Origin of the sequence: Hydrogenophaga sp. SL48 (assembly GCF_021729865.1) — a bacterium.
Taxonomy (GTDB): domain Bacteria; phylum Pseudomonadota; class Gammaproteobacteria; order Burkholderiales; family Burkholderiaceae_C; genus Hydrogenophaga.
Genome location: NZ_CP063400.1, coordinates 2,536,588 through 3,448,243 on the forward strand (window position 1 = coordinate 2,536,588; position 911,656 = coordinate 3,448,243).

At 67.0% G+C, this 911,656-nt stretch carries 849 protein-coding genes, 4 tRNA genes, 7 pseudogenes and 3 riboswitches (2 of these 863 running past the window's edge); of the genes and pseudogenes, 393 read left to right on the plus strand and 467 right to left on the minus strand.

Annotated elements, in window-relative coordinates:
* The 5 genes from IM738_RS12020 to IM738_RS12040 form a co-directional block, all read right to left on the minus strand.
* A protein-coding gene (locus tag IM738_RS12020) for a diacylglycerol/lipid kinase family protein (RefSeq protein ID WP_236966086.1) crosses the window boundary here: on the minus strand, positions 1–410 show its beginning. 604 nt of this gene lie to the left of the window's left edge; the window shows 410 of its 1,014 coding nt (coding positions 1–410); its start codon is at positions 408–410; the stop codon falls past the left edge of the window.
* A 17-nt stretch (positions 411–427) separates the two neighbouring features.
* Positions 428–1,198, minus strand: a complete 771-nt coding sequence (locus IM738_RS12025) for a hypothetical protein (RefSeq protein ID WP_236966087.1) — start codon at positions 1,196–1,198, stop codon at positions 428–430.
* Positions 1,199–1,225: 27 nt separating this feature from the next.
* Positions 1,226–1,942 carry an enoyl-CoA hydratase/isomerase family protein gene (locus IM738_RS12030; protein ID WP_236966088.1) on the minus strand — a complete coding sequence of 239 codons (717 nt, stop codon included), beginning with the start codon at positions 1,940–1,942 and terminating at the stop codon, positions 1,226–1,228.
* 69 nt (positions 1,943–2,011) lie between these two features.
* Positions 2,012–2,902 carry a phenylalanine 4-monooxygenase gene (phhA, locus tag IM738_RS12035; RefSeq protein ID WP_236966309.1) on the minus strand — a complete coding sequence of 297 codons (891 nt, stop codon included), beginning with the start codon at positions 2,900–2,902 and terminating at the stop codon, positions 2,012–2,014.
* A 2-nt stretch (positions 2,903–2,904) separates the two neighbouring features.
* On the minus strand, positions 2,905–3,213 hold the full coding sequence (locus IM738_RS12040) for a 4a-hydroxytetrahydrobiopterin dehydratase (RefSeq protein WP_236966089.1): 309 nt from the start codon (positions 3,211–3,213) through the stop codon (positions 2,905–2,907).
* A gap of 118 nt (positions 3,214–3,331) precedes the next feature.
* On the opposite strand from IM738_RS12040, the gene IM738_RS12045 reads away from it, so the two are divergent.
* On the plus strand, positions 3,332–3,829 hold the full coding sequence (locus tag IM738_RS12045) for an Lrp/AsnC family transcriptional regulator (RefSeq protein WP_236966090.1): 498 nt from the start codon (positions 3,332–3,334) through the stop codon (positions 3,827–3,829).
* Positions 3,830–4,039: 210 nt separating this feature from the next.
* Here the strand turns inward: IM738_RS12045 and IM738_RS12050 are convergent, their stop codons facing one another.
* The 9 genes from IM738_RS12050 to IM738_RS12090 form a co-directional block, all read right to left on the minus strand.
* A complete protein-coding gene (locus IM738_RS12050) occupies positions 4,040–4,600 on the minus strand; it encodes a metal-dependent hydrolase (RefSeq protein ID WP_236966091.1) in 561 nt (186 codons plus the stop codon).
* A gap of 14 nt (positions 4,601–4,614) precedes the next feature.
* Positions 4,615–5,973, minus strand: coding sequence for a cell envelope integrity protein CreD (gene creD / locus IM738_RS12055; RefSeq protein WP_236966092.1), 1,359 nt, complete (start codon positions 5,971–5,973; stop codon positions 4,615–4,617).
* Between the two features lie 106 nt (positions 5,974–6,079).
* Entirely contained in the window at positions 6,080–7,600 is a 1,521-nt protein-coding gene (locus tag IM738_RS12060; protein ID WP_236966093.1) for a peroxidase family protein, read from the minus strand.
* Positions 7,601–8,031: 431 nt separating this feature from the next.
* Positions 8,032–9,393 (minus strand): MATE family efflux transporter, encoded by a 1,362-nt coding sequence (locus tag IM738_RS12065; protein ID WP_236966094.1) that lies wholly within the window; start codon positions 9,391–9,393, stop codon positions 8,032–8,034.
* Complete coding sequence (locus tag IM738_RS12070; RefSeq protein ID WP_236966095.1) at positions 9,386–9,850, minus strand: MarR family winged helix-turn-helix transcriptional regulator; 465 nt, start codon at positions 9,848–9,850, stop codon at positions 9,386–9,388. Before IM738_RS12070 ends, IM738_RS12065 begins: the two co-directional genes overlap by 8 nt.
* Before the next feature lie 109 nt (positions 9,851–9,959).
* The gene (creC, locus tag IM738_RS12075; protein ID WP_236966096.1) at positions 9,960–11,399 is read right to left on the minus strand and encodes a two-component system sensor histidine kinase CreC; all 1,440 of its coding nucleotides are present in this window, start codon (positions 11,397–11,399) and stop codon (positions 9,960–9,962) included.
* A 4-nt stretch (positions 11,400–11,403) separates the two neighbouring features.
* Positions 11,404–12,117, minus strand: coding sequence for a two-component system response regulator CreB (gene creB, locus IM738_RS12080; protein WP_236966097.1), 714 nt, complete (start codon positions 12,115–12,117; stop codon positions 11,404–11,406).
* Positions 12,118–12,181: 64 nt separating this feature from the next.
* Entirely contained in the window at positions 12,182–12,544 is a 363-nt protein-coding gene (locus IM738_RS12085; protein ID WP_236966098.1) for a DUF1801 domain-containing protein, read from the minus strand.
* Positions 12,545–12,615: 71 nt separating this feature from the next.
* Positions 12,616–13,386, minus strand: coding sequence for a FadR/GntR family transcriptional regulator (locus IM738_RS12090; protein ID WP_236966099.1), 771 nt, complete (start codon positions 13,384–13,386; stop codon positions 12,616–12,618).
* 139 nt (positions 13,387–13,525) lie between these two features.
* On the opposite strand from IM738_RS12090, the gene IM738_RS12095 reads away from it, so the two are divergent.
* From IM738_RS12095 to IM738_RS12130, 8 genes are all read left to right on the plus strand, one after another.
* Entirely contained in the window at positions 13,526–14,305 is a 780-nt protein-coding gene (locus tag IM738_RS12095) for an SDR family oxidoreductase (protein WP_236966100.1), read from the plus strand.
* 45 nt (positions 14,306–14,350) lie between these two features.
* Positions 14,351–15,598: an enolase C-terminal domain-like protein gene (locus IM738_RS12100; protein ID WP_236966101.1), complete on the plus strand. Its 1,248-nt coding sequence runs from the start codon at positions 14,351–14,353 to the stop codon at positions 15,596–15,598.
* 79 nt (positions 15,599–15,677) lie between these two features.
* Positions 15,678–16,703, plus strand: a complete 1,026-nt coding sequence (locus IM738_RS12105; protein ID WP_236966102.1) for a TRAP transporter substrate-binding protein — start codon at positions 15,678–15,680, stop codon at positions 16,701–16,703.
* A gap of 72 nt (positions 16,704–16,775) precedes the next feature.
* Positions 16,776–17,369, plus strand: coding sequence for a TRAP transporter small permease (locus IM738_RS12110; protein ID WP_236966103.1), 594 nt, complete (start codon positions 16,776–16,778; stop codon positions 17,367–17,369).
* Positions 17,366–18,646, plus strand: coding sequence for a TRAP transporter large permease (locus tag IM738_RS12115; protein ID WP_236966104.1), 1,281 nt, complete (start codon positions 17,366–17,368; stop codon positions 18,644–18,646). Before IM738_RS12110 ends, IM738_RS12115 begins: the two co-directional genes overlap by 4 nt.
* Positions 18,647–18,685: 39 nt before the next feature.
* Positions 18,686–19,723 carry an L-idonate 5-dehydrogenase gene (locus IM738_RS12120; RefSeq protein ID WP_236966105.1) on the plus strand — a complete coding sequence of 346 codons (1,038 nt, stop codon included), beginning with the start codon at positions 18,686–18,688 and terminating at the stop codon, positions 19,721–19,723.
* Complete coding sequence (locus tag IM738_RS12125; RefSeq protein WP_236966106.1) at positions 19,720–20,676, plus strand: sugar kinase; 957 nt, start codon at positions 19,720–19,722, stop codon at positions 20,674–20,676. The genes IM738_RS12120 and IM738_RS12125 overlap by 4 nt, the downstream gene beginning before the upstream one ends.
* A 3-nt stretch (positions 20,677–20,679) precedes the next feature.
* A complete protein-coding gene (locus tag IM738_RS12130; protein ID WP_236966107.1) occupies positions 20,680–21,186 on the plus strand; it encodes a gluconokinase in 507 nt (168 codons plus the stop codon).
* Positions 21,187–21,216: 30 nt separating this feature from the next.
* Here the strand turns inward: IM738_RS12130 and aroE are convergent, their stop codons facing one another.
* Entirely contained in the window at positions 21,217–22,071 is an 855-nt protein-coding gene (gene aroE, locus IM738_RS12135; protein ID WP_236966108.1) for a shikimate dehydrogenase, read from the minus strand.
* Between the two features lie 296 nt (positions 22,072–22,367).
* Between aroE and IM738_RS12140 the strand changes: the two genes are divergently transcribed.
* The 7 genes from IM738_RS12140 (at position 22,368) to IM738_RS12170 (ending at position 29,838) form a co-directional block, all read left to right on the plus strand.
* Positions 22,368–23,624 (plus strand): ABC transporter substrate-binding protein, encoded by a 1,257-nt coding sequence (locus IM738_RS12140; RefSeq protein ID WP_236966310.1) that lies wholly within the window; start codon positions 22,368–22,370, stop codon positions 23,622–23,624.
* Positions 23,625–23,813: 189 nt separating this feature from the next.
* Positions 23,814–24,674, plus strand: coding sequence for a carbohydrate ABC transporter permease (locus tag IM738_RS12145; RefSeq protein ID WP_236966109.1), 861 nt, complete (start codon positions 23,814–23,816; stop codon positions 24,672–24,674).
* A gap of 11 nt (positions 24,675–24,685) precedes the next feature.
* Positions 24,686–25,516: a carbohydrate ABC transporter permease gene (locus IM738_RS12150; RefSeq protein ID WP_236966110.1), complete on the plus strand. Its 831-nt coding sequence runs from the start codon at positions 24,686–24,688 to the stop codon at positions 25,514–25,516.
* A gap of 139 nt (positions 25,517–25,655) precedes the next feature.
* Entirely contained in the window at positions 25,656–26,696 is a 1,041-nt protein-coding gene (locus tag IM738_RS12155; protein WP_236966111.1) for an ABC transporter ATP-binding protein, read from the plus strand.
* Positions 26,697–26,700: 4 nt separating this feature from the next.
* Positions 26,701–27,435: an SDR family oxidoreductase gene (locus IM738_RS12160; protein ID WP_236966112.1), complete on the plus strand. Its 735-nt coding sequence runs from the start codon at positions 26,701–26,703 to the stop codon at positions 27,433–27,435.
* A 21-nt stretch (positions 27,436–27,456) separates the two neighbouring features.
* Positions 27,457–28,845: a D-arabinitol 4-dehydrogenase gene (gene dalD, locus IM738_RS12165; protein ID WP_236966113.1), complete on the plus strand. Its 1,389-nt coding sequence runs from the start codon at positions 27,457–27,459 to the stop codon at positions 28,843–28,845.
* Positions 28,846–28,902: 57 nt separating this feature from the next.
* Complete coding sequence (locus IM738_RS12170) at positions 28,903–29,838, plus strand: AraC family transcriptional regulator (protein WP_236966114.1); 936 nt, start codon at positions 28,903–28,905, stop codon at positions 29,836–29,838.
* Here IM738_RS12170 and IM738_RS12175 read toward each other — a convergent pair.
* Positions 29,830–32,913 (minus strand): transglycosylase domain-containing protein, encoded by a 3,084-nt coding sequence (locus IM738_RS12175; RefSeq protein ID WP_236966115.1) that lies wholly within the window; start codon positions 32,911–32,913, stop codon positions 29,830–29,832. The two genes, IM738_RS12170 and IM738_RS12175, sit on opposite strands and share 9 nt — an antisense overlap.
* A 134-nt stretch (positions 32,914–33,047) precedes the next feature.
* On the opposite strand from IM738_RS12175, the gene IM738_RS12180 reads away from it, so the two are divergent.
* Entirely contained in the window at positions 33,048–35,330 is a 2,283-nt protein-coding gene (locus IM738_RS12180) for a penicillin-binding protein 1A (protein WP_236966116.1), read from the plus strand.
* Positions 35,331–35,540: 210 nt separating this feature from the next.
* On the opposite strand, the gene IM738_RS12185 is transcribed toward IM738_RS12180, so the two are convergent.
* The 4 genes from IM738_RS12185 to IM738_RS12200 all read right to left on the minus strand — a co-directional run bounded on the left by IM738_RS12185 (position 35,541) and on the right by IM738_RS12200 (position 40,176).
* Positions 35,541–36,521: an NAD(P)H-dependent flavin oxidoreductase gene (locus tag IM738_RS12185; protein WP_236966117.1), complete on the minus strand. Its 981-nt coding sequence runs from the start codon at positions 36,519–36,521 to the stop codon at positions 35,541–35,543.
* 89 nt (positions 36,522–36,610) lie between these two features.
* Entirely contained in the window at positions 36,611–38,401 is a 1,791-nt protein-coding gene (locus tag IM738_RS12190; RefSeq protein WP_236966118.1) for an acyl-CoA dehydrogenase, read from the minus strand.
* Positions 38,402–38,482: 81 nt separating this feature from the next.
* A complete protein-coding gene (locus IM738_RS12195; RefSeq protein ID WP_236966119.1) occupies positions 38,483–39,415 on the minus strand; it encodes an electron transfer flavoprotein subunit alpha/FixB family protein in 933 nt (310 codons plus the stop codon).
* 11 nt (positions 39,416–39,426) lie between these two features.
* A complete protein-coding gene (locus tag IM738_RS12200) occupies positions 39,427–40,176 on the minus strand; it encodes an electron transfer flavoprotein subunit beta/FixA family protein (protein ID WP_236966120.1) in 750 nt (249 codons plus the stop codon).
* Between the two features lie 363 nt (positions 40,177–40,539).
* Between IM738_RS12200 and IM738_RS12205 the strand changes: the two genes are divergently transcribed.
* From IM738_RS12205 to IM738_RS12215, 3 genes are all read left to right on the plus strand, one after another.
* Positions 40,540–41,556 carry a TRAP transporter substrate-binding protein gene (locus IM738_RS12205; protein WP_236966121.1) on the plus strand — a complete coding sequence of 339 codons (1,017 nt, stop codon included), beginning with the start codon at positions 40,540–40,542 and terminating at the stop codon, positions 41,554–41,556.
* A 78-nt stretch (positions 41,557–41,634) separates the two neighbouring features.
* A complete protein-coding gene (locus tag IM738_RS12210; protein WP_236966122.1) occupies positions 41,635–42,135 on the plus strand; it encodes a TRAP transporter small permease in 501 nt (166 codons plus the stop codon).
* Positions 42,132–43,424 carry a TRAP transporter large permease gene (locus IM738_RS12215; RefSeq protein ID WP_236966123.1) on the plus strand — a complete coding sequence of 431 codons (1,293 nt, stop codon included), beginning with the start codon at positions 42,132–42,134 and terminating at the stop codon, positions 43,422–43,424. Before IM738_RS12210 ends, IM738_RS12215 begins: the two co-directional genes overlap by 4 nt.
* A gap of 8 nt (positions 43,425–43,432) precedes the next feature.
* Here the strand turns inward: IM738_RS12215 and IM738_RS12220 are convergent, their stop codons facing one another.
* The 4 genes from IM738_RS12220 to IM738_RS12235 all read right to left on the minus strand — a co-directional run bounded on the left by IM738_RS12220 (position 43,433) and on the right by IM738_RS12235 (position 47,538).
* The gene (locus IM738_RS12220; RefSeq protein WP_236966124.1) at positions 43,433–44,746 is read right to left on the minus strand and encodes a mechanosensitive ion channel family protein; all 1,314 of its coding nucleotides are present in this window, start codon (positions 44,744–44,746) and stop codon (positions 43,433–43,435) included.
* Positions 44,747–44,881: 135 nt separating this feature from the next.
* Positions 44,882–45,667 (minus strand): enoyl-CoA hydratase, encoded by a 786-nt coding sequence (locus tag IM738_RS12225; protein WP_236966125.1) that lies wholly within the window; start codon positions 45,665–45,667, stop codon positions 44,882–44,884.
* 40 nt (positions 45,668–45,707) lie between these two features.
* Complete coding sequence (locus IM738_RS12230; protein WP_236966126.1) at positions 45,708–46,577, minus strand: class I SAM-dependent methyltransferase; 870 nt, start codon at positions 46,575–46,577, stop codon at positions 45,708–45,710.
* 7 nt (positions 46,578–46,584) lie between these two features.
* On the minus strand, positions 46,585–47,538 hold the full coding sequence (locus IM738_RS12235) for a histone deacetylase family protein (protein WP_236966127.1): 954 nt from the start codon (positions 47,536–47,538) through the stop codon (positions 46,585–46,587).
* A 26-nt stretch (positions 47,539–47,564) separates the two neighbouring features.
* On the opposite strand from IM738_RS12235, the gene IM738_RS12240 reads away from it, so the two are divergent.
* From IM738_RS12240 to mltB, 4 genes are all read left to right on the plus strand, one after another.
* On the plus strand, positions 47,565–48,485 hold the full coding sequence (locus IM738_RS12240; RefSeq protein ID WP_236966128.1) for an AAA family ATPase: 921 nt from the start codon (positions 47,565–47,567) through the stop codon (positions 48,483–48,485).
* Positions 48,486–48,624: 139 nt separating this feature from the next.
* Positions 48,625–49,647, plus strand: coding sequence for a DUF58 domain-containing protein (locus tag IM738_RS12245; protein WP_236966129.1), 1,023 nt, complete (start codon positions 48,625–48,627; stop codon positions 49,645–49,647).
* A gap of 145 nt (positions 49,648–49,792) precedes the next feature.
* Positions 49,793–51,838 (plus strand): transglutaminase family protein, encoded by a 2,046-nt coding sequence (locus IM738_RS12250; protein WP_236966130.1) that lies wholly within the window; start codon positions 49,793–49,795, stop codon positions 51,836–51,838.
* Complete coding sequence (gene mltB / locus IM738_RS12255) at positions 51,838–52,947, plus strand: lytic murein transglycosylase B (protein ID WP_442908511.1); 1,110 nt, start codon at positions 51,838–51,840, stop codon at positions 52,945–52,947. Before IM738_RS12250 ends, mltB begins: the two co-directional genes overlap by 1 nt.
* A gap of 149 nt (positions 52,948–53,096) precedes the next feature.
* Here mltB and IM738_RS12260 read toward each other — a convergent pair whose 3' ends face one another.
* From IM738_RS12260 to IM738_RS12275, 4 genes are all read right to left on the minus strand, one after another.
* Positions 53,097–53,933, minus strand: coding sequence for a transglutaminase family protein (locus tag IM738_RS12260; RefSeq protein WP_236966131.1), 837 nt, complete (start codon positions 53,931–53,933; stop codon positions 53,097–53,099).
* Between the two features lie 198 nt (positions 53,934–54,131).
* Positions 54,132–55,094: an alpha-E domain-containing protein gene (locus IM738_RS12265; RefSeq protein WP_236966132.1), complete on the minus strand. Its 963-nt coding sequence runs from the start codon at positions 55,092–55,094 to the stop codon at positions 54,132–54,134.
* Between the two features lie 2 nt (positions 55,095–55,096).
* A complete protein-coding gene (locus tag IM738_RS12270) occupies positions 55,097–56,536 on the minus strand; it encodes a circularly permuted type 2 ATP-grasp protein (protein ID WP_236966133.1) in 1,440 nt (479 codons plus the stop codon).
* A 96-nt stretch (positions 56,537–56,632) separates the two neighbouring features.
* Entirely contained in the window at positions 56,633–59,098 is a 2,466-nt protein-coding gene (locus tag IM738_RS12275) for a DNA internalization-related competence protein ComEC/Rec2 (RefSeq protein WP_236966134.1), read from the minus strand.
* Between the two features lie 144 nt (positions 59,099–59,242).
* Here IM738_RS12275 and IM738_RS12280 point away from each other — a divergent pair, with 144 nt between their 5' ends.
* The 3 genes from IM738_RS12280 to IM738_RS12290 all read left to right on the plus strand — a co-directional run bounded on the left by IM738_RS12280 (position 59,243) and on the right by IM738_RS12290 (position 66,723).
* A complete protein-coding gene (locus IM738_RS12280; protein ID WP_236966135.1) occupies positions 59,243–62,824 on the plus strand; it encodes a transglutaminase family protein in 3,582 nt (1,193 codons plus the stop codon).
* A 205-nt stretch (positions 62,825–63,029) separates the two neighbouring features.
* Positions 63,030–65,618, plus strand: coding sequence for a circularly permuted type 2 ATP-grasp protein (locus IM738_RS12285; protein ID WP_236966136.1), 2,589 nt, complete (start codon positions 63,030–63,032; stop codon positions 65,616–65,618).
* A 136-nt stretch (positions 65,619–65,754) separates the two neighbouring features.
* Positions 65,755–66,723 (plus strand): transglutaminase family protein, encoded by a 969-nt coding sequence (locus IM738_RS12290; RefSeq protein ID WP_236966137.1) that lies wholly within the window; start codon positions 65,755–65,757, stop codon positions 66,721–66,723.
* Between the two features lie 3 nt (positions 66,724–66,726).
* Here IM738_RS12290 and IM738_RS12295 read toward each other — a convergent pair whose 3' ends face one another.
* Together IM738_RS12295 and ylqF are read right to left on the minus strand one after the other, a co-directional pair.
* Entirely contained in the window at positions 66,727–67,128 is a 402-nt protein-coding gene (locus tag IM738_RS12295; protein WP_236966138.1) for a carboxymuconolactone decarboxylase family protein, read from the minus strand.
* A 25-nt stretch (positions 67,129–67,153) separates the two neighbouring features.
* The gene (gene ylqF / locus IM738_RS12300) at positions 67,154–68,137 is read right to left on the minus strand and encodes a ribosome biogenesis GTPase YlqF (protein ID WP_236966139.1); all 984 of its coding nucleotides are present in this window, start codon (positions 68,135–68,137) and stop codon (positions 67,154–67,156) included.
* Between the two features lie 115 nt (positions 68,138–68,252).
* On the opposite strand from ylqF, the gene IM738_RS12305 reads away from it, so the two are divergent.
* Positions 68,253–68,723 (plus strand): SRPBCC family protein, encoded by a 471-nt coding sequence (locus IM738_RS12305; RefSeq protein ID WP_236966140.1) that lies wholly within the window; start codon positions 68,253–68,255, stop codon positions 68,721–68,723.
* An 18-nt stretch (positions 68,724–68,741) separates the two neighbouring features.
* Here IM738_RS12305 and IM738_RS12310 read toward each other — a convergent pair whose 3' ends face one another.
* Entirely contained in the window at positions 68,742–69,632 is an 891-nt protein-coding gene (locus tag IM738_RS12310; RefSeq protein ID WP_236966141.1) for a YgaP family membrane protein, read from the minus strand.
* 380 nt (positions 69,633–70,012) lie between these two features.
* Here IM738_RS12310 and IM738_RS12315 point away from each other — a divergent pair, with 380 nt between their 5' ends.
* Positions 70,013–70,309, plus strand: coding sequence for a 2Fe-2S iron-sulfur cluster-binding protein (locus IM738_RS12315; protein ID WP_236966142.1), 297 nt, complete (start codon positions 70,013–70,015; stop codon positions 70,307–70,309).
* A 7-nt stretch (positions 70,310–70,316) separates the two neighbouring features.
* On the opposite strand, the gene IM738_RS12320 is transcribed toward IM738_RS12315, so the two are convergent.
* The 3 genes from IM738_RS12320 to IM738_RS12330 all read right to left on the minus strand — a co-directional run bounded on the left by IM738_RS12320 (position 70,317) and on the right by IM738_RS12330 (position 73,953).
* On the minus strand, positions 70,317–71,222 hold the full coding sequence (locus IM738_RS12320) for a dienelactone hydrolase family protein (RefSeq protein WP_236966143.1): 906 nt from the start codon (positions 71,220–71,222) through the stop codon (positions 70,317–70,319).
* Between the two features lie 104 nt (positions 71,223–71,326).
* A complete protein-coding gene (gene gshA, locus IM738_RS12325; protein ID WP_236966144.1) occupies positions 71,327–72,883 on the minus strand; it encodes a glutamate--cysteine ligase in 1,557 nt (518 codons plus the stop codon).
* 29 nt (positions 72,884–72,912) lie between these two features.
* The gene (locus tag IM738_RS12330; protein WP_236966145.1) at positions 72,913–73,953 is read right to left on the minus strand and encodes a tRNA dihydrouridine synthase; all 1,041 of its coding nucleotides are present in this window, start codon (positions 73,951–73,953) and stop codon (positions 72,913–72,915) included.
* Positions 73,954–74,101: 148 nt separating this feature from the next.
* On the opposite strand from IM738_RS12330, the gene IM738_RS12335 reads away from it, so the two are divergent.
* The 10 genes from IM738_RS12335 to IM738_RS12380 all read left to right on the plus strand — a co-directional run bounded on the left by IM738_RS12335 (position 74,102) and on the right by IM738_RS12380 (position 82,884).
* The gene (locus IM738_RS12335; protein WP_236966146.1) at positions 74,102–74,641 is read left to right on the plus strand and encodes a FecR family protein; all 540 of its coding nucleotides are present in this window, start codon (positions 74,102–74,104) and stop codon (positions 74,639–74,641) included.
* A 56-nt stretch (positions 74,642–74,697) separates the two neighbouring features.
* Entirely contained in the window at positions 74,698–75,294 is a 597-nt protein-coding gene (locus IM738_RS12340) for an OmpA family protein (protein WP_236966147.1), read from the plus strand.
* Positions 75,295–75,303: 9 nt separating this feature from the next.
* A complete protein-coding gene (locus IM738_RS12345) occupies positions 75,304–75,792 on the plus strand; it encodes a pyridoxamine 5'-phosphate oxidase family protein (protein WP_236966148.1) in 489 nt (162 codons plus the stop codon).
* Positions 75,789–76,442 (plus strand): RluA family pseudouridine synthase, encoded by a 654-nt coding sequence (locus IM738_RS12350; RefSeq protein ID WP_236966149.1) that lies wholly within the window; start codon positions 75,789–75,791, stop codon positions 76,440–76,442. The genes IM738_RS12345 and IM738_RS12350 overlap by 4 nt, the downstream gene beginning before the upstream one ends.
* 25 nt (positions 76,443–76,467) lie before the next feature.
* Positions 76,468–77,235, plus strand: a complete 768-nt coding sequence (locus tag IM738_RS12355) for an SDR family NAD(P)-dependent oxidoreductase (protein WP_236966150.1) — start codon at positions 76,468–76,470, stop codon at positions 77,233–77,235.
* Positions 77,222–77,800, plus strand: coding sequence for a histidine phosphatase family protein (locus IM738_RS12360; protein WP_236966151.1), 579 nt, complete (start codon positions 77,222–77,224; stop codon positions 77,798–77,800). Before IM738_RS12355 ends, IM738_RS12360 begins: the two co-directional genes overlap by 14 nt.
* A 127-nt stretch (positions 77,801–77,927) precedes the next feature.
* On the plus strand, positions 77,928–79,112 hold the full coding sequence (gene bktB / locus IM738_RS12365) for a beta-ketothiolase BktB (RefSeq protein WP_236966152.1): 1,185 nt from the start codon (positions 77,928–77,930) through the stop codon (positions 79,110–79,112).
* 196 nt (positions 79,113–79,308) lie between these two features.
* On the plus strand, positions 79,309–80,694 hold the full coding sequence (locus IM738_RS12370) for an AAA family ATPase (protein ID WP_236966153.1): 1,386 nt from the start codon (positions 79,309–79,311) through the stop codon (positions 80,692–80,694).
* Positions 80,691–82,247 (plus strand): VWA domain-containing protein, encoded by a 1,557-nt coding sequence (locus tag IM738_RS12375; protein WP_236966154.1) that lies wholly within the window; start codon positions 80,691–80,693, stop codon positions 82,245–82,247. Before IM738_RS12370 ends, IM738_RS12375 begins: the two co-directional genes overlap by 4 nt.
* A 286-nt stretch (positions 82,248–82,533) precedes the next feature.
* Positions 82,534–82,884 (plus strand): YkvA family protein, encoded by a 351-nt coding sequence (locus IM738_RS12380; RefSeq protein WP_236966155.1) that lies wholly within the window; start codon positions 82,534–82,536, stop codon positions 82,882–82,884.
* A 175-nt stretch (positions 82,885–83,059) separates the two neighbouring features.
* Here IM738_RS12380 and IM738_RS12385 read toward each other — a convergent pair whose 3' ends face one another.
* From IM738_RS12385 to IM738_RS12420, 8 genes are all read right to left on the minus strand, one after another.
* Positions 83,060–84,127: a calcium:proton antiporter gene (locus tag IM738_RS12385; protein ID WP_236966156.1), complete on the minus strand. Its 1,068-nt coding sequence runs from the start codon at positions 84,125–84,127 to the stop codon at positions 83,060–83,062.
* A gap of 187 nt (positions 84,128–84,314) precedes the next feature.
* The gene (locus IM738_RS12390) at positions 84,315–84,800 is read right to left on the minus strand and encodes a hypothetical protein (RefSeq protein WP_236966157.1); all 486 of its coding nucleotides are present in this window, start codon (positions 84,798–84,800) and stop codon (positions 84,315–84,317) included.
* Entirely contained in the window at positions 84,797–86,299 is a 1,503-nt protein-coding gene (locus tag IM738_RS12395; RefSeq protein WP_236966158.1) for a TRAP transporter large permease, read from the minus strand. Before IM738_RS12395 ends, IM738_RS12390 begins: the two co-directional genes overlap by 4 nt.
* Positions 86,296–86,835 (minus strand): TRAP transporter small permease subunit, encoded by a 540-nt coding sequence (locus IM738_RS12400; RefSeq protein WP_236966159.1) that lies wholly within the window; start codon positions 86,833–86,835, stop codon positions 86,296–86,298. Before IM738_RS12400 ends, IM738_RS12395 begins: the two co-directional genes overlap by 4 nt.
* Before the next feature lie 123 nt (positions 86,836–86,958).
* Positions 86,959–87,666, minus strand: a complete 708-nt coding sequence (locus IM738_RS12405; RefSeq protein WP_236966160.1) for a response regulator — start codon at positions 87,664–87,666, stop codon at positions 86,959–86,961.
* Complete coding sequence (locus IM738_RS12410; protein ID WP_236966161.1) at positions 87,663–89,558, minus strand: ATP-binding protein; 1,896 nt, start codon at positions 89,556–89,558, stop codon at positions 87,663–87,665. Before IM738_RS12410 ends, IM738_RS12405 begins: the two co-directional genes overlap by 4 nt.
* Complete coding sequence (locus IM738_RS12415) at positions 89,555–90,052, minus strand: PTS sugar transporter subunit IIA (RefSeq protein ID WP_236966162.1); 498 nt, start codon at positions 90,050–90,052, stop codon at positions 89,555–89,557. The genes IM738_RS12410 and IM738_RS12415 overlap by 4 nt, the downstream gene beginning before the upstream one ends.
* Before the next feature lie 117 nt (positions 90,053–90,169).
* Entirely contained in the window at positions 90,170–90,913 is a 744-nt protein-coding gene (locus IM738_RS12420; protein WP_236966163.1) for a 2OG-Fe dioxygenase family protein, read from the minus strand.
* Positions 90,914–91,035: 122 nt separating this feature from the next.
* Here IM738_RS12420 and IM738_RS12425 point away from each other — a divergent pair, with 122 nt between their 5' ends.
* Positions 91,036–91,485 carry a bacteriohemerythrin gene (locus IM738_RS12425; protein WP_236966164.1) on the plus strand — a complete coding sequence of 150 codons (450 nt, stop codon included), beginning with the start codon at positions 91,036–91,038 and terminating at the stop codon, positions 91,483–91,485.
* A 116-nt stretch (positions 91,486–91,601) separates the two neighbouring features.
* Positions 91,602–92,444, plus strand: a complete 843-nt coding sequence (locus tag IM738_RS12430) for a DUF2189 domain-containing protein (RefSeq protein WP_236966165.1) — start codon at positions 91,602–91,604, stop codon at positions 92,442–92,444.
* On the opposite strand, the gene IM738_RS12435 is transcribed toward IM738_RS12430, so the two are convergent.
* Together IM738_RS12435 and IM738_RS12440 are read right to left on the minus strand one after the other, a co-directional pair.
* A complete protein-coding gene (locus IM738_RS12435) occupies positions 92,445–92,687 on the minus strand; it encodes a hypothetical protein (RefSeq protein WP_236966166.1) in 243 nt (80 codons plus the stop codon). It abuts the gene before it with no gap.
* Positions 92,688–92,834: 147 nt separating this feature from the next.
* Positions 92,835–94,547, minus strand: a complete 1,713-nt coding sequence (locus IM738_RS12440) for a long-chain fatty acid--CoA ligase (protein WP_236966167.1) — start codon at positions 94,545–94,547, stop codon at positions 92,835–92,837.
* Between the two features lie 307 nt (positions 94,548–94,854).
* On the opposite strand from IM738_RS12440, the gene IM738_RS12445 reads away from it, so the two are divergent.
* From IM738_RS12445 to IM738_RS12500, 12 genes are all read left to right on the plus strand, one after another.
* Positions 94,855–95,883 carry an amino acid ABC transporter substrate-binding protein gene (locus IM738_RS12445; RefSeq protein WP_236966168.1) on the plus strand — a complete coding sequence of 343 codons (1,029 nt, stop codon included), beginning with the start codon at positions 94,855–94,857 and terminating at the stop codon, positions 95,881–95,883.
* Positions 95,884–95,990: 107 nt separating this feature from the next.
* Positions 95,991–97,190 carry an amino acid ABC transporter permease gene (locus IM738_RS12450; protein WP_236966169.1) on the plus strand — a complete coding sequence of 400 codons (1,200 nt, stop codon included), beginning with the start codon at positions 95,991–95,993 and terminating at the stop codon, positions 97,188–97,190.
* Between the two features lie 144 nt (positions 97,191–97,334).
* Positions 97,335–98,438, plus strand: a complete 1,104-nt coding sequence (locus IM738_RS12455) for an amino acid ABC transporter permease (RefSeq protein ID WP_236966170.1) — start codon at positions 97,335–97,337, stop codon at positions 98,436–98,438.
* A gap of 148 nt (positions 98,439–98,586) precedes the next feature.
* Complete coding sequence (locus tag IM738_RS12460; protein ID WP_236966171.1) at positions 98,587–99,342, plus strand: amino acid ABC transporter ATP-binding protein; 756 nt, start codon at positions 98,587–98,589, stop codon at positions 99,340–99,342.
* A gap of 155 nt (positions 99,343–99,497) precedes the next feature.
* Positions 99,498–99,830: a hypothetical protein gene (locus tag IM738_RS12465; RefSeq protein WP_236966172.1), complete on the plus strand. Its 333-nt coding sequence runs from the start codon at positions 99,498–99,500 to the stop codon at positions 99,828–99,830.
* A gap of 78 nt (positions 99,831–99,908) precedes the next feature.
* Positions 99,909–101,270: a TolC family protein gene (locus IM738_RS12470; RefSeq protein ID WP_236966173.1), complete on the plus strand. Its 1,362-nt coding sequence runs from the start codon at positions 99,909–99,911 to the stop codon at positions 101,268–101,270.
* Between the two features lie 3 nt (positions 101,271–101,273).
* Positions 101,274–102,692 (plus strand): multicopper oxidase family protein, encoded by a 1,419-nt coding sequence (locus tag IM738_RS12475; RefSeq protein WP_236966174.1) that lies wholly within the window; start codon positions 101,274–101,276, stop codon positions 102,690–102,692.
* Positions 102,693–102,723: 31 nt separating this feature from the next.
* Complete coding sequence (locus IM738_RS12480; protein WP_236966175.1) at positions 102,724–103,251, plus strand: cupredoxin domain-containing protein; 528 nt, start codon at positions 102,724–102,726, stop codon at positions 103,249–103,251.
* A gap of 28 nt (positions 103,252–103,279) precedes the next feature.
* Positions 103,280–103,756: a DUF411 domain-containing protein gene (locus tag IM738_RS12485; protein WP_236966176.1), complete on the plus strand. Its 477-nt coding sequence runs from the start codon at positions 103,280–103,282 to the stop codon at positions 103,754–103,756.
* Between the two features lie 29 nt (positions 103,757–103,785).
* Positions 103,786–104,139, plus strand: coding sequence for a copper-binding protein (locus tag IM738_RS12490; RefSeq protein WP_236966177.1), 354 nt, complete (start codon positions 103,786–103,788; stop codon positions 104,137–104,139).
* Between the two features lie 163 nt (positions 104,140–104,302).
* Positions 104,303–105,862, plus strand: a complete 1,560-nt coding sequence (locus tag IM738_RS12495; RefSeq protein WP_236966178.1) for a methyl-accepting chemotaxis protein — start codon at positions 104,303–104,305, stop codon at positions 105,860–105,862.
* 327 nt (positions 105,863–106,189) lie between these two features.
* Positions 106,190–107,524, plus strand: coding sequence for a TAXI family TRAP transporter solute-binding subunit (locus IM738_RS12500; protein WP_236966179.1), 1,335 nt, complete (start codon positions 106,190–106,192; stop codon positions 107,522–107,524).
* 44 nt (positions 107,525–107,568) lie between these two features.
* On the opposite strand, the gene IM738_RS12505 is transcribed toward IM738_RS12500, so the two are convergent.
* The 5 genes from IM738_RS12505 to IM738_RS12525 form a co-directional block, all read right to left on the minus strand.
* Complete coding sequence (locus tag IM738_RS12505; protein ID WP_236966180.1) at positions 107,569–109,656, minus strand: DUF1631 family protein; 2,088 nt, start codon at positions 109,654–109,656, stop codon at positions 107,569–107,571.
* A 112-nt stretch (positions 109,657–109,768) separates the two neighbouring features.
* Positions 109,769–110,320 carry a DUF1415 domain-containing protein gene (locus tag IM738_RS12510; RefSeq protein ID WP_236966181.1) on the minus strand — a complete coding sequence of 184 codons (552 nt, stop codon included), beginning with the start codon at positions 110,318–110,320 and terminating at the stop codon, positions 109,769–109,771.
* A 140-nt stretch (positions 110,321–110,460) separates the two neighbouring features.
* Positions 110,461–112,122 carry an energy-dependent translational throttle protein EttA gene (gene ettA, locus IM738_RS12515; protein WP_236966182.1) on the minus strand — a complete coding sequence of 554 codons (1,662 nt, stop codon included), beginning with the start codon at positions 112,120–112,122 and terminating at the stop codon, positions 110,461–110,463.
* Positions 112,123–112,178: 56 nt separating this feature from the next.
* Positions 112,179–112,724, minus strand: a complete 546-nt coding sequence (locus IM738_RS12520; protein WP_236966183.1) for a hypothetical protein — start codon at positions 112,722–112,724, stop codon at positions 112,179–112,181.
* Positions 112,721–114,910 (minus strand): DUF1631 family protein, encoded by a 2,190-nt coding sequence (locus tag IM738_RS12525; protein WP_236966184.1) that lies wholly within the window; start codon positions 114,908–114,910, stop codon positions 112,721–112,723. The genes IM738_RS12520 and IM738_RS12525 overlap by 4 nt, the downstream gene beginning before the upstream one ends.
* Before the next feature lie 328 nt (positions 114,911–115,238).
* On the opposite strand from IM738_RS12525, the gene IM738_RS12530 reads away from it, so the two are divergent.
* The 4 genes from IM738_RS12530 (at position 115,239) to IM738_RS12545 (ending at position 120,393) form a co-directional block, all read left to right on the plus strand.
* Complete coding sequence (locus IM738_RS12530) at positions 115,239–117,026, plus strand: DEAD/DEAH box helicase (protein ID WP_236966185.1); 1,788 nt, start codon at positions 115,239–115,241, stop codon at positions 117,024–117,026.
* Positions 117,027–117,204: 178 nt separating this feature from the next.
* Complete coding sequence (locus tag IM738_RS12535; protein ID WP_236966186.1) at positions 117,205–117,867, plus strand: response regulator transcription factor; 663 nt, start codon at positions 117,205–117,207, stop codon at positions 117,865–117,867.
* On the plus strand, positions 117,864–119,219 hold the full coding sequence (locus tag IM738_RS12540) for a sensor histidine kinase (RefSeq protein WP_236966187.1): 1,356 nt from the start codon (positions 117,864–117,866) through the stop codon (positions 119,217–119,219). Before IM738_RS12535 ends, IM738_RS12540 begins: the two co-directional genes overlap by 4 nt.
* A 139-nt stretch (positions 119,220–119,358) precedes the next feature.
* Positions 119,359–120,393, plus strand: coding sequence for an endonuclease/exonuclease/phosphatase family protein (locus IM738_RS12545; RefSeq protein WP_236966188.1), 1,035 nt, complete (start codon positions 119,359–119,361; stop codon positions 120,391–120,393).
* Positions 120,394–120,576: 183 nt separating this feature from the next.
* Here the strand turns inward: IM738_RS12545 and IM738_RS12550 are convergent, their stop codons facing one another.
* From IM738_RS12550 to IM738_RS12565, 4 genes are all read right to left on the minus strand, one after another.
* Positions 120,577–121,671: a WD40/YVTN/BNR-like repeat-containing protein gene (locus IM738_RS12550; RefSeq protein ID WP_236966189.1), complete on the minus strand. Its 1,095-nt coding sequence runs from the start codon at positions 121,669–121,671 to the stop codon at positions 120,577–120,579.
* Between the two features lie 28 nt (positions 121,672–121,699).
* Positions 121,700–121,999: a MoaD/ThiS family protein gene (locus IM738_RS12555; RefSeq protein WP_236966190.1), complete on the minus strand. Its 300-nt coding sequence runs from the start codon at positions 121,997–121,999 to the stop codon at positions 121,700–121,702.
* A 22-nt stretch (positions 122,000–122,021) separates the two neighbouring features.
* A complete protein-coding gene (locus IM738_RS12560; RefSeq protein WP_236966191.1) occupies positions 122,022–122,405 on the minus strand; it encodes a hypothetical protein in 384 nt (127 codons plus the stop codon).
* A 160-nt stretch (positions 122,406–122,565) separates the two neighbouring features.
* Positions 122,566–123,174, minus strand: coding sequence for a DUF4148 domain-containing protein (locus tag IM738_RS12565; RefSeq protein WP_236966192.1), 609 nt, complete (start codon positions 123,172–123,174; stop codon positions 122,566–122,568).
* Between the two features lie 225 nt (positions 123,175–123,399).
* Between IM738_RS12565 and IM738_RS12570 the strand changes: the two genes are divergently transcribed.
* The 4 genes from IM738_RS12570 (at position 123,400) to IM738_RS12585 (ending at position 127,585) form a co-directional block, all read left to right on the plus strand.
* The gene (locus IM738_RS12570; RefSeq protein WP_236966193.1) at positions 123,400–124,332 is read left to right on the plus strand and encodes a LysR family transcriptional regulator; all 933 of its coding nucleotides are present in this window, start codon (positions 123,400–123,402) and stop codon (positions 124,330–124,332) included.
* A 578-nt stretch (positions 124,333–124,910) separates the two neighbouring features.
* A complete protein-coding gene (locus IM738_RS12575) occupies positions 124,911–125,804 on the plus strand; it encodes a hypothetical protein (RefSeq protein WP_236966194.1) in 894 nt (297 codons plus the stop codon).
* A 159-nt stretch (positions 125,805–125,963) separates the two neighbouring features.
* Positions 125,964–126,539 (plus strand): sigma-70 family RNA polymerase sigma factor, encoded by a 576-nt coding sequence (locus tag IM738_RS12580; protein ID WP_236966195.1) that lies wholly within the window; start codon positions 125,964–125,966, stop codon positions 126,537–126,539.
* Complete coding sequence (locus tag IM738_RS12585; RefSeq protein WP_236966196.1) at positions 126,536–127,585, plus strand: ankyrin repeat domain-containing protein; 1,050 nt, start codon at positions 126,536–126,538, stop codon at positions 127,583–127,585. Before IM738_RS12580 ends, IM738_RS12585 begins: the two co-directional genes overlap by 4 nt.
* Positions 127,586–127,739: 154 nt before the next feature.
* On the opposite strand, the gene IM738_RS12590 is transcribed toward IM738_RS12585, so the two are convergent.
* Together IM738_RS12590 and IM738_RS12595 are read right to left on the minus strand one after the other, a co-directional pair.
* Entirely contained in the window at positions 127,740–128,708 is a 969-nt protein-coding gene (locus IM738_RS12590; RefSeq protein ID WP_236966197.1) for a 2-hydroxyacid dehydrogenase, read from the minus strand.
* Positions 128,709–128,882: 174 nt separating this feature from the next.
* Positions 128,883–129,230, minus strand: coding sequence for an FKBP-type peptidyl-prolyl cis-trans isomerase (locus IM738_RS12595; protein ID WP_236966198.1), 348 nt, complete (start codon positions 129,228–129,230; stop codon positions 128,883–128,885).
* Between the two features lie 349 nt (positions 129,231–129,579).
* Between IM738_RS12595 and IM738_RS12600 the strand changes: the two genes are divergently transcribed.
* Positions 129,580–130,386 carry a hypothetical protein gene (locus tag IM738_RS12600; RefSeq protein WP_236966199.1) on the plus strand — a complete coding sequence of 269 codons (807 nt, stop codon included), beginning with the start codon at positions 129,580–129,582 and terminating at the stop codon, positions 130,384–130,386.
* A 129-nt stretch (positions 130,387–130,515) separates the two neighbouring features.
* Here the strand turns inward: IM738_RS12600 and IM738_RS12605 are convergent, their stop codons facing one another.
* The 3 genes from IM738_RS12605 to IM738_RS12615 all read right to left on the minus strand — a co-directional run bounded on the left by IM738_RS12605 (position 130,516) and on the right by IM738_RS12615 (position 132,790).
* On the minus strand, positions 130,516–131,250 hold the full coding sequence (locus tag IM738_RS12605; protein ID WP_236966200.1) for a nitroreductase: 735 nt from the start codon (positions 131,248–131,250) through the stop codon (positions 130,516–130,518).
* Between the two features lie 74 nt (positions 131,251–131,324).
* Positions 131,325–131,777 carry an acyl-CoA thioesterase gene (locus IM738_RS12610; protein ID WP_236966201.1) on the minus strand — a complete coding sequence of 151 codons (453 nt, stop codon included), beginning with the start codon at positions 131,775–131,777 and terminating at the stop codon, positions 131,325–131,327.
* A complete protein-coding gene (locus tag IM738_RS12615) occupies positions 131,774–132,790 on the minus strand; it encodes a histone deacetylase family protein (RefSeq protein ID WP_236966202.1) in 1,017 nt (338 codons plus the stop codon). Before IM738_RS12615 ends, IM738_RS12610 begins: the two co-directional genes overlap by 4 nt.
* Positions 132,791–133,045: 255 nt before the next feature.
* Here IM738_RS12615 and IM738_RS12620 point away from each other — a divergent pair, with 255 nt between their 5' ends.
* Positions 133,046–133,588 carry a phasin family protein gene (locus tag IM738_RS12620; protein ID WP_236966203.1) on the plus strand — a complete coding sequence of 181 codons (543 nt, stop codon included), beginning with the start codon at positions 133,046–133,048 and terminating at the stop codon, positions 133,586–133,588.
* A 228-nt stretch (positions 133,589–133,816) separates the two neighbouring features.
* Here the strand turns inward: IM738_RS12620 and IM738_RS12625 are convergent, their stop codons facing one another.
* On the minus strand, positions 133,817–134,683 hold the full coding sequence (locus IM738_RS12625) for a patatin-like phospholipase family protein (RefSeq protein WP_442908520.1): 867 nt from the start codon (positions 134,681–134,683) through the stop codon (positions 133,817–133,819).
* 172 nt (positions 134,684–134,855) lie between these two features.
* Here IM738_RS12625 and IM738_RS12630 point away from each other — a divergent pair, with 172 nt between their 5' ends.
* The gene (locus tag IM738_RS12630; protein ID WP_236966205.1) at positions 134,856–135,899 is read left to right on the plus strand and encodes an extracellular solute-binding protein; all 1,044 of its coding nucleotides are present in this window, start codon (positions 134,856–134,858) and stop codon (positions 135,897–135,899) included.
* A gap of 227 nt (positions 135,900–136,126) precedes the next feature.
* Here the strand turns inward: IM738_RS12630 and IM738_RS12635 are convergent, their stop codons facing one another.
* Entirely contained in the window at positions 136,127–136,654 is a 528-nt protein-coding gene (locus IM738_RS12635) for an RNA polymerase sigma factor (RefSeq protein ID WP_236966206.1), read from the minus strand.
* A 122-nt stretch (positions 136,655–136,776) separates the two neighbouring features.
* Between IM738_RS12635 and IM738_RS12640 the strand changes: the two genes are divergently transcribed.
* The 3 genes from IM738_RS12640 (at position 136,777) to IM738_RS12650 (ending at position 139,883) form a co-directional block, all read left to right on the plus strand.
* Positions 136,777–137,508 (plus strand): response regulator transcription factor, encoded by a 732-nt coding sequence (locus IM738_RS12640; RefSeq protein WP_236966207.1) that lies wholly within the window; start codon positions 136,777–136,779, stop codon positions 137,506–137,508.
* A 3-nt stretch (positions 137,509–137,511) separates the two neighbouring features.
* Positions 137,512–139,053 (plus strand): HAMP domain-containing sensor histidine kinase, encoded by a 1,542-nt coding sequence (locus tag IM738_RS12645; RefSeq protein WP_236966208.1) that lies wholly within the window; start codon positions 137,512–137,514, stop codon positions 139,051–139,053.
* Positions 139,054–139,124: 71 nt separating this feature from the next.
* On the plus strand, positions 139,125–139,883 hold the full coding sequence (locus IM738_RS12650) for a 3-hydroxyacyl-CoA dehydrogenase (RefSeq protein WP_236966209.1): 759 nt from the start codon (positions 139,125–139,127) through the stop codon (positions 139,881–139,883).
* 197 nt (positions 139,884–140,080) lie between these two features.
* Here the strand turns inward: IM738_RS12650 and IM738_RS12655 are convergent, their stop codons facing one another.
* Positions 140,081–142,024, minus strand: a complete 1,944-nt coding sequence (locus IM738_RS12655; RefSeq protein WP_236966210.1) for a GspE/PulE family protein — start codon at positions 142,022–142,024, stop codon at positions 140,081–140,083.
* Positions 142,025–142,142: 118 nt separating this feature from the next.
* Here IM738_RS12655 and IM738_RS12660 point away from each other — a divergent pair, with 118 nt between their 5' ends.
* Complete coding sequence (locus tag IM738_RS12660; RefSeq protein WP_442908521.1) at positions 142,143–144,002, plus strand: gamma-glutamyltransferase family protein; 1,860 nt, start codon at positions 142,143–142,145, stop codon at positions 144,000–144,002.
* Between the two features lie 493 nt (positions 144,003–144,495).
* Here the strand turns inward: IM738_RS12660 and IM738_RS12665 are convergent, their stop codons facing one another.
* A complete protein-coding gene (locus tag IM738_RS12665) occupies positions 144,496–146,142 on the minus strand; it encodes an acyl-CoA synthetase (RefSeq protein ID WP_236966211.1) in 1,647 nt (548 codons plus the stop codon).
* 44 nt (positions 146,143–146,186) lie between these two features.
* Between IM738_RS12665 and dnaG the strand changes: the two genes are divergently transcribed.
* Together dnaG and rpoD are read left to right on the plus strand one after the other, a co-directional pair.
* Positions 146,187–148,190: a DNA primase gene (gene dnaG, locus IM738_RS12670; RefSeq protein ID WP_236966212.1), complete on the plus strand. Its 2,004-nt coding sequence runs from the start codon at positions 146,187–146,189 to the stop codon at positions 148,188–148,190.
* A gap of 294 nt (positions 148,191–148,484) precedes the next feature.
* Positions 148,485–150,821 (plus strand): RNA polymerase sigma factor RpoD, encoded by a 2,337-nt coding sequence (rpoD, locus tag IM738_RS12675; RefSeq protein ID WP_236966213.1) that lies wholly within the window; start codon positions 148,485–148,487, stop codon positions 150,819–150,821.
* Positions 150,822–151,223: 402 nt separating this feature from the next.
* On the opposite strand, the gene IM738_RS12680 is transcribed toward rpoD, so the two are convergent.
* Both IM738_RS12680 and IM738_RS12685 read right to left on the minus strand, forming a co-directional pair.
* Positions 151,224–152,072 carry a class III extradiol dioxygenase family protein gene (locus IM738_RS12680; protein ID WP_236966214.1) on the minus strand — a complete coding sequence of 283 codons (849 nt, stop codon included), beginning with the start codon at positions 152,070–152,072 and terminating at the stop codon, positions 151,224–151,226.
* Positions 152,073–152,091: 19 nt separating this feature from the next.
* Entirely contained in the window at positions 152,092–152,436 is a 345-nt protein-coding gene (locus IM738_RS12685) for a protocatechuate 4,5-dioxygenase subunit alpha (RefSeq protein ID WP_236966215.1), read from the minus strand.
* A 94-nt stretch (positions 152,437–152,530) separates the two neighbouring features.
* Between IM738_RS12685 and IM738_RS12690 the strand changes: the two genes are divergently transcribed.
* The gene (locus IM738_RS12690; protein WP_236966216.1) at positions 152,531–153,433 is read left to right on the plus strand and encodes a LysR family transcriptional regulator; all 903 of its coding nucleotides are present in this window, start codon (positions 152,531–152,533) and stop codon (positions 153,431–153,433) included.
* Between the two features lie 70 nt (positions 153,434–153,503).
* Positions 153,504–154,517 (plus strand): lysylphosphatidylglycerol synthase transmembrane domain-containing protein, encoded by a 1,014-nt coding sequence (locus tag IM738_RS12695; protein ID WP_236966217.1) that lies wholly within the window; start codon positions 153,504–153,506, stop codon positions 154,515–154,517.
* Positions 154,518–154,587: 70 nt separating this feature from the next.
* On the opposite strand, the gene IM738_RS12700 is transcribed toward IM738_RS12695, so the two are convergent.
* The 7 genes from IM738_RS12700 to IM738_RS12730 form a co-directional block, all read right to left on the minus strand.
* Positions 154,588–155,013, minus strand: a complete 426-nt coding sequence (locus IM738_RS12700; RefSeq protein ID WP_236966218.1) for a PPC domain-containing DNA-binding protein — start codon at positions 155,011–155,013, stop codon at positions 154,588–154,590.
* A gap of 60 nt (positions 155,014–155,073) precedes the next feature.
* Positions 155,074–156,876, minus strand: coding sequence for an arsenical pump-driving ATPase (gene arsA / locus IM738_RS12705; RefSeq protein WP_236966219.1), 1,803 nt, complete (start codon positions 156,874–156,876; stop codon positions 155,074–155,076).
* A 138-nt stretch (positions 156,877–157,014) separates the two neighbouring features.
* Positions 157,015–158,418 carry a HAMP domain-containing sensor histidine kinase gene (locus IM738_RS12710; RefSeq protein WP_236966220.1) on the minus strand — a complete coding sequence of 468 codons (1,404 nt, stop codon included), beginning with the start codon at positions 158,416–158,418 and terminating at the stop codon, positions 157,015–157,017.
* A gap of 24 nt (positions 158,419–158,442) precedes the next feature.
* Positions 158,443–159,144, minus strand: a complete 702-nt coding sequence (locus IM738_RS12715) for a response regulator transcription factor (protein ID WP_236966221.1) — start codon at positions 159,142–159,144, stop codon at positions 158,443–158,445.
* Between the two features lie 4 nt (positions 159,145–159,148).
* Positions 159,149–159,448 (minus strand): hypothetical protein, encoded by a 300-nt coding sequence (locus IM738_RS12720; protein WP_236966222.1) that lies wholly within the window; start codon positions 159,446–159,448, stop codon positions 159,149–159,151.
* A gap of 23 nt (positions 159,449–159,471) precedes the next feature.
* Positions 159,472–159,942 carry a Spy/CpxP family protein refolding chaperone gene (locus IM738_RS12725; protein WP_236966223.1) on the minus strand — a complete coding sequence of 157 codons (471 nt, stop codon included), beginning with the start codon at positions 159,940–159,942 and terminating at the stop codon, positions 159,472–159,474.
* Positions 159,943–160,011: 69 nt separating this feature from the next.
* The gene (locus IM738_RS12730) at positions 160,012–160,983 is read right to left on the minus strand and encodes a LysR family transcriptional regulator (RefSeq protein ID WP_236966224.1); all 972 of its coding nucleotides are present in this window, start codon (positions 160,981–160,983) and stop codon (positions 160,012–160,014) included.
* Between the two features lie 78 nt (positions 160,984–161,061).
* Here IM738_RS12730 and uraD point away from each other — a divergent pair, with 78 nt between their 5' ends.
* The 4 genes from uraD to IM738_RS12750 all read left to right on the plus strand — a co-directional run bounded on the left by uraD (position 161,062) and on the right by IM738_RS12750 (position 164,655).
* On the plus strand, positions 161,062–161,655 hold the full coding sequence (gene uraD, locus IM738_RS12735; RefSeq protein WP_236966225.1) for a 2-oxo-4-hydroxy-4-carboxy-5-ureidoimidazoline decarboxylase: 594 nt from the start codon (positions 161,062–161,064) through the stop codon (positions 161,653–161,655).
* A complete protein-coding gene (locus tag IM738_RS12740; RefSeq protein ID WP_236966226.1) occupies positions 161,652–162,635 on the plus strand; it encodes a Bug family tripartite tricarboxylate transporter substrate binding protein in 984 nt (327 codons plus the stop codon). Before uraD ends, IM738_RS12740 begins: the two co-directional genes overlap by 4 nt.
* Positions 162,636–162,642: 7 nt before the next feature.
* The gene (locus IM738_RS12745) at positions 162,643–163,011 is read left to right on the plus strand and encodes a hydroxyisourate hydrolase (protein WP_236966227.1); all 369 of its coding nucleotides are present in this window, start codon (positions 162,643–162,645) and stop codon (positions 163,009–163,011) included.
* A gap of 279 nt (positions 163,012–163,290) precedes the next feature.
* Positions 163,291–164,655 carry an esterase-like activity of phytase family protein gene (locus tag IM738_RS12750; protein WP_236966228.1) on the plus strand — a complete coding sequence of 455 codons (1,365 nt, stop codon included), beginning with the start codon at positions 163,291–163,293 and terminating at the stop codon, positions 164,653–164,655.
* Positions 164,656–164,706: 51 nt separating this feature from the next.
* Here the strand turns inward: IM738_RS12750 and IM738_RS12755 are convergent, their stop codons facing one another.
* The 7 genes from IM738_RS12755 to IM738_RS12785 all read right to left on the minus strand — a co-directional run bounded on the left by IM738_RS12755 (position 164,707) and on the right by IM738_RS12785 (position 170,960).
* The gene (locus IM738_RS12755) at positions 164,707–165,705 is read right to left on the minus strand and encodes an aldo/keto reductase (protein WP_236966229.1); all 999 of its coding nucleotides are present in this window, start codon (positions 165,703–165,705) and stop codon (positions 164,707–164,709) included.
* Positions 165,706–165,781: 76 nt separating this feature from the next.
* Entirely contained in the window at positions 165,782–166,732 is a 951-nt protein-coding gene (locus tag IM738_RS12760; protein ID WP_236966230.1) for a Gfo/Idh/MocA family oxidoreductase, read from the minus strand.
* 1 nt (position 166,733) lies between these two features.
* A complete protein-coding gene (locus IM738_RS12765) occupies positions 166,734–167,612 on the minus strand; it encodes a class III extradiol dioxygenase subunit beta (RefSeq protein ID WP_236966231.1) in 879 nt (292 codons plus the stop codon).
* Positions 167,613–167,614: 2 nt separating this feature from the next.
* Entirely contained in the window at positions 167,615–168,052 is a 438-nt protein-coding gene (gene ligA / locus IM738_RS12770) for a protocatechuate 4,5-dioxygenase subunit alpha (protein WP_236966232.1), read from the minus strand.
* Positions 168,053–168,120: 68 nt separating this feature from the next.
* A complete protein-coding gene (locus tag IM738_RS12775; protein WP_272907867.1) occupies positions 168,121–169,056 on the minus strand; it encodes an amidohydrolase family protein in 936 nt (311 codons plus the stop codon).
* A 121-nt stretch (positions 169,057–169,177) separates the two neighbouring features.
* Positions 169,178–169,861, minus strand: coding sequence for a 4-carboxy-4-hydroxy-2-oxoadipate aldolase/oxaloacetate decarboxylase (gene ligK, locus IM738_RS12780; RefSeq protein ID WP_236966233.1), 684 nt, complete (start codon positions 169,859–169,861; stop codon positions 169,178–169,180).
* A gap of 52 nt (positions 169,862–169,913) precedes the next feature.
* Positions 169,914–170,960: an amidohydrolase family protein gene (locus tag IM738_RS12785; protein ID WP_236966234.1), complete on the minus strand. Its 1,047-nt coding sequence runs from the start codon at positions 170,958–170,960 to the stop codon at positions 169,914–169,916.
* A gap of 225 nt (positions 170,961–171,185) precedes the next feature.
* On the opposite strand from IM738_RS12785, the gene IM738_RS12790 reads away from it, so the two are divergent.
* A complete protein-coding gene (locus IM738_RS12790; RefSeq protein ID WP_236966235.1) occupies positions 171,186–172,184 on the plus strand; it encodes a Bug family tripartite tricarboxylate transporter substrate binding protein in 999 nt (332 codons plus the stop codon).
* A gap of 279 nt (positions 172,185–172,463) precedes the next feature.
* Complete coding sequence (locus IM738_RS12795) at positions 172,464–173,366, plus strand: LysR substrate-binding domain-containing protein (protein ID WP_236966236.1); 903 nt, start codon at positions 172,464–172,466, stop codon at positions 173,364–173,366.
* Between the two features lie 221 nt (positions 173,367–173,587).
* On the opposite strand, the gene IM738_RS12800 is transcribed toward IM738_RS12795, so the two are convergent.
* From IM738_RS12800 to IM738_RS12830, 7 genes are all read right to left on the minus strand, one after another.
* Positions 173,588–174,544 (minus strand): AEC family transporter, encoded by a 957-nt coding sequence (locus IM738_RS12800; protein WP_236966237.1) that lies wholly within the window; start codon positions 174,542–174,544, stop codon positions 173,588–173,590.
* Between the two features lie 47 nt (positions 174,545–174,591).
* Positions 174,592–175,509, minus strand: coding sequence for an NAD(P)-dependent oxidoreductase (locus IM738_RS12805; RefSeq protein WP_236966238.1), 918 nt, complete (start codon positions 175,507–175,509; stop codon positions 174,592–174,594).
* An 8-nt stretch (positions 175,510–175,517) separates the two neighbouring features.
* On the minus strand, positions 175,518–176,507 hold the full coding sequence (locus tag IM738_RS12810) for a Bug family tripartite tricarboxylate transporter substrate binding protein (RefSeq protein WP_236966239.1): 990 nt from the start codon (positions 176,505–176,507) through the stop codon (positions 175,518–175,520).
* Between the two features lie 30 nt (positions 176,508–176,537).
* On the minus strand, positions 176,538–177,860 hold the full coding sequence (locus tag IM738_RS12815; RefSeq protein WP_236966240.1) for a TRAP transporter large permease: 1,323 nt from the start codon (positions 177,858–177,860) through the stop codon (positions 176,538–176,540).
* A complete protein-coding gene (locus tag IM738_RS12820) occupies positions 177,857–178,333 on the minus strand; it encodes a TRAP transporter small permease (protein ID WP_236966241.1) in 477 nt (158 codons plus the stop codon). Before IM738_RS12820 ends, IM738_RS12815 begins: the two co-directional genes overlap by 4 nt.
* A 452-nt stretch (positions 178,334–178,785) precedes the next feature.
* Positions 178,786–179,823: a TRAP transporter substrate-binding protein gene (locus IM738_RS12825; protein WP_236966242.1), complete on the minus strand. Its 1,038-nt coding sequence runs from the start codon at positions 179,821–179,823 to the stop codon at positions 178,786–178,788.
* 36 nt (positions 179,824–179,859) lie between these two features.
* Positions 179,860–180,651, minus strand: coding sequence for a GntR family transcriptional regulator (locus IM738_RS12830; RefSeq protein ID WP_236966243.1), 792 nt, complete (start codon positions 180,649–180,651; stop codon positions 179,860–179,862).
* 144 nt (positions 180,652–180,795) lie between these two features.
* Here IM738_RS12830 and IM738_RS12835 point away from each other — a divergent pair, with 144 nt between their 5' ends.
* The 5 genes from IM738_RS12835 (at position 180,796) to IM738_RS12855 (ending at position 186,241) form a co-directional block, all read left to right on the plus strand.
* On the plus strand, positions 180,796–181,929 hold the full coding sequence (locus tag IM738_RS12835) for a 5-methyltetrahydropteroyltriglutamate--homocysteine S-methyltransferase (RefSeq protein WP_236961134.1): 1,134 nt from the start codon (positions 180,796–180,798) through the stop codon (positions 181,927–181,929).
* A gap of 132 nt (positions 181,930–182,061) precedes the next feature.
* The gene (locus tag IM738_RS12840) at positions 182,062–182,859 is read left to right on the plus strand and encodes a crotonase/enoyl-CoA hydratase family protein (protein WP_236961135.1); all 798 of its coding nucleotides are present in this window, start codon (positions 182,062–182,064) and stop codon (positions 182,857–182,859) included.
* A 14-nt stretch (positions 182,860–182,873) separates the two neighbouring features.
* Entirely contained in the window at positions 182,874–184,736 is a 1,863-nt protein-coding gene (locus IM738_RS12845; RefSeq protein ID WP_236961136.1) for a feruloyl-CoA synthase, read from the plus strand.
* A gap of 29 nt (positions 184,737–184,765) precedes the next feature.
* Complete coding sequence (locus IM738_RS12850; RefSeq protein ID WP_236961137.1) at positions 184,766–185,755, plus strand: tripartite tricarboxylate transporter substrate-binding protein; 990 nt, start codon at positions 184,766–184,768, stop codon at positions 185,753–185,755.
* A 3-nt stretch (positions 185,756–185,758) separates the two neighbouring features.
* Positions 185,759–186,241 carry a MarR family winged helix-turn-helix transcriptional regulator gene (locus IM738_RS12855; RefSeq protein ID WP_236961138.1) on the plus strand — a complete coding sequence of 161 codons (483 nt, stop codon included), beginning with the start codon at positions 185,759–185,761 and terminating at the stop codon, positions 186,239–186,241.
* A 36-nt stretch (positions 186,242–186,277) separates the two neighbouring features.
* On the opposite strand, the gene IM738_RS12860 is transcribed toward IM738_RS12855, so the two are convergent.
* Entirely contained in the window at positions 186,278–187,150 is an 873-nt protein-coding gene (locus IM738_RS12860; protein ID WP_236961139.1) for an amidohydrolase family protein, read from the minus strand.
* Between the two features lie 127 nt (positions 187,151–187,277).
* Between IM738_RS12860 and IM738_RS12865 the strand changes: the two genes are divergently transcribed.
* The 10 genes from IM738_RS12865 (at position 187,278) to IM738_RS12910 (ending at position 197,965) form a co-directional block, all read left to right on the plus strand.
* Complete coding sequence (locus tag IM738_RS12865; RefSeq protein WP_236961140.1) at positions 187,278–188,063, plus strand: crotonase/enoyl-CoA hydratase family protein; 786 nt, start codon at positions 187,278–187,280, stop codon at positions 188,061–188,063.
* Between the two features lie 149 nt (positions 188,064–188,212).
* Positions 188,213–190,066, plus strand: coding sequence for a feruloyl-CoA synthase (locus tag IM738_RS12870; RefSeq protein WP_236961141.1), 1,854 nt, complete (start codon positions 188,213–188,215; stop codon positions 190,064–190,066).
* Between the two features lie 120 nt (positions 190,067–190,186).
* On the plus strand, positions 190,187–190,951 hold the full coding sequence (locus IM738_RS12875; protein WP_236961142.1) for an SDR family NAD(P)-dependent oxidoreductase: 765 nt from the start codon (positions 190,187–190,189) through the stop codon (positions 190,949–190,951).
* Between the two features lie 120 nt (positions 190,952–191,071).
* Positions 191,072–191,491: an acyl-CoA thioesterase gene (locus tag IM738_RS12880; RefSeq protein WP_236961143.1), complete on the plus strand. Its 420-nt coding sequence runs from the start codon at positions 191,072–191,074 to the stop codon at positions 191,489–191,491.
* 43 nt (positions 191,492–191,534) lie between these two features.
* Positions 191,535–192,530 (plus strand): Bug family tripartite tricarboxylate transporter substrate binding protein, encoded by a 996-nt coding sequence (locus IM738_RS12885; protein ID WP_236961144.1) that lies wholly within the window; start codon positions 191,535–191,537, stop codon positions 192,528–192,530.
* A gap of 40 nt (positions 192,531–192,570) precedes the next feature.
* Positions 192,571–194,349, plus strand: coding sequence for a tannase/feruloyl esterase family alpha/beta hydrolase (locus IM738_RS12890; RefSeq protein WP_236961145.1), 1,779 nt, complete (start codon positions 192,571–192,573; stop codon positions 194,347–194,349).
* Positions 194,350–194,380: 31 nt separating this feature from the next.
* Complete coding sequence (locus tag IM738_RS12895) at positions 194,381–195,064, plus strand: flavin reductase family protein (protein WP_236961146.1); 684 nt, start codon at positions 194,381–194,383, stop codon at positions 195,062–195,064.
* Positions 195,065–195,083: 19 nt separating this feature from the next.
* Positions 195,084–196,877, plus strand: coding sequence for an acyl-CoA dehydrogenase family protein (locus tag IM738_RS12900; RefSeq protein WP_236961147.1), 1,794 nt, complete (start codon positions 195,084–195,086; stop codon positions 196,875–196,877).
* Between the two features lie 45 nt (positions 196,878–196,922).
* Complete coding sequence (locus IM738_RS12905) at positions 196,923–197,453, plus strand: MarR family winged helix-turn-helix transcriptional regulator (RefSeq protein WP_236961148.1); 531 nt, start codon at positions 196,923–196,925, stop codon at positions 197,451–197,453.
* Between the two features lie 164 nt (positions 197,454–197,617).
* Positions 197,618–197,965, plus strand: coding sequence for a winged helix-turn-helix transcriptional regulator (locus IM738_RS12910; protein WP_236961149.1), 348 nt, complete (start codon positions 197,618–197,620; stop codon positions 197,963–197,965).
* Here IM738_RS12910 and IM738_RS12915 read toward each other — a convergent pair whose 3' ends face one another.
* Positions 197,966–198,817 carry a fumarylacetoacetate hydrolase family protein gene (locus IM738_RS12915; protein ID WP_236961150.1) on the minus strand — a complete coding sequence of 284 codons (852 nt, stop codon included), beginning with the start codon at positions 198,815–198,817 and terminating at the stop codon, positions 197,966–197,968.
* Positions 198,818–198,958: 141 nt separating this feature from the next.
* Between IM738_RS12915 and grpE the strand changes: the two genes are divergently transcribed.
* From grpE to dnaJ, 3 genes are all read left to right on the plus strand, one after another.
* A complete protein-coding gene (gene grpE / locus IM738_RS12920; protein WP_236961151.1) occupies positions 198,959–199,519 on the plus strand; it encodes a nucleotide exchange factor GrpE in 561 nt (186 codons plus the stop codon).
* Positions 199,520–199,639: 120 nt separating this feature from the next.
* On the plus strand, positions 199,640–201,580 hold the full coding sequence (gene dnaK, locus IM738_RS12925) for a molecular chaperone DnaK (protein ID WP_236961152.1): 1,941 nt from the start codon (positions 199,640–199,642) through the stop codon (positions 201,578–201,580).
* A gap of 84 nt (positions 201,581–201,664) precedes the next feature.
* Positions 201,665–202,795 (plus strand): molecular chaperone DnaJ, encoded by a 1,131-nt coding sequence (gene dnaJ / locus IM738_RS12930; RefSeq protein ID WP_236961153.1) that lies wholly within the window; start codon positions 201,665–201,667, stop codon positions 202,793–202,795.
* A gap of 114 nt (positions 202,796–202,909) precedes the next feature.
* Here the strand turns inward: dnaJ and IM738_RS12935 are convergent, their stop codons facing one another.
* From IM738_RS12935 to IM738_RS12955, 5 genes are all read right to left on the minus strand, one after another.
* The gene (locus IM738_RS12935; RefSeq protein WP_236961155.1) at positions 202,910–203,350 is read right to left on the minus strand and encodes a DUF1810 domain-containing protein; all 441 of its coding nucleotides are present in this window, start codon (positions 203,348–203,350) and stop codon (positions 202,910–202,912) included.
* A 24-nt stretch (positions 203,351–203,374) separates the two neighbouring features.
* Positions 203,375–203,938: a flavodoxin family protein gene (locus tag IM738_RS12940; RefSeq protein ID WP_236961156.1), complete on the minus strand. Its 564-nt coding sequence runs from the start codon at positions 203,936–203,938 to the stop codon at positions 203,375–203,377.
* Between the two features lie 34 nt (positions 203,939–203,972).
* On the minus strand, positions 203,973–204,350 hold the full coding sequence (locus IM738_RS12945; protein WP_236961157.1) for a VOC family protein: 378 nt from the start codon (positions 204,348–204,350) through the stop codon (positions 203,973–203,975).
* A 78-nt stretch (positions 204,351–204,428) separates the two neighbouring features.
* A complete protein-coding gene (locus IM738_RS12950; RefSeq protein ID WP_236961159.1) occupies positions 204,429–204,569 on the minus strand; it encodes a hypothetical protein in 141 nt (46 codons plus the stop codon).
* 12 nt (positions 204,570–204,581) lie between these two features.
* On the minus strand, positions 204,582–205,055 hold the full coding sequence (locus tag IM738_RS12955; protein WP_236961160.1) for a hypothetical protein: 474 nt from the start codon (positions 205,053–205,055) through the stop codon (positions 204,582–204,584).
* A 90-nt stretch (positions 205,056–205,145) separates the two neighbouring features.
* Between IM738_RS12955 and IM738_RS12960 the strand changes: the two genes are divergently transcribed.
* Both IM738_RS12960 and IM738_RS12965 read left to right on the plus strand, forming a co-directional pair.
* Positions 205,146–206,375, plus strand: a complete 1,230-nt coding sequence (locus IM738_RS12960; protein WP_236961161.1) for a ligase-associated DNA damage response exonuclease — start codon at positions 205,146–205,148, stop codon at positions 206,373–206,375.
* Entirely contained in the window at positions 206,372–208,027 is a 1,656-nt protein-coding gene (locus tag IM738_RS12965) for an ATP-dependent DNA ligase (RefSeq protein ID WP_236961163.1), read from the plus strand. Before IM738_RS12960 ends, IM738_RS12965 begins: the two co-directional genes overlap by 4 nt.
* Here IM738_RS12965 and IM738_RS12970 read toward each other — a convergent pair.
* On the minus strand, positions 208,015–208,941 hold the full coding sequence (locus IM738_RS12970) for a LysR family transcriptional regulator (protein ID WP_236961164.1): 927 nt from the start codon (positions 208,939–208,941) through the stop codon (positions 208,015–208,017). The two genes, IM738_RS12965 and IM738_RS12970, sit on opposite strands and share 13 nt — an antisense overlap.
* Before the next feature lie 65 nt (positions 208,942–209,006).
* Here IM738_RS12970 and IM738_RS12975 point away from each other — a divergent pair, with 65 nt between their 5' ends.
* The 3 genes and pseudogenes from IM738_RS12975 to pdeM form a co-directional block, all read left to right on the plus strand.
* A complete protein-coding gene (locus IM738_RS12975) occupies positions 209,007–209,915 on the plus strand; it encodes a DMT family transporter (protein WP_236961165.1) in 909 nt (302 codons plus the stop codon).
* A 138-nt stretch (positions 209,916–210,053) separates the two neighbouring features.
* Positions 210,054–210,677, plus strand: coding sequence for a glutathione S-transferase family protein (locus IM738_RS12980; protein WP_236961166.1), 624 nt, complete (start codon positions 210,054–210,056; stop codon positions 210,675–210,677).
* Between the two features lie 12 nt (positions 210,678–210,689).
* A pseudogene (gene pdeM, locus IM738_RS12985) lies at positions 210,690–211,190 on the plus strand (ligase-associated DNA damage response endonuclease PdeM); the annotation flags it as partial.
* Between the two features lie 78 nt (positions 211,191–211,268).
* Here the strand turns inward: pdeM and IM738_RS12990 are convergent.
* Both IM738_RS12990 and IM738_RS12995 read right to left on the minus strand, forming a co-directional pair.
* Positions 211,269–211,898 carry a DUF7002 family protein gene (locus IM738_RS12990; protein WP_236961167.1) on the minus strand — a complete coding sequence of 210 codons (630 nt, stop codon included), beginning with the start codon at positions 211,896–211,898 and terminating at the stop codon, positions 211,269–211,271.
* Between the two features lie 73 nt (positions 211,899–211,971).
* Complete coding sequence (locus tag IM738_RS12995) at positions 211,972–212,643, minus strand: AbiV family abortive infection protein (RefSeq protein ID WP_236961169.1); 672 nt, start codon at positions 212,641–212,643, stop codon at positions 211,972–211,974.
* Positions 212,644–213,025: 382 nt separating this feature from the next.
* Between IM738_RS12995 and IM738_RS13000 the strand changes: the two genes are divergently transcribed.
* Together IM738_RS13000 and IM738_RS13005 are read left to right on the plus strand one after the other, a co-directional pair.
* Complete coding sequence (locus IM738_RS13000; protein WP_236961170.1) at positions 213,026–213,763, plus strand: ABC transporter ATP-binding protein; 738 nt, start codon at positions 213,026–213,028, stop codon at positions 213,761–213,763.
* Entirely contained in the window at positions 213,747–216,263 is a 2,517-nt protein-coding gene (locus IM738_RS13005; RefSeq protein ID WP_236961171.1) for an ABC transporter permease, read from the plus strand. The genes IM738_RS13000 and IM738_RS13005 overlap by 17 nt, the downstream gene beginning before the upstream one ends.
* A 78-nt stretch (positions 216,264–216,341) precedes the next feature.
* Here the strand turns inward: IM738_RS13005 and IM738_RS13010 are convergent, their stop codons facing one another.
* On the minus strand, positions 216,342–217,100 hold the full coding sequence (locus tag IM738_RS13010; RefSeq protein WP_236961172.1) for a CPBP family intramembrane glutamic endopeptidase: 759 nt from the start codon (positions 217,098–217,100) through the stop codon (positions 216,342–216,344).
* A 128-nt stretch (positions 217,101–217,228) separates the two neighbouring features.
* On the opposite strand from IM738_RS13010, the gene IM738_RS13015 reads away from it, so the two are divergent.
* The 7 genes from IM738_RS13015 (at position 217,229) to IM738_RS13045 (ending at position 223,429) form a co-directional block, all read left to right on the plus strand.
* Positions 217,229–218,854, plus strand: coding sequence for a gamma-glutamyltransferase family protein (locus IM738_RS13015; RefSeq protein ID WP_236961173.1), 1,626 nt, complete (start codon positions 217,229–217,231; stop codon positions 218,852–218,854).
* 147 nt (positions 218,855–219,001) lie between these two features.
* On the plus strand, positions 219,002–219,481 hold the full coding sequence (locus IM738_RS13020; protein WP_236961174.1) for a VOC family protein: 480 nt from the start codon (positions 219,002–219,004) through the stop codon (positions 219,479–219,481).
* Between the two features lie 101 nt (positions 219,482–219,582).
* On the plus strand, positions 219,583–219,783 hold the full coding sequence (locus IM738_RS13025; protein WP_236966462.1) for a hypothetical protein: 201 nt from the start codon (positions 219,583–219,585) through the stop codon (positions 219,781–219,783).
* Positions 219,784–219,887: 104 nt separating this feature from the next.
* Positions 219,888–221,018, plus strand: a complete 1,131-nt coding sequence (locus IM738_RS13030; RefSeq protein ID WP_236961175.1) for an ABC transporter permease — start codon at positions 219,888–219,890, stop codon at positions 221,016–221,018.
* Between the two features lies 1 nt (position 221,019).
* Entirely contained in the window at positions 221,020–221,802 is a 783-nt protein-coding gene (locus tag IM738_RS13035) for an ABC transporter ATP-binding protein (protein WP_236961176.1), read from the plus strand.
* Between the two features lie 23 nt (positions 221,803–221,825).
* Positions 221,826–222,761: an MlaD family protein gene (locus tag IM738_RS13040; protein WP_236961177.1), complete on the plus strand. Its 936-nt coding sequence runs from the start codon at positions 221,826–221,828 to the stop codon at positions 222,759–222,761.
* Positions 222,758–223,429 (plus strand): ABC-type transport auxiliary lipoprotein family protein, encoded by a 672-nt coding sequence (locus tag IM738_RS13045; protein WP_236961179.1) that lies wholly within the window; start codon positions 222,758–222,760, stop codon positions 223,427–223,429. The genes IM738_RS13040 and IM738_RS13045 overlap by 4 nt, the downstream gene beginning before the upstream one ends.
* 3 nt (positions 223,430–223,432) lie before the next feature.
* Here IM738_RS13045 and IM738_RS13050 read toward each other — a convergent pair whose 3' ends face one another.
* From IM738_RS13050 to IM738_RS13075, 6 genes are all read right to left on the minus strand, one after another.
* Positions 223,433–224,521 (minus strand): sulfate/molybdate ABC transporter ATP-binding protein, encoded by a 1,089-nt coding sequence (locus IM738_RS13050; RefSeq protein WP_236961180.1) that lies wholly within the window; start codon positions 224,519–224,521, stop codon positions 223,433–223,435.
* 18 nt (positions 224,522–224,539) lie between these two features.
* On the minus strand, positions 224,540–225,454 hold the full coding sequence (gene cysW / locus IM738_RS13055) for a sulfate ABC transporter permease subunit CysW (RefSeq protein WP_236961181.1): 915 nt from the start codon (positions 225,452–225,454) through the stop codon (positions 224,540–224,542).
* On the minus strand, positions 225,451–226,335 hold the full coding sequence (gene cysT / locus IM738_RS13060; protein ID WP_236961182.1) for a sulfate ABC transporter permease subunit CysT: 885 nt from the start codon (positions 226,333–226,335) through the stop codon (positions 225,451–225,453). The genes cysW and cysT overlap by 4 nt, the downstream gene beginning before the upstream one ends.
* A gap of 128 nt (positions 226,336–226,463) precedes the next feature.
* Complete coding sequence (locus tag IM738_RS13065; RefSeq protein WP_236961183.1) at positions 226,464–227,462, minus strand: sulfate ABC transporter substrate-binding protein; 999 nt, start codon at positions 227,460–227,462, stop codon at positions 226,464–226,466.
* 103 nt (positions 227,463–227,565) lie between these two features.
* The gene (locus tag IM738_RS13070; protein ID WP_236961184.1) at positions 227,566–228,126 is read right to left on the minus strand and encodes an RBBP9/YdeN family alpha/beta hydrolase; all 561 of its coding nucleotides are present in this window, start codon (positions 228,124–228,126) and stop codon (positions 227,566–227,568) included.
* Positions 228,127–228,331: 205 nt separating this feature from the next.
* Complete coding sequence (locus IM738_RS13075) at positions 228,332–228,802, minus strand: Lrp/AsnC family transcriptional regulator (protein WP_236961185.1); 471 nt, start codon at positions 228,800–228,802, stop codon at positions 228,332–228,334.
* Positions 228,803–229,005: 203 nt separating this feature from the next.
* Between IM738_RS13075 and IM738_RS13080 the strand changes: the two genes are divergently transcribed.
* A complete protein-coding gene (locus tag IM738_RS13080; RefSeq protein WP_236961186.1) occupies positions 229,006–229,791 on the plus strand; it encodes a transporter substrate-binding domain-containing protein in 786 nt (261 codons plus the stop codon).
* Positions 229,792–229,859: 68 nt separating this feature from the next.
* On the plus strand, positions 229,860–230,540 hold the full coding sequence (locus tag IM738_RS13085; RefSeq protein ID WP_236961187.1) for an ABC transporter permease: 681 nt from the start codon (positions 229,860–229,862) through the stop codon (positions 230,538–230,540).
* On the opposite strand, the gene IM738_RS26035 is transcribed toward IM738_RS13085, so the two are convergent.
* Positions 230,488–230,685 carry a hypothetical protein gene (locus IM738_RS26035; RefSeq protein WP_442908422.1) on the minus strand — a complete coding sequence of 66 codons (198 nt, stop codon included), beginning with the start codon at positions 230,683–230,685 and terminating at the stop codon, positions 230,488–230,490. The genes IM738_RS13085 and IM738_RS26035 overlap by 53 nt on opposite strands.
* Here IM738_RS26035 and IM738_RS13090 point away from each other — a divergent pair.
* Positions 230,594–231,238, plus strand: coding sequence for an ABC transporter permease (locus IM738_RS13090; RefSeq protein WP_442908423.1), 645 nt, complete (start codon positions 230,594–230,596; stop codon positions 231,236–231,238). The genes IM738_RS26035 and IM738_RS13090 overlap by 92 nt on opposite strands.
* A gap of 77 nt (positions 231,239–231,315) precedes the next feature.
* Positions 231,316–232,338: a homocysteine S-methyltransferase gene (gene mmuM, locus IM738_RS13095; protein WP_236961189.1), complete on the plus strand. Its 1,023-nt coding sequence runs from the start codon at positions 231,316–231,318 to the stop codon at positions 232,336–232,338.
* 8 nt (positions 232,339–232,346) lie between these two features.
* Here mmuM and IM738_RS13100 read toward each other — a convergent pair whose 3' ends face one another.
* From IM738_RS13100 to IM738_RS13115, 4 genes are all read right to left on the minus strand, one after another.
* On the minus strand, positions 232,347–233,177 hold the full coding sequence (locus IM738_RS13100) for an ABC transporter ATP-binding protein (protein ID WP_236961191.1): 831 nt from the start codon (positions 233,175–233,177) through the stop codon (positions 232,347–232,349).
* Positions 233,178–233,197: 20 nt separating this feature from the next.
* Positions 233,198–233,989 carry an ABC transporter permease gene (locus IM738_RS13105; protein WP_236961192.1) on the minus strand — a complete coding sequence of 264 codons (792 nt, stop codon included), beginning with the start codon at positions 233,987–233,989 and terminating at the stop codon, positions 233,198–233,200.
* Between the two features lie 14 nt (positions 233,990–234,003).
* A complete protein-coding gene (locus IM738_RS13110; RefSeq protein ID WP_236961194.1) occupies positions 234,004–234,840 on the minus strand; it encodes an ABC transporter permease in 837 nt (278 codons plus the stop codon).
* Between the two features lie 174 nt (positions 234,841–235,014).
* A complete protein-coding gene (locus IM738_RS13115; RefSeq protein ID WP_236961195.1) occupies positions 235,015–236,091 on the minus strand; it encodes an ABC transporter substrate-binding protein in 1,077 nt (358 codons plus the stop codon).
* A 279-nt stretch (positions 236,092–236,370) separates the two neighbouring features.
* Here IM738_RS13115 and IM738_RS13120 point away from each other — a divergent pair, with 279 nt between their 5' ends.
* Both IM738_RS13120 and IM738_RS13125 read left to right on the plus strand, forming a co-directional pair.
* Positions 236,371–237,240 carry a TauD/TfdA dioxygenase family protein gene (locus IM738_RS13120; protein WP_236961197.1) on the plus strand — a complete coding sequence of 290 codons (870 nt, stop codon included), beginning with the start codon at positions 236,371–236,373 and terminating at the stop codon, positions 237,238–237,240.
* A gap of 25 nt (positions 237,241–237,265) precedes the next feature.
* Positions 237,266–238,636: an LLM class flavin-dependent oxidoreductase gene (locus tag IM738_RS13125; RefSeq protein ID WP_236961198.1), complete on the plus strand. Its 1,371-nt coding sequence runs from the start codon at positions 237,266–237,268 to the stop codon at positions 238,634–238,636.
* A 59-nt stretch (positions 238,637–238,695) separates the two neighbouring features.
* Here IM738_RS13125 and IM738_RS13130 read toward each other — a convergent pair whose 3' ends face one another.
* The 5 genes from IM738_RS13130 to IM738_RS13150 form a co-directional block, all read right to left on the minus strand.
* Positions 238,696–239,622 (minus strand): CysB family HTH-type transcriptional regulator, encoded by a 927-nt coding sequence (locus IM738_RS13130; RefSeq protein ID WP_236961199.1) that lies wholly within the window; start codon positions 239,620–239,622, stop codon positions 238,696–238,698.
* A gap of 146 nt (positions 239,623–239,768) precedes the next feature.
* Positions 239,769–239,984: a TOBE domain-containing protein gene (locus IM738_RS13135; protein WP_077331003.1), complete on the minus strand. Its 216-nt coding sequence runs from the start codon at positions 239,982–239,984 to the stop codon at positions 239,769–239,771.
* A gap of 39 nt (positions 239,985–240,023) precedes the next feature.
* On the minus strand, positions 240,024–240,185 hold the full coding sequence (locus tag IM738_RS13140; RefSeq protein ID WP_236961201.1) for a hypothetical protein: 162 nt from the start codon (positions 240,183–240,185) through the stop codon (positions 240,024–240,026).
* A 6-nt stretch (positions 240,186–240,191) separates the two neighbouring features.
* Positions 240,192–240,788 (minus strand): NADPH-dependent FMN reductase, encoded by a 597-nt coding sequence (ssuE, locus tag IM738_RS13145; RefSeq protein WP_236961202.1) that lies wholly within the window; start codon positions 240,786–240,788, stop codon positions 240,192–240,194.
* Positions 240,789–240,833: 45 nt separating this feature from the next.
* Positions 240,834–241,853 carry a sulfate ABC transporter substrate-binding protein gene (locus IM738_RS13150; protein ID WP_236961204.1) on the minus strand — a complete coding sequence of 340 codons (1,020 nt, stop codon included), beginning with the start codon at positions 241,851–241,853 and terminating at the stop codon, positions 240,834–240,836.
* A gap of 171 nt (positions 241,854–242,024) precedes the next feature.
* On the opposite strand from IM738_RS13150, the gene IM738_RS13155 reads away from it, so the two are divergent.
* The 3 genes from IM738_RS13155 to IM738_RS13165 all read left to right on the plus strand — a co-directional run bounded on the left by IM738_RS13155 (position 242,025) and on the right by IM738_RS13165 (position 245,270).
* On the plus strand, positions 242,025–243,470 hold the full coding sequence (locus IM738_RS13155; RefSeq protein WP_236961205.1) for an MBL fold metallo-hydrolase: 1,446 nt from the start codon (positions 242,025–242,027) through the stop codon (positions 243,468–243,470).
* A 31-nt stretch (positions 243,471–243,501) separates the two neighbouring features.
* The gene (locus IM738_RS13160; RefSeq protein ID WP_236961206.1) at positions 243,502–244,695 is read left to right on the plus strand and encodes a lytic murein transglycosylase; all 1,194 of its coding nucleotides are present in this window, start codon (positions 243,502–243,504) and stop codon (positions 244,693–244,695) included.
* Between the two features lie 86 nt (positions 244,696–244,781).
* A complete protein-coding gene (locus IM738_RS13165; RefSeq protein WP_236961208.1) occupies positions 244,782–245,270 on the plus strand; it encodes a DUF4124 domain-containing protein in 489 nt (162 codons plus the stop codon).
* Between the two features lie 48 nt (positions 245,271–245,318).
* Here IM738_RS13165 and IM738_RS13170 read toward each other — a convergent pair whose 3' ends face one another.
* The 5 genes from IM738_RS13170 to IM738_RS13190 all read right to left on the minus strand — a co-directional run bounded on the left by IM738_RS13170 (position 245,319) and on the right by IM738_RS13190 (position 249,648).
* The gene (locus tag IM738_RS13170) at positions 245,319–245,771 is read right to left on the minus strand and encodes a hypothetical protein (protein ID WP_236961210.1); all 453 of its coding nucleotides are present in this window, start codon (positions 245,769–245,771) and stop codon (positions 245,319–245,321) included.
* 7 nt (positions 245,772–245,778) lie between these two features.
* Entirely contained in the window at positions 245,779–246,126 is a 348-nt protein-coding gene (locus IM738_RS13175) for a heavy metal-binding domain-containing protein (RefSeq protein ID WP_236961211.1), read from the minus strand.
* Between the two features lie 121 nt (positions 246,127–246,247).
* On the minus strand, positions 246,248–246,892 hold the full coding sequence (locus IM738_RS13180) for an ABC transporter ATP-binding protein (RefSeq protein ID WP_236961212.1): 645 nt from the start codon (positions 246,890–246,892) through the stop codon (positions 246,248–246,250).
* The gene (locus IM738_RS13185) at positions 246,885–248,531 is read right to left on the minus strand and encodes an ABC transporter permease (protein ID WP_236961213.1); all 1,647 of its coding nucleotides are present in this window, start codon (positions 248,529–248,531) and stop codon (positions 246,885–246,887) included. The genes IM738_RS13180 and IM738_RS13185 overlap by 8 nt, the downstream gene beginning before the upstream one ends.
* A 127-nt stretch (positions 248,532–248,658) precedes the next feature.
* Positions 248,659–249,648 carry a thiamine ABC transporter substrate-binding protein gene (locus IM738_RS13190; RefSeq protein WP_236961214.1) on the minus strand — a complete coding sequence of 330 codons (990 nt, stop codon included), beginning with the start codon at positions 249,646–249,648 and terminating at the stop codon, positions 248,659–248,661.
* A gap of 118 nt (positions 249,649–249,766) precedes the next feature.
* Positions 249,767–249,877, minus strand: a riboswitch (TPP riboswitch).
* Between the two features lie 164 nt (positions 249,878–250,041).
* On the opposite strand from IM738_RS13190, the gene IM738_RS13195 reads away from it, so the two are divergent.
* The 3 genes from IM738_RS13195 (at position 250,042) to IM738_RS13205 (ending at position 252,988) form a co-directional block, all read left to right on the plus strand.
* A complete protein-coding gene (locus IM738_RS13195; RefSeq protein WP_236961215.1) occupies positions 250,042–250,758 on the plus strand; it encodes a hypothetical protein in 717 nt (238 codons plus the stop codon).
* Entirely contained in the window at positions 250,755–252,122 is a 1,368-nt protein-coding gene (locus IM738_RS13200; protein ID WP_236961216.1) for an XVIPCD domain-containing protein, read from the plus strand. The genes IM738_RS13195 and IM738_RS13200 overlap by 4 nt, the downstream gene beginning before the upstream one ends.
* Positions 252,123–252,325: 203 nt before the next feature.
* Positions 252,326–252,988 carry a class I SAM-dependent methyltransferase gene (locus IM738_RS13205; RefSeq protein WP_236961217.1) on the plus strand — a complete coding sequence of 221 codons (663 nt, stop codon included), beginning with the start codon at positions 252,326–252,328 and terminating at the stop codon, positions 252,986–252,988.
* Positions 252,989–253,073: 85 nt separating this feature from the next.
* Here IM738_RS13205 and IM738_RS13210 read toward each other — a convergent pair whose 3' ends face one another.
* Both IM738_RS13210 and IM738_RS13215 read right to left on the minus strand, forming a co-directional pair.
* Entirely contained in the window at positions 253,074–253,244 is a 171-nt protein-coding gene (locus IM738_RS13210; RefSeq protein ID WP_236961218.1) for a hypothetical protein, read from the minus strand.
* Positions 253,245–253,360: 116 nt separating this feature from the next.
* Positions 253,361–254,242, minus strand: a complete 882-nt coding sequence (locus IM738_RS13215; protein WP_236961219.1) for a transglutaminase-like domain-containing protein — start codon at positions 254,240–254,242, stop codon at positions 253,361–253,363.
* 194 nt (positions 254,243–254,436) lie between these two features.
* Between IM738_RS13215 and IM738_RS13220 the strand changes: the two genes are divergently transcribed.
* From IM738_RS13220 to IM738_RS13230, 3 genes are all read left to right on the plus strand, one after another.
* On the plus strand, positions 254,437–257,016 hold the full coding sequence (locus IM738_RS13220; RefSeq protein ID WP_236961220.1) for an FtsX-like permease family protein: 2,580 nt from the start codon (positions 254,437–254,439) through the stop codon (positions 257,014–257,016).
* Positions 257,017–257,023: 7 nt separating this feature from the next.
* Complete coding sequence (locus IM738_RS13225) at positions 257,024–258,157, plus strand: lipocalin-like domain-containing protein (protein ID WP_236961221.1); 1,134 nt, start codon at positions 257,024–257,026, stop codon at positions 258,155–258,157.
* 110 nt (positions 258,158–258,267) lie between these two features.
* Entirely contained in the window at positions 258,268–258,483 is a 216-nt protein-coding gene (locus IM738_RS13230; protein WP_236961222.1) for a CsbD family protein, read from the plus strand.
* A 51-nt stretch (positions 258,484–258,534) separates the two neighbouring features.
* Here the strand turns inward: IM738_RS13230 and IM738_RS13235 are convergent, their stop codons facing one another.
* Positions 258,535–259,242, minus strand: a complete 708-nt coding sequence (locus IM738_RS13235; RefSeq protein ID WP_236961223.1) for a Crp/Fnr family transcriptional regulator — start codon at positions 259,240–259,242, stop codon at positions 258,535–258,537.
* Between the two features lie 251 nt (positions 259,243–259,493).
* Between IM738_RS13235 and IM738_RS13240 the strand changes: the two genes are divergently transcribed.
* Positions 259,494–260,639, plus strand: a complete 1,146-nt coding sequence (locus IM738_RS13240; protein ID WP_236961224.1) for an OmpA family protein — start codon at positions 259,494–259,496, stop codon at positions 260,637–260,639.
* Positions 260,640–260,958: 319 nt separating this feature from the next.
* Complete coding sequence (locus IM738_RS13245) at positions 260,959–261,990, plus strand: polymer-forming cytoskeletal protein (RefSeq protein ID WP_236961225.1); 1,032 nt, start codon at positions 260,959–260,961, stop codon at positions 261,988–261,990.
* Between the two features lie 11 nt (positions 261,991–262,001).
* On the opposite strand, the gene IM738_RS13250 is transcribed toward IM738_RS13245, so the two are convergent.
* Positions 262,002–263,213 (minus strand): IS110 family transposase, encoded by a 1,212-nt coding sequence (locus IM738_RS13250; protein ID WP_236961226.1) that lies wholly within the window; start codon positions 263,211–263,213, stop codon positions 262,002–262,004.
* Between the two features lie 353 nt (positions 263,214–263,566).
* Here IM738_RS13250 and IM738_RS13255 point away from each other — a divergent pair, with 353 nt between their 5' ends.
* Positions 263,567–264,250, plus strand: coding sequence for a hypothetical protein (locus IM738_RS13255; protein WP_236961227.1), 684 nt, complete (start codon positions 263,567–263,569; stop codon positions 264,248–264,250).
* A 9-nt stretch (positions 264,251–264,259) separates the two neighbouring features.
* On the opposite strand, the gene IM738_RS13260 is transcribed toward IM738_RS13255, so the two are convergent.
* Together IM738_RS13260 and IM738_RS13265 are read right to left on the minus strand one after the other, a co-directional pair.
* On the minus strand, positions 264,260–264,457 hold the full coding sequence (locus IM738_RS13260) for a hypothetical protein (protein WP_236961228.1): 198 nt from the start codon (positions 264,455–264,457) through the stop codon (positions 264,260–264,262).
* Between the two features lie 65 nt (positions 264,458–264,522).
* Positions 264,523–265,242: a Crp/Fnr family transcriptional regulator gene (locus tag IM738_RS13265; RefSeq protein WP_236961229.1), complete on the minus strand. Its 720-nt coding sequence runs from the start codon at positions 265,240–265,242 to the stop codon at positions 264,523–264,525.
* A 204-nt stretch (positions 265,243–265,446) separates the two neighbouring features.
* On the opposite strand from IM738_RS13265, the gene IM738_RS13270 reads away from it, so the two are divergent.
* Complete coding sequence (locus tag IM738_RS13270) at positions 265,447–266,037, plus strand: sterol desaturase family protein (protein ID WP_236961230.1); 591 nt, start codon at positions 265,447–265,449, stop codon at positions 266,035–266,037.
* A 20-nt stretch (positions 266,038–266,057) separates the two neighbouring features.
* On the opposite strand, the gene IM738_RS13275 is transcribed toward IM738_RS13270, so the two are convergent.
* Together IM738_RS13275 and IM738_RS13280 are read right to left on the minus strand one after the other, a co-directional pair.
* Entirely contained in the window at positions 266,058–274,670 is an 8,613-nt protein-coding gene (locus tag IM738_RS13275) for a GH36-type glycosyl hydrolase domain-containing protein (RefSeq protein WP_236961231.1), read from the minus strand.
* Positions 274,671–274,913 (minus strand): hypothetical protein, encoded by a 243-nt coding sequence (locus tag IM738_RS13280; RefSeq protein WP_236961232.1) that lies wholly within the window; start codon positions 274,911–274,913, stop codon positions 274,671–274,673. It abuts the gene before it with no gap.
* Positions 274,914–275,058: 145 nt separating this feature from the next.
* Between IM738_RS13280 and IM738_RS13285 the strand changes: the two genes are divergently transcribed.
* Positions 275,059–275,661 carry a glycine zipper 2TM domain-containing protein gene (locus IM738_RS13285; RefSeq protein ID WP_236961233.1) on the plus strand — a complete coding sequence of 201 codons (603 nt, stop codon included), beginning with the start codon at positions 275,059–275,061 and terminating at the stop codon, positions 275,659–275,661.
* A gap of 140 nt (positions 275,662–275,801) precedes the next feature.
* Here the strand turns inward: IM738_RS13285 and IM738_RS13290 are convergent, their stop codons facing one another.
* The 12 genes from IM738_RS13290 to msrB (IM738_RS13345) form a co-directional block, all read right to left on the minus strand.
* Complete coding sequence (locus IM738_RS13290; RefSeq protein ID WP_236961234.1) at positions 275,802–276,638, minus strand: response regulator; 837 nt, start codon at positions 276,636–276,638, stop codon at positions 275,802–275,804.
* Positions 276,635–278,317, minus strand: coding sequence for a PAS domain-containing hybrid sensor histidine kinase/response regulator (locus tag IM738_RS13295; protein ID WP_236961235.1), 1,683 nt, complete (start codon positions 278,315–278,317; stop codon positions 276,635–276,637). Before IM738_RS13295 ends, IM738_RS13290 begins: the two co-directional genes overlap by 4 nt.
* A 101-nt stretch (positions 278,318–278,418) precedes the next feature.
* Positions 278,419–278,568 (minus strand): lmo0937 family membrane protein, encoded by a 150-nt coding sequence (locus IM738_RS13300; protein ID WP_236961236.1) that lies wholly within the window; start codon positions 278,566–278,568, stop codon positions 278,419–278,421.
* 14 nt (positions 278,569–278,582) lie between these two features.
* Positions 278,583–279,005 carry a hypothetical protein gene (locus IM738_RS13305; RefSeq protein WP_236961237.1) on the minus strand — a complete coding sequence of 141 codons (423 nt, stop codon included), beginning with the start codon at positions 279,003–279,005 and terminating at the stop codon, positions 278,583–278,585.
* Entirely contained in the window at positions 279,002–279,388 is a 387-nt protein-coding gene (locus tag IM738_RS13310; RefSeq protein ID WP_236961238.1) for a hypothetical protein, read from the minus strand. Before IM738_RS13310 ends, IM738_RS13305 begins: the two co-directional genes overlap by 4 nt.
* 16 nt (positions 279,389–279,404) lie before the next feature.
* Positions 279,405–279,770 carry a hypothetical protein gene (locus tag IM738_RS13315; RefSeq protein WP_236961239.1) on the minus strand — a complete coding sequence of 122 codons (366 nt, stop codon included), beginning with the start codon at positions 279,768–279,770 and terminating at the stop codon, positions 279,405–279,407.
* A gap of 52 nt (positions 279,771–279,822) precedes the next feature.
* Complete coding sequence (locus IM738_RS13320; RefSeq protein WP_236961240.1) at positions 279,823–280,137, minus strand: BON domain-containing protein; 315 nt, start codon at positions 280,135–280,137, stop codon at positions 279,823–279,825.
* 285 nt (positions 280,138–280,422) lie between these two features.
* Complete coding sequence (locus IM738_RS13325) at positions 280,423–281,646, minus strand: efflux RND transporter periplasmic adaptor subunit (RefSeq protein ID WP_236961241.1); 1,224 nt, start codon at positions 281,644–281,646, stop codon at positions 280,423–280,425.
* Positions 281,643–284,012 (minus strand): ABC transporter permease, encoded by a 2,370-nt coding sequence (locus IM738_RS13330; protein ID WP_236961242.1) that lies wholly within the window; start codon positions 284,010–284,012, stop codon positions 281,643–281,645. The genes IM738_RS13325 and IM738_RS13330 overlap by 4 nt, the downstream gene beginning before the upstream one ends.
* Before the next feature lie 7 nt (positions 284,013–284,019).
* The gene (locus IM738_RS13335) at positions 284,020–284,757 is read right to left on the minus strand and encodes an ABC transporter ATP-binding protein (protein ID WP_236961243.1); all 738 of its coding nucleotides are present in this window, start codon (positions 284,755–284,757) and stop codon (positions 284,020–284,022) included.
* Between the two features lie 176 nt (positions 284,758–284,933).
* Entirely contained in the window at positions 284,934–285,521 is a 588-nt protein-coding gene (msrA, locus tag IM738_RS13340; RefSeq protein ID WP_236961244.1) for a peptide-methionine (S)-S-oxide reductase MsrA, read from the minus strand.
* A 20-nt stretch (positions 285,522–285,541) separates the two neighbouring features.
* On the minus strand, positions 285,542–286,039 hold the full coding sequence (msrB, locus tag IM738_RS13345; RefSeq protein ID WP_236961245.1) for a peptide-methionine (R)-S-oxide reductase MsrB: 498 nt from the start codon (positions 286,037–286,039) through the stop codon (positions 285,542–285,544).
* Between the two features lie 231 nt (positions 286,040–286,270).
* Here msrB (IM738_RS13345) and IM738_RS13350 point away from each other — a divergent pair, with 231 nt between their 5' ends.
* Positions 286,271–286,558, plus strand: coding sequence for a hypothetical protein (locus IM738_RS13350; RefSeq protein ID WP_236961246.1), 288 nt, complete (start codon positions 286,271–286,273; stop codon positions 286,556–286,558).
* 6 nt (positions 286,559–286,564) lie between these two features.
* Here the strand turns inward: IM738_RS13350 and IM738_RS13355 are convergent, their stop codons facing one another.
* The 3 genes from IM738_RS13355 to IM738_RS13365 all read right to left on the minus strand — a co-directional run bounded on the left by IM738_RS13355 (position 286,565) and on the right by IM738_RS13365 (position 290,363).
* Positions 286,565–287,965, minus strand: coding sequence for a GDSL-type esterase/lipase family protein (locus tag IM738_RS13355; RefSeq protein ID WP_236961247.1), 1,401 nt, complete (start codon positions 287,963–287,965; stop codon positions 286,565–286,567).
* An 86-nt stretch (positions 287,966–288,051) separates the two neighbouring features.
* Positions 288,052–289,137: a M48 family metallopeptidase gene (locus tag IM738_RS13360; protein WP_236961248.1), complete on the minus strand. Its 1,086-nt coding sequence runs from the start codon at positions 289,135–289,137 to the stop codon at positions 288,052–288,054.
* Positions 289,137–290,363, minus strand: coding sequence for a YjgN family protein (locus tag IM738_RS13365; RefSeq protein WP_236961249.1), 1,227 nt, complete (start codon positions 290,361–290,363; stop codon positions 289,137–289,139). The genes IM738_RS13360 and IM738_RS13365 overlap by 1 nt, the downstream gene beginning before the upstream one ends.
* A gap of 107 nt (positions 290,364–290,470) precedes the next feature.
* On the opposite strand from IM738_RS13365, the gene IM738_RS13370 reads away from it, so the two are divergent.
* Complete coding sequence (locus IM738_RS13370) at positions 290,471–292,258, plus strand: ABC transporter transmembrane domain-containing protein (protein ID WP_236961250.1); 1,788 nt, start codon at positions 290,471–290,473, stop codon at positions 292,256–292,258.
* A gap of 473 nt (positions 292,259–292,731) precedes the next feature.
* On the opposite strand, the gene IM738_RS13375 is transcribed toward IM738_RS13370, so the two are convergent.
* The 5 genes from IM738_RS13375 to IM738_RS13395 form a co-directional block, all read right to left on the minus strand.
* The gene (locus tag IM738_RS13375) at positions 292,732–293,691 is read right to left on the minus strand and encodes a dipeptide ABC transporter ATP-binding protein (RefSeq protein ID WP_236961251.1); all 960 of its coding nucleotides are present in this window, start codon (positions 293,689–293,691) and stop codon (positions 292,732–292,734) included.
* Entirely contained in the window at positions 293,688–294,662 is a 975-nt protein-coding gene (locus IM738_RS13380) for an ABC transporter ATP-binding protein (protein ID WP_236961252.1), read from the minus strand. Before IM738_RS13380 ends, IM738_RS13375 begins: the two co-directional genes overlap by 4 nt.
* 19 nt (positions 294,663–294,681) lie before the next feature.
* Positions 294,682–295,539: an ABC transporter permease subunit gene (locus tag IM738_RS13385; protein WP_236961253.1), complete on the minus strand. Its 858-nt coding sequence runs from the start codon at positions 295,537–295,539 to the stop codon at positions 294,682–294,684.
* 112 nt (positions 295,540–295,651) lie between these two features.
* Positions 295,652–296,683, minus strand: coding sequence for an ABC transporter permease subunit (locus tag IM738_RS13390; RefSeq protein ID WP_236961254.1), 1,032 nt, complete (start codon positions 296,681–296,683; stop codon positions 295,652–295,654).
* Between the two features lie 170 nt (positions 296,684–296,853).
* A complete protein-coding gene (locus tag IM738_RS13395) occupies positions 296,854–298,446 on the minus strand; it encodes an ABC transporter substrate-binding protein (RefSeq protein ID WP_236961255.1) in 1,593 nt (530 codons plus the stop codon).
* A 193-nt stretch (positions 298,447–298,639) separates the two neighbouring features.
* Here IM738_RS13395 and IM738_RS13400 point away from each other — a divergent pair, with 193 nt between their 5' ends.
* Positions 298,640–299,617 carry a dipeptidase gene (locus IM738_RS13400; protein ID WP_236961257.1) on the plus strand — a complete coding sequence of 326 codons (978 nt, stop codon included), beginning with the start codon at positions 298,640–298,642 and terminating at the stop codon, positions 299,615–299,617.
* A 145-nt stretch (positions 299,618–299,762) separates the two neighbouring features.
* Positions 299,763–301,091 (plus strand): Glu/Leu/Phe/Val family dehydrogenase, encoded by a 1,329-nt coding sequence (locus tag IM738_RS13405; RefSeq protein ID WP_236961258.1) that lies wholly within the window; start codon positions 299,763–299,765, stop codon positions 301,089–301,091.
* Between the two features lie 219 nt (positions 301,092–301,310).
* Here IM738_RS13405 and IM738_RS13410 read toward each other — a convergent pair whose 3' ends face one another.
* From IM738_RS13410 to IM738_RS13565, 32 genes are all read right to left on the minus strand, one after another.
* Positions 301,311–301,781, minus strand: coding sequence for a DUF1178 family protein (locus IM738_RS13410; protein WP_236961259.1), 471 nt, complete (start codon positions 301,779–301,781; stop codon positions 301,311–301,313).
* An 8-nt stretch (positions 301,782–301,789) separates the two neighbouring features.
* Positions 301,790–302,386, minus strand: coding sequence for an NUDIX domain-containing protein (locus tag IM738_RS13415; RefSeq protein ID WP_236961260.1), 597 nt, complete (start codon positions 302,384–302,386; stop codon positions 301,790–301,792).
* An 8-nt stretch (positions 302,387–302,394) separates the two neighbouring features.
* On the minus strand, positions 302,395–302,697 hold the full coding sequence (locus tag IM738_RS13420) for a DUF2818 family protein (RefSeq protein ID WP_236961261.1): 303 nt from the start codon (positions 302,695–302,697) through the stop codon (positions 302,395–302,397).
* 61 nt (positions 302,698–302,758) lie between these two features.
* Positions 302,759–304,270 (minus strand): NADH-quinone oxidoreductase subunit NuoN, encoded by a 1,512-nt coding sequence (nuoN, locus tag IM738_RS13425; protein WP_236961262.1) that lies wholly within the window; start codon positions 304,268–304,270, stop codon positions 302,759–302,761.
* A 35-nt stretch (positions 304,271–304,305) separates the two neighbouring features.
* Positions 304,306–305,781, minus strand: a complete 1,476-nt coding sequence (locus tag IM738_RS13430) for an NADH-quinone oxidoreductase subunit M (RefSeq protein ID WP_236961263.1) — start codon at positions 305,779–305,781, stop codon at positions 304,306–304,308.
* A gap of 13 nt (positions 305,782–305,794) precedes the next feature.
* Positions 305,795–307,816: an NADH-quinone oxidoreductase subunit L gene (gene nuoL, locus IM738_RS13435; protein WP_236961264.1), complete on the minus strand. Its 2,022-nt coding sequence runs from the start codon at positions 307,814–307,816 to the stop codon at positions 305,795–305,797.
* Between the two features lie 27 nt (positions 307,817–307,843).
* Entirely contained in the window at positions 307,844–308,152 is a 309-nt protein-coding gene (gene nuoK, locus IM738_RS13440) for an NADH-quinone oxidoreductase subunit NuoK (RefSeq protein ID WP_236961265.1), read from the minus strand.
* Positions 308,149–308,793 (minus strand): NADH-quinone oxidoreductase subunit J, encoded by a 645-nt coding sequence (locus tag IM738_RS13445; protein ID WP_236961267.1) that lies wholly within the window; start codon positions 308,791–308,793, stop codon positions 308,149–308,151. Before IM738_RS13445 ends, nuoK begins: the two co-directional genes overlap by 4 nt.
* 21 nt (positions 308,794–308,814) lie before the next feature.
* The gene (nuoI, locus tag IM738_RS13450; protein WP_236961269.1) at positions 308,815–309,327 is read right to left on the minus strand and encodes an NADH-quinone oxidoreductase subunit NuoI; all 513 of its coding nucleotides are present in this window, start codon (positions 309,325–309,327) and stop codon (positions 308,815–308,817) included.
* A gap of 15 nt (positions 309,328–309,342) precedes the next feature.
* Positions 309,343–310,425, minus strand: a complete 1,083-nt coding sequence (nuoH, locus tag IM738_RS13455) for an NADH-quinone oxidoreductase subunit NuoH (protein WP_236961270.1) — start codon at positions 310,423–310,425, stop codon at positions 309,343–309,345.
* Positions 310,422–312,557, minus strand: a complete 2,136-nt coding sequence (gene nuoG, locus IM738_RS13460; protein ID WP_236961271.1) for an NADH-quinone oxidoreductase subunit NuoG — start codon at positions 312,555–312,557, stop codon at positions 310,422–310,424. Before nuoG ends, nuoH begins: the two co-directional genes overlap by 4 nt.
* 16 nt (positions 312,558–312,573) lie before the next feature.
* Complete coding sequence (gene nuoF / locus IM738_RS13465) at positions 312,574–313,935, minus strand: NADH-quinone oxidoreductase subunit NuoF (RefSeq protein ID WP_236961272.1); 1,362 nt, start codon at positions 313,933–313,935, stop codon at positions 312,574–312,576.
* Positions 313,932–314,456: an NADH-quinone oxidoreductase subunit NuoE gene (gene nuoE, locus IM738_RS13470; RefSeq protein WP_236961273.1), complete on the minus strand. Its 525-nt coding sequence runs from the start codon at positions 314,454–314,456 to the stop codon at positions 313,932–313,934. The genes nuoF and nuoE overlap by 4 nt, the downstream gene beginning before the upstream one ends.
* Positions 314,453–315,706, minus strand: a complete 1,254-nt coding sequence (locus tag IM738_RS13475) for an NADH-quinone oxidoreductase subunit D (protein ID WP_236961274.1) — start codon at positions 315,704–315,706, stop codon at positions 314,453–314,455. Before IM738_RS13475 ends, nuoE begins: the two co-directional genes overlap by 4 nt.
* Position 315,707: 1 nt before the next feature.
* On the minus strand, positions 315,708–316,328 hold the full coding sequence (locus IM738_RS13480; protein ID WP_236961275.1) for an NADH-quinone oxidoreductase subunit C: 621 nt from the start codon (positions 316,326–316,328) through the stop codon (positions 315,708–315,710).
* 36 nt (positions 316,329–316,364) lie between these two features.
* Positions 316,365–316,844: a NuoB/complex I 20 kDa subunit family protein gene (locus IM738_RS13485; RefSeq protein ID WP_068175390.1), complete on the minus strand. Its 480-nt coding sequence runs from the start codon at positions 316,842–316,844 to the stop codon at positions 316,365–316,367.
* A 52-nt stretch (positions 316,845–316,896) separates the two neighbouring features.
* The gene (locus tag IM738_RS13490; RefSeq protein ID WP_236961277.1) at positions 316,897–317,256 is read right to left on the minus strand and encodes an NADH-quinone oxidoreductase subunit A; all 360 of its coding nucleotides are present in this window, start codon (positions 317,254–317,256) and stop codon (positions 316,897–316,899) included.
* A 50-nt stretch (positions 317,257–317,306) separates the two neighbouring features.
* Positions 317,307–317,391, minus strand: a tRNA-Leu gene (locus tag IM738_RS13495).
* 168 nt (positions 317,392–317,559) lie between these two features.
* Positions 317,560–317,964, minus strand: a complete 405-nt coding sequence (secG, locus tag IM738_RS13500) for a preprotein translocase subunit SecG (protein WP_236961278.1) — start codon at positions 317,962–317,964, stop codon at positions 317,560–317,562.
* A gap of 37 nt (positions 317,965–318,001) precedes the next feature.
* Positions 318,002–318,748: a triose-phosphate isomerase gene (gene tpiA, locus IM738_RS13505; RefSeq protein WP_236961279.1), complete on the minus strand. Its 747-nt coding sequence runs from the start codon at positions 318,746–318,748 to the stop codon at positions 318,002–318,004.
* An 18-nt stretch (positions 318,749–318,766) separates the two neighbouring features.
* Positions 318,767–319,756: an NAD(P)H-quinone oxidoreductase gene (locus IM738_RS13510; RefSeq protein ID WP_236961280.1), complete on the minus strand. Its 990-nt coding sequence runs from the start codon at positions 319,754–319,756 to the stop codon at positions 318,767–318,769.
* 19 nt (positions 319,757–319,775) lie between these two features.
* Positions 319,776–321,911 carry a polyribonucleotide nucleotidyltransferase gene (gene pnp, locus IM738_RS13515; protein WP_236961281.1) on the minus strand — a complete coding sequence of 712 codons (2,136 nt, stop codon included), beginning with the start codon at positions 321,909–321,911 and terminating at the stop codon, positions 319,776–319,778.
* 261 nt (positions 321,912–322,172) lie between these two features.
* Positions 322,173–322,439, minus strand: coding sequence for a 30S ribosomal protein S15 (gene rpsO / locus IM738_RS13520; RefSeq protein WP_236961283.1), 267 nt, complete (start codon positions 322,437–322,439; stop codon positions 322,173–322,175).
* 133 nt (positions 322,440–322,572) lie between these two features.
* A complete protein-coding gene (locus IM738_RS13525; protein ID WP_236961285.1) occupies positions 322,573–323,763 on the minus strand; it encodes a pyridoxal phosphate-dependent aminotransferase in 1,191 nt (396 codons plus the stop codon).
* Between the two features lie 26 nt (positions 323,764–323,789).
* Entirely contained in the window at positions 323,790–325,079 is a 1,290-nt protein-coding gene (locus tag IM738_RS13530; protein WP_236961287.1) for a branched-chain amino acid ABC transporter substrate-binding protein, read from the minus strand.
* A 145-nt stretch (positions 325,080–325,224) separates the two neighbouring features.
* The gene (tsaD, locus tag IM738_RS13535; protein WP_236961289.1) at positions 325,225–326,307 is read right to left on the minus strand and encodes a tRNA (adenosine(37)-N6)-threonylcarbamoyltransferase complex transferase subunit TsaD; all 1,083 of its coding nucleotides are present in this window, start codon (positions 326,305–326,307) and stop codon (positions 325,225–325,227) included.
* A 154-nt stretch (positions 326,308–326,461) separates the two neighbouring features.
* Positions 326,462–327,169, minus strand: coding sequence for a Crp/Fnr family transcriptional regulator (locus tag IM738_RS13540; RefSeq protein ID WP_236961291.1), 708 nt, complete (start codon positions 327,167–327,169; stop codon positions 326,462–326,464).
* 76 nt (positions 327,170–327,245) lie between these two features.
* Complete coding sequence (locus tag IM738_RS13545) at positions 327,246–329,081, minus strand: nitric oxide reductase activation protein NorD (RefSeq protein WP_236961292.1); 1,836 nt, start codon at positions 329,079–329,081, stop codon at positions 327,246–327,248.
* Positions 329,081–330,025: a 4Fe-4S binding protein gene (locus tag IM738_RS13550; RefSeq protein ID WP_236961293.1), complete on the minus strand. Its 945-nt coding sequence runs from the start codon at positions 330,023–330,025 to the stop codon at positions 329,081–329,083. Before IM738_RS13550 ends, IM738_RS13545 begins: the two co-directional genes overlap by 1 nt.
* 195 nt (positions 330,026–330,220) lie before the next feature.
* Positions 330,221–331,033 (minus strand): CbbQ/NirQ/NorQ/GpvN family protein, encoded by an 813-nt coding sequence (locus IM738_RS13555; protein WP_236961294.1) that lies wholly within the window; start codon positions 331,031–331,033, stop codon positions 330,221–330,223.
* A gap of 19 nt (positions 331,034–331,052) precedes the next feature.
* Positions 331,053–332,507, minus strand: a complete 1,455-nt coding sequence (locus tag IM738_RS13560) for a cbb3-type cytochrome c oxidase subunit I (protein WP_236961295.1) — start codon at positions 332,505–332,507, stop codon at positions 331,053–331,055.
* Between the two features lie 14 nt (positions 332,508–332,521).
* Positions 332,522–332,956 carry a c-type cytochrome gene (locus tag IM738_RS13565; RefSeq protein ID WP_236961296.1) on the minus strand — a complete coding sequence of 145 codons (435 nt, stop codon included), beginning with the start codon at positions 332,954–332,956 and terminating at the stop codon, positions 332,522–332,524.
* Between the two features lie 168 nt (positions 332,957–333,124).
* Between IM738_RS13565 and IM738_RS13570 the strand changes: the two genes are divergently transcribed.
* Positions 333,125–333,436: a metal-sulfur cluster assembly factor gene (locus IM738_RS13570; protein WP_236961297.1), complete on the plus strand. Its 312-nt coding sequence runs from the start codon at positions 333,125–333,127 to the stop codon at positions 333,434–333,436.
* A complete protein-coding gene (locus tag IM738_RS13575; RefSeq protein ID WP_236961298.1) occupies positions 333,433–334,521 on the plus strand; it encodes a hypothetical protein in 1,089 nt (362 codons plus the stop codon). Before IM738_RS13570 ends, IM738_RS13575 begins: the two co-directional genes overlap by 4 nt.
* 4 nt (positions 334,522–334,525) lie before the next feature.
* On the opposite strand, the gene IM738_RS13580 is transcribed toward IM738_RS13575, so the two are convergent.
* From IM738_RS13580 to IM738_RS13630, 11 genes are all read right to left on the minus strand, one after another.
* Positions 334,526–334,801 (minus strand): cytochrome C oxidase subunit IV family protein, encoded by a 276-nt coding sequence (locus tag IM738_RS13580; protein ID WP_236961300.1) that lies wholly within the window; start codon positions 334,799–334,801, stop codon positions 334,526–334,528.
* Positions 334,802–334,812: 11 nt separating this feature from the next.
* The gene (locus IM738_RS13585; protein ID WP_236961302.1) at positions 334,813–335,496 is read right to left on the minus strand and encodes a cytochrome c oxidase subunit 3; all 684 of its coding nucleotides are present in this window, start codon (positions 335,494–335,496) and stop codon (positions 334,813–334,815) included.
* Positions 335,493–337,115, minus strand: a complete 1,623-nt coding sequence (locus tag IM738_RS13590; protein WP_442908424.1) for a cytochrome D1 domain-containing protein — start codon at positions 337,113–337,115, stop codon at positions 335,493–335,495. The genes IM738_RS13585 and IM738_RS13590 overlap by 4 nt, the downstream gene beginning before the upstream one ends.
* A complete protein-coding gene (gene nirJ / locus IM738_RS13595) occupies positions 337,108–338,385 on the minus strand; it encodes a heme d1 biosynthesis radical SAM protein NirJ (protein WP_236961303.1) in 1,278 nt (425 codons plus the stop codon). Before nirJ ends, IM738_RS13590 begins: the two co-directional genes overlap by 8 nt.
* Positions 338,386–338,400: 15 nt before the next feature.
* On the minus strand, positions 338,401–338,883 hold the full coding sequence (ahbB, locus tag IM738_RS13600; RefSeq protein WP_236961304.1) for a siroheme decarboxylase subunit beta: 483 nt from the start codon (positions 338,881–338,883) through the stop codon (positions 338,401–338,403).
* Positions 338,870–339,370: an Lrp/AsnC family transcriptional regulator gene (locus tag IM738_RS13605; protein ID WP_236961305.1), complete on the minus strand. Its 501-nt coding sequence runs from the start codon at positions 339,368–339,370 to the stop codon at positions 338,870–338,872. The genes ahbB (IM738_RS13600) and IM738_RS13605 overlap by 14 nt, the downstream gene beginning before the upstream one ends.
* The gene (gene ahbB / locus IM738_RS13610; RefSeq protein WP_236961307.1) at positions 339,354–340,364 is read right to left on the minus strand and encodes a siroheme decarboxylase subunit beta; all 1,011 of its coding nucleotides are present in this window, start codon (positions 340,362–340,364) and stop codon (positions 339,354–339,356) included. Before ahbB (IM738_RS13610) ends, IM738_RS13605 begins: the two co-directional genes overlap by 17 nt.
* Before the next feature lie 3 nt (positions 340,365–340,367).
* Positions 340,368–341,561, minus strand: a complete 1,194-nt coding sequence (locus IM738_RS13615; RefSeq protein WP_236961308.1) for a cytochrome D1 domain-containing protein — start codon at positions 341,559–341,561, stop codon at positions 340,368–340,370.
* Positions 341,558–341,905, minus strand: a complete 348-nt coding sequence (locus IM738_RS13620; protein WP_442908425.1) for a c-type cytochrome — start codon at positions 341,903–341,905, stop codon at positions 341,558–341,560. The genes IM738_RS13615 and IM738_RS13620 overlap by 4 nt, the downstream gene beginning before the upstream one ends.
* Before the next feature lie 15 nt (positions 341,906–341,920).
* The gene (locus IM738_RS13625; RefSeq protein ID WP_236961309.1) at positions 341,921–342,235 is read right to left on the minus strand and encodes a c-type cytochrome; all 315 of its coding nucleotides are present in this window, start codon (positions 342,233–342,235) and stop codon (positions 341,921–341,923) included.
* Between the two features lie 127 nt (positions 342,236–342,362).
* Positions 342,363–344,087: a nitrite reductase gene (locus tag IM738_RS13630; RefSeq protein WP_272907623.1), complete on the minus strand. Its 1,725-nt coding sequence runs from the start codon at positions 344,085–344,087 to the stop codon at positions 342,363–342,365.
* A gap of 220 nt (positions 344,088–344,307) precedes the next feature.
* Here IM738_RS13630 and cobA (IM738_RS13635) point away from each other — a divergent pair, with 220 nt between their 5' ends.
* Complete coding sequence (gene cobA / locus IM738_RS13635) at positions 344,308–345,177, plus strand: uroporphyrinogen-III C-methyltransferase (RefSeq protein ID WP_236961311.1); 870 nt, start codon at positions 344,308–344,310, stop codon at positions 345,175–345,177.
* A 21-nt stretch (positions 345,178–345,198) separates the two neighbouring features.
* On the opposite strand, the gene IM738_RS13640 is transcribed toward cobA (IM738_RS13635), so the two are convergent.
* Complete coding sequence (locus IM738_RS13640) at positions 345,199–346,827, minus strand: hypothetical protein (RefSeq protein WP_236961319.1); 1,629 nt, start codon at positions 346,825–346,827, stop codon at positions 345,199–345,201.
* Between the two features lie 211 nt (positions 346,828–347,038).
* Here IM738_RS13640 and IM738_RS13645 point away from each other — a divergent pair, with 211 nt between their 5' ends.
* From IM738_RS13645 to IM738_RS13685, 9 genes are all read left to right on the plus strand, one after another.
* Positions 347,039–348,301 (plus strand): nitrate regulatory protein, encoded by a 1,263-nt coding sequence (locus tag IM738_RS13645; protein ID WP_236966317.1) that lies wholly within the window; start codon positions 347,039–347,041, stop codon positions 348,299–348,301.
* A gap of 383 nt (positions 348,302–348,684) precedes the next feature.
* Positions 348,685–349,968, plus strand: coding sequence for a CmpA/NrtA family ABC transporter substrate-binding protein (locus tag IM738_RS13650; RefSeq protein ID WP_236961322.1), 1,284 nt, complete (start codon positions 348,685–348,687; stop codon positions 349,966–349,968).
* A 127-nt stretch (positions 349,969–350,095) separates the two neighbouring features.
* Positions 350,096–351,028, plus strand: coding sequence for a nitrate ABC transporter permease (gene ntrB / locus IM738_RS13655; RefSeq protein ID WP_236961323.1), 933 nt, complete (start codon positions 350,096–350,098; stop codon positions 351,026–351,028).
* Entirely contained in the window at positions 351,025–351,837 is an 813-nt protein-coding gene (locus IM738_RS13660; protein WP_236961324.1) for an ABC transporter ATP-binding protein, read from the plus strand. Before ntrB ends, IM738_RS13660 begins: the two co-directional genes overlap by 4 nt.
* Before the next feature lie 307 nt (positions 351,838–352,144).
* On the plus strand, positions 352,145–353,359 hold the full coding sequence (locus IM738_RS13665; protein WP_236961325.1) for an MFS transporter: 1,215 nt from the start codon (positions 352,145–352,147) through the stop codon (positions 353,357–353,359).
* 97 nt (positions 353,360–353,456) lie between these two features.
* Positions 353,457–354,152, plus strand: coding sequence for a substrate-binding domain-containing protein (locus IM738_RS13670; RefSeq protein ID WP_236961326.1), 696 nt, complete (start codon positions 353,457–353,459; stop codon positions 354,150–354,152).
* A 39-nt stretch (positions 354,153–354,191) separates the two neighbouring features.
* A complete protein-coding gene (locus IM738_RS13675) occupies positions 354,192–355,310 on the plus strand; it encodes an HPP family protein (RefSeq protein ID WP_336886524.1) in 1,119 nt (372 codons plus the stop codon).
* 85 nt (positions 355,311–355,395) lie between these two features.
* Positions 355,396–356,667 carry a phosphoglycerate dehydrogenase gene (serA, locus tag IM738_RS13680; protein WP_236961327.1) on the plus strand — a complete coding sequence of 424 codons (1,272 nt, stop codon included), beginning with the start codon at positions 355,396–355,398 and terminating at the stop codon, positions 356,665–356,667.
* Between the two features lie 131 nt (positions 356,668–356,798).
* Positions 356,799–357,074: a hypothetical protein gene (locus IM738_RS13685; protein ID WP_236961328.1), complete on the plus strand. Its 276-nt coding sequence runs from the start codon at positions 356,799–356,801 to the stop codon at positions 357,072–357,074.
* 58 nt (positions 357,075–357,132) lie between these two features.
* Here the strand turns inward: IM738_RS13685 and IM738_RS13690 are convergent, their stop codons facing one another.
* Positions 357,133–358,221, minus strand: a complete 1,089-nt coding sequence (locus IM738_RS13690) for an alpha/beta fold hydrolase (protein ID WP_236961329.1) — start codon at positions 358,219–358,221, stop codon at positions 357,133–357,135.
* Between the two features lie 160 nt (positions 358,222–358,381).
* Between IM738_RS13690 and IM738_RS13695 the strand changes: the two genes are divergently transcribed.
* Complete coding sequence (locus tag IM738_RS13695) at positions 358,382–359,371, plus strand: hypothetical protein (RefSeq protein ID WP_236961330.1); 990 nt, start codon at positions 358,382–358,384, stop codon at positions 359,369–359,371.
* A gap of 50 nt (positions 359,372–359,421) precedes the next feature.
* Here the strand turns inward: IM738_RS13695 and IM738_RS13700 are convergent, their stop codons facing one another.
* From IM738_RS13700 to IM738_RS13720, 5 genes are all read right to left on the minus strand, one after another.
* The gene (locus tag IM738_RS13700; protein WP_236961331.1) at positions 359,422–360,459 is read right to left on the minus strand and encodes a YVTN family beta-propeller repeat protein; all 1,038 of its coding nucleotides are present in this window, start codon (positions 360,457–360,459) and stop codon (positions 359,422–359,424) included.
* A 151-nt stretch (positions 360,460–360,610) separates the two neighbouring features.
* Positions 360,611–361,117 carry a hypothetical protein gene (locus tag IM738_RS13705; RefSeq protein WP_236961332.1) on the minus strand — a complete coding sequence of 169 codons (507 nt, stop codon included), beginning with the start codon at positions 361,115–361,117 and terminating at the stop codon, positions 360,611–360,613.
* Positions 361,118–361,245: 128 nt separating this feature from the next.
* Entirely contained in the window at positions 361,246–361,659 is a 414-nt protein-coding gene (locus IM738_RS13710; RefSeq protein WP_236961333.1) for a hypothetical protein, read from the minus strand.
* Between the two features lie 187 nt (positions 361,660–361,846).
* Entirely contained in the window at positions 361,847–362,389 is a 543-nt protein-coding gene (gene cueR / locus IM738_RS13715) for a Cu(I)-responsive transcriptional regulator (RefSeq protein ID WP_336886525.1), read from the minus strand.
* Positions 362,390–362,495: 106 nt separating this feature from the next.
* Positions 362,496–362,699, minus strand: a complete 204-nt coding sequence (locus IM738_RS13720; protein ID WP_236961334.1) for a heavy-metal-associated domain-containing protein — start codon at positions 362,697–362,699, stop codon at positions 362,496–362,498.
* A gap of 150 nt (positions 362,700–362,849) precedes the next feature.
* Here IM738_RS13720 and IM738_RS13725 point away from each other — a divergent pair, with 150 nt between their 5' ends.
* Positions 362,850–365,054, plus strand: coding sequence for a heavy metal translocating P-type ATPase (locus tag IM738_RS13725; protein WP_272907626.1), 2,205 nt, complete (start codon positions 362,850–362,852; stop codon positions 365,052–365,054).
* 179 nt (positions 365,055–365,233) lie between these two features.
* Entirely contained in the window at positions 365,234–366,529 is a 1,296-nt protein-coding gene (locus IM738_RS13730; protein ID WP_236961336.1) for a flavin-containing monooxygenase, read from the plus strand.
* A gap of 39 nt (positions 366,530–366,568) precedes the next feature.
* Here the strand turns inward: IM738_RS13730 and IM738_RS13735 are convergent, their stop codons facing one another.
* The 3 genes from IM738_RS13735 to IM738_RS13745 all read right to left on the minus strand — a co-directional run bounded on the left by IM738_RS13735 (position 366,569) and on the right by IM738_RS13745 (position 369,389).
* Positions 366,569–367,789, minus strand: coding sequence for a cation:proton antiporter (locus IM738_RS13735; protein WP_236961337.1), 1,221 nt, complete (start codon positions 367,787–367,789; stop codon positions 366,569–366,571).
* A 385-nt stretch (positions 367,790–368,174) separates the two neighbouring features.
* Positions 368,175–368,423 (minus strand): hypothetical protein, encoded by a 249-nt coding sequence (locus IM738_RS13740; protein WP_236961338.1) that lies wholly within the window; start codon positions 368,421–368,423, stop codon positions 368,175–368,177.
* 21 nt (positions 368,424–368,444) lie between these two features.
* Positions 368,445–369,389 carry a LysR family transcriptional regulator gene (locus IM738_RS13745; protein ID WP_236961339.1) on the minus strand — a complete coding sequence of 315 codons (945 nt, stop codon included), beginning with the start codon at positions 369,387–369,389 and terminating at the stop codon, positions 368,445–368,447.
* Between the two features lie 124 nt (positions 369,390–369,513).
* Here IM738_RS13745 and IM738_RS13750 point away from each other — a divergent pair, with 124 nt between their 5' ends.
* On the plus strand, positions 369,514–370,974 hold the full coding sequence (locus IM738_RS13750; RefSeq protein ID WP_236961340.1) for an MFS transporter: 1,461 nt from the start codon (positions 369,514–369,516) through the stop codon (positions 370,972–370,974).
* A gap of 31 nt (positions 370,975–371,005) precedes the next feature.
* Here IM738_RS13750 and IM738_RS13755 read toward each other — a convergent pair whose 3' ends face one another.
* Complete coding sequence (locus IM738_RS13755; protein WP_236961341.1) at positions 371,006–371,455, minus strand: GNAT family N-acetyltransferase; 450 nt, start codon at positions 371,453–371,455, stop codon at positions 371,006–371,008.
* Positions 371,456–371,764: 309 nt separating this feature from the next.
* On the opposite strand from IM738_RS13755, the gene IM738_RS13760 reads away from it, so the two are divergent.
* The 4 genes from IM738_RS13760 to IM738_RS13775 are packed head-to-tail and all read left to right on the plus strand — an operon-like array spanning position 371,765 to position 375,902.
* Positions 371,765–372,190: a PepSY domain-containing protein gene (locus IM738_RS13760; protein WP_236961343.1), complete on the plus strand. Its 426-nt coding sequence runs from the start codon at positions 371,765–371,767 to the stop codon at positions 372,188–372,190.
* Positions 372,191–372,213: 23 nt separating this feature from the next.
* Positions 372,214–372,690, plus strand: a complete 477-nt coding sequence (locus IM738_RS13765) for a DUF2271 domain-containing protein (protein ID WP_236961344.1) — start codon at positions 372,214–372,216, stop codon at positions 372,688–372,690.
* 10 nt (positions 372,691–372,700) lie between these two features.
* Positions 372,701–374,908, plus strand: coding sequence for a PepSY domain-containing protein (locus tag IM738_RS13770; protein WP_236961345.1), 2,208 nt, complete (start codon positions 372,701–372,703; stop codon positions 374,906–374,908).
* Positions 374,889–375,902 carry an FAD:protein FMN transferase gene (locus tag IM738_RS13775; protein ID WP_236961346.1) on the plus strand — a complete coding sequence of 338 codons (1,014 nt, stop codon included), beginning with the start codon at positions 374,889–374,891 and terminating at the stop codon, positions 375,900–375,902. Before IM738_RS13770 ends, IM738_RS13775 begins: the two co-directional genes overlap by 20 nt.
* 49 nt (positions 375,903–375,951) lie before the next feature.
* On the opposite strand, the gene IM738_RS13780 is transcribed toward IM738_RS13775, so the two are convergent.
* The 3 genes from IM738_RS13780 to IM738_RS13790 form a co-directional block, all read right to left on the minus strand.
* A complete protein-coding gene (locus IM738_RS13780; protein WP_236961347.1) occupies positions 375,952–376,878 on the minus strand; it encodes a 3-hydroxyacyl-CoA dehydrogenase NAD-binding domain-containing protein in 927 nt (308 codons plus the stop codon).
* Positions 376,879–376,901: 23 nt separating this feature from the next.
* The gene (locus IM738_RS13785; RefSeq protein ID WP_236961349.1) at positions 376,902–378,653 is read right to left on the minus strand and encodes a bifunctional protein-serine/threonine kinase/phosphatase; all 1,752 of its coding nucleotides are present in this window, start codon (positions 378,651–378,653) and stop codon (positions 376,902–376,904) included.
* Positions 378,654–378,837: 184 nt separating this feature from the next.
* The gene (locus tag IM738_RS13790; RefSeq protein ID WP_236961351.1) at positions 378,838–380,130 is read right to left on the minus strand and encodes a type IV pili methyl-accepting chemotaxis transducer N-terminal domain-containing protein; all 1,293 of its coding nucleotides are present in this window, start codon (positions 380,128–380,130) and stop codon (positions 378,838–378,840) included.
* A 349-nt stretch (positions 380,131–380,479) separates the two neighbouring features.
* Between IM738_RS13790 and nirB the strand changes: the two genes are divergently transcribed.
* From nirB to rpsU, 8 genes and pseudogenes are all read left to right on the plus strand, one after another.
* Positions 380,480–382,951 (plus strand): nitrite reductase large subunit NirB, encoded by a 2,472-nt coding sequence (gene nirB, locus IM738_RS13795; RefSeq protein ID WP_236961352.1) that lies wholly within the window; start codon positions 380,480–380,482, stop codon positions 382,949–382,951.
* Positions 382,952–383,089: 138 nt separating this feature from the next.
* Complete coding sequence (locus tag IM738_RS13800) at positions 383,090–383,872, plus strand: type IV pili methyl-accepting chemotaxis transducer N-terminal domain-containing protein (protein ID WP_442908522.1); 783 nt, start codon at positions 383,090–383,092, stop codon at positions 383,870–383,872.
* A 10-nt stretch (positions 383,873–383,882) separates the two neighbouring features.
* Positions 383,883–384,251 (plus strand): annotated as a pseudogene (nirD, locus tag IM738_RS13805) (nitrite reductase small subunit NirD); the annotation flags it as partial.
* Between the two features lie 101 nt (positions 384,252–384,352).
* A complete protein-coding gene (locus tag IM738_RS13810) occupies positions 384,353–387,148 on the plus strand; it encodes a nitrate reductase (protein ID WP_236961357.1) in 2,796 nt (931 codons plus the stop codon).
* 54 nt (positions 387,149–387,202) lie between these two features.
* The gene (ybiB, locus tag IM738_RS13815) at positions 387,203–388,150 is read left to right on the plus strand and encodes a DNA-binding protein YbiB (RefSeq protein ID WP_236961359.1); all 948 of its coding nucleotides are present in this window, start codon (positions 387,203–387,205) and stop codon (positions 388,148–388,150) included.
* Positions 388,147–388,959 (plus strand): uroporphyrinogen-III C-methyltransferase, encoded by an 813-nt coding sequence (cobA, locus tag IM738_RS13820; protein ID WP_236961362.1) that lies wholly within the window; start codon positions 388,147–388,149, stop codon positions 388,957–388,959. Before ybiB ends, cobA (IM738_RS13820) begins: the two co-directional genes overlap by 4 nt.
* A 31-nt stretch (positions 388,960–388,990) precedes the next feature.
* The gene (locus IM738_RS13825) at positions 388,991–390,193 is read left to right on the plus strand and encodes an NAD(P)/FAD-dependent oxidoreductase (RefSeq protein ID WP_236961364.1); all 1,203 of its coding nucleotides are present in this window, start codon (positions 388,991–388,993) and stop codon (positions 390,191–390,193) included.
* A gap of 262 nt (positions 390,194–390,455) precedes the next feature.
* On the plus strand, positions 390,456–390,668 hold the full coding sequence (gene rpsU / locus IM738_RS13830; RefSeq protein WP_077330502.1) for a 30S ribosomal protein S21: 213 nt from the start codon (positions 390,456–390,458) through the stop codon (positions 390,666–390,668).
* Positions 390,669–390,716: 48 nt separating this feature from the next.
* Here rpsU and IM738_RS13835 read toward each other — a convergent pair whose 3' ends face one another.
* Positions 390,717–391,658, minus strand: a complete 942-nt coding sequence (locus IM738_RS13835) for a LysR family transcriptional regulator (RefSeq protein WP_236961365.1) — start codon at positions 391,656–391,658, stop codon at positions 390,717–390,719.
* 69 nt (positions 391,659–391,727) lie between these two features.
* Here IM738_RS13835 and lysA point away from each other — a divergent pair, with 69 nt between their 5' ends.
* From lysA to IM738_RS13850, 3 genes are all read left to right on the plus strand, one after another.
* Positions 391,728–392,966: a diaminopimelate decarboxylase gene (gene lysA / locus IM738_RS13840; RefSeq protein WP_236961366.1), complete on the plus strand. Its 1,239-nt coding sequence runs from the start codon at positions 391,728–391,730 to the stop codon at positions 392,964–392,966.
* A 37-nt stretch (positions 392,967–393,003) separates the two neighbouring features.
* The gene (locus IM738_RS13845) at positions 393,004–393,450 is read left to right on the plus strand and encodes a GatB/YqeY domain-containing protein (RefSeq protein WP_236961367.1); all 447 of its coding nucleotides are present in this window, start codon (positions 393,004–393,006) and stop codon (positions 393,448–393,450) included.
* 131 nt (positions 393,451–393,581) lie between these two features.
* Complete coding sequence (locus tag IM738_RS13850; protein ID WP_236961368.1) at positions 393,582–394,784, plus strand: ABC transporter substrate-binding protein; 1,203 nt, start codon at positions 393,582–393,584, stop codon at positions 394,782–394,784.
* 28 nt (positions 394,785–394,812) lie between these two features.
* On the opposite strand, the gene IM738_RS13855 is transcribed toward IM738_RS13850, so the two are convergent.
* Together IM738_RS13855 and pmbA are read right to left on the minus strand one after the other, a co-directional pair.
* Positions 394,813–395,700 carry a DMT family transporter gene (locus IM738_RS13855; RefSeq protein WP_236961369.1) on the minus strand — a complete coding sequence of 296 codons (888 nt, stop codon included), beginning with the start codon at positions 395,698–395,700 and terminating at the stop codon, positions 394,813–394,815.
* Between the two features lie 137 nt (positions 395,701–395,837).
* The gene (gene pmbA, locus IM738_RS13860) at positions 395,838–397,265 is read right to left on the minus strand and encodes a metalloprotease PmbA (RefSeq protein WP_236961375.1); all 1,428 of its coding nucleotides are present in this window, start codon (positions 397,263–397,265) and stop codon (positions 395,838–395,840) included.
* 73 nt (positions 397,266–397,338) lie between these two features.
* On the opposite strand from pmbA, the gene yjgA reads away from it, so the two are divergent.
* The 4 genes from yjgA (at position 397,339) to IM738_RS13880 (ending at position 401,055) form a co-directional block, all read left to right on the plus strand.
* On the plus strand, positions 397,339–397,998 hold the full coding sequence (gene yjgA, locus IM738_RS13865; protein WP_236961377.1) for a ribosome biogenesis factor YjgA: 660 nt from the start codon (positions 397,339–397,341) through the stop codon (positions 397,996–397,998).
* Between the two features lie 3 nt (positions 397,999–398,001).
* The gene (mog, locus tag IM738_RS13870; RefSeq protein ID WP_236961379.1) at positions 398,002–398,586 is read left to right on the plus strand and encodes a molybdopterin adenylyltransferase; all 585 of its coding nucleotides are present in this window, start codon (positions 398,002–398,004) and stop codon (positions 398,584–398,586) included.
* Positions 398,587–398,710: 124 nt separating this feature from the next.
* Positions 398,711–399,187: an FKBP-type peptidyl-prolyl cis-trans isomerase gene (locus IM738_RS13875; RefSeq protein ID WP_236961380.1), complete on the plus strand. Its 477-nt coding sequence runs from the start codon at positions 398,711–398,713 to the stop codon at positions 399,185–399,187.
* 26 nt (positions 399,188–399,213) lie between these two features.
* Positions 399,214–401,055, plus strand: coding sequence for a chorismate-binding protein (locus IM738_RS13880; protein ID WP_236961381.1), 1,842 nt, complete (start codon positions 399,214–399,216; stop codon positions 401,053–401,055).
* On the opposite strand, the gene cysE is transcribed toward IM738_RS13880, so the two are convergent.
* Both cysE and IM738_RS13890 read right to left on the minus strand, forming a co-directional pair.
* Positions 401,037–401,807: a serine O-acetyltransferase gene (cysE, locus tag IM738_RS13885; protein WP_236961382.1), complete on the minus strand. Its 771-nt coding sequence runs from the start codon at positions 401,805–401,807 to the stop codon at positions 401,037–401,039. The genes IM738_RS13880 and cysE overlap by 19 nt on opposite strands.
* A gap of 31 nt (positions 401,808–401,838) precedes the next feature.
* The gene (locus IM738_RS13890) at positions 401,839–402,591 is read right to left on the minus strand and encodes an RNA methyltransferase (protein ID WP_236961384.1); all 753 of its coding nucleotides are present in this window, start codon (positions 402,589–402,591) and stop codon (positions 401,839–401,841) included.
* Between the two features lie 232 nt (positions 402,592–402,823).
* Here IM738_RS13890 and IM738_RS13895 point away from each other — a divergent pair, with 232 nt between their 5' ends.
* Positions 402,824–403,750: an inositol monophosphatase family protein gene (locus IM738_RS13895; RefSeq protein WP_236961387.1), complete on the plus strand. Its 927-nt coding sequence runs from the start codon at positions 402,824–402,826 to the stop codon at positions 403,748–403,750.
* Positions 403,751–403,858: 108 nt separating this feature from the next.
* On the opposite strand, the gene IM738_RS13900 is transcribed toward IM738_RS13895, so the two are convergent.
* The gene (locus IM738_RS13900; protein ID WP_236961389.1) at positions 403,859–407,122 is read right to left on the minus strand and encodes a PAS domain-containing protein; all 3,264 of its coding nucleotides are present in this window, start codon (positions 407,120–407,122) and stop codon (positions 403,859–403,861) included.
* A 155-nt stretch (positions 407,123–407,277) separates the two neighbouring features.
* On the opposite strand from IM738_RS13900, the gene mutS reads away from it, so the two are divergent.
* From mutS to IM738_RS13920, 4 genes are all read left to right on the plus strand, one after another.
* Positions 407,278–409,878 carry a DNA mismatch repair protein MutS gene (mutS, locus tag IM738_RS13905; protein WP_236966319.1) on the plus strand — a complete coding sequence of 867 codons (2,601 nt, stop codon included), beginning with the start codon at positions 407,278–407,280 and terminating at the stop codon, positions 409,876–409,878.
* The gene (locus IM738_RS13910) at positions 409,875–410,702 is read left to right on the plus strand and encodes a proteasome-type protease (RefSeq protein ID WP_236961391.1); all 828 of its coding nucleotides are present in this window, start codon (positions 409,875–409,877) and stop codon (positions 410,700–410,702) included. The genes mutS and IM738_RS13910 overlap by 4 nt, the downstream gene beginning before the upstream one ends.
* 136 nt (positions 410,703–410,838) lie before the next feature.
* Positions 410,839–411,675 (plus strand): alpha/beta fold hydrolase, encoded by an 837-nt coding sequence (locus IM738_RS13915; RefSeq protein ID WP_236961393.1) that lies wholly within the window; start codon positions 410,839–410,841, stop codon positions 411,673–411,675.
* Between the two features lie 33 nt (positions 411,676–411,708).
* On the plus strand, positions 411,709–413,631 hold the full coding sequence (locus IM738_RS13920; RefSeq protein WP_236961394.1) for a PAS domain S-box protein: 1,923 nt from the start codon (positions 411,709–411,711) through the stop codon (positions 413,629–413,631).
* A 6-nt stretch (positions 413,632–413,637) separates the two neighbouring features.
* Here IM738_RS13920 and IM738_RS13925 read toward each other — a convergent pair whose 3' ends face one another.
* Together IM738_RS13925 and IM738_RS13930 are read right to left on the minus strand one after the other, a co-directional pair.
* Positions 413,638–414,462 carry an undecaprenyl-diphosphate phosphatase gene (locus tag IM738_RS13925; RefSeq protein WP_236961395.1) on the minus strand — a complete coding sequence of 275 codons (825 nt, stop codon included), beginning with the start codon at positions 414,460–414,462 and terminating at the stop codon, positions 413,638–413,640.
* 179 nt (positions 414,463–414,641) lie between these two features.
* Positions 414,642–415,220 (minus strand): DUF1439 domain-containing protein, encoded by a 579-nt coding sequence (locus IM738_RS13930; protein ID WP_236961396.1) that lies wholly within the window; start codon positions 415,218–415,220, stop codon positions 414,642–414,644.
* Positions 415,221–415,423: 203 nt separating this feature from the next.
* Here IM738_RS13930 and IM738_RS13935 point away from each other — a divergent pair, with 203 nt between their 5' ends.
* Genes IM738_RS13935 through IM738_RS13955 form a run of 5 tightly spaced genes read left to right on the plus strand, consistent with a single transcriptional unit; the run spans position 415,424 to position 419,340 of the window.
* Entirely contained in the window at positions 415,424–415,966 is a 543-nt protein-coding gene (locus IM738_RS13935; protein ID WP_236961397.1) for a DUF6622 family protein, read from the plus strand.
* 34 nt (positions 415,967–416,000) lie between these two features.
* Positions 416,001–416,303 (plus strand): 2TM domain-containing protein, encoded by a 303-nt coding sequence (locus IM738_RS13940; protein ID WP_236961398.1) that lies wholly within the window; start codon positions 416,001–416,003, stop codon positions 416,301–416,303.
* A gap of 23 nt (positions 416,304–416,326) precedes the next feature.
* The gene (locus tag IM738_RS13945; RefSeq protein WP_236961399.1) at positions 416,327–417,424 is read left to right on the plus strand and encodes an alpha/beta hydrolase family protein; all 1,098 of its coding nucleotides are present in this window, start codon (positions 416,327–416,329) and stop codon (positions 417,422–417,424) included.
* A 6-nt stretch (positions 417,425–417,430) separates the two neighbouring features.
* The gene (locus tag IM738_RS13950; protein ID WP_236961400.1) at positions 417,431–418,552 is read left to right on the plus strand and encodes a sensor histidine kinase; all 1,122 of its coding nucleotides are present in this window, start codon (positions 417,431–417,433) and stop codon (positions 418,550–418,552) included.
* The gene (locus tag IM738_RS13955) at positions 418,549–419,340 is read left to right on the plus strand and encodes a LytR/AlgR family response regulator transcription factor (RefSeq protein ID WP_236961401.1); all 792 of its coding nucleotides are present in this window, start codon (positions 418,549–418,551) and stop codon (positions 419,338–419,340) included. Before IM738_RS13950 ends, IM738_RS13955 begins: the two co-directional genes overlap by 4 nt.
* Here IM738_RS13955 and IM738_RS13960 read toward each other — a convergent pair.
* Positions 419,327–420,334: a GlxA family transcriptional regulator gene (locus IM738_RS13960; RefSeq protein ID WP_236961403.1), complete on the minus strand. Its 1,008-nt coding sequence runs from the start codon at positions 420,332–420,334 to the stop codon at positions 419,327–419,329. The genes IM738_RS13955 and IM738_RS13960 overlap by 14 nt on opposite strands.
* A 124-nt stretch (positions 420,335–420,458) precedes the next feature.
* Between IM738_RS13960 and IM738_RS13965 the strand changes: the two genes are divergently transcribed.
* Positions 420,459–421,244, plus strand: a complete 786-nt coding sequence (locus tag IM738_RS13965) for an MBL fold metallo-hydrolase (protein ID WP_236961404.1) — start codon at positions 420,459–420,461, stop codon at positions 421,242–421,244.
* Here the strand turns inward: IM738_RS13965 and hutC are convergent.
* Complete coding sequence (hutC, locus tag IM738_RS13970) at positions 421,241–421,978, minus strand: histidine utilization repressor (protein WP_236961406.1); 738 nt, start codon at positions 421,976–421,978, stop codon at positions 421,241–421,243. The genes IM738_RS13965 and hutC overlap by 4 nt on opposite strands.
* A gap of 140 nt (positions 421,979–422,118) precedes the next feature.
* Between hutC and IM738_RS13975 the strand changes: the two genes are divergently transcribed.
* The 6 genes from IM738_RS13975 to hutG are packed head-to-tail and all read left to right on the plus strand — an operon-like array spanning position 422,119 to position 429,489.
* On the plus strand, positions 422,119–423,447 hold the full coding sequence (locus tag IM738_RS13975) for a YjiH family protein (RefSeq protein WP_236961408.1): 1,329 nt from the start codon (positions 422,119–422,121) through the stop codon (positions 423,445–423,447).
* A gap of 40 nt (positions 423,448–423,487) precedes the next feature.
* Positions 423,488–425,185, plus strand: a complete 1,698-nt coding sequence (hutU, locus tag IM738_RS13980; RefSeq protein ID WP_236961410.1) for a urocanate hydratase — start codon at positions 423,488–423,490, stop codon at positions 425,183–425,185.
* Positions 425,186–425,212: 27 nt separating this feature from the next.
* Complete coding sequence (gene hutH, locus IM738_RS13985; RefSeq protein ID WP_236961412.1) at positions 425,213–426,754, plus strand: histidine ammonia-lyase; 1,542 nt, start codon at positions 425,213–425,215, stop codon at positions 426,752–426,754.
* Positions 426,755–426,761: 7 nt separating this feature from the next.
* A complete protein-coding gene (locus tag IM738_RS13990; protein ID WP_236961414.1) occupies positions 426,762–427,346 on the plus strand; it encodes a HutD/Ves family protein in 585 nt (194 codons plus the stop codon).
* Positions 427,343–428,557 carry an imidazolonepropionase gene (hutI, locus tag IM738_RS13995; RefSeq protein ID WP_236961416.1) on the plus strand — a complete coding sequence of 405 codons (1,215 nt, stop codon included), beginning with the start codon at positions 427,343–427,345 and terminating at the stop codon, positions 428,555–428,557. Before IM738_RS13990 ends, hutI begins: the two co-directional genes overlap by 4 nt.
* The gene (gene hutG, locus IM738_RS14000) at positions 428,554–429,489 is read left to right on the plus strand and encodes a formimidoylglutamase (RefSeq protein WP_236961418.1); all 936 of its coding nucleotides are present in this window, start codon (positions 428,554–428,556) and stop codon (positions 429,487–429,489) included. Before hutI ends, hutG begins: the two co-directional genes overlap by 4 nt.
* 38 nt (positions 429,490–429,527) lie before the next feature.
* Here hutG and IM738_RS14005 read toward each other — a convergent pair whose 3' ends face one another.
* Complete coding sequence (locus IM738_RS14005) at positions 429,528–429,977, minus strand: hypothetical protein (RefSeq protein ID WP_236961421.1); 450 nt, start codon at positions 429,975–429,977, stop codon at positions 429,528–429,530.
* A 116-nt stretch (positions 429,978–430,093) separates the two neighbouring features.
* Between IM738_RS14005 and IM738_RS14010 the strand changes: the two genes are divergently transcribed.
* From IM738_RS14010 to IM738_RS14020, 3 genes are read left to right on the plus strand one after another with little or no spacing between them, the layout of a single operon-like run.
* Positions 430,094–430,729: a DUF924 family protein gene (locus tag IM738_RS14010; protein ID WP_236961422.1), complete on the plus strand. Its 636-nt coding sequence runs from the start codon at positions 430,094–430,096 to the stop codon at positions 430,727–430,729.
* A gap of 40 nt (positions 430,730–430,769) precedes the next feature.
* Positions 430,770–431,327, plus strand: coding sequence for a glutathione-regulated potassium-efflux system oxidoreductase KefF (kefF, locus tag IM738_RS14015; RefSeq protein ID WP_236961425.1), 558 nt, complete (start codon positions 430,770–430,772; stop codon positions 431,325–431,327).
* Entirely contained in the window at positions 431,324–433,129 is a 1,806-nt protein-coding gene (locus IM738_RS14020; protein ID WP_236961427.1) for a monovalent cation:proton antiporter-2 (CPA2) family protein, read from the plus strand. Before kefF ends, IM738_RS14020 begins: the two co-directional genes overlap by 4 nt.
* A gap of 24 nt (positions 433,130–433,153) precedes the next feature.
* Here the strand turns inward: IM738_RS14020 and IM738_RS14025 are convergent, their stop codons facing one another.
* Entirely contained in the window at positions 433,154–433,537 is a 384-nt protein-coding gene (locus IM738_RS14025) for a hypothetical protein (RefSeq protein ID WP_236961429.1), read from the minus strand.
* Between the two features lie 234 nt (positions 433,538–433,771).
* On the opposite strand from IM738_RS14025, the gene IM738_RS14030 reads away from it, so the two are divergent.
* The 3 genes from IM738_RS14030 (at position 433,772) to IM738_RS14040 (ending at position 436,862) form a co-directional block, all read left to right on the plus strand.
* Positions 433,772–434,719 (plus strand): glutaminase, encoded by a 948-nt coding sequence (locus IM738_RS14030; RefSeq protein ID WP_236961431.1) that lies wholly within the window; start codon positions 433,772–433,774, stop codon positions 434,717–434,719.
* 109 nt (positions 434,720–434,828) lie between these two features.
* Positions 434,829–436,154: a type II toxin-antitoxin system HipA family toxin YjjJ gene (gene yjjJ / locus IM738_RS14035; protein ID WP_236961432.1), complete on the plus strand. Its 1,326-nt coding sequence runs from the start codon at positions 434,829–434,831 to the stop codon at positions 436,152–436,154.
* Between the two features lie 111 nt (positions 436,155–436,265).
* Positions 436,266–436,862, plus strand: a complete 597-nt coding sequence (locus tag IM738_RS14040; protein ID WP_236961434.1) for a hypothetical protein — start codon at positions 436,266–436,268, stop codon at positions 436,860–436,862.
* Between the two features lie 161 nt (positions 436,863–437,023).
* Here IM738_RS14040 and IM738_RS14045 read toward each other — a convergent pair whose 3' ends face one another.
* Complete coding sequence (locus IM738_RS14045) at positions 437,024–438,013, minus strand: IS5 family transposase (RefSeq protein ID WP_236961435.1); 990 nt, start codon at positions 438,011–438,013, stop codon at positions 437,024–437,026.
* Positions 438,014–438,071: 58 nt separating this feature from the next.
* Between IM738_RS14045 and IM738_RS14050 the strand changes: the two genes are divergently transcribed.
* The 7 genes from IM738_RS14050 (at position 438,072) to IM738_RS14080 (ending at position 444,505) form a co-directional block, all read left to right on the plus strand.
* Positions 438,072–439,193 (plus strand): glycoside hydrolase family 19 protein, encoded by a 1,122-nt coding sequence (locus IM738_RS14050; RefSeq protein WP_236961436.1) that lies wholly within the window; start codon positions 438,072–438,074, stop codon positions 439,191–439,193.
* A gap of 23 nt (positions 439,194–439,216) precedes the next feature.
* Positions 439,217–441,061, plus strand: coding sequence for a glutamine--tRNA ligase/YqeY domain fusion protein (locus tag IM738_RS14055; protein ID WP_236961437.1), 1,845 nt, complete (start codon positions 439,217–439,219; stop codon positions 441,059–441,061).
* Between the two features lie 50 nt (positions 441,062–441,111).
* Positions 441,112–442,017, plus strand: coding sequence for a pentapeptide repeat-containing protein (locus IM738_RS14060; RefSeq protein ID WP_236961438.1), 906 nt, complete (start codon positions 441,112–441,114; stop codon positions 442,015–442,017).
* Positions 442,014–442,631, plus strand: coding sequence for a nucleotidyltransferase domain-containing protein (locus IM738_RS14065; RefSeq protein ID WP_236961439.1), 618 nt, complete (start codon positions 442,014–442,016; stop codon positions 442,629–442,631). The genes IM738_RS14060 and IM738_RS14065 overlap by 4 nt, the downstream gene beginning before the upstream one ends.
* 1 nt (position 442,632) lies before the next feature.
* The gene (locus IM738_RS14070) at positions 442,633–442,938 is read left to right on the plus strand and encodes a hypothetical protein (protein WP_236961440.1); all 306 of its coding nucleotides are present in this window, start codon (positions 442,633–442,635) and stop codon (positions 442,936–442,938) included.
* Positions 442,939–443,212: 274 nt separating this feature from the next.
* Entirely contained in the window at positions 443,213–444,037 is an 825-nt protein-coding gene (locus tag IM738_RS14075; RefSeq protein ID WP_236961441.1) for a GTPase, read from the plus strand.
* 3 nt (positions 444,038–444,040) lie between these two features.
* Complete coding sequence (locus IM738_RS14080) at positions 444,041–444,505, plus strand: hypothetical protein (protein ID WP_236961443.1); 465 nt, start codon at positions 444,041–444,043, stop codon at positions 444,503–444,505.
* Between the two features lie 116 nt (positions 444,506–444,621).
* On the opposite strand, the gene IM738_RS14085 is transcribed toward IM738_RS14080, so the two are convergent.
* Both IM738_RS14085 and IM738_RS14090 read right to left on the minus strand, forming a co-directional pair.
* The gene (locus IM738_RS14085; protein ID WP_236961445.1) at positions 444,622–445,242 is read right to left on the minus strand and encodes a cold shock domain-containing protein; all 621 of its coding nucleotides are present in this window, start codon (positions 445,240–445,242) and stop codon (positions 444,622–444,624) included.
* 55 nt (positions 445,243–445,297) lie between these two features.
* Positions 445,298–446,461: a hypothetical protein gene (locus IM738_RS14090; RefSeq protein WP_236961447.1), complete on the minus strand. Its 1,164-nt coding sequence runs from the start codon at positions 446,459–446,461 to the stop codon at positions 445,298–445,300.
* A 95-nt stretch (positions 446,462–446,556) separates the two neighbouring features.
* Between IM738_RS14090 and IM738_RS14095 the strand changes: the two genes are divergently transcribed.
* The 4 genes from IM738_RS14095 to IM738_RS14110 all read left to right on the plus strand — a co-directional run bounded on the left by IM738_RS14095 (position 446,557) and on the right by IM738_RS14110 (position 448,310).
* Positions 446,557–446,865 (plus strand): nucleotidyltransferase family protein, encoded by a 309-nt coding sequence (locus IM738_RS14095; protein WP_236961450.1) that lies wholly within the window; start codon positions 446,557–446,559, stop codon positions 446,863–446,865.
* A gap of 49 nt (positions 446,866–446,914) precedes the next feature.
* Entirely contained in the window at positions 446,915–447,559 is a 645-nt protein-coding gene (locus IM738_RS14100) for a nucleotidyltransferase domain-containing protein (RefSeq protein WP_236961452.1), read from the plus strand.
* A complete protein-coding gene (locus IM738_RS14105; protein ID WP_236961454.1) occupies positions 447,537–447,953 on the plus strand; it encodes a hypothetical protein in 417 nt (138 codons plus the stop codon). The genes IM738_RS14100 and IM738_RS14105 overlap by 23 nt, the downstream gene beginning before the upstream one ends.
* Positions 447,954–448,049: 96 nt before the next feature.
* The gene (locus IM738_RS14110; RefSeq protein WP_236961455.1) at positions 448,050–448,310 is read left to right on the plus strand and encodes a hypothetical protein; all 261 of its coding nucleotides are present in this window, start codon (positions 448,050–448,052) and stop codon (positions 448,308–448,310) included.
* A 230-nt stretch (positions 448,311–448,540) separates the two neighbouring features.
* On the opposite strand, the gene IM738_RS14115 is transcribed toward IM738_RS14110, so the two are convergent.
* Positions 448,541–449,353 (minus strand): hypothetical protein, encoded by an 813-nt coding sequence (locus tag IM738_RS14115; protein WP_236961456.1) that lies wholly within the window; start codon positions 449,351–449,353, stop codon positions 448,541–448,543.
* Positions 449,350–449,823 carry a DUF4124 domain-containing protein gene (locus IM738_RS14120; protein ID WP_236961457.1) on the minus strand — a complete coding sequence of 158 codons (474 nt, stop codon included), beginning with the start codon at positions 449,821–449,823 and terminating at the stop codon, positions 449,350–449,352. The genes IM738_RS14115 and IM738_RS14120 overlap by 4 nt, the downstream gene beginning before the upstream one ends.
* A gap of 176 nt (positions 449,824–449,999) precedes the next feature.
* On the opposite strand from IM738_RS14120, the gene IM738_RS14125 reads away from it, so the two are divergent.
* The 3 genes from IM738_RS14125 to IM738_RS14135 all read left to right on the plus strand — a co-directional run bounded on the left by IM738_RS14125 (position 450,000) and on the right by IM738_RS14135 (position 451,469).
* A complete protein-coding gene (locus IM738_RS14125; RefSeq protein WP_236961458.1) occupies positions 450,000–450,773 on the plus strand; it encodes a restriction endonuclease in 774 nt (257 codons plus the stop codon).
* 67 nt (positions 450,774–450,840) lie between these two features.
* A complete protein-coding gene (locus IM738_RS14130) occupies positions 450,841–451,131 on the plus strand; it encodes a nucleotidyltransferase family protein (RefSeq protein ID WP_236961459.1) in 291 nt (96 codons plus the stop codon).
* Positions 451,128–451,469 carry a HepT-like ribonuclease domain-containing protein gene (locus tag IM738_RS14135; RefSeq protein ID WP_236961466.1) on the plus strand — a complete coding sequence of 114 codons (342 nt, stop codon included), beginning with the start codon at positions 451,128–451,130 and terminating at the stop codon, positions 451,467–451,469. Before IM738_RS14130 ends, IM738_RS14135 begins: the two co-directional genes overlap by 4 nt.
* 192 nt (positions 451,470–451,661) lie before the next feature.
* On the opposite strand, the gene IM738_RS14140 is transcribed toward IM738_RS14135, so the two are convergent.
* Positions 451,662–452,069 carry a Rid family hydrolase gene (locus IM738_RS14140; RefSeq protein ID WP_236961468.1) on the minus strand — a complete coding sequence of 136 codons (408 nt, stop codon included), beginning with the start codon at positions 452,067–452,069 and terminating at the stop codon, positions 451,662–451,664.
* A gap of 124 nt (positions 452,070–452,193) precedes the next feature.
* Between IM738_RS14140 and IM738_RS14145 the strand changes: the two genes are divergently transcribed.
* Positions 452,194–453,186, plus strand: coding sequence for a LysR family transcriptional regulator (locus tag IM738_RS14145; protein WP_236961470.1), 993 nt, complete (start codon positions 452,194–452,196; stop codon positions 453,184–453,186).
* Here the strand turns inward: IM738_RS14145 and IM738_RS14150 are convergent.
* Positions 453,123–454,076, minus strand: coding sequence for a chemotaxis protein (locus IM738_RS14150; protein ID WP_236961472.1), 954 nt, complete (start codon positions 454,074–454,076; stop codon positions 453,123–453,125). The genes IM738_RS14145 and IM738_RS14150 overlap by 64 nt on opposite strands.
* Before the next feature lie 152 nt (positions 454,077–454,228).
* Here IM738_RS14150 and IM738_RS14155 point away from each other — a divergent pair, with 152 nt between their 5' ends.
* Positions 454,229–454,552, plus strand: a complete 324-nt coding sequence (locus IM738_RS14155) for a hypothetical protein (protein ID WP_236966320.1) — start codon at positions 454,229–454,231, stop codon at positions 454,550–454,552.
* 35 nt (positions 454,553–454,587) lie between these two features.
* Here IM738_RS14155 and IM738_RS14160 read toward each other — a convergent pair whose 3' ends face one another.
* Positions 454,588–455,019 carry a hypothetical protein gene (locus tag IM738_RS14160; protein WP_236961474.1) on the minus strand — a complete coding sequence of 144 codons (432 nt, stop codon included), beginning with the start codon at positions 455,017–455,019 and terminating at the stop codon, positions 454,588–454,590.
* A 169-nt stretch (positions 455,020–455,188) separates the two neighbouring features.
* The gene (locus tag IM738_RS14165; RefSeq protein ID WP_236961476.1) at positions 455,189–457,084 is read right to left on the minus strand and encodes a pyruvate kinase; all 1,896 of its coding nucleotides are present in this window, start codon (positions 457,082–457,084) and stop codon (positions 455,189–455,191) included.
* A 140-nt stretch (positions 457,085–457,224) separates the two neighbouring features.
* On the opposite strand from IM738_RS14165, the gene IM738_RS14170 reads away from it, so the two are divergent.
* Positions 457,225–458,172: a hypothetical protein gene (locus IM738_RS14170; RefSeq protein WP_236961478.1), complete on the plus strand. Its 948-nt coding sequence runs from the start codon at positions 457,225–457,227 to the stop codon at positions 458,170–458,172.
* Here IM738_RS14170 and pcp read toward each other — a convergent pair.
* The gene (gene pcp / locus IM738_RS14175; protein ID WP_236961479.1) at positions 458,163–458,807 is read right to left on the minus strand and encodes a pyroglutamyl-peptidase I; all 645 of its coding nucleotides are present in this window, start codon (positions 458,805–458,807) and stop codon (positions 458,163–458,165) included. The two genes, IM738_RS14170 and pcp, sit on opposite strands and share 10 nt — an antisense overlap.
* 148 nt (positions 458,808–458,955) lie before the next feature.
* Here pcp and IM738_RS14180 point away from each other — a divergent pair, with 148 nt between their 5' ends.
* From IM738_RS14180 to IM738_RS14200, 5 genes are all read left to right on the plus strand, one after another.
* Positions 458,956–459,582, plus strand: coding sequence for an EcsC family protein (locus tag IM738_RS14180; RefSeq protein ID WP_236961481.1), 627 nt, complete (start codon positions 458,956–458,958; stop codon positions 459,580–459,582).
* Between the two features lie 222 nt (positions 459,583–459,804).
* Positions 459,805–460,653, plus strand: coding sequence for a hypothetical protein (locus tag IM738_RS14185; protein ID WP_236961483.1), 849 nt, complete (start codon positions 459,805–459,807; stop codon positions 460,651–460,653).
* 1 nt (position 460,654) lies between these two features.
* Positions 460,655–461,599 carry a hypothetical protein gene (locus tag IM738_RS14190; protein WP_236961485.1) on the plus strand — a complete coding sequence of 315 codons (945 nt, stop codon included), beginning with the start codon at positions 460,655–460,657 and terminating at the stop codon, positions 461,597–461,599.
* A gap of 4 nt (positions 461,600–461,603) precedes the next feature.
* Positions 461,604–462,326 carry a hypothetical protein gene (locus tag IM738_RS14195; RefSeq protein ID WP_236961487.1) on the plus strand — a complete coding sequence of 241 codons (723 nt, stop codon included), beginning with the start codon at positions 461,604–461,606 and terminating at the stop codon, positions 462,324–462,326.
* Between the two features lie 92 nt (positions 462,327–462,418).
* Positions 462,419–463,231: a hypothetical protein gene (locus tag IM738_RS14200; protein WP_236961489.1), complete on the plus strand. Its 813-nt coding sequence runs from the start codon at positions 462,419–462,421 to the stop codon at positions 463,229–463,231.
* A gap of 19 nt (positions 463,232–463,250) precedes the next feature.
* On the opposite strand, the gene IM738_RS14205 is transcribed toward IM738_RS14200, so the two are convergent.
* Entirely contained in the window at positions 463,251–464,183 is a 933-nt protein-coding gene (locus IM738_RS14205) for a M14 family metallopeptidase (protein WP_236961491.1), read from the minus strand.
* A 120-nt stretch (positions 464,184–464,303) separates the two neighbouring features.
* On the opposite strand from IM738_RS14205, the gene IM738_RS14210 reads away from it, so the two are divergent.
* Positions 464,304–464,630, plus strand: a complete 327-nt coding sequence (locus IM738_RS14210; RefSeq protein WP_236961493.1) for a DUF2322 family protein — start codon at positions 464,304–464,306, stop codon at positions 464,628–464,630.
* Positions 464,631–464,660: 30 nt separating this feature from the next.
* On the opposite strand, the gene IM738_RS14215 is transcribed toward IM738_RS14210, so the two are convergent.
* Positions 464,661–464,948, minus strand: a complete 288-nt coding sequence (locus IM738_RS14215) for a hypothetical protein (RefSeq protein WP_236961494.1) — start codon at positions 464,946–464,948, stop codon at positions 464,661–464,663.
* A gap of 284 nt (positions 464,949–465,232) precedes the next feature.
* Between IM738_RS14215 and IM738_RS14220 the strand changes: the two genes are divergently transcribed.
* From IM738_RS14220 to IM738_RS14230, 3 genes are all read left to right on the plus strand, one after another.
* Positions 465,233–465,679: an SRPBCC family protein gene (locus tag IM738_RS14220; RefSeq protein WP_236961495.1), complete on the plus strand. Its 447-nt coding sequence runs from the start codon at positions 465,233–465,235 to the stop codon at positions 465,677–465,679.
* A 193-nt stretch (positions 465,680–465,872) separates the two neighbouring features.
* The gene (locus IM738_RS14225) at positions 465,873–467,363 is read left to right on the plus strand and encodes a protein adenylyltransferase SelO (RefSeq protein ID WP_236961496.1); all 1,491 of its coding nucleotides are present in this window, start codon (positions 465,873–465,875) and stop codon (positions 467,361–467,363) included.
* Positions 467,364–467,470: 107 nt separating this feature from the next.
* The gene (locus IM738_RS14230; protein ID WP_236961498.1) at positions 467,471–468,214 is read left to right on the plus strand and encodes a hypothetical protein; all 744 of its coding nucleotides are present in this window, start codon (positions 467,471–467,473) and stop codon (positions 468,212–468,214) included.
* Here IM738_RS14230 and IM738_RS14235 read toward each other — a convergent pair.
* A complete protein-coding gene (locus IM738_RS14235) occupies positions 468,180–468,992 on the minus strand; it encodes a tRNA-uridine aminocarboxypropyltransferase (RefSeq protein WP_236961501.1) in 813 nt (270 codons plus the stop codon). The two genes, IM738_RS14230 and IM738_RS14235, sit on opposite strands and share 35 nt — an antisense overlap.
* A gap of 75 nt (positions 468,993–469,067) precedes the next feature.
* Here IM738_RS14235 and IM738_RS14240 point away from each other — a divergent pair, with 75 nt between their 5' ends.
* Together IM738_RS14240 and IM738_RS14245 are read left to right on the plus strand one after the other, a co-directional pair.
* Positions 469,068–469,697, plus strand: a complete 630-nt coding sequence (locus IM738_RS14240; protein WP_236961502.1) for an MSMEG_1061 family FMN-dependent PPOX-type flavoprotein — start codon at positions 469,068–469,070, stop codon at positions 469,695–469,697.
* Positions 469,697–470,332, plus strand: a complete 636-nt coding sequence (locus IM738_RS14245) for a DUF938 domain-containing protein (RefSeq protein ID WP_236961503.1) — start codon at positions 469,697–469,699, stop codon at positions 470,330–470,332. Before IM738_RS14240 ends, IM738_RS14245 begins: the two co-directional genes overlap by 1 nt.
* A gap of 164 nt (positions 470,333–470,496) precedes the next feature.
* Here IM738_RS14245 and IM738_RS14250 read toward each other — a convergent pair whose 3' ends face one another.
* Positions 470,497–472,650, minus strand: coding sequence for an Ig-like domain-containing protein (locus IM738_RS14250; RefSeq protein ID WP_236961504.1), 2,154 nt, complete (start codon positions 472,648–472,650; stop codon positions 470,497–470,499).
* Between the two features lie 251 nt (positions 472,651–472,901).
* Between IM738_RS14250 and IM738_RS14255 the strand changes: the two genes are divergently transcribed.
* Together IM738_RS14255 and IM738_RS14260 are read left to right on the plus strand one after the other, a co-directional pair.
* Positions 472,902–473,432 (plus strand): DUF4399 domain-containing protein, encoded by a 531-nt coding sequence (locus IM738_RS14255; RefSeq protein ID WP_236961505.1) that lies wholly within the window; start codon positions 472,902–472,904, stop codon positions 473,430–473,432.
* A 263-nt stretch (positions 473,433–473,695) separates the two neighbouring features.
* Positions 473,696–474,184, plus strand: a complete 489-nt coding sequence (locus IM738_RS14260; RefSeq protein ID WP_236961506.1) for a DUF1097 domain-containing protein — start codon at positions 473,696–473,698, stop codon at positions 474,182–474,184.
* 45 nt (positions 474,185–474,229) lie between these two features.
* Here the strand turns inward: IM738_RS14260 and IM738_RS14265 are convergent, their stop codons facing one another.
* Positions 474,230–474,976 (minus strand): SOS response-associated peptidase, encoded by a 747-nt coding sequence (locus IM738_RS14265; RefSeq protein WP_236961507.1) that lies wholly within the window; start codon positions 474,974–474,976, stop codon positions 474,230–474,232.
* Positions 474,977–475,066: 90 nt separating this feature from the next.
* Between IM738_RS14265 and IM738_RS14270 the strand changes: the two genes are divergently transcribed.
* From IM738_RS14270 to IM738_RS14280, 3 genes are all read left to right on the plus strand, one after another.
* Positions 475,067–476,242 carry a Gfo/Idh/MocA family protein gene (locus tag IM738_RS14270; RefSeq protein WP_236961508.1) on the plus strand — a complete coding sequence of 392 codons (1,176 nt, stop codon included), beginning with the start codon at positions 475,067–475,069 and terminating at the stop codon, positions 476,240–476,242.
* On the plus strand, positions 476,242–477,093 hold the full coding sequence (locus tag IM738_RS14275) for a peptidoglycan DD-metalloendopeptidase family protein (RefSeq protein ID WP_236961509.1): 852 nt from the start codon (positions 476,242–476,244) through the stop codon (positions 477,091–477,093). Before IM738_RS14270 ends, IM738_RS14275 begins: the two co-directional genes overlap by 1 nt.
* Positions 477,094–477,188: 95 nt before the next feature.
* A complete protein-coding gene (locus tag IM738_RS14280) occupies positions 477,189–477,422 on the plus strand; it encodes a hypothetical protein (protein ID WP_236961510.1) in 234 nt (77 codons plus the stop codon).
* Positions 477,423–477,488: 66 nt separating this feature from the next.
* On the opposite strand, the gene serS is transcribed toward IM738_RS14280, so the two are convergent.
* The 3 genes from serS to IM738_RS14295 all read right to left on the minus strand — a co-directional run bounded on the left by serS (position 477,489) and on the right by IM738_RS14295 (position 480,457).
* Positions 477,489–478,808 carry a serine--tRNA ligase gene (serS, locus tag IM738_RS14285; RefSeq protein WP_236961512.1) on the minus strand — a complete coding sequence of 440 codons (1,320 nt, stop codon included), beginning with the start codon at positions 478,806–478,808 and terminating at the stop codon, positions 477,489–477,491.
* A gap of 133 nt (positions 478,809–478,941) precedes the next feature.
* Positions 478,942–479,898 (minus strand): 4-hydroxy-3-methylbut-2-enyl diphosphate reductase, encoded by a 957-nt coding sequence (ispH, locus tag IM738_RS14290; protein ID WP_236961514.1) that lies wholly within the window; start codon positions 479,896–479,898, stop codon positions 478,942–478,944.
* A 109-nt stretch (positions 479,899–480,007) separates the two neighbouring features.
* A complete protein-coding gene (locus IM738_RS14295) occupies positions 480,008–480,457 on the minus strand; it encodes an FKBP-type peptidyl-prolyl cis-trans isomerase (protein ID WP_236961516.1) in 450 nt (149 codons plus the stop codon).
* Between the two features lie 120 nt (positions 480,458–480,577).
* Between IM738_RS14295 and radC the strand changes: the two genes are divergently transcribed.
* Together radC and IM738_RS14305 are read left to right on the plus strand one after the other, a co-directional pair.
* The gene (radC, locus tag IM738_RS14300; protein ID WP_236961518.1) at positions 480,578–481,270 is read left to right on the plus strand and encodes a RadC family protein; all 693 of its coding nucleotides are present in this window, start codon (positions 480,578–480,580) and stop codon (positions 481,268–481,270) included.
* Positions 481,271–481,447: 177 nt separating this feature from the next.
* Positions 481,448–482,089 (plus strand): Smr/MutS family protein, encoded by a 642-nt coding sequence (locus IM738_RS14305; RefSeq protein ID WP_236961520.1) that lies wholly within the window; start codon positions 481,448–481,450, stop codon positions 482,087–482,089.
* A gap of 474 nt (positions 482,090–482,563) precedes the next feature.
* On the opposite strand, the gene IM738_RS14310 is transcribed toward IM738_RS14305, so the two are convergent.
* The 10 genes from IM738_RS14310 to IM738_RS14355 form a co-directional block, all read right to left on the minus strand.
* Complete coding sequence (locus IM738_RS14310; RefSeq protein WP_236961521.1) at positions 482,564–482,971, minus strand: group II truncated hemoglobin; 408 nt, start codon at positions 482,969–482,971, stop codon at positions 482,564–482,566.
* A gap of 5 nt (positions 482,972–482,976) precedes the next feature.
* A complete protein-coding gene (locus IM738_RS14315; RefSeq protein ID WP_236961523.1) occupies positions 482,977–485,508 on the minus strand; it encodes an ABC transporter permease in 2,532 nt (843 codons plus the stop codon).
* Positions 485,509–485,747: 239 nt separating this feature from the next.
* On the minus strand, positions 485,748–486,380 hold the full coding sequence (upp, locus tag IM738_RS14320) for a uracil phosphoribosyltransferase (RefSeq protein ID WP_236961525.1): 633 nt from the start codon (positions 486,378–486,380) through the stop codon (positions 485,748–485,750).
* A gap of 57 nt (positions 486,381–486,437) precedes the next feature.
* Complete coding sequence (locus IM738_RS14325) at positions 486,438–487,382, minus strand: formate dehydrogenase accessory sulfurtransferase FdhD (protein ID WP_442908427.1); 945 nt, start codon at positions 487,380–487,382, stop codon at positions 486,438–486,440.
* Between the two features lie 29 nt (positions 487,383–487,411).
* Complete coding sequence (locus IM738_RS14330) at positions 487,412–487,768, minus strand: hypothetical protein (protein ID WP_236961529.1); 357 nt, start codon at positions 487,766–487,768, stop codon at positions 487,412–487,414.
* Positions 487,769–487,787: 19 nt separating this feature from the next.
* Entirely contained in the window at positions 487,788–489,008 is a 1,221-nt protein-coding gene (locus IM738_RS14335) for a formate dehydrogenase subunit gamma (RefSeq protein ID WP_236961531.1), read from the minus strand.
* A 13-nt stretch (positions 489,009–489,021) separates the two neighbouring features.
* A complete protein-coding gene (locus IM738_RS14340) occupies positions 489,022–489,273 on the minus strand; it encodes a hypothetical protein (protein WP_442908428.1) in 252 nt (83 codons plus the stop codon).
* Entirely contained in the window at positions 489,270–489,878 is a 609-nt protein-coding gene (gene fdh3B / locus IM738_RS14345) for a formate dehydrogenase FDH3 subunit beta (RefSeq protein WP_236961533.1), read from the minus strand. Before fdh3B ends, IM738_RS14340 begins: the two co-directional genes overlap by 4 nt.
* Positions 489,879–489,981: 103 nt before the next feature.
* Positions 489,982–492,948 carry a formate dehydrogenase subunit alpha gene (locus IM738_RS14350; protein ID WP_236961535.1) on the minus strand — a complete coding sequence of 989 codons (2,967 nt, stop codon included), beginning with the start codon at positions 492,946–492,948 and terminating at the stop codon, positions 489,982–489,984.
* Between the two features lie 17 nt (positions 492,949–492,965).
* On the minus strand, positions 492,966–493,187 hold the full coding sequence (locus IM738_RS14355) for a formate dehydrogenase (protein WP_236961536.1): 222 nt from the start codon (positions 493,185–493,187) through the stop codon (positions 492,966–492,968).
* 495 nt (positions 493,188–493,682) lie between these two features.
* On the opposite strand from IM738_RS14355, the gene IM738_RS14360 reads away from it, so the two are divergent.
* The 5 genes from IM738_RS14360 (at position 493,683) to IM738_RS14380 (ending at position 498,464) form a co-directional block, all read left to right on the plus strand.
* Positions 493,683–495,026 carry a sigma-54-dependent transcriptional regulator gene (locus tag IM738_RS14360; protein ID WP_236961537.1) on the plus strand — a complete coding sequence of 448 codons (1,344 nt, stop codon included), beginning with the start codon at positions 493,683–493,685 and terminating at the stop codon, positions 495,024–495,026.
* Between the two features lie 115 nt (positions 495,027–495,141).
* Complete coding sequence (locus tag IM738_RS14365) at positions 495,142–497,226, plus strand: sensor histidine kinase (RefSeq protein ID WP_236961538.1); 2,085 nt, start codon at positions 495,142–495,144, stop codon at positions 497,224–497,226.
* 66 nt (positions 497,227–497,292) lie between these two features.
* Positions 497,293–497,595, plus strand: a complete 303-nt coding sequence (locus IM738_RS14370; RefSeq protein WP_236961539.1) for a type II toxin-antitoxin system RelE/ParE family toxin — start codon at positions 497,293–497,295, stop codon at positions 497,593–497,595.
* Positions 497,592–497,897, plus strand: coding sequence for an addiction module antidote protein (locus tag IM738_RS14375; protein WP_236961540.1), 306 nt, complete (start codon positions 497,592–497,594; stop codon positions 497,895–497,897). Before IM738_RS14370 ends, IM738_RS14375 begins: the two co-directional genes overlap by 4 nt.
* 51 nt (positions 497,898–497,948) lie before the next feature.
* Complete coding sequence (locus IM738_RS14380; RefSeq protein WP_236961541.1) at positions 497,949–498,464, plus strand: hypothetical protein; 516 nt, start codon at positions 497,949–497,951, stop codon at positions 498,462–498,464.
* 25 nt (positions 498,465–498,489) lie between these two features.
* On the opposite strand, the gene IM738_RS14385 is transcribed toward IM738_RS14380, so the two are convergent.
* The 9 genes from IM738_RS14385 to IM738_RS14425 form a co-directional block, all read right to left on the minus strand.
* Positions 498,490–499,107: a TorD/DmsD family molecular chaperone gene (locus IM738_RS14385; protein ID WP_236961542.1), complete on the minus strand. Its 618-nt coding sequence runs from the start codon at positions 499,105–499,107 to the stop codon at positions 498,490–498,492.
* Positions 499,108–499,135: 28 nt separating this feature from the next.
* Positions 499,136–501,217, minus strand: a complete 2,082-nt coding sequence (locus tag IM738_RS14390; protein ID WP_236966322.1) for a 4Fe-4S binding protein — start codon at positions 501,215–501,217, stop codon at positions 499,136–499,138.
* On the minus strand, positions 501,177–501,818 hold the full coding sequence (locus IM738_RS14395) for a DUF3306 domain-containing protein (RefSeq protein WP_236961543.1): 642 nt from the start codon (positions 501,816–501,818) through the stop codon (positions 501,177–501,179). The genes IM738_RS14390 and IM738_RS14395 overlap by 41 nt, the downstream gene beginning before the upstream one ends.
* A 61-nt stretch (positions 501,819–501,879) precedes the next feature.
* Positions 501,880–502,680: a gamma-glutamyl-gamma-aminobutyrate hydrolase family protein gene (locus tag IM738_RS14400; protein WP_236961550.1), complete on the minus strand. Its 801-nt coding sequence runs from the start codon at positions 502,678–502,680 to the stop codon at positions 501,880–501,882.
* Positions 502,677–503,267 carry a DUF3305 domain-containing protein gene (locus IM738_RS14405; protein WP_336886526.1) on the minus strand — a complete coding sequence of 197 codons (591 nt, stop codon included), beginning with the start codon at positions 503,265–503,267 and terminating at the stop codon, positions 502,677–502,679. Before IM738_RS14405 ends, IM738_RS14400 begins: the two co-directional genes overlap by 4 nt.
* Positions 503,268–503,463: 196 nt before the next feature.
* Complete coding sequence (gene boxA, locus IM738_RS14410; RefSeq protein ID WP_236961553.1) at positions 503,464–504,774, minus strand: benzoyl-CoA 2,3-epoxidase subunit BoxA; 1,311 nt, start codon at positions 504,772–504,774, stop codon at positions 503,464–503,466.
* 404 nt (positions 504,775–505,178) lie between these two features.
* Positions 505,179–506,606 (minus strand): benzoyl-CoA 2,3-epoxidase subunit BoxB, encoded by a 1,428-nt coding sequence (boxB, locus tag IM738_RS14415; protein WP_236961554.1) that lies wholly within the window; start codon positions 506,604–506,606, stop codon positions 505,179–505,181.
* A 148-nt stretch (positions 506,607–506,754) separates the two neighbouring features.
* Positions 506,755–508,425 (minus strand): 2,3-epoxybenzoyl-CoA dihydrolase, encoded by a 1,671-nt coding sequence (gene boxC, locus IM738_RS14420; protein ID WP_236961555.1) that lies wholly within the window; start codon positions 508,423–508,425, stop codon positions 506,755–506,757.
* 134 nt (positions 508,426–508,559) lie between these two features.
* Positions 508,560–509,501 (minus strand): helix-turn-helix transcriptional regulator, encoded by a 942-nt coding sequence (locus IM738_RS14425; protein ID WP_236961556.1) that lies wholly within the window; start codon positions 509,499–509,501, stop codon positions 508,560–508,562.
* A gap of 154 nt (positions 509,502–509,655) precedes the next feature.
* On the opposite strand from IM738_RS14425, the gene IM738_RS14430 reads away from it, so the two are divergent.
* The 3 genes from IM738_RS14430 (at position 509,656) to IM738_RS14440 (ending at position 514,240) form a co-directional block, all read left to right on the plus strand.
* On the plus strand, positions 509,656–511,233 hold the full coding sequence (locus IM738_RS14430; protein ID WP_236961557.1) for a 3,4-dehydroadipyl-CoA semialdehyde dehydrogenase: 1,578 nt from the start codon (positions 509,656–509,658) through the stop codon (positions 511,231–511,233).
* Positions 511,234–511,398: 165 nt separating this feature from the next.
* Positions 511,399–513,066, plus strand: a complete 1,668-nt coding sequence (locus IM738_RS14435) for a benzoate-CoA ligase family protein (protein ID WP_236961558.1) — start codon at positions 511,399–511,401, stop codon at positions 513,064–513,066.
* Between the two features lie 43 nt (positions 513,067–513,109).
* Positions 513,110–514,240 (plus strand): ABC transporter substrate-binding protein, encoded by a 1,131-nt coding sequence (locus IM738_RS14440; protein ID WP_236961560.1) that lies wholly within the window; start codon positions 513,110–513,112, stop codon positions 514,238–514,240.
* A gap of 87 nt (positions 514,241–514,327) precedes the next feature.
* On the opposite strand, the gene apbC is transcribed toward IM738_RS14440, so the two are convergent.
* On the minus strand, positions 514,328–515,419 hold the full coding sequence (apbC, locus tag IM738_RS14445) for an iron-sulfur cluster carrier protein ApbC (protein WP_236961562.1): 1,092 nt from the start codon (positions 515,417–515,419) through the stop codon (positions 514,328–514,330).
* A gap of 115 nt (positions 515,420–515,534) precedes the next feature.
* Here apbC and metG point away from each other — a divergent pair, with 115 nt between their 5' ends.
* Together metG and IM738_RS14455 are read left to right on the plus strand one after the other, a co-directional pair.
* Positions 515,535–517,589 (plus strand): methionine--tRNA ligase, encoded by a 2,055-nt coding sequence (metG, locus tag IM738_RS14450; RefSeq protein ID WP_236961566.1) that lies wholly within the window; start codon positions 515,535–515,537, stop codon positions 517,587–517,589.
* A gap of 11 nt (positions 517,590–517,600) precedes the next feature.
* Positions 517,601–518,341: a YoaK family protein gene (locus tag IM738_RS14455; RefSeq protein ID WP_236961567.1), complete on the plus strand. Its 741-nt coding sequence runs from the start codon at positions 517,601–517,603 to the stop codon at positions 518,339–518,341.
* Between the two features lie 7 nt (positions 518,342–518,348).
* On the opposite strand, the gene bamE is transcribed toward IM738_RS14455, so the two are convergent.
* Positions 518,349–518,873 carry an outer membrane protein assembly factor BamE domain-containing protein gene (gene bamE / locus IM738_RS14460; RefSeq protein WP_236961568.1) on the minus strand — a complete coding sequence of 175 codons (525 nt, stop codon included), beginning with the start codon at positions 518,871–518,873 and terminating at the stop codon, positions 518,349–518,351.
* 98 nt (positions 518,874–518,971) lie between these two features.
* On the opposite strand from bamE, the gene IM738_RS14465 reads away from it, so the two are divergent.
* The 5 genes from IM738_RS14465 (at position 518,972) to IM738_RS14485 (ending at position 525,784) form a co-directional block, all read left to right on the plus strand.
* Positions 518,972–520,615: a SulP family inorganic anion transporter gene (locus IM738_RS14465; protein WP_236961569.1), complete on the plus strand. Its 1,644-nt coding sequence runs from the start codon at positions 518,972–518,974 to the stop codon at positions 520,613–520,615.
* 81 nt (positions 520,616–520,696) lie between these two features.
* Positions 520,697–520,909 (plus strand): DUF3460 family protein, encoded by a 213-nt coding sequence (locus IM738_RS14470; protein WP_236961571.1) that lies wholly within the window; start codon positions 520,697–520,699, stop codon positions 520,907–520,909.
* Between the two features lie 21 nt (positions 520,910–520,930).
* Positions 520,931–521,782, plus strand: a complete 852-nt coding sequence (locus tag IM738_RS14475; RefSeq protein ID WP_077332225.1) for a segregation and condensation protein A — start codon at positions 520,931–520,933, stop codon at positions 521,780–521,782.
* Positions 521,783–521,843: 61 nt separating this feature from the next.
* Positions 521,844–523,448 carry an L-aspartate oxidase gene (gene nadB / locus IM738_RS14480; RefSeq protein ID WP_236961573.1) on the plus strand — a complete coding sequence of 535 codons (1,605 nt, stop codon included), beginning with the start codon at positions 521,844–521,846 and terminating at the stop codon, positions 523,446–523,448.
* 86 nt (positions 523,449–523,534) lie between these two features.
* Positions 523,535–525,784 (plus strand): RelA/SpoT family protein, encoded by a 2,250-nt coding sequence (locus IM738_RS14485; RefSeq protein WP_236961575.1) that lies wholly within the window; start codon positions 523,535–523,537, stop codon positions 525,782–525,784.
* Positions 525,785–525,790: 6 nt separating this feature from the next.
* Here IM738_RS14485 and greB read toward each other — a convergent pair whose 3' ends face one another.
* The 4 genes from greB to hrcA form a co-directional block, all read right to left on the minus strand.
* Entirely contained in the window at positions 525,791–526,348 is a 558-nt protein-coding gene (gene greB / locus IM738_RS14490) for a transcription elongation factor GreB (protein WP_236961577.1), read from the minus strand.
* A 74-nt stretch (positions 526,349–526,422) separates the two neighbouring features.
* Positions 526,423–526,499, minus strand: a tRNA-Arg gene (locus IM738_RS14495).
* Positions 526,500–526,525: 26 nt separating this feature from the next.
* Positions 526,526–526,602: transfer RNA gene (locus tag IM738_RS14500), tRNA-Ile, on the minus strand.
* Between the two features lie 36 nt (positions 526,603–526,638).
* Positions 526,639–527,661 carry a heat-inducible transcriptional repressor HrcA gene (gene hrcA / locus IM738_RS14505; protein ID WP_236961579.1) on the minus strand — a complete coding sequence of 341 codons (1,023 nt, stop codon included), beginning with the start codon at positions 527,659–527,661 and terminating at the stop codon, positions 526,639–526,641.
* A gap of 127 nt (positions 527,662–527,788) precedes the next feature.
* Between hrcA and IM738_RS14510 the strand changes: the two genes are divergently transcribed.
* From IM738_RS14510 to rapZ, 3 genes are read left to right on the plus strand one after another with little or no spacing between them, the layout of a single operon-like run.
* Complete coding sequence (locus IM738_RS14510) at positions 527,789–528,673, plus strand: NAD kinase (protein WP_236966323.1); 885 nt, start codon at positions 527,789–527,791, stop codon at positions 528,671–528,673.
* Positions 528,674–528,722: 49 nt separating this feature from the next.
* Positions 528,723–530,366, plus strand: a complete 1,644-nt coding sequence (gene recN, locus IM738_RS14515; protein ID WP_236961581.1) for a DNA repair protein RecN — start codon at positions 528,723–528,725, stop codon at positions 530,364–530,366.
* Positions 530,363–531,304, plus strand: coding sequence for an RNase adapter RapZ (gene rapZ, locus IM738_RS14520; protein ID WP_236961583.1), 942 nt, complete (start codon positions 530,363–530,365; stop codon positions 531,302–531,304). The genes recN and rapZ overlap by 4 nt, the downstream gene beginning before the upstream one ends.
* A 3-nt stretch (positions 531,305–531,307) precedes the next feature.
* On the opposite strand, the gene mutY is transcribed toward rapZ, so the two are convergent.
* The 3 genes from mutY to mutM are packed head-to-tail and all read right to left on the minus strand — an operon-like array spanning position 531,308 to position 535,184.
* Positions 531,308–532,378: an A/G-specific adenine glycosylase gene (gene mutY, locus IM738_RS14525; RefSeq protein ID WP_236961584.1), complete on the minus strand. Its 1,071-nt coding sequence runs from the start codon at positions 532,376–532,378 to the stop codon at positions 531,308–531,310.
* Positions 532,375–534,318 (minus strand): dynamin family protein, encoded by a 1,944-nt coding sequence (locus tag IM738_RS14530; RefSeq protein WP_236961585.1) that lies wholly within the window; start codon positions 534,316–534,318, stop codon positions 532,375–532,377. Before IM738_RS14530 ends, mutY begins: the two co-directional genes overlap by 4 nt.
* A gap of 50 nt (positions 534,319–534,368) precedes the next feature.
* Positions 534,369–535,184, minus strand: a complete 816-nt coding sequence (mutM, locus tag IM738_RS14535) for a bifunctional DNA-formamidopyrimidine glycosylase/DNA-(apurinic or apyrimidinic site) lyase (protein WP_236961586.1) — start codon at positions 535,182–535,184, stop codon at positions 534,369–534,371.
* A 90-nt stretch (positions 535,185–535,274) separates the two neighbouring features.
* On the opposite strand from mutM, the gene IM738_RS14540 reads away from it, so the two are divergent.
* From IM738_RS14540 to pth, 7 genes are all read left to right on the plus strand, one after another.
* Positions 535,275–537,071, plus strand: a complete 1,797-nt coding sequence (locus IM738_RS14540) for a tetratricopeptide repeat protein (protein ID WP_236961587.1) — start codon at positions 535,275–535,277, stop codon at positions 537,069–537,071.
* The gene (locus IM738_RS14545; RefSeq protein ID WP_236961588.1) at positions 537,068–537,580 is read left to right on the plus strand and encodes a lipoprotein insertase outer membrane protein LolB; all 513 of its coding nucleotides are present in this window, start codon (positions 537,068–537,070) and stop codon (positions 537,578–537,580) included. Before IM738_RS14540 ends, IM738_RS14545 begins: the two co-directional genes overlap by 4 nt.
* A gap of 17 nt (positions 537,581–537,597) precedes the next feature.
* A complete protein-coding gene (gene ispE / locus IM738_RS14550) occupies positions 537,598–538,476 on the plus strand; it encodes a 4-(cytidine 5'-diphospho)-2-C-methyl-D-erythritol kinase (protein WP_236966324.1) in 879 nt (292 codons plus the stop codon).
* A 93-nt stretch (positions 538,477–538,569) separates the two neighbouring features.
* Positions 538,570–538,646, plus strand: a tRNA-Gln gene (locus tag IM738_RS14555).
* Between the two features lie 78 nt (positions 538,647–538,724).
* Positions 538,725–539,699 (plus strand): ribose-phosphate pyrophosphokinase, encoded by a 975-nt coding sequence (locus IM738_RS14560; protein WP_236961589.1) that lies wholly within the window; start codon positions 538,725–538,727, stop codon positions 539,697–539,699.
* A gap of 103 nt (positions 539,700–539,802) precedes the next feature.
* The gene (locus IM738_RS14565; protein ID WP_236961590.1) at positions 539,803–540,429 is read left to right on the plus strand and encodes a 50S ribosomal protein L25/general stress protein Ctc; all 627 of its coding nucleotides are present in this window, start codon (positions 539,803–539,805) and stop codon (positions 540,427–540,429) included.
* Positions 540,430–540,507: 78 nt separating this feature from the next.
* Positions 540,508–541,197 carry an aminoacyl-tRNA hydrolase gene (gene pth, locus IM738_RS14570; RefSeq protein ID WP_236961591.1) on the plus strand — a complete coding sequence of 230 codons (690 nt, stop codon included), beginning with the start codon at positions 540,508–540,510 and terminating at the stop codon, positions 541,195–541,197.
* Here the strand turns inward: pth and IM738_RS14575 are convergent.
* The 5 genes from IM738_RS14575 to IM738_RS14595 all read right to left on the minus strand — a co-directional run bounded on the left by IM738_RS14575 (position 541,128) and on the right by IM738_RS14595 (position 545,558).
* Positions 541,128–541,445 (minus strand): YfhL family 4Fe-4S dicluster ferredoxin, encoded by a 318-nt coding sequence (locus IM738_RS14575; protein ID WP_236961593.1) that lies wholly within the window; start codon positions 541,443–541,445, stop codon positions 541,128–541,130. The genes pth and IM738_RS14575 overlap by 70 nt on opposite strands.
* 10 nt (positions 541,446–541,455) lie before the next feature.
* A complete protein-coding gene (coaD, locus tag IM738_RS14580) occupies positions 541,456–541,974 on the minus strand; it encodes a pantetheine-phosphate adenylyltransferase (RefSeq protein WP_236961595.1) in 519 nt (172 codons plus the stop codon).
* Positions 541,975–541,997: 23 nt separating this feature from the next.
* Complete coding sequence (gene rsmD, locus IM738_RS14585) at positions 541,998–542,600, minus strand: 16S rRNA (guanine(966)-N(2))-methyltransferase RsmD (protein ID WP_236961597.1); 603 nt, start codon at positions 542,598–542,600, stop codon at positions 541,998–542,000.
* 169 nt (positions 542,601–542,769) lie between these two features.
* Entirely contained in the window at positions 542,770–544,113 is a 1,344-nt protein-coding gene (locus IM738_RS14590) for a M16 family metallopeptidase (protein ID WP_442908430.1), read from the minus strand.
* 8 nt (positions 544,114–544,121) lie between these two features.
* Positions 544,122–545,558, minus strand: coding sequence for a M16 family metallopeptidase (locus IM738_RS14595; RefSeq protein WP_442908431.1), 1,437 nt, complete (start codon positions 545,556–545,558; stop codon positions 544,122–544,124).
* Positions 545,559–545,587: 29 nt separating this feature from the next.
* Between IM738_RS14595 and ftsY the strand changes: the two genes are divergently transcribed.
* Positions 545,588–546,610, plus strand: a complete 1,023-nt coding sequence (gene ftsY / locus IM738_RS14600) for a signal recognition particle-docking protein FtsY (protein ID WP_236961599.1) — start codon at positions 545,588–545,590, stop codon at positions 546,608–546,610.
* 93 nt (positions 546,611–546,703) lie between these two features.
* Here the strand turns inward: ftsY and IM738_RS14605 are convergent, their stop codons facing one another.
* A complete protein-coding gene (locus IM738_RS14605; protein WP_236961601.1) occupies positions 546,704–547,138 on the minus strand; it encodes a sigma factor in 435 nt (144 codons plus the stop codon).
* Between the two features lie 103 nt (positions 547,139–547,241).
* Between IM738_RS14605 and IM738_RS14610 the strand changes: the two genes are divergently transcribed.
* The 16 genes from IM738_RS14610 (at position 547,242) to IM738_RS14685 (ending at position 561,747) form a co-directional block, all read left to right on the plus strand.
* Entirely contained in the window at positions 547,242–547,742 is a 501-nt protein-coding gene (locus tag IM738_RS14610; RefSeq protein ID WP_236961603.1) for a peroxiredoxin family protein, read from the plus strand.
* A gap of 123 nt (positions 547,743–547,865) precedes the next feature.
* A complete protein-coding gene (locus tag IM738_RS14615) occupies positions 547,866–548,147 on the plus strand; it encodes a BufA1 family periplasmic bufferin-type metallophore (protein WP_236961605.1) in 282 nt (93 codons plus the stop codon).
* A 37-nt stretch (positions 548,148–548,184) separates the two neighbouring features.
* Entirely contained in the window at positions 548,185–549,072 is an 888-nt protein-coding gene (gene bufB / locus IM738_RS14620; protein ID WP_236961607.1) for an MNIO family bufferin maturase, read from the plus strand.
* Positions 549,069–549,935, plus strand: coding sequence for an HvfC/BufC N-terminal domain-containing protein (locus tag IM738_RS14625; RefSeq protein WP_236961609.1), 867 nt, complete (start codon positions 549,069–549,071; stop codon positions 549,933–549,935). The genes bufB and IM738_RS14625 overlap by 4 nt, the downstream gene beginning before the upstream one ends.
* Positions 549,932–550,429 (plus strand): DoxX family protein, encoded by a 498-nt coding sequence (locus IM738_RS14630; protein WP_236961611.1) that lies wholly within the window; start codon positions 549,932–549,934, stop codon positions 550,427–550,429. The genes IM738_RS14625 and IM738_RS14630 overlap by 4 nt, the downstream gene beginning before the upstream one ends.
* A 30-nt stretch (positions 550,430–550,459) precedes the next feature.
* Positions 550,460–551,689 (plus strand): ABC transporter substrate-binding protein, encoded by a 1,230-nt coding sequence (locus IM738_RS14635; protein ID WP_236961612.1) that lies wholly within the window; start codon positions 550,460–550,462, stop codon positions 551,687–551,689.
* A gap of 127 nt (positions 551,690–551,816) precedes the next feature.
* On the plus strand, positions 551,817–553,586 hold the full coding sequence (locus IM738_RS14640; RefSeq protein ID WP_236961615.1) for an ABC transporter permease: 1,770 nt from the start codon (positions 551,817–551,819) through the stop codon (positions 553,584–553,586).
* A complete protein-coding gene (locus IM738_RS14645) occupies positions 553,583–554,233 on the plus strand; it encodes an ATP-binding cassette domain-containing protein (RefSeq protein ID WP_236961617.1) in 651 nt (216 codons plus the stop codon). Before IM738_RS14640 ends, IM738_RS14645 begins: the two co-directional genes overlap by 4 nt.
* A complete protein-coding gene (locus tag IM738_RS14650; protein WP_236961619.1) occupies positions 554,223–554,828 on the plus strand; it encodes a CDP-alcohol phosphatidyltransferase family protein in 606 nt (201 codons plus the stop codon). Before IM738_RS14645 ends, IM738_RS14650 begins: the two co-directional genes overlap by 11 nt.
* A gap of 170 nt (positions 554,829–554,998) precedes the next feature.
* Positions 554,999–555,667 (plus strand): methyl-accepting chemotaxis protein, encoded by a 669-nt coding sequence (locus IM738_RS14655; protein ID WP_236961621.1) that lies wholly within the window; start codon positions 554,999–555,001, stop codon positions 555,665–555,667.
* A gap of 4 nt (positions 555,668–555,671) precedes the next feature.
* Positions 555,672–556,148 (plus strand): hypothetical protein, encoded by a 477-nt coding sequence (locus IM738_RS14660; protein WP_236961623.1) that lies wholly within the window; start codon positions 555,672–555,674, stop codon positions 556,146–556,148.
* A gap of 32 nt (positions 556,149–556,180) precedes the next feature.
* Positions 556,181–557,749: an extracellular solute-binding protein gene (locus tag IM738_RS14665; RefSeq protein WP_236961625.1), complete on the plus strand. Its 1,569-nt coding sequence runs from the start codon at positions 556,181–556,183 to the stop codon at positions 557,747–557,749.
* Between the two features lie 40 nt (positions 557,750–557,789).
* Positions 557,790–558,659: a hypothetical protein gene (locus IM738_RS14670; protein ID WP_236961627.1), complete on the plus strand. Its 870-nt coding sequence runs from the start codon at positions 557,790–557,792 to the stop codon at positions 558,657–558,659.
* 35 nt (positions 558,660–558,694) lie between these two features.
* Entirely contained in the window at positions 558,695–559,405 is a 711-nt protein-coding gene (locus tag IM738_RS14675; protein WP_236961629.1) for a PspA/IM30 family protein, read from the plus strand.
* A gap of 12 nt (positions 559,406–559,417) precedes the next feature.
* Positions 559,418–561,259 (plus strand): ATP-binding protein, encoded by a 1,842-nt coding sequence (locus IM738_RS14680; RefSeq protein ID WP_236961631.1) that lies wholly within the window; start codon positions 559,418–559,420, stop codon positions 561,257–561,259.
* Positions 561,260–561,294: 35 nt separating this feature from the next.
* On the plus strand, positions 561,295–561,747 hold the full coding sequence (locus tag IM738_RS14685) for a TerB family tellurite resistance protein (RefSeq protein WP_236961633.1): 453 nt from the start codon (positions 561,295–561,297) through the stop codon (positions 561,745–561,747).
* Between the two features lie 23 nt (positions 561,748–561,770).
* Here the strand turns inward: IM738_RS14685 and IM738_RS14690 are convergent.
* Positions 561,771–562,311 (minus strand): annotated as a pseudogene (locus tag IM738_RS14690) (cation transporter).
* Positions 562,312–562,508: 197 nt separating this feature from the next.
* On the opposite strand from IM738_RS14690, the gene cadR reads away from it, so the two are divergent.
* A complete protein-coding gene (gene cadR / locus IM738_RS14695) occupies positions 562,509–562,934 on the plus strand; it encodes a Cd(II)/Pb(II)-responsive transcriptional regulator (RefSeq protein ID WP_236961634.1) in 426 nt (141 codons plus the stop codon).
* Between the two features lie 24 nt (positions 562,935–562,958).
* Here cadR and IM738_RS14700 read toward each other — a convergent pair whose 3' ends face one another.
* Both IM738_RS14700 and IM738_RS14705 read right to left on the minus strand, forming a co-directional pair.
* A complete protein-coding gene (locus tag IM738_RS14700) occupies positions 562,959–565,682 on the minus strand; it encodes a cation-translocating P-type ATPase (RefSeq protein ID WP_442908432.1) in 2,724 nt (907 codons plus the stop codon).
* A gap of 45 nt (positions 565,683–565,727) precedes the next feature.
* Complete coding sequence (locus tag IM738_RS14705) at positions 565,728–566,489, minus strand: YiiX/YebB-like N1pC/P60 family cysteine hydrolase (protein WP_236961636.1); 762 nt, start codon at positions 566,487–566,489, stop codon at positions 565,728–565,730.
* 57 nt (positions 566,490–566,546) lie between these two features.
* On the opposite strand from IM738_RS14705, the gene IM738_RS14710 reads away from it, so the two are divergent.
* From IM738_RS14710 to IM738_RS14740, 7 genes are all read left to right on the plus strand, one after another.
* Positions 566,547–568,715 (plus strand): FAD-dependent oxidoreductase, encoded by a 2,169-nt coding sequence (locus tag IM738_RS14710; protein ID WP_236961637.1) that lies wholly within the window; start codon positions 566,547–566,549, stop codon positions 568,713–568,715.
* Between the two features lie 44 nt (positions 568,716–568,759).
* Positions 568,760–569,572, plus strand: a complete 813-nt coding sequence (locus IM738_RS14715) for a DUF547 domain-containing protein (RefSeq protein ID WP_236961638.1) — start codon at positions 568,760–568,762, stop codon at positions 569,570–569,572.
* Between the two features lie 3 nt (positions 569,573–569,575).
* Entirely contained in the window at positions 569,576–570,331 is a 756-nt protein-coding gene (locus IM738_RS14720; protein ID WP_236961639.1) for a DUF3047 domain-containing protein, read from the plus strand.
* Between the two features lie 61 nt (positions 570,332–570,392).
* Positions 570,393–570,941 carry a GNAT family N-acetyltransferase gene (locus IM738_RS14725; protein WP_236961640.1) on the plus strand — a complete coding sequence of 183 codons (549 nt, stop codon included), beginning with the start codon at positions 570,393–570,395 and terminating at the stop codon, positions 570,939–570,941.
* Positions 570,942–570,983: 42 nt separating this feature from the next.
* Positions 570,984–572,153 (plus strand): FAD-dependent oxidoreductase, encoded by a 1,170-nt coding sequence (locus IM738_RS14730; RefSeq protein WP_236961641.1) that lies wholly within the window; start codon positions 570,984–570,986, stop codon positions 572,151–572,153.
* A 57-nt stretch (positions 572,154–572,210) separates the two neighbouring features.
* The gene (locus IM738_RS14735; RefSeq protein WP_236961642.1) at positions 572,211–573,017 is read left to right on the plus strand and encodes a DUF4399 domain-containing protein; all 807 of its coding nucleotides are present in this window, start codon (positions 572,211–572,213) and stop codon (positions 573,015–573,017) included.
* Positions 573,018–573,159: 142 nt separating this feature from the next.
* The gene (locus IM738_RS14740; protein ID WP_236961643.1) at positions 573,160–573,552 is read left to right on the plus strand and encodes a VOC family protein; all 393 of its coding nucleotides are present in this window, start codon (positions 573,160–573,162) and stop codon (positions 573,550–573,552) included.
* 33 nt (positions 573,553–573,585) lie between these two features.
* Here the strand turns inward: IM738_RS14740 and IM738_RS14745 are convergent, their stop codons facing one another.
* On the minus strand, positions 573,586–573,957 hold the full coding sequence (locus IM738_RS14745; RefSeq protein ID WP_236961645.1) for a COG4315 family predicted lipoprotein: 372 nt from the start codon (positions 573,955–573,957) through the stop codon (positions 573,586–573,588).
* Between the two features lie 185 nt (positions 573,958–574,142).
* On the opposite strand from IM738_RS14745, the gene IM738_RS14750 reads away from it, so the two are divergent.
* Together IM738_RS14750 and IM738_RS14755 are read left to right on the plus strand one after the other, a co-directional pair.
* A complete protein-coding gene (locus IM738_RS14750; protein ID WP_236961647.1) occupies positions 574,143–574,862 on the plus strand; it encodes a hypothetical protein in 720 nt (239 codons plus the stop codon).
* A 101-nt stretch (positions 574,863–574,963) separates the two neighbouring features.
* Positions 574,964–575,281: a hypothetical protein gene (locus tag IM738_RS14755; RefSeq protein ID WP_236961650.1), complete on the plus strand. Its 318-nt coding sequence runs from the start codon at positions 574,964–574,966 to the stop codon at positions 575,279–575,281.
* Positions 575,282–575,344: 63 nt separating this feature from the next.
* Here IM738_RS14755 and IM738_RS14760 read toward each other — a convergent pair whose 3' ends face one another.
* The 16 genes from IM738_RS14760 to IM738_RS14835 form a co-directional block, all read right to left on the minus strand.
* Positions 575,345–576,136, minus strand: coding sequence for an enoyl-CoA hydratase/isomerase family protein (locus IM738_RS14760; protein ID WP_236961658.1), 792 nt, complete (start codon positions 576,134–576,136; stop codon positions 575,345–575,347).
* A 34-nt stretch (positions 576,137–576,170) separates the two neighbouring features.
* The gene (locus tag IM738_RS14765) at positions 576,171–577,157 is read right to left on the minus strand and encodes a tripartite tricarboxylate transporter substrate-binding protein (RefSeq protein WP_236961660.1); all 987 of its coding nucleotides are present in this window, start codon (positions 577,155–577,157) and stop codon (positions 576,171–576,173) included.
* Positions 577,158–577,190: 33 nt separating this feature from the next.
* Positions 577,191–577,853: a 4-carboxy-4-hydroxy-2-oxoadipate aldolase/oxaloacetate decarboxylase gene (locus IM738_RS14770; protein ID WP_236961662.1), complete on the minus strand. Its 663-nt coding sequence runs from the start codon at positions 577,851–577,853 to the stop codon at positions 577,191–577,193.
* On the minus strand, positions 577,850–578,512 hold the full coding sequence (locus tag IM738_RS14775) for an RraA family protein (RefSeq protein WP_236961664.1): 663 nt from the start codon (positions 578,510–578,512) through the stop codon (positions 577,850–577,852). Before IM738_RS14775 ends, IM738_RS14770 begins: the two co-directional genes overlap by 4 nt.
* 130 nt (positions 578,513–578,642) lie before the next feature.
* Positions 578,643–579,314: an RraA family protein gene (locus tag IM738_RS14780; protein ID WP_236961666.1), complete on the minus strand. Its 672-nt coding sequence runs from the start codon at positions 579,312–579,314 to the stop codon at positions 578,643–578,645.
* A gap of 134 nt (positions 579,315–579,448) precedes the next feature.
* Positions 579,449–580,450 carry a protocatechuate 3,4-dioxygenase gene (locus tag IM738_RS14785; RefSeq protein WP_236961667.1) on the minus strand — a complete coding sequence of 334 codons (1,002 nt, stop codon included), beginning with the start codon at positions 580,448–580,450 and terminating at the stop codon, positions 579,449–579,451.
* Positions 580,451–580,471: 21 nt separating this feature from the next.
* Positions 580,472–581,689, minus strand: coding sequence for a CaiB/BaiF CoA transferase family protein (locus tag IM738_RS14790; protein WP_236961668.1), 1,218 nt, complete (start codon positions 581,687–581,689; stop codon positions 580,472–580,474).
* Between the two features lie 11 nt (positions 581,690–581,700).
* Positions 581,701–582,057, minus strand: coding sequence for a Zn-ribbon domain-containing OB-fold protein (locus IM738_RS14795; protein WP_236961669.1), 357 nt, complete (start codon positions 582,055–582,057; stop codon positions 581,701–581,703).
* A gap of 85 nt (positions 582,058–582,142) precedes the next feature.
* A complete protein-coding gene (locus IM738_RS14800) occupies positions 582,143–583,360 on the minus strand; it encodes a thiolase domain-containing protein (RefSeq protein ID WP_236961670.1) in 1,218 nt (405 codons plus the stop codon).
* Positions 583,361–583,394: 34 nt separating this feature from the next.
* Positions 583,395–584,375, minus strand: coding sequence for a Bug family tripartite tricarboxylate transporter substrate binding protein (locus IM738_RS14805; protein WP_236961671.1), 981 nt, complete (start codon positions 584,373–584,375; stop codon positions 583,395–583,397).
* Positions 584,376–584,426: 51 nt separating this feature from the next.
* Complete coding sequence (locus IM738_RS14810) at positions 584,427–585,911, minus strand: aldehyde dehydrogenase family protein (protein ID WP_272907644.1); 1,485 nt, start codon at positions 585,909–585,911, stop codon at positions 584,427–584,429.
* Positions 585,912–585,922: 11 nt separating this feature from the next.
* Complete coding sequence (locus IM738_RS14815) at positions 585,923–587,548, minus strand: GMC family oxidoreductase (protein ID WP_236961672.1); 1,626 nt, start codon at positions 587,546–587,548, stop codon at positions 585,923–585,925.
* A 24-nt stretch (positions 587,549–587,572) separates the two neighbouring features.
* Positions 587,573–588,550: a tripartite tricarboxylate transporter substrate-binding protein gene (locus IM738_RS14820; protein WP_236961673.1), complete on the minus strand. Its 978-nt coding sequence runs from the start codon at positions 588,548–588,550 to the stop codon at positions 587,573–587,575.
* A gap of 69 nt (positions 588,551–588,619) precedes the next feature.
* Complete coding sequence (locus IM738_RS14825; protein ID WP_236961674.1) at positions 588,620–589,735, minus strand: acyl-CoA dehydrogenase family protein; 1,116 nt, start codon at positions 589,733–589,735, stop codon at positions 588,620–588,622.
* A gap of 34 nt (positions 589,736–589,769) precedes the next feature.
* Complete coding sequence (locus tag IM738_RS14830) at positions 589,770–590,963, minus strand: acyl-CoA dehydrogenase family protein (RefSeq protein ID WP_236961675.1); 1,194 nt, start codon at positions 590,961–590,963, stop codon at positions 589,770–589,772.
* A gap of 21 nt (positions 590,964–590,984) precedes the next feature.
* Entirely contained in the window at positions 590,985–593,135 is a 2,151-nt protein-coding gene (locus IM738_RS14835; RefSeq protein ID WP_236961676.1) for an acetate--CoA ligase family protein, read from the minus strand.
* Between the two features lie 481 nt (positions 593,136–593,616).
* Between IM738_RS14835 and IM738_RS14840 the strand changes: the two genes are divergently transcribed.
* From IM738_RS14840 to IM738_RS14885, 10 genes are all read left to right on the plus strand, one after another.
* On the plus strand, positions 593,617–594,363 hold the full coding sequence (locus IM738_RS14840; protein ID WP_236961678.1) for a GntR family transcriptional regulator: 747 nt from the start codon (positions 593,617–593,619) through the stop codon (positions 594,361–594,363).
* A 30-nt stretch (positions 594,364–594,393) separates the two neighbouring features.
* Entirely contained in the window at positions 594,394–594,780 is a 387-nt protein-coding gene (locus IM738_RS14845) for a RidA family protein (protein ID WP_236961679.1), read from the plus strand.
* Between the two features lie 33 nt (positions 594,781–594,813).
* On the plus strand, positions 594,814–595,815 hold the full coding sequence (locus IM738_RS14850; protein WP_236961680.1) for an amidohydrolase family protein: 1,002 nt from the start codon (positions 594,814–594,816) through the stop codon (positions 595,813–595,815).
* A gap of 11 nt (positions 595,816–595,826) precedes the next feature.
* Positions 595,827–597,062 carry a Rieske 2Fe-2S domain-containing protein gene (locus IM738_RS14855; RefSeq protein ID WP_236961681.1) on the plus strand — a complete coding sequence of 412 codons (1,236 nt, stop codon included), beginning with the start codon at positions 595,827–595,829 and terminating at the stop codon, positions 597,060–597,062.
* 94 nt (positions 597,063–597,156) lie between these two features.
* On the plus strand, positions 597,157–598,131 hold the full coding sequence (locus tag IM738_RS14860) for a tripartite tricarboxylate transporter substrate-binding protein (RefSeq protein ID WP_236961682.1): 975 nt from the start codon (positions 597,157–597,159) through the stop codon (positions 598,129–598,131).
* 3 nt (positions 598,132–598,134) lie between these two features.
* Positions 598,135–599,427, plus strand: a complete 1,293-nt coding sequence (locus IM738_RS14865; RefSeq protein ID WP_236961683.1) for an aromatic ring-hydroxylating dioxygenase subunit alpha — start codon at positions 598,135–598,137, stop codon at positions 599,425–599,427.
* An 11-nt stretch (positions 599,428–599,438) separates the two neighbouring features.
* The gene (locus IM738_RS14870; protein WP_236961684.1) at positions 599,439–600,416 is read left to right on the plus strand and encodes a PDR/VanB family oxidoreductase; all 978 of its coding nucleotides are present in this window, start codon (positions 599,439–599,441) and stop codon (positions 600,414–600,416) included.
* Positions 600,417–600,453: 37 nt separating this feature from the next.
* Positions 600,454–601,242, plus strand: a complete 789-nt coding sequence (locus tag IM738_RS14875; RefSeq protein WP_236961685.1) for a crotonase/enoyl-CoA hydratase family protein — start codon at positions 600,454–600,456, stop codon at positions 601,240–601,242.
* A gap of 9 nt (positions 601,243–601,251) precedes the next feature.
* Positions 601,252–602,601 (plus strand): 3-hydroxyacyl-CoA dehydrogenase, encoded by a 1,350-nt coding sequence (locus tag IM738_RS14880; RefSeq protein ID WP_236961686.1) that lies wholly within the window; start codon positions 601,252–601,254, stop codon positions 602,599–602,601.
* Positions 602,602–602,663: 62 nt separating this feature from the next.
* Positions 602,664–603,443: an SDR family oxidoreductase gene (locus IM738_RS14885; protein ID WP_236961688.1), complete on the plus strand. Its 780-nt coding sequence runs from the start codon at positions 602,664–602,666 to the stop codon at positions 603,441–603,443.
* 39 nt (positions 603,444–603,482) lie between these two features.
* On the opposite strand, the gene IM738_RS14890 is transcribed toward IM738_RS14885, so the two are convergent.
* The 11 genes from IM738_RS14890 to senB form a co-directional block, all read right to left on the minus strand.
* Entirely contained in the window at positions 603,483–603,947 is a 465-nt protein-coding gene (locus tag IM738_RS14890) for a rhodanese-like domain-containing protein (protein ID WP_236961689.1), read from the minus strand.
* A gap of 104 nt (positions 603,948–604,051) precedes the next feature.
* Positions 604,052–604,927 (minus strand): sterol desaturase family protein, encoded by an 876-nt coding sequence (locus tag IM738_RS14895; protein WP_236961690.1) that lies wholly within the window; start codon positions 604,925–604,927, stop codon positions 604,052–604,054.
* Positions 604,928–604,937: 10 nt separating this feature from the next.
* The gene (locus IM738_RS14900; protein WP_236961691.1) at positions 604,938–605,597 is read right to left on the minus strand and encodes an ArsR/SmtB family transcription factor; all 660 of its coding nucleotides are present in this window, start codon (positions 605,595–605,597) and stop codon (positions 604,938–604,940) included.
* Between the two features lie 129 nt (positions 605,598–605,726).
* Positions 605,727–606,425, minus strand: coding sequence for a haloacid dehalogenase type II (locus IM738_RS14905; RefSeq protein WP_236961692.1), 699 nt, complete (start codon positions 606,423–606,425; stop codon positions 605,727–605,729).
* Positions 606,426–606,446: 21 nt separating this feature from the next.
* Positions 606,447–606,908 carry a methyltransferase family protein gene (locus IM738_RS14910; protein ID WP_236961693.1) on the minus strand — a complete coding sequence of 154 codons (462 nt, stop codon included), beginning with the start codon at positions 606,906–606,908 and terminating at the stop codon, positions 606,447–606,449.
* Positions 606,909–606,918: 10 nt separating this feature from the next.
* Entirely contained in the window at positions 606,919–607,224 is a 306-nt protein-coding gene (locus IM738_RS14915) for a hypothetical protein (protein ID WP_236961694.1), read from the minus strand.
* Between the two features lie 53 nt (positions 607,225–607,277).
* Positions 607,278–608,351 (minus strand): selenide, water dikinase SelD, encoded by a 1,074-nt coding sequence (gene selD / locus IM738_RS14920; RefSeq protein WP_236961695.1) that lies wholly within the window; start codon positions 608,349–608,351, stop codon positions 607,278–607,280.
* 91 nt (positions 608,352–608,442) lie between these two features.
* Positions 608,443–609,660: a ferritin-like domain-containing protein gene (locus IM738_RS14925; protein ID WP_236961697.1), complete on the minus strand. Its 1,218-nt coding sequence runs from the start codon at positions 609,658–609,660 to the stop codon at positions 608,443–608,445.
* Positions 609,644–610,507, minus strand: a complete 864-nt coding sequence (locus IM738_RS14930; protein WP_236961698.1) for a phosphate/phosphite/phosphonate ABC transporter substrate-binding protein — start codon at positions 610,505–610,507, stop codon at positions 609,644–609,646. The genes IM738_RS14925 and IM738_RS14930 overlap by 17 nt, the downstream gene beginning before the upstream one ends.
* 27 nt (positions 610,508–610,534) lie before the next feature.
* Complete coding sequence (locus tag IM738_RS14935) at positions 610,535–611,671, minus strand: acyl-CoA dehydrogenase family protein (protein WP_236961699.1); 1,137 nt, start codon at positions 611,669–611,671, stop codon at positions 610,535–610,537.
* Positions 611,672–611,885: 214 nt separating this feature from the next.
* Entirely contained in the window at positions 611,886–612,863 is a 978-nt protein-coding gene (gene senB / locus IM738_RS14940; RefSeq protein WP_236961700.1) for a selenoneine biosynthesis selenosugar synthase SenB, read from the minus strand.
* Between senB and senA the strand changes: the two genes are divergently transcribed.
* Positions 612,862–614,097, plus strand: a complete 1,236-nt coding sequence (gene senA, locus IM738_RS14945; protein ID WP_236961703.1) for a selenoneine synthase SenA — start codon at positions 612,862–612,864, stop codon at positions 614,095–614,097. The genes senB and senA overlap by 2 nt on opposite strands.
* A gap of 13 nt (positions 614,098–614,110) precedes the next feature.
* On the opposite strand, the gene egtD is transcribed toward senA, so the two are convergent.
* The gene (gene egtD / locus IM738_RS14950; protein WP_236961704.1) at positions 614,111–615,112 is read right to left on the minus strand and encodes an L-histidine N(alpha)-methyltransferase; all 1,002 of its coding nucleotides are present in this window, start codon (positions 615,110–615,112) and stop codon (positions 614,111–614,113) included.
* A 171-nt stretch (positions 615,113–615,283) separates the two neighbouring features.
* On the opposite strand from egtD, the gene IM738_RS14955 reads away from it, so the two are divergent.
* The 5 genes from IM738_RS14955 (at position 615,284) to egtB (ending at position 620,389) form a co-directional block, all read left to right on the plus strand.
* Positions 615,284–616,159, plus strand: coding sequence for a putative selenate ABC transporter substrate-binding protein (locus IM738_RS14955; protein WP_236961705.1), 876 nt, complete (start codon positions 615,284–615,286; stop codon positions 616,157–616,159).
* Positions 616,160–616,174: 15 nt separating this feature from the next.
* Entirely contained in the window at positions 616,175–617,005 is an 831-nt protein-coding gene (locus tag IM738_RS14960) for a phosphonate ABC transporter ATP-binding protein (protein ID WP_236961708.1), read from the plus strand.
* Between the two features lie 193 nt (positions 617,006–617,198).
* On the plus strand, positions 617,199–617,951 hold the full coding sequence (locus tag IM738_RS14965; protein ID WP_236966328.1) for a PhnE/PtxC family ABC transporter permease: 753 nt from the start codon (positions 617,199–617,201) through the stop codon (positions 617,949–617,951).
* Positions 617,952–618,084: 133 nt separating this feature from the next.
* Positions 618,085–618,918: a phosphonate ABC transporter, permease protein PhnE gene (phnE, locus tag IM738_RS14970; RefSeq protein ID WP_236961709.1), complete on the plus strand. Its 834-nt coding sequence runs from the start codon at positions 618,085–618,087 to the stop codon at positions 618,916–618,918.
* 160 nt (positions 618,919–619,078) lie between these two features.
* Positions 619,079–620,389, plus strand: coding sequence for an ergothioneine biosynthesis protein EgtB (gene egtB / locus IM738_RS14975; RefSeq protein WP_236961710.1), 1,311 nt, complete (start codon positions 619,079–619,081; stop codon positions 620,387–620,389).
* 40 nt (positions 620,390–620,429) lie between these two features.
* On the opposite strand, the gene IM738_RS14980 is transcribed toward egtB, so the two are convergent.
* Positions 620,430–620,870, minus strand: a complete 441-nt coding sequence (locus tag IM738_RS14980; RefSeq protein ID WP_236961711.1) for a hypothetical protein — start codon at positions 620,868–620,870, stop codon at positions 620,430–620,432.
* Positions 620,871–621,346: 476 nt separating this feature from the next.
* Positions 621,347–621,997: a TetR/AcrR family transcriptional regulator gene (locus IM738_RS14985; protein WP_236961712.1), complete on the minus strand. Its 651-nt coding sequence runs from the start codon at positions 621,995–621,997 to the stop codon at positions 621,347–621,349.
* Positions 621,998–622,082: 85 nt separating this feature from the next.
* On the opposite strand from IM738_RS14985, the gene IM738_RS14990 reads away from it, so the two are divergent.
* The 8 genes from IM738_RS14990 (at position 622,083) to IM738_RS15025 (ending at position 631,976) form a co-directional block, all read left to right on the plus strand.
* Positions 622,083–623,549, plus strand: a complete 1,467-nt coding sequence (locus tag IM738_RS14990) for an efflux transporter outer membrane subunit (RefSeq protein WP_272907873.1) — start codon at positions 622,083–622,085, stop codon at positions 623,547–623,549.
* Complete coding sequence (locus IM738_RS14995; protein ID WP_236961714.1) at positions 623,546–624,679, plus strand: efflux RND transporter periplasmic adaptor subunit; 1,134 nt, start codon at positions 623,546–623,548, stop codon at positions 624,677–624,679. The genes IM738_RS14990 and IM738_RS14995 overlap by 4 nt, the downstream gene beginning before the upstream one ends.
* On the plus strand, positions 624,676–626,589 hold the full coding sequence (locus IM738_RS15000) for an efflux RND transporter permease subunit (protein ID WP_236961716.1): 1,914 nt from the start codon (positions 624,676–624,678) through the stop codon (positions 626,587–626,589). The genes IM738_RS14995 and IM738_RS15000 overlap by 4 nt, the downstream gene beginning before the upstream one ends.
* A gap of 115 nt (positions 626,590–626,704) precedes the next feature.
* Entirely contained in the window at positions 626,705–627,796 is a 1,092-nt protein-coding gene (locus IM738_RS15005; RefSeq protein WP_236961718.1) for an efflux RND transporter permease subunit, read from the plus strand.
* A 57-nt stretch (positions 627,797–627,853) separates the two neighbouring features.
* Positions 627,854–628,315: a DUF2798 domain-containing protein gene (locus IM738_RS15010; protein WP_236961720.1), complete on the plus strand. Its 462-nt coding sequence runs from the start codon at positions 627,854–627,856 to the stop codon at positions 628,313–628,315.
* 95 nt (positions 628,316–628,410) lie between these two features.
* Entirely contained in the window at positions 628,411–628,869 is a 459-nt protein-coding gene (locus tag IM738_RS15015) for a (2Fe-2S)-binding protein (protein WP_236961722.1), read from the plus strand.
* A 3-nt stretch (positions 628,870–628,872) separates the two neighbouring features.
* Positions 628,873–631,128 carry a xanthine dehydrogenase family protein molybdopterin-binding subunit gene (locus IM738_RS26040; RefSeq protein WP_236961724.1) on the plus strand — a complete coding sequence of 752 codons (2,256 nt, stop codon included), beginning with the start codon at positions 628,873–628,875 and terminating at the stop codon, positions 631,126–631,128.
* 260 nt (positions 631,129–631,388) lie between these two features.
* Positions 631,389–631,976, plus strand: a complete 588-nt coding sequence (locus tag IM738_RS15025) for a hypothetical protein (RefSeq protein WP_236961725.1) — start codon at positions 631,389–631,391, stop codon at positions 631,974–631,976.
* Positions 631,977–632,189: 213 nt separating this feature from the next.
* Here the strand turns inward: IM738_RS15025 and IM738_RS15030 are convergent.
* Positions 632,190–632,333, minus strand: a pseudogene (locus IM738_RS15030) (GreA/GreB family elongation factor); the annotation flags it as partial.
* 110 nt (positions 632,334–632,443) lie between these two features.
* Between IM738_RS15030 and IM738_RS15035 the strand changes: the two are divergent.
* From IM738_RS15035 to IM738_RS15060, 6 genes are all read left to right on the plus strand, one after another.
* A complete protein-coding gene (locus tag IM738_RS15035) occupies positions 632,444–633,313 on the plus strand; it encodes a helix-turn-helix transcriptional regulator (protein WP_236961727.1) in 870 nt (289 codons plus the stop codon).
* A 42-nt stretch (positions 633,314–633,355) separates the two neighbouring features.
* Positions 633,356–634,261, plus strand: a complete 906-nt coding sequence (locus IM738_RS15040) for an SDR family NAD(P)-dependent oxidoreductase (protein ID WP_236961729.1) — start codon at positions 633,356–633,358, stop codon at positions 634,259–634,261.
* A complete protein-coding gene (locus IM738_RS15045; RefSeq protein WP_236961731.1) occupies positions 634,258–634,698 on the plus strand; it encodes a GNAT family N-acetyltransferase in 441 nt (146 codons plus the stop codon). The genes IM738_RS15040 and IM738_RS15045 overlap by 4 nt, the downstream gene beginning before the upstream one ends.
* Before the next feature lie 16 nt (positions 634,699–634,714).
* Positions 634,715–635,155 (plus strand): hypothetical protein, encoded by a 441-nt coding sequence (locus IM738_RS15050; protein WP_236961733.1) that lies wholly within the window; start codon positions 634,715–634,717, stop codon positions 635,153–635,155.
* A 553-nt stretch (positions 635,156–635,708) separates the two neighbouring features.
* Positions 635,709–638,078, plus strand: coding sequence for an AAA family ATPase (locus tag IM738_RS15055; RefSeq protein ID WP_236961734.1), 2,370 nt, complete (start codon positions 635,709–635,711; stop codon positions 638,076–638,078).
* Positions 638,071–640,065 carry a UvrD-helicase domain-containing protein gene (locus IM738_RS15060; protein ID WP_236961736.1) on the plus strand — a complete coding sequence of 665 codons (1,995 nt, stop codon included), beginning with the start codon at positions 638,071–638,073 and terminating at the stop codon, positions 640,063–640,065. Before IM738_RS15055 ends, IM738_RS15060 begins: the two co-directional genes overlap by 8 nt.
* 1,000 nt (positions 640,066–641,065) lie before the next feature.
* Here IM738_RS15060 and IM738_RS15065 read toward each other — a convergent pair.
* The 4 genes from IM738_RS15065 to IM738_RS15080 form a co-directional block, all read right to left on the minus strand.
* A complete protein-coding gene (locus tag IM738_RS15065; protein WP_236961738.1) occupies positions 641,066–641,530 on the minus strand; it encodes a tellurite resistance TerB family protein in 465 nt (154 codons plus the stop codon).
* A 22-nt stretch (positions 641,531–641,552) separates the two neighbouring features.
* Positions 641,553–642,653 carry a PQQ-dependent sugar dehydrogenase gene (locus IM738_RS15070; RefSeq protein ID WP_236961740.1) on the minus strand — a complete coding sequence of 367 codons (1,101 nt, stop codon included), beginning with the start codon at positions 642,651–642,653 and terminating at the stop codon, positions 641,553–641,555.
* 73 nt (positions 642,654–642,726) lie between these two features.
* The gene (locus IM738_RS15075) at positions 642,727–643,323 is read right to left on the minus strand and encodes an NnrU family protein (RefSeq protein WP_236961742.1); all 597 of its coding nucleotides are present in this window, start codon (positions 643,321–643,323) and stop codon (positions 642,727–642,729) included.
* Positions 643,324–643,525: 202 nt separating this feature from the next.
* Positions 643,526–644,830, minus strand: coding sequence for a leucine-rich repeat-containing protein kinase family protein (locus IM738_RS15080; protein WP_236961744.1), 1,305 nt, complete (start codon positions 644,828–644,830; stop codon positions 643,526–643,528).
* Between the two features lie 149 nt (positions 644,831–644,979).
* On the opposite strand from IM738_RS15080, the gene IM738_RS15085 reads away from it, so the two are divergent.
* Entirely contained in the window at positions 644,980–645,522 is a 543-nt protein-coding gene (locus IM738_RS15085; protein WP_236961746.1) for an outer membrane beta-barrel protein, read from the plus strand.
* 665 nt (positions 645,523–646,187) lie between these two features.
* On the opposite strand, the gene IM738_RS15090 is transcribed toward IM738_RS15085, so the two are convergent.
* Positions 646,188–646,415: a helix-turn-helix domain-containing protein gene (locus tag IM738_RS15090; protein ID WP_236961747.1), complete on the minus strand. Its 228-nt coding sequence runs from the start codon at positions 646,413–646,415 to the stop codon at positions 646,188–646,190.
* Positions 646,415–646,978, minus strand: coding sequence for a DUF2975 domain-containing protein (locus tag IM738_RS15095; RefSeq protein WP_236961748.1), 564 nt, complete (start codon positions 646,976–646,978; stop codon positions 646,415–646,417). The genes IM738_RS15090 and IM738_RS15095 overlap by 1 nt, the downstream gene beginning before the upstream one ends.
* Positions 646,979–647,084: 106 nt before the next feature.
* Here IM738_RS15095 and IM738_RS15100 point away from each other — a divergent pair, with 106 nt between their 5' ends.
* Positions 647,085–647,687 (plus strand): hypothetical protein, encoded by a 603-nt coding sequence (locus IM738_RS15100; protein ID WP_236961749.1) that lies wholly within the window; start codon positions 647,085–647,087, stop codon positions 647,685–647,687.
* Between the two features lie 112 nt (positions 647,688–647,799).
* Here the strand turns inward: IM738_RS15100 and IM738_RS15105 are convergent, their stop codons facing one another.
* Genes IM738_RS15105 through cyoA form a run of 7 tightly spaced genes read right to left on the minus strand, consistent with a single transcriptional unit; the run spans position 647,800 to position 654,530 of the window.
* Positions 647,800–648,351, minus strand: a complete 552-nt coding sequence (locus IM738_RS15105; protein WP_236961750.1) for a response regulator transcription factor — start codon at positions 648,349–648,351, stop codon at positions 647,800–647,802.
* Positions 648,341–649,660 (minus strand): ATP-binding protein, encoded by a 1,320-nt coding sequence (locus tag IM738_RS15110; RefSeq protein ID WP_236961751.1) that lies wholly within the window; start codon positions 649,658–649,660, stop codon positions 648,341–648,343. Before IM738_RS15110 ends, IM738_RS15105 begins: the two co-directional genes overlap by 11 nt.
* Before the next feature lie 26 nt (positions 649,661–649,686).
* On the minus strand, positions 649,687–650,442 hold the full coding sequence (locus IM738_RS15115; RefSeq protein ID WP_236961752.1) for an SURF1 family protein: 756 nt from the start codon (positions 650,440–650,442) through the stop codon (positions 649,687–649,689).
* Positions 650,439–650,846, minus strand: coding sequence for a cytochrome o ubiquinol oxidase subunit IV (gene cyoD / locus IM738_RS15120; RefSeq protein WP_236961753.1), 408 nt, complete (start codon positions 650,844–650,846; stop codon positions 650,439–650,441). The genes IM738_RS15115 and cyoD overlap by 4 nt, the downstream gene beginning before the upstream one ends.
* On the minus strand, positions 650,846–651,463 hold the full coding sequence (gene cyoC / locus IM738_RS15125; protein ID WP_236961754.1) for a cytochrome o ubiquinol oxidase subunit III: 618 nt from the start codon (positions 651,461–651,463) through the stop codon (positions 650,846–650,848). The genes cyoD and cyoC overlap by 1 nt, the downstream gene beginning before the upstream one ends.
* A complete protein-coding gene (cyoB, locus tag IM738_RS15130) occupies positions 651,456–653,462 on the minus strand; it encodes a cytochrome o ubiquinol oxidase subunit I (RefSeq protein ID WP_236961755.1) in 2,007 nt (668 codons plus the stop codon). The genes cyoC and cyoB overlap by 8 nt, the downstream gene beginning before the upstream one ends.
* Positions 653,463–653,513: 51 nt before the next feature.
* Positions 653,514–654,530 (minus strand): ubiquinol oxidase subunit II, encoded by a 1,017-nt coding sequence (gene cyoA, locus IM738_RS15135; protein ID WP_236961757.1) that lies wholly within the window; start codon positions 654,528–654,530, stop codon positions 653,514–653,516.
* 189 nt (positions 654,531–654,719) lie between these two features.
* On the opposite strand from cyoA, the gene IM738_RS15140 reads away from it, so the two are divergent.
* Entirely contained in the window at positions 654,720–656,051 is a 1,332-nt protein-coding gene (locus tag IM738_RS15140; RefSeq protein WP_236961759.1) for an MFS transporter, read from the plus strand.
* A gap of 30 nt (positions 656,052–656,081) precedes the next feature.
* Here IM738_RS15140 and soxB read toward each other — a convergent pair whose 3' ends face one another.
* From soxB to soxC, 8 genes are all read right to left on the minus strand, one after another.
* The gene (soxB, locus tag IM738_RS15145; protein ID WP_236961761.1) at positions 656,082–657,806 is read right to left on the minus strand and encodes a thiosulfohydrolase SoxB; all 1,725 of its coding nucleotides are present in this window, start codon (positions 657,804–657,806) and stop codon (positions 656,082–656,084) included.
* A gap of 92 nt (positions 657,807–657,898) precedes the next feature.
* Positions 657,899–658,549 carry a sulfur oxidation c-type cytochrome SoxX gene (gene soxX / locus IM738_RS15150; RefSeq protein WP_236961763.1) on the minus strand — a complete coding sequence of 217 codons (651 nt, stop codon included), beginning with the start codon at positions 658,547–658,549 and terminating at the stop codon, positions 657,899–657,901.
* A gap of 17 nt (positions 658,550–658,566) precedes the next feature.
* Entirely contained in the window at positions 658,567–659,388 is an 822-nt protein-coding gene (gene soxA / locus IM738_RS15155) for a sulfur oxidation c-type cytochrome SoxA (protein ID WP_236961764.1), read from the minus strand.
* 84 nt (positions 659,389–659,472) lie between these two features.
* Positions 659,473–659,784: a thiosulfate oxidation carrier complex protein SoxZ gene (gene soxZ / locus IM738_RS15160; protein WP_236961765.1), complete on the minus strand. Its 312-nt coding sequence runs from the start codon at positions 659,782–659,784 to the stop codon at positions 659,473–659,475.
* 56 nt (positions 659,785–659,840) lie between these two features.
* The gene (gene soxY, locus IM738_RS15165; protein WP_236961766.1) at positions 659,841–660,296 is read right to left on the minus strand and encodes a thiosulfate oxidation carrier protein SoxY; all 456 of its coding nucleotides are present in this window, start codon (positions 660,294–660,296) and stop codon (positions 659,841–659,843) included.
* A 30-nt stretch (positions 660,297–660,326) separates the two neighbouring features.
* A complete protein-coding gene (locus tag IM738_RS15170) occupies positions 660,327–660,659 on the minus strand; it encodes a c-type cytochrome (RefSeq protein ID WP_236961768.1) in 333 nt (110 codons plus the stop codon).
* A gap of 82 nt (positions 660,660–660,741) precedes the next feature.
* A complete protein-coding gene (locus tag IM738_RS15175; protein WP_236961770.1) occupies positions 660,742–661,728 on the minus strand; it encodes a c-type cytochrome in 987 nt (328 codons plus the stop codon).
* Positions 661,729–661,911: 183 nt separating this feature from the next.
* Positions 661,912–663,255, minus strand: a complete 1,344-nt coding sequence (gene soxC / locus IM738_RS15180; protein WP_236961771.1) for a sulfite dehydrogenase — start codon at positions 663,253–663,255, stop codon at positions 661,912–661,914.
* A 435-nt stretch (positions 663,256–663,690) separates the two neighbouring features.
* Between soxC and IM738_RS15185 the strand changes: the two genes are divergently transcribed.
* From IM738_RS15185 to IM738_RS15195, 3 genes are all read left to right on the plus strand, one after another.
* Positions 663,691–663,993 (plus strand): c-type cytochrome, encoded by a 303-nt coding sequence (locus IM738_RS15185; RefSeq protein ID WP_236961773.1) that lies wholly within the window; start codon positions 663,691–663,693, stop codon positions 663,991–663,993.
* Positions 663,994–664,003: 10 nt separating this feature from the next.
* Positions 664,004–665,284, plus strand: a complete 1,281-nt coding sequence (locus tag IM738_RS15190; protein ID WP_236961775.1) for an FCSD flavin-binding domain-containing protein — start codon at positions 664,004–664,006, stop codon at positions 665,282–665,284.
* 168 nt (positions 665,285–665,452) lie between these two features.
* Positions 665,453–666,064 (plus strand): c-type cytochrome, encoded by a 612-nt coding sequence (locus IM738_RS15195; protein WP_236966329.1) that lies wholly within the window; start codon positions 665,453–665,455, stop codon positions 666,062–666,064.
* A 487-nt stretch (positions 666,065–666,551) separates the two neighbouring features.
* On the opposite strand, the gene fba is transcribed toward IM738_RS15195, so the two are convergent.
* From fba to IM738_RS15240, 9 genes are all read right to left on the minus strand, one after another.
* On the minus strand, positions 666,552–667,619 hold the full coding sequence (gene fba, locus IM738_RS15200; protein WP_236961776.1) for a class II fructose-bisphosphate aldolase: 1,068 nt from the start codon (positions 667,617–667,619) through the stop codon (positions 666,552–666,554).
* A 112-nt stretch (positions 667,620–667,731) separates the two neighbouring features.
* Positions 667,732–668,922: a phosphoglycerate kinase gene (locus IM738_RS15205; protein WP_236961777.1), complete on the minus strand. Its 1,191-nt coding sequence runs from the start codon at positions 668,920–668,922 to the stop codon at positions 667,732–667,734.
* A gap of 15 nt (positions 668,923–668,937) precedes the next feature.
* Entirely contained in the window at positions 668,938–669,945 is a 1,008-nt protein-coding gene (gene gap / locus IM738_RS15210) for a type I glyceraldehyde-3-phosphate dehydrogenase (RefSeq protein ID WP_236961778.1), read from the minus strand.
* 42 nt (positions 669,946–669,987) lie between these two features.
* The gene (locus tag IM738_RS15215; RefSeq protein WP_236961779.1) at positions 669,988–670,695 is read right to left on the minus strand and encodes an HAD family hydrolase; all 708 of its coding nucleotides are present in this window, start codon (positions 670,693–670,695) and stop codon (positions 669,988–669,990) included.
* Positions 670,695–672,725 (minus strand): transketolase, encoded by a 2,031-nt coding sequence (gene tkt / locus IM738_RS15220; protein ID WP_272907874.1) that lies wholly within the window; start codon positions 672,723–672,725, stop codon positions 670,695–670,697. Before tkt ends, IM738_RS15215 begins: the two co-directional genes overlap by 1 nt.
* 106 nt (positions 672,726–672,831) lie before the next feature.
* Positions 672,832–673,719 (minus strand): phosphoribulokinase, encoded by an 888-nt coding sequence (locus IM738_RS15225; protein ID WP_236961781.1) that lies wholly within the window; start codon positions 673,717–673,719, stop codon positions 672,832–672,834.
* A gap of 163 nt (positions 673,720–673,882) precedes the next feature.
* Complete coding sequence (locus tag IM738_RS15230; RefSeq protein WP_236961782.1) at positions 673,883–674,980, minus strand: class 1 fructose-bisphosphatase; 1,098 nt, start codon at positions 674,978–674,980, stop codon at positions 673,883–673,885.
* 49 nt (positions 674,981–675,029) lie between these two features.
* On the minus strand, positions 675,030–675,782 hold the full coding sequence (rpe, locus tag IM738_RS15235; RefSeq protein ID WP_236961783.1) for a ribulose-phosphate 3-epimerase: 753 nt from the start codon (positions 675,780–675,782) through the stop codon (positions 675,030–675,032).
* Between the two features lie 40 nt (positions 675,783–675,822).
* A complete protein-coding gene (locus IM738_RS15240) occupies positions 675,823–676,530 on the minus strand; it encodes an HAD-IA family hydrolase (RefSeq protein WP_236961785.1) in 708 nt (235 codons plus the stop codon).
* A 111-nt stretch (positions 676,531–676,641) separates the two neighbouring features.
* On the opposite strand from IM738_RS15240, the gene IM738_RS15245 reads away from it, so the two are divergent.
* Entirely contained in the window at positions 676,642–677,583 is a 942-nt protein-coding gene (locus IM738_RS15245; protein WP_077329365.1) for a LysR family transcriptional regulator, read from the plus strand.
* 54 nt (positions 677,584–677,637) lie between these two features.
* Here the strand turns inward: IM738_RS15245 and ytfE are convergent, their stop codons facing one another.
* Positions 677,638–678,348 carry an iron-sulfur cluster repair protein YtfE gene (gene ytfE / locus IM738_RS15250; protein WP_236961787.1) on the minus strand — a complete coding sequence of 237 codons (711 nt, stop codon included), beginning with the start codon at positions 678,346–678,348 and terminating at the stop codon, positions 677,638–677,640.
* Positions 678,349–678,469: 121 nt separating this feature from the next.
* On the opposite strand from ytfE, the gene IM738_RS15255 reads away from it, so the two are divergent.
* Both IM738_RS15255 and IM738_RS15260 read left to right on the plus strand, forming a co-directional pair.
* Positions 678,470–678,949, plus strand: coding sequence for an RrF2 family transcriptional regulator (locus tag IM738_RS15255; protein WP_236961788.1), 480 nt, complete (start codon positions 678,470–678,472; stop codon positions 678,947–678,949).
* Positions 678,950–679,108: 159 nt separating this feature from the next.
* Positions 679,109–679,546 (plus strand): YciI family protein, encoded by a 438-nt coding sequence (locus IM738_RS15260; RefSeq protein WP_236961789.1) that lies wholly within the window; start codon positions 679,109–679,111, stop codon positions 679,544–679,546.
* A 66-nt stretch (positions 679,547–679,612) separates the two neighbouring features.
* Here IM738_RS15260 and ccoG read toward each other — a convergent pair whose 3' ends face one another.
* The gene (gene ccoG, locus IM738_RS15265; RefSeq protein WP_236961790.1) at positions 679,613–681,037 is read right to left on the minus strand and encodes a cytochrome c oxidase accessory protein CcoG; all 1,425 of its coding nucleotides are present in this window, start codon (positions 681,035–681,037) and stop codon (positions 679,613–679,615) included.
* A gap of 150 nt (positions 681,038–681,187) precedes the next feature.
* Here ccoG and IM738_RS15270 point away from each other — a divergent pair, with 150 nt between their 5' ends.
* The 10 genes and pseudogenes from IM738_RS15270 to IM738_RS15320 all read left to right on the plus strand — a co-directional run bounded on the left by IM738_RS15270 (position 681,188) and on the right by IM738_RS15320 (position 696,201).
* Positions 681,188–683,119, plus strand: a complete 1,932-nt coding sequence (locus tag IM738_RS15270) for a type IV pili methyl-accepting chemotaxis transducer N-terminal domain-containing protein (RefSeq protein WP_236961791.1) — start codon at positions 681,188–681,190, stop codon at positions 683,117–683,119.
* Complete coding sequence (locus tag IM738_RS15275) at positions 683,116–683,802, plus strand: response regulator (RefSeq protein WP_236961792.1); 687 nt, start codon at positions 683,116–683,118, stop codon at positions 683,800–683,802. Before IM738_RS15270 ends, IM738_RS15275 begins: the two co-directional genes overlap by 4 nt.
* A gap of 304 nt (positions 683,803–684,106) precedes the next feature.
* Positions 684,107–687,028, plus strand: a pseudogene (locus IM738_RS25995) (nitrate/nitrite transporter).
* Between the two features lie 364 nt (positions 687,029–687,392).
* Positions 687,393–691,220, plus strand: coding sequence for a nitrate reductase subunit alpha (locus tag IM738_RS15290; RefSeq protein ID WP_236961796.1), 3,828 nt, complete (start codon positions 687,393–687,395; stop codon positions 691,218–691,220).
* A gap of 28 nt (positions 691,221–691,248) precedes the next feature.
* Entirely contained in the window at positions 691,249–692,781 is a 1,533-nt protein-coding gene (narH, locus tag IM738_RS15295; RefSeq protein WP_236961798.1) for a nitrate reductase subunit beta, read from the plus strand.
* Positions 692,782–692,788: 7 nt separating this feature from the next.
* Positions 692,789–693,484 (plus strand): nitrate reductase molybdenum cofactor assembly chaperone, encoded by a 696-nt coding sequence (gene narJ / locus IM738_RS15300; RefSeq protein ID WP_442908523.1) that lies wholly within the window; start codon positions 692,789–692,791, stop codon positions 693,482–693,484.
* Positions 693,481–694,194 carry a respiratory nitrate reductase subunit gamma gene (gene narI / locus IM738_RS15305; RefSeq protein ID WP_236961802.1) on the plus strand — a complete coding sequence of 238 codons (714 nt, stop codon included), beginning with the start codon at positions 693,481–693,483 and terminating at the stop codon, positions 694,192–694,194. Before narJ ends, narI begins: the two co-directional genes overlap by 4 nt.
* A 29-nt stretch (positions 694,195–694,223) precedes the next feature.
* Entirely contained in the window at positions 694,224–695,057 is an 834-nt protein-coding gene (locus IM738_RS15310) for a peptidylprolyl isomerase (RefSeq protein WP_236961803.1), read from the plus strand.
* Positions 695,058–695,070: 13 nt separating this feature from the next.
* The gene (locus IM738_RS15315) at positions 695,071–695,745 is read left to right on the plus strand and encodes a carbonic anhydrase (protein WP_236961804.1); all 675 of its coding nucleotides are present in this window, start codon (positions 695,071–695,073) and stop codon (positions 695,743–695,745) included.
* A 51-nt stretch (positions 695,746–695,796) separates the two neighbouring features.
* Positions 695,797–696,201, plus strand: a complete 405-nt coding sequence (locus IM738_RS15320) for a ribonucleotide reductase subunit alpha (protein WP_236961805.1) — start codon at positions 695,797–695,799, stop codon at positions 696,199–696,201.
* A gap of 36 nt (positions 696,202–696,237) precedes the next feature.
* Here the strand turns inward: IM738_RS15320 and IM738_RS15325 are convergent, their stop codons facing one another.
* The 5 genes from IM738_RS15325 to IM738_RS15345 form a co-directional block, all read right to left on the minus strand.
* Positions 696,238–696,771, minus strand: coding sequence for a porin family protein (locus IM738_RS15325; protein ID WP_236961806.1), 534 nt, complete (start codon positions 696,769–696,771; stop codon positions 696,238–696,240).
* 140 nt (positions 696,772–696,911) lie between these two features.
* Complete coding sequence (gene trhO, locus IM738_RS15330) at positions 696,912–697,850, minus strand: oxygen-dependent tRNA uridine(34) hydroxylase TrhO (protein WP_236961807.1); 939 nt, start codon at positions 697,848–697,850, stop codon at positions 696,912–696,914.
* 96 nt (positions 697,851–697,946) lie between these two features.
* Positions 697,947–698,492 carry a YbhB/YbcL family Raf kinase inhibitor-like protein gene (locus tag IM738_RS15335; RefSeq protein WP_236961808.1) on the minus strand — a complete coding sequence of 182 codons (546 nt, stop codon included), beginning with the start codon at positions 698,490–698,492 and terminating at the stop codon, positions 697,947–697,949.
* A 94-nt stretch (positions 698,493–698,586) separates the two neighbouring features.
* On the minus strand, positions 698,587–699,348 hold the full coding sequence (locus IM738_RS15340; RefSeq protein WP_236961809.1) for a helix-turn-helix transcriptional regulator: 762 nt from the start codon (positions 699,346–699,348) through the stop codon (positions 698,587–698,589).
* Entirely contained in the window at positions 699,345–700,433 is a 1,089-nt protein-coding gene (locus tag IM738_RS15345; RefSeq protein WP_236961810.1) for a patatin-like phospholipase family protein, read from the minus strand. Before IM738_RS15345 ends, IM738_RS15340 begins: the two co-directional genes overlap by 4 nt.
* A gap of 136 nt (positions 700,434–700,569) precedes the next feature.
* Between IM738_RS15345 and IM738_RS15350 the strand changes: the two genes are divergently transcribed.
* Positions 700,570–701,559: a Bug family tripartite tricarboxylate transporter substrate binding protein gene (locus IM738_RS15350; protein WP_236961812.1), complete on the plus strand. Its 990-nt coding sequence runs from the start codon at positions 700,570–700,572 to the stop codon at positions 701,557–701,559.
* Positions 701,560–701,698: 139 nt separating this feature from the next.
* Positions 701,699–702,700, plus strand: coding sequence for a Bug family tripartite tricarboxylate transporter substrate binding protein (locus IM738_RS15355; RefSeq protein WP_236961814.1), 1,002 nt, complete (start codon positions 701,699–701,701; stop codon positions 702,698–702,700).
* 33 nt (positions 702,701–702,733) lie between these two features.
* Here the strand turns inward: IM738_RS15355 and IM738_RS15360 are convergent, their stop codons facing one another.
* The 4 genes from IM738_RS15360 to IM738_RS15375 all read right to left on the minus strand — a co-directional run bounded on the left by IM738_RS15360 (position 702,734) and on the right by IM738_RS15375 (position 708,138).
* Positions 702,734–703,621 (minus strand): HDOD domain-containing protein, encoded by an 888-nt coding sequence (locus IM738_RS15360; RefSeq protein WP_236961815.1) that lies wholly within the window; start codon positions 703,619–703,621, stop codon positions 702,734–702,736.
* 31 nt (positions 703,622–703,652) lie between these two features.
* Positions 703,653–704,480 (minus strand): HDOD domain-containing protein, encoded by an 828-nt coding sequence (locus IM738_RS15365; RefSeq protein ID WP_236961816.1) that lies wholly within the window; start codon positions 704,478–704,480, stop codon positions 703,653–703,655.
* A gap of 159 nt (positions 704,481–704,639) precedes the next feature.
* On the minus strand, positions 704,640–707,054 hold the full coding sequence (locus IM738_RS15370) for a Tex family protein (RefSeq protein WP_236961817.1): 2,415 nt from the start codon (positions 707,052–707,054) through the stop codon (positions 704,640–704,642).
* Between the two features lie 97 nt (positions 707,055–707,151).
* A complete protein-coding gene (locus tag IM738_RS15375; RefSeq protein WP_236961818.1) occupies positions 707,152–708,138 on the minus strand; it encodes a PDDEXK nuclease domain-containing protein in 987 nt (328 codons plus the stop codon).
* Positions 708,139–708,243: 105 nt separating this feature from the next.
* Here IM738_RS15375 and IM738_RS15380 point away from each other — a divergent pair, with 105 nt between their 5' ends.
* Positions 708,244–709,233: an IS5 family transposase gene (locus IM738_RS15380; RefSeq protein ID WP_236961435.1), complete on the plus strand. Its 990-nt coding sequence runs from the start codon at positions 708,244–708,246 to the stop codon at positions 709,231–709,233.
* Between the two features lie 165 nt (positions 709,234–709,398).
* Here IM738_RS15380 and IM738_RS15385 read toward each other — a convergent pair whose 3' ends face one another.
* Complete coding sequence (locus IM738_RS15385; RefSeq protein ID WP_236961819.1) at positions 709,399–710,451, minus strand: DUF4917 family protein; 1,053 nt, start codon at positions 710,449–710,451, stop codon at positions 709,399–709,401.
* A gap of 341 nt (positions 710,452–710,792) precedes the next feature.
* On the opposite strand from IM738_RS15385, the gene IM738_RS15390 reads away from it, so the two are divergent.
* Positions 710,793–711,782, plus strand: coding sequence for an IS5 family transposase (locus IM738_RS15390; RefSeq protein WP_236961435.1), 990 nt, complete (start codon positions 710,793–710,795; stop codon positions 711,780–711,782).
* Between the two features lie 545 nt (positions 711,783–712,327).
* Entirely contained in the window at positions 712,328–713,899 is a 1,572-nt protein-coding gene (locus tag IM738_RS15395) for a Fic family protein (protein WP_236961820.1), read from the plus strand.
* A 212-nt stretch (positions 713,900–714,111) separates the two neighbouring features.
* On the opposite strand, the gene IM738_RS15400 is transcribed toward IM738_RS15395, so the two are convergent.
* Positions 714,112–714,993, minus strand: coding sequence for an AraC family transcriptional regulator (locus IM738_RS15400; RefSeq protein ID WP_236961822.1), 882 nt, complete (start codon positions 714,991–714,993; stop codon positions 714,112–714,114).
* A 225-nt stretch (positions 714,994–715,218) separates the two neighbouring features.
* Between IM738_RS15400 and IM738_RS15405 the strand changes: the two genes are divergently transcribed.
* Positions 715,219–715,608 carry a nuclear transport factor 2 family protein gene (locus IM738_RS15405; RefSeq protein ID WP_236961823.1) on the plus strand — a complete coding sequence of 130 codons (390 nt, stop codon included), beginning with the start codon at positions 715,219–715,221 and terminating at the stop codon, positions 715,606–715,608.
* Positions 715,609–715,632: 24 nt separating this feature from the next.
* Here IM738_RS15405 and IM738_RS15410 read toward each other — a convergent pair whose 3' ends face one another.
* Positions 715,633–716,181 carry a cysteine hydrolase family protein gene (locus IM738_RS15410; RefSeq protein ID WP_236961824.1) on the minus strand — a complete coding sequence of 183 codons (549 nt, stop codon included), beginning with the start codon at positions 716,179–716,181 and terminating at the stop codon, positions 715,633–715,635.
* Positions 716,182–716,284: 103 nt separating this feature from the next.
* On the opposite strand from IM738_RS15410, the gene IM738_RS15415 reads away from it, so the two are divergent.
* Positions 716,285–717,274 carry a GlxA family transcriptional regulator gene (locus IM738_RS15415; protein WP_236961825.1) on the plus strand — a complete coding sequence of 330 codons (990 nt, stop codon included), beginning with the start codon at positions 716,285–716,287 and terminating at the stop codon, positions 717,272–717,274.
* Positions 717,275–717,343: 69 nt separating this feature from the next.
* On the plus strand, positions 717,344–717,550 hold the full coding sequence (locus IM738_RS25935; protein WP_272907875.1) for a DUF72 domain-containing protein: 207 nt from the start codon (positions 717,344–717,346) through the stop codon (positions 717,548–717,550).
* A 3-nt stretch (positions 717,551–717,553) separates the two neighbouring features.
* Here IM738_RS25935 and IM738_RS15425 read toward each other — a convergent pair whose 3' ends face one another.
* The 15 genes from IM738_RS15425 to IM738_RS15495 form a co-directional block, all read right to left on the minus strand.
* Positions 717,554–718,714 carry a LytR C-terminal domain-containing protein gene (locus IM738_RS15425; protein WP_236961826.1) on the minus strand — a complete coding sequence of 387 codons (1,161 nt, stop codon included), beginning with the start codon at positions 718,712–718,714 and terminating at the stop codon, positions 717,554–717,556.
* Between the two features lie 24 nt (positions 718,715–718,738).
* Positions 718,739–719,698: a type II secretion system F family protein gene (locus IM738_RS15430; RefSeq protein WP_236961827.1), complete on the minus strand. Its 960-nt coding sequence runs from the start codon at positions 719,696–719,698 to the stop codon at positions 718,739–718,741.
* 3 nt (positions 719,699–719,701) lie between these two features.
* Complete coding sequence (locus tag IM738_RS15435; protein ID WP_236961828.1) at positions 719,702–720,679, minus strand: type II secretion system F family protein; 978 nt, start codon at positions 720,677–720,679, stop codon at positions 719,702–719,704.
* Between the two features lie 4 nt (positions 720,680–720,683).
* Positions 720,684–722,045 (minus strand): CpaF family protein, encoded by a 1,362-nt coding sequence (locus tag IM738_RS15440; RefSeq protein WP_236961829.1) that lies wholly within the window; start codon positions 722,043–722,045, stop codon positions 720,684–720,686.
* Positions 722,046–722,094: 49 nt separating this feature from the next.
* Positions 722,095–723,267 carry an AAA family ATPase gene (locus IM738_RS15445; RefSeq protein ID WP_236961831.1) on the minus strand — a complete coding sequence of 391 codons (1,173 nt, stop codon included), beginning with the start codon at positions 723,265–723,267 and terminating at the stop codon, positions 722,095–722,097.
* Positions 723,268–723,303: 36 nt separating this feature from the next.
* Positions 723,304–723,765, minus strand: a complete 462-nt coding sequence (locus IM738_RS15450) for a TadE/TadG family type IV pilus assembly protein (RefSeq protein ID WP_236961833.1) — start codon at positions 723,763–723,765, stop codon at positions 723,304–723,306.
* 8 nt (positions 723,766–723,773) lie between these two features.
* Positions 723,774–724,268, minus strand: a complete 495-nt coding sequence (locus IM738_RS15455; protein ID WP_236961834.1) for a TadE family protein — start codon at positions 724,266–724,268, stop codon at positions 723,774–723,776.
* A gap of 1 nt (position 724,269) precedes the next feature.
* Positions 724,270–725,547: a TadE/TadG family type IV pilus assembly protein gene (locus IM738_RS15460; protein ID WP_236961836.1), complete on the minus strand. Its 1,278-nt coding sequence runs from the start codon at positions 725,545–725,547 to the stop codon at positions 724,270–724,272.
* Between the two features lie 28 nt (positions 725,548–725,575).
* Positions 725,576–725,875, minus strand: a complete 300-nt coding sequence (locus IM738_RS15465) for a hypothetical protein (RefSeq protein WP_236961844.1) — start codon at positions 725,873–725,875, stop codon at positions 725,576–725,578.
* A gap of 12 nt (positions 725,876–725,887) precedes the next feature.
* Complete coding sequence (locus tag IM738_RS15470; RefSeq protein ID WP_236961845.1) at positions 725,888–727,444, minus strand: type II and III secretion system protein family protein; 1,557 nt, start codon at positions 727,442–727,444, stop codon at positions 725,888–725,890.
* 13 nt (positions 727,445–727,457) lie between these two features.
* Positions 727,458–728,309 carry a Flp pilus assembly protein CpaB gene (cpaB, locus tag IM738_RS15475; RefSeq protein WP_236961846.1) on the minus strand — a complete coding sequence of 284 codons (852 nt, stop codon included), beginning with the start codon at positions 728,307–728,309 and terminating at the stop codon, positions 727,458–727,460.
* A 2-nt stretch (positions 728,310–728,311) separates the two neighbouring features.
* Entirely contained in the window at positions 728,312–729,670 is a 1,359-nt protein-coding gene (locus IM738_RS15480) for an ATP-binding protein (RefSeq protein ID WP_236961847.1), read from the minus strand.
* Positions 729,671–729,681: 11 nt separating this feature from the next.
* Positions 729,682–730,290, minus strand: a complete 609-nt coding sequence (locus IM738_RS15485) for a prepilin peptidase (protein ID WP_236961848.1) — start codon at positions 730,288–730,290, stop codon at positions 729,682–729,684.
* A gap of 121 nt (positions 730,291–730,411) precedes the next feature.
* A complete protein-coding gene (locus IM738_RS15490; RefSeq protein WP_236961849.1) occupies positions 730,412–730,594 on the minus strand; it encodes a Flp family type IVb pilin in 183 nt (60 codons plus the stop codon).
* A 120-nt stretch (positions 730,595–730,714) separates the two neighbouring features.
* On the minus strand, positions 730,715–730,915 hold the full coding sequence (locus IM738_RS15495) for a Flp family type IVb pilin (protein ID WP_236961851.1): 201 nt from the start codon (positions 730,913–730,915) through the stop codon (positions 730,715–730,717).
* Between the two features lie 572 nt (positions 730,916–731,487).
* On the opposite strand from IM738_RS15495, the gene IM738_RS15500 reads away from it, so the two are divergent.
* Positions 731,488–732,579, plus strand: coding sequence for a DUF72 domain-containing protein (locus tag IM738_RS15500; RefSeq protein WP_236961853.1), 1,092 nt, complete (start codon positions 731,488–731,490; stop codon positions 732,577–732,579).
* Positions 732,580–732,585: 6 nt separating this feature from the next.
* On the opposite strand, the gene IM738_RS15505 is transcribed toward IM738_RS15500, so the two are convergent.
* The 11 genes from IM738_RS15505 to IM738_RS15555 form a co-directional block, all read right to left on the minus strand.
* Entirely contained in the window at positions 732,586–733,851 is a 1,266-nt protein-coding gene (locus IM738_RS15505) for a multidrug effflux MFS transporter (protein ID WP_236961855.1), read from the minus strand.
* A gap of 74 nt (positions 733,852–733,925) precedes the next feature.
* Positions 733,926–734,477, minus strand: a complete 552-nt coding sequence (locus tag IM738_RS15510) for a methylated-DNA--[protein]-cysteine S-methyltransferase (RefSeq protein ID WP_236961857.1) — start codon at positions 734,475–734,477, stop codon at positions 733,926–733,928.
* Positions 734,478–734,485: 8 nt separating this feature from the next.
* Positions 734,486–735,391 carry an SDR family oxidoreductase gene (locus tag IM738_RS15515; protein ID WP_236961859.1) on the minus strand — a complete coding sequence of 302 codons (906 nt, stop codon included), beginning with the start codon at positions 735,389–735,391 and terminating at the stop codon, positions 734,486–734,488.
* 28 nt (positions 735,392–735,419) lie between these two features.
* Complete coding sequence (locus IM738_RS15520; RefSeq protein ID WP_236961861.1) at positions 735,420–735,911, minus strand: GNAT family N-acetyltransferase; 492 nt, start codon at positions 735,909–735,911, stop codon at positions 735,420–735,422.
* The gene (locus tag IM738_RS15525) at positions 735,908–736,915 is read right to left on the minus strand and encodes a glutathione S-transferase family protein (protein WP_236961863.1); all 1,008 of its coding nucleotides are present in this window, start codon (positions 736,913–736,915) and stop codon (positions 735,908–735,910) included. The genes IM738_RS15520 and IM738_RS15525 overlap by 4 nt, the downstream gene beginning before the upstream one ends.
* Before the next feature lie 102 nt (positions 736,916–737,017).
* Positions 737,018–738,727 (minus strand): acyl-CoA dehydrogenase family protein, encoded by a 1,710-nt coding sequence (locus IM738_RS15530; protein ID WP_236961865.1) that lies wholly within the window; start codon positions 738,725–738,727, stop codon positions 737,018–737,020.
* 112 nt (positions 738,728–738,839) lie between these two features.
* Positions 738,840–739,853 carry an NADP-dependent oxidoreductase gene (locus tag IM738_RS15535; protein WP_236961867.1) on the minus strand — a complete coding sequence of 338 codons (1,014 nt, stop codon included), beginning with the start codon at positions 739,851–739,853 and terminating at the stop codon, positions 738,840–738,842.
* Positions 739,854–739,886: 33 nt separating this feature from the next.
* Positions 739,887–740,312: a PaaI family thioesterase gene (locus tag IM738_RS15540; RefSeq protein ID WP_236961869.1), complete on the minus strand. Its 426-nt coding sequence runs from the start codon at positions 740,310–740,312 to the stop codon at positions 739,887–739,889.
* The gene (locus tag IM738_RS15545; protein WP_236961871.1) at positions 740,313–741,104 is read right to left on the minus strand and encodes an SDR family oxidoreductase; all 792 of its coding nucleotides are present in this window, start codon (positions 741,102–741,104) and stop codon (positions 740,313–740,315) included. It abuts the gene before it with no gap.
* Positions 741,105–741,146: 42 nt separating this feature from the next.
* The gene (locus IM738_RS15550; RefSeq protein WP_236961873.1) at positions 741,147–742,970 is read right to left on the minus strand and encodes an acyl-CoA dehydrogenase; all 1,824 of its coding nucleotides are present in this window, start codon (positions 742,968–742,970) and stop codon (positions 741,147–741,149) included.
* Between the two features lie 37 nt (positions 742,971–743,007).
* Positions 743,008–744,039, minus strand: a complete 1,032-nt coding sequence (locus IM738_RS15555) for a helix-turn-helix domain-containing protein (RefSeq protein WP_236961875.1) — start codon at positions 744,037–744,039, stop codon at positions 743,008–743,010.
* 195 nt (positions 744,040–744,234) lie between these two features.
* Here IM738_RS15555 and IM738_RS15560 point away from each other — a divergent pair, with 195 nt between their 5' ends.
* The 4 genes from IM738_RS15560 to IM738_RS15575 all read left to right on the plus strand — a co-directional run bounded on the left by IM738_RS15560 (position 744,235) and on the right by IM738_RS15575 (position 748,162).
* Positions 744,235–745,038 (plus strand): SDR family oxidoreductase, encoded by an 804-nt coding sequence (locus tag IM738_RS15560; protein ID WP_236961876.1) that lies wholly within the window; start codon positions 744,235–744,237, stop codon positions 745,036–745,038.
* Positions 745,039–745,075: 37 nt separating this feature from the next.
* Positions 745,076–746,308, plus strand: a complete 1,233-nt coding sequence (locus IM738_RS15565) for a styrene monooxygenase/indole monooxygenase family protein (RefSeq protein WP_236961878.1) — start codon at positions 745,076–745,078, stop codon at positions 746,306–746,308.
* Between the two features lie 61 nt (positions 746,309–746,369).
* Entirely contained in the window at positions 746,370–746,927 is a 558-nt protein-coding gene (locus IM738_RS15570; RefSeq protein ID WP_226463119.1) for a flavin reductase family protein, read from the plus strand.
* The gene (locus IM738_RS15575; RefSeq protein WP_236961879.1) at positions 746,924–748,162 is read left to right on the plus strand and encodes a dienelactone hydrolase family protein; all 1,239 of its coding nucleotides are present in this window, start codon (positions 746,924–746,926) and stop codon (positions 748,160–748,162) included. Before IM738_RS15570 ends, IM738_RS15575 begins: the two co-directional genes overlap by 4 nt.
* A gap of 36 nt (positions 748,163–748,198) precedes the next feature.
* Here IM738_RS15575 and IM738_RS15580 read toward each other — a convergent pair whose 3' ends face one another.
* The 13 genes from IM738_RS15580 to IM738_RS15640 form a co-directional block, all read right to left on the minus strand.
* Positions 748,199–749,167: a Bug family tripartite tricarboxylate transporter substrate binding protein gene (locus IM738_RS15580; RefSeq protein ID WP_236961880.1), complete on the minus strand. Its 969-nt coding sequence runs from the start codon at positions 749,165–749,167 to the stop codon at positions 748,199–748,201.
* A gap of 47 nt (positions 749,168–749,214) precedes the next feature.
* Positions 749,215–749,547 (minus strand): AtuA-related protein, encoded by a 333-nt coding sequence (locus IM738_RS15585; RefSeq protein ID WP_236961881.1) that lies wholly within the window; start codon positions 749,545–749,547, stop codon positions 749,215–749,217.
* 1 nt (position 749,548) lies between these two features.
* Entirely contained in the window at positions 749,549–750,910 is a 1,362-nt protein-coding gene (locus IM738_RS15590; protein ID WP_236961882.1) for an acyclic terpene utilization AtuA family protein, read from the minus strand.
* 63 nt (positions 750,911–750,973) lie between these two features.
* The gene (locus tag IM738_RS15595) at positions 750,974–751,414 is read right to left on the minus strand and encodes a PaaI family thioesterase (RefSeq protein ID WP_236961883.1); all 441 of its coding nucleotides are present in this window, start codon (positions 751,412–751,414) and stop codon (positions 750,974–750,976) included.
* A 151-nt stretch (positions 751,415–751,565) separates the two neighbouring features.
* On the minus strand, positions 751,566–752,741 hold the full coding sequence (locus tag IM738_RS15600) for an acetyl-CoA C-acyltransferase (RefSeq protein WP_236961884.1): 1,176 nt from the start codon (positions 752,739–752,741) through the stop codon (positions 751,566–751,568).
* A 33-nt stretch (positions 752,742–752,774) separates the two neighbouring features.
* Positions 752,775–754,883 (minus strand): 3-hydroxyacyl-CoA dehydrogenase NAD-binding domain-containing protein, encoded by a 2,109-nt coding sequence (locus IM738_RS15605; protein ID WP_236961886.1) that lies wholly within the window; start codon positions 754,881–754,883, stop codon positions 752,775–752,777.
* Between the two features lie 113 nt (positions 754,884–754,996).
* Positions 754,997–755,692, minus strand: coding sequence for an ABC transporter ATP-binding protein (locus IM738_RS15610; protein ID WP_236961888.1), 696 nt, complete (start codon positions 755,690–755,692; stop codon positions 754,997–754,999).
* 11 nt (positions 755,693–755,703) lie between these two features.
* Positions 755,704–756,498, minus strand: a complete 795-nt coding sequence (locus IM738_RS15615) for an ABC transporter ATP-binding protein (protein ID WP_236966331.1) — start codon at positions 756,496–756,498, stop codon at positions 755,704–755,706.
* A gap of 41 nt (positions 756,499–756,539) precedes the next feature.
* Positions 756,540–757,832, minus strand: a complete 1,293-nt coding sequence (locus IM738_RS15620; RefSeq protein WP_236961889.1) for a branched-chain amino acid ABC transporter permease — start codon at positions 757,830–757,832, stop codon at positions 756,540–756,542.
* 6 nt (positions 757,833–757,838) lie between these two features.
* Positions 757,839–758,861: a branched-chain amino acid ABC transporter permease gene (locus tag IM738_RS15625; RefSeq protein WP_236961890.1), complete on the minus strand. Its 1,023-nt coding sequence runs from the start codon at positions 758,859–758,861 to the stop codon at positions 757,839–757,841.
* 230 nt (positions 758,862–759,091) lie between these two features.
* On the minus strand, positions 759,092–760,324 hold the full coding sequence (locus IM738_RS15630) for a branched-chain amino acid ABC transporter substrate-binding protein (protein WP_236961891.1): 1,233 nt from the start codon (positions 760,322–760,324) through the stop codon (positions 759,092–759,094).
* 135 nt (positions 760,325–760,459) lie between these two features.
* Complete coding sequence (locus tag IM738_RS15635; protein ID WP_236961892.1) at positions 760,460–761,710, minus strand: ABC transporter substrate-binding protein; 1,251 nt, start codon at positions 761,708–761,710, stop codon at positions 760,460–760,462.
* Positions 761,707–763,350, minus strand: coding sequence for a 3-(methylthio)propionyl-CoA ligase (locus tag IM738_RS15640; RefSeq protein WP_236961893.1), 1,644 nt, complete (start codon positions 763,348–763,350; stop codon positions 761,707–761,709). The genes IM738_RS15635 and IM738_RS15640 overlap by 4 nt, the downstream gene beginning before the upstream one ends.
* Positions 763,351–763,550: 200 nt before the next feature.
* Here IM738_RS15640 and msrB (IM738_RS15645) point away from each other — a divergent pair, with 200 nt between their 5' ends.
* From msrB (IM738_RS15645) to IM738_RS15655, 3 genes are read left to right on the plus strand one after another with little or no spacing between them, the layout of a single operon-like run.
* Positions 763,551–763,961, plus strand: a complete 411-nt coding sequence (msrB, locus tag IM738_RS15645; protein WP_236961894.1) for a peptide-methionine (R)-S-oxide reductase MsrB — start codon at positions 763,551–763,553, stop codon at positions 763,959–763,961.
* 18 nt (positions 763,962–763,979) lie between these two features.
* The gene (cysK, locus tag IM738_RS15650; protein ID WP_236961895.1) at positions 763,980–764,900 is read left to right on the plus strand and encodes a cysteine synthase A; all 921 of its coding nucleotides are present in this window, start codon (positions 763,980–763,982) and stop codon (positions 764,898–764,900) included.
* Positions 764,901–764,917: 17 nt separating this feature from the next.
* Positions 764,918–765,130, plus strand: a complete 213-nt coding sequence (locus IM738_RS15655) for a SlyX family protein (RefSeq protein WP_236961898.1) — start codon at positions 764,918–764,920, stop codon at positions 765,128–765,130.
* A 21-nt stretch (positions 765,131–765,151) separates the two neighbouring features.
* On the opposite strand, the gene IM738_RS15660 is transcribed toward IM738_RS15655, so the two are convergent.
* From IM738_RS15660 to IM738_RS15675, 4 genes are all read right to left on the minus strand, one after another.
* Positions 765,152–765,880 carry an ABC transporter ATP-binding protein gene (locus IM738_RS15660; RefSeq protein WP_236961899.1) on the minus strand — a complete coding sequence of 243 codons (729 nt, stop codon included), beginning with the start codon at positions 765,878–765,880 and terminating at the stop codon, positions 765,152–765,154.
* Between the two features lie 3 nt (positions 765,881–765,883).
* On the minus strand, positions 765,884–766,687 hold the full coding sequence (locus IM738_RS15665) for an ABC transporter permease (RefSeq protein WP_236961900.1): 804 nt from the start codon (positions 766,685–766,687) through the stop codon (positions 765,884–765,886).
* Between the two features lie 184 nt (positions 766,688–766,871).
* Entirely contained in the window at positions 766,872–767,450 is a 579-nt protein-coding gene (locus tag IM738_RS15670) for a TMEM165/GDT1 family protein (protein WP_236961901.1), read from the minus strand.
* Positions 767,451–767,456: 6 nt separating this feature from the next.
* Positions 767,457–767,641, minus strand: a riboswitch (yybP-ykoY riboswitch).
* Between the two features lie 25 nt (positions 767,642–767,666).
* Positions 767,667–768,488 carry a hypothetical protein gene (locus IM738_RS15675; protein WP_236961903.1) on the minus strand — a complete coding sequence of 274 codons (822 nt, stop codon included), beginning with the start codon at positions 768,486–768,488 and terminating at the stop codon, positions 767,667–767,669.
* Positions 768,489–768,603: 115 nt separating this feature from the next.
* Between IM738_RS15675 and IM738_RS15680 the strand changes: the two genes are divergently transcribed.
* Positions 768,604–770,883: an ATP-dependent DNA helicase gene (locus IM738_RS15680; protein WP_236966332.1), complete on the plus strand. Its 2,280-nt coding sequence runs from the start codon at positions 768,604–768,606 to the stop codon at positions 770,881–770,883.
* 63 nt (positions 770,884–770,946) lie between these two features.
* On the opposite strand, the gene IM738_RS15685 is transcribed toward IM738_RS15680, so the two are convergent.
* Positions 770,947–771,951, minus strand: a complete 1,005-nt coding sequence (locus IM738_RS15685; RefSeq protein ID WP_236961904.1) for a cupin-like domain-containing protein — start codon at positions 771,949–771,951, stop codon at positions 770,947–770,949.
* 142 nt (positions 771,952–772,093) lie between these two features.
* Complete coding sequence (locus IM738_RS15690; RefSeq protein ID WP_236961905.1) at positions 772,094–772,513, minus strand: Lrp/AsnC family transcriptional regulator; 420 nt, start codon at positions 772,511–772,513, stop codon at positions 772,094–772,096.
* 129 nt (positions 772,514–772,642) lie between these two features.
* Between IM738_RS15690 and IM738_RS15695 the strand changes: the two genes are divergently transcribed.
* Complete coding sequence (locus IM738_RS15695; protein WP_236961906.1) at positions 772,643–773,758, plus strand: ornithine cyclodeaminase; 1,116 nt, start codon at positions 772,643–772,645, stop codon at positions 773,756–773,758.
* Positions 773,759–773,777: 19 nt separating this feature from the next.
* Positions 773,778–774,725 carry a citrulline utilization hydrolase CtlX gene (gene ctlX, locus IM738_RS15700; RefSeq protein WP_236961907.1) on the plus strand — a complete coding sequence of 316 codons (948 nt, stop codon included), beginning with the start codon at positions 773,778–773,780 and terminating at the stop codon, positions 774,723–774,725.
* 23 nt (positions 774,726–774,748) lie between these two features.
* Here ctlX and IM738_RS15705 read toward each other — a convergent pair whose 3' ends face one another.
* From IM738_RS15705 to IM738_RS15730, 6 genes are all read right to left on the minus strand, one after another.
* Positions 774,749–775,285, minus strand: coding sequence for a pseudouridine synthase (locus tag IM738_RS15705; protein WP_236961908.1), 537 nt, complete (start codon positions 775,283–775,285; stop codon positions 774,749–774,751).
* A 93-nt stretch (positions 775,286–775,378) separates the two neighbouring features.
* Positions 775,379–775,696, minus strand: coding sequence for a hypothetical protein (locus IM738_RS15710; protein ID WP_236961909.1), 318 nt, complete (start codon positions 775,694–775,696; stop codon positions 775,379–775,381).
* 14 nt (positions 775,697–775,710) lie between these two features.
* Positions 775,711–778,068 (minus strand): nitric oxide reductase activation protein NorD, encoded by a 2,358-nt coding sequence (locus tag IM738_RS15715; RefSeq protein ID WP_236961910.1) that lies wholly within the window; start codon positions 778,066–778,068, stop codon positions 775,711–775,713.
* 133 nt (positions 778,069–778,201) lie between these two features.
* Entirely contained in the window at positions 778,202–779,005 is an 804-nt protein-coding gene (locus tag IM738_RS15720; RefSeq protein ID WP_236961912.1) for a CbbQ/NirQ/NorQ/GpvN family protein, read from the minus strand.
* Positions 779,006–779,155: 150 nt separating this feature from the next.
* Positions 779,156–779,509: a ribulose bisphosphate carboxylase small subunit gene (locus tag IM738_RS15725; RefSeq protein WP_236961914.1), complete on the minus strand. Its 354-nt coding sequence runs from the start codon at positions 779,507–779,509 to the stop codon at positions 779,156–779,158.
* Between the two features lie 32 nt (positions 779,510–779,541).
* A complete protein-coding gene (locus IM738_RS15730; RefSeq protein ID WP_236961916.1) occupies positions 779,542–780,963 on the minus strand; it encodes a form I ribulose bisphosphate carboxylase large subunit in 1,422 nt (473 codons plus the stop codon).
* Positions 780,964–781,080: 117 nt separating this feature from the next.
* Here IM738_RS15730 and IM738_RS15735 point away from each other — a divergent pair, with 117 nt between their 5' ends.
* Positions 781,081–781,995 (plus strand): LysR family transcriptional regulator, encoded by a 915-nt coding sequence (locus IM738_RS15735; RefSeq protein ID WP_236961917.1) that lies wholly within the window; start codon positions 781,081–781,083, stop codon positions 781,993–781,995.
* Between the two features lie 12 nt (positions 781,996–782,007).
* Here IM738_RS15735 and IM738_RS15740 read toward each other — a convergent pair whose 3' ends face one another.
* Positions 782,008–783,300: a hemolysin family protein gene (locus IM738_RS15740; protein ID WP_236961918.1), complete on the minus strand. Its 1,293-nt coding sequence runs from the start codon at positions 783,298–783,300 to the stop codon at positions 782,008–782,010.
* A gap of 71 nt (positions 783,301–783,371) precedes the next feature.
* Here IM738_RS15740 and IM738_RS15745 point away from each other — a divergent pair, with 71 nt between their 5' ends.
* Positions 783,372–784,208 carry a symmetrical bis(5'-nucleosyl)-tetraphosphatase gene (locus IM738_RS15745; RefSeq protein ID WP_236961919.1) on the plus strand — a complete coding sequence of 279 codons (837 nt, stop codon included), beginning with the start codon at positions 783,372–783,374 and terminating at the stop codon, positions 784,206–784,208.
* Positions 784,209–784,214: 6 nt separating this feature from the next.
* Here the strand turns inward: IM738_RS15745 and IM738_RS15750 are convergent, their stop codons facing one another.
* The 7 genes from IM738_RS15750 to IM738_RS15780 all read right to left on the minus strand — a co-directional run bounded on the left by IM738_RS15750 (position 784,215) and on the right by IM738_RS15780 (position 792,366).
* Positions 784,215–785,690, minus strand: coding sequence for a DEAD/DEAH box helicase (locus IM738_RS15750; protein ID WP_236961920.1), 1,476 nt, complete (start codon positions 785,688–785,690; stop codon positions 784,215–784,217).
* Between the two features lie 108 nt (positions 785,691–785,798).
* Complete coding sequence (gene ypfJ / locus IM738_RS15755; protein ID WP_236961921.1) at positions 785,799–786,713, minus strand: KPN_02809 family neutral zinc metallopeptidase; 915 nt, start codon at positions 786,711–786,713, stop codon at positions 785,799–785,801.
* 113 nt (positions 786,714–786,826) lie between these two features.
* Positions 786,827–787,927 (minus strand): fatty acid desaturase, encoded by a 1,101-nt coding sequence (locus IM738_RS15760; RefSeq protein WP_236961922.1) that lies wholly within the window; start codon positions 787,925–787,927, stop codon positions 786,827–786,829.
* Positions 787,928–788,099: 172 nt separating this feature from the next.
* Complete coding sequence (gene dcd, locus IM738_RS15765) at positions 788,100–788,675, minus strand: dCTP deaminase (protein WP_236961923.1); 576 nt, start codon at positions 788,673–788,675, stop codon at positions 788,100–788,102.
* A gap of 109 nt (positions 788,676–788,784) precedes the next feature.
* A complete protein-coding gene (gene guaD / locus IM738_RS15770; RefSeq protein WP_236961924.1) occupies positions 788,785–790,059 on the minus strand; it encodes a guanine deaminase in 1,275 nt (424 codons plus the stop codon).
* A gap of 100 nt (positions 790,060–790,159) precedes the next feature.
* Positions 790,160–791,269 carry a BMP family ABC transporter substrate-binding protein gene (locus IM738_RS15775; RefSeq protein ID WP_236961926.1) on the minus strand — a complete coding sequence of 370 codons (1,110 nt, stop codon included), beginning with the start codon at positions 791,267–791,269 and terminating at the stop codon, positions 790,160–790,162.
* 89 nt (positions 791,270–791,358) lie between these two features.
* Positions 791,359–792,366 (minus strand): adenosine deaminase, encoded by a 1,008-nt coding sequence (locus IM738_RS15780; protein ID WP_236961927.1) that lies wholly within the window; start codon positions 792,364–792,366, stop codon positions 791,359–791,361.
* 139 nt (positions 792,367–792,505) lie between these two features.
* Here IM738_RS15780 and IM738_RS25940 point away from each other — a divergent pair, with 139 nt between their 5' ends.
* The 3 genes from IM738_RS25940 to IM738_RS15790 are packed head-to-tail and all read left to right on the plus strand — an operon-like array spanning position 792,506 to position 793,592.
* Positions 792,506–792,634 carry a hypothetical protein gene (locus tag IM738_RS25940; RefSeq protein ID WP_272907664.1) on the plus strand — a complete coding sequence of 43 codons (129 nt, stop codon included), beginning with the start codon at positions 792,506–792,508 and terminating at the stop codon, positions 792,632–792,634.
* Positions 792,631–793,188, plus strand: coding sequence for a TetR/AcrR family transcriptional regulator (locus tag IM738_RS15785; protein WP_236961929.1), 558 nt, complete (start codon positions 792,631–792,633; stop codon positions 793,186–793,188). The genes IM738_RS25940 and IM738_RS15785 overlap by 4 nt, the downstream gene beginning before the upstream one ends.
* Positions 793,185–793,592 (plus strand): hypothetical protein, encoded by a 408-nt coding sequence (locus IM738_RS15790; protein WP_236961931.1) that lies wholly within the window; start codon positions 793,185–793,187, stop codon positions 793,590–793,592. The genes IM738_RS15785 and IM738_RS15790 overlap by 4 nt, the downstream gene beginning before the upstream one ends.
* On the opposite strand, the gene IM738_RS15795 is transcribed toward IM738_RS15790, so the two are convergent.
* The 15 genes from IM738_RS15795 to IM738_RS15865 all read right to left on the minus strand — a co-directional run bounded on the left by IM738_RS15795 (position 793,530) and on the right by IM738_RS15865 (position 812,257).
* Positions 793,530–794,750 (minus strand): aromatic ring-hydroxylating oxygenase subunit alpha, encoded by a 1,221-nt coding sequence (locus IM738_RS15795; RefSeq protein WP_236961933.1) that lies wholly within the window; start codon positions 794,748–794,750, stop codon positions 793,530–793,532. The two genes, IM738_RS15790 and IM738_RS15795, sit on opposite strands and share 63 nt — an antisense overlap.
* A 72-nt stretch (positions 794,751–794,822) precedes the next feature.
* Positions 794,823–795,650 carry a siderophore ferric iron reductase gene (locus IM738_RS15800; protein WP_236961935.1) on the minus strand — a complete coding sequence of 276 codons (828 nt, stop codon included), beginning with the start codon at positions 795,648–795,650 and terminating at the stop codon, positions 794,823–794,825.
* Entirely contained in the window at positions 795,647–797,524 is a 1,878-nt protein-coding gene (locus IM738_RS15805) for an IucA/IucC family protein (protein ID WP_236961937.1), read from the minus strand. Before IM738_RS15805 ends, IM738_RS15800 begins: the two co-directional genes overlap by 4 nt.
* Complete coding sequence (locus IM738_RS15810; protein ID WP_236961938.1) at positions 797,521–798,126, minus strand: GNAT family N-acetyltransferase; 606 nt, start codon at positions 798,124–798,126, stop codon at positions 797,521–797,523. Before IM738_RS15810 ends, IM738_RS15805 begins: the two co-directional genes overlap by 4 nt.
* The gene (locus IM738_RS15815) at positions 798,116–799,354 is read right to left on the minus strand and encodes an MFS transporter (protein ID WP_236961939.1); all 1,239 of its coding nucleotides are present in this window, start codon (positions 799,352–799,354) and stop codon (positions 798,116–798,118) included. The genes IM738_RS15810 and IM738_RS15815 overlap by 11 nt, the downstream gene beginning before the upstream one ends.
* Before the next feature lie 10 nt (positions 799,355–799,364).
* Positions 799,365–800,678, minus strand: coding sequence for a lysine N(6)-hydroxylase/L-ornithine N(5)-oxygenase family protein (locus IM738_RS15820; RefSeq protein ID WP_236961940.1), 1,314 nt, complete (start codon positions 800,676–800,678; stop codon positions 799,365–799,367).
* Between the two features lie 67 nt (positions 800,679–800,745).
* Entirely contained in the window at positions 800,746–803,034 is a 2,289-nt protein-coding gene (locus IM738_RS15825) for a TonB-dependent siderophore receptor (protein WP_236961941.1), read from the minus strand.
* A gap of 232 nt (positions 803,035–803,266) precedes the next feature.
* Positions 803,267–804,334 (minus strand): FecR family protein, encoded by a 1,068-nt coding sequence (locus IM738_RS15830; RefSeq protein ID WP_236961942.1) that lies wholly within the window; start codon positions 804,332–804,334, stop codon positions 803,267–803,269.
* Positions 804,335–804,413: 79 nt separating this feature from the next.
* Positions 804,414–804,971 (minus strand): sigma-70 family RNA polymerase sigma factor, encoded by a 558-nt coding sequence (locus IM738_RS15835; protein WP_236961943.1) that lies wholly within the window; start codon positions 804,969–804,971, stop codon positions 804,414–804,416.
* 208 nt (positions 804,972–805,179) lie between these two features.
* Entirely contained in the window at positions 805,180–806,256 is a 1,077-nt protein-coding gene (locus tag IM738_RS15840; protein WP_236961945.1) for an aromatic ring-hydroxylating oxygenase subunit alpha, read from the minus strand.
* A 191-nt stretch (positions 806,257–806,447) separates the two neighbouring features.
* Positions 806,448–807,602, minus strand: a complete 1,155-nt coding sequence (locus tag IM738_RS15845; RefSeq protein ID WP_236961947.1) for a BMP family ABC transporter substrate-binding protein — start codon at positions 807,600–807,602, stop codon at positions 806,448–806,450.
* A gap of 167 nt (positions 807,603–807,769) precedes the next feature.
* The gene (locus IM738_RS15850; protein WP_236961949.1) at positions 807,770–808,690 is read right to left on the minus strand and encodes an ABC transporter permease; all 921 of its coding nucleotides are present in this window, start codon (positions 808,688–808,690) and stop codon (positions 807,770–807,772) included.
* Between the two features lie 12 nt (positions 808,691–808,702).
* Complete coding sequence (locus IM738_RS15855; protein ID WP_236961951.1) at positions 808,703–809,758, minus strand: ABC transporter permease; 1,056 nt, start codon at positions 809,756–809,758, stop codon at positions 808,703–808,705.
* The gene (locus IM738_RS15860) at positions 809,745–811,307 is read right to left on the minus strand and encodes an ABC transporter ATP-binding protein (protein ID WP_442908524.1); all 1,563 of its coding nucleotides are present in this window, start codon (positions 811,305–811,307) and stop codon (positions 809,745–809,747) included. Before IM738_RS15860 ends, IM738_RS15855 begins: the two co-directional genes overlap by 14 nt.
* Entirely contained in the window at positions 811,304–812,257 is a 954-nt protein-coding gene (locus IM738_RS15865; RefSeq protein WP_236961955.1) for a LysR family transcriptional regulator, read from the minus strand. The genes IM738_RS15860 and IM738_RS15865 overlap by 4 nt, the downstream gene beginning before the upstream one ends.
* A 94-nt stretch (positions 812,258–812,351) precedes the next feature.
* Between IM738_RS15865 and IM738_RS15870 the strand changes: the two genes are divergently transcribed.
* The 3 genes from IM738_RS15870 (at position 812,352) to IM738_RS15880 (ending at position 816,904) form a co-directional block, all read left to right on the plus strand.
* On the plus strand, positions 812,352–814,025 hold the full coding sequence (locus tag IM738_RS15870) for a xanthine dehydrogenase small subunit (RefSeq protein WP_236961957.1): 1,674 nt from the start codon (positions 812,352–812,354) through the stop codon (positions 814,023–814,025).
* Positions 814,022–816,334, plus strand: coding sequence for a xanthine dehydrogenase molybdopterin binding subunit (gene xdhB / locus IM738_RS15875; RefSeq protein ID WP_236961959.1), 2,313 nt, complete (start codon positions 814,022–814,024; stop codon positions 816,332–816,334). Before IM738_RS15870 ends, xdhB begins: the two co-directional genes overlap by 4 nt.
* A 165-nt stretch (positions 816,335–816,499) precedes the next feature.
* Positions 816,500–816,904, plus strand: coding sequence for a rhodanese-like domain-containing protein (locus IM738_RS15880; RefSeq protein ID WP_236961961.1), 405 nt, complete (start codon positions 816,500–816,502; stop codon positions 816,902–816,904).
* A gap of 85 nt (positions 816,905–816,989) precedes the next feature.
* Here IM738_RS15880 and IM738_RS15885 read toward each other — a convergent pair whose 3' ends face one another.
* The 15 genes from IM738_RS15885 to IM738_RS15955 form a co-directional block, all read right to left on the minus strand.
* The gene (locus tag IM738_RS15885; RefSeq protein WP_236961965.1) at positions 816,990–818,339 is read right to left on the minus strand and encodes a sigma-54-dependent transcriptional regulator; all 1,350 of its coding nucleotides are present in this window, start codon (positions 818,337–818,339) and stop codon (positions 816,990–816,992) included.
* Positions 818,336–820,234: an ATP-binding protein gene (locus IM738_RS15890; RefSeq protein WP_236961967.1), complete on the minus strand. Its 1,899-nt coding sequence runs from the start codon at positions 820,232–820,234 to the stop codon at positions 818,336–818,338. Before IM738_RS15890 ends, IM738_RS15885 begins: the two co-directional genes overlap by 4 nt.
* Before the next feature lie 78 nt (positions 820,235–820,312).
* Positions 820,313–821,047, minus strand: a complete 735-nt coding sequence (locus tag IM738_RS15895) for an amino acid ABC transporter ATP-binding protein (protein ID WP_236961969.1) — start codon at positions 821,045–821,047, stop codon at positions 820,313–820,315.
* A 12-nt stretch (positions 821,048–821,059) separates the two neighbouring features.
* Entirely contained in the window at positions 821,060–821,725 is a 666-nt protein-coding gene (locus IM738_RS15900; protein WP_236961971.1) for an amino acid ABC transporter permease, read from the minus strand.
* A gap of 1 nt (position 821,726) precedes the next feature.
* Positions 821,727–822,467 carry an amino acid ABC transporter permease gene (locus tag IM738_RS15905; RefSeq protein WP_236961972.1) on the minus strand — a complete coding sequence of 247 codons (741 nt, stop codon included), beginning with the start codon at positions 822,465–822,467 and terminating at the stop codon, positions 821,727–821,729.
* 163 nt (positions 822,468–822,630) lie between these two features.
* Positions 822,631–823,533, minus strand: coding sequence for an amino acid ABC transporter substrate-binding protein (locus IM738_RS15910; RefSeq protein ID WP_236961974.1), 903 nt, complete (start codon positions 823,531–823,533; stop codon positions 822,631–822,633).
* Between the two features lie 55 nt (positions 823,534–823,588).
* Positions 823,589–824,476 carry an amino acid ABC transporter substrate-binding protein gene (locus tag IM738_RS15915; protein WP_236966333.1) on the minus strand — a complete coding sequence of 296 codons (888 nt, stop codon included), beginning with the start codon at positions 824,474–824,476 and terminating at the stop codon, positions 823,589–823,591.
* A gap of 5 nt (positions 824,477–824,481) precedes the next feature.
* Entirely contained in the window at positions 824,482–825,372 is an 891-nt protein-coding gene (locus IM738_RS15920) for a transporter substrate-binding domain-containing protein (protein WP_442908525.1), read from the minus strand.
* Between the two features lie 194 nt (positions 825,373–825,566).
* The gene (locus tag IM738_RS15925) at positions 825,567–826,664 is read right to left on the minus strand and encodes an NAD(P)-dependent alcohol dehydrogenase (protein ID WP_236961978.1); all 1,098 of its coding nucleotides are present in this window, start codon (positions 826,662–826,664) and stop codon (positions 825,567–825,569) included.
* 38 nt (positions 826,665–826,702) lie between these two features.
* Positions 826,703–826,936 (minus strand): YdcH family protein, encoded by a 234-nt coding sequence (locus tag IM738_RS15930; protein WP_236961980.1) that lies wholly within the window; start codon positions 826,934–826,936, stop codon positions 826,703–826,705.
* 157 nt (positions 826,937–827,093) lie between these two features.
* On the minus strand, positions 827,094–828,365 hold the full coding sequence (locus tag IM738_RS15935; RefSeq protein WP_236961982.1) for an amidohydrolase family protein: 1,272 nt from the start codon (positions 828,363–828,365) through the stop codon (positions 827,094–827,096).
* Between the two features lie 12 nt (positions 828,366–828,377).
* Positions 828,378–829,016, minus strand: coding sequence for a LysE family translocator (locus IM738_RS15940; RefSeq protein WP_236961983.1), 639 nt, complete (start codon positions 829,014–829,016; stop codon positions 828,378–828,380).
* A gap of 46 nt (positions 829,017–829,062) precedes the next feature.
* Entirely contained in the window at positions 829,063–829,692 is a 630-nt protein-coding gene (upp, locus tag IM738_RS15945; protein WP_236961984.1) for a uracil phosphoribosyltransferase, read from the minus strand.
* Between the two features lie 30 nt (positions 829,693–829,722).
* Entirely contained in the window at positions 829,723–830,958 is a 1,236-nt protein-coding gene (locus IM738_RS15950) for a URC4/urg3 family protein (RefSeq protein WP_236961985.1), read from the minus strand.
* A gap of 25 nt (positions 830,959–830,983) precedes the next feature.
* Entirely contained in the window at positions 830,984–832,282 is a 1,299-nt protein-coding gene (locus IM738_RS15955; RefSeq protein WP_236961987.1) for a GTP cyclohydrolase II, read from the minus strand.
* A gap of 191 nt (positions 832,283–832,473) precedes the next feature.
* Here IM738_RS15955 and IM738_RS15960 point away from each other — a divergent pair, with 191 nt between their 5' ends.
* Positions 832,474–833,394: a ketopantoate reductase family protein gene (locus IM738_RS15960; protein ID WP_236961989.1), complete on the plus strand. Its 921-nt coding sequence runs from the start codon at positions 832,474–832,476 to the stop codon at positions 833,392–833,394.
* 38 nt (positions 833,395–833,432) lie between these two features.
* On the opposite strand, the gene ompA is transcribed toward IM738_RS15960, so the two are convergent.
* Positions 833,433–834,089 carry an outer membrane protein OmpA gene (gene ompA, locus IM738_RS15965; RefSeq protein WP_236961990.1) on the minus strand — a complete coding sequence of 219 codons (657 nt, stop codon included), beginning with the start codon at positions 834,087–834,089 and terminating at the stop codon, positions 833,433–833,435.
* Between the two features lie 179 nt (positions 834,090–834,268).
* A complete protein-coding gene (locus IM738_RS15970; protein ID WP_236966334.1) occupies positions 834,269–835,276 on the minus strand; it encodes a sodium-dependent bicarbonate transport family permease in 1,008 nt (335 codons plus the stop codon).
* A 93-nt stretch (positions 835,277–835,369) separates the two neighbouring features.
* Here IM738_RS15970 and IM738_RS15975 point away from each other — a divergent pair, with 93 nt between their 5' ends.
* Positions 835,370–836,272, plus strand: a complete 903-nt coding sequence (locus tag IM738_RS15975) for a LysR family transcriptional regulator (protein WP_236961991.1) — start codon at positions 835,370–835,372, stop codon at positions 836,270–836,272.
* A gap of 113 nt (positions 836,273–836,385) precedes the next feature.
* Here IM738_RS15975 and IM738_RS15980 read toward each other — a convergent pair whose 3' ends face one another.
* The 3 genes from IM738_RS15980 to IM738_RS15990 form a co-directional block, all read right to left on the minus strand.
* Entirely contained in the window at positions 836,386–836,874 is a 489-nt protein-coding gene (locus IM738_RS15980) for a hypothetical protein (protein WP_236961992.1), read from the minus strand.
* A gap of 29 nt (positions 836,875–836,903) precedes the next feature.
* Positions 836,904–837,392, minus strand: coding sequence for a hypothetical protein (locus IM738_RS15985; RefSeq protein ID WP_236961993.1), 489 nt, complete (start codon positions 837,390–837,392; stop codon positions 836,904–836,906).
* Positions 837,393–837,553: 161 nt separating this feature from the next.
* Complete coding sequence (locus IM738_RS15990; RefSeq protein WP_236961994.1) at positions 837,554–837,961, minus strand: DUF302 domain-containing protein; 408 nt, start codon at positions 837,959–837,961, stop codon at positions 837,554–837,556.
* A 149-nt stretch (positions 837,962–838,110) separates the two neighbouring features.
* On the opposite strand from IM738_RS15990, the gene IM738_RS15995 reads away from it, so the two are divergent.
* Positions 838,111–840,759 carry a cation-translocating P-type ATPase gene (locus IM738_RS15995; RefSeq protein ID WP_442908433.1) on the plus strand — a complete coding sequence of 883 codons (2,649 nt, stop codon included), beginning with the start codon at positions 838,111–838,113 and terminating at the stop codon, positions 840,757–840,759.
* Here IM738_RS15995 and IM738_RS16000 read toward each other — a convergent pair.
* Positions 840,733–841,593 (minus strand): DUF6920 family protein, encoded by an 861-nt coding sequence (locus tag IM738_RS16000; RefSeq protein WP_236961995.1) that lies wholly within the window; start codon positions 841,591–841,593, stop codon positions 840,733–840,735. The two genes, IM738_RS15995 and IM738_RS16000, sit on opposite strands and share 27 nt — an antisense overlap.
* A 162-nt stretch (positions 841,594–841,755) precedes the next feature.
* Positions 841,756–841,868: riboswitch (TPP riboswitch) on the plus strand.
* A 116-nt stretch (positions 841,869–841,984) separates the two neighbouring features.
* On the opposite strand from IM738_RS16000, the gene thiC reads away from it, so the two are divergent.
* The 5 genes from thiC to thiD are packed head-to-tail and all read left to right on the plus strand — an operon-like array spanning position 841,985 to position 847,812.
* The gene (thiC, locus tag IM738_RS16005; RefSeq protein WP_236961996.1) at positions 841,985–843,973 is read left to right on the plus strand and encodes a phosphomethylpyrimidine synthase ThiC; all 1,989 of its coding nucleotides are present in this window, start codon (positions 841,985–841,987) and stop codon (positions 843,971–843,973) included.
* A 3-nt stretch (positions 843,974–843,976) separates the two neighbouring features.
* On the plus strand, positions 843,977–845,185 hold the full coding sequence (locus IM738_RS16010; RefSeq protein WP_236961997.1) for an FAD-dependent oxidoreductase: 1,209 nt from the start codon (positions 843,977–843,979) through the stop codon (positions 845,183–845,185).
* 26 nt (positions 845,186–845,211) lie between these two features.
* The gene (gene thiS, locus IM738_RS16015; RefSeq protein WP_236961998.1) at positions 845,212–845,439 is read left to right on the plus strand and encodes a sulfur carrier protein ThiS; all 228 of its coding nucleotides are present in this window, start codon (positions 845,212–845,214) and stop codon (positions 845,437–845,439) included.
* 4 nt (positions 845,440–845,443) lie between these two features.
* On the plus strand, positions 845,444–846,247 hold the full coding sequence (locus IM738_RS16020; protein ID WP_236961999.1) for a thiazole synthase: 804 nt from the start codon (positions 845,444–845,446) through the stop codon (positions 846,245–846,247).
* Positions 846,248–846,249: 2 nt separating this feature from the next.
* Positions 846,250–847,812 (plus strand): bifunctional hydroxymethylpyrimidine kinase/phosphomethylpyrimidine kinase, encoded by a 1,563-nt coding sequence (gene thiD / locus IM738_RS16025; RefSeq protein ID WP_236962001.1) that lies wholly within the window; start codon positions 846,250–846,252, stop codon positions 847,810–847,812.
* An 82-nt stretch (positions 847,813–847,894) separates the two neighbouring features.
* Here the strand turns inward: thiD and IM738_RS16030 are convergent, their stop codons facing one another.
* From IM738_RS16030 to IM738_RS16040, 3 genes are all read right to left on the minus strand, one after another.
* On the minus strand, positions 847,895–848,377 hold the full coding sequence (locus IM738_RS16030) for a GreA/GreB family elongation factor (protein ID WP_236962003.1): 483 nt from the start codon (positions 848,375–848,377) through the stop codon (positions 847,895–847,897).
* 354 nt (positions 848,378–848,731) lie between these two features.
* The gene (locus IM738_RS16035) at positions 848,732–849,556 is read right to left on the minus strand and encodes a J domain-containing protein (RefSeq protein ID WP_236962005.1); all 825 of its coding nucleotides are present in this window, start codon (positions 849,554–849,556) and stop codon (positions 848,732–848,734) included.
* A gap of 535 nt (positions 849,557–850,091) precedes the next feature.
* Positions 850,092–850,859 carry a hypothetical protein gene (locus IM738_RS16040; RefSeq protein WP_236962006.1) on the minus strand — a complete coding sequence of 256 codons (768 nt, stop codon included), beginning with the start codon at positions 850,857–850,859 and terminating at the stop codon, positions 850,092–850,094.
* A 738-nt stretch (positions 850,860–851,597) separates the two neighbouring features.
* On the opposite strand from IM738_RS16040, the gene IM738_RS16050 reads away from it, so the two are divergent.
* Positions 851,598–852,680 carry a TRAP transporter substrate-binding protein gene (locus IM738_RS16050; RefSeq protein WP_236962007.1) on the plus strand — a complete coding sequence of 361 codons (1,083 nt, stop codon included), beginning with the start codon at positions 851,598–851,600 and terminating at the stop codon, positions 852,678–852,680.
* 70 nt (positions 852,681–852,750) lie between these two features.
* Here the strand turns inward: IM738_RS16050 and IM738_RS16055 are convergent, their stop codons facing one another.
* A complete protein-coding gene (locus IM738_RS16055) occupies positions 852,751–854,097 on the minus strand; it encodes a dicarboxylate/amino acid:cation symporter (protein WP_236962008.1) in 1,347 nt (448 codons plus the stop codon).
* A gap of 183 nt (positions 854,098–854,280) precedes the next feature.
* Entirely contained in the window at positions 854,281–855,306 is a 1,026-nt protein-coding gene (locus IM738_RS16060; protein WP_236962009.1) for a DctP family TRAP transporter solute-binding subunit, read from the minus strand.
* Positions 855,307–855,327: 21 nt separating this feature from the next.
* Here IM738_RS16060 and IM738_RS16065 point away from each other — a divergent pair, with 21 nt between their 5' ends.
* The 9 genes and pseudogenes from IM738_RS16065 to IM738_RS16105 all read left to right on the plus strand — a co-directional run bounded on the left by IM738_RS16065 (position 855,328) and on the right by IM738_RS16105 (position 864,426).
* The gene (locus IM738_RS16065; protein ID WP_236962010.1) at positions 855,328–857,292 is read left to right on the plus strand and encodes a two-component system sensor histidine kinase NtrB; all 1,965 of its coding nucleotides are present in this window, start codon (positions 855,328–855,330) and stop codon (positions 857,290–857,292) included.
* Positions 857,289–857,915, plus strand: a complete 627-nt coding sequence (locus IM738_RS16070) for a response regulator transcription factor (RefSeq protein ID WP_236962011.1) — start codon at positions 857,289–857,291, stop codon at positions 857,913–857,915. Before IM738_RS16065 ends, IM738_RS16070 begins: the two co-directional genes overlap by 4 nt.
* A 13-nt stretch (positions 857,916–857,928) precedes the next feature.
* Positions 857,929–858,174 (plus strand): annotated as a pseudogene (locus IM738_RS16075) (DUF1653 domain-containing protein); the annotation flags it as partial.
* 111 nt (positions 858,175–858,285) lie between these two features.
* Positions 858,286–858,408 carry an oxidoreductase-like domain-containing protein gene (locus tag IM738_RS16080; protein ID WP_442908526.1) on the plus strand — a complete coding sequence of 41 codons (123 nt, stop codon included), beginning with the start codon at positions 858,286–858,288 and terminating at the stop codon, positions 858,406–858,408.
* A gap of 120 nt (positions 858,409–858,528) precedes the next feature.
* On the plus strand, positions 858,529–859,908 hold the full coding sequence (locus IM738_RS16085) for an HD domain-containing phosphohydrolase (RefSeq protein ID WP_236962012.1): 1,380 nt from the start codon (positions 858,529–858,531) through the stop codon (positions 859,906–859,908).
* Positions 859,909–859,914: 6 nt separating this feature from the next.
* A complete protein-coding gene (locus IM738_RS16090; protein ID WP_236962013.1) occupies positions 859,915–862,062 on the plus strand; it encodes a PAS domain S-box protein in 2,148 nt (715 codons plus the stop codon).
* Positions 862,059–863,003 carry a response regulator gene (locus tag IM738_RS16095; RefSeq protein ID WP_236962014.1) on the plus strand — a complete coding sequence of 315 codons (945 nt, stop codon included), beginning with the start codon at positions 862,059–862,061 and terminating at the stop codon, positions 863,001–863,003. The genes IM738_RS16090 and IM738_RS16095 overlap by 4 nt, the downstream gene beginning before the upstream one ends.
* Complete coding sequence (locus IM738_RS16100) at positions 863,000–863,863, plus strand: HDOD domain-containing protein (RefSeq protein WP_236962015.1); 864 nt, start codon at positions 863,000–863,002, stop codon at positions 863,861–863,863. The genes IM738_RS16095 and IM738_RS16100 overlap by 4 nt, the downstream gene beginning before the upstream one ends.
* Positions 863,864–863,883: 20 nt before the next feature.
* Positions 863,884–864,426, plus strand: a complete 543-nt coding sequence (locus IM738_RS16105; protein WP_236962017.1) for a response regulator — start codon at positions 863,884–863,886, stop codon at positions 864,424–864,426.
* 121 nt (positions 864,427–864,547) lie between these two features.
* Here IM738_RS16105 and IM738_RS16110 read toward each other — a convergent pair.
* Positions 864,548–865,381, minus strand: a pseudogene (locus tag IM738_RS16110) (PA0069 family radical SAM protein); the annotation flags it as partial.
* A 182-nt stretch (positions 865,382–865,563) separates the two neighbouring features.
* Between IM738_RS16110 and IM738_RS16115 the strand changes: the two are divergent.
* Positions 865,564–866,676: a PA0069 family radical SAM protein gene (locus tag IM738_RS16115; RefSeq protein ID WP_236962018.1), complete on the plus strand. Its 1,113-nt coding sequence runs from the start codon at positions 865,564–865,566 to the stop codon at positions 866,674–866,676.
* A gap of 10 nt (positions 866,677–866,686) precedes the next feature.
* On the opposite strand, the gene IM738_RS16120 is transcribed toward IM738_RS16115, so the two are convergent.
* The 5 genes from IM738_RS16120 to IM738_RS16140 all read right to left on the minus strand — a co-directional run bounded on the left by IM738_RS16120 (position 866,687) and on the right by IM738_RS16140 (position 874,341).
* Positions 866,687–867,166, minus strand: coding sequence for a hypothetical protein (locus tag IM738_RS16120; protein ID WP_236962019.1), 480 nt, complete (start codon positions 867,164–867,166; stop codon positions 866,687–866,689).
* Positions 867,167–867,169: 3 nt separating this feature from the next.
* On the minus strand, positions 867,170–869,440 hold the full coding sequence (locus tag IM738_RS16125) for a hypothetical protein (protein WP_236962020.1): 2,271 nt from the start codon (positions 869,438–869,440) through the stop codon (positions 867,170–867,172).
* The gene (locus IM738_RS16130; RefSeq protein ID WP_236962021.1) at positions 869,437–871,311 is read right to left on the minus strand and encodes a hypothetical protein; all 1,875 of its coding nucleotides are present in this window, start codon (positions 871,309–871,311) and stop codon (positions 869,437–869,439) included. The genes IM738_RS16125 and IM738_RS16130 overlap by 4 nt, the downstream gene beginning before the upstream one ends.
* Positions 871,311–872,570: a tyrosine-type recombinase/integrase gene (locus tag IM738_RS16135; protein WP_236962022.1), complete on the minus strand. Its 1,260-nt coding sequence runs from the start codon at positions 872,568–872,570 to the stop codon at positions 871,311–871,313. Before IM738_RS16135 ends, IM738_RS16130 begins: the two co-directional genes overlap by 1 nt.
* A 796-nt stretch (positions 872,571–873,366) precedes the next feature.
* Entirely contained in the window at positions 873,367–874,341 is a 975-nt protein-coding gene (locus tag IM738_RS16140) for a DNA-binding protein (RefSeq protein ID WP_236962023.1), read from the minus strand.
* A gap of 450 nt (positions 874,342–874,791) precedes the next feature.
* On the opposite strand from IM738_RS16140, the gene IM738_RS16145 reads away from it, so the two are divergent.
* The gene (locus IM738_RS16145) at positions 874,792–875,367 is read left to right on the plus strand and encodes an HD domain-containing protein (RefSeq protein ID WP_236962025.1); all 576 of its coding nucleotides are present in this window, start codon (positions 874,792–874,794) and stop codon (positions 875,365–875,367) included.
* Between the two features lie 210 nt (positions 875,368–875,577).
* On the opposite strand, the gene IM738_RS16150 is transcribed toward IM738_RS16145, so the two are convergent.
* Positions 875,578–876,252 (minus strand): SOS response-associated peptidase, encoded by a 675-nt coding sequence (locus tag IM738_RS16150; RefSeq protein WP_236962026.1) that lies wholly within the window; start codon positions 876,250–876,252, stop codon positions 875,578–875,580.
* A 45-nt stretch (positions 876,253–876,297) separates the two neighbouring features.
* On the opposite strand from IM738_RS16150, the gene IM738_RS16155 reads away from it, so the two are divergent.
* Positions 876,298–876,738, plus strand: coding sequence for a LexA family protein (locus IM738_RS16155; protein ID WP_236962027.1), 441 nt, complete (start codon positions 876,298–876,300; stop codon positions 876,736–876,738).
* A gap of 30 nt (positions 876,739–876,768) precedes the next feature.
* Positions 876,769–878,079, plus strand: coding sequence for a Y-family DNA polymerase (locus IM738_RS16160; RefSeq protein WP_236962028.1), 1,311 nt, complete (start codon positions 876,769–876,771; stop codon positions 878,077–878,079).
* 641 nt (positions 878,080–878,720) lie between these two features.
* Here the strand turns inward: IM738_RS16160 and IM738_RS16165 are convergent.
* Positions 878,721–879,212, minus strand: coding sequence for a helix-turn-helix domain-containing protein (locus tag IM738_RS16165; RefSeq protein ID WP_236962029.1), 492 nt, complete (start codon positions 879,210–879,212; stop codon positions 878,721–878,723).
* An 85-nt stretch (positions 879,213–879,297) separates the two neighbouring features.
* Between IM738_RS16165 and IM738_RS16170 the strand changes: the two genes are divergently transcribed.
* The 4 genes from IM738_RS16170 (at position 879,298) to IM738_RS16185 (ending at position 882,515) form a co-directional block, all read left to right on the plus strand.
* A complete protein-coding gene (locus IM738_RS16170) occupies positions 879,298–879,765 on the plus strand; it encodes a hypothetical protein (RefSeq protein WP_236962030.1) in 468 nt (155 codons plus the stop codon).
* A 4-nt stretch (positions 879,766–879,769) separates the two neighbouring features.
* Positions 879,770–880,279 (plus strand): HAD domain-containing protein, encoded by a 510-nt coding sequence (locus IM738_RS16175; protein ID WP_236962031.1) that lies wholly within the window; start codon positions 879,770–879,772, stop codon positions 880,277–880,279.
* A 431-nt stretch (positions 880,280–880,710) separates the two neighbouring features.
* A complete protein-coding gene (locus IM738_RS16180; RefSeq protein WP_272907666.1) occupies positions 880,711–881,508 on the plus strand; it encodes a metallophosphoesterase in 798 nt (265 codons plus the stop codon).
* Positions 881,509–882,125: 617 nt separating this feature from the next.
* Positions 882,126–882,515 carry a hypothetical protein gene (locus IM738_RS16185; protein ID WP_236962032.1) on the plus strand — a complete coding sequence of 130 codons (390 nt, stop codon included), beginning with the start codon at positions 882,126–882,128 and terminating at the stop codon, positions 882,513–882,515.
* A 174-nt stretch (positions 882,516–882,689) separates the two neighbouring features.
* Here the strand turns inward: IM738_RS16185 and IM738_RS16190 are convergent, their stop codons facing one another.
* Complete coding sequence (locus tag IM738_RS16190; RefSeq protein WP_236962033.1) at positions 882,690–883,622, minus strand: LysR substrate-binding domain-containing protein; 933 nt, start codon at positions 883,620–883,622, stop codon at positions 882,690–882,692.
* 95 nt (positions 883,623–883,717) lie between these two features.
* On the opposite strand from IM738_RS16190, the gene IM738_RS16195 reads away from it, so the two are divergent.
* Genes IM738_RS16195 through IM738_RS16235 form a run of 9 tightly spaced genes read left to right on the plus strand, consistent with a single transcriptional unit; the run spans position 883,718 to position 891,927 of the window.
* A complete protein-coding gene (locus IM738_RS16195; RefSeq protein WP_236962035.1) occupies positions 883,718–884,140 on the plus strand; it encodes a cupin domain-containing protein in 423 nt (140 codons plus the stop codon).
* Positions 884,137–885,909 (plus strand): CocE/NonD family hydrolase, encoded by a 1,773-nt coding sequence (locus IM738_RS16200; protein ID WP_236962038.1) that lies wholly within the window; start codon positions 884,137–884,139, stop codon positions 885,907–885,909. Before IM738_RS16195 ends, IM738_RS16200 begins: the two co-directional genes overlap by 4 nt.
* A gap of 47 nt (positions 885,910–885,956) precedes the next feature.
* Entirely contained in the window at positions 885,957–886,295 is a 339-nt protein-coding gene (locus tag IM738_RS16205) for a cupin domain-containing protein (RefSeq protein ID WP_236962039.1), read from the plus strand.
* Between the two features lie 3 nt (positions 886,296–886,298).
* Positions 886,299–887,294, plus strand: a complete 996-nt coding sequence (locus IM738_RS16210) for a Gfo/Idh/MocA family protein (RefSeq protein ID WP_236962040.1) — start codon at positions 886,299–886,301, stop codon at positions 887,292–887,294.
* Positions 887,295–887,297: 3 nt separating this feature from the next.
* Positions 887,298–888,395: a flavin reductase gene (locus IM738_RS16215; RefSeq protein ID WP_236962041.1), complete on the plus strand. Its 1,098-nt coding sequence runs from the start codon at positions 887,298–887,300 to the stop codon at positions 888,393–888,395.
* Between the two features lie 22 nt (positions 888,396–888,417).
* Complete coding sequence (locus IM738_RS16220; RefSeq protein WP_236962042.1) at positions 888,418–889,539, plus strand: LLM class flavin-dependent oxidoreductase; 1,122 nt, start codon at positions 888,418–888,420, stop codon at positions 889,537–889,539.
* A gap of 52 nt (positions 889,540–889,591) precedes the next feature.
* On the plus strand, positions 889,592–890,350 hold the full coding sequence (locus IM738_RS16225) for an alpha/beta fold hydrolase (protein ID WP_272907667.1): 759 nt from the start codon (positions 889,592–889,594) through the stop codon (positions 890,348–890,350).
* 40 nt (positions 890,351–890,390) lie between these two features.
* Positions 890,391–891,368, plus strand: coding sequence for a Bug family tripartite tricarboxylate transporter substrate binding protein (locus tag IM738_RS16230; RefSeq protein WP_236962043.1), 978 nt, complete (start codon positions 890,391–890,393; stop codon positions 891,366–891,368).
* Between the two features lie 34 nt (positions 891,369–891,402).
* Complete coding sequence (locus IM738_RS16235) at positions 891,403–891,927, plus strand: carboxymuconolactone decarboxylase family protein (protein ID WP_236962044.1); 525 nt, start codon at positions 891,403–891,405, stop codon at positions 891,925–891,927.
* Between the two features lie 291 nt (positions 891,928–892,218).
* Here IM738_RS16235 and ilvD read toward each other — a convergent pair whose 3' ends face one another.
* The 13 genes from ilvD to IM738_RS16300 form a co-directional block, all read right to left on the minus strand.
* A complete protein-coding gene (gene ilvD, locus IM738_RS16240) occupies positions 892,219–893,895 on the minus strand; it encodes a dihydroxy-acid dehydratase (protein WP_236962046.1) in 1,677 nt (558 codons plus the stop codon).
* The gene (locus IM738_RS16245) at positions 893,885–894,763 is read right to left on the minus strand and encodes a DMT family transporter (RefSeq protein WP_236962048.1); all 879 of its coding nucleotides are present in this window, start codon (positions 894,761–894,763) and stop codon (positions 893,885–893,887) included. The genes ilvD and IM738_RS16245 overlap by 11 nt, the downstream gene beginning before the upstream one ends.
* Positions 894,764–894,920: 157 nt before the next feature.
* On the minus strand, positions 894,921–895,607 hold the full coding sequence (locus IM738_RS16250; RefSeq protein ID WP_236962050.1) for a DAPG hydrolase family protein: 687 nt from the start codon (positions 895,605–895,607) through the stop codon (positions 894,921–894,923).
* A 13-nt stretch (positions 895,608–895,620) separates the two neighbouring features.
* Positions 895,621–897,186, minus strand: a complete 1,566-nt coding sequence (locus IM738_RS16255) for an ATP-binding cassette domain-containing protein (RefSeq protein WP_236962052.1) — start codon at positions 897,184–897,186, stop codon at positions 895,621–895,623.
* Positions 897,183–898,157, minus strand: a complete 975-nt coding sequence (locus IM738_RS16260) for a branched-chain amino acid ABC transporter permease (RefSeq protein WP_236962054.1) — start codon at positions 898,155–898,157, stop codon at positions 897,183–897,185. The genes IM738_RS16255 and IM738_RS16260 overlap by 4 nt, the downstream gene beginning before the upstream one ends.
* Positions 898,157–899,032, minus strand: coding sequence for a branched-chain amino acid ABC transporter permease (locus tag IM738_RS16265; protein WP_236962056.1), 876 nt, complete (start codon positions 899,030–899,032; stop codon positions 898,157–898,159). The genes IM738_RS16260 and IM738_RS16265 overlap by 1 nt, the downstream gene beginning before the upstream one ends.
* 28 nt (positions 899,033–899,060) lie before the next feature.
* Positions 899,061–900,260 (minus strand): amino acid ABC transporter substrate-binding protein, encoded by a 1,200-nt coding sequence (locus IM738_RS16270; RefSeq protein ID WP_236962058.1) that lies wholly within the window; start codon positions 900,258–900,260, stop codon positions 899,061–899,063.
* A gap of 48 nt (positions 900,261–900,308) precedes the next feature.
* The gene (locus IM738_RS16275) at positions 900,309–901,661 is read right to left on the minus strand and encodes an outer membrane beta-barrel protein (RefSeq protein WP_236962060.1); all 1,353 of its coding nucleotides are present in this window, start codon (positions 901,659–901,661) and stop codon (positions 900,309–900,311) included.
* A 28-nt stretch (positions 901,662–901,689) separates the two neighbouring features.
* Positions 901,690–902,628, minus strand: coding sequence for a 3-keto-5-aminohexanoate cleavage protein (locus tag IM738_RS16280; protein WP_236962062.1), 939 nt, complete (start codon positions 902,626–902,628; stop codon positions 901,690–901,692).
* Positions 902,629–902,640: 12 nt separating this feature from the next.
* On the minus strand, positions 902,641–903,555 hold the full coding sequence (locus IM738_RS16285; RefSeq protein ID WP_236962063.1) for a 3-hydroxyacyl-CoA dehydrogenase family protein: 915 nt from the start codon (positions 903,553–903,555) through the stop codon (positions 902,641–902,643).
* 4 nt (positions 903,556–903,559) lie between these two features.
* Positions 903,560–904,363 (minus strand): SDR family NAD(P)-dependent oxidoreductase, encoded by an 804-nt coding sequence (locus IM738_RS16290; RefSeq protein WP_236962065.1) that lies wholly within the window; start codon positions 904,361–904,363, stop codon positions 903,560–903,562.
* Complete coding sequence (locus IM738_RS16295; protein ID WP_236962066.1) at positions 904,360–904,707, minus strand: cupin domain-containing protein; 348 nt, start codon at positions 904,705–904,707, stop codon at positions 904,360–904,362. Before IM738_RS16295 ends, IM738_RS16290 begins: the two co-directional genes overlap by 4 nt.
* Positions 904,708–904,717: 10 nt before the next feature.
* Complete coding sequence (locus IM738_RS16300; RefSeq protein WP_236962067.1) at positions 904,718–905,557, minus strand: cyclase family protein; 840 nt, start codon at positions 905,555–905,557, stop codon at positions 904,718–904,720.
* Between the two features lie 280 nt (positions 905,558–905,837).
* On the opposite strand from IM738_RS16300, the gene IM738_RS16305 reads away from it, so the two are divergent.
* The 3 genes from IM738_RS16305 to IM738_RS16315 all read left to right on the plus strand — a co-directional run.
* Positions 905,838–906,740, plus strand: a complete 903-nt coding sequence (locus IM738_RS16305; protein ID WP_236962070.1) for an IclR family transcriptional regulator — start codon at positions 905,838–905,840, stop codon at positions 906,738–906,740.
* Positions 906,741–907,192: 452 nt separating this feature from the next.
* The gene (locus tag IM738_RS16310; protein ID WP_236962071.1) at positions 907,193–907,495 is read left to right on the plus strand and encodes a hypothetical protein; all 303 of its coding nucleotides are present in this window, start codon (positions 907,193–907,195) and stop codon (positions 907,493–907,495) included.
* A 168-nt stretch (positions 907,496–907,663) separates the two neighbouring features.
* A protein-coding gene (locus IM738_RS16315) for a DUF4011 domain-containing protein (protein WP_236962072.1) crosses the window boundary here: on the plus strand, positions 907,664–911,656 show its 5' portion. Its footprint extends 2,280 nt past the window's final position; 3,993 of the gene's 6,273 nt are visible here — the first part of the coding sequence; it begins with the start codon at positions 907,664–907,666; the stop codon falls past the right edge of the window.

Below are 911,656 nucleotides of genomic sequence, written 5' to 3' on the forward strand. Positions count from 1 at the left end.
TTGATGGCCGCCACCCGCACCGGCACGGGCTCGGCGGCCAGCAACACCGCCACGGACTCGGCCGGCTCGGCGGGAATGCCGTGCGTCCGCGCAAAGTAGTTGAAGGTGCCTTGTGGCACCACGCCCATCGCGCAGCCCACCGCGTGGGCGGCCTGGGCCACGGTGTTGATCGTGCCGTCGCCACCAACGGCCACCACGGCGGTGCGTGTGCGGAGCGCTGTGTCGGCGGCTTCGCGCGCCACACCGGCCAGTGCGCCGGGCTCGCAGAAGTGCAGCACGCCCGGGCGCCCGGCCGCGTCCAGCGCGGCCTGAAGGGTGTCTCGACGGGCGTCTGCGCCGCTGCTGCCCGCGGCCCCGTTGATCACGAACTGGAGCGGCGAACCGGGGTCGATGGCCGGGAGTGCGTGCATGGTGCGTTGCTCGGTGGTCACCCGGTGGTGCCGCCGCTGGCCAGCAGGGCCTTCGCCGCGTCGATGCGCTGGGCCAGCGCCACCGTCGGGTCGTTCATCACGTCGAGCAGGAAGCGGCGCGGGTCCTGATAGGGGCCATTCAGCGCGTGGTGGGTCGGGCTGGCGGCGGGTGGCAGCGCCGGCACCGCGGCGGGGGCCGGCACAGCCACGGCCGCTGCGGGCTGCAAGCGCGCCAACGCCGCCTGCCACGCGGCCGGCGGGACGCTGGCCAGGCGGCTGAGCAGCTCGGCCTGGGCGTCTTCGCCGGGCTGGAAGTCGAGCGAGGGGTCGTCGCCGAAGACGGCCGGCAGGTCGGGCGCCACGAAGGCGGACCAGCGGCCGGTGTCGGGGTGCAGCGCGGGGATGCGCGTGGCGTGGGGCTGTGGCGAGGTGGTGGAGGCGTCGGGGCCGGGCCAGAGCGGCAGTCGCGCGGGCTTCACCTCGGCCAGGTAGCGCCGGCACAGGCCCTGCAGGAAGGCCGAGGCCTCGGCCAGCGGCACGGGTTCGGCGAGCGAGAACCACAGCTCGTGGGCATCGACGCCGTTGACCGCGATGGCCGGTGCGGGCAAGGCCAGATCGGCCTGCACGCCGCGCCACACCGGCGCGAGCGTGTCCCAGTCGGCGGGGCCGCGCAAGCCGAGCACCAGCGCGCGCACCCGGCCGTCGCCGCCGATCAGCCCCGGGGCGCCCGCCGCGTCGGGGGTGGGTGGCAGGTAGAGGCGTTGGTATTGGGTTTGCAGGCGGTCCATGCGGGGCATGTTACCTGCCGGTCGCGCTCAGCGCGGTGGCGAGGGAATCGCTCCGCCCAGCATGCGCTGGACCTTGTTTTCTTCCTTGATGGCGCGGTCGAACGCTTCCAGGCCGATGCCGTTGAACACGCGCTTGAACTGCCAGGCCACCTCGGGGTTGAGGGCGGCGAGGGTCTGGGCGGTCTGCCGGGCGGCCCCGTCCAGGTCGGCATCGTCCACCGACTTGTGAATCAGCCCCCAGTCCACCGCCTGCCGGGCGCTGAAGGCCTCACCCAGCATCGCCAGCGCCTTGGCCCGCGCCCACCCCACCGAGGCGGGCATGGTCGCGGTGAGGCCGCCGGTGACGAACACGCCGAGGCCGGCCTCGGGCAGCTTGAAGCGGGCGCTCTCGCCCGCCACCACCACGTCGGCGCACATCATCCACTCCAGCCCCGCCCCGACCACCCAGCCGTGCACCTGGGCCAGGATGGGCTTGGGGTTGCGCACCATGGCATCGGCGACGGTCTGCACCAGCTCCAGGTCGCGCTCGGTGGGCGGCGCGCCGAGGTCGCGGCCGGCGCAGAAGGCCATGCCACGGCCCCGCAGGCGGATGGCCCGCACAGTGGCGTTGGCGGCGCCCTTGTTCAACGCATCCAGCAGGCTCAACGCCAATGGGTTGTTGATCGCGTTGAGCTTGTCGGGGCGGTTGAGGCTGAGGGTCAGCACGCCGTCGCGGATGTCGGTCAACAGGGTCGGTTCGTTCATGGGATTGACCCAAAGTGGGGGCCACCCCATTGTGCGGGGTTGAACACCCCGCACACCGCTGTCGTCCGCTCAGGCGCTGTGCGCTTTCGCACGGTGGTGGCTGCCGTCACCGCGGTGAAACACCTGGTCTTCGGGCAACACGTCGCCAGGCTGCAGCTCCGGGGCCGCTGCGGCGCGCTGGTAGAGCGGCGCGAAGTCGATGCGGGTGAACTCCAGCAGCTCGTCGAGGTCGCGGATCACGAAGTAGCTTTCCTGGAAGTCGTCGATGCGGTAGTTCGTGCGCATCAGCCGTTCCAGGTTCAGCCGGATGCGGTGGGGCGAGGGGCTGTCGAGGCTGAACACGGTTTCGGTGAACGACGAGGCGATGCCCGCGCCGTAAATGCGCAGGCCGTCGGCCTGTTGCAGCAGCCCGAACTCGATGGTGTACCAGTACACCCGCGCGAGCTGCGCCAGGTTGCCCAGGCCCTGGGCGCGCAGGCCACCCTGACCGTAGGCCTGGATGAAGTCGGCGATGGCCGGGTTCATCAGCATGGGCACGTGGCCGAACACGTCGTGGAACACGTCGGGCTCTTCGAGGTAGTCCAGCTCGTGCGGCCGGCGGATGAAGTTGCCCGCCGGGAAACGGCGGTTCGCCAGGTGATCGAAGAACACGTCGTCGGGCACCAGGCCGGGCACGGCGACGATCTGCCAGCCGGTGCGCCGCATCAACACCTCGGAGAGGCGGCGGAAGTCGGGGATTTCATCGGCGCCGATGGGCAAGTCGGTCATGCCCTGCAGGAACTCATCGCAGGCGCGGCCGGGCAGCAGCTTCGCCTGCCGCTGAAACAGCGTCTTCCAGGTCGCGTGGTCGGCGGCGGTGTAGCGCTCCCAGCCCTGGTCGATGGTCCAGTCGGCGTTGGCGGGGCGGCCAGCGTCGCCAGCGGCCAGGCCATGTTTCTGGGGGGCGTCCACGGTGATCATGTTCACGCTCCCTGTGGCACCAGGCTGGCGAACACGGCGTCGGCCCGGGTGGCCCAGGCGATGTCGCGGGTGGACAGGCCGTTGGCGTCGTGGGTGGTGAGCGTCACGTCCACGCGGTTGTAGACGTTGAACCACTCGGGGTGGTGGTCCATCTTCTCGGACACCAGCGCCATCTGGCTCATGAAGCCGAAGGCCTGGGCGAAGTCCTGGAAGCGGAAGGAGCGGCTGATGGCGCCGCGCCCGGCGTCCACCGTCCAGGCCGGCAAGTCGGCCAGCAGCTCGCGGGTCATCTGCACATCGAGAGGGGTCATGGAAGTCTCCGGTTCGGCCACTGCGGGCCGTTGTTGAAGCTGCACAGTTTGCGCCGCTTCAGGGACAATGGGCTTGCATCCATGCCGCCAAAACCCTGCCACGACGGTGGAATCTCTCATGAACGCTGACATCGACGACGAATCCTTGCACCCGTCCTCGCTCGACCGCCTGGACCGCCGCATCCTCGCCGCCCTGCAGGCCAACGGGCGCATCAGCAACCAGGAGCTGGCCGCGCAGGTGCACCTTTCCCCCGCGCAGAGCAACCGGCGTCACAAGCGGCTGGAGGCGATGGGCTTCATCAAACGCTACGAAGCGCGGCTCGACGCCGACCGGCTGGGCCTGGGGGTGACGGCCTTCGTGCACATCACCATGGACCGGGGCCAGTTCAAGGAGGTGCAGAAGTTCCAGCGCAACGTGGGCAAGATGCCGCAGGTGCTGGAGTGTTACGCCGTGACCGGCGATTTCGACTACGTGTGCAAGGTGGTGGCGCGCGACCTGAAGGCCCTGTCCGACTTCCTGCTCGGCACGCTGGCGCAGCTCCCCGGCGTCAACGGCGTGCGCTCCAGCGTGTGCCTGAACGAGCTGAAGAACACGGGGGCGCTGCCGCTGGATTGAGCGGCCGCGCGGACGTGATCCAGTGCAGCCGCAGTTTCAGCAGAAACACCCGGCTGGCCAGCAGCCGCTGAGCGCGCCCTGCCCGGTCGGGGTTCGACTGCGCATCGTGGGCGGGTGATTGCAGCGCGTCAAGCACCGCCTGCAACTCGCTCGTCAGCGCGAGCGCTTGCGTGTTGCAGGAAGCGGCACCCAGCGATGACGGCGCGGGGTTCATCCGTGGGTGGCGCATGGGTTTCTCCCGTTGATCGCCAGGCTGCGCACGCTGCTCCAGCCCGCGCGCAGCAGCAGCGCCGCGTTGGTGAGCAACACCAGCGGCACGCCGATCCAGAGCAGCTCGCGCTGAAAGCGCTCCACGCCAAACAACGGCACACCGATCATCGGCACCGGCCGCCAGTCCAGACAGAGGCGCGCGTGGTCGAAGGGCCAGAGCCAGGCGTTGCAGATGCCACGATCGAACAGGCCGTCGAGCAGCGGATGCGAGAGCGTGCACAGCGCCAGGAAGCTGGCCGCACCCAGCCGCCGGCGCCAGCCCGGCCCCGCCCACAGCCCGCCGAACGCGCCCAGGGCCAGCGCAAAGGCGATGGAGTGGGTGAAGCCCCGGTGGCCGAAGGGGCCGCTGTAGCGGTCGAGCCCCATCGTGACGAGGGCAAAGTCGGCGTCGGGCAGCACCGCAAAGAATGCACCCGCCAGCGTGAGCCGCCAGCCCGTGCGGTGGGTGCCGGCGGCCACCGCCAGTGCGATGGCCGGGGCGAAATGGAGGTAGGTCGCCATGGTGCTCCCGTGGGTCAAGAGCGGGTGGCTTCCAAGCCGGCACGGGGCGGCTCGGCGTCCGGGCCCATCACGTGGTACCAGTCGATCTTGCGCGTGGCGACCATGATGGCGGCGAGCACACCGAAGAGCAGCAGCGAGCCCATCATCAGCGCGTTGTCTTCCGAGATCAGGATGCCGTAGAGCACGCCGTACAGCGCCACCAGCATGCCGCCCATGCCCAGGCCGGCGCCCCAGCCGCCCAGCACATGGCGCAGGTAGTGCGCGAGCAAGGCGATGCAGCCGGCGCTGGCGATCAGGTAGGCGAAGCGGAAGTCCAGGTGCTCTGAGAGCGACAACAGCAACAGGAAGAACAGCACCATTGCGGTCCCGATCATCAGGTACTGCATGGGGTGGATGCGCCAGCGCTTGACCATCTCCAGCACGAAGAAGGCGGCGAAGGTGAGCACGATGAACATGAGGCCGTATTTGGTGGCGCGCTCGGTGAGGCGGTACACGTCGACCGGGTCGTCCAGGCCCACGGAGAACTGGTCCAGCGCGGGCGCGTTCTCGCCCTTCTGGCCGAACCGGGCCTGCGCCTGGCTGGAGAGCGAAGGCACGCGCCAGGTCGCCTCGAAGCCGCTGGCACCGATGCTGCGGGTGCGCGGCAGGAAGTCGCCGCCAAAGCTGGGGTGCGGCCACGGCGAGCTGAGCGAGACGCTGTTTTCGTCGGCCAGCGGCACCCAGCCGATGCGGCCGGTGCCGGCGAGGTCGAACTTCAGATCCAGGTCGAGCACAGCGCCGGGTTTCAGCTGGGCCAGGTCCACTTTGGCTGCCAGCGGCAGCGGGCTGCTGCCCGGCGCCTGGCCCACCGGCAGCGTCTGACCCGCCAGCCGCAGCGCCGGCGCAGCGAGCAGGCCGCGCGCATCGCTCACGCCCATCAGCAGCAGCGGCTGGCCCAGCGCGAGCTGGCCGCCCCGGTGCCGGGGCGTGACCTCGTTCCACACGAAGCGGCCGGTGGTCGCGTGCTGGCTGGTGTAGACCGTGACCGGGAAGATGCCGCGCAACCGCGTCTCGGTGCTGAGCCGGCTCTGGGTGTCCAGCGTCTTGGGGAACTGGATCGACACACGCTCTTCGCTCACCAGCTCTTCGCGCGTCTGGCCCACCTGCCCCTCGACCTTGACGGTGCGCAGAAAGGTCTCGGTGTAGGGCAGCCAGAGCACCGGGCCGGTGATGGTCTGCGCGCCGGCGTGGGCGCGCGCCACGGCCTGGGTGGCATCGTGGCGGTTGGCCGTGCGCTCGGCGATGACGTCGCGCACGAGCGCCAGGGGAATGGCCAGCAGCGCCATCAGGAAACCGATGATCAGCAGCTTGCTCAGCAGGGGGTGTTTGTTCACTTCTCGCTCCGTGGTTAAAGACGGAGCGATTCTTGAAAACGGGCGTGCGGCGCTCGCGCAGGCTGTGTGAAGCGGGTGTGAAACCCGCGAGAACGCCGCCCGCTGCTCAGCCCAGGGGATTGATCACGCCCGCCGCGGGGATGTTGCCCTGGCCCTTCATGCTTTCGACGAATGTGAACAGGTCGGTCATGGTGAAGTGGGCTCCCGCCTTCGGCAGTGCGCGCGGTGTGCCTCCGTTGAGCACGCTTTCCGGGTCGTCCTTGATGAGGCCCACGATCACCTCGGCCACGATGGTGCCCCCGATCGGGCCCAGGTGTTTGCCACCCTCCAGCACCTCGGCTTCTTTCAGGATGTAGAACCACAGCGGCGTCTGATGGGCCAGATGGTGTTTCTTGACCACGTCGCCTGCGGTGCCAGACTCGAGCTGCGCTGCGGTCAGTGGTGCGATGCCCATGCGTGCGGCCACCGCCTGCCCCGGTGGCAGCTTGTAGTGTTTGGCGCCGCGCACCAAGTTGAGTTGCGCCAGGAACGGTGAGTCGGCGGCGTTGCCGATGCGCAGGCGGTCGGTGAGCGCGGCGTCGATGGCAAAGGCCCTCTGCGCAGTGGCACCCAGCCCATCGAACATCTGCCGCCAGTCGAGCAGCCAGTTGGTGGGGTAGCGCGTGCCGCCGAGAAAGCCCCCATCACCCGTGAAGGTGAAGGCCAGCCGGAAGTCCGCGAGCTGGGGTCCGGCGGCAAAGTTGAACACCTTGTTGAAGTTGTAGGCCGGGCGGACCATGCTGTGACCGAACCGGTAGGCCGCACCCGCAAACTCCAGCGGCATGTAGGGCGAACTGGCCAGGTAGCCCGGGCCGATCAGGTAGTACTTCAGCTCCTGGAGCGCGTTGGCCACATTCAGGGCGCCCGCCACCGCCGGAAGGTACTCGTGCAGGACGATTTGCTGGTAGTGGTGCGTCACGACCTTGCGCACATCGGCAAACGAGAGCTCGGGAAACTTCAGGCTGACCGCGTTGTGAAAGTGCAGCATGGTGCGGTGGAGCTGCGCCACGATGAGGTTCTCGTCGTTGCGCTTGTCACCCAGCACGGCCGTCCTTTCAGACAGCCCGTCGGCCACACGGGGAAGGTCATAGAGCTGGCCGTCCAGTGCCTGCACCTGGGCATCACCGCCACCGGGTGCGGCAGGGGGAACGGTCTGCGCCGGCCCCACCAGCATCTGCGCCGAGGCCGTAGTGGTCGCGCGCTGGTACAGGTAGGGTTGGTCACGCGGACCCGAGCCGTACACGCTGTCCAGGTCCAGCGCTGGCGTGCGGAAATTGACGAGGTCGTCCACATCCACCGCGTTCTCGCCCAGGCTGGTGGGGTCGAACGTCATGTCGTGGTCGACGAACTGCCCGAAGTAGGTGAAGCCGGCGGGAATGACGCCGTCCTTGCGGTCGGCCACGTGCATGGCCGCGCCCAGTTCCCGCAGAACCGTGTCGTCCTGGGCCGGGTTGCCGGTGGTCCAGGGCACGGCGGCGAGCTCCGGGAAGAGCAGGCCAAAGCGGCCCGGCTTTTGCAGATTGCTGCGGGTGGGGTTGGCGTTATCGGTGCTGTACCCGTGGCTGCGGGCGTGGTGCTGGTGGGTCATCATGAAACTCCTTGGCAGGCGCGGACCTTGTCCGCTCAGACATGGGGTGGCAGATTCACGTGTGCGACTGGCTGCTTCCCAACGACCCGTTCCCGATGCAGTGCTGCTGTCGATCGTCCGCCGCTGTGCCGGGAGCGCGCTGTGGCGATGGCTTCCCGGGGCGCGAATGGTATGCCTGTGCCTTGGCCCACGAATCCCCCGTTTGGGGGGCCAGGGTGGTCCATCCAGATGAGATGGCCTGGACACCGACCGGATCAAGTTCGTGCCATGGCTGTGCGCCTGTGCATCGGCGTCTGGCTCGGTTTTCGTGCAGATACAAACGCACACAAAAAGAGCCTGCAGCGGCCGGACCTGTCCCGGGTGGGCCTCGCAGCGGCGTTCGCCTGCGGGCGCCTTGGCGATCCTTTGCCCCGGCGGATCGTGAGCAGGCTTCAAGCCCTTTCGACACCCCAGGGCGTGTAGCGCACGAACAGCACCGAGCTGATGCCGTACACCGCCATGCCCGCCGACAGCAGGGCAAAGATCATCCAGGCCGGCGTCTGCCAGTGGGCCAGCAGCGCGCCACCGGCGGCCACCATCACCAGCCGCAGCGTGCCCGCCAGCACCGGGCCGAGCGCCTGACCCGCGCCCAGCGAAGAGAAGTACAGCGACAGCCCCAGACCGAACAGCCCGTACGCCGGCCCGGCCCACTGGAAGTAGCTCGCTGCCGAAGCCAGCACCGCCGGGTCTTGCGTGAACAGGCGCGTCCAGAGGTCGGGCGCCAGCGTCACCACCAGGCCCAGCGCACCCAGGATGCCCGTGGCCAGCGCGGCGGCGGTCCAGGCGGCGCGGCGGGCGCGGGCGATCTGCCCGGCCCCGATGGCCATGCCCACCAGCGGCACCGAGGCCACGCCCACGGCGAACGCGATCGGCACCAGCAGGAACTCCAGCCGCGTGCCGATGCCGTAACCGGCCAGCGCATCGGTGCCGAACTGCGCCACCAGCCGCGTGAGGATCAGGATGGTCAGCACCGTCTGCAGCGGCGAGATGCAGGCCACCGCGCCCACGCGCAGGATGTCGCCAAACAGCGCGCGCTGCAGCGGCGTGCGGCGGACCTGGAGCGCGATGCGCGAGCGCCCCGACACCAGGTACAGCCAAAGCCAGGCCGCCCCCACGCCGTAAGCCACCACGCTGCCCGTGGCCACGCCGGCCATGCCCAGCCGGGGAAACGGCCCCCAGCCCAGGCCGAGCGCGCCGCCCAGCGCCACCTGCAGCAGCGCCACGACCAGCAGCGTCATCGAGGGCACGGCCATGTTGCCCGAGCCACGGATCACCGAGGCCAGCGTGTTCACCAGCCAGACAAACACCGAGCCGAGGAACGCCACATTGGCATACGTCATGGCCTGCGCCAGCGCCTCGCCCTGCCCGCCCAGGCTTGCGAACAGCGCCTCGCCCACGGCCAGCATCACCACCGTGTAGACCGCACCCGCCGCCAGGCCGATCCACAGCGCGTGCACCGCCAGCGCATTGGCCCGCGCGGTGTCACCCGCGCCCAGCGCGCGGCTCACCGCCGACGACACGCCGCCGCCCATGGCACCGGCCGACAGCATCATCTGGAACATCACGAAGGGAAACACCAGCGCCATGCCCGCCAGCGCGGGCGAGCCGAAGTGGCCCACGTAGGCGGTCTCGGCGATGGCTGCCAGCGCGGTCGCCAGCATGGCGCCCATGTTGGGCAGCGCGAAGCGCAAAAGCTTGGGCAGGATGGGCCCGGTCAGCAGCGCCTGCGGGCTGGTCGCCGCGCGCTCACTCATCGCCGTCCTCCGACGCCGGAGCCAGCTTCTCCATCGACTGGTCGATCAGCGCGTGCAACGCCAGCACCTGGTCCACCCCCAGCAGGCGGTTGATGCCGTCTTGCGCCACGCGCCAGTGCCGCCGGGCCTCGGCGCGTTTGGCCCGGCCCGATTCGGTGAGGCTCACCAGGCGGCTGCGCGCGTTGTCACCCGCCGTCACCGTGACCCAGCCCGCCTCGACCAGGGGCTTGAGGTTGCGCGTCAGCGTGGAGGCGTCCATCTTCAGCCCGGCCGCGAGATCGCCCGGGCGCAGCGGACCCAGCTTATCCACACAAGAGAGCAGCGAAAACTGGGTGGTCTTGAGCCCCACCTGGGCCATTTCAAGGTCGTAGTGCTGGTTCATGCGGCGCATGAACTGGCGCAGCTTGAGGTTGGTACAGCCCTGAGGCAGGGACGTTTCGGGTGGCGCTTTTGGCATTTTTTCATTGTAGTTGCAATATTTGCATATGCAATCAAATGACCACCGCGCAGCCACCTGGGAGACACCCCGGTTCCCCCGTAGGGTCGGGTGTGCCCGACAGCCCGGGTCAGACCGGCAGGCGCCAGGTGGCCAAGCAGCCGCGCGGGCTTTCCACGTTCTCCACTCGAACCTCACCGCCGTGCAGATCGCTCACCTCTTTCACCAGGCACAGGCCGAGGCCGGAGCTCTTGTCCTGCGTGTCGCTGCGCGGCAGCGAGTAGAAGCGCTCGAAGATGCGGCCCATCGCGTAGTCGGGCACGCCCGGGCCTTCGTCGCGCACCGACCATTCGACGTGGCCGCCGTCTTGAGCGAGGCGCAGCGTGAGCGCCCCGCCCGGCGGCGAGAAGTCGATGGCGTTGTCCAGCAGGTTCTGCAGCGCCTGCGCGATCAGGAAGCGGTTGCCCCGCACAAACCCGCCCTCGCCCAGTTCGTCCACGGGGCGCAGCCCTTTGCGCCGGGTGCGCGGCTCGGCGGCGTGCAACAGTTCGCGCGTGAGCGCCGCGAGGTCCACCGGCTCCACCGCTCCCGGCCCGCGCATCTGCTCCACGTCGGCCAGCGCCAGCAGTCGGTCGATCAGTTGCTGCAGGCGCTCGGTCTGGCGCTGGATGTTGGCCGCGAAGCGCTCGCGCTCGGCCTCGGGCAGCGGCTCCTGCAGCAGCTCGGCCGCGCCGCGGATGCCCGCCAGCGGGCTTTTGAGCTCGTGCGTGAGCGTGTGCACGTAGTTCTCGACATAGGCCTTGTCTTCGAGCTTCAGGCGCATGCGCTCGACCGCCTGCGCGAGGTCGCTGAACTCGGTGTTGCCCGAAAGTCGGCCCATGCGCGGCAGCTCGGCGCGCTCGCCGCGCGCCACCGCGTTGGCGTAACCGCGCAGCCGCGAGAGCGAGCTGGCCATCCACCAGGTGAACAGCAGGCCGATGGCCAGCGAGATGCCGAGCAGGCCCCACGACCAGTGGAGGATGCGGTCGCGGCTGCGCTGGATGTAAGGCTCCAGCGTCTGGTTGGGCCGCGCCACCGTCAACACGCCGATGATCCGCTCGCCATCACGGATGGGCGCGGCCACGTGCATCACCGTGCGGTCGGCGTCGTAGGGGTTCTCGCCGCTGGAGCGCGCGCCGTACTCGCCGCGCAGGGTCTTGAGCACGTCGTTCCAGCGCGAGTGGTCCTGGCCCAGGTCCTGGCCCCGGCTGTCGAACACCACGATGCCGCGCGCGTCGGTGACGGTGATGCGGTAATCGATCTGGTTCTTCTGGAACCCCCAGATGCTGGCGTTGGGCCGGAGCGACGGCAGCGCCGTCATCGCCCGCGCAAAGCCGCCGGTGGCGATGGTGCCGGCCTTCATGTCGGGCGCGGCCAGCTGGGCCAGCGCATAGGCCGCGTCCACCAGGCTGTCCTCCATCGCGAGGCGCGTGCCGGGCTTCACCTCTTCGAGAAAGATGCGCAGCACCACGAACAGCGCCAGGCCGAGCACCAGGAAGAAGGCGAGCAGGAGACGCAGGCCGATGCGCATCGGTTCAGACCGACAGCGTGAGCGAATAGCCCATGTTCCGGTGCGTCTGGATCAGTTCGGCGCTGGCACCCGCTTCGCGCAGCTTGGCGCGAAGCAGCTTCACATGGCTGTCCACCGTGCGGTCGGCCGTGTCGGGCGCGTCGGCCCAGACCAGGCTCATCAGCTCGGTGCGCGAGAAGATGCGCTGCGGCCGCTTGAGCAGCGCGGCGAGCAGCAGGTACTCGTAGCGGGTGAGCGAGAGCAGCTCGCCCCGGCAGCTGATGCGCTGCGCGGCCTCATCGAGCCGCAGCGGCAGGGCACCCGGCGAATCAACGGTGGCGGCGGGCGCGGCGCCCGATCCGGCCGACAGTCCGTTCGCGTAACGCCGCAAGATGGCACGCACCCGGGCACACACCTCGCGCGGCGAAAACGGCTTGCTCACGTAGTCGTCCGCGCCCAGCTCCAGGCCCAGCACACGGTCGATCTCCTCGCTGCGCGCGGTCAGAAAGACGATGGGCAGTTCGCTGGTCTTGCGGATGGCGCGGCACACGTCAAAGCCATTGCCGTCAGGCACGCCCACGTCGAGGATGGCGAGGTCGGGCGCCTGGGCGCGGAAGGCCGCGAGCGCCTCGCTCGCGAGCCGCACATGCGTCACCTCGAAGCCCTCGTTGCGCAAGGTGTAAAGCAGCGTGTCGGCGATGGCGGGTTCGTCTTCGAGCAGCAGGATGCGTTGCGCCATGGGGAATCTTGGTGGGTGCGTCAGCCCGCGATCATAGGCGCCGCGTGAAGCCCCCCAACGCGGGTCAGGCGCGACGCGCAGCCTCCAGCGCGAGCGGAATATAGAGCGCCACATGCTGATCAGCGATGTCGTCCACGCTGCCGAGCTTGATGTGCCGGCGCAACTTGCCCGAGCCTTGAAGGACATGGTGCGGGTCGGGCATGGCGGCGCCGCGGCCGAACTCGAGCGACACGTGGGCGCTGTACACAAACACGCCACAGAACGGCACGCCGCCCGCCGAGAAGAAAAAGCCGCCGTACTTGACCTCGTCCGTCGCGCCCGGCACGACTTTCTGAATGAGCGCGCGCAGTTGCGAGACCAGCTGGAAGTGGGTCTCGCTGGTGAGGCGGATGTCGCTGAGCAAATCGTGGATGCGCTGGCTGGTCATGGTGAGCTGTGGTCTGCCGAAGATGCCACCAGCCTACGCGAGCCTGCTGACAACGGGGTGGCAGCAGCCGCTCAGCCAGCCGCCTGCGCGAGCGCTGGCGCAGAGGGAGCGGAGCGCGCTTCCTGCACTCGCACCGGCACCAGCTCGCGCAGGTCTTCTTCGGCGCCGTCGATCAGGATCAGCGCCGCCCGCTCGGCGGCCTCCGCGTCGCCCTGCTCGATGGCCACGCACACCGCTTCGTGCAGCGGCAGCGAATGCGCCGGGCCACCGGGCTTGGTGGTGATCACGTCGAAGCTGACCCGCAGCAGCGCGGACATGGCGTCCTGCATCTGGCGCACGAACTGGTTGCCGCAGGCAGAGAGGATGGTGGTGTGAAAGGCCAGGTCGGCCTTCACGTAGTCGCCTTTGCCGGCGACGGCGCGCGCCATGGCCATGTAGGCCGCGCGCAGGTTGCGACGGTCTTCGTCGCTGGCGCGCAGCGCGGCCATGCGCACAGCCGCCGGCTCGATGACGCGGCGCATCTCCATCAGGTCGCGAGAGAGGATGGGGTCGAACACGGCGGACTCGGCGCGCCAGAAGATGATGTCCGGATCAAACAGGTTCCAGCGCGTGGGCTCCAGCACCAGGGTGCCCACCCGGCGCGTCACCTCCAGCAGGCCCTTGGCCGCCAGCGACTTGATGGCCTCGCGGATGACGATGCGGCTGAAGCCGAAGCGCGCGCACAGATCGGCCTCGGGCGGCAGCAGCTGCCCGGGCCGGATCTGGCCCGAACAGATTTCCCGGCCCAGCGTGTCCAGGACCTGCTCCTGGAAGGTGGCGCGAGGCGCAGTGCGTGGATTCATGTTTGATTTTGTAGGAGGTATGACATATGAACGCCCAGACGTTCAGGTCATTACCAGAGTATCAACGACGTTGAAGTGTCCGAACGCCTAGGGTTTTCCATGACGATTCAAACATCATACGTAATATATATTCGCCGCCATGAAATCCACCAGCCCTTCCCTGTTCGACCTCAGCGGTCGCACCGCCCTGATCACCGGATCCTCCCGCGGCATCGGTTTCGCCTTTGCCCAGGGCCTGGCCGAGGCGGGCGCGAAAGTCATCATCAACAGCCGCCAGGCGGCGGTGGTGGACGAAGCGGTGAAGAAGCTCCAGGCCCTGGGGCTGGACGCGGTGGGCGCCGCCTTTGACGTGGCGGACGAGGCCTCGGTCGAAGCGGCCTTCGCCGGTTTTGACGAGCAGGGCCTGGCCGTCGACATCCTGATCAACAACGCCGGCATCCAGCACCGCCAGCCCATGGTCGAGCTGTCGCTGGCCGACTGGCAACGCGTGATGGACACCAACCTCACCGCCGCTTTCCTGGTGGGCCGGGCCGCGGCGCGCCGCATGATCGCGCGCGGCCAGGGCGGCAAGATCATCAACATCGGCTCGCTCACCAGCGAGGCCGCGCGCGCCACGGTGGCGCCCTACACGGTGGCCAAGGGTGGCATCAAGCTGCTGTCCAAGGCGATGGCGGCGGAGTGGGCGCAGTTCAACATCCAGGCCAACTCCATCGGCCCCGGCTACATCCTGACCGATATGAACGAGGCGCTGGTGAACAACCCGAGCTTCGACGCCTGGGTGAAAAGCAGCAACCCGGCGCAGCGCTGGGGCCAACCCGAGGAGCTGGTGGGCACGGCGGTCTTCCTGTCGTCCGCCGCCTCCAACTACGTCAACGGCCAGATCATCTATGTGGACGGCGGCTGGCTGTCGGTGCTCTGAGCACCCACGCCAACCCAGCTTCCCCATCGCATTTCAAGGCACGACATGTCCACGCTGATCACGGACGTCAAGGTCATCCTGACCGCCCCCGAGGGCATCAACCTCATGGTGGTCAAGGTCGAGACCAACCAGCCGGGCCTCTACGGCCTGGGCTGCGCCACCTTCGCCTACCGCCACCTCGCGGTGAAGTGCCTGGTCGAGCAGTACCTCAAGCCGCTGGTGGTGGGGCGCGATGCGCAGGCCATCGAAGAGCTGTGGCAGCTGATGCACCAGAACGCCTACTGGCGCAACGGCCCGATCGAGAACAACGCGATCTCCGGCATCGACATGGCGCTGTGGGACATCAAGGGCAAGCTGGCCCACATGCCGCTGTACCAGCTGTTTGGCGGCAAGGTGCGCGAGGGCGTGCCGATCTACCGCCACGCCGACGGCGGCTCCCTGAGCGAGCTGTGCGACAACATCCAGAAGTACCGCGAGCAGGGCATCACCCACATCCGCTGCCAGAGCGGCGGCTACGGTGGCGGTGGCTTCGGCGCCGCGCCCGGCAGCGCGCCCGAGCGCGCACCGGCCGGCGTGTACCTCGACGCGCGAAAGTACATGCGCGACACGGTCAGGATGTTTGACCACATCCGCAGCCACGTGGGCTTTGACGTGGAGCTGTGCCACGACGTGCACGAGCGGCTCAAGCCCGTCGACGCGATCCGCTTCGCTCAGGCGCTGGAGCCTTTCGAGCTGTTCTTCCTCGAAGACGCCATCGCGCTCGAAGAAGGCGAGTGGCTGCGCCAGCTGCGCGACAAGACCAGCATCCCGCTGGCACAGGGCGAGCTGTTCAACCACCCGTTCGAGTGGCGCGGCCTGATCGCCGAGCGGCTGATCGACTTCATCCGCGTGCACCTGAGCCAGGTGGGCGGCATCACGCCGGGCCGCAAGCTGCAGCTGTTTGCCGAGCAGTACGGCGTGCGCACCGCGTGGCACGGCCCGGGCGACATGTCGCCGCTGGCGCACGCGGCCAACATCCACATCGACCTCGCCTCGCGCAACTTCGGCGTGCAGGAGTGGTCGGGCACCGAGCCGCCGAACTTCGTGATCCAGGAACTCAAGGGGCCACGCGAAGCGCTGCTGGATGTGTTCCCCGGCCTGCCCGAGTTCCGCCAGGGCTATGTGTACGCCAACGACAAGCCCGGCCTGGGCGTGGACATCAACGAAGCCGAAGCGGCCAAGTACCCGTGCGATGCCGGCGTGACCACCTGGACGCAGACGCGCCTGATCGACGGCACGCTGCAGACCCCCTGAACCTTCCGTTTTCGCGGCGACGCAGGTGCTTGGGCCTGCTGCGCCAAATTCCACACCACACCAAGCAGGAGACAACAGCATGACATCCAGAACCTCATCCCATTTCACCCTGCGCCGCCTGACGCTGATGGTGGGTGCCGCGCTCGCGCTGTGCTCCACCGCCGCGCTGGCCGAAGTCAAGGCCAAGATCGGCCACGCCATGCCCGAGAGCCACCCGCAGGCGGCGGCGATGAACAAGTTCGCCGAGCTGGCCACCGCCTACACCAAGGGCAATGTGAAGGTGCAGGCCTACCACGGCGGCTCCCTGGGCAGCGACGAGAAGCAGCTGCAGGCGGTGCAGTCGGGCACGCAGGAGCTGTACATCGGCACGCTCGCGCCGCTGTCGACCCGCGTGAAGGAAGTGCAGGTCTGGGACCTGCCCTTCATGTTCCAGAACGAGAAAGAGGTCTACGCGGTGCTGGACGGCGCCTCGTCCAAGGCGATCTTCCAGAAGATCGAACCCGCCGGCCTGGTGGGCCTGACCTGGACCGGCATGGGCTTTCGCAACCTCTCCAACAGCAAGCGCAGCGTGAACAAGCTGGAAGACGTCGCCGGCCTGAAGATCCGTGTGATGGCCAACCCGGTGGCGCTCGACACCTGGAAGACCATCGGCGCCAACGCCGTGCCCATGGCCTTCGCCGAAGTGTTCCCGGCCCTGGAAATCAAGGCGCTGGACGGCCAGGAAAACCCGCTGGTGCACATGTACTCCAACAAGATGCAGGAAGTGCAGAAGTTCATCTCGGTGACCAACCACGTGTACACGCCCGTGGCGCTGGTGGCCTCCAAGAAGTTCTGGGACACGCTGTCGCCGGCCGACCAGGCGGGCATCCAGAAGGCCGCCACCGAGGCCGGCCTGCTGCAGCGCAAGCTGCTGGACGAGGGTGACAACGACGTGGTCGCCAAGTTCAAGGCCGCGGGCGTGACCATGAACACCGTGAGCCCGGCCGAACTCGCCCGCATTCAGGAGAAGGTCAAGCCCGTGGTCGCCAAGTTCGCGCCCATCATCGGCGAGGACTTCGTCAAGGGCTTCTACGCCGAGATCGACAAGGCCCGCGCCGCCAAGTAAAGCCCGGCGCGCCGGGTGGGTCGCCGTGCGGCCCACCCGGCTTTCTTCCCTTCATTCAACCCGGGGAATCCCATGGGAAAAACGTTCAAGGCCCTGGCCGACCACCTGACGCGCGCGCTTGAGGTCGTGATGGTGCTGTGCCTGGTGGTCATGCTGGTGATGGTGTTCGGCAACGTGATCCTGCGGCTGTTCTTCAACACCGGCATCGACCTCTCTGAGGAGATACCGCGTTTCGCGTTTGTCTGGATGACCTTCCTCGGCGCCATCGTCGGCATGCGCCGCCGCGCCCACCTGGGGGTGGACATCCTGGTGCAGGCCCTGCCCGTGCTCGGACGCCGGATCTGCTGGGGCCTGAGCCAGGCCGTGATGCTGGTGTGCTGCGTGTACATCGTCTACGGCACCTGGCTTCAACACGAGATCATCGAAGGCAACGCCTCGCCGGTGGCGCAGCTGAGCATGCTGTGGGTCTTCGGCGTGAGCTACCTGACGGGCTCGGCCATCGGCCTGATCTGCCTGTCCAACCTCGTGCGGCTCATCGCGGGCAAGGTGTCTGACGATGAACTGATCGACGTGCACGAAGAGGGCATGGTCGATGCCCTCGAAGCCGAACGGGAGATGAACGCACAGACCGCCCAGCATGCCTCCGGCAGCGGAGCCAAACCATGACGATCTTTGTCTTCATCGCTTCCCTGCTCGGCCTGATGGCGCTGGGCATGCCGGTGGCCTTTGCACTGATCGGCTGCGGCATCGTGATGATGTTCTACATGGGCGTCACCGACCCCCAGATCGTGATCCAGAACATGTGGGACGGCGCCAACAGCTTCCCGCTGCTGGCCGTGCCCTTCTTCATGCTGGCCGGCGAGTTCATGAACGCCGGCGGCATGACCCGCCGCATCATCATGATGGCGATGTCGTGGGTCGGCCACATCCGCGGCGGCCTGGGCTATGTGGCCGTCATGGCGGCCGTGATCATGGCCTCGCTCTCGGGTTCGGCCGTGGCCGACACCGCGGCGCTGGCCGCCGTGCTGGTGCCCATGATGCGCAACGCCGGCTACAACGTGAACCGCTCCTGCGGCCTGATCGCCTGCGGCGGCATCATCGCGCCGGTGATCCCGCCGTCGATCGCGATGATCCTGTACGGCGTGACCGGCGGTGTCTCGATCACCAAGCTCTTCATCGCCGGCATCGTGCCCGGCATCCTGATGGGCGTGGCGATCATGCTGGCCTGGCGCTGGTCCATCGGCCACGACAAGGTGCAGGCGGAACCGAAACGCAGCACCGCCGAGAGAATCACCGCCACACGCGAGGCGCTGTGGGCGCTGACGCTGCCCATCGTGATCATCGGCGGCCTGAAGTTCGGCATCTTCACCCCCACCGAGGCGGCCGTGATCGCGGCGGTGTACTCGCTGTTCGTGGGCACGGTGGTCTACCGCGAGATCAAGCTCAAACAGCTGTTCCACCTGTTCTACCGCGCCGCCGAAACCACGGCGATCATCATGTTCCTGGTGTCGGCCGCGGGCGTCTCGGCCTGGCTCATCACCACGGCCAACATCCCGCAGCAGCTGGTCGAACTGGTCGAGCCGCTGATGGACAACAAGATGCTGCTGACCTTCGTGCTGATGCTGCTGGTGCTGGTGGTCGGCACCGCGCTGGACTTCACGCCCACGGTGCTGATCATGACGCCGGTGCTGATGCCGGTGCTGCGCCAGGCCGGCATCGACCCGGTGTACTTCGGCGTGCTGTTCATCATGAACAACGCCATCGGCCTGGTCACACCGCCGGTGGGCACGGTGCTCAACGTGGTGTGCGGCGTCGCCAAGATCCCCATGAGCGGCGCGATCAAGGGCGTGTGGCCCTTCATGGTGGCGCAGGCCCTCGTCATGTTCCTGCTCGTGGTGTTCCCGCAGATCGTCATGTGGCCGCTGCAGATGATGACGCGCTGAGCCCCCTCTTCCCCCTCACCCCTACCAAGCCGACCCATCATGGAAGCCCTTGTCATCCACTCCCCCCTCGACCTGCGGGTCGAAGACCTTCCCACCCCCGCCGTGGGCCCCGGCCAGGTGCGCGTGCGCGTGCGCGCCGGTGGCATTTGCGGCTCCGACCTGCACTACTACCAGCACGGTGGTTTCGGCGCCATCCGCATCCAGCAGCCCATGGTGCTGGGCCACGAGGTGGCCGGTGTGCTGGACGAGGTGGCACCCGACGTGAAACACCTCGCCGTGGGCGCCCGCATCGCCGTCAACCCCAGCCACGCCTGCGGGCAGTGCCGCTTCTGCCAGCTCGGCCTGCAGAACCACTGCCTGGACATGCGCTACTTCGGCAGCGCCATGCGCATGCCGCACGTGCAGGGCGCGTTTCGCCAGGAACTGGTGGTCAACGCCGCCCAGGCTTATCCGCTGGCCGATGGCATCTCCGACGCCGAAGGCTCGATGGCCGAGCCGCTGGCGGTGGCGCTGCACGCGGTGAACCGCGCCGGCCCGCTGCTGGGCCGCAAGGTGCTGATCACGGGTTGCGGCCCCATCGGCGGCATGTTGATCATTGCTGCGCGCCGCGCCGGCGCGACCCACATTGTGGTCACCGACGTGGTGCCGCAGCCGCTGCGCAAGGCGCTCGCCGTGGGCGCGGACCGGGTCATCAACGTGGCCGAGGCGCCCGGTGAATTGGCCGACTACGCCGCTGAAAAAGGCCAGTTCGACGTGCTGTTCGAGGCCAGCGGCAACGCCGCCGCGCTGCGCGCCGCCTTCGACGTGGTGCGCCCGCGCGGCCTGATCGTGCAGCTCGGCCTCTCGGGCAGCGAGCTGACCCTGCCGTTCAACACCATCGTGGCCAAGGAGTTCGACGTGCGCGGCGCCTTCCGCTTCCACGAAGAGTTCGGCGTGGCGGTGTCACTGATCAACCAGCGGCTGGTGGACCTGAAGCCACTGGTGTCGGCCACCCTGCCCTTCCGCGACGCGGGTCGTGCGTTCGCGCTCGCCGCGGACCGTTCGCAGTCGATGAAGGTCGTGCTGAGTTTCGAATGAACACACCGAACCCGGCCCTCGACGTCATCACCATCGGCGAAGCCATGGTGCTGTTCGCGGCCCAGCAGGCGGGCCCGCTGGACGACGCCAGCTCGTTCACCCGCACCACCGCCGGTGCCGAGCTCAACGTCGCCATCGGCCTGGCCCGCCTGGGCCTGCGCACGGGCTACCTCACCCGCCTGGGGCAGGACCTGTTTGGCCGCCACATCGCCGCCGTTCTAGAGCGCGAAGGCATCGACCACCAGCAGGTGGTGATGGACCCGGAGCACCCCACCGGCTTCATGCTGAAGTCGCGCAGCGACGACGGCAGCGACCCGCAGATCCAGTACTTCCGCAAGGGCTCGGCGGCCAGCCACATGCAGGTCGGCGAGCTCTCCAGTGCCTACGGCAACAGCGCCCGGCACCTGCACCTGACCGGCATCTTTGTCGGCGTCACGCCCTCGACCCGCGAGGTGGTGTTCGAGCTGGCGGCGCGTTCGCGCGCGGCGGGCCTGTCGATCTCGTTCGACCCCAACCTGCGCCCCACCCTGTGGCGCTCGAAGGACGAGATGGTGGCCTGTCTCAACCAGCTCTCGACCTACAGCGACTGGGTGCTGCCCGGCATCGAAGAAGGCCGGCTGCTCACCGGGCGCGACAGCGTGCAGGGCATCGCCGACTTTTACCTGGAGCGCGGCGCCAAAGGTGTGGTGGTCAAGCTGGGCCCCGACGGTGCTTTCTGCGCGACACCGACCGAACGGGGTCACGTGCCCGGCGTGCCGGTGCCCCGCGTGGTGGACACCGTGGGCGCCGGCGATGGGTTTGCGGTGGGTGTGATCTCGGGCCTGCTCGAAGGTCTGAGCCCGGCCGGAGCCACCGCGCGCGGCAATGCCATCGGCGCCCGCGTGGTGCAGTTCCCGGGCGACGCCGACGGCCTGCCGACGCGCGCCGAACTGAATGCCTTGCTGAAGGCTTGAAGCATGGGCCCATCGATTGTCATCATGGGGGTCTCGGGCTGCGGCAAGTCCAGCCTGGGCGCCGCCGTGGCCCAGGCGGAGGGCCTGCCGCTGATCGAGGGCGACGACCACCACAGCGAACAGAGCCGCAACAAGATGAGCCAGGGCATCGCCCTCACGGACGAAGACCGCGACGGCTGGCTCACCTTGCTGGGTGAGCACCTGCGCGCCGCGCCCCATGGGGCGGTGCTCACCTGCTCGGCGCTCAAACACAAGTACCGCGAGCACCTGCGCGCCGCGGCCCCTGGCCTGCGTTTCGTGTTTCTGGACCTCACACGGGAGGAAGCCCAGGCCCGGGTGTCGTCGCGCTCGGCCCACTTTTTCTCGGCCAGCCTGGTGGACAGCCAGTTCGCGGCGCTGGAGTCGCCGGTGGGGGAACCGGGCGTGCTGCGGGTGGACGCGACCCATGCCCCCGCGGTGCTCCTGGCCCAGGTCAGCGCCTGGCTGCGGACGGACCGCAACGCGTCGTAGCGGTTCGGCCCATCGACCCCGCCTGGCGACTCATTCCAGGGACAGCACCCGCTCCAGCTCGCGCCGCATCACGCTGCGGTCCACGTCCACGCCGGTCCAGAGGCGGATGGCGATCGCGCCCTGGTTCACCAGCATGCCCAGGCCGTCGAGCACGGTGCAGCCGGCGGCTTCGGCGGTGCGGATCAGGTGGGTGCGCGGCGGGTTGGGAATCGCGTCGGCCACCACCATGCCGGGGCGCAGGGTGGCCCAGTCCACATCAAGCTGGTCGTCCACTGCGGGGTACAGGCCGATGGACGTGGCGTTGACCACGATGCCGGTGCCTGGCGGGATGGGCATGGCCGGGTGCCAGTGCAGGTATTCGGCGCTGGCCTGGGTCTTGGTGGTGATGAGGTCGGCCAGTTCCTGACCGCGCAGGCGGCCGCGGTTGACGATGCCGATGTGCGCGGCGCCCGCGAGCGCCAGTTCCACCGCCACGGCGCGCGCGGCGCCACCGGCACCGAACAGCATCACGCGCTGTCCTTCGATCTCAGCGACCGGTCGCAGCGCTTCGATGAAGCCCTGGCCGTCGGTGTTCTCGCCGATCCACAGGCCATCGCGCATCACGACCGTGTTGACCGCGCCGATGATCTCGGCGGAGGGTGCCAGCCCGTCGAGGTGCTCGATCACCGTCACCTTGTGCGGCAGCGAGCAGTTGAAGCCGGCCCAGCCCATGGCGCGCGCGCCACGCACCGCGGCGGCCAGGTGCTCGGGCGGCACCTCGCCATTGACGTAACGCCATGCCAGCCCGTGATGCCGGTAGGCGGCTTCGATCATGGCCACGGTCGGGTTCTCGGCCGCAGGCTGCGCGAAAGAACCGGTGAGCGAGCTGAGGAAGTTCATCGTCATGGCGGTCCTCCTGTGGGGTGCGACAGTGTGCCGCAAGCGGGTGTCGAGCGGGAAGCGGGCCCGTGCGCTCACCTCATTTGCCAAACTTTGCGCCACCCCTCAGGGTAAATCCCAGCCTTCGAATGCAAGATCGTACAAGTCTCGCCCTTTTGCGTACAAACTGCGCGCGGCATCAAACCGAGAATTCCTCCACGGTTCAGCGATGACCGTTGAGCAGACATCCCCATCCCTCCAGGAGACAAACCGTGAAATTCCGCCTCGCTTCCGTCCTCACCGCCGCGCTCATGAGCGCCGGCATGGCGCACGCCGCCACCGAACTCGTGATCGCGACCGTGAACAACGGCCACATGATCGAGATGCAGAAACTCGGCAAGAACTTCGAAGCCGCCAACCCCGACATCAAGCTCAAGTGGGTGACGCTGGAAGAAGGCGTGTTGCGCCAGCGCGTGACGACCGACATCGCCACCAAGGGCGGCCAGTTCGACATCATGACCATCGGCATGTACGAGGCGCCGATCTGGGGCAAGAAGGGCTGGCTGACCGAGCTCAAGACCGATGCCGCCTACGATGTGGACGACCTGCTGCCCGCCGTGCGCGGCGGCCTCACCGTCGGTGGCAAGCTCTACGCCGCCCCGTTCTACGGCGAGTCCTCGATGCTGATGTACCGCAAAGACCTGGCCGACAAGGCCGGCGTGCAGGTGCCCGACCGCCCGACCTGGCCGCAGATCGCCGATCTGGCCAAGAAGATCCACAACCCCAAGGACGGCGTCTACGGCATCTGCCTGCGCGGCAAGCCGGGCTGGGGCGACAACATGGCCTTTCTGACCACGCTGGTCAACACGCACGGCGGCCAGTGGTTCGACATGAGCTGGAAGCCGCAGCTCGACAGCAAGCCCTGGAAAGACGCGATCACCTTCTACGTGGACCTGCTGAAGAACTACGGCCCGCCCGGGTCGAGCGCCAACAGCTTCAACGAGATCCTGGCGCTGACCAACTCGGGCAAGTGCGGCATGTGGATCGACGCCACCATCGCTGCCTCGTTCGTGAGCGACCCCAAGCAGTCGAAGGTGGCCGACCAGATGGCGTTTGCCCAGGCCCCCACCGCCGTGACGCCCAAGGGCGCCAACTGGCTGTGGTCGTGGAACCTGGCGATCCCCGCCGGTTCGAAGAAGGTCGATGCGGCACAGAAGTTCGTGAGCTGGGCCACCAGCAAGGACTACGTGCAGCTCGTCGCCAAGACCAACGGCTGGGCCAATGTGCCGACCGGCACCCGCAAGAGCACCTACGCCAGCGCCGACTTTCAGAAGGCCGCCCGCTTCGCTTCGGCTGAGCTCAAGGCCATCGAGTCGGCCAACCCGAACGACTCGACCCTGCCGAAGAGCCCGTATGTGGGCGTGCAGTTCGCGGCGATCCCCGAGTTCCAAGCCATCGGCATCGCGGTGGGTCAGCAGATGAGCGCCGCGCTCGCCGGCAAGAGCTCGGTGGACGACGCACTGAAGGCCAGCCAGACCGCCGCCGAGCGGGAGATGAAGAAGGCCGGCTACTACAAATAAGCATTCATTCGGCTACTGCGCGACCCGATCTCGCACCTGTGATGCTCGCCGTACGAGAGTACGGCTGCGCTTCTCGGTGCGACCTCGGCCCGCTCGCTACGCCGCCTGAACGCTTATTCGGCGCCAGTGTTTTCAATGCTGGCGCCCGCCTCCCGGGTTTGCTCCATCACCCCGTCCAGAGACACCCCCATGAACCGCCTGATCCCGCGCCTGCTGCTCACGCCGGCCATCGCCACGCTCTTCCTCTGGATGATCGTGCCGCTGGTGATGACCATCTACTTCAGCGTCATCCGCTACAACCTGATGCAGCCCGACCAGACCGGCTTCATCGGACTGGAAAACTTCGAGTACTTCGTCACCGACGCCTCCTTCGGCACGGCGGTGATGAACACCCTGCTGCTGCTCGGCAGCGTGATCCTGATCACCGTGATCCTCGGCACGGCCATCGCACTGCTGATCAACGAGCCCTTTGCCGGACGCGGCCTGGTGCGCGTGCTGCTGATCTCGCCCTTCTTCGTCATGCCCACGGTCAACGCGCTGATGTGGAAGAACATGATGATGAACCCCATCTACGGCGTGCTGGCGCAGGTGTGGATCTTCTTCGGCATGGAGCCCGTGGACTGGCTGACCGACCTGCCGCTGTTCTCCGTGATCATCATGGTCTCGTGGCAATGGCTGCCGTTTGCCACCCTGATCTTCATGACGGCGCTGCAGAGCATGAACCGCGAGCAGCTCGAAGCTGCGCGCATGGACGGCGCCACCTACTGGCAGCAGCTGCGCTACCTCTACATCCCGCACCTGGGCCGCTCTGTCGCGGTGGTGGTGATGATCGAGATGATCTTCTTGCTCAGCGTGTTCGCCGAGATCTACACCACCACCGGCGGTGGCCCGGGCGACGCCAGCACCAACGTCGCCTTCCTGATCTTCAAGCACGCGCTGCTGAACTTTGACGCGGGTGTCGCTTCGGCCGGTGCGCTGTTCGCCGTGGTGCTGGCCAACATCGCGGCCATTTTTCTCATCCGCATGGTCGGCAAAAACCTCGACAAATAAGGTACACCACCATGGCACGCCAATCCACCTTCACCCCCGCGTACGCGGTGCGCACCGTCGCCGCCTGGGCTGTGGCCCTGCTGCTGTTTTTCCCGCTCGGCTGGCTGTTGCTGACCGCGTTCAAGACCGAGCTGCAGGCCATCGCCATCCCGCCCGAGCTGTTCTTCACGCCCACGCTGGAGAACTTCCACGAGGTGCAGGAGCGCAGCGATTATTTGCACTACGCCTGGAACTCGGTCGTCACCAGCGTGGTGTCCACCCTGCTCGGCCTGGCGATTGCCGCACCCGCGGCCTACGCCATGGCGTTCTTCAAGGGCAAACACGACAAGGACATCCTGATGTGGATGCTCTCCACCAAGATGATGCCGGCCGTGGGCGCGCTGGTGCCGATCTATGTGCTGGCGCAGAAGAGCTCGCTGCTCGACACCCAGCTCGGCCTGATCATCGTGTTCACGCTGTCCAACCTGCCCATCATGGTGTGGATGCTGTATTCCGGCTTCAAGGAAATCCCCAACGAGATCCTGGAGGCCGCGCGCATGGACGGTGCCACGCTCTGGCAGGAGGCCACCAAGGTGCTGCTGCCGCTCTCGCTCGGCGGCTTCGCCTCCACCGGCCTGCTGTGCCTGGTGCTGAGCTGGAACGAAGCCTTCTGGAGCCTGAACCTCAGCTCCGCGCAAGCCGGCACGCTCGCCACCCTGATCGCCAGCTACTCCAGCCCCGAAGGCCTGTTCTGGGCCAAGCTCTCCGCCGCCTCGCTGATGGCCATCGCCCCCATCGTGGTGTTCGGCTGGTTCAGCCAGAAACAACTCGTGCAGGGCTTGACCTTCGGCGCTGTGAAATGAGTACCCCCCGCATCGCCTTCGGCGCTACCCCCCAGGGGGCGCGACTCGCGGCCCGGCAAAGCCGGTTCCGCGGTCGCCCTGAACACAAACCCTTCGCTCGCAGTGCATCTGCGGCATCGAACATCTGAGGAGCATCTCCATGTCTTACCTGCAACTCAAAGGCATCGAAAAATTCTTCGGTGAACACCGTGCCATCAAGGGCATCGATCTGGACATCCAGCCGGGCGAGTTCGTCGTCTTCGTCGGGCCTTCGGGCTGCGGCAAATCGACCCTGCTGCGGCTGATCGCCGGGCTGGAGCACATCGACGGCGGCACGCTCAGCCTGGAGGGTCGCGACATCACGCACCTGCCGTCGAGCAAGCGCGATCTCGCCATGGTGTTCCAGAGCTACGCGCTCTACCCGCACATGAGCGTGTACGAGAACATGTGTTTCGCGCTCAAGCTCGCCAAGGTGGACCCGAAGATCATCGAAGAGAAGGTGCAGAACGCCGCGCGCATCCTGAACCTCACGCCGTACCTGCAGCGCACACCCAAGGAGCTCTCGGGCGGCCAGCGCCAGCGCGTCGCCATCGGCCGCGCCATCGTGCGCGCACCCAAGGTGTTCCTGTTCGACGAACCCTTGTCGAACCTTGACGCCGCGCTGCGCGGCCAGACCCGCGTGGAGATCGCCAAGCTGCACCGCGACCTCGGCGCCACCACCATCTACGTGACGCACGACCAGGTCGAGGCCATGACCCTGGCCGACCGCGTGGTGGTGCTGCGCGACGGACTGATCGAACAGGTCGGAACGCCGCTGGAGCTGTACGACAAACCGGCCAACCAGTTCGTGGCGCAGTTCATCGGCACGCCGCAGATGAACGTGTCGCCGCTGCAGCAGATGCCCGCGCTGATCCAGCAGCAGGCGCCGGCCGGCGCCGTGGGCGGCTCCATCGGCCTGCGCCCGGAAAGCGTGGCGGTGCGCGCCGCCGAGCAGGGTGCCGTGCGTGGGCAGGTGGAACTGGTGGAAGCGCTGGGCGCGGAAACCCTGATCTATGTGAGCACCGGCGATGGCGCGCAGCTCGTGGCGCGCCAGAGCGAACGCACGGCCCTTCACGCGGGCGACCCGGTCACGCTCGACATCGACACCCGCCACGCCCACTGGTTCGACAACAGCGGTCGCGTGGTCAGCCATGCCGCCTGAGCCCATGAGCCCCACACACCCATTGAGCGGGCAGGTGGCCGCCGTCACGGGCGCGGCATCGGGCATCGGCTTTGCCAGCGCCCAGGCCATGGCGGCGGCCGGCGCGCGGGTCGTGCTGATCGACCGCGACGCCCGGGCCCTGGCGAGGGCCTGCGAAGCGCTGGGCGACGCTGCCCTGCCGCTGGTGCTGGACCTGCTGGACCCCTCGCAGTGCGCTGCCCTTCCCGAGCGTGTCCTCGCCCTGGGCGGGCGGATCGATGTGTTCCACGCCAACGCCGGCCTGTACGTGGGCGGCGACCTGGTGGACGCCAGCGACGACGCCATCGACCGCATGCTCCACCTGAACATCAACGTGGTCATGAAGAACGTGCGCGGCGTGCTGCCGCACATGATCCAACGAGGCTCGGGCGACATCATCGTCACCAGCTCGCTGGCCGCCCATTTCCCCACGCCGTGGGAGCCGGTCTACGCCTCCAGCAAGTGGGCCATCAACTGCTTCGTGCAGACCGTGCGCCGGCAGGTGTTCAAGCACGGCATCCGCGTGGGCGCCATCTCGCCCGGCCCGGTGATCACCTCGCTGCTGGCCGACTGGCCGGCCGAGAAGCTGGCCGAAGCCAAGGCCAGCGGCAGCCTGATCGAGGCCTCGGAAGTGGCCGACGTGGTGCTGTTCATGCTCACCCGCCCGCGCGGCATGACGATCCGCGACGTCGTGATGATGCCCACGAATTTTGATCTCTGATCCTGTCTTTCATCACACACCATGAACACCATCCTGCACCTGGGCCTGGGCTCGTTTCACCGCGCCCACCAGGCCGTCTATGTGCACCAGCTGCGCGAGCTCGGTGACACCCGCTGGGCCATCGCCGGCGGCAACCTGCGCCCCGACATGCTCGACACCATCGCCGCGCTGCAGGCGCAGGGCGGCGCCTACACGCTGGAGACCGTGACGCCGCAGGGCGAGCGCCGATACACGCGCATCACGTCCATCGAGCGCGTGCTGTCGTACCAGGACGACCTGGCCCCGCTGGTGGCGGTGGCCACCGATCCGGCCACCCGCATCATCAGCTTCACCGTCACCGAAGCCGGCTATTACCTCGACGCCCGGAACCGCCTGGACTGGGCCACGTACCCCGACCTGCGCGCCGATCTGGCGGCCGTGAAAAGCGGACAGGCCGGCCACACGATCTACGGCGGCCTCGTCACCCTGCTGCGCGCGCGCATGAACGCCAACGCTGGCCCGGTGACGCTGATGAACTGCGACAACCTGCGCCACAACGGCGACCGCTCACGCGGCGGCCTGCTGCAGTTCATCGAGGCACTCGGCGACACCGCCCTGCTCACCTGGGTGAACGTCTACACCAGCAGCCCCAACGCCATGGTGGACCGCATCACGCCCCGTCCCACGCCCGACGTGGCACAGCGCGTGAAAGCCGCCACCGGCCAGGACGACCCGGCCGCCCTCATGGGCGAGAGCTTCATCCAGTGGGTGATCGAGGACAACTTCATCAACGGCCGCCCCGAGTGGGACAAGGTCGGCGTGGAAATGGTGCAGTCGGTGCAGGCCCATGAGGAGGCCAAGATCCGCCTGCTCAACGCCACCCACAGCTGCATCGCCTGGGCCGGCACGTTGGCGGGCTTCCAGTACATCCACGAGGGCACGCACGATGCCGCCATCCGGAAGATGGCGCACGACTATGTGACCGACGACGCGATCCCGGTTTTGCAGCCCTGCCCGATCAACATGGAGGCCTACCGCGACGTGGTGCTTGACCGCTTCGGCAACCCCGCCATCGCCGACACCAACCAGCGCGTGGCCATGGACGGTTTCGCCAAGATCCCCGGCATGATCGCGCCGACCATCCGCGACCGGCTGGCCCGCGGGGGCACCATCCACAGCGTGGCCATGCTGCCCGCCCTGTTCCTGGCCTACCTGCAGCGCTGGCACGCCGGCCAGATTCCCTACACCTACCAGGACCAGGCCATGGACCCGGCCGCGGCCCACGCCATCTGCGACGCCGCCGACCCGGTGGCCGCGTTCGCGGCCGACACCACGCTATGGGGCGAGCTGGCCAGCGACCCGCGACTGGTGAGCGCCCTGCGCGACGCCCATGGCCGCGTGCAGGCCTTCATGAAAGACCACGGCCCTTGACGCTGGGCACTGTCGGTGCCAAGGTCACGCCACCAGCCCGCCGCCCCCCAACCCACCATGCACGCCAAGCTCAACACCGCCCCCCGCCAGCTCAAGCCCGAGCTGGAGCGCGACTTCAGCCGCTCGCCCGATCTGGGCTACGAGTCGCCGGCCGACGTGGGCTTCGTGCGCTGCCTGGAACACGGCTACCCCACCCCGCTGGCGCGCTGGCACTGCCACGACGAGTACGAGCTGCACCTGATCACCGCCACCAGCGGCAAGGTGTTCGTGGGCGACTGGATCGGCCCCTTCCAGCCCGGGCATCTGGTGCTCACCGGCCCGCGCCTGCCGCACAACTGGGTCACGATGGACCTGCCCGAGGGCGGTGTGCCCCAGCGCGATCTGGTGATCCAGTTCTCACACGAGCCACTGGTGCGCGCCAGCGACACCATCCCCGAGCTGGCCGAGGTGCTGCCGCTGCTGGAGCGCGCCAAGAACGGCATCGAGTTCTTCGGCATGTCCGAATTGGCCGCCGCCCACTGGCACAAGGTCAAGGGCTCGCGCGGCCTCAAGCGCTTCACCGCCTTCTGCGACTTCATGAGCGACCTCGCCGCCTGCAACGACTACCGGCTGCTTTCGGCCGTGCAGCTGCAGAGCACCAACGACGACGCCTCGCTCGACCAGATCGACGCCGTGGTCAACCGCATCACCGACCACCTGGCCGACGAACACTCCGCCGCCGCGCTCGCCGCCGAGCTGGGCATGAGCGAGAGCAAATTCAGCCGCTTCTTCCGCAAGGCCACCGGCAACACCTTCACCGATTTCGTCAACCGCGTGCGCATCAGCCGCGCCTGCCAGCTGCTGATGGACAGCGACCAGCAGGTGACCCACATCTGTTACGAGGTGGGCTTCAACAACGTCGCCAACTTCAACCGACGCTTCCTCGAGATCAAGGGCATGACACCCACCGAGTTCCGCAAGCAGAGCCTCACGCGCTTCAAGGGATCAGCCTGAGCGGTCTGCACCGCTCGGCCACGGCGGACACGCCTGGCCCTGGGCACGGTCCAGGTACGGCATCAGGGTCGGACCCATCGAGGTCAGGATCTGCACCGGCAGGCCGGAGGTGAAGCGGTACTTCGCGGCGTCCGGCCCCACGACATAGGCAGTGACGTTGCCGAAGTAGCGCGGCCCGAGGTGAAACACGAAGGTGGCCGTGCGGTTGAGCGCCAGCGTGGCCCGCCCGCGCACCACCACGCGGTTGTCGCCGGTGCCCGTCTTGCCGCCCGGTGACAGGTCTTCACCGCCCTGGGTCTTGAAACTGCCGGACAGGCGGCGCGCGGTGCCACGCTCCACCACCTCGGACAGGGCCTTGCGCAGCGCATGAGCCACTTCGGGCGCCATGACGCGCTCCCCCTCGACCGGTGTGCGCCCCAGCGCGGTGGCCCAGGGTGTGTCGCTGGCCAGGTGCACGCCGGTGATGTGCCGGCTGGGCAGGCGCACGCCATCGTTGACGATGATGCCCATGAGTTCGGCCAGGGCGGCGGGGCGGTCACCGGAGCTGCCCAGCGCGGTCGCCAGCGAGGGCACGAGGTGGCCAAAGGGATAGCCCAGCCGGGCCCAGCGGCTGTGGATGTCGAGAAAGGCCTCGACTTCCAGCAGGGTGTGGATGCGGGTGTCCTGCGCGCTCTTGACCTGGGTGCGGAACAGCCAGCCGTAGACGGCCTGCCGCTCTTCAGCGCTGTCCGTGAGCGCCTGCGCCAGGCTGGCGTCGGGGTGCTTGAGGCGGTAGGCCACCAGCCAGAGTTCAAGCGGGTGCACCCCGGCCACGTACCCCCGGTCGGGCAGGTCGAGCGCGCCTGGGGCGAAGCGGCTGTGCAGGCGCTCCACACGCGTCGCGTCGGGCGCCTTCTCGCCCAGGCGCTCGCGCAGGAAAGCGCCCAGCGCGTCGGCGCTGGCCTCGGGTTCGAGGTAGCGGAACACCGCGGCCAGCCGCTCGGGCGTGGGGCGCAACCCGTCGAGCAGCAGCTCGCGCAGTTCCGCGGGCTTGCGCTGGTCGGTCTTGCGCCAGAAGCGGCGCAGGAAGGTCTGGCCCTCGCGATCGGCAAAGCGGGCCAGGTAGGCGCTGCGGCGGGGGTCCTTGTCGTCTTCGAGCAGACGCGCGGTGCTGCCGGGCACCTGGTACATGGTGTGGCGCACCAATTCGCGCATCACGCGCACGAAAGGCAGGTTGATCGAGGCCTGCAAGGCCTCGCGCACGGTGGGCGAACGCTGATTGTCGTCGGCGTTGAAGTTGCTGAACGTGTGCAGGCCCCCGCCGGTGAAGAAGCGCTCGCCCGGGGCGGCCGAGAAGCGGCGTTCCAGGGACGCGTCGAGCATGGCCTCCAGGCTGCGGTCCTGGCTGCTGGTCAGGTGCTGCACGGCCCAGTGGGTGAGCGTGTCCTGCCGGTCGAAGGTGATGGTGCGCAGGGTCTTGGGGTCCTGCGGCGCCAGACGGGCGTGCAGCTCGGCAACCAGCTCCAGATAGGTCGCAAGCACGCGCAGCTTGGCGGTGGAGCCGAGCTCGAGCTTGCTGCCTTCGTTGATGTCCAGCGGCTGGTTGGTGGTGTCGGTCTGCACGCGCACCTGGTTGCCCTCCGGGGTGCGCTCCAGCAGGGTGAAGCTGTAGCGCACGGCGCCGAGTGAGGCGGGTTGCAGCAGGCGCTCGCCGATGAGCCCCTGTGATCGTGCGAACTCCGGGTCACCGAGGCGGCCGAGGTAGCGGCTGACGGCGTCCTGAAGGCCACCATGCAGGGTGGTGTCGGCGCGGGCATCCAGCCGGTCGAGGGTGTAGAGCGAGGTGCCGAGCCACCCCGCCAGGCGACCGCGCGCGGCGGCGCTGCCTTTGCCCGCACTGGCGGGCGCCCGTGGTGGCTGACGGACCATGTCGCGGAACACCAGCCGCTGCTGCAGCGCCGCGTCGCGCAGGCCCGCATTGACGAGGCCCTCGGCGGCGAGCAGGCGCAGGTAGGCGTCGGTCGTCTGGTCGAGGTCTTCGCGGCCCTGCGCGAGGTACCAGGACGGGCGCCGGTGGGCCACCATCAGGGCCACCACCTGGCGCAGCACCTGGGCCCGTTCGGCGGGGTCGGCGGCCAGGTCTCCACCGGGTGTCAGCAGCGCGCGGGCGCGCTCGAAGTCGGTCCCGAACCACACCCACAGGCCGTCGCCCAGCCCGTGCACTTCGCCGTGGCGCGGCGCGGCCGACAGCGGCACGGTGTTCAGGTAGTCCAGCAGGATCTGACGGCGCACCGGCAGCGTGTCGGCCCCTTGCTGGTAGGCGCGCACGGAGGCAGACGCCATCTGACGCAGCTTCTCACGGGCGCTGTGCGTGATGCCCTCGGGCGAGTGGCGGTATTTTTCGATCTGCGTGGCCAGGGTGCTGCCGCCGGGTGTGTCGAGTTCGGGGTCGATGCGGCGGCCGATCTGCCCGAGCACGGCGCGGGTGAAGCGCACCCAGTCCACCGCGGGGTTCATCTGCGGCCGGTCGGTGTCGAGCAGCTCGCGGTTCTCGATGAACAGCAAGGCCTGCGTCACCAGCGGGGGCACCTGCTCGAAGCGCTCGAAGGCCCGGTACGGGTAGCGGAAGCTGTAGACCGGCACGCGGCGGCAATCGAGCACGGTCAGCCCGGCCTGGGTTTTTTCGGTGTAGGGGGCGTTCAGCCCGCGCTCCAGATGGGCCAGCAGCGCCGGGCTCTGGCGCACCTGCTCGGTGATGGCAAAACCGCGGGGCTCCAGCCGGGCCACGAAGCCCGGGATGCCGGTGTAGCCCAGGCGCTGATCGAACGGGCCGTGCGCCGGGAAGCGCACTTGGTCAGTGGCGCCTGGCTCGGTCTGGTACGTCAGATCGGCGGCGTAGCGGGTCAGGGCCCGGGCCTGCAGTCGGGAGGTGTGCGCCTCATGCCCCAGCAGCCAGAGGCCACCCGCCACCAGCATGGCCAGCAACAGCAGACCGCCCGCGACCCAGCGACGGCTCAGGCGCCATCCACGTCCCGGCTGGGGGACGGGGGGACTGGAGACCGGCTCACCGCTCTCCTTCATGGGTTCTTCTGACATGGAGGGCTCCCTGTGCTGCACCGCAGCAATTGTGTGCCATCGGACGCAGAACCGGTGCGTCGAAGGCCATGATGGCACATTCGGTTACGCCGGGTTCACCTTCGGCACACCTGCCAACCGGATAATCCGGGTCCATGTCTTTGTGTTCATCGCGCCGCCTGCTCGTCAGCCTGGTGTTTGTTGCCCCCGCCCCGCTGCTGCTGACCACCACAGCGGTTCACGCGTCCACGTTCGACCTGCCGCCCATCGACAGGATCGTCCACTACCAGCCCAAGCTGCCGCTGCAGGTGTTCACGGCCGACAGCGTGGAGATCGCGCAGTTCGGCGCCGAACGGCGCGAGTACGTGCCGCTGTCGCGAACCCCCAAGCTGCTGCAGGACGCGGTGCTCGCCGTGGAAGACGCACGCTTCCGCGAGCATTCGGGCGTCGATCCCAAGGGCATGGCGCGCGCCGCGCTGGCCATGCTGACCGGCGGTCGCAAGCAAGGTGCGAGCACCATCACGCAGCAGCTGGTGCGCACCATGCTGCTCACCCGAGAACTCTCGGTGGAGCGAAAGGCCAAAGAGATCCTGCTGGCTTTCAAGGTCGAGGACGCGCTCAGCAAAGACCGCATCCTGGAGATCTACCTCAACGAAATCTTCCTGGGACAGCGCGCCTATGGCTTTGCCGCCGCGGCGCAAATCTACTTCGGCAAACCGATGAACCAGCTCAGCATCGCCGAAACGGCCATGCTCGCCGGCCTGCCGCAAAACCCCTACTACGCCAATCCGGTGGCCAACCTCGAGCGGGCCACGCAGCGCCAGCGCGTGGTGCTGCAGCGCATGCACGTGGTCGGCGTGATCAACGACGCCCAGCTGGCCGCCGCCCGCGCCGAAAAAATCACCCTGCGCACGCCGGGCCAGACCAGCGTGGACGCCGCCCACGTGGCGGAGATGGCGCGCCAGGCCGTGGTGGACCGCTTTGGCACCGAGGCCTATTCCAGTGGCATCAAGGTCTACACCTCGCTGCGCGCTGCTGAACAGCGCGCTGCCCACGCGGCGGTGCAACGCGGCGTGCTCGCGCAGGACCGGCGCAACCCCTGGCGCGGTCCCGAGGCGCAGGAAGACCTGCCCAACGGCAATGGGCCCGATATCGAGCGTGCGGCGGCCGAAATCCTGAAAGACCACCGCGACGACGACACCCTGCGCTCGGCCGTGGTGCTGTCGGCCAGCGCCAAGGCCGTGGATGCGCAACTGGCCACCGGCGAGCGCGTGCGCGTCACCGGCGAAGGCCTGCGTTGGGCGCAGGCGGGTCTGGGCCAGAAAGCCAAGGCGGCACTCAAGGTGCAGCGTGGTTCTGTGCTGCGCCTCGTGAAGAACGACAAGACCTGGGCCATCTCTCAGTGGCCCGATGCCGAGGCCGCGCTGGTGGCGCTTGATGCGCGCACCGGGCGCGTGCGCGCGCTGGTGGGTGGTTTTGACTTCACCCGACAGCCCTTCAACCACGTCACCCAGAGCTGGCGCCAGCCTGGCTCGGCCTTCAAACCCTTGCTGTACTCGGCGGCGCTGGAAGAGCGCGTGATGCCCGCCACGCTGGTGGACGACTCGCCCTTCACCGCGCCGAACGGCTGGAGCCCTGGCAACTCGAACGGTCAGAGCGGCGGACTCATTTCCGTGCGGCAGGCGCTGGCGCAATCGAGCAACCTGGTGAGCGTGCGCGTCTTGCAGCACACCGGCACCCAGCGCACCCGAGACTGGGCCGCCCGCTTCGGGCTCGACGCCGCCAAACAGCCCGACAACCTCACGATGGCGCTGGGCACGGGGCAGGTCACACCCATGCAGATGGCCCGCGCCTATGCCACCCTGGCCAACGGTGGCTGGCGCGTCGAGCCACTGCTGGTGGAGCGCATCACCGACGCCCAGGGCAAGGTGCTGTTCGAAGCACCGCCACCCGCGCCGCTGACCGAAGACAACCGTGCCATCCCCGCGCGCAACGCCTATGTGATGAGCAGCCTGCTGAACGACGTCACACGTGTGGGCACGGCAGCGCGCGCGCAGACCCGGCTCAAACGCAGCGACATCTACGGCAAGACCGGCACCACCAACGAAGTGTTCGACGCCTGGTTCACGGGCTACCACCCCAGCGTGGCGGCCGTGGTCTGGCTCGGCCACGACAAGCCGCGCAGCCTGGGTGACCACGAATCGGGCGGCCGCCTGGCACTCCCCATCTGGGCCGACTACATGGCCACCGCGCTCAAGGGCGTGCCGGTCAACCCGCAGGGCGAACCACCGCCAGGCCTGGTGCGCGTGAATGACGACTGGCTCTACAGCGAGTGGGCCAACGGCGGCGCCGTGGCCACCATCGGCGACACCGCCAACGCCGAATACGCCGGCCCGCCGACGCTGATCGACGCCATCCGCGAGTTCTTCAAGCCTTGAAGAGAAGCACCCCCGCAGCGCTTCGCGCTACCCCCTGAAGGGGGCGGCACTGGCCGTCCGGCAAAGCCGGCCCGGCGGTGCCCTGGCTGCGCCGCTTCATGCGTCGCGGTTCTCGCTCCGGCGCCATGAAAGACCGGTACCGATGAGCTCTTTCAGCGACCCACAAAAAAGCCGGCCATCGAGGCCGGCTTTTTTATTCGCGTCGAAAGCTCAGCCGGCGCAGATGCGCGCCTTGGCCTCGGCGTATTCGCGCTTGAAACGCGCCACCAGATCGGCCGCCGGCATCACCTCGCGGATCGCGCCGATGCCCTGGCCGCAACCCCAGATGTCTTTCCAGGCCTTGGCCGCGTTGGCGCCTTCTCCGGTGGAGAAGTTCATCTTGCTCGGGTCGCTCTCGGGCAAGTGATCCGGGTCCATGCCTGCATTTTTGATGCTGCCCTTGAGGTAGTTGCCGTGGATGCCGGTGTAGAAGTTGCTGTAGACGATGTCGTCCGAGTTGCTCTCGGTGATCATCTGTTTGTAGCCCTCCACCGCGCGCGCTTCTTCGGTGGCGATGAAGGCCGAGCCGATGTAGGCGAAGTCGGCGCCCATGGCCTGGGCGGCCAGGACGGCACCGCCCGAGGCGATGGAACCTGACAGCGCCACGGGGCCGTCGAACCACTCGCGGATCTCCTGCACCATGGCAAACGGGCTCTTCACGCTGGCGTGCCCGCCGGCACCGGCCGCCACGGGGATCAGGCCGTCGGCGCCCTTTTCAATCGCCTTGTGCGCGAACACGTTGTTGATCACGTCGTGCAGCACCACGCCGCCCCAGCTGTGCACCGCCTGGTTCACGTCTTCGCGCGCACCCAGGCTGGTGATGATGATCGGCACCTTGTACTTGGCGCACAAACCCATGTCGTGCTCCAGCCGGTCGTTGCTCTTGTGCACGATCTGGTTGATGGCGAAGGGCGCGGCCTTGTTGTCAGGGTTCGCAGCATCGTGCGCGGCCAGGGCTTCGGTGATCTCGGCCAACCAGTCTTCCAGCTGCGCGGCCGGGCGCGCGTTGAGCGCGGGCATGGAGCCCACCACGCCGGCCTTGCACTGGGCAATGACGAGCTGGGGGTTGCTGATGATGAACAGCGGCGAGCCGATCACCGGGAACTGGATGTTCTTCAGCACCGAGGGCAGGTAGCGTTGGCGGGTCGTCATGGTGTCTCCGTGGTGGATCAAAAAGCTGGCTGGATTCTGGGTCAGCCAGCCCGGGCGCCCTGTCGCCGCAGCAACAAGGCGCGGGTGGGTCAGAAAGCGTCGACCGCCATGGCCGTGACCGCGTCCGCACCTTCGCAGATGCTGTCGCGCACGCCCGGGGCGCGGCTCAGGATGTGGTCGGCATAGAAGCGCGCGGTGGTGATCTTGGCCTGCATGAACGCCGCGTCGGTGCCGGCGGCCAGCTGGTCTTCGGCCACCAGCAGCGCGCGCGCCAGCTGCCAGCCCGCCACCACGTTGCCCGCGAGCATGAGGTAGGGCACGCTGCCGGCGAAGGCGGCGTTGGGGTTGCTGCGGGTGTTGGCGGCAATGAACTCGACCACGTCCACAAAGGCTTCTCGCGCGGCGGTCAGGCGCTTGGCCACGGCCAGCGCATTGGCGCTGCCGCGCTGCACCAGCTCGGCTTCGGTCTTCTGAATCTGTGCCGCGATGGCCTTGGCGTTGGTGCCGCCGTCGCGCGAGGTCTTGCGCCCCACGAGGTCGTTGGCCTGGATCGCTGTCGTGCCTTCGTAGATGGTCAGGATCTTGGCGTCACGGTAGTACTGGGCCGCGCCGGTTTCTTCGATGAAGCCCATGCCGCCGTGCACCTGCACGCCCAGCGAGGTCACCTCCAGGCTCATCTCGGTGCTGTAGCCCTTGACCAGCGGCACCAGGTATTCGTAGAAGGCGGCGTTGTCCTTGCGGGCGTCGGCATCGGGGTGGTGGTGGGCCGCGTCGTAGGCGGCAGCGGCCACGGCGGCCATGGCGCGGCAACCCTCGGTACTGGCGCGCATGGTCATGAGCATGCGCTTCACATCGGGGTGGTGGATGATGGGCGCGGCGGCGCTGAGCGAGCCATCAACCGGGCGGCTCTGCACGCGGTCTTTGGCGTAACCCACGGCCTTCTGGTAGGCGCGCTCGGCGATCGCGATGCCCTGCACGCCCACGGCGTAACGCGCCGCGTTCATCATGATGAACATGTATTCGAGGCCACGGTTTTCCTGACCCACGAGGTAACCCACGGCGCCACCATGGTCGCCGTACTGCAGCACGGCGGTGGGCGAGGCCTTGATGCCCATCTTGTGTTCGATGCTCACGCAGTGCACGTCATTGCGCGCACCGAGCGAGCCGTCTTTGTTCACCATGAACTTGGGCACCACGAACAGGCTGATGCCTTTCACGCCTTCGGGTGCGCCGGTCACGCGGGCCAGCACGAGGTGCACGATGTTCTGTGCCATGTCGTGTTCACCGTAGGTGATGAATATCTTGGTGCCGAACACCTTGTAGCTGCCATCGGGCTGCGGCTCGGCGCGGCTGCGCACGGCGGCCAGATCGCTGCCAGCCTGGGGCTCGGTCAGGTTCATGGTGCCGGTCCATTCGCCGCTCACCAGCTTCTCCAGGTAGACGGCTTTCAGCTCGTCACTGCCGGCGGTGATGAGCGCTTCGATGGCACCGTCGGTCAGCAGCGGGCACAGCGCGAAGCTCATGTTGGCGCTGTTAAGCATTTCGGTGCAGGCCGAGCCGATGGTCTTGGGCAGGCCCTGGCCGCCGAAGTCCACCGGGTGCTGCAGGCCCTGCCAGCCGCCTTCGGCGTACTGCTTGAAGGCGTCCTTGAACCCGGGCGTGGTGGTGACCTGGCCGTCGTGGAACGATGACGGGTACTTGTCGCCTTCCCAGTTCAGCGGCGCGATCACGCCCTCGTTGAGCTTGGCGCACTCCTCCAGCACAGCCTGCGCAGTGTCCAGGCCTGCGTCTTCAAAACCGGGCAACGCAGACACCTGGTGAATGCGCGCCAGGTGTTCGATGTTGAACAGCATGTCTTTGAGGGGTGCGACGTAACTCATTCGAATGTCTCCAGAGGTTCTTCGGGAAGTACAGATGCAACAAGGGCATCGCGAACGATGCCCTTGCCGGTGGTGCGGTGCTTACAGCGCCTTGATCAGCTCAGGCACAGCGGTGAACAGATCGGCCTCCAGGCCGTAGTCGGCCACCGAGAAGATCGGGGCCTCGGGGTCCTTGTTGATCGCCACGATCACCTTGGAATCCTTCATGCCGGCCAAGTGCTGGATGGCGCCCGAGATGCCACAGGCCACATACAGCTGCGGCGCCACGATCTTGCCGGTCTGGCCCACCTGCCAGTCGTTGGGCGCGTAGCCCGCGTCCACCGCGGCGCGGCTCGCGCCCAGCGCGGCGCCCAGCTTGTCGGCCAGCGGCGTCATGACCTCGTTGAACTTCTCGGCGCTGCCCAGCGCGCGGCCACCGGAGACGATGATCTTGGCGGCGGTCAGTTCGGGGCGGTCGCTCTTGGCGATCTCGCTGCCCAGGAACGTGCTCTTGCCGCTGTCGGCCTGGGCTGCCTGGGTTTCCACGGCGGCCGAGCCACCGGTGGCAGCGGCCGGATCGAAGCCGGTGGTGCGCACGGTGATCACTTTGGTGGCGTCGGCGCTCTGCACGGTGGCGATGGCGTTGCCGGCGTAGATCGGACGTTCAAACGTGTCGGCGGCGATCACCTTGGTGATGTCGCTGATCTGGCCCACGTCGAGCTGCGCGGCCACGCGCGGGGCGATGTTCTTGCCGCTGGCGGTGGCCGGGAACAGGATGTGGCTGTAGGTGCTGGCGATGGCCAGCACCTGGGCGGCCATGTTCTCGGCCAGGCCGTGGGCCAGGTATTCGGCGTCGGCGTGGATGACTTTGGACACGCCGGCGATCTGGGCGGCTGCGGCGGCCGCACCAGCGGCGTTGTGGCCGGCGATGAGCACATGCACCTCACCGCCACACTGGGCGGCGGCGGTGACGGTGTTGAGCGTGGCGCCCTTGATGGTGGCGTTGTCGTGTTCGGCAATGACGAGTGCGGTCATGTTGTTGTTCCTCAGATGACTTTGGCTTCAAGCTTGAGTTTTTCGACCAAGGTCGCGACGTCCGGCACCTTGATGCCCGCGCCGCGTTTCGGCGGCTCGCTGACCTTCAGGGTCTTGAGGCGCGGGCTCACGTCCACGCCGAGGTCTTCTGGCTTGACGATGTCCATTTGCTTCTTCTTGGCCTTCATGATGTTGGGCAGCGTCACATAACGCGGCTCGTTCAGGCGCAGGTCGGTCGTGACGATGGCCGGCAGGCTCAGGCTCAGGGTTTCCAGGCCACCGTCGACTTCGCGGGTGACATTGACCTTGCCGTCCACGACTTCGACCTTGGAGGCAAACGTGCCTTGAGGCAGACCCGCCAGCGCGGCCAGCATCTGGCCGGTCTGGTTGCAGTCGTCGTCGATGGCCTGCTTGCCCAGGATCACGAGACCGGGCTGCTCCTTGTCCATCAGGGCCTTGAGCAGCTTGGCCACGGCCAGGGGCTGCAGTTCTTCAGACGTTTCCACCAGGATGGCGCGGTCGGCGCCGATGGCCATGGCGGTGCGCAGGGTTTCCTGGCACTGCGTGACGCCGCAGGAGACGGCGATGACCTCGGTGACCACGCCCTTCTCTTTCAGGCGCACGGCTTCTTCGACCGCGATCTCGTCAAACGGGTTCATGCTCATCTTGACGTTGGCCAGGTCCATGCCGGACTGGTCTGCCTTGACGCGCACCTTGACGTTGTAGTCCACCACGCGTTTGACGGGGACGATGACCTTCATATTCAGTTGCTCCAGATGATGGGGGGACAAACAAAAAAACGGGTGCCCGAGTTGACGTGCACGTCAATTTGGATTGTATGTCGGTGCTCGGACGGACGACGATTTTTCGGGCTCAACCACCGGGTTTAAAAAATCGAACGGTCGTGCTTTTTTAGCATTATAGAGCAAGGTTCCGGATCATCCGGCATCCTTGGTTTGCCGTCTGCTGCCGGGACGACAAAGCAAGGGATTTCCCTATTCGCCAACCGTTCGGTCGGCGAATTCGGGTAAGTCTGTAGGGCGAAAACACGGGTATTCGCCTATAGTGAAATCAAGCCTTGTGCTTATATTTTGTAACCAAATTCACCCTCCCGGAGACCCTGCATGAAATTCCGCCTCGCCGCTTCGGCAGCCCTTTCAGCCACCCTGCTCATGGGCGCCTCAGCCTCTGCGCAGACCGTGTTCTCCGCCTCCAGCTGGGTGCCGCCGACCCACACCCTGAGCGTGGCCCAGAAGGAGTGGTGTGACGCGCTCGAGAAAGAAAGCGCGGGCCGCATGAAGTGCAACATCCTGCCCAAGGGCGTGGCAGCCGCACCGGGCACCTTTGACGCGGTGCGCGATGGGCTGGCAGACATCTCTTTCACGGTGGACGGTTACACGCCAGGGCGCTTCATCAACACACAGGTTGCCGAGTTCCCGTTCCTCGGCGACAACTCCATGGCCACCTCGGTGGCGTACCAGCGCATCTACAGCAAGTACTTTGCGCCCCTGGGCGAGCACCGTGGCGTGAAGGTGCTGGGCGTCTTCACGCACGGCCCCGGCATCATCTTCAACAGCAAGAAGCCGGTGCTGACCACGGCCGACGCCGCCTCCCTCAAGTGGCGCATCGGCGGCGGCAACATCAATGAACTGACCAAGCTCATGGGCTGGAACACCACGCTCAAACCCGCGCCGGAATCGTTCGAACTGCTGTCCACCGGCGTGATGGACGGCACCCTGTTTCCCGACGAATCCATCGCGTCTTTCAAGCTGAGCATGATCAAGCATGCCACCACCTTCCCGGGTGGCCTGTACAACACCAGCTTCGTCTTCATGATGAATCCGGCCAAGTACAGCGCCCTGTCGGCCGAAGACAAGGCGGTGGTCGACAAGCTGTCGGGTGACTACGTGGCACGCCGCTTCGGTGCAGGCTGGGACAAGGTGGATGACGCTTCTCGCGACGGCGTCCAGAAGACCCAGGGCGTGGCCCGCGTACAGGCCAGCGAAGCGTTCATCAACGAAGTCAAGGCCAAGCAGGCTGTACTGGAAGACAAGTGGGCTGCCGCTGCGGAGGCCAAGGGTCTGAAGAACCCCAAGGCGGTGCTGGCCGAATTCCGCGCCGAGATCGCCAAAGCGAAATAAACCCGACGCGCCATCCGATCGCCGGCGAGGCAGTGGTTCATACTGCCTCGCCGGTTTCGTTTTTTGAACCCCACTCCCATGCTCAAGAACCTGGAAAAGCTGTTGCGGTGGTCCACCGGCCTGATGGCCGCCGTGGCGCTGTTCACCATCATGTGGCTCACGCTCATCGACGTGACAGGCCGAAAATTCTTTGACCATTCGCTCCCTGGCGGACTGGAAATCACCGAAATTCTCATGGTGATCGTGATCTTCGGCGCGCTGCCACTCGTGTCGTTCGGAGGTGAGCATGTGGTGTTCGACTCGCTCGATCACCTGATTCCCGGCTGGCTAAAGAGCATCCAGAACCGCGCCATCGAAGCCGTCAACGCCCTCACGTTCGGCGGCCTGGCCTGGCTCATGTCGCAGCGCGCCGAGCGTTTTGCCGAATACGGCGACACCACCGTCTACCTCCAGTTCTCCATCGCGCCCGTGGCCTGGCTCATGGCGGCCCTGCTCGCATTGACCGCGCTGGTGCACCTGCTGTTCGTGTTCATGCCACCACCCGATCGGGAAGACGCCACGGCAGGAGCCGCGACATGACCGAAGCCATTCTGGGTTTTGCCGCTGTCTTCCTGCTGGCGCTGCTGAGGGTGCCGCTGGCCGTGTCCATGTCGCTGGTGGGCATCGCGGGCCTGGGCTTGCTGCGGGGTTGGCCTGCGGCGTATGCCAGCACCAGCCAGGTCATTTTCGAGACCGGTTTCCAGTACGTGCTGTCGGTGATTCCACTGTTCGTGCTCATGGGCAACTTTGTCGCCCGCGCCGGCATGGCCAGGGAACTGTTCTCGGCGGCCAACGCCTTCGTGGGCCACAAGCGCGGCGGCCTGGCCATGGCCAGCGTGATTGCATCGGGTGGCTTCGGCGCCATCTGCGGCTCGTCCATCGCCACCGCAGCCACCATGACGCGCGTGGCGTTCCCGGAGATGCGGACGCACGGCTACAAGGACTCACTGGCGGCCGGGGCCATCGGCGCCGGCGGCACCCTGGGCATCATGATCCCGCCGTCCACCATCATGGTGATCTACGGGATCATCACCGAGACAGACATCGGCAAACTGTTCGTTGCCGGCATCCTGCCGGGCATCGTGGCCATCACCTGCCTTTGCATGGCGGTGGTGTTCATCACCTGGCGTGACCCTTCCGCCGGTCCACCGGCCGAGCGCACCAGTTGGGCCCAGCGCTGGGCGGCGATCCGTGGTGTGTGGGGTGTGGTGGTGTTGTTTGCACTGGTGATCGGCGGCATTTATGGCGGCGTGTTCACAGCCACCGAGGGCGCGGGTGTGGGCGCGGCGGGCGCCTTCATGTTTGCGCTGGCGCGGGGGGCGCTCACGCCCCGCGTGCTCACCGACATCCTGGTGGAAAGCGCTCGCACCACGGCCATGCTGTTCACGATCCTGATCGCGGCCATGATCTTCAGCAGTTTTGTGAACTTCACGTCGATGCCCGGCGACTTGCGCGACTTCATCCTGCAGTTCAGCCCCAACCCCATCATGGTCGTGATCATGATGATGGGCATCTACATCGTGCTCGGCCTGGCCATGGAAGAGCTGTCGATGGTGCTGCTGACCATCCCGGTGTTTTTCCCGGTGATCACCGCGCTGGGTTTTGACCCAGTGTGGTTCGGCATCCTGATCGTGACGATCGTGGAGATCGGCATGATCTCGCCGCCGGTGGGCATGAACCTGTTCGTGATCAACAGCCTGTTGCCCGATGTGAAGCTCAGCACCATCTTCCGGGGGGTGTGGCCTTTCGTGATGGCCGATGTGGTTCGCCTGGGCATCCTGATCGCCTTCCCCGCGATCTCCCTGTGGCTGCCCAGCCTGATGAAATGACCGCTTGATCAGGCGCGGGGTTCAGGCGCCGGGCCGGGCTTCATGTGCACGATGCGCTGCGGGTACGGGATCTCGATCCCGTTGCCCCGCAGCGATTTGAGGATCGCCATGTTGATGTCGGAACGCAGGTTGAGCTGCCCGTTTTCCGGGTCGGCAATCCAGTAACCGAGCGTGAACTCCAGGCCGTCGGCGCCGAAGGCCGAAAGGGCCGCGCTCGGCGCTGGATCGCGCATCACGCGCGGCTGGGCGAGCGCCGCATCGGTGAGCAGGCGCCGCACCAGGTCCACATCGCTGTCATAGGCCACCGACACCACGGTGGACTGCCACACCCGCGCATCGGCCAGCGACAGGTTTTCGACCCGGTTGGTGATCAGGATTTCGTTGGGCACGATGGACTCGCGCCCGGTGGTGGAGCGGATCAGGGTGTAGCGCGCCTTGATGTCGCTGATTCGCCCCTCGAAGTTGTCCACCTTCACGTTGTCGCCGATGCGCATGCTGCGCTCGGCCAGAATCACGAAGCCACTCACGTAGTTGGCCGCCAGCTTCTGCAGGCCGAAGCCGATGCCCACACCGATCGCGCCACCGAGCACCGACAGCGCGGTCAGGTCGATGCCCACGGTGGTCAGCGCAATGATCAGGCCCAGGAACATGAGCAGTGCGCGCATGGCGTTGCTCACCGCCTTGCGCAGCGAGAGATCACCACCCACGGCCGATCGCAACAGGCGGCTCTCGATCGCAGCGGACACCCAGAGGCTGAGGATGAGCACGGCACTGGCGGTCAGTGCGCCCTCGATCAGCGTGCGCAGGCTGAGCACCGAGCCACCGATCTTCCAGGTGATCTGGTCCAGTTCGTTGAGCACCACCGGCAGCAGCCCGCTGACCCACAGCACCATGGCGCCCCAGGCCACCCAGGAGATCGTGCGCTCCAGCGGCTTGATCCAGGTGGCCAGGGGAAACGCCACCTGCAACACCTTCACGCCCACACGGATCGCCACCAGCGACACCAGCACCGGAATCGCCACCCTGAAAACGGCGAGCGGCAGCTGCTGGGACAACAGGGTGCGCGCGATGTAGGCGAGCGTGAGCAGCAACAGCGGGAACATCACGCCATCGAACAGGCGGTGGCCAAACAGCACCGAACTCTTCTCATCCTTCATGCCCAGGGCACGCCGCATCACGGCAGTGAGCCCCCAGGCCAGGATCACGCACGCGGCCAGTGCGGCCAGTTCGGCACCGACCGTGGGTTCGGTGAAGCCGGCGAGCCAGCCCTGAAGGTCGTCAATGGGCGGCGGGGTGGGGGTGAGAGTCACGGAGGAAGTCATTCGATGTCACTGAAAGAAAGGTGCCTTTGAAAGGGGCCGGCTCCCGCCACACCACGGAACGGCCTGCCGACAGGACGGAGCGCAGGCGTGGTCCCAGGGTGTGCGGCTTCGCGCAGCGAGCCTGCTTCGGCAGGGCTACCAATGCGGCGCGCGCTTCTCGATGAAGGCTTGCACACCTTCTTGCGCCACGTCGTGCACCATGTTGCAGGCCATGGTCTGGCCTGCCAGCTGGTAGGCCGACTCCATGCCGGTCTCGATCTGCCGGTAGAACAGGGTCTTGCCCATGGCAATGGCGTCGCGTGGCTTGGACAGGATGCGGTCGACGAGGGCGGCCACTTCGGCGTCCAGCGCGTCGGCAGCCACCACCCGGTTCACCAGCCCTCGAAGCCTGGCCTCGTCGGCGGTGATGAAATCCCCCGTCAACAGCATCTCCATCGCCTGCTTGGACCCCATGTTGCGCGACAGGGCGACGCTGGGCGTGGCACAAAAGAGGCCGACGTCGATGCCGTTCACACCGAAACTCGCCTCCTGCGCCGCCACCGCCAGATCACATTGCGCCACCAGCTGGCAACCGGCGGCCGTCGCCAGGCCGTGCACCCGCGCGATCACCGGCACCTCCAGCTTGCGCACGCTCATCATCAGTTTCGAGCAGGTCGCGAACAGCGCCTGGTAGTACGCCAGCTCGGGGCGCGCCTTCATCTCCTTGAGGTCGTGCCCGGCGCAGAAGGCGCGCCCACTGGCGCCCACCACCACCACGCGGGCGGCCGGATCGGCCGCGACGGTGTCCAGCGCGCGCTGAAAGGCCGCCATCATGGCCTCGGACAACACGTTGAAACTGCGCGGCGCGTTCAGCGTGATGGTGTGCACACCGCGTTGATCGCGGGTGTGAAGCAGGATGTCGGTGGAACCGTCTGGGGTCATGCGGGCATGGTCCTTTCTGCGTGCACGGGGCGGTGGATGGTCAGGCTGGCGCGGGGTAGGAACTGCTCACCAGCAGGTCCTCGGCCACATCGCGCCACGAGAACCCGGGCTCGGGCTCCCCCACCTTCTCGACCACGATCTCCGCATGGCAATAGAGGTTGTTGACTGGCTGGTCCAGCAGGTAGCCCTGGCTCCCGCGGGCGAAACGGCCAATGATGGGGGTCGACAGCCCGCTGTCGAGCACCCTGAAGCCCAGGCGCGGATGAAACAGCTGCTCAAGGCCCCGGCTGTTGAACTGGAAGAAATGCCAGGGCGTTTCGTGCTCGGAGAACGAAAAATGCGTCTCGATGTAGGCCTTGCCCCCCACACGCAGCACCTTGGCAATCTCCTCCGCCACCAGCCAGGGGCAGGTCAGGTGCTCGAACACCGCACAGGACAAGACAAAGTCGAACTGCCGGCCCGGCAGGTACGTCGCGAGCTTGTGGGCATCCCCCACGACATCGACGTTGGGACCGTCCATGAAATCGAAGCCGGTGTAGTTCACGTCGGGAAGGTAGTCCTTCCAGAGCGCACGGCTCACGACCAGGCGAGACCCGATCTCCAGCACCTCCAGGCCCGGGCGGTTGATGTGCTCCTTGATCCAGGGCCACACCACACTGTGCCCGCAAAACGCGGGCGCCCGCTCGGCGGCTTCCGTCAGAAAGGCGTCGTCCAGATCGGAACTCTGGCCACAGAGCTGCAGCGCGCGCGCGCGCGCTTCGGCGGCGCTCAGGGCGTCGCGCAACCGCGCCATCTCTGCCTGCCCCGCCAGCTCGCGCGCATGGCTTTGTTCCAGGCGAATCCGCAGGTCGTGCAGCTCGGCGGCAAGCCCGCGCAAGCCCGGCAGGCGTTTCAATACTTGCTTCAACATCACCGATTCATACCCCTGCCAGCACCCGCAGATGCACCTCCACACTGCGGGCCAGCGCACCCAGGTTGTAGCCACCTTCCAGGACACTCACGATGCGCCCCTGGGCGTGGCGTTTCGCCACTTCCTTGATGCGCTCGGTGATCCAGGCGTAGTCGTTCTCCACCAGCCCCATCTGCCCCATGTCGTCCTCGCGATGAGCGTCGAAGCCGGCGCTGATGAAGATCATCTGCGGTTTGTGTGCATGCAGCCGGGGCAGCCACATCATGTCGATCAGTTCGCGCACGTCCATGCCCTTGGTGTAGGCCGGCACCGGCAGGTTCACGAGATTGGCCGCCGTCGAGTGCTCCCAAGGCGGGTAGAACGGGTGCTGGTAGAAGCTGCACATGAGGATGCGTTCGTCGCCGGCCACGATGTCCTCCGTGCCGTTGCCGTGGTGCACGTCGAAGTCGATGATCGCGACCCGTTTCAGGCCGTGGCGCTCCAGCGCGTACTTGGCGGCGACCGCCACGTTGTTGACGAAGCAGAAGCCCATGGCCTGGTGTCGCATCGCGTGGTGACCGGGCGGACGCACCGCGCAGAAGGCGTTGACCATCTCGCCCGCCAGCACCGCGTCGGTGGCATCGATGGCGGCACCGGCCGCCATCAGGATCGCGTCCCAGGAGTGGATGTTGATGGACGTGTCGGGATCGATCTGCGCATGTGTGGGGCCGCCGGCGGCAATGTCGTCACGAAGACCGTCGCTCAGGCCCCGGATCGCGGCCAGATGCATGCGACCATGCGCCAGTTCCAGATCGGTCAGCGAAGCGGCGGTGGCTTCGCGCCGCTCCAGCGCGGTGTCGAGCCCGGTGATCAGCAACCGGTCCTCGATGGCATCGAGCCGGGCCGGGCATTCGGGGTGTCCGTTGCCCATCTCATGTCTCCAGCAATCCTTGTGGGTGAAATAACCTGTTGCCTGGCTCATCACATTTTTACGTTAAGGTTCACGGCATGCACGCCGACTCGAAAATTCAGCAGCTTTTGACCCAGCTTAACACGGTCATTGTGGGCAAAAGTGCCCAGGTTTCCGACTGCGTGGCCTGCCTTTTGGCTGGTGGCCACCTGCTCATCGAAGACGTGCCCGGCGTCGGCAAAACCACGCTCGCGCACGCCCTCTCGCGCTCCTTCGGCCTGCAGTTTTCGCGCGTGCAGTTCACCGCCGACCTGATGCCCAGCGACCTGGTCGGCGTGTCGATCTACGAGCGCGGTCGCGAGGCCTTCGTGTTCCACCCAGGCCCCGTGTTTGCGCAGGTGCTGCTGGCCGACGAGATCAACCGCGCCAGCCCCAAGACGCAGAGCGCGCTGCTCGAAGCCATGGAGGAAAAACAGGTCACGGTCGAGGGCGAAACGCGCGCCCTGCCCGAACCGTTTTTCGTGATCGCGACGCAGAACCCGCACGACCAGCTCGGCACCTATGCCCTGCCCGAATCGCAGCTCGACCGGTTCCACATGCGCCTCTCGCTCGGCTACCCCGACCGGGCCGCCGAGCGCGAGCTGCTGCGCGGCGCCGACCGGCGCGACATGATCGAACACATGGCGCCGGTGCTCACCCCCGCCGATCTGGCACGGTTGCAGGCCACGGTGCAGGCGGTGCACACCGCCGATCCGGTGCTGGAGTACCTGCAGGACCTCGTGGCCGCCACCCGCTCGGGCCGCTGGTTCGCGCAGGGTCTGTCACCTCGTGCCGCGCTGGCCGTGGTGCGCTCGGCCAAGGCGCAGGCCTTCCTGTCGGGTCGCGACTACGTGGCGCCGGACGACATCGCCGCCATCCTGCCGCAGACCGTGGCGCACCGCATGGTTCCGGTGAGCGACGCCGGACGGGGCTCGGTCGAGCAGGTGCGCGCCATGATCGAGGCCGTGCCGCTGCCGTGAGATGGAACACCCCCGCCGCGCTGCGCGCGCCCCCCTCAAGGGGGCGATGCGAAGTGGCCCGGCAAAGCCGGTTCCACCGCATCCTGGGTCAGGGCATCTCGCGCCGGAGACCAACCACCCACTCGCTGGTTTCACGGCCATGAACACCGCAACCTTGCGACCTTCTGTCCTTCCATGGCGCCACCCGCTGCGCGCGCTGCGCAACCGCTTGCAGCGCTGGTTCCACGAGCGCATGCCGCGCTCGGACACGCTGGTCCTGACCCAGCGCAACGTCTACATCCTGCCGACGCGGGCGGGCCTGATGATGGCGTTCACGCTGCTCCTGCTGCTGGTCGCCAGCATCAACTACCAGCTCAACATGGGCTACCTGCTGACCTTTCTGCTGGCGGGCAGCGCGGTGGTGGGCATGCACCTGTGCCACGGCAACCTGCGCGGGCTGACCCTGCACCTGACACAGCCCCTGCCGGTGCACGCCGGCCAGGCCGCCGCGCTCGACATCCGCCTCACCAGCGAGCGCAAGGGCGCGCGCCACGGCATCGGTCTCGGCGTCACCGATCCCGACCACCCGGGCGACGCCCACCTCGCCTGGACCGATGTGCCGGCGCAGGGCAGCACCCAGCTGCAGGTGGCCTGGGCCACACCGCGCCGCGGCCTGCACGCCCTGCCGGCGCTCACGGCGGTCACGCTCTTTCCGCTCGGCACGTTCCGGGTCTGGACGGTCTGGCGCCCGGCCGCGCAGGTGCTGGTCTACCCGGCCCCCGAGGCGCACCCGCCACCGCTGCCCGCGGGCGAGCCGCAGCCCGGGCACGCCAGCAGTGCGCGCCATCAGTCCACCGGCGAGTTCGATGGCGTGCGCGCCTACCGCCGCGGCGATCCGCAGAAGACCGTGGTCTGGAAAAAGGCCGCGCAGGCCTTTGCGGCAGGCCGGGACGACCTCGTCAGCCGCGACACCCTGTCCAGCCAGCGCCAGCAGCTCTGGCTGGACCACGCTCACTGCGGCGTCACCGATCTGGAGGCCCGCCTGTCCCGCCTCACCGCCTGGGTGCTGATGGCCGACCGCCTGGGGCTGGACTACGGGCTGCGCATCCCCGGGCGCGAGATGGCACCCGACCAGGGGCCGTCGCAACGCTCGCGTTGTCTGGAGGCACTGGCGCTGGTATGAGCATGAACACCCCCCGCGTCGACTTCGGCGCCACCCCCCTGGAAGGGGGGCAACACCAGCCGTCCGGCAAAGCCGGCCCGGCGGTGTTCCCGGCTGGACCGCTTCATTCGCCGACAGTTGCGTTGGGCGCGGAGGCGTCCCCGGGATGAAACAACTCCTGCGCCCCTTCGTGTCGTTTCCCTTTCATCCGGGCTCGTCCCTGCCCCGGGACACGCGCGACACCCTCTTCCTGCTCGCCGTCATCGCCTGGGTGGTGTTCATGCAGATCGGCCACATTCCCTGGTGGTGCACGGCGCTCACGGCCGGGGTGCTGGTCTGGCGCGGCGTGCTGACACTGCGCGGGCGGCCGCTACCGGGCTGGCGCTGGCGCATCGGCCTGCTCGCGCTGACGCTGGTGGCGACCTGGCTCACGCACCGCACCCTGCTCGGGCGAGATGCCGGCGTGACACTGATCGTGGTGCTGCTGGCGCTCAAGACACTGGAACTGCGCGCGCGGCGCGACGCTTTCGTGGTGTTCTTCCTCGGGTTCTTCACCCTGCTGACCCACTTCTTCTACTCCCAGTCGCTGCTCACGGCGGCCGGCATCCTGATCGCGCTGCTGGGCCTGCTCACCGCGCTGGTCAACGCCCACATGCCCGTGGGCCGGCCCCCGCTCGCGCAGGCCGCTCGCATCGCCGCGGGCATGGCCGCCCTGGGCGCGCCCATCATGCTGGTGGCTTTCATGCTGTTCCCCCGCCTGTCACCGCTCTGGGGCGTGCCGGGTGACGGCATGGAAGGCCGCAGCGGCCTCTCCGGCAAGATGCGCGTGGGCCAGATCGCCGAGCTGGTGCTGGACGACCGGGTCGCGTTTCGCGTGCGCTTCGATGGTGCGCCGCCGCCGCAGCGGGACCTGTATTTCAGAGGCCCCGTGCTCACCGATTTCGACGGTGTGGAGTGGAAACCGCTGCGCTCGGCCTTTCCACCCCACATGGAGCTGCAGGCCGATCTGGCTGTGAGCGGCGAGCCCATCCGCTACGAAGTCACGATGGAGCCGCACCAGCGACCCTGGGTGTTCCTGCTGGAAGCGGCGGACAAGCCGCCCGAACTGCCCGGCATGCGCGCCTTCATGACACCCGAGCTGCAGTGGTTCACCCGGCGGCCCATGACCGAGCTGGTGCGCTACCGCGCCGAGGCCTACACCCGGTTCCGCCACGGGCCACTGGAACCGGCCCTGGCGCTGCAGGACCAGATTCAACTGCCCGCCGGCTTCAATCCGCGCACGCTCGAGCTGGCGCAGCAGCTGCGGCGCGAACACGGCACCGGCCCGGCATCGTCGGCGGCACTGATCCGGGCCGCCATGGAGCGCCTGCGCACCGGCGGCTACACCTACACCCTGGACCCGGGGATCTACGGGCAACACACGGCGGACGAGTTCTGGTTCGACCGCCGTGAGGGTTTCTGCGAACACATCGCGTCCAGCTTCGTGATCCTGATGCGCGCCCTCGACATCCCCGCGCGCATCGTCACGGGTTACCAGGGCGGCGAGCTCAACGGCGTCGATCGATACTGGACCGTGCGCCAGCGCGACGCCCACGCCTGGGCCGAGGTCTGGTTGCAAGGCCAGGGCTGGGTGCGGGTCGACCCGACCTCGGCGGTGGCGCCGGGCCGCACCGGTTCGCTGGACCGGCTGCGTGCGCCGCAAGGCGCCATTGCCTCCGCCATCGGCGCCATCGACCCGGGCACGGCCCAGCGCCTGCGCGAGGTCTGGGAAGCCATCAACAACGGCTGGAACCAGTGGGTGCTCAACTACACCCAGGGCAAGCAGCTGGACCTGCTGAAGAACCTCGGCTTCGAGTCGCCCAGCTGGACCGACCTGGCTTATGTGCTGATCGGGGTGGTGGTGCTGGTGAGCCTCGTCGGTGCCGGCTGGACGCTGTGGGAACGTCAGCAACACGACCCCTGGCTGCGCCTGCTCGCGCGCAGCCGGCAACGGCTGCAAGGCCTGGGGCTTGATGCCGGCGCCCACCACACCCCCCGCGAACTGGCGCGGTGGGCGCGGGAGCACCTGGGCGACACCGGTTTCACGCAAACCCTGGGCGCGTGGCTGCTGCGGCTGGAAGCCCAGCGCTACGCCGCGCACAGCCCCGACACCCTCGCCGCCTTGCAGGCCGAGTTCCGGACCATGGCATGGCCCAAGAAAGACACACGGTGATGACCTTCAACCAAAAAACGCTGGCCTGGCGAACAACCTGTTCTGCACTCGTCAGCGCTGCGGCGTTGCTGAGTGCGCCCGCTCAAGCCACATCCACCCCCACCGACGGCGCACCACCCGCCCCGATCGTGGTGACCAGCTATGGTGCTTCGCCCGCCGCCATGGCCTTCGCCGACGATCTCGCGCTGCGGCGCGGGCTGGATGTGGACTGGGTGCGGCAACAGCTCGGCGCGGCACAACGCCTGCCCAACGTGATCCGCCTGATGACACCGGCCCCGAGTGGCGCCCACAAGAACTGGGCGGCCTACCGTGCCCGCTTCATCGAGCCCGTCCGCGTGCGCGCCGGCCAGCGCTTCTGGGAAACAAACCGCGAGGCCCTGGCCCGGGCCGAAACCGAGTACGGCGTGCCCGCGAGCCTGATCGTCGGGGTGATCGGCGTCGAATCGATCTACGGCCAGCACACCGGCAACTTCCGCGTGATCGACGCACTGGCCACCCTGGCCTTCGACTTCCCCGCCGTGCACCCCCGCGCCGAAGCCCGGACCGAGTTTTTCCGGGGCGAGCTGGAGCAGTTCCTGAGCCTCACCCAGCGCACCGGCATGGACCCTCAGGCGGTGCGCGGCAGCTACGCCGGCGCCATGGGCTGGCCACAGTTCATGCCCAGCAGCTGGACCAAGTTCGCCGTTGATTTCGACGGCGACAGCAAGGTCGACCTCTTCAACAGCCCCGCCGACGTGATCGGCTCCGTGGCCAACTACTTCAAGGCCTACGGCTGGCAGACCGGCCAGCCCACGCACTACCCCGTCGCATTCGATGCGACACGGCTCGACAAGGACGGCCTGCTCGCCCCCGACATCCTGCCCACGTTCGGGGTCGAGAGCTTCACCGCCAAAGGGGCGGTGCTCGAAGGCCCCGCCCTGCAACACACCGGCAAGCTGGCGCTGATCGAGCTGCAGAACGGCGACCCCGCCAACGGCGGCGCCCCGGCCACCTACCTCGCGGGCACCGACAACTTCTATGTGATCACGCGCTACAACTGGAGCAGCTACTACGCGCTGGCGGTGATTGAATTGGGGCAAACCGTGCAGGCCTTGGTGGAACGCCAGTAGCGCCTGGAAATGTCAGCCATTCCACGGCTCCTGAGCACCACCTGAGGCATGCAACGGTGCACACCAGGGCACCGCCGGGCCGGCTTCGCCGGACGGCCAGTGCCGCCCCCTTGAGGGGGTAGCGCGAAGCGCTGCGGGGGTGTTCCAGATCAAGCCCAGGGTCCGATCCGGATGTCCACGTCCATGCTTTCTTCGCCCCCGCCGCGGCGCAGCCCCTTGATCGGCAAGCAGGCGGTGTAGTCGGTGGCGGCGGCCAGGCGGGTGTGGCGCTGATCGGTGGGGCAGCGGTGCGTGACGTCGAGGCTGATCCAGCGGCGCGTGGCCGGGTCCAGGCACACGTCGGCCCAGGCGTGGCTGGCGAGGTCGGGTTCGTTGGCCGCGTAGAAATAGCCGCTCACGTAACGCGCCGGCAGGCCGATGCTGCGGCACACGGCCACCATCACATGGGCCTGGTCCTGGCACACACCGAGCTCCCAGTCGAACGCTTCGAGCGCGGTGGTCTCCACGCCGGTGCTGCCCTTGCGGTACTGCACCTTGTCCGCCACGGCGCTGGCCAGGGCCACGAGGTCGGCCACGCCGGGCAGCTCACCGCGCGCGCGCGCCGCCATCAGCGAGGGCACGGTCTGCATGGCCCACAGGGCCATGCGCGGGTGCGGCTCAGCCAGCGGTGTGGAGCGCAGGTAAAACGAGGGGTGCGGCAGTGTCGGCGGGTCGGTGAACTCGGCCACGCCGTGGGTCACCACCGTGCCCATGGCCGAGATGCTGTTCTCGCGCAGGTTCTGCTCGGGCCGGGCCACGAGGCTGAAGCTGTGCACGCGGTTGCCTTCGGTGTCGGGCTGCGGGTGCAGCGTGCCGGGGGTGCGGATCTCCCAGTACTCCACCGTCTGGCAGGCGCTGCTGACGGGCCACAGGTGCAGGGTCTGCACCGTGTAGAGCAGCGGCTGGCTGTAGCGGTAGAGGGTGTTGTGGTGGATGACCAGTTTCATGGGGTACCGGGATGGCACAAGGGAAAAGCCCCAGGTTGTCCAAGAGCCCCGCATGGTACCTGCCGCCGCCGTCCAGAAGACACACAGCGAGCAGGGCAACCCCTGCGCGCCACAGCGCGCCCCAGGGCACAGCTGGGCCGGCTTTGCCGGACAGCCCGTGCCGCCCCTTGGGGGTGACGCGAAGCGGCGCGGGGGGACCTAATGCACCGTCGGCACCAGGAAGTCCTGGCTGATGCGGCCACCCAGCTCGTTCACGCGGTCGAGGAACTGTGTGAGGAAGGCGTGCAGACCGGTGGACAGGATTTCGTCGATGCGGGCGTACTGCAGGTCGGCCTTGAGCTTGCCGGCGCGGCGCAGCGTTTCACCCGATGTGTCGTTGGCCACCACGGCCAGGTTGCTCACCACCTCGTTCATGCTGGCAGCGAGGCTGCGCGGCATGTCCGGGCGCAGGATCAGCAGCTCGGCCACGCGCTCGGGCGTGATCACGTCCCGGTAGACCTTGCGGTAGACCTCGAAGCCGGAGACCGAGCGCAGGATCGCGCTCCAGTGGTAGAAGTCATACTCCTGATCCTGCTCGCTGGCGGCGCCGAAGAAGTCGCTCTGCACCGCGTGGAACTTCACGTCCAGCAGGCGCGCCGTGTTGTCGGCCCGCTCCAGGAACGAGCCCATGCGGTAGAAGTGGAAGGCCTCGTCCTGCAGCATGGTGCCCACCGCCACGCCACGCGAGAGGTGCGAACGGTGCTTGACCCATTCGAAGAACGCGCCGGGGTCGCGCTCGAACTCCTTGGACTTGAGGTAGCCCGCGAGCTTGAGCCAGGTGGCGTTCTGCGTTTCCCACAGCTCGGTGGTCAGCGCGCCGCGCACGGCACGGGCGTTCTCGCGGGCGGCCCGCAGGCAGGAACAGATGCTCGACGGGTTGGACTCGTCGCGCACCATGAAGTCCATGACGTTGCGCGGCGTGATGTCCTGGCCGTATTTGGCGGTGTAGCTCGGCATCAGCTCGCTGATGACCAGCAGGCCTTCCCAGCCCACCTGGGCCACGGCGGCGGACTGCGGCAACAGGGAGGTCTGGTAGTTGATGTCGAGCATGCGCGCGGTGTTCTCGGCACGCTCGGTGTAGCGGGACATCCAGAAGAGGTGGTCGGCGGTGCGTGAAAGCATGATCAGTCTTCCAGAATCCAAGTGTCTTTTGTACCGCCGCCCTGTGACGAGTTGACGACGAGCGAACCTTCCTTCAGCGCCACACGGGTGAGGCCCCCGGGCACCATCTGCACCTCCTTGCCACTCAGCACGAAAGGGCGCAGGTCGATGTGGCGCGGCGCCACGCCGCTCTCCACGTACGTGGGGCAGGTGGACAGGCTGAGCGTGGGCTGCGCAATGTAGCCCTCGGGCTTGGCCCGCACCACGGCGCGGAATTCGTCCACCTCGGCCTTGGTGGCCGCGGGGCCCACCAGCATGCCGTAGCCGCCGGCGCCGTGCACCTCTTTCACCACCAGCTCGGCCATGTGGTCGAGCATGTATTTCAGGTCGTCCGGGTTGCGACCCATGAAGGTCGGCACGTTGTTCAGGATCGGTTTCTGTCCCAGGTAGAACTCGATCATCTTGGGCACGTAGGGGTAGATCGACTTGTCGTCCGCCACGCCCGTGCCGACGGCATTGCAGATGGTCACGTTGCCGCTGCGATAGACGCCGAGCAGGCCGGCACAGCCCAGCGTGGACGTGGGTCGGAACACCAGCGGGTCGAGGAAGTCGTCGTCCACGCGGCGGTAGATCACGTCCACGCGGCGCGGGCCCTTGGTGGTGCGCATGTAGACGAAGTTGTCTTTCACGAACAGGTCCTGCCCCTCGACCAGCTCGATGCCCATCTGCTGCGCGAGGAAGGCGTGTTCGAAGTAGGCACTGTTGTACATGCCGGGCGTGAGCACCACCACCGTCGGCTCGGCCGTGGTGGCGGGGCTCACGGCGCGCAAGGTTTCGAGCAACAGGTCGGGGTAGTGGGCGACCGGGGCCACGCGGTTCTGGCCGAACAGGTCGGGGAACAGCCGCATCATCATCTTGCGGTCTTCCAGCATGTAGCTCACCCCGCTGGGCACGCGAAGGTTGTCTTCGAGCACGTAGTACTCGCCCTCGCCCTGGGCGTTGGGCGCACGCACGATGTCGACGCCCGAGATGTGCGAGTACACGCCGCCCGGCACGTCCACGCCCATCATCTCGGGGCGGAACTGCGCGTTCTGGAAAATCTGGTCGGCCGGGATGTGGCCGGCCTTGATGATCTCCTGGTCGTGGTAGACGTCGTGGATGAAGCGGTTGAGCGCGGTCACGCGCTGCACCAGGCCCTGCTCCATGCGCTTCCACTCGTGCGAAGGGATGATGCGCGGGATCAGGTCGAAGGGGATCAGGCGCTCGGTGCCGGAGCCGTCCTCGTCCTTGGCGCCGTACACCGCGAAGGTGATGCCGACGCGGCGGAAGATCATTTCCGCCTCCTCGCGCCGTGCCGCCATCACCTCTGCGGGTTGCTGCGCCAGCCAGTTGGCGTAGGCCTGGTAGTGAGCCCGCACCTCGGAAGGCGAAGCGTTCATCTCGTCAAACATCGGTCGGCTCATGGGCGTTTTTCTCCTGCAGACAGCATAGCAAGGAGTGGGCCAGCGGTGTGAGAGTGGCCCCAAAGCAGTGCGCCTCCCCGCGAGGGAATGGACCGATCAATCCATGGGTCTGGCGGGTGGAGCATCCGTGTCCGTGTCCGGTTCACCCGGTGGTGAGGGCTCCGGCCCGGTGGGCGCATCAAAGTGGTGCCAATAGCGCCGCGCGGCCTGCCGGTGGCAATGCACCGTGTTGGGCTGTTCGCTGCGCCACAGGGCCGCACCGCATTGGGGCGACTCGACCCAGGTGAGCCGCCGCGCCCGGTAGCGATCCAGCACCACCGGGGCCGGGTGGGCAAACCGGTTGCGGTAGCCCGACTGGATCAGCACCTGCCGGGGGCGCAGGGTGTTGAGCAGCACCGGGCTGCTGGAACTGGCGCTGCCGTGGTGCGGCGCCAGCATCAGGCTGGCGCGCAGTTCGGGCCGCGCCATGGCCAGGCGGGTTTCGCCCTCGGCGTCCAGATCGCCGCTGAGCCAGGCAGCCTCCTTCGCATTGCTCACCCGCAGCACGCAGGACATGGCGTTGGTCGATCGCAGCCCCTGCCCATCGGGGCCGTACAGCCCGGGCGCCGGGTGCAGCACCTCGAAGTCCACACCGTCCCACGCCCAGCGCTGGCCCGCCACGCAGCGCTCGCCCTCGCCAAACGACGACAGCCAGCGCGCGCCGGGCCAGGCGGCGCGCACGGCCGCCGTGCCGCCCGAGTGGTCGCTGTCGCGGTGGCTCACCACCACCGTGTCGGGCGCCTCGCCCAGCGCGCGCAGCAGGGGCACCACCACGCGCTGGCCGGCGTCGCTGTCGCTGCCGTGGCGCGGCCCGGTGTCGTAGAGCAGGCTGTGGTTCGCGGTGCGCACCAGCACCGCGCTGCCCTGCCCCACGTCGATCGCCATGACCTCGAAGGCGCCCTCGGGCGGGCGCGTCGGCTGCCATGCCAGCACCGGCCACAGCAGCACCACGCCCGCCAGGCGCAGCGCCCAGGGCAGGCGCAACACCAGCAGCACACCCCCCACCACCCCGGCCACCGCCAGCGACATGGGCGGGATGGCGCGAAACACCGCCGCCCAGGGCCATTGCGCCAGCCAGGCCAGCCACATGCCCAGGCCCTGCACCGCCCACGCCGCTGCGTCCCACAACGGCGACAGCAGCACGCCCGCGAGCGCCAGCGGCGTGACCACCAGCGTCACCCAGGGGATCGCGAGCAGGTTGGCCACCAGCCCGATCAGAGAGACCTGGCCAAACAGCAACAAGGACAGGGGCGCGAGTGCGACGGTGATGGCAGCCTGCTCGCGCAGCATGCCGAGCGCCGACCCGCCCCAGCGCCGCCAGTGGGGCACCGCGTCCAGCGGATCGTCCCGCTCCCCCCGGGCACCCGAGGCAAACAGGATGCCCACCGCGACGAAGCTCAGCCAGAACCCCGGCTGCATCAGCGCCCAAGGGTCGAGCAGCAGCACCACCGCCATCACCAGCGTCCACACCGCGGGCCAGGGCCACCGCCGCGCCGACAGTCGCAACGCGACCACCACGGCCAGCATCAGGACCGTGCGCTGGGCGGGAACGCCCCAGCCCGAGAACAGCGCGTAGGCCGCCGCGAGCGCCAGGCCGCCCCAACCCGCCGCCACCGGGACCGGCAGCACCAGCAAGGCGCGCGGCCATGCCCGGCCCAACCGCCGCCAGAGCCGCCCCAGCAGCGCCGTGGCCAGCCAGGCAAACAGGGTGACGTGCAGGCCTGAGATGCTCATCAGGTGGGCCACGCCGGTGCTTCGGAACAGGGTCCAATCGCTGTGGTCGATGGCGCTCTGGTCACCCACCACCAGCGCGGCCAGCACACCGGCGCTGCGCGGATCGTCCACCCGCTGGTGGATGCGCTCGCTCACCGCCTGCCTCGCGGCCTCCACGGGGTGCCACCCGCTCGCGCCGAGCCGCGCCGGCCGAGGATCGCGGGGTCCGTTGCGCACGTAGCCGGTGGCGCCGATGCCGCTCTCCCAGAGCCAGCGCTCGCGGTCGAACCCATGGGGGTTGCTGTTGCCGTGCGGACGGCGCAGGCGCACGGTCAGGCGCCAGCGGTCGCCGGCGCGCCAGACCGGCCCGGCGCCGACCACACCCCGGCTGTACCAGCCCAGCTGCAGCAAGGCGGGCAGGTGCAGGGGCTGGCCGTCCCGGGCGGCGGACTCCAGCGCGAACTCGAAACGCACGCCGTCGGCGCTGCGCTGCGGCAGCGAGGCCACGCGCCCCGTGACCTCGAGGTCGATGCCTTCGAGCGCCGGGGGCAGCGCCTGGGCCGCGAAATGCGCGGCCCGTACCCCCGTCAGTCCCGCGCCCGCCAGGGCGCCCGCGCAGAGGGCGATGGCGACACCGGTGGCGTGCCACCCGTTTCCGCGTCGGCCCCAGCGCAGCGCCAGCCCACCCAGGACAGCGGCACCCAGCAGCCCGATCGCGTACACCCGCATCGGCCACAGCACCGCCTGCTGCAGTTGAAGCGCCACACCCAGCACCCAGCCGGGCAGGACCGCCAGCGCGACCCAGGCCATGTTCAGGTCCGGCAAGGTGGCGGGCGACCCGCCACCCGTTCATACTGCGATGGCGCGGGACTTGCTAGCCCACGCCTGAGCCCTGCGGGCAGCCATGTCGCCTGCACCACCATTTTTTGCCTCCCTGTTGAAAGTGATCCCAGCATGGCCATCCACGTTGCCCTGAGCCACATCACCCATTATCGGTACGACCGACTGGTCAAACTCGGTCCCCAGGTGGTGCGCCTGCGCCCTGCGCCGCACAGCCGCACCAAGGTGCTGTCGTACTCGCAGAAGATCGAACCCGCGGGCCATTTCATCAACTGGCAGCAAGACCCGTTCGCCAACTACCAGGCCCGCCTGGTGTTCCCCGAGCCCACCACCGAGTTCAAGGTCACCATCGACCTGGTGGTCGAGATGGCGGTGCACAACCCCTTCGACTTCTTCCTGGAGCCGCGTGCCGAGGAATACCCCTTCACCTACGAAGCCTCGCAGACCCAGGAGCTCGCGCCCTACCTCGCCACCGCGCCGCTGACCGACGAACTCAAGGCCTACCTCGCCCAGGTGGACCTGAAAAAGCGCCGCACCATCGACTTCCTGGTCGACGTGAACCAGATGCTCCAGCGCGACATCTCGTACACCATCCGCATGGAGCCGGGTGTGCAGACACCCGAACAGACGCTGAAGCTGAAAAGCGGCTCCTGCCGCGACACCGGCTGGCTGCTGGTGCAGATGCTGCGCCACCTCGGCCTGGCCGCGCGCTTCGTCTCGGGCTACCTGATCCAGCTCGCGCCCGACGTGAAAAGCATCGACGGCCCGAGCGGCCCCGAGAAAGATTTCACCGACCTGCACGCCTGGTGCGAGGTCTTCCTGCCGGGCGCCGGCTGGATCGGCCTCGACCCGACCTCCGGCCTGCTGGCCGGTGAAGGCCACATCCCGCTGGCCTGCACGCCACAGCCCTCCAGCGCCGCGCCGGTGGAAGGCGCCATGGACAAGTGCGAGGTCGAGTTCGAGCACCACATGGGCGTGACCCGCGTCTACGAATCGCCGCGCGTGACCAAGCCCTACACCGAAGAACAGTGGGCCAGCGTGGTCGCGCTGGGCAAGCAGGTCGACGCCGATCTGGTGAAGCACGACGTGCGCCTCACCATGGGCGGCGAGCCGACCTACGTGGCCGTGACCGACCGCGACGCCGCCGAGTGGAACACCGACGCCCTCGGCCCCACCAAACGCGGCTACGCCACCGAACTGCTGGGCCGCCTGCGCGAGCAGTACGGCCACGGCGGCTTCGTGCACATGGGCCAGGGCAAGTGGTACCCGGGCGAGCAGCTGCCGCGCTGGGCACTGTCCATCTTCTGGCGCGCCGACGGCCAGCCTTGCTGGCACAACCCGGCCCTGCTGGCCGACGAACGCGACCCGGCGAAGTACGACGCCGACGACGCGCGCCGCTTCACGCAGGCGCTCGCGCGCAAGCTCGGCGTGTCCACACAGTACATCACCCCCGGCTACGAGGACACCTGGTACTTCCTCTGGCGCGAACGCCGCCTGCCGGTGAACGTGGACCCCTTCGACGCCAAGCTCGACGACGAGCTGGAACGCGCGCGCCTGCGCCGTGTGTTCACGCAAGGGCTGGACGCCACGGTCGGCTACGTGCTGCCGCTGCAGGCCGACGGCGACGGACCACCCTCCCAACACGGCCAGAGCGCCTACCACCGCGTGTCGGGAACGCAGTGGTCCACCGGCCCCTGGTTCTTCCGCGACGAGCGCATGTACCTCGTGCCCGGCGATTCGCCCATGGGCTACCGCCTGCCGCTGGATTCGCTGCCCTGGGTATCGGCCGCCGATTACCCGTACCACATCGAGCAGGACCCACACACCGCGCGCGACCCGCTGCCGAGCGGCGCCACCGTGAAACACCAGGTGTCACCGCACCAGGTGGGCGGAGGTTTTGCCGAAGGCGGCATGGTGTCCCTGCAGGGCACGGACTTCCATGCCAGCGGCGCGTCCGCCGATGGCCAAAGTGCCGGCCCGGGCGCCGCGCCCGCGCAGGCCCTGTCGTCGAAGTTCCCGCAGCGCAATCAATCGGCCGCCTGGCTCACCCGCACCGCGCTGGTGGTCGAGTCGCGCGACCCGCACCGCGCCAACGGACCCAAGGCCGAAAAAGCCGGTGGCGGCAAGACGCAGCACCTGTATGTGTTCATGCCGCCGATGCAGCGGCTCGAAGACTACCTGGACCTGCTCTCGGCGGTGGAAGACACGGCCGAGAAGCTGGGCATGACCATCGTGCTCGAAGGTTACCCGCCGCCGCGCGACCCGCGCCTGAAGATGCTGCAGGTCACGCCCGACCCGGGCGTGATCGAAGTGAACATCCACCCCAGCAGCAGCTGGGACGAGCTGGTCGAGCGCACCGAGTTCCTGTACGAGGCCGCGCACCAGACGCGCCTGTGCGCCGAGAAGTTCATGACCGACGGCCGCCACACCGGCACTGGCGGCGGCAACCACTTCGTGCTCGGCGGCGCCACGCCGGCCGACTCGCCCTTCCTGCGCCGGCCCGAGCTGCTGGGCAGCCTGGTCGCCTACTGGCACAACCACCCCTCGCTGTCTTATCTGTTCAGCGGCATGTTCATCGGCCCAACCAGCCAGGCCCCGCGCGTGGACGAGGCGCGCAACGACCAGCTGTACGAGCTGGAGATCGCGCTGCAGGAGATCGCCAAACAAAGCAGCCGCTACGGGCAAGGCCCCACCGCCGGGCCGCCCCAAGGCGGGGCAGCCCCCCCGGGGGGCAGCGGACCACGCGCAGCGGGGGAGCGTGGGGGCGACAGCTTCATGCCGCCCTGGCTGGTGGACCGCACGCTGCGCAACATCCTGATCGACGCCACCGGCAACACGCACCGCAGCGAGTTCTGCATCGACAAACTCTTCTCGCCCGACTCGCCCACCGGCCGCCTGGGCCTGCTGGAACTGCGCGCGTTTGAAATGCCTCCGCACGCCCGCATGAGCATCGCCCAGCAGCTGCTGCTGCGCGCCCTGGTCTCGCGCTTCTGGCAGAAGCCGTTCAGCCAGAAGCTCACGCGCTGGGGCACCGAGCTGCACGACCGCTTCGTGCTGCCGACGTTCATCCGCATGGACTTCGAGGACGTGTTGTCCGACCTCGCCGAATTCGGCTACCCGCTGGACATGGCCTGGTTCGAGCCGCACTTCGAGTTCCGCTTCCCGCTGGTGGGCCAGATCGCCGCGCGCGGCATCGAGCTGACCTTGCGCAGCGCGCTGGAACCCTGGCACGTGATGGGCGAAGAAGGCGCACCCGGCGGCACCGTGCGTTATGTTGACTCGTCGCTGGAGCGCATCGAGGTGCGCGTCTCCGGCTACAACGACAGCCGTTACGTCGTCACCTGCAACGGCCGCGCCGTGCCCCTGCAGAGCACCGGCACCGTGGGCGAATTCGTCTCGGGCGTGCGCTACAAGGCCTGGAGCCCGCCGTCGGCGCTGCACCCGTCGATCCCCTCGCACGCACCGCTGACCTTCGACATCGTGGACACCTGGATGAACAAGTCCATGGGCGGCTGCCAGTACCACGTGGCCCACCCCGGCGGCCGCAACTACGACACCTTCCCGATCAACGCCTACGAGGCCGAAAGCCGGCGCCTGTCGCGCTTCTTCCAGATGGGCCACACCACGGGCAAGATGAATGTGGCCCCGGCCACGCACAGCCGCGAGTTCCCGTTCACGCTCGATCTCCGGCATTGACCCCCTGCGCCGCCCGCGGCGTCACCGCCCCGAGGGGCGCCAGCAGCGGCCCGGCAAAGCCGGTTCCGCGCTGGCCTGGTTGAAGACACCTCCAGCGCGGCGCCGCTGACAAAAAGATGCTCACGTGAAGGACACCACGGGACAAGGCGATGAAGATGCACCGGTGGCACCACCCGAAGTGCCCGCGCGGGCATACTCCAAAGCCGTGACCCCAGAAGAATCCAGAGACTCCCTGTTTGACGATCTCAGCCCCGACTCTCCCCGGGACTGGGCGTCGTCGTTCTCCATGGCGGCCGACGCAGGCCACCGCGACGAGTTGCGTCTGCCTGGCACCGACGACCTGGCACCCACCTGGGCCAGTTTCTTCGACCACGTCGGCACCGACGGCCTGGCCGACCTGAACCGCCGCAACGACAACCTGCAGCGCCAGATCCGCGACAACGGCGTCACCTACAACGTCTACGCCGACGCCGCCACCGGCCAGCAGCGCCCGTGGGCGCTGGACCTGTTCCCCATGATCGTGAGCCCGCAGGACTGGGCGAAGATCGAGGCCGGCGTGTTGCAGCGCACGCGCCTGCTCAACGCCATGATGGCCGACCTGTACGGGAAGCGCGAGCTGCTCCAGCGCGCCCTGCTGCCGGCGGCCCTGGTGCAAGGCCATCCGGGCTACCTGCGCGCCATGCAGGGGGTCAAGCCCGTGGGCGGCACCTGGCTGCACATCGTGGCCTTCGATCTGGCGCACGGGCCGGACGGTCGCTGGTGGGTGGTGGGCCAGCGCACGCAGGCACCCTCGGGCCTGGGCTATTTGCTGGAGAACCGCATCGCCATCGCGCGCCAGTTCCCCAAGGCGTTTGCCGGCATGAAGGTGCAGCGCCTGGCCGCGAGCTACCGCGCGCTCATGGACGGCATCAAGGCCATGGCGCCCGAAGGCGAGAACGCGCGCATCGCCCTGCTCACGCCCGGCCCCTACAACGAAACCTATTTCGAACACGCCTACCTGGCGCGCTACCTCGGTCTGACGCTGGTCGAAGGCAACGACCTCACCGTGCGCGACCAGCGCCTCTACCTCAAGACGCTCAGTGGACTGGAGCCGGTGCACGCGCTGATCAAGCGGCTCGACGACGAGTGGCTGGACCCGCTGGAGCTGCGCACCGACTCGCGCCTGGGCGTGCCCGGCCTGCTGCAGGTGCTGCGCGCGGGCAACCTGCTGCTGGCCAACGCGCCGGGCTCGGCGCCGCTGGAATCGAGCGCGTTGCTCGGCTTCCTGCCCGCCATCAGCCGCCACCTGCTGGGCGAAGAACTGCGCCTGCCCTCGCTCGCCACCTGGTGGTGCGGCGAAGACGCCGCGCTGCGCGAGGTGCTGCCGCTGCTCAAGGACAGCGTGATCAAGCCCACCTACCCGCAGTCGGGCCGCGACACCGCCATGGGCCAGAGCCTGAAAGCGCGCGAGCTCGACGAATGGTCGGGACGCATGGTGCGGCACCCCGACGACTACACCGTCCAGGCCTGGCTGCCGCTCTCGCAAACGCCCACCTGGACCGGCGAGCACCTGATCCCGCGCTCGGCCATGCTGCGCGTGTTCGCGCTGGCCGACGGCCCGCAGAGCTGGCGCATGCTGCCCGGTGGCCTGGTGCGCCTGGCGCCGCGCGGCCAGCTCATGGCCTCGATGCAGCGCGGCGGCAGCAGCGCCGACTGCTGGGTGCAGACCGAGGGCGCGGTGGACCACACCAGCCTGCTGCAAAGCGCGCCCAGCACCATGGCGCTGGCCCAGCACAAGCGCCCGGTCACCAGCCGCGCGGCCGAAAACCTGTTCTGGCTCGGGCGCTACACCGAGCGCGCCGAAAACAGCATCCGCCTCGCCCAGATCGTGCTCACCCACCTGGGCGGCGAAGAGCCCAACTCGAAGCCGCTCATGGCCTGGCTCTCGGCCACCGCCCACGAAAACTCGCTGGTGCTGCCCGACGTGCCCGCCGCCGGACAATCGGCCCGCGTGTTCGCGCGCTCGCTCATGGCCGGCCTCTCGCCCGAGCCGGGCAGCCCGCTGGCCGGGCAATCGTTCAGCGTGGGATTCAACCTGCGCGCGCTCAAGGCCTCGGCCGCGCAGGTGCGTGAGCGCCTGTCGCAGGAACACTGGAACCTGATCGAGCGCACCGAAGCCGGCTTTGCGCGCGACTGCGCCGAGATGGCCGCCGACGCCGAATACGCCAACACCGAGGCCCTCGCCGCGCTGCAGAACGCGAGCGAGCTGCTGGCCGCCATCACCGGCGCACAGACCGACCGCATGGTGCGCGACAGCGGCTGGCGCCTGCTCTCGGTGGGCCGCCACATCGAACGCCTCATCACCCTCTCGCGCGCGCTCCAGCTCGGCCTCGAACACGGCTGCCTGCACGACCAGGCCGGCTTCGAAGCCGTGGTCGCGCTGTTCGACAGCACCATCACCTTTCACGCCCAGTACCAGCAGCGCCGCGACATGGTGGCCCTGATCGACCTGCTGGTGATGGACCGCGACAACCCGCGCTCGCTGGCCTGGGTGGTGCAGACCCTGCGCTCGCGCCTGGCCAAGCTCTCGCAAAGCGCCACGCCGCAGGACGCCGTGCTCGCCCAGGGCCTGCCCGACCCCGACACCTGGGTGCTCGCCGACCTGAGCAACTGGCAGCGCCACCCCGAAGGCGAGCGCCACTGGGGCGACCTGGAAACCCTGCTCGAAGATTGCGAAGACGCGGCCGGTGAGCTCTCCGAAGAAATCACCCGCCTGCACTTCAGCCACGCCGACCGCAAAAATCAAAGCGTATGAACACCCGCCAACCGGCGCGCGATCTGCCACCCCTGCAGCAGCGCCCCGCCAAGAACACCGCGGAACCGGCTTTGCCGGGCCGCTGGTGTTGCCCCCCGCCGGGGGGTGGCGCCGCAGGCGACGCGGGGGGGTGTTCATGCTCTTAAGAATCTTGCACACCACCACCTACCGCTACCACGGCAGCGTGGACATGGCGCAGCACATGGTGCACCTCTCGCCGGTGGACACACCCACGCAGGCGGTGCAGGCCCATGCGCTGCGCGTGAAGCCCGAGCCCGCCGCGCGCAGCCAGACCACCGACGTGTTCGGCAACCAGCGCACGTTTTTCTCGTTGCAGGCGCCGCACGAAACGCTGGTGGTGGAGGCCGACAGCCTGGTCGAGACCCATGAGCCCGGCCCCCTGCCCGACGACGCGGCCTGGACCGCGCTGAGCTGGGAGCGCGCGCGCAACCACTTCCGCTACCGCGCCGGCGCGCCCTACGACCCGGCGAGCGAATTCCTGTTCGCTTCGCCCAATGTGCCGCGCGACGACGCCTTCATCGCCTTCGCCCGCCCGGCCTTCAGGCCCGGCCTGCCGCTGCTCTACGCGGTGCAGGCGCTGATGGAACGCATCCACACCGAAATGGAATACAAGACCGCCAGCACCGAGGTGAACACCCCGGCGCTGCAGGCACTGAAACAGGGCAAAGGCGTGTGCCAGGACTTCGCCCACATCATGCTCGGCTGCCTGCGCAGCCTGGGCCTGCCCGCGCGCTACGTGAGCGGCTACCTGCTGACCCAGCCGCCGCCCGGCAAGCCGCGCCTCATTGGCGCAGACGCCTCACACGCCTGGGTCTCGGTCTACGCGCCGCTGCCCGCCAGCACCGACGAGGCCGACGACGGTGAACCCGCCGCGCCCGAAGGCCTGTGGTTTGACTTCGATCCCACCAACAACCGCAGCGGCCAGGGCAGCCCGGGCGAGGAGTACGTGACCCTCGCCACCGGGCGCGACTTCTCCGACGTGTCGCCGATGCGGGGCGTCATCCAGGGGGGTGCTCGCCACGCGCTGCACGTCGGCGTGACGGTGGCGCCCCCCGAAGAATTCGGCGCCCTGCAGGGCGCCTGAGGATCACCCCCGGTCAAACACCGGGTCCACCGGCACCTGCAGCGCGGTGGCCAGCTGGTTGGTCTTCGCCGCCAGCGCGATGATGGACATCAGCTCCGCGTGTTGCTCGCGCGTCAAGCCCTTGGCCGTGGCGGCGGCCGTGTGCGAGTGCACGCAGTAGCTGCAGCCGTTGATGATGGACGCGGTGATGTAGACCATCTCTTTGGTCAGCGGGTCCAGCGTCGATGGCGTGGCCATCACCCGCTTGACCTCGGCCCAGGTCTGCTCCAGCAGCGCCGGATCAAACGCCAGGTAGCGCCACATGTTGTTGATGAATTCGGTCTGGCGCGTGGCGCGGATGTCGTCGAACACGGCCTTGACGCGCAGATCGGCTTCGGGGTTCTCGACGGGGGCGATGGTGGACATGCTTCAACTCCAGTGAAGGTGGATTTCAACGCGGCTTGCGCGGTGCTGCGCGCTTGTCCACCTTGGGCTTGCGCTCGGGGCTGATGAGGCCCTGTTCTCGCAGCGCCTTCTTGCGCTCGGCGCGGTCGGCGTCGGACTTCAGGCCGGCGCTCATCCAGCGGCCGAACAGCTCGGGGGTTTCCAGCGTGATGCGCCCGATGTGCAGGTTGCGGAAGTCCGCGATCACGATTTCGGCCGATTTCTGCATGTTGATCTTGCCGCCGCCCGCGAGCGCGCCGCGCTGACGGCCGATGGCTTCCAGCAGCTCGTCCTCGGGCGCCTGGGCGTAGGCCTCGGGCGTGCGGCCGAGTTTGTAGCGGGCTTCGAGCAGCGCGGGGTAGTCGGTCTTCAGCAAGGCCAGCAGCTCGTAGGCCACTTCCTGTTCGTCGTAGGCGTTCTTGCCCACCGCGCCGCTGGCTGCCAGGTTGAAGCCGCTCTCGGGCACCACGATGCGCGGCCAGAGCATGCCGGGGGTGTCGTAGAGGTAGAAGTCGTCTGCGAGGGCGATACGCGACTCGGTGCGCGTCACGCCGGCCTCGTCCCCGGTCTTGGCCGCGCGTTTGCCCTTGAGGGTGTTGATCAGCGTGGACTTGCCCACGTTGGGAATGCCGCAGATCAGCACGCGCATGGGCTTGACCATGCCGCCACGCCGGGGCGCGAGCGCGAAGCAGGCCTCGATCAGCGCGCGGGCCGGCGCGGTGTCGCTCGCGTCGAGCGCGATGGCGCGGGTGTTCGGCTGGGCGTTGTAATGATCCAGCCAGAGCGCGGTGCGCGCGGGGTCGGCCATGTCCTGCTTGTTCAGCACCTTGAGCGTGGGCCGCCCGCTGGTGAGCTCGGCCATGAGCGGGTTGGCGCTGCTGCCGGGCAGGCGCGCGTCGAGCATCTCGATCACGACGTCGATCTCTTTCACGCGCTCGCCGATGGCCTTGCGCGTGAGGTGCATGTGCCCGGGAAACCACTGGATGCTCATTGTGTGTTCTTTCGGTCGGAGCGGGGATTGTGCGCTGGGGGAAAGCCTCTATCGACGGGGCGGAACCGCGTGCCAGAATGGCCCGATCTTTCCACAACGCCCCCAAAGGAGACCCATGAGCATCACCGTCAAGATCGATCTGGGCTACGAGTTCACCGTCAAGGCCAAGGCCGCCGAGGTGTTCGACCTGCTGTCCGATGTGCCGGCTTCGGTCGCCCATTTTCCCAAAGTCGAGAAGCTCACCGACATGGGTGGTGGTGTCTACCAGTGGGAAATGGAGAAAGTCGGCACGGCGCAGGTCAACATCCAGACCATCTACGCCAGCAAATACGTGAGCGACAAGGCCAAGGGCACGGTGAAGTGGACACCGGTCAAGGGCGTGGGCAACTCGCTGGTGGGTGGCAGCTGGGTCATCGTGGACAACAAGAAGTCCACCAGCATCGCGCTGGCGATCCAGGGCGAGGTGGAGGTGCCCCTGCCCGGCCTGATGAAGATGGTGGTCGCCCCGATCGTCGAGGGCGAGTTTGAAAAGCTGGTCGAAAAGTACATCGACAACCTGATCAAGCGCTTCGGCGGCGAGGTCTGAGCCGCCGCCCGCAGGGGATCAGCCCCGCTGCAGGTACACCTTCACGAAACTGGTCTTGAGCTGGTCGGCGCGCTGTGGCAGCGCATCGGTCTGGGCGTCCTGCGCGGCCTTGAGCAGCGCATCCAGGTTCTGGCGGATGGTCTGGATGTCGGCGTCGCTGGCCTCGGCCTCCACCGCTTTCATCTTGTCGTTCACCTGCGGGTAGAGCGCCTGCAGCTTGGCCGCATCTTTGGCGGTGCCCGCCTCCAGCATCAGCTCCATCGCGTCGTGGAAGTCCACCAGCGTGACCGAGAGCATGGAGAAGCCGTTGCGCTTGAACACCTCCTGAAACACCGGGCGCACGCCCTCCAGCGCGAGGTGCGCCTGCTGCAGGTCGCCGGTGCGCACCAGGTCGTTCACCCCCTGAAAAATCCCCGACACCCTGGCCAGGTCCCCAGGGAACTGTGGGTCGCCGCGCAGGGCCAGCGGCTGCCAGGCGGTGTATTTTTTCTGGAAAGCGGCGTAAGCCGGGAGCAACCGCTCGTATTGGTCGACGGCTTTCTCGCGTTCGGCCTTGCCGGTGAGAAACAGGGTCTGTTTGTAGAAGCCGTTCATGGCATTGAAGTCTTCGAGGAAGAACTTGCGGCTGAACATCTGGCTCGCCCAGGCCCCCCCCACGGCCACCGCCACCAGCACCGCGCCCGCCAGCAGCGGCATCACACCGCTGCCCCGGGCCGGGGTGGCCGCCTTGCGCCAACCCAACACGGCGTAAAGCGGGCAAAAGCGGAACGCCGCCGTGGCAAGCGCCACCGCGCCCACGCCCAGGGCCACCCATTGCCACACGCCCCCGAGCCAGAAATAGGCCAGCAGCAGCGCGAGCACGCCCACCAGCGCGCGGATGAATCGGTCGAGTCCTTGCACGTTGTTCATGGGATGGCTTCTTTCTTCGATAAGGCAAAAATACCCCCACCACTATAAGCGCAACCCTGCGACAAAGGGTGATGAGTTGTCCCCGCGTTCACTGGACAACCCTGTGAATAACCTCCCGCAAGCGATGTACGGCGCTCGCAAGTGCTTGTGGCCCTAAGGAGTTCTTCAATCTGCCTGCGAAACAGGCAGTGGCACCCCAGTGGTTATCCACTTTTCCCGTGAAACCTTGGACAAGCTTGTGCATAAGTGTGGGCAAGCCTTGTAAAAAGGCGCCAAGTCCTTGTCACGCATGGACATTCTTTAAATCGCCTGTTCAACAGGCAGTGCGCACATGGCCCGGTACTGCGCATGACCAGGCCAGCTCGGTTAGATTTGTGCACATGTCCACCCCGACCGCGACCACCACTGTTCAACTGCGCCTGCCCGACACGGGTGACACGTTGGTGGTGCCGGCCGGCGCCACGCTGCTGCAGGCGCTGCTCGGTGCGGGGGTGGCGTGGCCGGCGTCGTGCCGCAACGGCACCTGCCGCGCGTGCATCGGCCAGCTGGTGAGCGGCACAGTGCGCTACACGGTGGAATGGCCGGGGCTGCTGCCCGAAGAAAAGGCGCAGGGCGTTGTGCTGCCCTGCGTGGCGTGCCCGACCAGCGACGTGGTGCTTGCGCCGCCGGTCGATTGAGGCCGCGTCAGCCGCGCAGGTGCTGCGCGAAGAACGCCATGGTGCGTTCCCAGGACAGCTTGGCGGCGGCCGCGTCGAAGCGCGGGGTGGTGTCGTTGTTGAAGCCGTGCTGGGTGCCCGGGTACTGGTGCGCTGTGTACTTCGCGCCGGCCGCCTTGAGCGCGGCCTCGTAGGCGGGCCAGGCGGCGTTGATGCGCTCATCGACGGCGGCGAAGTGGATCAACAGCGGCGCCTTGACCTTGATCGCGTCCTCGACCGGCGGGTGGTTGCCGTAGTACGGCACGGCCGCGGCCAGGTCGGGCAGTTGCGTGGCCAGCATGTGCGAGATGCCGCCGCCGTAACAGAAGCCCACCACGCCCACGCGCCCGCTGCTGTCGGGCCGCGCCTTGAGCACGCCCGCCGCGGCGATGAAGTCCTGCCGCGTCTTGGCCTGATCGAGTTGCCCGAACAGGGTGCGCGCCTTGTCTTCGTCGCCTGGGTAGCCGCCCAGCGGCGTGAGGGCGTCGGGGGCAAAGGCCAGGTAACCGTCCACCGCCAGGCGCCGGGCGATGTCCTCGATGTGCGGGTTCAGGCCCCGGTTTTCGTGCACCACCAGCACGGCGGGCAGCTTGCCGCTGGCGTTGGCGTTGGCAGGTTTGGCCACGTAAGCCTTGACGGTGCCGTGCCCATTGGGCGAGGCGAAGTCCACGCGCTCGGTGCTGATGCGGGCATCGCCTTGAGGCACCACCTGGGCGATGGCGAAATCCGGGCTGAGCGACGCGAGGATACCCGCCGCCGTCAGTCCTCCCACCGCGAACCGGGCCGCCTGATCAAGGAAACCGCGGCGGTCGATGTCGCCGTGCACGTAGGCGTCAAAGAGGATCAGCAGTTCCTGATCAAAGTCCGCAGCGGTCAGTCGGGGTGTCCGGGCCATGGGCGTCTCCTGTGGAAAAGACAACCAGCTTATCGGTCTGCGGTGAGGTCCGCAGTACACCCACGTGCAGCGCGGGTTTCAAGGCACCGCAGGGACCCGACCGCTCAGGCCAGCGCGGAGCTCGGTTCCCGGGCACGCCCCAGGCGGTGTTCCGACACGTATTCCTGGCGATAGATCTCGAAGGGCATGGTGTCGGCGGCCTCGATGGCGCGCTGGTCGACGAAGGACTTGGCCGCCATGGCCTCGTAGCGGGCCTGCTGCTTCAATGACCAGGGCAGTGCCAGCAACTGGCGGTGGATCTCGCCCGACTGCTCGCGCGCAAAGGCCACGAAAGAATCACCATGGCGCTCCCGCACCGCGCGCAACACCCGCGCCGACGGCAGGGTGTCGGGCGCTTGCAGCGAGGCACGCGCCTGCGCAACGGCCTGCGCGTGTTCGTCGCCACCGTGCAGCGCATCCAGCCGCCCGGCCAGGGGCACCAGCTGATCGATGATCTCCAGGCCCCATTGCTGCAGCGGCACGCTCTGGCCGTTGCGCTGCAGGTTCAGGCCCGGCTCGCGGCCACGGGCCGCCGTGAGGTGCTGGTTCTGCGCCAGTTCGCGAATCTCTTCCGGCGTGTCGGGCGCGCTGTCGCTCAGCAGGCAGTGCAGCAGGAACACGTCGAGGAAACGCAGCGTGGGCGCGCCGATGCCGATGGGCTCGAAGGGGTTGAGGTCCATGAGGCGGACCTCGATGTACTCCACGCCGCGCTCGCGCAACGCGTGCAGCGGGCGCTCGCCCTGGTAGATCACACGCTTGGGGCGGATGGTGCCGTAGAACTCGTTTTCGATCTGCAGCAGCGTGGTCGCGAGCTGGTTGTAGTCGCCACCCGGGTTGCGGATGCCCACGGTTTCGTAGGCAGGCCAGGGCCGGGTCAGCGCGTCGTGCAGCGAGGCCGCGTAACCCTCCAGCCCGTTGTAGCTCACTGCCAGCGTGGACTGCGCGTCGCTCTGATAACCCAGGCGGCCCATGCGCAACGAGGTGCCGTGGGGCATGTGCAGCGAACCGCTGGTGCCCAGCGGCTGCAGCTCGTGCTGGCGGCCTTCGACGAAGCTGGAGCACACGGCGGGCGAAGCGCCGAACAGCGTGAGCAGCAGGAACGCATGACGGCGGAAATTGCGGATCAGGGCAAAGTACCCGTCGTTGTCCACGCCGGGCAGCGACCAGTTGTAGTGGATGCCCGAGATGGTCTGCATGCGCCGGCCATAGCGGTGGCCCAGGCCCATGCGGTAGACGCTCTTGGCGCGGCCCACGTTCGAAGAGCCGTAGCGCCCGAGCGGGATGGTCTCGTCTGTGGGCAGGCCACAGGGCATGCTCGACGCCCACATCATTTCGTCGCCCGCGGCCTTGAGGCTTCGCACCGTGAACTGGTGCACCTCGGTCAGCTCATCGAGACAGGCCTGCACACTGCCGTGCACGCCGGTGATCAGCTCCAGCTGCGATTCGGAATAGTCGGTGGTGATGTGCGGGTGGGTGAGCGCGCTGCCCAAGGCCGCCGGGTGCGGCGTCAGCGCGAGTTTGCCGTCCGGCTGTGAGCGCAGGCTTTCTTTTTCGAGGCCGCGCTTCATGCCGCGCAGGCGCTCATCACCCAGGGCGTGCAGCCGGTGTTTCAGAGAGGTCATAGGGGTCTTTTCGGGTCCGGGGCCGGAAGTTAACACGGCTGTGCGATTCCTGCTGGCAGCGTGGCGTTGGCGTTTTCTGGCAGGAAACGGCGCGCCGCCGGCGCCACGGGGCGCTCCGGCGAGGCCGGCACGGCAGCGTTGGACGCCAGCCAGGCCTCGATCTGCGGCGGCTCGGTGCAGGTGCGAAGCGCGTCAAACGCCGCCTGCGCCTCGGGGTAACGCTTGCGCAAATAGTTGAGCCACTGCTTCAGGCGCCCGGCGCGGTGGCGCCGCTCGACCCGGCCGCTCACCTGCTGCCAGTACACCGTCAGCAAAGGCGTGATCTCGCTCCAGGGCACGCTGCCCTGCCCCTTGATCGCCAGCGCCAGACCCGGGTCGGTCACCATGCCACGGCCGATCATGAGTGCGTCGCAGCCGGTCACCTCGCGGCAGCGCTCGGCGTCGGCCACGCTCCAGATCTCGCCGTTGGCGATCACCCGCATGGGCCCCGACGGCAACGCTCCACGCACCTCGGCGATGCGGTCCCAGTAGGCCGGCGGGCGGTAACCGTGGGCCTTGGTGCGCGCGTGGATCACCAGCTCGTCGGCGCCGGCCTGGGCGATCGCCTGCGCGCAGTCTTCGGCCCGGTGGTCGTCGTTGAAACCCAGCCGCATCTTGGCCGACACCGGCACCTGGGCCGGCACAGCGCGCCGCACGGCCTCGACGATGCGGCCGATCAGCTCGGGCTCGTCCAGCAGCACCGCGCCGCCCCGGCTCTGGTTCACCGTCTTGGCCGGGCAGCCGAAGTTCAGGTCCACGCCAAACGGACTGATCGCCGCCAGGCGCTCGGCGTTGTCGGCCAGGCAGGCCGGGTCGGAGCCCAGCAGCTGGGGCCGCACCGGCACGCCGGCGCGGGTGCGCCCGCCGTTGAGCAGTTCGGGCACCACGCGGTAGAACACGCGCTCGGGCAGCACCGTGTTGGTCACGCGGATGAACTCGCTCACGCAGCGATCGATGCCGCCGGTGCGCGTGAGCACGTCGCGCAGCGTCGCGTCGAGCAGGCCTTCCATCGGCGCGAGCATGAGGTTCATGGGGGTTTGCATGGGTGGCCGGCGCGGGAGCTCAGGCTCCGGCCGGGGGCTCGATTGTAGGGAGCCCGGGCGTGAACGATGCCCTTGCCCGGGACACAAGCGACCCGCTAGGATGGCATGTTGTGCCTTGTTGCCCCGGAGTTGCCCCATGTTTTCACCGCCGCGGATGCGCGCCCATCGAACCCTCCTGGCCGGTCTTTTGCTGAGCGCGTCGCTGGCATCTGCCCAGACCGCGGCGCCCGCCGCCGACACGGCCCGAGCGGGCACGTTCAAACAGCTTCAGGGCGAGATTCGGCTGGGCCAGGCGCCAGGCCGCGCAGCGCCCGCGCCGGGCGACGCCCTGCGCCAGGGTGACCGGGTGCGCACAGGCCCGGCCAGTGGCGCCAGCATCGTGCTCAAGGACGGCACGGTGCTGACCATGGGGCCCAACACGACGGTGGACCTCGGCCAGTTCCAGTTTGATTCGACCACGCAGAGCGGCAACTTCGCGCTCGACCTGCTGCAGGGGTCGGTTCGGATCGTGACGGGCCTGCTGGCCAAGGCCTATCCGGAACGCTTCAAGGTGCGCACACCCACCTCGGTGGTGGGGGTGCGGGGCACCGATTTCATCGTGGAAGCGGCCCCGCCGAAACCGCTCTATCACTACCTGCGTCACCACTGGAGCGACCAGAGTAGACTGCGCCGATGATGCCTCCTGGCAACACCCGCGTGCCATCTGACACACTCCGGCCACCGGTGATTTCGATGATTCCAGCCCCCTCCCGATCGCTCCTGTCTGCCCTGGTGGCCTGCCTGTGCGCGGCCTGCGTCCCGGCCCACCGGGTGCTGCTCTTGCCCCAGGAGGGCGTGAAGAGCGCGGTGAGCGTCACCACCCCCGCCGCCAGCACCGATCTGGCCCGCCCCTACGCGGTGGCCGAGATCGGGCGCAACGGTCAGCTGGCGCAGGCGCTCTCCAGCGAAGCCGAGGTGCGCGAGCGCTACCCGATGCTGTTTGCGCTGCAGCCGCCGCCCCCGGAACGCCACGTCCTGAATTTCCAGCCCGGCACCTCGGACCTCACCCCCGAGTCGATGGTCGGGCTCGACGCGATCATGGTCGCCGCCCGATCGCGCAGCGGTGGCGAGATCGTCATCACCGGTCACACCGACCGGCAAGGTTCGGCCGAAGACAACGACGCGCTGTCGCTGCGGCGCGCACATGCCATCCGCGACCTGCTGGTGGAACGCGGCTTCAGGGCCAAACTCATTGAAGCGGTGGGCCGCGGCGAGCGCGAGCCGGTGGTGCCCACCGAGGACGACGTGCCCGAACCCCGCAACCGGCGCGCCGAACTCACCGTTCGCTGACACACCAACATGGGCGAACACAGCCTCACCACGGCACTCAGGGCTTTGCTGCTGTCGCGCCGCACCGCAGCGCTGGGCTCCCTCGACGCATCGGGCAGCGTCTTCGTGTCGATGGTGCCGTTCGCCATCGACCCTGACGCGCATGAACTGATCCTGCATGTGAGCGCGCTGGCCGCCCACACCAGCCACATGCAACGCACACCTCGCGTGTCCATGCTGGTGTGTGCCCCGGAGACCGCGGATGAACCGGTGCACGCCCTGCCGCGCGTGACCCTGGACGCCCTCGCCCGCACGGCCGTGCCCGACACCGACGAAGCGCTGTCGGCGCGGCGGGCCTACCTGCAGCGCTTCCCCGAGGCCGAGCCGATGACGGCGCTGGGCGATTTCCGTTTCGTTCGCCTGCAGCTGCTCGGGGCGCGCCAGGTGGCCGGCTTCGGTGCCGCGCGCAGCCTGCCGGCAGACGAGGTCCGCCGAGCGCTGGCGCCAGCGACGCCGTGAACGCCTTGCTGAACCTCGTGCACGCCGACGAGAGCCTGCTGGTCTTCGACAAGCCCGCAGGCCTGCTCGCCGTGCCCGGGCGCGGGCCGGACAAACAGGACTGCCTGAGCACCCGCGCACAAGCCGCCTACCCCGACGCCCTCGTGGTGCACCGGCTCGACATGGCGACCTCGGGGCTGGTGGTCATGGCGCGTGGCATCGAGGCGCAACGGCGCCTGAGCCTGGCGTTCGAGCAACGCCGGGTGCACAAACGTTACCTCGCCGTGGTCGCCGGCCACTTGCTCAATCCACTGCCCGACAACGGCTGGAACACCATCGACCTTCCGCTGATCCTGGACTGGATGGCTCGGCCGCGCAGCATCGTCGATCACGCCATCGGCAAGCCCAGCCTCACGCGCTGGTGCCTCGCCACGGGCGGCAACGCCATACCCGGCACCACGCGGCTGGCGCTGGAGCCCGTCACCGGCCGTTCGCACCAGCTGCGCGTGCACCTGCAGGCCATCGGCTTCCCCATCGTGGGCGACCCGCTGTACGCGAGCCCGGCCCAGGAGGCCATGGCCGACCGGCTGCTGTTGCACGCGCAGGCCATCGAGATTCCGCACCCGGCCACCGGCGACATGCGGTCATTCGAGGCGCCCTGCCCGTTCTGAGACCCCGTCCTGGCAAACTGGCGCCATGCACGATCTGATCATCCTCACCGGCGCGTCGCGTGGCCTGGGTCTGGCCATGGCGCGTCAGCTGATCGCCCCCGGCCGCGCGCTGCTCTGCCTGTCGCGCCAGACCAGCCCCGAGCTGGCCGAGCTGGCCCGCGCCCAGGGCGCCACCGTGATGCAATGGCCGCTGGACCTGGTGGACGGCGCGGGCGCCGCCGCCCGGCTGGCGCCATGGCTGTCCCAGCTCGACGCACCCAGTCTGGCCAGCGCCACGCTGATCAACAACGCCGGCATGATCCCGCGCATCGGCCCGCTGCAAGACTGCCCACCCGAGGAGCTGACGGCCGCGCTGCGGGTCGGGCTGGAAGCACCCATGTTGCTGACCGGCGCGTTCCTGCGCGCCACCGGCGCCTGGGTGGACGCCGGCTGGCGTGGGCACCGCAAGGTGCTCAACATCTCGTCCGGCCTCGGGCGCCGCGCCATGGCGGCCCAGGCGCCTTACTGCGCCGCCAAGGCCGGCCTGGACCACTTCACCCGCTGCAGCGCGCTGGACGAAGCCCAGCGCCCGCACGGCGCCCGGCTGGTGTCGCTCGCGCCGGGCGTGATCGACACCGACATGCAGGTGCAGTTGCGCGCGGGTGATCCCGAGGCGTTCCCCGACCTGCAGCGCTTCGTGCAGCTGCAACGGCAAGGCCAGCTCAGCAGCCCCGACGACGCGGCGGCCCGCGTGCTCGCCTTTCTGAACCACCCCGACTTCGGCCAGGAGCCGGTGGCCGATGTGCGCGGCTGACCTGCGCCGACGCGGCCTGGTGGGCGCCGCCGCGCTCGGCGTGGCCACGCGCTGGGCCAGCGCCGCCGACGACAGCGATTTCTGGCGTCAGTGGCGCGCGGGCGGCTGCGTGGTGCTCATGCGGCACGCCACCACCGAGCCCGGCACCGGCGACCCACCCGAATTCCGCCTGGGTGACTGTCGCACGCAGCGCAACCTGAGCGACGAGGGCCGGGCGCAGGCGCGCCGGGTCGGGCAGGCCTTTGCGGCCCAGGGCGCGGGCGCTCCCACGGTGCGCTCCAGCGCCTGGTGCCGCTGCACCGAAACCGCCCAGCTGGCCTTTGGCGCGCACAGCGTGTGGCCAGCGATCAACTCCTTTTTCCAGGGCGACGCCGGTCCCGCGCAGACGCGCGAGGTGCTGCAGGCCCTGTCCGCCCACCGAGCGCCCGGCAACCTGGTGCTGGTCACGCACCAGGTCAACATCTCGGCACTGACCGGCGAATACCCGGCCATGGGCGAGCTGTTCCTGACCCGCCCGCCAGCCACCGACGGGCGGCTCAAGGTGCTCGCCCGCCAGCGCCCCTGACGCCTTGGCGCGGGCTGGCGTGGCCTGCACAAGGCCCGTGTAAGCCAGTCGCGCATACCATGGCGCGTTGATCGTTCGATCAGCGGTCCCTCCGACCTGCCACCCATTCCACACACAGGAGATGAACATGAGCCGAGAAGTTGTTGTTGTCAGCGCCGCCCGCACCGCCATTGGCACCTATGGCGGCAGCCTCAAGGACACGCCCCCCACCGAACTGGCCGCGCTGGTCGTCAAGGAAACGCTGGCGCGCGCCGGCGTGGACGGCAAGGACGTGGGCCATGTGGTGTTCGGTCACGTGGTCAACACCGAACCCAAGGACATGTACCTCTCCCGCGTGGCCGCGGTCAACGGCGGCTGCGCCGAAGGCACGCCCGCCTTCAACGTCAACCGCCTGTGCGGCTCCGGCCTGCAGGCCATCGTCTCGGCCAGCCAGTCCATCCTGCTGGGCGACTGCGACATCGCCATCGGCGGCGGTGCCGAAAACATGAGCCGCGGCCCCTACGCCAGCCTCACGGCCCGCTGGGGCGCCCGCATGGGCGACACCAAGATGGTCGACATGGTGGTCGGCGCGCTGCACGACCCCTTCCACACCATCCACATGGGCGTGACGGCCGAAAACGTGGCCGCCCAGTTCGGCATCACGCGCGAGATGCAGGATGCGCTGGCGGTCGAGAGCCACAACCGCGCTGAGCGCGCCACCGCCGAAGGCCGTTTCAAGGACCAGATCGTCCCGGTCATGCTCAAGAGCAAGAAGGGTGAGGTGGCCTACGCCACCGACGAGCACTTCCGCCCGGGCTGCAAGCCCGAGGACATGGCCAAGCTCAAGCCCGTGTTCGTGAAGGAAAACGGCACTGTGACCGCCGGCAATGCTTCGGGCATCAACGACGCGGCCGCGGCCGTGGTGCTGATGGAAGCGGGCACCGCCAAGGCGCGCGGCGCGAAGCCGCTGGCCCGCCTGGTGGCCTACGCGCACACCGGCCTGGACCCCAAGATCATGGGCATGGGCCCGGTGTCGGCCTCGCGCCTGGCGCTGCAGAAGGCTGGCCTCACGGTCAACGACATGGACGTGATCGAGGCCAACGAGGCCTTCGCCGCGCAGGCCTGCGCCGTGACGAAAGAACTTGGCCTGGACCCGGCCAAGGTCAACCCCAACGGCTCGGGCATTTCACTCGGCCACCCGATCGGCGCCACCGGCGCGCTGATCACCGTGAAGGCCCTGTACGAGCTGCAGCGCATCAACGGCCGCTACGCGCTGGTGACGATGTGCATCGGCGGCGGGCAGGGCATCGCGGCGGTATTCGAGCGGGTGTGAACACCCTCCCCCCGCGCCGCTTCGCGTCACCCCCCGGAGGGGGGCGATGCGAGTGGCCCGGCAAAGCCGGTTCCACCGCATCCTGGGTGGGGCACGCGCTCCGGTGATTGGCGTGGTTCTCCTTTGCTGGCCTTGACGGGAGCGCGGGTGCCGGAAACACTGGTGCCCTGAGTTTTTCCACTTTCTGTGGCATCCCATGACGCTTCAACTTCCCCCCGGCTCCCTCTGGGCGCCCATGCTGGCCGAGCTGGAGCGTGGCCTGCTGCAGCGCGACGTGGCGGCCCGGGCGCTGCTGCTGGCGGCGCTCGCGGGCGAACACGTGTTGCTGCTCGGCCCGCCGGGCACGGCCAAGAGCGAGCTGGCGCGACGGCTGCAGCGCCTGCTGCCCGGTGCGCACTATTTCGAACGCCTGCTCACCCGCTTCACCGTGCCCGAGGAGTTGTTCGGCCCGCTCTCGCTGCGCGCGCTGGAAAACGACCGCTACGAGCGTCTGACCGAGGGTTACCTGCCGAGCGCCGAAGTGGCGTTTCTCGACGAGGTGTTCAAGGCCAACTCGGCCATCCTCAACACCCTGCTCGGCCTGCTGCACGAGCGCCAGTTCGACAACGGCAGCCAGCGGGTGCCGGTGCCGCTGGTCTGCCTGATCGGGGCCAGCAACGAGCAGCCACAGGACGACAGCCTGCTCGCGTTTTATGACCGCTTCCTGCTGCGCGTGCCGGTGCAGCCGGTGGACGACGACCACTTCGCGGCGTTGCTGCAAGCCGAGGCTTTCGACGACCGCCCTGTGCACGCCGAAGCCCTGATCGACCTGGCACAGATCGAAGCGCTTCGCCAGCGTTCGGCGACGCTGCCGCTGGGCGATGGCGCCCTGGATCTGCTGCTGCAGGCGCGGCAACACGCCGCCGCGTCGGGCCAGACGGTCTCCGACCGCCGCTGGCGACAGCTCGTGGCGCTGCTGCAATGGCAGGCCGCCAGCTGCGATGCCCCGGCCGTCGGGGAATGGGACCTGTGGGTGCTGCCGTTTGTGCTGGCGGCCGACCCGGCCCATGTGCCCGGCTGGACACGGTTCTTTCTCGATGCCGTGGCGCACACCGCGCCGCTGCCCATCGACGGGCTGGAGCGCGCCGTGATGGCCTTCGAGCAGCAGCTCGACACCGAACGCCGCGCCCCGCCCGAAGCGCAGGACGACAGCGCGGGCAAGCTGGCGCTGGCGCGCGCCATCACCCGGCCCGGCGAAGAGAGCGAGATGGTGCGCATCACCAGCGAACGCGCCCAGCGCCGCTACAGCCCGGTGCACATCGAAGCGCGCGTCGCGCAGTGCGACGCGCTGCAGGAACGGCTGGTGGCACTGCACAACGAGCGGCTGAACGAGGCCCTCGCGGTCCTGGGCAAGGCCCGCGCGCACGTCTGGCTGCCGCCGTCCTGGCTGCTGCAGATCGAGGCGGTGCACGCCGAACGCTGCGGCCAGCTCGCCGTGCTTTGTGCGCAGCACCAGTCCACGCGCCACGGCTTTGCAGCACTGCCGGTGGACACGAACGCCACCCCGGTGGCGCCACCGCCGGTGCACTGGGAAGCCTCGTGAAAGCGTCGCCCGGCTCGGCCCCAACGGGCGGGTCGGTCGGCCATGCACGGCCATCGGGTGTTCGCACCGAAGGGCCACCGGGCAGCGCCCTGGCGGGAGTGCCCCCGGCCCCCGATGCGCCTTACCACCAGCTCGACGCGCTGCCTCGTGAACTCTGGCGCTGGGCGGTGGTGTGCAGCAGCGGCGAGGCGCCGCGCCGCCTGCCCGAACTGGTGTTGTGGCTCCGCGCGCTGCTGGACGGCGCGCTGCCCGATCCGGCGCACGATTTCGGGGACGCCGCCGCCACGCAGGCGCTGCGCCCGCTGCTTGCAGAGCTCGACCTGCTGACCCTCACCCGCCAGAGCCCGCCGCTCACCCAGCAGGTGATGCAAAGCCTGCTCTGGCACTTCGACAGCCTGATCGACCGCCCGGTGGACGAACCCCGGTCGCAGGCCATCGCGCGCATGAGCGCCGGCTTCCGCGCCACCTGGGACGTGCAACGCCAGGGCTGGGACGAGGTGCTGGCCTTGCTGCAATCGCTCGGCGACCTGGCGCACCTGCGCTGGGACGACCTGGCCGGCCAGCTGCACCGCCGCGAGTGGCAGGAAGCGCGCCGCATCGGCGAACTGCTGCAGCGCCTGCCCACGCTCGCCACCTTCATCGACAGCGTGGGCCGCCGCGAGACCGATCACCGGCAGCCGCCGGCCGTCAGCGCACGCCCCGAACCGGCACCACAAGCCCCCGCAGCGCGCCACCCCGCCGACGAAGAAGAGCGCCGGCCCGAGCCGACCGCCATCGATGGCGTGCGACGCTCGCGCCAGCTCGCGCGCATGACCGGCAGCGAGAGCCTGAACCTCACCCACCCCACCCTGCGCCGCCTGTGGCGCGCGCGGTTTGCCGAGGCCCAGCTGCTGAGCTACGACGACCGCGCCCGCGACACCTCGCCGCGCCCCCTGCCCCGGCCCGACCAGCAGCCCCGGCGCCAGGTGCCCACGCACGCCGGGCGCGGCCCGCTGATCATCTGCCTCGACACCTCGGGCTCCATGCGCGATGCGCCGGAGAACGTGGCCAAGGCCTGCGTGCTGCAGGCCCTTCGCAGCGCCCACGCCGGGCGCCGCCCCTGCCGCCTGCTGGCCTTTGGCGGCCCCAGCGAGCTGCTGGAGCGCGACCTCACGCTCGACGCCACCGGCCTGGAGCACCTGCTCGACCTGATGGGCCAGAGCTTCGACGGTGGCACCGACGTGCAGACGCCGATCGAACGGGCGATCGAACTGGTTCATACCGCCGGCTGGGAGGAAGCCGACCTGCTGGTGGTCAGCGACGGCGAGTTCGGCGTCACCCACGCCACGCTGCAGCGGCTGCGTGATGCCAAGCAGCGGCTGGCGCTGCGCGCCCACGGCATCCTGATCGGCGACCGGGAAACCATCGGCCTGCTGGAGGTCTGCGACCACCTGTACTGGGTGCGCGAATGGCGGCGCTACGGCAGCGGCGCCGCGACCGTGGGCGAGAACTTTTCGCCGGTGCACAGCCGCAGCCTGACCGCGATGTATTTCCCCAACGCGGTGAGGAGGTGAACACCCCCGCCGCGCTGCGCGCGACCCCCTCCAGGGGGCAACGCGGTGCGGCCCGGCGGAGCCGGGACCAAAGCGTTCTCGGTTCAGACATTGCACGCCGGAGGTGGATCTGTGAACACTGGCTGAACAACGGAATCGGACTTTTTGCACGGTGCGCGTCACCGTTGCTCCGCACCAGGGAACCCGCTCTTGCATGTGCGGTCTCAGCCCCCACACTGTGCTGTGACTGCCCGGCCTGGCCGGGTGGCAATTCGGTGTGTTGTGTGCGCTCTACAGGAGAAACGCCATGTGGAAACGACTGTCGGTGCTGTGGGCGGTGGTCAAGGGTGATGTGCGTCGCCTGTGGTTCGCACTGGGCCATCCGCAGGCGCCGGGCTGGCTCAAGGGCGGGGCGGCGGCCCTGGTGCTGTACCTGGTCTCGCCGGTTGACCTGGTCCCCGATGTGCTGCCGGTGATCGGCGTGTTGGACGACTTGATCATCGTGCCCATGGCGCTGCGCTGGCTGCTCGCGCGCCTGCCGGAACACATCCGCCTCTACGCGGACGAACGCGCCGCCGGGCGCACCGCCACGGCCCACGCCGACACCACGCCCGAAGGCTCGCGGGAGCGCATCCACCGGCGCGGGCACACCCGGTGACACCAGGCAGCGGGATGGTGCGTTTAGGCGAAGCCGTATCGGCTCTCTTTGGCGCCGGAGCACCACCCCTGCGCATGAGGCGATGCAGCCCAGGGCACCGCCGGGCTGGCTTCGCCAGACGGCCAGTGCCGCCCCCTTGAGGGGGTCGCGCGCAGCGCGGCGGGGGTGCCTCCCCTCAAGGCACCAGCGACAGGAACAGGAAGGCCGCGAACAGCACCAGGTGCACGGCCCCCTGCATCACATTGGTCCGGCCCGTGGCCAGCGTGATGGTGCTGACCAGGAAGGTGAGCATCAGCAGCACCAGGTCTTTCGGAGCGAGGCCCAGCACCAGTGGCAGGTTGAGCAGCACCGAAGCGAGCACGACGGCCGGGATGGTGAGGCCGATGCTGGCCAGGGCCGAGCCCAGGGCCAGGTTCATGCTGGTCTGCAAACGATCGGCGCGCGCCGCGCGCACCGCAGCCCAGGTCTCGGGCAGCAGCACCAAGAGCGCGATGGCGATGCCGATCACCGCCTTGGGCGCGCCCATGGCCGCCACGCCCGCTTCGATGCTGGGCGACAACTGCTTGGCCAGGCCCACCACCGACACCAGCGACACCAGCAGCAAGCCGAAGCTGGCCCAGGCCTGCGCAACCGTGGGCGGCGCGGCGTGCACGTCTTCGTTCGACGCGTTGGTGGGGGGCAGGAAGTAGTCGCGGTGCCGCACGGTCTGCACAAAGACGAACGCCCCCCACAGCACGAGCGAGGACACCGCCACGAAGGCCAGTTGCGACACGGTGTAGAGCCCCACGCCGGCGCTGGTGGTGAACGTGGGCAACACCAGCGACAGGCCCGCCAGCGCCACCAGGGCGGCCAGCGCTGAGTTGGCGCCGTCGAGCTGGAAAGTCTGTTCGTGGTGGTGCAAGCCGCCGACCAGCAAACACAAGCCCACCACGCCGGTGCTGATGATCATCACCGCCGAAAAAATCGTGTCGCGGGGCAAGGTGGCTTTGTCCTCACCCCCGGCGAGCATCATCGAGACGATCAGCGCGACCTCGATCACGGTGATGGCCACCGCCAACACCAGGGTGCCGAAGGGTTCACCCACCCGGTGGGCGACCACCTCGGCGTGGTGCACCGCCGCGATCACTGCGCCGATCAGGGCCAGCGCACACACCGCCAGAAGCGCGGTACCGGGCGTCCCCATGAGAGCGCCCCCCAGCAGGGCAGCGGCGGCGAACGGCACGAGCGTGGGCCATGAAAGCATCAAACATCCTCTCTCTGAAGTTGGGGGTGCCCGCACGGGTCGGTGGGCCTGCACAGTAACGCATTGTCCCGGTGCCCGAGGTGCCACCGCTGAAGCACTCGACGAAGGCCCTGGAAACCACTCTGTCGGCAGATCGGCACCGGCGCGCCATGCAGCGTTCAAGCACGCCACTTCGGCCGTCGTGGCCTCAGGCTGCGGTGCTGTCCAAGCGCGATTCGGCGCTGGTCGCGTCCGACGAAACGGTCCGGCCGTGCACCAGCACATCGATCACCGCCAGCACCGACGGGTCGGCCACGTGAAAGCTTTGCTGGCCGAACCCACGCGTCTGCACGACCAGGCGCGGCGCCACCAGCCCATCCAGCGGTTTGAACCGCAGCAGCTTCACCTGGGCAATGTCGCTGAGCTGCACGCTGCTGCGCCACAGCCATCCCTGAGTCAGGGCCTCGCCGCTGATGCCCGTGGTGCTGAACAGGATGTGCAGGTAGTGCCACACCACGACCAGCCCGGCCAGCCCCGCCAGCAGCTTCAGCTCGGGAGGCAACACCATGCCCGCCAGCGCGCCGCGCGCAACCCACAGGCTGGCCAGCAGGCCGGCCATGGCCAGTGTGGCCAGCGCCTGGACAGCGGGAGGAAACGAGCGGCCCCGCACCGGGGAGAACACCGGCGGGCTCACTGGCCGGGCTCCGGCGGTGCGGCCGCAGGCCCCATCTCTTTGAGCAGCTCTTCGGTGTCGGCTGCCTCCTCCGCGCCCATGGTGTCCTCCACCGCCGGCATCTCCACCTTGTCCAGATCGACCACCACCTTCTCATCGAGAAAGACGGTCACGGTCTGTGGCACGAAGATCACCACCACCACGAGCACAAGTTGCAGGAGCACGAAAGGGATCGCACCAAGGTAGATGTCGCGCGACTGGACCTTGCGCGGCAGGGCGCCGTTCTTGAACAGCGAATCGGAGATGCCGCGCAGGTAGAACAGCGCGAAACCGAAGGGCGGGTGCATGAAGCTGGTCTGCATGTTCACGCACAGCAGGACACCGAACCAGATCAGGTCGATGCCCATCTTGTCCGCCACGGGGCCGAGCATCGGCAGGATGATGAAGGCGATCTCGAAGAAGTCGAGGAAGAAGGCCAGAAAGAAGATGAAGATGTTGACAACGATGAGAAAGCCGGTCTGGCCGCCCGGCAGGTCGCCCAGCATGTGCTCGATCCAGACGCCACCGTCCACGCCCTGGAACACCAGGGAGAACACGCGCGAGCCGATCAGGATGAACACCACCATGGCGGTGACTCGCATGGTGCCGATCATGGCGTCGCGCACCAGGATCCAGCTCAGTCGGCGGTGCAGCGCGGCCAGCACAAACGCGCCGGCCGCGCCCATCGCGCCGGCTTCGGTGGGTGTGCAGATCGCGGTGGTGATGCCGGGAAGCCCGCCCATGCTGCCCAGCACCGCGAAGATCAGCAAGGCCGAAGGGATGATGCCGCGCAGGCACTGTTGCCACAGCGCCCAGCCACTGGCGGTGCGCGCTTCCGGCGGAACGCCGGGCAATGCGTGGGGTCGCAGGCGCGTGAGCACGAAGGTGTAGGCCAGGAAAAACAGCACCTGCAGCACCGACGGGCCCCACGCACCCTTGTACATGTCGCCCACCGAACGGCCGAGCTGGTCGGCCATGACCACCAGCACCAGCGAGGGCGGCACCAGCTGCGTGATGGTGCCCGAGGCCGCGAGCACGCCCGTGGCGTAGCGCATGTCGTAACCGTGGCGCATCATGATCGGCAGCGCGATCATGGCCATCGCGATCACCTGGCCTGCCACGGTGCCGGTGATGGCACCCAGGATGAAGCCGACCACGATGACCGAATAGCCCAGACCACCGCGCGCCGGACCAAACAGCTGGCTCATCGATTCCAGCAGGTCTTCGGCCAGGCCGCACTTCTCCAGGATCGCCCCCATCAGCGTGAAGAAGGGAATCGCCAGCAGCAGGTCGTTGGACAGGATGCCGAACAGGTTGAGCGGCAGGTTGCCCATGAACGAGGCCGGGAACCAGCCCATGTGGATGGCGTAGAAGCCGCAGGTCAGCCCCAGCACACCCAGCGAAAAGGCCACCGGAAAGCCGATGAGCATGACGAAGATCAGCCCCGCGAACATCAGCGGAGCGAAGGTTTCCATGCTCATTGCAGCGGCCTCTCGTAGTGGGTGTCCATGTCGTGCACGTGCATCAGCCAGCCCACGCGCTTGATGATCTCGGCCACGCCTTGCAAGGCCACCAGGCACATGCCCAGCGGGATGGTCAGCATCGCGGGCCAGCGGACCAGGCCGCCCGCGTTGCTCGACATCTCCTGGCTGGCGATCATCTTGAGCAGCACCGGCAGCGAGGAGTACGCGATGAACAGCGTCATGGGCAGCAGGAAGAAGCACAGGCCCATCAGGTCGATGAGCACCTTGATGCGCGTGGGGTACATGCCGTAGAAGATGTCCACGCGCACGTGCTCGTTGACGCGCAGCACCTGGGCCGCGCCGAACATGACGCAGACCGCAAAGAGGTACCACTGGATTTCCAGGAATCCGTTGGAGCTGTAGTCCAGCGTGTAGCGGACCACCGCGTTGGTGGTGCTGATCGCGCAAGCGGCCAGGATGGCCCACCACGCCACGGTCGCAAAACGGTCCGTGAACGCGTCGATCAGCCGGGCCAGTGCCAGCAGTCGTTTCATGCCAATGTCTCCTCGTGGTTCGGGTCGACCCGGGGTCTCCCGGGGTCGTTGCGCAGCGTACGGTCGGGGCTGTAAACGCCGCGTAAAAATGCGGTCGCTGCAACGGCCGGCGTCAGCCGCCCGTCAGACCCTGCCGCTGTCAGGGAGCAGGCGGTAACCCACGCCCGTCTCCGTCTGCAGGAAGCGCGGCTGGGTCGGGTCGACCTCGATCTTCTGGCGCAGCTGGCGCACGTAGATGCGCAGGTAGTGCCCCTGCTCGCCATGGCCCGGCCCCCACACCTCGCGCAGCAGCTGCCGGCCGCTGACCACCCGCCCGGCGTGCCGTGCCAGCACCTCCAGCAGCCGCCACTGGGTGGCGGTCAGCCTGATCGGCTCCCCGGCCCGCGCGACCGTGCGGGCCAGCAGGTCGATCGTCACGTCGCCCAGGGTCAATGTCGTGCCGAGGGTCGCCGGGGTGCCCGCATGCCGCAGCGCGACACGGATGCGCGCGTGCAGCTCGGCCACACCAAAGGGCTTGGTGACGAAGTCGTCTGCCCCGGCGTCCAGGGCATCGACCTTCTGCGACTCCTGGGTGCGGGCCGACAGCACCAGAATGGGCCGCTGCGTCCAGCCGCGGATGTCGCGGATGAGCGTCACACCGTCGCCGTCGGGCAGACCCAGGTCGATCAGGAACAGGTCCACCCGGCGGTTGCCCGCCAGCGTGGCGCCTTCGCGCGCCGAGGCCGCCTCGATCACACCGTAGCCCTCGGCCTGCAACGTGGTCCGCAGCAGGTCACGGATGGCCGGTTCGTCGTCCACGACCAGCACCTGCAGCAATGGCGGCTGGTTCATTCGGGCAGCTCCAGGGGCAGCGGTTCGGCCACCGGGCAGGGAAACCACATCTCGAACACGGCGCCACCGTCGCTGCGTGCGGTGATACCGCCGCCATGCAACCGCGCCACGACCTCGCAGATGGCCAGGCCCAGCCCGGTGCCCGCCGCTGCGCGGGTGGCGCCATCGCGGTAGAACTTGCGGAACACCTCGACCTCCTGGCCCGGTACCAACCCCGGGCCCTGGTCCCGCACGCTCAGCGCCCATGTGTCCGGCCCCACGGCGACCGCCAACGCGATGGCGCTGTCGGCCGGCGAATGCTGTGCGGCGTTGAGCAGCAGGTTGCTCATCGCCTGGGTGATCAGGCGTGCGTCGCACCACACCACGTCGTCCTCCCTCGCCTGCAGGTCCACCCGCCGCGTTCCCAGCGCGGCACGGGTCATGGCCAGCGCGTCGCGCACCAGCTCGCCGACCGGGCACCATTCGCATTCGAGCCGCACCGCACCGTCCTGCAGCCGGGCGAGGTCGAGCAGGTCGCTGGTGAGGGACTGCAGGCGTTGGGCCTGGTCGAGCATGTGGTGCAACAGCGCGTCGTGTTGATCGGCGGTGATCTGCCGGCCCTGCGTGAGCACCGTGGTGGCGGCCCCGATGATGGCGGTCAGTGGCGTGCGGAAGTCGTGCGAGATGCCCGCCAGCAGCGTGTTGCGCACGCGCTCGGCCTCGGCATCGATCGCCGCCTGACGGCTGCGCAGATCGGCGTTGCATCGGTCCAGCGCGAGTGCGGCCTGGTTGGACAGCGCCTGCAGCAGGTGCAGGTCTTCGGTGGTCTGCCGAGCCAATGGCAAATGCGCCACTTGCAACACGCCCAGGGGACCATCGGCGCCGTTGAGCCCGAAGCGGTACACGCCATCGGGCGAGGGGGCGACGGTGTGGACCGGCGCGTCGGGTGGCAGCGCCTCGCCCAGCTGGATCTGGCCTTGTGCGCCCACGCCGCGCTCGATCTCATCCAGCAGCGTGCGAACGATCTCCTCGGACGTGCGCGCGGACGACAGGCTCTGCGCGAGCAGACCGAGCGACTGTGCACGGTCGGCCAGGGCCAGCGCCCCCACCGCTGCCTCGCGAGCGCGCACCGCCAGGCGGCTGACCGCCAGGCCCACGCACAGGGTGATGGCGAAGGTAAAGAAGTAGTCCGGGTCGGTGGGCTTGAGTGACCAGCGTGGCATCACGAAGATCCAGTCGAAGATCAGGATCGCCCCGAGCACGGTGGCCACCGACGCGACCAGGTCGCGCTTGAGCGCCACGTACACCACGCCCACAAGGTAGATCAGGATCAGGTTGATGGGGTGCAACTGGCTCGATATCACCGCACTCAGCGCGGTGCATGTCAACAGCACCGCCAGCGGCAAACGCCAGTACCACCACGACCCTCGGGCCGAACGCAGCGCGTCCAGCCCCCCGTTCAAACCCGGCCTGCCGCTGGGCAGGCGCGACGGGCGCCGCGCCACCAGCACGTGCACCTGTGCATCGGGCACGCGGTTGCCCAACATCTCGGTGAAATCGCTCAACCGCTCACCGAAGCCCGGCCAGTAGACCGTGCCCGTGGCTTGATCGCCCATCAGGACATGCGACACTGCGCCGCGCTTGGCCTGCTGTGCAATCTGCTCCAGCAGGTCCCCGCTTGCGCTGATCTGGAGGCTGGAGTGCACGATCTGTGCACCTTCGGCGCTGGCGAGTTTCAGCGCCTGTTCAAGATCCTGTTTCACCGCCTGGCTGGCGCTGCGGGCCGACACCGTGTCCAGGTGCAGCACCCGCCAGGGATCCCCCGCCGCCTGTCTGAGCCTGCAGGCGTGCCGGACCAGCTGCAAGGCCTGGCCGTCGGCCATCACGCACACCAGCAACAGGGCCGCCTTCATGCGGCGCGCGCCAGGCGTTCCACCACCTCGGCGCAGCGGCCTCGGCGCAACAGATCGATCAACACCGGGTTCATGTCAGGGTCGCGGATGCAGTCAAGCAAGGCGTGGTCAGCCAATGAAGGTGGGTAGCGCACGAGCAGGGCCAGCACGTCTCGCACGGCTTCATGGTCGGGCGCGTCCATGGTAATCGCGGCCTGCAGCTGGATGTAGATCAACCGGGCGCGTGGCAACCGGCGCACGGCGGCATGCGGCACGGCCACACCACCACCCAGCGAGGTGCCACGGCGGACCTGGCGCAGGGCCAGCTGGCGCGCCACGGCACCGGTTCGGACGCGCCGGCCATCGCTCACGATGTTGTCCACGAACTTGAACAGCTCCGTGGTGTCGGACAGCGCGACGCCGACGCGCGCTTCCACATCAAGGCGAAGCTGGTTGAGATCGATCACGTTGCGGGAACCGGGGAGGTGAACGGCGCCACCCCAGGGTGGGTGCATCCGAAGGCCTCGATTGAAGCAACGACGGCGTAAAAACGGCGTAACAAAATGGCCCCGCACGCCAGGGGCCAAGACCTTGAACCCAGCACCGCGGTCGTTCAAGGCCAGCCGGAAGGATCAGCCGCCCTGGAAGCCGTCCCGGCGGTAGGTCAGCACCAGCGTGTCGCGCCAGCCCAGTTCGCCGGGCAAGACCGGCTGGATCGGCGTGCTCTCGTGGATCACGCGCTCATCGTCCAGCAGCAGCAGCGACCAGGGCTCGGTGAGCGTGAAGCGCTGGCCGCTGGGGCCGTGCGCGTCAAACACCCGGCTTTCGCCGCCCTTGATGCGATGGCGCCCGAGCATGAACACCGCCACCAGGTCCACCCCGTCGCGGTGCGCGCCCTCGGGGGTGGGCCGCCCGATGCCGTCGGTGGTGTCGATGCGGAACGGGTGCGCCTCCACGAACCAGGGCCGCTCTCCGCGCAGCGCCGACACCGCCTGCCCCACCGTGCCGAGCAGGCGCTGCCAGAGCGGCGTCGCGAGCACGGCCGGGTCCATGGGCTCGAACCAGCGCTGCATGCCGCCGTGCAGGGCGTTGTATTCCAGCGGCTGCCAGTGCGCGCGGTGCGGCACCTGCTGCACCACGCCGCCATCCACCACGAAGCAGCTGTGGCGACGGCGCCGGTAGCGGCCGCCGTCCATCAGGTAGGCGTCGCTCGGCAGGTCGTCCCAGCTGGCGTGCAAGGCCGCCAGCTGTTCGGCGTCGGTGTGCAGCCAGCGCTGCACATCGCTCGCGCTGACGAGGGCAAAACCCGCGTCACGGAGGGCTGGATCGAGCCCGTTCAGGGGCACATAAGGGGGTGGAAAGGCAAGTCGAGTCATGGCCGGGCAGTGTACCGGCGCCTCATTCGGTCGCCTCTCCATCGCCTTCGCAGTTTCTGCGCTGGATCAAAACGACCGCGTGCGCGCAATGTCAAGCTGCAGGCATTGCCAAGGAGACCGCTATGAACACCGTTGAATGGTCCGATGCCTTGCTGCTGGACTTTGAACCCATGGACGCGGTGCACCGCGAGTTCGTGGACCTGCTCGCGTTCGCCCAGAGCGCGCCCGACGCCGCTCTGGCGAAAGCCTGGGGCGCGGTGGTGGAGCACACGGTCCAGCACTTCGGCCGCGAGGACGCGTGGATGCGAAAGACCCGGTTCGCGTCCGCCGAGAACCACATCCTGCAGCACCGGGTGGTGCTCAACGTGTTGCGCGAAGGGCTGGTCATGGCCCAGGCAGGCCGGCTGGCGGAGGTGCGCGAAATGGCTGGGGAACTGGCGGTCTGGTTCGCCAAACACACCCAGTCGCTCGACGCGGCCCTGGCCCTGCACATGCGGCGTGAGCCCACCGGCACCGGCGATGCTGCCCCGAGGCGGGCGGCGGGCGGCCACACCGCCCAGGCCCTGCACTGAACACCTCGCCAGCCGCATCGCCCTGGCGCCGAGAAAAACCCCACCCCCTCATGGGGTAAACCATGGCGGCGTGATATTTGTCAATGGTTATATTGTTTCCCCAACCGGAGACACCCATGGCAGAAGCCCTACACGCCGCCGAAGCTGCCGACGAGCACGCACCGGCAGACAACGCCGAGCAGGCACCCGACGACGAGGCCACGCGCGGCCCGTCGGTGCTCTCGCTTCAGCTCGCCACCCTGCGACTGACCGACCCCCTGCAGTGGCTCCGGCTGGGCTGGGCCGATTTCAAGCGCTGCCCGCGCATCGGCCTGTTCTACGGCCTGTGTTTTTTCATCATGGGCCACGCGCTGCTGGCGCTGTTCCAGACGGCGCCCGAGTACCTGCTGGCGCTCAGCGCCGGCTTTCTCCTGATGGGTCCGTTCCTGTGCCTGGGCCTGTACGACGCCAGCAAGGCCATGCAGACGCACAGCCACCGCCCGTCCCTGCGCGCCTCGCTGCAAGCCTGGCGGCCGACGCGCGGCACCATGGCCATCTTTGCCGGCGTGTTGCTGATCCTTGAAATGCTCTGGGGCCGCGCGGCCCTGGTGGTGTTCGCGGTGAGCTTCAACACCATGCCCGACAAGGCCAACCTGCTGGCCATGCTGCTCGACCCGGAAAACATCGGCTTCGTGATCACCTACTGCGTGGTCGGCGGGGTCTTCGCCAGCCTGATCTTCGTCACCAGCGTGATCTCCATCCCGATGATCATGGACCGCCAGGTGGACGCCGTGTCGGCGGGGTTGACCAGCATCCGCGCCTGCCTGCAGAACCCGGGGGTCATGCTGTTCTGGGGCGCACTCATCACCGGCATCATCGTGATCGCCATGCTGCCCGCGTTCCTGGGGCTGCTGATCGCCGGCCCGGTGATCGGGCATGCCACCTGGCACGCCTACCGGCACATCGTGCCGGCCGCCTGATCAGGCCCCTTCGTCCTTCTCCAATGGAGCGGTCTCGCGCCAGAGGCGGGCCAGCAGCCACCAGCCCGCCAGGGTATTGAGCAGGGCGAACAGGGTCAGCAGCAGCCGCATCGCACCGGTGGGCTGCAGCACGTACAACGCCGAGGTCATCGCCGACGACATCAGGTTGAGCACGACCACCAGCCAGAACAGGGGCAGACGCGGTTGCCAGAGGCGGCGCAGCGATGCGAGGGGGGTGACCATGCGGTTTTGCGTTCAAGCGTGGAAAAATGCGGGGGGACAGCTTCCGGCGCAATATGCCTGAACCCAGGATGCGGTGGAACCGGCTCCGCCGGGCCACTCGCATCGCCCCCTTGGGGGTCGCGCGCAGCGCGGCGGGGGTGTCTCTATTCAGGGTTCTTTCTCTTGAAGCAACCGCCACATCACCTTGCCACTGCCGCTCTTGGGTAGCGCATCGACAAACTGCACCACGCGCGGCGCCTTGTAGACCGCCATGTTCTCGCGGCACCAGTGAATGATGTCCTGCTCGCTCGTCTGGCCACGCGCGGCATCGCGCAGCACCACGACGGCCTTCACGCTCTCGCCGCGGTAGCCGTCTTTGGTGCTGATCACGCAGGCCTCGGCGATCGCCGGGTGACGGAACATCAGCGCCTCGACCTCGGCCGGCCAGACCTTGAAACCGCTGGCGTTGATCATGCGTTTCAGGCGGTCGGTGATGAAGAAATAACCGTCCTCGTCCACCCGGCCCAGGTCGCCGGAGCGGAAGTAGCGCTGACCCTCGAACTGAATGAAGGCCGCCTCGGTGGCCTCGGGTCGCTTCCAGTAACCGCTGAAGACCGAAGGGCCGCGGATGATGATCTCGCCCGCCTCGCCCTGGGGCATTTCCTGCAGCGTCTCCGGGTCCACCACACGCGCCTCGACGCTCATGAACGGGATGCCCAGGCACTGCTGCTTGGGCGCGTCCGGCGGGTTGTTGTGCGAAGGCGCAGCGGTTTCGGTCAGACCGTAACCCTCGGCGTATCGCAAGCCGTACTGTTCGAACAGGCGCTGCGCGACCGCCTGCGGCATGGCCGCGCCACCACCCCCGATGAACTGCAGGCTGGAGAGGTCGTACTGGTCAAAGCGCGGGCTGGCCAGCAGGTCGATCACCATGGTGGGGATGTTGCTCCAGTTGGTCACCTTCCAGGCCGAGATCAGGCGCCCGGCCAGGTCGCGGTCCCAGCGCGGCATCAGCACCACCGTGGCGCCCACGTACAGGCCGGCGTGCATGCCCACCACCATGCCGGTGATGTGGAACATGGGCACCACCACCAGCGACACGTTCTCGGCCGTGCTGCCGGCCCAGAGGCAGCCCGCGACCGCGTTGTGCATGATGCTCGCGTGGGTGTGCATGCAGCCTTTGGGCAGTCCGGTGGTGCCGCTGGTGTAGGGCAGCACGCACAGGTCGGCGGGCTGGCGGTCGTGCGGCGGGGGCGCCACGGTGCAGGCCAGGGCCTCGGACCAGTCGGCCACCGTGCCGCCGGGCATGGCGGGCAAGGCATGGCGCGCGGCCAGCCAGTCGGTCCAGGCCGGTGGAATCTCGGCCTGCGGCCCGATGGCGTCGTGGTAGTGCGCCACCACCAGGTGCGTCAGGCGCTGCGCCTCGGGCAGCGCGGCGTTGGCCTGCAGCAGGTCGCCCGCGAGGTCGGCCGCGCTGATGGCGACCTTCACGTCCGGGTCGGTGATGTAGTGCTTGAGCTCTTCGGCCCGGTTCATCGGATTGACCGGCACCACGACCGCGTTGGCACGCAGGATCGCGTAATGCGCCACGATCCATTGCGGGCAGTTCTGCATGAACAGGATCACGCGGTCTCCCGAACGCACGCCCTGCGAATGCAGGTGCGCCGCCAGGCGTTCGGCCTGTTCGAGCAGTTCGCGGTAGCTGGTGCTCTGGTCAAAAAACACCAGCGCCGGTTTGTCCGGGTAACGCTGCGCGTTCACCACCAGGTTGTGCCAGAGCGAGGTGGCCGGCGGGGTGATGCGGTGCGGCAGGCGTTTGGGCCAGAAGCGGTGGTGCGGCCGGACGGCAGCGGACGGCACCGGCGGAGCGGAGGGGGATGGCATCGGCTTGTCTCCTGATGGGTTTCCGGCCACAGCATACGGTCGGGTGCTGCGAAAAGCACAGCAGGGTTGTCGCTCTTGGGACGGGTTGCCGGGCGGGGGCGCTGGCATGGAACCTGCTGATGGGATGGCCTCGGACCGGTGGTCGGTGGTGGAGCGATGCGGTCATACATTCTTCGCATAGTTTTCCCACGTAAACCCCGATGTCCCGGCCCGCAAGGCGGTAATACAGTCGCCCTGCGGGTGCAAACCGCCCCTTTCTGGTGCGGCGCAACCTGACGATCAACCTCTACAGAGAACCGGAGAAACCATGAAATTGAATGCACTGAAACTGGCCGTGCTGGGCCTGGGCGCAGCCTCGGCATTGGTGAGCTTGCCCGCCCACGCGGGCAAGACCGTGGACGCCATCAAGGCGCGTGGACAGCTGGTCTGTGGTGTGAACGTGGGTCTGGCGGGCTTCTCCGCCGCCGACAGCAACGGCGCCTGGACGGGTCTGGACGTGGACTACTGCAAGGCCGTCGCAGCCGCCCTGCTGGGCGATGCCACCAAAGTCAAGTGGGTGCCCCTGACGGCCCAGCAGCGCTTCACGGCCCTGCAATCCGGCGAGGTCGATGTGCTCTCGCGCAACACCACCAACACCCTGTCGCGCGACGCCTCGCTGGGGCTGCACTTCGTGGGCGTGAACTACTACGACGGCCAGGGCTTCCTGGTCAACAAGGGCAAGATCACCAGCGCCAAACAGCTCAAGGGCGCCACGGTGTGCGTGCAGTCCGGCACCACCACCGAGAAAAACCTGACCGACTTCTCCCGCGCCAACAAGCTCAACATCAAGGCCGTGGTGTTCGAGAAGCTGGAAGCCTCCACCGGCGCCTACTTCGCCGGCCGCTGCCAGGCCTACACCACCGACGCCTCGGGCCTGGCCTCGATCCGCGCCAAGGAAGCCAAGGTGCCGGCCGACCACGTGATCCTGCCCGACCTGATCTCCAAGGAACCCCTGGGCCCGATGGTGCGCCGCGGTGATGACGAGTTCTTCGCCATCAGCAAGTGGGTGCTCAACGGCCTGATCGAAGCCGAGGAATACGGCATCACCCAGGCCAACGTGGACCAGATGAAGACCAGCACCGACCCGCAGGTCGGCCGCATGCTGGGCTCGACCGAAGACCTCGGCAAGCACCTGGGCCTGGACAAGGAATGGCTGGCCCGCTCGATCAAGGCCGTGGGCAACTACGGTGAAATGTTCGAACGCAACGTCGGCCCCAAGACGGCCATCAACCTGCCGCGCGGCAAGAACAACCTCTGGAGCGCGGGCGGCTTCATGTACGCGGCACCGCTGCGCTGATCCGTTCCCACCGGCACTTGGCCGCCGCAGGCACAAGTGTTCTATGAACCTGGTTTCGTAGGGCACTTGTGCCGTTTTTTTAGCTTTTCACTCTGGAACTGCCTCCCATGTCCCATCAGCCCTTGATTGAAGCGCGGCCGCTGCCCGCCAAAAAACGGCGCTCGATGTCCTGGAACAGCCGCGAAGGCCGCAGCGTCATCTACCAGATCGTCGCCATCGCGTCGGTGGTGGCCCTAGGCTGGCTGCTGGTGCGCAACACGCTGCGCAACATGCGCGAACGCGGCATCCAGAGCGGCTACGACTTCATGGGTCAGCCGTTCGGTTTCGACATCAGCGAAACCGTGATCCCGTACGACGTGATGAGCACGTACTGGACGGCGTTCTCCATCGGCCTGCTCAACACGCTGAAGGTGGCTGTCATCGGCATCGTGCTGGCCACGATCCTGGGCACCCTGATCGGCATCGGCCGCTTCTCCACCAACTTTCTGGTGCGCAAGCTCTGTTACGGCTACGTCGAGTTCTTCCGCAACGTGCCCATCTACCTGCAGCTGCTGATCTGGTACATCGTGTTCACCGAAATCCTGCCCAGCTTCGAAGAGGCCTGGCAGGTGGGCCACGTCTACCTGAGCAAGAACGGCCTGGCCTTCCCCTGGCCGGTGTGGAAGCTGGGGCAGACGCTGGCGCTCATCGGCCTCGTGCTGGGCGTCATCGCGTCGGCCATGTACTCGCGCAAGGCGCAGCGGCACTTCGACCTGACCGGCCAGCAACAACCGGTGCTGTGGGTGTCCCTGGCGCTGATCGTCGGACTCGCGGTCGCGGGCTGGCTCGCGGGTGGTGCGCCCTCCGGCTGGGACCTGCCCGTGAAGGGCGATTTCCAGATCGAGAACGGTGCCGTGTTCAGCCCCGAGTTCACCGCGTTGCTGCTGGGCCTGGTGCTGTACACCGCGTCGTTCATCGCCGAAATCGTGCGCTCAGGCATCGCGTCGGTGTCGCTGGGCCAGCATGAAGCCGCGGCTTCACTGGGCCTGAACAAGGGCCATTCGATGCGGCTGGTGGTGCTGCCGCAGGCGCTGCGCGTGATCATCCCGCCGCTGACCAGCCAGTACCTGAACCTGACCAAAAACTCCTCGCTCGCGGTGGCCGTGGGTTACCCCGAACTGGTGTCGATCGCCAACACCACACTCAACCAGACCGGCCGCGCCATCGAGGCCCTGTCGATCGTGATGCTGGTGTACCTCGCGCTCTCGCTCATCACCTCGGCGCTGATGAACTGGTTCAACGCCAGTGCCGCCATCCAGGAACGCTGAGCATGAAACACCACCCCTGCAGCGCTTCGCGCTACCCCCTCAAGGGGGCGGCACTGGCCGTCCGGCCAAGCCGGCCCGGCGATGCCTCCCGGTTGGGCCCTTTCACGCGGTGCGAATCGCACACCGGATCGGTGGAGAACTGAGATGCAACAGATTTATCAGAACATTCCTGCGCGCCCGATGCCGGGCAAGAGCACCGGTGCCGTGGCCTGGCTCAGGGCCAACCTGTTCTCCAGCGTCTTCAACAGCGCCATGACGCTGCTGGTGGCGGCGGTGGTGGTGCTGGCCGTGGCCAAGAGCCTGGACTGGGCGCTGTTCAACGCCGTGTTCGGCGCCCACCTCGAGGCCTGCAACAACATGCGGGGCATCGGCGCCTGCTGGGGCGTGGTCACCGAAAAGGGCCGCCTGATCGTGATGGGCCGCTACCCGCAGGCCGAGCACTGGCGCCCGGTGATCGCCACCGCGCTGATGCTGGGCGTGGTGGGCATCAGCTGCATGCCGCGCTTCTGGAACCGCTGGCTCGGCCCGATCTGGGTGGCCATGCTGGTGGTCTATTTCATCCTCATGAAGGGCGGCGTGCTCGGACTGACCGCGGTCGACACCGACCAGTGGGGCGGCCTGCCGCTGACCGTGATGCTCACCGTGGTGTCGATGACCATGGCCTTCCCGCTGGCGATCTTCGTGGCGCTGGGCCGGCGCTCCCACATGCCGGCCATCAGAACCATCTGCACGCTCTACGTGGAGCTGATCCGCGGTGTGCCGCTGATCACGGTGCTGTTCATGGCCTCGTTCATGCTGCCGCTGTTCATGCCCGAAGGCGTGAGCGTGGACGTGCTGATCCGCGTGGTGATCGCCATCACGCTGTTCTCGGCCGCCTACATGGCCGAGGTGGTGCGCGGCGGCCTGCAGGCCCTGCCCAAGGGGCAGACCGAAGCGGCGGCCACGCTGGGCCTGAGCTACTGGCAGGCGCAACGCAAGATCGTGCTGCCGCAGGCGCTGTCAATGGTGGTGCCCTCGCTCATGAACACCTTCATCGGGATGTTCAAGGACACCTCGCTGGTGACCATCGTCTCGCTGTACGAGCTGACCGGTGCGCTGGCCCTGGCGCTCAACGCCGATGCCGACTGGCGCCCCTTCAAGCTCGAAGCCTATTTCTTCATCACGCTGATCTATTTCGTGTTCTGTTTCGCCATGTCGCGCTACAGCCTGTGGGTTGAAAAACGCACCGCCGTGAGCAAGGTGAGATGACCCCCTGCGCCGCTTCGCGTCTCCCCCCTGAAAGGGGGGCGTCACCAGCCGTCTGGCAAAGCCAGCCCGGCGGTGCCTCTGGGCGAGATCCCCTCGCGCGCCATCCATCACGCATCGATCAAGTCGAGTCTCTTTTCGAAAGCCTCTCATGACCCAACAAGAAGCCCCCATCATCCAGTTCGCCGGTGTCAACAAGTGGTACGCCAGCAATGGCTACCACGTGCTGCGCGACGTGAACCTCAGTTTCGCCAAGGGCGAAAAGGTCGTGATCTGCGGCCCTTCGGGCTCGGGCAAGTCCACGCTGATCCGCTGTGTCAACGCGCTGGAGGAATACCAGGAGGGCAAGCTCACGGTGGACGGCACCCTGGTCGGCGACGACCTCAAGGGCGTCGACAAGGTGCGCCGCGAAGTCGGCATGGTGTTCCAGCAGTTCAACCTGTTCCCGCACCTGACCGTGCTGGAGAACCTGATCCTCTCGCCCACCTGGGTGGCCAAGATGCCGCGCAACGTGGCGATTGAAAAGGCCATGGTGCAGCTGGAGCGCGTGCGCATCGCCGAACACGCCCACAAGTACCCGCTGCAGCTCTCCGGCGGCCAGCAGCAGCGCGTGGCCATTGCGCGCGCGCTGTGCCTCACGCCCAAGATCATGCTGTTCGACGAGCCCACCTCGGCGCTCGACCCGGAGATGATCAAGGAGGTGCTGGACGTGATGATCGGTCTGGCCGACCAGGGCATGACCATGTTGTGCGTGACGCACGAGATGGGCTTCGCCAAGGCCGTGGCCGACCGCGTGATCTTCATGGACCAGGGCCAGGTGGTCGAGCAGAACACACCCGAGGAGTTCTTCAACCACCCGCAGACCGACCGCAGCAAGGACTTCCTGTCCAAGATCCTCGGGCACTGAGGGCCCCAGACCGCCGGAAGGCGGCCTGTCTCCTCACCGACCGGTCTGACCGCCCGCACACCCAGCGCCACTGGCGCCGCGCTGGCGTTGCGTCCCCGGTGCCGCCGGTCGTGTCCCGCAATGAACTTCTGGCGCTCGCCGGTATCATTCCCTGCATGCGTCACTGGCTGCTCATTTTTCTGATCGCCCTGCTCCCGCTGCGCGGCTGGGCGAGTGACGCCATGGCCGTGTCGATGCCATCTCCCCCCGGCACCGCGGCGCACTGCGCCGAGCACACCTCGGCGGCCGACACCAGCGGTCACGAAGACGCCGCAGCGGACGAACAGCAGGCCCACGCCCTGTGCGACGTCTGCAACGGTCCGGCCATGACCGCCGGCCCCCACCCAGGGCCCGCCGCTGCGCCCCTGCCGCAGGCCCTCGTGGCGCCCGAGCGCAGCGACTTCGCCAGCGCCGTGCTCCAGCGCGGCCACAAGCCCCCCATCGCCTGAACTCACCCACCCGTGGTGCGTCCGCGCGTCCCCCTGCGGGACCGCGTTCGCACCGGTTTGTGAATTCAGGAGATGACCATGACCCCATTCCAGCGGCACCGTCCGCTGCTGCACCATCTTGCCTGGGCGGGCCTGCTCGCCCTGCCGCTCATGGGTGCCCGTGCACAGGCGGTGTCCGAAGCGCAGCGCGCCGCCGACCCCGCCGCCCCCACCCCGGCCGTTGCCTCCGCGCCGGCCCGACCCGCCCCCGTGGCATCACCGCCCCTGCCGGACAACCCGGCCGACGCGCTGAAGCAGTGGCGAGAAGCCAATGAACGTGTGGCCGCCTTCCCCCGCGGGCACATCGACATCCTGCGCGCCGAGGCCAGGGACACCGGCGGCTCGGCCGAGGCCACCGGCCAACCCAGCCCGCTGTCGCTCGATGACGCGCTGCGCCAGTCGCTGCGCCTGCGGCCCGAACTGCTGGACAGCCCCCGCGGCAGCGCCCTGGCGCAATACGGACGCCACCGGGCCCTGCTGGCCCATGTGGCCGAGCTGCGCCGCACCTGGGTGGACGCGGTCGCCGCTGGCCAGGCGCAGCGCCTGCAGCAGGCACGGCTGGACGCCGCCCGCAGCGCCGCCGAACTCGGGCGACGCATGGTGCAGGCCGGCAACTGGAGCCAGGCCCGGCTGCTGCGCGAACAGCTTGCCGAGGCGCGGGAAACGGCGTCCTTGCTGCAAGCCCAACAAGCCTCGCTGGGTGCCCGCGAGCGGCTGGCCCGCCTGCTGGGCCTGTGGCAGGGCCACGCGGTGGCCGAACTCGACCAGCGCCTGCCGGCCGAGCTGGCGGCGCCACCCGCGACACTGGAGGGTGACGCCCAAGGCATCGAAGCCCGTGTGCTGGCCCAGGACGCCGCCCTGGCGCTGCAGCGCATCGACGCGGTGCGTGACATCGAGGCCACGACCCCGGCACAGCGCGCCGCCTGGGACCGGGCGTTGCAGGAGAGCGCCGCGGGCGTCGATGCCACCACGCTGCCCACCGCGCCGCTGAGCCTGCGCGACACCCGCCTCGCCAACGACCATGGGCTGGAACGCGCGGTGTCGGCCGAGGCCGGTTTGCTGAGCGCCGCGGTGGCCCGGCGCTCGGCCGCGCGCGAAGCCTGGGGCCGCTTGCAGGCGCAGCACGCGCTGGCGCAGCAGACCCACGCGGTCATCCTGCCGCTGCAAACCGCCCTGGAGCAGGAAACCCTGCTGCGCTACAACGGCATGCTGCAAAGCACCTGGGACCTGCTGGAAGCCAGCCGCGAACGCCTGGCCGCCACGGCCGCGGCCGCCCAGGCCCGCCGCGACTTCTGGCTCGCTCATCTCGACTGGCAACTGCTGCTCGCCGGCGGTGCCTACCAGCCCCCCGGCGCCAGCGCCACCATGGCGCCCGCCGGCGCTGCCCCCCAAGGACACTGACTCATGCAAAGACGTCAATTTTTCTCTGGCGCCGCGCTCGGTGCCGTGGCCGCCGCCGGTGTGAGCCGCGTGGCGCTCGCCGCGCTGCCCGAAGCGGTGCAACAGACCTCGGCCGACACCGCCGCGCCCTGGACACCGCCCGGCGTCACCGGCGCGGGTCGGCCGTACAACCCGGTGGTCACGCTCAACGGCTGGACCCTGCCCTGGCGCATGGTCAACGGCGTGAAAGAGTTCCACCTGGTGGCCGAACCCGTGGTGCGCGAAGTGGCGCCCGGTTTTCTGGTCAACATGTGGGGCTACAACGGCCAGAGCCCGGGCCCGACCATCGAGGTGGTGGAAGGCGACCGGGTCCGCATCCATGTGACCAACCGCCTGCCCGAGCACACCACCATCCACTGGCATGGGCAGCGCCTGCCCAACGGCATGGACGGTGTCGGCGGGCTGAACCAGCCGCAGATCCCGGTGGGCAAGACCTTCGTCTACGAGTTCGTGGCCAGGCGCCCCGGCACCTTCATGTACCACCCGCACGCGGACGAAATGACGCAGATGGCCATGGGCATGATGGGCTTCTGGGTCACGCACCCCAGGATCGACGGAAAAGCGAAACACCCGCTGATCGAGGACGTGCAGCGCGACTATTGCTTCCTGCTCAACGCCTTCGACGTCGAGCCCGGCAGCATGACACCGCAGGTCAACACCATGCTGGAGCAGAACATCTGGGCCTGGAACAGCCGCGTCTTCCCCGGCATCAGCCCGCTGGTGGCCAAGCTGGGTGAGCGGGTGCGGGTGCGCATCGGCAACCTGACCATGACCAACCACCCGATCCACATCCACGGCATCGAGTTCGAGGTCACGGGCACCGACGGCGGCCCGGTCCCGAAGACCGCGCGCTGGCCCGAGGTGACGACCGACGTGGCCGTGGGCCAGATGCGGCAGATCGAGTTCATCGCCGACGAACCGGGCGACTGGGCCATGCACTGCCACAAGAGCCACCACACCATGGGCGCCATGGGCCACGGCGTGCCGACCATGATCGGTGTGGACCACAGCGGCCTGGTGAAGCGCCTGCAGAAAACGGCGCCCGACTACATGGTCATGGGCGAGCGCGGCATGGCCGACATGGGCGAGATGCAGATGGAGCTGCCCGCCAACACCTTCCCCATGATGACCGGCACCGGCCCCCACGGGGCCATCGAGATGGGCGGCATGTTCACCACCCTCAAGGTGCGCGCCGACCAGAAGGCTGGCGATTACAGCGATCCGGGCTGGTACACCCTGCCACCCGGCACGCAGGCGCGCGAGGTGGCCACCCCCACCACGCGGGCGGTCCAGCCACCCGCCACCACGCCGCAGCCCGCCGCCGCAGCGCCGACCCGCGCCACCGTGCGCAAGCCCCAGGGCAGTGGCGGCCATGCACATTGACACCCAGACCCACCGACACGGACCCACACCGATGACACACACCCCCACCTCCCGCCGCCGTTTCCAGCAATGGCTCGCCATCGCCCCCCTGGCCGCCTGGCTGGCGCACCGCCCGGCCAGCGCCCACGGTGAGAAACACGAGCGTGGCGCTGCCGCTGCGCCGGTCGTGAAGGAGCAGAAGCCCTGGGGCATCGCCGCCGAACCGACGGAAGCGAAACGGACCATTCAGATCCGCATGAGCGACAACATGCGCTTCACCCCGAGCCACCTCGATGTCACCGAGGGCGAGACCCTGCGCCTGCGCGCGGCCAACCGCGGCAAGGTGCTGCACGAGATCGTGATCGGCACGCCCGAAGAACTGCAGGCGCACGCCGAGATGATGAAGAAGCACCCCGGCATGGAGCACGACGAGCCCTACATGGCCCACGTGGCGGCCGGGAAACGCGGCGACATCACCTGGACCTTCAACCGGGCCGGCGACTTCGAGTTCGCCTGCCTGATTCCCGGCCACTACGAGATGGGCATGCGCGGCACCATCCGCGTCAAGCCCCGCGCCTGACCCATTCCATTTTTTTCAGGAGCACACCATGCAACGACGTTCCCTTATCCTCTCCGCCCCGGCCTTGCTGGCCGCCACCGCTTTGCCCGCCTGGGCCGCGACGCCATCGGCCAAAGACCTGCCGGTGCTGCAGGTCTGGAAAGACCCCAACTGCGGCTGCTGCAAGGACTGGATCAGCTACCTGCAGCGCGACGGCTTCCAGGTGCAGGTCTTCGAGACCGGCAACACCGCGGTGCGCAAGCGCCTGGGCCTGCCCGACCAGTTCGGCTCCTGCCACACGGCGTTGATCGGGGGCTACGTGGTCGAAGGCCATGTGAACGCGCGCGAGATCCGCCGCCTGCTGACCGAAAAACCCAAGGCCATCGGCATCGCGGTGCCCGGCATGCCGGTGGGCAGCCCGGGCATGGACGGCCCCGAATACGGCGGCCGCAAAGACCCCTACGACGTGGTGCTGGTGCTGCCCAACGGCAGCGCCCGCGTCTACCAGTCCTATTTCCGCAGCTGATGGCCGCCCCATCTTCAGGAGAACACCCCATGCCGAAGACCCTTGTCATCGCCCTCGCGCTGCTGTCCCCCGCCCTGCCCAGCCTGGCGCAGAACCACGACCACCACGCGGCGCAGGCCGTCACCACACCGGCAACCACCGCGACCCCGGCCAGCGGCCTGCCCATGGTGGACGCCGAAGTGCGCCGCGTGGACGTGGGCGCGGGCAAGGTGACGTTGAAACACGGCGACATCCCCAACCTGGAGATGCCCCCCATGACCATGGTGTTCCAGGTGCGCGACCCGTCGCAGCTGGGCCCGCTCAAGGCCGGCGACAAGGTGCGGGTCACGGTCGACAAGGTCAATGGCGCCTACACCGTGATCGACCTGCAGCCCGCGCCCTGAGCCGGAACAGCGGGTGATTTCAGGGGCAGCTCTGGCGTTTGGGTGTTCGATACCGCACATAGACTGGCTGCCCCCTCCGAACGGTCTCATTTTGAGACAGACGGACTCAAGTTCATGGTCGGTGGGACGAAAGTTGAATACCAACGCCACCGAATCACACGCCATGCGCACCAACCTGCCTGTCACCCACAAAGAGTTCCCCATTCCAGGCGGGGTCACCCTGGTTTCCACCACCGACCTGCAAAGCCGCATCACCTACTGCAACCCGGCCTTCATCGCCGTCAGCGGCTACTCGCGTGAGGAACTGATCGGTCAGCCGCACAACCTGGTGCGCCATCCCGACATGCCGGCTGAGGCCTTTCGCGACATGTGGGCCACGCTGCAAAGCGGCTCGCCTTGGTCGGCCCTGGTGAAGAACCGGCGCAAGAACGGCGACCACTACTGGGTCATGGCCAACGCCACGCCGGTGGTGCAAAACGGCCAGCCGGTGGGCTACATGTCGGTGCGCACCCAACCCACGCGCGAACAGATCGAACAGGCCGAGACGCTCTACGCCCGCATGCGAGCGGAGGCCGAGTCCGGCCAGACCACGATCGGCCTGCGCGGTGGCCAGCTGGTGCGCCGTGGCCTGCGGGGTCGGCTGCAGCGCTGGATGCGCCCGACCCTGGGCAAAAAGCTGGGGGCCATGACCGTGGGTCTGGCCTTCGGCGTGCAGCTCATGGAAAGCGCCACCGAAGGGCTGCCCGAGGTGTGGCACACGGTGGCCTATGGGGTCACCGCTGTGGTGGCGCTGGCCATGGCGGCCTTCATGCGCCGCATGATGGTGGGGCCGCTGGAACAGGCCGTCACCTTCGCCAACTTCATGGCCGCAGGCGATCTCTCCGCCCGCCTGTCCAGCCAGGCCGGTGGCGAATTCGGCGACCTCTCGCGTGCGCTCAACCAGCTCAATGTCAACCTGCAGGCCGTGGTGTCCGACGTGCGCCACGAAGTCGAAGGCGTGCAGGTCGCGTCCAATGAAATCGCCAGTGGCAACCAGGACCTGTCGGCCCGCACGGAGTCCCAGGCCAGCAGCCTGCAGGAAACGGCAGCCTCGATGGATCAGCTCACCAGCACGGTGGAACAGAGCGCCCAGTCGGCACGCGAGGCCGGGGTGCTGGCCAGCCGTGCCGCCAGCGTGGCGGGTGAGGGCAACGAGGCCATGGTCCACGTGATCGACACCATGGAGCAGATCAGCCGCTCGTCGAGCCGCATCAGCGAGATCATCCAGGTGATCGAAGGCATTTCCTTCCAGACCAACATCCTCGCCCTCAATGCGGCGGTGGAGGCCGCTCGCGCGGGCGAACAGGGCCGGGGCTTTGCCGTGGTGGCCGCCGAGGTGCGCAGCCTGGCCCAGCGCACCTCGACCGCCGCCAAAGAAATCAAGGTGCTGATCGACGAATCGGCTGGCCAGGTGTCGCAGGGTGGCCAACTGGTGCACAACGCCGGCAAGACCATGGGCAATGTGGTCACTGCGGTGCAGCAGGTCAACGGCCTGATCGCCGGGATCACGGGCGCATCGCAGGAACAGTCCCTGGGGCTGTCGCAGATCAACCAGGCCGTGGGCCAGCTCGACTCGGTGACGCAGCAGAACTCGGCCATGGTCGAAGAGCTCGCGGCCGCCGCCAGTTCGCTGCAGGCCCAGGCCAAGGTGATGAAGGAATCGGTGCAGATCTTCCGCATGTGAGGTAACAAGCCCCCACGCTCCGCCGCTGCGCGGGTCGCTGCCCCCCGAGGGGGCTGGGCCTGCCTTGGGACGGCCCGGCGGCTGGCCCGCTGCCCCCACACTCCGCCGCTGCGCGGGTCGCTGCCCCCCGAGGGGGCTGGGCCTGCCTTGGGACGGCCCGGCGGCTGGCCCGCAGCCCCCACACTCCGCCGCTGCGCGGGTCGCTGCCCCCCGAGGGGGCTGGGCCTGCCTTGGGGCGGCCCGGCGGCTGGCCCGCAGCCCCCACACTCCGCCGCTGCGCGGGTCGCTGCCGCCTTGCAGCTGACAGACGCATGCTAAGGTAGCGGGATGCCCAGCAACATCCGCTACACCCTGCTGTCGTTGCGCGACCTGGCCGCGTCCGTCGGGCCGTTCGCGCTGCTCACGGTGCTGCTGCTCGCGCTCACCTACTGGTGGCTCGACCCCAACCCGCCGAAGCGTGTCGTGCTCGCCACCGGCCCGGCCCAGAGCGCCTACGACGAGTTCGGCAAACGCTACGCCGACGCCCTCAAGCGCTACGGCATCACCGTGGAATTGCTGCCCTCCCAGGGCTCGTCGGCCAACCTCGAATTGCTGCGCACCGGCCAGGCCGATCTGGGTTTCGTGCAAGGCGGCAGCGCCGACATCGGTTACGACGACGAGGAGTCGATCTCCTCGCTCGGCAGCCTGTTCGTGGAGCCGCTGTGGCTGTTTTACCGCGAAGACTCCGCCGTTCGCCTGCGTCAGCAACCCACCATCCAGTCGCTCGGGGACCTGGTGGGCTGGCGCGTCAACGTCGGCACGGCCGGCAGCGGCGTGCCGCGCCTGTTCACCACCCTGCTCGACGTGAACCGCATCGACCGGCACCAGCTCCAGCTCAGCGAGCTGGAGCAGACGCCGGCCACGGTGGCGTTCCTCAACGGCGAGGTCGACGCCGTGGTCTTCGCCTCGGCGCCCGAATCGCTGATGGTGCAGATGCTGCTGCAGTCGCCGGGCATCCACCTGCTGAACTTCGCGCAGAGCGAGGCCTATTCGCGGCGCTTCGGCTACCTCACGCCCGTGGTCATGCCCCAGGGCGTGGTGGACCTGTCGAAGAACATTCCTGAGCGCGACATGCACCTCGTGGCCTCGACCACCGGCCTGCTCGCCGGTGCCAAGACCCACCCGGCGATCCTCCAGCTCTTTGCCCAGACCGCCACCGGCCTGCACGGCGGCGCCAGCTGGTTCAGCCGGGCGCGCGAATACCCGAACCTGGAACACAGCGAGGTACCGATCTCGCCCGAGGCGGTGCGCGCCATCAAGAACGGCCCGCCCTTCCTGCAGCGCTACCTGCCCTTCTGGCTGGCGAACCTGGTCGAGCGCATGTGGCTGGCCATGGGCTTGATCCTCGCGCTGGCGCTGCCCCTCTCGCGCATCGTGCCGCCGCTCTACACCTTCCGCATCCGCTCGCGCGTGTTCCGCTGGTACGCCGAACTGCGCAGCATCGAGCAGCGCCACCTGGACCACCAGGACGAACCCACCCCGGTCGACGACCTGCTGGAACAGCTCGACCGGCTGGAGGAGAAGGTGGAACAGGTCGTGGTGCCGCTGTCGCACACCGACGAGCTGTACGCCCTGCGCAGCAACATCGGACTGGTGCGCAAGAAGCTGCTGAAAAAAGACTGAGTGCACGGCCCCGTGCGAACGGCGGGCACCCGGCGCAAGGGCGCCTACGGTTGCCGGGCGCTGTTGATCCAGGCCTGACGCGCCACGGCGTCCAGCGCGTCATCGACCATGCCGTGGTTGGCCACCACCCGCAGCCGGTCCTGGGCCAGCAGGCGTTCCACGCCCCGCTTCGTCATGGACAGGGAGCGCCCGTCCGATCCGGTGAACAGGAACATGGTCCCGTGGGGACTGGCCCAGGTGACCTGACAGCGCAGCGCGCGGCCCTCGTACCAGACATCGACCCAGGCGCCCACGGGCAAGACCTGGCCCCGCTCATCGGCCATCTCCTCTTTGGAGTCGGGCCAGTCTCGCGGCATGATCTCGGTGTCCACGAAAGCGGGCTGCGTGTCCATCAGCGCGTCTTCCATGAAGCCGGTATCGCGCGCTTCGACCGGATGCATCCAGGGCTCGTCGGGCTCCAGTTCGAACTGATGGCTGGGTGGCGAGTCCTCGACGGGCTCATCCCGCTGGGTCTTGTAGGCCGCCTCGTGCAGGCCCATCAGGGCTGCAAAAAACCCCTCGCTCTGCGCGCGCGGGTAGTCGATGGCGTCCAGCCCCTCGCGCAAGGTGCGCAACAGGCCGGGAATGATCTTGATCAGGCGGGGGCGGTTGCGACTGGCCTGCGCCAGCTGGGAAGACCACAACAGGTCGGGCACGATGTCGGTGTAGCGCTCCGCAGACGCCAACGACACGGCCGCCACCGACTTTTCGGCCGCGTCCATGCGCGCCTGAGCCACCACCTGCGACCAGGGGCCTGTCAGGAAACGCCGCACCACACCCGGTGCACGCTCGAAATCGTTGCGCGCCCGGAACTCGGTCGCCACCCGTTCGGCCAGCAGGTTGCGCTGCTCCACACGCATCAGGGTCTGCACGGCCAGCCCGCGGGCCTGCGCCTGCCTGGGCGCCAGGGCCTCGGCCCGCGAGCGCGTCAGCCGCTCCAGCAAGCCGGGAAAACGGTCCGGCAGATCGGCCCCCGAGGTCTGCAGCGCTCGCACGATGTCATGCACCTCTTTGGCGAACGGCGTGTACCCCGAGTCCTGCTCGCTGGTGAACGCCAGACCGCGCTCGGCAATGGCGTCGAGCAGGCGGCGCGCGGGATTGTGCCGGTCGGCAAAAAAGCGGGGATCGCTGCGCGCCAGCTGCAACAGCGCCGGCTTCATGCCCTGCAGCATGTCCCGCAGGGGGGCCAGCAGACGTTCATCGGTGGTCAGGCGGCGCAGCATCAGCGTGACCACCTCGGCCGCCAGGGTACGCACCATGGCGTTGCCCGAACCCGAGGCGCCCTGATCGCTGGGGCCGCTGCCGGACTGGTCGAGGTTTCCCACCAGCAACTGGTGCAGGTGGTCCAGGGTGAGCAGCGCATCGGGACCACGCACCGCTTCGGTCGAATCCGATTCACGGCGGGCGCTGCCCTCCGGACCCGCTGGTCCCGGTGTCCGGCCTCGAGGCGTCTGGATGACGGTGTACCCCGCAGGCACGATGCCCCAGCTGTCGAGCAGCGAGCTCAGGCGCACGTACATGTCCCGCAGCTCCTCACCAAAGGCCACGGCGCCGGTCTGCAACCAGCGCGAACGCACCGCCGGATCCACATGCAAGCCGTTGAGTGCGCGCATCAGGGCCATCACCACGACCTCGGAGCGCAACGGATTGGCCTCGGTGCGCACCCGCTGCAGGCCACGGGCTCGGCTCATGCGTGCGTTGAGGGTGTTCAGCGCCTCGTCGACCGACATCTTGATCACCTGCTGCACGCGGGCGATTTCCACCGTTTCCTGCACCTGCTCATCGCCCATGAGCTCCAGTTCGTCGAAGCTCAGCGACTTCAGGCTGCGTGCCTTGCTCGCGGTCGACGGCAAGGCGCCTTCCACCGACTCGGCGAAAGCCTCGAGAAAGCGCGCAGCGATCAGCTCGCGGTGGCTCTCCAGCGTGGTCCGGGCCTGACCCAGGGACTGTTTTTCCTGCGGGCGGCTTGCGGCACTTTCGCGTTGTTGCAGTGCTTCCTGCAGCTTGGTGAGCCAGCGAGGAATCCACTCGCGCGTTTGCACAAGGGCTTCTTTCAGGCAGGCATCAAAGGACTCGTTCGGGCTGGCGTCCATGCGGCCGGGTACCTTTCATCTCCAGACATGGAGTGAGGGTTGGTGTGTCGACCATTATCCCCGTCAAGCCCGTTGCGCGAAACCCGGATGTGCGCGCCCAACCCCGGCCAGTTCAGGGCTTTGCCAACAGTGCCTGCCAACCCGGGGCACCCAGGGCCCGCAAGGTCTGGATGTTGCGTTCAACGATCGCTTCGGCATCTCCCCCGTCGGACGCCACCGCCCGCTCCACGCTCTCTTCGCGCAGCAGGTGCAGCGTCGGGTACGGCGCACGGTTGGTGGCGTTGCTGATGTCGTCGGGTTCGACACCCTCGAACTGGAACAAGGGGTGGAAGCTCGCCACCTGGATGGTGCCCTCCAGCTTGTGCTCGGCCACCACGTCGTCCACCACGCCCATGAAGTCGTTGAACACGAAAAAATCCGGGAACAGCGTGGGGTGCACCAGCAGCGTGGTGTCGATGGCTTCGGCCGGCGTGTTCACCAGCAGGTCCAGCTCGCGGTCCAGCTCGTCGAGAAAAGCATCCAGGTGTCGCGCCCGGCTCACCACGATGCGCACCTGGTTCTTCACATACACCGACCGCGCGAACGGACACAGGTTCAACCCGATCACCGCCTTCTCGATCCAGCGGCGGGTGTCGGCCAAAACGGTGTCGTCAGAGAGTTCCATGGTGCAACGAAAGAGGGTTATTCAATTCGAGAATGCCGCGGGTCCGGGTTTCCCGGCCCGCAGGCATTGCCCCCTTGAGGGGGTGACGGCCCGAGCATCGGGCCGGCGCAGGGGTGGGTCATCCTTGCGCGGGGGGCGTTTCAAATCGTTTTGAAACGGGCTCTTTTCGGACGAGCACCCTCTTCACCCAGACGGCGCTTCTTGTCGACCTCGTACTCGGAGAAGTTGCCGTCGAAGAAGTACCACTGCGAGTTGCCTTCGCAGGCCAGGATGTGGGTGCAGATGCGGTCCAGGAACCAGCGGTCGTGCGAGATCACCATGGCCGAGCCCGCGAACTCCAGCAGCGCTTCTTCGAGCGCGCGCAGGGTTTCCACGTCCAGGTCGTTCGAGGGTTCGTCCAGCATCAGCACGTTGCCGCCCTGCGCCAGGGTCTTGGCCAGGTGCAGCCGGCCGCGCTCACCGCCCGAGAGGTTGCCCACCAGCTTCTGCTGGTCGTTGCCCTTGAAGTTGAAACGGCCGATGTAGGCACGGCTGGGCATGATGAACTTGCCCACGATGATGTTGTCCAGCCCGCCGGACACGTCCTGCCACACGGTCTTGCTGCCGTCCAGGCTCTCACGGCTCTGGTCCACGAAGGCCAGTTTGGCGGTCTGGCCGATCTCCACCGTGCCCGAATCGGGCGTCTCGACGCCCTGGATCATTCGGAACAGCGTGGACTTGCCGGCGCCGTTGGGGCCGATGATGCCGACGATGGCGCCCGGGGGCACCGAGAAGCTCAGGTTGTCGATCAGCAGGCGGTCGCCAAATGACTTGGACACACCCTTGAACTCGATGACCTGGTTGCCCAGGCGCTCGGCCACCGGGATGAAGATCTCGTTGGTCTCGTTGCGTTTTTGGTAATCGACATCGCTCAGTTCCTCGAAGCGGGCCAGACGCGCCTTGCTTTTGGCCTGGCGGCCCTTGGCGTTGGAGCGCACCCACTTGAGTTCTTCCTTCATCGCCTTGGTGCGGGCGTCTTCGGACTTCTGCTCGGTCTCCAGGCGGCGTTCCTTCTGGTCCAGCCAGTCGGAGTAGTTGCCCTTCCATGGAATGCCCTGGCCGCGGTCGAGTTCGAGAATCCACTCGGCCGCGTTGTCCAGGAAGTAGCGATCGTGGGTGATGGCCACCACGGTGCCGGGGAAGCGCTGCAGGAAGTGCTCCAGCCACTCCACGGACTCGGCGTCCAGGTGGTTGGTGGGTTCGTCGAGCAGCAGCATGTCGGGCTTGGAAAGCAGCAGGCGGCACAGGGCCACACGGCGTTTCTCGCCACCCGACAGGTTCTTGATGATGGCGTCCCAGGGTGGCAGGTTCAGCGCGTCGGCGGCCAGTTCCAGCTGCAGATCGGCGTTTTCCGAGCCCGAGGCGGCGATGACGGCTTCCAGCTCGGCCTGTTCGGCCGCGAGGGCGTCGAAGTCGGCATCCTCTTCGGCATAGGCGGCGTACACCTCTTCCAAGCGCTGCTTGGCGGCCAGGGCGCCGCCAATGCCTTCTTCCACCGCCTGGCGCACGGTCTGGTCGGGTGAAATCTGGGGTTCCTGGGGCAGGTAGCCGATGCGGATGCCCGGCATGGCGATGGCCTCGCCCTCGATTTCCTTGTCGATGCCGGCCATGATCTTCAGCAGCGTGGACTTGCCCGAACCGTTCAGGCCCAGCACGCCGATCTTGGCGCCGGGGAAGAAACTGATGGAAACGTTCTTCAAGATCTGCCGCTTGGGCGGCACGGTCTTGGTGACACGGTTCATGGAAAAGACGTATTGAGCCATTGCTGTCCTGCCGCTGTACTGCAAAAAAAGAGAAGTCTTCGATTATCGCCCGTGCTTCAATCGCCATCCAGGTTGTCTGGCAGGGGCTTGCTGATCAGCGCCTGCATGGCCGGCGGCAAGACCCCCGCCTGCAGCCAGTCCGGCAGCGCGTCGGGGAGGTTCCAGCGCGCCTGCCGGAGCACCATGGCCAGCCCCTGGAACCACAGGTGCGTGCCCTTGCGGCTCAGGCGAAGGACCAGCGGTCCGCTGCTGGTGTCGAAGGTCATGTTGACGGACAGGCTGCTGGTCTGGGTGCTGATCTTCTGGCACAGGCGCTCCTGCGGATCGCTCTGGCTGCCCGGCGACTCGAGGCCGGCACGGATCTGCGGCGGACGTTGCCCTGGGGCCGCCTCGTGGAGCGACAGGTCGTGTTCGATCGACGCCCGGGCCCGGGGGCTGGCACCACCCTGCTCGCCCGGCGTGGACGCCTCGAACGAGGGAAGCACGGTGCCAAAAATGCTGATGACCATGCGGCGGGTGAACCAGACAGTGCTGTCCTGGTCGTGCACGCGCATCCAGATGCGGTCCTGCGCCGCGTTGTAGCCAAAGGTGGTGGTGGTCACGGGGTGGTTCCAGGCTCGGCGTCGCCATCGGCTTCGCTCTGGTTGCGCAAGGCGAGCTGGGCGACGGCATCGAGCGCGCCCTCGACCATGCCCCCCCGCGACACCACCCTCAGCTGATCGGCATGGCGCAGGCGATCCAGCGTGCGGCGGGTCATGGAATGGGCCAGCCCCTTGGCGGAGATGAACATGAACAGGCTGCCGTGCGGGCTCCGCCAGGTGAGCTCGGCCCGCACCCAGGTGCCTTGAACCAGCAGGTCCACCCAGGCGCCGGTCGCCAGATCGGCGCTGTGGGCGTCCACCGGATCGGGGGTGGCGTCTTCGGACTCCTCGGAAAGGTAACCTGCATCTGCGGCCTCGCTGTTGGCCATCCAGAAGGTTTCGCCGTGTTCTGCAGGGGCGGCCACGGGCGCAACCACCGGGTCGTCCACCCGATCAGTCAACGTGGGAATGTCCGCCGCCAACGGTGCGTCACCGGGCTCCTGAGAGGCCGGTCGGTCGAAGGCCTGCTCGTGCACGGCCACCAGCATGTCGAAGAGCTGGGCCGTCAGGTCGGGTGGGTATTCGATCAGCTGCAGCCCCCGGCGCAGTTGCCCCAGAAGGCGGGGCACCAGCTTGACCAGACGCTCGGTGTCGCGCCGGATCAGATCGATCTGCACGCTCCAGATCAGGTCTTCCGCGACGCGGTCGATGGGTTCGTCCGTTTCGACCGAGGCCACGCCGGCCAGTTGAGACTCGGCCACGGCCTGCGACCAGGGACCACAAAGGAACTGCAGCACGAACTCGGGAACGTCTTTGTCCTGCGTCTGGTGCTGGAAGTCGGCGGCCAGCCGTTCGGCCAGCAGGTGCCGCTGCTCGGCGTGCATCAGCGCGCGGGCGGCCTCGGCCCGCATCTGGTTCTTGCTGGCATCGTCCTGCTCCCAGCGCCGGCGCAGGCGTTTGAGCAGACGGGCAAACACCTCCTCGGTCGCGGCGGCCCGGTTGAGCGAATACACCGCGTCGATGATCGACTCCAGCAACTGGGAGAAGCCCTCGTCGTTCTGCCCCTGGAATCCGAGGCTGCGCTGGGTGATGTCCTCCAGCAGCTGGCGCGCGGGGTGCCGGCGCTCGCTGAAAAACCGCGGGTCGGCTTGCGACAGCTTGATCAGGATGGGTTCCAGCAGGCCAATCTGCTGGCGGATGGCCGGCAGCAAGCGCTCGTCCTGCGTCAGGTTGTCCAGCATGAGCCGAACCACCTCCTGCCCCAACAGGCGGCCCAGGTTGTTCTCCAGAACAATGGGCAGTTCGGGCTTCGCCGGCTGCTCTTCCGTGGAGCTCGCCCGCTGCCGCAAGCGGCGGATCAGCGGCTCGATCAGGTCCATGTCCTCCAGCGCCGTCATGGACAACGGCACCGTGTGCACGAACCCCTGGCCCATCGGTTCCTCATGGCTCAGGTCACCCGCGAGCAGCTGCCGCAACCGGCCGAGGGTGAGCATCGTCCGCCCCACCGCGCCTTGCGGACCCTGCTCGCGCTGGGCCAGCGGAGCAGGCCCAGCCACCGGCTCCACGCCGTGCACGAGCAACCACTGGATGAGCTCGCGATAGACCTGCCGCAGGCTTTCTCCCAGCATGCCCGCCGCGGGGAAAAACAGCGCGCTGCGCTGCTCGTCGTCAGGCACATGTCGAACCAGCAACTCGCGCAGGGCATGGGCAAAGGCAGCGGGCCTGAGCGGATTGAGTTCGGGTTGCACGGTCATCCAGCCCATCAGGCTGCTGACCAGGGCATTGAGCCTGGGCAACTGCTCGGTGCTGGCGCTCCGGATCGCATGCTCGGCCACGGCAAATCCGATGGTGGCGTCGATCAACCGGTCATCGAGCTGCCGCAGGTCGTCAAACCGGACCGCCGCCGGTCCCGCAGCATCCAGAACACTGCCGTGGTACAGCACCTGGCGCAACTGCTCGTGCCAGGTGCGCTTGAGCGCGTCGGACTCGTCGCTGAGCCGCTCGACCAGCTCCAGCTGGAGGTGCAACTCGGCCAAGGGCGTGGCGCCGGCCCGATCGGGGTCCAACGCCGCCAGCAGGCCTTCGAGGAGTTCATCGATCATCGAATCGGAAATCGACAGCGCGGCTTCGAGACAGTCCTGCAGCGTGGGGCGCAGGTGGCTGGCGTCGTTGGCCATGCCCAACCGGAGCATCTTGGGAGCGTTCATCGGGGCTGAGAAGAGGTGAGATCAGCGGATTGAAGCGCGGCAAGGTGGCCGCACCCCGGGGCAAATTCCAGAATCCGCACCATTATGTGAGCGTGGCGGAATCTTCCGGCAAGCATCTTCCCGTGGCCCGCGAGAAAAGACGTGCGACAATACGAACGTTGTGTTGTATCAGTGACTTCCAACACCAGCACCCTGCTGGAGGGTCGGCGTTCCAGAACATGGACCCGCGGACCCACCTTCTGAATCCTGTCTGCCTTCTACTGAACGGTCCTTACAAGGTCCGAACAGGCAGATGCCCCCAGCGCCCTGGACGGGCGCCACACCTTTAATGAACTTCGAAGAACTGAACCTGGCCCCGGCCATCGTCCAAGCTGTGCGCGAGCACGGTTACGAAACCCCCACCCCCATCCAGGCCGAGGCGATTCCCGCCGTGCTGGCCGGGCGCGATCTGCTCGGTGGTGCCCAGACCGGCACCGGCAAGACAGCCGCCTTCACCCTGCCCATGCTGCACCGCCTGAGCGTCGGTGAGCGCGCCAAGAGCAAATTCGGCGGCGTGGCCATCCGTGCCCTGGTGCTCACGCCCACCCGCGAACTCGCCGCCCAGGTCGAAGAGTCGGTGCGCGTTTACGGCAAACACCTCTCGCTGACCTCGACCGTCATCTTCGGCGGTGTCGGCATGAACCCGCAGATCAATGCGATGAAGCGCGGCGTGGACATCCTGGTGGCCACCCCCGGCCGCTTGCTCGACCTGCAGCAACAGGGTTTCCTGGACCTCTCCGGTGTGCAGATGCTGGTGCTCGACGAAGCCGACCGCATGCTCGACATGGGCTTCATCCATGACGTGAAGAAGATCCTCGCCCTGGTGCCGAAAGAAAAGCAGAGCCTGCTGTTCTCGGCCACCTTCAGCGACGAGATCCGTGACCTGGCCAACAACCTGCTCAAGGATCCCCTGAGCATCCAGGTGACCCCGCGCAACACCACGGTGCAGCGCATCAGCCAGGTGATCCACCCCGTGGGCCGTGGCAAGAAGAAGGCCCTGCTGGTCCACATCATCAACCAGCACAACTGGAGCCAGGTGCTGGTGTTCACCCGCACCAAGTTCGGCGCCAACAACGTGGCCGAGTACCTGACCAAGAACGGTATCCAGGCCATGGCGCTGCACGGCAACAAGAGCCAGGGTGCCCGCACCCAGGCGCTGGCCGGCTTCAAGAGCGGCGACATCCGCGCCCTGGTGGCCACCGACATCGCGGCCCGCGGCATCGACATCGACGAGCTGCCGCACGTGGTGAACTACGAGATCCCGAACGTCAGCGAAGACTACGTGCACCGCATCGGCCGCACCGGCCGCGCGGGCAAGAGCGGTGAAGCCGTCAACCTCGTGAGCCTGGACGAAGAAGGCTTCATGATGGACATCGAGCGCTTCACCAAGCAGCAGATCCCGGTGCAGATCTTCCAGGAGTTCATGCCCGAGCCGGGTGAGAAGGCCGAGCCGATCGCCATGGGCCGCCAGACCATCTGGGGCGGCGCCGGCAAGCCGCCGAGCCGCGACGTGATGGCCGCTGCCGCCAAGGCCGCACGCACCGAGATGCTGCAGCGCGTGCGCGAGAAAAAAGCCGACGCACCGCAAGGTGCCCGTGGCAACGGCGGTGGCCAGCGCCAGCGCCCGGCAGCGCAAGGTGACGCCCAGCCGCGAGGCGAAGGCGCCCGCGACGGTCAGCGCGCCGACGGCCGTCGCAATGGCGGCCCCGGCCGCAACGGCCCGGCCAACGGTCCCCGCAATGGCCCGCCACGCAGCGGTGGCAATGCGCCTCGCAATGCCGAGCGTGCCGACCGCGGACCCCGCGAAGACCGTGGCCCGCGTGAAGACGGCAGCGAGCGCCAGCCCGGCCCCAATGCCCACCTGGGCCAGCTGCGCATCCGCGAACCCCGCGCCCGCGCCGCTGCACCGGGCGGCCAGCCCGATCCGCTGCGCACCAGCATCGACTCCATCGGTGGCCGCGGCGCACGCAACGGCAACCGGGGTGGCGGTGGTGGCGGCCGTGGTGGTCCCCGCGGTGACGCACCGCGCGGCGGCCCGGCCGACCCGTTGCGCACCAGCTACGGACGCATCCGCTGACCCCAGGAATCAAGATGCCACCGCGGCAGATTTCATCAAAAATCGATGGTTGTCGAAGATGAAGTGAAGCCGGCTGTGGTGGTGAAAGTGAAGCCCTGTTCTCAGGGGTTTGTTTCCAAAAGGCGGGTTCATCCCCGCCTTTTTTTCGCCTGCCTGCCTGGAAGCCCGGGACGTATCCATGAAATTGCTGCTTGCGGAAGACGATGTCATGCTGGGCACCAGCATGGAAAAAGGCCTGGCGTTGGCCGGCTTTCAGGTGGACTGGGTGCGCATGGGCAACCAGGCCATCGAAGCGCTGAGCACCCACAGCTACGACGTGGTCCTGCTCGACATCGGCCTGCCCCAGGTGGACGGGCTGCAGATCCTGCGCTGGATGCGCAAGGAGGGCCAGCACACGCCAGTGATGCTGGTGACGGCACGTGACGCTGTCCCCGACCGCGTTGCCGGGTTGAACCTGGGTGCCGACGACTACCTCAGCAAACCCTTTGACCTGGACGAGTTGTGCGCGCGCATCCACGCCCTGGCACGCCGCCCGGCGGGACGCGGTCAACCGCACTTGCAACTGGGCCGGTTGGAGGTACACCCCATCGAGCGGGAGGCACGGCTGGCGGGCAAGGCGCTGGCGCTCTCGCAACGCGAATTCGATCTGCTCACCGCGTTCATGCGCCAGCCCGGTGCGGTGCTCTCGGTGGCGCAACTCGAAAGCCAGCTGTATGGCTGGGGCGAAGAAATCGTCAGCAACGCGGTGGAGGTGCACCTGCACCACCTGCGACGCAAGCTCGGAGAGCCCTGGATCGTCAACGTGCGAGGTGTGGGCTACAAGCTGGTGCAGGTGCCTTGAACTCGATCCGTTCGCGCCTGCTGCTGTGGCAGATCTCAGCCGTGCTGATCACCTCGGTGGTCGTCGCCGTGCTCAGTTTCCGGCTGGCCTGGAGCGGCTTCAACAATGTGCGCGATCTCGGTCTGGAGCAGATCGCGCAAACGGTGATCCGGCACGACGAAACACCTGCGCCCCCACCTGCCCACACACCACCGCCCCCCACCAGCGAGGGGTGGCTGGACGACGATGAAGACCTGGACCAGTTCGTCAGCCAGATCTGGGACCACGCCGGTGGGTTGATCTATTCCTCTCTGCCCAACATCGGCCCACCGTTGCAAACGCCTGGACACCACATCGTCACCTGGCAGGGCCAGAGCTGGCGCCTCTACACACTGCCCCAGGAGGGGCGCACGGTCCAGGTCGCGGTGACCACCGAAATTCGCCGCCAGCACTTCTACGACCTGATGCCCTGGCTGCTGGTCCCGCTCGCCCTGCTCATCGCCGCACTGGGCCTGCTGACCCGTGCCGGGGTCAACCGGGCACTGCGCCCGCTCGAAAGCATGCGCAGCGACATCGAACAACGCGGCCCGGAAGGTCTGCAGGCCATTCACACCACGGGGCTGCCGGTCGAAATCGCGCCCCTGGCCCAGACACTCAATCAGTTGCTGTCGCGCGTGGACACGCTGTTGACCAGCCAGCGGCGGTTTCTGGCCGACGCCGCTCACGAACTCAACACACCGCTGGCGGCGATCAAGCTGCAGGCCCAGCTGGCACGGCGGGTGGGGCCGGCGGAGTGGCCCGCTGCGCTGGACGAGCTGGACGCCGGCATCGAACGCGCGACCCGGCTCTCGTCCCAGCTGCTGCAACTCGCCCGCCTCGAACCCAGCGCCCGGCAGCCCATCCTCGGCCCGGTGCAACTCGACGATCTCCTGCGCCAGGCCGTGTCGGCGCTGTCCGCGCGCGCCGAACATCTGGGCTGCGACCTGGGGCTGGCGGGTGCCGAGCCGCTGAAATTGAACGTGGACGCCCACGCGCTGCGCACCCTGGTGGACAACCTGATCGACAACGCCTTGAACCACACCACCGCGCCGGTGCGCATCGATGTGAGCCTGCGCACGGAGGGGCCCTCGACCGTCCTGGAGGTCAGTGACAACGGGCCGGGCATTCCCGCGGCCGACCGTGCACGCGCGATGGAACGCTTCGTGAGGCTGGCGCCGGGCGATGGCAAGGGCAGTGGCCTGGGCCTGTCCATCGTGCGCGAGATCGCCGAACTGCACGGTGCCCGGGTGGAGCTGGACGAGACACCGGGTGGCGGTCTCACCGTGCGCGTGCGCCTGCCGCTGACGGACATCCCGCACCCGGCAACGCCCTGACCTGAAACGCCCCCGCCGCGGCTCGCGCGCACCCTCCGGGGGCGACACTGGCCCTCCGTCCCGAGCTTGTCGGAGGGCGGCCCGGCGGCGCCATGGAAAACCGGTCACCGCGCCTGGTGAGTCTGGTTACAGTGAGGTCATGCCCAACCTGATCCTGCCCCCCGCCTCTCGCTTCGCGACCCTGATGGTGGCCAGTTGCAACGTGCTCAACCTGGCGCAGCCCGGGCGCCACTTCTACGACGGCCAGGACCCTTACAGCCAGAACGAGTTCGAGCGCAAGGTGGGCTGGCTCGGCGAGCGTTTCCGGGTGCTCAACGCCGACGTGCTGGCGGTGCAGGAGGTGTGGGACGAGCTCGCGCTGCGCGCTGCCGTGGCCCGCAGCGGTCTGCAGTACAGCACGGTCAGCGTGCCCGGCGCCGAGAACGGACCGGGACAGGTGGGCGCCCAGGGCACGCCCCGCGTCGGCCTCGTGACGCGGCTGAAGGTCGAGTCCCTCCAGTCGATCACCGACTTCCCCGCCGCGGCCGTGTTGCAGGTCCCCGGCATCGGCCCGCACACGCGCTTCGAGCGCCCGCCGCTGCTGGCCACGCTGCGGATGAAACACGGGCAGGAGGTCGCCGTGATCACCGCCCACCTCAAGTCCAAGCGCCCCAAGTACCTGCAGGACGCGAGCGGCCGCTCGATCGAAGACACGGAAGACCCCACGGTGCAGGCCGTGGGCTCGCTGCGCTCGCTGATCATGCGCGGCGGCGAAGCGCTGGCGCTGCGCCTGAAGGTGGTCGAGCTGCTGCACCGCACGCGGCTGCCGCTGATCGTGATGGGCGACCTCAACGACGGCCCGCACAGCGTGACCACCCAGCTCATCGCCGCCACCTCGCAGGTGGCCTACGACAAGGGCGCGCGCGACAACGCCCTCTTCAGCGCCTGGGACGTGATGGGCGAGGCCGCGCTGCGCCGCGACGTGGCCTTTTCCCACATCCACCAGGGCTACCCCGAGGTGCTTGACCAGGTGCTGGTGAGCGAAGAGTTCGTGGCCACCAGCCGCGCGGCCATCGGTGACGTGCGGCGCGTCGAAGTGTTCAACGACCACCTGTTCGAAGGCCGCGACCGCAGCCGCAGCGACCACGGTTTCGTGCGCGCGCTGCTTCGGCTGCGCTTGCCAGAGCTGGGCTGAACGACGACGCCACCGCGTCTCATTGCGTTCGATTCCAGCTACCGACCATACCGGAGCACGACCCACAGGCATGGGACCATGCCGCCCAGGGCACCGCCGGGCCGCCCTCCGACAAGCTCGGGACGGACGGCCAGTGCCGCCCCCTGGGGGGGTAGCGCGAAGCGCTGCGGGGGGGGGGACCTATTACGCCCAGCGAACCGACGCCACCGGCGGCAGGTCGTTCGACACCGGGTGCCAGTGCTCGCCCGCGTCGGCGCTCACCCACAGCCCGCCCGTGGTCGAGGCCAGCGCCAGCGTCCGCCCATCGGCGCTCACGTCGAGCCCGTGGCGGTAGACCAGGTGGTAGGCGTGGGTCTGCGGCAGGCCGCTGGAAAAGGTCTGGAAGCTCGCACCACCGTCGTCGGTGCGGGTCACCACCAAACGCCCGTCCACCGGGAAGCGGCAAACGTCGGCCTGCGCGGGCACGAACCAGGCGCGCTGTGGGTTGTGTGGGTCACAGGCCACCGCGAAGCCGAAGCCCGATGGCGCGGGCGCCGCGATGCCGCCCCAGCGCTGGCCGCCATCGGTCGAGCGGTAGATGCCGCAGTGGTGCTGCACCCAGAGTACATCCGGGTTGGCGGCGCACTGCACCATGCAGTGAGGGTCTTGTGTGTTGCCGTCGTCGGCGCTCTCGGCGGGCAGGTAGTCGGCCGTCATGCCCTGGGCCGTGAGAATCCAGTGAGCGCCGGCATCGCGCGTCTGCCAGACACCGCCGCAGGACACGGCGACCGTGACATGCCTGGCATCGCGCGGGTCCACCACGATGGAGTGGATGCCCGCGTGGTCGTAACCGCCGCCGAACCACTCGCGGCGACCCGGCTGGTTCCACAAGGGCGTGTTCAGGGTCCAGCTGGCGCCGGCGTCGGTGGAGCGGAACAGCCCGGCCGGGATGCAGCCCGCCCAGAGCACGCCGGGTTGATCGGGTCCACCGGCCGCGAGCGACCAGATCAGGTCCACGCTCCACGGCGTGGTGTCGTCGGCGTCGGGGCCTTGGGTGGGTTTGAGGGGGAACGCCGGCGCGGCCGTCTCCTGCCAGGTCTGGCCCCGGTCGGCGCTGCGGTGCAGCTTGACGCCGAAGTGGCCCAGCCGCAGGGCGGCGTACCAGGCGCCATCGCGGGCGTCGACCAGCACGCTGGTGACCGGCTCGCCAGGGAAGTGGTGGGCGGCGATGGCCCACTCGGCGCCCTCGCCGTGCAGCACAAACAGGCCCTTGCGGGTGGCGATCAACAGCGTCTGCATCTGAATCTCCTCGCTGCGTTGGGCGCCTTCAGCCGCCGCTGAGGGCTTGCACCACCAGCACCCGGTCGCCCGCCTGCAGCGGCTGGCTCAGCGACACACGGTCCTGCACCAGCTGCCGGTTGACGAACACGGCCACGTGCTTGCGCACCGCGCGCTGGTCGTCGAACACATAAGGCGCCAGCGCGGGCGCGGCCCGCAAGGCGGTTTCGAGCGCCTCACGCAGGGCGCCGGGCGCGACCTGCTGGGGTGCGCAGTCCACATGGCGGCGCAGGCTGGGGGCGAATTCGACGGTGACCATGGCGGTGCGATCGGCGCCAGTGTCGGACATGACCGCCCCGTCGAACAGCGCTTCACCCTCTCACGAAGAGGGTCACCAGCGGCTGATCGCCGACCTGCCGGCTCCAGTGACCATGCACCGCCGGGTCGAATGTTGCGCCCTCGGGCAGCGTGTCGGCCGAATAGAAATGATCGCCCGGGCCAAAGGTGCGGGAGCTGCCGTCCTGCAGGCCGATCTCCATCCGCCCCTGCAACACAAACAGCCATTGCGGCGCCCCGGTGCAGTGGAACTGGCTGCGAAACCCGACCGGGCTCTCGCGCAGCTGAAAACCGCCCGAAGGCATCAGCGGCGAAAGGCACGCCGCTGGCGTGCCTTCACTGAGTTCCACGGTCTCTTCGCGAAATCCGGCCCGCCCGTCGGTGCCGGTGTACAGCACCACCTTGTTGAAGCTCGTCATGGTCATCTCCTGTTGCCATCGTGTAGCGCGAGGTTGTACCAGACGGAGGGGGAGAAGCGGGACAGAAGGGCAGTCCTCCAAGCACACGCCAAGGATCCGGCTTCGCCGGTCCAAGGGCGTGGTCCCCCTCAGGGGGAAGCCGCGAAGCGGCGCAGGGGGGTTAGTTGGAGTACTTGCTGGGGTACAGCTCGTTCAGCTTGCGGCCGGATTCGCCGTCGGCCACGATGTCACCGGTGCGCTGAGCTTCTTTCAGTTCGGCCAGCACCTCGGCGCGGGTCTTGCCCTGGGCCACAGCGGTCGGGTAGCGGTTCGGGTAGATCTCCTTGAGCGTCCGGCCCGACTCGTTGTCGGCGATCACGTCGCCATTGAGCTGGGCTTCGCGCAGTTCAGCCCGCACATCTTCGCGGCTGAGGCCGGCCGTCGCGGTGGCGGCGGGGTAGCGGCCGGGGAACAGCTGCTTCATCGTCTGGCCGGACTCGGCGTCGGCGATCACGTTGCCCGTGCGCTGGGCTTCCTTCAGCTCGGCCTGCACCTCGGCACGGGTCTTGGCCTGCACCGCCGGGGCGGCTTCGTAACGGCCAGGGTACATCTGGCGCAGCGTCATGCCGGATTCGTTGTCGGCAATGACATCGCCGTTGCGCTGGGCCTGCACCAGCTCGGCGCGAACCTGCTCGCGGGTCAGGGGTGCGTCGGCGTCGGCGGCGAAGGCCTGACCGGCCGACAGGGCGGCCACGGCGAGGGCGATGGTGGAGAGGTAAGAGGCTTTCATGGTGCTTCCTTTCAAGAAGTGGTGAGTGGCGAAGTGATCGTGCCGGCCCGTGGACCGGGTGTCTTTTCGTGGCGGTATCGCTTCTTTGCGTTGTGTTTCAGAAGCGTTTTCGCTGCGATGGGTGAACTTTAAAATTTCATGCCAAGAAGAAAAACCACCAGATCAGCGATGCTCCGTTGTTAAATCAGCAACAATCAATCCGTTGATGCCCTCCAGAATCGCCCCATGGACCGTCTGACCTCAATGCGTGTGTTCCTCAAAGTCGTGGACGAAGGCGGCTTTGCCGCCGCCGCCCGCGCGCTGGACATGTCGCCCGCCGTGGTGACCCGGCTGGTGGCCGACCTGGAGGAGCACCTCGGTGCGCGCCTGCTGCACCGGACGACCCGGCGCCAGTCGCTCACCGACGCGGGTGAGGCCTACCTGGAGCGGGTGCGCCACATCCTGCTCGACCTGGACGATGCCGACTCGCTCGTGAGCTCGCACACCCACCAGCTCTCGGGTGTGCTCCGCGTGCTGGCACCGCCCGTGCTGGCCTCGCACGTGCTCGCGCCCCTGGTCGTGAGCTTTCACCAGCGCTACCCGCAAATCCAGCTCGACATCGATGTGGCCAGCCACCGGGAACCGCCGGTCGAGGACTACGACATCACCCTGCTGGGGGCCAGCGACGGTTTTGACGGCGAGGTGATCGCCCGCAAGATCAACGCGACCGAGGCCATCCTGGTGGCGTCGCCGGCCTACCTGGCGCGCCGGGGCACGCCGCAAACCCCGCTGGACCTGCAACAGCACGATTGCCTGCGCATCAAGCCCGAAGGCCCGCGCAACCGCCACTGGCGCCTGTTTCGCAGCGACGACGACACCCAACAGGTCGAACTCGACGTGCAACCCGTGCTGTGGTCCAACCACACCGACACCCTGATCCGCGCCGCGCTGGACGGCACGGGCATCACCTCCACCGCCGTGGAGCTGGCCGCGCCTCACCTGGCCAGCGGCGCGCTGGCGAGGGTGCTGGCGCCCTGGATCACGGGGCGCTTCACGCTCTACGCCGCCCTGCCCAGCCGCAAGTTCCTGCCACAACGCACCCTGGTGTTTCTGGACCACCTCACCGAGCACACGCGCGCGGGCGTGGCCTTGGCGCTGGCGGGGTGCGACGCCTGCTGACTTCCCTTTGTTTGGACTTCCGAAGACAGGTGTTCATAGACCTCGCGCAGGCCGATGGCGGCCCCCCCGTTCTCCGGCCCACGCTCGCCGTCGAACGGATGGGCCCTCCAGCGTGATCGCACCAACACCGTGTGGGCGTGCAGCCTCCGTGGCAACGGCGAATGGGGCCTGCGCCCGGGGGAACCACCATCAGCCTGAACGAAGCAAGGACATGCCTGCGGGCTCGCTCAAACATCACCTCAGGGCAGGTGGTTTGGGTGGGCGGGCGCAGTCCCCATTCGCGGTTGCCCACGCGGCGGAGCGCTGCAAAAGAGGTTGACGAAGCCACCTCAGCGCACACGGGAAGACGCCCGAGAGGTGAGACGGACAACGGGCACCCGGACCACCTGCCCCTGCCCGCCCGACCCGAGCGCCGAAGGTGGCGCGCCACGTGCTGTCACCCTCCTTTTTCAAGAACCCAACCGCGTGAGCTGAAACGCCCCAGCACAACCTGTTGCAAATATTCCAGCGGCGCTTAACCCCATCACCCCGCCCCGTTCGTTTCAGTCAGCTCCTCAACCTCGTTTCCAGGAGCTTTCATGAACACCACCCGCCGCACCCTGCGCCGCCTCGCCCTCCCCGCGCTGGCCGCCCTCGCCGTCCTGAACACACTGCCGGCCCACGCCGTCGGGCGCCTCGCCGACATCCAGATCATCGACCGCGACAGCGGCGAGACCCTGCCGGTCTACCAGCACCGGGGCGAGTTCTGGGTGGCCGGTCGGCCCGGCGCGCGCTACGCCGTGTCGGTGCGCAACGCACTGAGCGGCCGCGTGATGAGCGTGGTCTCGGTCGATGGCGTCAACGTGGTGTCTGGTGAGACCGCCGCGCTGGAGCAGACCGGCTACGTGCTCAGCCCCTGGCAGCGGTACGACATCACCGGCTGGCGCAAGAGCGACGCCGAGGTCGCCGCCTTCCACTTCACGAACCTCTCGGGCTCCTACGCGGCGCGCACCGGGCGACCTGCCCACGTGGGCGTGATCGGCGTGGCCGTGTTTCGCGAGAAGCTCACCCCGCCGCCCGCCAGCGTGCCCCTGCCTGAGGCCCCCTCCACCTGGCGCGAACGCCGCGAGCTCAACGAATCGGAGCGCTCAACGCTCGAACGCAGCGCGCCCGCGTCGGCCGCCGAATCGCCCGCATCGGGCATGGGCAACGCCAAGAGCCAGTCCCACAACGAAGCGGCCGATGCCGTGCGCCGCCCCGCCAACCCGGCCCCGCGCCTGGGCACAGGCCACGGCGAGCGCGAGGGTTCCTGGGTCGGTCACACCCGCTTCGAGCGCCGCAGCGCCCGCCCGGACGAGGTGATCCGCATCCGCTACGACAGCCGCATCAACCTGATCGCGATGGGCGTGCTGCCGCCGGACGTGGAACCCGTGGCCCAGCCCCACCCGTTCCCGGGGTCACGCCGCTTGCAGTACGCACCGGATCCGGATTGAACGCTCCCCCCGCGCGATACGAGTTGCCCCCCGCGCCGCCTGCGGCGTCACCCCCCAAGGGGGGGCGACACTGGCCGTCCGGCGAAGCCGGCCCGGCGGTGTCCTTGGACGGGGCCACCGCGTGCGTGTGGATTGTTTGCCCCCACCATAATCGGTCGCATGGAAGCGGACAGCGCCACCAGCGACGAACACCTCATGCACGCCTACGCAGCGGGCGACACCCGCGCCTTTGAAACCCTGTACGACCGCCATGCCTTGCCGGTGTGGCGCTTCGTGCAGCGCAGCGTGCAGAACAACGCCGTGGCCGACGACCTGGCGCAGGACGTGTGGTTCAGCGTGGCGCGGCAGGCGCCGCTGTACGAGGCCCGCGCCCGCTTCCGCACCTGGCTGTTCACGCTCGCCCACCACCGCATCGTGGACCACTGGCGCACCCACAAACACCACGCCAGCCTCGACGCCGAGAGCGACGACGGCACCGCGCTGGCCGACACGCTGGCGGCCGCATCGGGCTTTGGCCCGGAGCGCCGGTTGAGCTCGCGCGAACAGGCCCAGGCCCTGCTGGACGCGCTCGCCTCCCTGCCCGCGGTGCAACGCGAGGCCTTTCTGCTGCAGGCCGAAGCGGGCATGAGCGTGGCCGAGATCGCCCAGGCCACCGGTGTGAGCGGCGAAACCGCCAAGAGCCGGCTGCGCTACGCCCGCGCGCGTTTGCGCGAGACCCTGGAGGCGCTGGCATGAACCACGACCAGAAGCCCACAGACGACGACCTGCTGTTGCAACGCTACCGCGAGGCCAACGCGCTCGACGACGCGCGACCGGGCGCAGCACTGCGGGACCAGGTGCTGGCCCATGCGCGCAGCGTCGCGCAGGCGCGGGTCCCTGCGCCGCCGCTGGCGAAACCCAGCGCCGCCAACGACAGCGTGTGGACCTGGAAGGCCTTCGGTGGCCTGGCCGTGCTGGGCCTGGTGGGCCTGCTGGTCCTGCAGTTCGACCGGGGCACGCCCGAGGAGCGCGAGGCCGCGCTGGGCACGCCGGCCCCCCGCGCCGCCACCCCGCCTTCGCCCGCTGCATCGGCGCCAGCGCCCCTCACCGAGGCCGCGCCGGTCACCCGCGACGCTGCGGCGCCCAGCGCGCCGGTTCAGGCACCCCGGCCCGCCGCGGCACCACCCGCCGCCCCGCGCACTGCGCCAGCCAGGGCGCATCCCCCGACGACGGCGAGCCGCGAGAGCGAGACACAGACATCCGAACCAACGGCGGCGACACAGGCCCCTTCGCCCATGGAGGCGCCGGCGTCCCCCGCCGCGCCGGATAAGCCGGCGAGCGTGGCTGCGACAGCCACACCGCCGGCACCAGCCGCCACGGCCAAAGCGGCACCCACCCCCGCGCCGATGTCCGCATCACCCGTTCCGCCCGCGGCCTCCGCCGCAGCGGCCGATGCGGCACGCGCCGGAGCGGGCGCGGTGGCGAGGGAATCGGCGCGGGCCCGCAACGAGGTCGCCACCGAAGCGCGGCGCGCTCCAGCACCGCCGCCCCTGCATCAGGCGGTGGGCGACGGTGACGGGGACAGCGTGCGCCGCCTGCTGGCCCAGGGGGTGGACGTGAACGGCCGCGATGCCTCAGGGCGCAGCGCGTTGATGCTGGCGGCGCAACGCGGCGACGCGGCCCTCGTGAAGCTGCTGCTGGACGCGGGCGCCGACGCCCAGTTGCGCGACCCACAGGGCCGCAGCGCCGCCGACGCCGCCGAGCAGGCCGGTCACCCGGCGCTGCTGCCGCTGCTGCGCTGACCCACACCGATGGACCCGACCTCTGCGCGTTTTTCATGGCGCCGGAGCGCCACCCAGACGCATGAAACGGCGCCACCCAGGGCACCGCCGGGCCGGCTCTGCCGGACGGCCAGTGCCGCCCCTTGGGGGTAGCGCGAAGCGCTGCGGGGGTATTTCAATTCAGCGGCGTGAGCGCTTCACCGCGCGTGAGGAAGGCGATCAGGTTGTCGGCCGCGAGATCGGCCATGGCGCGGCGCGTCTTGAGCGTGGCGCTGGCGATGTGGGGCGTGAGCACCACGTTGGGCACGGTCAGCAGGTCCGGGTGGACCTTGGGCTCGCCCTCGAACACATCGAGTCCCGCCGCCGCGATGCGCTTCTCGCGCAGCGCCACGGCCAGCGCCGCGTCGTCCACGATGCCGCCGCGCGCGATGTTGACCAGCGTGGCCGTGGGCTTCATCTGCGCAATCTCGGCCGCACCGATGGCGTGGTGCGATTCGGCGCTGTAGGGCACGACCAGGATCAGGTGATCCGCCTGTGCCAGCAGCTGATCTTTGCTGACATACGAGGCCTGGCACTCGGCCTCGGTCGCCGCGTCGAGCCGCGACCGGTTGTGGTAGATCACCTTCATGCCGAAACCGTGCGCCCCGCGCCGCGCGATGGCCTGGCCGATGCGGCCCATGCCCAGGATGCCCAGTGTGCTGCCGTGCACCTCCGCGCCGGCAAACATGTCCAGCGCCCAGCGGTTCCACAGGCCTGCGCGGAGGAAGTGTTCGCTCTCGGTCACGCGCCGCGCGGTGGCCATCATCAGCGCGAAGCCGAAGTCGGCCGTGGTCTCGGTCAGCACGTCGGGCGTGTTGGTGGCCAGCACACCGGCCGCCGTCATCGCCGGCACATCGAAGTTGTTGTAGCCCACCGCGATGTTGGCCGCGATGCGCAGCCCAGGGCACGCCGCCAGCAGCGCCGCGTCGATGCGTTCGCTGCCCGTGGTCATCACCCCCGCCTTGCCCTGCAGGCGCTGCGCCAGCTCGGCGGGGCTGAGCACCGTGTCGGTGTGATTGTGGTCCACCTCAAAGTGCTGCCGCAAGCGCTCCACCACCTCGGGAAACACGGTGCGCGCGATGAGGATGGCTGGGCGAGAGGTCATGGAGGTATGCCTTGGAAGGATGCAAATGTCGGGACACCGGGCGAGCGCCGGGGTAGGAAAACCGCAGCCTCCGCAGCGCGTGCCTTCAACCCGGGATGCGGCGGGACTGGCTCCGCCAGGCCGCTCGCATCGCCCCCTTGGGGGGTGACGCCGCAGGCGGCGCGGGGGGAATCGTCAGACCGCCAGCAGGTCCACTTCGAACAGCAGCGTGGCGTTAGGCGGAATCACGCCGCCCGCGCCGCGCGCGCCGTAGCCCAACGCCGCGGGAATCACCAGGCGGCGCGTGCCGCCGATGGCCATGCCCTGCACGCCTTCGTCCCAGCCCTTGATCACGTGGCCCGCGCCCAGGGGGAATTCGAAGGGCTGGCCACGGTCCTTGCTGGAGTCGAACTTGGCGCCTTGCACGCCGTCGTTGTAGAGCCAGCCGGTGTAGTGCACCTGCACCGGACGGCCGGCCTGGGCGATCTCGCCGGTACCGACCACGGTGTCTTCGTATTGCAGGCCGCTGGGGGTGGTGATCATGGAATGTCCTTGTGAAGAAATGAAAACGGAGTGGCGATTATTCCAGCCCGCGCCCCGGTCAGAGGCTGAGCGTTTTTCGGGCGTGTCCGAGCAACGCCCCGAAGCGTGCCCGATCAAGGCGAAAAGCACAGCCATAGCTCGGTCTATGGCGCGCATCTGCAACGCAGAGCGGGTGCGTTTTGGGGTGGTGAGCGGGCATGAGCGAAAGACGCTCAGCCTCTCAGCCCTCGCGCCGCCACACACCACTTCGTACACCTGTTTACACAAGCTTTTCATGGCGAGGGGCAAAGGTTTACCCAGCCGGGGTTTACTGGCATCTCCCAACCACCACGGAGTCAGGAGACCCCACATGAACACCAAGACCGCCACCCTCACCCGCCGCATGGCCCTGGGCGCCCTCGTCGGCGCGAGCCTGCTGACCGCGCTGCCGGCCATGGCGATCGGCCGCCTCACCGATGTGCGCATCGTCAACCGCGACAGCGGCGAGGTGCTGCGGATGTACCGCCACAAAGGCGATGTCTGGGTGGCCGGCGAACCCGGCGCCCGCTACGCCGTGGAGTTGCAAAACGCCTCGCGCGGGCGCCTGCTCAACGTGGTGTCGGTCGACGGCGTCAACGTGATCAGCGGCGAGACCGCGTCCTTCAACCAGGCCGGCTACGTGCTGACCCCGGGCCAGCGCTACGACGTGAGCGGCTGGCGCAAGAGCAGCCGTGAGATCGCTGCCTTCGAATTCACCAGCCTGCCCCGCTCCTACGCCGCCCGCACCGGCCGCCCGGACGACGTGGGGGTGATCGGTGTGGCCGTGTTCCGCGAACGCGCGCCGTACCGCCCACCCGTGCCCGAGATCGGCCCCTACGGCCGCAGCGCGCCGGCGCCCGAGGCGCAGGGCAAGTCGTCCATGCAGGGCAAATCGCACCGCAGCGAACCCGGCCAGGAGCTGGGCACGGGTCACGGCGACCGGGAGCGGGATCGCGTGGGCGAGACCGAATTCGAGCGCCGCAACGACCGGCCCGACGAGATCGTGCGCATCCGCTACGACAGCCGCGAAAACCTGATGGCCATGGGCATCATCCCGACCTACCAGCGCCCCGGCCGGGACCGCGAGCCCAGCGCCTTCCCGGCCGCCCGTCCGCGCTACGTGCCCGACCCGTATTGATGCCCCCCGCGCCGCCTGCGGCGTCCCCCCCAAGGGGCGCCAGCAGCGGCCCGGCCAAGCCGGTTCCGCGCTGGCCCTGGATGGTGCAGCCGACACCACCACTTTGATCGGGTGATCTGAGCCTGCAGGTCACTCCAGCCAATGTGTGAAGCTGGCCACCGTCTCACGCGGCGTGTGAAACCCGTTCACCGGATCGGCCGGATCGGCATAGCCCAGCGCCATGCCACACACAAGCATCTCGTTCTCGGCCGCGCCGATGTGCGGCAGGATGATCTTGGCAAAGCCGTTCCACGCGGCCTGCGGGCAGGTGTGCAGGCCGTGGCCACGTGCAGCCACCATGATGTTCTGCAGGAACATGCCATAGTCCACCAGCGAGCCCCGGCCCATCACCTTGTCCAGGGTGAACATCAGGCCCACGGGCGCATCGAAGAATTTGAAGTTGCGCTGGTGCTGCGCGTGCATCTTGTCCTTGTCGCCCTTGGTGATGCCGAGCAGGCCGTAGAGGCTCCAGCCGTTTTCGCGGCGGCGGTCGATGTAGGGGCTGACCCACTTCTCCGGGTAGTAGTCGTACTCCTCGCGGTACTGCGCGGCGAGCGAGGGGTCGGCGCGCAGCGCGTCGTGCGCGGCGCAGCACTGCGCCACCAGCGTGTCGCGGCTCTGACCTTGCAGCACGTAGACCTTCCAGGGCTGGGTGTTGGTGCCGGAGGGCGCGCGGGCGGCCACCTCCAGGAGGTGCTCCAGCGTTGCGCGGGGCACCGGCTGCGGCAGGAAGGCCCGGGCCGACAGGCGGCTGGTGATGGCCGCGTCCACACTGGCGGCATCGATCGCGGCCATGGCGGCGGCAGGCGGGGGGTTGAGGCTCATGCAAGGTCTCCGTTGTGATTGACGTTTACGTCAACGTCAATTATGTCCAAGATCGGAAATGCGTGCTTCCGCGGTCAGACGGCGGTTTCGAGCGCCGCCTTGAGCGGCGCCGGCAGCGGCACCGGCCGGCGGGTGTCGCGGTCCACATAGACGTGAACGAAGTGGCCACAGGCCGCGGCGGTCTCGCTGCCCTCGGCGAACAGGCCCACCTCGTAGCGCACGCTGGATTGCCCCAGGTGCGCCACCCGCAAGCCCGCCTCCACCGTCTGCGGAAAAGCCAGCGGTGCAAAGTAGTTGCACTGGGTCTCGATCACCAGGCCAATGACCTTGCCGCCATGGATGTCCAGCGCGCCCTGCCCGATCAGCCAGGCGTTGACCGCCGTGTCGAACCAGCTGTAGTAGACGACGTTGTTGACATGGCCGTAGATGTCGTTGTCGCTCCAGCGGGTGCCGATGGGGCGGAAGACGCGGTAGTGGTCGCGGGCCTTGGCCTGCGGGCGGGCAGCGGGGGTGGCGGGGTGGCTCATGGCGCGGCATTCTGCCAGCGGGTGTCGGTCGAGGCTGTCGCCCGCGTCGCCACGGCGTTTCCGCTGCTGGCCGTGCGCCCGGCCAGCGAGGCCCAGCGCGCGTGGTAGCCGAGCGCGACGCGGTAGGTGTTCACCTGCGCCTGCACGGTGGCCTCCATGTCGGTGCCGTAGCCCCCGGCCATGGCAAAGGCCAGCGGCAGGCGGCGCTGCCAGGCCCAGTCCATGACCCGGCGGTCGCGTGCCTCCAGCCCGTCAAACGTGAGTTTCAGGCGCCCCAGCCGGTCGCCTTCATGGGGGTCGGCACCGGCGAGGTAGATCACCAGATCCGGTTCGAAGCGGCACGCCAGTTCGTCGAGCGCGCGCTCCAGCGCCTCCAGGTAGATCACATCGCCTGTGCCATCGGGCAGCTCCACGTCCAGGTCGCTGGGCTCCTTGCGGAAGGGGAAGTTCTTTTCGCCGTGCAGCGAGAGGGTGAAGACCGTGGGGTCGTTCGCAAAGATGCGCGCGGTGCCGTTGCCCTGGTGCACGTCCAGATCAACGATGGCCACGCGCAGCGGCCCGCGGGCGCGGTGGGTGCGCGCGTGTTCGGCCTGCATCAGGCGGGCGGCCACGGCGGCGTCGTTGAACACGCAGAAGCCACTGCCCTTGTCGGCGTAGGCGTGGTGCGTGCCGCCGGCGATGTTGGCGGCCAGGCCCTCGCCCGACAGCGCGGCCCGGCAGGCCTGGATGGTCGCGCCCACCGAGCGGCGCGCGCGCTCGGCCATGGCCGGGCTCCAGGGGAAACCGATCTCGCGCTGGGCCGCCGGGGACAGCGTGCCGTGCTGGACGGCACCGATGTAGGCCGGCGTGTGCACCAGGGCCAGCTCGCCGTCGCTGGCGGGCAGGGCCTGACCGAGCTGGACGGCTGGCCACTCGGCCGCCAGCCGCTCGCGCAGGCGACCGTACTTGGCCATGGGGAACCGGTGCCCGGCAGGCAGCGGCAAGATGAAGTGGTCGGCGTAAAAGACGTGCACGGGGGGGACTCTGGCGGTGTGGGCCATTGTGTCGTGCCCATAAATCCCGGCGGGGCCGCTGCGGTTTAGAAAAGCGACCCTAGAATGTTGCAGCGCAGCAAAAATCACTTGCAGCCGCGCGGGTTGTCCCTATAATTCGGGTCATGTTGCAGTGCAGCAAAGCGAACGAGAACAACAGCGTCGAGACAGCGCGGAGTTCCAGAGCAGCTCTCAACTAAGCCCTCTGTCCCTTTTATACCTATTGGAGTAATCACCATGCTGACCGCTGAACAAATCGTTGCCGCACAAAAAGCCAACATCGAAACCATTTTCGGCCTGACCCAGAAAGCCTTCGAAGGCGTGGAAAAGCTGGTCGAGCTGAACGTTCAAGCCACCAAGGCCGCCCTGAGCGAGTCCGCCAACAGCACGCAAGCCCTGCTGTCCGTCAAGGACGCCCAGGAACTGCTGACGCTGCAAGCCAGCCTGATGCAGCCCCTGGCCGAGAAGACCGTGGCCTACAGCCGTCACCTGTATGACATCGCTTCGGGCACCAGCGCTGAATTCGGCAAGGCCGCAGAAGCCCAGGCTGCTGACGCACAGAAGAAGTTCATGTCGGTCGTGGACAACGCCTCCAAGAACGCTCCCGCCGGTTCCGAAACCGCCGTGGCCGTGATGAAGAGCGCCGTGTCCGCCGCCAACAACGCCATGGAATCGGTGCAGAAGGCTGTCAAGCAAGCCACCGAAATGGCCGAAGCCAACTTCAACACCGTGACCACGCAAGCCGTGAGCGCCACCAAGGCCGCCGCCAAGAAGCGTTGAGTTGACGGGGCTTTGCCCCTTTCATGCGGGTTTTGATCTCCATCAAGGCCGGCATGATTCAAACATCGGAAGATCAGGCCTCGACCTCGAAAGGGCGGGCTTGGTTTCCAAGACCGGTTTTTCTGGTTGTCTCCTCGGGTCCTTTTCGAAATTCGGTTTCATCGGACCCCTTAAGCCCCAGCCGCAAGGCCGGGGCTTTTTTTATGCCTCAGCCTTTCAAGCCAGCGCTCAGTGGCTGGCCAGTGCACGGTGCCTGGACAACTCCAGCTTGAGGCGCGGCAAGGCCGCCTGCATCGCGGCCCGCCCGGCATCGATGCTGCGCTGGCGCGAGGTGAAGTCGGCGCTGCCCACCCCCGCCAGCGCCGGTCGCACCACCACGTTGGCCCCGGCCAGCTCCAGCCGGTTGATGCTCTGGCCCATGATGGCCGTCGTTTTGGGCAGCAGGCTCAGCAGGCCGTTGGACGGCAGGTCCTGTGGGTCGGCCGAGATGTCCACCGCCAGCACCACCTCGGCGCCCATCTCGCGCGCCTGGCGCACCGGCACGGGTGCGACCAGGCCGCCGTCCACGTATTCGCGCCCCGCGATGGCGACCGGGTTGAACACGCCGGGCACGGCGCTGGACGCGCGCACGGCCTGCGCCGCGTCGCCGCGCCGGAACAGCACGCCCTGCCCGGTGCCGAGGTCGGTGGCGAGGATGCCCAGCGGCAGCTTCATCTGCTCGATCAGCTTGCCGCCCACGGCCTGGCGCACGTAGCGCGCCAGCGCCTCGCCGCGCAGCAGGCCGCGGCTGACCAGCGGGAGTATCCAGTCGGTGAGGGTGGCTTCGTCCATGCTCAGGGCCGCGCGTTCCAGCTCCGTGGCGTCCTTGCCGCTGGCGTACAACGCAGCCACCAGGCTGCCCGCCGAGGTGCCGGTGACCACGTCGGGGTGGATGCCGTTGGCTTCCAGCACCTGAATGACCCCCACGTGCGCAAAGCCGCGCGCGGCGCCGCCCCCCAGCGCCAGACCCAGGCGCGGCGCGCGCTGGGGCACCTCCACCACGGGTGGCGGCACGGTCGGCGGTGGCACGGTGGGCGGGGTGCTGCAGCCTCCCATCACCAGCAAGGCCAGCGGCAACGCCCAGCCAAAACGGGTTTTGACCCAGATCAAAGAAAGCTTATCAAGAACTATTCGCATTTCTGTTAGCATCGATTCCCGTGGTTTCCCGAGGCACCGTGCCCGGGGATCCAGCCCCACATTGTCCACGTCCGTCTCTCTGAAAGCCCCCATGAAAAAGCTTGCTTCCCTCACGCTGATCCTGGCCGCCAGCGCCGCCGCCCTGAACGCCCAGGCCCAGGACAAGGTGCTCAACCTCTACTCGGCCCGCCACTACCAGACCGACGAGGCGATGTACGACAACTTCACCAAGACCACCGGCATCAAGATCAACCGGGTGGATGCGGACGACGCCGGCATCGTGGCGCGCCTGCGCGCCGAGGGCGCTGCTTCGCCGGCCGACGTGATCCTGCTGGTGGACGCCGCGCGCATGGCCTCGGCCGACAGCCAGGGCCTGTTCCAGCCGTTCAAGTCCGCCAAGCTGGACGCGGCCATTCCCGCCAACCTGCGCGCCGACGCCACCAAGGACGGTGTGACCTGGACCGGTTTCTCGACCCGCGCCCGCGTGATCGTGTACGACCCGCTGCGCGTCAAGGCCGCCGACGTGGCCACCTATGAGCAGCTCGCCGACCCCAAGCTCAAGGGCCTGGTCTGCACGCGCTCGGGCTCGCACCCCTACAACCTGTCGCTCTTCTCCACCGTGGTCGAGCGCCTGGGCGACGCTAAGGGCGAGGCCTGGCTCAAAGGCGTGGTGGACAACATGGCACGCGCACCCAAGGGCGGCGACACCGACCAGATCAAGGCCGTGGCCTCGGGCGAATGTGGCGTGGCGCTGACCAACACCTACTACCTGGCGCGCCTGATCAAGTCAGACAAACCGGACGAGCGCTCGGCCATGGAGAAGGTGCGCGTGGTGTTCCCGAACCAGGGCACCAGCGGCACGCACGTCAACATCGCCGGCGCGGCCATGGCCAAACACGCCAAGAACCGCGACAACGCCATCGTCTTCATGGAGTACCTGGCCAGCCCCTTCGCCCAGGACTACTTCGCCAACGGCAACAACGAGTTCCCTGCCGCCAAGGGCCTGAAGATCGCCAACCCGGCCATCACGGCCATGGGCGGCGACAACTTCAAGGCCGAGCAGATCCCGCTGGGCGTGGTCGCGAAGAACATGACCAAGGTGCAGCAGATGATGGACCGGGTTGGGTACAAGTAACCCCCCTGCGCCGCTTTGCGGCTTCCCCCCGGAGGGGGGACAACGCGAGTGGCCCGGCAGAGCCGGTTCCACCGCGTTCTGGGGCAACTTCCCCTCTCACGATCCACCGCCTCTCCGGCGCACGTGTATCCCACTCAGAATGCGGCGGAACCGGCTTTGCCGGGCCGCTCGCATTGCCCCTTGAGGGGCTGAGCGGTTACGCGCAGCGAACAAGCGATGGGGGTGGTTCAATTCAACAGTTTGCGCGCCCGGTGCAGGCGCACGAACAGGCTGTCCTGGCTGATCGCCAAGCGCTCGCACACCACCTCGGTGGCTTCATCGTGCAGCACGCGCCACTGCATCACGTCACGCAGCCCTTGAGGCAATTGTTCGATGCGAGCGAGGGTCAAGGCCAGGCGCTCGCGGTGCTCGGCGAGTTCGTCCGGGCGGGCGGCGGCGCATTCGAACTGCAGGGCCTCGTCGTCTTCGGTGTCGGCGTCCATCTCGTGGTAACGGGCGCGGTCCCTGATCAAATCCACCAGCTTGTTCTTGAGGATGCCGGTGAGCCAGCTGCGCAGCGCGCTGCGGCCTGAAAACGCCGCGCACCCGGACATCACCGCCTCGAACACGTCGTGCACCAGGTCTTCGGCCAGCATCGGATCGTGGAGTTTGCGCCGGGCGAACCGGATCAGGTAGCTGCGGTGGCTCACCATCTCGGTCCAGCAGACGGTGCCGGTGGGGGGTGTGGAGAAGGCAGATAGCTGGGCGGTGTTCATGGCGGGCTCCGGTTCGGATGGGATGCCTCCACTGTGGTGAGCCCAGATCACAGCCCGCTATCGAAAGATCACATTTCGATAACAATCGGGTAAGAAAGCGCTCACGCAGCGGACCCATTCCCATGAATGCCATGAAGCAGATCCTGATCGCCGAGGACCAGACCGACATCCGGGACCTGCTCGCCCTGAACCTGCGCGGTGCCGGCTATGGCGTGAGCGAAACCCGCGACGGGCCGTCGGCGCTGGCGCTGCAGACCGAGGCTGGACACGACCTGCTGGTGCTCGACCTGATGATGCCGGGCCTGGACGGGCTGGAGGTGTGCAAGACCTTGCGCTCGCGCGGTGACCACACGCCCATCCTGATGCTCACCGCCAAGTCCACCGAGCTCGACCGGGTGCTGGGCCTGGAACTGGGCGCCGACGACTACCTCACCAAACCCTTTTCCATCGCCGAGCTGCTGGCCCGCGTCAAGGCGCTGCTGCGGCGCTCGGAGCTGCTGCGCGCGGCGCAGGCGGCCCAGAGCCTGGCCGCGGATGCTGGCGCCCCACTGGTCAACGGCGAGCTGGAGATCCACCCTGTCAAGCGCCTGGCCCGGGTGCGCGGCATGAACCTCGATTTCACGGCGCTGGAGTTCGATCTGTTGCTGCATTTCGCCCAGCACCCCGGCCACGTGTTCTCGCGCGGGCAGCTGCTCAACGCCGTCTGGGGCTACACGCACGACGGCTACGAACACACGGTGACGACCCACATCAACCGCCTGCGCGCCAAGCTGGAAGCCGACCCGCTGCGCCCGGACTTCATCCTCACGGTGCGCGGCGCGGGCTACAAGATGCGCGAACGCCCGTCGCGCTGAGCCATGAAGGTTCGCGCCAAGATCGCCCTCACGATCTTCCTCACGGGTCTGTTCACCGTGCTGGGCGTGGTGGTCGCCATCGTGCTGGCCTACGAGCGCTTCGAACACGAGTCGGCCTACTACCGGGCCGACGCCTTCCTGAAGCGCGTGGTCACGCAGCACAACGACCTGCTGGGCATGCGGGAGCGCTTTGGCGGGGACTTCACCGACTTCCTCGCCAACCTGGTGCTCTACGAACCCGACACCCAGCTCTACCTGCTGGACACCCAGGGCACCGTGCTCAGCACCACCGGCACCACCCCGCTGCCGCCGGGCTTCAAGGTGCGCATCGGCCCGGTGCTGGAGGCCGCGGGCGACACGCCCATGCCCTATGTGCTCGGCGACGACCCCGAGCACATGGACAAGCGCGTGGTCATCGCGGCGCGCCCCCTGCGGTTCGCCTCCATACAGCCCGACCGGCCGGTCGATGGTTACCTGTACCTGGTGTGCCGCCCCCGCGTGTTCGGGGAGGGGCGCATGGCGGCCTTGCGCAGCACGCTGTCGCAGCCCGCGGCGCTGATGGTGCTGGCGGTGGTGGCGCTCGCCACCCTGCTCGCCACCTGGGCCACCGCCACCCTCACGCGCCCGCTGTCGCGCCTCACACGATCGGTCGGCCGGGTCACGCAGGCCGGGCTCGACGACATGGCCTCGACCGACCCGGACGGGCCGGGCCCGTCGCTAGACCTGCCCGATGCCCAGGGCAACGATGAATTCGGGCAACTCGCGCGCGGCATCGACGCGATGCTCCAGACCTTGCGGCGGCAGTGGAGCACGCTGCGGCGCCTGGACCACTTCCGCCGCGAAGGCGTGAGCAACCTCTCGCACGATCTGCGCTCCCCGCTGACCGCCACCACCGCCTGCCTCGAAACCCTCGACGCCCGCTGGGCCGGCGACGCCACCCGCGACGACGACCGCCGGCTGGTCGCGGTGGCCCTGCGCAACACGCAGAACGCGGCCCGCCTCGTGCAGAGCCTGGGCGACCTGGCCCGCCTGGACGAACCGACGTTCCAGCTCAACGCCGAGGTGCTGGACCTGGGCGAGCTGCTGGACGACGTGGTCATGCGCTTTGCCGAGCGCGCGCGCCTTCAGGGCATCCGTCTGCAGGTGGCCGAAGACCCCGGCGCCGCACAGCGCCCCGCGCTCGCGGCGGTGGACATCGAACTGTTCGAGCGCGCGGTGGCCAACCTGGTGGACAACGCGCTCAAGTTCTCGGGCCGCGGCAGCGTGATCCAGCTGAGCGCCGGCCGCCACACCGGCGAACACGGCGAGGTGGTCAGGGTGCGGGTGAGCGACAACGGGTCGGGCATGGCGGCCGCAGACATTCCCCACCTCTTCGATCGCTTCTACCAGAGCCGGTCCAGTGTGGCACCCGCCACCGGCGAAGGCGGCAAAGGCCTGGGCCTGGCGATCGTGAAACGCATCGTCGACCTGCACGGCGGGTGGCTGCGCGTGTCCAGCGAACCAGGTCGTGGGACCGACGTCACCCTGGAACTTCCGGCCGCCTGAAGCCCGCCGAGCGCCCTGGGCGATAATTGACGTTTACGTCAACGTCAATTCACCATTCGAGGAGCACACCCATGGACATTCAAGGCAAGGTTTTCATCGTCACCGGCGGCGCATCGGGCCTGGGCGAAGGCACGGCGCGCATGCTGGCTGCGAACGGCGGCACGGTCGTCATCGCCGACATGCAGGCTGAAAAAGGCGAAGCTGTCGCCCAAGAGATCGGCGGCGCTTTCGTCAAATGCGACGTCAGCAGCGAAGCCGACGGCCAGGCCGTGGTCGCCAAGGCGGTCTCGATGGGCAAGCTCATGGGCCTGGTCAACTGCGCCGGCATCGCGCCGGCCGAAAAGACCGTGGGCAAAAACGGCGCGCACTCGCTGGCCGTGTACACCAAGACCATCATGGTCAACCTGGTCGGCAGCTTCAACATGATCCGTCTCGCCTCGGAAGCCATGTGCAAGAACGAACCCGAAGCCACCGGCGAGCGCGGCGTGATGATCAGCACCGCCAGCGTGGCGGCCTACGACGGCCAGATCGGCCAGGCCGCCTACGCGGCCAGCAAAGGCGGCGTGGTCGGCATGACGCTGCCCATCGCGCGCGACCTGTCGCGCAACGGCATCCGCAACATGACCATCGCCCCCGGCATCTTCGGCACGCCCATGCTGTTCGGCATGCCGCAGGAAGTGCAGGACGCCCTGGCCGCCAGCGTGCCCTTCCCCAGCCGCCTGGGCACGCCGCAGGACTATGCCAAGCTGGCGAAACACATCATCGAAAACGACATGCTCAACGGCGAGGTGATCCGCCTCGATGGCGCGATCCGCCTGGCGCCGCGCTGAGGAGGGACACCCCCCGCGCCGCTTCGCGTCCCCCCCCTCAAGGGGGGCGGCACTGGCCGTCCGGCAGAGCCGGCCCGGCGGTGCCCTTGTGGGCACCATTTCATGCGCAGGGATCGCTCTCCGGCGCCATGGAAAACCAATACCGATTCGCCTTCAAAGCGGTATGAAGCACTTCCTGCCTTCTCGAAGAGCCTGGCTCAGCGGTAGGCCAGCCGGGCCTGCTTGAGGTCGATGCGGCCCTGCACCACCTTCTCCAGCGCGTCGTGGCGCAGGCTGCGCATGCCCTCGTTCACGGCGGTGTCGAAGATCTCGCCAGGCCGTGCGCGGTTCTGGATCAGCCGCTTGATCTCCCGGCTGTTCTGCAGGATCTCGTAGACGCCCATGCGCCCCTTGTAGCCCTTGCCGCCGCAATGCTCGCAGCCCACCGCGTGGCGAACCCGCACCTCGCCGGGGGTGGCCACGCCCGCGGCGTCCAGCAGCCGGGCCTGGGCCTGCGGCAGGCCGAGGCTGCTGCCCTCGCGGTACTCCTCCAGCAGCGCCGTCCAGGACGTGTCGTCGAGCGCGCTCGTGCTTGCGCAATGTGGGCACAGGGCGCGCACCAGCCGCTGCGCCACCAGCCCCAGCAGCGAATCGGCGAAGTTCATCGGGTCCATGCCCAGGTCCAGCAGGCGCACCACGCTTTCGCTGGCGTTGTTGGTGTGCAGGGTCGAGAGCACGAGGTGGCCGGTGAGCGAGGCCTCGATGGCGATCTTCGCGGTCTCGGCATCGCGGATCTCGCCGATCATGATGATGTCCGGGTCGGCGCGCAGGAAGCTGCGCATGGCGCTCGCGAAGGTCAGCCCGATCTTGGCGTTCATCTGCACCTGCCGCAGCCCGGGCTGGGTGATCTCGATCGGGTCTTCGGCGGTCCAGATCTTGCGCTCGGCGGTGTTCACCTCGGCCAGCATGGAGTGCAGTGTGGTGGTTTTTCCCGAGCCGGTCGGCCCCACGGCGAGCACCATGCCAAAGCTGCGCTGCGAGAAGCCCGCAATGGTCTCCAGGTCGCGCGGCTGCAGGCCCAGCCGCGAGAGTGGCAGCGGCTTGGCCGATTCGAGCAGGCGCAGCACCACGTCTTCCAGCCCGTCGTGGGTCGGCATCACCGCCACGCGCAGCTCCAGCGCCTGGCCGCCGAATTCGGAGAAATCGATCTTGCCGTCCTGCGGGCGGCGTCGCTCGGCGATGTCCAGCCGCGCCATGATCTTGATGCGCGAGACCAGCGGGCCGCGCAGCTTCGCCGGCAGCCACAGGTAGGGCTCCAGATCGCCGTCGCGCCGGAACCGGATCGCCGTCAGCGCCTCGCCCGGGTTGGTCTCGATGTGGATGTCGGAGGCGTGCAGGCGCTGCGCCTCGGCGATCATCTGATTGACCAGGCGCACCATGCCGGCCGACTCGCTGGCCGAGGCGAGCTGCTCGGCCTCGGCGCCGCTGCCCAGCTCCACCATCGCCTGCATCACCAGGTCGTCCACGAGCACCCGTTCCTGGGAGCTGCCCGCGCCTGGCGGCGCCAGCTTGCGCCACAGCTCGTCGACGACGGCCGGTGCGTGGCGAGCGTGGTTCGCGCGTTCCACGCGCTCCTGCACCTCCAGCCGCCGCTCGATGGCCTCGCGGCTGCCCCAGACCAGCGCCACCGAGTGGCCGGTCAGGCTGCGCAGCTGCTGGCGCAAGGCGTCGCTCGTGGGCGCACACGACGCGATGTACAGCTGCTCGTTGGCCATGCCCAGCGGCACCACGTTCAGCGCCTGCGCGTGGCGCAGCGGCAGCAGGTCGAAGGCCTTGGGGTCCCCCTCAAACCCCAGCACCTCGATCTCCACCAGCCCCGCCACCCGCGCCAGCGCGCGGTGCAGTTCGTCTTCGGTCAGCAGGAGGCGCTGCACCAGGTCGCCCGAGCGCGAGCGCAGCAGGTCCGGGTCTTCGGCCACCAGCTCGCGCAGGATGCCCTCGTCCAGCAGGTGCAGTTGACGCAAGGCTTCGCTCAAACCCACGATCGGCCGCCGGCGCTGGGTGTCCTGTGCGTTGATCAGCTGCGGCAGGGTCTGCACCAGCGCACGCGGTGCGGCGCAGAAAGACCCCGAGTCGGAGCCGGGCGTGATGGTGAGGGTCATCGAATCTCCTGTAGAACACGTGCTGGGCACCCGTGTGCCAGCAGGATCAACATACCCTGAAAAAGTAACAATTTGTTTGACGTCGGGCAAGCCGTGTCTGATCCACCCCATGAAAGCCATGTCCATGCCACATTTTTCACAGGCCCACCGGATCGCGGGCCGCGCCTTGACGGCGGTGGTCATCGCCGTCGCCCTGGCCGCGTGCAGCGCCCCACCGGCTTCCCCCTGGGCGTACCAGCCGCCCATGCTGCCTCAGCAACCCGAGTCGGCCACGGGCTGGAGCGCCAAACCCGGATGGGCCTACCCGCGCGAGGCGGTGGCCGCCGCGAATCCGCTGGCCGCCGACGCGGGCGCCCAGGTGCTGCGCGCGGGAGGCAGCGCGGTGGACGCCGCCATCGCCGTGCAGATGGTGCTCACGCTGGTGGAGCCGCAGTCCAGCGGCATCGGCGGCGGCGCCTTCCTGCTGCACCACGATGGCCGGCGCGTGCAGGCCTACGACGGCCGCGAGACCGCGCCTGCAGCGGTCGATGGCAACCTGTTCATGGGCACCGACGGCCAACCGTTGCCGTTCATGGAGGCGGTGGTCGGTGGTCGCTCGGTGGGCACCCCCGGCGCGGTGGCCATGCTGGCGCTGGCGCACCGGCATCACGGCAAGCTGCCCTGGGCGAAGCTGTTTGAACCGGCCATCACCCTCGCCGAGCAAGGTTTCGCCGTCAGCCCCCGGCTGCACGGCCTGCTGCAAGCCGAGACCGCGCTCAAGTCCGACCCGGTGGCCGCCGCCTATTTCTACCGCGCCGATGGGCAGCCCCACCCGGTGGGCCATGTGCTGAAGAACCCGTCGCTGGCGGCGGTGCTGCGCGACATCGCCATGCAGGGGCCGCGTGCGCTGCACGAGGGGCCGGTGGCGCGCGCCATTGTGGCCAAGGCGCAGCAACACCCCGCGCAACCGGGCCGCCTCTCGCTGGACGACCTGCGGCGCTACCAGCCCAAGGAACGCGAGGCGCTGTGCTTCGACCACCGGGCCCTGCAGCGCCTGCTGCGCGTCTGCGGCTTCCCGCCGCCCAGCTCGGGCGCGGTGGCCATTGGCCAGATCATGGGCCTGCTGGCGCGCACGCCGCAGGGCGCGGCGCCCCTGAGCGGTGAGCCGGGCGCGGAATGGCTGCACAGCTACATGGAGGCGTCGCGGCTGGCGTTTGCCGATCGCGCGCTGCACCTGGCCGACCCCGATTTCGTGGCGCCGCCCGCGGGCCGCTGGGACAGCCTGCTGGACACGCGCTACCTCGACGAGCGCGCCCGCCTGATCGGTCCGCAGCGGGCGCCACAAGCCCCGCCCGGCCAGCCCGGTGGGGTGGCCAGCGCGCACGCGCCCATGCCCGAACAGCCGGAATACGGCACCAGCCACATCAGCATCGTGGACCGCTGGGGCCACGCGCTGGCCATGACCACGACCATCGAGGCGGGCTTCGGCGCGCGCCTGATGGTCACGACCGACCCGTCGCGCCCTGGTGGCTTCCTGCTCAACAACCAGCTCACCGATTTCAGCTTCACCCCCGCCGACGCGCAGGGCCGACCCGTGGCCAACCGCGTGGAGCCAGGCAAACGGCCGCGTTCGTCGATGTCGCCCACGCTGGTGTTCGACAAGGCGAGCGGGCAACTGCTCATGAGCACCGGCAGCCCGGGCGGCGCGCTGATCATCCACTTCACGGCCAAGACCCTGCTGGGCACGCTCGGCGGTGGTCTGTCACCCCAGGCCGCCATCGACCTGCCCAACTTCGGCACGCTGGGCGGCCCGGTCATGCTGGAAGCCGGCCGCTTCCCGGCGAGCACCGTGCAGGCGCTGCAGCAGAAGGGTCACACGGTGAGCGAAACGCCGATGCCGAGCGGGCTGCAGGCGATCCAGCGTGGTGTGAAGGACGGCCGGCCGGTGTGGCTGGGCGGGGCCGATCCACGGCGCGAGGGGGTTGTGGCGGGGGATTGAGGCTTGGGTGCTTTTGGCGGGGCAGCTGTTGGTTTGCTGCTGCTCAGGTGCTTGGTTCTTCGTTGCACCCTTCCTTCGGCGCTCGGCCGTGTGGGCAGGGGCAGGTGGTCCGGGTGTTCGTTCTCCGTCCCACCTCTCGGGCGTCTGCGTGGGCACGCTGCCGTTGCTTCATCAACACCGTTGCAGCACGGACGCTCTGTGGCAACCGCGAATGGGGACTGTGCCCGCCCACCCAAACCACCTACCCCGACGTGATGTTGGAGCGAAACAGCAGGCACGCCCACCTGTCTTTGAGGACGATGGTGGCTCCCCCGGGCGCAGGCCCCCTTCGCCGTTGTCACAGAGGCGGTTCACCCGCCCGGTGTTGACGAGGGAGCGGCTGCGCGCCCATCCGCCCGACGGCGAGCGTGGGCCGGAGAACGGGGGTGACGCCATCGTCCAGCGCGAGGTGCGGGCGCGAAGTCTGGGCGCGAGGTGCTGGCGCGAAAGGACGTCAAACGTCGATGGCCGCCGCCGACCCCGCCCGCTTGCGCAACTCAAACTTCTGGATCTTCCCGGTGCTCGTCTTGGGCAGTTCACCGAACACCACAAAACGCGGCACCTTGAACCCGGCCAGGTGTTTCTTGCAATGCGCCACGATGTCTTCGGGCGTGGTGTGCACGCCGAACTTCAGCTCCACAAACGCACACGGCGTCTCGCCCCACTTGGCGTCGGGCCGCGCCACCACCGCCGCGGCCAGCACGTCCGGGTGGCGGTACAACACGTCCTCCACCTCGATCGACGAGATGTTCTCGCCGCCCGAGATGATGATGTCCTTGCTGCGGTCCTTGATCTTGAAATAGCCGTCGGGGTACTGCACCGCCAGATCGCCGCTGTGGAACCAGCCGCCGGCAAACGCCTCCGCCGTCGCCTTCGGGTTCTTCAGGTAACCCTTCATGGCGATGTTGCCCTTGAACATGATCTCGCCCATGGTCTCGCCGTCCAGCGGCACCGGCAACATGGTCTCGGGATTCAGCGCCCGCACGTCGCGCTGCAGGTGGTAGCGCACGCCCTGGCGCGCGTTGAGGCGGGCCCGCTCGCCGATGTCCAGCGCGTCCCAGGCCTCGTGTTTGGCGCAGACCGTGGCCGGGCCGTAGACCTCGGTGAGGCCGTAGACATGGGTGAGGTCAAAGCCCATCTGTTCCATGCCCTCGATCATCGAGGCCGGTGGCGCCGCACCGGCCACCATGGCCTTGATGCCAGCGGGCACGCCTTCTTTCATCGAGGCCGGTGCATTGACCAGCAGGCCGTGCACGATGGGGGCGCCGCAGTAGTGCGTCACGCCGTGGTCGCGCATTGCGTCGAAGATCGCCTGCGGGTCCACGCGGCGCAGGCACACGTTCACCCCCGCGCGCGCCGCGACCGTCCACGGGAAACACCAGCCGTTGCAGTGGAACATGGGCAGTGTCCAGAGGTAGACCGCGTGCTTGGGCATGTCCCACTCCAGCACGTTGCTGATCGCATTCGTCGCCGCGCCACGGTGGTGGTAGACCACGCCCTTGGGGTTGCCGGTGGTGCCGCTGGTGTAGTTGAGCGCGATGGCGTCCCACTCGTCGGCGGGCAGGCGCCAGGCAAAGGCCGGGTCGCCGCCAGCGATGAAGGCCTCGTAGGTGGTGCTGCCCACGGGCTGGGATTCACCGGTGAAGAGCGCGTCTTCCACGTCGATCAGCAGCAGCGGCGTGCTGGCCTGGCGCAGCTTGAGCGCCTTGGCCAGGGTGCCGGCGAATTCCGGGTCCACGATCACCGCCTTGGCCTCGCCGTGGTCGAGCATGAAGGCGATGGCTTCCGGGTCGAGCCGGGTGTTCAGCGCGTTCAGCACCGCGCCCGCCATGGGCACACCGAAGTGCGCTTCGACCATGGGCGGCGTGTTGGGCAGCATCACGGCCACCGTGTCGTTCTTGCCGATACCGGCCTTTTGCAACGCACTGGCGAGCTGGCGCGCGCGGGTGTAGGTCTGGCTCCAGGTCTGGCGCAACGCGCCATGCACGACGGCCAGCCGGTCGGGGTAGACCTCGGCGGTGCGCTCGACGAACGACAGCGGCGAGATCGGGGTGAAGTTGGCCTCGTTGCGGGGCAGGTCCTGGTCGTAGATGCTCGTCATGCGGGTCTCCGGGTTCGTCAAAATCGTTGGGGGAGAATAGCCCCGTGGCCATACCGCAGACTTTCATCCAGGAACTGCTCAATCGCGTCGACGTGGTCGACGTGGTGGGGCGCTACGTCCAGCTGAAAAAAGGCGGAGCCAACCTGATGGGCCTGTGCCCGTTCCACGGCGAAAAGTCGCCGTCGTTCAGCGTCAGCCCGACCAAACAGTTCTACCACTGCTTCGGCTGCGGCGCCAACGGCAACGCCATCGGTTTCCTGATGGAACATGCCGGCATGAGCTTCATCGAGGCGGTGAAGGACCTGGCCCAGCAAACCGGCCTGCAGGTGCCCGAGGACGACGCCTCGCCGCAGGACCGCGAGCGCGCCGCCCAGCAGCGCCAGAAGCAGGTGACGCTGAACGATGTGCTGGACAAGGCGGCCCACGCCTACATGAAACAGCTCAAGGCTTCGCCACGTGCGGTGTCCTATCTGAAGGGCCGCGGCCTCTCGGGCGAGATCGCCAAGACCTTCGGGCTGGGCTACGCGCCCGAGGGCTGGCGCAGCCTAGCCAGCGTGTTCCCGGACTACAGCGATGCGCTGCTGGTCGAGTCCGGCATGGTGATCGCACACGAGGATGAAAAAGGCCAGGACGGTGAAGCGAAACGCTACGACCGCTTCCGCGACCGCATCATGTTTCCGATCCGCAACGTCAAGGGCGAGTACATCGGCTTTGGCGGACGCGTGCTCGACAAGGGCGAACCCAAGTACCTGAACTCGCCCGAGACGCCGGTGTTCAGCAAGGGCCGCGAACTCTACGGCCTGTTCGAGGCGCGCACCGCCATCCGCGTGGCGGGCTACGCGCTCGTCACCGAGGGCTACATGGACGTGGTGGCCCTGGCCCAGCTGGGTTTTGCCAACGCCGTGGCCACGCTGGGCACGGCCTGCACGCCCGACCACGTGCAAAAGCTCTTCCGCTTCACCGACAGCGTGGTCTTCAGCTTCGACGGCGACGGCGCTGGCCGCCGGGCCGCGCGCAAGGCGCTCGACGCCGCCCTGCCCCTGGCCACCGACACGCGCAGCGTGAAGTTCCTCTTCCTGCCCGCCGAACACGACCCGGACAGCTACATCCGCGCCAACGGCGAAGAAGCCTTTGCGCAGTGCGTCAAAGAGGCCGTGCCGCTATCGCGTTTTCTGGTCGATGCCGCCAGCGCCGACTGCGACCTGACCAGCGCCGAAGGCCGCGCCCGCATGGCCAGCCAGGCCCGCCCGCTGTGGAACGCCCTGCCCGACGGCGCCTTGAAGCGCCAGCTGATCACCGAGCTGGCCAACGGCATCGGCATCGGCAGCGCCGACCTGCTGCAGCTCTGGCAACAGTCCAACGGCGGCGCGCGCTCCCCGCGCCCGAACCGTGAAGCACCGGCACCGCAGGAACCCGGCTACGACGGCGGCAGCCACCAACAGGGCCACGACGACGCCCAGGGAGGTGGCTACACCCCGTCGTACCCCCCCTCCAGCGGCGGGTCGTATGGCGGCGGTGGCAACAGCGGTTACGGCAAGGGCAGCTACGGCAACAAGGGCTATGGCAAATGGCGCAAGGGCCCTCCCCCGCCACCGCGCATGCTGGGCTCGCGCCGCTCGGGCGGCAGCCGGGCCGACCGCGCCGTGGGCCTGCTGCTGGCCAACGCCCAGGCCTGGGACACGCTCTCCGCCGACGACCACGCGATGCTGGCCCACCTGCCGGCCCCGCACGGTCCGGTGTTTGCCTGGCTCGAAGCGCAGCTGCACGAACACGGCCCCCAACCTTGGTCCGCCCTGCGCGAGGCCCTGCGCGGCAACGAGCACGAAGCCTTCATCTGCGCCGAGGTGGAACAGGCCACCATGGGCGCGGATTCGGCGCTGGAGCTGGCCGAGCTCGCCGACGTGATGGACCGCCTGCGCGGCGACGCCCTGGAAGCCCTGGCCGGTCTGCTGGCGGCGCGGGTGCAACAGGGCGACGCCTCGGCCTTCGAGGACTACAAGCGGGTCAATGAACGCATCAAGGCCTTGAAAAGCGGTCCGCCGGTATAATCTAGGGTTTTGCACCGCAAGCGCGACAGCAGCACCTCCGGCACAGGCCTGCCCCCAGACAGGGGCGACACGGGAATCCCCCTGGCCACCTCAGCGACCCGCCCCGGTCCTGACGGAACCCCGCAAGGACTGCACACCAAATGTTCGCCCACACAGCTTGCAGGCCCATCCTCACCGGCGAGTGATGGGCGTTGTGCCCGACAAAACCACCGTGGATGGTCTGCCCCACGCGGTTTGTCGTCGGTTTTTGTGAGTCCTGCCGGTTCTTTTTCTGACATTTTTTTTGAGGTCCTCATGCCTGCGAAGAAGTCCAGTACGCCCGTCGTGTCCCACGCAAAAGCCGCACCACAAACCAGTGCGAAAGCAGCGCCAGCCAAAGCGCCTCCGAAGAAAGCCCCTGTTGTGACGACTCCCAAGACCCCTCCCAAAGCCGCTGCCAAGGCGCCTGCCGCCAAAACCAACGTGAGCAAGGCCCTCCCGGAAGAGCTCGAATCCGAGCTGGCCGACACCGGTGCCAAGAAAAAGGCCGGTCGCCCCGCCAAGGCCGCCGCCGACAAGCCGGCCGCCAAACGGGGCCGCAAGCCCAAAGCCGATGCCAGCAAGGGAGGCAGCGATCTGGACGACGCCGACCTGAGCGACATTGAAGAAGATCTGGCCGAAGAGGTCGTCGAAGAAGTCGTCACCGGCGATGCACAGCCGACCGAGAAGGTCAAGCCGCTGCGCATGAAGATCAGCAAGGCCAAGGAGCGCGCGCTGATGAAGGAATTCGGTCTGGATGAAACCGTCCTGTCCGAAGAAGAAGCCAAGAACCGCCGCGAGCGCCTGAAGACCCTGATCAAGCTGGGCAAGACCCGCGGCTATTTGACGCACGGCGAAATCAACGACCACCTGCCCGACAAGCTGGTCGAGGCCGAGACGCTGGAAGTGGTGGTCTCGCTGCTCAACGACATGGGTGTGGCCGTCTACGAACAGACGCCCGACGCCGAAACCCTGCTGCTGAACAACACCGGCCCGACCGCCGCGACCGAAGAAGAAGCCGAAGAAGAAGCCGAAGCCGCCCTGTCCACCGTGGACAGCGAATTCGGCCGCACCACCGACCCGGTGCGCATGTACATGCGCGAGATGGGCACGGTCGAGCTGCTGACACGCGAAGGCGAAATCGAGATCGCCAAGCGCATCGAAGGCGGCCTGAACGACATGATGGCCGCGATCAGCGAAAGCCCCGCCACCATCGCCGACATCCTGGCGATGTCCGAAGAAATCCGCAACGGCAAGGTCGTGATCTCGACCGTGGTCGACGGTTTCGCCGACGCCGATGCGGCCGATGACTACGTGGCCGAAGAAGACTTCGATGATTACGACGAAGCCGACGACGACGATGGCAAGGGCGGCTCCAAGGCCCTGACGCGCAAGCTCGAAGAACTCAAGCGCGAAGCGCTGACCCGCTTCGACACCCTGCGCAACCAGTTCGAGAAGCTGCACAAGACCTACGACAAGGAAGGCTACGGCACGCCGACCTACGTGAAGACCCAGCACGCCATCACGGAAACGCTGATGTCGATCCGCTTCACGGCCAAGGCCATCGAGAAGCTCTGCGGCACCATGCGCAGCCAGGTGGACGACGTGCGAAAGAAAGAGCGCGAGCTGCGCCGCATCATCGTGGACAAGTGCGGCATGCCGCAGGAGAAGTTCATTGCCGACTTCCCGGCCAACCTGCTGAACCTGAAGTGGGTCGAGAAGCAGGCCGCCGCCGGCAAGCCCTGGAGCGTGGTGATGCAGCGCAACATCCCGCCCATCCAGGAACTGCAGCAGGGCCTGATGACGATCCAGAGCAGCGTGGTCGTGCCGCTGGCGCACCTGAAGGACATCCACAAGCGGATGAACTCGGGCGAATCCACGTCGCGCGACGCGAAGAAGGAAATGATCGAGGCCAACTTGCGCCTCGTGATCTCGATCGCGAAGAAGTACACCAACCGCGGTCTGCAGTTCCTGGACCTGATCCAGGAAGGCAACATCGGCCTGATGAAGGCGGTGGACAAGTTCGAATACCGCCGCGGCTACAAGTTCTCGACCTATGCCACGTGGTGGATCCGCCAGGCGATCACGCGCTCGATCGCCGACCAGGCGCGCACGATCCGCATCCCGGTGCACATGATCGAGACGATCAACAAGATGAACCGCATCAGCCGCCAGCACTTGCAGGAACACGGCTTCGAACCCGATGCGTCCATCCTGGCCGAGAAGATGGAGATGCCCGAGGACAAGATCCGCAAGATCATGAAGATCGCGAAAGAGCCGATCTCGATGGAAACACCCATCGGCGACGACGACGATTCGCACCTGGGCGACTTCATCGAAGACCAGGCCAACACCGCGCCCATCGAGGCGGCGATGCAGGCCGGTCTGCGTGAGGTGGTGAAGGAGATTCTGGACAGCCTGACGCCGCGCGAAGCCAAGGTGCTGCGCATGCGTTTCGGCATCGAGATGTCGACCGACCACACGCTGGAGGAAGTGGGCAAGCAGTTTGACGTGACGCGCGAGCGCATCCGTCAGATCGAGTCGAAGGCGGTGCGCAAGCTCAAACACCCGAGCCGCTCGGACAAGCTGCGCAGCTTCATCGACACGATGTGATCTGATTCAGCGTTTCGTTTCGATCTACGGGAGCCTTCGGCTCCCGTTTTTCTTTGGTGCGCCTGGTTTTGTGGTGTGGGACGGGATCGCCGGGTGCTCGACTCCGCGAATGTCCCCCGGCGGCCTTCGGCCACCTCCTCCTTTATTTCGCTGCGTCAAGCACCCGACACTCCCATCCCGCGAACGGTTGGGTTCGCCAAGAACATCAAGAAGCGCCCACATCACCGCCGTGCCGGAAGCGTTCGGTGTCTGACGCAGCGAAATAAAGGAGGAGGCGGCCTCCCGCCGCCGGGGGACATTCGCGGAGTCGGATACCGGACGCTTCCGGCACCCGTACAAAAGCCCGAACGAAAAAGGGAGCCAGCGGCTCCCTCCTTCAAACACAAACACCCCAAAGACAGATCAGACCGTCTCCAACGCCAGCACCCCCGTAGCCGTGTTCGAAATCGGGATGTGGTAATTGCTGTGCACCTTGCGCACCCCCGAACCACCGGCCGTGAGCGCCGCGCGCATCGCCAGCCACATCAGCAACTCCACGCCCTGCGTGCCCGCCTTCTCCACCAGCTCCAGGTCGCTGAACTGCGTCGCCCACTCCGGATTCGTCTCCATGCTGTCGAGGAACTGCAGGTCGAACTGCTTGTTGATGAAACCCGCGCGCTCACCGTCCAGCTGGTGCGACAGGCCACCGGTGGCCATCACCGCCACGCGCTTGTTGCTGTCCCAGCTCTGGATCGCCTCGCCCACCGCCTTGCCCAGCTTGTAGACCCGCTTGGCCGTGGGCAGCGGGAACTGCACCGTGTTGATGTCGATCGGCACGATCTGCACCGGTGCTACCTCGTGCTCGGGCCAGAACAGCTTGAACGGCAGCGTGCAGGCGTGGTCCACCAGCATCTCCTGGCAGGTCACGATGTCGAACTCCTTGGCGATCAGCTGGTTGATGATGTGCCACGAGAGCTCCGGGCAACCCGGGATCGGCGGCAGCGTGGGAATGCCCCAGCCTTCGTCGGCGTTGCTGTAAGTCGCGGCAGCCCCCACCGCAAACGTCGGCATCTTGTCGAGGAAGAAGTTCAGGCCGTGGTCGTTGTAGAACACCACCACCACGTCGGGCTTGACCTTGCCCAGCCACTGGTGGATCGGCGGGAAGCCGTCGAAAAACGGCTTCCAGTAGGGCTCGTTTTGCATGCCTTTGTGGATGGCGCCGCCGATGGCGGGGATGTGCGATGTGGCCAGGCCACCGATGAGTTGTGCCATGTCTGTGTCTCCTGTGGGTTCAGCACTGCTGATTCGCAGCCACGAGCTTGGCTTTGAACTGTTCTTTCGTCATGCCCGTCTGCTGCGCGCCGATGTCCTGCATGTCCAGCCCGAAGATGCCGGCGAACTTGGCGAGGTAGTAGGCGTTACCTCCGGCCGCGATCAGGGCCAGCACCTGCTTGGAACGGATGGCCTCGGCCTGCTCGCTGTTCAGTCCGTACTGCAGCATGTAGGCCTCGGGATCGGCGATAAAGGCTTCGCGGTTGGCCTTGTCATTGAACGAAAAGCACATCTTGTTCAGGGCGTAGCCCTTTTGTGCCGCGCCGCCGTCGAACGGCGTCGTTCCGGGAATGGTCTTGCTCACTGCGGTCTCCTGCGTGGTGTGGTTTGACGTGTGTCAAGGCACGAGTATTCCCAGCCCGTTGCCAAAGATAAACAGATGAATGATCATCAAACACATGAATGATTTCGATTGGTCGGACCTCGATGCCAGGCTGCTGCAGCTCCTGGTGGCGGTGGTCGAGGCGGGCAGCATCACAGGTGCGGCGCAGTCGCTCGGCGTCACCCAGTCGGCCGTGAGCCACCAGCTCGACAAGCTGCGCGCCATCACCGGCGACGCGCTGTTCGTCAAAAGCGGGCGCGGCATCGTGGCCACGGCGCGCGCGGGCGAGCTGGCCGTGCAGGCGCGGGCGCTGCTGCGCCAGCTGCAGGGCTTTGCCCAGACCGGTGCGTTCGATCCCCGGCGCTGGCAGGGCACCGTGACGCTCGCGGCCAACGACTTCCAGCGCGAGGTGCTGCTGCCCGCGCTGGCCCGCCAGCTGCGCGAGCAGGCGCCGGGGCTGGCGCTGCGCATCATCCCGTCCGACGTGCCCAGCCTGGAGATGCTGCGCGACGGCGCCTGCGACCTCGCCGTCAGCCCTCGCCCGCCCGAGGGCAGCGACATCGTGCAGAAGCGCCTCTTCGAAGACCGCTACTGCGTTTACTGGGACCCGGCGGTGCGGGAAGGCCCGCATTCGCTGGCCGAGTACCTCGCGGCCGACCACATCACGGTGGTCTACGAACCCCGGCGCACGCTGCACCTCGACCGAACGCTCGAAGCCCGGGGTCTGCACCGGCGCTTTGCGGTCATGGTGCCGGGCTTCGCCGGCCTGCCCGCCTTCCTGCGCGGTAGCCCGCTGCTGGCGACCGCGCCCGCCCTGCTGCAGGGTCGCTTCCTGCGCGAGTTCGCGCGCGCCGAGGTGCCCACGGCCTGCCCTTCGCTGCCCATGTACCTGATCTGGCACCGGCGCCACCAGGACGACGCCGCGCACCGCTGGCTGCGCGAGCGCATCGAGCTGAGCACCCCGCCAGAGGCCCGTTGAGCGGTATCGGATCGTGGGAGCGCCAGCCGATAAAATTTTGCGCTTTGACTTTGCCCCAGGACGCACCCCCATGACCCGCGCAGATGCGTCTACCCTCCCCGCAGAATCTGCCGGCACACCCCCTCGATCCGCCCGCTACCGGGCCCTCAAGCTGCTGGCGCTGGCCCTGTTGCTGGGTTCCTGCACCTACTTCCTGTTCCAGCTCTGGGACAACCTTCACGAGCTGCCGCCGGTGCAGTGGGGCTGGTCGGCGACCTGGGTCATCGGCCTGGCCGTGCTGGGCAACCTGACCAGCGTGCCGCTGATCGCCCTGATGTGGAAGCTGCTGCTGCGCGACCAGGGCGTGGCCCTGCCCTACCTCCGGTCGCTGCAGATCATCGCCGTGTCACAGATGGGCAAGTACCTGCCGGGCAATGTGGGCCACTTCGCGGGCCGGGTGCTGCTGGGCTCACAGGCCGGTGTGCCAGCCGGCAAAACCATCGCCACCATGGCCATGGAGACCTTCTGGGTGCTGGGCATCAGCGGCATCTTCGCGGTGGCCGCGCTGATGTTCTATGTGAACGACCTGCACGAAGGCCTGGTCGACAGCAACCACCCGGGTTACCTGGCGGCACTCGCCGTGGTCATGCTGGGGTCGCCCTTCGTGGCAGTTCGCGTGGTCAACCGCCTGCTGCCCGGCTTCAGCCGCAAGCTGGGACGTGGCCAGTTGCTGGCCGAGCCCCGGCTGGTCACGGCCGTGATGGTGGCCGGGCTGATCGCCCTGTCGTTTGTCGCGCTCGGCAGCGTGGTGGAGTTGCTGGCGTCCGAGCTGTTTCAGCACCCGGAAATCGACTGGCTGGAAATGATCCTGCTGTTCGCCGTGGCCTGGACCGCGGGCTTTCTGGTGCCGGGTTCGCCCGGTGGCCTGGGCGTGCGCGAGGCCGTGATGCTCACCCTCATGGGCCCGGCGATCGGCACCGAGACCGCGCTGGGTGTGGCGGTGGTCATGCGCCTGTCGTCCATGGGCGCCGACGCACTGGCCTTCGGCCTCGGCCTGCTGTTCCGGCCGAAGCAAGCAACGCCTGCCGAACAGGACATGGCCTGAGGCGACACGGCCCTGCCGCCAGGCCCCTGACCGGCAGCGCCAGCGTCTGACATGAGCCGGCGCACGGGGCTCAGCCCCCGCGCGCCTTCACCACCAGTTCTGCGAAGCCGGTGGCGGCATCCGGTTCACGTGTGAAGGCCCAGTCGGGCAACAGCACCAGCAGGATTTCGGCCGTGGTGCGCACCCGGCAACCCGGCGCCACGTGACCCCCCAGCACCTCGCCCGTGGCGGCCGCCACGGCCATGTGCAGATGCGAATGGCCCCGACCGCCATCGCCCGTGGCACCCACCCCCACCGTGCCCGACAGGCTCAGGATTTCCGAGTCCCCGCAGACGCGCAGCGGCTCGTCGGCCCCGGCAAAACGGATGCGCGCATCCACCAGACTGCCGATGCCCGAGAGCACGAACGCTGCCTGGCAGCCTTGTGTGCGCACGGCGGCTTCGAGCGCTTCGCGCAGGTCCTGGCCGGGGGTGAGGCGGATGGGGAGGGTTTTCATGCGGCACCGTTTTGAATCTGGGCGTTCCGGTGCATCACCGGTTCACCAGCGCACCGACCATCAGGCCGCGGGAGATGGGCCGGAAGCCTGGACCAATGCGCCCAGCGCTTGCACCCCCACCGGCGATTCCGGCAACCAGGGCAGCACAAACGTCCGCTTCGCCAGCCCGCCCGCGATCCGCTCGGTCTGCCGGATTTCACCCGCCAGCCGCGCCTGCAGCAGCGGGTCGGTCGTGCCGGTGGCGGCGATGCTTTTGTTGATGACCCAGGCCCAGGGTTCGATCTGGGCGCGGCGCAGGTCGTCTTGCAGCGCGGCGGCCTGACTGACCGGGGTGACTTCGGGCAGGGTGACGATGATCACGCGCGTCATGCTGCCGTCCTGCAGGCGCATGAGCGGCGTGATGATGTGCAGACCCTTGCTCTCGGCCTGGCCTGCGTACTGCCGCGTCATCTGCCGGTGGTAGGCGCCGGTGGCGTCCATGAGCAGCAGGCTGTGGCCGGTGGGCGCGGTGTCGAGCACCACGAAGGCGCTGCGCGCTTCGTTGACGACTCGGCTGAAGGCGTGGAACACGGCCACCTCTTCGGTGCAGGGCGATTGCAGGTCTTCCAGCAACAGGGCCTTGCCCGGTTCGTCCAGGTCCTTGCCGCGCGTGGCCATGATCTTGGCGATGTAGGCGGCGGTCTCGGCCTTGGGGTCGATGCGCCCGACCTTCAGGCCTTCGAGGCTGCCGTTCAGCGCCTCGGCCACGTGGGCGGCCGGGTCGGTGGTGGTGAGGTGCACGCTCTGGCCGCGCTGCACCAGGCCCACGGCGAGCGCGGCGGCGATGGTCGTCTTGCCCACACCGCCCTTGCCCATGACCATGATGAGCCCGTGACCCACGGCGGCGAGCTCGTCGGCCATGCGGCTGAGCGGTTCGGCCGGCAGCGCGGGGGTAGCCGCATCGGGCGCAGGGGCGGTCACGTCACCGCCTTGCAGCAGCGCCCGCAGCGCGGGCAGGCCCACGGTGTCGAAGGCGCGCAGCGGCACCTCGTCGCGTGGCAGGCGGGCGAGCGCGTCGGGCATGTCCCTCAGCGCCTGGCGGCCCAGCGCTTCGATGGCGTTGGCGATGGGGTCGCTGGCGCTGATGGCGTGGAACACGCCGTTGACGGCGAGGCGCTGGTTGGCCAGGCCGAGCTGGCGCAGCTCGTCGGCGGTGCGTGCGGCTTCCAGCATGGGGCGCGGGTCGGGCCGGGTGACGAGCACCACGGTGGTGAGCGCGGGGTCGCTCAGGGCCTGCAGCGCGGCGTTGAAGCGCGCCTCCTGCATCTTCAGGCCGGAGTGCGGGCCGAGGCAGGAGGCGCCGCGGTCGTTGCCAGCGAGGAAACCGGTCCAGGCCTTGGGCAGGCTCAGAAGGCGCAAGGTGTGGCCGGTGGGCGCGGTGTCGAAGATCACGTGGTCGTGGTCATCATCGATGCCCTCGCCCGCCAGCAGCGCGGCGAATTCGTCGAAGGCGGCGATCTCGGTGGTGCAGGCGCCCGAGAGCTGTTCACGCACGGTCTGGCGTTCGTCCTCGCTCGCGCCGGCCTCAAGCTGCGCGAGCACGCGTTGGCGGTAGGCCTCGGCGGCGGTGTCGGGATCGATGTTGAGCATCTGCAACCCCGGCACGCCGGGCACGGCCACCGGCCGGTTGGAGAGCGGCACGCCCAGCATCTCGTCGAGGTTGGACGCCGCGTCGGTGCTGACCAGCAGCACACGCTGGCCCGCGTCGGCCAGCGCGATGGCGGTGGCAGTGGACAGCGAGGTTTTGCCGACACCCCCCTTGCCGGTGAAGAACAGGAAGCGGGTGGGCGCGCTGGCGAAGCCGGGGAGCATGGGGGTGTTCATGCTTGCAGCATGGCACACGACGCGGCCACCCGGTCTGACCCGCGTCAATCCCGGGGGGTTTTGGCGACGCTGAACAAGTTCATCGTGGCGCGCGCATCCCTGCCGCAGGCGGTCTGCGGCGGCTGGTTCAGAGTGGCCTTAACCCGGCAAGCTCACCGTGACCGCCAGGCCCGGCCGTGCGTTGCGCACCGCGAACGTGCCGCCGTGCGCCTGCGCCACCAGCTTGCACAGGTGCAGGCCCAGGCCCACGCCACCCTGGGCGCGGGTGCGCGCGGTGTCGGGGCGGAAGAAGGGTTCGGCCAGGTGCGGAAGCTGGTCGTCCGGCACACCGGGGCCGTGGTCGCGCACCTCGATCTGGAGACCCCGGCCATCCGCGCGCAGGTGCAGCTCGGGCGGCAGCGGCGCGCCCGCGCTGTGGCGCAGCGCGTTGTCCAGCAGGTTGCGCAGCAGCAGGCGGATGCGCGACGGGTCGAGTGCGAGCGGGGGCAGGGTCGGGTCGGCGTGGAAGGCGATCTCGGTCCTGGCGTCGGGGCGCATGGGCTGGCGCGCCAGCACCTCGGCCACGACCTCCTGGGCCAGCGCGGCCAGCGCCACCGGCTCGCGCTGCAGCGCGGCGTGTTTGGCCGACAGGCGCTCGCTCTCCAGCAGGTCGGTGATGAGGCCGGCCATCTCCTTCAAGTCGCGCATCAGGGCTTCGCGCTGCGGGTTCACGTCCGGGCTCTCGGGCAGCAGCTCGGTGTTGAGCCGCGCGCGGGTGAGCGGGCTGCGCAGCTCGTGGCTGATGGCGAGCAGCAGCGCGCGCTTGGCTTCCAGCATCTGGTGGATGTCCTGGCCCATGGTGTTGATGGTGGCGGCCAGTTCGCCGAGTTCATCGGGGCCGTGCAGGCAGCGCTCGGGGATGGGCTGGCTGAAGTCGCCCGCGCCAAAACGGCGAGCCCCTTCGCCGATCGCGTCCAGCGGCTTGAGCAGTCGGCGCACGTAGAGCCAGGCCAGCAGCGTGAGCACCAGCAACGAGGTGAGCGCGTAGCCGATCAGGCGCGGGCGGCGCTCGAAGACCACGTCGTTGAGGCCGAACTCGATGGTGTGCCCGTCGGCGGTGGTGCGCTGGAGGATGCCGTTCCAGTCCTTGCCGCCGCCCCATTTCTCGCCGTTCCTTTCACCGTTGCGCGGCCCGCCGTCATCGGGCTTGTCGCGCATCCAGTCCGACTCGACCTGACCGGGGTGCGAAGCCCAGTTCACCTGCGGCCCGGCGATGCGCACGGTGAGCGGCAGGCGCTCGGTGACGGCCAGGGCGCGCTCCACGCTGGGCTGACCGCCGTTCGTGATCTCGGCGGCGATGCGGTCCACGTAGTCCATCAGCAACGGGCGCGCGGCCTCGCGCCAGCCCATGGAAAACGCCTTCTGCGCGCCGGTGAAAAACACGAAGGTCACGCCCGCGGCGAGCAGCAGGAACACCAGCACCATGCGCAGCTTGATGGAGTGCGCGATGCGGTGCTTGGCGCGCTTCCACGAGGACAGTTTTTTGGCTTGGGCGTCGGTCATGAGGGGTGGCTCAAGAGGGGTGGCTCAAGAGGTCAAACGCCGCAGCGCCAGCGAGTAGCCGGCGTTGCGCAGGGTCTTGATGCAGTCCAGCGGCTCCAGCTTCTTGCGCAGGCGGCTGACCACGATGTCCACTGCGCGGGTGTAGAGCTCGGCCTCGTGGCCGCGCAGCTGGTTGAGGATGTCGTCGCGGCTGAACACCTTGCCGGGCTCGCGGGCCAGCAACAGCAGCAGCTCGTATTCGGTGCCGGTGAGCTCGATGGTTTCACCCGTGCGGCTGACGCTGCGGCGCGCGGTGTCGATCTCCAGCCCGTCGAAACGCAGCGTGGGCGCGGCGCTCATGGCAGGCGTGTGGCCGTTGCCGTTGGGCTTGAGACGGCGCAGCACGGTCTGGATGCGCGCCACCAGCTCGCGCGGCTCGAAGGGTTTGGGCAGGTAGTCGTCGGCACCGATCTCCAGCCCGACGATGCGGTCCATCACCTCGCCGCGCGCGGTGAGCATGATGATGGGGATGTCGCTGTCCTTGCGGATGGTGCGGCAGAGTTCGAAGCCGTCCATCTCGGGCAGCATCACGTCGAGGATGGCGGCGTCAAAGCCGCCGCTGCGCAGCCGCTCCAGCCCCTCGCTGGGCCGGGTGGCGTGCACCAGCTGCAGCTCGAAGCGCTGGAAATACACCGCCAGCGGTGGGCCGAGTTGCTCGTCGTCGTCGATCAGCAGGATGCGGTTCATCGGGTCATTCTGACAGGGCACGGTGCCGCACGATCAGGCGGCGCAGCCGGTGCTGCACGGTCACGCCCAGGCTGTCGAAGCGGTCGGCCGCCGAGAGCAGCGCGGGCAGCAGCGGCAAGGCCTCCGCGGGTTGTTGCTGCGAGAGCCGGGCCCAGAGGTCGAGCGCGTGCTGGCGGTCGAAGCGCGGGCCCCAGACCATGGCCAGCAGCTCGGCGTGCGGGTCGTCGGCCCCGGCCAGCAAGGCCGGGGCATAGGCCCGGCCTTGCTGCGCCAGGTGGTGGATGGGTTCGAAAGCGGGCGACATGGCCGGTGCTTTCAAGGGAGCGATCAGCCCCGGCCCCACCAGCCATGGCCGCGCCGGTCCATCTTCTCGCGCACCTGCTGTTGCTGCGCCGGGGTCAGGCTGTCGTAGAAGTCGCCGAAGGCGGCCAGCACCTTGGGGCCGTTGCCCTGCACCACCTGCGTTTTCTGGTCGAGCAGCGTCTGGGCCTTGGCGCGGTCAAACTTGTCACCCGCCACCAGCGACTTCATGTCGGCGCGCGGGTCGGCGGAGCCGCCCTTGAAGGCCTTGCGCGAAGCGATCATTTCGTCGGCCAGCACAGCCAGCTTGGCTTTCTGATCGGCGTTGAGATCCAGCTTGCTGCTGATTTTTTCGATGGCCTTGCCGCGCACCTCGGTGATGCGTTCGTCGCTCCAGCCGCGGGCGTGGTCGCCGCGCGAGCCGCAGGCGGTGAGACCGCCGAAGACGACGGTGGCGGCGGTGAGGCCAATGAGACTGCGTTTGATCCAGGTTTTCATGTGGGTGCCCCTTTCAGGAAGCTGTTGAACATGACCGTGATGGTGCCGGGACACCGCCTTCCCGGGGTGTCAGCGCGGTAGCGGTTCATTTCGTTTTGTATCGGCGCCGGCCTGGCGCACCCGCTGCAGGTGCAGGTCCACATGGACCGCCAGCGACTCGGCCACGATGCGCGCAATGCGCGGCAGCGGGCGGCTGGCACTGGTGGCCACCGACACGCTCTGCGCCTGCGCGTTGCGGTCGCGCAGCGGCACGAACACCACGCTGCCGTCGAGCACCTCGGGGCCCACGTCCAGCTCCGAGGTCAGCGCCACGTGGCTGCCGCTGCGCACCAGGCTTTTGACCAGCTGCAGCGAGTTCGTCACCAGCGGTGGCCGCGCTTCCTGCAGCAGCCAGCCGTGGCGCTTTTCCAGGTAGCGGCGGATCGCCAGCGCGCGGCTCTGCGCGGCCAGCGGCCAGGCCGCCACCTCCTTGAAGCCGACCTCGGCGAGCGCGGCCAGCGGGTGCGAGGCCGCCACCGCGCAGCCCAGCGGCAGCTCGGCGCTCCAGATCAGGTTCAGGTCGCGCTGGGGCTTGAGGTTGAAGGCCACGGCGATGTCCACGTCGCCGCTGAGCAGGTGGGTCACGGCCTCGTCGGGGCTCACGATCTCGATCTCGATCACGATGCCCGGGTGCTCGCGCGCCGCCGCCTGCAAAAAATCGGGAAGGAAACCGTTGGCGTGGCTGTCCATGGCGGCCAGGCGCAGCTGGCCGTGGTTCACGCCCTGCAGCTGCTTGATGTCGGACAGCGTGCGGTTGAGGTCGGCCTTCCAGCGCTGCGACAGCGCCAGCAGCAGCTCGCCCGCCGCCGTGAGCCGCATGCCGCGCGGCAGACGCTCGAACAGCGGCACGCCCAGGTCTTCTTCCAGGATCAGGATCTGGCGGTCGATGGCCGAGGCGGAGATCGACACCTCGCGCGCGGCGGCCTGGACCGAGCCCAGCTGGGCCACGGCCGCCACGTAACGCAACGCTTTCGGATGCAGGGGACTGTTGAGGCTGCTCATCGTGCTGTTTATTCGAATGATGAATGTCAAATTGTGCGATGGACGGCAACGCAAGGCGACCTCAAACTTCAGGCCAAGATGTCCTCCAAGCCCCACACCCCACTGACCATCTCCGAGCTCCGTTCAATGGACGAGGCCGCGTTCAATGCGCTGCTGGGCTCGGTGGTCGAGCACTCGCCCTGGGTTGCGGAGCGCGCCTGGTCGCTGCGCCCTTTCGCCAGCCAGGCCGCGCTGTTCGACGCCATGGCCCGCGTGATCAACGGCGCCGACGGCGCGCGGCAGCTCGCGCTGCTGTGCGCCCACCCGGAACTCGCGGGCCAGGAGGCCCAGGCGGGCACCATGACCACGGACTCGCAAAACGAACAGACCCGCCTGGGCCTGCTGAGCCTGGACGCCGCCACCGTGCAGCGCATCGCCGCGCTCAACCAGCGCTACCGCGAGCGCTTCGGTTACCCCTTCATCGCCGCGCTGCGGCTGCACGACACGCTGGCCTCGGTGTTCGACGCCTTCGACCAGCGCCTGGCCCACGACGAAGCCACCGAACGCCACACCGCCTTGCAGCAGATCTGCGAAGTCATGCGCGGACGGCTGGCCCGCGTGGTCCAGCCCGACGCCCCCGCCCCCCTTTCGTCTCGCCCCGCCGTCCCCACCCTTGCAGGAACCCAGCCATGAACCCCACCCGCCCCACCCACCGCCTCCTCCTCGCCGCCAGCGCCCTGCTGCCCTTCGCGGCAGCCACCGCCCACGCCCAGGCCTGGCCGCAGAAGCCGATCAAGATCGTCGTCACGTTTGCGCCCGGCGGTTCGTCCGACATCGTGGCGCGCCTGCTGCAGCCCGGCCTGCAGGAGAAGCTGGGCCAGACGGTGATCGTGGAGAACAAGCCCGGCGCGGGCAGCACCATCGGCGCCAACGAGGTGGCCAAGGCCGCGCCCGACGGCTACACCCTGCTGCTGTCGAACACCGCGCCCATGAGCCTCTCGCCGTTCATGATGGACAAGGCGCCCTACGACCCGGTCAAGAGCTTCACGCACATCGCCCACATCGGCTCGGTGCCCAACGTGTTCGTGGTGCACCCCTCGGTGCCGGCGAAGACCATGCCCGAGCTGGTGAAGTGGATCAGCGCCCAGAGCCAGCCGGTGAACTACGGCAGCGGCGGCATGGGCTCCATCGGCCACATCGTGGGCGAGATGTTCAAGAACCAGTACAAGCTGAAGATGGAGCATGTGCCCTACAAAGGCTCATCGCCCATGCACACCGACCTGCTCGGCGGCCAGCTGCAGTTTGCGGTGGACACGCTCACGCAGAACGTGCCCTACATGAAAGACGGCAAGCTGGTCGGCATCGCGGTGACCTCGCGCACCCGCTCGCCCATGTCGCCCGGCGTGCCCACCGTGGCCGAAGCGGGTTACCCCAAGCTGCTGGCGGAAAACTTCCTCGGCATCTCGGCGCCGGCCGGCACGCCAAAGGACGTGGTGGACAAGGTCAACGCCGCCGTGGCCGACGTCGTGTCACGGCCCGACGTGGCCAAGCGCCTGGCCGATCTCGGCGTCGCGGTGGAGAAGATGAGTCCGGCCGAGTTCACCAAGTTCGTGAGCGACCAGGTCACCGAGTGGGCGCCGGAGGTGAAGGCCTCGGGCGCGCGGCTGAACTGAGCCGGTCATGAACGGCGGACTCTCCATTCACTGTGTGGACGTGGCCAGCGGCCGCGTCGCGGCGGGCCTGCGCGTGGCGCTGCAGCGCCTGGGGCCCGACGGCCTGCCGCACGGCCCGCTGATCGCCGAGGGCGCCGTGGGCAGCAACGGCCTGTTGCAGCACCCGGCGCTGATGAGCGAGGCCATCACGGCCGGCGGTTACGAGGTGCGGTTCGAGGTGGGCGCCTTCTACCGCGGCCAGGGCGCGGCCGTGCCGGAGCCGGCGTTTCTCGAAGTGGTGCCCTACCGTTTCCACATCGCCGACACAGCGCAGCACTTCCACCTGCCCTTCAAGTTCACGGCCTGGGGGTTCTCGCTGTTTCGCGGGGGAGCTTGAAAGGCCCCCCGCGCCGCTTCGCGTCACCCCCCTCAAGGGGGGCGGCACTGGCCGTCCGGCAAAGCCGGCCCGGCGGTGCCCTTGGGTTGCACTGCTTCATGCGGTGCGGGTGGCGCTCCGGGGTGATGAAAAACTGACGAGATCGGTACGGCCATGGCGGCGCCTGTCACGGCGTTGCCACGGGATCGTCGCCGTCGCGTCAAACGCGCCCGGCACAGTGGCGCGGCCGCCTGCACCGTTGCAGGCGCTTCCCACCACCGACGACCGAGAGCCCCGACCATGCGCCGATCCCCCGCCTTGTCCCTGAGCCTGAGCGCGACCCTGCTCGCCCTCGCCAGCCTGCCGCTGGCCGCCCAGGCCCAGACCACCTTCCCCGCCACGCTCAAGGGCCACGCCATCCTGCCGGCGCAAACCTTCATCGCCGCGCCCAAGGACGCCCCGGCCGATCTGCAGGTCAGTGGCAAGTTCACCACCGGCCAGCGGGTCGAGAAGATCGGCAGCGTTGAAGGCAAGTCCGCCGGCCGCCCCACCGGCGTCTCGCTGCCCTTCAAGGGCCAGCCGGTGCAGGGCCACTCGGGCATCAAGCGCCTGGCCGACGGCAGCTTCTGGCTGCTGACCGACAACGGTGCAGGCTCCAAGGCCAACTCGCCCGACTTCGCCCTCTTCCTCAACCGCTACACGGTGGACTTCAAGAGCGGCCAGTTCAAGCGCCTGCAGACCGTGTTTCTGCACGACCCCGACAAGAAGGTGCCGTTCCGCATCGTCCACGAAGGCACCAAGCAGCGTTACCTCACCGGTTCCGACTTCGACACCGAAGGCTTCCAGATCGCCGACGGGCACTTCTGGATCGGCGACGAGTTTGGCCCGTACCTCATCAAGGCCGACATGAAGGGCCGGGTACGGGCCGTCCATGAAACGAAGGTGGACGGCAAGACCATCGTCTCGCCCGACCACCCTTCGGTCATCACCCCGGGCGCGCCGAATGGCGAACTGAAGTTCCAGTCGCGCCGCTCCAAGGGCTACGAAGGCCTGGCCTCATCGCCCGACGGCAGCAAGCTCTATGCCCTGCTCGAAGGCGCGCTGTGGGACGAAGCCACCAAGGCGCCCGAAGCGCTGGACGGCAAACAGTTCCTGCGTGTGCTGGAGTTCGACGTGAAGGCCGAGCAGTGGACCGGCCGCCACTGGAAGTACGTGCTCGACGCCAACCACCACGCCATCGGCGACTTCAACATGATCGATGCCACCACCGGCCTGATCATCGAGCGCGACAACGGCGAAGGCACGGCCGACAAGGCCTGCCCCGAAGGCCAGAAACGCACCGACTGCTTCCACGACCTGGCAAAGTTCAAGCGCATCGTCAAGATCGAGCTGACTGAGGCCAACGTGGGCAGCCCGCTGCGCAAGATCGGCCACATCGACCTGATGGCCATCGCCGACCCGAACAAGCTGGCCCGCAAGCCCCTGACCAACGGCGTGCTGAGCTTCCCCTTCTTCACGATCGAAAACGTGGACGTGGTGGACGCGACGCACATCGTGGTGGGCAACGACAACAACCTGCCGTTTTCCAGCAGCCGCGAGCCGAACCAGGCCGACGACAACGAGCTGATGTTGCTGGAGGTGGGGGACTTCCTCAAGGCGCGCTGAGCGCCGCCCTGGCCAAAGACAACCGGCCAAGGCCGGTTGTCTTTTTTTGTCTCAGAACACCTCGGTGTCCACCTCGGTGTTGGCCTGGGCGGTGTAGCGGTCACCGTGCACGGTGTGCTGGTTGATCAGCGTGTTCAGGCGCGCGATCACATCGGCCGACAGCCCCACGCTGGCCGCGCCGATGTCGTCCATCAGGTGCTCCACGTTCGTCGTGCCGGGGATGGGCAGGATGTCGTCGCCCTGGTGCAGCAGCCAGGCAATCGCCAGCTGCGCGGGCGTGCAACCGACCTCGGCCGCGATGGCGTTGTAGGCGGGCAGCAACTTCAGGTTGGCGGCGTGGTTCTCGGGCGCGAAGCGCGGCATGCTGCGGCGGATGTCCTTGGCGTCGAAGGCGCTCACATCCAGCTCCCCACACAGGAAACCGCGCGCCACCGGGCTGAACGCCACGAAGCTCACGCCCAGCTCGCGGCAGACTCGCAGCACCGCGATCTCGGGGTTGCGCGTCCACAGCGAGTACTCGGTCTGCAGCGCGGCGATGGGGTGTTCAGCATGGGCCTTGCGCAGCGTCGTCGCCGAGACTTCGCTCAGGCCCACGCTGCGGATCTTGCCCGCGCGCACCAGGTCACCCAGCGCGCCCACGCTGTCTTCGATGGGCACCTGCTTGTCCCAGCGGTGCAGGTAATACAGATCGATCACGTCGGTCTGCAGGCGCTTCAATGCGGCCTCGCAGGTGGCCTTGATGGTGGCGGGCCGGCCGTCGATCACGCGCACCTTCACACCGTCGGCGTTGGGCACGCCCTGCATGCCGCACTTGCTGGCGAGCGTGAATTTCGAGCGGTGTTTCGAGAGGTATTTGCCCACCAGCGTTTCGCTCGCGCCAAAGCCATAGAGCGCGGCGGTGTCGAAGTGCGTCACCCCCGCGTCGAGCGCGGCCAGCAGCACGCGCTCTGCCTGCTGTTCGGAGACCGGAGCGCCGTAGGCATGGCAGATGTTCATGCAGCCCAGGCCGATGGCTGAGACGTTGAAGGGGCCGAGTTGGCGTTGTTGCATGTAAAGAACTCCTGAAATGGAAACGGCCCCAGCCGTGAGGATGGAGCCGTCGATGCTAAAGCCTGCGTGAGTGGAATCAGCCCTTCAGCTGTTGCTCCAGCTGGTGCAGCACCTGATAGCAGTTGAACACCTGTGCCACGCTGGAGTTCGGCTCGCGGCCTTCCTTGATGGCAGCGAAGAACTCGCGATCCTGCAGCTCGATGCCGTTCATGGACACCGCCACTTTGGACACGTCGATCTTCTCTTCCTTGCCGGTGACCAGGTCGTCGTAACGCGCGATGTAGGTCGCGGTGTCGCCGATGTAGCGGAAGAAGGTGCCGAGCGGGCCGTCGTTGTTGAAGCTCAGGCTCAGCGTGCAGATCGCGCCGTTGGCGGCCTTGAGCTGGATGCTCATGTCCATGGCGATGCCCAGCACCGGGTGAATCGGGCCCTGGATGGCGTTGGCCTGCACGATGGGGCTGTTGCACTGGTAGGCGAACAGGTCGACCGTGTGCGCGGCGTGGTGCCACAGCAGGTGGTCGGTCCAGCTGCGGGCCTGGCCCAGCGCGTTGGTGTTGGTGCGGCGGAAGAAGAAGGTCTGCACATCCATCTGCTGGATGTTGAAACGGCCCGCCGTGATCTCGTTGTTCACGTACTGGTGGCTGGGGTTGAAGCGGCGGGTGTGGCCGCACATCGCCACCAGACCGGTCTGCTTCTGCAGCGCCACCACGTCTTCAGCACCCTTCAGGCTGTCGGCCAGGGGAATTTCCACCTGCACGTGTTTGCCGGCCTTCAGGCAGGCGATGGTCTGCTCGGCGTGCATCTGCGTGGGCGTGCAGAGGATGACGGCGTCCACCTCCTTCAGCGCCAGGCTGTCTTCGAGCTTGGTGGTGATGTGTTGGATGCCGTACTTGTCGGCGACTTCCTTGGTCTTCTCCAGGTCGCGGCTGATCAGCGACACGACTTCAACGCCGTCGATGTTCTGGATGCCGTCCAGGTGCTTGATGCCGAAGGCGCCGGCACCGGCGAGGGCTACTTTGATGGTCATGTCAGTTGTTCTCCAGGATGAGGTGGCCCACGGCCGTGTTGGACGCGGGCACATGGTAGAAGCGGTGCTTCACGATCGGCGCAGGGCCTTGCACCTTGCCGTCCACGATGTCGGACATGGCGCCACGGGCGATCAGCCACATCACGAGTTCGATGCCTTCACTGCCGGCTTCGCGCACGTAGTCGATGTGCGGCGTGTCGGCGCAGCCCACCGGGTCGGCGATCATCTTGTCGAGCCAGGCGTTGTCCCACTCGCGGTTGATCAGGCCGGCGCGCGCGCCCTGCAGCTGGTGGCTCATGCCGCCCGTGCCCCAGATGTGCACGTTCAGGTTGTCGTCGTAGCTCTCCACCGCCTTGCGGATGGCCTGGCCGAGCATGAAGCAGCGCTTGCCCGAGGGCACTGGGTACTGCACCACGTTGACCGCGAACGGGATCACCGGGCAGGGCCAGGCGTCTTTCTTCGGGTCGAGTTCGCCGCACATCAGCGACAGCGGCACGGTGAGTCCGTGGTCCACGTCCATCTTGTTGACGATGGTGAGGTCGAAGTCCTGCTGGATCACGCTCTGCGCGATGTGCGAGGCCAGATCGGGGTGGCCGATGACCTTGGGCACCGGGCGCGGACCCCAGCCTTCGTCGGCCGGTGTGAACTCGGCGGCGGTGCCGATGGCGAAGGTGGGAATCATCTCCAGGCTGAAGGCCGTGGCGTGGTCGTTGAAGACGAGGAAGATGACGTCGGGCTTGTTGTCCTTCATCCACTGCTTGGAGTAGTCGTACCCCGCGAACAGCGGCTTCCAGTAGTCCTCTTTGGTCTTGCCCAGGTCCATGGCCGCGCCGATGGCGGGCACGTGGGAGGTGAAAACGGATGCGGTGATCTTGGCCATGTTCAAACTTTCTTTCCTGCTGCGCCCTGGGGTTGGCGATGGGGTTGTGCGTCTCCGTCCTCGCCCACGTAGCGGTTGCCCTCGGCACTGCGGCCGCCCTTGATCATCATGTCGCGGTATTCGGCTTCGGTCATGCCGGTCATCGAGCCCGCCATCTGCTGGAAGCTCTTGCCATCGGTCGCGCCGATCTTGGCCAGGAAGTAAATGTTGCCGCCCGTGCGCATGCACCAGTTGAGGTCGCGCGCCAGCACGGCCTGCTTCTGCTCTTCGGTCATCGCCCATTCGTCGAGGTAGGCGCGTTCGTCGGCCTTGAACTTCTCGCGGTTCTCGGCTTTCATGAGCGACATGCAGAACTGGTTGAGCCAGAAGCCTTTTCGGCTTTGCTCGGCGTCGAAGATGATCGTGCCGGGCACGTCGAGGTAGGGTTTTTCGAGGGACATGGTGTGCTCCTGTGATCCGTTCAGCCTGCGCCTGTCGAACGCTTCGACAGCCCCAGCCCGAACGCGTGTTATCTGACTTCCTCAGGCCAATAGAGACGCATCGGGTTGTCCACCAGCAGCTTCTTCTGCAGCTCGGCGGTGGGCGCGATGTGCGGGATGAAATCCACCAGCAGGCCGTCATCGGGCATGTGGTCCTTCAGGTTCGGGTGGGGCCAGTCGGTGCCCCAGAGCACGCGGTCGGGGAACTGCTCGACGATGCGCTTCGCAAACGGGATCACGTCGGTGTAGGCGTTCTGCTCGCCGTTCAGTGCCTTGGGGCCGGTGACCGACAGGCGCTCGGGGCAGCTCACTTTGCTCCACACGTTGCCGTGCTCGCGCATGAACTTCTCGAACAGCGCGAACTGCGGGCCGTCCACCGGCAACGACACGTCCGGCCGGCCCATGTGGTCCACCACCACGGTGGTGGGCAGCGCGGTGAAGAAGTCCCACAGCTCGGGCAGGTCCACCGCCTCGAAGTAGATGACCACGTGCCAGCCGAGCTTGTTGATGCGGCTGGCGATCTCCAGCAGCTCGTCCTTCGGCGTGAAGTCCACCAGGCGCTTGACGAAGTTGAAGCGCACACCGCGCACGCCGGCGGCGTGGAGCTTCTGCAGCTCTTCATCGGTGATGCTGCGCTTGACCGTGGCCACGCCACGCGCCTTGCCACCGCTGGAGAGGCAGGCATCCACCATGGCCCGGTTGTCGGCGCCGTGGCAGGTGGCCTGCACCACCACGTTGCGGGCGAAGCCCAGGTGGTCGCGCAGCGCGTACAGCTCGTGCTTGCTCGCGTCGCAGGGCGTGTACTTGCGCTCGGGTGCGTAGGGGAACTCGGCCCCCGGGCCGAACACGTGGCAGTGCGCGTCCACCGCGCCGGCGGGCAGCTGGAAGCTGGGTTTGGACGGACCGGTGTACCAGTCCATCCAGCCTGCGGTTTTGGTGAAGTCACCGGAAGTGGGTTTGCTCATGCGTTGATCTCTGTGTTGGGTTGCCCAAGCTGCCGTTGAAAGGCCAAAACCACCGTTCGCCCTGAGCTTGTCGAAGGGCTCGCGAGGGCTTCGACAGGCTCAGCCCGAACGGGGGATGGAGTCAGTCGATATAACGCAAGCCCGCAGCAGCCAGCGGCTCACGCATCTTGTACATGTCCAGCCCCAGCACGCCCGAGGCCAGCTTGTCGCGCTTCTCGCCCTCGAAGCTCTCGCGCTTGATCGCAGCAGCCAGCGTTTCCGCCGCACGCGCCGCAGGCACGCAGACCACGCCATCGTCGTCAGCCACGATCACGTCGCCGGGCGTGACCAGCATGCCGGCGCAGACGATGGGAATGTTCACCGAGCCCAGCGTGGCCTTGATGGTGCCCTTGGAAGAGATCGCCTTGGACCACACCGGGAAGTTCATTTCCTTGAGCGTCTTCACGTCGCGCACGCCGGCATCGATGACCAGGCCACGGGCGCCGCGCGCCTGGAAACTGGTGGCCAGCAGATCGCCAAAATAGCCATCGCTGCACTCGGCCGTGACGGCCGCGACCACGATGTCGCCGGGCTGGATCTGCTCGGCTGCGACGTGCATCATCCAGTTGTCACCCGGCTGCAGCAGCACGGTGATCGCCGTGCCCGAGACCTGCACACCGGTCTGGATCGGGCGCATGTAGGGCTTGAGCAGGCCGACGCGGCCCATGGCCTCGTGCACGGTGGCCGAGCCCAGCGCGGCCAGGCCGTCGGCCGCAGCGCGGTCGGCCCGGGTGATGTTGCGGTAAACGACGCCGAGTTGATACATGTCGATCTCCTGGTTTTGATTCCCTCTCCCGCCAGCGGGAGAGGGAGTGAAGTCAGAGGCTCTTCGCCTTGAGCGCCGCGTCCAGACGCGGGAACACACGGCGCGCATTGCCCTCGTACACCTTGTAGCGGTCATCCCCCACGACGATGGTGCTCGCTTCGATGTAGCGCTTGGTGTCGTCGTAGTAGTGACCGGTTTCGGGGTCGATGCCGCGCACGGCGCCGATCATTTCCGAGGCGAACAGGATGTTGTCCACCGGGATCACCTTGGTCAGCAGGTCGATGCCCGGCTGGTGGTACACGCAGGTGTCGAAGAAGATGTTGTTGAGCAGGTGGTCTTTCAGCAGCGGCTTCTTCAGCTCCTGCGCCAGGCCACGGAAACGGCCCCAGTGGTAAGGCACCGCGCCGCCACCGTGGGGGATGATGAATTTCAGCGTCGGGAAATCCTTGAACAGGTCGCTGGTCAGGCACTGCATGAAGGCCGTGGTGTCGGCGTTCAGGTAGTGCGCGCCGGTGGTGTGGAAGCAGGCGTTGCAGCTGGTGGACACGTGCACCATGGCCGGGATGTCGTGCTCCACCATCTTCTCGTAGATGGGGTACCAGGCCTTGTCACTCAGCGGCGGGCTGGTCCAGTGGCCGCCCGAAGGATCGGGGTTCAGGTTGATGCCGACGTTGCCGTATTCCTTGACGCACTTTTCCAGCTCGGGGATGCAGGTGGCCGGGTCCACGCCCGGGCTCTGCGGCAGCATCGCGGCGGGAATGAAGTGGTCGGGGAACAGCTGGCTCACGCGGTAGCAGAGCTCGTTGCAGATCGCGGCCCAGGTGGAGCTGATGTTGAAGTCGCCGATGTGGTGGGCCATGAAGCTCGCGCGCGGCGAGAAGATGGTGAGGTCGGAGCCACGTTCCTTCATCAGGCGCAGCTGGTTGGTCTCGATGGACTCGCGCAGCTCGTCGTCGCTGATCTTCAGGTCGCTCACCTTGGGCATGGACGCCGGGTCCTTGATGCCGGCGATCTGCGCGTTGCGCCAGTTCTCCAGGGCCTTGGGCGCCGTGGTGTAGTGGCCGTGGCAGTCGATGATGAGGGGCTTTTGCTGGCTCATGGAAGGTCTCCTGTCAGGGCTTTGAAAGTGGGTGCATTCTGGTCCCCACCCGGCACACACTCAAGAGGCATAACCCACTACCAGCTATCGCAAAAGAGCATTTCAAAACCATCGAAATGCCGGCGACGCATAGCAGCTGTTCGCCAGGGCCGTGGTCCGTTCACGGACAAACTGATAGATTGCCCCTGGCCTTCCCTTCAACACCCAAAAGAGACCGAGACAAGCATGACCACCACCCCTCTCCGCGTCCGCCGCCTGCAGCTGCTGGGTGCACTGGGCGCCAGCGCACTGGCCGCCCTGCCGCTGGCCACCGTTGCGCAGGACTTTCCGACCCGGCCGATCCGCCTGGTCGTGCCCTTCACGCCGGGCGGCAGCACCGACATCCTGGCGCGTGCCATCGGCCTGGAGCTGGGCAAGGCCTGGGGCCAGTCGGTGGTGGTCGAAAACGTGCCGGGCGCGGGCGGCGCCATCGGGGCAGAGAAGGTGGCCAAGGCCGCCCCGGACGGCCACACTCTGCTGATGGGCCACATCGGCACGCTGGCCGTGAACCCCAGCCTCTACCCCAGGCTGCCGTACAACCCCTTGAAGGACTTCACCCCCGTGGCCTGGGTGGCCAACGTGCCCAACGTGCTGGTGCTGCACCCCTCGACCCAGGCGGGCAACATGAAAGCCTTCGTGGCCCATGCCAAAGCCAACCCGGGCCGCCTGAACTATGGATCGGGTGGCAACGGCAGTGCGGCCAACCTGGCCACCGAGTACCTGAAGATGCGCACCGACATCTCGCTGGTCCACATCCCCTACCGGGGCACGGCGCCCGCCGTCAACGACCTCGTGGCCGGCCAGACCCAGGTGCTGTTCACCGGCGTGCCGGCCGTCATCGGCCAGATCCGCAACGGCCAGCTCAAGGCGCTGGCGGTGTCGGGCCAGCGGCGCGTCGAGGCCCTGCCCGATGTGCCCACGGTGAACGAGGCGCTGGGCTTCAAGGACTTCGAGGCCGACCAGTGGTACGGGGTGGTGGCGCCCACCGGCACCCCGGCCCCCATCGTGGCCAAGCTCAACCAGGCCATCAACGCCGCGCTGAACGCACCGGAACTCAAGAAGCGCCTGGGCGCCGAGGGGGCCGTGGCCAACCCGACCACCCCCGAGGCCTTTGGCCAATACATCGCGGCCGAGATCGCGCGCTGGAAGCCCGTCATCACCTCTGGGCGCGTGAAGATCGACTGACCCCAGTCGACGGCTCCCCCCGCGCCGCCTTCGGCGTCACCCCCCGGGGGCGATGCGAGTGGCCCGGCAAAGCCGGTTCCACACAGCCTGACCCACCCCCATCGCTTGCCCACGGCGTGTGGCCGCTCCGCCCCTCAAGGGGCGATGCGAGTGGCCCGGCAAAGCCGGTTCCACCGCATCCTGGGGTCTGGGCACTTCGCTTCGGTCTGCTCTTTTTTGAATAGCTGGCCGTCGGTTATCGCAAAGTGGAACAATGAGATCCCTTCCTTCGGAGCTGGCATGGATCTCAAACAACTCGAATATTTCGTGCGCGTCGCCGAGCTGGGCAGTTTCACCCGGGCGGCGATCGCGCTGGACGTGGCGCAGCCCGCGCTCTCGCGGCAGGTGCGCCTGCTGGAGGTCGAACTGCGCCAGAACCTGCTGGTGCGCAACGGCCGCGGCGCGACGCCGACCGACGCCGGCAAGCTGTTGCTGGAACACGGCCGCGGCATCCTGCACCAGGTGGAGCGTGCGCGCGAAGAGCTGGGGCGGGTGCGGGGCGCGCTGGCCGGGCGGGTGGCCATCGGCCTGCCGCCCAGCCTGGCGCGGGTGCTGACCGTGCCGCTGACCCGGGCCTTCCGCGCGCAGCTGCCCGAGGCGCAGCTCTCGATCAGCGAAGGCCTCTCGGCGACCATGCAGGAATGGCTGCACACCGGCCGGCTCGACATCGCGGTGCTCTACAACGCCATGCCCGCGCCCGACATCGAGATCAGCCCCTTGCTGGAAGAAGAGCTGCTGCTGGTGCAGCCGCGCCCGCCCGGGCTGGCCGAAGAGCCGCCGCCGCCGCCGGTACCGCTGGCCGAGGTGGCCGCGCTGCCGCTGGTGATCCCGAGCCGGCCGAACGCGATCCGCATGCACGTCGAGGCGGAGATGGCCAACATCGGCTGTCGCCCGCAGATCGCGCTGGAGATCGACGGTGTCTCCGCCATCCTCGATCTGGTCGCCGACGGCTTGGGCAGCGCCCTGCTCTCGCGCCACGCCGTGGCCAGCTCGATCCGCCCCTCGGCCTACCGCACGCGGCCGGTCAACCCGCCGCTGCGCACCCGCGCCAGCCTGGCCGTCAGCTCGCAGCGCCCGGCCACACTCACCCAGCGTGCCGCGCTGGGCATCATTGCCGAGGTGAGCCGCAGCCTGGGACTGTGAAAGCCCACCCCCGCCGCGCTGCGCGCGACCCCTCAAGGGGGCTGAGGGCCGCGGCTCCAAGCCTGCCTGTGCAGGCTTGGACGGCCCGAAGAAGCCTCGCCTCTGGCGAGGCTGCGGCCTGCAAGGCGCACTGGCCGTCCGGCAGAGCCGGCCCGGCGGTGCCCTGGGCTGCACCGGCTCATGCATGAGGGCAGCGCTCCGGCGTCGTGGGCCATGCTTGTTCAGGCGAGCCAGCCCACCCCGTGGCGCAGCAGCCAGAGCAAGGCGCTCAGCGTGAAGAACGACGACAGCGTGATCACCAGCAGCGCGGCCGAGGCCAGGCCTTCGTGGCCGTGGCGCTGGGACAGGATGGTGTAGATGCCCATGGTGGGCATGGCGCAGGTGAGCAACAGGGCCACGCGTAATTGCGGGTCGTCCAGCGGCACCAGCCAGGTCAGCACCAGCAGCATGCACAGCGGGTGCAGCACCAGCTTGCCCAGGCCGATCTGCGCCACCGTGCGACGCAGGCCCTTCAGGGGCTGGCCCACGAGGCTGCCGCCGATCACGAACAGCGAGAGCGCGCTGCTGGCCTGCGCAAACAGGGTGACGGTGCGCGACAGCGGCGACGGGATGTGCAGCCCCAGCACCGACACCAGCATGCCGGCCAGGATGGCGATGATCAGCGGGTTGCGCAGCAGGCCCTGGAGGGTCTGGAGCACGGCCCGCTGCCACTGGCCGGCCTCGTGCCGGTCCATGTCGGCCAGCGCCAGCAACACCGGGATGATCAGCAGGTTCTCGACCACCATGTTCAGCGCCAGGCTCACGCCGGCCACCGACGCACCCAGGGTGAGCATCAGGATCGGGTAGCCCACGTAACCGCTGTTGGGGCAGGACATGCCCATGGCCATCACGCTGGACAGGCTCATCGAGCGCTTCGCGACAAAGCGGGACCACAGAAAGGCCGCCGCCAGCACCAGGCCGCTGCCCAGCGCATAGGCCAGCAGATACCGGCCGTTGAAGATCTCGCCCACGCTGCGCTGCGACAGCGCATTGAACAGCAGAGCGGGCAGCGCGATGTTGATCACGAACTTGCCGAACACACGCATGTCGGCCTTGGCAAACAGGCCCCAGCGGGTCACCGCAAAACCGAGGGCGATGCAGAGGTAGATCGGGCCGGTGATGGCCAGGATGTCGAGCATGGGTGGGGGTCAGGTGGGCAATGCCCCGCGCGACGGCAACACGCGGGCTACGTGATCCGGTCGTCGTTGGCGGCGGGTTCGCGCGCGGCCAGCAGGCGGTCGGCGAAGGCCTGCCACGGCGGGTTCGGGCCCAGGTCGGCGAACCGGCCGGCGCGGGCCTGCGTGGCCATCCAGTCGTGTTTCTGCGCGATGGCCGCGGCCATGAAGGGTTCGAAGCCGGCCTCGCGCACGGTGTGGGCGACCTCGCGCATTTCTTCGGCGCGGCGTTTTCCGTGTTGCGCCACGCGGCTGAAGAAATAGCTGCCCTGCTTGTGCCAGTCGATGCTGGGGAAGGTTTCCTGCAGCGTGGCGATCATCGCGTCTTCCACGCCGTGGTGGCGTGCGGTGGTGTAGCTCTCGATCACCAGCGCTTCGAGGCCTTTGATCATCACGCTGCGGCACATCTTGGTGGCCGAGGCGATGCCCAGCTTTTCACTGGCCACCGTCGCGTCCATGCCCAGCGCGGCCAGCACCGGCTGCAGGCGCGCGGCGTGCGCGCCGCCCAGCAGCATGGGCACGCGGATGCCGTAGGGCGGCACCGAGGTCATGACACCCGCTTCCACGTAATGAGCGCCTGTGGCGTCGATCAGCGCGGCGGCCTTCTGCTTGGTGCCGGGCGAGGCGGAATTCAGGTCCAGGAACACGCTGCCCGGCCGGATGTGCGGCGCGACCGCTTCGGCCACCGCCAGCGTGTTCGAGGCGGTCACGGCCGAGATCAGCAGCGTGGCCTGCGCGCACAGGCTGGCCACGCCGTCGCAGGCCTCGATGCCCTGCGCAGCAGCGTGGGCCAGCGGCTCGTCACGCTGCGCCGGATCGTCGAACTTCAGGTCCCAGGCCCCGGTCCAGACCGCGCCGGGCTTCAGCCCCGCAGAAAAGGTGCGACCGACCTCGCCGTAGCCGATCAGTCCGATGCGCAAGCTGTCCATGGATCGGGTCACTGCTTCGGTATGCCGGCACGCTGAATGACGCTGCCCCAGCGCTGGATGTCAGAGGCCAGCAACTGAGCCGCTTCATCGGGCGTGCTCATGTCGGCGTCGATGTTCAGGTCGGCCAGCTTCTTCTTCACCTCGGGCTTGGACAGCGCGGCGACGATGTCCTTGTTCAGGCGGTCGATGATGGGGCGCGGCGTCTTGCCGGGCACGGCGAGCGCGTTCCACGACGAGGCCTGGAAGCCCTTGACACCCGCCTCCACGGCCGTGGGCACGTCGGGCAACACGCTCGAACGCTTCTTGCCGGTCACGGCCAGGGCGCGGAAGGCACCGGCCTTGATCTGCGTCAGCGCGGGGCCGAGGATCTCGACACCCACGTCAACCTGCTTGCCGCGCAACGCACCGACCAGCTCCGGCGTCGCCTTGAACGGCACGATCTGCACGTCGATGTCGGCGCTGGACTTGAACAGTTCGGCCGCCAGGTTCTGCGTGCTGCCGATGTTGATGCTGCCGACGTTGAGCTTGTTGGGGTTGGCCTTGGCGAACGCGACCAGCTCGCCCAGGGTCTTGAACGGCGAATCGGCCGGCACCAGCACGGCCAGGTCGAAGGTGCCCAGCGTGGAGACGGGGGCCAGGTCCTTGAGCGTGTCGTAGGGCAGGCTGTTGTACAGGCTGGCCGTGACGGCCGTGCCGTTGGACATCAGGAACATCGTGTGGCCGTCGGGATCGGCCCGTGCCACCGTGCTGGCCGCCACCACGCCGCCGGCACCGGGCTTGTTCTCGATCACCACCGGCTGGCCCAGCGACAGGGTCAGCTCGGCCGCCACGATGCGCGCCGTGAGGTCGCCCGCGCCGCCGGCCGCGAAGGGCACGACGATGCGCAGCGGCTTGCTCGGGAAGGCCTGCGCCATCGCCAAGGGCGCGGCGAACACCGCCACGGCGGAGAGGGCCGACAGCACCACGCTGCGGCGGCGGGCAAAGAAACGGTGGGTCATGGTGTTGTCTCCAGTGTGTTGGGGGGAAACCTAGCCGACGAACTGCACCAGCCAGAGCGAGATCGACGGAAACAGCAGCAGCAGCGTGGTGCGGAAGACGTCGCTGATCAGGAAGGGCATCACGCCCTTGTAGCTCTCGCTGATCGGCACGTCCTTGGCCATGCCGTTCACGACATACACGTTGAGCCCCACCGGCGGCGCCAGCAGGCCGAAACCCACCGTCATCAGCACCATGATGCCGAACCAGATCGCGGTCAGTTCCTGCGACATGCCGAAGTCCATGGCCATGATCATCGGGAAGAAGATCGGGATGGTCAGCAGGATCATGGACAGCTCGTCCATCACCGCGCCCAGCACCACATAGAACAGCAGGATGGCGGTGACCACCATCAACGGCGACAGGCCCCAGCCATTGACCACCTCGGCCAGCATCGCGGGCACCTGCGTCAGCGCCAGCGCCGAGTTCATCAGGTCGGCGCCGATGAAGATCATAAAGATCATGGCGCTGGCCTCGGCCGTCGCATAGAAACACTTCTTGACCTTGGCCCAGGTCAGCTCGCGCTTGAGCAGCGCGGCCACGAAGGTGCAGGCCGCGCCCACGCCCGCCCCTTCGGTGGGGGTGAACAGGCCGCCGTAGATGCCACCGAACACGATCAGGAAGACCACCGCGATCGGCATCACCCCCATCAGCAGCTTGGCGGTCAGGCGGGGCATGTTCTCTTCGTCGTGCTCGGGCGCCTGGCCGGGCACCACGCGCACGTAGATCGCGATGGCGATGATGTAACCCGTCATGGCGATCACGCCGGGAATCATGGCGGCGGCGAACAGCTTGGCGATGTTCTGCTCGGTCAGGATGGCGTAGATCACCAGCGGCACCGAGGGCGGGATCAGGATGCCCAGCGTGCCGCCGGCGGCCAGCGTGCCGGTGGACAGGCGACCGGAATAGCCGTGGCGCTTCATCTCGGGCAGGGCCACCGAGGTGATGGTGGCCGCGGTGGCGATGGACGAGCCGCAGATGGCACCGAAGGCCGCGCTGGCCATCACGGCCGCCATGGCCAGGCCACCCTTGAAGCGCGCCATGATGGTGGCGGCCAGCTCGAACAACGACTTGGAGATGCCCCCCTGCGTGGCGAAGTTGCCCATCAGGATGAAGAGCGGGATCACCGAGAGGTCGTAGCTCGCGAAACGCGCGAAGGCCAGACCGTTGAGGTTGTTCGAGAACGGCAGCCAGCCGACCTGGGTGATGTAGCCGAACACGCCGGCCGAAAACATCGAGATCGCGATCGGCACGCGCAGCGCCATCAGGACCAGCATGACGCCGAAGATGGCGCCCGCCATGGACAGGGAACTCATTGATCTTGCTCCTGGAAATTGCCAATGAACGCCTGATAGAAGGCGATCAGGCCCGTCAGGAACAGCGGCGGGATCATCGCCACGTACGCGATCCACTCGGGGAAGCCGAGCATCATGGTGGTGGTCTCGGACCGGTAGGAGCTGAGGGCGCCCACCGTGGTGCGCCAGGCCAGCAGGAACATGATCAGGCCGAGCGCCAGGCTGCCGAAGCGGTCGAGCCGGGCGTTGATGGCTTCAGGCACCTTGGAGGTGAAGAAGTCCACGATGATGTTGCCGCGGCGCAGCTGGGCCCACGGAAGGAACAGCGCGACGGCCGCACCCGCGGTGACGGCGGTGAGTTCGTAATCACCCACGAGCGAGACGCCCACGGTGTTGCGACCGATCAGGCTGCCGCAGGTCACCAGCGTGATGAGCGTGAGCAGGACACCCGCCAGCAGGGCACAGGCTTTCGCCAGAGTGGACAAGAGTTTCAATGGATCACCTCGATGAGCGAAGGCGCGCCGGAGCGGTGGCGACGAACCCACCAGACCCCACGCGCCAGAAAGAACCACAGACAGAAGCGAAAGCGCCGCCACGTGGGCAGCCCAGCCGCTTCGATTTTCCTCCCACGGACAGCGTCAGCCGATCCGGGAGAAGAACTATAGTGCAGAATTTAACATGGGTAAATGCATTTACCCTATCGGAATCCCTTGGTTACCACCACCCATGGCTGGCGCTGGACCCCGACTGTGCAGCGATTTCGAGGCATTGACCAGCGGATGCGGCGACTTTCAGTTATCGCAACCCGGCATGAACCATTTGGTTCAATGCCGAACTGCGATGACGCTCCGAGGTCGCGGCACCTCCATCGGCGACGCTCCAAGAAAAACCGCCCTCATCGGAGGGCGGTGGTTTCTGTGCGGGGGGGCGCGGAGCCCTCACTCCCTCACTTCGTGTGCTTGTCGATCAGCGAGCGGGCTTCAGACACCAGCTTGGCGCCGTCGATGCCTTTGCCCTTCATCTCGTTGATCCAGTCGGTTTCCACCGTCGCGGCCGTGCGCCTCCAGCGCTGCGTCTCGGCCAGCTCCAGCGCCACGATGTTGTTGCCCGCCTTCTCGGCGATGGCGCGGCCCGCCTTGTCGCCGTCGTCCATGGCCTTGCCGAACATGGCGGCGGTGGCGATGCCGGAGTTGTTGTCGATCACCTTCTTCAGGTCGGGCGGCAGCTTGTCGTAAGAAGCCTTGTTCATCGAGAACGCGAAGGTCTGGGTGTAGAGGCCCTGCTTGCCGGCGAACGTGGTGTGGTTCTTCACCAGCTCGGTCACCTTCAGCGACGGCGTCACTTCCCACGGAATCGTGGTGCCGTCGATGGTGCCCTTGGACAGCGCGTCGGTCACCGCTGGCACCGGCATGCCCACAGGGGTGGCGCCCAGTTTGACCAGCATGTTGCTGATGATGCGCGAGCCGCCGCGCACCTTCATGCCGCGCAGGCTCTCCAGCCCGGTCACCGGCGTCTTGGTGTGGAACAGGCCCGGGCCGTGGGTGTGCACGGCGATCAGCTTCACGTCCTTGAACTCGTCGGCCGCGAACTTCTCGACGTATTCCTGGATGGCTTTGGAAGACGACTCGGCCGAACCGCTCATGAAGGGCAGCTCGAACACCTCGGTCTTGTTGAAGCGGCCGGGCGTGTAGCCCAGCACCGTCCAGGTCAGGTCCACGACACCGTCGCGGGCCTGGTCAAACAGCTGGGGCGGCGTGCCGCCGAGCTGCATGGCGTTGAACAGCTGGACCTTGATCTTGCCGCCCGACTCGGCCTCGACCTTCTGGGCCCAGGGCACGAGCGCCTTGGCGGGAATGGTGGCCTGCGCGGGCAGCATCTGGTGCAGGCGCAGCGTGACCGTCTGGGCCATCGCGGTGCCGGTCATGGCCAGGGCCGCGACCGCACCCATGGCGGCCAGGGCGGTGCGACGGGGAATGAATTTCATGGTGTCTCCTAGGGTTGAAAAAGGGGATGAATGCTTTCAGCGCCGGCGCCGGATCATGCGGATCGCCGGCATGTTGCCGGCCAGGGGTTCGGCCGGGTGGGCGGCGAGCACCTCGACCAGGTTGCGACGCGCCAGGCGCGAGTGTTCGCGCATGATGGATTCGGCGCGCGCGCCCTCGCGCTGCTCGATGGCATCCAGCACCTGACGGTGCTGGTCTTGCGCCACCGCCAGCATGTCGCGCGCGCGGGTGGACTGCGCCTGCAGCAGCACGAAACCCGAGGGCGAGGCGAACGGCAGGCTGGCCGCGCGTTCCAGCTGGCGCGTGATGGTCGGGCTGTCGGCCAGCTCGTAGAGCAGCGAATGGAAGTGGCTGTTGAGCGCCACGTAGGCCGAGAACGCGTCGTCGTCCAGGCTGGGCACGGTCAACAGGGCGTCGATGCGGTCAAGGCACTGGCGGGCCTCGGCCAGCACCACCGCCGGCGCGCCGCGCTCGGCGGCCAGCCGTGCCAGCAGGCCTTCGAGCGTGCCGCGCAGCTCGATGGCGTCGGCCACGTCGCGCTCCGAGAAACTCTGCACCACGAAACCGCCGTTGGGCAGGGCTTCGAGCAAACCCTCCTGCTCCAGCCGCACCAGCGCGGCGCGGATCGGGGTGCGCGACATGCCCAGCCGCTCGACGATGGCCAGCTCGGCGATGCGCGTGCCCCCGGCCAGCTCGCCCGAGAGGATGAGCTCGCGCAGGCACAGCAAGGCGCGCACCTGGGCGCTCTCGACGGATGTCGCACCCGGGGCCGGGGGCGCATCAAGGGGTCGGTCTTGCACGGTGTTCATGGATACGCAATGTATACAGAAACACCCCAAAATCCCTCAGGATTACCCCTGTATCAGGGAAATCCATGATGCTCTGTATCCAACCCAAGCGGCGATGTGTTGACTACGATGCGTGTCGGACCGATTCACCCCCACGGAGACACCATGACCCTGCGCACCACACCCCCCTTTCGCGCCGACCACGTCGGCAGCTTCCTGCGCCCCGCCTACCTGCTGGAAGCGCGCGACCAGTTCTTCAACCAGAAGTCCATCTCCGCCGAGCAGCTGCGCGCCGTCGAAGACAAGGCGATCACCGAGATCGTGAAATTCCAGGCCGACGTGGGCCTGCAGTCCATCACCGACGGCGAGTTCCGCCGCACCTATTTCCACATCGACTTCCTGGAACAGCTGGGCGGGGTGAAGACCGACATCCCGGTCACCATCATCCGGCCCGACGGCAGTGAAGAGCTGGCGCCGCCCGTGATCCGCGTGATCGACAAGGTGCGCCACGCCAAGAACATCCAGCTTGCCGACTTCCAGTACCTCAAGGCGCAGGTCGAGGCGCTCGGCCTGCCCGCCGTGGTGCCCAAGGTCACCATCCCCTCGCCGACCATGCTGCACTTTCGCGGTGGGCGCGCCGGCATCAGCAAGGAGGCCTACCCCGAGCTGGACCCGGTGTTCTACGACGACGTGGCCAGGGCCTACGGCGAGGAGCTGCAGAGCCTGGCCGACGCGGGCTGCACCTACGTGCAGATGGACGACACCAACATGGCCTACCTCTGCGACGAGAAGATGCGCGAGGCCGCCCGCCAGCGCGGCGACGACCCCAACGAGCTGCCACACCGCTACGCCGGCTTCATCAACAAGGTGGTGGCGCACAAGCCGGCTGGCATGACGCTGGCCATGCACCTGTGCCGCGGCAACTTCAAGAGCACCCACGCGGCGGCCGGCAACTACGAGCCGGTGGCCGAGGCACTGCTCTCGGAGATGCACCTGGACGCCTACTTCATGGAGTACGACGACGACCGCTCGGGCGACTTCCGGCCGCTGCGCTTCCTCAAGCCGGGCAAGACGGTGGTGCTGGGCCTGGTGACCACCAAGTTCGGCCAGCTGGAGAGCAAGGACGCGCTCAAGCGCCGCATCGAAGAGGCCGCGAAATACGCGCCACTGGACCAGCTCTGCCTGAGCCCGCAGTGCGGCTTCTCCAGCACGGTGCACGGCAACAACATCGCGGTGGAAGACCAGCGCCGCAAGCTCGCGCTGGTGGTCGAAACCGCCAGGGAAGTCTGGGGGAGCTGACCCGACCATCGCCCGGCGCGGGTGTGAACCGGCGGCGGGCGGCGCGGTGCAGCGGCATCGGGTTTGTCCGCATGGCAGCGCCGCGGGGTCTGCCCGATATTCCTATGTCACATAGGTTTATCCCGGAATCCCATGAACCCACAGCCAGCCCCCGCCGCCGCACTCGACGAGGTTCAGGTCGAGCACCAGGGCGCCGTTGCCCTGATCCGCCTGTGCCGCCCGGCCAAACGCAATGCCCTGAGCGACGGCCTGATGGCCGCGCTGTGGCAGGCCTTCCGCGAACTGCCCGAGCGCACCCGCGCGGTGGTGCTGCACGGCGAAGGCGCACATTTCTGTGCGGGCCTGGACCTGAGTGAACTGCGCGAGCGCGACGCGGTGCAGGGCCTGCACCACTCGCGCTCCTGGCACCCCATCCTGAACGGGATCGAGTTCGGGCGGGTGCCGGTGATCGCGGCGCTGCACGGCGCGGTGGTCGGCGGCGGCCTGGAGCTGGCCAGCGCGTGCCACATCCGGGTGGCCGACGACTCGGCCTTTTTCGCGCTGCCCGAGGGCAGCCGGGGCATCTTTGTCGGCGGGGGTGGCTCGGTCCGGCTGCCCAGGCTGATCGGCACCCACCGCATGCTGGACATGATGCTGACCGGGCGCGTCTACCCGGCGGCCGAGGCGGTGCAGCGGGGCTTTGCGCAGTACCACGTGCCCGAGGGTGAGGCGCTGGCGAAGGCCCTGGCCCTCGCACAGGCGGTGACCGGCAACGCGCCCATGACGAATTTCGCCCTGATGCACGGCCTGCCCCGCATCGCCGAACAGCCCGCCGACCACAGCCTCCTGACCGAGTCTTTGCTGGCGGCCATTGTGCAGTCGGCGCCCGAGGCAAAGGCGCGCGTGCGGGCCTTTCTGGACGGCAGCGGGCCCAAGGTCCAAGCCGTCTGACGGGGAGCCACCGCATGACCGCTCCCCACACCGCGCGTTACCGCCACTTCCCGTTCGGGGTCACACAAGCCGTGGTGCGCCACGAGGGCAGCGACACCCACCTCCGCTGCGACCAGGACCTGCAAGCCTTCCCTCCGCGCATGACGGACAGGCTGCATGCCTGGGCCGAGCGCCAGCCCGACACCCCGCTGTACGCCCAGCGCGACCCGGCGGATCGCAGCCGCTGGCAGCACCTGAGCTTCGGCGGCGCGCTGGCCGCCGCGCGCCAGATCGGCCAGGCCCTGCTGGACAGGGGGCTGAGCGCCGAGCGCCCGCTGGTGATCCTGAGCGAAAACAGCCTGGACCACGCCACCCTGGCCCTGGGCGCCATGTACGCCGGCGTGCCCTTCAGCGCCATTTCGCCGGCCTACTCGCTCGTCAGCCAAGACCACGGAAAGCTGCGGCACGTCATGCACACCCTGACGCCGGGGCTGGTGTACGCCGCCGACGCACGCTACCGCGCCGCCATCGAAGCGACGGTGCCGGCCGACACCGAGGTGGTGCTCAGCGAAGGCGGGGCTGACGCGCTGGCCTCGCACCGGTGCACGCCGCTGAGCGCACTGCGGGCCACGGCCCCGACCCCGGCACTGGACGCGGCCATGCGCGCCACCGGGCCCGACACCATCGTCAAGTTCCTGTTCACCAGCGGATCGACCAACCTGCCCAAGGCCGTCATCACCACGCAGCGCATGCTGTGCGCCAACCAGCAGCAGATCCTGCAGTCGATGCCGATCCTGGGCCAGGAGCCGCCCGTGCTGGTGGACTGGATGCCCTGGAACCACACGGCCGGCGGCAACCACAACTTCTTCATGGCGCTGTACAACGGCGGCACGCTCTACATCGACGAAGGCAAGCCCACCCCCACGCTGCTGGGCGAAACGCTGCGCAACCTGCGCGAGGTGGCGCCCACCTGGTACTTCAATGTGCCCATTGGCTACGAGGCCATCGCCCGCGCCATGGACACCGACCCGCAGCTCCGCCGCAACTTCTACGCCCGGCTCAGCTGCCAGCTGTACTCGGGCGCCGCGCTGTCGCAGGCCATCCAGGACGCGCTGCACCGCCATGCCGAAGCCGCGCTGGGCGAACGCGTGGTGATGACGGCCGGGCTGGGCATGACCGAGTCCTCGCCCTTCGCCCTGTTCGTCACCAGCCCCCACACCCGGGCGGGTGAGGTCGGCCTGCCCGCGGCCGGGCTGGAGGTGAAGCTGGCACCGGTCGGGGAAAAGACCGAGATCCGCTACCGCGGCCCCAACATCACCCCCGGCTACTGGCGCAACGCCGAAGCGACCGAGGCGGCCTTTGACGGGCAAGGCTTTTTCCGCACGGGCGACGCCGTGGCCTGGATCGACCCGTCCAACCCCCACCTGGGGCTGCGCTTCGACGGCCGCACGGCCGAAGACTTCAAGCTGGCCACCGGCACCTTTGTCAGCGTCGGCCCGCTGCGGGCCCGCATCGTGGGCGCCGCCGCGCCCTATCTGCAGGACGCCGTGATCACGGGGCTGAACCGCAACGAGGTGGGGGCGCTGCTCATTCCGGCGCCGGCCCTGCGCCGCCTCACCGGGGACCCCGAGTCGGTTCCGCTCGACACCGTGGCCGCCGACCCGCGGGTGCAGCGCTGGATGCAGGCCCTGGTGCAGGACCTGGCCGCGCAGTCCACCGGCAGCGCCAACCGGCTGGCGCTGGCCCACCTGCTCACCGCGCCGCTCTCGATCGACACCGGCGAACTGACCGAAAAAGGCTCCATCAACCAGCGCGCCGTGCTCAAGCACCGGGCCGACGTGGTGGACGCCCTGCACGAAGGCCGGCTCAGCCTGGTCGCCCGGCTGAACACCCCCTGAGCCCCAACGTCCACCCACCGGAGACCCGCATGCCCACCCGTCGCCACTTTGTCCAGTTGATCGGCACCTCCGCCACCTCGCTGTCGCTGGCGCCCCTGGGGGTGCTGGCCCAGGGGATCGATCAGGTCAGGATCCTTTACGGCTTTCCTGCGGGCAGCTCGGGCGACAGCGTGGCGCGCCGCGTGGGTGAAAAGCTGGCGGGCACCGCCTACACGCGCAATGCGGCCGTGGTCGAGAACAAGCCCGGCGCCAGCGGGCGCATCGCACTGGAAACCCTCAAGACCGCGCCCGCCGATGGCTCGGTGCTGGCCATGGCGCCGGTCTCGGCCATGGCCAACTACCCCTTCATCTACCCCAGGCTCGCGTACGACCCGAAGGACTTTGCCCCGGTGTCGATCGCGGCCATCGCCCACCATGGCCTGGCCGTGGGCCCGCTGGTGCCGGCCTCGGTGAAAACCGTCCGGGACTTTCTGGCCTGGTGCAAGGGCAACGCCGCGCAGGCCCACTACGGTTCGCCGGGTGCGGGCTCCACGCCCCACTTTCTCGGGGCCCTGCTGGGCCTCAACAGCGGGACCGAACTGCGGCACGTGCCCTACCGGGGCTCGGTGCCCGGCGTGGTGGACGTGGTCGGCGGCCAGATCGCGGCCATGGTCACCACCCACGGCGACTTCCTGCAGAACCACCGGGCAGGCAAGCTGCGCATCCTGGGGACCTCGGGGCCCAGGCGCTCGCCATTCGTGCCCGAGGTGCCGACCTTCGCCGAGCAGGGCTTTCCCGAACTGACCACCGAGGAGTGGTTCGGCTTCTATGCGCCGGCACGCACGCCGGCCGACGTGGTCGCCGCGGCCAACGCCGCCATCACGGGGGCACTCAAAGACAAGGCGGTGCAGGACGGCATCCTGGCCGTGGGGTTGATCCCCCACGGGTCCTCCATCGAGGAGATGGTGCGCTGGCAGCGGTCCGAAGTCGAGGCCTGGCGCCCCCTGATCCGCAAGATCGGCTTCACGGCGGAATCCTGAGCCATGACCCCATCCGAGACCCGCCCCCGCCCAGCGGTCGAGGCCTCCCCCATCCGCGTCCCAGAGGACTTTCTCGGCTACGTGGTGCGCCGCAGTTCGATGGCCATCACCGAGCGGTTCCAGGCCCGCATGCAGCGCCACGGCCTGCGTCCGCTGACCTTCACCGTGCTGTTGCTGATCCGCGGCCAGCCGGGCATCACGTCGAGCCAGCTGTGCAGCCTGCTCGACCTGCAATCGTCGAATGTGGTGGGGCTCATCCGAGAACTGGAAGGCCGCGGCCTGGTCGGCCGGCAGGACCATCCGTTAGACCGCCGCGCCTGGGGCCTGCGGTTGCAGCCCGAGGGCGAGGACTTGCTGGCGGCGGCCGAGCCGGACGCTTGCGCCGCCGATGAAGAGGCCATGCCGCACCTGACACCGGCCGAACTCAGCACCCTGCGCCGCCTGATGTGCAAGGGCCTGGGCCTGGCGGGCCGGCAGGCCCCCTGAGCGGGGCAGCGAGCGAGCGGCAGCAGGCCGCCCGGATCAGGCCACCGCGTCCAGCCCCAGCAGGCGCACCGCGTTGCCTTTCAGAATGCCGGGCATCACCTCGGGTTTGAAACCCGCGACCTCGAAGTCTTTCATCCAGCGCTCGGGCGTGATCAGCGGGTAGTCGCTGCCGAACAGGATGCGGTCCTTGAGCAGGGTGTTGGCGTACTGCACCAGTTGCTTGGGGAAGTACTTCGGGCTCCAGCCCGAGAGGTCGATCCACACGTTGGGCTTGTGCGTGGCAACCGACAGCGCCTCGTCCTGCCACGGAAAGCTGGGGTGGGCCATGACGATCTGCATGTCCGGGAAATCGATCGCCACGTCGTCCAGGTGCATGGGGTTGCTGTACTCCAGCCGCAGGCCGCCACCGCAGCGCATGCCCGATCCGATGCCGCTGTGGCCGGTGTGGAAGATCGCGGGCAGCTTGTGCGCGTTGATCACCTCGTAGATCGGCCAGGCCATCTTGTCGTAGGGGTGGTAGCCCTGCACCGTGGGGTGGAACTTGAAGCCCTTGATGCCCTCTTCCTTGATCAGGCGTTCGGCTTCGCGCGCGCCCATCTTGCCCTTGTGCGGGTCGATGCTGGCGAAGGCCACCATCATGTCGCTGTTCTCGCGCGCGGCCTGCGCGATCTCTTCGTTCGGGATGCGACGGCGGCCCAGTTGCGACTCGCTGTCCACCGTGAACATCACGAGGCCGATCTTCTTCTCGCGGTAGTAGGCGATGGTCTCGGCGATGGTGGGCCGGCGGTTGCTGCCGAAGTACTTGTCGGCGGCGCGGTCGTACTCTTCGCCGTAGTTGTCGAAGGGGTTGCGGCAGCTCACTTCCGCGTGGGTGTGGATGTCGATGGCAATCAGGTTCTGGTGGTCCATGGTGGCTCCTGATGAAGGTTGGGACTAGGGGTAAACACGGGGGTTGAAGAACAGAGTTTTTCTTGATTTGGTTATTGTTTATAACAATAATCGCATCACTCAACAAGCTCCAAAACCCCCAAACACCATGAACACCCCACACCCCGATCTGACCGTCAGCCTGCGCGGCGAACAAGCCGAAGTCGCCGTGATCACGCTCAACCGCCCGGCCAAGCGCAACGCGCTGAACGACGGTTTGATCCTCGCCATCCGCGACGCGTTCCAGAACCTGCCGCAGAGCGTGCGCGCGGCGGTGGTGGACGGCACCGGCGAGCACTTCTGCGCCGGCCTGGACCTGTCCGAACTGAGCGAGCGTGATGCGTCAGACGGCGTCTTCCACTCGCGCATGTGGCACGCGGCGCTGGAGTGTGTGGAAAAGGGCAACGTGCCCGTGGTCGCTGCGCTGCACGGCGCGGTGGTCGGCGGCGGCCTGGAGCTGGCCAGCGCCTGCCACATCCGCGTGGCCGACGAGACCACCTTCTACGCGCTGCCCGAAGGCACGCGCGGCATCTTCGTCGGCGGCGGTGGCGCGGTGCGCGTGCCCAAGCTGATCGGCGCCGCGCGCATGACCGACATGATGCTGACCGGCCGCGTCTACAACGCCGCCGACGGTGAGCGCATCGGCCTGGCGCAGTACCTGGTGCCCACCGGCACCGCGCTGGAGAAAGCCGTCGAGCTGGCCACGCGCATCGCCTCCAACGCCCGCATGACCAACTTCGCGCTCATGCACGCGCTGCCCCGCATCGCCGAGCAGCCGGCCGATCACGGCCTGTTCACCGAAGCGCTGATGGCGTCGATCGCGCAGAGCGCGCCGGAGGCCAAGGAACGCGTCCAGGCCTTCCTGCAAGGCAAGGCTGAAAAGGTTAGGAAGTAACCCCCGCGCCGCCTTCGGCGTCACCCCCTTGGAAAGGGGGCGATGCCAGAGGCCCGGCAAAGCCGGTTCCTCGGCATCCCTGGGTTGAGACGTGCGCGCCGGAGCAATTTGCACCGACTCGCTGAGACAAGAGCATCTGGAGACAAGACATGAGCGAAGCGAAGTACCGCCCCCTGAAATTCGGCGTCACCCGCGCCACCTTGCGCGACGGTGACACCGGTGTGCACTACCTGCGCGCCGACCAGGAGCTCGGCCCCTACCCCGAGCGTCTGACCGACCGGCTGGTGCACTGGGCCAAAGAGCGGCCCGACCAGACCCTGTTCGCCCGCCGCGTGAAGAACGCCGACGGCAGCAGCGGCGACTGGCAGCACATCACGTTTGCGCAGGCGCTCGACGCCGCGCGGCGCATCGGCCAGGGCCTGCTCAACCGGGGACTCTCGGCCGAAAAGCCCGTGCTGATCCTGAGTGAAAACGACCTGGAGCACGCGCTGCTGGCGCTGGGCTGCATCTACGCGGGCATCGCCTACTGCCCGACCTCGCCGGCCTATTCGCTGATCAGCCAGGACTTCGACAAGCTCAAGCACGTGGTGAAGACCCTGACCCCGGGCCTGGTGTTCGCCAGCGACGCGCTGCGCTACAGCCGCGCGATGCTCGCCACGCTGGGCGACGACGTCGAACTGGTCACCACCAAAGGCACCGTCCCGGGCCGCGACACCACCTCGTTTGCCGCGCTCATGGCCACCGAACCCACGCCCGCCGTGGACGCAGCGATGGCCGCCACGGGGCCGGACACGATCGCCAAGTTCCTGTTCACCTCGGGCTCCACCAAGATGCCCAAGGCCGTGATCAACACGCAGCGCCTGTGGTGCGCCAACCAGCAGCAGATGGCCACGTCCATGCCGGTGCTCGCCGAGAAGCCGCTGGTGCTGATCGACTGGCTGCCCTGGAACCACACCTTCGGCGGCAACCACAACTTCGGCATGGTGATCTACCACGGCGGCACGCTCTACATCGACGACGGCAAGCCCACGCCCGCGCTGATGGGCGAGACGCTGCGCAACCTGCGCGAGATCGCGCCCACGGTGTACTTCAACGTGCCCACCGGCTTCGAAGCCATCGCCAACGCGATGCAGACCGACGACCTGTTGCGCAAGACCCTGCTGTCCAAGGTCAACATGTTTTTCTACGCCGGTGCCGCGCTGGCGCAACCGATCTGGGACAGCCTGTTTCAGAGCCAGGAGCGCGAGGTCGGCGAGCGCATCGTCATGGCCACGGGCCTGGGCATGACCGAGTCCGGCCCCTTCGGCATCTTCGTGACCAACCCCAACGTGATGGCCGGCGACCTGGGCCTGCCCACACCCGGCATGGAACTCAAGCTGGTGGACATGCAGGGCAAGACCGAGGTGCGTTACAAGGGCCCGAACATCACGCCCGGCTACTGGCGCCAGCCCGAAGACACCGCCGAGGCCTTTGACGAAGAAGGCTTCTTCAAGACCGGCGACGCGGTGAAGTGGATCGACGAGACCGATGTGCACCAGGGCCTGAAGTTCGACGGCCGCATCGCCGAAGACTTCAAGCTCGCCACCGGCACCTTCGTGAGCGTGGGCCCGCTGCGCGGCAAGATCATCGCGGCCGGCGCGCCCTTCATCCAGGACGTGGTGCTCACCGGCATCAACCTCAAGGAGGTGGGCGCCATGGTGTTCCCCACGCCGGCGGTGCGCACCCTCGCCGGCCTCCCGGCCGACGCCTCGATGCATGACGTGCTGGACCACCCTGCGGTGCTGGCGCAGTTCCAGACCATCGTGGACGAACTGGCGCGCAACGCCACCGGCAGCGCCAACCGCATCGCCCGCCTGTGCCTGCTGGCCGACCCGCCCACCATCGACCGCGGCGAGGTCACCGACAAGGGCTCGATCAACCAGCGCGCGGTGCTGTCGCACCGCGCGGACACGGTGGCCAAGCTGCACGCGGATGAGCTGCGCTACATCCTCAAGCCTAGATAACCCCCCGCGCCGCCTTCGGCGTCACCCCCCAAGGGGGGCAACACCAGCGGCCCGGCAAAGCCGGTTCCGCGGTGTTCCCGACCAAGACACGCACTTCGACGCATTCAACTGGAGATCACGATGAACATCCAAGGACACGCAGCCCTCGTCACCGGAGGCGGTTCCGGCCTCGGTGAGGCCACCGCCCGCGAACTGGCCCGCCTCGGCGCCAAGGTCGCGGTGCTGGACCTGAACCTGGAGAACGCGCAGCGCGTCGCGGCCGACATTGGCGGCGTGGCCTGCGCGTGCAACGTCTCCGACCCCGAGAGCATGCAGGCCGCCATCGACGCCGCCGCAGCGGCGCACGGCCCGGCGCGCATCCTGATGCAGATCGCCGGCATCGGCAGCGCCAAGCGCGTGGTCGGCAAGGACGGCAACGCCGCGCCGCTGGAAGACTTCGCCCGGGTGATCAACGTCAACCTGATCGGTACCTACAACGCGGCCCGCCTGTTCGCCGCCGCCTGCGCCAAGCTCGACCCGATGGACGACGGCGAGCGCGGCGTGATGGTGTTCACCGCCAGCGTGGCGGCCTTCGACGGCCAGGTGGGCCAGCAGGCCTACAGCGCGTCCAAGGCCGGTGTGGCCGGCATGACGCTGCCCATGGCACGCGACCTCGCGCAACACGGCATCCGCGTCTGCACCATCGCCCCCGGCCTGTTCGCCACGCCGCTGATGAAGCAGCTGCCCGAGCCGGTGCAGGAGTCGCTGGCCAAGAGCATTCCCTTCCCCAACCGCCTGGGCAAGCCCGAAGAGTTCGCGCAGCTGGCCGCGCACATCGTGAGCAACGGGCACCTCAATGGCGAAGTGATCCGCCTGGACGGCGCTCTCAGAATGGCACCGCGGTAACAGGTACCCCCCCCGCGCCGCCGCTGCGCGGCGTCACCCCCCAGGGGGCGGCGCTGGCGGCCCGGCAAAGCCGGTTCCGCGGCGCCCTGGCTCAGACATTTCGCTCCGATCTTTGTTCTTATGTCAAAAACCGTGGTCTATGAAGTCGAGGTGATGTTTGGCGACTGCGATCCCGCCGGCATCGTCTTCTTCCCGAACTTCAGCAAGTGGATGGACGCCTCGTCGCTCAACTTCTTCGTGCGCTGCGGCGTGCCGCCCTGGCGCGAGCTGCAGAAGACGACGGGGATCATCGGCACGCCGCTGCTGGAGATCCACACGAAATTCTTCACCCCCGCCACCTACGGCGAGCGCCTGCAGATCCACACCAGCGTCACCGAATGGCGCGAGAAGGTGCTGATCCACAAGCACATCGTCCAGCGCGGCGACACGCTGATCTGTGAGGGCGAAGAGACCCGCGCGTTCTGCATGCGCGATCCGGCCAATCCCGACCGCATCAAGGCCATCCCGATTCCCGCCGACATCAGGGCCAAGTGCTCCTGATTTTTTTTGTCCTTTTTCCACCACCACAACAGGAGACAACACCATGACCCTCAACCGCCGCCAGATCATCCAGGCCACCGCCGGCTCCGCCCTGCTGGGCAGCCTCGGCCTGCAACACGCCTTTGCCCAGGGGCTCGAACAGGTGAAGATCGTCAACGGCTTTCCCGCCGGCGGCAGCGCCGACGTGACCAGCCGCCGCATCGGCGAGAAGCTGGGTGGCTCGGCGTACACCAAGAACGCCGCCGTGGTGGAGAACAAGACCGGCGCGGCCGGCCGCATCGCCGTCGAGACCGTGAAGAACGCCGCGCCCGATGGCGCCACGCTGCTGCTCACGCCGTATTCGATGATGTCGATCTACCCGCACATCTACAAGCAGCTGAGCTACGACCCCTTCAAAGACCTGGTGCCCGTCGCCATGGCCTCGATGCTCGCGCACGGCCTGGCCGTCGGCCCGATGGTGCCGGCCTCGGTGAAGACGGTGAAGGACTACCTGGCCTGGTGCAAGGCCAACCCCACGCTGGCCAACTACGGCTCGCCCGCCGCCGGCTCCACGCCACACTTCCTCGGCGCGCTGCTGGGCCTGGAGGCGAACGTGGACCTCAAGCACGTGCCCTACCGCGGCTCCATCCCCGGCATCACCGACGTGATCGGCGGCCAGCTCGCCAGCATGTTCACGCCGCACGGCGACTTCCTGCCCAACCACAAGGCCGGCAAGCTGCGCATCATCGCCACCTCGGGCAAGCAGCGCTCGACCTTCGTGCCCGAAGTGCCCACCTTCGCCGAACAGGGCTTCCCCGACCTGGTGGTGGAAGAGTGGTTCGGTTTCTACGCGCCGGCCAAGACCCCCGCGGCCGTGGTGACCAGCGCCAACCAGGCCATCAACGCCGCGCTCAAGGAAAAGACGGTCATCGACAGCCTGGCCATCTCCGCCATGGTGCCGGTCGGCGGCTCGCCGGAAGACATGGCCAAGAGCATGAAGTACTACTTCGACCTCTGGGGCCCGCTGGTCAAGAAGATCGGCTTCACCGCCGAGTCCTGATCGCGCCGTCGCACCTCCTTCCCTTGCACGAGGCATCCCCATGAAGCATCCGAATGCATCCGCACGCCTGGCCTTGGTCGCCGTGCCGGCCCTGGTCCTGAGCGCCTGCGCCCAGATGGGCCCGGCACCCGCCGGGGGCCCGGCCGGCGTCGCCCGCGGCGCCCCCCTGCAGCAGTGTGAAACCCTGGCGGCCAGCTTCCGGCACGACCAGACCGCCATCGACTCGGCGACCGTGGTGGCCGCCGGCACGCTGCGGCTCGGCGGGCACGAACACTCGCGCCCGCTGCCGCAGGGTGCCGCACCGGCGCAGCCCACCGGCGGCAACCCGGTGGCCGAGCACTGCCTTGTCAAGGGCGCGATGCACAAGCGCAAGGGCAGCGACGGGCGCGACTACGCCATCGGCTTCGAGATGCGCCTGCCCAAGGCCTGGAACGGCCGCTTCTACTACCAGGGCAACGGCGGGCTGGACGGCAACGTGCGCCCGGCCGAAGGGGCGCTGGGCGGCGGCCCGCTGACCGGTGCGCTGATGCAGGGCTTTGCCGTGATCAGCTCCGACGCCGGTCACTCGGGCCCGCAGACGCCCTACTTCGGTCTGGAACCCCAGTCGCGGCTGGACTACGGCCACCAGGCGGTGGCCAAGCTCACGCCCATGGCCAAGGCCCTGATCGCCACCGCCTACGGCAAAGGGCCGGACCGCTCCTACCTGGGCGGCTGCTCCAACGGCGGCCGCCACGCGATGGTCGAGGCCGCGCGCGGCCAGGCCTACGACGGCTACCTGATCGGTGCCCCCGGCTACCGCCTGCCCAACGCCGCGCTGGCCCAGCTCTGGGGTGCGCAGCAGTGGGCGCCGCTGGCCGTGGCCGGCGCCACCACCCAGCACCCGCTCAACCCGACCGCCAAGATACCGGACCTGAGCGGCGCCTTCACCAAGGCCGAGCGCCAGCTGGTGGCCGACGCCATCCTGGGCAAGTGCGACGCGCTGGACGGCGCGAAGGATGGCATGGTCCAGTCCACACAGGCCTGCCAGGCGGCGTTCAACCTCAAGACCGACGTGCCCACCTGCTCCGGCGAGCGCAACGGGCAGTGCCTCAGCGCGGCGCAGAAGGACGTGGTCGCCAGCGTGTTCGCCGGTGGCCGCACCGCTTCGGGCCAGGCGATCTACGCCGCCTTTCCCTACGACCCGGGACTGGCCGGCGACAACTGGGGCACCTGGAAGTTCGCCAACTCGGTCGCGCTCGATCCGCTGTCGGTCGGCACCGTGTTCAGCGTGCCGCCGGGCATGTTCGACCCGCTCAAGGTCGACATCTCGGCCCGCCTGCCCATGTTCAGCGCCACCAACGAGGTGTACCGCGAGTCGGGCATGTCGCTCATGACGCCGCCCGGCAATGACAACCCGGTCAACGTCGCGAAGCTCAAGGACCGGGGCGTGAAGATGGTGGTCTACCACGGCACGGCCGACGCGATCTTCTCCGCCGAAGACACGCGCCAGTGGATGCTGCGCCTGGACAAGGCCTCGGGTGGCCAGGCCGACAGCTTCGCGCGCTTCTTCCCCGTGCCCGGCATGGCGCACTGCAGCGGTGGCCCGTCCACCGACCAGTTCGATCTGCTGTCGCCGCTGGTGAAGTGGGTCGAGCATGGCCAGGCGCCGCAGGCCGTGGTGGCCACGGCGCGCGGCGCGGGCAGCCCCGGCGGCGACAACAGCGAGGTGCCGGCCAGCTGGGCGCCCCACCGCAGCCGCCCGCTGTGCGCCTACCCGACAGTCGCCACCTACAAGGGCAGCGGCAACATGGAAGACGCCGCGAACTTCAGCTGCCGCTGATCCCCACGCGTCCACCGAACGGAACTCCGCCATGTACTACGAACCGGGCAAGACCCCCCACGGCCTGCCGCACGACCCGTTCAAGTCCTGCGTGGTGCCGCGCCCCATCGGCTGGATCTCCACGGTGGACGCGCAGGGCCGCGACAACCTCGCGCCCTACAGCCAGTTCCAGAACGTGACCTTCGACCCGCCCATCGTCATGTTCAGCGCCAACCAGAGCACGCAGGGCGAGCGCAAGGACTCGGTGCGCAACGCCGAGCAGATGGGCCAGTTCGTCTGGAACATGGCGACGTATGCGCTGCGCGAGGCGGTCAACATCAGTGCCGAAGAGCTGCCGGCCGGCGTCGACGAGTTCGCACGCGCCGGGCTGGAGAAGCTGGACAGCCGCCTCGTGAAGCCCAAGCGCGTCAAGGGCTCGCCGATCCAGTTCGAGTGCGAGTACCTGAACACCGTGCGCTTCCCCGGCCGCCCGCCCATGGGCACGGTGGACGTGGTGTTCGGCCGCGTGGTCGGCATCCACATCGACGATCAATACATCGACGGCAACGGCATGGTCGATGTGCTCAAGATGCAGCCCATCGCACGCATGGGCTACTACGAATACACCACCGTGGACAACAAGTTCCAGATGGTCATCCCCGGCAACAGCAAGGCTTTGCTCGCCGGCCTCGAAGGCTCGCCCGACAAGACGCAGGCAGCCACCCGCGACCGCTGATCCACCCCACACGACCGCCATGAACGCCTACCAGCCCCAGCCCGCCGAACAACGTTTCATCCTGCAGGATGTGCTGCAGGCCCCGCAGCAGCTCGCCGCGCTGCCGGCCTACGCCGACTTCGATGGCGATCTGCTGGTGCAGGTGACCGACGAAGCGGGCAAGTTCGTGGGCGAGGTGATCGCCCCGCTCAACCGCGAGGGCGACGAAGTGGGCGCGTTGTGGAAAGCCGGATCGGTGACGATGCCGCCGGGTTTTCGCGACGCCTACCAAGCCTTCTGGCAGGCCGGCTGGCCCTCGCTCGCCTGCGCCACCGAGGACGGCGGCCAGGGCCTGCCCGCCGCGCTGGAGGCCATGCTGTACGAGAACCTGAGCGCCGCCAACCACGGCTGGACCATGGCACCCGGCCTGCTGCACGGCGCCTACGAATGCATCAAGCACCACGCATCGCCCGAGCTGAAGGCACGTTACCTGGAGAAGGTCGCCACCGGCGAATGGCTGGCCACCATGTGCCTGACCGAGCCGCACGCCGGATCGGACCTCGGCCTGTGCCGCACCAAAGCCGCTCCCCTGCCCGACGGGCGCTTTGCCCTCAGCGGCACCAAGATCTTCATCTCGGGCGGTGAACACGACCTGACCGACAACATCGTGCACCTGGCGCTCGCGCGCCTGCCCGACAGCCCGCCCGGCCCCAAGGGTCTGTCGCTGTTCCTGATCCCGAAGTTCTACGAAGACGGTTCCAGAAGCGCCGTCGTGTGTGAGCGCATCGAAGAAAAGATGGGCTTGCACGGCAGCCCCACCTGCGTGATGCGCTTCGACGAAGCGCCGGGCTGGATCGTGGGCGAGCCCGGCAAGGGCCTGAACGCGATGTTCGTGATGATGAACGCCGCGCGCCTGCACGTGGGCCTGCAGGGCATCGGCCTGCTCGACGCCGCTTGGCAGAAGGCCGACGCCTACTCGAAAGAACGCCGCCAGATGCGCGCGCCCGGCGGCTCGGCGAAGGCAATGCCCGTCGCCGGGCCGCCCCAAGACGGGCAAGCCCCCTCGGGGGGCAGCGCATTACACGCAGTGAAAAGCGTGGGGGCAGCCGGTCACGCAGATCTCATTGAACAACACCCCGCCATGCGCCGCATCCTCGACGCGCAGCGCGCCTGGATCGATGCCGGCCGGGTGGTCGCCTACCGCACGGCGCTGGAACTCGACATCCTCAAACACCACGCCGACGCCGCCCGCCGCGACCTCGCCAGCCGCTGGTGCACGCTGGTCACGCCGGTGCTCAAGTCGGCCTGGACCGACCAGGCCTTCCACGGCGCCAGCGCCTGCCTGCAGGTCTTCGGCGGCCACGGCTTCGTGCGCGAATGGGGCATCGAGCAGATCGTGCGCGATTCGCGCGTGGCCATGATCTACGAAGGCACGAACGAGATCCAGGCCATCGACCTGCTGCTGCGCAAAACCCTGCCCGACGGCGGTGCGGCCCTGCTGCAACTGCTCACCGACGTCGGCGCCGAGCTGGGCGACGATGTGCAGGCCCTGCGGGTCAAGACCGAGCTCAGCCGCTTCAGCAGCTTCCTGCGCGAGCGCCTGCTGCCGTGCGCCACCGCCAAAGACGCCCCAGCCGACCTGCCGCACTGGCTCGCCGACGACTTCCTGCGCGCCGTGGCCATGCTGCTCATGGCCTGGGCCTGGGCGCGCATCGGCGCCACGCCTGGCGCCGACACCGCCCGCTGGCAGACCGCACAGACCGGCTTCTGGCGCTGGGTCTGGCCCGAGTTCCAGATGCGGCTGGCGATGATGGAACACACGCTCGCCGGGTGACAACCCTCTGAAGCGCCGATCGCGATACCGTTATCCTTGGCAACCATGCCCGAAACGACCGTTGCCAACACCCTGCGCCGCCCGCGCGCTGCCCGCAAGACCGCCACCGGCCCGGCACCCAAGTCGTCCGCCGCCACCGACAGCGACGCCGGCATCGACACCAGTTACCTCGAGTCCCTGCTGGGCTACAACGCCCGGCGCGCGGCGCTGGCCGTGATCGGCGTGTTCCTGGAGCGCATGGCGCCGTTCGGTCTGCGCCCGGTGGACTTCTCGGTGCTCACGCTCATCGCCCACAACCCCGGCATCACCTCGCGCCAGCTCTGCGCCGCGCTGGACATCCTGCCGCCCAACCTGGTGGGCATGATCAAGAGCCTGGACAAGCGCGGGCTGATCGAGCGCCGGCCCCACCCCACCGACCGCCGCGCCCAGGGCCTGCACCTCTCGCCCGCCGGCAAGAAGCTGCAAAAGAGCGCCCAGGCCACCGCCACCCAGCTGGAGATCGACGTGGCGAGCCGCCTCACGGCGAAAGAGCTGGACACGCTCAAAGTCTTGCTGAGCCGGGTCTACCGGTCGTAAGGCCCTGCCCCGCCCCGGTGGGCGCAATCGGGGTAAATCCTGATCGTGGGCCTTTGCGCCACATTGCTGCACCGCACGCAGCTAGCAAACTGCTAGCAAGGGCCGGATGTCCGTATAGTGGACCTCAGCCACCCCGGCAGAGGGTGGCTGACAGGAGACACAGCATGGCATCCAAAGACAAGGCCGCGGTGATTCAGCTCTTTGACCTGCTGGAATCGCGCTTCGCGATGCGCGTGATCTGGGCCCTGAGCGACGGGCACCCACAGACCTTCCGCCTGCTGCAGGACAGCGTGGGTGGCGTCACCCCCAACACCCTCAACACCCGACTGAAAGAGCTGCGCGCCGCCCGGCTGGTCGACCACACGGGCGACGGCTACCGACTCACCCACCAGGGCGCCGACCTCGCGCGCCGCATGGGCGAGGTGCAACAGTTCGCCAGCAAGTGGGCACACCAGCAAGCCCGGGCGGCCATGGCCAGCGCGGCCGCCGCGCCATCCTCCGCAGCGCCCTGATCAGCGGCCGGGGCTGGCCACCACCACCTGACGCTGCTCGCCGAGGCCGCGCCCGCCGAGGGTCACCACGTCACCCGGTTTCAGGTACACCGGCGGCTTCATGCCCATGCCCACGCCCGGCGGTGTGCCGGTGGGGATCACGTCACCGGGCTGCAAGGCCATGAAACGGCTCAGGTAACTCACGATCTGCGCCACGCCAAAGATCATGGTGCGGGTGTTGCCGGTCTGGCGGCGCACGCCGTTCACGTCCAGCCACAGGTCCACGGCCTGCGGGTCACCCAGTTCGTCGGGCGTCACCAGCCAGGGGCCGATGGGGCAATGGGTGGGGTAGCTCTTGCCCTTGGTCCACTGGCCCTCGTATTCGATCTGGTACGCGCGCTCGGACACGTCGTTGACCAGGCAGAAACCGGCCACGTGGCTCAAGGCTTCGGCCTCGCTGACGTGGAACGCCCGCTCGCCGATCACGATGCCCAGCTCCACCTCCCAGTCCAGCTTGTCCGAGCCGGGCGCGAGCCACACGTCGTCGGTCGGGCCGCTGATGGCGCCGTTGTGCTTGTTGAACACGATGGGCTGGCCGGGCGCCTTCAGGCCGGCCTCGGCCGCGTGGTCGGCGTAGTTCAGGCCGATGCACACCACGTTGCCCACGGCGCCCACGCAGGCGCCCAGGCGGGTGTCGGCGGGCAGCAGGGGCAGCGACGCCGGGTCCAGTGCGGCGAGCCGGGACATAGAATCACGCCCCAGGGTGGCCGGGCCGATGTCCGCCACCACGCCCGACAGGTCGCGCAGCGCGCCGCTGGCGTCGATCAGACCGGGTTGTTCCGCGCCCTGTGGGCCGTGTCGAAAGAGTTTCATGGGCTTTGCCTGTGGAAAAACCCCGATTTTGACCCGAGGACGGCTTTTGGGCTGTCGCCACCCCTTGAACCCGGCCCGCGAGCCCCCAGTTACCGCGCACGGCCAGCTTCGGCCTTTGATTTCTCGACTTTTTTATCCGCCATGAGCCAACCACAACATCCCGCTGAAAGCCCCGAGAACCCCACTCCCTTGAGCCCGGAAGAGGCCCTGGCCGCTGCCGCAGTGGCCGAAGCCGACGCCCTGGCCTCCCTGACCAACGAAGTCACCGAACTCAAAGCGAAGAACGCCGACCTGGCCGACCAGTTCCTGCGCGCCAAGGCCGAGGCCGAAAACGCCCGCCGCCGCGCCGAAGACGAGATCAGCAAGGCCCGCAAGTTCGCGGTGGAAAGTTTTGCCGAAAGCCTGCTGCCCGTGACCGACAGCCTGGAAGCCGGCCTCGGCATCCAGGAAGCCACGCGCGAACAGCTGCGCGAAGGCTCCGAAGCCACGCTCAAGCAGCTCAAAAGCGCGCTGGAGCGCCACAAGGTGCTCGAAATCGCGCCCGCCGCTGGCGCGAAGTTCGACCCGCACCAGCACCAGGCCATCAGCATGGTGCCCGCCGAGCAGGAGGCCAACACCGTGGTGGCCGTGCTGCAAAAGGGCTACCTGATCGCCGACCGCGTGCTGCGCCCCGCGCTCGTCACCGTGGCAGCCCCCAGATAAAGGCATTTGTGTGGGCCGGGGCTTGAAAACCACCTGAGTTATCCACACATCTTCCACAAGGGATGCACACCGCATCCACACCCCTTTCAACATCTTTTTATTTGAACCGGAGCAGAGAACATGGGAAAAATCATCGGCATCGACCTGGGCACCACCAACTCTTGCGTGTCCATCATGGAAGGCAACACCACCAAGGTGATCGAGAACTCGGAAGGTGCGCGCACCACGCCGTCGATCGTGGCCTACCAGGAAGACGGTGAGGTGCTGGTCGGCGCGTCCGCCAAGCGCCAGGCCGTGACCAACCCCAAGAACACGCTCTACGCGATCAAGCGCCTGATCGGCCGCAAGTTCACCGAGAAAGAAGTCCAGAAGGACATCAACCTCATGCCTTACGCCATCGTGGCCGCCGACAACGGCGACGCCTGGGTGGAAGTGCGCGGCAAGCAGATCTCGGCCCAGCAGGTCAGCGCCGACATCCTGCGCAAGATGAAGAAGACCGCCGAGGACTACCTGGGTGAGCCCGTGACCGAGGCCGTGATCACGGTCCCTGCCTACTTCAACGACGCCCAGCGCCAGGCCACCAAGGACGCCGGCCGCATCGCCGGCCTCGACGTCAAGCGCATCATCAACGAGCCCACCGCCGCGGCCCTGGCCTTCGGCCTGGACAAGACCGAAAAGGGCGACCGCAAGATCGCCGTGTACGACCTCGGCGGCGGCACGTTCGACGTGTCCATCATCGAGATCGCCGACGTCGATGGCGAGAAGCAGTTCGAAGTGTTGTCCACCAACGGTGACACCTTCCTGGGCGGCGAAGACTTCGACCAGCGCATCATCGACTTCATCGTCACCGAGTTCAAGAAAGAACAAGGCGTCGACCTGACCAAGGATGTGCTGGCCCTGCAGCGCCTGAAGGAAGCCGCTGAAAAGGCCAAGATCGAGCTGTCCAGCTCGGCCGCGACCGACCTCAACCTGCCCTACATCACCGCCGACGCTTCGGGCCCCAAGCACCTGAACATCAAGCTCACGCGCGCCAAGCTCGAAGCCCTGGTGGAAGAGCTGATCGAACGCACCATCGCCCCTTGCCGCATGGCCATCAAGGACGCCGGCATTTCGGTCTCCGACATCCACGACGTGATCCTGGTTGGCGGCATGACCCGCATGCCCAAGGTGCAGGAGAAGGTGAAAGAGTTCTTCGGCAAGGAGCCGCGCAAGGACGTGAACCCCGACGAAGCCGTGGCCGTGGGCGCCGCCATCCAGGGCCAGGTGCTCTCCGGTGACCGCAAGGACGTGCTGCTGCTCGACGTGACCCCGCTCTCCCTGGGCATCGAGACCATGGGTGGCGTCATGACCAAGATGATCGCCAAGAACACCACGATCCCGACCAAGTTCGCGCAGGTGTTCTCCACCGCCGAAGACAACCAGCCGGCCGTGACCATCAAGGTGTTCCAGGGCGAGCGCGAGATCGCTGCGGGCAACAAGGCACTGGGCGAGTTCAACCTCGAAGGCATCCCCGCTTCGCCGCGCGGCATGCCGCAGATCGAGGTGTCGTTCGACATCGACGCCAACGGCATCCTGCACGTGGGCGCCAAGGACAAGGGCACGGGCAAGGAAAACAAGATCACCATCAAGGCGAACTCCGGCCTCTCCGAAGCCGAGATCCAGCAGATGGTGAAAGACGCCGAGCTCAACGCCGCCGACGACAAGAAGAAGGTCGAACTCGTTCAGGCCCGCAACCAGGCCGAAGCCATGGTGCACAGCGTCAAGAAGTCGCTGAGCGAACACGGCGACAAGCTCGACGCGGGCGAGAAAGAAGCCATTGAAGCCGCGTTGAAAGACGTGGAAGAAGCGGCCAAGGGCGAAGACAAGGCCGCCATCGAAGCCAAGACCGAAGCGCTCATGACCGCCAGCCAGAAGCTGGGCGAAAAGGTCTACGCCGCCTCGCAGGCCGAGGCCGCTGCGGCCGGTGGCGCTGCCGAAGGCGCCAGCGCCGAGAGCGCCGGCAGCAACGCGAAAGACGATGACATCGTTGACGCCGAGGTGAAAGAAGTCAAGAAAGGCTGATCGCCCGTCGCACGGCTTTCAACCCGCCGCCGCGTCAGGGCAACCTGACGCGGCGTTTGTGTTCCAACAGATCCCCACCAGACCATGGCCAAACGCGATTTTTACGAGATTCTGGGCGTGCCGAAGAACGCTTCGGACGAAGAAATCAAGAAGGCGTATCGCAAGCTCGCGATGAAGCACCACCCTGACCGCAACCAGGGTGACACGGCCAAAGCCGCCGAAGAAAAATTCAAGGAAGCCAAAGAGGCCTACGAGATGCTGAGCGACGCGCAGAAGCGCGCCGCCTACGACCAGCACGGCCACGCCGGCGTGGACCCCAACATGCGCGGCGGCCCCGGCGCCGAAGGCTTCGCGGGCTTCGGCGACGCCTTCGGCGACATCTTCGGCGACATCTTTGGCGGCCAGCGCGGCCAGCGCGGCGGCCGACAGGTCTACCGCGGCGCCGACCTGTCCTACGCCATGGAGATCAGCCTCGAAGAGGCGGCGGCCGGCAAAGAGAGCCAGATCCGCATCCCCAGCTGGGACGACTGCGAAAGCTGCAAGGGCACGGGCGCCAAACCCGGCACCAGCGTCAAGACCTGCTCCACCTGCCACGGCCAGGGCCAGGTGCAGATGCGCCAGGGCTTCTTCAGCGTGCAGCAGACCTGCCCCACCTGCCACGGCAGCGGCAAGATCATCCCCGAGCCCTGCACCGCCTGCAGCGGCCAGGGCAAGATCAAGAAGCAGAAGACGCTGGAAATCAAGATCCCCGCCGGCATCGACGACGGCCAGCGCATCCGCTCCAGCGGCAACGGCGAGCCCGGCCAGAACGGCGGCCCGGCCGGCGACCTCTACATCGAAGTGCGGCTGCGCAAGCACGACATCTTCGAACGCGAGGGCGACGACCTGCACTGCCAAGTGCCGGTGAGCATGACCACCGCCGCACTCGGCGGCGAGATCGACGTGCCCACCCTGCAAGGCAAGGCCACCATCGACCTGCCCGAAGGCACCCAGAGCGGCAAGACCTTCCGCCTGCGCGGCAAGGGCGTCAAGGGCGTGCGCAGCAGCTACCCCGGCGACCTGTACTGCCACGTGGCGGTCGAGACGCCGGTGAAGCTGACCGAACACCAGCGCAAGCTGCTCAAGGAACTCGACGAGTCGTTCAAGAAGGGCGGCCACAAGCACAGCCCGAACGACAAGGGATGGTTTGAAAAGGCGAAGAGCTTTTTCAGCTGATTGCCCCTCAGGGGTTCAGAAATGGGAAGGGGCGACGGGTGACCGTCGCCCCATTTTTATAGGGCTGCGCTCAGGAAGCGGATCGTCGGAGCATCAGCCGCCACTCGGGCAGGATCAGACGCCCCCCTTCGGCCCAGCCAGCAGCGCCAACGTCTTCGGGCAACGAACGCCACCGTAGAACTGCTGCAACGCCGCTGCGAACTCGGACGCGTCCGGGGCCACCGACTCGAACAGTGTCAGGCAACTGCGGAACTTGAGCGCGTCGACGGGGCCCAGGATGGCCTCCGCGCTCCGGCCGGCGTGCTGCCTCATGACGCGCACGCATTCCATCAGTCGCGGCCCCAGCAGTGGATGGGCCAGGTAAGCCACTGCCTCGGCCTTTCCGCTGATGCCATAGAACTGGGCGTGGTGGCTGTGCCCCAGCCCCCGGAGTTGGGGCAACACGAACCAGATCCAGTGGGTTTGTTTTCTGGCTTGCTTCAGTTCGGCGAGCGCGGTCTCGTAACTGTCGGACTGGGCATCCATGAAGCGGAGGAGATGGAAAGGGTCTGGCATGGTTGACTCCGGCCCGCAAGTGCTTCACGTCAAAAAAAACGACTTCGACAGCCCCACCGCTTCGGCATCTCCTTGGGATGCCTCCGGCGGCCCACCCTTGCCCCACAACACCCCGGCCATCGGCATGTCCAGAAACTTCGCGCACATCGCCGTCGAGTCGATCATGGGCTGCGCCTTGGCCCGGTCGCCGTTGGTGGTGATCAGCCACAAGCGTTTCTGGCTCATCTGCGCCTTGAACTCCAGGCCCGGCACGCGCAGCCAGGCGCTCCAGTGGTCGAGGTAGGCCTTGAGCGTGGCGGGGAAGCTGAACCAGTAGACGGGCGCGACGAAGACGAGGTCGGTGCAGGCCAGTGTCTGGTCCAGCAGGTTGCGCATCACGCTGCCGTCGTCGGGCATGGGGTAGCTGCCGACGGTGTGGCGCTGGTCGATGAACTCGGGGATGCCGGCGCGGGCCAGGTGCACCCAGGTCTGTGTGGTATCGGGCGGCAGGCTGGCCGCGGCCTGGCGGGCCAGCCACTCGGTGTTGCCGACGTGGCCGGGTTCGCGGGTGGAGGCGATGAGGAAGAGGACGTGGCGGGCTGAGGTCATGCCGGAAAGCATACCGGCACCGGCTCGCCGGCCCTCACGCCATCGAGTGCAAACCCACCCGGTTGCCCTCGGTGTCGATGAAGTGGGCGAAGAAGCCGAAGCCGCTGCCGATGTCGGTCTTGGGCACGGTCACCGAGCCGCCCGCGCCCTCGACCCGCGCGAGCGTCGGCGCCAAGTCGTCACCGCCGTTGAGGTAGACCAGCGTGCCACTGCGCGAGGGCGTGGCGCCCTCTTCCAGCACGATGGCGCCGCCCACCGAGTCCGGGCCCATGGAGAGGAAACCCATGGTGGACGGCCCCATGGTCATGGTCTCGATGGGCCGGCCGAGCACGGTTTCGTAGAAGGCCTTGGCGCGGGCGAAGTCGGTGACGGGGATTTCAAACCAGTTGATGGCGTGAGGGGTGGTGGACACGGTGATCTCCGGTGTGTGACGGGGTGGCCACTGTGCCCCGTGATCGAGAGCGGGTCAACCAACGCACGCAGACCCGCCTCACACAGAGGCGTCTTCCGCCAGCAACGGCACACCCGAGCGGCGCGCGGCGTCGACCACGGCGCGCAGCAACGGCACACGAAAGAAGGCCCGCCCGGCGGGCAGCTCGGTGAGCGGCGCTTGGAGGTCTTTGAGCTTCATGGGCAGGGGTCGTCAATGACCCTCTGCGGTGGCCAGGCCCAGCACGCGCTGCGCATCCACACCCTGCTCCAGCGCCACGCGGGGCGTCTGCCCGTCCAGCGCCGGGTGCGGACTCTCCAGGAAGGCCAGCAGCTGCCAGCCATCGGTGGCACCCAGCGCCTGCGACAGCGGCTGGAGGTGCGGGAACACGAAGGGCTCGAACTGCCAGCGCGGCAGCTTGTAGCCGCGCCGCAGGTGCGCCACACCGATGCAGCGGCCGGCCTTGATCCAGGCGTTGATGGTCACGCGCGTGGCGCCCGCCAGTTCGGCGGCTTCGTCGGTGGTGACCATGTCGGCGGCCTGGATGCGCTCGCGCCGGTAGGCCGCGCCCGAGCGCATCAGCATGGTGGTTTGCGCTTCGTGGGCGTAGGCGTCGGCAGGTAAGCGAGCGGTGCTCAGGCGCGGCTCTTTTACCGTGGCCCCCAAAGGAATGGCCAGTGTGTTCATGATGGGTCCCTGTTGAATTGTTATGACTGCGATTTTTGGTCAATACGATGGACTGGTCAATTTTTTAGAGCTCGTTTTCTCGCAGAAAACATGGTGTTACTCAACGACCCCGACCTCATCGTCGCCCGCCCCGAAGGACTTTACTGCCCGGCGGGCGACTTCTTCATCGACCCCTGGCGACCGGTGCAACGGGCCGTGATCACGCACGGGCATTCGGACCACGCGCGCTGGGGCCACGCGCACTACCTGGCGCACACGCACAGCGCGGGCACGCTGCGCCAGCGCCTGGGGACCGACATCACCCTGCAGACGCTGGACTACGGCGAGGTGATTGAACACCACGGCGTGCGGCTCTCGCTGCACCCCGCCGGGCATGTGCTGGGCTCGGCCCAGGTGCGGCTGGAGCACGGCGGCAGGGTCTGGGTCGCGTCGGGCGACTACAAGACCGAGGCCGACGGCACCTGCGCGCCCTTCGAGCCGGTGCGCTGCGACACCTTCATCACCGAATCCACCTTCGGCCTGCCCATCTACCGCTGGCCCACGCAGGCGGTGCTGTTCGACGACATCAACGCCTGGTGGCGCCGCAACGCCGACGAGGGCCGTGCCTCGGTGCTGCTGTGTTACGCCTTCGGCAAGGCGCAGCGGCTGCTGCATGGCGTGGACGCCAGCATCGGCCCCATCGTCGTGCACGGGGCGGTGGAGCCGCTCAATGCGGTGTACCGCGCAGCCGGCGTCGAGTTGCCGCCCACCCACCGCGTGACCGAACTCGACAAGACCGCGCTGCAGCGCGCGCTGGTGCTCGCCCCACCCTCGGCCCAGGGCACGCCGTGGATGAAGCGCTTCGGCGCTGACGCGGTGGACGCGTTCGCGAGCGGCTGGATGCTGGTGCGCGGCACGCGGCGGCGACGCGGCGTGGACCGGGGCTTCGTCATGTCCGACCACGCCGACTGGCCGGGGCTGATGAGCGCCATCAAGGCAACCGGCGCCGAACACATCCGCGTCACGCACGGCAGCGTGCCGGTGCTGGTGCGCTGGCTGACCGAGCAGGGGCTGGACGCGCAGGCCTTCGAGACCGAGTACGGCGCCGAAGACGCGGCGGACGCCCCCACGTCCGTTCGCCCTGAGTCCTTCGGCGGTGCTCAGGACAGGCCTGTCGAAGGGTCGCCCGACGCTGTACCCGTTCGCCCTGAGCCTGTCGAAGGGCCTGCCTCGGAAGGGCTTCGACAGGCTCAGCCCGAACGGTTCAGTGAGCGTGCCAACAAGGATCAAAGACACAGAGCCGAAGGTGGTGAACCTGTCGACGGGAGCGACACGCCATGAAGCGCTTCGCCGCGCTCTACCGCGAGCTGGACGCCAGCACCGCCACGCGCGAGAAGCAGGCCGCGCTGCAGCGCTACTTCAGCGAAGCGCCCGCGGCAGACGCGGCCTGGGCGGTGTACTTTCTGGCGGGCGGCAAGCCGCGCCAGACCGTGCCCACGCGCGCGCTGCGCGAGCTGGCGCAGGCGGCGGCGGGCCTGCCCGAGTGGCTGTTTGAAGAGAGCTACCAGACCGTGGGCGACCTGGCCGAAACGGTGTCGCTGCTGCTGCCGCCCGCCGGTGCACCGGTGGACCGCGGGCTGGCCGAGTGGCTGAGCTTGCACCTGCTGCCGCTGCGCGGCCTGCCGCCCGACGTGTTGACCGAACGCCTGCGCGCGCAGTGGAACGCCCTGCCCGACAACCAGCGTTTCATCTATTTCAAACTCATCACCGGCGGCTTCCGCGTGGGCGTGTCCAAGCTGCAGATGACGCAGGCGCTGGCGGCCGTGGCCGGCGTTGCACCTCAGCGCGTGGCGCAGCGGCTCATGGGCTACACGCACATCGGTGCCCAGCCCTCGGCGGCCGACTACGCGGCGCTGGTGGCGCCAGAAAGCAGCATCGAGCAAGACCAGAAAACCAGCGGCCAGCCCTACCCCTTCTTCCTCGCGCATCCGTTCAACGAAGCGCTGGATCGGTTCGATCAACTGCTGGGCCCGCCCGCCGACTGGCAGGTGGAATGGAAATGGGACGGCATCCGCGCACAACTCGTGAAACGCGCGGGCCAGGTCTGGCTCTGGTCGCGCGGCGAGGAGCTGGTGACCGAGCGTTTCCCCGAGCTCGCCGCGCTGGGCGAAGCGCTGCCGGAGGGCACGGTGCTCGACGGCGAGATCGTGGTCTGGCGCGAAGACAAGCCGCAGCCCTTCGCCGATCTGCAAAAGCGCATCGGCCGCAAGACGCTGGGCCCCAAGATCCTGCGCGAGCTGCCGGTGGCGCTGCTGGCCTACGACCTGCTGGAACACGAAGGCATGGACCTGCGCGAGCAGCCGCTGCACGCGCGCCGCGCCACGCTGGACGCGCTGGTGCAGGACCTCAACCACCCGCTGCTGATCGCCAGCCCTGTGCTCACCGGCGACACCTGGGCACAACTCGCCACCCAACGCGAAGCAGCGCGCGAACGCGGCACCGAAGGCTTCATGCTCAAGCAGCGCGCCAGCGGCTACGGTGTGGGCCGCACCAAGGCCGCCGGCACCTGGTGGAAATGGAAGACCGACCCCATGAGCGTGGACGCGGTGCTGATCTACGCCCAGCGCGGCCACGGCCGCCGCGCCAGCGTGTACAGCGACTACACCTTCGCGGTGTGGAACGCGCCACCCGGCACCGAAGGCCGGCAGCTGGTGCCCTTCGCCAAGGCCTACTCGGGCCTGAGCGACGCCGAGATGGCGCGGGTAGACACCATCATCCGCGCGACCACCATCGAGAGCTTCGGCCCGGTGCGCAGCGTGCGGCCCACACTGGTGTTCGAGCTCGGCTTCGAGGGCATTGGCCGCAGCCCGCGCCACAAGAGCGGCATCGCGGTGCGCTTTCCGCGCATGCTGCGCTGGCGCGAAGACAAGCCGGTCGAAGAAGCCGACTCGCTGCAGACGCTGGCGGCGCTGCTGCCGGGTCAGACCGGCTGAGCGCAGGGGCCCAGCGCAGCCACCAGGTGGTCGATCAGCGCGCGCACCTTGGGCGCGGTGTGGCGCGAGGCCGCGAACAGCAGGTAGGCCGTGCCCTGGTAGTGGTTGTCGAACACCCAGTCGGGCAGCAGCTGCACCACCCGGCCGGCGGCCAGCGCGTCACGAGCCACAAAATCGGGCACACAGCCCACGCCCAGACCGGCCTCCACCGCCGCCAGCCTCATCTCGCTGTGGTTGACTGTGTAGCGGCCGGAGACCGCCACCTCCACCACATCGCCGCCACGCACCCAGCGCCAGCGGTTGTCGCGCTCCTGTTCGCCCAGCGAGAGACAGCTGTGGGCCATCAAGTCTTCGGGCGTGCGCACCGGGGGCCGGCCCGACAGGTAGGCCGGGCTGGCCAGCAACAGCTGGCGCACCGGCATCAGCGCACGGGCCACCATGCCGGGCGGCGGGTCGTCGGTCAGGCGGATCACGAGGTCGACGCCCTCGCGCAGCGCATCGACCGGCCGGTCCACCACCATCAGGTGCAGGTCCACCTCGGGACAACGTTGCAGAAAGGACAGCAGGGGCTGTTGCAGCACCTGGCGCGCAAAGGCCTTGGGGGCGCTGATGCGCACCCGTCCCCTGGGCACGCCCACATGCCCCTCGGCCACGCGCACCGTGGCCTGGGCCGCCGCCACCATCTCGCGCCCACGCTCCAGCACGTCCAGGCCGGCCTCGGTCAGGCGCAGCTGCCGCGTGCTCCGCTGGAGCAAGGCCACACCCATGACCTTCTCCAGCCGCGCGACCTGGCGGCTCACGGCCGACGGCGTCTGCCCATGCTGCCGCGCCGCGGCCGAGAAACTGCCGGCCTCCGCCACGCGGACAAAAGCCACCAGCTCGTTCATCACTTCAAGCACGTCATCTGTTCTCACGGCGCACAGCTCCTGTTCTGGCGGGCAGTCTAGTCGGCCAGCGGGTGCGGCCGAACAATCCGGGCATGTCGCTTGCCACCGTTTCGTCCCGTCCTCCATGGCCCCGCCTGCCATCCGCCGAATGGCTGCTGCTGCTCGTCGCCATCGTCTGGGGCGGCAGCTACAGCGCCGCCAAGATCGCCACCGATCAGGTGCCGGTGCTTCAGTTCCTGTTGTTGCGCTTCGGCCTGACCTTCCTGCTTCTGTTGCCCGCGTTGCGCGGTCTGGCCGTGGCGTCCTGGCCTTCGGCGCTGGCCGGGGCCTCGCTGCTCGGCGCCAACCTGTTGGCGATCTTCGTCTGCGAGACCTTCGGGGTCTCGCTCACCACCGCGTCGAACGCGGCTTTCCTGATCAGCCTGTGTGTGGCGTTCACGCCCTTGTGCGAATGGTGGCTGCTCAAGGCCCGGCCCACCAGCGCGGTGATGGCCGCCGCAGCGCTGTCGCTGCTGGGCGCGGGTCTGCTGGCATTCCAGCATGGCGGCAGCGTGAAGGCGCTGGCGTGGGGCGATGCGCTCATGGTGCTGGCCGCCTTCCTGCGCGGGGTCATGGTCTGCCTGACGCGGCGCCACGGACAGCGCCACGGGTTGCCCGCCCTCACGATGACGGCGGTGCAGATGGGCGTGATGACGCTGGGCTCGGGGCTGCTGATGGTCACCGTGCAAGGCCCTGTGTGGACGCCGCTGCCGAGCAGTGCGTCTTTCTGGGGCGCCATGGCCTTCCTGGTCTTGCTGTGCACCCTGCTGGCCTTCTTCGTGCAGAACCACGCGGCGTCTCGCACCAGCCCTTCGCGGGTGGCCCTGCTGATGGGCAGCGAGCCGCTGTGGGGCGCGCTGATCGCGGTGGCCTGGCTGGGCGACCGCCTCACGCTGCAAGGCTGGCTCGGTGGCCTGCTGATCGTGGCATCGGCCTGGTGGGTGACGCGCCCACGCCCTTGACCTCAGTCCGGGCCATGCGGTGAAGCCGGGTGACCGCATGGCCACACCGGGCCCCACTGCGGGCCAGCCACGCACAGCGTGCAAGCTTCCCGCCCACGCACCACAATGCAGGCCTTCCCCACCCCCCGAGCCGCCGCCATGACCCTCACCGTCCACCACCTCAACAACTCCCGCTCGCAGCGCCTGCTGTGGCTGCTCGAAGAGCTGGAACTGCCCTACGACATCCGCTTCTACGAGCGCGACAAAAGCACCATGCTCGCGCCGCCCGAGCTCAAGAAGGTGCACCCGCTGGGCAAGTCGCCGGTGCTGGAAGACGGCGCCGTGAAGCTGGTGGAGACCGGCGCCATCTGCGAATACCTGGTCGAGAAAACCGGCCAGCTCGGCCCGGCCGACAGCGGCGTGGGCCAGCGCCGCTACCGCCAGTTTCTGCACTATGCCGAGGGCTCGGTCATGCCCATGCTGCTGCTCATCCTGGCCATGTCCAAGATCCCCGTGCTGGGCAGCATCGCGATCAAGAAAGTCCAGCCCATGCTCGATGTGCACCTCGACTACATCGAGCAGGAACTCGCCTCACGCCCCTGGTTCGCGGGCCAGCAGATGACCGCCGCCGACATCATGATGAGCTTCCCGCTCGAAGCCGCCGTCTCGCGCGGCGGCCTGGGCGCCTCGCGGCCCGCCACCATGGCCTGGCTCAAGAAAATCCACGCCCGCCCGGCCTATAAGCGTGCGCTGGAAAAAGGCGGCACGTACGACTACGCCTGACCCTGCCGCACCACGCGCGACAAGCTCGCGCGGCTGAGCGAGCTCAACGCCTTGCACCGCCCCGAACGGCTGGTGTTCCTCGGCGACTTCCTGCACGCGGCCACCGGCCGCACGCCCCCGGTGCTCAAGGCCCTGAGCGACTGGCGCGAACGCCACCGCAGCGTGACGATGACCCTGGTGCGCGGCAACCACGATCACCGCGCGGGCGACCCGCCGCCCGAGGCGCGCATCGAGGTGGTGGACGAGCCCTGGCTGCTCGGCCCCTTCGCCTGCTGCCACCACCCACAAACCCACGCCACCCACTTCGTGCTCGCCGGCCACCTGCACCCGGTCTGCCACCTCAGCGGCCCCGCGCGCGACGCGATGCGCCTGCCCTGCTTCGTGAGCGAACCGGGCCAGGCCGTGCTGCCGGCCTTTGGTGCGTTCACTGGAGGGCACGCCCTGCCGGCTGCGCCTGGCAGGTGCTTTCATGCGATTGGCGGGCAGCGCGTTTGGGCGGTGCCGGGGACTTGAAGGAGTCGCTCAACTTTTGAGCTAAGTGGCGACCACCGGCGAGCGCGCTGGCCAGTGGTCGTCCGCTAGAGCAAAGGGTTAGGCAGCACTTCGCAGCGGCCGCCAAGGGCCTTCCGGGCTGTACGACACCTCCACGCTGCTAGGTAGGGGGCATGCTTGGACAGACACGACTTCAACTATCTCAGATGGGGTGCCAGGGAACTCGCTCGCTGGCAGGTAGGTACTACCACCACGCGGGCTGTACTTACCACCCGAGCAGCGCGGCGCACCTGAGTTGTAGCGTGAGAACTTGAGGTTCATCGCGATCAGGCTGGCGGTCGGCAAGCGCAGGATGACCGGGCCTTCATCGCGGTAACGCTTGAAATGATTCAGACCGTGGTCAATTGGACCCGACGATTGACCAGGCCAGAAGAAGACGTGCTCGTTGATGTGCTCCACAAAGCGCGCCATATTCCAGCCTTCTTCGAACTCAATGGCGCCTTTAATCAGCGGCTTCTGATCGCGGATGAGTGTTGTGCCGCCATTGGCCCGTATGGGAAGGTGTTCTTGCCGCTTCGTTGAAGCTCTGTACGAGAGGCCGGCGCCTTCGAGAAGTGCCCGCGCGCAGCGAAGCTCCATCTCTTTGGCGATTGACGGCAAATTGTTCGCAGCTGTCAGGTGGTACAGGTACGGACGCACTCGCAGCAGACGGGTGGAGTCGAACGGCATCGGTTGTGCTGCCTATCGTTTGACATGAGAAGCGACACACGGCTTGCCGTGTGGCGTCCTCTCGATGGAAAGGTCAGGCGGCTTTTGGCGCACGTTTCACCCCGAGTGGTTTGAGGCCATGCGATGACCGAAACTTTGGCGACTTGAGGCCCGACCTGTGACGCCATGCGAAAGCAAACATCGCCTCATGTGACATAACCACTTCGTCAAGCGATTCGATCCCGAAGTACTGATCGTTCTTCTCCAGAAGCCTGTACACATCTTTGATCTCCGTGGCGACTATGGAAATCATTTGCTTGGCATCCGCCTGTTTTATAGAGCTTGGAAGCGAAATTCGTGCGTTGACATCAACTCGCTTGCGGGTCTTCGGAAGGCCGACATACGTGGCAGCTTGCTTCTTCTGTTCAAGCTTTCCTTCTCGCGCCGCGCGAAGAAGGTTTGGCGAGAACTCGAAGTACTCCCAAAGAAATGCCCCGTGCTTCTCAGTGTGCGAATACATCGACTTCAACAGCTCCTGTTCAAGCTCTTCACAGGGCAAGCCGGTGTTGGTCAGCGATTCATAGTAGATGTGGTCAACCCATCTTGCCTTTGCGTACTCCTCCATAGACAGAACGGCGAGCTGAAAAGCACTTGGATACGAGCCGATTTGATACAGCGACATCGCGTCTTTCAATAGACGTAGCGAGTTTCGCAGTGACTCCAGCGCAAGCTGCTTGTACTTTCGAGCAGAGAGAGTGGTGCGCATTGCGATTGAGACGCCTAAAGTAATGAATCCCGCAGAACTTGCGGGATATTCTGAACTGTGCTGGATATTCCGGTCACGTCATTTCCCAGAAAGCGCAATCAAATCAACCAGTTGCGCGCGAACACCTGTCATTTATACAGGTATATGCAACCCGCGAAACCCCTCAGCCTCATTCGTCCGGTGTCCTTGGCGCTTTCGGTCGCCCGAAAGGTCGCCAAGGGTAGAACCAAGCCGTCCATCCACCGGCTGAGCCACCGGTGACCAGCCATCCTCTCCAGCTTCTAGCGGCAGGCCTTGCCTGAATCACCGCCCGACTCCAAGTGGAATCGTCCCGGAATGCACAGGCCTTGAACTTTGCCCCGCCCAGCCCCTCACACCCCCCATGCCCCACACCCACCTGATCGAGGCCGATGGCCTGTCCATGCAATACACCATCGGCACCCGCCAGGTGCAGGTGCTGCGCGATGTGAACCTGCGCATCGCGGCGGGCACGAGTGTGGCCATTGCCGGGCCTTCGGGTTCGGGCAAGACCTCGCTGCTGCTCCTGCTGTCGGGCCTGGAGCGGCCCGGCGCAGGGCGCATCCGCATCGACGGCACCGACCTGGGCAGCCTGAGCAGCGACGGCCTGGCCGACCTGCGGCGTGAGCGGGTGGGCATCATCTTTCAGAGCTTTCACCTGCTGCCCAGCCTGAGCGCGCTGGACAACGCCGCCCTGCCGCTGCAGATGGCGGGGGCCAGCGGCGCGCGAGAGGCGGCGGCCGAGATGCTGCAGCGCGTGGGCCTGGGGGACCGGATGCACCACCGGCCTTCGCAGCTCTCGGGCGGCGAGCAGCAGCGCGTGGCGATTGCGCGGGCGCTGGTGCACCGGCCGCGCCTGCTGCTGGCCGACGAGCCCACCGGCAACCTGGACGACCAGACGGCTGGGGCGGTGCGCGAGCTGATCTTCAGCCTCAACCGCGAGCTGGGCACGACCCTGGTGCTGGTGACGCACGACCTGGATTTCGCCGCTCGCTGCGACCGCGTGCTGCGCCTGCACGACGGTCAGCTGCATGAAACGCTGGAGGGGCGCGAGGCCCCGACCACCCGCCAGCCGGAGGCGAGCCATGCCCTTCCTGCTTGACCTGGCCTGGCGCGACCTGCGCGCCAGCGGCCGGCGCCTCTGGATCTTTGTCGCCTGCCTGGTGCTGGGCGTGTCGCTCGTGGCGGCGGGCGGCGGCCTGTACCGCCAGGTGGCCGACGCGCTGCGCCACGACGCGCGGCTGATCTTCGGCGGCGACGTGGAGGTCGAATCGCCCCAGCCGCTGCCCGCCGAGGCGCTGGCCTGGATGCAGGCGCGTGGCACCGTCTCGCGCGTGATCGAGCTGCGCACCATGCTGCGTCTGGAGAGCGGCCGCGCACAGCTGATCGAGCTGCTGAGCGCCGACGCCGCCTACCCGCTGTACGGCGCGGTGGCGCTGCAGCCGGCCGGCACGCTGGCCGACACCCTTGCGCAGCGGGAAGGCCAGTGGGGCGCGGCGGTCGATGCCGCGCTGGCCACGCGCCTGGGCCTGAAGCCCGGTGACCGCATCGAGGTCGGCGACCTGTCATTGACCGTGCGCGCGCTCACCGTGCGCCAGCCCGACCGCAGCCTGCGCGCCGACTGGGGCGCGGCCCCGGTGCTGGTGGCAGAGGGCGCGCTCATGGCCACCGGCCTGGTGCAGCCGCTCAGCCGGGTGGAGCACCATTACCGCGTTCGCACCACCGAGCCGGCCAACGCGTGGCGCGACAGCTTCATCGCCGCCTTCCCCGCGATCGACGCCGAGACCCGCAGCTTCGACGAGCGCAGCGACCGCATGGCCGAGGTGCTGGGCCAGATCGGCTCGGGCCTGCTGCTGATCGGTTTCTCGGCGCTCTTCATCGGCGGCCTGGGCGTGTTCAACAGCGTGCAGGCCTACCTGCAGGGCAAGCTCACCAGCCTGGCCACGCTGCGCGCGCTGGGCCTGCGCGACGGCCGGCTGGCCGCGTTTGTGTTGCTGCAGATCGGGCTGCTCGCGGTGCTGGCGAGCGCGGCCGGCGCGCTGCTGGGCATCGGCCTGGCGCTGGCCGGCGCGCAGCTGGCGGCCGACAAGCTGCCGGTGACGCTGCTGCTGCACAGCCTGTGGCCGCCCGCGCTGCTGGCGCTGGTGTTTGGCGTGCTGACGGCGTTGGCGTTTTCGTTGCCGGCGCTGGGGCGCGCCTTGTCGGTCAGCCCGGCCGCCCTGTTTCGCGGCGTGGAGGGGCAGGCGCTGCACACGCCGCGCCGCGCGCGCTGGCTCACCGCCGCCGTCGCCGGCGCCACGCTGGCGCTGCTGGTGGCCACCCTGCCCGACCCGCGTTTTGGCCTCGCCTTCGTGCTGACCACGGCCGCGCTGCTGGGTGTGCTCGACCTCGCCACGCGCGGCCTGCGCCGCGCCGCCGCGCGCCTGCAGCACCACCCGGCCCTGCCCTTGCCGCTGCAGCTGGCGCTGGCCGGCCTGCAGCAGCCGCATTCGCCGCTGCGCACCGCCCTGCTCTCGCTGGGCTCGGCGCTCACGCTGCTGGTGGCCTGCACCCTGGTGGTGGCCACGCTGCTGCGCACGGTGAACGACACGGTGCCCGAGCAGGCGCCGGCCCTGGTGTTCTACGACGTGCAGACCGATCAGCTCCCGCTGCTGCGCGAGACCCTGCAGGCCTCGCCCGGCCTGGAAGCGGTGAAGACGGCGCCGCTGGTGCTGGGCCGGCTGGTGGCCGTGAACGGCGAGGCGCTGCGCGCGAGCGGCAACGACGAAACCGACCGCCAGCGCGCCCGCGAGTCGCACGACGAACACAAGCTGAGCGACCGCAGCGGCAACTTCGACGACGTGGTCATCGACCGTGGCGCGTGGTGGCCGCTGGACCACGCGGGCGAACCACTGGTGGCGATGGAAGACACCGAGGCCGACGGGCTGGGCCTGAAGGTGGGCGACCGGCTGCGCTTCGAGATCATGGGCCAGCCGGTGGAGGCCACGCTGAGTGCCATCTACAGCCAGCGGCGCATGCAGTCACGCCTGTGGCTCGAAGCCATCTTCAGCGACGGCGTGCTGGACCCCTTCATCACCCGCCACGTGGGCGCGGCCTGGATGCCGACCGACCAGCCCCTGGACGCGCAGGACCGGCTGGCGGCAGCCGCGCCCAACATCGCCACCGCGCGCACCGAGTCGATGCTGCGCGAGACCCGCGCGCTGATGGGTCGCGCCAGCGGCGGGCTGGCGGTGGTGGCGGGTGTGTGCCTGGCCGCGAGCCTGCTGGTGCTCGCCAGCGTGGTGGCCGCCAGCCGCAGCCGCCAGCTCTACGACGCCACGGTGATGCACGCGCTGGGCGCGCGGCACTCACTGCTGCGGCGCGTGCTGGTGTGGGAATACGCGCTGCTGGCCGCCGTGACCGCCGGCTTTGCCCTGCTGGCCGGCAGCGCGCTGGCCACCGCGCTGCTGCAGTGGCGGCTGGACATGAGCCCGGCGGGGCTGTACTGGAGCGGGCTGCTGACGGCGGCAGGTGTGAGCGCGCTGAGCCTGGGCATGGGCGCGCGCTACCTGCTGGCGCAGATGCGACTCAACCCGGCGATGCTGCTGCGCAGCGGGGGTTGAGGCACAGACCGCGAAACGCAAATGAGCGAAACGAGCGAGACGAGCGGCGTGACTCAACCCTGGCTTGATCGTGATCGGTCAAGCAAATACCCTCTCCAGCACCGCCCACTCCAAGTACGCCAAGGCGTTCAATGCCGCGTGCATCAACAGGGGTACCCACAGGGAACCGGATCGGAGCCGCGCCCAGCCCAGCAGCAGGCCGATCAAAAAGATCATCCCCTTGTCGATCCAGTCGTACTGCAGATGGATCAGTGCCCACACCAGCGCCGTCACAACGATGGCACCTCGGGCGCCCAATGCGCTTTTGCTCAATCCCACGAACGCGAAACCGCGAAACAAGGCTTCTTCGAATGCAGGAGCAGCGACCACCATGGCCAGCAGCAGCAACAGTTGGGAATGGGCGGACTCGATGTTCTGACGCATGAAGTCATGGACCACCGGCCGCCCCACCAGAGCCGCCACCAGGTCCCAGCACAAGGCCAGGACCAGCGTGACCATCACCCACCGCCAAGCCGCCTGCCACGGCACCGATTGCCACGCAAAATATTGGGCCAGCCGCGTGCCTTTTCGCAAGCGGGCCGCCAGCAGCAACAGGGGAATGCCCATCAGTGCCGACAACAGAAGGAACAGGGCGGTCAGCGATCCGTTTTGTTTCGATCCGGTCAACCAGTCCTGCAGCATTTGTTCGCTGAGCTCAGGGAACAGGGCCGTGGCGGTAGCTCCTGTCCCGACATAGGCCAGCACCTGGGTCAAGACAAAAATGCCCGAGAAAAACAGCACCGTGCCGATCCATCCCCAGGTCGGGATGTCGCGGCTGGGGTCCCCTTGGTCAAACATGGGGACGGGAGATGAAGAAGACATTTGAACGCCCAAAGAAGTGGTGCATGGCTCAATATGCGGTGATCCGCATGGCGGCCGCGTGTTCGCAATGGTAAGAGCCCAGCCCTTGATCTGAATCTGTACACATGAACCTTCACACCCCCAATCCCTACCCCAGCACCCGCCTGCCACTGTTCGCGCGCAACGTCGTCAGCACCTCGCACCCGCTGGCCGCGCAGGCCGGGCTGCGCATGCTGCTGCAGGGCGGCAACGCGGTGGACGCGGCGATTGCCACCGCCGCAGCGCTGACCATCACCGAGCCGGTGAGCAACGGCCTGGGCTCGGACGCCTTCTGCATCCTCTGGGACGGGCAACAGCTGCACGGCCTCAACGCCAGTGGGCCGGCGCCGATGGCCTGGACGCCGGATTACTTTCACCGCAAACACGGCGCCGACGCGCTGACGCCGCCGAAGCGCGGGCTGGACTCGGTCACCGTGCCTGGCGCGGTGGCGGGCTGGGTGGCGCTGAGCGAGCGCTTCGGCCAGCTGCCGTTCGCCGACCTGATGCAGCCGGCGATGGAGCTGGCCGAGCGGGGTTACGCGGTGCCGGTGGTGGTGCGGCAGAAGTGGGCCGCGGCCACGCCCGAGCTGCAATCGCTGCCGGGGTTTGCACAGGCCTTCCTGCCCTGGGGTCGCGCGCCGCAGGTGGGTGAGCTGTTCCGCTTCCCGGCGGCGGCGCGTGGGTTGCGCGCCATCGCCGAAAGCAAGGGTGAGGCCTTTTACCGAGGCCCCATCGCGCAGGCGCTCGCGCGCTTCGCGAGCGAACACGGCGGCGCCCTGACCGAAGCCGACCTCGCGGCCTACCAGCCGGAGTGGGTCACGCCCATCGGGCAGGACTACCGGGGCCACACGCTGCACGAGATACCGCCCAGCGGCCAGGGCATCGCGGCGCTGGTCGCGCTCGGCATCCTCTCGAACTTCGACCTCGCGGCCATGAAGGTCGACAGCGTGGCCGCGCAGCACCTGCAGATCGAGGCGATGAAGCTGGCCTTTGCCGACGTGTACCGCTTCGTCGCCGAACCCGGCACCATGGAAGTGACGGCCGAGCAGATGCTCGACCCGGCGTACCTGCGCGAACGCGCGAAGCTGATCGACATGAAGCAGGCGCAGGACTTCGGTGCCGGCAACCCGGCCAAGGGCGGCACGGTCTACCTCACCGCCGCCGACGAGAACGGGATGATGGTGAGCTTCATCCAGAGCAACTACATGGGCTTCGGCTCGGGCGCGGTGGAGCCGTCGTTCGGCATCAGCCTGCAGAACCGGGGCCACGGCTTCAACCTCAGCGCTGGCCCCGGCCGCAACACCGCCAACCTCGTGGCGCCAGGCAAGCGCCCGTTCCACACCATCATCCCCGCCTTCCTCACGAAAGACGGCCAGCCGGTGATGAGCTTCGGCGTGATGGGCGCCAACATGCAGCCGCAGGGCCATGTGCAGACCCTCGTGCGCCTGCTCGACCACGGCCAGGGCCTGCAGGCCGCCTGCGACGCACCGCGCTGGCGCTTCGACGCCGGGCGGCACATCAACGTCGAATCGGCCATGGACCCGGCGGTGGTGCAAGGCCTCAAGGACCTCGGCCACCAGACCCGCAGCATCAACGACCCCTACCAGGACTTCGGCGCGGGCCAGTACATCTGGCGCCTGGGCGACCCGGGGGCGGAGGGCTATGTGGCGGCGAGCGACCCGCGGCGGGACGGGATGGCGGTGGGCTTCTGAGGCGGGCTGAAGCCTTCCCGACGTGTTCATCCGTCGCTACGATGCCCGTTGACCGGCGCTGTGGTGAACACCCGCCCCTTGGTGCGGTACCACAGGGTACGCCAGCGGCCTGGCGACCCGCCTCTGTCCCCCTTCAGGAGCATCCAGATGATGAGCAAGAACACCATGTGCCTCTGGTACGACGGCACCGCGCTGGACGCCGCGACGTTTTATGCCGAGACCTTTCCGGACAGCGCGGTGGGGGCGGTGCTTCGTGCGCCCACCGACTATCCCGCCGGCCAGCAGGGCGATGTGCTGACGGTCGAGTTCACGCTGATGGGCATTCCGTGCCTGGGCATGAACGGCGGGCCGGGGGTGAGGCACAGCGAGGCTTTTTCGTTCCAGGTGGCGACCGACGACCAGGCCGAAACGGACCGACTGTGGCAGGCGATTGTGGGCAACGGCGGGCAGGAGAGCGCTTGCGGCTGGTGCAAGGACCGGTGGGGGCTGTCGTGGCAGATCACGCCCCGCGCCCTGATGGCCGCGATCACCGACCCCGATCCGGCGGCGGCCCAGCGCGCGTTCGTGGCCATGATGGACATGGGAAAGATCGACATCGCGGCGATCGAGGCGGCCCGGCGGGGTTGACGCGGGCGCGTGCAAGGATCACGCTGTGGCTGCGGCATCGCCGTTGGCTCAAGCGGGCGGCGCCCGCCGCATTGCCGGTGAACCTTTGCCAGGAGCTTGCCATGCAGCACATCCACCCACCCCCGGACCAGGCGATGTCCAACCATCCGCTGGAATACTCCGACCCGGAGTTGCGCGCCTACGCTGAAGAACAGGCGGAAGACATCTTCGAAGCGGTTGTCCGCTACATGCCCCTCGTCCTGCCGATCATGGCCGCCCTGCTGATCTTCATGCTGGCCTTCGTCGCGGTGACCATGGCGTGAGCGTGCCGATGCCGACGGCGCTCGCCATGCCGCGCCGGTGCACCGGCGGTCGTGTGCGACAGCGCACCGACACCAGCGGCCATTGAGCGCAGCCTTGCAGCCGCATGTCCGCGCCTTTGCCCACCGAACCCAGCGCCCCCCCGACACCGGCCGCGCTCGCGCAGGGCCCGGACGGGGTCTGGACCCTGCACGGCCACTGGACGCTGCAGGGCCTGGGGCCGCTGCTGAACGCCCAGGCCCTGCCGGTCGCGGACACGCCACCGCTCACGCTGGACGGCTCGGCGCTGCAGGACATCGACTCGGCCGGTGCCTGGGTGCTGCAACGCTGGTTGCCGGCCGGCAGCGCGGCGCCGGCCCTGCGCGCCTGGCCGCCGCGCGCGGCGGCGCTGATGCAGCAGGTGCAGGCGGGCGCGGACCAGACCCTGACGCAGGAACCGCGACACGGCCTGCTCGAACACACCGGCCGGCGCGCGGTGGCCGCCGCCCAACAGGCCCAGTCGTTTTTGCACTTCATCGGCGAGACCGCGATCGCGGCGGCGCGGGTGATGCGCCATCCAGCTAAGTGGCGGCTGCGCGCGATCTGGCACGAGGTGCAGATCGGGGGTTTCGATGCGCTGCCCATCATCGGCCTGACCTCGTTCCTGCTGGGCATCGTGGTGGCCTACCAGGGCGCCGACCAGCTGCGCCACTACGGCGCCAACGTGTTCGTGGTGGAGCTGGTGGGCTACGCCATGCTGCGCGAGTTCGCGCCGCTGATCAGCGCCATCATCATTGCCGGGCGATCCGGCTCGGCCTACGCGGCGCAGATCGGCACCATGGTGGTGGCCGAAGAGGTCGACGCCCTGCGCACCATCGGCATCGACCCGCTGCAGCGCCTGGTGCTGCCCAAGATCATCGCCCTTTCCATCGCCCTGCCCTTGCTCACGGTGTTCGCCGACATCACCGGCGTGTTCGGCGGCATGGTGATGGCGCGCTCGCAGCTGGACATCGGCTTCGGCGAGTTCGTCGACCGCTTCGGCCGCGTGATGCAGGGCACCGCGTTCCTGATCGGCGTGGGCAAGTCGCTGGTGTTCGCGCTCATCATCGCCACCGTCGGCTGCTTCCAGGGCCTGCGCACCTCGGGCAGCGCCGACAGCGTGGGCCGGCAGACGACCCTGAGCGTGGTGCAGTCGATCTTCACGATCATCGTGGCCGACGCGCTGTTCTCGGTCGCCTTCAACCTGATGGGGCTCTGAGATGGCACCCACCGACGAGCCCGTGATCGAACTCAGGCAGATCTGCACCCGCTTCGGCAGCCACACCGTGCACGAGGGGCTGGACCTGAGCGTGAAGCGCGGCGAGATCCTGGGGCTGGCCGGGGGCAGCGGCTCGGGCAAGTCGGTGCTGCTGCGCGAGATGATCGGGCTGCAGGCGCCCACCTCGGGAGAGGTGCGCGTGTTCGGTGAAAACCTCACTTCGCTGGCCGCCGCCCCGGGCCTGGCGCTGCGCAAGCGCTGGGGCGTGATGTTCCAGCGCGGCGGTCTGTTCGGCGCGCTCACCGTGCGGGAGAACGTGGGCCTGCCCTTGCGCGAACACAGCGCGCTCGACCACACGCTGATCGACCGCATCGCCGAGTGGAAGCTGGCCCTGACCGGCCTGCCGCCCGAAGCCGGGCTCAAGCGGCCCAGCGAACTGAGCGGCGGCATGCTCAAGCGCGCGGCGCTGGCGCGCGCCATCGCGCTCGACCCCGAGCTGCTGTTCCTCGACGAACCGACCTCGGGCCTGGACCCGGCCAGCTCGCGCGGCGTGGACGACCTGATCCTCGCCACGCACGCGCTGTTCGGGCCGACCATCGTGATCGTCACCCACGACCTGGCGCTGCTGTGGCGGGTGTGCGACCGGGTCGCCGTGCTGGCCGAAGGCCGCGTGATCGCGCTGGACACGATGGACGCGCTCTCGCACCACCCGCACCCCACGGTCGCGGCCTATTTCAACCAGCCGAGCGGGGAGCCACAGCGGGCGGCCTCTGCGCTGGCCTGACCCAGACACAGAGACACAGCGACATGGACGACAAGGTCAACTACCCACTGGTCGGCGGCTTCGTGCTGCTGCTCGGCGCCCTGCTGGTGGCCGGCGTGCTCTGGCTCGCGGCCGGGCTGGGCGGCCGCCAGGCGGTGGACGCCTACCAGGCGGTGATCGAAGAATCGGTGGCGGGGCTGAACGTCGACGCGCCCGTGAAGTACATGGGCGTGGACGTCGGCAAGGTGGCGCGCATCGAGATCGACCCGCTGAACTCGGAGCAGGTCCGCCTGCACTTCCTCGTGAAGCGCGGCACGCCGATCAAGCAGGACAGCGTGGCCGTGCTGAAGGCGCAGGGGCTCACGGGCATCGCCTACATCGAAATCAGCGGCGGCAGCGCCGGCTCGCCGCCGCTGCTGGCCGGGGCCGACGGCGTGGCGCCGACCATCCCCTTCAAGCCCTCGCTGAGCGCGCGGCTGGAGAACGTGCTCTCCAACGTGCTGGGCAACGTGGACCGCGTCTCGGACAACCTCAATGAAGTCTTCGGTGCCGACAACCAGGCCGCGCTGAAGTCCAGCCTGGCCGACATCGCCACGCTGGCCCGCGCCTTGGCCGGGCAGCAGGCGGCGATCAGCGCGGGCATCGCCGATGCCGCCAAAACCGCCAGGCTGACCGCGCGCGCGGGCGAGCAGCTGGGGCCGACGCTGGCGCGCATCGAGAGCAGCGCGCAGGCCGTCGAGCGCATGGCCGAGGTGGCCGGGCAGGCCAGCCAACGCGCCGGCGCGGCCGCCGACGCCGCGGCCACCAGCGTGCAGCAGGTGGGCAGCGAGACCCTGCCCGACCTGGCGCGGCTGATGGCCGAACTGAACCAGCTCTCGGCCTCGCTGCGCCACCTGAGCGAACAGACCACCGTCAACCCCAGCAGCCTGCTGCTGGGCAACCCCGCGCCGACACCCGGCCCCGGAGAAAGCCCGCCATGACACACCCCCACCCCGCACGCCACGCGCTGCCCCCCGGCCGCGCCGGCGGCGTTGCCCGCTGGTGCTGGCTCGCCGCGCTGCTGCCGCTGCTGGCGGCCTGCGCCGGCACCTTGTTGCCCAAGCCGGCCCCCGCCCCCACGCGCTTCACGCTGGATACCGGCCCCGCTTCGGCTCCCGCGGCCAGCGCGCGAACGGCGGCCGCGGACGCGCCCACGCTCACGGTGGACCTGCCGCGCGCGGCTCCGGGTTACGACAGCCGGCGCATGGTCTACCAGCGACGGCCGCAACAGATGGAGGCCTTCGCCTTCCACGAGTGGGTGGAGCCACCGGCGCAGATGCTCGCCCCCTTGCTGGTGCGCGCGCTGCAGGACCAGGGAGGCTTTCGCGCCGTGCTGCGCGCACCGTCGGCCGCTGCGGGCGGCTGGCGGCTGGAAACCGAGCTGCTGCGCCTGCACCAGGACTTCAGCCAGCGGCCCAGCCAGGTGCGCCTGAGCGTGCGCGCCGTGCTGCTGAACAGCGCCACGCGCCAGGCCGTGGCCTGGCGGGAGTTTGACGTCAGCGTGGCCGCGACCAGCGACGACCCGGTGGCCGGTGCCGCGGCGGCGCAGGCGGCCGCGCGGCAGCTGTCCACCGAGGTGGCCGCGTTCAGCGCGGAGCGGGCGCGCTGAACGTCAGGCCTTTTCGGGGTGCAGGAACACGCGCGCCTTGCGCGGCGACACCACGAGCGTCTCGCCTTCCTGCAGGCCCAGCTCGCGGAACTGCAACGCGGGGATCTGCGCTTCGATCAGCGGGTCGTGCCCGGCCGGGTGGTTGTTCTCCACCGGCTGCAGCTCCAGGCGCGCGATGGGGCCGACCACGATGGCGCGGCTGAGCGTGGCGACGATGCCGCTGGCGCCCGGCGTGTGGCGCTGCACGTCGAGGTCGTGCGGGCGCACGTAGGCGAAGGCCTGTGCGTTCTGCGCGCCGGCGTGTTCGGGCGTGTGAATGGCCACGCCATCGAGGTGCAGCAAGCCCTCATGTGCACGGCCGTGGAACAGGTTCACGTCGCCCAGGAAGCCGTACACGAACGGGCTGGCCGGGTGGTCCCACACGTCCTGCGGTGAACCGCACTGCTCCACCACGCCCTTGTTCATCAGCACCACGCGGTCGGCCACCTCCAGCGCCTCTTCCTGGTCGTGGGTGACGAAGATGCTGGTCACGTGCAGCTCGTCGTGCAGGCGGCGCAGCCAGCGGCGCAGTTCCTTGCGCACCTTGGCGTCGAGCGCGCCGAAGGGCTCGTCGAGCAGCAGCACCTGAGGCTCCACAGCAAGGGCACGGGCCAAGGCGATGCGCTGGCGCTGGCCGCCGGAGAGCTGCGAGGGATAGCGGTCGGCCAGCCAGTCGAGCTGCACCAGCTTGAGCAGGTCGGTCACCTTCTGCTTGATCTGCGCGTCGCTCGGGCGCTCGCCGCGCGGCTTCACGCGCAGGCCGAAGGCCACGTTCTCGAACACGCTCATGTGGCGGAACAGCGCGTAGTGCTGGAACACGAAACCCACGTTGCGCTCGCGCACGTGCACGTCGGTGGTGTCTTCGCCGCTGAAGTGGATGCTGCCGGTGTCGGGCGTTTCAAGGCCCGCGATGATGCGCAGCAGCGTGGTCTTGCCGCAGCCCGAGGGGCCGAGCAGCGCGAGCAGCTCGCCGGAGGCGATGTCGAGGTTGACGTCGCGCAGGGCCTGGAAGGTGCCGAAGTGTTTGTTGACGTTGCGGATCTGGATGCTCATGGGGATTCCCGGTGAAGGTCAGTGGGCGCTGCCGGCGGTGGCGCCCAGCGCAGGGGTGGGCCGCTCGGGCGGCAGCTCGGCCTGGGCCTTGAGTTCGCTTTCCATGCGCCACTCGGCCACCGACTTGATGGCCAAGGTCACCAGCGCCAGCAGGGCCAGCAGCGAGGCCACGGCGAATGCGGCCACCGACTGGTACTCGTTGTAGAGGATCTCGACATGCAGCGGCATCGTGTTGGTCTGGCCGCGGATGTGGCCCGAGACCACGCTCACCGCGCCGAACTCGCCCATGGCCCGCGCGTTGCACAGGATCACGCCGTAGATCAGGCCCCACTTGATGTTGGGCAGGGTCACGTACCAGAAGGTCTGCCAGCCGGTGGCACCGAGCACCTGCGCCGCCTGCTCCTCGTCGTTGCCCTGGGCCTGCATCAGCGGGATGAGTTCGCGCGCGATGAAGGGGAAGGTGACGAAGATGGTGGCCAGGATGATCCCGGGCACGGCGAAAACGATCTTGATGTCGTGCTCGGCCAGCCAGGGGCCGAACCAGCCCTGCGCGCCGAACACCAGCACGTAGATCAGGCCGGCCACCACGGGCGACACCGAGAACGGCAGGTCGATCAGCGTGGTGAGGAAGGACTTGCCCTTGAACTCGTACTTGGCGATGCACCAGGCCGCCGACACGCCGAACACCAGGTTCAGCGGCACGGCCACCAGCGCGGTGATGAAGGTGAGCCGGATGGCGGACCAGGCGTCCGGCTCCCGCAGCGCTTCGGCATAGGCGTCCCAGCCCTTGCGCAGGGCCTCGGTCGCCACTGCCGCCAGCGGCAGCACGAGGAACAGGAACATGAACACCAGCGCGACGCCGGTGAGCGTGTAGCGCACCCAGGGCGCTTCGGTGGTGCCGCGCTGGGCGCTGCGGATGGTGTTCTGACTCATTGGGAGTTCCCTGCCGAACGCTTGCGCTGCCAGCTTTGCAAACCGTTGATGACCAGCAGCAGCACGAAGGAAATGATCAGCATCACCGTGGCCACGGCCGTGGCACCGGCGTAGTCGTACTGCTCGAGCTTGCTGATGATGATCAGCGGCGTGATCTCGGACACCATGGGCATGTTGCCGGCGATGAAGATGACCGACCCGTATTCACCCACGGCACGCGCGAAGGCCATGGCAAAACCGGTCAGCAGCGCGGGCGCGATGCTCGGGAAGATCACGCGGCTGAAGGTCTGCCAGCGCGTGGCACCCAGGCAGGTGGCGGCCTCTTCCAGTTCCTTCTCGGCGTCTTCGAGCACCGGCTGCACCGTGCGCACCACGAAGGGCAGGCCGATGAAGATCAGCGCGATCACGATGCCGTTGGGGTTGAAGGCGAGCTGGATGCCGTGCGGCTCCAGCAGCGAGCCGATCCAGCCGTTGCCGGCCAGCAGCGCGGTGAGCGAGATGCCGGCCACGGCCGTGGGCAGCGCGAACGGCAGGTCCACCAGCGCGTCCACGATCTTTTTGCCCGGGAAGCTGTAGCGCACCAGCACCCAGGCCACCAGCAAGCCGAACACCACGTTGACCAGCGCCGCGATGAACGAGGCGCCGAAGGTGAGCCGGTACGAGGCCAGCACACGCGGCGCGGTGACCGCCTCCCAGAACTGCGGCCAGGTCAGCGTGAAGGTCTTGAAGACCAGTGCCGACAGCGGGATCAGCACGATCAGGCACAGGTAAAACACCGTGAAGCCCAGCGTGAGGTTGAAGCCGGGCAACACCCGCACCGGCGTGCGGCGAGGCGAAGCTGAAGAAGACGCCACCCCGGGGGGCAACACAGCAGAAGTCATGGGATATCCAATAAAGCGAAACCGACCGGCGCGACGTGCCCCAAGCCAAGGGCACCGCGGAACCGGCTTTGCCGGGCCGCCAGTGCCGCCCCCCTTGAGGGGGGTGACGCGAAGCGGCGCGGGGGGTGTTACTTGCCTGTGGTGTACAGCTTGTCGAACTGCCCGCCGTCGTTGAAGTGCACCTTCTGCGCTTCGGCCAGCGAACCGAAGTACTCGTTGACGGTGAACAGCTTGATGGGCTTGAACGCGGCGGCGTACTTCTTCAGCACCGCTTCGTTGCGCGGGCGGATGTTGTGCTGGGCCGCGATCTCCTGGCCTTCGGCGCTATAGAGGAAATCGAGGTAGGCCTTGGCATCGGCCGCCGTGCCCTTTTTCGCCACGGTGCGCTCGACGATGGCGACCGGGTTCTCGGCCACGATGGACGCGCTCGGGTGGATCGCATCGACCTTGCCTTTGCCGAACTCGTTGTCCACCGACACCACCTCGGACTCGAAGGTCACGAGCACGTCGCCGATGTTGCGTTGCAGGAAGACGCCGGTGGCGTCGCGCCCGCCGCGCGCCAGCACCGGCACGTTCTTGTAGAGCTTGCCCACGAACTCGGCGGCCTGCGCGTCGGTGCCGCCCTTGGCGCGCACCTGGCCCCAGGCCGCGAGGTAGGCCATGCGCCCGTTGCCGCCGGTCTTGGGGTTGACCACCACCACCTGCACGCCGGGCTTGATGAGGTCGTCCCAGTCCTTGATGCCCTTGGGGTTGCCCTGGCGCACGAGGAACAGCATGGTGGAGCTGGTGGGCGCGGCGTTGTTCGGGAATTTCTGGCGCCAGTCCTTGGCGACCACGCCCTTCTCGGCCAGGAAGTCCACGTCGGTGGTGGTGTTCATGGTCACCACGTCGGCGTCCAGGCCGTCGGCCACGGCCCGCGCCTGCGCGCTGGAGCCGGCGTGCGACTGATCGACCTTGATGTCCTTGCCGGTGGCCTTCTTGTGACTCGCGACGAAGGCGGTGTTGAGGTCTTTGTAGAACTCGCGCGCCACGTCGTAGGACACGTTCAGCAGCGTGGTCTGGGCCGAGGCGAGCGAGGCGGCGGCGAAGGCGATGGCGCCGAGGGTGAGCTGGAAGCTTGTTTTCATGGGAGGGGACTTCGATAGAGGGAATGCATGGGATTCTGGGATCCATGCCTTCATTGGCAAACGACTTTGTTCTTGTTTCCTTATTCGCGAGCTGAATAAGGCATCAGGCGGCCACGGCCACCGGAAGGGCGGGTGTGACGTCGGCGCCCAGCGACTGCAACAGGGCCAGGCCCAGGGGCCATTCGCCATGACCGGACTCCACGTTGATGTGCCCCGCATCATTGAGCCGCACGAACTCGCTGCCCCAGGCGCGGGCGTAGGCCCCGGCCAGGCGCACCGGGCAATACGGGTCGTTGCTGCTGGCCACCAGCACGCTGCGGTACGGCAACTTCTGGTACGGAACAGGCGCGAAGTCGGCCAGCACGCCGCGGCGCTCCGGGTCGGCGGGCGCGACCAGCAGCGCGCCCTGGATGCGGGCCGCCACCTCGGGCGGCAGGTGCGTGGTGGCGATGCAGCCCAGGCTGTGCGCGACCACCACCACCGGGCCGGGGGCCTGCTCGATGGTGTCGGTCAGGCGCCGCACCCAGGCACGCTGGCGCGGGCTGACCCAGTCGTCCTGCTCGACGCGCAAGACGTTCGGCAGGCGTTCGGTCCAGAGGCTTTGCCAGTGGCCGGCGCCGGAGTTGCGCCAGCCGGGCACGATGATCACGGTGGGAGAAGACATGCGGCCCCCGGTCTCAGCGGCTGGACCGCTGATGGGCGGCGTATGTCGGGGGGAAGTCCGTGGCGAGGTCGCCCGGTCTGTCTGTGCTCATGGATGCGCTCCTTCATGTCTGATGGCAGGCATTGTGGACAGCACCGCCGCGCAAACCAACGACTGTGAAGCAGTTTGTATATGGCCCCGCGGCATATGGCGGGGTGACGCAGGCTCAGCCCTGGTCCAGCGGCACGTACAGCCCCACCTTCATCGCGTCGATCACGACGTGCGTGGTCATGCGGACCACCTGCGGCACCTCGGCCATCAGCCGGGCCGCAAGCGCGTCGTAGGCCTTCACGTCGCGTGCCACGACCACCATCATGATGTCGAAGCTGCCGGTCACGTAGTAGACCTGCTGCACCGCCGGTTCGGTCTGTGCCCACAGGCGGATGCGCGGCAGCGCCTCGTAGTTGTCCTTGATCTCCAGCCCGGCGAGGAAGCTCATGGTGTGGCCCACCGCCTGCGGGTTCACCACCGCCACCTCGGCGCTGATGGTCTTGTCCTGGCGCATGCGACGCAGGCGCCGCTGGACGGCGGAAGCCGACAGACCCACCGCCTCCGCGATGACCTCGGCGTTGAGCTGGCAGTCCTTCTGGACCAGGTCCAGGATCTTCCGGTCAAAAACGTCCAGTTCGGTGTCCATGCGGCGATTCTAGGCACTGCGCCTTGGCGTCGCCGTCGCGCACAACGCGACCCGAATCGCCGCCATCCCGCGCGCCAGGGGCATTTTTTGCCGCCCGGCCGCAATCCAGGCGCGGATACTTGCCCCACTTTTTGCGCTGAAAAAAGACCTTCTGGTCACCCTGTCCGTCGGTTGTCCGACTATTTTCTTCTGGAGATCACAACGTGAGTCGTTCCCTGTTGAGTGGCCTGGTGGCCGGTGTGCTGTCCTTCGCCGGGGCCGCGCACGCCGAGGACGTGGTGCGCATCGGCACCCTGTCGGACTACGCGCCGTTCGAGTACCGCGACGCCAAGGGCGAGCTCAAGGGCATGGAGATCGAGCTGGCCAAGACCATGTGCAAACACATCCAGGCCAAGTGCGAGTACGTGACGATGGACTTCGACGCGCTGATCCCCGCACTCAAGGCCAGGAAGATCGACGCCGTGCTGGCCCAGATGTCGATCACCGACGAGCGCAAGAAGGTGGTGGACTTCACCGACCTGTTCACCCTGGCCCCGGTGCAGTACGTCGCCAAGGCCGGCTCGGGCATCACCGAAGACCCGGCCACGCTGCGCGGCAAGACCGTCGGCATCTACAGCGGCTCCAGCCACGAGACCTACCTGAAGAAGCGCCTGCCCAAGAGCCAGTCGGGCATCGCCATCAAGGCCTACCCCTCGCAGGACCCGATCTGGCTCGACCTGGAGGCGGGCCGCGTGCAGGCCGCGCTGACCGACACCACGGTGGCCCACGAGTGGCTGGAGAAAACCGGCAAGGCCAAGGGTTTCGCTCTCGCAGGCAAGCCGCTGAACGACGTGGCCATGTTCGGCGAAGGCACCGGCATCGCCGTGCGCAAGGGTGACCCGCTGCGCACGCGCCTGAACACCGCGATCAAACAGGTGCTGACCGACGGCAGCTTCGCGGCCGAGAACAAGAAGGTGTTCCCCTTCAGCATCGCGCCCACGCTGAAGTAAGCTGGCGCCCCTTGGGACCAGGCCGTCCGGCAGGGTGGCCTGGTCTTGCTGTTTGTGTTGGGTGGTGAATGGACGATTTGTGGCTGTACGCCGGTCAGTTGCTGCAGGGTGCCTGGGTCACCGTGCAACTGGCCCTGTCTTCGCTGGTGGTGGGCCTGGCCCTGGGGCTGGTGCTCGCGGCCGGCAGCCTGAGCCGTCGCACGCCGCTGCGACGCGCCGTGCGGCTGTGCACGGGCCTGCTGCGCGGCATCCCCGAGTTCCTGATCGTGCTGGTCTGTTACTTCGGGCTGTCCAACCTGATCAACAACCACCTCGACGGCGCGGTGGAGATCAGCCCGTTTGCCGCGGGCGTCTTTGCCCTGTCCATCGTGTTCGCGGCCTACGCCAGCGAGGTGTTCCGCGGCAGCTTCGCGGCCCTCCCCCGGGGGCAGATCGAGGCGGCGCAGGCCTTCGGGCTCACGCCCACCCAGACCTTCTTCGCCGTGCGCCTGCCCCAGGCCTGGCGCATCGCCCTGCCCAGCCTCGGCAACCTGTGGCAGTCGCTGCTGAAGGACACCTCGCTGGTGTCCGTGGTCGGGCTCGAAGACCTGCTCAAGAAGTCCAACATGGCGGCCCAGGCCACGCACCAGCCGTTCCTGTTCTTTCTGGCGGCAGCGGCGGTGTACTTCGTGTTCCTGCACGCCTCGCAACCGGTCTTCACCTGGCTGGAGCGCCGGGCCGGGCGGGGCTTCGACGCGAGGACGGCATGAACTTCGCCCCCATCGAAGACTGGCTGGAGTTGCCCACCGACAGCGTGCTGGAGGTGTGGGAAGGCCTGGTGATCACCCTGCAGCTGCTGTGCGGTTCGGTGCTGCTGGCGTTGTTGCTCGCGCTGCCGCTGGCGCTCGCGGCCACCTCCGGCAGGGCCTGGCCGGCGCGGCTGGCGCGCGGCTACAGCGCGGCGTTTCGCGGCACGCCCCTGCTGGTGCAGCTGTTCATCCTGTACTACGGGGTGAGCCAGTTCGAAGCCGTGCGCCAATCGCCCGCCTGGTGGCTGCTGGAAGACGCGTTCTATTGCGGCCTGCTCGCGCTGAGCCTGAACCTGGCGGCCTACATGGCCGAAGACCTGCGGGCCGGCATCCTGGCCGTGCCCCTCGGCGAAAAGGAAGCCGCCCTGGCCATGGGCATGAGCCCGTTCCAGTGCGACCGCCGGATCGTGCTGCCTGCGGCCTGGCGGATCGCCACGCCAGCCCTGGGCAACGAGGTGATCGCCCAGCTCAAGGCCACGGCCCTGGTGAGCACCATCACCGTGCTGGACCTCACCGGCGTCGCGCGCCGGCTGTCGAACGCTTCGTACACCACCGACGCGCTGGTGGTGGCCGGCGGCATCTACGCCGTCATCACGCTGGTGGTGGTGCTGGCCGTGCGCCGGATCGAGCGGCGCTTCGGCCCGGCGGGCCGACGGTAGCCGGCCCGCGCTGGCCTGGGCGAGGACGCCGTTTTCAGGCGATTCCACCTCTTCTTCGCGGCCCGAAACCCTGCCCCATGGCTACGCTCGACGAGAACGTGTTCCATCTTTTTTCCTACGTCATGACGCCCACCCCAGAACCCATGTCCCCCCTGCAAACCGCGCTGGCCGAACAGGGCCTGTTCGTGCTCGATGGCGCGCTGGCCACCGAGCTGGAACGCCGTGGCGCCGACCTGCTGGACCCGCTGTGGTCCGCCAAGCTGCTGATCGAACAGCCCGACCTGATCCGGCAGGTGCACCTGGACTACTTTCTCGCCGGTGCCGACGTGGCCACCACCGCCAGCTACCAGGCGACCTTCGAAGCCTTTGCACGGCGTGGCCTGGGCCACGAAGAGGCGGCCGACCTGATGCGGCGCTCGGTGAGCCTGGCCTGCGAGGCCCGGGACGCCTTCTGGGCCGAGCCCGCCCACCGCCTGGGCCGCCGCCGCCCCCTGGTGGCGGCCTCCATCGGCCCCTATGGCGCCATGCTCGCCGACGGCTCCGAGTACCGGGGTTACCAAGGCGTCTCGCGCCAGGCGCTGGCCGACTTCCACCGGCCGCGCCTGCAGGTGCTGGCCCACGCGGGGGCCGATCTGCTGGCCTGCGAAACCATCCCCTGCCTCGATGAAGCGCTGGCGATCGCGGGCCTGCTGCCCGAGTTTCCCGGCGTGCAGGCCTGGCTCAGCTTTTCCTGCCGGGACGGCGCGCACAACTGCCAGGGCGAGCCCTTCGCCGACTGCGTGGCGCAGCTCGACGCCCTGCCCCAGATCGCCGCCGTGGGCGTGAACTGCACCGCCCCCGAGTTCATTGAATCGCTCGTGGCGCTGGCCCGTTCGCACACCAGCAAACCCATCGTGGTCTACCCCAACTCGGGCGAACACTACGACGCGGTCGACAAGGTCTGGCACGGCGAAGGCCGGGCACACGACTTCGCCGCCCAGGCCATGCGCTGGCACGGCCGCGGCGCGCGGCTCATCGGCGGCTGCTGCCGCACGGGGCCGGACGACATCCGCGCCCTCAAGCAGGCCGCTGTGGCCGGTGGGGCGTTGATCGAAGCCTGAGCCGCGCGTCAGACAGCGAACCGCCACGCCGTGGCGACCACCGGCTCGTCGCGCCTGAGCGGCGGCTCGGCCAGCTCGGCGGCGCTGTGTTCACCGAACTCGCGCAGCACGGTCTCCTTGACTGTCGTGAAGGCGTAAGACGTGCGGTCGCGCGGGTGGGCCAGCGGGACCGGGATGGTGCGGCGGATGCGCCCCGGGCGCGGCTCCATCACCACCACCTTGTCGCCCAGGTAGATCGCCTCTTCCACGTCGTGGGTGACGAGGATCATGGTGATGCCCTCCTTCTCCCAGATGCGGTGCAGCTCCTGCTGCAGGTGGGCGCGGGTCATGGCGTCGAGCGCGCCGAAGGGTTCGTCGAGCAGCAGGATGTCGGGCCGGTTCACCAGCGCGCGGGCGATCGCCACGCGTTGCGACATGCCGCCCGAGAGCTGGTGCGGGTAGGCGGTCTCGAAGCCCTGGAGACCCACCAGTTCGATGTGCTCGCGGATGGTCTGGCGCTGCTGGCCTTCGGTGAGGCCCGAGTTGAGCAGGCCCAGGCCGATGTTCTTCTCGACGTTGAGCCAGGGGAACAGGCGGTGCTCCTGGAACACGATGCCGCGGTTGAGGTTCGTGCCCTTGATGCGCGTGCCGTCGAGCAGGATCTCGCCCTGGTAGCCCTCTTCCAGGCCGATGATCAGGCGCAGCAGCGTCGACTTGCCGCAGCCGCTGGACCCGACGATGCTGACGAACTCACCGGGTTCGATGGTGAGCGAAATGTCCTGCAGCACGGGCAGGGCTTCGCCCTTGACTTCGTACTGCTTGTTCAGGCCCTGGATGGACAGGGTGCCGGCGTGTGCCATGTGGTGTTCTCCAAAGTGTTTCAGTACCGCGCCACCGTGCGCTCGCGCCAGGCCAGCAGCCGTTTTTCCGCGGCGCCGAGCACCGCGCTCAGGGCAAAGCCCACGAGGCCGATCACGACCACGCCGAACAGGACCAGGTCCATCTCGACGTGCTCGCGGCCGTCGATCAGCGTGTTGCCGATGCCCTTGCCCGAGGCGAGCAGGTACTCGGCGCCCAGCGTGGCGAGCCAGGTGTAGATCAGCGAGAGCTGGATGCCGGTGAACACCGAGGGCGCGGCCGATGGCGCGATCACGCGGGTCAGCAACTGCCAGGGGCTGAAGTCGTACACCCGCGCCACTTCGATGTGCTCGCGCGGCACGCTGCGGATGCCCTCGAAGGTGTTGAGCACCACCGGGAAGAAGGCGGCCATGGCCACGAAGGCGATCTTGGCGCCGTCGCCCAGGCCGAACCACATCGACAGCATCGGAATCCAGGCGAACAGCGAGATCTGCTTGAGCGTGTGGAAGGACGGGCCAACCAGCCGATCGAACCAGCGCGATCCGCCCAGCAGCACACCGAACACCAGGCCGATGGCCGATCCGATGGCGAAACCCCAGGCCATGCGCCACAGGCTGGCCGACAAGGCGACCGCGAGTTCGCCGCTGTCGAGCTGCTGCACCGCGCGGTCCCACACCGCGCCCGGCGAGACCAGCAGCGGCGAGGTGGACCATCCCGAGGCCACGGCCCACCACCAGACCAGCAGGATCAGCGCGGGCAGCACCCAGCCGCGCAACGCAGGCGGCACTCTGACAGACGTTTTTTTGATGGACATGAACCGTGTTCCTTTCACAACCCGGGCTTGCGCCAGCGCAGCAGCCAGGCCTCGGTCAGCGAGAGCAGCTTGTCGATGGCGAAGCCCACGATGCCCACCGCCAGCACGGCGGCCAGCACCACGTCGAGCTGAAACAGCTGACGGCCGTAGACGATGAGAAAACCGATGCCTTCGGACGAGGCGAGCAGCTCCACCACCACCAGCGCCAGCCAGGCGTGGGTGAGGCCGTAGCGCACACCGTTCCAGATCGGTGCGGTGGCGGCGGGGAACACCACGCGGGTCAGCATCTGCCAGCGCGTGAAGCCATACACCCGCGCCACCTCGATGAAGCGGTTGGGCACGCCCTGGATGCCCTGGCAGGTGTTGATGGTCACGGGCACCAGCGTGGCCTTGGCGATCAGCAGGAACTTGAGCCCCTCGTCGATGCCCACGAGCAGCATCAGCAGCGGCAGCCAGCCGATCACCGGTACCTGGCTGAAGGCCTTGAACAGCGGGAACACGTAGGCGCGCACGCTGGGCGACAGGCCCATGGCCGAGCCGAGCGCGAGGCCCGCGGCCAGGCCAAGGCCGAAGCCGTTGAACACGCGCACCAGGCTGATCTGCAGATTGCTCCACAGCTCGCCGCTGGCGGCCATGTCGGCGAAGGTCTGGAACACCGCCGCCGGCGGTGGCAGCACCTGCTCGGGCACCCAGCCCCACACCGACGAGAGGTGCCACAGCAGCAGCACCGCCAGCGGGAAGGGCCAGGCCCAGAGCCATTGCAGCGGTGGGTGCCAGCGCGCCCCCCGCGCGCGCAGTGCAGGCGCAGAAGACCGCGGCAGCGACACGGTCGCGCCAGAAAATGAAGACATGGTTGATCGCTCCTATCGTGTGCGGCGTCCGCTGTTCACCTCGCCGATGCGCGTGACTGGGGCCAGGGCACCCGTGGAACGGGCTTGGCCCGGCCACAGGGTGCGTCCCCCTCGAAGCGCCGAAGGCACGCAACAGAGGGGGAAGCCGCGCAGCGGCGCAGGGGGTGCATCTCCTCAATTCGACAACTGTCCGTCCGCACCATAGGCAGGCCAGTAGCCTTCGAGCTTCAGTTCCTTGAGCGCCACGTTCAGGTAGCGGCGGTCGAACCAGCTGTGAATCTCGGGCACCGAGCGGGTGAGCTTGAGGGCGTGGGCGTCTTTGGCGGCCTCCTGGTAGCGCGACACCAGGAAGGTGTCGAGCAGCGGCGAGAGGCGCACGCGCAGCGGCTGGCCGATGAAGTCTTCGCGCCAGACCTTTTCCGTGTACTCGGTCTTGCCCCAGCGTTCGAACAGGTCCGCCCGGCTGGCTTCGTTCGAGTAGCGGTGTGCCACCTTCACCAGTGTGGTCACGATGCGCTGCACGGCCTGCGGGTGCTTCGCCGCGAAGTCGTCGGTGACCAGCAGGTGCGTCTGGCGGGTGTACTTGTAGTTGTCGGCCGCGGCCGACCAGACGATCTTGACCAGCCCCTTGTCGCGCAGGTCGAAAGCGCCCACGTAGTCGAAGGCGGCGTCCACGTCCTTGTTGATCAGCGCGGTGCGGGCGCTGGCGAGGTCGAGGTTGATGAGCTTGAGGTCGCTCTCCTTGAGGCCGCGCGCGGCCAGTGCCGCCACCGCCGCCAGGTGCAAGTTCGTGCCCTTGTACAAGGCCACGCGCTTGCCCTTGAGGTCGTCGAGCTTCTGGATGCCCGAGTCCGGCTGCACCGCGAGGTACAGGCCGGTGCGCACCCCGCTGCCCGCGATGATTTTGGTCTTCACGCCGTTGGCGCGCGCCACGATGGCGGGCAGATCGCCCTGCCAGGCGAAGTCGATCTGGCGGTTGACCAGTGCCTCGTTGACGGCCGGGCCGGCGCCCTTGAAGAAGGTCCACCGGATCTCGACACCGTCCTTGCGGAAAGCCTCTTCAAAAGCGCCGTCGGTGTAGGCCAGCGCGGTGGTGGTGCCGCCGTGGCGCACCGGGTTGCTGCCGACACCGCCAGTGGCGACACCGATGCGGATGGTCTTCAGGGGTTCGGCGGTCTGCGCCTGCACAGTGCCTGCGGCGGACAGGGTGAAGGCCAGCGCGAGCAGGCCCAGACGTTGACGTGGATTCATGGTTCCTCCGGTTGAATCGGTTGTGGTTGACCGGACGGAATCTACGGACGAAGCCTTGCTCGCGGAACGAATGAAACCGGATAAACAAGTGCGCCGATGTTTGCTTCATGAGCTCATCACCACACGGTATGAAGACCTGCTTGCTCATGTGTTTTTGCCGAGCATGGATATGCGAAATGCTTCGTTCGCAGCGCGGTCCCCGGTGCCTAGAGTGACCAAAGGACGGCGCACTTCGGGCCGCACCTGATCACCTCAAACCACCCCCTCAGGAGTTCTCTCATGTCCCAACTCAACGACCTGCCCAGCACCTACGCCCGCTTCAAGGTCGAGCCCTACACCCCGAACATCGGCGCCGTGATCCACGGCCTGGACCTGCGCCAGCCACTGGACAGCGCCACGCAGGACGAGCTGCGCCATGCGCTCGCCCGACACGAGGTGATCTTCTTCCGCGACCAGACACTCACGCCCGAACAACATGTGCGTTTCTCCCGCACGTTTGGCAACGTGGCCGAGGTCAAGGCCTTCTTCCCGCGCCTGGAGAGCCACCCCGAGATCGAGATCGTCGAGAGCACGGCCGAACGCCGCTACGCCGCCAACAACTGGCACGCCGACATCACCTGGCGCGAGCAGCCGCCGCTGGGCACCAGCCTGTACGCGCAGGTGATCCCCGCCACCGGCGGCGACACCATCTGGGCCAGCCTGACGCAGGCGTTCGACAGCCTGCCGCCCGCCTTCCAGGCCTACCTGGAAACACTGACCGCGGTGCACACCTGGGAGATCAGCGGCTGGACCGAGTACCTGCTGCGCAAGGACGCCAGCGGCGAAGAGCTCAAGGCCGCGCGCGCCAAGTACCCGCCAGTGGAACACCCGGTGGTGCGCGTGCACCCCGTCACCGGCAAGAAGATCCTCTACGTCAATTCCACCTTCACCAGCCACATCAAGGGCCTGACGCGCTCGGCCAGCGACGCCCTGCTGACCCAGCTGTTCGAGCTGGCGCGCGTGCCCGAATTCCAGGCCCGCCTGCGCTGGCAAGCCGGCACCCTGGCCGTCTGGGACAACCGCTCGACCCAGCACTACGCGGTGGGCGACTACTTCCCACAGCACCGCAAGCTGCACCGCATCACGGTCACGGCCGACAAGACGTTCTGAACCACACAACAAGGAAGCATCCAACATGACACAAGGGCAACTGCAACCCCAACGAAAGCTCCGCCTCGGCGCTTTCATCATGGCCACCGGCCACCACATCGCCGCCTGGCGTCACCCCGGCGCCCAGGCCGACGCGGGCGTGAACATTCACCACTACATCGCGCTCGCGCAGACAGCGGAACGCGGCCTGTTCGACCAGGTGTTCGTGGCCGACAGCCCCGGCATCTGGCACAAGGGCGACAAAGAATCGTTCAGCCGCCAGGGCCGGCTCTCGCACTTCGAGCCGGTCACGCTGTGGGCCGCGCTCGCGGCGGTGACGAAACACATCGGCTTCGTCGCCACCGCGTCCACCACCTACGAAGACCCCTACCTGCTGGCGCGCAAGTTCGCCTCGCTGGACCACATCAGCGAAGGCCGCGCGGCCTGGAACGTGGTGACCACCAGCGCCGAAAACGTGCACGGCAACTTCGGCCTGGACGCGCACCCGGACCCGGCCCTGCGCTACGAGCGCGCGCACGAGTTCGTGGACGTGGTCAAGGGCCTGTGGGACAGCTTCGAGGACGACGCCTTCCTCCGCGACAAGGCCTCGGGCGTGTACTTCGACCCCGACAAGCTGCACGCGCTCAACCACATCGGCAAGCACCTCAAGGTCAAAGGCCCCCTGAACATCGAGCGCCCGCCCCAGGGCCACCCGGTGATCGTGCAGGCCGGCTCCTCAGAAGACGGCAAGGAACTGGCCGCCGCCACCGCCGAAGCTATCTTCACGGCCTGGACCAGCCTGGCCGAGGCGCAGGCCTTCTACAGCGACGTGAAGGGCCGCATGGCCAAGTACGGCCGCCGCCCCGAGCAGCTGCTGGTGCTGCCCGGCATCTCGCCCGTGATCGGCCGCACCGAAGAAGAGGCGCAGGCCAAGTGGGCCGAGCTGCAGGCGCTGATCCACCCCTCGGTGGGCCTGGCCACGTTGGAGACGTTCTGGCCGGGCGAGGACCTCAGCAAGTGGGACCTGGACGCGCGCCCGCCCTACATCCCCGAGCCGCCCAAGGGCATCAACAGCCGGGCGCACGTGGTGCTCGAACTCGCACGGCGCGAGAAGTACACGGTGCGCCAGCTCTACGAGTACCTGGCCGGCGCGCGCGGGCACTGGGTGGTGGTGGGCACACCGGTGCAGATCGCCGACCGCATGCAGGAGTGGTTCGAGAACGGCGCGGCCGACGGCTTCAACGTGATGCCGCCGGTGCTGCCCGCGTCGCTGGACGACTTCGTGGAACTGGTGGTGCCCGAGCTGCAGAAGCGCGGCCTGTTCCGCACCGCCTACGAAGGCACGACGCTGCGCGAGAACCTGGGCCTGGAGCGGCCGGTGAGCCGCTACGCCGAGCCGGAGGCCAGAGCCGCGTGACAGACATGTGATGTGGGGTTGATGCGGGGCCCTGGTTCTGAACCAGTGCCCCGCTTTTTTCAAGCCGCTTCTTGTACTTGCATCACCGCCTCGCGCGTGAGCGTGGGCACGAAGCTCTCGATGAAGCCGTAGGCGAAACCGGGTAGCCAGTGGTTGCGGCGCAGGCCCAGGCGCGTGAGGTTGATCTGGAACAGGTGGCCGGCGTCGATGGCACGCAGGTGCCCGTCGCGCTCTTCGTCCATGGCGATCGAGGCCACGATGCCCACGCCCATTTCCAGCTCGACGTAGGTCTTGATCACGTCCGCGTCCATGGCGGTGAGCACCACGTCGGGCTGCAACCCGGCCTGCGCGAACGCGTCGTCGATGTGCGAACGGCCGGTGTAGCCGATCTCGTAGGTGATGATCGGAAAGGCCACCAGGTCCTGCAGCGTCACCGGCTGCGGCAGCGACAGCAGCGGGTGTCCGGGTGGCACCACGATGCTGTGGCTCCAGCGGTAACACGGCAGCGTGACCAGCTGTTCGTAGCCGGCCAGCGCCTCGGTGGCCACGCCGATGTCGGCGTCGCCACCGAGCAGCATCTCGGCCACCTGCTTGGGTGAACCCTGGTGCAGGTGCAAGGTGACGCGCGGGTAGCGCTGGCGGAAGTCGCGCACCACGTGGGGCAGCGCGTAACGCGCCTGCGAGTGGGTCGCCGCGATGCACAGGCGGCCTTCTTCGCGGCCCTGCAGCTCCTGCCCGGCGCGGCGCAGGCTCTCGGCATCGAGCAGCACGCGCTGGATGATGGGCATCAGCGCCTGCCCGGCCGAGGTGAGCCCCAGCAGGCGCTTGCCGGAGCGCACGAACAGCTCCACCCCCAGCTCTTCTTCCAGCTCGCGCACCTGGCGGCTCACGCCGGGTTGCGAGGTGTGCAGCACCGCCGCCACTTCGGTGAGGTTGAAATGGCAGCGCTCGGTCTCCCGGACCGAGCGCAGTTGTTGGAAGTTCATGGTGGTTCTTGTGGCGATAAAAAAAGGCGACACCGGGGCCCGGTGTCGCCGCAGCAGCAGCCCAGCCAAGGGGCACCGCCGGGCCGGCTTTGCCGGACGGCCAGTGCCGCCCCCTTGGGGGTCGCACGCAGCGCGGCGGGGGTGTTCTAAAGCTTCGCGATGGACACCTCGGTGGACTTCACCAGGGCCACCACATCGGAGCCCACCTTGAGTTCGAGCGCGTCCACCGAGCGGGTGGTGATGACCGAGGTCACGATGCCCCAGGGGGTCTCGACATCGATCTCGGAGACGACGTCGCCGCGGATGATTTCGCGCACCTTGCCCTTGAACTGGTTGCGCACGTTGATGGCTTGAATGGACATGAAAAACTCCTGAAAAGAATGAGGAAAAAATGAGATGAATCAGCCCGGCCCGCAGAGCGCGTAGAGGCCCAGCGCCACCAGCCCGGCCGCGACCGCCAGGTTCACCACCCGCTCAAAGGGGGTGATGCCGTCCGACGGCAAGCGCATCTCGGACATTCCCGGGTATTCGGGCGGCAGGGGGTTGCGGTCGGGCGGGGGCATGGTGGGTCACACGCTGTACTGCGCCTGTGCGAACGGCACCGGCGCGAACACCGGCGTCACCGGCCAGCGCAGACCCTCGTGCAGCAGGATCGACACCGCGTCGTCCAGCCGGGTCTGGATCTCCTCGCCCGGCTGGTACTCGCCATTGGCGTCCTTGGGGATCTGGCTGTCCGACGCGTACACGCCCGGCAGGATGTGCCGGGCGCCGAGCGACTGCAGCACCGGGCGCAGCGCGTAGTCCAGCGCCAGCATGTGGTGGGGGCTGCCGCCGGTGGCGATGGGCAGCACCACCTTGCCTTTGAGCGCGGTCTGCGGCAGCAGGTCCAGGAAGACCTTGAGCACGCCGCTGTAGGCCGCCTTGTAGACCGGCGTGGCCACCACCAGCGCGCGGGCGTGGGCCACCTGTTCGATGGCGCGCACCACGCTCGGGTTGCCCCAGTCGGCCAGCAACAGCGCCTGCGGCGAGAGGTCGCGGATCTGCAGCCGTTCGACCCGCAGGCGGCGGTCGTCCACCTGCTCATGCAGGCGGCGGGCCACCCCGCTCAGCAAGTTGGACGAGCGCGAGTGCTCGGAAGGACTGCCGGCGATCAGCAGGACGGACATGGCAAAGGCTCCCTGGACAGTGTGTGACAGCGGGTGTGGAACCGCTTATTTCTTGGTGTAGATCTGGTCGAAGCTGCCGCCGTCGGCGAAGTGCAGCTTGGCCGCCTGCTCCCAGCCGCCGAAGGCCTCTTCGATCTTGAACAGGTTGAGCTTGGGCAACTGCTTGGCGTACTTGGCCTGGGCCTTGGCCGAGATCGGGCGGTAGAAGTTCTTGCCGATGATGTCCTGCGCCTCTTCGGTGTACAGGTACTCCAGGTAGGCCTGCGCCACGGCGCGAGTGCCCTTCTTGTCGACGTTCTTGTCCACCACGGTCACGGCCGGCTCGGCCAGGATGGAGAGCGAGGGGTAGACAAAGTCCACCTTGTTGCCGAACTCCTTCTCCAGCAGGTAGGCCTCGTTTTCCCAGGAGATGAACACGTCGCCCTGGGCGCGCTGGGCGAAGGTGATGGACGAGCCGCGCGCGCCCGAGTCGAGCACGGGCACGTTGTCATAAAGCTTGCCCACGAATTCCTTGGCTTTCGCTTCGCTGCCGTACTTGCGCTTGGCGAACTCCCAGGCGGCCAGGTAGTTCCAGCGGGCGCCGCCCGAGGTCTTGGGGTTGGGGGTGATGACCTTCACGTCCGGGCGGATCAGGTCGTCCCAGTCCTTGATGTTCTTGGGGTTGCCTGCGCGGGTGACCAGCACGATGGTGGAGGTGTATGGGGAACTGTTGTGCGGCAGGCGCTTTTGCCAGTCCTTGGGAATCCAGCCGCCGTTGTTGTGCAGCGCGTCGGTGTCACCGGCCAGGGCCAGCGTGGCCACATCGGCGTCCAGACCGTCGATGATGGAGCGGGCTTGTTTGCCCGAGCCGCCATGGCTCTGCTTGATGGTCACGTCCTGGCCGGTCTTGGCCTTCCAGTGTCTGGCGAAGGCCGCGTTGTATTCCACGTACAGCTCGCGCGTCGGATCGTAAGACACGTTGAGCAGGGTGACGGGGGCAGGCTGGGCCCAGGCCGGCAGGCCGGTCGCGGCGACGGCGCCGGCGCCGGCGAACAGGGTGGTGATGAGGGTGCGGCGGGATGTCATGGGTTTTCTCCGGGGATGAATGAACAACGGAGCGGATCATGGAAGCCGGGCAACCAAACCGGAACGAATACGTTTTCAGTTGTTAATGAGGAAATCAACTAAGCAGAAAACCGTTGCCGTTCAAGGCCTGCGCAGCGGTTGCACGGAACCCCCACGGGTAAGATGAACCGCATGAACGTACACATCCGATTTCTGGGCGCTGCCGGCACCGTGACCGGCTCCAAATACCTGGTCGAATTCAATGACCAGAGCCTGCTGGTGGACTGCGGTCTGTTCCAGGGCTACAAGCAGCTGCGGCTGCGCAACCGCGACCCGTTGCCGGTGATGCCCAACCACATCGGCGCCGTGCTGCTGACGCACGCCCACCTCGACCACAGCGGGTATTTGCCGCTGCTGGCCAAGGAGGGGTTTCACGGCAAGGTCTGGACCACGCCCGCCACGCGCGACCTCGCCCATATCCTGCTGCCCGACAGCGGCCACATCCAGGAAGAAGACGCCAATTTCGCCAACCGCAAGGGCTTCAGCAAACACGCGCCCGCCCTGCCGCTCTACACCGAGGCCGATGCGCTGAACTGCCTCAAGCTGATCCGCACCGTGCCCATGCACCAGGCCTTTGAGCCGCTGCACGGCTGGACGGCGCGCTTCACCAGCGCCGGTCACATCCTCGGTGCGGCCAGCCTGCTGCTGGAGGTGGGCGGCCAGCGCATCCTGTTCTCGGGCGACCTGGGCCGGCCCGACGACTCGCTGATGAACCCGCCCGACCAGCCGCCCGCGGCGGACGTGGTGGTGGTCGAGTCCACCTATGGCGACCGGGAGCACCCGGACGAGGACGTGCTGGCCGAGCTGGGCCCCTCGTTGCAGCGCGTGGCCGCGCGCGGCGGCACGGCCGTGGTGCCGGTGTTTGCCGTGGGCCGTGCGCAGGAGATCCTGCACGCCATCGCCCTGCTCAAGGCCAACGGCGTGTTGCCGCACGGCCTGCCGGTGTACCTGGACAGCCCGATGGCCATCCACACCACCGACCTGTACGACCGCCACCTGGGCGAACACCGGCTCAACGCTGCGCAGTGCCGCGACATGGAACACGTGGCCAAGATGACACGCTCGGCCGACGAGTCCAAGGCCATCGCGCAACAGCACGGCCCCAAGATCGTGCTCGCCGCCGCCGGCATGGCCACCGGCGGGCGCGTGCTGCACCACCTGATGCAGTACCTCGGCCACCACCGCAACATGGTGGTGCTCACCGGTTACCAGGCGCCCGGCACGCGCGGCGCCAGCCTGTCGGAGGGCGCAACGAAGCTGCGCATCCACGGACAGGACGTGCCCGTGCGCGCCGAGGTGGTGCAGATGAAATCGGCCTCGGCCCACGCCGACGCCAGCCAACTCATGGACTGGCTGCGCGCCATGCCCGGCGCACCACGCCGCGTGTTCGTGACGCACGGCGACATGGGTGCCTCCGACGCGCTGCGCCACCGCATCGAAACCGAGCTTCGCTGGTCCGCGCTGGTGCCCGAACATGGCAGTGTTCACGAAGTCCCCCCCGCGCCGCTGCGCGTCACCCCCCCTGGGGGGCGCGGCTTGCCGCCCGGCAAAGCCGGTTCGGCGGCCGCTCACGAATGATGCATCTCGCTCGAAGTTCTTTTGCTGAAACATGAACCCCCTCAAACCGCTTCTGTGCCTCTCTGCGCTTGCGCTGACCCTGCCCGGCTTGGCTCAAACCACACCCGACTTCACCCGCTGTCTCGACGGCCTGCAGGCCGACGCGCGCGCCGCCGGGGTCTCCGAATCGAGCTACCGCCGCTTCACCGCCGGGCTCACGCCCGACATGAGCGTGATCGACAAGCTCAACTACCAGCCCGAGTTCCGCATGCCGATCTGGGACTACCTCAGCGGCCTGGTGGACGACGAACGCGTGCAGCAAGGCCAGGCCATGCTGCAACAGCACGCCGAGGTGCTCGCGCGCGTGCAGCAGCGCCACGGCGTGGACCCGGCCACCGTGGTCGCGGTCTGGGGCGTGGAGAGCAATTTCGGCCAGACCCTGGGCAAATACCCGCTGCTGCAGGCCCTGGGCACGCTCTCGTGCCACGGGCGGCGCCAAAGCTACTTCCAGGGCGAGTTCTATTCGGCGATGCGCATCCTGCAGGGTGGCCACATCGCGCCCGAGCGCCTGTTCGGCTCCTGGGCCGGTGCGTTCGGCCACACCCAGTTCATGCCCACCACCTTCGAGCGCCTCGCGGTCGATTTCGACGGCGACGGCCGCCGCGACCTGATGGACAACACCAGCGACGCGCTGGCCTCCACCGCCAATTTCCTCGCCAAGGCCGGCTGGCAGAGCAGCCAGCCCTGGGGGTTTGAGGTGAAGCTGCCGCCCGGCTTCAACACCGACAACGAGGGCCGACGCAGCAAGCGCGCCATGAGCGAGTGGGTTGCGCGCGGCCTGCGCAAGGTCGACGGTTCGCCGCTGCCCGAAGGCCTGGGATCGGCCGGCCTCATGACGCCCTCGGGCGCGCAGGGTCCGGCCTTTCTGGTGTTCAAGAACTTCGACGCGATCTACAGCTACAACGCCGCCGAGAGCTACGGCCTGGCCATTGCCCACCTGAGCGACCGGCTGCGCGGCGCCGGCCCGTTCACGACCCCGTGGCCCACCGACGACCCGGGCCTCTCACGCGCCGAACGCCGCGAACTGCAAGGCCTGCTGATCCTGCGCGGTCACGACATCGGCGAGGTCGACGGCATGCTGGGCGACAAGAGCCGGGAGGCCATCCGGGTGGAGCAAACCCGGCTGGGGATGGAGGCGGATGGGCGGGGTGGACAGAAGGTGCTGAAGGCACTGCGTAGCCGATAGCCCCACCAGACAATCCTTGGAGAATGCACTCAGAAAAGCGACCCATACAGGGGCACAGCCCCTGAAAACAAAGGCAAGGAGGCCGCATGCGGAACTGGAAAAAAGGGTGGCGAACGTTGTTGTGGTGCGTACTCATGTGCGCCCATGTGATGTCGATCGCCCAGGTCTACACCTGGACAGACAAGGACGGGCGAAAGCACTTCGGGGATCCGGCCACCACACCGGAGGACAAACGCGACTTGCCGGTCCATGTGCACCCACCGAACGTCGCGGACAGATTCGTCCCCAACCCGGGGAACAATGCGAACGGCGCCGAGATGGGCGACGCCACCACACCGGGCGCACCGGCCGTCTCCATCGCGCCAACGGGCGGGCCCAACAAGCCCGCATTCAACGATCGCTCAGGTTGCCAGGCCGCCCGGCAGGCCTATGACGCCAGCGTGGCTTGCTACGCCGAATGCGGAAAGACATCTTGCAGGGGAGGGCTGGCTCAAGGAGGCAGGGGTTCTAGCAGCTGCGGCCGAAACAACGCCGACTGCGGCCACTGCAAGGATCTGCCCATGCCACGCTGTTGACGGTCTTGCCTGTCAGCAACCCCGACTGCACGGTGCGCAGAGCGAGCTTCAAAGCCAGCCGAACTGCGCCCGCACATCCCGCGCGGTCACGTTCACCGGCGCCGTGGGGGCCTGCGTGTACTGCCGCAGGTTGGGTGCCCGCACGCCGCCGCCGTCCTGGCCGAGCACGGCCACGCCCTTGATGTGCCAGCCCCGTTCGCGCAGCGCGGCCACGTAGGCCTGGGCGTCGGGGAAGGTCTCCAGGTCGGTCTTGTATGCCGTGGGCGAGAGGCAGAACACCACCGCCTCGCAGCGCGAGCGCGTCACCTCGTGGATGAAGTCGTCGATCGAGGTGCGGGTGATCTGCAGGGTGCCGACCCGGGCGTAGAAACGCTGTGGCCGTTTGTTGCTTTGCAGCTGGATGTCGCGCACGCTGCGGTTGAAACAGCCGGTGAGACTGCGCACCACCGAGGTCTTGCGGGTGTTGGCGTTGCCAATGAGGATGTAGGCGTCCATGGGCATGAACCGCTCAGCCCAGCTTCACCGCCGTGCCGCTGACGGCGACCATCATCATGCCGTTGGCCTCGCCCATGACCTCGTAGTCGAAGTCGATGCCGATCACACCGTTGGCACCCATGGCTTTCGCGGCCTCGATCAGGCCGTCCATCGCGGCGTCGCGCGCGCCGGCCAGCGCGCGTTCGTAGCCACCGGCCCGGCCGCCGACCACGTCGCGCACGGAAGAAAACATGTCGCGGAAGATGTTGGCGCCGATGATGGCCTCACCGTTGACCACACCGAGGTACTGGCCCAGCTCGATGCCGGGCGGCGTGGTGGTGCTGAGGAAAAAACCGTCGGTGCTTTTGGAAAACCAGCCCATGTGAACCTCCGTTGGATGCGTGTGGTGGATGCACCCGGGGGTGCGTTCGGATTCATTGTGCCAGCGCTGTCAGCACCCTCACCCCAGCCATCTCCCGCACGCAGGCGAGAGCGCAAAGCACTCACCAGAGCGCGACCAGCCGCCCCTCGCGCAGCGCCCAGGCGCGCTGGGCCATGGCGCGCGCCTCCTGCTCGTCGTGCGTCACGAGGATGGCGGTCATGCCGGCTTCGGTGATGCGTTCGCGAAACTCGGCGCGCAGCTGTTCGCGCAGCGCGGTGTCGAGCGCGCTGAAGGGTTCGTCGAGCAGCAGGGCGCGGGGCGCGGTGATGAGCGCGCGCGCCAGCGCCACGCGCTGCTGCTCGCCGCCCGAGAGCGTCCAGACCTTGCCCAATGCGTGACCGGCAAGGCCGAAGCGCGCGAGCATGATGCGGGCCCGATCACGCGCCTCACTGCGGCGCACGCCCTGTTCCACCAGACCGAAGGCCACGTTGTCCTGCACGTTGAGGTGGGGGAACAGAGCGAAGTCCTGGAACATGAGCGCGAAGCCGCGCCGCTCGGGCGGCAGCGCCGTGATGTCCACGCCGTCGAACCACACGCTCCCCGCCTCGGGCGCCTCCAGCCCGGCCACGATCTTGAGCAAGGTGCTTTTGCCGCTGCCCGACGCCCCGAGCAGGGCCACGGTTTCGCCCGCGGCCACGCTCAGGCTCACGCCCGCGAGCAGCGGCCGGTGGTCCCATTGTTTGGCGATGTCGCGCAGTTCAAGCATGGGGTTCATTGTCCATGTGTGCAGGGCCTTCGATCAGCATGAAGGCCAGCGGCGCGAGCACCATCAGCAGACAGGCGAGCACGAGCGCGGCGTCGAGGTTGGCGGCGCCGGGCCTGCCCAGGTGCTGGTAGATCAGGGTGGTGAGCGTGGTCCACTCGGGCCGCGAGAGAAACAGCGTGACGGCGAATTCGCCGAGCGCGGTCGCGGCCGCGAAGGCCATGCCCCGGCGCAGCGCGGGCGCCACCATGGGCAAGGTGACCCGCCAGAACACGCGCCAAGGATTCGCGCCCAGCGAAGCCGCCGCCTGCGCGCAGCTCGCGGGCAGACCGTCGAGCGCGGCGGTGAGCGACTTCGCGATGAAGGGGTAGGCCAGCAACGCATACGCCGCCAGCAGCAGGGCGAGGCTCGCGGTCAGGTCCGGGTAGAGCAGCAACAGGCCGAAGGCCACGGTCACAGGCGACACCACGAACGGCAAAAAAGCCGCCGCGCGCCAGGCCAGCGCCAGCCAGCCTCGCGCCTCGCTGGCGTGTCGCGCCATCGAAGCCGCGTCGAGCGCGCGCACCGCGAGCGCGTGCGTGAGGCCCAGCGCGGTGGCGAGCGCCAGCGCCATGGCGGTGAAGCGCAACGTGTTCCACAACGCGTTCAGCGTCTCGATCTCCATCAGCACGTCGGCGCCCTGCCCCGCCACCAAAGCCTGAGCGGCACGCCACACGATGGCAAGCAACGGCGCGGCGCACACCACGAACAGCACCCCCAGCGCGGCCGCCACGGCCGCCCACTGCCAAGGGCTGCCCGGGCGTTGCCGCGCAATGGGCGTCACGCGCCCCGGCGCGGCCAGCCGTTTTTCCAGCCAGGCGTAGGTCAGCGCCACCGCGCCAGTGAGCCCCAGCATCCAGACCGCGAGCACGCCCGCGCGGCCCAGCTCCAGCTCGTGTGCGACCAGGGTGTAGATCTCCACCTCGGCGGTGGCGTAGCGCTGCCCGCCGAGGATCAGCGCGAGGCCGAAGCCCGCGAAACAGTAGAGAAACACCAGACACAGTGCTGACGCCAGCCAGGGCAGGATGGCCGGCCATTCGACGCGCCAGAACGCGCGCCAGGGCGTGGCGCCCAGTGTGCGCGCGGCGGCCACGCGCGGCGCGCTCACCTGCTCCAGCGCGTCCACGCCCGCGCGCACCACGAGGCACAGGTTGAAAAACAGGTTGCCGTAGAGCAGCAGCCAGGGCGTGTCCACCAGCTCGATGCCAGCCTCGGCCAGCGGCCCGCCGAGCAGCCCGCGCGGCCCCCAGAGCGCCAGCACACCGAGCGCCGCCACCAGCGTGGGCACCACGAAGGGCAGCATCAAGAGACGCAGCACCAGCGCGCGGCCGGGAAACGCCAGCCGGGCCAGCACCCAGGCCACGGGCAGCCCCAGCAACAAGGCCAGCACGCAGGTGATGCCCGCCTGCGCGAACGACCACACGATGCGCCAGCGCAGGAAATGATCCTGCCAGACATCGAGCCAGCGCACCGGCTCGGCGCCCTCCAGCCCACCCGCCCCCAGCCCCTCGATCAACAAGCGCCACACCGGCGCCACCAGCACCAGCGCCAGAAAGCCCAGCGGCAGCGCGGGCAGCAGCCAGCGCGATCTCAAGCCATGCATGAGCGTGCAGAACCAGGGCGGAGGGCCGAAGCACGTGCCCCGACCAGGGCACCCGTGGAACCGGCTTCGCCGGGCCACCCGGTGCGTCCCCCCTCCAGGGGGGAAGCCGCGAAGCGGCGCAGGGGGTTCATTTCAAGACGGTCTTGGTCCAGCGCTGCATCCAGGCCTTGCCCTTGGCAGAGGCCTCGGCGGCGGGCGGGTTGTCAAACGCCGTCGGCTCGCTCGCGTGCGCCTTGATCACGTCCACGCGCGCGGCGCCCGCCTCGGCCGGGAACATCCACATCGTGGTCTGCAGCGCCTGCTGGGCCGGGGCCGAGCGCAGGAGCTCGATGAACTGGCCGGCGGCGGCCTGGGCGGCCGGGTTGCCGCCCTTGACCAGCGCCACGCCCTCGACCTGGCGGAACACACCGCCCTTGAGGAACAGGTTGGCCGTGGGCGACTCGGTGATCTTCTCCTTGCTGTAGAAGACCTCGGCCGCCGGGCTGCTGGCGTAGCTCACGACGATGGGGCGCGTGCCGCCGTTGCGCGTGAACTCGGTGTAGTAGGCCTCGGTCCAGCCCTTGACCACCTTCAAGCCGTTGGCGCGCATCCGGCCCCACCATTTGAAGGCACCCTCTTCGCCCAGGCCAGCGATGGTGGCGTACACAAAGGCCTGGCCCGGGCTGGAGGTGGCCGGGTTCTGCACCACCAGCAGCTTGGCGTAGGCGGGCTGGGTCAGGTCGTCCAGCGAGGCGGGCAGCGCCAGGCCCTTCTTGGCGAACCAGGCCTTGTCGATGTTGAGCGTGACGTAGCCGTAGTCCACCGGCACCACGCCGCCGTCCAGCGCCACAGCCGCCGCGCGCTGCGCCGCCGGGCCGCTGTAGGGCTCGATCACGCCAGCCGAGAGCGCGCGCGGGAGCAGCGTGTTGTCGATGCCGAACACCACGTCGGCGATGGGTTTGGCCTTGGTGAGGATGAGCTTGTTGGTCATCTCGCCGGCGTCGCCGGCCTTGACGATCTGCAGCTTCGTGCCGGCCTCTTTCTCGAACTGCGCGAGCAGCTCCTTGGGCAAGTCGAACGAGCTGTGGGTGAGCACACGCAGGGTCGGCTTGGCCTGCGCGTGCGCGAGGGGCGACAACGCCGCAAGGGACAACGAAGCCAGAACCCAATGAAAAATCCGCCGCTGCATGTGAAACCGCCTTGTCAAAAAAACGCCTGCTGGAAGCGCTTGAAAGGGACGGATCACTGCACCACAGCGGACCGGCTCATCACGCTCCCTACGCTGGCACAACCCAGATCAGGTGAGAGGGGTATTTCTCAGCCGCTGCCCGCATCGCTGCGGGTGGTGGGCACCCCCGGTGAAGCTGCGGATTGTAGTCGTCGCTCATCCCTTTTTTGGAGAGAGGGGCCGTGTCCACCACCGGCTGCAGGCCAAGAAGCCCCACGGGCTTTACCTATACTTCCAGTAGGCCTATCGGTGTACACAACCGGGGGCCGTTTGTCATGGCCGAAAAACATCAAGGAGGTGTGTGTGCATGAATTCCCTTTTCACCGCTGGGGCCGAGTGGCCTGCATCGTTGCCGTCTGGGGGCCGCTGATGGCCTGCCAACCCACCGCGCCCACCGGGCAGCCAACCGGCACTTCCGCCACCACCGCACAGGCCACGGGGGCGCAGAAGAACGACAAGTCGGAGCAGGCGCATCTGTTCAAGGTCAATCCCTCGCCCAAACAGGTGTTCGAGGTCGAGTTCGAGATTCACGATGCGCCGGGGCCGTTGATGGCGGTACGGGGAAGCGCTGGTTACAGCGCGACGCAGGCCCCCAACTGCACCTTCGTCACCAATGCCTGGGCTGGCACCTGGGGCACACCGTTCAAAGGTCTGAGCTTGCCCGTCACACCCATGGGGCCCAATCGCTTTGTGATGACGGTGGCGCTGGACGGCATGCTGGACGAGGACTACTACGGCAAGGGCGTTTGCCGTTGGAAGATGGGCGGCGCGGGAGCGGGTTTCGCTGCCAGCGCGGCGGAGGAAGACACCCAATATGGCTTGTCACTGGACGCAAAGGAGTTCGTGGACGGCGCCACATACCGGAAGTACTACTGGAAAGGCAATTACCCTCAAAGAAAGACGAAAAACGAATCTGGCATTCCCTCGAGCTCCGCTGGTGTTTCCAAGCCTGAAGACCTCTTGCCCGGTTTTCGTGAAAACGTCTTCTCTATCACCGCCAAAGTGCGGGTCAAGCCATGAGTATCAGCAGCCAGCAATACGCGGATCTGTCGTTTCGCGTCTATCGAAGTACGCCCGCCCGAAGCTACGCGCGCGCCGATGATTCAGCTCCTTCTGTCGAGTCGGGTGACGTGAAGTTCTACATTCGCGCTCATGTGGACAACCCAAGGACCGGTTACCAGGGCACCATTTACCAGCGCAGGGACACCGGGGAACTCGTGGTTGCCCACCGAGGCACCGAATTCGACCGCGAAGCCTTCAAGGACGGCGCACTGGCCGACGGCGGCATGGTGCTCAATCGCTCCAATCTTCAAGCCGACGATGCGATTGCCTTGACACGTCAAGCCATCAATCTGGCCAAAGAAGACCAAGGCGACGGTTACCCTTCCGGCCCCGTCACCACCACCGGCCACTCCCTCGGCGGCACGCTCGCCCAGGTCAGCGCCCACCATTTCGACCTCAAGGGCGAGACCTTCAACGCCTATGGCGCCGCCAGCCTGGGGCGGCGCATTCCCGAGGGCGGGCACTCGGTGATCAACCACATGATGGCAGGTGACGCCGTGAGTGCCGCCAGCCCCCACTTCGGCGAAACCCGCATCTACGCCCGGCAACAGGAGGTCGATACGCTGCTGGCCAAGGGTTACGACAACAAGACCCACTGGAGCGACCCGCTGCGCCCCTATTCCCCCGCGCTCTGGGCCGCGGGCATGACGCCGCCGAGCACCCTCAGCGCGGCGGTGGCCATGGGGGGCAGCCACAGCATGCACCACTTCGTGGGCGTCGATGCCGCAGGCCAGCCCGACCGCTCCATCCTGGACGATCCGCAGGCCCGCAGCCTGGCGCAGCAACAGTCGGTGCAGATCGGCGAGTACCGCCACGACGTGCGCCAGATGCGCGGCGTGTTGACCGCCGTGTCTCGCGGCCTGGACGGCAACGTCAAAGACGCCATCGACACGATTCGCGGCCCGCACGACCCGGGTGAGCCCTCGCAGCGCGACCGCAAGGGTGCCTCGCTCGACCCGACGGCCCTGCCTCAGGGGTCGCGCCAGTTGCTCGACGACAGCCGCGACCATGTGCAGCGGCTGGCTCAGCAACACGGACTGCCGTGGGACCAGGGTCTGGAGAACACGGTCCACGCACTGGCGCAAAAGGGCTCGGAAGCGGGCCTGCATCGCATCACCCACCTCAAGGTGGACGGCGGGCAGATCCGCTTCGCCGAGCAAGACGGCCTGACCCTGAAAGAGGCCCGGATCGATGCCCGGCAGGCGGCCAACACGCCTGCGGACGGGTCGGTGCAGCGCCTGGCCACGGCCCCGACGCCCGATGCCCAGGCGGTGGCGCACGCAGACATGTCCTCACGCGCACCGGCCATGAGCCGGGGCTGAACACCCCCACCCGGCGGCGGCGCCGCCATGCGCTGCATGCCTTGACACCCGTGGTACCGTGGTCAGCGCCCGCCACCGCCGCGGGCCACCCGCGAGATCGCCTCCTCGGCCCCGCATGCCCGTGCCCGTGGTTTCCATGGAAGCGCTGTGCCCGTTCGATCAGAACCGTTTCACAACGCCACCCACCATGAAGACCACCCCCCATGCACGGCTACCAGGTCAAGCACCAGACCATCACCATCGGCGGCTGGGACTACGCCATCCGCTCCCTGCTCGACAAACAGCAATACGCCGACCCCCAGGGGGCCGCTGAAGACGCGGGCATGGACGCCTCGGGCTGGCCGCTGTTCGGCCAGGTCTGGCCCTCGGCGCGCGTGCTGGCGCTGCTCATGCACAGCCACGCGATCGCCGGCAAACGCATCCTGGAAATCGGGGCCGGCCTGGCGCTGGCCAGTCTGGTGATCCACCGGCGAGAGGGCGATGTGACGGTGACCGACTGGCACCCGCTGACCGGGGCCTTTCTGCACGAGAACCTGCAGGCCAACGGCCTGGGCCCGCTGCCCTGCGAGGCCGGCAACTGGGCGCTCGACGACGCCGACGGCGCCAGCGGTCTGGGCCGCTTCGACCTGATCATCGGCAGCGACGTGCTCTACGAGCGCCAGCAGCCGGCGCAGCTCGCGCGCTTCATTGACCAGCACGCCACCCCGGACGCCCGGGTGCTCATCGTCGACCCGGACCGCAGCAACCGCAGCGCCTTCTGCCGGGCCATGGCCGCGCTGGGCTACCGCCTGAGCATGACGCCCGCCGAGACCCGGCTCGAAAGCGGCGAGGCCTACAAAGGGCGCCTGCTTCGGTTCAGGCGCTGAACGCCCACGGCCCCACGGGGCCTGAAAACACAAAAAGGCCCTTGCGGGCCTTTGTCGTCCGACCGCGAAGGTCGGGGAACGGCGATCAGCCGCCCTTGCTCGGGCGCTTGCCGGGGTTTTTCTTGGAGCGGGTGGCGACACCACGCTCCAGGCTCACGCGCTGGCCACGGCCGCCGATGGGCTGCGCCATGCCGGGCATGGGAGTGGGACGGGGAGTGGCTTTGCGGTCGGCTTCGGTGACGATTTTGTTGCCCATGACGGTTCCAGAGAGAAAAGTTGAAAACCCCTTATTAGGCCACAGGCGCGGCCCTGGCCTGGCGCCGACGGACGGGCGGAGGCGGCCCGCCCGTCGCTGCGCGGCCCCGGGGAGGGTCAGAAGCTGGTGTGCCAGCCGCTGTCGGTGGACAGCGCTTCGGTGCGGTGCACCGGCATCTGCCAGCCGTTCTGCGGGTTCTCCTGGGCCGAGATGTCGATGACCGGCGCCTGCGCCTGCACCCCGCCGAAGATGGTCGCGAACGAGGCATCGGCCGCATCGCGCCCGGTGCCGATGCGCACGAAGCCCATGGGAATCGCGGTGCCGGAGGGGTCGAACAGGTACCAGCGGTGGCCGAGGTAGACCTCGACATAGGCGTGGAAATCGGTCGGGCCCAGGGCCGGGTCCGCGCCGTAGTCGATCGCGGTGGTGAAACGCGCCGGGATGTTGAGCGCGCGGCACATCGTGATCATGAGGTGGGCGAAATCGCGGCACACGCCCTTGTGGTCGTTCAGGGTGTCCAGCGCCGAGGTCATGGAGTTGCTGGTGTTGGACTCGAACGTGACCTGGCTCTGCACCCAGTCCTTGATCGCCAGCACGCGGCCATAGCCCTGCGGCATCTGCCCGAACAGCGAGTTGGCCAGCGCGGTGACGCAGTCCGACTGGCAATAGCGGCTGGGGTAGATGTAGAGCAGCGCGTCGGTGGGCAGCTGGGCCACGGGGGTCTCGAACACGGTCTCGGGTGCGGCCTCGTGGTGCCGGATGTCCAGCGTGGCGCGGTAACGCACCTGCAGCGGGCCCGCGCCGGCCGTCAGGCGCAGGGTGCGGTTGCGTGTGGCGGCGTCGGTGTGCATGACCAGGGGCACGGGCTGGCTGACCTGCAGCTCTTCCCAGACCACGGTCTGCTGCGGCGAGAGCGCCGCCTGGATGTTGAAGATGAAGTCCGCCGAGGGCGGGTTGACCGTGTAGTTCAGGTCGATGGCGAGGTGGATGCGGACCATGGGGATCACCGTAAAAAAGTGGGGGCTGCAAGGGCAGCGCGGTGGCGCGCTGGGTGGGCGGTGAGCTCCCCGGCAAGAGGAGAAGCATCTTAAGTGCGGTGCTCCCGGGCGTCGGTGCGCTGTCGAACGCACCGCACGGCCCGGGCATTCACCGGTCGGATCGCCAGACGGACGGATGGGCTTAAGCTCAAACCATGCGCGCGCTGTTGACCACTTTTTCGATGCAAGAACTGCGCCACCACCCCTGGCGCAACGCCTCGGCGGTGGTCGCGGTGACGCTGGGTGTGGCGCTCGCGCTCGCGGTGCAGTTGATCAACGCCTCGGCCCTGGCCGAGTTCGCGGGCGCGGTGAGTGCGGTCAACGGCCAGCCCGACCTGGAGCTGCGCGCGCGCCAGGGCGATCTCGACGACGCGCTGCTGGAGCGGGTGAACGCCGCGCCGGGCGTGGCCCTGGCCAGCCCGGTGCTGGAGGCGACCACCTCCTTGCGCGGCGCTGGAGACCAGCGCATGGTGGTGCGGCTGGTGGGGGTGGACGCGCTCTCGGTCGCCGGTGTGTCGCCCGCGCTGATGCCGGTGCCCACACCCGGCGCCGATGCTTCGGGCGAACGGCGGTTCGACCTGTTTGCGCCCGACGCCGTGTTCCTCAACCCCGCGGCACGGCAGTCCCTCGCCGCAGGTGGCCCTGCGCCCGCAACGGTGGCCGTGCAAAGCGGGCTGGGGTTTCAGACCCTGCGCATCGCCGGCACGGTCAACGCACCCGGCGGGCCGCTGCTGGTGATGGACGTGGCCGCCGCGCAGCAGCTGATGGGCCGTGTCGGCGCGCTCTCTCGCATCGACCTGCGGCTGCAGGCAGGCACCACCGCCGAGGGCCTGCTGCAGGCGCTGGCCCTGCCGCCCCACGTGGTCGCGCAACGGCCCGAGCAGGCCGGCCAGCGCGCGGACAGCCTCTCGCGCGCCTACCGGGTCAACCTCACGGTGCTGGCGCTGGTGGCGCTGTTCACAGGCGGGTTTCTGGTGTTTTCGGTGCTCTCGCTCTCGGTGGCGCGGCGCCAGCAGCAGTTCGCGCTGCTGGGTGTGCTGGGCCTGTCGGCGCCGGAGCGCCTGCGCCTGGTGCTGGCCGAGTCGGCGATCCTGGGCCTGATCGGCAGTGCGCTGGGCGTGGCGCTGGGCACGGGGCTGGCCGCGCTGGCGCTGCGCGTGCTCGGGGGCGATCTGGGCGGCGGCTATTTTTCGGGGGTGGCGCCCGCGCTGCAATGGAGCGCGCCTGCGGCCCTGCTCTACGGCGCGCTCGGCGTGGTCGCGGCGCTGGTGGGCGGCTGGTGGCCCGCGCGCGCCACCGCGCAGATGGCGCCCGCGCTCGCGCTCAAGGGCCTGGGCGGCGGTGGCGCCTCGCGCCCGAGGCACCACGCGGCGGCGCTCGCCATGGTGCTGCTGGCCGGCGCGCTGGCCTGGGCACCGCCGGTCGCCGGCATTCCGCTGGCGGCCTATGTGTCGGTGGGCTTGCTGCTGGTCGGCGGCATCGCCGCGCTGCCGCTCGCGGTGGGCGCCCTGCTCGACCGGCTGGCGCCGTGGGTCCAGCGCCGCGCGCTGCCGATGCTGGCGGTGGAGCGCTCGCGCCGGCAGCGCGACACGGCCGCTGTGGCCACCAGCGGCGTGGTCGCGAGCCTGGCGCTGTCGGTCGCGCTCACGGTGATGGTGGCGAGCTTTCGCGATTCGGTGACGCTGTGGCTCGACGGTGTGCTGCCCGCGCAGCTCTATGTGCGCAGCGGCGTGGGGGGTGTGAGCGACGGGCAGGCGCTGCCGCCCGATTTCGTGAACGCTGTGCGGCAACTGCCCGGCGTGCAGCGCGTCGACCCGCTGCGCACCAGCAGCGTGCTGATGGACACCGTCTTGCCGGCCGTCACCGTGCTGGCGCGGCCACTCGCGATGGCGCCGGGCGCCGACCCGGGCCAGCGGCTGCCGCTGATCGACCCGGCGCTGCCCCTGCCCGCCGGCGACAACCGAGTCGTGGCGGTGTACGTGAGCGAGGCCATGCTCGACCTGCACGGCGCGAGGCCCGGTGGCTGGCTCGACGCGCTGGCCCCCGCCTTCCCCCGGGCGCCCGCCGGCACGCGCTTTTTCGTGGCGGGTGTCTGGCGCGACTACGCGCGGCAGCACGGCAGCGTGGTGATGGACCTGGCCGACCACGTGCGCCTCACGGGTGACACCCGCGTCAACGACCTCGCCCTGCACCTCGCCCCCGGCACCGACGAAGACACTGTGCGCGAGGGCCTGCGCGCGCTGGCGCGGCAGACCGGCGCGCAGGACCTGATCGAGCTGGCCTCGGCCGGGCAGATCCGCGCCACCTCGCTGCGCATCTTCGACCGCAGCTTCGCCGTCACCTACTGGCTGCAGGCGGTGGCCATCGGCATCGGCCTGTTCGGCGTGGCGGCGAGCTTCAGCGCGCAGGTGCTGGCGCGGCGGCGCGAGTTCGGCCTGCTGGCCCACCTGGGCCTCACGCGCCGGCAGATCCTCGGCGTGGTCGCGCTCGAAGGCCTGGCCTGGACGGTGCTCGGCGCGCTCGCCGGGCTGGCGCTCGGCCTGGGCGTGAGCGTGGTGCTGGTGCATGTGGTCAACCCGCAGAGCTTTCACTGGACCATGGACCTCGCCCTGCCCTGGCTTCGCCTGCTCGCGCTGTGCGCCGCCGTGGTGCTGGCCGGCACGCTCACCGCCTGGCTGGCCGGGCGGGCCGCCGCCAGCCGCGACGCGGTGCAGGCCGTGAAAGAAGACTGGTGACCCGCCCATGAACCACAAGCCCCTACACCTCAAGCCCACGAGCCTGCCGCGCCGCGCGGTGCTGATCGGCGCCGCCGCGTCCGCCCTGCCCGCCTGGTCGCTCGCCCGCGACGCGGCGCTGGTCTTGACACCCCGGCCGCTGGTGTTCCCGCGCGACCACGGCAGCCACAACGACACCCGCACCGAGTGGTGGTACCTCACTGGCCAGGCGCGCGACGCCGCGGGCCGCGCGTTCGGCTTCCAGGTGACCTTCTTCCGCAGCCGCATCGACAGCACGCAGGCGCTGCAAAGCCGGCTGGCGGCGAAGCACCTGCTGTTCGCCCACGCGGCCATCACCGACGTGCAGGGCGGCCGCCTGTGGCACGAGCAGCGCATGGGCCGCTGGAACGGCGAGGCCCCGGCGCAGCGCGAGCGCGGCGTGTTCGCCAGCACGGCGGACACCGACGTGGCCCTGCGCGACTGGACGCTGCGGCGCGGCCCCGACGGCACCTACACCACGCGGATCGAGAGCGACACCCTGCAAATGGCGCTGCAGGCCAAGCCGGTTCAGCCGCTGCTGCTGCAGGGCGACCAGGGCTTCTCGCGCAAGGGGCCCAGCCCTTCGCAGGCCAGCTTCTACGTCAGCCACCCGCAGCTCGCCGTGCGCGGCACGCTGGGCCTGCAAGGCAACTCCTTCGAGGTGCAGGGCACCGCCTGGCTCGACCACGAATGGAGCGAGGCCCTGATGCACCCCGACGCGGTGGGCTGGGACTGGATCGGCATGAACCTCGACGGCGGCCACAGCCTTACCGCCTTCCAGCTGCGCCGCCAGGACGGCAGCAAGCTCTGGGCCGGCGGATCTTTCCGCGCGGGCGGCAGCACCGACGTGTACCGCTTCATCCCCGGCGAACTGGACTTCGTGCCGCAGCGCCACTGGACCAGCCCGCGCACCGGCGCGCGTTACCCCGTGGAGTGGCGCATCCGCACGCCGGCCGACTTCTATACGGTCAAGGCCGTGATCGACCCGCAGGAACTCGATGGCGACGCCAGCACCGGCACCGTGTACTGGGAAGGCCTGTCCGACCTGTTCGACAGCAACGGCCGGCGCGTGGGCCGGGGCTACCTGGAGATGACGGGCTACGCGAAACGCCTGGTGTTGTGACCCGGGGCGGGTCGGCACGGGCTTGGTTCGATGGCGCACAGACCACGGCAGCGCGCCGTCCCATCATGGCCCTTGGTGAAGCCTTTCTTCACCGCAACCAAAGGACTCACATGAACTGGGACACCATTCAAGGCAACTGGAAACAACTCACCGGGCAGGTCAAGTCCCAGTGGGGCAAGCTGACCGACGACGACCTGACCGTCGTCGCGGGCCACCGCGACCAGCTCTCCGGCAAGCTCCAGGAGCGTTACGGCATCGCCAAGGACGAGGCCGAACAGCAGCTCAAGGACTGGGAAGCGAAGGCCGACGACGCCTGGCTGAAGTGAGTCACTGAGCGGGTGCGCCCGGGGCTGACCACCGGCCCCGGGGCTCCCCCGTCAGGCCCGTTGGCGGCGGCTCGTCAGTTCGGTGTGGTTTGACTTGTCGGTCGCGTAGCAGCTGCAGGCCTCGGCCTCCAGCGCCGGACGGTCCAGCACCGTCAGGTCTCCCCGGTGGTAACGGATGATGCCGTTGCGCTGAAATCCCCCGGCCGCCACGGTCACGCCCACGCGGCGCACACCCAGCATCAGCGCCATGAACTCGTGGGTCACGTGAAAGCTGTCGGTCTTGGCCCGGTCCTGGCTCATCAGCAGCCAGCGCGCCAGGCGCGGGCCGATCATGTGAAATCGCTCGCAGGCCGAGGCCCTCGCCTGCTGGTGCAGCCTCACGAGCAGGCTGGTCTGTATCACCTCGCGCAGCGCCGGGTTCCTGTCGATCTGATCGCGCAGCACCTGCGCGCCGACGCGCAGGCTGCTCCCGGCACCCTGCACCAGCGCCCGCCACGGCGTGGGCGCCATGCCCAGCAGCAGCTCCGAGCCGACCATCGATTCACGCCCCACCATGCCCACCTCCAGCCCGGGGTAGCTGTCCACCTCGACCACCAGCGACACAAACCCCGTCAACGGAAAATAGGCATGGCTCAGCGGCTGCCCTCGCGCGCTGAGCTCCGCAGACAGCGTCAACTCAAAGGGTTCACACAGGGCCAGAAAGCGCTCGCGTTCCAAAGGGGGCAAGCGCTGGATCAACAGGTTTTGGGCAAGTGCCATGGGGCATGGGTTCAGGGTTCGTTCAGCGACACCCAAAGGGATGGCGTCTGAAAGGCATGCGGCACGTCGTGCCAACGCCATCCCAAAACAGTCTGGGGCACACCGCGCGCCATCACTGTCTGCCAGCGCACAGAGCGACACCGTGTTGCGAATCAGCACATGTTCGACACCGCACGGACGGCCTGTGAGCAGACTTTTACAAACGGAGCACGCACTCCGCGCAACGCGTTCACCACGCAAGAAAGCCCCCCATGAAAAACCGCCCCCCCTTCCGTCTTCTCGCGCTCGCCGGCCTCGGTGCCCTGCTCGCCGCACCCGCGTTCGCGCAGGACACCAGCCACTTCTATGGTGGCGTCGGCGCCGGCATCGCGCGCTCGGCCAACGAGACCGCCCGCACCACCGGCGTGCTGCTGCCCGGCGTGGACACCCTCTCCAGCTCCAGTGACCGCAACGACAACGCATTCAAGGTGTTTGGCGGCTACCAGATCAACCGCAACATCGCCCTGGAAACCGGCCTGTACAGCCTGGGCAAGAGCCGCTTCACGACCACCACCTCACCCGCGGGTTCGTTTTCGAGTGCCACCAAGGTGCGCGGCCTGAACTTCGACGTGGTGGGCACCCTGCCCTTCACCGAGCGCTTCGCCGGCCTGGCCCGGGTGGGCGCACACCACGCCTGGTCCAAGGAAGACTACAGCGGCACCGGCGCCAACGCGGGCATCGCCGCCAGCACCAAGCACAACAACACCAACTTCAAGGTGGGCGTGGGCCTGCAGTACGAGCTGAGCCCGGCCATGTGGATCCGCGGCGAAGTGGAGCGCTACCGCGTGAAGGATTCCACCGGTCGCCGCAACAACATCGACATGACGTCGGTGAGCCTGGTGTTCCCGTTCGGCCGTGCCGCACCGCGCGTCGTTGCCGCGGCACCGGCACCGGTCTATGTGGCCCCCGCGCCCGCACCGGCGCCCGTGATGATCGCCCCGGCGCCCGCACCGGTGGCCATCGCACCGGCGGCACCGCAGCGCGTGAGCTTCTCGGCCGACACCCTGTTCGGCTTTGACAAGGACACCGTGCGCCCCGAAGGCATGGCCGCGCTCGACACCTTCAGCAACCAGCTCCAGGGCACCAGCTACCAGTCGATCACGGTCGAAGGTCACACCGACCGCATGGGCTCGACGGAATACAACCAGGCCCTGTCCAACGACCGCGCCTCGACGGTCAAGGACTACCTCGTGACCCGCGGCAAGCTCGATCCTTCGAAGATCAACGCCGTCGGCAAGGGTGAAGGCTCGCCCGTGACCCAGGCCGGCGACTGCCCGGACAAGCAGTCCCGCGCCAGCCTGATCGCCTGCCTGCAGCCCGACCGCCGCGTGGAAGTCGAAGTCAACGCCACCCGCTGAGCGTCCGCGCAACCCCTGCCGCCGCGAAGGCGTCAGGGGCTGCCCTCAAGGCCCGCCCCGGTGCACCACCGGTGGCGGGCCTTGTCACGTGAGGGCCACGCTGAACACCCGCCCGTGCACCGTTCCGGCTGGGGTGTATGCGTGACGCAGGCACATTCGCTGACACCTGTATCGTTCTGTACGCTGACGCACAGACCTCCGTTGGGTGGCCTCCACAGAATCGCCACTCCATTGCAAGGGGATGCGCCGTGAAACAGAACCGCCATGCGCTGCCGACCGCGAGGCCCTGCGCCGCCGCCCGCAGGGCGGGGGTGCCACCATGAACACCGCGCCGGGTTTCGTGCTCACCCTGTTCCTGCTGACCTGCGCCGTCCTGTTGCTGCTGCCCTTCTACCCCGTCTGGCGGGCGTGGCTGAGGCCCACCCATCGCCAGGCCCGCCGCAGGGCCGGCGGTGACGACCCGGCCAGCCTGCTGCTGCAGCAGCTGGGCACCCTGTTCGGCAGCGGCGGCGCGCTCGCCAGCGGGTCGCTGAAACAGGCCCTGGTGCGCGGGCACCGGCCGCTGGCCACCAGCCACCACCGCCCGCAGGTCGGCGCCCGAATCCCGCACCCCGACCCGGCCACGCACGGCCGCAGACCGGCCCATGCCGCCGACCTGCAGCTGCGCGAAAACAGCGACTTCCACGAGGTGCTGGCCGATGGCCACCTGGTGCTCGGCCCGCGCAGCCGGGTCCGTGCCTGGGCCCATGCCGACAAGACGCTGCTGCTGGGCGAATCCTGCGTGGCCGCGCGCCGCCTCACGTCGGACCATGGCATCGCGCTGGCCCACGACTGCTGCTTCCAGTGGGTGCAGGCGCCGGTGATCGTGTTTGGCCGGCCGCGCACCCATCAACACCCCGACAGGGACCTGCGCCAACGCCGGCTCCCGGCGCACGCGCCGCTCAAGGACGCACGGCCCTGGGGACCCCAGGGCTGGCAGGTGGACGGCGACTGCATCATCCAGGGCGGACAACGCTTCACCGGCTCGCTGCTGGTCACCGGCGTGTTGTCGATCGGGGCGGGCGCGCTGCTGGAAGGCGACGTGAAAGCGCACAAGGGCATCGTGATCGGTGAACACGCGCACGTCACCGGCAGCGTCGTCTCGGACCACGGCATCCGCGTGTTCAACGAGGCCGTCATCGGTGGGCCCCTGGTGTCCGAATCGATGCTGCAGCTCGGCGTCGGGGTGCGGCTGGGCAGCCTGCGCGCGCCCACGCGCATGAGCGCCCAGGTGATCCTGGCCGACGACGGCGTGACCGCGCACGGCAGCGTCCGCGCCGCGCAGACCGGTCTGGTCTGGGGGCTGGCATGAGACACCCTGTGTCAACCCCCCGCCATTTTGAGCATGGTTTGAAGCCCGCCGTGGACGGCGGGGTCGTAAGGTTTGCGGTCGATCCAGGCGCGCCAGATGACACGCAACCAGGCGCGGCTGAGGATGCGGATGGCGTGAGGGTGGTCGCAGCCTCGGCCACGCGCGTTCGCATAGACGTCGGCGGCCCATGCGCTGGCATGGCGGGAGTTGTCGGCCAAGGTGGTCAGGGCACGGCGCAGCCGGTGATTGCAGGCCCAGCGGAAGGTCACGGCCTTGTGCTTGCCCGAGGCGTAGGTGACCGGTGCGACGCCGGCCTCGGCGGCCAGGTGTTCGTCGGAGTCGAAGCGCTCACGCACGCTGCCCAGCTCGGCCAGAATCTGTGCGGCACAGATGCGCCCGGCGCGCGGGAAGCTCATGAGGATGCGGCCATCGTCGCTGGCGCCCACCTGGTGCTCGATGCGGCCCGACAGCAGCCGGATTTGATCGACCAGTGTGCTCAGGGTGCGCGCCAGACTGCAGACGAGTTCGCCCTTGGCGTCCATCTCCAGCTCGCCCAAGCCAACGGCTGGGGCCTGCCTGAGCCGTTGCAGCAATTCCTCGGCGCTGCGCCGGCCGCAGTAGGCGTGCTGGGAGCAGAAGGCGGCCATGCGCTTGGGGCCAAGCCGGCTGGCCACCTCTGGCGTCGGGTAGCGCTGGATGAAGGCCAGCGCGATGGGCGAGTCCACATCGGCGAAGATCTCGGCGGCACCGGCCCAGTACGACTCCAGCAGGGCGCGCAGTTGGTTGGCCAGTTGCACGCGGGTGGCCACCAGGTCATCACGGCCGCGCACCAAGGCACGCAACGCGCGGATCTCGTCGGACTGCGCGGCCAGCGGTTTGAAGCGGTGGCCGTCGGTGCGCAGCAGGTCGGCCAGCAAGTAGGCGTCAGAGGCGTCGGACTTGCCGCCGTGGCTGCGGTAGCGCGGCCGGCTGGCCTTGACGGCGTTGGGGTGGATGGGCACGACTTCGAAGCCGGCCTCCACCAAGGCGTCGACCAGCAGCCCGGAGGGACGCTCGATGGCGATGCGCAGCACGTGCAAGGCGCGCAGCTGGCGCAAGAGTTCACGCAAGCCGTCGGCATCGTGCGCGACCTCCCACTGCTTGCAAACGGCGCCGCGCTCGTCGATGACGCACACGGCGTGGGTTTGGCTGGCCCAATCCAGCCCGGCGAAGATGGAATTCATAGACAAACTCCTGCAAGTTGCGGTATGACTGGCCGTGCCGGAAGCCCACGCGGGACGCTCACTGATCGGCGCTCACACCCTGAGGTCAGTGCGGCGCAACACCCTGTAGCCCGTCTGGGTCTTCCGGCACCTTGCAGGCTGCGGGTCTCATGCGGGCCGTCGTACGGCGAGCGCCGCAGGCAGTCACTGCAAGGGCACGGAAGTCAATTCGAACGATCCGCCTGGACACGGCAACACGTCAAACACGGGTTGCCCACCGCGGCGCTCGGTCGGTTCGTCGCAAGCGCCGACCAACCGCCACCGTGGACAACCCTGCACCGCCTTTCATCCAACGGGGAAGAGAGGGTAGTCCAGTGAGCCCGGCCAGCCTGCTGATCCCGGGGTCGGCCGAGCGCGACGCCATCCGCTCCGCCAGCGCACGGCTGGTCGACGCCCGGCGCAGCGCCAGCGCGGGCGAGCGGGGCAGTTTCAGCCTGCGCGTGAGCCCGCGCGGCGCCCTGGAATTCCTGCTCCTGGCGGCGCTGCCCTGCGCCGCCCTGCTGGCCCTCAGGCCCCAGCTGATGGCCGCCTGGCACGGCAGCATGCTGTGGTGGAGCGAACGGCTGGCGCTGCCACTGGGCCTGGTGCGCACCGGGGGCGCCACCTCGCTGGAGTGGCAGCAGGGCCCCGCGGGCGCGCTGGCGCCCGACGCGGTCACCGGCGTGATCACGGCCGCGGCCGTGACCGGCCACCTGGCCGCGCTGCTCAACGCGGGCTTCTACCTGATGCTGGCCACGCCGCCGCTGCTGGCCCTGGGCTGGGGCGTGCTGCACATGCCGCTGCGCCAGAAGCTGCTCGGCCCGGTGCTCGTGGTGGCGTACTTCGCCGTGATGCTGCCGCACCAGGCCCTGCTGCACGCGCTGGTGGTGCAGCACGTCTCGGCCCTCTTCGTGCCCGTGCTCTACCTGTGCTTCGGCGCCGTGCTGGACCTCATGGTCTTTGTGGCGCTGTGCGCCTGGCTCACGGGCATGGCGCCGGCCACCGGCAACGCCCGCTGAAGCCGGGGTTCAGCTCCTGATCACGTAACGATCGCGGTCCGCGGCGGGCTCCAGGTGCAGGGTCACGCGCGTGATCGGGCTGGTGTGCGTCGGGTGGAGCGGCCCGGGCACCTGGCCCGCGGGCGGGGCGCCCTCGCTGGTCATGTCCTCTTCCTGCTGCTCCTGCGTGATCGACTGGGGGGTGGCGCGGTTGGCAACGGTGATCATGCAGGGCTCCGGGTGGGGTTCAGGTTGGGGTCTGTGCAGCATCGAACAGGGGCCGGGGCCAGCCGCTACACCGCGAGCTGGCCGGGCAGCAGGCGGTCGTATTCCTTCTTGACCACGCCGTAACACTCGCACACCCGGTCTTCCAGACCGTCGCGGTCGAGCACGGTGATGTGGCCGCGTGCGTACCGGATGAGGTTGAGCTTCTGCAGCTTGAGCGCCGCTTCGGTGACACCCTCGCGGCGCACGCCCAGCATGTTGGCGATCAGCTCCTGCGTCATCACCAGCTCGTTGCTGCTCAGGCGGTCCAGGCTCAGCAGCAGCCAGCGGCAAAGCTGCTGGTCCAGCGAGTGGTGGCGGTTGCACACCGCGGTCTGGGCCATCTGCGTGATCAGCGCCTGGGTGTAGCGCAGCAGCAGGTGCAGCACCGGGCCGGAGCGGTTGAACTCTTCCTTGATGTCGGCCGCGCGCAGGCGGTAGCCCTTGCCCGCGCTCTGCACCACGGCGCGGCTGGGTGTGGTTTCGCCGCCCATGAACAGGGCGATGCCCACCAGGCCTTCGTTGCCCACCACCGCGATCTCGGCCGAGGCGCCGTTTTCCATCACGTACAGCAGGGAGACGATGGCGTTGATGGGGAAATACACGTGGCTCATCTTGCTGCCCGATTCGTACAGCACCAGGCCCAGCGGCAGGTCCACCGCCTCCAGCAAGGGGCCGATGCGCTGCCACTCGGGCGCGGGCATTGCGGCCAGCAGGTGGTTGCTGGATTGAACGGGGGGACTTCCCATGGGTGATCTCGCGGTAAGGGCGCGGCTGCCCCGGGGCCAAAGGTGTGACTGGTGGGAGTATGCGGAGCACAGTGTGCGCCGTATGTGCGGCAACGCACATACGTGGACCGATTCGCTGTGTACGCCAGTGCACAGACTCTGTATCGCCTGACCGGCAATATGCGCCCCTGATCCCCGGCTTCGGGGCGCCGACAAGGAGCCTGCATGCCGCTGTCACGGACAGAACACCGCCGCCAGGCCCACCGCAACGACCTGTGGCTGGGCAGCGTCGCCGTGCTCGGCCTGGGCGTGTGGCTGGCCTGGCGCACACCGGCGGGCATGGGCCTGGCGATGGGCGCGGGTGTCGCCGCGGGCCTCGTGGCCTGGAGCCCCCTCGAATACGCGCTGCACCGCTTCGTGCTGCACCGCCTGCCGCTGTTCGAGGGCTGGCACCTCGAACACCACCGCCAGCCGACCGCCCTGATCTACATCCCCACCTTGCTCGGCGCCGCGTTGATCGGACTGGTGGTGTGGGTGCCCGCCTGGGCGCTGCTGGGCCCCTGGCTCGGCGGCGCGGTCACGCTGGGGGCGTTGACCGGCTACCTGGCCTACACCTTCACCCACCACGCCCTGCACCACGGGGCCTCCCGCATCGCCTGGCTGCAGCGCCGCAAATACTGGCACGCCAAACACCACCACCTGGCGCACGGCTGTTGTTTTGGCGTCACCAGCGGGTTCTGGGACCGGGTGTTTCACACCGACAGCCACAAGGCACCACCCCCGGTGAGCATCCCGGTGGTGCGCCGTGGCGGCTGACCGGCACCGCGCCGGCCCGCTCAGGGGGCGGGCGGCAGGGGGATCACGAAGCCGCTGTGCTGCGGCAGGTCGGTCCAGCGCAGGCGCTCACCCACCTGCAGCAGCTGCGTGTGGGGCTCGGTGCTGGCGGCCAGTGCCGCCAGCGGTTCGCCGCGCACCAGCACGAAGTGCATGGAGCGGCCGCCGCGCTCCAGCGTGAGCTCGGCGCGCGGCCAGTGGGTCGGCAGGCAGGGCGTGAACCACAGGTCGTCGGCCTTCAGGTGCAGGCCCAGCAGGGATTCCAGCGCCGCGCGGTGCAGCCAGCCCGCCGCCCCGGTGTACCAGCTCCAGCCCCCGCGCCCGGTGTAGGGCGGTGCGCTGTACACGTCGGCCGCCATCGCATAGGGCTCCACGCCGTAGGCCGCGCCCCACTGCGGGTGCGCCGCGCGGTGCGCCGGGCTCAGGCAGGTGAAGTAGCGGTAGGGCGTGTTGCGGGCCAAGGTGTCGCCCGGCTCGCCGAGCGCCACCTTGGCGGCGGCCATCAGCGCCCAGACGCCGGCGTGGGCGTACTGCCCGCCGTTCTCGCGCACGCCCGGCGGGTAGGCCTGGATGTAGCCCGCGCTGGGGCTGGCGTGTTGCAGCGGCGGCTCCAGCAGGCGGATCAGGCCGTGCCCGGTGTCCACGAGGTGCGCCTCCACGGCGTCCATCGCCAGGCGCTGGCGCTCGGGCGGGGTCTGCTCGCTCAGCACGGCCCAGGCCTGCGCGATCAGGTCGATGCGGGCCTCAGCCTGGCCGTCCGAGCCGAGCGGGCTGCCGTCGTCGAAGAAGGCGCGCTTGAACCAGGCGCCGTCCCAGGCCGCGGTGTTCAGGGCCAGGCGCCAGCCCCTGAGCGCGGCGTCCCAGCGCTGCGCCCGTTCCACCTCGCCACGCGCGTGCGCCAGCGGCAGCCAGTCGGTGACGATGCTGCACAGGAACCAGGCCAGCCAGACCGACTCGCCCTGCCCTTCGCTGCCGACGCGGTTCATGCCGTCGTTCCAGTCGCCGCCACCCATGAGCGGCAGGCCGTGGGCGCCCACGCGCAGGCTGTGATCGATGGCGCGTGCGCCGTGCTCGTACACGCTGGCCTGTTGTTCGCTGATGGCGGGCGTGTCGTAGCGGTCTTCCGCGCCCTCGGGCACCGCCGGGCCTTCGAGGAAGGCCACGCGCTGGTTCAGCAGCGCCGTGTCGCCGGTGGCCTGCAGGTAGTGGGCGGTGGCGTAGGGCAGCCACAGCAGGTCGTCTGAAAAATGCGTTCGCACGCCCGCGCCCCCGGGCGAGTGCCACCAGTGCTGCACGTCGCCTTCTTCAAACTGGCGCGAGGCACACAGCACGATCTGGTCGCGCAGCAGCGCGGGCCGCGCCCACACCAGCGCCATCGCGTCCTGCAGCTGGTCGCGGTAGCCGGTGGCGCCGCCCGCCTGGTAGAAGCCGGCCTTGGCCCACAGGCGCGAGGACACGGTCTGGTAGAGCAGCCAGCGGTTGACCATGGCGTCGAGCAGCGGGTCGGGCGTGGTCACCTGGGCGGCACCGAGCAGGCCGTCCCAGCGCGCCTGGGTGGCGCGTTCGCGCTCGGGGGCGGTGGTCTGGCGGGCCTGGCGCATCAGGGTGCGGGCCGCGTCGGCGTCGGGCGCGTAGCCCAGCAGGAACACCTGCTCCAGGGTGGCCCCGGCGCGCAGCGTGACCGGCCGCGACAGCGCGGCACACGGGTCCAGCCCCTGCCCGCCCTGCTGCCCCAGGCGCTGCGGCAGCACCAGCTGACCCTGCGCGCCGAAGAAGGCCCGGCGGTCGCAGGTCCAGTCCAGGCCCTCGGGGTCGTCCACCCCTTCGTGCGACTCGCAGAAAAAGGCGGTGCCGCCACCGAAGCCGCCGGCGGCCTCCGTCTGCGTGCACAGCAGGCCGATCAGGCCCGCGCCCGGCTGGCTCACGAAATACGGCTTGCAGCGCAGCGTGGCGCGGTCGCTGCGCTTCTCGCCCATCATCCACTCCACCAGCCCGATGACGCGCAGGTGCGCCTTGCCCGCGCCGAGGTTCTCGAGCCGGATGCGCACCTGCTTGACCGCGCTGTCCGGGTCGACGCACCAGCTCACCGACACGGCCAGCTCGCCGCGGTGGTGGCGGATCGTGGTCAGGCCCTGGGTGTGCGCCACCTGGTAACGCGTGGCGTCGGCGCCCCAGGCCGAGGGGGTGAGGCTCCAGACCTCGCGGGTGCGGCGGTCCTGCAGCAGGAACCACTCGGACGGCGGGTCGCCCACCGGGTCGTTGGCCCAGGCGGTGAGCTGGTTCAGGCGGCTGTTGAGGGCCCAGGTGTTGCCCCCGCCGCTCTCGGACACGATCGCGCCGAAACCGGGGTTGGCCAGCACGTTGGTCCAGGGCCGCGCCGGGGCCAGGCCGGCCCCGACCTCGAAGGCAAAGTCGCTGCGCGGCCCGGTGAAGCGGCCCGTCGATGGCACGGTCGCGGACTCGCCCAGGCGCAGCGGCACCGGTTCGGGCGCCAGGCTCAGGCCGCTCCACAGGCGCGGCACCGGCGCCTCGTGGCGGTCGCACCAGGCGCGCACCTGGTGCGACAGGGCCTGGCCGTCGGCCTGCAGCTGGATGCGCGCCAGGGCCTGCAGCGTGCTGACCTGCTCGGGCGACAGCTCGTCGAAGCGCAACAGGTGCAGGCCGGTCACGGCCTGCCCGGGGCGGGCCTGCAGGTCGGCGGTGTGCTGTTCGCGCAGCAGCGCCAGCTCACGCTGCAGCGGCATCTGGTACGAATGCGGTTCGCGGCTGACCACGACCACGTCGCAGGCCACGCCCGCGCGCGACCACTCGCGCAGCACCAGCGCCAGCACGCGCAGCAGCGCCAGGCCCTGCGGCGCTGCGGCGTGCACCAGCAGCAGCGGCCGGTCGCCCGAAATGCCCAGCCTCCACAAGGTGCGCCGGTCGCTGAGCGGCGGCGCGGCCGGGGGCGCGACCGCGCCGGGGGCGGGGGGACCGTCGGCCCGGGGCAGCGTGAGCACCATCGCGGTGGTCAGCGCGTGCAGCACGGGCAGGTGGTCGGTGCGGGCGCGGTTCCCGAACGACGGGATGCCGGCGAGCGTGGCCGAGACCACCGAGGAGCGCTCCACGTAGCTGGGCTGGCGGTATTTGTCGACCACCGCGAGCAGCGTGGCCGCGTCGTCGCTGGCGGCGGTGCCGAAGGTCACGGTGGCCTGCGCGCCGGGCGCGATCCGCAGCCGCACACCGAGCGCGGCCACCGGGTCCAGCCCGGTGTGCAGCGCCGCGGCCTGCAGCGGCACCGCGTCCATGCGGGCCAGCGGCTGGCCCGGCGTGTGCAGCCGGCCGAGCCAGCGGGCGCGGTCGGTCTGGCAGCGCAGGCCCAGCACCTCGCCCTCGGCGCTGGCCACGAAGTGCGCCGCCTGCAGCGTGCTCTCGGTCTGCAGGCGGGGCGTGCGCACGCAGCGCAGCGCCTGCTGCGCGGGCAGCCAGTCGGTTTTCACGAACAGGTTGGAGAACGCGGGGTGGGCCTCGTCGGCCGCGTGGCTGGTGAGGGTGATGTCCAGCGCCGAGATCAGCTCCAGCTCGATGGGCTCGCTGCTGCGGTTGACGAGCACCACCTTGCGCAGCTCGATGTCGTCCTCCGGGCTGACCCAGACGGTGGTGCACACCCGCAGCTCGGGCCAGGTGGCGTCGAAACACACGCGGTCGGTGTGGAAGCGGCACTGGTAGCTGGCCTCGGGGTCGGGCGCGGGGTGCCGCGTGACCGACACCGGCGCGCCGCTGCCGCCCAGGCGCAGGTAGACGAAGGCGCCGCAGGCGTCGCGCAGCGCGTCGTCGCGCCAGCGGGTGATGCCGGTCTGGCCCCAGCGGCTCCAGCCCGCGCCGTTGGAGCGCAGCGTCAGGCTGTAGCGGCCGTTGGACAGCAGGTGCGTGGGCTCCAGCGCCTGGGCGCCGGGGTGCAGGGTGCGCACATGGTCGGGCGCGCGGCGCGCCTGGCCCTGCTGGGGCAGGCGCTCCGGCGGTGGCAGACCGGGCAGCTCGCGCGGCGCGCGCTCGTGCAGCAGCGAACACACGGCTTCGATGCGCGGGTGGGCCATGCCCCAGCGCTGCGCCACGCCGCCGCAGAGCACGTTGGCCAGCGCGACGATGCTCATGCCCTGGTGGTGCGCCATGAAGGTGTTGACCAGGGTGAAGCGTTCGCCGTGGGTCTGGCGCGACACCGTGTAGTCCAGTGCCTCGATGAAGCCGTAGCGCCCGCGCGCCGACAGCTCGCTCAAGCGCCGCAGGTTGCGGCAGGCCAGGCCGGCGTCCACCTGGGTGGCCAGCGCCGTGGCGTAGGGCGCGATCACCCGCTCGGCCACCGGGGTGCGGCGCAGCGCGAGCCGGGGCACGCCCTGCGGCGCGTACTGGTAGGCCAGGGTGTGGTCCTGCCCGGCGTAGGCGCTCTCGGAAATGCCCCAGGGCATGACGGTGCCCTGCACGAAGGCCATCTGCTCCTGCAGCGCCGACGAAGCGGCCTCGTGGAGCGCGCTGTCGCGGGGCTGCGCCATCACCAGCGTGGGCATCAGGTACTCGAACATCGAGCCCGACCACGAGCGCAACACCGCGCGCCGCCCGCTCGCGAAGAACGGCCGGCCCAGCGCCGCCCAGTGGCGCACCGGGAGGTCGCCTTTGGCGATCGCCAGCAGGCTGGTGGTGCGCGATTCGGAGGCCAGCAGGTCGTAGAAGCTGGTGTCGAGCTGCTGCTCGTCGAGCCGGAAGCCGATGTGCAGCAGGTGGCGTTTGGGGTGGTAGAGGAAGCGGTAGTCGGCCTCCCAGGCCATGCTCTCCAGCTGCCCGGCCAGCGCCAGCAGGCGCCCGGTGGCCCGTTCACAGCCCCCCGCGCCCTGGGCGGCCACATCGCGCTGCGCCGAAGCCAGCATGGCCAGGTGGTCGGCCAGCAGCCAGCGCAGCTGGTCCTGGGGCGTGGCGGCGTGGTTGACGATGGCGGGGTTGCGCGAATGCAGCAGGCCGCCCAGTTCCGCCTGGGCTTCGACCAGGAGCGCGCGGAACGCGGCGCACGCGACCGCCTCGTGCGGCGCGGGCTGCGGGGTGTCGAGCAGGCAGGCGATGGCGGTGTGCGGCAGCGGCTGGTGCAGCAGGGTCTGCAGCATCGGCAGGTGGGGCAACAGCCGCTGGCGCGAGCGCTCGATGGCCTGCAGGCCCAGCGCCACCTCGTGCGGGTCGCGCGCGAGTTCGATACAGGCCTGCGCCACCGTGAGCAGGTGCGCGCTGAGGTTGCCGCTGTCCACCGTGGACACATAGCGCGGCAGCAGCGGCTGCAGGGTTTCGGTGTCGTACCAGTTCAGGAAATGGCCGCGGTGGCGCTCCATCTGCTGCAGGGTGGCGAAGGTCGCCTCCAGCCGGGCCAGCAGCTCCTGCGTGCCGATCCAGCCGAACTGGCGCGCGCAGGCGGTGCTCAGCAGGTAGAGGCCGATGTTGGTGGGCGAGGTCCGGTGCGCCACGATCTCGTAGGGCGAGACCTGCAGGTTGTCGGGCGGCAGGTGGTGGTTCTGCGCGTCCACGCAGCGCTCGAAGAGGCGCCAGGTGTCGCGCGCCACGCCGTCCAGCAGCTCGCGGTCGGCGGCCTTCAGTGCACCGTGCCGGCGCGGCCACGGCGCGTTGGCCCCCCACACCAGCAGCGGGGCCAGCGCCCACAGCGCGAGCACCAGCAGCGTCAGGGCGCTGGGTGGCGGCCCCATCAGCCACAGCGCGTTCAGCCACAGGCCCCCCAGCCACAGCAGCGCGGCCAGCGGCTCGGCGCGGTGCCGCCGCAGCGTGGGCCACAGGCGCGTGCTCAGGCCCGCCTGGGCGGCCTCGGCGGTGGTCCATTCGAGCAGGTGCCGCCGGCTCCGCGCCAGCCGGTACAGCGTGCGCAGCACGGCGTCGAGCGACGCGAAGGCCTGCTGCTGCAGCGTGGCGAGCTGCCAGAGCCCGCCGCCGACCGCGCGCAGCAGGTCGACCGCGGCCGTGGCCACGAAACGCTCGCCCGCGAGGTGCCACTGGCCGGGCACCCAGCCCGCGAGCGCACCCATCAGCGGCCCCGCGCTGTAGGCGGCCACCGTGAGCGCCAGCGCCACGGGCAAGGACAGGCCCACGCCCAGCATCGCCAGGCCGATCAACAGCAGCGAGGCCGGTGCCACCAGCGAGCGGCGCATGTTGTCCAGCAGCTTCCAGCGGTTGAGGGCGCCCAGAGGCCAGTCGCGAGGGCGCCGCAGGAAAGGCAGCAGCTGCCAGTCGCCCCGCGCCCAGCGGTGGCCGCGCGCGGCGGCGGCATCGGCGTGGCCGGGGTCGGGCTCGATCAGGGTCACGTCGGTCACCACGGCGCAGCGCACCAGGGCGCCTTCGAGCAGGTCGTGGCTGAGCACCTGCTCGGTCGGCATGCGGTCGGCCAGCACGGCGTGCAGCGCGGCCACGTGCAGCAGGCCCTTGCCGGTGAAGCTGCCTTCGCCAAACAGGTCCTGGTAGACGTCGGAGCTCATGGCGCTGTAGGGGTCGATGCCGGCCTGGCCGTCGAACAGCCACTGCCAGGCGGTGCGCACACCGTCCTCCGCCAGCGGGGGCACCACGCGCGGCTGCAGGATGCCGTAGCCCTGCAGCACGCGCCGCCCGGTCGGGTCGAGCCGGGGCCGGTTGTGAGGGTGCTCGGCCACGCCGACCAGCGTGCGCAGGCGGCCCGGTGGCAGCTGCGTGTCGCTGTCGAGCGTGAGGATGTAGCGCGTGTCCGGCGCCATGCGAGAGAGCTCGCCCAGGTCGAAGAACGGCCCGGGCGTGCCGGTGGCGAGTGCGCTCACCAGCTGCTCCAGCTTGCCGCGCTTGCGCTCCCAGCCCAGCCAGTTGCGCTGCGTGGCGCTTTGCACGCGGCCCCGGTGCAGCAGCAGGAAACGCGGGGGATGGCCCGGCGCCTCGGGATAGCGCGCGTTGAGCGCGGCCAGCCCGGCTTTCGCGTGTTCGACCAGGTCGTCGTCGTCGGGGCGGTGTTCGGTGTCGGCATCGGCCCAGTCGCTCAACAGGGCAAATTGCGCGTGGGCCTCGGCGTTGGCCAGGTGGTGCAACTGCAGGCGGTGCACCAGCTGGTCGATGGATGCGCGGTGGGTCAGCATGGCCGGCACCACCACCATCACGCGGGCGGTGGGCGGTATGCCCCCGGCCAGCAGCAGGCGCGGCAGGTGCGAGGGCTTGACCGATTCGCTGATCAGCCGGTTGACCACCGCCACCACGGCCTCCGACGCGGGCAGCAGCATGAGCAGCGCCACGAACACGGTGCCGAGCTGCGTGGGCCAGCCGGCCGACAGCCAGCCCGGCTGGTGCAGCAGCGCCGCCACGAGCAGCAGCGCGCCCACCAGCAGGGCACCGAGGTAGGCGGGGGTGCGCGACACCTTCAGGGTCGAGCGCCACAGGCTGGCCGCGCCGGGCTTCAGGCCCAGCGTCTGCTCCAGCGCCCCGCGCCCTTCGCCCTGCAGCCAGTGCGAGGCCAGCGCGGTGTGGTCGGCGTGCTGGCGCATCAGGCCCAGCAGCACCTGCGCCACCGCGGCCTCGCCCTGGCCGCTCTGGGCCGCCAGGCGCTCGATGCCGTGCAGCGTGGTGTTGCGGGTGGCGTCGTCCTCGGCCTCGAACACCGGCGACTCCAGCATCACGCGGACCACCCGGCTCGTGCGCGCGACCACGCCGGCCCAGTCGGCCGCGCCGATCAGGCGCAGCGCGGTGACGGCGTTGCCCACGCTCAGGTGGTCGGCGGCCTGGGCCGCGTGCTGCTGGGTCTGCAGCGCGGCGAGGTCGGGCACGGCCTGCTGCAGCCAGGCGCGCACCTGCGCGAGCGTGGCGTCGTCGGCGGCCGGCACCGTCCCGACCAGGCTCTGGGCGAGGTGCGACAGAAAGACCTGGCCCACGCCGCGACGGTCCATCAGCACCCGCATGTCCTGCACGTTGGACAGGCTCAGCGTGTCGATGCGGCTGGCGCTCAGGCTGGCGAGTTCGCGCGCGGCCTTGTGGCTGGCGATGCGGTCGGCCAGGCGGCGCAGGTTCTCCACCAGCACCACGCGCAGGGTCGTGGGCAGCGCCCAGAGCTCGCCCTGGTTGAGTTCGCGCACCTCCTGGTAGGCGTCGAGAAAGTGCACCAGCAGGGTTTCATCGAAGGCGCTGTCGGTGTGGGCGACAAAGGCCCAGGCCACGCCGTAGATGCGCGGCAGCCCCACCAGCGGGGCGTCCTGCAGCACCGGCAGGGAGCGGTAATAACGCGGTGGCAGCCCTTCGCGGATCTCGCGCAGCTGCCCCTCGATCAGGTGGAAGTTGTCGAGCAGCCACTCGGCCGCCGGGCTGATGTCGTTGCCGTCGAGCGCTTCGAGCGCGATGAACTGGTGCGCCGCGCGCAGGGTGCGCACATTGCTCTGCAGGCGCGGGTAAAACGTGGCCTGGCCAAAACGGGCGGGGCCGGCGCGGTGGGTGGCACCGAGGCTGCGGCCGTGCTGCTCGAACCGCTCGACCCCGAACAGCTCGGAGCGGATGGGGTCCAGCGCGAGGCCGCGCGCGGCATCCAGTGTGCGTTCCAGCCGTTTCGGCACCCAGCTCCATTGGGCCGACAGGCGTGCATCTGCCACTTACAGCATCAACCAGGAACCGCCCACCAGCACCACCATCACCAGCGCCGAGGTGACCACGCGGCCAGCGAGCATGCTCCGCATTTCGTTGGCACCGGCCTGCAGGCTCTGCAGCGGACCGCGCAGGGCGCCGCACAGGCTCAGGTGGTCACTGAGCGCCGAACGCTCGGTGGAGGAGATGTCCGCCGGGAGGCCCATGGAAGCGGTGTCCCAGCGGGGTTCGAGAGGGGAGGTGTTGGACATGATGGGCGCTTTCGGAGAGGGGGAACGGGGAGAGGTCGGAGCTGAGTGAAGGTTGTACGGCGAACACCCTTCCGGGTCTGTGCGCCTTCGAACAGACCCGGCCCGCCAGAACGCCTACCGTGAGTCACCCCAACAGGAGACCATCATGCGCCCCACGTCCAAACTCACGTTTCGCAGCCCCGCCGCCCTCGGCGTCATGGCCCTGGCCGTGCTCACCCTGGCCGGCTGTGCCGCGCCCTACCCGGTGTACGAACAGCAGCCGGTGTCGCAGAACCCCGTCTACAACACCCCCAGCCAGCAACAACGGCCCGACTACCGCCGCCGCGACCGCGAACGGCTGTATGAAGCCGAGGTGACCTCGGTGCGCGCGGTCATGGGCCAGAGCGCACAGCGCTGCTGGATCGAGCGCGAAGCGGTGGCGCCCCAGCGCCAGCAGCCCAACGTGGGCGGCGCCATCGTCGGCGGTGTGATCGGCGGCATCCTCGGCCACCAGGTCGGCGGCGGACGGGGCAAGGACATTGCCACGGCCGGCGGCGCGGTGGCCGGCGCCTACATCGGCTCCAACGTCGGCAACGACCGCTACGGCAACACGCGCGACGTGCAGCGCTGCAGCAACACCGCCGCCAGCAGCGAGCCCGCCTACTGGGACGTGAGCTACCAGTTCCGGGGCGTCACGCACCATGTGCAGATGAGCTCGCCCCCCGGCCGCACCGTCACCGTGACCGGGGACGGTGAACCGAGGGAGTGAGGGCTCCCCCCGCGCCGCTTCGCGTCACCCCCCAGGGGGCGATGCGAGTGGCCCGGCGGAGCCGGTTCCACCGCATCCTGCGGGGGGCACTTCGCTCCGGAAGGAGCGCAGGCATCTCGCTCCGGGTGGGGGTCTTGGGTTCACTTCGGTGAACCGACGATCTCGACGCCAAAGCCCCGGTAGCCGACGAGCGTGCAGCCGGCGTCGAACATGGGTGTGCCGCTCACGCGGTACTGCCGGGTCGTGCCGTCGGGCAGCGTCCGGCTGAGCACCATGTCCAGAAACGGGGCGCGCGCCGCGATGCGGTCCTGCAGCGTCTTGCGCTGTGTCAGGTTCCAGCCGTCGCCGCCGGGCGACGCCGCACCGCCGTCACCGTTCAGCGTGTCCACCTGCAGGCCGAGCATTTCCAGCACCGGGCCCGACACCTTGGTGAAGCGGCCCTCGCCGTCCTGCTCCCAGTACCAGTCGGTCGCCAGCTCGGTCAGGGCGCGGTAGCGCGCTTCGCTCTCGCGCAGCTCGGCGGTGCGCTCCAGCACGCGCTGCTCCAGGTGCTGGTTGTGGCGCGCCAGCTGCCGGTGCAGCAGGCGCACCTCGATCAGGTTGTGGATGCGCGCCTTGACCTCGACCAGGTCAAACGGTTTGCTGACGAAGTCCTTGGCGCCGGCCTGCAGCGCGCGCAGTTTGTGGCCTGGCTGGGCGGTGATCACCAGCACCGGCAGGTAGTCGTCGTCGGCGGTGCTGGCCTTGAGGCCTTCCATGACCTGGAAGCCGTCCATGCCCGGCATCTGCAGGTCGAGCAGGATGAGATCGAACGGCGCCCTGCGGTGCATCGCGCAGACCTTGTCGGGCTCCGTGGTGCTGGACACCCGGGTGTAGCCGGCATCGGCCAGCATGGCTTCGAGCAGGGCCACATTGGCCGGCTGGTCGTCGACGATCAGGATGCGCGCATTGAGCCGCTCCAGAGGGGTGAGGTTCATGCGGGTTCCTGGTGCGCGGCGGGGCCGCTGGTGGCTTCGGCCACCCGCAGGGCCGCGTCCAGCGCGTCCATGAGCTGGGTGACCTTGATGGGCTTGGTGAGGTAGTTGAAGAAGCCCGCGTCCAGACCGCGCTGGATGTCGCGCGGCACGGCGTTGGCGCTCAGCGCGATGACGGGGATGTGCGCGGTGACCGGGTCGGCGCGCAGGATCTTCATGGCCTCGATGCCGCTGATGCCCGGCAGGTTGATGTCCATCAGGATCACCTCGGGCTGGTACACCCGGGCGAACTCGATGCCCAGGCTGGCATCGGCCGCGCCGAGCAGGCGCATGTCGGTACGCCGCCCGATGATCTGCTCGACCAGCTCCAGGTTGGCCGGGTTGTCCTCCACGTACAGCAGGGTGTGCTGGGGCGTGCCGGGCAGCGCGTCGGGGCGCGGTGCGTCGGCGGGGAGCGCGTCGCCCTGCGCGATCGCCTGCGGCGCTTCGGTCAGCGCCATCTCGACCCAGAACACGCTGCCCACGCCGGGCGTGCTGTCGGCACCGATCTCGCCCCCCATCAGGTGCACCAGCCGCTGCGTCACCACCAGGCCGATGCCGGTGCCCTCTTCGCCGCCCGACTCCTGGCCCAGCCGGTTGAAGGGCTGGAACAGCTGGGCCAGCTGTGCGGGCGCCAGACCCGGACCGGTGTCGCGCACGCTGATGCGCACCGCATCCGGCGGGCTCAGCGTGCAGGCCACCGTGACATGGCCGCCGCGCTGGTTGTATTTGATGGCGTTGAACAGCAGGTTGATCAGCACCTGCTTGAGGCGGGTGCGGTCGGCCTTCACGTAGCGCGGCGCCTCCAGCCGCGCAAACACCATGCCGATGCCGCGCTGCTGCGCCTGCTGCTCGACCATGGCGCGGCACTCGGCCAGCACCTCGGTGAGCGACACCGGTTCGCCCGAGAGCGAGAGCTTGCCGGACTCGATCAGCGCCAGGTCGAGGATCTCGTTGATCAACTCCAGCAGGTACCAGCCGGCCTTCAGGATCTGGTCGATGCTGCGTTTTTGCGTGGGGGTGGGCTCGGGCGTGCCCGACTCCACCAGCTGCGCAAACCCCAGGATGGCGTTGAGCGGCGTGCGCAGCTCGTGGCTCATGCTGGAGATGAAATCGGTCTTGGCGCGGTTGGCCTTCTCGGCCGCGTCCACGGCCTCGTTGAGCTGCTGCTCCACCCGCTTTCGCACCGAGTTGTCGGTGCCGATCAGCAGGTAGCCGATGAGGTCGCCGTAGTCGTCGCGCAGCGCGGTGATCGACACGATGGCCGGAAAGCGGCTGCCGTCCTTGCAGATGTAGGTGAGTTCGTAGATGTCTTCGATGCCGCGCGAGGCCTTGAAGGCCAGGGCCTCGAAGCCCGGTGCGATCGGTGTGTCGAGTTCCACGCTGAGCGCCATGGCGCGGGCCCTCACCTCCATCGGGTCGTGCATGTCGCTCGGGCGCACGCGGTTGATCACCTCGTCGGCGCGGTAGCCCAGCATGCGCTCGGCCCCGACGTTGAAGAGCTGGATGATGCCCTTCTCGTCGGTCGCGATGATCGAAAAATTGGGGCTGTTGAGGATGGCGGTCTGCAGCGCACCCGCCTTGAGCAAGGCGTTGTGGCGGCCGGGCTCGGCGGCGTCGCTGCGGGGAGGGGTCTCTGACATCGTTACTTCCGTGAACACCGCCCCATGGGCGGCAAGCCTCGACCCTGCCCGACCCCGCCCACCGGGTCTGTTCGTTACCGCACACAGCGGCCGGGCGGGACCTACAGCGGGCTGCGTCCCGTGATCACCCGCAGCAGCACCATGACGACGGCGATCACCAGCAGGATGTGGATGAAACCGCCCAGGGTGGTCGACGTGACCAGGCCCAGCAGCCAGAGGATGAGCAGCACGACGGCGATGGTGTAGAGCATGGGATGTCCTTCTTTCAACGCTGGGGGGGACGGGTGGTGGAGCGGCGCCACAGCCAGACGGCGCCCGCCACAGCGGCCACGGCGACCACCGTGCGCGGGTGTCGGCGGACCAGGCCCAGGCCCTGGACCAGCACCGGCACCGGGGGGGTCGCCATGGGCGCGGGCATCACCACCGTCGCCGGCGCCGGACGCAGCAGGCGCTGGAACAGCGCGCCCGCGGCCAGCGAGGCCGAGGGGTGCTCGCGCAGGCCCTTGATCAAAGGCCAGGCGGCGCTGGCGACCCAGCCCATCAGCGACGGCCGGGCCCGCTGGGCGCGGTCGCTGGCCAGCCAGCGGGCCAGGCGCTCGCGGTTCTGATTCAGGCGCACGCTCGCCGGGCTGGCGAGCGAAGACAGGGTCGCCATATCGGTGGCGGGAAGGGGGTGCGACGGTTTCATGGTGCGGCCGGTGGTGAGCGCAGCAGCGCCAGGTCCTGGCCCATCTGTCCACGCAGGCGGTCCATCGAACCGCTCGGGGCCTGGCGGTGGGCGAGCAGCAAGGCCCACACCCCCAGCACGGCGGGCAACACCGGCGTCAACCAGAACAGCCAGGGAACCCGTGTGCCCTCACCGGGCAACGACGCCCACAACAGCACCGCGACGCCCGCCAGCGTGAGGGCCACCAGCAGGAGGGCGGCTCCGGCCAGCTGCAGGCCCAGGCGCCGCTGCAGGCAGCGACCACTGAGTTGCAGCTCTTCGGACACGAGGCTGGCGTAGGCCGCCGCGTGCTCCGCCAGCCACAGGGGCTGCGCCGCGGCGAGGCGAAACACCGGGTGGATCACGAGCGCGCCTCGGCGGTCAGCGGCCGGTGCCGCTGTGGCGGCTGAACAAGGCCACCAGGCCCATGAGCGCGGCGCCCACGGCGGCGGCCATGAGCACCGACTTCACCGGCTCGTGCTGGATGTAGGTCGTGGTCACGTCCTTGGCGTGCATCGACTTTTCACGCAGCAGGTGCGCGCGTTCGCGGACCGCCTCCATGCCGTCGTGCGCGAGCGCTTCGGTGTGCTGGGCGAACTGCTTGAGCGCGGCGCCCGACTGGTCACGGGCCACGGTCAGGCCTTCCTGGGCGGAGCGCACGGCGTGTTCGGTCCCTTGGGCGACGGCACTGGCCAGGGTGGCGGCGTCATCGCCCAGGTGCTTGAAGTTGTCGTTGGTGGTGTTCATGAGAATGCCTTTGAAATGCGGGTGGGATGGCGATGAGCGGGCGGGTGCCCGATCACTTCAGGCGCATGTCGTTCTTGACCGTGCGCACACCGCTCACGGCGCGCGTGACCTGGATCGCGCGATCGATGTCGGACTGGGTGCCCACAAAGCCGCTGAGCTGAACCGCGCCCTTGAAGGTTTCCACGTTGATCTCGGCGGACTTCAGCGTGTCTTCCTTGAAGATCGCGGCCTTCACCTTGGCGGTGATCGCCGTGTCGTCCACGTACTGGCCGGTGCTTTCCTGGGTGGTCGAGGAAGCACAGCCACCGATGAAGGTGAAAGCGGCGGCGGCGAGCAGCAGGAAAGAGAAGCGTTGTGTGAGTTTCATGGTGGGCTTTCTGTGAAGAAGGGATCGGACAGCGCGGCCAGGGGCCACGCCTCGGGAGGGTTCAGCGATCTGTCCATCGCCGATGTCTTCACAGTAAAGCCCACGCCACAAAACGTCTGTGCGCTGCCGCACCTTGAGGTGAGCAGGTGAGATGAACACGCAGTCCCCCCTCCCGGAGCGAGATCCGCCACACATGAAGCACCCCAGCCCAGGACATCGCCGGGCCGGCTTTGCCGGACGGCTGATGTCGCCCCCTGGGGGGGTAGCGCGAAGCGCTGCGGGGGGTTACTTCGTCTTCACCGGCTGCCCGTCCGTCATCACGCTGCCCGGGTACAGCACCACGGTCTCGCCCGCCGTCAGGCCCTCTTTCACCCACGCCACGTCGGCGTTGCGGTCGCTGATCTGCACGCTGCGTGCGCGCGCCTGGCCGGCCTCCACCACGAACACGCGCCAGCGCTCGCCGTCGCGCACCAGCGCCGCGCTCGGCACCAGCAGGGCGTCGGCCTGCGACGACACGGTGATGCGCGCATCGACGCGAAACCCGTCGCCCAGCCGCGCGGCCTCGCCCACAGCGGGCGCCAGTGCCACGACCACGTTCACCCGCTGCTCTTCGATGCCCAGCGCCGACACCTTGGTGAACGCCATCGGCTCCACGCGCAGCACCTGGCCCGACATGGCGGGCGCACCGCTGCCGGTGGACAGCGCCACGGCCGCGCCGGGCCGCACCTGCCGCACCTCGCCCGAGAGCACGTCGATCACCGCCTCCATCTGTGCCGTGTCACCGACCACCAGCAGGGGCGCGCCGGCCGTGACCGGGGCCTCGCTCTCCAGGTGCAGCTTGAGCACCTGGCCGTTCACCGGGCTCTTGATCTGCCACAGCCCGGCGGTCTGCGCGGCCGCAGGGGCGGCCAGGCTGAGCCCGGCGCGGGCCTCGGCCAGCGCAAAGTCGGCCATGGCCTGCTCGGCCCGCGCGGCGTTCAGCGCCTGCAACGCGGCCTGCCGGGCGAGCTCGGCCTGGTCGCGCGCCGAGGGCGCGATGAACTGGTCTTTCGCGAGCTGGCTGGCGCGGTTGGCTTCGAGCGTGGCCAGCGACAGCGCGGTCTGCGCGCGCTGCACCTGCGCGGCGGCGGCGCGGCGCGCGGCCTCGGCGCTGCCCACGCGCTGCTGCAACACGCTGCGCGTGCGCGCGTCGATCATCTGCGGGGCCACCGGCTGCAAGGTGGCCACCACCTCGCCGGCCTTCACCGCGTCGCCCACCTGGAGCGTGGGGCGCAGCAGTTGCGCCGAGGTGGGCGCGGTGATCACGTAGCGGTGCTTCAGCCGCAGCTGCCCGTCTTCTTCGATGGCCTGCTGGAAGGTGCCGGTGGCGACCGTGGCCACCTCGACCCGCAGCGGGCGCGGCCGGTACACCGCGACCACCAGCCCCACGGCAGCCACCCCCAGCAAACCCCACCACAGCCAGCGGCGGGACTTCTTCGATGTGTTGGAAGCCTTGCTCTTGTCGTTCATTCACGCACCTTCAATACGGACACCAGGTCCAGTTGGTCGATCTTGCGCCGCACCAGCAAGGCGCTGGCCACACCCGCAGCGAGCACGATGAGGGCCGCCGAGGCGTAGGTGGACGGTTCGATCACGACGGGGAAATCGATGCTGTCCGACGACATCAGCTGCATCATCAGCGTGGCCAGCCCCCAGCCCGCGAGCCCGCCCACGGGCAGCGCCAGCAGCAGCTCGGCGCCCAGCTCGGCCAGCAGCAGCACCGAGACCTCGGCCCGCGTCATGCCCAGCACGCGCAGGCTCGCCAGCTCCCAGGCGCGCTCGGACAGCGAGATGCGCGCCGCGTTGTAGATGATGCCCACCGCCATCGCCACCGCAAACAGCGTGAGGATGCCGCTGAAGATGCCCATGTTGCGCGAGGTGGTCTTGTCGAAGGCGGCCATGGAGCCGGCCTTGTCGAACACCGAGTTGATCATGGGCGCGGCCTTCACCGCGCCCCAGAAGGCGTCCATGGCCAGCGGGTCCACCTGCAGCGCCGCGTCGGCCACGCCGTCGCCGTCGCGCGCGAGCCGGTTCATGGCGTCGAGGTTCATGTAGAGCTGCTGGCCGAACATGGTGTGCACCACGTCCACCACCACCACCGGCACCCGCGTCTGGCTCCAGAGCCGGAACGCGATCTCGACGCGGTCGCCCACGCGCGCGCCCAGTTCCTTGGCGAGCAGCGCGCTCAGCACCACGCCGTGCGCCGGCAGCGCCACCGCGCCACGCTGTTCGTCGACCACGCGCATCAGCTTCGCGTCGCCGCGGAACCCCAGCAGGGCCGTGTCCACGGTGCGCCCGCCCAGGCTCACGCGCACGGGCTCGGTGCGGTAGGGCTCGGCGTCGAGCACGCCGGGCAGGCGCTGCAGGTCCTGCACCACGCCCACCGGCACCGGGCGGCGGAAGTTCACCAGCACGTCGCCCTGCTGCACCTGGCGGAACTGCACGTCCACGATGTGCGCGATGGCGTCGAGCCAGAACGCGCCCGAGATCTGCAGCGCCACCGCCAGCGCGATGCCGGTCACGGTGAAGGCCGCGCGCAGCGGGCGGCGCTCGACGTTGCGGATCACCATCATCGCGCCGGTGCTGACCCAGCGCCCGAGGCCCAGGCGCTCGGCCAGCGTGCGCTGGTAGCTCGGTGGCGACGGCGGCTGCATGGCCTGCGCCGGGCTCAGGCGCACCACCGCGCGGATCGCGCTCCAGGTGCCGGCCGCGGCGGCGGCGCAGGCGATGAACACCGAGGCCACCACGAGCCAGACCGTGGTCACGTAACGCAGCCCGTTGAAGCGGAACACCTCGTCGTACAAGAGCAGCATGCCGCGCCCGATGGCCTCGCTGAAGCCCAGCCCCACCAGCAGGCCCAGCCCGGCGATGGCCAGCGCGAGCTGGATGTAGTGCCAGGCGATCGCGCCGTCGCTGTAGCCCAGCGCCTTGAGCGCCGCGATCTGGCTGCGCTGCGTGGCGACCTGCCGGCTCAGCACCACGTTGAGGATGAACATGGCCACGGCCAGAAAGATGGCCGGCAGCACCGTGCCCATGACCTTGAGCGAGGCCAGTTCGTCGTTGACGATCTTGGCCGAGAGCTGCTTGTCGCGCCCCGTCGATCCGATGGCGCCGTAGGGTTCGAGCAGGCGGTCCACCTGGGCCAGCACCGGCGCCACCGAGGCCCCGGCGTCGAGCCGCAGCGAGGCCAGGTTGAACGCGCCCTGCATGTCGAAGGCCTGCGTCATGCGCGCGCCGTCGATCCACCAGATGCCGAACGAGGTGTCGTCGGGCGCCCCACCCTGCGAGGCGAACACGTACTCGGGCGAGGCCGCCGTGCCCACGAGGTGCACGGCCTCGCGTTTGCCATTCAAGATGGCGTGCACGGTGTCGCCGGGGTTCAGGCCGCGCGCCGCCGCAAAACGGTCGCTCACCAGGGCTTCGAGCGCGCCGTCGCGCTCGGGCCAGCGCCCGCGCTTCAAGGTGAGCGCGTTCAGGCCCTGGCGGCCGGCGTGCACGCGCGCGAGGTCGAGCCCGATGAAACGCCCCGTCACGGGCGGCAGCACGCCCGGCAGGTCGATCTGCGCGTCGAACACCACGTCGAGCTTCACCTCGGCCACGCCGGGCAAGGCGGCCAGGCGCTCGCGCAGGTGCACCGGGGCGCGCTTGACGTTCGCGAACACGTCGGCGAGCCGGTTGTCGCGGTAGAAGGCGTCGCGCGAACCCTGGAGCGATTCGTGCACCGAGAACATGCCCACGAAACCGGCCACGCCGATGGCCACGACCATGGCGATGGTCGCCACCTGCGCGCGCAGCCGCGTGAGGTCGCGCCAGAGCTTGATGTGGATCGCTTTCATCGCGGTGTCACCAGCGCAGCGTGGACGCCGCCACCTTCTGCGGGTTGACGCGGGTCTCGACGATGCGCCCGTCGGCCAGGCGCAGCACGCGGTCGGCCAGCTCGGCGATGGGCGCGTTGTGGGTGATGACGATGGTGGTGGTGCCGAGCTCGCGGTTCACCTGCTCGATGGCCTGCAGCACCATCACGCCGGTGGCGCAGTCGAGCGCGCCGGTGGGTTCGTCGCACAGCAGCACCGCGGGGCGTTTGGCGATGGCCCGCGCGATGGCCACGCGCTGCTGCTCGCCGCCCGATAGCTGCGACACGAAGTGGTCCAGGCGCTCGCCCAGCCCCACCAGCGCCAGCGCGTCTTCGGGCCGCATCGGGTCGTCGGCGAGGTCGGTCACCAGCGCCACGTTTTCGCGCGCCGTGAGGCTGGGGATCAGGTTGTAGAACTGGAACACGAAGCCCACGTGCTCGCGCCGGTAGCGCGTGAGCTCGGCGTCGTCGGCGCCGGTGAGCTCGTGCACCTCGCCCGCGTGCGTCCACTGCGCCGAGCCGCTGGTGGCCGTGTCCAGCCCGCCCAGGATGTTGAGCAAGGTCGACTTGCCGCTGCCCGAGGCCCCGAGCAGCACCACGAACTCGCCGCGCACCACGTCCAGGTCCACGCCGCGCAGGGCGTGCACTGCGGTCTCGCCTTCGCCGTAGACCTTGGTGAGGCCGCGGGCCACGAAGACCGGTTCACGGTCGGGAGCAGGGGTTGGCATGGAAACGAACAGGGTGAAGGATCGGACAGAACCGCCACCATACATGGCGGCGGCACACACCCCCAGTATTTCAAAGCACGGTGCCGCGAGCACTGACCTGAGTCAAGCGCCACCCCGACACACGCGCCTGTCGCTCCTGGCCGCCCGCGGGCCTGTGCGCGCCGCCGGTGTCGGGCCTACTTCCAGAGTGCTTTGACGCGCGCGTCGCGTCCGCACGACAGCCGGTAGTAGCTGTAGCGCAGCTCGTTTTTCTTGTAATAGTCCTGGTGGTAGTCCTCGGCCAGGTAGAAGGCGCTGGCGGGCGCGAGCTCGGTGTGGATGGTCTTGAAACGGCCACTCTTCAGCAACGCGTCGCGGCTCGCCTCGGCCACCTGGCGTTCGGCCGCGTTGCCCCAGTAGATGCCGCTGCGGTACTGCGAGCCGATGTCGCAAAACTGCCGGTCCTTGACCGTGGGGTCGATGTGGCGCCAGAAGTACTCGACCAGTTGCGGATAACTCACCTTGGCCGGGTCGTAGGTCACGCGCACGGCTTCCGTGTGCCCGGTGTGGCCATTGCTCACCTGCTCGTAGGTCGGGTTGGGGGTCTTGCCGGCGGTGTAGCCCGACTCGACCGCCACCACGCCGGGCAGCTGTTCAAAGTCTTTTTCGATGCACCAGAAGCAGCCGCCAGCGAACACGGCGGTGGCCGTGGCGGCGTGGGTGAGCGGGGCGGTGGACAGCAGCAGGGCCGCCACAACAGACAGGATCGGGCGATTGGGGTTCATGGTGTCTTTCAAGGGAAATCTCAAGTGCGCAGGGCAGGCAAGGCCTGCTCTTTCGGCACAAAAGCCAGCGCCACGCCGTTGTTGCAATAGCGTTTGCCGGTGGGTTTGGGGCCGTCATTGAACACATGGCCCTGGTGCCCGCCGCAGCGCGAGCAGTGGTACTCGGTGCGCGGGTAGAAGGCCTTGTAGTCGGTCGAGGTGCCCAGCGCGCCCGCCAGCGGCTGCCAGAAGCTGGGCCAGCCGGTGCCGCTCTCGTATTTGTGCGCGGCGTCGAACAGCGGCAACTGGCACGCGGCGCACACGAAGGTGCCGGGGCGCTTTTCGCCGTTGAGCGGGCTGCTGCCGGCGCGCTCGGTGCCGTGCTCGAACAGCACGCCGTAGGCCGCGGGCGACACCAGGGCCTTCCACTGCGCCGCCGTCTTGCTCAGGGGAAACGGCGGTGCGGCCAGGGTGGTGGCGGGCAGCGACAGGCCGGCCAGCCAGCCGGCGAAATGCTTCAACATGGTGCGTCTTTCCATCACAGTGTCCTTGCGAGGTGTCGGGCGGTGCGCCGGACGGCGCCGCTCATCGGCCCGGAGACAGTTGGGTCGTCCGGGCAACCACATCCTTACAGCAAACGGCCAAGAACACGCCGCCGCCGGACGCAACACCTGGGGCACGCGCGGTCTTTGTGCCGGGCCAATGGCCTTGCAGGGCGGTGGGCGCGGTTGTCATCGGTGAGGAAGCCACCCATAATGCTGCACTGCACCATGGCAAATTCCACCGCTCCATTGCAACTCGGACTCGAGGACATCCTCGGGGACATGGTCCATGCGCGCCGCAACGGCGACATGGGACGGTTGGCCCTGCTGGCCTACTGCGAAGTGCGGCGCTGGGCGCGCCAGGCGGGTGAGAACGGTCTGGCCGACCGCTCCACCGCCCTGATCACACGAAACCCCCACGCCAGTCGCGACCAGTTCATGGAACAGATCGACGGGCTGATCAACGAACTCGAAGAAGCCCACACCCGCGTGGTGAGCCAGCAGCTGCCGAGGTAAGGCGGCTCAGAGGGTGGGCAACAGGGCCTGCCAGACGTTTTCCTGCACGGTGGGCTGGGCCGCGTCCTTCAAATGCACCGAATCCGGGTGGTAGTAGGTGCTGGTGGCCGGCACACCTGCCGAGCCCAAGAAATAGGTGCTCTGGTTGTTCGCCGCCACCTGCTGGTACATCCCCGTCATGCTCTGGCGGTAGGCCGTGCCCTTGGGGTAGAAGGCGAAGTCCATCACGTACACCCTGCTGCCTGCGGCCTGACTGACCCGGTGGATCGCGTTGAGGCCGACCTGCATGCTGCTGAAGGAGCGGTTTTGCCAGGCGTCGTTGGTGCCGAGCGCCACGATCACATGGGTGGGTGCGTGCTGGTTCACCCAGCCCTGGATGCGGCTGGCGCCCTGGTCGGTGCGCATGCCCCCTATGCTGACATTGACCACGCGGTTGCAGTTGTGCCCGGTGCGGGTCTTGATGGCGGAGGCCAGCGTCTCGGTCCAGACCTTGCCCTTGGTGACGAAGCTGTAGGGGTTGCCGTTGATGCTGACGCCATAGCCCTGTGACAGCGAGTCACCGACCACCATGACCACGCTGTTGATGTACGCGGCCGGCGGTTCGGTGGTGGCCGATGCGTCCAGCACGTAATAGGCGGTGCCCTCAAAGCGGTAGGCGCACGCCGTGTCGATGACGGTGTCGCGCTCCTCAAAACTGGCGGTGTAGAAGTGAAACCCGCGGTCTGGCCGGTAGAAGCGGTAGAGGGGTTTGAAACCGACACCACCGACCGCGCTGGCGTGGTAGGCCACGCCCTCGAACTGGTAGGTCGGCAGGTTGGCCTGGATGTGCGCCTTTTCCGCCTCGCTGATGGTGTAGAGGTGAACGCCGGTGGCCGTGTTGAAGAACCGGTAGACCGGCAGCAGCCCGTCCTGCGGGGTGGTGCTGACCGTGAAGGCCGGTCCCTCGTAGTGGAACTGGGGCAGGGTCTCGATCACCTGGTCCCGCTCGGCCTCGGAGACGGTGTAGAAATGCGCCCCGGTCCGGGTGTTGAGAAACCGGTAGGCCAGGACCTCGCCCACGAAGGCCTTGGCGGTCGCCTGCCCGGACACCGCCGATTTCCTCTGGTTCGCCTCCTGGCGGGCCGCTTCCAGCTCTTGCCGGTTGAGCCGGGCCGCCACCCCCAGCTGGGCCTCGATCTCCTCCTCGGCCGTGGGCATGGGCAAGGTCTGCCCCGAGTCGGCATAGTCTGCCCAGGCATCCAGCTCGGTCTTGCCCGACACGAGGGGGGTGTTCTGGGTGGCGACGCTGTCGTCCGCACTCTGGTCGGAAGCGCCGCCACCGCAGGCGGCCAGCATGGCCACCAGCAGCACGAGGCTCAGGCGGCGGAACCAGGGGAATGTTGGGGCGTGCGTGGACGGAGTTCGCATGACTGACGGGGCGCTGAAATGGGGACCCCCGATTATCGCGTCCCTCGGGAGCGCCCAAGCCCGCGCCGCTGAAGCGGCCGATGGGCTCAATGAAAGGGTTTCCACTCCCGGAAAAACCGGATGCGCTCGGCGTGGTCCGGGTGGCTGGCGATCGAGATCGGCAGGGCATCGCCACCCTCTTCCGCCGCGTCACTGCCGGCATCGGCATCGGCGTCGCCTTGCCGCTCCTCGGCCTGGATGCGCTCGAAAAACACCGCCATTTCCGCCGGGGAGATGCCCCCGGCGTGCAACAACGCTGCCGCATGGGCATCGGCCTCGCGCTCGGCGTCGCGGCTGTAGGACTGGGTCACCAGCGTGGCGGGCACCGTGGCGAGGAAGCTGCTCGCATCACCCAGCACCACACCGACCAAGGCGCTGACGAGGCTGGAGCGCACCAGCATGTCGAGCCCATGCCGGTGCTGCACATGGCCGAGTTCGTGTGCCAGCACGCCCACAAGGGCGTCGGGCCGGTCTTCCAGCATCTTCACCAGGTCGTCGGTCATGACGATGGCACCGCCCGGCAGGGCAAAGGCGTTGGCGCCCAGGATGTCGCTCTTGTGGAATGAGAGGTTCCAGGGCGGCGCGTCGCCGTCCGGGTGGCTCGCCTTCACCACCGCCGCGAAGCGCTGGCGCAGGGCGTCCTGCTGCTTCTGGGGCAGCTCGCTCGGCGTCAGAAAGATCGACTGGAGCTGCGACATGCTGGCCTCGCCGATGCGCTCCTCCAGCGCCTGCGGCACCAGGTGGGCCAGGGTGGTGCTGAGCCAGGGCACGCCCCAGACCCAGGCCGCCGCCAGAAACGCCACGGTGCCGGCCATGGCCACCAGCGTCGCGCGCCAGCTCTGCATCCAGCCCACCACCGCGCCCTCCCGATGCCCCTGGGCCTGCCACCAGGCGTCCCACTCGGCGGCGTCGGCGTGCTGGATCAGGCTGCCGTCGGGCAGCTCGGTCTGGCGCTGCCCGTGGGTGCGGCGCTCGGGCCAGCGCACCCGGGCCAGCGGGTAGCGGTGCTCGACCGCACCATCTTGCGTGCGCAGGAGCAGCTCATCGCCGTCGACGCGCAGGGTCACCGACTGAGGCCGGGGGCTGCGGCCGTCGAACCAACGGGTGCTCAGGGTCACGGCCATGCCGTCCATCACAGGCCCATGTCGATGCCGAAGAAGTCACCCGCCGCGTCGCCGATCACCCCCGCAGGCTGCTGCAGCGAGTCGCTCACCCAGCGGTCCACGTCGCCTTCCACCTGGACGCTCATGGCTTCGAGGCGGATGCGCGCGGAGCGCACCTTGGCAAAGGGCCAGTACAGCCCGAGCGTGAGGGCGATCAGCAGCCAGTTGACGATGTTCACGCGCATGAGCGGCGCGAGTCTGAGCTGGCTGGTGAAGCGGATGCGGGGGCTGCGTGTGTTCGACCAGAGCAGGTTCTGGAAGCGCGAGGTCATGTAGGAACCCACGATCAGCGGCCAGAGCACATAGACCATGGCGATCACCGCACCCGCGCCCACCATGAACAGCATGCCCGCACCCTCGCCCGGGTTGACGAGGTCGCCCAGGCTGGCCATGCCCAGCGACACCAACGCACCAAACAGCACGCCCATCAGCGTGCCCAGCCCCATCAGCACCAGCAGGGAGACGCCGGCGATCTTGATCGACAGGCCGTAGAAGCGTTTGGCGCCGGCGGTGAACCCGGTGCGCTCCTGCGCAAAAGCGTATCCACCATGCTGGTAGGCCTTGATGCGCGCCCACAACCAGGGCACCAGCACCATGAAACCCAGCACCACCAGCCCCACGGTGATCGCGGCCTGCTGGGCCGCTTCTTCGGAGACCACCTCGGGGTCGCTCATGTCGGGCACCAGCAGCGCCAACGCCAGCGCGGGAATGAAGAAGGGCAGCATGGCGAGGTAGGCAGACTTCAGGTCACCCACGAAGGCCAGCCGCACGCCGCGCCAGCTGGTGTTGCGCAGGCGGAACTGCAGCGACGCGCGCCACAGCGCCGGCCACAGCAGGGCAAACACCAGCAGGGCCACCCAGGACAGGGTCGGCATGAAGTTGGACACCGCCGAGTAGCTGACGCCCAGCACCAGCACCAGCAGGTAACCGCGAAACATCTTCCAGGGATCGGCGTGAAAACCCAGCGGGTCACCGCCGACCAGCGTGTTGTTCTGGAAATAGGCCATGCGCCGCGCGCGGGCGAACGGCAGGTACAGGGTCAGCGTCACCAGCGTGAGCAGGAGGTTGACGATCCAGATGCGGAAATACTCGCTGCCCGATCCGGTGAAGCGGATGTCCAGCGTCTGCGGGCCGGATGGCGGCGCCGGCTCCAGCGTCAAGCGCTCGGTTTCTTCAAATTCGTCTGTCGGTTCCATTCCCTGCCTTTTTTGTGTACTTGTGTACGGATGTAAGCCGGAAATGCTAACACCGGCACGGGGCGCCCTGAGGCATGGCACCCCACGAAAACCGGCACACTCGACCCATGAGCACCGCATCCGCCACCGAACGCCCCAAGTCGTCCACGCCCGCCTCCCTGGGCGGTCTGCGCCCCTTCATGCGGCCCTACCGGCTGCAGATCGGCCTGGCCATCCTGTTCCTGATGCTCGCGGCGGCCGCCACCCTGCTGTTTCCCTGGGCGCTGCGCCACCTGATCGACGGCGGGCTGGTGACACCGGGACGTGGCGATCAGGCCATGGCGCTGCGCGGGCACTTCGCGCAGCTCTTTGGCGTGGCGGTGCTGCTCGGCATCTCGTCGGCCGTGCGCTTCTATTTCGTGAGCTGGATCGGCGAGCGCGTCACCGCCGACCTGCGCAACGCGGTGTACAGCCACGTGCTGCGCCAGAGCCCGCAGTTCTTCGAGACCACGCAGACCGGCGAGGTGCTCTCGCGCCTGACCACCGACACCACGCTGGTGCAGACCGTGGTGGGCTCGTCACTCTCCATGGGCCTGCGCAACGCGGTGACCGGCATCGGCGCGCTGATCATGCTGGTGTGGACCAACCCCTACGTGATGCTGCAGGTGTCGCTGATCATCGGGCTGGTGGTGCTGCCGAGCATGTGGTTTGGCCGGCGCGTGCGCAAGCTCTCGCGCGCCAGCCAGGACCGCGTGGCCGACTCCAGCGCCATCGCGGCCGAGGTGCTGAACGCGATCCCCATCGTGCAGAGCTACACCGCCGAAGACCGCGAATCGCGGCGCTTCGCCGATTCGACCGAACACGCCTTCGGCACCGCCGTGAAGCGCAGCCGCGCGCGCGCCGGGCTGGTGGCCTTCATCATCATCAGCACCGCCGCCCTGCTGCTGTGGGGCCTGTACCAGGGCACGCAGGCCGTGATCGCCGGCGAGATCACCGCCGGCCACCTGGGCCAGACCGTGGTCTACATCGTCATCCTGGCCGGCGCGGTGGCGGTGCTGGGCGAGGTGTATGGCGACCTGCTGCGCGCGGCGGGCGCGAGCGAGCGGCTGATGGAGCTGCTGAGCCTCGAATCACCGGTGCAGTCGCCGGAGGTGCCGGTGGCCGCGGCCACGCCGCAGGGCGGCAGCGCGCTGCGGTTTGATGACATCACCTTCCACTACCCGTCGCGACCCGCACAGGCGGCGCTGGCGGGTTTTTCGCTTGACGTGAAACCCGGGCAGACCGTGGCCCTGGTGGGGCCGAGCGGCGCGGGCAAGAGCACGGTGTTCGGCCTGCTGCTGCGCTACTACGACCCGGCCTCGGGCGTGATCGCGCTCGACGGCGTGCCGATCCACCAGCTGAACCTGCACGAGCTGCGCTCGCGCATCGGCATCGTGCCGCAGGACCCGGTGATTTTCTCCAGCAGTGCGATGGAGAACATCCGCTACGGCAAACCCGGCGCGAGTGACGATCAGGTGCGCGCCGCGGCCCACGCGGCGTTTGCCGACGAGTTCCTCTGCAAGCTGCCTGAGGGTTATCACACCTTCCTCGGCGAGCGCGGTGTGCGCCTCTCGGGCGGGCAACGCCAGCGCATCGCCATCGCCCGCGCCATGCTGAAGAACCCGCCGCTGCTGTTGCTGGACGAAGCCACCAGCGCGCTGGACGCGCAGAGCGAGCGCATGGTGCAGGCCGCGCTGGAGTCGGCCATGAAAGACCGCACCACGCTGGTCATCGCCCACCGCCTGGCCACGGTGCAACAGGCCGACCACATCGTGGTGCTCGACCATGGGCGGCTGGTGGAACAGGGCACGCATGCGCAACTGGTGGCGCAGGGTGGGGTGTACGCGGGGTTGGCGGCTTTGCAGTTCAACGCTTGAACTCGCTCGCATTGAAGATGCGTTGCGGGAAGGTCCGGGAACAGTTGAACCTGCACCTCGTGCAGGACGATGGCGTCACCCCCGTTCTCCGGCCCACGCTCGCCGTCGGCTGAGTGGGCGCGCAGCCATCACCGCGTCAACCCCGCTTGGGCGTGTGGCCTCTGTGGCAACGGCGAATGGGGCCTGCGCCCGGGGATGCCACCATCGTCCTCAAAACCGTGTGGGTCGGCCTGCGGTTCGCGCCAACGTCACGTCGGGGCAGGTGGTTTGGGTGAGCGGGCGCAGTCCCCATTCGCGGTTGCCCACGCGGCGGAGCGCAACAAAAGGTGTTGATGAAGCCACGTCAGCCTACCCGGGCAGACACCCGCGAGGTGGGACGGAGAACGAGCACCCGGACCACCTGCCCCTGCCAGCCCGACACGAGCGCCGAAGGCAAAGCGCTTACCCTGCGCAACGACCAAGAGCCAGAAGACTCAAACGTGGTGGCAAGCCACCTGCCGTCCTTCCAGAGGCCGCAACAAAGGCAACTCACTCTCACAACGCGCATCCGCCTTCGGGCAGCGCTTGTGAAAGGCGCAGCCCGTGGGCGGGTTCAGCGGGCTGGGCAGCTCGCCGTGGATCTTGATCTTCTTCTGGCGCTGCGCCGGGTCAATCGACGGCGTGGCCGACAGCAAAGCCTGGGTGTACGGGTGCAGCGCGTTGGCGAAGATGGTGGCTTTGGGGCCGGCCTCGACCACGCGCCCCAGGTACATCACCATCACATCGTTGGCGATGTGCTCGACCACCGCGAGGTTGTGCGAGACGAACACGTAGGCGGTCTGCAGCTGCTCCTGCAGGTCCATGAACAGGTTGAGCACCTGCGCCTGGATCGACACATCCAGTGCCGAGGTGGGCTCGTCCGCCACCAGGATCTTGGGCTGCAGCACCATGGCGCGCGCGATGGCGATGCGCTGGCGCTGGCCGCCTGAGAACATGTGGGCGTAGCGGTCGTAATGTTCAGGGCGCAGGCCCACGCGCTCCAGGCTCGCCAGCACCTTGGCCTTGCGCTCGCTGGCGCTGAGCGTGGTGTTGAGCAGCAGCGGCTCGGCGATCTGGTGGCCGATTTTCTGGCGCGGGTTGAGCGAGGCGTAGGGGTTCTGGAACACCATCTGCACCTGGCTGCGCAGGCGCTTGTATTGCGCGCGGTCGCCCGGCTGCACCCACTCGCCGCCGACCTGCAAGCGGCCGCCGGTGGGCGGCTCGATCAGGGTGAGCTGGCGCGCGAGCGTGCTCTTGCCACAGCCCGATTCGCCGACCACGGCCAGCGTCTGTCCGGCCTTCAGCTCGAACGACACATCGACCAGCGCCTTGACAGTGACCCTGGGCTTCATGAAGCCTTGCGCCACGCCGTAGTGGCGCGTCAGCGATTCGGCCTGCATCACATTGCCGCTCATAGCGCCTCCTCGGCCGTCATGGGAAAAAAGCAGCGTGTCATCACGCCTTCCTGCTCGTGCAGGTCTGGACGTTCGTTGTGGCAGCGTGTCTGTGCCTTGGGGCAGCGCGGCGACAGCAGGCAACCCGCCGGCCGGTCGAACTGGCCAGGCACGATGCCCGGCAGCGTGTGCAGGCGGCGCGCGCCGCGGCTGTGCTCGGGCACGCTCTGCAGCAGCGCGTGCGTGTAGGGGTGCGTGGGCGCTCGGAACAAACGCGCCACCTCGCCCTGCTCCACCACCTGGCCGGCGTACATCACCGCGACGCGCTGGGCCACCTCGGCCACCACCGCGAGGTCGTGGGTGATGAGGATCAGCGCCATGTGGTGCGCCTGCTGCAGCTGCACCAGCAGCTCCATGATCTGCGCCTGGATGGTCACGTCCAGCGCGGTGGTGGGCTCGTCGGCGATCAGCAGCTTGGGGTTGCAGGCGATGGCGATCGCGATCATCACGCGCTGCGCCATGCCGCCCGAAAACTGGTGCGGGTAGCTCTCCAGCCGGCTCGCGGCGCCGGGGATTTCCACCATCTCCAGCAGCTCGATGGCGCGCGCTTTGGCCGCCGCGCCGCGCAGCCCCATGTGTTCGCGCAGCACCTCTTCGATCTGGAAGCCCACGGTGAAGCTCGGGTTGAGCGAGGTCATCGGGTCCTGGAAGATCATGGCCATGTCTTTGCCCAGGATCTGGCGGCGCTGCCGGTCGCTGATGGTCTGCAGGTCTTTTCCGTCGAACCGCAATTGATCCGCAGTGACCCGGCCCTGACCCGCCAGCAGCCCCATCAGCGCCATCATGGCGACCGATTTGCCCGAGCCCGATTCGCCCACGATGCCGAGCACTTGGCCCTGATCGAGCTGCAGATCGAGCGTGTCTACCGCGCGGAAGGCTCGGCCTTTGGCGCCGAACTCGACGCGCAGGTTTTGGATGTCAAGAAGACTCATGGTGTGTGTTCCCTGGGCTTCAAGATGCTGACTTGAGCTTCGGGTCCAGCGCATCGCGCAGCCCGTCACCCACCAGGTTGATCGCGAGCACCGACCAGAGAATCGTCAGACCCGGCAGCGTCACCACCCACCAGGCGCGTTCGATGTAGTCGCGCGCCGAGGCGAGCATGGTGCCCCACTCGGGCAACGGCGGCTGCACGCCCAGGCCCAGGAAGCCCAGCGCCGCGATCTCGAGGATGGCGGCGGAGAAGCTCATGGTGGCGTGCACGATCAGCGGCGCGGTGCAGTTGGGCAACACGGTCACGAACATCAGGCGCAGCGTGCGCGCGCCCGACAGGCGCGCGGCGGTGACGTAGTCGCGCTGCAGCTCGCTCAGCGCCGAGGCGCGCACCAGGCGCACATAGGCCGGCAGCGACACCAGCGCGATGGCGATCATGGCGTTGAGCAGGCCCGGGCCGAGGATGGCCATGATGGCCACGGCCATCAGCAGCGAGGGCAAGGCCATCACGATGTCCATGGCGCGCATGATGGTGGCGTCCACCCACTTGCCGGCGAACGCGGCCACCAGCCCCAGGATCACGCCCGGGATCAGCGCCATCACCACCGACACCAGGCCCACCAGCAGCGAGAGCCGCGCGCCGTGGATCAGGCGCGAGAGCAGGTCGCGGCCGAGCTCGTCGGTGCCGAGCAGAAACTGGCTGCTGCCACCGGCCCACACCGGCGCCTGCAGGAAGTTGTCGCGGTACTGCTCGATAGGGCTGTGCGGCGCGACCCAGGGCGCAAAGATGGCGAGCAGGCCCACGATCACCATGAACACCAGGCCGGCCACGGCACCCTTGTTGTGCGAGAAGGCTCGCCAGAATTCAGCAAAGTTCATTCAAAGATCTCCGCGCAGCGGTAGAGTGAGCGACGATCCGGCGCCGGGCCGCCCCAAGCCGGATCAGCCCCCTCGGGGGGCAGCGACCCGCGCAGCGGTGGAGCGTGGGGGCTCATGATGTTTGCACCCGGATGCGGGGGTTGGCGACACCGTAGAGCAGGTCCACGGCGAAGTTGGTCAGGATGACGAGGGTGGCCACGAGCAGGATGCCGTTCTGCACCACGGGGTAGTCGCGCCGGCCGATGGCGTCGATGAGCCATTTGCCGATGCCGGGCCAGGAGAAGATGGTCTCGGTCAGCACGGCGCCGCCCATGAGCGTGCCCACCTGCAGGCCCACCACAGTGAGCACGGGGATGAGCGCGTTGCGCAGCGTGTGCACGAAGATCACGCGCATGGGCGAGAGCCCCTTGGCGCGCGCGGTGCGCACGTAGTCTTCGCGCAGCACCTCCAGCATGGACGAGCGCGTCATGCGCGCGATCACCGCCAGCGGGATGGTGCCCAGCACAATGGCGGGCAGGATGAGGTGGCGTGCCGCGTCCCACACCGCACCGTTGTTGAGTTCGGGGTCGGCGCGCTCGGCGATCCAGGCGTCGATGAGCATGAAGCCGGTCTGCGGCGGCACATCGAACATCAGGTCCAGCCGGCCAGACACCGGCGTCCAGCCCAGCCCCACCGAGAAGATCAGGATCAGCAGCAGGCCCCACCAGAAGATGGGCATGGAGTAACCCGTGAGCGCACCCGTCATGACGGTATGGTCCAGCCAGGTGCCGCGCTTCACGGCCGCCAGCACACCGGCGATCAATCCCAGCACCAACGCCAGCAACAGCGCACACAGCGCCAGCTCCAGCGTGGCCGGAAACAAGGCCTTGAACTCGCTCCACACGCTGGCCTGCGTCTTGAGCGACTGACCCAGGTTGCCCTGCACCAGTTCACCGAGGTAACGGCCGTATTGCACATACAGCGGCTGGTCCAGCCCGAGCCGTTTCAAGGCCTCGGCGTGCAGGGCCGGGTCGAGCGTGCGCTCGCCCATCATCACCTCCACCGGGTCACCGGGAATCAGGCGAATGAGGGAAAAGGTCAACAGCGTGACGCCCAGGAACGTGGGGATCAGCACCATCAAGCGTTTGAGGATGTAGCTCAGCATGAGGGAACACCTCTTGGATTTTTCAGAACAGCCTAAAAAAAGCAGGCGTCAAAGATGACGCCTGCGATTCAGCCGGAGCAACGTGCCTGAGCGCAGAACGCGGCGGAACTGGCTTCGCCAGGCCGCTCGCGTTGCCCCCCGGGGGGTGACGCCGCAGGCGGCGCGAGGGGTCACTTCACACTGACGCCTTCGAAGTTGTAGTCACCGAACGGGCTGATCTTGAAGCCGTTGAGCTCCTTGCGCATGGGCTGGTTGACCGTCGAGTGGGCGATGGTGGACCACGGCATGTCCTTCTTGAAGACTTCCTGGGCCTTCATGTACAGGTCGGTGCGCTCTTTCTGGTTCACGCTGTTGCGGGCCTTGAGCACGAGCGCGTCGAAGTCCTTGCTGCAGTAGCGCGCGTAGTTGGAACCGCCGATGGCTTCGCAGGTGAGCAGCACACCCAGAAAGTTGTCGGGCGACGCGTAGTCGCCGGTCCAGCCGATCAGGCCGGTGTCGTGCTCGCCCTGCTTCAGGCGCTTGAGGTACTCACCCCACTCGTACTGCGTGATCTTGGCCTTGATGCCGACCTTGGCCCAGTCGGCCTGGATCATCTCGGCCATGAGCTTGGCGTTGGGGTTGTAGGGGCGCTGCACCGGCATGGCCCACAAGGTGATCTCGGTGCCCTCGGCCACGCCAGCTTTCTTCAGCAGTTCCTTGGCTTTCTCAGGGCTGTAGGCGGCGTTTTTCAGGCCCTTGTTGTAGGACCACAGTGAGGCCGGGAACGGGTTGGACGCTTCCTGACCCTGCCCCTGATACACGGCATCGATGATGGACTTGCGGTTGATCGCCATGTCCAGCGCCTGCCGCACCTCCACCTTGTTCAACGGCGCTTTTTCGGTGTTGTAGCTCAGGTATCCGATGTTGAAGCCGGGTGCGGTATCCACCTTGAGCTTGGGGTCAGCCTTCATCGCGGCAATGTCTTGCGGCTTCGGGAACGACATGATGTGGCACTCGCCGGCCTTGAGCTTCTGGAAGCGCACCGAAGCGTCGGTGGTGATCGCGAAGATCAGGTTGTCCACCAGCACGTCTTTGGCGTTCCAGTAATCCTTGTGCTTGACGTAGCGAATCTGGGCATCCTTCTCGTAGCGGCGCAGCACAAAGGGGCCGGTGCCCACGGGTTGCTGGTTGATCTGCGAGGCTTTGCCTTCGGCGACCAGCTTGTCGGCAAATTCCTTGGACAACACCGAGGCGAACGGCATGGCCAGCTTGACCAGCAGGTCGGGGTCGGGTTTCTTGAGCGTGAGGACCACCGTCAGGTCGTCGGTCTTCTTCACCGACGCGGTGTTGCTTTCCAGGCCCACATCCGAGGCGTAGGGGAACTCCGCCGGGTAGGCCTTGTTGAATGGGTGCTCCTTGTTGACCATGCGCTCAATGGTGAAGATCACATCATCGGCGGTCATGTCGCGGCCGGGCTTGAAGTAGTCGGTGGTGTGGAACTTCACCCCCTTGCGCAGCTTGAAGGTGTAGACCAGGCCGTCGGGAGAAATGGTCCACGATTGCGCCAAGCTGGGCTCAAGATCGGTGGCACCCTTCTTGAACTGGGTGAGGCGGTTGAACATCGCGTGACCAGCGGCGTCGAACGTGGTGCCGGCCGTGTACTGTGCGGTGTCGAATCCTTCGGGGCTGCCTTCGGAACAGTAGATCAGGGTGCCGGCAGCCTGCGAGGCCATCGCCACCGCAGACAGGCCCAGGGCCAGGGTCAGTTTCTTCAGTTCAAACATGGGTCATCCTTCGTTGTTGCGGAACCGCGAGATGCGGCCCCTGTTCAGGAAAAATTCATTATCAGTACAAATCGTCACAGGCCTGTCACCTGCGGTGGTGCCACCCGTTCAACACGAAGGCTCCACTTGACGCGCTTCAAGCCTTGCAAAATCGGTGCCATCGCATGCGCCCCATGTTCACCCTAGGAAAACCATGATTCGCTGGGAAGCCCACACCTGCCTGCCCCTGCACCCCGATGCCAGCTTCGCGTCCCTGGAGCGCTACCGCGCCAACGGCGTGCACTGCGTCTGCATCAATGTGGGCATGGACATGAACCCGCTCGGCCAGATCCTGGCGGTGATCGCATCCTTTCGTGCACGCTTGCTGGCAGCGCCTGAACGCTACGTCATGCCGCGCACCGTAGCCGACATCGAACAGGCACGCAACGAGGGGAAACTCGCGGTGGTGTTTGATCTGGAGGGCGCGCTGCCCCTGCTGGAGCGGCCGGAGATGGTGGCGCTGTACCGCGATCTCGGTGTGCGGCAGATCCACTTTGCCTACAACCGCAACAACACCGTGGCGGGCGGCTGCCATGACACGCCGCAAGGTCTGACCGCGCTCGGGCGTCGCATGGTGGACGCGATGAACGACGCCGGTGTGCTCATGGACTGCGCCCACACCGAGCGTCGCACCACGCTGGACATCATGGCCCACTCGCGCCACCCGGTGGTGTTCAGCCACGCCAACCCGCTGGCGCTGGCCGAGCACGGTCGCAACATCAGCGACGAGCAGATCCGGGCCTGTGCCGCCACCGGTGGCGTGGTCTGCATCTCGGGGGTATCGAAGTTCCTCGGCTGCGAGACACCGGGCGCAGCAGACATCGCACGCCACATGGCCCACATCGCGAACCTCGTCGGCCCCCAGCACGTCGGCCTGGGCCTGGACATCGGCTTCAGCGAGCCCGGGCTGAACGACGACCCGCCGGGTGACTTCGACCCCGGCTTCTGGTGGCCAGCGAGCGCGGGCTACGGCAAGGGCATCAGCCAGATGCGCTACGCCCCCATCGAGACCTGGCAACAGCTGCCCGGCGCCCTGCGCGCCGTGGGCATGAGCGAACATGAGGTGGACGGCGCCCTGGGCGACAACATGGCACGCGTGGCGCGGCAGGTCTGGGGTGCAGCGTCGGATTGAGTGAATCGGGCCATCGGGCTGGTTATGCATTCGCCGCATAAAGGCATGGCAACACAGCCTTGGACAGTGCGGAACGCCCTCCGTACAGTCGCGCCAGTCGATCCGGGGAGCCGGATGGGCGCAACCCACAAGGAATCCCAGCACCATGTCACAAGCCCCGCACCCCGCAGGCGCCGCGGCCAACAGCCCGGCCGCCTTCACCAACGCCCTGCCCTCCTACCTGAATCCGGACAAGATCGGCCCCTGGGGCATCTACCTGCAGCAGGTGGACCGGGTCACGCCCTACTTGGGCGATCTGGCGCGCTGGGTGGACACGCTCAAGCGACCCAAGCGCACCCTGATCGTGGACGTGCCGATCCACCTGGACAACGGCACCGTGGCGCACTTCGAGGGCTACCGCGTGCAACACAACACCAGCCGCGGTCCGGGCAAGGGCGGTGTGCGTTTCCACCAGGACGTGACCCTGTCGGAAGTGATGGCGCTCTCGGCCTGGATGTCGATCAAGAACGCGGCTGTCAACGTGCCCTACGGCGGCGCCAAGGGCGGCATCCGCGTCGACCCGCGGCAGCTCTCCAAGGGTGAGCTGGAGCGCGTGACGCGCCGCTACACCAGCGAGATCGGCATCATCATCGGCCCGACCAAGGACATCCCGGCGCCCGATGTGAACACCAACGAGCAGATCATGGCCTGGATGATGGACACCTACTCCATGAACGAAGGCTCCACCGCCACCGGCGTGGTCACCGGCAAGCCGGTGGACCTGGGCGGCTCGCTCGGCCGACGCGAAGCCACGGGCCGCGGCGTGTTCACCGTCGGCAGCGAAGCCGCCAAACACATTGGCATGGACATCAGCCAGGCGCGCGTGGCCGTGCAGGGCTTCGGCAACGTGGGTGGCGTGGCGGGCAAGCTGTTCGCCGAGGCCGGCGCCAAAGTCGTGGCGGTGCAGGACCATGGCGGCACCATCTACCGTGAAGCGGGGCTGGATGTGCCCTTGCTGATGGCGCATGTGGCCCGCATGGGTTCGGTGGCGGGCTTCCCGCAGGCCGAGGTGATCGCCAACGATGCGTTCTGGGACGTGCCTTGTGACATCCTGATCCCCGCCGCGCTGGAGCAGCAGATCACCGAAGCCAACGCCGGCCGCATCCAGGCCAAGATGGTCATCGAAGGCGCCAACGGCCCGACCACGCCGCAGGCCGACGACATCCTGCACGACCGCGGCATCCTGGTGCTGCCCGACGTGATCGCCAACGCCGGCGGCGTGACCGTGAGCTACTTCGAGTGGGTGCAGGACTTTTCCAGCTTCTTCTGGAGCGAGGACGAAATCAACGAACGCCTGGTGAAGATCATGAAGGGCGCGTTCGCCTCCGTGTGGCAGGTGGCCGAAGAGAACAAGGTGAGCCTGCGCACGGCCACCTTCATCGTGGCCTGCAAGCGCATCCTGCACGCGCGCGACCTGCGGGGCTTGTACCCGTAATCACCCCCGTGCCGCCTGCGGCGTCACCCCCTCAAAGGGGGCGATGCGAGTGGCCCGGCAGAGCCGGTTCCACCGCATCCTTGGCGAAGGCATGCACGCCGGAGGCGCACAGGAACAGGCGATGGGGAGTTCATCCCAAGGCACCGCGGAACCGGCTTTGCCGGGCCGCCAGTGCCGCCCCCTGGGGGGTGACGCCGTAGGCGGCGCGGGGGGAGACAGCTATTGCAGCGTGTCCTTGAGCCCAGGCAGCGAGGGCAGCGGCATCACGTCAATGCCCTCCTCGATCAGCTCCATCGCCACCTCGGGGCTGGTGCGGCCACGGATGTTGCGTTGCGCCACCTCGCCATGGTGCATGGCCCGGGCCTGATCGGCGAAGCGCTCGCCCACGTCTTCGGTCTGCGCCAGCACCTGGCGCATGGCCTTGAGCAACTGGGCCTGCAACGGTGAACCGGATGCGGGAAAACCCAGTTCCACCCGACCCATGGCGTCAGGGGGCTCCACAGGCGCTTTGTCGTCCCGATGGCCACGCAGGTTCAGGCGCGGCGCGGAAAGCATCTTCTGAATCGCTGTGTCGCCACACAACGGGCAGCTCAGCAGCTCACGCGCGAGCTGGTCGGTGAAGTCGGCTTCAGAGCCGAACCAGCCTTCGAATTCGTGCTGGTGCGCGCATTGCAAGTTGAGAACCTTCATGGCCGAAATTATCGAGCCACCGCTGGTGGCATGGTCCCTGACCAGTCGAGAGTCCATGCCCCGGACAGCACATTCTGCAACCACAGCGCGCCCACCAGGGTCTTGCAGTCGATGATGGCGCCGCTCCGGCACCACGCCTGCAACTCATCGGGCGTGGCGCTGAACACGTCGAGAAACTCGCCCTCGTCGAGCTGTCGCTCGCCCGCAGAGAGCCCACGCGCAAACCAGATGTCGATGATCTCGTCGGAGTAGGCAATGGTCGGTGCCAGCCGGCCGGCAAAGGCCCACTCGCGCGCGCTGTAGCCGGTTTCTTCGAGCAACTCACGCCGCGCACACGCGAGACTCCCCTCGCCGGCATCCAGCTTTCCGGCCGGAAACTCCACCATCACCTCGCGCAGCGGGTGGCGGTACTGGCGCTCCATCACCAGACGGCCATCATCCAGCCAACCGATCACCATCACCGCGCCTGGGTGCAGCACATATTCGCGCGTCGCCTCCCGGCCAGAGGGCAGCTGCACGGTGTCGCGAACGACGTGAAGAAAATGTCCTTTGAGCAGTTCGGTGCGCGCCACCGGTACTTCGCGCAAGTGGGTGTCTGACCCCATGCCCAACCTCAGCCTCGCCGCTTGAAAAGGTAGCGGTAGACGAAACCCGGGAACGCCAGCGTCAAGAACAGCGCCGCTGTGGTCGCATAGAACTCCCAGCCCTGGGGCGCGATCTGGCCTGCGGAACGTTCCAGAGCCAGGCCCAAAGCGCCCACCAGAAAGTACCAGATCACCAGCTCCAGCAAGTGAATGCCCAGCGACTTGGCAGACGCCCGCGGAATCACCCCGAGCCAGCGTTGATTGAGGAATGGCAGATTGGCGCCGGCCACGGCCGCCAGCAAGACGAGCCAGATGGAAAGGGAGTGGTTCATATGGGCAGAAAGGGCCCCGGATGCAGCGCCGTGAGCGGCGCCACAGGCCAGAACCGAAGGGTCAGGCCATCAGGGCCGTGATCGCCTGGGCGCACAGGGCCATCAGGCCACCGGGCAAGAGGCCAAGACCCAGCACCAGCGCACCGTTGAGCGAGAGCACCGAACGCGCGTCCAGGCCAGCAGCGATGCCAGCGGTCTGGGTGGGCGCATCGAAATACATCACCTTGACCAGACGCAGGTAATAGAACGCGCCAATCAGGGACATGATCACGGCGAACACCGCCAGGCCGATGTACACCGGTTGCGAAGACGCCAGCAGGGCCTGAAGCACCGACAGCTTGGCGTAGAAGCCCACCATGGGCGGCACACCGGCCAGCGAGAACATGCACACCGCCATGACGGCCGCGTACAACGGGCTGCGCTGGTTCAGACCGGCCAGATCGCTCACGTTGTCCGATTCGAAGCCGCCGCGCGAGAGCAACAGGATCACGCCGAAGGTGCCGAGCGTGGTCAACACATAGGTCACCACATAGAACATCGAAGAGCCGTAGGCGTTGGCCATGTTGCTGCTGTCCAGCCCCTGGCCTGTGGCCACCACACCGGCCAGCAAACCCAGCAGCATGAAACCCATCTGGGCGATGGTGGAGAAGGCCAACATGCGTTTCAGGTTGGTCTGGGCGATGGCCGCGAGGTTGCCGATCAGCAGCGAAGCCACCGACAGCACCGCGAGCATCTGTTGCCAGTCGACCGCCAAGGGTGCCAGGCCTTCCACCAGCAGACGAATCACGATGGCAAACGCGGCCAGCTTGGGCGCCCCTCCGATCATCAGGGTGACGGCCGTGGGTGCACCGTGGTACACGTCGGGTACCCACATGTGGAACGGCACCACGCCCAGCTTGAAGGCCAGGCCGGCCACGACGAACACCAACCCCAGCGTCAGCACCTGCGGCGATCCCTTGAGTGTGGCCTCGCCGCCAGCGATGGCCTTCATCACCTCGGCTACATCGAGCGACGCCGTCGCGCCGTACACCAGCGACAGTCCGTAGAGCAGGAAACCGCTGGCCAGCGCGCCGAGCACGAAATACTTCATGGCGGCTTCGGTGGCCTGCACATCGTCGCGGCGCAGAGCCACCAGCGCGTAGCTGGACAGGGTCAGCAACTCCAGGCCCAGGTAAATGACCAGGAAGTTGTGGCCGGAGATCATGACGAACATGCCCAGCAGCGCATAGAGCGACAACGAAAACAGCTCGCCGCCACCCGACAACATGTCGCGGTCCCCGGCATAGCGGCGGCCGTACACCAACGTGACCAGCACGGCCAAAGCGGCAAAACACTTGAGCCACTGCCCCATGGGGTCGCTGATGACCATGCCACCAAAACCCAGCAAGGTCTGACCCGTTGCTGCAGCAGCGCCTTGAAGATAGGCCACCACGGCAAGCGTCAAGAGCGTCAGAACGTAGGTGGTGCCACGCAGGCGTGACTTGACCGCGACATCGACCAGCGAGATCACACAGGCCATGACCAGCAAAAATATCTCGGGAAAGGCCAGCACCCAGCTGCTTTGGTCGTTCATGGTGAAGACTCTCTTTTGTTTGTTGTCGGCACGGTTCAGTTGAGCTTGGAGATGGCCACGTGGCGCAGCAGCTCGGCAACAGAAGCGTCCATCACATCGGTGAAGGGCTTGGGGTACACGCCCATGTAGAGCACGGCGATCGCGAGCACCGCCATGACCAGGAACTCGCGACGACCGATGTCGGTCAACGCTTTCACATGGCCATTGGCCACGGCGCCCAGGTACACCCGCTTGAACATCCACAAGGAATAGGCGGCACCGAAGATCAGCGCGGAAGCGGCGGCGGCGCCGATCCAGAAGTTGGCTTTCACGGCCGCGAGGATGACCATCCATTCGCCCACAAAGCCGGCCGTTCCGGGCAACCCGCAGTTGGCCATGGTGAACAGCAGTGCAAACGCCGCAAAATTCGGCATGGTGTTGACGACGCCACCGTAGCTGGAGATCTCGCGCGAGTGCACACGGTCGTACAGCACACCGATGGAGAGGAACATGGCAGCCGACACAAAACCGTGGGCGATCATCTGCACGATGCCGCCCGAGACACCCAAGTCGCTGAACACGAAGAAACCCAGCGTGACAAACCCCATGTGAGCGACGGATGAATAAGCCACCAGCTTCTTCATGTCTTTCTGGACCATGGCCACCAGGCCCACATAGACCACGGCGATCAGCGACAGCGTGATGATGAGCCAGGCCCATTCGTGCGACGCGTCGGGCAGGATGGGCAGGGAGAAGCGCAGGAAACCATAGGCACCCAGCTTCAGCATGATCGCGGCCAGCACGGCGGAGCCGCCGGTGGGTGCCTCGACGTGCACGTCGGGCAGCCAGGTGTGCACCGGCCACATCGGCACCTTCACCGCGAAGGCCGCGAAGAAGGCAAAGAACAGCAGGGTCTGCGCCGTGCTGCCCAGCGGCAGCTTGTGCCAGGTGGCCAGATCAAAACTGCCGCCCGACTGCGTGTACAGGTAGATCAGGGCCACCAGCATCAGCAGCGAGCCCATCAGCGTGTACAGGAAGAACTTGAACGCCGCGTAGATCTTGTTCGGACCTCCCCAGATGCCGATGATCAGGTACATCGGGATCAGCGTGGCTTCAAAGAACACGTAGAACAGCATGCCGTCCTGCGCGGAAAAGACGCCGATCATCAGGCCCGACAGGATCAGGAACGCACCCATGTACTGGTTCACGCGCTCGGTGATGGACTCCCAGCTGGCGATCACCACCACCACGGTGATGAAGGCGGTCAACAGGATCAGCCAGAGAGAGATGCCATCCACACCCAGGTGGTAGTTGACATGGAAACGATCGATCCAGGTGGACTTCTCCACAAACTGCATCGCGGCCGTCCCCAGCTTGAAGCCGGTGTAGAGAGGTACCGTGACGGCCAACGAGAGCAAAGCCCCCAGCAGCGCCAGCCAGCGCACCGCGTGCGCCTGATCATCCCGACCCAAGGCCAGCAGCACGGCTCCGAAGGCAATCGGTGCCCAGATCGCAAGGCTCAGCAAACCCATCTTGTTCTTCTCCTTATTTGGCGAGCCACACGAAATACGTCATGAACAGGAACACGCCCACGATCATCATCAACGCGTAGTGGTACAGGTACCCGCTCTGTGCACCTCGCACGAACGACGAGAAGGCGCCCACGAGCTTCCAGCTGGCGTTGACCACCCCGGTTTCGATCACGCCCTGGTCGCCTCCCTTCCACAGGCCGGTGCCCAACGCGCGTGCGCCACGGGCCAGCACGTTCTCGTTGAACCAGTCCATGTAGTACTTGTTTTCAAGCACCGTGATGACGGGCTTGAGGGCACGACCGATGGCGGCCGGTACGGCCGGGTTGATCAGGTACATGTACCAGGCGATGACCGCGCCAGACAGGGCAAGGTAGAACGGTGCGGTGGAGAACGCATGCAAGGCCATGGCCAGCGGACCGTGGAACTCTTCCGCGAATTTCGCCACGGCCGGGTGCGCGGCCGAGTTGATGGTGATCGCGTCCTTGAGGAAGTCCCCGAACAGCATCGGCTGGATGGTCATGAAACCGATCACCACCGAAGGAATCGCGAGCAACAGCAACGGCACGGTCACCACCCAGGGGGTTTCGTGAGGTTTGTGATCGCCATGACCATGCCCGTGGTCATCGTGGCCATGGTGCGCATCCGGGTTCTGGTCAAAACGCTCTTTGCCGTGGAACACCAGGAAATACAGGCGGAACGAGTAGAAGGACGTCACGAAGACACCAGCCAGCACCGCGAAGTGGGCAAAACCGGAAGCCGGCAGGTTGCTGAAATGCACCGCCTCGATGATCGAGTCCTTGGAATAGAAGCCCGAGAACAGCGGCGTGCCGATCAGGGCCAGCGTGCCCAGCAGGGAGGTGATCCAGGTGATGGGCATGTACTTGCGCACACCGCCCATCCAGCGGATGTCCTGGTTGTGGTGCAGGCCCATGATCACCGAGCCGGCGGCCAGGAACAGCAGGGCCTTGAAGAAGGCGTGCGTCATCAGGTGGAACACGGCCACCGAGTAGGCCGAGGCGCCCAGCGCCACCGTCATGTAGCCCAGCTGGGACAGCGTGGAGTAGGCGACGACGCGCTTGATGTCGTTCTGGATGATGCCCAGGAAGCCCATGAACAGGGCCGTGATGGCACCGATCACCATGATGAAGTTCAGAGCGGTGTCCGACAGTTCGAACAGCGGGGACATGCGCGCCACCATGAAAATGCCCGCCGTCACCATCGTGGCGGCGTGGATCAGCGCGGAAATCGGGGTCGGGCCCTCCATCGAGTCGGGCAGCCAGACGTGCAGCGGGAACTGGGCCGACTTGCCCATGGCACCGATGAACAGGCAGATGCAGATCACGGTGATCAGCAGCCAGTCGGTGCCGGGAAAGCCCAGCTTGCCGAGTTCGGGCGCCTTGGCGAACACTTCGGTGTAGTTCAGCGTGCCGGCATAGGCCACGATCAGGCCAATGCCGAGGATGAAGCCGAAGTCACCCACGCGGTTGACCAGGAAGGCCTTCATGTTGGCGAAAATGGCCGTCGGCTTGTTGAACCAGAAACCGATCAACAGGTACGACACCAGACCCACCGCCTCCCAGCCAAAGAACAGCTGCAGCAGGTTGTTGCTCATCACCAGCATCAGCATGGAGAAGGTGAACAGCGAGATGTAGGCGAAGAAGCGGTTGTAGCCGGCGTCTTCTTCCATGTAGCCGATGGTGTAGAGGTGCACCATGAGCGAGACGAAAGTGACCACCACCATCATCATGGCGGTCAGGCCATCGACCATGAAGCCGATTTCCATCTTCAGGCCACCCACCACCATCCACTCGTAAACAGTCTGGTTGAAGCGCGCACCATCGACCGCGACGCTCTTGAGCGTCATGGCAGAGATGACAAAGGCGATCAGCACACCCAGGATGGTGAGCGTGTGCGAGGTGCGGCGACCGATGACGTTGCCGCCAAAGGTGGTGCCCAGGATGCCGGCCAGCCCGGCACCCACCAGGGGGGCGAGCGGAACGGCCAGCAGGGTGCTTGCAGAGAGAGTGGTGCTCATGGTGTTCTTGCCTCTTCGGGATGGGCTTCAACCCTTGAGGGTGTTGAGTTCTTCGACGCTGATCGACGACTTGGCACGGAACAGCAGCACGAGAATGGCGAGACCAATCGCCGATTCGGCCGCCGCGACCGTGAGGATGAAGAACACAAAGACCTGGCCGTGCATGTCCCCCAAGTAGTGAGAGAACGCCACGAAGTTCATGTTCACCGCCAGCAACATCAGCTCGATCGCCATGAGCAACACGATGATGTTCTTGCGGTTCAGGAAGATGCCGATGACGGACAGGGCGAACAGGATGGCGCCCACCGACAGAAAGTGGCTCAGTGTGAGGCTCATGCCTTGCCCTCCTCGGCAGCGACCGCTTCAACGGGCGCAGTTTTTTGTGTGGCAGCCATCGGCACCACGACCAGGCGGTCGCTGGCGCGCACGTGCACCTGCTGTCCTGGATCAATGGCCTTGCTGTCCTTGCGCTGGCGCAGGGTGAGCGCAATCGCCGTCACCATGGCCACCAGCAGGATCACGGCGGCCACCTCGATCGGGTACAGGTATTCGCTGTACATCAAGCGACCCAGCGCCTTGGTGTTCGACACATCGGCAGCCTGAGCCACCCCCGCAACGGGTGCCGTGACGGTCGGGAACCCGACCCACAGCACGGCAATCAGTTCGGCCGCCACAAGACCGCCAAGGGTGGCCGCCAAGGGAAAGTTCTGCCAGAAACCCCAGCGGTCGTCGTCGAACTTGATGTCCAGCATCATCACGACAAACAGGAACAGCACCATGACCGCGCCCAGATACACCAGGACCAGTGTCAGACCTAGGAATTCGGCCTTGAGGATCAGCCAGAGCGCCGATGCCTGCGAAAAAGCCAGCATGAGATACAGCACCGCGTGCACAGGGTTGCGCGAGGTGATGACGCGGTAGGCCGCAAACAGCAGCACCGCTGAAAACAGGTAAAAAAAGCCGGTCTGGTAATCCATGGTTCTTGTCTTTCGCCTGCTTCAGCGGTACTTCGCGTCCGCGGCCTTGGCGGCGGCGATCTCGGGTTCGAACCGGTCGCCCACGGCCAGCAGCATCTCTTTGGTGAAGTACAGATCGCCCCGTTTTTCACCGTGGTATTCGAGGATGTGCGTTTCCACGATCGCGTCCACCGGACAGGCTTCCTCGCAGAAGCCACAGAAGATGCACTTGGTCAGATCGATGTCGTAGCGCGTGGTGCGGCGGGTGCCGTCGGCTTCGCGTTCACCGGCTTCGATGGTGATGGCCATCGCTGGGCACACGGCCTCACACAGCTTGCAGGCGATGCAGCGCTCTTCGCCATTTTCGTAGCGGCGCTGGGCGTGCAGTCCACGAAAGCGGGGAGACAGCGGCGTTTTTTCTTCAGGAAATTGAACAGTGATCTTGCGGCGCAGCGCATAACGACCGGTCAGGGCCATGCCCTTGAAGAGTTCCAGCAACAGGAAGCTCTTGAAGAAGTCACGGAGGGAAAAGGGTGCAACGGCGGTGGTGGACATGATGGATCGCCCTGCTTATTTCCAGATGTTCCACGGGGTCTGCATCAGACCGCCGACGAGCAGCAGCCAGATGAGCGTGACAGGAATGAAGATCTTCCAGCCCAAACGCATGATCTGGTCATAACGGAAGCGCGGGAAAGTGGCACGGATCCAGATGAACATGGACACCACCACGAAGGTCTTGATGCCCAGCCAGATCCAGCCGGGTATCCAGTTGAACAGCGCGCTGTCGATCGGGGGCAACCAGCCGCCGAGGAACATCAGCACCGCCAGGATGGAGACCAGCCACATGCTGGCGTATTCCGCCAGGAAGAAGATGGCAAAGCCCATGCCCGAGTACTCGACCATGTGACCGGCCACGATCTCGGCTTCGCCCTCGACCACGTCAAAGGGATGCCGGTTGGTTTCAGCCACACCGGAGATCAGGTAGACCAGAAAGATCGGCAGCAACGGCAACCAGTTCCAGGAGAGGAATGTGAGCGTGTGGGACGCGGCCCAGCCGCGCGACTGGGACGCCACGATGTCGCCCAGGTTGAGGCTGCCAGCGGTCATGACGACCACCAGGAAACAGAAGCCGATGGCGATCTCGTAACTCACCATCTGAGCCGACGCGCGCAGCGCGCCCAGGAAGGCGTACTTGGAATTCGATGCCCAGCCGGCAATGATCACGCCATACACCTCGATCGACGTGATGGCCAGGATGACCAGGATGCCAGCGTTGACGTTGGCGATCACGGCCTCGGGACCGAATGGCACCACCACCCACGCGGCCAGCGCGGGCATGATGGCCATGATGGGCCCCAGGCGGAACAGGCCCGGCGCGGCAGCGCTCGGACTGATGATCTCCTTGGTCAGCAATTTGACGGCATCGGCGATCGGCTGCAGCAAACCGAACGGGCCCACACGGTTCGGCCCCAGGCGCACCTGCATGAAGCCGAGCAACTTGCGTTCCCAGAGCGTGAGGTACGCCACCGCGCCCATCAGCGGCGCGAGAACCACCACGATCTTGATCAGACCCCAGATCACGGGCCAGGCAGCGCCACCCCACCAAGGAGCCGCAAACAGACCCATCCCGCCGTTGTACATCGCGTCGATCATGCGTGTGCTCCTTCGGCGGCGCGGGCGTCTGCGGTCAGTTGAAGAGAGGAGGCCCTCCTCACCAGCGAGTCCAGTTGATAAATGGACGCCACACAAGGCTGAACCTTTGAAGGGCTTTGATCAGCAGCGGCTGGACCCAGGCCTGCGTCGGCATTCGACAGCCGGGCTGCGGCGACCACTTCCCCGGCGCTGACGCCGGGCAGCACGGCCGCCAACACGGCTTGCGAAGACTCCGCATCAAAGCCAGGCAGCCCCATCAGATTGCCCAGCACGCGGATCACTTTCCACGCGGGGCGCGTTTCGCCCAGCGGTTTCACCACCGCATGGAAACTTTGCAGACGACCCTCGGCATTGACAAATGAACCGGACGTTTCGGTGAACGGGGCGATGGGCAACAGCACATCGCTGATGTCCAGGTTGGCTTTGAAGGGGCTGAGCGTGACCACCATGCTGGACGACTTCAGGCCGGAGTCACCCGCAGCGCTGTCAAAGGCAGGCTCGGTATTGAGCAAAATGGCCGCCTTGAGACCGCCGCCGAGCATCTGCCCGGCATTCAGGCCATCCTGCCCCGGCAATGCACGCACCAACTGGGCACCCACGGTGTTCGCAGCCTCTGACAGGTAGCCCACGGTGGCGCCCGTTTGTTGGCCGATCCAGTTGGCGAGCGACAACAAGCTCCCCGCTTTTTCATGGTGAGCAGCGGCATTGCCCAGCAGAATGGCTTTCTGCTCGCCTCCCAGCAAGGACTTGGCAACGGCCCGTGCAGCGTCCGTCACTTCTGCGGCCACGGGGGCCTGAACACCGGCCTCCTGCGCCACGGCGACGGCCACGCCGGCCAGAGCCGACACCCACGACGAGCTGTCCACCAGCACCTCGTGGCCCACTGGCATCGCCCAGTCTTGGGGCTGGGCATGAAGAGCGCTGACCTGGCACCCTTTGCGGGTCGCCTGGCGGATGCGTTGCGCGAACAGGGGATGGTCCTTGCGCAGGTTGGAGCCCACCACCAGGACGCGTTGAAGGGTCGACAGGGATGCGATGGGCATGCCCAGCCAGCGGGCGGACCCGGCAGCGGCGGTGTTGGAGAAGTCGGCATGGCGCAGACGGCTGTCGATGTTCTGGCTGCCCAGACCGCGCACCAAGGCACCAGCCAAGGCCAGCTCTTCGAGTGTGCTGTGCGGACTGGCCAACACACCGATCGCGTTCGCGCCATGGTCAGCCTTGACCTGCTTCAGGCCATTGGCCACGTATTCCAGAGCGGTCTGCCAGTCCACGGTCGTCCACTCGCCGCCCTGTTTGAGCATGGGCGAGGTCAGGCGGTCTTCGCTGTTGACGGCTTCGTACGAGAAACGGTCACGGTCGGCGATCCAGCATTCGTTCACCGCGTCATTTTCGAGCGGCACCACGCGCATGACCTTGTGGTTTTTCACCTGAACGATCAGGTTGGCACCGGTGGAGTCGTGCGGGCTCACCGACTTGCGGCGCGACAGCTCCCAGGTACGGGCGCTGTAACGGAAGGGCTTGCTGGTCAACGCACCCACGGGGCAAATGTCGATCATGTTGCCCGACAGCTCGGAGTCCACCGACTGGCCGACAAAGGTTTCGATCTCGGCGTGTTCGCCCCGATGCGACATGCCCAGCTCCATCACGCCGCCAATTTCCTGACCAAAGCGCACGCAGCGGGTGCAGTGGATGCAGCGGCTCATCTCTTCCATGGAAATGAGCGGCCCCACGTCCTTGTGGAACACCACGCGTTTTTCTTCTTCGTAGCGCGACGCGCCTCCGCCGTAGCCCACGGCCAGATCCTGCAACTGGCATTCCCCACCCTGGTCACAGATCGGGCAATCCAGCGGGTGGTTGATGAGCAGGAACTCCATCACCGATTGCTGGGCCTTGATGGCCTTGTCGCTCTTGGTGCGCACGATCATGCCCATGGTCACGGGCGTGGCACAGGCGGGCATGGGCTTGGGCGCCTTTTCCACTTCCACCAGGCACATGCGACAGCTGGCCGCGATGGACAACTTCTTGTGGTAGCAGAAATGCGGGATGTAGGTGCCCGCCTTTTCGGCCGCATGCATGACCATGCTGCCCGGTGGCACTTCGACCTTCTGGCCGTCGAGTTCGATTTCAACCATGGTTTCTCGTCTCGTTTCAGGCGGTGGCGTCGGCCTTGATCATGGCCGCGAACTCGGGCCGGAAATGCTTGAGCATGGCGCGCACCGGCATGGCTGCCGCGTCGCCCAGGGCGCAGATGGTGCGACCCATGATGTTTTCGGCCACGTTGTCCAGCAGCGCCATGTCGGCAGGCCTTGCCTCGCCCCGGTGGATCTTGTCCACGAGGCGCCAAAGCCAGCCAGTGCCTTCGCGGCACGGCGTGCACTGGCCACAGCTCTCGTGCATGTAGAAATAGGAGAGGCGTTTGAGCGACTCGACCATGCAGCGAGAATCGTCCATCACGATCACCGCACCCGAGCCTAGCATGGACCCGGCCTTGGAGATGGAGTCGTAGTCCATGGTGCATTCCATGATGACGGACGCAGGCAACACCGGCGAAGACGAACCACCGGGGATCACCGCCTTGAGCTGGCGGCCTTTGCGCACACCACCGGCCAGCTCCAGCAGCTTGGCGAATGGTGTACCCATCGGTACTTCGTAGTTGCCGGGCAACTCGACGTCACCACTGACCGAGTAGATCTTGGTGCCACCGTTGTTCGGCTTGCCGCACTCCAGGTAAGCTTGACCACCATGGCGGATGATCCAAGGCACGGCCGCAAAGGTTTCGGTGTTGTTGATCGTGGTCGGTTTGCCGTACAGACCGAAACTGGCCGGGAAAGGCGGCTTGAAGCGCGGCTGACCCTTCTTGCCTTCGAGCGATTCGAGCAACGCAGTCTCTTCACCGCAGATGTAGGCACCAAAACCATGGTGAGCGTGCAACTGGAAGCTGAAGTTGCTGCCCATGATGCTGTTGCCGAGGAAGCCCGCGGCACGCGCCTCTTCCAGCGCGGCTTCGAAGCGCTCATAGGCGCCAAAAATTTCGCCGTGGATGTAGTTGTAGCCCACGCTGATGCCCATGGCATACGCCGCGATCGCCATGCCTTCGATGACGATGTGCGGGTTGAACATCAGGATGTCGCGGTCCTTGCAGGTCCCCGGTTCACCTTCATCCGAGTTGCAGACCAGGTACTTTTGCCCCGGGAACTGGCGCGGCATGAAACTCCACTTCAGTCCGGTCGGAAAACCGGCGCCGCCACGACCGCGCAACGCGGATTCCTTGACCGTGGCGATGACCTGATCTTGCGTCAGGCCAGTCACGCCGGTCTCCGGGTTCGGAGCAGAACCGTCTTGCCCCAGGATCTTGCGCAAGGCCTGGTAACCGCCGCGGGCCTCGTAATCCTTGAGCGACCAGTTGCTGCCGTTCAGCCCGGCATAGATCTGCGGGTTGATGTGGCGGTCGTGAAAACAGGTCTGCACGCCAGTGGCGTTGAACTGTGCAATCACCTGATCGGCGTTCATGCTTTGCCCTCCGCGGCGCGCAGGCCGTCGATCAGCTGATCCAGCTTCTCATTGCTCATGAAGCTGCACATGTGGCGGTCGTTCACCAGCATCACTGGGGAATCGGCACAGGCACCCAGGCACTCGCTCTGCTGCAAGGTGAACAGGCCATCGGCGGTGGTTTCGCCCATGTGCACGCCGAGCTTCTGCTCCAGATGGTGCAGCGCCCTTTCGCCGTCACGCAACTGGCACGGCAGGTTGGTACAGACGTTGAGCTTGAACTTGCCCACCGGCCGCTGGTTGTACATGTTGTAGAAGGTCGTGACCTCGTGCACGGCCATGACCGGCATGCCCAGGTAGGCGGCAATCGCCTTCTCGGCTTGCAGGCTCACATGGCCCTGCTCCTGCTGCACGATGGACAGACAGGCCATGACGGCGGACTGTGCCTGCTCGGCCGGGTACTTAGCCACCTCGCGTGCGAAGCGTTGGATGGTGGCGTCGGAGAGCGTGGCCGCACTCACGGGTTTGCTGCCAGAGATCATCGGTCAATCTCTCCAAAAACGATGTCCATGGTGCCGATGATCGCCACCGCATCCGCCAGCATGTGGCCGCGGGCCATCTCGTCCAGGGTGGACAAATGGGTGAAGCCAGGGGCACGGATTTTCAGGCGATAAGGTTTGTTGGCACCGTCACTCACGAGGTAGATGCCGAATTCACCCTTGGGGTGCTCGACGGCCGCATACGCCTCGCCCTCAGGCACATGAAAACCCTCCGTGAAGAGCTTGAAGTGATGGATCAAGCCTTCCATGTTGGACTTCATGGATTCCCGTGAAGGCGGCGCCACCTTGTGGTTGTCGGTGATCACCGGGCCGGGGTTCACACGCAGCCAGTCCACACACTGCTTGATGATGCGGTTGGACTGCTTCATCTCCTCCATGCGGACGAGGTAGCGGTCATAGGTGTCGCCGGTCTTGCCCACCGGGATGTCGAAGTCCATGCGGTCGTACACCTCGTACGGTTGCTTCTTGCGCAAATCCCAGGCGATACCTGAGCCTCGCAACATGGGACCGGTCATGCCAAGGTTCAGTGCACGCTCAGGGGGTACCACACCAATGCCGACCGTGCGCTGCTTCCAGATGCGGTTATCGGTCAGCAGCGTGTGGTACTCGGCCAGGTAGGTCGGAAACCGCTGGGTGAAGTCGTCAATGAAGTCGAGCAGCGATCCCTGGCGGTTGGTGTTCATCTCCGCCATGGCTTTGGCGTTGCGGATCTTGCTGTGCTTGTACTGCGGCATCGTGTCCGGCAGGTCGCGGTACACACCGCCCGGCCGGAAGTAGGCCGCGTGCATGCGCGCACCCGACACCGCTTCGTACATGTCGAAAAGGTCTTCGCGTTCGCGGAACGCGTAGATCAGGATGGTGGAGCTCCCACAGTCGTTGCCATGGGAACCCAGCCACATCAGGTGATTGAGCAGCCGGGTGATCTCGCTGAACATCACACGGATGTACTGCGCTCGGAGCGGCACCTCGATGCCCAGCAACTTCTCGATCGCCAGACAGTACGCGTGCTCGTTGCACATCATCGACACGTAGTCCAGCCGGTCCATGTAAGGCAGCGACTGGATGAAGGTCTTGTGCTCGGCCAGCTTCTCGGTGGCGCGGTGGAGCAGACCAATGTGCGGGTCGGCTCGTTGCACGACCTCACCATCGAGCTCCAACACCAGGCGCAGCACGCCATGCGCAGCCGGGTGCTGCGGACCGAAGTTCAGGGTGTAGTTCTTGATCTCAGCCATATCAGTGCAGACCGCCGTAGTTGTCTTCGCGGATCACACGCGGGGTGATCTCCCGGGGCTCGATGGTGACCGGCTCGTAGACCACGCGTTGACGCTCGGCGTCGTAGCGCATCTCCACATGACCCGAGATCGGAAAGTCCTTGCGGAAGGGGTGACCGATGAAACCGTAGTCGGTCAGGATGCGACGAAGATCGCTGTGACCCTCGAACACGATGCCAAAAAGGTCGAACGCCTCTCGCTCAGGCCAATTGGCAGACGCCCAAAGACCCGACAACGATGCCACCACCGGGAAGTCGTCGTCCGGGCAAAACACACGAACGCGCACGCGATGATTCAGACTCACCGACAGCAGATGCACCACGACCGAAAACCGGGGCCCTTCCCAAACACCATCACCATAGGTGGAGTAGTCCATGCCACAAACATCGATCAGCTGCTCGAAGCGTGTTTCAGGCGCATCACGCAAGGTCTGCATGACGTCAAGATAGTGGTTCGCCGAGACCACCAGCGTGACCTCGCCACGTTCGACATCGATCGACTGAGCGCGCGCCCCCAGCAAGGCAGTCAGCACGCCCGCAATGGCCGCAGGCGGTGTGGTGTAAGAGATAGCGGTGTCGCTCATGGACCGTCTTTCTGAACCTGTGGGCTGCAGCGGCACTCAGGCCCGCGCGATGGTGTTGGTGCGGCGAATCTTCTGCTGCAACTGGATGATCCCGTACAGCAAGGCCTCGGCGGTCGGCGGGCAACCGGGCACGTACACATCCACCGGCACGATGCGGTCGCAACCGCGCACCACCGAGTAGCTGTAGTGGTAATAGCCACCGCCATTGGCGCAGGAGCCCATGGACAACACCCAGCGCGGCTCAGCCATCTGGTCATAGACCTTGCGCAGGGCAGGTGCCATCTTGTTGCACAGGGTGCCCGCCACGATCATCAGATCGGACTGGCGCGGACTGGCGCGAAAAACCTCCGCACCAAAACGACCCAGGTCGTATCGCGCCGTGGCCGCGTGCATCATCTCCACTGCGCAGCAGGCCAGACCAAAGGTCATCGGCCAGAGCGATCCGGTCTTGGCCCAGTTCACCACAGAGTCGTAACTCGTGGTGACAAAACCTTCCTTGAATACGCCTTCGATCATCTTCCGCTCCGGTGCGCTGCTTGCAGCTTGCGTGTCGTACAGGTGTTGATGCTCATTCCCAATCCAGCGCGCCTTTTTTCCACGCGTAGACGAAACCCACAAGCAAATCAATGAGGAACACCACCCCCGCCCAGAACCCGACGGAGCCGATGTCGGTCAGCGCCACCGCCCACGGGATGAGGAAAGCGATTTCGAGGTCAAAGAGAATAAAGAGGATGGCCACCAGGTAATAGCGCACATCGAACTTCATGCGAGCGTCTTCGAAAGCCTCGAAGCCGCACTCATATGGGGAATTTTTTTCGGCGTCCGGGCGGTTGGGCCCCAGGATGTAGCCCAACGCCTGCGGAATGACACCAACGGCCACACCCACCAAAATGAACAAGAGCACGGGCAGGTATTGTTCGAGACTCATTTGGGTCGGTTCCGCTGCGCATGGCCACGATCGCCATGATTACCACTGATTGGTGCCGACGGCGAGACTCGAACTCGCACAGCTTTCGCCACTACCCCCTCAAGATAGCGTGTCTACCAATTTCACCACGTCGGCTGGATCTGCATTGTCAGGTCCGCGAGGAACAGTGCGGGCTTTGCTGACAACCCATAGAGTTTACCCTGAAACCACCCCGGTTTTCGGGCGAGCCCATGGATTTTCAGAGTGACGCGGACCCGCTGCAAACCTTGCACGGTCCTGCGTCATCCAAGGCTTTCAGCGTCCTTACTTGCCGGGAATCTGTGCCGCGCCCGTGGCAGGCACAGCAGGTACTTCAGCGGGAGCAGCACTGGCCGCTGCCGGCGCCGAATCCGTGCCCGGAATCTGCGAAGCAGGCGCAGGAGGTGCGACGTTTTCGAGCACGCTGCCTGAGCGTGCCGCAGCAGGAGCCAGGTTCCCGAAATAAGCCAATCCCAACGTCCCTGCCAGGAACAAGCCGGCCAGCACCGCCGTGGTGCGCGAGAGGAAGTTGGCACCACCCGATGCACCAAACAAGCTGGCCGAGCCAGCGCCACCACCGAAGGCCGCACCCGCGTCGGCACCCTTGCCGTGCTGCATGAGGATCAGACCGATCATGCCGATCGCGGCGAGGATCTGCACGGCTTGAAGAATGGTCAACAGGATGTTCATTTGTTTCTCCGGATATCGAATGGGGTCCGCGTCAGCCTCAGGCTGCGGCGGCCACGATCTGCAAAAAGTCGGCCGACTTGAGCGATGCACCGCCGATGAGGCCACCGTCAATGTCGGGCTGTGCCAGCAAGCTGGCGGCGTTGGCCGCATTCATGCTGCCGCCGTAGAGGATGTGCACACGCTTGGCGTTGGTCGAGGCCGCGGCCAGCTGGGCGCGCAGCACGGCGTGCACAGCCTGCGCCATCTCGGGTGTGGCCGTCTTGCCCGTGCCGATGGCCCAGACAGGTTCGTAAGCCACCACGATCTCGGTGATGCAATGCCCCACCGCGTGAATGACGGCGGCGAGCTGGCGCTTCACGACCGATTCTGTTTCACCGGCTTCGCGCTGCGTGAGCGTTTCACCGACACAAACGATGGGCGTCACGCCGGCAGCCAGCGCGCGCTGGGCCTTCGCTGCAACGACGTCATCGGTTTCACCTTGGTACTGGCGACGCTCCGAGTGGCCGACGATGGCGTAACGGCAGCCAAAGTCTTTCAACATGGCCACACTCACTTCGCCGGTGTAGGCACCCTGCTCGTGGGCCGACACGTCTTGCGAGCCCCAGGCAATCGGGCTGCCTTGCAGCAGGGCCTGCATTTGCGCCAGGTAAGGCGCGGGCGCGCACAGTGCCATGTCGGCTGCAGGCGCAGCGCCCTGCAAACCATCGAGCATGGCCTTGATCAGCGCTTCATTGGCGGCCAGCGAGCCGTTCATCTTCCAGTTGCCTGCGATCAGTTTTCTCATCTTGTTTTCCAGACTTGCTCAGGACCAGCGCAGAACGATCTTGCCAACGTGTTGGTTGGTTTCCATCAGCGCATGTGCCTGCGCTGCCGCCGATGCATCAAACACGCTGTGGATGACGGGCTTGATCTGCCCCTGCTCCAGCAGCGGCCACACCTTGTCACGCAAGGCAGCGGCAATGGCCGCCTTGAACGCCACTGGACGTGGACGCAGTGTCGACCCAGTGATGACCAGACGACACCGCAGCACGAGGCCTGCATTGAACTCGGCCTTCACGCCGCCCTGCACCGCGATGATGACGAGCCGGCCGTCTTCCGCCAAGCACTCGACCTCACGCGCCACGTAGCTGCCCGCGACCATGTCCAGAACGACGTCAACGCCGTTCCCGTCCGTGAGCTCGCGCGACACGACCGAGAAATCCTGCGTCTTGTAATTGATGGCGTGGTCCGCACCCAGCGACAGGCAAGCGGCGCATTTTTCGTCGCTGCCGGCGGTGGCGATCACGCGCGCACCCAAGGCTTTCGCCAGCTGGATCGCGGTCACGCCGATGCCACTGGTGCCGCCCTGGATCAGCAGCGTTTCACCGGGCTGCAGACGCGCCCGATCGAACACGTTGCTCCAGACGGTGAAGAAGGTCTCGGGCAGTGAAGCGGCCTGCACGTCATCGAAACCCGCCGGCACAGGGAGGCACTGGCCCACCGGCGCCACGCAGTACTCGGCGTATCCCCCACCAGCCACCAGCGCACACACACGGTCGCCGACATTGAATCCCGCGGCAGCCATGGCGGCCGCGTCACCCGACTCGATCACGCCCGCGACTTCCAGACCGGGCAGGTCGGAAGCGCCGGGCGGTGGCGGGTAGGCACCGCTGCGTTGCAGCACATCGGGTCGGTTCACGCCCGACGCTCGCACGCGGATCAGCAACTCGCCCGCACCCGCGACCGGCACCGGACGTTCGGTCAGGCGCAGGACTTCGGGTGCGCCAAAAGCGCTGATCTCAACGGCTTGCATCGTGCCTGAACCCGTCGGCTTATTGCTGCTGTTGCTGAGCGGCTTGCTCGGCGGGCGCGGCGTTGCGGTCGATCAAGGCCTTCATGGACAACTTGACTCGGCCCTTTTCGTCCGTCTCCAGCACCTTGACTTTGACGATCTGGCCTTCGCTCAGGTAGTCGGTCACACGCTCGACGCGCTCGTGGGCGATCTGGCTGATGTGCAGCAGGCCGTCCTTGCCGGGCAACAGGTTGATCAGGGCGCCGAAGTCCAGGATCTTGGTGACCGGGCCTTCGTAGACCTTGCCGATTTCGACTTCGGCGGTGATCTGCTCGATGCGGCGCTTGGCTTCGTCGGCCTTGGCGGCTTCGGTCGCGGCGATGGTGATGGTGCCGTCTTCGTCGATGTTGATCTGGCAACCGGTTTCTTCGGTCAGCGCGCGGATCACGGCGCCGCCCTTGCCAATCACGTCACGGATTTTTTCCGGATTGATCTTCATCGTGAAGAGCTTGGGCGCGAAATCCGACACTTCGGTCTTGGCCTCGCCCATGGCTTCCTGCATCTTGCCCAGGATGTGCATGCGGGCTTCCTTGGCTTGGGCCAATGCGACCTGCATGATCTCTTTGGTGATGCCCTGGATCTTGATGTCCATCTGCAGCGCGGTCACACCATTGGTGGTGCCGGCCACCTTGAAGTCCATGTCGCCCAGGTGATCTTCGTCACCCAGGATGTCGGTCAGCACGGCGAAGCGGTTGCCGTCCTTGATCAGGCCCATGGCGATGCCGGCCACGTGGGCTTTCATGGGCACGCCTGCGTCCATCAACGCCAGGCAGCCGCCGCAGACGGAAGCCATCGACGAGGAGCCGTTGGACTCGGTGATTTCCGAGACCACGCGCATGGTGTAGGGGAAGTCTTCCTTGCTCGGCAGCGCGGCGATCAGCGCACGCTTGGCCAGACGCCCGTGGCCGATTTCGCGGCGCTTCGGGCTGCCCACGCGACCGGTTTCGCCGGTGGCGAAGGGAGGCATGTTGTAGTGCAGCATGAAGCGGTCTTCGTAGTCGCCCGACAGGGCGTCGATGCGCTGCGCGTCACGGTCCGTGCCCAGGGTCGCCACCACCAGCGCCTGCGTCTCACCGCGGGTGAACAGGGCCGAGCCGTGGGTGCGGGGCAGCACGCTGTTGCGGATTTCGATGCCGCGCACGGTACGCGTGTCGCGACCGTCGATGCGGGGCTCGCCAGCCAGGATCTGGCCACGCACGATCTTGGCCTCGATCTCGAACAGCAGACCTTCGATGGCCACGCTGTCAAAGGCCATGCCTTCGGCCTTCAGGGCCGACATCACGTCGGCGTAAGCCGTGCGGCAGGCCTGGGTACGTGCCTGTTTGTTGCGGATCTGGTAAGCGGCTTCCAGTTTGGCCTTCGCCAGATCGTCGATCTTGGCGATCAGCGCTTCGTCCTTTGCGGGCGCGGTCCAGTTCCACTCGGGCTTGCCGGCGTCGCGCACCAGGTCGTTGATGGCGGCGATGGCGATGTTGCCCTGCTCGTGACCAAACACCACGGCGCCGAGCATGATTTCTTCAGACAGTTGCTGTGCTTCGGATTCCACCATCAGCACGGCGGCCTGGGTGCCGGCGACCACGAGGTCAAGCTGGGAATCCTTGCGGGCGGTCTGACCGGGGTTCAGCACGTACTGGCCGTTCACATAGCCCACGCGGGCGGCACCGATCGGGCCGTTGAACGGGATGCCGCTGATGGACAGTGCGGCCGAGGTGGCGATCAGGGCCGCGATGTCGGCATCGACTTCAGGGTTCAGCGACAGCGTGTGGATGACCACCTGCACTTCGTTGAAGAAACCTTCGGGGAACAGCGGGCGAATCGGGCGATCGATCAGGCGGCTGGTCAGGGTTTCAAATTCGCTCGGGCGGCCTTCGCGCTTGAAGAAGCTGCCGGGGATCTTGCCGGCGGCGTAGGACTTCTCGAGGTAGTCCACGGTCAGCGGGAAGAAGTCCTGGCCGGCCTTGGCGTCGGTCTTGGCGACCACGGTGGCCAGCACGACGGTGCCGTCCATGTCGAGCAGCACGGCGCCGCTGGACTGGCGGGCGATTTCGCCGGTTTCCATGCGGACCGTGTTCTGGCCCCACTGGAAGGTCTTGGTGACTTTGTTGAAAAGACTCATGGGTTTTCTCCTTGGTGCCGCCCTTCAAAACGGGGGGCGGCGTGGCGTGCAGACGGTCTGCACAAAACCCGGAAACTCAACCCAGAACACGATGCCATTCCAGAGGCACTGTCGCGTGCCCGAGGGCACACATCGCCTTTGGAATGACACAGCTTCGCTCTGTTGCTGGCTCTCCGGAATCAAAAAAGGCGGCAGACAAACGACAAACGCCCGAGCCAGCGAACCAACTCAGGCGTTTTGCATGTCATGCCAAGTCCAAAATTACTTGCGCAGACCCAGTTTCGCGATCAGGGCGACGTAACGGTCGGCATCCTTGGACTTCAGGTAGTCCAGCAGCTTGCGGCGGCGACTCACCATGCGCAGCAGACCGCGGCGACCATGGTGGTCTTTGGCGTGCTGCTTGAAGTGGGGGGTCAGTTCGTTGATGCGTGCGGTCAGGATGGCGACCTGCACTTCGGGGCTGCCAGTGTCGTTGGCAGCGCGGGCGTTGTCGGCCACAACAGTGGCTTTGACGGATTTTTCGATCATGTCGGATTCCTTGGAGTTACGTGCGTCCCGTCGCAGCTTGCCAACCCCTGAAACGCTTTCAGGTCCGGCCGCCGCAACGGGCGTGAATTGCCTTCCGTGAAGATGGCAACCGCGAATTATAGCCCAGCAGCGGTCAGCGCTGAGCGGCCAGCCAGGCGCGCAGGCGATCCACGCCCTGCACCAGGCGCTGGGGATCGCGGCTGGCGAAGCACCAGCGCAGCCAGCCGGCCGCTTCGGGGCCGAAGGCGCTGCCGGGCGCCAGACCCAGACCCGCTTCGCGCACCAGGCGCTTGGCGGTGTCCAGGCAGTCGTCGTGCCCTGCCAGGTGGAAAAAGGCGTACATGCCGCCTTTGGGCTCAGCCAGTGTCACGCCGGGCACAGCTTTCAGCAGCGGCACCAGCGTGTCGCGACAACCCTGCAGGTGGGCCACCAGCGCGGGCGTGACTTCCGCTCCCCGCTGCAGCGCCACCACGGCGGCGCGCTGGGCGAACACCGGCGCGCACGAGGTGTTGAACTCGATCAGCTTGCCCACGGCATGGGTCAGCGACGGGGACAGCACCAGCCAGCCCAGGCGCCAGCCGGTCATGAGGAAGCTCTTGGAAAAGCTGTGCGCGACGATGAGCCGGTCTTCGGGTTCGGACACATCGAGAAAGCTCGGCGCCGCGCCGTTGCCCGAATTCCCTGCGAAATACAGGCGTTCGTACACCTCATCGGCCAGCACCCAGGTGCCGGTGAGGCGGCAGTGGGCGAGGATGCGAGCCTGCTCGTCGCGCGTCAGCGTCCAACCCGTGGGGTTGTTGGGCGCGTTGACGATGAGCAGGCGCGTGGCCGGGGTGATGGCGGCCAGCAGCGCGGCCATGTCCAGCACCCAGGCGCCGGCGTTGCCGCCCTGCTGCACCACCTGGAGTGGCACGGTTTTCACCGAGGCGCCCATGATCTGCGGCTGGGCCACCAGGTTGGGCCAGGCCGGCGTGACCACGACCACCTCGTCCCCAGCGTCCACCAGCGCCTGCGACGCCAGCATCAGGCCGTTGACGCCTCCGGACGTGACGGCGATGCGATCGAACCAGTGGTCGGTCGTGTGCTGGGGGTGCAGGGCATGGGTGTAGACACCGATTTCCTGGCGCAGCTCGGGCAGACCCAGGTTGTGGGCGTAGAAGGTTTCGCCGGCATGCAGCGAGGCGATGGCCGCCTCGCGGATGAAGGCCGGCGTGACCTCGTCGCTCTCGCCGAACCAGAACTTGAGCACATCGCTGCGCCCCAGGCCTTCATTGGCCACCTCGCGGATGCGCGACTCTTCCAGACTCTCCACCACTGCCCGCATGAAAGCTCCCCAATGACGGCCCTCGATCAGGGCCGGGCCATGTTACAGCCGTGCGGCTGCTCGGCCTGCTGCGGCGTCAGATTGCGGATCACGCGAAACCCGTAGCCCGAGCCTTCCACGTCGAATTTCACGCCGGGCGTTCCCTGGCGGTCCATCACCGCCACGGCCAGCGGCTGCTGGAACTGGTGGTCGGCGGCGCGCATGCGCGCGGTCTGGCCCGCGAGCTGGACCTCGACCTTCTCCAGCTGGGCCGCGACGGCGGCCGCCTTGACCGAACCTGCCCGCTCGATGGCCTGGGCCAGCGACTCGACCATGAGCTGCATGCGCATGTGCACGTAGTCGTCGGCCGGGTTGGGAAAACGCTGGCGGAACGACTGGTAAAAGGCCTCGGACTCTTTGGTGGGCACGTTGGGGAACCAGTCGGCCACGGCGATCACCTTGCCGATGCCGGCGTCACCGATCGCTGCCGGCGCGCCCAGCGCGTTGCCGTAGAAGGTGTAGAACGAGCCCTCGAAACCGGCCTCTCGGGCCGCCTTGACCAGCAGTGTCAGGTCGTTGCCCCAGTTGCCGGTCAGCACCGCCTGCGCGCCGCTGGCCTTGATCTTGGCCGCGTAAGGGGCGAAGTCCTTCACGCGCGCCATCGGGTGCAGCTCGTCCCCCACGATCTTCACGTCGGGGCGCTTGGCGGCCAGCTGGCTGCGGGCTTCGCGCAACACCGACTGGCCAAAGCTGTAGTCCTGGCCGATCAGGTAGATCTGCTTCAGGTCCTTGTCGTCGCGCAGCACATTCATGAGCGCGGTCATGCGCATGTCGGCGTGGGCGTCGAAACGGAAATGCCAGTAGCTGCAGTTCTGGTTGGTGAGCACCGGGTCCACCGCCGAGTAGTTCAGGAACAGCACCTGGCGCGCCGGATCGCGTTCGTTGTGCTTGTTGATGGCATCGATCAGACCCGAGGCCGCGGCCGACGAATTGCCCTGCGTCACCACCGTGATGTCGCGGTCGATGGCCGATCTCAGAGCCGACAGCGCCTCCTCGGTCTGACCCTTGCTGTCAAAACGCTCGATCAGCAGCGGCCGGTGGCCGCCGGGCAGCTTCACCCCGCCGCGGGCGTTGACGCGCTCCGTGGCCCACACGAGGTTGCGGTACACCGCCTCACCGGTGTTGGCGAACGGGCCGGACAGGCCTTCGATCATGCCGATGCGGATGGGGGCGGCCGCGGGCGCCGCCGTGCCCTGCGCCAGAGCGGCCGAGGCACAGGTGGCCGCCAGCAGGACGGTGGACAGCGCGCGACGGCGCAGACGGGTCGTGAAATTCATGGGCAAGGTCTCCTTTGTTCGAACCTGCCGGCGGGAACGCTCGGCGTCAAGTGTCACCTGGGCGACAAGACCTGTTAGTGTAATTCATAATTACAAATGGAGCTCCGCGCAGACACACCAACCTGGCCCTTCCGGGCTTGCGCGTTCAGCCGAGCGCCGACAGCGGCCAGCGCGGCCGCACATCGAAGTGGTAGGCCGGTGCAGCCGCCGCGTCGGGCAGCAGCCCGGCCTGGAAACGCAGGCCGGCGGCGAGCGCGATCATGGCGCCGTTGTCGGTGCACAGGTGCAGCTCGGGGTAGTGCACACGCACACGCCGCTTCTGACACGCGGCGTTGAGCTGCTCACGCAGCAAGGCGTTTGCACCCACCCCGCCGGCCACCACCATGCGGTTCAGCCCGGTGGATTCGATGGCCGAGAGCGACTTTTTCACCAGCACCTCGACGATGGCAGCCTGCACGCTGGCGGCCACGTCGGCGATCTGAGCCGCGTCCAGCGCTTCGGCCAATTGCGGCGTGGCCGGGCCTTCGGGCCGCGCGTGCGCGAGCCGCTTCACCTGGGTCAGCACCGCCGTCTTCAGGCCGGCAAACGAAAAATCGAGGTCGCCGCTGTGCAGCAGCGGGCGCGGGAATTTGTAGGCGGTGGCGCTGCCCTGTTCTGCCCGCTTCGCCAGCGCCGGGCCTCCGGGGTAACCCAGACCGAGCAGCTTGGCCGATTTGTCGAAGGCTTCACCGGCCGCGTCGTCGATGGTTTCGCCCAGCAGCTCGTAGCGGCCCACGCCGTCCACCCGCATCAGTTGCGTGTGGCCGCCCGACACCAGCAGCGCGACAAACGGAAATTCGGGCGGGTCGGCACTCAGGAACGGCGACAGCAGATGCCCCTCCAGGTGGTGCACGCCCACCACCGGCTTGCCCAGCGCCATGGCCATGGCACAGGCCACGCCCGAACCGACCAGCAACGCCCCGGCCAGGCCCGGCCCTCGCGTGTAGGCGATGGCGTCCACGGCCGACAGCGGCAGGCCGGCTTGCGCCAGCACCGCGTCGGTCAGCGGCAGCACGCGGCGGATGTGGTCCCGGCTCGCCAGCTCGGGCACCACGCCACCGTAGGCCTGGTGCATCTCGATCTGGCTGTGCAGCGCATGGCCGAGCAGGCGCGGCACGGCGCTGCCACTGGCGTCCACCAAGGCCACACCGGTTTCGTCACAAGACGATTCGAATCCCAGAATCAGCATGGCGGGGAGTGTACGGGTGCCACCAAGTACAAGGGCTGAGAGCGGGCATCCCGGTCCGGCGCGCGCGCATTATTCACCCAGGATGCGGTGGAACCGGCTTCGCCGGGCCACTCGCATCGCTCCCTGGGGGGTGACGCGAAGCGGCGCGGGGGGGTCAATCCACCGGGTACCGGGTCAGCCGCTGCGGATCGGGAATGTGGATGTCGCGCTTGTCGATCACGATCAGGCCCTTGGCCTCCAGCTCGTGCAGCACCCGCGAAAAATACTCGGGCGTCATCGACAGCCGCGAGGCGATCGCCGCCTTGCTCACCGGCAGGGTCACGCGTTGCGCGAGTTCGTCCTCCGTGCCGCCCTTGCCGGCATCGGGCAGGTCGCGCATGAGGTAGCCGATGACGCGCTCCACACCGCTGTGCAACGCGTAGGCCTGCACGTCGTTCACCAGGCCGTGCAGGCGCCGCGACAGGCCCGCGAGCATGCGCATGCAGAAGCGCGGATCGGTTTCGATCTCCTGCATCACGCTCTGCTTGGACACGCTGAGCAGCAGCGTGTCGGTCAGCGCCTGCGCGTTGATGAAATAGGGCTTGTCGGTGAACATCAGCGCCTCGGCGAAGCTGTTGCCCGGCCCGACGATCTCGATGATCTTTTCCTGCCCGGCCGGTGAAAGGGCGAACAGCTTGATCTGGCCGGCCACCGTGACGTGGAATTCGTTGCACGGCTCGCCGATGTGAAACACGTCGTCACCGCGCGTGAGCTGGCGCAGGCGGCAGCCCTGGGCCAGGCGCTGCAACTCGGGCGGTTTCATTTCCTGAAACAGCGGCAGCATGGAGAGGTAACGGGGCAGGTCGAACTGGGCAATGTCCATGGCCGGGGCGCACAGGGTGCGCAAGCGCGTGAGGTGGGGGAGATCGGCCCCGCACTGTACCCGCTTGGCGTGGTGTTCAGTGGGACGACTGGCGCATGAAACGGGTGTAGACCCCCGTCAGCCGATCCACCAGGTCCTGTGGCCGGTGCACCAGCGCGTAGCCCTGCTGGCCGAACAGCATGGGCAGGTAGTCGTGGGCCGCTTCGTCGATGGTGATGCAGAACGGAATCAGCCCGGCCTCGCGCGCGGCCTGCACCGCGTGGCGCGTGTCCTCCAGACCGTAGCGGCCCTCGTACACGTCGAGGTCGTTGGGCTTGCCGTCGGTGAGGATCAGCATCAGGCGCTGGCGCTCCGGGCGCTCGCCCAGGCGCAACGTGGCCAGGCGGATCGCCGCGCCCATGCGCGTGTAGTACCCCGGCTTGATGGCGCCCACGCGGTCGCGCACCGAGGCGTTCCAGGACTCGTCAAAATCCTTCAGGTGCTGGATGCGCACGTTCTGCCGCCGCACGGACGAAAAGCCCAGCATCTCGAACGGGTCGCCGCTGGCGCTGAGCGCTTCACCGAACACGTAGAGCGCGTCGCGGATCACGTCGATCACACGCGCCGTCTGGGTGGCGTAGGCGTCGGTTGAAAGGGACAGGTCGGCCAGCAGCAGCGTGGCGAGGCTGCGCTCGGTGCGCACGCGCCGGGTGAACACGGCCGGCGATTCGCTGTGCGGCGCACCGGCAGCGTCGACGCGGTGGCGCACCCAGGCGTCGAGGTCGATCTCGTCGCCCTCGGGTTGCGCGCGCTGCCGGCCGGTGCCTGCCCGCAGGATCTCCAGCCGGCGGCGCACGCGCCGTGCCGTGGTGCGCAAGGCGGTGGGCGGCACATAGGGCTCGGCGGGTGTGGCCACCAGGGTCTGCAGGGCGCAGTGCTCCGGCAACAGCGCGTTGCGCCGGAAGTCCCACTCGGGCAGGCGGATGCCAGGGCCGAGCGGCCGGTCGTCGGCGGCGGCGCTGGGCAGGTCGAGGTCGAACTTCACCCGCGCGGCCGTGCTCTGGCCGTCGGGTGCGATGGCCAGCACGTCCATGTCGTTGGCCACGCCGGCGGCGTTGTCGTCGGGATCGTCGTCGCTGGCGCGGTTGACCTTGACGAATTCGCCCCAGGACAGGATGGACTCGGCGCGAAAGAACATCATGAGCGGCGCCTTGTCGCGCTCATCGCTCACGGTCTGGGCGCGGCGGCGGCGCGCGTCCTGAACGGCGGGTTGGCGGGCATCGCCCGTCGCCGCCTCGCCGTCGGGCCGCGCCACCGCGGCCGCAGGCTCGCCACCGGCGTCGAGCCAGAGCCAGACCGGGGCCACGTCCTGCGGCTGCAGGCCGCTGCGTGCGGCGGGCGCCAAGCCGCGCAGTGCCTGCTGCACGGTGCGTTCGGCCTCGGCGGTCGCTCCCTTGAGGCGCGCCGGATCGGGTCGCAGTGCGAGCTGGGCGGCGAGCACCTCCCGGTGGCGCGCCGCCAGGCCGGGAAAGGTCCGCAGCACCCGCGCACTGGCGCGCACGTTGTCGCCCAGCCAGTCGCCCGTGGGCTCGATGCAGGCGCCCTGCGCCGCCAGCCAGAGGTAGAGCGCGCGGTTCAGCGCCGCGTCATCGAACACCGCCACGGTGGGTGGCAGCGACAGCGCCTCGGTCTCCAGCCGGCCGGTGGCGGCGTGCGTGCCGCTGCCCGCGATGCGCTGCAGCCAGTCGCGCGGGCCGCCGCTGCGGCTGTCGGTGGCGGGCGCCAGGCGCACGCCGTGGGCACCGCCCGCAGCGCGGAACAGCATGCCGATGGCGCGCTGCACATCGGGCAGGTGCACGGCGGCGTGCGCGTGCTGGCGGCTCGCCGCGCGGTGGATGAAACGGTGCCATTGCTGGCCGACCCACTCTTCCATCAGGTGCTCTCTTTCTGTTGATCGAGTTCGGCCTTGCGCTGTCGCAGGGTTTCGCGCACCGCGTCGGCGCCCACCTTCCACTCCAGCAGCGGCTCACGCACTTGCGCGGTCTGGGTCTCGTCGCACGAGTCCAGGCACTGGCCGCACTGCACGCACGAAAACATCATGCGTTTGATGTTGCGCGGGTGCAGGCGCATCGGGCAGCCGTTGTCGCAGGCCGAGCCTTGCGGGTGGGTGGCCGTGGTGCAGGTGCGGCAGTCGCGCGCGTTGTCGCGGTCGAACGCGACCACCATGCCTTTGGGGTTCGCCATCCAGGCGAGGCTCTGGAACAGACCGACCGCGCAGCCGAAGCGGCAGAACAGGTGGCGGGCGAAGGCGAACTCGGCCGTGAACACGGCGGTGCCGATGACCAGGAAACGCGCCTGGTTGGGCGTGAGCGTGCCGGCGAACAGGTTGCCCCAGATGGTGGCCGGCGGCAGCAGGTAGGTGAGCAGCGTGATGGCCCACATGAAGCCAAAGGCGAGGCACAGCACACCGAAAACGGGCCACCAGCGCGCCGAGGGCTTCACCCCGGCGCGGGCCGTGCGGTGTTTGTCCCAGACGCTGAGCTTGCCGCAGGCGCGGTGCAGCGCGGTGTTGAGCGTCTCGACCAGGGTGAAGTGCGGGCAGAGCCAGCCGCAGTACAGGCGGCCGTAGCGCCAGGCCACGCCCAGAAAGGCCACGACCACCACGATGGCGGGCAGGAAGGCGCGCAGAAAGATGCGCATCGCCGCCTCGTTGGCGCTGATCTCGCCGGCCCTGAAGGCGTCGATGCCCAGGCTCCAGCGCTGCCCCAGAAACCAGAGCTGGGCTTCGGTGAGGTCGAAGCGCAGCAGGTCCAGCGCGGGCGCCAGCAGGAACAGTGCGAAGAAGCCGAGTTGAAAGAAGAGGCGGCGGCGTTGCATGGTGTGACAAACAGAGGAGGGAGCGCAGCGCCGCCGCCGCAAAAAGAGATCAATGCGCCACAGCGCTGAGAGACTGATGTAGGGCCAGGATCGAAGGTGCACCGGCCAGCGCGCACCGTGGAACCGGCTTTGCCGGGCCACTTGTGCGGTCCCCCCTGACAGGGGGGAAGACGCGGAGCGGCGCAGGGGGGTGATTCATGGTGCGTAGCCGATGACGGCCGACACCACTTCGCCCAGCGCCGCCGCGGTCTCGGCATCGTCGGTCAGGGCGTCCACGATGGCGGAGCGGCAGGCCATGTGCAACGGCAGGCCGCTGGCCACCAGGCGCGCGGCCATCACCAGCAGGCGCGTGCTCGCGGTCTCTTCGAGGTCGTGGTCGGTCAGGCGCCGCAAGGCCGTGGCCAGCCGCACCAGGCGCTCGGCCAGGACGGCATCGACGCCGGTTTCGGCTTCGATGATGGCGCGCTCCACCGCCGGCTCGGGGTAGCCGAAGCTCAGCGCGATGAAGCGCTGGCGGGTGCTGGGTTTCAGGCTTTTCAGCAGGTTCTGGTAGCCCGGGTTGTAGCTGATGACCAGCATGAAACCGGGTGGTGCCACCAGCTGTTCGCCGGTGCGTTCGATGGGCAGCACGCGCCGGTCGTCGGCCAGCGGGTGCAGCACCACGGTGGTGTCCTTGCGGGCTTCCACCACCTCGTCGAGGTAGCAGATGGCGCCGGTGCGCACGGCGCGGGCCAGCGGCCCGTCCTGCCACACCGTGCCGTCGGCACCGATGAGGTGGCGGCCCACGAGGTCGGCCGCGCTCAGGTCGTCGTGGCAGCTCACGGTGATGAGCGGCCGGCCCAGGCGGGCCGCCATGTGCTCCACGAAGCGCGTCTTGCCGCAGCCCGTGGGGCCCTTGATCAGCACCGGCAGGCGCTGGCGGAAGGCGTGCTCGAAGAGCGTCGCCTCACCCGCCTGCTCGGCGTAGAAAGGCACCTGTGCCAGGCGGTGGATGTCGCTGTGGTCCATGGCGTTCACTCGCTCGGGTTCAGGCGCGTTGTGCCGGGCGGGCGCCGAGCATGCCGCCACCGCCAGTGGTGGTCGTGACGTTGTCCTTCAGCACATGGTTCCCGCCGACAAAGAAGCTCGCGAAGTAGGTGAGCTGACCGAGCAGGAAGACCACACCACCGGCCACACGCACCCAGTAGAACAGCACCAGCTGGTCCTGCGTGGCCATGAAGCTCATGGCACCGCTCGTGGGCATGCGTTGCAACCACACCTGGAGGATGCCGGCGCCGGTCAGGGCCAGCACCATGATGCTCATGCCGATGGTCATGATCCAGAAGCTCCACATCTCGTAGGCCTGGGCTTTCTGGCTGTTGGCGATGCGGCCGCGCAGCGTGGGCATGGCGTAGCTGATCAGCGTGATCACCACCAGCACATAGGCGCCGTAGAAGGCCAGGTGGCCGTGGGCGGCGGTGACTTGCGAACCGTGGGTGTAGTAGTTGACCGGGCTCAGGGTGTGGGCGAAGCCCCACAGACCGGCGCCCAGGAAGCCCATGACGGCGGTGCCCAGCGCCCAGAGCACGGCGGCCTGGTTGGGGTGGTCGCGGCGGCGGCGCTGCACCATGTTGAAGGCGAACACCGTCATCATGAAGAAGGGAATGGGCTCCATGGCCGAGAAGATCGAACCGATCCAGTGCCAGTAGCCGGGCAGACCGATGAAGAAGAAGTGGTGGCCCGTGCCCAGGATGCCGGTCATCAGCGCGAAGGCGACGATCACATACAGCCACTTGTCGATCACTTCACGGTCCACGCCGGTGGTCTTGACCAGCACGTAGGCCAGCAGCGCGCCGAGGATCAGTTCCCACACGCCTTCCACCCAGAGGTGCACCACGAACCACCAGTACATCTTGTCGCGCACCAGGTTTTCCGGGTTGACGAAGCTGAACAGGAAGAAGATCGCCAGGCCCCAGAGGCCCATCAGCAGCACCAGCGTGATGCTGGTCTTGCGGCCGCGCAGGGCGGTCATGCTGACGTTGAACAGGAAGCCGAGCGCCACGACCACGATGCCGAGCTTGGTCGGCAGCGGCTGCTCCAGGAACTCGCGCCCCATGGTCTGCAGCAGGTCGTTGCCGGTGAGTTCGGCGAGCTTGGCGTAGGGCACCGTGAGGTAGCCCACGATGGTCAGCGAGCCGGCCGCCAGGAAGACCCAGAACAGCACCTTGGCCAGCAGGGGGCTGTAGAGCTCGTTTTCCGATTCCTCGGGAATCATGTAATAGGCGGCGCCCATGAAGCCAAACAGCAGCCAGACGATCAGCAGGTTGGTGTGCACCATCCGCGCGATGTTGAACGGGATGTAGGGGAAGAACAGGTCCCCGATCACGTATTGCAGGCCCAGGCCGATGCCGAAGAGGATCTGCCCCGCGAACAGCGCCATGGCGGCGATGAAGTAGGGCTTCGAGACCGACTGGCTCTGGTATTTGAGTGTGGATATGGTCATGGTGTTTTCTCCTCTCAACCTTCGATGTTGGGCGGCCACTGCTCGGTGTTGATCTCGCCGGTCCACTTCAGGAACTCGACCAGGTCGTTGAGCTGCTGCTCGTTCAGGTTGAACTGCGGCATCTGGCGGCGGTGCGGTGCGCCGGTGGGCATGGCCTGCATCCAGCCTTTGATGAAGTCACCCCCGCGGCGCTTGTAGACGTTGCCCAGCTCGGGGGCGAAGTACGCGCCCTCGCCCAGCAGCGTGTGGCAGCCGATGCAGTTGCGCGTTTCCCAGATCTTCTTGCCCGCCACCACCGCGGGGGTGATGGCCTTGGCGTTGGAACGCTCGGGGATGCGGCTTTCCGTGTCGAACACGATCACCGCAAACAGCAGCGCGAAAAACACGCTGCCTCCGTAAAACATGTTGCGGGCCATCTGTTTGGTAAACCCGCTTTGACTCTGGCTCATGGAACCCTCCATCGGTTGGCGATGGCGGTATCCTCCTTTTTTGCTCAGGTATCGTCCTTGAACCAGTTCAAGGAACCACACACATTCCCGACCCCGCACCTTGAAACCCGGCGGGTTGGCTCTACAGTGAATCCCACCGCCCGCCGCACCGGGCCAGGAGCACCCCGCATGAACACCGACACCGACCTGCACGCCGCCGTGATGACCGCCCTGGCCCAGGTGGACGACCCCGAGATGGGCGAAAACCTGGTGGACCTGGGGGTGGTCGGCGAGGTCCGGATCGACGGCAGCGCCGTGGCCGTGACCCTCATTCCCACCAGCGCCACCTGCCCCATGGCCGACGTGATGGTGGACGACGCGCAGACCGCCGTGCAGCGCGCCTGCCCGCCCGGCACCACGGTGGACGTGCACATGGACTGGGACACCGAATGGTCGCCCGAGCGGCTCGCGCCCGCGCTCCGGGAGCGCTTCGGGTGGTGAGTCCTTCCCCACAGGTGCGTGCGCCCGAGCCGCCTCCCCTGCCCCGCTGGTCGGTGGGCGTGGTGGCCCTGCTCGCCGTGCTCAACCTGCTGGGCGCGCTCGGCGGCGGCCTGGTGCGCCTGGGCAGCCTGCCCGCGGGCGACCACGGCCCCACCGGCGCCCTGGCGGTGGCGGCGCACGGCGCGGTCATGATGGCCGGTTTCTTCGGCAGCCTGATCGCGCTGGAGCGCGCGGTGGCGCTGCGCCGCGGCCTCTGGGTGCCGGCGCTCGCGGCCATCGGCGGCCTGCTGGCCTGGGGTGGCGGCTGGTGGCGCCCGGCCGAGGCCTTGTGGGTGGTTTCGGCCATCGGCCTGGTGGGCCTGTACGCCTGGGCCGGCTGGCGCCGCGCCATGTCGCTGCCGCTGGCGGTGGAGGCTTCGGGGGCGCTGGCCCTGCTGGCGGGCACGCTGGGTTTTGCCTTCGCTCAGCCCGATCTGGCCCGCCTGGGCTGGAGCGCCTTCCTGGTGCTGACCATCGCGGGCGAGCGGCGCGAGCTCACGCGCCTGGTGCGTCTGCCGCGCTGGAGCGCGCAGGCCTTCCTCGCCGGCTGGGGCGCGCTGGCGCTGGCCGTGGCGCTGGCAGCGTTCGGCGCCACCGGCGTGGCGCTGGTGCTGTGGTGGCTGGCGCTGGGCGCGCTCGCGCTCTGGCTGCTGCGCTTCGACGTGGCCACCAAGCAGTGGCGCGCCAAGGGCTGGGCCGGCCACACCGCGATCTGCCTCTCGGTGGGTTACGGCTGGCTGCTGCTGGCGGCCGGCCTCGGACTGGCCGGGCACCTGGTGGCCTGGCACGGGCTGTGGCTGGGCTTCGTGATGGCCATGGTGTTCGGCCACGCGCCCATCATGCTGCCGGCCCTGGCCGGCTGGCGGCCCGAACCCACGCGCTGGGCGCTGCTGCCGCTGGGCGTGCTGGGGTTGAGCCTGGCGCTGAGGACCGTGGCCGCGCCCGCTGGCTGGGCCGCCGGCCTGGCCGTGGCGGGCGCGGGCCATGCGCTGGCCTTCGTGCTGTTTGGGGCGGTGATGGTGCGCGCGGTGCGGCGCGGGCGCTGAAGGCTCACGCCCGCGGCAGCAGGCTGGCCAGCAGGACCAGCCCGATCACCACCGCCAGCCAGCCCATCACCGCACGCCGCCACAGCGCGGGCGCGGTGCGCAGCTCCATGTAGTCGAGCGCGATCAGCGCGCCCTTGAAGACCGAGAGCGCCAGCACCGCTGCGGTGGCGGCCTGCCCCAGCTGGCCCAGTGAAGCGGCGGCGCCCTCGCCCAGCCACCAGCTCAGCACCGTGGCCAGCACCAGCAGCGCGAACACGGTGTCTGCCCTTGTGAATCGCATGCCCTGCCCCCTCATCGAATGACGTAGACCAGCGGGAACAGCACCATCCACAGCAGGTCCACCATGTGCCAGAACACCGCGCCCGAGGCGGGGCCCATGTGGTTGGCTTGGCCGTAGGCATCGGCCTGCGCCTTGCGCCACAGCAGCGCGAACACGAGGGCGCCCACGACCACGTGCAGGAAGTGAAAGCCCGTGAGCAGGGTGTAGAGCAGCGTGAAGGCGTCGGTGGCCCAGTCGAAACCGGCCCGCACCTTGCCCACGAACTCGTGCGACTTGACAACCAGGAAGCCGATGGCACCGGCCAGCGCGGTCAACAGCCAGCGGGCGCCGGCTTCGCGCCGATCCGCCTCAAAGGCCCGCACCGCGCGCACGGCCGCCCAGCTGGCCGCCACCAGCAGCAGGGTGTTGAGCGCGCCGGTGTGCAGGCTGAGCGCAGCTTGCCCCTGTGCGAACACCGCAGGCTCGCGCCAGCGCGCGAACGCGAACGACACGAACAGCAGACCGAAGGTCAGCAGCTCGGCCAGCACCAGCAGCCAGACCACGCCGTCGCCGGCCAGGCGGGGTTCAACCGACAGCGCGTCCGGAGCGCGTGCCTCGTCGAGGGCAGCCGTGGAACCGCCCTTCGACAGGCTCAGGACGGGCCACTGGTTGCGTCCCCCTCCGGGGGAAGGCGCGCAGCGTCGCAGGGGGCTCAATGAGACGTTCCCTCGGAGCGCGTGATCTTGTTCCACACGTTGTACTTGCCCACCGGCTTGCTCATGGGCAGGCGCTTGACTTCCTTGAACGTGGCCGCGTCGTAGACGATGAGCGCGCCGTCCATCTCCCACACGCTGGCCAGCGCGTACCGGCCGTCTTTCGTGAACTCGATGTGGGCCAGCGTCCTGCCGGGCTCCTTCACCGTGGCCACGGGTTGCAGCGTGGTCTTGTCGATGATGGTCATGGTGTCCTTGGCGGTCGGGCTCATCATCGAATCGGTCCAGGCGAAGCGGCTGCTTTCATGGCTGCGCATGAAGAAGCCCGGCCCGGGGGTGGGGATGGTGGTGACGGGTTTCCAGGTCTTCATGTCGATCACGTCGATGGCGCCACCCTTGAGGTTGGGCGAAGCGAGCACGGTACTGCCGTTCCACGCAAAGGTGATGCCCGAGCCCAGGTGCGGCATGCCGGCGATGGGCAGGTCCGCGATCTTGCGGCGCGCGTCGAGGTTCACCACCTGCGCGGTGGCCGAGCCCTCAGCCGTTTTGGGGCGCGTGGCGCCGAGCACGTGGCGGTAGCTCTGGTCGAAGAAGAAGTCGTCCAGCGGCTCGTCCAGTGGCGTGCGGCGCACGCCGTGGAAACCGGGTTTGGCGATCGCCTCGCCCATCTTGTAGTCGTGCACCAGGCCGTCGTAGATCGGTTCGGCCTTGGGGTTGTACGAGATCTCCCAGAGCTCGGGAATGTCCTTGAGCGCGACCACGAAGCTGTTGCGCGGCGTGGCGTCGTACACCGCCGAGACACGCGAGGTCTGCTTGCCGTCCAGCGTGGCCGCCGCATAGGTCTTCTGCAGGTTCAGGTCGGCGTCGAACAGCACCACGCTGTGCGGCAGGTAGTTGGCGGCCATGACCCACTTCCCGTCGCCGCTCACCGCGACGTTGCGCATGTTGAGCCCGGCCCGCACCTCGGCCACCACGCGCAGGCGCCAGAGGTCGTACTTGGTGATCCAGCCGTCGCGCGAACCAAAGAACACGTAGCGACCGTCGGGCGTGAACTTGGGGCCGCCGTGCAGCGCGAAGCGGCTGGCAAAGCGGGTGATGACCTCGAACTTGTCGCCGTCGAGCAGGCTGATGTGGTGGTCACCACCCTCCACCACCACAAAGAGGTTCATGGGGTCGGCGCGCCACAGCGGCTTCGCCGGCTCGCCCGCGGGCGCCGGGTTGAACGTGCGCGAGGCGCGGATGTCGGCCTCGGCCCACACGGGCGCGGGCGACACCGGGGTGCGGATGTGCGCGGCGAGCGCGGCGATGTCGGTGGCGCTGAGCTGCCCGGCAAAGCCCGGCATCTGCGTGGCCGGCCGGCCCTGGGCGATGACCTTCAGCGCCTCGGCCGGGCGCAGTCGCTCCAGGCTCTCGGGCAGCAGCGCCGGGCCCATGAGGCCGGTGCGCTGCTCGCCGTGGCAGGCGGCGCAGTGCTGGGTGTAGAGCGCGGCGGCGTTGGGGGCCAATGGGGTGGTCTGCGCGCCCGCCATGTCCACGCCCATCCAGCACAGGCCCAGCACCAGCGAGGCGCGGGCGACGTTGGCCAGGGTCTCGCGCAAGGAGCGCTTCGGGGTGTCAGGCATGGTCGGCCTCCTGGCGCAGGATGTGAATTTTGCGGAACGGCGTGAGCGCGAGGCGGCCCGCATCGCTGCCGGCCACCGCGCCGATCTCTTCGTCGGTGAGGTAACAGCCCGGGTCTTCGGCCCAGGGATTGCCGGTGAGCTGCTGCGCTCGGGTGCGGGTGTTGCCGCCGCAGATGGCGAAGTGCTGGCAGCTGGCGCAGCGACCTTCGACCGGCCTCGGAAACGCTTTCAGGCCCGCCATCAGCGGCTCGCTGGTGTCGCTCCATATCTGCGAGAACGGGCGCTGGCGCACGTCACCGATCGTGTGGTGCCACCACATGGTGTCGGGGTGCACGTGGCCGAGGTTGTCGATGTTGGCCACGTTGACACCGCTGCTGTTGCCGCCCCAGGCCACCAGGCGCTCGCGCAGCGCGTCCGCCCAGCGCGGAAAGCGCGCCTGCACCCACTGCAGCAGGTAGGGGCCGTCGGCGTCGTTGTTGCCGGTCACGTACTCCTCGTCCAGCCCGCGCCGGGCCGCGTCCCAGGCGCGCTCGAAGAGCAGGTCCAGCGCGTCGCGCGTGGCGAGGTGTTGCGCGTCCTGGCCGCGGTGGATGTTGCCGCGGCCGGCGTAGTTGAGGTGCGAGAAATAGAACTTGTCCACCTGCTCGCTGCGCATCAGGTCCAGCAGCGGCGCGAAGTCCTGTGCGTTGAGCGCGGTCATGGTGTAGCGCAGGCCCACCTTCACGCCACGCGCGTGCAGCAGGCGCACGGCGGCGAGGCTGCGGTCGAACGCGCCGTCGAGCCGGCGGAACCGGTCGTGCGTCTCGCGCAGGCCGTCCAGGCTGATGCCCACGTAGTCGAAGCCGGTCGCGGCGATGCGGTCGGCCATGGGGGCGTCGATCAGCGTGCCGTTGGTGGACAGGCCGGTGTAGAAGCCCATGGCGCGCGAGCGGTTGGCGATGTCGAAGATGTCGGGCCGCATGAGTGGCTCGCCACCGGAGAGGATGAGCACCGGCACGCGGAAGGCCTTGAGGTCGTCCATCACCGTCACGACTTCGCTCCAGCTCAGCTCGCCGGCGTACTCGTGGTCGGCGGAGAGGGCGTAGCAGTGTTTGCAGGTCAAATTGCAACGCCGGATGAGATTCCAAATGACGACCGGACCAGGCCTTTGACTCGCAGCCTCACCAGCACCCTTTCCGGGCTGCTGCCGCACGCGGGGCGCGGGTGTCGGGTACCGGCCGGTCTGTTCGGCTTCGGCGATTTCGCGCATGTACTGGCTGATGCGAAACATGGTGAGGCTTTCGTTTCAGGAGTCGGTCAACCGCAATCCGGTCTTTTTCAGGATCGCGGTCGAATAAAGGATGTCGTGCGCTCGGCAGGCGCTGCCGAGCATCGAAGCGATCTCGCTGGTCTGCTGTTCCACCTCTTCTCGCGAGCGGCCGTGCAGCATGGCGAACAGGTTGTACGGCCACACGGGCAAGCGCCTTGGGCGGCGGTAGCAGTGGCTGACCCCGGGCAGCAGGCCGATGCGTTCGCCAAGCTCATCGACCACGTCGTCGGCGACATCCCACACGCTCATGCCGTTGGCGGTGAAGCCCAGGCGGTAGTGGTTGGGCACGGCGCCGATGCGGCGGATCAGGCCGGCGTCGAGCATGGCCTGCAGGCGCTCGCGCACCTGCTCGCCGCTGATGCCCAGCGTGGCCCCCACGGCTTCGTAGGGTCGCGGCACCAGCGGCAGGCCGGACTGCGTGGCGCGGATCAGTCGGCGGTCGAGTTCATCGAGTGCCATGGGCGCCTCCTGCGAACAAAGGCAGTTTCAGCTCCACAAAGAACTCGCGCTCCTTGGGGAATGCGTACACCGGCAAACCGGTCACCGCTTCGATGCGGTGGACCACGGGCTCGATCTGTTCGGCCGACTCGACCGCCAGCACGAACCACATGTTGAGCGGCGTGGCGCCGGGCTGGTCCGGGTGGGCCGATTCACGGCGGTAGTTGTGCGCCACCTCGTTCATCGCATCGAGCTGGGCCGCGACCGCATCAAAGCGCTCCTCGGGCACGGCCATGGCGGCCAGCACGAAGCGGCCACCCACGCGTTCGATCTGGAACAGTGGTCCGAAGCGGGTCAGGTCGCCGTGCGACAGCAGGTTCTGCAGCCGCTCGATCACCGCGTCTTCGCTGCAACCGAGCTGGGCGGCCACGTCGGCGAAAGGCCGGTCACTCAGTGGGAAGCCGCCGTGCAGGAAACCGACCAGGCGAACGTCATCCGGCGAAAGCATGGGACACCTCCTGCGGCGGTGGAGCCAGCGCGCGAAAGCGGTGCGCGCCGGTCTGTTTGAAACGGCGGGTGGAAAACAGCACGGCGTGCCGGTGTGCGTCCAGCCCGGCGGCGGGCACCACGCGGTCGATCACTTCCTGCACCACGGCGCGGTCGGTGCCGTGCACCATGCAGTACAGGTTGTAGGGCCACTGCGGCGCGCGCTCGCGCCGGTAGGCCAGGGTCACGCCGGGCTGGCGCGCCAGCGCCTCGCCGCAGGTGTCCACCGATTCATCGGGCACGTCGAACACGGTCATGGCGTTGGCGGCAAACCCGAGCTCGTGGTGCCTCACCACGACGCCGAAGCGCTTGAGCGTGCCGGCGTCGAGCCAGCGCTGCAGCGTGCAGAGCAGGTCCTCGACCGGGCGGCCGGTGTCGTCGGCCCAGGTGTCGAAGGGGCGCGTGGTGATCGGCAGGCCGGCCTCCACGCGCTCGGCCAGCGGCCGCTCGTCCGCCCCAATGGGTTCGGCGCGGGCCACGCGTGGTACCCGCATGGGCATCAAGGCGGTGCGGTGGCGCAGATCAAAACCGAGGTCGATGCGGTAGGCGCGCTGCATGCGCAGGCGCAGCGCGGGCAGGCCGGTGGCCCGCTCCAGCATCCGCATCGCCGCTTCCACGGCCGGCGCGTCGCGCCCGGTCATGACGAACCAGAGGTTGAGGGCGTGCTCGCGTTCGTAGTTGTGGTTCACGCCCGGGTGGGCCGACACGGTGGCGGCGACCTCGTGCAGCCGGTCATGGGGCACCGCCATCGCCGCCAGCAGCGCCGCCCCGCCGGCACCCGGCGCGAACACGCCACCGATGCGGCTGATGGCGCCCGCGCGCTGCAGCCGCTCGCAGGCCGCGAGCACATCGGCCTCGCTCAGGTCCAGCGCCAGGGCGAGGTGGGCAAAGGGCTCCCGCACCAGCGGAAAGCCGTGTTGCCAGGGGTTGAGCAGCGCGAGATCGTCCGGACTCATGGTTCAGAACCCCACACGCGCAGCACGCGCGGTGAAGAAGATGCCGCTGGGCGCGGGCACGTCGAGCCGCGCGCGGGTGGCGAAGCTCTGCGTGTCGATCACGCTCACGCGGTGGTCGTCGCGGCTGCTGATCCACACCGCTTCGCCCCGCGGCGTGAACTCCATGTGCAGCACGGCCTTGCCGGGCTCCAGTGTCTGCACGATGGCCTGGCTCTGCGTGTCGATGACCTGCACGCGGTGGTAGTCGGGCACGGAGAAATTCACCCACACCTGGCGACCATCGGGCCGCGCCATCACGAACACCGGCTGGCCGGCCACGGGGATGCGGCCGACTTCGGCCCAGGTCTCCGTGTCCACCACCAGCACCTCGTGGCGCCCGATGGCGGGCAGGTAGGCGCGGCGCCCGGCCACGGCCCAGCCGCGCAGGTGCGGCATCTTGTAGACCGGCAGCGGTTCCTGGCCCTTGCCGTAACCGCCGAGGATGCGCTGGACTTTCGGATCGGTGGCCCAGAGGTCGAGCTGGGCCAGGCCGTCTTCGCCGAACAGGCCGGCGATGTAGTGGCGGCCATTGGGCGTGACCAGCGCGTCGTAGGGCTGGCGGCCGATGTTCTCGAACTTGGTGGTCTTGGGGTTCTTGGGGTCCGAACAGTCGGTGACCCAGATCGCGTTGGCGTCGAACAGGCTGTAGGCGAAACGCCGGCCCGGCAGATCGACCAGGCCCACGACCCGGGACAGTTTGCCGGGGCCGTACTCGGCCGGGATGTGTGCCAGCAGTTCCAGCGTGCGCGCATCGAACACCTTCACACCGCCGGGCGTGTAGTTCTGTGCCGCGACCAGCGTGCCGTCGGCGCTGATGGCGCCGCCGATGGAGTTGCCCGCCTGCATCACGCGGCGGGTGATGCGGCGCTCCAGCAGGTGGACCTGGGTGAGGCCACCGTCGCGCCCGAACACGTAGGCGAACAGGCCGTCGCGCGAGAACACCACCGAAGCGTGCGACAGGTCGCCCAGGCCGGGCACCTCGCCGATCAGCGCCTGGGCCGTGGTGTCCACGAGGTAGAGCGTGCCGTTGGCGCGGCCGATGACCACGCCGAGGTCGCCGGTGCCGCGCAGGACTTGGGTCGCGCAGCCGGGCAACACGCCCAGCGCGCCGATGGAAGACAGGGTGGCCGCAGCGGCGAGCCATTCACGGCGTTTCATGGTGCTTTCACCACTTCTTCAGGAAAGCCCTGCTGCAGGCGCAGCGCGATCCAGCGCGCCTCGGGCTCGCTGAGCATCGCCTTCCAGGGCGGCATGGGGGTGCCCGGCCGGCCGTGGAAGATCACGGCGGCCAGGCTGTCAATGGGGACGTCGGCCAGGGCCTCGCGCGTCAGCGCCGGGCCGAGGCCGCCGGTCAGGCGCATGCCGTGGCACGAGCCGCAGTCCTGCCGCACCATGCGCACCAGCTCGCGCGAACGCGAAGCATCGGGCGCAGGCCCCGACTGTGCGAAGGCCGAAACAGGCCCCAGCAACAGCGCAGACAGGACAGCAGCGAAGCGCAGCACGGCAGGCCTCCCGGATCAGGACTTGAGGATCACCGCGATGGCGTCCTTGAGGTCCTGATCCGCGATCTTGTCCGGACCGTTGGGCGACATGGGAATCGGGCCATACACACCCGAGCCGCCCTTGCGCACCTTGTCAAACAACTTGGCCACCACGTCCTGCCCCTTGTACTTGGCCGCGATGTCCTTGAACGAAGGACCGACCAGCTTCTTGTCCTTCGCATGGCAGGCCATGCAACCGGACTTGGTCAAGGCGGCCTCGCCGTCGGCCAAGGCAGCGCCCGAACCCAGCGCCATGAACGACGCCAGCAACAGCAGATTCACTTTTTTCATAAAGACTCCAGAAGAAACGCAACGAAGACGAAGTGCCCCCACCCAGGGCCCCGTGGAACCGGCTTTGCCGGGCCACCAGGGCCGTCCCCCCTCAGGGGGGAAGCCGCAAAGCGGCGCAGGGGGGAGATCAGTAAACGTCGTTCTGCGTGTTGTGCACGTTGAAGTGGCCCGTCGGCGTGATCAGACGCGGGTCCTTGATCACGGCCTTGAGCTTGAGCGTCTTGTCATCGACGATGACCAGCGCGCTCTCCTTGTTCTTGGCGCTCCACACCGAGAACCACACCTCGTCGCCCGCCTTGTTGAACTCGGGCTGCACGACGCGTTTGGCGCCGTCGTCCTTGATGCCCGCCCACTCGGCGATCGGCAGCACGACAAACCCTTTCTCCAGGTTGTTGATGTCGTACACCGCGACCGACTGCGAGATCTTCGGATCGGGGTTCAGTGGCGTGTCCGAATACAGGTGCTTGCTCTTCGGGTGGCTCTTGATGAACAGCGCACCGCCGCCCTGGCCGGTGAGGGTCTGAACGACCTTCCAGGCTTCCTTGGGGTGCTTGACCGGATCGGTGCCGATGAGCGAGATGGTCTCGTCACCCAGGTGGCCGGTGGACCACACGGGGCCGAACTTCGGATGGGTGAAGTTCGCACCGCGACCGGGGTGGGGAATCTTGCCCACGTCGATCAGCTGGGTCAGCTTGCCTTCCTTCAGGTCGACCGCAGCGATCTTGTTGCTGTTGTTGGCCGCCACCATGAAGTAGCGCTTGGTGGAGTCCAGGCCGCCGTCGTGCAGGAAGCGCGCGGTGCCGATGGTGGTGACCTTGAGCGCGTCGATGTTGGAGTAGTCCACCAGCAGCGTCTGGCCGGTTTCCTTCACGTTCACGACGAACTCGGGCTTGTAGTGGCTGCCGACGATGGAGGCCACGCGCGGTTCGGGGTGGTACTCCTGCTTGTCGACGGTCATGCCGCGGGTCGCCACGATCTTCAGCGGCTCCAGCGTGTCACCGTTCATGATCACGAATTGCGGCGGCCAGTAGGAACCGGCGATCGCGTACTTGTCTTCGAAGCCCTTGTACTTGCTGGTCTCCACCGAACGCGCTTCGAGACCGGTGCGGATCTCGGCCACGTTGTCGGGCATCTCCATCCAGAGGTCGATCATGTTGATCTTGGCGTCGCGCCCGATCACGAACAGGTAGCGGCCCGAGGCCGACAGGCGCGAGATGTGCACCGCGTAGCCGGTCTTGACGATGTTGATGATCTTCTTGGTGTCGCCGTCGATCAGCGCCACTTCACCCGTGTCCCGCAGCGTGGTGCTGAAGATGTTGGTGATGTTGAAGTTGTTCATCTTCTTCTTCGGCCGCTTCTCCGGCGGCACGATGACCTTCCAGGTCGCCTTCATCTGCTCCATGCCGAACTCGGGCGGGGTCGGTGGCTCGTGCTGGATGTAGCGCGCCATCATGTCCACCTCTTTTTCGGTCATCTCGCCACTGGTCTGCCAGTTCGGCATGCCGGCCGGCGAGCCGTAGGCGATGAAGACCTTGAGGTAGTCCGTGCCCTTGCCCACGGTGATGTCGGGCGTGAGCGGCTTGCCGGTGGCGCCCTTGCGCAGCACGCCGTGGCAGCCCGCGCAGCGCTCGAAGTACACCTTGCGCGCCACATCGAACTCGGCCTGCGTCATGGGCGGCGCCTTCGGGTTCACGCTCTGCACCATGGGCTCGGCGCCGATGGGGGAACTGCCCGCCTGATAGTTCGCCTCGGCCGGGCTGACCTTCTTGTCGGCCGTCTGCGCGAAAGCGCCGGCGCCGAGCATGGCAGCCATGGCCAGCGTGGTCAGGCGAATGATCGTTCTGGGTTTCATGGGTTTCTCTCTCTCCGTCGTGGATCAGCTGTTGATGTGGCCGTCCCGGTTGGGGCTTTGGACCCATTCGCCCGGCTGCTGTCCAAGACCGTGGCGAACAGGAGAGATCGTCAAGGCGGGAACGCGGCCTGTCCTTGAACTGGTTCAAGGACAGGCCATCAAGGCGTCAGAACAATGGGCCCTGTTCAGAGAAGAAAAGCCACGAGAACGGAGCACCCCCATGAACCTGGTCCACCTCGGCCACCTGTTGGTCCCTGATCGCTCCCCGCAGGCCACCGCGCCCGGCACCGTCACGCTGGTGGGCGCGGGCCCTGGCGACCCGGAACTGCTCACGGTCAAGGCCGTGAGGGCGCTGCAGGCCGCAAAGCTGGTGCTCTACGACCACCTGGTGAGCCCCGCCGTGCTCGACCACCTCAGCCCCGATGCCGAGCGCATCTACGTGGGCAAGGAGTCGTCGCGCCACACCCTGCCCCAGGCCTCGATCATCGAACTCATGGTCCAGCTGGCGCGCGGCGGCCGTTCGCTGTTGCGCCTCAAGGGCGGCGACGGCTACATCTTCGGTCGGGGCGGTGAAGAGGCCCAGGCGCTGGCCGCCGAGGGCATCCCGTTCACGGTGGTGCCGGGCCTCACCGCCGCGCAGGGCGCTGCCGCCTCGGTGGGCATCCCGCTCACCCACCGCGACCACGCCTGCGCCCTGGTGCTGGCCACCGGCCACACGCGCGACGACAAGGGCCTGGACATGGACTGGGCCATGCTCGCGCGCCCGCGCCAGACCGTGGTGCTCTACATGGGGGTGAACAACCTGCCCGAGATCTGCCGCCAGCTGCTCGCCCACGGCCTGCCGCCCGGCACGCCAGCGGCGCTGGTGGAGAAGGCCACGATGCCCGAAGAACGCTGCATCACCGGCACGGTGGCCGAGCTGCCCGCGCTGGCGCTGCGCCACCAGGTGCGCCCGCCGGCGCTCATCATGATCGGCGGGGTGGTGGCGCTGCGCGCGCAGCTGCAGCCCCAGGAAACGGCCCCGGCGCTGCAAGCCGAACGGCCCCGGGACGGCTCCAGCGCCGTGATGGAACGGTCCGCGATGGCGTGAGGGGGCGTTGAGCGGGCGCCGTCAGGGCGTCGCCGCGGCGCGCTGCTGCAGGGCCCAGTAGGCCAGGCCGGTGGACGTGTCGGCCGCCACACCGCCCACCGCCTCGGGCAGCATCGGATACACACCGCCGTAGTTCATGATGACGATCACGTCTTCCGGGCGCCAGAGGCCTTCATTGGCCACCGCGTTGTAGGTGGCCTGGAACGAAGCCAGCCAGCCCGGGGTGGTTCTGTTGGCGTTGCTGGCGAACCAGATGAAGGGCCGCCCGCGCACGTGGGTTTCGCGGATCGCCCGGCGGAACGCTTCTCCGAGCTTCCCGCTCGTGCACCCACCCAGCGGGCACTCGATGAAGGTGCCCTTGCTGCTGCGGAAGGCCATCAAAGCGTTGGGGTTGTTGTAGATGTACTTGGCGTTGGTCGGGTCGAAGTTCTGCGGCTGCCAGCCGGTGTAGACGGCCCCGTACCGGCGGGTCGCCGACGCGGCGGGGTCGGTGTAGATCGCTTCGGCCTGGGCCACGGTGCGCCCGTTCCAGCGGCTGGTGTCGCTGGTGTAGAAGGCGATGGCTTCGGGGTTGAGGCTCTGGTCGAGGTCGGGGTAGAGCTCCTGGAGGTTGTTGAACGCGCTGAGCGGCAGCCACGCAGACGTGCCCGAGGGCACCGGGAACTCGGTGATCAGGTTGCGCGTGGCCATCTTGCGGATGAGGCTGGCGCTCTGGGCGTCGGAGATGTTGGCGTTGTTGCCCCAGATGCCATGGGCGTTCTGGCGCACGTAGGTCCAGTCCGCGTCCAGCGAAGCTTCGTCGGCCAGCTGGTTGTTGCCGTGCAGCGGGATGAAGACGCGCGGCCGGTTGGGCCCGGTGCTGCCGCAGGGCGGGCTGGCGCAGGCCGCGTCCATCACGTAGTAGCCCACGCCCTCATATTGATGGGTCGCGCTCATGTTGGCCTTCACCGACTGGCTCTCTTCCTCGCTCGCGGTGTAGAAATGCACGCCCTGGCCGATGAGGAAAAACCGGTACAGCGGCTTGAACCCGGCCGCCGGCACCAGGCTGGCGTGGTAGGCCACGCCTTCGTAGTTGAACTGGGGCAGGTTGGCCACCACGCTGTCCCGTTCTTCCTCGCTGACGGTGTAGAAGTGCACGCCCGTCTGGGTGTTGAAGAAGCGGTGTACCGGGCTCAGGCCGGTCGAGGGGGCGCTGGCCGCATAAAACGCCTCGCCCTCCGGGCTCATGGAGGGCGCGGTGCGGTACACCTGCTCGCGCTCGCCCACATCGGTGGTGTAGAAATGTGCGCCCGTGCCGGTGTTGTAGAAGCGGAAAACGGCCACCCGGCCGACCGCCTTGCGGGAGACCTCGCCCAGGGTGTAGGCACCGATCGGCGCCACCTCGCCCGGCGCCACCGCGCTGGTCGCGGGCAGGGTCCGGGCCCGGGCCAGGGCGTCCTGCAGGCTCTTCGCATTCAGCGCCGCGCCCGCTTGCAGCGCCTGGGCCTCGGTCATGGGCTGACCCGAATCACGGGCCACTGCCGGGGCGCCGGCACCCGGGCCCTGCGCATCACCCCCCGACTGACCGCCGCCGCAGGCCACCAGCAGACCGGCACACAGCCCCAAAGCCACCACCAGCCTGCCTCGACCCACCCGGGGTGCCAGGGACAAATGACGCGCGAACAGATTCATGGTGAGGCCCGGACGGTGAGAGACGGAGGTCTTTGTGCAAAATGAAGGCGCATTTCAACCCATCCCGCGCGCGGGCGCGCACCGCCCGAGACCAGCGGCGGCCTGCGGCCGACGAGCCAACCCCCTCCGCGCCGCCTGAGGCACAGTTATTGCAGGCTTCCCCACCAGCATGCCCTCCACCCCCTCGTCCCTGAAATCGGGACTCAATTTCCTGATCGCCGCCAAGCGCTGCGAAATCGACGCCCTGCGCCAGCTCGCGCTCACCAGCGCGCTGGTGAACGTGACCGGCCGGCTGGTGCACGGCCTGCAGCGCGAGCGCGGCCTGTCCAACCTGTTCCTCGCCTCGCAGGGCAGCCGCTTCGCCGAACCGCGCCAGCAGCAGATCACCGAGTGCCAGGCCACAGAGACCGAGCTGCGCCGCTGTTTCGCCAACCTCGACGCCCACCTCGGCCACGGCGCGCGCCTGTTCAGCCGCATCGCCTACGTGCTGCAGGGGCTCGACGCCCTGCCCGCGCTGCGCGAGCAAGTGGACACCCAGGCCTGGACGGCGCGCCAGGCCACCGAGGCCTATGTGCGCCTGATCGCCGGCCTGCTGGCGGTGGTGTTCGAGGCCGCCGACAGCGCCAGCGACCCGACCATCTCGCGTCAGCTGGTGGCCTTGTTCAACTTCATGCAGGGCAAGGAGTTCGCCGGCCAGGAACGCGCCGCGGGCTCGGCGCTCTACGCCAGCGGACGCGCCGAGAGCGCCGAGCAGCAGCGCCTGCTGCACCTGATCGATTCGCAGGAACGCTGCCTGCAGGTGTTCAAGGAGTTCGCCAGCGACGAACTCGCCACGCTCTGGGCCACGGCCGACCGCGACACCATGGCCGCCCGCGCCGAGTTGGAGCGCATGCGCCGCGTGCTCTGCACCGCCACCGACGGCAGCCCGCTCGACGCCAACCAGAGCCAGCCCTGGTTCGACTGCTGCAGCGTGCGCATGGACCGCATGAAGACGGTGGAAGACCGGCTCGCCCACAGCCTGCAGCGGCTGTGCGAACACAAGACCCAGGCCGCGCTGGACGAGCTGCTGGCGTTCGAGGGCCTCGACCCCGACGCCACCCAGCCGGCCGATCCGCTCTCGTTCTTCCAGCACCCGGTGCCCGACCACGTGGCCGGCAGCCACCCGACGCAGGGTTACGGCCACCAGCTCGACCGCTCCATCCTCGACCTGGTGCAGGACCAGGCGCGCCGCCTGCAGGCCATCAGCGACGAGCTCGACACCGTGCGCGCCAGCCTCAACGAGCGCAAGCTGGTCGAGCGCGCCAAGGGCCTGCTGATGGCGCACCGCAACCTCAGCGAGGCCGAGGCCCACAAGACCCTGCGCCAGATGGCCATGAACCAGAACCGCCGCCTGATCGACGTGGCCGAAGCGGTGCTGTCCATGGCCGAGGTGCTGCCCGAACGGCGGCGCTGACCGGGGGCGACCGGCGCCGGGGTGTTGCGGCGCACAAAACCTGTGCCCCGCCCCTGCGGCGCACCAAGCTGAAGCCTGGAGCACCGCCCCACCTCGCCACCGCCACCAGGCTCGCGCGGCGCCCGGCCCCCGGGCCAAAGCCCGTTTTTCCCTTGAATATCAAGCATCTTCCGACCGCACCGGGCCACCCACCGAGGCCTGGCACGCTCCCTGCTTAGATCCTCTCAACGGGACCTGTGCCAATGGCGGCACAAACCCCGCAGTCTCCCGAGACACAGGACAACGGCGTCCATTTCAAGCCCCATCACGCTGGGCTGGAAATGGGCGCCGTTTTGTTTTTGGCCACCGATTTTTTCGATTTATTCATCAGCAAGGAGTTGGACATGACCTCAAGCACCACACCCCCCACCGTGGCCGCCACGCCCGAAGCACCGGCCCCGGCCAGCGCCTCGCGCCGCGACTTCATCAAGAAGGGTGCGGCCACCGCCACCTTCTTCTCCACCCTGGGCCACAGCGGCGTCTGGGCCGCCGGCTCCGACGCGCCGGAGAAGACCGAGGTCAAGATCGGCTTCATCCCGCTGACCGACTGCGCCAGCGTGGTGATGGCCAACGTCCTCGGTTTCGACAAGAAGTACGGCGTGACCATCGTGCCCACCAAGGAAGCCAGCTGGGCCGGCGTGCGCGACAAGCTGGTCAATGGCGAGCTCGACATGGCGCACGTGCTCTACGGCCTGGTCTACGGCCTGCAGCTCGGCACCTCGGGCCCGCAGAAAGACATGGCCGTGCTGATGAACCTGAACCACAACGGCCAGGCCATCACGCTGTCGAAAAAGCTCGCCGACAAGGGCGCCGTGGACGGCCCCTCGCTCGCCAAGCTGATGGCCGCCGAAAAGCGCGAATACACCTTCGCCCAGACCTTCCCCACCGGCACCCACGCCATGTGGCTCTACTACTGGCTGGCCAGCGCCGGCATCGACCCGTTCAAGGACACGCGCGCCATCGTGGTGCCCCCGCCGCAGATGGTGGCCAACATGCGCGTGGGCAACATGGACGGTTTCTGCGTGGGTGAGCCCTGGAACCACCGCGCCATCATGGACGGCATCGGCATCACCGCCAACACCACGCAGGACATCTGGAAAGACCACCCCGAGAAGGTGCTGGGCACCACGGCCGACTTCGTCGCCAAGAACCCCAACACCGCGCGCGCCGTGACCGCCGCGATCCTGGAAGCCAGCAAGTGGATCGACGCCGGCCTGCAGAACAAGAACAAGATGGCCGAGACCATCGCCCAGCGCGCCTATGTGAACACCGGCGTGGACGCGATCAACCAGCGCATCCTGGGCCGCTACCAGAACGGCATGGGCAAGACCTGGGACGACCCGAACCACATGAAGTTCTACAACGACGGCTCGGTGAACTTCCCCTACCTGAGCGACGGCATGTGGTTCATGACCCAGCACAAGCGCTGGGGCCTGATGAAGACCCACCCCGACTACCTGGCCGTGGCCAAGAAGGTCAACCGCATCGACGTCTACAAGGAAGCCGCCAGCGCCAGCAAGACGCCGCTGCCCAAGTCGGACATGCGCAGCGTGAAGATGATGGACGGCGTGGTCTGGGACGGCAAGGACCCGGCGAAGTACGCCGATGCGTTCCGCATCAAGGCTTGACCCACCCCCGCCGCGCTGCGCGCGACCCCCTCAAGGGGGCAACGCTGGCGGCCTGGCAAAGCCAGTTCCGCGGCGTTCCCGGCTTAAGACATTTCGCCCCTCGTTGTTTCACTTCTAAGGAAAAACCATGGTCAGCGCCGTTTTTCATTCACCGCTGGAGGCTTCGGCACCGCCGGTCACCAGCTCCCACTCACCGATGGGCAAAGCCATGAGCAAACCCAAAACCGAAGCGCCTGCGACGCCCGCGGTCAGCGCCCGCCCCTCGGCCGCCAGCCGCGACTTCCGGGGCGTGTGGATGGCGGTGCTGCCACCCGTGTTGGGGCTGGCCTGCCTGGTGCTGCTCTGGCAACTGATCGCCAGCACCGGCAACAGCGGCATCCCCAAACCCGCCGAGACCTGGGCGCAGGCGGTGCAGGTGTTCTCCGACCCGTTTTACAGCAACGGCCCCAACGACCAGGGCGTGGGCTGGAACGTGCTGGCCTCGCTCAAGCGCGTGGCCATCGGCTTCGGCCTGGCCGCAGCGGTCGGCATTCCCGCCGGCTTCGCCATCGGCCGCTTCGAGTTCCTGAGCCGCATGTTCAACCCGCTCATCAGCCTGCTGCGCCCGGTGTCGCCGCTGGCCTGGCTGCCCATCGGTCTGCTGGTGTTCAAGGGCGCCGACCCGGCCGCCATCTGGACCATCTTCATCTGCTCGATCTGGCCCATGATCATCAACACCGCGGTGGGCGTGCAGCGTGTGCCGCAGGACTACATGAACGTGGCCCGTGTGCTCAACCTGAGCGAGTGGAAGATCTTCACCAAGATCCTGTTCCCCGCCGTGCTGCCCTACCTGCTGACCGGCGTGCGCCTGGCGGTGGGCACGGCCTGGCTGGTGATCGTCGCGGCCGAGATGCTGACCGGCGGCGTGGGCATCGGCTTCTGGGTCTGGGACGAGTGGAACAACCTCAACGTCTCCTCCATCATCATCGCGATCTTCGTCATCGGCATCGTCGGCCTGCTGCTCGAATTCGCGCTCATCAAGATCGCCACCCTGTTCACGTTCGAGGAAGTCAAGTCATGAGCAACAGCAACGACGCCAAGTACATCGACATCCAGAACGTCGAGCAGACCTTCAAGACCAAGAAGGGCAATTTCCCCGCGCTGCGCGAGATCAACCTCACGGTGGCCAAGGGTGAGTTCGTGGCGCTGATCGGCCACTCGGGTTGCGGCAAGTCCACGCTGCTCAACCTGATCGCCGGCCTGACCACGCCCACCCACGGCGTGCTGCTCTGCGCCGACCGCGAGATCGCCGGCCCCGGCCCCGAGCGCGCGGTGGTGTTCCAGAACCACTCGCTGCTGCCCTGGCTCACGTGTTTTGAGAACGTGTATCTCGCGGTGGAACGCGTGTTCGCCGCCACCGAAAGCAAGGCCCAGCTGAAGGCCCGCACCGAAGCCGCGCTGGCCCTGGTGGGTCTCACGCCCGCCGCACAGAAGCGCCCCGGCGAAATCTCGGGTGGCATGAAGCAGCGCGTGGGCATTGCCCGGGCGCTGTCGATGGAGCCCAAGGTGCTGCTGATGGACGAACCCTTCGGCGCGCTCGACGCGCTGACCCGCGCCAAGCTGCAGGATGAGCTGCTGGAGATCGTGGCGGCCACGCAGGCCACCGTGGTCATGGTCACGCACGACGTGGACGAAGCCGTGCTGCTGTCCGACAAGATCGTGATGATGACCAATGGGCCCGCCGCCACCATCGGCGAGGTGCTGCACGTGGACCTGCCACGCCCGCGCCACCGCGTGGCCCTGGCCGACGACCCGCAGTACCAGCACCACAGAAAAGCGGTCATCGACTTTCTCTACACGCGCCAGGCGCACGTCGAAAAGGCAGCTTGACCAGCGCGCGGCCAACCCCAAAAAGGGGCATGTCTCAGGGCATGCCCCTTTTTTGTTGGTGCCGCGGGCGGTGGACGACACAGGCATGGTGCATGGCGGGTCCTCCGTGCCCCGCCAACCGCCCCTTGATCGGGCATGGATATTGCTGAATATCCGCAGAGGCTGACGAAGGCCTCTTGTGCTGCATCCTGTCGCCGATTCCGGCCGACCGGTGCGCCCCTTGCGCATCCCTCTGGCCTGCCTCGGCCATGGGCGCCGCTGCGAGGGCTCCACTTCCCACCCCACCTCTCTCACAAAGGTCCACGCCATGGCGGGCTTCCGTACGTTCCTGAAAAGCGGGCACACACCGACGCTGTTTGCAGCGTTTTTCTACCTCACGTTCTCGTTCGTGATCTGGGTCATGAACGGCGCCATGGCGCCCTTCATCAGCGAGGAGTTCAACCTCACGGCCGCGCAGAAGGGCCTGCTGCTGTCGATCCCCATCGTGGCCGGCGCCGTCATGCGCTTCCCGCTCGGCCTGCTCGCGCAGTACGTGGGTCGCAAGACCGCCACGCTGGTCGAGCTGGCGCTGATCACGGTCACGATGTCGTACGGCTACTTCTTCGTGCAGACCTACGACGACATGCTCAAGATGGCGCTGCTGCTGGGCGTGGCCGGTGCCAGCTTCGGTGTGGCCATGTCGCTGGGCTCGGGCTGGTACCCGCCGAAATACAAGGGCCTGGCCATGGGTCTGGTGGGCGCGGGCAACGCCGGCACCGCCATCGCCGCGCTGCTGGCCCCGCCGCTCGCGCAGGCCTACGGCTGGCAGACGGTGTACGGCTTCGCCGCCCTCGCTTCCATCGTGCCCATGCTGGTGGTGGCCTTCATGGCCAAGGAGCCGCCCGACCGCGACGTGCACGCCAGCATGCGCGAGCACCTGGCCTGCCTGCTGGAAAAAGACGGCTGGGTGTTCAGCCTGATCTACGTCGTCACCTTCGGCGGCTTCATCGGCATCACCACCTTTTTGCCCACCTACTACTACGACCAGTTCGGCGTGAGCAAGGTGCAGGCCGGTCAGCTCACCATGCTGGCCGCGCTGATGGGCGCCGTGGTGCGCATCTTCGGCGGCTGGATTTCCGACCACTGGGGCGGCGTGAACACGCTGACCGTGGTGCTGGTCGTGGTGTCGGTCGCGCTGGTGGGCGTGGGCCTGTCGTCGCACTCCATCGTGCTGACCACGCTGCTGCTCATCGTCTGCTTCGCCGCGCTGGGCGCGGGCAACGGCGCGCTGTTCCAGCTGGTGCCGCTGCGCTGGCCCATGTCCACCGCCGTGGCCGGCTCGATGATCGGCGAGATCGGCGCGCTCGGCGGCGGCCTGGTGCCGGCCATGATGGGCCAATCCAAGCAGCACACCGACAGCTTCCTCTCCGGCTTCGTGATCATGGCGATCTTCTCGGTGCTGATGCTGGGCGTGATGCGCACCATGCAGGTGCGGTGGACGCGCACCTGGGCGGAGAAAGGCGGGCGCGCGCGCGCAGCCTGAGGAATACCGCGCCGTTGGCTTGCGGTTAAATTGCACGGGTTCGCGCCGCGCCGCTGCGGCGCGCGTTCCAACCCCTTGCACTCCCGGAGCTGCCCGCATGGCGTCCCCCATCCGCATCATTTCTTCCATGGCCACCAAGCAGGTGCTGGCCGACCTGATCGCCCTCTACCGGCAGGCGCACCCGGACGCGGTGATCGAACTCGAATCCGTGGGCGGTGTGGACGCCGCCAAACGGGTGCGGGCCGGCGAGGCCTTCGACATCGTGGCGCTCGCGTCCAACGCGGTGGCCCAGCTCACCACCGACGGCAAGGTGGTGGCCGGCAGCACCGTGGACGTGGTGCGCTCCGGCGTGGCGCTGGCCGTGCGCAGCGGCGCGCCGCACCCCGACATCGCCAGCGAAGCCGCCGTGAAACAGGCCGTGCTCGCCGCGCGCACCCTGGGCTATTCCACCGGCCCCAGCGGCGTGCAACTGGCCAAACTGTTCGAGCGCTGGGGCATCGCCGAACAGATCAAAGACCGCATCGTCACAGCCCCGCCCGGCGTGCCCGTGGGCTCGCTGGTGGCCCAAGGCGAGGTCGAGCTGGGCTTCCAGCAACTGAGCGAACTCATGAGCCTGGAAGGCATCGACGTGCTCGGCCCGCTGCCCGCCGACATCCAGATCATCACCACCTTCTCGGCCGGCCTGGCCACGGCCTCCACGCAGCCCGACGCGGTGCGCGCGCTGCTGGCGTTCCTCGTGTCGCCCGCCACCGCACCCACCAAACAACGCAACGGGATGGAGGCCGCAGGCTGATCCGGTCAGCGTTGACACACGGTCGCTGAAAGCCCGCCCTTGAATCCGCTGCTGAACTGGCTGCGTTCGTTCTACCCGGCCCCGCTGACCATCGGTCGCGGGGAGCTCTGGCTGAGCAGCGTGGGCGTGGGCCTCGGGCTGCTGTGCACCGACTGGCTCAGCCGCCACGCGCTGGGCACCTCCAGCGTCTGGTTCATTGCGCCCATGGGCGCCTCGGCGGTGTTGCTGTTTGCGGTGCCGGCGAGCCCGCTGGCGCAGCCCTGGTCCATCATCGGCGGCAACGTGCTCTCGGCGTTGATCGGCGTGGCCTGCCACCAGTGGCTCGGCTCGACGGGCCTGGCCGCCGCAGTGGCGGGCACCGGCGCCGTGGCGGCCATGTTCGCGCTGCGCTGCCTGCACCCGCCCGGCGGCGCGGTGGCGCTCACGGCCGTGCTGGGTGGCCCGGCGATCCACCAGCTGGGCTTCGGTTTTGCGCTCTGGCCGGTGGCCGCCGATTCGGCGGTCATGCTGGCGCTGGCCCTGCTGTTCAACAACGCCATGGGGCGCAGCTACCCGCACCACGGCGTGACCCGGAGCCGCCCCCACGACACCAGCGACCCGCTGCCCACCCAGCGCGCGGGTTTCCACAAGGAGGACCTGGACGCCGCGCTGGCCTCGTTCGGCGAGCTGCTCGACATCGACCGCCACGACCTCGAAGAGATCATGACGCGCGCGCAACTGCACGCGCAGCGCCGCCACTGGAACGGCGTGCGCTGCCAGGACATCATGTCGCGCGACGTGGTGAGCGTGGGCCCCGGCGATTCGGTCGACGAAGCCTGGGCGCGCCTGGCGCACCACAAGATCAAGGCGCTGCCCGTGGTGGACGCCGAGCAGCAGCTGGTGGGCATCGTGTCGCTGCACGACTTCTTCATCGGCCAGAGCGCGCCGGCGCCCAGCCGCGTGCCGCGCATGAACACCGCGCGCCGGGTCGAAGAAATCATGACCCGCAGGGTGCGCACAGCCCGCCCCGAACAGGCCATCGCCGACCTGGTGCGCGGCTTCTCCGACGGGGGCCTGCACCACATGCCCGTGCTCGATCAGCAGGACCGGCTGGTGGGCATGGTCACGCAGTCGGACCTGGTGGCCGCCCTGTTCATGACCCCCGCCGGCCCGGCCTGACACCCGCGAAAAATCCCCCCTGCGGCGCGGGGACGAAGGCCTCCAAAATGGCCTTGGGCGCCATACCCGACTACATTAGTCAACTATGAACGCCACCACCACCACCCCGACCCAAGCCGTCCAGCCCGGCCCCAAGACCTCCATCGACAAGCACAAGATCCGCTTCCTGCTGCTGGAGGGCATCCACCCCTCGGCCGTCGAGGTGCTGCGCGCGGCGGGCTACAGCCAGATCGAAAGCCTGCCCGGCGCCCTGCCCGACGACCAACTGCTGGCCAAGATCGCCGACGCCCATTTCGTCGGCATCCGCTCGCGCACCCAGCTCACCGCCGAAGTGCTGAGCCACGCCCACCGCCTCGCCGCCGTGGGCTGCTTCTGCATCGGCACCAACCAGGTGGACCTGGCCGCGGCGCGCGAGCGTGGCATCGCGGTGTTCAACGCACCCTTCTCCAACACCCGCTCGGTGGCCGAGCTGGTGCTGGCCGAAGCGATTTTGCTGATGCGCGGCATCCCCGAGAAGAACGCCGTGGCGCACCGCGGCGGCTGGCTGAAATCGGCCAGCAACTCGTTCGAGATCCGCGGCAAGACACTCGGCATCGTGGGCTACGGCGCCATCGGCACGCAGCTCTCGGTGCTGGCCGAAGCGCTGGGCATGCACGTGGTGTTTTTTGACGTGGCGACCAAGCTGCCGCTGGGCAACGCCAAACCGCTCACCAGCCTGGACGAGCTCATGGCCACCGCCGACGTGGTGAGCCTGCACGTGCCCGAAACACCGGCCACGCAGTGGATGATCGGCGCGGCGCAACTCGCGCGCATGAAGCCCAGCGCCGTGCTCATCAACGCCTCGCGCGGCACCGTGGTGGACGTGGATGCGCTGGCCAGCGCGCTGAACAACCAGGCACTGCTCGGCGCCGCCATCGACGTGTTCCCCGAAGAGCCGCACAGCAACAAGGACACCTTCGAATCGCCGCTGCGCGGCCTGGACAACGTGATCCTCACGCCGCACATCGGCGGCTCCACGCTGGAGGCGCAGGAAAACATCGGCATCGAGGTGGCGGAAAAGCTGGTGAAGTACAGCGACAACGGCACCTCCACCTCGGCCGTCAACTTCCCCGAAGTGGCCCTGCCCGCGCACCCCGGCAAACACCGCCTGCTGCACGTGCACCGCAACGTGCCCGGCGTGCTCTCCGGCATCAACCGCGTCTTTTCCGACCACGGCATCAACATCTCGGCGCAGTACCTGCAGACGCGCGAAGACGTGGGCTACGTGGTGATGGACATCGACGCCGCGCACTCCGAGCGGGCGCTGGCCGAGCTGGCGGGCGTGCCGGGCACGCTGCGCAGCCGCGTGCTGTTCTGAGAGCCGGCTGACGCCGGCGTCAACAACAGAAGTGGCCCGGGCGCCAGCGCACAGACCCGGTTGTCCAACGCCCCGCGCCGGCACACAATGACCCTGGCGCGGCCTCGCGCGCCCCACCGCAGGAGCCCCTCATGTCCGAGTCATTGCACCCCACACCGGTCGACAGCCCCGCCCTCACCAACGCCGAGCTGGTGCAGCTGCGCGTGCGCGTGATCGCGCTGGAAAACATGGTCATCGCCCTGCTGGCGAATGCACCGCCCGAGCAACAGGCGCTGGTGCGGGAAATGGCCAGCTACATCTCGCCCCGGCCGGGCTACACGCCCCACACGGTCACCATCCATGCGGCGGACCAGATGCGCAGCCTGGTCGACCGCGCGGACCGGTTCCAGCCGATGCAGGCGAGCTGAACCCGCTTCGAGCCGCCACCGATACCGTCGGCGGCGTTGCTGGGGTACTTCCAGCAACTCAGGGCGCGCGATCGCGCACGTAGACGATCGCCTCCGCCCGCGTGCGCACGCCCAGCTTGTCGAAGATGCTCGACACCTGGTTGCGCACCGTCTTTTCGCTCTTGTTCAACTGCTGCGCGATGACGGGGTTGTCCAGGCCCTGGGCCACCAGGCGCAACACCTCTCGCTCGGCCGGTGTCAGCGTCACATCACCGGCGCCGTCGGTGGCATCGACCGGCGCATGGCCCAGAAAACCGCGCAGTTCGGCCAGGAAGGTGGACCACGCCGGCTCGGTGTCCAGCAGCACGTGGTTGTCGCTCTCCAGCGGCACGAAGCGCGCCCCCGGGATCAGCGCCGCCAGCCGCAACCCCTCGTCGAACGGCACACGCGCATCGCCGCGCGCGTGCAGCACCAGCGTGGGCACGCGCAACTGGCGCGCCAGGTCGGTCACGTCGACGCGGTGGAAGGCCTCGAGCGTGCGCGCGGCGTTCTCCGGGCTCGCCGTCAGGCGCTCCAGTTCGTTCCACCACTGGTGCTGCGCTGGCGTGCCGCCGGGGATGAACTGGTTGGTGAACACCTGACGGAAGGCGGCGTTGTCGCGCCCCCAGCCCAGACGGATCAGGTTGACCAGGGTCTGTGCCTCCAGCCGCTCGGCATCGCTGGTGGCGCGTTGCAGCGCGCCGCGCGCGTAGGCACCGGGCAGGACCAGATGAGACACCTTGTCGGGGTGTCGCACGGCGTAGGCGATGGCCACCGCCCCACCTTGCGACATGCCGATCAGCGGGAAGCGGCGCAGGCCCAGGCTGTTGACCACGGCCTCCAGATCACCGACCCAGGCGTCGAGCGAGAAGTCGGCCACCGCGCTGTCAGACAGGCCGCAGCCGCGCTGGTCGTAGCGGATGTACTGGTGATCGCGCGCGAGTTCGGCCAACCAGGGCCGCCAGACGGGGCTGTGCAGGTCGTGTTCGACATGGCTCAGCCAGTGCGCGGCCCGCAGCAGCGGCGGGCCGGAACCGATGGAGGCGATCGCGATGCGCGTGCCGTCGGCCGCGGTGCAGAAGCGCAGGCTCTGGCGCAGGTTTGGTGGCGCACGCTGGACAGCGGGCATGCGCGATTGTCTCGCGCATGGGTCGCCCGTCCTAGACCCAGGCGCGCGCCATCCTCTACCCGATGGAGGGCGTGGGACATCCGCCCCATGCGCCGGCGCGCGCAACGGTGAATCCTTCGATCACGTCGACAGGACGTATCCAACCCCGAGAGGAAACACCATGCAAAACCCATCCACCCCCCTGGACATCCCGCGCTACGCCAAGACCATCGAAGTCTCCAAACGCATCCGCTGGGACATCGACCGCGACGTGATCCGCGGCCGCCGCTTCGACCTGGCCCACACCTTCCTGCCCGACGGTCTGTCGCTGGCCGACGAACTGCCCTTCCTGAGCCCGGCCGAGCACCGGTTCCTGAGCCAGGTGCAGGGCCGCACCTACGCCAACATGTTCGGTCTGGTCGAACGCTTCATCAGCGCCAAGATGCTCGAGGTGAGCCGCGAGCACTGGCTCGGCGACCAGACCGCGCTGGAGGCCATCGTGCGCTTCACCGACGAGGAGCTGAAACACCAGGAGCTGTTCCGCCGCATCGAACGGCTGGTGGCCGCCGACATGCCGGCCGGCTACCGCTTCGACGTGTCGCCCAACGACGTGGCTGGGTTCGTCTTGTGCAAGAGCAGCTGGGCCGTGCTGGCGCTGATCTGCCACATCGAACTGTTCTCGCAGGCGCACTACCGCGCCAGCATCGACGCCGCTCAGGACCTGTCACCGCTGTTCAAAGACGTGTTCCTGTTCCACTGGAAGGAAGAGTCGCAGCACGCGATCATCGACGAGCTGGAATGGGCACGCGAAGACGCCCGGCTGGCGTCCGATGCCCAGCGCGACGCGGCGGTGGACGACCTGATCGCGCTGGTCGGCGGCGTCGACGGCATCCTGCAGGGGCAGGCCCAGGCCGACGCGGCGTACTTCCTGACCGTCAGCGGCATGGCCCCGGACGGCGAGCGTGCCGCGCAGGTGAACGCCACGCTGCTGAAGGCCTACCGCTGGCAGTACATCGTCTCCGGAACCCTGGAGCCGCGCTTCCAGAAGGTGCTGGGCGGACTGGTCAGCGCTGCGCAGATGGCGCGCATCCAGGCCGCGCTGGCACCCCTGAGCTGCGCGGTGCCGGCGCGTGCGGAATCCCTGAATGCGATGAGTGCGACGGTGCACTGACGCCTGAAACGGCTGGCTGGCCCTGCCGGTGCCGCTCATGCAGGGGCGGCTCAGGGGGTCACGCTGATGCCATTGGGCCCCGCGCCCACCGGCACGGTGGCCACGGACCGGCGCGTCTGGACATCGATGACCGACACCGAGTTGGCGTAGAGGTTGCTCACGTAGGCGTGGCGACCATCGGTCCCGACCACCACGCCATGGGCGCCACTGCCCACCGGGATCTGTTGGGTGCTGAAGCTGGCAAGGTCGATCACGCTCACCGTGTTGCCAGGGTTCTTCCGGCTGCCCTGATTGGCCACCAAGAGGAAGCGGTTGTCGGGGGTCGCATAGAGCTGGATCGGCACCTCGCCGACAGACACTTGGCGGATCACTTTGCGGCTGGCCGGGTCGATGACGGCAACGCTGGCTTCTTGCGACAAAGACACGAAGGCCAGTTGGCCGTCGGGTGTGAAGCCCACCTGGGCAGGGCCCTTGCCCACCGGAATCCGGCCGATTTCCTGGCGGCTTTCCGTGTCGATGACCGACACCGTGTTGCCTTTCAGGTTGGCGACATACACGTGTTTGCCGTCCGGGCTCAGCCGGATGCCGTGGGGGTACTCGCCGGTGGGAACGGTGTCGACGACCTTGAGCGAGGCGGTGTCCACCACGCTGACGGTGTTCTCGCCACCGTTGGTGACATAGGCCCAGCGGCTGTCGGCAGACACCACCACGTGGGCCGGGTGCTTGCCCACCACCACCCGCGCCACCACCGCGTCGGTACCGGTGTCGATGGCCCAGACCTCGCCAGCGTGCGCCATGGCGCCGTGTCCGGCGCCAGAATGGCCCTTGCCTGAGGCAGTCACCTTCATGGCGCCATTGTTGGTGACCCAGGCCAGCTTTCCATCGGGCGACACCTGGACGTTGTGCGCCCCCGCTCCCACCGCAATGTGGCGGGTGACCTTGAAGGTCGCCCCGTCAATCACGCTCACGGTGCCCGCGTCCTCGTTGGCCACAAAAATCTTGCGATCTGCGGCGAAGGCCGACAGGCTGACAAAGACCAGCGACACCGACAGGGCGGCCAGTTTCCAGGTTGGTGTTTTGGGGTTCAAGAGATTCTCCAGTTTGACGTTCAGAGGGTGCCGGTCCGGGTGGCAGGCAAAAGCGCTCGTTCGCAGCCGCAACACCCGGGCAGATTCGGCCGCGCTCAAGGTGGGGCCGCTGGCCGGTATTCACCAGCCAGCGGCCCCAGTGGGCGGACAGTCACTTTCCCGCAGGAGGCATGGCAGCACCCGGCATGCGCTGCATCATCATTTCCATCATGGTCTGCATCATCTCCATGCGCTGCTCCATCATCTGATGGTGCTTGGCCATGTCTTTCATCATGGGCATGTCCTTCATTCCCGACATGCCTTGCATGCCTTGCATGCCTTGCATGTTCCCCATGCCCTTCATGCCTTTCATCATCGCCATGCCTGCGTGCATGGCTTTCATGTGTTCGTCCATCAAGGCCTGCCGTTCGGCGGGCGTCCTGGCGTTCATCATCTTGTCGCGCATCGCCTGCATGCTCTTCATGCGATCGTCCATGGCGGGAGCTGCTGCCGGGGCAGCTGCCGAAGGGGCCGGTGCCGTTGCCGTGGCTGGATGGTGCTCGGCATGCGCTGCGGCGTCTGCCGCTGGTGCGGGGCCCGTGCCCGGTGGGGTCGGGTTCGCGCATGCGGTCAGGAAGGCGGTGGTCGTGAGCGCAATGAGGGTGATGAGTTTGTTCATGGTGGTGTCCTGTGAATGAATGCGGGTGCCGCCAGTGATGGCGTCACGATGGGGAAGTCCGGAAAGGGGCGGGCCGCCAGGGCCGGCCAGAACGCAGGAGCGCGGATCGCGGTAACCCGCGATGCGTCCTACAGCGTCAAACGATGGGGTCGCGCAGCGATGGGCAAGGCCAGGTGCGCGGGTCGGTGGCTGAGCACCGGAAGTCGGAAGGCGGTGGGCGAAGCCACTGCCAGCACCGGTGCCCGGGGCAGCGCGCCGACCATGCCCGCGTCACCATCGCTGAGGGACTGCTCCAGCTTCTTGATGGCCAGCTTGGGTTCGTCGCAGAACTTGAGGCATCCGGCGCTGCCGGGATTCGGCGCTTCGTTCTGGTGAGCGTGGGCGACGGGCGTACCGGGGGATGCCACCGAGAACGATGGCTGACCGCCGTGGTTCGACGTGTTCAGCAGGCAGGCATTGGCCACACCCGCGCCCAACGCAAACAGCCACATCACCAGGATCATCCTGGTGATGTGTCGCAGTGAGCGGCGGGACAGGTGCATGTTCGTTCAGGGTGGGAGGGGCAACGGCCCAAGGCTAAACCCAGGCGTTCTGGTCGCCTTGACTCAGATCAAGAAAGGCAGTCCTGGAACGCAGCGCAATGGAAGCAGTGTGCGAAAAGACGCCATCGCCGTCGGTGGGCCAGCGAACACACCGCTGCGCTGCCGCGGCCGCGTCGTTCCGACCTGCTCAGTGTGCGCCATGGTGCACCTGCACGCCGCGCATCCAGGCCATGAGGTCGATGTGGCTGGCGGCCGTGGTGCCGGGGACTTCCACCTTGCCGGTGCGCTTGCGCACCTGGGGCTGGTGGCGAGGCGGCAATTCGGCCGCACTGCCCAGCGAGAGCTTGTCCAGAATGGCGCAGTCCGGCCGGTCGTCGCCCTGGCAGGTGTGAATCACGTCAGCAAGCCCTTCCATCATCTGTTCGATTTCGCGCCGCTTTTCTTCCAGATCCGCCAGGTGGCGCTGCGCCACGGCCTTGACTTCGCGGCTGCTGCGCTGGGCATCGCCCCACAGGCCGATGAGTGCGGCGATCTGCGGCATGGAAAAGCCCAGCTGACGTGACTGCCGCACAAACCGCAGCACCGAAACGTCGCGCTCGCCGTACAGGCGGTAGCCGGCCTCGCTGCGTTCGGCCTGGGGCAGCAGACCAATGTGTTCGTAGTGGCGGATCATCTTGGCCGACACGCCGGCGGCGGTGGCGGCTTCACCAATGTTCATGAGGCGGGGCATGGCGCGCTCCTGGGGTTGACAACGATGGGCCATGGTGCAGCTTGACACCATGGGAAGGTCAAGGCCTTCATGAGAAGGCCCTGACGAACGGCGGTTCAAGGCGGGATCAGGCGGTGGATGCGGCCGGCGGGTAGCCCGCTTCGCTCAGCGCTTCGGCCAGCGCCTCGCGTGCCTCCTGGCTCTTCACGCGGACGGTGTGGCGGGCCAGGTCCACCTGCACTTCGCAGGCGGGGTCGATGAACTTGAGCGTCTGGTTGACGGTGCCGGCGCAGTGGCCGCAGGTCATGTCGGGCAGGTGGAATTGGTGCATGGAGGGCTCCAGTGGGTTGATGAAGCCCCGGATGCTGGGCGTTGCCACGGGGGCAAGGTCCAGCGCTGCTGATGGCGCACCGAGGCGCTTGCGCTTGCCACCGTGTCAGGCCCAAACATCCGGGCTCCCAACCCCTGAAGGAGCCTGACCATGAACACCGCCACCCTGGCGCTCACCGAGCACGAATTCCCCATTGAAGGCATGACCTGCGCGTCCTGCGTCACCCGCGTTGAAAAAGCGCTGAAGGCCGTGGCCGGGGTGAGCGAGGTCAGCGTGAACCTGGCCACCGAGCGCGCCACGGTGCAGACGTCTGGCACCGCCCTGTCTGCTCTGCTGGCGGCGGTGGAGAAGGCCGGCTACCACGCCGCGCCGCCCGCACTGGCCGACACGCCCGTCCCCGCGCCGCGCAAGGGCGAACCCTGGTGGCCGGTGGCGCTGGCCGCCGCGTTGTCCCTGCCCCTGGTGCTGCCCATGCTGGCCATGCTGCTGGGCATCGAATGGACGATCAACGGCTGGCTGCAGCTTGCCCTCGCCACACCGGTGCAGTTCTGGCTGGGCGCGCGCTTCTACCGCGCGGGCTGGAAGGCCGTGCTCGCCGGCGCCGGCAACATGGACCTGCTGGTGGCTCTCGGCACCAGCGCCGGCTACGGCCTGAGTGTCTACCTGCTGTTCAAGCACGCCGAACATGGCACGCCGCACCTGTACTTCGAGGCCTCGGCAGTGATCGTCACGCTGGTGCTGCTGGGCAAATGGCTGGAGTCTCGCGCCAAGCGCCAGACCACCGCCGCCATCGCGGCGCTCAACGCCCTCCGGCCCGAGGTGGCGCGCGTGCGCACGCCCCATGGCGATGTGGACCTGCCGATGTCGCGCGTGAAGCTCGGCGACACCGTGGTGATCCGCCCGGGTGAGCGCATCCCGGTGGACGGTGTCATCACCACCGGCTCCAGCCAGGTGGACGAATCGCTGATCACCGGCGAGAGCCTGCCGGTGGCCAAGCACGCGGGCGACAAGGTCACCGGCGGCGCCGTCAATGCCGAGGGCCTGCTGCTGGTGGAGACCACCGCCGTGGGCGCCGAGTCCACGCTCGCGCGCATCGTGCGCATGGTCGAATCGGCCCAGGCCAAGAAGGCGCCGATCCAGCGCATCGTGGACCGCGTGAGCGCCGTCTTCGTGCCGGTGGTGCTGCTGATCGCCGCGTTCACGCTGCTGGGCTGGGGCCTGGCCACCGGCCACTGGGAGCAGGCCATCCTCAATGCGGTGGCGGTGCTGGTGATCGCCTGCCCGTGTGCGCTGGGGCTGGCCACGCCCACGGCCATCATGGCCGGCACCGGGGTGGCCGCGCGCCAGGGCATCCTGATCAAGGACGCCGAAGCGCTGGAGGTGGCGCACCGCATCCACACCGTGGCCTTCGACAAGACGGGCACCCTCACCGAGGGCAAGCCCACCCTGGTGGCCGCCCTCCCCGCACCGGGCCATGAAGACAAGCTGCTCTCGTGGAGTGCCGCCATCCAGGCAGGCAGCGAGCATCCGCTGGCCCGTGCCGTGATGAACGCCGCCGAACAGGCTGGCCTGACCCTGCTCTCCGCCGCCAAGGTGAGCGCCGTGCCCGGCCGCGGCATGTCGGCCGAAGTGCAGGGCCGTGCCCTGCGCCTGGGCAGTCCGCGCTACATGCAGGAGCTGGGCGTGGACACATCGGTCCTGGCCGGGCCGGCGCGCCAGCTGCAGGACGAAGGCCGCACGGTGTCGTGGCTCGCCGACGTGACGGCCGCGCCGGTGCTGGTGGGCCTGCTGGCCTTTGGCGATGCGCCCAAGGCCAGCGCCATCAACGCCATCCGAAGCCTGCAGGCGCTGGGCGTGCACACGGTGATGCTCACCGGCGACAACCGGGGCAGCGCGCGGGCCGTGGGCCGGGCGCTGGGCATCGACCACATCGAGGCCGAGGTGCTGCCCGCGGACAAGGCGGCGATCGTGAATCGCCTGAAGGAAGGTGGCCGGTCGGTGGCCATGGTGGGCGACGGCATCAACGACGCGCCGGCCCTGGCCTCGGCCGACGTGGGCATCGCCATGTCCACCGGCACCGACGTGGCCATGCACGCCGCCGGCATCACGCTCATGCGCGGCGACCCGGCGCTGGTGGCCGACGCGATCGACATCTCGCGCCGCACCTACCGCAAGATCCGCCAGAACCTGTTCTGGGCCTTTGCCTACAACGTGATCGGCATCCCGCTCGCGGCGGCCGGCCTGCTCAACCCGGTGGTGGCCGGGGCGGCCATGGCGTTGAGCAGCGTGAGCGTGGTGGGCAATGCCTTGCTGCTGCGGGGCTGGCGGCGTGCGCCCTCCAGGGTCACGGCCTGACGGCTTCGACCCGCCTGCGCCTGGTGCGACGGAGCCAGGCGCAGGGATGGCGCACCGGGGGCGAACAAGGCCGATGCCAGCGGACAGCACCCTCCCCAAAAGACCGCGCAGGGGCGATGATGTCGAACCCGGTGCCATCGCCCCAACCGCGTGTACCCCCCCTGACGCAGGAGGCTCCCATGGACAGCACCCGCAACCGATTCGACGTGGCCATCGTGGGCGGCGGCCTGGCCGGCGTCGTGGCCCTGGCCTGTGCGCGCAAGGCCGGGCTCGCGGCCGTCGTGCTGGAGCGGCAGGGCCGGGTCGGCGGGCTGTGGCGCGACCTCCCGGCGTGGCAGGACATCCAGATCAGCGCCGCCGACTGGACGCTCGGCGATCTGCCGCTGCAGGGGGTCACGCAGCCGCACATCCTGGCCAACATCGAGGCCTGGGTTCAGCGCTTCGACCTGGCCGACGGCATCCGGCTGAACACGCCCGTGCACGGGGCCCGCCAGGACGGCGCGGGCTGGGCGCTGACGACGCCGGCGGGTGAGGTGCACGCGCGGCACCTCGTGGCGGCCACGGGGGCACACAACACGCCGGTCATCCCCGCGTGCGCGCGCACCGCCAGCACGGTGCGCGAGTTCCATTCCAGCACCTTGCGCGACCCGGGCCTGCTCACCGGCCGCGACGTGCTGGTGGTCGGCGGCGGGGCCTCGGCCTTCGACCTGCTGGACCAGTGTTTCCAGCACGGCGCCCGGCGGGTGGCCTGGGCCTTCCGTGGCACGCGGTGGTTCGTGCCCACCTTCAAGCCCAAGCACATCGCCGGCAGCGTGCGCGGGTTTGCGAGGTTGCAGGCCAGCGGCATGGGGCACGAACAGCAGAGCGCCACCATCGGAGCCGACATGCGGGCACGCTACGAAAAATTCGGCATCACCGACCTGATGCCCGCGCACGACTTCGACGTGCGGCACGACCAGCTCATTCCCGGGCGCCCCGGCATGCTGGAACACTTTGCGGACATCGAACGCCACCGCGCCAGCGTGGACGCCATCGCCGGCGGCACGGTCACGCTGTCGGACGGGCAGCGTGTCGAGGCGGACCTGCTGCTCTGGGGCACCGGCTACAGCGTCGACCTGTCGTACTTCGACCTGCCCGCCATCGCGTCGATCCCCACGCTGGAGGCCCTGACCGCGCGCTGCGGCTGCATCTTCCGCAGCCTGGACGCCGCCAACCTGTATTTCCCCGGCGTCGGCCTGGACGGCATCGGCTCGGCGGCCTGGTCGTATTCGCTGCTGTGCCGTTCCATCATGTCGCACATCCGCGGCACCGCACGGCTCGACAACGAGGTGGTGGGCCACAAGGTCAACCACTTCGACATCGTCAACCACCTGGCCCCGCGCGACCCGGGCAGCTACCCGCCCGACACCTGGCCAGCGCACTACCGCGACATCGCGCTCAACACCCCGGACGGGCAGCCCTACCCCCTGCCTTGAGACCGGGGCCCCTCGCCGGGCCACACGGCCCGCACGACCTCACAGCTGGCCGGTGTCGCGGTAACGCTCCCGCATCTGCTGGTCCACGATGGCATTGAACGAGATGGGCGCCAGCAGCGTGGTCACCACGCCCATCAGCACCAGCACCGAGAACATGCCCTGGCCGATGAAGCCGCGCTCCAGCGCGATGCTGGCCACCACCAGCTCCATCGCGCCCCGGCCGTTGAGGATGAAACCCAGGCCCAGGGCCTCGCGGCTGGACATGCCGATGGCGCGCCCGCCCAGCCAGCCCGCCAGCACCTTCGACGCGATGGCGGCGAACAGCACCGCGGCGACGAAGCCGACATCGGCCAGGGCCGAGATCTGGAACTCCAGCCCCAGGTAGGCAAAGAACACCGGCGCGAGGAAGCCGCCCGTGATCGAGCTGAGCGTGCGGCGCAGGTCCTCATAACGCGCGGCCACGAACTGGCGCTTGTCCAGCAACAAGGCCGCGAAAAACGCCCCGATGACGAAGTGGAAGCCCAGGCTCTCGCTGAGCGATCCGAAGGCCAGCACAAAGACGATGACGATGCCGAACACGGCCTCGGGGCCGAACATGGCGGCCAGCTTCTCCGGCCCGGCCGACACCTCGACCCCGCGCCGGTGCAGCAGGTTGAGCAGCGCGTTGAGCCCCAGCACGGCCAGGGCCAGCACCAGCAGCTTGAGCGTCACCATCCCACCGGTGGCGAAGATCGCCGCCCAGCTGGACTGCGCCGGCAACGCCAGCAGCACGCCCAGGATGAACAGCGCGAGGATGTCGTTGATGACCGCCGTGGACACCGAATAGCGCCCGATGGCCGTTTGCAGCAAGCCCATTTCGTCGAGCATCTTCACCGCCACGGGCATCGCCGTGATGGAGATGCACAGCCCCAGGAAGATGGTGCGCATCAGGTCCTGGTCAAAGGCCCAGGCCACGGCGGCACCCGCGCCAAAGGGCAGGAAGAAAGCGACCACGGCGACGATGAATCCACGGCCGCGCATGGCGGCCTGCACGCCCTTGAAGCTCATCTCCAGGCCGGCGTCGAGCACGACCAGGAAGATCGCCAGCGACGCGATGCCCGAGAGCGCCGGGTTCGGTTCGACCAGCCCGAGCACCGCCGGCCCGAGCACGATGCCCGCCACCATCTCGCCGACGATGGCCGGCTGGCCCCAGCGCGTGAGCAGGTGCCCGAGCACCCTCGCCAGCACGATCAGCGTCAACAAGCTTGTGAGGATCTGCATCGGGGTCCCTGGGTGACGGTTGGGCGGCTGAGAAGGCGGCAACCATGGCACGCCCACGCGCGCGCCGTGGGGCAGTCTAAGGCAACGCTGAATAAGTCCCTCGTGGAGCGGGCATCCTGCTCTCGGGCGGTCTGCGGCGTTGCAAAGCCTCGCCGGGCCGCCCGGCCCGTCTGCGTTTTGCGCCTTGCAGCCCATCCCGACAGCAGGCGCCCGCATCCACGGGGACTTATTCAGCGTCGCCCTAAACGGCCGTATCCATAGACGACCGACTTGGGTCGACATGAAACCACTGAGATTGACTGAAGCCAGCTGAGCGGAGCAGCCCTCGGGGGCGCGGGCCCTTTGCCTCCGGCCAGCGCGCGATGACAACCACCAGGCTACCCCGTCATTTCCCCGTTTCCGCCTGCTCCATCTGCTTGGCCCGCTCGGCCGCCAGATCGTTGACGTAGCCCTCCACCTGCCGCTCAAACCCGGGCACATCCTCCGGCCTCACGGGTACGGTAGGAATCACGGGAACCGCCACATCCGAAACGGCCGCCGGCTGCTTCACCTGGGCGGGCGGGCCGTCGCCCAGTTGACGGGCGACCAGGAGCCCCACCACCAACAAAGCCAACAACACAACCATCATTCTCATGATCACCGATCTCCTTCAACGTCACCGGGTTGCCGAACCGGGCAGACCCCGGCCTGTCTGATCACCATCGTCCTGCTCGCCACAGGTCTCCAGCACCACCCGTCGCAACCACATGTGCGCCGGGTCGGCCTGCTGCCGCGGATGCCAGAACAGGGAAACGGAGAACGCCGGCACGGGGAACGGCAGCGCGAAGCTGTGCAGATCGCCACGCAGGCTTTGGGTGTGGCGCTCGGGCACGCAGGCGATCAGGTCGGTGCCGCGTGTGAGCGCCAGGGCGGCCACGAAGCCGCCTGTGATGGCCACCACGTTGCGCTGCCACCCGAGAGGCGCCAGTGCTTCGTCGACAGGGCCGCCGACCACCCCGCGCCTTGAGACGGCGATGTGGCGACCCTGGGCGAATTGTTCTGTCGTGATGCGCGCTCCGTGTTGCAGCGGATGCCCGTGGCGCACCACGCCGATCCACCGGTCGCGGAACAGCGCCTGCGCGCGGATTTCAGGCCCCATCGTGGCGCCCACCACGCCGGTCTCCAGATCGACCGTCCCGTCCCGCAGCGCCGTGCTGCTCTTGTCGGGTTTCCGGACAAAACACAGCCGCACATTCGGCGCCTCTGCGGCCACCCGCTGGATCAGCGCCGCACCGAAGTTCTCCACAAAGCCCTCGCTGCTGCGCAGCGTGAACGTCCGTTCAAGTTCGCTCAGCTTGAGGGCGTTCAGCGGGCGCATGACCGCCTCGATCTCCTGCACGAGGGGGCCGATGCGCTCGCGCAGCGCCAGCGCGCGGGGCGTGGGCACCAGGCCACGCCCGGCCCTGACGAGCAGCGGGTCGCCCGTGGTTTCGCGCAGGCGCGCCAAGGCACGGCTCATCGCCGAGGGGCTCAGCTTCAGCCGTTGGGCGGCTCGGGCGACGTTCTGCTCGGTCAGCAGCACGTCCAGGGTCAACAGCAGGTTGAAGTCGAGCGGGGTCATGCCGGAAACATAGCACGCAGGCCCCACCCATGGCGTTGGCTGCACGGGTGGATTGCGCGGCACGCGCCTTCCGCCAGCACGACCCGCTCCCTAGCATCGGGTGATCCTTTTTCCGGAGCCCGCCATGTCCCTTCCCACCCCCCTCGAAGCGGCCCCCGCCACCGCCGCCACCCCCTCGGCACCGGCTCTGAACCGTGTGCTGTTCAGCCTGTCTTTGTCGATGCTGCTGTCGTCGCTGGGCACGAGCATTGCCAACGTCGCCCTGCCCGCCCTGGCGCAGGCGTTTTCCGCGTCGTTCCAGGCGGTGCAGTGGGTGGTGCTGGCCTACCTGCTGACGATCACGGTGGTCATCGTTTCGGTGGGCCGCCTGGGCGACCTGGTGGGCCGGCGCCGGCTCATGCTGTGGGGTCTGGGGGTGTTCACCCTGGCGTCGCTCGCGGGCGCTGCGTCCACCACCCTGTGGCAGCTGATCGCCGCACGCGTGGTTCAGGGCCTGGGTGCCGCCACCATGATGGCGCTGAGCATGGCCCTGGTCAGCGAGCGCGTGCCCAGGCACCAGGTGGGCAGCGCCATGGGGCTGCTGGGCACCGTGTCGGCGGTGGGCACCGCGCTCGGCCCCACCCTGGGCGGCCTGTTGATCGGTGTCTGCGGCTGGAACGCGGTGTTCTGGATCAACGTGCCGCTGGGGCTCCTGGCGCTGGTGATGGCCCACCGCCACCTGCCACCCGACCAGGCCTCCAACGCCGCGAAGCCCGTGCGTTTCGACCCCGTCGGCACGGTGCTGCTGGCGCTCAGCCTCGCGGCCTACTCGCTGGCCATGACGCTCGGGCGCGGCGCCTTCGGCCCCGTCAACGCGGGCCTGTTGCTGCTGGCCTTGCTCGGTCTGGGCGCCTTTGTCTTCGCCGAGGCCCGGGTGGCAGCGCCCCTGGTGCGGCTGGCAACGTTCCGCCACCCGGTGATGACCGCGGGCTTTGCCGCGAGCGCGCTGGTCACCAGCGTGGTGATGGCGACCCTGGTGGTGGGGCCGTTTTATCTGACGGGGGCGCTCCAGCTCGACGCGACGCACATGGGGCTGGTGATGTCGGCCGGCCCGGCCGTGGCCGCCGTGTTCGGCGCGCCGGCTGGACGCCTGGTGGACCGGGTCGGCTCGCACCCGGTGGGCGTGGCGGGGCTGGTGTTGATGTTCCTGGGCGCCGCCACGCTGCCGATCGCGGCCACCACCTGGGGCGCCACCGGCTACGCGGGCGCGCTCGGCCTCATCACGGCAGGTTACGCCAGCTTCCAGTCGGCCAACAACACGGCGGTGATGACCAGCGCCACGGCGGACCAGCGGGGTGTGGTGTCGGGCCTGCTCAATCTCTCGCGCAACCTCGGCCTGATCACCGGCGCATCGGCCATGGGCGCGGTGTTCAGCTTCGGCGCGTCAACCACCCTGGTGGCCACGGCGAGCGCGCAGCAGCTGACGGCGGGCCTGCGCCTCACGTTTCTGGTGGCAGCGGCATTGGTGGCCTTGGGCGGTGTGCTCACGTGGGTGGGCGCGGCCGCTTCGCGTCGCTTCACCTCGCAGGCAGAGGCGCTGGCTTGAGCCGCAGCGTGGGCGGCGGCGGAGCGCAGCGTCAGGTCTCGTTGACATACCCCCGCGCTTGGGCACCCGCCTGATCCTCAAAGATCGCCATGGCGGTGTTCATGCGTTTGAAACCCAGCGTCTTGTAGAACGACTCTTTGCCGGGCACCGAATAAAGAATGATCTTCTTGTGTCCGCGGGACAGCGCCACCAGTCGGGCAACGATCTGTTTTCCAAGCCCCAGACCTTGATGACTGGGAAGCAGCGCAACATCGCAGATGTACGAGCAATCGACGCCATCGGCCAGCGCCCGCCCCACACCGACGAGCTTTTCACCGTCGTAGACGAAACACTTGAACATGCTGTTGGTGAACGCGGTCTTCAGCCCGATCGGATTTTTGTTTCCGAGCGGCGCAGCGGCGTACAGAGCGGTGAGTTCATCCCAGTCGAGACCGTCGGTGGAATGGGACCAAATGAGCGACACGTTGAGCTCCTGTGACATGGCGGGTTCAAGGCTGAAGAGCCAGCTGCGAGGATCGTAGCCCAGGCATTGGCGACCGCTTGGCGGGGCCAGGGCAAGAGCGGATTCGAGTGCAAGGCCAATATGCAGCGCCTTGACTGAAGCAGATTTTTATCTTCTGCACAATGAACAGAAGATGAATCCGCCGTTCAGCATGCATACAAGGTGGTTTTTCCACAATGCCAATCAACAAGCACGCCGTGGCGGGTTGGGTCAAATCCTCACGCAGCCGTTCGGAGCCTGCGCCGCGAGCCGTTTGTCATGCGCCCACGCGTTGAAAAGGAGCCTCTCATGAAATCCCACCCCTCTTTGCGGCACGGCCTGCTGGTGCTGTCCCTGGGCCTGGCCGCCCTGCCCACATGGGCCGGTGACGATTGCGACGCGCCGCTGAATCGCTGGCAGACGCGTGAGGCCGTGCGGCAGATGGCCGCTGCACAGGGCTGGCAGATCCAGCGCCTGAAGATCGACGACGGCTGCTATGAAATTCTCGGCACGGATGCCCAGGGACGCAGCTTCAAAGCCAAGATCGACCCGGAAACCCTGAAGGTGTTGAAGATGAAGCAAGACCAGCACCAGCGTGCCCGGGAACGCGATCATGGTGAGGACGGTGCTGCGCGGCAGACCCGACCGCCGCCACCGGACGGCGCCGCCGTGCCATCGCCCCTGCCATCACCTGTTTCAGCCCCTGGCAGCGCGCCGCGCGGCCAGATCGAGTAAACCCATCCCACAGGAGCATCACCATGTCCAAACCCCTCATGACCATTCTGGCCACCGCCTGCGCGCTGGCCCTTCCCGCCCTGGCCCACAGCCGCCCGCTCACGCTGACCGCCCAGCTCAAGAATTACGGCGGCGACGGCGCCTACCTGGCCGCGTACCTGACCGATGCCAAAGGCGCCTACGTGCGCACGCTGTGGGTGGCCGGCGGCAAGGCCAAGTACCACAAGCACCTGTCCGACTGGAGCCGCCTCTCGGCGGGTGACGCCAAGCGCCTGGATGGCGTGACCGGCGCCAGCGTGGGCGCGGGGCGCACGCTCAAGGTCACCGCCGATCTGGCGGACGCACTGATGGATGCGGGCTATGAAATCCGCATCGACGCCGCGGTGGAAGACATGCGGGACAGCCCCTCGGAGGTCCGCATCCCGCTGACCAAAGCGAACGTCGGCAAGCCCCAGGCCGGCAAGCAGTACATCCAGTCGGTGACCTTCCAGCTTCAGTAAAAGGACTTGCATGAGCTGGAAAGTCATTCACCGCTGGCTGGGCCTGACCGTGGGCACCCTGGCTGTGGTGCTGGGCATCACCGGCTCTGTGTTGGCGATCGACCCGGTGCAGCAGGCGTGGCAGGCGCCCGCCGCACCGGGCGATCTGCCCGTGGCCACGCTGGTGGAGCGCGTGACGCGCACCATCCCGGGCGCGGAAGAGATTCGCCACCTGCCCTCGGGGGCCATCGTGGTGTTCAGCTTTGCCGGCGACCAGCCGCAGGCGCAGCACGTGGACCCGGCCGATGGCCAGGTGCTGGGTGCGTGGCAGGCCTCGGCGCTGCCGCGCTGGGTGAAGAACCTGCACCGCTCGCTGCTGTTGGGCGACGCCGGGCGCTGGGGTGCAGCGGGCATTGCGCTGGCCATGGCCATGTTGTGCGTCTCAGCCCTGGTGCTGTTGCTGCGTCGCATGGGCGGCTGGCGGCAGCTGGCGGCGCGGGTGCGTGGCTCGCTGGCGCAGCGCATCCACGTGGTCGCGGGCCGTGTGGTGCTCGCCGTGCTTTGCCTGACATCGCTCACGGCGCTGACCATGAGCGCCTCGACCCTGGGACTGGTGGAACTGGACACCCGGGCCGAGCCTGAGGTGCTCTCGGTGCTCACCGGCCAGCCAGCCTTGCCCGGCGCGCAGCTGGCCACGCTGCAAAGCCTTGCGGTGCGGGATTTGCGCAAGCTGAATTTTCCCGGCCCCACCGACCCGGAAGACACCTGGAACGTGGTCACCGCCCAGGGTCAGGGTTGGATCGACCGGTACTCGGGCCAGATACTGGCCTGGCAGGACGCCACCCTGGCGCAGCGTGTCTACGACTGGGCCGTGGTGCTGCACACGGGCGAAGCGGCCTGGCCCTGGGCCGTGGTGCTCGGGCTCGCGGGCGCCAGCGTGCTGCTGTTCTGGCTGTCGGGCGTGGTCATCTGGTGGCAAGCGCGCCGCCAGACGCCACACCTCACCGGCAACACCCCGCTGGCACAGGCCGACGTGCTCATCTTCGTGGCCAGCGAAGGCGGCAGCACCTGGGGTTTTGCCCAGACGCTGCAAGACGCGCTGAGCCGGGGCGGACACCGCGTTCACACCAGCGCGCTGGAGAACTTTCAAACCACGCCCGCCACGCGGCAGGTGTTTGTGCTGGCAGCCACCTATGGCGAGGGCCAGGCCCCGGCCCACGCCAGCGGCGCCCTGAAGCACATCGCCGGGCTCAGCGCCAGCGCTGTGCCGGTGACGGTGCTGGGCTTTGGCGACCGGCAGTTCCCGGCCTTCTGCGCCTTTGCCGTGGCGCTGGATCAGACGCTGCGCGCAAAGGGCTGGCCCACGTTGCTGCCGATCGAAGGCATCCACCAGCAATCGGGCCAGCAGTTCGCGCGCTGGGGCGTTGCACTGGCGCAGGCGCTGAACGAACCCCTGGTCCTGGAGCATGTACCGCGCGTGCCACCCACCACGGCGCTCACGCTCATGGCGCGCCAGGACCATCCCGGTGTCACCGGGCAGGCAACGGCAATCCTGCGCTTTGCGTGGCCTGCAGAAGGACCGGGCGCACGCCTGCGCGGGCAGGGTCTGGCGCGGTTTGCTGCCGGCGATCTCCTGGGCATCGTGCCGCCGGGCTCGGCCGTGCCGCGCTACTACTCGCTGGCGTCGGGCTGGGAAGACGGGTTCGTGGAAATCTGCGTGCGCCAGATGCCCGGCGGCCTGTGCTCCACACACCTGCTCGGCCTGAAGATGGGCGACACCATCACCGCCTTCATCCGGCCCAACCCCGGCTTCGCACTGCCGCGAACGCGGCGGCCTGTGCTGCTGATCGGGGCGGGCACCGGTGTGGCGCCGCTGGCTGGCTTCATCCGCCGCAACGACAGACGCAGCCCGATGCACCTGTACTTTGGTGGGCGCGACCCGGCGCGGGACTTCTACTTCGGCGCCGACATTCAGCGCTGGCTCGGCGAAGGGCGCCTGGCCACGCTGCAGACGGTGTTCTCCCGCGTGCCCGACGGCGGCGGCTATGTGCAGGACGCCCTGCGCCGAGACGCCGAGCGCGTGCGCGGCCTGGTGGCACAGGGCGCCATCGTGCGCGTCTGCGGCAGCCGCGCCATGGCACAGGGCGTGGCCGAAACGCTGGACGTGGTGCTGGCGCCACTGCAGTTGAGCGTATCGACGCTGAAAGCCAAGGAGCGTTATGCCGAAGATGTCTTCTGAGCCCCATGAACACGCTGCGGCCTGCCAGCGCACCACCCTGCACGGCCCGACCATGGGCACACGCTGGTCTGCCACGGTCGACGCCGACCACACCATGGACCTGACGGCCTTGCGCCAGGACCTCGCCGCTGCGGTGGAGCAGGTGGATGAGCAGATGTCGCCCTGGAAACCGGACAGCGACCTCATGCGCCTGAACCGCGCGCCCGTGGACGAATGGGTGGACCTGCCCGCTGACATCCTGGAGGTGCTGGACTGCGCGCTCGATGTCCACCGACTGAGCGCGGGTGCATTCGATCCGTGCGTGGGGGCGCTGGTGGATGCCTGGGGGTTTGGTGCGGTGCGCGATGCACCCGACGCGCAAGCGATCCGGGCCGCACGCCAGTCCACACCGCTCCCTGCGCACGGACGCCTGGAGCTGGACAGGCCCTCAGGCCGCGCCCGCAAGCGCGCCACCTTGCAACTCGACCTGTGCGGCATTGCCAAGGGCTACGCGGTGGACCGCATGGCCACCGTGCTGCAACAGCACGGTGTGCGGCATGCACTGGCGGCGCTGGATGGTGAGCTGCGCGCCGTGGGCGCTCAGGCCAGCGGCGTGCCCTGGGCTGTGGCGCTCGAACGCCCGGAGCCCGGGCGCCGCGCGGTACACGGCGTCATCGAGCTGGAGGATCTGGCGGTGGCCACCTCGGGCGACTACCGACGCTACCTGGACGTGGGCGATGCGCGCCTCACGCACACCATGGACGCACGCCGCTGCGCCCCCGTGAACAACGGCGTGGCATCGGTCACCGTGCTGGCGCGCACCTGCATGCACGCGGACGCCTGGGCCACGGCCCTGCTGGTGGCGGGTCCCGACGAGGGTCTGGCCATGGCACAGCGCATGGGTCTGGATGTGCTGTTCCTGCTTCGCCGTGCTGAAGGTTTGATGGAGGTGGGGCTGGGTCGTTTTGGCAGACCCAGTGGTACCACGCCTTCGGAGCGTCCCGTCCCCGGATAGAGGCACAGGCCCCGTCTCGGCCTGGGACAGGGGATCACAGGGGCGTGCTTCATGGCGGGCCATCATCCGGCGCCACCCCCAGCACCTCGAACGCCGCCCGCAGCCGCAACTCGTACTTGCGCTTGAACTCGGCCACCTCGGCCGGTGTCCAGCGCTCGAAGCCGGCGCCCTGGTTCATGCCGGTGCGGCCCTGTTTCACGAGCTCGGTCACGCAGGCGGGAGGCGCATCGATGTTGGAGAGGCTGGGGTAGACGGCCGCGCCCGAGACCACATGGGTGTCCCAGCCCGACATCTCTTTCTGCGCCATGGGGCCGATGGCGGCGTAACGAAAGCCGAAGCCGAAGCGCACGGCGTCGTCGATGGCCTGCGGGGTGACGATGCCCTGGTCCAACAGCGAGAGCGCTTCGCGCATGAGCGCGTGTTGCAGGCGGCTGATGAGCAGGCCGGGGATGTACTTCTTGATCAGCGTGGTCTTCTTGCCGGTGGCCTCGATCAGGCGGCACACGGCTTCGGCCAGCGGCGGGCGGGTGTGCGCACCGAGCGCCACCTCGACCATGGGCACGATGTGCGCGGGCATGGAGTAGTGCACGTTGAGCATGCGGTCGGTGGTCTGCAGACCGGCCGCCATTTGATCGATGCCGTAGCCCGAGCTGTTGCTGCCGATGGGGATGTGCGCGGGCACGCGGTGGTCGAGCTCGGCGAACAGCGCCTGTTTGGCGGCGAGCTGTTCGGGGATGGTTTCGATGACGAGGCCGACGCCGCTCCACTCGTTCCAGCTGTCCACCAGGCCGGCGCTGATCTGGCCGGTCACCCCGGACGATGGCAGGTTGGCGGCGAGCGCGCGCACGGCGGGCAGGCGGGCCTCGACGGCGGGCAACTGGCGGCCGAGCACCACCACGTCGTGCCCCGCCGCGATGAAGATGGCGGCGATGCCGGCGCCCATGTGGCCCGAGCCGATGATCACGATGTTTTCCATGGAGGTGCTCCGAACGAGGCGCGTTATTTGGGCAGAAACAGCAGCCAGTAGACCAGCAGCAGGTTGAACAGCACGCTGAAGCCCAGCAGCAGCTTCCACAACATGGTGGGGTCGCGGTGCAGCAGCGCCGAGGCGGGCGGTACGGTGAGCGGGCGCGAGGCGCCGCGCTCCAGCGCGAGCAGGAACTCCTCGGCGGTCTCGAAGCGCTGGGCCTTGTCGCGCGCCACGGCCTTCTGCAGGACGTGGTCGAGCCAGATCGGCACCTCGGGGTTGTGGCGACTGGGGGCGGTTGGGTCGCGGTAGTAGCGCCCGAGCTGGTAGGGCAGCACCTCGCCGTAGGGCAGCTTGCCGGTGAGCAGCTGGTAGAGCGTGACGCCGAGCGCGAAGAGGTCGCTCTGGGCGTCGGGCAGCTCGGGTTCGCCTTCGGTGGCGCCGCCGCCGGCCTTGCTGTGGTGGCCCCACTGCTCGGGGTTGACGAAGCTGGGCGTGCCGGCGTGCAGGCGGCGCATGCTCTGTGGCTCGCGCCCGCTCAGCGCCACACCGAGGTCGAGCACGCGCAACACGCCGTCGTCGCCCAGGTGCAGGTTGGCGGGCTTGATGTCGCGGTGGATCACGCCCTGGCGGTGCAACAGGCCGAGCACGCGCAGGGTCTGCATGGCGGCGCTCACGGCCTGCACCGGCCCGAGCTTGTGCTGCTGGTCGAGCAGCTGCTGCAGGGTTTCGCCGCTGTGCCAGTCGTACAGCAGGTAGCAGGCGCTGCGCGGCCGGCGGCTGGGCAGGTGGTCGTGGATGGCCACCAGGTGATCGGCCGCGCGCGACGACATCATGCGCTTGGCGAGCCAGGCTTCGTGCGCGAGCATGGCTCGTTCGTCCTGGTCGTGGGCGCGGGCGGGGTGCAGTGTTTTCAGGGCGTAGAGCGCCTGGCTCGCCGGGTCGCGCACCTGGTAGAGCAGGTTGATGCCGTTGTCGGCCACGGTGGCGGTGACGGTGAGACCGTCGATGACTTCGCCGACCTTGAGCTTGGCCGGGATCGGCAGGCTCTGCGCGGCGCGGCCGGCGTCCTGCAGGTTGGGGTCGAGCAGGCCCTGCACGCGCACCACCATGGCGGTGACGTTGTCGTCGCTGCCGGCAGACAGCGCCTCGGCCACCAGGCGTTCGGCGGCGGCCTGGGCATCGGCCTGGGCCGCGCACTCGGCGAGCTGGCGTTCGCGCAGTTTGCCGTGCACGCCGTCGGTGAGCATGACAAAGGTGTCGCCCACCTGCACATCGCCCTGCAGGTAGTCCACCACGAGGTGGTCCTCCAGCCCCACAGCGCGCAGCAGCTGGTGGTGCAGGTCGGGGTGGTTGACGACGTGGTCGTGCGTGAGCAACACCATCTGGCCCTCGCGCAGCAGGTAACAACGCGAATCGCCCACATGGGCCACGGTGTACGACTGGCCGCGCAGCACCAGCGCGGTGAGCGTGGTCAGGCCCATGGCGGGCTGGCGGCGGCGGTTGATGCCGGCGAGCCAGGTGTTCTGTGCACCAATGATGCGATCGAGCGCGACCGTGGTGTCCCAGGTTTCGGGCGTGTCGTGGTAACTGCGCACCAGGCTGGTGACCGTCGTCTGCGCCGCCTCGCCGCCCATGCCGCCGGTGCTCACGCCGTCGGCGATGGCGACGATGGAGCCCATGTCTTCCTGGCCCTCTGGCGGCAGCATGGCGGCGCAGAAGTCCTCGTTGGATGCCTTGCGGCCGGTCTGGCACACAAAGCCGATGTCAAGTTGAAAAGCCATGCACCAACGTTAGCAAGAAAAGTGCCCAAACTTGGTGCAACCCTTCAATGCAGCCGGAGCGTGAGTCCGTGTGCATGAAGCCGCGCCAACCCAGGGACACCGCCGGGCCGGCTTTGCCGGACGGCTGGTGTCGCCCCCCAGTGGGGGGTGACGCGCTGCAAGCGCGGCGCAGGGGGCGTCCTGTCTACCCCATGAGCATTTGCATGCTGCGTTCGTATTGCGCCGAGAGTTGCTCAAAGTCGTCCAGCAGGCTTTCGCTGGCCGCCGCCAGGCCTTCGAGGCGCAGCAGGCGGTCGCGCCCGGCCGGGCGGCGCACGTGGTCGGCGCCGGCCACCACCTGCTGCCAGCCCTGCGCGGCGGACTCCAGCGTGCGGCGGATCTCGGGCGTGGAGAGCGGCAGGCCGTTCAGGTAGGCCAGGCCCTGCTCGAACGCCTGGCGCGCGGCCTCCCCGTCGGCCTGGTGCTGCGGTTGTTCGGCCGTCTCCAGCACGCCGAGCAAGGCCGCCTTGGCGAAACGCTGCGAGAGCATGCGCTGGCGCCCGGCCATGTTGAGCATGCGCAGCGGGGCCACGCTGCCCGCGCTCTCCAGGCTGGCGGTCAGGCGCTCGGCGTCCTGCAGCAGGCGCTCGGCCAGCGCGTTGATGGGCGCGAGCTGATCGGGCGCGGGCTCGGCCTTCAGCGCCTTCTTCAGCGCCTTCCAGGTGGCCACCACCTGCGCGAGCAGGTCGCCGAAGGTGGGTTGTGAGAGGTTTTTGCCGAGCAGGGCCAGGTTGGCGTCGATGCGCCCGGCCGAATCGGCCTGCAGCGCCAGGTGGTGCGCGGCCTGCACGCCCGCCAGCCGCAGCAGCCAGTGTTTGACGAGGCGCTGCGAGAGCATGCGCAGTTGCCCGGCGCGGTTGACCCCCTCGGCGAAGTGGGCCGACTGGATGATGTGCTGCGCCACCTGCCCGAGGCGCTGGTTGCTGTGCATGGAGGCGGTGCGCAGGATCTCGAAGGCCGCGTCGTCCGACACCTGGCGCGCACTCATGAGGATGCCCTTGGCGCGCTCCACGGCCTTGCGCTCCTCGAAGCGGGTGGACACGTCGCGCAGCTCTTCGAGCAGGGCCTGCTCGCGTTTGAAGCGCGCTTGCGCGAGCTGCATGAGCGGGCGCAGGCGCTGGGCGCCGTAGCCGTTGACCACCCAGGCGTGCACGCCCGAGGCCACCGCGCGCTCGATGTGGGCGGCGTCGCCGTCGGCGGTGAACACCAGCACCGGGCAAGGCGCCACCGAAGCCAGGGCCTTGCAGGCCTCGAACCACGCCTCATCGGGCAGGGGCAGGTTGGCCACCACCATGTCTGGTGCATGGCGCACCACCTCCCGCACCAAATTGCTGCCGGCGCCCTGCACCGCCACCACCTCGGCGCCCACGGACGCGAGGTCGTTCACCAACGGGGTCGAGCCCTGGGGACCCGCCAGAAAAACCAGCACAGATGTCATATGAATCAAGGACTTGAAGCAGCCACACCGGGTTCCATGCAAGGCGCGCGCCCGCTGCACACGGCACCCCGCGGTGCCGTCCCGGCCAGCGCCGGATCATATGGCACAGCTTTTGCATTGTTCGTGGTGAGCGTGACGAAGCGCTCGACCCCGACCGCAGCGTCGGGGCTCTGCATACAACGACGTGTGCAGCGTGATACCGGACTTGCAACTTGGCAAGCCTGGCCTTGGCCAACGGCCATTGAAACCCTTTTCCTCTGACCTTCCCTGGTGCCACGGCGCCTGCGCGTGATCGCGCTCGCACACCGCATGCACCCAACCCAAGTGATCCGCAACTGGAGTAGCCGCAATGAAGAAATCCAAATTGGTGATGGTGGGCAACGGCATGGCCGGTGTGCGCACGCTCGAAGAGCTGTTGAAGATCGCGCCCGAGTTCTACGACATCACCGTGTTTGGCGCGGAGCCCCACCCCAACTACAACCGCATCCTGCTCTCGCCGGTGCTCGCCGGTGAGCAGACGCTGGAAGAGATCGTGCTGAACGACTGGTCCTGGTACACCGACCACGGCATCACCCTGCACGCGGGTTTCAAGGTGACCGAGGTGGACCGCATCAAGCGCATCGTGCACGCGGTCGGCCCCGGCGGCGAGAAGGTGTCGGCCGAGTACGACCGCCTGATCATGGCCACCGGCTCCAACCCCTTCATCCTGCCCATCCCCGGCAAGGACCTGGAGGGCGTGCTGGCCTACCGCGACATCGCCGACACCCAGGCCATGATCGACGCCGCCAAGACCTACAAACACGCGGTGGTCATCGGCGGCGGCCTGCTGGGCCTGGAAGCGGCCAACGGCCTGATGAAGCGCGGCATGACAGTGAGCGTGGTGCACGTGGCGCCCTGGCTGATGGAGCGCCAGCTCGACGACGTGGCCGGCAAGATGCTGCAGGCCTCGCTGGAAGAGCGCGGCATGAAGTTCCTGATCGGCGCGCAGACGCAGGAGCTGGTGGGCGACCAGGACGGCGGCAAGGGCGGCCGCGTGAAAGCCATCCGCTTCAAGGACGGCACCGAGCTGCCGGCCGACCTGCTGGTGATGGCCGTGGGCATCCGCCCCAACACGGCGCTGGCCGAAAGCATGCGCCTGCACGTGAACAAGGGCATCGTGGTGAGCGACACCATGCAGACCATGACCGACGCACGCATCTACGCGGTGGGCGAATGCGCGGCGCACCGCGGCATCGCCTACGGCCTGGTGGCGCCGCTGTTCGAACAGGGCAAGGTGCTGGCCACGCACTTGGCCGAGTTCGGCATCGGCCGCTACACCGGCTCGCTCACCTCGACCAAGCTCAAGGTCACGGGCATCGACCTCTTCAGCGCCGGCAACTTCACCGGCGGCGACGACACCGAAGAGATCGTGATGAGCGACCCCTCGGGCGGTGTCTACAAGAAGCTGGTGATCCAGGGCGACAAGCTGATCGGCGCCTGCCTCTACGGCGACACGGTGGACGGCAGCTGGTACTTCAAGCTGCTGCGCGACGGCCGCAGCGTGGCCGACATCCGCGACAAGCTGATGTTTGGCGAGAGCAACATCGGCGACGTGGGCCACCAGGGCCAGAACAAGGCCGCCGCCATGAAGGACAGCGACGAGGTCTGCGGCTGCAACGGCGTGACCAAGGGCACCATCTGCAAGGCGATCCGCGACAAGGGCCTGTTCACCCTGGACGAGGTCAAGAAGCACACCAAGGCCAGCGCGTCGTGCGGCTCGTGCACCGGCCTGGTCGAGCAGATTCTCATGTTCACCGCCGGCGGCGACTACTCGGCCACGCCCAAGCTCAAGGCCATGTGCGGTTGCACCGACCACGGCCACGAAGCGGTGCGCGAAGCGATCCGCACGCCGCTGGCCGACGGCAGCAAGCTGCTGACCACCGCTGCGGTGTTCTCGCACCTGGGCTGGAAGACGCCCAACGGCTGCGCGAGCTGCCGCCCGGCCATCAACTACTACCTGATCAGCACCTGGCCCAAGGAGGCGAAGGACGATCCGCAGAGCCGCTACATCAACGAGCGCTCGCACGCCAACATCCAGAAAGACGGTACGTACTCGGTGATCCCGCGCATGTGGGGCGGCGAGACCACGGCCGACGAGCTGCGCCGCATCGCCGACGCGGTGGACAAGTACAAGATCCCCACCGTCAAGGTCACCGGCGGACAACGCATCGACCTGCTGGGCGTGAAGAAGGAAGACCTGGTCAACGTCTGGAAAGACATCGGCATGCCCTCGGGCCACGCCTACGCCAAGGCCCTGCGCACGGTGAAGACCTGTGTGGGCAGCGAGTGGTGCCGCATGGGCACGCAGGACTCGACCCAGATGGGCAAGGACCTGGAGCGCGCGATGTGGCGCATGTACGCGCCACACAAGGTGAAGTTCGCCGTGTCGGGCTGCCCGCGCAACTGCGCCGAGGCCGGCATCAAGGACGTGGGCGTGATCGGCGTCGACTCGGGCTGGGAGATGTACATCGCCGGCAACGGCGGCATCAAGACCGAGGTGGCGCACTTCCTGGTGAAGGTGAAAACCGCCGAGGAGGTGATGGAGTACACCGGCGCCTTCTGCGAGCTGTACCGCCAGGAAGGCTGGTACCTGGAGCGCACGGTGCACTACGTCAACCGCGTGGGCCTGGACTACGTGAAAAAGCGCATCCTCGACGACGCCGCCGGCCGCAAGGCGCTGTGGGAGCGCCTGCAGTTCGCGCTCGACGGCGAGCCCGATCCGTGGTTCGACTTCAAGGAAGCCCAGGTCGATACCCGCCAGTTTGCGGCAGTGAACGCCTGAGCGGAGGTTGATGTACATCAATCTGTGAGCACTGACCACGGCAATCCATGAAATTCTTCAACTACTGCATTTTTGAGAATGGCGCTCTTCAGGACACTGGCGTCTTTTTTTGAAAGCTGCACCATGAAAACCAATCTGTTGAACCGTCGCACGCTGATCGTTGCCGCAGTGGGTCTGCCCCTGCTGAGTGTGCATGCCCAGGTCAATGACCTAGGGGATGCCATCAACAAGGCAGGCCGCCAGCGCATGCTGAGCCAGCGCATGGGCAAGGCCTGGCTGGCGCTGGTGCACAAGACCGAAAGCGCCGCCGCGCAGGGGGTGCTCGACAAGTCGATGGCCCTGTTCGACCGCCAGCTCGTGGAGCTCAAGGCCTACGCACCATCGAACGACATCCGCGACACCTACGTGAAGCTCGAAGGCGCCTGGAGCGACTACAAGACCGCGCTCGTGGGCGTGACGCCGGGCAAGCCGGGCGCGGCCGCCGTGCTGCAGGCCGATGCCCGCGTGCTGGCGCTGGCGCACCAGGGCACGGAGCAGTACGAAGCCGCCTCCGGCCGCCCGGTGGGCAAGCTGGTCAACGTGGCCGGCCGTCAGCGCATGCTCTCGCAGCGCATGGCCAAGTTCTACTTCGCCGCCACGCTGCCGGTCGATGCATCGACCGCGGCCACCGAGATTGGCAAGGCCCGCACCGAGTTTCTGAGTGCCATGGACCTGCTGCGCAAGGCCCCCGAGGCGACCGACCGCATCCGCGACGAACTGAAGCTGGCCGACGGTCAGTGGTTCTTCTTCGACCAGGCCCTGCAGCGCATGCAGAGCGCTGGAGCGTCCCCCAAACCTTTGTCCGACGTGTTCGTGACGAGTGAAAACCTGCTGAGCGTGATGGACCGGGTGACCGGTCTGTTCGCCGCCATCAAAACCTGAGGACCCTGACATGAACCCATGGAAAGCCATCTGCCGCGTTGAAGACATCCCCGTGCTCGGCTCGCGCCGCGTGGCGCGCGACCAGGGCCTCGATGTCGCCGTGTTCCGCAACGACCAGGACGAGGTGTTCGCCCTGCTCGACCGCTGCCCGCACAAGGGCGGCCCGCTGTCGCAAGGCATCGTGTTCGGCACCAGCGTGGCCTGCCCGCTGCACAACTGGACCATCGGCCTGTGCACCGGCCAGGCCGCCGCGCCCGACGAAGGCTGCACGCCGAAATTTGCGGTGAAGGTGGAAGACGGCCAGGTGTTCCTGGACGCCAACGAACTGGCCACGCAGGCGCTGGACGAAACCCGCCCCATCGCCGGCCCGGCACGACGCAAGAACGATGACCCCCACGCTCCGCCGCTGCGCGGGTCGCTGCCCCCCGAGGGGGCGCAGCCTGGCTTGGGGCGGCCCGGCGCTGCGGCTGACACCTGCGCATGACCATGAGCACGTCCATCACCCGATCTACCTGCCCCTACTGTGGTGTGGGCTGTGGCGTGCTCATCGAAAGCCAGGGGCAGCAGATCACCGGCGTGCGCGGTGACCCGGACCACCCGGCCAACTTCGGCAAGCTGTGCACCAAGGGCACGACGCTGCACCTCACGGCCACGCCGGAGCTGACGCGCCAGACCCGCCTGCTGCAGCCGCTGCAGCGCCTGGCGCGCAAGGCCGCGCCCACACCGCTGGACTGGGACGCGGCGCTGAGCCTGGCCACCGACCGCTTCGCCAAAACCATCACCGAACACGGCCCCGATGCGGTGGGCTTCTACATCAGCGGCCAGCTGCTGACCGAGGACTACTACGTCTTCAACAAGCTGGCCAAGGGCCTGATCGGCACCAACAACGTGGACACCAACTCGCGCCTGTGCATGAGCAGCGCGGTGGCGGGCTACAAGGCCACGCTGGGCGCCGACGCGCCGCCCGCCTGCTACGACGACGTGAACCACGCCGCCTGCCTGTTCATCGTCGGCAGCAACGCGGCCTATGCGCACCCGGTGCTGTTCCGCCGCATCGAAGAAGCGAAGAAAAAGAACCCGGCGATGAAGGTGATCGTGGCCGACCCGCGCCGCACCGACACCGCCGAACTGGCCGACCTGTTCCTGCCGCTGCAACCGGGCAGCGACGTGATGCTGTTCCACGGCCTGCTGCACATCATGTTGTGGGAAGGCTGGATCAACGCCGGCTACATCGCCGCGCACACCACCGGCTTCGACGAGCTGAAGGCGCTGGTGCGCGAGTGCACGCCCGAACACGTGGCACAGGTGTGCGGCGTGCCCAAGGAAGACCTGTTCACGGCGGCACAGTGGTTCGCCACCTCGCCCGCCACGCTCAGCCTCTACTGCCAGGGCCTGAACCAGAGCAGCAGCGGCACGGCGAAAAATGCCACGCTCATCAACCTGCACCTGGCCACCGGCCAGATCGGCAAACCCGGCGCCGGCCCCTTCAGCCTGACCGGCCAGCCCAACGCCATGGGCGGGCGTGAAGTGGGTGGCCTCGCCAACCTGCTGAGCGCGCACCGTGACATGGCCAACCCCGTGCACCGCGCCGAGGTGGCCGCGCTCTGGGGTGTGGCCGACGTGCCCTCGAAGCCCGGCAAGACCGCCGTGGAAATGTTCGAGGCCGCGGCCGACGGCGAGATCAAGGCGCTGTGGATCGCCTGCACCAACCCGGCGCAGTCCATGCCCAATCAGGCCACCGTGCGCCGCGCGCTGGAACGTGCCGAGTTCGTCGTGGTGCAAGAGGCCTACGCGACAGCCGCCACCTGCGACTGGGCCGACCTGCTGCTGCCCGCCACCACCTGGGGCGAAAAAGAAGGCACGGTCACCAACAGCGAGCGCCGCATCAGCCGCGTGCGCGCGGCCATCCCGGCACCCGGTGAAGCCCGGCACGACTGGAAGATCGTGGTGGACTTCGCACAGCGGCTCGAAGCCACGCTGCGCCCCGGCCAGCCCACGCTGTTCCCCTACCCCGACGCCGAGTCCATCTGGCTCGAACACCGCGAGTCCACCCGGGGCCGCGACCTCGACATCACCGGCCTGTCGTACGCCATGCTGGAGAGCGAAGGCCCGCAACAATGGCCGCTGCGCGAAGGCGACACCCAGGGCAAGATCCGCCTCTACGCCGACGGCGTGTTCCCCACCGCCGATGGCAAGGCCCGCTTCGCCGCCATGCCCTTCCACCCGCTGGCCGAGCCGCGCGAATCGCGCTTTCCGTTCTCGCTCACCACCGGCCGCCTGCGCGACCAGTGGCACGGCATGACACGCACCGGCACGCTCGGCCGCCTGTTCGGCCACGTCGCCGAGCCCACGGTGCAGATGCACCCGCAGGACATGGAGCGCCGTGGCCTCACCGAAGGCGATCTGGTGCACGTGACCAGCAAGCGCGGCTCCATCGTGCTGCCGGTACAGGCCAGCAAAGAGACCGGCCTGTCGCAGGCCTTCATCGCCATGCACTGGGGTGCGGAGTACCTGAGCGGGCGCAGCAGCATGGGCGAGCCGCTGGCGGGCGTGAACGCGCTCACCACCTCGGCCTACTGCCCCACCTCCAAACAGCCCGAGCTCAAGCACGCGGCGGTCAAGATCCTCAAGGCCGAGCTGCCCTGGAACCTGCTGGCCGTGGCCTGGCTGCCGGCCGACCGCGCGCTCGCCGCGCAGGCCGAGCTGCGCGCGGTCATGCCCTCGTTCGAATTCGCGGCCTGCGTGCCGTTCGGCCGCGAGCGCACCGGCGTGCTGTTCCGCGCCGCCGCACACGAGGCGCCCGACCTGGCCACGATCGAACGCATCGAAGCCCTGCTCGGCCTGGGCGGCACCGACGCGCTGCGCTACGTGGACAAGCGCCTGGGCCAGCGCCGCACCGCGCGCCTGCTGCGCACGGAAGGCGCCACCCGGCTCGAAGGTTTCGTGCTCGCGGGCGACGTGCGCGCCGAGGCCTGGATCAAGCCGCTGTTGCAGGACGAGCTGCCCGCCGAGGCCTACGGCCGCCTGCTGCTGATGCCCGGCGCCAAGGCCCCGGTGGCGGTGGTGGCCCGGGGCAAGCAGGTCTGCACCTGTTTCAACGTGAGCGCAGACGACATCGGCGCCCACCTCCAGACCAGCCGGGGCAGCGACGACCAGCGTCTGGCCGCGTTGCAGGGCAGCCTGAAGTGCGGCACCAACTGCGGCTCCTGCATCCCCGAACTGCGGCGCCTGGTGCGCGCCCAGCCGTCGACCGGGCACGTGCTGCAGGTCGCCTGAGGCACCGTTGGCATATCACCCGAAGTCATGTGCCTTGCCGGACAATCGCGCCCCATGAGCATCAGTCACTACATCAAAGAAATCGGGCGCGGCAAAGACGGGGCCCGCTCTCTCAACCGCGCACAAGCCACCGACCTGTTCGGTCAGGTGCTGGACGGCACCGTCACCGACCTGGAGATCGGCGGCTTCTGCCTGGCCATGCGCATCAAGGGCGAAACGCCCGAAGAGATGGCGGGTTTCCTCGACGCCGCGCACGCCCGCATGGCACTCGCACCGGACAACGGTCTCACCACCGTGGTGCTGCCCAGCTACAACGGGGCGCGCAAGCTGCCCGTGCTCACCCCGCTGCTGGCCCTGCTGCTGGCGCGCGAGGGCGCGGCGGTGCTGGTGCACGGCACCGCCACCGAAGACAAACGCATCACCAGCGAAGCGGTGTTCGCCGCGCTGGGCCACCCCGCCGCCACCCGGACCGAAACCCTGGGTGCCGGCGACTGCGCCTACCTGCCCACCGAGGTGCTGAGCCCCGGCCTCAAGCGCCTGCTCGACGTGCGCCGCGCCGTCGGCCTGCGCAACCCGGCGCACAGCCTGGTCAAGCTCATGAACCCCTGCGAAGGCCCGGCGCTGATCGTGGGCAGCTACACCCACCCCGAGTACGCGGTGTCGATGGCGCAGACCTTTGCCCTGGTCGGCGCGCACGCGCTGCTGCTGCGTGGCACCGAAGGCGAGCCCGTGGCCGATGCGCGCCGCACGCCGCAGATGGACGCCTTCCGCGACGGCGAGCGCCACCTGCTGCAGCCGGCGCAGGAGGGCTCGCTCGCCAGCCTGCCCGAACTGCCGCGCGAGGTGGACGCGGACAACACCGCCGCCTACATCCGCGACGTGCTCGACGGCCGCAAGCCCGTGCCCACGCCGATCGCGCTGCAGGTGGCACACATCCTGCAAGAGCTGCAGCGCCAGCCCCACACAGAGACAAACCGCCACCCGGCGGTCAGCCCACCATGAACGCACCCGCCACCGTCATCACCTCGCAGACCCGGTTCAACCCCGGCACCGTCACCCTCGTCGGCGCCGGCCCGGGCGACCCGGAACTGCTCACCCTCAAGGCCGCCCGTGCCATTGCCGCGGCCACCGTGCTGCTGGTGGACGACCTGGTGAGCGACGCGGTGCTGGTGCATGCGCAGGCCAGCGCCCGCATCGTGCACGTGGGCAAACGCGGCGGCTGCAAGAGCACGCCGCAGGCCTTCATCGAAAAGCTCATGATCATGGCCGCGCGCGAAGGCGAGGTGGTGGTGCGCTTGAAGGGCGGCGACCCCTTCATCTTCGGCCGCGGAGGCGAAGAGGTGGAACACCTGCGTGCCGCCGGCATCGAGGTGCAGGTGCTCAACGGCATCACCGCCGGCCTGGCCGGCCTGACCTCGCTCGGCGCGCCGCTCACGCACCGCGACCACGCCCACGGGGTGGTGTTCATCACCGGCCACGCCAAACCGGGGGACAGCGGCACCGACTGGCAGGCCCTGGCCGCCACCGCGCGCGACGCCAGGCTCACGCTGGTGATCTACATGGGCGTGTCCAGCGCCGCGCAGATCCAGGCCGACCTGCTGACCGGCCTGCCCGCCAGCACGCCGCTGGCCATCATCCAGCACGCCAGCCTGCCGCAGCAGCGCCACGCGGTCACCACGCTGGGCGATCTCACCACGACCCTGGCGCGCGAAGGCCTGGGCAGCCCGTCGGTGATCGTGGTGGGTGACGTGGTGCATGGCGTGGCTGCGCTGGCGCAACCGGTGGCACGCGCCCAGCGCTTCGCGGCCTGAGGAAGCTGCCTGCCCGCATACACTGCGGGCCATGCAACAGTTCGATGTGGTGGTGGTCGGCGCGGGAGCGGCCGGCCTTTTTTGTGCGGGCGTGGCCGGCCAGCGCGGCCTGAAGGTGCTGGTGCTCGACCACAGCGAGAAGGTGGCCGAGAAGATCCGCATCTCGGGCGGCGGCCGCGCCAACTTCACCAACCGCGACATCGATGTGCGCCAGCCGCACAAACACTTCGTCAGCGAAAACCCCAACTTCTGCCGCTCGGCGCTCTCGCGCTACACCCCGGCCGACTTCATCGCGCTGGTGCAGAAGCACGGCATCCCCTTCCACGAGAAGCACAAGGGCCAGCTGTTCTGCGACCGTTCGGCCGAGGACCTGATCCAGATGCTGCTGGCCGAATGTGAAGCCGGCGGTGTGACTCGCTGGCAGCCCTGCGGCGTGAAAGGCCTGCGTGTGGCGGCCGACGGCGCCTACGACATCGACACCGATCGCGGCCCCGTGTCGAGCCGGGCGGTCGTGATCGCCACCGGCGGCCTGTCCATCCCCAAGATCGGCGCCACCGACTTCGGTTACCGGGTGGCGAAGCAGTTCGGCCTGCGCACCGTCGAGCCGCGCCCCGGCCTGGTGCCGCTGACCTTTGACGGCGACGCCTGGGCGCCCTACGCGGGTCTGTCCGGCCTGTCGTTGCCGGTACTCATCGAGACCGGCGACAAAAAACACAGGATCGGCTTCGCCGAAGACCTGCTGTTCACCCACCGCGGCCTCTCCGGCCCGGCGGTGTTGCAGATCTCCAGCTATTGGCGCGAAGGCACGCCGATCCGCCTCAACTTGGCGCCCGAGCTGGACCTGCCCGCGGCGCTGGCACGCGCCAAGGCCACGTCGCGCAAGCTGATCGCCAACGAGTTGGCCACGCTGGTGCCGAGCCGGCTGGCCGACGCCTGGGTGGCGCAGGACAAGGACTGGCAACGCCCCATCAGCGAGGCCTCGGACAAGGCCCTGGCCCGGCTGGCCGAGCGCCTCTCGCGCTGGGAACTCACCCCGACCGGCAGCGAAGGCTACAAAAAGGCCGAGGTCACGCTCGGGGGCGTGGACACGCGCGAGCTCTCGTCGCAGACGATGGAGTCGAAACAGCCCGGGCTGTATTTCATTGGCGAGGTGGTGGACGTGACCGGCTGGCTCGGCGGCTACAACTTCCAGTGGGCCTGGGCCAGCGCCCACGCTTGCGCCGTGGGGCTCTGACCCCCCCCGCTCCGCCGCTGCGCGGGTCGCAGCCCCCCCGAGGGGGCTGATTCGCCTTGGGGCGGCCCGGCGGCGAATCGTCTTTCCCCGGAAACCGACCGGGAGCTGGCAAACCGGGCCGACAAGGCTATAATCCAAGGCTTTGCTGGCAAACCCCCGTCGGCCAATACTAGTTAACAGGCGGGGGAACTTTGCAGAAACGATGCCTGGGCCCGATCTTCCCGTTCATCCTCTTTCTGTGCATTCTGGACTTTCTCCTTCAATGACGACCATCCGTGTAAAAGACAACGAGCCCTTTGACGTCGCTCTGCGTCGCTTCAAGCGCACCATCGAAAAACTCGGCCTGCTGACCGACCTGCGCGCCCGTGAGTTCTACGAAAAGCCCACCGCCGAGCGCAAGCGCAAGAAGGCCGCCGCCGTCAAGCGCAACTACAAGCGCATCCGCTCGATGCAGCTGCCCAAGAAGCTGTTCTGATTTCAGAGCACTTCGAAAAACCCGCTCGGGACGCCGCAGCGGGTTTTTTTACGCCTGTGCATTCTTCTGCTGGCCGGCCAGCCGCCGCGTCAGGTGTTCGGCCGCCTCGACCAGTGCCGCCTCGAAATGCTCGCGCAGCGGGTGCGCCGCCCGCCAGCTGGGCCGGATCAGCGCCACGTGGAACGGGATGCTGAACGAGAGTGGGCGCACCACCAGACCCCCTTCTTCCCCGCTACCCGCCAGCTCCAGCGCCGTCAGCGGGTTGACGATACCCAGACCCAGCCCCTGGCGCACCAGCGCACACACCGACACCGCGCTCGGCGTCTCCAACCGCAGGCCCCGCTGCACGCCGGCCGCAGCGAACAGCGCGTCCACCTGCTGCCGGTAGGGATCGGTCGGCGCAAAGCTGATGAACGATTCCCCTGCAAAGTCGGCAGGCCGCAACTGCGCGTGCTGCGCCAGCGGGTGGCCCGAGGGCAAGACACCCACCTCGTCCGCCACCAGCAGCGTCTGCAGGCTGCAGGCGGCCGGCGCTTCATGACGTTCGCTCAGACCCAGGTCGAAACGCTGCTCGGACAGCGCCGCCTCCAGCTGGGGCGACTCGATCGGCGTCAGGCTCACAGCCGCCTCGGGCTGGCGCTGCACAAAACGCCGGACCGCGTCGGGCAACAGCGCGTGCGAGAGCGCGGGCAGGCAGGCCAGCTGCAAGCGTCCCTGGGCATAGGCCTGCAATGCCACCGCCGTGGCCGCGATGCGCTCCAGCCCCACGTAGGACTGCTCGACCTCGTCCATCAGCGCCAGCGCCCGCACCGTGGGCTTCAGGCGCCCCTTGACCCGCTCGAACAAGGCAAAGCCCAGCACCTGCTCCAGCCGCGCCAGCTCGCGGCTGACGGTGGGTTGCGAGGTGTGCAGCAGCTCGGCCGCGCGCGTGACGTGGCCGGTGCCCATCACGGCGCGGAAGAAATGAATCTGGCGGTGGGTCAGTTTCATATCGAAATTGAATGGTCAGTGGATTATCTGGCATTGCTCAATATGACAAGAACCCGGATCATCGGCGCCATGAACCCTTTTGCCCCCGCCCTCCTCCAGTCCCTCGCCCGCCAGCACGGCACCCCGCTCTGGGTCTACGACGCCGCCACCATCCGCCAGCGCATCGCCGACCTGCGTGCGTTTGACACCATCCGCTTCGCCCAGAAGGCCAACTCCAACACCCACCTGCTGCGCCTGATGCGCGAGCAGGGCGTGGTGGTGGACGCGGTGTCGCGCGGCGAGATCGAACGCGCGCTGGCCGCCGGCTACACCGCAGCACCCGATGCCCAGGGTGCCTCGGGCATCGTCTTCACCGCCGACCTGTTCGACCACGCCACGCTGGCCACCGTGGTGCAGCACCAAGTTCCGGTGAACGCCGGTTCCATCGACATGCTGCACCAGCTGGGCACCGCGTCGCCCGGCCATCCGGTCTGGCTGCGCATCAACCCGGGCTTTGGCCACGGCCACAGCAACAAGACCAACACCGGCGGCGAACACAGCAAACACGGCATCTGGCACACCGAGCTGCCCGCCGCGCTGGCGGCGGTGGCGCAGCACGGGCTGCGGCTCGTGGGCCTGCACATGCACATCGGCTCGGGCGTGGACTACGGTCACCTGCAGCAGGTGTGCAGCGCCATGGTGGACCTTGTCAAAGGCTGCGGCGCAGACATGCAGGCCATCTCGGCGGGCGGCGGCCTGTCCATCCCCTACCGCGAGGGCGAAGCCCCCATCGACACCACGCACTACTTCAGCCTCTGGGACGCCGCGCGTCGCGAGATCGCCGCCCACCTCGGCCACGCCGTGCACCTGGAGATCGAACCCGGCCGCTACCTGGTGGCCGAGGCCGGCGTGTTGCTCACCGAGGTGCGCGCCACCAAGCCCATGGGCGGCAACCGCTTCACCCTGGTGGACGCGGGCTTTTCAGACCTGATGCGCCCGTCCATGTACGGCGCCTTCCACGGCATGAGCCTGATCCCAGCCGATCACAACCCGCGCCCCCAGACCACCACCGTGGTCGCCGGCCCGTTGTGTGAATCGGGCGACGTGTTCACCCAGGCCGAAGGCGGCGTGGTGCTCACGCGCGAGCTGCCCGAAGCCCGCGTGGGCGACCTGCTGGTGCTGCACGACGCAGGCGCTTACGGCGCCTCCATGTCCAGCAACTACAACACGCGTCCGCTCGCGGCCGAGGTGCTGGTGGACGGCGATGCCCACCGTGTGATCCGCCGCCGGCAGACGGTGGAGGAATTGCTCTCACTGGAAATGGTTTGAGACAATCGCGGGTTCAGCGAACCACAGAAAGCACACCATGAGCCTCAAAGAACAGATCACCGAAGACATGAAAGCCGCCATGCGCGCCAAGGACAGCGAGCGCCTGGGCACCATCCGCCTGCTGACCGCGGCCATGAAGCAGAAGGAAGTGGACGAGCGCGTGGAGCTGGACGACACCATGGTCATCGCCATCGTCGACAAGCTGATCAAGCAGCGCAAGGACAGCATCGAGGCCTTCACCAAGGCCGACCGCATGGACCTGGCCGACAAGGAAAGCGCCGAGATGAAGGTGCTGCAGGCCTACCTGCCCGCGCGCCTGTCGGCCGAGGAAGTGGCCACTGAAGTCCAGGCCATCGTCACCGAACTGGGCGCCAAAGGCCCGGGCGACATGGGCAAGGTGATGGGTGCGGTGAAAACCCGCCTCGCGGGCAAGGCCGACATGGGCCAGGTCTCGGCCGCCGTCAAGGCCGCGCTGGCCGGATAAGGCAGGGGCAGCCCCTCCGGCGGTCGCCACAGGCTGACGGATCACTGACCACCGGGGTCTCTCTCAGGGAAAACCGCGACTTCGCTGGTGCCTGGCGCTTCCTACACTCGCGGCACTTTGAAAGGTGCCCCATGCAGCGACAGCGTCCCGGTTTCTCCCAAGCCATCGGCCTGCTGGCCGCCACCGTCGCCCTGTCGGCGGCCGCCCAGACCAACCCCACGGTCAAGATCGGGGTCATCGGGCCCTTCAGCGGCCCGTCATCCGATTTCGGCAGCCCCATGCTGCACGGCGTGCAGTTGGCGGTGGAGGAAATCAACGCCGTGGGCGGCTACCTGGGCCGCCCGCTGGAGCTGGTGGTCCAGGACGATCAAGGCAACCCCGACGTTGGCCTCAAAGGCTCGCAAGCGCTGGTCGGTGGCGGCGTGGTGGCCACCATCGGGTTCTGCAACACCGGTGTGGCCGCCAAGTCGCTGGAGGCCTACCAGACCGCCCAGGTGCCGCTGATCATCCCCTGCGCCACCGGCACACCGCTCACCGCCAGATTCCCCGCGCCCCAGAGCTACATCTTCCGTACCTCGGCGCGTGACTCGATCCAGGCCCCGTTCGTGGTGGACGACCTGGTCAAACGCGGCTGGACCAAGGTGGCCATCTTTGCCGACACCACGGGATACGGCGAGGCCGGGCTGAAGGACGTCGAGGCCGCGCTGGCGGCGAAGAACCTCAAGGCGGTGCACGTGGCGCGCTTTCCGCTGGGCGTGAAAGACCTGAAGGAGCCGTTGAAAGCAGCACAGGCCGCGGGCGCCAACGTGGTGTTCAGCTACACCGTCGGCCCGGAAAACGCGGCGATTGCCAACGGCCGGCGCGACCTCAAGTGGGACGTGCCCCAGGTGGGCGCCTGGCCCCTCTCGTTTCCGTTTTTCATTGATGGCGCCAAGGCGGCCGGCGACGGCGCACTGATGGCACAGACCTTCATCGCCGAACCCAGCAATGAGCGGCGCGCGGCCTTTCTCAGCGCGTACTCGCGCAAGTTCAAGCAAAAGATCGCCGTGCCGATGGCGGCCGCCCAGGCCTACGACAGCACCTACCTGCTGACCTACGCGCTGTTCGGCATCCGGGACGGCAAGTTCACTGGCCCGGCCGTCAAGGGGGCACTGGAAAACATCCCGCGCGTGTACTACGGGGTGGTCGCGACCTACGACAAGCCTTTCAGCCTGGACGACAAGGACGCCGTCACACCCAACATGCTGGTGATGGGCAAGGTGCGCAGCGGCTCGGTGACCTTCGCCTACCCGGAGGACGCGAAACGCAACCTGTTCGTGCAGCGGAAGAAATAGGGCCCCCACACTCCGCCGCTGCGACCGCTCAACCCAGGATCAAGGCCGTGCCCGCCACGGCCAGCGCGGCGCCGAGCCACGCGCCCGTCGCCGGCCGGCGGCGGTACACCAGCCACAGCAAGGGCAGGATCAGTACCGGCGTGACCGAGGACATGACGGCCACCAGGCCGGCCTGACCGTCGCGCAGCGCGATCAGGATCAGGGTCATGCCCAGCGCCATGGCCACGGCCGCACTCATGAAGATCAGGAAGGCGTCCTGCCGCCGCAAAGGCGCTTGCGCCCGCGCACCCGACCAACCCGACGCGAACAGCAGCGTGTGCGCCCCCAGGGCCAGGCTCATGCGCGTGGCAGATGCCGCCACCGGATCGACGCCGGTGACCATGAGCGGCTTGATCATCAAGGTGCCCAGCGACTGGCACAGCGCCGAGAGCAGCCCCAGCCCCACCCCGATGGCCAGCGGCCCGCGCGTCTGCTCCCAGGCGTGGGTTTCATCGCCGCGCTTGCCCCAGGCCACGGCCACCATCACGCCCCCGACCAGCAGGCCGCTGCCCAGCAAGGCCCAGCCCCACACGGTCTCGCCCAGCCAGGCCCAGGCCAGCACACAGGAGAACAGCGCGTGGGTGGCGTACAGCACGCCCGAGCGCCGTGGCCCGAGCCGGTTCATGCAGGAGAACAGCGCCGTGTCACCGATGAAGATGCCGACCACGCCCGAGAGCCCCAGCAGGGCGACGGTGGCCATGTCCAGGCTGCGCCAGCCGCCACTGGCCAGCGCCAGGCCCCAGAGGATCAGCGAGGCAAACACCATGCGCCAGCGGCTGAACGCGAACGCGCCCAGGCGCTGGGCGGGTGGCGCGGAGAACAGGCTGGAGACGGCCCAGCAGGCGGCCGCCAGCAGCGCCAGGGCTTCGGGACGCATGACCAAGGAACCGAATCAACGGAACAGGGCCGCCGCCGGGCCGCTCCCAAGGCGGCACAGCCCCCTCGGGGGGCAGCGACCCGCGCAGCGGCGGAGCCCCGGCCTGCGCCCGGGAGGCGCGGGACGCTTGGGGGCTTTCAACTTCCCGCCACCTTCATCTTGTTGATGAGGATCGAGCCCACGGTCTTGGCGCCGTAGTTGTAGGCGTCGGCGCCCACGGCCTCGATGCCCTGGAACATGTCCTTGAGGTTGCCCGCGATGGTGATCTCGTGCACCGGGTAGGCGATCACGCCGTTTTCCACCCAGTAGCCCGAGGCGCCGCGCGAGTAGTCGCCGGTCACGTAGTTCACGCCCTGCCCCATCAGCTCGGTGACGAACAGGCCACGACCGAGCTTCTGCAGCATGGCCTTGAGGTCGTCGCCGGGCTGGGTCAGGCGGCTGGTGAGCGTGAGGTTGTGCGAGCCACCTGCGTTGCCCGTGGTGCGCATGCCGAGCTTGCGCGCCGAGTAGGTGGAGAGAAAGTAGCCCAGCACCTTGCCCGCGCTCAGCACCTTGCGTTTGACGGTGCGCACGCCTTCGTCGTCAAACGGCGAGCTGCCCTTGCCGTTGATCACATGGGGGTCTTCGACGATGTCGAGGTGTTTCGCCATCACCCGCTTGCCGAGGCTGTTGTTCAGGAAGGTGGTCTTGCGGTACAGCGCACCGCCGCTGGTGGCCTGCACGTAGGCGCCCAGCAGGCCGGCGGCCAGCGGCGACTCGAACAGCACCGGGCATTCGGTGGTGGCGATCTTGCGGCCGTTCAGGCGCGCGAGCGTGCGCTCGGCGGCGTAGCGGCCCACCGCTTCGGGGGTGGCGAGGTCGTCGGGCGAACGCATCGAGCTGTACCAGTGGTCGCGCTGCATGTTCGCGCCCTTGCCGGCGATCGGCGCCACCGACAGGCTGTGGCGCGAGCTGGCGTAGCCGCCGCTGAAGATGCCGGGTTTGCCGCGTTCGCCGCCGCGCATGTGGGCGGTGAAAAAGTGCGACTGCTGGGCCGACACGCCCGCGCCTTCGCTGTTGCTGATCTTCTTGCTGGTGGCGAAGGCCGCGGCCTCGCAGGCCAGCGCGATGCGCAGCGCCTCTTCGGAGTCGATCGCCCAGGGGTGGAAGAGGTCGAGGTCGGGGTAACTGTCGGCGATGTCTTCGGGGTCGGGCAGACCGGCCACCGGGTCTTCGGCGGTGAAGCGGGCGATGTCGTAGGCCGCCTGCACCGTCTGGCGCACGGCAGCGGGTGAAAAATCGGAGGTGGAGGCGTTGCCGCGCTTCTGCCCCAGGTACACCGTCACGCCGAGCGACTTGTCGCGGTTGCGCTCCACGTTCTCCAGCTCACCCTTGCGCACCGACACGCTCAGGCCGGCGCCTTCGGACACCTCGGCCCCGGCGTCGGTGGCGCCCAGCTTTTTGGCATGGCCCAGCGCGAGGTCCACCAGCTCCTCGAACTGGCTGCGTGCGTACTGGAAACCGGCGAGCGGCTGGCTGGCGGTGGAGGAAGGGGCTTGGGACGGGGTGTTGGGGGCTTTTTTCATGTCGACGGCTATGATACTTGCCGCCCCCCTCTGGCTGCTGCAGGCCCTGCACAAGCCCATTTGAAGAAACCCGATGTCCCGCAAACCCACCAAAGGCTACTTCGTCCGTGGCCAGTTCGTTGCCGAGGGCAGCGAGCTCGACCTGGAACTCAAGCGCGAGCTCAAGGGTTCGGTCGACATGAGCAAGACCGACCTGAAAAAAGAGAGCGACCGCCTCCAATTGCTCGGCGAAAACCTGCTCACGCTCAACGCCAGTCTCATGACGCGCCTGATCGAGACGCATGGCCTGTCCGAGAAGCTGATCGATGCCGTGGCCGACGCCAAGCGCATCACCAACTTCGAAGGCCGGCGCCGCCAGATGCAGTTCATCGGCAAGCTCATGCGCAAGCTGGATGACGGCGTCATCAGCGCCATCGAAGCCGCGCTCGAAGAACAGCGCAAGCCCTCGGCCCAGGCCACGCTGGCGCTGCACCAGGCCGAACAGTGGCGCGACAAGCTGATCGCCGACGACGACGCGCTCACGCGCTGGCTGGAACAGGACCCGGCCGCCGACGTGCAGCACCTGCGCGCCCTGATCCGCCAGGCGCGCAAGGACGCGCAGGCCGTGACGGAGCGCCCGGGCGAGGCCCTGCGCCACGGCAAGGCCTACCGCGAGATCTTCCAGATCGTGCGCACCGCGCTCACGCCCAACGACGCATCGGCAGACGACGCCGAAGAACCGCAGGAGGACTGAGCCGTGACCGATACCCTCACCCCCGCGCCGGTGCGCATCGGCATCGTCTCCATCAGCGACCGCGCCAGCAGCGGTGTCTACGAAGACAAGGGCCTGCCGGCGCTGCAGGACTGGCTCACGCGCGCGCTGAAAAACCCCATCACCTTCGAGCCGCGCCTGATCCCCGACGAGCAGGCGAAGATCAGCGAGACCCTGATTCAGCTGGTGGACGCCGGCTGCGCGCTGGTGCTCACCACCGGCGGCACCGGTCCGGCCAAACGCGACGTGACGCCCGAGGCCACGCTGGCCGTGGCCCACAAGGAGATGCCCGGTTTTGGCGAACAGATGCGCCAGATCAGCCTGGCCTTCGTGCCCACCGCCATCCTCTCGCGCCAGGTGGCGGTGATCCGCGACCAGAGCCTGATCATCAACCTGCCGGGGCAGCCCAAGGCGATCGCCGAAACGCTGGAAGGCCTGAAGAACCCGGACGGCAGCCAGAAGGTCAACGGGATCTTCACGGCCGTGCCCTACTGCATCGACCTGATCGAAGGGCCTTACCTCGAAACCAACGATCAGGTCTGCAAGGCCTGGCGACCGAAACAAAAGTAGCCCCCCTGCGCCGCTTCGCGTCTTCCCCCCGGTGGGGGGACGCACCTGGTGGCCCGTCCTGAGCTTGTCGAAGGGCGGTTCCACGGGTGCCCACGAAGAAGGCATTTCACTCCGAGAGTTCCTCATGAAAATCACCAAAGACACCATCGTCACCATCACCTTCCGCGCCACCGATGCGCGGGGCAAGTTGCTGGAGGACGGCAAGGAGCCGCGCGCTTACCTGCACGGCGGCTACAACAACACGCTGCCGGGCATCGAGAAGGCCCTGGAAGGTCAGGAGAAGGGCTTCGCCGCCACCCTGGCGCTGCCGCCCGAAGACGCATTTGGCGTGCGCGACGAGAGCCTGGCCACCAGCATCCCCAAGAGCGAGTTCCCGCCCGGCGTGAAGGTCGGTGGCCAGCTGCAAGGGGTGGACGACCAGGGGCGCCAGCAGGTGTTCACGGTCATGAAGATCAAGGGTGACACGGTGCTGCTCGACGGCAACCACCCGCTGGCCGGGCAGACGCTGCACTTCGCGGTCAAGGTGGTGGACGTGCAGCCGGCGTCGGCCGAAGAGGTGGCCCACGGCCACGCGCACGGTGCCCACGGGCACCACCACTGAACGTCGCCGGACGGTAGCGCTCGACCTTGCGGGCCCTCATCGATTTCCCCGACACCGCCCCTCAGGCGGTGCCCGGTGGCCGGCTTTGCGCCAGCTTCGGCGACCCCATCGAGGTGATCGAGGCCTGGGCCATGGCCGAGGTGCTGCCCGCCCTGGAGCGGGTTCAGGCCCAGGCGGAGGCGGGCCGCTGGTGCATCGGCGGCCTGTCCTACGAGGCCGCGCCGGCCTTCGACACCGCGCTGCCCGCGCACGCGCCCGACCCAGGTTGGCCCCTGGTGTGGTTCGGGGTGTACGAGGCCCCGCTGGCCAGCCCCACCCCCTTGTCAGAAACACGGGGGACCGCGCACTGGACCCTACCCGAGTCCCGCGCCCACTACCTGAAGCAGGTGGAACGGGCGCAGCAGGCCATGGCCGCGGGCGAGGCCTACCAGATCAACCTGACCACGGCCCTGACGGGCACGCTCACCGGCGAGCCATCGGCCTGGATGCGCGCGCTGCGTGAGCGCCAACCCGAGGGCTACCTGCTGTGGCTGGACGGCGGGCAGCGCCACGTGCTGAGCGCTTCGCCCGAGCTGTTCTTCGACTGGCAACCCGATCCGCTGGGTGGCCGCTTGCAATGCCGCCCGATGAAAGGCACCGCCGGCCGGGAGGCCGACCCGGCCCTGGACGCCGCTGCCCGCGAGCGCCTGCTGGCCAGCGCCAAGGAGCGTGCCGAAAACGTCATGATCGTGGACCTGCTGCGCAACGACCTGAACCGCATCGCGCGGCCGGGCACCGTGCGAGTGGACCGGTTGATGGAGGCCGAGGCCTGGCCCTCGGTCTGGCAAATGACCTCCAGCCTCTCGGCCCAGGCCCGCGCGGGCACCACGCTCACCGAGGTGTTCCGCGCCCTCTTCCCTTGCGGCAGCATCACCGGCGCCCCCAAGCGGCAGGCCATGCGCTGGATTCAGCGCCTGGAGTCGGGCGCCCGGGGCCTCTATTGCGGCGCGCTGGGCGTGGTCCGTCCGGGCGGGCACGCCAGCTTCAATGTGCCGATCCGCACCCTGACCCTGCAGCGCACAGACACCACCACCGAATGGCAGGCCCGGTACGGCGTGGGCAGCGGGTTGACCGTCTGCGCCGATCCGGCGGCCGAATGGGAAGAACTGATGACCAAGAGCCACCTGCTTCACCGGGTCAGCGAACCCTTCAGCCTGTTGGAAACACTGCGCCTGGAAGACGGCACCTACTGGCTGCTGGAGCGCCACCTGCAGCGGCTGCAGGACAGCGCCCGCCATTTTGGCCACCCCTGCGATCTGCCGGCGTTGCGCGAACGCCTTGCACGGCTGGCCGCGGGACATGCGCAAGGCCTGTGGCGCGTGCGCCTGACCCTGGACGCCCGGGGCGGGATCGATGTGCAGGCTTTCCCCATGACCGAGACCGCCCAGCCGGTGCGCGTGGCGCTGGCCCCCGCCCCCCTGCCCACCAGCGGCGCACTGAAGGAATTCATCCGGTACAAGACCACGCGGCGCGCGCACTACGAGGCGCTGGCCCCCACCGACCCCGGCGTCTTCGACCACCTGCTGCTCAACGAACGCGGCGAGATCACCGAATTCACCCGAGGCAACGTGGCGGTCCGGCTGGATGGGGTCTGGCTCACCCCCGCACTGTCCAGCGGGCTGCTGGCAGGCACCTACCGGGCCGAGCTGCTGGCCGAAGGACGCCTGCGCGAAGCGGTGCTCACCACCGGTGATCTCGCACGAGCTCAGGGCCTGGCCTTCTACAACGGCCTGAGGGGATGGCTGTCAGCGGAGATGACGCACGCCGGGCATGCGCCACGGGGCAACGCCGCGTCGCTGCCCGACTGCGGTCACTTGCCCACCAGCTGATTCAGCTTCTCGGCCTCGAAGCATTCGCTGCGCGCCGCGTCCGACGGCACGCAGTCGCCCTTCTGCTGCTTCGAGAGGGTTTCAACCGCCTGCCACAGCAGCGTGATCTGATGATCCTGGCCGGCAGCGCTGTCGATCAGGCCGCGCATGGCCTGCGACAGTGGGTCGTCTTCCTGCGTGATGCCGTAGGCCTGGAACTTCGGGTTCGCCTCGGTCACGTCGGCGCTCTCGCCAGACTTGCTCGGGATGATGCGGGCCGGGATGCCCACCGCCGTGGCGCCCGGGGGCACCGGCTTGATCACCACCGCGTTGCTGCCGATCTTGGCGCCGTCGCCCACCACGAAGCCCCCCAGCACCTTGGCACCCGCGCTCACCACCACGTTCTTGCCCAGCGTGGGGTGGCGTTTGGTGCCTTTGTAGAGCGAGGTGCCGCCCAGCGTGACGCCCTGGTAGATCGTGCAGCCGTCGCCGATTTCGGCCGTCTCGCCCACCACCACGCCCATGGCGTGATCGAAGAACACGCGGTCGCCCACCTTGGCACCGGGGTGGATTTCGATGCCGGTCAGCCAGCGCGCGACGTGCGAGATGAACCGCCCCGGCCACTTGAGGCCGTTCGTCCAGCACCAGTGCGCCGGGCGGTGCAGCCAGACGGCGTGCAGGCCCGGGTAGCAGGTGATGACCTCCCAGGTGCTGCGGGCCGCGGGGTCGCGATCGAGGACGCACTGGATGTCGGAACGGATGCGGGCGAACATGGGGTCTTGTTGTTGGAATCGGGCAGTCAGTCTATCGCTTCGCCTGCGCGGCGGTTTGCAGCATGGCCTTGGCGACACCACGCAGGATGTGGATTTCTTCTTCGGTCGGTGCGGCACGGTTGAACAGCTGGTTCAGGCGCGGCATGAGTTTCTTGGGCGCCTCCGGGTCGAGAAAGTCCACCGCCACCAGCGCCTGCTCCAGGTGCTGCAGCATGCCGGCCAGCGCTTTCGCATCGGCCAGCGGGCGCTCGGGTGTGCTGGCGGGCGGCAAGGCGTAGCCCCCCAGCGCCTGGCGCCAGTCGTAGGCGATCAGCTGCACGGCGGCGGCCAGGTTGAGCGAACCGAACGATGGATCGGTGGGGATGGAGAGGCAGCTGTGGCAGCGGTACACGTCTTCGTTGCGCATGCCGAAGCGCTCGGAGCCGAACAGGAAGGCCACGCCACCGGGGCGGGTGGGCGCAGGCGTTTCGGGTGTGCCCAGCAGCGCAGCAAAGTGCTCGCGCGGTTGCCGCGTGGGCGGGCCGAAGTCGCGTGGCGTCATGGCCGTGGCGCACAGGTGTTCGATGCCGTCAAGCGCCTCGTCCAGCGTGTCCACGATGCGCGCCTTGTCCAGCACGTCGTTGGCGCCGCTGGCGCGCTGGATGGTTTCTTCGCGCCGCAACACGTTGGCCCAGCGCGGCGCCACCAGCACCAGGTCGTCAAAGCCCATCACCTTCATGGCGCGCGCGGTACCGCCCACGTTGCCGGCGTGGCTGGTCTGGATCAGGATGAATCTCGTCTTCATTTGGAATCCCCCCGCGCCGCTTCGCGTCACCCCCCAGGGGGGCCACACCAGCAGCCTGGCAAAGCCAGCTCTGCGGTGTGTGCTGGGTGGGGCACTTGCTCCGGTGAGGTGTTTGGTGTGTTGAAACGGTAAAATCCCCGATTGTCGCCGCCCCGCATCGCCTGGGGTCCAGCCTTCCCGCTCTTCCACTGTCACGCTCGCAGCCCCGCTGCGGCGCAAAGGCTCACAACTTATGTCGTCCACACTCCACCCCATGCTCAACGTGGCCATCAAGGCCGCCCGTACCGCCGGTACCATCATCAACCGCGCCGCGCTGGACGTGGAGTCGGTCCGGGTCTCTGCCAAGCAGACCAACGACTTCGTCACCGAAGTCGACCACGCGGCCGAGGCAGCGATCATCGACACCCTGCTCACCGCCTACCCCGACCACGCCATCTGGGCCGAAGAATCGGGCAAGCGCCCGGGCAAACACGGTGGCGCAGACCATGTCTGGATCATCGACCCGCTGGACGGCACCACCAACTTCATCCACGGCTTCCCGGTCTACTGTGTGAGCATCGCGCTCATGGTGGGCAACAAGCTGGAGCAGGCCGTGGTGTACGACCCGAGCCGCAACGACCTCTTCTGCGCCACGCGCGGTCGCGGCGCCTACATGAACGACCGCCGCATCCGCGTGGCCAAACGCATCGCCATGCGCGACTGCCTGATCTCCACCGGTTTCCCCTTCCGTCCGGGCGACGCCTTCCAGACCTACATGCAGATGCTGGGCGACGTGATGCCCAAGTGCGCCGGCGTGCGCCGCCCGGGCTCGGCCGCGCTCGACCTGGCCTATGTGGCCGCAGGCTTCACCGACGGCTTCTTTGAAATGGGTCTCTCGCCCTGGGACGTGGCCGCAGGCGCGCTGCTGGTGACCGAGGCCGGCGGTCTGGTGGGCAACTTCACCGGCGAAGCCAACTTCCTGGAACAAAAGGAATGCCTGGCCGCCAACCCCAAGATCTACGGCCAGCTGGTGGGCATCACCGGCAAGTACAGCAAGTTCGCCAGCGCCGGCGAAAAGGCCTCGCTGCGCCAGTCCTCGGCGGCGGCCCAGCCCGATGCCGCCGGCGACGACAAGCCCGCCGACGACACGCCCCCCTCGGAGTCCACCGCGCCGTTCTGAGCCTTCTACCGAACGTTGTCCCCCAGCGCACCGCCGGGGCGGCTTTGCCGGTCGGCCAGTGCCACCCCTTTGAGGGGGGTGCGCCCAGCGCGGCGGGGGTGCTTCACTTCAGGCCAGGGGCAGCGTCCACCAGAAAGTGGCGCCCTGCCCCGTGGTGGATTCGGCCCAGATGCGCCCGCCGTGGCGCTCCAGGGAGCGCGCCACGATCGCCAGCCCCACGCCCGTGCCGCCGGGCGCGTCCGCGCCCGTGTGCAGGCGCTGGAACAGGCCAAACAGCTTGTTGGCATGGGCCATGTTGAAGCCCATGCCGTTGTCGCGCAGGTAAAACGCCGAACGCTCGGCATCGAAGCCCAGCTCCAGACAGGGGTCGGCGCGGTGACGGGAGTACTTGAGCGCGTTGTCCACCAGGTTGACCAGCACCTGCCGCAGCAGCGCCGCGTCTCCGAGCACCGCGGGCAGGGGCAGCGCACGGATCTGTGCGTGCGGAACGGCCGGCGCGAGGGCTTCCGTCACCGAACGTGCCAGGGCGTTCATGTCCACCGGCACCGCACCGATCTCCACGCGCACCACGCGCAGCAGCTCGAGCATGTCTGAAATCATCTGACCCATGTTGCGCGACGAGTGGGTGATGCGCTCGAACATCTGCCGGCCCTCGGGGCTCAGGCGGTCACCGTCCATCTCGGCCACCAGCGCGGCAAAGCCGTTCACCGAGCGCAGCGGTGCTCGCAGGTCGTGGGCGATCGAATACGAGATGGCTTCCATGTCCTTCATGGAGCGCTCCAGCTCGGCGGTGCGTTCGGCGACGCGCCGCTCCAGGCTGGCATTGAGGGCCCGCACCTGTTCCTGGGCCGCCACGCGTTCGTTGATGTCCAGATGGGTGCCCGACATGTACAGCACCTCGCCGTTGGTGCCACGCCGGTGCACACGACCGCGGTCGTTGATCCAGATCCATTGGCCGTTCTTGTGGCGCATGCGGATGTCGCACTCGTAATACGGCTGTTCATCGCCCCAGTGCCGGTGCAGCACGCGCTCGGCCCGCTCCAGGTCCTGCGGGTGCACCAGGCGGCGCCAGGTGTCGAAGGTGGTGGGCAGCAACTCGGCCACGGTGTAGCCCAGCATCTCGGCCCAGCGATCGTTGATCTCCATCGCTCCGGTCTGGACATTGGTCTCCCAGATGCCCGGGCGTGTCGCCTCCAGCACCCACTGCAGGCGCTGGCGTTCGTCGCGCAGGGCCTCTTCGGCCTGCACATAGGACGTGACGTCGGTGTAGGTGCGCACCATGCCTCCCCCGGGCAAGGCCCGCGAGAAGATTTCGAGCACCGCCCCCTGGCGCGTGCGACGCAGATAGGTTTCGGGGGGCATCAACCGCGGCTCCAGCCCCACGAAAGGGCGCAGTGCCCGGTCCAGCAGCTGGAAGTCGCTGCCGAAATCGCCCCGCTCGGCCTGAAACGCGGCCAGTTCGCTGATCCGCGGCTGGGAAGCCAGCAGGGCCTCGGGCAGGTCCAGCAGCTCCAGCATGCGGCGGTTGTAGAACCGCACCCGGCCATCGGCGTCCACCATGGTCAGCCCCTGGCTCATGCTGTCAAAGGTCGCCTGCAGCGCCGCGCTCTTTTCGGCCAGCAAGGCACTGGTGGCCTGGAACTGCTCGCGCGCACGCTGGCGCTCGGCGTGACCGCGCCAGGCCAGCACCAGCTGCCGCACCGCGCCCAGCAGCGGCTGCAGGAATTCGACGTCGGCCTCGCTGTAACCGCCGGGCTGGTTGGCCAGGCCGATCATGGCCACGAGCTGGTCGCCCACCGCCAGCGGCACCCCCAGAAAAGCCGACATGCCGGGGTGTCCGGACGGGCGGCCACCCGCGCGCGGATCGCTGCGCGGGTCGTTGGAGATCACCGTCTCGCCGGTGAGCAGGGCGTGGCCGAACAGGGTCCGGGTGTTGCGAAACTCCAGACCGGTATCGACCTGCTCGTCGTGCATGCGGCGGGTGCGCTCGTCCCAGGCGATGTTGGTGATGGCGTGCGTCTTCAGGTAGGGCTGCCCATGGGCGTCGTAGAGCACCTCACCCACGAAACCGTATTCGCTGTGGGTCACCGACAGCAAGGCCGAGAGCAGGGCTTCAAACGCCTGCCGTTTGTCGTCGGCCTCGATGAACGCCTGTTGCGCCTTCCGCACGGCGTCGAGCATGCGGTGCTGGCGCTCCAGCGCCTGCGCCGCGAGCCGCGACTCGGTCACATCGGTCGTGAACCCGTGCCAGAGCGTCGAGCCATCGGCCTCCCACTGTGGCAACGCCTCCACGCTGTACCACCTCAACCCCCGGCTCGGCAGGAGCACGCGGTACACGCCCCGCCAGAAGGTGCGCTCACGGCCCGCCTGCTCCATCGACACGATCAAGGCCTTTTTGTCCCCGGGATGCACGCGCGAGAAAAACAGGTTGCCTTCGCGCTTGAGGTCCCCGGCCTCCATCTCCAGCAGGTCGACCGCCGCCTGGCTCATGTAGAGGAAACTGCTGCTGCCATCGGGCCGCACCCGGGCCAGAAACAGCACCCCAGGCACGCGGGCCGTGATGTTCTGGATGAATTCGAGCTGGCCTGCCAGGGCCTGGCCGGCCTCCTTCTCGGCCGTGATGTCCTGCACCACGCCAAAGTCGGTCTGCGGATTGCCCGCCACGGCGGTCTGGCTGATGCGCGTTCGCATCCAGCGCCGCTCGCCGTTCGGGCACTGCCAGCGGAACTCAACCACCCGCCCGTCCCGCGCCTCCCGGGCCGCGTGCCAGGCCGGCAGGTCGTCCGGGTGGATGCCCCCGCGCCCTTCGATGCGCTGGAGCGTGGGCCTCGGCGCCACCCCGGTGATGTCGTACAGCCCCTGCGACCAGATCACCTCCTGGTCATTCTGGGCGTTCGTCCAGTGCCCCGCCCGGGCGAGCTTTTCAACGGCGCCGTGCAATTCCACCTGCTGCTGCAGCTCCAGATTGGCCTGCTGCAGAGCCGTTTCAGCTTCGTGTTCGCGCGAGATCTCGCTCAACACCACCAGCAACAGGGGCTCGGGTGCCACGTCCAGCAAGGTGGACTGCAGTCGCACACGGCGCGTCTGGCCTTGATGGAGGCACAGCATCTGGTGACTCGGGCCCATGCGCAGGCCCTCCAGGTACCGCTGGCGGGCGGCCTCGCTCGGCCAATGCCCCAGCTCCACCGTGGTGCGGCCAATCACCTGCTCCCGTGTCAGTCCCACCACATCCAGCCAGGCGTCGTTGACCGCGAGCATGCAGCCATCGCTTGCCCGGCTCAGGCTGGTCGGCAAGGGTGATGCACTGAACACCAGCTCCCAAGGCAAGCTGGCGCTGGGTGGTGTCTCGGGATCGGGGTCGGCGGGAACCATGCGCTGCAATACAAGCTTTGGTGGGGGCGTTCGCGCCATTGTGGGGCATCAGAGGGGGCGCCGGTCCGTGAAAAACAGCCTGATAAAGTAGCCGGTTGTCTCTTTCACGCCCCCACGAGCCCGCCTTGAACGCCCCGCTGGACAAACACACACCCATGATGCAGCAGTACCTGGCCATCAAGGCGGGGTATCCACACACGCTGGTGTTCTACCGCATGGGCGACTTCTACGAGCTGTTTTTCGGCGACGCTGAAAAAGCCGCGCGCCTGCTCGACATCACGCTCACGCAGCGCGGCCAGTCGGCCGGCGAGCCGGTGGTGATGGCCGGCGTGCCGTTCCATTCCATCGACAACTACCTCGCGCGCCTCATCAAGCTCGGCGAATCGGCCGCCATCTGCGAGCAGGTGGGCGACGTGGCCACCGCCAAGGGTCCGGTAGAGCGCAAGGTGGTGCGCGTGGTCACGCCCGGCACGTTGACCGACAGCGAGCTGCTGTCCGACAAGACCGAAGCGGTGCTCATGGCCGTGCACCCGGGGGCGCGCACCGGCGTCGGTCTGGCCTGGATGTCGGTCACGCAAGGCATCGTGTTCCTCGCGCAGTGCGCGAGCGATGAACTCGCCGACTGGATCGCCCGCATCGCGCCCGGAGAGCTGCTCTACAGCGCCGAGGTCACGCCCGGATTCGAGAAAAACGTGCAGGCGCTCGCCGCCCAGCCGCTGGCCAGCGGCCAGCGCACCGTGGCGGTGCTGCGCCCGGCCTGGGCGTTCGACGGCGCGCTGGGCGAACGCAAGCTGCTCGAACAGCTCGGCGCCGCCAGCCTGGCCGCCTGGGACGCGCAGGGCCTGGGCGATGCGCACGCCGCCGCCGCCGCCCTGCTCGACTACGCCGAACACACGCAGGGTCGCGCGCTCAGCCACGTGAAAAGCCTGCGTGTGGCGCGCAGCGACGAGCTGATCGACCTGCCGATCACCACGCGGCGCAACCTCGAACTCACCCACACCCTGCGCGGCGAGACCAGCCCCACGCTGTTCTCCCTGCTCGACGTCTGCCAGACCGGCATGGGCAGCCGGGCGCTGCGCAGCTGGCTGCTGGAGCCGAAACGCGAACGCTCGGAAGCGCGAGCCCGGCTCGACGCCATCGCCCTGCTGAGGGGCGGCCTGGGCCAAACGCTGCGCCAGTCGCTCAAGGGCGCCAGCGACGTCGAGCGCATCACCGCGCGCACGGCGCTGCGTCAGGTGCGCCCGCGCGAACTGGTCGGCCTGGGCCAGACGCTGGGTCGCGCCCAACAACTCGCCCAGGCCCTGCAACACGGCCTGCCTGAGGGCGGACCTGCGCTGTTGTTGCAGATCGCCGCCGACCTCACACCGCCCGCCGGCTGTGCCGAGCTGCTGGTGGCCGCGCTGCTGCCCGAGCCGGCCGCGCTGGTGCGCGACGGCGGCGTCATCAACGACGGCTTCGACGCCGATCTGGACGAACTGCGCGGCATCCAGACCAACTGCGACGGCTTCCTGATCGACCTGGAAACCCGCGAACGCGCGCGCACCGGCATCGCCAACCTGCGCGTGCAGTTCAACAAGGTGCACGGCTTCTACATCGAGGTCACGCAGGGCCAGGTGGACAAGGTGCCCGACGACTACCGCCGCCGCCAGACGCTGAAGAACGCCGAACGCTTCATCACGCCCGAGCTCAAGGCGTTTGAAGACAAGGCACTCAGCGCGCAGGAGCGTGCGCTGGCGCGCGAGAAGTGGCTCTTTGAGCACCTGCTGGACGAGCTGCAGACGCACATTGATACGCTCACCCGCCTCGCGCGCGCACTCGCCGCGCTGGACGCGCTGTGCGCCCTCGCCGAACGTTCGCTCACGCTCAACTGGAGCGCTCCGTTGTTCGTCGCTGAGCCCTGCATCGAGATCCGCGGCGGCCGACACCCGGTGGTCGAAGCACGCCTGAACGAGACCACCGGCGGCAGTTTCATCGCCAACGACACGGTCATGGGCCCGAAGCAGCGCATGCAGGTCATCACCGGCCCCAACATGGGCGGCAAGAGCACCTACATGCGCCAGGTGGCGGTGATCGTGCTGCTGGCCAGCATGGGCAGCTACGTGCCGGCGACGTCCTGCCGCCTCGGCCCGATCGACGCCATCCACACCCGCATCGGCGCGGCCGACGACCTGGCCAACGCGCAATCGACCTTCATGGTCGAGATGACCGAAGCGGCGCAGATTCTCAATGCCGCAACTCCCCAGAGCCTGGTGCTGATGGACGAGATCGGCCGCGGCACCTCCACCTTTGACGGCCTGGCGCTGGCCGGCGGCATCGCCGCGCATCTGCACGACAAGGCCAAGGCATTCACGCTGTTCGCCACCCACTACTTCGAACTCACCGAGTTTCCGGCCGGCCACCACGCGGCGGTGAACGTGCACGTGAGCGCGGTCGAAGGCGGTGGCAAGAGCGGCATCGTGTTCCTGCACCAAATCGAGCCCGGTCCGGCCAGCCGCAGCTACGGCATACAAGTTGCAAGGCTCGCCGGCGTGCCGGCCGCGGTGGTGCAGCACGCGCGCCACGCACTCGCCGCGCTGGAGAGCCAGAGCGAGCAGAGCCGCAGCCAGGTCGACCTGTTTGCCCCGCCGCCACCGAGCGCCGAACCCCAGATCCACCCCCTGCAGACCGCGCTGCAGGGCATCGACCCCGACGCCTTGACCCCGCGCGAAGCGCTGGACCAGCTCTACCAACTCAAGAAACTCAGCCTGCAACCATGACCTACTGCGTCGCCGTCAAACTCAATGCCGGGCTGGTTTTCCTGTCCGACTCGCGCACCAACGCGGGCCTGGACCAGATCAGCACCTTCCGCAAGATGATCGTCTACGAGATGCCGGGCGAGCGCTTCATGTGCCTGCTCTCGGCCGGCAACCTGTCCATTTCGCAGTCGATCCGCGAAATCCTGCAGGTCGAGCAGATCCTGGACCATGAAGGTGGCGACCCGATCACGATCTGGAACGCCAAGAGCATGTTCGACGCCACGCGGGTGCTGGGTGCGGCGGTGCGCCATGTGTACGAACGCGACGGTGAATCGCTCCAGCGCGCGGGGGTGGACTTCAATGTGTCCATGATCTTCGGTGGCCAGATCCGGGGCGAGGGCATGCGCCTGTTCCAGGTCTATTCGGCGGGCAATTTCATCGAAGCCACGGCCGAGACGCCGTTCTTCCAGGTCGGCGAATCCAAGTACGGCAAGCCGGTGCTGGACCGCGTGATCACCCCCGACACCCCGCTGGACGAAGCGGCCAAGTGCGTGCTGGTGTCCATGGACTCCACGCTCAAGTCCAACCTCTCGGTCGGCCTGCCGCTGGACATGGTGGTCTATGAGGCCAACCAGCTGCAGAGCGACAAGATCACCTGCATCGACGAAAACAACCCCTATTTCCGCATGGTCCACAGCACCTGGGGTCAGAAGCTGCGCGAGGTGTTCGACAGCATCGAAGACCCGACCTGGGATGGCGCCCACACCGAGGTGCCGCTGATCTGCAACACGGGGCGCAATCAGCCGCTCAAGAAAATTTCGAACGCAAAAGAAAAGCTGATCTGATGATCTGATTTACCCCCCGCGCCGCCTTCGGCGTCACCCCCCCAGGGGGCGACACTGGCCGTCCGGCGAAGCCGGCCCGGCGGTGTCCTGGGTTGGACACTTCGCGCCGGTTGAACGGCAATGAGCACCTTTCTCGATGTCCCTTATTGTTTTTTCTCACGCCAACAGCTTCCCGGCCAGCACCTACGCCGTGCTGTTCAAGTCGCTGCGCGCGCGCGGCTATTCGGTGCGGGCGCTGGAGAAGTTCGGTCACGACCCGGCCTACCCGGTCACCAGCAACTGGCCCCACCTGGTGCAGCAGCTGGCCGACTTTGCGGCCCCGGAAATCGAGACGCACGGTCAGGGCGCCTGGCTGGTGGGCCATTCGCTGGGTGGTTTCCTCAGCATCATGTGCGCCGCGCGCCACCCGCAGCTCGGCGGGCATGCGGTCAAAGGCGTGCTGCTGATCGATTCGCCGGTGCTCGGCGGCTGGCGCGCGCGGGCCCTGGAGCTGGCCAAGCGCACGCAGCTGGTGGGCTCCATCTCGCCCGGCAAAATCAGCCGTCAGCGCCGCAACACCTGGCCAGACGCCCACGCCGCGCACGAGCATTTCGCGCGGAAAAAGGCCTTTGCCTGCTGGGACCCGCAGGTGCTGCGCGACTACATCACGCACGGCACCCACGACGAGGCCACCGCACAGGGCTTGCGTCGCGTGCTCGGGTTCCACCGCGAGGTGGAAACCGCGATCTACAACACCCTGCCCCACAACCTCGACCGCCTGCTGCGGCGCCACCCGCTGACCTGCCCGGTGGCCTTCCTCGGTGGCACCGAGTCGCTGGAAATGAAACAGGTCGGCATGGCCATGACGCACCGCCTGGTGGGCCCACATCCCGAGCGCCTGCAACTGCTGCCGGGCAGCCACCTGTTCCCCATGGAACACCCGCAGGACACCGCGACCGCCATCGACCGGTGCCTGCGCGCCATGAAAACCTAAAGGAATCGCGCACGGGTACGATGCTTCCTGTACATGGCATCCCACCCGACCGCTCCCGCCACCCCGGTCCCAACGGCCCCGCACAGCGATCCGAAGTGGTTGCCGCATGGGCGCGGCCCCTGGCGGCGCTACGGCATGGCGATCATGCTGACCCTGCTGGCCATCTGGCTGCGCACCGCCCTGGCGCCGGCCGACTCGGGCGGCCGTTTCATCACGGCGTCGCTGGCGGTGGCGCTGTCCGCACTCTATGGCGGCTTCGGCGCCGGGCTGCTCAGCACCGTGATCGGCATGGTGCTGGTCAACTTCTTCATGGTCGAGCCCTACCTGTCGATGGCCATCAAGGACCCGGTCGAGGCCTTCTGGCTCAATGCCTGGCACCTGATCAACCAGCTCGTGGTGATCGGTTCGATCTGGATGATGCAGACGCAATACCGGCGGCTGCGCGAGGCGCATCAGGAGGCGAAGCTCAGCCAGCAACGCTTTCTGGACACCTTCGAGCACGCCGCAGCGGGCATCTCGCATGTGGCGCTGGACGGCCGGTTGACGCGGGTGAACCAGACCTTCTGCCAGCTGGTGGGCTACACGGAAGAGGAGCTGCTGCGGCTGGATTTTCAGACCATCACCCACGAGGACGACATCGCCCCGGACAAGGCGCTGCAGCTGCAGACGCTCAGCGGCCAGCGCACCAGCTTCTCGATGGAGAAACGCTACATCCACAAGGACGGTCACACCGTGTGGGCCCAGCTCACGGTCGCGCTGATGCGGCAACCGGACGGCCGCCCGGACTACTTCATCTCGGTGGTGCAGGACATCTCCGGCGTGAAGGCCACCGAAGCGGCCCTGCGCACCAGCGAACGCCTGATGCGGCAGGCGCAGACCCTGGCCGGGTTTGCCAGCTGGGAGGCCGACGTCACGAACCTGAAGTTCCATGCGGTGGGTGGCTCTCACCTGCGGCTGGGTCTGCCCAGCGCCGTGTTCACCGGGCAGCAGCTGATGGCCCTGCTGCACCCGGACGACCAGGCGCGCTTCTGGAGCGAGTGGGTGCTCGCGCTGAAGGGGCATCGTGAATACAACGCGTCGTACCGCGCGCTGATCGACGGGCAGGACCGCTGGTTCAGCGTGCGCGCCGAGTTCGAGCGCGACGCAGACGGCCGGGCCGTGCGCGCCTTCGGGGTCACGCAGGACATCACCCAGCGGACCCTGGCCGAGCTGGAGGTCCAGCGCCTCAACGCCTCGCTCGAACAGCGCATCCAGGAGCGCACCCGCGAACTCAAAGGCGCCTACGACGACCTGGAAAGCTATTCCTACGCCGTGGCCCACGACCTGCGTTCCCCGCTGCGCATCATCAACGGCTTCGCCCAGGCCCTGCTGGAGGACCACCCGTCGCTGGGCGGCGCGAGTGGCGGCCACCTGCAACGGATCATGGGCGCGAGCAAGAAGATGGGTGAACTGATCGACGGCCTGCTCAAGCTGTCGCAGTACGCGCGTGGCGAGGTGCAGCGGGTTCCGGTCAACCTGAGCGGCGTCGCCACGCGGCAGCTGGAAGAGCTGGCCGCCGCCGACCCCGGGCGCCAGGTTCACTGGACGGTCGAACCCGACCTCCAGCTTCAGGCCGATCCGGCGCTCATCGAAGCCCTCATGCAGAACCTGCTGCACAACGCCTGGAAGTACACGGCGGAGGCAGCCGATGCGCACATCCGCGTGTTCTCGCAGGACGCGGACGGGTTGCGGCACTACTGTGTGAGCGACAACGGCGCGGGCTTTGACATGTCGCGCGCGGGCAAGCTGTTCCAGCCCTTCCAGCGTCTGCACCCACCACACGAGTTCGCGGGCCTGGGCATCGGTCTGGCCACGGCGCGCCGCATCGTGCAGCGGCACGGCGGCAGCATGCGCGCCGAAGGCACCCCCGGACAAGGCGCCACCTTCTGCTTCACGCTGCCCGACGGCGTTGAATAGGCTCCGTCAAGCTTTCCAGTCCACCCAGCCGAAGTGGGCGGTCAGCAGGATCAGCGCACCGAAGGCGATGCGGTACCAGGCGAACGGCACGAAGCTGTGGCTGGCCACGTAGCGCAGCAACCAGCGGATGCAGACCCAGGCGCTGAGAAACGCGAACAGCAGGCCCACCGCAAACAGCGGCAGATCGGCCATGGAGAGCATGTCGCGCGCCTTGTAGAGGCTGTAGGCGCCGGCCCCGATGAGGATCGGGATGCCCAGGAAGAAGCTGAAGTCGGTCGCCACCTTGCGCGACAGGCCGAACAGCATGCCGCCGATGATGGTGGAGCCCGAGCGGCTGGTGCCCGGAATCAGGCCGAAACACTGCGCCAGTCCCACCTTCAGCGCGTCCATCGGGGTCATGTCGTCCAGGTCGTGCACGCGCACGCTGGCCTGCTGGCGCCGCTCGGCCCAGAGGATGACGAACGCCCCCAGGATGAACGCCGTGGCCACCACCGTCGGCGTGAACAGGTGCGCCTTGATCGCTTTGCCGAGCAACAGGCCCAGCACCACGGCGGGCAGGCAGCCGATGACCACGTTGAGCGTGAAGCGCTGCGCCGTGGGCTGCGAGGCCAGGCCCAGCAGCGTGGCGCGCAGGCGCTGCCAGTACACGATGATCACCGCGAAGATCGCGCCGGTCTGGATCGCGATCTCGAACACCTTCGCCCGCTCGTCGTGAAAACCCAGCAGGCTCCCGGCCAGGATCAGGTGGCCCGTGGACGAGATCGGCAAAAACTCGGTCAGCCCCTCCACCACACCCATGATGGCGGCCTTGATCAACAACACAACGTCCATTTCAGATTCCCGTCAAAAAACCACTCGACAACAAAAACACGTTCATCCCAGCACGCCTCGATATCGAAGCGATGCCACAGGAGAAGGGGCGCCAGCCCAGGATGCTTTGGTCCCGGCTTTGCCGGGCCGCTCGCATCGCCCCCTGGGGGGTGACGCGCTGAAAGCGCGGCGCGGGGGGATCACTTCATGTCCAGAGGATCGAGTTGCAAGCGCAGCCCACCCGGCACCACCTTCAGCACACCCGGCTTGTAGCCGCGACCCGACAGCGACTGCAGGTCTTCGGGCTTCACGCGGTGGACCACCGCTTCCTTAAGCAAGTCTTCGGCCATCAACCCGCCGATCTTCTTGACCTGGGCCGCCTGCGCGGCCGACAGGCCGTCCACCCCCAGGCGCTCGACCCGCACCTGGTGCAGGCGCACGGTGCTGTCGCTGGGCTCGTAGCGCAGGCCGTAGCTCAGCTCCAGCTGGCCTTTCACCGGTGCCACCCCGGTCAGCGCCACGCCCAGGGCGTAGGTCATCTCGGTCACCACCCGGTTTTCTTCGGGCAGCAGGCGCAGGCGCGGCTGCTCCAGCGTCACGTCGAACAGCCCGAGCTGGCGCTGTCTGACGGGGAACTGGCTGGCGATGCGGCTCTGCAACTGGGCCTCGGACACGTCGATCTGGCGCGGCCCGGGCTGCATCACGCCACAGCCGGTCAGCGCGATGAGAAAAAAGGCGCCGGCGGCCCAGGCCCGGCGAGCGGTGTTCACGGTGTGCATGGAAGGGTCCTCCTGAAGCGGAAAGCGCCAGGCTCGGGGCGCTGGCGTGCCGGTGCATTGTAGGAAGCGTGCCGGGCACCCACCGTTCGCACCCCCACGGCCGCGTTTCGCGCCCGGGAACCCGCGATCCGTCGCAGGCCGGTGGCGGGGCCCGCCCACGGTCGGCACAGTCCACCCCATCGACACCGCCCAGGAGAACCGACATGCTGATCCAACTGCTGCTCCAGCAGCCCGCCGCCGCCCTGAGCATCGTGCAGCGCACGCCGGTGTGGGTCTGGGGCTTGTTCGCCGGTCTGGTGCTGCTCGGCCTGATCCAGCTGCGCCAGCGCGAGATCGGCTGGCGCCGCGCCGCGCTGCCTTCGCTGGGCCTGGCGTTGTTTTCGGCGGTCAGCCTCGGCGCCGATCTGTCGGCCAGCCCCTCGGCGGGCCTGGCGCTCGCGGTGTGGCTGCTGGCCGCCAGCGCCATGCTGGTCGTCGGTTCGCTGCGGGCCCCCCGCGCCGGCACCCGCTACGACGCCACCACCGGGCGCTTTCAGCTGCCGGGCAGCGTGGTTCCCCTGCTCACCATCCTCTCGATCTTCCTCGTGAAGTACGGCGTGGGCGTGGAGCTGGCCATGCAGCCGGGGCTGCGCCACGACGCGAGGTTCGCCCTCGGCCTGGCCGCCACCTACGGCGCATTCAGCGGCCTGTTCGCCGCCCGCCCGCTCACCCTCTGGCGCCTCGCCCAGGCCCGCACCACCGCCTGATCACCCCCGCTGTCCAACACCCCAGGAGCCCACCATGAACGCCATCCCCGCCACCCTCTCTCTGTCCCCCGAGCTGGAACGCCTCGCCCAGAAACGCGCTGGCGCGCGGCTGGGCTGGGTCACCCACGCCACCGTCTACGTCATCGTGATCGGCGGCCTGGCCCTGCTGGGCGCCCACCAAGGCCGCTTCTGGCCCATCGCACCCGCGCTGGGCTGGGGCCTGGGCCTGCTGATGCACGGCCTGCGCGTGTTCGCCATCGGCAAAGGCTCGGCCCTGCGCGAACATCTGGTGCAGAAGGAGCGCGAGCGCCTGCTGGCCACGGCCGCCCACCGCTGAACGCCCCGCCGAGGAGCCGCACCATGAGCCCCCACCGCCTGCGCTCGCCCCGCCGGGCCCTGCAAGCCCTCATCGCCACGCTGCCCCTGGCCGCCGCCGGCCTTGCGCAGGCGCAGGTGGGCATGAGCGAGTGGCGCGTCGGCGCCCTGCCCGTGACGCTGGTCTACCCGACGCAGGCTGGGTCAAGGACCCAATCCTTCGGTGCTTTCACCATCGACGTCGCGCGCAACGCGGCGCCGCTGAACCAGCGCCAGCGGCTCATCGTCATCTCTCACGGCACGGGCGGCAGCGCCATCGCCGACCACGCACTCGCCGCCACGCTGGCGCGCGCGGGTTTCGTGGTGGCGCAACCCCTGCACGCGGGCGACAACTACAAAGACACGCGCGATGCCGGCCCCGTGGCGTTCGAGCGCCGCCCGCGCGAAGTGAGCCAGGTGATCGACGCGCTGGCGAAAGACCCGCTGTGGTCCGCGCGGCTCGACCTCTCGCGCGTCGGTGTGCACGGCATGTCGGCCGGTGGCGTGACCGGCATTGCGCTGGCCGGGGGCCAGTGGCGCACGATCAACCTCGCGCGCCACTGCAACGCGCATGCAAAAGACGACGCTTCCTTCTGCTATCAGGGCGCGAAGGACGGCGCGGCGCGCGCCGAGCGTCAGGCAAATCACGACCGGGCCCGCTACGTGCCCGATTTTTTCCTGCCCGCCGACCTGACCACCCCGCGCGGCGGACGCACCCCCACGCCGGACAACGCCGATCCCCGGCCCGACCCGCGCGTCGCGTCCATCACGCTCGCCGTCCCGCTGGCCGCCATCTTCAGCCCCGAGAGCCTGGCGCGCATCCGCGTGCCGGTGGGTGTGGTGAGCGCCCAGCGCGACGAGGTTCTGGTTCCGCGTTTCCACTCGGCGCACCTGCTGGCGAACTGCAGACACTGCACGCTGCTGGCCGACCTGCCCGGCGCGGGCCACTTCGACTTGTTGTGGCCCTGGCCGGAATCGGTGGCCCGCGAGGTGGCGGCCCTGCAGGTGCGCGGCGGCCTACCGGTGCCCGGCTTCGATGCGCGCCAGCGCGAAACGGCCCATGCAAAAATCGCCAGCTTCCACCGCCAGCACCTGAGAGACTGAGCCTCCATGACCCGATCCGCCTCCGACCTGCTCCTGCGCTGGCTGCCTCCGGTCACCCGCGCCGGTGTGGTGCGCCGCGGGCTGGTGGTCTGGGGCGTGGCGCCGCTGATCGCCCTCTTCCTCTGGATATCGAGCCCTCAGTCGCACCAGCTCGACCGTTCGCTGGTGTACACCTTTGCCATCAGCACCTCGATCTGGTTGCTCTGCGACCCGGTGCGCATCGCCCTGCATCGCTGGCTGCGCATCAACCCTCCGCACTACTGGGCCTGGTCGGCCCGCACCCTGGTGTACATGCCGGTGTGCATGCTGCTGGGCTACGCGGCGGGCACGGCGGTGGGTGACGCCTACGCCGGCCATTCCACCTGGGAGCTTTTCAGGCTCTCGCCTCAGCGCTTCTGGGGTTTCTGGCTGTCTTCGCTGGGCGTGAGCTTCGCCTTCCTCTTCTATTTCCAGCAACGCGAGCGCGCGCTGGACATGCACAAGCAGGCCACCGAGGCGCGGCTCAAGCTGCTGGAAACACAGCTGGAACCGCACATGCTGTTCAACACGCTGGCCAACCTGCGCGCACTGATCGCCACCGACCCGCCGCGCGCGATCCACATGCTCGACCGGCTCAACGACTACCTGCGTGCCACGCTCAAGGCCTCGCGCACCGACGCGGTGAGCGGCGGCCACACGCTGGCCGACGAGTTCGCCCGCCTGGGCGACTACCTGGAGCTGATGGCCGTGCGCATGGGGCCGCGCCTGGCCTTTTCGCTGCAACTGCCCGACGGCCTGCAACGCCATCCGCTGCCGCCGCTGTTGCTGCAGCCGCTGGTGGAGAACGCGATCCGCCACGGGCTGGAGCCCAAGCTCGACGGCGGCAGCATCACGGTGACCGCGCGGCGCGAAGGGTCGAACGGGCTGCTGATCGAGGTGCGGGACACCGGCGTCGGCATGAACACCGACGCGCCGGCGCAGGTCAACGGCCGTGACAACGCCAGCGGCTTCGGTCTCGCGCAGGTGCGCGAGCGTGTGGCCAGCCTGCCGCGGGGCTTGGGGCGTGTCGAACTGACCAGCCAGGTCGGCGAGGGTACGACCGTCCGCCTGCACCTGCCGCTGACCCTGCGCCAAGAGGAAGCCGCATGAACGCCACCGCCCTGATCGCCGAAGACGAACCCCTGCTCGCCGCCGCGCTGCAGGCCGAACTTGCCGCTGCCTGGCCCGAGCTGAGGGTGATCGCGACCGTGGGCAACGGCGCGGCCGCCGTGGCGCAGGGACTGGCGCTGAGGCCCGATGTGCTGTTCCTGGACATCCGCATGCCGGGGCAGAGCGGGCTGGAGGCCGCCGCCGAGCTGGCCGACGAGTGGCCCGCCGACACGCCGTTTCCCGCCATCGTGTTCGTCACCGCCTACGACCAGTACGCCGTCGAGGCTTTCGAAGCGCAGGCGGTGGACTACCTGCTCAAACCGGTGCGGCCCGAACGGCTCGCGCAAACGGTGCAGCGGCTGCAGCAGCGGCTGGCCCCCCGGCCGCAGGGGGCAGCGGCACCGATCGATCAGGCGCTGGAGCAGCTGCGCGCCCTGCTGGCACCGGCGGCCGCCGCGACCGAGCCACTGCGCGTGATCCAGGCCAGCGTGGGACAGCAGATCCGGCTGGTGCCCATTGAAGAGGTGCTGGTGTTCGAGGCCGCCGACAAGTACGTGCGCGTGCTCACCGCAGACACCGAGCTGCTGATCCGAACCCCGCTCAAAGACCTGACGCCGCAGCTCGACGCCAGCCTGTTCTGGCAGGTGCACCGCGGTACCGTGGTGCGCGCCACCGCCATCCACAGCGTCAGCCGCGACGAAGCCGGCAAGCTCAGCCTGCACCTGCGCGGGCGCACCGAGTCGTGGCCTGTGAGCCGGCTTTACGCGGGGCAGTTCAAGGCGATGTGAGAGTGGCCCGGCGCCGGTAGCGCGCCGGGGTTTCACCCACCCTGGCGGCGAACAGGCGCGAGAAGGTCGGAACGTCGCCGTAGCCCACCGCCTCGGTGACGCGGGCCAGGCTCCAGCGGGTCTCCCTGAGCAGCCGCTTGGCTTCTTCCACACGGGCTTGCTGCAACAACACCAAAGGTGGGTACCCGCTCTCGGCCTTCACCCGGCGCAGCAGGGTGCGCGGGCTCACGTGGAACGCTCGCGCCAAGCGCGCCAGATCGTAGGGTTCGGCCAGCCGCGTCTGGAGCCACTGTGCCACCGACTGGGCAAACGAGGGCAGGGCCGGGGGACGCAGGCTGGCGTCGACATAAGGCGCCTGCGAGCTGCGGCCATCGGACAGCAAGGCCATCCGGGCCGTGGCCGCCGCTACCTGGGCGCCAAGTGTGCGCCGCACCAGCAGGAGTGCCAGATCGAACACCGAGCTCACCGCTCCGGTGGTGAGCACAGCGCCGTCCTCCACCAGCACCGCATCCTGCACCAGTCGGACCTGCGGATAGCGCTGCGCCAACTGTGGAGCGCACAGCCAAGCCGTGGTCGCCCGGCGGCCATCGAGCAGCCCCGCCTGCGCCAGCAGGAAAGCGCCCACGCACACGCCCGCTACTGCACAGCCTCTTGAAAAGGTCTTGCGTATGAAGGCCAGCTCCCGCTGCAGCGGTGCCAGTCGCGCCTCCCAGTCGTCGAGCCGGTCGATGTCCAGCCCTGGCACGATCAGCACATCGATGGCCGCTGGGGGCGCCTGGACCGACAGCACCAACCCTCCCGCCATGGACACACGACGCCCCCGCAATCCCACCACCTGCACTTCCAGCCTCATCGCCGGCGGAGTGCGCAGCGCGCGTGCCAGATGGCCCGCCAAGCGCAACACGTCGACCACCGCAAAAATCTCTGCCCCCACGCAACCGGGGTAAGCCAGGATCGCGATGCGCAGGGTGGGGAGTGCAGGTGTCGGTGGCATGGAATGGGACGGATTTTTTTTGCAGATGATTTTCGGCGGAATCACCATACAACATGGCGATACCGCCATGGTAACAATCAGGGGACCGGTTCCACAATGGACGCACTGTCCAAAGGAATCCACCATGCGCATCACCCAACTCCGCAATGCCACCCTGGTCCTGCACCTGGGCGAACGCCATGTGTTGGTCGACCCCATGCTGGCCCCACGCGGCGCCCTGCCTCCACTGCGTTTGCTCGACGGCGTGCGTGAACGCAACCCCACAGTGGCGCTGCCCGCCGATGCCGACAGCGTCCTGGACCAGGTGACCCACTGCCTGATCACGCATTGCCAGAAGGGCCACTTCGACCATCTGGACGCCGTCGGCAAGCGCTGGCTGCGCGAGCGTCGGATTCCCGTCATCTGCACCCCACACGATGCACCATATCTGCGCCAACGCGGCCTGCGAGTGGAGGCCCTGCCCGAGGGACACGCCGAAGGCGTGCCCTTTTTCGAAGGCAGCATCCGCACAGTGCGCTGCACCCACGGCCACGGTCTGGTGGGTCGATTCATGGAGCACGGTGTGGGCTACCACATCACCCTGCCCGGTGAGCCTTCGCTGTACCTGGCAGGCGACACCGTTCTCACCCCCGAGATCGAAACTTTCGTGCAACAGCGGCAGCCCCAGATCTGCGTGGTGCCAGGTGGCGGCGCGCGCTTCGATGTGGGCGGCGACATCATCATGGGCCTGGAACAGGTGATGGCCTTTGCCCACCTGGCGCAGGGCACGGTGGTGGTCAACCATCTCGAAGCCATCAGCCACTGCCCTGTCACTCGCTCGCAGCTGCGCGCGGCGGCCAACCACGCCGGACTGGGCGCGCGCGTGTATGCACCCGCCGACGGCGAGACGTTGGACTTCGGCGTCGCCTAGAAACTGCCCGTGAACTGGTACCGCGACGCCGGGTGCCACATCGCCGCCACCGACGCCACACGGCCCATGGACTGCGTCTGCCGGCGCAACACCAGACATGGCTCGCCGGGCGGCATGCCCAGCATCTCACCCACCCAGGGCGGGGGCTGGCAGGCCTCGATGGCGAACTTCACACCCTCCAGCGGGGCGACCCGCATCAGGTAGGCGTTGGGCGTCTGGGTGGCGAAGTCCTGCGCCAGGTAATCGGGCGCCACCGCCGGGTTCACGTGGCGGTCCTCCACCTGGATCGGCTGGCCGTTTTCAAAGTGCACCACCACCGAGTGGAACAGCGCCTGCTCGGGCGGCACCCCGAACTGCCGCCACAGCGCCTCGCCGGCCTTGATGCGCTCCAGCTTGTGCAGCTCGCTGCGGTGCACGTGGCCGCGCGCGGCGATCTCTTCGGCGATGTTGCGGATGTCGACCAGCGTGGCCTGGTACTTCTGCTGCGCCACGTAGGTGCCCGAGCCCTGCACCCGCTCCACGATCTGCTCGTCGCTCAGCTCGCGGATCGCGCGGTTCACCGTCATGCGCGACACGCCGAACTCGCGCGCCAGCGCCTCTTCACCGGGAATCGCATCGCCCTCTTTCCAGACCCCTCCCTGGATCTGCGCCAGCACATGCTGCTTCACCCGCAGATAGGCGGGCTTGCGGTCATCGGCGGCCGCGGCGGGCAAGGGGTTGGAACCGTTCGACATAGGGTTTCTACGGGGGTGCAAACCGATGAAGTGGTATTGACAGCAGTCATTATGGCCAGATAAAGTTGTATATACATATCGAAGACATGATTTTTGATATGTACAGACAGACCACCGACACCGCCCCGAGGAGACCGACCATGAACACCCGCACCGCCACGGCGTCCAGCCCGCCCGCCCCCGCCGCCTTCCTGCGCCTGCTGGCCTACAGCGGCATCGGCCTGGTGATGTTTTTCCTGCCGCTGGAGATCGCCGGCAAAACCACCATCCTGTTCGACCACGCCGCCACCTACCTCGCGCAGCAGCAGCGCAGCCTGTCGATCGCGCTGGTGCTGGCGCTCATGGCCTGGGGCGCGGCCGCGCCCTTCGCCCGGGGCAGCTGGCGCGCCAGCACCACCACCGCCGTGTTCAGCGCGCTCAAGGTCCTGGGCCTGGTGCTGGCGCTGATGTACCTCACCGGCACCGGCCCGGCCGTGTTGTTCCAGAAGGACATGCTGCCCTTCCTGTTCGACAAGCTCGCGCTCACCGTCGGCCTGATCGTGCCGCTGGGCGCGGTGGCGCTGGCCTTCCTGGTCGGCTTCGGTCTGCTGGAGCTGGTGGGCGTGCTGATGCAGCCCGTCATGCGGCCGATCTGGCGCACGCCGGGCCACTCGGCCATCGACGCCGTGGCCTCCTTCGTCGGCAGCTACTCGGTGGGCCTCTTGATCACCAACCGCGTCTACCTCGACGGCAAATACACCGCGCGCGAAGCGGCCATCATCGCCACCGGCTTCTCCACCGTCTCGGCCGCTTTCATGATCATCGTGGCCAAGACGCTGAACCTGATGGACGCCTGGAACTTCTACTTCTGGTCCACCTTCGTGATCGCATTCGCCGTCACCGCCATCACCGCCTGGCTGCCACCGATCTCGCGCATGGACAACACCGGCGGTGTGAGCGACACCCTGCCCGTCGGCCGCAACCGCTGGCAAGCCGCCTGGGACGCCGGCCTGGCCCAGGCCCACGGCGCGCCGCCGCTGTGGCGCGTGCTGCGCGACAACCTGCGCGACGGCCTCGCCATGGCCAGCGCGGTGGTGCCCACCATCCTCGCCGTCGGCCTGATCGGCCTGCTGCTGGCGCGCTACACGCCGGTGTTCGACCTGCTGGGGCTGTTGCTGTTGCCCTTCGTGTGGCTCGGTGGCCTGGCCGAACCGGTGGCGACATCCAAGGCCCTGGCCTCGGGCCTGGCCGAGATGTTCCTGCCCGCGCTCCAGCTCAAGGGCGCCGACCCGGTGGTGCGCTACGTCGCCGCCGTGGTCTCGGTCAGCTCGGTGCTGTTTTTCTCCGGCTCGATCCCCTGCGTGCTGGCCACGCGCATCCCGATCTCGCTGCGCCAGATGGTCGGTGTCTGGTTCGTGCGCACCGCGCTGAGCATCCTGCTCGCCGCCGGCGCCGGCCACATCGCTTTTGCCCAGGGCTGGATAGCCTGACCTCCGTCCTTCTTCCCACCGCTTTTTTCAGGAGTTCCCCATGAACACCAACACCGACCCCCGCCTCGACCCCACCCGCGTCATCCGCGCCCCGCGCGGCAACACGCTGACCTGCAAGAACTGGATCGCCGAAGCCGCCTACCGCATGATCCAGAACAACCTCGACCCCGAGGTCGCCGAGAACCCGCAGCACCTGGTGGTCTACGGCGGCATCGGCCGCGCCGCGCGCGACTGGGCCTGCTTCGACCAGATCCTCGCGTCGCTGAAAGACCTCAACGACGACGAGACCCTGCTGGTGCAGTCGGGCAAACCAGTCGGCGTGTTCAAGACGCATTCGAACGCCCCGCGCGTGCTGATCGCCAACAGCAACCTGGTGCCCAAGTGGGCCACCTGGGAACACTTCAACGAACTCGACCGCAAAGGCCTGTTCATGTACGGCCAGATGACCGCCGGCAGCTGGATCTACATCGGCAGCCAGGGCATCGTGCAGGGCACCTTCGAGACCTTCGTCGAAGCCGGCAAGCAACACTACAAGAATGATTTGTCTGGCCGCTGGATCCTCACCGCCGGTCTCGGTGGCATGGGCGGCGCGCAGCCGCTGGCCGCCACACTGGCTGGCGCCTGCTCGCTCAACATCGAGTGCCAGCAGAGCAGCATCGACTTCCGCCTGCGCACGCGCTACGTGGACAAGCAGGCGCGCGACATTCACCACGCGCTGGAGCTGATCCAGGAACACACAGCGAAGAAAGAAGCCGTGTCCATCGCCCTGCTGGGCAACGCGGCCGAGGTGCTGCCCGAGCTGGTGAAGCGGGCGAAGGCCGGTGGCATCCGACCCGACCTCGTCACCGACCAGACCTCGGCGCACGACCTCATCAACGGCTACCTGCCCGTGGGCTGGAGCGTGGCGCAGTGGAAGGCCGCGCAGAAGGACCCGGCGCAACACGCCCGCCTGACCGCCGAGGCCGCGCAGGGCTGCGCGGTGCACGTGCAGGCCATGCTGGACTTCCAGGCCATGGGCATCCCCACGGTGGACTACGGCAACAACATCCGCCAGGTCGCGTTCGACCAGGGCGTGAAGAACGCGTTTGATTTCCCCGGCTTCGTGCCCGCCTACATCCGCCCCATGTTCTGCGAAGGCAAGGGCCCGTTCCGCTGGGTCGCGCTCTCGGGCGACCCGGAAGACATCTACAAGACCGACGCCAAGATCAAGGAACTGTTCCCGAACAACCACCACACGCACCGCTGGCTCGACATGGCGCGCGAGCGCATCGCCTTCCAGGGCCTGCCTGCGCGCATCTGCTGGCTCGGCCTGGGCGAGCGCCACATCGCCGGCCTGGCCTTCAACGAGATGGTTCGCAACGGTGAACTCAAGGCCCCGATCGTGATCGGCCGCGACCACCTGGACACCGGCTCGGTCGCCAGCCCCAACCGCGAAACCGAGGCCATGAAAGACGGCACCGACGCCGTGAGCGACTGGCCGTTGCTGAACGCCCTGCTCAACACCGCCGGCGGCGCCAGCTGGGTCAGCCTGCACCACGGTGGCGGTGTGGGCATGGGTTACTCGCAACACTCGGGCATGGTGATCGTGGCCGACGGCACCGACGCCGCCGCCGAACGCCTGGCGCGCGTGCTGGTGAACGACTGCGGCTCGGGCGTGATGCGCCACGCCGATGCGGGGTATGAGCTGGCGATTGCAACCGCGAAAAAACAAGGGTTGAAGTTGCCCATGATCGCCTGACCCGGCCCCGGAAAGAGACACTCACACATGACCCACACCCTCACCCTCCAACCCGGCCAGATGACCCTGGCCGATCTGCGCACCGTCTGGCAACAGGCCTTGCGCGTCCAGCTCAGCGACGACGCGCAAGCGGGCATCGCGGCATCGGCCGCGGCGATCCACGCCATCGTGCAGAAAGGCGATGCGGCCTACGGCATCAACACCGGCTTCGGCAAGCTCGCCAAGACGCGCATTCCCGACGACCAGTTGGAGCTGCTGCAGCGCAACCTGATCCTGTCGCACTCGGTCGGCACCGGCGAACCCATGAGCGACGCCACCGTGCGCCTCGTGGTGCTGATGAAAGCCGCGAGCCTCGCGCGCGGTTATTCGGGTGTGCGCCCGGTGGTCATCGACACGCTGCTCGCCCTGCTCAACGCCGGCATCACGCCGCGCATCCCGGTCAAGGGCTCGGTCGGCGCATCGGGCGATCTCGCGCCGCTGTCGCACATGACGCTGGCGCTGATGGGCGAAGGCGAGGTGCGCGTGAACGGCGAGTGGGTGTCCGCTGCCTCTGCGCTGAAGGCCGCCGGCATCACCCCGCTCACGCTCGCGGCCAAGGAAGGCCTGGCGCTGATCAACGGCACGCAGGTCTCCACCGCGCTCGCGCTGCACGGCCTGTTCATGGCCGAGCGCCTGCTCGAAGCCGGCACGGTGACCGGCGCGCTCAGCGTGGACGCGGCCAAAGGCAGCGACGCGCCCTTCGACCCGCGCATCCACGCGGTGCGCGGTCAGCCGGGCCAGATCGCCGTGGCCGCCGCCACGCGTGCCCTGCTCGCGGGCAGCCAGATCCGCCTCTCGCACCTGGACAACGACGAGCGCGTGCAGGACCCCTACAGCCTGCGCTGCCAGCCCCAGGTCATGGGCGCCTGCCGCGACCTCATCAACAACGCCGCGCGCACGCTGCTGACCGAGGCCAACGCCGTCACCGACAACCCGCTGGTGTTCGTGGACACCAACGAGGTGCTCTCGGGCGGCAACTTCCACGCCGAGCCGGTCGCCTTCGCGGCCGACACGCTGGCCCTGGCCATCGCCGAGATCGGCGCCATTTCCGAGCGCCGCATCGCGCTGCTGATCGACAGCACGCTCTCAGGCCTGCCGCCCTTCCTGGTGGACAACCCGGGCCTCAACAGCGGCTTCATGATCGCCCACGTCACCGCCGCCGCGCTGGCCTCGGAAAACAAGTCGCACGCGCACCCCGCCAGCGTCGACAGCCTGCCCACCAGCGCCAACCAGGAAGACCACGTGAGCATGGCCACCTACGCCGGGCGCCGCCTGGCCGAGATGGCCGACAACACCGCCACCATCCTCGGCATCGAGTGGCTGGCCGCCGCGCAGGGCGTGGACTTCCACCGCCCACTGGCGACCTCGCCGCGACTGGCTCAGGCGCACACCACATTGCGCGCCCAGGTGCCGTTCTACGACAAGGACCGCCTGTTCGCGCCCGACATCGAAGCCGCCCGCCGGCTGGTGCTGGAAGGTGCGGCCGGTGCCGCGCACCAGGACCTGTTCGCTTCTGTTTGGGCGAACTGATCGCGCCATGACCACCGCGCGCACCATCACCGTCGACAGCGCCCCGGCCACGCGGTGGCGCAACGGCGGTGGGGTCACGCGAGAGCTGCTGGCCTGGCCCGATCCAGCGGACTGGCGGCTGCGCATCAGCGTGGCCGACATCGCCGCCGACGGACCGTTCTCGGCCTTCCCCGGCGTAAGGCGCTGGTTCGTGCTGATCTCGGGCGAGGGCGTGGCGCTGGACTTCTCCGAACAATCGCTGGCGCTGCGCCCGGGCGATACGCCATTGGCTTTCGACGGCGCTGCGGCGCCCGGCTGCCAACTGACCGGCGGCCCGGTGCGCGACCTCAACCTCATGGTTCGCGGCGGCGCGGGCGGCATGGCCACCGTGTCGCCCGGCACCGCCTGGTCAGCCCCCGCCGGCGCCCAGGCCGGCCTGTTCGCGCGCGTGCCCGGCCGCTGGCGCAACGGCGACCAGCAGCGCGCCCTGCCCGCCCTCAGCCTGCTCTGGTTCGACACGCCGCCGCCAGGCGACTGGCGCTTCGAACCCGACAACCCTGCACCAGCCACTGGCTGGTGGCTGCACCACATTCCCGAAGGCTTGAGCCCATGACCACCACCCTCTGGCACAACGCCCGCCTCGCCACGCTCGACCCCGCCCAGGGCGCCGACGGCTGGGGCCTGATCGAAGATGGCGCCGTGCTCACCGACGGCGACCAGATCACCTGGGTCGGCCCGAACCGTGCCCTTCCTTCACATGCCCATCCAGCGCACGAGGTCGACCTCGGCGGCGCGCTGCTCACGCCCGGCCTGGTGGACTGCCACACCCACCTGGTCTACGGCGGCCAGCGCGCGGCCGAGTTCGAGCAGCGACTGCAGGGCGCGAGCTACGAAGCCATTGCGCGCGCGGGCGGCGGCATCCGCTCCACCGTCGCGGCCACGCGAAACGCGAGCGAGGACGCCCTGCTGGCCAGCGCCACCCAACGGGCACAAGACCTCATGGCCGAAGGCGTGACCACGCTGGAGATCAAGTCGGGCTACGGCCTCTCGCTGGAGGCCGAGGCGCGCTGCCTGCGCGTCGCGCGCCACCTGGGCGAGTGCCGAAGGCTGACCGTCAGAACCACCTTCCTCGGAGCCCACGCCCTGCCGCCCGAATTCGAGGGCCGGCCCGACGATTACATCGACGCCGTCTGCGCCTGGCTGCCCGAGCTGCACGCCCAAGGCCTGGTCGATGCCGTGGACGCGTTCTGCGAAAACATCGGCTTCTCACCCGCCCAGACGCGCCGCGTCTTTGAAGCGGCCAAAGCCCTCGGCCTGCCCGTCAAGCTGCACGCCGAACAACTCTCCGACCAGGGCGGCGCCGCGCTCGCGGCCTCGTTCGGCGCGCTCTCGTGCGACCACCTCGAACACCTGAGCGTCGCCGGCATCGCCGCCATGAAAGCGGCCGGCACCGTGGCCGTGCTGCTGCCCGGCGCGTATTACTTCCTGCGTGAAACCAAGCTGCCGCCCATCGCGGCGCTGCGCGCGGCCGGCGTGCCCATGGCCGTGTCCACCGACCACAACCCCGGCACCTCGCCGGGCCTGTCGCTGCTGCTCATGGCCAGCATGGCCTGCACCCTGTTCCGCCTCACACCGCTCGAAGCGGTGCAGGGCATCACACTGCACGCCGCGCGCGCGCTGGGTCTGCGCGATCGAGGCCAGCTCATCGCCGGCCAGCGCGCCGACTTCGTGGCCTGGGACCTGGACCACCCGAACGAACTGGCCTACTGGTTTGGCCGCAACCCCTGCCGCCGCGTCATCGCGGCGGGCCTGGAGCGCACATGAATCCGACAGAAGCTTTTGAATGGCGCGGCCGCATCGACGCCGAAGAAACCGGCGACAGCACGCGCTGGCACCAGCGCGTGCGCCCCGCCGATGCTCACAGCCGGGGCGGCGTCACCTTGATCGGCTTTGCCGTCGATGAAGGTGTGCGCCGCAACGGCGGGCGCCCCGGCGCGGCCGAAGGGCCGAAGGCGCTGCGCACGGCGCTGGCCAACATGCCGGTGATGGGCGAGCCAGCGCTGTGGGACGCGGGCGACGTGGCCTGCGACGACGGCGCGCTCGAAGTCGCCCAGTCCCAACTCGGAAACCGGGTGGCCGAGGCCATCGCGCGCGGCAGCCTGCCGCTGGTGCTGGGGGGTGGACATGAAGTTGCCTGGGGCACTTTCCAGGGCCTGGAAAAGGCCGGGCGGCACCAGCGCCTGCTGATCGTCAACCTCGACGCGCATTTCGACCTGCGCACCGCCGCCCAGGGCAACTCGGGCACGCCGTTCCGGCAGATCGCCGAACGGTGCCAGGCCCTGGGTCAGGCCTTCAACTACCGGGTGCTGGGCATCAGCCGGTTCGCCAACACGCAGGCCCTGTTCGACCGGGCCGGGGAGCTGGGTGTGCGGTACTGGCTGGACGATGCACTGCAAACGAGCGACGCGCTCACGGTCGCGCAGGACGCGCTGGCCGCCGATCTGGCCGCCTGCGACGCGGTGTACCTCACGGTGTGTCTGGATGTCTTGCCCGGGGCGCAGGCACCGGGGGTGTCGGCACCCGCGCCGCTGGGGGTGCCGCTCGCGCACGTGGAGCGGCTGATCGATCAGGTGCTGGCGTCAGGCCGCGTGGCGGCCGCCGACATCGCCGAACTCAACCCTGGTCAGGACCGGGACGGCCTGACCGCCCGGGTGGCCGCGCGGCTGGCGGCGCGGATCGCGCGCGGCCACCGCTGAAGGCGGCTGGCGGCGCGTTTCCCGATGCGCTCAGGGGGTCAGTCGCGACCTCTGCCGCGACCACGGCGGTCGTCGTCCCGGTCATGGCGATCATGGCGGTCGTGATCCCAGCGGCCGTGGCCGCGCCCCGGGTGCTCACGCCAGCGCGGGGTTTGAACCCAGCCGCTCTGGACGACCACCGGTGGCGCGTAGTAGTAAGGCGGCGGCTGATGCACCACCACCGGGCGGGGGCGGTAGTAATGCGGGGGCTGGTGCACCACCACAGGCTGCGGGTAGTAATAAGACGGCGGCTGGTGGACCACCACCGGTGCGTTGGACGCGCCGATGGTCACACCGGGGCCGTTCACGCCGACCGACCAATACACGTCACGGGCATGTGCCTGGCTCATGCCGGCCGAGAGCGCCCAGGCGCCCGCTGCCAGACTCACCAAAGCCAGGCCGCGTGCCAGAGGCGAAGTGCGCGAAATGCTCGGAAGAAGGGTTGTCATCGTGGGTCTCCTTGTTGTGGTGCCGGAATTCAGGCGCCATGAAAGGATTAAAAACACATTCCCGGTAACCTGTACCTCACGCACGGTCAAACTCGTAGCTTTTCGTAACAACGCCCATGCTCCCTTCCGCGACCCCAACCCCACCCCACTCCCCCAGTCCCCAGGAGGTGCTTGATTTCTGGTTCGGCGACGGCCTGGCGCAGGACTGGCCCTCCGACGACCGCAACGCACTCTGGTTCGGCGGCGGCGCCGGGCAGGACGCCCTGATCCGCGAGCGCTTCGGGGCGCTGGTGGATGAGGCGCTCGACGGCGGGCTGGTCGACTGGGAGCAGCGGGTCCATGAACGTCTGGCGCTGGTGCTGCTGCTCGACCAGTTCACCCGCAACGTGTACCGGGGCCAGCCGCGCGCCTTCGCGGGCGACGGGCGGGCGCAGCGCCTGGTGATGCACACCCTGGCGCGCGGACAAAACGAAGAGCTGCCCCGGGTGGCCCGGGTGTTTCTCTACATGCCGTTGATGCACGCCGAGAGCCCGGCGCTGCAGGACGAGTGCGTGCTGCGTTTCCAGGCCCTGCACAGAACCAGCCCGCCCGAGCTGCAGGCCACGCTGGCCGGCAACCTGCGCTTTGCCGAGCAGCACAGCGACATCGTCCAGCGCTTCGGCCGTTTTCCGCACCGCAACGCGGCCCTCGGCCGCGTCAGCACGCCCGAAGAAACCACCTTTCTGACCGACGGTCCGCGCTTCGGCCAGTGATAAGGTGGCGGCTCCCCAGGCCACCCTCCGCCGACCGCCCATGCCCCACACCCTGGTCATCCATGCCCACCCGCGCCCGGGCAGCTCGCTCATCACCGGCGCCATGCGCCAGGTGTTCGAGGCGCAGCCCGACACGACCGTGCGCCCGCTCTACGACCTCTACCCCGATTTCGACATCGACGTCGCCGCCGAGCAGCGCGCCCTGCTCGCGGCCGACCTGGTGGTCTGGCTCACACCGGTGCACTGGTACAGCGTGCCCGCGCTGATGAAGCACTGGTTTGACCAGGTGCTCGCCTACGGCTGGGCCTACGGGCCAGGCGGCGAGGCCCTGCGCGGCAAAACCGCCTGGTGGGTCACCAGCGCGGGCGCCACCGCCAGCGAATACGCACCCGGCGGCAGCCACGGCCGTCCCTTCGCCGATTTCCTGCCGCCCATCGAAAATACCGCCCGCTTCTGCGGCATGCACTGGCTGCCGCCCTACGTGGTGCACGGTGGCCACGCCAACACGGTGGTGCAGGTGAGCGCCTGCTGCGGCGGTCTGCAACGGCTGCTCGAACAGCACCTCGCCGACATCACCACCGCGGGAGCCACCGCATGACCCAGGCGATCCTGTTCCTGCTGGCCGCGCTGGTGTTCGTGCCGCTGGCGGTGCGCGCCGGGCTGGGCTCGGTGCTGGGTTACCTCGTGGCCGGCGTGGTGATCGGGCCGGTCGGCCTGGGCGTGGTGAACGACCCCGCCGCCATCCTGCACGTGTCCGAACTCGGTGTGGTGCTGATGCTGTTCGTCATCGGGCTGGAGCTGGAGCCACAGCGCCTGTGGGCCATGCGCGGCGCGGTGTTCGGCGGCGGCGCGCTGCAGATGCTGCTGTGCGCCGCGCTGCTTTTTCCCGTCGGCCTGCTGGTGGGCTGGACCTGGCAGGCGGCGCTGGTCGGTTCGCTGGCGATGGCGCTCTCGTCCACGGCCATCGCCGTGGCCATCCTGCAGGAACGCAACCTGATGTCGCGCCCGGTGGGCCAGAGCGGCTTCGCCATGCTGCTGTTCCAGGACATCGCCGCGATCCCGCTGCTCGCGCTCGCCGCCGTGCTCGGCAGCGCCGCGCCCGCCGCCGAGCCGGCCCACGCGGCGCACAGCGGCGGCGTGTGGCTGCAGATCGCCGCCGTCGTCGGCGTGGTGGTGTTCGGCCGGTTTGTCGCCTACCCGCTGATGCGCTACATCGCGCGCATCAACGTGCGCGAGCTGTTCACCGGCTTCGCGCTGCTGCTGGTGCTGGGCGTGGCCGCGCTGATGGAGCGCGTGGGGCTCTCGATGGGGCTGGGTGCCTTCCTGGCCGGCGTGCTGCTGGCCAGCTCGGAGTACCGCCACGCGCTGGAAAACGACATCCTGCCGTTCAAGGGCCTGCTGCTCGGCCTGTTCTTCATCGCGGTCGGCATGAGCATGCAGCTCGGCCTGCTGCTCTCCGCGCCGGTGCAGGTGATCGTGGGCCTGGTGGTGGTGGTGGCGCTCAAGGCGCTGGGGCTGTGGCTGCTGGGCCGCGTGGTGAAGCTGGCGGGCTCGCAGCGCTCGCTGCTGGCGGTGCTGCTGTCGCAGGTGGGCGAGTTCGCGTTCGTGGTGCTCGCGGCGGCCAAGGCCTCGGCCGTGCTGCCCGCCGCCGACGCCGACCTGCTCACGCTGATCGCCGCGCTCTCGATGGTCAGCACACCGCTGCTGCTGATCGCCTTCGACCGCTACAGCCGCCCCGAGGCCAGCAGCCGCCCGGCCGACACCATCGACGAACCCGAGGCGCCGGTGCTGCTGGCGGGCTTTGGCCGCTACGGCCAGATCGTGGCGCGCACGCTGCTGAGCGCTGGCATCCGCCCGACCGTGATCGACCACGACGCCGACACGGTCGATTCGGCCCGCCGCTTCGGCTACAAGGTGTATTTCGGCGACGCCACCCAGCCCGACCTGCTGCACGCGGCCGGCGTGGCGAACGCGCGCGCGGTGGTGATCGCCATCGACGACGCGGAACAGGTCACCCGCCTGGTGCACGAGCTGCAGACGGCCCACCCCGGCCTGCCCATCGTGGCCCGGGCCTACGACGCGGTGCACGCCCAGCACCTGGCCGACGCGAAGGTGCACCACGTGCAGCGCGAGCTGCTGGAGAGCTCGTTGCGCAGCGCCCGCGCCACGCTGGAGCTGCTCGGCTTCGACCGTTTCCACGCGCGCCAGCTCGCCGACGACTTCCGCCGCCATTCCGAGAGCATGGTGAAGGCGACACGCACCATCCGCCACGAGGGCGACGGCGACGACTACGTCAAGCGACTGCGCGAAGCGAGGGAAGAGTTCGAGCGGCAGATGCAGGCCGACCTGCAACGCCAGCGCCAGCACGCGCCGGCAAGAGGCTGGGGCCAGCCCGATTGAGGGGTGGCCCCGGGGGCCTTTGAATCAGCGGCCCAGCAGGTACATCAGCCCCGCGCCCACCGCCGCGGCCAGCAGCAAGGCCACGGCCAGCATCAGTTTGCCGCGACCGTCCGGCTCGCCGTCGTCCAACGGGTCGGCCACCCACGGCGCCTCGTCCACGGTGGGCTGAAAACCCGTGTCGGCGGCATCACCGCCGCGCCGCAGCGGGCTGCCCGGCGCCGCCCAGGTGGCCCAGAGTGCGTGCGCCTGCGTGGGCACGATCGCGCCCTGCGCCACCGCGGCTTCGACGTCGCTCCAGCCCAGTTGCACCTGCACCGAGGGCAGGAACACGTCGTCCACGTGCGTGGCCTCCCACTCCGACTGGCCTTCCATCACGAAGGTGTCCGGGTCGTCTTTTTCAATGGCCACGCAACCTCCTTGTTCATGTTCGAAACCGCCTGTGACGATAGCGGAAACCGGCCGCCGCTGACACCCCCTTTGTGCGCCCCTTGTCGGCTGCAGCGCCCGGCGGCGCGGCTTTTCGCACACAGGGACGGCCTCACACCGCTGGGGGATACCCTGCCTTTCCCACCTTCATGCGCCCGCTGCATCCCGGCCGCCAGGCTCGGCATACCGTGGCCTCCGCGCTTCCTAGAATGCGCCATGACCGCCACGCCGCCTCACCTTCCCGCCCTGCTGGAGCAAATCCACACCGAAGCCCAGGCCCTCTATGGCCAGGGCCGCGTGGCCGACTACATCCCCGCGCTGGGCGAGGTGGCGCCGCGGCAGTTCGGCATGGCGGTGGCGCTGTGCAACGGCGAAAGCCACACCGTGGGCGACGCGCACACCGCGTTCTCGCTGCAGAGCATCACCAAGCTGTTCACCTTCGTGCTGGCGCTCAAGCTGGTGGGCGACGACCTGTGGAAGCGCGTGGGGCGCGAGCCCTCGGGCGCGGCGTTCAATTCCATCGTGCAGCTGGAGACGGAAAACGGCATCCCGCGCAACCCCTTCATCAACGCGGGGGCGCTGGTCATCACCGACATCCTCACCAGCCGCTACGCCCACCTCGACTACGCCCTGCTCGGCGCCCTGCGCCGCCTGGTGGACGACCCCGCGCTCTACTGGAACGCGCGCATCGCCCAGAGCGAGCGCGACACCGCGCACCGCAACATGGCCATGGCCTATTTCATGAAGAGCCACGGCAACTTCCACAACGACCCCGAGCTGGTGCTCGACAACTACTGCCGCCAGTGCGCCACCGAAATGAGCTGCGCCCAGCTCGCGCAGGCCACCATGTTCCTCGCCAACGGCGGGCGCGACCTCGGGCGCAGCGGCGAAGCCGACGAACAGTTTTTGAGCGCCGACGACACCCGCCGCGTCAACGCCCTGCTGCTCACCTGCGGCGCCTACGACGCCGCGGGCGACTTCGCCTACCGCATCGGCCTGCCGGTGAAGACCGGTGTGGGCGGCTGCATCGTGGCCGTGGTGCCCGGCGTGGGCACGGTGGCCGTGTGGTCGCCCGAGCTCGACTCCAAAGGCAATTCGGTGCTCGGCGCGTTCGCGCTGGAGCGGCTGGTGCAGCTCACCGGCTGGGGCCACACCACGCTTTGAAAGCATTCAGGTTGGCGGCCTCTGCCCATCGAAAGGCAGGATAAAACCTTTGATGTGAATGGATTTTTGTGCCACCATGGCGCCAATAAATCTATTCACAAATCTATTCATGTCAGCCACTCAAAACCCGAGCGAGCAACTGCTCACCGCCCTGCGCCAGCTCGGCGGCCACGCCAGCAGCCCGCAACTGCAAGACCGCCTGGGCGTGAGCCAGGCCACCGTCTCCCGCGCGCTCAACGCCCTCGCCGCCACCGGCCAGGTGGTCAAGGTCGGCGCGGCGCGCGCCCAGCGCTACCTGCTGCCGCGCGAGGTGGACGGTGTGGGCCGCCGCGTGCCGGTGCACGAGGTGAATGCCGACGGCAGCGTGCGCCCCTTCGGCACGCTGTTTCCGCTGGCCGGCAGCGGCTTCTGGATGGACGAAGCCCACGGCCGCAGCGCCTTTCACGACAGCCTGCCCTGGTTCATCTACGACATGCGGCCCCAGGGCTTTCTCGGCCGCGGCTTCGCGCAGGCCCACCCCGCGCTGCAACTGCCCGCCACCCTGCAGCACTGGAGCGATGACCACATCTTGAAAGCGCTCGTCAACGCGGGCGACGACCTGCCGGGCAACCTGCTGGTCGGCACGCCGGCCTTCGACCGCTTCCTGGCCCGCCGGGGCGCCGCGCTGTCGATCAGCGACGCCGAAACCGACTACCCGCGCCTCGCGCTCCAAGCCCTGGGCAGCAGCCACGCCGGCTCCAGCGCGGGCGGCGAACAGCCCAAATTCAGCGCGCTGCGCGACGGTCACCCTGTGCTGGTGAAGTTCTCACCCGCCGGCGACGCCCCGGCCGACCAGCGCTGGCGCGACCTGCTGGTGTGTGAAGCGCTGGCCCTGCACACCCTGGCCGAGGCCGGCGTGGCCGCCGCGCCCACCGAGCTTGTGCTGGCCGCCGGCCGCGTCTTCCTGCAAAGCCGGCGCTTCGACCGCACGCTGCAAGGGCGCGTCGGCATGGTCTCGCTCGACGTGTACGACCGCCAGTACATCGGCCAGGGCACCAACTGGGTCGACACCGCGCAGCGCGTCGACATGGCCGGCGCCGACCGACTCACCCCCGCCGACGTCGACACCCTCTGCCTGCTCGACGCCTACGGCGCCCTGATCGCCAACACCGACCGCCACCACGGCAACATCTCCCTGCTGCTGCAGGCCAACAGCTGGCAGCTCGCGCCCGCCTACGACATGCTGCCCATGCTCTACGCGCCCGTGGCTGGCGAGATCGTCCCGCGCGACTTCGCCGCCAACCCACCCCGGCCCAGCGTGCACACGCTCGCCGTCTGGCCCCGGGCGCGCGAACTGGCGCAGCGCTTCTGGCGGGCCGCCACGCAAGACGAGCGCATCAGCGCCGGGTTTCGCGCCATCGCCCAAATGAATCACGCCGTGGTCCGGGCGCTCTGACGCAGCGCCGTTTGTTGCCCCATTTGCGGGATTGCACAGGGCATTGCAAACGGCACAATGCGGCCACCTGTCACACACCCCGCCTCATCGCATCGGCGGATGGAAACCACCATGAACAAACAGCCACGCTCTCGCTGCCGCGCTGCGGTAACGGTGCTTCTGGGAACCTTCGCCGCTGTTTCGCTGAGCGCCTGTGCCGCAGGCATCACCCTGCAAGGCGAAACCGCAACCCATCTTTGCAAGCCCAAAGAAGTCGTCGGCTTCTCGTGCGAACTGGCGGACCACCGACTGCTCTCGCTGTGTGGATCGCCTGGATTCAACGAGTTCCAGGGCAAGCCCGAGGACAACCCTGGGTATGCGTATGTGGCGGTCGGGTCGAAACAGGGCAAGGTTCAGTTCACACATCCCCGAGACCCCAAGGAGTACAAGAGGTACATGACACAGACCGTGTCCGTGACTGCACAGCACAACATGTTTGTCGAAACGGAAAGTGGGGCGTTTCTTTCGTTCTCGATCGGGAGAGATGTTGAGCCCATGGATCAGCTGACGATCGATGCAGACCGGTCGCCAACGGGCTGGTGGTCGAAGGGCACCACGGCGCTGGAACCAAAGTGTCTGCTTCGGAACGACGGGGCGCACCTGGGATCATTCATGTCCAGAATGGTCGACAACCCGGAGTGGGTCAAGAACCGAAAGTCGAAGCAGTGAACAACAGCACCGTTCGGTGAGGTTAGGGAAGGTCTGCACAACACCCGCTACGGCGCGAGGTGATGCATGCAATTTCAAATGATGGCGATTTCAGGCTCACGAGGGCGCTTTGTTGGCCGATTTCGCCCTGATTCGTGGCCGTTGGCCGCATTCGGACGCACTCATCCTCGGGTCTCCTTCAAAAGCGTTCGGCGCACCATCCAGATGTTGGACAACGCAAACAGGGTGTGCAGCTGCGCCGTGTTCTTGGCCAATCCCCGGTAGCGCACCTTCACATATCCGAACTGGCGCTTGATCACCCGGAACGGGTGTTCGACCTTGGCTCGGATGCGCGCCTTGGTTTTCTCCAGCGCTTCCATGATCGAGCCCATGGGCGTTTCCTTGTCCAGCGCCTTGCGATGGCTGGGCATCATGGCCACGTACCAGTGGACCTCGGGATGGTCCTTGATCACCTCATCGCGCTTGTGAACGCCCCGGTAGCCAGAGTCGGCAAAGACATCGGTTTCGTCGCCGTGCAGCAGTTCGCTGGCCTGGGTGATGTCGTGCGCGTTGGCCGCTGTGGCCTTGACGGTGTGCACCAGGCCCGATTCGGCATCGACCCCAATATGCGCTTTCATCCCGAAGTGCCACTGGTTGCCCTTCTTGGTCTGATGCATCTCGGGGTCGCGTTCGCCGCTGTTGTTCTTGGTCGAGCTGGGGGCGGCAATGAGCGTGGCGTCGACGACCGTACCGCTCTTGAGCAGCAGGCCTTTGTCGGCCAGGGTGGCGTTGACCGTGGCAAGCAATTGCAGGCTCAAGTTGTGTTGTTCGAGCAGATGGCGAAAGCGCAGGATGGTGCTCTCGTCAGGCAAGTTCTCCTCACCCTGGTCCAGCCCCGCAAACTCTCGAAACATGGGCGTGTCGTACAGCGCCTCCTCCATCGCCGGGTCGGACAGGTTGAACCACTGCTGCAGGAAGTGAATGCGAAGCATGGTTCGCACGGCAAACGGCGGACGACCACCCTTGGCGCCAGGCGTTGGTGCATGCTGTGCAATCAGCGACACCAGCTCGGTCCACGGCACTACCAGGTTCATCTCGTCGAGGAACTCGCGCTTGCGCGTTCTCTTGGTCTTGCGCTCGAATCCGCTCTCGCCCAGGCTCATTTGCTTCATGACGTCACTGTCTCACATCGGCCCACGGCGCCGCGGTTTTGCAGACCTTCCTTAGGCAATGCCCAACGATTTGATTCCCAACCTGGACCGCACAACACGCCCGCGCGCCGAGTCGCTGCTGGTCGCCGCCTTCCGCAGCGGTATCACAGACCCAAGGGAGCTGGCCAATTTCATGGGGCAGGTGCAACATGAGAGCCAGAACTTTTCGCGTCTCGAAGAGAATTTGAACTACAGCGGAAGCCGCCTCTACGACGTGTTCGGAGATCGCAATGGACTGACGCCGGTCAAGGCAGCGGAGATCTCTCGCATTCCCGATCGAACGGAGCGCCAGAAAGCGATTGCCGAACAGGTCTACGGAGTGCCAGAGGGTGAACGCTTGCTGGGGAACACAGAGCCTGGTGACGGGTACAGGTTTCGCGGACGAGGCTACATACAGCTCACCGGACGCGGAAACTACGGGGCCTCGCAGAAAGCTACCGGCCTTGATCTGATCAATCACCCGGAGCTTGCAGCCGAGCAAGGCAATGCCGAAACGCTGGCGATTCAGTACTGGAAGACCACGGTCCATGGCAACAACAAGGCCAGAACCGATGCAAAAGCAGCGGGGGCCATCATCAACACAGGTGATGCGACCAAGACGCCCAAAGGCCTCACCGACCGCCAGGCCAATGCTGCCGCCTGGGAGTCAGCGCTCCACAACGGCTATCTGCAGGAAGCGCTGACGCGCCATCCCTTGCCCGACCAGCCCGCCACCAAACATGCACCTTCGGAATCGCCTCCGGAAGAAGCTTTCTTAAAACTGCGCCCCTCGCGCGAGCTCTCGACCGAGAGCCTGAGATTGCTGAAAGACAGCGCGCAGCACGTCCGCGCCACCGCCGAGCGGTACCAGCTCCCTTGGGATCAGGGCATGGACAACACCGTCGTCGCCCTGGCGGCCGAAGCCCATAAGCAGGGTTTGAACGGCATTACCCACCTCAAGTTGGCGGATGGCCAGATCCGCTTTGCCCAGGCCAATGGAGGACCGATCAAGGAAGGCCAGATCGACGCAAGGCTGGCGGCCAATACCGATGCCAATGATTCCATCGCCCTCATGGCTCAAGCGGACCAGGCACCAGCGCAGAAGACCGCACCAGCGGCGCCTGAGCCGGCCCGCACGCAGGAGCCTGCCCTCGCCCGCTGAGCCCGCCGCCCTAGAATGGGTGAATGAGCTCCAACACCCCCTCTTCCCCCGCTAAAAACAACCCTCCCGCCGCCGCAGCCGGCGAGGAGCACAAGGTCTCCAACTTCCTGCGACAGATCATCGAAAACGATCTGGACAAAGGCACCTACAGCCAGCGCCGCTGGGCCGGCACCCCGGGCGACGCCGCCCACCACGCCGCCGGCCAGCCCGACCCGGCCAAGATCCGCACCCGCTTCCCCCCCGAGCCCAACGGCTACCTGCACATCGGCCACGCCAAAAGCATCTGCCTCAACTTTGGACTGGCGCGCGACTACGGCGGCGTCTGCCACATGCGCTTTGACGACACCAACCCCGAGAAGGAAGACACCGAATACGTCAACTCCATCCTCGACGCGGTGCAGTGGCTCGGCTTCAAGTGGGAAGCCAACGGCCAGAACCACCTCTTCCAGGCCAGCGACTACTTCGACTTCATGTACCGCGCCGCGGAATACCTGATCGAAGCCGGCCACGCCTATGTGGACGAACAGACCAGCGAGCAGATGCGCGCCGCGCGCGGCGACTTCGGCAAACCCGGCGTGGACAGCCCCTTCCGCAGCCGCACGCCGGCCGAAAACCTGGCCCGCTTCCGCGAAATGCGCGACGGCGCGCACGAAGACGGCTCCATGGTGCTGCGCGCCAAGATCGACATGGCCTCGCCCAACATCAACCTGCGCGACCCGGCCATCTACCGCATCCGCCGCGCCACGCACCACAACACCGGCGACAAATGGTGCATCTACCCCATGTACACCTTTGCGCACCCCATCGAGGACGCGCTGGAGCAGATCACCCACAGCATCTGCACGCTGGAGTTTGAAGACCAGCGCCCGTTCTACGACTGGCTGATGGACCGCCTGTGCGAAGGCGGCCTGCTCGCCCACCCCGCGCCGCACCAGTACGAATTTGCCCGCCTCAACCTCACCTACGTCATCACCAGCAAGCGCAAGCTCGCGCAGCTCGTGTACGACCACAAAGTCAGCGGCTGGGACGACCCGCGCATGCCCACCATCGTCGGCCTGCGCCGCCGCGGCTACACGCCCGAAAGCATCCAGCTCTTTGCCGAACGCATCGGCGTCACCAAGAGCGACAGCTGGATCGACTACAGCACGCTCGAAGGCTGCCTGCGCGAAGACCTGGAAAACAAGGCCCACCGGGGCATGGCCGTGCTCGACCCCGTCAAGTTGGTGCTCACCAACTGGGCAGAGGCCTTTGGCGCTGACGACTACACCGAAGACTGCACCCAGCCCGCCCTGCCCCACCACGCCGTGCCGGAAGGCCAGACCCCGCCACCGGATCGCGTGTTCAAGATCGGCAAGGAAGTGTGGATCGAACGCGAAGACTTTGAAGAAGTGCCGCCCAAGGGCTACAAGCGCCTGTTTCCGGGGAACGTGGTGCGCCTCAAAGGCGGCTACGTCATCGAATGCACCGGCTGCGCCAAAGACGCGAGCGGCCAAGTGACCGAAGTGCACGCCAAAGTGATCCCCGGCACCAAGAGCGGCACCCCCGGCGCCGACAGCGTGAAAGCCAAAGCCGCCATCACCTGGGTCAGCGTGGCCAGCGGCGTGAGCGCCGAAGTGCGCCTGTACGACCGCCTGTTCAGCGACCCCAACCCCGACGCCGGCGGCAAAGACTTCATCGAAGCCCTGAACCCCAACAGCCTCAAGGTGGTAACCGCCTTCGTGGAGCCGTCGCTGGCCGCTGCGAAGCCGGATCAAAAATTCCAGTTCGAGCGGTTTGGGTACTTTGTGGCGGATCGGGTGGATCACGTGGCGGGTAGCAAGCCGGTGTTTAATAGGGTTACTGGGTTGAAGGATAGTTGGGGAAAGTAGAAGACTCAAACTGATATGCAGTCGAAATCTAAATCGGGAGCACCTTTGTGATGAATGAAACCAGTGCAGGTGGTGCAATCAGCATTGCGGCGGAGATGATCGACAAAAATTCACCTATAGCAGCATCTGTAACGAGCGCCTCACTCAAACGCGGTAATCGCGAAGTTATTACTGACTTCTATGTTTCCGCCGACGTACTCGTCGAACCAAAAAAATTCGCCTTCAAAGTCTTCCTCCGCCTCAATGCAAAGAAAATTCGATTTGAAAAAGTTTCTTTCAAACACTGCATCTTTGATGGTTGCTATCTAAACAACTGTACATTTGATTCATGCGACTTCACTGGCTGCCGATTTATTGGGTCTAATTTTCATCAATCCTCATTCACAGGGTGTCAATTTGAATATGCAGTTTTTGAACGCTGTCAAATCGATGATGACATATTAGATAGCGAAGCACCTAGACCTGAAAATCTAAGGATGAGATTCGCACGAACCTTAAGAATGAACTATCAACAGGTAGGCGACGCAAAAGCGGTAAATAAGGCAATCTCATTAGAACTGGAAGCAACATCAATTTATCTCTACAAGTCTTGGCGATCAAAAGAATCTTATTACCAAAAAAAATACACTGGGTTCAAGGCATTTTCACAGTTCTTGAAATGGCTTGAATTTTGGGTTTTGGACTTCATCTGGGGGAACGGCGAGAGCATTGTTAAGTTAGCACGAACTCTAGTTCTGACCATCCTTGCAATTTCACTCTACAACACAGCTTTCTTCGGAAATATATTAAATATTGCGGACCATTGGGAAAGCGTCAAACGAGCCCCTGGAGTTTTCCTTGGTGTATCCAGTCCACAAGAGTATTCAATTGGCATTCTTGCACTCATAACAGCCACTCGACTCGTCGGAGTAGCATTGTTAACAGCCATACTGATTAAGCGATTCGGTAGAAGATGAAGACTCAATTTTACGCCTTCGGGTCCCTGTGTAGAGGCGAGGTTGATTCAGGCTCCGACATCGATCTACTTGCTTGCGTGAATAAGTTCAGACCTGAAATTGATCCTCAAAAATTCTCTATTTATACCCATAAAAGAATTGATCAACTCTGGAACGAAGGCAATCCTTTTGCCTGGCATTTACACCTTGAGTCTCGCCTCATATACTCAAGCGATGGCTCTGACTATCTGGCGGACATTGGAATACCAAATCCATACAAAAACACAGCAACTGACTGCCTAAAGTTTAGAAGTTTATTTTCTGAATCCAATTATGCACTTCAAAAGTCAGCTAAAAACGCCACATTTAATATATCGTGCATGTTTTTGGCAATGCGAAATTTTGCAACATGCCATTCCTTCACTCATGACCCGATTTTCTCCAGAAAATCACCTCTATTAATAGATCATCCATTACCAGTTAGTGAAAATATATTCAATATTTTTGAACGAGCTCGAATCCTATCCACTAGAGGGTACGGGCCAACCCTCTCTGAAGCAGAGATTCTTTGCGCAAAAACTGCAGCCTCAGAAATTTCGACCTGGATGGACAAATTACTTTCAATGAGGAATTAAGGTGAGCGAATTTAATAACCGCATAGCAACGCAACGAGAAATTCTTCTTGAAGTAAACTCTTGTGTTTGGCAAGAAGAGCTATTTGGGCTATCTAGTGGAGCGATTGACAGATGGACCACCATCAATCGACTCGAATCAGAATCAACCTTAGTTGAATCCATTCGGTTAGCAGCAAAAAAACTATTCTTCCTATCCAACAAAAGCCAAGAGCAGATCACCGAAGAATATCAACATCTAGCCGATGAGGTCTCTGCACTAACAAAAAAAATTGTTGGGGCAACAGCCGCCCACAGAAAATCCGACTAGGGATATTCAAAGTTAGATTCAAATTAGCCCAGATAGTGGTGAAATGTCTTATCTTTTGCCAACATGAAACTCTCCAAGGTAAAAGACAACACGTGATCCCAGTCACCCCGAGCCCCCACTGGCCGCCGCGAAGCCGGACGAAAAAGCCAGTTCGAGCGGTTTGGTTACTTTGTGGCGGACTGAGTGGTTCACGTTGCTTGGAGAAAAACCGGTGTTCAACCGACTGGGTTGAAAGATTCGTTGATTTGATACGCAATTAAGATGAGGGTGCCACTTGGAAATTGCACAAATAAAAGCGGTGTTCAGCGTAGGATGGCTAGCTTTCAAGCAAAGACGGCTTCTTTCCTATCTAAAGCAAAGGGCATGGACAAAACTAAATGATGCACATGCAGATATTTGGGTACTAGGACAACCAAATGCTGGGAAATCGAGCTTATTGCGTTTCCTGCTTGATGAAGTTAAGCCTTCTCAACAACCCCCAATTACTTCGTATCGAACAGAAACTGGTATATTGCTCCTCGGCGAAAGCTATGCCAAGATCGCAAAAATTGCGCCAGGCCAACAGTTCATATTTGAAAGAATAAAGGATGACTTTAAAAAATCCCTCAGCGCAAATAGTCCAAGCACGATAGTATATGTCGTCGACTTTGGATACAACTTTGAAAACCCAAGACAACCAAACAACATACCCAACAATTTCGCCAATATTTCGCTTCAACAGTACCGAAATGACAGAATCAAATCCGAGAGTAGTCATTTCGCATACTTCACAAGTATAATCAAAGAAGTTCCATCTACACTCCTAAAGATCCGAAACATCGTCATAGTCATTAACAAGATCGACTTGTTTCAAACTGGTGAGCTAATATCAGCAACCCAATACTATGCTGAAAATGGGCAGAGTGAGTTTAGCAGATTACTTCGTGAATTAATAAAGCACATCAATTCACGTGAACTCGGCTGTACAACTCTACAAAGCTGCTCTTGGCCAATGCATCAAGCATATAACGGCATCATAATTAAATCCACATTTGACCAAATTCAACATCACGCCACCAGAGTTCATCTAACTAGTGCGCTTGACAACATCCTAAGGTAGACCATGGAAACTGATGCTCACTCGTTGTTAAAAGAAACCGAGGAAATTATCGGTTTTGCGGAAAAAATAGAAGCCAGAATTCAGGAACTATTAGGTCGCCTTGAAAGAATACAATTCAGAATATTTATTGGAATGACCGGTTTTTCCGTAGGTACGCCTTTGGGACTCTTACTGGCCTCGAGATTGGAAATTCGTATTGGTGATACAGAATTTCTGAAAGGACCCTTAACCTTGTTAGTGGCAACGATCTTTTTAGTTTTACTCCTATCTGGTCTGATTGCATTTACCAGCCTCACCCTATCTGAACGTCGATTCTTGAAAAGAGAACTTGCAAGGGAGAGGACAATTCTTGCGAAACTAGTAGATTTAGCTGACACTGCATTGCATCAACTAGATCATTCAATCTCACTTTCGCATCGAGCTCTTTTGGAAACTAGGCTGCAGCGCATAGCTTTCGAACGACTTTAAAAGCCGTTAAAGACCAGAGTAGGCAACGGGGTCTTGTGTTTTGCCCCAAAGCGGGCGATCTGCCTTTCACTGCTGATGCGGCAGCGAAGCACCAGGATTCGATGCTGAGCCACTAATCACCCGTCAAAAGGCCCCGTGCACAACTGCTGCTCGCACGGAATGCCGTCACCATCCCCGTCTATTTCCATGCCCGGGCAGTTGTTCAGAAACTGCTTGGCTTCACTGCATGAACCCATCTGCGAGCAGTGCTTGCGGCCATCACACTGAAACGCTGGCTGTCTGATCTCGGGTGCGGCGGTTTGCGCCGGGCTGCTTATCACGCTCTGGGGTTCCGCCGCTGTCATTTCGGCCCGCTCGATGTACTGGGTGTAGCCATACCAACCCAGGCCAGTGACCAGCAGCATCGCCACGAAGCGCGTGCCAAACGAGTTCGATTCATTCCGCTCGGGCGCTCGGCGGGCCTGATGCCGAACCTGATCGTGTGCGTGCCGCCGAGGTGCTCTGGGTTCCGGGGCTCCCGGCCGGCGCACCCTCACCGCCCGTTTCCGACCTTCCTTGTCCAGCTCCATCTCAAACGACAGCGGCTCGCCGATGACGGGAGGCCGCCCGTCGCGTGGGAAAGCGGACACATGCACGAAGAGTTCCTGATCGCTATGGTCGGCCACCACGAAGCCAAAGCCCCGCTCAGCGTTCCATTTGGTGAGCGTGCCGTTGAATCGGGATGCGACGGTGTTCATGGGAGATGTTGGTGGTGTGGGGCGTATGTGGCCGGTGAACCGTTGGTGCTGGTATTCAGGACGTGGCTTTGCACTGGCTGCGCCGCTCTGGCGTGGTGGCCGGCCTGCGCTGCACAAGCTGGGCGCCCTCGGCAGGGATGCTCATGCGAAGCACTTCGGTCGGATCAACGGCCAAGTCGCCCACCTGCTCGACTTCGATCCACCACCTGGCACCCAGGTTGGAGAGCACCTGGGCACGCACTGTGACCCATGGCGCACCGGCTCCGCAAGGTGTCACGGCTTGGCCCGTCGGGCCAAAGCGGGCTGTAGCGGCAATCAGTTCGCAGGTGGCTTGGGGCACCTTCAGCTCAACCACCTTGGTGGTTCGGATGCCCGCCATCTCCATGACGCGCTGCGGGAACAAGTCGCCATGTCCTCGAAGAAAAGGTGCGCCCCAAAGAACTGCCGGCAACAGAAAGGAAACGACCATCGCGACAGCCCAGAGTGGCACTTCTTTGGGTAAATATCCGAGCACGGCAATGAACCCCAGCCAAACCAGAAGCCAGAGCAGGTAGTCCCAAACAGAGGTCGTTCCAGTGGGCATCAACAGATCGCTGAGCACCAGCAGGGGCAGCGAAGAAAGCAGCAGCAACTGCACAAAGCTCAAAGTCGTCGTCCACCGCCATACAGAACGACTCCACCCCGCATGCGCCACGATGGCACCGCCGACAGCAAACAGGATGCCTGCCGGGATCAGCACATACGCAAGGCCGGGTACGCAGTCGCGCCACACCCCAAAAGCCAAATAGGCGAAAAACAGTCCCACGCTGAGTAACTGCGCGCCGATGAGCAGGTTGTTGGTGTCTTTCAACGGTCCCGACCATGGGCGCCAAGGCGCCGTCTTGAGGGACTCCATCAATGCGAAGGCGGCATGAGGCGCGATCAGGGCCAACATGACCGCAAGCAGGTAGACAAACGTCACCCCGGCAATGCCCACGCCAGCGCCCAGCACGGTGGCGAAGTCTGCAGGCATATGACCCATGCCACGGAAGTAGGCGTACATGATCAGCACACCAAAACAGGTGCTGAGCACCCCGAGGCCAACCCAAGGGAAATCACTCACGAGGGCCAACGCTCGGTTGCCCGCGCGCGCCGCGTCATTGAAGGTCAGTTTGTCTGGCGGCTGGTCTGGTGAAGTGGTTTCGCCGGCGGCTCCATTGGCGGCGGCTTTTGTGTTCATGTGGCTCCCTGTTCTCGTATGCTGCTGGCCGTTCCATTCTAGAAACCATACAGCGCTGCCTCACACGCCTCAACATCGAAACGATGGAGTTCCGCATGCACCCCGCCATCGCCCAACACCGTGCGGCCATCGCCGCCATCTGCCTGCGCTACCGCATCAGCCGGCTGGAGGTGTTTGGTTCGGCGGCGCGTGCCGATGACTTTGACCCCGCGAGCAGCGACCCTGACTTTCTGGTGGAGTTCGCAAAAGACGCGCAGCCCGATCTGCACAGCTTCTACGGCGCGAAGGCCGAGCTGGAACAACTGCTGGGCCGAGGTGTGGATCTGGTCGAGCCGGGCGCGGTGCGCAACCCCTACGTGCTCTCCAGCATCAACCGCCACCGCGAGCCTGTGTATGAAGCGTGACCCGCGTGCAGTGGCGTAGCAAGAATCGCCACATAAACCCATATTAGGTATGATTGAACCCAATATGGGTATTAAATCCACGCCTTCTCCCTCGTCCACAGCCGACGCTCTCTTCCCCAAGGTGCGTCAGCGCGTGCTGGCCGTGCTGTTCGGTGCGCCGGACCGCAGCTTTTACACGAACGAGGTGATCGGCCTGGCGCAGTCGGGCGCGGGCGCGGTGCAGCGCGAGCTGGCCGATCTGGCGGGCGCGGGTTTGCTCACGGTGCGCAAGCAAGGCAACCAGAAGCACTTTCAGGCCAATGCGGCGTCGCCGGTGTTTGCCGAGTTGCGCGGGCTGGTGCTCAAGACGATGGGGTTGGCCGATGTGTTGCGCACTGCGCTGGCGCCGCTGGCGCCGCAGATTGAGCGCGCCTTTGTGTTTGGCTCCATCGCCAAGCAACAAGACACGGCCGCGAGCGACGTGGACTTGCTGGTGGTGAGCGACACGCTGGGCTATGGCGATGTGTTCGCTGCGTTGGAGGGCGCCAGCCAGAGCTTGGGCCGCACCATCAACCCGGCGCTGTATTCCGCCGCCGATTTCCAAGCCCGGCTGCAGGGCGACAATGCGTTCGTCAACCGCGTGATGCAACAGCCAAAGATATGGCTGATCGGCCAGGAGGAATCAGCGCCACATGAGCCCAGCCAACCCACTTGAAAACCTGAGCCGCCCCGGCGGCTCGCTCAAACCGGAACCGCCCGACGCGGCCGAGATTGCTGGCTTGCTGCGCACGGGCCGCGCCCGGCTGGTGGACGCTGGCAACACCGCGCTGGCGCTGGAGAGCCGCTTTGACCTGGCCTACAACGCGGCCCACGCCTTGTGCCTCGCCGCGCTGCGCGCCAAGGGCTATCGCGCGGCCAACCGCTACATCGTCTTTCAGGTGCTGCCGCACACGCTGGGGCTTGGGCCCGAGGTCTGGCGGGTGTTGGACCTGTGCCACAACAAACGCAACCTGGGTGAGTACGAAGGCTTGCTGGAGGTGGACGAGCGGCTGGTGAAGAATCTGATCTTGGCGGCGCAGCGCGTGGCTGATGCGCTGGCGGCGGCGTAAAGGCCGCACCGGATCAAGCGACCAACCGCTGTCCATCACCGCCCTTCACCGCCCGCAACAGTCTCAGCGTTGATCCACAGAGGGAGGCTTAGCGACATGGGAGGTCTGTATCTGGAGCTGGTTTTCCGCATTGGCTTTGTGAGTGCATGCGTGGGTGTGGCTCTGTATTTCCGGCTTGCGTATTTGCAGAAAAGGGGAAGGCCCGTTCCCAAGCCCTTGCTGGTGGCCGCGTCTGCCTCCAAGGTGCTCACGACCACCACCTTCTTGCTGGTGTTGCTGTTGGGGTTTTGGCCATTCGACCGTTCGCTGCTGAACGACTTCTTTCACAGCTTGAACCGCTTGATCCACTTCTTCTGACACGCTGGGGCTGGTCTCGGTCGCCAAAGCTGCAACGCAGATATGAGTGTTTCTCAAACTTGAAACAGCTGGGCTTCTTCACCATCTGCGGTCATGTGGCCCGCGTCCACCATAGCCACCACGGGGGCTCCAAGCTTGTCACGCGCAGGTTCAACACCTTGATGCTGTCTTGGCCGCCATGTCGTCTCAGGCGCGGCCATCACCCAACAGGGCTCCGGGTGTAAGCCAGCTCAACCGCGTTCCGAAGGAGCCGGGGACGCGGGTTGGGCCGGTCGCGCAGCAGGCTCCGTGTTCGCAGGCAACTTGGGCGGATCCATCGCCACGTCGACAAATTCAAACTTCGGCATCGGCAGCTTGCCGCGAATGCTGTAGACGCTGTCGCTGACCGCTTCCTGCAGTTCCCGGCCCCAATGCGCAATGTCTTCGACCAGCCCGCCGGGCAAAGCGCTGGGCAGATCTCGCGTCTGGGTGACGACCGGTTTCGTCGCGATCGGCCTCAGGTAGACCAACACCGAGGCAAACGCCCCGCTGTGCGCGTACTGGGTCGCGGAAACCATGTCCATGGTGGGTGGAAAGTCCCAGCCATTTTTCGCCAGCCACTCCAGGGCCGGCCGGGGAATGCCGGACGACACATTGGGTATCGACTGTCGCCAGATTTTCAGACACCGGAATGATCTTGCAGCAGGCCCGCCCTGGTCGCCTTCGGCAAACACCCGAGGAGATCCTGTGCATTTCGCGTCCGGATAGGAGACACCGGAAAACCGACCTTTGCCCGATTCGTTGGCCCTGACCAGGATGACCGCGTCCAGAACCTTGTCGGTGCCGTGGTGAGCGATGACCTTGAAGTCGGTGGTCTGCTGGTAGGTATATCCACTGCCAGAAAGCGTGATTCCCTTGTCTTCAACCGAATAGACCTGCCACCCCTCGCCTGGCAGCTGCAGGTCCACTCGACCGACGGTGACTTCCTGTCCCGCCAGTGCCTGAGCCAAGTTGCCCAACAGGATCCACCCTGCCAGTCCGAATTTCCTCATCGTTCTCTTCATGTGATTTCCCCATTGTGTTGACATTGAACCGATTTCACCTCGGCCCTCGCAGCTTGTGCGCTGTTTCGCACAATCTGCTCCTGATCAGGAAGCCGCAGATCAAGCAGCTTGCATTCAGCCTGCGCGCTGGCCGGCAATTTGAAGCGCCGCTCGAACACCTTGGTCTGCTCGTGAGACATGCCGGTCAGCGGGCGCATGGCTTCGTTGAGTGATCGCTTGATTTCTTCGCGCTGCACATCGCGCCCTTTGCGGCTGGCGCCCGTCGACTTGTCCAACCCTTGCGTGGGTGTGGTGTCGATGACTTTGGCGCCAACGCAAGGTTCGTGGGAATAGCCGATGCGGCCTTGGGTCTCGCAGCGATAGACCGCCTGCGCTTGCACAACCGCGCTGGTCGCCAAGCCTGTGATCAGAACGATGGCCCATCGGGCCGAATCAGCAGCGTGCGTGTTCGCACGCCATCGGATGTTCATCTTCTTCTCCCTGTTCCAGGCTGCGGCATCATGCGGGCCTGACCGATGCAGGAAGGATATCAATGGGCCGCCGACAACAACCCGGCAGGAATTCACGCAAACGCCGTCCGGAACCGCTCCTGGAAAAGGGGCTCACGGTTCTGGTGCTCGGCGCTGGGCTGTGGGTGGCGTCGATCATGCCGACCAGCAACCCGGTGCTGAACATCGTGGCCCAGGGCATGAAGACGCCCGCCTTGTTCGCGATGGGGCTGGGCGCGGTGCTGTTGGCGGTTCATGCGCTGATCCGATCACTGAAGTCACGCGGTTCGACCCCAACGCCGTCGTCAGGGCCTTTGCCAGTGGCAGCCCAGGCGCGCAAGGAGCCGTCACTGCTCTCCAGCGATCCGCCTGTGGTGCACAGCACCTGGAGCAAGGACGTGCTGTCGGCGATCGAATGGCGCCGCTTCGAGGCCGTGGTCGAAACGCTGTTCGCGCAGGCCGGTTTCGAGACGCGCAGCCAGTCGCACGGCGCTGACGGCGGGGTGGACATCTGGCTGCATTCGAAGAACGCCGACGGGCCGGTCGCGGTGGTGCAGTGCAAGCACTGGCAAGGCAAGCCCGTGGGCGTGAAGGAGATGCGCGAGTTCCTGGGTGTGATGGCGTCCAAGGGCCTGAAGCGCGGCACCTACGCGACCACCTCGCGCTACACGGCGGATGCACTGGAATTCGCCAAGGCCCACGGCATCAACGCGCAGGACGGCATCGGCCTGCTCAAGCTGATCGCCCAGCGCACGCCGGAACAGCAGGCCCGCCTGCTGGAGGTGGCCTACGAAGGCGAATACTGGAAGCCCACCTGCGCCAGCTGCGGCGTGAAGATGGTGGAGCGCACGCCAAAGAACGGTGGCGCTGCGTTCTGGGGTTGCAAGAACTACCCGCGCTGCAAGCGGACGCTGGTGATGAAGGCGGGGTGAGAACGGGCTCTGTAGAGAGAATCACCGAGCCGTTTACCTGTCAACCTTGGCCACCTACACTACGCCCATGCGCCCTTCCCAAGCCCTTGTCCTGCACCGCGACGCCGTCTGCAACGCGGCGGTTCGTTACCGCGTGAGCAACATGCGTGTGTTCGGATCGGTGCTGCATGGCCACGACGCGGAGGGTAGCGACCTTGATTTGCTGGTCGATCCGCTGCCAGGCGCAACGCTGTTTGATTTGGGCGGACTGCAGGACGAACTGGAACAGTTGATGGGACTGCAGGTGGATGTGCTCACGCCCAAAGATTTGCCTGCCAAGTTCCGCGATCAGGTTTTGGCCGAAGCGCGCCCGCTGTGAGCGATCCACGTCTCCCCGATTTTCTGGAGCACATGCAGCAAGCCGCTGCGGACGCAATTGCTTTCACAGAAGGCATGAGCCAGGACGACTTTCTGGCCGATAAGCGCACCCAGCAAGCGGTGATCATGAGCCTGATCGTGCTAGGAGAAGCAGCCACCAAGGTGATGGACCGTTACCCCGAGTTTGCGAATGCGAATGCACAGGTTCCCTGGAGGAACATGCGTGGCATGCGCAACCGGATCGCGCACGGCTATTTCGATATCAATCTGGAGTTGGTGTGGGACACGGTAAAGAACGCACTGCCGCCGCTGGTCGATGCGCTCCGCGAATTGGAATGAAGCCCCAGAAACCCAACCCTCGCGGCGAACAAGCGCGCATTGAGGCTGCGCTCAAGCAAGCCACCGCGCACGCCCGCAAGCAACTGGCCGCACAAGGCCTGAAACTGCCCACCCAGAGTTGGAAAACCGGAAAGATCTGCAACCCGGTGGTTTGAACCGGCAGACGTGCTTCTCCGTCAAAGTGCGAAGCCGTCAGTCAGCTGCGCTGGCTTCCGGCAGCCTGGCAATGACCTTGATCTCGAACTGGGCGCCATAGAGCCACGTCACGCCAACGCCGGTGAGCGTGGGGTACGGGGCTTCGCCCCAGTGTTCGCCGAACACCTTCCAGATGGTTTCAAGATTCGACTCGGGATCGACGACGAAGACGGTCACGTCGACCACGTCCTTGAACGTGCAGCCGGCGGCCGAGAGGATCGCGTTCAGGTTGTCAAACGCGAGGCCGACATGGGCCTGCAGATCGGTCTCGGTCGAACCGTCGGGCCGGCTGCCCACCTGCCCCGAGACGAACAGAAAACCGTTGGACCGGATCGCCGGCGAGTAGCGGTTCTTTTCATAGAGCGCCTGGCGCCCGGGCGGGAAAACGACATCACGTGCAGACATGGCATACCTCTTGGTTGGGTGGGGATGTGTGGACTCTAGGCATTCAAGGCCCGCGGATAAACAGGCCAGTCGCACAATGACTGTTTGACATTCCCAAACAATCAAAGAGGTATCAGGAGCAGGTATGGACCGTTTCGATGCGATGCAGGCCTTCGCCCGCGTGGTGGAAGCAGGCAGCTTCACCAAGGCGGCGCAAACGCTGCACATGAGCAAGACGACCGTGACGCAGCTGGTGCAGCAGCTGGAGGCGAGGCTGCGCGTGAAGCTGTTGAACCGCACCACGCGGCAGGTGAAGGTCACCGCCGACGGCGCCGTCTACTACGAGCGCGTGGTGCGCCTGCTGGCCGATCTGGAGGATGCCGACACCAGCCTCTCCAGCGCCGCGGCGTCGCCCAAGGGGCGCTTGCGCGTGGACGTGCCGAGCCCGCTGGCGCGCTTGCTCCTCATGCCGGCCCTGCCAGCCTTTCACGCGCGCTACCCCGAGATACAGCTGCACATGGGCGTGAGCGACCGGGTGGTGGACCTGATCGGGGACAACGTGGATGGCGTGTTGCGCGGCGGCGAAGTCACTGACCCGTCGCTGGTGGTGCGCCACGTGGGCGATTTGCAGATGGGCGTGTACGCGGCGCCGAGCTACCTGGAGCGTGCCGGCTGGCCGCAGCACCCGAAAGAACTCGAAGACACGCATCACCGCACGGTGGGGTTCATGGGTCCCCGCAGTGGCAAGGTGGCGCCGATCTCCATGCGGCTTGAGGACGAACACATCGAAGTGCAGGGGACCTACGTGGTCGCCGTCGACGACGGCAACGCCTACCTGGCCGCGGGCGTGGCGGGCATGGGCGTTCTCTGGCTGCCGCACTACATGGCCGAGGCGCACGCCGTGCGCGGCGAACTGGTGCCGCTGTTTGCGGGCTGGCACGCCGACCCCATGCCGATGTACGTGGCGTTCCCGCCCAACCGGCACGTCAGCGCCAAGTTGAGGGCGTTCATTGACTGGGTGGTGGCGTTGATGGCGCAGCATGCGCCGGTGGTCGCGCCTTTGAACCGTACCGCTCAGTGCATCAGCACCTGCCGGATGGTGGCGGCCAGTTCAGACGCCACGAATTTGGCCACGTAGGCGTCGGCGCCCACCGAGCTCACGTGCGCTTCGTTGGCGGTTCCCGTCAGCGACGAATGGATCACCACCGGGATCGACTTGAAGCGCGGGTCGTTCTTGATGTTGCGCGTCAGCGTGAACCCGTCCATCACCGGCATTTCCAGATCGGTCAGCACCAGCGCCACCTTGTCGTGGGCCGTTTTGCCTTCGGCGTTGGCCGCGACTTCCATGGCTTGCAGGCGGTCCCACGCTTCCTGGCCGGTCTTGGTCATGACAAAGGGTGTGCCCATGGCGTTCAACCCTTGCTCGATCATCATGCGCGCCACCGGCGAGTCGTCGGCCGCGAGGATGATGGAACCTTTGGGCAGGCTCACCGCGTCACCCACCGACGCGGGGGTGATGGCTTCCTCCACCGTGGGCATGACGTTGCGCAGGATCTGCTCCACGTCCAGCACCTGGACCAGGCGGCCCTTTTCGGTGTCGCCGTCGAGCTTGGCGATGCTGGTCACCAGACCGCCGCCGTTGCCGTCGGCGGCCAGAACGTTGCTCCAGTCGAGCCGCACGATTTCGTCCACTTCTTCCACGGCAAAGGCCTGGGTGGTCCGCGCAAATTCGGTCACCATCAGGATGGTGTGGCCCCGCCTGGGCACGCAGCCCACCACGGCGGACAGGTCGATCACGGGGATGATCTGCCCGCGGATGTTGGCAATGCCCTTCACGTGGGGCGGTGCGTTCGCGATGGCGGTGATGGTGGGCATGACCAGTATTTCGCGCACCTTGAAGACGTTGATGCCATACAGCTCGCGGCGGTCGGTCCCCGGCGCTCCGCCCAGGCGGAACAACAGCAATTCAAACTTGTTGTTGCCGGTGAGGTTCGTGCGCTCTTCGATGTCGTGCAACGCGATGGTCATGTGGGAATGCTCCAGTCTGGGGTTCGCCAAGGATAGGGGCCGAAGCCGTTCGCCTAAGCGCACAAGAGCCCTGCAAATGCTGCGCAGTTCGGGTCTTAGCCCGCGTCCGCCAGCAGGGTGACAATCTGTTCATCCACCGCGTGATGCACACCATGCCCCGCCCCCACCACCACGTCTACGTCATCGAACTGCACCCGGACGTGCTGCTGGAACCCAGGTTCCGCAGGTGCAACCCTGGGTACATCGACGGCAAGCCCTGCGTGTACGTGGGCATGACCGGCCTGGACCCGGATGTGCGCTTCGACAAACACAAGGCCGGCATCCAGGCGAACGCCTACGCGCAGAAATACGGCCTGCGCCTGCTGCCCGATCTGTACGAGGGCTTCAACCCGATGCGCTACCAAGACGCGCAGGAGCGCGAGGTCGAGATCGGCATCGACCTGCGCTCGGCGGGGTTCGGGGTCTGGCAGGCCTGACTCGGGTCAAAGCCAAGGCCGGCCCCGACCGGCGCTCACTTCGGGGCCGTGACCGTCCCCGGCGCCGCGGGCTCGATGGTGGTGGTGATCTCGCGCAACAAGCCGCCCCCCTCGACGCTGCCCTGGGCCTGGCCCTCGCCCATCATCCGGCGCTCGCACTGCGAACGGTCGAAGGCGTCCTGGTGGGCCTGGCAGCGCGCCAAGGCGTTGCGGCGCCAGTCGCCCGGCGTCGTGTTGTCGCCGATCTTGCCGCGCAGCGCATCCTGGCGCACGGCGCCGGCTTCGCGCAGACAGGCCTCGCGCGACGAGGGGTCCTGTTTGCCCGCGCACGCGCTGCGGTCGCGCTGGTATTGGGCGTCGATGGAGGCGCGGTCCATGGCGGGCGCGGCGTGGGCCAGCGGCGCCAGCAGGAGCCACAGGCCCAGGGTGGCGGCCAGGCGTGGGGCGGATCGGGGTGTTTTCGTCATGAGGTTTCTCCTTGTGGAAGGGCCAGGGGTCGGCTTGGCCGATGTGGCCAGGCTGGGCAACGCCCCATTAAGCGCCCGCGCGCGACGGGTTGTGCGGTTGTTTCACAAACAGAAACAACCGCGGCACCTCGCATGGAAGGCAGGTTGGGCGTGTGGCGGCGGTGGTCCGTCAGGCCTTCGCGCCCGCACCCTGCTCCGCCGCCCAGGCGCGCAGGGCACGGAGCAGCGGCGTTTTTTTGGTCTGGTGCCCGGCCATGCGGCGCAGGATGTCGTCCAGCATGTGGATGGCGTCGGCGATGTAGGGGCCTTTGTTGAGCATCACGCATTCGGCGCGCACGCCCATGCTGGCGTCGGAGATTTCGGCGCGCGAGGGCACGCCGGTCTTGGCCAGGGTCTCCAGCACCTGCGTGGCCCAGATCACCGGCATGTGCGCGGCCTCCGCGCACCAGAGGATTTCTTCCTGCACCTCGGCCAGTCGCTCGTAGCCGCACTCCACGGCCAGATCGCCGCGCGCGATCATCACGCCGGCGGAGGGCGCCGCCATGGCGGCGAGCAGCAGCTCGGGCAGGTTCTCGAAGCCCTGCAGGGTTTCGATCTTGAGCACCAGGCCCACCCGCTCGCCATCCAGCGCCTTCAGCGCCCTGAGCAGGTGGTGCACGTCGTCGGGTTGCTGCACGAACGACAGGCCCACGAGGTCGGCCACCTGGGCCACCGTCTGCAGGTCCTCCAGGTCTTTGTCGGTGAGCGCGGGCAAATCCAGCTCGCTGTCGGGGAAGTTGATGCCCTTGTCGGCCATGAGCTTCTCGCCGCCCTCGCGGGCCTGGGTGATGTCCACCGACAGCGCCTTGGCCGACGCCTTGCGCACCACGCCGCCGATGCGGCCGTCGTCCAGCCACACGCGCTCGCCCACCTTCACCTGCCCGATCACCTGCGGCAGGGTGCAGGCGATGCGCGGTGCTGCGGCGTCGTGCGCCCTGTCTTCGGGTTCGTCGGCGGTGAGCTGCAGCACGTCGCCCCGGTGCAGGCGCAGCGCGCCGGGTGTGGGCGGAATGCCCTCGGGGTAGGCCGCGTGCACGCGCCGCCCGTGCGGGCCCTTGAACGAGAGCGGCGTGTCGGGGGTGAGGTAGCAGGTGTCCATGCCTTCGGTCACCAGGCCATCGGCACCGGTCTCGACCACGAGCAGGCGCCGCTTCTTGCCGCGCGCGTCGGTCAGGTGGATCTGCCCGCCCACACGCAGGCGCGCCAGCCAGTCGGCGTCCACCTGCACCTGGGCGTCAGCGCCCGGCGCGGCCCCGGACCCCGCAGGCCCGATGCGCAGGCGCCAGGGCTGGAGCGGATAGCCCAGCTCGTCGCGCACCGGCTTGAGCTTGAGCACCCTCGGCCCTGCGGGGAGCGGGCCGGTGCGGATCTTGGGGCCACCCAGGTCCATGAGGATCTTGACCTCGCGCTGCGCCACCTTGGCGGCGCGGCGCACGTGTTTGGCCATGGCCTTCCAGGCCTTGGCGTCGTCGTGCGCGCAGTTGATGCGGGCCACGTCCATGCCGGCATCCACCAGGCGGCGCACGAGGCCGGGGTCGGTGGCGGCTTCGCTGGCCAGCGTCACCATGATGCGCACCTGGCGTTCACGTGAGACGGGGCCGAGCAGGCGCTCGGTGTGGCGCCGCAGCAGGATGGGCCCGCTGACGCTGCCCACGGGCTCTTCCGCCGAACGGTCGTGCCAGGGCTGGCCCGTCAAGCGGTGCAGGAGGCCGAGCACCTTGTCCACGCTGGCGAGCACATGCGATTCCGAACGGCCCAGCGACGACAGGCCCAGCCAGGCCAGCTGGCCCTGCAGGGCGCGCAGGTCGGTGGCGCGCAGGGCCAGGAAATGCACGAGGTTGCGGGCGCTCTCGCGCTGGTGCGGGCCCACGCGCTCGATCACCGCGGCGCAGCGCTGCTCGCCCTCCAGCATGTCACGCCGCAAGGCCCAGAGCTGGTGAATCAGGGCCTGGCAGGTGGCGGGGTCCCACAGTGGTGCTGGCACGTAGGGCTGGGGCGAACGGGGGAGCTTCGGGGTCTTGGCCATGCCCCGTTCTACGGCAAACAGGTTGCAATCCTGTGTCACACCGGGCGCCGCCGGCTTCGGCCGGTTGCGGCGGGCGGGGGCATGGCGTCTCTCGGGCTGGCCTGCTGGCGTGCTGGCGTGCGATTTGCTTGGGGCTGGGCATGAACACCTTCATCCGCCTGGCCGAAGTCTGGACACCCACCGAAGACGGGGTGTCGCTGGAACTCTCCAGTGGGCTGTTTCCGGGGGCTGCGGCCTTTGAGGCGATCACGCGGCAAATGATCTTTGCGCGGGGTGAGGGCCTGCCCGGCCGCGCCTGGGAAGTGGGCCACCCGCTGATGATGCGCGAGCTCTCGGGCAGCTATTTCAAGCGGGCGGCGGCCGCCAGGGCGCTGGACCTGACCTGCGCCGTCGCCTGCCCCGTGTTCCGCGGCGAGGCGCTGCAGTGCGTGGTGGTGCTGCTGATGGGCGGCGCAGCGTCGTCGGTCGGCACGGTCGAACTGTGGCGCAACGACGGGCGCATCTCGTCCGACATGGCGCTGGTGGACGGCTACTTTGGCGCCAGCGGCCACGCCGCCGAACTGGAGGCGCTGACGCGCGAAGGCTGGCTGCCCCGCGGCGCCGGTGCACCCGGCCTGGCCTGGCAGAAGGGCGAGACCGTCTGCATCGCCGACATTGCCCGCTCCAGGCGGTTCCTGCGCAAGGAGGCGGCGCTCGCCCTGGGCATCGACCGGGCGCTGGCCGTGCCCTGCAGCGTGCGTGGCACGTCGTCCTGGGTGCTGGCGCTGCTGTCGGCGCCCAGCACGCCGATTGCCCTGCGGGTGGAGGTCTGGGCTCAGCCGCCCGGGCAGCCCGACGGCCTGGTGCGCAGCTCGGGCTTCTGCGAATCCGCCGGCGAACTGCCGGCCGGCACCGTGCACAAGCTTGAGGCACTGGGAGCCATCGGCACCGCCTGGTGCACCGGTGTGGCACAGGCCAGCACGGTGTTGCCCACACCGGGCACGCCGGCCGATGCGACCGCCCTGCAGGCGATCGGTGCCCGGTCGGTGCTGGCCCTGCCGGTGCTGATGGACGACGCGGTGAACGAGGTGGTGGCACTCTACTTCTGAGCGGGGCCGGGCCCGGCCAGTGCGCAGCGCAAGGCCACGTGCAGGCCACGCACCACGTCGGCCAGCGGCAGGCCGGGCGTGCCCTGCTCGGGCAGCCAGGGCACGTGCACGAAGCCGCCGCGCGTGAGCCGCAGATCGGGCCGGGTGGCGAGGGCGTGCATGAGGCCGTAGAACACGTGGTTGCAGACGAAGCTGCCGGCGCTGGGGGACACCTCGACGGGCAGGCCTTCGCGCTGCAACGCGGCCAGCATGGCCTTGATGGGCAGGCTGCTGAAATAGGCGGCGGGTGCGCCGGGCACCACGGGCATGTCGACGGGCCGGGCCCCGGCGTTGTCCGGGATGGGCGCGTCGTCCACGTTGATGGCCACGCGCTCCAGTGAGATCGCGCTGCGGCCACCGGCCTGCCCCACGCAGATCACCAGCGCGGGCTGGTGTTTCGCCAGCAAGGCGTCCAGCACCTGCATCGAAGCGCCAAACACCGTGGGCAGCTGCGCCGCCACCACGGTGTGGCCCCGCACCTGCCGGCCATGCAGCGCCTGCACGGCGAGCCCGCTGGGGTTGAGGGTGGCGCCGCCGAAGGCGTCAAAACCCGTGAGCAGCACGCGGGAACGAGATGAGCGTGTGTGGGAGTGCATGCGATGGCCTGTGTCGGGCCTGCAAGGATATGCTGCACAGGCTGGAGCGCAATGGGTGCCGCCCGGCCGTTGCGAAGGCGCTCAGTCCCGCAGTGCGGCGCACGGGGGGCCGTCCAGTGAGCGCATCACCTCACCCCAAGGAGTTGTCATGGCCACACGCAAGAAACCCGCCATCGAAGCCGAGACCCCCGACGCCTCGGGCTCGCACCTGATCGGCCAGGCGATCCTGTCGCTGATGGGCCGGGTGCCCATCTCGAAGGAGCACAAGAGCAAGGCGCCGGCCGACGACGCGCGCAAGAAGGCCAACGCGGCGGCGGCGAAGGCGGCGCTGGCGGCCGGGGCGATGGCGCTGCCGCCGGGGCCGCTGGGCTGGCTGACCATCCTGCCCGAGATGGTGGGGGTCTGGAAGATCCAGAAACAGCTGGTGGCCGACATCGCCGCGCTGTATGGCCAACAGCCGACGCTGACACCGGAGCGGGTGGTGTATTGCCTGTTCCAGCACACGGCGGCGCACGGCGTGCGCGACCTGGTGGTGCGGGTGGGCCAGCGCACGCTGGTGCGGCGTGCCTCGCCGCTGCTGATCCGCGCGATCACGCGGCGCATCGGCGCGACGCTGGCGCAGCGGGCCCTGGGCAGGGGCGTCGCGCGCTGGGTGCCGATCGCGGGCGCGGTGGGCGTGGGGGCGTACGCCTACGTCGACACGGCGCAGGTGGCGGCCACGGCCATCGACCTGTTTGAGGGCGTGATCGAGGTGGAAGCGGTCGAGGTGCGTTGAACACCCGGCCCGGACACACCTGGTTTCACCCCCCTCTCCCATGCGAGGGACGCCGTCCCCCTCGCAAGGGATACCGCCCGACCGGGCATTGACCTACACCTGACACCCGGGCCACGACTGGCCGTGACCCGTCCCGCGCCGGGGTTCGGCGCGAGGGTCAGGGAAGTGGCCGCAGCCATCGCTCCGGTTGCCTTCCCCCGCCCGTTCTCCAGGGGTGATCAGATGGCTTTCACAGACAACTGCGACATCTTCGCGTCTTTCCATGAAGAGGGCTTCAACCGCATCCTCGGTCATGTCCGGCGACAAAGACCTTCGCTCTTCAACCACGCCACGGCCGACGTGGCCAACCACCCTCGACTCCTGTGCAAGGAGATCGACGCGCACCCGATCGTGGCCTTGCGCAACAACCCGAAGGTCACCATCGCCGACCCGCTGCCCATCCCGGGCACGAACTTCGGCGTCAACTTCGCGGTGCAGCTGGTCGACCTGCAGATCGACTTCCATCCGGGCAAAGACATTGCTCTGCCGCCGGAGCTCAACCCGCCCCTGCAGGCCCAGCGGCTGGCGATCAAGGTGGGGCTCTGCGGCGGCATCGGCTGCCCGGACAAAGAGCTGCTCGACCGGCTGGTTCCACCGCCCAAGGTGCCGGGCCGGCCCACCGAGGGCAAGGACCCGCCGCGCGACACCCCCATCGTCGCGCTGCCCACGCGGCAGCTCCACTGCTTCTGCCTGGAGGCCTACGTGCACGGCGGCGTGCGCATCGCCACCCACCACGGCAAGCCCTACCTCGAACCGTTCATGGACGGCTTCGAGATCGTGGACATTGAGCCCAAGGGCCTGGAGAACAGCCTGGAGTGTTACCTCGGTCTGCTGATGCGGCTGGTGGTGCTGCCGGGCCTGCGCATCCTCCTGGAGCATGCGCCGCTCAACCTCACCCAGGGCGCCACCGACCTGTTCCCGCAACCCACCAACGTGACGCTGTCGGCGGTGCCGGTCTCGGCCAGCGTGCCGAACAACCCGGCCATCGAAGACGATCAGCTGAAGGTCTTCATCCACTCGGAGGTGAACTGACATGGCACACCTGACCATCGCGGCCTCGGAGGCCACATTCAAAGCCCTGTTCGACACGCTGCGCGACAACTTCCGGCTGACGCACGCCGACAGCGCCGACTTCGGCCCGTTCAGCGCGTCCTACGCGGTGGACGCCCACCTCGAAGGCGGCAGCATCGACCTGCGGGCCGACAACACGGTCCAGGTCAAGGAGCTGGACATCAAGTGGGACCAGCTGGACCTCTCGCTGGGCCTCAACATCCCCGAGGTCTGCGTCGGTGGTTTCTGCATCATCCCCAACCCCTTCGGTGGTTGCCTGGTGCGTGCGCCCCGGCTGTGCGCGTTCAGCGCCGACCCGGACATCAGCTTCACGCTGCCCCTGGGCGGGCTGATCACCTCCGAGATCTCGGTCACCGGCTCGCTGCTCACCAGGTACGCCACGAACCCGGCGCGGCCCGCCGGCATGAACGACTGGGACGCGCAGGACGCCAGCCCCTCGCTGGCGAACCACTGGCAGCTGTTCGTGGACCCGCAGTTCCTCGACGTGGACGTCTTCGACATCGCCGACATCGTGGGCGACCTGCTGGAGAACGCGGTGGACGCCGCCATCGACAACCTGCTGGGCTTCCTGCCCGGCTGGGCAAGGGCCATCGTCCGGGCGATCCTCGGCCCCGTCATCGACCTGATCCGGGCCATCCTCGACATCGCCGACGACATCCAGGAGTGGATCTCCGACCTGCTCAACGTGAGCTTCGGCCTGCTCGACTTTGCCCTGCAGATGGTGGCCGACTACCTCGCCAACCAGTCGCCGCTGCACCAGATCGAAGACCCCTTCCCCATGCTGGAGGCGGCGGCCAACCCGAACCCGGGCAATCCAACGATGCTGATCCCCGTGAAGGTCCCGATTCGCGACCTGAAGGTGTTCAACAACGACGTCGAAATGGTCCTTGAAGGAAACGTGGGGTGATGACATGCAAGCCAGACTGAACCAACAACTCTTCCACACATCGACACATGACAGCGGTGCGCTGGGCGTGCTGGCGATGGTGATCCACCAGTTCGGCACCGTTGGCCGTCACCGGGTGGTGGTGATGTCGCACGGGCGGCCGGTCGCCGAGGTCGGGTTCGACGTGGACGCCACCTCGACGGACATGCAGCACGACATCGATCTGGCGCTGGCGGCCCGCCCGGGGCGGCAGCAGCCCGAGGCCTGCGGCTGCAAGGGCGCGGCGCCGAGCATGGGCACGGTGTCGCCCCAGGGCCATGTGCTGTTCCACGCGTCGTCGGGCCAGGGTTACTCGGTGGTCGTGCACAACGCCGACGGCAAGCCCGTGTTCGACAGCAGGCGACTGGACGACGGCGACCTGTTTGCGGTCGCGCTGCTGGAGCCCACGCGCTACACGCTGCAGAACACCATCGGGGCGGCGGCGGGCGAGATCGAGGTCGTTTTCAACGACGAGATCGCGAAGCGCATCAAGCAGCTGGAGACGCGCTACGTGGACGTGCAGGAGAAGGGCTTCGGCACCGACCGCATCGAGCTGGCGGCCACCCAGGGCCTGGTGTTCCGCATCACGGGCGCGTCGCGCATCGTGATTCAGAAGCAGGCGCCCCGCAAGAGCGACACGCCCGACGCGCGGCAGCCGGTGATCCGCTGGCAGAAGCCGCCCACGCACACGACCGCCGCGAACCGGTAGCCGGTGCGCGGGAAGCGGCCACGGCAGTGCGCCCCACCGCCGCGGCCGCTTTGGCGGTAACGTCGCACCTTCAACCCACCTCAGGAGGTCCCATGAGCGAGAAAGAAGTTCATTCAGCCAGGGGAAGTGCCATCGACATGCAGTGGTTGCCCAAGCTCAACCTGCTTCTGACGATGGTGCTCGCGGTCATGGGGCTCTGGTTGAACTACAGCTCGCAGCAGCAGCGCCAGTCGCTCGAAAGCTTCCAGGCCGAGGTGGCAGCCAGCAAGGACGAGCGCGAAGAGCGCGCGTCCCGGGAGCAGCTGCGGTTCCAGCTGTTCGACAAGGTCACGCTCTCGCTGCGCGAGGGCAACGCCGAACACGTCGCCGCCACCCGCACGCTGGTGGAGAGCCTGCTCTCCACCATGGACCCGGCCGAGGTGGAGCTGCGCATCGGGCTGCTGCGCTCGCTCGCCATGCGCGCGCCCGAGCAGCAGCGCGACGCGATGAACCAGGCGCTGAGCCAGGAAGAAGCGTTCCGCCTGTACCACGAGGAACTGCGTGAGAAGGCGGTGCTGTGGAGCAAGGAAGCCGAGGGCAACCTCGAGAACCTGTCGGCCTACCGGCTGGACATGTTTTATTGCAGCGGCGATGCCGCGAGCCCCTTCAAAGCCAAAGCCGAGGGTTTTGCCCGCCAGATGGAGGGCAAGGTGAAGGCGGTGAAGGTGCGTGAGCTCGCGCCGTCGATCAACGCGAGCCCGGGCTACGGCGTGATCCAGACCGAAATCCGCTTTGAAGACGCAAGCGAGGCGGCCGTGGCCAAGCAGCTGCAGCAGGCGCTCTCGGCCGAGCCGGCCCCACCGGTTCCGCTGCGCCAGGTGCGCACGAACACGCCGCTGTACCTGAGCGTGTTCGTCTGCGGCTGAGCGGGCGGCTGGTGCGCGCTCAGCTCTGCGCGAGCACGAAGTCGATGGCCGCGCACACCGCCGCGGTCTGTGCAGCGTTGCACTGCTCGGGCGTGGAGCGCGGGCTGTCGGGGTAGACCTCGGTGGTCGTGGTGTAGCGCGCGCCCGTGAGGCTGGCGCACAGGCCGAGCGACTTCAGCGGGTAGCGGATCACGCCGCGTTCGAACAGGGGCGTGCCGATGAGGCCGCCCTGGGCGTCGGGCGGCGCGATGTGCGTGACGCGCTCCACCGCGGCGATGATGGCCTGCTGGAACGCGGGCTGCGGGTTCTCGGTGTCGTCCACGAGGTAGAAACCGTCCGGGATGTGCACGGGCGTGTAGGACATCCCGTCGCGCGCCGCCTTGGCCGGGCTGAACTCCGACGCGTCGGTGTCGGTGGTTTCGTGCAGGTCGATGTGCGCCGCGAACTGGCCCAGCAGGGGCTGCACCAGCCGCATCAACGCGGCGGACTCCGGCACCTGGCTGCCGGGTTTGAACGAGCGGTTCGGGTCGATCGCGTCGAAGTTCCAGCGGTGGATGCGCTCGTAGGCCCAAGGGCTCACACACGGCGCCACCAACAGGTTCACGCGCCCGGCGTAGGCCTCGGCGTGCTGGTCGAGGAAGCGCAACGCGCCATGCACGCCGCTGGTTTCGTAGCCGTGCACACCGCCCGTCACGAGCACGCCCGGCAGGCCGGGTTGCCATTCGAGGCTCTGCAGGGCGAAGAGCGGGTGCACATCACTCCCGTGCACGACCTCGCCGTAGGGCAACACCTCGAAGCGCGCGCGCAGCCGCTCGAACACGGTCAGCACGTCGTCGGCGTAGCTGCGCTGGCGCACCAGTTGCGCGCGCCAGGCGGCGACTTCTGCGGGGCCCCAGGCCTGGCCGGGGGTGCCGATGGGGTAGGTGGTGGGCGTGGTCATGGAACGCTTCATGGGTGGGTGATCGGATGGCAGATGGGCAGGGGCCGGAGAACCCGCGGGATCAGGGGCCAAGGGGCAGAGGGTCTGCCCGCCATGCCATGATCCGGCCGCTCCGACCCACACCGTACCACCATGAACTTCGCCGACCGCCTGAAACAGCTCCCCGCCACCACCCATCTCGCCGCCCTGCAGCTGCTCGACGCGCGCGGCCAGGTGATCGCCACCATTGAAAACAGGCCGGGCCAGACCGGCTCGCTCGCGGTGTACGCCGCACTGGCTGCGCAACACGGCGGCCAGATCACGCCCGAGGCGGCAGCGCTGGGGCTGCAGTGGTACGCGGAGCACACCGCCGACGCGCACGCGCACCCGGGCAAGCACCCCAACATCGACCGCCTGGTGGCCTGGGCGCAGGGCCTGGCCAGCTACCGGGTCCGGCTGGTCGAAGCCACCGGCGACTGACATCCCGGCCGGGCACCACGAGCCATCGCGTCAGTCCACCCAGGTGACGACCGGCCCGAGCTTGCGCTCGGCGAGGAACACGGCCTCGCGCAGCGAGAGGGCCGCGCCCCCGTCCAGCCAGGGCTGGGCGGCGGCGGGCACGTGGTAGCGGATGTAGTAACACTCCACCTCGCGGTCGCTGAACAGCTCGGGCGGGTCGTCGGTGTCGCCGGAGCCATAGAGGGTGTGGTGGCGCACGATGCGCACGGGGCAGGTGGTGAGGCCCCCGTAGAACCACTGGCCCTGCTTGATCGAAGGTAGCTGGTCAACGTCGTTCATGTCGTCTGCTCCAAGCGTGAACCCCCTGCACCGACGGCCCGTCGGCGCGCGCGTGGCGGCCGGTCCGTGAAACAATGATAGGCACGGCGGCCCGCGCTGCCAAGGTGGTGGACCCGGGGGGCGGCGCTCGCGGCGCCGCGGGAGACACGGTGACGGCCAGGAGGGCACCTGCTGCGCCTTCCGTGTCGATTTCTGCACGGGTCAAACGTCGTGCCAGTGAAGCCTCTCTTCATGCACCGCTTCGCCGACACTCCTGTCTCCACCTCCCCGAAAGGACCCCACCCATGACCACCGGCACCGTCACCCTGCACCGCGTTCTCACGGCACCGCCCGAGCGCATCTACCGCGCCTTCCTCGACCCGGACGCGATGGCCAAGTTCCTGCCGCCGCACGGCTTCACCGGCCGGGTGCTGGAGATGGACGCTCGCGTGGGCGGCATCTACCGCATGCAGTTCACCAACCTCGCCAACGGCCAGACCCACGCGTTCGGCGGCAAGTACCTGGAGCTGGTGCCCAACGAGCGCATCGTCAACACCGACGTCTTCGACGACCCCAACCTGCCCGGCCAGATGATCACCACCATCACGCTCAAGGCCGTCTCCTGCGGCACCGAGTTCACGGCGGTGCAGCAAGGCATTCCGGCCATGATCCCCGTCGAGGCCTGTTACCTCGGCTGGCAGCAGACGATGCAGCTGCTGGCGCAGCTGGTGGAGGCCGAAGTGACGGGGTGAGGTGACACACCCCCGCCGCGCTGCGCGCGCCCCCCTCAAGGGGGCGGCACTGGCCGTCCGGCGAAGCCGGCCCGGCGGTGCCCTGGGTGGCGCGGCGCCAGACAGCGGTGTCGGGTGCAAAGGCCTTGTCCCGACAAGCCCGCCCGATCCCGGGACAATGGGGGCCTGAATCGATTCCCCACCTGGAGAGAGCGTGAGCGTCAGCACCCCACCGGTATTCCATTTCGACAACAGCTATGCGCGAACCATGGAAGGCATGGCCGTGGCGTGGCGGCCGGCCCAGGTGCCGGCGCCGCGCCTGCTGCGCCTGAACCGCGCGCTGGCCGAAGAGCTGGGGCTGGACCCCGACGCGCTGGCCTCCAAGGCCGGGGTGGCCGTGCTCTCGGGCAATGTGGTGCCCGAGGGCGCGCAGCCCATCGCCCAGGCCTACGCCGGCCACCAGTTTGGCGGCTTCTCCCCGCAACTCGGCGACGGCCGCGCGCTGCTGCTGGGCGAGGTGATCGACACGCTGGGCCAGCGGCGTGACATCGCCTTCAAGGGCTCGGGGCGCACGCCGTTTTCGCGCGGCGGCGACGGCAAGGCGGCCGTGGGGCCGGTGCTGCGCGAGTACCTGATCAGCGAGGCCATGCACGCACTGGGCATCCCGACCACGCGCACGCTGGCGGCGGTGGCCACGGGCGAAGCGGTGTACCGCGAGCGCCCGCTGCCCGGCGCCCTGCTCACGCGCGTGGCGGCCAGCCACATCCGCGTGGGCACCTTCCAGTTTTTCGCCGCGCGGCAAGACACCGAGCGGCTGACGCGCCTCGCCGACCACGTGATCGCAAGGCACGACCCGTCGCTCACCAACCTTGAAGACCGCTACCTGGCGCTGCTGCGCGCGGTGTGCGAGCGGCAGGCCGTGTTGCTCGCGCGCTGGATGGGCGTGGGCTTCATCCACGGCGTGATGAACACCGACAACATGACGGTCTCGGGCGAGACCATCGACTACGGCCCCTGCGCCTTCATGGAGGCCTTCGACCCCGACACGGTGTTCAGCTCCATCGACACCCGCGGCCGCTACGCCTACGGCAAGCAGCCCAGCATCGCGCAGTGGAACCTGACCCGGCTGGCCGAGGCGCTGCTGCCGCTGATCGACACCGACGAAGACCGGGCCGCCGAGCGCGCGATGGCGGTGCTCCAGGCCTTCCCCGACCGCTTCTCGCACCACTGGCTCGCGGGCATGCGGGGCAAGCTCGGATTGCCGGCGACGGGTGACGACGAAGCCGACCGCGACCTCGCCAACGACTTTCTCGCGCTGATGCAGCGCCACGCGGTGGACTTCACGCTCGGCTTCCGGCGCCTGTCCAGCGTCTTGCGCGGCCAGCCCGAAGTGCTGCAGGCCCTGTTCGGTTCGGAGGCCGACGGTCTGGCGGGCTGGCTCACGCGCTGGCAGGCCCGCCTGGGCTCCGAGCCAGCGGCCGAGGTGGCGCAGCGCATGGACGCGGTCAACCCGATCTACATCCCGCGCAACCACCTGGTCGAGCACGCGCTGGACGCCGCCACGGAATCGGACAACCTGGCGCCGTTCGAAGCGCTGCTCGGCGTGATCACGCGGCCGTATGACGAGCGGGCGAACGGCGCCCTGTTTGCCCAGCCCGCCAGCGCCGAACAGAGCGCCGGCTACCGCACCTTCTGCGGCACCTGAAGGGCCGCCCACCTCCACCCCACGGTGGATGCCGAAACTCAATCAGCGGCTCAAACTTCGCACCCGGGGTGGCCTTTTTTGCGCCACCCACGCACGAAGGAGTTGCCATGAGAACCCACTGCCGCTGGATGATCTTGCTGGGCTTGGCGTATGCGCTGGCCGGCTGCCGCGAGCAAGAAATTGTTTCACCCCACCACACCTCCATGGAGCGGCTGGCCAAGCAGCAGAGCGGGCCGCTCTGCGGTCTCGATACCACGCCACTGCTGGCGATCACCGATCGAACACCGTATTCCAGCGCCAGCGTCCTCGCGGGTTTTCGAACGGTTTACTTCCCCGGCGCACAACCCTTTCCCTGCAACCGGCAGCAGTCGGCCAACGTGCAGGGCGTGATGATGTTCATCGGCACGCTGGACGCCGGCATGCCGGTCAACGCGACCACGGCGCTCCTTGAAATCCTGAGCTTTCGCCCGGCAGCACCGGTTCAAGTGACCGAAGCGCGGCCACTGTCCACCGGCGTGACGGGCACCTGGTCGGGTGCGACGCGCAGCACCTGCCGCTTCAAGATCAAGGGCTTTCCCCGCAGTGGCTGGGTTCCCGGGCCAGAGAGCTATGGGCGCCCCTGGATCACCACCAGCGAGCTGGCGGACGACGGCAACGACCGCTTCTGGGTGCCCTTCACCACCAACCCGGTGATCAACGTGACCGACGAGTTCAGGGCCGGCGTGATCGAAGGCAACCGGGTCTTCCTGCGCGTGACCATCGAGGCGGACGACATCGGCGTCGCCGCCGGGGCCACCAACAATTGTTACGGGCAGTTCACGGCGCGGCTGCGTCTGCTGGCGCCGGACTGAGGGGCGCCGCCGCCAGCTGCGCCAGCCGCTGGTGCACCTCGCTCCCGAGGTTCAGCGGCAGTTGCTCGCGGATGCAGAGGTAGCGCTCGCTGAACACGTCGAACCACGCCACCAGCGATTCGGCGGCCCGCGTCTCGCCCGCGAGCGCGAGGCACAGCGCGGCCACTTCGGCGGTGCAGAAATGGTGCTCCTGGGTCGAGCGGCGCAGCCGGTAGCTGGACACCTGCTCCGGGTGCAGGCTGAGCACCGGCAGGCGGTCGAGGTACGGGCTCTTGCGGAACATCTTGCGCGCCTCGGACCAGGTGCCGTCGAGCAAGACGAAGAGCGGCCGTTTGCCCACGCTGCCATCAGGGCCCTGAACGGCGGCGGGCACTTCGGTCACCACGCGCTGCTGCGCCTCCGCGTACTCTGCGGGAAACACCACATACGGTTGCCACTGCGGGTCGGCCAGCAGGGTCAGCAGCTCGGGGGCGACGGCGGTGCGCGCCCAGCCAAAGGCCCAGGTGTCGGCCACGACGTCGGCGATCAGCCAGCCGGTGTTGCTGGGTTTGAGCGCCTCGATGTCGCCCATGAGCAGGCACACGCCCGCGCGCGTGGGCACCACCGGACGCAGGGCGCAGATGCAGTGGCTCACGATCAGGCGGCAGCCGGGGCAACGCACCAGGCCCGAGCCGCGCGCCACATAGGGCTTGCTGCTCGCGGCCAGTCGCGAGCTGCGCAGGCGGGACACCGCGTGGTCGGTGTGGGGCTGCGGCGGATTGAAAGACGGGAGGGTCATGCGGGGAATGTATGCGCTGCGCCGGCCTTTGGCGGCACACTCTCGCCAGACCCACCCTATTGCACCCCCATCGCCATGAACATCACCTCCCTCGACGCGCTGCGCGCGCTACACGACCCGGTCCGCGAACGCTCGGCCAAAAAAGAGATGCCGCAGCTCGACGCGCACGCCACGCGCCTGATCGCGCTGTCGCCTTTCGTGGTGATCGCCAGCGGCGCCCTTGGCGGCTCGATGGACGCCTCGCCGCGCGGCGGGGCGCCGGGTTTCGTGAAGGCGCTGGACGCGCACACCCTGCTCATCCCCGACGCCCCCGGCAACAACCGCCTGGACACGCTGGAGAACATCGTGAGCCACGGCGAGCAGGGCGCGCCGTTGGGCCTGCTGTTCATGCTGCCGGGCATGGACGAGACCCTGCGCGTCAACGGCCGGGCACTGATCTCGACGCTGGAAACCGACCGGGTGCTCGCCGCCGAGCCGCAGCGCATGCCCAAACTGGTGATCCGCGTGACGGTGCAGGCCTGTTACCTGCACTGCGCCAAGGCGCTCATGCGCTCGTCGCTCTGGAACCCGGCGCACCACGTTCAGCGCGCCACGCTGCCAAGCATGGGCGAGATGATGCGCGACCAGATCCGCGAGTTCCGGGGCGACGAGGTGGTGGCCGAGACGCAGCAGGAGATGCTGGCGCGTTACCAGCAGACGCTGTGATGCGCATCCCTCCCGCGCCACCGCTGTTCGACGACCTGCCCTTCAGCCCCGCCGCCGAACGCAACCGCCAGCCCATCCTCGACACGCTCAGGCCCCTGCTCGCCGAGGCGGGCCGAGCGCTCGAAATGGCCTCGGGCACCGGGCAGCACGTGACCTGGTTCGCGCAACACCTGCCGGGCTGGCATTGGCAACCCAGTGACCTGACCGACGACCTGTTCCCCGCCATCACCGCCCGTGTCGCGGCGGCCGGGCTGCCCAACGTGCAGGCGCCGGTGCGGATCGATGTGAGGGACGCGACGTGGCTGCCCGACGGCACGCCGCCCTTCGACCTGATCTGCTGCGCCAACATGCTGCACATCGCGCCCTGGGCCTGTTGCGGCGGGCTGATGCGCGGCGCGGCGCGCCACCTCGCGGCACACGGCCGCCTCGTGACCTACGGCCCGTACCTCGAAGACGGCGTGCCCACCGCCGAAGGCAACCGCCGGTTCGACGCCAGCCTGCGCGCCGAGAACGCCGACTGGGGCATCCGGCGGCTCACCGATGTCGAAGCCGAAGCCCAAGCCGCCGGCTTGCGCCTGCAAGCCCGCCACGTCATGCCGGCAAACAACCTGCTGCTGGTCTGGGTTCGCGCGTGAGCGAAAGGCGAAAAGCGCACAAACGCATCCGTACCCATTGATGACGGCGCCGGAGCGCCACCTTGAGGAGTGAAGCAGCCCAAAGCCCAGGGCACCGCCGGGCTGGCTTTGCCAGACGGCCAGTGCCGCCCCCTGGGGGGTAGCGCGAAGCGCTGCGGGGGGATTCAAGGAATAAAGTTCAGCCCCTCAGGCAGCGGCGGGGTGATCGGCACCTCGTACAGGGCACCCGGGCCGTCGGGGTCGATCACGGTCGCGCCGTTGCTCTGGAAAAACACCGCGATCTGCGTCTGCCCCAGCACCGCATTGACCGGGCCCGCCGGGCTGCTGAGCCCGGTGAGGAAGGTGTGCGGGTTCTTGCCCACGGCCGGGTTGGCGGCGTAGGCCAGGTCGTTGCGGAAATAGGTGGTGTGTGCCTCCAGGCCACCGGCGCGCACGATGGCCGTGCTGGTCGGGTTGGGCACGGTCTGGTCACCCTTGGCCACCTGCACGATCACCGGCTTGGCCGCGCTGCCCGACAGCGGTTGCTGGCGGATCAGCGAGGCGTACGACACCGGGTTGCCCGACTGCTGCACCCACTCGAAACGGTCGAGCACCTGCGCGATGTCCATCGCCCCCGGCACGTTGTTCACCACCGCCGGCAGGTTGCGCAGCGGCATGTTTTCGTTGAAGTTCAGGTTGAACGGCACGGGCAGGCCGGGCGTGGGCGGCAGGTTGAGCAGTTGCGGCTGGCGCGTCGCGAGCGCCAACGCGGTGAGGAAACGGAAGCCGCCGAGGCGCGCCACCTCGGTGATCGAGCCGCCGGGCACGTTGGGCACGCCGGCCTTGAGGTTGGGCTCCACGCCCAGCAGCATGGTGCCGTAGATGCCACCGAACGACTGGCCGGCGTAGTAGATGCGCTGGGCGTTGAGGTCGGCGCTGCCGTCGCCGTCCACATCCATGCCGACCTCGACCTGGCGCACCAGCTGCATCAGGTCGATCACGGTCTGGCGCAGGCCGTCGCGGCTGCTGATGATGGTGCGAGGCTCGGCGGCATTCACACCTTCGGTGGAGTCGATGAGGCCGTTGCCATCCTGATCGATGCCGCGCCCGCCCGCGGGCACGCTCACCGGCTGGCCCGTGCCCTGGGTGACCGCGAGCGCGCCGCCCGCACCACCCGCGTGGCCCACCACGTTGATGGACAGCGTGGCGATGCCCCGCGACGCAAACACCGAGGCCACCGTCCACGGGGCACCGTACATGCTGTCGGTGAAGCCGTGGCCGAAGATCGCCACCGGCCAGCCGCCGGCGGGTTTGTCACCGGCGGGCACGAAGAGCTGGAACACGAGGTTCTGCGTGCCTTGCTGCACCGGGCGCCCGCTCAGCGTGGGCGTGGCAGGGATGTATTGCCCGGCGGTCTGGTAGTTGGGCGAGCTGTACTGCCCATAGGCGATCTGGCCCACCGCGCCCGGCACCACCTGCAGCGCCCCGAGCGGAATCGCCTGCGGCGTCAGACCGCCGGCAGCCGCGCTGGTCTGGCGGTTGAACAACATGCCCGAGATGCCCGCCACCGGGAACACCGCGCGCACGGCACCCGCGCTGTTCGAACCGATCATGAAGTTGGCCGGCGCGGGGGTGCTGGCCTTGATCTGCCGCATGATCTTCACGAGATCGCTGGTGGCGCTTTGCGTGGTGAACAGCGACGCGGCGACCACCGACAGGCCCCGCCCGACGCGCACCGCACGGGCCGCGTCGCGCGCTTCCCGGTGGTGGTCACCGCCCTGCCGCCCGAACGACCGGAAGCCACCACCGCGGTCGTCCATGGCATCGCTCTGCTTGATGCGCTTGCCGCTGGCGTCGCGCACGCCGTTGGTCACGACCAGCACATAGCGCGAGCGCTCGGCGAGCAGTTCGTCGGGCTCGAACACCAGCGTCTTGCTCGCCGGGTCCCAGAGCACCTGGTTGATGCCCACCTTGTCGCCGAAACCGCGCAGGCTCTGCGTGTCGCCCAGGTTGTAGAGAAAGACGGTGTTGCTGTTGACCGTGGCCAGGTCGATGTCGCCGGTGAACGGCACCGTGATGCGCGGCTGGGTGGAGAACCCGTCGAGCGTGTTGATCACGTCGATGTCCTGGCAGTCGCTCACGCGCACCGCGCAGTCGGGCCTGGGCAGCTTGACGCGGCGGAAGGTCGCGTTGGAGAAGTCCACCACCGTGTGGCGGTTGCTCGGGAACAGGCTGGCGCTGTCGTCGTCACGCACCGACACGCCGTCGGCGAGCGCCATCACGGGCGCGAGCACGGCCGACAGGACCACCGTGAGCCGGCGGGCAAAGAAAGGCGTCATGAACAGTCTCCTGAGGTCAACCGCCCGGGCCGGGAGGTCTTTTGTGTGAAATTCCGCACGCCGTTGTACGCCGGTCGACCACCGGTTGCCAGTGCTCATCGCGTTTACCCTGAGAAAAACCAAGGGGCGGGAGTCGCCTGGGTGACGCCATCGAACACCCATCAGCCGGGGTATTCCCCATGGTCCACGGGTTGCGTGGCGGCCGTGAAAGCCTATGCTGTCGGTCCCGACAAACCCCTCAGGAGAGCCCCATGTCATGCATCCGCCTCACCCTCGCCACCGCCGCCGTTGTCGCCCTCGTGGGTTGCGGCCACCGCATGCACCACGACCACGCCGGCATGCGACACGGCGCGATGAACCCCAACGCGGCAGCCACCGCGCCGGCGAAGGTCACGCCCAGCACGCCCACCCTGGCCGGGGGCTACAAGAAGGTCGAGGCGCCCGCCACGGCGAAGCTGTATTTCGTCAACCTGGGCAACGGCGCCACGGTGAGCAGCCCGGTGAAGGTGGTGTTCGGCCTGAGCGGCATGGGCGTGGCGCCCGCCGGCATCGAGAAGGCGGGCACGGGCCACCACCACCTGCTGGTGAACGTGAACGAATGGGACGCCAACGCCCCGCTGCCCGCCAACGACAACGTCCGGCATTTCGGCGCCGGTCAGACCGAGGTGTCGCTGGACCTCAAGCCCGGCCAGCACACGCTGCAACTGGTGCTGGGCGACCAGAACCACATTCCGCACCACCCCATCGTGGCGAGCGAGCGCATCACGATCACGGTGAAGTGAGGTGTGAACGGGGCGGGCGGGCACCCTTTGTTCCACCCAGACTGCTCCTTTCGCGCACAGCCGGTGTGGCGCGGCGCCGTCTTTGGTACATGGTGCAGTGCGGCACGGCGCCGCACTGAACACGGCGAATGTTCAATCAAATCAGCGGCTCTCTCACATTGAGACAGCCTGGGCCGCGATGGCACGAAAGTTGACTCGTTGGTGGCGTCCCGCCCCGTTGGGGTGGGACGTTTGTTTGACATTCCACCAACGAGGAGACATTCATGAGCGTGTTGTTTGCATTGGCCGTTTCGATTGGCCTGCTGGCCGTGGTCGCGACCTGGTTTTTCTTGGGGCCGTTGGCCGCGTTTCAAATGCAGGTGTGGCAGGCCTTCGTGGCCTGGGCCAGTTTTTTCCACAACGGGGGCAAGGCCGACGGCCTGATCAAGACCGTGGTCTGCATGTCGTTTGGCGCGGTCGTGGGCATGGGCTCGGTGATGCTGATCGGGCCACTGGGCGCACTCGGTGGCCTGGCCGCGCCGGTGGCCGTGGGCATCGGCGCGGCGGTGATCGTGCTGGCCGCGCACCTGCCCTTTTTGTCCACCATTCCCTCCAGCGTGTACGGCTTCGCCTCGGTGGCGGGCCTGATCTTGCTGGGCAAAGACATGACGCCCACGGCTGCCATCCTGCCGACCATCCTGTCCATCGCGGTGGGCGCGGCGTTTGGCTGGGTCTCTGAGCTGCTGGCCGGCAAGCTGACGAAACCGGCCTGATCGGGCCGCCAGCGCCGTGGCCCCGCCTCTGGGGGCCACGGCGCTTTATTTTTTCTGCACCGGGTTCGCGTGCAGCCAGTTGGCCGGGTAGGCACGCAGAAACTCGCGCGCCTTCTCGGGATGGCCGGCGTTGAGCCAGGCGCTGTAGCCGCCCTCGTTCAGGATCGCCGGCATGCGCTTCTCGGCGCCCGGCTGCTGGTAGCGGTGCATCAGCGCATGGGCGTTGGCGTTCACGGTGAGCAGCGTGAAGCTGATGATTTCGGCGCCGTCGGCACCGGTCCAGCGCTCCCACAGACCCGCCACGCCCATGGGCTTGCCGTCGACGCGCGCGATACGCGTGGGCACGGCCTTGCCGCTGCGCAGGTCGTCCTCAAAAAACGCCATCATCGGCACGATGCAGCGCTGCCCGGCCAGCCAGGCCTCGCGCAGGTTGTTGGAGGTGGTCACGGTTTCGCTGCGCGCGTTGACGAGCTTGGGCGAACGCAGCTTGGCGTCGGAGGCGGACTTCACCCAGCGCGGCACGAGGCCGAACTGCCCGACCACGCGCTCCAGCGCGAGCGGGGGCGGCGCGACCACGCCCTCCGCCGCCACCTCCGCCACCCCCTCGTCGGTCGTCCCTTCGACGGCGCTCGGGGCCACCTCGGTCGCGGGCGCATCGACCGCCAGCTTTCGGATGAACACCCCCAGCTGGCGCGGCCAGAGGTCGCGGTTCACGGGCGTGTCGGGCGCCTCCACGCCGAAGGCATCGGGGTACAAGGTGGCGGGGTGGAGGGTCTCGAAGTGAACGGTCATGCGGTCGATGGTAGTTCACACCCCGGCGCGCGCCGGATGGGGCCAGAATCGCCAGACACTCCGCACCACCCTCCACCACCCGACCGCACCATGACCCTTGCCGCCCCCCACCTCAACCCCGTGGTCGCCCTGCTGGGCCGCCGCCTGCGCCTGGCCGTGATCGGCGGCGGGCCGGGCTCCTTCATCGGCCCCATGCACCGCCAGGCCGCGCGGCTGGACGACCGCTATCAGATCGTGGCCGCGGCGATGTCGTCGGACGCACAGCGCTCGGTGGCCGCCGGCGCGCAACTCGGCCTGCCCGCCGACCGCTGCCACCCCGACGCGCTGACGCTGATGGCCACTGAGGCGGCGCGCGCCGACGGCGCCGAGGTGGTGGCGATCATGACGCCCAACGACAGCCACTTTCCCTACGCGATGGCGGCGCTCGGCCACGGTTTCGACGTGATCTGCGACAAGCCCATGACCAACACCCTGGCCGAAGCGGCACAACTGCGAGAGAAGGCCCAGGCGAGTGGCCTCGTGTTCTGCCTCACGCACAACTACAGCGGCTACCCCATGGTGCGTCAGGCCCGCGCGATGGTGGCCGAAGGCCAGCTCGGCGAGGTCCGCATGGTGCAGGTCGAGTACGTCCAGGGCGGTCGCGCCAAGCCTGGCCCGGGCCGCGTGGCCTGGAAGACCGACCCGGCGCGCGGCGGGCCGTCGCTGGTCATGGGCGACATCGGCACCCACGCCCACCAGCTGCTGCGCTTCGTCACCGGGCAGGAGGTGGAGCAGGTCGCGGCCGAACTGGGCTGCGTGGTGCCCGATCGCACGGCGCACGACTTCGCGGGCGCGCTGCTGCGGCTGGACGGCGGCGCGCGCGGCAGCTTCTGGGTCACGCAGGCGGCGGCTGGCGTGGAGAACAGCCTGCGCATCCGCGTGAGCGGCTCGCGCGGCACGCTGGAGTGGCAGCAGGAACACCCGCAGGTGCTGAGCTTCAAGCCGCTGGACGCGCCCGCGCAGCTGCTCACACCGCGCGGCCCGGGCACGCTGCCGCTGGCGCTGCGATCCACGCGCGTGGCCGCTGGCCACCCCGAAGGGTTCCCCGAGGCCTTCGCCAACCTGTATTCGGACGCGGCCGAGGCCATCGCCGCGCGGCGAGCCGGCCAGACACCCGACCCGCTGGCCTTGCACTTCCCCAACGCGCACGACGGCTGGATGGGCATGCGTTTTGTCGATGCGGTGATCCGCTCCAGCGCCGACGGCGGTGCGTGGACGGCGGCCTGATGCGCGCCCCGAGCTTTCACCGACGGGCCGTGCTGCTCGGCGCCGCGGGCCTCGCGCTCGATGCGCTCCCGGCGTGGGCCAGCGCCGATGGCCACGCCTGGCCCATGGCGTCGGCCGTGCCTGGCGGCGTGGCCCACGTGCCGCTCGGGCCAGCCAGCCAGCGCCCGGCCGCGTTGGCGGGCGAGCTGCCCCTGCTCGTGCTCGGCGACCCGGCGGGGTGGACCGCGCTGGTCGGTATCCCGCTGGCGGCCGAACCGGGCGAGGCGCGCATCGCGGTGCCGGTTGATGGCGGCGCACCGCGCGAGCTGGCCTACCGCGTGGCCCCCAAACGCTACGCCGAGCAGCGCCTGAAGGTGGCGCCCAGGACGGTGGACCTGTCGCCGGACGACCTCGCGCGCTTCGAGCGCGAGCGCGACCACCAGCAACGGGTGATCGCGACCTTCAGCGAGCCCCTGCCAACAACGTTGCGCATGCGCGTGCCCACGCCGGGGCGGCGCTCCAGCTCCTTCGGCCTGCGGCGGCTGTTCAACGGTCAGGGGCGCAACCCGCACAGCGGCATGGACATCGCCGCCCCGCAGGGCGCACCGGTGGTGGCACCGCTGGCGGGCCGGGTGATCGACACCGGCGACTACTTTTTCAACGGCCAGACCGTCTGGCTCGACCACGGTGGCGGTCTGCTCAGCATGGTCTGCCATCTGAGCGCCATCGCCGTGCGGGTCGGCGACGCGGTGCCGGCGGGCGCGCGCCTGGGCGCGGTGGGCGCGACCGGCCGCGTCACCGGGCCGCATTTGCACTGGGGCGTGATGCTCAACCGTGCGATGGTGGACCCGGCGTTGTTTATTGACGGATAAGTCGCGGATTCGCCGGGGAAATGACGAAAGATCGCAGCGAATGCAGGCAAAATGCGGGCCTGCCCACCCCCTGCCCGCCCGCTCTGGAGACTCTTTTGACCCGCGCCCTGTTTGCCCTCGCCGCCGCCGGCCTCCTGCTGACCGCCTGCTCCACGTCCAAGCCCTACTGGTTCAAGAACGAAGTCAGCGCCTTTGACACCGCCAACATCGAGTCCGAATGCAAGTTCCAGACGGGGTTGAGCAAGGTCAAGGAAGACCAGGCCGAGGAACTGGTCAAACACTGCATGCAGGCCAAGGGCTTTCGCCAGCGCTCGGACAAGCCCAACTGAGCACCTCCCAGCCACAAAGAAAAAGCCCCGCAGTGCGGGGCTTTTTTCATGGGCGTTTGAGTGCCATCAGGCCGGCGAGAGCCGCTCCAGCCCGCCCATGTAGGGCCGCAGCACCTCGGGCACCGTCACGCTGCCGTCCGCGTTCTGGAAGTTCTCCAGCACCGCCACCAGCGCACGGCCCACGGCCAGGCCCGAGCCGTTGAGCGTGTGCACCAGTTCGTTCTTGCCCTGGGCGTTCTTGAAGCGCGCCTGCAGGCGGCGGGCCTGGAAGGCCTCGCAGTTGGAGATCGAGCTGATCTCACGGTAGGTGCCCTGCGCCGGCACCCAGACTTCGAGGTCGTGGGTCTTGCTGGCGCCAAAACCCATGTCGCCCGTGCACAGGCTCATCACGCGGTAGGGCAGGCCCAGCTTCTGCAGGATGGCCTCGGCGTGGCCGGTCATGGCTTCGAGCGCTTCGTAGCTCTTCTCGGGGTGCACGATCTGCACCATCTCGACCTTGTCGAACTGGTGCTGGCGGATCATGCCGCGCGTGTCGCGCCCGGCGCTGCCGGCTTCGGAGCGGAAACACGGCGTGTGGGCCGTCATCCGGATCGGCAGCTCGGCCTCGGACAACACGGTGTCGCGCACCACGTTGGTCAGCGTCACCTCGCTGGTGGGGATCAGGTACAGCGCCTGGGTGTCGGGCATCTCTTCGCCCTCCTGCCCACCCTTTTTCACGGCAAACAGGTCGCCCTCGAACTTGGGCAACTGGCCGGTGCCGCGCAGCGTCTCGCCGTTGACGATGTAGGGCGTGTAGCACTCGGTGTAGCCGTGTTCCTGCGTCTGCACGTCCAGCATGAACTGGGCGAGCGCGCGGTGCAGGCGGGCGATCGGGCCGCGCATGAAGGTGAAGCGCGAGCCGGCCAGCTTGGCGCCGGTGTCGAAGTCCAGGCCCAGCTTCTCGCCGATGTCCACGTGGTCCCGCACTTCGAAGTCGAACGTGCGCGGGGTGCCCCAGCTGCGCACCACCACGTTGCCGTCTTCGCCCGCGCCCACCGGCACGCTCTCGTGCGGCAGGTTGGGCACGGCCAGCAGCAGGTTCTGCAGCTCGGCCTGGATCACTTCCAGCCGGGCGGCGGAGCTTTCCAGCTCGGCCTTCATCTCGCCCACCTGCGCCATCACCGCGTCTGCCTCGGCGTGCTGGCCTTTGCCTTTGAGCATGCCGATCTGCTTGGACAGGCTGTTGCGCTGCCTCTGCAGCGCCTCGGTGCGGGTCTGCAGCGTCTTGCGCTCAGATTCCAGCGCCTGGTAGGCGGCGACGTCCAGGTAAGGCTGGGGCGACTTGCGGGTGTCCAGGCGCGCCACCACGGCGTCCAGGTCTTTTCTGAGTTGGAGGATGTCAAGCATGGGGAAGATTGTAGGTTTGCAGCACGTCCGGCTGCGAAGAGGCATCGCCCCACCCAGGCCAGCGCGGAACCGGCTTCGCCGGGCCGCTGCTGGCGCCCCCTGGGGGGTGACGCCGAAGGCGGCGCGGGGGGGGCTAATGTATGTGTTCAACCGGGCCGTCACCCGTGATCTTCAGCCCCTTGGGCAGCGGGAACTTGATGGTTTCCGTCAGGCCGTCCATGCGGCGCACGGCGATGACGCCAAAGGCCTTCAGGCGCTCGATGACCTGCTGCACCAGGATGTCGGGCGCCGACGCCCCGGCCGTGAGGCCCACGCGGGACTTGCCCTCGAACCACCCGGCCTGCAGCTCGTCGGCGTTGTCCACCATGTGGCTGGGCGTGCCGAGCTTGATCGCGACCTCGCGCAGGCGGTTGCTGTTGGAGCTGGTGGGGCTGCCGACCACGATCACGATGTCCACCTGCGGGCTCATGAGCTTGACCGCGTCCTGGCGGTTCTGGGTGGCGTAGCAGATGTCCTGCTGCTTGGGCTCGCGCACCATGGGGAAACGCGCCTTGACCGCCTCCAGGATGCCGACCGTGTCGTCCACCGACAGCGTGGTCTGCGTGACCACGGCCAGCTTCTCGCACTGGGCCGGCTGGATCCGGGCCACGTCAGCAATGTCCTCCACCAGGTGGATGCCCTCGCTGAGCTGCCCCATGGTGCCCTCGACCTCGGGGTGCCCCTTGTGGCCGATCATGATGAATTCGAAGCCTTCCTTGTGCAGCTTGGCCACCTCCACATGCACCTTGGTCACCAGCGGGCAAGTGGCATCGAAGATCTGGAAGCCACGCGCGCGGGCTTCGTCCTGCACCGCCTTGCTCACGCCATGCGCCGAAAACACCAGCGTGGCGCCCGGCGGCACGTCGGACAGCTCCTCGATGAAGATCGCGCCCTTGTCCTTGAGGTCGTTGACCACATAGGTGTTGTGAACGATCTCGTGGCGCACATAGATCGGCCGGCCAAACTTGGCCAGCGCGCGCTCGACGATCTCGATGGCGCGGTCCACGCCGGCGCAGAAGCCACGCGGTTCGGCAAGAAGAATCTCACTCATACAGAAAAGTCCTCGGCGTGAAGTGCTGCAACCCAGGGCATCGCGGAACCGGCTTTGCCGGGCCGCAGATGCTGCCCCCTGGGGGGTGACGCGAAGCGGCGCAGGGGGGTCAATCCAAAACTCCAATCAGCTGGACTTCAAACTTCACTGGCTGGCCCGCCAGCGGGTGGTTGAAGTCGAACAGCACGGCGCCGTCTTCGCGCACCTCGACCGCCGAGCCGGCGTAGCTGCCCAGGCCATCGGGCGTGGGGAACTGCACCACGTCGCCGGCCACGTACTGTTCGTGCGGGTCGCCCAGCTCGCTCAGCAGCTTGCGCGCGACCCACTGGACCATCTCGGGCTGGCGCTCGCCGAAAGCTTCGCCGGCGGCCAGCTCGATCACGGTGCGCGTGCCCTCCTCCAGACCCAGCAGGCGCTGCTCGATGGCCGGCGACAACTGTCCCGAGCCCAGGCTCAAGGTGGCGGGCTGCCCCTCGAACGTGTCGATGATCACCTGGCCCTGCGGACCGGACATGCGGTAGTGCAGGGTGAGAAAAGAGCCGTCTTGGACTTGGGTCATGGACAAATGGGGGATGAAACAGAGGGGATGGTGGACCGAAACCGCGGAAAACCGCCGGTTCGTGCCCGCCACGCAACAGCCGCTATTGTAAAAAGCGGGCACACCCAGGGAACAACTCACATGAATGGCCTTGCCAGCACCGGACTCAAGAGCCTGCCGAGCGACGCGCGACCGCGCGAAAAACTGCTCGCACGCGGCCCCTCGGCCCTGAGCGATGCCGAGTTGCTGGCCCTGCTGCTGCGCACCGGCATGGCCGGCAAACACGTGATCCAGCTCGCCCAGGAGCTGCTCGACCGCTTCGGTGGCGTGGGCGGCCTGCTGCACACCGGCGCCGAAGCGCTGAAGGTGATCAAGGGCCTGGGGCCGGCCAAACGCGCCGAGGTGGTGGCGGTGCTGGAACTGGCTCGCCGGGCGCTGGCACAGGAGCTGCAGCAGAAGCCCTTGTTCGACAGCCCGAAAGCGGTGCGCGAGTACCTGCAACTGCAGCTGGGCGCCAAAGCGCACGAGGTGTTTGCTGTGCTGTTCCTCGACAGCCAGAACCGCCTGATCGCGCTCGAAGAGCTGTTTCGCGGCACCCTCACCCAGACCAGCGTGTACCCCAGGGAGGTGGTGCTTAGGGCCCTGCACCACCACGCGGCTTCGGTGGTGCTGGCGCACAACCACCCCAGCGGCGAAGCCCGCCCCTCGCGCGCCGACGAGGCGCTCACGCAGACGCTCAAGGCGGCACTGGCGCTGGTGGACGTGCGGGTGCTCGACCATTTCATCGTCACACGGGATCAAGCGGCGTCCATGGCAGAGCTCGGTCTGATTTGACCCCCCTGCGCCGCTGAGCGGCTTCCCCCCTTGGGGGACCACACCCTTGGACCGGCGAAGCCGGATCTTCGGTGTGTGCTGGGTTGGGCACGCGCTCCGGCTGCCTCTGGGCCATCTTGCTCGGCAATGCCGGCTTCAAGGCATTGGTTACTCCTCCTGCGCGAGAATCGCGCCACCATGAAACTGCGCTCGCTGTCCGAACTCAAGACGCTGCAGCAGGTGATCGCCCAGCGGGCGGCCGCCGAGGCGGCGGCGCGCGAGGCGGAGCGCCTGCGCCTGCAGCGGCTGGACCGTGAGAAGCGACTGTTTGAACTGGCGGTCGGCCCGGTGCGGCCGCTGTCCGCTGCGCGGCGCGCGGTGCACCCGCCGCGCCATGTGCCACCCGAGCCGCGACAGCGCCAGCTCGACGAAGACGCCGTGATGCGCGAGGCCCTGTCGGACGATTTCGATGTGGAAACGCTGCTGCACACCGATGACCAGCTGAGCTACCACTGCCATGGGCTGGGGCCGGACGTGATGCGCAAACTGCGCGAAGGCCACTGGAGCATCCAGCGCCAGATCGACCTGCACGGCCTGCGGGTGGACGAAGCACGCGAGGCGCTGGGCCGCTTCGTTCGCGAGTCGCACCAGCTGGGCCTGCGCTGCGTGCGCGTGGTGCACGGCAAGGGCCTGGGCTCGCCGGGCCGCGCGCCGGTGCTCAAGGGCCGGGTGCTGCGCTGGCTGGTGCAGAAGAAGGAAGTGATGGCTTTCGTTCAGGCGCGGCCGGCCGAGGGCGGGGCCGGGGCGCTGGTGGTGCTGCTCAAGTCTGTGGGGCGCTGAGCGCCTTGGGTTTCGCCCTTCGGCGCATGTTGCGGGTGGGCAGGGGCAGGTGGTCCGGGTGCTCGTTCTCCATCCCACCTCTCGGGCGGCTGCGAGGGTGCGCTGCCGTTGCTTCATCAACACCGTTGCAGCGCGCACGCTCTGTGGCAACGGCGAATGGGGACTGCGCCCGCTCACCCAAACCACCTGCCCCGACGTGATGTTTGAGCGAGCCCGCTGGCACGCCCTTCTGTGTTTGAGGACGATGGCGGCTGCCCCGGGCGCAGGCCCCATTCGCCGTTGCCACAGAGGGCGCGCACCCGTTCAGGGTTGACGCCGTAGCGGCTGCGCGCACAACCATCCGACGGCGAGCGTGGGCCGGAGAACGGGGGTGACGCCATCGGCCTGCGCGAGGTGCGACGGAGCAAGCGCGAGGAGAGAGGAAGCCTCTGCACCCACCACAAGCCGTGGCTCGCCAGAAACCCACGGAAGGCTTCAGGCAGGCGTGTTGCGCATCCAGTCGGCGGTCTTGAAGAAGCTGTCTTTCAACCGGCCCCTCAGATCCTCAGGCACCCCGGTCTCGCCCATCGCCTGGTCCATGCACGCCAGCCACTGGTCACGCTCGACGATGCCGATGGCAAACGGCATGTGGCGCATGCGCAGGCGCGGGTGGCCGAAGCGCTCTTCGTAGTGCGACGGGCCGCCCAGCCAGCCGCACAAAAACCAGTGCAGCTTCTGCCGCGCGTCGTCCAGCGTGCTGCCGTGCGCGGCGCGCAGTTCGCGGTAACCCGGCTCGATGTCCATCAGGTCGTAGAAGCGGTCCACCAGCGCCCGCACGCGGGCTTCGCCGCCGATCCATTCAAACGGGGTGGTGGGGGAAACGGGAGATTCAGAAGCGTTCATCGGGGTCACACCGCGGCGCGGCGCAAGGTTTCAACAACGGGGGTTCGCAACACGCTGCGCAGGCCCCACCAGCCAGCCATCAGCGCCAGCACACCGCCCGCCAACGCGCCGCCCAGCGGCACCCAGAGCGACGGCTGCCAGCTGAATTCGAACACGAAGCGCGCCAGCGCCCAGCCCACGCCCATCGCCACCACCGAGGCCAGCAGGCCCGCGAGCAGGCCCACGCCCAACAGCTCGATGCGCTGCACGTCGCGCAGCAGCTTCGAGCTGGCGCCCACGGCCCGCAGCACCGCGAACTCGCGCTCGCGTTCGCCGCGCGTGGCGGTGATCGTGGCCAGCAGCACCACCAGCCCGGCGGCGAGTGCGAAGGCGAACAGAAATTCGACCGCGCGGATCACCTGGCCCAGCACGCGCTGCACCTGCGCGATGGTCTGGCTCATGTCCACGTTGGTGATGTTCGGGAATTGCCGCACCAGCGTGTTGTCGAAGCGCTTGTCGCTGTCGGCCACGCGGTAAGCGCTGATGTAGGTGACGGGCACGTCGGGCATCTCCGCGAGCGGGAAGATGACGAAGAAGTTGACGCGCATGGAACCCCAGTCCACCTTGCGCAGGCTGGTGATGCGGCCGTTCACGGCCACGCCGGCCATGTCGAAGCCCAGCGTGTCGCCCAGCTTGAGGCCCAGCTCCTCCGCCAGGCCCTCTTCCACGCTCAGGCCGTCGGCCTCGTTGGCGGTCCACCGGCCCTGCACCACCTCGTTGTGCGGCGGCTGCACCTCGGTGTGCGAGAGGTTGAACTCGCGCTCCACCAGGCGCTGCGCGCGCTCGCTCTCGTAGCTGTCGGGCTGCACCGGCTGGCCGTTGACCGACACCAGGCGGCCGCGAATCATCGGGTACCAGTCGAACTTGGCGATGCCTCCGTCGCGCAGCGCCTGCTGGAAGGCCGCGCCCTGCTCGGGCTGCACGTTGATGACGAACCGGTTGGGCGCGTCGGGCGGTGTGGCGTTGCGCCAGCTGGCGATGAGGTCGGTGCGCAGCAGCACCAGCAGCACCAGCGCGAGCAGGCCCACGGCCAGCGAGCTGATCTGAACCACGGCATAGGCCGGGCGCGCCGAGAGCTGGCGCGTGGCGAGCACCAGCGCGCGCGGCGCGGTGGTTTCGTTCACGCTGCGCCGCAGCAGCCACACGGCGCCCCAGCTGACCAGGGCGAACACCGCGACCGCCACGGCAAAGCCGCCCACGGCGATGCCACCGAGCTTGAGATCGCGGCTGGCGGCCAGCAGCAGCACCGCAAAACCCGCCACGCCCAGGCCCAGCACGGCCAGCGTCGCGGGCTTGAGCTGGCCCACGTCGCGACGGATCACGCGCAGCGGCGGCACCTGCGCCAGCTGCAGCACCGGCGGCAGGCCGAAGGCCAGCATCAGCGTGAGCCCCATGCCCAGGCCCAGCAACACCGGCCAGACGCTCGCGGCCGGCAAGGCCGATTCGACCAGCCCCGCCAGCAGCAGCACGAACACATGATGAAAGGCGTAGCCGGCGAGCACGCCCAGCACGCTGGCCGCGAGACCGACCACGATGAACTCGAAGGCGTAGGCACGCGCCATCGCGCCCTGCGACAGGCCGAGCACGCGCATCATGGCGCAGTCGTCGAGGTGGCGCTGCGCGAAGCCCCGCGCCGCGATCGCGACCGCCACGGCGGACAGCAGGGCCGCCAGCAGCGCGACGAGGTTGAGGAATTTTTCGGCGCGCGCCAGCGTCTGCTGCATCTCGGGCCGCCCGCCTTCGAGCGACTCCAGGCGCAGGCCCCGCACCTCGGGCTTGGCGATCTCGGCCTCGGCCCAGGTCACGAAGCGCTTGACCGCGGCGTCGTTCCCGGCCACCGCGATCCGGTGGTTCAACCGGCTCGCGGGCTGCACCAGGCCGGTGGCCGGCAGGTCGGCGGCGTTGATCATCACGCGCGGCGCGAAGCTCATGAAACCCGCGCCCCGGTCGGGCTCGACCACGATGACCTTGGCCAACGTGAAGCTCGAATCCCCCAGCAGCAACGGCTGGCCTATCTTCAGGTCGAGCGCGGCCAGCAAGGCCGCATCGACCCAGACCGTGCCCGGCGCCGGAATGTCGCGCGTGACCCCATCGGCGGCTTCGGGCGCGTCCGCCACCCGCAAGGCGCCGCGCAGCGGGTAACCGGGCGCCACCGACTTCAGCGCCACCAGCCGAGCCGCACCGCCGTCTTCGTCGCGCGCCCGGCCCATGGTGGGAAAGCCCAGCGTCTGCACCGTCTGCAGGCCCAGGCTGCGCGCCTGCTCCTCAAAGGCCGGCGGGGGCGCGTTGTCGCTCTGGATCACCGCATCGCCACCGATCAGCGCCCGCGCGTCCCGCGTCAACCCACCCTGCAACCGGTCGGCAAAAAACCCCACCGCCGTCAGCGCCGCCACCGCCAGCGTCACCGCCAGCAGCAGCAACCGCAATTCACCCGCGCGCCAGTCGCGCCAAAGGGAACGCCAGCCGAGTTGCCAGAAGGAAGGGGGTCGATGGTCCATGGCGCGACCTTAACGCATCGGGTTGAACCGCACCCACGAAGGCAGCAATTCCCCGAGCGACGCGCCCGGAACCAGGACACGAAAAACCAACGAAAGGAGTTCGATTCAAAAGCGCGGCGCATCCGGAGCGCGAGGCGCAGAAGCCGGGAACGCGGCGGGTCCGGCTCTGCCGGCCCGCTCGCGTTGCCCCTTGAGGGGCGGAGCCGGTTACACGCAGTGAACCGGCGATGGGGGTGGTTCTACTTCGTCCCGAAGATCCGGTCGCCCGCGTCGCCCAGGCCCGGCACGATGTAGCCGTGTTCGTTCAACTCACGGTCCACCGCCGGGGTGTAGATCGGCACGTCGGGGTGGGCGTCGTGGAAGGTCTTGATGCCCTGCGGGCAGGTCACGAGGCACACGAAGCGGATCGAGCGAGGCTTGGTCTGTTTCAGCCGGTCCACGGCGGCCACGGCCGAGTTGCCGGTGGCCAGCATGGGGTCGAGCACGATCACGTCACGCTCTTCCATGCCGCTGGGCATCTTGAAGTAGTACTCGACCGCCTGCAGCGTGGCCGGGTCGCGGTACAGGCCGATGTGGCCCACCCGTGCGCCGGGAATGACCTGCAGCATGCCATCGAGAAAACCGTTGCCCGCGCGCAGGATGGACGCGAGCACGACCTTCTTGCCGTCGATCACGCGCGACTGCATCTTCTCCAGCGGTGTCTCGATCTCGATGGTCTGCATCGGCATCTCGCGCGTGATCTCGTAGGCCAGCAGGGCCGAGAGTTCGTGCACCAGCTCGCGGAAGCTCTTGGTGCTGGTGTCCTTGCGGCGCATCAGCGTGAGCTTGTGCTGCACCAGGGGGTGATCAATGATGTGGACGTCGCGGCTCATCGGCTAGGCTCTCTCGGCGGGTGGGGGCTGGCCCCAACGGCCGGCGTTGACCTGAGTTTATGCGGCTTCGGATCGTGCGACCGGCGCCGCTCTGCGCTCCGCCACCGGGGCGGCCGGGATCGCGTCGAACACCAGCCGCTGCGGGTGCGTGTAGCAGAGAAAGCGCGTGTGGGTCGCGCGGCCGATGGCGCACAGGCCCACGCGCTCGGCGATCTGCTGGCCCATCTGCGTGATGCCCGAACGCGACACCACGAGGGGCACGCCCATCTGCGCCGACTTGATGACCATCTCGCTGGTCAGGCGACCGGTGGTGTAGAACACCTTTTGCCCCAGAGGCAGGTCGACCTGCAAGGCCATCCAGCCGGCGATAGTGTCCACCGCGTTGTGGCGGCCCACGTCTTCGACAAACAGCTGCAGCTGGTCGTCCACGAACAGCGCGCAGGCGTGCACCGAGCCGGCCGACTTGTAGGTGCTTTCTTTCAGGCGGATGGTGTTGACGATGCGGTTGAGCTGCGACTGGCGCAGCACCGCGTCGGGCGGCAAGGCGATGCGGTGAATCTCGTCCATCAACCCGCCGAACACGCTGCCCTGGCCGCAGCCGGTGGTGACCACGCGTTTGGAGGTGCGTTCTTCGATGCGGTCGATGCCGTGTCGCGTGACCACGGCGGCGGCGCCCACCTCCCAATCGACCGTGATGGACTCGATGTCGCTCACCGAACCCACCAGGCGCTGGTTGAGCAGGAAGCCCAGCACCAGCCACTCGGGGTGGGCACCCAGGGTCATGAGCGTGACGAGTTCGCGCTTGTCCACGTACACCGTGAGGTCGCGCTCGGCGGGGATCGACACCGTGCCGGGCTGGCCGTACTCGTCCACCACCGCCACCGCCCGGGTGAGCGGTGCGATGGCCTGGGTCAATCGGGGCAGGATCGGCACGGGGGAGGGGTCAACAAGGGTCACGGCGGGGAATTCACAAAAGGAAGAAGGCCCGAAGGCCTTCCACATGATGCATCAGCGGGCGTTCAGGCGCCGCATCAGGATTTTTTGGCCGGGGCGGCAGCAGGGGCTGCGGGCGTGGCAGGAGCCGCGGCCGGGGCAGCCGCCGCAGCGGGCGCGGGCCAGACGAAGGGGCCGGGATCGGCACAGGGCGGCGTCGCCGTGGCCGGCTTCACCGGTTTGCCCGAAGCGGCAGCGGTCTTGGCGTAGTGCGCGGCCGCACGGTCCATCGACAGACACAGCTTGTAGCCGTCCACCTTGCCGGTGTGCGCGGTCTTGGCCTTGGCCTCCTCCGCCTTGGCCTTGGCGGCGTCGTCCAGCACGGGGGCGGGCAACTTGGCCATGGCGCCGACCGAGGCGGTGAGCAGCAGGGAAACGAGCAGGAATGATTTCATCGCAAATGTCCTTAAGGGGTCAGGCCTTGGCGGTGGCATCGCCCACCGACGGTCCGGCTGATTGGCTGCGCTGGGCAGGGATCTTGCCGGCCTTGACATCGTCGTACCAGAGCTCGTGGTGCTCTTGAGCCCAGGCCTCGTCGACATAGCCCGTCTTCATGGCGCCGTAAGCGCCTTTCGTGCCGATCGTGCCCATGTAGATGTGGCCCATGAGGAGAGACATCATCACCAGCCCGCACACCAGGTGCAGCATGTGTGCGATCTGCATGTCGCCCCGCAGGTACAACATGCCGGGCAGCAGCTTGTCGAGGAACAGGCCGGAGCCCACCACCACGATGCCGGGGATCGTGATGCCCCACCAGAACAGGCCCTTCTCGCCCGCGTTGAAACGGTGCGAGGGCACTTCCTTGTCCCCCAGCATGCCGCCCAGCTTGGAGAGCCAGACGAAGTCGGCCGCGTTGGCGATGTTGTCCTTGATGAAGGTCACGATCACGATCAGCAGCGACACGGCAAACAGCGGGCCCACGAAGTTGTGCAGGTTCTTCAGTGCAAACGTCAGCCAGCCAAACAGCGTGCTGCCGATCACGGGCAGGAGGAAGAACTTGCCGAAGGCCATCACGATGCCCGACCCCGCCAGCGCGATGAAGGCGCCCGCGTTGGACCAGTGCGCCGCGCGCTCCAGCGGCGTGAAGCGCTCGATGGTGCGACCGGTGTCCTTGAGGTGCCCGCCCAGCGGTCCTTTGGTCATGTAGAAGATGGCCAGGGCCAGCAACACGATGAACAGCAGCGCCCCGCCGTAGGGGATCAGCCAGTCGTTGCGCACCTGCCGCCAGGCCTCGCCGGCGTTGGTCAGGCGCGAACCCGGGTACTGCACGAACGGCTGGATCAGGTTGCCCGCTTCGGGCGCCTGGCTCAGCGGCAGGCTGCTGTAACCGGTGACGCCCTTGCCCACGTCGCGCCACATCGGCGCGTTGTTGCCGGGTTGCACCTGACGCCGTTCGGCGTTGGTCTGTTCGGCGTACTGGGGGTCGGTGCTGGCGTCGGGCGCGATCTCGAAAATGTTCGCGCTCTTGACGCCGGCCACGGCCGGTGCTGCCGGTGCGACCTGCGCTGCATCGGCGGGCGCGGCGGCGCCGGGAGCCGTTTGAGCGGATGCCCAGCCAGCGCTGAGTGCCAGCAGGGCAGCGATCAGGCCACCGCGCCAGCCGTGTGGAGAAGCGAAAAAGGAGGGCCGTGTCATGGCTGTCCCTCCGTCAGGGCTTCGCGCCCATGCGCGTGTAGTCGTTTTGCCCATATTGGGCGCGCGCCTTGAGCTGCTGCTCCCAGCTGGCCTTGTCGCCGACCTTCCAGCCGGCCTGCGCGTACTGGCTGCTGCCCACGCCAGCGTAGGGGGCGCCATCCTGCTTGACCCCTTGGCCGGTGAGATCCTGCGGCGTTTCGCCACACGCGACCAAGGCCAGCGCGGCGGCGGCCAGCGCGATGCGGGGGAGAACTTGCTGCATCATGATTTGGCGCCTTCCTTGGTGGCGGTGCCGTAGGCCGTGCCCCAGCCCCAGACTTCGGCGCCCTTGCCACGGCGCAGCACACGGGTGCGGAAGATGTCGGCCACGGTGTCACCGTCGCCGGCGATCAGGGCCTTGGTCGAACACTGCTCGGCACAGGCGGGCAGCTTGCCCTCCGCCAGGCGGTTGCGGCCGTACTTCTCGAACTCGGCGGCGCTGCCGTGCTCTTCCGGGCCACCGGCGCAGAAGGTGCACTTGTCCATCTTGCCGCGCACGCCAAAGGTACCCTGCGATGGGAACTGAGGTGCGCCGAACGGGCAGGCGTAAGAGCAGTAGCCGCAGCCGATGCAGACGTCCTTGTCGTGCAACACCACGCCTTCGTCGGTGCGGTAGAAGCAGTTGACCGGGCAGACCGCCATGCAGGGGGCGTCGCTGCAATGCATGCAGGCCACCGAAATCGACTTCTCGCCGGGCACACCGTCGTTGAGCGTGACCACACGGCGGCGGTTCACGCCCCAAGGCACTTCGTTCTCGTTCTTGCAGGCCGTGACGCAACCGTTGCACTCGATGCAACGCTCGGCGTCACAGATGAATTTCATTCTTGCCATGGTGTCTCCTGTTCGGTGGTTTTCCCGCCGGGCCGCCCCAAGGGAAAACGCGCCCCCTCGGGGGGCAGCGCATTACACGAAGTGAAAAGCGTGGGGGTCATGTTCACGCCTTCTCTACATTGCAGACCGTCGTCTTGGTCTCTTGCATCATCGTGACGATGTCGTACCCGTAGGTCGTGGCGGTGTTGACAGCCTCGCCCCGCACGACGGGCATCGCGCCTGCCGGGTAGTGGGCCTTCATGTCTTCACCCTGCCAGCGGCCGGAGAAGTGGAACGGCAGGAACACGGTGTGATCGTTCACCCGCTCGGTGACCAGCGCCTGCACGTTGATGCGGGCGCCGGTGGGCGAACTCACCCAGACGCGTTCGCCGTTGCGAATGCCGCGCGATGCCGCCGTGGCCGGGTTGATCTCGACGAACATCTCCTGCTGCAGTTCGGCCAGCCAGGGGTTGGAGCGGGTCTCTTCGCCACCGCCTTCGTACTCGACCAGGCGACCGGAGGTCATGATCAGCGGGAATTTCTCGTGAACCTTGTCGTCGATGTTCTTCTGCTGCAGCGACTTGTAGAGGATGGGCAGGCGCCAGCGGCTCTTCTGGTCGTCGTGGCTCGGGTACTTGGCCACCAGATCGGGGCGGATGCCGTAGATCGGCTCGCGGTGCTGGGGCACGGCGTCGGGGAAGTTCCAGACCACGGCGCGTGCCTTGGCGTTGCCGAACGGATGGCAGCCGTGGGCCATGGCCACCCGGATGATCGCGCCGGTCGGGTCGGTCTTCCAGTTCTTGCCTTCGGCCTTGGCCTTCTCCGCGTCGCTCAGGTCGTCCCACCAGCCCAGCTTCTTGAGCAGCACGTGGTCGAACTCGGGGTAGCCGGTGGTGATCTCCGAACCCACCGAGTGCGAGCCGTCTTCGGCCAGCAGGCTCACGCCTTCGCGCTCCACGCCGAAGTTCGCGCGGAAGTTGCCGCCGCCGTCCATCACGTGCTTGGAGGTGTCGTAGAGGTTGGGCGAGCCCGGGTGCTTGATCTCGGGCGTGCCATAGCAGGGCCAGGGCAGACCGAAATAGTCGCCGGTCATGTCGTAGCCGGTCTCCTTGTCCACGACCTTGCCCTTGGCCTTGAGCGTCTTCACGTCGAAGGCGCCCATGTTGCGCATGTGGGCCTTCAGGCGCTCGGGGCTCTGGCCGGTGTAGCCAATCGTCCAGACCGACCGGTTGATTTCACGCAGGATGTCTTCCGGCACGGGCTCGTCCATGCCGTGCACCTTCTGCATCTTGTAGTTCTTCGACAGCTCGGTGGCGAAGCCCAGCTTCTCGGCGAACTGGTGCATGATCATGTGGTCGCTGCGGCTCTCCCACAGCGGCTCGATCACCTTCTCACGCCACTGCAGCGAGCGGTTCGACGCGGTGCAGGAACCGCTGGTCTCGAACTGCGTGGCCGCCGGCAGCAGGTACACCGCGCGGTCGGGGTTGAGGTCTTCGGGCTTGCCGGGCATGGCCGCCATGGCCGCGGTGGCCGACGGGTACGGGTCCACCACCACCAGCAGGTCCAGCTTGTCCATGGCGCGCTTCATCTCCAGACCACGGGTCTGCGAGTTGGGCGCGTGACCCCAGAAGAACATGCCGCGGATGTTCGGGTCCTGGTCGATCAGCTCGTTCTTCTCGAGCACGCCGTCGATCCAGCGCGACACGGTGATGCCGGGCTTCTCCATGGTGCCTTCGGCGTACTGCTTCTTGATCCATTCGTAGTCCACGCCCCACGCGGCAGCGAAGTGTTTCCACGAGCCGGCGGCCAGGCCGTAGTAGCCCGGCAGCGAATCGGGGTTGGGGCCGACGTCGGTGGCGCCCTGCACGTTGTCGTGGCCGCGGAAGATGTTGGTGCCACCGCCGCTCTTGCCCACGTTGCCCAGCGCCAGCTGCAGGATGCACGAGGCGCGCACCATGGCGTTGCCGATGGAATGCTGCGTCTGGCCCATGCACCAGACGATGGTGGCCGGCTTGGCCTCGGCCAGCATCTTGGCGACCTTGAACATCTGGTCTTCCTTGACGCCGCAGGCCTCTTCCACGGCGGCCGGGGTCCACTTGGCCAGCACCTCTTCACGCACCTTGTCCATGCCATAGACGCGGTCGTTGATGTACTGCTTGTCCTCCCAGCCGTTCTTGAAGATGTGGTGCAGCAAGCCGAACAGGAACGGGATGTCGGTGCCCGAACGGATGCGCACGAACTCGTCGGCCTTGGCGGCGGTGCGGGTGAAGCGCGGGTCGACCACGATCATCTTGCAGCCGTTTTCCTTGGCGTGCAGCATGTGCAGCATGGACACCGGGTGCGCCTCGGCGGCATTGGAGCCGATGTACAGCGCGCACTGGCTGTTCTGCATGTCGTTGTACGAGTTGGTCATCGCACCGTAGCCCCAGGTGTTCGCGACACCGGCCACCGTGGTGGAGTGGCAGATGCGCGCCTGGTGGTCGCAGTTGTTGCTGCCCCAGAAACTCACGAACTTGCGCAGCAGGTAGGCCTGCTCGTTGTTGTGCTTGGACGAGCCCACGAAGTAGACCGAGTCAGGCCCGCTCGCCTCCTTCAGCTTCTTCATGCGGGCGGTGATCTCTTCCAGCGCCGTGTCCCAGCTGATGCGCTGGTACTTGCCGTCCACCAGCTTCATCGGGTAGCGCAGGCGGTACTCGCCGTGGCCGTGCTCGCGCAGGGCCGCACCCTTGGCGCAATGGGCACCCAGGTTGATGGGCGAATCGAAAACCGGCTCCTGGCGCACCCAGACACCGTTCTCGACGATGGCGTCCGTCGCACAACCCACCGAGCAGTGGGTGCAGATGGTGCGCTTGACTTCGATCTTGCCGCTGCCGTCGATGGACTTGCCGTCGGCGGCCTTGGCTTTCTTGACCAGCGTCAGCTGGGTCGCGGCCAGCCCGACGCCCACGCCCAGACCCGAGCGGCGCAGGAACGCGCGGCGGTCCATGGTGGGCAGGGCCGCCGACAGACCGCGCTGCAGGCTGTGGACGAAACTGCTGTGGGCACGGGCGCCCTGAGCGCCGGTGCCGGAAGATTTTTTGGTCAGCAACATGTGGGTCTCCGGCGCGCTCAGATCTGGGTGGTCTTGTAGTAGTGCTTGACGTGGTCCGTCAGTGCGTAACCACCGCCACGCTCCGGCGCAGGGCGCGGAGCGGCCGCTTCAGGGGGTGCTTCGGGGGTGGCGCCCGGCATCAGGCTCACCGCAGCGGCCAGCGCCCCCACGGTGCCCGCACCGGCAAACAGGGTGCGCCGGCTCAGGCGGGAATGGGACTCGGATGGCGGCTTGTGCATGCATGTCTCCTGGTTGAACAGCGCCCGTTGCACGTCCCCTGACGCGACTTGTGGGCTTTTTGCATAAGGCGAATCTAACCGCCGCTCCACCCGCACGCAAGCGGCCATCGGTACCGAACAACGGGCCGGGCCGCCCCTTGACACGCGGCTGGCCAGCAACGGTCGAGCGCGCCACGTGTGCTAGCGACTTCATAGCCAAAACCGTGCCACCCGGCTGACGTGGCAGCGCAGAGGCCGGCGCGCTCCGCAGAGCGGGGAGCCAGCCCCGGGCCCAAAGGGAATACCCTGAGGCGGGAAACAGACGGCCGGATGAGCTCGCGTCAAACTGGCATGGGCGTTGCGACAATTTGTCGCGCAACGGGGTGCCATGAGCGCGCGACCATCCACCCTGGAAACCGTCGGATTCCAGGGAATACCCAAGTGATTTGCTCGGCATCATCCGTAGAATGACGGCGGGTGGAACACCCCTCTCTCCCCCCTGTCCCCGAACGAAGCTTGGAAGGCTGGCCCGACTGGTCGATCCTGATCGTGGACGACGAGCAGGGCATGCTCAACTTCCTCGTCAAGACCCTCGCCCCGCGTTGCCACTTCGTCATGAGCGCGAGCAGCGCCGAAGAAGGCGCCGAGTGGCTGCGCGGTCACCACGTGGACCTGGTCATCCTCGACATCTCCCTGCCCGGCAAAAACGGCGTGACCTGGCTGAAGGAACTGCGCGAACAGGGGTTCACGGGCGAGGTGATCCTGATCACCGCCTTCGCCGACCTGGACACCGCCATCGAGGCGCTGCGCGCCGGCGCCTCCGACTTCATCCTCAAACCCTTCCGGGTGCCGCAGATCCTCAACGCCGTCAAACAATGCCACGAGCGCGCCCGCCTGCGGCGCGAGAACTTCGTGCTGCGCCGCGCGGTGGTGCCGGCCACGGGAGGTTCGGCCCTGGTGGGCGACTCGGCCCCCATGCAGGCCCTGCGCACGTCGATCACGCGCGTGGCGCCCGTGCACAGCACCGTGTTGCTGCAGGGCGAATCGGGCACGGGCAAAGAGCTGGTGGCGCGCGAACTGCACGCGCAGAGCCCACGGTCGGCCGGGCCGTTCGTGCCGGTCAACTGCGCGGCCGTGTCGCCCGAGCTGATCGAGAGCGAACTCTTCGGCCACGCGCGCGGCGCCTTCACCGGCGCCACGCGGGCGCGCGATGGGCTGTTTCACTACGCGCAGGGCGGCACGCTGTTCCTCGACGAAATCGCCGAGCTGCCGCTGCCGATCCAGGCCACGCTGCTGCGCGCGATCGAAGACCTGAAGATCCGCCCGGTGGGCAGCGAACAGCTGGTGCCGCTGAACCTGCGCATCATGGCCGCGACCAACCGCCGCCTGGCCGACGAAGTGGCCGCGGGCCGCTTCCGCAAAGACCTGTATTTCCGGCTGCAGGTGGTGGACCTGAACCTGCCCCCGCTGCGCGATCACATGTCGGACATTCCCGCGCTGGTGGCGTTTTTCGTCGACCAGCTCGCGCCCGCCCTGGGCGTGGCGCCGCTGCAGATCAGCGCGCAGGAGATGGACTTCCTGCACCAGTACCACTGGCCCGGCAACGTGCGCGAGCTGCGCAACCTGATCGAGCGCTCGCTCATCCTCGGCTCGCTCAACGTCTCCGCCCTCTACCCCGGCGACGCACAGCGCGCCACGGCCAGCGCGAGCGCCGCGCCCATGGACCTGCTCACCATGGAGAAGCGGCACATCCTCTCCGTCATGGACTCGGTGCAGGGCGACAAGACGCGCGCCGCCCAGCTGCTCGGCGTGTCGCGCCGCACGCTGGAGCGGCGCGTCGCTGAATGGAACAACTTGTGAAGGCACCCCCGCCGCGCTGCGCGCGCCCCCCTCAAGGGGGCGACCCGATGCGGCCCGGCAAAGCCGGGCCCAAAGGGTTCTTGGATGGAACACGTTACGCCGGAACGGACCTCGCATGATCCGCCGCACACCCGGCTGGCTCGCCACCTCGGTGCGCAACAAGCTGCTGGCCATGGCGCTGCTGCCGCTGCTGGTGGTGTTTCCGCTGCTGGTGCTGGCCATCGCGGTGTGGAGCAGCGTCACCTACGACCGGCTGCTCATCACCAAGGTGCGCAGCGACCTGGCGGTGGCGCGCGGTTACTTTGATCAGGTGCTGATCGAGGTGGGCAGCGGCACACGCGGCGTGGCGCGCTCGCAGCGCTTGCTGCACAGCCTGCAGACGGCCTCGGCCGGGACGCCCCTGAGCCAGCCGCTCGCCGCCGCCCGGCAGGAGCTGAACCTCGATTTCCTGCTGCTCTACCGGCCCGACGGCCAGCCCCTGGCCAGCGCCCAGGGCGCCCGCCCCGGCACGCCCCTGCCCCCTGCGCTCGCCCGCCTGTTCGAGGCGGCGCGCCCGGCCGGCGAGCGCCCGCGCGCCGCACAGATCGTGCGGCTCACGCGCGACGAACTCAGCGCCATGGCGCCGCAGCTGCTGCCGCGCCTGCACATCCCGCTGGTGCCCACGCGCAACGCCGCGCCCGACGCGCGCAGCATCGAAGACCGCGCCATGGTGGTGCTCTCGCTGCAACCGGTGCTGGGCGCGAACGAGCAGCCGCTGGCCCTGCTGGTGGGCGGCCTGCTGCTCAACCAGAACCTCGATTTCATCGACCACATCAACCGCATCGTCTACCCCGAGGGCGCCCTGCCCTTCGGCAGCGAAGGCACGGCCACCCTTTTCCTCGACGACGTGCGCATCACCACCAACGTGCGCCTGTTCCAGGACCAGCGCGCCATCGGCACCCGCGTCTCGCAGACCGTGCGCGAGCGCGTGCTCGGCGGTGGCCAGACCTGGCTGGACCGCGCCTTCGTGGTCAACGACTGGTACGTGTCGGCCTACGACCCGCTGCTCGATGCGGCGGGCGAGCGCGTGGGCATGCTCTACGTGGGTTTCCTCGAATCGCCCTTCCGCCTGGTGCGCCACGCCATGCTCGCGCTCATGGGCCTGATCTTTCTCGGCGTGATGGCCGTCTCGGCCTGGTTCTCGGTGCGCTGGGCGCGCAGCATCTTCAAACCGGTCGAGCAGATGAACCGCACCATGCAGCGCGTGAAAGACGGCGAGGCCGCCGCGCGCGTGGGCGCCCTGCCCGCGCGCGACGAACTCGGCGCGCTGGCCGGCCACCTCGATCAGCTGCTCGACGTGATCGACGACAAGACCGCCGCCCTGCGCCGCTGGGGCGAAGAGCTGGACGCCAAGGTGGCCGAGCGCACCCTCGAACTCGAGGCCAGCAACGCCTCGCTGCAACAGGCGCAGCAGCAGCTGGTGAAAAGCGAAAAGCTCGCCGCCATCGGCCAGCTCACCGCCAGCATCGCGCACGAAATCAACAACCCCATCGCGGTCATGCAGGGCAACCTCGACCTCATGCGCGACACGCTGGGCGGGCACGCGCTGCCGGTGAAGGCCGAGCTCCAGCTGCTGGACGAACAGGTCGAGCGCATGCGCCTCATCGTCACCCAGCTGCTGCAGTACGCGCGGCCCACCGAATACGCGGGCTATGTGGAAACGCTGGACCTCAACCAGACCGTGCACGACTGCCTGGTGCTGGTGGCCCACCTGCTGGCGCAGACGCGCATCGTGGTCGTGCGCGAGCTGCAGGCCACGCAGCGCGTGGGCTTCAACCGCCAGGAACTGCAGCAGGTCATCATCAACCTGCTCATCAACGCCATCCAGGCCATGCCGCAAGGCGGCACGCTGCGACTGAGCACGCAGGACTGGGCCAACGAGCACGGGGCGCGCGGCGCGCTGCTGCAGGTGCAGGACTCCGGCGCGGGCCTGGCACCCGGCGTGGAAGAACGGCTGTTCCGCCCCTTCTTCACGACCAAGAACGACGGCAACGGCCTGGGCCTGTGGATCAGCCTGGGCCTGGTGGAGCGCTACGGCGGCGGCATCAACGCGGGGAACCGCGAAGACGGCCAGAGCGGTGCGGTGTTCAGCGTTCGGCTGTTGACGGAACCGCAGGCGCCGGCGGCGGTGAATACGCGGGATGGGCGGCCTGGGGGTTGAGGCATTTCTCGAATTCAACAAACAGGCTCAGCTTGACAATCGTATCCAACTGGATACGATTGTGCCGTGTTCACCGTTCTCCAGACTGAAGACTTCCGCGACTGGCTTGATGCCCTCAAGGACATGAAGGCTCAGGTTCGGATCGCTGCCCGCCTTCGCTTGGCAGAAGCGGGCAGCTTGGGCGACTGGAAGTCGGTGGGCGATGGTTTGTCGGAGATGCGCGTGGACGTCGGACCGGGCTACCGCCTCTACTTCACGCGACGACAAAACATCCTCATCGTCATGCTCGCGGGCGGTGACAAGTCAACACAGGCCAAGGACATCAAGAGAGCACAAAAGCTCCTGACTCAATTGGAGCTGGAACCATGAGCACCACCAAGATGAAATCCAAACTGGTCCCGTTCGATGCCGCGCGGTACCTGAGCGACGACACGGCGATTGCCGAGTACATGAATGCGGTTCTTGAAACCGGCGATACCGATCTGCTGCTGCTCGCACTCGGCGACGTGGCCCGTGCACGCGGTATGGCACAAGTGGCAAAGGATGCAGGACTCGGCCGTGAGAGTCTCTACAAGGCGCTGACGCCGGGTGCCAAACCCCGCTTCGATACCGTGGTCAAGGTGGCTCGGGCGCTGGGGGTTCGGTTGGGTGTGCGGCCTGTTTCTGTGTAGATACCCAGTCTCCGTGAAACGAGTGTGGCTGTCAGGGCCAATGAAAAATCAATGATCGGTCCGCAAGCACTCGCCGAGAAATTCTGCTTTGGCGAGAACATCTATGACGTTGATGCAGCAATATGGAGGCAAGCGTTTCAGCTCATTGATGAAAACGCTCACTTTGTTTTCTCCAAAAACCGGATTCACTCGCTTTGGATTGAAAGCGGCGGGCATCTGCGGAGAAAAATCCGAGACGACGCACTGATACTGCGCGTCTTGAAGCGCGCACTTCCAGGATACGTCGGCCCAGTTCTGAAGCTCTATCGCGGCGAGTGTCGGTTCCTATTCAATTCGAACCAGATCGGGTTCTGTTGGACTCCTGATCTCTCGGTTGCAGAGCGTTTCGCCCGGGGACTCAACGCGCTGGAGTCAGGAGGTGTTCTTCTGCAGGCAATTGTTCCCCCAGAGGCAGTTCTTGCTCCACCAAACGAGCACAGCGCGAATTACTTGGGAGAGCACGAGTACACGTGCAACCCGACGCTGCTGCAAGAGCTTGAAGTCCTACGAGAGTATGCGAAGCTTTGAGGGATTGCAGGAGCAAGCAGCCCCCTCACACCATCAAATCAAACCCCTGCGTCTCCACACTGACAAACGCAGCCGTGAACCTCGCCAGCGCGGCATAGAACCGCGCCTTGGGGTGGGCCGCAATGGCCTCGCACATCGCGGGCGCCCAGGTCAGCACGTGGGCGCTGAAGAACTTCTGCTGCTGGGTGAGGTTGGCGACTTCGACGTCGTCGCCCGCGATCAGGTAGCGCATGACCTCGCAGACGCATGCGAAGTGGTCTTCGGTTTCGGTCATCGACTCGTCGCGCGACAGGCCCAGCTCGGCCAGGTCGCCGCGCAGCGCGGCGAGCGGCTTTTCGTTGAGGAAGCCGCTGAGGTACCAGGAGCCGAAGAGGTAGATCTCGGGCTTGCCGACGCCGCCGAACAGGGCGTCGTATTCGGCGGCCACCTGCGGATCGCTCAGCTCGCGCACGGTGCCGATGAACTGGCGCCAGGGTTCTTCGAGAAAGCCGCCGGCTGCGGGCGCTTCTGTCACGGCCACGCGCAGCTGGGCCAGCAGGTCGGGGCTGGGCGGCGCGTAGAACAGCGCGGCCAGCAGGCCGTAGACCTCGGCACGGGCGGTTTCTTCGTCGAGGGCGGAAGACACGGGGATGGAATCGTTCATGGCAGCTTCTTGCAATCGCTAAGGGGCTTCAAAGATCGGTGATCTTGGTCTCGCCCGGGTTCGAATAGATGTCCACCACGCGGCAGTCGCCGCACATCTTCAGCCGCTCCAGCGCCTCGCCCTGGAACATGGCGTGGCCGCCGAGTTTGGCGAGCATCACTTCAATGCCCTTGAGCGTGCCAAAGGGTTTGCTGCAGCGGATGCACTGGTAGGGCAACGCTTCGTTGAGCACGCGCGGCTGGCGGCGCTCTTCGCTGAGCAGCAGGCGCGGCTGCAGGGTGATGGCGTTTTCAGGGCAGGTGGTGGCGCACAGACCGCACTGCACGCAGTTCTTTTCGATGAAGCGCAGTTGCGGGCGTTCGGCGTTGTCTTGCAGCGCGCTGGCCGGACAGGCGCTGACGCAGCTCAGGCACAGGGTGCAGGTGTCGCGGTTGACGTTGAGGCTGCCAAAGGGCGAGGCGGCGGGCAGCGGAATGGCGGCCTCTTTCGTTCGCGCGGCACGGCTGGCGCTGTCTTGCAGCAGGTGGTCGAGCGCGAGGTCGAGCGTGGCGCGTTTTTCGGGCTGCACCGCGAAGCTGGCGGCCTTGGTGACGCCCTGCGCGACCGCTTCGCCCAGCTCGGTGTCGAGCGCGGGCAGATCGCGCGCGTCGCGCACTTCGATGAGCTTGAAGTGGCGGCCGCTGTAGCCCAGCGCCTGCACGATGGATTCGGCCACGGCCATCTGCTCGCGCAAAGCTTCGTGGTACTGCGGCGCTTCTTCGCCGGTCATCAGCACCCAGACCTGGCCCGCGCCGTAGGCAAACGCCGTGAGCCAGAGGTCGATGCCGGTGGACGCGGTGTGCCACAGCGGCAGCGGGATCACACGGGCGGGCACGCCACGCACGGTCTTGTCGAGCTGGGCCAAACGCCCGAGGTCGTTGACCAGCGCAGCGCCAGCTTCCTGGCTGTGCAGCAGCAGGGCGGCGTCTTTGCCGCCGGCCTTGGCGTAGGTGGCCAGCAGGGTGCGCAGCTTCACGCCCTGCTCGCTGGCGCGCGGGTAGGCGTAGCTGAGCGCGCCGGTGGGGCAGACGGTGGTGCAGGTGCCGCAGCCGACGCAGAGGTTGGGGTTGACGACGATCTGGTTGCGTTTCAGGTCGCTTGAAATCGCAGAGGCCGAGCACACGTCCACGCAGGCGTTGCAGCCCACGCTCTGGTTGCGGCCGTGGGCGCAGATCTTCTGTTTGTAGGTGAAGAACTTCGGTTTCTCGAACTCGCCCACGAGATCGCGCAATTGCGTGACGGCGCGCACCTGGGCCATGGCGTCGGCCGAGGCCGGCAGGTGCACATAACCCTGCGGCAGCGCGTGCTGGGTGAAGCCCGGCGCGGCGCGCAGGTCGAGCACGAGGTCGAACTTCTCTTCACGCTCTTGCGGATCGCGCTGGAAGTTGATGGCGCCGACAGCTTCGCAGGCCTTGACGCAGGCGCGGTGGGACTTGCAGAGCGACAGGTCCACCTGGTAGTCGAGCCCGATGGCGCCTTCAGGACAGGCGGCCACGCAGGCGTTGCAACGGGTGCAGAGGTCGAGGTCGATGGGGTTGCTGGCGCTGACGACCACGTCGAACGCACCGAGCCAGCCGCGAAGGCTCTGCAGCTGGCCGGCGAGCACGGGGTACTGGCGCGCCTGCATGCCGCTGCCGCCGGTGGGCAGCAGGGTCACGTCGAGTGCGTCGTTCACCAGCGCGGCCATGGCTTCGGCGCGCTCCAGCGGGCCGATGATGAGCAGGCGGCCTTCACTGGTGTAGGTGACGGTGGGCACCGGCTCGGCCTCGGGCAGGCGCGCGGCGGCGAGCAGGGCCGCGATCTTGGGCGTGGCCTGCGCGGCCTCTCGGCCCCAGCCGCCGGTCTCGCGGATGTTCACGAAACGGATCGGCCGCGCCTGCAGCGACACGGCGCCTTCGGTCTGATCGGACAGCTCGGAGAACAGGCGGCTTTCCTGCGTGCAGGCCACCACCAGTTCATCGGCGTTGCGGGTGGCCTTCTGGAAGGCGGGAGCGTCGCGGCGGCACAGCGTGGTGTGCAGCGTCAGGTCTTCATCCAGCGCCTGGCCCAGGGCCTTGGGGTCCAGGGGCATGGTCTGGTTGCAGTTGCAGATCAGCGTGGTCATCGTGGGTCTCTTCGGGTTCTGCCGCGTCTGGCGCGCGGGTGGCTTCGGTGGCCGGTGGGGGCTCGGCGCTGGCGTCCGTGGCGGTGGCTTCGGGGGCCACAACAGGATCGGTCGCCAGCGTCTTCTTGTCTCTGTCTTCGGGGTCGTCCACCAGTTTCAAAAACTGGGCGCTGACCATTTTCGCCATGTCGGCGGCCGACAGCGGGCTCGGTTTGGAGTAGTCGTCGATGTAGATGTCGAGCCCGTCCATCACGTTGAAGTGCGGGTCGGCGAACAGTTTTTTCACGGCAGCATTGCGCACCTCGGGCGACACGCCCCTGGCCACGAAGCGGCTGAAGTCGGAGGCGGGGGTGAGGGCCTGCGTGTCCTCCAGCGTGGGCGGGGGCGGCACGGGGGCGGCTTCGACCACCGGGGGGTCGGACACCACCGGCACAGCGGACGGGGCAGCCACGGCCGCGACCACGGCGGGCGCAGCAGGCACCGGCTCGACCACCGGCTCGCCACTGCGCACCTGCGCCTTGCGGCGCGACCAGCGGGAGAAGAAGCTGTCGTCGTCGGAACCGCTCATGGGATGGCCTTCGCTCGTCGAGCTGCGGTGCGAGCTGGCTGGGGGCGGCCCGGCACGGCGCTCATGGGTGCTTGCGGAGCCGGTCGGCGCGCTCGCGCGTGGCCTGCAGAAAGGCCTCCATCACCGGCCCGCTGTCGATCAGGCCCTGCCGCGCTTCGGTGGGCAGCAGGTGAAATTCGGGGTGCCACTGCAGGCCGAGCACGAAGCCCGGCCCGGTGGCCCGGATGGCTTCGATCACATCGTCCTGCGGGCAACGGGCTTCGACCATCAGGCCCTCCCCCAGGCGATCCACACACTGGTGGTGGATGCTGGTGACGCGGTGCAGGGCGGAGCCGTAGAGCCGGTCGAGCAGCAGACCGGGCTCGAACTGAACCTCGTGCTGCAGGCGGTCGTAGTGGGCCAGGTCCTGGTGCTGCACCGGGCTCTGGCGCTGAGAAGGGATGTCCTGCACCAGGGTGCCCCCGTGGTACACGTTGATCAGCTGGGCGCCGCGGCAGATGCCCAGCACCGGCTTGCGCGCCTCGATGAAGCCGCGCAGCAGGGCCAGCTCGTAGCGGTCGCGGACCGGGTCGCCCGCCCATTCCGGCTGCAGCAGCTCGCCGCCGTAGGTTTCGGGGCAGACGTCGATGCCGCCCTGAAGCACCAGGCCATCCAGCAGGTCCACGACGTCGCCGATGGGCACGCGGTTGGCCAGGTGCGGGCTGTTTTCGTCCACGAACGGCACCATGAGCGCGATCGCGCCGTGCGCCATGACCCAGTGCGCCATGGAGCTCTCCAGGAACTGCAGGCGCTTTTGCGGCAGGCCCAGCCCCGGCGGCGGCTCGTGCAGCAAACGGGCGCTGATGCCGATGCGCAGCGTCATGCCCCACCCCCTTCGCGCGGGCCTGGGCCGCCACCCCGGAGCGTCTTGTCGGTGCTCACGCGGGCGGGCTGACCGAAGCGGTCGGTCAGCGACTTGAAACTGGCGGGCCGCTGGCGGCGCTTGGGCTCGGCCTGGCGGTGCTGGTCCACGAAGGCCCTCAGCCAGTCCACCACCGCCTCGGGCGCGGGCACCTGCTCCACCTTCTCCTGGGCGTCGAGCCAGCGGCCCGCGTCGTGGTAGCTGAGCGTCACGATCTGCGGCACGGCCATGGGCTCGCCCTCCTGCAGCTGATCCTCGTCGGCGCGCCAGAACACCCAGAAGCAGGGCAAGGGGCTGGACAGGTTGAGGAACAGGCCTTCGGCGTCGTCACGGAAGAGCTCAATGCGGTGGCCGGGAAACAGCCAGTAGCTGGCGCCGTCCACCACCTGGGCGCCGGGCAGCGGCTCCACCTCGCGCGGCGCACCGGGCTGGGCGGGCGCGGCCCCGAAGGGGAGCAGCCGGGGCTCGGCGGTGGGCAACACATCGGCCAGCACCCAGCGGTGGGTCTGCCAGCGCGCCATGGGCCCGGTGACGGGTTCACGGCGCATGACCACCTCCACGTCGAGGGAGGGGCGACCCGAAGGCGCAGAAAGGTCTTGTGTGGCGGCTTGCATAAGAAGACCGCAATGTACGCCATGGGCGGCGCTCAACGGACTGGGTGCGCCGCAAAACCCCGCGCCCGACGCTGCGGAAAGGGCGAACCGTCGAAGGTTGGCCCCTCCAGAACAGGCCAGGACCGGGGCCTCAGTAGGTCTCCAGGTGCAGGCGACCTTCGCGCTTGAGCGCGGCGCCCACGGTGTCCCAGTCGAGCCCGGCCTGTGTGGCCACGTCGTGCAGGGCGAGCACCACGCCCTCTTCCATGGCCTTGAGGCCACAGACGTAGAAGCAGGCGTTGGGGTCTTGCAGCAGCGGCACCAGGTCGGCGGCGCGTTCGCGCAGCGCGTCCTGCACGTAGCGCTTGGGGTGGCCCGGTGTGCGGCTGAAGGTGAACTCAATGTCGATGAAGTCTTTGGGCAGGTTTTGCAGCGGGCCGAAATACGGCAGCTCTTCCTGCGTGCGCGCGCCGAAGAACAGCATCAGCTTGCCGCCTTCGAACTTGCCCGACGCGCGCAGACGGCGGCGCCACTCGGTCATGGCGCGCATGGGGGCGCTGCCGGTGCCGGTGCAGATCATGACGATGCTGGACTTGGGGTGGTTCGGCATCAGGAAGCTGGTGCCAAACGGGCCGATGACCTGCACCGTGTCGCCCACCTTCAGGTCGCACATGAAGTTGCTGGCCACGCCGCGCACCGGTTGACCGCTGTGGTCCTCGAGCACGCGCTTGATGGTGAGCGAGAGGTTGTTGTAGCCCGGGCGCTCGCCGTTGCGCGGACTGGCGATGGAGTACTGGCGCGCGTGGTGCGGCCGGCCTTTGTCGTCGGTGCCGGGCGGCACGATGCCGATGCTCTGGCCTTCGAGCACGGGGAAGGGCATGGACCCGAAGTCGAGCACGATGTGGTGGGTGTCGTAGTCGTGGCCGGCCTGTTTGCCGACCTCGGTGACGCGCACGTTGCCGGTGACGGTGGCGGTGACGGTCTTCTCGGCGGCCTTGGGGCCGTAGAGGTTGGTGTAGGCGTGGGCGGCGCTCCAGGGCGGGATGGTGGCGCCGTACTGGGCGGAGTTGAAGGCGGTCTGGCCGGTGGGGTCGGTGGGGTCGGACGGCGCGGGCGCTGCGGGTTCGACCTCGACTTCAACCACCTCACCGACGGCATCGCCGGCCAGCGCCGCGCGTTCGGCGGCCGACAGTTCAGCGGGCAGGTTGTCCCAGGTGAGCTGCTCGGCCAGCGAGTAGGCCTTGATGCGCGGCATGGTGCGGTAGTTGTCGATCGAGCCGGTGGGGCACGGCGAGATGCAGTCGTTGCACCAGTTGCATTTTTCCGCGTCGACCACGTAATTGCGCGAATCGTGCGTGATGGCCTGCACCGGGCAGATGGCTTCGCAGGTGTTGCAGCGGATGCAGATCTCGGGGTCGATCAGGTGCTGTTTGATCACAGCGGCTTGCGTCGTGGCGGTCATCTGGGGTCTCCGTGCTTCTTGCTGGTCGTTCTTCTATTGTCTGACGTGTTTCGACTTCGTGGGGGCACCGAATGGGTTGGGGCAACCAACTCCGTTCGTGTCTCTTGTGACTTCGTGGTGGCACCGCATGGGCTGGGGCAACCAACTCCGTTCGTGTCCCCCGCCGACCTGCGGTCGGCTCCTCCTTTACCTCACTGCGTCGGTCACCCCAACCCATGCTTGCTGGCGCACGAAGGAAGAGGAAAAAGAGAGACGAGACGGAACGGCAAAAACCTCTCCGGAGCGCGCGCCCTACACGGGGATGCGGTGGAACCGGCTTCGCCGGGCCGCTCGCATCGTCCCCCCTCCAAGCGCCGCAGGCGCGCCAGAGAGGGGGGAAGCCGCGTCAGCGGCGCAGGGGGGTGTCACGCAAACCTTACGTAGTCGAAGTCCACCGGCTGGCGGTTGATGCCCATGACCGGGGGTGCGATCCAGTTGGCGAACTTGCCGGGATCGACCACGCGGCCCATCAGGCTGGCGACGAAGGCGCGGTCGCCTTCGCTGGGCAGCCAGTTGTCGCGGTTGGCGGCCCATTCGGACTCGGAGATCACGCGGCCATCGGGCGCGACCTTCACGCCCTTCAAGAGGCCGATGTTGCGGTGGAAGGCCTTGTGTGGCACGGTCAGGCGGAACGGGATGCCGGCCTTCTCGATCACCTTGTTCCAGCGCTCCACGCCACCGATGCTGTCCTTGATGTAGTCGTCGCGCAGCACTTCGTTGAGCGCGTTGAGCATCGGCACTTCTTTTTCGACCAGCTGGCCGTTCTGCACGTTGAGCACCTTGTAGAACTGGCCCTTGAGCACGTGGTCATCGACGCGTTTGCCTTCTTCGTAGCGGCCTTTCAAGCCGGTGGAATAGAAGGTGGCGGCGTTGCTCGACTCGTCGGCGCCGAAGAGGTCGATGGTCACCGAGAAGTGGAAGTTCAGGTAACGCTGGATGGTCGGCAGGTCGATCACGCCGGCGGCGCGCAGCTTGGCCGGGTCGTCGGTCTTGAGCTCGTTCATCACCTGGCAGGTGCGGTTGATCACGCGGCTCACGCCCGACTCGCCCACGAACATGTGGTGCGCCTCTTCGGTCAGCATGAACTTGGTGGTGCGGGCCAGCGGGTCGAAGCTGGATTCGGCCAGGGCGCACAGCTGGAACTTGCCGTCGCGGTCGGTGAAGTAGGTGAACATGAAGAAGCTCAGCCAGTCCGGCGTCTCTTCGTTGAAAGCTTCCAGGATGCGCGGGTTGTCGGCGTTGCCGCTGTTGCGTTCCAGCAAGGCTTCGCCTTCTTCACGGCCGTCCTTGCCGAAGTACTTGTGCAGCAGGTAGACCATGGCCCACAGGTGGCGGCCCTCTTCCACGTTCACCTGGAACAGGTTGCGCAGGTCGTACTGGCTCGGGCAGGTCAGGCCCAGGTGGCGCTGCTGCTCGACCGATGCAGGCTCGGTGTCGCCCTGCGTCACGATGATGCGGCGCAGGTTGGCGCGGTATTCGCCGGGGATGTCTTGCCAGGCGGCTTCGCCCTTGTGGTCACCGAAGTGGATCTTGCGGTCCTGCTCGGCCGGGTTCAGGAAGATGCCCCAGCGGTAGTCGGGCATCTTCACGTGGCCGAACTGCGCCCAGCCCTGCGGATCGACGCTGACCGCCGTGCGCAGGTAGACATCGAAGTTCTGCGAACCGTCCGGGCCCATGTCGTCCCACCACTTGAGGTAGTTGGGCTGCCACTGCTCCAGCGCGCGCTGCAGCGTGCGGTCTTCGCTCAGGTTGACGTTGTTGGGGATCTTGTCGCTGTAGTCGATGGTGGACATGAGTGTCTCCTGTGGTTGACTGGACGGTGAAACTGAAAAACGGGTCGAGGGCGGGATGTCTGAGCTGGGGATGCGGTGGAACCGGCTTTGCCGGGCCACTCGCATCGCCCCCTGGGGGGTGACGCGCGCAGCGCGGCGCGGGGGGTACTTAAACCCGATTCATGTCGAACTGCGCTTTGTCGCCTTTGCCATAGACCTTCAGCGCACCTTTGTCGCCCACGGCGTTGGGGCGCTGGAAGATCCAGTTCTGCCAGGCGGTCAGGCGACCGAAGACACGGGTGGCCATGTTTTCTTTCTGCGCGAAACGCAGGTTGGCTTCCAGGCCGGTGAGGGCGTCGGGCGACATGGCGGCGCGCTCTTCCAGCGCCATGCGCACCTCGTCGGCCCAGTCGATGTCGTCGGGCGCGGCGGTCACCAAGCCCAGCGCGAAGGCGGCGTCGGCGTCGAGGGCCTTGCCGATGGCGCCGCGTGCGGCTTCCATCGGCGCCGCTTCTTCGTAGAAACGGCGCTGCAGGCGCGACTGGTCGTTCACCATGGGCAGGAAGCCGAAGTTGAACTCGTTCAGCTGCAGCTTGGGCGCCTTGTCGGCGTCGTCGGGCAGGGCCAGCATGTAGGCGCGGTCGGCGCAGAAGGCCAGCTCGGCCAGCGTGCCGGCGAAGCAGGAGCCGGTTTCGATCAGCGCGAACAGGCTGCGCGAAGACACATCCAGGCGGGCGAAGGTGCGGCGCAGCGCGCCGATGGTCTCGCGCACAAACCAGTGGTCTTTGTGGGCCAGCATCAGGGCGTCGTTGGCCAGCACGGCGGCGGCGTCGCCTTCGGTCTTGAGCACCCAGGTGCCGATGTCCAGCTCGTTGGTGCGCAGGTTGAGGATGGCGTCGTCGAGTTCGCGCGCCATCTGCAGCGGGTACCAGGCGGCACCGGCGGCTTCGATGCCGGCGATGTCGGTCGGCTGCGCGCCGCTCGGGGCTTTCAACGTGATGGTGGCGTTGCGCTTGGCGCGGTCGATGGCGACGTTCACATGGGTGTAGCCGATGCCGTCGGCGCTGTCGGTGCGCTCCACGCGTGGCAGGCTCACGCCCTTGGCACCGGCCGGGCGGTCGCTCTGGGCGGCCAGCCTGGCGGCGCGCTCGCTCACGGCGGCGGCGAACTGCTGCGGCTTGGCCACGGCGTCGACCAGGCGCCAGTCCACGGCCTTGCTGCCGCGCACGCCTTCGCTGGTGGTGCAGAAGATGTCGGCCAGGTCGTGGCGCACGTGGCGCTTGTCGGTCACGCGGGTCAGGCCACCGGTGCCGGGCAGCACGCCGAGCAAGGGCACTTCGGGCAGGCTCACCGCGCTGGAGCGGTCGTCCACCAGCAGGATCTGATCGCAGGCCAGGGCCAGCTCGTAGCCGCCGCCGGCGCAGGCGCCGTTGAGTGCAGCGAGGAACTTCAGGCCGCTGTGCTTGCTGGTGTCTTCGATGCCGTTGCGGGTTTCGTTGGTGAACTTGCAGAAGTTCACTTTCCAGGCGTGGCTGGAGACACCGAGCATGAAGATGTTGGCGCCGGAGCAGAACACGCGGTCCTTGCCACTGGTGACGACCACGGTGCGCACCTCGGGGTGCTCGAAGCGAACGCGGTTGAGCGCGTCGTGCAGCTCGATGTCCACGCCCAGGTCGTAGCTGTTGAGCTTGAGCTTGTAGCCGGGGCGGATGCCGGCGTCTTCGTCGATGTCGATGGCCAGCGTGGCCACGGCGCCGTCAAAGCTGAGCTTCCAGTGGCGGTACTGGCCGGGGTCGGTGCGGTAATCGACGGTGGTGATGGGGGTGGTGGCTGCGGTCATGGCTGTCTCCTGTTTGTGGGGTGGCGCGGTGCGAGAAAACAAGGGGTGCCGACCTGCATTCCATCACCGGTGGGCACCGAGTGATGTGAATAATATTGCAGCTTCTTCAAACCGTCAATGCATTTTTATGCATGTCACAAAATGCCCAGCACCTCCCGCACCTGGGTGCGCAGGCCGTCAAAGGCATCGTCCACGCCCATGCCACTGGTATTGAAGTGCAGGTCCGCCTTGGAATAGAAGGCCGAGCGCCCGGCCAGGATGCGTTTCAAATCTTCCATGGCTTCGCGGCTCGCGGCCATGGGCCGCGTATCGCCCTGCGCGGCCACGCGGCCCATGTGATCGGCCGGGTCGGCCTGCAGCCAGACGGTGGTGCAGTGCGTGAGCAGGAGGTTGAAATTGGCGGCGTCCGACACCAGGCCGCCCGGCGTGGCGATCACCACCTCGGGGTAGATCTGGATCGCCTCTTCCAGCGCGCGGCGCTCGTAGCGGCGGTAGGCCGGCGTGCCGTAGAGCGCATGGATTTCGTTGATGCTGCAACCCGCGAATTTTTCAATCTCGCGGCTGAGCTCGATGAAGGCGTAACCCAGGTCGTCGGCGAGGCGTTGCCCGAGGGTCGACTTGCCCGCGCCACGCAGGCCGATCAGCGCGATGCGGGCCTGCCGACCGGCGTCGTTCACCGGCGCGGCATGACCGTCCAGCAGGCCGCCGATGGCCAGGCGCACGCGCTTCAGGTCGGCCTCGTTGCGCTTCTCCAGCAGCTCGCGGATCAGCAGCCATTCGGGCGACGAGGTGGTCACGTCGCCCAGCAGTTCGGTGAGCGAACACTGCAGCGCCTGCGCCACCTGCAGCAGCACCAGGATGGAGGCGTTGCCGGTGCCGTATTCGAGGTTGGCCAGGTGGCGCTCGGACACGTCGGCCGCCAGCGCCACGGCCTTGCGCGTCATGCCGCGGCGCGAGCGCAGCGTGCGCACCCGCTCGCCCAGCGCCACCAGAAACGGGTGGCGCGGCGGTTCGTCGGCCTCGGCGGGGCCGGGGCCGGCTTCGGGTGCAAGATCGAGGGTGGCCGGTTCTTTCATGGGTGTCGGTGCTTTAAGGGTTATCCCTAGAGGGCTTGCATTCCGAAGAAACATGCACTTTAATGCATGAATGGCAAGACGCAAGATAGTGCATTTATAGCGTCAATCCCCCGGGCCGACCAGCCCTGCCGATCAACCCTCATCCCGACCCGACATGAACACCACCCCCCTGCTCCCCAACTTCCTCGCCGGCCGCTGGCAAGACGGCGCAGGCCACGCGGCCACGCTGCACGACCCGGTGCTGGGCACGCCCCTGGTGCGCGTGAGCAGCGCCGGGCTGGACCTGGCCGAGGGTTTTGCCTTCTCGCGCGAACAGGGCGGCGCCGCCCTGCGGGCACTCACATACAAGCAGCGCGCCGCGCTGCTGGGCGAGATCGTGAAGGTCTTGCAGGCGAACCGCGACGCCTATTACGAGATCGCCACCGCCAACTGCGGCACCACCACCAAGGACTCGGCGGTGGACATCGACGGCGGCATCTTCACCCTGGGTTACTACGCCAAACAGGGCGAGGCCCTGGGCGACGCGAAGTTGCTGCTGGATGGCGAGCGCATCCGCATGGCGAAAGACCCGGTGTTCCAGACCCAGCACATCCTGAGCCCCACGCGCGGCGTGGCGCTGTTCATCAACGCCTTCAACTTCCCGAGCTGGGGCCTGTGGGAAAAGGCCGCGCCGGCCCTGCTCTCGGGCGTGCCGGTGATCGTCAAGCCCGCCACCGCCACCGCCTGGCTGACCCAGCGCATGGTGAAAGACGTGGTGGACGCCGGCATCCTGCCAGCAGGAGCGCTGTCGGTGGTGTGCGGATCGTCTGCCGGGCTGATGGACCAGCTGCAACCGTTCGACGTGGTCAGCTTCACCGGTTCGGCCGCCACCGCGCGCATCATCCGCAGCCACCCGGCGGTGGTCGCCGATTCGGTGCGCTGCAACATCGAGGCCGACAGCCTGAACAGCGCCCTGCTCGATCCGGCCGCCACCGAAGGCAGCGAGGCCTTCAACCTGCTGGTGAACGAGGTGGTGCGCGAGATGACGGTCAAGAGCGGTCAGAAATGCACCGCCATCCGCCGCATCTTCGTGCCACTGGAGCTGTTCGACGAGGTGGCCCAGGCCATCTCCGCCAAGCTGGCCAAGGTCACCGTGGGCAACCCGCGCAGCGAGGGCGTGCGCATGGGCGCGCTGGTGAGCATGGAGCAGAAACACAGCGTGCTGCACGGCATCACCGAGCTGCTGCATGAGTCCGAGATGCTGTTCGACGGCAGCGAGGTGGCCCTGATCGACGCCGACCCGGCCACCTCCGCCTGCGTGGCTCCCACGCTGCTCGGCCACCGCGATCCGGGCCAGGCCACCACCCTGCACGAGGTCGAGGTGTTCGGCCCGGTCGCCACGCTGATGGCCTACGAAGACGAAGACGAGGCCTGGGAGCTGATCCGCCGGGGCGACGGTTCGCTGGTGGCCTCGGTCTACAGCGAAGACCCGGCCTTCATCGCCCGCGCCGCCGCCGAGCTCGGCTCGTGCCACGGCCGCGTGCACGCCATTTCACCCGACGTGGCCGCCATGCAGAGCGGCCACGGCAACGTGATGCCCATGAGCCTGCACGGCGGCCCGGGCCGCGCCGGTGGTGGCGAAGAGCTGGGCGGCCTGCGCGCGCTCGGCTTCTACCACCGGCGTTCGGCGGTGCAGGGCAGCACGGCGGCGCTCGATGCGCTCGCCGCCACAGCCACCCCACTGAAATACTGACCCCCCCGCGCAAAGGGCGAGACCACCCCCGCGCCGCCTTCGGCGTCACCCCCTTGAAGGGGGCCACACCAGCGGCCCGGCAAAGCCGGTTCCGCGGTGTTCTGAAATCGAGACACCGTGCTCCGGACAGCAGACCGTCGGAGATAGAAACACAGGAGACAAGTCATGAGCCACACCGACACCGCCGCCCCACCCGAGCGCTTCAATTTCGCGCGCCACCTGATCGCGCTCAACGCGGGCCGTGCCGGCAAGACCGCGCTGATCGACGACGCTGGCCCGCTCACCTACGGCCAGCTCGCCGACCAGGTGCAGCGCTTCTCGGCCGGTCTGCAGGCGCTGGGCCTGAAACGGGAAGAGCGCGTGCTGCTGCTCATGCACGACTGCAGCGACTGGGTGGTCGCGTTCCTCGGCGCGCTGCACGCGGGTGTGGTGCCGGTGTGCGTGAACACGCTGCTCACCGCCAAAGACTACGCCTTCATGCTGGCCGACAGCCGCGCGCAGGCGGCCTTCGTGTCGGCCGCGCTGCTGCCCACGCTGCAGACCGCGCTGGACACGGGTGGCCACGAGGTGAAGCACCTGATCGTCTCTCGCGCCAAAGACCCGCTGCCCGCTGGCGCGCTCGATCAGACGGCGGTCACCATCGCCCACGCCCCGGGCCAAGGTGCCGACACACACGGCGACGAACCCGCCTTCTGGCTGTATTCCTCGGGCTCCACCGGCAGCCCCAAAGGCACGGTGCACACGCAGGCCAGTCTCTTCTGGACGGCCGAGCTCTACGGCAAGGCGGTGCTGGGGCTGAAGGAGAGCGACACCGTGTTCTCGGCCGCCAAGCTGTTCTTCGCCTACGGCCTGGGCAATGGCCTGTCGTTCCCGCTGAGCGTGGGCGCGAGCGTGGTGCTGATGGCCGAGCGGCCGACGCCGCAGGCCACCTTCAGGCGCCTGGTCGACCACCAGCCCACGGTGTTCTACGGCGCACCCACCGGCTACGGCGGCATGCTGGCGTCGCCCGACCTGCCGCCCAGAAGCGCGGTGGCGCTGCGCCTGTGTTCTTCCGCCGGCGAGGCCCTGCCGCGCGACATCGGCGAGCGCTGGACGGCGCATTTCGGCTGCGAAATCATCGACGGCATCGGCAGCACCGAGATGCTGCACATCTTCCTCTCCAACCGCCCGGGCGACGTGCGCTACGGCACCACCGGCAAACCCGTGCCGGGCTACGAGGTGCAGCTGCGCGACGAGGACGGCAGCGTGATCACCGGCCACAACCTGATCGGCGACCTTTACATCCAGGGCCCGAGTGCGGCGCTCATGTACTGGAACAACCGCGCCAAGTCGCGCGACACCTTCCAGGGCCCTTGGACCAAGAGCGGCGACAAATACACCCGCGACCCCGACGGCTACTACACCTACGCCGGCCGCAACGACGACATGCTCAAGGTCAGCGGCATCTACGTGAGCCCCTTCGAGGTGGAGGCCACGCTGGTGCAGCACCCGGCCGTGCTGGAGGCCGCCGTGATCGGCAAGAACGACGACGAGGGCCTGACCAAGACCAAGGCCTACGTGGTGCTGAAGGCCGGCGCCCAGGCGACGGAAGCCGAGCTGCAGGCCTTCGTGAAAGAGAAGCTCGCGCCCTACAAATACCCGCGCTTCATCGAGTTCATGGCCGAGCTGCCCAAGACGGCCACCGGCAAGATCCAGCGCTTCAAGCTGCGCGAACTGGAAACCAGCGCCTGCTCGTGCGCCGTTGAACCCGGCCTGAAACCCGCTGATCGGATCGTGTCCACCAACGCGGGAAAACCCCGATCAGACCCGCCTTGTTTTCATTACAAGTCATAACCATACTCCCTGCCTTCTGACGTCAATACAAGGGGCAGGCAACATGGTTCGTTGGGCAATGGTCGCGTGTGGGTGGCTGATCGCAGCCGGGGCACACGCCAACGATTCGGGCGTCACGCCCACCGAAATCAGGCTTGGCGCCTCGGCGGTGCTCTCGGGGCCGCTGGGCCCGCAGACCGTGCAATACGGCGAAGGCTCGCGGCTGCTGTTCGACGCCGTCAACGCCAGCGGCGGCGTGCACGGACGCAAGATCAGCTACGTCACCCTTGACGACGGCTTCGATCCCAAGCGCGCCGTGGAAAACACCCAGAAGCTGCTGGCCGACAACAAGGTCTTCATGGTCTTCAACAGCACTGGCACCGCCCAGACGGCGGCCGTGCTGCCCCTGCTCAAGGAGTCGAAGACCATCCTGTTCGGCCCGGTGACCGGCGCTTCGGCCCTGCGCGACAACTTCAACCCCTACGTGTTTCACGTGCGCGCGAGTTACGCCAACGAGTCGGTGCGCATGCTGTCGCAACTCAAGCAGACAGGCGTCCAGCGGGTCGCCTTCTTCTACCAGGACGACGGCTTGGGCAAGGCCCTGCTGGCCGAGGTGAAAAAAGCCTCGGTGGCGGAAAACCTGCCGCTGGTGGTCGAGGTGAAGGTCGATCCGGCCGCGCCCGATTTCGCCGCGGCCGCCGCGACCACGGCCCAGGCCAACCCGCAGGCCGTCATCGTCGGCACCGCCGGGCTGACGTTCACGAACTACGTCAAGGCCCTGCAGGCGACCGCCGCGCGGCCGGTGCTCTACGGCTTTTCGGTCGCCAACCCGGACGGCATCAACCGCGAACTGAAAGACAAGGCGCGGGGCATCATCCTCGCGCAGATCATGCCCTCGCTGCGCAACAACACGGTGCCCGTGGTCGCCGAGTACCTGAAGCTGCACGCCGCCAAGTCACCCGATGTGCCACCCTCGGCGGCGCAGTTCGAGGGCTTTGTCCACGCCCGCTTGCTGGTCGAAGGCCTCAAGCGCACAGGCCGCGAACTGAACACCGCCAGCTTCATCAAGACCATGGAGGGTGCGGGCGAAATCGCCTTCGGGCGCTTCACCGCCCAGTACTCACCCAGGTCGCACAACGGGTCCAACTACGTGGAGCTGGCGATCATCGACGCCGACGGCCGTCTGCGGTATTGAGTCCCCTCCGCCCGGAGGACGAAAAAAAGACTGGCTCAGCCAGTCTTTTTTTTTCGACGCTGCCTTCCGCCCATGGGCCCGGGCAGATCAGGTCTCTTTCGAGATCTTGATGCTCGGGAACTTGCTGGAGAAGTCCTTGGCCTGCTTCGCGATCTTGATCGCCACCTGGCGCGCCACGGTCTTGTACAACGTGGCGATCTCGCCCTCGGGGTCGGACACCACGGTGGGGCGGCCGCTGTCGGCCTGCACGCGAATGCTCATGTTCAGCGGCAGCGCGCCCAGGTAGTCCATGCCGTACTCGGCCGCCATCTTCTTGCCACCATCGACGCCGAAGATGTGTTCGGTGTGGCCACAGTTGGGGCAGCAATAGACCGCCATGTTTTCCACGATGCCGAGGATGGGCACGCCCACTTTCTCGAACATCTTGATGCCCTTGCGCGCGTCGAGCAGGGCGATGTCCTGCGGCGTGGTCACGATCACCGCACCGGTCAGCGGCACGCGCTGGCTCAGCGTGAGCTGGATGTCGCCGGTGCCAGGCGGCATGTCCACGATCAGGTAGTCGAGGTCTTTCCAGTTGGTCTGGCGCAGCAGCTGCTCCAGCGCTTGCGTGGCCATGGGGCCGCGCCAGATCATGGCCTCGTCCTTGTCGACCAGGAAACCGATGGAGATGACCTGCACGCCGTAGTTTTCCAGCGGCTCCATGGTCTTGCCGTCGGCGCTCTCGGGACGGCCCTCGATGCCCATCATCATCGGCTGGCTGGGGCCATAGATGTCGGCGTCCAGGATGCCGACCTTGGCACCCTCGGCAGCCAGCGCCAGCGCCAGGTTGACCGCCGTGGTGCTCTTGCCCACACCGCCCTTGCCCGAGGCCACGGCGATGATGTTCTTCACGCTGGGCAGCAGTTGCACGCCGCGTTGCACCGCGTGCGGAATGATCTTGCTGGTCATGTTGACCGACACGTTTTCCACACCGGCCACGCCCTTGGCGGCGGCGATCAACTCGCGCCGCAGCGCCGGGATCTGGCTCTTGGCCGGGTAACCGAGTTCAACGTCGAACGACACGTCGCCGTACTGTTCGTTCAGGTTCTTCAGCGCTTTGGTGGACACAAAATCCTTGCCCGTGTTCGGATCGGTCACGGTCTGCAGGGCATTGAGCAGCGCTTGTTGGTCGACAGCCATCGAGAGGTCTCCAGAGGGGAAAAACGTGGGGGATTGGCAGAAGTGGCCCGAAGTCTAACGCCCGGACCATGCCCCGCCTAAAATCGCGGGTTCCCCCGAAAGAAAGCCCCTTGCCATGAGCCCGCGTCGCCTGTTCGTCACCACCGCCCTGCCCTACGCCAACGGCCACTTCCACATCGGCCACATCATGGAATACATCCAGGCCGACATCTGGGTGCGGTTCCAGCGCATGCAGGGCCACGAGGTGCACTTCGTCTGTGCCGACGACGCGCACGGCGCGCCGATCATGATCGCGGCCGAAAAGGCCGGCAAGACACCGCAGCAGTTCGTGGCCGACATCGCCTCGGGCCGCAAGCCCTACCTGGACGGTTTCCACATCGGTTTCGACAACTGGCACAGCACCGACGGCCCGGAAAACCACGAACTCGCGCAGGACGTGTACCGCGCGCTCAAGGCCAACGGCCTGATCGAGACCCGCACCATCGAGCAGTTCTACGACCCTGAAAAGGGCATGTTCCTGCCCGACCGCTTCATCAAGGGCGAGTGCCCCAAGTGCGGCGCGAAAGACCAATACGGCGACAACTGTGAGAACTGCGGCGCCGTCTACGCGCCCACCGAGCTGAAGAACCCCTACTCGGCCCTCTCGGGCGCGGCGCCGGTGCTGAAGCAATCGGACCACTTCTTCTTCAAACTCTCCGACCCGCGCTGCATGGCCTTTCTGGACCAGTGGACGCAGAGCGGCGCGGTGCAGCCCGAGGTGCTGAACAAGATCAGCGAATGGATCGAACCCGGCGAAGACGGCAAGCCCAAGATGGGCGACTGGGACATCAGCCGCGATGCGCCCTACTTCGGCATTGAAATCCCGGACGCACCGGGCAAGTACTTCTATGTGTGGCTCGACGCGCCCATCGGCTACCTCGCCTCGCTGAAGAATTATTTCGACAAGACAGGGCGCGACTACGACACCTTCATGGCCTCGCCCGAAACCGAGCAGTTCCACTTCATCGGCAAGGACATCATCACCTTCCACACCCTGTTCTGGCCGGCGATGCTCAAGTTCAGCGGCCGCAAGGTGCCCAACGCGGTGTTCGTGCACGGCTTCCTCACCATCAACAACGGCGAGAAGATGAGCAAGAGCCGTGGCACCGGGCTGAACCCGCTCAAGTACCTGAAACTCGGCATGAACCCCGAGTGGCTGCGCTACTACCTGGCGGCCAAGCTCAGCGGCAAGAACGAAGACATCGACTTCAACCCCGAGGACTTCATGGCCCGGGTCAACAGCGATCTGGTGGGCAAGTTCATCAACATCGCCTCGCGCGCGGCCGGCTTCATCGCCAAGCGCTTCGACGGCCAGTTGGGCGAAGTCTCGGCCGATGGCGATGCGCTGCTGGACCACCTCGAAGTGGCCGCCCCGAGCATCACCGAGCTCTACGCCGAACGCGAATACGGCAAGGCGCTGCGCGAGATCATGCTGCTGGCCGACCGCGTGAACGCCTACGTGGACCAGAACAAGCCCTGGGAGCTGGCCAAGAAGGAAGGCATGGAAGGCCGACTGCACGATGTGTGCACCACCTGCATCGAAGCCTTCCGCCTGCTCACGCTCTACCTCAAGCCCGTGCTGCCCGCGCTGGCGAAAGACGTGGAAGCCTTCCTGAACACCGAGCCGCTGCAGTTCGCCGACGCCACCCGCCTGCTCGGCAAGGGCCACCGCATCGGCGCCTACCAGCACCTGATGCAACGTGTGGACGTGAAGCAGCTTGACGCTCTGTTTGAGCCGCCACCCGCACCCGCCGTGGAGCTGGTGGTGCCCGGCGGTGAACCGATCGCCGACACCATCTCCATCGACGACTTCAGCAAGATCGACCTGCGCATCGCACAGATCGTCAACTGCGAAGCGGTGGAGGGCTCAACCAAGCTGCTGCGCCTGACGCTCGACGTGGGCGAGGGCCGCACGCGCAACGTCTTCAGCGGCATCGCCAGCGCCTACCGTCCCGAAGACCTGGTGGGCAAGCTCACCGTGATGGTGGCCAACCTCGCGCCGCGCAAGATGAAGTTCGGCGTCAGCGAAGGCATGGTGCTCGCCGCCAGCCACGCCGACGAGAACGCCGAACCCGGCATCCACATCCTCAACCCCTGGCCAGGTGCGACCCCGGGCATGCGGGTTCGCTGAAACGACAACACGTGTTTGAACCCATCCGCGGTTTCACCAGCCTGCAGCGCACGCCGCAGGCCGACCTGAAGCTCGGCACCGTGCTGGCCTTCGTGGCCGGTGCGGCCAACGCGGGCGGTTTCCTGGCCGTGGGCCAGTACACCTCGCACATGACGGGCATGGTCTCGTCGATGGCGGACCACCTCGTGCTGGGCCAGTTCGTGCTGGCCGGCGCAGCACTGGCCGCGGTGCTGGCCTTTCTGCTGGGCGCCATGAGCACCGCCTGGTTGGTGAACTGGGGCATGCGGCTGCAGCTGCGCAGCGCCTACGGCCTGCCACTGCTGATCGAAGCGGCGCTGCTGCTGGTGTTCGGCATCTTTGGAGCCGCCATGAGCCTGTGGCACACGGTGTTCCTGCCGGTCACGGTGCTGCTGCTCTGTTACATCATGGGTCTGCAGAACGCCGTGATCACCAAGATCTCGCAGGCGCGAATCCGCACCACACACGTGACCGGCCTGGTCACCGACTTGGGCATCGAGCTGGGCAAGCTGCTGTATGTGAACCGCCACCCGGACATGCAACCGGTGCGCGCTGACCGCGAACGCCTGCGTGTGCACGCCCAACTGGTGATCAGTTTCCTGGTGGGCGGCATCGCCGGCGCCCTGGGCTTCAAACACCTGGGCTACATCAGCACCGTGCCGCTGGCCCTGATGCTGTTGCTGCTGGTCATGCGCCCGGCGCTCGACGACTGGCAGCGCCTCAGAGCCACCTGAAAGTCGCTCAACGACCCCGGTCGAGATCCGGGTCGCGCACGCTCAGGGTCGACAACACCCGCATGTCGGGGTTGAAAATCACCGTGAACACCTTGCTGTCGCTCTCGTTCGGCCCGTCACGGTAGCGCCAGTCGTGGTGCGTTTCTTTCTTGAGGTCGTAAGTGGTGATCTTCATCGGCTTGCCGAGCAGCTTGCGCACCTCCTCCATCGGCATGCCCGGCTGGATCAGGGCGAAATTGCGCTCCGTCAGCACCTGTCGCAGCGCCGCCATCTTGCCGTCCGGGCCGATGGTGATCTGGTAGTTCTGGTACCCCGCGGGCTGGCGGTTGTATTCGTAGACCTGTGCACCGTCCGGTCCGTCCCACACCGCCTCGGGCTGGCCGAAGCGCTCGCGCACATCTTCCTCGGTTGAGACGCCCTCTTCCAGCTCGCCAATCGCTTGCTGGTCGCAGGCGGTCATCAGCAACGCTGCAGAAAACGCCAGCGCCCAGCGTGCCGGGTGGCGCGTGAAATGCATCAACGGGTGTGTCATGGGAGCACCAGATCAGGGCAAAAACTCAGTGTAAACCCCCATCTGCGCGCCATCCGCCTGTAAGCTGGGGCATCGGTTGCCAACCGTAACATTTCAAGATGCTGAACCACCTGCCCCCACTGGCGCCCTTCCGGCCTCGACTGATCCAGGACATCAAAGGCTACAACGGCGAGAAGCTGGCCAAAGACATGGGCGCTGGCGCCACCGTCGGCATCGTGGCACTGCCGCTGGCCATGGCCTTTGCCATCGCCAGCGGTCTCAAACCCGAGGCGGGCCTGTGGACCGCCATCATCGCGGGCTTCCTGATTTCGGCCTTGGGTGGCACCTCGGTGCAGATCGGTGGCCCGGCCGGCGCCTTCATCGTCATCGTCTACGGCATCGTCGAGCGCTATGGCGTGGCCAACCTGCTGATTGCCACAGCCAGTGCCGGCGTGTTGCTGTTTCTCATGGGCCTGTTCCGGCTGGGCACGCTGGTGCGCTATGTGCCGGTGAGTGTGGTGATTGGCTTCACCAACGGCATCGCGGTGCTGATTGCGTTGTCACAGGTGCGCGACTGGCTGGGCCTGGACATCGCCAGGATGCCGGGTGATTTTTTCGGCCAGATAGCCACCCTCACCCAGCATGTTCACAGCGTCAATCCCTACGCTTTTTCGCTGGGGGTGCTGTGTGTGATCGGGCTGTTTCTCTGGCCGAGGCTGTGGGCGGTGGATTCACAATTCCGCCGACAGCTCGACCGCATCGAAACCGTGAGCGCACTCAGGGCGACCTCGCGGCTGCCGGCGCCGGTCGTGGCCCTGGTCACGCTGTCGCTGGGGTCCTGGGCCCTGAGCCTGCCGGTGGAGACCATCGGTTCGCGCTTCGGCGGCATCCCGCAAAGCGTGCCGGCGTTCGAGTTGCCGGCCTTTTCCTGGGAGACGGTTCGCCTGCTGGTCACGCCCACCCTCACCCTCGCACTGCTCGGGGCCATCGAGTCGCTGCTGTGTGCGCGCGTGGCCGACCAGCTCAGCAACACCCGCAAGCACGACCCCAACCAGGAGCTGATGGCCCAGGGCATCGCCAACGTGGTGGTGCCCTTCTTTGGCGGGATGCCGGCCACCGGCACCATCGCTCGCACCGTCACCAACATCCGCTCGGGCGCGGTCTCCCCCGTGGCTGGCATGGTGCACGCCGCGACGCTCGCCGCCGTGGTGCTGATCGCCGCGCCGCTGGCCCAGCACATCCCGCTGGCCGTGCTCGCAGGGGTGTTGCTGTTCGTCGCCTGGAACATGGGTGAATGGCGCGAGTTCGGCCGCCTCAAGCACTTCAGCAACCACTACCGCCTGATGATGGTGTCCACCTTCCTGGTGACCATCGTCTTTGACCTCACGGTGGCTGTCGAGCTGGGTCTGGTCATGGCCTGCTTCCTGTTCGTGCGGCGGCAGAGCGACATCTTCCGGGCCGATGTGCTGGCCCGGCATCCCCACCAGCTGACCTACCGGCTCTATGGTTCGCTGTTCTTTGGCGCGGTGGCCAAAATCGATCCCATCGTGGCCGATGTCGAAGGCGGCCCCGCTGGCGTCAACCTCATGCTCGATGCCACCCAGCTGATTTCGCTCGACACCACCGGTCTGGACGCGCTGGAACAGTTGCACAAGGCGGTCCAAAAGCGCGGCGGCCACATGGGCATCGTCGGATTGAACGCCCAACCCCGCTCTCTGATCGAACGTTCAGGCTTTCACCAGCGGCTGCACACCTGTCAATGAGGACACTGGGGCCAGGGCCACGGCGCCTGGCCCGGTAAAATCACCGGTTTTCCGTCCACAGCGCTTTGCGCACTGCCCGCCATGTCCTTCTTTGCCCGCCCGCACTACACGTCTGACGCGACGCAGTTCATCGACCAGCTCAAGGCCGACCACCCCGAACTGGAGCAGGCGCAGCGCGAAGGCCGCTCGCTGCTGTGGGACAAGCAGATCGATCGCGACTTCCAGATCAAGGCCGTGCAAGCCCAGGTGCCCCAGCAGCCCTACGTCTACCAGACCGGCTCGGACCACACCTGATCCGCCCGTGGCCGCCCCTTGATGAGCAACGAGGCCAGCACGCTCGATGCGGCCCCTGAGGGGCTGGACGCGTTGCTGCCGGCGGTCGTCGATCAGGTGGCGCTCGCCCGCCTGTACGGCGAACCGCTGTTCTCGATGCCGCGGGACCTGTACATCCCGCCCGATGCGTTGCAGGTGTTCCTCGAAGCCTTCGAAGGCCCGCTGGACCTGCTGCTCTACCTGATCCGCAAGCAGAACTTCAACATTCTCGACATCCCGATGGCGGCGGTGACGCGCCAGTACCTGAGCTACGTCGACGAGATCCGCGCCAGCAACCTGGAACTGGCGGCCGAGTACCTGCTGATGGCGGCGATGCTGATCGAGATCAAGTCGCGCATGCTGCTGCCGCCCAAGAAGACGGCCGAGGGCGAAGAAGCCGAAGACCCGCGCGCGGAACTCGTGCGCCGCCTGCTCGAGTACGAGCAGATGAAGCTCGCCGCACAGCGGCTGTCGGAAATGCCGCAATACGGCCGGGACTTCCTGCGCGCGCAGGTGTACGTCGAGCAGGCGCTGGCGCCGCGCTTCCCCGACGTGAGCGCCATCGACCTGCAGAGCGCCTGGCGCGACATCATGAAACGCGCCAAGCTCGTGCAGCACCACAAGATCAGCCGAGAAGAGCTCTCGGTGCGCGAACACATGAGCATCGTGCTGCGCCATTTGCAGGGTCGAAAATTCGTCGAGTTCGGCGAGCTTTTCGATCCCTCGCGCGGCCAGCAGGTGCTGGTCGTGACCTTCATCGCCATGCTGGAACTGGCCAAGGAAACGCTGATCGAGCTGACCCAGGCCGAGGCGTTTGCGCCCATCTACGTCAGGCTCGCTTACACCCCCAATTGAGGCAGTGGCTCTCCCTGAGAGATGCCTCATCCCGTCCCACTCCATCCATTTCCGACACGCCATGAGCGCCCACCATTCCTTTGACGTCCTCATCATCGGCAGCGGTCTGGCCGGTCTCACCGCCGCCCTGAAACTCGCGCCCACCCACCGCGTGGCGGTGGTCACCAAGCGCGGCATCTCCGACGGTTCGAGCAACTGGGCCCAAGGCGGCATCGCGGCCGTGCTGGCGGAGGGCGACAGCTACGCCTCGCACGTGGACGACACGCTGGTGGCCGGCGCCGGGCTGTGCGACCTGGAGGCCACGCAGTTCACGGTAGAGAACGCGCCGGGCGCGATTGCCTGGCTGCAGGAACTGGGCGTGCCCTTCTCCACCGAAAACGGCGAACTGCACCTGACCCGTGAAGGCGGACACACCCACCGCCGCATCGTTCACGCCACCGACGCCACGGGCGCGGCCGTGCACACCACGCTCAGCAAGCTCGCGCGAGCCACCCCCGGCATCACGTTCTTCGAGAACCACATGCTGGTCGATCTGATCACCGACGCCAAACTGCCGGGTCACAAGGCCGGCAACGGGTCGGTGCGCTGCCACGGGGCCTATGTGCTGGACGTGGACCGCGACGAGGTCGAAACCTTCAGCGCACCCCACACCATCCTGGCCACCGGCGGCGCGGGCAAGGTGTATCTCTACACCACCAACCCCGACACCGCCACCGGCGATGGCATCGCTGCCGGCTGGCGCGCGGGCTGCCGAGTGGGCAACATGGAGTTCATCCAGTTCCACCCGACCTGCCTGTACCACCCCAATGTCAAGAACTTCCTGATCACCGAAGCCGTGCGCGGCGAAGGCGGGCAGCTGAAGCTGCCACCGCACCTGGGGAGCCACCGCTTCATGCCCGACCACGATCCGCGTGCCGAACTCGCACCGCGCGACATCGTGGCCCGCGCCATCGACTACGAGATGAAGCGCCACGGCCTGGACTGCGTGCACCTCGACATCTCGCACCAGAGCCCCGAGTTCCTGAAAGAGCACTTCCCCAACATCCTGGCGCGCTGCGCCGAGCTGGGCATCGACATCACCAAAGAGCCCATTCCCGTGGTGCCCGCCGCGCACTACACCTGCGGCGGCGTGGTGACCGATCTCGAAGGACACACCGACCTCGAAGGCCTGTACGCCGTGGGCGAGACCACCTGCACCGGCCTGCACGGCGCCAACCGCCTGGCCAGCAATTCGCTGGTGGAGTGCATGGTGTTCGCCCAGGCCGCCGTGAAGGCCATCCAGACCGCGGCCGTGGTCGCCAGCCCCGACATTCCCCTGTGGGACGACAGCCGCGTCAAGGACGCCGACGAACAGGTCGTGATCTCGCACAACTGGGACGAGCTGCGCCGTTTCATGTGGGACTACGTCGGCATCGTGCGCACCAACAAGCGCCTGGAGCGGGCGGCCCACCGCATCACCCTGCTGCAGCGCGAGATTCATGAGTTTTACGCCCAGTTCCACGTCACCCGGGATCTGCTGGAGCTGCGCAACCTCGTGCAGGTGGCCGATCTGATCGTGATGTCGGCCATGCTGCGGCACGAAAGCCGGGGCCTGCATTTCAGCCGGGACTACCCCGATCTGCTGCCCGAAGCCAAACCCACGATCCTCGTGCCACCGGCAAGGTGACAGCCCCCAAACTCCGCCGCTGCGCCCAGAAAGGCTGATCCGAACGGCGTCCGGCAGTGGCAGGCATCTCAAGCTAAAGTAGCGGGATGATCACCCAAGCCGAATCCGGCAGTTCCAAACGCCCCGTGAAGCCCTCGCAACCGGCCGCGAGCGCGGCGGCGGCGAGCTTTGCCGCGCTGGTGGGCAAGCTGGACTACCTCGGCCCGAGTGACATCGACAGCATCCGCAAGGCCTACCGCTTCGCTGACGAAGCCCACCTGGGCCAGCTGCGCAAGAACGGCGACCCCTACATCACCCACCCGATCGCGGTGGCCGCCCAATGCGCAGAATGGAAGCTGGACGCCCAGGCCCTCATGGCGGCGCTCATGCACGATGCCATGGAAGACTGTGGTGTCAGCAAGGCCGAACTGGTGGAGCGCTTCGGCGCACCGGTGGCCGACCTCGTGGACGGCCTGACCAAGCTGGAAAAGCTGGCCTTCGACACGCGAGAGCAGAACCAGGCCGAATCGTTCCGGAAGATGCTCCTGGCGATGGCGAAGGACGTGCGGGTCATTCTCGTCAAGCTCGCCGATCGCACGCACAACATGCGCACCATGGGTGACATGCCGCGCGACAAATGGCAACGCATCAGCAACGAGACCCTCGAGATCTACGCACCCATTGCTCACCGGCTGGGACTCAATTTCACGTACCGCGAACTGCAGGACCTGGCGTTCCGTTTCCTGCACCCCTGGCGCTATGAAGTCCTGTCCAAGGCACTCAACAAGTCGCGCAACCGCCGCAAGGACCTGATCAGCCGGGTGCAGCGCGAGGTCGAGTCGACGTTTGCCCGACATGGCATGTCGGTGCGCATCGTGGGTCGCGAGAAGACCCTGTATTCGGTCTACCGCAAGATGGACACCAAGCACCTGTCGTTTTCGCAGGTGACCGACATCTACGGCTTCCGCATCGTGGTGCCCGACCTGAGCGACTGTTACACCGGCATGGGTCTGCTGCACCAGCTCTACAAACCGGTGCCGGGCAAGTTCCGCGACTACGTGGCGATCCCGAAAGTCAACGGCTACCAGTCGCTGCACACGACGCTGATCGGCCCGTTCGGTACCAACATCGAATTCCAGCTACGCACCCACGCCATGGATGTTGTAGCGGAGTCGGGCGTGGCGGCGCACTGGCTTTACAAGGCCAGCGAACCCAACAGCGACATGTCGCAGCGCCTGGGCACCCAGTGGCTGCAGTCGCTGCTGGACATCCAGCAGGAAACCCACGACGCGAGCGAGTTCTGGGACCACATCAAGATCGACCTGTTTCCCGATGCGGTCTATGTGTTCACGCCCAAGAGCAAGATCATGGCGCTGCCGCGGGGCGCGACCGTGATGGACTTTGCCTACGCCATCCACAGCGGCGTGGGCAACCGGGCCGTCGGCGCCCGCATCAATGGCGAGCAGCGCCCGCTGCGCACCGAGCTGGCCAACGGCGACATCATCGAGATCGTCACCAGCGACACCGCCGAGCCCAACCCGGCCTGGCTGTCCTTCGTCAAGACGGGCCGCGCACGATCCAAGATCCGGCACCACCTGAAAACGCTGGCACAGGAAAAGGCCAACGAACTGGGTGAGCGCATGTTGACGCAGGCCCTGCGCTCCGAGGGGCTCGCCACCCTGCCAACTGAAAGCGGCGAGTACAAGGCCACCTGGGACAAACTGCTGCGTTTCACCGGCAACAAGACCCGCAATGAGCTGCTCACGGACATCGGCATGGGCAAGCGCATTGCCAACATGGTCGGCAAAAAACTGGCGGTGCTGCTGGCAGAAACCGGCCTCAAACCCGACGCGGTCCTGATCAGCACCGAACGCTACGCCTCGGGCGAGAACGAATCGGTGTCACAAGGCGTGGTGAGTCTGGATGGCAGCGAAGGCTTGTCGGTGCAATACGCTTCCTGCTGCAAACCCATCCCCGGCGACCGCATCGTCGGCTACCTGGGCCGTGGAGAAGGCCTGATCGTGCACGCCGAAGACTGCCCGACCGGACGGCGCCTGCTGGCCCGTGACAGCGAGCGCTTCCTGCAGGTGGAATGGTCGGACGACCCGGTGCGTGCTTTTGACACCACAGTGATTGTGACCGTGACCAATGGCAAAGGGGTGCTCGCCCGCGTGGCTTCGGCCATCGCCGCCGCCGAAGCCGACATCACCCACGTGGACATGGGCGACGAGCCCGCGCAGACGGCGACCGACATCCGTTTCTCGGTGGCGGTTCGGGACCGGGTGCACCTGGCGGAAGTGCTGCGCAGCCTCAAACGCACGAATTCCGTGCTCAAGGCGCAACGCCTCAAGCCCTGAGGAGACTCAGGTGGCAGGTGCCGGGTAAGTGACGGAGAGCACCTCCAGCTCCTGCACACCACCGGGAACCACCAATCGCACCACGTCGCCGACGCGCGACTTCAGCAGCGCACGAGCGACTGGAGACACCCAGCTGATCTCGTGGTGTGTGCTTCGGGCCTCGTCCACCCCCAGGATCGTGACCGTGGTTTCGGCGCCACTGTCGTCGGAGTAAACCACCGTCGCGCCAAAAAACACCTGATCGCCCCCGTGATGAAGCGAGGTGTCCACCACCTCGGCGATTTCCAGACGCTGGGTCAGAAAACGTATGCGCCGGTCAATTTCCCTCAAACGCTTCTTGCCATACAGGTAATCCCCATTTTCCGAGCGGTCGCCATTGCTGGCGGCCCAGTGCACGATCTCCACGATCCTGGGCCGCTCATCGTCGATCAGGCCGAACAGCTCCGAGCGCAGCAGGTCGTAGCCGGAACGGGTGATGTAGTTGACACCGGTGGGCAACGCTGGCGAAGCGGGGAGCTCGTCGTCTGCGTCGTTGTCGGTCTCGCGGGTGAAGGCCTTGCTCATGAACAGTGAAGGCAGGGAAAGAATGCGATCGGAAAATAAAAAAGCCTGCAGCTTGTGGCTGCAGGCTTTTCATTTGGTGCGGCTGGCAGGAATCGAACCCACGACCCCTTGGTTCGTAGCCAAGTACTCTATCCAGCTGAGCTACAGCCGCTAAGCTTCGTATTCTAGCACGGTTTTTGGTAGGCCGTGTTGGACTTGAACCAACGACCAAAGGATTATGAGTCCTCTGCTCTAACCAACTGAGCTAACGGCCCGGCAAGGCACGCATTGTAGGGCCCGGGCCAACCCGCTCATTTGTTGTGGCTCAGCGCATTGCCCACCAGCTTGGCGGTCACATCGACGATCTGGATCATGCGGTCGTAGGGCATGCGTTGCGGGCCGATCACGCCCAGCGTACCCACGACCTGGCCATCCACCTCATACGGCGCGGTCACCACAGACAGCTCCTGGAACGGCACCACTTGGCTCTCGCCGCCGATGTAGATGCGCACGCCGTCGGCCTGGGTGGACACATCCAGCAGGCGAATCAGCTGGGTCTTCTGTTCAAACAGGTCGAAGAGCTGACGCAAGTGGCCCATGTCGCTCGAGAACTCGCTGACCGACAGCAGGTTGCGCTCCCCAGACACCACGATGTGCTCTTGCGCCGAGCCAGTTCCGGTCCCGATGTCGACGGCCGCCTGCATCAGCTGGGCGATTTCGCCGCGCAGCGCATCCACTTCGGTCTTGAGTCGCGCGCGCACTTCTTCCATGGTGAGGCCCGCGTAGTGCGCGTTGAGGAAGTTGGCGGCTTCGAGCAGCTGCGACTGACTGAAACTGACCTGTGTGTGGATGATGCGGTTCTGCACATCTCCCTCGGGCGAGACCAGGATCACGAGCACGCGACGTTCGGACAGGCTCAAAAACTCGATGTGGCGAAACACCGACGTGCGTCTGGGTGCCATCACCACACCGACAAACTGCGACAGACTGGACAACATCTGCGCCGCGTGGCTGATGACCCGCTGCGGCTGGGCACCGGCCTCGATGCCGGCGGCCCCCATCTCGTCCGCACTGACCAGTCCTTCGCGACGCACCGTGAGCATGGTGTCAACGAACAGCCGGTAACCGCGCGCAGTCGGGATGCGACCGGCCGACGTGTGAGGGCTGGCGATCAGGCCCAGTTCTTCCAGGTCGCTCATCACATTGCGGATGGTCGCTGGCGACAACTCCATGCCGGCCGCCTTGGCCAGCGTGCGCGACCCCACAGGCTGGCCGTCGGCGATGTATCGCTCGACGAGGGCTTTGAGCAGCAACTTGGCGCGGTCATCCAACATGCCTTCATTTTACGGACGCCAGCGAAGTGGCGGCGGTCCATGTGCAAGGGTTTTTGTGGGCGGGTCACACCAATGCCTATGTTGTAATTTGTGCATGAGCCTGCCCTCCCCCCATCGCCACGGGTCCATGCCCGACGGAAAGACTTTGCGTTTTGCGCACGTGGCCATCGTCGGCAAATACCAGGCCCCGGGCTCGCGCGACGTGGTGGAGGAAGTGGCTCATTTCCTGCATGACGAAGGCTGCGAGGTGTCGCTGGAGCGGGAGACAGCGCTCAACACCGGCCTGCTGCAGTACCCCGCGCTGGACGTGCCGGCCATGGGCCAGTCCATCGATCTGGCGCTGGTGCTCGGCGGCGACGGCACCATGCTGGGCATCGGGCGGCAACTCGCCCGCTACGGGGTGCCCCTGGTGGGCATCAACCAGGGTCGCCTGGGTTTCATCACCGACATCCCCTTCGACACCTACCGGGACAACCTGCGGTCGATCCTCAGGGGCGAATACGAAGAAGACACGCGTGCGCTGATGGCCGCCAGCGTCTGGCGCGACGGTCGCTGTGTGTTCGAGGCCACTGCACTCAACGATGTGGTGGTCAACCGGGGTGGCGTGGCCAGCATGATCGAGCTGCGGGTCGAGGTCGATGGCCACTTCGTGGCCAACCAGCGCGCCGACGGCCTGATCATCGCCACCTCCACCGGATCCACGGCCTACGCGCTCTCCGCGGGCGGACCGCTGCTGCACCCGGCCATCGACGGCTGGGTGATGGCGCCGATCGCGCCGCACACCTTGTCGAACCGGCCCATCGTGTTGCCGGCACATTGTGAGGTCGCGGTGGAAATCGTCTCAGGCAAGGACGCCAGCGCCAACTTCGACATGCAGTCGCTCACCAGCCTGATGCACGGCGACCGCATCGTGGTGAGGCGTTCGGAGCACACCTTGCGTCTGCTGCACCCGCAGGGCTGGAGCTACTTCGACACACTGCGCAAGAAACTGCACTGGAACGAAGGCGCGTGAAATAGCGGTCAGAATACGACCGCTGTTTCCTCCGTTTCCAATTCCTCCCATGAGCCTCAGACGCATCGTTTTGCGCGACTTCGTCATCGTGCAGTCGCTGGACCTCGAACTTGATCAGGGCTTTTGCGTGCTCACCGGCGAAACCGGTGCGGGCAAGTCCATCCTGATCGACGCGCTGCAACTCGCCCTGGGAGCCCGCGCCGAAAGCGGTGTGGTGCGCGAGGGTGCCACCCGCTGCGAGATCGCGGCCGAATTCGACACACCGGCGTCGGTCAAGCCCTGGCTGGAAGAACAGGGGTTCTCAAGCGAAGACAGCCTGCTGCTGCGCCGCACCGTGGACACCGAGGGCCGCAGCCGGGGCTGGATCAATGGCAGTGCCGCCACCATGGCACAGCTCAAGACACTGGCAGACGATCTGGTCGATATCCATGGCCAGCACGCCTGGCAAAGCCTCACCCGCAACGATGCGGTGCGCGGCCTGCTGGACGCCTACGCCGGCATCGACACCTCGACTGCCTCGGCGTTGTGGGCACGCTGGCGCCAGCACCGCAAGGCCCTGGACACCGCCATCGAGCGGCAGAACACCCTGCAGCTGGAAAGCGAGCGCTTGGCCTGGCAGATCGGCGAGCTGGACAAACTGCGGCCCTTGGCCGGCGAATGGGAAGACATCAACGCACAGCACAGCCGCCTGGCCAATGCCCAAGGGCTGCAGGACGCCGCCCAGCTGGCGGTGGCGGCGCTGGACGACGAAGAAGGCAGCGCCGCCAGCCTGATCCACCGTGCCCTGGGTGCGTTGCAGGCCCAGGCCCACATCGAGCCGGCCTTCGGCGGACCGATCGAAGCGCTGGAGGCCGCGCTGGCCCAGGTGCAGGACACCGTGCACAGCTTGCACCAGTACGCGCGCCACGCCGACCAGGACCCTGCCAGCCTCGAAGCGCTGGACCAGCGCCTGTCGCTGTGGATGTCTCTGGCCCGACGCTACCGGCGCCCACCCGAAGAACTGGCCGAGCTGCACACGGCCTGGAAAACCGAACTCGCGCAGATCGACCAGGCGCTGGACCTCGACAGCCTGAAAGCCGCCGAACGCAAGGCCTGGCAAGGCTTCGAAGCAGAACTCAGCGTGCTGAGCAAAAAACGCCAGCAGGCTGCCCCCAAACTGTCGAAGGCCGTGAGCGAGGCCATGCAGACGCTGGGCATGCAGGGTGGCCGCTTTGAGGTGGCCCTGCAGCGCCTGGACGAGCCGCAGGCGAGTGGCTGGGAACAGGTGGAGTTTCTCGTGGCGGGTCACGCCGGCGTCAGCCCGCGCCCGGTGGGGAAAGTGGCCTCGGGCGGTGAGCTGTCGCGCATCGCACTGGCGATCTCGGTGGTCACCAGCCGCCTGGGCCAGGCGCCCACCCTGATTTTTGACGAGGTGGACTCGGGCATCGGTGGTGCCGTGGCGCACACCGTGGGGCAGCTGCTGCGCCAGCTCGGCCGGGACCGCCAGGTGCTCGCCGTGACCCACCTGCCGCAGGTCGCGGCCTGCGGCGATCACCACCTGTTGGTGAGCAAGCGCCAGAACGGGCGATCCACCCACAGCACGGTCACTGTGATCGACCAGGAACAACGCGTGAGCGAAGTCGCGCGCATGCTCGGCGGCAACGACCGCTCTGAAGTTTCGCTGGCGCACGCGCGCGAGCTGCTCGCCGCATGAACACCCCGCCCCCGTCCAGCAAGCCCCCCGTCGAGATCGAGCTGGTGCTCATCACCGGCATGTCGGGCTCGGGGAAATCGGTCGCACTCACCGCGCTCGAAGACCTGGGTTTCTATTGCGTCGACAACCTGCCGCCCGAGTTGCTCGCGTCCTTCATCGCGCTGGAGCAAAGCCACCGGGCCAGCAAGGTGGCCATTGCGATGGACGTGCGCAGTGCCGCGTCGTTGCCCGGACTGCCTGCCCGCCTGGCCGATCTCCTCAAACAACCCGGGCAGCAGATCCACCTGAGCACGGTGTTTCTCGACGCCACCACCGACACCCTGGTGCGCCGATTCTCCGAAACGCGCCGACGCCACCCGCTCTCGCTCAAGCAGTCGGACGACGAACACCGTGCGCTGACCGACGCCATCGAATACGAACGTGAACTGCTGTCCGAGCTGCGCGAGCAGGCCTTGGTGCTCGACACCAGCCTGATCAGGCCGGCGCGCCTGCGCAGCCACATCAAGGAACTGCTCGGTGCACAACAGGCGCCGCTGACCCTGGTGTTCGAGTCGTTCGCGTTCAAGCGCGGCATCCCCATGGACGCCGACTTCGTGTTCGACGTCCGCATGCTGCCCAACCCGCACTACGAAGCCGCGCTGCGTCCGCTCACCGGACGCGACGCGCCGGTGGCCGCTTACCTGGCCGAGTACCCGGAGGTCGCGCAGATGGAGCGGCAGATCGGTGACTTCCTGCGCCACTGGTTGCCCCAGATGCTGGAGGACCACCGTAGCTACGTGACGGTGGCGATTGGCTGCACGGGCGGACAACACCGGTCGGTCTATCTGGTGGAGCGACTGGCCCAGGCGTTCTCCGTGGCCTGGGCGACGCGCTTGCGCCATCGCGAAGTGGATGGGTGGCCCGTGGCGCCAGCGCGCGCAGCGGTGCCTGGCCCCTGAGGGTCAGCCGGGCAACTGCGGCAGCAGGGAGCGCAATGGTGTGGGCAAGCCAACTTGTTCCAGCCGGTCCAGCAAAACCCACTGCCCATCCGCGTGAGAGTTCATCGCCCGGTCCGATGGCACGTCCACCAGCAAAGGATGCAGACGCAACTCGCGGTGGGTGAGGCTGTGCACGATGGGCGACAGCTCATGCACGACGAGACCGGCGAGCCGCGGTGACTCGCTGGCGAGTGCCTCGCCCGAAAACACGGGCGTGCAATACAAGCCGGCCCAGATGCCACGCGCTGGCCGACGCTCCAGCCAGACCTTCTGCCCGTCCGGCGAAGCGCAACGCCAAATCAACAGCCACCAGCTTTCGTGCCGGCGCAACAGCTTGCGTGTCTTGACCGGGTAACGCTCCACCGTGCCCGCCAAATGGGCGAGGCACAGGGACTGCACCGGGCAGCGCTCGCAACCCGGACGGGTGCGTGAACAGATGCTGGCCCCCAGATCCATCAGTCCCTGCGTGTAGGCGACCATGTCGGCCGCGGTGGGCTCGGTGGGCAACAGGGCCTGCGCCATGTCCCACAAAGCGCGCTGGGGAGCTGTCTGCGACTGATCACCATCAAACGCCAGCAGGCGGCTCAGCACGCGGCGCACATTGCCATCCACGATGGAAATCCGCTCACCGTGGCAAAACGCCGCGATCGCCGCAGCGGTGGACGCACCGATGCCGGGCAAGGTCTCCAGCGCCTCTGCGCTGGACGGAAACACCCCGCCGTGTTCAGACACCACCGCCTGCGCGCAGCGGTGCAGGTTGCGCGCGCGGCTGTAGTAGCCCAGTCCGCTCCACAGCGCCATCACGTCGTCGGCGGGCGCTGCGGCGAGCGAATGGACGTTGGGGAACCGTTGCAGAAAACGGTCGTAGTAGCCCAGGACGGTGCTGACCTGGGTCTGCTGCAGCATGATTTCAGACAGCCAGACACGGTAAGGATCGCGCGTGCCCTGCCAGGGCAGGCCGTGCCGGCCGCTGTGGCGTTGCCAACGGATCAGCGCCGGTGCAAAGCCGGTGGCCCCTTCGGCGACGCGGCTCATGCCGCGACAGCTTCGGCGGAGGTGTCTTCGGGTGCGGCCAGCAGCTGGCCGGTGAGTTCGGCCAGCTTGACGTCCACCAGATTGAGCTGGGCCTGCTGGGCCTGAAGCTCACGGATGCGGTCATCCAGGCCACTCGCGGCCTGCTGGATGCGAGACACCGCCTCGATGCGGCGGCTGAAATTGCGGCGGCGCTCGCGCAGCTGGGCATCCAGCTGGGCTGCGGCCGACTTGTTCCAGAGCTCCACCGAGTTGACCGCCGTTTCGTACACCACCCGCAGGCGGCTCATCAGCGCTCGCGCCAGGCGTTCGGCAAACTCGGGCTGCGCCAGGCGCAGCGCGTTGCCCAGGCTCAGGTACTGCAGGTGACTCTTTTCGATCAACTCCAGGTCCTTGAGGTACTGGCTCAATTGCGGCGGTGTGGGTGGCTGGAGCGAAAACCCGTACTCGGCGTTCAGGTTCTTGAAACTGCCCTCCAGCATGGACTGGATCTCGGTGGCCAACTGATCGGCACGCAACAGGTCGGCGCGCAGGTGCTCAAAGGTGTTGCCATAGGCTCGCCGCACCCCCAGCTTGATGCCCGGCTGCTTGAGCGCACGCGCCAGCGCGCTCACATGGGTCTTCAGCTGCGTGGTGCCGAGCAGGGCAAACAGGTCTTTGAGCAATCGCAGATGCACCGATCTCACAGCCTGGATCTTGGCACCGCTGGCGTCGAAGTCGGCCTGCTCCTGCTCGATGCGCAGACGCATCTGCTTGATCACACCCGTGTTCTTGCCGCGAAGGCCTTCCAGCTCCTGAACCTGCTCCACCAGATCGCGCGCCCGCGTGTGCACGAGGCGGCCGGTTTCCTGTCGCAGTGCCTGCACGCCAGACGCCACCGCCGCCCCGAGAATCTGGCGGCGCTGCCCCAGGATGTCACTGCCCAGCGCGGCCTCCAGCTCCATCAGGTTGCTGGCCTGCAACAGCTTGTCGTCGCGGCTGACTTTCGCCAGCAAGCCCTTTTGCGCCGACACCGCGATCACCTGCCGTGGCGACAAGCCCAGCACATCGGCGGAGTCCGTGCGCTGCGAAGCGACCTGCAGCTGCACCTGTTCGGGCGAGCTCAGCGCGTCCCACATGGTGTCGATCTTGTTGAGCACCACCAGGCGGGTGGCCTGACCGTCGGCCAGCCCGGTGATGTGCTGGCGCCAGATCGCCAGATCGGACTTGGTCACGCCCGTGTCGGCCGCCAGAATGAACACCACCGCGTGCGCCTGCGGCAACAGGCTCACGGTGAGTTCCGGCTCGGCACCGATGGCGTTCAGTCCTGGCGTGTCCAGAATCACCAGTCCCTGCTTGAGCAGGGGATGGGCCATGTTGATCAGCGCGTGGCGCCACTTGGGCACCTCCACCAGACCGTCCGCGCCCACCGGCGGGTTGTCGTCGGGCAATTCGTCGTTCCAGAAACCGAGTGCGGCCGCCTCGGACCGGCTGACGCGGCGCACCTCGGCCACCTTCTGGATGGCCCGCGCGAGCTGCTGGGGATCGTTGACATCCAGATCCACCCGCTCCCATTTGGCGGTCGAGTTGCGCCAATCCAGCAGCGACTTGGATTGCAGCCGGGTTTCAATGGGCAACAACCTCAAACAAGGCGGAATCTCGGCGTCGTACCCCAGCTCGGTGGGACACATGGTGGTGCGACCGGCGCTCGCGGGCATGATGCGCCGCCCGTATCCGGCAAAAAACACCGCGTTGATCAGCTCGGACTTGCCCCGGGAGAACTCGGCGACGAAGGCCACCATGATCTTGTCGTTCTTGACCTGGACGTGCAGCTGATCCAGCCGCTCGCGCACCCCCGCCTCCAGCAGATCGTGGTCGCTGAGCCATTCGGACATCAGCTTGAGCCGCAGCGCAAACTGCTTGCGCCAAGCGCCGTGCTCGTCAAATTCCTGATTGAAGCTCATGTGCCGGTGGGGTGTGTTTGGAACCAATATAGCATCGCGCCCTCAGGCCCTCAGGCCTTCTGGCAGCTCGGGCAGAAAAAGCTGGATCGCTGCCCCTGCTTGAGTTGCCGGATCGGCGTGGCGCAAACGCGGCAAGACAGCCCCTCGCGGCCATACACCATGGCATCGAGCTGAAAGTAGCCACTCTGCCCGTCGGCACTGGAAAAGTCGCGCAGCGTGCTGCCACCCAAGGCGAGCGCCCGCTGCAAAACGGTGATCACCGCACCGTGCAGCAGCGCAGCCCGGGGCCCACTGAGCCGATCGGCCCGCAGTGTGGGGCGGATGCCGGCAAAGAACAACGCCTCAGAGGCATAGATGTTGCCCACGCCCACCACGATGTCCCCCGCGAGCAGCACCTGCTTGATGCTGGCGCGGCGCTGGCGCAGCGCCTGGTGAAAAGACCGCGGATCAAACCCGGGCTCCAACGGCTCCACTCCCAGCCTGTCCAGCAGCTTTCTGGCGCGCGGGTCGTCCACCGAATCCGCGAAAACCACAGCACCGAACCGCCGAGGATCGTGCAAGCGCAGCAGGCCCCGACTGGTCTGGCATTCGAAGTGGTCGTGCACACCACGCTCGGGCAGGCTGGACGCAAACTGAAGGCTGCCCGACATGCCCAGATGCAACAGCAGCAGGCCCTGATCCAGCTCGATCACCAAGTATTTGCCCCGTCGGCCGACGGTTTTCACCTCGCGCCCGACCAGGGTCGATGGCTCGCAGCCCAGTGGCCAACGCAAGGGCTTCCCCATCGCCACGCCCAACACTGTCGCGCCCGCGATGCGGTCGGCAAAGCTGCGGCGCGTGACTTCAACTTCGGGCAATTCAGGCATGGAACAACTATTTTTTGAGACCATCGGAACGCTGGCGACAGCAAGTGACTCACTCCCTGTCGGACACCACCGTTCCATTATCATGACCCGATGAACACCCTGCAAAACCCCGGCCAACGTGGCCATCAGCGCCGTGCCCACCGGATGGCCGTGAGTGGTCTGCTGTGCCTCAGCTTGCTGGGTTCGCCGCTGATGGTGCTGGCCCAGGACAAACCCGAAACGTCCTCCGAGGCGACGGTGAACAACTCCAGCCTCAGCGCACCGTTGTTCTACCAGCTGCTGCTGGGCGAGCTCAATGTGACCGCCGGAGAACCGGGTACGGCCTATTCGCTGATCCTGGACGCGGCGAGAAAACAAGAAGATCCCCTTCTGTACCGCCGCGCCGTGGACATTGCGCTGGAGGCGCGCTCGGGCGAAGCCGCTCTGGCCGCCGCCCGGGCCTGGTCCCAGGCGATTCCTGCATCGACCGACGCAGATCGCTTCGAGCTCCAGATCCTGCTGGCGCTCAATCGGGTGACCGAAACCGGGCCGGTGCTGCGCAAGCTGGTCGAGCGAGCGCCCGCCGCGAATCGCAACGATGCCATCAACAGCATCCCGCAGATTTTCTCCCGGGTGCCAGACAAGGCGCTGGCATTGAAGGTGGTTCGTGAAGCCCTGGCGCCGTCATTGAAATCCCCTGCCCATTCGGCGGCCGCCTGGACAACGATCGGGTACATGGAGCTCGCGGACAACCAGTTGCCTCAAGCCCTGACTTCTGCACGCAGCGGACATGCCGCCGAACCTGCGTCCGCCTTTCCGGCGTTGCTTGCGCTGGAACTGATGGAGCGTGGTCAGGGCGCAGCCGAGGCCGTCGTGAGCGGCCAACTCAAGGCGAGCCCGCCCACTGCAGGTGGCTCACCCATTGTGGCCATGGCCTACGCGCGCATCCTGTTTGACCTGCAGCGCAACGCTGAGGCACTGGTTCAACTGGACCAACTGACCCGCCTGCAGCCAGAGGTCATGGAGCCCTGGCTGCTGCTGGCCACATTGCAGGTGCAGAGCAACCGCCTGCCGGCTGCCACGCAGTCGCTGCAAACCTACATGGGCCTGGCCCGACAGGCAGGCGACGAGCGTGCCGCACGGGGTCTGACCCAGGCCTACTTGCTGATGGCGCAGATTGCTGAGAAGAAAAAGGACTTCGCCGCCGCCAACGCCTGGCTGGACCGCATCGAAAACGCCGACGACATCATGGCGGCACAGATGCGTCGAGCGTCGCTGCTGGCGCACCAGGGGCAGATGCCCAAGGCAAGGGCACTGTTGCGCAACCACCCGGAACGCCGCCCTGAGGATGCCAGGCTCAAGTTCGTGGCCGAAGCCCAGTTGCTGCGCGACTTCAAGGAGTGGCAAAAAGCGTACGAGGTGTACGCCGAGGCCGTGACCCGCTTTCCCCAGGACAGTGACTTGATCTACGACCAGGCCATGATGGCCGAGAAGGTCAACCAGATCGACTCGATGGAGCGACTTTTCCGCCAGGTGATTGCCATCAAGCCTGAGCATCATCACGCCTACAACGCACTGGGCTATTCGCTGGCCGACCGCAGCTTGCGGCTGCCCGAGGCGAAACAGTTGATCGAGAGGGCCGTGGCTTTGGCGCCCGACGACGCCTACATCCAGGACAGCCTGGGATGGGTCGAGTTCCGCATGGGCAACGCCGGCCGTGCAACGGAAATCCTGCGGGCCGCCTACGCGAAGCGACCGGACGCCGAGATCGCAGCCCACCTCGGCGAGGTGCTGTGGGCGCAAGGGCAACGCGACGAAGCACTCAAGATCTGGCGGGAAGGCCTGCTGCTCGCCAGCGACAACGAAACCTTGCAAAGCACCCTGCAGCGCTTGCGCGTCAAACCATGATCCTGGCGACCGCCTGGCGCGCCATGCGGCGCGGATGTGCCGTGGGAGCATGTGGCGCCGCCTTGCTGCTCGTTGCGTGTGCCACACCCGCACCGACCGCATCCCTCGACGGAGCACCCTACTGGAATGGCCGTCTGGCCCTCACCGTGGACAGCGATCCACCCCAATCTTTTTCGGCGGGTTTTGACCTGCGTGGAACGCCCCAGACGGGGGAGCTGCAGCTCAACTCCCCCTTGGGCACCGCGCTGGCCACCGTTCGCTGGACACCCGAAGGCGCAGAGCTGCTCCAGGGCGACAAAATCACCAGGCGCCCGACACTGGACACCTTGACCACCGAGCTGGGCGGCCATGCACTGCCCGTGGCAGCCCTGTTTGCCTGGCTGCGCGGACACGGTGCGTCGGTCAACGGCTGGCAGGCAGACCTCTCCCGACAAGCCTCCGGGCGCATCGTCGCCAGACGAACACAGCCGCTCCCGACGGCCGAATTGCGCATCGTGTTCCAACCATGACTTCGCTCCAAGCACCCTTGCGGCAGTTGTTGAACGTTGCCGCTCCCGCAAAGCTCAACGTGTTTCTCCACGTCACGGGGCAGCGCCCTGACGGCTACCACCTGTTGCAGTCGGTGTTCATGCTGATTGACTGGTGCGACACCTTGCACTTCGATCTGCGCAACGACGGCAGCTTGAGTCGCGAGGACATGCAGCCAGGCAAGCTTCCCCCGGAAGACCTCTGCCTGAAAGCCGCACGCGCTTTGCGACAAGCCACCGGTTGCGACATGGGCGCACACATCCGGCTCGACAAACGCATTCCGGCCGAGGCGGGCATGGGCGGCGGCTCGGCCGATGCGGCCACCTGCCTGATCGCGCTCAACCGCCTGTGGGGCCTGGGTTTGAAGCGCGCCGAGCTGGCCGCCATCGGCCTTCGTCTGGGCGCCGATGTGCCGTTTTTCATTGGTGGCAGAAACGCCTGGGTCGAGGGCGTGGGAGAACAATTGATCCCCATCTCATTGCCTCCGGCGCGCTTCGTCGTGGTCAAACCGGCGACCGGCGCATCCACTCAGGCCATTTTCAGTGCACCAAATCTGCAACGGGCCACAAAAACTGCTACAATCCAAGGCTTTGCTGCAAACAACACACACGGATTGTTGGCTTGCGATCTCCAGGACCTCCTGGCGTTCGGTCACAACGATCTGCAACCCGTCGCTGAGGCCTTGTGCCCCGATGTGGTGGAGTGCTTGGATTGGCTTTCGGCTCGCGGTCTGCGAGGCAGAATGACCGGATCAGGTACTGCGGTGTTTGCGCAAATGCTGCAGTCAGTGGATCTGTCCGGTGCGCCGGATGACTGGGTGGTCCACGAATGCAGCAACATGGATGCACATCCATTGCTTGACTGGTGCACCGATTAGAATCGGGTCGCGCACCAGCCCGGTCAGTGAATGCGCAACCTGCGACATTTTTTGGGTCGCCTGTGCAACGCAAGCTGCACAGGGGTCCTGAGTAGGGGAGTCGCCAAGTTGGTAAAGGCACTGGATTTTGATTCCAGCATGCGAGGGTTCGAGTCCTTCCTCCCCTGCCACCATTTTTCATGAAACACACGCAGCGGCGATGCCGCTGCACGGCCAGCGCCCTGGCCGTTGATACAGCTGGGAATACCATGCAAGTTCAGCCCCCGGATTTCATGATCTTCACCGGCAATGCCAATCCCGTGCTGGCTGCGGAAATTGCGCAGCACCTGGGCACGCACCTCGGCTCCGCCAACGTGGGCCGTTTCTCCGATGGTGAAGTCACGGTTGAAATCACGCAAAACGTGCGCACCCGCGAAGTGTTCGTGATCCAGTCCACCTGTGCGCCGACCAATGAGAACCTGATGGAGCTCATCATCATGGTCGATGCGCTCAAACGCGCTTCGGCTTCGCGCATCTCGGCCGTGATCCCCTACTTTGGCTACGCTCGCCAGGACCGCCGCCCACGCTCCAGCCGCGTACCGATCACCGCCAAGGTGGTTGCCAACATGCTGCAGGCGGTCGGCGTCGATCGTGTCCTGACCATGGACTTGCACGCCGACCAGATCCAGGGCTTTTTCGACATCCCGGTCGACAACATTTACGCCTCGCCGGTGCTGCTGGGCGATCTGCGCGCCAAGAACTACACCGACCTGCTGGTCGTTTCGCCCGACGTGGGCGGCGTGGTGCGCGCACGCGCACTGGCCAAGCAGCTGAACTGCGACATGGCCATCATCGACAAGCGCCGCCCCAAGGCCAACGTCTCCGAAGTGATGCACGTGATCGGCGACATCGAAGGCCGCAACTGCGTGATCATGGACGACATGATCGACACCGCCGGCACGCTCGTGAAAGCCGCCGAAGTGCTGAAAGAACGTGGCGCCAAGAGCGTCTACGCCTATTGCACGCACCCGATCTTCTCCGGCCCGGCCATCGAACGCATTGCCAAAGGCAACGCACTCGACGAGGTGGTCGTGACCAACACCATTCCTCTGTCGCAAGCCGCCCAGGCCTGCGCCAAGATCCGCCAGCTCTCCGTGGCACCGTTGATGGCCGAAACCATCGCGCGCATTGCCTCGGGCGAGTCGGTCATGAGTTTGTTTGCTGATCAGGACAACCTTTTCTAAGGCCTGAACGCAACAAAAAGCGGGCCGCCCTGCGCATTGAAAGCAGGCGGCCTTTTTCAACCCGAGGCGTTCTGGTCGCGGAACCCCTCAACAGGAGTCAGTCATGCAATTTGTCGCTTTTGAGCGCGCCAAGCAGGGTACGGGTGCGAGCCGCCGTCTGCGCATCACCGGTCGCGCGCCCGGTATCGTTTTTGGTGGTGAAGCCGCGGCCGAGATGATCGAACTCGATCACAACGCCCTGTGGCACGCGCTGAAGAAAGAGTCCTTCCACGCCTCCATCCTCGACATGGAACTCGCAGGCAAGGTCCAGAAGGTGTTGCTGCGCGACGTGCAGTACCACCCCTACAAGCCGCAAGTCCTTCACATCGACTTCCAGCGCGTCGACGACAAGACCCGCCTGCACAAGAAGGTGCCGCTGCACTTCGTGGGTGCTGAAGAATCGCCTGCGGTGAAGATCGACAAGTGCGTGGTCAGCCATGTCATGACCGAGATCGAAATCGAGTGCCTGGCCACCCAGTTGCCCGAACACATCACGGTGGACCTGAGCAAAGCCACGACGGGCGCTGCCATCCACACCGGTGACATCGAGCTGCCCAAGGGCATCAAGCTGGTTCTGCACGGCCGCAGCAACCTGACCCTGGCCACCATGGTGGCTCCGATTGCCGAAGTGGTTGCCGCTCCCGTGGTTGCAGCCGTCGACGACAAGAAGAAGGGCAAGGGCAAGAAGTAAGCACAACGCTCTTCTCGCTGCTCAAAACGGCTCGCTTCGGCGGGCCGTTGTCATTTCAGCCCTTGAGATAATCCACCCATGATCAAGCTCATCGCGGGCCTCGGCAACCCCGGCCCTGAATACGAACACACGCGCCACAACGCGGGCTTCTGGTGGGTGGACGAAGCCGCCCGCTTGCTGAAAGTTCCTTTGCAAATGGAGCGCGGCCACTTTGGTCTGGTTGCGCGGGCCAGTGTCGGTGGACAAAGCGTCTGGCTGGTCGAGCCGCAGACCTTCATGAACCTCTCGGGAAAATCGGTGGCTTCGGTGGCGCGCTTTTTCAAGATCGCGCCAGAGGAGGTGCTGGTGGTGCACGACGAGCTGGATCTGCCGCCGGGTGAAGCCAAACTCAAAAAGGGCGGCGGCCACGCCGGACACAACGGTCTGCGCGACATCCACACACAGCTGGGCAGCGCCGAGTACTGGCGCCTGCGCATCGGGATCGGTCACCCGGGCAACAAGAACGATGTGGCCAACTGGGTGCTGAAAAAACCCTCGCCCGATGACCGCATCGCCATTGCACAAACGCTGGACCGGACGCTCAAGGCCCTGCCGAATCTGATTGCCGGCGACATGGACAAGGCCACGGCCCTGATCCACACCAGCAAACCCCCACGCCCGAAGCCGCCGAGGACACCCAGAGCCGACGGTGCGGGCCCTCAGCCCGCTGCGGGAGCGGCGGAGGGGGGGGCCGAAGGTGGCACCTCATCCGCCCCGGAGAAGGGTTGACCCGATTGGGTCAGGCGCTGGTATTTCTGCCAGAGCGTTTCACGGTTTTCCACGTGCGCCGGGTTCACCGGAATGCAATCAACAGGGCATACCTGCATGCACTGGGGCTCGTCGAAATGCCCGACACACTCGGTGCATTTGTCGGGGTCGATCTCATAGATCTCCGCACCCATGTAAATCGCCTGGTTCGGGCACTCGGGTTCGCAGACATCGCAGTTGATGCATTCGTCGGTGATCATCAGGGCCATGGCGTCACCTTCATGCCTGCACAGGCTGCGGTTGGAGGCGCTGCGCCACCGCGGGGCTGACCATCTGCGACACATCGCCACCGAGCATCGCGATCTCACGCACCAGCGTGCTGGAGATGCATTGCAGTTCGGCCTGCGGGAGCAGGAAAACGGTCTCCACCGCCGGGTACAGCTTGCGGTTCATCGCGGCCATCTGTGCCTCGTAGTCGAAGTCGGTCATGTTGCGGATGCCGCGCACCACCGCGTGGGCGCCCTGCTGGCGGCAAAAGTCCATGATCAGGCCGTCGAAGGGCAAAACCCGCACCCGGCCGGGCATCGCGGCGCCCGCGTCGGCCACCAGGCCCATGCGCTCCTGCAGGCTGAAACGGGTCTTCTTGTGGTGGGCCATGGCCACCGCGACGATCACTTCGTCAAACAGTTGCGCGGCGCGGCGAGCCACATCGTCGTGGCCCAGGGTCCAGGGATCAAAAGTGCCGCTGTACACCGCCACACGCGGTGAGCGCGCGGAGCGGGAAGCGTCGGCGTTCATGGCGGAATTATGCGCGAGCGCTCTCACTGTGCGGGCAACAACCGCAGCAGGTGAAAGGCCACCGCGCCCGCCTGGCCTGCCCGGTACACCTGCAAGCCCAGCTGGGCCAGTTCGTCAGCCCCCCATGCGCGCGGGGCTTCGAGGTAGATGAAACCCTCATCGCGCACGCACTGGCGCGCCGCGCGCAGCGCTGCGAGGTAGAGCTCGTCATTGCCGTCTCCGAACGGCGGATCGAGAAACACCAGGTCCAGCCCTTGCCCGCGCCGCTGCATCAAGGCCGCGACGCCGTCGCCCCGCTCCACGCGCACCGTGTCGGCCTTGAGCCGTTCCCGGACGGCAGTGAGGCCGCGCGCGAGCACCGGGTCCTGCTCCACCAGCACCACCTCGGTCGCCCCGCGCGAAGCGGCCTCCAGACCGAGCGCACCGGTGCCCGCAAAGGCGTCGATGCACCGGAAACCGCGCAAGTCCTGCCCCAGCCAGTTGAACAGCGTCTCACGCACCCTCGCCGGCGTGGGCCGCAGACCGGGCCGGTCGGCCACCGGCAGCTTGCTGCGCTTCCAGAGGCCACCAATGATGCGGACCTCGTGGGGGGCGTTGACGGTGGGGCGTGGAGCGGATTTTTTCATGCCCTGAGCTTACCAAGCCGGCGTGGTGCGCTCACTCGCTGCTCGGGGTGTACGGCTCGCTCATCTCCGGCGCGAAATGCTCCAGCCAAGGATGCGGCGGAACCGGCTCTGCCGGGCCGCATCGCATCGACCCCCTTATGGGGGTCGCGCGCAGCGCGACGGGGGTGGGTTAACGCGCGCCCACGACCACCGTCGCCATCCGGTCCGGCTGCAGCACGCGGGCAAATGCCCGGCGGATGTCGGCCACGGTCACCGCCTGGACGCGCGCGGTCCAGGTGTCCAGGTAGTCCAGCGGCAGACCGTTCCAGGCGATGTTGGCCACGTTGTCCAGCAGCTTGCGGTTGCTGTCGATGCGCAACGCAAAACCGTTGATGAGGTAGTCCTTGGCGGCCTGCAGTTCGGTGTCGGTCGGCCCTTCGTCGACGAAACGCTTCACCACCTCGCGGGCCACCCCCAGCGCCTGTTCGGCCTGGTCGGGGCGCGTGGTCAACCCGACCTGAAAGGCGCCCCCGTGCAGGCCAGGCGAAAAGTAGCTGTAGGCGCTGTAGCTCAAGCCCCGCTTCTCGCGCACCTCGGTCGTCAGGCGCGAGACGAAACCGCCACCACCCAGGATGTAGTTGCCCACAAACAGCGGGAAGAAGTCGGGATCGTTGCGGCGGTGGCCGGGTTGTCCGACCAGCACCTGGGCCTGTGCGGCGTCGAAGGGCAGCCGCCGCTCCACGGCTTGCGCCAACGGCACCACCGGCGTCACCCTGGACAGCGGTTCGCAGCCGTGCGGCGCGAGTGCCGCCATGAAGCGGTCCACGATGCGCTCGGCGGTGGCGCGGTCGATGGCGCCAACCAGGCTGACCTGCGCCCGGCAGGCGGCGGCATGGCGCCGGTAGAAGGACCGCATGTCGTCCACCGTGATGGCGCCCAAGGTGGCTGCGGTGACCTCGCGCCCGTAAGGATGATCCCGGTACACCGCCTGTGCAAAAGCGCGGCCGGCGTGCGTGCCCGGCCGTGTTTCGGCCTCCTTCATCGAGGACAGCCAACGCTGGCGTTCGCGCTGCCAGATCGCATCGGGCCAGGCGGGCGCAGCCAGTTGCCGGGCGGCCAGTGCCACCGCACGCTCCAGCAGGTCGGGCTCGGTCAGGGTGCGCAGTGACACGCTGAACCGGTCTCCGCCAGCCTGCGTGCCCATCTGGGCGCCCAGGTCCACCCAGGCCTCGCTCAGCTGGTTCTCGTCGAGCGCGGGCTGGCCCTGGTGCGCCGCCACACCGGCGGACATCAGCGACGCCGTGGCACTGGCCAGGCCGGCCTGGGCCGCCGGGTCGCGCAGGGACCCGCCGTCCATGTCGATCTGCACGTCGAGCATGGGGATCGCGGGGCTGGCCACGAGGTAGACCCGGGCACCGCTGGCGTGTGTCCAGTGCTGGATGGGAATGGCCGCCTGCGCGGACATCGCCATAGCGAGCCCCCCGACGATCACAAGAAACCAGCGAACGCTGGCCGCAAGAGAGGTGTGCAACATGGTCACTTTCAATGCCGTCCCAACACCGGGCGCGGGCCGACGGGTGCCGCGGGCGCGCGGCGCGTGGGATCGGGCACGAGCACCGCCGTGCTCAGGCGGTCGTCCGAAAAGTGGCGCTGGGCCACAGAGCGCACCTGCTCGGCCGTGACCGCGCGCAGCTGCGCCATCAGGCGTTCACCGCTCTGGATGTCCAGGCCGTTGACCCAGTAGGTGCCGAGCTCCTGCGCCTGGTTGACGACCGAGTCGAGCTTGTAGATCTCACCGGCCGCCCACTGGGTCTTGACCCGCCGCAGCTCGGTGTCGCTGATGCCGTCGCGGGCCACGCGCGCCACCTCGGCCTGCAGGGCCTGGATCGCCGTATCGGCGCTCACGCCCGCCGCGGGCACGGCGGTGAGCGAGAACTGCGCCGGGCCGCGCACCAGCAGGCCGTACGACGCGCTGGCGCTGTCGGCCACGCGCGGTCCCTTTTCGCCCTGCACCAGGGCCCGGTCCATCCGTGCGCCGCTGTACCCGTCGAGCACGGCGGACAGCACCGCCAGCGCCAACGCGTCCTGGCTCGCCGGGTCCTGCGCCAGCGGGTCCCGCAGGCCGGGCACCGGGTACGCCAGCGCGACCAGCGCCTGCTCGGTCGCCGCGCGGTACTCCATGCGGCGCGGCCCCTGTTGCTCGGGCTCCAGGCGCGGCTTGCGCGACGGCACCGGGCGGGCGGCGATGCCCCCGTAGATCGCCTCGGCCAGGGCACGCACCTGCGCCACGTCCACGTCGCCCACGATCACCACCGCCGCGTTGCCGGGCACGTACCAGCGCTGGTGGAAGTCGCGCACATCCTGCGGCGTCATCGCGTCGAGGTCGCTCATCCAGCCGATCACCGGCCGCCGGTAAGGGCTGGCCAGGTAGGACATGGCGTTGAAAGCCTCGAACATGCGGCCACGCGGCGACTCCTCGGTGCGCTGCCGCCGCTCTTCCTTGATGACCTCGATCTCGCGTTTGAACTCGTCGTCTTCCCAGCGGTTGTGGGCAAAACGGTCGGCCTCCAGGCGCATCACCGCCTCCAGGTGCTGGGCCGGCACCTGCTGGTGATAGGCCGTGTTGTCGCGGCTGGTGAAGGCGTTCTCGCGCCCGCCCAGCGCGGCCACCCGGCGCGAAAACTCGCCGGGCTTCAGGCTGGGCGTGCCCTTGAACATCATGTGCTCCAGTGCGTGGGCCACGCCCGAGGTACCGTCCACCTCGTCCATGGACCCCACGCGCACCCACAGCATGTGCACCACCGTCGGTGCACGCCGGTCGGGCTTGACGATCAAGGTCATGCCGTTGGACAGCGTGAAGGATTGCGCCGGCTCTGCGGCGGGCGCCGCCACCGCCGGGCCCCACCCCATCCAGGCAGCCATGCCAACGATCCAAACAGCACGGAACCAGGTCGAGAGGGTGGGCAAGAGGCGTTTCATAGAATGTGGTGGACTCCAAAGATTGAAACATGTTCTCGTTCTTCCGAAAAAAATCCCCCGCGCCCGCCCCCACCGCCGCACCCGCCTCTGCGCCCGCAGCACCTGTCGCCGCCCCGGTGGCGGCGCCTGCGGCGCCCGAGCCGGTCGCGGCACCGCGCAAAGGCTGGCTCGACAAGCTCAAGGCCGGCCTGCGCAAGACCGGCTCCAGCATCGCCACCGTCTTCACCGGCACGCAGATCGACGACGCACTGTATGAAGAGCTGGAAACCGCGCTGCTGATGGCCGACACCGGCGTCAAGGCGACCGAGCACCTGCTGGCCGATCTGAAGCGCCGCGTGAAAGAGAGCAAGACCACCGACCCGGCCGCCGTGAAAGGCCTGCTGGCCGAGGCCATTGCCGACCTGCTGGCGCCGCTGCAGAAACCACTGGTGATCGGCGAACACAAGCCCACGGTGATCATGGTCGCGGGCGTCAACGGCGCGGGCAAGACCACGTCCATCGGCAAGCTCACGCGCCACCTGGCCAACGAAGGCGCCACGGTGCTGCTGGCCGCGGCCGACACCTTCCGGGCCGCCGCGCGCGAGCAGCTCGCCGTCTGGGCCGACCGCAACACGGTGGAAATCATCACGCAGGAAGGCGGCGACCCGGCCGCCGTGAGCTTTGACGCGGTCAGCGCCGGCAAGGCTCGCGGCAAGGACGTGGTGCTGGTGGACACGGCGGGCCGCCTGCCGACCCAGCTGCACCTGATGGAAGAACTGAAGAAGATCAAGCGCGTGGTGCAGAAGGCCGATGGCACGGCGCCGCACGAGGTGCTGCTGGTGATCGATGGCAACACCGGGCAGAACGCGCTGATGCAGGTGAAGGCGTTTGACGAGGCGCTGGGCCTGACCGGCCTGATCATCACCAAGCTCGACGGCACGGCCAAGGGCGGCGTGATTTGCGCGATCGCGCGCGAAAAGCCCGTGCCGATCTATTTCATCGGCGTCGGCGAAAAGCTGGAAGACCTGGAAACCTTCGACGCGAAGGAATTCGCGCAAGCGCTGTTGAGTTGAACTGAACTCCGCCGCGCTCAAGAGGCGCTGTCGTCATCGGCGCCGTAGTGACGCCACTGTTTCATGGCGTTGCGCATGGTCAGCACCTGGCGCTCAAACAGCGGGCAGGCCGCGCAGATGGCCATGTGCATGCGCAGCGCCAGCTGCTCGGCCAAGGGCAGCTCGCGGTCTTCCCTGCTCGGGGTTGCCCCAGTCGGCCGGCTTTTCCGCGAAGTGCCCATCGGAGTTGAACGCCATGTGCTCCAGCGGGTCCGCATTGTCATCGTCCGACCCGTTGTCCAGCGTCACCTCGCGCTGTCGGCGGCGTATCGAGTCGATGATCTTGTGTTTGAGGATGCCGACCAGCCAGGTCTTGAGCTGGGAGCGAGCCTCGAAGGCTTGCGGTTTGGCCAGCGCGGCGATGAGGGTTTCCGACACCGCGTCTTCGGCCCAGGCGTCGTTGCGCAGCTGCAGGCGCGCAAAACGCATGAGATAGCTGCGCAGGTCAACCAGTTGCTGCTCGAAGTCGGAGGGGGTCTGCGGGGGCATGGTGGGTGGGATGTCGCCCGCAAGTGTAAGAAGTGGAGAAACGGGGCGACAAAAGTTTCTCATCGGAGAAACCCCTATGTCGCACCCGCACCCACCCCCGGCCATGTCCACCCGTCGGCATTTCATGCTCATGACGCTGCTTGCCCACTCGAGTCAGCTTCTGGCCGCCCCTCCTGACACCACCGGCGTCCCCTCGCTGGAGGGCACTGACCTGAGCGGCCAGCGCCTGCGCCTTGCCGGTCTTCGCGGGCGGGTCGTGCTGGTGTTCTATTGGTCCACCGGCTGCTCGGTATGCCGCGACAAGATGCGTGAGTTGCGCGCCAACCTCACAGGCTGGAAGGCCCAGCCGTTCACGCTGCTGGGCGTGAACATGGACGCGCGGCAGCAAGACTTCACAGACTATGAACGGCTGGTCCAGCAGACCGTGCCTGCCACACAACAGTTCGCTTCGTTGTGGGCGGGCGCACCCGGTTTCTTCGACAGCATGGGCCGCCCCGAGCAGCTGCCCAGCGCCTGTCTGATCGACAAGCGGGGCCGGTTGGTGGAGCGCTACAGCGGACGCATTCCACCCGAAGCCTGGGACCGCATTGCCGAGCTTCTGTGAGGAAAGCGATTTTTTGATCACCCGATGTAAGAAGACCCGATGCACCGCGACTCAACTTCAACCGGCCAGACGCTTCATCAAGTCAACCGGTTGAACCCACCCTCAACCCTCAGGAGTCACACCATGAACCAACGCACCATGATCGCCGCCGCCGCCACCTCGCTGATGTCCCTCGCCCTGCTGTCTTCGCCCGCGCTGGCGCAGGACGCCGCCAAGGAAAAATGCTTCGGCATCGCCAAGGCCGGCCAGAACGACTGCGCCAACCTCTCGGGCTCGCATTCGTGTGCCGGCCAGGCCAAGGTGGACAACGACAAGGGCGAGTGGAAATACGTCGCCGCCGGCACCTGCAAGAGCATGAACGGCATGAGCATGGACGAAGCCAAGATGGGCATGAAGAAGTCCTGATCCGCGCCGCATTTCTCGCCTGAGAAAGTCCGCCACCATGACCGCCCCCGCTCACGGGCACCCACCCTCAGCGCCCGAGGTGGGCATCGGTTGGCGGCACCCGCATCACGCGGCGCTGCTGGAGCAGCAGCCTGCCCTGGGCTTCATCGAAGTCCATTCCGAGAACTTCTTCGCACCCGGTGGCGCCGCGCTCGCGGTGCTGCGCGAAGGCCGCAAACACTACCCGGTCAGCCTGCACGGCGTGGGCCTGTCGCTGGGCTCGGCCGTCGGCGTCGACGCCTGGCACCTTGACCAGCTGGCCCGCCTGGTGCAGACCATCGACCCCGTGCGCGTGAGCGACCACGCCAGCTTCGCACGCGGCCCGAGCGACCACGCGGCCGACCTGCTGCCCGTGCCCATGAGCCACGAGGCGCTCGACGCCATGTGCGCCAACGTGAACCGCGTGCAGGACCGCCTGCATCGCCCCATCGCGGTGGAAAACCTCTCGGCTTATGTGCAGTGGCGCGATGCAGACATGGACGAACCGGATTTCCTCAACACGCTCGCGCAGCGCACCGGCTGCCAGCTGCTGGTGGACGTGAACAACCTCTATGTGAACGCGCTCAACGCGCAGCTGCGCGGCGAAACCGGTGACCCGCTGGACCACTGCCGGCGCTGGCTCGACGCCATCGCCCCCGCCCACGTGGCCGAGCTGCACCTCGCCGGCCATGTGCACTGCGGCGACATCGTGATCGACGACCACGGCAGCCGCGTGGTGGATGCCGTCTGGGCGCTTTACCGCCACGCGGTGCAGCGCTTCGGCGCGGTGCCGACGCTGATCGAATGGGACACCGATGTGCCCGGGCTGGACGTGTTGCTCGATGAAGCCTCGCGCGCACGCGCGGCCGCCCGGCGGGCCCTGACACCACTGGAGCTGGTGACATGAACGCACAGCCCCTGTCATCGCTGGCGCAACAGCAGCAGGCCCTGTTGCAGGCGCTGTTTGTGCGCCCTGGCACGGCAGACGCCGACACCGCTGAACAGCAGCTGTGGGGCCTGCTCGGCGCGCACCACCCGCAAACCGCCCGCGGCCTCGCCGCCTACCGCGCCAACGGCCATGCCCTCGCCGAACGTTCGCTGCTCGCGGCCTACCCGGTCATCGCGGCGCTGATCGGCGGTGACAACTTCGCGCTGCTGGCGCGCGACCTGTGGCACCACCACCCGCCGCATTGCGGCGACCTGGCGCAGTGGGGCGATGCCCTGCCCGGCTTTCTGCAGACCAATCAACAGCTCGCCGATGCGCCCTACCTGAGCGATGTGGCAGACGCCGAATGGGCGCTGCACCGCGCCGCAGGCTCGCCCGATGCCGAACCCGATCTGCCCAGCTTCGCGCGCCTGGGGCAGGAAGACCCTCAGGGGCTGGCGCTCACGCTCGCGCCCGGCACCGCCGTGATCACCAGCCCCCACCCCGTGGCCAGCCTGATCACCGCGCACCTGCATGGAACGCCCAGCCTGGCCGAGGCGGCACAGCGCCTGCGCAATGGCCGGGGCGAACACGCCCTGGTGTGGCGCCAGGGCCTGCGCCCGCGCATCACCGGCATCTCGCCGACCTCGGCGGCCCTGGTGCAAGCCCTGCTGAGCGGCGCCGATCTGCCTCAGTCGCTCGACGCGGCCTGCGCCGACACCGATCCGGCCGAGGCATTCGACTTCTCCGCCTGGCTCACCGCCGCCGTGACCGATGGACTGGTCATCGGCGTGCACAGCCTGGCCCATCCGAACCCCAACACCCCCACGGAGACCACCCCATGATCACCCCCTTGCTGCAGAGCGGCCTCACCGTCTGGCGCACCCTCACCGCGACCCTCGACAGCGCCCGCCCGCTGGCCGCGCTGACTGCCCGCGCTTACATGGCCCAGGTGTTTTTCCTCTCGGGCCTGACCAAGGTCCGCGACTGGGACACCACCCTGCTGCTGTTCACCGAGGAGTACAAGGTGCCCCTGCTGTCGCCCGAGGTTGCGGCCGTCATGGGCACGGCGGGTGAACTGGTGTTGCCGGTGCTGCTGCTGTTCGGTCTGGCCGGCCGTTTTGCGGCGCTGGGTTTGAGCGTGGTCAACGTGATGGCCGTGCTCAGCCTGAGCGAGATCGCGCCCGCCGCCCTGCAGCAGCACATCACCTGGGGGGTGTTGCTCGCCGCGCTGGCGCTCTACGGCGTGGGCAAGTGGTCGGTCGACGGCGCCTGGCTCCAACCGCGTCTGGACCGCTGGCTGACCCCGCGCGACGCCCGGTCCCTGTCGATGAATTAAGCTCACGCACCCCTTGCTGGAGACCGCCCCTTGACGACCCCTGCCCCCACCCTCGCGCTCACCCGCCGCCACCTCCTGCTCGCTGCCGGTGCCGCCACCGGCAGCGCCCTGCCACCCGCCTGGGCGCAGACCGCCGCGCCCGCCTGGACCGACATCGAAAAGGCCGCGCGCGGCCAGACCGTGTACTTCAACGCCTGGGCCGGCAGCGAGCAGATCAACGCCTACATCCAGTGGGCCGCGGGAGAGCTCCTGGCCACGCACGGCGTGAAGCTGGAGCACGTGAAGGTCAGCGACGCGGCCGATGTGGTCAAGCGCGTGCGCGCCGAAAAGGCCGCGGGCCGAAAGGCCGGTGAAGGCACGGTGGACCTGATCTGGATCAACGGCGAGAACTTCGCCGCGATGAAGCGCGACGGCCTGCTGGGCGCGCCGTTCACCCAGACCCTGCCGAACTTCGCCTATGTGGACACCACCGGCAAGCCCACCACGCTGAACGATTTTTCCGTGCCCACCGACGGGCTGGAGTCGCCCTGGGGCATGGCCCAGCTCACCTTCTTTGCCGACAGCCAGCGCCTGCCTCAGCCGCCTCAAAGCACCGCCGAACTGCTGGCCCTGGCCCGCAAGCAGCCCGGTCGCATCAGCTACCCGCGCCCGCCTGCGTTCCACGGCACCACCTTCATCAAGCAGGTGCTGCTGGAACACACGCGCGACGCTGCAGCGCTGGCCCGCCCGTTCACCCCCGAGGCCTTTGCCGGCGTGACCGCGCCGCTCTGGGCCTACCTCGATGCGCTGCACCCCCACCTGTGGCGTGGCGGCAAGCAGTTCCCGGCCAACGCCGGCGCCATCCGCCAGATGGTGAGCGACGGCGAGTTGCTGATCGCCCTGACCTTCAACCCCAACGACGCGGCCAACGAGATCGTGGCCAAACGCCTGCCCGCCACCACCACCAGCTGGCAGTTCGCCAAAGGCACCGTGGGCAACACGCACTTCGTCGCCATCCCCTACAACGCCCAGGCCCGCGCCGGCGCCATGGTGGTGGCCAACTTCCTGCTCTCTCCCAAGGCGCAGGCGCGCAAGGCCGACATTGCTCATTGGGGCGACCCCACGGTGCTGGACCTCGCCAGGCTGCCCGCGGCCGAGCGCGCGGCATTCGCCGCTGCGCCGCTGCCCGGCCAGGTGAAGCAGACCGCGCCTGCGCTGCCCGAACCGCATGCTTCGTGGGTGGAGCCTCTGGAAAAGGAATGGACCCGCCGGTATTCATGAGGCACCCCTGCCGCGCTGCGCGCGACCCCCTCCAGGGGGCAACGCGAAGTGGCCCGGCGAAGCCGGTTCCACCGCGTTCTGGGTCCGGGCACTTCGCTCCGGATGAGTCTGCGTTCATCGCGCGCGCATGAACAACTTGCGCTTGCCCGCAGCCCTGGCCTTGCTCCTGCTCGCTGCCCTGCCGCTCCTCGCCACAGCGGCACTGGCACTCGGTGCGTTGTTCGACGCCAGCGCCTGGCACGCGCTCTGGCAAGACCCGCAATGGCAGCGTGCCCTGACCTACAGCATCTGGACCGGTCTGGCCTCCACCGCGCTCGCCTGGTGGGGCGCCGCGGCACTGCTGGCTCAAGGCTTCGTCGGCCAATCGCTGAACCGTTTGCTGCGCGGTCTGCCTGTGATGCTGGCCACGCCGCATGCCGCCTTCGCCATCGGGCTGGCGTTTCTGATCGCGCCCAGTGGCTGGCTGCTGCGTGCCGCCTCGCCCTGGCTCACCGGCTTTGAATTCCCCCCTCCCTGGCCGACCACGCAGGACCCCTGGGGCCTGGGTCTGATCGCCGCGCTGACGGCCAAAGAAATCCCCTTCCTGCTCTGGACCGCCGCCACCCAGCTGCAGCGCGACGACCTGCGCCAGCGCTGGCGCGCCGAACACGCGCTGGCGCAGACGCTGGGTTACAGCCCGCAGCGCGCCTACTGGCGCGTGGTCTGGCCGCAGTTGGCGCCGCGCCTGTTCTGGCCGCTGCTCGCGGTGCTGGCCTATGGCCTCACTGTGGTGGACATGGCGCTGGTCATCGGACCCGCCTCGCCGCCCACGCTGGCGGTGCTGGCCTGGCAGTGGCTGCAGGACGCCGATCTCGCCATCAACGCGCAGGGCGCGGCGGCGGGGGGCGTGCTGGCCATCGTGGTGCTGGTGTCGGCGCTGGGCTGGCGCGCGCTGCAAGCCGTTGCCACGCACCGCGCACGCCTGGGCAACGGTGAGCGCGGTCATGAACCAAAGCGCTCGCCAACTCCGTCCGTTCGCCCTGAGCCCTTCGACGAGCTCAGGACAGGCTCTGTCGAAGGGCTCAAACGAACAAGGGCCAGCATCGTGCGATGGCTTCGACAGGCTCAGCCCGAACGGCGTGGGTTGGGCGGCACCAAGACCGCCTTCGGCTTCTGGCTGCTCGCCGCCCTCTACGCCGCCGTCCTGCTCACCCTCGCCATCGGCAGCATCGCCGGCGTCTGGCCCTTCCCCGCGCTCTGGCCTGAGGCGCTCACCACCCAGGCCTGGCACAGCGTCTGGTCCAGCCGCAGCACCCTCAGCACCACGCTGGTCCTCGCGCTCGCGGCCGCCGTGCTGGCGCTGGCATGGTGCGTGGCCTGGCTCGAACTCGCCCCGCGCCACTGGGACACCGCCATGCGCCCGCTGCTCAACCTGCCGCTGGTGCTGCCCGCCGTGTTGTGGGTGGTGGGCCTGTACCGTGTGGCGCTGTGGCTGCGGCTGGAAGGCCAGTGGAGCGGCCTGCTGCTGGCGCACACCGCGATGGTGTTGCCCTATGTGCTGCTCGCGCTCTCGCCCGCCTACCTGGGCTTTGACCCGCGTTACCAGGCGCTGTCCGCCAGCCTGGGCCACGGGCGCTGGCGCTTCCTGCTGCGCGTGAAGTGGCCGCTGCTGCGACGAGCGCTGTCCGCCAGCGCCGCCGTGGGCTTCGCGGTCAGCGTGGCGCAGTACCTGCCTACGCTGTACATCGGCGCGGGCCGCTTCTCCAGCGTCACCACCGAAGCCGTCACGCTCGCGGCCGGCGCGCAGCGCTCGCTCACCAGCGCCTACGCGGGCCTGCAGTTCCTGCTGCCGGTGCTGGCCTTCGGCATCGCCGCCTGGGTCGGCCGCCCGCGCCGCTTTAAAGTCGCCACCACATGACACTCTCGGTCCACATCACCACCCTGGGCAGCGCGCAAGGCACGCTGTTGCAGGACTTGCGTTTCGAGGTGCGGCCGGGCCAGATCCTCACGCTCATGGGCGCCAGCGGCAGCGGCAAGAGCTCGGTGCTCGCCGCCATCGCCGGCACGTTGGGCAGCGTGGCCGAGGGCGCGCAGGCGCTGCGCTGCACCGGATCGGTCCGGCTCAATGGCGAAGACATCACCCACCTCCCCACTGCGCAGCGCGGCATCGGCCTGCTGTTCCAGGACGCTTTGCTCTTCGCGCACATGACTGTGGCCGAGAACCTGCTTTTCGCCGTACCGCCCGGCCCGCGCGCGCAGCGGCTGGCCCAGGTGCAGCAGGCGCTCGACGAAGCGGGATTGAGCGGCTACGGCGAGCGCGACCCGGCCACGCTCTCGGGCGGGCAGCGCGCGCGCGTGGCGCTCATGCGCGCCCTGCTCGCGCAACCCAAAGCGCTGCTGCTCGACGAGCCGTTTTCCAAACTCGACGCCGCGCTGCGGGACCAGTTCCGCGCCTTCGTTTTCGACCACATCCGCGCGCGCCACATCCCCGCCGTGCTGGTGACGCACGATGCGGCCGACATCGCCGACCCAACACGGGTCGTGGAGCTGGCCCATGTTGGATAAGGCCGTTCAGCAGGCGCTGCGACCCCTCATGACGCGGGCCGCGCGCGGCCTCGTGCGCCTGGGGGTGGGGGCCGACGCGATCAGCGTCGCCGGCTTCGCCCTCGGCATGGCCGCGGCCGGTGCCATCGCCTTCCAGCAGTACCTGCCGGGCCTGGCGCTGCTGCTGCTCTCGCGCCTGATGGACGGACTCGACGGCGCCGTGGCGCGCGCCACCCGGCCCACCGACCGCGGCGGCTTTCTCGACATCACGCTCGACTTCCTGTTCTACGCCGCCATCCCGCTGGCCTTCGCGTTGGCCAACCCTGTCGCCAACGCCCTGCCCGCTGCCGTGTTGCTCGCCGCCTTCATCGGCACCGGCAGCAGCTTCCTCGCCTTCGCGGCTGTGGCCGAGAAGCGGCAGCTGCACTCGGTGGCGTTCCCTGACAAGAGCTTCTACTTTCTCGGTGGCCTGACCGAAGCGACGGAGACCATCACCGCCTTCGCCGCCATGTGCCTGTGGCCACAGTGGTTCCCCCAGATCGCCTACGGCTTCGCGGTGTTGTGCGGCATCACCATCGTGCTGCGCATCGGCTGGGGCTGGCAGCGGTTCCGCTGAGCGCTTCTGCCCCATCCCACACTGGGTGACCGCACCCCATCCAGCCCGCAGTGCCCACCAGCGTTGCCGTAAACTCCCTGCGAGGTTCTCTCAGGCCGCCCCACGGCGCGTCCATCGGGGAGCCCTTGTGCGGAGGCACTGCGTATGAACACCATGCTGGAGAACAAGACATGAAGGGCGTGATGGGCTTTCTGGAGAAGGCGGGGCTGGTCCGCATGGACACGTCCCACGACAGCGTGGAGCCTCCTCCAGCGCCCAACCCGGCCGTGCCGGCGGAACCCGCCGCCACGCCACCGCCCGAAGCCGCGATGCCGGTCGTTGGTGCCCCCCTGAAACTCGACGAGATCTACGCCAAGGCGGGCGTGCCGGTGTCGCTCTACCCCGCCGAGCGCCTGCTGCGGCTGATCGAGGGCCTGAGCGCGATGGACCCCGGCACCCGGCTGATGGCCATCAAAGCCATGGACGCGGCCGACGAGTCATGGACCATCGAAGACCCGCTGGCCGACGCGCAAACCAAGGCCCAGGCGCTGGCCATGCACGCCGAGCTGCTGCAGCTCAACCTGCAGGCGCTGGAACGCGACACGCTGGCGCGGATCGAGACCGTGACCGCCAAGCGTGAAAAAGTCGTGGGAGACATCCGCCAGCAAATGGCAGAGCTCGACGCCCTGATGAACCGCGAGGTGGCCCGTGCCGCCCAGGACATCGCGGGTCAGGAAGCCCAGCTCCAGGCCGCCCGCGAACACACCGCCGGCCAACTCGCCAGCCTGTCGCAGCTTGGCCAGCAATTGCAGAACCTCTCGGCGCAGTTCGCTGCGCCCGTCGCCGCCCCCAAGGAATGACCCCATGGCCAGCTTGACCCCCCTTTCCAAAGGCCTGATCGGCCTCGCCGTGATCGGCGCCATGGCCTCGGCCGTGTGGAACTTCGCGCTCAAGGACGGCTTCGGCCCCGCAGCGCCAGCGTCCACCGCGACCACCACCAGCCCGACCCCATCGGAAACGCCCACCACCAGCGTCATCTCGACGCCGCCGAACACGCCACCGGCCCCCATCGAGGCACCCGCCGTCAGCAACAGCAGCGGCGACCTGTCACCGGCCGAGCACGCCGCGCAAGGCCGCCAGTTCATGGAGAGCGGCGACTTCGCCCAGGCCCGCCAGCACCTGGAGCAGGCGGTACAGGGCGGCGACGCCGGTGCGGCCTGCCACCTCGGCGAAATGACGCTCAAGGGCCAGGGCGGCATCAAAGCCGACCAGGACGCCGCCGCCAAACTCTTCCAGCTGGCCCAGTCCCGCAACACCATCTGTTTCGCGCCCGGCCAGTGAGGCCGCACACGCCCTCTTTCCAAGGACACCCCATGCACATCCGCCACATCGCCCTGGCCGCCGCCCTGATCAGCGGCCTCTGGACCGGTTCCACCCACGCCCAGGGCTTCGTCTTCGGCACCGCTGAACCCAAAGCCCCAACCGCGGCGCCGGCCGGCGCGCGCAACGCCAAGGTCGAGTCGGCGCAGCGCCTGCTGGCCCGCCTGGGTCTGCTGCGCGAAACGCCCTCGGGCACGCTGACCCCGGCCACGCTGGACGCCATGCGCGCCTTTGCCGCGCGCACCGGCACGGCACCCGCCAGCGAAGTCAACGACGCGCTGCTCAACGCCATCCGCCGCCACATCTGGACCAGCCAGAACTGGTCCAGCGGCAACTACAAGGGCAAAGAAAAGATCGTGGACGCGGCGGGCCTGCGCGAGGCGCAGATCCTGCTGGGCAAGCTGGGCTTCAACGCCGGCCCGCTGGACGGCACCTTCGGCCCGCAGACCCAGGTCGCCACCGAGGCCTTCCAGGAATCGCAGGGCGTGAGCGTGGACGGCCTGATCACCTCGACCGTGCTGATGAACCTGCGCCGCGCGGTGAACGGCGCAGGCGCGGGTGCCAAGGAAACCGTGCGCGTGCTCAACTGGCCCGACTACATCGAGCCCAGCGTGCTGCAGGACTTCGAGAAGGAATTCAACATCCGCGTGGTCTACGACATCTTCGCGGACAACGACGACCTGCAGGCCCGCCTCGGCGCGGCCGGCACGCCCTACGACGTGGTGTTCCCCACGGCCAATGCGGTGCCCGGCATGGCGGCCAAGGGCCTGCTCGGCAAGCTCGACAAAGCCAGCCTGAAAAACCTGAACAACATCGACCCGCGCGTGGACGCCACCCTGCGCGCATGGGACAAGGACGGCGCCTACAGCCTGCCCTACATGTGGTACACGGTCGGCATCGCCTGGAACCCCAAGCTGACCAGCAAAGCCTTCCCCGGCCACACCATGGACGCGCTGGCCACCGTGTTCGATCCGGCCATCGCCAAGCGCTTCCAGTCGTGTGGCATCGGCGTGGTCGATTCGGCATCCGACGTGCTCCCGCTCGCCGCCATGGCCGGCGGCCAGCCCAAGTGGAATGGTCGCGCTTCGATTGCCGCCGCCGAGAAGGTGATGGAGCGCCTCGCGGGCACGGTCAAGGTCATCCCCACCGACCAGTTCATCGACTCGCTGGCCAACGGCAAGCTCTGCGTCGCCATCGGCTTCTCGGGCGACGCGGTGCAGGCGCAGGGCAAGTCGCGCGGCGCGGTCGAGTACCGCGTGCCGGCCGACGGCGGCCTGCTCGCCATCGACGCCATGGCCGTCCCGGCCAACGCGAAGAACAAGCGCGCCGCGCACCAGTTCATCGACTACCTGATGCGGCCCCAGGTGATCGCCAAGGTGTCCAACACCGTGGGTTATGCCAACGCCAACCTGAAGGCCGGCGAGTTCATGAGCGCGAGCGTGAAGAGCAACCCGGCCGTGGTGCCCAGCACCACTTCGCTGAGCCGCTCGTCGCCGATCCCGGTGCTGTCCGAGCAGGACGAGCAGGAGATCAACCGCATCTGGTCGCGCTTCGCCAAGTGAGAACGCCCGTGAATCCGCGAACGACACCGGCCCCACGACCTTGAGCGACAAGCCTTCCTACCTGGGCGCCTTCCTGCGCCACCCCGCCAACCGCACCGCCTTGCTGGCGGCCGGCGTGGTGGCGATCTTTGCGTCCATCCCCATGGGGCTGGCGGGGCTGGCGCTGGTCGGCACGCTGGCGGTGGGCACCGAAATTCTGGCGGCGCTGATGGTGCCGAGCCTGCCCTCGTTCAAGGCCTGGGTCGACCGCGAGGCCCACCACCAGAGCCTCAGCCAACGTCGTCAGTTGCTGATCGCCGAGCTGAGCGACCGCGGCGAGTCCGACGCGCTGGCCACCTACCAGCACATGTGGGAACGCGTGCAGGCGCTCTACCAGACGGCGGGCGACCGGCAGACCACCTTGACGCGGCAGGACGTGGAAAAACTCGACACGCTCACGGTGGACTACCTCGGTCTCTGCGCGGTCAACGCCTCGCTGCGCCGGCGCAAGGACCCCACCAGCGAAGACCAGGTGAACCGCCGCATCGCCAACGTCGAGGCGCAGCTGCGCAACCCCGCGCTGGGCGACGAAGAGGCGCGGCAGCTGCGCGCCACGCTCGCCGAATACACCGAGGTGCTGAACCGGTCGCGCCGCCTCGCGGTGCGGCGCAGCGCCCTCGAAGCCACGCTGGTCGCCATGCCCGACAAGATGGAAGAGGTGTACCAGCTGGTGATCACCTCGCCCTACGCCACCGACATGGGCAGCAAGCTCGAAGACTCGCTCTCGCGCCTGCGCATCGCCGAAGAGGTGGCGGCCGAATTCGACGATGCCGACCTCGCGGCCTTTGGCAACAAGACCTCACGCACCAGCGCCTCTCGCAATGCCCACAGCGCAGCCGCCCGCCAGGCCGCGCAGCGCCAGAACACCTGAACCCCAACACCCCCGCTTTCAACCAGGAGCTTCCCATGGCCAACAACGCAATCTTCGCCCGCCTCGCCAACCTCTGGACCGGCTTCATCTCCCTGTGGGTCTCGGACATCGAAAAAGAGCACCCCGAGATCGCCTACCAGAACGCGATCGCCTCGATGATCCAGAAGTACACCCAGCTCAAGGCCGCCACCGGTGCCATCATCGCGCGCCGCCAGGACATCACCTCGCGCCTGGAGGCCCATGAGCGCGAACTCGCTGCCGTGACCGCCGACCTCGAAGCGGCGATGGCCACCAACCAGGACGACCTCGCCGTGGTGCTGATCCAGAAGAAGAACACGCTGGACGCGGCCCTCACCGAGCTGCGCGCCGACGCCGCCCAGGCCACCGCCGACGCCGACAACGCCAAGGACTCGCTGATCCAGGTGAAGTCCGAGATCGACAAGCTCAAGGCCGAGAAGGAGCGCATGCTGGCGCAGATGCACAGCGCGCAGGCCCGCATCAAGATCCAGGGCCAGCTGGACGGCCTCTCGGTGGACGCCGAGGTGCAGGCGCTGGGCGCCGTGCGCGAGCACATCAAGGGCCAGGTGGCGCAGGCCAGCCTGGGCGCCGAGCTGCAGAACTCCGACCTCGACGTGCGCCTGAACAAGCTGCGCCAGAGCAGCGGCAGCGTGACCGCCAAGGCCCAGCTCGAAGCCATGAAGCAGGCCCGCGCCGCCGCGCAAGCCGCCCCCACCAAAACCCTCTGAGCCGCCCCGCGCATGAAAGCACCCGCATCCCCCCGCCACGATCTGCCGCGCTGGGCCGAGGTCCTGCGGCAGAAGTACCTGGCGGGCGAAGCGTCCACCTTCGTGCTCTACCGCAACGTCTTCGACAACGTCCTGGTCGGCGACAAGCTGCACAACCTCGGCACCTTCCTGGTGGAAGAACTGTTCAAGGACACCAAGCAGCACGTGTGCGAGGTGAGCCTGGAGCGTGGCATCCGCGTGCTGTCGGGCACCAGCGAAGACAAGCAGCGCGCGCTGCTGCGCCAGCATGAAGAAGGCACCGAGCCCGACCTGCTGGCCTCGCTGCACGCGCTGGAGCAGCGCATGCGCGCGCAGCCGTCCACCGCCGTCATCGTGCCCTACGCCGACGCGCTGCTGCCCGCCGGCGACCCGAGCTTCATGGCGCAGACCGACCGCCAGACCTACCTGGTGTTCCACCGCTGGTCGCTCGACCAGACGCTGACCCAGGGCGACAACATCGTCGTGCTGATCACCGAGTCGCTCAACGCGATCAACCCGGGCCTGCTGTCCAACCCCAAGGTCGCGGCGATTGAGATACCCATGCCCGACCTGCCGCTGCGCAAAAAGGTCATTGGCTTTTTCGCGCCCAAGCTCACCGAACACCAGGTCGAGCTGTTCTCCGAGCGCACCAGCGGCCTGCGCACCGTGCAGCTCGCCAACATCCTGGCGGGCTCCAAGGGCCATGGCCTGAGCGAGGCCGAGCGCCGCGCGCTGATCGGCAAACTGCTCGAAGGCACGCCCGATGCCACCGCCCGCGCCGACACGCTGGCCACCATCACCGCCGGCATGACGCCGGCCGAAATCACGCGCCTGATCGAGCCCGGCAAGGCCCTGCCCACCGGCGACGCCGACCAGGAGGTGCTGAAGGTCATCCACGCGCGCAAGCGCGAGATGATCGAGAAGGAATGCGCGGGCCTGATCGAGTTCATCGAGCCCAAACACGGCCTCTCGGCCGTCGGTGGGCACGAGCACATCAAGCACGAGCTGATGGCGATCGCGCAGAACCTCAAGGCCGGCGAAACCACGCTGACGCCCATGGGTCTGCTCGCGGTCGGCCCCATGGGCTCGGGCAAGACCTTTGTCATCAAGGCCTTCCTGAAAGAGGCGGGCCTCTCGGCCGTGGCGCTGAAGAACTTCCGCTCCAAGTGGGTGGGGTCCACCGAGGCCAACCTGGAGCGCGTGCTCGCCACCGTCAAGGCCATGGGGCCCATCGCGGTGATCATCGACGAAGGCGACCGCAGCTTCGGCAACGGTGGCGGCGAAGACAGCGACGGTGGCACCAGCTCGCGCGTGATCGCCCGGCTCAAAGAGTTCATGGCCGAGCCCGAGAACCGGGGCCAGGTGCTGTTCGTGATGATGACCAACCGCCCCGACAAGCTGGATTCCGACATCAAGCGCCCCGGCCGGCTGGACCGCAAGATCCCGTTCTTTTACTGCGACACCGCAGCCGAACGCGTGCAGGTCTTGCAGGCCGTGCTCTCGCGCTACGACGAGCCCTGCGTCGCGAGCATGGAAGAGCTGCTGACCCTGTGCGACACGCTGACCGGCTACTCCAACGCCGACCTCGAAGCGCTCTCATTGCTGGCCGTGGAGCTGGCGCGCAACCAGGCCACGCCGCTGAACGCCGACGCGCTGAACCAGGCCGCGGCCGACTTCATGCCGCCGCAGGAGCGCGACATGATCGAGTTCATGGAGCTGCTCGCGGTGTCCGAAACCTCGCGCCGCTCCATGCTGCCCAAGCGCTACCGCGACATGGCCATCGCCGACATCCAGAGCAACCTGATCGCCGCCAAACGGCGGGCACTCACACGCTGATCCGCTGACTTCCCCACCCGACAAGGAGCACCACCATGCAAGCGATCCAAGACCAGAACCTGAGCGCCACCCAGGTCATCCAGCTGACCCAGGCCATGTTGTCCGTGGCCCTGGTGGACGGCATCCACCCCGCCGAAGCGGCGCTGATCGGCCAGTTCTACGAGAGCTCGCGCCAGGCCGACATGCCGACCACGGCGGCCATGCTCTCGGGCAACCACGCCTTTGACGCCCAGGCCATGGCCGGCAGCCCGGCGGAAGTGGCCGACACCGTGGTGCTGATGTGCCTGATGACCGGTTACGCCGACGGCCGCCTGAGCGCCGAAGAGCGTGCGCTGGTGCAGTCGTTCGCCACCGCCCTGAACGTGGACGCCGCCCGCTTCGAAGCGCTGCTGGGCCAGGTGCGCGACGAACTCATCGGCGCCCTGTCGCACCTGCCCGACGCCGAGTCGGTGGCCAACGTGGTGCGTGAACTCACCGCGGGCGGCTGATCCCCCACCGCGGTACCGCCGGGTCAGTGTGAATGACCCGGTTGATGGCGGTGGCCGTCGTCGGCCCCCAGCTCACCGCGCGCCTGGCGCCAGACCTGCCAGCCCCCGCGCACCGCCAAGGTGGCCATGAGCATGGCCACCAGCAGATCGGGCCAGGCGGTGCCAGTGCCGGACACCCCCAGCGCCGCGAGCATCACGGCGATGTTGCCGATGGCGTCGTTGCGGGTGCAGAGCCACACGCTGCGCATGTTGGCATCGCCCTCGCGGAAGGCGTAGAGCATCCAGGCCACGGCCAGGTTGGCGCCCAGCGCCAGCACACCCACCACACCCATGGTCATCGCATCGGGCACCTGCCCGGTCCACAGGCTCCAGAGCGCGCGACCCAGCACAAACAGGCCGAACGCCACCATGCTGACGGCCTTGAGCATGGCGGCGCGCGCGCCAGGCCAGCGCGGCCGAGAGCACCGCCAGCGACACGCCGTAGTTCAGCGCGTCGCCCCCGAAATCGATCGCGTCGGCCAGCAGCGAGACCGAGCCCGAGCGGTAGCCGGCGGCCAGCTCCACCACCAGCATGGCGGCGTTGACCAGCATCGCGATCCAGAGGATGCGGCGGTAGCGCGGCAGGTTGGTGAGGGCCGCCGGTTTCGGCGTGTCGTGTTCGCAGCAGTGGGCAGACATGGGGTTTTCCTTTCGTTGGGCCTGATTGGAAACCCTGGAGTCGCTACAGTGTCAACACCCCATTTCGAACACAGGCATCCCCCATGCGCATCAAGGAACTGAGCCAGGCCACGGGTGTGGACGTGGAGACGATCCGCTTCTACGAAAAAGAACAGCTGCTGCCCGCGCCCGCGCGCTCGGACAACGGTTACCGCGACTACGAAGGGCCGCACCTGGAGCGGCTGTCGTTCATCCGCCACTGCCGGGCGCTCGACATGCCCTTGTCGGACATCAAGCGCCTGCTGGCCTTCGTGGACGACCCGGCGCGGCACTGCCTCGACGTGAACCAGCTGGTGGATGAACAGCTCAGCCGGGTGCGGGCGCGGCTGAAAAGCATGCGCGCGCTCGAGCGCCAGCTGGTGCAGCTGCGCTCGCGCTGCCAGGGCGAACACCAGGGCGATCGGTGCGGCATCCTGCACGAGCTGGTGGCCGCGGCGCACGGCGAGGCCTGTGCGTGCCACCCCAGCTGAGTGGCGCGACCGTTCCCACGGCCCTCACATCCGCCGCACCCCGAAGCGCCGCAGCACGGCCTTCTCGATCTCCACCAGCACGAACTTGCCGGCCGCCAGCCCGACGATCAGCGCCCACGACGCGGCGTCCAGCGCCGCCGTGCCAAACAGCGCCTGCATCGGCGGGGCGTAGGTGAACAGGGCCTGCAGCACCAGCGTGATGACGCAGGCCCAGACCGCCATCCGGTTGCCCGCCAGCGTCTCCCAGCGCCAGGCGCTGGCGGTGAAGTGGCGCACGTTGAAGAGGTAGAACACCTCGCTCATCACCAGCATGTTGACCACGGCGGTGCGCGCCACGTCGAGCCCGCTGCCACGGCCCAGCTCCCAGTGATAGACCCAGAAGGCCGCGCCCATCATGAGCAGGCTCACATAGACCACGCGCGCGAACAGCAGGCGCGTGATCAGCGGTTCGCTCGCCGGGCGCGGCGGCCGTTGCATCACACCGTCTTCGGCGGGCTCGAAGGCCAGCGCCATGTCCAGCGTGATGCTGGTGACCATGTTGACCCAGAGGATCTGTGCGGCCGTGACCGGCATGGCGAGGCCCGCGAACACGGCAATCAGGATCAGGCCGGCTTCGCCGCCGTTGGTCGGCAGGATGAACAGCAGCGACTTCTTGATGTTGTCGAACACCGTGCGCCCCTCGCGCACCGCGACCGCTATTGCTGCGAAGTTGTCGTCGGTGAGCACGAGATCGGCCGCTTCGCGCGCGGCGTCGGTGCCGCGCTGGCCCATGGCCACGCCGATGTCGGCGGCCTTGAGGGCGGGCGCGTCGTTCACGCCGTCGCCGGTCATGGCCACGAGCTGGCCGCTCGCCTGCAGGTTGGCCACCAGGCGCAGCTTGTGCTCGGGGCTGGCGCGGGCGATCACGTCGGTCTGCGCCAGGCGCGCGCTCAGGGCGGCATCGTCGAGCGTGTCGATTTCGGCACCGCTGATGGGCTGCCCTTCGCGCAGGCCCAGGCTGGCGCCGATGGCGGCGGCCGTGGTGGCGTGGTCGCCGGTGATCATGACCACGCGCACACCGGCCGCCTGGCATTCGGCCACCGCGGCCACGGCCTCGGGGCGCGGCGGGTCCATCAGCCCCACCAGGCCGAGCAGGGTGAAGCGCGGCGTGATGTCGCTGGTGCCCAGTTCGCGCGTGCCGGCAGGCAGCTCACATTCGGCCAGCGCGAGCACGCGCTGGCCTTCGCCCGCGGCCTCGTCCATGCGCGCCTGCCATGCGGCCTGTTCCAGCGGCTGGCCTGCTGCCTCCTGCACGCACAGCGCCAGCACCCTTTCGGGCGCGCCCTTGAGCAGCGCGAACACGCGACCCGCGTGGTCGTGGTGCAGCGTAGCCATGTAGCGGTGTTCGGACTCGAACGGGATGCTGTCGATGCGCGGCGTGCGCGCGGCTTCCTGCGCGGGGTCCAGCCCGGCCTTGCGCGCGAGCGTGATCAGTGCACCTTCGGTGGGGTCGCCGGCCAGCGCCCAGCCAGCGGCTTCACTGTGGTGCAGCTGTGCGTCGTTGCACAGCAAGGCGCAGCGTGCGAGACGCATCACGCCTTCGTTCTGACCGGCGTCGATGGACTGGCCCCCCTCGTGGAAGCCGCCCTCGGGCGCGTAACCGGCGCCGCTCACCTCCACACGCTGGCCGGGCAGCAGCAGGCGCACGGCGGTCATCTGATTCTTGGTGAGCGTGCCGGTCTTGTCGGTGCAGATCACGCCCACCGAGCCCAGCGTTTCCACGGCGGGCAGGCGCCGCACGATGGCGCGCTGGCGGGCCATGGCGGCGGTGCCGATGGCGAGCGTGATGGTGACGATGGCGGGCAGGCCTTCGGGAATGGCGGCCACGGCCAGGCCGACCACGGCGAGAAAGATGTCCAGCGGCGGCAGGCCGCCCACCCGGCTGCCCCACAGGAAGGTGACCGCGCTCACCAGCAAGATGAAGAAGGTGATCTGCTGCGCGAACTGGTCGAGCCGGCGCGTGAGCGGCGTGGCCAGGGACTGCACCCCGGACACCAGGCGCCCGATGCGGCCGATCTCGGTGTGCCCGGCGGTGGCCACCACCAGACCCGCGCCCTGCCCCACGGCCACCACCGTGCCGGCGTAGGCCATGCCGCCGCGCTCGGCCAGCGGCGCGGTGGCGGCCACCGGCGCGGGGTCCTTGTCGACCGGGACCGACTCGCCCGTGAGCGCGGCCTCGTCGATGCGCAGGTTCTTGGCCGAGAGCAGGCGCAGGTCGGCCGGCACGCGGGTGCCGGACTCGATCAGCACCACGTCGCCCGGCACCAGCCCGGCCGCGTCGATCTCGTGGCGCTCGCCATCGCGCAGCACCATGGCGTGGCTGGCGAGCATGGCGTGCACGGCTTCGAGCGCTCGCTCGGCCTTGCCCTCCTGGATGAAGCCGATCACCGCGTTGATGAGCACCACGCCGAAGATCACCGCCGCATCGAGGTAGTCGCCCAGCCAGAGGGTGATGGCCGCCGCCACCAGCAGGGTGTAGATCAGCAGGTTGTGGAACTGCCTGGCGAAGCGGCGCAGCCAGCCGGGGCGCGGCGCGGCGGCGAGCCCGTTGGGGCCGTGGATGGCCAGGCGGGTGGCGGCTTCAGCGCCCGTCAGACCCAGCGAAGAACTCTCCAGGTGCTGCAACACCTGGACGGTGGCCTGCGCGTGCCAGAGCGGCTGTGGCTCATCGGTGGCGGGACGGGGCAAGGACTGGGTGTCGGGTCGCATCGGCCAACCATACCCCGAACGCCATGACGCCCGCCACCGAACCGATCAAGCTTCCAGTGACGCCCTGGCCGAGGGTGACCACTCGAGCGCGCGGTGGTCAAAGCCCGCGGCCAGGGTGGGTTTGACCACTTCGAAATAGGGCGACACGTCGAAATCGCGCGGCGTGAACAGGCTGTGGTGGCGCACGTGCAGCACCTGGCGCACGCAGTCGTCGCAGTTCGGATCGTCGGCCGCGGTCTCTTCGACGATGGGCAGGATGGGGTAGAGCACCGACTCGAAGGCCTGCGCAATCAGGGTGGAGCAGATGGCGCGCGTGGGGTCGCCACTGCCCAGGGCCAGCAGGCGGCGGCGCCAGCGCACCGGCACCGGCGGCGTTGGAAACAGGTAGCGGGCGAGGTCCAGGATGTTCTTCAGGTCGTACCGGTGGCCGATGCGCTGCACCGCGAAGCGGCAGACCGCCTCGGCCTCGTCGATGCGCAGGCTGGCGGGCCGGCAGATGCGGCAGTGCAGCCCCGCGTAGGTGCTCAGCGGCACGGCACGCACGCCCTCGCGAATGTCCGCCTCCACCACCATCAGCGGGCCGCCGGGCTGCAGGGGCCCGACGCAGAGCGCCGCGTGCGACCAGGTGGACTGGGTGAGGTACTTGATCGCGGTGCTCACGCGCGTGGTGCCTTCGACCAGCACCACATCGGCCGGGCGCAGCGCCGCGGCCAGCAGGCGCTGGTCGGTCGGAAAGCCAATGGCCGCCGACTGGCCCGGCTTGGTCAGGTAGCGCGCCAGCGCACGCCCGATGGCTTGTCTGATCAAGGTGTCTCCCCGGTGTAAGAATGTCGCAGCTTCGGCGACTCAACAACACACAAAGGAATGGTCGTGGGCATCCGGAAAATCTTGTTGCTGCTGGTGGTTCTGCTGGGCATTGTGGCCTTCTTCGCCTTCGGACTGGGCCGCTACTTCAGCCTCGACTTCCTCAAACAGAGCCAGGCCACGTTCGCTGAACTGCGCGAAACGCAGCCGCTGCAACTGGCGCTGGGCTACTTCCTGGTCTATGTGGCGGTCACCGCGCTCTCGCTGCCCGGTGCCACCATCGTCACGCTCGCCGGCGGCGCGATCTTCGGCCTGGGCTGGGGTTTGCTGATCGTGTCGTTCGCGTCCAGCATCGGCGCCACGCTGGCGTTTCTGACCGCGCGCTTCCTGCTGCGCGACAGCGTGCAGAGCCGCTTCGGCCAGCGCCTGGCCGACATGGACAAGGGCATCCAGAAAGACGGCGCGTTCTACCTGTTCACGCTGCGCCTGATCCCGGTCGTGCCCTTCTTCGTCATCAACCTGCTGATGGGCCTGACGAAGATGAAGGCCTGGACCTTCTACTGGGTGAGCCAACTCGGCATGCTGGCCGGCACGGCGGTCTACGTGAACGCGGGCACCCAGCTCGGCCAGCTGGAATCGCTGCAGGGCATCCTCAGCCCCGGCCTGCTGGGCAGCTTCGTGTTGCTGGGCCTGTTCCCGCTGATCGCGCGCAAAGTGGTCGAGGCGGTGCAGAAGCGCAAGGTCTATGCGAAGTGGGCCAGCGTGCGGCCCAAGACCTTCGACCGCAACCTGATCGTGATCGGCGCGGGCGCGGGTGGCCTGGTCTCGGCCTACATCGCCGCCGCCGTCAAGGCCAAGGTGACGCTGATCGAGGCGCACAAGATGGGCGGCGACTGCCTGAACTACGGCTGCGTGCCGAGCAAGGCGCTGATCAAGAGCGCCAAGCTCGCGCACCAGATGCGCCACGGCTCGAACTACGGCCTGAACGACGCGACGCCCACCTTCAGCTTCAAGGCCGTGATGCAGCGCATCCACGACGTGATCGCCGCCATCGAGCCGCACGACAGCGTGGAGCGCTACACCGGCCTGGGTGTGGAGGTGCTGCAGGGCTACGCGAAGCTGGTGAACCCGTGGACGGTGGAGATCGCGCTGAACGGGGGCGGCACGCTAACGCTCACCGCGCGCAGCATCGTCATCGCGGCCGGCGCACGGCCCTTCGTGCCGCCGCTGCCGGGGCTCGACGAAGTGGGCTATGTCACCAGCGACACGCTCTGGGACGAGTTCGCAAAACTGGATGAGATACCGAAGCGGCTGGTGGTGCTGGGCGGTGGCCCCATCGGCTGCGAGCTGGCGCAGAGCTTCGCGCGCCTGGGTTCGCAGGTGACGCAGGTCGAGATGGCGCCGCGCATCATGATCCGCGAGGATGAGGAAGTCTCCTCGCTCGCCAAGGCTTCGCTCGAAGCCGACGGCGTGGCCGTGCTGACGGGCCACAAGGCGCTGCGCTGCGAGCTGGTGAACGGCGAGAAGACCCTGGTGGTGGAGCACGCGGGCGCAGAAAAGCGCATCGGATTCGACCAGTTGCTCTGCGCCGTCGGCCGCGTGGCGCGCCTGACCGGCTACGGACTGGAAGACCTGGGCATCCCGACGAACAAGACCGTCGAGACCAACGAATACCTGCAGACGATCTACCCCAACATCTACGCCGCCGGCGACGTGGCCGGGCCTTACCAGTTCACGCACGTGGCCGCGCACCAGGCCTGGTACGCGGCGGTGAACGGCCTGTTCGGCGACTTCAAGAAGTTCAAGGCCGACTACAGCGTGATCCCCTGGGCCACCTTCATCGACCCAGAGGTGGCGCGCGTGGGCCTGAACGAGCAGGACGCGAAAGAAAAGAACATCCCCTACGAGGTCACGAAATACGGCATTCACGACCTCGACCGCGCCATCGCCGACAGCGAGGCGCACGGCTTCGTGAAGGTGCTCACCGTGCCGGGCAAGGACACGATTCTGGGCGTGACCATCGTCGGCACGCACGCGGGCGACCTGCTGGCCGAGTACGTGATGGCCATGAAACACGGCCTGGGCCTGAACAAGGTGCTGGGCACCATCCACACCTACCCCACGCTGGCCGAGGCCAACAAGTACGTGGCCGGCGAATGGAAGCGCGCGCACCAGCCGCACCAGCTGCTGGCCTGGGTGAAGAAGTTCCACGACTGGCGCCGCGGTTGACCCCGCGCGTGAACCTTGCGGGCCGAAACGGAGTCCACCCCCACATGACCACCCGCCGCCGATTCATCCATGCGCTCGCCGCCACCGCCATCGCCCCGCTGGCCACGCACGCCCAGACCGCCTTCGACCACACCTACGCCGCCTGGGACGCGCTGCTGAAAAAGCACGTGCGCTGGCTGCCCGATGGCAAGCAGTCGCGCGCGAATTACAAAGGCTTCGCCGCCGACCGCGCCGCGCTCAAGGCCGTGCTCGACAGCATGAGTGCCATGCCCAGGGCCACATTCGACGGCTGGAGCAAGGCGCAGCAGATGGCCTTCCTCATCAACGCCTACAACGCGTTCACGGTCGAGCTGATCCTCACCAAGTACCCGGACCTCCAATCCATCAAGGACCTGGGCTCCTTCGTGCAGTCGGCCTGGAAAAAGAAGTTCTTCACCCTGCTGGGCGAAGAGCGCCACCTCGACTGGATCGAACACGAGCAGCTGCGCCCGCGCTACAACGAACCGCGCGTGCACGCCGCCGTCAACTGCGCCAGCATCGGCTGCCCGGCGCTGCGCGACGAGGCCTTCACCGCCGCCAAGCTCGAAGCCCAGCTCGAAGACGGCATGCGCCGCTTCATGGGCGACCGCACCCGCAACCGCGTCAGGGGCAATCAGGTCGAGGTCAGCAGCATCTTCAAGTGGTTCAGGGAAGACTTCGAGAAGGGCCACGGCGGCTTCAAGCAGGTCGAAGACGTGTTCGCGACCTACGCCGAACAGCTGAGCGACCAGCCCGCCGAGCGGGCCGCGCTGAAAGCGAAGACGCTGGGCGTGGGCTTTCTCGACTACGACTGGTCGCTGAACGACACAGGTCGCTGAACCATGCGCCGCCTGCTGGCGCTGAGCGCACTGTTTCCCCTGGCCGCCGCCTCGCAAACGCTGCCGCCGCTGCTGCAAGCCGACGGGGCACTCAACCCGGCCTGGCGTTTCGTCGGTTTCCCGAAGAGACAGGCCGACCTGCCGGCCACGCGGTTCAACGCAGAGCGGGTGGACGGCCTGCCCGCGCTCCAGGTGGCCACCGCGTCGTCCTACGGCAGCCTGGTGCACGACCTGAAAGACGCGCCCCCCGCCCGCCTGCGGTGGCGCTGGCGGCTGGACCAGCCGCTCTCGGGCGGCCAGACACCGCCCGACCTGACCACCAAGGCCGGCGACGATGCCGCGCTCAAGGTCTGCGTGATGTTCGATCACCCGCTGGAGCGCGTGCCCTTCGTCGAGCGCACCGTGCTGCGGATGGCGCGCAGCGTCAGCGGCGAGCCCCTGCCCGCGGCCACGCTCTGCTACGTCTGGGACAGCGGCCACGCCGCCGGCCGGCAGGGCGCCAACCCCTACTCGCGACGCGTGCGCTACATCAGCCTGCGCGGCAGCGAGACGCCAGCGGGCCAGTGGGTCGCTGAAGACCGCGACGTGGCGCAAGACTTCATCACCCTGTTCGCCGACGAACTGCCGCAGGGGGCGCAGACCCAGCGCACCGGCGTTCCGACGGTCAGCACCGTGCTGATCGGCGCCGACAGCGACAACACCGCCAGCCGCAGCCTGGGCTGGGTGGCCGAGCTGCAAACAGCGCCCTCGAACCCCTGAGCTCGCCCCTGCCTCGGCTCAGCGGGTCTGCCATGCGCGTTGTCCGCAGCTACGATGGGTGATGTCGATCCCTGCCGAACGCCGCCTGAACACCGTCCGTCTGGCACTTCGACCGGTCACACCCGCCGACCGCGCCGACCTCGTGGCACTGGAGGCAGACCCCGAGGTCATGCGCTTTCTCAATGGGGGCCGCCCCGTGCCCGAGGAAGCTTGTCCCGACAGCGACTTCCTGACCCCACGGGGCACCGAGCCCGAGGTGTTGGCCGCGCATGCACGCGCCACAGGCGCCTTCATCGGCTGGTTCGCGCTGTTTGACGATGGCTGGGTCGATGGGGTCAGGACCGCCGAGCTGGGCTATCGGCTTCGACGCGATGCCTGGGGCCAGGGCCATGCGTCCGAAGGCGCGCGGGCCCTGGTGGCAGAGGCCTTGGGCCGTCGGGGTTTTGGCCGGGTCCGTGCCCAGACCATGTCGGTCAACACCGGCTCGCGGCGGGTGCTGGAGAAGGTGGGCTTTCGACAGGTCGAGACGGTCTTCCCGGCTTTTCCACACCCCTTTCCCGGGGTCGAGCACGGCGAAGTCATCTACGAGGTTCGACGCGACGACATCTGAGGCCACAGAGCCCTGAAGTCACAACCCGTAACATCGGTGCCCATGCACCACGGAATCAAGAAGCTCCTCCTGCTCGGCGCCGGCCCTGCCCATCTGCAGGTGCTGGCCCGCCTGGCGCAAAACCGCCCCGCCGACCTCGACGTCACCGTCCTCACCCCCTACCCCCACCACACCCACAGCGGCATGACAACCGGGCTGATGGTGGGCCGTTACAGCGCCAAGGACTGCCAGATTCCCCTGGAGCCGCTGGTGAAGGCCGCCGGGGCCCGGTGTGTGCAGGGGCGCTGCGCCGCGCTGGATGCGGCCGGACAGACCGTGCTGGTCGGCCCCACCGGCAAAGACCTGGCACCGTCCGAGCTGACCTACCACCTGCTGTCCATCGACACCGGCGCCGTCTTCGACCGCACCCGGCTGGAGGCCGACATGCCGGGCGCCTCGACACACGCCCTGATGGTGCGACCCGTCGAGGTTTTCGCGACGCTCTGGCCCCAGGTGATGGAACGGGCGGTGAACCGTCCGCTCTCCATCGCGGTGGTCGGCGCCGGGGCGGCCGGTCTCGAACTGCTGTTCGCGGCCGAGCAGTGCCTCCGGCTGCACGGCGCTGCGGGGGCGCGCTTCACGCTCATCACCGGCGGCACCGAACCTGCGGAGGATCAACCCCGGGGGGTTCAGCGGCGCGTGCTGCGCCGCCTGAAAGCCCTCGGCATCACCGTGCTGCGCGACACCTGTGTGGGCATGGACCACGGCGTGGTGCGGCTGGGCGGCGGGGCCGAGCTGGCCTGCGACCTGCCCCTGCTCGCCATCGGCACCCACGCCCCCGCCTGGCTGACAGGCAGCGGGCTGGCCCTGTGCGAGGCCGGGCACGTGCTCGTCAATGAACACCAGCAAAGCACCAGCCACCCCAACGTGTTCGCGGCCGGCGACGTGGCCACCCGGGCCGACGCGCCGCACCCCAGGCACGGCGTCCACGCGGTGCGCGCCGGCCCGACCCTGGCCACCAACCTGCTGGCCGCCCACGAAGGCAGCGCGCTCACGCCACACCACCCGCCGAAGCACACGCTCAACCTGCTGTCCTGCGGCGCCGGCCACGCCATCGCCAGCTGGGGACCACTGCACGCCGAGGGTGCCTGGGCGTGGGCGTGGAAAGACCGCATCGATCGGGCCTTCGTGGCAGCGCACACACGGCACGCCACCCCCGCCGCAGCAAGGTGAATGGTCCCGCCCGCACAATGCGTGGCCCCCGAACCCACCACCTGTCGCCTGCCGCCCATGACCCCTGCACTCCACCGCCTGACCGCCTCCGCGCTGCTGATGTTGTCGGGGGCCACCCTGGCCCAGGCACCTGTCCCGGCCGACGCGCCGACGCTCCACCCATGGCAGGCCCCGACGCCCCGGGCCAACGCCGAGGCCTACTTCACCAACCTCAAGGACGGTGACGTGATCGAGACCCCCTTCGTGCTGAAGTTCGGGCTCTCCGGTGGCTGGGGGCTGGCGCCCATCACCAAGGCGGCCCGCGCCAAGAGCGGCCACCACCACCTGCTGGTCAACCGCGACCTGCCCCTGAACTTCAAGCAGCCCCTGCCGTTCAACGAGCAGTACATCCACTTCGGCAAAGGGCAGATGGAGCATGTGCTGACACTCGCCCCCGGGGCCTACACGCTGCGCATGCTGCTGGCCGACAAGGGGCACCTGCCGCACTTCGTGTTCAGCAAACCGGTGAAGATCACCGTGCGCCAGAAGAACGCCACCGACCCCAAGAGCCTGCAGACCCCGGGCATCCAGCTCCTGCTGCCGTCGGGCACCGAGGCGCGCACGCCGGTGCTGTTGCAGTTCCATGTGTCCGGCCTGAACGTGGCGCACGCCGAACAGCAGGAAAAAGACACCGGCCACTTCCGCCTCACGCTCAAGCCGGCCAGCGGCGGAGCGCCGCAGGTGATGGACTTCACCGACGGCCAGACCGAAACCTGGCTGGCCCCGCCGGCCGGCAGCTACGCGGTGCAACTGGACTTCGTGGACAACCTGAGCCCGACCCGCACCCTGGCCCCGTCCGCCAACGCGCAGCTGCGCGTGCGCTGACCGCGCGCGCGGTGGCCAGGTTCCGCTCCGGGGTGGTGTTCACCCGGAGCCCGTTGGCGCTTCACAAATGGGCCGGCGAGGCGGATCATGCCGCCACCGGCCTCGCAAACGAGCGTTCCTTTCAACACCACCTCCAGTCCCCATGAAACTCGGCTACACCATCACCTACGTCCCCGACGTCGCCGCCTCCCTGGCCTTCTTCGAGAACGCCTTCGGACTGCAAACCAAGTTCCTGCACGAGAGCGGCACCTACGGCGAGCTCGAGACGGGCGAGACCACGCTGTCGTTCGCGGCCCATGCGCTGGGCGACATGAACTTCGAAGGTGGGCATGTGCACGCCGACAGTTCCCCGCAGCCGCTGGGCTTCGAGATCGCGCTGGTCACGGACGATGTGCCGGCGGCACACGCCAGGGCCATCGCGGCCGGCGCGCGCGAGATGGCGGCGCCATCACAGAAGCCCTGGGGACAGGTCGTGTCCTATGTGCGCTGCCCGGACGGCATCCTTGTGGAGCTGTGCACGCCGGTCGGCGGCTGAGCCACCCCGCCTGTGGCGGACCGGCCCGCCGCCTCAGGGTTTGGCCAGGTGCCAGACACCACCGCGAAAGCCGTCGCCCGAGCGATCCCCGGGCTTCTTGTCGTTGGCCCACAGGTACAGCGGCCGGCCTTTGTAGGCCCACTGCTGTTTGCCGTCGTCGCGAACGATCAGCGAGTAGTCCCCCACCGCCTGGGCGCCGTCCTTGGCCAGCATGGGCGGCCAGCTCAAGGTGCACACCCCCGTGCACGCGCTTTTGCCCGGCACGGTGAGGTCGTTGTCCCACCAGTAAAGGCTCATGCCTTTTTCGTCGGTGATGACGCCGTCGGTGGTGGTGGGCTGCGCCCCGGCAACCGACACCCAGACCACGAGGGCCAGGGCTTTCAGTGAAGAACGGGAAATGCTCATGGTGGTGTCTCCTGTGTCGGAATGACCAGTTCCACTGTAGGAGCGACAGGCGGCGCGTCGTTGATCCGCGTCAACCATTGGCCGCGTGCATGCCCGCTGGCGCCGCGCGGCGCTTGGCAGACGCCCCCACACCGGGTTCAATCAGGCCCACCCCATCCCCTCGGACGGCGCAGCCTCCTCCCCTCGTGAACCCCGGCCATCCCACTGCCAGCGCCGCTGACACACCGGCACCCCCACACCAGCTGCGCAGGCCGTTCGAGGCCTGGCGCCTGGGGGTGGTCTCAGGCGCGGCCGTCGCTGCGCTGTGTTTCGTCTATCTGGTGGTGCTGGCCATCGGCCTGGCCACGCTGCCCTCGCCCGACCACCCGGTGCAGCAGCCCTGGTTCGCCCTGCTGGAGCTGTTGATCCTGTTCATCGCGCCCGCGATGGTGGCGCTGGCGATGGCCATCGGCTGCTCGGCGTCGCCTGGGCGTTGGCCGTGGGCACTGCTGGGCCTGGTGTTCTTCGCCCTGTGCGCGCTGACCACCAGCGCGGTGCACTTCTGCATCCTGGTGCTGGGCGGGCAGGAGGCCTTCGCCGACGCGCCCTGGGCCACCCTGGTGTTTTCGTTCCGCTGGCCTTCGCTGGCGTACGCGCTGGACATCCTCGCCTGGGATGTCTTCTTTCCCCTGGGGGCCCTCTGCCTCGCGCCCGCCGTGCAGGGCGTGGGGCTGGCCGGCCGCGTGCGCGCGCTGCTGGTGATCAGCGCCGCCCTCTCGCTGGCCGGGCTGGCGGGTGTGGCGCTGGGTGACATGCAGGTCCGCCTGATCGGTGTCGTCGGCTATGCGGTGGTCTTCCCCGCCGCCGCCGCGATGGTGGCCACGCTGTTGCTTCGTAAGCTCCGCGCCACCGAGCCCCCCACCTGAGCGCCCAGGCCAACGCGTCCCCCGCTCAGGGGACAGCCTCCGCCAAGGTGGCACCGTTTCTGCATGCGCGCCCGCATCCCGCCAACCACCCGGAACCCACCATGCAAACCGTCACCATGCCCTTGCAGCTCGCGCCGACCAGCCTGACCCAGCCCATCCTGCCGAACTGGCAGTTCCACCTGTTCAACGTGAATCTCGGCTCGTCGTCGAACCCGGCCGTGGAGCAGGCGGCGCTGGAGAGGGTGGGCAGCTACGGCCGGCAGATCGGGCACCTGGCCGAGGCGCTGGAGCTGGTCGTGAAGAAGGCGAAGCTGCTGGACAGCCCGGACCTCACGCAGGACGAGAAGGACGTGCTGCAGGTGTTCCTGGGTGACGTGTCGGCGATCCGGCAGATCAAGGCGGCGCAGAAGAACGACTGAGCGTCCCAGCCGCCTTGCTGTCCACCCCACCCGTGCGACGGAAGGCCCGTCGCTGCACCCACGCTACGCCCCTGTGAACCGGGCCTTGCGCTTTTCCTGGAAGGCCAGGCGGCCTTCGGCAAAGTCCTGGCTGGCGGCCGTCAAGGCTTCGCGGGCCCGCATGGCTTCGATGTCCATCTGACCGGCCGCGATCTCGTTGAGCGAGCGCTTGGTGGCCTGCACCGCCAGGGGCGCCAGCTCGGCGATCTCGCCCACCAGCTGTTGAACGGTGGCGTCGAAGTCTTCAGCCTCGACCAGCGCCTCCAGGCAGCCCGTCTGCCACAGCCGCTCGGCGCTGAACGGCCGCGCCGACAGAAAGGCGCGCTTGGCCCCGGTCAGGCCCAGCCGCGCCACATAGCGCTGCAGGCCCCCCGGGTAGTAGTGCAGGCCCAGCGCGGTGGCGGGCATGCGGAACTCGGTGCCCGCCAGGGCCACGCTCAGGTCACAGGCCAGCATCAGGTCGGTGGCGCCGCCGTACACGCTGCCGTTGAGCGCACACACCGTGATGGGCCGCAGCGCGGCCAACGCGTTGGCCACCCGTTCGAACAGCTGGGGATCGTTGTCCTGTTCGTTGAAGCTGCCGAGGTGGTACCCGGCGCAGAACACGGGCCGGGGTTGCCCCTGGGTGTTGGCCGTGAGCTTCAGCACACGGATGGCCGGGTCGGCGTTGATCTGCTCGAACTGGCCCAGCAGGCAACGCAGGTCGCCTGCCTCCAGGCGGTTGCGGTGGGCGGGCCGGTTCAGCGTGAGGGTGGCGACACCCGCCTCCACGGACAGCAGCGGCGCGGAAGAAATGATCGGATCAGGGGCAGTCATGCGGGCATTGTTGAAGGGCATTCACAGAAGGGGCTCAATCCTCGGGCGTGAAGCCTGAGGAAGTCACCACGGCACCCCAGCGGGCATGGTCGGCGCGCAGTTGCTGGGCAAAGTCGGCGGTGCTGTCCGGGTTGGCAGGCTCAAAAGAAGCCTTGGTCAGCGCATCGGCCAGCCCCCTGGTTCGCAGGGCTGCACGCAGCGCTTCCCGGAGCTTGAGCACCGCGTCGGGCGAGGCCTTGGCGGGCATGAAGACACCGAACCATTCGGTGGCCTGGGCATCCTTGTAACCGGCCTCTGCCAGGGTGGGCACGTCGGGCAGCAAGCGGCTGCGCACCGGGCCGCTCACGGCCAGGGCGCGCAGCTTGCCCGACTGCACATGCGGAAGGGTGTTGGAGAGCACCCCCACGTTGGCGGCCACCTGGCCGCCGAGCAGATCGTTGAGCGCCGGCGCTGCGCCCTTGTAGGCCACATGCATCCAGTCCAGTTTCGCCGCTTTGCCCAGGGCCACGCCCGTGAAATGCGGGATCGAACCGGCGCCGGAAGAACCATAGGTGGCCTGCGCGGTGTTCACCCGGCACCACTGGATGAACTGCGCCAGCGTGGTGACGCTGGCCGGCACCATGGGACCCACGGACACCACGAATTGCGCCGAACCGACCGAGGCCACGGGCACGAAGTCCGCCAGCGGGTCGTAGCTCAGCCGCCGGTAGATGTGGGGATAGACCACCATCATGGACGCGGGCGTGACCAGCAGCGTCGTGCCATCGGCCTCGCTGGACTTGAGGGTCTCCAGCGCGATGCGGCCGCCCGCGCCAGGCTTGTTGTCCACGATGACCGACGGCGCATAGCCGCCCATTTGCAGCGCCAGCGCACGTGCCACGAGATCGGCCGAACCGCCGGGCGGAAAGCCGACGAGGATGCGCGCCGGCCTGGACAAGATCGGTGACTGGGCCCGGGCCGTCAGGCCGCCCAGCGAAGCGGCACCCAGCAGGCCCGCAGTGAATGAACGACGGTGAATCATGGTGTGTCTCTCTCTTTGGAGCAGTGTGTCAGCTCAGTGCCAGCCGTACACCGACAGCGTGGTTTCGCCCGCCTGCAGGCGGCGCAATATGGCGGCTTCTTCGGCTTCGCGCCGCTCGCCGGCCGCCACCACCTCGGCCGCGCGCGCGTGCGGGATCGCGACCACGCCGTCCGTGTCGCCGACGATCAGGTCACCGGCGTTCACCACCACGTGGCCCATGGTGACCGGGTGGTTGATCCAGCCGATCGCACCGAAATCCTTGCCCGTGCCCTGGATGCACAGGCCGCGCGAAAACACCGGGAAGCCGATCTCGCCGAGCAGCACGCCGTCGCGCACGCAGCCGTCGATCACCAGGCCGGCCATGCCGCGCACCTGGGCCATGGTGGTCATGATCTCGCCCCAGTAGCCGTGTTCGTGGGCGCCGTTGGCGAACACCACCATCACGTCGCCGGCCTGCGCGATGTCCAGCGCGCGGTGCAGCCAGAGGTTGTCGCCGCCAGGGGAATGCACGGTGAGTGCCGAGCCGGCGCAGCGGAACTGCGGCGCCACCGGCTTGATCGCCGAGGGCAAGGCGCCGATTTTCTTGCCGGCTTCGTGCAGCGTGGCGGTGGGCAGCCGGGCGGCGGCGGCCAGCAGCTCGGGACTCAGGCGCGGGAAGTCCCGGCGGATGGTGAGGGTGGCGTCGTGGGGCTTCATGGGGTCTCGCGGGTCTGGAGCTGGTGGTACTTGAACTGCTTGCGCGCCTCGTCCAGGCGCACGCCGCTGCGCGCGGCCTCCCGGATGTGGTTCTCGGCGGCCTCGATCTCTTCCGCCACGGCCAGCACCCGGTCTTCGTGCTCTTTGGGGATCACCACCACACCGTCGGTGTCGCCCTTGAGGATGTCGCCGGGCGCCACGCGGGCACCGCCGATGTTGACCGGCACGCCCGTCGCTTCCACCTGCACGCGGTCCTTGCCGGTGCGCATCCAGTGATCGATGGAGAACACCGGGTAACCCAGCGACAGGCAAAGGTGCGTGTCGCGGTTGATGCCGTTGATGACGGTGCCGGCGATGCCACGGCGGTGGGCGATCTCGGTCAGGATGTCGCCCCAGACGGTCGCGTCTTCGCGGCCGTTGTTGTCGAGCACGACCACGCTGCCGGGCGCTACGTCGTCGATGTAGTCGCCCACCGTGCCGCAGGGCTGGGCGGCCGGGCCGTACTTGAGCGTCCAGGCGCGGCCCGCCATGCGGAAGCTGGCGTCGCGCGGCTTGATCTTGTAGCACTGGCCCACGATGCCCAGCTTGTCCAAGGCGTCGGACAAGGTCGGCGTGTCCAGCCGGGCGGCACGCGCCACGTTGTTGTCGGTATCACTCATTCAAAGGCTCCTGTTGGCTGCACAACGGGTGTGCGAAGAGATGTCAAACCGGGAACACCGCGGAACCGGCTCCGCCGGGCCGCAGGTGTTGCCCCCTGGGGGGGTGACGCCGCAGGCGGCGCGGGGGGGGTCAAGTGCTCAGCATGTGTTCGTAGTTGCCGCCCATGACCTCGCCGATCGGCGTGTCGGCCAGGATCGCCTTGGCCATGGCGGCCTCCTTGGCCACGATCATTTCGGCGGCCTCCAGCACACGCTGAATGTCGGCGGCGGCGATGAAGATCACCGCGCTGCGGTCGGCCAGCACATAGTCGCCGGGCATCACGGTCACCTCGCCGCCCTGCGCCGCGCCGATGGTCACGGGCACCTGCACGCCCAGCTCGACCACGCGGCCGCGCGCGGTGCGCGAGGTCAGGCTGCGGCTGAACACCGGGAACTCGTAGGCCATGGCTTCGTCCACGTCGCGCAAGGGTCCGTCGGCCACCACACCGGCCACGCCGCGCACTTTGGCGCCCAGCGTCAGCAGGCCGCCCCAGCAACCGGCCTCCAGGCCCGAGCGCTGCTCGACCACGATGACGTGGTCGGCGCCCGACTGTTCGATGGCGGTGCAGCCCAGGTGCCGGGCCGGGCCGGGCGGCGGTTGACCGGGGCCCACCTTCATGGTGACGGCGCGCCCGGCGATGCGGCCCCCGCCGCTGCGCTGGGCCAGGCCCGTGACCACGCCGGGCAGCTGCAGCTTGTCCAGGGCATCGGAGACGGCGCAGGCATCGAGCCGGCGCAGGCGTTGAACTTCAGGGTCGGTCATGGTTTTCATTCCTGTGGTGTGTTGTGCCAAAGCGCGTGAGGCGGCACCAGCCAAGAAACACCGCGGAACCGGCTTTGCCGGGCCGCTGGTGTTGCCCCCCTCGCAGGGGGTGGCGCCGAAGGCGACGCGGGGGGTCATGTCAATGTCTTCCACGCGGCGAAGGCCAGCCCGGTGCCGGTCAGGGCCGGGCTGCGGTAGCCGGGCTGGTACTCGACCCATTCCAGGTCGAGGTCGCGGGCCATCTCGCCCACCACCAGCCAGTTGCGGATCTCCGAGCTGCCGGCCTGCAGCAGTTTCGGGTCCAGCGCGACGAGCGCGGCGCTGTCCTTGTTCCGGATCGCGGTGATGACCTGCTGGTCCAGCGCCTCGTCCACCACGAAGTGGCTCAGGCCGCCGGAGGCGATGACGCCCACGCGCAGGTCCTGCGGCCAGGCCGCGATCAGCTCGCGCAGCGCCGCACCCAGCGCCACGCAGCGGCGCGGTGTGGGCTGGTTGGGTGGGTCGAAGGTGTTGAGGATCACCGGTATGACCGGCAGCACCTGCTCCTTGAGCAGGCGGCGATGGATGAACTGGAAGGCGTGGCCCTCGAACTGGCCCCGCTCCAGGCCGTCCATCGCGGCGATGTCGAAATCGCGGTCGCACAGCTGGCGGATCAACCACTCGGCGAGGTCGCTCTGAACCGGGTAGTCGCGGTCCACCTCGGGCTCGTGGCGCCACATGCGCGCCGACTTGACCCAGTTGTCGTTGGGCGAGGCCGGCTCGCGCGCGGTGTTGCGGATGGTCTCGCCGTAGTAGATGGCGAAGGCCGGGTTGTTGGTGGTGCGGAACAGCTCGGTCTGGTCGTCGCCCACGATCAGCAGCACGTCCAGCCGGGCGTCCCGGATGCGCTGGCTCAGCTGGTCCATGGCGGCCTCGGCCGCGTCATAACGCTCGCCCATCTTCTCGGGCGTGACCATGGCTTCAGCACCGGCGGGCGCCGCAGCGAGCAGGGCCTCGTAGTCGGTCTTGTGGCCACACTTGTCGTAGTAGTGCACGTTCTTGGTGTCGATCACCCGGAAGCCGTGTTGCCAGTCTTCGCGCTGCGAGACCAGCATGATGCTGTGGGAAGAGCCGAAAGCGGCGACGAGTCGAGCCATGAGACAGCCTTTGAAAATACGTCAGACAACACACTGCGCGCGCAGCTCGGCGATGCGTTCCGGGCTGTAGCCCAGACCGCTCAGGATGGCCTCGGTCTGGTCGCCCTGGTGAGGTGCAGGCCGCAGCGGGCCCTCGTCGCGCGGGTGGCGCGAGAACTGCATGGGCAGGCCCACGACCTCGATGTCGCCCAGCTCCGGGTGGTGCATGGGGCGGGCGATGCCCAGGTGCTTGACCTGCGGGTCCTCGAACATGTGGTCCACGGTGTAGATGGGGCCACACGGCACACCGGCCTTCAGCAGGCGCTCGGTCCAGTCGGCCGTGGTGCGGGTCTTGAACGCGGCGCCGACGGCGGCGTTCACGCGGGCACGGTTCTGCACGCGCTCGGGGTCGGAGCCAAAGCCGGGCTCGTCGATCAGCTGCGGCGCATCGAGCGCCACACACAGGCGCTTCCACATGGTCTGCCCGATGGCGGCCAGGTTGATGAAACCGTCGCTGGTGGGGAAGACGCCGGTGGGCACGGTCAGCGGGTGCTCGTTGCCCGTGGACTTGGGCACCTTGCGGTCGATCAGCCATTGCGCGGCCTGGAAGTCGAGCATGGCGATCTGCGATTCGAGCAGCGAGGTCTGCACCCACTGGCCCTCGCCCGACACCTCGCGCTCCAGCAGCGCGGCCATGATGGCCTGGGCGCAGAAGTGGCCCGAGCACAGGTCGGCGATCGGAATGCCCACGCGCATGGGGCCGTCTTCTGGCCGGCCGGTCAGGCTCATGAGACCGCCCATGCCCTGGGCGATGGAGTCGAAGCCGGGCCAGTTGGCGTAGGGGCCGTCCTGACCGAAGCCCGAGATGCTGGCGTACACCAGCCGGGGGTTGATGGCGCGCAATTCGTCGGGGCCGATGCCCAGGCGGTACTTCACATCGGGCCGGTAGTTTTCGATGAAGACGTCGGCTGTTTTCACCAGCGCCTGCAGGATGGCCAGCCCCTCGGGCTCCTTCATGTTGAGGGTCAGGCTTTCCTTGTTGCGGTGCAGGTTTTCGTAGTCGGCGCGGTTGTGGTCGCGCCCGCCGATCATGTCGTCGCCGCCGGGGGCGCCCGGCGGAATCTCCAGCTTGATGACGCGCGCGCCCAAGTCGGCAAAGGTGCGGATGGCCGTCGGGCCGGCGCGCACGCGCGACGCGTCCAGGATGGTGAAGCGCGACAGCGGGCCTTTGCGCGGCGGGGTCGGTTCGGGTGTGGTCATGGGCGGTGATCTCAAACGATAGTGAACATGGGCACGTGGTGACCGCCGTCGCTGGGCTTGAAAACCACGCGCACGGCCTGGCCGATGACCACCGCCGCCGGGTCGCAGTCCACCAGGTTGCTCATCAGCGTGACGCCTTCGGTCAATGTGACAAAGGCCAGCGTGTAGGCCGCTTCGCCCTTGCCCATGGTGCTGAACGAATACACGGTGCCGGTGCCTGCGGCCTGCAACCACTCGGTGTCGGCGCTGAGGCAGTGCGGGCAGATGTCGCGCGGGTAGTGGTGCACTTCGCCGCAGGCCTTGCACCGCTTGATCAGCAGGCGGCCCTCGTCGGCCGCCGTCCAGTACGGCAGGGTTTCGGGCAGCACGCGGGGCGCCGGAATCTTGCGCGGGCCAGCGGCGGGCGCGGGCGGGCGGGTTTGTCTTGCAGGGTGTCAGGGGTGCTCATGGTGTTCAGACCCTTTCCAGAATCAGGGTGGCGGCGGTGTGGCGCGAGGCCAGCGCGCCGCCGATGCCGCTGGCCAGCGCCAGGCCGCAGTTGGGCACCTGCACGGCGGGGTGGGCTTCGCCGCGCAACTGGCGCACGGCTTCGATGACCTTGGTGATGCCGCCGCGGTTGGCCGGGTGGTTGTTGCACAGGCCGCCGCCATCGGTATTGAAGGGCAGCCTGCCCACGCCCGAGATCAGGTTGCCGTCCATCACGAAGCGCCCGCCCTCGCCTTTCTTGCAGAAGCCCAGGTCTTCGAGCTGCATCAGCACGGTGATGGTGAAGCTGTCGTAGAGCGAGGCGTACTGGATGTCGGCGGGCGTGACGCCGGCCTCGGCAAACGCCATCGGGCCCGACCAGGCCGCGGCCGAATACGTGAGGTCCATGCGGCCACCCATGCCGTGCTTGGGCGCTTCGCCGGTGCCGCGCACCATCACCAGCGGGCGGCCACTTTTGCGCGCCAGCTCGCGGGCGATCTCCGGCCGCGCGACGATCAGCGCACCGCCGCCGTCGCTCATGACGCAGCAGTCCAGCCGGTGCAGGGGGTCGCTCACCAGCGGTGAATTCACCACGTCGTCCACCGTGACCACGTCGCGCAACATGGCGTTGGGGTTGTGCTGGGCGTGGTGTGAGGCGGCCACCTTGATCCACGCCAGCTGCTCGGACGTGGTGCCGAACTCGAACATGTGGCGCTTGGCCACGGCCGCGTACAGGTTCTGCGTGGCCGGGCCGTAGGGCAGCTCAAAGGCCAGCTCCGGCGCGTCGGGGTCGGGCGGGCGAAGGGCCAGCGGCGACCGGCCGCCCTTGCCCTCTTTGGCCGCCGCCTGGGCCGCCACCATCTGGGCGCGCGGGCGGCCCGCCAGGGTGATCAGCGCCACGTTGCAGCGGCCGGCGGCGATGGCTTCGGCCGCGTGCGCCACGTGCAGGATGGGCGCCGAGCCACCGCACTCGGTCGAGTCCACATGGCGCAGCTTCAGGCCCAGGTACTCGGCCACGGTGGTGGTGCCCAGGCCGGGCGCGTCGCCGGCGCAGAAGTAGCCGTCGATGTCGCTCTTGGACAGGCCGGCATCGTCCAGCGCGCCCTTGGCCACGTCGGCGTGCAGGCGCACCACGGACAGGTCGTCCGCCTTGCGCGTGGGGTGTTCGTAGGCGCCCACGATGCAGGCGGATCCGTTGAGGCTCATGGTGGTGTTCTTCGGGTGGGTGGAGAGGCGCGCGTCACTGCTCGGGCGTGAAGCCGGTGGCCTTGATGACCGGGCCCCAGTACGCGAGCTCCTTGCGCTGCAGGCGGTCCATCTCTTCGGCGGGGCGGAAGTCCGGGTTCAGCGTGGCCTTGTGGATCAGGGTCTCGCGCACCTCGGGCAGCGCCAGCGCGTATTTCAGGGCGTTCTGCACCTGGGCCAGCTTGTCCCTGGGTGCGTTGGCCGGGGCCCACATGCCGGTCCAGGCGTCACCGGTGTCGATGTTGATGCCCTGCTCCTTGAAGGTGGGCACGTCGGGCAGCAGGGGCGAGCGCTGGGCGCCGAACACGCCGACCACGCGCACCTTGCCGCTCTTCTGGTGCGTGAGGATGTCGCCGGCGGTCATGACGCCGGCCGGCACCTGGCCGCCCAGCAGATCGGTCACCAGCGGGCCGTTGCCACGGTAGGGAATGACCTGCAGGTCCACGCCGATGGCCTTGCCGAGCTGGATGCCGCTGAAGTGCGTGTGGCCCCCCGCCCCGGCCGAACCGAAGCTGCTGTCCTTGGCGTTGCCCTTGACCCAGGCCACGTATTCCTTGGCGGTTTTCACACCGGTCTGCTGGCCCACGGCCAGCGCCAGCGGGTAGGACACCACCATGCCCACGGGCGTGAAGTCTTTGAGCATGTCGTACTTCAACACCTCGGGCGGGTACAGCAGGGTCTGGAACACCGGCGTGGCGTTGGGCGCGATCATGTAGGTCAGGCCATCGGCCGGGCTGGCCTTGAGCGCCTGCGCGGCCAGGCGGCCACCCGCGCCCGCCTTGTTCTCGACAATGATGGTCTGCTTGAGCACCACCGACATCTTCTCGGCCAGCAGGCGGGCCACGGTGTCGGTCGACCCCCCGGGCGGAAAGCCCACCAGGATCTTCATGGGCGGGCTGGTCTGGGCGGCGGCGGTCAGGCTCGCGCCCAGGGCCAGGCAGGCCAGGGCGGAACGGAACAGGGGGGTGATCGGCATGGGGTGGTGTCTCCGGGGTCGGTTATTTGAAGAGTGAAAAAAAGTGAGCCATCAGTTCAGGTCGATGGCGACCGACTTGAGCTCGGTGTAGGCCTCAACGCCTTCGCGGCCGTTTTCGCGACCCCAGCCCGACTGCTTGTAGCCCCCAAAGGGCATGGCGAAATCGAGCGCGGCGGCGGCGTTGACCCTCACGTTGCCGGCTTTGAGGCGCCGCACCATCTGGTGGGCGGTGCGCAGGTCGCGCGTCCAGATGCTCGACGAGAGGCCGAAGTCGGTGTCGTTGCCGCGGGCCGCCAGCTGCTCCAGGCTGTCGTCGTCAAACTGCTGCACACACAGCACCGGGCCGAAGATCTCTTCGCGCACCACCTTCATGGCGGGCGCGGTGTTGACCATCACCGTGGGCTGAATGAAATAGCCGGCACCGTCGATGGCCTCGCCCCCGGCCACCACCTCGGCGCCCTCGGCACGGCCGCTGGCGACGTAGGCCATGACGCGTTCGCGCTGGCGGGCCGAAATCACCGGGCCGATCTCGGCGTCGGCCACCAGGCCGGGCGCCACGCGCAGTTGCCGCGCGCGCCGGGCCACGCCCTCGACCACACGCTCGGCCACGCTGCGGTGCACGAACAGGCGCGACCCGGCGGCGCACACCTGGCCGGTGTTGCTGAAGATGCCGCGCGCGGCGGCGTCGATGGCGCGGTCGAGATCGGCATCGGGAAAGATGAACACGGGCGACTTGCCGCCCAGCTCCAGCGCCACGCGCTTGAGGTTGCCGGCCGCGCTGCCCAGGATGGCCTTGCCCACGGCGGTGGAGCCGGTGAACGACACCTTGTCCACGCCCGGGTGCGCCACCAGCGCCTGCCCGGCTTCGGTGCCCAGGCCGGTGACGATGTTCACGACACCGGGCGGGAAGCCCACCGCCACGATGAGCTCCCCCAGGCGCAGCGCGGTGAGCGGCGTGAGCTCGGCGGGCTTGAGCACCACCGTGCAACCCGCGGCCAGGGCCGGCGCGATCTTGCTCACCGCCATGGCCAGCGGCACGTTCCACGGCACGATCAGGCCCACCACGCCCACCGGCTCGCGCAGGGTGTAGGCGTGCCAGTCGCCGTGCAGCGACACCGCCCGCGTTTCGCCGTTGAGCTTGGTCGCCCAGCCGGCGTTGTAGCGCAGGCATTCGGCGGCGTGGCCCACGTCGAACAGGCGAGCCACCTTCAGCGGCTTGCCGGTGTTCAGCGTCTCCAGCAGGGCCAGCTCGTCGCCGTGCTGATCCAGCGCGTCGGCCAGCTTGAGCAGCAGGCGGGTGCGCTCGGCGGGGCGCATGCGGGCCCAGGGGCCGGCCTCAAGCGCACGGCGCGCGGCCTGCACCGCCTGGTGAATGTCGGCCGCGCCGCCCAGGGCTTCCTGCGCCAGCACCTCGCCGGTGGACGGGTTGATCACGTCCATGCGGGCACCCGAGGCGCAGCCCACCCACTGCCCGTCGATCAACAGGCGCAGGGGTTGCTGGAGCAGGGGCGGCATCGCGGTGTGGGGGGTGTTCACGGGCGGGGCTTTCAGAGGGAGGGAGCGGGGGGAAGGCGGCGCCCGAGGATCATGTCGGCCGCCTTCTCGGCGATCATCACGGTGGCCGCGTTGGTGTTGCCGCCGGGGATGGTCGGCATGATCGAAGCGTCGACCACGCGCAGCCCCTGGACACCGCGCACACGCAGCTGCGGGTCGACCACGGCGTCGGGGCCCACGCCCATGGCGCAGGTGCCCACGGGGTGGTGGGTGATGCCACCGAACTCGCGGATCGCCTGGTCGATCTCCGCATCGCTGCGCACATGCGCCCCCGGGATGGTCTCGGCGTCGATCAGCTCGGCCTGCGGGCTCATGCCGTAGATGTCGCGCGCCGCGCGCAGACCCTCTCGCATCGAAGTGAAGTCTTCGGGCGCGGAGAACAGGTTCAGCGCGATCAACGGTGCGTCGGTGGGCCTGGCCGAGCGCAGGCTCACGCGGCCGCGGCTCTTGGCGTGCAGCTGGCACACCGTGATGTAGAAGCTGTGCTCCTTGGGCCGGATCAGGCCCGGGAACCACAGGCCGGCGTCGAAGCGCACCGGGTTGCACAGCAGCTGGATGTCGGGGCGGTCCAGCTCCGGGCGGGTCTTGAGCAGCACCGTGCCGCTGCAGATCTGGGTCGCGAACGCACCTTTGCCGAACAGCGCCCACTTCAGCACCGACCCCACCGCCTTGTCGAGGCGCAGCTGGTTCATGAAGGTGACCGGCGCGCTGGCGCGGTACATCAGCATCATGCGCGGGTGCTCGACCAGGTTGCCGCCCACGCCGGGCAGGTCGGCCACCACGGGAATGCCCAGGTCCTTCAAATGCGCGGCCGGCCCGATGCCCGAGAGCATGAGCAGCTGGGGCGAGTTGTAGGCGCCCCCGCTGAGCACCACCTCGCAACGCGCGCGGGCCTGCACCATCTGGCCGTTGCGGGTGTATTCGACGCCCACGGCGCGACCGTTCTCGATCAGCACGCGCGTGGCCGAGGCGCGGGTGTGCACCCGCAGGTTGGCGCGGTCGCGCACCGGGTGCAGGTAGGCGCGGGCGCTGCTGCTGCGGCGGCCCCGCGCGTCGATGGCCACGTCGCCGCGGGCGATGCCTTCGTTGTGCTCGCCGTCGTAGTCGTCGGTGACGGCGTGCCCGGCCTTCACGGCCGCCGCGCGCAGCGGCCCGTCGAGCAGCTGGCGGGTGTCGATGTGGCGGACCTGCAGCGGGCCCTGGCCACCATGGAAAGCGCCCGCGCCGCGCCAGTTGCTCTCGGAGCGCTGGAAGTACGGCAGCACATCCTGGTAGCCCCAGCCGGTGCAGCCGAGGTCGCGCCACTCGTCGAAATCGCGCCGGTGCCCCCGGATGTGGAACATGCCGTTGATGGACGACGAGCCGCCGAGCAGCCGCCCCCGGGGGATCGGCAGGCGCCGGCCGTTCAGGTGCGGCTCGGGTTCACTTTCATAGCCCCAGGTGAGTGAACGGCGCTGCAGGGCCTTCATGAACCCCACCGGCATGCGCACCAGCGGGTGGCGGTCTTCCCCGCCCGCCTCCAGCAGCAGGACGCTGGTCTGGCCGTCCGCACTGAGGCGGTTGGCCAGCACGCAGCCCGCCGATCCGGCGCCCACGACGATGTAGTCGACTTCTTCCATGGCTGTTGCCCTGCGACCGTGCGATCAGGGGGTGGGCGTGAAGCCCGAGGCCTTGATGACCGGGCCCCAGTGCGCCAGCTCGGCCTGCAGCTGCCTGTCCACCTCGGCACCGTTGCGGTAGTCGGCGACCTGCAGGAACTTGCTCAGCAGGGTCTCCTTGATCACCGGGTCGGCGAGCGTGTTCCTGATCGCGTTCTGCATGCGCTCCAGCTCGGCCTTGGGCAGCTTGGCCGGGCCCCACACCGCCATCCAGCCGTCGCTGCCACCGGTGTCAAAACCCTGCTCGGCCATGGTCGGCACGTCGGGCAACAGGGGCGAGCGCTTGGCGGCGAACACGCCCACGTAGCTCAGCTTGCCGGCCTTCACATACTGCAGGGCGTCGCCGGCCAACATGTTGCCGATCAGGATCTGCCCGCCCAGCAGGTCGGTGGCCAGCGGGCCATTGCCACGGTAGGGCACGACCTGCATCGGAACACCCGCGATCTTGGCGAACTGCAGGCCGTTGAAGTGGGTATCACCACCCTGCCCGGCCGTGCCGAAGTTGCCCTTGGTGGGATTGGCCTTGAGCCAGGCCGCGAACTCCTTGGCGTTCTTCACGCCCAGGCTGTTGTGCACGACCATGGCCATGGGGTAGGAGGTGAGCTGCGCCACCGAGGTGAAGTCGGTCGTCATGTCGTAACCCAGCGTGGCCACCGGGTAGGTCAGGTGCTGGAACACCAGGGTGGCGTTGGGCGCCACCATGTAGGTCTGTCCGTTGGGTGCGGCGGTCTTCACCGCCTGCGCAGCGATGCGCCCGCCGACGCCGGGTCGGTTCTCCACGATCACGGGCTGCTGCAGCTCCTCGCGCAGCTTGTCCGCCATCAGGCGGGCCAGGCTGTCCGAGGCACCGCCGGGGGGGAAGCCCACCAGCAACTTGATGGTGGGTTTGTCCTGGGCCTGCGCGCCCAGGCCCAGTCCCAGCAGGGCCGCGGCCAGGACGGCGGTGAATGTCTTGCGGTTCATCGTGCTTGTCTCCTTGTGGTTGAAATGACGGCTGAAAAAACACACCTCGCACAGCCAGCGAGCGCCCTCTCACACCCGCTTCAGGTGCCAGCTGGCGTCGCCGAACAGTTGCCCGATGACGATCAGGCGCTTGGCGCAGTGGCTGACCCGGCACTCGTCGGTCATGCCCATGGCACCGTGCATCTGGATCGCCGACAAACCCAGCTGGCGGCCCCACTGGCTCACCAGCACCTTGGCGGCCGACACCAGACGGCGGCGCTGGGCCGGCTCGCCCGCGTCCACGGCCATGGCGGCGACGCAGGCCATGGACTTCAGCTGCTCCAGCGCGATGGCCATGTCGGCCATGCGGTGCTGCATCACCTGGAACTTCGCCAGCGGCGCACCAAACTGTTTGCGCGTGCGCAGGTGCTCGGCGGTGTGCACCATGAGCGCGTCCACCACGCCCACGGCCTCGGCGCACAGGGCGGCGATGGCCGCGTCGAGCGCGGCCTCGACCGCGTCGGCCGCTTCGCCGGGCGCGCCGAGCACGCGATCAGACGCCACCACCACATCGGTCAGCGTGACGTGGGCCGCGCGGCGGCCGTCCAGCGTGTCGAAGCCCCGCACCTGCACGCCGGGCGCGTCGGCGTCCACCGCGAACACCGTCAGGCCCTGGCGCTCGTCGCCCTGCCCTCCGGTGCGCGCCACCACCAGCAGCAGGCCGGCGCTGTCGCCCTGCAGCACGCCGGTCTTGCGGCCGTGGAGCACATGGCCTTGCGGCGTGGCGCGGGCCTGCAGCTGCGCGCGCTGCCAGTCGTAGCGGGCGCCGTCTTCGTACAGCGCGACGCTGGCCTGCAGCACGCCGCTGGCCAGGCCGGGCAGCCAGCGCTGCTGTTGCTCGGTTGAACCCAGGCGCATCAGCAACTGGCCGGCCATCACGGTGCTGGCCACGAAGGCGCCGCCGCCCAGGGCGCGCCCCAGTTCCTGCGCCACCAGCATCACCTCCACCGGGCCCTGCTCGCTGCCACCGGCGTCGGCCGGGAAGGGCAAACCCAGCAGGCCCAGCCCGGCCATGCCGGCCCAGCGGCCCTGCGCCTGCTCGGGGGTCTCGGCGTTGCCGCGGTGTTCGGCGGGGTACTCGCCGTCGCAGAAGCGTTGCACCGCTTCGCGCAGCGCCAGGTGGTCGTCGTTCAGAGAGAAATCCATTGCGTGTCCTTGGGGCTGCGGCGGTGGTCAGGGCTCAGAACGCGTCGAGCGTGGCCCGGGCGATCAGGTTGCGCTGCACCTCGTTGGTCCCGCCGTAAATCGTGAGCTTGCGGGCGTCGAGGCAGTTGGCGGCCAGCGCCACCAGCGTGGGGTCGGTGACCGCCTCGTCCAGGTGCTCCAGGCTCTGCGCGTCGAGCGAGAACGGCACCGCATCGGGGCCGGCGATGTCGAGCAGCGCCTCGAAGATGGCCTGGCGCAGCTCGGTGCCGCGCACCTTGAGCATGGAGGCCTCCACCGCGGGTGTGCGGCTTTGCTGGTGGGCGCTCAGCAGGCGCAGCGCGGTGAACTCCAGCGCCATCAGCTCCACCTCGAACTGGGCCAGCCGCGCCTGCAGCACCGGGTCGTCGCCCAGGCCCTGCTGCTGTGCCAGCTGGCGGGCGCGGGCCAGCTGCTGCTTGCAGGAGCCGATGCCGGCAATGCCCGTGCGCTCGTGGCCCAGCAGGTACTTGCCATAGGACCAGCCCTTGTGCAGCTCGCCCACCAGGTTCTCCACCGGCACACGCACGTTGTCGAGGTAACACTCGTTGAGGTCGGTGCCGCCTTCGAGCATGCGGATCGGGCGCACGGTGAGGCCGGGCGAGGCCATGTCGATCAGCAGGAAGGAAATGCCTTCCTGCGGCTTGCTGGCATTGGGGTCGGTGCGCACCAGCGCGAACATCATCGAACACCACTGGGCGTACGAGGTCCAGACCTTGTGGCCGTTGACCACGAAGTGCTGGCCGTCGGGCTCCAGCACGGCGGTGGTGCGCACGGCGGCCAAGTCGGAGCCAGCGCCCGGTTCCGAGAAGCCTTGCGCCCACCAGGTGTTGCTCTGGCGGATGTCGGGCAGGTACTTGCGCTTCTGTTCTTCGGTGCCAAAGGCGTGCAGCACCGGCCCCAGCATCTGGATGCCGCTCGCGATGATGCGCGGCGCGCCGCCCAGCAGCGTCTCTTCATCGAAGATGTAGCGCTGCACGTGGCTCCAGCCGGGGCCGCCATGCTCCACCGGCCAGCCCGGCGTGAGCCAGCCACGGGCTTCGAGGATGCGGAACCAGGTCACGTAGTCGGCGTGTTCCAGGCGCAGGCCCAGCTCCACCTTGCGGCGGATGTCGGCCGGCAGATGCTCCTTGACGAAGGTGCGCACTTCCAGGCGGAAGGCCTCGTCGGCGGCGGAAAACTGAAGTTTCATGGTCGGCTCTCTCTCAGCTGGTCAGGCGGCCGTGGCCACCACCAGCGCGTCCAGCGCCAGCACCGGCTGGGCCGACCCGGCGGGGTAGGCCACCAGGGGGTTGATGTCGATCTCGGTGATGGCGGGGTTGGCCCGCATCTGCGCGCCCACCTGCGCGACCACCCGGGCAATCGCGTGCAGGTCCACACCCGCCGCACCGCGGATGCCTTGCAGCACCACCGCGGCCTTGAGGCGGCCCAGCTCCACCACGATGTCGTCCACCGCCATGTCGGCCGGGATCAGGCGCACGTCCTTGAGCGCCTCGATCCAGATGCCGCCCAGGCCCACGAGCACCACGGGGCCCCACTCAGCGTCGCGCTTCGCGCCCACCACCAGCTCCAGCCCGCGCGGCCCCATGGCCTCGACCAGGGCGCCGTCCAGCACCAGTTCGGGCCGGTGGCCCGCGACGCTGGCGTGCAGGCGCGTCCAGCCCGCGCGCAGGGCGGCCTCATCGGCCAGGCCCACGAGCACACCGCCCACATCGCTCTTGTGCGGCAACTCGCTGGCCTGCGCCTTGAGCACCACCGGGTAGCCCACGGTGGCGGCGATGCGCACCGCCTCGTCGGCGCTGGTGGCCAGCGCGCCCTTGGGCACCGCCAGGCCGGCCTGGGCCAGCCAGGCCTTGCCCTGGTATTCCGGAAAGATGCCGTTGGCCGGCACCGCGCCCGGCAAGGGCAAAACGGGCGGCAGCTCGCGGGTGGCGCGGGCGGCGCGCTGCAGGGCCTCGCCGTAGGCGGCCACCTGGCGCATGGCGCGCAGGGCGCGGTCGGCCGAACGGAACAGCGGCACCCCGCTGGCCGTGATGGCGTCGGTGAAGAACGGCTCCACGGCGCTGCCGTCGCCGGTCAGCACCAGCACGGCGGGCTTGGTGGCGCGCGCGATGGCGGGCACGATGTGCTCGGCCTTGTCGCGCTGCGCCATCTCGGGGCCGACCGGAATGGCCAGCACGAGGTTGCCAATGCGCTCGTCGTCCAGCAGGGTCAGCAGCAGCTCGCCGATCAGGCCCGGCTGGCGCACGCCGATGGTGGTGTAGTCCAGCGGGTTCTCGGGCACGGCGTAGGCCGGCAGCAGCGCGGTGAGTTTCGCGACGGTCGGCGCGGTGAGTTCGGGCAGCGCCAGGCCGAGGTCGTCGGCAAAGTCGAGCGCGATGTTCTTCATGGCGCCGGAGCCGGTCATGAAGGCCGTGCCGCCCGCCGGCGGCTGCGGGTAGCGCAGCAGGATGGCGCTGGTGTCGAGCAGCTCGTCCAGCGACCCGACGACCACCACCGCCTCGCGCCGGAGCAGCGCGCTGGCCGTGGCGTGGTCGCCGGCCAGTGCGCCGGTGTGCGACTGCGCGGCCTCGCGGGCCCGGGCGCTGCGCCCCGGCATCAGCAAGACCAGCGGCTTGCCCGCGGCCCGCGCCTGCGCAGCGAGCTGCAGGAACAGCTGCGGACGGCGGATCTGCTCCACATACACCGTGACGACGCGGGTCTGCTCATCGCCGATGTGGTGCGCCAGCACGTCTTCGACCGAGACCGAGACCTCGTTGCCGGTGGAAAACACCGAGGTCACGGGCACGCCGCGGGCGAGGAACGCGTCGCGCAGGTTGGCGGCCATGAAGCCGCTTTGCGCCACCACGCCGACCCCGGGGCGCTGCTCGCGCTCGCGCGCCGCCAGCGGCTCGAAGGTGACGGGCACGCCCGCCGCCAGGTTGGTGAAGCCCATGCAGTTGGGGCCCACCAGCAGGATGCCGGCCGCGCGCGCAGCCTCGGCCAGCGCCTGCTGCCGGGCCTGGCCCTCCTCGCCCGCCTCGGCGTAGCCCGAAGCGAACAGCACCGCCGCGTGGCAACGGCGCGCGGCCAGGGCCTTCACCGACTCCATCACGCCCGACTCGGGAATCGCCAGCACCGCCAGATCGATGCCCTCGGGCAGCGCGTCGATGGTCTTCACACAGGGACGGCCCTGGATCTCATCGCTGCTGCGGCTGACCAGGTGCAGCGCGCCGTCGTAGCCAAAGCGGTCCAGGTTGCCCTGCACAAAGCCGCCGAACGAACGCGGGTCGGCGGAGGCACCCACGATCACGATGGAGCGCGGCCGGAGGATCCGGTCCACCGGCAAGGCCACCGACGCACACGCTGAAGCAGGCTGAGACATGCAAAAACACCTTATCTGGATGAGACACCCCCCGCGCCGCTTCGCGTCACCCCCCAGGGGGCGGCACTGGCCGTCCGGCGAAGCCGGCCCGGCGGTGCCCCCGGTGGGCGTTGCTTCATGCGGCGCGGGTGGCGCGAATGCGGAAGGGAAGACTGGTATGTCGAAACCGGCTGCTGGGTGTACCGACAGCTTGTTTCTGTTGCCAATTCTGGCATACATAAAAGGTGTTTTCAATACACCACAGCGTGCAAAATGGATTTCCTAGGGTTTACACCGAGGCCGCCTTCAGCCCCCATGACAAGGGAAAGAACATGAAATACCGCAAAAATTGCCATCACTTTCCCCATGAAAGAGGCGCTTTTCCCCTGCACGTCACCTGTGCTGGTTAGGATGGGCACTGTCCGCTTGAGTCGCCATTTGTGGCATTCATCTAATTTTCTATTGCATACCACAACAACTTGGAGGTATATTTGCCATGCCCATGGAAAACCTTGTCCAACTCGACCCCCTGACCGACCCCGATGCCGCGGTGCCGAGCGACGATGCGCGCCCGCGCGGCGGCCGGGCCAACGAGATCCGGAACGCGCTGCAGGAGGAGATCGAATCCGGCAAGCTGCCCCCGGGCAGCCCGCTGGACGAGCGCGCGCTGGCCGCGCGTTTCCAGGTCTCCCGCACCCCCGTGCGTGAGGCGCTGCAGCAGCTCGCCGCGCGCGATCTGGTGCGCATCGCGCCGCGCCAGGGCATGTCGGTGGCCCGCCTGTCCATCAGCCAGGTGCGCGCCATCATGGAAACCATCGGCGAGCTCGAAGGCGTGTGCGCCAGGCTGGCGGCCCGACGGGTGGACGACGCGCTGCGCACCCAGCTGGACGCGGCCCTGCAGCAGTGCCAGGACGCCGCGATCCAGGGCGGCACCGAGGAATACGCCCTGGCCAACACCGCTTTCCACGAAGTGATCTATGTGGGCAGCCGCAACCCCTACCTGGCCGACCTGATTCGCAACGCGCGGCGACAGATCTACCGCTACAGCCTGCGCAATTTCGTGACCAAGGCGCAGATCAACAAGTCGATGCAGGACCACCTGAAGGTGGCGCGCGCCATCCAGGACGGCGACGAAGCCACGGCCGCCCACCAGATGATCCTGCACGTGCCCTCGGGCTCTACCGGGTTCTCCGAGTTCCTGGCCCGCATGCCCATGAGCCTGTTCGAAACCGAAGCCGGCGAGTCCTGACGCGCCCGGCCCAACATCACCCACCGCCCCATGTCACGTCCCCCACGCTCCATCGATGTCCCCGGTGCTTCGCACAACGCGCCCATTCCGGCCGCGGCCCGTGTGGGCCCGCTGCTCTGCACCTCGGCGGTGTCGGGCAAGGACGCGGCCACGGGCCAGCTGCCCGCCGACGCAGCCACCCAGGTGCGCCACACGTTTGCGAACCTGCGGGCGGTGCTGCAGGCGGGCGGGGCTTCACTGGACGACGTGGCGAAGTTCAGCGTGACGATCAAGGACAACTCGGTGCGTGAGCCCCTCAACGCCGAGTGGCTGGCCTGTTTCCCGGACCCGCACGACCGCCCGGCCCGCCACATCGTGGTGCAGGACCTGCAGCACGGCCTGTGGCTGCAGATCGAGGTCATGGCCTTCGTTTCGTAAACCCCTCACCACTTCCACAGGAGACGCCGCTTCATGATCATCGATTCCCACGCCCACATTCACATGCCGCCGGAGAGCTTCCGCTTCATGGCAGAACTTGTCGGTGGGCGTGCCAACCCCTACACCCTGCCCAAGATTCCCGACGCCTCGATCCGCAAGGTGGCCGAGGATCAGATCCGCATCATGGATTCGGTCGGCACCGACATCCAGTTCATCTCGCCGCGCCCCTACCTGCAGCTGCACTCGGTCAAGCCCGGCAAGGTCACCGAGCTCTGGTCCCAGCATTGCAACGGCCTGATCGCCGAGTTCGTCAAGCTGTTCCCCGACCGCTTCCGCGGCGTGGCCGGCCTGCCGCAGTTCATGGACGAGCCGCTCGACGTGCGCGCCATCCCGGAACTCCGGCGTTGCGTCAACGAGCTCGGCTTTGTCGGCTGCCTCATCAACCCCGACGCCACCGAAGGCCTGGGCGACCCACCCGGCATGGGCGACCCCTACTGGCACCCGCTCTACCAGGCGATGGTCGAACTCGACGTGCCAGGCCTCATCCATTCCGCCAGCAGCTGCAGCGAACGCGAGTCCTACACGCTCAAGTTCCTCAACGAGGAAACCATCTCCATCGTCTCGCTGCTGGGCGCCAAGACCTTCGACACCTTCCCCGACCTCAAGATCGTGGTGGCCCACGGCGGCGGCGCCATTCCTTACCAGATGGGCCGTTTCCGCTCGTGGAACGTGCGCAAGGGTGAAAAAGAGACCTTCGACGAACAGCTCAAGAAGCTCTACTTCGACACCTGCAACTACAGCACCGAAGCGATGGAGCTGCTGCTCAAGGTGGCCGGCACCGACAACGTGATGTTCGGCACCGAAAAGCCCGGCACCGGCAGCGCACGCGACCCGCTGACCGGGCGCGACTACGACGACATGAAGCCGGTCATCGAAGGCATCGGCTGGCTGACCGAAGAACAGAAGAAAAACATCTTCGAGTGCAACTGCCGGCGCGTGTACCCGCGCGCCTTCCGCAAAGACGAAGACTGCTGAGGAGACACGACATGCCGCTGAGCAAAGAAGACAACGATCTGCTGACCCGCGTCGAGAACGGCGCGCCCATGGGTGAAATGATCCGCCAGCACTACTGGATGCCCGCCGTGCCATCCTTCAAGCTGGAGGCCGATGGCGCGCCGGTGCGCGTGCGCCTGCTGGGCAAGAACTACATCGCCTTCCGCGCCACCAACGGCGACGTCGGTGTGCTCGACGAGCAGTGCCCGCACCGCAAGGCCTCGCTGGCGCTGGGCCGCAACGAGGACAACGGCATCCGCTGCATCTACCACGGCTGGAAGTTCAACGTCAAAGGCGAGGTGGTGGAAGCCCCGAACCACGCCGGCAACCAGGAACAGTTCTGCCAGCACGTGCGGGTGAACCGCTACACCGCGGTGGACCGCGGCGGCCTGATCTGGGTCTGGCTGGGCACGGGCGACACGCCGCCGCCCTTCCCCGACCTGCCGTTCATGGACCTGCCGGCGAGCCAGCGCTCGGTGACCAGTGTGGAGGTGCCCACCAACTGGGTGCAGGGCGTGGAAGCGTCCATGGACTCCTCCCACGTGGGCGTGCTGCACGAGTCCACCACCCAGCTCACGGCCGGTGGCGGCAACCAGCGCATGCTGATGACCAAGGCGCTGGCGCCCAAGCTGGAGTTCGAGGAGCGGCCCTATGGCTACCGCTACGCCGCCCTGCGCGCCCTGCCCGACGGCAACACCTACGCGCGGGTCAACAACTTCGTCATGCCGTGGTACGGCATCATCTGCCCGCCCGACGAGCAGGGCCCGACCACGGTGTTTTTCTCCACCCCGGTGGACGACGTGACGCACCGCGCCTGGTTCGTGCACTACAACCCGCACCGTCCCCTGGGCATGACCATCATGTCGGCCACGCCCGACGTGTGGAACTTCCCGCCGCTGCCACCGGGCGCCGCCAAAGACAACTGGGGCCAGAACCGCGACATCATGAAACGCGGCCACAAGACCGGCTTCCCCCAGCACCTGGGCACCGAAGACTTCGCGATGTTCCTGAGCCAGGGACCCATCGCCGACCGCACCGACGAGCAACTCTGCTCGGCCGACGGCGCGGTCATCCGCGTGCGCCAGGCGCTGCTGAAGGCCGCGCGCGAATTCATGGAGGGCAAGGCGCCCACCATGGCCCACCACCCCGACCTGGACTACCGAAAGATCCGCTCGGTGGGCGTGGTGCTGCCCACGGGCGCCGACTGGCGCGCCATGGCCGACGCCTGACCCGCTCCCCTTCGCCGGTCCGAAAGGTGCACAGACACCTCGGGCCACCCCCGGACCGTCTGGCCCGGGCATGTCCTTATCCAGGAGACAACCCATGAAACTCAATCGCCGTCACCTCTTGCTCTCCAGTGGCGCCCTGCTGGCGCTGCCCCAGGCCAGCTGGGCACAGACCCGACCCGCCATCCGCATCCTCGTGGGTTTCCCGCCGGGTGGTGCCACCGACGCCATCGCCCGGGTGGTCGCCGACCGCCTGCCCAACCTGCTGGGGCAGCCGGTGATCATCGACAACAAGGCCGGGGTGGGTGGTCGCATGGCCGCCGACGCGGTGCTGGCGGCGCCGGCCGACGGCCTGACCTTCATGGTGGCCCCCAACGCCACCCCCACCTTCCAGATGCTGGTGTTCGGTCACCAGATCCGCTGGAACATCGTGAAGGACTTCACCCCGGTGGCCACCGTGGCCTCGTACCCGCTGGGCATGGGCGTGGCCTTGAGCACCGGTGCGACGAACGCGCGCGAGTTCGTTGAATGGGTCAAGAAGAACCCCGGCAAAAGCAGCTTTGGCTCCCCGGGCCTCGGGGGGCAAAACGCGTTCCTGGGCGAGCAGCTGGCCAAGACCGCCGGCATCGACCTGCCCGTCACCCCCTACAAGGGCTCGCCGCCGATGGTGAACGACCTGCTGGGTGGCCACGTGCCCTCGGCCATCAGCCTCATGGACGGCATGATGGCGCACCACCGCGCCGGCAAGATCCGCGTGATCGGCATCTTCACCAAGGAGCGCTCACCGCTGATGCCCGACATCCCGACCTTTGCCGAACAGGGCATCGACGTCACCTCGGGCGAAGGCTGGACCGGCATGTGGGCCCGCGCGGGCACGCCCGCCGCCGAGATCGAGCGCATGCAGAAAGCCATCCAGCAGGTGCTGCAGATGCCCGAGGTCCGGGAGCAGATGGCCCAGCGCCTGTGGGTGCAGCCGCACTACCGCAACGGCGCCGACATGGACAAGCTGCAGCGCGCGGAGCTGGCCCACTGGGAACCCATCATCAAGGCCTCCGGCTTCAAGGCCGAGTGAGCCATGCTGAGTGAAGACAAGAACCGGCAGCTGACCCAGGTGGGGCCGGGCACCCCCATGGGCGAGGTGCTGCGCCGTCACTGGCACCCGGTTGCCGGCATCGACGAACTGGAGCGCAACGCCGTCAAGGCCGTGCGCCTGATGGGCGAAGACCTGGTGCTGTTCAAGGACCTCTCGGGCCGGTACGGCCTGGTGGACCGGCAGTGCGCCCACCGCCGCGCCGACCTGAGCTACGGCTTTGTCGAGGCCAACGGCATCCGTTGCAACTACCACGGCTGGCAATACGATGCCCATGGACAGTGTGTGGCTCAGCCTTACGAAGAGCAGGTGGATCCGCAGGCCCGCCTGAAATGCAAGGTCAAGCTCAAAGCCTACAAAGTCCAACCGCTCGCCGGCCTGCTGTGGGCCTACATGGGCCCGCTGCCCGCGCCCGAACTGCCCGACTGGGCGCCCTTTCACTGGCCCAACGGCTTCGTGCAGGCGGTGTTTTCCGAAGTGCCCTGCAACTGGCTGCAGACGCAGGAGAACTCCATCGACCCGGTGCATTTCGAGTGGATGCACGCCAACTGGAGCCGCCGCCTGCGCGGCACGGCCGGGCCCGAAGGGGACGGCTACGCGCCCACGCACCTGAAGCTGGCCTTCGAGGAATTCGAGCACGGTTTTCTGTACAAGCGCATCACCGCCGACACCGACGAGCGCCACCCGCTCTGGACCATCGGGCGCGTCTGCCTGTGGCCCAACGGCTTCTTTCTCGGCGACCACTTCGAGTGGCGCGTGCCGGTGGACGATGAGAACACGCTGAGCGTCACCTGGTCGTTCATCCGCGTGCCACGCGAGGCCGAGCCCTACACGCAAGCCAGCATCCCCACCTGGGTCAGCCCGATCCAGGACACCGATGGCCGCTGGCTCACCAGCCACGTGATCAACCAGGACATCGTGGCCTGGGTCGGCCAGGGCCGCATCGCCGACCGCACGAAGGAACACCTGGGCGCCAGCGACCGTGGCATTGCGATGCTGCGGCGCCAGCTGTTCGAGGACATGGCCGCGGTGCAGGCGGGGCGCGATCCCAAGGGCGTTCTGCGCGACCCCGAGCGCAACCAGCGAATGGAGCTGCCCAGCGACTCGCGCGATTTTTTCCTCCACGGCCTGCCCCTGGCCGACTACCAGCGGCACCCCAAGTGGGCCCGGCTGTTGAACCACTTCATCTTCCACGCCGGCCAGCCGGCCTGGGTTCAGCAGGCGCACGAGCAGGCCACGGGCGTGGCCATCCAGCCCATGTCAGCGCTGGACCTCTGAAGGACCGACCCGTGACCCTTTCATCCACGTTCCAGGTTCGCCTGCGCTCCATCACCTTCGAGGCCGAGCACATCCTCGGCTTCGAGCTGGTGCCCCTGCCCCCGGCGGAACGCCTGCCGGCGTTCACGGCCGGCGCCCACATCGACCTGCACCTGAACACCCCGGGCGGCCCGCTGGTGCGAAGTTATTCGCTGCTCAACGACCCCAGGGAAACGCAGCGCTACTGCATCGGCGTGAACCGCGACCCGAAATCGCGCGGCGGCTCGCGCCATGTGCACGAAGCCCTGCGCGCGGGCGATGTGCTCACCATCAGCGAGCCACGCAACAACTTCCCGCTCGACGAGGGCGCTCCGTTCAACGTGTTCATCGCGGGCGGCATCGGCATCACGCCCATGCTGGGCATGATCGCCCGCTCGCAGGCGCTGGGCACGCCCTGGCGGCTGCACTACACCGCGCGCACCCGGGAGCACGCGGGTTTTCTGGACATGCTGGCCGCTCACCAGGGCCAGCCCGGCGCCGAGGTGCGGCTCAACTTTGATCAGGCACCCGGTGGACAGATGCTGGACCTGGGCCGGATCGTGGCCGATCTGCCCGCCGGGGCGCACGTGTACTGCTGCGGCCCGTTGCCCATGCTCGAAGCCTACGAGCGGGCCACGGCCGGCCTGCCGCCCGAGCGCGTGCACCGCGAGTACTTCGCGGCCAAGGAAGCCGCCGCCACCGGCGGTGGCTTCACCGTGGAGCTGGCGCGCAGCCGCAAGACACTGGAGGTGCCCGCCGGCAAGTCCATCCTCGACTGTCTGATCGAGCTCCAGGTGGAGCCGCCGTTTTCGTGCCGCGAAGGCGTGTGCGGCACCTGCGAGGTGCGCGTGCTCGAAGGCATCCCCGACCACCGCGACCTGGTGCTGACCGATGCCGAACGCGCCGTGGGCGACCGCATGATGGTCTGCTGCTCCGGCGCCAAAACCCACAAGCTGGTGCTCGATCTCTGAGCCCCCGGCCTCCCCGTTTCAAACTGAAAGCAGCCCCATGAGCGAACCCCTGATCACCTACCAACTCGACGGCGCCATCGCCCTGATCGGACTGAACCGCCCGGACAAACGCAACGCCATCAACGACCCGCTGGTGGATGAGTTGCGCGCGGCGGTGCTGCGTGCGCACGAAGAGGCCGACGTGGCCGTGCTGTTCGGGCACGGCAGCAACTTCTGCGCCGGCCTGGACCTGGCCGAAGCGCTGGCCCGCGCCACCGGCCAGATCAAGGCACCGCGCAAACGCAAGCGCCACAACTGGCACGAGGTGTTCGACCTGATCGCCCGCGGCCCGATTCCGTTTGTGGCGGCGCTGCACGGCGCGGTGGTCGGTGGTGGCCTGGAGCTGGCCATGGCGGCCCACGTGCGCGTGTGCGACGACACCGCGCTCTTCGGCCTGCCCGAGGGCCAGCGCGGCATCTTCGTGGGCGGTGGCGGCACGGTGCGCATCCAGCGCGTGGTGGGCACCACCGTGATGATGGACATGATGCTGACCGGCCGCCTGCTCACGCCCGCCGAGGGCCTGCAGGAACACGTGGTGCGCTACGTCACGCCCGCCGGCGAGGCCCTCACCAAGGCCACCGAACTGGCTGAGCGTATCGGCAAGAACAGCCTGGACACCAACTGGATGATCATCAACGTGCTGCCGCGCATCCACGACATGTCGCACGACGACGGCCTCTTCGTCGAGCAGCTCAACTCCGCCCGCGCGCGTCCGCCGGAGGCCGAGGCCCGCCTGCGCGAGTTCGTCGACGGCAAGGCCAAAAAACTGCAAGACAACCAGGCCTGAGAGATCGCCATGAGCACCATTGACCTGTTCACCGTCAGCGACGAAGAACGCGCCCGCGCAGCAGCCCACGCCCGCATGGCCACCGCCCAGGCCGCGAACATCCCCGACATCCCGGCCAGCACGCCGCTGCGCCCGGTCCACCGGGTCGCCGTCATCGGCGCCGGCACCATGGGCGGCGGCATCGCCATGTCGCTGGCCAACATCGGCATTCCCGTGACCCTGATCGACAGCAGCGAACAGGGGCTGGAGCGCGGCCTGGCCCGCGTGAAAGACAACTACGCCACCACCGTCAAGCGCGGCAAGCTCAGCCAGGCCGACATGGACCAGCGCCTGGCGCTGATCACCGGCTCGCTGCAGATGGCCGATGTGAAAGACGCCGACATGGTGATCGAGGCGGTGTTCGAAGACATGGGCCTGAAGCAGGACATCTTTCGCCAGCTCGATGCCCACTGCAAGCCCGGTGCGATCCTGGCCACCAACACCTCGGGGCTGGACGTGGACGCCATCGCCGCCGTCACCTCGCGCCCGCAGGACGTGGTCGGCGCGCACTTCTTCAGCCCGGCCCATGTCATGAAGCTGCTGGAGGTGGTGCGGGGCGCCCGGACGGCGCCCGACGTGATCGCCACGCTGATGGACCTGGGCCGGCGCATGGGCAAGATCGCGGTGCTCTCGCGCATCTACCCCGGCTTCATCGGCAACGCGCTGTTCCGCCACTACACCCGCGAGGCCCACTTCCTGGTGGAAGACGGCGCCCTGCCCCACGAGGTGGACGCGGCGCTGAAAAAATTCGGCTACGCCATGGGCATCTTCGCGGTGCACGACATGGCGGGCAACGACGTGGGTTACCAGACACGCAAGGCCCAGATGGCCACGCGACCGACCGACCGGCGCTGGAACGACCTGATCATGAAGCTCTGCGACCAGGGCCGCCTGGGCCAGAAAAGCGGCAAGGGCTGGTACCGCTACGAGGCCGGCGACCGCACGCCGCAGCGCGACCCCGAGCTGGAGCGCTTCATCGTCGACGAGTCGGCGCGCATGGGCATCGTGCGCCAGCCCATCAGCGAAGACGACATCATCAAGCGCTGCCTCTACGGCATGGTCAACGAGGGCGCCCGCCTGCTGGAACACGGCATTGCCTCGCGGCCCAGCGACATCGACATCACCTACCTGACCGGCTACGGTTTCCCGGCCCACCACGGCGGCCCGATGTACCTGGCGGACCGCATCGGTCTGGCGAATGTGCTGGCCGACATCCAGCAGCTGCACGCCCGGTACGGCCACTGGTGGCAACCCGCGCCTTTGCTGGAACAGCTGGTGCGGGAAGGCAGGCGCTTCGCGGACCTGCAGCCCGCGCCGTGATGCCACGCGGCACGCAGACAGTCATGACCCGGCATTGACAGGCCCACCCACGGAAAGACGGTATGGATCTCGGCATTCAAGGAAAGAAGGCGCTGGTGTGCGCTTCGTCGCAAGGCCTGGGCTACGCGTGTGCACTTGCTTTGGCCCAGGAAGGCTGCGAGGTCTTCATCAATGGCCGGGACCTGCCCAAACTGGAGCGGGCTGCCGAGGCCTTGCGGCGGGAGACCGGTGCCACCGTGACCCCCGTTCAGGCCGACATCGCCACCGAGGCGGGGCGCGCCGCGCTGCTCGCCGCGTGCCCGGCGCCCGACATCCTGGTGAACAACAACGCCGGCCCACCACCCGGCCAGCTGGCGGACTGGGACCACGCGGCGTGGATCGGGGCGCTGGAGAGCAACCTGCTCGCGGCGACCTTCCTGATCCAGGCCATCCTGCCCGGGATGCGCGAGCGCCGGTTCGGGCGCATCGTCAACATCACCTCGGCCATGGTGAAGTCGCCGCACGCGGCCATGGGGCTGTCCACCGCGGCCCGCGCCGCCCTCACCGCGCTGTGCAAGGCCTTGTCGCGCGAGGCCATCGTCGACAACGTGACCCTCAACAACCTGCTGCCCGAGCGCTTCGACACACCGCGGCAAGCGTTCATGGCGCAGCGCCTGATGCAGGAACAGGGCATCTCGCTCGACGACGCGCGGCGCCAGATCACCGACACCGTGCCCGCCAAACGGTTCGGCGATCCGGCCGAGTTCGGCGCGGCCTGCGCCTTTCTGTGCAGCACCCGGTCAGGGTTCATGACGGGGCAGAACCTGCAGCTCGATGGGGGTGCCTACGCGGGCTTGATCTGACCGCGGTGGGTGGCCCCACCCACCGCGTTTTCTGGCCTCTCAGTGCTTGACCGTCGCCGTCGCTTTCGCCGCCGCGTCGAACCCGCCCTTGGCCTTCCACTCCTCCATGCCGCCCTGCAGGATGCGCAGGTTGTCCCAGCCTGCCACGCGCATGGCGAAACCGGCCTGGGCCGAGAGCGAGCCGGTGTTGCAGTAGATCAGCACGGGTTTGTCTTTGGGGATGGTGTGGCGCTGGGCCAGCACCTGGCGCCAGTCCATGTGGATGGCGCCGGGGATGTGGCCCTTGGCGAACTGGCCGGCGTCGCGCGCGTCGATCACCAGCATCTTTTTCCACTCCTCGGCCGGGATCTGCTCGGCAAAGATCACGCCACCGCCGTAGTCGACGAATTCGAGGTACGCCTCCATCTCGTCGACGGCAATGGCCTTGTTGTCGGCGTGCGCGGCGGGGGTCAGCAGCAGGGTGGCGGCGGTGAAGGCGGCGAGCGCCAGTGGGTGCAGTTTCATGGGGTCTCCTGTTTAAAGTGGTAGCAAATCAGCATGAACTGATATTTTCCGGGAAATGAGACATTTTTTGGGCAGCTGTCTTCACCCACCCGGTTTGAACGGGCTCAGCGTTTCACCCCTGCTCCCGGCTCGGAGAAGGGACGGCGGTTGATCGCGTAGTCGGTGATTCGTCCTTTGAAGGGCAGCAGCAACATGCCGCCCAGCTGCGCCACCTCGTGCGGGTCGGTGTGGTCGCGGATGCCGATGGTCATGCCGAGCTGGCCGGCGCGCGGCTGCTCGCGGTAGGTGCCGAACAGGCGGTCCCACCAGGTGAGGTTGAAGCCGAAATTGGAATTGCTCTCGTCGTCTTCCACCGAGTGGTGCACGCGGTGCATGTCGGGCGTGACGAGGAACCAGCGCATCACACGGTCCACCGCCGCAGGCAGGCGGATGTTGCCGTGGTTGAAGGTGGCGCAGGCGCTGAGCAGCACCTCGAACATCACCACGGCCAGCACCGGCGCACCCAGCAGCGTGATGGTGGCGAACTTGATGCCCATGGAGAGCACGATCTCCAGCGGGTGGAAACGCGTGCCGGTGGTGAGGTCGTAATCGAGGTCGGCGTGGTGCACCCGGTGCAGCCGCCAGAGCGCGGGCACGGCGTGCACCATCACGTGCTGCAGCCAGATCACGAAGTCCATCGCCACCACGGCCAGCGGCACCGCGAGCCAGAACGGCACGGCAAAGTGGTTCAGCAGCCCCCAGCCCTTCTCCACACCCAGCGCGGCCATGCCGACCGCCGCGGTCGGGAACACCAGGCGCACGATGACCGTGTTGAGCAGCACGGTGCCGAGGTTGGCGGTCCAGCGCTGCCGGCGGCTGAGCTTGAGCGCGCGGCGCGGAGACGCCAGTTCCCACAGGGCGACGAGCGCGAACACGCCGAAGAAGAAGCCCATGCGGATCAGCGGCTCGTGCGCCATCACCCAGGTCTCGAAGGCGTTCATGGCCAGCGCCTCAGCTTTCCAGCGGCAAGCCGGCGGCCTGCCACTCGCTGACGCCGTCGGACACCTTGCGCGCCCGGTAGCCACGCGCGAGCAGCAGGGCCACGGCTTCGTCGGACAACAGGCAGAACGGACCGCGGCAGTAGGCGACGATGTCCTTGTCGCGCGGCAAAGAAGCGAGGTGCCGTTCCACCTCGGCCATCGGCATGGAACGCGCATACGGCAGGTGCGCCACGGCGTATTCGTCGCTCGGGCGCACGTCGATCACCACCACCTCGCCACGCCGGGCCTGCTCCATCAGCGCCCGCCGGTCCACCGGTGCCAGCTGGCCCGGGTGGGCGGCCATCTGGTCGAGCGCCAGGCGCAGTTCCAGCAGGTGTTCGCCGGCCACTTCGCGCAGCTTCACGCCCAGGCCCGCCACGTCGGGGCCGGTGAGGCGGTAGTGGATGAATTTGCCCTCGCGCCGGCTGGTGACCAGCCGCGCGTCGCGCAGCGCTTTCAGGTGGGCGCTGGCGAGCTTGATGTCGATCGACAGCTCGGCCGCGAGCGCATCGACCGACTTTTCGCCCTGGGCGAGCATTTCCAGCAGCTCCAGCCGCTTGGGGCTGGCCAGGGCTTTGCCGATGCGGGCGACCTGTTCGTACAGCAGGTCTTTGAGTTGGCGGTTGTTCATGCAGTCATTCTAACGATCATTAGATTGATTGACAAAACCCGATGCGGTTGTGGGGACATGGGCGCACCGGCCGCGGTTGCCGGATGCGGAACGGCCGGTGGCGCTCAGGGCGGCGGCCCTGGCGGCCGGTCAGCAGCCGAGCTGGTCGGCGAGGTGCAGCAGGTCGCGCGCGTGCAGCGTGTTGGCCGGGGCGGGCGACACGTCTTTCGGCTGCCCGGCGCCGAACTCCAGCGGGCGTTCGATGTACGCGGTCATCAGGCCGCAGGCGCGCGCGGCGGCCAGGTCGTCCTGGTGGGCCGCGACCAGCATCACCTCGACCGGCGCGGCGTCGAAGGTCTGCGCCACGCCCAGGTAAGTGCGCGGGTCGGGCTTGTAGGCGCGGAACACCTCGGCCGAGAGGATGCAGTCCCAGGGCAGGCCCTCGCGCTTGGCCATGTCGGTGAGCAGGCCGATGTTGCCGTTGGAGAGCGTGCAGATGGTGAAGCGAGCCTTCAGCCGCGTGAGCCCGGCCACGCTGTCGGGCCAGGCGTCGAGCCAGTGCCAGACGCGGTTGAGATCGGCACGTTCGGCTTCACCCAGATGGTCCAGGCCGAAGCGCAGCAGCAGCCCGTCGAGGATCAGGCGGTGCAGTTCGTCGATGCGTGTCCAGCCGAGTTCGCCCGACCGCACGCGCGCCATGGCGGGCTGGTAACCCGCGCGCCAGGCGAGCGCGAAGGCGTTGGCGTCGACCTGCGGATGGCGTTCGCTCATTTCGCGCACGATGCTGCCGTGCCAGTCGACCACGGTGCCGAAGATGTCGAAAGCGAGGATGCGGGGCACGGGGTTCATGGGCGGGCGCCTTTCAGGTTCTCAGAGCCAGCGGCGCACGCGCCGGGTGTAGGCCGTGTAGGCCTCGCCGAACAAAGACGTGAGCACACGTTCCTCGGGCTGGATCTGGAAGCGGGTGATGTAGAGCACGAACACCACCGGCCCCAGCAGCGGCCAGGCGGCGGCGAGCCAGACCGCCCAGGCGGTCAGGAACATCACCAGCCCCACGTACATGGGGTTGCGTGTGAAACGGTAGACGCCGGTGGTGACCAGCGCCGTGGTCTTGCGTGGGGCGAGCGGGTTGATGGTGGTGTGCCGCCGCAAGAAGGCGATCAGGCCCATGAGGTCGAAGCCGGCGCCCGCCAGCGCGAGCACCAGGGCCACCGCGCGGCGGATGCCCTCGGGCCAGGGCAGCGCGGGCCCGAGCGCGGCCAGCGCCCACATGGCCAGCGCCAGCAAGAGCGCCACCACCGGCGGCGGGATTTTGAGTTCGAGCGCTTTCATGGCGAATCCTTCATGGCGACGACACGGGCCGCGACAACAGGCGCGCCAGCCCCCAGGCGAGCCCCAGCCAGAAACAGAGCAGGAAGGCCCAGCCGAACGGCGTCGGCCTGCACCAGCCCCAGCCGCAGGCGCCGTTGTTCTGCAGCAGCCAGGGCACGCCCAGCGCATGGAACAGGTAAACCGACAGGTAGGGGATGGCGGCCAGCACGCCGATGGGGCTGTCCAGATAGCCCGGGAACCAGGCACCGGGCAACAGCACCGCACCGTACAGGCCGACGATCCAGGCGAACACGTTCCAGGTGCGGCGCGGCTTCATGCGGTTCTCCTTTGTGACCACCAGCGTTCGGAGCGAGGGTGGGTGCGCGTGATTCAATCCACGCGCAGGCGCACACCATCGGCCTCGGCGGCAACGATCTCGCCCACCTCGGCCGCTTCGGCAAAGCCGTGGCGTTCAAAGATCGCCAGCACCTCGGCCACCGCCTCGGGCGCGCAGGCCACGAGCAGGCCGCCGCTGGTTTGCGGGTCGCTCAGCAGGGCCTGGTCCACCGGCTGCAGGCCGGCGCCCAGGCGCACTTCGTGGCCGTAGGCGGCCCAGTTGCGGCCGCTGGCGCCGGTGACCATGCCTTGCGCGGCCAGCCCGAGCACGCCGGTGATCAGCGGCACGCGGGCCATGTCCATCTTCACCGTGGTGTTCGAGCCGCGCGCCATCTCCAGCACGTGGCCGGCGAGGCCAAAGCCGGTGATGTCGGTCAGCGCGTGCACGCCGTCGAGCTTCGCCAGATCGGGGCCGGGGGTGTTGAGCTTCGTGGTGTTGGCGATCATCTGCGCGTAGCCTTCGGCGGGCAGTGCGTCCTTCTTCAGTGCGGCCGAGAGCACGCCCACGCCAATGGGCTTGCCGAGGATCAGGCGGTCGCCGATCTTCGCGTCGGCGTTGCGCTTCACGCGTTTCGGGTGCACCAGGCCCATGGCGACCAGGCCGTAGATGGGCTCGACCGAGTCGATGGTGTGGCCGCCCGCGATGGGGATGCCGGCGGCGCGGCACACGTCCTGCCCGCCTTGCAGGATCTGGCCGATGGTCTCGGTGCTGAGCACGCTGATCGGCATGCCCACCAGGGCCAGCGCCATGATGGGCGTGCCGCCCATGGCGTAGACGTCGCTGATGGCGTTGGTGGCGGCGATGCGGCCGAACTCGTAGGGGTCGTCCACGATGGGCATGAAGAAGTCGGTGGTGGCGATCAGCGCCTGCTCATCGTTGAGCTGGTAGACCGCCGCGTCGTCCGCCGTTTCAATGCCGACCAGCAGCTCTTTGGGCATGGGCATCGCCGCCGTGCCTTTGAGGATTTCGCTCAAGACGCCGGGCGCGATCTTGCAGCCACAGCCGCCACCGTGCGAGAGGCTGGTGAGGCGGGGTTCGGTGGCTGCGGCGGGGGTGGGGGCGTTCATCGGTGACTCCGGAGGGGGCAGGTGGCCGCGTCCAGAGCGGCGAGCCAACATTGTCGACCATGGGCGGCGCGGCCGGTGGCCGCCGCCCCGCTCACATGAAATTGCGGGTGTGCCGCTCGGCCAGGGCCTGCGCCGCTTCGGGCGCGAAGCCCAGCTTGGCCAGGCGCGCGCGCCGGCCGTCGGCCATTTCCTGTTTCAGGCGCTGCACCCGTTCGTGGCCCGTGGCCACGGCCTCGGGCGTGAAGGCGCCGGCGGCCAGCACGATGAGCCCGTCGAACACCTCTTCGTTCAGGCCGTCGGTGCTGGCGAGTTCGTCGTAGCGCCGCTCCACCGCCGCGTTCAGGCGGTGTTTCAGGTCCGGGTCCTGCGCCATCTGCCAGGCCAGGTGCGACATGCCGAAGGCGACGTGGCGCGCCTCGTCGCGGCTGGCCAGGCGGCAGATCTGGCGCGTGACCGGATCGGGCGCGTAGGTGTTGAGGAAGTTCAGCAGGTTCACGAACGTGCCTTCGCCCAGCACCGACAGCAGAAACGACGCCACCGAAAACTCGGGCTCGTCGAACAGGGTCTTGAGCGAGGCCTGCGCGCCCGCGGTCGACAGGGCCGGGCCGCGGCCCTTGAGGCCGATGCGGCGCGTGAACACCTCGACGTGCCGCGCCTCGTCGGCGATGGTGATGGCCAGGCACTGCAAGACCTCGCGGAAGTGCGGGTGCATCTGGCCGAGGAAACGCGCGGGCACCAGCAGGGCCGCGTTTTCGTTCTCCACCAGGTAGGTCATCACCTGGACCACGGCGTCTTCCACCTCGTCGGGCAGCTCGAAGGGCGCGGCCCAGTCGATGGCCTCGTTCGGGTCCCACTGCGCGGCGACGGCGGCGGCGTAGAGGCGCGCGGCGTCGTCGGCCCAGAGCGCGGCCTTGTCGGACAGCGGAAAGTGGAACTCGGGCGCGCCCGCTTCCACCAGCGCGCCGCGCGCGGCCACGCCCCAGCGGGCACTGGGCATCGACACCACCGCACCGGACGCTGTGGGGTCGGATGCGCCGGCCCGCTGCGCGCCACGCCAGCGCTGCGCTTCGCCCGGGCCGGGTGCGATGCGGTGTTCGCCGCCGCCGCTCTGCACCGCCAAGCCACGTTTGCGGCACCAGCCGCTCAGGTGCACACCCAGCTCGGGGTGGCTGCCGCGCACGTGCAACGGCAACGCCGGGTCGCGCTGACGCAGCGCATGCGCCACCAGCACGTGGGCGCCGGTGTCCATGCCCAGGGCGCCCAGTTCCAGCACCGGGCCGCTGGTGGCGGTGTCAGTAGCGGTAGTCATGGGCGGTGATGTTCCCCTGTGCGTCGTAGAAGCCGGTGGCGTTCACGGCGCGGTCCAGCCAGGCGTAGCCGCTGGTGCGGCCGTCCTTCCATTCGCGCAGGCCTTCGAGCTCCAGCAGCGGGCGCACCTGCGGGTCGTCGAAGGACATGGCGCGGACCAGGGTTTCGAAACGCGCCATCAGGTCGGCGGGCGCGCCCGGGCTGGTGGTGAAGTTGCAGTGGTCGAAGGCCGGCGTGCGCGCCAGCACCGTGGTGCGGCCGGCGGGCAGCGTGCCTTCCTGGGTGAACTGCAGGTGGTTGCCGTCGATCATCACCGCGGCATCCACCTCGCCCGCGATCAGGGCGCGCGCGGCGTCGCGTTCGCCGCCGACGTGGTCCCCGTGTTTGCCGCCCAGCACGTCGTGGCGCACCACGGTCATGGCGGTGTCCGGATCGAGGCCCTGCTCGCGCAGCCACTGCAGCGGGATCAGCGTGGCCTGCGGCGAATCGATCGCACCCACGCCGATGCGCTGGCCGCGCAGGTCGGCCAGGGTCTGGATGCCGGCGCCACTGCGCACCACGATGACGGAGGTGAGGTCGCAGTCGGTGTCGCGCATGGCGATGGCGCGCACCTGGTCCGACACGCCCCGCGCCTTGGCCATGCGCTCGGCGCGCAGCCAGGCCAGCGGCGAGTTCCAGGCCACGTGCACCTCACCGCGGAACTGCGCCTCGACCTGCCGCTCGTAGTTGGAGAAAAGGATGAAGTCGAAGGGCAAGCCGTTGCGGACGAAAAACTCTTTGAAGCCTTCCCAGATGGTGACGACCTTGGGCGCGTAGGCGACGGCGCCGAGAACCAGTGTGTTTGACATGGTGGGGATCTTTCAGGGGGTGCGGGTTCAGAACAGGTCCATGCCCAGCGTGGCCTTGCCGATGAAATCGTAGAGCACATCGGACGTGGGTGCCATCACGGAGGCGGCGCGCGCGTCGCGGAACAGGCGCTCGATGCCCACCTCCTTGCGGAAGGCGGCACCGCCGCAGACGCGCATCGCCAGGTCGGTGACCTGCAGGGCGGACTCGGCGGCGTGGGCCTTGACCTGCAGCACGCGCAGCATGGCGTCGGCGCGGCCACCAGCGATGGCGGCGATGGTGTCGTCCAGCAGCACGGCGGCGCTGTCGGCCTGGATCTTGGCGCGGGCGATGTAGGCGCGCGCGGTGGGCAGGTCGGCGATGCTGGTGCCCAGGTGGGCGAAGCGGGTGGCGTTGACGTGGGCGGCGGCGCGGGTGATCGCGCCGTCCATCATGCCCACCGAGCCCGACGCGTTGAGCACCGAGAACCAGGGCAGCACCGTGCCCATCATCACGTCGAAGCCGCCACCGTCGGCACCCAGCATCGCGGTCTGCGGCAGGCGCACGCCCTCGGCGCGCACCGGCGACGAGGCGTTGCCGCGCAGGCCCAGGCCGTCAAACGGCGCCACGGTGGACAGGCCCGCGGTCTCACGCGGCATCAGCCAGATGCTGCTCGCACCCGTGGCGGCCATTGGCTGGCTGGACCACACGTAGGAATCGGCGTGGCCGGCGGCGGTGACCCAGCTCTTGCTCGCGTCGAGCACGGCGTCGCTGCCGTCGGCGCGGGCGGTGCTGACCGGCGCCCAGAAGTGGCTGCGCGAACCGGCTTCGGAGAAGGCCAGCGTGCTCAGGTGCTGGCCGGCGGCGATGGCCTTGCGCGTGGCCTCGTCGCCGAACTTCTCGATCACGGCCACGGCGCTGTAGTGCATGGCCAGGATCATGGCCGTGGACGGGCAGGACTGCGCGATGCGGCGCACGGCCTGGCTGGCGTGGCCCAGGTCACCCCCGGCGCCCCCGACGCTGGCCTCGCTGATCAGGCCCAGCAGGCCGGCGCTGCGCAGGGCGGCCAGGCTGCTGGCGGGGAATTGCCCGAGCTTGTCGGTCTCGATGGCCGCGGCGTCGATGACCGAGGTGACCACCTCGTCGAGTTGGTTCAGCAGGGCTTGGGCAGGGGCGGTGTTCGTCATGGTGCAGATCCAGATGAAAAGTGGATGGAATGGTTGCGGAAACGGGTCTCGGGTGCGCCTGCGGGCAAGCGGCAGGGGACATCACGCACGCGATCCGGCCCGAAGGCCGGCAGCGGCGCTGCACTCTCAAGAGGTGGAGAGGGTAATGCATCCCCACCGGCCCGGCAGGCAACGGCCAGGCGGCGGGGGCCTGCCGGGGCCCTGCCCGCGGCGCTCAGGCCAGCTCGGCCAGCAGGTTGAGCAGCGCGGCCCGCTCGGCGGCCGGTTCAAACAGCGCGGACCGCGACGCGCACTGCGCCTGCAGGGTCGAGAGAAGCCCAGTGCCAAGCGCCAGGCCGTCGCGCGCCCGGCGCAGCAGCGCGGCCAGGGCGGCGGCGTCGCCGGGCGGAAAGTAGCCGCCGTAGCCGGCGCCGAGCATGCCCACGTTGCCGTCCATGCGCGAGGCCAGCACCGGCGTGCCGCAGAGCGCGGCCTCCATGATGACGTGGGCGCCGCCTTCCAGGCGGCTGGGGTGCACCAGCACATGGGCGCGCTGGATGCGCGAGCGCGTGGCCGCGTGCGGCAGGCCGCCGAGCCAGCGGTAGTGCGGGCGGTCGCGCTGGGTGGCGCGGGCGGCGGCGCCCAGGGCAGGGTCGAGCTCCGCGCCGATGTGGTCGATGAAGATGCCTTCGTCGGGGCCGATCAGGCGCGCGGCTTCAAACACCGTCTGCGGCCACTTCTCGTCGCGCAGGTGGCCCACGACCACGGCGCGCAGGTGGGCCGTGGTCTTGACCAGCGTCTGGCGCCGCGTGCTGGACTGGAACACCACGCGGCACTTGCCACGCAGCGCCTCGGGCAGCGCCATGGGCCCCTGTTCCTGCAGCACGATGAGCCGGTGCGCCAGCGCCAGCGAGCGCTGCGCGCTGGCATCGCCCTGGATATCGCGGTAGAGGTCGGTGCCGGTGAGCGCGAGCACCAGCGGCCTGCCCGGGTGGGCCTGCGCCCAGGCCGCCACGCTGGCGGCCGAGCGCCGCGCGTGCAGCGCGAGCAGGATGTGTGTGTCGTCATCGGCCGCCCCGTCGGGCCACTGTTTCGCGAGCCGCACCACATAATGGCCCGACAGCAGGTGCGCCCAGCGGCGCGCGGTCTGCCAGTTGCCGTTGTTGGCATCGGCCAGGGCCGGGGTGACGATGCACAAGGAGGGCTTTTTCATGGGTGTGAAGCTGACGCCAGCGATTGTGTCCGATGCCGTGTCCGCGCGCAGCGGCGGCAAAGCCTTTCTCGCGGAGGCGCTGCGCGACGCGCGCACGCGCAGCCTGTCGCAGTTCGCCGCCTGCGAAGCCGCGCTCGGCCCCGGCCTGCGCGTGCCCTGCGCAAGCGAGCTGAACCTGCCGCTCTGGGAGCTGGGCCACGTGGGCTGGTTCGCCGACTGGTGGCTGGCGCGAAACCCGCAGCGCCACCTGGGCGTGAACGCCCGCCCCGACGCCGCACGCAGCCCCGCGCGCCAGGCCACTCGCGGCGTGGACGCCGACGCGCTGTACAACTCCAGCGAGGTGCCGCACGACGCGCGCTGGCGGCTGGACCTGCCCGATGCACAGGCCGTGCGCGACGACCTCGCGGCCAGCCTTCGCGACACGCTGGCCCTGCTCGCCGACGCGCCCGACGACGACACCGGCCTGTACTTCTTCCGCCTCGCGCTGTTCCACGAAGACATGCACGCCGAGGCCGCGGTCTACATGGCGCAGACGCTGGGTTTCGATCCACAGAACCCCCACCCGGTCGCGCCGGCCACGCCGCAGCGGCCGCCGTCGCTGGAGATCTGCGCCACGGACTGGACGCTGGGCCACAGCGGCCCCGGCTTTGCGTTCGACAACGAACTCGGCGCGCACGGCGTGCAGGTCGGCGCCTTCGAGATCGACGCCCAGCCCGTCACCTGGGCGCAGTACCTGCCGTTCGTTGAAAACGGCTCGTACGCCCAACGCCGTTTCTGGGGTGCGCCGGGTTGGATCTGGCGGCTCTCCCAGGAGCGGCAGGCGCCGCGCCACTTGCGGCAAGGCCCCCAGGGCTGGGAGCAGCAGGTGTTTGGCGGCTGGCGGCCGCTGGACCTGGCCGCGCCGGCCAGCCACCTCACCGCCTTTGAAGCACAGGCCTGGTGCGCCTGGGCCGGGCGGCGCCTGCCGACCGAGGCCGAGTGGGAGGTCGCGGCACAAGACCCGGGGTTCGGCTGGGGCCGCGTCTGGGAATGGACCGCCAGCGCCTTCGCGCCCTTCCCAGGCTTCGTGGCCCACCCCTACCTGGACTACTCCGCGCCCTGGTTCGACGGCCGCCCGGTGCTCAAGGGTGCGAGCCACGCCACCTCGGCGCGCATGCGCCACCCGAAGTACCGCAACTACTTCAGCCCCGAGCGCAACGACATTTTTTCGGGGTTCCGGAGCGTGTCCGCCTGAAGAGGCTGTGCCATCAGGCGGGCGCCCAGAACACACTGAACCAGCCGCGTTCATCGGTCCAGTGGGTGGCAGGGCCGAAGCCCGCTTCGCGCAGCAGCGCATCGAAGCTGCCGGGCCGCCACTTGTAGGAATTTTCGGTGTGCAGCCGCTCGCCGTCGGCGAAGTGGCGCTCGCCACCGGGCCAGCGCACGGTCTGTGCGCCGTCGGAGCGCAGGTGCATCTCGATGCGCGAGTCGGTGTCGTTGAAGAAGGCCACGTGCTGCCAGCGCGCGGGGGCGAAGTCGGTGCCCAGCAGGGCGTTGGCGTGCAGCAGCAGGTTGCGGTTGAAGGCGGCGGTGACACCGAGCGGGTCGTCGTAGGCGGGTTCCAGGATGGCCTTGTCCTTCACGCGGTCCACCCCGATCAGGAGACCGCCGCCCGGCCCGCCCCCGGCGCACACCGCGTGCGCCTGGCTCAGCAGGGCAAGCGCTTCGGCGGGGTTGAAGTTGCCGATGCTGGAGCCGGGGTAGAACACGCAGCGCGGCGCGCGCTCGACGCCCTGCCCGGCCAGCCAGTCGGTGGCGGCGCCCGGCAAGGCCAGCCCGGCGGAGAAGTCCATGCCCAGCCCCAGCATGGGCAAGCCGGTGTGGCGCTGTTGCAGCGCGCCCATGGCCTCGCGCAGGTAATCCACCGAAATGTCCACCGCCACGTAGGCCGCCGGCCGCAGCACCGGGAACAGGCGGGCGGCCTTGGCGCAGCTGCCGGCCCCGAGGTCGATCAGCACCGCGCCCGGAGGCACGTGCCGGGCCATGTCGGCGCCGTGCTGCGCGAAGATGCCGGCCTCGGTGCGGGTGGGGTAGTACTCGGTCAGCTCGGTGATGGCGTCGAACAGGCGCGAGCCCAGTGCGTCGTAAAAGAACTTGGGCGACACGTGCGCCGGCCGCGCCTGCAAACCCGTCGCCAGCTCGGCGCGCACGGCGGCGTGGTCGGTCTGGTGCAGCTGCACAAAGTGGGGGGCGGTGGGCAGTGGTGGCATGGTGGGACCTGTGTGGACGACGCACCGCTTTATAAACCGGTGTCCCCTCGCGGACCACGCCGGCCCACCAAGGCCTTGCGGGCCAAGGCCTGCCCCAAGACCCCTGGGCACCGGAACAGCGTGGCGACGCGGTCTAATACGCCTCCCGCATCCCTCTTCACCGGATACACCATGACACACCCCACCCTCTCCCGCACCCGACGCGCACTCTTGACCTGCGCCGTGCTCGCCGCGGGCACCGCCTTCACCGGCCTGGCCCAGGCACAAGCCGTGTTCCGCGTCACCGCGATCCCCGACGAAGCCCCCACCGAGCTGGCGCGCAAGGCCGCACCGCTCGTGAAATACCTCGAATCCAAGCTCGGCATGAAGGTCGAGTTCACCCCCGTGACCGACTACGCCGCTTCGGTCGAGGCCCTGGTCAACAAGAAGGTCGACATGGCCTGGTTCGGCGGCTTCACGTTTGTGCAGGCCAACGTGCGCTCGGGCGGCAAGATCGTTCCGCTGGTGCAGCGCGAGGAAGACGAAAAATTCAAATCCGTCTTCATCACCAGCGACCCAGCCATCCACAGCCTGGCCGACCTCAAGGGCAAGGACGTGTCCTTCGGTTCGCAGAGCTCCACCAGCGGTCACCTGATGCCGCGCAGCTTCCTGCTGCAGCAGGGCATCAACCCCGAGAAGGACTTCAAGCGCGTGGCCTTCAGCGGCGCGCACGACGCGACCATCGCCGCCGTCGCCTCGGGCAAGGTGCAGGGCGGCGCGCTCAACATCTCGGTGTGGGAAAAGTTCGTGGCCGACAAGAAGGTGGACCCCACCAAGGTGCGCGTGATCTACACCACCCCGCCCTACTTTGACTACAACTGGTCGGTGCACGCCGACATGCCGGCCGCCACGCGCCAGAAGCTGGCCGACGCGCTGACCTCGCTCAGCAAGGCCACGCCCGAAGGCAAGGAGATCCTGGAGCTGCAACGCGCCACGAAGTTCGTGCCCACCAAGGCCGAGAACTACAAGGGCATCGAAGCCGCCGCGCGCAGCGCCGAGCTGCTGTGAACCAGAGCACCGCGCTTGAAGCTTGAACTGCAAGGCGCCAGCGCCCGCCACCCGGCGGCGAAGGCGGGCGCCGCCCCCGCGCTCATGGCGCTGGACCTGCGGGTCGCGCCGGGCGAGCAGGTGGCCGTCATCGGCCCCTCGGGCGCGGGCAAGACCACGCTGCTGCAGGTGCTGGCCTGCGCCATGCCGCCGGCCACCGGCTCGCTGCGGCTGGACGGGCAGGACCCCTGGCAGCTGCCGCGCGCCGAGTTGCAGCGCCTGCGTGGGCGGCTCTTCCTCGCGCCGCAGGTGCCCCCGCTGCCGCCGCGCCAGCGCGTGGTGACGTCCGTGCTGGCGGGTCGCCTGCCGGCCATGGGCCTGTGGCAGAGCCTGCGTTCGCTGTTCTACCCGGCGGACATCCCCGCAGCCTTCGAGGCACTGGACCGCTTCGACCTCGCCGACAAGCTGTTTGAACGCGTGGACCGGCTCTCGGGCGGCGAACGCCAGCGCGTCGGTCTGGCGCGCGCGCTGCTCGCGCCCGCCTCGCTCTGGCTGATCGACGAGCCGCTGTCGGCGCTGGACCCGTCTCGCGCGCGGCAGGCCATTCACAGCTTGCTGGCGGGCGCCCGCGAGCGCCAGGCCACGCTCGTGACCACGCTGCACCAGGTGGAGGTGGCGCTCGACCATTTCCCGCGCGTCGTCGGCCTGCGCGACGGCGCGCTGGCGTTTGACCTGCCGGCGGCGCAGGTCACGCGCGAGCACCTGGCCCGCCTGTACGACCAGCACGAAGACGAGCTGCACGGCCCGGCTCCGTTGGACGCGGCCCCGCCGCCCCCACCGCTGCCGGTGGTGATGCACTGTCGGTAACCATGAAGCACCCCCTGCGCCGCTTCGCGTCACCCCCCTCCAGGGGGGCGCAACCAGCAGCCCGGCAAAGCCGGTTCTGCGGTTGCTCCCGGCCTCGGGCACATCAGTCGTGACCGAGCTGCACTTGCGCCTTTCCCCTGACCGCGACCCGGCCTGGCTCTCGCGCCTGTTCTGGAGCGGCGCCTGCCTGGTCATGCTGTGGCCGCTGCTGGTGGCCACCGAGTTCAGGCCCTGGGTGATGCTGGCGCCCGAGAGCCTGAAGGTCAGCGGGCATTTCATCGCCAGCTTCTGGCCGCTGGCGCACAGCGGTGAGTTCCTGTGGATGGTGGCGCAGGAAACCTGGCGCACCGTGGCCATGGCCACGGCCGGCATCACGCTGGCGCTGGTGCTGGCGGTGCCGTTCACGCTGCTGTCCACCCGCGTGCTGTCGATCTCGGCGCTCTCGGGCCGCATGGCGCGTGGGCCGTTCTGGCTGCGGCAGGCGGTGCGCTGGCTGCTCATCGTGCTGCGCAGCATCCCCGAGCTGGTCTGGGCGCTGGTGTTCGTGCGCGTGGTCGGCCTCGGGCCCACGGCCGGGGTGCTGGCCATTGCGCTCACCTACGGCGGCATGCTCGGCAAGGTGTACAGCGAGATTCTGGAGAGCGGCGAAACCCACGCCACCGAGGTGCTGCTGCGCAACGGCGCCGGCCGCCTGCAGGCCTTCTTCTACGGCCTGCTGCCCGCCAGCGCGGCCGAGCTGACCAGCTACACCGTGTACCGCTGGGAGTGCGCGATCCGCTCCTCGGTGGTGCTGGGCTTCGTGGGCGCGGGCGGCCTGGGCCAGCAGATGGACAACTCGATGAAGATGTTCAGCGGCGGCGAGGTGGCGACCATGCTGCTGGTGTTCATGGCGCTGGTGGCGCTGGCGGACAGGTTGAGTGCCTGGCTCAGGAAGGCACTGGGATGACCCCCCTGCGCCGCTTCGCGTCTTCCCCCCTCACGAGGGGGGACCCCACCAGCGGCCTGGCAAAGCCAGTTCCGCGGTGGGTGCTGGTCGCCTCATTTGCTGTCCGTGACGCAGGTCGCGCCGGAGGTTCAACATGATGTCGGCCCAACCCCGCGCCGCGAACGAGACCTACAAGCTGCCGCCGCCGCTGTTCGACGCGCGCTGCAAGGCCTGCTGGTTCATGGCCGGCCTGCTGGTGCTGGTGGTCGCCAGCTTCTGGTCGCTGGACCTGCAGTGGGCGCAGTTCTTCTCGCTCGACGCGGCGCGGAGCATGGGCCGCTTCCTCGGTGAGTTCTTCCCGCCCGACACCTCGCCCGCCTTCCTCCGCAAGGTGGCACTGGGCGCCTGGGAAACCCTGGCCATGTCGGCCCTGGGCACCCTGCTCGCAGCCGTGGCCGGGCTGGCGCTGGCCTTGCCCGCCAGCCGCCTGTTTGAGGGCCACCGGGCCTGGGGCCGCGCGCCCACGCGCCTGCTGCTCAACGCGCTGCGCAGCATCCCCGAGCTGGTGTGGGCCGCGCTGCTGCTGATCTCGGCCGGCCTCGGGCCACTGGCCGGCACGCTGGCGCTGGCGCTGCACACCACCGGCGTGCTCGGCCGCCTGTTTGCCGAGGCCATGGAAAACGCACCGCCCGGCCCCGGCGCGGCGCTGCGCACGCAAGGCGTGGGCAACGTCCGGGTGGTGCTGTTCGCCACGCTGCCGCAGGTGCTGCCGCAACTCATGAGCTACACGCTCTACCGCTGGGAAAACAACATCCGCGCCGCCGCCGTGCTGGGCGTGGTGGGCGCGGGCGGCCTGGGCCAGTTGCTGGCCTTCCACATGGGCCTGTTCCACATGGGCAAGACCGCCACCATCCTTGGCGCCATGCTGCTGCTGGTGGCGCTGGTGGACGCGGCCAGCCTCGGCGCAAGGCGCTGGATGACACGCTGAAGCGGCCCCCTCGCGCCGCGGCGCATCGGCCCCGTTGCCGTTGGGGTGATGGGCCTGCGTTGGTGTCGCGGCCCCAGGTGGCGTATGGTGCGCGGCTGTGGTGATCACGTCCGTGGGGCACGGACGGCATCGCCAGCGGCAACCACCGGGGAGACTCACCATGAACACCCAGCCACGCCACCACCTCAGCGCCAGCGCGCTGGCCCAGCGCTACGCCCAGGTGCGCGCGCAGACCCTGGCGCTGGCCGCGCCCCTGAGCGAGGCGGACTGCCAGGTGCAGTCCATGCCCGACGCCAGCCCCACCAAGTGGCACCTGGCCCACGTGACCTGGTTTTTCGAGACCTTCATCCTCGAACGTTTCGAGCCCGGCTTCCAGCCCTTTCACCCCGCCTTCCGCGTGCTGTTCAACAGCTACTACCAGGGCGTGGGCGAGCAGCACCCCCGCGCCCAACGCGGCCTGATCACGCGACCCGGCCTGGCCGAGGTCCGGGCCTGGCGCGCGAACGTGGACGCGCGCATCGCCGCGCTGCTGCAAGGCGTGGTGAGCGACGAACTGGGCGAGCTGATGGAACTGGGTCTGCAGCACGAGCAGCAGCACCAGGAGCTGCTGCTCACCGACCTCAAGCACCTGCTGGCCATGAACCCGCTGAACCCGGTGTACCACCCGCAGTGGCCGCTCAGCAGCGTCGTGGCCGCGCCTCTGGAATGGCTGGCGTGCCCGGGCGGCTCGGCCCGGCTGGGCCACGCGGGCGACGGCTTCGCCTTCGACAACGAGACCCCGGCGCACGCGGCGCTGCTGAGCCCCCACGCGCTGGCCAACCGGCCGGTCACCCACGGCGAGTGGCTGGCCTTCATGGACGACGGTGGTTACCACGATCCGCGCTGGTGGATGGCCGCCGGCTGGGACTGGCGCTGCACGCAGCACATCGAAGCGCCGCTGTACTGGCAGCGCGATGGCGATCCCGCCGTGCACGGCGGCTGGACCAACTTCACCCTGCACGGGCGTGTGCCCATCGACCCGCACACGCCGGTGGTGCACATCAGCTGGTTCGAGGCCGACGCCCACGCGCGCTGGCGGGCCGCGCAGGACGGCGAACCCATCCGCCTGCCCACCGAGGCCGAGTGGGAGCACGCGGCGCAATCCCTCGGCACCGCGCTGCACACCCAGGGCAACTTCCTGGAAAGCGGCGCTTTGCACCCGATGCCGCTGTCCCGCAGCGGCCCGGGCCTGAAGCAGATGGGCGGCGACGTGTGGGAGTGGACCGCCAGCAGCTACCTGCCCTACCCCGGCTACCGCCCCTGGGCAGGTGCGGTGGGCGAATACAACGGCAAGTTCATGGTGAACCAGATGGTGCTGCGCGGCGGCTCCTGCGCCACGCCGCGCGAGCACCTCCGCGCGAGCTACCGCAACTTCTTCCCGACCGAGGCGCGCTGGCAGTTCAGCGGGTTGCGGCTGGCGAAGGATCTGTGAGCCAGCGCCTGCGAACCTGATCTCTGCGGGGTTCGGCCGTTCATACCTTGGCCAGGAAGGCCGCCGCATCACCCCCTTCGCACTTCCAGTCTGCGAAGACCCCGACCAGATTGCATTCCACGCAGCGGCAAGCGATGTAGTACCAACGCACGTCATGTGTGCCCTCGTACACGGAGACGCCGGACATCAGCTCAAACACCTCGTTTTCACACACGCACTCGTGCGCCTCGGGCACGGCTTCTTCAACGTATTCCGCACTGTCGCCCATCAGGTGTTCCTGCCCGCAGTCGGTGCAGGTGCGGATGGCCACGCCGGCTTCTTCATCGGTCTGCAGCGCGAAGCTCCGGCACCCGCAGTCGCATTTGGACGCGGCAAACCGGGTGGCCTCATGGCGATTCGCAACGCTGTAGCTGCGCAGCTCGGCTTGGGTGTCGCCCGACGTCGTCCCATACCAGAACTCGCCCTTCTTCGTCAGTGCCATTGATGCTGCTCCATTCTTCAAGGTGGGATTCCCGGCAGGCCCGACGCCAAGCTCGCCCCGATCATCTGGATTTTGCCTGGAGGCCCGGCGAATCCTCGCCAAGGGCCCTGGTCGGGGTGGTCGCCTGGAGCCGAGACGCATTGGCGACCGGCAGATGTGCAGCGACTGGAGTCGGTCGTCGACGGCGGTTGCACTCACGCTGACTGCAACGTAGCGGCCGTTGGGTACGGCAACCGGCGCTTGCCCGAATGGCGGCCGAATGAGGTACTGCAGTCACAGGGCTTTCGCGACCCGGTTTACGTCACGTCACCGACCGCTTCCCCATCACCTGGACTGACGGTACCGACTTGTTCAGCGTAGCCCCAGACCTCAACGCACCTCAGATGGCAAATCTGATCGCCGCCAATGACGCAGATCGGAACCTCGCGTCACAAGCCATCGTGCACAGCGTGCAGAAGACCTTCGGCCTGGCCTGATCAGCCGGCGACCGCGTACCCCGCCAGGAACACGCGCACCGCTTCGCGAAACAAGGCCTTGTTTTCGCGCGCGTCGGGCATGTCCAACATCAACAGGCCGCGCATGTGCCCATCGCCGAGAAACATCCCCAGGAACAGATCAGCGGCCAGCCGGGGGTTCTTCACCTTCAGTGTTCCAGCGTCGTTGGCGCGCTGAAGGTATGCGGCCAGTTCGGTGTTGAGTCGCTCGGGGCCCTGCCGGTAAAACGCCCGGCAAGCCTCGGGCTGCGCCTTGGCGGCGCCGTACAACGAGCGGAACTTGCCGAGTGTGTGCTCCTCGCGCGTGAGCGCCAGGAACTGCTCGGCCACTGTCTGCAGCGCCTTGTGCGGCTGCAACGGGTCCAGCGCTTCGACACCTTCGGGGCCTCCCATGACGCGATCCGTCCGGTCACGGACCACCGCTTCGAACAGCCCCTCTTTCGAGCCGAAGTGGCTGTAGACGGTCATCTTGGACACGCCCGCTTCCGCCGCGATGGCGTCCACGCTGGCGCGCTCCAGCCCGTGCGCATAGAAGTGGTTGCGTGCCGCTTCCATGATGCGACGCAAGCGCTCGGGATCGCGGGGGCGGCCTCGGCGCGGCGGGGTTGCGAGATCGTCGTCGTTGGTTGCCATTGTCTTTAATGTGGACTTGACAGTACAGTATTGTCCGCTAAAATTAATGGACCAACAAGTCCACTAAATCAGGCTGACTTCCATGATGTTTCCACTGAGCCGCACGGGCAGCCCTCGTGTTGATGCGAGCCGATCTGCGCTGGCAGCGGTATCGCTGCTAATCCTATCCGCTTGCTCAACCACCGCTCCTGAGAGGCCTGCCCCGTCCGTGCCGCTGGCCGCGACCTATGCGAACGAGCTGCCCGCTGCCACCGCCGCATCGGTCCCGGGCGATGCCTGGTGGGACGGATTTGGTGACACCACACTGTCGCGGCTGGTGCAGGAGGCGTTGACCACCAACCAGGATGTGGCCATGGCGCTGTTGCGGGTCGGGCAGGCGCGCGCGGGTGCCAATGCACAGGCCTCGCGGCTGTGGCCCACCGTGGGTGTGCAAGTGGCCGCCTCGCGCAGCCAGAGCGGGGTGCCCGAACCGGTCAAGCAGGGCATGCCCGACACGCGTGCGCTGCGCGCAGGTCTGGACCTCGCGTGGGAGATCGACCTCGCCGGCGGGGTGCGCGCGGCGCGCGACGCGGCGCAGGCCGATGCCCAAGGCGCTGCCGCGGGCGTTCACGGTGCCCGCCTGCTGGTGGCGAGCGAGGTGGGGCGGCAGTACTTCATCTTGCGCAGCGCCGAGGAACGGTTGCGCACCGTGCAGGCGCTGGCGACGGCCCAGCGCCAGACCGCCGCACTGGTCGAAAACCGCGTACGCGAGGGACTGGCCAGCGCCTTTGACCTGGACCGCGCCCGCGCCGAGGCCGATGCGCTGGACGCCCAGGTACCCGCATTGCGGATGCTGGTCGGCACCACACAGACCCAGCTGGCGGTCTTGCTGGGCCGCAACCCGTCGGTCCCGGTCGTGGGCACCGACCCGGCCTTCGCCTGGCCCGCCGCCAGGGGCATCGCCGCTGGCCAGCCCAGCGAACTGCTCCGGCGCCGGCCCGACCTGGCCGCTGCCGAGGCACGCGTGGGCGCCGAAGCGCTGCGCAGCGCCGAAGCCCGCGCGCAGTGGTGGCCCAGGCTGTTCCTGAGCGCTCTGGTGGGTCGGCAGGACCTGCGCTTGAACGCGCTGGATCTCGCGCCGGTGCACTTCTCCAATGTCGCACTGGCCTTGGCCGCGCCGATCTTCAACGCCGGCCGCATTGAGGCCGGCATCCAGGTGCAGACGGCCCGCGCCGAAGAGGCCGTGCTGGCTTGGCAGAAGGCGGTGCTGGTGGCCGTGCAGGAGGTCGAGAACAGCCTGCTCGTGCGCTCGCAGGAAACCGAGCGCGGTGCCGCGCTGACGCTCACCGCCGAGCACCGCCGCCGTTCGCTGCTGCGCGCCGAATCGCTGCGGCGCGAAGGCCAGATCGACCTGCTCGTGCTGCTGGATGTGCAGCGCTCCGTGCTGGCCAGCGAACTTGCCCTGTCGGACAGCCGCCTGCAGCAGGCGCTGGCCGACGTTCAGCTCTACAAGGCCCTGGGGGGTGGATACGCCCCGGCCCCGAGACCTCTTGCCTCAAGGACTTCCCCGTGAACCCAACCCTTTCCAACCTGTCGCTCACGGCCCTGGCGGCCGCGAGCCTGCTGATGGCCGGCTGCAGCGAACCGCCCCGATCTCCTGTGGTCGTCAAACCTGTTTTCGTGACGACCGTGGCCCCCACGGCCTCGGCGCAGGCACGCACGTTCACGTCGGTGGTCCGCGCGCGTGTCGAGAGCGAAGTCGCTTTCCGCACCGGCGGCAAGGTCGTTGAACGGCTCGTGGAGGTGGGCGACCGCGTGAAGCAGGGCCAGGTGCTCGCCCGACTGGACCCTGCCGACTACCAGCTGGCGGTGAACGCCGCGGCCGACCAGGTGCAGGCAGCGTCGGTCGATGCCCAGCAGTCCGCGTCCGACGAGGCGCGTTTTCGCCGCCTGCTGGCCGACGGCTCGGTGGGTACGGCCGACCATGAGCGCCAGAAGGCCCGCGCCGACGCGGCCGCGGCCCGGCTGGACCAGGCGCGACGGCAGTTGGAGCTGGCCCGCAACCGCGAGGGCTATGCCGCCCTGGTCGCGCCTTACGCCGGCGTCGTCACGGCGATCCGTTTCGAGCGGGGCCAGGTGGTGCCGGAGGGGCTGCCCGTGATGGCGCTGGCCAGGGAAGGCGAGCACGAGGTGGTGGTGGACCTGCCCGAGGACTGGGTAGGCCGCGCCCGCAGCCTCACGGCGACCGCTGCACCGTGGGCCGACCCCAACACCCGGCTGCGCCTGTCGCTGCGCGAGCTGTCGCCCCAGGCCAGCGCGCAGGGCCGGACCTACCGCGCCCGCTTTGCCGCCACACCCGAATCGCGCGCGCAGGTGTCGGCGCTGCCGCTGGGCAGCACGGTGCAGTTGACGCTGGCAGCGCCCCAGGCCGGTCCCGCCACCGTCTCGCTGCCCGTCAGCGCGCTGGTCAAGGGCAGTGGTCCCGAGGGCGTCTGGACGCTGAATGCACAGGGTTCCGGACTGGTGTTCACGCCGGTCAAGGTGGTCGCCATCGACGAAGCCTCGGTGCGGGTCAGCGGTCTTGCCGCGGGAAGCCGCGTGGTCAGCGTCGGCGCTCAGAAGCTCGACGCTGGCATCCCCGTGCGTGCCATCGAGCGGCCCGCCGACACCGCCACGACCGAGACCCCCAAGAGCCGCTCATGAAACGCTTCAACCTCTCCGAATGGGCGGTCACGCACCAGCCCATGGTGCTGTTCCTCATCATCCTGACCCTGGTCGTGGGTCTGTTTTCGTTCAGCCGCCTGGGGCGCCTGGAAGACCCCACCTTCGAAGTGCCGCAGATGACGGCCATCGTGGTGTGGCCTGGCGCCACAGCGCAGGACGTGCAGGACCAGGTGCTCAACCGCATCGAGCGCAAACTGCAGGAGCTGGACCAGTTCGACTACGTGCGCAGCTTCGCGCGCCAGGGCTACGGCGGCATCACGCTCTGGATGAAGGGCGGCAGCAGCAAGGCCGAGCTGGACGAGGCCTGGTACCAGGTGCGCAAGAAGATCGGCGACGTGCGCCAGGAACTCCCCGAGGGGGTCCGCGGACCATTCTTCAACGACGAGTACAGCGACCGCTACAGCGTGCTCTATGCACTGAGCGCGCCCGAGCTCTCGATGGCCGAGCTGCTGACGGTCACCGAAGACGTGAAGCGCCGCCTCCAAGGCGTGCCGGGTGCCGGCAAGGTCGATGTGCTGGGCCAGCAGGCCGAGCGCGTGTACGTGGAGATCTCCACGCGCCGGCTGGCGGCCCTCGGCCTTCCGCCATCGGCCGTGTTCGACGCGCTGGCGCGTCAGAACCTGGTGGCGCCGGCGGGATCGACCGACACCCCGCACGACCGCGTGCAGGTGCGGGTGGATGGCGCATTCAACGGCGTGCAGGACATTGCCAACGTCACGCTGGAGGTCGGCGGCCAGCTGCTGCGGCTCTCCGACGTGGCCACCGTGCGCAGCGGTTACCAGGACCCTCCCAGCATGACCATTCGCCACAACGGCGTGCCAGTGCTGGCCATCGGTGTGACCCTCAAGGGCAACGGCAATGTGACCGACTTCGGCAAGGCGATGGAACAGCGCCTGGCGCAGATCCGCAGCGAGCTGCCGGCCGGTGTGGAGATCCAGCAGTACGCCGACCAGCCGCGCGTGGTCGCCGACTCGATCTGGGAATTCGAGCGCGCCTTCCTGGAGGCGCTGGCCATCGTGCTGGCGGTCTCGTTCCTCTTCCTGGGCTGGCGCACTGGCATCGTGGTGGCGGCCTCGGTGCCGCTCGTGCTGGGCCTGGTCGCGGCGGTGATGTACGCCGCTGGCTGGAACCTCGACCGCATCTCGCTGGGTGCGCTGATCATCGCGCTCGGTCTGCTGGTCGACGACGCGATCATCGCGGTGGAGATGATGGTGGTGAAGCTCGAACAAGGCGTGGACCGCCTTCAGGCGGCCACCTACGCCTACTCGTCGACCGCCTTTCCGATGCTGACGGGCACGCTGATCACCGCCGCGGGCTTCATGCCCGTCGGCTTTGCCAAGTCCATCGCAGGCCAGTACGCGGGCGGCATCTTCTGGGTGGTCGGCGTCGCGCTGATCCTGTCGTGGCTGGTCGCGGTGGTCTTCACGCCTTACCTGGGTGTGAAGCTGTTGCCCAAGAACCTGGGGAAGGGCCAGCACCACGACGTGTACGACCGGCCGGTTTACCACCGGTTGCGCCGCGTCGTCGACTGGGCCGTGCAGCGCCGCTGGATCGTGCTGGGCCTGACCGTGCTGCTGCTCGGAGCGGCCGGTGCGGGCATGCTGAAGGTGCAGCAGCAGTTCTTCCCGACCGCGGCACGCCCCGAACTGCTGGTCGAGCTGCGGCTGCGCGAGGGTGCGTCCTTTGCCGCCACGGAGCGTCAGGTCAAGTTGCTGGAAACGGTTCTGGCCAAGGACCCCGACGTCGAGTTTTTCACCGCCTACACCGGTGCCGGCACACCCATCTTCTACCTCTCGATCCAGCCCGAGCTGCCGAACCCGGGCTTCGCCCAGGTCGTCGTCAAGACCGCCGGTATCGAGCAGCGCGAGCGGGTGCGCGCGGCTGATTGAGCTCTTTGCCAAGGACGAGGCGCTGCCCGACGTCCAGGCACGGGTCACGCGGCTGGAGTTCGGTCCACCGGTGGGCTTCCCGGTCCAGTTCCGTGTCGTCGGGCCGGACAAGGCTGTGGTACGTGACATCGCCTACAAGGTGCGCGATGTGGTGCGTCAGAGCCCGCTGGTGCGCGACACGCAGCTGGACTGGAACGAACAGGTGCGTTCGGTCAAGGTGCAGGTCGACCAGGACAAGGCGCGCCAGCTGGGCCTGGCCAGCGCCGACATCCAGGGCCTGGTGCAAACCGCGCTGGACGGCGCGCCGGTCACGCAGATCCGCCGCGGCGAGGAACTGATTGACGTGGTCGTGCGGGCCACGCCCGAGGAGCGCAAGAGCATCGGTCAGATCGGCGACCTGCAGCTTTTCTCGCGCAGTGGCGTGACCGTTCCGCTGTCGCAGATCGCCCGCATCGAGCCAAGCTTCGAGGAGCCGGTGCTGTGGCGGCGCAACCGCGACATGGCGCTCACCGTGCGCAGCGACCTGGCGGACGGCGTCCAGGGCCCGTATGCCACGGAGCAGATCCGACCCTCGCTCAAACCCATCGTGGACAGCCTGCCCACCGGCTACCGCATCGAGGAAGGTGGTGCCATCGAGGAGAGCGACAAGGCCAACGTCGCGCTGTTCGCCGTCTTCCCGGCCATGTTCGCCGTGACGCTGCTGTTGCTGATGATCCAGCTGCAGAGCTTCTCGCGCATGTTCATGGTGTTCATGACAGGGCCGCTGGCGATCATCGGTGTCGTCCCCGCGCTGTTGACCTTTCAGGCGCCGTTCGGTTTCGTGGCGCTGCTGGGGGTGATCGCCCTTGGCGGGATGATCATGCGCAATTCGATCATCCTGGTCGACCAGATCGACCAGGACATCGCGCGCGGTGTCGCGCCCTGGACGGCCATCGTCGATGCCACGGTCCGGCGCTCGCGCCCCGTGGTGCTGACGGCCGCGGCGGCGGTGCTGGCCATGATCCCGCTCACGCGCAGCGTGTTCTGGGGGCCGATGGCGATCTCCATCATGGGCGGGCTTGTGGTGGCCACGGCGCTCACGCTGGTCTTCGTGCCAGCCCTCTATGCCGCCTGGTTCCGTGTGCGGCGTGACAGCGCAGTGCAAGCGCCAGCCCCCACGCAGCCCATGGTCGCCACGTGGACGAAGAGCGAAGTGTCCCGTGCCTGAGTGCCTCGACACCTTGCGCCGCCGACGCCCGCAACACCTCATGCACCGGATCACCATATGAAGAATCGAATTGCATTTGCCTTGTTGATGGGCGGCGTCACCACAGGCTTGATCACATTCGCGCTCATCTACCTGAATCTCGGGTTTGGAGGCTTGTTCTTGAAGGTCTGGATGCGCTCGTGGGGCCTGGCCTACCTCATCGTCGTTCCGATCATCCTGTCGGTCGCGCCCAGCTTGCAGGGGCTCATTGCGAGGCTGTTCGTCGCCACGAAGGGTGTCGACGCCGGCGACACCCGCGCGTTGCCGCCAAAGATCGTGTTCGCCCTGACCATGGGCCTCATCACGACGGGGGTGATCTCCTTTGCCGTCATCCTGATGAACCTGGGCTTCAGGCACGACTTCACCCACCTCTGGATCAGGTCTTGGGGATTGGGCTACGTGGTCGCGATCCCCGTGCTCTTGATCGTCGCGCCCCGCGTGGAACGCCTGGTCAACAAGGCATTCGCGCAATCGCCTTGATCCATGCGCAATCCCGGAAATCGATCCTGCACCGTCAAGACGGTGACCGCTCGCAGGCCGCATTGGCTTGCTGATATCCACCGAAAGGCTCAACCATGAAACTGACCGTCAACAACGTCGTCCACCAGATCGACATAGAGCCCGAGATGCCGCTGCTGTGGGTGCTGCGCGATGAACTCGGCGTCACCGGGCCAAAGTACGGCTGCGGCCTGGCGCAATGTGGTGCGTGCACCGTGCATGTGGACGGCGTCGCCGTGAGGTCCTGCTCGGTGCCCGTGGGCGCGGTGACCAGCCCGGTCACCACCATCGAGGGCATCGGCCGGCCCGATGCCCTGCACGCGGTGCAGAAGGCCTGGATCGAGCACCAGGTGGCCCAGTGCGGCTACTGCCAGTCGGGCCAGATGATGACGGCCGCCGCCTTTCTGGCCACAGAGCCGAACCCGACCGACGCGCAGATTGACCAGGCCATGTCCGGCAACCTGTGCCGCTGCGCCACCTATCCGCGCATCCGCCAGGCCGTCAAAACGGCTGCCGCCAACCTGAGGGGAGCCTGAGCCATGCCCAACATCGCACGCATCGCCCGACGCACCTTCCTGATTGGCGCTGGTGGCGTCGCCGCCGGCCTGGCCGTGGGCACCTACCTCTACAAGCGCGCCCCGGCCAACCCGCTGCAGGACGCGCTGCCTGACGGTGCGGTCTCGCTCAACCCCTACGTGCGCATCGATGCCGACGGCATCACGCTGATCACGCCGCGTGCCGACAAGGGACAAGGCGCGTACTCGGTCCAGGCAGCCCTCATCGCCGAAGAGCTGGACGTGGCCTGGGGCCAGTTCAAGGTCGATCCTGGGCCGCCCTCGGCCGCCTACTTCAACGGCGTGGTGATGGCCGAAGGCTTCCCGATTGCCGCCACCAGCGACAGCTTCATGGCGAACACCGGGCGTGGCGCGGCCGGCGTGATGGGCAAGCTGCTGGGCGTTCAGCTCACCGGCGGTTCCTCCACCGTGGCAGATGCCTTCGACAAGCTGCGCGTGGCCGGCGCCGTTGCGCGGCAGATGCTGCTGGCCGCAGCCGCCCAACAAACCGGGGTCGCGGTGGCGCAACTCAAGACCGCCGACGGTCACGTGCTGATGCCCGACGGCAAGCGCATCCCCTATACGGCGCTGGCGGCCGCCGCAGGCAAGCTGACGGCGCCCTCCGACGTGGCGCTCAAGCCGGCCAACGAATGGCGGCTGCTCGGCAAGCCCATGCAGCGCCTGGACATCGTGCCCAAGTCCACCGGCACGGCGGTGTATGGCATCGACCTGCGCATGCCAGGCATGGTGTACGCCACGGTGCGCACCAACCCGCGCCGCGATGGCGGTATCCAGCGCTTCGATGCGAAGAAGGCCGAAGCCGCCAAGGGCGTGCTGAAGGTGGTGCCCATCACCGGCGGCGTGGGCGTGATCGCAGACAACACCTGGCGCGCCTTCCAGGCAGCCCATCTGCTGGAGATCGAGTGGGGGGCAGCGCCGTACCCGGCCACCACAGGAGCCATGTTCCAGCAGGCGGGCGAGTCGTTCACGGCCGAGCGCCAGGACAGCCGCGCGAAGGACGAAGGCGATGTCGACGCCGCATTGAAGGCCACCGATCCGCAGCTCGTTCTGCAGGCCGAATACCGCGTGCCCTACCTCGCCCATGCACCGCTGGAGCCGATGAACGCCGTCGTGATGCTCAAGGACGGGCGGCTCGATGTCTGGACGGGCACGCAGATCCCGCGCTTTACCGTGACCGCGCTGGCAGCCCAGACCGGCCTGGCCGAAGACCGCATCCACCTGCATGTGCAGATCATGGGGGGCAGCTTCGGCCGCCGGCTGGAGGACGACTTTGCGCGCCAGGCCGTGGAACTGGCCCAGGCCCACCCCGGCTTGCCAATCAAGATGACCTGGACCCGCGAAGAAGACATGACGCACGACTACCCGCGCCCGCAGTTCATTGCGCGGGCGCGCGGCGCGGTGGAGGCGGGAAAGGTGCACGCCTACGACCTGGGCATCGCGTCGGCGTCGGTCAGTGCGTCGCAGTTCGGGCGACTGAACATCCCGACCCCTGGCCCCGACATGTGGATCGTGGCCGGCGCATGGGATCAGCCCTTCGCCATCCCGCACTACCGTGTCACGGGCTACCGCGTGCCCGAGATGGTGCCGGTGAGTTCCTGGCGCTCGGTGGGCGCATCGGCCAATGGGTTCCTGCACGATGGCTTTCTCGACGAGTTGATCGTGGCCGCCGGTGCAGACCCGCTGGCCGAGCGCATCCGCCTGTGCTCGCACGAGCCGTCCCGGCGCGTGCTGCAGACCGTGGGTGAACTCTCCGGCTGGGGCACACCGCTGCCCAAGGGCAGCGGCCGTGGCGTGGCCTTTGCGCTGTCCTTCGGCGTGCCGGTGGCCGAGGTGGTGGAGGTGACCGCCACGCCCCAAGGCATCCGCATCGACAAGGCCTTCGTGGTGGCTGAGGTGGGACAGGTGCTGGACCCGGTGAACCTCGAAGCCCAGATGACCGGCGGCATGCTGTTCGGCCTGAGCCACGCGATGTTCAGCGAACTCACGTACGAGGACGGCATGCCCCAGCAGACCAACTTCCACGACTACCCGAGCCTGCGCATGCACCAGGTGCCGCAAATCGCGGCCAGGGCGCTGCAGACCACGGGCGCGGGCCGCATCAAGGGCATCGGCGAACCGACCGTGCCACCGGCCGCACCGGCGCTGGCCAACGCCATCTTCGCCGCCACGGGCCAGCGCATTCGCGAGCTGCCGCTGCGCAAGCACATCGACTTTGTCTGAGCGCGGCCAGCGCCCGCTCATAGGCAGTACCGCCTCACACGATCTCTTCCCTCCACCTCACGGCTGCACACGCAGCCCCTGATCAGGACCCAACCCATGGACTGGACCTCTATTGACCTCTGGCCGTTTTCGCCGCGTGGGTGCAGATGGCTGTCGCCGCAGACGAACCTGGTTGAAGCATCGTTGTCTGATGCCTCACTGGATTCCCCTGCATGAGGCTCAAGGGGGCCGTGGCTCTCGTTGTCGGAGCTGGCAGCGCCGTGGGTACCGCTGTCGTGCGGGGCTTGCTGGCGCGCGATGTGGCCAAGGTGTACGCAGACGCGCAATTCAAGCATTTCGACACTTGGCCGACAGGTGCAACACCCCTGTGGGTGGATCTTGAGAGACGGGGGAACATCGGCGCGCTTGCGCGTGAACTGTCCGACGTGAACCTGCTCATCAACTGTCTGCTTCTCGGGCCGAATGGCGCTCCATCGGATGAAGGTGCTGACGCCCAGGGAAGCCACCGGAGATCGCCAACGGTGAGCAGGACTCTGAAGCTGATCGATGCGTTCGCGCCCGTGCTGTCCGCCAAGGGTGGCGGGGCGGTCGTCAACGTCTTGTGCGCGCTGCATTCGGGCGACACCGTACCGACGCCCTCGCGCCCCTTGGCGGAATGGATGTTGTCGAACAATCTGCAGGATCGTCTGGCGGCGCAGCAGACGCAATTGCTGTTTTTTGGAGCACAGCTCGTCGTCGTCCCAGGATTTCAGGAACTTGGCGACAAGAGCGCATTGGCTGGGCACGTCGCCATGAGGTTGCTGGACCAGCTGGACCCGGAGACTGCCCTGAACCGCCTCGAAATATGAGGAAGCGATTTCCTATGTGGGATTGCTCCCCATCTCAGAGGAAAAGCGCGCTGCGCGCCAGCTGAGAACAGGCCCGATACCGACCACTTACCGTCGAGTTCGAGGGCCCCTACCAAGGCTCAATGCCATCGATCTCACCCATCCAGCGGTTGCAGCCGTTGATGTTGCCCCCGTGAATTCACGGTCTGGGCCTCACAGCGGCATCCTTGCGACTCAATGAACCCACAGCACCTCAAACAGCTGTCGGACTGGAGCGACTTGTATCGACACCTCATCACCCTCGCATTTACCCAGCATGGCCATGCCCAACGGGGCTTCGCTGCTGATGACCTGAACGAGTTGAGCGCCGCTGACCAAGGACTTCACTAACTTCAGTCTGGTACAGCTGGCGGGGGCAGGTCACAGGATGGCACGGCTGTTGTCTAGCAACTGCGCCCGCCTTCGCTAAATCGGGCAAACTCTGCCCGATGGTGCAACGCCAGTTCGTACGCCTTGATGAGGATCCTTTGCACGGCCCGGAGTCGACCGTGCCCTCGGCAGCCTTGCGCGCTTACGAGGTGCAGTCGACGCTGCGACCATACCTGTCCAATATCCTGTCGTACCGCGAGACCTTTGCGCCGGGCCAGGAGGTCGTGGAACGCGTGATTCCCGACGGCGCGGTGCGGCTTGTCGTCAACCTGGGTGAGTCACCGAGCAGCGACGGAGCGCCGGCTCCGGCGATGCTGGTTCTCGGGCCGTCGGCAACGCCTGCGCGGGTGAGCCAGCGTGGCCATGCCCACGGACTGGCGATCACATTGCATCCCGGTGCGGCCGGGGTGCTGCTCGGTGTGCCCGCCGGCGAACTCGCCGGCACGGCCGTGCCACTCGATGCGCTTTGGCAGCAGGACAGTGGTGGGTTGTTGAGTCGCTTGCACGAGCAAACCTCGGACGCCGCACGCATCGATGTCCTGCAAACCGAGTTGGCCCACCGCTTGCGGCACAGCACGCCAGCCGTGCACCTCACCGCCACGCACGCCCTGCGGCTGCTGATCGAAGCCGCAGGGCAGTTGTCGGTGCGCGAAGTGGCTTCGGCCGTCGGCGTCGGTGAACGCCGCCTGCAGCAGTTGTTCAATACGCACATCGGCCTGTCACCGAGTGCTTGGCGCCGGCTGGCTCGCCTGCACGGCTGCCTTCGTACGCTGCGACGGCAAACCAAGCCCGAGTGGAGCGATGTGGCCCTCGAGGCCGGCTACTACGACCAGTCGCATCTGATCAACGAGTTCCAGGCCCTCTGCGGCTGCACGCCGATGGAGTTCCGCCGCGTGGCGATTTCGGGTTCTTCCAAGATCGTGGCTTGAGTCCAGACTAACCTGGAGTCTGGGCAGCAAACAGGAGCTTCAATGGCAGACAAACCAGTCGATCGACCGTTGCACGGCCGGGTCGCGGTCGTTACCGGCGGCAGCCGAGGTGCGGGCCGGGGCATTGCCCTCGAGCTCGGAGCCGCCGGCGCCACCGTCTACGTCACGGGGCGCAGCACCCGCGCGGAGCCGGCGCCGACCTACACGCAGTTGATGGCGCTTTCGCACCTGTCCCAGCTTCCGGGCTCGATCGAAGACACAGCGGAGGATCTGACTCGCCTGGGCGGACAAGGCATTGCGGTGCGGTGCGACCACACGCGAGAAGACGATGTGGCTCAGCTGTTCGAACGGGTGCAGCGGGACCAGGGCCGACTCGACCTGCTGGTCAACAACGCCTGGGGCGGGCACGAGAGCTTCAACGGCGTCTTCGTGGCTCCCTTCTGGGAGCACCCGTTCGCCCACTGGGACACGATGTTCGATCACGGCGTGCGCAATCACCTGCTGGCCAGTCGCTGCGCGGCCCCCATGCTCGTGCGCCAGCGGCATGGACTGATCGTGACCACGACTTTCTGGGATCGTGATCGCTACATGCACGGCAATCTGTACTACGACCTGGCCAAGGCAGCGATGTGTCGCCTGGCGTTCGGCATGGCACAGGATTTGAAGCCGCACGGCGTGGCCTCGATCGCCGTCTCCCCCGGCTGGATGCGCACCGAGTTCGTGCTGGCCGGGCACCAGGCCGACGAGACGAACTGGCGCGAACGCCCAGCGCTCTCGAAGACCGAGTCGCCGCGCTACCTGGGGCGCGCCGTCGCCGCGCTGGCCGCCGACACGCAAGCAATGGACAAGACCGGCCGCGTGTTGCGCGTTGCCGATCTCGCAGCCGAATATGGCTTCACCGACATTGACGGCCGGCAGGTGCCGCCTTTCGAGCTGGACCGGGCATGAGCTCGATCAGTTCACCCACCAAGCCCACGGTTTTCTATGGGGTTGAACCCACGCTGGACGCGGAGTCGTTCAGGCGGGTGCTCGACGAATCGGGGCTCGGCCGCATCCGTCCGACCGGCGACCTGTTGCGCTTGCAAGCCATGCTGTCGGCGGCCGATCTCATCGTCACCGCCCGGCTCGCCGTGGCGGGCGGTCCGCTGGTGGGCGTGGCGCGCTGCCTCACCGACCATGCGTGGTGCTGCTATCTCTCCGACCTCGCCGTGGTGAGCGTGGCCCAGGGCCAACGCATCGGCCAGGGCCTGCTCGACGAAGTGCGGCGGCACCTCGGCCCTCAAGTGGCACTGATCCTCTTGTCGGTACCCGAGGCGGCGGCCTTCTACCAGCGGGCAGGCATGGAGCGCATCGCCGACGCGTTCTGGTACCCGCGCGAACGCTGACGATACGGCGCTCGCCATGCTGGTTTCATCAACCTTCTTGAACCGTACGAACGTGACAACCGTTCCTCCGCCTGTCCTTCATCAGTTGCGACTCGTCTGCCTGGACCTGCCCGAAGCGGCCGAGCAGCAGGCCTGGGTCGGAATCCGATGGGTCGTCGCCAAGAAGAATTTCGCGCACGTGCTGATGATCGAAGCGGGCTATCCGCCGGCCTATGCCAAGGCGGCCGGCTCCGCCGGCCCCCTCTGCGTGCTGACCGTTCGCGGCCCGCGTCCGGCCATCGATGCGCCACGGTTCAGGCGTGCTCCGTTCTTTCGCCCGCCTTGGTTTGACAACATCGTCGGCCTATCCATCGATGCGTCAACCGATTGGGAAGAAGTGCAGGATCTGCTTGTCCAGAGCTATTGCCTACTCGCGCCCATGCGTTTGAGCGAAAGGATGGATCGGCGCCGAGATTGATGGGGATCATCAACTGTTGCAATGCAGAGGGGCCGTTCATCGGCCGACCTGCGCCGAGGGCCGACTGGTCAATTTCGTGCGGACGGGCAATGGCTCAGTGCAAGGCTACCGGACAACGCCGGCTGATCGCTGAGACCGCTTTGGGTCGTCGAGCGGTCGCTTGCGCCCTCGCTCGGTGAACGCAGGGTGTGGTGCCTCACCAATGCGCCGTCTTCAAATTTGAATATACGCACCCAGTTTCAAGCGGATGCTCACTGGTGACTGGCAAGTTTGCAGCGACAGCCGCCTGTGGACGCTGCCGGGTAGGCTCATGCTGATTGCCACGAAGCGGCTGTTCAGTTAGCGACGTGTAGTGGCCCGAGCGGCAGCAGTGCGTGGTACTGCGGTCATAGGACCTTAGCGACATGGCTTGAGAAGCTGGACCGACCGCTTCGGTATCACCTGGACAGGCGGTTTCGACCCTGAAGCGACGCTGAGCATTTGCGAAAGCGAAACTTCGGCTTCACATGCGCAACAATCCTGTTACAACAACATATGTAACAGGGAGAAATACATGAGGCTGCATGCCTATCGCTTAAGGAACTACCGTCGCCTGCGCGACGTGGTTGTCGAGCTTGACGACCAGATTTCGATCTTCGTCGGTGCAAACAACAGCGGCAAGACGTCCACCGCGCAGGGCCTCCAGATGATGATCGAGGGGAAGAAGAGCAAATTCAAGCTCTTCGATTTCAGTGCTCCCTTGTGGAAAACCTTCGATGAGATCGGCGAAGCAGCGCCTGATACCGACAACCCGGTCGCCCTTCCGACCATCTCCTTGGATCTCTGGTTCACCGTCGGCGCGCAAGACCTGGTCGCGGCCATGCCTCTCCTTCCTAGTACTGACTGGGAGGGCCGCTTCGTCGGCATCCGCATCTGCTTCGAACCGGGGAGCTCTTACGAAGTCATTAAGCGTTTTCGAGAAAAAAGAGATGCAGCAAATGCTGCGGCCGTCGCATCAAACGTCGCTGGTGCCGACTATCAGCCCTGGCCCCAAACGCTCACCAAATACCTCGCAGATCAGCTTGCCAACGAATACCAGCTGCGGTACTACGTACTCGACGAGCGCCAGTTTGAAAGCTTCAAAGAGCGCGATGCGAGTTATGAGCCCCTGCCCGCATCCGTTGATCCGGGAGGCGCAACGATCCTCAAGTCCCTCTTGAAAGTGGATTTCCTTCGGGCCCAAAGACACCTTGACGATCCTGACTCGGACAGCACTGGGAGCGGGAGCAGTGCGCGCGACGAAAACCTTTCCAAACGCTTGAGCCGTTTCTATGAGCGCAACCTTGAGAAGCGGGCTGATGACCATGCGATGCTCAAGGCGCTGTCCTCGTCAGAAAAAGGATTGAACGACCACCTTGAGCAGGTGTTCCGTAAGACCTTGGAACGGCTCTCAAAGCTTGGTTACCCTGGCATTAAAAACCCGGAGATCATCATCCGCGCCCAGTTGGACCCTAGCAAGGTACTCAACCAAGACGCCACCCGCGTGCACTACGTGCTGCCGGGAGATGAGAAGGCGCAACTTCCCGACAGCTACAACGGCTTGGGCTACAAGAATCTCATCTACATGGTGGTCGAACTGCTTGACCTCCACGAACGATGGAAAGATGACGAGGACCGCCCTCCGCTCCACCTCATTTTCATTGAAGAACCTGAGGCCCATTTGCATGCCCAGGTGCAACAGGTTTTCATCCGCAACGTCCTCACCTTGCTCGGGCAAGACGCCGCTGACGATGATGGCTTCTTCGCGACCCAGCTGGTGGTGACCACCCATTCGCCGCACATCCTCTATGAGCGTGGCTTCGGACCGATTCGCTACTTCCGCAGGGTGAGCGATGCTCTCGATAGCTTTACGGAGGTCAAAAACCTGTCGAGGTTCAAGTCAACCGAAAGTGAGAAGGCATCCCGCGAGTTCTTGCAGCGGTATCTGAAGCTCACCCACTGCGACCTCTTCTTCTCTGATGCCGCAATTCTGGTCGAGGGGAATGTCGAGCGTCTACTGATGCCCGCGATGATCGAGACGACGGCCAAGCGGCTGCGCTCCAGCGCCCTCACCATTCTCGAGGTCGGTGGCGCGTTCGCGCATCGCTTCAAAGAGCTCATCGAGTTTGTGGGCATCACCACACTTGTCATCACGGACATCGACAGCGTTCTCCCGAAAGCGGCGGTAGCCGTCGCTGACGCTGAAGATGTTGAGGACGGGGATGATCAGACCGAGCCGGATGACGATGAGAACTCGCCAAAAACCTTTGAGGTGAATGATGGCGAAGATGACTTGGGCAACAAGAAAGTCAGCAAGAAGAAGGGATCTACTTGCTTCGCCGAAGAGCCCGGGGCGTTGACCGCCAACCAGACGCTCATCAGCTGGATTCCGCAGAAACAGACGGTTGCCGATCTACTTGTCGTCCTTGAGGGGGAAAAGACTCTCGCCCTTGCCGACGCCGCAGGAGCCTTGGTCCGCGTTGCCTACCAGATCCGAACGAAGGTCACGGTTGGCGACGCCTCGGAGGACCTCTGCGGTCGGACGCTTGAAGAAGCGTTCGGTCTTGAGAACTCTGCTTGGGTGCAGGACAAGACCAACCAGCGTGTGGGCCTGCGCCTGCGTCCGCCGCCTACGACGCCAAGAGACCTCGCCCAACGACTTCACAAAAGGGTTACCAGTAAAAACTTCGACAAAATGCGCTTCGCTCTGGAGGTTCTCGCCAGTGGGCCGGAGAGTAAATGGAAGGTGCCGCGCTATATCGCTGAAGGCCTACGTTGGCTTGAGGCACAAGTAGCACATGAAGCCGAAGCCGAGTTGGCGCTGGCTTCGGCATCTGAGGCGATACAGGTCGTCGAAGGTGTCACTGCGGTTGTAATGAAAGCAGGAGAGGCCTCCCATGAGTAAGCGCCTCTTGAGCTCGGACACAGAGGCGGACAAGACAATTCGGGCATGCATTGGATCGAAGCCACCCCAGTCTTTCGTTGTGCGCGCCGGTGCGGGCTCCGGCAAGACCACCTCGCTCATCAAGGCGTTGGCCTGCGTCTTGGAGGTGCACGGACCGTCGCTCCGACGGAAGAAGCAGCAGGTCGCATGCATCACGTACACGGACCTTGCAGCTAAGGAGGTCTCAGAAGATGTGGACGCCAATCCGCTGGTTCGGGTTTCGACCATCCATAGCTTCTACTGGTCCATCATCAAGTCGTTCCAATCCGACATAAAGCTCTGGGTAGTCGCCAACATTGAAGCGCGGCTTGTACAGCTGGGCGAAGACGCAGCAAACTTCAGCAATCGCACGCGGGCACAGACCAAAGAGAACAACGCACGGGATGTGCAGAGGTATACCGCCCAGCGCATTGCAATGCCTAAGGTGAAAGCGTTTACCTACGGCATGGGCAGCGACTATCCAAAGGGCATCCTCGGTCACGACGACATCATCAAGATTGCGAACTTCCTGATGATGGAGCGCCCGCTGTTTCGCCGGCTTGTGGCGCTTGGCTTTCCATTCATCTTTGTTGATGAGAGCCAGGACACGATGGTGGACGTGGTCGAGTCCTTCAAGCGCGTCGAGGTCGACATGCGTGGTCAGTTCTGCCTTGGATTCTTCGGCGACCCGATGCAGAAGATTTATCTCACGGGCATCGGCAATGTCACCCACGACGGTAGCTGGATGGACATCGATAAGCCCGAAAACTACCGTTGCGCACAGTCCGTTCTGGCTGTCGCAAATGCTGTACGTGAACCGGACGATGGATTGAAGCAGATCCGTGGGGCGATGAGGGAGGTCGACGGAGCTGCAATGGAACCCATCGTCGGCACAGCACGACTCTTTGTGCTGCCATCGTCACTGGACCGACAGCAAGCCCTGAGTCAAGTCCGAGAATGGACCGCCCGAGCCAATGACGACGACGGCTGGCGTGGTGATCGAGCCGAGGATGTAAAGGTTCTCGTCATCGTCCATAGGATGGCTGCCAAGCGGATGGGATTCGGTGAGATCTACGCTGCGCTAAACGACGGCGCACCGGCGTCGATGAAGCAGGGTTTCCAGGACGCTACTGCTTGGCCGTTAAGGCCGTTCACGGCGTTTGTCCTTCCAATCGTCACTGCGATGAAGAGCAACGACGAGTTCACGGCGATGAACTTGCTCAGGCAGTTTTCTCCTCGCCTGAAAGAGGGAGCTCAGCCGGGCAAGGATGTAGCAGCGTCGTTACGAGAAATCAGGGCGTCGGTGCTGCGTTTGGTCGAGCTGATGGAGCCTGCTGCGGCTAGCATTCGAGAGGTTCTCGACCACCTCCGACAATTCGGTCTCTTCACATTTGATCAACGCTACCAGCGAGCACTCGACTTGATGCTTGACGAGTCGGAGGAGAACGCCGACCACACCAGCGTCGGTGGACCGACTGCTGCGACAAGTCCAGCTGCGACCGAAGGCGGTGAAAACGAGGAAGAACAAGGCGGGGGTTCAGCATCCAGTGATGCGGCGGTTTTGGCGTTCCTAGAGTGTGGGGCAGCGGAGATGTGGCCATACCGGAGGTATGTGGCCTCCGAGTCCCCTTTCGCAACCCAGCATGGCGTCAAGGGGGCCGAGTTCGACCGTGTCCTCGTCGTTATGGACGAGGAAGAGAGCGATTTCAATCTCTACAACTACGAGAAATATTTCGGGATTACACCGTTGAGTCCCAACGATCAAAAGAAAATTGACGCGGGCGAAGACAACATCTTGGCCCGCACCCGGCGGTTGCTCTACGTTTGCTGCACTCGCGCGAAACGCGACTTGGTCTTGGTACTGTTCACCGCAGACGAATCATCTGCGCGGGAAAAGGTGAAGAGTTCTGGCCTGCTGCCAGAGGACTGCATCATGAGTGGCGACTCGTTTGAGGCAATGAGTACTTGAACTTGACCCGGATCGAGAGCACCTTGGCGAGCAGGTCTTTCGTGTGTGTAAGTCACTCTATCGAGTTGGGCCATGTGCGATCATTGACCGCATTTGAAATCAATCTCGATGCCAGACTGACTCGACGTCGGGTGACTGCTTTGCACTGCGGCAGCGTTCGCCAGCCTCTGGCCACGGTCCACGCAGCCTCTCGGCGTGCTACTGCGACTCCAGGCGACCAACTTCCCTAGCAGCACGTTCAAGAAGAGTCTCTGCGTCTCGAAGCTCCCGGATTGCGCGTGCAATGTTGGCCTCGCCTGGCGCAACTTCAGCTGCCCTCCTCAATGCACGCAAAGCGTCTTCTACTGCACTGAGGGCATCCTTGACTTTTCGCTTGGCTGACATTGAGTTTCCTATGAGTGCTATTGAGCGAATGCCTAGAAGCTAGACGACAGGCGTTGGCCAATCATGCCATTTCAGCACGGAAAGTTGCAGGATACTGGTGTGACTGCGTTAAGCCGATGACCGTTGAAGGCAGTCGAGCGGTCACTTGATATCCGGGATGGTGAACGACCGGTTGCGGTGACTCGAAAAACCCCAGTTGTCAAAATTGAATGTCCGGACCCAGCCTTGACCAGGCGTTGAACGCGACTGAGTGAACTACCGGCTCCTGGCCGACAGCCGACACGCGTCAGTCCCCATACCGCTCGACCCAAACCGCCGGCGACATGCTGCCTGCGGTGAACCTCAGGCTCTGTCAATCAGCCAACGCTTCGAGCCAGCGCGCGGCCACTGTCCTCGCCCGCTGAGCTTTGGGAGCAAAAGCGCGCCAGAGCGTGCAGTCGTGGTGAGTTGGTGCACCTGCACATCGGGGTGGCGCTGCTGGAGCCCATGCCCATGCCCATGCCCGGGCGAGTGCGGCAACGCGGCGCAAGGTGCCGGTGCATCGGCCGTTCAAACGGCGAAGTCCTTGCGTCCAACGGCAAGGACCACGCGCCACCTTGCCCAGGGCAGCCCACCCTCAGTGGCTGGCGGCCTCCCTGGCGTGCAGCTTGGCCGCGATGTATTCACCGTGCGTCACATGCAGCAGGCCGGCGACCTTGCTGATGAGGTGGTTCTCGTGCACGTCGAGGTGGCCGTCGGCAAAGGCGATCTGCCACATGGCCTCGACCACCTGGATTTTCTGTTCCTGGGTGAACTGCTCGTTCAGGGTGCTGGTGAAGCGGTGGTAGTCGTACAGGCCCTGGGCCGTGGCCTCGGCCAGCTCCACCAGGCGCGCGAGTTCGTCCGGTGTCAACGCGAATTTGGTGTTCAGTGCCGCGAACAGCGCGGCCTGCTCGTCGGGCCCGGTGGCGGGGTCGGCCTTGATCACCTCCACCAGCAGCACGGCGGTGGCCAGTTGCACGGTGTGCTGGCGCTCGGTGGGCGAGGATGGCGCGGCCGGCGCGGTGAAGGCGTCGAACAGGTCTTTGAGGGTGCGGAGCATGGGTGGTGTTTTTGCGTCGGTGTCAAGGCAGCAGGCGCAGCACCCGCCCGTTGCGCGCGTCGGTGAGCAGGTAGATGAAACCGTCGGGGCCTTCGCGCACGTCGCGCACGCGTTCGCCGATGTCGGCCTGCAGTTTTTCTTCCTTCACCACCTTGGTGCCGCTGAGCGTGAGCCGGGCCACGTGCTGGAACTTCAGCGAACCCACCAGCATGCTGCCCTTCCAGGCCTTGCCGTAGCGATCGCTGGTCACAAAGGCCATGCCGGAGGGTGCAATGGACGGCACCCAGTAATGCTCCGGCTGCTCCATGCCCGCCTGGCTGGTGATGCCCTGGCCGATGGCGCCGCCGCCGTAGTTTTCGCCGTAGGTGATGACCGGCCAGCCGTAGTTCTTGCCGGCCTCGGGGTGGTTGATTTCGTCGCCGCCCTGCGGGCCGTGTTCGCTGGTCCAGAGCCGGCCGTCGGGGCCCAGGGCCGCGCCCTGCAGGTTGCGGTGGCCGTAGCTCCAGATCTCGGGCAGTGCGCCGGGGCGCGTGGTGAAGGGGTTGTCGGGCGGCGCCGTGCCGTCCTTGCGCAGGCGCACCACCTTGCCGTGGTGGTTGTCGAGCGTCTGCGCGTCGTCCTTGCGGGCGAAGCGGTCGCCCAGCGTGAGGAACAGCGTGTGGTCTTTGCCCTCGACGATGCGGCAGCCGAAGTGCGCCTTGCTGGCGAACTTGGGCTTCTGGCTGAACACGACCTTCACGCCCTCCAGCGCGGTGGCGTCGTCGGACAGGCGGGCCGAGGCCAGGGCGGTGGAGTTGCCGCCGGCGCCGGGTTCGGAGAAGCAGAAGTAGAGGGTGCGGTTGCGCGCGAAGTCGCGGTCGGTGATCACGTCGAGCAGGCCGCCCTGCCCCTGGGCATCGACCTTGGGCAGGCCCGCGAGCGGGGCGCCCAGCGTGCCGTCGGCCGCGACCACGCGCATGCGGCCGGGCCGTTCGGTGACCAGCAGGCGACCACCGTCGATGAAGGCCAGGCCCCAGGGGTTTTGCAGGCCGCTGGCCACGACCTCGATGCGCAGCTTGGCCGCGTTGGCGCTCGCCGCCAACAACAGCGCGAGCGGAATGGCAAAAAGGGACGCACGGGTCATGGGGTTCTCCTGTGTTTCAAGCGATCGCGGTGGGAGCCCCTGCCAGCCCCCATGGTTCCCGGGCTTCCCAGGGTCAGCCGAAGGGGCGAACGCCGAACAGTGCCGCGTGGGCCCACATCACCGTCAGGCCATAGAGCGCCAGTCCGCCGATCAGGGCGATGGCGTCGTTGGCCCCGGTGGCGGGCAAGGCCGGCGCGCTGCGGATCAGCCCGGCCAACGCGCGGCGCTTCACCGAGATGCGGTCGGCCACGGCCCAGACGAGGAAGCCACCGAACAGCAGCACGTCGGCCAGCGAGCCGCCCGTGACCGACTGGGCCAGCAGGTGGGCCAACGCCCAGAGCTTGACCGCGAGCAGCATGGGGTGTCTGGTGGCGCGCTGGATGCGCCCGGGCAGGTAGGCCGCGAACAGCAAGACGAAGACCGGGAGCATGAGCAGCGCGGCCAGGTGCCGGAAGCCGCCGGGCAGGCTGTAGAGCATCACCGGGGTTTCGCGCGCCAGGCCGTAGCCCCAGACGATGAGCACCAGCCCGACGGCCGAGACCACCGAGTACATGCCTTTGAAGGCGTTTTCGCCCATCTGCGCCGCGAGCCGGTTGCGCCCCCTGGGCGACACGATGGAGACGCTGTGCACGCCGAGAAACAACACCAGACCCAGAACCAGCCACGCCATGTCAATCCCCCCTGTTGATTGCACGCCAGAAGGCCTGAAGGTGGCTTGGCGCAATGTGGTGCCGACTGTAGCGCGAAGCGCCGCACAGCGCATGGCAGCGATGGGTGTTCGAGCACCTCGCGCGGGCCGATGGCGTCACCCCGTTCTCAAGGAAGAGTGGGCATGCCTGGGCTCGCTCCTGCATCAGGTCGGGGCAGGTGGCTCAGTCGCCCACCCGACCCAGCGCCAGAACCGCGTCGTCCATCGTGGGACGCAGCACCGGATCGGTCTGCAAACAGGCCCGCGCCAGCCCATCCAGAGCGGCCCACACCGGCCCATCGCCGGCGCCGGCGTGCGCCACCAGCTCCTCCAGCAGGCACCCAAAGGCCCTCACCTCCAGCGCCTGCAAGGCCCGCCGAAGCTCCGGCCGGCCCACGGGCAACAGCGTTGCCGCGCCGAAGTCGCTCAGCATCGCCTCGCCGCTCGCGGGGTTCCACAGGATGTTGTGCGCGTACAGGTCGCCGTGCACCACGCCCCGCTGGTGCAGGTGGGCCACCGCGCCGGCGATGGTGCGGGCCAGCCGCAGCGCCTGCGGCGCGCCGATGTGCCAGCCTTCGGCGTACACGTCGCGCGTGCAGCTGTCCATGCTGGGCGGCCCGGCCAGGTGCACATGCCCCGGCGGGATCAGCGGCAACAGCAGGCCTGGCGTGCCTTGCGGGTGCTCACACAACTCGGCCACGGGCGTGCACAAGGCAGGGTGCTGGCCGGCCACGAGGCTGCCCGCCAGCTCGTGCTCGGGCAGGCCGTCGCTGGTGACCGCGCCCTTGAACAGCTTGAGCGCGAGCCCCGTCTCGTGGCCCGGCGCCTCGACCCGCGAGATGCGGCCCGACGCGCCCTCGCCCAGCGCCAAGCCCATCTGCAGAGCGGCCCAGGACACCCGGGGCAAGGGTGCGGGCGCGGGCACGGTCCAGCCCAGCGGGTTGCCCGAGAGCGCCAGCCAGGCCAGGCGCGGCAAAGCGGTCAGCCAGGCGGGCAGTTGCTCGAAGCGGTTGGCCGAGAGCCGCAGCAGCTCCAGCCGCTCGGCGTGGGCCAGGCCCTCGGGCAGCGCGCTCAGGCGGTTGCCCGCGAGCATGAGCTTTTGCATCAGCGGGCGCTCGCCCAGCGCGTCGGGCAGGTGGTGAATGGCGTTGTCGGTCAGGATCAGCCAGCGCAGGGCCGGCGGCAGGGCGGCAGCGGGCACGCGGGCAATCTCGCAGGCCTTGAACCCCACCACCTGCAAGGCCGGGCAGTCGCCCAGCACCTCGGGCAGTTCGGTGAACGGGTTGTCGGAGCAGAAGATGATCTTCAGCTTCTTCAGGCGCGACAGCTCGGGCGGCAACGTGCTCAGGCGGTTGCCGCTGAGGTTGAGCACCTCCAGCGTGTCGGCCAGCGCGAACACCTCCTCCGGCAGCTCGGTCAGGCCCGCGCTCAGGTCAAGCCGACGGGTGCCGGCGAGCGCGCCGCTGCGCAGTTGTTCAAGGGTGTGCATGCAAAGACCAGAGGGTTTGAGGTGGCATCGGCGGCGCCGTGCCGGGGAAAGACCGATTATCGAAGCCAGAGCACCGGCCACCGCCCGCACCGCGCCAGGCGGGGGGCGGGCTCCTAGAATCGGTCAACCCCATTTTCAGCGGAGCGAACATGAACAAAAAACACTTGGTGATGGCGGCCCTGCTGGCCGCGGGCAGCGCACCGTGGGCACAGGCCCAGAGCGTCTACGGCGAGATCGGCTACTCGCCGCTCTCGCTCGGCCTGTCGGTGCCGGTGATCGGCCTGCGCGCCACCGCCGAGCCCGTGATGCTGCGGGGCCTGGTGGGTTTTCAGCTCATCGACAGCTTCGCGATCGAGGCCATCGGTGGCCTCAACGCCCGCAGCAGCAGCGTGAAGAACAGCGGCTCCAGCGGCATCAGCACCACGGCGAAGGTGAACCAGCTCTATGGCGTGTACCTGACGCCGAAGTTCGGCCTTGGCCCGGTGGAGGTGTTCGGTCGCGTCGGCATGGCGCGCACCAAGGTGACGTTCCAGGGCCTGGGCTCCGGCGAAGACAAGAAGCTCTCCTACGGCTTCGGGCTGCGCCTCATGCCCACCGACCACCTCTCGCTGAGCGTGGACCACATGAACTACCTCGACAGCGGCGGTGCGAGCGTGGACGGGTATTCGCTGAACCTGGGCCTGCGTTTCTGAGGCTTGGGAGAGTTCGCTTTTCTTTAAAGGGTTTTTGCGGCGCTGCTGCTGAGTTGGCGGTGGCTGCTCCTCGCAATGCTGCGGCAGGCGCTGCCCGGCGGGGGGCTCATCCGGGGTGGTCGGCGCTGCGCGCCGACTCCGCTGTGCCCACCAGCCTGGGGCCAGCGCGGCCAAACTCGCGCCGTTCGCTGCGCTCTCTCTGCTCAGACAGTGGCCGCGAGTCAGACAACGATGCGCGCACCTGCGCGCCCGGCCCCAGACGGGCGGCCACAGCCAACCCGGAAAATCGCCCCCACCGCACAGCGCCTGCCGCAGCAAGAAGCGTTGGGGTGGGCCACCGTTGGATTGCCAACACATTTCTGCCAAGGCGTGTGCGCTCAGGCCGCAGCGCGCCATGTGAGGCGCCGAGAAGCGCAGGGGTCGTGGCCGCGCGCGCAGCGCGCATCGTTGACTGACTCGTCGCCCCTGTCTGAGCGGAGAGAGCGCAGCGAACGCAGCGAGTTGGGCGACGGGCCACGGCCGCGAGCATCGCAGGGAAGTCGGCGCACAGCGCCGACCGCCTCACCCAAGCGCTGCGGCCTGAGCGCACACGCCTTGGCATCGCGAGGTGCAACGAGCAAGACCGGCAAGACGAAAAGGGCAACGAGAAAACAGAGGCAGGCCCCTCAAGGCACCACCGGCGGTTCAACATCAGGCACGAACACCAACAAGTCGCCAGGCTGGCACTGCAGGTACGCACAGATCTTCTCCAGCGTCTCGAAGCGCACCCCCTTGACCTTGCCCTGCTTGAGCAGGGACATGTTGGCCTCGGTGATGCCGACGAACTCGGCCAGGTCGCGCGACTTGACCTTGCGCCGCGCCAGCATCACGTCGAGCTGCACGACGATGGGCATCAGACGAAGCCCTCGTTTTCTTCGGCCATCGCTTGGCCCTGCCCGATCACCGCGGCCATGAGCCAGACCAGCCCGGCGAAAAACAGCGTGAACACGTGGTCGGAACCGATGCTGATCGCGAGGTGGCGCATGCCGGGCGGGTGGTGCAGGGTCAGCAGCACCGAGGTGACCGAACTGGCCAGCAGCGCGGCCAGCGCCGCCCAGGCCACCCAGCCCGCGAAGCGCCGCAACAGGTGGGTGGCCTGCGCGGTGAACACCTGACCCTGGGCAAACATCTCGAAGCAGCGCCGTGCCTGCCACACCCCCATGAGCAGCAGCGCCAGCGGCACCCCCATCACCGCGCCGGCGGCCAGCCGCTGCCAGGGTAGCAAGGGCCCCTGGACCGCGCCCGACGGCAGGCTGGCGTGGCCCGCCAGCACCGCATCGCTCGCCGTGGCCCAGTAGACCAGCAGCGCCAGCGGCAAGAGCAACAGGATCGCCCAGCAGGCCGCGACCATCCAGCGGCTGATGCGGCGCACGGATTGCAGCGAGGGAACGGCGGTGGGGCGGGGGTTCGTGGTCATGGCTTGGCTCCGTCAGACAGGCCTCGTGGGCCGTGGTTTGTGATTGTCATTTGACAATATTTTATTGTTTTATGATAATTTTTGTCAAATCAACCCAAGGTCTGCCATGTCACACACACCCTCCCCTTTGTCGTTCCTCACCCGCCGCAGCCTGGTGCTCGCGGCCGGCGCGGCCCTCGCCGGCTGCGGCGGCATTCCGCTGCGCTCGCTGCCGCGCCTGGCCCAGCTCTCGGGCCAGATGCTCGACGCCAACCCGGCGCATTTCATGGTGGCGCTGCAGGTGGACGCGCGCCTCACGCCGCCAGCCGGCGCCGTGCCCTACCTGCTGCTCAAGCTGACGCCCAAGGTGGCGGGCGCCTTCGAGCCGGTGGACAAGAAACTGCCGCTGGCCATGACCACCACCGGCGGCGCCACGCTCGGCCTCGACGCGCCCGGCCCGGGCCGCCGCTGGCTGGTCTACAGCCTGCCGCCGGCCACCCAGGCCGAGCTGCGGCGCATCCAGGCCACGGTGCGGCTGGCGCAGGCGCAACCGGGCTACCAGCACGGCGGCTCGCTGGCCATGGGCGTGGAGCAAAACGACCTCGCCGTGGCCGACCCGGCGCTGGCCCGCACCAAGTGGTCCACCTGGATGCAGATCCAACAGAGCGAAGGGTTCTTCGAGGTGTGGAACGGCACGCCCGAAGACATCCGAAGGCTGGCCGAGAAGTGACTCCCCCGCAGCGCTTCGCGCTACCCCAGGGGGCGGCACTGGCCGTCTGGCGGTGCCCTGGGTGGCTGGGCTGCACCGTTTCATTCGGTGTGCCTGCCACACGGAAACCCGCTTATTTGACCTGCTGCTTGTCCAGCTTGCGGGCCAGGGTGCGGCGGTGCATGCCCAGGCGCCGGGCGGTTTCCGAGATGTTGAAACCGGTCTCGGCCAGCACCTGGTGGATGCGCTCCCACTCCAGCGTCTTGATCGAGCTCGGGCGGTTGGTCAGCGCCACCTCGGTCGTGCCCTCGGCCCGCCCGAACGCGGCCTCGATGTCGTCGGTGTTGGAGGGTTTGGCCAGGTAGTGGCAGGCGCCGAGCTTGATCGCCTCCACGGCGGTGGCGATGCTGGCGAAACCGGTCAGCACCACGATCAGCATGCTGCTGTCGCGCGCGAGCAGGGTGCGCACGCAGGCCAGGCCCGACGCCTCGCCCTGCAACTTCAGGTCCACCACCGCCCGGGTCGGCGCGAAGCTGAGCAGCTGCTCCAGCAACTGTTCGTGGCTCGCGGCCACCCGCACCTCGTGGCCCCGGCGCTCGAAGGAGCGCGCCAGCGTGCGCGCAAAGGCCGCGTCGTCTTCGACGATCAGCAGACGCTCTCTGGGCGCGGTGTCTTCAGGTGCCATGGGGTTCGTCCTCGGGCAGGGTGATGGCCAGCAGCGGCAAGGTGATGCGCACCTGCGCACCGCCCTCTTCCAGGTTGCGCACCGCCACGGCGCCCCCCAGTGTGCGCGCGACGTTGAACACCAGGAACAGCCCCAGCCCGCCGCCGGGGTGCCCCTTGCTCGACTGGTAAGGCTTGCCGATCTGGGGCAGCAGGTGGGGCGCGAACCCCGGGCCCTGGTCCCAGACCGTCAGCGTCAGCAAACCGTTTTCACGGCGGGCCTCGAACCACACCGCGTCGGGCGAGGCCTCGTGAGCGTTGTCCAGCACGTTGCCGATCATCTGCTGGATCGCGGAGTCGGCCACCATGGGCAGGTCGCGCCCGAAAGCGTTGTGGTACTGCAGGTGGGCGCCGGGCCGCCGCTCGCGCCAGGCCTGCACCACGTGGTCGAGGAAGGCGCACACCGTGGTCTCGCTGGACGACTCCCCCCGCGCCTCGCCCGCCGAGAGCAGGATGCCGCTGACGATGGCTTTGCAGCGCGCCACCTGGGCCTGCATCTCGGCCACGTCGTCGGCCAGCTCGGGCTCGGAGCTGAAGTGCGGCAGGTGCTGCCAGTCGCCCAGGATGACGGCCAGCGTCGAGAGCGGTGTGCCCAGCTCGTGGGCCGCGCCCGAGGCCAACAGGCCCATGCGCACCACGTGCTCTTCCTCAGCCGCGCGCTGCCTCAGCAGGGCCAGCCGCGTGTCACGTTCGCGCAGGTTGCCTGCGATGCGGGTGATGAACACCACCAGCAACACGGCGTTGAGGACGAAGCAGATCAGCATGCCCTGGGTGTAGGGGCTGGCCAGGCCCCGGTCGTGGTCGAGCGGCAGGGGCAGCGGCAGGGCCAGCAGCGCCAGCCCGGCGAAGCACAACGTGGTCACGCCCACCATGATCCAGGTCGCCCAGACCGGCAGCAGCACCGCGCCGAGGATCACCTGCAGCAGAAACAGAAACACGAAGGGGTTGGTGGCGCCGCCGCTGAGGTAGAGCAAGGCGGTCAGCGCGCCCACGTCCACCAGCAGGGTGAGCAGCAGCTCGGTGCTGGTCACCGGCCGCTGGTTGCGACAGCGCAGCAGCGACAGCAGGTTGAACGCCGCCAGGCCCGCGAGCACCCAGTGCATGGGCCGCAGCGGGATGGGAATGCCCATGCCGTGGAAGGCGACCTCGACGGTCGCGATCTGGCCGAACAGGGCCAGCCAGCGCAGCTGGATCAGCTGCTGCAGGTTTTTCAGGCCGGCGGCGTGGTCGGGGCCGACGGTGCTGGGGTGGGACGGGGCGGCATTCACCATGGGGCTGGGGGCGCCCACCGGCAACATCAGGCGGGCCCCCGGGATTGTCCGTGAAGGCGTCGCCGGGCCGCGTCCCGCCGCACAAAGACCACGGCGGCCACCGTCATGGCGGCCAGGGCGAACCAGGTCAGCGCATAGACCAGGTGGTTGTTGGTGAAGCGCAGCACGGTGAGGCCACCGACCGGGCCCTGTGCGCCGGCGCAGGGCGCGTCCGCCCCGGCGTCCACGAAGAACGGCGCCACCCGTGACGGCGGCAGGCCCACGGCCGCGGCCAGGGCCGGCACGTCGCGCGAGTACCAGCGCCCGGCGGCCGGGTCGTTGCGGCGCAGGAAACCGCCGCCGGGTTCGGAGCGCCGCAGCAGCCCCGTCACGCTCACCGGCCCGTCGCAGTGGGCCGAGGCGCGGGTGGCACGCCACTGCGCCGTCGAGGGCACGAAGCCCCGGTTGACCAGCACCAGGCTGCCGTCGCGCTGCTGCAGCGGGGTGAGCACCCAGTGCCCGGCCCCGAGCTCGGTGCTGGCCTGCACCAGCTGTTCGCCGGCATGCAGGAACTCACCCTCCAGCCCCAGGCGGCGGTATTCAAACCCACCGGGGTCGGCCTGCACCGCCGGCCACTCGGCCACGGCGGGAGGCGGCACCGGCGCGGCGCGCAACCGGGCCTCGACGCGGGCGACCAGATCGTTCTTCCAGGCCAGGCGCTGGAGCTGCCAGCCCCCCAGCGCCATGAACACGCCGAACAGCAGCGCACCCGCCAGCCACAGCAGGCCGCCTCGCTGCGTCATGGGGTGCGGTGAGGTTCGGCCGGATTCGGGTGGGCCATGTGGCCGCCGTGCGAAGGCATCATGTTCTCGTTCATGTGGAACATGACCCAGAGCGTGCCGGCGATGGCGATGGCCACGAACACCACGGTGAAGATGGTGGAGACCAGCGTCCAGCCGCCCTCGACCTTGCCGTTCATGTGCAGGAAATACACCATGTGAACGAGGATCTGCGCGACGGCGAAACCACCGAGCACCAGCACGGCCGTGGGGCGGTGGCTGATCACGCCGTTCATGACCAGCCAGAAGGGGATTGCGGTGAGGATGATGGAGAGCACGAAGCCGATCAGGTAGCCCGAGAGCGTGCTGTGCGGGCCATCGTCATGGTCATGGTCGCTGTGGTGAATGGTGTTCTCGTGTGCGCTCATCACAGCACCCCCATCAGATAAACAAAGGTGAAGACGCCGATCCAGACCACGTCCAGAAAGTGCCAGAACATCGAGAGGCACATCAGGCGGCGCTTGTTCTCGCGGGTCAGGCCTCGCTGGGCGATCTGGATCATCAGCACCACCAGCCAGATCGAGCCGAAGGTCACGTGCAGGCCGTGCGTGCCCACCAGTGTGAAGAAGGCCGACATGGCGGCGCTGCTCTGCGGCGTGGCGCCCACGTGGATCAGGTGGGCGAACTCGTACAGCTCCACACCCAGGAAGCACAGGCCAAACACGCCGGTGACGGCCAGCCAGGCCAGCGTGCCGCCCTTCCTGCCCTGCTGTTTCTGCAGCATGGCGAAACCGAAGGTGATGGACGAGAGCAGCAGGAAGGCGGTGTTGATCGCCACCAGCTTGAGGTCGAACAGCTCGGCGCCGCTCGGGCCGCCCGCGTAGCTGCGGCCGAGCACGCCGTAGGTGGCGAACAGCGCGGCGAAGATGAGGCAGTCGCTCATCAGGTAGAGCCAGAAGCCCAGCGCGGTGCCGTTCTCGGGGTGCGGCTCGTGGTCGAGGTGGTAGGCGCGCGCGGCGCCGGGGGTGAGAGCGAGGTCAGACATGGCGGGCCAGCAGTTGGGTGCGTGCGTGTTCGGTGGCGGTCACTTCGTTCGCGGGGATGTGGAAGTCGCGCTGGTAGTTGAAGGTGTGCACGATGGCCCCGAGCACGATGGCCGCGAACGATGCGATGGCCAGCGGCCACATGTGCCAGATCAGCGCGAAGCCCCAGACCAGCGACAGCACCGAGAGCACCACACCGGCGCCGGTGTTCAGCGGCATGTGGATGGCCTTGAAGCCGCCGAGCGGGCGCTGGTAGCCGTGTTTCTTCATGTCCCACCAGGCGTCCACGCCGTGCACCACGGGCGTGAAGGCGAAGTTGTAGGGCGGCGGCGGCGACGAGGTCGCCCACTCCAGCGTGCGGCCGTCCCAGGGGTCGCCGCTGTGGTCACGCAGCTGCTCGCGCCGCAGGTAGCTGACCACCAGCTGGACCAGGAAGCTGCCAATGCCCAGGGCCACCAGGCCGGCGCCCACGGCGGCGATCACGAACCAGATCTGCAGCGAGGGGTCTTCGAAGTGGTTGGCGCGGCGCGTGATGCCCATCAGGCCCAGCACGTACAGCGGCGTGAACGCGACCCAGAAGCCCACCAGCCAGAACCAGAACGAGCACTTGCCCCAGAACTCGTCGAGCTTGTAGCCGAAGGCCTTGGGGTACCAGTAGTTGATGCCGGCCATGAGGCCGAACAGCACGCCGCCGATGATGACGTTGTGGAAGTGGGCGATCAGGAACAGGCTGTTGTGCAGCACGAAGTCGGCCGGTGGCACGGCCAGCAGCACGCCCGTCATGCCGCCGATGGCGAAGGTCACCATGAAGCCCACCGTCCACAGCATGGGCACGGTGAAGCGGATGCGGCCGCGGTACATGGTGAACAGCCAGTTGAAGATCTTGGCCCCGGTCGGGATCGAAATGATCATCGTGGTGATGCCGAAGAAGCTGTTCACGCTCGCGCCCGAGCCCATGGTGAAGAAGTGGTGCAGCCACACCAGGTACGAGAGGATGGTGATGCAGACCGTGGCGTAGACCATCGACGTGTAGCCGAACAGGCGCTTGCCGCTGAAGGTGGCGACCACCTCGGAGAAGATGCCGAAGGCCGGCAGGATCAGGATGTAGACCTCGGGGTGGCCCCAGATCCAGATCAGGTTCACGTAGAGCATGGGGTTGCCGCCCAGCTCGTTGGTGAAGAAGTTGGTGCCGACGTAGCGGTCCAGGCTCATCAGCACCAGCGCGGCCGTGAGCACGGGGAACGAGGCCACGATCAGCGCGTTGGTGCACAGCGAGGTCCAGACGAACACCGGCATCTTCATCAGGCCCATGCCGGGCGCGCGCATCTTGACGATGGTGACGAGCAGGTTGATGCCCGAGAGCGTGGTGCCCACCCCCGCGATCTGCAGCGCCCAGATGTAGTAGTCCAGCCCCACCCCCGGGTTCTGGTTGCCCAGGTTGGACAGCGCGAGCCAGCCCGAGGTGGAGAACTCGCCCAGGAACAGCGACACCATCACCAGCACGGCGCCGGCGGTGGTCATCCAGAAGCTGAAGTTGTTGAGGAAGGGAAAGGCCACGTCGCGCGCGCCGATCTGCAGCGGCACGAGGTAGTTCATCAACCCGGTGACCAGCGGCATGGCCACGAAGAAGATCATGATCACGCCGTGGGCGGTGAAGACCTGGTCGTAGTGGTGCGGCGGCAGGTAGCCCAGGTTGTCGCCGAAGGCCATGGCCTGCTGCAGCCGCATCATGAGCGCGTCGGAGAAGCCGCGCAGCAGCATGACGATGCCCAGCACCATGTACATGATGCCGATCTTCTTGTGGTCGATGCTGCAGAACCAGTCGCGCCAGAGCGGGCCCCACAGGCGGTAGCGGGTCAGCAGGGCGAACACGCCCAGGCCGCCCAGCGCCACGGCCACGAAGGTCCACAGCAGGATGGGCTCGTGCGTCATCGGGATCGAGTCCCAGGTCAGGCGCCCGAGCAGCCAGTGGTTGGTCACAGGAGTTGAATCAGCAGACATTGGGGGTACAGGTGGTGGTCGGGTCGCAAGGGCCCATGGATCGGGCGGCGTTCAGCGGCGGGCGGTGAGGTCAAGCGAGGCGTCGGCGACGGTGCAGATGTCCTGCCGGGCGGCCAGCTCCAGCGCCCGCCCGCTGACGTGGGCACGCTGGCGCGCGGCGTCCTGCGCCATGACCTCGTGCATGCAGGCCTTGCCTTCTTCAACGCAGAGGTTCACCACGCGGTCGAACAGACCGTCCTCCACCGACGAAAAGCGCTCGACGGGGTGGCGCTCGCTGGGCCGGGCCAGCGCCAGGTACGACGCGCGGTTCAGCGCTGGGCCTTCGGCCTTGGCCCTGGCCACCCACTGGGCGAAGTCCTGCTCGCTCAGGCCGTGGAACTTGAAGGTCATGCCCGAAAAGCCCGAGCCGCTGTAGTGCGACGACATGCCCCGGTACACGCCGGGCTTGTTGATGACGGCGTTCAGCTCGGTCTGCATGCCGGGCATGGTGTAGATCATGCCGGCCAGGTCGGGCACGTAGAACGCGTTCATGGTGGAGCTGGAGCTCAGCTTGAAGTGGATCGGGTGGTCCACCGGTGCGGCCAGTTCGTTGACGGTGGCGATGCCCAGCTCGGGCATCACGAACAGCCACTTCCAGTCCAGCGACACCACCTCCACCACCAGCGGTTTCACGTTGGCGGGCAGGGCCTTGCCGGCCGAGATGCGGTCCAGCGGGCGGTAGGGGTCGAGCTTGTGGGTGCTGATCCAGGTGATCGCGCCGAGCGCGATCACGATCATCAGCGGCGCGGCCCAGATCACCAGCTCCAGCTTGGTCGAGTGGTGCCAGTCGGGCGCGTAGTCGGTCTCGGCGTGCGGGCTGCCCTGGCGGTAGCGCCAGGCAAACAGCAGGGTCACGCCGATCACCGGCACGATGATCAGCAGCATCAGGACCGTGGCCACGATCACCAGGTTGCCCTGCTGGGCCGCCACGTCGCCGGCGGGGTTGAGCACGACCAGCTTGCTGCAGCCCGCCAGGAAACCGGCGAGCGTCAGCAAAGTGGCAAAACGAAAGAAGGTGGGGGTGCGCATGCGGGCCTGAACAAGGTCTCGACAAACCGCCTCGGGTAAACCCCAGTGGCGGGACAGGCGGGAATTTAGCGGTGTTCGGCCGAAACATCGATAGGACGTTTTGTCCTATGTCAAAGCGCCAAAGTCAAAGTCACGATAGGCGTTCTCAAGATATATTGCCCTGCACAGGCCGCCACCCCGAGAGACACCATGCCCAGCCACACCCTTGATCCCGCCGGTTCCGCCGCATTCCCCCCGCCCGTGCCCCCCACGCCCGCCGCCCACGAACGGGCCAGCCCCGGCGACATCGCCGTGGGGGTGGTGATCGGACGGACCTCGGAATACTTCGACTTCTTCGTCTACGGCATCGCCTCGGTGCTGGTCTTTCCGGCGGTGTTTTTCCCGCACCTGAGCCGGCTCGACGGCACCCTCTTCGCCTTTGCCATCTTCGCGCTGGCCTTCGTCACCCGCCCCATCGGCACGGTGCTGTCGATGGCGGTGCAGCGCCGCTGGGGCCGCGCCACCAAGCTGACGATCGCCCTGTTCCTGCTGGGCACCTGCACGGCGGGCATCGCTTTCCTGCCCGGCCACGCCAGCCTGGGCGGTGTCGCCATCGCGTTGCTGGCCGTGTTGCGCCTGGGCCAGGGCCTGGCGCTGGGTGGCTCGTGGGACGGCCTGCCCTCGCTGCTGGCGCTGAACGCGCCCGAAAGCCGCCGGGGCTGGTACGCCATGCTGGGCCAGCTGGGCGCGCCGGTGGGTTTCATCCTCGCCAGCTCGCTGTTTGCCTACCTGTACAGCAGCCTGTCGCAGGCGGACTTTTTGTCCTGGGGCTGGCGCTACCCGTTCTTCGTGGCGTTCGCGATCAACGTGGTGGCGCTGTTCGCGCGCCTGCAGCTGGTGAGCGCCCATGAGCAGGACGGCCTGCTCGACCGGCAGGAGTTCGAACCGGTGTCCACCGCCGAGTTGCTGGGTTCGCAGGGCCACAACGTGTTCATCGGCGCCTTCGCCGCGCTGGCCAGCTACGCCCTGTTCCACATCGTCACGGTGTTCCCGCTGTCGTGGATCCACCTCTACGCGCAGCAGTCCATCACCGGGTTCCTGGGCATCCAGATCGTTGGCGCCTTCCTGTGCGCCGGTGCCATCGTGGCCTCGGGCTGGCTGGCCGACCGTTACGGCCGCCGCCAGACGCTGGGCAGCCTGGCCGTGCTGATCGGCGTGTTCAGCGGTTTCGCCCCCACGCTGCTCAACGGCGGCGAAGTGGGCCAGGACCTGTTCATCCTGATCGGCTTCGTGCTGCTGGGCCTGTCCTACGGCCAGGCCTCGGGCACGGTCACGGCCAACTTCGCACCCCGCTTCCGCTACACCGGCGCGGCGCTCACCTCGGACCTGGCCTGGCTGTTCGGCGCCGCCTTCGCGCCGCTGGTGGCACTGGGCCTGTCGGCCCACTTCGGTCTGGGTTTCGTCAGCCTCTACCTGCTCTCGGGCGCGGCCTGCACGCTGGGCGCGCTGCGCCTGAACCGCTCGCTCGAATCCCGCGGCTGAACCGCAGCGGCCCGGGCGGGCCGCTGTCGGTCACAGCACCATGCCGGGGTTGCCCTGCATGCCCACCAGCTTGGGTGTGTTGATCTTGCGCGGCGCGATGGTCTTGTGGTTCTTGAAGTAGGCCTCCATCACGTCCCAGATCGGCTCGCCCTTGGCGCCCTCGGCCACCGGCGCCCAGCCGGCCACCTTGTAGGTCTTGCCCGCTTCGATGGCCTTGCCTTTGAGCGTCATGTTGCTGATGCGCTTGCCCGAGCCGGCGTTCGGGTCGCAGGTGTAGGCCAGGCCGCCCACGCGCACCATGTCGCCGCCCTGCTGGTAGTAGGGGTCGGGGTTGAACAGGTTGTCGCAGACGTCTTCGAGCACGGTCTTGATGGTCTCGCCGCTCATCTCGGTCAGCGTGCTGGTCGGGTAGGTGATGGCCACCTGGTCCATCATGAGTTCGCGCGTGATGCTCTGGCCCGGCAGGATGGTCGTGCCCCAGCGGAAGCCCGGCGAGAAGGCCATGTCGGCGCCCTTCACCTCCATCAGCGCGTCGACGATGAGCTGGTCCCACGAACCATTGAAGTTGCCACGGCGGTAGAGCAAGCCTTCTGAAACGGCGAGCTTCTCGTCCAGCTTGGCCTTGTAGGGCGCGCGCACCTTGTCGAGGTAGGCCTGCATCTCGGCGTCGGCGGGCAGCAGATTGGCGAACACGGGCAGCAGCTTGTAGCGGAAGTCCTGCACCTTGCCGCCGCGCACGTCGAAGTCGAGCACACCGAGGAACTTGCTGTTGGAGCCGGCGTTGGTCACCAGGGTCTGGCCCTTGGCGTTCTTCACCACGATGGGCGCGGGCATGCCGTCGTGCGTGTGGCCACCGAGGATGGCGTCGATGCCGGTCACGCGCGAGGCCATCTTGATGTCCACGTCCATGCCGTTGTGCGAGAGCACGACGACGGCCTGCGCGCCCTTGCCGCGCGCCTCGTCCACCATCTTCTGCATGTTCTCGTCCTGGATACCGAAGGTCCAGTTCGGCACCATGTAGCCCGGGTTGGCGATGGGCGTGTAGGGAAAGGCCTGGCCGATCACCGCCACGGGCACGCCGTTCATTTCCTTGATGACGTAGGGCTTGAACACGGGGTCGCCGAAGTCGTTGGTCTTGACGTTCTGCGCCAGGAAGTCGAGCTTCCCGCCAAAGTCCTTCTCGATGATTTCCTGCACCCGCTTCTCGCCCAGGGTGAATTCCCAGTGCGGGCACATGGCGTTCACGCCCAGCAGCTTGCAGGCGTCGACCATGTCCTGGCCGTTGGTCCACAGCGCGGTGGCGCTGCCCTGCCAGGTGTCGCCACCGTCGAGCAGCAGGGCGTTGGGGCGGCTGGCCTTGAGCAGCTTGACCAGCGTGGCGAGGTGGGCGAAGCCGCCGACCTTGCCATAGGTCTTGGCGGCCTTCTCGAAGTTGAGGTAGGTGAAGGCGTGCGCTTCGGGTGTGCCGGGGCGGATGTTGAAGTGCTTGAGCAGCTGCTCGCCCACGATGTGCGGCGGGCGGCCCACGGCCTCTGCCACACCAAGGTTCACATTGGGCTCGCGGAAGTGGATGGGCATCAGCTGCGCATGGCAGTCGGTGAAGTGCAGGAAGCTGACGTTGCCGAACTTGGGCAGGTCGTACATCTTCAGGGCCGCACCCGGCTGGCCGGCGAGCACGTCCTGGTGGTTCAGGGCCATGCCGCCCGCGCTGGCGACGGCAAGCACCTGCATGAATTCACGGCGGCTGAAGCTCATAAACATTCCTTTTCAATTGATCGCTGATATTTGCGGCAAATTTTTTTGCCGGAGGGCCTGCGCGGGTGTGGACACCCGCGCAGGCCACGCACTTACTGATTGACTGGTGACTTGGGGTCCAGCAACAGCGCCATCACGTGCTGGATCTGCTGCTCGGTCAGGATGCCCTTGTGCCCGGCGCGAGGCATCTGCGAACAGGCGTTGTAGGCGCGCGAGTTCCAGAGCTTGCCCCAGGTGTACTCCACGACGGGCTTGGCCGCGGCGCTGGCCGGGTCGGTCACGCCGCGCAGCTTGCCGTAGTTGTAGAGGCTGGGGCCGAGGTTGCCGAAGGAGATTTCCTTCTTGTCCATCTGGTGGCAGTTGTAGCAATTGCCGCCATTCGCATCACCGGCCTTGTCGGTCCAGGTCAGGCCGCGACCGCTCTGGGCGATCTTCTCGCCCTCTTTCCAGTCGCCGAGGAACTTGCCGTCGCTGGGCATCTTCACGGTCTTGAGCTCGGCCGCTTCGATGGCCTTGGCGGTCTTCTCGTCCAGTGGCTTGCCGGCCACGTCGGCGGCGCTGCACAGGCGGTTGGCTTCGTCCTGCTTGAGGTACGCCAGCGTGGCGATGCCGTTGGGCTGGAACGAGGCGGCCACCACGTCGGCGTGCGCCTTGTCGGGGTCGACCCCACCGATGCCGGTGGTGCACGCACTCAGGGCGATGGCGGCCAGGGGAAACAGGGCAAAAGCGAAGGTTTTTTTCATGGGGTTTCTCCTGCGGATCAGCGCTTGATGGCCGGCACGACAGACTCGGCGCCCTTGGCGTTGACGCCCATGTACACCTGCAGTGCGATGGTGGCGTCGCTGCCGAACTTGGGCTCGGGGAAGCGCTGCTGGCGGTAGCAGTCGTTCAGGCGCTTCTGCATGGTCCACATCTGCGAGTTCGACACGCGGTAGGCCGGCCAGGCCGCCACGCCCACGCCGTCGCCCGGGTTCTTGGTCAGGTTGGGCAGCTCCTGCAGGCGGATGCGGCCACCGTCGACGCCGTGGCAGGACGAGCAGGCGAAGTCGTGCGGGCCACCGCGCTGGAAGAACAGGCGTTTGCCCACGTCGTACATGGTCTTTTCCTGCTCGGTGCTGTGGGGCAGGTTGAAGCGCAGTCCCTTGGACGTGGCGGAGACATAGGTGGTCAGGGCCACGAGGTTCGCGCCCTCCCCTTTGCCGATCGAGGGGGCGGCCTTGTAGAGCTCGGCTTCATTGAACCCCTGCAGCGTCACCATGCAGTGGATGAGGCGCGTTTCCAGGTCCATCACCTTGCCGGTGTCCTTGAAGAAGCGGGGCAGCTCGACAAAGGCGCCTTTGACCACACCCGGGCCCTTGCCCAGATCACACTGCTCCATCGAGGCGCTCTTGGGGCCACGCTTCTGCTTCCAGAGTTCTTCGCCCTTCATGTCGAACAGGTCGGCCGGGTTGCCGTCCTGCAGCATCTCGCGGTACTTGTTGATGCCGTCGATGGCGGCGTTGCCTTGCGCCGACACGGCGCCCGCTGCCAGCCCCAGCGTGACGGCCGCGAGCGTGCGGCGGTAAACCTCGTTCTGTTTCATCTGGAAGTCTCCTTGTTGTGCAGTGAAAAAATCAAAACGGCCAGCGACTTGCGTGGCTGGCCGTCCAACGCCAACGAGGCCTGGTCAGGCGATGGCGGCTTCGTCGGTGCGGGAATCGCCCTTGCTGTCGGTCCACTTCACGACGATCTTGTCGCCCTTGGCGCCGCCCTTGAACTTGAAGGACAGAAAGGGATTCTGCGACACGGAGCCGCTGAAGATGGCCTTGAGCACGGTTTTGCCGTTGCTGGTGGCCTCGACGTCGCGGATGAAGTGGGCGGGGATGAGGGCGCCGGCCGCGTCTTTGCGGGTACCGGGTTCCATGACGTGCGACATGAGCACACGGACGGTGGTTTCGTCGCCAGCGAGGGCGGCACGGATGCGCATCGGATCAGCCATGAGGGACTCCTGTCAATTCAAAAAAGATGTGGGATGGAACGGTGGGGTATGGGCGATCAGCCGCCGCAACCACCCAGCGTCACTTTGGTTTCCTTGGACGCCGAGAACAGCTTGCCGTCAGCCTTGACCACGGCCACCACGTTGGTGCTCTGGCCCATCTTCAGGCGGGTCTGCACGTCGGCGGCGGTGCCGGCGGGGATGAAGAAGGCGCACGACAGCGGGGTCGGGTTCTTCTCGACGATCAGGTACATCTCGGTGGTGTTGGCGAGCTTGCTGGTGGCGCCCACGGGCACCACGGCGCCGTTCTCGGCGATGTCGGGGGAGACCACCGACACCTGGTCACTGGTGGCGGGGGTGCCACCGATGGCCTTCAAGGCGTCTTCCAGGGTCTTGACCTGGAAACTGGCGTTGTCCACGGCGGCCTGGGCCTGGCTCTGGGTCACGAGACCCAGGGCGATCAGCGAGGCAAATGCGCCGGTGGACTGGAGGGCTTGGCGACGGGTCTGGTTCATGTCGAACTCCTGAAAAAAAGTGGGAAAAGTTTACTTGTCGGGCGCGCCGGCCAGCACCCATTCGGCCAGCAGCTTGAGCTCGTCGTCTTTCAGGGCGGCCTGGGGAGGCATCGGCACCGCACCGTACAGGCCCGAACCACCGGACTTGATGCGGGCGGCGACCTTGGCCACGGCATCGGCCTGGCCCTTGTGTTTGGCCGCCACCTCCTGGTAGGCGGGACCCACGATTTTCTTGTCGACCGCGTGGCAAGCCAGGCAGGCGCTCTTGGCGGCCAGGGCTTTGGCCGCAGCGGGGTCCGCAGCGAAGCCGCTCCCGCTGGCCAGCCAGCCCATGCCGACCAGTACAAGGTGTTTGAGGTTCATCTTCACAGCGTAAGGTCTCCTTGGATGACGAGAAATGGGGTTTACGAGCAAATGCGCATATTCCTGAAATCAAATATGTCGCTCACGGGGCGCCGGCGGCAATCCACTGGGCGATGGCCTTGGCGTCCGCATCGCTCAGCTGAGCCTGGGGTGGCATGGGCACCGAGCCCCACACACCCGTTCCGCCGGCCTTGATCTTGCCGGTCAGGTAAGCCTCCTGATCGGCCCGGCCCTTGTGCTTGGCGGCGATCTCGTTGAAGCCGGGGCCCACGATCTTGTTCTTGACGCCATGGCAGGCGGTGCAGGCGTTGGACGCGAGCAGCGCCTTGACCGCCGCGTCACCGGACGGCGCCGCCGCCACGACCACCGCTTTGGGTGCCGGGCCGGAGCCCACCGGCCCCTTGGGTTCGGGCTTGGTGGTGTCGGCGCCGCGCACCGGGCCGACCACGCGGTTCTGCTCGGCGATGTTGCCGTGGGCGTCGCGGGCAAAGGCGGGCAACGAAGAATGCACGACCGGGTCGATGGCGCAATTTTTCATGCAGGCCACGTTCTTCACGTCGCCCTTGCCGTTGACCTTCCACATCGGCTCGTAGAACGCCATGCCGTTGCGGTTGGGCATGCGCTTCTGCACCTCGGCGATGTTCTTGTCGCTGAGCGTGAAGTCGCCCGGGACGATCTCGGCGAGGTTCAGCAGGTAGGCGGTCACGCCATAGACCTCGTCGGTCTTCAGCGTCTTGGGCGCGTTCCAGGGCATGGCGCGGTTGATGTAGTCCCAGACGGTCGAGAGCGTGGCCACCTTCATGAAGGTGGTCTTCTGCGGCACGATGCTCTTGCCCTCTTCCAGCCCCTTCACACGACCGGTCTTGATGTCGTCCTTGGTGGTGCCGCCGATGATGGGGGTGAACACCTCGTTCGACTCGCCGAAGGTGCCATGGCAGGACGCGCACTTGCCCTCCCACACCGTCTCGCCCAGCGAGACACTGCCGGCGCCGGCGGGCAAGCCCTTGAAGTCGGGACGCACATCGATGTCCCAGGCCTTCACCTCGGCCGGCGTCGCGTCGCGACCCATGCTGGACCAAGGTTTGTCCTGTGCGAACGATGAAACAGAAACACTGCCGAGAACAGCAAGGGCAAGCGCAGCGATGCCCTGTGAGCCCAGAAAGCCGTCGAACCGGCTTTGCCGGGCGACAGGCTTTGCCCCCTTGAGGGGGGGAGTGAACGACCGGAGGGAGTGAATGACGGGGGTGTTCATTTAGAAAACCTGAACGTTGGAGACTTCACCGTTTTCCGACACCAGCCAGCTCTGGATCGCGTTCTGGTGGTACACGGAGCGCGTGCCGCGCACCGCACGAAGCTGGTTGATCTTGGGTTGCACATAGCCGGTGCTGTCGATGGCGCGGCTTTGCAGGATGGCGGGCTTGCCGTCCCACACCCAGTCGATGTTGAAGCGGGTGAACGCCTTGGGCAGCACCGGCCCTTCCAGGCGCGCGGTGCGCCAGTTGCGGCCACCGTCCACGCTCACGTCCACCCGCTTGATCGCGCCGCGGCCCGACCACGCCAGGCCGGTCACGTTGTAGTAGCCCTTGTCGAGCAGCGTCTGGCTGCCCGAGGGCGTGGTGATCACGCTCTTGCATTCCTGGATGCCGGTGTACTGGCGGTGCGTGCCGTCGGGCATGTGGTCGATGTAGTGCACCGCCTCGTCCTTGGTGGCGTACTTCTGGTCGCCCACCTCGATGCGGCGCAGGTACTTGACCCAGCTCACGCCCTGCACACCCGGCACCACCAGGCGCAGCGGGTAGCCGTTTTCGGGGCGCAGCATTTCGCCGTTCATGGCCCAGGCGACGATGCAGTCGTCCATGGCGCGGTCCATGTCGATGGTGCGCGTCATGGACGAACCGTCGGCACCTTCGGCCAGCACGAACTTGCCGTTCTTCTTGTCCACACCGCACATCTCGAGCAGCGTGGAGAGCAGCACGCCGGTGAACTCGGAGCACGAGGTCATGCCGTGGGTGTATTGCACCGAGGGCACGGCCACGTTGCCCCACTCGGTGGCGGTGTTGGCGCCGCACTCGATGAAGTGGATGCGCGAGACGCTGGGCAGGCGCATCAGGTCGTCCATGGTGAACACGCGCTGGCGCTTCACGAGGCCGTTGACCATCAGACGGTGCTTGCTCGGGTCGATGTCCCACCAGCCCTGGTGGTGGCGCTCGAAGTGCAGGCCGCTGGGCGTGATGATGCCGAACAGGCCCTGCAGCGGCGTGAAGCTCACCGAGGCCTGGTTCACCCGCGTGAGACCCGGGCTCTGGCGGCGCTGCAGGTTGGCCTCCCATTTGCTCGGCTTGCCGTAGCCGTCGGTCACCACCGACTGGCCCAGGCCCGTGCTGTGCTCGGGCAGCTTCAGGATGGCTTCTTCGCCCTCGGCCGCCATGGCGCGGGTGGCTGCGGCGGTCGAAGCCGCCACGCCGGCGCCCATGGCCAGGGCGTTGCCCATGAAGCGGCGTCGGGCCTTGCGGGCCGCTTCCAGCTTCTCGGGACTCAGAAAATTCTCGGGCGCCGGCAAGACGCGACCGATCACGTCACTCAGGTCTTTAGACACGTGCGGGTTCTTTCTGTGAGGCGGAGCAGGTTTGAAGGCCGTGGGCGCGCAGAAGGGGCTGGCGTGCAGGTCCACTCGGCACGCTGGATGGGCGCGCCGCACACTCGAACACCGCTTGCATCTGGTCCACCGGGTCGTCTCCTGCCGCTGTTGATTTCAGTCAAACAACTATATCAGTGTTTGCCTATATAAACATTGGTACAAACCCCGAGCCACATCCCTTCCGGCCCGTCCGGTGCGCCGGCCACCCGTCCCTGCGGTCTCGGGCCTGTCGCCCGGGGGTGGCGGAGGCGCTAGGGTTTTCACCCTTTTGCATGCCAAAACCGGACACTACGATAAGAATCAGCATATGCGAAATCACTGATTTTTCAGCCATTTCTGCTGCAGTTACAGTTTGCCGAGCACGTTTCATCAACCCCCATCCCGGAGAGAAGAATGATCAGAACAGCGAAATGGCTGGCTGTGGGCACGCTGTGCACCGCGGCCCTCGCGGCACAGGCCCAGGTCAACCAGGTGCGCGTCTGGGCCGCCGCCTGCGCCAACTGCCACGGCACCGAGGGCCGCGCGCAACCGGGCAACGAGTCCCTGGCCGGCAAGGACAAGGACGAGCTGATCCAGAAGCTGATGGACTTCAAGACCGGCCGCAAGCCCGCCACCCTGATGCACCAGCTCTCCAAGGGTTACACCGACGAGCAGCTCGCGCAGATCGCCGCCTACTTCGCCGCCCAGAAAAAATAAGGAGCCCACCATGCAACGTCGTCAATTTGTACAAACGCTGGGCGCAGGCTCGGCCGTCGCTGGCCTCGGTGGACTCGCCGGCTGCGCAAGCACGGGCGGCAGCAGCGCCAAGGTGGTGGTGGTCGGGGGCGGTTACGGTGGCGCCACCGCCGCCAAGTACGTGCGCCTGTTCTCCGACCAGGGCATCGACGTGACCCTGGTCGAGCCCAACGCAGCCTTCGTCTCCTGCCCGATCTCCAACCTCGTGATCCAGGGCAGCAAGACCATCGCCGACGTCACCACGCCCTACGACAACCTGAGCAAACGCCATGGCGTGAAGATCGTGCGCGACATGGTCACCAGCATCGACGCCGAGAAACGCACGGTGAAGCTCGCGGCGGGCGGCGAACTGCCCTACGACCGGCTCATCCTCTCCCCCGGCGTCGACTTCATGTGGGACACCCTGCCCGGCATGGGCAAGGCGGAGGCCAAGGAGAAGGTGCTGCACGCCTGGAAAGCCGGCGCCCAGACCGTGGCCCTGCGCAAGCAGCTCGAAGCCATGCCCGATGGCGGCGTGTACGCGCTCTCCATCCCGCTCGCCCCCTACCGCTGCCCGCCCGGCCCCTACGAACGCGCCTGCATGGTGGCCAACTACTTCAAGAAGGCCAAGCCCAAAAGCAAGGTGGTGATCTTCGACGCCAACGACGACATCACCTCGAAGAAGGGCCTGTTCATGAAGGCCTGGGACGAGCACTACAAGGGCATGATCGATTACCGCCCCAAGCACAAGGTGATCGACGTGGACGCCACCACCAACACCCTGAAGTTCGAGTTCAACGAAGACTTCAAGGCCGGCGTGGCCAACGTGATCCCCAACATGCGCGCCGGCGACATCGCGGTGAAGACCGGGCTGGCCACGGCCAATGCCCGCTGGTGCGAGGTCGATTTCCTTACCTTCGAATCGAAGGCCCGGAAAAACATCCACGTGCTGGGTGATTCGATCCAGATCGCCGCGGGCATGCCCAAGTCCGGCCACATGGCCAACCAGCACGGCAAGACCTGTGCCGCGGCGGTCGTGTCGCTGCTGCAGGGCAAGGAACCGCCCCAGCTGCCCATCTACGCCAACACCTGCTACAGCTTCGTGACCGACGAAGACGTGGTGCACGTGGCCAGCGTGCACCGCTACGACGCCGAGAAGAAGACCATGCTGCCGGTGGCCGGTGCGGGTGGCGTGTCGAGTGCGGCCAGCGAACTGGAAGGCCGCTACGCCCACGCCTGGGCGCGCAACATCTGGGCGGACACATTGGCATAACCCCCCGCGCCACAGGACGTGACTCACCCCCGCGCCGCCTTCGGCGTCACCCCCTGAAGGGGGCAGCATCTGCGGCCCGGCGAAGCCGGTTCCGCGATGCTCTGGGTGGCGCTGCTTCGTGCATCTTGGATCGCGTTTCGGCGCGGTGGAGCAAATACCTTGAAATCGATGAGTCGTGTGAAGTCCTTGAGCAGCGTCGCCTTCGGGGCAGCCTTTCTGCTCGCCGCCTCGGGCGCGTTCGCTCAGGCCGACGAAGCCCGCGCGAAGAAGATCGCGGGGGGCTCGTGTTTCCTGTGCCACGGGGCGCAGGGCGAGTCCACCAGCGAGATCTTTCCGCGCCTGGCCGGGCAGCACGCCGAGTACATCGCCAAGCAGCTCACGGCGTTCAAGAGCGGCCAGCGCAAGAGCACGGCCATGGCCGAGATGGTGAGCAAGCTCACGCCCGACGAGATGCTGGCGCTGGGCAAGTACTACGAGAAGATGTCGATCCCGCGTGAAGAGCCGAAAGACCCCCAGCTCGCGGCCATGGGCCGCTACATCTTCCACAACGGCAACAAGTTCAGCGGTGTGCCCGCCTGCGTGGCCTGCCACGGCAGCGCCGCCGAAGGCACCGCCACCCTGCCCCGCCTCGCCACACAGTTCTCGGGCTACATCCACACCCAGCTGAAGTCGTTCAACAAGCGCGAGCGGACCAACGACAACGCGGTGATGCACGCGGTGGTGGAAAAGATGACGGAGCTGGAGATGGCGGCGGTCGCCGAATACGTCAGCAGCAAGTAGAGCTCCCCCCGCGCCGCGCTTGCAGCGCGTCACCCCCCAGGGGGCCACGCCCTTGGACCGGCAAAGCCGGATCTTCGGCGTGTGCTGAGGCCGCTTCCCTTCTTTGGCAGACTGATTCCCAATCCCGCCGCGCTTGCAGCACTTCCCCCAGGGGGCGATGCGAGTGGCCTGGCGGAGCCGGTTCCACCGCATCCTGGGGTTGGAGCATTTCGCGCCGGAGGGGAAGCCCGATCCCGATCCCTTGCTTCGCCGTGTGGCCGGGCTGAGCAGCGCAGGGGCGCTCGGAAAAAGAGGCGCGCTTGTTTGAGGCGATAGCCGAGTTTGCGCGCCTCCCGAGCGCACCGAGCAGCGCAAGGAAGCCCGCAGGGCCCCGGACTTCGGCTCGCCTTTCTTTTGCTTACTTTTCTTTGGCGAAGCAAAGAAAAGTGAGTCGCCCGCCGGGGCGAGACCCGGCTCGCCACAGGCGCCTCAACGCAACAAAGAAGAATCAAGCCACCCGAGCCACCAACTCACCCTTGTCGTACCGCTTCTGCATCGTCTCCAGGCTGTGCACCTGCGTGATCTTCGACGCCATGCCCGCCGCACCAAAGGCCTCGTAGCGCGCCGCGCAGATCGCCTGCATCGCCTTGGTGGCTTCCTTGTAGAACTTGCGCGGGTCGAAGTTCTTGCGGTCTTCGGCCAGGTGCCGCCGAATGGCGCCGGTGCTGGCCATGCGCAGGTCGGTGTCGATGTTGACCTTGCGCACACCATTGCGGATGCCCTCGACGATCTCGTCCACCGGCACACCGTAGGTCTGGCCCATGTCGCCACCGTGCTGGTTGATGATGGCCAGCCAGTCTTCCGGCACGCTGCTGGAGCCGTGCATCACCAGGTGCACGTTGGGAATGCGCTGGTGGATTTCCTTCACGCGGTCGATGCGCAGCACCTTGCCGCTGGGCTTGCTGCTGAACTTGTAGGCGCCGTGGCTGGTGCCGATGGCAATCGCCAGCGCGTCGACCTGGGTCTTGCTCACGAAGTCGGCCGCCTCATCGGGGTCGGTCAGCAGCATGGAATGGTCCAGTTCACCTTCGGCACCGTGGCCGTCTTCTTCGCCGGCCTTGCCGGTTTCCAGCGAACCCAGGCAACCGAGTTCACCTTCGACCGACACGCCGCAGGCGTGGGCCAGGTCCACCACCTGGCGGGTGGTGTTGATGTTGTACTCGTAGCTGGCCGGCGTCTTGCCGTCGGCCAGCAGGCTGCCGTCCATCATCACCGAGCTGAAGCCCGACTGGATGGAGCGCGCACAGATGGCGGGCGTGGCGCCGTGGTCCTGGTGCATGCAGACGGGGATGTGCGGGTACATCTCGATGGCCGCCGCGATCAGGTGGCGCAGGAAGGGCTCGCCTGCGTAGGAGCGCGCGCCCGCCGAGCCTTGCAGGATGACCGGGCTGTTCACCTGGTGGGCGGCCTGCATGATGGCCTGCACCTGCTCCATGTTGTTGACGTTGAAGGCCGGCAGGCCGTAGTGGTGTTCAGCCGCGTGATCGAGCAGCTGGCGAAGGGAAATCAGGGCCATGGGTATGTCTCCGTGGGATTGAAAAAATCAGGGGATTTGCCGCCGGCCGCCCCAAGGCAAATCGCTCCCCCTCGGGGGGCAGCGACCCGCGCAGCGGCGGAGCGTGGGGGCATCATTCGGCTCTTCTGGCCAGAACCTCGAACGCCGGCAGCGTCTTGCCCTCCAGCACTTCGAGAAACGCCCCACCACCGGTGGAGATGTAGCCCACCTGCTTCTCGATGCCGTACTTCGCGATCGCCGCCAGCGTGTCGCCACCGCCCGCGATGCTGAAGGCGCTCGATTCGGCAATCGCGTGCGCGATCACCTTGGTGCCGTTCTCGAACGCCGCGAACTCGAACACGCCCACCGGGCCGTTCCAGACGATGGTCCCGGCCTTCTTGAGTTGTTCGGCCAGCAGTTGCGCGGTTTGCGGGCCGATGTCCAGGATCAGGTCGTCGTCGGCCACGTCGGTCGCGGCTTTCACCGTGGCCTCGGCGTCGGGGCTGAAGCTCTTCGCACACACCACGTCGGTCGGGATCGGCACGGCCGCGCCGCGCGCTTTCATGGCCTCGATCACGGCCAGGGCTTCGCCGACCAGGTCGGGTTCGGCCAGGCTCTTGCCGATCTTCAGGCCCGCAGCGAGCATGAAGGTGTTGGCGATGCCGCCGCCGACGATCAGGCCGTCGACGTTCTTGGCCAGGGCCTGCAGGATGGTGAGCTTGGTGCTGACCTTGCTGCCGGCGACGATGGCGATGAGGGGTCGCTTCGGGTTGGCCAGGGCTTTGCCGATGGCGTCCATCTCGGCGGCCAGCAGCGGGCCGGCGCAGGCGATGGGCGCGGTTTCGGCGATGCCGTAGGTCGTGCCTTCGGCGCGGTGCGCGGTGCCGAAGGCGTCGTGCACGAAGATGTCGCAGAGCTTGCCGAGCTTGGCGGCCAGCTCGGGCTTGTTCTTCTTCTCGCCCACGTTGAGGCGGCAGTTTTCCAGCATCACCAGTTGGCCGGGTTCGACGCTCACGCCGTCCACCCAGTTGGCCACCACCGGGATGCTGCGACCCATGAGTTCACCCATGCGGGCGGCCACGGGGGCCAGCGAGTCTTCAGGTTTGAACTCACCTTCGGTGGGGCGGCCCAGGTGGGAAGTGACCATGACGGCGGCCCCGGCGTCCAGCGCCATCTGGATGGCCGGGATGCTGGCGCGGATGCGCGTGTCTTCGGTGATGTGGCCGGCGTCGTCCTGCGGCACGTTGAGGTCGGCGCGGATGAAAACGCGTTTGCTGCGGGCAAAGCCGCTGGCGCACACGTCGCTGAATCGGAGGAATTTCATCGCTGTTCCCTTCGATCAGTGGCTGCCCACGTGCTGAACGAAACGCATCATGTTGCAGGTGTAGCCGTACTCGTTGTCGTACCAGGCCACGACCTTGACGAAGGTGCTGTCGAGGGCGAGACCGGCGTCGGCGTCGAAGATGGACGGCATGGAACAGCCGCGGAAGTCGGTGGACACCACCTTGTCGCTGGTGTAGCCCAGCACGCCCTTGAGCGCACCTTCCGAGGCCGCCTTCATGGCCTGGCAGATGTCTTCGTAGCTGGCTTCCCGGTTCAGCTCCACCGTCAGGTCCACCACCGACACATCGGAGGTGGGCACGCGGAAGGCCATGCCGGTGAGCTTCTTGTTCAGCTCGGGCAGCACCACACCCACGGCCTTGGCGGCGCCGGTGCTGGAGGGAATGATGTTTTCCAGGATGCCTCGTCCACCGCGCCAGTCTTTGTGGGACGGTCCGTCCACGGTCTTTTGCGTGGCGGTGGCGGCGTGCACGGTGGTCATCAGGCCGCGTTTGATGCCGAAGCTGTCGTTGAGCACCTTGGCCACCGGCGCCAGGCAGTTGGTGGTGCAGGACGCCGCGGAGACGATGGCCTCGCCCGCGTACTTGGCGTGGTTCACGCCGTAGACGAACATGGGCGTGCTGTCCTTGGATGGGGCGGACTGCACCACCTTTTTCGCGCCGGCGTCGATGTGCTTCTGGCAGGTGTCGGCGGTCAGGAAGAAGCCGGTGGCCTCGACCACGACGTCGGCACCGATCTCGCTCCACTTCAGGTTGGCTGGGTCCTTTTCGGCGGTCAGGCGGATCTTCTGGCCGTTGACCACGAGGTGGTGGCCCTCCACGGCCACCGTGCCCTTGAAACGACCGTGCACGCTGTCGTACTGCAGCATGTAGGCCAGGTACTCGGGCCCCAGCAGGTCGTTGATGCCGACGACCTGAATGTCCTTGAACTCGGCCTCCTGCGTGACCGCGCGGAGCACCATGCGCCCGATGCGCCCGAAGCCGTTGATACCGATCTGGATGGTCATGGGGTGAAAGTCTCTGAAGGTGGATGAAAAGAAAAAAGGCGTTCAGACAGGGGCCGCGGTGGGGCGGACCGGCAGCTGGGTGGTCAACGCCGAAAGGTCGGGGATCACACGATCCGGATGGCTGGACTCTATGGGCTTGCCCATGTTGTATCCGTACGGTAGCGCCCAGACGGCGATGCCGCCGTTGCGCGCGGTGGCCACGTCGATGCTGGAGTCGCCCACAAACAGCGCACGATCCGGCGTCACGCCAAAGCGCTGCAGGCAGTCGTGAATGCCCGCCGGGTTGGGCTTTTTCACCGGCAGCGTGTCGCCGCTGATCACGTGGTCCAGCAGCGGCGCCAGCTGGTGCGCGTCGAGCACCGTCTGGGTGTAACGGCCCTCCTTGTTGGTCATCAAAGCCAGCTTCACGCCGGCCGCGCGCAGGGCCATCAGCGTCTCTCGCACCTGCGGGTACAGGTGGCTGCGCGTGCCGCAGCGCCGCTGGTAGTGCTGGCCGAACTCCGCCTCGATGGCGGGGAAGGCTTCGGCCTCGCGCACCTGTTGCGTGGTGCCGCCCAGCACCTGGGCCAGGGCCTGGATCAGCAGCTCGCGCGTGCCGTGGCCGATCCAGTCATTCACGGCCTGCTGCGACACCGAGGGGTGGCCCAGCGCACTCAGCGTGTCGTTCACCGCGTCGGCGATCTCGGGCGCGGTCTCGATCAGCGTGCCGTCGAGGTCGAACAGGATCAGGTCGTAGGGGTACCCGCTCATCACAGCAGCCCCTTGACCGCGGCCACCACCGCCGCCACGGTGATGCCGAAGTGCGCGTAGAGGTCCTTGGCGGGGGCGGACTCGCCGAACGTCGCGATGCCCACCACCGCACCGGTGCGGCCCACGTACTTGCGCCAGAAGTCCGGGTGCGCGGCCTCCACCGCCACCGTGGGCAGGGCCAGCGGCAGCACGCTGTCCTGGTACGCGGTGGACTGGCGATCGAACACGTTGCTGCAGGGCATGGACACCACGCGGGTGCTGATGCCTTCTTGCGCGAGCGCAGCATGGGCCTCCATCGCCAGCGAGGTTTCGGAACCGGTGGCCACGATCACGGCTTGCGGGTTCTTGCCTTCGGCCAGCACGTAGCCGCCCTGGCGGATCTTCTCGACCATGCTGGCGTCGCTCAGGCGCGGCAGGTTCTGGCGCGAGAGGCAGAGCGCGCTCGGGCCGTGCTTGCGCTCAATGGCGCTGGCCCAGGCCACGGCGGTTTCCAGCCCATCGGCCGGGCGCCACACGTCCAGGCCCGGGATGATGCGCAGGCTGGGCACGTGCTCGACCGACTGGTGCGTCGGGCCGTCTTCGCCGAGGCCGATGGAGTCGTGCGTGAACACGTGGATCACGCGCTGCTTCATCAGCGCGGCCATGCGGATCGCGTTGCGGCTGTAGTCGCTGAACGTGAGGAAGGTGCCGCCGTAGGGGATGAAACCGCCGTGCAGGGCCATGCCGTTCATGATGGCGGCCATGCCGAACTCGCGCACGCCGTAGCTCATGTGGTTGCCCCAGGCGTCGCGCCCGGCTTTCACGCAACCCTTGAAGTTGGTGAGGTTGGAGCCGGTCAAATCCGCACTGCCGCCGAAGAACTCGGGCACCAGCGGGGCCAGTGCGTCCAGCGCGTTCTGGCTGGCCTTGCGGGTGGCGAAGGCATCGGCCTTGGCGGCGATGGCTTCCAGCACTTCGGGCAATTTTTCTGCGAAGGCGGGCAGCAGGTCGCCGGCCATGCGGCGCTGGAACTCGGCAGCCTTTTCCGGGAAGACTGCGCGGTAGGTCGCGAAGCGGGTGTTCCAGGCCGTCTCGGCGGCGGTACCACGGTCTTTGGCGTTCCACGCCGCGCCGATGTCGGCCGGGATCTCGAACGGTGCGGCCGTCCAGCCCAGCGCATCGCGCGTGGCCTGCACTTCGGCGGTGCCGAGCGCGGCGCCGTGCACGTCGTGAGTACCGGCCTTGTTGGGCGAGCCCATGCCGATCACGGTCTGGCAGCAGATCAGCGTGGGCTTGCCGTCGGCGCGCGCGCCCTGCTGTTTCGCCTCGATCAGCGCGGCCTCGATGGCGGCCGGGTCGTGGCCATCCACGGTCGGGATCACGTGCCAGCCGTAGGCCTCGAAGCGCTGGGGCGTGTCGTCGGTGAACCAGCCTTCGACATGACCGTCGATGGAGATGCCGTTGTCGTCGTAGAACGCCACCAGCTTCGAGAGGCGCAGCGTGCCCGCGAGCGAGCAGGCCTCGTGGCTGATGCCTTCCATCAGGCAGCCGTCGCCCAGGAAGGCGTAGGTGAAGTGGTCCACCACCACATGGCCTTCCCTGTTGAACTCGGCCGCGAGCAGCTTCTCGGCCAGCGCCATGCCCACCGCGTTGCCGAGGCCTTGACCCAACGGGCCGGTGGTGGTTTCCACGCCGGGGGTGATGCCCACCTCGGGGTGGCCGGCGGTCTTGCTGTGCAGCTGGCGAAAGTTCTGCAGCTCGCTCATCGGCAGGTCGTAGCCCGTGAGGTGCAGGAGCGCGTAGATCAGCATCGAGCCGTGGCCGTTGGACAGCACGAAGCGGTCGCGGTCGGGCCAGTGCGGGTTCACCGGGTTGTGCTTCAGGTGCCGGTGCCACAACACCTCGGCAATGTCGGCCATGCCCATGGGCGCACCGGGGTGGCCGGACTTGGCCTTTTCGACCGCGTCCACGGCGAGCATGCGGATGGCGTTCGCCATCTGTCGGGCGAGTTCGGGAGAGGGGTTGTTCATGGTGTCCTCGGCGGTCTGAATTCGAATGCGGCCCACTCCCACAGAAAGAGGTGGAGCAAGCCCAGAACACAGCGGAACCGGCTTTGCCGGGCCGCAGGTGTTGCCCCCCAGTGGGGGGGTGGCGGCGTCAGCCGACGCGGGGGGCGTGCCTCTTCTGCCGCTCAATCATTCGCCAGATGAAGGGCGTGAAGATCAGCTGCATCGCCAGCTCCATCTTCCCGCCCGGCACCACGATGGTGTTGGCGCGGCTCATCATCGATCCGTGGATCATGTTCAGCAGGTACTGGAAGTCGATGCCCTTGGGCTTGGCGAAGCGGATCACCACCATGCTCTCGTCCGCGGTGGGCACGTCGCGCGCCACGAAGGGGTTGCTGGTGTCCACGATCGGCACGCGCTGGAAGTTCACGTGCGTGTGCTGGAACTGCGGGGTGATGTAGTGCACGTAGTCGGGCATGCGGCGCAGGATGGTGTCGGTCACCGCGTCGGCGCTGTAGCCGCGCATGTTCTTGTCGCGGTAGAGCTTCTGGATCCACTCCAGGTTGATGACCGGCACCACGCCCACCAGCAGGTCGGGGTACTGCGCCACGTTGTGTTCGGGCGTGACCACCGCGCCGTGCAGGCCTTCGTAGAACAGCATGTCGGTGCCTGCCGGCAGGTCTTCCCAGGCGGTGAAGGTGCCCGGCTCCTGCTGGTAGGGCGCGGCCTCTTCGGCGTTGTGCAGGTACTTGCGGCTCTTGCCCTGGCCGGTTTCGCTGTAGGTGCGGAACAGGCTCTCGATCTCGCCAAACAGGTTGGCGTTGGCGCCGAAGTGGCTGAAGTTGTTGTTGCCGGCCTTCTCGGCTTCGGCGGCCTTGAGCTTCATCTCCTTGCGGTCGTAGCGGTGGAAGCTGTCGCCCTCGATGATGGCGGCCGTCACGCTCTCGCGGCGGAAGATGTTCTGGAAGGTGCGGGTGACCGTCGAGGTGCCGGCGCCGCTGGAGCCGGTGATGGCGATGATGGGGTGGCGTTCAGACATGTGTATTCCTTACCCCCCGCGCCGCCTGCGGCGTCACCCCCCAGGGGGCAACACCAGCCGTCCGGCAAAGCCGGCCCGGCGGTGTCCTCGACGAAGGCACTGCAGGGGCAGATGGTGGGTTAATGGTGAAGAGAAGGAAGGGTGAATCGGGCCATGGGGGTGGTCAATCCCTGAAAAGGGAGCGCTCGGCAAACAGCGGATTCGCGTCGTCCTTGTACGCCCCGGGCTCGCGGTGGTAGCGCTCGATGCGCTCCACTTCGTTCTTGCTGCCGAACACAAAGCCGATGCGCTGGTGCAGCTCGGTGGGCTTCACGCTCAGCACGGGCTCGCGGCCGGTGCTGGCGCGGCCGCCGGCCTGTTCGATGATCATGCCCACCGGGTTGGCTTCGTAGAGCAGGCGCAGGCGGCCGTGTTTGCTGGCGTCCTTGGTGTCGCGCGGGTACATGAAGATCCCGCCGCGCATGAGGATGCGGTGGGCCTCGGCCACCATGCTCGCAATCCAACGCATGTTGAAGTCCTTGCCGCGTGCGCCGGTCTTGCCGGCCAGGCACTCGTCCACGTAGCGCTTGACCGGCGCTTCCCAGAAACGGCTGTTGGACGCGTTGATGGCGAACTCGTGCGTGTCTTCGGGGATCTGCAGGTTCGGGTGCGTGAGCATGAACTGCCCGAGGTTCGGGTCCAGCGTGAAGCCGGCCACGCCGTTGCCCACCGTAAGCACCAGCATCGTCGTCGGCCCATAGAGCGCGTAGCCGGCGGCGAGCTGCTGGGCGCCGGGCTGCAGGAAGTCGGCCTCGACCACGTCGCGTCCGCTGTCGATCACGTCCTGAGGCGCGCGCAGCACGCTGAAGATGCTGCCCACGGTCACGTTCACGTCGATGTTGCTGGAGCCGTCGAGCGGGTCGAACACCAGCATGTATTTGCCGCGCTGCATGGTGGGCGGGATCTGGTACGGGTGGTCCATCTCTTCGGACGCCATGCCCGCGAGGTGGCCGCCCCACTCGGTCATCTGCGTGAAGTACTCATTGCTGATCACGTCGAGCTTTTTCTGCTCTTCGCCCTGCACGTTGACGCTGGTGGTGACCTCGGGCGCGGGCTGCCCGAGCATGCTGCCCAGGTCCCCGAACGCCACTGTGCGAGCGATGGCCTTGCAGGCCAGGGCCACGTCGAGCAGCAGCGCGTTGAAGTCACCGCTGGCGCCGGGGAAGCGGCGGCGTTGTTCGATCAGGTACTGCGTCAGGGTGAAGCGGCGGCGCGTGGTCATGGGAAGCTTTCGGGGAGTTGCTGGAATTCGGTGGGACAGCGGGCGGTTCTCAGCGCCGGGCCGCCCCAAGCTGAGAACGCACCCCCTCGGGGGGCAGCGACTCGCGAAGCGACGGAGCATGGGGGTCGGCATTCTTGCGAAGGGTTTTCATCACCGTGCGGTAGCCACCATCGTTGTCGGGCGCACCAAACACGGCGCTGCCCGCCACCAGGGTGTCGGCACCGGCGGCCACGATCTGCGCGATGTTGTCCACCTTCACGCCGCCGTCCACCTCCAGCCAGATCTCGCGACCCGTTTCAGCGGTGTGGGCGTCGATGCGCTGGCGGGCGGCACGCAGCTTCGCCAGCGTGGACGGGATGAAGGCCTGCCCGCCAAAACCGGGGTTCACGCTCATCAGCAGCAGCACGTCGAGCTTGTCCATGACGTGGTCCATCAGCGACAGGGGCGTGGCCGGGTTGAACACCAGGCCGGCCTTGCAACCGTGGTCGCGGATCAGCTGCAGCGTGCGGTCCACGTGGCGGCTGGCTTCGGGGTGGAAAGTGATGATGTTGGCGCCCGCCTTGGCAAACAGCGGGATCAGCGCGTCCACCGGCTCGACCATCAGGTGCACGTCGATGCCGATCTTCACGTGAGGGCGGATCGCCTCACACACCAGCGGGCCGATGGTGAGGTTGGGCACGTAGTGGTTGTCCATCACGTCGAAGTGCACCAGGTCCGCGCCGGCGGCTTCGATGGCGCGCACCTCGTCGCCCAGGCGGGCGAAGTCGGCGGACAGGATGGAAGGGGCGATGCGGAGGGTCATGGGAAACGGGGTATGTGAAGAGAACGATCGCAAGGGCGTTTCAGCGGTTGTGCCACTCCTTGAGCCGGGCCACATTGACGCCGCTCAGGTCGGGCACGATCCGCAGCGCGCCCGTGAAGTCGTGGTGGGCGGTGAAGCCGTTGGGGGTGATCACGGTGTCCAGCCCCGCGGCGCGGGCGGCGCGCAGGCCGTTGGCCGAGTCTTCGAAGGCCACGCAGTCCGCCGCGCGCAGGCCCAGCTCGGCCAGCACCTTCATGTAGACCTGCGGGTTCGGCTTCTTGATCGGGGCGTTGCTGGCATCGCCGATGGCGAGAAAGTGCGAGCGCCAGTCGGTGCCGATGGCCGAGCGCAGCAGCGCGGCGACGTTGACCGGCGAGGTGGTGGTGGCGATGGCCAGCTGCAGGCCCAGGCGACGCGCCTCGCTCATGAGGGCCAGCACGCCCGGGCGCAGGTGCACGGCGCCGTTGTTGACCGCGTTTTCGTAGTAAGCGGTCTTGGTTTCGTGCAGGCGGTGGATGGTGTCGCGCACCGCGCCCGCGTCCACCTCTTTGAGGTCCGGGTCCACGCTGCGCCAGTGGTGCAGCAAACGCTCCTTGCCGCCCGAGATGTCGAGCAGCCGGGTGTACTGCTCCACCGTCCAGTGCCAGCCCAGTCCCTCGACCTTGAAAGCGTGGTTGAACGCTTCCAGATGCACGCTCTCCGTGTCGGCCAGGGTGCCATCGACATCAAAAATCAGTGCATTCAACATGGTGTTCACCTGGCTTCAGGACCCGGCAGTCGGGCAGATGGACGGACTATAGGGATGTCATCAAATAAGGTAAATTCACGATTAATGCATTTTCAATTAAGTGATTGCTGAATGAGAAACGCCACCTTCCGCCAGCTCAGGGTGTTCACCGAGGTCGCCAAACACCTCAGTTTTGCGCGCGCGGCCGAGGTGCTGCACCTCACGCCACCGGCCGTGACCATGCAGGTGAAGGAGCTGGAGGGCCATGTGGGGCTGCCCCTGTTCGAGCGCACCGGCCGCCAGGTCGCGCTGACCACGGCGGGCGAATACATGCTGGTCTACGCACGCAAGGTGATCGCCACGCTCAAGGACGCCGAGGACGCCGCCGCGCGCCTGCAGCGGCTGGAGACGGGCACGCTCACCATCGGCATGGTCAGCACCGCCAAGTATTTTTTGCCCCGGCTGCTGGCCGAGTTCCAGCACGAGCACGAGGGCGTGGAGATCCGGCTCGCCGTGGGCAACCGCGAGCAGCTGGTGAAGATGCTGCACGGCAACGAGGTGGACATCGCCATCATGGGCCGCCCACCCAAGGAGCTGGCCACCCGGGCCGAGCCCTTTGCCGCGCACCCCCACGTGTTCGTCGCCCCCACCGACCACCCCTTGCTCAAGGTGGGTCACCCCACGGTGGATTCGCTCAAACCCTACGGCTTCATCCTGCGCGAGCGCGGCTCGGGCACGCGCGCCGCGATGGAGAAGTTCCTGGAGAAGTCGCGCATGGAGCCGCGCGTGGTGATGGAGATGAGCAGCAACGAAACCATCAAGCAGGCCGTGATGGCGGGCATGGGCATCAGCTTCCTGTCGCTGCACACCATCGGCCTGGAGCTGGAGCACGGGCTGATTGCCACGCTCGACGTGGAAGACACGCCCATCGTGCGCGCCTGGAACGTGGTGCACACGCTCTCCAAGCTGCTGTCACCCGCGGCCGAAGCGTTCCGCTATTTCATGCTGGAGCGGGCGGAGGGCCACCTGGCGGAAAAATACGGGCGCCTGCTGCGCCTGCAGCCGACGGCGTGAGGTCAGCCCAATGAGCGCCGCAGCGAGCGGGTCGATGCGGCGCCGCGCCGAGGCTCAGGCCGCCACCTGAGGTGCCTGGGGCGCCGGCTCGAACAACGGGAACAGCAGGTTGTTTTCGAGGTGGATGTGGTTGATCAGGTCGTCCGACAGCTGCGCGATGCCAGCGTACAGGGCGCGCCAGGTGTTGCAGGCGCCCCTCGGGGGGGTGGCGTCACCGGTCAGCGCCATCAGCCGTTCCAGCATCAGACCGTGGCCGTTGTGTTCCTCGCGCAGGACATGGATGGGGCCTGAGGCCTGCGGCTGGCTGCCCGCCTGCAGCATCGGGAACAGGATCTGCTCTTCCTTGTCCATGTGGTCCAGCAGCTCGTCCTCCATCGCCTCCAGGTGTTCCGCCAGACCGTGGGGAACGTCGGGGCTTTCGCGGTGAACCGCTTCCACACGGCGTGCCATGCGGATCAGCTCCGGCAGTTGCTCGCGATGCACCGCGTGGTAGCGGACCAGGATGTGATCGATCATCACCTCCGGCGACTCGGTGACGGGCGGCTCGCTGGAGCGCTCCAGCGAGACCAGCTCGGCCAGCACCGCATCCAGCGGGAGACCCTTGCTGTCGCAGGCCTGCTTCAGCGGCACCTGGCCACCGCAACAGAAATCGAGCTTGAGCCGGCGGAAGACGGCCGTGGCTCCCGGCAGATCGACGGCGATCTGGCCGATGGCCTGCTGCGCGCGGTCGGTGGTGGGGATGGCAACGGTGGGGGTGTGGTTCACGGGGCGTCCTTTAAACATGCACATTGAATGCATGTATTAGAAGATAAAATTCATACCAAGTGAATATTTCCACAGAACGACACGGGGTATCCGGAAGAACGACCCCGCAGGAGATCACGGCATGCGACTGACCCACTGGAGCGACTACAGCCTGAGGGTGCTGATGTACTGTGCGGCCTGCGCGCAGCGCGACAAGCCCGCCACCATCAGCGAAATCGCCGAGGCCCACGGCATTTCGCGCAGCCACCTGACCAAGATCGTGATGACGCTCTCGGGCATGGGCTTGCTGGACACGACGCGCGGGCGCGGCGGTGGCCTGCGCCTGCTCAAGCCGGCGCACCAGATCGTGCTGGGCGAGGTGATCCGCCTGACCGAGACCGACTTCACCCTGGTCGAGTGTTTTGACAGCGAACACAACACCTGCCGCCTCGACGGCCATTGCCGCCTCAAAGGCACGCTGCAGCGCGCGATGGACAGCTACCTCGCCGTGCTCGACGGCGTGACCCTGGCCGACCTGCTGGAACCCATGCCGCAGCCGGGGGCTGGTGCGCGCAAGGTTGTGCAGTTGATGAAACACATACCGGGGTTGCCGGATCTGTAGAAGTTCTTGTTCTTTTGCGCTCTCCCCACGGGCATCTGCCTGCCGGCCACCGTGCCCACCTTCCTGGGCGCCTGGCGGACAAAAAGTGGGTGCCCATGTCGATCTGAAGCGCTACCGTTCGTCGTGTCAGTGGCGGCACCAACCAACGGAGACATGACGATGCGATTCATCATCACAGCACAGGCAGGCACGGGCGACACCAAAACAGACCCGCCGACGGGTTTCGACGAGAAGCTCTTCACGGCCTACATGCAGTTCAACGAAGACATGCACAAGGCGGGCATCCTGGTGGCGTCGGAGGGATTGAACCCTGCGGCGCGGGGCGCGCGTGTTGCGGTCTCGCAGGGCAAGCGGCACCTCGTCGACGGTCCTTTCGCCGAGTCGAAGGAGCTGGTCGGCGGCTTCTACATCATCGAGGTGAAGTCGCTCGAAGAAGCCATTGAGTGGGCGCTGCGCGCGCCCTCAGGGTGGGGCTCCGACGACGTGCTGGAGGTTCGCCAGCTGACCGGGCCCAGCGACCTTCCGCCCGAGATTCTCAAGCTCATCCAATCCGCCGCGCCCACCTGGAGCGCAGCGGTCTGGCAAACGAGGGCGTAGGTCCCTGGGCGGGCCTGGCGCCCCTGCGCCAAGCCCCTGCGCAGGGTCTGCGCCCGGCCCGCCACGTCAATAGCGCGGCACGATGAAGGTGCTCTTCACCTCGACGGGCTCGTGTGCGCCGGCCGTGTCGGGCTCGATCTGGAACACCACCGGCAGCGTCTCCCCGCTGTGGCGCTGCGCCCAGGCCATCGGCAGCACCAGCCGCACCGCCATGCTGTGGGTGCTGGTCGCACCGACCAGCAGCCCTGCGGCCGTGTCCAGCCGAAGCCCCTCGATGCCCGAGACGCGCACGGTGTAGCCACTGGCCTGCTCCAGGCTGTTGGTGATCTGCAGCCGGTAGGTGTTCTCGACGTCACCGTTGCCGGTCTGGCGCGCCAGCGCGCCGCGGTCGCGGCTGACGGCCACACCGTAGTCGCTGCGGTGCCCGACACTCCAGACGAAGGCGCTGCCCAGCACCAGCAGCAGCGCCGCGTAGATCAGCACCCGCGGCCGCCACACCCGCCTCAGCATGCGGGCGGGCGACCAGCCCTGCTCGATGCCGTTGCCCGACGAGTAGCGGATCAGGCCGGGGGCGTAGCCCATCTTGTCCATTACCTCGTCGCAGACATCGATGCAGGCCGCGCAGGCGATGCATTCGTTCTGCAGGCCGTTGCGGATGTCGATGCCGGTCGGGCAGACCTGGACACACAGCGTGCAGTCGATGCAGTCGCCCAGTCCCAGGGCCTTGGGGTCGGCCTTGCGCGAGCGCGCACCGCGGCTCTCCCCGCGCTTCGTGTCGTAGGCGATGACCATGGAATCCATGTCGATCAGCGCGCTCTGGAAGCGCGCGTAGGGGCACATGAACTTGCAGACCTGCTCGCGCAGGAAGCCCGCGTTGCCGTAGGTGGCGAAGCCGTAGAAGAAGACCCAGAAGGTGGCCCAGGGCGTGAGCGTGAGCGCCAGGCTCTGCTCGGCCAGGCTGTGAATGGGGATGAAGTAACCGACGAAGCTGAAACCGGTGAACAGCGCGATGGCGATCCAGGCCGCCTGCTTGCCGGCCTTGCGCGCCATCTTCTCCAGCCCCCAGGGCTTCGCATCCAGCCGCATGCGGGCGCTGCGATCGCCCTCGATGCGGCGCTCGACCCACAGGAAGATCTCGGTGTAGACCGTTTGCGGGCAGGCGTAGCCACACCACACGCGGCCTGCGATGGCGGTCACGAAAAACAGCCCCAGCGCAGAGAGCACGAGCAGCGCCGCGAGGTAGATGAAATCCTGCGGCTGCAGCACCAGGCCGAACACGTAGAAGTGCCGTTCCTCCAGGTTGAACAGCACGGCCTGGCGGCCGTTCCAGCGCAGCCAGGGCAGGCCATAGAAGACGATCTGGGTCAGCCAGACCATCACCCAGCGCCAGCGCGCGAAGCGGCCGCTCACCGAGCGCGGGTAGATCTTCTGCTGCTGGTCGAGCAGGGGAATGAACACCGGCTGGGCCGCCGGTTCGGGGGGGGTGGACATGTCGTCGGGGGCGCGGTTTGAAACATGAATTTTAGATGCATATTCATGCCTGGGCTTGCCCAGCGGCATGCCCTTGCTGGTGCCGGGGTCTCAGGCACCGTGGTGGCGCCGCCGGTATCCGGGCCGGTGCAAAGCCGCTAACCTATGGCCATGGCATCCACCGTCTCCCTCTCGATCAAGCTGATCCGCATCGGCGCCAGCCTGCTGGTCATCGCACTGGCCTCGATCGGCCTCACGCTCTGGGTGACCTGGCAACTGGAAGGCGGCGCCGCCGCGGTGAACGAAGCCGGACGCATGCGCATGCAGATCTGGCGCCTCAACAGCGCGGTGGCGGCACAGCGACCGGCCGGCGATATCCAGTCCCTGGTGTCCCAGTTCGATCAAAGCCTGGGCCTGCTGCGCCGCGGCGACCCGAGCCGCCCGCTGTTCGTGCCCTGGAACGATGAGGTGGGCCAGCAGTTCGTCACCGTCGAAGCGCTCTGGCAGAACCAGCGCCCGCTGTGGCGGGGCGAGGTGCCGCCCGACGCCGCGCGCTCGTTGCAGGCCGCGGGCGAGTTCGTCGATGCCATCGACCACTTCGTGCTGGTGATCGAGAAGCAGCTCTCGGGCTACACCGCCATCCTCAACCTGTTCCAGTTCGTGATGATGGCGCTGGCCATCTGCAGCGCGGTGATCATGCTCTACACCGGCTACCTCTATGTGATCAACCCGCTGGCGCACCTGCGCAAGGTGCTGGCGCGCGTGGAGGGGGGTGAATTCGGTACCCGCATCGACGTCGACACGCAGGACGAATTCGGTCAGGTGGCCGCCGGGTTCAACCGCATGGCCAGCACCCTGCAGTCACTCTACGAAGGGCTGGAGGCCAAGGTACAGGCCAAGACGCAGCGCATCGAGGCCCAGCGCGCCCGGCTGGAAGCGCTGTACGAAGTGAGCGCCTTTCTCGCGCAGGCCAACACCATCGAGGAGCTCACCCGCGGCTTTTCGCAACGGGTGCGCCAGGTCATGAAGGCCGACGCGGTCGCGGTGCGCTGGTCCGACGAAGCCAACCAGCGTTACCTGATGCTGGCGTCCGACTGCTTCCCGCAGGAGATGCAGGAGGAAGAGCGCAGCCTGCTGGCCGGCGCCTGCGCCTGTGGCAACCTGAAGCCCGACGCGCGCACCCGGGTCATTCCCATCCACAGCCACGATGATGCGCCCATGCGCCACTGCGCGCGCGCGGGCTATGAAAGCCTGGTGAGCGTGCCGGTGCGCCTGCAACAGCGGCTGATCGGCGAGATCGACCTCTTCTTCCGCAGCGAGGTGCACCTCAACGCCGACGAAACCGAACTGCTCGACGCGCTCGCCAGCCACCTGGCCAGCGCGCTCGAAGGCCTGCGCGCCGCGGCGCTGGAGCGCGAGGCCGCGGTGGGCGAAGAACGCGCCCTGATCGCGCGCGAGCTGCACGACTCGATCGCCCAGTCGCTCGCCTTCCTCAAGATCCAGGCCGGCCTGCTGCGCGGCGCGGTGCAGAAGCAGCAGCCGGACAAGGTGAGCTCCACACTGGACGAACTGGATGCCGGGCTGAAGGAAAGCATCAACGACGTTCGCGAGCTGCTGGTGCACTTCCGCACCCGCACCAACACCGACGACATCGAGGCCGCGCTGCAGGAAACGCTGCAGAAGTTCCAGCACCAGACCGGCCTGCCCACGCGCCTGCAGCTTGAGGGGCAGGGCCTGCCCCTGCCGCCCGATGTGCAGGTGCAGGTGTTGCATGTGCTGCAGGAAGCGCTGTCCAACGTGCGCAAGCACGCGGGTGCCAGCCACGTCAGCCTCGACGTGCACAAGGCCGAGCGCTGGCGTTTTGCCGTGCGCGACAATGGCGCCGGCTTCGACACCCGCCAGCAGCGCAGCGAGAACCACGTTGGCATGAAGATCATGCGCGAGCGCGCCGAACGCATCGGTGCCAGCGTCGAGCTGGTGTCCAGCCCCGGCCAGGGCACCACGGTGACCCTGACCCTGCCCCCGTACCCGGTGAGCGGCCGTGGCATCGGCACGCTGGGCCTGAACCTGCAAGAACTGTCCGAGACCCTGCCCGCCCCATGACCCAAGCCCCCGCGCCCCGCATCCAGCTGCTGCTGGTCGACGACCACAACCTGTTCCGCCGCGGCCTGCGGGCCCTGCTGTCGCAGGACGAGCGCTTCGAGGTGGTCTGCGAGGCGGGCGACATCGGCGAGGCCCTGCGCTGCCTGGCGCAGGCGCCCAGGCCCGATGTGATCCTGCTCGACAACCACCTGCCCGGTGTGCGCGGGGTGGACGCCATCCCCGCCCTGAAAGACGCCGCGCCGGGCACGCGCATCCTGATGCTCACCGTGAGCGAAAACGAAAACGACCTGGCCGCCGCCCTGCGCGCCGGTGCCGATGGCTACCTGCTCAAGACGGTGGAGTCCGACCACCTGGGCGACACCATCGTCAAGGTGCTCGACGGTGAATCGGTGATCAGCCCCGAGATGCTCACCAAGCTGGTCTCGGTGTTCCGCGCCCGCCCGGCCGAGAGCGCGCCGGCCCCCCTGGAACCGGTCAGCGGCCCGTCACCGGACCTGCTCTCGCCGCGCGAGCGCGAGATCCTGCTGCTGATCGCACGCGGCGACAGCAACAAGTTGATCGCGCGCGCGCTCGACATCGCCGAGACCACGGTGAAGATCCATGTGCAGCACATCCTGCGCAAGCTCGGCCTGAGTTCGCGGGTGCAGGCCGCCGTGTTCGCGACGAACCACGGAATGGTTTAGCCCACCCCCGCAGCGCTTCGCGCCCCCCTCAAGGGGGCGCCAGCAGCAGCCCGGCAAAGCCGGTTCCGCGCTGGCCTGGGCCTTGGGTCACTTCATGCGCTGCGGGTCGCACGCCGGCGGGTTGAGATGGTGGAGATCCACTTGATCCAGATCAAACCGGGTTGATTCCGGCCCCGGGGTAGTTCTTCCGAACGATGGCCGCTGTGGCGGCCATCGTCCTTCTGCTGCTGGCCGGGCACCCTCCGGCGGATGTTCGGCGCGGGGGAAACACCGGACAGTCATGCCATGTCTCTGGAGAAAGAACATGGCCTCTGAACTTCGCAACGAAAGAAAAGCCTGGTCGGTCCTGATCGTCAGCACGCTGGCCTTCACCGTGTGTTTCATGGTGTGGATGATGTTTGGCGTCATCGGCATCCCGATCAAGAAAGCGCTCGACCTCAATTCCACCCAGTTCGGCCTGCTGATGGCCACGCCGGTGCTCACCGGCTCGCTGGTGCGGGTGCCGCTGGGCATCTGGACCGACCGCTACGGCGGCCGCATCGTGATGGCCATCCTGATGGCGCTCACCGTCCCAGCGATCTGGATGATGAGCTACGCCACCGCCTACTGGCACTTCCTCACCATCGGCCTGTTTGTGGGCCTGGCGGGCGGCTCCTTCTCGGTCGGCACGCCCTATGTGGCACGCTGGTTCCCCAAGAACCGCCAGGGCATGGCCATGGGCGTGTACGGCGCGGGCAACTCGGGCGCGGCGGTCAACAAGTTCGTCGCACCCGTGCTGCTGGTGGCCTTCGGCTGGACCATGGTGCCGCAGGTCTACGCGGCCATCATGCTGGGCACCGTGATCCTGTTCTGGCTCTTCAGCCACAGCGACCCGTCGCACCTGGTGCCGAGCAACGTGAAATTCACCGACCAGCTCAAGGCGCTGAAAGACCCCAAGGTCATCAAGTACTGCCAGTACTACAGCATCGTGTTCGGTGGCTACGTGGCGCTCTCGCTCTGGATGGTGCAATACTACGTGGGTGAATTCGGCCTGGACATCCGTGTGGCCGCCCTGCTCGCGGCCTGCTTCTCGCTGCCCGGCGGTGTGCTTCGCGCCATCGGCGGCATCCTCTCGGACAAGTTCGGCGCGCACAAGGTCACCTGGTGGGTGATGTGGGTGAGCTGGATCTGCCTGTTCCTGCTGAGCTACCCGCAGACCGATTTCACCATCGCCACCGTGGACGGCCCCAAGACCTTCCACATCGGCCTCAATGTCTACATGTTCACTGGCCTGATGTTCATCCTGGGCATCGCCTGGGCCTTCGGCAAGGCCAGCGTCTTCAAGTACATCAGCGACGACTACCCGAAAAACATCGGCGCCATCAGCGGCATCGTCGGCCTGGCCGGCGGCATGGGCGGCTTCATCCTGCCCATCATGTTCGGCGCACTGATGGACCTCACCGGCATCCGCTCCAGCGCCTTCATGCTGATGTATGGCGTGGTCTGGGTCTCGCTCATCTGGATGTACTGGACCGAGGTGCGCAAGGCCCAGGTCATGGGCGCCGATGCCAAATCCTTTTCCCTTCAAAACTGAGCCGGCAACGGCCAGGAACCCACCATGAACACCCCCACACACAGCGGTGCCGACATCCAGGACTGGCGCCCCGAGGACGACAAATTCTGGGCCAGCACGGGCAGCCGCATCGCCTACCGCAACCTCTGGATCTCGGTGCCCGCACTGCTGTGCGGCTTCGCGGTCTGGGGCATGTGGGGCATCATCACCGTGCAGATGCTCAACCTGGGTTTCCCCTTCACCCAGGCCGAACTCTTCACGCTGACCGCCATCTCGGGCATCTCGGGTGCCACCATGCGCATCCCGGCGTCGTTCCTGGTGCGCCTGGCCGGCGGCCGCAACACCATCTTCCTCACCACCGCCATGCTGCTGGCCCCGGCCATCGGCACCGGCGTGGCGCTGCAGCACCCCGAGTGGCCGCTGTGGGTGTTCCAGCTGCTCGCGCTGTGGTCGGGTGTGGGTGGCGGCAATTTCGCCTCCTCCATGTCCAACATCAGCACCTTCTTCCCGAAGCGGCTGCAGGGCACCGCGCTGGGCCTGAACGCCGGCCTGGGCAACTTCGGTGTGACGACGATGCAGATCGTGATCCCGCTGGTGATGACCCTGCCGCTGCTCGGCGCCTTCGGCGGTGAGCCCATGACGCTGGTGAAAGACAGCGGCTGGATCTTCGGCAAGATCGCCGCCGGCACGCCCACCTGGATCCAGAACGCCGGCTTCGCCTGGGTGATCTCGCTGGTGCCACTGTCGATCCTGGCCTGGTTCGGCATGAACAACCTGAAGACCGTGTCGCCCGACACCGGCAACCCCTTCGTCGCGTTCGCCAAGGTCACGTACCTGTACACGCTGGCCTTCATCCCGGCCATCTTCATGCTCTGGCTGTACCTGCCAGCGCCCACCGGTCTCGGCATCCTGAACATGTGGATCGCGATCCCGCTGGACATCATCCTCGCCCTGCTCATGATGCGCGTGGCCGCCTTCGGCGCCATGAAGGAAAACGTCTCCAAGCAGTTCGCGATCTTCCGCAACAAGCACACCTGGTCGCTCACCGCGCTGTACATCGTCACCTTCGGTTCCTTCATCGGCTTCTCGATGGTGCTGCCGCTGGCCATCACGGTGATCTTCGGCTTCCAACACATCCCCGATGCCGCCGGTGTCATGACGCACACGCTGAAGAACCCGAACGCGCCCTCGGCCCTGACCTACGCCTGGATCGGTCCCTTCGTCGGCGCCGCCGTGCGCCCCATCGGCGGCTGGATCTCCGACAAGGTCGGCGGCTCCATCGTCACCCAGATCATCTCGGCCGTGATGGTGATCGCGTCCGGCGCGGTGGGCTACGTGATGATGCAGGCCTACGGCTCGGCCACGCCTGAGCAGTACTTCCCCGCCTTCATCGGCCTGTTCATCGTGCTGTTCTTCGCCAGCGGTGTCGGCAACGGTTCGACCTTCCGCACCATCGGCGTCATCTTCGACCGCCAGCAGGCCGGCCCCGTGCTGGGCTGGACCTCGGCCGTCGCTGCCTACGGCGCCTTCATCGCGCCGGTGGTGATCGGCGCGCAGATCAAGGCCGGTACACCGCAGTTCGCCATGTACGGCTTCGCCATCTTCTACGCCGTCTGTCTGGTCCTCAACTGGTGGTTCTATCTGCGCGCGGGTGCGGAGATCAAGAACCCATGAATTCAGTTCGTTCCATGGTTGCCTCGGGACTCAGGACGGCGTGGCACTCCGCTTCGTCCGTGTCCCCCGCCCTTCGGGCTCCTCCTTTTACCTACCGAAGCGGAGCACCACGCCGTCCTGAGTCTGCGAGCGAAGTCGGCGCGCAGATGTCTTCGCTCAGTGCGCACAGGCGCGCGGGCAGCCGAGGGCAGTGGGGTGAATGGTGCAGTGAGGTAAAGGAGGAGGCCGCCGGCCGGGGGACACGAACGGAACCGTTCACCCCACTGCCCTCGGCCCCCACAAAAGCAGGCCTGCAACCCGAGCCGAACCAACAACCGAATAAGAAGCCAATGACCCCAACCACACACACCAACCGGAGCGCCCCATGAGCCACTTTCTGGACCGATTGACCCACTTCACCCTGCCCAAGGAAGCCTTCTCGGGCAACCACGGCCTGACGACCAACGAAGACCGCACCTGGGAAGACAGCTACCGCAACCGCTGGGCCCACGACAAGATCGTGCGCAGCACCCACGGCGTGAACTGCACAGGCTCCTGCTCGTGGAAGATCTACGTCAAGGGCGGCATCGTCACCTGGGAAACCCAGCAGACCGACTACCCGCGCACCCGCTGGGACATGCCCAACCACGAGCCGCGCGGCTGCGCGCGTGGGGCCTCGTACAGCTGGTACCTGTATTCCGCCAACCGTGTGAAGTACCCCATGGTGCGCGGCCGCCTGCTCGAACGCTGGCGCGCTGCGCTCAAGGTGAGCAAGAGCCCGGTGGACGCCTGGGCGCTGATCCAGCAGGACGCCAACGCCCGTCGCGACTACCAGCAGGTGCGTGGCATGGGTGGCTTCGTGCGCAGCACCTGGGACGAGGTCAACCAGCTCATCGCCGCGGCCAACGTCTACACCATCAAGCAGCACGGCGCCGACCGCATCATCGGCTTCTCGCCCATCCCCGCCATGTCCATGGTGAGCTACGCCGCCGGCTCGCGCTACCTGTCGCTGATTGGCGGCGTGTGCATGAGCTTCTACGACTGGTACTGCGACCTGCCGCCCGCCAGCCCGCAGGTCTGGGGTGAACAGACCGACGTGCCCGAATCGGCCGACTGGTACAACAGCTCGTTCATCATCGCCTGGGGTTCCAACGTGCCCCAGACCCGCACGCCCGACGCCCACTTCTTCACCGAGGTGCGCTACAAGGGCACCAAGACGGTGGCGGTCACGCCCGACTATTCCGAAGTCGCCAAACTCTCCGACCTCTGGCTGCACCCCAAGCAGGGCACCGACGCCGCGCTCGCCATGGCCATGGGCCATGTGGCGCTCAAAGAGTTCTACTTCCCCGACGGCGGCAAGCAGCGCTCCAGCTATTTCGACGACTACGCCCGCCGCTACACCGACCTTCCGTTGCTGGTGATGCTGAAGGAACACACCCTGCCCGACGGCACGGTGACCATGGTGCCCGACCGTTACCTGCGCGCCAGCGACTTCAACGGCAAGATGGGCCAGAAGAGCAACCCCGAGTGGAAGACCGTGGCCTTCGACACCGACGGCAAGGCGGTGCTGCCCAACGGCTCCATCGGCTTCCGCTGGGGTGAGCCCGGCCGCGAAGACGAAGGCAAGTGGAACCTGGAGTCCAAGGAAGCGCGCGGCAACACCGACGTGAAGCTCAAGCTGTCGGTGATCGAAGACGGTGAGCAGGAACACCAGGTGGTGGACGTCGGCTTCCCGTACTTCGGCGGCAACGCCACCCCCCACTTCACCGCCAACGCGCAGAACGGCGAGATCAACCACGCCAAGGTACCGGCCGTGCGCCTGCGCCTGGGCAAGGCCGGTGACGAGCGTTACGCCATGGTGGCCACCGTGTTCGACCTGCAGGTCGCGCAGTACGGCATCGACCGCGGTCTGGGCAGTGGTGCCAAGAACTTCGATGACAACGCCGCCTACACCCCGGCCTGGCAGGAAAGCATCACCGGCGTGCCACGCGACCAGGTCATCACCGTCGCGCGCCAGTTCGCCGACAACGCCGACAAGACGCACGGCAAGTCCATGGTGATCATCGGCGCGGCCATGAACCACTGGTACCACGCCGACATGAACTACCGCGGCGTCATCAACCTCCTGATGATGTGTGGCTGCATCGGCCAGAGCGGCGGCGGCTGGGCGCACTACGTGGGCCAGGAAAAGCTGCGCCCGCAAACCGGCTGGGTGCCGCTGGCATTTGCCACCGACTGGGTGCGCCCTCCGCGCCAGATGAACAGCACCAGCTTCTTCTACGCCCACACCGACCAGTGGCGCTACGAGAAGCTCGGCATGGAAGAGATCGTGTCGCCCACGCTGAGCGCTGCCGACAAGGCCGCCTTCAGCGGCAGCATGATCGACTTCAACGTGCGCGCCGAGCGCATGGGCTGGTTGCCGAGCGCACCGCAGCTCAAGACGAATCCGATGCAGGTCGTCAAGGACGCGCAGGCTGCCGGCCTGGACGCCAAGGACTACGTGGTCAAGGCGCTGAAAGACGGCACGCTGGAGATGAGCTGCGAAGACCCGGATGCACCACAGAACTGGCCGCGCAACATGTTTGTCTGGCGCTCCAACCTGCTGGGCTCCAGCGGCAAAGGCCACGAGTATTTCTGCAAGCACCTGCTGGGCACCGAAAACGGTGTGCAGGGCAAGGACCTCGGCAAGGACGACGCCAAGCCCGCCGAGGTGACGTGGCACAAGGACGCGCCGCAAGGCAAGCTGGACCTGCTGGTCACGCTCGACTTCCGCATGAGCACGACCTGCCTGTACTCCGACATCGTGCTGCCGACCGCGAGCTGGTACGAGAAGAACGACCTCAACACCAGCGACATGCACCCCTTCATCCACCCGCTGTCGGCGGCCGTGGACCCGGTGTGGCAGTCGCGTTCGGACTGGGAGATCTACAAGGGCTTCGCCAAGACCTTCAGCGAGGTCTGCGTGGGCCACCTGGGCGTGGAAAAAGAGGTGGTGCTCTCGCCCATCATGCACGACACCCCCGGGGAAATGGCACAGGCCTTTGAGGTCAAGGAATGGAAGAAGGGCCACTGTGACCTGATCCCCGGCAAGACCGCGCCGCAGATCGCCGTGGTCGAGCGCGACTACCCCAACACCTTCAAGCGCTTCACGGCCCTGGGGCCGCTGCTCGACAAGCTGGGCAACGGCGGCAAGGGCATCGGCTGGAAAACCGGCACCGAGGTCGAACAGCTCGGCCAGCTCAACGGCAAGACGCTGGAAGAGGGGGTGTCGCAGGGCATGCCGCGCATCGTCACCGACATCGACGCCTGTGAAACCATCCTGCAACTCGCGCCCGAGACCAACGGCCACGTGGCCGTGAAGGCCTGGGAAGCGCTGGGCAAGCAGACCGGGCGCGACCACACCCACCTGGCGATCTACCGCGAAGACGAGAAGATCCGTTACCGCGACATCCAGGCGCAGCCGCGCAAGATCATCAGCTCGCCGACCTGGAGCGGTATCGAGAGCGAGACGGTGAGCTACAACGCCGGCTACACCAACGTGCACGAATACATCCCATGGCGCACCCTCACCGGTCGCCAGCAGTTCTACCAGGACCACCCCTGGATGATCGCCTTCGGCGAGGGCTTCGGCAGCTACCGCCCGCCGGTGGACCTGAAGACCACCGAGGGCATCCACAACATCAAGCCCAACGGCAACAAAGAGATCCAGCTGAACTTCATCACGCCGCACCAGAAGTGGGGGATTCACTCCACCTACAGCGACAACCTGATGATGCTCACGCTGAACCGCGGCGGTACCGTGATCTGGCTCAGCGAAGAGGACGCGAAGAGCGCCGGCATCGTGGACAACGACTGGGTCGAGCTGTTCAACATCAACGGCGCCGTGGCGGCCCGCGCGGTGGTGAGCCAGCGCGTCAACCCCGGCATGGTGATGATGTACCACTCGCAGGAAAAGATCATCAACACCCCCGGGTCGGAGATCACCGGCGTGCGCGGCGGCATCCACAACTCGGTGACCCGCATCGTGCTCAAGCCCACCCACATGATCGGCGGCTACGCGCAGCTGAGCTACGGCTTCAACTACTACGGAACCATCGGCACCAACCGCGACGAGTTCGTGGTGGTGCGCAAGATGGACAAGGTCGACTGGCTCGACACACCGGCCGACGACCACCTGGTGCGTGCGTACCAGTCGCAAGGCGAGAACCCCTGAGCCCACTGCCCTTCATTTGGAGTCAAACATGAAAATTCGCGCACAAATCGGCATGGTGCTCAACCTGGACAAGTGCATCGGCTGCCACACCTGTTCGGTCACCTGCAAGAACGTCTGGACCAGCCGGCCCGGTGTGGAATACGCCTGGTTCAACAACGTCGAGACCAAGCCCGGCATCGGTTACCCCAAGGAGTGGGAAAACCAGGACAAGTGGAACGGTGGCTGGGTCCGCAAGGCCGACGGTTCCATCGTGCCCAAGCAGGGTGGCAAGTGGTCGCTGCTGATGAAGATCTTCAGCAACCCCAACCTGCCGCAGATCGACGACTACTACGAGCCCTTCACCTTCGACTACGACCACCTGCAGTCGGCGCCGGAGATGAAGCACGCGCCCACCGCGCGCCCGCGTTCGCTGATCACCGGCAAGCGCATGGAGAAGATCGAGTGGGGCCCGAACTGGGAAGAGATCCTCGGCGGCGAGTTCAGCAAGCGCAGCAAAGACGCGAACATGGACGGTTTCGAGCAGGCCCAGAAAGACATGATGGGCCAGTTCGAGAACACCTTCATGATGTACCTGCCGCGCCTGTGCGAGCACTGCCTGAACCCGGCCTGTGTGGCCTCGTGCCCCTCGGGCTCGATCTACAAGCGCGAGGAAGACGGCATCGTGCTGATCGACCAGGACAAGTGCCGCGGCTGGCGCATGTGCGTGAGCGGCTGCCCCTACAAGAAGATCTACTACAACTGGAAAAGCGGCAAGGCCGAGAAGTGCATCTTCTGCTACCCGCGCATCGAAGCCGGCCAGCCCACGGTGTGCTCCGAAACCTGCGTCGGTCGCATCCGTTACCTCGGCGTGCTGCTGTACGACGCCGACCGCATCGCCGAAGCCGCGAGCACGCCCAACGAGATCGATCTCTACCAGGCCCAGCTCGACCTGTTCCTCGACCCGAACGATCCCAAGGTGATCGAGCAGGCGCGCATCGACGGCATCCCCGATGCCTGGATGGCCGCGGCCCGCCAGAGCCCGGTCTACAAGATGGCGGTGGAGTGGAAGGTGGCCCTGCCGCTGCACCCCGAATACCGCACCCTGCCCATGGTCTGGTACGTGCCACCGCTCTCGCCCATCACCGCCTCGGCCAACGCCGGCATGCTGAGCCAGAACGGCGAGATCCCGGACGTGTCGCAGCTGCGCATTCCGGTCAAGTACCTGGCCAACCTGCTGACCGCCGGCGACACCGGCCCGGTGGTGCGCGCGCTCGAACGCATGCTCGCCATGCGCTCCTACCAGCGCACCAAACACGTGGACGGCCTGGTCAACCAGGAGGTGCTCGACCAGGTGGGCCTGACCGCCCGCGAGGTGGAAGAGATGTACCGCTACATGGCGATCGCGAACTACGAAGACCGCTTCGTGATCCCGACCACGCACCGCGAGTACGCCGAAAACACCTTCAACGTGAAGGGCGGCTGCGGCTTCAGTTTCGGCAACGGCTGCTCGGAAGGCCAGACCGAAACCAGTCTGTTCGGTTCTGAAAAGAAGCGCACCATCCCGATCAAGCTGGGAGCATGAGATGAACCTGTTTGCTCCCTCCCCTCCACAGGCCCGCCTCACGCTGCGCGTGCTGGCGCACCTGCTGCGTTACCCCGACGCGGCGTTCCGCGAGCACACGGCCGAGCTGCGGCAGGCGCTGCGCGACGAAGCGGCGCTGCCGGCCGCGCGGCTGGCCGAACTCGACGCGCTGCTCAGGCACCTGGCCACCCAGCCGGCGCTGGACGTCGAGTCCGAGTACGTCGAGCTGTTCGACCGCGGTCGCCGCACCGCGCTGCACCTGTTCGAGCACGTGCACGGCGATTCGCGCGACCGTGGCCCGGCCATGATCGACCTGATCCAGACCTACGAAAAGGCCGGACTGTTCCTCGGCCCCAGCGAGCTGCCCGACTATTTGCCGGTGGTGCTCGAATTCGCGTCCACGCAGCCGCCCCAGCAGGCGCGTGAATTCATGGGCGAGATCGCGCACATCGTGCGCGTGATCTTCAGCGCGCTGGCCGGTCGCCAGAGCCCTTACGCCAGCGTGCTGGCGGCGGTGCTGGAGCTGGCGGGCGAGAAAGCCGAAGCCGTGGCCGTCGCGCCCGAGCCGGAGATGGACGAGAGCTGGGCCGAGCCCGAGGTGTTCGGTGGATGCTCGACCGAAGGCCAGGCCAAGCCGAACCAGCCCCAGCCCATCCAGATCGTCAGAAAGTCACCCCAACCTTCCCAAGGAGCGCAGGCATGAACCCGCTGCACAACTTCCTCTTCACCGTCTATCCCTACATCTGCCTGGCGGTGTTCTTCATGGGCAGCCTGGCCCGGTTCGACCGCGACCAGTACACCTGGAAAAGCGATTCGTCGCAGCTGCTGCGCAAGGGCCAGTTGCGCTGGGGCAGCAACCTGTTCCACATCGGCATCCTGTTCCTGTTCGGGGGTCACACGGTGGGCCTGCTCACGCCGCACTTCATGTACGAGCCCTTCATCACCGCCGAACAGAAGCAGCTGGTGGCCGTGACCGCGGGCGGCATCGCCGGCGTGATCTGCTTCATCGGCCTGACGCTGCTGCTGCACCGCCGCATCTTCGACGACCGCATCCGCCTCACCAGCCACCGCACCGACCTCGGCATCCTGATCATCCTGTGGGTGCAGCTGGTGCTGGGCCTGATCACCCTGCCGTATTCGTTCGGCCACAAGGACGCGGGCGTGATGCTGGCGCTGGCCGACTGGGCCCAGCGCATCGTGACCTTCCGCCCCGACGCCGCCGGCCTGGTGGCGCTGGACTGGCCCTACAAGGTGCACCTGGTGCTGGGCATGACGATCTTCCTGCTCTTCCCCTTCTCGCGTCTGGTGCACGTATGGAGCGGCTTCGGCACGCTGGCCTACATCGTCCGCCCTTACCAGGTGGTGCGCAGCCGCAAGCTGGGCCTGAACGCCGACACCACGCGCCAGCGCTGAGTGACCCCGCCATGAATCAGGACACCACCATGAGCCCATCTTCCTCCGTCGGTTGCGGCAGCAGCAGCTGCGCCTGCGCCGACCTGGCCCAACCCCAGGTGGCCAGCATCAATGGCATCACCTTGCACGAGCCCGGTGAGGCGCTCGACGCCCAGACCCTGCGCGAGCGCGCCTACACCGAGCTGCTGATGCAGGAAGCGGTGAAACAGGGCCTGCTGCCGCGTTACAGGGGTCTGGTGGCGCAGCAGCCGGACGACGCGCAGCGCCAGGTCATCGAGACCATGCTCGACCAGGCCGTGACCTCACCCGACCCCACCGAAGACGAATGCCGACGTCACTACGAGGCGCAGAAAAACCGGCTGATCGTCGGGCAGGCGCTGCATGTGCGGCACATCCTGTTCGCGGTGACGCCGGGCGTGAACGTGCACGCGCTGTCGCAGCGCGCCGAGACGGCCTTGCTGGAGCTCTCGCGCAAGGACGTGCCTGCGGGCCGCTTCGCGCAACTGGCGGCCGAGTTGTCGAACTGCCCCTCGGGCGCCCAGGGCGGCGACCTGGGCTGGGTGACCCCGGAGGCCTGCGCGCCCGAGCTGGCGAACGAACTGTTCTTCCAGACCGATTCGCGCTGGGGCATGGGCGTGCACCCGCGCCTGGTGCACACGCGCTTCGGCCTGCACATCATCGAGGTGCTGGGTCGCAAGAAAGGCGTTTTGCCCGAGTTCGAGCAGGTCCGCGACCAGATCGCCAGCCGGCTCGCGCTGCAGTCGCGCAGCACCGCGCTGCGCCAGTACATGCAGCTGCTGGTGGGACAGGCCCAGGTGGAGGGCGTCGAGCTGGAGGGCGCCGACAGTCCGCTCGTCCAGTAGGACCGAGGCCGACATGCCCGACGAGCTGCTGCTGCGCCTGCGCGATTTCCACGAGGACTATTTTCCGCTGCACCAGCAGCGCTTTCAGGACCTGGTGGCGCAGGGGCAGCACCCCAAGACGCTGTTCATCGGCTGCTCCGATTCGCGCCTCGTGCCCTACCTGCTCACGGGCGCGGCGCCGGGTGAGCTGTTCCTGGTGCGCAACGTGGGCGCGCTGGTGCCACCCTACGACCAGTCGCACGGCCTGCACGGCACCATGGCCGCGATCGAATACGCGGTGCTCAGCCTGCACGTCGAGCGCATCATCGTGTGTGGACACAGCCACTGCGGGGCGGTCCGGGCCGCCTACGACGGCGCACCCGCCGAAGCGGTGGCGCTGCGTTCATGGCTGCGGCTGATGGACGAGGCCCTGCTGCCGGTGCAACCCAGCCGGGAGGCCTTGCACCGCACCGAACAGCGGTCCGTGGTGCTGCAGCTGGAGCGCCTCATGGGCTACCCCATGGTGCGGCGCGAGGTGGAGGCGGGGCGCCTCACCCTGCACGGATGGCACTATGTGATCGAAGATGGCGAGGTGCATGTGTTCGATGCCCAGCAGGGCGACTTCGTGGCCGCCTCGGTGTCCACCCACAGCGGCACCGGCCCATACCAGCCCTATGTCGAACACGACGGACAGATCATTGAACCTTGAGGCACCCTCCGTGCTCCCCTCTTCTCTTATTTCTGAAACGGTCAGGACACCATGAACATTGCCACCTTTGACGACCTGTTGAGCGCCGCCCGCACACAACCCCAGCCGCAGCGGCTGCTGTTCGTGTTCGCGGGCATCGAGCTGCCCGACGACGCGAGCCCCGCCGAACGCGCGGGTTTCGAACGTGGCGAGGGCGGTGCGCTGGTGCCTCAGATGTGCGTGGACAAAGCCCCGGACGAGATCGTGTCGTTCGAGCAGTTCAAACAGGAAGCCCGTCAGATGGGGCCGGACTGGGGCATGGTGTTCGCAGCGGCCCTGTCGGGCCGCTCGGGTCGCGCGCCCACCAGCGAAGACGCCGAGAAACCGTTGCAGGACATGGTGGAGGCAATCCGCCTGGGGCGCCTGCAGGCGTTCATCCCCTTCAACCCCGAGGGCGAGGCGGTGCAGCTCGGCTGAGAGGCTGAGCCGCACCACCGTCACGCTCCCGCCGGGTCAGAACTTGTAGCCGACGCCGACGGTGAAGCCCTTGAGGGTGACGTCGTCCTTGTCGTGGTACGTCATGTAATCGGCGTTGACCGAGAGCTGGCTGTTGATGTGGTAGCTCGCGCCGAGACCGTAGGCGATGGAGGTGTCGCTCGCGTTCTCGCTGCCGATGGACAGCTTGGCCCGCGTGGCGCCGAGGCGACCAAACACTTCCAGACCCTCGCCGACATGGACCTTGGGTTTGACGAACACACCGATCATGTTGTCCACCTCGGCCTTGCCACCCGAATTGAAACCGCCCACCTTCACGGCGGAGTCACGCAGGCCGAGGCTGAGCATGCTCTCGACCGCGAGGTTGTCGTTGAGCTCGTAGCCGATGATGCCGCGCACGTTGGACGGCTTGGACGTCACGCCCACACCAGAGACGTTGCCTTCGAGCTTCAGAGGGGTGTAGCCGAGTTCGCCGTACAGGCCCTGGGCATTTGCCGCCACCGAGGCGGTGGCGAGCGTGGCGATGGCAACGAGGGGAATGAAACGCTTCATGAAAACTCCTGGGGTGTTGCAAAGGGGGTCAGTCTATTGACGAATCCACCCCAAAACCCTGGGTGTTGGGAAGCGTTACCGGCTTTACCGAAGCGACGCACTTTGCAACCGCCGCGTGAGGGGTCGGCCGTGCGGTGCGTTCAGGGACCTTCGCGCGAAGGCATGCGCGCCCCCACGTGCACCTCGCCGCGCACCTCGGCCAGCTCCACCTGGCGCTGGCGCTCGGCCAGCCGTGCTTTCTCCTCGGGGCTGCGCTGGTCGTGGCAATGCGGGCAGCTCACGCCCTTCACGTACAGCGGCGACGCCTTCTCTGCCTCGCCCAGCGGCCAGCGGCATGAGCGGCACAGCTCGTGGGGGCCGGGCCGCAGCCCGTGGCCCACGCTCACGCGTTCGTCGAACACGAAGCACTCGCCCTCCCAGGTGCTCTGCCCGGGCGGCACCTCTTCGAGGTATTTGAGGATGCCGCCTTCGAGGTGATACACCTCGTCGAAACCGCGCATCTTCATCAACGCGGTGGACTTCTCGCAGCGGATGCCGCCGGTGCAGAACATCGCGACCTTCGGTTTCTTGCCGTCCTGCAGCGCGGGCTGCGCATCGAGCCAGGCCGGCAGTTCGGTGAAGGTCTTGATGTCGGGGTTGATGGCGCCCTTGAAGCTGCCGATGGCGACCTCGTAGTCGTTGCGGGTGTCGATCACGAGCACGTCGGGATCGGCCAGCAGCGCGTTCCAGTCCTGCGGTTTCACGTACTGCCCCACCGTGCGGTTCGGGTCGAGCTCGGGCACACCGAGGGTGACGATCTCTTTCTTCAGCCGCACCTTCATGCGCAGGAAGGGCGGCTTGTCCGACCACGAGGCCTTGTGCCCCAGGGTGGCCAGGCGCGGGTCGGCATGAAGAAACGCCAGCACGGCCCGCACGCCCGCCTCGGGGCCGGCGATGGTGCCGTTGATGCCCTCGCGCGCGAGCAGCAAGGTGCCCTTGACCTGGTGGGCTTCGCACACCGCGAGCAGGGGGTCGCGCAGCGCGGCGAAGTCGGGCAGATCGACGAACTTGTAGAGAGCGGCGGTGAGGTAGCGGGGCATCACCCGATTATCGGCGCCCCCTCCGATCTTCCGTCTTTGTGCATGAACACCCACACCCCGTTGTCGAGCCACACGGCAACGGGGAAGGCGTCGTCCTCAGCGCCCGTAGGTGGCTTGCAGCGTCACACTGCCCAGCCTTTGACCCGAGATCATGAAACCGATCAGCGCCGCCGAGGCATTGGCAGGCACCTCCAGGCGATCGGTCTTGAGCGCGTGCAAGGTGAACTGGTAGCGGTGCGGTTTGTCGCCCACGGGTGGGCAGGCACCGCCAAAGCCGGCGACACCGTAATCGGTGCGGCCCTGCTGGGCGCCCGCAGGCAGGCGCGAGCCATCGACGCGGCCAGCGTCTTCGGGCAATGCGCTGACCGTTGCCGGGATGTTGTAGACCACCCAGTGCCACCACCCCGAGCCCGTGGGCGCGTCGGGGTCGTAGGTGGTGAGCGCAAAGCTGCGCGTGCCCGCAGGCGGGTTCTGCCACGCGAGCGCCGGCGACACATTGCCACCTGTGCAGCCAAAACCGTTGAACACCTGGGGGGCACCCAGCGTGCCATGGGGTTTCACCGTGGGGCTGCTCAGGGTGAAGTCGGCGGCACCGGCGGCACCGGCCAGGCCGGCAAGAAGAAGAAAGAGGGCGGGTTTCAAATGCAAGCTCCATGAAGGTGTGAACAGAGCTCGATGCTCGCCCCTTCTCGGGCCGCGCGCTGCCCGGTTTCCGTCAATCGCTGTGCGCGACCGGTCAATGTCGAACGACGGAAGGCGGCACACCCCAGCGCTCGCGGAACGCCGCACTGAAGCGGCTGTGCGATGCCCAGCCACAGCGTTGCGCCACCTCGCCCACCGACAAGGTCGAGGTTTGCAAGAGGCCCAAGGCGGTCTCCAGCCGCACCTCTCGCACCAGCGCCGCCAGCGAGAGGTCTTCGCTTTGCAGGCGGCGGCGCAAGGTGGATTCGCTCAGGTGAAACGCGTCGGCGAGCGCGGCCACATTCCAGTCGACGTCGGGACGCTGAGACACCAGCCGACGAACCCGCTCGCCCCAGTCCAGCCCGAGGGTGGACACCAGCCGATGCCCACGCTCGGCCAGGAGCAACAGAACCTCCTTGGCCCGATGGCGCACCAAAGCATCGGACAGCGTGGCGTTCGTCGCGGGCAGACAGCGGCGCACCGCACCGTCCAGCTCGTCGTCCACGGCGACCACCCTGGCGCCTGCCATCGCAGCGGTTTCTTTCGTGTGCGCGAGCGCCTCGGTATCGCGAACCATGTCGTCGTCAAAGGCCAGCACCAGAGCCTCGTAGCGACCTTGCCCGCGCGGGTCGTTGACCACGTCCCACTGCGAGCCCCGCGCGATCAGCACCGCTTGCCCGGGACCGGCATCGAAACGTTGCCCGGGTGCATGCAGCGACTTGCGGCCCCTGAGCACGAGGATGAGCGCATCCGACCGCAGGGTGAGCGTGCTCAGCCGGTAGCGCTGGGCCGCAAAAATGCGCACCCCGGGGCTCACAGCGGCTCCAGCCGCGACAGGTCCGGCCGCTCCAGCCACTGCGCGAACTCGTCGGCCAGCCGCACGGCGGCGGCCGTGGCCGCACTCCAGGCCTGCACGCGCGCGGCCAGGTTCTGGCCGTAGCGGTTGAAATCGCTGCGGTCGGGCAGGCGGCCGTGGGGCAGGGTCCGGACCCAGTCCGGGTCGGGCGCGATGACCACCATGCGGTCCAGCGCGGGGCTGGCCGCGTGCCGGCCCGTCCAGCGCTTGTCGAGCCAGCCGGGCACCACCGCGCGCTGGAAATGCGGGTACAGCACCAGCGGCGCGGTGTCGGGCGTCTGGTAACGCAGGTGCAGGTGGTAGTCGGTGATGCCGCCGTCCCAGTACGGCCCGGGTGGCGCGCCGGCGATGGCGTGCACCGGGCGCAGCACGAAAGGGATGGAGCAGCTGGCCTGCAGCGCGTCCATGAAGTTGCCGGCGTGAAGACCGATCTGGCGGGTGCGGAAATCCTGCGTGCCAAAGGGCAGCGCGGCGGGCGCGTCACCGTGCAGCGAAGAAAACACCACGCGCTCCAGCCAGGCGCCCAGGGCCTTGCGCCCCAGGGCGTTGGCCACGAAGGCACCGAGATACCCCAGCGGCGTGCGCAGCGCACCGTCGCGCGCGAGCACATGGCGCCCGCGCGAGGTGACGATGTGCAGGCGGTAGCGCGGTTGGCGCAACAACTCGTCGATCCGCCCGCCGTAGAACACCTGGAGGTTGCGGGCGAACTGGCGACTGACCTGCTCGGCGGTGGGGCGCTTCTGGCCTTGCGGCAGCTCGAAGTGCTGGGCGATGTAGTCGCGCTCCAGCCGCATCAACGAAGCGACGGGGTCGTCCAGGCAGGCCGTGGCCATGCGCCAGGCGCCGATGGACGCGCCGATCAGGTCCACGGGCTGCTGGCTGCGCGGCAGCCACTCCCCAAAAATGAAACGGTCGAGCGGCCCGAGGATGAGTCCCTTGGGGCCACCCGCCGCCGCGGGGATGGCGCCCACGTCCTGCGGACGCAGGCCATGGCGTTCGATGTGGGAGCGGGCCGTTGGACCGGCATAAAGGCGCAAGGCAGGCATGGCAACGCGGTGCGGATGGACCGAAAGGATGAACGGTGGCGCAGGGTCGGCAGACGGAGCCCGCTGACAGCCGACTGACAGCTGGCTCACCTGTAATGGAGCCCACATTGGAACCGATACGCAAGGGAGTCTGCACATGGATCGAAGAAGCTTGTTGACGGCCGGCGGCGCCAGCGCGTGCCTGCTCGGCATGGGCCCCGCCGCGTTCGCCCAGACACTCGCCGCTGGGCCGGCCCCCACCCGCCTGCCCGAGCTGCACATCTACATCCCCGGCGGCGCCGGTGGCGGCTGGGACCAGACCGGCCGAGCCCTGGGCGCGGCCATCCAGGCCGCCGGCATGGCCGATCGGGTGACCTACGAGAACAAGGGCGGCAAGGGCGGGACCATCGGGCTGGCCGACTTCGTCGCGCGCCACGACCGCAACCCGGCGGCGCTGATGGTCGGTGGCATGGTGATGCTGGGCGCGATCGCGCTCGGGCAGTCGAAAGCCACGCTGGACCAGGTCAGCCCCATCGCGCGGCTGACCAACGACTTCATGGTGCTGGTGTCCCGGACGGGGCAGCAGCCGGACTCCGTGGCGGCGCTGAGCCAGGCCATGCGCACCAACCTGGCCGGGGTGCGGTTCACCGGCGGTTCGGCCGGCGGCGTCGATCATGTGCTCGCCGGCATGATCGCCCTCCAGCTGCGGCAGGACGTGACGCAACTCAAGTACCTGCCCACCAGCAGCGGCCCCGAAGCCGCCGCACTGCTGGAGAAGGCACAGGCACAGGTGGCGATCTCGAGCTACAGCGAATTCCAGACCGGCATTGAAAAGAACCAGCTCACGCCGCTGGCGATGTCTTCCCGCCGAGCGCTCTACGGGGTGCCCTCCCTGCACGAACAAGGCCTGCAGACCGACCTGAGCAACTGGCGCGCGGTGTTCGCCCCCGGGCGCATCGACGTGGCGCAACGCGAGAACCTGCGCCGCATCGTGGTCCTGGCCACCCAGCACCCCGCCTGGGCGCAGGCGCTGGAGAAAAACAAGTGGTTCAACGCCCTGCTGCACGGGCAGGACTTCGCCGGCCGGCTGGTCATCGAGCAGGGCATGGCCAGCGCCATGGCGATGATGCTCAAACTCAAGGCCTGAGGCCGGGCGCGAGCCGCATCGGGCCCGCCCGCGCTCCACGCCCTCGGACATCGGGTTCTCCCGGGGGCGACTGACAGGCGAATGACAGCCTTTCCCGGTCGAATGGAATGCCCTTCCATCACCCGACGAGGCACCGCCCATGATCCGCAGAAATTGGCTGAAAACCTGTGGCGCGGCCACTGCGCTGTGGGCTGTCCATTCCCCGTCGTTCGCCCAGCAGGCGGCACCCACCGCCCGGCCGGTGCACGCGCCCACACCACTCGCGAAGCTGACCATTTACATCCCGGGTGGTGCCGGCGGCGGCTGGGACCAGACCGGGCGCGCCCTCGGTGCCGCGATCCAGTCGGCCGGTCTGGCGCAGCAGGTGGTCTATGAAAACAAGGGCGGCAAAGGCGGCACCCTCGGTCTGACCGACTTCGTGGAGCGCTTCAACCGCGACCCCTCGGCGCTGCTGATCGGGGGCATGGTCATGCTAGGGGCCATCGCGGTGAACCGACCGGCGGTCACGCTGGCCCAGGTCGGCCCGATCGCCCGCCTGACCAACGATTTCATGGTGCTGGTGACCCCCACCGGGGGCCGCCTCGCCGACATGAACGCGCTGAAGGACGCGATGCGCAAAAACCTGTCGTCTGTGGCGTTCACCGGGGGTTCGGCGGGCGGGGTCGATCACATGCTGGCCGGCATGATCGCGCGCCAGCTGCGTCTCGATGTGAGCCAGCTGAAGTACCTACCCACGAGCAGCGGGCGCGAAGCCATGGCCTTGCTGGAGAAGGGTGAGGCCCAGGTCGCCATCTCCAGCTACAGCGAGTTCCAGGCGGGCATCGACAACAAGAGCCTCGCGCCCCTGGCCGTGTCGGCGCGCAAGTCGCTGCACGGCATCCCGTCACTCAACGAACTCGGCGTCAACACCGACCTCGGCAACTGGCGCGCCGTGTTCGGCCCGGGCCAGATCTCGGAGCCCGAGCGCAACCAGCTGCGCCACATCGTGATCGCCGCCACCCAGACGCCGGCCTGGAAGCAGTCGCTTCGCACGGAGAAGTGGACCGACGCCCTGATGCACGGCGAGGAGTTCACCAAGGTGCTGATGATCGAACAGGCCATGGCCAGCGCCGTGGCCATGATGCTCAAGCTCAAGGCCTGAACCTGTCGTCGATGGCGCCGGAGCGTGCGCCGCTCAGACGGTCGCGAAGGACTCGGACTTTTCCGTGTGACGGGTCAGGGAGGGGATTTCTTCGCCGATCACCGTGTCGGGGTCGATGCCGAGCACCAGGCCGATGGGATCGGGGTAGGTGTTGATCAGGCCTTCGCTGCCCAACGACAGCTCCTCGGCCCGCGCGCGCCAGGACGCGATGTGGATCACCCCGGCGATCGGCTCGTAGACCTCGTTGTCGAACGGGGCCACCTGGTGCTCGATGGCGTCGATCATCTTCTTGGGAAAGCGCCACTCACGGGCCAGCGCCGCGCCGACTTCGGCGTAGCTGTAGCCAAACAGGCCTTTTTCGGCGCGGGCTCGCTTGAGGTCGAGCACGGGCACGCTGCGGTCCAGGTCGATCATCGCCTCGGGCATGCCCACGTGCATGACCAGCTCGCCGATGCCGTGCACCAGGCCCGCGGTGAAAGCCGTGTTTTCGTCGATCTTGATCGGCAGCGCGATGTAACGCGAGAGGTTGGCGGAGTTGATGCTGTAGCGCCAGAACTGGTTGAGGTTGACGCTGCCCAGGCGGTGGAAACCGTCGCCCAGCGCGGTGGCGATCACGAGCGCGCGGACCTTGATCAGGCCCATCATGTTCATGGCTTCGCGGGCGTTGCCCACCGTGCGGTGCAGACCGAAAAAGGCCGAGTTGGCGGTCTTGATCAGTTTCGCGGTCAGCACCGGGTCGGACTCGATCAGGTCGGCGGCGTACAGCAGATCCACCTCTTCCCGGTCGAAGGTGTCCATGAGCTTTCGCACGACCTTGGGCGCTGAAGGCAGCGCATGGGGCTGTTTGAGGAGTTTGTCGAGCTGCATGGCGATTTCCCGGTGGATGGAAAACAGTGGAACGGTGGGGAGCGCTTCGTCCAAGGCGTGGTGGACTTGAGGCCCGGCGCCGGATTCACTCGATGAAAGCGGCCAGGGCCTGGCTGAAGGACCACTCGGCGGGGTCCTTGCCCAGCACGCTGTCGAGGTCCAGCCCGAGCGTGAGCCCGACCATGTCGGGAAAGGTCGCGGCCATGCCGTTGTTGTCGAGCTGCAGTTCCTCGGCGCGCGCGCGCCAGGAGGCGAGGTGCAGCAACCCGGCCAGCGGGTCGTAGGCCTCACCCTCAAAGGGGGTGAGCTGGTTGGCCAGGGCCGACACCATTTCGTTCGGGAACTGCCATTTCTCCGCCATGCCGGCGCCCACCTGGGCGTAGCTGTAACCCAGCAGCGCCTGTTCGGCGGACGCCCGGTTCAGGTCCAGCGGCAGGGTGCTGACGTTGAGCGCCAGCATGCGGTCGGGCATGGCGATGTGCATCACCAGCACGCCGATGGCGTGGATCAGGCCTGCAGTGAACGCATTGCCCTGGTTCTGGTGCAGCACGCCCGCGAGCGAACGCGCGATGTCGGCCGCCCGCAGGCTGTAGCGCCAGAACTGTTTGAGGTCGATGCCGGGCACGTTCTTGAAGCCCGCACCCAGGGCCGCCGCCATCACCAGCGAGCGCACATGGGTCATGCCCAGCAGGGCCACGGCCTCGTCGGCGCTGCCGATCTTGCGGCTGACGCGGAAAAACGCGGAGTTCGAGAGGCGCAGCACGCGCGTGGTCAAGGCGGGATCGCGCCCGATCAGCTCGCCCACCCGTTTGGGGCTGGGGTCTTCGAGGTTCATCTCCGCCAGCAGGTCCGAAACGGCGCGCGGCATGGCCGGCAGGGCCCGGGGGTAATTGAGCAGGGCTTCGAGTTGCATGGTCTGAAGTCCGAAGGTCGTGACAAAGGGGGGTGTGACTCCCTCTCTATCGACCCGCCCGACGGCAACTTGAGGCTCGCCACAGCGCCCGGCAGGGCCCCGGGCCCGCCCGCCCCCGGCCCCGCGAAACGGACCGCGCCCGTCCCGCGAAACGGCCGTTCAGCGTTTGCCCACGCCCTGCAGCTTGGCGAAAGCCGAGGCCATGGCGCCGGCCGGCTCGGGCTGGCGCTGGCCACCGCCCTGCCCGCCCGCGCGCGGCCCGCCCCGGGCCGGCTCGAAGCGGTTGTCGCGCGGCGCGCCGGGTTCGCGCTTCGCGGGCGTGGCGTCCAGCCGCATGGACAGGCCGATGCGCTTGCGCGCCACGTCCACCTCCATCACCTTGACCTTCACGATGTCGCCGGTCTTGACGATCTCGCGCGCGTCGTTGACGAACTTGTTGGCCAGCTGGCTCACGTGGACGAGACCGTCCTGGTGCACGCCGAGGTCGATGAAAGCGCCAAATTGCGCGACGTTGGACACCGTGCCTTCGAGGATCATGCCCTCGCGCAGGTCGCTGATGTCTTCGACGCCGTCGTTGAAGCGCGCCACCGCGAAGTCCGGGCGCGGGTCGCGGCCGGGTTTCTCCAGCTCGGTCAGGATGTCCTTGACCGTGATCACACCGAATTTCTCGTTGGCGAACAGCTCCGGGCGCAGCGTCTTGAGCATGTCGGCGCGGCCCATGAGCGTGGCCACCGGCTGGCCGGTTTTCGCGATGATCTGCTCGACCACGGGATAGGTTTCCGGGTGCACGCCGGTCATGTCCAGCGGGTTGTCGCCGCCCCGGATGCGCAGGAAACCCGCCGCCTGCTCGAAGGTCTTGGCGCCCAGGCCGCTGACCTCCATGAGCTGCTGACGGCTCTTGAAAGCGCCGTTGGCCTCGCGCCAGCGCACCACCGATTTCGCCACCGTGGCCGACAGGCCCGACACCTTGGAGAGCAGCGGCACGCTGGCCGTGTTCAGGTCCACGCCCACGCCGTTCACGCAGTCTTCCACCACCGCGTCCAGCGTGCGCGCGAGCTCGCTCTGGTTCACGTCGTGCTGGTACTGGCCCACGCCGATGCTCTTGGGGTCGATCTTCACCAGCTCGGCCAGCGGGTCCTGCAGGCGGCGAGCGATGGAGGCCGCGCCGCGCAGGCTCACGTCAACGTCGGGCATTTCCTGAGAGGCGAATTCGCTGGCGGAATACACCGACGCGCCGGCCTCGCTGACCACGACCTTCTGCAGGCCGTGGCAGGGGTGGTCGGGCGCGGCGCCCTTCTGAATCAGCTTGATCAGGTCGGCGGCGAGCTTGTCGGTCTCGCGGCTGGCGGTGCCGTTGCCGATGGCGATCAGGTTCACGCCGTGTTTGTCGCACAGGCGCAGCAGCGTGTGCAGCGAGCCGTCCCAGTCGCGCTTGGGTTCGTGCGGGTACACGGTCGCGGTGTCCACCAGCTTGCCGGTCGCGTCGACCACGGCCACTTTCACGCCGGTGCGGATGCCCGGGTCCAGCCCCATCACCACGCGCGGGCCGGCCGGCGCGGCCAGCAGCAGGTCGCGCAGGTTGTCGGCAAACACCTTGATCGCCACCGCCTCGGCGCTCTCGCGCAGGCGGGCGAACAGGTCGCGCTCGCTGGAGAGGCTGAGCTTCACGCGCCAGGTCCAGGCCACGCACTTGCGCAGCAGGTCGTCGGCCTTGCGGCCCTTGTGGCTCCAGCCCAGGTGCAGGGCGATGCGGCCCTCGGCCAGCGACACGGTGGGCGCGGGCTTGCCGGTGGTCGCGCTCACCACCGCCTCGGGCTCGGGCAACACCAGCTTGGCGTCCAGGATCTCCAGCGCGCGGCCCCGGAACACGGCCAGCGCACGGTGCGAAGGCACGCGGCCGATCGGCTCGTCGTAATCAAAGTAGTCGCGGAACTTGGCCACGTCCGGGTGGTTCTCGTCCTTGCCGGCCACCAGCTTGCTCTGCAACAGGCCCTCGGTCCACAGCCACTCGCGCAGGCTCTGCAGCAGCGCAGCGTCTTCGGCCCAGCGCTCGGAGAGGATGTCGCGCACGCCGTCGAGCACGGCGGGCACGGTGGAGAAGTCGGCACCGGGCTTGCCGTCGTCCAACACCTCGGCGGGCTTGGTGAACGCCGCCGCCTCGGCGGCCGGGTCCAGCGACGGGTCGGCAAACAACTTGTCGGCCAGCGGCTCGATGCCGAACTCGCGCGCGATCTGGCCCTTGGTGCGGCGTTTCAGCTTGAAGGGCAGGTACAGGTCTTCCAGCTCCTGCTTGGTGGGCGCCTGGGCGATCGCCACGCGCAGCGCGTCGGTCAGCTTGCCCTGCTCGTCGATGGCCTTGAGCACCGCGCCACGGCGGTCTTCCAGCTCACGCAGGTAGCTGAGCCGCGCCTCCAGCTCGCGCAGCTGGATGTCGTCCAGCCCGTCGGTGACTTCCTTGCGGTAGCGGGCGATGAAAGGCACGGTGGCGCCGCCGTCGAGCAGCTCCACAGCGGCCTTGACCTGGTGGACACCGACCCGGATTTCCTGCGCAAGCTGCGCGATGATTTTTTGCATGTCCCTCGGGGCCACGACGACCCGTTTTCATACGAAGCGGGCGAGTTTGCCACAGGGGTGGGGAGCCTCCTGGAGCTACTGGCTCCCATCCGCAGACTCAGTCCGGCAAGTCCCCCAACTCCCGCTCAATCTGCTCGATGCTGGGCAAACTGGTTTGCAACTCTGCAGGCAGCGATTCCAGCAACTTGTATTCCGCAATGCCCATGGGCTGCGTCTTGTCGCCCAGGGCGTATTCGGCCACCACCTTGTTCTTGCTCTTGCACAGCAACAGGCCGATGGTCGGGTTGTCCTGCTCGCTTTTCACCTGCCGGTCCACCGCGGTCAGATAAAAGCCCAGCTGTCCCAGATGCTCGGGCTTGAACTTGCCTGCCTTCAATTCAATCACCACATAACAGCGCAGCTTGAGGTGATAGAACAGCAAGTCGATGAAAAACTCGTCGCCGCCCACGTCCAGCAGCACCTGCCGCCCGACGAAGGCGAATCCCGCGCCCAGCTCCAGCAGGAACTCGGTGACGTGCTTCACCAAGGCATGCTCAATATCCCGCTCCTGTGCCTCGTCGGTCAGACCGAGAAAGTCAAAGCGGTAGGGCTCTTTCAGCGACTCGTGCGCCAGATCGGACTGTGGTTTGGGCAGGCTGGCGGGGAAATTGGTGACTGCCGTACCGCTGCGTTCCAGCAGGCGGGTTTCAATCTGCATCACCAGCACATTGCGCGACCAGTTGTGCTCGATGGCCTGGGCGGCGTACCAGCGGCGCTCAGCCTCCGTGTTCAACCGGTCCAGCAAGACCAGGGTGTGGCCCCAGGGAACTTGTGCAACAGCCTGCTGCACAAATTCAGCCTCGGGCCAAGCTTCAGCGAAAGCCCGCATGTACTTGAGGTTGCGGGGAGAAAACCCCTTCATGTCCGGGAAAGCCATGCGCAGGTCGTGCGCCAGCCGCTCGATCACCTTCGTGCCCCAGCCCTGCTCAGCCTGCCGCGCCAGGATGTCGCGCGCGATCTGCCAGTACAGCAAGACCAGCTCGCGGCTCACCGCTAGAGCCGCGCGCTGCTGAGCGCTGTGGATGCGGCTGTTCAGATCGGCCAACCAGTCGGCGTAGCCGTCTGGGGTCTAGGCAATCATCCGGGATGCGACACCTAGGGAAGGTCTGCAAAACCGCGGCGCCGTGGGCCGATGTGAGACAGTGACGTCATGAAGCAAATGAGCCTGGGCGAGAGCGGATTCGAGCGCAAGACCAAGAGAACGCGCAAGCGCGAGTTCCTCGACGAGATGAACCTGGTAGTGCCGTGGACCGAGCTGGTGTCGCTGATTGCACAGCATGCACCAACGCCTGGCGCCAAGGGTGGTCGTCCGCCGTTTGCCGTGCGAACCATGCTTCGCATTCACTTCCTGCAGCAGTGGTTCAACCTGTCCGACCCGGCGATGGAGGAGGCGCTGTACGACACGCCCATGTTTCGAGAGTTTGCGGGGCTGGACCAGGGTGAGGAGAACTTGCCTGACGAGAGCACCATCCTGCGCTTTCGCCATCTGCTCGAACAACACAACTTGAGCCTGCAATTGCTTGCCACGGTCAACGCCACCCTGGCCGACAAAGGCCTGCTGCTCAAGAGCGGTACGGTCGTCGACGCCACGCTCATTGCCGCCCCCAGCTCGACCAAGAACAACAGCGGCGAACGCGACCCCGAGATGCATCAGACCAAGAAGGGCAACCAGTGGCACTTCGGGATGAAAGCGCATATTGGGGTCGATGCCGAATCGGGCCTGGTGCACACCGTCAAGGCCACAGCGGCCAACGCGCACGACATCACCCAGGCCAGCGAACTGCTGCACGGCGACGAAACCGATGTCTTTGCCGACTCTGGCTACCGGGGCGTTCACAAGCGCGATGAGGTGATCAAGGACCATCCCGAGGTCCACTGGTACGTGGCCATGATGCCCAGCCATCGCAAGGCGCTGGACAAGGAAACGCCCATGGGCTCGATCATGGAAGCGCTGGAGAAAACCAAGGCGCGCATCCGAGCCAAGGTCGAACACCCGTTCCGGGTGATCAAGCGCCAGTTCGGATATGTGAAGGTGCGCTACCGGGGATTGGCCAAGAACACGGCGCAGCTGCACACCCTGTTTGCGTTGTCCAACATCTGGATGGTGCGCCGAACGCTTTTGAAGGAGACCCGAGGATGAGTGCGTCCGAATGCGGCCAACGGCCACGAATCAGGGCGAAATCGGCCAACAAAGCGCCCTCGTGAGCCTGAAATCGCCATCATTTGAAATTGCATGCATCACCTCGCGCCGTAGCGGGTGTTGTGCAGACCTTCCCTAGCAGGCTAGAGAACAGGGCTATTACTGTCAGTGCCACGGATTGACGGACTTCACGTCGAAGGTCCTTATGGGCGCGTGAAATTTGTTCGCATTTTTATTGATATGCTCTCGGTCAGAGTCCGAATAAACCCCAATATAAATGCTCCACAGCTTAGGAGGATTCTTGTGTTGGGCATGATGCGCCTTGTTTAGCGCTTCGATTAAGTGATCATCATATTCGCCGAATCCAAAACCATAGGTGACTAGCGATCCATCAATTTCACAAAGTCGCTCATAGCAAAACGTCAAGTAGCGATTGTGCATTATGAGATCAAGCTTATCTTGTGCGTTTCCGGCAGTAACAAATATTGGATAGTGACCAGAATCAAGTCGCTTCCCGACATTCTCGAGTAAATATCCTTCGCTGGAGTATTTCTCTTTAACAATTTCAGTCCTTGAGTCAAAGATTGGCAAGGTCCCATGCAAGTGGTGCACATTTTGGCTTGAGCGATTTGGTCCCCATATCAGCTCGGAATACTCCGGTTCCTCGGTCCTGTTAGCTACTTCAGCGGGGTTCAGTAGTTCCTTTCCAAAACCATCGCTTGCCCCTTCAATTTCAGCTCGCATCAGTACCCAGTACAGGAGCAAGTCATAGTTTGTACTGAAGATTTGCCCTCCTTTTCCTAGAAATGCATTCAAGAATGTTGCACATCTATTTATTGAGCCATCCTCAATCTTAAACACATGTTCAGGATGAAGTTCCTTAATTGCGCTCAATAAGTTGAGCTTTAATTTCGCGTGCGCCTCGGCTACCTTATCTTGAAGTTTTTTTTCTGCGTCTAGAGCCTTGAGAAGCAGGGAAAATGTTGATAGTTGCTCCATTATTAGCTCAAAATTTTTCGTCTTCAGCGCTTCGAATAGGATTGATACGATTGGATCGCCCGCCTTTTCTACGAAATTGGCTAAGGCGTTATATGAAAAAATTTTGTAATCATAAGCCATGCTAAAGCCATTGCCTGTTAGCAGGTGAATTGGACGCCTCTTGCCTTCCAACTCTTTCATCATTTCATCGAAGTTGTCGTAGTGTTTGATCTGAGTCATGGGTTTATCCCGTTTGGGTAACACAGGAGGTCATAGTTACAAGGTCAGAGAAGATCATACGTACCACTCGTCGTCCCGACCATTCCCCAGTCGTGGTAGACAGGTGAAAAGCACACCAAAGAAGACTGCTATGGGAGGTCGTGATCCTTTGAATGCCCATGTGTAGTGATGTGCATGCCGGTCCACTCTCAATCGCATGGGGATCAGGTCTCAATACTGTTCGGTTAAGAAAAAATTACTTAATAAAATTAATAGCCTACGGAAACTTTTGGGATCGAAAATCAGGCTAAGGAAGGTCTGCAAAACCGCGGCGCCGTGGGCCGATGTGAGACAGTGACGTCATGAAGCAAATGAGCCTGGGCGAGAGCGGATTCGAGCGCAAGACCAAGAGAACGCGCAAGCGCGAGTTCCTCGACGAGATGAACCTGGTAGTGCCGTGGACCGAGCTGGTGTCGCTGATTGCACAGCATGCACCAACGCCTGGCGCCAAGGGTGGTCGTCCGCCGTTTGCCGTGCGAACCATGCTTCGCATTCACTTCCTGCAGCAGTGGTTCAACCTGTCCGACCCGGCGATGGAGGAGGCGCTGTACGACACGCCCATGTTTCGAGAGTTTGCGGGGCTGGACCAGGGTGAGGAGAACTTGCCTGACGAGAGCACCATCCTGCGCTTTCGCCATCTGCTCGAACAACACAACTTGAGCCTGCAATTGCTTGCCACGGTCAACGCCACCCTGGCCGACAAAGGCCTGCTGCTCAAGAGCGGTACGGTCGTCGACGCCACGCTCATTGCCGCCCCCAGCTCGACCAAGAACAACAGCGGCGAACGCGACCCCGAGATGCATCAGACCAAGAAGGGCAACCAGTGGCACTTCGGGATGAAAGCGCATATTGGGGTCGATGCCGAATCGGGCCTGGTGCACACCGTCAAGGCCACAGCGGCCAACGCGCACGACATCACCCAGGCCAGCGAACTGCTGCACGGCGACGAAACCGATGTCTTTGCCGACTCTGGCTACCGGGGCGTTCACAAGCGCGATGAGGTGATCAAGGACCATCCCGAGGTCCACTGGTACGTGGCCATGATGCCCAGCCATCGCAAGGCGCTGGACAAGGAAACGCCCATGGGCTCGATCATGGAAGCGCTGGAGAAAACCAAGGCGCGCATCCGAGCCAAGGTCGAACACCCGTTCCGGGTGATCAAGCGCCAGTTCGGATATGTGAAGGTGCGCTACCGGGGATTGGCCAAGAACACGGCGCAGCTGCACACCCTGTTTGCGTTGTCCAACATCTGGATGGTGCGCCGAACGCTTTTGAAGGAGACCCGAGGATGAGTGCGTCCGAATGCGGCCAACGGCCACGAATCAGGGCGAAATCGGCCAACAAAGCGCCCTCGTGAGCCTGAAATCGCCATCATTTGAAATTGCATGCATCACCTCGCGCCGTAGCGGGTGTTGTGCAGACCTTCCCTAAACGAGCAGTATTGGGTCAGGCCTTGCCTTTTGCCTGCAAGCGCTAATCCGGAAATTTGCGCGCGTGCGCCCATTTCGTATGCCATGTAGGGCGCCTGACATGATATTGCTGCCGCTGTACGCAAAAGCCTGACAGCCCGATGGTTCGGGCCAGCTTCGAAGCGGCGTCGGATGTAGATGGACCATGGCCTCCCTCTGGTCTAGAACGTTATTGATTGTTGTCCGTTCGAGCGGCCATTCTGCAACGTCTTGTCACAAGTTGGCAACCACCTTCCGCATCCTGAACTGCTGATAACCCGCGGCGAGCACGTGGGCAGTCGCCCAACCCTGCGATCACCGTTCTAACGTTTTGGTGGAAAAAATTCCGTTTTCTATCAAAATAGCGCTCCCCCTATCCAAACACCACCATGGCCGACACCTTCCTCGGTTTTCAACGCCTGGCCCAAGTCCACGGCATCCGCCTGGTGCAGCCCCTGTTCAGCCGCAGCCGCCTGGGGGCGGTGCGCCAGCGCGAGGTGGCGGATGGCCACGAGGTACTCACCTGGCCGGCCCAGTACCAGCCGGCCGACAGCTTTCGCGGGCACTTCGAGTTCGGGCTGAAGTACGAGCGGCTGCACTTCGAGTTCTTCTCTCGCCTGTTTGCCGCGCTGGACCCGGCCGAGGTGGCGGCCTGGGTGCGGGAAGAGCCCACCGGCCGCTACGCGCGCCGCACCGCCTTCATGTATGAGTGGTTCACCGGGCGGCGGCTGGATGTGCCCGACACGGCGGCCAACATGGGCTATGTGGACGCCATCGACGGTGGGCAGTACCTGACAGCGTCTCGACCCGAGCGGGTGCGGCGCTGGCGCGTCAACAACAACCTGCCCGGCCCGCCCGAGTTCTGCCCGCTGGTGGTGCTGGGGCCCGAGGCCGAGCGTGGCTGGCTGTACGACGTGGGGGCCGGCGTGCAACGGCTGGACGACACCTATGGCCCGGAGCTGCTGCTGCGCAGCGCGGCCTGGCTGACGTTCAAGGAGTCGCGTGCGAGCTTCGCCGTGGAGCACGAGGCGGACCAGGATCACAAGGTGCGCCGCTTTGCCGCCGCGATCACTGAATTCAGCGGCCGGCTGGACGACCCCATGTCGCCCGAGCACCTGCTGGGCCTGCAGAAGGCGGTGTTGGGGCCGCACGCGCTGCGGGTGGGCATCCGCCAGTCGCCGGTGTTTGTGGGGCAGAGCAGCTTGCGCGCGCAGCTGGTGCACTACATCGCGCCGGGCGAAGACCGGGTGCCGGGCATGCTCGACGCGCTGCGGCTGTATGAGCGGCGCACGCGGGGTGCGAACAGCGTGGCCCGCGCGGCGGCGGTGTCATTCGCCTTTGTGTACCTGCACCCGCTGGCCGACGGCAACGGTCGGGTGCACCGGTTTCTGGTCAACCACCTGCTGGCGGCAGACAAGGTGGTGCCGCCCAACATCGTGGTACCGGTGTCGGCCACCATCGCAGGCTCGGCCAAAGGCCGGGCGCAGTACGACGAGGTGCTGGAGGTGGTGTCCCGGCCGTTCATGCGGGCCTATGCCGACGGCTACCGCTTCGGGGCGCACCGGGTGTGCGCCGATGGGGTGGAGACGAACTTCGAGTTCCTGCAGGCCGACGACGCGCAGCACGTCTGGCGCTACCTCGATCTGACGGCCCATGCGCGCTACCTGAGCGAGCTGCTGCGCCAGACGGTGGAACACGAGATGGCGGAGGAGGCCCTGCTGCTGCGCCAGCACGACGCCGCGCGCGCCGCCATCAAGCGCTGGGTGGAGATGCCGGACGCGGATGCCGACCGCATCATCCGGTCGCTGCACCAAAGCCAATGGGTGGTCAGCGGCACGCTGCGACAGGAGCTGCCGGCGATTTTTGAGGAAGGCGGCGCCTTCTACGCTGTGCACGAGCGGCTGGTGGCGGCCGTGCGCGCGGCGTTTGACGACGGCGCGGGGACCACGCCGGCCCGGTGAGCGGCGAGCCAGGACACCCCATGCAGGACGACCTGTTCGGCGCGCCGCCCGCGCCGCCGCCGGCAAAACCAAAGCAGCCTGCTGCCGCACCCGAAGCGGCCGAAGACGACACCACGCCCACCACTCCACGCCGCCGTCCAGCCAAGTCCTCCCCCTGCTCCCGGACGACGCCACCCTGGCGCTGCTGACGGACGCGCTGGCGGCTCTCAATATCAAAGCAACATCCTTTGCCGGCGCCGAAATTCGGCGGGTGAATCGTCCGCCTCGCGCCTGAAGAACTTGCTGAAATTGGTGGGCTCGTCGAATCCCAGCTTGTCGGCGATGGCGGCGGCGGACAGGTCCGTGTGCACCAGAAGGCGCTTGGCTTCCAGCGCGATCCGCCCGGCGATGAAGGCTTTGGCCGTCGCGCCGGTGGACGCGGCCACGGCCCGGGCCAGGCTCTTTTCGGTGCAGCCCAGGTGGCCGGCATAGTTCCCTACCTGATGCCACTGCGTGAAGCGCTCTTCCACCAAGCGCTGGAACCGCGAGAAGCGTTGGGCTGCAGGGGTGGCCAGTGGCTGCTGGGTCTGCGTTCTGCCTTGCAGAATGCTCAGCCGTGTCAGCAGCGCATGGAGCTGATGGCGCAGCAGGGCATGCACGTCTTCCTTCGGTGCGTTGATCAGCGCGTCCTCACGCATCTGCTGAACCAGCCCGGTCACGACCGCCATGTCCGGGCTGCTCAGCACCATGTGTTCGGGCAGCCTCTCCACATCGGGGGCGAGTTGGGGCCCGTGTGAGGTGGTTGCAACGGGCACGACAAATTCGGGGCGGAACAACACGTTCCAGCCATCCCAGTCTTGGTGCGGCCCGTAGTTGTGGGCCTGTCCGGCTCGCAGCACGAGCAGCGACCCCGGCCCGCAGGGGATCGACTGGAAGTCGACCATCTGGGCGCACTGGCCCTGTGTGACGCCCACCAGCGCGTGGAACTCGTACCGGTGCGTGGTCCGCAGCTGCTCCTTGGCCCGATCCCTCAGGTCGGCCACCGAAAAAACCTCCAGGTCCAGCGGGTGGCTCTCTTGCGGCCGATAGCCCAGGCGCTGAATGGCCGGGTTCACCGGGGACCGTCCCGACGCGGGCGGTGCTGCATGGAGTCTCCATCAGGGGTGGGTTCAACAATGTCCAGAAAGTATCACAACTTGTCGAGAAATCACCGTTTCATTGGGCTTCCGTTGTCCAACAATCACCCTCCGTTGACGTTCTGGAAGAACCAAGCATGGACCGCTTGGAGACACCGGGAACGGACACGCCAACCACACCATCCTCCAACAAGGAACCGCACCATGAGCAACATCGACATCGCCAAGACCTACATCAAAGCCATTCAAACCGGCGACCAGGCCACGCTGGGCCAACTCATTTCGCCCGACGTGATCTGGCACCAGCCGGGCAACCACCAGTTCTCGGGCACACACCGCGGCATGGCCGCCGTGGGCCCGATGCTGGGCAAGATGATGGAAGTCTCCAAGGGCACGTTCGCGATCACCCGCGCCGATCACTTCATGGCCACTGGCGACTGGGTGGCCATCACCATCGAGTTCGCGGGCGAGGCCAACGGCGTCCAGCTCAGGCAGCCGGGCGTGGACCTCGTTCGTGTTGAAGGCGGCAAGATCGTTGAAGTGCGGCTGTTCTCCAGCGACCAGCCACAGGAAGACGCCTTCTGGGGGCAGTGACCCGCGGCCGGATGGCCGTGGCGCTCAAGACGCCAGGTACGCGTCCGTGGTCACGATCGCGGCGTAGGCGAAACCCAGTGCGGACATCTGCGCGGCGTGCACCTGGGCCGCGGGCACGGTCTGGCCCAGAAACTCCAGATCGCGCGTGGCGCAGGCATCGTGCACGACGGTCGTCTTGTAGCCGAGGTCAGACGCCGCACGGGTGGTCGCATCGATGCACATGTGGCTCATGGCACCCGTGATGACGGTTTCCTCGATGCCGTGTTCATCCAGCAGCGCCTTCAGCCCGGTCTTGAGGAACGCGTTGGGGTGGTTTTTCACGATGACGGTTTCGCCCTCTTGCGGGGCCACCGCCGGAATGATCTGAACGCCATCGCTGCCCTGAACGAAGAACGGGACATCGGGACTGGCGGATTCGTGGCGAACATGGACGATCAGGTCGCCCTTGGCCCGGGCGCCGGCGACGACACGGGCAGCGTTGGAGACGGCCTGCTCGATGCCGACCAAGGCCAGTTTGCCGGTGGAAAGATATTCGTTCTGGAGATCGACAACGACGACGGCGCGTTTGCTCATGGGTGGTTCCTGGTGGTGTTGGGGGGACGGAACCCTGATTGTTCGGTGGCCAAGACACGCCGACGAGTGTCGCCATCGACATATTCGTGTCCAATACCGACATATGCTCGACGAACCTGTGACCGAAGTGGGCCTGCTGCTCTACCCCGAAGCGCAGTCATCAGCGGTGCTGGGCCTGACCGACCTGCTCGGGGTCGCGGGGAGCATCGCTGTGGGCCACAGCGGACAGCCTCGCCTTCCCCTGCGGATCAGCCATTGGCAGCTGTCCGGCCCGGGCGAAACGCCCACGCGTGTCTGGGACAGCGCCCCACTGGCGAGCGGCCATGTGTCGGCGCTGATTGCGCCGCCGACCCTGGCAGCCCCCATCAGCGCGGAGGCCGCAGCACCGTGGGTGCCCTGGTTGCAGGCTTGCCATGCAAACGGCGCGCTGCTGGGTTCGGTGTGCGCCGGCGCCTTCCTGCTGGCGGAGACCGGGCTGCTGTCGGCGCGCACGGCGACGACGCACTGGAATCACGCCGAACTGTTCCAAAGCCGGTTCCCCAGCGTTCGACTGGACACCGACCGGCTCGTCATTGACGACGGAGACATCATCACGGCCGGGGGCGTCATGGCCTGGACCGATCTGGGCCTGCGTCTGGTCGATCGTTTCCTCGGCCCCACCGTCATGATCGAGACGGCCCAGATGCTGTTGATCGACCCGCCAGGCCGGGAGCAACGCTACTACAGCGTGTTCTCTCCCCGGCTGACGCATGGCGACACCGCCATCCTCAAGGCGCAACATTGGCTGCAAAGCACCGCAGCGAAGGACATGTCCCTGCCCACCCTGGCGGCCCGTGCGCAACTGGAGGAAAGAACCTTTCTGCGCCGCTTCCAGAAAGCGACCGGCATGACCACCACAGAGTATGGCCAGCGCTTGCGCGTTGGCCATGCCCGGCAGTTGTTGCAGTTCGGTACCCTGTCCATCGAGCGCATTGCCTGGGAAGTGGGCTACAGCGACCCCAGCGCATTTCGCAAGGTCTTCGCCCGCATCGTGGGACTGACCCCTGGCGAGTACCGCAGCCGGTTCAGTCCTTCCGGGGTGCGAAAAGCCTAGCGAACATCCCGACGACGACCCGCGGCCCACTACTCATCAACCCGCCGATGCAAGACGACCTGTTCCGGCATCGTCTGGGACGAGGGACCGTACACCGAAGCGGTACTGGCCAGGAACGGCCTGTCGGCCTGCGCGCAGCACCCGCTGCTGCACTGCCTGGGCGTCGACCGGTCGTTCTACCTCCCGCGGACCGAAGGGCAGTGCACGCGCCACGCCGACCAGGTGCCGGACGACTTTGGCTTCGTGGTCAAGGCGCCGGCGCTGGCGCCGCGCTGAGAATCAGCTGATCGGTCGCACCGCCGGCGCGGTCTGGGCCACCTGGGCAGCGTCGCCACCGAGCCAGGCCGCAATCGCCCGTCCGGCGGCATCCTTGCCCAGCACCAGGCGCAGGCTCATGTGGCGGTCCAGTCGCGCGACCGGCACCAGCTTGACCTGCACCGGCAGGCGGTCTGCCACCGCCTGCACCGCGGCGTCCTGTCCCGGCAGGTATTCGATCTGGGTTTGCGGGAAGCGGTAGTGCCTGGCGTTGGTCAGCCGGGCGGAGACCACGCCGTCCTGCGCCAGCCGGTCCGCCGTGCGGCGGGCCAGTTGCGCCACACCCGCGCCGTTGGAGACCTCCAGCCGGGACGCCCCATCGGCCGAGGCGGTCACCGAGCGGGTGAACGAGGCCATTTCGCGCGTGAACACCAGCCGGTGCCCTGGCTGCGGCTCCGGCATGGGCTGGACCTCGGCGATCTCGCGGACATCCGGCGCGGCCGCCGGCTCGGCCTGGGCCACCAGGTTCAGGTTGGACAGCGTGCTCGACAGGCGCAGCTCGTAGACCTGCGGCGCCACGGCCACGATCTGGGGCACATGCCCGCCGGTCACGGGCTCCACGGCCACGGCGGTGGTCACCGGGGCCACCTCCGCCGGATCGGTGGACTGGAACGGCGCGGCGGCCGCCAGCGCCTGCTCGCGGCGGGCCTGGTCCAGCAAGGCCAGGTTGCGCAGGGTCTGCTGGCTCAGCGGCTGCAGCTCGCGCGCCATGCGCAGCGCCACGTCGGCGTCGTCCAGCCGCTGTTCGCGCAGCAGCGTGTAGCCCAGGTTGTTGTGGATGTGCCCCGCCTTGGGGTCCAGATCCCGCGCCCGCACCAGCAGCTCGATGGCCTCGGCGGTGCGACCGTCCTGCGCCAGGATCACGCCCAGCCCATTGAGCGCCCCCACATGGTCGGGCGCCAGATCGAGCGCCCGCCGGTAGTGCCGCGCCGCCGTCGTCAGCTGGCCCAGCTCATGCGCCTGGCGCGCCTGCGCGTAGCTGTTTTGAGCGGCCGACATCTGGGGCGTGATCACCGGCGCCTGCGCGAACCGGACCACCGGTGGCTCGCGCGTGGCGGGCACCAGGCTGGCGCAGCCGAACAGACCGGCGAGGGGCAGCAGGGCGAACGTGGTCTTGAGTTTCATGGTGCGGTGCTCCTTGTGCAGGCTTCAACCATTGCCGCCCATGGTGGGCAGCAGGACACGGTAGATGCTGATCATGGCCGGCCCCATGAGCACCAGCATCAGCGACGGGAAGATGAAGAAGATCAGCGGGAACAGCAGCTTGAGCGGGATCTTGGCGGCCCGTTCCTCGGCCCGCAGGCGGCGGTGGGTGCGCATGGTCTCGCCCTGGATGCGCAAGGCCTCGGCCACGTTGGTGCCGAAGCGGTCGGCCTGCACGATCATGGCGACGAAGGAGGCCACGTCGTCCACCGCGGTGCGCAGCGCGAGGTTGCGCAGCGCCAGCTCGCGCTTGACGCCCATGCGCAGCTCCAGCGCCACCAGGTTGAGCTCCTCTTCGAGCGCCACGCTGCGCAGGCCGATCTCGCTGGCCGCCCGGTTCATGGCCGCGTCCAGCCCCAGGCCGGCCTCCACGCACACGGTCATCAGGTCCAGCGCGTCGGGCAAGGCGTCCTGCACCTCGGTCTTGCGCCAGTCCACCAGCCGCGCCAGCACCCCGTTGGGCAGGTAGTAGCCGATCGTCGCGAGCAGCAGCAGCATGAAGACCTGCGGGTACGTGCCCATCTTGACCGCGGCCGCACCGGTGCCCAGCAGGAACAGGGCCGGGAGGCCGAGCGCCAGCACCGTCTTGGCGGCAAAAAACAGCGCCGGCCAGCTCTTCTCGCGCAAGCCGGCGTGCATGAACCGCAGCCGCAGGCTCGAATCTTCCCAGCCCTCCTTGGGGGCCGAGAGCTTGGCCATCGGTCCGACCGCCTTGACCACCTTGGCGTGCCATTCGACGTTGCCTTCGAGGCCCAGGGTCTTCTCGGCCGGACCCTCCATCTGGTTCAGGCGCTCCTGCACCCCCGAGCGGCGGCCGAACCACAGCCCCAGGCCGAGGATCAGCCCCACCACCGCCAGGAACACCAGCCCCAGCAACGACCATTGAGTGCCTGTGAGTTGGGCCATGGTTCAGACCTTGATGTTGATGATGCGCCACATCACCAGAACGCCCAGTGCCATCAGCGCGAGGGCACCATAGACCAGCATCAGCCCGGCTTCGTCGGTGAACAGCACGCGCAGGTAACCGGGGTTGAGCAGGCCGATCACCGTGGCGACCCCGAACGGCAGCAGGGTCAGGATCCAGGCCGACAGCTTGCCTTCGGCCGCCAGCACCCGCACCTTGGCGAACAGCTTGAAGCGCTCGCGCACCAGCTCGGCGAGTTTGGCCAGCAGCTCGGCCAGGTTGCCGCCGGTCTCGCGCTGGATCACCACCGCCATCACGAAGTAGCGGACATCGGGGCTGGGCACGCGCGCGGCCAGGTTGCTCAGGGCACTTTCGACCGACACCCCGAAGCCCACCTCGTCGGAGGTGATGCGGAACTCGGCGGCGACCGGCTGCGGCGACTCGGTGCCCACCATCGCCAGCGCCACCGGGAACGCATGCCCCGCCCGCAGCGCGCGCGAGATCAGGTCCATGGCCTCGGGCAGCTGTGCCTCGATCTTGCGCAGCCGTTTGTTGCGACGGCGCACCAGCAGCAGCAGCGGCACCAGGCCCAGCAGCGTGGCCACCCCCAGCAGCAGGAACCAGGGCCAGCGCAGCAGCAGACCCAGCAGCACACCGCCGGAGAACAGCATCGCGCAGACGCCCAGGAAGTGCGAGACCGTGTTGTGGTCGCCCGCCTGCTGCATCAGCCGGTCCAGCTGGTGGGCGCGGGGAATGCTCAGCAGGATGCGCTGCACGGCCGGGCTGTCGCTGAGCATGCGCTGGCGCAGCAGCTTGAGCTCCACCTCGCCCACATGCCCGCCGGCGGAGATCGCGCGCAGGCGCTCCTCCACCCGCCGCACCTCGGGGCTCTTGGTGTCGCTCCAGTAGACGTAGGCGCCCTCCAGCAGCAGCACCACCGCCAGAAAACCCAACAGCACGAACAAGGTCAGGCTGAGGTTCATGGCATCACTCGAAGATCAGCGACGGATCGAAGGTGGCGTCGGGCACCGACAGCCCGAAGGCCTTGAGCCGGTCCATGAACTTGGGGCGCACACCGGTCGCCCGGTAGTGCCCCTTGACCGTGCCGTCCGGGCCCATGCCGGTCTGCGTGAAGCGGTAGATCTCCTGCATGGTGATCACGTCGCCCTCCATGCCGGTGATCTCCTGCAGGCTGATGAGCTTGCGCCGGCCGTCGTTCAGGCGCGCGATCTGGACCACCGCGTTGATCGCCGAGCTGATCTGCTGGCGCATCGCGTCCTGCGGGATCGCGGCACCGCCGTAGGTCGCCATGTTCTCCAGGCGGGTCAGCGCGTCGCGCGGCGAGTTGGCGTGCACCGTGGCCATCGAGCCCTCGTGACCTGTGTTCATGGCCTGCAGCATGTCCAGCACCTCGGCGCCCCGCACCTCGCCCAGCACCACCCGGTCCGGGCGCATGCGCAGGCTGTTGCGCACCAGCGCGCGCTGGGTCACCTCCCCCTTGCCCTCGATGTTGGGCGGGCGCGTCTCCAGCCGCACCACGTGGGGCTGCTGCAGCTGCAGCTCGGCCGCGTCCTCGATGGTCACAATGCGCTCGTGGTGCGGGATCGAGGCCGACAGCACGTTGAGCAAGGTGGTCTTGCCGGTGCCCGTGCCGCCCGAGATCAGGATGTTCATCTTCGCCCTGACCATGGCCGAGAGCAGCTCGGCCACCGAGGGCGTGATCGAGCGTTTGTCGATCAGGTCGTGCATCGTGAGCGGCACCACCGCGAAGCGGCGGATCGACAGCAGCGGCCCGTCCAGCGCCAGCGGCGGAATGATCGCGTTCACGCGCGAGCCGTCCTGCAGCCGGGCGTCCACCATCGGGCTGGACTCGTCGACCCGGCGCCCGATGCGCGAGACGATCTTGTCGATGATCTTCATCAGGTGGTCCGCGTCGGAGAACGCCACACCGGTGAGCTCCAGGCGGCCGCGCCGTTCGACAAACACCTGGAAGGGGCCGTTGACCAGGATGTCCGACACCGTCGGGTCGGCCAGCAGCGGCTCCAGCGGCCCCAGGCCCATGACCTCGTCCTGGATCTCCACCACCATGCGCCGCCGCTCGATCGCGTTGAGCGCGGCACCGGACTCCAGCAGCAGCTGCTCGACCAGGATGCCCAGCTCCTCGCGCAGGCGATCGGGCTTCATCGTGCCCATCACCTCCAGGTCGATGCGGCCCAGCAGCTGGTGGTGAACCCGGCTGCGCAAGGCGTGGAAGGCCGCCTGGTCCTGGCCAGGCTCTGCGGCATCGCGCCCCGGCTCGCCGGGCCGCAGCGGGCTGCGCAACTCGTGGGAGAGGTCTCTAAGGTTCATGTCGGTCTTTCGGTCGGTGGACACGCGGGGCGGCTGCCGGTCGGACAACTCACATGCCGCCGGTCAGGGTGGCAAACCAGCTCTTTTCCGGCCGGACATGGGCCGGAGACACATCCTGTGCCCACTGCTGGAGGGCACGCGAAACGGGGTCGCGGGGGCTGATGCGCGGCAGCGGGTCGCCCCGGTTGATCGCGTTGAGCACCGCCTCTTCGCTGGCCGGAATGTGCCGGGTGACCTTGAGGCCGATGGTCTTCTCGACATCCTCGGTGCGGATCAGCGCGCTCTTGGAATACCCGTTGATCACCAGCCGCAACTTGTCTTTGCCATAGCTCAGCTCGTCGAACACGGTGACCATCCGGCGGGCGTCCTTGAGCGCCGGCAGGGTCTGCTCCACGATCAGCACCACACGGTCGGCCATGTCCAGGGCCTTGATCGTGGCCGGGTCCAGGGTGCGCCCCAGGTCCAGCAGGATGAAGTCGTACTCGGTGTGCGCCAGCCGGATCATGGCGGCCACGTTGTCCGCGGTCACGCCCTCCAGCTGGTACGGCAACTCGGGCGCGACCAGCAAGTCCAGGTTCTCGCGCACCTTGAGCACGCTGGCATCGAGCAGCGCGGCGTCCATCCGGTGCGCCTGCCGCGCCAGGTCCACCACACTGGCCGGCGCCTTGCGGTCGGTCAGGTAGGTGGCGGCATCGCCGAAGTACAGGTTGAGGTCGATCAGCAGCACCCGGCGGCCGCTCTTGGCCAGCAGGTAGCCCAGGTTCGTCGCCAGGAAGGTGGCGCCGCAGCCCCCCTTGGCCGACAGGAAGGCATGCACCTCGCCGGAGCGATCGGAGAAGCGCGACGAGTTCGCCTGGGCATCCCGCAGGTAGTCCTGCGCCAGCTTCAGCGTGTCGGACGTCAGCGGCGCTTCCAGCACGTCGCGGACCCCGGCCCGCATCGCGCGCTTGAGCGCGTTCATCGACGCGTCGGCCGTCACCAGCAGCACCATCACGCCCGGAACCCGTTGTGTGGCCGCGTCGATCAGCTCGTAGGCCGATTCGTCGGGCTGATCCAGGTCCAGCAGCAGCACGTCGGGCTGCTCTTTCTGCATCACCGCCAGCGCATTGCGGGCCCCCCCCACATGCACCGTGATCTCCACCCCGGACGGGCTGGCGCATTCGTTCAACACCCGCTGGCGTTGTTCAGCGGTGGCACAGATCAGAGAGAACTTGGTGGTCATGCGAAACAATCTGAAAGGAAAGGGGCCGTTGCAGGTTCAGGGACACACCGGGTTGCCGGTGCTGTTCATGTACTCGCGCGGCAGGCTGGTCGGGAACTCGGGGATCGGCAGCGGCAGGCCAAAGAACGGAATCAGGGGCGTGAAATCCGCGTCCACGATGCGGGCGGTCACCGTGCGGCAGGTGTCGGTGGTGCAACTGGTTGGCTCGTAGTCCAGCACCATGCGGTCGGCCGCAATGCCGCCGCCGGTCATCGCGCTCATGCGGGCGCGGATGCCGGTGAGGTGGCTTTCGTCGTCGTCGATGCTGCACACCACGGCCAGCCGCGCGCCCAGGCGCGTGGCCTCGTTGGCGCCGTTGAGCAGGAACAGCCAGCGACCGAACTCCATGATGCCCAGCAGCAGCGTGAAGAACACCAGCGAAACGATGGCGAACTCGACGGCGGCCACGCCGCGCTGCCCGAGGCGGCGGCTGGCAGACAGGCGGGTTGGCTGGATCATGCCGTGCCTCAATTGGTGCTCGCCGCCATGGTGATGCCCACCGGCGAGTAGTTGATGCTGGGCACCACCCAGGGCACGACGGACGTGAAGGGGTAGCGGTTGTCGCCGGCACCGATCGTCACGGTGACCAGGCTGGTCGTGCCCTGGCCGGTCGAGATGTTGGCGTGGGTCGTCGGACACAGCACGGGGTCGCAGACGCTGATCATGGCCAGCGTCAGGTTGGGCACCAGCGGCGGCCGGTCCGCGCAATCGAAGGCACCGCACAGCGCCAGCGAACGCGCGTTGAGGCGCAGGCCATCGGCCGTGAAGCCGGCGGGTGGGCTGGCGAGGTTCTGCTGCGAGAGGTGGCGCGCAGCGCCCCGGGAGGCCTTGACCAGGCCGTTGTAGAGGTACAGCGCCCGGCCCAGCTCGGTGATGCCGAAACACAGGATCAGCATGGGCAGCAGCACGATGGCGAACTCCACCGCGATCGCGCCCCGTTGGGTCTGGTGTGCGCGTGCCATGTCATTGCACCAGTTGGGGCACCAGGGGGCCGAAGGTGCCGGGCTCGCCGTTGGTGGCGCAAGGGCTGCCCGGGGATGTGCTCAGCCCCAGGAACTCCATCGCCGGCACCGGTGAACTGCCCAGCATGGGGTTGAGCATGAGCACGCAGGCCCAGCCCTCGATCACCGGGTAACCGTCAAAGGCGCTGCAGTCCACCACCGGCGCCACCTGCACCCGCCGGTGCCGACCCTGGGACGCGTGCTGCGCCTGCGTGAGGCGGTTGTAGGGGTTGGGCGGACTCACCTGGTAGGGCATGGTGCCCGCGAGCGCCGTGCGGTAGTTGGGCACCCCGGCCTGCACGCCCGCGTAGGCGTTGGCGCCCGCCGGCCAGTTCGACAGGGTGTAGCCGTAACCGGTGAAGTCCGGTGGTGAGCTCGCCTGTTGCGGGTTGCCGGCGCCGGGACGGTACAGGCCGAAACGCGAGTTCCAGTGGGATTCGGCCGACGCCACCATGCCCGACTCGCCGACCTCGTCGCCCACGGAGGCATTGCACTGACCCGTTCCCGAGAGCAGGGAGGCCAGTTCCGAGGCGCCACCGGCCGGCGGGGTGAAGTCGATCCAGCCGAAGTTGCCGGTACCGTAGGGGGAGCCCGGGCCGGCGGGGGGGATCAGCCATTGCCCGACACTCAGTCCGAAGTTGTTGGCCGCCGTTCCGGTCGCCGACCTGCAGGCGGCCACCGGAATCGCACAGGCCGAGGCCGACGACGCCAGCGTGGCCACCGCGCGCGCCGACACCGTCTGCGTGGTCAGCAGCGGGTTGAGCACCCGCATGAAGAACACCGGGATGTCGGTCAGCGGCAGACTGCACTGCACGAAAGCAGCGGTGTTCGGGTCGGCCGACGCCTGCGCCACATAGGGGCCGGCCAGGTCCTCGGAGAAGGTGATGTTCTCGGTCTGCACATTGACCGTGTCGGTCTGGAAGTTCACCCGGTTCCGGATCGCGTCGATGTTGCCCTCCAGCGGGTTGACGCTCACCCCGCCGGTCGTGAACACCCGTCCGTAGGCGATCGCGCGGTCGAGCGCGTTGGGGTCGCTCTGGCCCGGGCGCAGCTGCGTCGAGGCGGCGAGCGCACAAGCGTCCATCGCGTTCTGCAGCTCGGTCTTGATGATGAAGAACCGCCCCAGGTCGAGGGCCAGGCCGGCGAACCCGATCAGCACCGCCAGCGTGAGGCCCAGCATGATCGCGACCGCGCCGCGCTGGCGGGCAGCGGCGGGGTGGCGGAAGCGTCTTGCGTGCATGTGGTTCTCCCCGAAGGCCCGGTCCTGCTCACTCGCCGGTGATCGAGCCGCCGATGTTGATGACCTCGAAGGTCCGGGGCGGCGTCTTGAACGAATCGACGTAGCGGCCCTGCGCTTCGTTGGCGGCCTTGCCGTCGATGCCCAGGGCGGGCTGGGTGTTCTGCGCGCTGGCCTTGGGGTTCAGCGTCTGGGCGGCGCGGGCTTCGCGCACCGCGTTGCCGAAGCTGGCATCGAGCGCGGGGGTGGAGCTGGCGCAGCCGGCCAGCGCCAGCACCGTCGCGCCCAGGCCCAGGGTGGTCCGCGTGAGGGAGAGGATGGGGTGGTTCATGGTAGGCGCTCCTTATTTCACTTCGAGGTGGCCGGCGCCCTGGGGTGCGGGACGGCCCGGCGCCATGTCGGACCGGCCACTGCCTTCCATCTGGTTGCCGAAGAAGAACTCGCCCCGGTTGGGCGGCTTGTAGCTGTCGGTCGGCAGCGCGTAACCCGGGTCGAGCTGTTTGACCAGGCGCGGCGTGATCACGAACATCAGCTCGCTGCGGTCGCCCTGGAATTCGTTGCTGCGGAACAGGGCACCCAGCACCGGCACCTCGCCCAGCCCGGGCACGGCGTCCAGCGCCTGGCGGGCGTTGTTCTTGATCAGGCCGGCGATGGCCAGGCTCTGCCCGTCCATCAGCTGCACCGTGGTCGAGGCGCGGCGGGTGGTGAAGCTCGGCAGGATCGAGGTCACGCCCGCCACCGTGGTGAACGGTGTGCCGGTCTGCGAGAGTTCCGACACCTCAGGCGCCACCTTGAGGTGGATGCGGCCCCCCTCCAGCACGGTGGGCGTGAACTTGACGCCGACGCCGTATTCCTTTTCTTCCAGCGTGATCGTGGTGCCGCCGGTGGCTTCGTTGCTGCGTGCCACCGGGATGAAGATCTTGCCGCCGGCCAGGAAGCTGGCCTCCTGGCCACTGATCGCGACCAGGTTGGGCTCGGCCAGGATCTTGACCAGGCCGTCGCTCTTTTCGGCGTCGATGTTGATGGTGGTGTGGCCCATGTCCTTGACCGCGCCGAGCAGGCCACGGCCGTCACCGCCGAACACGCCACCGAGGGTGTAGGTCCAGTTGTTGTTGGTGCGCGAAGACAGCAGGTTCACACCCATCTTGTCCAGCAGCTTCTTCGACACCTCGGCCACCGTGACCTCCAGCATCACCTGCTGCGCCTCGGCCACGCCCAGCAGGTTGACGACGCGGGCGCCCGCCGTGCGCGCCGCCGCCGACACCCCCGAGCCGCCGCCGCTGGTGGACACAGACAGCTTGGTGCCCGACTCGGCGCGGTTGTCGCCGGCCACCACGGGCATCACCAGGCTCTTGTTGACATCGCGCACGAAGGCGTTGGCGATCTCCTCGGCCGCCATCGACTTGACCGCGCTGGAGACGGTGCCCGAGAGGATCACCGAGTCGGCCGCCGGGCGCACCTGGATGCCGGTTTCGGCGGGCAGCAGCTCGCGCAGCTTGGCCTGCATGCGCTTGAAGTCGATGTTGACATTGACGTCGATGGCCGTCGCGCCCGCGCCCTTGCGCCAGACGATGAGGTTGGTCGAGCCATAGGCCTTGCCCAGCAGGTACAGCTCGGTCGGGCTGATCAGGGTGACGTCGGCGACGGTGGGATTGCCCAGCGAAATGCGGGTGACCTCGGTGGGCATGCGCAGCAGGGTGGACTTGCCGACGGTCAGGTCCATCGAGGGGCCGACGGTGGCGAGGTCGGTGCTGATGTCGGCCGACGCCGGCGGTGGCGCGGCCACGCGGGTGGTGGTGACGCCGCGGGTGACGGCGGTCTGGGCCTGTGCCAGCCCCGGGGCCAGCAGGCCGGCCGTGGTCAGGGCGAGACTGAGAACGCGCAGCAGTGGGGTGTTCATGATCGCTCGCTCCTTAGAAACTGGCGGAAGATTTCTGGGTGCCCCGGATCACCTCGACGGTGGCGACGGGCGGGGCGGCGGGAGCGGCCGCCGGTGCCGGGCGGGGCGCCGGGCGGGGTGCGGCACGGCGCACCGGCGCCGCAGCGACCACTGGCGCGGGGGTCGGCTTGGCGTCGCCAAACAGGTCTTCGCGGCGCACGCCGACGGTGTTGACATCGTCCTTGGTGTCCACCTGGTTGCGCAGCATCAGCGAGAGCGTGCCGACGTTGCGCGCCAGGTCGATCTTCTCGGCCTGGTCGGGCGTGACCTCCAGCGTCACGGCGTTCACCACCTTGGGCTTGTTCTCGTCGGGACGGCGGGCTTCCTGCGCCACCGCCAGCACCATGATGCGTTCCAGCACCACGCGGGACACCGCCGTCTCGCGGTCGTCGCGGATGTTGACCAGCAGGTCCACGTAGCTCCCGGGCGCCAGGAAACCGGCCACGCCGACCACCTCGTTGACCTTGACCGAGATCGCGCGGTGGCCGGGCTTGATGATGGAGTCCAGCCCCGCCTTGGTGCCCACGGGCGCCAGCTTGGGCTCCAGCACCGGCTCGCCCTTGAACATCGGGTTGCGCACCACCCGGCCTTCGAGCAGCTTGGGGTCGGTGAACGCACCGGTCGGCACGTTGTCGGTGGGCCAGGCGACGGGCTGCAGCATCTCGGCCGTGATCCCCTGCCCCAGGTCGAGGTCGCGGGTGGCCACCAGCACCTGCGTCCGGTCGCCACTGGCCTGCTGCCCCAGCCATCGGGCGGCCAGCACGACCGCCGCCGCGCCCGCCACCAAGGACAACAGCAACATGAAAATCGCCCGTTTGCTTTGCATGGTCACTCTCCTGAAAGGGGCCGGTCATGGGCCGGGGCGTCCAGCGCCGGCAGACCGAAATAGTTGTGCCAGGCCCAGTCAAGGGCCTCGGGCGTGAGCCGCGGGGGGCGCTGGCGGTAGCGCGCCAGATCGGCGATCTTGCTGACCACGTCGTAGGGAATGCACGGCAGGTAGGGCTGACCGTGGCGCGGGTGCAGGGTGTGGATCAGGTGCGCCACCCCGGCCGGGTGCTCGGGTACGCCGGCTCGGGCACAGGCCTGGGCCACCACCTCGCGGTAACTCTCCATGTCCAGGGGCTCGATCTGAATCTTGTAGCCCAGGCGGCGCGCGAACGCGGGGTCGACCAGGCTGTCGGGCGGCAGGTTGCTGGAGAAGATCACCCGCACATCGAAGGGCACCGAAAACTTGGTGCCGGTGCTGAGCGTCAGGTGGTCCACATGGCGGTCCAGCGGCACGATCCAGCGGTTCATCAGCTCGGTCGGGCTCACGCGCTGGCGGCCCAGGTCGTCGACCACGAAGATGCCGTTGTTGGCCTTGAGCTGGGGCGGTGCGGTGTGCACACGGGTGTGGGGGTCGTAGGCCAGGTCCAGGGTGTCCAGAATGAGCTCGCCACCGACGATCACCACCGGCCGCTCGCAGCGCACCCAGCGCCCGTCGCTGGAGAGGTCGCGCTGCAGGCCACGGCCGAGCACCGCCACGGCATCGTCGCGGGCCTCGCGGTGCACGAGCGGGTCAAACACCTGCACCACCTCGCCGTCCACACAGATCGCGTGCGGCACCCAGATCTGGCCCTCCAGCGTGCGCACCAGGTGCTCGGCCAGAAAGGTCTTGCCGGTGCCGCTGGCGCCGTGCAGGTAGATCGCCTTGCCCGAATTCATCGCGCTGCCCAGGCTGGGCAGCAGCGCGGCGGGCAGCACCATGCTGGCCAGCACCGCGCGCAGGCGCAGCTCGCGCACCGGCAAGAGCTGCGTGTCCTGCTCGCGCACCTGGGCCACGTACTCGCCCAGCGGCACCGGCGCCGGACCGAGGTACTGGCAGCGGTCGAAGGCGATGCGCGCGCGCCGATGGCCCAGGTCGGTCAGCGTGTAGCTGATGTCGCCCTCCAGCGTGCCGCGGCGCGGCACCTCGACCAGCGCCAGCGTGCGCATCTGTGCCAGCAGACCGTCGATCGCCGTCACGCCCAGGCCCAGCGCCTGTGCCAGCGCATAGAGCTTGAGCTCGCCCTTGCGCGAGAGGTGGCGCAGCGCCAGGTCCACCAGGAAGCTGGCGGGCAGACCGGCCACATCGGGGCCGTCGCCGAAGGTGTCGACCGGCGCCGACTTCAGCAGCAGCGAGGGCGAGGGCTGGGCAAGTTCGGTCATGGCGGGCTCGATCAACCGAACGCGATCAGGGGGGCCCGACCCGAGAGGGTCCAGGCGGCGTAGCCGGCGACGCCACCGGCGATGGCCACGGCGTAGGGCATGCGCCAGGCGGTCTGGGTGCGGGCGTCAAAGGAGCCGGCCGAGCCCGGCAGCAGCTGCCCCAGCGAGGCCAGCGTGTTCTGCATCACCAGGCGGGCGTTGCGCGCCACGGCCATCCGGGCCAGCGCCAGCAGGCCACCGGCCACCAGCACGCACAAGGCCAGGTTCACGCTCGCGGCCGGGCCGGCGAAGGCACCGACGGCGGCAAACAGCTTCACGTCACCGGCGCCCAGGACGCGCAGGACATGGAAGGGAAGAAAGAGCAGCAGCGCCACCAGCGCGCCCAGCAGACCGGACCCCACGCCGAGGGCACCGGGGTAGGGAGAGAACAGGCCGGGGTTCTGGCTGAAGGGTTGCGGACCGAAGGCGTTCCACAGCAGACCGGCCAGCAAGGCCACCAGCACCAGTGCGTTCGGGATGCGGCGTTGCCGCGCGTCGGAGAGCGCGGCCAGCGCGAGACACAGCGCCAGCAGGCTCAAACCCCCTACCTGCCAATGGCCAGGTGCGATGTCGATGGTCATGCCCAACTCCTTGTTCTGGTTGATGGACCGAAATGAACCCGCTTGCCTGTCTGTATGAAACCGCGCTGCGACCGGTGCGTCTCCGGTGATGGCAGCCATGAACGCCGAACGCCCTCCAGGCTCAGAGGCCTGCGATCACCGCCACCACCTGGGCCACCCAGGCGTCCCACCCTGCCCCGTTGGCACTGCCGAGTGCGCCGATGCCCACGATGGCCACCAAGGCAATCAGTGCGGCCAGCAGGCCGTACTCAATGGCACTGACGCCTTTTTGGCGTTGGCGGGAACCGCTGGATCGCCTGGTCATGGGTGAAGTCCTGTGTGTTTGTTGCTTCGGTGCGGCGGGACTCATGCACCGCCTGCAGCGGGTGGCCTGACCGCTGGCCCTTGGTTCAGGCTCACGGTCAGCCACACGCATCACCCGTGATCAACCACAGATGGCGCCTGTCGCCGGGGTCTCCAGACAGCCAGAGATGCCGGTGAAGAGGGTGTTGAGGTTGGTCCCCACCAGCCCCGCACCGACGATGATCACGACCGCGATCAGCGCCGCGATCAGGCCGTATTCGATGGCGGTGACGCCCTCTTCGTCACGCAGAAAACGGCGGCTTGCATTCAAGAAGTTCTTCATGTCCAGCTCCAAGCAAAGGTTGAATCCATCAGCCACCCCCCATGAGCGACCAATGACGGCATGAGCCCTTGGAAACGCGTACTTTGTGCAACAAAATAAGTCACAAAACACACTTTCTGTAACTCATGGATACACTCTGCGCCTCCCAAACAACTTCCGCAACCCCCAAGGGTATTCATTGTTACAAATTAGGCCTCCACCGGTCATGAAGTAACTACTTTGGGTGATTTTTCTCACAAAACTCACCGTTTATCTTCTAAAAGAACCGTTTATCCGCTCTATTTGTAACAACCGTTCGGGTTTCTCCTCTGTTTTTTGTCTCAAAATCGGCGCTCGAACATCCAAAGAACGTTGTCTACAAGCGACAAAACACCACCAATCAGGTATGCAAACGTAAGCACACCCCAACCGACAGACATTCGCGCAGGCGCAGGTGCCCGGGCGGCGAACGGCGGGGTGCGCGGTGGGCACCGGGGACACCGCGCCGCGCCCGTCGCGGGCGGGCTTGTTGCACCAAGGGGGGGGCTAACATCCCGGCTCGCTCACCCACCCCGGAAACCACCCGTTGCAGCATGCAGCACGACCTGTTCGGCGCTCCGCCGGCCCCCCTTCCGCCGCCCGCCACGGCGCCCGCACCGGCGGAGGCAACGGCCGCGCCCGCTGCGCCCCGCCGGCGAGCCAGCGAGGTGTGGCCGCTCGCGCACGGTGGCGCCACCCGCGCCCTCGCCGCCCACCTGAATCCACGCATCCGCCTGGGCGCCTCGACCTGGAGCTACCCGGGCTGGGCCGGCATCGTGTGGGACGAGGGGCCGTACAGCGAGGCGGTGCTGGCCAAGAACGGATTGAGCGCCTACGCGCAGCACCCGCTGCTGCGCTGCGTGGGCATCGACCGCTCGTTCTACCGCCCGCTGACCGAGGGGCAGTACGCGCGCTACGCGGGCGAGGTGCCGGACGATTTCCGCTTCGTGGTGAAGGCGCCGGCGCTGGTGACGGACGCGCTGGTGCGCGGCGAACAGGGCCAGGGCCGCCAGCCCAACACGGCGTTTCTGGACCCGGCGCTGGCCGCGCAGGAATTCATCACCCCCGCGCTGGCGGGGCTGGGCGACAAGGTGGGCGCGCTGGTGTTCCAGCTCAGCCCGCTGCCCTTCTCGCAGTTGCAGCGCCTGCCGCTGCTGCTGGAGCGGCTGCGCGCGATGCTCAAGGCGCTGCCCGATGTGCGCGGCGCCACGCCCGACGGCGTGGTGGCGGTGGAGGTGCGCGACCCGGAGTGGCTCTCGCCCAGCATCGCGCCGAAGCTGGCGGCCGTGCTCAAGGACACCGGCGCCACCTACTGCCTGGGCCTGCACGCCAAGATGCCGCGTCTGGCCGAGCAGCTGCCGTTGCTGCGCGCGCTCTGGCCCGGGCCGATGGTCTGCCGCTGGAACCTGAACCCGCTGCACGGCGCCTACGGCTACGAGGACGCGCAGCGCTCCTACGAACCCTACGACCGCCTCCACGACGTGGACGAAGAGACGCGCGAGCTGATCGTGCGCACGGTGCGCGGCGTGACGGGCGCCGGGCAGAACGCCTACGTGACGATCAGCAACAAGGCCGAGGGCTGTGCGCCGCTGTCGGCCCGGGCGCTGGCGGAGGGGTTGGCGGCTGGTGAGGCCCCAGGCCCCTGACAGCCTTCAGGTGGGCCTGTCGCCGGGCCGCCCCAAGGCAGGCCCAGCCCCCTCGGGGGGCAGCGACCCGCGCAGCGGTGGAGCGTGGGGGCTCAGGTCAACGCGCAGCGTGACCCAGGTCAGCGCCAGCGCGGTCAGGGCGCCGGACGCCATGCCCGCCACCATGGGCAGCGGCCGGCCGTTGGCGAACAGGCCCACGATGCCCATGGCCGCCGCGCCGCAGAGCATCTGCAGCGTGCCCATGAGGGCCGACGCGGTGCCCGCAATCGCGCCATGCGCCTCCAGCGCCAGCACCGACACCGTGGGAATCACCAGCCCCATGAAGGCGCTGGCCACGAAGTACAGCACCACCAGCACCACCAGCCGGTCACCACCGCCCAGGTAATACGCCAGCAGCGTCGCCATCACCAGCCCGCAGGCGGTGACGGCCCACTTCGCCAGCGGCACCAGCCCGAACCGCCGCCCCAGGGGGCCGGTCAGTTGCGCGGAGCCAATGAACGCGGCGGCGTTGAGCCCGAAGGCCAGGCTGTATTGCGTGGGGGTCAGGCCGTAGTGGTTGATCAGCACAAAGGGCGACCCGGCCAGGTAGACGAAGAAGCCCGCCATGGCGAAGGCGCCGATGAGCACCAGCCCCAGGTAATGCCGGTCGCGCAGCAGCACACCGTAGGCGCGCAGCGCGCTGCCCAGGCTGCTGTCCACGCGCTCGGCCTCGCTGCGCGTTTCGGCCAGCGCACCGCGCACCAGCAACATGCCGGCCACCGCCGCCAGCGCCACCACCCAGAACACGCCGCGCCAGCCGGTCAGCGCGATCACGCCGCTGCCCGCCAGCGGCGCCAGGATGGGTGAGACGCTGAACACCAGCATCAGCAGCGACATCAGGCGCGCGGCCTCCGCGCCGGTGTGCAGGTCGCGCACGATGGCACGGGGAATCGCCATGCCGGCCGCCGCGCCCAGCCCTTGCAGGAAGCGCAGCGCCACCAGGGTGTGGATGTCGGTGGCCAGCGCACAACCGATGCTGGCGAGGGTGAACAGGGCCAGGCCGGCGTAGAGCGGCGGCTTGCGGCCCACCATGTCGGACACCGGGCCGTACAGCAACTGCCCCAGGCCGATCGAGAGAAAGAACGCGGTGAGGGTCAGCTGAACCGCCCCCACCTCGGCGCCGAGGCTGCGCCCGATGTCGGGCAGCGCGGGCAGGTACATGTCGATGGCGAACGGTCCGATGGCAGAGAGCAGGCCCAGGACCAGGGCCATCTTGAGATAACGAGAAAGCATCGGGGGATTGTCGCAGTGCAGCAAAAATGCCGCCCGGCGCCACCGGATCAACCTTTGACCGCAGCGAAGGATCGTCAGTCGAACAGCGACGGTTCGCCACCGGGCCGGTGGCCCTCGATGGCCAGCAGGCACCACTTGGTGATGGCCCCTCCGCTGGCCGAGAAGCCGCCGGGTTGGCCGCCCGCCGCCAGCACGCGGTGGCAGGGCACGACCGGTGCGAACGGGTTGGCGCCCATGGCCTGGCCGATGGCGCGGGCCAGGTTTTTGTCGCCCATCTCGGCGGCGAGTTCGCCGTAGGTCAGCACCTCGCCGGGCGGGATGGCGCGGGCGCGTTCGTACACGCGCTGCAGGAAGGGCGTGAGGCGGGACATGTCCAGCGGCAGGTGGCGCAGATCGGCCGGCCGCTCGCCGCGCAGGGCCGCTTTCAGCTCGGTGATGGCCGACTGCACCAGGGGCGGAGGGTCGGCCTCCGGCACCGGCTGGGGCAGGTTGCGCAGCAGCCGCTGCCGCGTGCCCTCGGGCGTGGGCTCGGGCAACTGCACCGCCGTGATGCCCGCCGGCCCCCAGGCCATGCCGCAGGTGCCGATGGCGGTGTCGAACAGCGTGTGGCCGCGGCCGCTGTTCATGGCAGTGGTCAGCCCGCGCGCAGCGCCTGCCGCAACGCCACGCCGATCTCGGGCCGCTCGGCGAACGGGTCGGGCGGGTTGCTGCCGGCCACGACGGCGTCGAAGCGCGACCGCGCGTTGCCCAGCGCCTTGGGGTGGCTGTAGATGTAGAAGCGGTCGGCGGCGATGGCGTCGAACACCATCTGCGCCACCTGCGCCGCGGTGACCTTGCCCGAACCCACCGCCTTGTCGGTCATGGCCTGGCCGATCAGCTGGCTCTGCGTGGGCTGTTCGTCGGCCAGGCCGGCTGGCTTGTTGCGCTGGCTCTGGCCGATGCCGGTGGGCACGAAATACGGGCACAACACGCTGGCGCTGATCTGGTCGCTCACCAGCTTCAGGTCCTGGTAGAGCGTCTCGGTCAGGCTCACCACGGCGCTCTTGCTGACGTTGTAGACGCCCATGTTGGGCGGGGTCAGCAGGCCCGCCATGCTGGCGGTGTTGACGATGTGACCCTGGTAGGCGGGGTCGGCTTTCGCGGCGGCGAGCATCAGCGGCGTGAACAGGCGCACGCCGTGGATCACGCCCCACACGTTCACGCCCAGCACCCACTCCCAGTCCTTCACCGAGTTTTCCCAGACCAGGCCGCCCGAGCCCACGCCCGCGTTGTTGAACACGAAGTGCGGCGCGCCGAAACGCTGCACCACGTCGGCGGCGAGGGCCTCCATCTGCTCGGCGCTGGACACATCGACCTTGCGGGCCAGCACTGGCGCGCCGGCGGCTTCCATCTCGGCCTGCGCTGTGTCCAGCGCGTCCTGCTGCACGTCGACCAGCACGAGGTTCATGCCGAGCTTCGCGCCGATGCGGGCGCATTCGAGGCCGAAGCCCGAGCCCGCGCCGGTGAGCACCGCCGTCTTGCCTTTGAAATCTGAAATCATGGTGTTGTCTCCTGGGTGTTGAGTCGGCTCAGCGCCGGATCATTTCTATGTGGGGGATGCCGTCTTCGATGTAGGGCTTGTCGTCCGACACGAAGCCGTGGCGGTTGTAGAAGGCTTCCAGATGCGCCTGCGCGCCGATGCGGATGGGCTGCTCGCCCCACAGCGCGATCAGCTGGCGCACCGACTCGGCCATGAGCGTGTGGCCGATGCCGCCACCGCGCGCGGAGGGCGCGGTGACCACGCGGCCAATGCTGGCTTCAGCAAAGTCCACGCCGGGCGGCACCAGGCGGGTGCTGGCGTGCAGGTGGACCACACCGTCTGGACCGACCACCTCGCCCAGCAGATGCAGGCACTGCGCATCCCGCCCGTCCAGATCAAGGAACACGCAGGCCTGTTCCACCACGAACACCTCGGAGCGAAGGCGCAGCAAGCGGTACAGGGTGTCGGCCGACAGGGCGGCAAACGGCAGGCAGCGCCACTGCAGGGCAGCGCTGCGGGAGGGCACGGTCTGGCCGCTCAAGCGCGCACTTCCTTCAGCACGTAGCCGATGCGCGGGAAGTGCACGTGCACCCGGCCCGCGCGCTCGTCGGTGCGCTCCAGCGTGTAGTGCGTGCGGGTCGCGGCGAGCAGGGTGCCTTCGGTGGTCTCGGGGCCGAAGCTCTCGGCGGCCACGGTCACGCGGCTGCCCAGCGGAATGCCGTGGTCGTCCTGGAAGGCCTCGTCGGCCAGCGGCGCGGGCTCGGCCGCTGCGGCCACCGCGATGGCTTCGGTGGACGTGAACTTCGCCGGCTGGCCATGGCCCAGCGCGGCCATGCGGTCCATCCAGGCGAGCACGCCGGGCGTGGCGTCCAGGATGCCGGCCATGGCCGGATTCACCACGCGGGTGAACCACAGCGGGTGGTAGGCCGCGAAGTCGGCGATGCAGGGCGTGTCGCCGAACAGGAAGGGCTGCTCGTGCAGCATGTGGGCGAGCCGGCGCAGGTAGCTGCGGTAGGCCGACGCGGCATCGCCCGCGCGCAGGCCGGTCATGCCGTTGCGCATGGCGCTGCGGTCGGCCGCGAAGGCCTGGCCCACTTCGGGCGGCTGGCTGCCGAACATCGCGGCCGCGCCCTTGGGGCTGAGCGTGTGGCCCATGGCGGCCCAGAACAGCGCGCTGTCGGCCCACTGCGCCACGATGCGAGTGACCCCCTTGAGGTGTTCGGGGAACAGCACGGGAACCTCGCCCCCAACCCTGGCTTCGCCAGGCCCCCCGAGGGGGTGCTGCCGTTCTTGGGGCGGCCCGGCGAACGGCGGCTTGAGGTGCTCCAGCACCGTGGCGATCAGGGCCGTGTCGCAGTAGATGTCGGCACCGATCTGCAGCAGCGGCGTGCGGCGGTAGCCGCCGGTGAGCGCCACCACGTCGGGCTTGGGCATCACGCTGGGGATGAACACGCTCTTCCAGGCCAGGCCCTTGAAGCCGAGCATGAGCCGCGCCTTCTCGGCGAAGGGCGACATGGGGTAGTGGTGCAGGATCAGGTCGGGCATGGGTGTCTCCAAAGTATCCGTTCGGGCTGAGCTTGTCGAAGCCTCACTTCGCTGGATGGGTGAGCCCTTCGACAAGCTCAGGGCGAACGGGTATTTGCTGGTTCATGTGGGCATCGCCCGCTGAATGATGGCATCGAAATCGACGCTGGAACCCAGCGATCCGAAGCTGTGGCCCCAGTGGCCGGCCAGGCGCGAATCGCAGAAGGCGCCGAACACAGCGGCGGGCGCGGTCTGCGCCAGCAGCGCGGCCTGCACGGCGAGCGCCACGTCCTGCGCCAGGCGGCGGGCCTCCATCTCGGTGGCCATCTGTTCCACGCGGGTGGGCAGGCTGGCGGCGAGGTGGTCCAGCGCCGCGTGCATGCCTTTCGCGGGCGCGAGTTCGTGCGCGAGTGCGGCGGCGGCATCGGCTTTGCGCAGCGCGCGCAGCAGGTCCAGCGCCATGATGTTGCCGGCGCCTTCCCAGATCGAGTTCACCGGCATCTCGCGATAGATGCGCGCCATGACGCCCTCGCCGCCCTCTTCCACATAGCCGTTGCCGCCCAGACACTCCATGGCCTCCTGCGCGAAGTGGCTGCCGCGCTTGCAGATCCAGAACTTGGCCACCGGCGTGAGCAGCCGCTGCATGGCGCGCTCGTGTTCATCCCCCGGTCGGTCGAAACTGCGCGCGAGGCGCAGCGCCAGAGCGGTGGACGCTTCAGATTCGAGCGCGAGATCGGCCAGCACGTTCTTCATCAGCGGCTGGTCAATCAGCTTCTTGCCGAAGGCCTTGCGCTGGCTCGTGTGGTTGAGCGCGATGGAGAGCGCCTGGCGCATCAGGCCGCTGGTGCCCAGCGCACAATCCAGCCGCGTCATCGTGCCCATGGCCAGGATCTGCGGCACGCCCCGGCCCTCTTCGCCCACGAGCCAGGCGGTGGCGCCGGCGAACTCGACCTCGGAACTCGCGTTGGCCTTGTTTCCCAGCTTGTCTTTCAGGCGCTGGATAAAGAGCTGGTTCATCGACCCGTCGGGCAGCACACGCGGCAGGAACAGGCAGGACAGGCCGGAGGGCGTTTGCGCCAGGATCAGGAAGGCGTCGCACATGGGCGCCGAGAAAAACCACTTGTGGCCGGTGACGCTGAAGCGCTGGCCCCAGTGGTCTGCCCCATCGGGCACGGCCTGCGTGGTGTTGGCGCGCACGTCCGAGCCGCCCTGCTTCTCCGTCATGCCCATGCCCATGGTCACGCCGGCCTTGTCTTTCCACAGCTTCAGCGTCGGGTCGTAGGCGCGGCTGGTGAGCTGCGGCGCCCAGTCGCGGTAGATGGCCGGGTTGTCCTTGAGCGCGGGCGTGACCGCGTAGCTCATGGAGATGGGGCAGAGCATGGACGGCTCCAGCTCGGTGAAGAGCATGAAGCCGGCGGCACGAAGGGTGTGTGCCCCCACGCTCCCCACGTTGTGTGGTTCGCTGCCCCCCAAGGGGGCTGCCGCGCCTTGGGGCGGCCCGGCGTCGCGGCGGGCTTGCGCCCAAGGCGTGCCATGCAAACCCGCGGCCGTCGCCGCCGACATCAGTGCGTGGTAGCTCGGGTGGAACTCCACCTGATCGATGCGGTGGCCGAAGCGGCTGTGGCTCTTGAGCTGCGGCATGAACACGTTGGCCAGCCGCGCGTGCTGCTGCATCTCCGCGCTGCCCACCGTGGCGCCGAGCGCCTGCAGGTGCGACGAATTCAGCGCAGGCGCGTTGAACTTCAGCGCATCCTGCATCGCCTGGTTGCCATCAAACAGGTTGTAGTCCACCAGCGGCTCCACCTGGTTGAACACTTCATGGGTGGCACTCATGAAAACTCCTCAAACAGAAGCGGTGTCTTCAACCCAGGCCACCGCGGAACCGGCTCCGCCGGGCCGCCAGTGGCGCCCCCTGGGGGGTGACGCCGCAGGCGGCGCGGGGGGGTCAAATTTTCACCAGCTGCTTGCCAAAGTTCTTGCCCTTGAGCAAACCCAGGAAAGCCTCGGGCGCGTTCTCGAGGCCTTGCGCCACCGTCTCGCGCGGTCGCAGCTTGCCCTGCGCCACCAGCGTGCCCAGCTCGGTCAGCGCCTCGGGCCAGACCTCCATGTGCTCGCTGACGATGAAGCCTTCGATCTTCAGGCGGTTCACCAGGATCAGCGCCGGGTTGGCCAGCGGCAGCGGAGCCCCGTCGTAGCCGGCGATCATCCCGCAGACAGCGATGCGGCCGAAGGCGTTCATGCGCAGCAGCACCGCGTCGAGGATCATGCCGCCGACGTTTTCGAAGTAGCCGTCGATGCCGTTCGGGCAGGCTTCCTTGAGCGCCTTGGCCAGTGAGTACATGTCCTTGTGCAACTTGTAGTCGATGCAGGCGTCGAAGCCCAGCTCTTCGACCGCGTACTTGCATTTGTCCGGCCCACCGGCGATGCCCACCGCGCGGCAGCCACGGGCCTTGGCCAGGGCCCCGTAGGCACTGCCCACCGCGCCGGTGGCGGCGCTGATGACCACGGTGTCGCCGGCCTTGGGGTTGATGATCTTCACCAGGCCGTACCACGCGGTCACGCCCGGCATGCCGACCGCGCCGAGGTAGTAGGACAGCGGCACGTGCGTGGTGTCCACCTTGCGCAGCGCGCCGGGCTGGTTCGCATCAACCACGCTGTATTGCTGCCAGCCGCCCATGCCGACCACCTGATCGCCGGCCTTGAATTTGGGGTGCAGCGATTCGACCACCTCGCCCACGGTGCCGCCGATCATGACCTCGCCCAGCGGCTGCGACGCGGCGTAGCTCTTGCTGTCGTTCATGCGGCCGCGCATGTACGGGTCCAGGCTCAGGTAGTGGTGTTTCACGAGCACCTGGCCGTCGGCGAGGGCTGGCGTCTCGGTGGTGACGAGCTTGAAGTTGTCGACAGTGGCTTCGCCTTGCGGGCGGTTGTCGAGCAGGATCTGTTGGTTGGCGGGCATGTGGTTTCTCCGGGGTGGGTGACGACCGGCAGGTCAGTCGGTCTTCAGGGTATTGAGGGCGTTGGTGGACTTGCCCACCGGCAGGCGCGGCACGAACTTGAAGGTGCCGGTGGCGTGGGCGCAGAGCTTGCCGGCGGCATCAAAGATGCTGCCTTCGGTGAAGGCCATGGTGGCGGTGCGGTGCAGCAGCTTGCCCTTGGCCAGCAGCGGCCCCTTGGCCGCGCGCAGGAAGCTGGTCTTCATCTCGATGGTGACGCAGCCCATGGCCGGCTCCACCGAACGCGCGGCGTGCGCCATGACCACGTCGAGCAGGGTCATGCTGGCGCCGCCGTGCACCACGTTGAACGAGTTTTCATGCTCGTGTTTCGGCGCGAAAGCGATCTCCGACTCGCCGCCTTCGAACTTCTGCAGCTCGAAGCCAAGCAACTCGACAAAAGGAATGTGAACCGAGAACTCCACTCAACCTCCTGTGATGACCGATACGCCACCGTCCACCGCCAACCATTGCCCCGTGATGTGTTTGCCCGCGTCCGACGCGTACAGCACGGTCAGGCCCTTCAGGTCTTCGTCGTCGCCCAGGCGGCGAAGCGGGGCGTGCGACGCCAGCTTCTCTTCACCCATGGCCTTCAGGGTGCCCTGCGTCATCTTGCTCGGGAAGAAGCCCGGGCAGATGGCGTTGACGCGGATGCCGTGTTCGCCCCACTCGGCGGCCAGTGCACGGGTGAAGTTGATGACCGCACCCTTGGAGGTGTTGTAGGCAATCGTCTTCATGCCCGAGGGGTTGCCGCCCAGGCCCGCGATGCTGGCGGTGTTGATGATGCTGCCACTGCGGCGCGGGATCATGCTCGCCTTGGCGATCAGCTGGCTCAGCAGGAAGTAGCTGCGCACGTTGAGGTTCATCACCTTGTCCCAGGCTTCGAGCGGGTGATCTTCGGCCGGTGCGCCCCAGGCGGCGCCGGCGTTGTTGATCAGGATGTCCACCTCGCCCACGCGCTGCAGGGTTTCGCTGGTGAGGCGGCGGATGTCTTCTTCGAGCGAGCAGTCTGCGGCGATCCAGCGCGCGTCGATGCCGGCGGCCTGCAACTCGGCGGTGGCCTCCTCCAGATCCGAGGCCTTGCGCGAGCTGATCACCACGCGGGCACCGGCTTCGCCCAGCGCATGGGCCATCTGCAGGCCCAGGCCACGCGAGCCGCCGGTGATGAGGGCGGTCTTGCCCTTGAGGTCGAAGAGTTGGGTGACGGTTCGGGTCATGGGTTGTCTCCTGAGATGGATGGAATGGGTGGGATGGGGGAATCAGAAAGCGTCTTCGGGCAGCTCGGCACAGGTCAGGTCGCGTTCGCGCACCACCTGCAGCCAGGCGCCGATCTTCGGCAGTTCGTAGTGGAAGAAGAAACGCATGGCACCCAGACGTCCGGTGCGCGTGGGCGACTCCGCAGAGGCATGCGCCGCGAGCGCCACGTCGAGCCAGATCCAGGCCAGCACGGTGTGGCCAAAGGCCTGCAGGTAGGGCACGGCGTTGGCCAGTGCTTCGGTCGGGTTGGCGGTGGCCCAGGCGGCTTTCGTGGCCGCGCCCACCTGCGCCAGCGCCTGGCCCAGCGCGTTGGCGTGCGCCGCGAGCTCGGGCACCTGGATCGCACGCTCGATGGTGGCGTTGATGCGGCCGGCCAGCAGCTGCAGGCCCTTGCCGTTCTCCATCAGCACCTTGCGGCCCAGCAGGTCCATGCCCTGGATGCCGTGCGTGCCTTCGTGGATCATGTTCAGGCGGTTGTCGCGCCAGTACTGCTCAACCGGGAAGTCGCGCGTGTAGCCGTAACCCCCGTGGATCTGGATCGCCAGCGAGTTCGCCTCCAGGCACCACTCGCTGGGCCAGCTCTTGGCGATGGGCGTCAACACCTCCAGCAGCAGTCGCGCGTCGTCGGCCGCCTCAGGGCGGCCGGTGTGCTGCTCGTCCACCAGGCGCGCGCAATAGAGTTCCAGCGCCAGCGCGCCTTCGCAGTAGCTCTTCTGCGCCAGCAACATGCGTTTCACGTCGGCGTGTTCGATGATGCGGACCTGGGGCGCGGCAGCGTCCTTTCCGCCGGTTGAAATGGGTCGGCCCTGCGGCCGGTTCTTCGCGTAGTCGAGCGACGCGTGGTAGCCCGCCATGCCCAGCATGGTGGCCGCCATGCCGACACCGATGCGCGCCTCGTTCATCATGTGGAACATGCACTGCAGGCCCCGGCCGGGCTGGCCGACGAGGTAGCCCACGGCGCCCGCTTCACCGCGCACCGGGTACTTGCCCTCGCCGAAATTCAGCAGGGTGTTGGTCGTGCCGCGCCAGCCGCACTTGTGGTTCAGGCCGGCCAGCGCCACGTCGTTGCGTTCGCCGGTCAGCTGCCCTTCCGTATCCACCAGCTTCTTGGGCACGATGAAGAGCGAGATGCCTTTCACGCCGGGCACCAGCTTGCCGTCCGCATCGGGAATCTTGGCCAGCACCAGGTGGATGATGTTCTCGGTCAGCTCGTGTTCGCCGGCCGAGATCCACATCTTGTTGCCCTTGAGGCGGTAGCGCGGGCCGAGCGGGTCGGCCTCGAAGCCCTCGCCGTCGGGCAGCGCGCGCGTGACCACATCGCTGAGCGAAGAACCTGCCTGCGGTTCGCTCAGGCACATGGTGCCGGAGAAGCGACCATTGAATTCGTTGAGCGCGAACACGTGCCTTTGCGCATCCGTGCCGTGTTTCATCAGCAGGTTGGCGTTGCCGGTGGTCAACATGCCCGAGCCGATGCTGACCGAGGCCATGGCAAAGAAGGCGTTGGCCGCGGCCTCCACGGTGTAGGGCAGTTGCATGCCGCCGACGCTGTAGTCCTGCGCGGCGCTGAGCATGCCGCTCTCGGCGTAGGCCTTCTGCGCATCGTGCGTGGCCTGCGGCAGGATGACCTTTTCGCCATCGAAGTGCGGCTCCTGCGTGTCCACCAGGCGGTTGAACGGCGCGTACTTCTCGCGCGCGATGCGCTCGCAGGTGTCGAGCACGGCGTCGAAGGTTTCGCGCGAGTGGTCGGCGAAACGTTCACGCTGGCTGAGCGCCTCGGCGCCCAGCCAGTGATGGAGCAAAAAGTCGATGGTGGGACGCAAGCTCATGGGGCTCCTCGATCAGGGAGCGCCAACTGTAATGCGCTCAGGCGCGCGGGCTTGACCCCTGCATGACAGCACGCGGCGTCTTCAGGGTGTCCACCGGGCGCTCGCCGAAACGGCGCTGGTACTGCGCCGCGAAGTGGCCCATGTGCAGGAAGCCGTGCTCGGCGGCCACCAGCGTCACGGTCACGTCGGTCGACGCCTGGCCGGCGGCCCGGCGCAGCAGCTCGCGCACCTTGTCCAGGCGCAGGTTGCGCCAGTACACCATGGGCGACTCGCCGGTGTGGGCCACGAAGGCCTGCTGCAGGCTGCGCGCGCTCACGTGCAGGTGCCCGCAGAGGTCGGCCAGCGTCAAGGGCCGTGTCACGTTGGCCTGCATGAAGTCCTGCGCCCGTCGCACGGCGCGCGGCAGCAGCGGGCGCCGGGTGTCGCCACACAGGGCCTCGCTGTAGTTGTGGGGCGCCTGCATGAGCAGGGTGCTGAGCAGGTAGGCCTCTGCCTGTCGTGCCAGGGCGGAGCCGGCGAACCCGGCGTCCACCTCCAGGGTTTCGGCCAGGTAACGCACAAACCCGGCCAGGGGCGCCAGCGCCGGCGTGTCCATGGCCAGGCCCAGCCCGAACACCAGCGGGCGGTGCACGGCGGTTTGCGTCAGTTGCTCCATCTGACGCACCACGGCCCCCTGCGACAGGCGCAGGATCAGGTGAGGGCTGTCGTCGGCCCAGCGCATCTTCAGGTACTCGCTGGGGGACGGCAACGAGGCCACTCCCGGGCGGGCCGTGACCCGCTGCCCGCCGCAGTGCACCTCGGCACTGCCCCGCAACGGAATCTGCAGCAGGTAGAAGCTGCCGAGCTGCCCGGGTTCGATGTCCACCGCCGGACCGTACTGCACGTAGTTGAGGCTGACGTCCTGACACACCGGCGCGCTGTGGTGGCGCGCGTCGAGCACCACGGCCGACCCGCAGGGGTTGAGCATGTGGGGGCAGAACACGCGCGCCACCGCCTCGCGCGCCTGGTCCACGTCCCGCGTGTGAAACAGCGCGTGGCTGGCCAGCGGGTAACGGTAGGGCGACAACATGGCGCTGACGCTAACAAATCACGCAGCGGAGCGCCACGGGATTTTCCCGCGACGACGCGCCAGGAGCGGGCACGCCCTCCAATTTCTCGTTTTTGGGACGGTGGCTGCGCAAACGGGATGCCACCGGGACCCGCTGGTTTCTACATTGGCCCCCACCGCCACCCGCGGCGTTTGTTTCAAGCCCAGGAGACCCCCATGCCCCAAGCCACTTTTCTCGGACTGTCCGGCAAGACCGCCATCGTCACCGGCGGTGCCACCCTCATCGGCGCCGCCGTGGTGCGGGCCCTGCACGCCCAGGGCGTGCGGGTCACGCTGGCCGACATCGACACCGCCGGCGGCCAGGCCGTGGCCGATGGCTGCGGTGAGGGCGTGTGGTTCCGCGCGACCGACATCACCGACGACGCCCAGGTGACGGCCTGTGCGGACGAGACCGCCGCGCGCTTCGGCGGCGTCGACTTCCTGGTCAACCTCGCCTGCTCGTACGTGGACGAGGGGCTGCGGTCGGGCCGCGCCGACTGGCACCAGGCCCTGGACGTGAACGTGGCCAGCGCGGTGATGATGCTCAAGGCAGTGCACCCGCACATGCAGAAGGCCGGGGGCGGCGCGGTGGTCAACTTCACCAGCATCTCCTCCGGCGTGGCCCAGACCGGGCGCTGGCTCTACCCGGTCAGCAAGGCCGCGCTGGTGCAGCTGACGCGCAACATGGCCATGGACCTCGCGCCCGATCACATCCGGGTCAACAGCGTGTCACCCGGCTGGACCTGGTCGGCCATCATGAACCAGCTGACCCACGGCGACCGCGCCAAGACCGACCGCGTGGCCGCCCCCTTCCACCTGCTCCAGCGCGTCGGCGACCCCGACGAGGTGGCCCAGGTGGTGCTGTTCCTGTGCTCGGACCACGCCAGCTTCGTCACAGGCGCCGACTACGCCGTGGACGGCGGCTATTCGGCGATGGGCCCGGAATCGCACGAACCGGCCATCCCGAAACTGATGGCCTGAGCCTCGTTTTTCCCCCACACCACCAGGAGACAACACCATGCGCAAGATCATGATCGTCGGCGCCGGCCAGGCCGGCCTGCAACTGGGCATCAGCCTGCTCCAGCGCGGCTACCGCGTCAGCATCACCAGCAACCGCACGCCCGAAGACATGCGCACCGGCAAGGTGCTGTCCAGCCAGTGCATGTTCCACGACAGCCTGCAGCTCGAACGCGACCGCGGCCTCAACTTCTGGGAGCCCGACTGCCCGCCGGTCGAAGGCATCTCGTTCACCGTGCCCCACCCCGAGCTGCCCGGCGAAAAGGCCATGAGCTGGGGCCACCGGCTGGACCACAAGGCGCAGTCGGTCGACCAGCGCGTGAAGGTGCCCGGTTGGATGGCCGAGTTCGACCGCCTGGGCGGCGAGCTGCTGATGCACGAAGCCGGCATGGACGACCTGGAGCGCTGGACGCAGGACCACGACCTCGTGATCGTGGCCGCCGGCAAAGGCGCCATCGCCCAGATGTTCCAGCGCGACGCCCGCCGCAGCCCCTACGACAAGCCGCAGCGCGCCCTGGCGCTGACCTATGTGCACGGCATGGCGCCCCGCCCCGAGTACTCGGCCGTCAACTTCAACCTCATCCCCGGCGTGGGCGAGTACTTCGTGTTCCCGGCGCTGACGGTCAGCGGCCCCTGCGAGATCATGGTGTTCGAGGGCGTGCCCAGCGGTCCCATGGACTGCTGGGGAGACGTGACGACGCCGGCCCAGCACCTGGCCCGCTCGAAAGAAATCCTGGCGAAGTTCCTGCCCTGGGAAGCGGCCCGCTGCACCCAGGTGGAACTGACCGACGCCAACGGCATCCTGGCCGGGCGCTTCGCCCCCACGGTGCGCCAGCCGGTGGGCCAGTTGCCCAGCGGCCGGGTGGTGATGGGCATGGCCGACGCGGTGATGCTCAACGACCCCATCACCGGCCAGGGCTCCAACAACGCGGCCAAGTTCGCGAACGCGGTGGAGCATGCCATCGTGGCGCACGGCGACCAGCCCTTTGACGCCACCTTCATGCAGCAGACCTTCGAGGACTTCTGGGCAAGTTACGGCCACTTCGCCACCGACTGGACCAACGCCTTGTTGTCGCCGCCACCGCCCCACGTGCTCAAGGTGCTGGGCGCGGCCGTTGGCGAACCCCGGGTGGCCCGGCGCATCGCCAACGGCTTCAACAACCCGACCGACTTCGTGAACTTCTTCATGACGCCGGACAAGGTCGACGCCTACCTCGACGCGGTGCCGGCATGAACACCGCCCGGCCGTTCCAAAGGCGCTCAGCCCCGCGGTGCGCAGCACGGAGGGCAGTCCCATGACCGCAGCCGAACTGGGCACCCTGCCCCCCTTGCAGGCCTTGCGCCACAGCGCCAGCCTGCCGCTGTCCGACTTCCGCCTGGCCATGCGCCGCCTGACCGGCGCCGTGACCCTGGTGGCCACCCACGATGGCCAGACCCTGGCCGGCCTGACCGCCACCGCCGTGACGTCCTTCTCGGCCGAACCGGCGCGGCTGCTGGCCTGCGTCAACCTCAAGGGCTCGACCTTCCGCGCCATCGCGGAAAGCCGGCGCATGAGCGTGAACCTGCTGGCCTACCGCCACCTCGACCTGGCGCAGCAGTTCGGTGGCGCGCCCACCCCGCAGTCGCAGCGCTTCGAGCCCGGTCGCTGGGGCACGTTGGCCACCGGCGCGCCGGTGCTGCTGGACGCGCTGGCCGTGTTCGATTGCGTCGTGGACGAAATGATGGTGGCCCACAGCCACGCCGCCATGATCGGCGAGATCAAGGCGGTGCTGCTGAGCCCGCGCAACGAAGCGCCGCTGCTGTACTCGGACGGCCAATACACCACCCTCGCAGACCTTGGAGAAACCGCATGACACCCACCGCCCAACACATCCGCATCCCGGCCAGCGACGGCAGCGGATCTTTCGACGCCTACCTCGCCCTGCCACCCTCGGGCCATGGCCCCGGCATCGTGCTCGCGCAGGAAATTTTTGGCGTCAACGCCACCATGCGCGCCGTGGCCGACCACTACGCCGAAGAAGGGTATGTGGTGCTGGTGCCCGACCTGTTCTGGCGCCAGCAGCCCGGCATTCAGCTGGGCTACACCGAGGCCGATTTCCAGCGCGCCTTCGGTCTTTACCAGGGCTTCGACGAAACCCTGGGCGTGGCCGACATCCAGGCCAGCCTGAACGCGCTGCGCCAGCGCCCCGAGTGCACGGGCCAGGCCGGTGTGCTGGGCTTCTGCCTGGGCGGCAAGCTGGCCTACCTGGCGGCCTGCCACACCGATGCCGATGTGGCCGTGGGCTACTACGGCGTGGGCATTGAAAAGGCGCTGGACGACGCCAAGAGCCAACGCGGCCGGCTGGTGCTGCACATCGCCGAAAACGACGCCTTCTGCCCGCCCGAGGCGCGCGCCGCGATCCTGGCGGCGCTGTCGGGCCGCGAGCAGACCGAGCTGTACGTGTACCCCGGTGTGGACCATGCGTTTGCCCGGCAGGGCGGCGACCACTTCCACAAGCCTTCGGCGCTGATGGCGCACCAGCGCAGCGTGGCCGCCTTCAAGGCCGCCATGGGCCCCCACCCCGACTTCTCGGCCCTGTGGGACAAACACTGCGAACACGAGTTCGCCACCCGCGACGTGGCCGCCACCATGGCCACCATGGTGGCCGAGCCGTACGTGAACCACATTCCCACCATGACCGGCGGCGTGGGCCACACCATGCTGTCGCGCTTCTACCAGCACCACTTCGTCAACAGCAACCCGCCCGACACCACGCTGGTGCCGATCTCGCGCACCATCGGCGCGACGCAGATCGTCGACGAGCTGCTGTTCTGCTTCACCCACACCTGCGAGATCGATTGGATGCTGCCCGGCATCGCGCCCACGGGCAGACGGGTCGAGATCCCCCTGGTGGCGATCGTCAAGTTCCGGGGAGACAAGCTCTACCACGAGCACATCTACTGGGACCAGGCCAGCGTGCTGGTGCAGATCGGCCAACTTGACCCGGCCGGTCTGCCGGTGGCCGGCATCGAGACGGCGCGCAAGCTGCTGGACGAACACCTGCCGTCCAACACCTTGATGGCGAGCTGGGCCAAGTCAGCGCCCTGAGGAAGCCCCCCCGCGCCGGCGGGGCTCCCCCGGTGCTTATTGCGGCTCGATCTTCGCGTCCTTGATCGCCTTGGCCCACTTGGCGGTCTCGGCCACGCTGCGCTTGGCCAGGTCGGCGGGGGTGCCGGGTTCGACCGCGAAGCCGATGCCCGCGAACTTGTCCTGGATGTCCTTGCTGTTGGCCGCGTCGTTCACCGCCTTGTTGAGCTTGGCCACGACCTCGGGCGGCGTGCCCGCGGGCGCGAACACGGCGAAGTAGGCGATCAGCTCATAGTCCTTCAAGCCCAGCGCCTCGTTCACGGTGGGCAGCTCGGGCACGGCCGGCGAGCGCTTGCTTGAGGTGACCGCCAGACCACGCACCTTGCCCGCCTTCACCTGCGGCAGCATCACCGCGAAGTCGGCGCTGAACATCTGCACCACGCCGCCGATCAGGTCGGTCATGGCGGCGGGGCCGCTCTTGTAGGACACGTTGGTGAGCTGGATGCCGGCCATGCCCGCCATCATCTCGGTGGACACGAGCTGCGAGGTGCTGGCGCTGGCGAAGTTGATGCTGCCCGGCTTGGCCTTGGCCATGTCCACCAGCTCCTTCAGCGTCTTGGCCGGCACGTCGTTGTTGACCGCCATGATCAGCGGCACCGAGCCCATGTAGCCCACCGGTGCAAACGCGGTGTCCTGGTCGTAGGGCAGCTTCTTCATCAGGCTCTTGAGCGCGGCGTTGGTGCTGTTGGTGCCGATCAGGATGGTGTAGCCGTCGGGTGCGGCCTTGGCCACCGCGTCGGCACCCAGCAGGCCGTTGGCCCCAGGCTTGTTGTCGACCACGATGGTCTGCCCCAGCGACTCCTGCATCTTCAGCGCGAAGGCGCGGCCGATGGTGTCGGTGGCGCTGCCGGCGGCAAACGGCACGACCGCCTTGATCGGCCGGTCGGGCCAGGCCTGTGCCAGGGCGGTGGATGAACACACCAGCGCGGCGGCGGTGGTGGCGAGCAATCGGAACACAGAACGCATCAGAGTCTCCTTCGGTTGGTATCAAAAAGGCGAGGTCAGTGTAGGTCTCAGAGTGGCAGATCCAGCACGGCGGCACTCAGGGTTTTACCGTGGGCGTCGAGGGCCAGCGAACGCGTGACGCCGCCGCCCAGGGCGTCGAACATCACGAAATGCACCGCCGCGAGATCGGGCAAGGTGTAGCGCTGCACCGGGCCATGCACCACGCCGGCAAAGTGGGCCTGCACACGCTCGGCGCTGAGCAGGCGCTCCAGCACCGGGTAGTCCTCCGGATCCAGCGCGATCACGCTGAGCGTGGCGCGGTTGCCCTTGTCGCCCGAGCGGGCCAGTGCGATGTCGCGCAGGGTGCGGTTGGGGGATGCTTTTCTGGACGGTGCTGTCATGTCAAGACTCCGCGCTCAGTTCGAGGATGTCGCAGCGAACATGTACCCCCGAACGCGGCACCAGCGCCGAGGCCGCGGCGATCACCTCGCGCACCGACTGCATCACGCCGCCACCGCCCGCCGGGCCGTTGAGGTACAGCGCTTCCACTTCCTGGCCCACCGCTTCGGCCTGCGCGCGCGTTGCGCAGCGCACCGCCAGCCGCACGCGCACCTCGTAGGGTTCGCGATCCGCGCCCAGCTGAGGGCCGTGCATCGCGTTCACGCCGATCAGCTCGGCGCGGTGTTCCAGACCAGCGAGGCCGTGGGACAGCGTGGCATCCTGCAGCCGGAGCCGCAGGATGGACAGCGCCAGTTCGCCGCGCGCCCGGGCGCCCGGACCAGCGTAGGAGATCTGACCTTCGCCGATGAAACCGTCACGGTAGCCCAGCGTGGCTTTCAGTTGCTCGGGGCGCGCGTAACCGCTGGCGCCCTGCGCCTGCACCCGGTCGGGCTCGAGCTGCGTGAAACGGACCTTTGAAAAGTCGCCCACCACATCGGCCTGCAGGTAGTGCGCCGGGTCTTCCACTTCGTAGAGCAGTTGCGCGGTGCAGCTCAACCGGTCCACGCGCCCGCCGGTGCCTGGCAACTTGGTGATGACCGCGCTGCCATCGGCCGAGACTTCGGCGAGCGGGAAGCCCACGCGGTGCAGATCGGGCACGTCCACGTGGCCCGGATCGGCCAGGTAACCACCACTGACCTGGGCCGCGCATTCGAGCAGGTGCCCCACCAGCAGGCCCTGACCCAGGTGATGCCAGTCGTCCGCGGCCCAGCCGAAGTGGGCCATGAGCGGCGCCACAAAGAGCGACGGGTCGGCGACACGGCCGGTGATGATCACGTTCACATCGGCCTGCAGCGCGGGCAACAAGGCGTCGGCGCCGAGGTAGGCATTGGCCGAGATCAGGCGCCCGTCCAGCGAACGCACGGTGTCGGGCGAATCCATCAGCGGCACATCGTTCGCCAACATCCAGGGCAACACGTCGTCGCCCGTCACCACCGCCACGCGCAGGCGCGGCATGCCCAGTTCGCGTGCCACGTCCAGCACGGCCTGCCCGGCCGCCATCGGGTTCGCCGCGCCCATGTTGGTGATGATGGTCACGCCGTTGCGCACACAGGCCGGCAGCACCGCACGCATGCGCGCCTGGAGCATGGGGTCGTAGCCGGCCTGTGGATCGTGGGCGCGGCGCAGCTGGGCCAGGGCGATGGTGCGTTCCGCCAGGCACTCGAACACCAGGGCGTCGAGCTCGCCGTGCTCGGCCAGGTCCAGCGCGGGGTCGATGCGGTCACCGGCGTAGCCGGCACCGGAGCCGATGCGGTAGTGGGTCATCCCTGCAGTGTGGCGCTGTTGGCGCGCGAGAGCCATGGGGTGAACCCCGGCGCCACCGCTCGCTCAGGCCGTGGCCGCAGGCAACGCGGCGATGGTGCCCTGGGCCACGGCGCAGAGTTTTTCCACGCCGTCCTTGAGCACGAACACGTCGCAGCGGCAGACCGCCTGCGACTTGCCGGTGTGCACGGCTTCGGCGCGCGCGATCAGGCGTTCGCCGATGGCCGGCCGCAGGTAGTTGATCTTGAATTCGGAGGTGACCACGGGCACACGCAGCGCCGTGCCACCGGCGTAGGTGAGCGCGTTGTCGGCGGCGTAGCTGAGCACACCACCGTGCACGAAGCCGTGCTGCTGTTGGACGGCTTCGGTGATCGGGACCTGCAGCTCGCAGCGCCCCGGCGAGAGCGCCACCAGCTCGGCCCCGATCAGCACCGAGAAAGGCTGCTTCGCCAAGACCTCGCGGCCCATGGCGAGGAAGACCTCGGGACTGACGGTCATCTCGGGCATTTCAGCTTTCCACCATGCCGGAGCACACCCCGCAACGCGCGAAGTGATCCCGTCGTGGGACACCGCCGGGCCGGCTTCGCCGGACGGCTGGTGTCGCCCCTTGAGGGGGATGCGGCCACACGCAGTGGGCAAGCAACGGGGTGGGCCTCACTTACAGAACTTCGAAGATGCCAGCAGCACCCATACCGCCGCCGATGCACATCGTCACGCAGACGCGCTTGGCACCGCGGCGCTTGCCTTCGATCAGCGCGTGGCCGGTCAGGCGTTGGCCCGACACGCCGTAGGGGTGGCCCACGGCGATGGCGCCGCCGTTGACGTTCAGGCGGTCGGCCGGGATGCCCAGCTTGTCGCGGCAATACAGCACCTGCACGGCGAAGGCTTCATTGAGTTCCCACAGGTCGATGTCGCTGACCTTCAGGCCCAGGCGCGACAGCACCTTGGGGATGGCGAACACCGGGCCGATGCCCATTTCGTCCGGCTCACAACCGGCGACCGCGAAGCCCAGGAAACGGCCCAGCGGCTGCAGGCCGCGCTTCTCGGCCAGGGTCTCGTCCATCAGCACGCAGGCGCCGGCGCCGTCGCTGAACTGGCTGGCGTTGCCGGCCGTGACCAGGCCACCCGGCAGGGCCGACCGCAGGCCGGAGATGCCTTCCTTGGTGGTGCCGGCGCGGATGCCTTCGTCGTTCTCCACCGTGACCTGTTTCGTCATCAGGCCCATGACCTTGTCGGCCACGCCGGCGGTCACGGTGATGGGGGCGATCTCGGCCTTGAACAGGCCGGCTTCCAGCGCGGCGGTGGCGCGTTGCTGGCTGGCGGCGCCGTACTCGTCCATGGCGTCGCGGCTGATGTTGTAACGCTTGGCCACCTGCTCGGCGGTCTGCAGCATGTTCCAGTAGATCTCGGGCTTGATCTTTTCCAGCGCGAGGTCCTTGAGCATGTGCTGGTTCATCTCCTGCTGCACGCAGGAGATGCTCTCCACACCACCGGCCACGTAGACCGAGCCTTCGCCCGCGATGATGCGTTGCGCGGCCAGCGCGATGGTCTGCAGGCCCGAGGAGCAGAAGCGGTTGACGGTCATGCCCGAGACCGTGATGGGCAGGCCGGCCTTGAGCGCGATCTGGCGCGCGATGTTGGCGCCCGTCGCACCCTCGGGGTTGGCGCAGCCCATGATCACGTCTTCGACTTCCGAAGCGTCGATGCCGGCGCGTTGCACGGCGTGCTGCACGGCGTGTCCGCCGAGCGTGGCGCCGTGGGTCATGTTGAAGGCACCCTTCCAGCTCTTGGTCAGGGGCGTGCGGGCGGTGGAGACGATGACGGCGTTGGTCATGATGGGTTCCTCAAATCTGGATTCGTGCGGTCATCAGAAATTTTTTCCCTCTGCGGCCAGCTTGGCAAGCAGCGGTGCGGGCGTCCAGAACTTCGCGTCGTCCAGCGGGTTCTTCGCAAAGCGCTTCATGGCCTGGACCACGTTGAACAGGCCCACTTCGTTGGCGTAGTTCAGCGGGCCGCCGCGGTAGACCGGGAAGCCGTAGCCGAAGATGTAGACCACGTCGATGTCGCTGGCCTTGTTCGCGATGCCCTCTTCGAGGATGTGCGCGGCTTCGTTGACCAGCGAGAACACCAGGCGCTGCACGATCTCCTCATCGGAAATCTTGCGCGGCGTGATGCCGGCGGCGGCGCGGTGGTCTTCGATCATCTTCACCACCTCGGCGTTCGGGATGGCGTCGCGCTTGCCCGGCACGTAGTCGTACCAGCCGGCACCGGTCTTCTGGCCGAAGCGGCCCCTCTCGCACAGCAGGTCGGCGGTCTTGCTGTACTTCATGTCGGGCCTTTCGGTGTAGCGGCGCTTGCGGATCGCCCAGCCGATGTCGTTGCCGGCGAGGTCGCCCATGCGGAACGGGCCCATGGCCATGCCAAACTTCTCCATCGCCTTGTCCACCTGCTCGGGCGTGCAGCCTTCGTCGAGCAGGAAGCCGCCCTGGCGGCCGTACTGCTCGATCATGCGGTTGCCGATGAATCCATCGCAGACGCCGGACACCACCGCCGTCTTCTTGATCTTCTTGGAGATGGCCATCACGGTGGCCAGCACGTCCTTGGCGGTCGCGTCGCCGCGCACCACTTCCAGCAGCTTCATCACGTTGGCGGGGCTGAAGAAGTGCATGCCCACCACGTCCTGCGGGCGCTTCGTGAAGTTCGCGATCTTGTTGACGTCCAGCGTCGAGGTGTTGGAGGCCAGGATGGCTCCCGGCTTCATCACGCGGTCGAGTTCCTTGAACACCGCTTCCTTGACGCCGATCTCTTCGAACACGGCCTCGATCACCAGATCGGCCGAGCCGATCTCGTCGTAGCTCAGCGTGGTCGACAGCAGGGCCATGCGCTGCTCGTACTTGTCCTGCTTCAGCTTGCCCTTCTTGACCTGGGCTTCGTAGTTCTTGCGGATGGTTCCGATGCCACGGTCCAGCGCGTCCTGCTTCATCTCCAGCATCTTCACCGGGATGCCGGCGTTGAGGAAGTTCATGGAGATGCCGCCGCCCATGGTGCCGGCGCCGATCACGGCCACCGAAGCGATCTCGCGCTTGGGCGTCTCTTCCGGCACGTCGGGGATCTTGCTGGCGGCGCGCTCGGCGGTGAACAGGTGGCGCAGCGACTTGCACTCGGGCGTCCACATCAGGTTGATGAAGATCTCGCGCTCGAAGAGCATGCCGTCGTTGAATTTTTTCTTGGTCGCGGCTTCCACGGCGTCCACGCACTTGGCGGGCGCCGGGAAGTTCTTGGACAGCCCCAAGACCATGTTGCGCGCGAACTGGAAGTAGGCGTCGCCGTCCTTGTGTTTGCAGGGCAGGTTGCGCACCAGCGGGAAGGCCGAGCCGTCGGCGTGTTTCGCGGCCATCTCGCGGGCGAAGGCCAGGGCTTCGGCGGCCAGCGCTTCGGGCGAGGCGGCCAGCTTGTCGAACAGCTTCTGACCGGGCAGCTGGGCGAGCATCTCGCTCTTGACCGGCTCGCCGCTGACGATCATGTTCAGCGCGGCTTCGACGCCCAGCACGCGCGGCAGGCGCTGCGTGCCGCCCGCGCCGGGGATCAGGCCCAGCTTCACTTCCGGCAGGGCGACGTTGCAGCCCGGCGCGGCGATGCGGTAGTGCGCGCCCAGCGCCAGTTCGAGGCCACCGCCCATGCACACGCTGTGCACGGCCGCGATCACCGGCTTGGTGGTGTTTTCGACGCGGACGATGACGGACAGCAGGTTGGGTTCCTGGATCGCCTTGGGCGATCCGAACTCGCGGATGTCGGCGCCTCCCGAAAACGCCTTGCCGGCGCCCGTCAGCACGATGGCCTTGACCGCGGCATCGTTCTCGGCCTTCTCCAGCCCCTCGACGATGGCCTGGCGGGTGGACAGGCCCAGGCCGTTGACCGGCGGGTTGTTCAGCGTGATGACGGCGACATCGCCGTGGACCTGGTACTCAGCGGTCATGGAATCTCCTCTGTGTGGATCGGGAAAGGGGCACGCCCGAAAAAACGAACGGTCGTGCGATTCTATGGAATTTGTGCGGTGCGGCAAGCGCCGGCTGTCGCCAGCAGGTCAGGTCAGACCTCCAGCCATTCCTTGCGGGTGTAGGGGTCTGCACGCAACGAATCCGGCGTCCCCTGGAACACGATGCTGCCGTGCCCCATCACCAGCGCCCGGTCGGAAATGGCCATGGCGATGGTCAGCTTCTGCTCGATCAGCAGCACCGACACGCCCCGGCTTTTCAGCTTCTGCAGGTACTCGCCCACCAGCTCCACGATCTTGGGCGCCAGACCTTCGGTGGGCTCGTCGATGATGATCAGGTCGGGGTCGCCCATGAGCGTGCGGCACAGGGTCAGCATCTGCTGCTCGCCGCCGGAGAGCACGCCCGCCTCGGTGTGCTGGCGCTCCTTCAGGCGCGGGAACATGGCGTACATGTCGTTGAAGCTCCAGCGCGCCCCGGTGCCCTTGCCCTTCTGGCCCAGCAGCAGGTTCTGCTCCACGGTCAGCTTGGGGAAGATGTCGCGGTTTTCGGGCACATAGCCGATCCCCAGGTGCGCGATCTCGAACGGCTTCTTGCCCTGGATGGGCTGGCCTTTCCAGGCGATGTCGCCAGTGCAGTCGACCAGGCCCATGATGGCCTTGGCGGTGGTGGAGCGGCCCGAGCCGTTGCGCCCGAGCAGGGCCACGATCTCGCCCTGGCCGACGTCGAACGAGACACCGTGCAGCACGTGGCTCTTGCCGTAGTAGGCGTGAAGGTTGTCGATTTTCAGCATCTTCAGCCCCTTCAATGACCAACGGCCGCGGCTTGTTCGTCGGCCAGCACGGAGCCCAGGTAGGCCTCCTGCACCTTGGGGTTCGCGCGCACGGCTTCGGGCGTGTCGAACGCAATCACCTCGCCGTACACCACCACCGCGATCTTGTCGGCCAGGCCGAACACCACGCCCATGTCATGCTCCACCGTCAGCAGGGTCTTGCCCACGGTCACCTCGCGGATCAGGTCGATGAAGCGGCTGGTTTCGCTCTTGCTCATGCCGGCCGTGGGTTCATCGAGCAGGATCACGTTGGCACCGCCGGCGATGGTGATGCCGATCTCCAGCGCACGCTGCTCGGCGTAGGTCAGGTTCATGGCCAGGGTGTCGTGCTTCTTGTCGAGCCGGATCATCTTCATCAGCTCTTCGGCCCGTTCATTGGCGTCGTCCATGCCGGCCAGGAAACGGAACAGCGTGTACTTGTAGCCCAGGCTCCAGAGCACACCGCAGCGCAGGTTCTCGAACACGCTGAGCTTGGGGAAGATGTTGGTGATCTGGAAGCTGCGCGAGAGGCCCAGGCGGTTGATCTCGAAGGGCTTCTTGCCGTCGATGCGCGTGCCGTTGAGCACCACCTCGCCGCTGGTGGGCTCGAAGCGGCCCGAGATCAGGTTGAACAGCGTGGACTTGCCCGCGCCGTTGGGGCCGATGATGGCCACGCGTTCGCCGGGGCGCACCGCCAGATCAATGCCGCGAATGATCTCGGTCTTGCCGAAGCTCTTGCGCAGGTCGCGCAGCTCCAGCGCGTAGCCACCAGCGTGCACGTGGCTCATGGTCTGGTCGTGCGGGGGCACCTGGGTTGCGGTCGCTGCACTCATGACGTCTCCCTGCGCTTGATTTCTTTTTCAATGTCGGTCTGGATCGCGGCCCACTGGAGGCGGAACTGGCGCCGCGTCAGCTCAAAGATGCCCAGCCCGGTGAGCGTGACGAAGGCCGCGCCGAACCAGCTGCCCACCTGGCTCGGGTGCAGGGTCATGCCGAGGTATTTCAGGTCGTCGCCCATGGCGGCGTCGAGCTTCAGGTGGTAGATCATTTCCACCATGGCCCCCGCGCCCAGCAGGATCACCAGCGCCGTGACGGCCAGCGCCAGGTAAGCCACCCAGACCTCGCGCAGCCTGCCGAACGAGGCCACGCGCAGGTTCATCATGATCAGGCTGGCGATGCCGCCCGGTGCGTACATCACCATGAACAGGAAGATCAGGCCCAGGTACAGCAGCCAGGCCTTGGTCAGCTCCGACAGCAGCACGGCCGCCAGCACCATCAGGACGCCACCGATGATGGGGCCGAAGAAGAAGGTGGCGCCGCCCAGGAAGGTGAACAGCAGGTAGCCGCCCGAGCGCGCCGCGCCCACCACCTCGGCGGTGACGATCTCGAAGTTCAGCGCGCCCAGGCCGCCCGCGATGCCAGCGAAAAAGCCCGCGATCATGAAGGCAAGGTAGCGCACCTTCTGCGTGTTGTAGCCGATGAACTCGACGCGCTCGGGGTTGTCGCGCACGGCGTTCAGGATGCGGCCCAGTGGCGTGCGCGTGAAGGCGAACATGAGCCCCACGCTGATGAAGGTGTAGACCGCGATCAGGTAATACACCTGCCGCGGCGGGCCGAAGCTGATGCCCATGAAGGCCTCGCCCACCACCCGGTTGCCCGAGACGCCGGCCTCGCCGCCGAAGAACTCGGAGAACATCAGCGACATGGCAAACACCAGCTCGGCCATGCCCAGCGTGATCATGGCAAACGGCGTGCCCGCCTTCTTGGTCGTCACGTAGCCGAACAGGATGGCGAAGAACAGCCCCGCCACGCCGCCCACCAGCGGGATCAGGCTCACGGGAATCGGGATCTGGCCGTCCGTTGCCGCATTCAGCGCGTGCATCGCCATGTAGGAGCCCAGGCCGGTGTACACCGCGTGGCCGAAGCTCAGCATGCCGCCCTGGCCGAGCAGGATGTTGTAGGACAGGCAGGCGATGATGGCGATGCCCATCTGCGACAGCATGGTGATGGACAGGTTGCCGCTGAAGACCAGCGGCGCGACCAGCAGCAGCAGCGCAAACAGCGACCAGACGATCCAGCGGCCGACGTTCCAGGGTTTGAATTCGTAATGGGTTTTAGACATGTCGGGTCATCCTTCTCGCGTACCCAGCAAGCCTTTGGGGCGGAAGATCAGGATCAGCACCAGGAACAAATAGGGCAGGATCGGCGCCACCTGCGACAGCGTGAGCTTGAGCACCGAGTTGTCCTTCATGGCATCGGACAGCTGCATGCCGAACTGCTGCGCCACGCTGACGAAGGAGTGGTCGAGGCCCACGGCAAAGGTCTGGATCACACCGATCAGCACCGAGGCCAGGAAGGCGCCCGAGAGCGAGCCCATGCCGCCCACGACCACCACCACGAAGATCACCGAACCGACCGTGGCCGCCATGTTGGGCTCGGTCACGAAGGTGCTGCCACCGATCACGCCCGCCAGACCGGCCAGGCCGGTGCCGGCGCCGAACACCAGCATCAGCACGCGCGGCACGTTGTGGCCCAGGCTCTCCACCATCTCGGGGTGGGTCAGGGCGGCCTGGATCACCAGGCCGATGCGGGTGCGCGTGAGCAGCAGCCACAGGGCCACCAGCATCAGCAGCGCGACCAGCATCATGAAGGCGCGTGTGGCCGGAAACGGCGAGCAGATGGTGCCCGCCACGCTGCACACATCACTGCCCACCGCGCCCCAGAACACCGAGAGCTGGTCCTGCGCGTCGTGCACCAGCGTGAAGGCCGGGCCGCGCAGCAGCTCGGGCGGCGTGAACTCCACCGCCGTGCGGCCCCAGATCAGCTGCACCAGCTCCAGCACGATGTATGAGAGGCCGAAGGTGACCAGCAGCTCGGGCACGTGACCGAACTTGTGCACCCGGCGCAGGGTCAGGCGCTCAAACAGCGCGCCCAGCGCCCCCACCACCAGCGGTGCCACGATCAGCGCGGGCCAGAAGCCCACCAGCTGCGACACCGAGTAGCCGATGTAGGCACCCAGCATGTAAAAGCTGGCGTGCGCGAAATTGAGCACCCCCATCATGCTGAAGATGAGGGTGAGACCAGAGCTCAACATGAACAGCAGCAAGCCGTAGCTCACGCCGTTGAGCATGGAGATGATGAAGAACTCCATGGATCAGGCCTTTCGAGGGCGAAACGGGAGAAAGAGAATTCAAAAAAGAGAGCACCAAGCCGAGTATGGCCTGGCGATCTCGTCAACCTGATGCGATCAGAGCAGGAAGTTCAGGTGATTTTCCGGCGCGATGTGCCTTCACCCAGAACGCGGCGGAACCGGCTCCGCCGGGCCGCACCGCGTTGCCCCCTTGAGGGGGTGACGCCGCAGGCGGCGCGGGGGTGGTTCCTTTACCCTGGCCGTTTCATGTCGCAGCTCGTGGGCGTGCTGGACACGTAGGACGGGAACTCCTTCACCGGTGCCAGGGTCATGCCGGTGTTTTCCGGGCTGTAGGGGTGCTTCTTGTCGGCCTTCTGCCAGACGGTCAGGTACAGCGGCTGCTGCAGCTGGTGATCGTTCTTGCGCATCTCCACTTCGCCGTTGTAGTTGTTGACCTTCAGCCCCTCCATGGCGGACGCCACCTTCACCGGGTCGGTCGACTTGGCCTTGGCCATGGCGGCGCTCAGCACGTTGAACGCCGAGGGAATGGCGCCGGTGAACATGTCGTCCTTGTACTTGGTCTTGAAGTCGGCCATCCACTGGCCCATCTGGCCACCCATGTTGTAGTGCGAGTAGGCCACCTGGAACACCCTGCCTTCGCCACCCGTGCCCAGTGCGGTCGGGGTGCCGGTCACGCCGGTGTAGTAGGTGTAGAACTTGCCGGTGTAGCCGCCTTCGTTGGCGGCCTTGATCAGCAGCGCGAGGTCGGAGCCCCAGTTGCCGGTGATCACGGTGTCGGCGCCCGAGGCCTTGATCTTGGCGATGTAGGGCGCGAAGTCGCGCACCTGGGCCAGCGGGTGCAGGTCTTCGCCGACCACCTTCACGTCCGGGCGCTTGCGGGTCAGGTTTTCCTTGGCGAACTTCGCCACCTGCTGTCCGTGCGAGTAGTTCTGGTTGAGCAGGTACACGTTCTTGACGTCCTTCTGGTCCTTCATGAAGGTCGTCATCGCCTCCATCTTCATGGAGGTGTCGGCGTCAAAACGGAAGTGCCAGTAACTGCACTTGCTGTTGGTGAAATCGGGGTCCACTGCGGCGTAGTTGAGGAAGATCACTTCCTTGCCGGGGTTGCGTTCGTTGTGCTTGTTCACCGCGTCGATCAGCGCACCGGCCACCGAGGAGCCGTTGCCCTGGGCGATGTAACGCACGCCCTGATCCAGCGCGGCCTTGAACGCGTTCAGGCTCTCGGCCGGGCTGAGCTTGTTGTCAAACGCCACCATCTCGAACTTCGCGCCGGCCGGGTTGCTGGCGCTGAACTTCTCGGCAAAAAACTGCCAGCTGCGCATCTGGTTCATGCCCAGCGGCCCCATCAGGCCGGTCTGCGGGTCGATCAGCGCGATCTTGACGGTTTCGCCCTTCTGGGCATGTGCGCCCATCATGGTCAGAGACAGGGCGGCAATGGCGACAGATTGAAGGGCGAATTTCACGTGAAGACTCCTTGAACGGGTAAAAACGTCAGCGTAGCCGCTATGCCTGTGCCTCCCCTCAGGGATTGCCCCTACCCCCTATCGCACAGGCGACTGGACGGCGCTCCATCGGCCCTGCCCCCACGGCGTCCGGCGTCAGGGGCGCTCCATCTGGCAGGCACTGGGCCGGGCGATCTGAGCGGCGTTGATGGCCATCACCGGGGCAAAGGTGTGTCCCGTGGCTTCGGCCGCGATCGGGAACCGGGCATCGGTTTTCTGCCAGCGCGACACGAACAATCCGGCCTGCAGCTGGTGGTCCTCGGCACGCAGGGTGACCGGGCCATTGGCCCCCTCGAAGCCCCATCCGCTGAGCGCCCTGGCCACCGCCAGCGGCTCGATCGAACGGGCGCGAACCATCGCGTCACGCAGCATCACAAGGCCATCGTGGCTGGACGACACCACGAAGTCTTCGCCATGACGGACACGGAATGCCGCAGCCACGCGCCCGAGCTCGCCGCCGGTGTTGCTGTGGGTCTGGGCCACCTGGTACACGGGGAAACCGACCGTGCCCGCCGCCAGTTCCGTCGGCACGCCTTTGAGCGCAGGGTAGTAGGCCAGCAGGGGCAGGGTCGACTTCTGTGCCTGCAAGGAGCGCACCAGGTTGACCATGTCGCTCCCCCAGTTCCCGGTCACCAGCGCCTGCGCGCCCGACGCACGGATGCGGTCGACCTGCGGCTTGAAGTCCCGGACGAGAAACGGCGCGTGAAACTCGTCACCCACCACCTCGATGGGCAAGCGGCTCGCGGCGACGGCCTCGCGGAAGAAGCGCGAGAACTGCTGGCCATGTGCGTAGTTCTGGTTCAGCAGGTACACCTTGCGGATCTCGGGCTGCTGCTCGAGAAACAACATGAGTGCCCGCATCTTCATCGCCGTGTCCGGCTCGATGCGAAAGTGCCAGAAGCTGCATTTTTCGCTGGTCAGCGCGGGGTCCATCGCGGCGTAGTTGAGCAGCAGCACCGACTTGTGCGGCAGGCGCTGGTTGTGGCGCGTGATCGCGTCGGACAGCGCGGCCGTCACCCCCGATCCGTTGCCCTGAACGACATAACGGAAGCCCTGATCGATGGCCGCCTTCAGCACGTTCAGGCTTTCGCGTGGCGAGCCCTTGTTGTCGAAACCGGCGATCACGAACCGCACACCGGTTCGGTCTTCACTGTCGTTCAGGCGTTGGGCCACGAACTGCCAGCTCTTGAGGCTGTTGTGGCCGATGTCCGCGGCCGGCCCGGACAGCGGATCGATGAAGGCGATGCGCACCGCCTGACCCTGCTGGGCACCAACGGACAGCGGCGCCAGCGCCAGACAGAACAGGCCGAGCAGCCGCCGCGTCCAACGCGCCAACGAAACGCTCACAGCCCGGGCAGCACGTAGTCCTTGAGCTGCTGGCGCAGCGTCATCTTCTGCATCTTGCCGGTGGCGCCGAGCGGGATCGCGTCGACGAACACCACGTCATCCGGCACCTGCCACTTGGCGATCTTGCCTTCGTAGAACGCCAGCAATTCCTCGCGCGTCACCTCGGCGCCGGGCTTCTTCATCACCACCACGATCGGGCGCTCGTCCCACTTGGGGTGCTTCATGCCGACGCAGGCCGCCATGGCCACGGCCGGGTGGGCCATGGCGATGTTCTCCACGTCGATGGAGCTGATCCACTCACCGCCGGACTTGATCACGTCCTTGCTGCGGTCGGTGATCTGCATGAAACCGTCGGCGTCGATGGTGGCCACGTCGCCGGTGGGGAACCAGCCCTTGCCCGCGTCGTCGTAGCGCAGCGGGTCGCCGCCCTCGCCCTTGAAATAGCTCGCGATGATCCACGGCCCGCGCACCAGCAGGTCGCCGTAGGCCTTGCCGTCCCAGGGCAGTTCGTTGCCGGATTCGTCCACGATCTTCATGTCCACGCCATAGACCGCGCGGCCCTGCTTGAGGCGCACCTTGAGCTGCTCTTCGGCGGGCAGCACCAGCTGCGCGTTCTTCAACGTGCAGACCGTGCCCAGCGGCGACATCTCGGTCATGCCCCAGGCGTGCAGCACCTCGACGCCGTAGGTGTCATTGAAGGCGTTGATCATGGCCGGCGGGCAGGCCGAGCCGCCGATCACCGTGCGCTTCATGGTGGAGAAACGCAGGTTGTTCTGCTGCATGTGGCCCAGCAGCATCTGCCACACCGTGGGCACGCCCGCAGCCATGCTGACCTTTTCGGATTCGATCAGTTCGTAGACCGATTTGCCGTCCATCGCCGGGCCGGGGAACACCAGCTTGCAGCCCACGGCCGCGGCCGAGTACGGCAGGCCCCAGGCGTTGACGTGGAACATCGGCACCACCGGCAGGATGCTGTCGCGCGCCGAGCAGCCCAGCGCGTCGGGCAGCGCCGCGCCGTAGGCGTGCAGCAGCGTGGAGCGGTGCGAATACAACGCGGCCTTGGGGTTGCCCGTGGTGCCGCTCGTGTAGCACATGCTCGATGCGCTGTTTTCGTCCAGGTCGGGCCAGAGGTATTTTTCGGACTGCGAACCCATCCAGGCCTCGTAGCTCACCAGCCCGGGCAGACCGCTGTCGGCCGGCAGCTTGTCGGCGTCGCACAGTGCGATCCAGTGTTTCACCCCCGGGCATTTGCCCGCCACCGCCTGCACCAGCGGCAGGAAGCTCATGTCGAAACAGATCGCGCGGTCGTCGGCGTGGTTGACGATCCAGGCCAGCTGTTCGGGGTGCAGGCGCGGGTTGAGCGTGTGCAGCACGCGGCCGGTGCCGCTGACGCCGAAATACAGTTCCAGGTGGCGGTAGCCGTTCCAGGCCAGCGTGGCCACGCGGTCGCCAAAGGCGAGGTGCAGGCTGTCGAGCGCATTGGCCACCTGGCGCGCGCGCCGCGAAACCTGCCCCCAGGTGCTGCGGTGGATGTCGCCTTCGACGCGACGGGAAACGATTTCGGTGCTGCCGTGGTGGCGCTCGGCGTGGGTAATGAGCGACGAGATCAGCAGCGGTTGGCTTTGCATCTGTCCCAGCATGGGAGGTCTCCTTGGATCGGGTTTCTGTAAAAACGAACGGTCGTGCACAAATTCACCCAGCATCATGCCTCAACCGACAGCGCCCTTCATAGCGGGTTGCTCCCGATAGCCGACCCGAGAGGGGGTTCAAGTCATCCGGGGGACAATGTTCCATCGCCCTGCAACTTGCAACGCCCCACGCGGGCCTTTCGGAGATGCCCATGAGCACGTTCCCTGTCCAGAAAACCGATGCCGAATGGCGCGCCCTGCTCGCCGAAAAAGGCGCCGAACCGGCGGCCTTCGAGGTCACGCGCAAGGCCCACACCGAGCGCCCCTTCACGGGCAAGTACGAAACCGTGTGGGCCGACGGCAGCTACCACTGCGTCTGCTGCGGCAACACGCTGTTCGACGCCGGCACCAAGTTCGACGCCGGCTGCGGCTGGCCCAGCTTCTCGCAGGCCGTCCCCGGCGCCATCACCGAAATCACCGACCGCAGCCACGGCATGGTGCGCGTGGAAACCGTGTGCAGCCAGTGCGGCGCGCACCTCGGCCATGTGTTCGAGGACGGGCCGACGCCCACCGGTCTGCGCTACTGCATGAACTCCGCCTCGCTTGAACTGCAGCCCAAATAAACCCCGAAGGAACCCGACATGAAAGCCCAGAACATCCTCCAGACCATTGGACAGACGCCCCACATCCGCATCAACAAGCTGTTTGCCGGCGCCACGCAGCAGGTGTGGATCAAGTCCGAGCGCAGCAACCCCGGTGGCTCGATCAAGGACCGCATCGCCCTGTCAATGGTCGAAGACGCGGAGGCCTCGGGCGCACTGAAGCCGGGCGGCACCATCGTCGAGCCCACCTCGGGCAACACCGGCATCGGCCTGGCCATGGTGGCCGCCGTCAAGGGCTACAAGCTGGTGCTGGTGATGCCCGACAGCATGTCGGTCGAACGCCGCCGCCTGATGCTGGCCTACGGCGCCAGCTTCGACCTGACGCCGCGCGAGAAAGGCATGAAGGGCTCGATCGCGCGCGCGCAGGAGATCGTGGCGAGCACACCCGGCGCCTGGATGCCCATGCAGTTCGACAACCCGGCCAACACCGAGGTGCACGCGAAAACCACGGCACAGGAGATCATGGCCGACTTCCCCGAGGGCATCGACGCCCTGATCACGGGCGTGGGCACGGGCGGCCACATCAGCGGCTGCGCCCGCGTGCTCAAGGCGAAATGGCCCCAGCTCAAGGTCTACGCGGTGGAACCCTCGGCCTCGCCGGTGATCTCCGGCGGCAACCCCTCGCCGCACCCGATCCAGGGCATTGGAGCGGGCTTCATCCCGGGCAACCTCGACACCGCGCTGCTGGACGGCGTGATCCAGGTGGACGCCGAGCCGGCCCGCGAGATGGCGCGGCGCTGCGCCAGCGAAGAAGGCATGCTGGTCGGCATTTCGTCGGGCGCCACGCTGGCGGCCATCGCGCAGAAGCTGCCCGAGCTGGCGGCCAACGCCGTGGTGCTCGGCTTCAACTACGACACCGGTGAGCGTTACCTGTCGGTCGAAGGCTTCCTGCCCGCCTGAGCGCGCGAGACGTCCCCATGACCGACCGCACCGACGAGCGCCTCACGCAGCTTGAAATCAAGCAGAGCTACACCGAAGACCTGCTCGACACGCTCAACGACATGGTGGTGAAGCAGCAGGACCAGATCGACCTGCTGCTGCGCGAGCTGGTGCAGCTGCGCCGGCAGGCGAGCGACGACGGGATGCCGCGCCAGCGCTCGCTGCGCGACGAGCTGCCGCCACACTACTGAAACCCGGGATCGGCGGGCGAACTACGCGGCCACCGCTTCGCTGCGCTCGATCTCGCGCACGGTGCCGTGTTCCAGCCGGAAGAAGCGGTTGCAATAGCGGTCGACCAGCTTGTTGTTGTGGGTCGCGAAGACAAAAATGCCCACGCTCTGCAGCAGCGCTTCCATGCGCTTTTTTGCGTTGACCTGGAACTCGGCATCGCCCATGCCGAAGATCTCGTCCACCAGCAGGATGTCGGGTTTCACGGTGGTGGCCACCGCGAACATGAGCCGGGTCGACATGCCCGACGAGTAGGTGCGCACCGGCAGCTCCAGGAATTCGCCCAATTGGCAGAACTCCTCGATGTCGGCGGTGTGCGCCTCGATCTCTTTCAGGCTCATGCCGAGCAACACCCCCATGCGCGTGATGTTCTCGTAGCCCGACAACTCACCGTCGATGCCCGCGCCCAGTTCCAGCATGGTCGACACCCGGCCCTCGCGCTCGATGGTGCCCGAGATCGGGGTGTAGACCCCGGCCAGGGTGCGCAGCATGGTGCTCTTGCCCGCGCCGTTGTGACCGATCAGGGCCACCGCGTCGCCGTTTTTCAGCTCGAACGACACGTCCTTGAGCGCGGTCACCACGTTGACCTGCCCGGCTTCGCTCTCGATGCGACCGCCCGTGCTGACCCGCACCAGGTGGTTGCGCAATGAAAAGCTCCGGCTGTTGTACACCGGGTACTGCACCGTCACGTTCGACAGGGAAAGGCGTGCCATGAATCAGATCCAGAACGCGATGCGATCGCGCTTTTTGTTGAACAGCCAGAACGCCAGCAGCGAGCCGCCGAGCAACAGGGCCAGGTTGACCCAGATGACGAAGAGCGGCGGGGCATGCCCCAGCAAGGGCGAGCGCACCAGCTCGATGCCGTGGGACAGCGGGTTGAACCAGAGGATGCGCTCGCTGAACGGCAGGTAGTTGGGCCGGTAGAACACCGGGCTGATGAACATCAGCAGCGGCAGCACCGCGCCAACGATGTGCTCCAGGTCGCGGAACCGCGCGCCCAGCACGCTGATCAGCACGCTGATCCAGAACAGGTTGGCAATCAGCAGCGCCAGGGCCGGCACCACCAGCAGGGTGGCCCAGCTCACGGGCACGCGGTACACCAGCGCGACGATGAGGAAGATGGGGAGGTTGTGCAACAGGTTCACCACGTGCCGCATCAACAGCTGCGGCGGGTAGATGCTCAGCGGCAGGCTCAGGTTGCGGATGATGGACGCCTGGCGCACATAGACCGTGGTGGACTCGCTCAGCACACCGGCGATGAATTGCCACAGGATCAGGCCGCCCGTCAGCGTCGGCACGAACTGTGCGGCGGGCACGTTCATCAGCTCGCTCCAGAGCAGCCCCAGGCCCATGGAGCCGACGGCCGTGCCCAGCGTGAGCCACAAGGGCCCGAGCACGCTGCGCTTGTAGCGTGCGCGCACATCGCTCAGGGCCATGAAACTGATGATGGGCCAGCACTTCAGGCCGGCCGTGAAATCGAGGATGGCGGGCCATTGCCGCCAACCCTTGCCTGCACTCATGGAAATACCTCGTTCTGGTCGGCTGCCCCGACGCTGGTGTGCGCTGGCATGGGGGTCGCGCCAACGTCCTGCTCCCAGGGCTTCCCGTCACAAACGGTGGCATCACCACACGATGCCACCGACCGATCCGGGACCTCGGGAGAGGCTATCACAGGCCTGCCGGGCCGATGGCGCTGCAAACGCATCAGATGCCCAGACTGGCGCCGGCGCCCAGCAAGGTCGCCACGCCCAGCACCGCGAAGATCGCCGCCGCGATGCCGTGCACCAGTTTCATCGGGATCTTGTTGGCCAGACGGTCGCCCACGAACACCGCGGGCACGTCGGCGATCAGCATGCCCAGCGTGGTCCCGATCACCACCAGCACCGGTGTGGCGTAGTGCGCCGCCATCGCGATGGTGGCGATCTGGGTCTTGTCGCCCATTTCGGCGAGGAAGAAAGTGATCAGCGTGGCGCCGAACACGCCCAGCTTGTGCGCCACCTTCGTTTCTTCTTCCTCGATCTTGTCGGGGATCAGGGTCCAGACCGCCATGCCGATGAACGAGGCGCCGAGCACCCAGCGCAAGATCTCGGGACTGACTTGCGCCGTGATCCAGGCGCCCAGCGCACCGGCCAGGCCGTGGTTCACGATGGTGGCGAGCAGGATGCCCGCGATGATGGGCAGGGGTTTCTTGAAGCGGGCGGCCAGGATGAAGGCCAGCAACTGGGTCTTGTCGCCGATTTCGGCCAGGGCAACGACACCGGTGGAGACGAGCAGGGATTCCATGAGGAGGATTTCCATTGGGCCGGTACAAGGACGATTGACCACAACACACCCCCGGCCGCATGCGGGGCGTTGTGGTCAAAGGTCTTGCCAGGTTCGGGAACTGTGTGCGCCATGGTCCGGGAGGGACCAAGTGTGTTGACGCAAACCTCTTCAGGGTGAAGAGCGGCTACTCCCCAATGACCCCGCGATTGTACCCACCGACACCGACGGCCCCGTTCAGAGCGGCTGCTGCGCCGCCTCGTCTTCGCGCCACGCCGGCCCGGCCTTGGCCAGCGCCATCCAGACGTGAAACGGCAGGCGCTCCATCGCGCGGCGCGGCGCTTCTCGGGCGACACGGAGCACACCCTGCTCCACCAGCATCACACCGCACTCGGGCGGAATCTCGTCGGGCGCGCCGATGGGCCGCCCTTTGGCGTCCTGCCCCAGCACGTACCAGCAGGCCCCGGCCATGCCCAGGTAGGCCGCGCGTTTGGCCGGCTTTTTGAGGTCGCCCAGCAGGTCGGCGCGGTTCACCTTGATCTCGTGCACCACCGGTTGCAGGTAGGCCTCGACCGAGCTGTGGCGGATGGAAAACACGTCGGGGCAGGCCATGCACCAGGCGTGGTCTGTGGTTGCAGCAGCTTCGCTCAGGTCGTCCCACAGCGGGTTCATTCGGGCCGGCGGTTCGGCGACCAGCTTCTCTGCATCGGGCTCGCCGACCAGCAGGGCCCGGGGCAACGCCACCCGCAACACAAGCCCGCGCCAGGCCAGGCGCCCGGCCCGGCCCATGGCCGTGGCCACCTGCTCGACCAGTGTCTCGTGCGGTGATCGCGCGGCCTTGTTGCTGGCGAACACCTGGGCCAGCCGCGCGATGCCCGCGTCAGTGACGCGCAGGCTGTCGTGCAGCCCGTCCGACGTGCGTCGCTCCACCAGCCCGGCCGCCAGCAGCTCGACCTCGATCTGGTCCTGGCAAGGCCAGCCCGCCGAGCGGTAGATCTCGCGCAGGCGGCGGTGGTGGAGGCGGCTCCAGGCCGGTGGGGTTGCAGTGTTGTCGGACATAAAGACTGACTGTATATCCAGTAACATGCCTGTCAACCCGGGCCCGGCGTGAGGGCCGTCCAGGACCCGCTTGAACACGCCCTCCCTTCCCCTGCCAGGCACACCCAGCACCGATCTGCCCATCGCCGTGGCGGTGCGCACGCTGTGCCATTTCACGGCACGCAGCGGCGACCTCGACCTGCGCTTCACGCCTTCGCCCAGCGGGGTCGAGGGCATTGCCGGGCACCAGAGCGTGACGGCGCGGCGCGGCGCGGGCTACCAGCGTGAGTTGCCCCTGAGCGCCCGCTTCGGGGGCCTGACCGTGCAGGGCAGGGCCGACGGGTTCGACACCGCCGCGCTGCGGCTCGAAGAGATCAAGACCCACCGGGGCGACGCGGGCCGCATTCCCGCCAACCAGCAGGCCCTGCACTGGGCGCAGGCGCAGGTCTACGGCTGGATGCTGTGCGAGCAGCTCTCGCTGCCTGGCATCGAGCTCGCGCTGGTGTACTTCAACATCGACAGCGCCGAAGAAACCCTGCTCACGCGCCGCTGCGATGCCGCCACACTGCAGGCCTTTTTCAGCGACCTCTGCACCCGCTACATGGCCTGGGCGCGCAGCGAGCAGGCGCAGCGCCGCGCGCGCGATGCGGCGCTCTCTGGGCTGAGCTTCCCCTTCGCCGCGTTCCGCACCGGGCAGCGCGACATGGCCGCCGGGGTCTACCGCGCCCACACCCGTGGCCGGCACCTGCTGGCACAGGCGCCCACGGGCATCGGCAAGACCATCGCCTCGCTGTTCGGCACCCTGCGCGCCACGCCCGCACAAGGCACGGACAAGGTGTTCTACCTGACGGCCAAGACCACCGGCCGCCAGCTGGCGCTGGACGCGCTGCAGCGGCTGGGTGCGCCCGTGGCGCTGCCGCTGCGGGTGCTGGAGCGCGTGGCCCGCGACAAGGCCTGCGAGCACACCGACAAGGCCTGCCACGGCGACGCCTGCCCGCTGGCGCGCGGCTTCTACGACCGCCTGCCGGCCGCCCGCGAAGCCGCCGCGCGCGCGGGCTGGCTCGACCAGGCGGCGCTGCGCGACATCGCGCTGGCCCACGGCATCTGCCCCTACTACCTCGGCCAGGAAATGCAGCGCTGGTGCGACGTGATGGTGGGCGACTACAACCACTTCTTCGACATCGGCGCCCACTGGCACGCGCTCACCCAGGAGCACGCCTGGCGCGTCGCGCTGCTGGTCGACGAGGCCCACAACCTGATCGACCGCGCGCGCCAGATGCACAGCGCCGCGCTCGACCCCGCCACCTTCCAGCGCCTGCGCCACGACGCACCGCCCCACCTGAAAAAGCCGATGGACGCGCTGCAGCGGCGGTGGAGCGCCCTGGCCCGCGAGCACGCGGGCGAGCACGAGCTGCTCGACGACGTGCCGGGGGAATGGCTCGCCGCGCTGCAGACCACCTGCGCCGCGCTCACCGAACACATGGCCCTGCACCCGACCGAGGCGCCCGACAGCCCGCTGCAGCGCTGGACCTTCGACGCGCTGCATTTTTTGCGCGTGGCCGAGACCTTTGCCGAGCATTCGCTGTGCGACCTCACCCGCAGCACCGCGCCACAGATCGGCCGAGGCCGCCCGCTGCCCACGGTCTCGATCCGCAACCTCGTGCCCGGGCCGCTGCTCGCCGACCGCTGGAAAGCCGCCCACAGTGCCACCCTGTTTTCCGCCACGCTCACGCCCATGGACCACGTGGCCGACATGCTGGGCCTGCCCGAGAACACCGCGCGGATCGACCTGCCTTCGCCCTTTGCGGCGGAGCAGCTTGACGTGCGTGTCGCGCCCTGGATCTCGACCCGCTACCACGACCGCAGCGCTTCGCTGGACGCGCTGGTGCGGGTGATCGCCGCCCGGTACACCGAGCGACCGGGCAACTACCTGGCCTTCTTCAGCAGCTTCGACTACCTGCAACAGGCGCTGGACCGGTTGACGACCCGCCATCCCGGCATGCCGGTGTGGTCGCAGTCGCGTGGCATGGGCGAACCCGAGCGCACCGCCTTCATCGGGCGCTTCGTCGAGGGCGGACAGGGCATCGGGTTCGCGGTGCTGGGCGGTGCGTTCGGCGAGGGCATCGACCTGCCCGGCGAGCGCCTGGTCGGTGCATTCATCGCGACCCTCGGCATGCCGCAGGTCAACGCGGTGAATGAGCAGATGCGCGCGCGGCTGCAGGCGCGCAGCGGACACGGCTACGACGACACCTACCTGTTTCCCGGGCTGATGAAGGTGGTGCAGGCCGCCGGGCGCGTGATCCGCAGCGAGCAGGACCGGGGCAGCCTGTGGCTGCTGGACGACCGCTTCGCGCGGGCCGACGTGCGGCGCCTGTTGCCGACCTGGTGGCGGGTGAAGGTGGCGGCACCTCCCTGAAACGCCCTCGAACGACAAGCCATTCGTCCGCCCTGGGCGCCGTCAAAAGGCCGATGGCCGGCACTAAAGGCCGTACCCGGGCGGGCCGATCTCCACCTCTGCGGGCGCACGCCGCCCGAATCCGTATTGAATCGTCTTGATCGTGGCCTGCACGCCGATCACGCCAAGCGCCAGCAAAAAGCGCTTGCGCCTCGAAAAGCCGCTGAAGCGCCTGGCGTGCAACACGGCCGCGCGCACCGCGTCGCGCGGCAGACTCAGGTACCAGTAATTGACGGCGAGGCCTGGCCCGGGACCTGAAAACACCTGATGCCACATGCCCGCCGGCACATACAACAACTGACCAGGACGGATCACACACTCGTATCCCCGTGCACCTGTCCTGCCACCCGCGAATCGATCGACTTCTCCAGCATGAAACCCGGGCGCGATGGTTTGACGCACCTGGGATCCGTTCAGCAACACCGCCGCCTGGTCATGCGGAAACAGAAGCCACCGCTTGCTGCCGAGCACAACACCATTGAGGTTGTCAAACTCGTCGTAGTGCATGCCGCTGCACTGGTTTCCCGGCCCCATCCACAGGTTGCACTGGGCCAGCGCATCCAGTGGCCAATAGGGAGGCGGCGTCAGATCGCTGGCCAACTCTGGAAGCGAAGCAGGCCAGGTACGCCGGGCCATCATCGCGCCCAGTCCATTGCCCCGCATGACAAGCCCCTGGGTCAGGTACCAGGCGGGCGGCTGGTCAGAAAACAGGCGCTCCACCAGCTCGCCAAAAGCCACCTCGCGGTAGGCCTCGTGGTAACTCTCCCCATCCACATTGCAGGCATCAAGGTCCCGGACAAAGGTGTTCCGGTGGCCCGCCGCCGCCGCCAGGTAAGCCGGGTCCGACCAGCGCTGCAAGGCTCGCCACGACTGAGCGCCATCGTTGATGACCACCGGCCGCCGAGGGCGCCGATAGTGTTGGTCAAAGTCCTGCACCGACAGGGCATCCACCACGTCGACCGGCTGCAGAGGGGGATCAAACAGCGGTGAGAACTCGCCAGAAAAATCGTTGGAGACGGGAGCCGGCATGTGTGCCTTTCTGTATCGATACCTGGGTCAACACTGACGGCCCCGGCAGGCCCATCGACCAGCACGTCAACAGATGTTACGGGAATCTCCCGCTGGACACACCCTGCCAGACACCCACGGTTCGCCTCCGGGGTCGCCGGCATCAGCGGTAGCTGGCCAGGTGGATGCTGGTCTCGGTGCCGCGGATGCCGCTGATCAGGCGCACGCGCTCCAGCACGTCGGACAGTTCCTTCATCGAGCCCACCTCCAGCTCGGCCAGCAGGTCCCATCGGCCGTTGGTGTCGTGCAGCGCCGCCACGCCGGGTTCGCCGAGCAGGCTGGCGATCACCAGCCGGGTCTGGTTGCCCTCGACCTGCACGCTCATCCAGGCCCTGATGCGCTCGGGCTGCGCCTCGGGTTTCAGGCGCACGGTGTAGCCCACGATCACCTGCGTGTCTTCGAGCTTGCGCAGCCGGTTGGTGACCGTCCCGCGCGAGACCTTGAGCTTGTGCGCGAGGTCGGCCACGGAGAGCCGGGCGTCCTGCCGCAGCAGGGCAATGAGTTGCTGGTCGAGCTGGTCCATGGTCAAAACGCCAATCAGAGTTGCCGAATTGGCCAATTTTCTGCCATTTATTTACTTTGTTGCCGATTTTCATTGCCACGCCTTCCCGGCAGACTCTTGGAATCGAATTGCACTCCCCAGGAGACGACCATGAAAAACACCGCCCAGACCCATGCCGTAACCCAACTGACCCAGTTCCGCGACGCCGGCACCCTGTACCTGAGCGCGCCCGAAGCCGCCGAACTGATCCGCCGCCAGGGCCTGCCGTTTTGCCTGCAGCACATGGCACAACACATCCACGCCGACTTCCTGCGCTGGGCCGATTTCGACAAGACCGCCCGCGTGGCCGCGCACTCCAAAGACGGCGTGATCGAGCTCATGCCCGTGGCCGACGACCACCGCTACAGCTTCAAGTACGTCAACGGCCACCCCGGCAACACGCGTTTCGGCATGTCCACCGTGATGGCCTTCGGCGTGCTGGCCGACGTGGACACCGGCGCCCCGCTGTTCCTGAGTGAGCTCACACTCACCACCGCGCTGCGCACCGCCGCCATGTCGGCCCTGGCCGCCAAGACCCTGGCCCGGCCCGACAGCCGCGTGATGGCGCTGATCGGCAACGGCGCGCAGAGCGAGTTCCAGGCCCTGGCCTTCCAGCACCTGGTGGGCATCACCACCCTGCGCGTGTTCGACGTGGACCCCGCCGCCAGCGCCAAGCTGGTGGCCAACCTGCAAGGCAGCGGACTGGCGATCACGATCTGCCAGAGCACGGCCGACGCGGTCAAAGGCGCGGACATCGTGACCACCGTCACCGCCGACAAGGCCATGGCCCTGATCCTCACGCCCGAGATGATTCAACCCGGCATGCACCTGAACGCCGTGGGCGGCGACTGCCCGGGCAAGACCGAGCTGCACGGCGACATCCTCGACGCGGCCAAGGTGTTCGTGGAGTACGAGCCGCAATCGCGCGTGGAAGGCGAGATCCAGCACAAGCCGGCCGACTTCGCCGTGACCGAACTCTGGCAGGTGCTGCGCGGCGAGCGCGCCGGGCGCGACCACGCACAGCAGGTCACCGTGTTCGACTCGGTGGGCTTCGCGCTCGAAGACTTTTCGGCCCTGCGCTTCATGATGGACAGCGCGCTGCGCCTGGGCATGGGCGAGCGCATCGCGCTGATCCCGCAACTGGCCGATCCCAAGAATTTGTTCGGCATGCTGAACGCGGCCGCGCCGGTGGCCTCCATTCAGGCCCCGGTGCGCCTCGTGGCCTGAACGCCCATCGGGTCAGCGCATGCATTCCTTTGAAACTCCCCTGTCGATCCAGGCCCCGTCGGCCGTGGTGATGGTGCGGCCCCGCCACTTCACGCCCAACCCGGAGACGGCGGCCGACAACAGCTTCCAGTCGTCTCCAGACCACCCCGCCGATGAGACCGCGCGGCGCGCATACGACGAAGTGACCCTCGCCGCCGACGCCCTGCGGGAAGCGGGCGTGACGGTTCACCTGTTCGACGACGACGGCCGGCACCACACGCCCGACTCGGTGTTCCCCAACAACTGGTTCTCCACCCACCCGGGCGGGCATGTGGCGGTGTACCCCATGTTCAACCCCAGCCGGCGGCGCGAGCGGCGCAGCGACGTGCTGGAATTCCTGAAGCAGCACTACCGCGTGCAGGACGTGATCGACTATTCAGGCCTCGAACACGACGGCCTGTTTCTCGAAGGCACCGGCGCCATGGTGCTGGACCATCTGGCGCGCGTGGCCTTCACCGCGCGTTCGAACCGTGCCGACCCAGTGGCGCTGGAGCGCTTCGCCACGCACTTCAACTACGAGCCGCTGGTGTTCGACACCGCCGATGCGCAGGGCCAGCCGATCTACCACACCAACGTGCTCATGTGCATCGCCACGCGTTTCGCGCTGGTGGCCCTCGACGCCATCGTGAGCCCGCAGCGCGCTGCAGAAGTGCGTCAGCGGCTGGAAGAAACCGGGCGCGAAGTGCTGCCGATCACGCTGCGGCAGGTGGCCGACTTCGCAGGCAATGCGATCGAGCTGTCGACACCACAAGGGCGCGTGCTGGCGCTGTCCGCACGCGCCGCCGCCAGCCTGAACGCCGAGCAGCGCCATTTCATCGAACGCTCGGCCCGCCTGCTGCCACTGAACGTGCCGACCATCGAACTGGCGGGCGGCTCGGTGCGTTGCATGCTGGCGGGCGTGCACCTGGCGCCGCGGCGCGCGGTCTGACCGCGCGCAACCCCAGCGGCGACTCAGCCCGCCCAGGCGCCGGGCGCCAGCCCGTCGAGCGTGTATGGCCCGATGGCGGCGCGGATGAGCCGCAGCGTGGGGTGGCCCACCGCGGCGGTCATGCGCCGCACCTGGCGGTTGCGGCCCTCGCGGATGATGAGTTCGATCCACGCGGTGGGGATGGCCTTGCGCTCGCGGATGGGCGGGTGGCGCGCCCACACCACCGGGGGCGGCTCCAGCAGGCGCGCCCTGGCGGGCAGCGTGGGGCCGTCGTTGAGCACCACGCCGCTGCACAGCGCGGCCAGCGCGGCTTCACCGGGGACGCCCTCCACCTGCACCCAGTAGGTTTTCTCCATCTTGAAGCGCGGGTCGGCGATGCGGGCCTGCAACCGGCCATCGTCGGTGAGCAGCAGCAGACCCTCGCTGTCGGCATCCAGCCGCCCGGCCACGTACACGCCGGGCAGGTCGATGTGGTCTTTGAGGCCCCGCCACTTGCCCTCGGCCGTGAACTGGCTCAACACGCCATAGGGTTTGTTGAAGCGGATCAGGCGGGCGGTCATGAGAGGGCTGGGTCGGGGTCGGCGGGGGACTGCCGAGCATAGCCGCAGCGCCTGCGCTGGCCCGTATCCAGCGTTTGGCACCGGACAGCGGCCTCAGTCGTCGTCGCCCAGCTCGGCGTCCCAGCCCATGGCCTTGGCGCGCGTCACCGCTTCGGCGTGGATGCGCGCATGGCGCTCGGCCAGTTCGGGCGGCAGGTGGCTGGGCAACTGACCGTAGGGTTCCCAGGCCTTGTGCACCGCCTCAAAGAGGTTCTGCAGATCGCCCGCGCCCTTGCCGGCAAAGCCCTCACCCTCGGGCACGATGCCAAACACCCAGGCGTCGCGGATGATGCGCCCGGTCATGGTCATGCCGTGGTGCTCCTCGTTGGCTATGCCGGCGTAGGTCTGCTGGCGGCTGTGGATCATGCTCATGTTGGGTATCCAGGTTATCGGGTCAGGCCAGCATAGAGCACCGGCAGTTTCTCGGGCAGTTTTTCCACCTTGTCCACCACCAGGTAGTGGCGTTCGCCGAAGATGCGGCGCACGTACTGGTCGGCGCGCGGGTCCAGGCTCATGCAGTAGGTGATCACGCCGTGGCGGCCGGCTTCTTCCACCGCCTTCTTGGTGTCGTGGCGCAGGTACTGCGGGTCGCGCACGTCCACGTCGGCCGGTTCGCCGTCGGTGATGACGAGCAGCAGCTTCTTGCTGCTGCGCTGCGCCTTCAGCGCGGCGGTGGCGTGGCGGATGGCCGCGCCCATGCGGGTGGATAGCTGCCCCTCCATGCCGGCCAGGCGCGCCTTGGCCACATCGTCGTAGGGCTGGTCAAAGTCCTTGAAGCGCCAGTAGTTCACGTCGTGCCGGCCGTCGGAGCAGAAGCCGTGGATGGCGAAGGGGTCGCCCACCTTCTGGATCGCATCGGCCAGCAGCGCGCAGGCCGAGCGCGTGAGGTCGAGCACCGTGTGCTCCTGGCCCGCCACCTTGTCGTTCGTCGATTGCGAGAGGTCGAGCAGCACCAGCACCGAGATGTCGCGCGTCTTGCGCACGCTGCGCATCATGATGCGCGGGTCGGGTTGGCGACCCAAACGCATGTCGATCACAGAGGCCAGCGCGGCATTCAAATCAATCTCGTCGCCGTCTTCCAGTTTGCGGATGCGCTGCACGCCCTGCGGCTGCATGGCGTCCAGGATGTGCTTCATGCGGCCGATCAGGCGCCGGTGCTCGGAGAGGATGCTGTCGATCACCGCCGCGTCGCCGGCCTTGGGGCGGCGCTCCTGCACCGTGACCCAGGCGGGGCGTTCGAGCTGGATCATGTGGTCCCACTCGCCGTAGTGCACCGGCGACAGCACCGGCTCGCGGCCTTCGCTCTGGTTGAACGACACGCCCAGGTCTTCGTAGGGAAACAGCTCGGTGCCGAGCACCCAGATTTCCTGCGCGTCGTCGCCCGCGCCTTCCACCTCGAGTTCGTTGACGAACTCCATCAGGTTGACCTGCTTGCGCAGCTGCTGCGGCGGCTCGTGGCCGGCGGCGATGCTGCGTTCGAAGTCAAACCCGTCGAAGGCCCAGAAGTAGCGGTTGTCGTCGCGGTATGCCGCGGTCTGCAAGTCGGTGCGTGGCTGGTAGCTGGGGCCTTGCGTGAGTTCGCGGTAGCTGTGCGCCAGCTGCACGCCCAGCTCCCACGACACGGTGTTGTCGTGCGGGTCGGCCAACATGCGCGGCAGGGTCTCGGCCAGCAGCGCGCGGCCCTGGTTGATCCAGGGGTGCGTATCCTCGAAAGCCGGATCGAGCAGCGCACGTGCGAGGCGGTTGAGCCAGTCGCCCGCTGTCTTGTCTTGTGAGGCCTGCGCGGTGTGCAGTTGCGCCCAGAGCGGGCTTAGGCCGGGAAAGCGCGCCAGCGTCAGCGCCTCCACCCGCGCGTCTTCCACCAGACCGATCAGCGCCATCTGCCAGGGGTTCAGCGATTCGGCCGAGATCGGCTGGCGGGTGAACACCACGTGGGCCGCGGCGTGTGCGGCGGCGGCGCGGTAGAGCTGTATGGCGTCCACCGGGCCGGCATTGCCGTCGACAGCGTCGTAGGCATCGGGCAGGTGGATGAAGTGGTCCTCGATGAAGGGGCGGTAGCCTTCGCGGCTTTCGTAGTCGCCCGCCGTGGGGCGCATGAAAAAGTCGCGCCCCCAGAGTGCGCGCAGGTACATGTTGATGCGCCGCTGCACGTCCACCAGCAGCGTGCCCTTGCGCTCCTTCTGCAGCATGGCCAGCGACTCTTTGGACTGCAGGCCGAAGTAGGCGATCTGCTCTTCGTGGTTCGTGCGATGCGCCTGCGCGCCCCAGGTGGCCCAGCGCCGCAGACCGCCGAGCGTGAGCTGACCGAACAGCGCGTCGAGCTGGCCCAGCATGGGCCGCAGGCCACGCGGCGCCTGCGCCACCAGGATGTTGAGGAACTGCAGGTACTGCAGGAACAGCGCGCCATCGCCCAGGCGGCGCGCGGCGGTGGGCGCGGTGGCCAGCACCAGCTCGATCACAGCGCCCGAGGTCTTGGACGCGAGCATGAGCGCGGTGGTCGCCAGTTCACCGACCACGTCCTCGCCGATTTCCTGCGCCACCTGCGGCGCGCCGTCGATCCACGCGTTGACCAGTTCATGACCCCGGCCCAGGCCGCGCAGTGCGGCGGCACCCTTCACGTAGTTGTCCAGCCCACGCGCGGAGAACACCCTGGTCGCGTCCGGCCAGCTGCGCTCCAGCAACTCTCGCGAGACCGGATCGAGTTGGTCGGTCCACTCGGCGTGGTCGTGGAGGTGGACGCTCATGACAGACGGGCCTTCACAAAGAACCAAAAATCTTGGCGGACCGATGTTTCATCGAGAACGCCGCGGAACCGGCTTCGCCGGGCCGCCAGCGTTGCCCCCTGGGGGGTGACGCCGAAGGCGGCGCGGGGGGGGGTCAAAAAAATGTGGCGACGGCTGCGTCCAGCGCGTCGCGCATGTCCGGATCGTCCGTGATCGGGCGCACCAAGGCCACGCGGCAGGCAGCCTGCGCGGCCACGCCTTTGGCGATCAGGCTGCCCGCGTAGATCAACATGCGGGTGGAGATGCCTTCGTCCAGACCGTGGCCCTTGAGGTTGCGGGCGCGCTCTGCGATGCCGACGAGCTTGCCTGCGACGTCAGCGCTGACCCCGGTTTCGTGGGCCACGATCTCAGCCTCGACGTCGTGTTCGGGGTAGTTGAAATCCAGCGCGCCAAAGCGCTGTTTGGTGGACTGCTTGAGGTCCTTCATCAGGCTCTGGTAGCCCGGGTTGTAGGAGATGACGATCTGGAAGTCCGGGTGGGCTTTGACCAGCTCGCCTTTCTTCTCCAACGGCAGCACGCGGCGGTTGTCGGTGAGCGGGTGGATGACCACGGTGGTGTCCTGCCGGGCTTCGACCACTTCGTCGAGGTAGCAGATGGCACCGTGGCGCGCGGCCGTGGCCAGCGGGCCGTCCTGCCAGCGGGTGCCTTGCGCGTCGAGCAGGAAGCGGCCAACGAGGTCGCTCGCCGTCATGTCTTCGTTGCAGGCCACGGTGATGAGGGGCTTGTTGAGCTTCCACGCCATGTACTCGACGAAGCGCGTCTTGCCGCAGCCGGTGGGGCCCTTGAGCATCATGGGCATGCGCACCGAATAGGCGGCCTCGTACAGCTCGACCTCGTCGGCCACTGGGCGGTAGTAGGGTTGTTGCGCGACTCTGTAGGCGTCGAGGGTGTCGTTCATGTGCGTCTCCGTTGCTTCGTTGGCCTGCACCGCGTGGCACGGGGCGGCCAACTCCGTTCGTGTCCCCCGCCGGCCTGCGGCCGGCTCCTCCTTGACCTCACTGCGTCGGCCACCCCGCGCCCCGCTCGTGGGCGCAGGGTGGGTTGATCGTCATACGGTCTTGCCTCTGAAGATGACCATGCTGGCCCCTTGCGACTGCGTGAAGTTGTCGTAGCCGATCAGGCGGATGTGGTTGTCCGGGTTGGCCTGGCGGCAGGCCTCGCACTCGGCCAGCACCTTGTCCACGTCGGTCTCGCCGAACATGGGCAGCTTCCACATGTACCAGTAGGAGTCCATCAGGTACTGCGGCTCGGTGTGCTCGATGGCCGGGTTCAGGCCCTTCTTCACCAGGTACTCGACCTGTTTGCGGATCTCGTCCTTCGTCATCGCTGGCAGGTAGGAGAAGGTCTCGAACTTGCGGCTGGCCGGGTCGGACAGGCGGGAGTTGTAGTCTTGCATGCTCATGGTGGGTTCCTTTCAGAATCGGTGGGGCGTGATCACTTGTGGGCCAGGTCGAGCTTGTCCACTGTGTCGAACTCGAACTTGATCTCTTTCCAGGTTTCCATGGCGATCCTGAGTTCGGGCGAATGCTTGGCAGCGTCCATCAGCACGGTCTTGCCTTCCTTCTCCACCGCCACGCCTTCGTTGCGTGCTTTGACGCAGGCTTCCAGCGCCACGCGGTTGGCCGCGGCGCCGGCGGCGTTGCCCCAGGGGTGGCCCAGCGTGCCGCCGCCGAACTGCAGCACCGAGTCGTCGCCGAAGATGTTGACCAGCGCCGGCATGTGCCAGACGTGGATGCCGCCAGATGCGACCGGGATCACGCCGGGCATGGAGCCCCAGTCCTGGTCGAAGAAGATGCCGCGGCTGCGGTCTTCCTTGATGAAATCGTCGCGCATGATGTCGATCCAGCCCAGCGTGGAGGCGCGGTCGCCTTCGAGCTTGCCCACCACGGTGCCGGAGTGCAGGTGGTCACCGCCAGAGAGGCGCAGCACCTTGGTCAGCACGCGGAAGTGGATGCCGTGGTGCGGGTTGCGGTCGAGCACGGCGTGCATGGCGCGGTGGATGTGCAGCAGCATGCCGTTGTCGCGGCACCAGTTGGCCAGCCCCGTGTTGGCGCACAGACCACCGGTCAGGTAGTCGTGCATGATGATCGGCGAGCCCAGTTCCTTTGCGTACTCGGCGCGCTTGTACATCTCTTCGGGCGTGGGCGCGGTCACGTTCAGGTAGTGGCCCTTGCGCTCGCCGGTCTCGCGCTCGGCCTTCTCGATGGCTTCCTGCACGAAGTCGAAACGCTGGCGCCAGCGCATGAAGGGCTGGCTGTTGACGTTCTCGTCGTCCTTGGTGAAGTCCAGGCCACCGCGCAGGCATTCGTACACGGCGCGGCCGTAGTTCTTGCCCGACAGGCCCAGCTTGGGCTTGATGGTGCAGCCCAGCAGCGGGCGGCCGTACTTGTTCATGATGTCGCGCTCGACCTGGATGCCGTGGGGCGGGCCGCCGCAGGTCTTCACATAGGCGATCGGGAAGCGGATGTCCTCCAGGCGCAGGGCGCGCAGGGCCTTGAAGCCGAACACGTTGCCCACCAGCGAGGTCAGCACGTTGACGACCGAACCTTCTTCAAACAGGTCGATCGGGTAAGCCACGAAGGCGTAGAAACAGGTGTCGTCGCCCGGCACGTCTTCGATGCGGTAGGCGCGGCCCTTGTAGTAGTCCAGGTCGGTCAACAGGTCGGTCCAGACGGTGGTCCAGGTGCCGGTGGACGACTCGGCGGCCACGGCGGCGGCCACTTCTTCGCGGTCCACGCCGGCCTGCGGCGTGATCTTGAAACACGCGAGGATGTCGGTGTCCTTGGGGGTGTAGTGGGGTTCCCAGTACGTGCTGCGGTATTCCTTGACGCCCGCGTTGTAGGTCTTCGTCGCCATCTGCATTGCTCCTTGTGTTGGGATGGAATGGGACGAATTCTTGGACGGATCAAGAATAAATAAAAGTAAAATGTTATGACGATAACGTTTTACTTTCCAAATCATCAAGGAGCCGCCTTGAACCTGCGCCACGCCACCCTGCACCAGCTGCGCATCTTTCACGCGGTGGCGCAGCACAACAGCTTCGCGCGCGCGGCCGAGGCGTTGCACCTCTCGCCTCCCACGCTCTCGCTGCAGGTGAAGCAACTCTCCGAAACCGTGGGCCAGCCGCTGTTTGAACAGCTGGGCAAGAAGATCTACCTGACGGCGGCCGGCCGCACCCTGGCCGACGCCTGCGCCGACATCGAGACCCGCATGGAGCGGCTGTCAGAGGATCTGGAAGCGCTCCAGGGCGTGGAACGCGGCAGCCTGAAGCTGGCCATCCTCACGACCGTGAAATACACCGTGCCCAAGCTGCTGGGCGGCTTCTGTGCCGCGCACCCGGGCATCGAGGTGGCGATGGTGGTGGGCAACCGCGAGAACCTGCTGCAACGCCTGGCAAACAACCAGGACGACCTCTGCATCATGGGCCAGCCACCCGAGCAGCTGGACGTGGTGAGCGAACCGTTTGCCGACAACCCGCTGGTGCTGGTGGCGCCGCCCGACCACCCGCTGGTGGGCAAAAAACGCATCGCGCCGAAGCGTCTGGCCAGCGAACCCTTCATCCTGCGGGAACCCGGCTCGGGCACACGGCTCACCTCCGAAAAGTTTTTCACCAGCCAGGGCGTGACGCTGAAGAACCGGCTGGAGGTGGGCAGCAACGAGGCCATCAAACAGACCGTGGCGGGCGGGCTGGGCCTGGCCGTGCTCTCCACCCACACGGTCACGGCGGAGCTGGCGCTGGGCGAGCTGGTGCAGCTCGATGTGGTGGGCTTTCCGCTGATCCGCCGCTGGCACGTGGTGTACCCGCGCGGCAAGCGGCTCTCGGCGGCGGCGCTGGCGTTCAAGGACTGGATGTTTGAACACCAGCCCACGCCAGGCCGGGCGCGCTGACGGTCAGTCGGATCAGTCGGGCTCGGTCTCGCCGGGCTGGATCAGCACCTGATCGATGCGGCGCCCGTCGAGCACCAGCACCTCGAAGCGCCAGCCGGCGCATTCGACGGCGGCGCCCTGCTCCAGCAGTTCGCCAGCCACCGTCTGCATCAGGCCGGCCACCGTGGCGTAGCGCCCTTTGTCTTCGTCGGGCAGTTCGTCAATGTCCAGGCGCGACTTCAACTCGGCCACCGGCATCGCGCCATCGACCAGCCAGGCGCCGTCTTCTCGCTGTGTGGCCCAGGCTTCGACGTCTTCGTGCGGCGAGAGCTCGCCGGTGATCGCTTCGAGCATGTCCAGCGGCGTGAGCACGCCCTGCACCACGCCGTATTCGTCCACCACGAACACCATGCGCGTGGAGCGTTCGCGGAACTGCTCCAGCAGCTCCATGCCGGTCAGCGTCTCAGGCACGAACACCGCCGGCTGCACGTGGCGAATGATCGCGTCTTCGACGCCATCGGCCTGCAGCGCCAGCATCTGCGGCAGGTGGATCACGCCCACCACATCGTCCAGCCCGCCACGGCAGACCGGGTACCAGGAGTGGCCGGTGGTCCAGGCCTTCTGCACCGCCGCCGACACCGGGTCTTCCGCGTCCAGCCAGGCGATGTCATCGCGCGGCACCATGATGGAGGTGAGCTGCCGGTCGTCGAGCAGGAACACGTTGCGCACCATCTGGTGCTCGTGCTCTTCGATGATGCCGGCGTCCACGCCTTCCTCCAAGCTGGCGTTGATCTCTTCTTCCGTCACATGCTGCTGCGCGTTGGTGTCGATGCGAAGCAGCTTGAGCACCCACTGGGTGGTGTGCGTGAGCAGCCACACAAAGGGCTTGGCCGCCTTGGCCACGAAGGTCATCGGGCGCGACACGCCGCGGGCCACGGCTTCCGGGTACAGCTGCCCGATGCGCTTGGGCACCAACTCGCCGAAGACGATGGTCACGAAGGTGATGACCGCCACCACGATGGCCGTGGCGCTGACTTCGGCGGTCCCGGGCGTCAGGCCCCAGCCCTGCAAGGCCAGCGACAGATCGCCGCTGAAGGCCGCCTCGCCCACGATGCCGTTGAGCATGCCGATGGAGGTGATGCCCACCTGCACCGACGAAAGGAACTGCGTCGGATGCTCCAGCAGTTTCAGCGCGGCCTGCGCCCCCTTGTCGCCCGATTCGGCCATCGCAGCGAGCCGCGCCTTGCGGCTGGCCGCGAGCGACATCTCGGACATGGCGAAGGCGCCGTTGAGCAGGGTCAGGAAAATGATGAGCAGGGTGTCCATGGCTTGAGGGGAATTGTCTCCCAGAAAAATGCCACGCCTGTCTCGATGCGCGGGCCATGGACAATCGCCCCATGGCCAACTACCTCATCGGCGACATCCAGGGCTGCGACGACGCCCTGGGCCGCCTGCTCGACAAGATCGGTTTCTCTCCCAGCCGCGACACGCTGTACCTGCTGGGCGACCTCGTCAACCGGGGGCCGGCGTCGCTGGCCGTGCTGCGGCGGCTCATCGCGCTCGACGGCGCCGCGCACAGCCTGCTGGGCAACCACGACCTGCACCTGCTGGCCACGGCGCACGGCGTGCGCAAACCCCACCGCAACGACACCGTTGCCGAGATCCTCGATGCACCCGACAGCAACCATCTGCTGGACTGGCTGCGCACGCGCCCCATCGCACTGCACGCCCACGGCTGGCTGATGGTGCACGCCGGCGTGCTGCCGCAATGGGACCTGGCGCAGACGCTGGCCCTCGCCGGGGAGCTGGAAGCGGTGCTGCGCAGCCCGGACTGGGCCCGCTTTCTGTGGGACATGTACGGCAACCAGCCCGACTTCTGGAGCGACAGCTGGCAAGGCGCGGAACGCCTGCGCGTCATCGTCAACACCTTCACCCGCCTGCGCTTCTGCTCGGCGCAAGGGGTCATGGAGTTCGACACCAAGGACGACGCCAACGCCGCCCCCGAGGGATTCATGCCCTGGTTCGACGTGCCAGGACGGCACACGGCCGGCGTGCCGATCGCCTTCGGCCACTGGTCCACGCTGGGCGATGTGCGGCGACCGAACCTGCTGCCCCTGGACACGGGTTGCGTGTGGGGCGGGTGCCTCACGGCGGCACGGCTGGGCGAGACGCCGGCCGAGGTGGAACGCATTTCAGTGAAATGCGCCCAGGCCCGCAAACCGGGCACCCCCTGACGGGGTTCAACCGTTCTCGGCCACTGGCGCGGGCGCGCTCTTGAACAGCGCGGGCACCTTCTTGCGGGGCTTGATGTTGGGCGACAGGCGGCTGGTCGGCTTCTGTGCCGTTTCCCACGACGGCGTGGCCTCGGCGCTCAGGGTCGGCTCATACGGCTTGTCGAACAGCGGATCGGCGGGTGCGCGGGCCGGGCGCACGGGAGGACGGCCGGATGGCGCGCGCGCTTCGCGCTCGGGGCGGCTGCCCCGGCTTTCACGGATCTCACGCTGCTCGCGGGCCTCTTCGGGCTGTTGCCAGACACGTTGACCGTCGTTGAAGTGCCCGGCAGGCCGTTTGTCCGCCTCCAGTTCCAGCGCTTCCAGCTCCAGCTTTTTGCCCAGCAGCTTCTCCAGGTCGCCCATCAGGCGCGCGTCGCGCGCGCTGACGAACGACACCGCCAGGCCCGAGGCGCCCGCACGGCCGGTGCGGCCGATGCGGTGCACATAGTCTTCGGCGTTGAACGGGATGTCGAAGTTGAACACCGCCGGCACGTCCTTGATGTCGAGGCCACGCGCGGCCACGTCGGTGCAGACCAGCAGATCGACGGCACCGCTCTTGAAGGCTTCCAGCGCCTTCAGTCGCTCGTCCTGGCTCTTGTCACCGTGCAGGGCCGTGGTGTTCAGGCCTTCGCGCTCCAGCGAACGCGCGAGCCGCGCGCAACCGAGCTTGCTGTTGACGAACACAAACGCCTGCTTGATGCCGCGCTCCTGCAGGATTTTTTTCAGCGTGCCACGTTTGTCGTCGTCGTCCACGCGGTAGAAGTGCTGCTCCACCGTGGACGCCGTGGCGTTGGAGCGGGCCACTTCGATGGTCACCGGGTCCTGCAGGTAGCTGTTCGCCAGGCGTTTGATCTCGGGCGAGAACGTGGCCGAGAACAGCAGCGTGGTGCGCTGTTTGGGCAGGTAGCTCAGGATGCGCTGCAGGTCCGGCAGGAACCCGATGTCGAGCATGCGGTCGGCTTCGTCGAGCACCACGTACTCGACCTGGTTCAACACGCAGTTCTTGGCTTCGATGTGGTCCAGCAAGCGGCCCGGCGTGGCCACCAGCACCTCGACACCCTTCTTCAACTCGGCGGTCTGCGGCTTCATGTCCATGCCGCCAAACACCACGGTGCTGCGCAGGTTGGTGTACTTGGCGTAGAGCTTGACCTGCTCGGCCACCTGGTCGGCCAGCTCGCGCGTGGGCAGCAGCACCAGCGCACGCACCGGATGGCGAGCAGGTGACGTGGACGTGTTGTCGTGCTTCATCATGCGCTGCAGCAGCGGCAGAGTGAACGCAGCGGTCTTGCCGGTGCCGGTCTGGGCCGCGCCCATCACGTCACGCCCCTGCAGCACCACGGGGATGGCTTGCGCCTGGATCGGCGTCATGTTCTCGTAGCCCATTTCGGCCACGGCGCGCTCCAGAAGGGGAGACAGGGAGAGTTGAGAGAAGGATTGGGTCATTGCTGTGCGTGCGGAACAAGACCGTCCGCTGGATACGCGTTAACCCGTTATTGTCTCACTTTGGGCGTTTTTCACCCAGTATTCGCCCTGCACAGGGCGAAACACCGTTCAGATGGCCCGCGCGTTGAAGGTGTCGCACGCCTTCACGCTGCCCGACTCCAGCCCCGTGTTGAACCAGCGCTGGCGCTGTTCGCTGGTGCCGTGGGTGAAGCTGTCAGGCACCACCTGCCCCTGGCTCTTGCGCTGCAAGGCGTCGTCACCGATGGCGGCGGCGGCGTTCAGTGCCTCCTCCACGTCACCCGGTTCCAGAATGGCCTTGCTCTTGTGGTTGTGGTGGGCCCAGATGCCGGCGAAACAATCGGCCTGAAGCTCCAGCCGGACCGACAGTGCGTTGTATTCGCGCTCGCTCACCCGTTGACGGGCCTGTTCCATCTTCTCCGTCAGGCCCATCTGGTTCTGCACATGATGCCCCACCTCGTGAGCCACCACGTAGGCCTGCGCAAAGTCACCGGGGGCACCCAACTGGCGGCGCATGGTCTCGTAGAAACTCAGATCGATGTAGACCTTCTGATCGCCAGGGCAATAGAACGGTCCCATGGCAGACTGGCCCGTGCCGCAGGCGGTGGGCGTGGCACCACTGAAAAGCACCAGACGCGGCTTCTGATACTGGGCACCGCTTTGCTGGAACACGGTGGTCCAGACGTCTTCGGTGCCCGCCAGCACGGACGACACGAACTGCCCCATCTGGTCCGAAGGTTTCCCGGTGCTGACCGTCGCTGGCGCGCTCTGGGTGGTCTCGGGTGTGAGCCCTCCTCCTCCGCCGAGAAAGCCCAGGATGGTCATGGGATTGATGCCAAAAATCCAGCCCGCCAGCAGGGCGATCACGATGGTGCCGAGACCGATCCCCCGGCCCCCCACGCGCCGCTGGCCCCCGCCTCCACCACCGAGCATCCCACCCAGACCACCGGACCCATTGCGCCGGTCCTCGACATTGTCGGACTGGCGGTTGTTCTCCCATTTCATGATCTGTCTCCTCGGAGGGCGGTGGTCAGGGGCAAAGTGTCATTATGCAAAGGAAGCGGGCAGAAAAAAGCGCTGCCGGGGCAGCGCTGGTGAAAGGACATGTGAGCGCGGGCTCAGACCACCGCGGGCTTGAATTCGCTGGTCGGCTGGCCCTGGAAATCGGTCCAGCAGCGTCGGGTGAAGTCGTACAGCTTGCACTTGCGCGCCGTTTCAAAGTACCAACGCCAGGAGAAGTGCTGGATGATGATGCGCCCGGGCAGGGTCTCTTCCAGGATCTTCTGGGCATTCTTGAGTTTGTACAGCGGGATGCTCATGTCCACATGGTGGGCCGTGTGTTCCATGATGTGGTGCATCATCGCGCCCATTTTCATGGGGAAGGTCATGTGAACCGTCGTCGACACAAACGGTGCCGCCTTGGCCCAGGCGTGCTTGTCATCGTGCCACTGCACCGCAGTGTGGGTGTGGTGCACATAAACCACGAAGCCGATCATGGCGTTCCAGAACAGGAACGGCACGACAAAACCAAAGCCCACGAGCGCCCAGGCTGATTGCTCGGTCGCGTAAGCCGCGCCGATCAGGGCGGCCACCCACAAGGCGGCCATCGCCGTGACAAACACGCCGTCCCAGGTGAACTCAGCGCGTCGTGTACCCATGTAGCTCTTGCGGGGGAAATACATGCGGTTCCACCACATCTCCACCAGGTAATACAGCGCCGGGCCCCAGCCGCTGCGGTAGATGCGCTCCATCAGGCGACGACGGGGCGTCAGCGCCTCGAACTCTTCCTTGGTCAGCGGTGCCCAGACGAAATCGACGCCCTTGAGGTTGGTGTAACCGTGGTGCACCACGTTGTGACCGACTTCCCACAGGCTGTAGGGCGTGAGCGACGGGATCATCGCGATGCGACCGAGCACGCGATTCAGACCACGGTGTGGGGTGTAGCTCTGATGACAGGCGTCGTGCCCGATGATGAACAGGCGGCCAATCACGAAGCCGGCCACGAGGCCGCACAACAGCTTGGCCCACCAGGCGTCGAACAGCACCACGCCCGTGATCAGCCCGGAAAACACGGCCAGATCCAGCACCAGCAACAGCACGGCGATCGCGGTGCGGCGCTCCGCGATCGGCGTGAGCCAGCTGCGGATGACCTTGCGGTGGGGCAGGGGTTGCCCGAGCGGGATCGGATCGGGTGAAACGGCGGCAGGAGATTGAGACATGCGGGTCGGAAGGATCAAGAATCCATACAGCGCAGGATGGCGCTCCAGATACGTTCTGCGGTTCGGCAGAACGAGATCGACAAAGTCGGATCGATTTTACCCAATCAAGTCCTTTCCCGCATGACAGTTGTCTGCAAGGGAAATGACCACACAGGGCCAAAGGACTCGAAGGTCAGGTCTTGGGCAGGGTGACGCCGACCTGCCCCTGGTACTTGCCACCGCGGTCCTTGTAGCTGGTCTCGCAGACGTCGTCCTTGTCGCTCTCGAAAAACAGCACCTGGGCACAGCCTTCACCGGCGTAGATCTTGGCCGGCAGCGGCGTGGTGTTGCTGAACTCCAGCGTCACATAACCTTCCCACTCGGGTTCGAAAGGCGTCACGTTGACGATGATGCCGCAGCGCGCGTAGGTGCTCTTGCCCAGGCAGATGGTGAGCACGTTGCGCGGGATGCGGAAGTACTCCATCGTGCGCGCCAGCGCAAAGCTGTTGGGCGGGATCACGCAGACATCCTTGTTGATGTCCACGAAGCTGTTCTCGTCGAAGTTCTTCGGGTCCACCACGGTCGAGTGGATGTTGGTGAAGACCTTGAATTCGGGCGCACAGCGGATGTCGTAACCGTAACTGCTGGTGCCGTAGCTCACGATCTTCTCGCCCGCGGCGTTCTGCCGGACCTGACCCGGTTCGAAAGGCTCGATCATGCCGTGCTGCTCGCACATGCGGCGGATCCATCTGTCGCTCTTGATGCTCATTGTGTGTGCTCCGAAGTTGCGGAGGATTGTAGGCAGTCGGCAAACGAACAATCCGGCGACGGGCCGCACAGCACCCCGCGCGGCGGCGAAGCGTGAAGGCGAACGTCCTTCAGGCGGTCACGGTGCGCTCCACCACGCGGTCGTCGCCCAGCACGATCAGCGCAAACAGCAGCTCGTCCAGGCTGCTGGCTTGCGCCGTCTTGCGCGCCAGCAGCGGGGTGGCCCGGGGGTTGAGCACCACGAAGTCGGCCTCACAACCGGGCTGCAGGTTGCCCACCACACCATCGAGACCCAGCGCCTGAGCCGCTCCCGCTGTGTGCTGCCACCAGAGCTGGCCCGGCGTCAGGCTCATGCCGGTCTTGCTCTGGCCTTCCCGGCCCACGCAGTAGGCCGCGAGCATGGTGTGAAAGGGCGAGAAGCTGGTGCCCCCGCCCACGTCGCTGGCCAGGCCATAGCGCATGCCGGCGGCGTCGGCGGCCGCGTGGTCAAAGAAGCCACTGCCCAGGAACAGGTTGCTGGTGGGACTGATGGCCGCCGCCGCACCGGTCTCGCACATGAGCGCGCGGTCGGCGGCGTCGAGGTAGATGCAGTGGGCGTAGATGGCGCGCTCGCGCAGCAGGCCGAAGTCGCCGTACACACCCAGGTAGCTGCGCGATCGCGGGAACAGCTCGGCCACCCACTTCACCTCGTCCACGTTCTCCGCCACATGCGACTGGATCCAGACATCGGGGTACTTCGCGGCCAGCTCGCCCGCGCCGCGCAACTGGGCGGGAGAACTGGTGGGCGCGAAACGCGGTGTGATGGCATAGCCCAGGCGGTCCACGCCGTGCCAGCGACCGATCAGTGTCTCGGTGTCGATCAGACTCTGCTCGGTGTCATCGCGCACGCCATCGGGGCTGTGGCGGTCCTGCAGCACCTTGCCGGTGATGAAGCGCAGACCTCGGGCCCGGGCTTCCTTGAACGCAGCGTCCACCGACTGCGGGTGCGAGGTGGCGAAAGTCAGCGCCGTGGTGACGCCGTGGCGCTGCAGTTCGTCAAAGAAGAACCCCGCCACTTCGCGCGCATGGCCTTCGTCACTGAACCGCGACTCATGAGGAAAGGTGTACTGCTCCAGCCAGGGCAGCAGGCCGGCGGCGGGTGCGCCGATCACGTCGGTCTGCGGGTAGTGGATGTGCATGTCCACAAAACCCGGCGCGATGATCCGCCCCCGCAGGTCTTCCACGGCCACGCCAGGGAAGCGGTCCATCAGGCTCGCATGGTCGCCCGCGGCACGCACCACCTTGCGGCCGGTGGCATCGGGCCCGATCACCAGCAACCCGTCGCTGTCGTACACGGGCTGGTGCTGGTCGTCAAATCGCAGGAGGGCGGCTCGGTAGGCTTTCATGTGCGGCCGAGCTTAGCCGCGTCACCTGGCACCCGTATACCGGTGGGCCAATAGTCCCCATGCGGCGTGACGCAAATCACGCCACCTCCCGCAGCCGGTTTCAGCGCGTGATCTGGCCGATCACGCCCTCGGCCAGCCAGTTCATGCCGAGGATGTCGGCGTCGCTCAGGGCCTTGCCAGCGGGGATCGCCGGCTGACCCGCGTTGTCCTGCACACCGGCCTTGCCGCCCGCGAACACCGCCAGCTTGCCAGCGGCCATGTCGGCCTGGCGCTTCTGCACCTCGGCCTGCACCGCAGCGGGTACCTTGCTGCCGAACGCATCGACGCGGATCATGCCGTCCTTCACACCGCCCCAGACGCTCTCGCTCTTCCAGCTGCCGTCGATCACGGCCTGGACACGGCGGGTGTAGTAGTCACCCCAGAGGTGGGTCACGGCGGCGATCTGCGCGTCGGGCGCCACCTTGCGCATGTCCGAGTGGTAGGCCACGGCCAGCTTGCCGCGCTCCTGCGCCGCCACCATCACCGCGTTGGAGCCGGTGTGGAAGGCCAGCACCTCGGCGCCCTGGTTCATGAGCGTGAGCGCGGCGTCGCGTTCGCGCGAGGGGTTGAACCACTCGCCGAGCCAGACCACGCGCACCGTGGCCTTGGGGTTGACCGAACGCATGCCCAGCGTGAAGGCGTTGATGCCCTGCACCACCTCGGGGATCGGAAAACCCGCCACATAGCCAGCCTGCGTGGCCATACGTCCCGCAGCAATGCCGGCGAGGTAACGGCCTTCGTAGTAACGCGCGTTGGACGTGGCCACGTTGGGCGCTGTCTTGTAACCGGTCACCGACTCGAACTTCACGCCCGGGAACTCGCGCGCCACTTTGAGTGTGGCCTCCATGTAGCCGAAGCTGGGGGTGAAGATGATCTGATGGCCCTGCATCGCCAGATCGCGGATCACCCGTTCGGCGTCCGGTCCTTCGGCCACGTTTTCCACATAGGTGGTGGTCACCTTGCCGGGCAACGCCGCCTCCACGGCCTTGCGGCCCTGGTCGTGCTGGCGCACCCAGCCGGCCTCGGTGAGCGGTGCCACGTAGACGAAAGCGGCCTTGAGCGGTGCGCTCGCCGTGGCGGCCGTCTGGGCCTGGGCGGTGAATGGAAAAGAAAAGAAAAAGCTGGTGACCGCCAAGGCGCAGGCGCGCCGGGCCACGAGGTTTTTGTACATGGTGTTCCTCGACATGGCTTCCGGTTGGACAAAAAAAGCGAGCCGGGGAAGCACCGGCTCGCTGGGGTGTCGATTCTACCGCCCGGCGTTCAGTCCGCCGCCGCCTGGCTCAACGCCGCCCGGCAGTCCGCGCGCCGCTCGGCGCTGATGAAGCTGGCTTCGAAGCTGTTGCCGGCCAGCGCGATCACGTCATCCCGGCTCAACGCCAGCGCCTGCGTGGTCTGCTCAAAGTTGGCGTTCATGTAGCCGCCGAAGTAGGCCGGGTCGTCGGAGTTGATGGTCACGCAGAGGCCCGCGTCGAGCATCTTTTTCAACGGGTGGTCGCGCAGATCGGCCACCACACAGAGCTTGAGGTTGGACAGCGGACACACCGTGAGCGGCAGGCGCGTGTGGGCCAGCTCGGCCATGAGCAGCGGGTCCTGCAGGGCGGCCACGCCATGGTCGATGCGCTGCACCTTGAGCAGGTCGATGGCCTGCCACATGTACTCGGGCGGCCCCTCTTCGCCCGCGTGGGCCACCAGGTGCAGGCCCAGCTCGCGGCAGCGCGCGAACACGCGCTCAAACTTCTCTGGCGGGTGACCCATCTCGCTGGAGTCCAGCCCGACGCCAATGAAGTGCTCGCGGTACGGCAGCGCGGCGTCCAGCGTGGCGAAAGCGTCTTCTTCGCTCAGGTGGCGCAGGAAGCACAGGATCAGCGCCGAGCTGATGCCCAGCTCGGCTTCGGCCTTCTGGCAGGCGCTGGACAGCCCTTCGATCACGGTGCCCATGGACACGCCGCGCGCCGTGTGGGTCTGCGGGTCGAAGAACAGCTCGGTATGGATCACGTTGTCGGCCTTGGCGCGCAGAAAGTAGGCCCAGGCCATGTCGTGAAAATCCTGCGCTTGGAGCAGCACGCTGGCACCTGCGTAGTAGATGTCCAGAAAGCTCTGCAGGTCGGTGAAGGCATAGGCCGCACGCAGGGCTTCCACGCTGGCGTAGGGCAGGCTCACGCCGTTGCGCTGCGCGAGCGCGAAGATCAGCTCGGGCTCCAGCGATCCCTCAATGTGGATGTGCAGCTCGGCCTTGGGGACGGCGCGGGCGAGTTCGATGGCGTTCATGGCGGGGCGGCTCTCTGGAAGGGTGTGCTGCCGCACATGATACGCAGAGGCCTTCGAACCTCTCCTTGAGAAATACAGCCAGAAATACCATACCGTATGGTATGTTTCGCCTTCTCAATCCATCGAACCGGAGGTTTTCATGTGGGCATACCAACGTGGCAGCTGGCTGCTCGTCGCCCACGTGCTGCCCGTCTCGGGCGCCTGGCTGTCTATCGCACTCGGCCTGCGCATGACTTGGCCGCCCAGCCGGCCCCGCAGCGCGGCATGAACATGGTGCACCCCCTCACCCGCAACGACTGGCTGGAAAAAGGCCTGCATCTGGTCGGCGATGGCGGTCCGCAGCAACTCCGGATCGACACCCTGTGCCACGCGCTGGGTGTGACCAAAGGGTCGTTCTATCACCACTTCGCCAGCCAGCCCGCCTATGTGAGCGCCCTGCTCGCCCACTGGAAAAACACCTACACGCAGCAACTCATTGACGCGGTGGCCGGGCTCGACGACCCGCGCTTGCGCAGCGAGCGCCTGAGCCAGTTGGTGTTCAGCAAAGACATGAGGCCCGAAGTGGCCTTGCGGGCGTGGGGCAACAGCCATCCCGAGGTGGCCGCCACGGTGCAGGCCGTCGACGCCCAGCGCATCGCCTACCTGACGGACCTCGCGCAGGGCATGGGGGTGGGGCCGGTCCAGGCCCGCTTGATGGCCAGGATGGGCTATGCGCAACTGATCGGCATCCAGCACCTGCCAACCCTGGTCACGCCCGAGGACGCGACGCAGATGGACCACACCCTGTACCTGCTGCTCTCGACCCAGGGGATGCGGCCATGACCCCTTCGGTGTGGGCCGCTGGCCTGGACTTTCTGGCCGCTGCCCTGCACATCGCCATCATTGCCGGCGGCCCGGTCTGGTACCGGTTCTTTGGTGCCGGCGAGCGGATGGCGCGGTGGGCCGAACAGGGCCGCCCGGGACCGTCGTTGCTCACCGCAGGCATCGCGTTGGCGCTGGCAGGCTTCGGGCTCTACACGCTGTCGCTGGACGGGTGCTGCGACGCGCTGCCGTGGCGCCGTGAGGTGGTGTGGGCGATCACCGGTGTCTATGCCGTTCGCGCTGCCGTGGTCTTGGGGCTCGCACCCTGGATGGCGACGATGCGCACACCCTTCATGCTGGGTTCATCGCTGATCTGCGGCTTGTACGCACTTGTCCACTTCTGGGCGCTGCACGCCACAGCCTAGGCGCGAGTCTGGGCCTGAAGCACCCATGGTGCGGCGATACCACTCATGGAAATGCCGCATGCCGTCCTCCAGCGGCGACTGATACGGTCCCACGTCAGAGGCACCTCGCGCGAGCAGCGCGCGGCGACCAGCGTCCATGCGCTCACCGATCTCATCGTCTTCCCTGGCCGTTTCCATGTAGGCCGCTCGGTGTGCCTCGATGAACTCGCGCTCGAAGGCGACGATTTCCTCTGGGTAGTAGAACTCGACCACATTGACGGTGTCCTGAGGCCCCTTGGGATAGAGCGTGGACAACACCACCACGTGCGGATACAGCTCGATCATGTGGGCGGGAAAGTAGGTGACCCACACCGCACCGAAATCGGGGGGCGCGCCGGTTCGATAGCTCAACAGGCGGTCGTGCCAGGCGCTGTAGATGTCCGAACCCGGCGAGCTCAACGCGTCGTGCACGCCGACCCGCTGCATGCTGTACCAATCGGCAAACTCCCAGCTCAGGTCATCGCAACTGACAAAGCGGCCCAGGCCGGGATGAAAAGGGGCGACGTGGTAGTCCTCCAGGTAGACCTCGATGAAGGTCTTCCAGTTGTAGTTGCACTGGTGGATTTCCACGTGATCGAGAACGAAACCAGAGAAGTCGAACTCGGGCCGCGCGAACAGGGGCGCCATGTCCTGGGCCGGATCACGTGCCCCTTCGAACAACAGTCCATGGCAGTTGCGCAGCGGAAACCGCTCCAGGTTCTTGCAGGGTTTGGTTTCAAACTGAGGTGCGCCCAACAACTCGCCCCGATCGTTGTAGGTCCACCGATGCAGCGGGCAGACGATGTGCCCGCCGGCGGCGGCCAGGTTGCCCCTGGCATTGACCGACCCTGCCACGTTACCGGGCTCCCCGCCCAGGATCAGCGCCTGGCGATGCCGGCAGACATTGGAGATCAGTTCCACGCCCTGCGGGTTGCGAACCAGGACGCGGCCTCCATCTTCCTGCACCAGCCTGTGCCAGTCGCCCAACTGGGGAACGGCCTTTTCGTGACCCAGGTAACGAGCGGACTGATTGAAGATCAATGCCTGCTCGTGTGCAAACAGGGTCTCGTCAAAGTAGGCGCCCACAGGCAACTGAGGGGACGCCGGAAGCACATGCGCCAGGCGGGCGATGTCGTTCATGGAATTCTCCAGGGCGTGGCGGTGCGCACCGGCCTGCAAGGGCGGCGGCAACGCAAGGACAGTGACCCGGAACTACGAAGGATCGGCCTGCAATCGGGCGATGCGCTTGTCGATCGGGAGCTTGGGGCAGGTGCTGCATGTCTCGCCGTCATGGCGGCGAAAGTGGTGGCAGCACACTTTGCGGTCCAGAGCGAGTGCGGGCGTCCCGTCACGTGCCCGGTAGGCAAAAAAGCCGCAGCCACCGGGAATGCCGAGCTGCGCCAGCCAGTGCGCTCCCAACGAAGCCACTTCATCCGCGTCGTGCAGACCGGGCGCGCTGCGGTGCACCAGCAGCAGCGCGCCCAAGACACACTCGGCCTGCAATCGGTCGGCGGCGCGGGCATGCAAGGCCACCAGCGGTGTCAGTGCGGTGCGCATGGATGGGCACAGCCCATTCAGTTCGGCGGCCGCCAGACGGATGCGCGAAGGCAGCGCTGCGCCCTTCACAGGCGCATGAACCGGCAGTTGAAACCCGCTGGGAAAGCCCTTCACCACGGGCTGCGCCAAACCGGCAAGCCTCGGCACATGCGTGTCGAGGTGCGCAGCCATCACGCAGAGATAAACCGGTTGCCAGATCGCCAGCCCCCAGCAGCGCAGCGCCACATAGTGCGCGCCGGCTTCCGGGTACGACTGCGCCCAGTGCCTGCACAGTGCCCGAAGCGCGCCCGGCCTGTCCGCCGCCACATCGTCGTGGCGCAACGCACCGGGCAGCGGCGCGCTGCCCTGCACGCCCCGCAGCGCGGGCGCGATGCGTGCGGCCAGTTGCAACACGCGGGCGAGGTCGGCATTGGGTGCACACGACCACGCAGGGCTCGATGCACAGTCCGGCATCGCGTCCCCGGCCCGCCTGTCCAGGCTCATGCCAGGCTTTCTTCGATCGGTTCGGTCCGCGCGGCGGCGCGTCGCCGAAACCCGGCAATCGGATTCACAAGGTTGCCGGCCATCTTCAGACTCGAAGCCGGGTCAGACAGATTGACCATCTGAACGTTGTTGCCGAGCTGCAGGCGGTTCAGGCAGGAATGCAGGAACTCCGGCACGAACATGTCGTGGTGCGCGAACTTCTCCTCCAGTTCCGGGTGGGCGTCCTGGTAGTCGGAAACGCAGTCCGCCACCGCGCGCCAGAAGTCCTCTTCGCTGCAGCAGGCGTTTTCCACCAGCACCTGGTTGATGTGACGCAGCACGCCGTCAAACACGTCGATGAAGATGCCCAGCAGCTTGAAGTGGTCGGGAACCTCCACAGCCAGGCGTTGCACGCGCTCCGGCAACCAGGCCCTGGCTTCGATGTTGAGGATGGCGCATTCTTCAGCGATGTCTTTCATGATGGCCCGCACCGGCACGTGCTTGTCGAGCACCAGGATCAGGTTTTCGCCGTGCGGCATGAAGGTCAGCTCGTGCTTGTAGAAGCAGTGCAGGAGCGGCGTCAGGTAAGCCGCCAGGTAGCGCTGCAGCCAGGCGACGGTATCCAGACCGGACCGGCGGATCAACTCGGGCAGCAAGGCGTGACCGTCTTTGTCGACATGCAGCAGCGCGGCCATGGTCATCAGGCGCTCGCCCGGTTGAAGGAGCGGCAGCGGGTTTTCCCGCCACAGCGCAGAGAACATCTTCTTGTAAGGCGTGTCGACCGGAATCGCAGCCTCGTAGTGGTGGTTGCGAAAACCAATGGCGGCCACCTCCTGGAGAATGGTGAAGCCGTTCGCGCGCAGGAAGGCGTCCCCGGTGACCAGCTCCTTGATGAACTGATTGATGGCCGGCGTGCCCGACATGTAGTAGGGCGACAGACCGCGCATGAAGCCCATGTTCAGGATGGACAGCGAGGTCTTGACGTAGCGCTTGCTGCGGTCGCTGGTGTTGAAGAAGGTGCGGATCGATTGCTGGGCGATGTAGTGGTCCTGGCTGTAGGCCAGGCAGATGATCTTGCGCTGGGCCACATAGCCTGCAAACGCGATCGACAGCTTGTTGAACCACTGCCAGGGATGGGCCGGCATGAAGTGGTAGTCGGCCGGGTCCACGCCGAGCGCCGCCACCTCGCGGACAAAGCCGTCCACCGTGTCCTGCCCGAGTTCTTCGGCCAATAGCTGGTCGTAACTGAGCGTGGAGATGCTGGAGAAGGCGGCATGCTCCTTGTGCACGGCCAGCCAGATCAAACGGATCGCCGAGCCCGCTTCCGGCGCGTAGGCGCGGTAGTCGGCTGCGGTGAAACCCAGCCGCCCATTGTTGGCAACGAACCCCGGGTGGCCTTCGGTCATGGCGACCTCAATGGTCTGGAAGTCGGTGGCTTCGGCCAGCTGGGCGCTGCTGGGCGCGTCGGCCTTCATGCGCTTGAAGGCGCTGCCGAACAAGGTGCTGCTGATCTCGTCGAGGTAGATGGGCAGCAGGTCCTCGCGAATCCCCAGGCGCTGGCGGCATTCGATGATGAACTGCAGCGCGTCCAGCGGCCGATCAGCGCCGTTGACTTGTTTGTGGATGGTTTCCGGCTTGATGTACCAATGCCGCAGCGCCAGGCGCTGGGCCTCGAACTGATAGCGAGCGGTGCCGTCGTCCGAGAAGAGTTGGTACAGCGAAAAACCAGCCTGGGCAGGACGCAGCGGCTCGGGTTCGACGATCAACTCGTGGGCGTATTCCGCGATGGCTTTGCGCAGCAGCAGGCGGTTGGCCTGTGCCCAGACCTCCGGGTTCAGGTGGGAGGCGAATTGCGCCGGGTCGTGCGCGATCTGATGGGCGATGGTGACGTTCATGAATGGAATTCCTCCTGGGTGGCGGCCGTGGCCTGTTGAAAATCTCGTCGGGTGCAAAAGGCGAGGCTGGCGATCTTCTCGGGGAAGGCCACATCTCGGTCGTGGACAAAGCCCGCCGAGCGGTTCAGGGCGTGGACCTTGTGGTTCGTGGCGTCGGGCTCCACCACGATGCGCTGCGCACCGAGGTGCTCGAACATGAAGCGCATCAGGGCATGGAACACGCAGCGCGAGTAGCCAGCGATGCGTCGCTCGGGTGGCCCAATGAAGATGTGCATGCCCAGGTCGCCGGGCTGCACGGGGTAGAACGCGCGGATGCGGTCTTGCGCAGGGTCGTAGCACTCGGCCAGGAAAGCCGGTCGCTCACCCTCCCATCCGATGTAGGCCGTGGCGGTGCCGGAGTCCATCATGCGTTGGTAGGCCTCGCGCACTTCTGCTTCGGTCTTGTCCTGCATCAGCCAGAAGGCGGCGCGCGGCTGAACGAACCACCGGTGCAGCGTGGGAATGTCTTCGGGAATGCGCAGCGGGCGGAAATCGAATCCCGCCTCATCGCGGTAGCAGCGGTGAAGCGCACTGGCGCGGCGGTGGAGCACATCAGTGGACATGGGCGGGTTCCTCCAGGGGCGTTGGATGGGCTTCCTTGGCGCTTTGCGCGATGTGTCCGGCGCTGGGCACCTTGAGAATCAGGCGGTCCAGCAGCGCGGTGAGAACGAAGCCAGCGGCCGCCAGCAGGAAAGGCACGTGAAGCCCGTATTGCTTGACGATGGCGCCCGCCGCGAACGAAGACAACAGCACGCCCATGTTCTGAAAGAAGTTGGTGATCGCGTAGTCGTTCGCATAGCGCTGGGGCGTGGACAGGCGGAACAGGTTGACCTCCAGCTTGACGATGATCTGGAAGAAGGCCCACCCGTACAGCACGCGCCCCAACACGATCAGCACGGGATCGGACGCCGCATGCAGCAACAGGCCGACCGCGCCCAGCAGCAGGTTGCCCACCGTGTGGTCAGGCAGGTGCCCGCCGCGTGCGCGGATCCAGGCTTGAAGCCGCAGCGCCACGATGGCCACCACGCCCGGAATGGCGAAGGCCATGCCGGACACCAGCTCGCTGTCGTTGCCGGTCATCGCCTGCCAGTACAGGGCGAAGAACGGGCGGATCAGGTAAGCGCTGAAGTCGAACATCAGCATCACCAGGGCCAGCTTCAGGATGGGCAAGCGGGCCAGCAGCCCATCGCGGCGGGCTGCGGCGGCCTCTGTCTGCGCGTGCTCGCCGGTGTTGACGCGCACGAACTTGCCGCTGAGGATCAGGTAGAGGCAGACCACCATCTGGACATAGTCCCCTGCGGCCATGGCCAGGATGCTGGCGCACGGCCCCCAGGTCTGCAACACGAAACCACCCACCACCGCCCCGAAGATGGCGCCGAAATGCACCACCACCGACAAGATGCCGATGGTGCCCGCGTGCTGCTCCTTGGGGGTCAGGCGCATCAGGTACGGGTACATCAGCAGATAGCTGCTTTTGCACATGAACATCAGCATCGAGAGCACCCAATAGGTCTCCACGGTGGGCGCCCAGTCGCTCAGCAGGCTGAACGTGCCCGCCGCAAACTGGGTGTAGACCAGCAGATGCACAGGCTCGACCCGCCGCGCCACGCGCGCCCAGAAGGGCAGCGTGCACATGACGGCGATGGAGATGGCGGCCACATAGGCGCCCACGTGCACGGGGCTCTCGATGCCGTAGCGTGCGCTGAAGAACTGTGGATAGAAGGGGATGAGGATGGCGTCGCTGATGACGGCCAACACCGTCATCGTGATGATGTGAACTCTCAGATTCATGCCGGGCGCCTCAGAGCGGGACGAAGTCCGCGGTGGACGGCACCGCGAAGTCCTGTATGGCAACACGCCGCTCGATCTTGTAGTGCTCCACACCCGTGAGCTCACGCAGGATGTAGGAGTTGCGGTAGCAGCTCATGCCCAGATCCTGGTTGGTCATGCCGTGGGTGTGTTGTCCGGCGTTCTGCACAAAGATCTCGTTGCCGTTGACATCGGCGGCGTAGTTGCGCGCCAGCCGGTAGCGGCCCCGCTCGTCCCAGTGCAACCTGTGCCGTATGCCTTCGACGAAGGGCGGAATGTTTTCCCGGTAGCCCGTGGCGAATATCAGCCCCTCGCTGCGATGGGCGTAGCGCTTCTCGCAGTCGAGTTGCTGGAACTCGATGTCGTACCGTCCTTCGACCGGGTCGTGGCGGCAAGCCTGCAGCTCACAGTTGGTGAGCAGGTGCGTGCGCAACCTGCCCTGCTTGCGCCTGTCGTCCAGCAGGTCGTAGATCTGGTTGATGAGGCTGGCGTTGACGCCCTTGTAGAGGCTGTCCTGCGCACGGACGATGCGTTCCTTCTTGCCGTCGTCCAGGTGGTAGAAGTAATCGATGTAGTCCGGGGAGAACATCTCCAGCGTGAGCTTGGTGGTCTCCATCTGGAAGAAGCGCGCTGAGCGCGTGATCCAGGTCAGGTGGTAGTCGTGCCCGTCGGCTTCCTTGAGCAGGTCGTGATACACCTCGGCCGCACTTTGACCACTGCCGACGATGGTGATGGAGCGCTTCTGCTGAAGTTCAGCCTTGCTCGCGATGTAGTCGGCCGTGTGCAGAAAGCGGTGGCCGCCGGACGCGCAGCATGGGGGAAGCAGCGGCCTGGAGCCCACGCCCAGCACGAGCTTTCGACAGCGCATGATGAAAGGCTCGCGCTGCGGTCCTTGCACACCGGTGACCACGTAGCAGCCCTGGTCGGGGTCGTAGGCCAGCGCTTGAACGTCGCACTCGAAGCGCGCCTTGGTCAGGCGCGCCGCCGCCCAACGGCAGTAGGCGTTGTACTCCGCCCGCGTGAGGTAGAAGCTCTCGCGGAAGTAGTACGAATAGAGCTTGCCCTCTTCCTTGCAATGGTTCAGAAAACTGAAGGCACTCGTGGGGTCGGCCATGCTGACCAGATCGGCCAGGAAAGGGTTTTGGAGTGTGGTGTCGTCGATCAGCATGCCGGGATGCCAGTTGAACTCCGCATTTCGCTCCAGAAAGACCGCCTTCACGTCGGCGAGGGGCTCCGTGAGGCACGCCAGGCTCAGATTGAAAGGTCCGAGCCCGATCGCCACAAAGTCATAGATATTTTTGTTCACTGCAAACAACTCCCGATGAACTGGCGCGCTGGTGGGCGGCACGTGAAGGTCCGGCCGAAGCGAGCGACTACCACTCATAGGTCACGGTCGCGGTGGTGCTGCGCGCGTCACCCCAATAGCAGTACTGCTGGCTGTAGCACGAAGCCACATAGGCCTTGTCGAACAGGTTGTTGACGCTCAGGCGCAGGTTGGCGCCCTTGAGCGAGGGGCTCCATTGCGCCAGGTCGACGCGAAACATCAGGTCCACCAGCGTGTGCGAAGGCACCTTGAGGCTGTTGGCGTTGTCGACCCAGCTGGAGCCGACATGGCGCGCCCCGGCACCCATGGTGTAGCCCGGCATGAAGTTCCAGTCGCCCCAGATCGAGGCCATGTGGCGGGGTGCCTGGTAGGGTGTGTTGCCCGTGAAGCCATCCGATGACTCGACGAACGTCATGTCGGTGAGGGTGTAGCTCGTCAGCACCGACACCTGTTTGTTCACCCGCGAGCGGGCCTCCAGTTCCAGACCCCTTGAGCGCACCTTGCCCGTGGGCTCGAAGTAGAAAACGCCCACGGGACGCGTGGCCACATTCTTTTGGGTCAGGTCGTACACCGCCGCAGACAGCAGGGTGCTCGAATCCTTGGGCTGGTAACGCACGCCCACCTCCACCTGCCTGGTTTCAGCGGGCGGCAGGTTGTTGCCTTGCTGGTCACTGCGCAGGCTCGGGTTGAATCCGTCCGAATAGCCCACATACGGTGCAACGCCGTTGTCGAACAGGTACACCACACCGGCTCGCTGGGTGAACTTGGATCCACGCCACTGGGCCGGATCGCCGGTACCCATCTGGTTCGACACTTTGGCCTCGTCCACACGGCCTCCCAGCGTGAACCGCCAGCGGTCCAGCTCCGTCTGGTTCTGCAGGTAGAGGCCTGTCTGCTCAAGACGGCGCTCGATGGGGTCGCTGGTCAAACCGGTCAAGCCCGGCGCACCGTAGCTGGGATGGAGCACGTTGATCGGCAACGCACTGCCCGATGCCCAATGCCCGGTCACCCGGCGGTTCTGATGGTCCAGCCCGGTCAGCAGGGTGTGCTTGAGCGCGCCTGTCCGGAAGTGGCCTTCCAGCTGGTTGTCGATGGTGTTGCCGCTGGTCGACTCATCGGCGCCTGAGTAGTAGCGGGTCAGCTCGTTGGCACTGGCCCAGCCGTAGCCGTAGATCTGCCGCAGCGTGGTGTCTGCCGAGACATTGCGGAAGTTCTGCCGAAACTTCCATTGATCGTTGAAGGCGTGTTCAAGCTGGTAGCCCAGGAAGCGCTGCTTGCGCTGGAATTTTTCGACGCTGGCATCGCCATCAAAGAAGTAGCGGGAGATCAGGCGACCGTTGTGGCTGGCATTGAGGCTGGCATCCGCCGGGACACCACTGTGGTAGCTGCCTTCCGGATCATCCTGCACGTAGGCCTGAAGCAGCACCCGGGTGGCATCCGAGGGGCGAACCTCCAACGACGCGGCCAGCGCCTGACGCTCTTCCTTGACGGTGCTGAACTGCGAGTCCAGCGAGCGCACCAGACCTGAAACCCGGAAGGCCATCACGCCTTCTTGGTCGACCGGCCCTGAAAGATCGATCGTGCCCTCTTGCCGATGTCGGTTGCCTGTGGTGAGCTGGACCTGGTGGAAGGGCTGGTACAGCGGTGTGGCGCTGGTGAGCGCCACCAAGCCGCCTGGCGTCGCGCGCCCGTACAGCACGGAAGCTGGCCCTCGAACCACGTCGATGCGCTCCAGGAAAAAGGGATCGACCTGCATGGAGGTGTAGCTGCCCTGGTCGCTGAGCATGCGCAGACCGTCCAGCTGGGTGCTGTCCACGCTGCTGTCCTTGAAGCCCCGAAGGGCCACATAGTCGTAGCGGTTGGATGCGCCCACGAGACCGGTGAAAACGCCGGGCGAATAGTTGAGCGCCTCGGGGATGCTGCGTGGCTTCTGGTCTTCGAGCTGCTGCTTGGTCACCACCGAAATGGACTGGGGCGTCTCGATGATGGGGGTGTCGGTTTTGGACCCCGAGGCGCTGCGCCGGGCGATGTAGCCGACCCCAGCGCTGGTGGCGGTTTCTTGCTCGGCGCGGGCCCGCACGACCACCGTGGGCAGACTCGCTGCGTCCGATCTCGCCGGGGCCGCCCTGACGACAAAAATGCCACGCTCCAGGGTCGCCACCAAACCGCTGCCAGCCAGCAGTTGCTCCAGAGCGGCTTGAGGCGTCAGCCGGCCGGACACCTCCGGCGCCGTCCTGCCCGCCACCAGCGCCGGCTGGACCACCAGTTCGAGCCGGGTCTGTTGCGCCAGGTCATTGAGCGCCTGGGCCAGGGGCTGGACCGCGACTTGGATCTGCACGGGTGTGGAGGCTCGCGTGTTGCCAGGATCCTGGGAATGGGCCACCGGGCTTCCGAGGGCCAAAGCCAGGGCCACCGAGGGCAGGTGGATGCGTGAACAGGGCATGCGTGCAATCTCCGAGAGAAAGTTGAATAAGAATCTTTCTCATGTAGACGCACGGGGTCGGCGAAACCCTATGTCGGGTGTTGAAAAAAAATGGGCCGCAGGGAAGGTGGGGCCCGCTGATCGCCGGCTATCGAGCGGCGTGAACGACCTCGACCCCGCCCTCTCGCTCGCGAAGCTGCACGGGCAGAACCCGCGGCAGGAGACGGGCAAAGTTGTCCGGCCGGCGCGGGTTGAAGGTGCCCGTCACGCGCAGCGCGGCGACGGCGGGCTCACGCACGGTCAACGGAACCGGGCCATAACGCTCGAACTCCGCCAGCGCCTGGTCCAGCCGCACATCGTCAAAACTGACGCGGCTCTCACGCCAGGGAGCGATACCCGCAGCGGGTACCACGGACACGGCACCCAGCAAGCCCGCCCTGTCGCTGGAAATTTGTTGCCCAGCGACCAGTTCGACAGGCGATTCACCTCCGCCGGACGGCGTTGCGCGCACCACCCGCACACGTCCTTTTTCCACGGCCACGTGGACACCTTCGCGGCCAGGCACGTCGGGCGTGTGGCGCACGGAAAACCGGGTGCCGACGACCGTGATGCGCAACGGACCCGCCAGCACATCAAAGGGACGCGCCGCATCGCCCTGGACCTGGAACACAGCCTGCCCCTGCGGCAGCCGAACCTCGCGTCGATCGCGGTACATCGTCACATCGGCTCTGGTGAGCGTGTCCAGTCTCAGATGGCTGCCCTCCGGCAGGGCCACCTCAAGCTGTTGCCCCCTCCCGGTGGCAAATTGCTGCGTGAACACCGGTTGCTGCTGCCAATGATTCCAGGCCAGGTAACCCCCACAGACCACCGAGAGCGCCACACTGGCCACCGCCGCCTGCGGCACCCACAAAGCCAACCCACGCCACCAGGCACGCCGACGCGGCACGGTGGGGGCGGATGCGGTCCTGTCGTCGGCCAGGTTCTGTTTCAGCGTGCGCACACCGTCCGCCGGCAACGCGTCGAGGATGCGCCAGTCATCTTGGTGCCGTGCAAAAGCCGCCGCATGGGCACTGTCCGCCGCCAGCCAGGACTGAAGCGCCGCTTCGTCCGCAGCGTCGAGCGACCCACCGGCACGTCGCACGAACCAGTCCAGCGCCACATCGTCGGTGTCTGTGGAAGGTGCGGTTGGCGCCTGGGCTGGCTGCGGGGTACTCATGGCGTGGTGATCGGCTCTGGGATGTAGACGCACCAGCAGGCCCAAACCCCATGCCGGGCAACCAGGCGTGCAGACAGATTCATTTGCGGGCAGGTTTTCTTCGACGAAGCGTCGGCTCAGCGGTGGCCTCGGCTGTGCCGTCCAGTTGCGCCCTGCAGCGCCTGCAGGCTTCCATGGCCAGCTTGACATGCTGTTCGACCATCTTGCGCGAAATGCCCATCTGCTCGGCCACCTCTGCATGCGACATTCCGTCGAACTTGTGGAGGATGAAAGCCTCCCGGCAGCGCAGCGGCAAGGCGTCGATGGTGGCCAGAAGCGCGTGGACGCCCTGTGTCGAGGCGGCGGCCACATCGGGTTCACCGGCTTGAGGCGCCGCAAGCTGATCGAGCTCGGCGGCAGAGGCTTCCGCATCCGCGTGTAACGTCTCGCCGCGCACCTCGCTGCGGCGGTGCAGGTCGATCTGGAGGTTGCGCGCCGTGCGGTACAGCAACGCCCGGGGCTCCGGCACGGACTGGCCGGCGTGCTGAAGCGCGAGGACCCGCGCATACGTTTCCTGCACGACGTCGACCGCAGCATCGCGGCTGCGCACCGTGCGAGAACAGAAATTCAGCAGCTCTTGGTAGTAGCGCTCAAGCACGGGTGGATCGATACCGATGAGATGACGGCATCCCGTCAACGCGCAGACGTCGGGATGTGGAGGTGCTGGGTGAAGCGCCCCATTATAAATGCGAATTATTATCAAATACATTGAATCGACGGCACGGGGTACCTCTTCTTTGTTTCAAGAAGCACCGTTCCAGCAGAGGCCTGCCTGACCGAAGTCGCCCGGTGGCGGGCGTCCGATTTCAGGGCCGTCCGCACACACCCAGTGAGATGCCGAGCCGCGTCAGGTAGCGGCGGTAGGCACTCGACATGCGGTCGGCCGGGCCGTGCACCTCGCCGACGCCGCTGTCTTTGCCGATGGGCAGGGTTTTGGGTTGCTGCGATTCCACGATGGGCCGGTCTTGCGCGAACACGGCGTCCTGGAAGGCGCGCAGTTCTTCGTCGTCCGACAAGTCGCCCAGCGTGGCCATGGCGAACCAGGCGGTGCAGGCCTCGGGGCCGTCGGGGCGGATGAAGAGCGCGATGGCGTTGCTCACCGGGTCGCCCTCGGCCGCGTCCTTGCGCAGGATGGCCGCGTAGGGGTGGGGCACCTCGTAGCGGTAGGCCACCCAGCCACCCTCTTCGGCGCCCGCGTAGCCCTTGGGCTGCCAGGCTTTGCAGTCGCTCACCGCCACGCCACCCTCGCCCTCTTCCACCCGGCCGGTGTCCACCTGCGCGTGGCTGCGCGCGCCGAGCCAGCCTTCGTGCACGAAGCCGAAGTGGCTCAGGTCGAGAAAGTTCTCCACCAGGCGCGGCGCGCTGGTCTGCACCTCGTAAGGACCGCAGACCAGCTGGCGCCAGACCGGGTCGGTCCATGGCTCGAACACCGGCGGTTCGGCCAGGGCGGCGGGCACGTGGGTGCGGTCCGGCCGCTGCAGGCGAACCCACACCAGGCCGTGGCGCTCCACCGCTTCAAACGCCGTCGCGCAGTGGGACGCCGGCGGTTCGAACGTGGGCGACGCCGGCACATGGGCGCAGCGCCCGACCGCCACCGCTTCACCGTGCGCCGAACGGGCCGCCACATCGCCCGCGAACTGCCAGCCGTGGTAGGGGCACTCCAGCCGCGCGCCGTGCAGGTGGTGGAGCACCCGGCCCAGCGAGAGCTTCGCGCCCCGGTGCGGACAGCGGTCGGCCCAGGCGTGCACCAGGGCGTCGTGCCCATGGTCGTGCGCCGGCTCGCGCCAGAGCACCAGCGGCTGACCCAGCAGCTCCACCGCCGCGGGTTCGTCCCGCAGGTGCATGGACGCCATCACCGGGTGCCAGAGTTGTTTCTCGATCATGGGATCTCCTCAAGCAAAAAAGCCGCTGCGGATGCAGCGGCTTTGGGCCAGGGCACCGCAGGTCCGACGGTGGTCGATCTGCCAGGTGTCCGGGGCGAAGGGCCTTTCCCAGGATGCGGTGGAACCGGCTCCGCCGGGCCACTCGCATCGCCCCCTTGAGGGGGTCGCGCCTGCGGCGCGGCGGGGGTGGGTCAGTTCGGCACCTTGCCTTCGACGCCCTTGACGTAGAACTTCACGCCACCCAGGAACTTGTCGTCGGCGACGACGTCCTTGGCCAGCACTTCCTTGCCGTCCTGACCCAGGATCGGACCCTTCCAGATCGAGAAGCTGCCGTCTTTCAGGCCGGCCTTGATGGTCTCGATCTTGGCCTTGGTGTCAGCGGGCACGTCTTCGGCAATGGACACCATGTCGATCGCGCCTTCCTTGTGGCCCCACCACACGCCACCGGTGCTCCAGGTGCCTTCCAGCGCGTCCTTGGTGGCCTTGATGTAGTACGGAGCCCAGTTGATCACGGCAGAACCCAGGTGGGCCTTGGGGCCGTAGGCGGTCATGTCGGAATCCCAGCCGAAGGCGCGCTTGCCTTTTTCTTCGGCCGTCTTGAGCACGGCGGGCGAGTCGGTGTTCTGCATCAGCACGTCGGCGCCACCGTTGATCAGCGAGGTCGCGGCTTCGGTTTCTTTCGGAGGGTCGAACCAGCCGTTCACCCACACCACCTTGGTCTTGACCTTGGGGTTGACCGACTGCGCACCCAAGGTGAAGCTGTTGATGTTGCGGATCACTTCAGGGATTGGGATCGAGGCCACGACGCCCAGCGTGTTGGTCTTGGTCATGGAACCCGCGATCACGCCGGCCATGTACGCGCCTTCGTAGGTGCGGCTGTCGTAGGTGCGCATGTTCTCGGCGGTCTTGTAGCCGGTGGCGTGCTCGAACTTCACGTCCTTGAAGTCGGGCGCCACCTTGAGCATGGGCTCCATGTAGCCGAAGGTGGTGCCGAAGATCAGCTTGTTGCCCTGGGTCGCCATGTCGCGGATCACGCGCTCGGCGTCGGGGCCTTCGGGCACGCCTTCGACAAAGCTGGTCACGATCTTGTCGCCGAACTCGGCTTCGATCGCCTTGCGGGCGTTGTCGTGGGCAAACGTCCAGCCACCGTCACCCACCGGGCCGACGTAGGCAAACGCGACCTTCAACGGCTCGGCCTTCGGTGCCTCGGCAACGGCCGGCGCCGGTGCGGGCGCCGCGGCGGGTGCGGGCGCTTCTTCCTTCTTGCCGCAGCCGATCAGCGTGGCGCTGGCCAGCGCGGTCAGCGCGAAGGCCTTGATCAGGGAACGTTTGCTCAGTTCTGTCATGGAAACCTCTTGGTGGGTGGGTTAAAGAAATCGAAACAACAAATGGGATTGAAACACGAGTCTATGCGCAGGCCCACCCCTCCGGGGACACCGCCGGGCCGGCTTTGCCGGACGGCCGGTGTCGCCTCCTTGGGGGTGACGCCGAAGGCGGCGCAGGGGGAGCTTCATCATGCGCCAGGGTAAAAGGGCTTCCCGATCGAAGTGGGCATGTTGATGCGGATCCAGGTCGGGTTGCGCGAGATCAGCACCAGCACCACGATGGTGGCCAGGTACGGCATCATGGTCAGGAACTGGCTGGGCACGTTCACACCGATGCCCTGCAGGTGAAACTGCAGCATGGTCACGAAACCAAACAGGTAGGCACCAAGCAACACGCGTGCCGGTCGCCAGGTCGCGAAGGTGGTGAGCGCGAGTGCGATCCAGCCCTTGCCGGCGATCATGCCCTCGACCCACAGCGGCGTGTACACGGTGGACACGTAAGCCCCGGCCAGACCGCAGAGCCCGCCGCCGGCCATCACGGCCATGAGGCGGATGCGGCGCACCGGGTAGCCCAGCGCGTGGGCCGACTCCGGGCTCTCGCCCACGCTGCGCAGCACCAGGCCGGCGCGCGTGCGGTAGAGAAACCAGATCAGGCCCAGCACCAGCCCCACGCACACATAGACCATGGGATGGTGGCGGAACAGCATGGGGCCGAGCAGCGGGATGTCGGCCAGCACCGGAATGGTGAAAGGCGGCAGCGAAGGCAGCTTGGCCTGCACGAAGCTGGTGCCCGCGAAGGCCGAAAACCCCGCGCCAAACAGCGACAGCGCCAGCCCCGTGGCGTACTGGTTGGTGTTGAGCCAGATCACCAGCACACCGAACACCCCGGCCAGCAAGGCGCCCACCGCCATGCCGGCCGCGAAGCCCGCCACGGTGCTGCCGGTGTGCACCACGGTGGCAAAACCCGCCAGCGCGGCGCAGAGCATCAGGCCCTCGGCACCGAGGTTGACGATGCCGGCCTTTTCGTTGATCAGCAGGCCCAGCGAAGCGATGGCCAGCACGGTGCCCGCGTTGAGCGAGGCGCCGATCAGGAGTGCGATGGATTCCATGTTTCGTACTCCTTACTTTTTCCAAACCACACGGTATGCGATGAGCGTGTCGCAGGCCAGCAGCGCGAACAGCAGCAGGCCTTGGAACACGCCGGTGATCGACTTCGGCAGGCCCATGCGCGACTGCGCCAGTTCACCACCGATGTAGAACATGCTCATCAGGATGGCCGAGAACACGATGCCCACCGGGTGCAGCCGCCCCACATAGGCCACGATGATCGCGGCGAAGCCGTAGCCCGCTGGCACATAGGGCGTGAGCTGGCCAATCGGCCCGGCCACCTCCAGCGCACCGGCCAGACCGGCGGCACCGCCCGAGGTCAGCAGCGCGATCCACAGCGCCTTGCGTGAGGAGAAGCCGGCGTAGCGCGCCGCCGCCGGGGCCAGGCCACCCACCAGTTGGGCGAAGCCGGCGTAGGTGCGGAACAGAAACACCCAGACCGCGGCCACGCCGGCCAGCGCGAGCAGCAGGCCGACGTTGACGCGCGAGCCCTGCATCAGCTTGGGGATCTGGGTGACGGCGTCGAAGGTTTTGGTCTGCGGGAAGTTGTAGCCCAGCGGGTCTTTCCAGGGGCCGTAGACCAGGAAGTTCAGCACCTGGATCGCCACGTACACCAGCATCAGGCTGACCAGGATTTCGTTGGCGTTGAAGCGGTCGCGCAGCAGCGCGGTGATGCCGGCCCAGAACATGCCGCCCGCCACGCCCGCGAGCAGGATGGCGACCACGATCCAGCGCCCGGTGTCGGGCCCGGCGAGCAACGCCACGCCGGCCGCGAACACCGCGCCGATCACGAACTGGCCTTCGGCACCGATGTTCCACACGTTGGAGCGGAAACACACCGCCAGCCCGAGCGCGATGATCAGCAGCGGCGTGGCCTTGACCATCAGCTCCGAGAGCGCGTAGGTGCTCTTGAGCGGCTCCCAGAAGAAGACCTGCAGGCCACGCACCGGGTCTTTGCCCAGCAGCGCAAACAGGATCACACCGATCACCACGGTGATGGCCAGCGCCAGCAGCGGCGAGGCGTAGCCCCAGCGCGCCGAGGGTTGGGGGCGGACTTCAAGCCGCAGCATGGGCGGTCTCCTTCTTGTTGTTGTGGCTGGTGTCCCAGAGGCCGGACATCCACTCGCCGATGCGCTCGATGGTGGCGTCGGCCCGGTCCAGGCTGGGGGAGAGCCGCCCCTTGGCGATCACGTGCAGGCGGTCGCTGATCTCGAACAGCTCGTCCAGCTCTTCGCTCACCACCAGCACCGCACAACCCGCGTCGCGCAGCGCCAGGATCTCGCCGCGGATCTGCGCCGAAGCGCCCACGTCCACACCCCAGGTGGGCTGGCTCACGATCAGCAATTTGGGCTTGGCCTCGATCTCCCGGCCGACGATGAACTTCTGCAGGTTGCCGCCCGAGAGCGACTTGGCCGCCGCGTCCGGCCCGTTGGCCTTGACGTTGTAGCGCTGGATGATGTCGGCCGCCTGGACCTTGAGCGCGCCGAGACGCAGCCAGCCGCCCGCCCCCAGCGTGTCGCGGCGCGACAGCAGCAGGTTGTGCGCGAGCGAGAGCGTGGGCACCGCGCCGCGGCCCAGCCGCTCTTCGGGCACGAAATGCAGGCCCAGCGCGCGGCGCTTGCCCGGGCCGTAGCGCGAAACGTCTTTGCCGCCCACCGAGATGCTGCCGGCCGGCGCGTGGGTGTCTTCGCCCGAAAGCGCAAACAGCAGCTCGGCCTGGCCGTTGCCCGACACGCCCGCGATACCCACCACCTCGCCCGCGCGAACGGTCAAGGCGATGTCGTGCAGGTCGGTGCCGAACGGGTCATCGCTGGGCATGCTGAGGTCTTTCACCTCCATCACCGTGGCACCCACCTTGAGTTCGCGCACGTTCAATGCCGGCGGCTCGGCACCGATCATCAGGCGCGAGAGCGAGGCGTTGCTTTCTTCGCGCGGGTCGCACACACCCGTGACCTGGCCACCGCGCAACACCGTGCAGGCGGTGCACAGCTCGCGGATCTCGTGCAGCTTGTGGCTGATGTACAGGATGCTGCAGCCCTCGGCCGCCAGCTTGTTGAGCACGATGAAGAGCTTCTCCACCGCCTGGGGCGTCAGCACCGAGGTCGGTTCGTCGAGGATCAGCAGTTGCGGTCGGGTCAACAGCGCGCGGATGATTTCCACGCGCTGCATCTCGCCCACGCTGAGCGTGTGCACCGGGCGCTTGGGATCGATGTCCAGCCCGTACGCCGATGCGGTGACATCGATGCTGGCGCTGACCTCGGGCAGGCTGAGCGACTTGTCCAGCCCCAGCCACACGTTCTCGGCCACGGTCAGCGTGTCGAACAGGCTGAAGTGCTGGAACACCATGCTGATGCCCAGCGCCCGCGCCTCCTGCGGGTTGCGCACGTGCACCGGCCGGCCGTTGAACATGACCGAGCCCTCGTCGGGCTTGACCGAGCCGTAGATGATTTTCATCAACGTGGACTTGCCGGCGCCGTTCTCGCCCAGCACGGCGTGGATCTGGCCCGGTGCCACGCTGAGCGAGACGCCGTTGTTGGCCACCACGCCGGGGTAGCGTTTGGTGATGCCGGTGAGCTGGAGTCGGGGAGTGGTCACGGGGTCTCCTCTTGGGGTGTTCAGGCTGCTGCCGCGTCGGCATCGGGGCGACGCAAGGCCGCAGCCACCGATTTGATCTGTTCGCGCAACCAGCGCGCAGCGCTGGACGCGTGGGTGCGCTCGTGCCACAGCTGGTAGTACATCAGGCGCGGAAACGGCACCGGGCACGGCAGGATCTGCACGGGCAGCCGGTCCACGAAACGCTCGCAATACTGCCGCCCGGTCGTCAGCACCAGCAGGCTGCCGGCCACCATGGCGGGGATCAGGCCGAAATGCGGGCAGCGCGCGGTGATGTTGCGTGTGAGGCCCTGTGCCGCCAGGTGGTCGTCGATCACGCCGCGCGCGCCGGGGTGGGTGGGGGTGGGCGCGATGTGTTCGGCCGCCAGCCAGGCCTCCACGTCCCAGCCCCGGCGCGCGGCCGGGTGCTGGCTGGACACCAGGCACACCACCTCGTCGCCGAACAGGCGGCCCAGGTGCAGGTCGTCGGGCGGCTTGGGCCAGTTGCCGATCACCACGTCCACGTCGCCCTGGGCCAGGTGCAGCCGGTAGTCGGAGTCGGCCGAGAGCGGGTGGATGTCGATCGGGCAGTGCGGCGCCAGGCCCTTGATCTGGGCCACCAGCTGCGGCAGGAACAGCGGGTCCAGGTAATCGCTGGCCGCCAGGCTGAAGCTGTGGCTGGCGGTCGCGGGGTCGAAGCTGCGCGCGTCGGAAAACAGCACCTCGGCGCTGCGCAGGATGTCGGCCGCCGGCTCGATCATGCGCAAGCCGGCCACGGTGGGCACCATGCCGGCACCAGAGCGCACCAAAAGCGGGTCACCCGCGAGTTCGCGCAGCCGCTTGAGCGAGGCGCTGACCGCCGGCTGGTGCATGCCCAGGCGCAAGGCCGCACGCGACACGCTGCGCTCGGTGAGCACGGTGTGCAGCACACGGATCAGGTGCAGGTCGATGCGGTCGAACATGGAGACGTATTTCATACCCGTTCAGTATGTGGATAAATGGGCTGTTGGGCATTCTGCCCATACGAGAGAGCATATGTTGTGCCATGGGCGCGGCGCTATGCTGCGGCGCATGAAGTCCCAAAACCCCGCACAAACCCTGAGATTCTTGCGCCGCGGCCAGCCGGTGGTGCTCGGCCACGTGGCCCCCGACCGCACCCTGCTGGAGGTGCTGCGCGAGGACCTGCACCTCACCGCCACCAAGGAGGGCTGCGGCGAAGGCGACTGCGGTGCCTGCACCGTGGTGCTGGGCGAGGCGGTCAACGGAAAGCTGCAATACCGGGCCATCAACAGCTGCATCCGGCTGGCCGCTTCGGTGGACGGCATGGCGGTCTGGACGGCGGAGGACATCGCCGCTGGCACCGGCGAACTGCATCCAGCCCAGGAGGCCATGGTGCAGTGCCACGGCAGCCAGTGCGGCTTCTGCACGCCGGGCTTCGTCATGAGCCTGTTCGGCATGTACCAGACACATATCGCCCCCACGCTCCCCACTGCGTGTGGTTCGCTGCCCCCCGAGGGGGCTCATGCGCCTAGGGGCGGCCCGTCGGCGCACGGGGGCGGCGGTCAGGGCATCACCCGGGAACAGGCGCAGGTCGATCTCTCGGGCAACCTGTGCCGCTGCACCGGCTACCGCCCCATTCTTGACGCCGCTGAAAAAATGGGCAGCCTGCCCTTGCCCGCCGACTGTGCCGTGGACGAAGCGGCCACACTGGCGGCGCTCAAGGCGTTGAAGCCGAAACAGACCGGCGATGAGCCCTACCTGCGCCCCACCACCCTGGCCGCGCTGCTGCAACAGCGGGCGAAGTTCCCCAAGGCCCAGGTCGTGGCCGGCTGCACCGACGTGGGCCTGTGGGTGACCAAGATGCACAAACGCTTTGAGCGCGTGCTCGACGTGACCGCGGCGCGCGAGCTGCAACGCGTGGAGAGCTACCCGCACCACATTGCCATCGGCGCCGCTGTGTCGCTGACCGATGCCTTTGCCGCGCTGGTGAAGGAGCGCCCCCAGCTCAAGACCTTCAGTCAGCGCTTCGCCGGCCTGCCGGTGCGCAACTCGGGCACGCTGGGCGGCAACGTCGCGAACGGTTCGCCCATCGGCGACTCGATGCCGCTGCTGATCGCGCTGGGTGCCAGCGTGGTGCTGATGCGCTGGAAGAAGACCGCCGCAGGCGGCGAGATCGCCCACCGTGAATTGCGGCTGGAAGACCTCTACACCGGCTACCGCACGAACGTGATGCGGGCGGACGAGCTGCTGTGCTGGATCAAGGTGCCGCGGCCGACGGGGCACGCGCCGAGCGCCGCGCCGGGCCGTCCCAAGCCAGCGAGCGCCCCCTCGGGGGGCAGCGAACCCAACGCAGTGGGGAGCGTGGGGGCTGAACAGCTCTTGCGGGTGTACAAGATCAGCAAGCGCTTCGACGACGACATCTCCGCCGTCTGCCTCGCGATCCAGATGACGGTGAAGGCCGGCGTGGTGCAACAGGTCTCCATCGGCGCCGGCGGCGTGGCCGCCACCCCGGCCCGTGCGCGCCAGACCGAAGCCGCCCTGCTCGGCCAGCCCTGGAACGCCGACACCGTGATGGCCGCCACCGCCACGCTGCGCGCCGAGTTCCAACCCATCAGCGACATGCGCGCCAGCGCCGCCTACCGCCAGACCGTGCTGGGCAACCTGCTGCGGCGCTTCTGGCTGGAGAGCCAGGGCCTGCAGGGCATCAACCTTGAAAGCCTCAAGACCCTGGAGGTGCTGGCATGAACGCGCCCGATCTCAAGCTGGTGGTGAACAAGGCGTTGGCCACGCGCGCAGCGGGAACATCCCGCTTTCATGAAAGCGCCCGCGCCCAGGTGGCCGGTGCCGCGACCTACATCGACGACATCCCCGAGGTGCGTGGCACGCTGCACGCGGCGCCGGTGTGTTCGCCGGTGGCGCACGGCATCCTGCGCGGCGTGGACGTGTCCGCCGCGCTGGCCCTGCCCGGCGTGCGCGCCGTGATCGACGCCCGCGACATCCCCGGCGACACGACCCTCGCGGCCTTTGCGCACGACGAGCCGGTGTTCGCGCTCGACACCGTGCAGTTCATCGGTCAGGTGGTGGCGCTGGTGGTGGCCGACGACGTGATGACCGCGCGCCGCGCCGCGCGGCTCGTGAAGCTGAACATCGAAGAACGGCCCGCCGTGCTCAGCGTGCACGAGGCGCACGCGCTGGAGAGTTACGTGCTGCCGCCCGTGCACGTGCAGCGCGGTGACGCCAAAGCGGCGCTGAAGCGTGCGCCGCATCAGCTCGAAGGCCGCTTCGAGGTCGGTGGCCAGGAACACTTCTATCTGGAGGGCCAGATCGCCTATGTGCTGCCGCTGGAGCAGAACCAGTGGTGGGTCTACACCAGCACGCAGCACCCCGGCGAGGTGCAGCACTGGGTGTCGCACGCCTTGGGGCTGTCGAACCACGCGGTCACGGTCGAATGCCGGCGCATGGGCGGCGGCTTTGGCGGCAAGGAAACGCAGGCCGGCCACCTGGCCGTGTGGGCCGCCATCGCGGCCAACAAGCTGAAGTGCCCGGTCAAGCTGCGGCTGGACCGCGACGACGATTTCATGATCACCGGCAAACGCCACCCCTTCGCCTACCACTACCGCGCGGGCTTTGACGACAGTGGCCTGCTCTGCGGCCTGGAGCTGGAGATGCTGGTCAACTGCGGCTTCAGCGCCGACCTCTCGGGCCCGGTGGCCGACCGCGCCATCTTCCACGCCGACAACGCCTACTTCCTCGAAGACGTGGCGGTCCACTCCTACCGCTGCAAGACGAACACGCAGAGCCACACCGCCTTCCGCGGCTTCGGCGGCCCGCAGGGCGTGATCGTGATCGAGCGCATCCTGGGCGACATCGCGCGCACGCTGGGCCTGGACCCGCTGGACGTGCGGCTGCGCAACCTCTACGGCATTGAGGACAGGAATGTCACCCACTACCAGATGAAGGTGGAGGACAACATCCTCGAACCACTCATCACGCAGCTCGCGCTCACCAGCGGCTACCGCGAACGCCGCGAGCAGATCGAGGCCTTCAACGCGCAGAGCCCCGTCATCAAGAAGGGCCTGGCGCTCACGCCGGTCAAGTTCGGCATCAGCTTCACCGCCACGCTGTTCAACCAGGCCGGCGCGCTGGTGCATGTCTACACCGACGGCAGCGTGATGGTGAACCACGGCGGCACCGAGATGGGCCAGGGCCTGAACACCAAGGTGGCGCAGATCGTGGCCGACGAACTGGGCGTGCCGTTCGAGCGCGTGCTCGCCACCGCCAGCGACACCAGCAAGGTGCCCAACGCCAGCGCCACCGCCGCCAGCAGCGGCACCGACCTGAACGGCCGCGCCGCGCAGTTCGCCGCCCGCCACGTGCGCGACAACCTGGCGGCCTTCGTGGCCGGGCTCGACGGCGTGGGCGCGGGTGCCGTGCGCTTCGAAGGTGGCCAGGTCATCACCGACAAGACCACACGCCGCTGGGAAGACGTGGTGGGCGCGGCCTACGCCAACCGCATCCAGCTCTGGAGCGATGGCTTCTACCGCACGCCCAAGATCCACTACGACAAGACCACCCTCACCGGCCGGCCGTTCTACTACTTCGCCTATGGCGCGGCGGTCAGCGAAGTCGCCATTGACACCCTCACCGGCGAGTACCGCGTGCTGAAGGTGGACATCCTGCACGACGTGGGCCACAGCATCAACCCGGCGATCGACATCGGCCAGATCGAAGGGGGGTTCGTCCAGGGCATGGGCTGGCTGACCACCGAACAACTGGTGTGGAACGGCAAGGGTTATCTGCAAACGCATGCGCCCAGCACCTACAAGATCCCCACATCGGGCGACGTGCCCGCCCATTTCCGGGTGGACCTCTGGCCCGAGGCCAACCGCGAGGACAACGTGCACGGCAGCAAGGCCGTGGGCGAGCCCCCGTTCATGCTGGCCATCAGCGTCTTTGAAGCACTGCGCGACGCGGTGACCCAGGCCGGCGGGCGGCCGGAAGCGATGAACGCACCCGCGACCGCGGAAGAGGTGTTGAGAGCGGTGGGGAACTGAATCGGCGTGGGGGCTGGGGCGGTGGATGGCGTCCCGTGTGGTCAGCCAACATGGTCCGATGGACACCATCAGGCCTCCGGTTGACTTTCCTCAACATCTTGGGGAACCAGGGGTCTATAAAAACACCAGTGTCTCAACCCCTGCGGGCGCCATGGAGGTTTCACCATGAAAAGGCTGTCGTTCATTGCCTTGCTGCTGGCCCTGCCGCTCGGTTCACCCACATGGGCCCAGACCGACACCTTGCCGGACGGGCTGGGCAAAGACCTTCGCACCCCCGAAGGCTTGCGAAAGCTCATCGAGCGCAAGGACCCGCGCTTTGTCATCGTGGATGTGCGCTCTCCCGCCGAGTACGCGGCGGGGCACATCCCCACGGCGATCAACATCCCGGGCGGCATCACCGCAGACATCAAGGCACCGCCCTCCAAGGACAAGTACCTGGTGCTCTATTGCCACGGCGGGATGAAGTCGCCCGCCGCGGGCGAGAAGATGCGGGCCGACGGGTACCCACATGTCCTCGTCTGGGGTGGCATCGTGAACTGGCCCCATGCCCGGGAAACCGCCACGAAGTAGCCCTCGATCAGCTGGACCGGCACGGCGTCGGAGGCGCTTCAGACCCGTGGACACCCGGGACGGTGTTTCATGAAACCCGGTGGGCCTACCGCAGCCCGTGCTTGCGGATCTTGTCGACCAGCGTCGTCTTGGGCACGCCCAGGGCCTTGGCGGTCTGGCCCACGTTGCCGGCGTGGCGCTCCAGCGCGTCGGCAATCAGGCTGCGTTCGAACTGGTCGACCGTCTCGGCCAGGCCCGGTTCGCCGGTCGCGCCGCCCGTGGTCGGGTCGGACGGCGCCGCATGCGGCGAGACCCACTGCGGTCCCACGCCCAGCACCAGCGCATCGGCCACGTTGCGCAGCTCGCGCACATTGCCGGGCCAGTCGCGCGCCATCAGCTGGCGCAGCTGCGCCTGAGGCAGCCGGGGCTCGGGCCGGTCGTAGCGGCTGGCGGCCAGCAGCATGAAGTGCTCCAGCAGCATGGGAATGTCTTCGCGCCGCTCGCGCAGCGCGGGCAGCTCGATGTTGACCACGTTCAGCCGGTACACCAGGTCGGCGCGGAAGCTGCCCTGTTGCGCGCGCGCCAGCAGATCGTCCTTGGTCGCGGCGACCACGCGCACGTCCACCGGGATGCTCTGGTTCGAGCCCAGGCGCTCGATGCAGCGCTCCTGCAGCACGCGCAGCAGCTTGACCTGCACGCCCATGGGCATGCTTTCGAGCTCGTCGAGAAACAGCGTGCCGCCGTTGGCGTGTTCGATGCGGCCGATGCGGCGCTTCTGCGCGCCGGTGAAGGCGCCGGGTTCATGGCCGAAGAGTTCGCTGTCGAGCAGGCTGTCGGGCAGGCCGCCGCAGTTGAGCGCCACATAGGGCGCGTTGCGGCGCCGCGAGTGGTCGTGCAGCGCGCGCGCCACCACCTCTTTGCCGGTGCCGGTTTCGCCTCGGATCAGCACGTCCACCGGCGAGTCGGCCACCTCGGTCACCAGTTGCCGCACGCGCGCGATGGCCGGCGAGTGGCCTACCAGCTTGCCTTCGAGGCCTTCGCTGAGCGTCAGCGCGCGGCGCAGGTTGGCCACCTCCAGGGTCAGGCGGCGCTTCTCCAGCGCCCGCTGCACCACCTCCACCAGCTGCTCGGGCGAAAAGGGCTTGGGGATGAAGTCGTAGGCGCCGCTGCGCATGGCCTGGACGGCCAGGTTCACGTCGCCGTGGCCGGTGATCATGATCACGGGCAGGTCGGGGTCGATGTCGCGCGCCTCGCAGATCACCGACAGGCCGTCGGCGCCGGGCAGGCGCATGTCGGTCACGACCACGCCGGCCAGGCCGGGGCCGATGTGTGGCAGCACGGCCTCGGCCGAATCGAAGGCGCGCACGGGAATGTCGGCCAGCTGCAGGGCCTGCACGCAGCCCAGCTGCACGGCGGCGTCGTCTTCCACCAGGAGAACGGTGAGGGCGCGGTTCATGGCGTGGGGGGAATTTTCGGGTGCATGGAGGGTTGCCAGAGCGGCACGGTGAGCGTGAAGCAGGCGCCGGCGCCCGGGGCGTTGTGCGCCGTCAGGCTGCCCTTGAATTCTGCGGCAATGTCGCGGCAGATCACCAGGCCCAGCCCGAGGCCGGCGCCCGTGGCCTTGGTGGTGTAGAAGGGCTCGAAGAGGTGGGCGAAGTCGGCCTCGCTCAGGCCCTTGCCGGTGTCCTGCACCTGGATCGCGATCGCCGGCGGCACCTGGTCCGGGCGCAGCTCGGCGGTGATCTGCAGCGTCTTGCGCGGTGCGTCGCGCATGGCGTCGAGCGCGTTGCCGACCAGATTGACCAGCACCTGCTCCAGCCGGTTGGCATCGCACCAGGCGATCCAGCGCCCCGGTTCGCAGCGGTTGTCGGTCTCGACCTGCTCGTGCCGCAGGCGCAGCTGGAACAAAAACAGGGCCTGCTCCACGATGCGGCCCACGTCGGTCGCCTCGGGACGCGAGCTCGATTTGCGCGAAAAACTCTTGAGCGGGTCGATGATGCGCGCCATCTGGTCGACCAGCCGGGCCACGATGGACAGGTTCTCCTGCGCCGCGCCGTGGTTGCCGCGGCGCATGAACTCGGCCGCGTTGCCCGACAGGGTGCGGATGCCCCCCAGCGGCTGCGTGAGCTCGTGCGTGATGCTGGCCGCGAGCTGGCCCAGCACGGCCATCTTGCCGGCGTGCACCAGCTCGTTCTGCGCGGCGCGCAGGGTCTTCTCGGTCTGCTCGCGCTCGGCCACTTCCTTGCGCAGCAGGGTGTTGGCGTCGGTGAGCTCCTGCGTGCGGCGGCCCACCTCCTGCTCCAGCTCGGCGTTGGCCTGCTCCAGCTGGCGCTTGGCGCCCAGCTTCTGGCGCTCGATGCGCTGGCGCTGCGCCCAGTACAGCGCCAGCAGCAACAGAAAGGCCACCGACACGGCGCCGCCGATGCCGTCCAGCAAGGCCTGGTGGCGCACCGCGGCCAGGCTGGTGAAGATCAGCACCCGCCAGTCCATGCCGTCGAGCGAGCGCCCGAGCACCATGAAGTCCGCCTGGCCACGCGCCTGGCCCAGCGCCGCCGAGACCTTGGCCTCGTCGCCCCGCAGCAGGCCCTGCACCTCCTGCGAGTCTTCGTCCACCGACAGCTCCACGCTCAGGGGAAACAGCGGCAGGCGCAGCGCGCCATAGGTCTGGGCCAGCTGCAGGTCGACCCGGCGCTCGGTGGGCAGCGGCGCGAGCGAGGTGTAGCGCCACTGCGGCTGCGAGGACAGGATCACCACCTGGTTGGCGTCGGCCACCAGCGCCGGCGCCCCCAGCATGGGCCAGGTCTGCTCCAGCGCGTCCAGGCCGATCTTGATCACAGCCACACCGACCACCCGGGGGCCGTCGTAGATCGGGTGCGAGGCGAAGTAGCCCGCGTGGCCGCCGCTGCCGATCGCGAAATGGCGCGTCGAGCGCCCGGCCAGCGCCTCCAGGTAATAGGGGCGGTAGGAGACGTCCTCGCCGCGCAGGCTGTCGTCGCGCAGCGCGGTGTTGCTGGAGGCCAGCACCACGCCGCGCACATCGAGCACGAACACCGCCAGGCTGCCCAGGTGGGCGTTCAGGCGCGAGAGGTAGTCGTTGGCGGCCAGCGCGTGCGCCGCGCCGGGCGCCTGCAGCAGCCGCACCACCACGGGGTTGAGCTGGATGGTCGCCGGCACCGGCTCCAGGCGCCGCACCCGCGCCTCGACCACCGAGGCGAACAGATCGAGCCGGCCGTTGGAGGCCGCCTTCAGGCTGGCCGCGCCCTGGGCGAAGCTGCGCTCGTACACCCAGAAACCCCCCGCCGCGATGAGGGCCAGCGCCACCAGCGCCAGCAGCGCGCGCCGCAGGGCCACCCCGGGCCGGTGGCGCGGCGGGGATGGGGGCGGACCGGACGGCGGTGCTGGGTGGATGGCGACCTCAGGCAGAAGATCTCAGTGGGCCAGGATCTTGGAGAGGAACTCCTTGGCCCGTGGCGAGCGCGCGTCCGGGTTCCCGAAGAACTCGTCGCGCCGGCAATCTTCGACGATTTTGCCGGCGTCCATGAAGATCACGCGGTGGCTGACCTTCTTGGCAAACCCCATCTCGTGGGTGACGACCATCATGGTCATGCCCTCTTGCGCGAGCTTGACCATCACGTCCAGCACCTCGCCCACCATCTCGGGGTCGAGCGCCGAGGTCGGCTCGTCGAACAGCATCACGATCGGGTCCATGCTCAGCGCGCGGGCGATCGCCACGCGCTGCTGCTGTCCGCCCGAGAGCTGGCCGGGGAACTTGTCCTTGTGCGCCATCAGGCCCACGCGGTCGAGCATCTTCAGGCCGCGGGTCTTGGCCTCGTCGGCGTTGCGGCCCAGCACCTTGATCTGCGCCAGCGTGAGGTTCTCGGTCACCGACAGGTGCGGGAACAGCTCGAAGTGCTGGAACACCATGCCCACGCGGCTGCGCAGCTTGGGCAGGTTGGTCTTGGGGTCGGCGATGCTGATGCCGTCCACCACGATGTCGCCCTTCTGGAAAGGCTCCAGCGCGTTCACTGTCTTGATCAGGGTGGACTTGCCCGAGCCCGAGGGGCCGCAGACCACCACCACCTCGCCCTTCTGGATGGCCGTGGTGCAGTCGGTCAGCACCTGGAAGCTGCCGTACCACTTGGAAACGTTCTTGATGTCGATCATGGCTCTGCTCCTTCAGCGGATGATGGCGATCTTCTTCTGCAGGCGACGCACCAGCATCGACAGCGAGAAACAGATGACGAAATAGACGACGGCGGCCACGAGGTAGGTCTCCACCGGCCGGTTGAAGTTCTTGCCCGCTACCTCGAAGCCCTTGAGCAGGTCGTAGGCACCGATGGCGTACACCAGCGAGGTGTCCTGGAACAGGATGATGGTCTGCGTCATCAGCACCGGCAGCATGTTGCGGAAGGCCTGCGGCAGCACGATCAGCTGCATGGTCTGGCCGTAGGTCATGCCCACCGCGTAACCCGCGTTGACCTGGCCCTTGGGCACGCTCTGGATGCCCGCGCGCATGATCTCCGAGAAGTACGCGGCCTCGAACACCGTGAAGGTGATCATGGCCGAGAGCTCCGCGCCCATGGGCTGACCGATCAGCAGCGGAATGAGCAGGAAGAACCACAGGATCACCATCACCAGCGGGATGGAGCGCAGGGTGTTCACGTAGAACGCGGCCGGGATCACCAGCCACTTCTTGCCTGAGAGGCGCATGAGCGCGAGCACCGTGCCGAGCAGGATGCCACCGACCATCGCGATCAGCGTGAGCTGCACCGAAAAGATCAGGCCCTTGAGCACGAAGCTCGACAGGACCGACCCGTCCAGAAAAGAAAAGTCGAGATTCATGTCAATGCCCCCCGATCATGCCGGGCACCTGCACCTTGTGTTCGATGAACAGCGCGATGCGGTTGATGACGAAAGCCGAGATGAAGTACAGGCCGGTGACCGCGAGGTAGACCTCGATGCCGCGCGAGGTTTCTTCCTGCGCCTGCATGGCGAACATGGTCAGCTCGGCGATGGACACCGCGAACGCCACCGAGGAGTTCTTGATGATGTTCATGCTCTCGCTGGTCAGCGGCGGGATGACGATGCGGAACGCCATCGGCAGCAACACATAGCGGTAGGTCTGCGACAGCGTCAGGCCCATGGCCAGCCCGGCGTAGCGCTGCCCCTTGGGCAGGCTCTGGATGCCCGCGCGCACCTGCTCGGCGATGCGCGCCGAGGTGAAGAAGCCGAGCGCGAACACCACCAGGATGAAGCTCGGCACCTCGCGCAGCGGCGGAATCAGGGACGGCAGCACGTGGTACCACAGGAACACCTGCACCAGCAGCGGGATGTTGCGGAACAGCTCGGTCCACACGTTGCCGATGGCCACCAGCACCTTGCTCGGCGTGGTGCGGAAGATGCCCATGACCGCGCCCACCACCAGCGCGACGACCAGCGCCAGCACGGCGACGCTGAGCGTCCAGCCCCAGGCCGAGAGCAGCCAGTCCAGGTAGGTGATGTCGCCGCCCTCGCCAAAACAGCTGGGGCGCACCTCACCGTCGATGGTGTCCTTGCAGAACACCTGCCAATCCCATGTGCTCATGGTGAATTCCCCAGTTCAACTGAATAAGAAAACAAACCCGACGCCGGAGAGACCGATCCGGCGCCGGGCCGCCCCAAGCCGGATCAGCCCCCGGACCCGGCGGAGACCGGGGCCCTTCCCGGTCTTGGGGCAACGACCCGCGCAGCGGCGGAGTGTGGGGGCCTTACTTCTTGACGGAATAGTCTTCCATCGGCTTGTCGTTCGGGGTGGCCCAGGCCGCTTTCGTGTTCTCGTTGGCGACCATGCCGACCTTGGTGTTGGCCGGGGGGATCGGCTGCTCGAACCACTTGGTCCACAGCTTGGCCACGTCGCCCGACTTCATCATGGCCTTGAGGCTGTCGTCCACGGCCTTCTTGAAGGCGGCGTCGTCCTTGCGGATCATGATGGCGATGGGTTCCACCGACAGCACCTCACCCACGAGTTTGAAGTCGGCCGGGTTCTTGGCCTTGGCGATGTTGCCGGCCAGGATGGCGCCGTCCATCACGAAGGCGTCGGCACGGCCGCTCTCCAGCAGCAGGAAGCTGTCGGCGTGGTCCTTGCCGTAGACCTCTTCAAAGTTCACGCCGGTGGCGCGTTCGTTCTTGCGCAGGGTCTGCACGGAGGTGGTGCCGGTCGTGGTGGCGACCTTCTTGCCGTTGAGCTGGGCAATCGAGGTGATGCCGGAGTTGGCCTTCACCGCGATGCGCACCTCTTCCACGAAGGTCGTCACGGCGAAGGACACGTCCTTCTGGCGCGCGGCGTTGTTGGTGGTGGAGCCGCACTCGATGTCCACGGTGCCGTTCTGCACCAGCGGGATGCGGTTCTGCGAGGTCACCGGCTGGTACTTGATGTCCAGCTTGGCCAGGCCCAGCTGCTTCTGCACGTCGGCCAGCACCTTCTGGCAGATCTCCACGTGGTAACCCACGAACTTGCCGTCGCCCAGCGTGTAGGACAGGGCACCCGAGCTTTCACGCACGCCCATGGTCACGGACCCGCTGTCCTTGATCTTCTTCAGGGTGTCGGTGGTCTGCGCCACGGCGGCCGAGCTGGCCACGAGGGCGGCAACAATCAACAAAGACTTTTTCATACAGGCTCCAAAAGGTTGGGAGGGTGGGGGAAACAAAAGAATGACCGTGGCCGGCTCAACCGGGCACCTGGTCCGTGGGGTACTTCCAGAAGTCCTTCAGCAGGTAGTTCATGGGCAGGTTCAAGGGCTTGTTGGCGGGCGGGATGGGCTGACTGAACCAGCGGTCGTAGATCGCGTGCGCCTCCCGGGAACGGATCAGCCGCTTCATCTCGTCGTCCACCAGCTGTTTGAACTGCGGGTCGTTCTTGGGCAGCATGATGGCCAGCGGTTCGATGGTCAGGAACTTGCCCACCACCTTGAGCTGGCCCGGGTTGGGCCGCCCCGCGGCCAGGCCGTAGAGCAGCACGTCGTCCATCACGAAACCGTCGGCCTCGCGCCGTTCCACCATCTCGAGGGCGCGCGAATGGTCGTCGGCTTCCAGAACCGTGATGCCCAGCAGGTACTCGTTGTTGGCGCGGTTCACCGCCTTCAGCGGCGTGGTGCCCTTGGTGGAGACCAGCTTCAGCCCTTTGAAGTCGCGCACCACCTGCACCGCGCTGTCCGCGCGCACCAGGTAGCGCGCGCCGGTGATGTAGTGCGGCACCGTGAAGGCCACCTTCTCGCGGCGCTCGGCGTTGTTGGTGGTCGAGCCGCACTCGAGGTCGGCCTTGCCCTCTTCCACCATGGCGATGCGGTTGGCCGGCGTGACCTGCACGAAGCGGGGGGTGAGCGTCTCCAGCGCCAGCTTCTTGCGCACGGCCTCGGCGAGCTTCAGGCACAGGTCGATCGCATAACCCACCGGCTTCTTGTCGGCGTCGACGAAAGAAAACGGCACCGACGATTCGCGGTGGGCCAGCACGATGCTGCCGTCCCTCTGGATGCGGTCCAGCACCGGGCCGGCCGCCGCCCACAGCGGCGCCGACGCCAGGGCCGCGGCCCAGAAAAACCGGTTCAGACAGGCCATGGTGGTCATCCCAGAGGTTGATCGGTCGGCGACCGGTACAGGTCGAGCAAGGCGTCGGGCGGTGGCCAGTTCAGGTTCAGCCCCTTGGGCGGAATCGGGCTCTGGAACCAGCGGCGGTAGACCTTCAGCGCCTCGCCCGACTGCATCAGCCGCGTCAGGCTGCGGTCCACCACGGCCTTGAACGCGGTGTCGTCCTTGCGCAGCATGCAGGCGTAGACCTCGGTCGCCATCGGCTTGCCGACCACGCGCCAGTCCTCGGGCCGGTCGGTCTTCGCGCGCAGCCCGTAGAGCAAGGCCTCGTCCATCAGGAACGCGACGGCCCGCCCGCTCTGCAGCTGCTCGAACGCCTCGCCGTGGTCCTTGGCCGAGACGATGTCCACCTTCAGGCCCGTGGACTCGCTGTGCAGCATGAGCTGGCGCTCGCTCGTGGTGCCGGCGGTGACCAGCACGCGCCGCCCACCGAGATCAGACAGATCGGTGACACCCGAGTCCACCCGGGTGAGCAAGCGCGAGCTGGTCTGGAAGATGGAGACCGAGAACGCCACCTGGCGCGCGCGTTCGCGGTTGTGGGTGGTGGAGCCGCACTCCAGGTCCACCGAGCCGTTCTGCACCAGGGGGATCCGGTTCTGGGAGGTCACCGGCACCAGCTTGACCGCGAGCGCCGGGAGCTTGAGTTCCTTCTTGATGCTGTCCGCCACCGCCAGCATCAGGTCCTGCGAATAGCCCACCACCTGGCGGCGGCCGTCGTAGTACGAGAACGGCACCGAGGACTCCCGGTGCCCCAGGTTGATGGTGGCCGTCTGCGAAATCTTCTGCAGCGTCGTGAGCACCGGCGTCTGGGCCTGTGCGCCCAGGGCGCAGCACATCAGCAGAAAGGGGGGCAGGCAACGGGTCATGGTCATGGGGTGTTTGGGGGTTGTCAGCGCAAAGGCCATGCCAGTGAGTATTAACCCTAGGAATGGGGCTCCAATGTGGCCCAAAACCCCTCTCAAACCGCGTTTGTGACGCTCACAAGCCGCCTGAGCGAACGGAAATCCGTTTCACCCACCACACCAAAAACGGATTTCCGACGCCCGGGCTCCCGCCAGCCTCAGGGCTTGATCGCCACCTTCAACACGCCATCGCGCTGGTGTGCAAACAGCTCATACGCTGCCACGATGTCGTCGAGCTTGAACTGGTGCGTCACCATCACGCCCAGGTCGATGCGACCCGAAGCCACGACGTTCATCAGCCGGCGCATGCGCTCCTTGCCGCCCGGGCACAGCGCGGTGACGATGCGGTGGTCGCCCAGGCCGGCGGCGAACGCTGTGAGCGGGATCGTCAGGTCGGTTGAATAGACGCCCAGGCTGGACAAGGTGCCGCCGGGTTTGAGCACGCGCAGGGCCGACTCGAAGGTGGACTGGGTGCCCAGCGCCTCGATGGACGCGTCCACACCGCGCCCGCCCGTGATCTTCATGATCTCGTCGACCACATCGCAGTGGTTGAAGTTGAGCGTGAGGTCGGCGCCCATCTTCTTCGCGATGTCCAGGCGGTGGTCATTGCCGTCCACCGCGATGATGGTGGACGCGCCCAGCAGGCGCGCGCCCGCGGTGGCGCACAGGCCGATGGGGCCTTGCGCAAACACCACCACGGTGTCGCCGATGCGGATGCCGGCGTTCTCCGCGCCCTTGAAACCGGTGGACATGATGTCGGGGCACATCAACACCTGCTCGTCGGTCAGCCCATCCGGGATGGGCGCGAGGTTGGCCTGGGCATCGGGCACCAGCACGTACTCGGCCTGGGTGCCATCGATCAGGTTGCCGAAGCGCCAGCCCGCCGTGGCCTTGAAGCCATGGCAGCCGCACAGGCCCTGGGGAATCAGGTAGCTGCCGTCTTGCGAGGGCGCGCCGTCCTGCGCCGCGTAGGAATTGAAGTTCGGGCAGATGGCGCCTGCGATGACCCGCTGGCCTTCGGTGTAGCCCATCACGGCGCTGCCCAGTTTTTCGATCACGCCCACCGGCTCGTGGCCGATGGTCAGGCCCTTGGCGACCGGGTATTCCCCCTTGAGGATGTGCACGTCGGTGCCGCAGATGGTGGTGGTCGTGATGCGCATCAGGGCGTCGTTGGGCCCCACATCGGGGATGGGTTTGTCGACCAGCTCGATGCGGTTTTTCTCGACAAAGACGGCGGCTTTCATCATGGTGACCATGGGTCCTCCTGGAACGGTTGAAACATCGGCTGGGGGTGTCAGGCGTCGCTGGTCTTCCCGTCGCTGGCCTTTTTGAGGATGACGTACAGCTCGTCCTTGAGCTGCAGCTTTTCGCGTTTCAGCGTGTCGATCTCGTCCGGGGTGGCCATGTCGATGCCGTCCTCCATGTTCTGGATCTTCTGATCGAGTTCGTTGTGCTGGTCGAACAGCCGCGTGAAGTGGCCGTCGGTGGTCTTGAGGCTCGTGATGAGGTCTGGGTACTCTGGAAACATCGGGGGGTCTTTCGTGAAGCGCTGCCGGGGAGGCGCAGGATCGCGCCGCGCCCAGACGGGGCGTGACCAAGAAGCTTGAGCGATGTCAGCCCTGTCTTCTGTGCGCCAGCGCCCAGACCAAGGCCAATGCACCTGCCGCGGGTGCGCTCTGCCGTCCCTACCGGGCGAACGTGGTGAAACCGGGCCGGCCCGGCAGGTTCAGGCGCGCAGACGCAGGCGCCATCTCCGACAGCAGTTGCCCTTTGCGCCACACCTTCAGGCGCGTGGCCCGCAGGCGGATCGCCTCGATGGGGTCGCGCGCCTGCAGCAGCACGAAGCTCGCGTCCTTCCCGGCTTCGATGCCGTGGCCACCCAACCCCATCACCTTCGCGGCGTTGACCGTCACCGCATCGAAGCACTGGCGCATGCCGGCCTGGCTGGTCATCTGCGCCACGTGCAGGCCCATGTGCGCCACCTCCAGCATGTCGCCGCTGCCCAGCGAATACCAGGGGTCCATCACGCAGTCGTGGCCGAAAGCGACCGTGACCCCGGCGGCCATGAGCTCGGGCACGCGCGTCATGCCGCGGCGCTTGGGGTAGCTGTCGTGCCGGCCCTGCAGGGTGATGTTGATCAGCGGGTTGGCGACCGCGCTCACGCCGGCTTCGGCGATCAGCGGGATCAGCTTGCTCACGTAGTAGTTGTCCATGCTGTGCATGGAGGTGAGGTGCGAGCCGTTGACGCGGCCCTGCAGACCCAGGCGCTGGGTCTCGAAGGCCAGCGTCTCGATGTGGCGCGAGAGCGGGTCGTCGCTCTCGTCGCAGTGCATGTCCACCGGCAGGCCACGCTCGGCGGCGAGCTCACACAGCAGCTTCACGCTGGCCGCACCCTCACTCATGGTGCGCTCGAAGTGCGGGATGCCGCCCACCACGTCGACGCCCAGACCCAACGCGCGTTTCAGGTTGTCGAGGCCGCCTTTCGCGCGCAGCACGCCGTCTTGCGGGAACGCCACCAGCTGCAGGTCGAGGTACGGCGCCACACGGCGCTTCACCTCCAGCATCGCGCGCACCGGCAGCAGGCTGGGGTCGCTGGTGTCCACATGGCTGCGGATGGCGAGCAGGCCCTTGGCCACCGCCCAGTCGCAGTAGGTCAGCGCGCGCTGAACCAGGGCTTCTTCGGTCAGCAGCGGCTTGAGCTCACCCCAGAGCGCGATGCCCTCCAGCAGCGTGCCGCTCTGGTTCACGCGCGGCAGGCCGTAGCTCAGCGTCGCGTCCATGTGGAAATGTGGGTCGCAGAACGGCGGCGAGAGCAACTGGCCGGCGGCGTCCAGCGTCTGGTGGGCCGGCGCTTGCAGCCCCTCGCGCACCTCAACGATGCGGCCGCCCCGCACCGCGACCGACATGCCGGTGCGGCCGTCGGGCAGACTGGCCTGGGTGATGAGCAGGTCGAGCATGGGCGGTCCCGGTCAGGGGGCGTGGCGGCGGTAACCCGCCAGCAAGGCGGCCAGCAAGCCCATGCCCACGGCGCAGCCGCGGTGCAGCCAGCGCAGACCGGCCTGCGACAACCAGCGCACCGCCTGCCGCCCGGCGACGGCGTAGGCCACCATCACCCCGGCGTCGATGACCACGAACAGCGCGCCCAGCGCCGCATACTGCGCCACCACCGGCAATGCCGGGTCCACGAACTGCGGCAGGAAGGCCGCAAAGAACAGCAGGGCCTTGGGGTTGGACAGCGCCACCGTGAGGCTGCGCAGAAAAGCGGCGCGGCCCAGGGCCTGACGACCCGGCACCTCGGCCAGGGCGGCCTGCAGGTCCAGCGGCGGGCTGCGCCACAGCTGCACCGCCAGCCACAGCAGGTAGAGCACGCCCACCGCGCGCACCGCCTCGAACAGCCAGGCCGACGCCGCCAGCAGCGAGCCCAGGCCCACGGCCACCACCGCGATCACGATGCCGCTGCCCAGCGTGGCCCCCGCGATGCCCCAGCCCGCGCGGCGCATGCCGCCCGCCATGCCGTTGGAGAGGGCCAGCAGCATGGTGGGGCCGGGAATCACCGCCAGCGCGAGCGAGGCGGTGGCGAACATCAGCAGGGTCTGCAGGTCGGGCATGGGGTCGGTCTCCGGTGGGGCGCGGGTCGTTCAAGGATGGGCGGTGTCACTGCGTGCCGAAGATGCGGTCGCCCGCATCGCCGAGGCCGGGCAGGATGTAGCCGTGTTCGTTGAGCTGGCGGTCGATGGCCGCTGTGTAGATCGGCACGTCGGGGTGGGCCTTCTGCAGCGCGGCCACGCCCTCGGGGCAGGTCAGCAGGCAGACGAACTTGATGGACTTCGGCCGGGTCTCCTTGAGCCGATCGATGGCGGCGATGGCCGAGTTGCCGGTGGCCAGCATCGGGTCCACCACGATCACGTCGCGCTCGGGCATGTCGGACGGCATCTTGAAGTAGTACTCCACCGCGGTCAGCGTCTTGGGGTCTCGGTAGAGGCCGATGTGGCCCACGCGCGCACCCGGCACGACGTTGAGCATGCCCTCCAGGATGCCGTTGCCCGCGCGCAGGATGGACACGAACACCAGCTTCTTGCCGTCGATGACCTTGGCGGTCATGGTCTCCAGCGGCGTCTCGATTTCAATGTCCTGCATCGGCATGTCGCGCGTGACCTCGTAGGTCATGAGCAGGGACAGCTCGTTGAGCAGGCGGCGGAAGCTGTTGGTGCTCGCGTCCTTGCGGCGCATCAGCGTGAGCTTGTGCTGCACCAGCGGGTGGTCGATGAGGTGGACGTTGCTCATGTTTGTGCCTTGTGTTGTTGTGGGGGAAGACTAGAAGACGGTGCCGTCGCTCACGATGTTCAGCGGCGGCAGGCCGTCGCGCAGCCGCTGGGCGAGCAGGCGGCCCGCGGCCCAGGTGCCGCCTTCGAGCACGCAGGCCAGTGGCATCTGTTCGGCGCTCAGGCCCAGCTCGGTGCGCACCAGCGGCGCGAGTTCGTCGAGCAGGGCCACGGTGAGCGCGCGCCACTCGACGATGAAGGGATCGCCCGCCTGCCAGGGCCGGGTGGCCCAGTCGGCGGGCAGCGGGCGCAGCACACCCGCGTCGATCAGCAGGCCGCCGTTGCGGTACTCGGGCAGTCCGGTCAACGCATCGAGCCCGGTCACGCGCACGCCCGCCCATTCAAACGGCTCCAGCAGCGAATAGGTGAGCCACTGCGAGAGCTTGTGGAACGGCACCCAGCCGGCGGTGAGGCCTTCGCCCACCACGGCCGGGTGCGGCCAGCAGTCGCCCAGCGCTTGCTCGCCGATGGCGTTCTGCGCCGGCCAGATGCCCGAGAGTGTGTCCAGCAGCAGGACCAGGATGGCGTGCGCCGCCACCGTGCCCGCCCCGTTCGCGGTGAGCGCGTCGAACAGGCCACCGGGCCGCCCCGTCGCGCCAAACACCGACGGCTGCGCACTCAGCACCGCGCCCAGGCGGCGCAGCAGCGCGGCCCGCCCCTCCAGGCCCACCAGCGGGTTGTCGTCGCCCACCTGGAACGCCGCCCCCAGCTGCGCCGCCGTGAGCGCGGCCAGACCGGCGGCGTCCACCCGCAGCGGCTGCGCCGGATCGCTGGAGAACAGGCCCGAGGTGAAGGCGTGGAAACTTGCCACGCCCAGGCCCTCGGAGCGGGCGAAGCCCTGGCCACTGTCCGCCTCGCGGAAGCTCCACCGCGGGCCCGCGCCGGCGTCGAGCAACACGCTCACCAGCGCCATGTCGATCTGCGCGCGCGCACGGGTCGCGGCGTCCACCGGGCCGAGCAGCGCGTCGAGCTGGCCCGCCCGGTCCACCCCGCCGGCCTCGAAGTGCCGCCAGCGGCTGTGGTACGGGATGCCGCCGTCGGGGAAGCGAGCGTGGGTGAGTTCGGCCACGGTGCTGGCGGCCAGCGCCAGCGCGCCGTCGTTGACCGTGAAGCAGTCGGATTCGCCGGCGCGGGCACGCGCCAGCAGCTGGCCCGAACGCTCGCGCACGGCGGTGGTGGAGCGCAGCGCGTGGGCCGCGCCGGCGGCCGTGTGGGCGTCGGTGGTCATTCGGTCACCCTCCGTGCTGCGGCGCTCACAACAACCCCCGGCCCTTGGCGATCTTCAGCTCGTCGGCGTCGGGCACCACGCCGGGTGTGAAGTAACCCGCCGCCATCTTGGCGTCCATCTCCACGCGCGCGTCGGCGGGGATCAGTTCGTCCGGGATGTTCACGCGTTCGCCGACCTCGATGCCCGAGCCGGTGATGGCGTCGTACTTCATGTTGCTCATCGACACCAGCCGGTGGATCTTGGTGATGCCCAGCCAGTGCAGCACGTCGGGCATCAGCTCCTGGAAGCGCATGTCCTGCACACCGGCCACGCACTCGGTGCGCGCGAAATACTGGTCGGCCGTGTCGCCGCCCACCTGGCGCTTGCGCGCGTTGTAGACCAGGAACTTGGTCACCTCGCCGAGCGCCCGGCCTTCCTTTCGCGAGTACGACACCAGCCCCACACCGCCGCGCTGCGCGCCCTGGATGCACTCTTCGATGGCGTGCGTGAGGTAGGGCCGGCAGGTGCAGATGTCGGAGCCAAACACGTCGGAGCCGTTGCACTCGTCGTGCACGCGGGCGGTCAGCGTCACCGACGCGTCGGCCAGGTCGCGCGGGTTGCCGAAGATGTAGACCGTCTGCCCGCCGATGGGTGGCAGAAACACCTCCAGGTCGGAGCGCGTGACCAGCTCGGGGTACATGCCGCCGGTCTCTTCAAACAGCACGCGGCGCAACACCGCCTCGGTGCAGCCAAAGCGCTTGGCAACCCCTGGCAGGTACCACACCGGCTCCACCGCCACCTTGGTGACGACGGCAGCGCCGCCCGCCGTGAGGAACTGCCCGTCGGGCTTCAGGCGGCCCTTCTGCAGCGCGTCGATCACCTCGGGCAGGATCACGTGCGCCTTGGTCACGGCGATGGTCGGGCGGATGTCGTAGCCCGCCTCCAGCTCGGTGGCGTAGGCGTCGGCGATCACCGCGCCCCAGGGGTCCATGCTGACGATCTTGCCGGGGTCGGCCCACTGCGGGTAGGGGCCGATGATGTCGGTGGGCGCGGTGTTGGTGAGGTCGGCGCGGTGCTCGCGCTTGAGCGCCCCCGCCGCCACGGCCAGCGCGCGGTACACGCTGTAGCTGCCGCTGTGGGTGCCGATCACGTTGCGGTTCGACACGTTGAGCGTGGTGCCCACCACCGGCCCGCGTTCGCGCGCGGTGGCCGCGCCCCACACGATGGGCAGCGCGCCGAACCCGCCGGAGTGCGAGGTGAGCCGGATGTGGCGCGGGTGCGGCGTGTTGGGCGACGCAGGCGCCACGGCCACGGGGGATTCCGACGACGGGGTTTCTGCAGACATGTGCACACCTTGGAAGCTTGGAAACAGCCATCGCTGGCGAACCCGCCGGAGCCGACGCGGTGTCGGCCCCGTGGCCTGAGAGGCTGAGCGTCTTTCGCGCATGCCCGAGCAACGCTCTGCCTCTGCACCCACTTTAGCAAGTGCAATGCCAACCGCAAGCCGCACATGCCCGCGCGTTCCTAAAATCACACATGGCTTCCACATCCCCTTCCCTTTCCGTTGCCGTGCTAGGCGCTGGCGCCGTCGGCTGCTTCTACGGCGGCATGCTGGCCCGCGCCGGCCACCGTGTCACCTTGATCGGTCGGCCGCAGCACGTGCAGGCCATCCAGGCCAATGGCCTGCGCATGCAGACCCTCAGCTTCGATGAAGCGGTGCCGCTGGCCGCGAGCACCGAAGCGTCCGCCGTGGCCGATGCCGACCTGGTGCTGTTCGCGGTGAAGTCAACCGACACCGAAACGGCCGGTGCGCAGATGCGCGAGCATCTCCAACCCGGCGCGCTGGTGCTCTGCCTGCAGAACGGCGTGGACAACGCCGAGCGGCTGCGCGCGGTGCTGCCGGGCGTGGACGTGGCCGCCGCCGTGGTCTACGTGGCGACCGAGATGGCCGGCCCCGGCCATCTGCGCCACCACGGGCGCGGTGAACTGGTGATCGAGCCCTCGCCCACCAGCGACGTGGTGGCCCGGGCCCTCATCGCCGCCGGCGTGCCCACCGAGGTCAGCGACAACGTGCGCGGCGCGCTCTGGGCCAAGCTCATCCTCAACTGCGCCTACAACGCGCTCTCGGCCGTGGGCCGCATCCCCTACGGCGAGCTGGTGCAACGCCCCGGCGTGCGGGACGTGATGCGCGACGTGGTCGCCGAGTGCCGCGCCGTGGCCGCGGCCGACGGCGTGAACCTCCCCGGCGACGTGGACGCCGCCGTGCGCCGCATCGCCGAGACCATGCCCAGCCAGTTCTCATCCACCGCGCAGGACCTGATGCGCGGCAAGCCCAGCGAAATCGATTTCCTCAACGGCCAGGTGGTTCGACGCGGCGAGGCGCTCGGCGTGCCCACGCCAGCCAACCGCGTGCTGTGGGCGGTGGTGAAGCTCGCGGAGGGCAGCGCGGCCGCCTGAATTTCGTGGGCGGGACCGTGACAACCCGCCCTCGGTCATCAAGGCTTCTGCGTGCCCACCACCTCGATCTCCACACGGCGGTTCTGGGCGCGACCGTCGCGGGTCTGGTTGGACGCCACCGGCTGCGACTCGCCCTTGCCTTCGGTCTTGATGCGGTCGGCCGGCACGCCTTTGCTCACCAGGTAGGCCTTGACCGCCTCGACGCGGCGAATGGACAGCGAGCGGTTGTAGGTGTCGGTGCCGATCGCGTCGGTGTGGCCCACGGCGATGACGGTCTCGACGTCGACCTTGGCCATGTCAGCGACCAGGCCATCCAGGGCGGCCTTGCCGGCCGGCTTGATCACCGACTTGTCGAAGTCGAACAGGGTCCCTGCCTGAAGGGTCATGGCCATCACCGGTGCGGGGGCCACCACCACCGGAGCGGGCGGTGCCGGGGCCGGTGCGGGGGCAGGTTCCGGTGCGGGGGCCGGCGCGGCGGCCACGGGCGGGAGCGGCTTGATGGCGCCGTCGCAGTCCGGGTGGGCCGTGGCCGGTGTCCAGTGGTTGTTGCGCCAGCACAGCTCGTTGCTGCCGTTGCGCCAGACCAGGTCGCCACCGCCGTTCGTCCAGTTGTCGACGGTCTGGGCCGCGGCGGCAGACGCCAGGGTGACCGACGCCACCAGCAGGGCCATGCGGTTGAGGTTGTGCTTGTTCATGGGGATTCCTTTTCAATGTTCACGCAAGCGTGGGGGGAAGACGTCGGCGGGTCTGTGCGCTAACCAACCGAGTGCGCTCAGTCTAGGAATCCACCCGGCGCGCGCTCATCGGAAGCCACCGCAAGTGCGTGTAGGACAACATGCCGTCCCGCCATGGCCCATCTGTGCAGCGGCACCGGTCAACCGGCCATCGCCACCTGGGTGTACAGCGGGATGCCCAGCAGCATGTTCAGCGGGAAGGTCAGCCCCAGCGACAGGCCGACGTACAGCGAGGGGTTGGCCTCCGGGATCGCATAACGCACCACCGCCGGCACGGCGATGTAGGACGCGCTGGCCGCCAGGGTCATGAGCAGCGCCGTGTCGCCCGCCGGCAGGCCGGCCAGGCGGCACAGGCCCCAGGCCAGCGCCGCATGCAGCAGCGGCGCCAGCACCCCGTACCCCAGCAGCCACGGCGAACACCCGCGCAGCCCGGGCAGGTTGCGCGCGGCCTTCAGGCCCATGTCCAGCAGGAAGAAGGCCAGCATGCCCTTGAACAGGTCGCCCGAGAACGGCTGCATCGCCTCGCGCCCCGCCTCGCCGGTGACCATGCCCACCAGCAAGGCGCCCAGCAGCAGCAATTGCGAACCGTCGGTGAACGACTCGTGCAGCAGCTTGCGCCAGTCCCCGTGCCCACCCGCGACCGCGGGCGCCGGCGCCAGCGCGGCCACGCCGCCGGCAGACACCACCAGGCCCTCGGCCGGCACCTGACGCAAGCGGTTGGCCAGCAGCACGGCCAGCACGATCGCGGGCGACTCCATCAGCGCCATGGCCGCCGCCATGTGACCGCCGTGCGCCACACCGAGCTGGTCCAGGTGGGCGGTGGCGGTGATGAAGGTCACCGCGCTGACCGAGCCGTAGGTGGCGGCCAGGGCCGCCGCGTCAAAGCCCGACACCAGGCAGCGCAGCACCGCATACCCGGCCAGCGGCACCACCACCGCCAGCGCCACCGCGATCGCGAGCCCCGCGCCCACCTGCGCGTTCAGCCCCGACGCGGCCAGCGCAAAGCCCCCCTTGAGGCCCAGCGCCATCAGCAGGTACATGGACAGGAAGCGGGAGATGGAGGCCGGGATCTCCAGGTTGGACCTGAGCAGGCCAGCGGCGGCGCCGACGACAAAAAACAGGACAGCGGGGTCGATCAGCGTGTGCAGGTTCATGGGTTTCTTTCGGAACGCCGCGATTCTGGGCATTTGTCTGCATTCCGTAAAATCGATTCTTCACCACCGATCCATCGACTTTTATCTATGACCATCACGTTCCGGCAGCTGCGGCTGTTCCTCGCGCTGGCCGACACCGGCAGCGTGAGCGCGGCCGCACGGGCGATGCACGTCACGCAGCCCACGGCGTCCATGCAGCTGCGCGAAGTGACCGAATCGGTGGGCCTGCCGCTGTACGAGGTGATCGGTCGCAAGGTCTTCCTGACCGAGGCGGGCCTGCAGCTGGCCGGCACCGCACGCGCCATCGTCGACGAGTGGGAACGCTTCGGCCAGCAGGTCAACGCCATGCAGGGGCTGACCCGGGGTCGGCTGCGCGTGGCCGTGGTGAGCACCGCCAAGTACTTCGTGCCGCGCCTGCTGGGCGGCTTCTGCGCACTGCACCCCGAGATTGAAATTTCGCTGGAGGTGCTCAACCGCGACGGCGTGGTGCAGCGCCTGCGCGAGAACCGCGACGACCTCTACGTGATGTCGCAGCCGCCCGCCGACATCGATCTGGTCGACCAGACCTTCCTGGCCAACCCGCTGGTGCTCATCGCCCCCGCCAACCATCCGCTCGCGCAGCGCCAGCGGGTCGCCCTCACGGCCTTGCAGGGCGAGCGCTTCATCCTGCGCGAGCGTGGCTCCGGCACCCGCCTGGCCACCGACCGGCACTTTGCCCAGCAAGGCTTCGAACCCGCGCTCAAGCTGGAACTGGGCAGCAACGAGGCCATCAAGGAAGCGGTGGCCGGCCACCTGGGTGTGGCCATCGTCTCGCGTCACGCGCTCAAGGACGGCGGGCTCGGCCAGGACCTGTGCGTCCTGCCCGTCAGCGGCTTCCCCATCCGCTCGCAGTGGCACCTGGTGCACCCGCGCGCGAAGCAGCTCTCACCCATTGCGCAGGTGTTCCGCCGCCACCTGCTGCAGACCGCGCCCGGCTGGGCGCCCGCCTGACCGGCCCCTATCAGCGGGGCGCCGCCTGCGCAAACCGCTCGGCCACGGGGCAGGACGACAGCGGTGAGCGGGACGGAGCGGGTGGTCTTGCCCCCTCCCAGACAGACCCGCGATCAGCGGCTCAGCGACACCGTGCTGTCTGAGTCGATGGAGGTGATCTGTCGACCTTCGAGCGTGCGCTTCACCACGTAGGTGCTGTCGCTCACCTCGGTCATCAAGGGCGCCCCGCGCATCCGCAGGGTGGAGGTCTGGCGCAGCTTGACGGTGGCCGACATCCAGGGGAATCCCGAGGGTTCCAGGCTCAGCAGCTCGTTGTTGATGTTCAGGCTCGGCTGGGTCACCCGCAGGGCGGCGCTGGCGTCCTTGAGGTGGTTGCAGAGATCTTCCTTGCCGCCCTCCACCGCCGTCTCGCCGCGCTCGGTCTGCATGCGCAGGTTCACCTGCACGTCCTGGGCGTAGGCGTCGCACATGCCGTCCGCGCCCTTCAGGGCCAGGTCTTGCTGCTTCTGCATCCAGCTCATCATGGCCGGCTCTGAAAACACGAAGCGGCTGTGGCCGTAAAACGCGGCGGCGAGCACGCCGATCCAGAACAGTTTTCTCATGGGTTCCTCTTCCTCTTGTGTGGTGGGTTTCAGCGGGGGAACGTCCCCTCGCTGCGGGTCGTCATCTTGGCGATCTGCACGGTCTTGATGGTGCGCCGCAGGACGTAGGTGGTCTCGCCCGCCTCGGTCAGCGTGGGCATGCCGGGCAGTTCAAAGCGTGTGTTCTGCCGGACCTTGACCTCGGCCGACATCCAGGGAAAGCCCGAGCGCTGAACGCTCACCAGGTCGGTGTCGGTGTGGATCTGCGGCTTGAGCAGGCGCACGGTGGCGTTTGCGGCCTTGATGTAGTCGCACACATAGGCCCTGTCGCCGTCCAGCTGCCACTCGCCCTTGGCGTGCACCGCCCGCACGCTCACTTCGGTGTCCCAGCTGAAGTCATTGCAGACGCCCTCTTTCTGCTCAAAGACCGCCTGCTCGTGCGACTCGATCCAGCGCAGCGCCCGGCTTTCCGACAACATCCAGCGGCTGTGGCCGTAAAACAGCGCCACCAGCGCGGCCAGCCAGACCAGTTTCTTCATGGTTCCTCCCTGTGGATCCCTTCTCCCTCCGAGAAGGCCGCACATTCTCGCCGAAGGCGATCCGGCCGCTTCAGGCCGGGGGGAGGAACGGATCGGGCGGGACCGCGCGGAGGCACCCCGGGCGCTTCAGCGCGGGTCAGGCCCCGGGGCGAGCGTTGCCTTCAGGGCGAAACGGCGTTCCCGCCGAGGCTGGCGCAGACCCTCCGAAGGCGCTGTTCGGCCTCGTCGGCCACGGTTTTCACGCCGGCGCCGCCGACCAGCTTCACCATGACCTGCGGGTCCAGGAAGCCGACCACCACCTGGCCGGGCTCCACCTCCCGCACGATCACATTGCAGGGCAGCAGCAACCCGATGTCGGGCACCGCCTGCAAGGCCTGAAAAGCCAGCGGCGGGTTGCACGCGCCAAGGATGCGGTAGGGCGGCATGTCTTCGCCGAGCTTGTCTTTCATCGCGGCTTGCACGTCGATGTCGCTCAGCACGCCAAAGCCTTCGGCCTTGAGCGCCTGCGTGGTCTTGGCGAGCGCATCGTCAAACGAGACGCCGCTGAGCGTGGTGGTGAATCCATACATGGGGGGGGTCCTTCCTGGGGTGGGTGGTTCGGCTCCGAAGATGGCCTTCGCGCGGCGATGCGTCTGTTCGAGACCGCACCGACCAGGCACGACGCCAACGTCAGATTCAGAATGCCATCATCGATGACTGCGTCCCCTTGAGCAACACCTTGACCACCACCCCACCCGCCGCCCCGGCACCCACCCCCGCGACACCGGCCCCTGGCAGCGGGCCTGGCCTGTCCGCGGCCGACGCGGCGCAGCGCCTCGCCGAAGACGGCCCCAACGCCCTGCCGGGCGGGCAGCAGCGCAGCCTGCTGTCCATCGCGCTCGACACGGTGCGAGAGCCGATGTTCCTCTTGCTGCTCGCGGCCGGCACGCTCTACATGGTGTTCGGCGACCTGCAGGAGGGCCTGACGCTGTTCGGCTTTGTGGTCATCACGCTGGGGCTGACGCTGTACCAGGAGGGCAAGACCGAGCGCGCGATCGAAGCGCTGCGCGACCTGACCAGCCCGCGCGCGCTGGTGATCCGGGACGGTGTGCCGCAGCGCATTGCCGGGCGCGACGTGGTGCGCGGCGACCTGCTGCAGCTGAGCGAAGGCGACCGCGTGCCGGCCGACGCGCTGCTGGTGTCGGCCGACGGCGTGCAGGCGGACGAATCGCTGCTGACCGGCGAGCCGGTGCCGGTGAGCAAGCGGGCAGCGCTGACACCGGAGCTGGCGGCGAACCCGCAGGCCGACGACGCCGCCCGAGCCCGCCCCGGCGGCGACGACCTGCCCAGCGTGTACGCGGGCACGCTGATCGTGCAGGGGCACGCGCTGGCGCGCGTGATGGCCACCGGCGCGCGCAGCGAGATCGGGCGCATCGGCACGGCGCTGGGCACGCTGGAGACAGAACGTTCACCGCTGCAGAAGCAGACGGCGCAACTCGTGCGCAACCTGGCCCTGCTGGCGCTGGCGCTCAGCCTGGCGCTGGTGCTGGTGCACGGCCTGGTGCGGGGCGACTGGCTGCAGGCGCTGCTGGCCGGCATCGCACTGGCCATGGCGATGCTGCCGGAGGAATACCCGGTGGTGATGACCGTGTTCCCGGCGCTGGGCGCGCGCCGCCTGTCCAAAGAAGGCGTGCTCACGCGCCGCATCAACGCGATCGAAACGCTGGGCGCGACCACGGTGCTGTGCAGCGACAAGACCGGCACGCTGACCGGCAACCGCATGACGGTGACGCACCTGGCGGCGGGCGGCGTGGCGCTCGCCGACCGGCTGGCGCTGGAGGCCGGGGACGGTTCACCGCTGCCCGAGGCCTTCCACACGCTGGTGGAGTTTTCGATCCTGGCGAGCGTGGTGGACCCGTTCGACCCGATGGAGAAGGCGTTTCACCAGCTGGGCGAACGCTTCCTGACCGACACCGAGCACCTGCACCGCGACTGGCGGCTGGTGCAGACCTACGCGCTCAGCCCCGCGCTGCGCGCCATGTCGCATGTGTGGGCTTCGTCACAGGATGGTGTGCAGACCGTGGCCGCCAAGGGCGCGCCCGAGGCCGTGGTGGACCTGTGCCACCTCGACGACGCGCAGAAGGCCCACATTGCCAGCGTGGTGGACGAACTCGCCGCCGAGGGCCTGCGCGTGCTCGCCGTCGCCCAGGGCCGCTTCGAAGGCCAGGACTGGCCCGCCAACGAGCACGATTTCGACTTCACGTTCGTCGGCCTGCTGGGCCTCGCAGACCCGGTGCGCCCGCAGGTGCCCGCCGCCATCGCCGAGTGCCGCGCGGCCGGCATCCGCGTGGTGATGATCACCGGCGACTACCCGGCCACGGCGCAGGCGATCGCGCGGCAGGCGGGCCTGGCGGAGTCGGCCGCCGAGGTGCTCTCGGGCGACGAGATGGCGACGCTGAGCGACGCCGCCCTGCGCGAGCGCATGGCGAGCGTGAGCGTGTGCGCGCGCATCGCGCCCGAGCAGAAGCTGCGCATCGTGCAGGCGCTGAAAGCGCGCGGCGACATCGTCGCCATGACGGGCGACGGTGTGAACGACGCGCCGGCCTTGCGCGCGGCGCATGTGGGCGTGGCCATGGGCCAGCGCGGCACCGACGTGGCGCGCGAGTCGGCCTCGCTGGTGCTGGTGGAGGACGACTTCGCGGCCATCGTGCGCGCGGTGCGGCTGGGGCGCCGCATCTTCGACAACCTGCGCAAGGCCATGTCGTACATCCTGGCGGTGCACGTGCCGATCGCGGGCATGGCGCTGCTGCCGGTGCTGCTCGGCTGGCCGGCGCTGCTGTTCCCGATGCACATTGCCCTGCTTGAACTCATCATCGACCCGGCCTGCTCGATTGCCTTTGAAAACGAACCCGCCGAGAGCGACGTGATGCAGCGCCCGCCGCGCGACGCCAACGCACCGCTGTTTGGCGGCGTCACCCTGTGGCTGGCGCTGCTGCAGGGCCTGGGCGTGCTGGCGGCGGTGTTGGGCGCGTTTGCCTGGGCGGCGCCCCGGCTGCCCGAGGCAGAGGCCCGCGCTTTTGCCTTTGCCACGCTGGTGATCGGCAACCTGGCACTCATCCTGTCCAACCGATCGGCCACGAGGCCGCTCTGGGCCACGCTGCGCACGCCGAACACCACGCTCTGGGTGGTGGTGGGTCTGGCGTTGGCGCTGCTGCTGGCCGCGCTCTATGTGCCCTGGGCGGTGGGCGTGTTGCGCTTTGCGCCCTTGCCCATGCACGAGCTGGCCGCCGCCGGCGGGCTGGGCCTGTTCAGCGTGTTCTGGTTCGAGGGCATCAAGTGGGCCAGAAGGGCCCGCGCCGGCTCACGCAGACCGACCGTGGCGCAGTGAGGTGACCGTGCCGCGCCAGTAGGTCTTGCGGCCCTCGGGCAGCAGCCAGGCCACTTCACCGGTGAGCGGCACGGTCATGCTGCCCACGCGCTGGTGGTTGGACCAGGTGCCTTCCCACGGCGCCATGCGCACCTGTTGGCCCAGCAGGCGACCGCGCGCCTCGGCGCGCACCGAGGCCATGTGGCCCGCGTCATCGAAGCGGAACAGCAGGGTGAGCGAAAGCGCCCCGTCGCTCAGCGTGGCATTCGCCGAGTGGTCATCCACGGCGGTCCAGCGCACCCCCTGGCTGGGCAGCAGGGCGGTGGGGTACCAGGCGGCTTCGGCCAAGAAGCGCATCAGCTCACCGCGCGCCAGCTCGCCGCCGCCCTGCATGTCGGCCACATCGAACAGCCCGAACACGGCCGCGTGCAGCAGGCCCTGCCCGTCCGCGTAGCCGTCGTGCACGCGCACGGCCACACCGGGCGCCATGGCGATGCGCGCGTCCCAGAGAAACCCGGGGCGCTGCACAACCACCCGCTGGCGCGAGGTGAAGGGCTTCCACTGTTCGCCGGTGACCGACAGGTTGAAGCTGCCGGTGTGTTCCAGCGTGGCGGTGGTGACCAGGGGTTGGCCCGGTGTGAGCACGGTGCTGAAGTAGCGCCGCACCGGCGCGGGCAGGCCTTCGATCTCGCGCGGGTCGTAGCGGGCCGCCGAGGCCGGCAGGCGTTGCGCGTCCAGGCGGGCGATGAAGGCGCGCGTGGCGGCGTTCCAGCGCCAGGCACCCCCGGCGGTGAGCGCCGCCCACAGCAGCGCCAGCGCGCCGGCGGTGAAGAGAAGCCAGTGAAACCAGGTCATGGAGCGGGTGCTTTCAGGATGCGGGGCGGCGGCGGGCCACGGCCCTCCAGCCTACCAAGCGATGGCACCCCGGTCTGTGCGCTGGAGGACGCCGCCGCGCCACGATGGGCCTGGACCCCGTGGGGTCAGCGCACGGCGCCCGCCGGAAACCACGCTACACTCCGTCCTGCTCCGGGGTGCACAGACCGAAAGGTCCAGCGCTGAGATGGTTGAAGAACCGAACCCGTGAACTTGATCTGGCTAGTACCAGCGAAAGAAGAGCGCAGCCCCCAGGGCCTGCATCCCCCACCCGTCCCTCGTGCGACGGGTCCGTCCACACCAGCGGTGGACCCGGGTGCATGTTTTGACGGGCGGTCTCCGGAGCATCCACAGCCCCACACAGGAGACCGCCATGAACGCCCCCGACAAGATTCCCTTCGCCGACCAGTTCGCCCTCAGCCGCGAGCCCTTCCCTGCTTCGCGCAAGGTCTACGTGCCCGGCTCGCAAGCCAGCATCCAGGTCCCCATGCGGGAGATCCTGCTGTCCAACGGTGAGCAGGTCACGGTGTACGACACCTCCGGCCCCTACAGCGACCCAGCCGCCGCCATCGACGTGCGCACCGGCCTGGCCGACGTGCGCGGCGCCTGGATCGCGGCGCGCGGCGACACCGAGAGCTACGAAGGCCGCCAGCGCGCCGCGCTGGACGACGGCATCAAGAACGAGGCCGCGCAGAACGGCACCACCATCGAACGCATCGAAGCCCTGCGCGCCGAGGCCGCCGGCCTGCAACGCACGCCGCGCCGCGCCAAGAGCGGCATGAACGTGTCCCAGATGCACTACGCGCGCAAAGGTATCGTCACGCCCGAGATGGAGTACGTGGCCCTGCGCGAAAACGGCAAGCGCGAGTGGATGCGCGAGTACCTGGGCGACCCGGCGCGTGAAGCGCGCCTGCGCGGCAACCCCATGGGCGCGCGCATTCCCGAGGTGTTCACGCCCGAGTTCGTGCGCGACGAGGTGGCGCGCGGCCGCGCCATCATCCCGGCCAACATCAACCACCCTGAAGTGGAGCCCATGGCCATCGGGCGCAACTTCGGCGTCAAGATCAACGCCAACATCGGCAACTCGGCCGTGACCTCCAGCATCGAGGAAGAAGTGGACAAGCTGGTGTGGGCGATCCGCTGGGGCGCCGACAACGTGATGGACCTGTCCACCGGCAAAAACATCCACACCACGCGCGACTGGATCGTGCGCAACTCGCCCGTGCCCATTGGCACGGTGCCTATCTACCAGGCGCTGGAAAAGGTGGGCGGCGTCGCCGAAGACCTGACCTGGGCGATCTACCGCGACACGCTGATCGAGCAGGCCGAACAGGGCGTGGACTACTTCACCATCCACGCCGGTGTGCGCCTGGCCTACATCCACCTCACGGCGCAGCGCCGCACCGGCATCGTCTCGCGCGGCGGCTCCATCCTCGCCAAGTGGTGCATCACCCACCACAAGGAGAACTTCCTCTACACGCACTTCGAAGAGATCTGCGAGATCATGAAGGCCTACGACGTGAGCTTCTCGCTCGGCGACGGCCTGCGCCCCGGCAGTGCTTCGGACGCCAACGACGAAGCGCAGTTCGCCGAATTGAAGACGCTGGGTGAGCTCACGCAGGTGGCCTGGAAGCACGACGTGCAGACCATGATCGAAGGCCCCGGCCACGTGCCCATGCACCTGATCCAGGCCAACATGGACGAGCAGCTCAAGCACTGCCACGAGGCGCCGTTCTACACGCTGGGCCCGCTGACCATCGACATCGCGCCGGGCTACGACCACATCGCCTCGGCCGTGGGTGCGGCCATGATCGGCTGGATGGGCACCTCCATGCTCTGCTACGTGACGCCCAAGGAACACCTGGGCCTGCCCGACCGCGACGACGTGAAGCAGGGGATCATTGCCTACAAGATCGCCGCCCACGCCGCCGACATCGCCAAGGGCCACCCCGGTGCCCGCGCGCGCGACGACGCCATGAGCAAAGCGCGCTTCGAGTTCCGCTGGCGCGACCAGTTCGCGCTCGGCCTGGACCCGCAGACCGCCGAGGACTACCACGACGAAACCCTGCCCAAGGATTCGTCGAAAGAGGCGCACTTCTGCTCCATGTGTGGTCCGAAGTTCTGCTCCATGAAGATCACGCAGGACGTGCGCGACTACGCCGCCGCCAAAGGCGTGAGCGACGAGCAAGCCCTGAGCGAAGGCATGGCGCAGAAGAGCGCGGAGTTCAAGGCCGTGGGCGGCGAGTTCTACGTGCCGGTGTCGTCGTTCGCCGGGCCGCCCCAAGAACGACAGCACCCCCTTGGGGGGACTGGCGAAGCCAGGGTTGGGGGCTCAGATCCTTCGCTGACCACCAAGGGCTGAGCCATGGCGTCCATCGGGATCGCAGGGGCCGGCCTGCTGGGCCGCTTGCTGGCCTGGCGGCTGGGCGCCACACACGAGGTCACCGTGTTCGACCCGGCCGACGGGCCGCAGGCCACCAGCGACGGCCGGGGCGCCGCAGCGTTCACGGCCGCGGGCATGCTCAGCCCGCTCGCCGAGCTGGAGACCAGCGGTCCGCGCGTGGCCGAGCTGGGCTGGCGCTCCATCGCGCTGTGGCGCGAGATCGCCCAGGCGCTGAGCCACGCGCCGTCGTCGGCCAGCGCCTTGCCCGAGGCCTGCGGCACCTGCACCGCCTGCGCGCCCGCGCCGGGCGCAACGGCGCCGGCCGACATCCACTTCCGCGCGCTCGGCAGCCTGCTGCTGGCCCACGGCAGCGACCTGGGCGCCGCGCGCCGCGTGCTCGCGCGCCTGGAGACCGCGCCCACCCTGGCCGCCGGGCTTCCCGCGCCGCAGGCCCTGGACCGTGCGGCGCTGGCCGCGCTGGAGCCCAGCATCGACCCGCGCCTGCACGCCTGGCTGCTGCCGGGCGAGGGCCAGATCCTGCCGCTGCAGATGCTGCCGGCGCTGTGCGCGGCGTCGCCCCGCGTGCGCTGGCGCTGGAACACCCGCGTGCGCGAGGTGAGCCCGGGCCAGCTGCGGCTGGAGGACGGTTCGTCGCCGCGCTTCGACCTGGCCATCGACGTGCGCGGCGTGGGCGCCCGGCCCGATGCGCCGGTGCGTGGCGTGCGCGGCGAGGTGGTGTGGCTGCAGGCGCCGGGCGTGACGCTGCACCGCCCGGTGCGCCTGCTGCACCCGCGCCACCGCGTCTACATCGTGCCGCGCCCCTGCGACCACATCGTCATCGGCGCCAGCGAGATCGAGAGCGAAGACCGCTCGCCGGTGAGCCTGAAGAGCGCGGTGGAGCTGATGGCCGCGGCGCAGAGCGTGATCCCGGAGCTGGCCGAGGCGCGCATCGTGCACCTGGAGACCAACCTGCGCCCCGCCCTGCCCGACAACGAGCCCGACACCCACTTTGAGCCCGGCCTGCTGCGCATCAACGGCCTGTTCCGCCACGGCTGGCTGCTCGCGCCGGCGCTGGTGCAGGACGCACTGAAGCTCGCGGGCGCGGAGGCTTCACTCCCTCGCCCCTCTGGGGAGAGGGCTGGGGTGAGGGGCCTGCCTGAGCCAACGCCTGAAACACAACAGAACCACTGACCCAGGTTCACCCCACAGGAATGCCCATGCCTGAAACCCTTTCGCATGCAGAAGCCCAACTGCGCTTCAACGAACTCACCCTGCCCTGCCCCAAGGACCTGACGCTGGCCGCGCTGCTGGCCGCGCAAGGGGTGCAAGCCACCCAGGTGGCCACGGCGGTGAACGGCGAGTTCATCCCGTGCACGCAACGCGAAGCCACCGTTTTGCAACCCGGCGACACCGTGTTGACCTTTCAAGCCATCGTGGGTGGGTGAATACATGAGCACAACGACAAACAACTGGTCGCCCTACGGCATCGAACTCACGAGCCGCTTCCTGCTTGGCACCGCGGGCTACCCGTCACCGCAGGTGCTGGCCGAGAGCATCGCCGCCAGCGGCACGCAGATCGTCACCGTGGGCCTCAAGCGCACGCTGGCCGCGGGCGGCGACAACGGCTTCATCGGCATCATCCGCAGCGCCATGCGCGAACAAGGCGCACGCCTGCTGCCCAACACCGCCGGCTGCCGCACCGCGCGCGAAGCGGTCACGCTGGCGCACATGGCGCGCGAGCTCTACGACACGCACTGGATCAAGCTCGAAGTGGTGGGCGACGAGCACACCCTGCAGCCCGACCCCTGGGGCACGGTGGAGGCGGCGGCGCAGCTCACCCGCGACGGCTTCGCCGTGTTCCCCTACTGCACCGACGACCTCGTGACCTGCCAGCGCCTGCTGGACGCGGGCTGCGAGCTGCTGATGCCCTGGGGCGCGCCCATCGGCTCGGGCCAGGGGCTGATCAACCCGTTCGCACTGCGCACGCTGCGCGCACGGCTGCCCGGCGTGCCGCTGGTGGTGGACGCCGGCATCGGCGCGCCGTCCCACGCGGCCGCCGCGATGGAGCTGGGCTTTGACGCCGTGCTGCTGAACTCCGCCGTGAGCCAGTCGGTGGACCCGGCGCGCATGGCCCGCGCCTTCGGCCTGGCCATCGAGGCCGGCCGCGCGGCCTTTGAGGCCGGCGTGATGGCCCCGCAGGACATGGCGGTGGCGAGCACACCCGTCAGCGGGCATCCCTTTCTGATCAATTGACCATGACCCCCATCATCTGGAGCATCGCCGGCACCGACAGCGGTGGCGGCGCCGGCCTCTCGGCCGATCAGCGCGCGGCCGATGCCTTCGGCGTGCACCTGTGCCCGGTGGTCTCGGCGGTCACCGCGCAGAGCACGGTGGCCGTCACGCAGGTGCAGCCGGTGCCCCCCGAGCTGCTGGAGGCGCAGCTGGCCGCGCTGGCCGACGACATGCCGCCCAGCGTGATCAAGACCGGGCTGCTGGGCAGCGCGGCCCACGCGCGGCTGGTGGCCACCTGGGTTGATCGGCTGCGGCGGCGCGCACCGCTCAAGCTGGTGATCGACCCGGTGCTGCGCGCCAGCACCGGCGCGGGTTTCGCCGACGAAGAGCTGCTGCAGGCGTACCGCGAACAGCTGCTGCCGCGCGCGAACGTGATCACACCGAACCAGAACGAGGCGGTGGTCCTGCTCGGCGGCCAAGGGAGCAGCACCGTGCCCGCGCTCGCCGCCACCTTGCAGCAGCTCGGCGCGCAGGCCGTGGTGATCACCGGCGGCGACACGGCCACGCCCCAGCGCTCGCTGGACTGGCTGCAGACCCCGCACGCGCGGGGCTGGCTGAGCCTGCCGCGCGTGGACACGGCGCACCACCACGGCACCGGCTGCACCTTCGCCACGGCACTGGCCGCCGCGCTCGCGCGGGGCTTCGTGGCGGCCGACGCCGCCGTGCTCGCCAAGATGGCCACCACGCACGCGCTGCGCCACGCGCGCGCCGTGGGCCAGGGCGCCGGGCCTGTCATCGCGATGCCGGGTTTTGGCACCGATCCGTCCCTGCTGCCCCACCTGAGCCTGGACGAACAGGCCCCCGGCGCCTGGCCTGCGCCGCACCAGGGCCCGGCGCCCGGCGTCTACGCCATCGTGGACAGCGCCGAGCGCGTGGAGGCCGTGCTGCGCGCGCGGCCCACCGTGCCCACGGTCCAGCTGCGCATGAAGCGCCCGCTGGGCCTGGACGACGAGGTGTGGTCCGCCCAACTCACGCAGGCCATCCAGCGTTGCCAGCGCGCGGCCGATGCCGCCGGCGCCACGCTGGTGGTCAACGACCACTGGCGGCTCGCGCTGCAGGCCGGCGCGCGCGCGCTGCACCTGGGCCAGGAAGACCTGCTGGCGCTCACGCCCGACGACCACGCGCAGCTGCAGGCCGCGCGCGACAGCGGAGTACAGCTCGGCCTGAGTTCCCACAGCCTGTGGGAACTGTGCCGCGCGGCGGGCATGGCGCCCGACCTGATCGCCTGCGGCCCCGTGTGGCCCACCACCACCAAGGACATGCCCTGGCTGCCGCAAGGCCTGGACAACCTGGCCTGGTGGGCCCACATGGCGCCCGCGCCGGTGGTGGGCATCGGCGGCATCCTCGAACCCGCGCAGCTGCAGGCCGTGGCCGCAACCGGCGCGGCGGGCGGCTGCGTGGTGCGCGGTCTGGGTGCGGAGCCGTCGAACACACTGCCCGCCTGGCTCAACGCCTGGCAACTGGGCGCTGCAAACCGCCAACCTGGGGTCGTGCCCCCGCTGCCGCACCCGATGTTGCCCACCTGAGAATGTGTGAACAACGCCAGCGGGCCCTCGCAGGGCGACCCAGCGGCAGCATCAACACCCGGACCGCTGGCTTGCTGGCGGCTCAATGAACCCGCAGCACCTCAAACTGCTGTCGGATGGCAGCGACCTGTATCGACACCTCATCCCCCTCGCATTTACCCAGCATGGCCCTGCCCAAAGGGGCTTCGCTGCTGATGACCTGAACAAGCTGAGCGCCGCTGACCAACGTCATGCTGCCCCCATCCGGGCCGAGAAAGAACTGTTGCTGCTTGTCGTCGGAATCGATCAGGCAGACCAGCGCGCCAAGCTGAATACCTGTGCTGGCGTCATAGGGGCGCGGGCGGAATTGGCGCCAATGGGCCATCGCCTGGCGGATGGCTTCGGCGCGACGAGCCTGGCCGGTGGCCAGGTAGGCGGCTTCGAGTCCCAATGTGTCGTATTTGTTTTCGGCGACGTTCTCTTCGTGGGTCGCCGTTTCATGGGCAGTCCGAACTGCCTGTTCGGCTTGCAGCAGGTCTTCGGCGAGCCGTTCCAGCACCTGCTGCTGCAGCAAGAATTTATCCATGATGAAAGGTGGGCGTCTCGAACAAGCGGGGTCAGGTCTTGATTGTGAAGGGCCCCACCAGCCTTCGACGCTCCTTTGGGCTGCAGGTCAACTTCAACCATGGGCGCTGACCTGTCGCCCATTTCGGCGCATCGAACGGCAGGCGCTGGCCGGCAGTGGCTGTTCGTGGACAGTGCCGACGCCTGGCTTTGGTTGGCGAGCGCTCTGACAGCGAAGGTCATGTTCCCGGCACTGCCGCGTGCTCACGCTCCCGGCCAGATCCAGTCTTCGCAGCTACGGCAAAGCGGTCGTTCAACGTATGAGCTCAGGCCGCGACCCGTCAGGGACGTCGGGCCTGCAGCGAATTGTTGAGCGTCATCGCCCCGTATTTTTCAGTGCCAATGAATATCGCTCAATAAGGCGGCGCCCATCCGTAATTTCTTCTCGCTTGAGAAGATCAAGCTCGAGTCCCTTGGATACTAGCAGCCGTGCAAGAACGTCTGAACCAATCTGATATGCAAGCCGAGCCCAATTGCGCTCCTTTAACACCCCAGCAAACGAACGACGCTCGAGATACTCTGCCAACTCATCGTGAGTCCAGTTGTCATAGCCTTGCGTAACATGGTCCATAAATAAAGCGTAGTTAGGTCTACTTGATAGATACGCGGAAAATTCATCAGTCGACCTTTCCATCTGATCTATTTCATTGGTGATTTTCCAATACATCACGGCAGTTATCATGCCAACAAATAGAAATGCAATGGAGAACACGGCTGACATATCTGGCCCGGCAAGCGAACCGAGAAACGCTTCCGGCAAGTCCTTGCCAAGGAACAATGCCGCAGCCGAAACCCCACCAACAAGCGTAGCCATCTGTCTAGACTGCTTTAGCTGTCCTGTTGCCTTCTCCTTTATCTGCGATACGGCAACGCCAATGTCGCGCGATATTTCGGATCTTATTGTGAGTGCATTGGTTGTCGCCGCAACGATATCCTTCACAACGCTGATAGGAATTATTGCAGTATTACGAGCGACGGAATTCGCCACTGATCTAGCTGTGTTTAGTTCCTGCATCTCGGCATCTGACCCACCCCTGTCTGGATGACGTGCGAGCGCAAGACTTCTAAAGCTAGCTTCGATTTCTGACTCCGTTGCGGACTCATGAAGACCTAGGATTTCAAACGCTTTTTTAACTTCCATAATCATCGATCTCTTATTTTACGCCTAACTTTGATTTAAACCCGCAAAACGGCAGATAACACCGCAGGCAATCGTTAAAAAAGGTCACACGGCATCCCCATAATGTGTTTGAATCAAACCTGTAAAGCGTCTCGTTGTATGCCCGAACATGTCTAGCAGATCAGACAATCCCGACTTGTCTCCCGGCACCTGAACGGATTGACGGGGCGGGCATGAAAACCGTTGGGCAGTTTACTTGAGAGCACCCAGTTGCAGCGGCAAAACCTGCCGACCGCAGCAACTGGGAACGACGGTTTTGCGACGCCGTGCCAGATGCCCGCTCCGGGTCGACTTGCGCCGGCGGTCACCTGAGGAAGCGGTCGTTCGGTCCGGCTCTACAGCGAGTGTCGGCTTCCTGGAGCGGCCGCGAACTGGTATTCCCGGCCAGGAGCGGTCGACCGTCAAACGGGTAAGAGTCGTTCAACGCCAATAGCACGCGCGGCCACGAAATGGAGGCGAAGCCGCAATGCAGTAGACGTCGCCGTGATTGGCATTGTTACATGCTCTCGAGTTTTCGAGCCCATGATTCAAGTTGCTTTTCACAGCTACGATTTTTCTGACCACCAATCTGGGCTTGAACCATAGACCCTATTAATTCGGACTCTTTCCCTCGAAAATTGTTTAGCAGACCCACGATGGATTCAAGCTTAAACTTTGCGGAGGCATAATGGTCGCCGAGGGAAAGGATAGGTCGCTCTAGTTTATTCTCAAAAGCCGGCACGAGAGCAATCGCCGCTTTTAATATCACACAAACAGCATTTCCCTTCGGAGACTCCGAGACTACGTATGCAAACCGTTTAGATTTTCCATCCCATTTGAACCTATGCAAGTCAGTTTGAAATAGGAATTCCTCAATATTACCACCATTTAATGCAAACGAGCCATCGTGAGCATTTGCATTCCTCGCGTCTTTCATGAAGCGAAACCAATAGTGCACAGCCGGATCGCAATCAAAATACTCAGCGAAAACTTGAGGATTACTCTCAAGATTCATCTCGGAAACCAACCCTTCCCTTTCAGAAAGACCGCCTAACTCATTAGCCAAGGATTTACTTAATTTAGCAATTTCCCAAGTTGATACAAGGGCATTAATGCAAGCAGAGAAGGTAAACTGCATCTTATCAAAGTAAAAATTATCCTTTGGAGCCGGAGCATCCTTGTAGCTAAATGCGTTATCAGCAGCCTCTGTGATAAAGAAATCCAATTCCTCAACCTTCCGGTAGAATTGGAAGTAAACTATTTCTGCGTAATTTTTTAAATCCATGGGTAGACTTCCTCATCATGTAACGATATATCCAGAGCAAAGCCTGCTCTATATGTTGGATTCTGCTCCATAGGTTGGTCATGCGTCCCTCCTGAAAGTCGCTTGTCGCCCAATATGCCGGATTGTGTCCAGTTATAAAAGTTCTATGAAACCCAGCACTCCTGTGCTGCATTCCACGCGGATTTCGGACCAATTGCGTGAGCGCATTCGGTACATGCACTGTAGCCTCAGCACCGAGCAGTTGTACGGCTGAAGGACCGTTTTTGGGAGACTGGGGAATGACAGCAACGGGTCGGAAGTGCCAGTTCGCGCTGGGCGAAACCGGACCTTCATCGGAAACTTGTTGCCTCACACCAGCAAGTACCCTGTCTTGGGGGTGAAGCAGCCGCACGGGTGGTCGTTCGCTGAATGACCGCTGACGGTGATCGCCGCCGTTCAGACCGACGGCAGCGGGTGACTCCGCTCAGGCGAGCATGAGCCTCTTACCGACACCCGGCCGCGAAGGTCCCCGGCTCATTGACGCGGCCATTCAGCACTGATTCAACCGATCGAAGCAGTCTCGCGCGAGGGAGCCCCATGACGCCGACCTGCCCCCTGCCTCGCTGCCCGGCAGATCACCTGTAGCCACAAAGGGTTAACCCTCGGCTCTGGTAAGGTTCACGGGTTTCGTCACCGCCGGGCGACCGGTGCGCCAGCCGCACCGGGGCACCGGCATTTTTCATCCTCCGGAGAAACCCCATGGATCGTCGTTCCCTCATCAAGAACGCTGGCATTGCCGGCGTGTTGTCCGCCGGCATCGCACCGGCCGTGCATGCCCAGGCCGCCGTGCGCTGGCGCATGGCGTCGAGCTTCCCCAAGTCGCTGCCCACCATCTACGGTTCGGCCGAGAAGTTCTCGGAAACCGTCAAGGCGCTCTCGGGCGGCAAGTTTGAGGTCTCGGTGCACGCGGCCGGCGACCTGGTGCCGGCCTTCGGCGTGGTGGACGCCCTGCAGCAGAACACGCTGGAGATGGCGCAGACCGCGTCCTACTACTTCACGGGCAAGGACCCGATCTTTGCCTTCGGCTGCGCCGTGCCCTTCGGCCTGACGGCCCGACACATGGACGCCTGGATGGAGCACGGCAACGGCCGGAAGTACATGGACGCGTTCTACGCCCAGTACAACATCACCTCCATGAGCGCCGGCAACACCGGCACGCAGATGGGCGGCTGGTACCGCAAGGAGATCAAGACCGCTGCCGACCTCAAGGGCCTGAAGATGCGCATGGGCGGCGGCCTGTTCGGCGAGGCCATGGCCAAGCTGGGCGTGGTGGCCCAGAACATGCCGGCCGGCGAGGTGTACCAGGCGCTGGAAAAAGGCACGCTGGACGCCACCGAGTTCGTCGGTCCCTTCGACGACGAGCGCCTGGGCTTCCAGAAAGTGGCCCCGTTCTACTACTACCCCGGCTGGTGGGAAGGCGGCGCCGAGCTGGAGTTCTTCATCAACAAGAAGGCCTTCGAGGCGCTGTCGGCCGAGAACAAGGCCATCGTGCGCGCCGCGGGCGCCGTGGCCGCGCGCGACATGACCGCCAAGTACGACGCCCAGAACCCGGCGGCGCTCAAGCGCCTGGTGGCCAGCGGCACCAAGCTCAGGCCCTTCAGCAAGGAACTGATGGACGCGGGCTACAAGGCCTCGATGGAGGTGTTCGCCGCCCACGAAGCCAAGTCGCCCGAGTTCAAGAAGATCCACCAGGACATGCGCGCCTTCCAGCGCGACCAGGTGCTGTGGAGCAAGTTCTCAGAGTGGCGCTACGACGGCTACATCGGTGGCGTGAAGCTCTGATCCCGGAAGAAGCCCCCATGCAAAAAAGCCGCTCGATGAGCGGCTTTTTTTTGTGATCGCAAGACCTTGCTCAGGACCTGGCGTCGCCCACCGCCATGTGCGCCACCTGCTGGTCGAGGATCTCTTCGGGCTCGTCGGCTTCCTGCGCGGTGGGATGGTCCAGGCCCTGCTGCAGGCGCTGCATGTCGAGGTCGCCGGTCCACTTGGCCACCACCAGCGTCGCCACGCCGTTGCCCACCAGGTTGGTCAGGGCGCGGGCCTCGCTCATGAAGCGGTCGATACCGAGGATCAGCGCCAGGCCGGCCACCGGCACACCACCCACCGCCGACAGCGTGGCCGCCAGCACGATGAAACCGCTGCCGGTGATGCCGGCCGCGCCCTTGGAGGTGAGCAGCAGCACGGCGAGCAGGGTCAGCTGCTGCGTCAGCGTCATGGGCGTGTCGGTGGCCTGGGCGATGAACACCGCGGCCATGGTCAGGTAGATCGAGGTGCCGTCGAGGTTGAACGAATAACCGGTGGGGATCACCAGGCCGACCACCGACTTCTTGGCGCCCAGGTTTTCCATCTTCTCCATCATGCGCGGCAGCACCGACTCGCTCGACGAAGTGCCCAGCACGATCAGCAGTTCTTCCTTGATGTAGCGGATGAACTTCACGATGCTGAAACCGTGCAAGCGGCTGATGAGGCCCAGCACCAGGAACACGAACAGCAGGCAGGTCAGGTAGAAGGTGCCCATGAGCTTGCCGAGCGAGAACAGCGAGTCGATGCCGTACTTGCCGATGGTGAAGGCCATGGCGCCAAACGCGCCGATGGGGGCCACCTTCATGATGATGCCGACGATGTCGAACAGCACGTGCGAGCTCTTCTCGATGAAGTCGAACACCATGGTGCCGCGGCCGCCGAACTTGTGCAGCGCGAAGCCGAACAGCACCGAGAACAGCAGCACCTGCAGGATGTCGCCTTTGGCGAACGCATCCACCACCGAGGTGGGGATCACGCCCAGCAGGAAGTCGACCGTGCCCTTCATCTTGCCGGGCTCGGTGTAGGCCGCGATGGCCTTGGTGTCGAGCGTGGCGGCGTCCACGTGCATGCCCGAGCCGGGCTGGATCAGGTTGACCACCAGCAGACCGATGAGCAGCGCCACCGTGGACACGACCTCGAAGTACAGCAGCGCCAGGCCGCCGGTCTTGCCGACCTTCTTCATGTCTTCCATGCCGGCGATGCCCACCACCACGGTGCAGAAGATGATGGGCGCGATGATCATCTTGATCAGCTTGATGAAGGCGTCGCCCAGCGGCTTCATCTGCTCCCCGAGCGCGGGGTAGAAGTGGCCCAGCAGCACGCCCACCGTGACGGCGAACAGGACCTGGACGTAGAGGGATTTGTAGAGCGGTTTGCGCGCGGGGCTCGTGGCCATGGGGTTTGTCTCCAGCGGAACTTGTACGAAGTGGGGCGCCGGGTGTGTCGGCTGCCGGCGCCTGCAAGTGCCCGGTGTTCGGGACAGGCGGGACGATACGCAGGGGCCCGCGTCGCGCCAACTGTGGCGTTCAACAGTCGTAGAACTACGTACGCCCCGCAGCGACCGGTTTCAAGCGGCGTTTCAGCGCTGGTCGAGCGCCCGCTGCACGTCGGTCAGCAGCGCCGATCCCAGGCTGCGCTGGAAGCCGTCGTACACGGTCTGCAGGTGGCGGCGCAGCGCGCTGCGCTCGGCCGGCGTCAGCCCGTGCACCTGCAGGCCGGGCGTGCGCCGCAGCGTCGCCAGGGCCATCGCGTCCAGCTCGGCGGCGAGGCGGTTGCCGTGCGCCAGCGCCTCGGCCAGCGCCGTGTCCAGCAGCTCGCGGTCGGCCACTCGCAGGCTGGCCCAGAAGCGCGGGTGGCTCACCACCGCGTAGCCCAGGTAGCCGTGCTGCGTGAGCGTGAGGTGCGGCTGCAGCGCGGCCAGCCCCTGCGTGAGGAAGTTGGAGAGCGGGTTCTCCGCCGCGTCCACCACGCCGCTGGCCAGCGCGCGCTGCGTTTCGCCGAAGGGCAGCACCACCGGCTGCGCGCCCAGCGCGCGCACCTGCTCGCCCAGCACCCGCGAGGCCTGCACCCGCACGCGCAGGCCCCGGTAGTCGGCCGGGGTGCGCAGGGGGCGCGCGGCACTCATCTGCTTGAAGCCGTTGTCGAGAAAACCCAGGCCCAGCATCTGCTGGCGGCCCAGGCGCTGCAGCAGCCCGCGCCCCACCTCACCCTGCGTCACGCGGCGCACCTGCCCCAGGTCGGCGAACAGGTAAGGCAGGTCGAACACCTCGAACTCGGGCACGCCGGCCATGCCGAACTTCGAGAGCGAGGGCGCCAGCATCTCCACCGCGCCAAGGCGCAGCGCCTCGATCTCGTCGTCGTCCCCCCAGAGCTGCGAGGCGGGGTGCACCTCCACCCGGATGCGGCCGCCCGCGCGCGCGTGCACCAGCGACTGGAAGCGCAGCGCCATCTGGCCCTTGGGTGTGTCGGGCGCGACCACATGCGAGAACCGCAGCAGCACCGCAGGCCGCGCCGCCCCTGCCCAGCCGCCGGCCAGCGCGCAGGCCGCCCCCAGCACCGCCCGGCGCAGGACGCGCGGTGAACGGGGAACGGGCGTGGCGGACATGCTCGCTATGCTAACGAGGCGATGGCAACCGACACCCCGCTGGATTTCGACACGCTGGACCTGGACACGCGCCAGGCCGCGGCCCTGACGCGCCGCGCCATGACCTGGCTGGGTGCGCTGCTGCTGCTGGTGGCGGCCTCGGCGGTGGCGATGTGGCTGTTCCTGCGCGCCGAGGAAGCACGCGAGGCCGACCGCCGGCGCACCGCCGACGCCGAGTGGCTCGACCAGACCCTGCGCTTCCATTTCCGGCGGCTCGAAGGCGACCTCGCCGCGCTCGCCCTGCAGGCGCAGCCCGGCGGGCCGCGGGCCACGGCCCCGCCCAGCGGCCCCTGGTGGCGCAGCCCCGAGCTGCTGGCCTTTCAGGGCTGGGTGCCGGCGGCCACCCCCGGCGACCGCCGCCCCTGGCCCGCCTACCTGCAGGCGGCGGCGCAGCAGCCCGCGCACGCCGAGGCGCTGAGCACGCTGCTCGACACCACGCGTGGCCTGCAGCGCCCGGCCTACGCCGGCCCCCTGGTGTCGGCGGGCGGCGAGGCACTGCTCTGGCTGGCCGTGCCGCACTTCGAGCAGGGCCGTTTCGTGGGTGACCAGGTGGCCGCCGTGCCCGTGGCGCGCCTGCTCACCGGACTCATCCCCGCCTGGTTCCTGCAGAACCACGCGCTCGCCCTGGCCGACGACAGCGCCGCGCCGGTGGGCGACACCCCCCGCCGCTACATCGCCCCCATCAACCTCCCGGGTGCCCAGCTGCGCCTGCAGGTGACCCCCAGCGGCGACGCGGCCCCGCTCGCGCCGCGCGCCTTCTTCGCGGTGGCCATGCTCTGCCTGGCCGGCATGCTGCTGGCGCTGCTCGCCCTGTGGCGCGACGCCGCGCGCCGCCAGCGCGCCGAGGGCCGGCTGCAGACCCAGCTGGCCCTGCGCACCGCCATGGAACGCTCGGTCACCCTCGGCCTGCGCGCCTGGGACACGCAGGGGCGTCTGCTCTACGCCAACCCCGCGTTTGCGCGGCTGGTGGGCTGGTCGCCCGTTGAGCTGATCACCCACACCGGCCCACCGCCCTACTGGCCCGAAGCACAGGGCGACGAGTTCGCGCAGCTGCAACGTGCTGCCAGCGACCTCGCCACGCAGCAGGCCGGCGTGACGCTGCAACTGCTGCATCGAGACGGCACACCGATCAATGTGCTGGCCCACAGCAGCCCGCTCACCCTGGCCAGCGGCGAGGTGGTGGGCTGGGTCGGCTCGGTGCTGGACGTGACCGAGCGCCAGCGCGTCGAGCGCCTGGCCGCGCGGCAGCAGGAGCTGCTGGAGGCCTCGGGCCGGCTGGTGGCCATGGGCGAGGTCGCGTCCACGCTGGCGCACGAACTCAACCAGCCGCTGGGCGCGCTCAGCGGCTTCGCCACCGGCCTGCTCAACCGCGTGCGCGAGCGGCGCATCACGCTGGACGAGATCGTGCCGGTGGTCGAGCGCATGGAGCGCATGGCTGACAAAGCGGGCCGCGTGATCCAGCGCATCAACGCCTTCGCGCGCCGGCAGGACATGACGCGCCTGCCGATGGCGCTGGCGCCCTTCGTGGCGCGCGTCGCCCACAGCGTGCCGCTGCCCGAGGGCGTGGCGCTGGAGCTGAGCCTGGCCGCGGGCGACGGCCCCACCGTGCCGGCCGACGCGCTGCTGCTGGAGAACGCGCTGCACAACCTGGTGCTCAACGCGGGCGAGTGGGCGGCGCGCAGCGGGCGCACGCCGGCACGGGTGCGTGTGAGCCTGCTGCCGGGGGAGCAGCAGGTCGGCGTGTGCGTGGCCGACAGCGGGCCGGGCGTGCCCCCCGAGCAACGGGTCACGGTCTTCGACGCCTTCGCCAGCCACAAGCCCGGCGGCATGGGCATGGGCCTGGCGATCTGCCGCTCCATCGCCGAGGCGCACCACGGCCGCATCGAGCTGGCGGACAGCGCCGACCTGCTGGGCGCAAAATTCACCCTCTGGCTGCCCACGCAATGAACCCCACCGTCCACATCGTTGACGACGACACCGACTTCCGCGACGGGCTGGCCTGGCTGCTCGACTCGCGCAGCCTGCCCACGCGCAGCTGGGCGGGCGGCGACCTGTTCCTGCAGGCGGTGCGCACGGGCGAGGTGCCCAACGCCTGCTGTGTGGTGCTGCTCGACATCCGCATGGAGCCGCTCTCGGGCCTGGCCACCTTCGAGCAGCTCAAGGCGCAACACTGGCCCTGGCCGGTGCTGTTCCTCACTGGGCATGGCGACGTGAGCATGGCGGTGGCGGCGGTGAAGAACGGGGCCTGGGACTTCCTCGAAAAACCATTCCAGAACAACCTGCTGGTGGACAAGGTGGAGGCCGCGCGCCAGGCCGCCGTGACGCTGCACACCGAATCGCAGGAGAAGCTGCGCTTCCAGCAGGCGCTGGCCGCGCTCAGCGCGCGCGAGCGCGAGGTGCTCGACGAGCTGCTGCAGGGCCACTACAACAAGAACATCGCCGACCACCTGGGCATCGCCCAGCGCACGGTGGAGTTCCACCGCGCCAACATCTTCGAGAAGCTCAAGGTGCAGTCGGCGGTGGAGCTCGCCCACCGCATGGGCCGGCTGATCGCCGGCGCCAGCGACTGACCCCTTTCTCGACATGACCAGCCCCACCGACCACGACCTGCCCCCGCTGAACGCCACGCCCCCCGGCCTCTACCGCCACTACAAGGGCGGCTGGTACGAGGTGATCAGTACCGTGCGCTGCAGCGAGACCCTGCAAGGCATGACCCTGTACCGCGCGCTGTACGGCGAGGGCCTGAAGACCGGGGGCCTGTGGGTGCGCCCCGCCACCATGTTCGCCGAACACGGCCGGTTCGAAGGCCAGGAACAGCCCCGCTTCGCCCCGCACGACCCGGCGCGCATCCCGCTGGGCGACCTGGCCACCGCGCACGCGCTGATCGCCCACCTGCGCGGCCGCGCGCTGCGGGAGCGGCGGCTTCAGCTCGACACCGCCCTGCGCCCGCCGCCCCCCGAGCCCACGGCCTGCTGCGGGCGTGGCTGCAACGGCTGCGTGTGGGAGGGGTTTTACGAGGCGCTGCACCACTGGCGGGTGGACGCCCTCGCGCTGCTCGGCTGACCGGAGCACCCCGCCGCCGGGCCGAATGCCCATGAGCCGAGGGGGGGCTCTCGGAGGGAACCCTCAAGTGCGGGGCGGGCTGGTCGAAACAGGCTGATCACTCCCAGGTTCCATGACGCCATGTCCACCATCGAGCTCCCAGAGCCGCTTTCGCCCGAGGTGATCGAAGGGTCTTCCGACATGCCGACGGTCCTGACCGTCGACGACGAGGCCTCTGTCCTCAGCGCCCTGCGTCGCGTGTTCCGCGCGCAGGGCATCCGCACGCTGCAGGCGACCAGTGCCGCCGCCGGCATGGCGCTGCTGCAAACCCACCGGGTGGACCTGGTCATTTCAGACATGCGCATGCCGGAAATGGACGGCGCGCGCTTCCTGGAACTGGTCAAGCACCACGACGAGCGCATCGTGCGGGTGCTGCTGACCGGCTACGCCGACATGGCGTCCACGATCGCCGCCATCAACCAGGGCGCCATCCACCGCTACATCGCCAAACCCTGGGACGACCATGAGCTGGTGCTGGTGGTGCGCGAAGCACTGACCCGGCGCCGCCTGGAACAGAAGAACGCCGAACTGACCGAGCTGACCCAGCGTCAGAACGAACAGCTGCAGCACGCCAACCAGACCCTGGAATCCCGGGTGATGGCCCGCACCGCCGAGCTGGAGCAGATCAACGGCATGCTGGACGCGGCCTACGAAGACCTGGACAACACCTTCGTGCTCGCGGTGAACGTGTTCTCCAGCCTGATGGAACTGCGGGGCAGCCACCCGGGTCACGCCCGCCGCGTGGCGGACCTGAGCCGGGAGACCGCCAAGCGCCTGGGCCTGACGGAGCGCGAGGTGCGCGACGTCTATCTGGCCGCGCTGGTGCACGACATCGGCACCATCGGGTTTCCCGACACCATGCTGGGCAAGCCGATGTCGACCTACACCGCGGACGATCACCAGCGCTACCGGCGCCACCCGATCGAGGGCGAAACCGCCTTGATGGCACTGGCCCAGCTGCAGGGGGTGGCGAAGATCGTGCGGCAGCACCACGAACGGGTCGACGGCAAGGGCTTTCCCGACGGCCTGACGGGCACCGAGATCACGATGGGCGCGCGCATCGTGACCGCCGCCAGCGACCTGGACGAGCTGACCCACGGCGCCATGGGGGAACTCCACCTCCCGGTGGACCGCGCCCACGACCTGATCAGGGGCGGCATCGGCACGCACTACGACAAAGCCGTGGTCGAAGCCTTGCTCCAGGTCGCCGAAGACCTGGCCACGGCCGCGAAGAACGACGCGCAGATCGCTGCACACGATCTGCGCCCCGGCATGGTGCTGGCGCGAGCGGTGTTGTCGGCCAAAGGCGCCACGCTGCTGGCTGCGGGCTACGTGTTCGACGAGCGGGTGGTCAGACAGGTGACGGCCTTCGCCTCGCGCGAGGGCGTCCGGCTCACGCTGTGGGTGCGAAGCGACTCCCTGCCATCCGACGTCAAGCCCGTCAAATCGCCCCGGGCTTGAATCATGATGACCGAAGCGCCTGAGCAACAGACCCCGGGCGCCAGCATCGCACGGGAAATCGTGCACGCGGTGGCCGTGCCCTCGGCCCTGCTGGACGCGGGGCGCATCCTGAGCGCCAACGACGCGCTGTGCCGCCTGAGCGCCCGCAGCGCCGGCGAGCTGGCCGGCCTGTCCCTGCTCGACCTGGTGGACGTGGACTCGCGCCCCCCGTTGCGCTCGGCGCTGCAGGACTGCGCGGTGCACGGCGAGCACCCCCCCGTGGTGTCGGCCTCGATCGTGACCCTGGACGGCGGACTTCGCCCGGTGGAGATCCACGCACGCCGGGTCTGTTTCGACGACCACGCCCAGGTGGTGGTGACCTGTGTCGACCTCAGCGACGTGATGCACGTGCAGAGCAGCCTGCTCAAGATGACCAAGATGCTGTCGCAGATCATCGACGGTGCCTCGGTGCCGTCCCTGGTGATCGACAAGCAGCACCGGGTGACGCACTGGAACACGGCCTGCGAGCGCATGACGGGCATCCCGCGCAGCGAGGTGCTCGGCTCGTGCGACGGCTGGAAGGCGTTCTACCCCGAGAAGCGCCCCCTGCTCGCGGAAATGATCGTCGACGGGGTCGACGAGGCCACGCTGCAGTCGTACTACGGCGGCCACATGACCCTGTCGTCCACCACCCCCGGTGGGGTCGAGGTCGAGGCCTTTTTCCCCCAGTTCGGCCCATCGGGCAAATGGCTGTTCTTCACCGCCGCACCGCTGCACGACGCGCAGGGCCGGGTGATCGGCGCCATCGAAACCCTGCAGGACGTCACCGCCCGCCGCGTCTCGGAAGACGCCCTGCTGCAGCACCGCAACGAGCTGGAGAAAACCGTCCGGCAACGTTCGGCGGAGCTGGCGGCGACCGCGCGCAACCTGGAGATGTTCATCGTCAACTCGCCCATCGGTGTCGCCTACACCAGCGGCGGCATCATCCAGCGGGTCAACCCCGCCATGGCCGACATGTTCGGCTACATCGGGCGCGACATGATCGGCCTGCCGGGACGAGCGGTCTACCTGTCGGATGCGGACTACGCCAGCTTCGGCCGCTACGCGGGGCCCAGGCTGTCGCAGGGCGATCCGATCCACAGCGAGATGTGGCTGCGCCACGCCGATGGTCATGCCATCTGGGTGCAGATGGACGCCCACGTGGCGGACACGAGCGACACGGCGCAGGGCACCTGGTGGATGATGCAGGACCGCTCGGACATCCGCGATGCCCAGGCCCAGCTGCAGGCGCGGGTCACGGAACTGCACACGATGAACCGCCAGCTGGAAGAAGCCCAGAACCAGTTGCTGCAGCAGGACAAGATGGCGTCGATCGGCCAGCTGGCAGCGGGTGTGGCGCATGAAATCAACAACCCGATCGGCTTCGTCAGTTCCAACCTCAACACCTTGCGCCAGTACGTCGACGGTCTGCTCGGCCTGAGCGAGGCCTGCGATGCCACGCTGGCCGCACCCGGCGATCCGGCCATGGTCCGTGCGCTGGCGAAGAAGCGCGAGGACATCGAAATCGACTTCCTGCGCGAAGACTTGCCCGTGCTGCTGGACGAATGCGCCGAAGGCCTGGGTCGGGTCAAGAAGATCGTTCAGGACCTCAAGGACTTCTCGCGCGTCGACCAATCCGACTGGGCGCAGTCGGACCTCAACGCGGGACTGGAATCCACCCTCAACGTCGTGCGCCACGAGGTGAAATACAAGGCCGAGGTGATCAAGCAGCTGGCCCCGCTGCCGCTGGTCACCTGCCTGCTCGCGCAGCTCAACCAGGTGTTCATGAACCTGGTCGTCAATGCGGCGCACGCGATCACCGACCGGGGCACCATCACGCTGCTGTCCGGCGTCGAGCAGGGCTGGGCCTGGGTGCAGGTGGAAGACACCGGCTGCGGCATGAGCGCCGAGGTTCAGCGGCGGATGTTCGAGCCCTTCTTCACCACCAAGGACGTGGGCAAGGGCACGGGGCTGGGCATGTCGCTGTCGTTCTCCATCGTCCAGAAGCACGGCGGCGCGATCCAGGTGCACTCGGCCCTGGGCCGGGGCACCGCCATCCGCGTCTGGCTCCCGGTCGACGGGCCCCAGTCACTGGCCAAAGACGCCAAGCCACCGCTGTGGGTCCCAGCGTCATGAACACGCCCTTCGAGCAGGTGCTGAGCGGGGCGGGCCCGGTGGGTTCGCTGCGGCCGCACGGCACAGGCGACACCGGGGGCCTGCCGAGCCCGCACGCCCACCCGCGCACGCTGCTGCTGGTGGACGACGAAGCGCCCATCCTGTCGGCGCTCAAGCGCCTGTTCCGCCGCGAGGGGTACCACATCCTCACCGCCACCAGTGGCACCGAGGCGCTGGCGTTGCTGGCCCAGCAGGCGGTGGAGGTGATCCTCTCGGACCAGCGCATGCCTGGCATGACCGGCATCGAGTTCCTGCGTGAGGCCCGGCGCCTGCACCCCCACACCGTGCGCATCACCTTGTCGGGCTACACCGATCTGCAATCGATCATCGAGGCGGTCAACGAGGGTGCCGTGTACAAGTTCCTGACCAAGCCCTGGGACGACGATCTCTTGCGCAACCACGTGGCGCAGGCCTTCGAGCAGAGCGAACTCGCCGCAGAGAACCGCCGTCTGGGCGAAGCGGTGCAACAGGCCAACCGCGAACTGGCCCTCGCCAATCAGCGGCTCGAACGCATGGTGCACGACGAGAGCGAGCTTCGGCGGGCCATGCAGAACGCAGCCGGTGCCTCCCGGGACGCGCTGGACGCGTTGCCCATGGCCGTGTTCGGCATCGGCGACGACGGCATGCTGGCCTACGTCAATCGCCTGGCCGTGCACCAGTGGCCGCACTGGTCGTCCGCGCTGGGGCTCGAGCCCTTGCCCTCGATGCAGCGGGTGTTGTCCGCGCTGGCATCGTCTGCGGCCTGCGACGACGACGGGTTCCGCACCGCCATCGACGGGCACCCCGCCAGGGTCTGGCTGCGCCCCATGCCCGGGCAGCGGCACCCCCTGGGTCGGCTGGTGCTGGTGCAGCTGCAGACCGAGGCCATGGCGGTGGCGGTGGCGTCGGGGAGCCTGGCGTGAGCACCACCACCCTGGACGCCCCGGCCGCCGGGCTGAAGACAGCCGCCTGGGCACGCTGCATCGGTGAACTGCCTTCGTTGCCGAGCGCCTTCATGGCGGCGGTGAAGGTCCTGAGCGAAGACGACACGCCCGCGTCGGCCTGCATCGAGGCGATCGAGCGCGACCAGGCACTGACGGTGCGTGTGCTGCACCTGGCCAATTCCGCCTTCTATGGCGCGCCGGGCCAGGTCTCGCGCATCGGCGACGCCGTGCAGATGCTGGGCCTGCGCACGGTCGCGAGCACGCTGGCCGTGGTGTCGCTGCAGGCCACGCTGGGGGCCTTGCGCTGCGAGGGCTTCTGCTTCGACACCTACTGGCGCCACACACTGTGCACGGCCCTCGCGGCCCGGGAGCTGGCCAAGGTCGCGTCGCTGGACACCGGTGAGGCCTTCTTGCTGGGCCTGCTGCACGACGTGGGCAAGCTGGTGCTGGCCATGACCAGTCCGGTGCAGGAAGCACAGGCGTTGCGGATCTGCCGCTCGGAAGGCATGTCCATGAACGAGGCGGAGCAGCACGTGTTTGGCGTGTCACATCCCGAGGTCGGCGCCGCGGTGGCCCGGCAATGGAACTTCCCTGCCAGCCTCGTCGAAGCGATCGCCGGCCACCATGCCACGGCGCCCATCCCCGCCGGGGAGCGGCTGACGCTCACCGACCTGGTGCGCCTGGCCGACCACATGGCCCATGGTCTGGAAGCCTCCCCCACCGACATTCAGTCCCTGCTGGCAGACCCGCTGTGGTCCGTCCTGGGCACCAGCGAGCAGCGCCTTCTCGATCTGGCGGAGCGCGTCAACGCCGAGCTGCAAGTCATGTCCTGCGCGTGAATTTTCTGATTGGAACGACCATGAACCATCCCCTTCAAGGCAGCATCCTCCTCGTCGATGACGAGGCGCCCATCGTCCGTTCCCTGCACCGGGCGTTGCGCGCGCCCCTGGGGAACCAGGTGAAGATCGTGACCTGCCACAGCGGATCGGAAGCCATCGAGGCGCTGCTGGCGCAACGGTTTGACGTCATCGTCAGCGACCTGCGCATGCCCCACATGGGCGGCATGGAGCTCCTGGCCATGGCCGCGGACATCCAGCCCGGGTGCCTGCGCATGATCCTGACGGGCACGGCGGACTTCAGCACCGCGCAGGACGCCGTGAACCAGTTTGGCCTCTACCGCTACCTCACCAAACCCTGGGACACCGACGAACTGGTGCGCCACATCTCGGCGGCCCTCGCCGCCAGCGTGGCGCAACGGTCCCAGCAGGACCAGGCCATGGCGTGGGCGGCCAGCCAGGGCCAGGTCAGCGCCGAAGCGCTGGAGCGGCGCAAGCTCGAAGCCCTGGAGCCGGGCATCACCCGGGTCGAGTGGGACGAGGACGGTTGCGTGATCATGAGGTAGGTATAGGAGCATCCCCCGCCGCGCTGCGCGCGACCCCCCTGAAGGGGGGCGGCACTGGCCGTCCGGCAAAGCCGGCCCGGCGGTGCCCTGGGTGGCGCGCGCCGGCCTCATGGACGACGGTTCAGAACAGATCGCCCTGCCCGCGCAGCGCTGCCGGGCGGAATTGCGTGGTGTCCAGCGGCTCACGTGTGCGGTTGAAGCCGAGCCGGTCGCAGGTCTTCACGAAGCGCTGGCGCAGCAGGTCGGCCCAGATGCCCTGGCCTTTCATGCGGGTGGCGAAGTCGGCATCGTAGTCCTTGCCGCCGCGCATGTCCTGCACGCGCGCCATCACCCGCGCGGCGCGGTCGGGGTAATGCTGTTCCAGCCACTGGCGGAACATGGGCGAGAGCTCCCAGGGCAGGCGCAGCACCTGGTAGAACGCGCGCCGTGCCCCCGCCTCAAAGGCCGCTTCCAGCACCTGCTCCATGTCGTCGTTGATGAACGGGATCTGCGGCGACACGCTCACGCCCGTGGGCACGCCCGCCTCGGCCAGGGTGCGGATGGTGCGCAGCCGCCGGTGGGGCGCGGCGGCGCGTGGCTCCAGGATGCGGGCGAGCTTGGCGTCCAGCGTGGTGATGGTCACGTACACCGCCGCCAGGCGCTGCTGCCCCATGGGCGCGAGCAGGTCGATGTCGCGCTCCACGCCGCTGCCCTTGGTCACCATGGCCAGCGGGTGACTGGCGGTGTGCAGCAGTTCCAGCACCTGGCGGGTCAGCCGCAGCCCGCGTTCGATGGGCTGGTAGGCGTCGGTCACGGTGCCGATGGCCAGCAGGTCGGGCGCGTAGGCCGGGCGCAGCAACTCGGCGCGCAAGACCTCGGCGATGTTGCGCTTGGCCACCAGCCGGGTTTCGAAATCGAGCCCCGGCGAGAGGTTGAGGTAGCTGTGCGTGGGCCTTGCGTAGCAGTACACGCAGCCCATACTTATGTTTCATCGAAATCTGCTTCCCGGAGAGACCGCCCATTTCGAAGAGCTGTAACAACGGGGCACCACCGAGTTGACCTAGCTCCATCGGACGATACCCACAGAGGCTTGTGTATACTGTATTTATATACAGATATAACACCAACAGCCGAACACACTTCGTACCAAGGTTTACCGTGGAAGACGGACAGAGAATTGTTCACTTCGTGAAGGGCCGTGGCGTTGGCTCGAATGTGCGCTCCCGGTTCGAAGCATGGGGGCGAGAGAAGAACCTCGCGCACTTCGAAGAGCAGCGAACCGCAGAACAACCCGACGAACTATTGCCCCACAGGCCCACTGATGTGCGCCTGGTCGAAGCTCACTCAATCCTGAGCCACAACGATTCCCCAGACCTAGGTTTCGAGCAAAGCATCAACCCCTACCAAGGCTGTGAGCACGGGTGCGTGTACTGCTATGCGAGACCTACACACGCCTACTTAGGTCTGTCCCCTGGACTGGACTTCGAAACCAAAATACAAGCAAAGACGAACGCTGCAGTTCTGTTGCGCAAGGAACTGTCCCGGCCAGCCTACCGTCCCAGTCTTATCGCGCTTGGTGCCAACACAGACCCCTATCAGCCCGCGGAGCGAGAGTTGCGTATCACGCGCTCTGTGCTCGAGGTTCTCGCCGAATTCAACGCACCGGTAAGCATCACAACCAAATCGGCCTTGGTGACGCGTGACATAGACATTCTTGCGGGCATGGCAGCCAAGGGGCTGGCACGGGTCAATATCTCACTAGCAACGATAGACCCCGCGCTCGCCAGGATACTGGACCCACGGGCGAACGCACCTCACCGCCGCTTGCGAGCCATCTCAGAGCTCTCCGCTGCTGGAGTTTCCGTGTCGGTGTTCGCCTCGCCCATGATTCCTGCTGTCAATGACAAGGACCTGGAGTCCATTCTGGAAGCAGCTGCAGCGGCCGGTGCCACATCAGGGAGCATGATTGTTCTCAGACTACCTCTTGAAGTACGCGACCTCTTTCTGGAGTGGCTGAACGAACACTTTCCTGACCGTGCTGCTCATGTCATGAGCCTGATAAGGCAAATGCGAGGCGGGGCTGACTACGACCCAACTTTCGGAACAAGGATGCGGGGAACTGGACAGTACGCCGCACTCCTGCGTCAACGCTTTAACGTTGCAATTCGTCGCTTCGGCTTGCAGCATCGCGCAGTAGCGCCGGAAATATCTCTCTTCCGCGTGCCTGGCCCTTCAGACGCTCAGGGAACGCTATTTCCACCATGTACATAGCGCTGGCCAATCAGAGTTCTCCCATTGGAACGATTTGCACCGCTTTGCGAACCTGCTCCGATGTATACCGATTTTTTGGAGTTGGCTCGACGTTGGTCTTCGCCTTGCGGAATGCCACGACACGATTCGCCAGAATCGAGTCTTGCCGGTCAAGGCGCACCTTCAGGCGCTTGATTTCTTCCTTTAGGTAGTCACATTGAACCTGCAAGCTGTACTCCGACAGCAGCCTGAGAGCGTCCAGAATCAAATCGCGCGCACTAGGTAGCTCACAGCCGTCGTGACTAACCAAGTTCCGCGAACATTCAGCATGACGAGCAATGGCTGATATGTCTAGACGTGGTCCCCTCAGCTTCATTCTCGAGTCAAAATTCTGAAGGGCAACCAAACTCCGCAGGGCATGGGCAAACTTCGCTTCTCTCGGCTCCTGCGGAACAAAGTTATCCAGAAGCTTGGCGACAACAACTGATGGGGCGGCAGCATGTGGTTCCACGGATTACCTCAACTTTTTAAACAAGCGAACAACCGCTAAAGACTGCAGATGCCGATTGACGGCAACTCTGTTCGTGGGGTCCTTTGCCGCGGAACTCCAGTCCTCAACACGCTTCTCCCAGTACGGCTGATGCGTGGAATCTAAGACGAAGCAATTGCAGCCAGCGCACATGGTGATGTGGCGAGTCTTGTAGTTCGGCTTACGTAGCATCCACGACCCGCCCCCGGCAGCCTGTTGACAGCGAGATTCCAGCGGCGCCACGCTGACAAAGCAGTTGCCAAAGTCATTGAAGAAAATTCGGAGGTCGTGCGCAATGACCAACTCCTTAACTTTGATGCGTAGCACAGCGATGTCTGTGATGGTGTCAAGCTTGTTTTCGGCGAGAAAGCGGTCCACAGCTTCTGCCATATTCCCGAAGACAGTCTTCCTCTCGCTGCGGCTGACAAAGAAGTCCACAGTCGCACTATGCGCCATGCTTTCCACCTCGTCGGCCAACCTCTGGATGGGTTCGTAGTAGCCCTTGTAGGTAATTGACTCATTGAGATGTCCATAGTGGAAGCTCAACGCAGACATTGATGACTTGCGGGTCTTCAGACAGTAGTCGGCAAAAGTCTTGCGTCCTTGGTGAGTCCTGATGCACTCTCCTTTGGACTCCCGATAGGGGACCAAGTTGTTGCCGAAGTTGTCATGGTCAGGCAGCCTGGACAAGTCGACAAAACATCGGATGAACCGTCGGCACCCCCTCTGCAAGTCAACTCCAGACGCCTGCACTAGGCTGTCCTTGCTTCTTGGCATTCCCCATCTGTTGGAGTAGTGCAAAAAGAGCGGAGTCTCCTCCTCGTCGGACAAGAACGGTGATATCACGTCGTGTAACTGGTCAAGGGCTCGTACAACCACCGGAACCTGGTCGCTTCCGCACGGTACACAGCCAATCACCCAGTCCTTGGCTTTTGGGCGTGGTCGGCCTTTGACCAGCATTGCCTTCAAGAAATAGAGCTCCGACATCCCGTCGGGAGACACCCGCTTGTACAAGCATGAAGGCAGGCCGTCGACCTTGTCACGAGAGACCACTACAGAACAAACTTCAGAGATGCGAAGTCCCGCGAGGTACTGCACAGCCAGGACACACGCATCCCTGTAGAGTAGCGTCGCCAAACGCAACCTGTGTTGCCCAAAGCTGATGGGGTCTTCCAAGCCCTGGACACGCTCCTCCAACCGCTCTCGCCATGGCAATAGGGCAAAACGAGACATACTGAAACCAGCAGCGTCCAGCTCGTCAAATACATCCTCCAGCAACCTCGCATCTCCATTTCGAACCAAGTGAAAGGTGCTGTGAACGTCACCAATCCGACGTCCCATGTGGTCGACCCACTTGAAGACCTCAGTGAGCAGCGGCTGACTGACAGACTGCGGCAAAGCCGGAATGCGGTTGATGACGTGTCGCGTGATGCTCGAGCTCACCTCACCGAAGGTCTTCCCTTTAAATGGCGTCTCCAACAGCGCAGGCAGATTTCGGCTCGCTAGGAGTTTGCGCTGGGCGTGCACGTAGTAGAGCACCGCGACACGGTTCGCAACCTGGCTGTACGAAACTCCGTCGTCGTCACCTTCTACGTCTTCGCCGACTAGCGCTTCGCTATCGCCCTCATATCCATTTCCGGCGGCTTGGTGCGCAGGTGCGCCGACTCCGTCGCCCACGGCTCTGCCAGGCAACCCTTCATCAACGCCTTCGTAGTTGCCTTCTTCGTCATTCTCGAAATCATCTCCATACTGAGCTGCTTCGCCCTTGCGCATCGATGGACTGTGGTGACCGAAGTTGTACCCCTCCGCACAGAACCCGACATACACACCCTCCTTGTCCACTATCAGCTGCGGGAGTACATCAAGGTACGCACTAAGCACCTTTGAGGACAACTGAGAGAAATCCTGAAGTCCATTCCAAACGAACCAGCGGAAAGCTTCACGGACGCCCCCGCTCATTGGCATCAATGTCCCGACGCTCAAAGACTTGCCATATTCCTCATTTGTCAACATTCCCCAGACCACAGTCTTGAAGCTTTCAAGCAAAACTACGTGCTCTGGGTCAGTCGACATGCCTCCGCTCGGCAGTGAAAAATTCCAGCCAAAATGGACAACCGACTTGGCTGGGTTTGTGTGTCGGAATTTCCAGACAAGAGCTGGCCAGAAGCTGAAGTTCTCGCCTGTAAGGTCGACAAATGCGTGCCCGAGCGACGGATTTGAAGCCCACTTCTGAACGGGTTCTACAGCACGTTTCATTCGATGACTCCGATTGGTTGAAGCGACATGCGCCTGACGTGCTCCCAGAGCTGCGGGTCATCAAACATGGGAAGCCAACCTCCTTCGAGAACTTCAAGTGAGCGCTTGTACCGAGTCACCCACCTTTCCAGCGGCAGGTTCGACCTCGCTTCGATGTAGGCATCTCGCAACTGAAGTAGCCTAGCCAGCGCGTGGGCAGACCCGACTAGGGGCGAGCCAAGTGGGCATCCGGGGCAGCAGCCGAAGGCTCCACACAGTGACCCCCTGACCTCGCCGGCAATCGGCGAGTCGTAAGGGTCCGCGCAGCTGCAGCCCGGTGTCGCGGCGGTGATGTCTTTGCTGTTGGCTCCGAGGTGGTGACTCTTGCCGCCGCTGCGCACATATCGCTCTTTGTTCCCCTGCAGCTCACCAACACTTGCTTGAGCTCGACTCTCTGCTGCGTCGCTCCTGTAGTGAAAATCGATGACGGATTCAGAGGAACCGCCTTTCAGAGCTGCAATCTCACGAATATCGTTTTCGGATATCAACCGGCCATAGTCAAGGGAAGTCTGTCGCAGTTCCCGCAGGTTGAAACCAGGAAGTTCGTGGCGCTTACAGAACTCCCTGAGATGGTGTATCCACTTGGAGTCTCCGGACCGCCCGTCAAGCGTCGCTGTCGCAAAAGCCTTCACTTTCCCTTCATTGGTCATGAACAGGAATACGCACTCTGAGTAGATGCCAGCTTCTTGTTGGATGCGACCAGTCCACTCCATCATGAAGCTGAGGATGGAGCTGGGAGAAGCGAAGTCCAGGTCATCGACGGGAAAGCTCCTCCTATAAGGCGTCCCTCTGTTCTTTCCTGGCTGTACCGCTACGCGCACTTCAAGGTGTTCGTTGCGCAGAACTGAAATCCTGCGCACTTGTCTGCGTCGTAGAGCGCGAAGCGGCTCCACATTGAAGTGGCCGTAAATTGTCAGAAGGAGAATTGGAGCCACACAGCTTTGCGCGAATGGCTGAAAGTACTCGCCGACTCTGCCCCATCCACCGTGGAGCCTATTGATAGCGTCGAAGAGAGGACGGTCGGTCTCCTGCCAGCTGGTATAGGTCGGAAAACGCGACGGGTACTTCTTATGCAAGTACCAGAGTAGCGCATCAATGTCCCGGTACCGAGCCTTGCTTCTCTTCGTAAGGTCGGGCAAAACCTCAGGCCCTTTGAATAGTGCCTGAGCGTGGCGCACTCTCTGTACCACGTCTCGGAAATCAGCCCTGGCGGCGCGCAAGATAGCTATGAGGCTGGGCAAACCAAGTGATTTGGTCTTCTCCGTCTCACCATGCGCCCCCGAGAAGGGGTTGTTGGGGAATGACTCTAGTTTGGGCAATATGCTGTCGGTCTTTGCTTTCTCGCCCAGTTCTGCAAAGAGACTACAAAATTCGCCGTGATACTTCCTGGCCGTGTTCGGGTTGAGGTGCTTTCCTTGCTTCGTGAGCGCCTCTTCGCGTAGCCACCTTGCGAATTGCCGACCCAGGTCGACCGGCCATTCACCGAGCGGTCTGTCGCTCAGGTGCTTAACCCTGGCGAAATTCAGTATCCCGTGGTTAAGACTCGTTCGAAACCCTTCGTAGGCTCGTTTGTGGCGGACGCTTCGGCGTGCGTTGCACATGAGTACAAATCCGTGCGTCAGGGCGGAGGCATCACGGAAGCCTGCTACATCGGCCTCAAAGCCGTTCAGCGCAGTTTCGAAGAAGGGAAGCAGCGCCTTCTTGCCTGTGAAAGACCGCAACTTGCCGGTCAGCAGCAGACTGCCTGTTTCTCCCCGGTATTCCTTCTCTTGGTCTGGTGTGAGTTGCTCGAACCGACTGGCGCGACGTGTGGTCTTCGAATTGCGCGCCATTACGCTGCCTCCACCGTGCTGTCACTGGCAATCACAGCGGCAACCGTGTTCAATGTTGCGATGAACTTGTCGCTCACGTATGCCTCGAAGTCTTGCGTTACCTTCAGGTAGAAATCCATGGTTGTGGCGACATCTTCGTGACCCAGTTGCTCTTGGATGTACTTCCACGGCTCCACGTCACCGTCGGACTTTCGGGCGTAGTACATCCAGACAGCAAACGTGTGCCGAAGGTCGTGAAATGTGAAGGCCGCCCGCTTCTCGACAACAGTCGTTGTTCTCTGCCAATCACCGTCCACGGGCCTGACCTTCGAGACGCTCCTAGTCAGACCAGACACGACGCACGCTCTAGAGAAGCGCCGCTGCAGGGTACTCTTGGTGATAGGCAGTCCTCGGAAACGGCCATCCTTGTGAACCAAGAGGACGCCATGGTCTGCCCCGCATCCTCGTGTAGCCTGCTTGCGTTCGACATCGATGTAGTCCAAGACTTTCTGAAGCAGCACTCCGTGGAACTTCACGGTCTTTAACCTCCCCCCTTTTCTGCGGAACGGACCGACTTCGTAGTGGCGGTTAGGCAGAATTTTTGTTCCATAGAACTTCACGAAGAGCTTCACGCGTAGCCCGACGACCTCCCCGACTCTCAGTCCAGCTTGGCATCCGATGTCCATGCCAAGGTGAGCTACGGAGGTCGCAGTGGGTTTGTCGTGCTCCTCGTGGAGAGCCGCAGGCGAACTGTCGCCAACAGTGCTCTTGTCGCAAGTCAGCTGCCTTGGCGTGGGGCCTATTGCCTTTAGTACCGCCTCGACCTCGCTCGGCTGCATGACATTTGGTAGCGAGATGTCCTCAGTCGACTGCTTCCCGTAATCAACTCGCTGTCTGAGCTCCCTGCGACGGTCATCAAGAAAGTCCGCCACGTTCGCCGACTTGAACAAGGTGCCCTCCGGGGCCTCAGCACACAAGTCTGGAAGGTTCTCTGAAGCCCATTGGTAGAACTGCTGAATTGGCACTAGGCGCCTTGAAACTGTGGACTGCTCAAAGGCTTCGTTGTGGTGCGGCGATACCAAGTTCAGGCTGTCAACGTAGTGCCCCAAATCTGCCCAAGTGGCCTTGTCCCAACGAAGTGCGAACCTTGCACCGAATCGCATCCAGTCCAACAGGTCGCTTGTGTAAGCACCCACTGTGTTCGCGTTGAACACGAGATTCCGTGTGAGATGTTTTTCTGCCATGTACAGCAAAGCCACTTGACAGATATCGCCGCTCACGTTGTCGATGATGTAGGGAAAGTCTGGCGGCAATGCCTCACCCGTCCCTCGCTCTGTGTGCTTGATGACCCATTGCGGGAAATCAGATTCATCTCGATTCTCTTGAGCCATAACCCCTCAACTTTCAAGTGTAAGAATGTGCTCGCAGGCATCCTTCAACGCCTGCCCTCTCTCGGCAGCAGCTACACAGAGATGCTCGCAAGTGCCTTCGATGCCATCGCTCGAAGCTGGAAAGCAGAGGACCAGTGCGGCCACTCGCGCGAAGTCTCCGGCTGCGTCTGGCCACCGCACTTATTCGTTCCGCCACAGATAAGAACGCTCGATTGATTCCTTCCGTATGGGTTGGGGAAGTGAAACCGGCGCGTCGGGTAAGCCGCAGACGTTCTGGGAAAGGTAGGTAGTCGCATGCGGTCGGCGAATTGGTTCCTCGTGTTTGAGGAGCGTTGGCAACAGACCTTTAAGCTCGCGAGGGTCAGGCACCATGTCGCGTTCCAATGCACCGATTCGAAATGTTTCGCAGTCATGAAGCCGTAGCAGGGCTCGCAGTAGTACCGCACCAGGCGGTCATGTGCCTCCGCGTCGTGAACCAAATACACGACTCCCTCCATGGGACTACCCTGCGGCTGTTCGCTGCCGCCTCTTGCTGGCTTGGTGGCTCCAACAAGCGCGAGCCAGCTTGACCACCTTTGCGCAGGTTCAATCTCGTTCAGCGTCCGACTGTGAGGAGTTGCTTCCTCTTCCATCAGAGACTTGGTATCGCGAAGCGGTTGGTTTCGCTCACCGAACAAGAAGTCCCTCATTGCGGCGGCCCCTTCTGTCCTCCCTCGTTCAGCGGGATAGCCGGGTTGTCTGGCTCAGTCTGAAAGACTCTGTTGAGCAGCACTTTCTGCAGCAGCAGCTCGCAAGTACCTTCAGCACGGCTCTGAGCCGCTTGGGAGTCTTTTAGACGCTCGGCCAAACCTAGTTGCTGCGCCTCGGAACTCGCCAGACGATTTCGTGCCTCAACCAACTGTGATTGCAAAAGGTCTTGCTCTCCAAGAGCGACCTCAAGACGTTCAGCAGCTTGACGATTCGATTCGGCGGTCACCTGCAAGGACACGCACTCCCGGAGACTCTTTTCCAGCTGGGCTCTCAGCGTTGTGGACTCAGCTCGAACTTCTAAGAGCTCCGACCTGTTTCGCTCTCTTTCGGACTCAAGCCGCTCGACGCGCTCTTCCGAAGCACGAAGGCGCTCCTGTGCAATGGCCAGCGACTGCCTAGCGCTTTCTGCTTCGCCGCCGAGTTGGGCAAGTTCGTTTGAGAGCAACTCGACTCGCCCCCGCAACGTCTCCAGAGCACCAGTCTGCTCAGCAAAAGAAAGTTGGAGGGCAGCGGTGCGCGAATTCGCTTCAATGGCCACCGCTCTGTAGCTCTCGCTCTCAGCAACCACCGCCAACAGCGACTTCTGAACGTCCTCCAGCTCATCAGACAGCTGCGAGGTACGAACTTTCACCAGCTTGTTTATTTCGTTTCCAATGTCCGTAAGGAGCGCTGGAGACAACGGGGCGGGCACCACTGGCGTAGAAGCCTCAATAGACACCTTCAACGCCGCGTAGTGCTTACAGATGGTGGTCTTGGAGCCTCTCCCTAGCTCCGCATGCACAGTTCCTGTGGAGACCTTTTCTCCTGCAGCCTTGAGCTTCTCGACAGCTCTCTTGACGTCCTCAAGGGTGACGTGACCAGCTGAACCAGAAATGAGTTTTTCAGTAGGCGATGCGAAATTTTCGGACACGAGCTTCTCCAGAACGTCGATTGACGATTACCGGAGTGCTCGGGCGTCTGCATAGCCGTGCACTGTTTGCAGTCGAGGACTGCTGGCCTTCCTTGTAGGCCATACGAAGCGAAACTAGATATTGGGGGTCTGCGTGACCCTCATGTTTCCCGTAGGCATTGATTGCCCGCAGACGGTAGGACTTAAACCTTGCTAGTTGCGCAGAGAGATTATTGCTCGGTCATGTCAGAGCGGCAAGTCCCAAACTGCGAAATACCGTCACTTCATACCTTATCGCGTACCGTACCGTACCGTACCGTACCGTACCGTACCGTACCGTACCGTACCGCATACCAGTTCTCGGTTCACACTCGAATTCCAAGAAGGCGAAGGGCAGTCGCTTGGATGGGGCTCCAAGTAGGCCTTTCAATCACGTACTATGCCTCCAACGACCGATGCAAAGGAGGACTCATGTCCAGCTCCCGCTACTCAAATGCACTTGCGCTCGCAGCTCGTGCCCACGAAGGCCAAGTACGCAAAGGCACATCGATTCCGTATGTCACCCACCCCGTGGCCGTAGCCGCGCTGGTGGCCCAATATGGCGGTGACGAAGACCAGCAAATAGCTGCGTTGCTCCACGATGTCCTAGAGGACGGCGGTGAGCACTATGCATCTGAAATCGCAGCAGAGTTTGGCCCCCGAGTACTCGCAATCGTGCGCGGCTGTACCGACGGCACGCCAGACGCGACTGGCGAGAAAGCACCTTGGCAACAGCGGAAAGAAGCCTACCTAGCCCACCTCGCGTCAGCGGGTGAGGACGTATGGATGGTGAGTGGGTGCGACAAGCTCAGCAACGCTCGCGCGATTCTTGAAGACCTGAACTCAATCGGGCTCGCGGTCTTCGACAGGTTCACGGCCAAGAAGGAAGGCACCCTCTGGTACTACCGCTCCCTCTCCCAGGTGTTCACCGATGCCGAGGCCCCCGTATGCGAAGAGCTGACTTCGTTAGTTGCTCAGATAGAGGAACTTGCGACAGCGGCGGCATAGCGAGGTCAGCGAGTTCGGCCACCTTTCGCTACCGGCCCGTTGGAGAAGTCAGTTGCGTTTATCTGGGTGTTGGAGACAGTGATGCCCGCTTCGATGGATTCAATCTGATTGGAAGTTGTGTCGTGAAAGCGAACCCATTCCCAGATGGTCGCGCCTTCACCGGCTTCGTTCCGTAGGAAGAGTGCGGTGCCACCTCGCGCCAACACTGCGCTATCGCTTCTTCTTTCCGCGGTCTGGGTCTGGCGTGGAATACAAAAGATGCGCTGGGTACTGGCGCATGAAGTCCATCGTCTTCGACGGTGGTGCGGTCAGCCAGTCGTCGTACTGGTGCTCGTGCAGGATGACGACCATGCGCTTCTCATCGCCGGGCTTGTGAAAGTGCTTGAAAAGCTCATGGTCGTCTGCATTCACCGTGAGCATCGTGAAGCTCAGCAGTTCCTCGCCTGATTCCAGCCGTTTGGACGCCCACAAGCCGGCGATGCCCATCGGCAAGCCATCTTTGCGCTTGATTTTCGTTGGTACCGCATGCCCGGAGCGCCAGTCCGGTTCGACTACCGCTTCCACTGGCACGATGCAGTGCTGGCCCTTGCGCCACGCGTCCCGGAAACTGGGCTTCTCGGCCACCGTCTCGGACCTTGCGTTGTAGGTGCGCCGGCCGAAGGCCACCTCGCCAGCCCAGTGCGGTACCAAGCCGAACAAACCCACCATCGCTTCGCGCGGGGGCACAGCATCATCACCCACATCAGCATTGGGGTGGCGTCGAACGAAGGGCGCCTGGTAGGTGGGCCAGACATCCGTGCGCAGGTTTATTCCGGGGGGAAGCGTTACCCCGAAATGCAGCTTCAAGCGCTCGGTGCTGGTGCAGGCGTCGTAGTTGGAACACATAGGGGCATTCTGGTGTGCAGAGGGCCAAAGCCGTATACTGGATGTATGAACAGTATTCGCATCATGTCTGAACCCGTGGCGTTGTCGGCCGCGTCGTTGATGCTGCCCATCGCCGCAGGGTACATCCGTGCGGGGTTTCCGTCCCCTGCAGAGGACTTTGAGGTCAACCGGCTCGACCTGACCCAAATCTTGATTCAGCACCCCCAGTCGACCTACTTCTGGCGTGCACGTGGTATTTCCATGCGGGAGAAAGGCATCGACGACGGTGACCTGCTCGTGGTTGACCGCGCTGTGCGCCCGGTTCATGGTCACATCGTGGTTGCCACAGTCGACGGGGAGTTCACTGTCAAGCAGCTCCACCAGCGCCTTGGCCGCATGCGCCTGAAGGCTGCGAACCCCACCTTCCCGGACATCATTCCCAAAGATGGGCAGACCGTCGAGGTCTGGGGTGTGGTCACCAGCAGCATCAAGCGCTTCGTCGTCTGAGCGGGCGGCACCGATGCAAGGGAGCCCGCCATGTACGCGCTGGTCGACGGCAACAACTTCTATGTCTCGTGCGAGAGGGTGTTCAGGCCAAGCTTGAACGGTCGCCCGGTCGTTGTCTTGTCGAACAACGACGGTTGCGCCATCGCACGCAGCAACGAGGCCAAAGACCTGGGCATCAAGATGGCCGCCCCCTGGTTTCAAATCCGGCACCTGGAAGAGTCGGCGGGGTTGGTGGCGTTGTCGGCCAACTTCGTGCTGTACGGAGACATGAGCGACCGCATGATGACGCTGGCTGCGGGACTTGGCCCAACGCAGGAGATTTACTCAATCGACGAAAGTTTCGTCGGCCTGCATGGTGTGCGTGGCGACTTGGTGGCGCGCGGCCGCAAAGTGCGTGCGCGCATCCTGCAGTGGACAGGTCTCCCAACCTGCATCGGCATCGCGCCGACAAAGACATTGGCGAAACTGGCCAACCACATTTCAAAGATTGCCGAGCGCAAGCCTGGCAGCTATCCTGCGGAGTTCGCCCAGGTGTTCAACATGTCGGCGCTGCCAGCGCAGGACCTGGACGACGTGCTCCAAGCCACGGACGTGGGGGACGTCTGGGGCGTGGGCCCTCGCATCTCCAAACAGCTCAAAGAGGGCGGCATCTGTACGGTGCTCGAACTGACCCGGATGGACCCAGCCACTGCGCGAAGGGGCTGGAGCGTGACCCTTGAGAAAACTGTGCGAGAGCTGCAAGGCCTACCGTGCATCGACCTTGACGATGCCCCCGGTCCGAAGCAACAGATTGCGTGCACACGTTCGTTTGGCAAGCCTGTTCATCAACTGGGCCCCCTGATTGAGGCGGTGAGTGAGTTCGCGGCGCGGGCGGCGGAGAAGCTCAGGAAGCAAAACAGCCTTGCCACCGAGCTGCTGGTGTTCATGCACACCTCGCCGTACAGGCCTGGACCCCAGTGCTCACGCAGCGTTGTAGTGCCTCTGCGTCGGCCAACTGACGACACCCTGGCACTTGCCAAGGCCGCGGCCGATGGCATGCGGTTCATGTACGTCGCCGGTTACCAGTTCATCAAGGCTGGCGTGATTCTGGTTGACCTGCAGTCCGCGAGCGTGCAACAGCAAGAGCTGGACTTGTGCGACCCCAACGAGGAGCCAGCAACACGTGACCGGTCGCGGCTGATGGCGGCTGTGGACGTCATCAACACTCGCTTCGGCAAGGGGACTGTGCACGCAGGAAGCACGGGCAAGCCTGGCGTGAATAGGGTTTGGACAATGAAGCAGGAGCGACGCACGCCTGCATACACGACCTGCTTGGCTGATGTACCCGTTGCGAGGGCGTAGGTCTTGGGACGATGCTCAGCACCAATGGGTGTTTGCCCAGAGCGCCGTCGGACCGGACCGCGACTCGTTTCTCATCACATCAGCTCGCAATCGAGGCACAATCTCGGCATGACATAGCGAACTCGAACTCCCGCATGAAGTCGGCACACGCACCCTTAGTGCGCCTGAGTGTCGGCAATTTTTGGAGTTCGTATGACACACACTCGCTATTCCCGCGCCGCCGTTGCCGCAGGCAACTCTGACCAGCGCAGCGGAAGCCCCCATCAAAGAAACAACCCGACAGCGCCCACCACACCGGTGGTCTTTTGGGCGTCGCACGCTCTTCCTGTTACTGGCGGAGGGCGGCTCGTTGGGGTTCGACGCCTCAGTTCGACAGAAGTCGAAGTGGGCCGATTGGAGCCAGGGGACGTCCGTGTCCAATGGGTTCCGGCCGAGTTGCTGCTGACTGAGCAGGATGCTCGCCGCTGGTTAGCGCGAGCGCGGTTTTCGAGGCAATAGAGGCAACATTGAGGGCTCGGCCTTGATGGCAGACCCTGAAGCCGTGAGGCAAGAGCACTGTGTGCTCTTGCCTCAGCGGTAGTGCGGCGGACCAACTACCGCGGTGGAAAAGTCGTCTTCGTTTCTAGTAGCCAGAAAACCCCTCAGCGGCTTGCGACATCGTTCTCAAACAATTCATGCACCTCGACTCCCAGAGCAGCAGAGAGCCTGTGCAACACCTCCAGCGTGGGATTTCGACTTTGCCGCTCAATCTTGGCCACGATGTCCCTGGAGACGTCCGCTACTGCAGCCAGTTCTTCCTGCGTCCACCCCAACGCCGTACGGCGGGCAACCAGTGCTGCGGCTGCACGATGCAAGGAGTCTTCGTCTACCCATGGGCGTCTGGGCTCACGTCCAGGGGTCAAGAGGACACTCACATGGACCCCGAATGCCTTGGCGAGGTTTTCGATGGTGGACAGGCGCACCGTGTTCTGTTTGCCGTGTTCGATGCCGTACAGGGTGGCAAGACTCAGGCCCCCGTGGTGGGCGAACTCTCGAGTGCTCCAGTTCGCCTCTGCCCTGAGGAATCGCACGTTTGCTGCGAGTACCGAGAGGGGTTTAGACGCTGAGGTAGTGGGGTCATCCTGGCCAAGCACCTAAACAGTTTGTGGTTCATCTGTTGGCAAGTGACTCGTTTTACGCCACAATTTAGGAGGTTTTTTTTACCTTCTGGAGAGTGCCTTGTTTGTCACCGTGCCCCAATTCGAACAATTCATGCCGCGTGAGTTGATTGGCCCAAACCAAAAATACTGGCGGGCTGTGACGCTTTCCCTGGAGTCGCCCTGGTACTTGTTCGTGTACGAGGCGGAGTTTGAGGACCAGAGAGTGCCTCAGACGATGCTGGTCGGGTGGGAGTCAACCCTGCTCGACATCCTGGCTTCCATTCCGGAAGGAAACTGCTTGGGCATAGCCCGCATCCAGAAGCATGGCGAGCAAGTAGCTCGCTGGGAGATGAACTGGATTCAGCGCATCTGGGCGCCCACGCGTGATGAGTCCAATGAGATAGGGTTGTTCTTGCTGCAACTTGAGGGAGACCCGCAGTTGCGTGATGCACATCTGCAGCCGGTGCAAAACAGGGCCGGACGGAAGCTGCTGTTTGGTACCCCGCCCTCAAATTCAACGCCGAAGGAAAGTCCGGCGAATGCCTAGTCACTTGAAACCATTGCGCGGTCTAGACGAAACCGTGCTCTATCTGGATTTCGACGGCGTACTCCATCACGAAGATGTTTGGTGGCATCCTCGGCGCGGCGTGTATATCAAGACGCCTGGATACCAGTTGTTTGAGCACGTTCCGCTGCTTGAAGAAGTGCTCGCGTCATTTCCCGAAGTACGAATCGTGCTGTCAACGTCGTGGGTTCGCTACCAACGATTCAGCGGTTCAGTAAGAAGACTCAGCCCCTCCCTGCGCGAGCGCGTCATCGGAGCCACGTTTCACTCGCGGATGAATCGCCAGGGCTTTGAAAGTCTGCCGCGGGGAATTCAAGTGATGAATGATGTAGCACGCAGAAAGCCTCGAAATTGGGTTGCGCTTGATGACGACCTTGAAAATTGGGTGCCAGAGTACCGGAATTTTTTGATTCATTGCGACCAAGTACTTGGTATCAGTGCACCGGGTGTACTGGATGCGCTGAAACAGCGCCTCCTGCTTTTTCGCCGTGCCTGACTCTTGCTGCCTTCCCTCGCCACCACGTCTATTCCACAGTGACGGGTAAACCACCAACCGGTCTAACTGAAGAAGGGCACTTCGCTAGGTACAACATCTGCTTGGACTTGGTGAATCAGCTCAATGACTAGGTGCTTTCAATGCATGCCAATATGAAGACCTTGCGCGGAAAGTCACTCACGCCTCGAACCATCGCAAGTATGGTCAGTGGATTCTCTGTTGCACATGCTCATCAGATTCTCGACTTTATGAGAGCATTGACGCCCGAGATTTCTGCGGTGGTCGTGCATTGCGAAGGCGGCTATCCGCGTTCGTGCGCAGTTGCGCTCGTGTTGTAGTAGCACTTCAGCTTCATTGCAGAACCCGAAAGACCATATGCAGCAAAACTTACTGTCCTCTCGCTATCGAGAGCAGCAACATAGCGACTCATCGTGCGCATTCAACTGACGTCCGACGTGCACTTGGAGCATCTTGAGAACTGGTTTCCAGGCGCTCGGACGATTTCACCTGCGTATGGGGCAGACGTACTTGTTCTCGCAGGTGACGTTGGGCGGGGGGCCAACGCACTTCGCCTGTTTCGCGACTGGCCCGTCCCCGTCCTGTACGTCGCCGGAAACCACGAGGCCTACGGCTCAACTTGGGAGGCCACAGTAGCCGCACTTCGCGAAACTGCGCAAAACACCTCTGTACGGTTCCTGGAGAGAGAAGCGGTCGACTTCGGTGGCGTGCGGTTTCTTGGGTGTACCTTATGGACGGACTACCGGCTGCGGTCAAACAGGACGCAAAGGCAGTTGATGGCAAACGCTGAATTGCGCATCTCAGACCACCGTCAAATCAGGACGGAGAGCGGGAGCTATTTCTCGGCAGCAGATGCCCTGCGTGAGCACGAGACTTCGAGAGCATGGCTTGCGGCTGAACTCGCGCGGCCGTACGACGGTATAACCGTCGTCATTACGCACCACGGGCCACACCCGCTTTCTGTACACCCACGCTACGTTGGAGACCCAACAAACGCGGCTTTTGTTAGCAACCTTACCGACTTGCTCCAGCAAGGCCCATCCCTTTGGCTGCACGGGCATGTCCACGACTCTTTTGACTACACCGTAGGTTGTTGCAGAGTGGTCGCCAACCCGCGGGGCTACCCTCGCAACGCGAGCTCGTGCGACCTCGAAAAAGACTTGATATTCGAGAACCCGAGCTACCAGTGTGCGCTCGTGCTTGAGGTCTGAGTAGCTTGAGTTGTAGGTCGTCGAAATGGTGCCGGGAAGGCTCGGGGCTTTCTTGTCATTACCCCCTGAACCTCGTCAGCAATCTTGTCACGATGACAAGATTCCAGACTTCCGGTCCCAAGTCCGCCCGGCTGTGGGAGTCGCCCACTCTCTACTTCAAGTCGTCGACGGTCAAACCGTGCCTCCTCATCAGCTCGTTTATTTCACCGATGGCCGCCAGTCGCTCGACATCAGTCGCGACAACAGCCGAAGCGAAGAAGGCACTGGCATTTTTGAGTAGGTCTTGGTAGCGCTGCTCAGACAGTGCTTCTGGTCTTCTGTTTGAGTGCCCCGGAAACCCGGTAGGTGCTTGTTGTCTGCGGAAACTGTTCATGTCACCCAACGATACGCAATTTCCACCGACTATGTGCAAAGTTAGGTGCAGGAGGTGAGAAAGCTGCCCATGAGCCTAGCGCTCTCCCAGCGCAGAGGCCTTCAAACCAAGTGCGGCTCTCCTTCCTTGCCCGTGGCCCGTTCAAGCAACTCTAAAACGTGTGTAAACAAGCTGAAAAATAAAAACAGTGCCTATATGTCAATGAGCGTCGACCGTCGTCGCGCCGCTGTTTACAGGAGAACGTATGTTGATGTTTGATTTTTGCGAAGCCGAAGTGCAAAAGGTTCTGGGTCTTAATTGGAATCACGGCGCAGTACGTGTGAATCGCGAGGTCATTGCAGTAAGTAGAGGTGCGCCCGTCAACGCATTGGAGTGCGTGTTGCGTCGGCACATGAACTTGGATGTCGGCGAATTGCAGAGCGATAGTTGCGTGCATGACGCGATTTCGACTGCTCGCGACGAGTCCCAAACATACGTCACGAGATACCTTCTTTGCGGGCGCGTCTACAGCGTTCAAACGAACCCAACGAGCAGAACAACTGAAGTCACTTTTACTTTCGAAGACGAGTTTGGCGAGGACTCGTTCGAGACCACGTTTTTTAATGTGCTTCTGGAGCGAACGGATACAGAATGAGCCGGGACTCTCGGGCCGTCTACAAGCTGCCTGTTGCGAGGGAGTAGCCATTTCACTGCTAACCGTATATGGCCCAGAGAGATTCCTAGTTCCATGATTTTGAGAAGAATCCCCTTTTCATCGCTAACCAAAGATGGCTGTACCCCCGCTTTGAAATTCTCATCTCGGTCTCACTCAGACCTCGTAGTTCATACCCTTTGACGTCTCAACTACCAAGTCGCGCAGCCATCGTGTTGCGCCATCGCTTTCGCGAGTCTTGTGCCACTGCATGACGATACGTAGCGGAGGGATGTCGACTGGCGGCCAAAATAGCTTGAGAGGCAGTACCTGAACCTGTTGTTGTGCCAGGCGTGTCGGAACCGTAGCGATGCGTTGTGTACCGACTACGAGCGGCCCGAGCAAAGCGGGTGTCGTGCAGCTGAGCTCGACTCTGCGTTGAACACCAAGTCGGTCCATCGAGTACTGTTCGAAGCCAGGTCGCCTGTCAAAGCCGTAGCGTGTAACGGCATGCCCCAATGCAAGGTACAGGTCGAGGTTGAGACTGCGTTTGACCCGCTTGTTGCCTGTCCAGACGATGCAGTGGAACGTGTCATTGATAACCAGCGAGTGTGGATGCGCTTCATTGCGCATGCCTTCAATCACGAACGCCAGGTCAAGCTCCCGGCGGTTGAGTCGTTCTTCAATTTGTCCAGGGTCAGCAGGAAGCAGTTCGATAGTGACACCAGGAGCGAGCACTTCGACACGGCACATGACCTCGGCAAGAAGGGTCAAAACCGTGGACTCTGAGGCACATATTTGAAAGTGCCTTTTCGCTGTTGCCGGGTCAAACCCCGGGCGAAGCGAAATCGTACGCTCAACTATCTCCAGCGTCTCCTTGACCGAATCGAGCAACATTTCCGAGAGAGGTGTTAGCTCTAACTTGCGTCCTGCTGGAACGAGCAAAGGGTCTCCGAAGTACTCCCTCAGTCTCGCCAGTGAACCGCTCATCGATGGCTGCGTCACATGAAGTTGATTGGCTGCGGCGGTCACGCTGCGCAGAGTCAGCAACGCATCAAGCGCAACCAACAAGTTGAGGTCGATGCGTCGCAGGCGGCTGGATGTAGGCATAGGCCAGAACTATACATCGCATCTGGCGAAACGATTTTTGCTGAGCGCTTGTTCTACGTATCGTTGAGTCCACAGCAGCAAAAGGACGCAACGAAATGAACGAAATCGCCGAAAACAAACAGAAACTGCAGGCCCAAACACCAGGAGCCTATCGCGCTCAATCGGGGGAGTATGTCTTCAACTTCTCCAAGGTGAACCAGATTCTGGGAGGCCCAGACTACTCGCCCGTGTACGGAGGTTGTGTTGAGGGCGACCGCATGATTGTTGCTCTGATGACGGCGCCCGCCGGCAAGCAGTCGGAGCCTCACTCTCACCCCAACGAGCAATGGATTTACGTGCTCGAAGGCGTGATGGAAATTCTGGTGGAAGGTGAGCGACACACAGCCCATCCCGGCGAACTCATCTACATCCCCGCCAACACCATTCACTGTGGTTGCACTCCCACGGAGAAGGACGCGAAGTTCTTCACCGTCAAGGACGCTTCACACAGCCTGCACGGCATCAAGGTCCAAAAATGACCTTGGACAGCAAGGGAGACATCCATACCCGGACAGAAGTCCGGGACGGGATGCGCATCACCTGGAACGCACCCATCAAGATGTCCGATGGCACTGTGCTTCGAGCGGACGTCTTTCGCCCCATCGCTGAGGACTTGCGCGCCCCGGTCATCATCTCGCACGGCGTCTACGCGAAGGGACTGTCCTACCAGGATGGCTACCCGATGCAGTGGGAGAAGATGGTCAATGATTTTCCCGATGTCCTTGAAGGCTCGACCAACAAATACCAATCATGGGAAGTATCCGACCCAGAGCGCTGGGTGCCCCATGGCTATGCGGTGGTTCGGGTTGACTCAAGAGGTGCCGGCTGGAGCGAAGGGGTGCTTGACCCTATGTCACCTCAGGAAACTGCAGACTTTTGCTCGAGCATCGAGTGGGCTGCCGAGCAGCCTTGGAGCGATGGCACGGTGGGCGTGTTGGGTATCTCCTACTTTGCCAACATGGCATGGCGCGTAGCTGAGCGTCGACCTAAAGGTCTCAAGGCTGTCATTCCGTGGGAGGGATTCATCGACCTTTACCGCGACCCCACCTATCACGGCGGCATCCTCAACGAGTTCTCCAAGAAGTGGGCAGCGATTCAGGCCGTCACGGTGCAGTACGGTCTCGGCAGCCGGGCCAAACGCAACCCCAACACAGGCGAGTCCATCGCCGGGCCGGTGGACAAGTCGGACGCTGAACTGACCAGTCATCGGCATGACCTATATGAGCAATCGTTGGAGTGGCCTCTGGATGGACCGTTCTGGCAGAGCCGTACACCAGACCCGACCGAAATAGATTTGCCATTTCTTTCCTGCGCCAACTGGGGGGGCATGGGTATACACCCGCGAGGCAACTTCAACGGCTTCACCGAGTCGCCGTCCAAGCAGAAGTGGCTCGAGGTACACGGTGACTCCCACTGGTCACTGTTCTCTGCGAGCTACGGCCTGACGTTGCAGAAGCGCTTCTTCGACCACTTTCTCAAAGGCATTGACAACGGTTGGGACAGGAGCCCACGCGTGCAACTCAACATCCGCAACGTTGACGGTCGATTCCAACGGCGTGACGAGCATGAGTGGCCCATAGGGCGCACTCGTTGGACGAAGTTCTATCTTGATGCGAGTCAATCGGCTATGGCAGCGGGATTGCCACCACAAACAGCAAATTCAAGGTACGAGTCGACCGGCAAAGGTTTGACCTTTCGCACACCGCCCCTGTCTGAAGAGACGGAAATCACCGGCCCCATCGCTGCCAAGTTGTTCATCGAAAGCACAACGGCAGATGCAGACCTCTTCCTGGTCGTTCAAGTGTTTGACCCCTCCGGTAAGGAGCTGACCTTTCAGGGCGCGTTGGACCCGAACACGCCCATTGCGATGGGATGGCTGCGTGCGTCCCATCGCCGCGTGGACCCATCTCGCAGCAAACCATGGCAGCCCTATCACCCACACGACAAGGTTGAGCCATTGACGGCAGGTCAAGTCTACGAACTCGACATCGAAATCCTACCGACCTGCATCGTATTGCCCAAGGGGTGGACGCTTGGCCTTTCTGTTCGGGGAAAAGACTACGAATACGAAGGAGACGTCGAAGAGTTCGGTCAGCAGTTCTATTACGCGACGCGAGGCACCGGGGGCATGACGCACAACGATGTCCGTGACCGTCCTTCTGCACTCTTTGACAACGCCGTCACGTTGCACACCGGCGGCGGCAGGGCTTCATACCTTCTCGTACCCATCGTGCCCCCTCGGTCCTGATGGCAGGCATTCCCCTCAAACAAGCAATTCAATTTCGGAGACACGCAATGGCACACATCACCCTGCAGGACGTCAAGGACGAGTTCGTCACACCGAAGCATTCAAGCGCTTTCGGGAAGCTCATCACAGGCGAGCACATTGAAATCGGCGTGCTCAAGTACAAGGCCGGTGAAGGTGCGCAGATGCACTCGCATCCCCACGAGCAGATTTCCATCATCCTCTCTGGGCGAAGCCGCGTCACGCTGAACGGAGAAGTCTTCGAAGTCGGCCCAGGTGAAGCGGTTCACATCCCGCCAAACGTTCCCCACAAGGTCGAAATCATTGAAGACTCCGAGGTGATTTCTGCCAAGAGCATCGTCGACGGCGTTGGCCACAGGATTGGCTGAACCATGTTGAACGTCGCAGTCATTGGCCTTGGATGGTGGGGCCGAATCATCGTGGACCTACTCTCCCAGGGACAGAAGCTCAAGGTCGTCCACGTCGTGGACGTCAGCGAAGTAGGACGAGCGTTTGCACTTGAGCGGGGAATCCGTTTCTCGACCAGCCTTGAAGAAGCGCTACGAGACGATTCAGTCCAAGGGGTAGTGCTCTGTACGCCTCACACGCAGCATACCGAGCAAATCCTTTCCACAGCGCGTGCAGGCAAACATGTCTTCTGCGAAAAGCCGTTGTCCATGACGCGTGCGGACGTTTTGAAGGCAATAGAAGCTGTTGACAAGGCGGGCGTAGCGCTGGCTGTGGGTCATGAAAAACGTTTCGAGCCGCCCATCCAGGAAATCATGCGTCTGCTCAAGGAAGGCGCCTTGGGTACGCCCCTCCAGGTTGAAGCGAACTTCAGCCAAGACAAGTTCTTGGCACTCGCCAAAGACAACTGGCGCCTGTCGGGCAAGGAGTCGCCGGCTGGCCCCATGACCGCAACGGGCATCCATTTGCTGGACTTGGCTGTGGGTGTTTTCGGTGAGGCGGAAACCGTCCATGCCAGCGTGAAACAACTCGGAAGCCCATTGACAAACGGTGACACGCTGGCGGCTCTGGTCACCTTCAAACGCGGCGGGCACGCCCTCATCAGCGCCATCTTGGCGACTCCCTTCGCCGGCCGCTTTGCTGTGTACGGTTCCCAAGGATGGGCAGAGGTGCGCGACAAGACACATCCGGAAGCTCCAGAGGGTTGGACTTTGACCACCTGTCTGCGGGGCCAGCGTTTGAAGTCAGTGGACATCCCGCCAGCGCCGGCCGTGCTGCTCAACCTTGAGGCATTCGCAGATGCCGCGCTTGGTCGAGTGCCATACCCCGTGCCGCGCGAGCAGATGATTGCCAATGTCAGCGCTTTGGAAGCCATCTTCCGCTCGGCGCAGAGTGGTGGCATTGAGCGAGTTGAGGGCTAAGCCATGCCGCAGTTCGACAGTCCGTTCGACGCAAAGCAACTCCGCCAAGTGCTGGGGACTTTCGTTACAGGAGTGACGGTCATCACAACCGTGGACTCCAAGGGTGCTTTTCACGGCCTTACCGTGAATTCTTTCAGCTCAGTCTCGCTCGACCCACCTCTCATCTTGTGGAGCCAATCCAAGACGTCACCGAGCCACCCTGTGTTCAATGAAGCAGAGAGGTTCGCCGTCAACATCCTCTCCGACGACCAAGTAGCCATATCCAACCGCTTCTCCCGCGCAAACGTTGACAAGTTTGCCGAGACATCTGTGATAGCCGGACTTGGTGGAGTCCCACTTATCCAAGGTTGCTCCGCACATCTTGAATGCCGCCGCGTCCAAACCTACCCAGGCGGTGACCACGTGGTGTTTCTCGGAGAGGTGGAGCGCATTGCACGTCATCCAAGCCAGCCCTTGGTCTTCGGCGACGGGCGCTACTTGATGGCGGGGCCGCATGACCTGGGGGTATCACGCAAAGACAAGGGGGCCTGCAATGTTGCCCAGCTTACGGCCATACGCCTTGCCACTCGTGCAATGGTTGAGCTGTCACACGAGCTTGACCAGACCTTGGGGCTAGGGGTATGGGGCAACCATGGGCCCACCATGATTCGCTGGGAAGAATCTTCGCAGCCTATCAGTGAAAAGCTGCGAACTGGCTTGGTGCTTCCGATGCACACATCCGCCACAGGACTTGCATTTGCCACCTGGCTTCCGCGCGACCTCACTGCAGACTTCCTGGATGCAGAACTGGCCGAGCTCGGAAACGAATCGCATTTCCTTGACGTTGAGCAGCTCCCGCAGCGTCTCGCGGAATTTCGAGCTGCAGGTGTCGTGCGATTGGTAGGAACAGATGAGTTCCAGGCTCTCTATGGAACCGCCATCAGTGCTGTCAGCGTGCCTGTTTTCGACCCATCTGGAGCGATGGTGCTTGCGCTGACAGCTATCGGCGCCGCCGGCCGAATCGATATCGAAGAAAACAGTCGTCTATGCACTGGCCTGCTCGGATGCTCGACGTCCATTACCCAACGACTTACGGCTGCAGCGATACCGCTTGCGGCTTGACAAACACGATACGGAGATTCCAATGAAACTGGGTACTTTCATGATGCCGCTTCACCCCCCTGGCCGAAACGCCTGGGAGACTCTTGCTGAGGACCGGGAAGCTATCTTGCTCGCAGACGAGTTGGGCTACTGCGAAGCGTATGTGGGTGAGCATGTCACGGACATTGCTGAGAACGTGACGTCCTGCCTCATGTTCTTGTCTTCTCTCGCGCACGACACCCGCAACATTGTTCTGGGTACCGGGACCATCAATCTCCCGAACACCCACCCTGCAGCAGTTGCGGCTCAGGTGGCGATGTTGGACCACATTCTCAAGGGACGATTCATCATGGGCATCAGCCCAGGTGGCCTGATGTCGGACGCAGAGGTCTTTGGCAACCACCAAAAGAATCGCAATGCCATCTTCGTCGAGAGCATCAATCAAATTCTAAAAATCTGGGAGACCGACGGCCCGCTTGATTTGGAAGGTGAGTTCTTCAAGGTGTCCACCATGAACACCGCCATTCCCGAAATCGGACAAGGTCTGATTCTCAAGCCTTATCAAAGACCTCATCCCCGAATCGTGGGCACCGCAGTCGCGCCTTTTTCACAAGGTGTGACGGAGATGGCAAAACGAGGCTGGCAACCCATATCTGCCAACTTTTTGTTGCCCGAATGGGTCAAGACCCATTGGCCAAAGTATGTGGAAGGTCGTGAGGCAGTAGGTGCCAAAGCCTCTGCATCAGAGTGGCGCGTTGCCAAATCCATCTTCGTGGCCGACAACGAAAACACTGCACAGCGCTACGGCAAAAGTGTGGAAGGGCCCTACCACTTCTACTTCAAGCAGCTCGTGCGCAAACTGGTCGGCTTCTCCGGTCGCTCCAACCTTTTCAAGTTGGACCAAAGTCAGCCAGACAGTGAAATCACGCCCGAGTATGTCACCGACAAACTGGTCATCGCAGGCACTGTGGATAGTGTCGTCGAGCAAATCTTGAACTTCCGAGAACAGATTGGTGACTTCGGCACGCTGCTGTACGCATGCCACGACTGGGTCGACCCAGTCCTCTCAAAGCGCTCCATGACGCTGATGGCTGAAGAGGTGATGCCCAGGGTCAACGCAGCCATTGCCCGTTCGGAACACCAGGAACAGGCCGTGGTGGCTTGAGATGAACGGGCTTCAAACAGTTCGAGTCCGGGACCTCGATGTCCGATTTCGGATGGACGAGCCCGAGGCCTCCCCTGTTGTCATGTTGGCACACGGGATTCTGACCTCTCATGTCATGTGGGACGGCGTTGCCGAACTCTTGTCGCAGCGTTGGCGGGTACTGCGATATGACCTCCGGGGGCACGGGTCGACGACCGTTGGTCAACTTCCGTATGCGATGCCAGAGCTCGCTCTGGACGCCATTGCCCTTCTAGACGAGTTGAACATTGAGCGGGTTCATTTTGTCGGCTCATCGTTAGGAGGGATGCTTGGCCAATGGGTAGGCGCCCACCACAGCGCACGCCTTCACTCGCTAACGCTGGCCAACACAACGGCAGTGCAAGGTACCCCCCAGTCTTGGGAGGAGCGCTTGACCGCAGCACGTGGGACAGGCCTTCTTCCGCTGGTCGAACCCACCCTGAAGCGATGGTTCACGCCGGGCTTCTTGGGGTCGAATTCGCTTGAAGTGTCGAAGATGCGTTCAATCGCGACGACAACATCCGTGGATGGTTTTATCGGATGCGCCGCTTTGGTGAGAGACCTTTCTCAGTTGCATCTTCTGCATCGCATCCACGTGCCGACACTCGTGGTCGCTGGAGAGCAGGACTCTGCCACTACTCCGATGGAGGCTCAGCAACTCGTTTCCAGCATCAGTGGAGCCAAGTTGGTTCTGCTTCCGGCCGCACATCAATCAGCGGTTGAATGCCCAAAAGCATTTGCTGCTGCATGGAGTTCATTTGCGGAAAACATTCCCCACTCATCGCGCGATTGACCGCGATATTTTCTCGTTCACATAACCACTAGGAGACGACATGAAAAAGCTAATCACCCTGGCCACAGCTGTAGCGCTGGGCATCGCAACAACATTGGCAAGCGCGGAGGACAACTTCCCAAGCAAGCCGGTCAAAATCATTGTTCCCTTTGCACCTGGGGGTGCGAGCGACGCCATCGCACGGCCTCTGGCACTGGCCATGAGCCAAATCCTCGGTCAACCGGTCGTGGTCGAGAACAAGCCCGGCGCAGCTGGCAACATCGCGCTGACCCATGTCGTGCGCTCGGCTGCGGACGGTTACACGCTTCTGCTCGGAAACATTTCCACGAACGCAATGAACCAGACCAGTTATGCAGACCGACTTCAGGTGGTGCCGAGCAAAGAGTTGACTGCCTTCGGGCTGATAGGACTGACACCGTCGGTACTGGTTGCAAGTACGAACTTTGCACCTAAGACTGGGCGAGAGTTCCTAGCCTTCTCCAAGGCCAATCCGGAGAGAGTGACCTATTGGTTGCCAGGTGTTGCCAGCGGCCCTCATTTCGATATGGTGGAACTCGAACGATTTGCCGGCATCAAGATGCTCGCTGTACCCTTCAGTGGGGGAGCAGGCCCCGGCTTCGCGGCGCTGATTGGCGGGCAAATCGACTTGGGATTGGTCAATCTGGGAGGTGCACTGCCATTGGTCACCAGCGGCAAACTTCGCGCTTATGCGGTTTCCACACCCCACCGTCTTCCCGAGCTTCCCGATGTCCCTACGGCTGCCGAAGCGGGATTGGGGAATCTGACGAGTTCCTGGCAAGCGCTTTTTGTGCCGTCGGAAACACCTGCTCAAGTCGTCAGAAAGCTCCACAAGGCCTTGAATGACTCCCTCAAGCGTGACGACGTCAAGGAGGCCTTGGCCAAATCCTCCACCATCATCACCCCCAGTAAATCACCAGACGATGCACAGGCATGGGTCGTCGGAGAGACCGAGCGTTGGGCAAAAATCATCACTGCCTCCGGAGTCAAGCCTCAATGACGACACACGGCCAAGAGCCCGAACAATACTGACCATGAAATCTCGACTCAAACTTCCTGAGCCGAGTCTTTTGACTCCGGCTCAGCAACTGGTTTTCGAGGACATCGTTCGTACCCGAGGCAATGTCGAAGGTCCGTTCTTGGCTTGGCTGCTCAGCCCTGGTTTGGCGGACCCAGCTCAAAAGCTAGGGGCCTTCTGTCGGTTCGGTACGAACTTGTCACATGTAGAGACTGAACTACTCATCCTGTACGTTGCCGCTCACTATGCATGTACTGCAGAGCAACAAATTCACGAGCCGATAGCGCAGAAAGCTGGCCTTTCAAGCGAGGTAATTGCAGCTATTCGAACCGGCGGAGTGCCGCCCTTGGCAACGTCACGGCAGCGATTGCTTGCAGATGTGACCATCGAACTACTGGACACAAAGACGCTGCAAGAGACCACCTACTCCAAAGCATCTTCTCAGTTGGGAGAGGTAACTCTGGTGGAGGTTGTCGGTGTCATCGGGTACTACGCGATGGTCGCATACACACTCAATGCGTTCTCATTTAGTGTGTCTTGAGAAGACTCATTCGGTGTTGCGAACTGACCTCTGCGCAACATCGTCTAAAGAGCTGAGCACAGCACCTGACCAAAAGCGTCCGCAGGTAACGCTCAAGCGCAAGTAAATTGAACGTCTCGCTGCCGAGCCTGAGGCAGTATGTCGGTGGTCCCCTTGAATTTTTGGGCTCCACCTGGCGGCCCTTCATGTGATTGAGCTCGATGCTCAAGTCCTCTTTCTCGGTCCGGTCCAGGTGGCACTTCAGCACGCGCTCATGCGAGCAAGTGCAGCCGACCCCATGAGTTGGCTCGGTCAATCCCCATCCAGAACTGCGCCGGTGCTGGCACTTGAGGCATTCCTCGCAAACTTGGACAGTACCCCCCTCTTGTACCGTGGTTCGGGCTGCTTCCAGTTGGCCCTTCGCTCGCGCAGCTCAGTGTCAGAAACATGCAACTGCAGAGTCAAGGTGTGCGCATTGATGGTTATCGAATCACCCTCTTGGACAAGCGCTATGGCTCCGCCCTCATAGGCCTCGGGCGCAACGTGTCCAACCACCATTCCCCAAGTCCCGCCTGAAAAGCGGCCATCGGTGATGAGACCCACAGTTTCGCCGAGTCCCTGTCCGATGAGTGCACTGGTGGGAGCAAGCATCTCAGGCATGCCTGGGCCGCCCTTTGGACCCAGGTACCGAAGAACCATGACGTCACCTGGATTGATGTTCTTGGCCATGATGGATGCAAGTGCAGCTTGCTCATCATCAAACACCCTTGCTGGTCCAGTAATCACTGGATTCTTCAATCCCGAAATCTTCGCCACGCTTCCCTCCGGTGACAGATTGCCGCGCAAGATGGCCAAGTGCCCCTCTGCGTACATCGGATTGGCGATTGGACGAATGACGTCTTGGTCAGACCGAAGAGGCGGGATGTTGGCAAGGTTCTCTGCCACTGTTTTCCCAGTGATGGTTATGCAGTCCCCGTTGAGCAACCCGGCATCAAGCAACACTTTCATCACGGCTGGGATACCCCCCGCCGTGTGCAAATCAACAGCCAAAAATCTCCCGCTGGGCTTGAGGTCACAAAGCACAGGAATCTTCTTCCGCATGCGCTCGAAGTCATCGATGGACCACTCAACTTGAGCCGCGTGGGCGATTGCCAGAAAATGAAGAACAGCGTTGGTGGAGCCACCTGTGGCCATGATGACTGCAACCGCGTTTTCTATGCTTTTACGGGTAACGATGTCTCTCGGCTTGAGGTCACGTTTCACCGCTTCGACCAACGTTTTTGCTGCAAGTTTTGTCGCCTCAACAATCTCGTCGTGCACATTCGCCATGGTCGAGCTGTAGGGCATGCTGACCCCCAGAGCTTCAAAAGCTGAGGACATGGTGTTGGCGGTGTACATACCACCACACGAACCACTTCCGGGGATTGCACGACGTTCGATTTGACAGAAGTCCTCCTCCGTCATCTTCCCGGCTGTGAACTGACCCACGGCCTCAAACACGCTGACAATGTTCAAGTCTTCCCCCTTGTACTTGCCAGGGAGAATCGTTCCACCGTAGACATAGATTGCTGGCACGTTTGCCCTGAGCATCCCCATCAGTCCACCCGGCATGTTCTTGTCACATCCGCCGATGACAAGCACTCCATCCATCCACTGTCCACCGACACAAGTCTCCACACAGTCGGAAATTACTTCGCGCGAGACCAGTGAGTACTTCATCCCTTCGGTCCCCATCGCCATACCGTCGCTGATGGTCGGTGTGCCGAAGACCTGCGGATTTGCGTTGCAGGCAATCAGCGCATTGATGGCCGCATCCGCGAGCTTTTGGAGCCCGGAGTTGCAGGGGGTAATGGTCGAGTGGCCGTTGGCCACACCAATCATTGGTTTGCCGAAGTCACTTGATGTGTACCCCATGGCGTAGTACATCGAACGGTTGGGGGCCCGTGCAATGCCCTCGGTGATGTTTTTGGAGCGACGGTTAATGTTCATGAGATGACCTCTTTGTCGTTGCGATGTAGACGCTTGGCAAGATGAGTGAAGCGCCAAGGGCGTGAAACCACTGGGGGGCCTCATTGAGGAACCACCAAGCTGTGAAAGCAGCGTAGATGGGGCTTAGATACATCACCACACCCGCCTTCGAAGCACCCAACTCACGCACCATCAATGTGTAGGCTTGATACGAGAGGAAGCCAGGGAGAATCCCGGCGAGCGCCACCAGGATGATGGCTTTGGCAGACAGGGGCGGCGGCGGCACCAAGAAGTACTCAAGGAGGGTGAAAGGAAATAGAACGACCAGTCCTCCAAGAGTGATACACCAGAGGCGCGATTGAGATGAGAGCTCTGAAGGCCAACGCTGCTGAAGCACCGTATAGGCCACCCACGAAACTGCAGCAACCAAAATCCAGATATCACCCCATGCAAAACGAACGAGAAGCAGGTTGAGCGGGTTGCCTTGACCAATCACGACCAACACACCGAGCAGTGCCATTGCAAGTGAAGCCTGTTGCGCTCCGCTCGAACTCTCTTTGAGAACCCATTTGCTCATGAGAGCTATCCCCACGGGAGTTGCTGCGTATATCAATCCGATGTTGGTCGCCGATGTCCCCTGTGCGCCGATATACACAAAAGCGCCACAGACCCACATGCCGAGGCCGCCAAGAATCAACATCCGCCGCCATTCGGTCTTCCATGCAGCATGGATGCTCGCTCTGTCGGTCCATACGAACGGAAGCAGCAGCAGAAAGACCAGCAGCCATCTACCAAGCGCCAAAGTGTGTGGTGAAACCACCCCTGAAGCAGCTCGAGCGATGATGTAGTTTGAAGACCATATAGCTGGAGTCACCCATAGCAACGCCAAGGCAAGTCGATGCTGGGAGGGTCCCATAGGAGGTCGCCGGCACTGCAAGTAGGTGGGGAAGACAACAGCAACGCACGGCTTCGCACAGGAAGGCTGGGCGCAGACTACAAACACTCCATCGCGCGATTCACGAGGAGTGCAAGAGTGGTCTAGCTCGTTACCACGGCACGTTCACAGCATGCGTTTTCCGGTTTTCTGCGATGAACAGAGAAGGTAGGAAGCGCGAAAGGAACGTGAACTCGTTGTAGCAATGCTGCAGCAAGGCGATGCCCAGTGCATCAGGCACTATTTCTTCAACTTCTTGAGCTGACTTTCCAATTGAAGGTAGGTCCTGGCCGAGATAGAAGTGACTTCTCAGAGCGCACCCCCATGGGGTATCTCGAGTGATGTGCAGCAGTCGACCTCCAAGAATTCTGTCATCTGGAAGACGTGGAGCCTCCCAGCTCATACCGACACGACCACACACGGAGCCCGTCACGCGCCCATCCTTGCGTGCTGCAGCGTACGCCGACGCATCGAAAAACTCGTCGTTTGAGCGGAACTGAATGAGCAGCTTTTCTGCGGGCAATCCAGTGAAGTACTCCTCCACTTTGTGAATTGAACCGACGTGCGTATCCGTGCTCCCACCAATCCAGTCGCTGAACACATGGTCCACTGGATGCCACCAGACATACTGCTGAGTATCTGGACGTGACCGGAACCACCACTCAAACATTTCACCGGTACACCCGTGCAAGTCTGTGCGACATGCAACGTGTAAAACACCATCGGGCAATCGCTCATATCCCGTCTCAAGCGGCATTGGCGTCGGGTCCAGCAATCGGTTCACTTCGTTGAGTTGCATATCTATCTCCTTGTTAATCTGCTGTACCAATGTAGAGATGCCTCAGGCGCGGGTCTTCCCGAATCGCCTTGGCTGTCCCAGAAAGTGCGAAGTGCCCATGCTCCATCACATGAACATCGTCTGCGAGCTCCAACGCTCGCTCGACATCTTGCTCAACAATCAGCATGGTCAATCCCGCTTGGCGAAGCTCAAAGAGAGCTTCATAAAGTCGGTCCATCATGATGGGAGCCAACCCGAGGCTGATTTCATCAAACAGGACCATGCGAGGGCGTGACATCAGAGCGCGACCAATGGCCAACATCTGTTGCTGCCCGCCCGACATGGACGTTCCCCCGTTCAGGCGCATCTTCTTCAGGTCAGGAAAGAGCGTGTAAACACGTTCCAAGCGCTCTGCCCGGTCGTGTGCAGCGACACTGCGTGCGGGGAGCAACAAGTTTTCTTCAACAGTCAGCGGAGCGAAGATGCGCCGCCCCTCCATGCATTGAGCCAATCCCAGGCGAGCAAATTTGTGAGACGGGGCACCAGTGACATCAACGCCATCAACCAAAATCTGCCCCTCCGTGGGACGTATGGTTCCGCTGATGACGTGAGACAACGTGGTTTTGCCAGCACCGTTGGTTCCGAGAATCGCGACCACCTGACCAGGACGAACCTGAAGGTCAATACCGTTCAAGACTCGCGCCTGTCCATATCCCGCATGCACGCCACGTAACTCAAGAATTGGCTGTGTTGCCGCACCCGCTTCCATGCCGGTTGCTCCAACGAGCCCCGAAACAGCGCCCGCATGCGATGGCTTAGATGCGCCTAGACCTCCCGAATCCTTGCTTATGGGCTGCGCCGGCTTTTTGTCACTATGAGCAGTCCCCAAGTACACAGCGGCAACCTCGTCACTGGCCATTACCTCCGACGTCGCACCCTCTGCAAATTTCTTGCCAAAGTTGATGACAAGAAGTCGCTCGCAGCACTCGCGAACCACACGCAGGACGTGCTCAATGATGATGATTCCATCAACATCATGTCGCAGCGACTTAATCAACTCAATGAGCTCGCTCACCTCAGAGTCGACCAGGCCAGCCCCAACTTCATCAAGCAGTAGAAGCTTGGGCTCGAGTGCCAAGGCGCGTGCGACCTCAAGCCGCTTGCGACGCAGCAAAGGCATGTCCCGCCCGTTGAGGTCGGCCACATCGGCAAGGCCACATCTTTCCAGGATTGCGTTGCAAGCCTGGTGAGCCTTGGCACCCGCTTCGAATGGGTGCAATGAAAAACGGGCAGCCAGAAGGTTCTCGCGGACGGTCATGTCGAGGAACGGTCGTGGTATCTGGTATGTGCGGCCGATGCCTAGCCGAGCCCGGTGGGAGGCAGATAGCTCCGTCACATCCTCGCCATTGAAAACGATGCGACCTTGGCTCGGCGTCAGCGCGCCGCCCAGCAAACCAATCAGGGTCGACTTTCCCGCTCCATTGGGACCAATGATTCCCATGACTTGACCTCGGCCAAGCTCGAGCGATACGTTGTCTGTCGCAACAACGCCTCCGTACTTTTTGACCAAGCCTTCAGCAACGATAAGGGGGCCGTTCATTGTGTGCCTCCGAGTGCACGTTGACGTCGTTGGAACAACCCAACGAGTCCCTTGGGTGCAAAGCGAATCACGACAATCAGAATGAGACCCGTGATGGCCAGATGCAAGGCAGGGTAATCAGCCAAAAGTTCCGAGAGCAACACAACAAACAGAGCGCCCACTATGGGGCCCGCTCGCAGTCCCTGACCTCCGATGATGACGATGGAGAGTACGTTGACTGTCCACTGGATACCGAACATGCCGTAGGGCTCAACAGCCCCCACCTTGAGGCCCTGAAGCGCGCCTGCCATACCCATCAGGAAGCTGGCTACCAGGAAGGCGATGAGCTTGATTCGAAATGGACGAACCCCGATTTGCGCTGCAGCATCTTCGTCATCACGCACAGCCCTGAGCAGTATCGAGAAGCGGGAGCTGGTGGCAGCTGTCATCGCCAGGGATGTCACTGCAAAAATGGCCAGCGCAATCCAGAACAAGTCGAGCAATCCTGGTGGGTCAACACTCAGGAACAAACCAGAGGCTCCACCAAACCCGCTGTAGTTCACCATGAACATGCGCAGCGCCTCTGCAAGTGCCAGCGTTCCCACCGTGAAGTAGAGCCCGCGAAGACGGAAAACCGCTCGCGACACGGTCAACGCAAGCAATGCCGCTGCCATGCCGGCGGCGGGTATCGCGAGATAGAAAGGGACACCGACTTTGTTCATCAAGCCAGTGAGTGCGTAGGCACCGATGCCGACGAACGATGCAGTCCCCAAGGAAACCAGCCCGCCATAGCCTGCGAGCAGGTTCCATGCTTCGGCCAAGGTGATGAGCAAGAGCAGCCTGAAGCCAATTTCCAGCGCATAGTCCGACATCGCCGGAGCGCTGACCGCAAGTGCGACCAGGCATGCTGGCAAAAATAGGTACGCAGAAAGACGAGACATTTTTGCCAGTTCAAACGATGAAGGTGTTGGTTCGTGATTTGAGACGAGCATCACCGACCTCCCGACATTGAAATACCCTGCGGCCGAAGAGCCAATGCCAGCAGGAACAACACGAGACCGACCAGGTCGCGATAGCCGTCTCCAAAAACCACCGCTCCCAGGCTTTGCAGCAGCCCCATGGCAATACCTGCAATCAATGTCCCGAAAATGTTGCCGACACCGCCCAAGACCACCACTGCGAAGCTGATGAGCAGGTAGGTAGCGCCGGTGCTAGGCGTGAATGAGAAGGCTGTTCCGATGAGTACGCCACCCATCGCCGCACAGGCAGCACCAAGAGCAAAAGTCAACGCGTGCACCCGCTTGACATCCACACCCATCACGGACGCAGCCGTTGCATCGGCTGAACTCGCCCGGAGTTCACGACCGAAGGCTGTTCTCGTGACGAGCAGGTGAACGCACCCCACCAGAACTACCGAGACAACGAATCCAATCACATAGATTTCTGAAACCGTGATGGGACCGATGCTCAAAGGTCGGGCGGCATATGGGGCTTCGATAGCTCTTGTGTCTGCCGAAAAAGCAAGAAGGAGCACGTTCTGCAAGATGATGGAAACCCCGAACATGGTCATCATTGGGGCCTCCATGCCCTTGCCCGCCAACGGTGCTATCAACAGCCGCTGGAAGGGCAAGGCAATGGCAGCCATGATGGCTCCCACCAGCAGCAAGCCGATGATGGGGTCGATGCCGGCATAGCTCAACAGAAAATAGCTCAGGTACGCACCGCACACCAGGAGCTCGCCATGCGCCAGGTTGACCAGCCGCATGACACCCAGAGAAATTGAGAGTCCAAGGGCAATCAAGGCCAGGATTCCCCCGAGGAGGAAGCCCGAAGCCAGGCTGCTGACAACTACATCGAAATTTGGCATGTCCGCTCCGCTGGTGGCAACAGTCGACTTACTTCGATTCAGGGAGAGGGAACAACAACTTGCCGTTCGCGCGGTCTTTCGGCCACACAACAACTGCCTTGCCGTTTTGCCACTGCATCACTGTCACAGGAATGGCCGAGGTGTTGAAAGAATCGAATTTCACCGGACCAATGACGTAGCTTTTGTTGGTCTTGGCGATGGCTGCGTTGATTTTTTCGCGGTCGGTTGTACCTGCTGCAGCAATGGCATCCAAGAGAACCTGAGCAGCTGCGTGAGAGTCAGCAATGTGCTGGCTTTGGGTCTGCTTGGTTTCAGACTCGAAGCGCTTTGCCAAGTCAGCTGCACCCGGATAGGGGAAGCTGGGGTCCCAGTAGCCACCGACAAGGACTCCATTTGCGAGTTTGCCGGTGGCCTGCGCGAAGAACTCAGGCTCTGCTCCCTTTTCCATCACCAGAATTTTGGGCGTGTACCCAGCAGAGGCCATCTGCTTTCTCATGGCAATTGCTTGAGGCGGAATGGCATCCACGAGCACAACGTCTGCTCCGTTCGACTTCGCTTCAGCAACCATGGAGGTGAACTGTTGGGAGTCCGTGGGGAACGATGTGTTCTGAACGACCGTATACCCTCCGGCCTTGGCCGTCTCCGGCCAAATCTTCCCCCCAACCAGCGTACCGTCCGGCCCGTTGTCAGCCAGGACGACAACCTTCTTGTTGGTCTGCAGATTGAGGTCCGACATCATGCGAAAGGGTGCAGTTGCCAGCTCGGTTTCGTCAAAGAACATCACCCAGGCGTATTGCCACTTACGCACCGATTTGAACGCTTGCAAAGGGTCGCAGCCTGCCACCAGCGGCACCTTGCGGCGCTCAGCAACCAACGCACCAGCGTTGACCAGCGCCGGGGTGCACGAGCCCAACATGGCCACAGCCTTGTCTCGGGAAATCAAGGTTTCCGTGTTGCTGGCGGTGACGTTGGGGTCCGTCTTGTCGTCACGGACAACAAGCTTGACCGTGACTTTCTTGCCATCGACCGTGATACCACCTGCTTTGTTCAGGTCGTTGACCGCCGTCTCGTATCCCCACTTTTGATAGAGCCCGAAACCAGCCAGGGGGCCGGACAGAGGAATGGACGCGCCGATAACAATTTCGTCCGCAGCCATTGCCGATACTGCAGCACCTACCAACATGCTGATAGAGAGTGCCTTCAATGTGTTCTTGTAGATGGGGTTCATGTTTGTCTCCTGCCGTAGTTGATGTGTGAACGGATGGGTGGTTACTCTTCAGAAATAAACGAGCATGTCAGCCGACAGAGTGGTTTGCTTTTTCGCAGTACCACCGCCAAAGGCCTTCACAGGGCTACCGGACTGCCAGTCGTGTCGGAGTTCTGAGCGCAAGACGACGCTCTTGTTGAGGTCGTAGCGCAGTCCCAGGGTCACGGCGTTGAACGTGCTGGGTGCTGCCGTCACCGGGAAAAGAGCGACACCCTTGCTGTCTTTGAAGGTTTCAAAGCGCACGCCGTATTGCAGAACTGGACTGGCCTTGTACTGAATCTGAGCGTTCAAACCGGAGTAGGAGCCGCCTGAGAACCCTGGGCCAGTCAAGACGTCGACGGTGTCCATCTTTCCGTCGCCAGCCTGCTTCCCGTAGAGGACTTCACCTTTGACCTGCCAGGCATCCGCAGGATTCAGCACCAGTGCCAATGAGTGGTGGTCGCGCATCTGGCCTCGGGGGGAGATGAGCCGAGCAATGGGCATCTGAGGTGCTGCACCAGGCGAGTTTTGTTCATTGCCATGCATGAAGCTGTAGTCGACCCAGGTTTGCATGTCACCACTTCGCCACCGCAATGCGCCAAGCAGGCTCTTGTCGCTGTTGTTGTCTTTCCAGTTCTGGCGGCCGTTGACCACACCGAGTTCGCCCGCTAGAAATCCGCTTTCATTGCGCAAGAGGTTTGCAGAGACCAGTGCGCCTGCAACCTGGTCTGGCTGGGAAACCATGGCGTAGGTCTTTGAGTAGAAGAAGTTTGGGCCAGGCCGCCATTCCGGCGGGATGTCTCGACCGACACCGGTACCAAACCGACCGACCATCAGGGTCATTCCCTGAGCGACAGGAAAGTAGAACTCGCCATACAACTGTGGCATGGCCAGGTAGTTCTGATGATTGCTTCCCGGAATGACACCAGCGTCAGTCTCGTTCACGCTCCATTTGGAGTCCAAGCCCAGCATCTGAGCCGGCAGACCGTTTCGTCCATAGAGAAGTTCACCGTGGAATCCCCACGAGAACTCCCATGGCACGGGTCCTGGCAAGGGCGTAATCCGAGGAAGAATGTTCGAGCGCATCGGCTTGTCAAACGCAAGTTGGATAGCGTTCAACTGCAAACCCTCGTCACTCGGGCCGACCACCGGAAAGTTGGTGTGCCCTTTCTTGGCTTGCTCAGACGTTGTGTTGTTGTTGCGGGAATATCCGACTTGAGCAAATCCGTGCACCTTGATGCCTGTTGCTTGCTCAATTGACTCGAAAGGTGAGAAACCTCCCTTGTCGTCTGCACCGCCATCTGCGTTTTGTGCCGATGCGGTCTGGACGAAAGCAGCTGAGAGCGCTGCGACGCATGCGGCCGGAATGAACTTCTTTTTCATCTATGTCTCCTGGTCAGTTGTCGTTAGGTCAGAACGCGACGTTGTCGCCACCTTTGAGAGCCAGCATCTCTCGCGCTTCCGCTGGTGTGGCGATTTCGTATCCAAGGTCTTCAAGGATTCGGCGAATCTTGGTGACCTGTGCTGCATTGCTTTCGGCCATCTGGCCGCGGCCAAGGTAGATGCTGTCTTCCAGACCGACTCGCACGTTGGCGCCTTGAATGGCCGCATAGGTGAGGAGTGACATTTGGTGGCGGCCTGCACCCAATACTGACCACTCGTAGTCATCGCCAAAGAGCCGGTTGGCGGTCTCTCGCATGAACGTGACGTTCTGCGGGTCAGGGCCAATGCCGCCCAAGATGCCAAAGATGGTCTGGACAAAGAACGGCGGCTTCACCAAGCCTGCATCGACGAAGTGCGCTAGGTTGTAGAGGTGCCCGACGTCGTAGCACTCGAACTCAAAGCGCGTTCCGCAGCCATCACCCAAGTCTTTCAGGATGTGACGGATATCCCTGAAAGTGTTCCGAAAGATGATGTCTTCGGTTCCTTCGACGTATGCCTGCTCCCAGTCGTACTTCCAGTCCTTAATCTTGTTGGCGACAGGGTGGATTGAGAAGTTCATCGAACCCATGTTCAGAGAGGCCATCTCTGGCTTGAACCGCAACGGCGGCGCCAGGCGCTCCGCAAGAGTCATCTTGGTGGAGCCACCACTGGTGATGTTGATGACCGCATCTGTTGCCGCCTTGATGGGGCTCAGGATTTCAGCAAAGATGTCCGGGTCAGCGCTGGGCCGGCCATCTTTCGGGTCTCGTGCATGCAGATGAAGAATGGACGCGCCAGCGTTAGCAGCGTCAATGGCCTGCGATGCAATGTCTGCAGGCGTGAGCGGCAGGTATGGTGACATCGAGGGTGTGTGAATGGCACCCGTTACCGCACAAGTGATGATGACTTTTTTGGATTTCTTGGCCACGAGTTTTCTCCTTCAACGGCCTTCGGCCGCGTTCATTGCTTTGAGGTGGTTGAGCACACGCAGTCGAAGGTCCGCCTGCTCCCCTGCTGTCCATTTGCGGAATCCCTCACCTGTCTTCATGCCCATGCGACCATCGGCAATCAACTGCTTGAGGTAGGGCGAAGGACCCGGTGTGTGTTCGATGGCCGGCAACACGGTTTGATGAATCGCCAACGTGAGGTCGAGACCCACCAGGTCAGCGTTCTCCAGCGGGCCAATCACTGGCAAACGCCGACCAAAGCTGGCCTTGACGACCGTGTCGACTGTTTCGGCGTCGCAGATACCGTTTTCCACCAGTGAAATCGCCTCGCGCCACAAGGCATGCTGCAGACGGTTTCCGATGAAGCCAGCGACATCTTTCTCAACCATCGCGGGTGTCTTCCCTACGGCTTTGAGAAGGTCAAACATCTGCTGTGCATATGCTTGGTTCGTGTCGGCGGTCTTGACCACCTCAACCAAGGGCACCAGATAGGGAGGGTTCCACCAATGGGTGCCCATTGCCCGGTCACCCGTCTCAAGGCCCCGCATGATGTCGGTGATGGGCATCACCGATGTGTTGCTTGCCAAGAGCGCCGTTCTCGGCGCCATCAGTTCAAGCCGCTGGAACACCTTTCGTTTGAACTCGAGGTCTTCCGGGCCTGCTTCAAAGACAACGCTCGCACCCGTGACGCACTCACCAAAGTCCTCGACGGGAAATACTCGTTCGACTGCAGTAACGTCTTGGCCGAGGTCGCTGAGGTTCTGAGCAATTCGGCCGCGCAAGGTCGCAAGGCTGCTTGCGTTTACGTCATGGACCATGACGAGGTGGCCCGCGTTTGCAAAGACCTGGGCGATTCCATGCCCCATCAGGCCTGCGCCGATGATGGCGACTTGTCCGTTGTTTTTCATGCGTTCAACCTGCGGTGTATCCACCGTCTGCGTAGACGGTGTGCCCGGTGTGGAAGGCTGAAGCGCGAGAGCAAAGGAACAGCAGCGGACCAGCCAAATCTTCCGGTTCACCCAGCCTGCCCAGCGGAACACGTGCGAGGAAACCATCTCTGACTGTCTTTGCTTTTTCCGTATCCTCAAACATCCAGGCAGTCAAAGGCGAGCGGAATACCGTCGGCGCGATGGCGTTGACCGTGATGCCGTACTTGCCCCATTCGCAGCCCAGTGCACGCGTCAGTCCATCGGTCGCAGCCTTGGAGGCGCAATAGGCGGTGTACCCAGCCGGATGCCCCAACTTTCCGCGAGCGGATGAGACCAAGACGACTTTGCCTCCCGTGTTGCGCGGGATGACTTCTTTTCCAAAGGCCTTGCAGAGCAACCAGGTGCTGGTGACGTTGCCATCCATCACGCTCTCAAAGCGCTCGAGTTCCATCTCGGTGATGGGGCATGGGTCGTTCAAACCCGAACCCACCACAAGGATGTCGAGCTGGTTCCAAGCCTCTACTGCGGCGGCGATGATGCTTTCGCAGTCAGCTTCTGTATTCGGACGCTTTGCGATTGTCCGCACCTCTGCGCCCAATGCGCGGCAAGCTTCTGCGGTCTCTTCAAGCGCGGCCTTGTTGCCCGCTGCCAGCACCAGCTTTGCGCCCGCACCCGCCAGCACCTTGGCGGCAAGTGACCCGAATGCGCCAGATGCACCGGTCACGACAGCGACCTTGCCCCGCACGTCGAAAAGTGACTGCGGATTTTTGAGCCAGTTTTCGCTCATTTCGAACTCTCCGGGTAGGGCATCACGACCAGCATCGAGGCCACGTGGTTGCCTGTGTTTTTCACTTCACGCTCTTCTCCACCCGGGATGCAGCAGCTGTCCATCGGGCCAAGGACGATTTCCTGTCCTGCTGCTCGGACAGTGAGCTCGCCGGACAGAAGGACGTAGACCTTTTCAAGAGGAGACGAATCAGGACCCGCTCCGCCACCTGGTAGAAAGTGCGACAGCCCTGTCCAGAATTTCTCGGGACCGTCTGCCTCAAATCCCTGCAGGCGCAGGGACACCATCTCGTAGTGGTTCGGAGCCACGTAGGGCTTTGCGTCGGCGAAGCGGGTTACCTTCATCTCAAGCCCCTTATTTGCCCGACTCGATGCGGTACTGACCGGACGGGTCGACGATGGCAACCAAGCGAACGATGCAACCGTCGCCTTTGGTCCAGCGCCACGGGAAGGCAGCAAACGTCACACGCATGCCAGTGACCTTGTCGATTTCGCCACCGACGTTTTCGATGCCGCAGATACCTTCTTTGAGGATGGCCTGGTGGCAGGGCTCCCAATACGGGAAGTCATCAATGACCTTGCGACCGGTTTCGCGCTCGTACTCACGGTTCACATCGGGCAGGAGACCGTTGGGCCAACCTGGGCCATGGGGGCCGATGGCGGTACCCAGGGGATGGTCCAGCGCCTGGGTATCGGTGCCAATCATCTTCACCTTCTTCTTGGCGAACCACTCGCCGGCGTCCTTGTAGAAGCCCGGGGAGTAGGCGTAGTACTGGCGGTTGTCGCCATAGGTTTTGTGCCAACCGGTGTTGACGATGACGATGTCGCCCTCGCGGATTTGAGGTGAGGCGTTCTCAAGGTCCTCAGCCGTGATGACTTCCCACTTCCCCTTTGGGATGGACACCACAACACCTGTACCGAAGAAGTGAGGCAGCGGCACCTCATCCATGAAGGCCGTTCCTTCGACCACGTGAGCTGGGGCGTCGATGTGCGTGCCCGAATGCATCACGGTCGTGATTTTTTGAGTCAGCACGCCCGACCTGGCCATGCTGTGAAGACGCTCAATCTTCACGTCTTCGAAGTAGGGCCAGCAGGGCTGCCCCAGACCCCACGGATGGCTCAAGTCGTAGAACTGAAGCCCCATCTTGTTGCTGAGGTTCTCTTCGTAATCGGTGCCCCGGACGTTAATCGTCATTGCCTGCTCCTTAAAGGTTTGAAGAACCTGCTCCACCCGACTTTTTGCTGCGAATCGAGTCGATACAGGGTTTTTACTTAACCGCCTGGCGGTACAGTTGCATCGCATTGTGGTTAAAGTTGAGTGCGAACACATTGGTGTTTTCCCTACGAACCGCCCGTCTTGCCGTGGAGGCTGGGGGCGCGAAGGTGTGGTCTACGTAGTGCTCTGTAGTCCCCATACGAGAGGTTGAAACGATGAAAAAAACGCTTGCCCTAAACTGCGGACTTCCGAGAAGAAGATGAAAAACTCACGCGATGAAGTGAGGGCTCGTCTCTCTTCGCTGTCGTTGCTGGGCGCAAGAAAAGGCTCAGGTCAATCACGCCTTTCAACAAACACCGTGAACCCCTCTCACGCGAGACAGATGGCCACTGAAGAATTGAGTGAATCGCCGACACAGGAGCGCCAGGGCATTCAGGTCATCGCGCGCATGGCTTCGCTACTGCGAGCTCTAGAACACCGACCTGATGGGCTCTCATTGGGCGAGCTGGCGAAGGCCGTAGACCTTCCTCGTTCCACGGTTCAGCGCATCGTTGACGCGCTTGACAACGAAGGCTTTGTGTTGGCTGCCACGTCCTACAGCGGAGTTCGTCTTGGTCCCGCGCTTCTGTCCCTTGCTGCGTCGACGCGATTCCACATCGCAGAGGTGGCAAGGAAAACGCTGGAAGAGCTGGCAAAAGAGTGCGGGGAGACCGTGGACCTCTCTCTGGTTGACCAAGACAAGGTTGTGTTCATAGACCAAGTCGCTGGCACGCATCGACTGACCGCTGTCTCTGCGGTGGGTTTGTCCTTCGCTCTACATTCATCGGCCAATGGGAAGGCTGTTCTGGCCTCGATGGAAGACAGCGAAATTGACCGCCTGAAGCGTCGCATCAAGCTCCTGCCCGCGACGCCGAACACCATCACCTCCTGGGAGATGCTGGAGCGAGAAATTGAAGCCATACGGAAGGCTGGAGTTGCCTACGACCGAGAAGAGAACTCCATCGGCATTTCGGCTGTGTCTGCAGCCATTCGGAGCCCTTCAGGGGAGCTGGCCGCCATCTCAATTCCTGTGCCGACGCAGCGCTTTGTCGACAGTGAAGCAAGCCTTACCCAGTCACTCTTGAAGCACGCGAGGAAGCTTCAGCAGTCACTTGGGAAATAACACGTAGAGCGGGGTCTAGGATGTTCTTGACTTCTGGTGTCGAGCCCACGGTCACATCTCGCACCTGCTTCATGCCGACATCGAACATGTCCAGTCCGGGCGCGACACTCTCAGTTCAGGCCCTGGACTAGAAGCACCTCATCCCACAAGGGTGTGGCTGAAAGCCACGGGTTGACGGTCCTCCAGCAAGCGATACGCCCCTCGCAAGTCTTTGGTGTCGGGGTTGCGCCATGCATCCAGGCTTTCTGGCCGCAGGGGTTTGACGCATGGACCGTGCCCCACTGCCAGCACCACGGGAAGGTGCTCGCCCGTGATGAGCGCGAACGACAGGAGGTCCGCCTGACCCGGAGTCCGCTCATGCGGTTGCTCATGACGGGTTTCGGTGGCATATCAGGGCCTTCTGCCACCGGCGAGAGCAGTTCCTGGACTTCGTTGTGGCTCGAATCCTGGAAGTGAAGTCAACCGTGCTGGAAGCCGTGGACGCATCTGAGGATGAGGCGTGGCATCGGATAGTCACTTTGAAACTTGGGCCATGCACTGACCTTTCGCCAGCCGCCAAGAAGGTGATTGAGCTGGACTACGGCATGACGGACGGAAGCGTGGAGCTCGAATGCAGGCAGGCTTTGCTCTTCTACACGCTCAAGCGCCTGGGCTTGCTGGATGACCAGGCGGCTTCACCGGAGGTCTTGCAGATTGCGCTGTTGAACCGGGAAGAAATATCGCCCCTGTTACCCAAGACCAACCGTACCAGCTGACAAGGTAGTGGCTCCAAGCCGTAAGGCGCATACGAACCTGGTAAAGAGATTCACTCATGTCTTAGAGTCCTGAGCAGCTACCATGCATGTAACAATTTTTGAATTCGGCAGAGCTTTTGGATGCCCTCCAAACAGTTCCGTTAGACAACCAAAAAGGCAGGGGTGTGCATGTCCGACGAGAGTCTCTACAAAGAGGATGACGCCAGTAAGCTGGCGGGTGAACTATTCAGCGGCAAGCTCGCAGTAGGCGACGCGCTTGCCAAGCTGAGGACACGGCTGCTGGACTTGTCAATGCGGAATCGGCTGCTGAACTACAAGCACCCCAAGGGCCGCTCGCTCCAGGTTGTTGATAGTCCAGACTTGAACCTTCTTTTTGAAAGGCTCGAAGAAGGCAAGTCGGTTGCGCTGCTGTACGTTCCAGACCCGCCGATGAGGCGGTACGAGGGTGGCAAGAAGCCGGAAGCTCGAATCTATGCTCGCGAACTGGACATTGGAACAACCGTTGATATTGCGCCCTCAACTGAGGCAACCACTTACAGGCGCCTGCCTGGTCTTCAAGTACTTCAGTACCCGGCTGACTTGGAAAAAGGTGTTCGAAAAATCTCGTCAGAGGCGCGCACAGTCATCGAAGAGACTGGCACGAACATGTTGTATCTCATGTTCGGCTTCCTGGAGTACTTCGACAGCGAAGACTCTGAAAAGGCAGTACACGCCCCGCTGCTCTCAATGCCAGTCAACCTAGTTCGAGGAAAGCTAGACGATGAATCACGAACCTACCTGTATGAGCTCAGCCACTCCGGTGAAGATATTGCTGAAAACTTCACTCTACGGGAAAAGTTCCGGCAGCAGTTCCGTCTCGAATTGCCAGAGCTAGGTGAAGAAGACACCCCGGAAGACTATTTCTCAAAGATTCAAGCAGCGGTATCAAAGCGGCGAAACTGGACGGTCAGGCGCAGGCTCTCACTTGGATTCCTGTCTTTCGGGAAGCTGGCTATCTGGGCGGACCTGGACCCAGCAAAGTCACAGGGCCTTCTATCAAGTGAATTGCTGCGCAACATTTTTGAGGGTGGGCGCGTAGAGGCCAGTGGTGCGTTTCACGCCGAGGACTACGACATCGACGGCCACGACGACGGAGAGCTACCGCTCATCTACGACGCAGACTCGTCCCAGCACAGCGCTCTCATCGACGTCAAGAGCGGAAAAAGCCTGGTCATCAACGGACCACCGGGAACCGGCAAGTCTCAAACCATCACAAACATCATTGCTTCCGCGATTGCTGGCGGTAAGAAAGTGCTGTTCGTCTCAGAAAAGTTGGCTGCTCTGGAGGTCGTAAAGCAACGGCTGGAGAAAGCGAAACTTGGGGATTTTTGCCTAGAGCTCCACAGTCACAAGACACAGAAGAAGCAGCTCCTGGAAAGCGTCGAGCAACGCATGACCAGGCGGTACCTCAAGCCAAGCGGCTATGAGTCACATGTTTCCGTTCTCCGTGAGAAGAGAAAAGCTCTCAACTCGTACTCCGCGTTACTGGGAAGCACGACTGGGAACAGCCTTGACCTTTCAGTTCACACAGTGTTCTGGGTTACGGAGCGGAAGCGCCAGCACATTGAAGACGAGCTAGACGCCGTGGCTGGCATCTCAATCCAGGGAGCAGATGGTTGGGATGCAAGCCAACTGGACAAGTGCCGTATGGTCTTGAGCGACGCAGCAAATGCACTTGATGAGCTTCACTGTCCGCCCCAAGAGAGCCCTTGGCTTGGCTTTCAGCCAGGACTTCTCATCAAGGGAGATGAGCTTCCGATTCTGCGCACCGTTGAACAGGCACTGGTGCACGCCGGTAAAGCTGAAAGTGCCACATGTGATTTGGGCCCAATATTTGACGGCTCTTCGTGGACCATCAGACAACTCAATGACGCACTGAATGCTGTCGAGACCCTCTCCTCAGTCCCTTCGAATTTGGAAGGAGAGCTGCTTGAGTCGATGTTCGTTGACGGGGCTAGCTCCGCGGAAAGGGTGAGGGGTGAGTTGCTGCGGCTTTCGTCTTTGCTGGAGGGTATTCGAGGACTGAGAAGGCGCTCAGTTGAGCGCCTTACTCACCAACAACCAACCGACATGCACCAATTCAAGTGCGCTGTTCAAGAAGGTTGGCCAGTCCTTACCGAGGAAGCCTTGAGCCGGCCGCCATCAGAAGTACTTTCTTCAGGAATGCGACTCAAGGAACTCCTGGAAAGACTGACAAAGCTCGCGAGCGGCAGAGAGCTTCATCAGCCTAGAGATGTCGAAAACGTTCTTCGTCGGCTTGCTTCAGTAGCAGGCAATGTCGAATGCTCTCAGTGGATGCTCACTCCCGGACCCGAACTGATTGCGATTGGAACAGCTGCTTCGCGCACTGTCAGAGATGTCCACACGTCGCTTGACCAAGTCGCCTCCGTGTTGAAAGCGAGCGGTGTCCCCTTCGCAGGGCGCACAGAGGAATTGCAGTCCCTCCTCGACGGCAGAGGCATGCCAGAGCTGCTTCCCGAAGCAGTCCTCGATGACGCCTTGCTTGAAGAGTTGAGACGACTGAACTCGGGTGGCTGGGGAGACTGGACAGCAGAGCAATTCGCAGCGACCGCAAGGGAGACCTCTGAGGTAGTTGCCGGGGCCAGCCAGGCTGCCGATGAGCTAAAAACATTCTTCTCTCGACTAGGGATACCAATTGAAGTCTCAAAGTCTTGGCTCGATTCGATAGAGGTACTGCTCTCTGTCATGGAGTCAGCACCCAGAGAATTGCTGCCTCTTCGAGGCCCAGGCCTTGAGCGTACTGACTTCGCAGACATCGCGATTCGAGCTGAGGACTCATACAAAAGCATTGCCTACAAAGCCTCCAAAGTAACTTCTGCTTTCCACTTGGATACCCTGCCGGAAGAGGAGTCTCTTCGCATCTATGTCCAGACGTTTAGACGGGGAGACAGTCTATTCAACGTTTTTCGCTCGGATTGGCGCAGAGCAAAAAATGCATTCAAGGGCACGACAAAACACAAGAAAAACGCTTCCTCAGAGGTGATGAGCGAGCACTTCTCCGCCGTGCTTTCCTGGAAGGCTTCACAACGAGAGTTCTGTGCGAATGAGCAGTTCAAGTCTGTCATGGGTCCCCTGTTCAACGGCATGGAGACTGACTTCACGAAGGCCAGACGCATCCATGAGTGGATTCGAACAGGAACATCTTCCCTGCTGACAACAGAGGCTGGTCAGCACATCAACCTGGTCTCCATTCCAGAACAGCACATCCTGCTCATTGCTGGAAGTAGTGCAAAGGTCAAAGGGTGGGTGTCAAAGCTCCACCGTCTCTCTCAGTTGGTGCATTCGCTTCCGGGAATAGACCCTGCACTAGCACGGGTTCGAAGAATTGACGAGCTTTTCACTCCGCTAGACCAGTACGGAAATAACCTGTCAGCAGGAGCAGCGCTTCTCAAGGGTGTGGTGCGTCCAACAGGCTCTGTTAAGCGAGCGCAAGAGCTGGTTGAACTCCGGCGCCGTATCAGTGAGCACAGCGACCTTCTTCGAGCCTTGATTCAAGCACCCAATCAACTGGCACAAGCCGGCGCGACACTTGGTTTGTCGTCGTCTCCGCTTTCGTACCAAAACCTGCGAGAGGCTGTCACCCACCTCCAAACAACGACGGATGCCGCAAGAGCACTGGGAGAGTGTGTATCGCTTGCATGTGGGGAGAGCGAGTCGCCACAGTCGACGCTGAACATTCTTCAGGTTCTAGTGGACTTCAATACGAGTGCGAGCACGGTGCTTTCCTCCAACGAGGTTCCCATGCTCGGCTCATTACATGACTGGATTGATACCCGAAGTCGACAACTGGCCGCACTATGCGGCCTAGTTGAACCACTGATACCGGCAGCCAAGTCTGGAGTGTCTACAAAGGATGCTGTCGAGGCCATTCAATCCGGGATTGAGGCCACGAGGGTTGAGGCCTCTGTCGCTAGCGACCAGAGCTTGGTGAGGTTGCTTGGTGGCTATCTGCGCGGCGAGGCTACGGACGAATCGCAGCTCCTTGTCTGCCTGACTTGGGGAAGTGATGTCTTCGCTGTGTCTCAGCACCTCCCTGATGGTGTTGCGAACCGACTACTTCAAGCAGACTCCAAAAAAGCTGCGCCAACGGTCGCACGTTTG

Coding starts and splice junctions, on each gene's coding strand:
- IM738_RS12025 (WP_236966087.1), bottom strand. CDS start 1,198: ATGGACCGCCTGCAAACCCAATACCAACGCCTCTACCTGCCACCCACC.
- IM738_RS12030 (WP_236966088.1), bottom strand. CDS start 1,942: ATGAACGAACCGACCCTGTTGACCGACATCCGCGACGGCGTGCTGACC.
- phhA (WP_236966309.1), bottom strand. CDS start 2,902: ATGATCACCGTGGACGCCCCCCAGAAACATGGCCTGGCCGCTGGCGAC.
- IM738_RS12040 (WP_236966089.1), bottom strand. CDS start 3,213: ATGACCCCTCTCGATGTGCAGATGACCCGCGAGCTGCTGGCCGACTTG.
- IM738_RS12045 (WP_236966090.1), top strand. CDS start 3,332: ATGAACGCTGACATCGACGACGAATCCTTGCACCCGTCCTCGCTCGAC.
- IM738_RS12050 (WP_236966091.1), bottom strand. CDS start 4,600: ATGGCGACCTACCTCCATTTCGCCCCGGCCATCGCACTGGCGGTGGCC.
- IM738_RS12060 (WP_236966093.1), bottom strand. CDS start 7,600: ATGACCCACCAGCACCACGCCCGCAGCCACGGGTACAGCACCGATAAC.
- IM738_RS12065 (WP_236966094.1), bottom strand. CDS start 9,393: ATGAGTGAGCGCGCGGCGACCAGCCCGCAGGCGCTGCTGACCGGGCCC.
- IM738_RS12070 (WP_236966095.1), bottom strand. CDS start 9,850: ATGCCAAAAGCGCCACCCGAAACGTCCCTGCCTCAGGGCTGTACCAAC.
- creC (WP_236966096.1), bottom strand. CDS start 11,399: ATGCGCATCGGCCTGCGTCTCCTGCTCGCCTTCTTCCTGGTGCTCGGC.
- creB (WP_236966097.1), bottom strand. CDS start 12,117: ATGGCGCAACGCATCCTGCTGCTCGAAGACGAACCCGCCATCGCCGAC.
- IM738_RS12085 (WP_236966098.1), bottom strand. CDS start 12,544: ATGACCAGCCAGCGCATCCACGATTTGCTCAGCGACATCCGCCTCACC.
- IM738_RS12090 (WP_236966099.1), bottom strand. CDS start 13,386: ATGAATCCACGCACTGCGCCTCGCGCCACCTTCCAGGAGCAGGTCCTG.
- IM738_RS12095 (WP_236966100.1), top strand. CDS start 13,526: ATGAAATCCACCAGCCCTTCCCTGTTCGACCTCAGCGGTCGCACCGCC.
- IM738_RS12100 (WP_236966101.1), top strand. CDS start 14,351: ATGTCCACGCTGATCACGGACGTCAAGGTCATCCTGACCGCCCCCGAG.
- IM738_RS12105 (WP_236966102.1), top strand. CDS start 15,678: ATGACATCCAGAACCTCATCCCATTTCACCCTGCGCCGCCTGACGCTG.
- IM738_RS12110 (WP_236966103.1), top strand. CDS start 16,776: ATGGGAAAAACGTTCAAGGCCCTGGCCGACCACCTGACGCGCGCGCTT.
- IM738_RS12115 (WP_236966104.1), top strand. CDS start 17,366: ATGACGATCTTTGTCTTCATCGCTTCCCTGCTCGGCCTGATGGCGCTG.
- IM738_RS12120 (WP_236966105.1), top strand. CDS start 18,686: ATGGAAGCCCTTGTCATCCACTCCCCCCTCGACCTGCGGGTCGAAGAC.
- IM738_RS12125 (WP_236966106.1), top strand. CDS start 19,720: ATGAACACACCGAACCCGGCCCTCGACGTCATCACCATCGGCGAAGCC.
- IM738_RS12130 (WP_236966107.1), top strand. CDS start 20,680: ATGGGCCCATCGATTGTCATCATGGGGGTCTCGGGCTGCGGCAAGTCC.
- aroE (WP_236966108.1), bottom strand. CDS start 22,071: ATGACGATGAACTTCCTCAGCTCGCTCACCGGTTCTTTCGCGCAGCCT.
- IM738_RS12140 (WP_236966310.1), top strand. CDS start 22,368: ATGGCGCACGCCGCCACCGAACTCGTGATCGCGACCGTGAACAACGGC.
- IM738_RS12145 (WP_236966109.1), top strand. CDS start 23,814: ATGAACCGCCTGATCCCGCGCCTGCTGCTCACGCCGGCCATCGCCACG.
- IM738_RS12150 (WP_236966110.1), top strand. CDS start 24,686: ATGGCACGCCAATCCACCTTCACCCCCGCGTACGCGGTGCGCACCGTC.
- IM738_RS12155 (WP_236966111.1), top strand. CDS start 25,656: ATGTCTTACCTGCAACTCAAAGGCATCGAAAAATTCTTCGGTGAACAC.
- IM738_RS12160 (WP_236966112.1), top strand. CDS start 26,701: ATGAGCCCCACACACCCATTGAGCGGGCAGGTGGCCGCCGTCACGGGC.
- dalD (WP_236966113.1), top strand. CDS start 27,457: ATGAACACCATCCTGCACCTGGGCCTGGGCTCGTTTCACCGCGCCCAC.
- IM738_RS12170 (WP_236966114.1), top strand. CDS start 28,903: ATGCACGCCAAGCTCAACACCGCCCCCCGCCAGCTCAAGCCCGAGCTG.
- IM738_RS12175 (WP_236966115.1), bottom strand. CDS start 32,913: ATGTCAGAAGAACCCATGAAGGAGAGCGGTGAGCCGGTCTCCAGTCCC.
- IM738_RS12180 (WP_236966116.1), top strand. CDS start 33,048: ATGTCTTTGTGTTCATCGCGCCGCCTGCTCGTCAGCCTGGTGTTTGTT.
- IM738_RS12185 (WP_236966117.1), bottom strand. CDS start 36,521: ATGACGACCCGCCAACGCTACCTGCCCTCGGTGCTGAAGAACATCCAG.
- IM738_RS12190 (WP_236966118.1), bottom strand. CDS start 38,401: ATGAGTTACGTCGCACCCCTCAAAGACATGCTGTTCAACATCGAACAC.
- IM738_RS12195 (WP_236966119.1), bottom strand. CDS start 39,415: ATGACCGCACTCGTCATTGCCGAACACGACAACGCCACCATCAAGGGC.
- IM738_RS12200 (WP_236966120.1), bottom strand. CDS start 40,176: ATGAAGGTCATCGTCCCCGTCAAACGCGTGGTGGACTACAACGTCAAG.
- IM738_RS12205 (WP_236966121.1), top strand. CDS start 40,540: ATGAAATTCCGCCTCGCCGCTTCGGCAGCCCTTTCAGCCACCCTGCTC.
- IM738_RS12210 (WP_236966122.1), top strand. CDS start 41,635: ATGCTCAAGAACCTGGAAAAGCTGTTGCGGTGGTCCACCGGCCTGATG.
- IM738_RS12215 (WP_236966123.1), top strand. CDS start 42,132: ATGACCGAAGCCATTCTGGGTTTTGCCGCTGTCTTCCTGCTGGCGCTG.
- IM738_RS12220 (WP_236966124.1), bottom strand. CDS start 44,746: ATGACTTCCTCCGTGACTCTCACCCCCACCCCGCCGCCCATTGACGAC.
- IM738_RS12225 (WP_236966125.1), bottom strand. CDS start 45,667: ATGACCCCAGACGGTTCCACCGACATCCTGCTTCACACCCGCGATCAA.
- IM738_RS12230 (WP_236966126.1), bottom strand. CDS start 46,577: ATGTTGAAGCAAGTATTGAAACGCCTGCCGGGCTTGCGCGGGCTTGCC.
- IM738_RS12235 (WP_236966127.1), bottom strand. CDS start 47,538: ATGAGCCAGGCAACAGGTTATTTCACCCACAAGGATTGCTGGAGACAT.
- IM738_RS12240 (WP_236966128.1), top strand. CDS start 47,565: ATGCACGCCGACTCGAAAATTCAGCAGCTTTTGACCCAGCTTAACACG.
- IM738_RS12245 (WP_236966129.1), top strand. CDS start 48,625: ATGAACACCGCAACCTTGCGACCTTCTGTCCTTCCATGGCGCCACCCG.
- IM738_RS12250 (WP_236966130.1), top strand. CDS start 49,793: ATGAAACAACTCCTGCGCCCCTTCGTGTCGTTTCCCTTTCATCCGGGC.
- mltB (WP_442908511.1), top strand. CDS start 51,838: ATGACCTTCAACCAAAAAACGCTGGCCTGGCGAACAACCTGTTCTGCA.
- IM738_RS12260 (WP_236966131.1), bottom strand. CDS start 53,933: ATGAAACTGGTCATCCACCACAACACCCTCTACCGCTACAGCCAGCCG.
- IM738_RS12265 (WP_236966132.1), bottom strand. CDS start 55,094: ATGCTTTCACGCACCGCCGACCACCTCTTCTGGATGTCCCGCTACACC.
- IM738_RS12270 (WP_236966133.1), bottom strand. CDS start 56,536: ATGAGCCGACCGATGTTTGACGAGATGAACGCTTCGCCTTCCGAGGTG.
- IM738_RS12275 (WP_236966134.1), bottom strand. CDS start 59,098: ATGGCCTGGGTCGCGCTGGCGGTCCTGCCCGGCTGGGTGCTGGGTGTG.
- IM738_RS12280 (WP_236966135.1), top strand. CDS start 59,243: ATGGCCATCCACGTTGCCCTGAGCCACATCACCCATTATCGGTACGAC.
- IM738_RS12290 (WP_236966137.1), top strand. CDS start 65,755: ATGCTCTTAAGAATCTTGCACACCACCACCTACCGCTACCACGGCAGC.
- IM738_RS12295 (WP_236966138.1), bottom strand. CDS start 67,128: ATGTCCACCATCGCCCCCGTCGAGAACCCCGAAGCCGATCTGCGCGTC.
- ylqF (WP_236966139.1), bottom strand. CDS start 68,137: ATGAGCATCCAGTGGTTTCCCGGGCACATGCACCTCACGCGCAAGGCC.
- IM738_RS12305 (WP_236966140.1), top strand. CDS start 68,253: ATGAGCATCACCGTCAAGATCGATCTGGGCTACGAGTTCACCGTCAAG.
- IM738_RS12310 (WP_236966141.1), bottom strand. CDS start 69,632: ATGAACAACGTGCAAGGACTCGACCGATTCATCCGCGCGCTGGTGGGC.
- IM738_RS12315 (WP_236966142.1), top strand. CDS start 70,013: ATGTCCACCCCGACCGCGACCACCACTGTTCAACTGCGCCTGCCCGAC.
- IM738_RS12320 (WP_236966143.1), bottom strand. CDS start 71,222: ATGGCCCGGACACCCCGACTGACCGCTGCGGACTTTGATCAGGAACTG.
- gshA (WP_236966144.1), bottom strand. CDS start 72,883: ATGACCTCTCTGAAACACCGGCTGCACGCCCTGGGTGATGAGCGCCTG.
- IM738_RS12330 (WP_236966145.1), bottom strand. CDS start 73,953: ATGAACCTCATGCTCGCGCCGATGGAAGGCCTGCTCGACGCGACGCTG.
- IM738_RS12335 (WP_236966146.1), top strand. CDS start 74,102: ATGTTTTCACCGCCGCGGATGCGCGCCCATCGAACCCTCCTGGCCGGT.
- IM738_RS12340 (WP_236966147.1), top strand. CDS start 74,698: ATGATTCCAGCCCCCTCCCGATCGCTCCTGTCTGCCCTGGTGGCCTGC.
- IM738_RS12345 (WP_236966148.1), top strand. CDS start 75,304: ATGGGCGAACACAGCCTCACCACGGCACTCAGGGCTTTGCTGCTGTCG.
- IM738_RS12355 (WP_236966150.1), top strand. CDS start 76,468: ATGCACGATCTGATCATCCTCACCGGCGCGTCGCGTGGCCTGGGTCTG.
- IM738_RS12360 (WP_236966151.1), top strand. CDS start 77,222: ATGTGCGCGGCTGACCTGCGCCGACGCGGCCTGGTGGGCGCCGCCGCG.
- bktB (WP_236966152.1), top strand. CDS start 77,928: ATGAGCCGAGAAGTTGTTGTTGTCAGCGCCGCCCGCACCGCCATTGGC.
- IM738_RS12370 (WP_236966153.1), top strand. CDS start 79,309: ATGACGCTTCAACTTCCCCCCGGCTCCCTCTGGGCGCCCATGCTGGCC.
- IM738_RS12380 (WP_236966155.1), top strand. CDS start 82,534: ATGTGGAAACGACTGTCGGTGCTGTGGGCGGTGGTCAAGGGTGATGTG.
- IM738_RS12385 (WP_236966156.1), bottom strand. CDS start 84,127: ATGCTTTCATGGCCCACGCTCGTGCCGTTCGCCGCCGCTGCCCTGCTG.
- IM738_RS12395 (WP_236966158.1), bottom strand. CDS start 86,299: ATGAGCATGGAAACCTTCGCTCCGCTGATGTTCGCGGGGCTGATCTTC.
- IM738_RS12400 (WP_236966159.1), bottom strand. CDS start 86,835: ATGAAACGACTGCTGGCACTGGCCCGGCTGATCGACGCGTTCACGGAC.
- IM738_RS12405 (WP_236966160.1), bottom strand. CDS start 87,666: ATGAACCAGCCGCCATTGCTGCAGGTGCTGGTCGTGGACGACGAACCG.
- IM738_RS12410 (WP_236966161.1), bottom strand. CDS start 89,558: ATGAAGGCGGCCCTGTTGCTGGTGTGCGTGATGGCCGACGGCCAGGCC.
- IM738_RS12415 (WP_236966162.1), bottom strand. CDS start 90,052: ATGCACCCACCCTGGGGTGGCGCCGTTCACCTCCCCGGTTCCCGCAAC.
- IM738_RS12420 (WP_236966163.1), bottom strand. CDS start 90,913: ATGACTCGACTTGCCTTTCCACCCCCTTATGTGCCCCTGAACGGGCTC.
- IM738_RS12425 (WP_236966164.1), top strand. CDS start 91,036: ATGAACACCGTTGAATGGTCCGATGCCTTGCTGCTGGACTTTGAACCC.
- IM738_RS12430 (WP_236966165.1), top strand. CDS start 91,602: ATGGCAGAAGCCCTACACGCCGCCGAAGCTGCCGACGAGCACGCACCG.
- IM738_RS12435 (WP_236966166.1), bottom strand. CDS start 92,687: ATGGTCACCCCCCTCGCATCGCTGCGCCGCCTCTGGCAACCGCGTCTG.
- IM738_RS12440 (WP_236966167.1), bottom strand. CDS start 94,547: ATGCCATCCCCCTCCGCTCCGCCGGTGCCGTCCGCTGCCGTCCGGCCG.
- IM738_RS12445 (WP_236966168.1), top strand. CDS start 94,855: ATGAAATTGAATGCACTGAAACTGGCCGTGCTGGGCCTGGGCGCAGCC.
- IM738_RS12450 (WP_236966169.1), top strand. CDS start 95,991: ATGTCCCATCAGCCCTTGATTGAAGCGCGGCCGCTGCCCGCCAAAAAA.
- IM738_RS12455 (WP_236966170.1), top strand. CDS start 97,335: ATGCAACAGATTTATCAGAACATTCCTGCGCGCCCGATGCCGGGCAAG.
- IM738_RS12460 (WP_236966171.1), top strand. CDS start 98,587: ATGACCCAACAAGAAGCCCCCATCATCCAGTTCGCCGGTGTCAACAAG.
- IM738_RS12465 (WP_236966172.1), top strand. CDS start 99,498: ATGCGTCACTGGCTGCTCATTTTTCTGATCGCCCTGCTCCCGCTGCGC.
- IM738_RS12470 (WP_236966173.1), top strand. CDS start 99,909: ATGACCCCATTCCAGCGGCACCGTCCGCTGCTGCACCATCTTGCCTGG.
- IM738_RS12475 (WP_236966174.1), top strand. CDS start 101,274: ATGCAAAGACGTCAATTTTTCTCTGGCGCCGCGCTCGGTGCCGTGGCC.
- IM738_RS12480 (WP_236966175.1), top strand. CDS start 102,724: ATGACACACACCCCCACCTCCCGCCGCCGTTTCCAGCAATGGCTCGCC.
- IM738_RS12485 (WP_236966176.1), top strand. CDS start 103,280: ATGCAACGACGTTCCCTTATCCTCTCCGCCCCGGCCTTGCTGGCCGCC.
- IM738_RS12490 (WP_236966177.1), top strand. CDS start 103,786: ATGCCGAAGACCCTTGTCATCGCCCTCGCGCTGCTGTCCCCCGCCCTG.
- IM738_RS12495 (WP_236966178.1), top strand. CDS start 104,303: ATGCGCACCAACCTGCCTGTCACCCACAAAGAGTTCCCCATTCCAGGC.
- IM738_RS12500 (WP_236966179.1), top strand. CDS start 106,190: ATGCCCAGCAACATCCGCTACACCCTGCTGTCGTTGCGCGACCTGGCC.
- IM738_RS12505 (WP_236966180.1), bottom strand. CDS start 109,656: ATGGACGCCAGCCCGAACGAGTCCTTTGATGCCTGCCTGAAAGAAGCC.
- IM738_RS12510 (WP_236966181.1), bottom strand. CDS start 110,320: ATGGAACTCTCTGACGACACCGTTTTGGCCGACACCCGCCGCTGGATC.
- ettA (WP_236966182.1), bottom strand. CDS start 112,122: ATGGCTCAATACGTCTTTTCCATGAACCGTGTCACCAAGACCGTGCCG.
- IM738_RS12525 (WP_236966184.1), bottom strand. CDS start 114,910: ATGAACGCTCCCAAGATGCTCCGGTTGGGCATGGCCAACGACGCCAGC.
- IM738_RS12530 (WP_236966185.1), top strand. CDS start 115,239: ATGAACTTCGAAGAACTGAACCTGGCCCCGGCCATCGTCCAAGCTGTG.
- IM738_RS12535 (WP_236966186.1), top strand. CDS start 117,205: ATGAAATTGCTGCTTGCGGAAGACGATGTCATGCTGGGCACCAGCATG.
- IM738_RS12545 (WP_236966188.1), top strand. CDS start 119,359: ATGCCCAACCTGATCCTGCCCCCCGCCTCTCGCTTCGCGACCCTGATG.
- IM738_RS12550 (WP_236966189.1), bottom strand. CDS start 121,671: ATGCAGACGCTGTTGATCGCCACCCGCAAGGGCCTGTTTGTGCTGCAC.
- IM738_RS12555 (WP_236966190.1), bottom strand. CDS start 121,999: ATGTCCGACACTGGCGCCGATCGCACCGCCATGGTCACCGTCGAATTC.
- IM738_RS12560 (WP_236966191.1), bottom strand. CDS start 122,405: ATGACGAGCTTCAACAAGGTGGTGCTGTACACCGGCACCGACGGGCGG.
- IM738_RS12565 (WP_236966192.1), bottom strand. CDS start 123,174: ATGAAAGCCTCTTACCTCTCCACCATCGCCCTCGCCGTGGCCGCCCTG.
- IM738_RS12570 (WP_236966193.1), top strand. CDS start 123,400: ATGGACCGTCTGACCTCAATGCGTGTGTTCCTCAAAGTCGTGGACGAA.
- IM738_RS12575 (WP_236966194.1), top strand. CDS start 124,911: ATGAACACCACCCGCCGCACCCTGCGCCGCCTCGCCCTCCCCGCGCTG.
- IM738_RS12580 (WP_236966195.1), top strand. CDS start 125,964: ATGGAAGCGGACAGCGCCACCAGCGACGAACACCTCATGCACGCCTAC.
- IM738_RS12585 (WP_236966196.1), top strand. CDS start 126,536: ATGAACCACGACCAGAAGCCCACAGACGACGACCTGCTGTTGCAACGC.
- IM738_RS12590 (WP_236966197.1), bottom strand. CDS start 128,708: ATGACCTCTCGCCCAGCCATCCTCATCGCGCGCACCGTGTTTCCCGAG.
- IM738_RS12595 (WP_236966198.1), bottom strand. CDS start 129,230: ATGATCACCACCCCCAGCGGCCTGCAATACGAAGACACCGTGGTCGGT.
- IM738_RS12600 (WP_236966199.1), top strand. CDS start 129,580: ATGAACACCAAGACCGCCACCCTCACCCGCCGCATGGCCCTGGGCGCC.
- IM738_RS12605 (WP_236966200.1), bottom strand. CDS start 131,250: ATGAGCCTCAACCCCCCGCCTGCCGCCGCCATGGCCGCGATCGATGCC.
- IM738_RS12610 (WP_236966201.1), bottom strand. CDS start 131,777: ATGAGCCACCCCGCCACCCCCGCTGCCCGCCCGCAGGCCAAGGCCCGC.
- IM738_RS12620 (WP_236966203.1), top strand. CDS start 133,046: ATGCTGACCGCTGAACAAATCGTTGCCGCACAAAAAGCCAACATCGAA.
- IM738_RS12625 (WP_442908520.1), bottom strand. CDS start 134,683: ATGGGAGGCTGCAGCACCCCGCCCACCGTGCCACCGCCGACCGTGCCG.
- IM738_RS12630 (WP_236966205.1), top strand. CDS start 134,856: ATGAAAAAGCTTGCTTCCCTCACGCTGATCCTGGCCGCCAGCGCCGCC.
- IM738_RS12635 (WP_236966206.1), bottom strand. CDS start 136,654: ATGAACACCGCCCAGCTATCTGCCTTCTCCACACCCCCCACCGGCACC.
- IM738_RS12640 (WP_236966207.1), top strand. CDS start 136,777: ATGAATGCCATGAAGCAGATCCTGATCGCCGAGGACCAGACCGACATC.
- IM738_RS12645 (WP_236966208.1), top strand. CDS start 137,512: ATGAAGGTTCGCGCCAAGATCGCCCTCACGATCTTCCTCACGGGTCTG.
- IM738_RS12650 (WP_236966209.1), top strand. CDS start 139,125: ATGGACATTCAAGGCAAGGTTTTCATCGTCACCGGCGGCGCATCGGGC.
- IM738_RS12655 (WP_236966210.1), bottom strand. CDS start 142,024: ATGACCCTCACCATCACGCCCGGCTCCGACTCGGGGTCTTTCTGCGCC.
- IM738_RS12660 (WP_442908521.1), top strand. CDS start 142,143: ATGTCCATGCCACATTTTTCACAGGCCCACCGGATCGCGGGCCGCGCC.
- IM738_RS12665 (WP_236966211.1), bottom strand. CDS start 146,142: ATGACGAGCATCTACGACCAGGACCTGCCCCGCAACGAGGCCAACTTC.
- rpoD (WP_236966213.1), top strand. CDS start 148,485: ATGCCTGCGAAGAAGTCCAGTACGCCCGTCGTGTCCCACGCAAAAGCC.
- IM738_RS12680 (WP_236966214.1), bottom strand. CDS start 152,072: ATGGCACAACTCATCGGTGGCCTGGCCACATCGCACATCCCCGCCATC.
- IM738_RS12690 (WP_236966216.1), top strand. CDS start 152,531: ATGAATGATTTCGATTGGTCGGACCTCGATGCCAGGCTGCTGCAGCTC.
- IM738_RS12695 (WP_236966217.1), top strand. CDS start 153,504: ATGACCCGCGCAGATGCGTCTACCCTCCCCGCAGAATCTGCCGGCACA.
- IM738_RS12700 (WP_236966218.1), bottom strand. CDS start 155,013: ATGAAAACCCTCCCCATCCGCCTCACCCCCGGCCAGGACCTGCGCGAA.
- arsA (WP_236966219.1), bottom strand. CDS start 156,876: ATGAACACCCCCATGCTCCCCGGCTTCGCCAGCGCGCCCACCCGCTTC.
- IM738_RS12710 (WP_236966220.1), bottom strand. CDS start 158,418: ATGACCGACGCCCAAGCCAAAAAACTGTCCTCGTGGAAGCGCGCCAAG.
- IM738_RS12715 (WP_236966221.1), bottom strand. CDS start 159,144: ATGAACCGCATCCTGCTGATCGACGACGACGAGCAACTCGGCCCACCG.
- IM738_RS12720 (WP_236966222.1), bottom strand. CDS start 159,448: ATGTCGCCCGCTTTCGAACCCATCCACCACCTGGCGCAGCAAGGCCGG.
- IM738_RS12725 (WP_236966223.1), bottom strand. CDS start 159,942: ATGAAAACCTGGATCAAACGCAGTCTCATTGGCCTCACCGCCGCCACC.
- IM738_RS12730 (WP_236966224.1), bottom strand. CDS start 160,983: ATGAGCAGCCTCAACAGTCCCCTGCATCCGAAAGCGTTGCGTTACGTG.
- uraD (WP_236966225.1), top strand. CDS start 161,062: ATGTCCTCCAAGCCCCACACCCCACTGACCATCTCCGAGCTCCGTTCA.
- IM738_RS12740 (WP_236966226.1), top strand. CDS start 161,652: ATGAACCCCACCCGCCCCACCCACCGCCTCCTCCTCGCCGCCAGCGCC.
- IM738_RS12745 (WP_236966227.1), top strand. CDS start 162,643: ATGAACGGCGGACTCTCCATTCACTGTGTGGACGTGGCCAGCGGCCGC.
- IM738_RS12750 (WP_236966228.1), top strand. CDS start 163,291: ATGCGCCGATCCCCCGCCTTGTCCCTGAGCCTGAGCGCGACCCTGCTC.
- IM738_RS12755 (WP_236966229.1), bottom strand. CDS start 165,705: ATGCAACAACGCCAACTCGGCCCCTTCAACGTCTCAGCCATCGGCCTG.
- IM738_RS12760 (WP_236966230.1), bottom strand. CDS start 166,732: ATGACCATCAAAGTAGCCCTCGCCGGTGCCGGCGCCTTCGGCATCAAG.
- IM738_RS12765 (WP_236966231.1), bottom strand. CDS start 167,612: ATGGCCAAGATCACCGCATCCGTTTTCACCTCCCACGTGCCCGCCATC.
- ligA (WP_236966232.1), bottom strand. CDS start 168,052: ATGTCCCTCGAAAAACCCTACCTCGACGTGCCCGGCACGATCATCTTC.
- IM738_RS12775 (WP_272907867.1), bottom strand. CDS start 169,056: ATGAGCAAACCCACTTCCGGTGACTTCACCAAAACCGCAGGCTGGATG.
- ligK (WP_236966233.1), bottom strand. CDS start 169,861: ATGTATCAACTCGGCGTCGTTTACCGCAACATCACCCGGGCCGACCGC.
- IM738_RS12785 (WP_236966234.1), bottom strand. CDS start 170,960: ATGAGCCAGCAAAAGCCCCTCATCATCGACTGCCACGGCCACTACACC.
- IM738_RS12790 (WP_236966235.1), top strand. CDS start 171,186: ATGACCACCACCCCTCTCCGCGTCCGCCGCCTGCAGCTGCTGGGTGCA.
- IM738_RS12795 (WP_236966236.1), top strand. CDS start 172,464: ATGGATCTCAAACAACTCGAATATTTCGTGCGCGTCGCCGAGCTGGGC.
- IM738_RS12800 (WP_236966237.1), bottom strand. CDS start 174,544: ATGCTCGACATCCTGGCCATCACCGGCCCGATCTACCTCTGCATCGCC.
- IM738_RS12805 (WP_236966238.1), bottom strand. CDS start 175,509: ATGGACAGCTTGCGCATCGGACTGATCGGCTACGGCGAGGTCGGTCGC.
- IM738_RS12810 (WP_236966239.1), bottom strand. CDS start 176,507: ATGACCCACCGTTTCTTTGCCCGCCGCCGCAGCGTGGTGCTGTCGGCC.
- IM738_RS12815 (WP_236966240.1), bottom strand. CDS start 177,860: ATGAGTTCCCTGTCCATGGCGGGCGCCATCTTCGGCGTCATGCTGGTC.
- IM738_RS12825 (WP_236966242.1), bottom strand. CDS start 179,823: ATGAAATTCATTCCCCGTCGCACCGCCCTGGCCGCCATGGGTGCGGTC.
- IM738_RS12830 (WP_236966243.1), bottom strand. CDS start 180,651: ATGAACACCGTGCAAGACCGACCCCTTGATGCGCCCCCGGCCCCGGGT.
- IM738_RS12835 (WP_236961134.1), top strand. CDS start 180,796: ATGACCCTGCGCACCACACCCCCCTTTCGCGCCGACCACGTCGGCAGC.
- IM738_RS12840 (WP_236961135.1), top strand. CDS start 182,062: ATGAACCCACAGCCAGCCCCCGCCGCCGCACTCGACGAGGTTCAGGTC.
- IM738_RS12845 (WP_236961136.1), top strand. CDS start 182,874: ATGACCGCTCCCCACACCGCGCGTTACCGCCACTTCCCGTTCGGGGTC.
- IM738_RS12850 (WP_236961137.1), top strand. CDS start 184,766: ATGCCCACCCGTCGCCACTTTGTCCAGTTGATCGGCACCTCCGCCACC.
- IM738_RS12855 (WP_236961138.1), top strand. CDS start 185,759: ATGACCCCATCCGAGACCCGCCCCCGCCCAGCGGTCGAGGCCTCCCCC.
- IM738_RS12860 (WP_236961139.1), bottom strand. CDS start 187,150: ATGGACCACCAGAACCTGATTGCCATCGACATCCACACCCACGCGGAA.
- IM738_RS12865 (WP_236961140.1), top strand. CDS start 187,278: ATGAACACCCCACACCCCGATCTGACCGTCAGCCTGCGCGGCGAACAA.
- IM738_RS12870 (WP_236961141.1), top strand. CDS start 188,213: ATGAGCGAAGCGAAGTACCGCCCCCTGAAATTCGGCGTCACCCGCGCC.
- IM738_RS12875 (WP_236961142.1), top strand. CDS start 190,187: ATGAACATCCAAGGACACGCAGCCCTCGTCACCGGAGGCGGTTCCGGC.
- IM738_RS12880 (WP_236961143.1), top strand. CDS start 191,072: ATGTCAAAAACCGTGGTCTATGAAGTCGAGGTGATGTTTGGCGACTGC.
- IM738_RS12885 (WP_236961144.1), top strand. CDS start 191,535: ATGACCCTCAACCGCCGCCAGATCATCCAGGCCACCGCCGGCTCCGCC.
- IM738_RS12890 (WP_236961145.1), top strand. CDS start 192,571: ATGAAGCATCCGAATGCATCCGCACGCCTGGCCTTGGTCGCCGTGCCG.
- IM738_RS12895 (WP_236961146.1), top strand. CDS start 194,381: ATGTACTACGAACCGGGCAAGACCCCCCACGGCCTGCCGCACGACCCG.
- IM738_RS12900 (WP_236961147.1), top strand. CDS start 195,084: ATGAACGCCTACCAGCCCCAGCCCGCCGAACAACGTTTCATCCTGCAG.
- IM738_RS12905 (WP_236961148.1), top strand. CDS start 196,923: ATGCCCGAAACGACCGTTGCCAACACCCTGCGCCGCCCGCGCGCTGCC.
- IM738_RS12910 (WP_236961149.1), top strand. CDS start 197,618: ATGGCATCCAAAGACAAGGCCGCGGTGATTCAGCTCTTTGACCTGCTG.
- IM738_RS12915 (WP_236961150.1), bottom strand. CDS start 198,817: ATGAAACTCTTTCGACACGGCCCACAGGGCGCGGAACAACCCGGTCTG.
- grpE (WP_236961151.1), top strand. CDS start 198,959: ATGAGCCAACCACAACATCCCGCTGAAAGCCCCGAGAACCCCACTCCC.
- dnaK (WP_236961152.1), top strand. CDS start 199,640: ATGGGAAAAATCATCGGCATCGACCTGGGCACCACCAACTCTTGCGTG.
- dnaJ (WP_236961153.1), top strand. CDS start 201,665: ATGGCCAAACGCGATTTTTACGAGATTCTGGGCGTGCCGAAGAACGCT.
- IM738_RS12935 (WP_236961155.1), bottom strand. CDS start 203,350: ATGCCAGACCCTTTCCATCTCCTCCGCTTCATGGATGCCCAGTCCGAC.
- IM738_RS12940 (WP_236961156.1), bottom strand. CDS start 203,938: ATGACCTCAGCCCGCCACGTCCTCTTCCTCATCGCCTCCACCCGCGAA.
- IM738_RS12950 (WP_236961159.1), bottom strand. CDS start 204,569: ATGAAGCTCAAAGACCTCCAAGCGCCGCTCACCGAGCTGCCCGCCGGG.
- IM738_RS12955 (WP_236961160.1), bottom strand. CDS start 205,055: ATGAACACACTGGCCATTCCTTTGGGGGCCACGGTAAAAGAGCCGCGC.
- IM738_RS12960 (WP_236961161.1), top strand. CDS start 205,146: ATGGTGTTACTCAACGACCCCGACCTCATCGTCGCCCGCCCCGAAGGA.
- IM738_RS12965 (WP_236961163.1), top strand. CDS start 206,372: ATGAAGCGCTTCGCCGCGCTCTACCGCGAGCTGGACGCCAGCACCGCC.
- IM738_RS12975 (WP_236961165.1), top strand. CDS start 209,007: ATGTCGCTTGCCACCGTTTCGTCCCGTCCTCCATGGCCCCGCCTGCCA.
- IM738_RS12980 (WP_236961166.1), top strand. CDS start 210,054: ATGACCCTCACCGTCCACCACCTCAACAACTCCCGCTCGCAGCGCCTG.
- IM738_RS12990 (WP_236961167.1), bottom strand. CDS start 211,898: ATGCCGTTCGACTCCACCCGTCTGCTGCGAGTGCGTCCGTACCTGTAC.
- IM738_RS12995 (WP_236961169.1), bottom strand. CDS start 212,643: ATGCGCACCACTCTCTCTGCTCGAAAGTACAAGCAGCTTGCGCTGGAG.
- IM738_RS13000 (WP_236961170.1), top strand. CDS start 213,026: ATGCCCCACACCCACCTGATCGAGGCCGATGGCCTGTCCATGCAATAC.
- IM738_RS13005 (WP_236961171.1), top strand. CDS start 213,747: ATGCCCTTCCTGCTTGACCTGGCCTGGCGCGACCTGCGCGCCAGCGGC.
- IM738_RS13010 (WP_236961172.1), bottom strand. CDS start 217,100: ATGTTTGACCAAGGGGACCCCAGCCGCGACATCCCGACCTGGGGATGG.
- IM738_RS13015 (WP_236961173.1), top strand. CDS start 217,229: ATGAACCTTCACACCCCCAATCCCTACCCCAGCACCCGCCTGCCACTG.
- IM738_RS13020 (WP_236961174.1), top strand. CDS start 219,002: ATGATGAGCAAGAACACCATGTGCCTCTGGTACGACGGCACCGCGCTG.
- IM738_RS13025 (WP_236966462.1), top strand. CDS start 219,583: ATGCAGCACATCCACCCACCCCCGGACCAGGCGATGTCCAACCATCCG.
- IM738_RS13030 (WP_236961175.1), top strand. CDS start 219,888: ATGTCCGCGCCTTTGCCCACCGAACCCAGCGCCCCCCCGACACCGGCC.
- IM738_RS13035 (WP_236961176.1), top strand. CDS start 221,020: ATGGCACCCACCGACGAGCCCGTGATCGAACTCAGGCAGATCTGCACC.
- IM738_RS13040 (WP_236961177.1), top strand. CDS start 221,826: ATGGACGACAAGGTCAACTACCCACTGGTCGGCGGCTTCGTGCTGCTG.
- IM738_RS13045 (WP_236961179.1), top strand. CDS start 222,758: ATGACACACCCCCACCCCGCACGCCACGCGCTGCCCCCCGGCCGCGCC.
- IM738_RS13050 (WP_236961180.1), bottom strand. CDS start 224,521: ATGAGCATCCAGATCCGCAACGTCAACAAACACTTCGGCACCTTCCAG.
- cysW (WP_236961181.1), bottom strand. CDS start 225,454: ATGAGTCAGAACACCATCCGCAGCGCCCAGCGCGGCACCACCGAAGCG.
- cysT (WP_236961182.1), bottom strand. CDS start 226,335: ATGACTTCTGCTGTGTTGCCCCCCGGGGTGGCGTCTTCTTCAGCTTCG.
- IM738_RS13065 (WP_236961183.1), bottom strand. CDS start 227,462: ATGAAAACAAGCTTCCAGCTCACCCTCGGCGCCATCGCCTTCGCCGCC.
- IM738_RS13070 (WP_236961184.1), bottom strand. CDS start 228,126: ATGTCTTCTCCCACCGTGATCATCGTGCCCGGCTGGCGCAACTCCGGC.
- IM738_RS13075 (WP_236961185.1), bottom strand. CDS start 228,802: ATGGACACCGAACTGGACGTTTTTGACCGGAAGATCCTGGACCTGGTC.
- IM738_RS13085 (WP_236961187.1), top strand. CDS start 229,860: ATGGACGATTTGTGGCTGTACGCCGGTCAGTTGCTGCAGGGTGCCTGG.
- mmuM (WP_236961189.1), top strand. CDS start 231,316: ATGGCTACGCTCGACGAGAACGTGTTCCATCTTTTTTCCTACGTCATG.
- IM738_RS13100 (WP_236961191.1), bottom strand. CDS start 233,177: ATGGCACACGCCGGCACCCTGTCCATCCAGGGCCTGAACAAGCAGTAC.
- IM738_RS13105 (WP_236961192.1), bottom strand. CDS start 233,989: ATGTCCATCAAAAAAACGTCTGTCAGAGTGCCGCCTGCGTTGCGCGGC.
- IM738_RS13110 (WP_236961194.1), bottom strand. CDS start 234,840: ATGTCTTCATTTTCTGGCGCGACCGTGTCGCTGCCGCGGTCTTCTGCG.
- IM738_RS13115 (WP_236961195.1), bottom strand. CDS start 236,091: ATGAATCCACGTCAACGTCTGGGCCTGCTCGCGCTGGCCTTCACCCTG.
- IM738_RS13120 (WP_236961197.1), top strand. CDS start 236,371: ATGTCCCAACTCAACGACCTGCCCAGCACCTACGCCCGCTTCAAGGTC.
- IM738_RS13125 (WP_236961198.1), top strand. CDS start 237,266: ATGACACAAGGGCAACTGCAACCCCAACGAAAGCTCCGCCTCGGCGCT.
- IM738_RS13130 (WP_236961199.1), bottom strand. CDS start 239,622: ATGAACTTCCAACAACTGCGCTCGGTCCGGGAGACCGAGCGCTGCCAT.
- IM738_RS13135 (WP_077331003.1), bottom strand. CDS start 239,984: ATGTCCATTCAAGCCATCAACGTGCGCAACCAGTTCAAGGGCAAGGTG.
- IM738_RS13140 (WP_236961201.1), bottom strand. CDS start 240,185: ATGCCCCCGCCCGACCGCAACCCCCTGCCGCCCGAATACCCGGGAATG.
- ssuE (WP_236961202.1), bottom strand. CDS start 240,788: ATGTCCGTCCTGCTGATCGCCGGCAGTCCTTCCGAGCACTCGCGCTCG.
- IM738_RS13150 (WP_236961204.1), bottom strand. CDS start 241,853: ATGACATCCCGCCGCACCCTCATCACCACCCTGTTCGCCGGCGCCGGC.
- IM738_RS13155 (WP_236961205.1), top strand. CDS start 242,025: ATGAACGTACACATCCGATTTCTGGGCGCTGCCGGCACCGTGACCGGC.
- IM738_RS13160 (WP_236961206.1), top strand. CDS start 243,502: ATGAACCCCCTCAAACCGCTTCTGTGCCTCTCTGCGCTTGCGCTGACC.
- IM738_RS13165 (WP_236961208.1), top strand. CDS start 244,782: ATGCGGAACTGGAAAAAAGGGTGGCGAACGTTGTTGTGGTGCGTACTC.
- IM738_RS13170 (WP_236961210.1), bottom strand. CDS start 245,771: ATGCCCATGGACGCCTACATCCTCATTGGCAACGCCAACACCCGCAAG.
- IM738_RS13175 (WP_236961211.1), bottom strand. CDS start 246,126: ATGGGCTGGTTTTCCAAAAGCACCGACGGTTTTTTCCTCAGCACCACC.
- IM738_RS13180 (WP_236961212.1), bottom strand. CDS start 246,892: ATGCTTGAACTGCGCGACATCGCCAAACAATGGGACCACCGGCCGCTG.
- IM738_RS13185 (WP_236961213.1), bottom strand. CDS start 248,531: ATGCATGGCTTGAGATCGCGCTGGCTGCTGCCCGCGCTGCCGCTGGGC.
- IM738_RS13200 (WP_236961216.1), top strand. CDS start 250,755: ATGAGTATCAGCAGCCAGCAATACGCGGATCTGTCGTTTCGCGTCTAT.
- IM738_RS13205 (WP_236961217.1), top strand. CDS start 252,326: ATGCACGGCTACCAGGTCAAGCACCAGACCATCACCATCGGCGGCTGG.
- IM738_RS13210 (WP_236961218.1), bottom strand. CDS start 253,244: ATGGGCAACAAAATCGTCACCGAAGCCGACCGCAAAGCCACTCCCCGT.
- IM738_RS13215 (WP_236961219.1), bottom strand. CDS start 254,242: ATGGTCCGCATCCACCTCGCCATCGACCTGAACTACACGGTCAACCCG.
- IM738_RS13220 (WP_236961220.1), top strand. CDS start 254,437: ATGCGCGCGCTGTTGACCACTTTTTCGATGCAAGAACTGCGCCACCAC.
- IM738_RS13225 (WP_236961221.1), top strand. CDS start 257,024: ATGAACCACAAGCCCCTACACCTCAAGCCCACGAGCCTGCCGCGCCGC.
- IM738_RS13230 (WP_236961222.1), top strand. CDS start 258,268: ATGAACTGGGACACCATTCAAGGCAACTGGAAACAACTCACCGGGCAG.
- IM738_RS13235 (WP_236961223.1), bottom strand. CDS start 259,242: ATGGCACTTGCCCAAAACCTGTTGATCCAGCGCTTGCCCCCTTTGGAA.
- IM738_RS13240 (WP_236961224.1), top strand. CDS start 259,494: ATGAAAAACCGCCCCCCCTTCCGTCTTCTCGCGCTCGCCGGCCTCGGT.
- IM738_RS13245 (WP_236961225.1), top strand. CDS start 260,959: ATGAACACCGCGCCGGGTTTCGTGCTCACCCTGTTCCTGCTGACCTGC.
- IM738_RS13250 (WP_236961226.1), bottom strand. CDS start 263,213: ATGAATTCCATCTTCGCCGGGCTGGATTGGGCCAGCCAAACCCACGCC.
- IM738_RS13260 (WP_236961228.1), bottom strand. CDS start 264,457: ATGATCACCGTTGCCAACCGCGCCACCCCCCAGTCGATCACGCAGGAG.
- IM738_RS13265 (WP_236961229.1), bottom strand. CDS start 265,242: ATGGGAAGTCCCCCCGTTCAATCCAGCAACCACCTGCTGGCCGCAATG.
- IM738_RS13270 (WP_236961230.1), top strand. CDS start 265,447: ATGCCGCTGTCACGGACAGAACACCGCCGCCAGGCCCACCGCAACGAC.
- IM738_RS13280 (WP_236961232.1), bottom strand. CDS start 274,913: ATGTCCAACACCTCCCCTCTCGAACCCCGCTGGGACACCGCTTCCATG.
- IM738_RS13285 (WP_236961233.1), top strand. CDS start 275,059: ATGCGCCCCACGTCCAAACTCACGTTTCGCAGCCCCGCCGCCCTCGGC.
- IM738_RS13290 (WP_236961234.1), bottom strand. CDS start 276,638: ATGAACCTCACCCCTCTGGAGCGGCTCAATGCGCGCATCCTGATCGTC.
- IM738_RS13295 (WP_236961235.1), bottom strand. CDS start 278,317: ATGTCAGAGACCCCTCCCCGCAGCGACGCCGCCGAGCCCGGCCGCCAC.
- IM738_RS13300 (WP_236961236.1), bottom strand. CDS start 278,568: ATGCTCTACACCATCGCCGTCGTGCTGCTCATCCTCTGGCTGCTGGGC.
- IM738_RS13305 (WP_236961237.1), bottom strand. CDS start 279,005: ATGAAACCGTCGCACCCCCTTCCCGCCACCGATATGGCGACCCTGTCT.
- IM738_RS13315 (WP_236961239.1), bottom strand. CDS start 279,770: ATGAACACCACCAACGACAACTTCAAGCACCTGGGCGATGACGCCGCC.
- IM738_RS13320 (WP_236961240.1), bottom strand. CDS start 280,137: ATGAAACTCACACAACGCTTCTCTTTCCTGCTGCTCGCCGCCGCCGCT.
- IM738_RS13325 (WP_236961241.1), bottom strand. CDS start 281,646: ATGAACGACAAGAGCAAGGCTTCCAACACATCGAAGAAGTCCCGCCGC.
- IM738_RS13330 (WP_236961242.1), bottom strand. CDS start 284,012: ATGAAAGCGATCCACATCAAGCTCTGGCGCGACCTCACGCGGCTGCGC.
- IM738_RS13335 (WP_236961243.1), bottom strand. CDS start 284,757: ATGCCAACCCCTGCTCCCGACCGTGAACCGGTCTTCGTGGCCCGCGGC.
- msrA (WP_236961244.1), bottom strand. CDS start 285,521: ATGAACCCCAATCGCCCGATCCTGTCTGTTGTGGCGGCCCTGCTGCTG.
- msrB (WP_236961245.1), bottom strand. CDS start 286,039: ATGGAAAGACGCACCATGTTGAAGCATTTCGCCGGCTGGCTGGCCGGC.
- IM738_RS13350 (WP_236961246.1), top strand. CDS start 286,271: ATGGCAAATTCCACCGCTCCATTGCAACTCGGACTCGAGGACATCCTC.
- IM738_RS13355 (WP_236961247.1), bottom strand. CDS start 287,965: ATGCGAACTCCGTCCACGCACGCCCCAACATTCCCCTGGTTCCGCCGC.
- IM738_RS13360 (WP_236961248.1), bottom strand. CDS start 289,137: ATGGACGGCATGGCCGTGACCCTGAGCACCCGTTGGTTCGACGGCCGC.
- IM738_RS13365 (WP_236961249.1), bottom strand. CDS start 290,363: ATGGAACCGACAGACGAATTTGAAGAAACCGAGCGCTTGACGCTGGAG.
- IM738_RS13370 (WP_236961250.1), top strand. CDS start 290,471: ATGAGCACCGCATCCGCCACCGAACGCCCCAAGTCGTCCACGCCCGCC.
- IM738_RS13375 (WP_236961251.1), bottom strand. CDS start 293,691: ATGAGCGGCAATGTGATGCAGGCCGAATCGCTGACGCGCCACTACGGC.
- IM738_RS13380 (WP_236961252.1), bottom strand. CDS start 294,662: ATGAGTCTTCTTGACATCCAAAACCTGCGCGTCGAGTTCGGCGCCAAA.
- IM738_RS13385 (WP_236961253.1), bottom strand. CDS start 295,539: ATGAACTTTGCTGAATTCTGGCGAGCCTTCTCGCACAACAAGGGTGCC.
- IM738_RS13390 (WP_236961254.1), bottom strand. CDS start 296,683: ATGCTGAGCTACATCCTCAAACGCTTGATGGTGCTGATCCCCACGTTC.
- IM738_RS13395 (WP_236961255.1), bottom strand. CDS start 298,446: ATGTTTGAACTGAAGAAACTGACCCTGGCCCTGGGCCTGTCTGCGGTG.
- IM738_RS13400 (WP_236961257.1), top strand. CDS start 298,640: ATGATTCGCTGGGAAGCCCACACCTGCCTGCCCCTGCACCCCGATGCC.
- IM738_RS13405 (WP_236961258.1), top strand. CDS start 299,763: ATGTCACAAGCCCCGCACCCCGCAGGCGCCGCGGCCAACAGCCCGGCC.
- IM738_RS13410 (WP_236961259.1), bottom strand. CDS start 301,781: ATGAAGGTTCTCAACTTGCAATGCGCGCACCAGCACGAATTCGAAGGC.
- IM738_RS13415 (WP_236961260.1), bottom strand. CDS start 302,386: ATGGGGTCAGACACCCACTTGCGCGAAGTACCGGTGGCGCGCACCGAA.
- IM738_RS13420 (WP_236961261.1), bottom strand. CDS start 302,697: ATGAACCACTCCCTTTCCATCTGGCTCGTCTTGCTGGCGGCCGTGGCC.
- nuoN (WP_236961262.1), bottom strand. CDS start 304,270: ATGAACGACCAAAGCAGCTGGGTGCTGGCCTTTCCCGAGATATTTTTG.
- IM738_RS13430 (WP_236961263.1), bottom strand. CDS start 305,781: ATGGGTTTGCTGAGCCTTGCGATCTGGGCACCGATTGCCTTCGGAGCC.
- nuoL (WP_236961264.1), bottom strand. CDS start 307,816: ATGAGCACCACTCTCTCTGCAAGCACCCTGCTGGCCGTTCCGCTCGCC.
- nuoK (WP_236961265.1), bottom strand. CDS start 308,152: ATGAGCCTCACACTGAGCCACTTTCTGTCGGTGGGCGCCATCCTGTTC.
- IM738_RS13445 (WP_236961267.1), bottom strand. CDS start 308,793: ATGGATTACCAGACCGGCTTTTTTTACCTGTTTTCAGCGGTGCTGCTG.
- nuoI (WP_236961269.1), bottom strand. CDS start 309,327: ATGTCCACCACCGCCGTTGCACCCTTTTCCCTCCGTGACTTCTTCAAG.
- nuoH (WP_236961270.1), bottom strand. CDS start 310,425: ATGATCGACGCGATGTACAACGGCGGGATGGGTCTGTTTGCGGCTCCT.
- nuoG (WP_236961271.1), bottom strand. CDS start 312,557: ATGGTTGAAATCGAACTCGACGGCCAGAAGGTCGAAGTGCCACCGGGC.
- nuoF (WP_236961272.1), bottom strand. CDS start 313,935: ATGAACGCCGATCAGGTGATTGCACAGTTCAACGCCACTGGCGTGCAG.
- nuoE (WP_236961273.1), bottom strand. CDS start 314,456: ATGATCTCTGGCAGCAAACCCGTGAGTGCGGCCACGCTCTCCGACGCC.
- IM738_RS13475 (WP_236961274.1), bottom strand. CDS start 315,706: ATGGCTGAGATCAAGAACTACACCCTGAACTTCGGTCCGCAGCACCCG.
- IM738_RS13480 (WP_236961275.1), bottom strand. CDS start 316,328: ATGAGCGACACCGCTATCTCTTACACCACACCGCCTGCGGCCATTGCG.
- IM738_RS13485 (WP_068175390.1), bottom strand. CDS start 316,844: ATGATCGAAGGCGTATTCAAGGAAGGTTTTGTCACCACGAGTTACGAC.
- IM738_RS13490 (WP_236961277.1), bottom strand. CDS start 317,256: ATGAGTCTCGAACAATACCTGCCCGTGCTCTTGTTCATTTTGGTGGGT.
- secG (WP_236961278.1), bottom strand. CDS start 317,964: ATGAACATCCTGTTGACCATTCTTCAAGCCGTGCAGATCCTCGCCGCG.
- tpiA (WP_236961279.1), bottom strand. CDS start 318,748: ATGAGAAAACTGATCGCAGGCAACTGGAAGATGAACGGCTCGCTGGCC.
- IM738_RS13510 (WP_236961280.1), bottom strand. CDS start 319,756: ATGCAAGCCGTTGAGATCAGCGCTTTTGGCGCACCCGAAGTCCTGCGC.
- pnp (WP_236961281.1), bottom strand. CDS start 321,911: ATGAGTCTTTTCAACAAAGTCACCAAGACCTTCCAGTGGGGCCAGAAC.
- rpsO (WP_236961283.1), bottom strand. CDS start 322,439: ATGATCGAAAAATCCGTCAAAGCCACTGTTGTGGCCGACAACGCCCGC.
- IM738_RS13525 (WP_236961285.1), bottom strand. CDS start 323,763: ATGCGGGCAGTGGTGGAGAGTCTGGAAGAGTCGCGCATCCGCGAGGTG.
- IM738_RS13530 (WP_236961287.1), bottom strand. CDS start 325,079: ATGAATTTCACGACCCGTCTGCGCCGTCGCGCGCTGTCCACCGTCCTG.
- tsaD (WP_236961289.1), bottom strand. CDS start 326,307: ATGCTGATTCTGGGATTCGAATCGTCTTGTGACGAAACCGGTGTGGCC.
- IM738_RS13540 (WP_236961291.1), bottom strand. CDS start 327,169: ATGGACATTGCCCAGTTCGACCTGCCCCGTTACCTCTCCATGCTGCCG.
- IM738_RS13545 (WP_236961292.1), bottom strand. CDS start 329,081: ATGGAAGAGTGGGTCGGCCAGCAATGGCACCGTTTCATCCACCGCGCG.
- IM738_RS13550 (WP_236961293.1), bottom strand. CDS start 330,025: ATGCAACGCCGCCGCCTCTTCTTTCAACTCGGCTTCTTCGCACTGTTC.
- IM738_RS13555 (WP_236961294.1), bottom strand. CDS start 331,033: ATGGACCACAGCGACATCCACCGCCTGGCACAGGTGCCTTTCTACGCC.
- IM738_RS13560 (WP_236961295.1), bottom strand. CDS start 332,507: ATGACCATATCCACACTCAAATACCAGAGCCAGTCGGTCTCGAAGCCC.
- IM738_RS13565 (WP_236961296.1), bottom strand. CDS start 332,956: ATGAGCCAGAGTCAAAGCGGGTTTACCAAACAGATGGCCCGCAACATG.
- IM738_RS13570 (WP_236961297.1), top strand. CDS start 333,125: ATGAACACCGACACCGACCTGCACGCCGCCGTGATGACCGCCCTGGCC.
- IM738_RS13580 (WP_236961300.1), bottom strand. CDS start 334,801: ATGCGATTCACAAGGGCAGACACCGTGTTCGCGCTGCTGGTGCTGGCC.
- IM738_RS13590 (WP_442908424.1), bottom strand. CDS start 337,115: ATGCCTGACACCCCGAAGCGCTCCTTGCGCGAGACCCTGGCCAACGTC.
- nirJ (WP_236961303.1), bottom strand. CDS start 338,385: ATGTTTCGCATCAGCCAGTACATGCGCGAAATCGCCGAAGCCGAACAG.
- ahbB (WP_236961304.1), bottom strand. CDS start 338,883: ATGGCACTCGATGAACTCGACCGCCGACTGATCCGCGCCACGCAGTCC.
- IM738_RS13605 (WP_236961305.1), bottom strand. CDS start 339,370: ATGCTTTCGCCGGATGACGTTCGCCTGGTCGGTTTCCTGCACGGCGGC.
- ahbB (WP_236961307.1), bottom strand. CDS start 340,364: ATGAGTCCGGACGATCTCGCGCTGCTCAACCCCTGGCAACACGGCTTT.
- IM738_RS13615 (WP_236961308.1), bottom strand. CDS start 341,561: ATGAAACGCCGTGAATGGCTCGCCGCTGCGGCCACCCTGTCTTCCATC.
- IM738_RS13625 (WP_236961309.1), bottom strand. CDS start 342,235: ATGAAAAAAGTGAATCTGCTGTTGCTGGCGTCGTTCATGGCGCTGGGT.
- IM738_RS13630 (WP_272907623.1), bottom strand. CDS start 344,087: ATGAAACCCAGAACGATCATTCGCCTGACCACGCTGGCCATGGCTGCC.
- cobA (WP_236961311.1), top strand. CDS start 344,308: ATGAACCTGGTCCACCTCGGCCACCTGTTGGTCCCTGATCGCTCCCCG.
- IM738_RS13650 (WP_236961322.1), top strand. CDS start 348,685: ATGACCTCAAGCACCACACCCCCCACCGTGGCCGCCACGCCCGAAGCA.
- ntrB (WP_236961323.1), top strand. CDS start 350,096: ATGGTCAGCGCCGTTTTTCATTCACCGCTGGAGGCTTCGGCACCGCCG.
- IM738_RS13660 (WP_236961324.1), top strand. CDS start 351,025: ATGAGCAACAGCAACGACGCCAAGTACATCGACATCCAGAACGTCGAG.
- IM738_RS13665 (WP_236961325.1), top strand. CDS start 352,145: ATGGCGGGCTTCCGTACGTTCCTGAAAAGCGGGCACACACCGACGCTG.
- IM738_RS13670 (WP_236961326.1), top strand. CDS start 353,457: ATGGCGTCCCCCATCCGCATCATTTCTTCCATGGCCACCAAGCAGGTG.
- serA (WP_236961327.1), top strand. CDS start 355,396: ATGAACGCCACCACCACCACCCCGACCCAAGCCGTCCAGCCCGGCCCC.
- IM738_RS13685 (WP_236961328.1), top strand. CDS start 356,799: ATGTCCGAGTCATTGCACCCCACACCGGTCGACAGCCCCGCCCTCACC.
- IM738_RS13690 (WP_236961329.1), bottom strand. CDS start 358,221: ATGCCCGCTGTCCAGCGTGCGCCACCAAACCTGCGCCAGAGCCTGCGC.
- IM738_RS13695 (WP_236961330.1), top strand. CDS start 358,382: ATGCAAAACCCATCCACCCCCCTGGACATCCCGCGCTACGCCAAGACC.
- IM738_RS13705 (WP_236961332.1), bottom strand. CDS start 361,117: ATGAACAAACTCATCACCCTCATTGCGCTCACGACCACCGCCTTCCTG.
- IM738_RS13710 (WP_236961333.1), bottom strand. CDS start 361,659: ATGCACCTGTCCCGCCGCTCACTGCGACACATCACCAGGATGATCCTG.
- cueR (WP_336886525.1), bottom strand. CDS start 362,389: ATGCCCCGCCTCATGAACATTGGTGAAGCCGCCACCGCCGCCGGCGTG.
- IM738_RS13720 (WP_236961334.1), bottom strand. CDS start 362,699: ATGCACCAATTCCACCTGCCCGACATGACCTGCGGCCACTGCGCCGGC.
- IM738_RS13725 (WP_272907626.1), top strand. CDS start 362,850: ATGAACACCGCCACCCTGGCGCTCACCGAGCACGAATTCCCCATTGAA.
- IM738_RS13730 (WP_236961336.1), top strand. CDS start 365,234: ATGGACAGCACCCGCAACCGATTCGACGTGGCCATCGTGGGCGGCGGC.
- IM738_RS13735 (WP_236961337.1), bottom strand. CDS start 367,789: ATGCAGATCCTCACAAGCTTGTTGACGCTGATCGTGCTGGCGAGGGTG.
- IM738_RS13740 (WP_236961338.1), bottom strand. CDS start 368,423: ATGAGAATGATGGTTGTGTTGTTGGCTTTGTTGGTGGTGGGGCTCCTG.
- IM738_RS13745 (WP_236961339.1), bottom strand. CDS start 369,389: ATGACCCCGCTCGACTTCAACCTGCTGTTGACCCTGGACGTGCTGCTG.
- IM738_RS13750 (WP_236961340.1), top strand. CDS start 369,514: ATGTCCCTTCCCACCCCCCTCGAAGCGGCCCCCGCCACCGCCGCCACC.
- IM738_RS13755 (WP_236961341.1), bottom strand. CDS start 371,455: ATGTCACAGGAGCTCAACGTGTCGCTCATTTGGTCCCATTCCACCGAC.
- IM738_RS13760 (WP_236961343.1), top strand. CDS start 371,765: ATGAAATCCCACCCCTCTTTGCGGCACGGCCTGCTGGTGCTGTCCCTG.
- IM738_RS13765 (WP_236961344.1), top strand. CDS start 372,214: ATGTCCAAACCCCTCATGACCATTCTGGCCACCGCCTGCGCGCTGGCC.
- IM738_RS13770 (WP_236961345.1), top strand. CDS start 372,701: ATGAGCTGGAAAGTCATTCACCGCTGGCTGGGCCTGACCGTGGGCACC.
- IM738_RS13775 (WP_236961346.1), top strand. CDS start 374,889: ATGCCGAAGATGTCTTCTGAGCCCCATGAACACGCTGCGGCCTGCCAG.
- IM738_RS13780 (WP_236961347.1), bottom strand. CDS start 376,878: ATGGAAAACATCGTGATCATCGGCTCGGGCCACATGGGCGCCGGCATC.
- IM738_RS13785 (WP_236961349.1), bottom strand. CDS start 378,653: ATGGCTTTTCAACTTGACATCGGCTTTGTGTGCCAGACCGGCCGCAAG.
- IM738_RS13790 (WP_236961351.1), bottom strand. CDS start 380,130: ATGACATCTGTGCTGGTTTTTCTGGCGGGTCCCCAGGGCTCGACCCCG.
- nirB (WP_236961352.1), top strand. CDS start 380,480: ATGAAGAAATCCAAATTGGTGATGGTGGGCAACGGCATGGCCGGTGTG.
- IM738_RS13810 (WP_236961357.1), top strand. CDS start 384,353: ATGACCATGAGCACGTCCATCACCCGATCTACCTGCCCCTACTGTGGT.
- ybiB (WP_236961359.1), top strand. CDS start 387,203: ATGAGCATCAGTCACTACATCAAAGAAATCGGGCGCGGCAAAGACGGG.
- cobA (WP_236961362.1), top strand. CDS start 388,147: ATGAACGCACCCGCCACCGTCATCACCTCGCAGACCCGGTTCAACCCC.
- IM738_RS13825 (WP_236961364.1), top strand. CDS start 388,991: ATGCAACAGTTCGATGTGGTGGTGGTCGGCGCGGGAGCGGCCGGCCTT.
- rpsU (WP_077330502.1), top strand. CDS start 390,456: ATGACGACCATCCGTGTAAAAGACAACGAGCCCTTTGACGTCGCTCTG.
- IM738_RS13835 (WP_236961365.1), bottom strand. CDS start 391,658: ATGAAACTGACCCACCGCCAGATTCATTTCTTCCGCGCCGTGATGGGC.
- lysA (WP_236961366.1), top strand. CDS start 391,728: ATGAACCCTTTTGCCCCCGCCCTCCTCCAGTCCCTCGCCCGCCAGCAC.
- IM738_RS13845 (WP_236961367.1), top strand. CDS start 393,004: ATGAGCCTCAAAGAACAGATCACCGAAGACATGAAAGCCGCCATGCGC.
- IM738_RS13850 (WP_236961368.1), top strand. CDS start 393,582: ATGCAGCGACAGCGTCCCGGTTTCTCCCAAGCCATCGGCCTGCTGGCC.
- IM738_RS13855 (WP_236961369.1), bottom strand. CDS start 395,700: ATGCGTCCCGAAGCCCTGGCGCTGCTGGCGGCCGCCTGCTGGGCCGTC.
- pmbA (WP_236961375.1), bottom strand. CDS start 397,265: ATGAAAAAAGCCCCCAACACCCCGTCCCAAGCCCCTTCCTCCACCGCC.
- yjgA (WP_236961377.1), top strand. CDS start 397,339: ATGTCCCGCAAACCCACCAAAGGCTACTTCGTCCGTGGCCAGTTCGTT.
- IM738_RS13875 (WP_236961380.1), top strand. CDS start 398,711: ATGAAAATCACCAAAGACACCATCGTCACCATCACCTTCCGCGCCACC.
- cysE (WP_236961382.1), bottom strand. CDS start 401,807: ATGTTCGCCCGCATCCGTTCCGACATCCAGTGCGTCCTCGATCGCGAC.
- IM738_RS13890 (WP_236961384.1), bottom strand. CDS start 402,591: ATGAAGACGAGATTCATCCTGATCCAGACCAGCCACGCCGGCAACGTG.
- IM738_RS13895 (WP_236961387.1), top strand. CDS start 402,824: ATGTCGTCCACACTCCACCCCATGCTCAACGTGGCCATCAAGGCCGCC.
- IM738_RS13900 (WP_236961389.1), bottom strand. CDS start 407,122: ATGGTTCCCGCCGACCCCGATCCCGAGACACCACCCAGCGCCAGCTTG.
- mutS (WP_236966319.1), top strand. CDS start 407,278: ATGATGCAGCAGTACCTGGCCATCAAGGCGGGGTATCCACACACGCTG.
- IM738_RS13910 (WP_236961391.1), top strand. CDS start 409,875: ATGACCTACTGCGTCGCCGTCAAACTCAATGCCGGGCTGGTTTTCCTG.
- IM738_RS13915 (WP_236961393.1), top strand. CDS start 410,839: ATGTCCCTTATTGTTTTTTCTCACGCCAACAGCTTCCCGGCCAGCACC.
- IM738_RS13920 (WP_236961394.1), top strand. CDS start 411,709: ATGGCATCCCACCCGACCGCTCCCGCCACCCCGGTCCCAACGGCCCCG.
- IM738_RS13925 (WP_236961395.1), bottom strand. CDS start 414,462: ATGGACGTTGTGTTGTTGATCAAGGCCGCCATCATGGGTGTGGTGGAG.
- IM738_RS13930 (WP_236961396.1), bottom strand. CDS start 415,220: ATGCACACCGTGAACACCGCTCGCCGGGCCTGGGCCGCCGGCGCCTTT.
- IM738_RS13935 (WP_236961397.1), top strand. CDS start 415,424: ATGCTGATCCAACTGCTGCTCCAGCAGCCCGCCGCCGCCCTGAGCATC.
- IM738_RS13940 (WP_236961398.1), top strand. CDS start 416,001: ATGAACGCCATCCCCGCCACCCTCTCTCTGTCCCCCGAGCTGGAACGC.
- IM738_RS13945 (WP_236961399.1), top strand. CDS start 416,327: ATGAGCCCCCACCGCCTGCGCTCGCCCCGCCGGGCCCTGCAAGCCCTC.
- IM738_RS13950 (WP_236961400.1), top strand. CDS start 417,431: ATGACCCGATCCGCCTCCGACCTGCTCCTGCGCTGGCTGCCTCCGGTC.
- IM738_RS13955 (WP_236961401.1), top strand. CDS start 418,549: ATGAACGCCACCGCCCTGATCGCCGAAGACGAACCCCTGCTCGCCGCC.
- IM738_RS13960 (WP_236961403.1), bottom strand. CDS start 420,334: ATGCCACCGACACCTGCACTCCCCACCCTGCGCATCGCGATCCTGGCT.
- IM738_RS13965 (WP_236961404.1), top strand. CDS start 420,459: ATGCGCATCACCCAACTCCGCAATGCCACCCTGGTCCTGCACCTGGGC.
- hutC (WP_236961406.1), bottom strand. CDS start 421,978: ATGTCGAACGGTTCCAACCCCTTGCCCGCCGCGGCCGCCGATGACCGC.
- IM738_RS13975 (WP_236961408.1), top strand. CDS start 422,119: ATGAACACCCGCACCGCCACGGCGTCCAGCCCGCCCGCCCCCGCCGCC.
- hutU (WP_236961410.1), top strand. CDS start 423,488: ATGAACACCAACACCGACCCCCGCCTCGACCCCACCCGCGTCATCCGC.
- hutH (WP_236961412.1), top strand. CDS start 425,213: ATGACCCACACCCTCACCCTCCAACCCGGCCAGATGACCCTGGCCGAT.
- IM738_RS13990 (WP_236961414.1), top strand. CDS start 426,762: ATGACCACCGCGCGCACCATCACCGTCGACAGCGCCCCGGCCACGCGG.
- hutI (WP_236961416.1), top strand. CDS start 427,343: ATGACCACCACCCTCTGGCACAACGCCCGCCTCGCCACGCTCGACCCC.
- hutG (WP_236961418.1), top strand. CDS start 428,554: ATGAATCCGACAGAAGCTTTTGAATGGCGCGGCCGCATCGACGCCGAA.
- IM738_RS14005 (WP_236961421.1), bottom strand. CDS start 429,977: ATGACAACCCTTCTTCCGAGCATTTCGCGCACTTCGCCTCTGGCACGC.
- IM738_RS14010 (WP_236961422.1), top strand. CDS start 430,094: ATGCTCCCTTCCGCGACCCCAACCCCACCCCACTCCCCCAGTCCCCAG.
- kefF (WP_236961425.1), top strand. CDS start 430,770: ATGCCCCACACCCTGGTCATCCATGCCCACCCGCGCCCGGGCAGCTCG.
- IM738_RS14020 (WP_236961427.1), top strand. CDS start 431,324: ATGACCCAGGCGATCCTGTTCCTGCTGGCCGCGCTGGTGTTCGTGCCG.
- IM738_RS14030 (WP_236961431.1), top strand. CDS start 433,772: ATGACCGCCACGCCGCCTCACCTTCCCGCCCTGCTGGAGCAAATCCAC.
- yjjJ (WP_236961432.1), top strand. CDS start 434,829: ATGTCAGCCACTCAAAACCCGAGCGAGCAACTGCTCACCGCCCTGCGC.
- IM738_RS14040 (WP_236961434.1), top strand. CDS start 436,266: ATGAACAAACAGCCACGCTCTCGCTGCCGCGCTGCGGTAACGGTGCTT.
- IM738_RS14045 (WP_236961435.1), bottom strand. CDS start 438,013: ATGAAGCAAATGAGCCTGGGCGAGAGCGGATTCGAGCGCAAGACCAAG.
- IM738_RS14050 (WP_236961436.1), top strand. CDS start 438,072: ATGCCCAACGATTTGATTCCCAACCTGGACCGCACAACACGCCCGCGC.
- IM738_RS14055 (WP_236961437.1), top strand. CDS start 439,217: ATGAGCTCCAACACCCCCTCTTCCCCCGCTAAAAACAACCCTCCCGCC.
- IM738_RS14060 (WP_236961438.1), top strand. CDS start 441,112: ATGAATGAAACCAGTGCAGGTGGTGCAATCAGCATTGCGGCGGAGATG.
- IM738_RS14065 (WP_236961439.1), top strand. CDS start 442,014: ATGAAGACTCAATTTTACGCCTTCGGGTCCCTGTGTAGAGGCGAGGTT.
- IM738_RS14080 (WP_236961443.1), top strand. CDS start 444,041: ATGGAAACTGATGCTCACTCGTTGTTAAAAGAAACCGAGGAAATTATC.
- IM738_RS14085 (WP_236961445.1), bottom strand. CDS start 445,242: ATGAACACCGTCGCATCCCGATTCAACGGCACGCTCACCAAATGGAAC.
- IM738_RS14090 (WP_236961447.1), bottom strand. CDS start 446,461: ATGAACACAAAAGCCGCCGCCAATGGAGCCGCCGGCGAAACCACTTCA.
- IM738_RS14095 (WP_236961450.1), top strand. CDS start 446,557: ATGCACCCCGCCATCGCCCAACACCGTGCGGCCATCGCCGCCATCTGC.
- IM738_RS14100 (WP_236961452.1), top strand. CDS start 446,915: ATGATTGAACCCAATATGGGTATTAAATCCACGCCTTCTCCCTCGTCC.
- IM738_RS14105 (WP_236961454.1), top strand. CDS start 447,537: ATGAGCCCAGCCAACCCACTTGAAAACCTGAGCCGCCCCGGCGGCTCG.
- IM738_RS14110 (WP_236961455.1), top strand. CDS start 448,050: ATGGGAGGTCTGTATCTGGAGCTGGTTTTCCGCATTGGCTTTGTGAGT.
- IM738_RS14115 (WP_236961456.1), bottom strand. CDS start 449,353: ATGAAGAGAACGATGAGGAAATTCGGACTGGCAGGGTGGATCCTGTTG.
- IM738_RS14120 (WP_236961457.1), bottom strand. CDS start 449,823: ATGAACATCCGATGGCGTGCGAACACGCACGCTGCTGATTCGGCCCGA.
- IM738_RS14125 (WP_236961458.1), top strand. CDS start 450,000: ATGCCGACCAGCAACCCGGTGCTGAACATCGTGGCCCAGGGCATGAAG.
- IM738_RS14130 (WP_236961459.1), top strand. CDS start 450,841: ATGCGCCCTTCCCAAGCCCTTGTCCTGCACCGCGACGCCGTCTGCAAC.
- IM738_RS14140 (WP_236961468.1), bottom strand. CDS start 452,069: ATGTCTGCACGTGATGTCGTTTTCCCGCCCGGGCGCCAGGCGCTCTAT.
- IM738_RS14145 (WP_236961470.1), top strand. CDS start 452,194: ATGGACCGTTTCGATGCGATGCAGGCCTTCGCCCGCGTGGTGGAAGCA.
- IM738_RS14150 (WP_236961472.1), bottom strand. CDS start 454,076: ATGACCATCGCGTTGCACGACATCGAAGAGCGCACGAACCTCACCGGC.
- IM738_RS14155 (WP_236966320.1), top strand. CDS start 454,229: ATGCCCCGCCCCCACCACCACGTCTACGTCATCGAACTGCACCCGGAC.
- IM738_RS14160 (WP_236961474.1), bottom strand. CDS start 455,019: ATGACGAAAACACCCCGATCCGCCCCACGCCTGGCCGCCACCCTGGGC.
- IM738_RS14165 (WP_236961476.1), bottom strand. CDS start 457,084: ATGGCCAAGACCCCGAAGCTCCCCCGTTCGCCCCAGCCCTACGTGCCA.
- IM738_RS14170 (WP_236961478.1), top strand. CDS start 457,225: ATGAACACCTTCATCCGCCTGGCCGAAGTCTGGACACCCACCGAAGAC.
- pcp (WP_236961479.1), bottom strand. CDS start 458,807: ATGCACTCCCACACACGCTCATCTCGTTCCCGCGTGCTGCTCACGGGT.
- IM738_RS14180 (WP_236961481.1), top strand. CDS start 458,956: ATGGCCACACGCAAGAAACCCGCCATCGAAGCCGAGACCCCCGACGCC.
- IM738_RS14185 (WP_236961483.1), top strand. CDS start 459,805: ATGGCTTTCACAGACAACTGCGACATCTTCGCGTCTTTCCATGAAGAG.
- IM738_RS14190 (WP_236961485.1), top strand. CDS start 460,655: ATGGCACACCTGACCATCGCGGCCTCGGAGGCCACATTCAAAGCCCTG.
- IM738_RS14195 (WP_236961487.1), top strand. CDS start 461,604: ATGCAAGCCAGACTGAACCAACAACTCTTCCACACATCGACACATGAC.
- IM738_RS14200 (WP_236961489.1), top strand. CDS start 462,419: ATGAGCGAGAAAGAAGTTCATTCAGCCAGGGGAAGTGCCATCGACATG.
- IM738_RS14205 (WP_236961491.1), bottom strand. CDS start 464,183: ATGAAGCGTTCCATGACCACGCCCACCACCTACCCCATCGGCACCCCC.
- IM738_RS14210 (WP_236961493.1), top strand. CDS start 464,304: ATGAACTTCGCCGACCGCCTGAAACAGCTCCCCGCCACCACCCATCTC.
- IM738_RS14215 (WP_236961494.1), bottom strand. CDS start 464,948: ATGAACGACGTTGACCAGCTACCTTCGATCAAGCAGGGCCAGTGGTTC.
- IM738_RS14220 (WP_236961495.1), top strand. CDS start 465,233: ATGACCACCGGCACCGTCACCCTGCACCGCGTTCTCACGGCACCGCCC.
- IM738_RS14230 (WP_236961498.1), top strand. CDS start 467,471: ATGAGAACCCACTGCCGCTGGATGATCTTGCTGGGCTTGGCGTATGCG.
- IM738_RS14235 (WP_236961501.1), bottom strand. CDS start 468,992: ATGACCCTCCCGTCTTTCAATCCGCCGCAGCCCCACACCGACCACGCG.
- IM738_RS14240 (WP_236961502.1), top strand. CDS start 469,068: ATGAACATCACCTCCCTCGACGCGCTGCGCGCGCTACACGACCCGGTC.
- IM738_RS14245 (WP_236961503.1), top strand. CDS start 469,697: ATGCGCATCCCTCCCGCGCCACCGCTGTTCGACGACCTGCCCTTCAGC.
- IM738_RS14250 (WP_236961504.1), bottom strand. CDS start 472,650: ATGACGCCTTTCTTTGCCCGCCGGCTCACGGTGGTCCTGTCGGCCGTG.
- IM738_RS14255 (WP_236961505.1), top strand. CDS start 472,902: ATGTCATGCATCCGCCTCACCCTCGCCACCGCCGCCGTTGTCGCCCTC.
- IM738_RS14260 (WP_236961506.1), top strand. CDS start 473,696: ATGAGCGTGTTGTTTGCATTGGCCGTTTCGATTGGCCTGCTGGCCGTG.
- IM738_RS14265 (WP_236961507.1), bottom strand. CDS start 474,976: ATGACCGTTCACTTCGAGACCCTCCACCCCGCCACCTTGTACCCCGAT.
- IM738_RS14270 (WP_236961508.1), top strand. CDS start 475,067: ATGACCCTTGCCGCCCCCCACCTCAACCCCGTGGTCGCCCTGCTGGGC.
- IM738_RS14275 (WP_236961509.1), top strand. CDS start 476,242: ATGCGCGCCCCGAGCTTTCACCGACGGGCCGTGCTGCTCGGCGCCGCG.
- serS (WP_236961512.1), bottom strand. CDS start 478,808: ATGCTTGACATCCTCCAACTCAGAAAAGACCTGGACGCCGTGGTGGCG.
- ispH (WP_236961514.1), bottom strand. CDS start 479,898: ATGAGTGAGATTCTTCTTGCCGAACCGCGTGGCTTCTGCGCCGGCGTG.
- IM738_RS14295 (WP_236961516.1), bottom strand. CDS start 480,457: ATGACCCAAGTCCAAGACGGCTCTTTTCTCACCCTGCACTACCGCATG.
- radC (WP_236961518.1), top strand. CDS start 480,578: ATGAATGGCCTTGCCAGCACCGGACTCAAGAGCCTGCCGAGCGACGCG.
- IM738_RS14305 (WP_236961520.1), top strand. CDS start 481,448: ATGAAACTGCGCTCGCTGTCCGAACTCAAGACGCTGCAGCAGGTGATC.
- IM738_RS14310 (WP_236961521.1), bottom strand. CDS start 482,971: ATGAACGCTTCTGAATCTCCCGTTTCCCCCACCACCCCGTTTGAATGG.
- IM738_RS14315 (WP_236961523.1), bottom strand. CDS start 485,508: ATGGACCATCGACCCCCTTCCTTCTGGCAACTCGGCTGGCGTTCCCTT.
- upp (WP_236961525.1), bottom strand. CDS start 486,380: ATGAGCCGCGACGTCCACATCATTGATCACCCCCTGGTGCAGCACAAG.
- IM738_RS14325 (WP_442908427.1), bottom strand. CDS start 487,382: ATGTGGAAGGCCTTCGGGCCTTCTTCCTTTTGTGAATTCCCCGCCGTG.
- IM738_RS14330 (WP_236961529.1), bottom strand. CDS start 487,768: ATGAAATCATTCCTGCTCGTTTCCCTGCTGCTCACCGCCTCGGTCGGC.
- IM738_RS14335 (WP_236961531.1), bottom strand. CDS start 489,008: ATGACACGGCCCTCCTTTTTCGCTTCTCCACACGGCTGGCGCGGTGGC.
- IM738_RS14340 (WP_442908428.1), bottom strand. CDS start 489,273: ATGATGCAGCAAGTTCTCCCCCGCATCGCGCTGGCCGCCGCCGCGCTG.
- fdh3B (WP_236961533.1), bottom strand. CDS start 489,878: ATGGCAAGAATGAAATTCATCTGTGACGCCGAGCGTTGCATCGAGTGC.
- IM738_RS14350 (WP_236961535.1), bottom strand. CDS start 492,948: ATGTTGCTGACCAAAAAATCTTCCGGCACCGGCGCTCAGGGCGCCCGT.
- IM738_RS14355 (WP_236961536.1), bottom strand. CDS start 493,187: ATGCACAAGCCGCCATCCGAGTCCCATTCCCGCCTGAGCCGGCGCACC.
- IM738_RS14365 (WP_236961538.1), top strand. CDS start 495,142: ATGATCCGCCGCACACCCGGCTGGCTCGCCACCTCGGTGCGCAACAAG.
- IM738_RS14375 (WP_236961540.1), top strand. CDS start 497,592: ATGAGCACCACCAAGATGAAATCCAAACTGGTCCCGTTCGATGCCGCG.
- IM738_RS14380 (WP_236961541.1), top strand. CDS start 497,949: ATGATCGGTCCGCAAGCACTCGCCGAGAAATTCTGCTTTGGCGAGAAC.
- IM738_RS14385 (WP_236961542.1), bottom strand. CDS start 499,107: ATGAACGATTCCATCCCCGTGTCTTCCGCCCTCGACGAAGAAACCGCC.
- IM738_RS14390 (WP_236966322.1), bottom strand. CDS start 501,217: ATGCCCCTGGACCCCAAGGCCCTGGGCCAGGCGCTGGATGAAGACCTG.
- IM738_RS14395 (WP_236961543.1), bottom strand. CDS start 501,818: ATGAGCGGTTCCGACGACGACAGCTTCTTCTCCCGCTGGTCGCGCCGC.
- IM738_RS14400 (WP_236961550.1), bottom strand. CDS start 502,680: ATGACGCTGCGCATCGGCATCAGCGCCCGTTTGCTGCACGAGCCGCCG.
- IM738_RS14405 (WP_336886526.1), bottom strand. CDS start 503,267: ATGCGCCGTGAACCCGTCACCGGGCCCATGGCGCGCTGGCAGACCCAC.
- boxA (WP_236961553.1), bottom strand. CDS start 504,774: ATGACCGCCACGACGCAAGCCGCTGTGATCAAACAGCACCTGATCGAC.
- boxB (WP_236961554.1), bottom strand. CDS start 506,606: ATGTCCACCATCGACTACAGCGACAAGATCCCCAACAACGTCAACCTG.
- boxC (WP_236961555.1), bottom strand. CDS start 508,425: ATGACCGCAGCCACCACCCCCATCACCACCGTCGATTACCGCACCGAC.
- IM738_RS14425 (WP_236961556.1), bottom strand. CDS start 509,501: ATGAAAGAACCGGCCACCCTCGATCTTGCACCCGAAGCCGGCCCCGGC.
- IM738_RS14430 (WP_236961557.1), top strand. CDS start 509,656: ATGAACACCACCCCCCTGCTCCCCAACTTCCTCGCCGGCCGCTGGCAA.
- IM738_RS14435 (WP_236961558.1), top strand. CDS start 511,399: ATGAGCCACACCGACACCGCCGCCCCACCCGAGCGCTTCAATTTCGCG.
- IM738_RS14440 (WP_236961560.1), top strand. CDS start 513,110: ATGGTTCGTTGGGCAATGGTCGCGTGTGGGTGGCTGATCGCAGCCGGG.
- apbC (WP_236961562.1), bottom strand. CDS start 515,419: ATGGCTGTCGACCAACAAGCGCTGCTCAATGCCCTGCAGACCGTGACC.
- metG (WP_236961566.1), top strand. CDS start 515,535: ATGAGCCCGCGTCGCCTGTTCGTCACCACCGCCCTGCCCTACGCCAAC.
- bamE (WP_236961568.1), bottom strand. CDS start 518,873: ATGACACACCCGTTGATGCATTTCACGCGCCACCCGGCACGCTGGGCG.
- IM738_RS14465 (WP_236961569.1), top strand. CDS start 518,972: ATGCTGAACCACCTGCCCCCACTGGCGCCCTTCCGGCCTCGACTGATC.
- IM738_RS14470 (WP_236961571.1), top strand. CDS start 520,697: ATGTCCTTCTTTGCCCGCCCGCACTACACGTCTGACGCGACGCAGTTC.
- IM738_RS14475 (WP_077332225.1), top strand. CDS start 520,931: ATGAGCAACGAGGCCAGCACGCTCGATGCGGCCCCTGAGGGGCTGGAC.
- nadB (WP_236961573.1), top strand. CDS start 521,844: ATGAGCGCCCACCATTCCTTTGACGTCCTCATCATCGGCAGCGGTCTG.
- IM738_RS14485 (WP_236961575.1), top strand. CDS start 523,535: ATGATCACCCAAGCCGAATCCGGCAGTTCCAAACGCCCCGTGAAGCCC.
- greB (WP_236961577.1), bottom strand. CDS start 526,348: ATGAGCAAGGCCTTCACCCGCGAGACCGACAACGACGCAGACGACGAG.
- hrcA (WP_236961579.1), bottom strand. CDS start 527,661: ATGTTGGATGACCGCGCCAAGTTGCTGCTCAAAGCCCTCGTCGAGCGA.
- IM738_RS14510 (WP_236966323.1), top strand. CDS start 527,789: ATGCCCGACGGAAAGACTTTGCGTTTTGCGCACGTGGCCATCGTCGGC.
- recN (WP_236961581.1), top strand. CDS start 528,723: ATGAGCCTCAGACGCATCGTTTTGCGCGACTTCGTCATCGTGCAGTCG.
- rapZ (WP_236961583.1), top strand. CDS start 530,363: ATGAACACCCCGCCCCCGTCCAGCAAGCCCCCCGTCGAGATCGAGCTG.
- mutY (WP_236961584.1), bottom strand. CDS start 532,378: ATGAGCCGCGTCGCCGAAGGGGCCACCGGCTTTGCACCGGCGCTGATC.
- IM738_RS14530 (WP_236961585.1), bottom strand. CDS start 534,318: ATGAGCTTCAATCAGGAATTTGACGAGCACGGCGCTTGGCGCAAGCAG.
- mutM (WP_236961586.1), bottom strand. CDS start 535,184: ATGCCTGAATTGCCCGAAGTTGAAGTCACGCGCCGCAGCTTTGCCGAC.
- IM738_RS14540 (WP_236961587.1), top strand. CDS start 535,275: ATGAACACCCTGCAAAACCCCGGCCAACGTGGCCATCAGCGCCGTGCC.
- IM738_RS14545 (WP_236961588.1), top strand. CDS start 537,068: ATGATCCTGGCGACCGCCTGGCGCGCCATGCGGCGCGGATGTGCCGTG.
- IM738_RS14560 (WP_236961589.1), top strand. CDS start 538,725: ATGCAAGTTCAGCCCCCGGATTTCATGATCTTCACCGGCAATGCCAAT.
- IM738_RS14565 (WP_236961590.1), top strand. CDS start 539,803: ATGCAATTTGTCGCTTTTGAGCGCGCCAAGCAGGGTACGGGTGCGAGC.
- pth (WP_236961591.1), top strand. CDS start 540,508: ATGATCAAGCTCATCGCGGGCCTCGGCAACCCCGGCCCTGAATACGAA.
- IM738_RS14575 (WP_236961593.1), bottom strand. CDS start 541,445: ATGGCCCTGATGATCACCGACGAATGCATCAACTGCGATGTCTGCGAA.
- coaD (WP_236961595.1), bottom strand. CDS start 541,974: ATGAACGCCGACGCTTCCCGCTCCGCGCGCTCACCGCGTGTGGCGGTG.
- rsmD (WP_236961597.1), bottom strand. CDS start 542,600: ATGAAAAAATCCGCTCCACGCCCCACCGTCAACGCCCCCCACGAGGTC.
- IM738_RS14590 (WP_442908430.1), bottom strand. CDS start 544,113: ATGTTGCACACCTCTCTTGCGGCCAGCGTTCGCTGGTTTCTTGTGATC.
- IM738_RS14595 (WP_442908431.1), bottom strand. CDS start 545,558: ATGAAACGCCTCTTGCCCACCCTCTCGACCTGGTTCCGTGCTGTTTGG.
- ftsY (WP_236961599.1), top strand. CDS start 545,588: ATGTTCTCGTTCTTCCGAAAAAAATCCCCCGCGCCCGCCCCCACCGCC.
- IM738_RS14605 (WP_236961601.1), bottom strand. CDS start 547,138: ATGCCCCCGCAGACCCCCTCCGACTTCGAGCAGCAACTGGTTGACCTG.
- IM738_RS14610 (WP_236961603.1), top strand. CDS start 547,242: ATGTCCACCCGTCGGCATTTCATGCTCATGACGCTGCTTGCCCACTCG.
- IM738_RS14615 (WP_236961605.1), top strand. CDS start 547,866: ATGAACCAACGCACCATGATCGCCGCCGCCGCCACCTCGCTGATGTCC.
- bufB (WP_236961607.1), top strand. CDS start 548,185: ATGACCGCCCCCGCTCACGGGCACCCACCCTCAGCGCCCGAGGTGGGC.
- IM738_RS14625 (WP_236961609.1), top strand. CDS start 549,069: ATGAACGCACAGCCCCTGTCATCGCTGGCGCAACAGCAGCAGGCCCTG.
- IM738_RS14630 (WP_236961611.1), top strand. CDS start 549,932: ATGATCACCCCCTTGCTGCAGAGCGGCCTCACCGTCTGGCGCACCCTC.
- IM738_RS14640 (WP_236961615.1), top strand. CDS start 551,817: ATGAACAACTTGCGCTTGCCCGCAGCCCTGGCCTTGCTCCTGCTCGCT.
- IM738_RS14645 (WP_236961617.1), top strand. CDS start 553,583: ATGACACTCTCGGTCCACATCACCACCCTGGGCAGCGCGCAAGGCACG.
- IM738_RS14650 (WP_236961619.1), top strand. CDS start 554,223: ATGTTGGATAAGGCCGTTCAGCAGGCGCTGCGACCCCTCATGACGCGG.
- IM738_RS14655 (WP_236961621.1), top strand. CDS start 554,999: ATGAAGGGCGTGATGGGCTTTCTGGAGAAGGCGGGGCTGGTCCGCATG.
- IM738_RS14660 (WP_236961623.1), top strand. CDS start 555,672: ATGGCCAGCTTGACCCCCCTTTCCAAAGGCCTGATCGGCCTCGCCGTG.
- IM738_RS14665 (WP_236961625.1), top strand. CDS start 556,181: ATGCACATCCGCCACATCGCCCTGGCCGCCGCCCTGATCAGCGGCCTC.
- IM738_RS14675 (WP_236961629.1), top strand. CDS start 558,695: ATGGCCAACAACGCAATCTTCGCCCGCCTCGCCAACCTCTGGACCGGC.
- IM738_RS14680 (WP_236961631.1), top strand. CDS start 559,418: ATGAAAGCACCCGCATCCCCCCGCCACGATCTGCCGCGCTGGGCCGAG.
- IM738_RS14685 (WP_236961633.1), top strand. CDS start 561,295: ATGCAAGCGATCCAAGACCAGAACCTGAGCGCCACCCAGGTCATCCAG.
- cadR (WP_236961634.1), top strand. CDS start 562,509: ATGCGCATCAAGGAACTGAGCCAGGCCACGGGTGTGGACGTGGAGACG.
- IM738_RS14700 (WP_442908432.1), bottom strand. CDS start 565,682: ATGCGACCCGACACCCAGTCCTTGCCCCGTCCCGCCACCGATGAGCCA.
- IM738_RS14710 (WP_236961637.1), top strand. CDS start 566,547: ATGGTCGTGGGCATCCGGAAAATCTTGTTGCTGCTGGTGGTTCTGCTG.
- IM738_RS14715 (WP_236961638.1), top strand. CDS start 568,760: ATGACCACCCGCCGCCGATTCATCCATGCGCTCGCCGCCACCGCCATC.
- IM738_RS14720 (WP_236961639.1), top strand. CDS start 569,576: ATGCGCCGCCTGCTGGCGCTGAGCGCACTGTTTCCCCTGGCCGCCGCC.
- IM738_RS14725 (WP_236961640.1), top strand. CDS start 570,393: ATGTCGATCCCTGCCGAACGCCGCCTGAACACCGTCCGTCTGGCACTT.
- IM738_RS14730 (WP_236961641.1), top strand. CDS start 570,984: ATGCACCACGGAATCAAGAAGCTCCTCCTGCTCGGCGCCGGCCCTGCC.
- IM738_RS14735 (WP_236961642.1), top strand. CDS start 572,211: ATGACCCCTGCACTCCACCGCCTGACCGCCTCCGCGCTGCTGATGTTG.
- IM738_RS14740 (WP_236961643.1), top strand. CDS start 573,160: ATGAAACTCGGCTACACCATCACCTACGTCCCCGACGTCGCCGCCTCC.
- IM738_RS14745 (WP_236961645.1), bottom strand. CDS start 573,957: ATGAGCATTTCCCGTTCTTCACTGAAAGCCCTGGCCCTCGTGGTCTGG.
- IM738_RS14755 (WP_236961650.1), top strand. CDS start 574,964: ATGCAAACCGTCACCATGCCCTTGCAGCTCGCGCCGACCAGCCTGACC.
- IM738_RS14760 (WP_236961658.1), bottom strand. CDS start 576,136: ATGACTGCCCCTGATCCGATCATTTCTTCCGCGCCGCTGCTGTCCGTG.
- IM738_RS14765 (WP_236961660.1), bottom strand. CDS start 577,157: ATGATTCACCGTCGTTCATTCACTGCGGGCCTGCTGGGTGCCGCTTCG.
- IM738_RS14770 (WP_236961662.1), bottom strand. CDS start 577,853: ATGAAGCCCCACGACGCCACCCTCACCATCCGCCGGGACTTCCCGCGC.
- IM738_RS14775 (WP_236961664.1), bottom strand. CDS start 578,512: ATGAGTGATACCGACAACAACGTGGCGCGTGCCGCCCGGCTGGACACG.
- IM738_RS14780 (WP_236961666.1), bottom strand. CDS start 579,314: ATGACCGACCCTGAAGTTCAACGCCTGCGCCGGCTCGATGCCTGCGCC.
- IM738_RS14785 (WP_236961667.1), bottom strand. CDS start 580,450: ATGGCTCGACTCGTCGCCGCTTTCGGCTCTTCCCACAGCATCATGCTG.
- IM738_RS14790 (WP_236961668.1), bottom strand. CDS start 581,689: ATGACCACACCCGAACCGACCCCGCCGCGCAAAGGCCCGCTGTCGCGC.
- IM738_RS14800 (WP_236961670.1), bottom strand. CDS start 583,360: ATGAGCCTCAACGGATCCGCCTGCATCGTGGGCGCCTACGAACACCCC.
- IM738_RS14805 (WP_236961671.1), bottom strand. CDS start 584,375: ATGCCGATCACCCCCCTGTTCCGTTCCGCCCTGGCCTGCCTGGCCCTG.
- IM738_RS14815 (WP_236961672.1), bottom strand. CDS start 587,548: ATGGAAGAAGTCGACTACATCGTCGTGGGCGCCGGATCGGCGGGCTGC.
- IM738_RS14820 (WP_236961673.1), bottom strand. CDS start 588,550: ATGAACCGCAAGACATTCACCGCCGTCCTGGCCGCGGCCCTGCTGGGA.
- IM738_RS14825 (WP_236961674.1), bottom strand. CDS start 589,735: ATGGATTTCTCTCTGAACGACGACCACCTGGCGCTGCGCGAAGCGGTG.
- IM738_RS14830 (WP_236961675.1), bottom strand. CDS start 590,963: ATGAAACTTCAGTTTTCCGCCGCCGACGAGGCCTTCCGCCTGGAAGTG.
- IM738_RS14835 (WP_236961676.1), bottom strand. CDS start 593,135: ATGTCTCAGCCTGCTTCAGCGTGTGCGTCGGTGGCCTTGCCGGTGGAC.
- IM738_RS14840 (WP_236961678.1), top strand. CDS start 593,617: ATGGAAAACCTTGTCCAACTCGACCCCCTGACCGACCCCGATGCCGCG.
- IM738_RS14845 (WP_236961679.1), top strand. CDS start 594,394: ATGTCACGTCCCCCACGCTCCATCGATGTCCCCGGTGCTTCGCACAAC.
- IM738_RS14850 (WP_236961680.1), top strand. CDS start 594,814: ATGATCATCGATTCCCACGCCCACATTCACATGCCGCCGGAGAGCTTC.
- IM738_RS14855 (WP_236961681.1), top strand. CDS start 595,827: ATGCCGCTGAGCAAAGAAGACAACGATCTGCTGACCCGCGTCGAGAAC.
- IM738_RS14860 (WP_236961682.1), top strand. CDS start 597,157: ATGAAACTCAATCGCCGTCACCTCTTGCTCTCCAGTGGCGCCCTGCTG.
- IM738_RS14865 (WP_236961683.1), top strand. CDS start 598,135: ATGCTGAGTGAAGACAAGAACCGGCAGCTGACCCAGGTGGGGCCGGGC.
- IM738_RS14875 (WP_236961685.1), top strand. CDS start 600,454: ATGAGCGAACCCCTGATCACCTACCAACTCGACGGCGCCATCGCCCTG.
- IM738_RS14880 (WP_236961686.1), top strand. CDS start 601,252: ATGAGCACCATTGACCTGTTCACCGTCAGCGACGAAGAACGCGCCCGC.
- IM738_RS14885 (WP_236961688.1), top strand. CDS start 602,664: ATGGATCTCGGCATTCAAGGAAAGAAGGCGCTGGTGTGCGCTTCGTCG.
- IM738_RS14890 (WP_236961689.1), bottom strand. CDS start 603,947: ATGAAACTGCACCCACTGGCGCTCGCCGCCTTCACCGCCGCCACCCTG.
- IM738_RS14895 (WP_236961690.1), bottom strand. CDS start 604,927: ATGAACGCCTTCGAGACCTGGGTGATGGCGCACGAGCCGCTGATCCGC.
- IM738_RS14900 (WP_236961691.1), bottom strand. CDS start 605,597: ATGAACAACCGCCAACTCAAAGACCTGCTGTACGAACAGGTCGCCCGC.
- IM738_RS14905 (WP_236961692.1), bottom strand. CDS start 606,425: ATGAACCCCGTGCCCCGCATCCTCGCTTTCGACATCTTCGGCACCGTG.
- IM738_RS14910 (WP_236961693.1), bottom strand. CDS start 606,908: ATGAAAGCGCTCGAACTCAAAATCCCGCCGCCGGTGGTGGCGCTCTTG.
- IM738_RS14915 (WP_236961694.1), bottom strand. CDS start 607,224: ATGAAGCCGCGCCGCACCTGGAACGTGTTCGCCTGGATCGTCGGCCTG.
- selD (WP_236961695.1), bottom strand. CDS start 608,351: ATGAACGCCCCCACCCCCGCCGCAGCCACCGAACCCCGCCTCACCAGC.
- IM738_RS14925 (WP_236961697.1), bottom strand. CDS start 609,660: ATGACTACCGCTACTGACACCGCCACCAGCGGCCCGGTGCTGGAACTG.
- IM738_RS14930 (WP_236961698.1), bottom strand. CDS start 610,507: ATGTCAAACACACTGGTTCTCGGCGCCGTCGCCTACGCGCCCAAGGTC.
- IM738_RS14935 (WP_236961699.1), bottom strand. CDS start 611,671: ATGACGAACACCGCCCCTGCCCAAGCCCTGCTGAACCAACTCGACGAG.
- senA (WP_236961703.1), top strand. CDS start 612,862: ATGGGTGTGAAGCTGACGCCAGCGATTGTGTCCGATGCCGTGTCCGCG.
- senB (WP_236961700.1), bottom strand. CDS start 612,863: ATGAAAAAGCCCTCCTTGTGCATCGTCACCCCGGCCCTGGCCGATGCC.
- egtD (WP_236961704.1), bottom strand. CDS start 615,112: ATGCCACCACTGCCCACCGCCCCCCACTTTGTGCAGCTGCACCAGACC.
- IM738_RS14955 (WP_236961705.1), top strand. CDS start 615,284: ATGACACACCCCACCCTCTCCCGCACCCGACGCGCACTCTTGACCTGC.
- IM738_RS14965 (WP_236966328.1), top strand. CDS start 617,199: ATGCTGTGGCCGCTGCTGGTGGCCACCGAGTTCAGGCCCTGGGTGATG.
- phnE (WP_236961709.1), top strand. CDS start 618,085: ATGATGTCGGCCCAACCCCGCGCCGCGAACGAGACCTACAAGCTGCCG.
- egtB (WP_236961710.1), top strand. CDS start 619,079: ATGAACACCCAGCCACGCCACCACCTCAGCGCCAGCGCGCTGGCCCAG.
- IM738_RS14980 (WP_236961711.1), bottom strand. CDS start 620,870: ATGGCACTGACGAAGAAGGGCGAGTTCTGGTATGGGACGACGTCGGGC.
- IM738_RS14985 (WP_236961712.1), bottom strand. CDS start 621,997: ATGGCAACCAACGACGACGATCTCGCAACCCCGCCGCGCCGAGGCCGC.
- IM738_RS14990 (WP_272907873.1), top strand. CDS start 622,083: ATGTTTCCACTGAGCCGCACGGGCAGCCCTCGTGTTGATGCGAGCCGA.
- IM738_RS15000 (WP_236961716.1), top strand. CDS start 624,676: ATGAAACGCTTCAACCTCTCCGAATGGGCGGTCACGCACCAGCCCATG.
- IM738_RS15010 (WP_236961720.1), top strand. CDS start 627,854: ATGAAGAATCGAATTGCATTTGCCTTGTTGATGGGCGGCGTCACCACA.
- IM738_RS15015 (WP_236961722.1), top strand. CDS start 628,411: ATGAAACTGACCGTCAACAACGTCGTCCACCAGATCGACATAGAGCCC.
- IM738_RS26040 (WP_236961724.1), top strand. CDS start 628,873: ATGCCCAACATCGCACGCATCGCCCGACGCACCTTCCTGATTGGCGCT.
- IM738_RS15035 (WP_236961727.1), top strand. CDS start 632,444: ATGGTGCAACGCCAGTTCGTACGCCTTGATGAGGATCCTTTGCACGGC.
- IM738_RS15040 (WP_236961729.1), top strand. CDS start 633,356: ATGGCAGACAAACCAGTCGATCGACCGTTGCACGGCCGGGTCGCGGTC.
- IM738_RS15045 (WP_236961731.1), top strand. CDS start 634,258: ATGAGCTCGATCAGTTCACCCACCAAGCCCACGGTTTTCTATGGGGTT.
- IM738_RS15050 (WP_236961733.1), top strand. CDS start 634,715: ATGCTGGTTTCATCAACCTTCTTGAACCGTACGAACGTGACAACCGTT.
- IM738_RS15055 (WP_236961734.1), top strand. CDS start 635,709: ATGAGGCTGCATGCCTATCGCTTAAGGAACTACCGTCGCCTGCGCGAC.
- IM738_RS15060 (WP_236961736.1), top strand. CDS start 638,071: ATGAGTAAGCGCCTCTTGAGCTCGGACACAGAGGCGGACAAGACAATT.
- IM738_RS15065 (WP_236961738.1), bottom strand. CDS start 641,530: ATGCTCCGCACCCTCAAAGACCTGTTCGACGCCTTCACCGCGCCGGCC.
- IM738_RS15070 (WP_236961740.1), bottom strand. CDS start 642,653: ATGACCCGTGCGTCCCTTTTTGCCATTCCGCTCGCGCTGTTGTTGGCG.
- IM738_RS15075 (WP_236961742.1), bottom strand. CDS start 643,323: ATGGCGTGGCTGGTTCTGGGTCTGGTGTTGTTTCTCGGCGTGCACAGC.
- IM738_RS15080 (WP_236961744.1), bottom strand. CDS start 644,830: ATGCACACCCTTGAACAACTGCGCAGCGGCGCGCTCGCCGGCACCCGT.
- IM738_RS15085 (WP_236961746.1), top strand. CDS start 644,980: ATGAACAAAAAACACTTGGTGATGGCGGCCCTGCTGGCCGCGGGCAGC.
- IM738_RS15090 (WP_236961747.1), bottom strand. CDS start 646,415: ATGCCCATCGTCGTGCAGCTCGACGTGATGCTGGCGCGGCGCAAGGTC.
- IM738_RS15095 (WP_236961748.1), bottom strand. CDS start 646,978: ATGACCACGAACCCCCGCCCCACCGCCGTTCCCTCGCTGCAATCCGTG.
- IM738_RS15100 (WP_236961749.1), top strand. CDS start 647,085: ATGTCACACACACCCTCCCCTTTGTCGTTCCTCACCCGCCGCAGCCTG.
- IM738_RS15105 (WP_236961750.1), bottom strand. CDS start 648,351: ATGGCACCTGAAGACACCGCGCCCAGAGAGCGTCTGCTGATCGTCGAA.
- IM738_RS15110 (WP_236961751.1), bottom strand. CDS start 649,660: ATGGTGAATGCCGCCCCGTCCCACCCCAGCACCGTCGGCCCCGACCAC.
- IM738_RS15115 (WP_236961752.1), bottom strand. CDS start 650,442: ATGACGCAGCGAGGCGGCCTGCTGTGGCTGGCGGGTGCGCTGCTGTTC.
- cyoD (WP_236961753.1), bottom strand. CDS start 650,846: ATGAGCGCACACGAGAACACCATTCACCACAGCGACCATGACCATGAC.
- cyoC (WP_236961754.1), bottom strand. CDS start 651,463: ATGTCTGACCTCGCTCTCACCCCCGGCGCCGCGCGCGCCTACCACCTC.
- cyoB (WP_236961755.1), bottom strand. CDS start 653,462: ATGTCTGCTGATTCAACTCCTGTGACCAACCACTGGCTGCTCGGGCGC.
- cyoA (WP_236961757.1), bottom strand. CDS start 654,530: ATGCGCACCCCCACCTTCTTTCGTTTTGCCACTTTGCTGACGCTCGCC.
- IM738_RS15140 (WP_236961759.1), top strand. CDS start 654,720: ATGCCCAGCCACACCCTTGATCCCGCCGGTTCCGCCGCATTCCCCCCG.
- soxB (WP_236961761.1), bottom strand. CDS start 657,806: ATGAGCTTCAGCCGCCGTGAATTCATGCAGGTGCTTGCCGTCGCCAGC.
- soxX (WP_236961763.1), bottom strand. CDS start 658,549: ATGAAAAAAACCTTCGCTTTTGCCCTGTTTCCCCTGGCCGCCATCGCC.
- soxA (WP_236961764.1), bottom strand. CDS start 659,388: ATGAAACAGAACGAGGTTTACCGCCGCACGCTCGCGGCCGTCACGCTG.
- soxZ (WP_236961765.1), bottom strand. CDS start 659,784: ATGGCTGATCCGATGCGCATCCGTGCCGCCCTCGCTGGCGACGAAACC.
- soxY (WP_236961766.1), bottom strand. CDS start 660,296: ATGAACCAGACCCGTCGCCAAGCCCTCCAGTCCACCGGCGCATTTGCC.
- IM738_RS15170 (WP_236961768.1), bottom strand. CDS start 660,659: ATGAACCTCAAACACCTTGTACTGGTCGGCATGGGCTGGCTGGCCAGC.
- IM738_RS15175 (WP_236961770.1), bottom strand. CDS start 661,728: ATGGGTCGCGACGCGACGCCGGCCGAGGTGAAGGCCTGGGACATCGAT.
- IM738_RS15185 (WP_236961773.1), top strand. CDS start 663,691: ATGATCAGAACAGCGAAATGGCTGGCTGTGGGCACGCTGTGCACCGCG.
- IM738_RS15190 (WP_236961775.1), top strand. CDS start 664,004: ATGCAACGTCGTCAATTTGTACAAACGCTGGGCGCAGGCTCGGCCGTC.
- IM738_RS15195 (WP_236966329.1), top strand. CDS start 665,453: ATGAGTCGTGTGAAGTCCTTGAGCAGCGTCGCCTTCGGGGCAGCCTTT.
- fba (WP_236961776.1), bottom strand. CDS start 667,619: ATGGCCCTGATTTCCCTTCGCCAGCTGCTCGATCACGCGGCTGAACAC.
- IM738_RS15205 (WP_236961777.1), bottom strand. CDS start 668,922: ATGAAATTCCTCCGATTCAGCGACGTGTGCGCCAGCGGCTTTGCCCGC.
- gap (WP_236961778.1), bottom strand. CDS start 669,945: ATGACCATCCAGATCGGTATCAACGGCTTCGGGCGCATCGGGCGCATG.
- IM738_RS15215 (WP_236961779.1), bottom strand. CDS start 670,695: ATGAGCGGGTACCCCTACGACCTGATCCTGTTCGACCTCGACGGCACG.
- IM738_RS15225 (WP_236961781.1), bottom strand. CDS start 673,719: ATGTCTGAACGCCACCCCATCATCGCCATCACCGGCTCCAGCGGCGCC.
- IM738_RS15230 (WP_236961782.1), bottom strand. CDS start 674,980: ATGACCACGCGCCGCCGCTTCACCCTGACGCAGTACCTGATCGAACAA.
- rpe (WP_236961783.1), bottom strand. CDS start 675,782: ATGACCCTCCGCATCGCCCCTTCCATCCTGTCCGCCGACTTCGCCCGC.
- IM738_RS15240 (WP_236961785.1), bottom strand. CDS start 676,530: ATGTTGAATGCACTGATTTTTGATGTCGATGGCACCCTGGCCGACACG.
- IM738_RS15245 (WP_077329365.1), top strand. CDS start 676,642: ATGAGAAACGCCACCTTCCGCCAGCTCAGGGTGTTCACCGAGGTCGCC.
- IM738_RS15255 (WP_236961788.1), top strand. CDS start 678,470: ATGCGACTGACCCACTGGAGCGACTACAGCCTGAGGGTGCTGATGTAC.
- IM738_RS15260 (WP_236961789.1), top strand. CDS start 679,109: ATGCGATTCATCATCACAGCACAGGCAGGCACGGGCGACACCAAAACA.
- ccoG (WP_236961790.1), bottom strand. CDS start 681,037: ATGTCCACCCCCCCCGAACCGGCGGCCCAGCCGGTGTTCATTCCCCTG.
- IM738_RS15270 (WP_236961791.1), top strand. CDS start 681,188: ATGGCATCCACCGTCTCCCTCTCGATCAAGCTGATCCGCATCGGCGCC.
- IM738_RS15275 (WP_236961792.1), top strand. CDS start 683,116: ATGACCCAAGCCCCCGCGCCCCGCATCCAGCTGCTGCTGGTCGACGAC.
- IM738_RS15290 (WP_236961796.1), top strand. CDS start 687,393: ATGAGCCACTTTCTGGACCGATTGACCCACTTCACCCTGCCCAAGGAA.
- narH (WP_236961798.1), top strand. CDS start 691,249: ATGAAAATTCGCGCACAAATCGGCATGGTGCTCAACCTGGACAAGTGC.
- narI (WP_236961802.1), top strand. CDS start 693,481: ATGAACCCGCTGCACAACTTCCTCTTCACCGTCTATCCCTACATCTGC.
- IM738_RS15310 (WP_236961803.1), top strand. CDS start 694,224: ATGAGCCCATCTTCCTCCGTCGGTTGCGGCAGCAGCAGCTGCGCCTGC.
- IM738_RS15315 (WP_236961804.1), top strand. CDS start 695,071: ATGCCCGACGAGCTGCTGCTGCGCCTGCGCGATTTCCACGAGGACTAT.
- IM738_RS15320 (WP_236961805.1), top strand. CDS start 695,797: ATGAACATTGCCACCTTTGACGACCTGTTGAGCGCCGCCCGCACACAA.
- IM738_RS15325 (WP_236961806.1), bottom strand. CDS start 696,771: ATGAAGCGTTTCATTCCCCTCGTTGCCATCGCCACGCTCGCCACCGCC.
- trhO (WP_236961807.1), bottom strand. CDS start 697,850: ATGCCCCGCTACCTCACCGCCGCTCTCTACAAGTTCGTCGATCTGCCC.
- IM738_RS15345 (WP_236961810.1), bottom strand. CDS start 700,433: ATGCCTGCCTTGCGCCTTTATGCCGGTCCAACGGCCCGCTCCCACATC.
- IM738_RS15350 (WP_236961812.1), top strand. CDS start 700,570: ATGGATCGAAGAAGCTTGTTGACGGCCGGCGGCGCCAGCGCGTGCCTG.
- IM738_RS15355 (WP_236961814.1), top strand. CDS start 701,699: ATGATCCGCAGAAATTGGCTGAAAACCTGTGGCGCGGCCACTGCGCTG.
- IM738_RS15365 (WP_236961816.1), bottom strand. CDS start 704,480: ATGCAACTCGAAGCCCTGCTCAATTACCCCCGGGCCCTGCCGGCCATG.
- IM738_RS15370 (WP_236961817.1), bottom strand. CDS start 707,054: ATGCAAAAAATCATCGCGCAGCTTGCGCAGGAAATCCGGGTCGGTGTC.
- IM738_RS15380 (WP_236961435.1), top strand. CDS start 708,244: ATGAAGCAAATGAGCCTGGGCGAGAGCGGATTCGAGCGCAAGACCAAG.
- IM738_RS15385 (WP_236961819.1), bottom strand. CDS start 710,451: ATGACTCAGATCAAACACTACGACAACTTCGATGAAATGATGAAAGAG.
- IM738_RS15390 (WP_236961435.1), top strand. CDS start 710,793: ATGAAGCAAATGAGCCTGGGCGAGAGCGGATTCGAGCGCAAGACCAAG.
- IM738_RS15395 (WP_236961820.1), top strand. CDS start 712,328: ATGGCCGACACCTTCCTCGGTTTTCAACGCCTGGCCCAAGTCCACGGC.
- IM738_RS15405 (WP_236961823.1), top strand. CDS start 715,219: ATGAGCAACATCGACATCGCCAAGACCTACATCAAAGCCATTCAAACC.
- IM738_RS15410 (WP_236961824.1), bottom strand. CDS start 716,181: ATGAGCAAACGCGCCGTCGTCGTTGTCGATCTCCAGAACGAATATCTT.
- IM738_RS15415 (WP_236961825.1), top strand. CDS start 716,285: ATGCTCGACGAACCTGTGACCGAAGTGGGCCTGCTGCTCTACCCCGAA.
- IM738_RS15425 (WP_236961826.1), bottom strand. CDS start 718,714: ATGAAACTCAAGACCACGTTCGCCCTGCTGCCCCTCGCCGGTCTGTTC.
- IM738_RS15430 (WP_236961827.1), bottom strand. CDS start 719,698: ATGGCCCAACTCACAGGCACTCAATGGTCGTTGCTGGGGCTGGTGTTC.
- IM738_RS15435 (WP_236961828.1), bottom strand. CDS start 720,679: ATGAACCTCAGCCTGACCTTGTTCGTGCTGTTGGGTTTTCTGGCGGTG.
- IM738_RS15440 (WP_236961829.1), bottom strand. CDS start 722,045: ATGAACCTTAGAGACCTCTCCCACGAGTTGCGCAGCCCGCTGCGGCCC.
- IM738_RS15445 (WP_236961831.1), bottom strand. CDS start 723,267: ATGACCACCAAGTTCTCTCTGATCTGTGCCACCGCTGAACAACGCCAG.
- IM738_RS15450 (WP_236961833.1), bottom strand. CDS start 723,765: ATGATCCAGCCAACCCGCCTGTCTGCCAGCCGCCGCCTCGGGCAGCGC.
- IM738_RS15455 (WP_236961834.1), bottom strand. CDS start 724,268: ATGGCACGCGCACACCAGACCCAACGGGGCGCGATCGCGGTGGAGTTC.
- IM738_RS15460 (WP_236961836.1), bottom strand. CDS start 725,547: ATGCACGCAAGACGCTTCCGCCACCCCGCCGCTGCCCGCCAGCGCGGC.
- IM738_RS15465 (WP_236961844.1), bottom strand. CDS start 725,875: ATGAACCACCCCATCCTCTCCCTCACGCGGACCACCCTGGGCCTGGGC.
- IM738_RS15470 (WP_236961845.1), bottom strand. CDS start 727,444: ATGAACACCCCACTGCTGCGCGTTCTCAGTCTCGCCCTGACCACGGCC.
- cpaB (WP_236961846.1), bottom strand. CDS start 728,309: ATGCAAAGCAAACGGGCGATTTTCATGTTGCTGTTGTCCTTGGTGGCG.
- IM738_RS15480 (WP_236961847.1), bottom strand. CDS start 729,670: ATGACCGAACTTGCCCAGCCCTCGCCCTCGCTGCTGCTGAAGTCGGCG.
- IM738_RS15485 (WP_236961848.1), bottom strand. CDS start 730,290: ATGACCATCGACATCGCACCTGGCCATTGGCAGGTAGGGGGTTTGAGC.
- IM738_RS15490 (WP_236961849.1), bottom strand. CDS start 730,594: ATGACCAGGCGATCCAGCGGTTCCCGCCAACGCCAAAAAGGCGTCAGT.
- IM738_RS15495 (WP_236961851.1), bottom strand. CDS start 730,915: ATGAAGAACTTCTTGAATGCAAGCCGCCGTTTTCTGCGTGACGAAGAG.
- IM738_RS15500 (WP_236961853.1), top strand. CDS start 731,488: ATGCAGCACGACCTGTTCGGCGCTCCGCCGGCCCCCCTTCCGCCGCCC.
- IM738_RS15505 (WP_236961855.1), bottom strand. CDS start 733,851: ATGCTTTCTCGTTATCTCAAGATGGCCCTGGTCCTGGGCCTGCTCTCT.
- IM738_RS15510 (WP_236961857.1), bottom strand. CDS start 734,477: ATGAACAGCGGCCGCGGCCACACGCTGTTCGACACCGCCATCGGCACC.
- IM738_RS15515 (WP_236961859.1), bottom strand. CDS start 735,391: ATGATTTCAGATTTCAAAGGCAAGACGGCGGTGCTCACCGGCGCGGGC.
- IM738_RS15525 (WP_236961863.1), bottom strand. CDS start 736,915: ATGCCCGACCTGATCCTGCACCACTACCCCATGTCGCCCTTCGCCGAG.
- IM738_RS15530 (WP_236961865.1), bottom strand. CDS start 738,727: ATGAGTGCCACCCATGAAGTGTTCAACCAGGTGGAGCCGCTGGTGGAC.
- IM738_RS15535 (WP_236961867.1), bottom strand. CDS start 739,853: ATGCCCGCCAACCAACAGATCCTGCTCGACAACCGCCCGCAAGGCGAA.
- IM738_RS15545 (WP_236961871.1), bottom strand. CDS start 741,104: ATGACCCGAACCGTCACCCAACTCTTCGACCTCAAGGGCAAGACCGCC.
- IM738_RS15550 (WP_236961873.1), bottom strand. CDS start 742,970: ATGAGCTTGCGTCCCACCATCGACTTTTTGCTCCATCACTGGCTGGGC.
- IM738_RS15555 (WP_236961875.1), bottom strand. CDS start 744,039: ATGTTGTCGCCCTACCGTTACCCGCTGGCCAGCCACGCGCTGTTTCAC.
- IM738_RS15560 (WP_236961876.1), top strand. CDS start 744,235: ATGCCCCAAGCCACTTTTCTCGGACTGTCCGGCAAGACCGCCATCGTC.
- IM738_RS15565 (WP_236961878.1), top strand. CDS start 745,076: ATGCGCAAGATCATGATCGTCGGCGCCGGCCAGGCCGGCCTGCAACTG.
- IM738_RS15570 (WP_226463119.1), top strand. CDS start 746,370: ATGACCGCAGCCGAACTGGGCACCCTGCCCCCCTTGCAGGCCTTGCGC.
- IM738_RS15575 (WP_236961879.1), top strand. CDS start 746,924: ATGACACCCACCGCCCAACACATCCGCATCCCGGCCAGCGACGGCAGC.
- IM738_RS15580 (WP_236961880.1), bottom strand. CDS start 749,167: ATGCGTTCTGTGTTCCGATTGCTCGCCACCACCGCCGCCGCGCTGGTG.
- IM738_RS15585 (WP_236961881.1), bottom strand. CDS start 749,547: ATGACAGCACCGTCCAGAAAAGCATCCCCCAACCGCACCCTGCGCGAC.
- IM738_RS15590 (WP_236961882.1), bottom strand. CDS start 750,910: ATGACCCACTACCGCATCGGCTCCGGTGCCGGCTACGCCGGTGACCGC.
- IM738_RS15595 (WP_236961883.1), bottom strand. CDS start 751,414: ATGCCCGAGATGACCGTCAGTCCCGAGGTCTTCCTCGCCATGGGCCGC.
- IM738_RS15600 (WP_236961884.1), bottom strand. CDS start 752,741: ATGACCAACGCCGTCATCGTCTCCACCGCCCGCACGCCCCTGACCAAG.
- IM738_RS15605 (WP_236961886.1), bottom strand. CDS start 754,883: ATGACCGCTGAGTACCAGGTCCACGGCGATGTCGCCGTCATCACGCTG.
- IM738_RS15610 (WP_236961888.1), bottom strand. CDS start 755,692: ATGCTGAAAATCGACAACCTTCACGCCTACTACGGCAAGAGCCACGTG.
- IM738_RS15615 (WP_236966331.1), bottom strand. CDS start 756,498: ATGAGCCACGTGCACGCTGGTGGCTACGCGCTGGAGCTGCGCGACCTG.
- IM738_RS15620 (WP_236961889.1), bottom strand. CDS start 757,832: ATGTCTAAAACCCATTACGAATTCAAACCCTGGAACGTCGGCCGCTGG.
- IM738_RS15625 (WP_236961890.1), bottom strand. CDS start 758,861: ATGGAGTTCTTCATCATCTCCATGCTCAACGGCGTGAGCTACGGCTTG.
- IM738_RS15640 (WP_236961893.1), bottom strand. CDS start 763,350: ATGCTGGGACAGATGCAAAGCCAACCGCTGCTGATCTCGTCGCTCATT.
- msrB (WP_236961894.1), top strand. CDS start 763,551: ATGAGCACGTTCCCTGTCCAGAAAACCGATGCCGAATGGCGCGCCCTG.
- cysK (WP_236961895.1), top strand. CDS start 763,980: ATGAAAGCCCAGAACATCCTCCAGACCATTGGACAGACGCCCCACATC.
- IM738_RS15655 (WP_236961898.1), top strand. CDS start 764,918: ATGACCGACCGCACCGACGAGCGCCTCACGCAGCTTGAAATCAAGCAG.
- IM738_RS15660 (WP_236961899.1), bottom strand. CDS start 765,880: ATGGCACGCCTTTCCCTGTCGAACGTGACGGTGCAGTACCCGGTGTAC.
- IM738_RS15665 (WP_236961900.1), bottom strand. CDS start 766,687: ATGAGTGCAGGCAAGGGTTGGCGGCAATGGCCCGCCATCCTCGATTTC.
- IM738_RS15670 (WP_236961901.1), bottom strand. CDS start 767,450: ATGGAATCCCTGCTCGTCTCCACCGGTGTCGTTGCCCTGGCCGAAATC.
- IM738_RS15675 (WP_236961903.1), bottom strand. CDS start 768,488: ATGTCCGACAACACTGCAACCCCACCGGCCTGGAGCCGCCTCCACCAC.
- IM738_RS15685 (WP_236961904.1), bottom strand. CDS start 771,951: ATGCCGGCTCCCGTCTCCAACGATTTTTCTGGCGAGTTCTCACCGCTG.
- IM738_RS15690 (WP_236961905.1), bottom strand. CDS start 772,513: ATGGACCAGCTCGACCAGCAACTCATTGCCCTGCTGCGGCAGGACGCC.
- IM738_RS15695 (WP_236961906.1), top strand. CDS start 772,643: ATGAAAAACACCGCCCAGACCCATGCCGTAACCCAACTGACCCAGTTC.
- ctlX (WP_236961907.1), top strand. CDS start 773,778: ATGCATTCCTTTGAAACTCCCCTGTCGATCCAGGCCCCGTCGGCCGTG.
- IM738_RS15705 (WP_236961908.1), bottom strand. CDS start 775,285: ATGACCGCCCGCCTGATCCGCTTCAACAAACCCTATGGCGTGTTGAGC.
- IM738_RS15710 (WP_236961909.1), bottom strand. CDS start 775,696: ATGAGCATGATCCACAGCCGCCAGCAGACCTACGCCGGCATAGCCAAC.
- IM738_RS15715 (WP_236961910.1), bottom strand. CDS start 778,068: ATGAGCGTCCACCTCCACGACCACGCCGAGTGGACCGACCAACTCGAT.
- IM738_RS15720 (WP_236961912.1), bottom strand. CDS start 779,005: ATGAACGACACCCTCGACGCCTACAGAGTCGCGCAACAACCCTACTAC.
- IM738_RS15725 (WP_236961914.1), bottom strand. CDS start 779,509: ATGAGCATGCAAGACTACAACTCCCGCCTGTCCGACCCGGCCAGCCGC.
- IM738_RS15730 (WP_236961916.1), bottom strand. CDS start 780,963: ATGGCGACGAAGACCTACAACGCGGGCGTCAAGGAATACCGCAGCACG.
- IM738_RS15740 (WP_236961918.1), bottom strand. CDS start 783,300: ATGGACACCCTGCTCATCATTTTCCTGACCCTGCTCAACGGCGCCTTC.
- IM738_RS15745 (WP_236961919.1), top strand. CDS start 783,372: ATGGCCAACTACCTCATCGGCGACATCCAGGGCTGCGACGACGCCCTG.
- IM738_RS15750 (WP_236961920.1), bottom strand. CDS start 785,690: ATGACCCAATCCTTCTCTCAACTCTCCCTGTCTCCCCTTCTGGAGCGC.
- ypfJ (WP_236961921.1), bottom strand. CDS start 786,713: ATGAAATGGGAGAACAACCGCCAGTCCGACAATGTCGAGGACCGGCGC.
- IM738_RS15760 (WP_236961922.1), bottom strand. CDS start 787,927: ATGTCTCAATCTCCTGCCGCCGTTTCACCCGATCCGATCCCGCTCGGG.
- dcd (WP_236961923.1), bottom strand. CDS start 788,675: ATGAGCATCAAGAGCGACAGATGGATCCGCCGCATGTGCGAGCAGCAC.
- guaD (WP_236961924.1), bottom strand. CDS start 790,059: ATGAAAGCCTACCGAGCCGCCCTCCTGCGATTTGACGACCAGCACCAG.
- IM738_RS15775 (WP_236961926.1), bottom strand. CDS start 791,269: ATGTACAAAAACCTCGTGGCCCGGCGCGCCTGCGCCTTGGCGGTCACC.
- IM738_RS15780 (WP_236961927.1), bottom strand. CDS start 792,366: ATGAACGCCATCGAACTCGCCCGCGCCGTCCCCAAGGCCGAGCTGCAC.
- IM738_RS25940 (WP_272907664.1), top strand. CDS start 792,506: ATGTGGGCATACCAACGTGGCAGCTGGCTGCTCGTCGCCCACGTGCTG.
- IM738_RS15785 (WP_236961929.1), top strand. CDS start 792,631: ATGAACATGGTGCACCCCCTCACCCGCAACGACTGGCTGGAAAAAGGC.
- IM738_RS15790 (WP_236961931.1), top strand. CDS start 793,185: ATGACCCCTTCGGTGTGGGCCGCTGGCCTGGACTTTCTGGCCGCTGCC.
- IM738_RS15795 (WP_236961933.1), bottom strand. CDS start 794,750: ATGAACGACATCGCCCGCCTGGCGCATGTGCTTCCGGCGTCCCCTCAG.
- IM738_RS15800 (WP_236961935.1), bottom strand. CDS start 795,650: ATGAGCCTGGACAGGCGGGCCGGGGACGCGATGCCGGACTGTGCATCG.
- IM738_RS15805 (WP_236961937.1), bottom strand. CDS start 797,524: ATGAACGTCACCATCGCCCATCAGATCGCGCACGACCCGGCGCAATTC.
- IM738_RS15810 (WP_236961938.1), bottom strand. CDS start 798,126: ATGTCCACTGATGTGCTCCACCGCCGCGCCAGTGCGCTTCACCGCTGC.
- IM738_RS15815 (WP_236961939.1), bottom strand. CDS start 799,354: ATGAATCTGAGAGTTCACATCATCACGATGACGGTGTTGGCCGTCATC.
- IM738_RS15830 (WP_236961942.1), bottom strand. CDS start 804,334: ATGAGTACCCCGCAGCCAGCCCAGGCGCCAACCGCACCTTCCACAGAC.
- IM738_RS15840 (WP_236961945.1), bottom strand. CDS start 806,256: ATGATCGAGAAACAACTCTGGCACCCGGTGATGGCGTCCATGCACCTG.
- IM738_RS15845 (WP_236961947.1), bottom strand. CDS start 807,602: ATGACAGAACTGAGCAAACGTTCCCTGATCAAGGCCTTCGCGCTGACC.
- IM738_RS15850 (WP_236961949.1), bottom strand. CDS start 808,690: ATGGAATCCATCGCACTCCTGATCGGCGCCTCGCTCAACGCGGGCACC.
- IM738_RS15855 (WP_236961951.1), bottom strand. CDS start 809,758: ATGCTGCGGCTTGAAGTCCGCCCCCAACCCTCGGCGCGCTGGGGCTAC.
- IM738_RS15865 (WP_236961955.1), bottom strand. CDS start 812,257: ATGAAATACGTCTCCATGTTCGACCGCATCGACCTGCACCTGATCCGT.
- IM738_RS15870 (WP_236961957.1), top strand. CDS start 812,352: ATGAAGTCCCAAAACCCCGCACAAACCCTGAGATTCTTGCGCCGCGGC.
- xdhB (WP_236961959.1), top strand. CDS start 814,022: ATGAACGCGCCCGATCTCAAGCTGGTGGTGAACAAGGCGTTGGCCACG.
- IM738_RS15880 (WP_236961961.1), top strand. CDS start 816,500: ATGAAAAGGCTGTCGTTCATTGCCTTGCTGCTGGCCCTGCCGCTCGGT.
- IM738_RS15885 (WP_236961965.1), bottom strand. CDS start 818,339: ATGAACCGCGCCCTCACCGTTCTCCTGGTGGAAGACGACGCCGCCGTG.
- IM738_RS15895 (WP_236961969.1), bottom strand. CDS start 821,047: ATGATCGACATCAAGAACGTTTCCAAGTGGTACGGCAGCTTCCAGGTG.
- IM738_RS15900 (WP_236961971.1), bottom strand. CDS start 821,725: ATGAATCTCGACTTTTCTTTTCTGGACGGGTCGGTCCTGTCGAGCTTC.
- IM738_RS15905 (WP_236961972.1), bottom strand. CDS start 822,467: ATGAGCACATGGGATTGGCAGGTGTTCTGCAAGGACACCATCGACGGT.
- IM738_RS15910 (WP_236961974.1), bottom strand. CDS start 823,533: ATGAAAAAGTCTTTGTTGATTGTTGCCGCCCTCGTGGCCAGCTCGGCC.
- IM738_RS15915 (WP_236966333.1), bottom strand. CDS start 824,476: ATGGCCTGTCTGAACCGGTTTTTCTGGGCCGCGGCCCTGGCGTCGGCG.
- IM738_RS15920 (WP_442908525.1), bottom strand. CDS start 825,372: ATGACCCGTTGCCTGCCCCCCTTTCTGCTGATGTGCTGCGCCCTGGGC.
- IM738_RS15925 (WP_236961978.1), bottom strand. CDS start 826,664: ATGGTCACCATGATGAAAGCCGCCGTCTTTGTCGAGAAAAACCGCATC.
- IM738_RS15930 (WP_236961980.1), bottom strand. CDS start 826,936: ATGTTTCCAGAGTACCCAGACCTCATCACGAGCCTCAAGACCACCGAC.
- IM738_RS15935 (WP_236961982.1), bottom strand. CDS start 828,365: ATGCTCGACCTGCTCATCACCCAGGCCAGTCTGCCCGACGGCCGCACC.
- IM738_RS15940 (WP_236961983.1), bottom strand. CDS start 829,016: ATGCCCGACCTGCAGACCCTGCTGATGTTCGCCACCGCCTCGCTCGCG.
- upp (WP_236961984.1), bottom strand. CDS start 829,692: ATGAGCAACGTCCACCTCATCGACCACCCGCTGGTGCAGCACAAGCTC.
- IM738_RS15950 (WP_236961985.1), bottom strand. CDS start 830,958: ATGACCACCGACGCCCACACGGCCGCCGGCGCGGCCCACGCGCTGCGC.
- IM738_RS15955 (WP_236961987.1), bottom strand. CDS start 832,282: ATGTCTGCAGAAACCCCGTCGTCGGAATCCCCCGTGGCCGTGGCGCCT.
- IM738_RS15960 (WP_236961989.1), top strand. CDS start 832,474: ATGGCTTCCACATCCCCTTCCCTTTCCGTTGCCGTGCTAGGCGCTGGC.
- ompA (WP_236961990.1), bottom strand. CDS start 834,089: ATGAACAAGCACAACCTCAACCGCATGGCCCTGCTGGTGGCGTCGGTC.
- IM738_RS15975 (WP_236961991.1), top strand. CDS start 835,370: ATGACCATCACGTTCCGGCAGCTGCGGCTGTTCCTCGCGCTGGCCGAC.
- IM738_RS15980 (WP_236961992.1), bottom strand. CDS start 836,874: ATGAGAAAACTGTTCTGGATCGGCGTGCTCGCCGCCGCGTTTTACGGC.
- IM738_RS15985 (WP_236961993.1), bottom strand. CDS start 837,392: ATGAAGAAACTGGTCTGGCTGGCCGCGCTGGTGGCGCTGTTTTACGGC.
- IM738_RS15990 (WP_236961994.1), bottom strand. CDS start 837,961: ATGTATGGATTCACCACCACGCTCAGCGGCGTCTCGTTTGACGATGCG.
- IM738_RS16000 (WP_236961995.1), bottom strand. CDS start 841,593: ATGACCTGGTTTCACTGGCTTCTCTTCACCGCCGGCGCGCTGGCGCTG.
- thiC (WP_236961996.1), top strand. CDS start 841,985: ATGAACGCCCCCGACAAGATTCCCTTCGCCGACCAGTTCGCCCTCAGC.
- IM738_RS16010 (WP_236961997.1), top strand. CDS start 843,977: ATGGCGTCCATCGGGATCGCAGGGGCCGGCCTGCTGGGCCGCTTGCTG.
- thiS (WP_236961998.1), top strand. CDS start 845,212: ATGCCTGAAACCCTTTCGCATGCAGAAGCCCAACTGCGCTTCAACGAA.
- IM738_RS16020 (WP_236961999.1), top strand. CDS start 845,444: ATGAGCACAACGACAAACAACTGGTCGCCCTACGGCATCGAACTCACG.
- thiD (WP_236962001.1), top strand. CDS start 846,250: ATGACCCCCATCATCTGGAGCATCGCCGGCACCGACAGCGGTGGCGGC.
- IM738_RS16030 (WP_236962003.1), bottom strand. CDS start 848,377: ATGGATAAATTCTTGCTGCAGCAGCAGGTGCTGGAACGGCTCGCCGAA.
- IM738_RS16035 (WP_236962005.1), bottom strand. CDS start 849,556: ATGGAAGTTAAAAAAGCGTTTGAAATCCTAGGTCTTCATGAGTCCGCA.
- IM738_RS16040 (WP_236962006.1), bottom strand. CDS start 850,859: ATGGATTTAAAAAATTACGCAGAAATAGTTTACTTCCAATTCTACCGG.
- IM738_RS16050 (WP_236962007.1), top strand. CDS start 851,598: ATGGATCGTCGTTCCCTCATCAAGAACGCTGGCATTGCCGGCGTGTTG.
- IM738_RS16055 (WP_236962008.1), bottom strand. CDS start 854,097: ATGGCCACGAGCCCCGCGCGCAAACCGCTCTACAAATCCCTCTACGTC.
- IM738_RS16060 (WP_236962009.1), bottom strand. CDS start 855,306: ATGTCCGCCACGCCCGTTCCCCGTTCACCGCGCGTCCTGCGCCGGGCG.
- IM738_RS16065 (WP_236962010.1), top strand. CDS start 855,328: ATGGCAACCGACACCCCGCTGGATTTCGACACGCTGGACCTGGACACG.
- IM738_RS16070 (WP_236962011.1), top strand. CDS start 857,289: ATGAACCCCACCGTCCACATCGTTGACGACGACACCGACTTCCGCGAC.
- IM738_RS16085 (WP_236962012.1), top strand. CDS start 858,529: ATGTCCACCATCGAGCTCCCAGAGCCGCTTTCGCCCGAGGTGATCGAA.
- IM738_RS16090 (WP_236962013.1), top strand. CDS start 859,915: ATGACCGAAGCGCCTGAGCAACAGACCCCGGGCGCCAGCATCGCACGG.
- IM738_RS16095 (WP_236962014.1), top strand. CDS start 862,059: ATGAACACGCCCTTCGAGCAGGTGCTGAGCGGGGCGGGCCCGGTGGGT.
- IM738_RS16105 (WP_236962017.1), top strand. CDS start 863,884: ATGAACCATCCCCTTCAAGGCAGCATCCTCCTCGTCGATGACGAGGCG.
- IM738_RS16125 (WP_236962020.1), bottom strand. CDS start 869,440: ATGAAACGTGCTGTAGAACCCGTTCAGAAGTGGGCTTCAAATCCGTCG.
- IM738_RS16130 (WP_236962021.1), bottom strand. CDS start 871,311: ATGGCGCGCAATTCGAAGACCACACGTCGCGCCAGTCGGTTCGAGCAA.
- IM738_RS16145 (WP_236962025.1), top strand. CDS start 874,792: ATGTCCAGCTCCCGCTACTCAAATGCACTTGCGCTCGCAGCTCGTGCC.
- IM738_RS16150 (WP_236962026.1), bottom strand. CDS start 876,252: ATGTGTTCCAACTACGACGCCTGCACCAGCACCGAGCGCTTGAAGCTG.
- IM738_RS16155 (WP_236962027.1), top strand. CDS start 876,298: ATGAACAGTATTCGCATCATGTCTGAACCCGTGGCGTTGTCGGCCGCG.
- IM738_RS16160 (WP_236962028.1), top strand. CDS start 876,769: ATGTACGCGCTGGTCGACGGCAACAACTTCTATGTCTCGTGCGAGAGG.
- IM738_RS16185 (WP_236962032.1), top strand. CDS start 882,126: ATGTTGATGTTTGATTTTTGCGAAGCCGAAGTGCAAAAGGTTCTGGGT.
- IM738_RS16190 (WP_236962033.1), bottom strand. CDS start 883,622: ATGCCTACATCCAGCCGCCTGCGACGCATCGACCTCAACTTGTTGGTT.
- IM738_RS16195 (WP_236962035.1), top strand. CDS start 883,718: ATGAACGAAATCGCCGAAAACAAACAGAAACTGCAGGCCCAAACACCA.
- IM738_RS16200 (WP_236962038.1), top strand. CDS start 884,137: ATGACCTTGGACAGCAAGGGAGACATCCATACCCGGACAGAAGTCCGG.
- IM738_RS16205 (WP_236962039.1), top strand. CDS start 885,957: ATGGCACACATCACCCTGCAGGACGTCAAGGACGAGTTCGTCACACCG.
- IM738_RS16210 (WP_236962040.1), top strand. CDS start 886,299: ATGTTGAACGTCGCAGTCATTGGCCTTGGATGGTGGGGCCGAATCATC.
- IM738_RS16215 (WP_236962041.1), top strand. CDS start 887,298: ATGCCGCAGTTCGACAGTCCGTTCGACGCAAAGCAACTCCGCCAAGTG.
- IM738_RS16220 (WP_236962042.1), top strand. CDS start 888,418: ATGAAACTGGGTACTTTCATGATGCCGCTTCACCCCCCTGGCCGAAAC.
- IM738_RS16225 (WP_272907667.1), top strand. CDS start 889,592: ATGGACGAGCCCGAGGCCTCCCCTGTTGTCATGTTGGCACACGGGATT.
- IM738_RS16230 (WP_236962043.1), top strand. CDS start 890,391: ATGAAAAAGCTAATCACCCTGGCCACAGCTGTAGCGCTGGGCATCGCA.
- IM738_RS16235 (WP_236962044.1), top strand. CDS start 891,403: ATGAAATCTCGACTCAAACTTCCTGAGCCGAGTCTTTTGACTCCGGCT.
- ilvD (WP_236962046.1), bottom strand. CDS start 893,895: ATGAACATTAACCGTCGCTCCAAAAACATCACCGAGGGCATTGCACGG.
- IM738_RS16250 (WP_236962050.1), bottom strand. CDS start 895,607: ATGCAACTCAACGAAGTGAACCGATTGCTGGACCCGACGCCAATGCCG.
- IM738_RS16255 (WP_236962052.1), bottom strand. CDS start 897,186: ATGAACGGCCCCCTTATCGTTGCTGAAGGCTTGGTCAAAAAGTACGGA.
- IM738_RS16260 (WP_236962054.1), bottom strand. CDS start 898,157: ATGCTCGTCTCAAATCACGAACCAACACCTTCATCGTTTGAACTGGCA.
- IM738_RS16265 (WP_236962056.1), bottom strand. CDS start 899,032: ATGCCAAATTTCGATGTAGTTGTCAGCAGCCTGGCTTCGGGCTTCCTC.
- IM738_RS16270 (WP_236962058.1), bottom strand. CDS start 900,260: ATGAACCCCATCTACAAGAACACATTGAAGGCACTCTCTATCAGCATG.
- IM738_RS16275 (WP_236962060.1), bottom strand. CDS start 901,661: ATGAAAAAGAAGTTCATTCCGGCCGCATGCGTCGCAGCGCTCTCAGCT.
- IM738_RS16285 (WP_236962063.1), bottom strand. CDS start 903,555: ATGAAAAACAACGGACAAGTCGCCATCATCGGCGCAGGCCTGATGGGG.
- IM738_RS16290 (WP_236962065.1), bottom strand. CDS start 904,363: ATGAGCGAAAACTGGCTCAAAAATCCGCAGTCACTTTTCGACGTGCGG.
- IM738_RS16295 (WP_236962066.1), bottom strand. CDS start 904,707: ATGAAGGTAACCCGCTTCGCCGACGCAAAGCCCTACGTGGCTCCGAAC.
- IM738_RS16300 (WP_236962067.1), bottom strand. CDS start 905,557: ATGACGATTAACGTCCGGGGCACCGATTACGAAGAGAACCTCAGCAAC.
- IM738_RS16305 (WP_236962070.1), top strand. CDS start 905,838: ATGAAAAACTCACGCGATGAAGTGAGGGCTCGTCTCTCTTCGCTGTCG.